The organism is Cellulomonas sp. GTC20042 (genome assembly GCF_055389595.1).
In genome coordinates, this window is the sequence record NZ_AP043678.1 from 168,688 (window position 1) to 1,076,411 (window position 907,724).

The 907,724-nt window shown below is 74.1% G+C and carries 840 protein-coding genes, 11 tRNA genes, 1 other RNA gene, 2 pseudogenes, 2 riboswitches and 1 other annotated feature (2 of these 857 only partly in view); of the genes and pseudogenes, 494 read left to right on the forward strand and 360 right to left on the reverse strand.

The genetic code is table 11. The features are described from left to right. A protein-coding gene (locus tag ACZ5HG_RS00785) for an ABC transporter permease (RefSeq protein WP_464179678.1) crosses the window boundary here: on the forward strand, positions 1-404 show its 3' portion. The gene continues 2,134 nt to the left of window position 1, outside the view; 404 of the gene's 2,538 nt are visible here — the last part of the coding sequence; its start codon lies off the left edge, out of view; it ends in the stop codon at positions 402-404. 84 nt (positions 405-488) lie between these two features. On the opposite strand, the gene ACZ5HG_RS00790 is transcribed toward ACZ5HG_RS00785, so the two are convergent. Both ACZ5HG_RS00790 and ACZ5HG_RS00795 read right to left on the reverse strand, forming a co-directional pair. Next, the gene (locus ACZ5HG_RS00790) at positions 489-680 is read right to left on the reverse strand and encodes an Rv0909 family putative TA system antitoxin (protein WP_464179681.1); all 192 of its coding nucleotides are present in this window, start codon (positions 678-680) and stop codon (positions 489-491) included. Between the two features lie 164 nt (positions 681-844). Next, positions 845-2,773, reverse strand: coding sequence for an oxidoreductase (locus tag ACZ5HG_RS00795; protein ID WP_464179683.1), 1,929 nt, complete (start codon positions 2,771-2,773; stop codon positions 845-847). Positions 2,774-3,023: 250 nt separating this feature from the next. On the opposite strand from ACZ5HG_RS00795, the gene ACZ5HG_RS00800 reads away from it, so the two are divergent. Both ACZ5HG_RS00800 and ACZ5HG_RS00805 read left to right on the forward strand, forming a co-directional pair. Continuing rightward, entirely contained in the window at positions 3,024-3,764 is a 741-nt protein-coding gene (locus ACZ5HG_RS00800; protein ID WP_464179685.1) for an LmeA family phospholipid-binding protein, read from the forward strand. Then, positions 3,761-4,480: a M50 family metallopeptidase gene (locus tag ACZ5HG_RS00805; protein WP_464179687.1), complete on the forward strand. Its 720-nt coding sequence runs from the start codon at positions 3,761-3,763 to the stop codon at positions 4,478-4,480. The genes ACZ5HG_RS00800 and ACZ5HG_RS00805 overlap by 4 nt, the downstream gene beginning before the upstream one ends. Positions 4,481-4,563: 83 nt before the next feature. Here the strand turns inward: ACZ5HG_RS00805 and ACZ5HG_RS00810 are convergent, their stop codons facing one another. Together ACZ5HG_RS00810 and ACZ5HG_RS00815 are read right to left on the reverse strand one after the other, a co-directional pair. Continuing rightward, positions 4,564-4,821 (reverse strand): CopG family transcriptional regulator, encoded by a 258-nt coding sequence (locus tag ACZ5HG_RS00810; protein ID WP_464179689.1) that lies wholly within the window; start codon positions 4,819-4,821, stop codon positions 4,564-4,566. Positions 4,822-5,060: 239 nt separating this feature from the next. Continuing rightward, on the reverse strand, positions 5,061-5,819 hold the full coding sequence (locus tag ACZ5HG_RS00815) for an HNH endonuclease family protein (RefSeq protein WP_464179691.1): 759 nt from the start codon (positions 5,817-5,819) through the stop codon (positions 5,061-5,063). Positions 5,820-6,046: 227 nt separating this feature from the next. On the opposite strand from ACZ5HG_RS00815, the gene ACZ5HG_RS00820 reads away from it, so the two are divergent. Further along, positions 6,047-6,466 carry a ribosomal maturation YjgA family protein gene (locus tag ACZ5HG_RS00820; protein ID WP_464179693.1) on the forward strand — a complete coding sequence of 140 codons (420 nt, stop codon included), beginning with the start codon at positions 6,047-6,049 and terminating at the stop codon, positions 6,464-6,466. 153 nt (positions 6,467-6,619) lie between these two features. Here ACZ5HG_RS00820 and ACZ5HG_RS00825 read toward each other — a convergent pair whose 3' ends face one another. Beyond that, positions 6,620-7,201, reverse strand: coding sequence for an excalibur calcium-binding domain-containing protein (locus ACZ5HG_RS00825; RefSeq protein ID WP_464179695.1), 582 nt, complete (start codon positions 7,199-7,201; stop codon positions 6,620-6,622). 495 nt (positions 7,202-7,696) lie between these two features. Between ACZ5HG_RS00825 and ACZ5HG_RS00830 the strand changes: the two genes are divergently transcribed. After that, the gene (locus ACZ5HG_RS00830) at positions 7,697-8,677 is read left to right on the forward strand and encodes a hypothetical protein (protein ID WP_464179697.1); all 981 of its coding nucleotides are present in this window, start codon (positions 7,697-7,699) and stop codon (positions 8,675-8,677) included. An 80-nt stretch (positions 8,678-8,757) separates the two neighbouring features. Then, positions 8,758-9,093 carry a hypothetical protein gene (locus tag ACZ5HG_RS00835; protein ID WP_464179699.1) on the forward strand — a complete coding sequence of 112 codons (336 nt, stop codon included), beginning with the start codon at positions 8,758-8,760 and terminating at the stop codon, positions 9,091-9,093. Positions 9,094-9,150: 57 nt separating this feature from the next. Here the strand turns inward: ACZ5HG_RS00835 and ACZ5HG_RS00840 are convergent, their stop codons facing one another. Both ACZ5HG_RS00840 and ACZ5HG_RS00845 read right to left on the reverse strand, forming a co-directional pair. Further along, on the reverse strand, positions 9,151-9,519 hold the full coding sequence (locus ACZ5HG_RS00840; protein ID WP_464179701.1) for a nucleotide pyrophosphohydrolase: 369 nt from the start codon (positions 9,517-9,519) through the stop codon (positions 9,151-9,153). A gap of 19 nt (positions 9,520-9,538) precedes the next feature. Beyond that, positions 9,539-10,609 (reverse strand): phosphotransferase enzyme family protein, encoded by a 1,071-nt coding sequence (locus ACZ5HG_RS00845; protein ID WP_464179704.1) that lies wholly within the window; start codon positions 10,607-10,609, stop codon positions 9,539-9,541. 400 nt (positions 10,610-11,009) lie between these two features. Between ACZ5HG_RS00845 and ACZ5HG_RS00850 the strand changes: the two genes are divergently transcribed. After that, complete coding sequence (locus ACZ5HG_RS00850) at positions 11,010-12,320, forward strand: alpha/beta fold hydrolase (protein ID WP_464179706.1); 1,311 nt, start codon at positions 11,010-11,012, stop codon at positions 12,318-12,320. On the opposite strand, the gene ACZ5HG_RS00855 is transcribed toward ACZ5HG_RS00850, so the two are convergent. The 3 genes from ACZ5HG_RS00855 to ACZ5HG_RS00865 all read right to left on the reverse strand — a co-directional run bounded on the left by ACZ5HG_RS00855 (position 12,307) and on the right by ACZ5HG_RS00865 (position 16,437). Further along, complete coding sequence (locus ACZ5HG_RS00855) at positions 12,307-12,762, reverse strand: hypothetical protein (RefSeq protein ID WP_464179708.1); 456 nt, start codon at positions 12,760-12,762, stop codon at positions 12,307-12,309. The two genes, ACZ5HG_RS00850 and ACZ5HG_RS00855, sit on opposite strands and share 14 nt — an antisense overlap. Positions 12,763-12,779: 17 nt before the next feature. Further along, positions 12,780-14,108 (reverse strand): glycosyltransferase, encoded by a 1,329-nt coding sequence (locus tag ACZ5HG_RS00860; protein ID WP_464179710.1) that lies wholly within the window; start codon positions 14,106-14,108, stop codon positions 12,780-12,782. Positions 14,109-14,211: 103 nt separating this feature from the next. Further along, complete coding sequence (locus ACZ5HG_RS00865; RefSeq protein ID WP_464179712.1) at positions 14,212-16,437, reverse strand: glycoside hydrolase domain-containing protein; 2,226 nt, start codon at positions 16,435-16,437, stop codon at positions 14,212-14,214. A 192-nt stretch (positions 16,438-16,629) separates the two neighbouring features. On the opposite strand from ACZ5HG_RS00865, the gene ACZ5HG_RS00870 reads away from it, so the two are divergent. Further along, complete coding sequence (locus ACZ5HG_RS00870) at positions 16,630-17,622, forward strand: DUF2510 domain-containing protein (RefSeq protein WP_464179714.1); 993 nt, start codon at positions 16,630-16,632, stop codon at positions 17,620-17,622. 169 nt (positions 17,623-17,791) lie between these two features. Beyond that, positions 17,792-20,398, forward strand: coding sequence for a helix-turn-helix transcriptional regulator (locus tag ACZ5HG_RS00875; protein ID WP_464179716.1), 2,607 nt, complete (start codon positions 17,792-17,794; stop codon positions 20,396-20,398). Positions 20,399-20,475: 77 nt separating this feature from the next. Here the strand turns inward: ACZ5HG_RS00875 and ACZ5HG_RS00880 are convergent, their stop codons facing one another. From ACZ5HG_RS00880 to ACZ5HG_RS00930, 11 genes are all read right to left on the reverse strand, one after another. Next, positions 20,476-20,763 (reverse strand): ferredoxin family protein, encoded by a 288-nt coding sequence (locus ACZ5HG_RS00880; RefSeq protein ID WP_464179718.1) that lies wholly within the window; start codon positions 20,761-20,763, stop codon positions 20,476-20,478. Then, complete coding sequence (locus tag ACZ5HG_RS00885; RefSeq protein ID WP_464179720.1) at positions 20,760-22,061, reverse strand: FAD-dependent oxidoreductase; 1,302 nt, start codon at positions 22,059-22,061, stop codon at positions 20,760-20,762. The genes ACZ5HG_RS00880 and ACZ5HG_RS00885 overlap by 4 nt, the downstream gene beginning before the upstream one ends. Next, on the reverse strand, positions 22,058-22,960 hold the full coding sequence (locus ACZ5HG_RS00890; RefSeq protein WP_464179723.1) for an electron transfer flavoprotein subunit alpha/FixB family protein: 903 nt from the start codon (positions 22,958-22,960) through the stop codon (positions 22,058-22,060). The genes ACZ5HG_RS00885 and ACZ5HG_RS00890 overlap by 4 nt, the downstream gene beginning before the upstream one ends. A 27-nt stretch (positions 22,961-22,987) precedes the next feature. Then, positions 22,988-23,764: an electron transfer flavoprotein subunit beta/FixA family protein gene (locus ACZ5HG_RS00895; protein WP_464179725.1), complete on the reverse strand. Its 777-nt coding sequence runs from the start codon at positions 23,762-23,764 to the stop codon at positions 22,988-22,990. A 75-nt stretch (positions 23,765-23,839) separates the two neighbouring features. Continuing rightward, entirely contained in the window at positions 23,840-25,210 is a 1,371-nt protein-coding gene (locus tag ACZ5HG_RS00900) for an MFS transporter (protein WP_464179727.1), read from the reverse strand. Then, positions 25,207-26,061, reverse strand: a complete 855-nt coding sequence (locus tag ACZ5HG_RS00905) for a MaoC/PaaZ C-terminal domain-containing protein (RefSeq protein WP_464179729.1) — start codon at positions 26,059-26,061, stop codon at positions 25,207-25,209. The genes ACZ5HG_RS00900 and ACZ5HG_RS00905 overlap by 4 nt, the downstream gene beginning before the upstream one ends. Beyond that, positions 25,994-27,616, reverse strand: a complete 1,623-nt coding sequence (locus tag ACZ5HG_RS00910) for an AMP-binding protein (protein WP_464179731.1) — start codon at positions 27,614-27,616, stop codon at positions 25,994-25,996. The genes ACZ5HG_RS00905 and ACZ5HG_RS00910 overlap by 68 nt, the downstream gene beginning before the upstream one ends. 68 nt (positions 27,617-27,684) lie before the next feature. After that, complete coding sequence (gene caiB, locus ACZ5HG_RS00915) at positions 27,685-28,899, reverse strand: L-carnitine CoA-transferase (RefSeq protein ID WP_464179733.1); 1,215 nt, start codon at positions 28,897-28,899, stop codon at positions 27,685-27,687. Further along, the gene (gene caiA, locus ACZ5HG_RS00920) at positions 28,896-30,029 is read right to left on the reverse strand and encodes a crotonobetainyl-CoA dehydrogenase (RefSeq protein WP_464179735.1); all 1,134 of its coding nucleotides are present in this window, start codon (positions 30,027-30,029) and stop codon (positions 28,896-28,898) included. Before caiA ends, caiB begins: the two co-directional genes overlap by 4 nt. Before the next feature lie 57 nt (positions 30,030-30,086). Next, the gene (locus ACZ5HG_RS00925) at positions 30,087-31,046 is read right to left on the reverse strand and encodes an alpha/beta hydrolase fold domain-containing protein (protein ID WP_464179737.1); all 960 of its coding nucleotides are present in this window, start codon (positions 31,044-31,046) and stop codon (positions 30,087-30,089) included. Then, positions 31,043-32,419, reverse strand: a complete 1,377-nt coding sequence (locus tag ACZ5HG_RS00930) for an MFS transporter (protein ID WP_464179739.1) — start codon at positions 32,417-32,419, stop codon at positions 31,043-31,045. The genes ACZ5HG_RS00925 and ACZ5HG_RS00930 overlap by 4 nt, the downstream gene beginning before the upstream one ends. A 298-nt stretch (positions 32,420-32,717) precedes the next feature. On the opposite strand from ACZ5HG_RS00930, the gene ACZ5HG_RS00935 reads away from it, so the two are divergent. Continuing rightward, positions 32,718-33,989, forward strand: a complete 1,272-nt coding sequence (locus ACZ5HG_RS00935) for an ATP-binding protein (RefSeq protein ID WP_464179741.1) — start codon at positions 32,718-32,720, stop codon at positions 33,987-33,989. 18 nt (positions 33,990-34,007) lie between these two features. Here ACZ5HG_RS00935 and ACZ5HG_RS00940 read toward each other — a convergent pair whose 3' ends face one another. Together ACZ5HG_RS00940 and ACZ5HG_RS00945 are read right to left on the reverse strand one after the other, a co-directional pair. Further along, entirely contained in the window at positions 34,008-35,015 is a 1,008-nt protein-coding gene (locus ACZ5HG_RS00940; protein WP_464179743.1) for an NERD domain-containing protein, read from the reverse strand. Between the two features lie 107 nt (positions 35,016-35,122). Next, positions 35,123-35,788 (reverse strand): DUF4352 domain-containing protein, encoded by a 666-nt coding sequence (locus ACZ5HG_RS00945; protein WP_464179746.1) that lies wholly within the window; start codon positions 35,786-35,788, stop codon positions 35,123-35,125. 198 nt (positions 35,789-35,986) lie between these two features. On the opposite strand from ACZ5HG_RS00945, the gene ACZ5HG_RS00950 reads away from it, so the two are divergent. The 3 genes from ACZ5HG_RS00950 to ACZ5HG_RS00960 all read left to right on the forward strand — a co-directional run bounded on the left by ACZ5HG_RS00950 (position 35,987) and on the right by ACZ5HG_RS00960 (position 39,262). Beyond that, the gene (locus tag ACZ5HG_RS00950; RefSeq protein WP_464179748.1) at positions 35,987-37,657 is read left to right on the forward strand and encodes a sensor histidine kinase; all 1,671 of its coding nucleotides are present in this window, start codon (positions 35,987-35,989) and stop codon (positions 37,655-37,657) included. Further along, positions 37,654-38,307 (forward strand): response regulator transcription factor, encoded by a 654-nt coding sequence (locus tag ACZ5HG_RS00955; RefSeq protein ID WP_464179750.1) that lies wholly within the window; start codon positions 37,654-37,656, stop codon positions 38,305-38,307. Before ACZ5HG_RS00950 ends, ACZ5HG_RS00955 begins: the two co-directional genes overlap by 4 nt. 304 nt (positions 38,308-38,611) lie before the next feature. Further along, positions 38,612-39,262, forward strand: coding sequence for a hypothetical protein (locus ACZ5HG_RS00960; RefSeq protein ID WP_464179753.1), 651 nt, complete (start codon positions 38,612-38,614; stop codon positions 39,260-39,262). A 39-nt stretch (positions 39,263-39,301) separates the two neighbouring features. Here the strand turns inward: ACZ5HG_RS00960 and ACZ5HG_RS00965 are convergent, their stop codons facing one another. The 13 genes from ACZ5HG_RS00965 to ACZ5HG_RS01025 form a co-directional block, all read right to left on the reverse strand. Then, entirely contained in the window at positions 39,302-39,823 is a 522-nt protein-coding gene (locus ACZ5HG_RS00965; RefSeq protein WP_464179755.1) for a hypothetical protein, read from the reverse strand. 128 nt (positions 39,824-39,951) lie between these two features. Continuing rightward, positions 39,952-40,416 carry a hypothetical protein gene (locus ACZ5HG_RS00970; protein ID WP_464179757.1) on the reverse strand — a complete coding sequence of 155 codons (465 nt, stop codon included), beginning with the start codon at positions 40,414-40,416 and terminating at the stop codon, positions 39,952-39,954. An 81-nt stretch (positions 40,417-40,497) separates the two neighbouring features. Next, the gene (gene fni, locus ACZ5HG_RS00975) at positions 40,498-41,610 is read right to left on the reverse strand and encodes a type 2 isopentenyl-diphosphate Delta-isomerase (protein ID WP_464179759.1); all 1,113 of its coding nucleotides are present in this window, start codon (positions 41,608-41,610) and stop codon (positions 40,498-40,500) included. Further along, positions 41,600-42,724: a phosphomevalonate kinase gene (locus tag ACZ5HG_RS00980; protein ID WP_464179762.1), complete on the reverse strand. Its 1,125-nt coding sequence runs from the start codon at positions 42,722-42,724 to the stop codon at positions 41,600-41,602. The genes fni and ACZ5HG_RS00980 overlap by 11 nt, the downstream gene beginning before the upstream one ends. After that, positions 42,721-43,728, reverse strand: a complete 1,008-nt coding sequence (gene mvaD / locus ACZ5HG_RS00985; protein WP_464179764.1) for a diphosphomevalonate decarboxylase — start codon at positions 43,726-43,728, stop codon at positions 42,721-42,723. The genes ACZ5HG_RS00980 and mvaD overlap by 4 nt, the downstream gene beginning before the upstream one ends. Further along, positions 43,725-44,705, reverse strand: coding sequence for a mevalonate kinase (mvk, locus tag ACZ5HG_RS00990; RefSeq protein WP_464179766.1), 981 nt, complete (start codon positions 44,703-44,705; stop codon positions 43,725-43,727). Before mvk ends, mvaD begins: the two co-directional genes overlap by 4 nt. An 8-nt stretch (positions 44,706-44,713) precedes the next feature. Beyond that, complete coding sequence (locus ACZ5HG_RS00995; protein ID WP_464179768.1) at positions 44,714-46,066, reverse strand: tripartite tricarboxylate transporter permease; 1,353 nt, start codon at positions 46,064-46,066, stop codon at positions 44,714-44,716. A 54-nt stretch (positions 46,067-46,120) separates the two neighbouring features. Beyond that, positions 46,121-46,468 (reverse strand): hypothetical protein, encoded by a 348-nt coding sequence (locus tag ACZ5HG_RS01000; RefSeq protein WP_464179770.1) that lies wholly within the window; start codon positions 46,466-46,468, stop codon positions 46,121-46,123. Positions 46,469-46,619: 151 nt separating this feature from the next. Continuing rightward, positions 46,620-47,363 carry a uracil-DNA glycosylase gene (locus ACZ5HG_RS01005; RefSeq protein ID WP_464179772.1) on the reverse strand — a complete coding sequence of 248 codons (744 nt, stop codon included), beginning with the start codon at positions 47,361-47,363 and terminating at the stop codon, positions 46,620-46,622. Between the two features lie 14 nt (positions 47,364-47,377). Next, positions 47,378-47,995 (reverse strand): L-threonylcarbamoyladenylate synthase, encoded by a 618-nt coding sequence (locus ACZ5HG_RS01010; RefSeq protein ID WP_464179775.1) that lies wholly within the window; start codon positions 47,993-47,995, stop codon positions 47,378-47,380. 37 nt (positions 47,996-48,032) lie between these two features. Beyond that, positions 48,033-48,653, reverse strand: coding sequence for a hypothetical protein (locus ACZ5HG_RS01015; protein WP_464179777.1), 621 nt, complete (start codon positions 48,651-48,653; stop codon positions 48,033-48,035). Next, on the reverse strand, positions 48,650-50,662 hold the full coding sequence (locus tag ACZ5HG_RS01020; protein WP_464179780.1) for an alpha/beta hydrolase: 2,013 nt from the start codon (positions 50,660-50,662) through the stop codon (positions 48,650-48,652). Before ACZ5HG_RS01020 ends, ACZ5HG_RS01015 begins: the two co-directional genes overlap by 4 nt. Next, positions 50,659-50,952 carry a hypothetical protein gene (locus ACZ5HG_RS01025; protein ID WP_464179782.1) on the reverse strand — a complete coding sequence of 98 codons (294 nt, stop codon included), beginning with the start codon at positions 50,950-50,952 and terminating at the stop codon, positions 50,659-50,661. The genes ACZ5HG_RS01020 and ACZ5HG_RS01025 overlap by 4 nt, the downstream gene beginning before the upstream one ends. A 167-nt stretch (positions 50,953-51,119) precedes the next feature. Here ACZ5HG_RS01025 and ACZ5HG_RS01030 point away from each other — a divergent pair, with 167 nt between their 5' ends. Next, positions 51,120-51,725, forward strand: a complete 606-nt coding sequence (locus tag ACZ5HG_RS01030; RefSeq protein WP_464179785.1) for a class I SAM-dependent methyltransferase — start codon at positions 51,120-51,122, stop codon at positions 51,723-51,725. Between the two features lie 19 nt (positions 51,726-51,744). Here the strand turns inward: ACZ5HG_RS01030 and ACZ5HG_RS01035 are convergent, their stop codons facing one another. Further along, positions 51,745-52,221, reverse strand: a complete 477-nt coding sequence (locus ACZ5HG_RS01035) for a hypothetical protein (RefSeq protein ID WP_464179787.1) — start codon at positions 52,219-52,221, stop codon at positions 51,745-51,747. A gap of 160 nt (positions 52,222-52,381) precedes the next feature. On the opposite strand from ACZ5HG_RS01035, the gene ACZ5HG_RS01040 reads away from it, so the two are divergent. Together ACZ5HG_RS01040 and ACZ5HG_RS01045 are read left to right on the forward strand one after the other, a co-directional pair. Beyond that, positions 52,382-53,404 carry an aldo/keto reductase gene (locus tag ACZ5HG_RS01040; protein ID WP_464179790.1) on the forward strand — a complete coding sequence of 341 codons (1,023 nt, stop codon included), beginning with the start codon at positions 52,382-52,384 and terminating at the stop codon, positions 53,402-53,404. A 38-nt stretch (positions 53,405-53,442) separates the two neighbouring features. After that, on the forward strand, positions 53,443-53,862 hold the full coding sequence (locus tag ACZ5HG_RS01045) for a MerR family transcriptional regulator (RefSeq protein WP_464179792.1): 420 nt from the start codon (positions 53,443-53,445) through the stop codon (positions 53,860-53,862). An 87-nt stretch (positions 53,863-53,949) separates the two neighbouring features. Here ACZ5HG_RS01045 and ACZ5HG_RS01050 read toward each other — a convergent pair whose 3' ends face one another. From ACZ5HG_RS01050 to ACZ5HG_RS01060, 3 genes are all read right to left on the reverse strand, one after another. After that, entirely contained in the window at positions 53,950-56,013 is a 2,064-nt protein-coding gene (locus ACZ5HG_RS01050; RefSeq protein WP_464179794.1) for an elongation factor G, read from the reverse strand. A 117-nt stretch (positions 56,014-56,130) separates the two neighbouring features. Beyond that, entirely contained in the window at positions 56,131-57,066 is a 936-nt protein-coding gene (locus tag ACZ5HG_RS01055) for an FKBP-type peptidyl-prolyl cis-trans isomerase (RefSeq protein WP_464179797.1), read from the reverse strand. A 154-nt stretch (positions 57,067-57,220) separates the two neighbouring features. After that, the gene (locus ACZ5HG_RS01060) at positions 57,221-57,583 is read right to left on the reverse strand and encodes a winged helix-turn-helix transcriptional regulator (RefSeq protein ID WP_464182067.1); all 363 of its coding nucleotides are present in this window, start codon (positions 57,581-57,583) and stop codon (positions 57,221-57,223) included. Positions 57,584-57,740: 157 nt separating this feature from the next. Here ACZ5HG_RS01060 and ACZ5HG_RS01065 point away from each other — a divergent pair, with 157 nt between their 5' ends. The 3 genes from ACZ5HG_RS01065 to ACZ5HG_RS01075 all read left to right on the forward strand — a co-directional run bounded on the left by ACZ5HG_RS01065 (position 57,741) and on the right by ACZ5HG_RS01075 (position 67,068). Beyond that, positions 57,741-58,604 (forward strand): SDR family oxidoreductase, encoded by an 864-nt coding sequence (locus tag ACZ5HG_RS01065; RefSeq protein ID WP_464179799.1) that lies wholly within the window; start codon positions 57,741-57,743, stop codon positions 58,602-58,604. Between the two features lie 425 nt (positions 58,605-59,029). Continuing rightward, positions 59,030-64,591: a DUF7507 domain-containing protein gene (locus ACZ5HG_RS01070; RefSeq protein WP_464179801.1), complete on the forward strand. Its 5,562-nt coding sequence runs from the start codon at positions 59,030-59,032 to the stop codon at positions 64,589-64,591. After that, positions 64,516-67,068 (forward strand): helix-turn-helix transcriptional regulator, encoded by a 2,553-nt coding sequence (locus tag ACZ5HG_RS01075; protein WP_464179803.1) that lies wholly within the window; start codon positions 64,516-64,518, stop codon positions 67,066-67,068. The genes ACZ5HG_RS01070 and ACZ5HG_RS01075 overlap by 76 nt, the downstream gene beginning before the upstream one ends. A gap of 66 nt (positions 67,069-67,134) precedes the next feature. Here the strand turns inward: ACZ5HG_RS01075 and ACZ5HG_RS01080 are convergent, their stop codons facing one another. From ACZ5HG_RS01080 to ACZ5HG_RS01105, 6 genes are all read right to left on the reverse strand, one after another. Then, positions 67,135-67,659 carry a hypothetical protein gene (locus tag ACZ5HG_RS01080; protein WP_464179805.1) on the reverse strand — a complete coding sequence of 175 codons (525 nt, stop codon included), beginning with the start codon at positions 67,657-67,659 and terminating at the stop codon, positions 67,135-67,137. Continuing rightward, the gene (locus ACZ5HG_RS01085) at positions 67,656-68,261 is read right to left on the reverse strand and encodes a signal peptidase I (protein WP_464179807.1); all 606 of its coding nucleotides are present in this window, start codon (positions 68,259-68,261) and stop codon (positions 67,656-67,658) included. The genes ACZ5HG_RS01080 and ACZ5HG_RS01085 overlap by 4 nt, the downstream gene beginning before the upstream one ends. Positions 68,262-68,286: 25 nt before the next feature. Further along, positions 68,287-68,898: a hypothetical protein gene (locus ACZ5HG_RS01090; RefSeq protein ID WP_464179809.1), complete on the reverse strand. Its 612-nt coding sequence runs from the start codon at positions 68,896-68,898 to the stop codon at positions 68,287-68,289. Positions 68,899-68,903: 5 nt separating this feature from the next. Continuing rightward, positions 68,904-69,503 (reverse strand): SipW-dependent-type signal peptide-containing protein, encoded by a 600-nt coding sequence (locus ACZ5HG_RS01095; RefSeq protein WP_464179811.1) that lies wholly within the window; start codon positions 69,501-69,503, stop codon positions 68,904-68,906. 130 nt (positions 69,504-69,633) lie between these two features. Continuing rightward, positions 69,634-70,776, reverse strand: a complete 1,143-nt coding sequence (locus tag ACZ5HG_RS01100) for a sensor histidine kinase (RefSeq protein WP_464179813.1) — start codon at positions 70,774-70,776, stop codon at positions 69,634-69,636. Continuing rightward, positions 70,752-71,441 (reverse strand): response regulator transcription factor, encoded by a 690-nt coding sequence (locus tag ACZ5HG_RS01105; RefSeq protein ID WP_464179815.1) that lies wholly within the window; start codon positions 71,439-71,441, stop codon positions 70,752-70,754. The genes ACZ5HG_RS01100 and ACZ5HG_RS01105 overlap by 25 nt, the downstream gene beginning before the upstream one ends. Positions 71,442-71,586: 145 nt before the next feature. On the opposite strand from ACZ5HG_RS01105, the gene ACZ5HG_RS01110 reads away from it, so the two are divergent. After that, positions 71,587-72,708, forward strand: a complete 1,122-nt coding sequence (locus ACZ5HG_RS01110; protein ID WP_464179817.1) for a VIT1/CCC1 transporter family protein — start codon at positions 71,587-71,589, stop codon at positions 72,706-72,708. Between the two features lie 74 nt (positions 72,709-72,782). Next, positions 72,783-73,724: a siderophore-interacting protein gene (locus ACZ5HG_RS01115; RefSeq protein WP_464179820.1), complete on the forward strand. Its 942-nt coding sequence runs from the start codon at positions 72,783-72,785 to the stop codon at positions 73,722-73,724. A gap of 29 nt (positions 73,725-73,753) precedes the next feature. Here the strand turns inward: ACZ5HG_RS01115 and ACZ5HG_RS01120 are convergent, their stop codons facing one another. From ACZ5HG_RS01120 to ACZ5HG_RS01135, 4 genes are all read right to left on the reverse strand, one after another. Beyond that, positions 73,754-75,190 (reverse strand): MATE family efflux transporter, encoded by a 1,437-nt coding sequence (locus tag ACZ5HG_RS01120; protein WP_464179822.1) that lies wholly within the window; start codon positions 75,188-75,190, stop codon positions 73,754-73,756. Positions 75,191-75,334: 144 nt separating this feature from the next. Further along, complete coding sequence (locus ACZ5HG_RS01125; protein ID WP_464179825.1) at positions 75,335-75,775, reverse strand: MarR family winged helix-turn-helix transcriptional regulator; 441 nt, start codon at positions 75,773-75,775, stop codon at positions 75,335-75,337. A 92-nt stretch (positions 75,776-75,867) separates the two neighbouring features. Continuing rightward, on the reverse strand, positions 75,868-76,575 hold the full coding sequence (locus ACZ5HG_RS01130) for an SDR family oxidoreductase (protein WP_464179827.1): 708 nt from the start codon (positions 76,573-76,575) through the stop codon (positions 75,868-75,870). Positions 76,576-76,600: 25 nt separating this feature from the next. Continuing rightward, entirely contained in the window at positions 76,601-77,680 is a 1,080-nt protein-coding gene (locus ACZ5HG_RS01135) for an alkene reductase (RefSeq protein WP_464179829.1), read from the reverse strand. A gap of 149 nt (positions 77,681-77,829) precedes the next feature. Here ACZ5HG_RS01135 and ACZ5HG_RS01140 point away from each other — a divergent pair, with 149 nt between their 5' ends. The 8 genes from ACZ5HG_RS01140 (at position 77,830) to ACZ5HG_RS01175 (ending at position 85,403) form a co-directional block, all read left to right on the forward strand. Further along, a complete protein-coding gene (locus ACZ5HG_RS01140; protein WP_464179832.1) occupies positions 77,830-78,432 on the forward strand; it encodes a TetR/AcrR family transcriptional regulator in 603 nt (200 codons plus the stop codon). 102 nt (positions 78,433-78,534) lie between these two features. Continuing rightward, positions 78,535-79,719, forward strand: coding sequence for a sensor histidine kinase (locus ACZ5HG_RS01145; RefSeq protein WP_464179834.1), 1,185 nt, complete (start codon positions 78,535-78,537; stop codon positions 79,717-79,719). Beyond that, positions 79,716-80,369, forward strand: coding sequence for a response regulator (locus ACZ5HG_RS01150; protein ID WP_464179836.1), 654 nt, complete (start codon positions 79,716-79,718; stop codon positions 80,367-80,369). The genes ACZ5HG_RS01145 and ACZ5HG_RS01150 overlap by 4 nt, the downstream gene beginning before the upstream one ends. A 168-nt stretch (positions 80,370-80,537) precedes the next feature. Continuing rightward, positions 80,538-81,272, forward strand: a complete 735-nt coding sequence (locus ACZ5HG_RS01155) for an electron transfer flavoprotein subunit beta/FixA family protein (protein ID WP_464179838.1) — start codon at positions 80,538-80,540, stop codon at positions 81,270-81,272. Beyond that, positions 81,272-82,186, forward strand: a complete 915-nt coding sequence (locus ACZ5HG_RS01160; protein WP_464179840.1) for an electron transfer flavoprotein subunit alpha/FixB family protein — start codon at positions 81,272-81,274, stop codon at positions 82,184-82,186. The genes ACZ5HG_RS01155 and ACZ5HG_RS01160 overlap by 1 nt, the downstream gene beginning before the upstream one ends. A gap of 23 nt (positions 82,187-82,209) precedes the next feature. After that, the gene (locus ACZ5HG_RS01165) at positions 82,210-83,670 is read left to right on the forward strand and encodes an FAD-dependent oxidoreductase (RefSeq protein WP_464179842.1); all 1,461 of its coding nucleotides are present in this window, start codon (positions 82,210-82,212) and stop codon (positions 83,668-83,670) included. Between the two features lie 147 nt (positions 83,671-83,817). After that, the gene (locus ACZ5HG_RS01170; RefSeq protein WP_464179844.1) at positions 83,818-85,113 is read left to right on the forward strand and encodes an FAD-dependent oxidoreductase; all 1,296 of its coding nucleotides are present in this window, start codon (positions 83,818-83,820) and stop codon (positions 85,111-85,113) included. Beyond that, positions 85,113-85,403 carry a ferredoxin family protein gene (locus tag ACZ5HG_RS01175; protein ID WP_464179846.1) on the forward strand — a complete coding sequence of 97 codons (291 nt, stop codon included), beginning with the start codon at positions 85,113-85,115 and terminating at the stop codon, positions 85,401-85,403. Before ACZ5HG_RS01170 ends, ACZ5HG_RS01175 begins: the two co-directional genes overlap by 1 nt. A 14-nt stretch (positions 85,404-85,417) precedes the next feature. Here ACZ5HG_RS01175 and ACZ5HG_RS01180 read toward each other — a convergent pair whose 3' ends face one another. The 3 genes from ACZ5HG_RS01180 to ACZ5HG_RS01190 all read right to left on the reverse strand — a co-directional run bounded on the left by ACZ5HG_RS01180 (position 85,418) and on the right by ACZ5HG_RS01190 (position 87,469). After that, positions 85,418-86,230: an SDR family oxidoreductase gene (locus tag ACZ5HG_RS01180; protein WP_464179848.1), complete on the reverse strand. Its 813-nt coding sequence runs from the start codon at positions 86,228-86,230 to the stop codon at positions 85,418-85,420. A gap of 110 nt (positions 86,231-86,340) precedes the next feature. Beyond that, positions 86,341-86,748, reverse strand: a complete 408-nt coding sequence (locus tag ACZ5HG_RS01185) for a DUF1428 domain-containing protein (RefSeq protein WP_464179850.1) — start codon at positions 86,746-86,748, stop codon at positions 86,341-86,343. Positions 86,749-86,809: 61 nt separating this feature from the next. After that, entirely contained in the window at positions 86,810-87,469 is a 660-nt protein-coding gene (locus ACZ5HG_RS01190) for a TetR/AcrR family transcriptional regulator (protein ID WP_464179852.1), read from the reverse strand. A gap of 151 nt (positions 87,470-87,620) precedes the next feature. Here ACZ5HG_RS01190 and ACZ5HG_RS01195 point away from each other — a divergent pair, with 151 nt between their 5' ends. The 4 genes from ACZ5HG_RS01195 (at position 87,621) to ACZ5HG_RS01210 (ending at position 90,948) form a co-directional block, all read left to right on the forward strand. Next, on the forward strand, positions 87,621-88,364 hold the full coding sequence (locus tag ACZ5HG_RS01195; protein WP_464179854.1) for a hypothetical protein: 744 nt from the start codon (positions 87,621-87,623) through the stop codon (positions 88,362-88,364). A gap of 102 nt (positions 88,365-88,466) precedes the next feature. After that, on the forward strand, positions 88,467-89,018 hold the full coding sequence (locus tag ACZ5HG_RS01200; RefSeq protein ID WP_464179857.1) for a TetR/AcrR family transcriptional regulator: 552 nt from the start codon (positions 88,467-88,469) through the stop codon (positions 89,016-89,018). Between the two features lie 122 nt (positions 89,019-89,140). Then, complete coding sequence (locus ACZ5HG_RS01205) at positions 89,141-90,136, forward strand: NAD-dependent epimerase/dehydratase family protein (RefSeq protein WP_464179859.1); 996 nt, start codon at positions 89,141-89,143, stop codon at positions 90,134-90,136. A 179-nt stretch (positions 90,137-90,315) separates the two neighbouring features. Then, a complete protein-coding gene (locus tag ACZ5HG_RS01210; RefSeq protein WP_464179862.1) occupies positions 90,316-90,948 on the forward strand; it encodes a M15 family metallopeptidase in 633 nt (210 codons plus the stop codon). Positions 90,949-90,971: 23 nt separating this feature from the next. Here the strand turns inward: ACZ5HG_RS01210 and ACZ5HG_RS01215 are convergent, their stop codons facing one another. The 11 genes from ACZ5HG_RS01215 to ACZ5HG_RS01265 all read right to left on the reverse strand — a co-directional run bounded on the left by ACZ5HG_RS01215 (position 90,972) and on the right by ACZ5HG_RS01265 (position 101,345). Next, positions 90,972-91,748, reverse strand: a complete 777-nt coding sequence (locus tag ACZ5HG_RS01215; RefSeq protein ID WP_464179864.1) for a YidC/Oxa1 family membrane protein insertase — start codon at positions 91,746-91,748, stop codon at positions 90,972-90,974. 111 nt (positions 91,749-91,859) lie between these two features. After that, positions 91,860-92,147: a DUF6412 domain-containing protein gene (locus tag ACZ5HG_RS01220; protein ID WP_464179866.1), complete on the reverse strand. Its 288-nt coding sequence runs from the start codon at positions 92,145-92,147 to the stop codon at positions 91,860-91,862. A 69-nt stretch (positions 92,148-92,216) separates the two neighbouring features. Continuing rightward, positions 92,217-92,915, reverse strand: a complete 699-nt coding sequence (locus ACZ5HG_RS01225; RefSeq protein WP_464179868.1) for a response regulator — start codon at positions 92,913-92,915, stop codon at positions 92,217-92,219. Next, positions 92,912-95,407 (reverse strand): sensor histidine kinase, encoded by a 2,496-nt coding sequence (locus ACZ5HG_RS01230; RefSeq protein ID WP_464179870.1) that lies wholly within the window; start codon positions 95,405-95,407, stop codon positions 92,912-92,914. The genes ACZ5HG_RS01225 and ACZ5HG_RS01230 overlap by 4 nt, the downstream gene beginning before the upstream one ends. Beyond that, a complete protein-coding gene (kdpC, locus tag ACZ5HG_RS01235) occupies positions 95,407-96,012 on the reverse strand; it encodes a potassium-transporting ATPase subunit KdpC (RefSeq protein ID WP_464179872.1) in 606 nt (201 codons plus the stop codon). Before kdpC ends, ACZ5HG_RS01230 begins: the two co-directional genes overlap by 1 nt. 24 nt (positions 96,013-96,036) lie before the next feature. After that, a complete protein-coding gene (gene kdpB, locus ACZ5HG_RS01240; RefSeq protein WP_464179874.1) occupies positions 96,037-98,190 on the reverse strand; it encodes a potassium-transporting ATPase subunit KdpB in 2,154 nt (717 codons plus the stop codon). Positions 98,191-98,195: 5 nt separating this feature from the next. Next, a complete protein-coding gene (kdpA, locus tag ACZ5HG_RS01245; protein WP_464179876.1) occupies positions 98,196-99,866 on the reverse strand; it encodes a potassium-transporting ATPase subunit KdpA in 1,671 nt (556 codons plus the stop codon). Beyond that, positions 99,866-99,955 carry a potassium-transporting ATPase subunit F gene (locus ACZ5HG_RS01250; protein ID WP_464179878.1) on the reverse strand — a complete coding sequence of 30 codons (90 nt, stop codon included), beginning with the start codon at positions 99,953-99,955 and terminating at the stop codon, positions 99,866-99,868. The genes kdpA and ACZ5HG_RS01250 overlap by 1 nt, the downstream gene beginning before the upstream one ends. Then, the gene (locus tag ACZ5HG_RS01255) at positions 99,952-100,110 is read right to left on the reverse strand and encodes a hypothetical protein (protein WP_464179880.1); all 159 of its coding nucleotides are present in this window, start codon (positions 100,108-100,110) and stop codon (positions 99,952-99,954) included. The genes ACZ5HG_RS01250 and ACZ5HG_RS01255 overlap by 4 nt, the downstream gene beginning before the upstream one ends. 204 nt (positions 100,111-100,314) lie before the next feature. After that, positions 100,315-100,722: a hypothetical protein gene (locus ACZ5HG_RS01260; RefSeq protein ID WP_464179882.1), complete on the reverse strand. Its 408-nt coding sequence runs from the start codon at positions 100,720-100,722 to the stop codon at positions 100,315-100,317. Then, complete coding sequence (locus tag ACZ5HG_RS01265) at positions 100,722-101,345, reverse strand: nucleotidyltransferase domain-containing protein (protein WP_464179884.1); 624 nt, start codon at positions 101,343-101,345, stop codon at positions 100,722-100,724. The genes ACZ5HG_RS01260 and ACZ5HG_RS01265 overlap by 1 nt, the downstream gene beginning before the upstream one ends. Before the next feature lie 89 nt (positions 101,346-101,434). On the opposite strand from ACZ5HG_RS01265, the gene ACZ5HG_RS01270 reads away from it, so the two are divergent. After that, entirely contained in the window at positions 101,435-102,358 is a 924-nt protein-coding gene (locus ACZ5HG_RS01270; RefSeq protein WP_464179886.1) for a pseudouridine synthase, read from the forward strand. 6 nt (positions 102,359-102,364) lie between these two features. Here ACZ5HG_RS01270 and ACZ5HG_RS01275 read toward each other — a convergent pair whose 3' ends face one another. Next, positions 102,365-103,006 carry a TetR/AcrR family transcriptional regulator gene (locus tag ACZ5HG_RS01275; protein ID WP_464179888.1) on the reverse strand — a complete coding sequence of 214 codons (642 nt, stop codon included), beginning with the start codon at positions 103,004-103,006 and terminating at the stop codon, positions 102,365-102,367. Positions 103,007-103,091: 85 nt separating this feature from the next. Between ACZ5HG_RS01275 and ACZ5HG_RS01280 the strand changes: the two genes are divergently transcribed. Beyond that, positions 103,092-104,606, forward strand: coding sequence for an alpha-N-arabinofuranosidase (locus ACZ5HG_RS01280; RefSeq protein WP_464179890.1), 1,515 nt, complete (start codon positions 103,092-103,094; stop codon positions 104,604-104,606). A 94-nt stretch (positions 104,607-104,700) separates the two neighbouring features. Here the strand turns inward: ACZ5HG_RS01280 and ACZ5HG_RS01285 are convergent, their stop codons facing one another. Together ACZ5HG_RS01285 and ACZ5HG_RS01290 are read right to left on the reverse strand one after the other, a co-directional pair. Then, positions 104,701-105,534 carry a glycerophosphodiester phosphodiesterase gene (locus tag ACZ5HG_RS01285; protein ID WP_464179892.1) on the reverse strand — a complete coding sequence of 278 codons (834 nt, stop codon included), beginning with the start codon at positions 105,532-105,534 and terminating at the stop codon, positions 104,701-104,703. Positions 105,535-105,593: 59 nt separating this feature from the next. Next, positions 105,594-106,145 (reverse strand): TetR/AcrR family transcriptional regulator, encoded by a 552-nt coding sequence (locus tag ACZ5HG_RS01290; RefSeq protein WP_464179894.1) that lies wholly within the window; start codon positions 106,143-106,145, stop codon positions 105,594-105,596. A 119-nt stretch (positions 106,146-106,264) separates the two neighbouring features. Between ACZ5HG_RS01290 and ACZ5HG_RS01295 the strand changes: the two genes are divergently transcribed. Continuing rightward, positions 106,265-107,029, forward strand: coding sequence for a hypothetical protein (locus ACZ5HG_RS01295; RefSeq protein WP_464179896.1), 765 nt, complete (start codon positions 106,265-106,267; stop codon positions 107,027-107,029). 49 nt (positions 107,030-107,078) lie between these two features. Here the strand turns inward: ACZ5HG_RS01295 and ACZ5HG_RS01300 are convergent, their stop codons facing one another. After that, positions 107,079-110,060 carry a glycoside hydrolase family 2 TIM barrel-domain containing protein gene (locus tag ACZ5HG_RS01300; protein WP_464179898.1) on the reverse strand — a complete coding sequence of 994 codons (2,982 nt, stop codon included), beginning with the start codon at positions 110,058-110,060 and terminating at the stop codon, positions 107,079-107,081. A gap of 480 nt (positions 110,061-110,540) precedes the next feature. Here ACZ5HG_RS01300 and ACZ5HG_RS01305 point away from each other — a divergent pair, with 480 nt between their 5' ends. Both ACZ5HG_RS01305 and ACZ5HG_RS01310 read left to right on the forward strand, forming a co-directional pair. Next, positions 110,541-111,470, forward strand: a complete 930-nt coding sequence (locus ACZ5HG_RS01305; protein WP_464179900.1) for an ABC transporter ATP-binding protein — start codon at positions 110,541-110,543, stop codon at positions 111,468-111,470. Beyond that, positions 111,467-112,288: an ABC-2 transporter permease gene (locus ACZ5HG_RS01310; protein ID WP_464179902.1), complete on the forward strand. Its 822-nt coding sequence runs from the start codon at positions 111,467-111,469 to the stop codon at positions 112,286-112,288. Before ACZ5HG_RS01305 ends, ACZ5HG_RS01310 begins: the two co-directional genes overlap by 4 nt. Positions 112,289-112,376: 88 nt before the next feature. Here the strand turns inward: ACZ5HG_RS01310 and ACZ5HG_RS01315 are convergent, their stop codons facing one another. From ACZ5HG_RS01315 to ACZ5HG_RS01325, 3 genes are all read right to left on the reverse strand, one after another. Continuing rightward, positions 112,377-113,021 (reverse strand): response regulator, encoded by a 645-nt coding sequence (locus tag ACZ5HG_RS01315; RefSeq protein WP_464179904.1) that lies wholly within the window; start codon positions 113,019-113,021, stop codon positions 112,377-112,379. Beyond that, positions 113,006-114,295, reverse strand: a complete 1,290-nt coding sequence (locus tag ACZ5HG_RS01320) for a sensor histidine kinase (RefSeq protein WP_464179906.1) — start codon at positions 114,293-114,295, stop codon at positions 113,006-113,008. Before ACZ5HG_RS01320 ends, ACZ5HG_RS01315 begins: the two co-directional genes overlap by 16 nt. Before the next feature lie 81 nt (positions 114,296-114,376). Beyond that, the gene (locus tag ACZ5HG_RS01325; protein ID WP_464179908.1) at positions 114,377-114,847 is read right to left on the reverse strand and encodes a GNAT family N-acetyltransferase; all 471 of its coding nucleotides are present in this window, start codon (positions 114,845-114,847) and stop codon (positions 114,377-114,379) included. 90 nt (positions 114,848-114,937) lie between these two features. Here ACZ5HG_RS01325 and ACZ5HG_RS01330 point away from each other — a divergent pair, with 90 nt between their 5' ends. Next, positions 114,938-115,732, forward strand: coding sequence for a hypothetical protein (locus tag ACZ5HG_RS01330; protein WP_464179910.1), 795 nt, complete (start codon positions 114,938-114,940; stop codon positions 115,730-115,732). 15 nt (positions 115,733-115,747) lie between these two features. Here ACZ5HG_RS01330 and ACZ5HG_RS01335 read toward each other — a convergent pair whose 3' ends face one another. Further along, positions 115,748-116,353, reverse strand: coding sequence for a flavodoxin family protein (locus tag ACZ5HG_RS01335; protein WP_464179912.1), 606 nt, complete (start codon positions 116,351-116,353; stop codon positions 115,748-115,750). On the opposite strand from ACZ5HG_RS01335, the gene ACZ5HG_RS01340 reads away from it, so the two are divergent. After that, positions 116,352-117,272 carry an AMP-binding protein gene (locus ACZ5HG_RS01340; protein ID WP_464179914.1) on the forward strand — a complete coding sequence of 307 codons (921 nt, stop codon included), beginning with the start codon at positions 116,352-116,354 and terminating at the stop codon, positions 117,270-117,272. The genes ACZ5HG_RS01335 and ACZ5HG_RS01340 overlap by 2 nt on opposite strands. Here the strand turns inward: ACZ5HG_RS01340 and ACZ5HG_RS01345 are convergent. The 5 genes from ACZ5HG_RS01345 to ACZ5HG_RS01365 form a co-directional block, all read right to left on the reverse strand. Then, on the reverse strand, positions 117,259-117,678 hold the full coding sequence (locus tag ACZ5HG_RS01345) for a hypothetical protein (RefSeq protein ID WP_464179916.1): 420 nt from the start codon (positions 117,676-117,678) through the stop codon (positions 117,259-117,261). The two genes, ACZ5HG_RS01340 and ACZ5HG_RS01345, sit on opposite strands and share 14 nt — an antisense overlap. A gap of 3 nt (positions 117,679-117,681) precedes the next feature. Beyond that, the gene (locus ACZ5HG_RS01350) at positions 117,682-118,170 is read right to left on the reverse strand and encodes a hypothetical protein (protein ID WP_464179918.1); all 489 of its coding nucleotides are present in this window, start codon (positions 118,168-118,170) and stop codon (positions 117,682-117,684) included. A 98-nt stretch (positions 118,171-118,268) separates the two neighbouring features. Next, entirely contained in the window at positions 118,269-118,991 is a 723-nt protein-coding gene (locus ACZ5HG_RS01355; protein ID WP_464179920.1) for an ASCH domain-containing protein, read from the reverse strand. Between the two features lie 47 nt (positions 118,992-119,038). Next, positions 119,039-119,890, reverse strand: coding sequence for a polyphosphate kinase 2 (ppk2, locus tag ACZ5HG_RS01360; RefSeq protein ID WP_464179922.1), 852 nt, complete (start codon positions 119,888-119,890; stop codon positions 119,039-119,041). A gap of 49 nt (positions 119,891-119,939) precedes the next feature. Next, positions 119,940-121,343, reverse strand: coding sequence for an APC family permease (locus ACZ5HG_RS01365; RefSeq protein WP_464179924.1), 1,404 nt, complete (start codon positions 121,341-121,343; stop codon positions 119,940-119,942). A gap of 143 nt (positions 121,344-121,486) precedes the next feature. Here ACZ5HG_RS01365 and ACZ5HG_RS01370 point away from each other — a divergent pair, with 143 nt between their 5' ends. From ACZ5HG_RS01370 to ACZ5HG_RS01385, 4 genes are all read left to right on the forward strand, one after another. Further along, on the forward strand, positions 121,487-121,786 hold the full coding sequence (locus ACZ5HG_RS01370) for a YtxH domain-containing protein (protein ID WP_464179926.1): 300 nt from the start codon (positions 121,487-121,489) through the stop codon (positions 121,784-121,786). Positions 121,787-121,883: 97 nt separating this feature from the next. Continuing rightward, positions 121,884-122,468, forward strand: a complete 585-nt coding sequence (locus ACZ5HG_RS01375) for a hypothetical protein (protein ID WP_464179928.1) — start codon at positions 121,884-121,886, stop codon at positions 122,466-122,468. A gap of 122 nt (positions 122,469-122,590) precedes the next feature. Further along, positions 122,591-123,613 (forward strand): nucleoside hydrolase, encoded by a 1,023-nt coding sequence (locus ACZ5HG_RS01380; protein WP_464179930.1) that lies wholly within the window; start codon positions 122,591-122,593, stop codon positions 123,611-123,613. 93 nt (positions 123,614-123,706) lie between these two features. Then, positions 123,707-124,690 carry a sugar-binding transcriptional regulator gene (locus ACZ5HG_RS01385; protein ID WP_464179932.1) on the forward strand — a complete coding sequence of 328 codons (984 nt, stop codon included), beginning with the start codon at positions 123,707-123,709 and terminating at the stop codon, positions 124,688-124,690. Positions 124,691-124,787: 97 nt separating this feature from the next. Here ACZ5HG_RS01385 and ACZ5HG_RS01390 read toward each other — a convergent pair whose 3' ends face one another. Both ACZ5HG_RS01390 and ACZ5HG_RS01395 read right to left on the reverse strand, forming a co-directional pair. Then, positions 124,788-126,200 (reverse strand): GntT/GntP/DsdX family permease, encoded by a 1,413-nt coding sequence (locus ACZ5HG_RS01390; protein ID WP_464179934.1) that lies wholly within the window; start codon positions 126,198-126,200, stop codon positions 124,788-124,790. Continuing rightward, complete coding sequence (locus tag ACZ5HG_RS01395) at positions 126,200-126,739, reverse strand: gluconokinase (protein ID WP_464179936.1); 540 nt, start codon at positions 126,737-126,739, stop codon at positions 126,200-126,202. The genes ACZ5HG_RS01390 and ACZ5HG_RS01395 overlap by 1 nt, the downstream gene beginning before the upstream one ends. Positions 126,740-127,008: 269 nt before the next feature. Between ACZ5HG_RS01395 and ACZ5HG_RS01400 the strand changes: the two genes are divergently transcribed. After that, positions 127,009-127,713, forward strand: a complete 705-nt coding sequence (locus tag ACZ5HG_RS01400; RefSeq protein WP_464179938.1) for a FadR/GntR family transcriptional regulator — start codon at positions 127,009-127,011, stop codon at positions 127,711-127,713. Positions 127,714-127,765: 52 nt separating this feature from the next. On the opposite strand, the gene ACZ5HG_RS01405 is transcribed toward ACZ5HG_RS01400, so the two are convergent. Next, the gene (locus ACZ5HG_RS01405) at positions 127,766-129,535 is read right to left on the reverse strand and encodes a pyruvate dehydrogenase (RefSeq protein WP_464179940.1); all 1,770 of its coding nucleotides are present in this window, start codon (positions 129,533-129,535) and stop codon (positions 127,766-127,768) included. Positions 129,536-129,788: 253 nt separating this feature from the next. Here ACZ5HG_RS01405 and ACZ5HG_RS01410 point away from each other — a divergent pair, with 253 nt between their 5' ends. Further along, entirely contained in the window at positions 129,789-134,057 is a 4,269-nt protein-coding gene (locus tag ACZ5HG_RS01410; protein WP_464179942.1) for an SCO7613 C-terminal domain-containing membrane protein, read from the forward strand. A gap of 58 nt (positions 134,058-134,115) precedes the next feature. Here the strand turns inward: ACZ5HG_RS01410 and ACZ5HG_RS01415 are convergent, their stop codons facing one another. Together ACZ5HG_RS01415 and ACZ5HG_RS01420 are read right to left on the reverse strand one after the other, a co-directional pair. Then, the gene (locus ACZ5HG_RS01415) at positions 134,116-135,102 is read right to left on the reverse strand and encodes a phosphotransferase family protein (RefSeq protein WP_464179944.1); all 987 of its coding nucleotides are present in this window, start codon (positions 135,100-135,102) and stop codon (positions 134,116-134,118) included. Between the two features lie 119 nt (positions 135,103-135,221). Then, positions 135,222-136,454: an MFS transporter gene (locus ACZ5HG_RS01420; protein WP_464179946.1), complete on the reverse strand. Its 1,233-nt coding sequence runs from the start codon at positions 136,452-136,454 to the stop codon at positions 135,222-135,224. A 67-nt stretch (positions 136,455-136,521) separates the two neighbouring features. Here ACZ5HG_RS01420 and ACZ5HG_RS01425 point away from each other — a divergent pair, with 67 nt between their 5' ends. Beyond that, positions 136,522-137,130 (forward strand): DUF998 domain-containing protein, encoded by a 609-nt coding sequence (locus ACZ5HG_RS01425; RefSeq protein ID WP_464179948.1) that lies wholly within the window; start codon positions 136,522-136,524, stop codon positions 137,128-137,130. Between the two features lie 10 nt (positions 137,131-137,140). Here the strand turns inward: ACZ5HG_RS01425 and pgm are convergent, their stop codons facing one another. Next, positions 137,141-138,811 (reverse strand): phosphoglucomutase (alpha-D-glucose-1,6-bisphosphate-dependent), encoded by a 1,671-nt coding sequence (pgm, locus tag ACZ5HG_RS01430; protein WP_464179950.1) that lies wholly within the window; start codon positions 138,809-138,811, stop codon positions 137,141-137,143. A gap of 86 nt (positions 138,812-138,897) precedes the next feature. On the opposite strand from pgm, the gene ACZ5HG_RS01435 reads away from it, so the two are divergent. Both ACZ5HG_RS01435 and ACZ5HG_RS01440 read left to right on the forward strand, forming a co-directional pair. Beyond that, on the forward strand, positions 138,898-139,725 hold the full coding sequence (locus tag ACZ5HG_RS01435) for a DUF5926 family protein (protein WP_464179952.1): 828 nt from the start codon (positions 138,898-138,900) through the stop codon (positions 139,723-139,725). Positions 139,726-140,094: 369 nt separating this feature from the next. Next, complete coding sequence (locus ACZ5HG_RS01440; protein WP_464182068.1) at positions 140,095-140,859, forward strand: glycosyltransferase family 2 protein; 765 nt, start codon at positions 140,095-140,097, stop codon at positions 140,857-140,859. A 28-nt stretch (positions 140,860-140,887) separates the two neighbouring features. Here the strand turns inward: ACZ5HG_RS01440 and ACZ5HG_RS01445 are convergent, their stop codons facing one another. Then, positions 140,888-143,338, reverse strand: coding sequence for a hypothetical protein (locus ACZ5HG_RS01445; RefSeq protein ID WP_464179954.1), 2,451 nt, complete (start codon positions 143,336-143,338; stop codon positions 140,888-140,890). Positions 143,339-143,501: 163 nt separating this feature from the next. Here ACZ5HG_RS01445 and pheA point away from each other — a divergent pair, with 163 nt between their 5' ends. After that, positions 143,502-144,455: a prephenate dehydratase gene (gene pheA / locus ACZ5HG_RS01450; protein WP_464179957.1), complete on the forward strand. Its 954-nt coding sequence runs from the start codon at positions 143,502-143,504 to the stop codon at positions 144,453-144,455. Then, positions 144,455-145,438, forward strand: coding sequence for a hypothetical protein (locus ACZ5HG_RS01455; RefSeq protein WP_464179959.1), 984 nt, complete (start codon positions 144,455-144,457; stop codon positions 145,436-145,438). Before pheA ends, ACZ5HG_RS01455 begins: the two co-directional genes overlap by 1 nt. Positions 145,439-145,538: 100 nt before the next feature. Here the strand turns inward: ACZ5HG_RS01455 and ACZ5HG_RS01460 are convergent, their stop codons facing one another. From ACZ5HG_RS01460 to ACZ5HG_RS01505, 10 genes are all read right to left on the reverse strand, one after another. Beyond that, a complete protein-coding gene (locus ACZ5HG_RS01460) occupies positions 145,539-146,420 on the reverse strand; it encodes a hypothetical protein (RefSeq protein ID WP_464179961.1) in 882 nt (293 codons plus the stop codon). Next, complete coding sequence (locus ACZ5HG_RS01465; RefSeq protein WP_464179963.1) at positions 146,417-147,457, reverse strand: VWA domain-containing protein; 1,041 nt, start codon at positions 147,455-147,457, stop codon at positions 146,417-146,419. Before ACZ5HG_RS01465 ends, ACZ5HG_RS01460 begins: the two co-directional genes overlap by 4 nt. Next, on the reverse strand, positions 147,454-148,485 hold the full coding sequence (locus ACZ5HG_RS01470) for a vWA domain-containing protein (RefSeq protein ID WP_464179965.1): 1,032 nt from the start codon (positions 148,483-148,485) through the stop codon (positions 147,454-147,456). The genes ACZ5HG_RS01465 and ACZ5HG_RS01470 overlap by 4 nt, the downstream gene beginning before the upstream one ends. Next, on the reverse strand, positions 148,479-148,967 hold the full coding sequence (locus ACZ5HG_RS01475; RefSeq protein WP_464179967.1) for a hypothetical protein: 489 nt from the start codon (positions 148,965-148,967) through the stop codon (positions 148,479-148,481). Before ACZ5HG_RS01475 ends, ACZ5HG_RS01470 begins: the two co-directional genes overlap by 7 nt. Beyond that, on the reverse strand, positions 148,954-149,859 hold the full coding sequence (locus tag ACZ5HG_RS01480) for a DUF58 domain-containing protein (RefSeq protein WP_464179969.1): 906 nt from the start codon (positions 149,857-149,859) through the stop codon (positions 148,954-148,956). Before ACZ5HG_RS01480 ends, ACZ5HG_RS01475 begins: the two co-directional genes overlap by 14 nt. A gap of 10 nt (positions 149,860-149,869) precedes the next feature. Then, the gene (locus ACZ5HG_RS01485) at positions 149,870-150,862 is read right to left on the reverse strand and encodes an AAA family ATPase (protein ID WP_464182069.1); all 993 of its coding nucleotides are present in this window, start codon (positions 150,860-150,862) and stop codon (positions 149,870-149,872) included. A gap of 128 nt (positions 150,863-150,990) precedes the next feature. Beyond that, positions 150,991-152,145, reverse strand: a complete 1,155-nt coding sequence (locus ACZ5HG_RS01490; protein WP_464179972.1) for a diacylglycerol/lipid kinase family protein — start codon at positions 152,143-152,145, stop codon at positions 150,991-150,993. A gap of 61 nt (positions 152,146-152,206) precedes the next feature. Further along, positions 152,207-152,794 carry a hypothetical protein gene (locus ACZ5HG_RS01495; protein WP_464179974.1) on the reverse strand — a complete coding sequence of 196 codons (588 nt, stop codon included), beginning with the start codon at positions 152,792-152,794 and terminating at the stop codon, positions 152,207-152,209. A 44-nt stretch (positions 152,795-152,838) separates the two neighbouring features. After that, positions 152,839-153,444, reverse strand: coding sequence for a hypothetical protein (locus tag ACZ5HG_RS01500; RefSeq protein WP_464179976.1), 606 nt, complete (start codon positions 153,442-153,444; stop codon positions 152,839-152,841). Beyond that, on the reverse strand, positions 153,441-155,432 hold the full coding sequence (locus tag ACZ5HG_RS01505) for an alpha/beta hydrolase (protein WP_464179978.1): 1,992 nt from the start codon (positions 155,430-155,432) through the stop codon (positions 153,441-153,443). Before ACZ5HG_RS01505 ends, ACZ5HG_RS01500 begins: the two co-directional genes overlap by 4 nt. Before the next feature lie 354 nt (positions 155,433-155,786). Between ACZ5HG_RS01505 and serS the strand changes: the two genes are divergently transcribed. The 7 genes from serS (at position 155,787) to ACZ5HG_RS01540 (ending at position 163,592) form a co-directional block, all read left to right on the forward strand. Then, complete coding sequence (serS, locus tag ACZ5HG_RS01510) at positions 155,787-157,082, forward strand: serine--tRNA ligase (protein WP_464179980.1); 1,296 nt, start codon at positions 155,787-155,789, stop codon at positions 157,080-157,082. Further along, positions 157,079-157,891 (forward strand): HAD family hydrolase, encoded by an 813-nt coding sequence (locus ACZ5HG_RS01515; protein ID WP_464179982.1) that lies wholly within the window; start codon positions 157,079-157,081, stop codon positions 157,889-157,891. The genes serS and ACZ5HG_RS01515 overlap by 4 nt, the downstream gene beginning before the upstream one ends. A 118-nt stretch (positions 157,892-158,009) precedes the next feature. After that, positions 158,010-159,032 carry a LacI family DNA-binding transcriptional regulator gene (locus ACZ5HG_RS01520; RefSeq protein WP_464179984.1) on the forward strand — a complete coding sequence of 341 codons (1,023 nt, stop codon included), beginning with the start codon at positions 158,010-158,012 and terminating at the stop codon, positions 159,030-159,032. Between the two features lie 120 nt (positions 159,033-159,152). Beyond that, on the forward strand, positions 159,153-160,538 hold the full coding sequence (locus tag ACZ5HG_RS01525) for an ABC transporter substrate-binding protein (RefSeq protein ID WP_464179986.1): 1,386 nt from the start codon (positions 159,153-159,155) through the stop codon (positions 160,536-160,538). A gap of 102 nt (positions 160,539-160,640) precedes the next feature. After that, a complete protein-coding gene (locus tag ACZ5HG_RS01530) occupies positions 160,641-161,630 on the forward strand; it encodes a carbohydrate ABC transporter permease (protein WP_464179988.1) in 990 nt (329 codons plus the stop codon). Beyond that, a complete protein-coding gene (locus ACZ5HG_RS01535; RefSeq protein ID WP_464179990.1) occupies positions 161,627-162,586 on the forward strand; it encodes a carbohydrate ABC transporter permease in 960 nt (319 codons plus the stop codon). The genes ACZ5HG_RS01530 and ACZ5HG_RS01535 overlap by 4 nt, the downstream gene beginning before the upstream one ends. A 124-nt stretch (positions 162,587-162,710) precedes the next feature. Further along, a complete protein-coding gene (locus tag ACZ5HG_RS01540) occupies positions 162,711-163,592 on the forward strand; it encodes an EamA family transporter (protein WP_464182071.1) in 882 nt (293 codons plus the stop codon). A gap of 19 nt (positions 163,593-163,611) precedes the next feature. Here the strand turns inward: ACZ5HG_RS01540 and ACZ5HG_RS01545 are convergent, their stop codons facing one another. Then, positions 163,612-164,136, reverse strand: coding sequence for a bacterial proteasome activator family protein (locus tag ACZ5HG_RS01545; protein WP_464179992.1), 525 nt, complete (start codon positions 164,134-164,136; stop codon positions 163,612-163,614). A gap of 17 nt (positions 164,137-164,153) precedes the next feature. Further along, positions 164,154-165,137 carry an NAD(P)H-quinone oxidoreductase gene (locus ACZ5HG_RS01550; protein WP_464179994.1) on the reverse strand — a complete coding sequence of 328 codons (984 nt, stop codon included), beginning with the start codon at positions 165,135-165,137 and terminating at the stop codon, positions 164,154-164,156. A gap of 258 nt (positions 165,138-165,395) precedes the next feature. Between ACZ5HG_RS01550 and ACZ5HG_RS01555 the strand changes: the two genes are divergently transcribed. The 5 genes from ACZ5HG_RS01555 (at position 165,396) to ACZ5HG_RS01575 (ending at position 171,662) form a co-directional block, all read left to right on the forward strand. Then, positions 165,396-169,703, forward strand: a complete 4,308-nt coding sequence (locus tag ACZ5HG_RS01555) for a sensor histidine kinase (protein ID WP_464179996.1) — start codon at positions 165,396-165,398, stop codon at positions 169,701-169,703. Next, the gene (locus ACZ5HG_RS01560) at positions 169,700-170,149 is read left to right on the forward strand and encodes a roadblock/LC7 domain-containing protein (protein WP_464179998.1); all 450 of its coding nucleotides are present in this window, start codon (positions 169,700-169,702) and stop codon (positions 170,147-170,149) included. Before ACZ5HG_RS01555 ends, ACZ5HG_RS01560 begins: the two co-directional genes overlap by 4 nt. Positions 170,150-170,156: 7 nt before the next feature. Next, on the forward strand, positions 170,157-170,531 hold the full coding sequence (locus ACZ5HG_RS01565; RefSeq protein WP_464182073.1) for a DUF742 domain-containing protein: 375 nt from the start codon (positions 170,157-170,159) through the stop codon (positions 170,529-170,531). Further along, positions 170,512-171,156, forward strand: coding sequence for a GTP-binding protein (locus tag ACZ5HG_RS01570; protein ID WP_464180001.1), 645 nt, complete (start codon positions 170,512-170,514; stop codon positions 171,154-171,156). The genes ACZ5HG_RS01565 and ACZ5HG_RS01570 overlap by 20 nt, the downstream gene beginning before the upstream one ends. Positions 171,157-171,248: 92 nt before the next feature. Beyond that, positions 171,249-171,662, forward strand: coding sequence for a PIN domain-containing protein (locus ACZ5HG_RS01575; RefSeq protein ID WP_464180003.1), 414 nt, complete (start codon positions 171,249-171,251; stop codon positions 171,660-171,662). Positions 171,663-171,840: 178 nt separating this feature from the next. Here ACZ5HG_RS01575 and ACZ5HG_RS01580 read toward each other — a convergent pair whose 3' ends face one another. The 3 genes from ACZ5HG_RS01580 to ACZ5HG_RS01590 form a co-directional block, all read right to left on the reverse strand. Next, positions 171,841-172,410 (reverse strand): NYN domain-containing protein, encoded by a 570-nt coding sequence (locus ACZ5HG_RS01580; RefSeq protein WP_464180005.1) that lies wholly within the window; start codon positions 172,408-172,410, stop codon positions 171,841-171,843. A gap of 365 nt (positions 172,411-172,775) precedes the next feature. Further along, entirely contained in the window at positions 172,776-173,375 is a 600-nt protein-coding gene (locus ACZ5HG_RS01585) for a class I SAM-dependent methyltransferase (protein WP_464180007.1), read from the reverse strand. After that, a complete protein-coding gene (locus ACZ5HG_RS01590) occupies positions 173,372-174,388 on the reverse strand; it encodes a LacI family DNA-binding transcriptional regulator (RefSeq protein WP_464180009.1) in 1,017 nt (338 codons plus the stop codon). Before ACZ5HG_RS01590 ends, ACZ5HG_RS01585 begins: the two co-directional genes overlap by 4 nt. 243 nt (positions 174,389-174,631) lie before the next feature. Here ACZ5HG_RS01590 and ACZ5HG_RS01595 point away from each other — a divergent pair, with 243 nt between their 5' ends. The 5 genes from ACZ5HG_RS01595 to ACZ5HG_RS01615 all read left to right on the forward strand — a co-directional run bounded on the left by ACZ5HG_RS01595 (position 174,632) and on the right by ACZ5HG_RS01615 (position 181,893). After that, positions 174,632-175,927 (forward strand): extracellular solute-binding protein, encoded by a 1,296-nt coding sequence (locus tag ACZ5HG_RS01595; protein WP_464180012.1) that lies wholly within the window; start codon positions 174,632-174,634, stop codon positions 175,925-175,927. A 7-nt stretch (positions 175,928-175,934) separates the two neighbouring features. Then, positions 175,935-176,954: a carbohydrate ABC transporter permease gene (locus ACZ5HG_RS01600; protein WP_464180014.1), complete on the forward strand. Its 1,020-nt coding sequence runs from the start codon at positions 175,935-175,937 to the stop codon at positions 176,952-176,954. Then, positions 176,954-177,841, forward strand: coding sequence for a carbohydrate ABC transporter permease (locus tag ACZ5HG_RS01605; protein ID WP_464180016.1), 888 nt, complete (start codon positions 176,954-176,956; stop codon positions 177,839-177,841). The genes ACZ5HG_RS01600 and ACZ5HG_RS01605 overlap by 1 nt, the downstream gene beginning before the upstream one ends. A 147-nt stretch (positions 177,842-177,988) precedes the next feature. Continuing rightward, positions 177,989-180,346: a beta-xylosidase/alpha-l-arabinosidase gene (locus ACZ5HG_RS01610; RefSeq protein WP_464182074.1), complete on the forward strand. Its 2,358-nt coding sequence runs from the start codon at positions 177,989-177,991 to the stop codon at positions 180,344-180,346. 5 nt (positions 180,347-180,351) lie between these two features. Next, positions 180,352-181,893 carry a glycoside hydrolase family 43 protein gene (locus ACZ5HG_RS01615; protein ID WP_464180018.1) on the forward strand — a complete coding sequence of 514 codons (1,542 nt, stop codon included), beginning with the start codon at positions 180,352-180,354 and terminating at the stop codon, positions 181,891-181,893. Positions 181,894-181,966: 73 nt separating this feature from the next. On the opposite strand, the gene ACZ5HG_RS01620 is transcribed toward ACZ5HG_RS01615, so the two are convergent. Continuing rightward, positions 181,967-182,926 (reverse strand): acetylxylan esterase, encoded by a 960-nt coding sequence (locus ACZ5HG_RS01620; protein WP_464180020.1) that lies wholly within the window; start codon positions 182,924-182,926, stop codon positions 181,967-181,969. Positions 182,927-183,047: 121 nt separating this feature from the next. Between ACZ5HG_RS01620 and ACZ5HG_RS01625 the strand changes: the two genes are divergently transcribed. Continuing rightward, positions 183,048-183,137, forward strand: a tRNA-Ser gene (locus ACZ5HG_RS01625). Positions 183,138-183,238: 101 nt separating this feature from the next. Next, positions 183,239-183,754 carry a hypothetical protein gene (locus ACZ5HG_RS01630; protein ID WP_464180022.1) on the forward strand — a complete coding sequence of 172 codons (516 nt, stop codon included), beginning with the start codon at positions 183,239-183,241 and terminating at the stop codon, positions 183,752-183,754. Between the two features lie 164 nt (positions 183,755-183,918). On the opposite strand, the gene ACZ5HG_RS01635 is transcribed toward ACZ5HG_RS01630, so the two are convergent. Continuing rightward, positions 183,919-184,419, reverse strand: a complete 501-nt coding sequence (locus tag ACZ5HG_RS01635) for a hypothetical protein (protein WP_464180024.1) — start codon at positions 184,417-184,419, stop codon at positions 183,919-183,921. Positions 184,420-184,494: 75 nt separating this feature from the next. On the opposite strand from ACZ5HG_RS01635, the gene ACZ5HG_RS01640 reads away from it, so the two are divergent. Then, on the forward strand, positions 184,495-185,064 hold the full coding sequence (locus tag ACZ5HG_RS01640; protein WP_464180026.1) for an exonuclease domain-containing protein: 570 nt from the start codon (positions 184,495-184,497) through the stop codon (positions 185,062-185,064). Between the two features lie 54 nt (positions 185,065-185,118). Here ACZ5HG_RS01640 and ACZ5HG_RS01645 read toward each other — a convergent pair whose 3' ends face one another. Continuing rightward, the gene (locus ACZ5HG_RS01645) at positions 185,119-186,264 is read right to left on the reverse strand and encodes a pyridoxal phosphate-dependent aminotransferase (protein WP_464180028.1); all 1,146 of its coding nucleotides are present in this window, start codon (positions 186,262-186,264) and stop codon (positions 185,119-185,121) included. A 259-nt stretch (positions 186,265-186,523) separates the two neighbouring features. On the opposite strand from ACZ5HG_RS01645, the gene ACZ5HG_RS01650 reads away from it, so the two are divergent. The 13 genes from ACZ5HG_RS01650 (at position 186,524) to ACZ5HG_RS01710 (ending at position 199,893) form a co-directional block, all read left to right on the forward strand. After that, positions 186,524-187,375, forward strand: a complete 852-nt coding sequence (locus ACZ5HG_RS01650; protein ID WP_464180030.1) for an ABC transporter substrate-binding protein — start codon at positions 186,524-186,526, stop codon at positions 187,373-187,375. After that, entirely contained in the window at positions 187,375-188,292 is a 918-nt protein-coding gene (locus ACZ5HG_RS01655; protein WP_464180032.1) for an amino acid ABC transporter permease, read from the forward strand. Before ACZ5HG_RS01650 ends, ACZ5HG_RS01655 begins: the two co-directional genes overlap by 1 nt. Then, positions 188,271-189,041 (forward strand): amino acid ABC transporter ATP-binding protein, encoded by a 771-nt coding sequence (locus tag ACZ5HG_RS01660; RefSeq protein ID WP_464180034.1) that lies wholly within the window; start codon positions 188,271-188,273, stop codon positions 189,039-189,041. Before ACZ5HG_RS01655 ends, ACZ5HG_RS01660 begins: the two co-directional genes overlap by 22 nt. 5 nt (positions 189,042-189,046) lie before the next feature. Continuing rightward, positions 189,047-190,396 carry a winged helix-turn-helix domain-containing protein gene (locus tag ACZ5HG_RS01665; RefSeq protein WP_464180036.1) on the forward strand — a complete coding sequence of 450 codons (1,350 nt, stop codon included), beginning with the start codon at positions 189,047-189,049 and terminating at the stop codon, positions 190,394-190,396. Next, positions 190,389-191,258, forward strand: a complete 870-nt coding sequence (locus ACZ5HG_RS01670; protein ID WP_464180038.1) for a hypothetical protein — start codon at positions 190,389-190,391, stop codon at positions 191,256-191,258. The genes ACZ5HG_RS01665 and ACZ5HG_RS01670 overlap by 8 nt, the downstream gene beginning before the upstream one ends. Continuing rightward, positions 191,255-192,328, forward strand: a complete 1,074-nt coding sequence (locus ACZ5HG_RS01675; protein ID WP_464180040.1) for a hypothetical protein — start codon at positions 191,255-191,257, stop codon at positions 192,326-192,328. The genes ACZ5HG_RS01670 and ACZ5HG_RS01675 overlap by 4 nt, the downstream gene beginning before the upstream one ends. Before the next feature lie 118 nt (positions 192,329-192,446). Next, complete coding sequence (locus ACZ5HG_RS01680; protein WP_464180042.1) at positions 192,447-194,531, forward strand: hydantoinase/oxoprolinase family protein; 2,085 nt, start codon at positions 192,447-192,449, stop codon at positions 194,529-194,531. Then, positions 194,528-195,430: a hypothetical protein gene (locus ACZ5HG_RS01685; protein ID WP_464180044.1), complete on the forward strand. Its 903-nt coding sequence runs from the start codon at positions 194,528-194,530 to the stop codon at positions 195,428-195,430. Before ACZ5HG_RS01680 ends, ACZ5HG_RS01685 begins: the two co-directional genes overlap by 4 nt. A 23-nt stretch (positions 195,431-195,453) precedes the next feature. Then, positions 195,454-196,995 carry a hydantoinase B/oxoprolinase family protein gene (locus ACZ5HG_RS01690; protein WP_464180046.1) on the forward strand — a complete coding sequence of 514 codons (1,542 nt, stop codon included), beginning with the start codon at positions 195,454-195,456 and terminating at the stop codon, positions 196,993-196,995. A gap of 45 nt (positions 196,996-197,040) precedes the next feature. Continuing rightward, on the forward strand, positions 197,041-197,661 hold the full coding sequence (locus ACZ5HG_RS01695; protein ID WP_464180048.1) for a DUF1989 domain-containing protein: 621 nt from the start codon (positions 197,041-197,043) through the stop codon (positions 197,659-197,661). Positions 197,662-197,763: 102 nt separating this feature from the next. Further along, positions 197,764-199,041 (forward strand): threonine/serine exporter family protein, encoded by a 1,278-nt coding sequence (locus tag ACZ5HG_RS01700; protein WP_464182075.1) that lies wholly within the window; start codon positions 197,764-197,766, stop codon positions 199,039-199,041. Positions 199,042-199,152: 111 nt separating this feature from the next. Further along, positions 199,153-199,241 (forward strand) — tRNA-Ser (locus ACZ5HG_RS01705). A gap of 238 nt (positions 199,242-199,479) precedes the next feature. After that, complete coding sequence (locus tag ACZ5HG_RS01710) at positions 199,480-199,893, forward strand: ArsR/SmtB family transcription factor (protein ID WP_464180050.1); 414 nt, start codon at positions 199,480-199,482, stop codon at positions 199,891-199,893. A gap of 18 nt (positions 199,894-199,911) precedes the next feature. Here the strand turns inward: ACZ5HG_RS01710 and ACZ5HG_RS01715 are convergent, their stop codons facing one another. After that, complete coding sequence (locus ACZ5HG_RS01715) at positions 199,912-201,180, reverse strand: methyl-accepting chemotaxis protein (RefSeq protein ID WP_464180052.1); 1,269 nt, start codon at positions 201,178-201,180, stop codon at positions 199,912-199,914. Between the two features lie 326 nt (positions 201,181-201,506). Here ACZ5HG_RS01715 and ACZ5HG_RS01720 point away from each other — a divergent pair, with 326 nt between their 5' ends. The 6 genes from ACZ5HG_RS01720 to ACZ5HG_RS01745 are packed head-to-tail and all read left to right on the forward strand — an operon-like array spanning position 201,507 to position 207,139. After that, positions 201,507-202,646, forward strand: coding sequence for an FAD-binding protein (locus ACZ5HG_RS01720; protein WP_464180054.1), 1,140 nt, complete (start codon positions 201,507-201,509; stop codon positions 202,644-202,646). Further along, positions 202,643-203,428, forward strand: a complete 786-nt coding sequence (locus ACZ5HG_RS01725) for an SRPBCC family protein (RefSeq protein ID WP_464180056.1) — start codon at positions 202,643-202,645, stop codon at positions 203,426-203,428. Before ACZ5HG_RS01720 ends, ACZ5HG_RS01725 begins: the two co-directional genes overlap by 4 nt. A gap of 36 nt (positions 203,429-203,464) precedes the next feature. Continuing rightward, the gene (locus ACZ5HG_RS01730) at positions 203,465-205,453 is read left to right on the forward strand and encodes a linalool dehydratase/isomerase domain-containing protein (protein WP_464180058.1); all 1,989 of its coding nucleotides are present in this window, start codon (positions 203,465-203,467) and stop codon (positions 205,451-205,453) included. Between the two features lies 1 nt (position 205,454). Next, complete coding sequence (locus tag ACZ5HG_RS01735; RefSeq protein ID WP_464180060.1) at positions 205,455-205,577, forward strand: hypothetical protein; 123 nt, start codon at positions 205,455-205,457, stop codon at positions 205,575-205,577. A gap of 57 nt (positions 205,578-205,634) precedes the next feature. After that, positions 205,635-205,907, forward strand: a complete 273-nt coding sequence (locus tag ACZ5HG_RS01740; protein WP_464180062.1) for a helix-turn-helix transcriptional regulator — start codon at positions 205,635-205,637, stop codon at positions 205,905-205,907. Beyond that, the gene (locus tag ACZ5HG_RS01745) at positions 205,904-207,139 is read left to right on the forward strand and encodes a type II toxin-antitoxin system HipA family toxin (RefSeq protein ID WP_464180064.1); all 1,236 of its coding nucleotides are present in this window, start codon (positions 205,904-205,906) and stop codon (positions 207,137-207,139) included. The genes ACZ5HG_RS01740 and ACZ5HG_RS01745 overlap by 4 nt, the downstream gene beginning before the upstream one ends. Here the strand turns inward: ACZ5HG_RS01745 and ACZ5HG_RS01750 are convergent. The 9 genes from ACZ5HG_RS01750 to ACZ5HG_RS01790 all read right to left on the reverse strand — a co-directional run bounded on the left by ACZ5HG_RS01750 (position 207,136) and on the right by ACZ5HG_RS01790 (position 217,763). Then, complete coding sequence (locus ACZ5HG_RS01750; protein ID WP_464180066.1) at positions 207,136-208,404, reverse strand: MFS transporter; 1,269 nt, start codon at positions 208,402-208,404, stop codon at positions 207,136-207,138. The two genes, ACZ5HG_RS01745 and ACZ5HG_RS01750, sit on opposite strands and share 4 nt — an antisense overlap. Beyond that, complete coding sequence (atzF, locus tag ACZ5HG_RS01755; RefSeq protein WP_464180068.1) at positions 208,401-210,179, reverse strand: allophanate hydrolase; 1,779 nt, start codon at positions 210,177-210,179, stop codon at positions 208,401-208,403. The genes ACZ5HG_RS01750 and atzF overlap by 4 nt, the downstream gene beginning before the upstream one ends. Further along, positions 210,176-210,853, reverse strand: a complete 678-nt coding sequence (locus tag ACZ5HG_RS01760; RefSeq protein WP_464180070.1) for an urea amidolyase associated protein UAAP2 — start codon at positions 210,851-210,853, stop codon at positions 210,176-210,178. The genes atzF and ACZ5HG_RS01760 overlap by 4 nt, the downstream gene beginning before the upstream one ends. 2 nt (positions 210,854-210,855) lie before the next feature. Beyond that, positions 210,856-211,692, reverse strand: coding sequence for an urea amidolyase associated protein UAAP1 (locus tag ACZ5HG_RS01765; RefSeq protein WP_464180072.1), 837 nt, complete (start codon positions 211,690-211,692; stop codon positions 210,856-210,858). Between the two features lie 9 nt (positions 211,693-211,701). After that, on the reverse strand, positions 211,702-212,343 hold the full coding sequence (locus ACZ5HG_RS01770) for a cysteine hydrolase family protein (RefSeq protein WP_464180074.1): 642 nt from the start codon (positions 212,341-212,343) through the stop codon (positions 211,702-211,704). 61 nt (positions 212,344-212,404) lie between these two features. After that, the gene (locus ACZ5HG_RS01775) at positions 212,405-213,403 is read right to left on the reverse strand and encodes an ABC transporter permease (protein WP_464180076.1); all 999 of its coding nucleotides are present in this window, start codon (positions 213,401-213,403) and stop codon (positions 212,405-212,407) included. Between the two features lie 46 nt (positions 213,404-213,449). Next, on the reverse strand, positions 213,450-214,334 hold the full coding sequence (locus tag ACZ5HG_RS01780; protein ID WP_464180077.1) for an ABC transporter permease: 885 nt from the start codon (positions 214,332-214,334) through the stop codon (positions 213,450-213,452). Continuing rightward, positions 214,334-216,067 (reverse strand): ATP-binding cassette domain-containing protein, encoded by a 1,734-nt coding sequence (locus tag ACZ5HG_RS01785; RefSeq protein WP_464180078.1) that lies wholly within the window; start codon positions 216,065-216,067, stop codon positions 214,334-214,336. The genes ACZ5HG_RS01780 and ACZ5HG_RS01785 overlap by 1 nt, the downstream gene beginning before the upstream one ends. A 94-nt stretch (positions 216,068-216,161) precedes the next feature. Next, positions 216,162-217,763, reverse strand: coding sequence for an ABC transporter substrate-binding protein (locus ACZ5HG_RS01790; RefSeq protein ID WP_464180079.1), 1,602 nt, complete (start codon positions 217,761-217,763; stop codon positions 216,162-216,164). A gap of 230 nt (positions 217,764-217,993) precedes the next feature. Here ACZ5HG_RS01790 and ACZ5HG_RS01795 point away from each other — a divergent pair, with 230 nt between their 5' ends. After that, on the forward strand, positions 217,994-219,250 hold the full coding sequence (locus ACZ5HG_RS01795) for a metal-dependent hydrolase family protein (protein ID WP_464180080.1): 1,257 nt from the start codon (positions 217,994-217,996) through the stop codon (positions 219,248-219,250). Then, a complete protein-coding gene (locus ACZ5HG_RS01800) occupies positions 219,243-219,977 on the forward strand; it encodes a TetR/AcrR family transcriptional regulator (protein WP_464180081.1) in 735 nt (244 codons plus the stop codon). Before ACZ5HG_RS01795 ends, ACZ5HG_RS01800 begins: the two co-directional genes overlap by 8 nt. A 4-nt stretch (positions 219,978-219,981) precedes the next feature. Here the strand turns inward: ACZ5HG_RS01800 and ACZ5HG_RS01805 are convergent, their stop codons facing one another. From ACZ5HG_RS01805 to ACZ5HG_RS01820, 4 genes are all read right to left on the reverse strand, one after another. Continuing rightward, positions 219,982-221,205, reverse strand: a complete 1,224-nt coding sequence (locus ACZ5HG_RS01805) for a Fic family protein (RefSeq protein WP_464180082.1) — start codon at positions 221,203-221,205, stop codon at positions 219,982-219,984. Between the two features lie 55 nt (positions 221,206-221,260). Further along, entirely contained in the window at positions 221,261-223,216 is a 1,956-nt protein-coding gene (locus ACZ5HG_RS01810; RefSeq protein ID WP_464180083.1) for a TPM domain-containing protein, read from the reverse strand. A gap of 1,196 nt (positions 223,217-224,412) precedes the next feature. Continuing rightward, complete coding sequence (locus ACZ5HG_RS01815; RefSeq protein WP_464180084.1) at positions 224,413-225,729, reverse strand: S8 family peptidase; 1,317 nt, start codon at positions 225,727-225,729, stop codon at positions 224,413-224,415. Further along, positions 225,726-226,151: a hypothetical protein gene (locus ACZ5HG_RS01820; protein WP_464180085.1), complete on the reverse strand. Its 426-nt coding sequence runs from the start codon at positions 226,149-226,151 to the stop codon at positions 225,726-225,728. Before ACZ5HG_RS01820 ends, ACZ5HG_RS01815 begins: the two co-directional genes overlap by 4 nt. 244 nt (positions 226,152-226,395) lie before the next feature. Here ACZ5HG_RS01820 and ACZ5HG_RS01825 point away from each other — a divergent pair, with 244 nt between their 5' ends. From ACZ5HG_RS01825 to ACZ5HG_RS01840, 4 genes are all read left to right on the forward strand, one after another. Then, entirely contained in the window at positions 226,396-226,701 is a 306-nt protein-coding gene (locus ACZ5HG_RS01825; RefSeq protein WP_464180086.1) for a hypothetical protein, read from the forward strand. Beyond that, positions 226,701-229,046 (forward strand): hypothetical protein, encoded by a 2,346-nt coding sequence (locus ACZ5HG_RS01830; protein ID WP_464180087.1) that lies wholly within the window; start codon positions 226,701-226,703, stop codon positions 229,044-229,046. Before ACZ5HG_RS01825 ends, ACZ5HG_RS01830 begins: the two co-directional genes overlap by 1 nt. Beyond that, positions 229,037-229,612, forward strand: a complete 576-nt coding sequence (locus tag ACZ5HG_RS01835) for a hypothetical protein (RefSeq protein WP_464180088.1) — start codon at positions 229,037-229,039, stop codon at positions 229,610-229,612. The genes ACZ5HG_RS01830 and ACZ5HG_RS01835 overlap by 10 nt, the downstream gene beginning before the upstream one ends. 209 nt (positions 229,613-229,821) lie before the next feature. Further along, a complete protein-coding gene (locus tag ACZ5HG_RS01840) occupies positions 229,822-230,331 on the forward strand; it encodes a MazG nucleotide pyrophosphohydrolase domain-containing protein (RefSeq protein ID WP_464180089.1) in 510 nt (169 codons plus the stop codon). A gap of 109 nt (positions 230,332-230,440) precedes the next feature. On the opposite strand, the gene ptsP (ACZ5HG_RS01845) is transcribed toward ACZ5HG_RS01840, so the two are convergent. Next, on the reverse strand, positions 230,441-232,156 hold the full coding sequence (gene ptsP, locus ACZ5HG_RS01845; protein ID WP_464180090.1) for a phosphoenolpyruvate--protein phosphotransferase: 1,716 nt from the start codon (positions 232,154-232,156) through the stop codon (positions 230,441-230,443). Continuing rightward, on the reverse strand, positions 232,153-232,431 hold the full coding sequence (locus ACZ5HG_RS01850; protein WP_464180091.1) for an HPr family phosphocarrier protein: 279 nt from the start codon (positions 232,429-232,431) through the stop codon (positions 232,153-232,155). The genes ptsP (ACZ5HG_RS01845) and ACZ5HG_RS01850 overlap by 4 nt, the downstream gene beginning before the upstream one ends. Before the next feature lie 649 nt (positions 232,432-233,080). Between ACZ5HG_RS01850 and ACZ5HG_RS01855 the strand changes: the two genes are divergently transcribed. From ACZ5HG_RS01855 to ACZ5HG_RS01880, 6 genes are all read left to right on the forward strand, one after another. Then, positions 233,081-234,505: a PTS transporter subunit EIIC gene (locus ACZ5HG_RS01855; protein WP_464180092.1), complete on the forward strand. Its 1,425-nt coding sequence runs from the start codon at positions 233,081-233,083 to the stop codon at positions 234,503-234,505. 91 nt (positions 234,506-234,596) lie between these two features. Continuing rightward, complete coding sequence (locus tag ACZ5HG_RS01860; protein WP_464180093.1) at positions 234,597-236,486, forward strand: oxidoreductase; 1,890 nt, start codon at positions 234,597-234,599, stop codon at positions 236,484-236,486. A gap of 46 nt (positions 236,487-236,532) precedes the next feature. Then, positions 236,533-237,060, forward strand: a complete 528-nt coding sequence (locus ACZ5HG_RS01865) for a PTS sugar transporter subunit IIA (protein ID WP_464180094.1) — start codon at positions 236,533-236,535, stop codon at positions 237,058-237,060. Positions 237,061-237,072: 12 nt separating this feature from the next. Continuing rightward, positions 237,073-238,482, forward strand: coding sequence for a glycoside hydrolase family 1 protein (locus tag ACZ5HG_RS01870; RefSeq protein WP_464180095.1), 1,410 nt, complete (start codon positions 237,073-237,075; stop codon positions 238,480-238,482). Positions 238,483-238,528: 46 nt separating this feature from the next. Then, complete coding sequence (locus tag ACZ5HG_RS01875; protein WP_464180096.1) at positions 238,529-239,419, forward strand: PRD domain-containing protein; 891 nt, start codon at positions 238,529-238,531, stop codon at positions 239,417-239,419. A gap of 157 nt (positions 239,420-239,576) precedes the next feature. After that, positions 239,577-240,650 (forward strand): methyl-accepting chemotaxis protein, encoded by a 1,074-nt coding sequence (locus ACZ5HG_RS01880; RefSeq protein WP_464180097.1) that lies wholly within the window; start codon positions 239,577-239,579, stop codon positions 240,648-240,650. 61 nt (positions 240,651-240,711) lie between these two features. On the opposite strand, the gene ACZ5HG_RS01885 is transcribed toward ACZ5HG_RS01880, so the two are convergent. Further along, positions 240,712-242,949 (reverse strand): putative bifunctional diguanylate cyclase/phosphodiesterase, encoded by a 2,238-nt coding sequence (locus tag ACZ5HG_RS01885; protein ID WP_464180099.1) that lies wholly within the window; start codon positions 242,947-242,949, stop codon positions 240,712-240,714. A gap of 79 nt (positions 242,950-243,028) precedes the next feature. Between ACZ5HG_RS01885 and ACZ5HG_RS01890 the strand changes: the two genes are divergently transcribed. The 5 genes from ACZ5HG_RS01890 (at position 243,029) to ACZ5HG_RS01910 (ending at position 249,710) form a co-directional block, all read left to right on the forward strand. Then, positions 243,029-244,105, forward strand: coding sequence for a LacI family DNA-binding transcriptional regulator (locus tag ACZ5HG_RS01890; RefSeq protein ID WP_464180100.1), 1,077 nt, complete (start codon positions 243,029-243,031; stop codon positions 244,103-244,105). A 114-nt stretch (positions 244,106-244,219) separates the two neighbouring features. Continuing rightward, positions 244,220-246,391, forward strand: a complete 2,172-nt coding sequence (locus ACZ5HG_RS01895; RefSeq protein WP_464180101.1) for a glycoside hydrolase family 36 protein — start codon at positions 244,220-244,222, stop codon at positions 246,389-246,391. Between the two features lie 63 nt (positions 246,392-246,454). Next, a complete protein-coding gene (locus tag ACZ5HG_RS01900; protein WP_464180102.1) occupies positions 246,455-247,786 on the forward strand; it encodes an ABC transporter substrate-binding protein in 1,332 nt (443 codons plus the stop codon). An 86-nt stretch (positions 247,787-247,872) separates the two neighbouring features. Continuing rightward, complete coding sequence (locus ACZ5HG_RS01905; RefSeq protein WP_464180103.1) at positions 247,873-248,820, forward strand: carbohydrate ABC transporter permease; 948 nt, start codon at positions 247,873-247,875, stop codon at positions 248,818-248,820. Next, the gene (locus ACZ5HG_RS01910; protein ID WP_464180104.1) at positions 248,817-249,710 is read left to right on the forward strand and encodes a carbohydrate ABC transporter permease; all 894 of its coding nucleotides are present in this window, start codon (positions 248,817-248,819) and stop codon (positions 249,708-249,710) included. Before ACZ5HG_RS01905 ends, ACZ5HG_RS01910 begins: the two co-directional genes overlap by 4 nt. Here the strand turns inward: ACZ5HG_RS01910 and ACZ5HG_RS01915 are convergent. Continuing rightward, the gene (locus tag ACZ5HG_RS01915) at positions 249,688-250,668 is read right to left on the reverse strand and encodes an FUSC family protein (protein WP_464180105.1); all 981 of its coding nucleotides are present in this window, start codon (positions 250,666-250,668) and stop codon (positions 249,688-249,690) included. The two genes, ACZ5HG_RS01910 and ACZ5HG_RS01915, sit on opposite strands and share 23 nt — an antisense overlap. 109 nt (positions 250,669-250,777) lie before the next feature. On the opposite strand from ACZ5HG_RS01915, the gene ACZ5HG_RS01920 reads away from it, so the two are divergent. Beyond that, positions 250,778-251,401 (forward strand): hypothetical protein, encoded by a 624-nt coding sequence (locus tag ACZ5HG_RS01920; RefSeq protein ID WP_464180106.1) that lies wholly within the window; start codon positions 250,778-250,780, stop codon positions 251,399-251,401. Positions 251,402-251,406: 5 nt separating this feature from the next. Here ACZ5HG_RS01920 and nrdG read toward each other — a convergent pair whose 3' ends face one another. Both nrdG and nrdD read right to left on the reverse strand, forming a co-directional pair. After that, positions 251,407-252,009, reverse strand: a complete 603-nt coding sequence (gene nrdG, locus ACZ5HG_RS01925; RefSeq protein WP_464180107.1) for an anaerobic ribonucleoside-triphosphate reductase activating protein — start codon at positions 252,007-252,009, stop codon at positions 251,407-251,409. 4 nt (positions 252,010-252,013) lie between these two features. Further along, positions 252,014-254,251 (reverse strand): anaerobic ribonucleoside-triphosphate reductase, encoded by a 2,238-nt coding sequence (gene nrdD, locus ACZ5HG_RS01930; RefSeq protein WP_464180108.1) that lies wholly within the window; start codon positions 254,249-254,251, stop codon positions 252,014-252,016. Between the two features lie 369 nt (positions 254,252-254,620). Here nrdD and ACZ5HG_RS01935 point away from each other — a divergent pair. After that, positions 254,621-254,693: transfer RNA gene (locus tag ACZ5HG_RS01935), tRNA-Arg, on the forward strand. Between the two features lie 46 nt (positions 254,694-254,739). Here the strand turns inward: ACZ5HG_RS01935 and ACZ5HG_RS01940 are convergent. From ACZ5HG_RS01940 to ACZ5HG_RS01975, 8 genes are all read right to left on the reverse strand, one after another. After that, on the reverse strand, positions 254,740-255,222 hold the full coding sequence (locus ACZ5HG_RS01940; protein WP_464180109.1) for a hypothetical protein: 483 nt from the start codon (positions 255,220-255,222) through the stop codon (positions 254,740-254,742). Between the two features lie 68 nt (positions 255,223-255,290). Further along, positions 255,291-255,932 carry a hypothetical protein gene (locus ACZ5HG_RS01945; protein ID WP_464180110.1) on the reverse strand — a complete coding sequence of 214 codons (642 nt, stop codon included), beginning with the start codon at positions 255,930-255,932 and terminating at the stop codon, positions 255,291-255,293. 68 nt (positions 255,933-256,000) lie between these two features. Further along, entirely contained in the window at positions 256,001-256,567 is a 567-nt protein-coding gene (locus ACZ5HG_RS01950; RefSeq protein ID WP_464180111.1) for a peptidoglycan-binding domain-containing protein, read from the reverse strand. Beyond that, positions 256,564-257,193 carry a hypothetical protein gene (locus tag ACZ5HG_RS01955; RefSeq protein WP_464180112.1) on the reverse strand — a complete coding sequence of 210 codons (630 nt, stop codon included), beginning with the start codon at positions 257,191-257,193 and terminating at the stop codon, positions 256,564-256,566. Before ACZ5HG_RS01955 ends, ACZ5HG_RS01950 begins: the two co-directional genes overlap by 4 nt. An 82-nt stretch (positions 257,194-257,275) precedes the next feature. Continuing rightward, positions 257,276-257,665: a hypothetical protein gene (locus ACZ5HG_RS01960; RefSeq protein WP_464180113.1), complete on the reverse strand. Its 390-nt coding sequence runs from the start codon at positions 257,663-257,665 to the stop codon at positions 257,276-257,278. Continuing rightward, on the reverse strand, positions 257,662-264,339 hold the full coding sequence (locus ACZ5HG_RS01965) for an RHS repeat-associated core domain-containing protein (protein WP_464180114.1): 6,678 nt from the start codon (positions 264,337-264,339) through the stop codon (positions 257,662-257,664). The genes ACZ5HG_RS01960 and ACZ5HG_RS01965 overlap by 4 nt, the downstream gene beginning before the upstream one ends. Before the next feature lie 273 nt (positions 264,340-264,612). Continuing rightward, positions 264,613-265,029, reverse strand: a complete 417-nt coding sequence (locus tag ACZ5HG_RS01970; protein ID WP_464180115.1) for a hypothetical protein — start codon at positions 265,027-265,029, stop codon at positions 264,613-264,615. A gap of 68 nt (positions 265,030-265,097) precedes the next feature. Beyond that, the gene (locus ACZ5HG_RS01975; protein WP_464180116.1) at positions 265,098-265,481 is read right to left on the reverse strand and encodes a hypothetical protein; all 384 of its coding nucleotides are present in this window, start codon (positions 265,479-265,481) and stop codon (positions 265,098-265,100) included. 209 nt (positions 265,482-265,690) lie between these two features. On the opposite strand from ACZ5HG_RS01975, the gene ACZ5HG_RS01980 reads away from it, so the two are divergent. From ACZ5HG_RS01980 to ACZ5HG_RS02015, 8 genes are all read left to right on the forward strand, one after another. Then, positions 265,691-265,894 (forward strand): hypothetical protein, encoded by a 204-nt coding sequence (locus tag ACZ5HG_RS01980; protein WP_464180117.1) that lies wholly within the window; start codon positions 265,691-265,693, stop codon positions 265,892-265,894. A gap of 4 nt (positions 265,895-265,898) precedes the next feature. After that, entirely contained in the window at positions 265,899-266,450 is a 552-nt protein-coding gene (locus ACZ5HG_RS01985; RefSeq protein ID WP_464180118.1) for a hypothetical protein, read from the forward strand. 40 nt (positions 266,451-266,490) lie between these two features. Continuing rightward, positions 266,491-267,045 carry a CG0192-related protein gene (locus ACZ5HG_RS01990; protein WP_464180119.1) on the forward strand — a complete coding sequence of 185 codons (555 nt, stop codon included), beginning with the start codon at positions 266,491-266,493 and terminating at the stop codon, positions 267,043-267,045. A gap of 134 nt (positions 267,046-267,179) precedes the next feature. Next, positions 267,180-268,655 (forward strand): AAA family ATPase, encoded by a 1,476-nt coding sequence (locus ACZ5HG_RS01995; protein WP_464180120.1) that lies wholly within the window; start codon positions 267,180-267,182, stop codon positions 268,653-268,655. A gap of 242 nt (positions 268,656-268,897) precedes the next feature. Next, positions 268,898-269,977 (forward strand): PP2C family protein-serine/threonine phosphatase, encoded by a 1,080-nt coding sequence (locus tag ACZ5HG_RS02000; protein WP_464180121.1) that lies wholly within the window; start codon positions 268,898-268,900, stop codon positions 269,975-269,977. 55 nt (positions 269,978-270,032) lie between these two features. After that, a complete protein-coding gene (locus ACZ5HG_RS02005) occupies positions 270,033-270,749 on the forward strand; it encodes a DinB family protein (RefSeq protein ID WP_464180122.1) in 717 nt (238 codons plus the stop codon). 113 nt (positions 270,750-270,862) lie between these two features. Beyond that, on the forward strand, positions 270,863-271,258 hold the full coding sequence (locus tag ACZ5HG_RS02010) for a (R)-mandelonitrile lyase (RefSeq protein ID WP_464180123.1): 396 nt from the start codon (positions 270,863-270,865) through the stop codon (positions 271,256-271,258). Next, positions 271,255-271,566 carry a carboxymuconolactone decarboxylase family protein gene (locus ACZ5HG_RS02015; RefSeq protein ID WP_464180124.1) on the forward strand — a complete coding sequence of 104 codons (312 nt, stop codon included), beginning with the start codon at positions 271,255-271,257 and terminating at the stop codon, positions 271,564-271,566. The genes ACZ5HG_RS02010 and ACZ5HG_RS02015 overlap by 4 nt, the downstream gene beginning before the upstream one ends. 7 nt (positions 271,567-271,573) lie before the next feature. Here ACZ5HG_RS02015 and ACZ5HG_RS02020 read toward each other — a convergent pair whose 3' ends face one another. The 6 genes from ACZ5HG_RS02020 to ACZ5HG_RS02045 all read right to left on the reverse strand — a co-directional run bounded on the left by ACZ5HG_RS02020 (position 271,574) and on the right by ACZ5HG_RS02045 (position 278,331). Then, positions 271,574-272,587, reverse strand: a complete 1,014-nt coding sequence (locus ACZ5HG_RS02020; RefSeq protein WP_464180125.1) for a Gfo/Idh/MocA family protein — start codon at positions 272,585-272,587, stop codon at positions 271,574-271,576. Positions 272,588-272,629: 42 nt separating this feature from the next. After that, the gene (locus ACZ5HG_RS02025; RefSeq protein WP_464180126.1) at positions 272,630-273,904 is read right to left on the reverse strand and encodes a HipA domain-containing protein; all 1,275 of its coding nucleotides are present in this window, start codon (positions 273,902-273,904) and stop codon (positions 272,630-272,632) included. Continuing rightward, positions 273,897-274,151: a helix-turn-helix domain-containing protein gene (locus tag ACZ5HG_RS02030; RefSeq protein ID WP_464180127.1), complete on the reverse strand. Its 255-nt coding sequence runs from the start codon at positions 274,149-274,151 to the stop codon at positions 273,897-273,899. Before ACZ5HG_RS02030 ends, ACZ5HG_RS02025 begins: the two co-directional genes overlap by 8 nt. A 112-nt stretch (positions 274,152-274,263) precedes the next feature. Further along, on the reverse strand, positions 274,264-276,396 hold the full coding sequence (locus ACZ5HG_RS02035) for an iron ABC transporter permease (RefSeq protein ID WP_464180128.1): 2,133 nt from the start codon (positions 276,394-276,396) through the stop codon (positions 274,264-274,266). A gap of 27 nt (positions 276,397-276,423) precedes the next feature. Then, positions 276,424-277,419 (reverse strand): ABC transporter substrate-binding protein, encoded by a 996-nt coding sequence (locus tag ACZ5HG_RS02040; protein WP_464180129.1) that lies wholly within the window; start codon positions 277,417-277,419, stop codon positions 276,424-276,426. A 90-nt stretch (positions 277,420-277,509) separates the two neighbouring features. After that, a complete protein-coding gene (locus tag ACZ5HG_RS02045) occupies positions 277,510-278,331 on the reverse strand; it encodes an ABC transporter ATP-binding protein (protein ID WP_464180130.1) in 822 nt (273 codons plus the stop codon). 249 nt (positions 278,332-278,580) lie between these two features. Between ACZ5HG_RS02045 and ACZ5HG_RS02050 the strand changes: the two genes are divergently transcribed. From ACZ5HG_RS02050 to ACZ5HG_RS02080, 7 genes are all read left to right on the forward strand, one after another. Then, a complete protein-coding gene (locus tag ACZ5HG_RS02050; RefSeq protein ID WP_464180131.1) occupies positions 278,581-279,624 on the forward strand; it encodes a zinc-binding dehydrogenase in 1,044 nt (347 codons plus the stop codon). Further along, positions 279,621-281,066: an MFS transporter gene (locus tag ACZ5HG_RS02055; protein ID WP_464180132.1), complete on the forward strand. Its 1,446-nt coding sequence runs from the start codon at positions 279,621-279,623 to the stop codon at positions 281,064-281,066. Before ACZ5HG_RS02050 ends, ACZ5HG_RS02055 begins: the two co-directional genes overlap by 4 nt. A 93-nt stretch (positions 281,067-281,159) precedes the next feature. Further along, a complete protein-coding gene (locus tag ACZ5HG_RS02060; protein WP_464180133.1) occupies positions 281,160-281,447 on the forward strand; it encodes a hypothetical protein in 288 nt (95 codons plus the stop codon). Further along, a complete protein-coding gene (locus ACZ5HG_RS02065) occupies positions 281,444-282,634 on the forward strand; it encodes a hypothetical protein (protein WP_464180134.1) in 1,191 nt (396 codons plus the stop codon). The genes ACZ5HG_RS02060 and ACZ5HG_RS02065 overlap by 4 nt, the downstream gene beginning before the upstream one ends. Further along, the gene (locus ACZ5HG_RS02070) at positions 282,562-283,260 is read left to right on the forward strand and encodes an alpha/beta hydrolase (RefSeq protein WP_464180136.1); all 699 of its coding nucleotides are present in this window, start codon (positions 282,562-282,564) and stop codon (positions 283,258-283,260) included. The genes ACZ5HG_RS02065 and ACZ5HG_RS02070 overlap by 73 nt, the downstream gene beginning before the upstream one ends. Continuing rightward, the gene (locus ACZ5HG_RS02075) at positions 283,257-283,826 is read left to right on the forward strand and encodes a hypothetical protein (RefSeq protein ID WP_464180137.1); all 570 of its coding nucleotides are present in this window, start codon (positions 283,257-283,259) and stop codon (positions 283,824-283,826) included. Before ACZ5HG_RS02070 ends, ACZ5HG_RS02075 begins: the two co-directional genes overlap by 4 nt. 107 nt (positions 283,827-283,933) lie before the next feature. Further along, entirely contained in the window at positions 283,934-284,638 is a 705-nt protein-coding gene (locus ACZ5HG_RS02080) for a hypothetical protein (protein WP_464180138.1), read from the forward strand. A 14-nt stretch (positions 284,639-284,652) separates the two neighbouring features. On the opposite strand, the gene ACZ5HG_RS02085 is transcribed toward ACZ5HG_RS02080, so the two are convergent. Then, a complete protein-coding gene (locus ACZ5HG_RS02085) occupies positions 284,653-285,087 on the reverse strand; it encodes a nuclear transport factor 2 family protein (RefSeq protein WP_464180139.1) in 435 nt (144 codons plus the stop codon). A 94-nt stretch (positions 285,088-285,181) separates the two neighbouring features. Here ACZ5HG_RS02085 and ACZ5HG_RS02090 point away from each other — a divergent pair, with 94 nt between their 5' ends. The 3 genes from ACZ5HG_RS02090 to ACZ5HG_RS02100 are packed head-to-tail and all read left to right on the forward strand — an operon-like array spanning position 285,182 to position 287,870. Beyond that, positions 285,182-285,469 (forward strand): hypothetical protein, encoded by a 288-nt coding sequence (locus ACZ5HG_RS02090; protein WP_464180140.1) that lies wholly within the window; start codon positions 285,182-285,184, stop codon positions 285,467-285,469. After that, positions 285,466-287,265 carry an alpha/beta hydrolase gene (locus ACZ5HG_RS02095; RefSeq protein WP_464180141.1) on the forward strand — a complete coding sequence of 600 codons (1,800 nt, stop codon included), beginning with the start codon at positions 285,466-285,468 and terminating at the stop codon, positions 287,263-287,265. Before ACZ5HG_RS02090 ends, ACZ5HG_RS02095 begins: the two co-directional genes overlap by 4 nt. Further along, positions 287,262-287,870 carry a hypothetical protein gene (locus ACZ5HG_RS02100; protein ID WP_464180142.1) on the forward strand — a complete coding sequence of 203 codons (609 nt, stop codon included), beginning with the start codon at positions 287,262-287,264 and terminating at the stop codon, positions 287,868-287,870. Before ACZ5HG_RS02095 ends, ACZ5HG_RS02100 begins: the two co-directional genes overlap by 4 nt. Positions 287,871-287,910: 40 nt before the next feature. Here the strand turns inward: ACZ5HG_RS02100 and ACZ5HG_RS02105 are convergent, their stop codons facing one another. The 10 genes from ACZ5HG_RS02105 to ACZ5HG_RS02150 form a co-directional block, all read right to left on the reverse strand. After that, positions 287,911-288,954: an NAD(P)-dependent alcohol dehydrogenase gene (locus tag ACZ5HG_RS02105; protein ID WP_464180143.1), complete on the reverse strand. Its 1,044-nt coding sequence runs from the start codon at positions 288,952-288,954 to the stop codon at positions 287,911-287,913. Positions 288,955-289,843: 889 nt separating this feature from the next. Next, complete coding sequence (locus tag ACZ5HG_RS02110; protein WP_464180144.1) at positions 289,844-290,173, reverse strand: TfoX/Sxy family protein; 330 nt, start codon at positions 290,171-290,173, stop codon at positions 289,844-289,846. A gap of 22 nt (positions 290,174-290,195) precedes the next feature. Continuing rightward, positions 290,196-290,699: a glutathione peroxidase gene (locus tag ACZ5HG_RS02115; RefSeq protein ID WP_464180145.1), complete on the reverse strand. Its 504-nt coding sequence runs from the start codon at positions 290,697-290,699 to the stop codon at positions 290,196-290,198. Between the two features lie 74 nt (positions 290,700-290,773). After that, positions 290,774-290,920, reverse strand: coding sequence for a hypothetical protein (locus ACZ5HG_RS02120; RefSeq protein WP_464180146.1), 147 nt, complete (start codon positions 290,918-290,920; stop codon positions 290,774-290,776). A gap of 464 nt (positions 290,921-291,384) precedes the next feature. Continuing rightward, positions 291,385-293,079, reverse strand: coding sequence for a GMC oxidoreductase (locus ACZ5HG_RS02125; RefSeq protein ID WP_464180147.1), 1,695 nt, complete (start codon positions 293,077-293,079; stop codon positions 291,385-291,387). A gap of 32 nt (positions 293,080-293,111) precedes the next feature. Beyond that, entirely contained in the window at positions 293,112-293,516 is a 405-nt protein-coding gene (locus ACZ5HG_RS02130; protein ID WP_464180149.1) for a C-glycoside deglycosidase beta subunit domain-containing protein, read from the reverse strand. Then, positions 293,513-294,526 (reverse strand): sugar phosphate isomerase/epimerase family protein, encoded by a 1,014-nt coding sequence (locus ACZ5HG_RS02135; protein WP_464180150.1) that lies wholly within the window; start codon positions 294,524-294,526, stop codon positions 293,513-293,515. Before ACZ5HG_RS02135 ends, ACZ5HG_RS02130 begins: the two co-directional genes overlap by 4 nt. Then, positions 294,523-295,494: an ROK family glucokinase gene (locus ACZ5HG_RS02140; RefSeq protein WP_464180151.1), complete on the reverse strand. Its 972-nt coding sequence runs from the start codon at positions 295,492-295,494 to the stop codon at positions 294,523-294,525. Before ACZ5HG_RS02140 ends, ACZ5HG_RS02135 begins: the two co-directional genes overlap by 4 nt. Before the next feature lie 5 nt (positions 295,495-295,499). After that, the gene (locus ACZ5HG_RS02145) at positions 295,500-296,501 is read right to left on the reverse strand and encodes a sugar phosphate isomerase/epimerase family protein (protein WP_464180152.1); all 1,002 of its coding nucleotides are present in this window, start codon (positions 296,499-296,501) and stop codon (positions 295,500-295,502) included. A gap of 136 nt (positions 296,502-296,637) precedes the next feature. Next, entirely contained in the window at positions 296,638-297,912 is a 1,275-nt protein-coding gene (locus tag ACZ5HG_RS02150; RefSeq protein WP_464180153.1) for an ROK family protein, read from the reverse strand. 128 nt (positions 297,913-298,040) lie between these two features. Here ACZ5HG_RS02150 and ACZ5HG_RS02155 point away from each other — a divergent pair, with 128 nt between their 5' ends. The 6 genes from ACZ5HG_RS02155 to ACZ5HG_RS02180 all read left to right on the forward strand — a co-directional run bounded on the left by ACZ5HG_RS02155 (position 298,041) and on the right by ACZ5HG_RS02180 (position 305,203). After that, positions 298,041-299,156, forward strand: a complete 1,116-nt coding sequence (locus tag ACZ5HG_RS02155) for a Gfo/Idh/MocA family protein (RefSeq protein ID WP_464180155.1) — start codon at positions 298,041-298,043, stop codon at positions 299,154-299,156. A gap of 179 nt (positions 299,157-299,335) precedes the next feature. Then, positions 299,336-300,757 (forward strand): MFS transporter, encoded by a 1,422-nt coding sequence (locus ACZ5HG_RS02160; protein ID WP_464180156.1) that lies wholly within the window; start codon positions 299,336-299,338, stop codon positions 300,755-300,757. Positions 300,758-300,824: 67 nt separating this feature from the next. Further along, on the forward strand, positions 300,825-302,012 hold the full coding sequence (locus ACZ5HG_RS02165; protein ID WP_464180157.1) for an ROK family transcriptional regulator: 1,188 nt from the start codon (positions 300,825-300,827) through the stop codon (positions 302,010-302,012). A gap of 72 nt (positions 302,013-302,084) precedes the next feature. Then, positions 302,085-302,528, forward strand: a complete 444-nt coding sequence (locus tag ACZ5HG_RS02170; RefSeq protein WP_464180158.1) for a C-glycoside deglycosidase beta subunit domain-containing protein — start codon at positions 302,085-302,087, stop codon at positions 302,526-302,528. Beyond that, on the forward strand, positions 302,525-303,514 hold the full coding sequence (locus tag ACZ5HG_RS02175) for a sugar phosphate isomerase/epimerase family protein (protein ID WP_464180159.1): 990 nt from the start codon (positions 302,525-302,527) through the stop codon (positions 303,512-303,514). Before ACZ5HG_RS02170 ends, ACZ5HG_RS02175 begins: the two co-directional genes overlap by 4 nt. A 204-nt stretch (positions 303,515-303,718) precedes the next feature. Continuing rightward, positions 303,719-305,203: an MFS transporter gene (locus ACZ5HG_RS02180; RefSeq protein WP_464180161.1), complete on the forward strand. Its 1,485-nt coding sequence runs from the start codon at positions 303,719-303,721 to the stop codon at positions 305,201-305,203. Between the two features lie 73 nt (positions 305,204-305,276). Here ACZ5HG_RS02180 and ACZ5HG_RS02185 read toward each other — a convergent pair whose 3' ends face one another. The 7 genes from ACZ5HG_RS02185 to ACZ5HG_RS02215 form a co-directional block, all read right to left on the reverse strand. Further along, entirely contained in the window at positions 305,277-305,411 is a 135-nt protein-coding gene (locus ACZ5HG_RS02185) for a hypothetical protein (protein WP_464180162.1), read from the reverse strand. Positions 305,412-305,669: 258 nt separating this feature from the next. Beyond that, positions 305,670-306,623 (reverse strand): carbamate kinase, encoded by a 954-nt coding sequence (gene arcC, locus ACZ5HG_RS02190; RefSeq protein ID WP_464180163.1) that lies wholly within the window; start codon positions 306,621-306,623, stop codon positions 305,670-305,672. A 10-nt stretch (positions 306,624-306,633) separates the two neighbouring features. Further along, the gene (gene ptcA, locus ACZ5HG_RS02195) at positions 306,634-307,641 is read right to left on the reverse strand and encodes a putrescine carbamoyltransferase (protein ID WP_464180165.1); all 1,008 of its coding nucleotides are present in this window, start codon (positions 307,639-307,641) and stop codon (positions 306,634-306,636) included. Between the two features lie 153 nt (positions 307,642-307,794). Next, entirely contained in the window at positions 307,795-308,889 is a 1,095-nt protein-coding gene (gene aguA / locus ACZ5HG_RS02200) for an agmatine deiminase (protein ID WP_464180166.1), read from the reverse strand. Between the two features lie 44 nt (positions 308,890-308,933). Then, entirely contained in the window at positions 308,934-310,445 is a 1,512-nt protein-coding gene (locus ACZ5HG_RS02205) for an APC family permease (RefSeq protein WP_464180167.1), read from the reverse strand. Between the two features lie 159 nt (positions 310,446-310,604). Continuing rightward, positions 310,605-311,210, reverse strand: coding sequence for a TetR/AcrR family transcriptional regulator (locus tag ACZ5HG_RS02210; RefSeq protein ID WP_464180168.1), 606 nt, complete (start codon positions 311,208-311,210; stop codon positions 310,605-310,607). An 86-nt stretch (positions 311,211-311,296) separates the two neighbouring features. Beyond that, a complete protein-coding gene (locus tag ACZ5HG_RS02215; protein ID WP_464180169.1) occupies positions 311,297-311,983 on the reverse strand; it encodes a TetR/AcrR family transcriptional regulator in 687 nt (228 codons plus the stop codon). 173 nt (positions 311,984-312,156) lie between these two features. On the opposite strand from ACZ5HG_RS02215, the gene ACZ5HG_RS02220 reads away from it, so the two are divergent. The 4 genes from ACZ5HG_RS02220 to ACZ5HG_RS02235 all read left to right on the forward strand — a co-directional run bounded on the left by ACZ5HG_RS02220 (position 312,157) and on the right by ACZ5HG_RS02235 (position 319,150). Further along, positions 312,157-312,870, forward strand: coding sequence for a LytR/AlgR family response regulator transcription factor (locus tag ACZ5HG_RS02220; RefSeq protein WP_464180170.1), 714 nt, complete (start codon positions 312,157-312,159; stop codon positions 312,868-312,870). A gap of 189 nt (positions 312,871-313,059) precedes the next feature. Then, the gene (locus ACZ5HG_RS02225) at positions 313,060-316,014 is read left to right on the forward strand and encodes a glycoside hydrolase family 3 protein (protein ID WP_464180171.1); all 2,955 of its coding nucleotides are present in this window, start codon (positions 313,060-313,062) and stop codon (positions 316,012-316,014) included. 91 nt (positions 316,015-316,105) lie between these two features. Then, entirely contained in the window at positions 316,106-318,517 is a 2,412-nt protein-coding gene (locus ACZ5HG_RS02230; protein WP_464180172.1) for a glycoside hydrolase family 3 C-terminal domain-containing protein, read from the forward strand. 12 nt (positions 318,518-318,529) lie between these two features. Continuing rightward, a complete protein-coding gene (locus tag ACZ5HG_RS02235; RefSeq protein WP_464180173.1) occupies positions 318,530-319,150 on the forward strand; it encodes a hypothetical protein in 621 nt (206 codons plus the stop codon). Between the two features lie 3 nt (positions 319,151-319,153). Here the strand turns inward: ACZ5HG_RS02235 and ACZ5HG_RS02240 are convergent, their stop codons facing one another. Then, positions 319,154-320,140 (reverse strand): aldo/keto reductase, encoded by a 987-nt coding sequence (locus ACZ5HG_RS02240; protein WP_464180174.1) that lies wholly within the window; start codon positions 320,138-320,140, stop codon positions 319,154-319,156. A 141-nt stretch (positions 320,141-320,281) separates the two neighbouring features. Here ACZ5HG_RS02240 and ACZ5HG_RS02245 point away from each other — a divergent pair, with 141 nt between their 5' ends. After that, positions 320,282-320,566, forward strand: coding sequence for a hypothetical protein (locus ACZ5HG_RS02245; RefSeq protein WP_464180176.1), 285 nt, complete (start codon positions 320,282-320,284; stop codon positions 320,564-320,566). Next, positions 320,563-320,742, forward strand: coding sequence for a hypothetical protein (locus tag ACZ5HG_RS02250; protein ID WP_464180177.1), 180 nt, complete (start codon positions 320,563-320,565; stop codon positions 320,740-320,742). The genes ACZ5HG_RS02245 and ACZ5HG_RS02250 overlap by 4 nt, the downstream gene beginning before the upstream one ends. Here the strand turns inward: ACZ5HG_RS02250 and ACZ5HG_RS02255 are convergent. The 7 genes from ACZ5HG_RS02255 to ACZ5HG_RS02285 form a co-directional block, all read right to left on the reverse strand. Next, complete coding sequence (locus ACZ5HG_RS02255) at positions 320,706-322,916, reverse strand: DEAD/DEAH box helicase (protein WP_464180178.1); 2,211 nt, start codon at positions 322,914-322,916, stop codon at positions 320,706-320,708. The two genes, ACZ5HG_RS02250 and ACZ5HG_RS02255, sit on opposite strands and share 37 nt — an antisense overlap. A 28-nt stretch (positions 322,917-322,944) precedes the next feature. Then, entirely contained in the window at positions 322,945-323,610 is a 666-nt protein-coding gene (locus ACZ5HG_RS02260; RefSeq protein WP_464180179.1) for a response regulator transcription factor, read from the reverse strand. Further along, a complete protein-coding gene (locus tag ACZ5HG_RS02265; protein ID WP_464180180.1) occupies positions 323,607-324,911 on the reverse strand; it encodes a sensor histidine kinase in 1,305 nt (434 codons plus the stop codon). Before ACZ5HG_RS02265 ends, ACZ5HG_RS02260 begins: the two co-directional genes overlap by 4 nt. 173 nt (positions 324,912-325,084) lie before the next feature. After that, positions 325,085-325,255 carry a hypothetical protein gene (locus tag ACZ5HG_RS02270; RefSeq protein WP_464180181.1) on the reverse strand — a complete coding sequence of 57 codons (171 nt, stop codon included), beginning with the start codon at positions 325,253-325,255 and terminating at the stop codon, positions 325,085-325,087. A gap of 48 nt (positions 325,256-325,303) precedes the next feature. Continuing rightward, the gene (locus tag ACZ5HG_RS02275) at positions 325,304-325,687 is read right to left on the reverse strand and encodes a hypothetical protein (RefSeq protein WP_464180182.1); all 384 of its coding nucleotides are present in this window, start codon (positions 325,685-325,687) and stop codon (positions 325,304-325,306) included. A gap of 329 nt (positions 325,688-326,016) precedes the next feature. Continuing rightward, positions 326,017-327,363, reverse strand: a complete 1,347-nt coding sequence (locus ACZ5HG_RS02280; protein ID WP_464180183.1) for a hypothetical protein — start codon at positions 327,361-327,363, stop codon at positions 326,017-326,019. A gap of 11 nt (positions 327,364-327,374) precedes the next feature. Next, entirely contained in the window at positions 327,375-328,745 is a 1,371-nt protein-coding gene (locus tag ACZ5HG_RS02285) for a DNA cytosine methyltransferase (protein WP_464180184.1), read from the reverse strand. Positions 328,746-328,847: 102 nt separating this feature from the next. Here ACZ5HG_RS02285 and ACZ5HG_RS02290 point away from each other — a divergent pair, with 102 nt between their 5' ends. Then, on the forward strand, positions 328,848-329,300 hold the full coding sequence (locus tag ACZ5HG_RS02290; protein ID WP_464180185.1) for a very short patch repair endonuclease: 453 nt from the start codon (positions 328,848-328,850) through the stop codon (positions 329,298-329,300). 136 nt (positions 329,301-329,436) lie between these two features. Beyond that, complete coding sequence (locus ACZ5HG_RS02295; RefSeq protein ID WP_464180186.1) at positions 329,437-330,741, forward strand: protein NO VEIN domain-containing protein; 1,305 nt, start codon at positions 329,437-329,439, stop codon at positions 330,739-330,741. Between the two features lie 90 nt (positions 330,742-330,831). On the opposite strand, the gene ACZ5HG_RS02300 is transcribed toward ACZ5HG_RS02295, so the two are convergent. After that, positions 330,832-330,916, reverse strand: a tRNA-Ser gene (locus ACZ5HG_RS02300). A 107-nt stretch (positions 330,917-331,023) separates the two neighbouring features. Next, positions 331,024-331,410 carry a YchJ family protein gene (locus tag ACZ5HG_RS02305; RefSeq protein WP_464182077.1) on the reverse strand — a complete coding sequence of 129 codons (387 nt, stop codon included), beginning with the start codon at positions 331,408-331,410 and terminating at the stop codon, positions 331,024-331,026. Between the two features lie 46 nt (positions 331,411-331,456). Between ACZ5HG_RS02305 and ACZ5HG_RS02310 the strand changes: the two genes are divergently transcribed. The 6 genes from ACZ5HG_RS02310 to ACZ5HG_RS02335 all read left to right on the forward strand — a co-directional run bounded on the left by ACZ5HG_RS02310 (position 331,457) and on the right by ACZ5HG_RS02335 (position 337,591). After that, positions 331,457-332,173, forward strand: a complete 717-nt coding sequence (locus tag ACZ5HG_RS02310; RefSeq protein ID WP_464180188.1) for an AAA family ATPase — start codon at positions 331,457-331,459, stop codon at positions 332,171-332,173. Between the two features lie 79 nt (positions 332,174-332,252). Further along, an RNA gene (gene ffs, locus ACZ5HG_RS02315) (signal recognition particle sRNA small type) lies at positions 332,253-332,349 on the forward strand. A 174-nt stretch (positions 332,350-332,523) separates the two neighbouring features. Continuing rightward, complete coding sequence (locus ACZ5HG_RS02320; RefSeq protein ID WP_464180189.1) at positions 332,524-333,417, forward strand: ABC transporter ATP-binding protein; 894 nt, start codon at positions 332,524-332,526, stop codon at positions 333,415-333,417. Beyond that, positions 333,414-334,790, forward strand: a complete 1,377-nt coding sequence (locus ACZ5HG_RS02325) for an FtsX-like permease family protein (protein ID WP_464180190.1) — start codon at positions 333,414-333,416, stop codon at positions 334,788-334,790. The genes ACZ5HG_RS02320 and ACZ5HG_RS02325 overlap by 4 nt, the downstream gene beginning before the upstream one ends. 153 nt (positions 334,791-334,943) lie before the next feature. Beyond that, positions 334,944-336,158: an alpha-hydroxy acid oxidase gene (locus ACZ5HG_RS02330; RefSeq protein ID WP_464180192.1), complete on the forward strand. Its 1,215-nt coding sequence runs from the start codon at positions 334,944-334,946 to the stop codon at positions 336,156-336,158. Beyond that, a complete protein-coding gene (locus ACZ5HG_RS02335) occupies positions 336,155-337,591 on the forward strand; it encodes an FAD-binding oxidoreductase (protein WP_464180193.1) in 1,437 nt (478 codons plus the stop codon). The genes ACZ5HG_RS02330 and ACZ5HG_RS02335 overlap by 4 nt, the downstream gene beginning before the upstream one ends. A 73-nt stretch (positions 337,592-337,664) precedes the next feature. On the opposite strand, the gene ACZ5HG_RS02340 is transcribed toward ACZ5HG_RS02335, so the two are convergent. The 4 genes from ACZ5HG_RS02340 to ACZ5HG_RS02355 all read right to left on the reverse strand — a co-directional run bounded on the left by ACZ5HG_RS02340 (position 337,665) and on the right by ACZ5HG_RS02355 (position 341,869). After that, complete coding sequence (locus ACZ5HG_RS02340; RefSeq protein WP_464180194.1) at positions 337,665-338,327, reverse strand: methionine ABC transporter permease; 663 nt, start codon at positions 338,325-338,327, stop codon at positions 337,665-337,667. Next, complete coding sequence (locus tag ACZ5HG_RS02345; RefSeq protein WP_464180195.1) at positions 338,324-339,388, reverse strand: methionine ABC transporter ATP-binding protein; 1,065 nt, start codon at positions 339,386-339,388, stop codon at positions 338,324-338,326. Before ACZ5HG_RS02345 ends, ACZ5HG_RS02340 begins: the two co-directional genes overlap by 4 nt. Positions 339,389-339,476: 88 nt before the next feature. Beyond that, entirely contained in the window at positions 339,477-340,376 is a 900-nt protein-coding gene (locus ACZ5HG_RS02350; protein WP_464180196.1) for a MetQ/NlpA family ABC transporter substrate-binding protein, read from the reverse strand. Between the two features lie 581 nt (positions 340,377-340,957). Beyond that, complete coding sequence (locus tag ACZ5HG_RS02355; RefSeq protein WP_464180197.1) at positions 340,958-341,869, reverse strand: MetQ/NlpA family ABC transporter substrate-binding protein; 912 nt, start codon at positions 341,867-341,869, stop codon at positions 340,958-340,960. A 506-nt stretch (positions 341,870-342,375) separates the two neighbouring features. Here ACZ5HG_RS02355 and ACZ5HG_RS02360 point away from each other — a divergent pair. The 3 genes from ACZ5HG_RS02360 (at position 342,376) to ACZ5HG_RS02370 (ending at position 347,110) form a co-directional block, all read left to right on the forward strand. Further along, positions 342,376-345,717, forward strand: coding sequence for a DNA polymerase III subunit gamma and tau (locus tag ACZ5HG_RS02360; protein ID WP_464180198.1), 3,342 nt, complete (start codon positions 342,376-342,378; stop codon positions 345,715-345,717). Positions 345,718-345,828: 111 nt separating this feature from the next. Next, positions 345,829-346,428: a recombination mediator RecR gene (gene recR / locus ACZ5HG_RS02365; protein WP_464180199.1), complete on the forward strand. Its 600-nt coding sequence runs from the start codon at positions 345,829-345,831 to the stop codon at positions 346,426-346,428. A gap of 70 nt (positions 346,429-346,498) precedes the next feature. Further along, positions 346,499-347,110 (forward strand): DUF5063 domain-containing protein, encoded by a 612-nt coding sequence (locus ACZ5HG_RS02370; RefSeq protein ID WP_464180200.1) that lies wholly within the window; start codon positions 346,499-346,501, stop codon positions 347,108-347,110. Positions 347,111-347,170: 60 nt separating this feature from the next. On the opposite strand, the gene ACZ5HG_RS02375 is transcribed toward ACZ5HG_RS02370, so the two are convergent. Next, on the reverse strand, positions 347,171-347,596 hold the full coding sequence (locus ACZ5HG_RS02375) for an organic hydroperoxide resistance protein (protein WP_464180201.1): 426 nt from the start codon (positions 347,594-347,596) through the stop codon (positions 347,171-347,173). A 110-nt stretch (positions 347,597-347,706) separates the two neighbouring features. On the opposite strand from ACZ5HG_RS02375, the gene ACZ5HG_RS02380 reads away from it, so the two are divergent. The 10 genes from ACZ5HG_RS02380 (at position 347,707) to ACZ5HG_RS02425 (ending at position 356,684) form a co-directional block, all read left to right on the forward strand. Continuing rightward, on the forward strand, positions 347,707-348,327 hold the full coding sequence (locus ACZ5HG_RS02380; RefSeq protein ID WP_464180202.1) for a TetR/AcrR family transcriptional regulator: 621 nt from the start codon (positions 347,707-347,709) through the stop codon (positions 348,325-348,327). Continuing rightward, the gene (locus ACZ5HG_RS02385; protein WP_464180203.1) at positions 348,324-349,103 is read left to right on the forward strand and encodes a sulfite exporter TauE/SafE family protein; all 780 of its coding nucleotides are present in this window, start codon (positions 348,324-348,326) and stop codon (positions 349,101-349,103) included. The genes ACZ5HG_RS02380 and ACZ5HG_RS02385 overlap by 4 nt, the downstream gene beginning before the upstream one ends. Positions 349,104-349,212: 109 nt before the next feature. Beyond that, positions 349,213-350,496: an aspartate kinase gene (locus ACZ5HG_RS02390; RefSeq protein WP_464180204.1), complete on the forward strand. Its 1,284-nt coding sequence runs from the start codon at positions 349,213-349,215 to the stop codon at positions 350,494-350,496. Then, positions 350,493-351,554 (forward strand): aspartate-semialdehyde dehydrogenase, encoded by a 1,062-nt coding sequence (locus tag ACZ5HG_RS02395; protein ID WP_464180205.1) that lies wholly within the window; start codon positions 350,493-350,495, stop codon positions 351,552-351,554. The genes ACZ5HG_RS02390 and ACZ5HG_RS02395 overlap by 4 nt, the downstream gene beginning before the upstream one ends. A 142-nt stretch (positions 351,555-351,696) precedes the next feature. Further along, on the forward strand, positions 351,697-352,074 hold the full coding sequence (locus ACZ5HG_RS02400; protein ID WP_464180206.1) for a GntR family transcriptional regulator: 378 nt from the start codon (positions 351,697-351,699) through the stop codon (positions 352,072-352,074). After that, complete coding sequence (locus ACZ5HG_RS02405) at positions 352,071-352,979, forward strand: ATP-binding cassette domain-containing protein (RefSeq protein WP_464180207.1); 909 nt, start codon at positions 352,071-352,073, stop codon at positions 352,977-352,979. Before ACZ5HG_RS02400 ends, ACZ5HG_RS02405 begins: the two co-directional genes overlap by 4 nt. Beyond that, positions 352,976-353,740 carry a hypothetical protein gene (locus tag ACZ5HG_RS02410; RefSeq protein ID WP_464180208.1) on the forward strand — a complete coding sequence of 255 codons (765 nt, stop codon included), beginning with the start codon at positions 352,976-352,978 and terminating at the stop codon, positions 353,738-353,740. Before ACZ5HG_RS02405 ends, ACZ5HG_RS02410 begins: the two co-directional genes overlap by 4 nt. 27 nt (positions 353,741-353,767) lie before the next feature. After that, entirely contained in the window at positions 353,768-354,697 is a 930-nt protein-coding gene (locus ACZ5HG_RS02415) for an ABC transporter ATP-binding protein (RefSeq protein ID WP_464180209.1), read from the forward strand. 1 nt (position 354,698) lies between these two features. Continuing rightward, positions 354,699-355,475, forward strand: a complete 777-nt coding sequence (locus ACZ5HG_RS02420) for an ABC transporter permease (protein WP_464180210.1) — start codon at positions 354,699-354,701, stop codon at positions 355,473-355,475. Positions 355,476-355,565: 90 nt separating this feature from the next. Next, the gene (locus ACZ5HG_RS02425; protein WP_464180211.1) at positions 355,566-356,684 is read left to right on the forward strand and encodes a GGDEF domain-containing protein; all 1,119 of its coding nucleotides are present in this window, start codon (positions 355,566-355,568) and stop codon (positions 356,682-356,684) included. 145 nt (positions 356,685-356,829) lie between these two features. On the opposite strand, the gene ACZ5HG_RS02430 is transcribed toward ACZ5HG_RS02425, so the two are convergent. The 3 genes from ACZ5HG_RS02430 to ACZ5HG_RS02440 all read right to left on the reverse strand — a co-directional run bounded on the left by ACZ5HG_RS02430 (position 356,830) and on the right by ACZ5HG_RS02440 (position 360,382). After that, positions 356,830-356,903, reverse strand: a tRNA-Pro gene (locus ACZ5HG_RS02430). Positions 356,904-357,008: 105 nt separating this feature from the next. After that, positions 357,009-357,980: a metallophosphoesterase gene (locus ACZ5HG_RS02435; protein ID WP_464180212.1), complete on the reverse strand. Its 972-nt coding sequence runs from the start codon at positions 357,978-357,980 to the stop codon at positions 357,009-357,011. Next, positions 357,977-360,382 carry a penicillin-binding protein gene (locus tag ACZ5HG_RS02440; RefSeq protein ID WP_464180213.1) on the reverse strand — a complete coding sequence of 802 codons (2,406 nt, stop codon included), beginning with the start codon at positions 360,380-360,382 and terminating at the stop codon, positions 357,977-357,979. Before ACZ5HG_RS02440 ends, ACZ5HG_RS02435 begins: the two co-directional genes overlap by 4 nt. Positions 360,383-360,665: 283 nt before the next feature. Here ACZ5HG_RS02440 and ACZ5HG_RS02445 point away from each other — a divergent pair, with 283 nt between their 5' ends. The 3 genes from ACZ5HG_RS02445 to ACZ5HG_RS02455 all read left to right on the forward strand — a co-directional run bounded on the left by ACZ5HG_RS02445 (position 360,666) and on the right by ACZ5HG_RS02455 (position 361,668). Next, entirely contained in the window at positions 360,666-360,959 is a 294-nt protein-coding gene (locus tag ACZ5HG_RS02445) for a WhiB family transcriptional regulator (protein WP_464180214.1), read from the forward strand. A 65-nt stretch (positions 360,960-361,024) separates the two neighbouring features. Beyond that, a complete protein-coding gene (locus ACZ5HG_RS02450; RefSeq protein ID WP_464180215.1) occupies positions 361,025-361,189 on the forward strand; it encodes a DUF4177 domain-containing protein in 165 nt (54 codons plus the stop codon). Continuing rightward, positions 361,186-361,668: a RidA family protein gene (locus tag ACZ5HG_RS02455; RefSeq protein WP_464180216.1), complete on the forward strand. Its 483-nt coding sequence runs from the start codon at positions 361,186-361,188 to the stop codon at positions 361,666-361,668. Before ACZ5HG_RS02450 ends, ACZ5HG_RS02455 begins: the two co-directional genes overlap by 4 nt. A gap of 68 nt (positions 361,669-361,736) precedes the next feature. Here ACZ5HG_RS02455 and ACZ5HG_RS02460 read toward each other — a convergent pair whose 3' ends face one another. Beyond that, entirely contained in the window at positions 361,737-362,414 is a 678-nt protein-coding gene (locus ACZ5HG_RS02460; RefSeq protein ID WP_464180217.1) for a Crp/Fnr family transcriptional regulator, read from the reverse strand. Between the two features lie 54 nt (positions 362,415-362,468). Beyond that, positions 362,469-362,891 (reverse strand): hypothetical protein, encoded by a 423-nt coding sequence (locus tag ACZ5HG_RS02465; RefSeq protein WP_464180218.1) that lies wholly within the window; start codon positions 362,889-362,891, stop codon positions 362,469-362,471. 154 nt (positions 362,892-363,045) lie between these two features. Between ACZ5HG_RS02465 and nth the strand changes: the two genes are divergently transcribed. After that, a complete protein-coding gene (gene nth, locus ACZ5HG_RS02470; protein WP_464180219.1) occupies positions 363,046-363,774 on the forward strand; it encodes an endonuclease III in 729 nt (242 codons plus the stop codon). On the opposite strand, the gene ACZ5HG_RS02475 is transcribed toward nth, so the two are convergent. From ACZ5HG_RS02475 to ACZ5HG_RS02485, 3 genes are all read right to left on the reverse strand, one after another. Beyond that, a complete protein-coding gene (locus ACZ5HG_RS02475) occupies positions 363,734-364,657 on the reverse strand; it encodes an alpha/beta fold hydrolase (protein WP_464180220.1) in 924 nt (307 codons plus the stop codon). The two genes, nth and ACZ5HG_RS02475, sit on opposite strands and share 41 nt — an antisense overlap. Positions 364,658-364,725: 68 nt before the next feature. Continuing rightward, positions 364,726-365,964 carry a Na+/H+ antiporter NhaA gene (gene nhaA / locus ACZ5HG_RS02480; RefSeq protein ID WP_464180221.1) on the reverse strand — a complete coding sequence of 413 codons (1,239 nt, stop codon included), beginning with the start codon at positions 365,962-365,964 and terminating at the stop codon, positions 364,726-364,728. 78 nt (positions 365,965-366,042) lie between these two features. After that, on the reverse strand, positions 366,043-366,774 hold the full coding sequence (locus ACZ5HG_RS02485) for a winged helix-turn-helix transcriptional regulator (RefSeq protein ID WP_464180222.1): 732 nt from the start codon (positions 366,772-366,774) through the stop codon (positions 366,043-366,045). Positions 366,775-366,905: 131 nt separating this feature from the next. Here ACZ5HG_RS02485 and ACZ5HG_RS02490 point away from each other — a divergent pair, with 131 nt between their 5' ends. The 9 genes from ACZ5HG_RS02490 to dtd all read left to right on the forward strand — a co-directional run bounded on the left by ACZ5HG_RS02490 (position 366,906) and on the right by dtd (position 373,554). Beyond that, positions 366,906-367,673 (forward strand): hypothetical protein, encoded by a 768-nt coding sequence (locus ACZ5HG_RS02490; protein WP_464180223.1) that lies wholly within the window; start codon positions 366,906-366,908, stop codon positions 367,671-367,673. 4 nt (positions 367,674-367,677) lie between these two features. Next, positions 367,678-368,139: a TlpA family protein disulfide reductase gene (locus tag ACZ5HG_RS02495; protein ID WP_464180224.1), complete on the forward strand. Its 462-nt coding sequence runs from the start codon at positions 367,678-367,680 to the stop codon at positions 368,137-368,139. Next, positions 368,136-368,591 carry a DUF4395 domain-containing protein gene (locus tag ACZ5HG_RS02500; protein WP_464180225.1) on the forward strand — a complete coding sequence of 152 codons (456 nt, stop codon included), beginning with the start codon at positions 368,136-368,138 and terminating at the stop codon, positions 368,589-368,591. The genes ACZ5HG_RS02495 and ACZ5HG_RS02500 overlap by 4 nt, the downstream gene beginning before the upstream one ends. 204 nt (positions 368,592-368,795) lie before the next feature. Further along, complete coding sequence (locus ACZ5HG_RS02505; protein WP_464180226.1) at positions 368,796-369,362, forward strand: heme-binding beta-barrel domain-containing protein; 567 nt, start codon at positions 368,796-368,798, stop codon at positions 369,360-369,362. Position 369,363: 1 nt separating this feature from the next. Next, on the forward strand, positions 369,364-370,551 hold the full coding sequence (gene ygfZ, locus ACZ5HG_RS02510) for a CAF17-like 4Fe-4S cluster assembly/insertion protein YgfZ (RefSeq protein ID WP_464180227.1): 1,188 nt from the start codon (positions 369,364-369,366) through the stop codon (positions 370,549-370,551). A 35-nt stretch (positions 370,552-370,586) separates the two neighbouring features. Further along, positions 370,587-371,669 carry an FUSC family protein gene (locus tag ACZ5HG_RS02515; RefSeq protein ID WP_464180228.1) on the forward strand — a complete coding sequence of 361 codons (1,083 nt, stop codon included), beginning with the start codon at positions 370,587-370,589 and terminating at the stop codon, positions 371,667-371,669. A 39-nt stretch (positions 371,670-371,708) separates the two neighbouring features. Next, positions 371,709-372,050, forward strand: coding sequence for a DUF2516 family protein (locus ACZ5HG_RS02520; RefSeq protein ID WP_464180229.1), 342 nt, complete (start codon positions 371,709-371,711; stop codon positions 372,048-372,050). A 59-nt stretch (positions 372,051-372,109) separates the two neighbouring features. Next, complete coding sequence (locus tag ACZ5HG_RS02525) at positions 372,110-373,117, forward strand: asparaginase (RefSeq protein WP_464182078.1); 1,008 nt, start codon at positions 372,110-372,112, stop codon at positions 373,115-373,117. Beyond that, positions 373,114-373,554 (forward strand): D-aminoacyl-tRNA deacylase, encoded by a 441-nt coding sequence (dtd, locus tag ACZ5HG_RS02530; protein WP_464180230.1) that lies wholly within the window; start codon positions 373,114-373,116, stop codon positions 373,552-373,554. The genes ACZ5HG_RS02525 and dtd overlap by 4 nt, the downstream gene beginning before the upstream one ends. 7 nt (positions 373,555-373,561) lie before the next feature. Here the strand turns inward: dtd and ACZ5HG_RS02535 are convergent, their stop codons facing one another. Further along, the gene (locus ACZ5HG_RS02535) at positions 373,562-374,047 is read right to left on the reverse strand and encodes a GNAT family N-acetyltransferase (protein WP_464180231.1); all 486 of its coding nucleotides are present in this window, start codon (positions 374,045-374,047) and stop codon (positions 373,562-373,564) included. Between the two features lie 86 nt (positions 374,048-374,133). Continuing rightward, positions 374,134-374,298, reverse strand: a complete 165-nt coding sequence (locus ACZ5HG_RS02540) for a hypothetical protein (RefSeq protein WP_464180232.1) — start codon at positions 374,296-374,298, stop codon at positions 374,134-374,136. Between the two features lie 126 nt (positions 374,299-374,424). Between ACZ5HG_RS02540 and ACZ5HG_RS02545 the strand changes: the two genes are divergently transcribed. Both ACZ5HG_RS02545 and ACZ5HG_RS02550 read left to right on the forward strand, forming a co-directional pair. Further along, positions 374,425-374,946, forward strand: a complete 522-nt coding sequence (locus ACZ5HG_RS02545; RefSeq protein ID WP_464180233.1) for an O-acetyl-ADP-ribose deacetylase — start codon at positions 374,425-374,427, stop codon at positions 374,944-374,946. Positions 374,947-374,994: 48 nt separating this feature from the next. Further along, positions 374,995-375,741 (forward strand): dienelactone hydrolase family protein, encoded by a 747-nt coding sequence (locus ACZ5HG_RS02550; RefSeq protein ID WP_464180234.1) that lies wholly within the window; start codon positions 374,995-374,997, stop codon positions 375,739-375,741. A 70-nt stretch (positions 375,742-375,811) separates the two neighbouring features. Here the strand turns inward: ACZ5HG_RS02550 and ACZ5HG_RS02555 are convergent, their stop codons facing one another. Continuing rightward, on the reverse strand, positions 375,812-376,951 hold the full coding sequence (locus tag ACZ5HG_RS02555) for a pyridoxal phosphate-dependent aminotransferase (protein ID WP_464180235.1): 1,140 nt from the start codon (positions 376,949-376,951) through the stop codon (positions 375,812-375,814). 76 nt (positions 376,952-377,027) lie between these two features. On the opposite strand from ACZ5HG_RS02555, the gene ACZ5HG_RS02560 reads away from it, so the two are divergent. From ACZ5HG_RS02560 to ACZ5HG_RS02585, 6 genes are all read left to right on the forward strand, one after another. Then, positions 377,028-377,933, forward strand: coding sequence for an SHOCT domain-containing protein (locus ACZ5HG_RS02560; RefSeq protein ID WP_464180236.1), 906 nt, complete (start codon positions 377,028-377,030; stop codon positions 377,931-377,933). A gap of 209 nt (positions 377,934-378,142) precedes the next feature. Further along, a complete protein-coding gene (locus tag ACZ5HG_RS02565; RefSeq protein ID WP_464180237.1) occupies positions 378,143-378,478 on the forward strand; it encodes a hypothetical protein in 336 nt (111 codons plus the stop codon). Between the two features lie 82 nt (positions 378,479-378,560). Then, on the forward strand, positions 378,561-379,895 hold the full coding sequence (locus tag ACZ5HG_RS02570) for a hypothetical protein (RefSeq protein WP_464180238.1): 1,335 nt from the start codon (positions 378,561-378,563) through the stop codon (positions 379,893-379,895). 26 nt (positions 379,896-379,921) lie between these two features. Then, the gene (locus tag ACZ5HG_RS02575) at positions 379,922-380,467 is read left to right on the forward strand and encodes an SMI1/KNR4 family protein (protein ID WP_464180239.1); all 546 of its coding nucleotides are present in this window, start codon (positions 379,922-379,924) and stop codon (positions 380,465-380,467) included. Between the two features lie 138 nt (positions 380,468-380,605). Then, positions 380,606-380,983, forward strand: coding sequence for a TraR/DksA family transcriptional regulator (locus ACZ5HG_RS02580; RefSeq protein ID WP_464180240.1), 378 nt, complete (start codon positions 380,606-380,608; stop codon positions 380,981-380,983). A 9-nt stretch (positions 380,984-380,992) separates the two neighbouring features. After that, positions 380,993-384,325: an ATP-binding protein gene (locus ACZ5HG_RS02585; protein ID WP_464180241.1), complete on the forward strand. Its 3,333-nt coding sequence runs from the start codon at positions 380,993-380,995 to the stop codon at positions 384,323-384,325. A gap of 38 nt (positions 384,326-384,363) precedes the next feature. Here the strand turns inward: ACZ5HG_RS02585 and ACZ5HG_RS02590 are convergent, their stop codons facing one another. Both ACZ5HG_RS02590 and ACZ5HG_RS02595 read right to left on the reverse strand, forming a co-directional pair. Further along, positions 384,364-385,197, reverse strand: a complete 834-nt coding sequence (locus ACZ5HG_RS02590; RefSeq protein ID WP_464180242.1) for an ABC transporter permease — start codon at positions 385,195-385,197, stop codon at positions 384,364-384,366. Next, positions 385,194-386,201 carry an ATP-binding cassette domain-containing protein gene (locus ACZ5HG_RS02595; protein ID WP_464180243.1) on the reverse strand — a complete coding sequence of 336 codons (1,008 nt, stop codon included), beginning with the start codon at positions 386,199-386,201 and terminating at the stop codon, positions 385,194-385,196. Before ACZ5HG_RS02595 ends, ACZ5HG_RS02590 begins: the two co-directional genes overlap by 4 nt. Before the next feature lie 150 nt (positions 386,202-386,351). Between ACZ5HG_RS02595 and ACZ5HG_RS02600 the strand changes: the two genes are divergently transcribed. The 7 genes from ACZ5HG_RS02600 (at position 386,352) to ACZ5HG_RS02630 (ending at position 392,312) form a co-directional block, all read left to right on the forward strand. Continuing rightward, on the forward strand, positions 386,352-387,209 hold the full coding sequence (locus ACZ5HG_RS02600) for an SDR family NAD(P)-dependent oxidoreductase (RefSeq protein ID WP_464180244.1): 858 nt from the start codon (positions 386,352-386,354) through the stop codon (positions 387,207-387,209). Further along, the gene (locus ACZ5HG_RS02605) at positions 387,206-387,871 is read left to right on the forward strand and encodes a TetR/AcrR family transcriptional regulator (protein WP_464180245.1); all 666 of its coding nucleotides are present in this window, start codon (positions 387,206-387,208) and stop codon (positions 387,869-387,871) included. The genes ACZ5HG_RS02600 and ACZ5HG_RS02605 overlap by 4 nt, the downstream gene beginning before the upstream one ends. Further along, positions 387,861-388,634, forward strand: coding sequence for a hypothetical protein (locus ACZ5HG_RS02610; RefSeq protein ID WP_464180246.1), 774 nt, complete (start codon positions 387,861-387,863; stop codon positions 388,632-388,634). The genes ACZ5HG_RS02605 and ACZ5HG_RS02610 overlap by 11 nt, the downstream gene beginning before the upstream one ends. A gap of 8 nt (positions 388,635-388,642) precedes the next feature. Continuing rightward, a complete protein-coding gene (locus ACZ5HG_RS02615) occupies positions 388,643-389,905 on the forward strand; it encodes an aminotransferase class III-fold pyridoxal phosphate-dependent enzyme (RefSeq protein WP_464180247.1) in 1,263 nt (420 codons plus the stop codon). Between the two features lie 69 nt (positions 389,906-389,974). Then, the gene (locus tag ACZ5HG_RS02620) at positions 389,975-391,234 is read left to right on the forward strand and encodes an MFS transporter (protein WP_464180248.1); all 1,260 of its coding nucleotides are present in this window, start codon (positions 389,975-389,977) and stop codon (positions 391,232-391,234) included. Between the two features lie 67 nt (positions 391,235-391,301). Then, positions 391,302-391,781, forward strand: coding sequence for a VOC family protein (locus ACZ5HG_RS02625; protein WP_464180250.1), 480 nt, complete (start codon positions 391,302-391,304; stop codon positions 391,779-391,781). A gap of 39 nt (positions 391,782-391,820) precedes the next feature. Then, positions 391,821-392,312 (forward strand): acyl-CoA thioesterase, encoded by a 492-nt coding sequence (locus ACZ5HG_RS02630; protein ID WP_464180251.1) that lies wholly within the window; start codon positions 391,821-391,823, stop codon positions 392,310-392,312. Here the strand turns inward: ACZ5HG_RS02630 and ACZ5HG_RS02635 are convergent, their stop codons facing one another. Continuing rightward, on the reverse strand, positions 392,313-393,167 hold the full coding sequence (locus ACZ5HG_RS02635) for a Cof-type HAD-IIB family hydrolase (protein ID WP_464180252.1): 855 nt from the start codon (positions 393,165-393,167) through the stop codon (positions 392,313-392,315). It lies immediately after the preceding gene. A gap of 220 nt (positions 393,168-393,387) precedes the next feature. On the opposite strand from ACZ5HG_RS02635, the gene ACZ5HG_RS02640 reads away from it, so the two are divergent. From ACZ5HG_RS02640 to ACZ5HG_RS02660, 5 genes and pseudogenes are all read left to right on the forward strand, one after another. Further along, the gene (locus ACZ5HG_RS02640; RefSeq protein WP_464180253.1) at positions 393,388-394,185 is read left to right on the forward strand and encodes an SCO4651 family lipoprotein; all 798 of its coding nucleotides are present in this window, start codon (positions 393,388-393,390) and stop codon (positions 394,183-394,185) included. A 173-nt stretch (positions 394,186-394,358) separates the two neighbouring features. Then, on the forward strand, positions 394,359-394,823 hold the full coding sequence (locus ACZ5HG_RS02645; RefSeq protein WP_464180254.1) for an MCP four helix bundle domain-containing protein: 465 nt from the start codon (positions 394,359-394,361) through the stop codon (positions 394,821-394,823). Between the two features lie 39 nt (positions 394,824-394,862). Further along, positions 394,863-395,999: pseudogene (locus ACZ5HG_RS02650) on the forward strand (methyl-accepting chemotaxis protein); the annotation flags it as partial. 50 nt (positions 396,000-396,049) lie between these two features. Then, a complete protein-coding gene (locus ACZ5HG_RS02655) occupies positions 396,050-396,844 on the forward strand; it encodes a hypothetical protein (protein WP_464180255.1) in 795 nt (264 codons plus the stop codon). A 157-nt stretch (positions 396,845-397,001) separates the two neighbouring features. Next, the gene (locus ACZ5HG_RS02660) at positions 397,002-397,766 is read left to right on the forward strand and encodes an ABC transporter ATP-binding protein (protein ID WP_464180256.1); all 765 of its coding nucleotides are present in this window, start codon (positions 397,002-397,004) and stop codon (positions 397,764-397,766) included. Positions 397,767-397,790: 24 nt separating this feature from the next. On the opposite strand, the gene ACZ5HG_RS02665 is transcribed toward ACZ5HG_RS02660, so the two are convergent. Then, positions 397,791-399,521: an ATP-binding cassette domain-containing protein gene (locus ACZ5HG_RS02665; RefSeq protein WP_464180257.1), complete on the reverse strand. Its 1,731-nt coding sequence runs from the start codon at positions 399,519-399,521 to the stop codon at positions 397,791-397,793. Further along, positions 399,518-400,582: an ABC transporter permease gene (locus ACZ5HG_RS02670; protein WP_464180258.1), complete on the reverse strand. Its 1,065-nt coding sequence runs from the start codon at positions 400,580-400,582 to the stop codon at positions 399,518-399,520. The genes ACZ5HG_RS02665 and ACZ5HG_RS02670 overlap by 4 nt, the downstream gene beginning before the upstream one ends. Positions 400,583-400,689: 107 nt before the next feature. On the opposite strand from ACZ5HG_RS02670, the gene ACZ5HG_RS02675 reads away from it, so the two are divergent. Continuing rightward, positions 400,690-401,322: a TetR/AcrR family transcriptional regulator gene (locus ACZ5HG_RS02675; RefSeq protein ID WP_464180259.1), complete on the forward strand. Its 633-nt coding sequence runs from the start codon at positions 400,690-400,692 to the stop codon at positions 401,320-401,322. A 6-nt stretch (positions 401,323-401,328) separates the two neighbouring features. Here the strand turns inward: ACZ5HG_RS02675 and ACZ5HG_RS02680 are convergent, their stop codons facing one another. Beyond that, entirely contained in the window at positions 401,329-402,072 is a 744-nt protein-coding gene (locus ACZ5HG_RS02680) for a LuxR C-terminal-related transcriptional regulator (RefSeq protein WP_464180260.1), read from the reverse strand. Positions 402,073-402,237: 165 nt separating this feature from the next. Here ACZ5HG_RS02680 and ACZ5HG_RS02685 point away from each other — a divergent pair, with 165 nt between their 5' ends. Further along, entirely contained in the window at positions 402,238-402,369 is a 132-nt protein-coding gene (locus tag ACZ5HG_RS02685; protein ID WP_464180261.1) for a hypothetical protein, read from the forward strand. 78 nt (positions 402,370-402,447) lie between these two features. Here ACZ5HG_RS02685 and ACZ5HG_RS02690 read toward each other — a convergent pair whose 3' ends face one another. Both ACZ5HG_RS02690 and ACZ5HG_RS02695 read right to left on the reverse strand, forming a co-directional pair. Then, a complete protein-coding gene (locus ACZ5HG_RS02690) occupies positions 402,448-403,671 on the reverse strand; it encodes a LacI family DNA-binding transcriptional regulator (protein WP_464180262.1) in 1,224 nt (407 codons plus the stop codon). 262 nt (positions 403,672-403,933) lie between these two features. Then, positions 403,934-406,519 carry an ATP-dependent Clp protease ATP-binding subunit gene (locus ACZ5HG_RS02695; protein ID WP_464180263.1) on the reverse strand — a complete coding sequence of 862 codons (2,586 nt, stop codon included), beginning with the start codon at positions 406,517-406,519 and terminating at the stop codon, positions 403,934-403,936. Positions 406,520-407,460: 941 nt separating this feature from the next. On the opposite strand from ACZ5HG_RS02695, the gene ACZ5HG_RS02700 reads away from it, so the two are divergent. Then, positions 407,461-408,698 (forward strand): IS3 family transposase gene (locus ACZ5HG_RS02700; RefSeq protein WP_464176884.1). Its coding sequence is split into 2 segments (ribosomal slippage): positions 407,461-407,740 and positions 407,740-408,698, totalling 1,239 coding nucleotides; the frame shifts between segments, so codons are not numbered across the junction. After that, positions 407,739-407,852: a sequence feature (AL1L pseudoknot), on the forward strand. (Overlaps the previous gene by 114 nt.) A 298-nt stretch (positions 408,699-408,996) precedes the next feature. Here ACZ5HG_RS02700 and ACZ5HG_RS02705 read toward each other — a convergent pair. After that, complete coding sequence (locus tag ACZ5HG_RS02705; RefSeq protein WP_464180264.1) at positions 408,997-410,460, reverse strand: sugar porter family MFS transporter; 1,464 nt, start codon at positions 410,458-410,460, stop codon at positions 408,997-408,999. A gap of 215 nt (positions 410,461-410,675) precedes the next feature. Here ACZ5HG_RS02705 and ACZ5HG_RS02710 point away from each other — a divergent pair, with 215 nt between their 5' ends. The 4 genes from ACZ5HG_RS02710 to ACZ5HG_RS02725 all read left to right on the forward strand — a co-directional run bounded on the left by ACZ5HG_RS02710 (position 410,676) and on the right by ACZ5HG_RS02725 (position 413,924). Beyond that, complete coding sequence (locus ACZ5HG_RS02710; RefSeq protein ID WP_464182079.1) at positions 410,676-411,284, forward strand: hypothetical protein; 609 nt, start codon at positions 410,676-410,678, stop codon at positions 411,282-411,284. A gap of 336 nt (positions 411,285-411,620) precedes the next feature. Next, the gene (locus tag ACZ5HG_RS02715; protein WP_464180265.1) at positions 411,621-412,241 is read left to right on the forward strand and encodes a DUF47 domain-containing protein; all 621 of its coding nucleotides are present in this window, start codon (positions 411,621-411,623) and stop codon (positions 412,239-412,241) included. A gap of 6 nt (positions 412,242-412,247) precedes the next feature. After that, complete coding sequence (locus ACZ5HG_RS02720) at positions 412,248-413,249, forward strand: anion permease (protein ID WP_464180267.1); 1,002 nt, start codon at positions 412,248-412,250, stop codon at positions 413,247-413,249. Positions 413,250-413,420: 171 nt separating this feature from the next. After that, a complete protein-coding gene (locus ACZ5HG_RS02725) occupies positions 413,421-413,924 on the forward strand; it encodes a septum formation family protein (RefSeq protein ID WP_464180268.1) in 504 nt (167 codons plus the stop codon). Positions 413,925-414,060: 136 nt separating this feature from the next. Here the strand turns inward: ACZ5HG_RS02725 and ACZ5HG_RS02730 are convergent, their stop codons facing one another. From ACZ5HG_RS02730 to mshD, 3 genes are all read right to left on the reverse strand, one after another. Beyond that, entirely contained in the window at positions 414,061-415,056 is a 996-nt protein-coding gene (locus tag ACZ5HG_RS02730; protein WP_464180269.1) for an NUDIX hydrolase, read from the reverse strand. Next, the gene (locus ACZ5HG_RS02735) at positions 415,053-417,602 is read right to left on the reverse strand and encodes an RNA degradosome polyphosphate kinase (RefSeq protein WP_464180270.1); all 2,550 of its coding nucleotides are present in this window, start codon (positions 417,600-417,602) and stop codon (positions 415,053-415,055) included. The genes ACZ5HG_RS02730 and ACZ5HG_RS02735 overlap by 4 nt, the downstream gene beginning before the upstream one ends. 117 nt (positions 417,603-417,719) lie before the next feature. Continuing rightward, the gene (gene mshD / locus ACZ5HG_RS02740; RefSeq protein ID WP_464180271.1) at positions 417,720-418,709 is read right to left on the reverse strand and encodes a mycothiol synthase; all 990 of its coding nucleotides are present in this window, start codon (positions 418,707-418,709) and stop codon (positions 417,720-417,722) included. A 76-nt stretch (positions 418,710-418,785) separates the two neighbouring features. On the opposite strand from mshD, the gene ACZ5HG_RS02745 reads away from it, so the two are divergent. Then, entirely contained in the window at positions 418,786-420,141 is a 1,356-nt protein-coding gene (locus ACZ5HG_RS02745) for a hypothetical protein (protein WP_464180272.1), read from the forward strand. Between the two features lie 4 nt (positions 420,142-420,145). Here the strand turns inward: ACZ5HG_RS02745 and ACZ5HG_RS02750 are convergent, their stop codons facing one another. Then, complete coding sequence (locus ACZ5HG_RS02750) at positions 420,146-421,045, reverse strand: LysR family transcriptional regulator (protein ID WP_464180273.1); 900 nt, start codon at positions 421,043-421,045, stop codon at positions 420,146-420,148. 81 nt (positions 421,046-421,126) lie between these two features. On the opposite strand from ACZ5HG_RS02750, the gene ACZ5HG_RS02755 reads away from it, so the two are divergent. After that, positions 421,127-422,338: an MFS transporter gene (locus tag ACZ5HG_RS02755; RefSeq protein WP_464180274.1), complete on the forward strand. Its 1,212-nt coding sequence runs from the start codon at positions 421,127-421,129 to the stop codon at positions 422,336-422,338. Between the two features lie 7 nt (positions 422,339-422,345). Here the strand turns inward: ACZ5HG_RS02755 and ACZ5HG_RS02760 are convergent, their stop codons facing one another. After that, on the reverse strand, positions 422,346-423,425 hold the full coding sequence (locus tag ACZ5HG_RS02760) for a LacI family DNA-binding transcriptional regulator (RefSeq protein ID WP_464180275.1): 1,080 nt from the start codon (positions 423,423-423,425) through the stop codon (positions 422,346-422,348). A 139-nt stretch (positions 423,426-423,564) separates the two neighbouring features. Here ACZ5HG_RS02760 and ACZ5HG_RS02765 point away from each other — a divergent pair, with 139 nt between their 5' ends. The 6 genes from ACZ5HG_RS02765 to ACZ5HG_RS02790 are packed head-to-tail and all read left to right on the forward strand — an operon-like array spanning position 423,565 to position 429,553. After that, complete coding sequence (locus tag ACZ5HG_RS02765; protein ID WP_464180276.1) at positions 423,565-424,842, forward strand: extracellular solute-binding protein; 1,278 nt, start codon at positions 423,565-423,567, stop codon at positions 424,840-424,842. Positions 424,843-424,844: 2 nt separating this feature from the next. Further along, entirely contained in the window at positions 424,845-425,813 is a 969-nt protein-coding gene (locus ACZ5HG_RS02770) for a carbohydrate ABC transporter permease (RefSeq protein ID WP_464180277.1), read from the forward strand. Positions 425,814-425,817: 4 nt separating this feature from the next. Further along, positions 425,818-426,693, forward strand: coding sequence for a carbohydrate ABC transporter permease (locus ACZ5HG_RS02775; RefSeq protein WP_464180278.1), 876 nt, complete (start codon positions 425,818-425,820; stop codon positions 426,691-426,693). A gap of 37 nt (positions 426,694-426,730) precedes the next feature. Further along, complete coding sequence (locus ACZ5HG_RS02780) at positions 426,731-427,915, forward strand: glycoside hydrolase family 1 protein (RefSeq protein WP_464180279.1); 1,185 nt, start codon at positions 426,731-426,733, stop codon at positions 427,913-427,915. Between the two features lie 4 nt (positions 427,916-427,919). Then, complete coding sequence (locus tag ACZ5HG_RS02785; RefSeq protein WP_464180280.1) at positions 427,920-428,282, forward strand: helix-turn-helix transcriptional regulator; 363 nt, start codon at positions 427,920-427,922, stop codon at positions 428,280-428,282. Further along, positions 428,279-429,553, forward strand: coding sequence for a type II toxin-antitoxin system HipA family toxin (locus ACZ5HG_RS02790; RefSeq protein WP_464180281.1), 1,275 nt, complete (start codon positions 428,279-428,281; stop codon positions 429,551-429,553). Before ACZ5HG_RS02785 ends, ACZ5HG_RS02790 begins: the two co-directional genes overlap by 4 nt. 2 nt (positions 429,554-429,555) lie before the next feature. Here the strand turns inward: ACZ5HG_RS02790 and acs are convergent, their stop codons facing one another. The 5 genes from acs to ACZ5HG_RS02815 all read right to left on the reverse strand — a co-directional run bounded on the left by acs (position 429,556) and on the right by ACZ5HG_RS02815 (position 436,629). Beyond that, entirely contained in the window at positions 429,556-431,547 is a 1,992-nt protein-coding gene (gene acs / locus ACZ5HG_RS02795; RefSeq protein ID WP_464182081.1) for an acetate--CoA ligase, read from the reverse strand. Positions 431,548-431,659: 112 nt separating this feature from the next. Next, positions 431,660-432,928: a hypothetical protein gene (locus tag ACZ5HG_RS02800; protein ID WP_464180282.1), complete on the reverse strand. Its 1,269-nt coding sequence runs from the start codon at positions 432,926-432,928 to the stop codon at positions 431,660-431,662. 202 nt (positions 432,929-433,130) lie between these two features. Then, complete coding sequence (locus ACZ5HG_RS02805) at positions 433,131-433,979, reverse strand: formate/nitrite transporter family protein (protein WP_464180283.1); 849 nt, start codon at positions 433,977-433,979, stop codon at positions 433,131-433,133. A 55-nt stretch (positions 433,980-434,034) separates the two neighbouring features. After that, on the reverse strand, positions 434,035-435,183 hold the full coding sequence (gene rlmC, locus ACZ5HG_RS02810) for a 23S rRNA (uracil(747)-C(5))-methyltransferase RlmC (protein ID WP_464180284.1): 1,149 nt from the start codon (positions 435,181-435,183) through the stop codon (positions 434,035-434,037). Between the two features lie 9 nt (positions 435,184-435,192). After that, positions 435,193-436,629: an NAD-dependent malic enzyme gene (locus ACZ5HG_RS02815; RefSeq protein WP_464180285.1), complete on the reverse strand. Its 1,437-nt coding sequence runs from the start codon at positions 436,627-436,629 to the stop codon at positions 435,193-435,195. 121 nt (positions 436,630-436,750) lie between these two features. Between ACZ5HG_RS02815 and ACZ5HG_RS02820 the strand changes: the two genes are divergently transcribed. Continuing rightward, complete coding sequence (locus ACZ5HG_RS02820; RefSeq protein ID WP_464180286.1) at positions 436,751-437,743, forward strand: Fic family protein; 993 nt, start codon at positions 436,751-436,753, stop codon at positions 437,741-437,743. Between the two features lie 333 nt (positions 437,744-438,076). Here ACZ5HG_RS02820 and ACZ5HG_RS02825 read toward each other — a convergent pair whose 3' ends face one another. Beyond that, positions 438,077-438,922: an HAD family hydrolase gene (locus tag ACZ5HG_RS02825; RefSeq protein WP_464180287.1), complete on the reverse strand. Its 846-nt coding sequence runs from the start codon at positions 438,920-438,922 to the stop codon at positions 438,077-438,079. Between the two features lie 265 nt (positions 438,923-439,187). Between ACZ5HG_RS02825 and ACZ5HG_RS02830 the strand changes: the two genes are divergently transcribed. The 8 genes from ACZ5HG_RS02830 (at position 439,188) to ACZ5HG_RS02865 (ending at position 445,434) form a co-directional block, all read left to right on the forward strand. Continuing rightward, a complete protein-coding gene (locus ACZ5HG_RS02830; protein WP_464180288.1) occupies positions 439,188-439,916 on the forward strand; it encodes a CpaE-like family protein in 729 nt (242 codons plus the stop codon). 203 nt (positions 439,917-440,119) lie between these two features. After that, entirely contained in the window at positions 440,120-441,253 is a 1,134-nt protein-coding gene (locus tag ACZ5HG_RS02835) for a TadA family conjugal transfer-associated ATPase (protein WP_464180289.1), read from the forward strand. A 359-nt stretch (positions 441,254-441,612) separates the two neighbouring features. Beyond that, positions 441,613-441,993 carry a type II secretion system F family protein gene (locus ACZ5HG_RS02840; RefSeq protein WP_464180291.1) on the forward strand — a complete coding sequence of 127 codons (381 nt, stop codon included), beginning with the start codon at positions 441,613-441,615 and terminating at the stop codon, positions 441,991-441,993. A gap of 323 nt (positions 441,994-442,316) precedes the next feature. Beyond that, a complete protein-coding gene (locus ACZ5HG_RS02845; protein WP_464180292.1) occupies positions 442,317-442,724 on the forward strand; it encodes a type II secretion system F family protein in 408 nt (135 codons plus the stop codon). Positions 442,725-443,418: 694 nt separating this feature from the next. Next, positions 443,419-443,727, forward strand: coding sequence for a DUF4244 domain-containing protein (locus ACZ5HG_RS02850; RefSeq protein WP_464180293.1), 309 nt, complete (start codon positions 443,419-443,421; stop codon positions 443,725-443,727). Beyond that, positions 443,724-444,059, forward strand: a complete 336-nt coding sequence (locus ACZ5HG_RS02855) for a TadE family type IV pilus minor pilin (RefSeq protein WP_464180294.1) — start codon at positions 443,724-443,726, stop codon at positions 444,057-444,059. Before ACZ5HG_RS02850 ends, ACZ5HG_RS02855 begins: the two co-directional genes overlap by 4 nt. Next, on the forward strand, positions 444,056-444,604 hold the full coding sequence (locus ACZ5HG_RS02860; RefSeq protein WP_464180295.1) for an Rv3654c family TadE-like protein: 549 nt from the start codon (positions 444,056-444,058) through the stop codon (positions 444,602-444,604). Before ACZ5HG_RS02855 ends, ACZ5HG_RS02860 begins: the two co-directional genes overlap by 4 nt. Next, positions 444,595-445,434, forward strand: a complete 840-nt coding sequence (locus ACZ5HG_RS02865; RefSeq protein WP_464180296.1) for a MerR family transcriptional regulator — start codon at positions 444,595-444,597, stop codon at positions 445,432-445,434. The genes ACZ5HG_RS02860 and ACZ5HG_RS02865 overlap by 10 nt, the downstream gene beginning before the upstream one ends. Positions 445,435-445,633: 199 nt before the next feature. On the opposite strand, the gene ACZ5HG_RS02870 is transcribed toward ACZ5HG_RS02865, so the two are convergent. Next, positions 445,634-448,204: a DEAD/DEAH box helicase gene (locus ACZ5HG_RS02870; protein WP_464182083.1), complete on the reverse strand. Its 2,571-nt coding sequence runs from the start codon at positions 448,202-448,204 to the stop codon at positions 445,634-445,636. Positions 448,205-448,326: 122 nt separating this feature from the next. Between ACZ5HG_RS02870 and ACZ5HG_RS02875 the strand changes: the two genes are divergently transcribed. The 4 genes from ACZ5HG_RS02875 (at position 448,327) to ACZ5HG_RS02890 (ending at position 451,062) form a co-directional block, all read left to right on the forward strand. Then, complete coding sequence (locus ACZ5HG_RS02875; RefSeq protein ID WP_464180297.1) at positions 448,327-449,100, forward strand: LamB/YcsF family protein; 774 nt, start codon at positions 448,327-448,329, stop codon at positions 449,098-449,100. Positions 449,101-449,110: 10 nt separating this feature from the next. Next, the gene (locus ACZ5HG_RS02880) at positions 449,111-449,746 is read left to right on the forward strand and encodes a 5-oxoprolinase subunit B family protein (RefSeq protein WP_464180298.1); all 636 of its coding nucleotides are present in this window, start codon (positions 449,111-449,113) and stop codon (positions 449,744-449,746) included. Continuing rightward, entirely contained in the window at positions 449,743-450,621 is an 879-nt protein-coding gene (locus tag ACZ5HG_RS02885) for a 5-oxoprolinase subunit C family protein (protein ID WP_464180299.1), read from the forward strand. The genes ACZ5HG_RS02880 and ACZ5HG_RS02885 overlap by 4 nt, the downstream gene beginning before the upstream one ends. A gap of 108 nt (positions 450,622-450,729) precedes the next feature. Further along, entirely contained in the window at positions 450,730-451,062 is a 333-nt protein-coding gene (locus ACZ5HG_RS02890; protein ID WP_464180300.1) for an STAS domain-containing protein, read from the forward strand. Between the two features lie 62 nt (positions 451,063-451,124). Here ACZ5HG_RS02890 and ACZ5HG_RS02895 read toward each other — a convergent pair whose 3' ends face one another. The 7 genes from ACZ5HG_RS02895 to ACZ5HG_RS02925 all read right to left on the reverse strand — a co-directional run bounded on the left by ACZ5HG_RS02895 (position 451,125) and on the right by ACZ5HG_RS02925 (position 457,630). Beyond that, on the reverse strand, positions 451,125-451,541 hold the full coding sequence (locus tag ACZ5HG_RS02895; protein ID WP_464180301.1) for a hypothetical protein: 417 nt from the start codon (positions 451,539-451,541) through the stop codon (positions 451,125-451,127). Positions 451,542-451,681: 140 nt separating this feature from the next. Continuing rightward, a complete protein-coding gene (locus ACZ5HG_RS02900; protein WP_464180302.1) occupies positions 451,682-453,061 on the reverse strand; it encodes a hypothetical protein in 1,380 nt (459 codons plus the stop codon). Then, positions 453,058-453,588 (reverse strand): SigE family RNA polymerase sigma factor, encoded by a 531-nt coding sequence (locus tag ACZ5HG_RS02905; RefSeq protein ID WP_464180304.1) that lies wholly within the window; start codon positions 453,586-453,588, stop codon positions 453,058-453,060. The genes ACZ5HG_RS02900 and ACZ5HG_RS02905 overlap by 4 nt, the downstream gene beginning before the upstream one ends. Before the next feature lie 100 nt (positions 453,589-453,688). Continuing rightward, positions 453,689-455,080: a hypothetical protein gene (locus ACZ5HG_RS02910; RefSeq protein ID WP_464180305.1), complete on the reverse strand. Its 1,392-nt coding sequence runs from the start codon at positions 455,078-455,080 to the stop codon at positions 453,689-453,691. Then, positions 455,077-455,607 carry a sigma-70 family RNA polymerase sigma factor gene (locus tag ACZ5HG_RS02915; protein WP_464180306.1) on the reverse strand — a complete coding sequence of 177 codons (531 nt, stop codon included), beginning with the start codon at positions 455,605-455,607 and terminating at the stop codon, positions 455,077-455,079. Before ACZ5HG_RS02915 ends, ACZ5HG_RS02910 begins: the two co-directional genes overlap by 4 nt. A gap of 68 nt (positions 455,608-455,675) precedes the next feature. After that, positions 455,676-457,088 carry a hypothetical protein gene (locus ACZ5HG_RS02920; RefSeq protein WP_464180308.1) on the reverse strand — a complete coding sequence of 471 codons (1,413 nt, stop codon included), beginning with the start codon at positions 457,086-457,088 and terminating at the stop codon, positions 455,676-455,678. Then, complete coding sequence (locus ACZ5HG_RS02925) at positions 457,085-457,630, reverse strand: sigma-70 family RNA polymerase sigma factor (protein WP_464180309.1); 546 nt, start codon at positions 457,628-457,630, stop codon at positions 457,085-457,087. Before ACZ5HG_RS02925 ends, ACZ5HG_RS02920 begins: the two co-directional genes overlap by 4 nt. 260 nt (positions 457,631-457,890) lie before the next feature. On the opposite strand from ACZ5HG_RS02925, the gene ACZ5HG_RS02930 reads away from it, so the two are divergent. The 17 genes from ACZ5HG_RS02930 (at position 457,891) to ACZ5HG_RS03010 (ending at position 477,412) form a co-directional block, all read left to right on the forward strand. After that, on the forward strand, positions 457,891-460,200 hold the full coding sequence (locus tag ACZ5HG_RS02930) for a sodium-translocating pyrophosphatase (RefSeq protein WP_464180310.1): 2,310 nt from the start codon (positions 457,891-457,893) through the stop codon (positions 460,198-460,200). A gap of 223 nt (positions 460,201-460,423) precedes the next feature. Next, entirely contained in the window at positions 460,424-463,063 is a 2,640-nt protein-coding gene (locus ACZ5HG_RS02935) for a sensor histidine kinase (RefSeq protein WP_464180311.1), read from the forward strand. Between the two features lie 35 nt (positions 463,064-463,098). Then, positions 463,099-463,599, forward strand: a complete 501-nt coding sequence (locus ACZ5HG_RS02940) for a roadblock/LC7 domain-containing protein (RefSeq protein WP_464180312.1) — start codon at positions 463,099-463,101, stop codon at positions 463,597-463,599. Beyond that, a complete protein-coding gene (locus ACZ5HG_RS02945) occupies positions 463,596-464,012 on the forward strand; it encodes a DUF742 domain-containing protein (RefSeq protein ID WP_464180313.1) in 417 nt (138 codons plus the stop codon). The genes ACZ5HG_RS02940 and ACZ5HG_RS02945 overlap by 4 nt, the downstream gene beginning before the upstream one ends. Further along, positions 463,993-464,607 carry a GTP-binding protein gene (locus ACZ5HG_RS02950; RefSeq protein WP_464180314.1) on the forward strand — a complete coding sequence of 205 codons (615 nt, stop codon included), beginning with the start codon at positions 463,993-463,995 and terminating at the stop codon, positions 464,605-464,607. The genes ACZ5HG_RS02945 and ACZ5HG_RS02950 overlap by 20 nt, the downstream gene beginning before the upstream one ends. A gap of 83 nt (positions 464,608-464,690) precedes the next feature. After that, positions 464,691-466,364, forward strand: coding sequence for a GspE/PulE family protein (locus tag ACZ5HG_RS02955; RefSeq protein ID WP_464180315.1), 1,674 nt, complete (start codon positions 464,691-464,693; stop codon positions 466,362-466,364). Continuing rightward, positions 466,361-467,755 (forward strand): type IV pilus twitching motility protein PilT, encoded by a 1,395-nt coding sequence (locus ACZ5HG_RS02960; protein ID WP_464180316.1) that lies wholly within the window; start codon positions 466,361-466,363, stop codon positions 467,753-467,755. The genes ACZ5HG_RS02955 and ACZ5HG_RS02960 overlap by 4 nt, the downstream gene beginning before the upstream one ends. Position 467,756: 1 nt before the next feature. Continuing rightward, positions 467,757-468,998: a type II secretion system F family protein gene (locus tag ACZ5HG_RS02965; RefSeq protein ID WP_464180317.1), complete on the forward strand. Its 1,242-nt coding sequence runs from the start codon at positions 467,757-467,759 to the stop codon at positions 468,996-468,998. A 219-nt stretch (positions 468,999-469,217) separates the two neighbouring features. Then, positions 469,218-469,733 carry a prepilin-type N-terminal cleavage/methylation domain-containing protein gene (locus tag ACZ5HG_RS02970; protein WP_464180318.1) on the forward strand — a complete coding sequence of 172 codons (516 nt, stop codon included), beginning with the start codon at positions 469,218-469,220 and terminating at the stop codon, positions 469,731-469,733. Between the two features lie 159 nt (positions 469,734-469,892). Continuing rightward, entirely contained in the window at positions 469,893-470,894 is a 1,002-nt protein-coding gene (gene pilM / locus ACZ5HG_RS02975; RefSeq protein WP_464180319.1) for a pilus assembly protein PilM, read from the forward strand. Then, a complete protein-coding gene (locus ACZ5HG_RS02980; protein ID WP_464180320.1) occupies positions 470,891-471,595 on the forward strand; it encodes a hypothetical protein in 705 nt (234 codons plus the stop codon). Before pilM ends, ACZ5HG_RS02980 begins: the two co-directional genes overlap by 4 nt. Then, positions 471,592-472,170 (forward strand): type IV pilus inner membrane component PilO, encoded by a 579-nt coding sequence (locus tag ACZ5HG_RS02985; protein WP_464180321.1) that lies wholly within the window; start codon positions 471,592-471,594, stop codon positions 472,168-472,170. The genes ACZ5HG_RS02980 and ACZ5HG_RS02985 overlap by 4 nt, the downstream gene beginning before the upstream one ends. Beyond that, on the forward strand, positions 472,167-473,273 hold the full coding sequence (locus tag ACZ5HG_RS02990) for a type IV pilus modification PilV family protein (protein WP_464180323.1): 1,107 nt from the start codon (positions 472,167-472,169) through the stop codon (positions 473,271-473,273). The genes ACZ5HG_RS02985 and ACZ5HG_RS02990 overlap by 4 nt, the downstream gene beginning before the upstream one ends. Beyond that, complete coding sequence (locus tag ACZ5HG_RS02995; protein ID WP_464180324.1) at positions 473,270-474,013, forward strand: PulJ/GspJ family protein; 744 nt, start codon at positions 473,270-473,272, stop codon at positions 474,011-474,013. Before ACZ5HG_RS02990 ends, ACZ5HG_RS02995 begins: the two co-directional genes overlap by 4 nt. Before the next feature lie 33 nt (positions 474,014-474,046). Beyond that, complete coding sequence (locus tag ACZ5HG_RS03000; protein WP_464180325.1) at positions 474,047-476,239, forward strand: hypothetical protein; 2,193 nt, start codon at positions 474,047-474,049, stop codon at positions 476,237-476,239. Between the two features lie 92 nt (positions 476,240-476,331). After that, positions 476,332-476,754, forward strand: a complete 423-nt coding sequence (locus ACZ5HG_RS03005) for a hypothetical protein (RefSeq protein ID WP_464180326.1) — start codon at positions 476,332-476,334, stop codon at positions 476,752-476,754. Positions 476,755-476,758: 4 nt separating this feature from the next. After that, positions 476,759-477,412 carry a histidine phosphatase family protein gene (locus tag ACZ5HG_RS03010; protein ID WP_464180327.1) on the forward strand — a complete coding sequence of 218 codons (654 nt, stop codon included), beginning with the start codon at positions 476,759-476,761 and terminating at the stop codon, positions 477,410-477,412. Between the two features lie 75 nt (positions 477,413-477,487). Here ACZ5HG_RS03010 and ACZ5HG_RS03015 read toward each other — a convergent pair whose 3' ends face one another. Beyond that, positions 477,488-478,867 (reverse strand): leucine-rich repeat domain-containing protein, encoded by a 1,380-nt coding sequence (locus tag ACZ5HG_RS03015; RefSeq protein WP_464180328.1) that lies wholly within the window; start codon positions 478,865-478,867, stop codon positions 477,488-477,490. Positions 478,868-479,058: 191 nt separating this feature from the next. Between ACZ5HG_RS03015 and ACZ5HG_RS03020 the strand changes: the two genes are divergently transcribed. The 15 genes from ACZ5HG_RS03020 to mmsB all read left to right on the forward strand — a co-directional run bounded on the left by ACZ5HG_RS03020 (position 479,059) and on the right by mmsB (position 498,402). Further along, positions 479,059-480,600: a DUF7059 domain-containing protein gene (locus ACZ5HG_RS03020; protein WP_464180329.1), complete on the forward strand. Its 1,542-nt coding sequence runs from the start codon at positions 479,059-479,061 to the stop codon at positions 480,598-480,600. A gap of 177 nt (positions 480,601-480,777) precedes the next feature. Next, a complete protein-coding gene (locus ACZ5HG_RS03025) occupies positions 480,778-482,064 on the forward strand; it encodes an efflux RND transporter periplasmic adaptor subunit (RefSeq protein ID WP_464180330.1) in 1,287 nt (428 codons plus the stop codon). Beyond that, the gene (locus ACZ5HG_RS03030) at positions 482,057-482,794 is read left to right on the forward strand and encodes an ABC transporter ATP-binding protein (RefSeq protein ID WP_464180331.1); all 738 of its coding nucleotides are present in this window, start codon (positions 482,057-482,059) and stop codon (positions 482,792-482,794) included. The genes ACZ5HG_RS03025 and ACZ5HG_RS03030 overlap by 8 nt, the downstream gene beginning before the upstream one ends. Continuing rightward, positions 482,791-484,023, forward strand: coding sequence for an ABC transporter permease (locus ACZ5HG_RS03035; RefSeq protein WP_464180333.1), 1,233 nt, complete (start codon positions 482,791-482,793; stop codon positions 484,021-484,023). Before ACZ5HG_RS03030 ends, ACZ5HG_RS03035 begins: the two co-directional genes overlap by 4 nt. A 53-nt stretch (positions 484,024-484,076) precedes the next feature. Beyond that, complete coding sequence (locus ACZ5HG_RS03040; protein WP_464180334.1) at positions 484,077-484,994, forward strand: hypothetical protein; 918 nt, start codon at positions 484,077-484,079, stop codon at positions 484,992-484,994. Next, positions 484,987-487,167, forward strand: coding sequence for a hypothetical protein (locus ACZ5HG_RS03045; protein ID WP_464180335.1), 2,181 nt, complete (start codon positions 484,987-484,989; stop codon positions 487,165-487,167). Before ACZ5HG_RS03040 ends, ACZ5HG_RS03045 begins: the two co-directional genes overlap by 8 nt. Before the next feature lie 225 nt (positions 487,168-487,392). After that, a complete protein-coding gene (locus tag ACZ5HG_RS03050) occupies positions 487,393-487,725 on the forward strand; it encodes a YnfA family protein (protein ID WP_464180337.1) in 333 nt (110 codons plus the stop codon). Positions 487,726-487,885: 160 nt separating this feature from the next. Then, a complete protein-coding gene (gene proC, locus ACZ5HG_RS03055) occupies positions 487,886-488,770 on the forward strand; it encodes a pyrroline-5-carboxylate reductase (protein WP_464180338.1) in 885 nt (294 codons plus the stop codon). A gap of 43 nt (positions 488,771-488,813) precedes the next feature. Next, positions 488,814-489,809: a LacI family DNA-binding transcriptional regulator gene (locus ACZ5HG_RS03060; protein WP_464180339.1), complete on the forward strand. Its 996-nt coding sequence runs from the start codon at positions 488,814-488,816 to the stop codon at positions 489,807-489,809. Between the two features lie 226 nt (positions 489,810-490,035). Further along, positions 490,036-491,628, forward strand: coding sequence for a xylulokinase (locus ACZ5HG_RS03065; RefSeq protein ID WP_464180340.1), 1,593 nt, complete (start codon positions 490,036-490,038; stop codon positions 491,626-491,628). A gap of 26 nt (positions 491,629-491,654) precedes the next feature. After that, complete coding sequence (locus ACZ5HG_RS03070) at positions 491,655-492,407, forward strand: L-ribulose-5-phosphate 4-epimerase (protein ID WP_464180341.1); 753 nt, start codon at positions 491,655-491,657, stop codon at positions 492,405-492,407. Then, positions 492,407-493,915, forward strand: coding sequence for an L-arabinose isomerase (gene araA, locus ACZ5HG_RS03075; protein ID WP_464180342.1), 1,509 nt, complete (start codon positions 492,407-492,409; stop codon positions 493,913-493,915). The genes ACZ5HG_RS03070 and araA overlap by 1 nt, the downstream gene beginning before the upstream one ends. A 519-nt stretch (positions 493,916-494,434) precedes the next feature. Next, positions 494,435-495,580, forward strand: coding sequence for a multiple monosaccharide ABC transporter substrate-binding protein (gene chvE, locus ACZ5HG_RS03080; protein WP_464180343.1), 1,146 nt, complete (start codon positions 494,435-494,437; stop codon positions 495,578-495,580). A gap of 105 nt (positions 495,581-495,685) precedes the next feature. After that, positions 495,686-497,224 carry a multiple monosaccharide ABC transporter ATP-binding protein gene (gene mmsA, locus ACZ5HG_RS03085; protein ID WP_464180344.1) on the forward strand — a complete coding sequence of 513 codons (1,539 nt, stop codon included), beginning with the start codon at positions 495,686-495,688 and terminating at the stop codon, positions 497,222-497,224. Then, entirely contained in the window at positions 497,221-498,402 is a 1,182-nt protein-coding gene (mmsB, locus tag ACZ5HG_RS03090) for a multiple monosaccharide ABC transporter permease (RefSeq protein WP_464180345.1), read from the forward strand. The genes mmsA and mmsB overlap by 4 nt, the downstream gene beginning before the upstream one ends. 73 nt (positions 498,403-498,475) lie before the next feature. Here mmsB and ACZ5HG_RS03095 read toward each other — a convergent pair whose 3' ends face one another. The 3 genes from ACZ5HG_RS03095 to ACZ5HG_RS03105 are packed head-to-tail and all read right to left on the reverse strand — an operon-like array spanning position 498,476 to position 501,817. Continuing rightward, positions 498,476-499,663: an ROK family transcriptional regulator gene (locus ACZ5HG_RS03095; protein WP_464180346.1), complete on the reverse strand. Its 1,188-nt coding sequence runs from the start codon at positions 499,661-499,663 to the stop codon at positions 498,476-498,478. A 35-nt stretch (positions 499,664-499,698) separates the two neighbouring features. Next, positions 499,699-500,403: a potassium channel family protein gene (locus ACZ5HG_RS03100; RefSeq protein WP_464182085.1), complete on the reverse strand. Its 705-nt coding sequence runs from the start codon at positions 500,401-500,403 to the stop codon at positions 499,699-499,701. Between the two features lie 34 nt (positions 500,404-500,437). Beyond that, positions 500,438-501,817: a TrkH family potassium uptake protein gene (locus ACZ5HG_RS03105; protein ID WP_464180347.1), complete on the reverse strand. Its 1,380-nt coding sequence runs from the start codon at positions 501,815-501,817 to the stop codon at positions 500,438-500,440. Between the two features lie 125 nt (positions 501,818-501,942). Here ACZ5HG_RS03105 and ACZ5HG_RS03110 point away from each other — a divergent pair, with 125 nt between their 5' ends. From ACZ5HG_RS03110 to arfA, 8 genes are all read left to right on the forward strand, one after another. Continuing rightward, positions 501,943-503,124, forward strand: coding sequence for an acetoin utilization protein AcuC (locus tag ACZ5HG_RS03110; protein WP_464180348.1), 1,182 nt, complete (start codon positions 501,943-501,945; stop codon positions 503,122-503,124). A 188-nt stretch (positions 503,125-503,312) separates the two neighbouring features. Beyond that, a complete protein-coding gene (locus tag ACZ5HG_RS03115) occupies positions 503,313-503,552 on the forward strand; it encodes a helix-turn-helix domain-containing protein (protein ID WP_464180349.1) in 240 nt (79 codons plus the stop codon). A 178-nt stretch (positions 503,553-503,730) separates the two neighbouring features. Continuing rightward, positions 503,731-503,829, forward strand: coding sequence for a 30S ribosomal protein bS22 (locus ACZ5HG_RS03120; protein ID WP_003792170.1), 99 nt, complete (start codon positions 503,731-503,733; stop codon positions 503,827-503,829). Between the two features lie 289 nt (positions 503,830-504,118). Beyond that, positions 504,119-505,141, forward strand: coding sequence for a LacI family DNA-binding transcriptional regulator (locus tag ACZ5HG_RS03125; RefSeq protein ID WP_464180350.1), 1,023 nt, complete (start codon positions 504,119-504,121; stop codon positions 505,139-505,141). 241 nt (positions 505,142-505,382) lie between these two features. Next, positions 505,383-506,729, forward strand: a complete 1,347-nt coding sequence (locus ACZ5HG_RS03130; RefSeq protein ID WP_464180351.1) for an ABC transporter substrate-binding protein — start codon at positions 505,383-505,385, stop codon at positions 506,727-506,729. Positions 506,730-506,787: 58 nt separating this feature from the next. Next, positions 506,788-507,753, forward strand: a complete 966-nt coding sequence (locus tag ACZ5HG_RS03135) for a carbohydrate ABC transporter permease (protein ID WP_464180352.1) — start codon at positions 506,788-506,790, stop codon at positions 507,751-507,753. Beyond that, positions 507,753-508,649 (forward strand): carbohydrate ABC transporter permease, encoded by an 897-nt coding sequence (locus ACZ5HG_RS03140; RefSeq protein WP_464180353.1) that lies wholly within the window; start codon positions 507,753-507,755, stop codon positions 508,647-508,649. Before ACZ5HG_RS03135 ends, ACZ5HG_RS03140 begins: the two co-directional genes overlap by 1 nt. 94 nt (positions 508,650-508,743) lie before the next feature. After that, positions 508,744-510,252: an arabinosylfuranosidase ArfA gene (arfA, locus tag ACZ5HG_RS03145; RefSeq protein WP_464180354.1), complete on the forward strand. Its 1,509-nt coding sequence runs from the start codon at positions 508,744-508,746 to the stop codon at positions 510,250-510,252. A gap of 69 nt (positions 510,253-510,321) precedes the next feature. Here the strand turns inward: arfA and ACZ5HG_RS03150 are convergent, their stop codons facing one another. The 6 genes from ACZ5HG_RS03150 to ACZ5HG_RS03175 all read right to left on the reverse strand — a co-directional run bounded on the left by ACZ5HG_RS03150 (position 510,322) and on the right by ACZ5HG_RS03175 (position 513,872). Then, positions 510,322-510,795, reverse strand: coding sequence for a HEPN domain-containing protein (locus ACZ5HG_RS03150; protein ID WP_464180355.1), 474 nt, complete (start codon positions 510,793-510,795; stop codon positions 510,322-510,324). After that, on the reverse strand, positions 510,792-511,370 hold the full coding sequence (locus ACZ5HG_RS03155) for a winged helix-turn-helix domain-containing protein (protein WP_464180356.1): 579 nt from the start codon (positions 511,368-511,370) through the stop codon (positions 510,792-510,794). Before ACZ5HG_RS03155 ends, ACZ5HG_RS03150 begins: the two co-directional genes overlap by 4 nt. Before the next feature lie 112 nt (positions 511,371-511,482). After that, positions 511,483-512,022 carry a hypothetical protein gene (locus ACZ5HG_RS03160; RefSeq protein ID WP_464180357.1) on the reverse strand — a complete coding sequence of 180 codons (540 nt, stop codon included), beginning with the start codon at positions 512,020-512,022 and terminating at the stop codon, positions 511,483-511,485. Beyond that, positions 512,019-512,399 carry a PLDc N-terminal domain-containing protein gene (locus tag ACZ5HG_RS03165; protein ID WP_464180358.1) on the reverse strand — a complete coding sequence of 127 codons (381 nt, stop codon included), beginning with the start codon at positions 512,397-512,399 and terminating at the stop codon, positions 512,019-512,021. The genes ACZ5HG_RS03160 and ACZ5HG_RS03165 overlap by 4 nt, the downstream gene beginning before the upstream one ends. 109 nt (positions 512,400-512,508) lie before the next feature. Then, complete coding sequence (locus ACZ5HG_RS03170) at positions 512,509-513,042, reverse strand: GNAT family N-acetyltransferase (protein ID WP_464180359.1); 534 nt, start codon at positions 513,040-513,042, stop codon at positions 512,509-512,511. Next, positions 513,039-513,872 (reverse strand): HAD family hydrolase, encoded by an 834-nt coding sequence (locus ACZ5HG_RS03175; RefSeq protein WP_464182086.1) that lies wholly within the window; start codon positions 513,870-513,872, stop codon positions 513,039-513,041. Before ACZ5HG_RS03175 ends, ACZ5HG_RS03170 begins: the two co-directional genes overlap by 4 nt. 48 nt (positions 513,873-513,920) lie before the next feature. Between ACZ5HG_RS03175 and ACZ5HG_RS03180 the strand changes: the two genes are divergently transcribed. Both ACZ5HG_RS03180 and ACZ5HG_RS03185 read left to right on the forward strand, forming a co-directional pair. Further along, entirely contained in the window at positions 513,921-514,202 is a 282-nt protein-coding gene (locus ACZ5HG_RS03180; RefSeq protein ID WP_464180360.1) for a glutaredoxin family protein, read from the forward strand. Between the two features lie 17 nt (positions 514,203-514,219). Then, positions 514,220-514,891, forward strand: a complete 672-nt coding sequence (locus ACZ5HG_RS03185) for a redox-sensing transcriptional repressor Rex (protein ID WP_464180361.1) — start codon at positions 514,220-514,222, stop codon at positions 514,889-514,891. 106 nt (positions 514,892-514,997) lie between these two features. Here ACZ5HG_RS03185 and ACZ5HG_RS03190 read toward each other — a convergent pair whose 3' ends face one another. Then, a complete protein-coding gene (locus ACZ5HG_RS03190; protein WP_464180362.1) occupies positions 514,998-515,552 on the reverse strand; it encodes a YceI family protein in 555 nt (184 codons plus the stop codon). 133 nt (positions 515,553-515,685) lie between these two features. Between ACZ5HG_RS03190 and ACZ5HG_RS03195 the strand changes: the two genes are divergently transcribed. The 6 genes from ACZ5HG_RS03195 (at position 515,686) to ccsB (ending at position 521,274) form a co-directional block, all read left to right on the forward strand. After that, positions 515,686-516,219, forward strand: coding sequence for a MarR family winged helix-turn-helix transcriptional regulator (locus tag ACZ5HG_RS03195; protein WP_464180363.1), 534 nt, complete (start codon positions 515,686-515,688; stop codon positions 516,217-516,219). A gap of 87 nt (positions 516,220-516,306) precedes the next feature. Then, positions 516,307-516,963, forward strand: coding sequence for a histidine phosphatase family protein (locus ACZ5HG_RS03200; RefSeq protein WP_464180364.1), 657 nt, complete (start codon positions 516,307-516,309; stop codon positions 516,961-516,963). Then, positions 516,960-517,598: a TlpA family protein disulfide reductase gene (locus ACZ5HG_RS03205; RefSeq protein WP_464180366.1), complete on the forward strand. Its 639-nt coding sequence runs from the start codon at positions 516,960-516,962 to the stop codon at positions 517,596-517,598. Before ACZ5HG_RS03200 ends, ACZ5HG_RS03205 begins: the two co-directional genes overlap by 4 nt. After that, positions 517,598-518,479, forward strand: coding sequence for a cytochrome c biogenesis CcdA family protein (locus ACZ5HG_RS03210; protein ID WP_464180367.1), 882 nt, complete (start codon positions 517,598-517,600; stop codon positions 518,477-518,479). The genes ACZ5HG_RS03205 and ACZ5HG_RS03210 overlap by 1 nt, the downstream gene beginning before the upstream one ends. 1 nt (position 518,480) lies before the next feature. Beyond that, positions 518,481-520,145 (forward strand): cytochrome c biogenesis protein ResB, encoded by a 1,665-nt coding sequence (gene resB, locus ACZ5HG_RS03215; protein ID WP_464180368.1) that lies wholly within the window; start codon positions 518,481-518,483, stop codon positions 520,143-520,145. A gap of 37 nt (positions 520,146-520,182) precedes the next feature. Continuing rightward, positions 520,183-521,274, forward strand: coding sequence for a c-type cytochrome biogenesis protein CcsB (gene ccsB, locus ACZ5HG_RS03220; protein WP_464180369.1), 1,092 nt, complete (start codon positions 520,183-520,185; stop codon positions 521,272-521,274). 63 nt (positions 521,275-521,337) lie between these two features. On the opposite strand, the gene ACZ5HG_RS03225 is transcribed toward ccsB, so the two are convergent. Beyond that, the gene (locus tag ACZ5HG_RS03225; RefSeq protein WP_464180371.1) at positions 521,338-521,769 is read right to left on the reverse strand and encodes a PLD nuclease N-terminal domain-containing protein; all 432 of its coding nucleotides are present in this window, start codon (positions 521,767-521,769) and stop codon (positions 521,338-521,340) included. 139 nt (positions 521,770-521,908) lie between these two features. On the opposite strand from ACZ5HG_RS03225, the gene ACZ5HG_RS03230 reads away from it, so the two are divergent. Further along, positions 521,909-522,193: a DUF4229 domain-containing protein gene (locus ACZ5HG_RS03230; RefSeq protein ID WP_464180372.1), complete on the forward strand. Its 285-nt coding sequence runs from the start codon at positions 521,909-521,911 to the stop codon at positions 522,191-522,193. A gap of 7 nt (positions 522,194-522,200) precedes the next feature. On the opposite strand, the gene ACZ5HG_RS03235 is transcribed toward ACZ5HG_RS03230, so the two are convergent. Next, positions 522,201-523,070, reverse strand: a complete 870-nt coding sequence (locus ACZ5HG_RS03235) for a 1,4-dihydroxy-2-naphthoate polyprenyltransferase (RefSeq protein ID WP_464180373.1) — start codon at positions 523,068-523,070, stop codon at positions 522,201-522,203. A gap of 37 nt (positions 523,071-523,107) precedes the next feature. Beyond that, a complete protein-coding gene (menE, locus tag ACZ5HG_RS03240; protein ID WP_464180374.1) occupies positions 523,108-524,280 on the reverse strand; it encodes an o-succinylbenzoate--CoA ligase in 1,173 nt (390 codons plus the stop codon). Between the two features lie 118 nt (positions 524,281-524,398). Here menE and ACZ5HG_RS03245 point away from each other — a divergent pair, with 118 nt between their 5' ends. Beyond that, positions 524,399-525,457: a DUF3048 domain-containing protein gene (locus ACZ5HG_RS03245; RefSeq protein ID WP_464180375.1), complete on the forward strand. Its 1,059-nt coding sequence runs from the start codon at positions 524,399-524,401 to the stop codon at positions 525,455-525,457. 64 nt (positions 525,458-525,521) lie between these two features. Here ACZ5HG_RS03245 and ACZ5HG_RS03250 read toward each other — a convergent pair whose 3' ends face one another. After that, on the reverse strand, positions 525,522-526,481 hold the full coding sequence (locus ACZ5HG_RS03250) for a 1,4-dihydroxy-2-naphthoyl-CoA synthase (RefSeq protein ID WP_464180376.1): 960 nt from the start codon (positions 526,479-526,481) through the stop codon (positions 525,522-525,524). A gap of 132 nt (positions 526,482-526,613) precedes the next feature. On the opposite strand from ACZ5HG_RS03250, the gene ACZ5HG_RS03255 reads away from it, so the two are divergent. From ACZ5HG_RS03255 to ACZ5HG_RS03280, 6 genes are all read left to right on the forward strand, one after another. Further along, positions 526,614-526,937: a DMT family transporter gene (locus tag ACZ5HG_RS03255; RefSeq protein WP_464180377.1), complete on the forward strand. Its 324-nt coding sequence runs from the start codon at positions 526,614-526,616 to the stop codon at positions 526,935-526,937. A 95-nt stretch (positions 526,938-527,032) separates the two neighbouring features. Then, on the forward strand, positions 527,033-527,596 hold the full coding sequence (locus ACZ5HG_RS03260; RefSeq protein WP_464180378.1) for a TetR/AcrR family transcriptional regulator: 564 nt from the start codon (positions 527,033-527,035) through the stop codon (positions 527,594-527,596). Positions 527,597-527,750: 154 nt separating this feature from the next. Beyond that, positions 527,751-528,701, forward strand: a complete 951-nt coding sequence (locus ACZ5HG_RS03265) for an o-succinylbenzoate synthase (RefSeq protein WP_464180379.1) — start codon at positions 527,751-527,753, stop codon at positions 528,699-528,701. Next, positions 528,698-530,470 carry a 2-succinyl-5-enolpyruvyl-6-hydroxy-3-cyclohexene-1-carboxylic-acid synthase gene (menD, locus tag ACZ5HG_RS03270; RefSeq protein ID WP_464180380.1) on the forward strand — a complete coding sequence of 591 codons (1,773 nt, stop codon included), beginning with the start codon at positions 528,698-528,700 and terminating at the stop codon, positions 530,468-530,470. The genes ACZ5HG_RS03265 and menD overlap by 4 nt, the downstream gene beginning before the upstream one ends. 133 nt (positions 530,471-530,603) lie before the next feature. Further along, positions 530,604-532,481 carry a S1C family serine protease gene (locus tag ACZ5HG_RS03275; protein WP_464180381.1) on the forward strand — a complete coding sequence of 626 codons (1,878 nt, stop codon included), beginning with the start codon at positions 530,604-530,606 and terminating at the stop codon, positions 532,479-532,481. A gap of 273 nt (positions 532,482-532,754) precedes the next feature. Next, on the forward strand, positions 532,755-534,950 hold the full coding sequence (locus ACZ5HG_RS03280; protein ID WP_464180382.1) for a hypothetical protein: 2,196 nt from the start codon (positions 532,755-532,757) through the stop codon (positions 534,948-534,950). A 37-nt stretch (positions 534,951-534,987) separates the two neighbouring features. Here the strand turns inward: ACZ5HG_RS03280 and ACZ5HG_RS03285 are convergent, their stop codons facing one another. Beyond that, on the reverse strand, positions 534,988-536,310 hold the full coding sequence (locus tag ACZ5HG_RS03285) for an isochorismate synthase (protein ID WP_464180383.1): 1,323 nt from the start codon (positions 536,308-536,310) through the stop codon (positions 534,988-534,990). Positions 536,311-536,381: 71 nt separating this feature from the next. Between ACZ5HG_RS03285 and ACZ5HG_RS03290 the strand changes: the two genes are divergently transcribed. The 18 genes from ACZ5HG_RS03290 to ACZ5HG_RS03375 all read left to right on the forward strand — a co-directional run bounded on the left by ACZ5HG_RS03290 (position 536,382) and on the right by ACZ5HG_RS03375 (position 558,159). After that, on the forward strand, positions 536,382-537,080 hold the full coding sequence (locus ACZ5HG_RS03290) for a demethylmenaquinone methyltransferase (RefSeq protein WP_464180384.1): 699 nt from the start codon (positions 536,382-536,384) through the stop codon (positions 537,078-537,080). Positions 537,081-537,244: 164 nt separating this feature from the next. Beyond that, entirely contained in the window at positions 537,245-538,540 is a 1,296-nt protein-coding gene (locus ACZ5HG_RS03295; protein WP_464180385.1) for a geranylgeranyl reductase family protein, read from the forward strand. Positions 538,541-538,735: 195 nt separating this feature from the next. Further along, on the forward strand, positions 538,736-539,104 hold the full coding sequence (locus tag ACZ5HG_RS03300; protein WP_464180387.1) for an NADH-quinone oxidoreductase subunit A: 369 nt from the start codon (positions 538,736-538,738) through the stop codon (positions 539,102-539,104). A 1-nt stretch (position 539,105) separates the two neighbouring features. Then, entirely contained in the window at positions 539,106-539,657 is a 552-nt protein-coding gene (locus ACZ5HG_RS03305) for an NADH-quinone oxidoreductase subunit B (RefSeq protein WP_464180389.1), read from the forward strand. Further along, the gene (locus ACZ5HG_RS03310; RefSeq protein WP_464180390.1) at positions 539,654-540,475 is read left to right on the forward strand and encodes an NADH-quinone oxidoreductase subunit C; all 822 of its coding nucleotides are present in this window, start codon (positions 539,654-539,656) and stop codon (positions 540,473-540,475) included. Before ACZ5HG_RS03305 ends, ACZ5HG_RS03310 begins: the two co-directional genes overlap by 4 nt. Beyond that, entirely contained in the window at positions 540,472-541,827 is a 1,356-nt protein-coding gene (locus ACZ5HG_RS03315) for an NADH-quinone oxidoreductase subunit D (protein WP_464180391.1), read from the forward strand. Before ACZ5HG_RS03310 ends, ACZ5HG_RS03315 begins: the two co-directional genes overlap by 4 nt. Beyond that, positions 541,827-542,699, forward strand: coding sequence for an NADH-quinone oxidoreductase subunit NuoE (gene nuoE, locus ACZ5HG_RS03320; protein ID WP_464180392.1), 873 nt, complete (start codon positions 541,827-541,829; stop codon positions 542,697-542,699). Before ACZ5HG_RS03315 ends, nuoE begins: the two co-directional genes overlap by 1 nt. Further along, positions 542,699-544,042, forward strand: coding sequence for an NADH-quinone oxidoreductase subunit NuoF (nuoF, locus tag ACZ5HG_RS03325; protein WP_464180393.1), 1,344 nt, complete (start codon positions 542,699-542,701; stop codon positions 544,040-544,042). Before nuoE ends, nuoF begins: the two co-directional genes overlap by 1 nt. After that, the gene (locus tag ACZ5HG_RS03330) at positions 544,039-546,609 is read left to right on the forward strand and encodes an NADH-quinone oxidoreductase subunit G (RefSeq protein WP_464180394.1); all 2,571 of its coding nucleotides are present in this window, start codon (positions 544,039-544,041) and stop codon (positions 546,607-546,609) included. Before nuoF ends, ACZ5HG_RS03330 begins: the two co-directional genes overlap by 4 nt. After that, the gene (gene nuoH / locus ACZ5HG_RS03335) at positions 546,606-547,982 is read left to right on the forward strand and encodes an NADH-quinone oxidoreductase subunit NuoH (RefSeq protein WP_464180395.1); all 1,377 of its coding nucleotides are present in this window, start codon (positions 546,606-546,608) and stop codon (positions 547,980-547,982) included. Before ACZ5HG_RS03330 ends, nuoH begins: the two co-directional genes overlap by 4 nt. Next, positions 547,975-548,703, forward strand: coding sequence for an NADH-quinone oxidoreductase subunit NuoI (nuoI, locus tag ACZ5HG_RS03340; protein ID WP_464180396.1), 729 nt, complete (start codon positions 547,975-547,977; stop codon positions 548,701-548,703). Before nuoH ends, nuoI begins: the two co-directional genes overlap by 8 nt. Then, positions 548,700-549,497: an NADH-quinone oxidoreductase subunit J gene (locus ACZ5HG_RS03345; protein ID WP_464180397.1), complete on the forward strand. Its 798-nt coding sequence runs from the start codon at positions 548,700-548,702 to the stop codon at positions 549,495-549,497. The genes nuoI and ACZ5HG_RS03345 overlap by 4 nt, the downstream gene beginning before the upstream one ends. Next, positions 549,494-549,793 carry an NADH-quinone oxidoreductase subunit NuoK gene (gene nuoK, locus ACZ5HG_RS03350; protein ID WP_464180398.1) on the forward strand — a complete coding sequence of 100 codons (300 nt, stop codon included), beginning with the start codon at positions 549,494-549,496 and terminating at the stop codon, positions 549,791-549,793. The genes ACZ5HG_RS03345 and nuoK overlap by 4 nt, the downstream gene beginning before the upstream one ends. A 17-nt stretch (positions 549,794-549,810) precedes the next feature. Beyond that, complete coding sequence (nuoL, locus tag ACZ5HG_RS03355) at positions 549,811-551,721, forward strand: NADH-quinone oxidoreductase subunit L (protein WP_464182088.1); 1,911 nt, start codon at positions 549,811-549,813, stop codon at positions 551,719-551,721. A 17-nt stretch (positions 551,722-551,738) separates the two neighbouring features. Beyond that, a complete protein-coding gene (locus tag ACZ5HG_RS03360; RefSeq protein WP_464180399.1) occupies positions 551,739-553,379 on the forward strand; it encodes an NADH-quinone oxidoreductase subunit M in 1,641 nt (546 codons plus the stop codon). Then, a complete protein-coding gene (gene nuoN, locus ACZ5HG_RS03365) occupies positions 553,376-555,175 on the forward strand; it encodes an NADH-quinone oxidoreductase subunit NuoN (protein WP_464180400.1) in 1,800 nt (599 codons plus the stop codon). Before ACZ5HG_RS03360 ends, nuoN begins: the two co-directional genes overlap by 4 nt. A gap of 160 nt (positions 555,176-555,335) precedes the next feature. After that, entirely contained in the window at positions 555,336-556,343 is a 1,008-nt protein-coding gene (locus ACZ5HG_RS03370) for a polyprenyl synthetase family protein (protein WP_464180401.1), read from the forward strand. 76 nt (positions 556,344-556,419) lie between these two features. After that, positions 556,420-558,159 carry an RDD family protein gene (locus ACZ5HG_RS03375; protein ID WP_464180402.1) on the forward strand — a complete coding sequence of 580 codons (1,740 nt, stop codon included), beginning with the start codon at positions 556,420-556,422 and terminating at the stop codon, positions 558,157-558,159. Here ACZ5HG_RS03375 and eccCa read toward each other — a convergent pair whose 3' ends face one another. Further along, complete coding sequence (gene eccCa / locus ACZ5HG_RS03380) at positions 558,160-562,128, reverse strand: type VII secretion protein EccCa (RefSeq protein WP_464180403.1); 3,969 nt, start codon at positions 562,126-562,128, stop codon at positions 558,160-558,162. Positions 562,129-562,409: 281 nt separating this feature from the next. On the opposite strand from eccCa, the gene ACZ5HG_RS03385 reads away from it, so the two are divergent. Further along, complete coding sequence (locus ACZ5HG_RS03385) at positions 562,410-563,768, forward strand: hypothetical protein (RefSeq protein ID WP_464180404.1); 1,359 nt, start codon at positions 562,410-562,412, stop codon at positions 563,766-563,768. A gap of 46 nt (positions 563,769-563,814) precedes the next feature. Continuing rightward, positions 563,815-565,095: an FHA domain-containing protein gene (locus ACZ5HG_RS03390; protein WP_464180405.1), complete on the forward strand. Its 1,281-nt coding sequence runs from the start codon at positions 563,815-563,817 to the stop codon at positions 565,093-565,095. Positions 565,096-565,384: 289 nt separating this feature from the next. Here ACZ5HG_RS03390 and ACZ5HG_RS03395 read toward each other — a convergent pair whose 3' ends face one another. The 13 genes from ACZ5HG_RS03395 to ACZ5HG_RS03455 form a co-directional block, all read right to left on the reverse strand. Beyond that, positions 565,385-565,525, reverse strand: a complete 141-nt coding sequence (locus tag ACZ5HG_RS03395) for a hypothetical protein (RefSeq protein WP_464180406.1) — start codon at positions 565,523-565,525, stop codon at positions 565,385-565,387. 31 nt (positions 565,526-565,556) lie between these two features. Then, positions 565,557-566,105, reverse strand: coding sequence for a hypothetical protein (locus tag ACZ5HG_RS03400; protein ID WP_464180407.1), 549 nt, complete (start codon positions 566,103-566,105; stop codon positions 565,557-565,559). Continuing rightward, positions 566,105-566,380, reverse strand: a complete 276-nt coding sequence (locus tag ACZ5HG_RS03405; RefSeq protein ID WP_464180408.1) for a WXG100 family type VII secretion target — start codon at positions 566,378-566,380, stop codon at positions 566,105-566,107. Before ACZ5HG_RS03405 ends, ACZ5HG_RS03400 begins: the two co-directional genes overlap by 1 nt. A gap of 489 nt (positions 566,381-566,869) precedes the next feature. Next, positions 566,870-567,052, reverse strand: coding sequence for a hypothetical protein (locus ACZ5HG_RS03410; protein WP_464180409.1), 183 nt, complete (start codon positions 567,050-567,052; stop codon positions 566,870-566,872). A 168-nt stretch (positions 567,053-567,220) separates the two neighbouring features. Beyond that, positions 567,221-567,958, reverse strand: coding sequence for a hypothetical protein (locus ACZ5HG_RS03415; protein WP_464180411.1), 738 nt, complete (start codon positions 567,956-567,958; stop codon positions 567,221-567,223). Further along, positions 567,955-568,281, reverse strand: a complete 327-nt coding sequence (locus tag ACZ5HG_RS03420; RefSeq protein ID WP_464180412.1) for a hypothetical protein — start codon at positions 568,279-568,281, stop codon at positions 567,955-567,957. The genes ACZ5HG_RS03415 and ACZ5HG_RS03420 overlap by 4 nt, the downstream gene beginning before the upstream one ends. Continuing rightward, a complete protein-coding gene (locus tag ACZ5HG_RS03425) occupies positions 568,278-568,847 on the reverse strand; it encodes a hypothetical protein (RefSeq protein WP_464180413.1) in 570 nt (189 codons plus the stop codon). Before ACZ5HG_RS03425 ends, ACZ5HG_RS03420 begins: the two co-directional genes overlap by 4 nt. Next, positions 568,844-569,179 carry a WXG100 family type VII secretion target gene (locus ACZ5HG_RS03430; protein WP_464180414.1) on the reverse strand — a complete coding sequence of 112 codons (336 nt, stop codon included), beginning with the start codon at positions 569,177-569,179 and terminating at the stop codon, positions 568,844-568,846. The genes ACZ5HG_RS03425 and ACZ5HG_RS03430 overlap by 4 nt, the downstream gene beginning before the upstream one ends. 109 nt (positions 569,180-569,288) lie before the next feature. Further along, positions 569,289-570,683 (reverse strand): hypothetical protein, encoded by a 1,395-nt coding sequence (locus ACZ5HG_RS03435; RefSeq protein ID WP_464180415.1) that lies wholly within the window; start codon positions 570,681-570,683, stop codon positions 569,289-569,291. Next, on the reverse strand, positions 570,667-571,992 hold the full coding sequence (locus ACZ5HG_RS03440) for a S8 family peptidase (protein WP_464180416.1): 1,326 nt from the start codon (positions 571,990-571,992) through the stop codon (positions 570,667-570,669). Before ACZ5HG_RS03440 ends, ACZ5HG_RS03435 begins: the two co-directional genes overlap by 17 nt. Beyond that, entirely contained in the window at positions 571,992-572,378 is a 387-nt protein-coding gene (locus ACZ5HG_RS03445) for a hypothetical protein (RefSeq protein WP_464180417.1), read from the reverse strand. Before ACZ5HG_RS03445 ends, ACZ5HG_RS03440 begins: the two co-directional genes overlap by 1 nt. Positions 572,379-572,521: 143 nt before the next feature. After that, complete coding sequence (locus tag ACZ5HG_RS03450) at positions 572,522-572,806, reverse strand: WXG100 family type VII secretion target (RefSeq protein WP_464180418.1); 285 nt, start codon at positions 572,804-572,806, stop codon at positions 572,522-572,524. A gap of 17 nt (positions 572,807-572,823) precedes the next feature. After that, positions 572,824-573,135, reverse strand: a complete 312-nt coding sequence (locus ACZ5HG_RS03455; RefSeq protein ID WP_464180419.1) for a WXG100 family type VII secretion target — start codon at positions 573,133-573,135, stop codon at positions 572,824-572,826. Between the two features lie 289 nt (positions 573,136-573,424). On the opposite strand from ACZ5HG_RS03455, the gene ACZ5HG_RS03460 reads away from it, so the two are divergent. Genes ACZ5HG_RS03460 through ACZ5HG_RS03470 form a run of 3 tightly spaced genes read left to right on the forward strand, consistent with a single transcriptional unit; the run spans position 573,425 to position 577,488 of the window. Continuing rightward, positions 573,425-574,774, forward strand: a complete 1,350-nt coding sequence (locus tag ACZ5HG_RS03460) for an EsaB/YukD family protein (RefSeq protein WP_464180420.1) — start codon at positions 573,425-573,427, stop codon at positions 574,772-574,774. After that, entirely contained in the window at positions 574,775-576,151 is a 1,377-nt protein-coding gene (eccB, locus tag ACZ5HG_RS03465; protein ID WP_464180421.1) for a type VII secretion protein EccB, read from the forward strand. Then, positions 576,148-577,488, forward strand: coding sequence for a S8 family serine peptidase (locus ACZ5HG_RS03470; protein WP_464180422.1), 1,341 nt, complete (start codon positions 576,148-576,150; stop codon positions 577,486-577,488). Before eccB ends, ACZ5HG_RS03470 begins: the two co-directional genes overlap by 4 nt. Here the strand turns inward: ACZ5HG_RS03470 and rarD are convergent. After that, positions 577,409-578,515, reverse strand: coding sequence for an EamA family transporter RarD (gene rarD / locus ACZ5HG_RS03475; protein WP_464180423.1), 1,107 nt, complete (start codon positions 578,513-578,515; stop codon positions 577,409-577,411). The genes ACZ5HG_RS03470 and rarD overlap by 80 nt on opposite strands. A 220-nt stretch (positions 578,516-578,735) precedes the next feature. On the opposite strand from rarD, the gene ACZ5HG_RS03480 reads away from it, so the two are divergent. Further along, positions 578,736-580,127, forward strand: coding sequence for an FAD-dependent oxidoreductase (locus tag ACZ5HG_RS03480; protein ID WP_464180424.1), 1,392 nt, complete (start codon positions 578,736-578,738; stop codon positions 580,125-580,127). A gap of 37 nt (positions 580,128-580,164) precedes the next feature. On the opposite strand, the gene ACZ5HG_RS03485 is transcribed toward ACZ5HG_RS03480, so the two are convergent. The 3 genes from ACZ5HG_RS03485 to ACZ5HG_RS03495 are packed head-to-tail and all read right to left on the reverse strand — an operon-like array spanning position 580,165 to position 582,661. Next, positions 580,165-580,899: an amino acid ABC transporter ATP-binding protein gene (locus ACZ5HG_RS03485; protein WP_464180425.1), complete on the reverse strand. Its 735-nt coding sequence runs from the start codon at positions 580,897-580,899 to the stop codon at positions 580,165-580,167. Beyond that, positions 580,896-581,807 carry an amino acid ABC transporter permease gene (locus ACZ5HG_RS03490; protein ID WP_464180426.1) on the reverse strand — a complete coding sequence of 304 codons (912 nt, stop codon included), beginning with the start codon at positions 581,805-581,807 and terminating at the stop codon, positions 580,896-580,898. Before ACZ5HG_RS03490 ends, ACZ5HG_RS03485 begins: the two co-directional genes overlap by 4 nt. After that, entirely contained in the window at positions 581,807-582,661 is an 855-nt protein-coding gene (locus tag ACZ5HG_RS03495) for an ABC transporter substrate-binding protein (RefSeq protein ID WP_464180427.1), read from the reverse strand. Before ACZ5HG_RS03495 ends, ACZ5HG_RS03490 begins: the two co-directional genes overlap by 1 nt. Before the next feature lie 126 nt (positions 582,662-582,787). Here ACZ5HG_RS03495 and htpX point away from each other — a divergent pair, with 126 nt between their 5' ends. Further along, complete coding sequence (gene htpX, locus ACZ5HG_RS03500; protein ID WP_464180428.1) at positions 582,788-583,663, forward strand: zinc metalloprotease HtpX; 876 nt, start codon at positions 582,788-582,790, stop codon at positions 583,661-583,663. A 68-nt stretch (positions 583,664-583,731) separates the two neighbouring features. On the opposite strand, the gene ACZ5HG_RS03505 is transcribed toward htpX, so the two are convergent. Then, positions 583,732-584,232 (reverse strand): YajQ family cyclic di-GMP-binding protein, encoded by a 501-nt coding sequence (locus tag ACZ5HG_RS03505; RefSeq protein ID WP_464180429.1) that lies wholly within the window; start codon positions 584,230-584,232, stop codon positions 583,732-583,734. Between the two features lie 147 nt (positions 584,233-584,379). Between ACZ5HG_RS03505 and ACZ5HG_RS03510 the strand changes: the two genes are divergently transcribed. From ACZ5HG_RS03510 to ACZ5HG_RS03535, 6 genes are all read left to right on the forward strand, one after another. Next, positions 584,380-584,461 (forward strand) — tRNA-Tyr (locus ACZ5HG_RS03510). 169 nt (positions 584,462-584,630) lie between these two features. After that, positions 584,631-584,702: transfer RNA gene (locus ACZ5HG_RS03515), tRNA-Thr, on the forward strand. 50 nt (positions 584,703-584,752) lie between these two features. After that, a tRNA-Met gene (locus tag ACZ5HG_RS03520) sits at positions 584,753-584,829 on the forward strand. Between the two features lie 77 nt (positions 584,830-584,906). Beyond that, positions 584,907-585,077 carry a 50S ribosomal protein L33 gene (rpmG, locus tag ACZ5HG_RS03525; protein WP_066582309.1) on the forward strand — a complete coding sequence of 57 codons (171 nt, stop codon included), beginning with the start codon at positions 584,907-584,909 and terminating at the stop codon, positions 585,075-585,077. Positions 585,078-585,095: 18 nt separating this feature from the next. Beyond that, the gene (locus ACZ5HG_RS03530; protein WP_464180430.1) at positions 585,096-585,545 is read left to right on the forward strand and encodes an FAS1-like dehydratase domain-containing protein; all 450 of its coding nucleotides are present in this window, start codon (positions 585,096-585,098) and stop codon (positions 585,543-585,545) included. Then, a complete protein-coding gene (locus tag ACZ5HG_RS03535; RefSeq protein ID WP_464180431.1) occupies positions 585,545-585,970 on the forward strand; it encodes a MaoC family dehydratase in 426 nt (141 codons plus the stop codon). Before ACZ5HG_RS03530 ends, ACZ5HG_RS03535 begins: the two co-directional genes overlap by 1 nt. Positions 585,971-586,060: 90 nt before the next feature. Here the strand turns inward: ACZ5HG_RS03535 and ACZ5HG_RS03540 are convergent, their stop codons facing one another. Continuing rightward, positions 586,061-587,122: a LacI family DNA-binding transcriptional regulator gene (locus ACZ5HG_RS03540; RefSeq protein ID WP_464180432.1), complete on the reverse strand. Its 1,062-nt coding sequence runs from the start codon at positions 587,120-587,122 to the stop codon at positions 586,061-586,063. Between the two features lie 208 nt (positions 587,123-587,330). Between ACZ5HG_RS03540 and ACZ5HG_RS03545 the strand changes: the two genes are divergently transcribed. From ACZ5HG_RS03545 to ACZ5HG_RS03555, 3 genes are read left to right on the forward strand one after another with little or no spacing between them, the layout of a single operon-like run. Further along, entirely contained in the window at positions 587,331-588,917 is a 1,587-nt protein-coding gene (locus ACZ5HG_RS03545; protein ID WP_464180433.1) for an MFS transporter, read from the forward strand. Positions 588,918-588,928: 11 nt separating this feature from the next. Beyond that, positions 588,929-590,176 (forward strand): MFS transporter, encoded by a 1,248-nt coding sequence (locus ACZ5HG_RS03550; protein WP_464180434.1) that lies wholly within the window; start codon positions 588,929-588,931, stop codon positions 590,174-590,176. Further along, on the forward strand, positions 590,173-591,270 hold the full coding sequence (locus ACZ5HG_RS03555) for a UDP-N-acetylmuramate dehydrogenase (protein ID WP_464180435.1): 1,098 nt from the start codon (positions 590,173-590,175) through the stop codon (positions 591,268-591,270). The genes ACZ5HG_RS03550 and ACZ5HG_RS03555 overlap by 4 nt, the downstream gene beginning before the upstream one ends. Before the next feature lie 104 nt (positions 591,271-591,374). Here ACZ5HG_RS03555 and ACZ5HG_RS03560 read toward each other — a convergent pair whose 3' ends face one another. The 6 genes from ACZ5HG_RS03560 to ACZ5HG_RS03585 all read right to left on the reverse strand — a co-directional run bounded on the left by ACZ5HG_RS03560 (position 591,375) and on the right by ACZ5HG_RS03585 (position 597,560). Further along, positions 591,375-592,406: an adenosine deaminase gene (locus ACZ5HG_RS03560; protein WP_464180436.1), complete on the reverse strand. Its 1,032-nt coding sequence runs from the start codon at positions 592,404-592,406 to the stop codon at positions 591,375-591,377. A 50-nt stretch (positions 592,407-592,456) separates the two neighbouring features. Beyond that, positions 592,457-593,125, reverse strand: coding sequence for a response regulator (locus tag ACZ5HG_RS03565; protein ID WP_464180437.1), 669 nt, complete (start codon positions 593,123-593,125; stop codon positions 592,457-592,459). Then, positions 593,122-594,432 carry a sensor histidine kinase gene (locus tag ACZ5HG_RS03570; RefSeq protein WP_464180438.1) on the reverse strand — a complete coding sequence of 437 codons (1,311 nt, stop codon included), beginning with the start codon at positions 594,430-594,432 and terminating at the stop codon, positions 593,122-593,124. The genes ACZ5HG_RS03565 and ACZ5HG_RS03570 overlap by 4 nt, the downstream gene beginning before the upstream one ends. Positions 594,433-594,457: 25 nt before the next feature. Next, positions 594,458-595,309, reverse strand: coding sequence for an ABC transporter permease (locus ACZ5HG_RS03575; protein WP_464180439.1), 852 nt, complete (start codon positions 595,307-595,309; stop codon positions 594,458-594,460). Next, positions 595,306-596,205 carry an ABC transporter ATP-binding protein gene (locus tag ACZ5HG_RS03580; protein ID WP_464180440.1) on the reverse strand — a complete coding sequence of 300 codons (900 nt, stop codon included), beginning with the start codon at positions 596,203-596,205 and terminating at the stop codon, positions 595,306-595,308. The genes ACZ5HG_RS03575 and ACZ5HG_RS03580 overlap by 4 nt, the downstream gene beginning before the upstream one ends. A gap of 107 nt (positions 596,206-596,312) precedes the next feature. Continuing rightward, the gene (locus ACZ5HG_RS03585) at positions 596,313-597,560 is read right to left on the reverse strand and encodes a pyridoxal phosphate-dependent aminotransferase (protein ID WP_464180441.1); all 1,248 of its coding nucleotides are present in this window, start codon (positions 597,558-597,560) and stop codon (positions 596,313-596,315) included. 208 nt (positions 597,561-597,768) lie between these two features. Between ACZ5HG_RS03585 and ACZ5HG_RS03590 the strand changes: the two genes are divergently transcribed. The 5 genes from ACZ5HG_RS03590 to rplA all read left to right on the forward strand — a co-directional run bounded on the left by ACZ5HG_RS03590 (position 597,769) and on the right by rplA (position 600,444). Further along, positions 597,769-597,841 (forward strand) — tRNA-Trp (locus ACZ5HG_RS03590). A gap of 99 nt (positions 597,842-597,940) precedes the next feature. Beyond that, entirely contained in the window at positions 597,941-598,225 is a 285-nt protein-coding gene (gene secE / locus ACZ5HG_RS03595; protein ID WP_464180442.1) for a preprotein translocase subunit SecE, read from the forward strand. Between the two features lie 77 nt (positions 598,226-598,302). Further along, positions 598,303-599,100 carry a transcription termination/antitermination protein NusG gene (gene nusG, locus ACZ5HG_RS03600; RefSeq protein WP_464180444.1) on the forward strand — a complete coding sequence of 266 codons (798 nt, stop codon included), beginning with the start codon at positions 598,303-598,305 and terminating at the stop codon, positions 599,098-599,100. 97 nt (positions 599,101-599,197) lie between these two features. Then, complete coding sequence (gene rplK, locus ACZ5HG_RS03605; protein ID WP_464180445.1) at positions 599,198-599,629, forward strand: 50S ribosomal protein L11; 432 nt, start codon at positions 599,198-599,200, stop codon at positions 599,627-599,629. Positions 599,630-599,724: 95 nt separating this feature from the next. Further along, entirely contained in the window at positions 599,725-600,444 is a 720-nt protein-coding gene (gene rplA, locus ACZ5HG_RS03610) for a 50S ribosomal protein L1 (RefSeq protein WP_464180446.1), read from the forward strand. Between the two features lie 82 nt (positions 600,445-600,526). Here the strand turns inward: rplA and ACZ5HG_RS03615 are convergent, their stop codons facing one another. Next, positions 600,527-601,186 carry a hypothetical protein gene (locus ACZ5HG_RS03615; RefSeq protein WP_464180447.1) on the reverse strand — a complete coding sequence of 220 codons (660 nt, stop codon included), beginning with the start codon at positions 601,184-601,186 and terminating at the stop codon, positions 600,527-600,529. Then, positions 601,183-601,590 carry a DUF4383 domain-containing protein gene (locus tag ACZ5HG_RS03620; protein WP_464180448.1) on the reverse strand — a complete coding sequence of 136 codons (408 nt, stop codon included), beginning with the start codon at positions 601,588-601,590 and terminating at the stop codon, positions 601,183-601,185. Before ACZ5HG_RS03620 ends, ACZ5HG_RS03615 begins: the two co-directional genes overlap by 4 nt. Before the next feature lie 160 nt (positions 601,591-601,750). Here ACZ5HG_RS03620 and ACZ5HG_RS03625 point away from each other — a divergent pair, with 160 nt between their 5' ends. Together ACZ5HG_RS03625 and ACZ5HG_RS03630 are read left to right on the forward strand one after the other, a co-directional pair. Next, positions 601,751-602,047, forward strand: coding sequence for a thiamine-binding protein (locus ACZ5HG_RS03625; RefSeq protein WP_464180449.1), 297 nt, complete (start codon positions 601,751-601,753; stop codon positions 602,045-602,047). A gap of 144 nt (positions 602,048-602,191) precedes the next feature. Beyond that, positions 602,192-603,337: a restriction system modified-DNA reader domain-containing protein gene (locus ACZ5HG_RS03630; protein ID WP_464180450.1), complete on the forward strand. Its 1,146-nt coding sequence runs from the start codon at positions 602,192-602,194 to the stop codon at positions 603,335-603,337. A gap of 82 nt (positions 603,338-603,419) precedes the next feature. On the opposite strand, the gene ACZ5HG_RS03635 is transcribed toward ACZ5HG_RS03630, so the two are convergent. The 4 genes from ACZ5HG_RS03635 to ACZ5HG_RS03650 all read right to left on the reverse strand — a co-directional run bounded on the left by ACZ5HG_RS03635 (position 603,420) and on the right by ACZ5HG_RS03650 (position 608,039). Then, on the reverse strand, positions 603,420-604,388 hold the full coding sequence (locus ACZ5HG_RS03635) for an alpha/beta hydrolase (RefSeq protein ID WP_464180451.1): 969 nt from the start codon (positions 604,386-604,388) through the stop codon (positions 603,420-603,422). A gap of 25 nt (positions 604,389-604,413) precedes the next feature. Then, complete coding sequence (locus tag ACZ5HG_RS03640; RefSeq protein WP_464180452.1) at positions 604,414-605,376, reverse strand: zinc-binding dehydrogenase; 963 nt, start codon at positions 605,374-605,376, stop codon at positions 604,414-604,416. Between the two features lie 71 nt (positions 605,377-605,447). Continuing rightward, the gene (locus ACZ5HG_RS03645) at positions 605,448-606,812 is read right to left on the reverse strand and encodes an alpha-amylase family protein (RefSeq protein ID WP_464180453.1); all 1,365 of its coding nucleotides are present in this window, start codon (positions 606,810-606,812) and stop codon (positions 605,448-605,450) included. Between the two features lie 108 nt (positions 606,813-606,920). Beyond that, a complete protein-coding gene (locus ACZ5HG_RS03650; protein ID WP_464182089.1) occupies positions 606,921-608,039 on the reverse strand; it encodes a glycerol dehydrogenase in 1,119 nt (372 codons plus the stop codon). A gap of 193 nt (positions 608,040-608,232) precedes the next feature. Here ACZ5HG_RS03650 and ACZ5HG_RS03655 point away from each other — a divergent pair, with 193 nt between their 5' ends. Continuing rightward, positions 608,233-609,237, forward strand: coding sequence for a Gfo/Idh/MocA family protein (locus ACZ5HG_RS03655; RefSeq protein WP_464180454.1), 1,005 nt, complete (start codon positions 608,233-608,235; stop codon positions 609,235-609,237). Between the two features lie 19 nt (positions 609,238-609,256). Here ACZ5HG_RS03655 and ACZ5HG_RS03660 read toward each other — a convergent pair whose 3' ends face one another. Continuing rightward, positions 609,257-611,062: a SpoIIE family protein phosphatase gene (locus ACZ5HG_RS03660; protein ID WP_464180455.1), complete on the reverse strand. Its 1,806-nt coding sequence runs from the start codon at positions 611,060-611,062 to the stop codon at positions 609,257-609,259. Positions 611,063-611,242: 180 nt separating this feature from the next. On the opposite strand from ACZ5HG_RS03660, the gene ACZ5HG_RS03665 reads away from it, so the two are divergent. The 7 genes from ACZ5HG_RS03665 (at position 611,243) to ACZ5HG_RS03695 (ending at position 617,261) form a co-directional block, all read left to right on the forward strand. Further along, positions 611,243-612,379, forward strand: a complete 1,137-nt coding sequence (locus ACZ5HG_RS03665) for a DNA polymerase III subunit delta' (RefSeq protein ID WP_464180456.1) — start codon at positions 611,243-611,245, stop codon at positions 612,377-612,379. A 57-nt stretch (positions 612,380-612,436) separates the two neighbouring features. Next, on the forward strand, positions 612,437-613,990 hold the full coding sequence (locus ACZ5HG_RS03670; RefSeq protein WP_464180457.1) for an alpha/beta hydrolase: 1,554 nt from the start codon (positions 612,437-612,439) through the stop codon (positions 613,988-613,990). 100 nt (positions 613,991-614,090) lie between these two features. Next, positions 614,091-614,163 (forward strand) — tRNA-Thr (locus ACZ5HG_RS03675). A gap of 108 nt (positions 614,164-614,271) precedes the next feature. Further along, complete coding sequence (locus ACZ5HG_RS03680) at positions 614,272-614,697, forward strand: GntR family transcriptional regulator (protein ID WP_464180459.1); 426 nt, start codon at positions 614,272-614,274, stop codon at positions 614,695-614,697. After that, positions 614,694-615,644, forward strand: coding sequence for an ABC transporter ATP-binding protein (locus tag ACZ5HG_RS03685; RefSeq protein WP_464180460.1), 951 nt, complete (start codon positions 614,694-614,696; stop codon positions 615,642-615,644). The genes ACZ5HG_RS03680 and ACZ5HG_RS03685 overlap by 4 nt, the downstream gene beginning before the upstream one ends. After that, positions 615,641-616,330 carry an ABC-2 transporter permease gene (locus tag ACZ5HG_RS03690; protein ID WP_464180461.1) on the forward strand — a complete coding sequence of 230 codons (690 nt, stop codon included), beginning with the start codon at positions 615,641-615,643 and terminating at the stop codon, positions 616,328-616,330. Before ACZ5HG_RS03685 ends, ACZ5HG_RS03690 begins: the two co-directional genes overlap by 4 nt. A 100-nt stretch (positions 616,331-616,430) precedes the next feature. After that, positions 616,431-617,261: a sulfurtransferase gene (locus ACZ5HG_RS03695; protein ID WP_464180462.1), complete on the forward strand. Its 831-nt coding sequence runs from the start codon at positions 616,431-616,433 to the stop codon at positions 617,259-617,261. A 26-nt stretch (positions 617,262-617,287) separates the two neighbouring features. Here the strand turns inward: ACZ5HG_RS03695 and ACZ5HG_RS03700 are convergent, their stop codons facing one another. The 4 genes from ACZ5HG_RS03700 to tkt form a co-directional block, all read right to left on the reverse strand. Then, the gene (locus tag ACZ5HG_RS03700; protein ID WP_464180463.1) at positions 617,288-618,010 is read right to left on the reverse strand and encodes a DUF5701 family protein; all 723 of its coding nucleotides are present in this window, start codon (positions 618,008-618,010) and stop codon (positions 617,288-617,290) included. Positions 618,011-618,076: 66 nt separating this feature from the next. Further along, the gene (gene ligD, locus ACZ5HG_RS03705; RefSeq protein WP_464180464.1) at positions 618,077-619,186 is read right to left on the reverse strand and encodes a non-homologous end-joining DNA ligase; all 1,110 of its coding nucleotides are present in this window, start codon (positions 619,184-619,186) and stop codon (positions 618,077-618,079) included. Further along, complete coding sequence (gene nrdI / locus ACZ5HG_RS03710) at positions 619,183-619,644, reverse strand: class Ib ribonucleoside-diphosphate reductase assembly flavoprotein NrdI (RefSeq protein ID WP_464180465.1); 462 nt, start codon at positions 619,642-619,644, stop codon at positions 619,183-619,185. Before nrdI ends, ligD begins: the two co-directional genes overlap by 4 nt. Before the next feature lie 140 nt (positions 619,645-619,784). Next, positions 619,785-621,947, reverse strand: a complete 2,163-nt coding sequence (tkt, locus tag ACZ5HG_RS03715; protein ID WP_464180466.1) for a transketolase — start codon at positions 621,945-621,947, stop codon at positions 619,785-619,787. Positions 621,948-622,117: 170 nt separating this feature from the next. Here tkt and ACZ5HG_RS03720 point away from each other — a divergent pair, with 170 nt between their 5' ends. Further along, positions 622,118-624,793, forward strand: coding sequence for a phosphoenolpyruvate carboxylase (locus ACZ5HG_RS03720; RefSeq protein ID WP_464180467.1), 2,676 nt, complete (start codon positions 622,118-622,120; stop codon positions 624,791-624,793). A gap of 103 nt (positions 624,794-624,896) precedes the next feature. Here the strand turns inward: ACZ5HG_RS03720 and ACZ5HG_RS03725 are convergent, their stop codons facing one another. From ACZ5HG_RS03725 to ACZ5HG_RS03740, 4 genes are all read right to left on the reverse strand, one after another. After that, positions 624,897-626,117, reverse strand: coding sequence for a cobalamin-independent methionine synthase II family protein (locus tag ACZ5HG_RS03725; protein ID WP_464180468.1), 1,221 nt, complete (start codon positions 626,115-626,117; stop codon positions 624,897-624,899). A 118-nt stretch (positions 626,118-626,235) separates the two neighbouring features. Continuing rightward, the gene (locus ACZ5HG_RS03730) at positions 626,236-626,943 is read right to left on the reverse strand and encodes an alpha/beta fold hydrolase (protein WP_464180469.1); all 708 of its coding nucleotides are present in this window, start codon (positions 626,941-626,943) and stop codon (positions 626,236-626,238) included. Between the two features lie 117 nt (positions 626,944-627,060). Next, positions 627,061-630,057, reverse strand: a complete 2,997-nt coding sequence (locus ACZ5HG_RS03735) for a helix-turn-helix transcriptional regulator (protein ID WP_464180470.1) — start codon at positions 630,055-630,057, stop codon at positions 627,061-627,063. Between the two features lie 62 nt (positions 630,058-630,119). Further along, positions 630,120-630,242 (reverse strand): hypothetical protein, encoded by a 123-nt coding sequence (locus ACZ5HG_RS03740; RefSeq protein WP_464180471.1) that lies wholly within the window; start codon positions 630,240-630,242, stop codon positions 630,120-630,122. A 292-nt stretch (positions 630,243-630,534) separates the two neighbouring features. Here ACZ5HG_RS03740 and ACZ5HG_RS03745 point away from each other — a divergent pair, with 292 nt between their 5' ends. After that, positions 630,535-631,116, forward strand: a complete 582-nt coding sequence (locus ACZ5HG_RS03745) for an HAD family hydrolase (protein ID WP_464180472.1) — start codon at positions 630,535-630,537, stop codon at positions 631,114-631,116. 153 nt (positions 631,117-631,269) lie between these two features. After that, entirely contained in the window at positions 631,270-631,647 is a 378-nt protein-coding gene (locus tag ACZ5HG_RS03750; protein ID WP_464180473.1) for a PspC domain-containing protein, read from the forward strand. On the opposite strand, the gene ACZ5HG_RS03755 is transcribed toward ACZ5HG_RS03750, so the two are convergent. Continuing rightward, positions 631,629-632,378: an amino acid deaminase gene (locus ACZ5HG_RS03755; RefSeq protein ID WP_464180474.1), complete on the reverse strand. Its 750-nt coding sequence runs from the start codon at positions 632,376-632,378 to the stop codon at positions 631,629-631,631. The two genes, ACZ5HG_RS03750 and ACZ5HG_RS03755, sit on opposite strands and share 19 nt — an antisense overlap. Positions 632,379-632,403: 25 nt before the next feature. Further along, complete coding sequence (locus ACZ5HG_RS03760) at positions 632,404-633,099, reverse strand: hypothetical protein (RefSeq protein WP_464180475.1); 696 nt, start codon at positions 633,097-633,099, stop codon at positions 632,404-632,406. Between the two features lie 201 nt (positions 633,100-633,300). On the opposite strand from ACZ5HG_RS03760, the gene ACZ5HG_RS03765 reads away from it, so the two are divergent. From ACZ5HG_RS03765 to ACZ5HG_RS03790, 6 genes are read left to right on the forward strand one after another with little or no spacing between them, the layout of a single operon-like run. Next, positions 633,301-634,044 carry an HAD family hydrolase gene (locus ACZ5HG_RS03765; protein WP_464180476.1) on the forward strand — a complete coding sequence of 248 codons (744 nt, stop codon included), beginning with the start codon at positions 633,301-633,303 and terminating at the stop codon, positions 634,042-634,044. A 2-nt stretch (positions 634,045-634,046) separates the two neighbouring features. Beyond that, positions 634,047-635,030 carry a phosphate/phosphite/phosphonate ABC transporter substrate-binding protein gene (locus tag ACZ5HG_RS03770; protein ID WP_464180477.1) on the forward strand — a complete coding sequence of 328 codons (984 nt, stop codon included), beginning with the start codon at positions 634,047-634,049 and terminating at the stop codon, positions 635,028-635,030. Then, entirely contained in the window at positions 635,027-635,863 is an 837-nt protein-coding gene (gene phnC / locus ACZ5HG_RS03775) for a phosphonate ABC transporter ATP-binding protein (RefSeq protein ID WP_464180478.1), read from the forward strand. Before ACZ5HG_RS03770 ends, phnC begins: the two co-directional genes overlap by 4 nt. Further along, positions 635,860-636,678: a phosphonate ABC transporter, permease protein PhnE gene (gene phnE / locus ACZ5HG_RS03780; protein ID WP_464180479.1), complete on the forward strand. Its 819-nt coding sequence runs from the start codon at positions 635,860-635,862 to the stop codon at positions 636,676-636,678. The genes phnC and phnE (ACZ5HG_RS03780) overlap by 4 nt, the downstream gene beginning before the upstream one ends. Positions 636,679-636,737: 59 nt before the next feature. Further along, entirely contained in the window at positions 636,738-637,550 is an 813-nt protein-coding gene (phnE, locus tag ACZ5HG_RS03785; protein WP_464182090.1) for a phosphonate ABC transporter, permease protein PhnE, read from the forward strand. Then, complete coding sequence (locus ACZ5HG_RS03790; RefSeq protein WP_464180480.1) at positions 637,519-638,391, forward strand: MurR/RpiR family transcriptional regulator; 873 nt, start codon at positions 637,519-637,521, stop codon at positions 638,389-638,391. The genes phnE (ACZ5HG_RS03785) and ACZ5HG_RS03790 overlap by 32 nt, the downstream gene beginning before the upstream one ends. 195 nt (positions 638,392-638,586) lie before the next feature. Here ACZ5HG_RS03790 and ACZ5HG_RS03795 read toward each other — a convergent pair whose 3' ends face one another. The 3 genes from ACZ5HG_RS03795 to ACZ5HG_RS03805 form a co-directional block, all read right to left on the reverse strand. Beyond that, positions 638,587-638,835, reverse strand: coding sequence for a hypothetical protein (locus tag ACZ5HG_RS03795; RefSeq protein ID WP_464180481.1), 249 nt, complete (start codon positions 638,833-638,835; stop codon positions 638,587-638,589). Between the two features lie 157 nt (positions 638,836-638,992). Continuing rightward, positions 638,993-640,861, reverse strand: a complete 1,869-nt coding sequence (locus tag ACZ5HG_RS03800; protein WP_464180482.1) for an HNH endonuclease signature motif containing protein — start codon at positions 640,859-640,861, stop codon at positions 638,993-638,995. A 250-nt stretch (positions 640,862-641,111) separates the two neighbouring features. Next, positions 641,112-642,542 carry a DHA2 family efflux MFS transporter permease subunit gene (locus tag ACZ5HG_RS03805; protein ID WP_464180484.1) on the reverse strand — a complete coding sequence of 477 codons (1,431 nt, stop codon included), beginning with the start codon at positions 642,540-642,542 and terminating at the stop codon, positions 641,112-641,114. A gap of 140 nt (positions 642,543-642,682) precedes the next feature. On the opposite strand from ACZ5HG_RS03805, the gene ACZ5HG_RS03810 reads away from it, so the two are divergent. Beyond that, positions 642,683-643,129: an ATP-binding protein gene (locus ACZ5HG_RS03810; protein WP_464180485.1), complete on the forward strand. Its 447-nt coding sequence runs from the start codon at positions 642,683-642,685 to the stop codon at positions 643,127-643,129. On the opposite strand, the gene ACZ5HG_RS03815 is transcribed toward ACZ5HG_RS03810, so the two are convergent. Next, positions 643,126-643,887 (reverse strand): endonuclease/exonuclease/phosphatase family protein, encoded by a 762-nt coding sequence (locus ACZ5HG_RS03815; RefSeq protein WP_464180486.1) that lies wholly within the window; start codon positions 643,885-643,887, stop codon positions 643,126-643,128. The genes ACZ5HG_RS03810 and ACZ5HG_RS03815 overlap by 4 nt on opposite strands. Before the next feature lie 56 nt (positions 643,888-643,943). Here ACZ5HG_RS03815 and ACZ5HG_RS03820 point away from each other — a divergent pair, with 56 nt between their 5' ends. From ACZ5HG_RS03820 to ACZ5HG_RS03870, 11 genes are all read left to right on the forward strand, one after another. Beyond that, complete coding sequence (locus ACZ5HG_RS03820; protein ID WP_464180487.1) at positions 643,944-644,555, forward strand: nucleotidyltransferase family protein; 612 nt, start codon at positions 643,944-643,946, stop codon at positions 644,553-644,555. A 117-nt stretch (positions 644,556-644,672) separates the two neighbouring features. Then, positions 644,673-645,260: an RNA polymerase sigma factor gene (locus ACZ5HG_RS03825; RefSeq protein ID WP_464180488.1), complete on the forward strand. Its 588-nt coding sequence runs from the start codon at positions 644,673-644,675 to the stop codon at positions 645,258-645,260. Between the two features lie 93 nt (positions 645,261-645,353). After that, complete coding sequence (locus ACZ5HG_RS03830) at positions 645,354-646,772, forward strand: hypothetical protein (protein ID WP_464180489.1); 1,419 nt, start codon at positions 645,354-645,356, stop codon at positions 646,770-646,772. 268 nt (positions 646,773-647,040) lie between these two features. Further along, complete coding sequence (locus ACZ5HG_RS03835) at positions 647,041-649,059, forward strand: beta-galactosidase (protein ID WP_464180490.1); 2,019 nt, start codon at positions 647,041-647,043, stop codon at positions 649,057-649,059. Between the two features lie 103 nt (positions 649,060-649,162). Then, entirely contained in the window at positions 649,163-650,407 is a 1,245-nt protein-coding gene (locus tag ACZ5HG_RS03840; RefSeq protein WP_464180491.1) for a sugar ABC transporter substrate-binding protein, read from the forward strand. A gap of 100 nt (positions 650,408-650,507) precedes the next feature. After that, entirely contained in the window at positions 650,508-652,151 is a 1,644-nt protein-coding gene (locus tag ACZ5HG_RS03845) for an ABC transporter permease subunit (protein ID WP_464180493.1), read from the forward strand. Next, positions 652,151-653,044, forward strand: a complete 894-nt coding sequence (locus tag ACZ5HG_RS03850) for a sugar ABC transporter permease (RefSeq protein WP_464180494.1) — start codon at positions 652,151-652,153, stop codon at positions 653,042-653,044. The genes ACZ5HG_RS03845 and ACZ5HG_RS03850 overlap by 1 nt, the downstream gene beginning before the upstream one ends. Before the next feature lie 14 nt (positions 653,045-653,058). After that, the gene (locus tag ACZ5HG_RS03855) at positions 653,059-655,680 is read left to right on the forward strand and encodes a glycosyl hydrolase 53 family protein (protein WP_464180495.1); all 2,622 of its coding nucleotides are present in this window, start codon (positions 653,059-653,061) and stop codon (positions 655,678-655,680) included. Between the two features lie 61 nt (positions 655,681-655,741). Next, positions 655,742-656,752 carry a LacI family DNA-binding transcriptional regulator gene (locus tag ACZ5HG_RS03860; RefSeq protein ID WP_464180496.1) on the forward strand — a complete coding sequence of 337 codons (1,011 nt, stop codon included), beginning with the start codon at positions 655,742-655,744 and terminating at the stop codon, positions 656,750-656,752. A gap of 92 nt (positions 656,753-656,844) precedes the next feature. Further along, positions 656,845-657,342 carry a hypothetical protein gene (locus ACZ5HG_RS03865; protein ID WP_464180497.1) on the forward strand — a complete coding sequence of 166 codons (498 nt, stop codon included), beginning with the start codon at positions 656,845-656,847 and terminating at the stop codon, positions 657,340-657,342. Between the two features lie 122 nt (positions 657,343-657,464). Next, complete coding sequence (locus ACZ5HG_RS03870) at positions 657,465-658,517, forward strand: 5'-3' exonuclease (RefSeq protein ID WP_464180498.1); 1,053 nt, start codon at positions 657,465-657,467, stop codon at positions 658,515-658,517. Between the two features lie 77 nt (positions 658,518-658,594). Here the strand turns inward: ACZ5HG_RS03870 and ACZ5HG_RS03875 are convergent, their stop codons facing one another. Continuing rightward, a complete protein-coding gene (locus ACZ5HG_RS03875) occupies positions 658,595-662,791 on the reverse strand; it encodes a S8 family serine peptidase (protein WP_464180499.1) in 4,197 nt (1,398 codons plus the stop codon). 480 nt (positions 662,792-663,271) lie between these two features. Here ACZ5HG_RS03875 and ACZ5HG_RS03880 point away from each other — a divergent pair, with 480 nt between their 5' ends. From ACZ5HG_RS03880 to ACZ5HG_RS04110, 47 genes are all read left to right on the forward strand, one after another. After that, a complete protein-coding gene (locus ACZ5HG_RS03880) occupies positions 663,272-664,450 on the forward strand; it encodes a M15 family metallopeptidase (RefSeq protein ID WP_464180500.1) in 1,179 nt (392 codons plus the stop codon). Positions 664,451-664,538: 88 nt separating this feature from the next. Then, positions 664,539-664,976 carry an OsmC family peroxiredoxin gene (locus tag ACZ5HG_RS03885; protein ID WP_464180501.1) on the forward strand — a complete coding sequence of 146 codons (438 nt, stop codon included), beginning with the start codon at positions 664,539-664,541 and terminating at the stop codon, positions 664,974-664,976. A 164-nt stretch (positions 664,977-665,140) separates the two neighbouring features. Further along, positions 665,141-665,386 carry a FeoA family protein gene (locus ACZ5HG_RS03890; RefSeq protein WP_464180503.1) on the forward strand — a complete coding sequence of 82 codons (246 nt, stop codon included), beginning with the start codon at positions 665,141-665,143 and terminating at the stop codon, positions 665,384-665,386. After that, on the forward strand, positions 665,383-667,356 hold the full coding sequence (feoB, locus tag ACZ5HG_RS03895) for a ferrous iron transport protein B (protein ID WP_464180504.1): 1,974 nt from the start codon (positions 665,383-665,385) through the stop codon (positions 667,354-667,356). Before ACZ5HG_RS03890 ends, feoB begins: the two co-directional genes overlap by 4 nt. Continuing rightward, a complete protein-coding gene (locus tag ACZ5HG_RS03900) occupies positions 667,353-667,616 on the forward strand; it encodes a hypothetical protein (protein WP_464180505.1) in 264 nt (87 codons plus the stop codon). The genes feoB and ACZ5HG_RS03900 overlap by 4 nt, the downstream gene beginning before the upstream one ends. 257 nt (positions 667,617-667,873) lie before the next feature. Next, the gene (locus ACZ5HG_RS03905) at positions 667,874-670,771 is read left to right on the forward strand and encodes an FAD-binding and (Fe-S)-binding domain-containing protein (RefSeq protein WP_464182092.1); all 2,898 of its coding nucleotides are present in this window, start codon (positions 667,874-667,876) and stop codon (positions 670,769-670,771) included. 307 nt (positions 670,772-671,078) lie between these two features. Further along, positions 671,079-671,609, forward strand: a complete 531-nt coding sequence (gene rplJ / locus ACZ5HG_RS03910; protein WP_464180506.1) for a 50S ribosomal protein L10 — start codon at positions 671,079-671,081, stop codon at positions 671,607-671,609. Positions 671,610-671,687: 78 nt separating this feature from the next. Then, positions 671,688-672,083, forward strand: coding sequence for a 50S ribosomal protein L7/L12 (gene rplL, locus ACZ5HG_RS03915; protein ID WP_464180507.1), 396 nt, complete (start codon positions 671,688-671,690; stop codon positions 672,081-672,083). A 300-nt stretch (positions 672,084-672,383) separates the two neighbouring features. After that, positions 672,384-675,887 (forward strand): DNA-directed RNA polymerase subunit beta, encoded by a 3,504-nt coding sequence (rpoB, locus tag ACZ5HG_RS03920; protein ID WP_464180508.1) that lies wholly within the window; start codon positions 672,384-672,386, stop codon positions 675,885-675,887. A 127-nt stretch (positions 675,888-676,014) separates the two neighbouring features. Further along, positions 676,015-679,881 (forward strand): DNA-directed RNA polymerase subunit beta', encoded by a 3,867-nt coding sequence (locus tag ACZ5HG_RS03925; RefSeq protein ID WP_464180510.1) that lies wholly within the window; start codon positions 676,015-676,017, stop codon positions 679,879-679,881. Between the two features lie 478 nt (positions 679,882-680,359). Next, positions 680,360-680,728: a 30S ribosomal protein S12 gene (gene rpsL, locus ACZ5HG_RS03930; protein WP_122147700.1), complete on the forward strand. Its 369-nt coding sequence runs from the start codon at positions 680,360-680,362 to the stop codon at positions 680,726-680,728. 4 nt (positions 680,729-680,732) lie between these two features. Beyond that, positions 680,733-681,203: a 30S ribosomal protein S7 gene (gene rpsG / locus ACZ5HG_RS03935; protein WP_464180512.1), complete on the forward strand. Its 471-nt coding sequence runs from the start codon at positions 680,733-680,735 to the stop codon at positions 681,201-681,203. A gap of 42 nt (positions 681,204-681,245) precedes the next feature. After that, positions 681,246-683,363: an elongation factor G gene (gene fusA, locus ACZ5HG_RS03940; protein ID WP_464180514.1), complete on the forward strand. Its 2,118-nt coding sequence runs from the start codon at positions 681,246-681,248 to the stop codon at positions 683,361-683,363. Positions 683,364-683,480: 117 nt separating this feature from the next. After that, positions 683,481-684,671 (forward strand): elongation factor Tu, encoded by a 1,191-nt coding sequence (gene tuf / locus ACZ5HG_RS03945; RefSeq protein WP_464180515.1) that lies wholly within the window; start codon positions 683,481-683,483, stop codon positions 684,669-684,671. Between the two features lie 156 nt (positions 684,672-684,827). Next, positions 684,828-685,508, forward strand: a complete 681-nt coding sequence (locus tag ACZ5HG_RS03950) for a hypothetical protein (RefSeq protein WP_464180516.1) — start codon at positions 684,828-684,830, stop codon at positions 685,506-685,508. Positions 685,509-685,819: 311 nt separating this feature from the next. After that, positions 685,820-686,128, forward strand: coding sequence for a 30S ribosomal protein S10 (gene rpsJ / locus ACZ5HG_RS03955; protein WP_012867945.1), 309 nt, complete (start codon positions 685,820-685,822; stop codon positions 686,126-686,128). Between the two features lie 22 nt (positions 686,129-686,150). After that, positions 686,151-686,810 carry a 50S ribosomal protein L3 gene (gene rplC, locus ACZ5HG_RS03960; protein ID WP_464180519.1) on the forward strand — a complete coding sequence of 220 codons (660 nt, stop codon included), beginning with the start codon at positions 686,151-686,153 and terminating at the stop codon, positions 686,808-686,810. Positions 686,811-686,815: 5 nt separating this feature from the next. Continuing rightward, positions 686,816-687,508: a 50S ribosomal protein L4 gene (gene rplD, locus ACZ5HG_RS03965; RefSeq protein WP_464182094.1), complete on the forward strand. Its 693-nt coding sequence runs from the start codon at positions 686,816-686,818 to the stop codon at positions 687,506-687,508. After that, a complete protein-coding gene (rplW, locus tag ACZ5HG_RS03970; protein ID WP_464180520.1) occupies positions 687,505-687,807 on the forward strand; it encodes a 50S ribosomal protein L23 in 303 nt (100 codons plus the stop codon). The genes rplD and rplW overlap by 4 nt, the downstream gene beginning before the upstream one ends. Positions 687,808-687,840: 33 nt before the next feature. Beyond that, positions 687,841-688,677, forward strand: coding sequence for a 50S ribosomal protein L2 (rplB, locus tag ACZ5HG_RS03975; protein ID WP_464180522.1), 837 nt, complete (start codon positions 687,841-687,843; stop codon positions 688,675-688,677). Positions 688,678-688,692: 15 nt separating this feature from the next. Beyond that, positions 688,693-688,974, forward strand: coding sequence for a 30S ribosomal protein S19 (gene rpsS, locus ACZ5HG_RS03980; RefSeq protein WP_464180524.1), 282 nt, complete (start codon positions 688,693-688,695; stop codon positions 688,972-688,974). Positions 688,975-689,030: 56 nt separating this feature from the next. Beyond that, a complete protein-coding gene (rplV, locus tag ACZ5HG_RS03985) occupies positions 689,031-689,396 on the forward strand; it encodes a 50S ribosomal protein L22 (protein WP_464180525.1) in 366 nt (121 codons plus the stop codon). 2 nt (positions 689,397-689,398) lie between these two features. Then, positions 689,399-690,232, forward strand: coding sequence for a 30S ribosomal protein S3 (rpsC, locus tag ACZ5HG_RS03990; protein ID WP_464180527.1), 834 nt, complete (start codon positions 689,399-689,401; stop codon positions 690,230-690,232). Positions 690,233-690,235: 3 nt separating this feature from the next. Further along, the gene (gene rplP, locus ACZ5HG_RS03995) at positions 690,236-690,652 is read left to right on the forward strand and encodes a 50S ribosomal protein L16 (protein ID WP_013882863.1); all 417 of its coding nucleotides are present in this window, start codon (positions 690,236-690,238) and stop codon (positions 690,650-690,652) included. Next, positions 690,652-690,891, forward strand: coding sequence for a 50S ribosomal protein L29 (gene rpmC, locus ACZ5HG_RS04000; protein WP_309032072.1), 240 nt, complete (start codon positions 690,652-690,654; stop codon positions 690,889-690,891). The genes rplP and rpmC overlap by 1 nt, the downstream gene beginning before the upstream one ends. A 7-nt stretch (positions 690,892-690,898) precedes the next feature. Then, a complete protein-coding gene (gene rpsQ / locus ACZ5HG_RS04005) occupies positions 690,899-691,192 on the forward strand; it encodes a 30S ribosomal protein S17 (RefSeq protein ID WP_464180530.1) in 294 nt (97 codons plus the stop codon). A gap of 76 nt (positions 691,193-691,268) precedes the next feature. Further along, positions 691,269-691,637, forward strand: a complete 369-nt coding sequence (gene rplN, locus ACZ5HG_RS04010; protein WP_146838605.1) for a 50S ribosomal protein L14 — start codon at positions 691,269-691,271, stop codon at positions 691,635-691,637. A gap of 2 nt (positions 691,638-691,639) precedes the next feature. Next, positions 691,640-691,987, forward strand: coding sequence for a 50S ribosomal protein L24 (gene rplX, locus ACZ5HG_RS04015; protein ID WP_464180531.1), 348 nt, complete (start codon positions 691,640-691,642; stop codon positions 691,985-691,987). Beyond that, positions 691,987-692,565 (forward strand): 50S ribosomal protein L5, encoded by a 579-nt coding sequence (gene rplE / locus ACZ5HG_RS04020; protein WP_464180532.1) that lies wholly within the window; start codon positions 691,987-691,989, stop codon positions 692,563-692,565. Before rplX ends, rplE begins: the two co-directional genes overlap by 1 nt. Positions 692,566-692,567: 2 nt before the next feature. Continuing rightward, a complete protein-coding gene (locus ACZ5HG_RS04025) occupies positions 692,568-692,753 on the forward strand; it encodes a type Z 30S ribosomal protein S14 (protein WP_122147680.1) in 186 nt (61 codons plus the stop codon). Positions 692,754-692,832: 79 nt separating this feature from the next. Beyond that, positions 692,833-693,231 (forward strand): 30S ribosomal protein S8, encoded by a 399-nt coding sequence (gene rpsH / locus ACZ5HG_RS04030; RefSeq protein ID WP_464180533.1) that lies wholly within the window; start codon positions 692,833-692,835, stop codon positions 693,229-693,231. A gap of 25 nt (positions 693,232-693,256) precedes the next feature. Then, positions 693,257-693,796 carry a 50S ribosomal protein L6 gene (gene rplF / locus ACZ5HG_RS04035; RefSeq protein ID WP_464180534.1) on the forward strand — a complete coding sequence of 180 codons (540 nt, stop codon included), beginning with the start codon at positions 693,257-693,259 and terminating at the stop codon, positions 693,794-693,796. Between the two features lie 2 nt (positions 693,797-693,798). Beyond that, on the forward strand, positions 693,799-694,170 hold the full coding sequence (rplR, locus tag ACZ5HG_RS04040) for a 50S ribosomal protein L18 (RefSeq protein WP_464180535.1): 372 nt from the start codon (positions 693,799-693,801) through the stop codon (positions 694,168-694,170). Between the two features lie 37 nt (positions 694,171-694,207). Further along, entirely contained in the window at positions 694,208-694,852 is a 645-nt protein-coding gene (gene rpsE / locus ACZ5HG_RS04045) for a 30S ribosomal protein S5 (RefSeq protein ID WP_464180536.1), read from the forward strand. After that, the gene (rpmD, locus tag ACZ5HG_RS04050; protein WP_146838591.1) at positions 694,852-695,034 is read left to right on the forward strand and encodes a 50S ribosomal protein L30; all 183 of its coding nucleotides are present in this window, start codon (positions 694,852-694,854) and stop codon (positions 695,032-695,034) included. The genes rpsE and rpmD overlap by 1 nt, the downstream gene beginning before the upstream one ends. A gap of 2 nt (positions 695,035-695,036) precedes the next feature. Further along, entirely contained in the window at positions 695,037-695,708 is a 672-nt protein-coding gene (rplO, locus tag ACZ5HG_RS04055) for a 50S ribosomal protein L15 (protein WP_464180537.1), read from the forward strand. Positions 695,709-695,991: 283 nt separating this feature from the next. After that, positions 695,992-697,293 carry a preprotein translocase subunit SecY gene (secY, locus tag ACZ5HG_RS04060; protein WP_464180538.1) on the forward strand — a complete coding sequence of 434 codons (1,302 nt, stop codon included), beginning with the start codon at positions 695,992-695,994 and terminating at the stop codon, positions 697,291-697,293. Further along, positions 697,290-697,889: an adenylate kinase gene (locus tag ACZ5HG_RS04065; RefSeq protein ID WP_464180539.1), complete on the forward strand. Its 600-nt coding sequence runs from the start codon at positions 697,290-697,292 to the stop codon at positions 697,887-697,889. Before secY ends, ACZ5HG_RS04065 begins: the two co-directional genes overlap by 4 nt. Before the next feature lies 1 nt (position 697,890). Beyond that, positions 697,891-698,733 (forward strand): type I methionyl aminopeptidase, encoded by an 843-nt coding sequence (gene map / locus ACZ5HG_RS04070; protein ID WP_464180540.1) that lies wholly within the window; start codon positions 697,891-697,893, stop codon positions 698,731-698,733. 318 nt (positions 698,734-699,051) lie between these two features. Further along, positions 699,052-699,471 (forward strand): hypothetical protein, encoded by a 420-nt coding sequence (locus ACZ5HG_RS04075; RefSeq protein ID WP_464180541.1) that lies wholly within the window; start codon positions 699,052-699,054, stop codon positions 699,469-699,471. 244 nt (positions 699,472-699,715) lie between these two features. After that, positions 699,716-699,937, forward strand: a complete 222-nt coding sequence (gene infA, locus ACZ5HG_RS04080; RefSeq protein WP_013770189.1) for a translation initiation factor IF-1 — start codon at positions 699,716-699,718, stop codon at positions 699,935-699,937. A gap of 80 nt (positions 699,938-700,017) precedes the next feature. After that, on the forward strand, positions 700,018-700,131 hold the full coding sequence (gene rpmJ, locus ACZ5HG_RS04085; RefSeq protein ID WP_013117849.1) for a 50S ribosomal protein L36: 114 nt from the start codon (positions 700,018-700,020) through the stop codon (positions 700,129-700,131). 205 nt (positions 700,132-700,336) lie between these two features. Beyond that, entirely contained in the window at positions 700,337-700,717 is a 381-nt protein-coding gene (rpsM, locus tag ACZ5HG_RS04090; RefSeq protein ID WP_464180543.1) for a 30S ribosomal protein S13, read from the forward strand. A gap of 96 nt (positions 700,718-700,813) precedes the next feature. Beyond that, positions 700,814-701,215: a 30S ribosomal protein S11 gene (rpsK, locus tag ACZ5HG_RS04095; protein ID WP_464180544.1), complete on the forward strand. Its 402-nt coding sequence runs from the start codon at positions 700,814-700,816 to the stop codon at positions 701,213-701,215. 144 nt (positions 701,216-701,359) lie between these two features. Next, positions 701,360-702,370: a DNA-directed RNA polymerase subunit alpha gene (locus ACZ5HG_RS04100; protein WP_464180546.1), complete on the forward strand. Its 1,011-nt coding sequence runs from the start codon at positions 701,360-701,362 to the stop codon at positions 702,368-702,370. Between the two features lie 67 nt (positions 702,371-702,437). Then, positions 702,438-702,965: a 50S ribosomal protein L17 gene (rplQ, locus tag ACZ5HG_RS04105; RefSeq protein WP_464180548.1), complete on the forward strand. Its 528-nt coding sequence runs from the start codon at positions 702,438-702,440 to the stop codon at positions 702,963-702,965. A 128-nt stretch (positions 702,966-703,093) separates the two neighbouring features. Beyond that, positions 703,094-703,819 (forward strand): alpha/beta fold hydrolase, encoded by a 726-nt coding sequence (locus ACZ5HG_RS04110; protein WP_464180550.1) that lies wholly within the window; start codon positions 703,094-703,096, stop codon positions 703,817-703,819. Positions 703,820-703,849: 30 nt separating this feature from the next. Here ACZ5HG_RS04110 and ACZ5HG_RS04115 read toward each other — a convergent pair whose 3' ends face one another. Then, entirely contained in the window at positions 703,850-704,617 is a 768-nt protein-coding gene (locus ACZ5HG_RS04115) for an ROK family protein (protein WP_464180552.1), read from the reverse strand. Positions 704,618-704,659: 42 nt separating this feature from the next. Here ACZ5HG_RS04115 and ACZ5HG_RS04120 point away from each other — a divergent pair, with 42 nt between their 5' ends. Both ACZ5HG_RS04120 and ACZ5HG_RS04125 read left to right on the forward strand, forming a co-directional pair. Next, complete coding sequence (locus ACZ5HG_RS04120; protein WP_464180553.1) at positions 704,660-706,054, forward strand: ADP-ribosylglycohydrolase family protein; 1,395 nt, start codon at positions 704,660-704,662, stop codon at positions 706,052-706,054. Next, positions 706,051-706,962 carry a tRNA pseudouridine synthase A gene (locus ACZ5HG_RS04125; RefSeq protein WP_464180554.1) on the forward strand — a complete coding sequence of 304 codons (912 nt, stop codon included), beginning with the start codon at positions 706,051-706,053 and terminating at the stop codon, positions 706,960-706,962. Before ACZ5HG_RS04120 ends, ACZ5HG_RS04125 begins: the two co-directional genes overlap by 4 nt. Here the strand turns inward: ACZ5HG_RS04125 and ACZ5HG_RS04130 are convergent. Further along, on the reverse strand, positions 706,959-707,372 hold the full coding sequence (locus ACZ5HG_RS04130) for a DUF5709 domain-containing protein (RefSeq protein ID WP_464180556.1): 414 nt from the start codon (positions 707,370-707,372) through the stop codon (positions 706,959-706,961). The two genes, ACZ5HG_RS04125 and ACZ5HG_RS04130, sit on opposite strands and share 4 nt — an antisense overlap. Before the next feature lie 98 nt (positions 707,373-707,470). Between ACZ5HG_RS04130 and ACZ5HG_RS04135 the strand changes: the two genes are divergently transcribed. From ACZ5HG_RS04135 to ACZ5HG_RS04165, 7 genes are all read left to right on the forward strand, one after another. Next, complete coding sequence (locus ACZ5HG_RS04135) at positions 707,471-709,165, forward strand: ABC-F family ATP-binding cassette domain-containing protein (protein WP_464180558.1); 1,695 nt, start codon at positions 707,471-707,473, stop codon at positions 709,163-709,165. A 183-nt stretch (positions 709,166-709,348) separates the two neighbouring features. Then, entirely contained in the window at positions 709,349-709,798 is a 450-nt protein-coding gene (gene rplM, locus ACZ5HG_RS04140; protein WP_464180560.1) for a 50S ribosomal protein L13, read from the forward strand. Positions 709,799-709,842: 44 nt separating this feature from the next. Continuing rightward, a complete protein-coding gene (rpsI, locus tag ACZ5HG_RS04145; RefSeq protein WP_464180563.1) occupies positions 709,843-710,331 on the forward strand; it encodes a 30S ribosomal protein S9 in 489 nt (162 codons plus the stop codon). Positions 710,332-710,488: 157 nt separating this feature from the next. Then, positions 710,489-711,838: a phosphoglucosamine mutase gene (glmM, locus tag ACZ5HG_RS04150; protein WP_464180565.1), complete on the forward strand. Its 1,350-nt coding sequence runs from the start codon at positions 710,489-710,491 to the stop codon at positions 711,836-711,838. A 2-nt stretch (positions 711,839-711,840) separates the two neighbouring features. Further along, positions 711,841-712,545 (forward strand): peptide deformylase, encoded by a 705-nt coding sequence (locus ACZ5HG_RS04155; RefSeq protein ID WP_464180566.1) that lies wholly within the window; start codon positions 711,841-711,843, stop codon positions 712,543-712,545. A gap of 218 nt (positions 712,546-712,763) precedes the next feature. After that, a complete protein-coding gene (locus ACZ5HG_RS04160; protein WP_464180567.1) occupies positions 712,764-713,498 on the forward strand; it encodes a DedA family protein in 735 nt (244 codons plus the stop codon). A 147-nt stretch (positions 713,499-713,645) separates the two neighbouring features. Then, positions 713,646-714,281 (forward strand): hypothetical protein, encoded by a 636-nt coding sequence (locus ACZ5HG_RS04165; RefSeq protein ID WP_464180568.1) that lies wholly within the window; start codon positions 713,646-713,648, stop codon positions 714,279-714,281. Positions 714,282-714,329: 48 nt separating this feature from the next. On the opposite strand, the gene coaA is transcribed toward ACZ5HG_RS04165, so the two are convergent. Continuing rightward, on the reverse strand, positions 714,330-715,286 hold the full coding sequence (gene coaA, locus ACZ5HG_RS04170; protein WP_464180569.1) for a type I pantothenate kinase: 957 nt from the start codon (positions 715,284-715,286) through the stop codon (positions 714,330-714,332). A 63-nt stretch (positions 715,287-715,349) separates the two neighbouring features. Here coaA and glmS point away from each other — a divergent pair, with 63 nt between their 5' ends. Further along, positions 715,350-717,206 carry a glutamine--fructose-6-phosphate transaminase (isomerizing) gene (gene glmS, locus ACZ5HG_RS04175; RefSeq protein ID WP_464180570.1) on the forward strand — a complete coding sequence of 619 codons (1,857 nt, stop codon included), beginning with the start codon at positions 715,350-715,352 and terminating at the stop codon, positions 717,204-717,206. Between the two features lie 163 nt (positions 717,207-717,369). Further along, complete coding sequence (locus ACZ5HG_RS04180; RefSeq protein WP_464180571.1) at positions 717,370-717,723, forward strand: holo-ACP synthase; 354 nt, start codon at positions 717,370-717,372, stop codon at positions 717,721-717,723. 52 nt (positions 717,724-717,775) lie between these two features. Here the strand turns inward: ACZ5HG_RS04180 and ACZ5HG_RS04185 are convergent, their stop codons facing one another. Continuing rightward, entirely contained in the window at positions 717,776-718,516 is a 741-nt protein-coding gene (locus tag ACZ5HG_RS04185; RefSeq protein WP_464180573.1) for a hypothetical protein, read from the reverse strand. 421 nt (positions 718,517-718,937) lie between these two features. Between ACZ5HG_RS04185 and ACZ5HG_RS04190 the strand changes: the two genes are divergently transcribed. The 6 genes from ACZ5HG_RS04190 (at position 718,938) to rimI (ending at position 724,644) form a co-directional block, all read left to right on the forward strand. Beyond that, the gene (locus ACZ5HG_RS04190; RefSeq protein ID WP_464180574.1) at positions 718,938-720,758 is read left to right on the forward strand and encodes a bifunctional ADP-dependent NAD(P)H-hydrate dehydratase/NAD(P)H-hydrate epimerase; all 1,821 of its coding nucleotides are present in this window, start codon (positions 718,938-718,940) and stop codon (positions 720,756-720,758) included. Continuing rightward, entirely contained in the window at positions 720,751-721,626 is an 876-nt protein-coding gene (locus tag ACZ5HG_RS04195; RefSeq protein WP_464180575.1) for a nucleoside/nucleotide kinase family protein, read from the forward strand. Before ACZ5HG_RS04190 ends, ACZ5HG_RS04195 begins: the two co-directional genes overlap by 8 nt. Then, entirely contained in the window at positions 721,623-722,816 is a 1,194-nt protein-coding gene (gene alr / locus ACZ5HG_RS04200; RefSeq protein ID WP_464180576.1) for an alanine racemase, read from the forward strand. The genes ACZ5HG_RS04195 and alr overlap by 4 nt, the downstream gene beginning before the upstream one ends. Positions 722,817-722,863: 47 nt before the next feature. Continuing rightward, the gene (tsaE, locus tag ACZ5HG_RS04205) at positions 722,864-723,436 is read left to right on the forward strand and encodes a tRNA (adenosine(37)-N6)-threonylcarbamoyltransferase complex ATPase subunit type 1 TsaE (protein WP_464182095.1); all 573 of its coding nucleotides are present in this window, start codon (positions 722,864-722,866) and stop codon (positions 723,434-723,436) included. A 69-nt stretch (positions 723,437-723,505) separates the two neighbouring features. After that, positions 723,506-724,189, forward strand: coding sequence for a tRNA (adenosine(37)-N6)-threonylcarbamoyltransferase complex dimerization subunit type 1 TsaB (gene tsaB / locus ACZ5HG_RS04210; RefSeq protein ID WP_464180577.1), 684 nt, complete (start codon positions 723,506-723,508; stop codon positions 724,187-724,189). Beyond that, a complete protein-coding gene (gene rimI, locus ACZ5HG_RS04215; RefSeq protein ID WP_464180578.1) occupies positions 724,186-724,644 on the forward strand; it encodes a ribosomal protein S18-alanine N-acetyltransferase in 459 nt (152 codons plus the stop codon). The genes tsaB and rimI overlap by 4 nt, the downstream gene beginning before the upstream one ends. A gap of 78 nt (positions 724,645-724,722) precedes the next feature. Here the strand turns inward: rimI and ACZ5HG_RS04220 are convergent, their stop codons facing one another. Then, complete coding sequence (locus ACZ5HG_RS04220) at positions 724,723-725,370, reverse strand: malonic semialdehyde reductase (RefSeq protein ID WP_464180579.1); 648 nt, start codon at positions 725,368-725,370, stop codon at positions 724,723-724,725. A 132-nt stretch (positions 725,371-725,502) separates the two neighbouring features. Here ACZ5HG_RS04220 and tsaD point away from each other — a divergent pair, with 132 nt between their 5' ends. Both tsaD and ACZ5HG_RS04230 read left to right on the forward strand, forming a co-directional pair. Next, positions 725,503-726,561: a tRNA (adenosine(37)-N6)-threonylcarbamoyltransferase complex transferase subunit TsaD gene (gene tsaD, locus ACZ5HG_RS04225; protein WP_464180581.1), complete on the forward strand. Its 1,059-nt coding sequence runs from the start codon at positions 725,503-725,505 to the stop codon at positions 726,559-726,561. Positions 726,562-726,598: 37 nt separating this feature from the next. Continuing rightward, the gene (locus tag ACZ5HG_RS04230; protein ID WP_464180582.1) at positions 726,599-727,255 is read left to right on the forward strand and encodes a hypothetical protein; all 657 of its coding nucleotides are present in this window, start codon (positions 726,599-726,601) and stop codon (positions 727,253-727,255) included. Positions 727,256-727,265: 10 nt separating this feature from the next. Here the strand turns inward: ACZ5HG_RS04230 and ACZ5HG_RS04235 are convergent, their stop codons facing one another. Beyond that, complete coding sequence (locus ACZ5HG_RS04235; protein ID WP_464180583.1) at positions 727,266-728,414, reverse strand: glutamate--cysteine ligase; 1,149 nt, start codon at positions 728,412-728,414, stop codon at positions 727,266-727,268. Beyond that, entirely contained in the window at positions 728,411-729,616 is a 1,206-nt protein-coding gene (locus tag ACZ5HG_RS04240; protein WP_464180584.1) for a THUMP-like domain-containing protein, read from the reverse strand. Before ACZ5HG_RS04240 ends, ACZ5HG_RS04235 begins: the two co-directional genes overlap by 4 nt. A 221-nt stretch (positions 729,617-729,837) precedes the next feature. Here ACZ5HG_RS04240 and groES point away from each other — a divergent pair, with 221 nt between their 5' ends. Then, positions 729,838-730,134 carry a co-chaperone GroES gene (groES, locus tag ACZ5HG_RS04245; protein ID WP_464180586.1) on the forward strand — a complete coding sequence of 99 codons (297 nt, stop codon included), beginning with the start codon at positions 729,838-729,840 and terminating at the stop codon, positions 730,132-730,134. Positions 730,135-730,311: 177 nt separating this feature from the next. On the opposite strand, the gene ACZ5HG_RS04250 is transcribed toward groES, so the two are convergent. Beyond that, positions 730,312-730,605, reverse strand: a complete 294-nt coding sequence (locus ACZ5HG_RS04250) for a WhiB family transcriptional regulator (protein WP_464180587.1) — start codon at positions 730,603-730,605, stop codon at positions 730,312-730,314. Between the two features lie 306 nt (positions 730,606-730,911). On the opposite strand from ACZ5HG_RS04250, the gene ACZ5HG_RS04255 reads away from it, so the two are divergent. The 3 genes from ACZ5HG_RS04255 to guaB all read left to right on the forward strand — a co-directional run bounded on the left by ACZ5HG_RS04255 (position 730,912) and on the right by guaB (position 734,431). Beyond that, positions 730,912-732,030, forward strand: a complete 1,119-nt coding sequence (locus ACZ5HG_RS04255; protein WP_464180589.1) for a MerR family transcriptional regulator — start codon at positions 730,912-730,914, stop codon at positions 732,028-732,030. A gap of 84 nt (positions 732,031-732,114) precedes the next feature. Continuing rightward, on the forward strand, positions 732,115-732,798 hold the full coding sequence (locus ACZ5HG_RS04260; protein WP_464180590.1) for a LuxR C-terminal-related transcriptional regulator: 684 nt from the start codon (positions 732,115-732,117) through the stop codon (positions 732,796-732,798). A gap of 103 nt (positions 732,799-732,901) precedes the next feature. Beyond that, on the forward strand, positions 732,902-734,431 hold the full coding sequence (gene guaB / locus ACZ5HG_RS04265; protein ID WP_464180591.1) for an IMP dehydrogenase: 1,530 nt from the start codon (positions 732,902-732,904) through the stop codon (positions 734,429-734,431). An 85-nt stretch (positions 734,432-734,516) separates the two neighbouring features. Here guaB and ACZ5HG_RS04270 read toward each other — a convergent pair whose 3' ends face one another. Further along, positions 734,517-736,112 (reverse strand): helix-turn-helix domain-containing protein, encoded by a 1,596-nt coding sequence (locus ACZ5HG_RS04270; protein WP_464180593.1) that lies wholly within the window; start codon positions 736,110-736,112, stop codon positions 734,517-734,519. Between the two features lie 95 nt (positions 736,113-736,207). Continuing rightward, complete coding sequence (locus ACZ5HG_RS04275) at positions 736,208-736,996, reverse strand: exonuclease domain-containing protein (protein ID WP_464180594.1); 789 nt, start codon at positions 736,994-736,996, stop codon at positions 736,208-736,210. Positions 736,997-737,189: 193 nt separating this feature from the next. Between ACZ5HG_RS04275 and ACZ5HG_RS04280 the strand changes: the two genes are divergently transcribed. The 11 genes from ACZ5HG_RS04280 (at position 737,190) to ACZ5HG_RS04330 (ending at position 748,202) form a co-directional block, all read left to right on the forward strand. Continuing rightward, a complete protein-coding gene (locus ACZ5HG_RS04280) occupies positions 737,190-737,744 on the forward strand; it encodes a type 1 glutamine amidotransferase domain-containing protein (RefSeq protein ID WP_464180595.1) in 555 nt (184 codons plus the stop codon). 77 nt (positions 737,745-737,821) lie between these two features. Further along, positions 737,822-738,946, forward strand: coding sequence for a GuaB3 family IMP dehydrogenase-related protein (locus ACZ5HG_RS04285; RefSeq protein WP_464180596.1), 1,125 nt, complete (start codon positions 737,822-737,824; stop codon positions 738,944-738,946). A gap of 344 nt (positions 738,947-739,290) precedes the next feature. Continuing rightward, positions 739,291-740,052, forward strand: a complete 762-nt coding sequence (locus tag ACZ5HG_RS04290; protein WP_464180598.1) for a DeoR/GlpR family DNA-binding transcription regulator — start codon at positions 739,291-739,293, stop codon at positions 740,050-740,052. Continuing rightward, positions 740,049-741,107 carry a 1-phosphofructokinase gene (pfkB, locus tag ACZ5HG_RS04295; protein ID WP_464180599.1) on the forward strand — a complete coding sequence of 353 codons (1,059 nt, stop codon included), beginning with the start codon at positions 740,049-740,051 and terminating at the stop codon, positions 741,105-741,107. The genes ACZ5HG_RS04290 and pfkB overlap by 4 nt, the downstream gene beginning before the upstream one ends. Positions 741,108-741,258: 151 nt before the next feature. After that, positions 741,259-742,494 (forward strand): mannitol-specific PTS transporter subunit IIC, encoded by a 1,236-nt coding sequence (gene mtlA, locus ACZ5HG_RS04300; protein WP_464180600.1) that lies wholly within the window; start codon positions 741,259-741,261, stop codon positions 742,492-742,494. Next, positions 742,491-742,802 (forward strand): PTS lactose transporter subunit IIB, encoded by a 312-nt coding sequence (locus tag ACZ5HG_RS04305; RefSeq protein ID WP_464180601.1) that lies wholly within the window; start codon positions 742,491-742,493, stop codon positions 742,800-742,802. Before mtlA ends, ACZ5HG_RS04305 begins: the two co-directional genes overlap by 4 nt. Further along, complete coding sequence (locus ACZ5HG_RS04310; RefSeq protein WP_464180603.1) at positions 742,792-743,298, forward strand: PTS sugar transporter subunit IIA; 507 nt, start codon at positions 742,792-742,794, stop codon at positions 743,296-743,298. Before ACZ5HG_RS04305 ends, ACZ5HG_RS04310 begins: the two co-directional genes overlap by 11 nt. Then, on the forward strand, positions 743,295-744,335 hold the full coding sequence (locus tag ACZ5HG_RS04315) for a zinc-dependent dehydrogenase (RefSeq protein WP_464180604.1): 1,041 nt from the start codon (positions 743,295-743,297) through the stop codon (positions 744,333-744,335). Before ACZ5HG_RS04310 ends, ACZ5HG_RS04315 begins: the two co-directional genes overlap by 4 nt. Before the next feature lie 120 nt (positions 744,336-744,455). Then, entirely contained in the window at positions 744,456-744,734 is a 279-nt protein-coding gene (locus ACZ5HG_RS04320; RefSeq protein WP_464180605.1) for an HPr family phosphocarrier protein, read from the forward strand. A gap of 5 nt (positions 744,735-744,739) precedes the next feature. Next, positions 744,740-746,425 (forward strand): phosphoenolpyruvate--protein phosphotransferase, encoded by a 1,686-nt coding sequence (ptsP, locus tag ACZ5HG_RS04325; protein ID WP_464182096.1) that lies wholly within the window; start codon positions 744,740-744,742, stop codon positions 746,423-746,425. Positions 746,426-746,564: 139 nt separating this feature from the next. Then, on the forward strand, positions 746,565-748,202 hold the full coding sequence (locus ACZ5HG_RS04330; protein ID WP_464180606.1) for a succinic semialdehyde dehydrogenase: 1,638 nt from the start codon (positions 746,565-746,567) through the stop codon (positions 748,200-748,202). A gap of 67 nt (positions 748,203-748,269) precedes the next feature. Here the strand turns inward: ACZ5HG_RS04330 and ACZ5HG_RS04335 are convergent, their stop codons facing one another. The 4 genes from ACZ5HG_RS04335 to ACZ5HG_RS04350 form a co-directional block, all read right to left on the reverse strand. Continuing rightward, on the reverse strand, positions 748,270-750,060 hold the full coding sequence (locus ACZ5HG_RS04335) for a tetratricopeptide repeat-containing diguanylate cyclase (RefSeq protein ID WP_464180608.1): 1,791 nt from the start codon (positions 750,058-750,060) through the stop codon (positions 748,270-748,272). Between the two features lie 189 nt (positions 750,061-750,249). After that, positions 750,250-751,440: an acetate/propionate family kinase gene (locus tag ACZ5HG_RS04340; protein WP_464180609.1), complete on the reverse strand. Its 1,191-nt coding sequence runs from the start codon at positions 751,438-751,440 to the stop codon at positions 750,250-750,252. Beyond that, positions 751,437-753,518 carry a phosphate acetyltransferase gene (pta, locus tag ACZ5HG_RS04345; RefSeq protein ID WP_464180611.1) on the reverse strand — a complete coding sequence of 694 codons (2,082 nt, stop codon included), beginning with the start codon at positions 753,516-753,518 and terminating at the stop codon, positions 751,437-751,439. The genes ACZ5HG_RS04340 and pta overlap by 4 nt, the downstream gene beginning before the upstream one ends. Before the next feature lie 217 nt (positions 753,519-753,735). Then, entirely contained in the window at positions 753,736-756,210 is a 2,475-nt protein-coding gene (locus ACZ5HG_RS04350) for a phosphoketolase family protein (protein WP_464180613.1), read from the reverse strand. A gap of 293 nt (positions 756,211-756,503) precedes the next feature. Here ACZ5HG_RS04350 and ACZ5HG_RS04355 point away from each other — a divergent pair, with 293 nt between their 5' ends. Next, positions 756,504-757,430, forward strand: coding sequence for an SURF1 family protein (locus ACZ5HG_RS04355; protein ID WP_464180614.1), 927 nt, complete (start codon positions 756,504-756,506; stop codon positions 757,428-757,430). A 16-nt stretch (positions 757,431-757,446) separates the two neighbouring features. Here the strand turns inward: ACZ5HG_RS04355 and ACZ5HG_RS04360 are convergent, their stop codons facing one another. Both ACZ5HG_RS04360 and ACZ5HG_RS04365 read right to left on the reverse strand, forming a co-directional pair. Beyond that, entirely contained in the window at positions 757,447-759,180 is a 1,734-nt protein-coding gene (locus tag ACZ5HG_RS04360; RefSeq protein WP_464180615.1) for an ABC transporter ATP-binding protein, read from the reverse strand. Then, positions 759,177-761,030 (reverse strand): ABC transporter transmembrane domain-containing protein, encoded by a 1,854-nt coding sequence (locus ACZ5HG_RS04365; RefSeq protein WP_464180618.1) that lies wholly within the window; start codon positions 761,028-761,030, stop codon positions 759,177-759,179. Before ACZ5HG_RS04365 ends, ACZ5HG_RS04360 begins: the two co-directional genes overlap by 4 nt. A gap of 115 nt (positions 761,031-761,145) precedes the next feature. Between ACZ5HG_RS04365 and ACZ5HG_RS04370 the strand changes: the two genes are divergently transcribed. Then, positions 761,146-761,523, forward strand: coding sequence for a DUF3817 domain-containing protein (locus ACZ5HG_RS04370; protein WP_464180619.1), 378 nt, complete (start codon positions 761,146-761,148; stop codon positions 761,521-761,523). Here ACZ5HG_RS04370 and ACZ5HG_RS04375 read toward each other — a convergent pair. Further along, positions 761,510-762,640, reverse strand: a complete 1,131-nt coding sequence (locus tag ACZ5HG_RS04375; protein WP_464180620.1) for an acyltransferase family protein — start codon at positions 762,638-762,640, stop codon at positions 761,510-761,512. The two genes, ACZ5HG_RS04370 and ACZ5HG_RS04375, sit on opposite strands and share 14 nt — an antisense overlap. 198 nt (positions 762,641-762,838) lie before the next feature. Between ACZ5HG_RS04375 and ACZ5HG_RS04380 the strand changes: the two genes are divergently transcribed. Then, on the forward strand, positions 762,839-763,258 hold the full coding sequence (locus ACZ5HG_RS04380) for a MerR family transcriptional regulator (RefSeq protein ID WP_464180621.1): 420 nt from the start codon (positions 762,839-762,841) through the stop codon (positions 763,256-763,258). A 54-nt stretch (positions 763,259-763,312) separates the two neighbouring features. Continuing rightward, positions 763,313-764,905 carry a glutamine-hydrolyzing GMP synthase gene (gene guaA / locus ACZ5HG_RS04385; RefSeq protein WP_464180623.1) on the forward strand — a complete coding sequence of 531 codons (1,593 nt, stop codon included), beginning with the start codon at positions 763,313-763,315 and terminating at the stop codon, positions 764,903-764,905. Between the two features lie 78 nt (positions 764,906-764,983). On the opposite strand, the gene ACZ5HG_RS04390 is transcribed toward guaA, so the two are convergent. Both ACZ5HG_RS04390 and aroD read right to left on the reverse strand, forming a co-directional pair. Further along, complete coding sequence (locus tag ACZ5HG_RS04390) at positions 764,984-765,499, reverse strand: hypothetical protein (RefSeq protein ID WP_464180626.1); 516 nt, start codon at positions 765,497-765,499, stop codon at positions 764,984-764,986. A gap of 87 nt (positions 765,500-765,586) precedes the next feature. Next, a complete protein-coding gene (aroD, locus tag ACZ5HG_RS04395; protein ID WP_464180628.1) occupies positions 765,587-766,345 on the reverse strand; it encodes a type I 3-dehydroquinate dehydratase in 759 nt (252 codons plus the stop codon). A gap of 241 nt (positions 766,346-766,586) precedes the next feature. Between aroD and ACZ5HG_RS04400 the strand changes: the two genes are divergently transcribed. Both ACZ5HG_RS04400 and ACZ5HG_RS04405 read left to right on the forward strand, forming a co-directional pair. Then, the gene (locus ACZ5HG_RS04400; RefSeq protein ID WP_464182097.1) at positions 766,587-767,123 is read left to right on the forward strand and encodes a shikimate kinase; all 537 of its coding nucleotides are present in this window, start codon (positions 766,587-766,589) and stop codon (positions 767,121-767,123) included. A gap of 380 nt (positions 767,124-767,503) precedes the next feature. Next, on the forward strand, positions 767,504-767,986 hold the full coding sequence (locus ACZ5HG_RS04405) for an aromatic ring-opening dioxygenase LigA (RefSeq protein WP_464180630.1): 483 nt from the start codon (positions 767,504-767,506) through the stop codon (positions 767,984-767,986). 131 nt (positions 767,987-768,117) lie between these two features. Here the strand turns inward: ACZ5HG_RS04405 and ACZ5HG_RS04410 are convergent, their stop codons facing one another. Continuing rightward, positions 768,118-768,825 carry a hypothetical protein gene (locus ACZ5HG_RS04410; protein ID WP_464180631.1) on the reverse strand — a complete coding sequence of 236 codons (708 nt, stop codon included), beginning with the start codon at positions 768,823-768,825 and terminating at the stop codon, positions 768,118-768,120. Next, positions 768,825-770,264 carry a PspC domain-containing protein gene (locus ACZ5HG_RS04415; RefSeq protein WP_464180632.1) on the reverse strand — a complete coding sequence of 480 codons (1,440 nt, stop codon included), beginning with the start codon at positions 770,262-770,264 and terminating at the stop codon, positions 768,825-768,827. The genes ACZ5HG_RS04410 and ACZ5HG_RS04415 overlap by 1 nt, the downstream gene beginning before the upstream one ends. Positions 770,265-770,400: 136 nt before the next feature. On the opposite strand from ACZ5HG_RS04415, the gene ACZ5HG_RS04420 reads away from it, so the two are divergent. Together ACZ5HG_RS04420 and ACZ5HG_RS04425 are read left to right on the forward strand one after the other, a co-directional pair. Then, the gene (locus ACZ5HG_RS04420) at positions 770,401-771,744 is read left to right on the forward strand and encodes an ATP-binding protein (RefSeq protein ID WP_464180633.1); all 1,344 of its coding nucleotides are present in this window, start codon (positions 770,401-770,403) and stop codon (positions 771,742-771,744) included. Then, positions 771,741-772,400 (forward strand): LuxR C-terminal-related transcriptional regulator, encoded by a 660-nt coding sequence (locus tag ACZ5HG_RS04425; protein WP_464180635.1) that lies wholly within the window; start codon positions 771,741-771,743, stop codon positions 772,398-772,400. Before ACZ5HG_RS04420 ends, ACZ5HG_RS04425 begins: the two co-directional genes overlap by 4 nt. A gap of 37 nt (positions 772,401-772,437) precedes the next feature. Here the strand turns inward: ACZ5HG_RS04425 and ACZ5HG_RS04430 are convergent, their stop codons facing one another. Then, positions 772,438-772,995, reverse strand: coding sequence for a DUF4190 domain-containing protein (locus ACZ5HG_RS04430; protein ID WP_464180637.1), 558 nt, complete (start codon positions 772,993-772,995; stop codon positions 772,438-772,440). Between the two features lie 196 nt (positions 772,996-773,191). Here ACZ5HG_RS04430 and ACZ5HG_RS04435 point away from each other — a divergent pair, with 196 nt between their 5' ends. The 3 genes from ACZ5HG_RS04435 (at position 773,192) to ACZ5HG_RS04445 (ending at position 776,840) form a co-directional block, all read left to right on the forward strand. Further along, positions 773,192-773,542, forward strand: a complete 351-nt coding sequence (locus tag ACZ5HG_RS04435) for a hypothetical protein (protein WP_464180639.1) — start codon at positions 773,192-773,194, stop codon at positions 773,540-773,542. A gap of 67 nt (positions 773,543-773,609) precedes the next feature. Further along, positions 773,610-776,129: a DNA helicase PcrA gene (gene pcrA, locus ACZ5HG_RS04440; protein WP_464180641.1), complete on the forward strand. Its 2,520-nt coding sequence runs from the start codon at positions 773,610-773,612 to the stop codon at positions 776,127-776,129. A gap of 45 nt (positions 776,130-776,174) precedes the next feature. Then, the gene (locus ACZ5HG_RS04445; RefSeq protein WP_464180642.1) at positions 776,175-776,840 is read left to right on the forward strand and encodes an AIM24 family protein; all 666 of its coding nucleotides are present in this window, start codon (positions 776,175-776,177) and stop codon (positions 776,838-776,840) included. A 24-nt stretch (positions 776,841-776,864) separates the two neighbouring features. Here ACZ5HG_RS04445 and ACZ5HG_RS04450 read toward each other — a convergent pair whose 3' ends face one another. Both ACZ5HG_RS04450 and ACZ5HG_RS04455 read right to left on the reverse strand, forming a co-directional pair. Further along, a complete protein-coding gene (locus ACZ5HG_RS04450) occupies positions 776,865-777,437 on the reverse strand; it encodes a Clp protease N-terminal domain-containing protein (RefSeq protein WP_464180644.1) in 573 nt (190 codons plus the stop codon). A gap of 11 nt (positions 777,438-777,448) precedes the next feature. Further along, positions 777,449-777,694 (reverse strand): RNA polymerase subunit sigma-70, encoded by a 246-nt coding sequence (locus ACZ5HG_RS04455; protein ID WP_464180646.1) that lies wholly within the window; start codon positions 777,692-777,694, stop codon positions 777,449-777,451. A 157-nt stretch (positions 777,695-777,851) separates the two neighbouring features. Between ACZ5HG_RS04455 and sucC the strand changes: the two genes are divergently transcribed. The 3 genes from sucC (at position 777,852) to ACZ5HG_RS04470 (ending at position 781,418) form a co-directional block, all read left to right on the forward strand. Further along, a complete protein-coding gene (gene sucC, locus ACZ5HG_RS04460; RefSeq protein WP_464180647.1) occupies positions 777,852-779,042 on the forward strand; it encodes an ADP-forming succinate--CoA ligase subunit beta in 1,191 nt (396 codons plus the stop codon). Positions 779,043-779,077: 35 nt separating this feature from the next. Further along, positions 779,078-779,974 (forward strand): succinate--CoA ligase subunit alpha, encoded by an 897-nt coding sequence (gene sucD, locus ACZ5HG_RS04465; RefSeq protein WP_464180649.1) that lies wholly within the window; start codon positions 779,078-779,080, stop codon positions 779,972-779,974. Between the two features lie 118 nt (positions 779,975-780,092). Next, positions 780,093-781,418, forward strand: a complete 1,326-nt coding sequence (locus ACZ5HG_RS04470) for a cell division protein PerM (protein WP_464180652.1) — start codon at positions 780,093-780,095, stop codon at positions 781,416-781,418. A gap of 57 nt (positions 781,419-781,475) precedes the next feature. On the opposite strand, the gene ACZ5HG_RS04475 is transcribed toward ACZ5HG_RS04470, so the two are convergent. Further along, a complete protein-coding gene (locus tag ACZ5HG_RS04475; protein ID WP_464180653.1) occupies positions 781,476-782,159 on the reverse strand; it encodes a hypothetical protein in 684 nt (227 codons plus the stop codon). A 72-nt stretch (positions 782,160-782,231) separates the two neighbouring features. Here ACZ5HG_RS04475 and purN point away from each other — a divergent pair, with 72 nt between their 5' ends. The 3 genes from purN (at position 782,232) to ACZ5HG_RS04490 (ending at position 786,032) form a co-directional block, all read left to right on the forward strand. Continuing rightward, positions 782,232-782,879, forward strand: a complete 648-nt coding sequence (gene purN, locus ACZ5HG_RS04480; RefSeq protein WP_464180654.1) for a phosphoribosylglycinamide formyltransferase — start codon at positions 782,232-782,234, stop codon at positions 782,877-782,879. 5 nt (positions 782,880-782,884) lie between these two features. Then, positions 782,885-782,976: riboswitch (ZMP/ZTP riboswitch) on the forward strand. 51 nt (positions 782,977-783,027) lie between these two features. Continuing rightward, positions 783,028-784,659, forward strand: a complete 1,632-nt coding sequence (gene purH, locus ACZ5HG_RS04485; RefSeq protein WP_464180656.1) for a bifunctional phosphoribosylaminoimidazolecarboxamide formyltransferase/IMP cyclohydrolase — start codon at positions 783,028-783,030, stop codon at positions 784,657-784,659. A 146-nt stretch (positions 784,660-784,805) separates the two neighbouring features. Then, the gene (locus ACZ5HG_RS04490) at positions 784,806-786,032 is read left to right on the forward strand and encodes an ROK family transcriptional regulator (protein WP_464180657.1); all 1,227 of its coding nucleotides are present in this window, start codon (positions 784,806-784,808) and stop codon (positions 786,030-786,032) included. Here ACZ5HG_RS04490 and ACZ5HG_RS04495 read toward each other — a convergent pair. From ACZ5HG_RS04495 to ACZ5HG_RS04510, 4 genes and pseudogenes are all read right to left on the reverse strand, one after another. Beyond that, positions 786,025-786,522 carry a zinc-binding dehydrogenase gene (locus ACZ5HG_RS04495; RefSeq protein ID WP_464180658.1) on the reverse strand — a complete coding sequence of 166 codons (498 nt, stop codon included), beginning with the start codon at positions 786,520-786,522 and terminating at the stop codon, positions 786,025-786,027. The genes ACZ5HG_RS04490 and ACZ5HG_RS04495 overlap by 8 nt on opposite strands. Before the next feature lie 202 nt (positions 786,523-786,724). Continuing rightward, a pseudogene (locus ACZ5HG_RS04500) lies at positions 786,725-786,985 on the reverse strand (alcohol dehydrogenase catalytic domain-containing protein); the annotation flags it as partial. After that, positions 786,985-787,206: a helix-turn-helix transcriptional regulator gene (locus ACZ5HG_RS04505; RefSeq protein WP_464180660.1), complete on the reverse strand. Its 222-nt coding sequence runs from the start codon at positions 787,204-787,206 to the stop codon at positions 786,985-786,987. The pseudogene ACZ5HG_RS04500 and the gene ACZ5HG_RS04505, both read right to left, overlap by 1 nt. Further along, complete coding sequence (locus ACZ5HG_RS04510) at positions 787,203-787,451, reverse strand: hypothetical protein (protein WP_464180662.1); 249 nt, start codon at positions 787,449-787,451, stop codon at positions 787,203-787,205. Before ACZ5HG_RS04510 ends, ACZ5HG_RS04505 begins: the two co-directional genes overlap by 4 nt. Before the next feature lie 209 nt (positions 787,452-787,660). Between ACZ5HG_RS04510 and ACZ5HG_RS04515 the strand changes: the two genes are divergently transcribed. The 5 genes from ACZ5HG_RS04515 (at position 787,661) to ACZ5HG_RS04535 (ending at position 795,204) form a co-directional block, all read left to right on the forward strand. After that, entirely contained in the window at positions 787,661-789,013 is a 1,353-nt protein-coding gene (locus ACZ5HG_RS04515) for an extracellular solute-binding protein (protein WP_464180663.1), read from the forward strand. Continuing rightward, positions 789,013-789,942 (forward strand): carbohydrate ABC transporter permease, encoded by a 930-nt coding sequence (locus ACZ5HG_RS04520; RefSeq protein ID WP_464180664.1) that lies wholly within the window; start codon positions 789,013-789,015, stop codon positions 789,940-789,942. The genes ACZ5HG_RS04515 and ACZ5HG_RS04520 overlap by 1 nt, the downstream gene beginning before the upstream one ends. Then, positions 789,942-790,844 carry a carbohydrate ABC transporter permease gene (locus ACZ5HG_RS04525; protein WP_464180665.1) on the forward strand — a complete coding sequence of 301 codons (903 nt, stop codon included), beginning with the start codon at positions 789,942-789,944 and terminating at the stop codon, positions 790,842-790,844. The genes ACZ5HG_RS04520 and ACZ5HG_RS04525 overlap by 1 nt, the downstream gene beginning before the upstream one ends. A gap of 62 nt (positions 790,845-790,906) precedes the next feature. Continuing rightward, positions 790,907-793,960, forward strand: coding sequence for an alpha-mannosidase (locus ACZ5HG_RS04530; RefSeq protein WP_464180666.1), 3,054 nt, complete (start codon positions 790,907-790,909; stop codon positions 793,958-793,960). A gap of 176 nt (positions 793,961-794,136) precedes the next feature. Continuing rightward, on the forward strand, positions 794,137-795,204 hold the full coding sequence (locus ACZ5HG_RS04535) for a DsbA family protein (protein ID WP_464180668.1): 1,068 nt from the start codon (positions 794,137-794,139) through the stop codon (positions 795,202-795,204). Positions 795,205-795,362: 158 nt separating this feature from the next. Here the strand turns inward: ACZ5HG_RS04535 and ACZ5HG_RS04540 are convergent, their stop codons facing one another. Beyond that, positions 795,363-796,934: an FAD-dependent oxidoreductase gene (locus tag ACZ5HG_RS04540; protein ID WP_464180669.1), complete on the reverse strand. Its 1,572-nt coding sequence runs from the start codon at positions 796,932-796,934 to the stop codon at positions 795,363-795,365. A gap of 141 nt (positions 796,935-797,075) precedes the next feature. Here ACZ5HG_RS04540 and ACZ5HG_RS04545 point away from each other — a divergent pair, with 141 nt between their 5' ends. Next, the gene (locus tag ACZ5HG_RS04545) at positions 797,076-797,447 is read left to right on the forward strand and encodes a DUF3017 domain-containing protein (RefSeq protein ID WP_464180670.1); all 372 of its coding nucleotides are present in this window, start codon (positions 797,076-797,078) and stop codon (positions 797,445-797,447) included. A gap of 31 nt (positions 797,448-797,478) precedes the next feature. Here ACZ5HG_RS04545 and ACZ5HG_RS04550 read toward each other — a convergent pair whose 3' ends face one another. Continuing rightward, the gene (locus ACZ5HG_RS04550) at positions 797,479-798,570 is read right to left on the reverse strand and encodes an MIP/aquaporin family protein (RefSeq protein ID WP_464180671.1); all 1,092 of its coding nucleotides are present in this window, start codon (positions 798,568-798,570) and stop codon (positions 797,479-797,481) included. A gap of 112 nt (positions 798,571-798,682) precedes the next feature. Here ACZ5HG_RS04550 and ACZ5HG_RS04555 point away from each other — a divergent pair, with 112 nt between their 5' ends. The 3 genes from ACZ5HG_RS04555 (at position 798,683) to ACZ5HG_RS04565 (ending at position 802,203) form a co-directional block, all read left to right on the forward strand. After that, on the forward strand, positions 798,683-799,900 hold the full coding sequence (locus ACZ5HG_RS04555; RefSeq protein WP_464180672.1) for an NADP-dependent isocitrate dehydrogenase: 1,218 nt from the start codon (positions 798,683-798,685) through the stop codon (positions 799,898-799,900). Positions 799,901-800,099: 199 nt separating this feature from the next. Continuing rightward, entirely contained in the window at positions 800,100-801,218 is a 1,119-nt protein-coding gene (locus ACZ5HG_RS04560; protein ID WP_464180674.1) for an ROK family transcriptional regulator, read from the forward strand. 184 nt (positions 801,219-801,402) lie between these two features. Next, positions 801,403-802,203 (forward strand): ATP-binding cassette domain-containing protein, encoded by an 801-nt coding sequence (locus ACZ5HG_RS04565; protein WP_464182098.1) that lies wholly within the window; start codon positions 801,403-801,405, stop codon positions 802,201-802,203. A 15-nt stretch (positions 802,204-802,218) separates the two neighbouring features. On the opposite strand, the gene ACZ5HG_RS04570 is transcribed toward ACZ5HG_RS04565, so the two are convergent. From ACZ5HG_RS04570 to purU, 4 genes are all read right to left on the reverse strand, one after another. Further along, positions 802,219-802,776, reverse strand: a complete 558-nt coding sequence (locus ACZ5HG_RS04570; protein WP_464180675.1) for a hypothetical protein — start codon at positions 802,774-802,776, stop codon at positions 802,219-802,221. Beyond that, entirely contained in the window at positions 802,773-803,321 is a 549-nt protein-coding gene (locus ACZ5HG_RS04575; protein WP_464180676.1) for a hypothetical protein, read from the reverse strand. Before ACZ5HG_RS04575 ends, ACZ5HG_RS04570 begins: the two co-directional genes overlap by 4 nt. Beyond that, positions 803,314-806,175 carry a GDSL-type esterase/lipase family protein gene (locus ACZ5HG_RS04580; protein ID WP_464180679.1) on the reverse strand — a complete coding sequence of 954 codons (2,862 nt, stop codon included), beginning with the start codon at positions 806,173-806,175 and terminating at the stop codon, positions 803,314-803,316. Before ACZ5HG_RS04580 ends, ACZ5HG_RS04575 begins: the two co-directional genes overlap by 8 nt. 197 nt (positions 806,176-806,372) lie before the next feature. After that, positions 806,373-807,236 (reverse strand): formyltetrahydrofolate deformylase, encoded by an 864-nt coding sequence (gene purU / locus ACZ5HG_RS04585; RefSeq protein WP_464180680.1) that lies wholly within the window; start codon positions 807,234-807,236, stop codon positions 806,373-806,375. 142 nt (positions 807,237-807,378) lie between these two features. Here purU and ACZ5HG_RS04590 point away from each other — a divergent pair, with 142 nt between their 5' ends. From ACZ5HG_RS04590 to ACZ5HG_RS04600, 3 genes are all read left to right on the forward strand, one after another. Beyond that, complete coding sequence (locus ACZ5HG_RS04590; RefSeq protein ID WP_464180681.1) at positions 807,379-807,870, forward strand: GNAT family N-acetyltransferase; 492 nt, start codon at positions 807,379-807,381, stop codon at positions 807,868-807,870. A gap of 46 nt (positions 807,871-807,916) precedes the next feature. Continuing rightward, positions 807,917-808,004: riboswitch (ZMP/ZTP riboswitch) on the forward strand. Between the two features lie 63 nt (positions 808,005-808,067). Next, a complete protein-coding gene (gene glyA / locus ACZ5HG_RS04595; RefSeq protein WP_464180683.1) occupies positions 808,068-809,357 on the forward strand; it encodes a serine hydroxymethyltransferase in 1,290 nt (429 codons plus the stop codon). A 14-nt stretch (positions 809,358-809,371) separates the two neighbouring features. Further along, positions 809,372-810,250, forward strand: a complete 879-nt coding sequence (locus ACZ5HG_RS04600; RefSeq protein ID WP_464180685.1) for a bifunctional methylenetetrahydrofolate dehydrogenase/methenyltetrahydrofolate cyclohydrolase — start codon at positions 809,372-809,374, stop codon at positions 810,248-810,250. Positions 810,251-810,347: 97 nt separating this feature from the next. Here ACZ5HG_RS04600 and ACZ5HG_RS04605 read toward each other — a convergent pair whose 3' ends face one another. Next, positions 810,348-811,535: a MalY/PatB family protein gene (locus ACZ5HG_RS04605; protein ID WP_464180686.1), complete on the reverse strand. Its 1,188-nt coding sequence runs from the start codon at positions 811,533-811,535 to the stop codon at positions 810,348-810,350. A 124-nt stretch (positions 811,536-811,659) separates the two neighbouring features. Between ACZ5HG_RS04605 and ACZ5HG_RS04610 the strand changes: the two genes are divergently transcribed. Beyond that, on the forward strand, positions 811,660-812,481 hold the full coding sequence (locus ACZ5HG_RS04610; RefSeq protein ID WP_464180687.1) for an exodeoxyribonuclease III: 822 nt from the start codon (positions 811,660-811,662) through the stop codon (positions 812,479-812,481). Positions 812,482-812,563: 82 nt separating this feature from the next. Here ACZ5HG_RS04610 and ACZ5HG_RS04615 read toward each other — a convergent pair whose 3' ends face one another. Both ACZ5HG_RS04615 and ACZ5HG_RS04620 read right to left on the reverse strand, forming a co-directional pair. Then, a complete protein-coding gene (locus ACZ5HG_RS04615) occupies positions 812,564-813,739 on the reverse strand; it encodes a hypothetical protein (RefSeq protein WP_464180688.1) in 1,176 nt (391 codons plus the stop codon). 108 nt (positions 813,740-813,847) lie between these two features. Then, complete coding sequence (locus ACZ5HG_RS04620; RefSeq protein ID WP_464180690.1) at positions 813,848-815,107, reverse strand: MFS transporter; 1,260 nt, start codon at positions 815,105-815,107, stop codon at positions 813,848-813,850. Between the two features lie 53 nt (positions 815,108-815,160). Here ACZ5HG_RS04620 and ACZ5HG_RS04625 point away from each other — a divergent pair, with 53 nt between their 5' ends. Further along, the gene (locus tag ACZ5HG_RS04625; RefSeq protein ID WP_464180692.1) at positions 815,161-815,745 is read left to right on the forward strand and encodes an ArsR/SmtB family transcription factor; all 585 of its coding nucleotides are present in this window, start codon (positions 815,161-815,163) and stop codon (positions 815,743-815,745) included. Positions 815,746-815,750: 5 nt separating this feature from the next. On the opposite strand, the gene ACZ5HG_RS04630 is transcribed toward ACZ5HG_RS04625, so the two are convergent. From ACZ5HG_RS04630 to ACZ5HG_RS04680, 11 genes are all read right to left on the reverse strand, one after another. Then, entirely contained in the window at positions 815,751-816,953 is a 1,203-nt protein-coding gene (locus ACZ5HG_RS04630; RefSeq protein ID WP_464180693.1) for an ABC transporter permease, read from the reverse strand. After that, complete coding sequence (locus ACZ5HG_RS04635; protein WP_464180694.1) at positions 816,950-817,756, reverse strand: ABC transporter ATP-binding protein; 807 nt, start codon at positions 817,754-817,756, stop codon at positions 816,950-816,952. The genes ACZ5HG_RS04630 and ACZ5HG_RS04635 overlap by 4 nt, the downstream gene beginning before the upstream one ends. Then, positions 817,753-818,784: an efflux RND transporter periplasmic adaptor subunit gene (locus ACZ5HG_RS04640; RefSeq protein ID WP_464180696.1), complete on the reverse strand. Its 1,032-nt coding sequence runs from the start codon at positions 818,782-818,784 to the stop codon at positions 817,753-817,755. The genes ACZ5HG_RS04635 and ACZ5HG_RS04640 overlap by 4 nt, the downstream gene beginning before the upstream one ends. A 234-nt stretch (positions 818,785-819,018) precedes the next feature. Then, entirely contained in the window at positions 819,019-820,269 is a 1,251-nt protein-coding gene (gene galK / locus ACZ5HG_RS04645) for a galactokinase (RefSeq protein WP_464180698.1), read from the reverse strand. After that, positions 820,266-821,417: a galactose-1-phosphate uridylyltransferase gene (gene galT, locus ACZ5HG_RS04650; RefSeq protein ID WP_464182101.1), complete on the reverse strand. Its 1,152-nt coding sequence runs from the start codon at positions 821,415-821,417 to the stop codon at positions 820,266-820,268. Before galT ends, galK begins: the two co-directional genes overlap by 4 nt. Before the next feature lie 50 nt (positions 821,418-821,467). Further along, complete coding sequence (locus ACZ5HG_RS04655; RefSeq protein ID WP_464180699.1) at positions 821,468-822,310, reverse strand: DeoR/GlpR family DNA-binding transcription regulator; 843 nt, start codon at positions 822,308-822,310, stop codon at positions 821,468-821,470. A 158-nt stretch (positions 822,311-822,468) separates the two neighbouring features. Beyond that, on the reverse strand, positions 822,469-823,083 hold the full coding sequence (locus tag ACZ5HG_RS04660) for a hypothetical protein (protein WP_464180701.1): 615 nt from the start codon (positions 823,081-823,083) through the stop codon (positions 822,469-822,471). Continuing rightward, positions 823,080-823,343 carry a hypothetical protein gene (locus ACZ5HG_RS04665; RefSeq protein ID WP_464180702.1) on the reverse strand — a complete coding sequence of 88 codons (264 nt, stop codon included), beginning with the start codon at positions 823,341-823,343 and terminating at the stop codon, positions 823,080-823,082. The genes ACZ5HG_RS04660 and ACZ5HG_RS04665 overlap by 4 nt, the downstream gene beginning before the upstream one ends. Before the next feature lie 136 nt (positions 823,344-823,479). Then, positions 823,480-824,646, reverse strand: a complete 1,167-nt coding sequence (locus tag ACZ5HG_RS04670) for an Mrp/NBP35 family ATP-binding protein (protein ID WP_464180704.1) — start codon at positions 824,644-824,646, stop codon at positions 823,480-823,482. Between the two features lie 47 nt (positions 824,647-824,693). Continuing rightward, the gene (locus ACZ5HG_RS04675; RefSeq protein WP_464180705.1) at positions 824,694-825,272 is read right to left on the reverse strand and encodes a DUF1003 domain-containing protein; all 579 of its coding nucleotides are present in this window, start codon (positions 825,270-825,272) and stop codon (positions 824,694-824,696) included. Next, positions 825,265-826,587 (reverse strand): magnesium transporter MgtE N-terminal domain-containing protein, encoded by a 1,323-nt coding sequence (locus tag ACZ5HG_RS04680; protein WP_464180706.1) that lies wholly within the window; start codon positions 826,585-826,587, stop codon positions 825,265-825,267. The genes ACZ5HG_RS04675 and ACZ5HG_RS04680 overlap by 8 nt, the downstream gene beginning before the upstream one ends. A 145-nt stretch (positions 826,588-826,732) precedes the next feature. On the opposite strand from ACZ5HG_RS04680, the gene ACZ5HG_RS04685 reads away from it, so the two are divergent. Further along, positions 826,733-827,557 (forward strand): YflT domain-containing protein, encoded by an 825-nt coding sequence (locus ACZ5HG_RS04685; protein ID WP_464180707.1) that lies wholly within the window; start codon positions 826,733-826,735, stop codon positions 827,555-827,557. A gap of 84 nt (positions 827,558-827,641) precedes the next feature. Here the strand turns inward: ACZ5HG_RS04685 and ACZ5HG_RS04690 are convergent, their stop codons facing one another. Next, the gene (locus tag ACZ5HG_RS04690; protein WP_464180708.1) at positions 827,642-829,204 is read right to left on the reverse strand and encodes an aminopeptidase P family protein; all 1,563 of its coding nucleotides are present in this window, start codon (positions 829,202-829,204) and stop codon (positions 827,642-827,644) included. A gap of 66 nt (positions 829,205-829,270) precedes the next feature. Between ACZ5HG_RS04690 and ACZ5HG_RS04695 the strand changes: the two genes are divergently transcribed. After that, positions 829,271-830,113, forward strand: coding sequence for a PHP domain-containing protein (locus ACZ5HG_RS04695; RefSeq protein WP_464180710.1), 843 nt, complete (start codon positions 829,271-829,273; stop codon positions 830,111-830,113). Beyond that, positions 830,110-830,733, forward strand: a complete 624-nt coding sequence (locus ACZ5HG_RS04700; RefSeq protein ID WP_464180712.1) for a MarC family protein — start codon at positions 830,110-830,112, stop codon at positions 830,731-830,733. The genes ACZ5HG_RS04695 and ACZ5HG_RS04700 overlap by 4 nt, the downstream gene beginning before the upstream one ends. A gap of 165 nt (positions 830,734-830,898) precedes the next feature. Here ACZ5HG_RS04700 and ACZ5HG_RS04705 read toward each other — a convergent pair whose 3' ends face one another. Next, on the reverse strand, positions 830,899-832,665 hold the full coding sequence (locus ACZ5HG_RS04705; RefSeq protein WP_464180713.1) for a DEAD/DEAH box helicase: 1,767 nt from the start codon (positions 832,663-832,665) through the stop codon (positions 830,899-830,901). 233 nt (positions 832,666-832,898) lie between these two features. Continuing rightward, positions 832,899-834,161, reverse strand: a complete 1,263-nt coding sequence (locus tag ACZ5HG_RS04710) for an MFS transporter (protein WP_464180714.1) — start codon at positions 834,159-834,161, stop codon at positions 832,899-832,901. A gap of 105 nt (positions 834,162-834,266) precedes the next feature. Here ACZ5HG_RS04710 and ACZ5HG_RS04715 point away from each other — a divergent pair, with 105 nt between their 5' ends. Next, complete coding sequence (locus tag ACZ5HG_RS04715; RefSeq protein WP_464180715.1) at positions 834,267-834,989, forward strand: ferritin-like fold-containing protein; 723 nt, start codon at positions 834,267-834,269, stop codon at positions 834,987-834,989. Positions 834,990-835,058: 69 nt separating this feature from the next. Here the strand turns inward: ACZ5HG_RS04715 and ACZ5HG_RS04720 are convergent, their stop codons facing one another. Both ACZ5HG_RS04720 and ACZ5HG_RS04725 read right to left on the reverse strand, forming a co-directional pair. Further along, entirely contained in the window at positions 835,059-835,283 is a 225-nt protein-coding gene (locus tag ACZ5HG_RS04720; protein WP_464180717.1) for a DUF3107 domain-containing protein, read from the reverse strand. Positions 835,284-835,353: 70 nt separating this feature from the next. Further along, positions 835,354-836,103, reverse strand: coding sequence for a TetR/AcrR family transcriptional regulator (locus ACZ5HG_RS04725; RefSeq protein WP_464180718.1), 750 nt, complete (start codon positions 836,101-836,103; stop codon positions 835,354-835,356). 64 nt (positions 836,104-836,167) lie between these two features. Between ACZ5HG_RS04725 and ACZ5HG_RS04730 the strand changes: the two genes are divergently transcribed. Both ACZ5HG_RS04730 and ACZ5HG_RS04735 read left to right on the forward strand, forming a co-directional pair. Beyond that, positions 836,168-839,788, forward strand: a complete 3,621-nt coding sequence (locus ACZ5HG_RS04730) for an ATP-dependent helicase (RefSeq protein ID WP_464180719.1) — start codon at positions 836,168-836,170, stop codon at positions 839,786-839,788. Positions 839,789-839,793: 5 nt separating this feature from the next. Next, positions 839,794-843,180 carry an ATP-dependent helicase gene (locus ACZ5HG_RS04735; RefSeq protein ID WP_464182102.1) on the forward strand — a complete coding sequence of 1,129 codons (3,387 nt, stop codon included), beginning with the start codon at positions 839,794-839,796 and terminating at the stop codon, positions 843,178-843,180. Between the two features lie 28 nt (positions 843,181-843,208). Here ACZ5HG_RS04735 and ACZ5HG_RS04740 read toward each other — a convergent pair whose 3' ends face one another. Continuing rightward, positions 843,209-844,144 carry a phosphotransferase gene (locus ACZ5HG_RS04740; protein WP_464180720.1) on the reverse strand — a complete coding sequence of 312 codons (936 nt, stop codon included), beginning with the start codon at positions 844,142-844,144 and terminating at the stop codon, positions 843,209-843,211. A 162-nt stretch (positions 844,145-844,306) separates the two neighbouring features. On the opposite strand from ACZ5HG_RS04740, the gene nudC reads away from it, so the two are divergent. Further along, positions 844,307-845,347, forward strand: a complete 1,041-nt coding sequence (nudC, locus tag ACZ5HG_RS04745; RefSeq protein ID WP_464180721.1) for an NAD(+) diphosphatase — start codon at positions 844,307-844,309, stop codon at positions 845,345-845,347. A gap of 165 nt (positions 845,348-845,512) precedes the next feature. Here nudC and ACZ5HG_RS04750 read toward each other — a convergent pair whose 3' ends face one another. After that, a complete protein-coding gene (locus ACZ5HG_RS04750; RefSeq protein WP_464180722.1) occupies positions 845,513-845,776 on the reverse strand; it encodes a mycoredoxin in 264 nt (87 codons plus the stop codon). Between the two features lie 183 nt (positions 845,777-845,959). Here ACZ5HG_RS04750 and ACZ5HG_RS04755 point away from each other — a divergent pair, with 183 nt between their 5' ends. The 3 genes from ACZ5HG_RS04755 to ACZ5HG_RS04765 all read left to right on the forward strand — a co-directional run bounded on the left by ACZ5HG_RS04755 (position 845,960) and on the right by ACZ5HG_RS04765 (position 848,852). Further along, positions 845,960-847,981, forward strand: a complete 2,022-nt coding sequence (locus ACZ5HG_RS04755) for an ATP-dependent helicase (RefSeq protein ID WP_464180723.1) — start codon at positions 845,960-845,962, stop codon at positions 847,979-847,981. A gap of 154 nt (positions 847,982-848,135) precedes the next feature. After that, positions 848,136-848,345 (forward strand): hypothetical protein, encoded by a 210-nt coding sequence (locus ACZ5HG_RS04760; RefSeq protein ID WP_464180724.1) that lies wholly within the window; start codon positions 848,136-848,138, stop codon positions 848,343-848,345. Between the two features lie 138 nt (positions 848,346-848,483). After that, on the forward strand, positions 848,484-848,852 hold the full coding sequence (locus tag ACZ5HG_RS04765; protein ID WP_464180725.1) for a WhiB family transcriptional regulator: 369 nt from the start codon (positions 848,484-848,486) through the stop codon (positions 848,850-848,852). A gap of 189 nt (positions 848,853-849,041) precedes the next feature. Here ACZ5HG_RS04765 and ACZ5HG_RS04770 read toward each other — a convergent pair whose 3' ends face one another. Further along, a complete protein-coding gene (locus ACZ5HG_RS04770; RefSeq protein WP_464180726.1) occupies positions 849,042-850,022 on the reverse strand; it encodes a thiamine biosynthesis protein ThiF in 981 nt (326 codons plus the stop codon). Between the two features lie 124 nt (positions 850,023-850,146). Then, positions 850,147-850,305: a DUF5679 domain-containing protein gene (locus tag ACZ5HG_RS04775; RefSeq protein WP_464180727.1), complete on the reverse strand. Its 159-nt coding sequence runs from the start codon at positions 850,303-850,305 to the stop codon at positions 850,147-850,149. Positions 850,306-850,565: 260 nt separating this feature from the next. Here ACZ5HG_RS04775 and ACZ5HG_RS04780 point away from each other — a divergent pair, with 260 nt between their 5' ends. Next, the gene (locus ACZ5HG_RS04780) at positions 850,566-851,108 is read left to right on the forward strand and encodes a SprT-like domain-containing protein (protein WP_464182103.1); all 543 of its coding nucleotides are present in this window, start codon (positions 850,566-850,568) and stop codon (positions 851,106-851,108) included. Position 851,109: 1 nt separating this feature from the next. Here the strand turns inward: ACZ5HG_RS04780 and ACZ5HG_RS04785 are convergent, their stop codons facing one another. Then, positions 851,110-852,549 (reverse strand): zinc-dependent metalloprotease, encoded by a 1,440-nt coding sequence (locus ACZ5HG_RS04785; RefSeq protein ID WP_464180728.1) that lies wholly within the window; start codon positions 852,547-852,549, stop codon positions 851,110-851,112. Positions 852,550-852,715: 166 nt separating this feature from the next. Between ACZ5HG_RS04785 and ACZ5HG_RS04790 the strand changes: the two genes are divergently transcribed. Then, a complete protein-coding gene (locus tag ACZ5HG_RS04790) occupies positions 852,716-853,846 on the forward strand; it encodes a YlbL family protein (protein ID WP_464180730.1) in 1,131 nt (376 codons plus the stop codon). 27 nt (positions 853,847-853,873) lie between these two features. Here the strand turns inward: ACZ5HG_RS04790 and ACZ5HG_RS04795 are convergent, their stop codons facing one another. Next, positions 853,874-854,446 (reverse strand): PPA1309 family protein, encoded by a 573-nt coding sequence (locus tag ACZ5HG_RS04795; protein WP_464180732.1) that lies wholly within the window; start codon positions 854,444-854,446, stop codon positions 853,874-853,876. A 109-nt stretch (positions 854,447-854,555) separates the two neighbouring features. Between ACZ5HG_RS04795 and ACZ5HG_RS04800 the strand changes: the two genes are divergently transcribed. Together ACZ5HG_RS04800 and ACZ5HG_RS04805 are read left to right on the forward strand one after the other, a co-directional pair. After that, positions 854,556-857,594 carry a UPF0182 family membrane protein gene (locus ACZ5HG_RS04800; RefSeq protein WP_464180735.1) on the forward strand — a complete coding sequence of 1,013 codons (3,039 nt, stop codon included), beginning with the start codon at positions 854,556-854,558 and terminating at the stop codon, positions 857,592-857,594. A gap of 212 nt (positions 857,595-857,806) precedes the next feature. Beyond that, positions 857,807-857,880 (forward strand) — tRNA-Met (locus tag ACZ5HG_RS04805). 189 nt (positions 857,881-858,069) lie between these two features. Here the strand turns inward: ACZ5HG_RS04805 and ACZ5HG_RS04810 are convergent. Beyond that, positions 858,070-858,627, reverse strand: coding sequence for a helix-turn-helix domain-containing protein (locus ACZ5HG_RS04810; RefSeq protein WP_464180737.1), 558 nt, complete (start codon positions 858,625-858,627; stop codon positions 858,070-858,072). Positions 858,628-858,703: 76 nt separating this feature from the next. Between ACZ5HG_RS04810 and ACZ5HG_RS04815 the strand changes: the two genes are divergently transcribed. Continuing rightward, complete coding sequence (locus tag ACZ5HG_RS04815; protein ID WP_464180738.1) at positions 858,704-860,329, forward strand: FAD-dependent oxidoreductase; 1,626 nt, start codon at positions 858,704-858,706, stop codon at positions 860,327-860,329. 28 nt (positions 860,330-860,357) lie between these two features. On the opposite strand, the gene ACZ5HG_RS04820 is transcribed toward ACZ5HG_RS04815, so the two are convergent. From ACZ5HG_RS04820 to ACZ5HG_RS04840, 5 genes are all read right to left on the reverse strand, one after another. After that, positions 860,358-861,599 carry a Dyp-type peroxidase gene (locus tag ACZ5HG_RS04820; protein WP_464180740.1) on the reverse strand — a complete coding sequence of 414 codons (1,242 nt, stop codon included), beginning with the start codon at positions 861,597-861,599 and terminating at the stop codon, positions 860,358-860,360. Further along, on the reverse strand, positions 861,599-862,147 hold the full coding sequence (locus tag ACZ5HG_RS04825; RefSeq protein ID WP_464180741.1) for a copper chaperone PCu(A)C: 549 nt from the start codon (positions 862,145-862,147) through the stop codon (positions 861,599-861,601). The genes ACZ5HG_RS04820 and ACZ5HG_RS04825 overlap by 1 nt, the downstream gene beginning before the upstream one ends. A 32-nt stretch (positions 862,148-862,179) precedes the next feature. Continuing rightward, the gene (locus ACZ5HG_RS04830; RefSeq protein ID WP_464182104.1) at positions 862,180-862,791 is read right to left on the reverse strand and encodes a copper resistance CopC family protein; all 612 of its coding nucleotides are present in this window, start codon (positions 862,789-862,791) and stop codon (positions 862,180-862,182) included. A gap of 129 nt (positions 862,792-862,920) precedes the next feature. Then, entirely contained in the window at positions 862,921-863,589 is a 669-nt protein-coding gene (locus ACZ5HG_RS04835) for a hypothetical protein (RefSeq protein WP_464180742.1), read from the reverse strand. A gap of 86 nt (positions 863,590-863,675) precedes the next feature. After that, complete coding sequence (locus ACZ5HG_RS04840; RefSeq protein WP_464180743.1) at positions 863,676-864,674, reverse strand: LacI family DNA-binding transcriptional regulator; 999 nt, start codon at positions 864,672-864,674, stop codon at positions 863,676-863,678. Positions 864,675-864,855: 181 nt separating this feature from the next. Between ACZ5HG_RS04840 and ACZ5HG_RS04845 the strand changes: the two genes are divergently transcribed. The 5 genes from ACZ5HG_RS04845 (at position 864,856) to ACZ5HG_RS04865 (ending at position 870,805) form a co-directional block, all read left to right on the forward strand. After that, entirely contained in the window at positions 864,856-866,733 is a 1,878-nt protein-coding gene (locus ACZ5HG_RS04845) for a glycoside hydrolase family 127 protein (RefSeq protein WP_464180744.1), read from the forward strand. 38 nt (positions 866,734-866,771) lie between these two features. Continuing rightward, positions 866,772-868,064 carry an ABC transporter substrate-binding protein gene (locus ACZ5HG_RS04850; RefSeq protein WP_464180746.1) on the forward strand — a complete coding sequence of 431 codons (1,293 nt, stop codon included), beginning with the start codon at positions 866,772-866,774 and terminating at the stop codon, positions 868,062-868,064. A 72-nt stretch (positions 868,065-868,136) separates the two neighbouring features. Beyond that, positions 868,137-869,060, forward strand: coding sequence for a carbohydrate ABC transporter permease (locus tag ACZ5HG_RS04855; RefSeq protein ID WP_464180747.1), 924 nt, complete (start codon positions 868,137-868,139; stop codon positions 869,058-869,060). Next, positions 869,057-869,905, forward strand: coding sequence for a carbohydrate ABC transporter permease (locus ACZ5HG_RS04860; protein ID WP_464180748.1), 849 nt, complete (start codon positions 869,057-869,059; stop codon positions 869,903-869,905). Before ACZ5HG_RS04855 ends, ACZ5HG_RS04860 begins: the two co-directional genes overlap by 4 nt. 69 nt (positions 869,906-869,974) lie before the next feature. Further along, positions 869,975-870,805, forward strand: a complete 831-nt coding sequence (locus ACZ5HG_RS04865) for a GOLPH3/VPS74 family protein (RefSeq protein ID WP_464180749.1) — start codon at positions 869,975-869,977, stop codon at positions 870,803-870,805. 38 nt (positions 870,806-870,843) lie between these two features. Here the strand turns inward: ACZ5HG_RS04865 and ACZ5HG_RS04870 are convergent, their stop codons facing one another. The 5 genes from ACZ5HG_RS04870 to ACZ5HG_RS04890 form a co-directional block, all read right to left on the reverse strand. Beyond that, on the reverse strand, positions 870,844-872,511 hold the full coding sequence (locus ACZ5HG_RS04870; RefSeq protein ID WP_464180750.1) for an ABC transporter permease: 1,668 nt from the start codon (positions 872,509-872,511) through the stop codon (positions 870,844-870,846). Then, positions 872,508-873,410 (reverse strand): ABC transporter ATP-binding protein, encoded by a 903-nt coding sequence (locus tag ACZ5HG_RS04875; RefSeq protein ID WP_464180751.1) that lies wholly within the window; start codon positions 873,408-873,410, stop codon positions 872,508-872,510. The genes ACZ5HG_RS04870 and ACZ5HG_RS04875 overlap by 4 nt, the downstream gene beginning before the upstream one ends. A 19-nt stretch (positions 873,411-873,429) precedes the next feature. Continuing rightward, positions 873,430-874,068 carry a TetR/AcrR family transcriptional regulator gene (locus ACZ5HG_RS04880; protein ID WP_464180752.1) on the reverse strand — a complete coding sequence of 213 codons (639 nt, stop codon included), beginning with the start codon at positions 874,066-874,068 and terminating at the stop codon, positions 873,430-873,432. Positions 874,069-874,189: 121 nt separating this feature from the next. Further along, positions 874,190-874,891: a CAP domain-containing protein gene (locus tag ACZ5HG_RS04885; RefSeq protein ID WP_464180753.1), complete on the reverse strand. Its 702-nt coding sequence runs from the start codon at positions 874,889-874,891 to the stop codon at positions 874,190-874,192. Positions 874,892-875,094: 203 nt separating this feature from the next. Then, entirely contained in the window at positions 875,095-876,675 is a 1,581-nt protein-coding gene (locus ACZ5HG_RS04890) for a methyl-accepting chemotaxis protein (RefSeq protein ID WP_464180754.1), read from the reverse strand. Between the two features lie 175 nt (positions 876,676-876,850). Here ACZ5HG_RS04890 and ACZ5HG_RS04895 point away from each other — a divergent pair, with 175 nt between their 5' ends. Continuing rightward, positions 876,851-878,254 carry a pyridoxal phosphate-dependent decarboxylase family protein gene (locus ACZ5HG_RS04895; protein WP_464180755.1) on the forward strand — a complete coding sequence of 468 codons (1,404 nt, stop codon included), beginning with the start codon at positions 876,851-876,853 and terminating at the stop codon, positions 878,252-878,254. 64 nt (positions 878,255-878,318) lie between these two features. On the opposite strand, the gene ACZ5HG_RS04900 is transcribed toward ACZ5HG_RS04895, so the two are convergent. Further along, the gene (locus ACZ5HG_RS04900; RefSeq protein WP_464180756.1) at positions 878,319-881,396 is read right to left on the reverse strand and encodes a DEAD/DEAH box helicase; all 3,078 of its coding nucleotides are present in this window, start codon (positions 881,394-881,396) and stop codon (positions 878,319-878,321) included. Positions 881,397-881,436: 40 nt separating this feature from the next. Next, entirely contained in the window at positions 881,437-882,348 is a 912-nt protein-coding gene (locus ACZ5HG_RS04905; RefSeq protein ID WP_464180757.1) for a TetR/AcrR family transcriptional regulator, read from the reverse strand. A gap of 106 nt (positions 882,349-882,454) precedes the next feature. Between ACZ5HG_RS04905 and ACZ5HG_RS04910 the strand changes: the two genes are divergently transcribed. Beyond that, a complete protein-coding gene (locus tag ACZ5HG_RS04910; protein WP_464180760.1) occupies positions 882,455-882,931 on the forward strand; it encodes a flavodoxin family protein in 477 nt (158 codons plus the stop codon). Positions 882,932-883,076: 145 nt separating this feature from the next. On the opposite strand, the gene ACZ5HG_RS04915 is transcribed toward ACZ5HG_RS04910, so the two are convergent. Continuing rightward, positions 883,077-883,877 carry a nucleotidyltransferase domain-containing protein gene (locus ACZ5HG_RS04915; RefSeq protein ID WP_464180761.1) on the reverse strand — a complete coding sequence of 267 codons (801 nt, stop codon included), beginning with the start codon at positions 883,875-883,877 and terminating at the stop codon, positions 883,077-883,079. A 41-nt stretch (positions 883,878-883,918) separates the two neighbouring features. After that, a complete protein-coding gene (locus ACZ5HG_RS04920; protein WP_464180762.1) occupies positions 883,919-884,503 on the reverse strand; it encodes a mycothiol transferase in 585 nt (194 codons plus the stop codon). 96 nt (positions 884,504-884,599) lie between these two features. Between ACZ5HG_RS04920 and ACZ5HG_RS04925 the strand changes: the two genes are divergently transcribed. After that, on the forward strand, positions 884,600-885,313 hold the full coding sequence (locus ACZ5HG_RS04925; protein ID WP_464180763.1) for an HAD family hydrolase: 714 nt from the start codon (positions 884,600-884,602) through the stop codon (positions 885,311-885,313). A 4-nt stretch (positions 885,314-885,317) separates the two neighbouring features. On the opposite strand, the gene ACZ5HG_RS04930 is transcribed toward ACZ5HG_RS04925, so the two are convergent. The 3 genes from ACZ5HG_RS04930 to ACZ5HG_RS04940 form a co-directional block, all read right to left on the reverse strand. After that, complete coding sequence (locus ACZ5HG_RS04930; RefSeq protein ID WP_464180764.1) at positions 885,318-886,304, reverse strand: hypothetical protein; 987 nt, start codon at positions 886,302-886,304, stop codon at positions 885,318-885,320. Then, positions 886,304-886,921 (reverse strand): SigE family RNA polymerase sigma factor, encoded by a 618-nt coding sequence (locus ACZ5HG_RS04935; RefSeq protein WP_464180765.1) that lies wholly within the window; start codon positions 886,919-886,921, stop codon positions 886,304-886,306. The genes ACZ5HG_RS04930 and ACZ5HG_RS04935 overlap by 1 nt, the downstream gene beginning before the upstream one ends. Positions 886,922-887,003: 82 nt before the next feature. Further along, on the reverse strand, positions 887,004-887,354 hold the full coding sequence (locus tag ACZ5HG_RS04940; protein ID WP_464180766.1) for a VOC family protein: 351 nt from the start codon (positions 887,352-887,354) through the stop codon (positions 887,004-887,006). 211 nt (positions 887,355-887,565) lie between these two features. Here ACZ5HG_RS04940 and ACZ5HG_RS04945 point away from each other — a divergent pair, with 211 nt between their 5' ends. Further along, positions 887,566-888,162 (forward strand): TetR/AcrR family transcriptional regulator, encoded by a 597-nt coding sequence (locus ACZ5HG_RS04945; protein ID WP_464180767.1) that lies wholly within the window; start codon positions 887,566-887,568, stop codon positions 888,160-888,162. A gap of 3 nt (positions 888,163-888,165) precedes the next feature. On the opposite strand, the gene ACZ5HG_RS04950 is transcribed toward ACZ5HG_RS04945, so the two are convergent. Next, positions 888,166-888,654, reverse strand: coding sequence for an SRPBCC family protein (locus ACZ5HG_RS04950; RefSeq protein ID WP_464180769.1), 489 nt, complete (start codon positions 888,652-888,654; stop codon positions 888,166-888,168). 78 nt (positions 888,655-888,732) lie between these two features. Further along, the gene (locus ACZ5HG_RS04955; protein ID WP_464180770.1) at positions 888,733-889,065 is read right to left on the reverse strand and encodes an ArsR/SmtB family transcription factor; all 333 of its coding nucleotides are present in this window, start codon (positions 889,063-889,065) and stop codon (positions 888,733-888,735) included. An 88-nt stretch (positions 889,066-889,153) separates the two neighbouring features. On the opposite strand from ACZ5HG_RS04955, the gene ACZ5HG_RS04960 reads away from it, so the two are divergent. Then, on the forward strand, positions 889,154-890,263 hold the full coding sequence (locus ACZ5HG_RS04960) for an RDD family protein (RefSeq protein ID WP_464180772.1): 1,110 nt from the start codon (positions 889,154-889,156) through the stop codon (positions 890,261-890,263). A 49-nt stretch (positions 890,264-890,312) separates the two neighbouring features. Here the strand turns inward: ACZ5HG_RS04960 and ACZ5HG_RS04965 are convergent, their stop codons facing one another. Then, a complete protein-coding gene (locus ACZ5HG_RS04965; RefSeq protein ID WP_464180773.1) occupies positions 890,313-890,906 on the reverse strand; it encodes a TetR/AcrR family transcriptional regulator in 594 nt (197 codons plus the stop codon). 75 nt (positions 890,907-890,981) lie between these two features. On the opposite strand from ACZ5HG_RS04965, the gene ACZ5HG_RS04970 reads away from it, so the two are divergent. Both ACZ5HG_RS04970 and ACZ5HG_RS04975 read left to right on the forward strand, forming a co-directional pair. Next, a complete protein-coding gene (locus tag ACZ5HG_RS04970) occupies positions 890,982-891,368 on the forward strand; it encodes a DUF1304 domain-containing protein (protein WP_464180774.1) in 387 nt (128 codons plus the stop codon). 68 nt (positions 891,369-891,436) lie between these two features. Continuing rightward, the gene (locus ACZ5HG_RS04975; RefSeq protein ID WP_464180775.1) at positions 891,437-892,447 is read left to right on the forward strand and encodes an NADP-dependent oxidoreductase; all 1,011 of its coding nucleotides are present in this window, start codon (positions 891,437-891,439) and stop codon (positions 892,445-892,447) included. A 123-nt stretch (positions 892,448-892,570) separates the two neighbouring features. Here the strand turns inward: ACZ5HG_RS04975 and ACZ5HG_RS04980 are convergent, their stop codons facing one another. From ACZ5HG_RS04980 to ACZ5HG_RS04990, 3 genes are read right to left on the reverse strand one after another with little or no spacing between them, the layout of a single operon-like run. Beyond that, on the reverse strand, positions 892,571-893,467 hold the full coding sequence (locus ACZ5HG_RS04980) for an ABC transporter permease (RefSeq protein WP_464180776.1): 897 nt from the start codon (positions 893,465-893,467) through the stop codon (positions 892,571-892,573). Then, the gene (locus tag ACZ5HG_RS04985; RefSeq protein WP_464180777.1) at positions 893,454-894,512 is read right to left on the reverse strand and encodes an ABC transporter ATP-binding protein; all 1,059 of its coding nucleotides are present in this window, start codon (positions 894,510-894,512) and stop codon (positions 893,454-893,456) included. Before ACZ5HG_RS04985 ends, ACZ5HG_RS04980 begins: the two co-directional genes overlap by 14 nt. After that, on the reverse strand, positions 894,509-895,771 hold the full coding sequence (locus ACZ5HG_RS04990; protein ID WP_464180779.1) for a LolA family protein: 1,263 nt from the start codon (positions 895,769-895,771) through the stop codon (positions 894,509-894,511). Before ACZ5HG_RS04990 ends, ACZ5HG_RS04985 begins: the two co-directional genes overlap by 4 nt. Before the next feature lie 80 nt (positions 895,772-895,851). Between ACZ5HG_RS04990 and ACZ5HG_RS04995 the strand changes: the two genes are divergently transcribed. Continuing rightward, complete coding sequence (locus tag ACZ5HG_RS04995) at positions 895,852-896,505, forward strand: response regulator transcription factor (protein WP_464180780.1); 654 nt, start codon at positions 895,852-895,854, stop codon at positions 896,503-896,505. A 4-nt stretch (positions 896,506-896,509) separates the two neighbouring features. Then, a complete protein-coding gene (locus ACZ5HG_RS05000) occupies positions 896,510-897,883 on the forward strand; it encodes an ATP-binding protein (protein WP_464180781.1) in 1,374 nt (457 codons plus the stop codon). 92 nt (positions 897,884-897,975) lie between these two features. Here the strand turns inward: ACZ5HG_RS05000 and ACZ5HG_RS05005 are convergent, their stop codons facing one another. Together ACZ5HG_RS05005 and ACZ5HG_RS05010 are read right to left on the reverse strand one after the other, a co-directional pair. After that, entirely contained in the window at positions 897,976-898,473 is a 498-nt protein-coding gene (locus ACZ5HG_RS05005; RefSeq protein ID WP_464180782.1) for an NUDIX domain-containing protein, read from the reverse strand. Beyond that, complete coding sequence (locus ACZ5HG_RS05010; protein WP_464180783.1) at positions 898,470-899,498, reverse strand: S66 family peptidase; 1,029 nt, start codon at positions 899,496-899,498, stop codon at positions 898,470-898,472. Before ACZ5HG_RS05010 ends, ACZ5HG_RS05005 begins: the two co-directional genes overlap by 4 nt. Positions 899,499-899,622: 124 nt before the next feature. On the opposite strand from ACZ5HG_RS05010, the gene ACZ5HG_RS05015 reads away from it, so the two are divergent. From ACZ5HG_RS05015 to ACZ5HG_RS05030, 4 genes are all read left to right on the forward strand, one after another. After that, a complete protein-coding gene (locus tag ACZ5HG_RS05015; RefSeq protein ID WP_464180784.1) occupies positions 899,623-900,060 on the forward strand; it encodes a peptidase inhibitor family I36 protein in 438 nt (145 codons plus the stop codon). Between the two features lie 67 nt (positions 900,061-900,127). Beyond that, positions 900,128-900,649, forward strand: coding sequence for an RNA polymerase sigma factor (locus ACZ5HG_RS05020; protein ID WP_464180785.1), 522 nt, complete (start codon positions 900,128-900,130; stop codon positions 900,647-900,649). Then, on the forward strand, positions 900,646-901,827 hold the full coding sequence (locus ACZ5HG_RS05025) for a CU044_5270 family protein (protein ID WP_464180787.1): 1,182 nt from the start codon (positions 900,646-900,648) through the stop codon (positions 901,825-901,827). Before ACZ5HG_RS05020 ends, ACZ5HG_RS05025 begins: the two co-directional genes overlap by 4 nt. A gap of 135 nt (positions 901,828-901,962) precedes the next feature. Next, complete coding sequence (locus tag ACZ5HG_RS05030) at positions 901,963-902,982, forward strand: zinc-dependent alcohol dehydrogenase (protein ID WP_464182105.1); 1,020 nt, start codon at positions 901,963-901,965, stop codon at positions 902,980-902,982. A gap of 487 nt (positions 902,983-903,469) precedes the next feature. Here the strand turns inward: ACZ5HG_RS05030 and mqo are convergent, their stop codons facing one another. Next, the gene (gene mqo, locus ACZ5HG_RS05035; RefSeq protein WP_464182106.1) at positions 903,470-904,969 is read right to left on the reverse strand and encodes a malate dehydrogenase (quinone); all 1,500 of its coding nucleotides are present in this window, start codon (positions 904,967-904,969) and stop codon (positions 903,470-903,472) included. 193 nt (positions 904,970-905,162) lie between these two features. Between mqo and ACZ5HG_RS05040 the strand changes: the two genes are divergently transcribed. Next, positions 905,163-906,203: an NAD-dependent epimerase/dehydratase family protein gene (locus ACZ5HG_RS05040; RefSeq protein ID WP_464180788.1), complete on the forward strand. Its 1,041-nt coding sequence runs from the start codon at positions 905,163-905,165 to the stop codon at positions 906,201-906,203. 24 nt (positions 906,204-906,227) lie between these two features. Further along, positions 906,228-906,734, forward strand: coding sequence for a DsbA family protein (locus ACZ5HG_RS05045; RefSeq protein ID WP_464180789.1), 507 nt, complete (start codon positions 906,228-906,230; stop codon positions 906,732-906,734). Positions 906,735-906,738: 4 nt separating this feature from the next. Here the strand turns inward: ACZ5HG_RS05045 and nhaA (ACZ5HG_RS05050) are convergent, their stop codons facing one another. Next, positions 906,739-907,724, reverse strand: partial view of a Na+/H+ antiporter NhaA gene (gene nhaA, locus ACZ5HG_RS05050; protein ID WP_464180790.1) — the 3' portion only. Its footprint extends 400 nt past the window's final position; 986 of the gene's 1,386 nt are visible here — the last part of the coding sequence; its start codon lies beyond the right edge, outside the window — the gene reads right to left on this strand; the stop codon is at positions 906,739-906,741.

The window sequence follows — 907,724 nt, forward strand, 5'->3', positions numbered from 1 at the left end:
TGAACCAGGTGCTGGTGATCCTGTACGCGCTGCTCGGGCTGTCCGTGGTGATCGCGGTGCTCGGCATCGTCAACACCCTGGCGCTGTCGGTGATCGAGCGGACCCGGGAGATCGGCCTGCTGCGTGCGGTCGGCCTGGGTCGGCTCCAGCTGTCCGGCACGGTGACGATCGAGTCGGTGCTCACGGCGGTGTTCGGCACGGTGGTCGGCCTGGTGGTCGGCGTCGCGCTGGCCTCCGCGCTGCCCCGGGTCTACGCGGACGACGGCCTGTCCTCGCTGGTGATCCCGTGGGGCAACCTGGTCGGGATGCTGGTGCTGGCGGTCGTGGTCGGCGTGCTCGCCGCGCTGTGGCCGGCGGGCCGGGCGGCCCGGATGAAGGTGCTGGACGCGGTCAGCTACGAGTAGCACCGCGGGCAGGCAGGACGACGCCCGGTCGGGAGGAGGGTCCCCGCCGGGCGTCGTCGTGCGTGCGCCGATCGTCTGCGCAGGTCAGGCGCGGTCCTGCTTGTCCTTCTCGAGGAACTCCTTCGCCTTGTCGACCACCTGGTCGACCTTCGCGTCGGTGGAGTCCGAGGTGCGGGACTTGATCGCGTCGGCGGCTCTGTCGAGCGCGTCGGCGGCCTTGTCCTCGTTGCCCTGCAGGGCCTGCTTCGCCTTGTCCACGTAGTCACCGATGCCCATGGCCGTGCTCCCTTCGTCCCCGGGTGGGATCCGAGTCAAGGCCGGTGCGCGCGGAGGTGCAACCGGTGGCGGCCTGACCTGCGGGCCGGGCTCGGGTACGGACGACGACGCCCCCGCCGGTGCCACCAGGGCGCCGACGGGGGCGTGCGTGCCGCGATCGGGGGTCAGAGCTCGAAGGCCGCCATGAACCCGGCGTTGATCGCCTCGCCGACCTTGGCCGGCTTCACGCAGTCGCCGAGCGCGATGACCTCGGGGCGGTCCGCCAGCGCGTCCGGCAGCTCGCGGTTCGGCCGCACGCCGAAGGCCGAGAGCACCGTGTCGGCGTCCACGCGGATCTCCGCGCCGTCGGGGTCGGTCGCGACCAGACCCTTCTCGTCGATCGCGGTGACGGTGTGGCCGGTGAGGATCCGCACGCCGGCCTCGGCCAGCTGCCGCAGCAGGGTGATCCGGTTGATGATGATCATGTCCTTGGCGATCTCGGACGCCATCTCCACGATCGTCACCTCGTGGCCGGCCTGCGCCAGCTCCAGCGCCGAGTCGGCACCGGACAGGCCGCCGCCGGCGACGACCACGCGGTTGCCCACCGGGGTGCCGAGGTGGAAGTCCAGCACCTCGACGACGTTCTCCCCGTCGATGCCCGGGATCGAGCGCGGGATGATCGGCAGCGAGCCGGTGGCCACGATCACCGCGTCCGCCCCGGCGATCTCCGGCGACTCGGCGGTGATCTCGGTGTTCAGGTGCACGGTGACCGGCAGCAGGCGGAACTGGCGCTCCCACCAGCCGACCATGCCGCGCAGCTCCTTCTTGAACTCCGGGGTCGCGGCGGGCCACAGCACGCCACCGAGGTTGGAGCCCTTCTCGTACAGGTCCACGGTGTGCCCGCGCTGGGCGGCGACGCGAGCCGCCTCCAGGCCGCCGGGGCCGCCACCGACCACGACGACGCGCTTCGGGCGGGCCGAGATCGAGATGACGCGCTCGCGCTCGAAGCCGACCTGCGGGTTGACCGCGCAGCCCAGGGCCTCGGCGAAGAACGCGTGGCCGACGCACATCGCGTTGCAGCGGATGCAGGGGCGCACGTCGCCGCGACGGCCGGCGCGCAGCTTGTTCGCCCACTCCGGGTCGGCGATCAGGCCACGGCCGATGCCCGCGAAGTCCGCCTCGCCGGCGGCGATCACGGCCTCGGCGTTCTCCGGCGTCAGGTTGCCCACCGCCATCACCGGGATGCTCAGGACCTCCTTGAGGGCCTTCGCGGCCGGCGCCATGCAGGCGTCGCCCAGGTAGTACGGCGGGAAGACGTAGTCCATCGCCTCGTAGGAGCCGTCGTCGGCGATCATCAGGTCCAGGCCGGCGGCCTCGAGGATCACCGCGATCTTGCGGGACTCCTCGACGGTGCGGCCACCCTCGAAGCGGTGGTCCACCGACAGGCGGAACGACACCGGCAGCCCGGGGGCCGCGGCCTTGACGGCCTGGATGATCTCGACCGCGAAGCGGCAGCGGTTCTCGGTGGAGCCGCCGTACTCGTCGGTGCGACGGTTCCACACCGGGCTCATGAACTGGTCCACCAGGTAGCCGGTGTGGCCGTGGATGTCGATCGCGTCGATCCCGGCGGCGGCGGCGCGGGCGGCGGCCTCGGCGTGCCGCTGCACGATCACCTTGATCTCGTCGGTCTCCAGCGGCCGGCACAGCACCTCGGGGTGCGAGTAGTGCGGGTTGTCCGAGGCCGAGATCGGCAGGCGCTCCGGGTCGACGTTGTTGATGTTGCGGCCGAGGCCCGCGGTGAGCTGGAGGCTGATCTTGCCGCCGACGGAGTGGATCGACTCGGCGAGAGCCGTCAGACCGGGCAGGCTGGCGTCGGTGTCGACCCGGCACAGGCCCGGGTTGATCTGCTCGTAGTCCTGGGAGACGGCGGAGATGCCGGTCATCACCAGGCCGGTGCCGCCCTTGGCGCGCTCCGTGTAGTACGCGATCTCGCGCTCGGTGATCAGGCCCTCGTGGGTGCCCATCTCGGTGCCCATGGGGGCCAGGGCGATGCGGTTCGGGAGATCGAGCGACCCGATGCGTCCGGGTTGCAGGACGTGCTCGAAAGTGGACATGGCGAGTTCCTCCTGGTTCGGCGCCGCTGGGGGGATGCGCCGGTACCTGTTGTGTCAGCCACTCGATCGTCTGATACCTACCGGACGGTCGGTCAGGCCGTTCGTCCCAAGATTCACAAAGTATCGCCGCAGGTCAGAGGGTTGGGACCGGTTCTGTCCGGCATCCAGCGCATCCCGAGCCGGACTTGAGGGGACCTTCGGCCCGATCGATCCTCAGCGGCGCGCCAGGTCCGCCTCGTACCCTCGGGGCGTGACGTCGACCTCCGCCACCCCCGCCGCCTCCGCCCCGCCCCGCCGCCGCCGTCGCGTGGGCTGCGTCGTCGGCCTCTCGATCGCCCTCGTCGTGCTGGTGGGCGGCGCCGTGCTCGCCGACGGGGTCACCCGGTCGATCGCCGAGGACGTCGCCGCCGACACGGTCCGCACCCAGATCGACACCACCGGCGACCTGACCGTCAGCGTCGAGGGCACCCCGTTCCTCACCCAGCTCGCCTCCGGCACCCTCGACCGCATCCGGCTGCACGCCGACGGCGCCACCGTCTCCGGCATCGCGATCACCGACCTCGACATCATCGCCACCGACGTCACCGTGCGCGGCGACCGCTCCGCCGCCGAGGTCGTCGCCACCGGCACCGTGCCGATCGCCCAGATCGAGCAGACGATGCGCGAGCGCACCGGCTGGGACCTCACCGCCGCCGTCGAGGGCGACACCCTGGTCGCCACCGGCGCCGTGCTGGGTGTGCCGGTGTCCGCGTCCTTCACCGTCGCGGTCGCCGAGGACGGCACCGTCGTCCCGACGCTCCAGCAGGTCACCCTCGCCGGGCTGGTCGTCGACGCCTCCGCGCTGCCCGACGGCCTCGGCGCCCGCCTCGGCGGGGTCGGCAGCCTCACCGACCAGCTGCCCGCCGGCGCCACCCTCACCGACGCCCAGGTCCAGACCGACGGCCTGCGGATCACCGCGCAGATGCACGACGTCACGGCCGACTCGCTGTGACCCTGCTCCGCGAGATCTGGGCGCGCGCCACCAGCGTCCAGCCCGTGCCCAGCCGGGAGGTCGTGCTCGGCACCCTCGCCGTCGTGCTGCTCTGCCTGGCCGTCCCGCGCCTGTGGCACCTCACCCGGCACGTCCTCACCCTCGTCCACGAGGCCGGGCACGCCCTGATCGCCGTGCTGTCCGGGCGGCGGCTGTCCGGCATCCGGCTGCACTCCGACACCTCCGGGCTCACGGTCTCCGTCGGCAAGCCGCGCGGTCCCGGCATGATCGCCACGGCGCTGGCCGGCTACACCGCACCGTCCGTGCTCGGCATCGCCGCCGCGTGGGTGCTCGGGCGCGGGTACGCCGTCGGGCTGCTCTGGGGGCTGCTCCTCGCGCTGCTGCTGGTGCTGGTGCAGGTGCGGAACTGGTATGGGCTGTGGGCGATCCTGGTCACCGGCGTGCTGCTGGTCGGCGTGACCTGGTGGGGGAGCGGCGCCGTGCAGGTCGCGGTCGCGTACGCCGTCACCTGGTACCTGCTGCTCGGCGCCCCGCGCGCGGTGCTCGAGATGGCCCGGGGCCGGCGGGGTGCGCGCGGTCGCGGGACGTCGGACGCGGACGTGCTCGGACGGCTGACGCCGCTACCCGGCGGGTTCTGGGTCGGGGTGTTCCTCGTGGTGTGCGTCGGCGCGCTGGTGCTCGGCGGGTCGTGGGTGCTCGGCCGGCCGCTGCTCTGAGCCGCTGACCCGACCCGTTGCGCTGAGCCGTGCGGCTGCGCGGCGCCTGCGACGGCGCCGGCACCGGCTCGGTGGGCGAGGCGCTACAGCGCGTCGATGAGGTCGCGCAGGACCTGCGAGACGTTGGTGTGCTGCTCCTCGGCGCGCGCGACGAGCTTGGCGCGCCGCCGCGCGTCGAGGCGGATGGTGAGGGGGCGCGCGTCGGCACCCACGCTGACCGGTCGCCCGGGGGTGGCGCGACCGAACCGGGCGCCGACGAACCCGCCCTCGGCGTCCTCCGCCCAGCGCTCGAGATCGGCCTCGGTGAACTCGGTGCCGTCGGCTGCGGTGTGCGTCGTCATGTCTCGCTACCCCGTGAGTCTGGTCTCGATGTCTGGTCGTTTCGTGGTGATCCGCGGATGAGACGTGCACTCACCGCTGCAATTATGTAAGACGAAACTGCAGTACGAAACTTGGATGCCGCCAAGGGTCTCGATCGCCGACCGTCTGAGACCGCGAGGAGGCTGAAGGCTGGCCGAATCACCGCAGGAGGGCATGCTCCGCCCGGCGCGGTCGCATCCGCCGCGACCTCGCCCGTGGATCAGTCCGTGACGACGCAGGTGTCGAGCTGTCGGTCCATCGCGTCGTGCTCGGCCTGCGTGACCCACAGCCCGTAGGCGGCCTTCACCCGGATCTGCTGGGCGACGTAGGCGCAGCGGTACCCGGTGCTCGGCGGCAGCCAGGTCGCGGCGTCGCCGGCACCCTTCGCCTGGTTGATCGGCCCGTCCACCGCGAGCAGGTTCGCCGGGTCGTTCGCGAACTCCTCGCGGGTCTCGGCTGACCACTGCTGGGCGCCCTTCTGCCAGGCGTCCGACAGAGCGACCACGTGGTCGATCTGCACGGCAGCGCTGTCCGGCCCGCGCACGAAGTCGATCGTGGCGCCGCCGTACGGGTCGGCCAGGGTGCCGGTCAGCACCACGCAGTCGTGCGTGCCGTCCTTGTAGGTGACGTCGGTGAGGTCGCGGGCGAGCACGTCGTTGCGGGTGTCGCAGCCGTTGCGGTCCACGTCCGCCCACGCAGAGCCGAACTCGTCCCGGTCGTAGCCGGTGCTCGGCGCGCGGCCCTTCACCTCCAGGGCGGCGAGCTCGGTGCGCGCGCGGTCCACGTCGGCGGCGGTCAGCGGGAAGCGTGCCGACTCCCGGGCCTGCGACCACACCGGGTAGCCCGCGCCGACACCCACGCACACCAGCAGCACCAGCCAGGCCCAGGCACGGGCGCCGGTCCGGCGACGGGCGCCGCCCGAGCCTCTCGCAGGCGTCCGGCGGGCAGAGGCAGGACGGGTGCGGGTGGAGCGGCTCACCGGGTCACCGTCGCACACGGGTCCGACACGACACCTCCTCCCGACCCGGCGCCCGCGTGGCGCTGATCTGCCCGAGCGCCCGTCGCGGGGCGCCGTACCGTGCGGATGTCCGGACGAGAGAGGAGCGTGCCGTGCCCGAGGGAGCGACGGACCCGGTCCTGCCCGGCAGCGGCGCGACGCCGACTCGCACGGTGCCGACCCGTGAGGCCTCGGCCGACAGGGCACCGATGCGTTCCGAGCCCGGCGCCGTGCCCTGTGCGCCTCGGCTCCCGACCGCGCTCGCCGCCGTCCTCGTCGTGCTCGCCGGCCTCGCCGTCGCCACCGCGGGCTCCGGGCCCTGGGCGGGCGCGCTCGGCGACGCGCTGTACGCCACCCTGGTCCTGCTGCTGCTCCGCCTGCTCCTGCCGCGCCGCCGCACGGTGCCGCTCGCGCTCGTGGCGCTGCTCGTCTGCACGGTCGTCGAGGTGGCGCAGGTGACGGGGGTCCCGTCCGCCGTGGTCCGGGCGTTCCCGCCCGCGCGGTACGTGCTCGGCACGACGTTCGTCGCGACGGACCTGCTGGCCTACGCGGTCGGGGTGCTGGTCACGGCGGTCGCGCTGCGGGGCGTGGACGGGTGGCGCGGGTCGAGGGCATCGCGGGTCTCCTGACGGCCGGTGAGGTCGCTGCTCGACCTCCTGCCGACGACGGTGCCCTCCCGTGCCGCCCGCCCGCACCCCGCCGGCGCCGCCCCTGGGGACGACGAACGCCTCGCGGGCCTGTGGACGGCTCGACGCCCGCTCGTGGAGCGGGACGGGGTCGTGCTACTCGCAGCCGATGCCGTCGTCGTCGCGGTCGAGCGCCGAGCGGTACCCGGGGTCGCCCCGGTAGACCGGCGCGGCACCGGCGGCCCGGGCGGCGTCGCAGTTCTGGTAGTAGACCGACCCGCCCGAGGACGCGGCGGCGCCCAATCCGGCCGAGGCGGAGGAGCCGGACGACGCGGCGGACGAGCCCGAGGGCTTCGCTGCTGCTGCGGCCTCGCGTGCGGCGACGTCGGTCTCGCGCACCGCGACAGCGGCGGCTGCGGCGTCCACGTCGGCCTGCTGCTGGGTGACCTGCGCCTGGAGCGCGGCGAGGCTGTCGGCCTGCGCGTCGGCAGCGGACTCCCGGGTCGTCAGGTCCGCCTCGCGGTCCTCGACCTCCTGCTCACGTGCTGCGAGGTCGTCCTCGCGCTCGTCCAGCGCGGCCTCCCGCGTGGCGGCGTTGTCCTGGGCGGCCTCGGCGGCAGCGCGGTCGTCGGCGGCACCGGCGGCTCCCATCGACGCACCGACCAGGATCCCGGCGATCAGCCCGACGGCCACCAGCAGCGACCGGCCCACCCAGGCCGGGCGACCAGCCGGGGGCACCGGAGCGGTCGGCGCCGACGACGCGTGACCGCGCCCCGGCAGTCGGTTCGTGAGGTTGCCGAGCGCCATCGCCTGCTCCAGGGACCGGGGGCGCCGGACGTGCCCGCTTCACCCGGTCATCGGCCGGGACGGACCCCTGGCTGAGCGCCCGCTGTGCGATCGCGCCGTCGCTTCACCCGCCCGGCGCAGCCTCGCCCGCCTCGCCTGTCGTCGCGTCCGCTCTCCACACGTCCCGCTGGCGACGGTCCCAGGTGTCGCCGGCCCGCGCCTAGGGACCGCCCATGGGAGCTGCGAGTCCGTCAGGGCGCGTGGACGGATCAACGCCCGTGAGTGGAGCGGGTCGGAGTGCCGTCGATCTCGTCCTCTGTGCCGCACCGATTCGTGTCTTGCACGGCTCGCCAGGGCTCTAGGTCCCACGTTGGGCCAATCGGGTGAGTCTACGGTCCGATTCAACGTTGAATCGCGACCGCGTTCGACGCGAGCAGGGGAGGCCTGGTGACGAACACAGTTGTTCGATCAGGGATGTCGTCGGTGATTGCCATGGCTATGTGCGCATCGGGTGCACACGCCATCGCTGACGACGGGACAGGTGCGATCGAGAACATCGCGGGCCTCATCGCCGAGGTGGCGCCTGATCAGGGCGACGTGCTGGTCGGTGAGGTCCTCGACGGTGTCGGTGTCGTCGCAGAGGCGGGTGCGACGACGGTGCTCGTGCCTGAAGACCCTGCAGCTCCGCTCGTCATCGACAGTGGGTCAGGGCAGATCGCTCCGCTCGCCATGTCCCTTCCAGCCGAGCTGAACGTGGCAGACGGGCGCCGCGCTGACGACGGGACGGTGGTGTACTCGGGCTCAGACGGCGCGGCCGCCGTGCAGGTCCTCGAGGATGGATCGGCGCGAGTCCAGACGATCATCAACACGCCCGAGGCCGCGACGGAGTTCACCTACACATTCGGTGACGGTGTGATGCCCATTCGGGGAGACGACGGGACGATCGACCTCACGGTCCTCGTCGACGACGTCGTCCTCGGTGTGGGGCAGCTCGCGCAGGCATGGGCGATCGATGCCACCGGCGCGCCCGTGGCGACCTGGTACGAGATCGACGGCGGTGCCGTCGTCCAGCACGTTGCCGTGGATGAGTCCACAGCATTCCCCGTGGTCGCCGATCCGCTGCTCACGTACGGTTTCGGTGTGTACATGAACCTGACGGGCGTGCAGTGGAAGGTGATCGCGAGCGCCGCCGTCGGCACCACGGTGGGCGTCACCACGGCGGCGTGCCTCGGCGCAAAGCTGCCGTCAAGTTGGGCGAAGGCGATCGGCGCTGCGTGCACCATCATCGGGGTCAACACGGGAATCACGGCATTCGTGGCTTCGGTGCGCGAGGTCGTGAACTGGAAGCTCTCCAACTCGGCCTGCTACCAGATGAAGCTCGGTTCCAGCAGTGGCCTGACCAAGGTCGACGCGAAGAACTGCAAATGAGCACTCCGTCGCGAGTCCCGTCAGCCAAGACCGTCCCCGCGGAGGCGGTGGTGGAACGTGCTGCCACATCGGGAGCCTGGGTGCGCGGCCTGCTCTGGATGCTCGGCGCGTGGGCGATCACCGCCGTGGTGCGGTGGGCGACCGGTGCCGAGATCATCTACGGAGCTGTCGTGGCGGTGACGGCGCTCGGTGCGCTGGGCGAGGGCGCCGTGACAGTGCGTCGAGCGCTGAAGTACCTCGGGTTCACGGCCGCGCTCGCCGTGACGGGGGCTCTGACGCTGGGTCGGTTCGGGTTCGGCGGCAGCGTCGAGCAGCGGCTGGTGCAGGGAGCGGTCGGGGTCGCCGTGGCCGCGCTCGTGCTTCTGGTCGCTGCCCGAATCCACAGGGCACGAGGCACGGTCGACTCTGGCTCCTGACCACTCCGGTCGGTCCGGCAACCGCCGGATCGACCGGAGCAGTGCAGCCCGCCGCCGTCACTCCTTGACCGGCGCCACCCCGTGCACGTCCGCCACCGGGAACCGCCGCCGCGCGTCCGCCTGCTTCGCGAGCGTCGCCGCGAGCACGTCCACCTCGAGCACGTCCGCCAGCCGCAGCAGGTAGGTGAGCACGTCGGCGATCTCCTCGCCGGCACGTCGCCGCCGGTCCGGGTCGGTGAAGTGCGCGGCCGCGCCGTCGGCGGGCACCCACTGGAACAGCTCCGCGAGCTCGCCCACCTCGCCGACCAGCGCGAGCACCAGCGACGTGGGGTCGTGGAACTGCACCCAGTCCCGCTCCTCGCTGAACTCACGGATCAGGGCGGTGAGCCGGGCCAGGTCACCGGCCGGCGGGGTGGGATCGGTCATGCGCCCCAGCGTGCCACGGTCAGCGCAGCAGCCAGGTCGGGTGCCGCAGGTACCGCTCGGCGACGAGCACGGTGCCGGCGGGCTGCTCGGCGCGGAGCCCGCCGGAGGGTCCGCCGAGCGGATCGGTGACGGTGCGCCCGAGCAGCTGGAGCCGGCGGAGCATGGACAGCGCGCAGGCTGTCTGCTCGTCGTGGCTGGTGAACGGCCGGACCTCCTGGTAGCCCGCCACCCAGGCCTGCGCGCGTTCCGGGGCGTCCGGCAGGTGCTCGACGTAGGACAGCGCGGCGGCGAGATCGAGGGTGAACCAGGAGAAGCCGCAGTCGTCGAAGTCGATCACCGTGAGGTCGTCCCCGTCGACCAGCAGGTTGCCGTCACGCAGGTCGGCGTGCACCAGGCCCCACGCGTCCGGGGCGCGCGATCCGTCGTGCAGGGCGTCGAGGGCCGCGGCCTGGGCGCGGGCCAGCAGCGTGCGCTCGGCGGCGGGCAGCCCGGCGTTCTCCCAGCGGCCCCACCGGCTGTCCGGGCCGACCATGTCGGCGGGCTCCCAGGTGGGTCGGACGAAGTCGCGCGGCCGGTGGAACGCGAGCGCGTGCTCGTGCAGGTGGGCGGCGGTGGTGCCCACCCGGCGGTGCAGGGCGGCGGCGTCGCTGCCGTCGGCGGCGAGCGCGTCGTCCAGCGGTGTGCCGGGGATCCATGCGGTGGTCAGGCAGGACCAGCGGCGCTCGCGGTCGTCGGCCACCATCGCCACGTCCCGGCCCTCGACGGAGCGCAGCACGGTCGGCACCCGCACCACGCCCGCGGCGGCGAGGGCGGTGATCCAGGCGACCTCGGAGTCGACCGCGGCGGTGTCCTCCATGTAGGCCGGCGGGGACACCCGCGTGACGGCGACCGGTCGCCCGCGCTCGGTGATCAGGACGGTGGCGTTGTGCGAGAGGCCGAGCAGGGTGACCGTCGTCGTGGCCGGGTCCCACCCCCATGCCTCGCACAGCCCGGCGGTCAGCCACCGCGGCGCGCGCGCACCGGGCGTCAGCTCGGTCAGGGGCGGGTGGTGCAGCGCCAGCCGGGTGCCCGGCGTCTCGTCTGTCGTCATCGGACCTGCCCCCGGGGCCGTGCGTGGCCGGCGGGACCGGATCGGCCCGTGGCGCTGTCCGGCGAGTGTCGGCAGGCGTGCACCCGGTCGACAAGAGGGTCTGCCGCGATTTCACGCAGGTGTTACCCAGGCGCGCGAGGGTGACGCGGCGGAAACACGGCCGACGCCGGATCGCCTCCGTGCGGCGGTCGGATGCCTGCGGCACCGGTGCGTGGGGACGACGGTCCCTGCGAGCAGCCCGGGTGTCCGGACGAGGGCTCAGGACGGCCGCAGGGGCCGGACACGGATGACTCGTAGGACGACGCTCGGGCTGGACATCGACCACGATCAAGCGTGTGCTGCTCGACGGGGACGCGGGTGCTGGTCTGACGGGGAGGGTGGGCGGTCCTAGGGTGCTGACGTGACCCCGCTCGCCTCGTCCTCCGCCGCGTCCGTCCCGCCGTACCTGGTCCGCGACCACCGCGTCGCCGTCCCGGTGGACCGCGCGCACCCCGACCGCTACCCGTCGATCGAGGTGTTCGCCCGCGAGATCGTGGACCCGTCCCGGGACGGCGAGGACCTGCCGCTGCTGCTGTTCCTCCAGGGCGGCCCCGGTGGCGCGGGCCCGCGTCCGCTCGGCGGCGGCTGGTGGTCGACCGCGCTGCGCACGCACCGGGTGGTGCTGCTCGACCAGCGCGGCACCGGACGGTCCTCCCGGATCGACGGGCGGATCGCGGGCCGGTTCGCCGACGGGGCGGCCCTGGCCGACTACCTGGCGTGCTTCCGCGCGGACGCGATCGTCGAGGACGCCGAGGCCGTCCGGCAGCAGGTCTACGGCGGCCGGCGCTGGTCCACCCTCGGGCAGTCCTACGGCGGGTTCCTCACGCTGACCTACCTGTCCCGGCACCCCGAGGCGCTGACCGCCTGCTACGTCACCGGCGGCCTGCCCGGCACCACCGCCACCGCCGAGGACGTCTACGCCCGCACCTTCCCCCGCCAGGTCGCCCGGAACGCCGCGCTGGCCCGGCTCCACCCCGAGGACCTGCCGCTGCTGGGCCGGATCGCCGATCGTGTCGCCGCGGGCGACGTGCTGCTGCCGGACGGCGACGTGCTGAACCCGCAGCGGGTGCAGGCGCTCGGCATGGGCCTGGGCATGAGCACCGGCGTCGACGCCCTGCACTGGGCGCTGGACACCGCCGACCTCGACGCGGACGGCGTGCCCTCCGAGGCGTTCCGCCAGTGGGTGCAGACCGAGACCGGCTTCACCGCGAACCCGCTGTACGCGGTGCTCCAGGAGGTCATCTACCACCAGGGTGCGCGCGCGGGTGGCTGGGCGGCGCAGGCCGAGCTCGACTGCCGACCCGACTTCGCCCCCGACGCCCGGCCGCTGGCGCTGACCGGCGAGGCGATCTTCCCGTGGATGTTCGCGCAGGTCCGCGCGCTGCGCCCGTTCCAGGCCGCCGCCGAGGCCCTGGCCGCCCGCACCGCATGGGCGCCGCTGTACGACCTGGACCGGCTGGCCGCCAACGAGGTGCCGCTCGCCGCGGTGCAGTACGTTGACGACCCCTACGTCGACCTGGACCTCGCGCTCGGCACCGCCGACGGGATCGGGAACGCCCAGGTGTGGGTGACCAACGAGTACCTGCACGACGGCCTGCGCGCGGCCGGCGACGTGATCCTGCCCCGGCTGGTCGACCTGGCCGCCGGGCGGTGGAGCGTCACGCGTCGCTGACCGGGCGCTCCCAGGCGGGGTCGGAGAACCAGGGCGTGACGGTGACGTCCGGGACCCCGCGGGTGACCAGGTCGGTGACGGCGCGGCCGAGCTGCGACGCGACCCGGCCGGCGGCGCCGAGCTGCTGGTAGCCGTCGCGGCATCGCAGGCGCACGCCGCCCCGCCCTGCCGCGTCGGGGTCAAGCCCGGTGACGTCGAGCACGGTGTACTGGAGAGGCCCGATCGAGGGGACCACCACCCCGGACTCCAGGTAGCCGTTCCAGCCGCGGCTCCCGCGCGTCGCGACGAACGTCGTCTCGTCCACCGGATCGATCCGGTAGCGCTGGGCGCGCAACGCCCCGACGAGATGTCCGAGGATCTCGGCGGAGGTCCGCCCCGCCCGCACCTCGCAGGCCGGGTGCGGCCGGGCGGCGCGCGTCCACGGTGCGAGGGCGGCGGTCACCCCGTCATCGTGCCGGATCAGACCTCTGCCAGGGCGTCCACCTGCGCGAGGATCGCGTCCAGCACCACCGCGCGGTCGAAGCGCAGCGCGAACTCCCGCGCCCGGTCGGCCCACACCGCCCGCTCCGCCTCGGGCAGGGTCAGCGCGCGGTCCAGGGCGGCGGCGATGGCGTCGGGGTCCTCGACCGGGACGATCAGGGCGGTGTCGCCGACGGCCTCCGGGATGCCGCCGGTGTCGGTGGTGATCACCGGGCCGCCGCCGGAGAGCATCTTCTCGACCAGGGCGATGCCGAAGGTCTCGACGAACTCGGGGCGCGGCTTGGACGGCAGCACGTAGGCGGCGGCGCCGGCCATCAGGTGCGGCTTCTCGTCGTCGGAGACGTCGTCCAGGAACAGGATGCGGTCCGCCACCGGAGAGGCGGCGGCGTGGGCGCGCAGCCGGGCGGCGTCCGGGCCGTTGCCGGCGATCACCAGCCGGTGCGTGCCCGGCGCCGAGGAGCGGGCGTAGCCGTCGATCAGGTCGTCCACGCCCTTGGCGGTGGCGAGCCGGGACAGGTAGAGCACGTAGCCGTCGCGGTCCAGCCCGCGCGCGGCGAGCAGGGCGTCGGTCTCGGCGTCGTCGCGGCCCAGGTACTGGCCGACGTCCACCGCGGGGTAGGAGATCCGCACCCGCTCACGGCACTGCGCGGCGAAGGTGGTGCCGTGCTTGGCGTCGACAGCCTCGGCCTCGGTGATGATCAGGTCGCGGGTGTACTCGGAGACCGCGATGCAGACGTCGTGCTCCAGGTAGGAGGCGAGCACGTGCGCCGCGGCGCCGAACCGGTCGGACTCGACGCAGGCGCGCACCACGTTGGTCACGTCGGAGCCGACCGCCTCGGCCACGGTGGTGACGTTCACCGGCAGGCCGGTGCGGCGGGCGACGTGCACGGCGTCGGCGACGGCGGTGGCGTGCGGGCTCAGGTACAGCGAGAGCGCCACGGTGGGCACGCCGTCGGTGAACAGCTCAACCAGGCGGCCGATCAGCCCGGCGACCCAGCGGCCGTCCGGCACCTTGTAGTCGCCGACCGGGTCCGGGCGCTCGACGACGATCCCCGGGCTGTACGGCAGCACGCGGTCCAGCGGCTTGAGCGGGAGCCCGGCGGCCTGCAGGCGGTCGATCGGCCAGGTGACGATCCGGACCTCGTCGAAGCCCCGGTCCAGAGCGGCCTCGGCGAGGTTGCGGGCCTCGCCGGAGTGGCCGCAGATCACCGGGTCGGCGCGGACCACGATGACGAGGCGGCGCTCGACACGGCGCGGGGCGGCCTGGTCGGCGGGTCGGGTGTCGGTGGTGCTGGGGGCGTGGGTCACGAGTGGGACCTCCGGGGACGGCGCGGGTGGCGCGTGCTGCGTGACGGGGTTCTGCTGCCGACGGGATCAGGGTGCCGCTCGGCGGGGTGCTGCGGGGCCGGTTTCAGGCCAGCAGGCCGGGATTCGGCGGACCGATCGTGCTGGTGCTGACCGAGGGCGGCCGCTGCGCCGTCCACCGGCCGGGTTCCGGGCCGAGGTCGATCTGCAACCGGCCGCCGGCGTGCAGCTCCGTGCCGGTGAGCCAGGTGCGGTCCAGGTCGACGCCGTCCAGGCGCACCGACCGGACGTGCTGGGCAGGACCGTCGGGCTCGGGTTCCACGAAGCCGGTGGTCTCGATGGTGAACGGGCGGCCGCCGACGTCGACCCTCGCCTCCCGCCACGACGGGGCGTTGATCAGGTACAGGCCCTGACCGGCGACCGGGAACAGGCCGAGCGACGCCCACACGTACCAGGAGGACAGGCCGCCGGAGTCGTCGTTGCCGGGCAGCCCGCCCCGGCCGGTGGCGAACTGGTTCTGCACGATCGCGTGCACCACGTCGGCGGTGCGGTCCGGCCGGCCGGCGTACTGGTAGGCCCAGGGCGCCTCCATGTCCGGCTCGTTGTTCAGGCCCTCGAACCGGTGCAGCGCGTAGCCCTCGCGCATCTCGTCCTCGGTGGGCGCGAGCCCCGGCTGCTTCACCGGGTCGGCGCCGACGCCGAAGAACCGGTCGAGCAGGCCGACGAACGCGGCGTCCCCGCCGGCCATCTCGATCCGGGCGGCCATGTCGTGCAGCAGCCGGAACGAGTAGTTCCACCGCCCGCCCTCGTAGAACGTCGAGTCGTGCAGCAGCCCGGTCTCCGGGTCGAAGGCGTTGCGCCAGCGCCCGGCCAGCGGGGCGAACTGGTCGAGCAGCGCGCGGTCCCCGACCTGCTGGGCCAGCACCGCGGTGCAGTGGTACCCGTAGGCGAGGTCGAGGGTGTGGCTGATCGGGTGCGCGACCCCGCGCAGCAGGAACTCCTCGCCGTAGGTGCGCCGCAGGTCGTTGTGCAGGTGCACCAGCGCCCAGTCCCAGTCCATCCCGGGCAGCCCCAGCCGGCACAGATCGGCCAGGAAGGTGTGCGCGAGCGCGCTGCCCTGGCGGGAGAACCGGTCGGCGCCCCGGGCCATCCGGTAGCCGATCGGCAGGTTCCCCTCCTCCTCGCCGATGTGCAGCAGCGCGGTCGCCAGCTCCACCGCGCGCTCCGGCAGCAGGGCGGTCAGCAGCGGCAGCTGCGTGCGGTAGATGTCCCACATGGTCGCGATGTCGAAGGCGAACGGGGTGTCCGTCGGCCAGAACGGGCTCTCGTCGGGGGCCAGGCACGGCTTGATCAGCGAGTGGTACAGCGCCGTCGACAGTACGGTCTGCCGGTCGGTCGACGGCGTGTCCACCTGCACCTTGCCGAGGGTCTGCCGCCAGGTGTGCGCGGTGCGTGCCCGCCGCTCGGCGAAGGAGGACGGTCCCGGACCGCACTCGGCGACCAGGTTGGCGCGTGCCTGCTCGACCCCGCGCAGCGAGAAGCCGAACCGCAGCTCCACCACCTGCCCGGGCTCCGTGGGTCCGGCCCACATCAGCCCGAACGGGCGCAGCGTGGTCGGACGGATCCGGTCGAAGTCCAGCCGCGTGCCGCCGGGCATCAGCCGCCGGTCGTACCAGAGCATCTGCCGCCAGTGCGGGTGGTCGCACTCGACGTGCACCGCCAGCGGGGCCCCCTCGACGGTGATCTCGCCCTGCGCCACCCCGGGCTCCAGCGCGTGCAGGTGCGCCCGCAGCGGCACCGTGCGCCCGTAGGGGATGTCCAGGCCGCCCATGCTCAGGTCGACCACCAGCCGCGCGTCGCGGTGCGCGGGGAAGGTGTACCGGTGCACGGCGGTCTTCGGGCCGACGGTGATCTCGCAGCGGATCCCGGAGTCCAGCGTCGCCGAGTACCAGCCCGGCTCGGCCTGCTCCTCGGTGATCTCCCACAGCCGACCCAGGTCGTCCAGCGGCTGCAGCATCGGGGTCACGCGCACGTAGTTGTAGTACTTGCGGATCGCGCCGGTGCCGGACTGCTGGAAGTGCGTGAACCCCGACGCGCGCTGCGTGGTGTGCAGCTCCGGCGGCAGGCCCTCGGTCGACAGGTCGTACCGCCCGTACCCCGTCGGGTACGCCCCGGAGTACGCGCAGGCGCTCACCATGCCGAGCGGGTAGGTGGCACCGGGGTGGGTGTTGCCGACCTGCGGCTTCGGCCACCACCAGGTCGCGGCCAGCCCCGAGGGCTCGGGCAGGGCGGTCGCCTCGGTCCCGATGAACGGGTCGACGTGCTCGAACACGTGGGCCCCCCTCGTGCGTCGTCCGCATCGTCGCGGTGCTGTCAGTGCCGGCCGGCGTGCGCGGGTGCACCCGGTCCACGGAGAGTAGGTGCCGGAGGTGTCCGGCGGGTTACGAAGTCACCGGTGCTCCGAAAGCGGGACAGATCACCCGAACCGGTCCCGTGCCGTCGGCCGAGGCAGCACCATGGACCCATGGACGACTCCCGCCCGATGCCCGCGGCCGGCTGGTACCCCGACGGGGTCACGCCGGGGGTCGCGCGCTGGTTCAACGGGTCGGAGTGGACCGAGCAGACCACGCCGCTGCCCGCCGCGACGCCTCCCGCTGCCGCGGGCCCCGCCGCCGCGCGCCCTGCCGCGGGCGGAGCCGCCGAGGGCGGTGCCGTCGCCGGGCCTGTCGTCGGTCCGGGGCCGTCGCCCGTGACCCCCGTCGCGCCGCGACGTACCGACCCCTGGGCCTCGCAGGACGACGGACGCGGCGGGTTCTCCCCGGCCCCGGTCGCCGGTGCGGGCGCGTGGGCGGCGGGATCGGGTGGAGCCGCGTGGGGTCGCGGCGGGGCCTCTGCGGACCCGTTCGCGCCTCCTGGCGACCCCTTCGCCCCGCCCGCCGACACCCTCGCGCCGGCCGGCGACCCGTTCGCGCCGCCCGCCGACAGTCTCGTGCCGGGGGCCGACCCCTTCGCGCCGCCCCGCAGCCCTGCTCCCCAGGCCGCGTACGGCGCGGGCTTCCCGTCGGCCGGCTTCCCCGGTGCGGGCTTCCCGGGCGCGGCGCCCGCGAGCGCGGGCTATGCGGGCGCCGGCTACGCGGGGCCGGCGCAGCCGGGCGCCGGGTACCCCGGGCAGGTCGCCCCCGGGTTCCCCGCCGCGGCCCACCCCGGTGCGAGCCCCGCCGGACCGGTCGGCACGCCGTGGGTGCCGCAGCCGGACCGCGTCGGCGCGCACCCGAGCAGCGTCGTGCACTGGCTCATCCCCACCGGACGTTCCTGGCAGTCGATCACCGCCGGGTATCTCGGGCTGTTCGGCCTGCTGCTCTGGCCGCTGGCACCCATCGCCGTCGCGCTCGGGATCTGGGCGATCCAACGGGGTCGGCACGGCGGGCACGGGCGCGGGCGTGCGGTGTTCGCGATCGTCACGGGCCTGATCGGCACCGTCGCCGGGCTCTGGGTGCTGCTGGTCCTCACCCGCTGACCGGCGGCCCGCGACGGTCCCGACCCGCGCAGGGCCCGTGCGGGAAACGCGCGATCGGCGCCTCGACGTCCCCGCAGCGGCGCACACTGGCCGCGGCACGGCGCGCACCTGCGCCCTGCCGGGCCCTGACGGGCCCGATGGTCCGACGACGGAAGCCGCCGTCGTCGTCGTGAGGGAGCAGCCCGTGGTCGACCTGACCGCCGAACCGCCCGTGGAGGCGCCGGAGACCCCGGCCGACCCCGACGGCGGTGTGCCGATGCACGAGGACGTGGTGGACACCGTCCTGGCGTACCTGCGCGACGGCGTGCACGTCGACCTGGTCGGCATGCCCGGATCGGGCAGGACCACGGTGCTGCGCCGGGTGGCGGAGCGGCTGGCGTCGACCGGCCACCGGGTGGTGCGGGTGGACGGTGTGCGCGCGCTGCGCGACCGGCCGCTGGCGGTGCTCGCGCTGGCCGGGGCCGCGTCCACGCACCAGGGCGGGCCGACGCTCGGGCTGGTGACCGCGGTGGCGTCGCTGGAGACGCTGCTGGACGGCCCCGCGGTGCTGGTGGTCGACGACGCGGACGACCTCGACCCCTCGACGGTCGGTGCGCTGGTCGCCGCCCAGGGGCGCACGGGCGTGCCGGTGCTGACGGTGGGACGGCCGACCGGGCGCCGCGACGCCGGCACGGGCAGCCCGGCGGGTGCGCTCGGGCCGGGCGCCCGGGTGCCGCTGCCGCCGCTGGGCTTCGAGGACGTGCACCGGCTGGCCCACCGGGTGCTCGGCGGTGCGGTCGAGCCCTCCGTGGTCGCCCGGCTGGCGACCGCCAGCGGAGGGCTGCCGGGCCTGCTCACGGCGATGATCGACGGCGCGCGCCGGGGCAACCTGCTGCTGCACCGCGACGGGCTATGGGTGGCCCGCGGCGACCTGTGGTGCCCCGCCGTCGCCTCGGCGCTCGACCCGCTGCTGGTCGACCTGGACGACGACGCCGCCGAGGCCGCGACGCTGCTCGCGCTGGCCGGGGGGCTGCCGCTGCCGGCGGCCCGTCGCCTGGCGGGCCCGGACGCGCTCGCGCTGCTCGACGACCACGGGCTGCTCGCCGTGCGGCCCGGCGACGACGGCCCGGTGCTCGAGCTGTTCCCGCCGCTGCTCGGGCAGCACCTGGTGCGGCAGGGGTCGGCGCTGCGCACGGCTCTCGCGGGCGAACGGCTGGCCGAGGTCGACCGTGACCTGGCCGGGGACCGGGCACCGTCGCCCGCCGGTCCCGAGCCGCCCTGGCGCCCGGACGACCTGCTGCGCCGGTGGACCCACCGGGTGCACGACCTGCGGGCCACCTGGTCGACCGACCCGACCCCCGGTGGCGCGCTGCTCCTGCTGGAAGCGCTGGCGGTGACCGCCGCCCCCACCTGGGAGATCGAGGAGGTCGCCCGTCGGGGTGCCGCGCTGCCCGGGCCGCCGGGAGACCGCGCGGCGCTCGCAGCATGGACGGCGCGCTACCGGGCGACCACCACGGGGTCGCTGGAACGGGCCCTGGCGGCGATCGATCCGGTGCGCGGGACGGTCCCGGGCCACGAGGCGGTGCTGCGCGCGGCGGAGCTGCATGCGCGCACCGCTGTCGGCCTGCTGCCGCCAGGGGCGCTGCTCGACCCCGCCGGGGTGGAGGACGGCGGGGACGCCCGCGACGTGCTGGCGGTGGCGCGGGCGGCGTGCGCGCTCGCGGCCGGTCGACCGGCGGACGCCCTCGCGCTGGTCGAGGGCGTGCCGGACTCCTGCGCCGAGGCCGCGGTGCTGCGCGGCATGGCGTTGCTGCTGGACGGCGAGATGGCGGCGGGGGTGCAGGTGGCGCGCGCGGGCATGGAGCGGGCCGGGACAGCCGCCGACCCTGTGGCGCTGCACGAGCACGCCTACGTGGCCTGCTACGGGCTGGCGCTCCAGGGGCGGGTGGTCGAGCTGCACGAGCTGACCTCGGCGGTGCTGGCGATCGGCCTCGTGCCGCAGCACCGGCCGCAGGTGGTCGGCAGCCTGCTCACGTTCGCGGCGGTGGCGGCGCACTGGCAGAGCCGGCACGACTTCGCGCGGTCGGTGGCGACCCAGGCAGGCGCCCGCCCGGTGCCGCGCGGGCCCTACCCGTTCATGGCCACCGACCAGGTGGCGGCCCTGCTGCTGGACGGTGCCGACGGCCTCGAGGGTGCCGAGGGTCTGTGGGCGGCGGCCCGCGAGCGGCTGGACGCGGGGTTCCTGCCGGCCGGGATCGCGCTGGGTGTGCGCGCCGTCGAGCGGGACCCCCGGCCGGAGCGCGCCGCGGTGCTGGTCGAGGCGGCGGCCGCCGGTCGATCAGCGCTGCTGCGGCACCTGGCCGGCTACGCGTGGGCGGTCGCGGCGGGGACCTCGGACGAGCTCGCGCAGCAGGAGCGGTCGCTGGGCGCCGCCGGGCTCGGCCAGTACGCGGTGCGTGCGGCGGTGGCGCGGGCCACCCGGCTCATGGCGGAGGGTCGCACCCGGGACGCCGTGCAGCACGCGGACGCGGCGTGGAGCCGTGCCGGGCTGCGCGGGCGCGACCTGTGCGGGCTGTTCCGTCCGCTCGACCGCGCGGTGCGGGTGACCCCGCGCGAGCGCGAGGTGGCGGTGCTGCTGGCACGCGGGTTCTCCACCGCGCAGATCGCGACCCGGATGGTGCTCAGCGTCCGGACGGTCGAGAGCCACATCCTCAGCGCCTGCCGCAAGGTCGGGGCGGACGGTCGCGACGGGCTGGCCCGCGTCGCGCAGACCTGGCTGACCTGCGCCCCGGGCTGACGCGCCGGCGGGGCCGCGGGCGAGGTCTCTCGACCCGCCGCGACCCCGCCGGGGCGCGCCATGCCCTCCGGTCTCGCTCAGCCCTCGCGGAGCTGGATGCCGAAGCCGCCGCGCGGGTAGTGCCAGGACAGCGCCCCGGGTGGCGCCACGGCGGCGCAGGCACCGCACTCGAAGCACGCCGCGTACTCGGCGGACAGCGTCCCGTCGGCCTCCTCGGAGTACACGCCCGCCGGGCAGATCGCGACCAGCCGGGCGGCGCAGCCGGTGCGTCGGACGGCGTCCTGGTCGATGCTGATGTGGCTCTCCTGCTCGTCGGTCTCGTACCGGTTGACGGCGAGCCTCTCGACGACGGTCCCGATCTTCACAGTGCCCGCACCCCCGCGATGCCGTCCGACAGAAGGTCCCGCACCCGCACCGGCGACGCCTTGAGCGCCGACCGGGCGACGTCGGTGAGATGACGCCGCGGGGTGAGGTCATGAGCGAACGCGCCGTGCAGCACGTCCGCGATCAGCTGGCCGTACCGGTCGTACATCCGGGGCCGCTCCAGGAAGGACGGGGCCTTCGCGTAGGTGGTGAGGTCCTGACCGGCGAAGGACGCCATCAGCGCCGTGCGGTACCCGGCCAGCCCGGCCTTCGTGGTGTCGCCCGCGGTGAGCGCCGCGTCGATCCCTGCGGCGGCCGCGATCCCGGAGGCCGCCGCCAGGTCCATGCCGCGCACGGTGAGCCCGGTGTTGAGGGTCAGCCCGGCGGCGTCGCCCACCACGACCATGCCGTCGGCCGCGATCTCGCCGAGCATCTCCAGCCCGCCCTCGGCGACCAGGTGGCTGGCGTACTCGGCGATCGTGCCGCCGGCCAGCAGCGGGGCCACCGCCGGGTGCGCCAGGAAGTGCTCCAGCACCGCGCTCGACGCCTCGCCGCGCTCCACCAGGTCGTCGAGCCGCAGCACGACGCCCACCGACACCGAGTCCCGGTTGGTGTAGAGGAAGCCACCACCACCGATGCCGCGCGTGCAGTCGCCGACCACGGCGTACGCGGCGCCCTCGTCGCCGGTCAGGTGGAACCGGTCGGCGATCGTCCGCTCGTCCAGGCTCACCACGGTCTTCACGCCGAGCGCCAGGTGGTGCAGCGGCGGCTTCGAGCGCAGGCCGACACCGCGGGCGAGGAACGAGTTGACCCCGTCCGCCGCCACCACCACGTGCGCGCGCAGCACGTCCTTGCCGGCGCGGACGCCGACCACCCGACCGCCCTCGACCACCGCCTCGTCCACCCGGACGCCGGGCATGAGGAACACCCCGGCCTCCTCGCACCGCTCGGACAGCCAGGCGTCGAGCCGGGCCCGCAGCACCGTGACGGCGTTGGTGGGCTCGGCCAGGCGCTGGTCCTGGTAGTCCACGGCGACCGAGGAGGTGCCGTTGAGGAACTGGATGACGTTGCGGGTGATCCGGCGCTCGATCGGCGCCTCGGCGAGGAAGTCCGGGAACACCGTCTCCATCACGCGGGAGTACAGGACGCCGCCGGACAGGTTCTTGGCGCCCGGCACCTCGCCGCGCTCGACCAGCACCACCGACCGGCCCGCCTGCGCGAGCCGGTAGGCGGTGACGCAGCCGGCGACCCCGCCGCCGACCACGACGACGTCGAAGTCCGGCTCCGGCGCCTCGGTCACGAGAGCGCCGCCGTCAGCGCCGGGACGACCGCGTACAGGTCGCCGACCACGCAGTAGTCGGCCTCGGCGAAGAACGGGCAGGCCGGGTCGCTGTTGATCGCGACGACGGTGCGCGAGGAACGCAGGCCCACGGTGTGCTGGAGCTGGCCGGAGATGCCCACGGCCAGGTAGAGCTCGGGCTGCACCTGCTGGCCGGTGACGCCGACGTAGCGGTCGTGCGGGAACCAGCCCAGGCCCTCCGCGAGCGGGCGGGAGCACGCCTGCTCGGCACCCAGGGCCGCGGCCAGGGCGTCGACCAGCGCCAGGTCCTCCTGCGCCTTGACGCCACGACCTGCGGCGATGATGCGGGTGGCCCGGGACAGGTCGGCGGCGGCACGGGTGGCGGTCTGCTGCTCCACCACCGTGACGGTCCCGGTGGGCGTCACGTCGACGACGGTGACCGGGGCGGCGGCCGCGCCGGGCTCGGCGACCGGGCCGCCGTCGGTCACGACGACGGCAGTGCCGGCGACGGACTCCTGCTGCACGGCGATCCCGCCGAAGACCGGTCGGGTCACGTCGACCCGGCCCTCGGTCACGGCGACGGTGGTCGCCGGGGCCAGCACGGGTGCGCCGGTCGCGGCAGCCACCGCGCCCGCGAGCGCGCGGTCGCCGGAACGAGTGGCGGTGAGGACCAGGTCGGGCCACTCGGCCCGCACCAGGGCGGTGACGGCCGGGGCGAAGGCCTCGACGGGGGCGTCGCCGGGCTCGCCCAGCCAGGTGACGGCGTCGACGCCGGAGGTGGCGACCTGGTCGGCTACGGCGCGCGGGCCGACGACGACCGCGGTGATCGTGGTCCCGGCGGCCAGCGCCACCAGTTCGGAGATCCGGGGGTCGGTGGTCAGGATGATCGTGGTGCTCATGCTCAGGGCTCCTCTCGGGGGCGGGGTCTACAGGACGGCGTCGGCGCGCAGCGCGGCGACCAGGGCGGCAGCGGCCGCGGCGGGGTCGGCGCCGTCGATCACCTGGCGCCTGCGCGCGGCGAGCACCGGGGCGGCGGTGCCGGTGACGGTCACCTCGACCGGCGGGGCGGTCGGCTCGACCTCGGCCAGGGCGACCGTCTCGGCGGGGCGCTTGCCCGCGGCCAGGATGTCCTTCATGCCCGGCACCCGCGGCACCGCGGCATCACCCGCGACGGCGAGCACCGCGGGGCCGGTGACGCGCAGCACCTGCGTGCCGCCGTCGACGGACCGGGTCACCGTGAGGTCGTCGGTGGTTCCGGTGATCGCGGTGACGTCCGACAGCACCGGGCGGCCGAGCGCGCCGGCGAGCACGGAGGGCACCATCCGGGCACCGACGTCCACCGAGGAGTCGCCGGTGACGACCAGCCGCACGTCTCCGACGTGCTCCACCAGCCGGGCCAGCACCGTGGCGGTCCGGACGGTGGCGGCCCGCTCCAGGGAGTCGTCCGCCACCTGCACCAGGCGGTCGAGCCCGCGGGACAGCGCGGCCTTGCGGGCCAGCGGACCGGCGGACTCGACGCCGCCGATGCACAGGCCGACCAGCTCCTCGCCGGTGGAGTCCGCGAGCTGCCGCGCGACCTCCACGGCGACCTGGTCGTACTCGGACAGCGCGGCCTTGGCGCGGGACCAGTCCACGGTCCCGTCCGCGCCGACCACGGCGTCCTGCGGGTTGGGCGCCCACTTGTAGGCGACTGCGATCGTCATCGTGCGTCTCTCTTCAGGGTGGGTGGCCGTGGGGGCACGGCCGGCGGGCGGGCGCGCGGGGGCGCGTCCGCAGGATCAGGGGGTGCGTCGTGACCGGCGGTGCAGCGGCAGGACGCTGGTCTGCGCGAGGGTGAGCCCTCGGGTCTCCGGGGCGAGCAGCACCGAGGTCGCCAGTCCGACGGCGGAGATCACCGCGCCGGCGAGCAGCACCGCGCGCGGCCCGTGGTCGTCGAGGAACGTCGGCAGCACGTAGGTGGACACCACTGTGCCGACCCGGCTGAGCGCCATCGCGGCACCGACGGCGGAGGCACGGATGTCGGTGGGGAACAGCTCGTTCGGGTAGAGCCACTGCAAGTTCCCGGGACCGCCGGAGAAGAACGCGTAGGCGCCCAGGCAGAGCACAGTCACCAGCGCCCCGGCGGCGGGCAGCGTGCCGAGCACCGCCAGCGCGAGGGTCATCACGCCGAAGCTCACCGCCAGCAGCCGGCGCCGACCCAGGCTGTCGGCCCAGAACATCGCCGGGATGCAGCCGACCAGGAAGAACGTGCCGATCACGATCTCGCCCAGCGTCGCGGTCTGGTGCGCGCCGAAGCCGAGATCGCGCATGATCTGGGGCCCGAACGTGTAGATCGCGAACATCGGCACCGCCTGGCACATCCAGATCACGCCGATGAACACCACCTTGGGCAGGTACCCGCGCCCGAACAGCGCCCGGTAGCCGGCCCGCTCCGAGGGCTCCGGCTCCAGCGCGACGTCCGTGCCGAACACCCGCGCGACGATCTCCCGCGCCTCGACCTCCCGCCCGCGGCGGGCCAGCCAGCGCGGGGACTCCGGCACGTCCCACCGGCCGACCAGGATCACCAGGCACGGCACCACCGCGGAGGCGAGCATCCAGCGCCAGCCGCCGGGCACGTCCATCAGCAGGTAGCCGATCAAGAACGCGGCGTTGGCGCCCAGGTACCAGGCGGCGGCCACCACGCCCATCGACACCGCGCGGTGCCGGCGCGGGGTCAGCTCGGCCACCAGCGAGGTCGCGATCGGGTAGTCGGCGCCGATGAACACGCCGATGGCGAACCGCAGCAGCACCAGCGACAGCGCGTTCGGCACGAAGGCGGTCGCCAGGGACAGCACGCCGATGCCGATGATGTCGATCACGAACATGCGCTTGCGGCCGATCCGGTCGGTCAGCCAGCCGCCGACCGAGGTGCCGAGGAACAGCCCGACCAGCGCCGCCACGCCGACCGCCCCGGTCCACGCGGCGTCGAGGTCGAGCGCCGGGCCGAGCTGGGTCAGCGCGACGCCGATCACCGACAGCACGTACCCGTCCAGGAACGGGCCGCCGCTGGAGAACGCCGTGACCCGCTTGAGGAACGGCGTCATCGTGACGTCGTCCAGCGGGACCGGCCCGGGGGCGACCGCCGCCCCCGGGCCCGTGGGTGCGGTCACGCCCACTCGATGATCCCGAAGTTGAGGAACGGCTTCGCGGTCGGGTCCTCGGCGTCGACCAGGCGGAAGTGCACCCGGTGGTCGTCCATCCGCCACATCTGGGTCGCGACGGTGGTACCCGGCAGCAGCGGCGCGCTGATCCGGGTGGCGAAGCGGGTGAGCCGCTCGGGCTCGCCCGGGACGAAGGAGCGGACGAAGTGCCGGCAGACGATGCCCGCGAAGGAGACCGCGTGCAGGATCGGCCGGGCCTGGCCGTTGGCGGCGGCGTAGTCCCAGTCGACGTGCTGCGGGTGGTAGTCGCCGGACAGCCGGTAGATCAGCGCCTGGTTCTCCGGCACCCGCTCGACGGTCTCGACGTCGGGCGCGCGGTCCGGCATCTCGACCAGGGTCTTCGGCGCCGCCGGGCCGCCCCAGCCGCCGTCGTAGATCAGGCAGTCCCAGGACTCGTTGGTGAACAGCAGCGTGCCGTCCTCGTCACGGGTCTCGCCGACGTGCTGCGCCAGCAGGCCCTTGCCCTCGCCCCGGTCGTACAGCCCCTTGAGCAGCACGCGCGTGCTGAGCCGGCCGGACAGCCGGGTGATCGGCTGGTGGAACCGGAGGTCGAAGCTCCAGTGCAGCGAGCCGGCGTAGTCGTAGCCGTAGTCGATGGTGCGGGTGACCTCGGAGTCGACGATCGGCATCGCGCCGAAGGTCGGCAGCACGTACATGTCCTTCTCGTACACGTACTCCAGGTCGGTCCGGCCGTCGATCGCGCAGCCGGACCCCAGCGCGAACAGGCTCAGGTCACGGGTGCTGTACTCCCGCTCGAACGGTCCGAACCACTGGCCGACCATCTCGGTCTTGATGGGCATGTGCTGACTCCTTCTCGGGGGCGGTCCGGCCGGTCGGCCGGGAGGTCAGGTCGGTGCGGGCGACCTTGTAGGTGGCGGTGCGGGGCAGCCGGTCGACCACGGCGACCGTGGCGGGCACCTTGTAGCCGGCCAGGTGCGCGGCGGCGTGCCCGCGCACGCCCTCGGCGGTCAGCGGCACGCCGGGCACCGGCACCACCCAGGCGGCCACGGCCTCGTCGTGCACCGGGTCGGGCACGCCGAGCACCACCACCTCGGCCACCCCGGGGTGCGCGGCGATCACGGCCTCGACCTCGGACGGGCTGACGTTCTCTCCGGAACGCTTGATGTAGGCGCTGCGTCGGTCGTGGAAGAAGAACCACCCGTCGGCGTCCACGTGGCCCACGTCGCCGGTGCGGAACCAGCCGTCGGTGTCGAGCACGGCAGCGGTGGCGTCCGGGTCGTGCAGGTAGCCGCGCATCAGCGACACCCCGGGCACGCCACGCACCTGGATCTCACCGGCCTCACCCGGGGCGGCGGTCCGGCCGTCGTCGGTGACCACCCGTGCCGCGTACCCCGGGCCGACCCGCCCGACGGAGGGCCAGCGCCGCTCGCCCACCGGGGGGTCGGTGAGCACGCCGACCAGCGTCTCGGAGGTGCCGTAGGAGTTGAGCAGGCGCACGCCGTAGCGGCGCTCGAACTCGGCCTTCTGCGCGTCGGTGACCGGCAGGTAGTAGAGCACCTCGCGCACCCGGTGCTCGCGCTCGTGCGGGTCGACCGGCTGCATGAGCAGGGTGCGCAGCATCATCGCGATGGCCTGCACCACCGTGGCGTCGTGCCGGCGGACCTGCGACCAGAACCGGCGCGCCGAGTAGTGCTCGATCGCGACCAGCGCCGCGCCGGCGTGCACCACCGGCATCAGCGCGTTGAGCAGGAAGTTCACGTGGCAGGCCGGCATCGTCGTCGCCAGCCGGTCCGCGGAGGTCAACGCCGCCTGCCAGGTGACGAACTCCCCGGAGAACAGCAGGTTGGCGTGCGTGAGCTCCACGCCCTTCGGCTCGGCGGTCGAGCCGGAGGTGAACACGATGCCGACGACGTCGAGCGGGTCCACCGCGACGTCGAGCGGGGTGGTGGGGCGGGCGTCGCGGGCGGCGTCCCAGTCGTCCGGCGCGTCGGCGCCCGCGCGCGCCAGCAGCACCCGCCGGTCGGCGCCGTAGCCCTCGGCGGGCCGGGTCCCCGGCTCGGCCACCACCAGCCGGGCGCCGGTGCGGTCCAGCAGCCGACGGCACTCGTCCCCGGTCAGCCGGGGGTGCAGCGGCACGAGCACGGCCCCGATCGCCGCGAGGCCGAACAGGCACTCCAGCAGCTCGACGCCGTTGCCCAGGTGCACGCCCACGGCGTCGCCCCGGCGGACGCCGAGGTCGTGGAACAGGTGCGCGGCCTGCCGGTGCCGGTGCAGCGCCTCGCGATAGGTGAGCGTGCGGACGTGCCCGTCCCGGTCCTCCTCGACCAGGTACGGCCGGTCGCCGTGCGTGCGCGCGCGCTCCTCCCAGAGGTCGCGCACGGTCCTGCTCTCCACTGATCCCTCGTCCATCTCTCGCGTCTGCGGGTGGCGCGCGCCGGGTCCGACGCGCGCCACCCGGCCGGTCAGCCCCGGCGGACCGTCCCGTTGCGCTCCAGGTCGGCGATCTGCTCCGGCGTCCAGCCGGCCTCGCCGAGCACCGCCTCGGTGTCCATGCCGAGCGACGGCATCGGCCGCCAGATCCGCCCGGGGTGGCGGACGAACTTCGGCACGATGCCGACGCCCTTGACCGGGGTGCCGTCGAGGGTCTCCCACTCGACGATCGCCTCCCGCTGCGCGACGTGCTCCTCCGCGAGCAGCTCGTCGAACTCGAGCACCGCGTTCGCGGCGATCCCGACGGCGGACAGCTCGTCCTCCAGCACGCGGGCCTGCTGCGTCAGGCAGAACTCCTCGAGCCGCTGCTCGATCAGCGCCGCCTGCGGACCGTCCAGCCACAGGGCGCTGGTGTCCTCCGGGTAGTCCTCGGTGCCCCAGAGGTCGCCCAGGCCGATCCGCTCGAGCAGGTACCTGTTCTGCTTCACGCCGTAGCAGCACAGACCGATGAACCCGTCGGCGGTGCGGTACTCGCCGATCGCGCACAGGTTCGGGTGCCGGGCGCCGGGCCGCGGGTAGGAGATCCCGGCGTTGAGGTGGTCGACCAGGTAGTACCCGCCGACCCGCATCAGCACCTCGTACATCGCGACGTCGACGCTCTCGCCCTGACCGCTGGCCCGGGCCTTGTGCAGCGCAGCGAGCGCCGAGGAGGTGACCATCAACGAGGTGAAGTAGTCGCCGACGTACGGCACGGCGGCCATCGGCTGCTCGGGGGTGCCGTTCTGCGCCAGGTAGCCGCTGTACGCCTGCACGGTGAGGTCGTAGGCGGCGCGGTTCACCCGGGCCTCCACGCCCCACTGGCCGAAGCCGGACACGTGCACGATCACCAGGCGCGGGTTGTGCTCCCACAGCACCTCGTCGGTGATCCCCCGCTTGGCCCAGGTGGGGCCCTTCGACGACTCGATGAAGATGTCCGCGTCCTTGACCAGCGAGAACAGCACCTCGCGGCCCTCGTCGGTGAACGGGTTCATCGCGATCGAGCGCTGGTTGCGGCGCTCCATCTCCTTGACGAAGGTGGTGTCGCGCATCGAGTCGCCGGTGCGGGTGTTCTCGATCCACACCACGTCGGCGCCCCACTCGGCCATCACGGCGGCGGCGGAGGGCGCGGCGATCTCGACGGCGGCGTAGACGACCTTCACACCGTCCAGCACCCCGAAACCGGGCACCGGCGACGTCGGCGCGGTCACCGGTACTCCTTGAGCGCCGCGCGGGCGGTGGTGAGCACCATCATCTCGTCGGTGCCGCCGGAGATCCGCTCCACGCGCAGGTCGCGCCAGAACCGGGCCACCCGGTGCGCACCGGTCACGCCGATCCCGCCGAGCACCTGGATCGCGTCGTCCACGACCTCGGCCGCGGCCCGCGTGCAGTACAGCTTCGCCATCGAGGCGTCGCCCTTGCCGAGCAGCCCGTTGTCGGCCTTCCACGCGGTCTCGAAGACCATGTTCCGCATGTTCGTGAGCGCGATCTTCATCGACGCGAACTTGTCCTGGATCAGCTGGTAGCGGGCGATGGCCTCACCGCCCTGCACGCGCTGGTTGGCGTAGCGGGCGGCGTCCTCGAACGCGCACAGCGCCCAGCCGTAGTCGCAGGCCGCCACCAGGAACCGCTCCAGGTCGAAGTCGGTCACGGTGCGCGCGAAGCCCTGGCCCTCGGGCCCGAACAGGTCCTCCTCGCGCAGCTCGACGTCGTCGAAGTAGATCTCGCAGCAGGAGTCCATCCGCAGGCCGAGCTTGTCCAGCGGCTCCTTGGAGATGCCCGGCAGCGTCATGTCGACGAACAGCTCGGAGTACCGGTCCATGTCCTCGGCGTCGCGGGCCATCACCACGAGGTACGGCACCTGCGCGCTGGAGGTGATGAACGTCTTGTGCCCGTTGAGGTAGATCTTCCCGTCGCGGCGCGTGTAGGTGGTCGACATCGCGGCGAAGGAGGAACCGGCGCCCGGCTCGGTCATCGCGAAGTTCCAGATCTGCTTGCCGGTGCCGACCAGGCCGAGGATCTTCTCCTGCTGCTCGGCGGTGCCGTGCTCGATCACCCCGCCCAGCGTCGGCAGCTGGTACAGCACGTAGGTCGGCCCGCCGAGCCGGCCCAGCTCCTCCCAGACGGCAGCGACCGTGGTCCAGCCGGCGTCCATGCCGCCGTGCGACTCGGGCAGCAGCAGCGTGTCGACGCCGATCTCGGCCAGGGCGGCCACCCAGCGCTCGGGGTACTCGTGCCTCTCGTCGCAGGCGGCGAAGTACGGCTCCCAGGGCTCGCGGGTCATCAGCTCGCGGACGGCCTGGACCATCAGCTGCTGGTCGTCGGTGAGGGAGAAGTCCATCTCGGGCCTTTCGGTTCTGCGCGGGCGGGCGGCGACGGTCGTCGTCGCCCCGGGGGATCAGGAGGCGGTCACGTCCCGGTGGAAGGCGGCACCGGCGCGCAGGGCGTCCATCGCCTCGGGCACCGACCGGGACAGGTGCAGGAAGCCGTGCAGCACGCTGTCCACCTCGTCGTGCCGGTGCGGGACCCTGGCCGCCGCCAGCAGCCCGGCCAGCGCGGTCGAGTCGTCGTGCAGCGGGTCGAGCAGGCAGCTCAGCAGGTAGGTCGGCGGCAGCCCGTGGGTCAGGTCGGCGGACAGGCAGTCGAGGTACGGGCTGGCCAGGTCCGCGGGGGAGGTGGTGTACGCCTCCAGGTAGCCGCGCAGGTCGGCGGCCGACAGGCCGTCCCACGGGCCGCCGAGCAGCCGGCGCGAGGCGGAGTCGGTCAGCCCGTACAGCCCGTACCAGAGCAGCAGCGAGGCGACGGCCGGACCGTCGTGGTCGCGCAGGCGGAGCGCGGTGGCCAGCGCCAGGTTCGCGCCCGCGGAGTCGCCGGCGAGGGCGACCGGTGCGCCGGTGACCCCGGCGGAGCACGCGTGCTCGGCAGCGACCCGGGCGACCGCCGTGCACTCCAGGACGGCGCGGGGGAACCGGGCCTCGGGCGACAGCGCGTAGTCGACCGCGACGACCACCGATCCGGTGAGGTCCGCCAGGGTGCGCACGATCCGGTCGTGCGTGCCCAGGCCTCCGAGCACGAAGCCGCCGCCGTGGGCGAAGACGATCACCGGCAGCGCCGCGTCGATCTCGGTCGGGTGGTACCAGCGCACCGGCACCGGGCCGTCCGGGCCTGCGACGGTCGTGTCCCGGGTGCGGTGGACCGCCGGGCCGCCCTCGTTCCAGTACGCCCGCTCGGCGGCGTACCGCCGACGGGTCTCGATCAGGTCGGTGGTCGGCGCCAGCCCGTGCCCGATCCGCTCGGAGACCGCCAGCGCCTCGCGCATCGGGCCGGTGAGGCGGGCCGCCACGTCCACCGGGCTCACGCGGGCACCGGCTCCTCGTCGGTGGTGCCCTGCGCCGCGGCGCGCTCGGCGGCGGCGTAGGCGGCGTCGATCCGGGTCCGGAAGGTGCGGACGTACCAGGCGAGCCCGAGCGCGCAGCCCGCGGCGACCACGGCGCTGGCGACCAGCACCCAGAAGATCGTCGGGTAGGCCGTGCCCTCGTCGCCGGCGTCGGTGGCCCGGTCGAGGATCGCGCCGAACCAGGTGCTCTGGAAGGTGTCCGGCAGGAACCCGACCAGGGACACCACGCCGGTGGCGGCGCCGAAGGCGGCCAGCGGGACCTTGCCCTCGGTCAGCTGCCCGGACACGATGCCGAACACGCCGTTGGAGATGAAGCCGAGGCCGACGCCGATCGCGGCGATGGCGACCAGCAGCCCCGTGCCGGCGGGCAGCGCGTCCGGCACCGGCACGAGCGCGAGGGCGGCGATGCCGACGGCGGCGACCACCGCGCCGATCCAGATCACCCGGGACGGCCGCCCGGCCTTGTGGGCGAGCATCCCGAACACCGGTCCGGCGAGCAGGGTGACGCCGTACTGGCGCAGCACGCTGGTGACGTTGTTGAACGTGCCGTCGGCGCCGAGGTATGTCAGGTACGTCGTCGCGTAGTTGACCCCGGTGTAGAAGAAGTAGACGAAGAACACCGTGACCGCGGTGATCAGCACCACCGGGTTGCCGATCGCCCGGCCGCTGTCCACCAGCACCTGCCGGACGCTGCGGACGCTGCCGACCTCGCCTTCGAAGCGCGGGATCATCACCAGCGACAGCACGCCGAGCACCAGGATCAGCGCCGCGTAGAACAGCAGGAACCCGCGGAACGCGTCCGGGGAGCCGTCGCCCATCCGCGCGATGATCGCCGTGCCGACCAGGCCGACCAGGAACCCGGCGGCGCCGTAGAACCCGTAGGAGATCCCGATGTTGCGGGAGTAGCCGTCCTCGGTGGAGATCAGCCGCACCAGCTTGTAGCGGCAGCCCCACCACAGCAGGATCGTCGTGACGCCCATGCCGATGAAGATCACCAGCAGGGTCCCGAAGGACGGCAGCATCGCGTACCAGAAGGTGAGCCCCGCGGTCAGCAGGAAGCCGGTCGCCGACAGGGTGCGCATCCGCATGCGGTCGGCGACCAGGCCGGACGGCAGGTAGCAGATCGTCGCCGTGATCGCGTAGGCGGACAGCAGCGCGCCGATCTGGCTGTTCGTCAGGCCCAGGGCGGTCTTCTGCGCGTCGTAGAACGCGTTCTTCAGGTAGGCGGGGCCGTAGATGGTCGAGCTGCCGACGCTCACCAGCACCAGCACGAACCAGCGTCGGAACGTGCTGAGGTCGGAGGCCTTCTTCTCACCGGTGGCGGTGATCGCCATCTGCTCTCCCGGGGGTACGTGGCGCACCGCCGTGGTGCACCCCCGTACCGTCGCCCCGAGGCTCAGGACGCGACCCGGGACCTCGTCCGGGACAGAGCAGAACTGCGTACCGGGCGGGCCGGATCTCCGTAGCCCGGTGCCACGCCTCCGTAGCGTCCGGCGGGCCCCTCAGGAGCGCCCCGCCGGATCCTGCGGGCTCGGCCCCCGGGCGCCACGGGCGTGCGTGGCATCGGCGATCTGTAGCGTAGAACATCGGCGATTTGTAGCGTAGAACACCGGCGATCTGTAGTCTAGGGCCGTGGACCAGTATCGACGTCGGGTGACCGACGACCTGCTCGACGAGCTCCAGCCCGAGCTGCCGGCGATGGTGCTCCAGGGCCCCAAGGGCGTGGGCAAGACCGCCACGGCGAAGCAGCGCGCCCGATCCGTGCTCGCGCTCGACGGTGCGCAGGACCGTGAGCTGCTCGCGGCCGACCCCGCGGTGGTGTCGCGGCTCGACGGCCCGGTCCTGATCGACGAGTGGCAGCGGTTGCCCGAGGTGTGGGACCTGGTGCGGCACGACGTCGACGACCGAGGCACGCCGGGCCGCTACCTGCTCACCGGGTCCGCCGCGCCGGTCGGGGCAGCGGTGCACTCCGGAGCGGGGCGGATCGTCGCGCTCCGGATGCGACCGCTGAGTCTCGCCGAGCGTGGGACCGGATCGCCGACGGTCTCGCTCGCCGACCTGCTCGCCGGACGGGCTCGACCCGAGGGCGCGACCGACGTCGACCTGCCGAGGTACGTCGAGGAGATCGTCGCATCCGGGTTCCCGGGGATCCGTGGCTCCTCGCCCCGCGTCCGAGGGCTGCGGCTCGACGCGTACCTGGAGGCCGTGGTCGAGCGCGAGTTCCCCGAGCAGGGCCTGCCGGTCCGCCGTCCGGAGACCCTCCGGGCGTGGCTGCGGGCGTTCGCCGCCGCGACCAGCACGACGGCGAGCTACAGCGCGATCCTCGACGCCGCGACACCCGGGGAGCCCGACAAGCCGGCCCGCACGACCACGACGGCGTACCGCGACGTGCTGTCGAGCCTGTGGCTGATCGACTCCCTCGATGCCTGGATGCCGGGGACGAATGACCTGAGCCGGCTGGGGCGCTCGCCCAAGCATCAGCTCGCCGACCCCGCGCTGGCAGCGCGGCTGCTCGGTGTCGACGCCGACGCGCTGCTCGTCGGGAGCGCCGGATCGGCGCGGACGCTGGGCCGCGGCACCCTGCTCGGCGCGCTCTTCGAGCACCTGGTGGCGCTGAGCGTGCAGGTGTACGCCCAGCTCTCCGACGCGAGCGTGCACCACCTGCGCACCCGGAACGGCGACCACGAGGTCGACCTGATCGTGCGGCGTCCGGACGGACGGGTGCTCGCGATCGAGGTGAAGCTCGCGCGCAGCGTCTCCGACGCCGACGTCCGGCACCTGACCTGGCTGCGCGACCGGATCGGCCCCGACCTGGTCGACGCGGTGGTCGTGACGACCGGGCGTGACGCCTACCGGCGCCCGGACGGCGTCGCGGTGGTCCCGGCGGCGCTGCTCGGACCCTGAGGTCGCGGCCCAGTCCCGTCAGTGCGCCGCAGACAGCCAGGCCAGCACGAGGTTCCCCGCCGTCAGCAGCCCGAGCACCACCATCGCCGAGCGCAGCAGCGCGTCGCCGGGGGCCTCGTCGGGCCGGCGCCGACGGGCCAGGCCGCGCCGACGGGCGGGGGGCACCGGGGCGTCCTCCGGGGTCGGCGCGTCCGCGGTGCTGCCGACGGCGCGCTCGTGCGCGGTCAGCCGGGCGATCGTGTCGTCGCCGGAGTCCGCGACCGGCCACTCGCCCAGCCGGTCCTCGGGCCAGGGCTCGCGGGTGGCCGGACGGGACGGGCGGGGGTGCGGGCGCGGCACGTCGGGGGCGTCCCAGACCACGCGCGGGCGGAAGACGTCGTCCACGGTGAGCTGCTCGGGGCTGGTGGTCCCGGCGAGCTCGGCGGTCAGGTAGTCGACCACCAGCGGCACGTCGGCCGGGGCGAGCACCGGCGGCAGCGTGAGCAGGTACGGGGGCAGCTGCGCCAGGCCGACGGCGACGGCACCGCCGCAGACGGCGACCGGCTCGAGGTCCTGCCGGGCCAGGCAGACCACGGCGTGCACGGCGCGGCGGTGGCTGGGGGCGAGCAGCGCGGTCACGGCGCCGGCGGTGTCGGCGACCGCGGCGACGTCGGGGGTGCGGCCGTAGCCGCGGTGGCGCAGGGTCGCGTCGACCACCTGCACCTCGCCGTCCCAGCGCAGGGTCTCGATCACGACCACGCCGCCCGCGCCGACCGCCACGTGCTCGATGGTGGCGCGGGTGCGTCCGGGGCGGTGCAGGTCGGGCAGCACGGTCCACCCGTGGGCCGCGACGGCGCGCAGGGTGTCGGCGGTGCCGAGCAGGACGATCTCCTCGTCCAGGGCGTCGAGGGGGTCGCCGGGGCGGCTCGTGGGTACGCCGAACCAGGCGTCCAGCCACGTGTCCGTGGCGGCGTCGCCGCGTCGGGCACGCTCCCGTCGGGGACGCCGTGCCGTGCGGTCCTCGGCACCCTGTCCTGCCTCGTTCATGTCCTCACCCCGATGCCTTCTATCGGCTGATACCGGCCGGGATCGAGACGTCCGGGACGCCGGGAGCGGGTGAGGTCCCGCGCCCGGCGTCCGACCTGCGGACACGCTCAGCCGAGCGTGACGGTGACCCCGTCGGAGAAGATCCCGCCGTGCAGGGTGATCGCCGTCAGGGCGGTGTCGGCGGGGATGTCGTACACCAGGGTCAGCGTGACCTGGTTGCCCGGGTTGACCTGGCTGGCGAACACCGTGGGGTCGGTCGCGACGTACGCGGACGCGACGATGTCCGCGGTGAACTCGCGGCCCTGGGCATCGGTGGCCTTCTGCGGGTCGGAGTAGACGTAGGCGCCTTCGGTGCCGACGTTGGTGGCGGTCAGGTGCACGAGCACGAACTGCCCCTGGGCGTCCTGGCCCAGCAGGTCGCTGCCCACCCGGGCCACCCCGGGCTCGACGCCGGTGACGACGAACTCGAAGCCGGCGTCGGTGACCGGGGTGCCGATGCCGGCGGGCGCGGGCTCCTCGGCGACCGGCTCCTCCGCGGCGGGCTCCTCCGCGGCGGGCTCGTCACCACCGGTGGTCTGCTCGACGACCGGGGCCTCGGCCGTGCTGTCGTCGTCGCCACCACCGCCGAGGGCGGCGGCACCGATGCCGAGGACGACGACCACGCCGAGCGCGGTCAGCACCTTGTGGCGGGCGAACCACGACCGCTGCGGACCGGCCTCCGGGGCCGCCGGCTGACCGAGGACGGGCTGCGGGGACGGGGGGATGCTGGACATCATGGGCCTCCTGCTCGGGCGCCGGTGGCGCCGGGGGTGCGCCGCTCGTCGGACGCTGTGACGAGCCTGCTGGTCGGGCCCCTGCCGTCGCGTCGGCGGTCCGGCTCGACCGTGCTGGCCGATCGGTTGACCTCATGGGCACGTGCACCGCCCGACCGGTGGACGTCCGCCGCCCCGCACCGCGCTACGTTCGGGGCCATGCCAGACGTACCGCCGCCCTGGAGGCCGCCGGACCCGCGGCAGCCGGACGACGGCAGCGCCGTGCCCGGCTCGCCGCCCGCACGCGACCCCTACCCCGCCCCGCCGACGCCCGCGCCGGCCCCGCAGGGGTACCCGCAGCCGGTCCCGCCCGGGTACATCGCGCAGCCCGGGTACCCGGCCCCCGGCCCGACCGCGCAGCCCGTGCCGGGCCCCGGCGCGTACCCGGTGCCGGGTCGCGCCGTGCACCCGATGCCGCCGACGGCGTACCCCACCTACCCCGCGCCCGCGCAGGCCCCGTCCGCGTCGCCGGTGCCGTACGGCGCGTACCCGCCGGCCGCCGCCCCCGCGCCGTACCCGACGTACCCCGCCTACCCCGTCCCGCCGGGCACCGCCGCGCCCGTGCCTGCCGGCCCGCCGCGCTGGTGGCAGCAGCCGGTCCGCCGCTGGCTGCTCGAGGCGTGGATCCAGGTGGTCTGCCTGTTCTCGATGACCGCCGCGCTGGCCGCCGCCTCGGACGCCTCCGGTGCGCCGGACGGCACGATCCCGCCCGGCTACATGCTGGCCTGGCTGGTCGCGGTGCCCGCCGGTGCCACGGTGTCGCTGCGCCGCAGCCGACCGGTGCTGAGCGTGCTGGTCACGGGCCTGGCGGCGGTGCTGCTGCCGATCGACGCCCTGGCGGTGCTGATCGCGCTGCCCTGGGTGATCGCCCGGCGCCCGCCCCGGGTCGCGTGGGCGTGCGGGGCGCTGGCAGCGCTCGCGGTCACCGCCTCGCAGTGGCGGGACGCGGCGCGCCGGCCGGACCACGCGCTGTTCTCCACGCTGGACAAGGCCACCGGGGAGACGCTGAACATGGGCGTGCAGGGTTTCGTGATCGTGGGTGCGGTGCTGCTGGCGGTGTCGGTCGCCTGGGGTCTGGTGCGACGCAGCCGTGAGGCCGCCGCCGCCGCCACCCGCTCCGAGCGGGAGCAGGCGCAGCAGGTGGCCGTCCTGCGCGCCGAGCTCACCACCGAGCTGACTCGGCAGGACGAGCGCGACCTGATCGCCCGCGAGCTGCACGACACCGTCGCGCACCACCTGTCGGTGGTCTCGCTGCGCGCCTCCGCGCTGGAGGTCAGCGCGGGTGACGACGGGGTGCAGGACGCCGCACGGTCCATGCGTGCCTCGGCCCACCAGGCGCTGGAGGAGATGCGCGACCTGATCGCCGTGCTGCGCGACGCGCAGGTGCCGCTGACCCCGGGGCCGATGCCGGGGCGCACGCTGGCCGACCTGCCCGAGCTGGTCGCCACCGCACGGGACGGCGGCGCGGACATCGCGGCGACGGTCTTCGTCACCGACGGCGCCGCCGCACCCGCCACGCTGACCCGGGCGGTCTACCGGATCGTGCAGGAGGCGCTGACCAACGCCCTCAAGCACGCCCCGTACGCCCGGGTGGACCTGGACGTGCGAGCGGCCCCCGGCGACGGCGTGCACCTGCGGGTCCGGAACGCCCTCGCCGCCGAGGCCGCGGACGCGGCGGGCGTGCCCGGGTCGGGCACCGGGATCGTCGGGATGCGGGAGCGCGCGGCCACCGTGGGCGGCACCGTCGAGGCGGGCCGGGACGGCGGCACCTGGCAGGTCGTCGCCCATCTCCCCTGGCCGGCGCAGGGTGGTCCTACGATCGAGGGGTGATCCGGGTCCTGGTCGTCGACGACGACGCGCTGGTGCGCACCCTGCTCACCACGATCCTGGAGCAGCAGGGGCTGGAGGTCGTCGGTCAGGTCTCGGACGGCGACGAGGTGGTCCCCGCGGTGCAGGCGCACCGCCCGGACGTCGTGCTGATGGACCTGCGGATGGCGCGGATGTCCGGCGTCGAGGCCACCGCCGCGCTCCAGCGCGAGCCCGAGCCGCCCGCTGTCGTGGTGCTGACCTCCTTCGACGCGCAGGACGTCGTGCTCGCCGCGCTGCACGCCGGCGCCCGCGGCTACCTGGCGAAGGACGCCGCCCCGGCCGAGATCGCCGACGCCGTCCGGGCCGTCGCCGACGGTGGCGCCCGCCTGTCCGACCGGGCCTCCCGCGCGGTGCTCGACCACGTCACCCGGGAAGGGGACGGTCAGCGCCGTGCCGACGCTCGACGCCGGCTGGAGGTGCTGACCGAGCGGGAGATCGAGGTCGCGACCGCTGCGGCGGCCGGGCTGTCGAACTCGGCCATCGCCGCGCGCTCCTTCGTCAGCGAGGCCACCGTCAAGACGCACCTCAACCGGGCGATGACCAAGCTCGGGCTGGAGAACCGCGTGCAGCTCGCGACCCTGGTGGACCGCGCGGCCCTCGGCGAGGGCTGAGCACGGTCGGCGTCCGGACGGGTGACTCCCCGCCGAACGGCCCCGTGCACCTCCTCACCTGTGCAAACATCCTGCGCGCCCGGTGTCGAGGCGCCCCGCGCGCGGGTGGGCGCGACCACGACGTCCGGGGGCACCTGTGCGCTTCAACCCACCGCCGACCTGGCCCGCCCCGCCCGCCGGCTGGACCCCGCCGCCGGGGTGGCAGCCGGGACCGGATCTGCCGCCGGTGCCCGCGGGGTGGCGGCTCTGGGTGGAGGACGTCCCGTCGGTCCTGGCACCGGAGGCGGGGCCGGGGACACCCGGCATGGTCGGAGGTCCGACCTGGACACCCTCGGGCACGTCCGCCCCGTCCGGCTTCCCGAAGGCGAACGTGGTGACCGGTCGGGAACCGCGCGAGCCGGTGCCGCCCCGGGCGAACGTGGTGCCCGCACGCCCCGAGGTGCCGGGGCCGGACGCCCTGAACGATCGGCGGGCCGCCGCCCGTCGGTTCTGGATCGGTGTGCTGCTCTTCGTGATCTGCGCCGCGACGTTCATCGCGTCGGCGGGTGACGAGGGCGGGGTCATCTGGACGGGCGGGCTGCTGGTCGGCCTCGGGTTCATGGTGCGGGCGTGGAACGGCTACCGCGCCGCGCGCGACGACGGCGCCCCCGCGTACTCGCCGCTCGGCTGGACGGGAGCCGTCGGTGCCCTCACGGGGTGCGTGGCGTTGGTGGTGGTCGGGATCGTCGCGCACGCGGTGCCGGGCAGCGTCATGCCGCACGCCTCGACCGGAGTCGGCTCCTGCTGGACCCGCGAGTCCCTCACGTCCGACATGCTGAAGCCGGTCGACTGCGGCACGACGCACGAGTACGCCGGGACGTCGGTCGTGGACGTGGTCGAGGACTGCGGGTGGGACTCGGTGATGTACGTGGAGGCCGACGAGGGCGGCTACCTCTGCCTGCGCGAGGACTCCTGACCCCCGCCCCGTGCAGCGGCGGACGACCCCCGTCCGGCGCTACCAGGCGTCCCGGGAGCGGGGGCGGCGCAGCCTGCGGTCCCGGAAGAGCATCACGGCGCTCATGATCGGTTGCGGCAGCAGGATCGCGCCGATCTTCAACCAGTCCGGGCCGACGGCGGTCAGGCCGGCCGGCACCAGCACGATCGTCGCGAGCAGGCCGGCCACCACCACGGCACCCAGCGTGTCGGCCCGCGTGCCGACGGGGAACAGCGCCCGGATCGCCAGCCAGGTCCCGATCGCCCACACCACGACACCGGCCACGGCCGAGACGCCGAGCACGCCCAGAGCAGCATCGATGTCCACGTCACCGCTGCTGGTGCGCGCGCCCGTGTCGGCGGTCAGACCGAGCAGGAAGCAGCCGGTCGCGCCCACCGACACGCCCGGCAGGGCGAGGACGAGGGCGAGGTCACGGCCGATGCTGCGCCGCGGGAGGCTGCCGGCGGCCCCTGCCCCGCCGGCATCGGAGGACCCCGCGGGGCGGCGTGGCAGCGGCGGGCTGCCGTGCTCGATCATCGACATCGGTGGGACCCCCTGCTGCGGCCGGACGTGCGGGCTGGCAGCGTAGCGACCCGCGACCCCTCGGACCGGACGGACCTGCGGTTTTCTCCCTCGACCCGACCCGCCTGACCTCGCCCGGTCCGCCCGGGTCAGCGGACGACCCCCGTGCGCCGCAGCCCGGCGTCGCGGGCGAGCATCACGCCGGCCATCAGCACCTGCGGCAGCACCAGCAGCACGACGACCACGGCGGACGGCAGCCCGGCACCCGGGGCGAACAGCGCGAGCATGGTGGCACCGGCCCCCACGGCGGCGACCATCAGGCCGGTGTCGGCACGGGCGCCGGCGGGGAACAGCCGGCGGACCAGCCACACGGCACCGACCGCCCACGCGGCGACGGCCAGCGCGATCGCGACGACCAGCCAGAGCGCGGCGGTCCCGGCGGTGGTGTCGGCGTCGAGGCCCTGCCCGGCGAGCAGCAGCACCAGCGCGGCGAGCGCCACGGCGATCACGGAGACCGCGGGCATGCCGAGCGCGAGCACGACGGTGCGCAGCGGGGTGCGCGGCGGCATCTCGACGGGTGCTGCGGGCGGCGTGGCAGGCGGCTTGGCGGGCATGCGGTGCTCCTGGCGGATCGGTGCCCGACGAGGTTCCGCCGGGGGATCGGAGCGTAACGCCGTCGTGTGTCGCGCGGGTGTCTACAGCCCGGAGCGGCGGGCGTACGCGGCGGCGTCGATCCCACGCAGGTCGCAGAACTCGCGGACCGGCCCGGTGATCAGCAGGTCGGTGCGGCGCAGGTCGGCGGGCGTGCGTGCGCCGAGCAGGGTCATCAGGTCGCCGATCTGCCCCAGCCAGGACTCGATCCGGGCGACCAGCGCGGACTCGCCCTCGTCCAGCAGCAGCCGCAGGAACCCGCCCGCGACGCCGACGGCGGTGGCGCCGAGCGCGAGCGCGCGGACCACGTCGAGCGGGTGCCGCACGCCGCCGGAGGCGAGCAGGTCGACGCCGTCCACGGTCGAGGCGTCCAGCAGGCCCTCGACGGCGGACTGCCCCCAGCCGGCCAGGTAGTCGAAGGCGCCGTCGTCGCGGCGGGCAGCCTCGATCGCGGCGAAGTCGGTGCCGCCGCGCCCGGAGACGTCCACGGCGGCCACCCCGAGGTCGCGCAGCATGGCGACGGTGCCGCGGCTCATGCCGGCGCCGACCTCCTTGACCACCACGGGCACCCCCGCACCGGCGACGATCGCGGCGACGCCGTCGGCCCAGCGCGTGAAGTCGCGGTCGCCCTCGGGCATCACGATCTCCTGCGCGGGGTTCACGTGGACCTGGAGGGCGTCGGCGCCGAGGATCTCCACCGAGCGGCGGGCCTGCGCGGGGCTGACGTTCGCGTTGACGTTGGCCAGCACGAAGCCGTCGGGGTTGAGGTCGCGCAGCACCCGGAAGGACGGGATGGCGGCGGGGTCGCGGTGGATGATCCCGGTGGAGCCCGACGCGATCGGCACGCCGGTCTCGCGGGCGGCGACGGCCAGCGCGCGGTTGATCGTGGCGGTGTGCTCGGAGCCGCCGGTCATGCCGTTGATGTAGAGCGGCACCGGCCAGTCGAGCACCCGGCCGTGCACGGCGAGGTCGACGGCGGCGCGGTCCCCGGCGGCCAGCGGGTGGTTCATCGGGCGCACGTGGTCGAAGTCGTGCGGGCGGGGCTCGCCGTGCTGGGCGGCGGCCAGCCGGACGTGGTCGTCCTTGCGCCGGGCGTCCTGCGCGGCGGCGGCGGGGTCGGGGGTCAGCCGGGGCCCGGGCGTGGTCTCAGCGGCCATCGCCGGTCCCGTCGTCCCGGGCATCGCCCTGCGGCGGCTGCACCCGCAGCGACAGGTGCCGCACGTCCGACAGCTCCCACTCGCGCAGCATCGGCTCCAGGTCGGTGCCGGTGTCCACGAGCACGATCCCGCAGTCCCCACCACCGGCCCCGGAGGACTTCGCGGCGGCGCCGACCAGCTCGGCCGACTCGACCAGGGTGCGCAGCGCGGGGGTCTCGACGTGCACGCCGGCGGCCTCGGCCAGGGCGGTGAGCAGCCGGCGCGCCCGGCGCAGGTGCTCCTTGGCGGCGGGGGCGTCGTCGCGCTCGATCGCGTCGGCGAAGGCGTCCACGCACTCCCGCGAGGCGGCGAGGAAGTCGGGGTAGTGGCTCTCGTCGGCGCCCTTGCGGGACTGCATGGCCTCCACGAGCCGCATGGTCGAGGCGGGCACGCCGGTCCAGCCGACCACCAGGTGCATGCTCGCCGGGGCGGGCAGCCGGCGCACCGCGAGGCCCGGCCAGTCGGCGGCGAGCAGCGCGGTCAGCGTCGAGGCGCCGCCCTCGCGGCAGTCGGACAGCGCGGCGCGCAGCCAGTCGCGGTCGAGCGCCGTGTACTTGATCCACCCGCCGTACAGCGAGGCCGCGACGTCGCCGCCCGAGCCCATCGGGTTCACCGAGACGGTGGCGATCAGGGCCAGCCGGAGCAGGCTCATGGTCGGCAGCCGCAGGTCGTAGAACGCGTCCAGCGCCCGCACGGTCGCGGCGGTGACCGCCGCGGAGGAGCCCAGCCCGAACTTGCGCCCGGAGTGGTCGTCCAATTCGCTGGTGATCGTCAGGTCGGAGAACGCCAGCGTGCGGCCCTGCTCGACGGCGTAGCGCTCCACCACGTCGATCGCGGCGAGCACGTAGTCGAAGGGGCGGCTGTCGTGGTCGATCACCACGCGGTCGCCGTCGCGGCGCCAGACCACCGGCAGCCGGCCGTACTGGTCGGAGGTGATCGATCCGGCCCCCTCGGCGGGGGACAGCCGGACGGTGACGTGCCGGTCCACGGCGACGAGCACGGCGGGGTAGCCGGCCTCGACCACGGCGTACTCGCCGGCGACGAACAGCTTGCCCGGGGCGGTGGCCTCGATCATGCCGCCACCTCCACCCGCAGGTCAGGCCCCGGTCGGGCGGTGACCACCCGGCGTCCGGCCAGCCCGTCGGGGCCACCGGCGAGCGCGGCGGCGACGGCGTCCAGGTCGCGCCCGGCGCACAGCACCTTGACGTTGGGCCCGGCGTCCATGGTCGCCCAGCACGGCAGCCCGTCGGCGCGCAGCGCCTGCACCTCGTCCAGCACGGTCATGGTGTGCCCGGTCCAGTACCGCACCGGCGGGCGGGCGCCGAGCATCGTGGCGTGCATCCGCAAGGCGTTGGACTCGGCGAGCGCGCCCACGGCGGGCAGGTCGCCGGCGGCGATCAGGTCGAGCATCGTGGCGACGTCCTGCTCGGTGGACTCCACCCAGCCGGCGAAGAACGGCGAGGTCTCCACCGTGCGCTTCATGGCGACCCGGCTGGACACCGACTTCACGCCGGAGTCGAGCACGACCACGGCCATCGCGGGGTCGAGCGGGCCGCCGACCTCGCCGCCGGGCACCGGCTCGGCGTAGGAGGTGAGGTCGTCGGTGCCGGCGTGCCACACGACGAGGCCGCCGAACACCGAGCGGGACGCCGACCCGGAGCCGCGCCGGGCCAGCCGCGACAGCGCGCGGGGGTCGAGGTCCAGGCCGTAGGCGGCGGTGGCGGCCCCGGCCAGCGCGGCGAAGCCGGAGGCGGAGGAGGCCAGGCCCGCGCCGGTGGGCACGGTCGCCGTGGAGACCACCGACGCCGGGAGGTCCGAGCCGGCGAGGCCGCGGACCAGGTCGAGGAACCGCTGCACCCGACCCAGCGCGTCGCCGGTCATCGGGGCGCCGTCCAGGCTGCCGGTGTCGGCGCTGCCCGGGGCGAGGTCGCCGACGGTGACCGTGGTGGTGGTGCGGAACGCGTCCAGCGTCAGCGAGAGGCTGGAGGTCGCGGGGAGCGCGAGCACCTCGTCACGCTTGCCCCAGTACTTGGCGAGCGCGATGTTGGCGTGCGCGACTGCGGTCGCGGAGCGGGTCATCCGAGAGGCACCTGGGAGGGGGTCGACAGTTGCCGCGCGTCGGTCCGGTGCAACCAGGTGCGTGGGGCCCCGGCGCGGCGCAGGGCAGCGGCGATCGTACCAGCGGAGGCGGCGTCAGCCGCGAGCGCCAGCAGGCAGCCGCCCTGCCCGCCGCCGGTCAGTTTCGCGCCGAGGGCCCCCGCGTCCAGCGCCGCGGCGACCAGGGTGTCGAGCTCCGGCGAGGAGACACCCAGCTCCGCCAGCGCGTGGTGCGCGCGGGTCATCCGCTCGCCGAGCGCCACCGGGCGGTCCAGCGCGAGGTCGTCGACGGTGTCCCGGGTGATCTGCCCCAGCTCCGTGATCAGCTGGGCACCGCGTGCAGGGTGGCGCTCGCGGAACGCCCGCACCTCGGCGACGGCCAGCCGGGTGCGCCCGTGCACGCCGGTGTCCGCGATCACCAGGTGCGCCTGGAGCCGCAGGTCGAGGGACCGGGTCTCGCCGCCCTGGAACCAGACCGGCTCGGTGGAGGCGGTGGTGCGCGCGTCCAGGCCGCTCGGGCTGCCGTGCGCGACGCGCTCGCCGACCTGCACCAGGTCGAAGTGCTCCTGCGCGGTCAGCGTCACCCCGGCCAGGTCGGCCAGCGCCAGGGCCAGCGCACCGGCGGTGGCGGCGCTCGACCCCAGGCCGCGGGCGGCGGGGATCGTGGACTCGGTGGACAGCACCAGGTCGCGGTGCGGCAGGCCGAGGTGGTCGAGGGTGGCCTCGATCGCGGCGCGCGGCGCCGACAGCTCCTCCGGGGCGTCGGCGAGGGTGCCGGAGTACAGCACCGACTCGACGCCGAGCGGACCGGTCTCGCGGCGCACGGTGGCGCGCATCGGCAGGCTGGCCAGTGGCAGCGCGATAGCAGGCTCGCCGTACACGACGGCGTGCTCGCCGACCAGGATCGCCTTGGCGCGGGTGGACCCGGTGCCGACGTCCTTCTGCGGGGTGCTGATCATGGCTCCTCTTACATCAGGTGGAGGACGAACCACGGGGCCGCGTACAGCGACATGAACTGCACCCCGTAGTTGACGCCCAACCGGTTCAGGGTGCCGCAGGTCAGCCCGACCAGCAGCACGGCGAAGACGTTGATCAGTCCGGCGTCCAGGTACGCGAGCAGCAGGACGAAGACCAGGAACAGTGCGAGGACCGCCTCGTGCGGCACGTGGCGGGTGACGATCGCGGTCAGCCGGAAGGAGTAGCGGACCGCCAGCACGTAGGAGAGCACCAGCGCGATCACGGTTCCGATCAGCACCGCGACCACGAACTGCCCCGTCGACAGCAGGTGGTGCAGGTTGTGGTCGAGGCTGAGCACCGGCGGCGCGTTGAACAGCGCGTTGGCCGGGCCGACGGCGACGGGGGACAGCGGCAGCCCGATCGCCAGCAGCGGGATGATCAGCCCGGCCAGGTAGGTGGAGTGCGCCAGGGCGGCCATCGAGGTGATCGCCCGCGACGACCTCTCGCCGGGATCCTTCGCCCGCGCACCCGACGCCTCGCCCATCAGCAGCGTGAGCGCCACCGGCGACAGGAAGAACAGCGGGGTCGACGCCACCGACACCGCCGCGCTGGCGCCCAGCTCGGCACGGGTGAGGATGCGACGCGGGTTGAGCGACTCGCCCTTCATCTCCGTGGTGGTGATCCGCACCGGCGTGCGCCCGAACCGCGGCATCGCCGCGCGCAGCGTCGGGTTGAGCAGCGAGAGCAGGCTCATCAGCAGCGGGCCCGCGGTGATCGACAGGAAGAACGACACCGTGATCGTGGCGTCCTCGGCGATCACCCCGGTCTGCCGGTACAGCGCCTGCACGCCCTGGAACAGCAGCCCCAGCGGCACGATCGCCAGCAGGGACAGCAGCCGGTTCTTGCCGAGCAGCGCCAGCACCACCGCCCCGCCGACGAACAGCAGCGACCCGTGCTCCCGCAATTGGGCGCCCCAGGGCGCGATGGCCCCGGCGATCAGCAGCGACAGCGGCACCGACACCAGCGTGCCGATCACCGACCCGGCGGCCATCTTGCGGATCGTCTGCGCCGCCAGGCCCTCGCGCTTGAGGGTCAGCGCATGATCGATCATCGGCGCCGACAGCACGCCGCCGGGCAGGCCGACCAGCGCCGTCGGGATCGAGTTGGTGAGGTTCAGCGTGACCACGGCGGCGATGAAGAACGTCAGCACCACCTGCGGGTCCACGCCGCCGAGCACCAGCGCGAGCGTCACCGGCAGCAGCACGGAGGTCTCGTCGGTGCCCGGGATGAACCCGATGAGCGTGTACAGCGCGACCGCCGCGAGGGCGGCGCCGATCATCGGGAGCAGGAGGGTGAGGTCCACGGAGGTCTTTCGGTGGGGGACGGCGGTGCGCGGCGGGGGCTCGCGCGGGCCGTCTCAGGCGGAGGTGCGGCCGGGGCGGGCCGGTGCCTCCGGGGGATCCGAGGTCAGCGCGGACCCCGGGTCGTCGGCGGGGGTCGCCACCGTCGCGGCCGCGGGCACCGCGGGGACGGTCGGCAGGTCGTCGGTGATCTGCACGTCCCGCTTGGGGCGGATCAGCACCACGGCGAGCAGGAAGCCGATCACCGCGCCGCCGAGGCCCCAGAAGAACTCCGAGCCGTCGACCGCGCGACCGAGCACCACCGCGGCCACCGTGGCGGCGCCGCAGACCGCCAGCGCGACCACCATGTCGCGCAGCGAGACCCGGTCGCCCCAGATCTCGACCAGCTCGTCGTCCGTGCTCACGATCCTCCCGATGTCCCCGTCGTCCGCACGACACCCTAGGTCCGCGGCTGCGGCGGCCCTGTGGCGTCGTTGTGCGCGCGCGGTGGACGCGTGTGCAGGTCGACGGCCAACTGTGCGGCGCGGGGCGGCCCCGGGGCAACTCGGGGGTGGCTCAGCCCGCGGCGAGCACCCGGGCGCGGGCCAGCACCGCGTCGATCATCGCCGGGGTGAGCCGCCCCGTGTAGGTGTTGTGCGGGCTGACGTGGAAGCACCCGAGCAGGGCCAGCGAGGCGCCGTCCGCCCGCTCGATCGTCACCTCGGCGCCGTGGCCGAACCGCGGTCGCGGCCGGGGGACGTCCCAGCCCTGCTCCTCGAGCGTGCGCAGCAGCGCGTCCCAGCCGAACCCCCCGAGCACCACGACCACCCGCGGGCCGACCAGCGCGATCTCCCGGGACAGCCACGGCCCGCAGCGTTGCCGCTCCTGCGGCGTCGGCTTGTTCGCCGGCGGCGCGCAGTGGACCGGGGCGGTCATCCGCAGACCGGTGAGGACCTGGCCGTCACCGACGTGCGTCGAGGTCGGCTGCGACGCCAGCCCCGCGCGGTGCAGGGCAGCGAACAGGAAGTCCCCCGAGGGATCACCGGTGAACATCCGCCCGGTGCGGTTGGCCCCGTGCGCCGCCGGGGCCAGCCCGACGAGCATGATCCGCGCGTGCGGATCACCGAAACCCGGCGCGGGCCGACCCCAGTACGTCTGGTCGCGGAACGCCGCCCGGCGCACCGTCGCGACCTCCTCCCGCCAGGCCACCAGGCGCGGGCACGCCCGGCACTCCACCAGCGCGCCGTCCATCGCCGCGAGGTCGGGCGCCTCGCGGGCGAGCAGCGGGTAGGCCGGGTCGTCCGGCGTCGGGGCTGTCACGGCGGGCCCGCCGGTCAGAAGCGGTCCGGGTCGCCGGCGCCCACCCGCACGACCTCCGGGAAGCCGTCCGTCCAGTCGACCACCGTCGTCGGCGCGTCCCCGCACTCCCCGGCGTCCACCACGGCGTCCAGGGCGTGACCGAGCTCCTCCTGCACGGTCCAGCCGTCGACCATCGGCGTCTCGCTCCCCGGCAGGATCAGCGTGCTCGACAGCAGCGGCTCGCCGAGCTCGCGCAGCAGCGCCTGCACCACCCGGCTGTCCGGGATCCGCACGCCGACGGTCTTCTTCTTCGGGTGCGCCAGGCGCCGGGGCACCTCCTTGGTGGCCGGCAGGATGAACGTGTACGGCCCCGGCGTCGCCGCCTTGATCGCCCGGAACGGCGCGTTGTCCAGGTGCACCAGCTGGCCGAGCTGTGCGAAGTCCGCGCACATCAGCGTGAAGTGGTGCCGCTCGTCCAGGTGCCGGATCTCGCGGATCCGCTGCGCGCCCGTCTGGCTGCCCACCAGGCAGCCCAGCGCGTAGCCGGAGTCCGTCGGGTAGGCGATCAGGGCGTCGTCCCGCAGCAGCTGCACCAGCTGCCCGATCGAGCGGGCCTGCGGGTCGTGGGGGTGCACGTCGAAGTACCGGGCCATGGGTCGAGAGTAGGCCGGTCGGGGCGGTTCGGTCGGGTCACCAGGTGGGCTGCGGGGTGTCCTGGGTGACGAAGGAGAAGTCGTGGGGGCGCTCGGGGTCCCACTCGGTCATGTGCCGGGGGGAGGGGGCGCAGGGGGACAGGACGCTGACGTCGAGGTAGGAGAGGTTGTGGTCCGGGACGGTGTCGACCCAGTGCTGCGACGCGGCCCTGACCAGGAGTGTCCAGTCGTCCTTGACCAGGTTCACGCCGGCAGCGGAGTCGTCGGCCCGGAAGTCGCGCGAGAGGGTCCAGCCGTCGGCGAGGTAGGACTGGAGCAGGGGTTCGATCAGGTCGATGGTGGCCTGGCGGGGTTCGATGTCGTAGCCGACGTTGTAGATCCAGTAGGACTCGTCGGGGCCGTCCCAGTGGTCGTCGTAGAGCTCGTCGTGGCAGGGGTCCCAGCCGCTGTGGCTGGGGACGAGCTCGCCGCCGGTGATCGTGAGGTCGGGGTGGGTGGCGATGACGGTGTCCTGGACCCGGGGCGGGATGTCGCCGGCGAGGGACGCGGTCACCGTCCAGGTCTGGCGGACGGCCGCGACGCGCGCGGGCTGGGTGGGGCCGCTCGCGCAGCCCGCGAGCAGCAGCACGGCCGCGACGGCAGCGGCGGGGCGTCTCATCGCACCTCCTCGGTCGGCGGGACGTAGTCGGGGTCGGCCATCGGGTAGTCGCGGCCGGTGCGGACCAGCCGACCTCCCGGCGTGACCTCCCAGGTGTCCACCGGTGGGGTCCACAGCGAGATCCGTTCGCCGGTCATGATGGCGCGGATGTTGCGGAACGCATCGGTGTCGGGGGCGAAGACACCGTCGTGCGCGCCGGCACCCTGCACGAGCCCGACGGGCGCACCAGACTCGTCGTAGACCCGGCCGGTCTCGACCCGGACGGTGCCGGTGACCTCGTCCGGGTCGCGCCCGTGCGCCCCCAGCGCCTGCACCCCCTCGATCGGGTCACCGGGCGCGGTCATCGAGTACCGCGGGGTCTCCGGTGCGGTGTACTCATGGCTGTCGCGGACCGCGGAGCCGGAGGCCTCGACGTACAGCACCCGGTCGACCACCATGCCGTTCGCCTCCGCCCAGCCCACCACGAGCCCGCCGTAGGAGTGCCCGACCACGGTGAGCGGCGTTCCGCCCGCGGCGCGGACGCCGTTCGCGAAGCCGGCCAGGTGGGGGGCGAGCCGGTCGGCGAAGGTCCGGAACGGTGCGTCGGCGGCCAGCGCCTGCGGCATGGGTCCGCCGAGGTAGGTGATCACCGCAAGGTCGCTCTTGTCACTGGTGACGAAGCTCCACGCGCGCTCGGCCTGCCCGTCCATGTTCGTGAGGTTGGTGCCGGTGCCGCCGACCAGAACCGCGAGGTTGGCGGCATCGAGGGAGCCGATCACCTCGCCGAACCGCCCGGCATCCGGGTCGAAGAGCACCACCTGGTGCCACGCCGGGGGATTCGGTTCCCTGGAGTCGATCGCCCCGACCGGCTCGGCGAGCAGCCCCTGGCACCACGGGATGCGGTCGGTCAGCACCTGCCGCTCGGCGCGGAGCCGGTCCAGGGTGTCCTGCACCAGGCTGCGCGCCCCGCCGTCCGTCTCGTCCCCGGGCGGTCCGCCGTCCATCCCGGCCAGCAGCGCCTCGTTCTCGGCGATCCGCAGGTCGATCTCCGCGATGCGTCGCTCGGCGTCGGGGATGGCGGCCCGGATCGCGATGCGGTTGGCGGCGGCGCGCGCGGCCAGGGGTGCACCGTCGATGTTGCCCACGGCCCACGGGTGGGTCCGGGCGATCCGGGCCTGCTCGGCGGCGGTCAGGGCGGCGAACGCGGCGGCGACGGCGTTCAGGCGGCGCGCTGGATCGGTGAAGGTCAGCGCGTCGGCGAGGTCGGGGCAGGCTCCCCGGAGCGCGTCGAGGTCGGGGCGCATCAGCCGGGTCGCGAGGTGGGGGTGGGCGGCGAGCAGGTCGTCGAGGGCGCTCGGGGACAGGTCGCCGAGGCGCCAGCGCAGGGCGGCGTCGCCCTCGGGGGTGTCGGGGAGGGAGGCCGCCCACACCGCGAGAGCCACCGGGTCGGTGCCCTGGGCCAGCCGGAGGGGGTCGAGGCCGGCGAGCCGGGCACCACCGTCGGTCCAGGCCTGCGGGGTGCGGTCGTGCAGCACGCCGATCAGGGCGGTGTCGGCCTCGCGTCGGCGGTCGCTCAGGTCGGTCAGGGCGTTCTCGGCGGCGACGACCTGAGCACCCGCGTCCCGGAGGTGGGCGAGCGCGGCCTGCGCGGCGGACGGGTCGCCGAAGGCCGCGGTGACGGCCTCGACCTGTGCGGCGGAGTACCGCGCCCGGGCGTCGTCGCGGGACCCGGCGGCGGTGCGCGCCTGCGTGCCGATCTCCGTGACCTCGCGCGTGTAGCTGGTCAGTGCGGCGGCCACCGGGGCGATCTCCGGCTCCAGCGCTCCCACCCGGTCCGCGACCACGCCGGTGCGGTCGGCCCACGCTGTCGCGGCCTCACCCGACCACGCCGCGGTCAGCTCGCTGGCCAGCGCCCGGACCTCGGCGGTGACCTCGGCCAGGGTGTCCGCGTGCGCGGTCAGGCCTGTGGCGAGGACGTCCAGGCCGGCGACGTCGCCGGCCCCGGGGTGCTCCCGGTCCCACCGGGTCATGATGCCCGCATGCCGTGCGCGGAGACGCCCAGGGCCAGCGCCCGGTCGGCCTCGACGAACGTGCCGGCCGCGCGCGCCGCGTCCTCACCGGCGTCCCGGACCGCGCCCGCGCCGGCTCCGCAGGAGGTGGCGAGCCAGTCCAACCACGGTTCCAGCGCGCTGGACACCGCCGTGCTCCCGGGCTCGACGGCACCCAGGCGCGCGCTCAGCACCACCCGGTCCGCCGCGCGGTCCAGCGCCCCGCGCACCCGCTCGGTGACCAGCGGATCGACCTCGACGCCGTCCGACATGCGACCTCCTCGTAGCATCTGAGATCGCGCACGTTACGGGAGTCCGCGCATCGCTCCGGACCGGATGTGAGGTTTTCGCACCCTGCCCGGCCGACGCCGACCGGGCACGACGTACGAGTACGCTCGCCGGGGCCCGATCGCACGGGCCGCTGCGAGGAGGAACCCCCATGCGCCAGCCGACCCGGTGGGAGCAGATCGGCCAGCAGAACCCCGACCGGTCGCACTGGTACGTCGAGAGGTTCCGCTCGATGGCCGCCGACGGGGCGGACCTCGCGGGCGAGGCGCGGATGATCGACGCGATGCTCGCGCGCGGGTCGCGGGTGCTCGACGGCGGCTGCGGCCCCGGCCGGGTGGGCAGCGAGCTCGCCGCGCGTGGGCACACCGTGGTCGGCGTGGACGTGGACCCGGTGCTGATCGACGCCGCGCGGGCCGATCACCCCGGCTCGGACTGGCGCGTCGGCGACCTCGCCGAGCTGGACCTGCCCGCCGAGGGCGTGACCGAACCCTTCGACGTCGCGGTGCTCGCCGGCAACGTGATCACCTTCGTGGCACCCGGCACCGAGCCGGAGGTGCTGCGCCGGATCGCGGCGCACCTGGTGCCCGAGGGGCGGATCGTGCTCGGCTTCGGCGCCGGGCGTGGCTACACCCCCGAGCAGCTCGCGCTGGACGCGACCGCCGCGGGCCTGCGGGTCGAGCACCGGTTCTCGACCTGGGACCTGCGCCCGTTCGCGGACGACTCGGACTTCCTGGTCGCGGTGCTCGCCCGCGGCTGACTGCCCGGGCCTGCCCCGCTCAGTGGTGCGTGAGTGCGGCGGCCTGCTTCTTCGCCTTCTTCGCGGCCTTCTTCGACACCTTCTTCGCCGAGGAACCGAGCGCGTCCAGCAGGTACGAGGCCGCGGCGCCGAGCATGATCACGTCCTTGGCGACGCCGATGCCCTGCGGGCTGGGGCGCGGGTCGTTCTCGCCGCGCTGGAGCGCGGGCGTGCGCAGGTACATGCCGACCAGGGCGGCGGAGAACGCGGTGAACCCGGTCGCCACGACGACGCGCGGCAGCACCGGCACCAGCAGCGCGGCGCCCAGGGCGATCTCGGTGCCGGCGAGCGCCTTCGTGAACGTCTTCGGGTCGACGTCGGCGAGGAACGGGTACGCGCCGGCGGCCATCGAGTGGTACCCGGTGGCGGCGTCGGGGTCGGCGCTGAGCTTGTCGACGCCGGAGCTCAGGATGTAGGCGCCGGCGCCCAGGCGCAGCGGCAGGTGGCGGAGCTTCACGCGGTCCTCCTCGGTGGTCTGCGTCCCTGGCCGGTCGGCCGGGGGCCCGACCTCGACGCTACGTCCGCCGGGGCGTCCGCGCAGGCCGATCGAGGATCCCGGTCGCACTGATCGTCGATCGCTTGACTTCGAGCGCGCTCGAAGGAGCAACCTCCTCGGCATGAGCACCGACCACGTCCCCACCCGCACCCTCGGCAGCGCCGCGCACGGCACCGCGCTGACCGTCTCCGCCCTCGGCCTCGGCTGCATGGGCATGTCGGACTTCTACGGCGCCGCGTCCGCACCCGGATCGGCGGAGGAGCAGGAGTCGATCGCCACCATCCACCGCGCGCTCGACCTCGGCGTCACGCTGCTGGACACCGCGGACATGTACGGCCCGCACACCAACGAGCGGCTGGTCGGCCGGGCGATCGCCGGACGGCGTGACGAGGTGGTGCTCGCGACCAAGTTCGGCATCGTCCGCAACGGCGACGGCAGCCGGGGGATCGACGGTCGCCCCGAGTACGTCCGCCGCTCGATCGACGGCAGCCTGGAGCGTCTCGGCGTCGACCACATCGACCTGTACTACATGCACCGGATGGACCCGCAGGTACCGGTCGAGGACACCATGGGCGCGCTGGCCGAGGCGGTGCAGGCCGGCAAGATCCGGCACGTCGGGCTCTCCGAGGCCGCCCCCGCCACCATCCGCCGCGCGCACGCCGTGCACCCGCTGACCGCCGTGCAGACCGAGTACTCGCTGTGGACCCGCGACGTCGAGGCGGAGGTGCTGCCGACGCTGCGCGAGCTCGGCATCGGCCTGGTGCCCTACTCGCCGCTCGGCCGCGGCATGCTCACCGGCGCGATCACGTCCCGCGCCGACCTGGCCGCCGACGACTTCCGGCTCGCCAACCCCCGCTTCGCCGACGGCGCCTTCGACGCCAACCGGGCGCTGGTCGCGCAGGTCCAGGCGCTCGCGGAGGCCAACGGCGTCACCGCCGCCCAGCTCGCGCTGGCCTGGGTGCTCGCGCAGGGCGAGGACGTGGTGCCGATCCCGGGCACCCGACGCGTGCGCTACCTGGAGCAGAACGTCGGCGCGACGGCGGTCACCCTGGACGCGGCGGACCTCGCGGCGCTCGCGGCAGCCGTCCCGACGGCCTCGGTGGTCGGCGACCGCTACCCGGACATGAGCACGGTCGACCGGTGAGCCTGGCCGTCGACCTCCCGCAGGCGCATCCTGGGAGCATGACCACCACCGAGGTCCGGCCGACCTGGAGCATCGCGGAGGCCGCCGAGGCGACCGGGCTCACCCCGCACACCCTGCGCTACTACGAGCGGGACGGCCTGCTGCTGGACGCGGTGGAGCGGGCGTCGTCCGGGCACCGTCGGTACACCGAGGCCGACCTCGGCTGGCTGATCCTGCTGGGCCGGCTCCGGGCGACCGGCATGCCGATCCGGGAGATCCGCGAGTACGCCGCCCTCGTGCGCCAGGGCGGCGGCACCGAGCGGGCGCGACTCACCATGCTCCAGGAGCACCGCGCCAAGGTGCTCGCCGAGCTCGCCGAGGTGCAGGAGCACCTGGCCGCGATCGAGGGCAAGATCGCGATCTACGCCGACCGCGTCGCCGCCGGCGACCCCGTCCCCGAGGACGCGCCCGTCCGCTGATCCCCCGTGCGCCGAGTTGTCATCAGTTGTCGCTTCCCGCGTCCGCGAAGCGACAGAAGCTGACAACTCGGCGCCAGCAGCCCGACCTCAGCCCGTGACGAGGTGCGCGGGGCGGGGCTCGTAGCGGCCGGGAGCCATCTCGAGCACACCGCGGCCGGCGGTGAGCGAGCGCAGGTCGAGGGCGTAGCGGGCGAGCTCGGACTCGGGCACCTCCGCATCGATCCGCACCCGTCCGTCGTCGGTGGTCCCGCTGGCGGTGATGTGACCGCGCCGGGCCGAGAGGTCGCCGAGAACGTCGCCCTGCGTGTCCGGCGGGACCAGCACCGTCACCTGCACCACCGGCTCCAGCAGCACGGTCCCCGCGCTGGTCAGCGCCTCGCGCAGCCCGAGCGCCGCCGCCGTGCGGAAGGCCATGTCCGAGGAGTCGACCGCGTGCGACCGGCCGTCCACCACCTCGACGCGCAGGTCGACCACGGGGTGCCCGAGCGGACCGCCGGCGGCCATCGCCTCCACGATCCCCCGCTCGACCGCGGGCAGGTACTGCCGGGGGACCGACCCGCCGACCACGGAGTCCACGAACGTGAACCCGGACCCGGGCGGCAGCGCGTCGACCCGCAGGCGGACCACCGCGAACTGCCCGTGCCCGCCGGACTGCTTCTTCAGCCGCCCCTCGGCCTCGGCGTGCCCGGCGATCGTCTCGCGGTAGGCGATCCGCACCGGCTCGGTGCGCACGTGCACGCCGAACACCCGGGCCAGCCGGTCGACCGCGACCGCGAGGTGCGCGTCGCCCAGCCCGCGCAGCACGGTCTGGTGCGCGCCGCGCTCGACGGTCAGCGTGGGGTCCTCGCCGGCCAGCCGGGTCAGCGCGGAGGACAGCTTGTCGTCGTCGGCCTGCGACACCGGCGTCAGCGCGAGCGCGTAGACACCGGGCCGCGCGGGCAGGGGCGCCGGGGCGGCGGGGCTGGTGGCGCGCGCGAGCAGGCTGCCCGTGGTCGCGCCCTGCATCTTGGCGACCGCGGCGATCCCCCCGGCGGGCACCGCATCCACCGGCAGGTGCTCGCGCCCGCGCAGCCGGAACAGCCCGTGCAGCCGCTCCTCGCCGCCGGTGGCGGTCAGCACCAGGCGGTCCCCGGAGCGCACGGTGCCGGACAGCACCTTGAACACCGACACCTGCCCGACGAACGGATCGGCGACGGTGCGGAAGACGTGCAGCACCGGCTCGCCGGCGGGGTCCGGGGGCAGATCGGTGCTCTCGGACGCGCCCGGCACCTGCAGCGACGCGGCCCGTGCCGGGGCGATCTCGCACAGCAGGTCGGCCAGCCGGTCGATCCCCACGCCGGTCGCCGCCGACACCACCAGCACCGGCACGGCCTCGCCGTCGCGGACCTCGCGGGCCAGCGTGCGCACCAGCTCGGCCGGTGCGGGCTCGTCGCCGGACAGGTACCGCTCCAGCTGGTCGTCGTCGTGGGCGACGATCTCCTCGGTGACCTCGTCGTGCAGCCGGTGCTCCTCGGCGGCGACCTCGGCGGGCACCGGGCAGGGGTGGCCGCGGCCGTCGCCGTCGTAGTCGAGGGCCTCGTCGGCCAGCACGTCGGCCACCCCGTGCAGCGCCTGCTCCTCGCCGAGCGGCAGCTCCAGCGGCACCACGGACTCCGGGGGCGTGCCGCAGCGCTCGGCCAGGTCCCGCACTTCGGCGAGCACCCGGTGGAAGTCGGCGCGGGCGCGGTCCTCCTGGGTGATCAGCACGACGCGGCCGATCCCCGCCTCGTCGCAGCGCCGCCACACAGCCTCGGTGCCGGACTGCACTCCGTCCACCGCGCTCACCACGACCACCGCGAGGTCCGCGACGCCGAGGGCCGCGTCCACCCCGCCGGCGAAGTCGGGCGCGCCCGGGGTGTCGAGCAGGGTGAGCCGGTGGGCCGTGCCGCCGCGACAGGTCCAGTCCAGGTCGGCGATCCCGAGCGCGACGGTGGTGCCGCGGGCGACCTCCTCCGGCTCGTGGTCGCAGACGGTCGAGCCGTCCTCGACCCTGCCGGCGCGGGGGATCGCCCCGGCGCGGAGCAGCAGGGCCTCTGCCAGTGTCGTCTTGCCGGAACCGCCGTGACCGACGAGGGCCACGCTGCGGATCGTCGGCGTCGTTGCCGCGTCCATCCGGGTCTCCTGGTGTTCGCCTGGGTCCCGTCAGGCTAGTCACGTGGGGGCCGGATGCGACAGGGACCTCGGTCGCTGGTGCGCGACCGAGGTCCCTGTCGAGGGTGCTGCCTGAGGTCAGGCCGCTGCGAGGATGTCCACGACGAAGATCAGCGTGGAGTTCGCCGGGATCGACCCGTTGTCGTTCGCGCCGTAGCCGAGGTCCGGCGGGACGATCAGCAGCACCTGGCTGCCGACGGTCTGGCCCGCGAGGCCCTGCTGCCAGCCGGTGATCAGGTTGGCGAGCGGGGTGGTCATCGGCGCACCGGACTCCCAGGAGGAGTCGAACTGGGTGCCGTCCCAGAGCCAGCCGGTGTAGTTGACCACGACGGTCTGGTCGGCGGAGACGGTGGCACCGGCGCCCTGGATCAGCGGCTGCACGACCAGCGTGGTCGGCGCGTCGGTGCTGAGCGGGGTGATCGACGGGGTGCCGTCGTCGGCCAGCGTGACGGTCGGCAGGCCCTCGGCCGGGGTGACCGCGGTGCCCTCGGCGCGCGCCGGGACGTCCTGCGCGGAGGTGACCTCGAGCGACCAGATCTGCGACGGGTCGTCGGTGGTGCTGCCGGGCGTCGCGTAGAGGATCCGGACCCCGACCTGCGCGCCGATCAGCGTGTCGAGCATGACCTGCGGCAGCGTGGAGTCGTCCACCACGTAGGCCTGCGGGGTCGAGCCGTAGGTGGTGCCGACGCTGGAGCCGTCCTCGCCGCTGACCGCGGCGACGTGCATCGTCACCAGCTGGTCGGCGGCGATCGTGTCACCGGTGCCGGGGTCGGCGACCCGCGCGACCGGGGCGGACACCGTGAAGGGCTGCTCGAAGTCGAAGGTCGGGACCGCGCCGAGGTCGCCGGTGATCGTCACGGCCTCCAGGGCGGCGACGTCCTCGGCCGACGGGGTGGTCTCGCCGGACGCGGTGCTCGCGGACGGGGAGGAGGTGGGGTCGTCGCTCGACCCGCCGGAGCAGCCGGCGAGCACGAGGAGCGAGACGGCGAGCAGGGTGGCGGCCGTACGGCGCACGAGCACGTCCTTCGGGTGGGGATCTGGCGGTCGGTGGGCCGGTCACGCGCGGCGCGGCGGCCCGACGGGCGCGGCCAGTGTAGGACCGCCACCTGAGCGCGGGGCCGCGGACCTGCGCCCGTCCTGCGCAGGTCGTGTGGAGGGGGGGACGGGCTCAGCGACCCTCGACGATCGCGTCGGCGTGGCCGACCACCCACTCCATCAGCGGCAGCAGGTGCGCGGACAGCTCGCGGCCGAGCGGGGTGAGCGAGTAGTCGACCCGGGGCGGGATCGACCCGGTGGCCTCGCGCAGCACCAGGCCGTCCTGCTCCAACGTGCGCAGCGTGGAGGCGAGCATCTTCTCGCTGATCCCCTCGACGACCCGGCGCAGCTCGCCCCAGCGCATCGTGCGGTCGGACAGCGCGACGAGCACCAGCACGCCCCACTTGCTGGTGACGTGGTCGAGCACCACGCGGCTGGGGCAGGAGGCGGACAGCACGCCGCCGGTGAACAGCCCGGCGAGCACCGGGTTGCCGATCTCGCGAGTCTTCAGGTCGTTGACCTCGATGCTTACCGTCACGTGGGTACCTTACGTGAAAGTGGGTACCCGACGGAAGGAACGTATCCACGATCACGCCGGTTGGCAGGGGAGGCGGGAGCGTCGGGCTCCCGGCTCGTCCTCAGGAGGATCACCCATGTCCGTCGTCGTCACCGGCGCCACCGGCCACCTCGGCCGCCTCGTCGTCCAGCACCTGCTCGCCCAGGGCGTGCCCGCCGACCAGATCACCGCGACCGGCCGCCGCACCGAGCGCCTGGCCGACCTGGCCGAGCAGGGCGTGCGCACCGCCGTCGCCGACTTCGCCCGCCCCGAGACGCTGACCGCCGCCTTCACCGGTGCCGACGCCGTGCTGCTGGTCTCCGGCAGCGAGGTCGGCCGGCGCGTCGACCAGCACCGCGCCGCGATCGAGGCCGCCGTGACCGCCGGCGTGGGCCGCCTGGTCTACACCTCCGCCCCGCACGCCGACACGACCGCGCTGGTGCTCGCCCCCGAGCACAAGGCCACCGAGGAGATCCTGCGCGCCTCCGGCCTCACCTTCACCATCCTGCGCAACGGCTGGTACACCGAGAACTACGTCGGCGACGTGCAGCAGGCCCGCGAGTCCGGGCAGATCGTCGCCGCCGTCGGCGAGGGCCGCGTCGCCAGCGCCTCGCGCACCGACTTCGCCGAGGCCGCCGCCGTGGTGCTGCGCACCGAGGGCCACGAGAACGCCACCTACGAGCTGACCGGCGACGTCGCCTGGGCCTTCACCGACCTCGCCGCCGCCGCCTCCGAGGTGCTCGGCCGCCCGGTCGAGTACGTGGCCGTCTCCTCCGCCGACCGCACCGCCGGCCTGCTCGCCGCCGGTCTGGACGAGGGCACCGCCGGCTTCGTGGTCGCCCTGGACGAGAACACCCGCGACGGGCTGCTCGGCGAGGTCAACGGCGTGCTGTCCGGCCTGATCGGCCACCCGACCACCCCGCTGGTCGACGGACTGCGCGCGGCGCTCGCCGAGGGCTGACCGCCCGGTTCCTCCCCGCTCTCCTCCCGCGGCCCGGGTCGGCACCTCGCCGGCCCGGGCCGCGGCATGCCCGGGGTCGGTCCGGCGGCCGGCCACCGGGATCTCGGCGCGACGACGCGCGCCAGCACGGTCATGCGTGCGTGGTTCCACGGGTGGTCGTCGGCGCGCCCCCCGACCAGATGGCGTAGTGGTCCGACTCGCACTACCTAGACCGTCCGACCCCTACGTCCTGAGTAGTCCTACTCAGATCCGAGCGCGCACCACTCACTCGGACCGTTCGAGGCGGGCCTGGAGCACCTGGGGTGTCCGGATCGTCGGGTCAAGGGCGAGTAGGTGGGCCGTCCACAGCCCACCCTCTTTCAGTTCGGCCCAGGGAGATCCCCGGGTCGCTCCCCGTGATCCCCGACACCGCCGGAGAGCCTCGCGTGACCCAGACGACCCCCCACCACGCGCGCCGGAGCCCCGGCTCCGTGCTGCGCCGATGGAGATCAGGCCCCGCGAGCCTGCTGGCCGCCGGCGCGCTCACCACGCTCACCCCGTCGAAGGCCTCCGCGGCCGCCGGCACCATCACCGACCTCGCCGTCACGGTGGACGACGACGGCTCCGTCGACGCCGCCCTCAGCATCGACGACTCGGCCACGAACGGCCTGGTCGCGACGAACAACCTCGTGTCGATGTCCTGGTCGCTGACCGGCGAGGGCCTGACGGACGCGGTGTTCACCCAGGTCCTGCCCGAGGGCTGGACCTGGGATCCGACCTCGCTGAACAAGCTGACCTCGGACTCCTCGGTCTACAAGTCCTCGTACACGCTCAGCGGCGACGGCCGGACCGTCACCGCGACCATCTCGCTCCCGTCGGACTCGCGCGTCGCGATCACCGGCCTCCGGGCGCAGGCGGGCTCCCAGAGCGAGGGCACCACGCTGGCGGCGGGCGCCACGTACACCCCGGAGCTCGTCGGCACCGACGCCGTCGGCAGCCAGAGCGCGACCGCGGGTGCGCTGACGATCGTCAGCACCCCGCAGATCAGCCTGTCCGCCGAGGGCTCCCTGCTCACGGCACCGACCACCCACGACTTCGGTGGCCGCTCCGAGAGCGCCAGCCTGGTCACGACCTCGCTGCGCTACACGCACCGCAGCAGCGTGCCCGGGCAGGACGTCGACGCGGCGCTCGATCTGCCGCACACCTTCACCATGACCTACGGCGGGCCGGTGGCGGGCGACGTCGCCCTGTGCGGAGCCGACGCGAGCAGCTGGCTGCGGATCTCCTCGGTGAGCGGGCAGACCGTCACGCTGACGATGTTCGCCCAGCCGCCGACGGGTATCAGCGCCGTCCCGGCCAGCCTGTGCCGCTGGTACCCGAAGGACGACGTCCCCCAGTCCCAGGGCACGGCGATCCGGACCACCGTCACCACCGACCAGCCCGCCCTGGCGACCTCCGACGGCACGGTGACGCAGCCGGCGGGCTCGTCCACGAGCAGCTCGCAGCTCTACTACCCGCCGGCGGTGACCACCCCGGACGAGGCCGCCGCGACCGTGACGTCGGCGCAGACCTACTACCGGTGGTCGTCCGGTGCCGCGCCGACCTTCCCGCTGACCAACACCGTCACCTCCGGGTGGACGAACCTGCCCTCGACGGGGGCGATCGGTACCGGTGCCTACCTGGCTGCGAAGACCGAGTTCGTCCCGCCCTACGACACGAACACCCAGGACGTCGTGCCCGCCACCGGGCTGGTCGGCTACCAGTTCTGGGACGCGAGCCTGGCGCAGGTCCTCGACGACCCCGGCTCGATCTGGGTGGGCGTCGGGAGCGGCAGCAACACCACGGCGCTGCCCGCGGACGCCTACACGGTGCAGTTCAGCCCGGGCACGACCACGATCGGGCCGTGGTACGACTCGATCGCCGAGGCCGGGGGCACGGCTGCCGTGCAGGGCGTGCGGATGGCGCTGACCGGCACCTGGGGTGAGGGCCGGCGGACCGACCTGGACAACACCCTGCGACTCGTCGTCCCCCGCGTGGTCGTCTGGGACCAGGTCAGCGCCACGACACTCACGGTCTCCCCGCAGTGGGTCTCCGATCGCGGCAACACCGGCGCCGCCGCTCTGCGCGCCTCCGTCCGCGCGGTCTCCGGCGACCTGACGATCAGCAGCACGCCGACGACCTCGCTGGTCAGCGGCAACCGGATCGAGTACCGGATCTTCCAGGACGTCGCCCTGGCCGTGGGCACCGCGCCCGATGCCGCGCCGCTCGTCGTGCAGCCCGGCCTGACGGTCGTCACGCTGCCGTCGAACATCATCGCGGTGGACTACCAGGCCGCCATCGACCTGGGCTGGTCGGTCGCCTCGTACACCCCCGCCGACTGGGGTGCCGACGGCCTGCCGGCCACCGCGGACGACGGCCACGGCCCGATCATCGCGTTCGCCCACCCGGGCGGGGACGCGGTGCTCGGCGCGAGGTGGAGACCGCAGGGCATCTTCCTCACCGCCGAGACGTCGCTCCAGGCGCCGAGCCCGAGCAAGGTCACCGCCACCGCCGAGAACACCTACGCCACCGGGTCCCGGGGCAGCTGGACGGACACGGCGAGCGTCAAGAACACCATCCTCCAGGTCGACACGCTCACCATGGACGGCACCGTCCTGCGGCCGGTGATCGAGACGAGCGACGACACGATCCAGTTCGACACCAACTGGTACAACTTCGGCAAGGACCCGCAGGCCGGGTCCGGCTACGTCATGGACGTGCTGCCCTATGACGGCGACAGCCGGGGCACCACCACCGACGGCATCCTCACCCTGCGGTCGGTGACCGCGCTGGGCGACGCCCAGGGCCGGACGCTGGAGTTCACCACCACCGCCCCCGGCTCGATCGGGACCCGCGGCGAGGGCGCGACCTGGACCCCGGTCACCGAAGACGCCGATCTGTCCGGTGCCACCGCGGTCCGGGTCGAGCTGGACGGTCTGCCGGCCGGTTCCACCGGCGCGCTGCGCATGGTGCTCGGCGTGTCCGGCCACAGCACCGGTGACGCGTTCGTCAACAGCGGCTCCGGCTGGGTCGGCAGCTCGGTGACCCTGAGCAGCGGCGAGTACACGGTGCGCGTCGCCGAGTCGATCATCACCGGCACCGTCTGGGACGACGCCGACGGTGACGGGGCGCAGTCCTCGGGCGAGGCCGGCATCGCCGGTGTCACGGTCACCGCGACCGACGCGGACGGCGCGGTCGTCACGGCCGTCACCGATGCGGACGGCGGCTACCGCCTCGCGGGGCTGACCGCCGGTGACCAGCGCGTGCAGGTCGACCGGTCCACCCTGCCCACCTCGATGATGCAGACCGGCGGACCCGCGAACAGCACCGCCGACCTCACCCTGCGCTCCGACGAGAACGTCGACGGGCTCGACTTCGGGTACGTCGCGGTGCAGGCCCGGCTCGACCTGAGCGGTGACGCCACCGCCCCGAGCCCGGTGGTCGCCGGCGACGACGTCACGCTGGTCTACACGGTCGCGAACGGGGGCAAAGTCCCGCTGTCCGACTTCGACGTGGCCCTCGACCTCGACCCGGCCCGGGTGACCGGCACCTGGTCCTGGCCCGGCACGCCGGGCGTGCTCGCCGTCGGCGAGAGCGCCACGTACACGGTGACCTACCCGATCGACCAGGCCGAGGTGGACGCCGGTGTGCTGTCGACCTCCGCGCGTGCCACCGGCGACCTGGGCGGCCTGCCGATCGTGTCCGACGCGGTCGACCAGGACGTCCCGCTGGTCGCCGTCGGCTCGCTGGACGTCGCGCTCACCGGCACCGCTGGGACCGTCGCCGTCGGCGAGACCGTGCAGTGGACCGCGGTGATCACCAACACCGGGTCGCTCACCCTCGACGGCGTCGGCATCGACGGCGCCGACGTGACCTGGCCCGTCGGCGTGAGCACGCTGGCCCCGGGCGCGTCGGTCACCGTGACCGGCACCTCCGTGCTGACCCAGGAACACCTGGACACCGGCGCGATCACGGTCACGGCGGACGCCGCCGACGGCAGCACGGTCACCGCCGCGGCCACGGCCGCCGTCGACCTGGGCATGACCGCCGGGACCACGGTCGACCTGACCGTGAACGGCAGCCACCTCGCGGCACCCGGTCTCGACGTGACGGAGGACGACCGGCTGGCCTGGTCCGCCGTCGTCACCAACACCGGCCTGACCACGCTGCACGACGTGACCTACACCGACGACGGGTCGGGGCTCGCCCTGCCCGCCGGCTTCGACGGGACGCTGGCCCCCGGCGCGAACGTGCGGCTCACCACCTCCGGTGCCGCCGTGATCGGTGGGCACCTGGTGACCGCCACGGTCGCCGGGACCGCCGGTCCGAGCGGGAAGCAGGTGACCGCGACGGACTCCGACGCGGTGGCCTACACCGCCGCAGCCGCCACCAATGCCGCGGTGATCGGTCAGGTCCGCCAGGACCGCGCCGGCGACGGCGTGCTGGACGCGGGCGACCTGGGCATCGCCGGGGTCACCGTGACCCTGCTCGACGGGACGGGCACCGCGCTCGGCAGCACCGTCACGGGCACGGACGGCGGCTACCGCTTCGACGGGCTGGTGACCGGTGACTGCACCGTGCGGGTGGACCGCGCCGGGCTCGCCGAGCCGACCGTGCCGACCACGGACGAGGTGTCCGTCACGCTGGCCAAGGGCGAGCGCCGCACCGGCGTGGACGTCGGCTACCGGTTCTTCGTGCCGGCCCGGACCCTCACCGGCCAGGTCACCGCGCTGAGCACCGAGCCGAAGGCCGACGACGAGCTCGACGTCCGGTTCACGCTCACCAACACCGGTGAGACCGACCTGACCGCGGTCGACCTGGACCACGACCTGCCCGGCGGGCTCGTGATCACCGGGTGGGACGGCACGAACGGTGCGCTGGCCGTCGGTCAGCAGATCACCCTCGACGTCCGCGGCGTGATCACGCAGGCGCAGATCGACGCCGTGACGCTGCTGATCACGGCGGGCGCCGTCGGCACCGACCCCACCGGGCCCGAGGCCGAGGCGTCCACCGAGGTCGCGGTCGACCTGCCGTCGGCGTCCGCGCTGACGGTCATCCAGAGCGGTGCCCTGGTGGGTGACGCCGTGGCCGGCGGGACCGTCCGCTGGACGGCGACGCTGACGAACGTCGGGGCGACCACCCTGACTGCGGCGGGCATCACCGAGCAGGGATGGACGCTGGGCACGGTCGGCACCCGGGCCGCGGGGGTCCAGCTCGCGCCGGGTCAGTCGGTCGTCGCCACGGCCGACACCGTCCTGACCCAGGACGAGGTCGACGCGGGCGAGACCCTCTCGCAGGTCACGGCGAACGCCAGCACCCCGTCCGGGACGGGCGTGACCGCGGCCGCGCAGGCCCGCGTCCCGCTGGCCGGCGTGGTCGGCCTCGGGCTGGACCTGCTGCTCGACGGCACGGCGCAGCCGGTGGCCCCGGGCGCGGAGGTCACGGTCGGGCAGCAGCTCGGCTGGACCGCGGTGCTCACCAACACCGGCGCGGTCACCCTGACCGGGCTGACCGTGACGGACGACCTCGTCGCCCGGGCGGGCCTGGTCCTGCCGGCCGGGTTCACCGGCACGCTGGCGCCGGGTGAGTCGGTGCGGGTCATCACGACCTCGGCCGCGCAGGTCGGGCAGACGCAGGCCACGGCCTCCGTCACCGGCAGCAGTGCCGGCGGCCAGCCGGTCAGTGCGGCGGCCAGCGCCTGGTACCACGCACCCGCCCTCGCGTCCGGCGCGGGCACCGCGGGTGGCGGCAACGGCTCGGGCGTCCTCGCGGTCACCGGTGCCGGGGTCGGCGGGGTGGCGCTGCTCGCCCTCGTGCTGATCGGCGTGGGCGCGGTCATCCGCCGCCGGCCTTCCTGCGGTCCTGGTGACCGCCCTGTCCGAAGGAGTCCCGCATGTCGTCCCGCACCGGTGACGCAGTGCTGTTCGAGAGCAACAGAGACGCTCTCGGCGCGGTGCGCCGCTGGCTGACGCTGAACCGTGACGTCATCGTCACCGGCGACGTCGGGTCCGGCCGCAGCCTCCTGCTCGCCGAGCTGCTCTACCGTTCCATCTCGCGCGCATCGGCGGTGCTGCTCCGCGCTGCAGGCGACAGCCCGCTCGCCGCCTTCCTCGCCCAGCCCTCCTTCGCCCAGTCCGGCGTCGCCCCCACCGTCACGGACGCGACCGCCTGGCTGATGGACGAGGTCGGCGGGCACAAGGGCACCCTGCTGGTGGACGACCTGGACCAGCTCGACCCGGCCTCCGCCGCGGTGGTGGCCCGGGTGCTCCGGGCGACCGGTGCCTCCCTGGTGGCGACCACCCGGTCGGCCCGGTTGCACGACGTGCCCGCCCCGCTCGCCCTGCTGGTCCCCGAGCGAGCGCCGGCCGTGGAGCGGCTGGTCAGCCTCGGGTTCGACGGGATCTACCACCTGGTCGCGGAGGAGCTGGGCGGCCCGGTCGACCTGCCGCTGGCCGCGGCGGTGCTGGCCCGCTCGGGTGGCAACCCACGGGTCGCGCTCGCGCTGACCACCGGCGCCCGGCACATCCGGGTGATCGATCGTGAGCGCGGGATCTGGCGCAAGATCGGGCAGTTCGACGACGTCCCCGGCGACGCGGTGATCAACGCGCTCCTCGGCGCGGCGACGGACGAGGAGGTGCGGGCGCTCGAGCTGCTGTCCTGGGTGGGCCCGGTGCGTGACCAGGTCGCCGCGGCGCTGGTCGAGCGGTCCCTCCTCACCCGGTTGCAGGACGTCGGCCGGGTGGTGGAGCACCCGTCGGGTTCGGGGACGGAGGCCACGGTCACGGTGAGCCCGCCGGCGCTCGGCGCCGCGCTGCGCGATCGGGTCGGCCCTGCCGACGCCCACGACATGGCCCGGTTCGTCACCGGCCGGGTCGGCTCCGCGATGCCGCTGCCCTACCTGGTGGAGCGGGACGTCGGCTCGCTGCTCCAGGCGGGCGACCGTCGCGCCGAGCAGGACTACCACCGGTGGTCCACGGAGGTCGCGGACCTGGCGCTCGCCGACGCCGCGGCCGCGGAGGCCGTGCTGCACCGGGAGTGGCAGCTGACCCCCACGGTCCGCGTCGCGAACGCGTACCTCGACCTGCTCATGCGTCGTCCGGCACGTCCCCTGCTGCACGCGGTGCTCACCGGTACCGAGATCACCGGTGACGAGCCGGAGAGCGACCTGCTCCGCTTCTGCCTGCAACGTGCGCGCTGGGCGGCCTGGGCGGGGGTACCGGCCGCCGAGATCGCCGTGCTGCCGTTCGCGGACGACCCTCGGGTGATCCGGGTGCTCGCGGAGCTCACCGAGCGGCGACGCGAGGTGCTGGACGGGGTGATGTCGAAGACCGGGTCCTGGCCTGCGCCGGAGTGCACCGGGATCGCCTGGGTGGACGCCTGGTCCGTCGTGGCGACGGCCGGTGCGCTGCTCGACGCGGGGCGTCCGGACCTGGCGCTCCCCCTGATCGACCTGGTGGGCGAGGGGGCGACCGCGGACGCGGAGCACGACGCCGAGGCGCTGCGCACGCTCTGCCTGCTGCTGCTCGACCGCATCGACGAGGCCGAGAGCTGGGCCCGGAACCTGCTGGAGCAGGCCTACCAGGCACGGGACCTCACCGGCGTCCGGGTGCACGCCGCGGCGCTGACCGAGGTGCTGGCCTTCGCCGGACGCGAGCGCGAGGCGTGGCGGGTGCTGAACACCTCGTTGAGCCTCGGCAGCCCCGGCCCTGCCGGCACGAGCTTCTACCGGCGCGGACTCAGCCTCGGGGCGGCGGTCCAGGCGACCGATCCCGAGGAGAACCTGGTCGAGCCGCTCGCCCGGGAGCTCGACGACGCCCCGAACGCCGGCGGCGTGCTGTGCGCGATGGAGCCCATCGCCCTCGCTGCGCGGGACCGGGAGGCGGGCCACGACCTCGCGGCGGCACGTCGGCTCGACCAGGCCGCCGCCCGGGCGACCGTGGAGAGCCGGGACACCTGCGCGGTGATGCTCTGGCTGGCCCGGGACATGCCGCCGAGCACGGAGATCGTCGAGGCGATCGGCGCGGCGCTGGAACGCGGGCGGATGCCGGTCTTCGAGCCCTACCTGCAGCTGGCCCGCGCGGTGCTCGCCCTGGACACGACCGCGGTCGCGGTCGCGCTGCCCCGGGTGAGCCGGGCGATCGCCCCCGGGCTGGTCGCCCGCGCCCGCGAGGTGCTCCGCCACGGCGCGGAACGACCCGTCGTGCCGGCGGCCCCCGTGGAGGTCGTGCCGGTCGTCGCCACGCATCACGACGATCAGGTGAAGCACCTCACCTCACGGGAGCGCGAGGTCGCGATGCTCGCCCGGCGCGGGCTGACGAACAAGGAGATCGCGGTGCGTCTGGTGATCTCGACCCGCACCGTCGAGAACCACATGGCCGCGGTGCTGAAGAAGCTCGGCGTCAGCAAGCGGTCGGCGCTGCGCAGCTGGACCTTCACCGACGGGTGAGCGGTGGGTGCGTGCCTGCGGCCTGGCCGACGCGCCGCAGCGGTCGACCGGGTGCTCAGCCCTCGATCAGGCGCGGTCGCAGGTCGTCGTGGGTATGCCCCAGTGGGCCGAGACCGTCCAGCGGTAGCTCACCGGTGCCGATTCCCAGCCACCCGGCCCGACCGCGTGCACGGTGGCGGTGCCGGAGACGGTGCCGCCCGCCAGCATCGGCAGGTCGACGCCGAACTTCAGCGTGGTCCGGGCGGCCGGCCAGGTCGAGTCGCCGAGCGGGACCAGCGGCACGCCCTCGTTCTCGCCGGTCTGCCAGGACCAGTCCGCGGGCATCTCGGTGGTCAGCGCCGTGGTCACCCGGTAGCCCGAGGTGGTGAGCCCGTTGACGCCGGGCGACAGGGAGATCACGTGCGGCGAGCGGCTGTGCGGTGTGCAGAGCACGGCGGGGTCCGGCACGATGCCGGCGCTCGCGGCGAGGGTGGCGGACTCGGCGGAGACGAAACCGGCGTCGGTCGAGGTGGAGGCCAGCACCGCCAGCGTGCTCCCGGCCGCGAGCAGCGTCAGCAGAGCAGCGGCGACCGGACGACGTCGGCGGGTCACCGGGGGCCCTCGTCGGCGACCGGCTGCTCGGCCGCCCTGTGCTCCGCGGACGTGGGCTGCGTCGGCGTGGGAGCGGGACCGGCGGGTGCGGGATCCCCGGGGCCGGGCTTCGGCGAGCGGCGCGGCCAGAAGGCGACGACCACCCCCGCGGCGAGGAGCACCGCCACCGGACCGAGCACCGCCGGCTGCTGCCAGCGCGCCAGCACGGGGGCGATCCCGGCGACCGAACCCAGGACGCGTCGCACCGAGCCCACCCGGTAGGGCAGCGGGTCGTCGGCGGAGTTGGCGTCGCCGCGCAGCACGAGGTCCCGGGCGTCCGCGTCGCCGGGGACCGAGCTCACCTGCACCACCCGGTGCGTGACGGGCAGGGTGCCGGGGCGGTCGACGGTGACCACGTCCCCGACCTGGACGTCGGCGGCCGGGATCTCGCGGACCAGCGCGGCCGATCCGGCGGGGATGGTCGGGGACATCGAGCCGGTGCGGAACAGGATCACCCCGAACCCGCACAGCCAGCCGGCCAGCGCGAGCGTCGCGCACAGCACGCCCAGCACCGCGGCGACGGTGAGCAGCAGGTCGGTCAGCGTGCGACGCACGGCGGCCATGGGGCGGGTCCTCTCGGATCGGGGGTCAGTCGGCCTGGACCATGGAGAAGGTCCAGGTGAGCTCGGCGGTCGCGCCCTGGAGGTCGGCGGGAGCACCGGCGGCCATCCGGACCTCGAAGCACAGCCCGACCGCCCCGGCCGCGTCGGCGGGCAGGGTCATGCCGAGGTCGCCCGACAGCGGGCTGTCGGCCGGCTGCCACCAGTCCATGGCACCCATCATGTCCGCGGCGGTGCAGTCGGCGGTCGAGGCGGTGCGAGGCATGACCCGGTACTCGAGCGCGGGCGCGAGAGCGCCGGCCGCGCTGGATCCGGACAGGTGCAGGTGCCCGGACCAGTGCGATCCCGGGGCGGTGCGCAGGTTGAGCCAGGTGTAGCGGGAGGTACCGGCTGTCGGGGCCGCGGCGGTCCCGCCGGGCGCCATCCCGGTCAGGCCCCCGGCCACCAGCACCGCGGAGGCGCCGGGGGGATGCGTGGCCCACTCGGGGGAGCCGGCCGTCTGCGACTGGCTCTGGAACGTGCCGGCGGCGAAGTCCGCGCCGGCGTGCTCCTCGTCCTGCCACGCGGCCGACGTCACGGCCGGAGCCGCCACCGCCGCTGCGAGGAGCAGGGCGGCGGCCGCCACGGAGAGCCGGCGCACGGAGATCAGGCCAGCGGATCGGTGGAGGTACCGGTCAGGGTCCACTCGATGCTGCCGGTCGAGCCCTGGGTGAGGGTGTCGTCGGCGGTCACCTGGAAGCACAGGAACGCGGGCTCCTCGGCGGCATCCAGGCTGAACAGCGACGTGCCGGGGGTGCCGGTGGCGGGCTGGTCGGTCACCAGCGCCGTGCCGGTGGTCCCGGCGTCGCAGCCGAAGGTGTCGGTCTGCACGATCGTGTAGGTCAGGCCGGCAGGGGCGGTGCCCGTGCCGGTGGAGCCGGTCAGCACCACGTCGGCGGCGTAGCCGGAACCGGCGCCGAGCTGCACCGCGTAGGGCGCGTAGGTGGTCGTGCCGGGGGACAGCAGACCGGACTCCGCGTCGAAGGAGATCTCCAGGCCCGGCGAGTCCGGGTTGCTGGTGAAGGTGGTGCCGTCGGCGGACCCGACGAGGTCGAAGCTCCCGGCGGCGAAGTCGCCGGTGCTGCGCTCGGTGTCGGTCCAGGCGGCCATCGTCACCGCCGCGCCGACACCGAGCACGAGGCCACCGGCACCGATCGCGAGCAGCTTCTTCCGGCGGCGGCGGGTGTCGTCGTCGTGGATGGTCATGGGGGAGGCTCCTGCCAGGGTCAGGCGCACCGGTCGGCGCGCAGGGGAGCCCCCAGTGCAGCGCCATCGCCGACCGCTCGACAGCGGCCCTACGTGCTAGCACGCACGCGCGTCGGCGCGGGTGCGCAGATCAGCTCGTCGGGATCCGCACGATCAGCCGGGTGCCGCCCTCCGGGCGCTGCTCCAGGCTCACCGACCCGCCGCGCGGCTCCAGCCGTCCCCGGTGGCGCAGCAGGCCGGACAGGGTCGGGCCCTGCTCGGGCAGGCCGGTGCCGTCGTCGTCGAGCACCGCCGTGAGCAGCGGCCGCCCCGGGTCGTCGGTGACCTCCAGCCGCAGGGCGACCGCGGTGGCGTGCCCGTGCAGCAGCGCGTTGGTCAGGCCCTCCTGCACCGTGGACGCCACCGCGAGCCGGTCGGCCAGGGACAGCCGCTGATCGGCCTCCCGCGCACCCTCGCCGAGGGCGAAGGAGGTCGCCACCGTGGTCGGCAGCCGATCCAGCAGCAGCGCGAGCGCCTGGGTCAGACCGATCGCCAGGCCCGCCGGGAACACCTCCTGGCTGATCGCGCGGACGTCCCGCTCACGCATCTGGTCGACCATCGACGCCCACGCCCGCAGCGAGTCCGCCTGCTCGGGGCGGCCCTCGGCGTCCGCGTCCTCGGCGAGCCGGTCCAGCCCGGCGCCCACGATCACCAGCCGGTTCTGCACCGTGCCGTGCAGGTGCTCGGCGACGTCGCGGCGCAGGGTGGCCTGCTCGGCCTCGGCCTCCGCGAGCGCGGCCCGACCGCGCTCCTCCTCCGCCCGGCGGGCCTGCTGCGCGGCGCGACGCCGGGCGATCAGGTGGCTGACCAGCACCGCGGGGCTTGCGACCACCAGATAGCCCAGCACCGAGATCAGCCGGATCGCCGTCTGCTCCGCCGGGTCGGCGGTGATCGGTGCCACCGCCTCGTCCACCAGGCTCCGCAGCATGCCGAGGGCGACCGAGAGCAGCACCGTGACCAGCAGCTGCACCGCCCGGAGCCGGCGCGCGAGCCCGACCAGCAGGCAGAGCGTGACCAGCAGCGCGCCCCCGGCGAACGTGACCAGGCCGATCACCACCTCGTCCCGCGCGCCGTGCGGGTCTGCGACGTCCAGGGAGTGCCACGACACCCGCACCGCCGCCACCAGCACGGCCCAGATCAGCGCATTGGTCCAGCCCACCACCGCCGCGCCGACGAAGGCGTCCCGTTCCGGCGTGGAGCCGGAGGGTGTCACTCCTCGGCGGCGGGCGCCCATGTCCGACCGGTCTCCCGCAGGAAGCGCAGCACCGCGGCCACGCGCCGGTTCGCCCCGCCGCCCTCGATGCCGAACCGGCGGTAGATCGCGAGCAGGTGGCTCTCCACCGAGCGCGGCGAGATCTTCAGCCGCTCGGCGACCGCCTGGTTCGACAGGCCGTCCGCCACCAGACGCAGCACCTGGAGCTGGGCCGGGGTGAGCTCGGCGACCTCGGTGCCCACCCGGGGCTGGGACTTCTCGACCAGCTCCGGGTCCAGCACCACCCGTCCCTGCGCGGTGGCGATCACCGCCTGCACCAGCACGTCCCGGGCGAAGGCGGACCGCTTGGACAGGTAGCTCCAGGGGTGGTCGACCTCCTCCTGCACCGTCGCGAACACGCCCATCATGTCCAGCGAGGACAGCAGGATGACCCGCAGGTCCCGGTCCTGCCGCTGCAGCTGGAGCCCGAGCGCGATGCCGTTGCCGTCCTGGAGGTTGATGTCGAGCAGCACCACGTCCGTGCTGCCCGGGGTGATCGCCAGCTGTGCCGCCTCGGCGCCCTCGACGGCGTGCACCACCCGGATGCCCGGGACGCGCTGGAGGGTCTGCTCCAGCATGGCGAGCATCAGCGTCTCGTCCTCGACGATGCTCACGCGCACCAGCGACCGCGCCGGCTCGGCCGTCATCGCACTGCACCCCCGACCTGCGCGCGCGCCTCCATGGGCCGACGGTACGGCGTCGGTGCGGCGGCGACCAGCGCTGCGCGTCGTCGAGTCGTCCGGGGTGTCGTGCGCGATGCTGGACGGCACGAGCACCTGGAGGAACGCCGCCATGACCGACACCGTCGCGCCCACGCCGCGACAGATCCGCCGCTGGCGTCGCTACCTCGCCGACGAGCGCGCCGAGGCCGCCGCCTACCGCGATCTCGCGTCCCGGCGCACCGGCGAGGAGCGCGCGATCCTGCTCGCGCTCGCGGAGGCCGAGGGGCGGCACGAGGCGCACTGGCTCGCGCTGCTCGGTGACCACGTCGGCCGCCCGCTGCGCGGTGACATCCGGTCGCGGATCCTCGGGCGGCTGGCCCGCCGGTTCGGCGGGGTGTTCGTGCTGGCGCTGGCCCAGCGCGCCGAGGCCCGGTCGGTCTACGAGGACGACGCCGACGCCACCCCCACCATGGCCGCCGACGAGCGGATCCACGAGGAGGTGGTGCGCAGCCTGGCGATCCGCGGGCGCAACCGGATCTCCGGCACCTTCCGCGCCGCGGTGTTCGGCGCCAACGACGGGCTGGTCAGCAACCTCGCGCTGGTGCTCGGCATCGGCGCCTCCGGGGTCGCCACCTCGACCGTGCTGCTCACCGGCCTGGCCGGGCTGCTCGCCGGTGCGCTGTCGATGGGGGCGGGGGAGTACGTGTCGGTGCGCTCGCAGCGTGAGCTGCTGGACGCCTCCCGGCCCAGCCGGCACGCCCGCCGCGCGCTGCCGCACCTCGACCTCGACGCCAACGAGCTCGCGCTGGTCTACCGGGCGCGCGGCATGACGCCGGAGGCCGCCGAGGGGCGCGCGTCGTCGGTGCTGGCGGCGCTGGTCGCGGCCGGCGGGGCGGAGGCGTCGGCGGGGGCGCTGGTCCCCGAGGGTGCCGAGGTGGCGGCCGACGAGGACGTCGCCGACGAGCACGAGACCGTGGGGTCGGCGGTCGGGGCCGCCGCCGCGTCGTTCTGCTTCTTCGCCTCCGGCGCCGCGATCCCGGTGCTGCCCTACCTGCTCGGTCTGGAGGGGTGGCAGGCGGTGGCGGTGGCCTCCACCCTGGTCGGGATCGCCCTGCTCGGCACCGGCGCCACCGTCGGCGTGCTGTCCGGCTCCTCGCCCGCGAAGCGCGCGCTGCGCCAGCTCGCGATCGGCCTCGGCGCCGCCGCCGCGACCTACCTGCTCGGTCTGCTGTTCGGAACCTCGGCGCTCTGATCTTCGGACGTCCCCGGGCTGTGGATCGAGTCACACGGGAGAGGTAAGGCTTGCCTGCGCTGTACCGTGGCCGCATGACGATCGCCGCCGAGGCCGTGAGCACGCCGTTCCGGCTCTTCGACGTCCGCGTCGCGCGGATCGAGGACCTGACCCCCAGCTTCCGCCGGTTCACCTTCACCGGCGACGACCTGCACGCCTTCGCCGACAACGGCTGGGACCAGCGGATCAAGTTCTTCCTGCCGCTCGACGGGATCGGCTTCGACCGCATCCCGCGCGGCTACGACTGGTACACCGCCTGGCGCGAGCTTCCCGACGACCAGCGGCACCCGATCCGCACCTACACCGTGCGCGCCGTCCGCCGGCACCTGTCCGAGGTGGATGTCGACGTCGTGCTGCACGGCGACGCCGGACCCGCCTCCCGCTGGGCCGGGCACGCCCAGGTCGGCGACCCGCTCGCCATCCTCGGCCCCAACGGCGAGCACGACGGCCCGGCCGGCGGCATCGACTTCATCCCGCCCGCGCACGCCGACCGCCTGCTGCTCGCCGGCGACGAGACCGCCGTCCCCGCCATCGCCGCGATCCTGGAGCGCCTGCCCCGCGACGCCCGCGGCGAGGTGCTGCTCGAGGTCCCCGCCACCGGCGACGAGGCCCTGCCGATCGACCCGCCCGCCGGGGTCGTCGTCCGCTGGCTGCCCCGCGACGGCGCCGCCCACGGCAGCCTGCTCGTGCCCGCCGTCGAGGCCGCCTGCGCCCGCCTCATGCCCGGCGAGGCGCCCGTGCCGGACGGCCTCGACCTGGACGACGTCGACATCGACACCGGCATCCTCTGGGAGGTCCCGGTCGACCACGCCACCGGCCAGCCGCTGCGGCAGTCGGCAGCGCTCTACGCGTGGCTCGCGGGGGAGGCCGGGGCGATCAAGACGCTGCGCCGGCACCTCGTGGGGGCGTGCGGGGTGGACCGCACGGCGGTGGCGTTCATGGGGTACTGGCGGCTGGGGCGGGCCGAGGGGAGCTGAGGGCTCCCGCCGACGCCTGAGCCGGCCGCTCAGCCGGCCGCCGCCGCCAGCGCCTCCTCGGCGCGCTCCGGGCTGCCCGCGGCCAGCCCCCGATCGATCGACCGCCGCGTGGTGACCAGCAGCACCGCCCCGGCGCCGAGCACGGCGACCTCGGTGACGGTGAGCGCCCAGATGATCCCGGGCAGGCCGAACCAGAGGTTGCCGAGCAGCACGACCGGCACGAAGAGCACGCCCTGGGTGACGGACATGATCGTCGCGGCGAGCGCCTGGCCGGTGGCCTGGAACAGGGAGGTGATCAGGCCGGTGAACCCGTTGGCGATCATGGCGGTGAGCTGCGCGGCGAGCACCGTGGCGCCCAGGGCGAGCACCGCGGGATCGGTGAGGAACGCGGCGAGCAGGGTGTCGCGGAACAGGTAGACCAGCGCCGAGAACAGCACGGCCACCCCGCCGACGGCCACCGCCGAGGTGCGCAGCGCGGCGGTGAGGCGTGCGCGGTCGCCCTTGCCGAAGGAGTACGCGAGCAGCGGCAGCACGCCGAGGGTGATCCCCATGACCAGGAACTCCGGCACCTGGGCGATCCGGACGGCGACGCCCATCGCGGCGAGCGGCCCGTCCCCGTACCCGGCGGCGAGGTTGTTCAGCACGAGCGCGGTGACGATGAGGAACGCGGACTGGAGCAGGGTCCCGACGCCGACGCCGAGCACCGGCCTGAGCACCGTGGGCGACAGGGTGAACCAGCGCGGGGCGAGGCTCATCTGCGCGCTGTTCCGGGCCAGCCAGGTCGCGAAGTAGCCGACGGTCACCAGGTTCGCGAGTCCGACCGCCAGCGCGGCACCGGCGACGCCCCAGCGCAGGCCGAGGATGAACACCGCGTCCAGCACGACGTTGGCGATCGTCGAGGCGATCAGGCCGGTCATCACCTGCCGGGCGGCACCCTCGGCCCGGACCAGCTGCTCCAGGCAGACGGCGGCGGCGAGCACCGGGACGAACGCGAGCAGCACGGCGACGAAGGTGGTGGTCGCGTGCTGCGCCGCGGCGTCGGCGCCGAGCAGGTGCACCACCGGGTCGATCAGCAGCAGACCGGCTCCGCCGAGCACCACCCCGACGATCACGGTGCCCCAGAGCGCGAAGGCGGCGACCCGGCGGATCTCGTCGGTGCGCGTGCCGTCGTGCTCGGACGCCCCGAGCAGCCGGGACACCAGGGCGCCGCCGCCGACGCCGAAGACGTTGCCGACCGCCATCACCAGCGCCAGCACCGGTGAGCCGAGGGTGACGGCGGCGAGCAGGGTGTCGTCGTGCAGCGAGCCGATGAAGCCCGCGTTGATCACGTTGTAGACCGCGCCGACGATCATCGCGGCGGCCATCGGCACGCACAGGTGCACCAGAGCGCTGACGACGGGAGCGGCGGACAGGTACCAGCGGTCGGTGCCGACGGCCTCGGCCGTCTCGGGGGTGGGGGTGGGCATGGCTGCTCCGTCTCAGGGCAGGGCGAGGCGCGCGGCGGGGTGCCGCGTGGTGGGGCTGCGCGGGCGGGGGCGCGTGGCGCCGGGTCCGGGCAGGGGGTGCCGCCGCGCGGACCGGCCGCGCGGTGGGATCAGGTCAGGGGTGGGTCAGTCCCGCGTGGGGCGGGGCAGCGCCGCGGTGACCTTGGTCAGCAGGGCGTGCAGGGTGTCGCGCTCGGCGGCGTCGAGGGGGGCGAGGATCGCGTCGTCCGCCGCCGCGATGGCGGCGCCGAACCCGGCGACGAGCTCGGATCCCTCGGGGGTGGCGTGGACGCGCTTGCTGCGCTCGTCGCCCGGCTCGGTGCGGCGCTCGACCAGGCCGCGGGCCTCGAGGCCCTTGAGCAGGCTGGAGACGCTGGCGGCGCTGGTGCGGGTGATCGCGGCGACGTCTCGCTGGATCGACCCGGGGTTCTGCGTCAGGTAGCCGAGGACGAAGGCCTGCTCGTGGCTGAGCCCGCGGCTGCGGACCCACTCCTCGCCGGCACGGCGCTGCTCCCAGGCGATCCAGCGGACCAGGTCGAGGGTCGTGGTGAGCTCGGGTGCGTCCATGGTGTGAAATCTAAGCGTTAGAAATCTAACTGTCAACCCTCGAATCGTCCCCGGGGTGCCGCCCCACCGACGGCACCACGGGGACGACGGGGTCAGGCGCGGCGCAGCTGCGGGTACAGCGCCTCGATCGGCGCGCTCAGTGCCGCCTTGAGGTTCACCGAGCTGTCGTCGGCCAGCACCTCGTACTCGCCGGCCTCGGTGGCGTCGAAGATCGTGCGCACCAGATCGGCGGGGTCGACCTTGGGCACGTCGACGGACGCGGCCATGGGGGTGTCGACGTAGCCGACGTGCACGCCGACCACGTGCACCCCGGCGGGGGCGAGCTCCAGGCGCAGCGAGTTGGTGACGGACCAGAACGCGGCCTTGGTGGCCGAGTAGATGCCGGCGACGGCCAGCCAGCTCAGCGCGGAGTGCAGGTCGATCACGGCGGCGCCGGGCTTGCCGGACAGCACGGGCGCGAACGCGCGGGTGAGGAACAGCGGGCCGAGGACGTTCGTCTCGACGTTCTGCCGGATCTCCTCGTCGGTGTGGGTGAGGATGCCGGAGGACGCCACGGAGGCGCCGGCGTTGTTGATCAGGACGGTGACGTCCGGGGCGGCGGCCACCGCGGCGCGGATGGATTCCGGGTCGGTGACGTCGAGAGCCAGCGGGACGATGCGCTCGTCGTCCCAGGTGCGCGGGGTGCGGGCGGTGGCGTAGACCGTGGCGGCGCCGCGGGCGAGGGCCTGGTGCACGAAGTGCGTGCCGATGCCCCCGTTCGCGCCGGTGACCAGGACGACTGCTCCGTCGAGAGACGGCATGGTGGTGCTCCTTCGGGGTGGGGGATCAGGCCTGCGCGAGCGCCGGGTAGTCGGTGTAGCCGGCCGCGCCGCCGCCGTAGACGGTGGCGGGGTCGACCTCGTTCAGCGGGGCGTCGGTGCGCAGTCGCGTCACGACGTCGGGATTGGCCAGCGCGAACCGGCCGAGCGGGGCGACGTCGGCCAGGCCGGCGTCGATGTCGTCGGCGATCTGCTCGCGGGTGCGGCCGTAGCGGACCACGAGCAGCGCGGTCGGCCAGATCTCCCGGAAGGAGCGCAGCAGGTCGTCGTCGCCGACATGGTGCACGTGCAGGTAGGCCAGGTTCAACGGCGCGAGCGCGCCGACCAGGTGCCGGTACTGGGCGTGGACCTCCTCGACGGAGCCCTCGCGGATCCCGCCCAGCGGCATCGCGGGCGAGATGCGGATGCCGGTGCGGTCGGCGCCGATCTCCTCGGCGACCGCCCGGGCGACCTCGACGACGAACCGGGAGCGGTTCTCCACGCTGCCGCCGTAGGTGTCGGTGCGGTGGTTCGCGTTGGGTGACAGGAACTGGTGCAGCAGGTACCCGTTGGCGGCGTGGATCTCCACCCCGTCGGCACCGGCCGCGATGGCGGAGGCCGCGGCGCGGCGGAAGTCCTCCACCGTCTCGCCGACCTCGGCGGTGGTCAGTGCGCGCGGCACCGGTGCGGGCTGCGGGCCGGTCGGGGTGACCATGTCCTCGCCGGTGGCGATGGCGGACGGCGCCACGGGCAGGCGGTGGTGCGGGGTGTTGTCCGGGTGGCCGACCCGGCCGACGTGCATGAGCTGGACGAACAGGTGGCCGCCGCCGGCGTGCACCGCGTCGGAGACCTGTCGCCAGCCGGCGATGTGCGCGGGGGTGTAGATCCCCGGGGTGCTGAGGTAGCCCTGGCCGTCGTCGGACGGCTGGGTGCCCTCGGTGATCACCAGCCCGAGCGAGGCGCGCTGGCCGTAGTACTCGGCGGCGAGCGGGCCGGGTGTGCCGTCGGGGAGCGCGCGGCTGCGCGTCATGGGTGCCAGTGCGAGGCGGTGCGGCAGGTGGATGCGGCCCAGGGCGAACGGCTCCCAGGTCGAGGCGGGCAGGGTCACGGGACAGGTCCTTCCGGCAGGTGATCAGGGCGGGTCGACGCGCCCCGGCCCGGCGGGAGGCTCGTGACACGATGGAATCCCGGCGTGCCGCGGTGCGTTGACCAAACTCGTAACTGAGTCCACTCAGAAAGTATTCCGGAGCCTCCCCCATGCCACTCACCCCCGCACCGGTCGGCCGGCGCGAACGCAACAAGCAGGCCAAGCTCGAGCGGATCGTGGCCGCCGCGAGCGACCTGTTCGCCGAGCGCGGGGTCGACGACGTGACCACCCAGGAGATCGCCGACCGCGCCGACATCGGCACCGGCACCCTGTTCCTCTACGCGAAGACCAAGGGCGAGCTGCTGCTGCTCGTCCAGAACGCCCACTACGAGCGGGCGCTGGAGCGGGGCCGTGCCGCCGCTGCCGGGGTCACGAACGAGGTGGACGCGGTGCTCGCGGTGCTGCGACCGGTGGTCGAGTGCAACCGGGTCCAGATCGACAACGGCCGCACCTACCTGCGCGAGATGGTCTTCGGCGACCCCGCCGAGCCCCGGCACCGGGAGGCGCTGGAGATCGTCGCGCGCACGGAGGCGGTGGTCGCCGACGTGCTCGCGCAGGACGGTGCCCGCGACCCGGCGCGCGCCGCGACGCTGGCCCGGGTGGTCTCCGCGGCGATGTTCCTCACCCTGGCGGCGACGGTGAACGCGGACCTGGACGTCGACGCGCTGGTGGCGGACCTGCGCGAGCAGGTCGCGGCGGTGCTCGGGCGCTGAGGCCGCGGCGACCACGCCGGCCGTGACCGGACGCGCCCGCCCGCCCCGCACTGGGCCACCGGTCCCACCCCGCCCCCGCGCTCCGGATCTACGCTCGCCGGCATGGGACGTGACCGGTCGTACCTCGCCGAGCTCGTCCGGATCAACGACACCCTGATCTGGTCGCACGACCGCACGGACTCGCTGGTCGCGGCCGTGGAGATCCTCCGCGAGGTCACCGGCGCGCGGATCGCGCCGACGTACCTGCTCAGCGCGGCGGGCGACCTGCTGGTGCTGGTGGCGGACGACGCGACGCGCGCGGCGGTGGGGGCGTCCTACGCGACGATGCCGGCGCACGAGCACGTGCGCGATCCCTGGGTGAACGTCGAGGAGTGGCCGGTGTCGGCGGCCGACCACCAGGACAGCGACGGGTGGCGCTCGCTGCCGGAGGACTTCCGCGCCTGGTTCGGGACCTCGGGGGTGGTGGTGTCGATCCACGCGGACGGCCGGCACCTGGGCGCCACGCTGCTCTGCTTCGACGGGCCGTGGCGGCTGACCCGGCGACGGCGGGAGTTCCTGGCGGCGGCCGGGCGGATCCTCGGCAACGCGGTGTACCGGTGGCAGGTGGGCGGCCGGGAGCGCGAGCTCGGGGCGCTGGAGGAGCGCCGGCGGCTGGGTGACGAGCTGCACGTGGACCTGTCGCAGCAGGTGGCGGCGCTCGGCCTGCACGTGGAGGTGCTGCGGCTGGACACGGACGCCGGTGACCTGGACCGGGTGCGCGGCGGCCTCGCGTCGTTGGACGCGCTGACGGTCGACCTGAACCGGAGCCTGCGCCACCAGATGCTCGGGCTGCGGTCGGACGCGGAGCTGGTGCAGGGGTCGCTGGTGGCCCAGGTGCGGCGGCACCTGCGGAACTTCGAGCGCCAGCTGGCGATCCCGGCGACGGTGGTGTGCCCGGACGAGGCCGCGGTGGACGCGGTGCCGCTGGCGGTGTCGGCTCAGCTGGTCCGGGTGCTCCAGGAGGCGCTGGCGAACGTGCACGTGCACGCGCACGCCGGGTCGGTCACCGTCCGGCTGGAGGCGACGAGCACCCGGGTCCGGCTGGAGGTCGCGGACGACGGCAACGGCTTCGACCCGACGAGCGTGCCGGACTCCCGCCTGGGGGTGCGGATCATGTCCGAGCGGATGCAGCAGGTGGACGGCGAGGTGCGGTTCCGGCACGAGGCGGGCACCGGCACCTGCGTGGTGGCCGAGGCGCCGCTGCACCCCAGCCGCTGCCCGCGCGCCCTGCCCGAGGAGGTGCGGTGACGACGCCGACGACGGTGCTGGTCGCGGACGACCACGCCCTGTTCCGGGACGGGTTGCAGGCGCTGATCGGGCGCTGGGACGACTTCGAGGTGGTGGGGGCCGCCGCCGACGGCACCGAGGCGGTCCGGCTGGCGGCGTCGCTGCGCCCGGCGCTGGTGCTGATGGACGTGCGGATGGAGCCGATGGGCGGGGTGGAGGCCACCCGGCAGATCACCGCCGCGGACCCGGACGTGCGGGTGGCGATGCTCACCGTGTCCAGCCTCGGTGAGGACGTCTACCAGGCGCTGCGCAGCGGCGCCCACGGCTACCTGAGCAAGAACGACCCGGCGGAGCGGCTGCACGAGTACCTGGTCGGCCTGATGCGCGGCGAGGCGGCGATGAGCGCGGGGATCGCGGCGCGGGTGCTGGCCGAGATGGCGACCCCGGGCCACGGCGTCGGCGCCCCGGCGGCGCGTGACCGGCTGACCGCCCGGGAGCGGGACGTGCTGCGGCTGCTGGTCGAGGGGCTGTCGAACGACGAGATCGCCCGTGACCTGCACGTCTCCGAGGCGACGGTGAAGAAGCACCTGGGCAGCATCATGACGAAGCTGCACATGCGGAACCGGGTGCAGGTCGCCGTGTTCGGGGTCCGGCAGGGCCTCGTCGGCTGACCCCCTCCCGGGCAGCCCCCGGGACGTCCTACGCCCTTCGGGGGTGGCCGATCGGCTACCCCAGGTGTAGCCGGAAGCGGCTGGGGCGCGCCCTGCCCCGCGCGGTTCGCTGGAGCCCGGGGCCCGGCGAGATCCGTCGGGCCAGGAGCGACGGAGCACGGGACACCGATGAGAGCAGTGGTGGTCTACAAGTGGGCGCGCGACCCGGGCGGCGCGACCGTCCGCGGCGACGGCGGCGTCCAGTGGCGCAGCACCAAGCGGGTCGCCGGCGAGGACGACCACGCGGCGCTCGCGGTGGCGCGGCAGGTGGCCGAGTCTGCCGGCGGCGACCTGGCCGGGCTGACCGTCGGTGACGGCGACGCGAGCTGGGCGCTGGCCCGGGGTGTGGCCTCGGCGGTGTCCGTGCCGGACGCGCCGGTGCTCGCGGACCAGAACGCCACCGCCGCCGTGCTGGCCGCCGCGGTGCGCGCCGCCGGCGGGGCGGACGTCGTGGTGATCGGCGATGCCGAGGAGCACGCCCAGGTGCCGGCCGCGCTGGCGGGCCACCTCGGGGTGCCGGCGCTGCTCGGTGTGACGGAGGCGACCGTGGTCGACGGCCGGGTGCAGGTGCGGCGCACGACCGGCGGCGAGGTGGAGACGCTGACCGTCGCCGGCCCGGTGGTGCTGGCGGTGTCCGCCGCCGGTCCGGAGGGCCGTGCCCCCGGCATGAAGGAGCTGCTGGCCGCGCGCAAGCGCCCGGTGACGACGCTGGCGCTCGCCGACCTGGACGTCCCGGCCGCCGCCGACCTGACCGAGGGCAGCACCCGCCTGCCGGAGCACGGCACCGCCCGGATCTTCCGCGGGGACCCCGCGGACACCGCACGCGAGCTGGTCGCGGCGCTGCGCAGCGAGGGAGTTCTGTGATGAGCACGCACGCCTGGGTCCTGACCACCGGCACCGCCCGGCTGGTCGGCGCGGTCGCCCTGGCCCGGACGGTGGCCGCCGAGGTCACCGTGGTCGCCGTCGGCCCGCGCACGCTCGCGGACGCCGCCGCCGTCGCCGGGGCCGACCGGGTGCTGCACGCCGCCACCGCGGACGACCTGCCCGCCGAGGCGCTGGCCGCCCGGGTGGCGGAGGCCGCCGCGTCGGCCGCCCCGCGCCTGCTGCTCGCCACCGACGAGCCCGCCGCCCGCGCCCTGCTCGGCGCCGCTGCGGTCCGCACCGGTGCCGCCACGGTCAGCGGCGTGCTGGCGCTGCGCACCGAGGGCGACCTGCTGGTGGCCGACCGGACCGCGCTGGACGGCGCCGTGGTGCAGACGGTGACCGCCGCCGGCCCGCTGGCCGTGCAGGTGTCGGTCGAGGACGTCCCCGCGACGGCGGGCGCCCCGGTGCCGATCACGGACCTGCCCGCGGGTGCCGCCGCCGACCTGCGGGTCACCGGCCGGGAGGCCGCCGCCACCGGGTCCGGGCTGCACGACGCCGCCCGGGTGGTCTCGGTCGGCCGCGGGCTGCGCGCCAAGGAGGACCTGGCGCTGGTCGAGGGCCTCGCCACGGCGCTCGGTGCCGAGATCGGCTGCTCGATGCCGGTCGCGGACGACCTGGGCTGGGTGCCCAAGGAGCGGTACGTCGGCCGGTCCGGGCAGCAGATCGCCCCCCGGCTCTACCTGGCGCTGGGCATCTCCGGGATGCCGCAGCACCTCGAGGGGGTGCGCGACGCCAAGGTCGTCGCCGCGGTCAACACCGACCCGGACGCCCCGATCTTCCACGCTGCCGGCTACGGGATCGTCGGCGACCTCTACGAGGTCGTCCCCGCCCTGGTCGCCGCGCTCTCCGAGTGAACGTCAGAACAGAGAGGTTCGTCATGTCCGAGCAGTACGACGTCGAGTACGACCTGGTGGTCGTCGGCGGTGGTGGGTCCGGGCTGTCCTGCGCGGTGCAGGCGGCGGAGAACGGCCTGACGGTCGCGGTGCTGGAGAAGATGCCCCAGCTCGGCGGGTCGTCGGCCTTCGCCGAGGGCCACGCGGCCTTCGAGTCCGACGAGCAGGTCAAGCGCGGGATCGACGTGTCCAAGGACCAGGGCTTCCAGGCCTACATGGACTACTCGCACTGGCACGCCGACGCCGCGATCGTGTCCCGGTTCGTGGAGAACGCCTCCACCACGATCGTGAAGATGCGCGAGCTCGGAGCGGTCTACAAGGAGGTGATCGTCACCGCCGAGGACCAGCCCGGCGAGCTGGTCACCTGGCACATCCCGGAGGGCGAGGTCGCCCGGGTGCTGGAGCTGCTGGAGGGCCGCGCGCGGGACCTCGGGGTGGAGATCTACCTGGAGACCCCGGCGAAGAAGATCCTGATGGACGGCGGCCGGGTGGCCGGCATCGTCGCGGGGGACGCCGACGGCGAGGAGGTGCGGATCGGCGCCAAGGCGGTGGTGGTCGGCACCGGCGGCTACGCCTGCAACCCGGAGATGCTCAACCGCTTCAGCGCCTACGACTGCGGCGACAAGATCATCAACATCGGCGGCGAGGGCAACTCCGGCGACGGCCTGACCATGATGTTCGAGGTCGGCGCGGTGCCGTGGTCCTCGATCGGCACGCTGCTGCTCATGCCGCTGATGCGTGGCAAGACCGTCACCTCGCACACCAACACCGCGGGCTTCCAGCCCTACCTCTGGGTGGACAAGGACGGCCGGCGCTGCACGAACGAGATCTGCGGCCTGAACTTCGGCAACGCCGGTGACATGGTGGCGGGCCTGCCCGAGGCGCACTACTGGGCGATCCTCGACCAGGCGCAGGTGGAGCACCTGGTGGCCGACGGCTGCGAGGTCGGCCTGGGCGTGTACGTGCGTACCGGCGAGAAGCTGATCAACCTGCCCGCCGAGCTGGCCGCGGACGTCGAGGCGGGCACGGTGCTGCGCGGGGACGACGTGGAGCAGCTGGCCGCGCAGATCGGCATGCAGCCGGGCGTGCTCGGCGGCGAGGTCGCGGAGTACAACGCCGCCTGCCACGCGGGGGTGGACACCAAGTTCCACAAGGAGGCGCGGTTCCTGCGCCCGGTGGAGTCCGGCCCGTTCTACGCGATCAAGATGGAGCCCGGGATCATGATCACGATGGGCGGGATCAAGATCAACGAGTTCATGCAGGTCGTGGACGAGGACAACGCCCCGATCGAGGGCCTGTACTCGGTGGGCTGCGACGCCGGCGGCCTGTTCGGCGACTCGTACATCCTCACCGTCCCGGGGTCTGCGAACGGCTTCGCGCTGACCTCCGGCTGGCTGGCCGCCGACCACGCCACCGCCGCGATCCGGGCCACCGCGGGCGTCTGAGCCGCGTCCGACCCCGGCTCGCGGCTCGGCCATGAGCCGCCCGGTCCGTGCCGACGGGGCGCGGGCCGGGCACCACCCTCGCGCGGGCGCGTCCGCCACCCCCGACGGACGCGCCCGCGCGCACCCCTGCGAGGAGAGACAGAACAGATGGATGACGAGGCCTTCGACGTCGTCGTGGTCGGCGCCGGGATCGCCGGCTGCGTCGCCGCGTACCGGCTGGCCGAGGCGGGCCACTCGGTGGTGCTGATCGAGCGCGGCGGCGTCGCCGGTGCCAAGAACCTGTCCGGCGGGGTCTTCTACTGCCGGGTGATGGAGCAGGTGTTCCCGGGGTTCGTGCAGCAGGCGCCGGTGGAGCGGGTGGTCACGCGCAACTGCATCAGCCTGACCAACGCGACCTCCGCCGTGACCGTCGACTACCGCGACCAGCGGCTCGCCGAGCCCGCCAACGCGGTGACCGTGCTCCGGGCGCGGCTGGACGCCTGGCTCGCGGAGCGGTGCGAGGAGGTCGGCGTCATGGTGATGCCCGGCGTCCGGGTGGACGCGCTGCTGCGCGAGGGCGAGCAGGTGGTGGGCGTGCGCGCCGGGGAGGACGAGCTGCGCGCCCGGGTGGTGATCGCGGCCGACGGGGTCAACTCGTTCCTGGCCCGGCAGGCCGGGATCCGTCCCACCGAGCCGCTGGAGCACCTGGCCGTCGGCGTGAAGTCGGTGATCGGTCTGCCGCGCGAGGTGCTGGAGGACCGGTTCGCGCTCACCGGTGACGAGGGCGTGGCCTATGCGATGGTCGGGGACTGCACCCAGGGCGTCGCCGGGGGCGGCTTCCTCTACACGAACACCGCGTCGGTCTCGCTCGGCGTCGTGCTGCGGCTGGACGACCTCGTGGCGTCGGGGCTGTCCTCCTCGCAGATCCACGACCACCTGCTCGCGCACCCGACGGTCGCCCCGCTGATCGCCGGCGGCGAGCTGCTGGAGTACGGCTGCCACCTGACGATCGAGGGCGGTCCGCAGATGTCCCGCCGCGACCTGACCCGTCCCGGCCTGATGGTGGTGGGCGACGCCGCCGGGCTGACCCTCAACACCGGGCTGACGATCCGCGGGATGGACCTGGCCGCCGGCTCCGCGCTGGCCGCCGCCACCGCCGCCGACCGTGCGCTGCGCGCCGGCGACCTGTCCCAGCGCGCGATGGACGTCTACCGGACCGAGCTCGACGCCTCGTTCGTGGGCGCCGACCTGGCCACCTACACCCGCGCCCCGCACTTCCTGGAGAACGCGCTGCTCTACCGGGATGCCCCGCCGCTCGCCGCCGACGTGCTGCACGGCGTCTTCGACCACGACCTGACCCCGCGCCGCCACCTGGTCGGCGCCACCCGCGCCGCGGTGAAGAGCGCACCGGTGTCCGCCGGCCAGCTCGCCCGGCTCGGCCTGTCCGCGCTGAGGAGCCTGTGATGACCCCGATCGGATCCGTCCCGGAGCGGCTCGCCGCCAACCACTACGACGTGGACGAGGAGGAGTCGCACATCGAGGTCGACCAGGACGCCGCCCGCCGCACGCAGGCCGGTCCGCTGCTGGAACGCATCTGCCCTGCTCACGTGTACGCGGCGCTGCCGGACGGCTCGGTGCAGGTGTCCGCCGCGGCCTGCCTGGAGTGCGGCACCTGCCTGGCCGTCGCGCCGGCGGGGGTGCTGCGCTGGCACTACCCGCGCGGCGGGTTCGGGGTGGCGTTCCGCGAGGGGTGAGGCGTCCTCCGCTGTCAGACGCTCCCGGCCGGCGCGTCCGCCCAGGACCACACGTCGTCCCCGCGGAGCACCGCGTCCGCGCCGCCGTCGCAGTAGATCGTCTGCCCGGCGCAGTGCGAGTTCTGCTCGGAGGCCAGCCAGATCAGCAGGTCGGCGATCACCTCCGGCCCCTGGTGGAAGTTCAGCGGCATCGGCACGGAGGAGTCGACCAGCGCGGCACCGTCCGGGGTGGACAGCAGCTCGGCGGTCATCGGGGTGATCACGGTGCCGGGGGCGACCGCGTTCAGCGCGATGCCGGCGCCGGCCCAGGCGGGGGTGATCGACTCGCGGCGCACCCAGCGCGAGACCGCGCGCTTGGAGGAGGAGTAGTTGAGGTAGCCGACCTGCGGGCCCTGGTCGGCCAGCGTCTGACCGACGGCCAGCGCGGCGGGCTCGTCGCCGGCCAGGCATGCCGCGACGAGCTCGGGCGAGACCGGGTGCAGCGAGGCCATCGAGGAGGTGACGACCGCCCGGGGTGCGCGGGAGCGGGCCAGCGCCGGGCGCAGCGCGGCGAGCAGGTCGACGACGCCGAAGTAGTTGATCGCGACGGTGGCCGGCTGCGGTGCGGAGATCCCGGCGCAGGCGATCACGGCGTCGACCGTCCCGTCGGCGGCGTCGATCGCGGCCTCGGCGGCGCGGGTGCGGCCCTCCGGCGTCGACAGGTCGGCGGTCACCTCGGCGTCCCGCAGGTCGATCCCGATCACGCGGGTGTCCTGGGCCTCCAGCGCGGCGCGGGTGGCGGCGCCGATCCCGGAGGCGCTGCCCGTCACGACGTACGTCCTGGTCATGGTGGTCTCCTCGTCGAGTCCTCGGCGCCGATCTAGCCGATCGGCTACGTCGAGTATCGACCGTGACGGCTCGCGCCGGTCAGGGTCGGAGGTCCCAGGTCAGGCGAGGGTCATTCGCCCGGGAGGCTCAGGGTGATCTCGAAGGTCTCGCCGACCACCCGGGCCCCGTCGAACACCGGGTCCTCCGTCAACGTCGCGAGGACGCGGGGATCCTGGGTGGCGGCGGCCGTCCCGCGGTCCCGGACCTCGCGCGACGGCCAGGTGGTCACGGTGACGACGACGGACTCCGCGCTGGTCGCGCCGATCAGGGCACCGATGCCCCGGAGCTCGTCCGGCGCGTAGGAGGTGCCGCTGGCGTGGAAGTCGGCCGGGTCGGCGGCTCCGCCCGCCTGCCAGAAGTCGACGACGCGGGTCGCCCCGTGGTCGCGGTACACCTGCGCCATCCGCCGCGAGAACGCCAGGTACGCGTCCTTGTGCGCCGAGGGGACCGGGACGATCGTGATGTCAGCCAGCACCATCGTGCGCTCCCGTCTCTGGGCACCAGTCCTGTCGCGACGATAGCCGTCGTGCCGTCGCGGCTCAGTCCGTGCCGGCGGTCAGCCCGTCGAGCATCCGGGCCGCGAGACGGTCGACGGTCGCCCCGGGCAGTGCGGCGGCGTGCAGGCGGGCGAACCTGTCCGGCGCGACGCCGATCGCGCGCAGGTAGCCGGCGAGCACGCGCTCGGTCAGGCGCGGCACGTCGATCACCCCGTCCGCGCGCAGGTGCCGGTAGAGCACCTCGTACGCGCCGCCGACCGCCATCGCGAAGTCGTCGGCGGTGTCCTCCTCGGTGCCGGGCTCGGGTCGCAGGTGCGCGAACGCCCACTCCTGGCTGAGGAACACGACGGCGGACGTGATCTCGCGGTGCGAGGCGATGTCGAGGGTGAGCGCCCGCATGCGCGCGTCGTGCAGCAGGAACGAGAAGTACAGCTGGCCGGTGCGGTAGAGGGTGACGAACTCGCCGTCGTCAGCGCCGGTCTCGTCCTGGACCAGCGTCTCGGCGAGCGTGAGCGCGCGGTCCATCAGCGAGGTGATCAGCGCCTGCTTCTTCGGCACGTAGTGCTGCACCAGGCTGCGCTCGATCCCGGCCTCGGCGGCGATGTCGGTGTACGAGGTCGCGGTGTAGCCGGAGCGCAGGAACGCCCGGTGCGCGGCGAGGACGACGAGGTTCCGCTGCTGCTCGTTGCGCGGTCGCGCCATGCCGTGCGCCTCCCGGGTCGGTGGTGTGCCGTCAGTCTCCCATCCGGCGGGCCCGACCCGATCGAGTTAACTGCACGCGTATAGGAAACCTGCTAGCGTCCAGGCGCGGCGGCCGACCGGCGGTCGCGGACGACGCACGGAAGGCCGAGGCATGTACACGATCGAGGAGGTGCTCGCGCGCATCAACGAGAACCCGACGGGGTTCTCGATCGCGGCGATCATGGTGTGGATCATCGGGTTCGCGCAGTACTTCTACTCCGTCGGCATCCAGATCCGGGAGCGGCGGTCGCCGTGGTTCTTCAGCCAGCACGCCTGGTACTTCGCGCACGACCTGACCTACGTGATCCTCTATCCCGTCTGGTTCCGTGACGTGGACTTCTGGGCGTTCAAGGTCATGTGGTTCGGCTGCATCGCCTTCGTGCTGATCGAGCTGTGGGTGCTCAGTCTGACCGTGCGGCACGAGCGCCAGGAGGTCTTCGGCGCCTACGCCGACGGCCCGGTGTCCGTCCGCAGCGCCTGGACCCGCGGGCTGATCGGCTACGCGCTCGCGTTCGCCCTGTTCCTGCTGACCCGCCAGGGCATCGGCGACCCGATGCTGCTCGCCCTGACGATGTCCACCAACGCGATGGTCGCGATCATGCCGCTGTACCTGCTGCACCAGCGCCGGGACCGCTGGGGGTCGTCGGTGGTGCTCGGCGTGCTCGTGGTGCTGGGCACCCTGTTCACCTTCGCCCCGCAGGGCATCGGCTACTGGACCACCGCTGCGGGCGTGTTCGACCAGCCCTGGTACTACCTGCTCGGCGCGATCTGCCTGGTCGCCGCGGTCTGGTACGTGGTGGCCCAGCTGCGGCTGCCGAAGAAGGCGCCGACCGACGGGCTCCGGCCGGTCTTCTGACCGGTCGGCGACCCGGGTCCGCCCCCGGGCTCGTGGGTGGGCTGGGCCTCGCGTGCCGTCTCGATACCCTGGGGCGCCCCGCCCGCCCACCAGGAGGTCAGCATGCCCCGCGGAGACGCGTCCGCACCGCAGGTCGTCACGGCGGCGCTGCGGCTGTTCTCCGCGCACGGGGTGGCCGGCACGTCGTTGCAGATGATCGCGGACGAGCTCGGGGTGGCGAAGGCGGCGGTCTACCACCGGTTCCGCACCAAGGAGCAGATCGTGCTGGCGGTGCTCGCGCCGGCCTTCGAGGAGTTCGCGACCCTGCTCGACGCCGCGTCGGCGCTGCCGCCGGCGGACCGCGCCCGGCACCTGGTCGACGGGCTGGCGCACCACTGCGTCGCGCACCGCAGCCTCTACGCGGTGATGCTCGGGGATGTCACGGTCGCCGCGATGCGCCGGGACACCCCTGACCAGGACGAGGTCTTCCGGCGGCTGCGCGACACCCTGGCCGGCCCGGAACCGACCCCGCGCAGCACCGTGCACGCGGCGATGTTCCTGTCCGGGCTGATGGCGCCGCCGGTCGACCACGACCTGCACGCGATCGAGGATGCCGAGGTCGAGGCCGCGGTCGCGCAGGCCGGGTACCTGCTGCTGGGGATCGCCCCGGCCTGAGCGGGGCCGGACGCTCGACCTAGCCGATCGGCTAGGACTTTGTGCCTGCGCGCACGAAGTGGCCGGAACCTAGCGTCGGGAGCGTCACCGACCCCCTCTCGCAGATGTGAGGAACTTCCCCCATGACCGACACCCTCGTCCTCGGCGGCACCGGCCTGCTCGGCTACCACACCTCGCTCGAGCTGCTGCGGCGCGGCTACGGCGTCTCGGCGGTCTCGCTGCCGATCTCCGGCGCGAGCTTCCTGCCGGAGCAGGTCGACGCGCACTGGGGCGACGTCATGCAGATGTCCGACGCCGAGGTGCTCGGGCTGCTCGCCGGCAAGCACGCGGTGTTCTACGCGATCGGCGCCGACGAGCGCACCACCCCGCCGGCCCCCGCCGCGGCGTTCTTCTACCGGGCCAACGCGCTGCCCACCCAGCGGCTCGCGCGCCTGGCGCGGCAGGCCGGCGTCCGCAAGTTCGTCGTCTACGGGTCGTACACCGCCGAGTTCGGTGAGCTGTGGCCCGACCTCGGCTACCGCACCCGCAACGGCTACCCCCGCGCCCGGCTCGCGCAGGAGGAGCTGGCCTGCCTGGAGGGGGAGGGGGCGATGGACGTGATGATCCTGCGCCTGCCGTACATCTTCGGCATCGTGCCCGGCCAGCGCCCGCTGTGGCAGATGTTCCTCGACATCGTGGCCGGCACCGAGGGTCCGGTGACGGCCCAGGCCGGCGCCACCTCGGCGGTCACCGTCGCGCAGGTCGCCCAGGCGGCGGCCGGCGCGATGGAGCACGGCGAGCACGGCGGCCGCTACCCGATCAACGCCTACGACCTGACCTACGCGGAGTTCTACCGGATGTGCTGCGAGGCCCTCGGGCGGGACCCGCAGGACGTCACGGTGGTGCCGCTGGAGGCGGTGCTGCCGGCGATGGAGGCCGCCCACGAGCAGATGCGCGGCTCCGGCGTCGAGCACGGCATCCACTTCCCGGACAGCGCCCGGTTCCAGGACCGGCACGCGTGCAGCGATCCCGCGGCGAGCACGGTGCTCGGCATCCAGCCGGACGACGTGCCGGCGGCGATCCGCGAGTCGCTGGAGTGGTGCGTCGCGCACCCGCGTGAGACGCCCGTCGGGGTCTGAGCGCCCGGCCGTGCGCCCGCCGTCGCGCGGGTGCACGGTGGCCGGACGGTCAGGGCCGCCCGCGGGATGATCCCCTCCCGCCGGACGACCCACCCCACCCCAGGGTGGTGCCGGAGCACCTGGCGGATCGCCCCACGGCCCGACGTCGGCGTGCACCCCCGGTTCCTAGCGTCGAGGACATGCCCGAGACGCTCCCGACCTGGGACTCCCTGACCCCCGCCCCGCCGCTGCCCGCGCGCAGCCGGCCCGACGCCCACCGTGCCCGCGTGCGCGTCCTGGTCGCCCTCGCCGCCGCGCTGACCGTCGCGACCGGAGCGTGGCTGGTGCTCGGCGCGAACGACCGGCCCGCCGCATCCGGCGACGGCGGCGAGACCAGCCAGAACGGTTGGCCGGCGATCACCGACGGCCACGACCCGCGGCTGACCACGTCGCCGTGGGTCACCGGGCGGGTGCTCGCCGGGGACGTCGCGACGGTGCTCGACTACGTGGCGGCGCGGTTCGACGCGGAGGTCGAGCCGGTGGACGTGGCGTCGTCCTGGGGGTGGGCGTACCGGCCGGTGCGCGGCGGCGAGGACCTGTCCAACCACGCCTCCGGCACGTCGATCGACCTCAACGCGACGGAGCACCCGCTGGGGGTGCGGGGCACGTTCACCGACGAGCAGGTGACTGCGCTGCGCGCGATCCTCGAGAAGGTGGCGCCGGCGGTGGCCTGGGGCGGCGACTTCGACCGGGCGGACGAGATGCACCTCGAGATCGTCGGCGGGCCGGAGGTGGTGGCCGAGGTGGCGGAGCGGCTGCGCGCCGCCGAGTAGGCCCGCCCGGTCAGCCCACCAGGTCAGCCCGCCGTGATCGGGTACCGGCGGCGCAGCAGCACGCGCTGGCCCAGGGTCCACCACACCGTCACCAGCAGGTAGAGCCCGGCGGCGAGCGGGACGACGCACGCGGCGGCGGCGGTCATGAACTGGAGCGCCCCGAGCATCCGCTGCGCGCCGGGCCCGGCCAGCGGGTTCGGCGCGGCCGTACCCGCAGCGGCACCCGCCCCCGCGACCGGCACGGCCAGCCGCCCACCGGGTCGCTGCGCCCGTCGCGTCAGCTCCCCGACGGCCGCGATCAGCGCGACCAGCACCCCGAAGACCAGCATCGCGCCCACCTCGCCGAGCGATCCGAGCAGGGTCGCGCCGAGCGGCACCCCGGCGAGCGTGTGGTCGAGCAGGGCGTTGCCGTGCCCGGCGATCTGCGCGTGCACGAACACCGTGTAGATGATCCCGACCACCGGTGCCTGCACCAGCATCGGCAGGCAGCCGGCGAAGGGCGTGGTGCCCTCGTCGGCGTACACCTGCATGGTCTCCCGCTGGAGCCGCTCGGGGTCGTTGCGGTGCCGGCGCTGGAGGTCGGCCAGGCGCGGGGCGAGGCGCGCGCGGGTGCGCTCGGCCTTGGCCTGCGAGACGCCGACCGGGACGAGCGCGGCGCGGACGAGCAGGGTCACGGCGACGACGGCCGCAGCCGCGGCGGCGGTCCCGGCGAGCGGTTCGAGCAGGGTGGTCAGGGCGATCAGCGCGCGGTAGGCGGTGTCGATCACGGCGGCGACGGGCGGCAGGGCGAACAGGTCCATGGAGTGTCCTCGGTCGTACGGGCGGGGTGTCACGTCCGCCGACCACCGCCCGGGCGCGCAGGCGCGGCACCACCGGCGCACGGATGCCGCGCGGCGGTGGGTGAGGGGTGGTCAGCCGAGGAGGCTGCCGGGTGCCCGAGGGCGGGCGTGACCCGGGGCGTCCGGGTCGCTCTGCGTCACCGCCGGACGGGCGGCGACGGTCTCGTGCGGGAACGCGGCATGGATCCGCACCGGCACCAGGCCGAGCGCGGTGGCTCCGCGGGCGACGAGCGCCACGGTCACCGCGGCGAGGGTGGTGGCGCCGAGGAGCACCAGGATCGTCGTCAGGGTGCTGGTGCCGAGCAGCAGCGCGAGCGAGGCGGAGGCGTCGCGCAGCAGCGCGAGCAGGACGTCACCCACGGTGCACCTCCTGGACGGGACGATCGACCCGTCCAGGATAGGCACGGGTGCCGACCGCCCGCGCCGGGATCACCCCGCCGGGTGCTCGTCCGGCACGAACCGGTACCCCATGCCCTGCTCGGTCACCAGGTACCGCGGCGCCGACGGCTCGGGCTCGAGCTTCTTGCGCAGCTGCGAGAGGTACAGCCGCAGGTAGCCGGAGGAGGTGACGTGCTGGGCGCCCCAGATCTCGGCGAGGATCGTCTGCCGGGTGACCAGGCGGCCGGGGTGGCGCACCAGGATCTCCAGCACCTGCCACTCGGTCGGCGTGAGGTGCACGGGGCCGTGCCCGGTGCGGGTGACGACCTTCGCGGCCAGGTCGACGGTGACGTCGCCGAACGTCACCGCGGGGCCGTCGTCGGCGGGGCCCGTGGCGGCCCGCCGTCCGAGCGCGCGCAGCCGGGCCAGCAATTCGTCGAGGTGGAACGGCTTGGTCACGTAGTCGTCGGCGCCGGCGTCCAGGGCGTCCACCTTGTCGTCGGAGCCGGTGCGCCCGGAGACGACCAGGATCGGTGCGGCGGTCCACCCGCGCAGGGAGTGGATCAGGCCGAGGCCGTCCAGGTGCGGCATGCCGAGGTCGACCAGGTACAGGTCGGGGCGGTGCCGGGCGGCCTGGTCGATCGCGTCGGCGCCGTCGGTGGCGGTGAGCACCTGGTAGCCGCGGGCGCGCAGGGTGATCCGCAGCGCGCGCAGGAACTGCGGGTCGTCGTCGGCGACCAGGATCTTCACGCCGTGACCTCCGCGCCGGTCGTGGTGCCCGGCAGCCCGATCACCATGGTCAGCCCGCCCCCAGGGGTGTCCTCGGGGTCGAGGGTGCCGCCCATGCCCTCGGCGAACCCGCGGGACAGCGCGAGCCCGAGGCCGAGGCCGGTGGTGTTGTCGGTGTCGCCGAGCCGGTGGAACGGCAGGAACAGGTCGTCGCGTCGCTCGGGCTCGACGCCGGGGCCGTGGTCGACCACCCGGATCTCGACGCGATCCCCGAAGGCGCTGGTGGCGAGCCGGGGGCGGGTGCCGGGCGGGCTGAAGTGCACGGCGTTGGCCAGTACGTTGACCACCACGCGCCGCAGCAGGGCGGGGTCGGCGGTCACCGGTGGCAGCGCGGGGTCGAGGTCGAGCTCGACGTCCTCCGGGCCGAGGTGCAGCTCGTCGAGCGCGGGCAGGATCACGTCCTCCACGTCGACCGGTCGGCAGGAGACGCCGAGCACCCCGGCCTGCACGCGGCTGACGTCCAGCAGGTCGGTGACCAGGGTGCCGAGCATGGTCAGCGACTCGTCGGCGGTGGCCAGCAGCTCTTCCCGGTCGGCGGGGGACCAGTCGATGTCGCGCTGGCGCAGGCTGCCGACGGCGGTGGTGGCGGCGGTGAGCGGGCGGCGCAGGTCGTGGCTGACGGCGGACAGCAGCGCGGAGCGCACCTGGTCGGTCTCGATCAGCGGGGCGATCTCCTGGGCGGCGGCGGTCAGGTCCTCGTGCTCGAGGGCGGCGGCAGCCTGGGTGACGACCACCGGCAGCAGGCGGGCGGCGGAGCGGTCCAGCGGCGGGCCCCAGAGGTCGAGGGTGGCCTCGGCGGTCACCGGCACGCCGACCGGCGCGACGTCGGACGGCACCTCGCCCTTGGCCACCCGCACCACCGAGCCGACCCGCAGCCGCACCGCGTCCAGCCCGAAGGCCTCGCGGGCCCGGGCGAGCAGTGCACCGAGGGCGTCCTGCCCGCGCAGCACCCCGCCGGCGATCGAGATCAGCAGCTCGGACTCGGCGGCGGCCCGCTGGGCGATCCGGCTGCGGCGGGCCGCCTGGTCGACCACCAGCGACACCAGCGCGCCGTTGGCGACGTAGAGGGCGAGCGCGAGGATGTGCACCGGCTCGGCGACGGTGATGGTGTGCACCGGCGCCACGAACACGTAGTTGAGCGTCAGCCCGGACATCAGTGCGGTGAACAGCGCGGGCCACAGGCCGCCGACCAGCGCGATCACCACCACGAGCAATTGGTACGCCAGCACGTCGCTGGCCAGGGAGTCCTCGGAGCGCGCCGCCACCAGCCCCCAGGTGAGCAGCGGCCCGCCGACCAGCGCGAGCAGGAAGGCCAGCACCCGCCGGCGCACGGTCAGCGCACCGGTCAGCCGGGGCAGCCGCAGCCGGGTGCCGGCGGCGGCGTGGGTGACGATGTGCACGTCGATCGCCCCGGCCGCGCGGATCACGCTGGTGCCGATCCCCGGGCCGGTCAGCGCGGCCTTGATCCAGGACCGACGGCTCAGGCCGATCACCAATTGGCTGGCGTTCTGCCCGCGCGCGAAGTTGACCAGGGTGTCGGTCACGTCGTCCCCGACGAGCTGGTGGAACGTGCCGCCGAGCTGCTCGGTGAGCGCGGACTGCGCCGCCAGCGAGCCGGGATCGGCGTCCCGCAGGCCGGTCTGCGCGGAGACGTGCACGGCGAGGAGTTCCCCACCGGCGGATCTCGCCGCGATCCGGGCGCCGCGGCGCAGCAGGGTCTCGCCCTCCGGGCCGCCGGTCAGCGCGACCACCACGCGCTCGCGGGCCTCCCAGGGCGCGTCGATCGCGTGCTCGCTGCGGTAGGTGCGCAGCGCGGAGTCCACCTCGTCCGCCAGCCAGAGCAGCGCCAGCTCACGCAGGGCGGTGAGGTTGCCGAGCCGGAAGTAGTGCGACAGCGCGGCGTCCACCCGCTCCGCCGGGTACACGTTCCCCTCGGCCAGCCGGTCACGCAGGGACTGCGGGGCCAGGTCGACCAGCTCGATGTCGTCGGCGGCGCGCAGCACGGCGTCCGGCACGGTCTCCCGCTGCGGGACACCGGTGATCGTGCGGACCACGTCGTTCAGCGACTCGATGTGCTGGATGTTCACGGTGGTGACCACGTGGATCCCGGCGTCCAGCAGCGCGGCGACGTCCTGCCAGCGCTTCTCGTGCCGGGAGCCCGGGGCGTTGGTGTGCGCGAACTCGTCCACCAGGGCGACCGCGGGTCGGCGGGCGATCACCGCGTCCAGGTCCATCTCGGACAGCCGGACCCCCCGATGGTCGACGAGCACCCGCGGGACCACCTCCAGCCCGTCCAGCAGGGCGGCCGTGGCGGCGCGGCCGTGGGTCTCCACCACCGCGACCGCCACGTCCTTGCCGTCGCGCGCCATGTCCCGGCCCGCCTCGAGCATCGCGAAGGTCTTGCCGACGCCCGGGGCGGCACCGAGCAGCACGCGCAGACGGCCCCTCTGCATCAGCCGAGCGCGTCCAGCGCGAGGTTCAGCGTGACCACGTCCACGGCCGCCTGGCCGAGGAACCCGAGGTCCGGGCCGGTGGTCGCGTCGGCCACCAGGGCGCGCACCGCGTCCTCGGTCAGCCCGCGCTCGCGGGCCACCCGCGGCACCTGGAGGTCGGCGTACTCCGGGCTGATCTGCGGGTCGAGACCGGAGCCGGAGGCGGTGAGCGCGTCCACCGGCACGTCGGCCGGGTCCACGCCCTCCAGGTCGGCGACCGCGGCGCGCCGCTCCTCGATCGCCGCGACCAGGTCGGGGTTCTCCGGGCCGAGGTTGGAGCCGGAGGACGCCGCCGCGTCGTAGCCGTCACCGGCGGCCGAGGGTCGGGACTGGAAGTACTGCGGCAGCGGCGTGCCGTCGGCGTCGGTGAACGACTGGCCGATCAGCGAGGAGCCGACCACGGTGCCGTCGGCGTCGGTCACCAGCGAGCCGTCGGCGCGGGCGGGCATCAGGCGGCCGAGGCCGGTGACCAGCAACGGGTAGCCGATGCCGAGGGCGACGGTCAGGACGAGCAGGGCACGCAGCGCGACGCGCAGGTGCGGCCAGGTGGTGCGAGGGGAGGACACAGCGATCTCCTGGGCGTGAGGGGGTCAGAAGCCGGGCAGCAGGCTGATCACGAGGTCGATCACCTTGATGCCGAGGAACGGGGCGATCACGCCGCCGAGCCCGTACACCAGCAGGTTGCGACCGAGGATCGAGGTGGCCGCCGCGGCGCGGTAGCGGACCCCGCGCAGGGACAGCGGGATCAGCGCCACGATGATCAGCGCGTTGAAGACGATCGCGGACAGGATCGCCGAGGCCGGCGAGGACAGGTGCATGACGTTGAGCACCGCCAGGCCCGGGAACACCCCGGCGAACAGGGCCGGGATGATCGCGAAGTACTTCGCCACGTCGTTCGCGATCGAGAACGTGGTCAGCGCCCCGCGGGTGATCAGCAGCTGCTTGCCGATCCGCACGATGTCGATCAGCTTGGTCGGGTCGGAGTCCAGGTCGACCATGTTCCCGGCCTCCTTGGCGGCCGAGGTGCCCGTGTTCATCGCGACGCCGACGTCCGCCTGCGCGAGCGCGGGGGCGTCGTTGGTGCCGTCCCCGGTCATCGCGACCAGGTTGCCGCCCTCCTGCTCCCGCTTGATCAGCGTGAGTTTGTCCTCCGGGGTGGCCTCCGCGAGGAAGTCGTCCACCCCGGCCTCGGCGGCGATGGCCCGGGCGGTCAGCGGGTTGTCGCCGGTGATCATCACCGTGCGGATGCCCATCGCGCGCAGCTCGGCGAACCGCTCGCGCAGGCCGTCCTTGACCACGTCCTTGAGGTGCACCACGCCCAGCACGCGGCCGGTGTCGCCGGTGTCCTTCACCGCGACCACCAGCGGCGTGCCGCCCTCGGAGGAGATCCGCCGGACGTGCTCGTCCAGGTCGCGGCGGGCGGCGGGTGCCAGCGGGGCGTCCTGCTCCAGCCAGGCGATCACGGCGCTGCCGGCACCCTTGCGGATGCGGGTCACGTCCGGCAGGTCGACACCGCTCATCCGGGTCTGCGCGGTGAAGGGCACGATCACGGTGCCGGTCGGCGCGGCGGGGACCTCGCCCTGCTCGGCGGCCAGGTCGACGATCGACCTGCCCTCGGGGGTGGGGTCGGCGGCGGAGGCCTGCGCGGCGGCCTCGACCAGGTCGCGCGCGTCCACGCCGGTCAGCGGCAGGAACGCCACCGCACGCCGGTTGCCGTAGGTGATCGTGCCGGTCTTGTCGAGCAGCAGCGTGGTCACGTCGCCGGCGGCCTCGACCGCGCGGCCGGACATCGCCAGCACGTTGCGCTGCACCAGACGGTCCATCCCGGCGATGCCGATCGCGGACAGCAGCGCGCCGATCGTGGTGGGGATCAGGCACACCAGCAGCGCCACCAGCACCGGCACGCTCACCGACGCCCCGGAGTACCCGGCGATCGGCCCCAGCGTCAGCGCGACCACCACGAAGACGATCGACAGCGACGCGAGCAGGATGTTCAGCGCGATCTCGTTCGGCGTCTTCTGCCGGGCGGCACCCTCGACCAGCGCGATCATCCGGTCGACGAAGGTCTCGCCGGGCTTCGAGGTGATCCGCACGACGATCCGGTCGGACAGCACCCGGGTGCCGCCGGTCACCGCGGACCGGTCGCCGCCGGACTCGCGCACCACCGGTGCGGACTCGCCGGTGATCGCCGACTCGTCCACCGAGGCGATGCCCCAGACGATGTCGCCGTCCCCGGGGATCAGCTCGCCGGCGGTCACCACCACCACGTCGCCGAGCGACAGCTCGGGCGAGGCGATCTGACGGGTCCGGGCGCGCTCGGCACCCGGGTCCTCGACCGCGTCGTAGCCCTCGACCACGGCGGCGGGGGTGGCCGAGCGGGTCTGGCGCAGGCTGTCGGCCTGGGCCTTGCCGCGGCCCTCGGCCACCGACTCCGCCAGGTTGGCGAAGACGACGGTCAGCCACAGCCAGACCGCGATGGCCGCCGTGAACGTCACCGGCGTGGCGGTGCCGCCCGAGGGCTCCGGGCCGCCGGTGAACGGCTCGACCACCGCGAGCACGGTGGTCAGCGCGGCGCCGACCTCCACGACGAACATGACCGGGTTGTGCCACATCACGCGCGGGTCGAGCTTGCGGAACGCACCGGGCAGGGCCGCGCGCAGGGTGGCGATCCCGAAGGCGGTCGGGGTCGGGGAGAGATCCGGGGCCGGCTCGGTGGTCGGCTGGTCGAGGGTGCTCAGGGACATGGTGCTCACAGACCTTCCGCCAGGGGACCCAGCGCGAGAACGGGGAAGTAGGTCAGGGCGGTCACGATCACCGTGACGCCCACGAGGAGGCCGACGAACTGCGGCCGGTGGGTCGGCAGCGTCCCTGCCGTGGCCGGGACCTTGTCCTGCGCGGCCAGCGATCCGGCGAGCGCCAGCACCAGGACGATCGGCACGAACCGGCCGAGCAGCATCGCCACGCCCAGCGCGACGTCGAACCACGGGGTGTTCGCGGTCAGCCCCGCGAAGGCGGAGCCGTTGTTGTTCGCCGCCGAGGTGAACGCGTACAGCACCTCGGAGAAGCCGTGCACGCCGGGGTTCCAGATCGACGTGCTCTCCACGTCGGCCCGCACCGCGGGGATCGCGAAGGACAGCGCCGTGCCGGCGAGCACCAGGGTCGGCGTGACCAGGATGTACAGGCTGGCGAGCTTGATCTCCCGCGGGCCGAGCTTCTTGCCCAGGTACTCCGGGGTGCGCCCGACCATCAGACCGCCGACGAACACCGCGATCAGCGCCAGCACGAGCATCCCGTACAGGCCGGAGCCGACGCCGCCCGGGGCGATCTCGCCCAGCATCATGTTGAGCATCGGGAAGAACCCGCCGAGCGCCGTGAACGAGTCGTGCATGCCGTTCACCGCGCCGGTCGAGGTCAGCGTGCTCACGCTGCCGAACAGCGTGGTCGCCGCGATCCCGAACCGCTGCTCCTTGCCCTCCATCGCCCCGCCGGCCAGCTCCGGCGCCGTGCCCATGCCGCGGGCCTCGACGATCGTGAGCAGCGTCAGGCTCACCAGGAAGATCGTCGCCATCGCCGCGAGCACCGCGTAGCCCTGCTTCGCGCTGCCGACCATCCGGCCGAAGGTGCGCGGCAGGCTGAACGGGATCGCCAGCATCAGCACCACCTGGAACGCCGAGGTCCACGCCGACGGGTTCTCGAACGGGTGCGCCGAGTTCGCGTTGAAGAAGCCGCCGCCGTTCGTGCCGAGCATCTTGATCGCCTCCTGCGAGGCCACCGGACCGCCCGGGATCGACTGCGTGCCGCCCGCGAGCGTCGTCACGTCGGTGAAGCCCGCCCAGTTCTGGATCACGCCTCCGGCGATCAGCACCACCGCCGCCAGAACCGAGACCGGCAGCAGGATCCGCAGCGTGCCGCGCGTCAGGTCCACCCAGAAGTTGCCGATCGTGCCGACCCGCCGCCGCACCAGCCCGCGCACCAGCGCCACCGCGACCGCCATGCCCACCGCGGCGGACAGGAAGTTCTGCACCGCCAGGCCGAGCACCTGCACCGAGTAGCCCAGGGTCACGTCCGGCGAGTACGACTGCCAGTTGGTGTTCGTCACGAACGAGATCGCCGTGTTGAAGGCCAGGTGCGCGCTGGGCGCCGGCAGCCCGAGGTCCCACGGCAGCCAGGTCTGCACCCGCTGGATCAGGTACACCGCCAGCACCCCCACCAGCGAGAACGCCAGCAGGCTGCGCACATACGCCCGCCAGGTCTGCTCCGACCGGGAGTCGACGCCGATCAGCCGGTACAGCCCCCGCTCGACCCGCAGGTCGCGCGCCGAGGTGTAGACGTGCGCCATGTGGTCGCCCAGCGGCCGGTACAGCGCGGCGACGATCCCGGCCACCAGCGCGATCTGGGCGACGGCCGCCCACCCGCCCATCAGAACTTCTCCGGCTTCACGAGCGCCAGCACCAGGTAGGCGACGGCGGCCACGCCCAGGGCGGCGGCCACCAGGTCCAGGACCGTCACAGTCGCTCGACCCCCGCCGCCACGGCGCCCACCAGCGCGAACAGGACGACCACGGCCGCCACGAGAACCAGGTCCAGCACGACGTGCTCCCGACGTTCGAACGTCGTCGTCAGCCCACCCCGGGGCGACGGCGGGACCGGCAGCAGCCGGGCCACGGACCATCAGAGACCCGTGGCGCGGGGGCGGCGGCGATCCTCACGACTTCCATACGGGTTCGCGGCGGATGCTGACGGATCACGTGCGGGCGGGGGTGTCCTCGCGGTCCTGATCCGGGCGCGGATGTGTCGGTACCGACACATCCGAGAATGTGTCGGTACCGACACATCGGCGCGGTCGTGAAGGCTGGGCGCCTCGCGGGCTCAGCGCAGGCGTCGGTCCATCGCGGCGACGAGGTCGCGGGCGTGGTGCAGCATCGCGTGCACGGTCTCCGGCGTGAGGTACGTGGTGCCGTAGTGCGCGTTGGGCTTGTGCTCCAGCACTCGTTGCAGGTGCCGCGCCAGGTCGGCGCCGTCAGGTCGGACGGTACGCACGAGGTCGGCCGACTGCCCGTGGTCCTGCCCGCGCGCGTGCTCGCCGAGCGCTGCACCGCAGATCGCGTCGCCCGCGGCGATGGCGGCGAGGACGGCCAACCCGGCGGCGACCTGGCGATCCGCGGGGTCCTCCCCGATCACGAGCTCGCCGACCTCGAGGTACCTGCGCGCGGAGGCGGCACGGACGGAGATCTCGGCGCGGCCGATCGGACGGGTGCGTGGGTCGCGCGGGTTCATCAGTCCTCCGAGAGGTACGTCCTGACGTCGGGGCCGACCAGGGTGACGGCGTCGCGGACGAAGGACTCGACGATGGGGTCGTCCGCGCGCCGGGCCTCGGCGAGCCGAGCGGGCGTCGTCAGGTACACGCCCACCTGCTGTCCGGTCCAGGCTCGCACGCGCTCGGCGAGGTGGATGCGCAGATCGGAGGTTTCGGCACCGTCGTCCAGGGTCACGAGCAGCAGGTCGAGGTCCGAGTCAGGCCCGGAGTCGCCGCGCGCGACGGATCCGAAGACGGCGACGCTCGCCCCCTCGGCCGCCGGCCGGAAGCCGGTGACCAGGGCGTCGAGGCGTTCGCGCAGCAGGTTCCACGGGTCGAGCGCGCGGAAGGCCGCGTCGATCGCCGGGTAGGCGAGGTGCTCGGTGCGCAGCTCGTAGATCGTCGCGGACCCGACCGTGCTGGTGTCGACCACGCCCTGCGCGACCATCCGGGCGAGCGCGTAGCGGACGCCGCGCGGGGAGCCTGCGCGGGCGACCCGGCTCACCTGCTCGCCGGTCAGCGGTCGTCCGGCGGACCACAGCGCGCGCAGCACGACGGGGTCGAGACCGCCGCCGAGGGCGTGCTCGGGCGTCTGCCAGTCCATCCGTCCTCCGCAAGATGTTGCCAGCATCGGCAAGATCGTGCCGACATCGGCAACATTTTGCCAGAGCCGTCCCGCCTACGCTCTCCCCCGTGCCCCCTCGCTCCCCGCTGCCCGCCCGTGACGGCCTCGCCGCCGCGTGGGTGCGCACGCCGGACGTCGACCGCTCCTGCCCGGTGGCGTGGACGACGCTCGGCGAGTGGCTGCGCGAGCGGCTGCCGGAGCACGTGGACGTGCCGGGGATGCTCGCGGCGGGGCGGTTCGTGACCGAGGACGGCCGGCCGGTGGCCGACGACGACCCGTACCGGCCGCACCTGTTCCTCTGGTTCCACCGCGACCTGCGCGAGGAGCCGGTGGTGCCGGGCGCGATCCACGTGGTGCACCGGGACGAGCGGCTGGTGGTGGTGGACAAGCCGCCGTTCCTGTCGTCGATCCCGCGCGGGCGGCACGTGGCGCAGAGCGTGGTGGTGCGGCTGCGTGCGGCACTGGACCTGCCGGAGCTCTCCCCGCTGCACCGGCTGGACCGGGTGACGTCGGGGCTGCTCATGCTGGCGACGGAGCAGCGGTGGCGGGGCGTCTACCAGTCGATGTTCGAGCGCCGGGAGGTGCGCAAGACGTACCGGGCGCTGGCGCCGCTGCGCGCGGACCTGGACCTGCCGGTGGTGGTGCGTGACCACATCCGCAAGGAGCGCGGGTCGTGGCAGGCCGAGGTGGTGCCGGGCGCCCCGGTGAACGCGGAGACGCTGGTCGAGCTCGAGCGAGAGGTGGACGGGTCCGGCGTGTACCGGCTGTCGCCGCGTACGGGGCGGACGCACCAGCTGCGGCTGCACCTGCACGGTCTGGGCATCCCGATCGTGGGCGATCCGCTGTACCCGGTGGTGCGGGACGTGCCGGTGGACGACTTCTCCGAGCCGTTGCAGCTGCTGGCGTCGGAGGTGGCGTTCACCGATCCGGTGGACGGCTCGGCGCGGGATTTCCGCAGCGCGCGCACGCTGCCGCTGCCGCCGGAGGAGTGATCCGGCTCAGCGGTGGCCGTCCCACTCGGGGGAGCCGAACAGGGTGCGCTCGACGCGGGCCCACAGGTCGGCCAGCGACTCGGTCGGGTCGGTGAGCGACTGCACCTCGCAGCCGTCCATCGCGGTGAGGGCGGTGCGCAGCAGGTCGGTGAACGTCTCCGGGTCGCGGAACCGCGCGGGCAGGTGCCAGGGCAGCGCGCCCATGGCGGTGAGCAGGTCGTGGTGCCGGCGCCGGTAGTACTCGTGCGCGGGGTGCTCGGGGTCGTGCGCCTCGACGGCCAGGCGCAGGAACAGCCCGACCAGGTCGGCGCGCTCGGTGTTGGCCTCGACCATCCGGCGCAGGGCGAGCGGCAGCCGCACCGTCCCGTCCGGCGCGGCGGCGATCGTGCGCAGCCGCTCGGTGAGCCCGTCGACGTCGGCGTAGTGGTCGTCGTAGGTCTCGATGATCAGCGTGAGCAGGTCGTCGCGGCTCTTCACGTGGTGGTGCAGGCCGGGCAGCGTGAGGCCGACGGCGTCCGCGACGGTCTGCATGGAGACGCCGTAGGAGCCGTACCGGGAGACGAGTCCGGCGGCCTCGGCGGCGATCTGCCGGCGACGGTCGGCCACCGGCATCCGCTGCCGGCTCCGGATCGGGGTGGGCTCGGGCACGGGTCCATCATGGCCTGCCGCACGCCGCCAGGACGCGCTACCTTATACTTATCAGGTAGTCGGTAAGATCGAAGGAGATCCGCTCGTGCCCCTGCACATCGACCCCGCGGCGACGATCGCCCGCATCGCGCCCGCCCTGCACGGGCAGTTCATCGAGTTCCTCGGCACCTGCATCGACCAGGGGATCTGGGTCGGCCCGGACTCCGCGATCCCGCACACCGACGGCATCCGGCAGGGGGTGCTCGACGCGCTCCGCGACCTGCGACCGCCGGTGCTGCGCTGGCCCGGCGGCTGCTACGCCGACACCTACCACTGGCGGGACGGGATCGGCGATCGTGCGCTGCGGCCCACCACGTTCAACGAGAACTTCGGCACCTTCGAGCCCGACGACCACGCCTTCGGCACCGACGAGTACCTGCGGCTGTGCGCGGCGATCGGTGCCGAGCCGTGGATCAACGTCAACATGATGAGCGGCACGGTCGCCGAGATGCGCGACTGGATGGAGTACTGCAACCGCGCCGGCGGCACCGACCTGGCCCGGCTGCGCGCGGCGAACGGGCACGAGGCGCCCTACGGGGTGCGGCTGTGGGGGATCGGCAACGAGCCCTGGGGCGGCGGCGGCACCATGACCCCGCAGACCTACCTCGCGCGGTACCGCGACTTCGCCACCGCCATGCCCCGGTTCACCGGCAGCGTGTTCGAGACCCCCGACGTCTACCCGATCGCCTCCGGCCCCGACGGCAACAAGCCGCGCGAGCGCGTGGCGTGGACCCGCGACCTGTTCCGCGCGCTCGCCGAGTACCGCCAGCCGCCGATCGCCGGCTACGACCTGCACTTCTACAACTGGAACATCGACCACGAGGACGACACCCCGACCTCCTTCGACCGGGCAGGGTGGGACCGGGTGATCGCCGGCGCCGCCGAGCTCGAGCAGGTGATCGAGGAGCAGAACGCGCTGATCGCCGAGGGGCTGGCCCTGATTCCCGAGCCCGAGTCGTCCTTCGACACCCGCCTGCAGCACGTGGACCTGATCGTCGGCGAGTGGGGCAACTGGCACCGCGACGCCTTCGTCGCCCGCCCGGCGCTGCGCCAGCAGGTCACCATGCGGGACGCGATCACCACCGCGCTCAGCCTCGACATCCTCCAGCGGCACGCGGACACGGTGTCGATGGCCTGCAACGCGCAGACTGTCGACGTGCTCAACGCGCTGATCCTCACCGAGGACGAGCACACCGTGCTCACGCCGAACTACGACGTGTTCGCGATGTACCGCCCGCACCGTGGCGCGACCGCGCTGCGGGTGGAGCCCGAGGTCGACGGGGTGCACGCCTTCGCCTCGGTGGACGGCGACCGGCTGCTGGTGAACCTCACCAACCCGGCGATGACCGACGAGGCCGAGATCGAGCTGACCTTCGCGGGCCCGGTGCGGCTGGAGCGGATCGATCGGCTGTCCGCCGAGGAGCCCACGCAGCACAACACGGTCGCCGAGCCGGACGCGGTGCGCCGGGTGAGCACCCGGATCGACGGCCCCGAGGGCACCGCGCACACGCTGCGCCTCGCGCCCGGCTCGGTCAACGTGCTGCACGCCCGGCTGGTCTGAGCGCGCGCCCCCAGCGCCGAGTTGTCATCTCTTGTCGCTTGCGGGCGCCGCGAAGCGACAACTTCTGACAACTCGGCGGGATCGGGGCCCGGGCTCAGCCCAGGAGCGACGCGCGGCGGGCGAGGACGCCGGCGGGGTCGTTGGTGCAGATCGCGTCCACGCCCATGTGCATGAGCTCCTCGGCGCGGTCGAGGTCGTCGATCGTCCACACCCAGACCGCCAGCCCGAGCGCGTGCACGCGCTCGACGTCCGCGGTGGTCAGCCCCTCCGCCCAGGTGGAGACGCCGGCGGCGCCGACGCGCAGCGCCCAGTCGACGGCCTCGTCCAGCGGGCGGCCGAGGTGGGAGAACCGCGCGGCCTCGGCCTCGATGGTCTCCTCGTCGTAGCCGGCGGCGACGGCCAGCGCGCGCAGGTGGTCGGGGGTGGCGACGCCGAGGGTCAGCGGGTAGACGCGGGCGTCCGGCACCAGGGTCAGCAGCTCGGCCAGGGCGTCCCACTGCCCGGAGGACGAGAACCAGGTGAGCGCGGGGTGCCGGGCGATGACGCGGGCCACCGCCGGGGCGGAATCGGCGGCCTTGAGCTCGATGTTGACCTCGAGGTGGCCGGCGGCCAGCGCGAGCACGTCGTCCAGGGTGGGGATCGGCTCGCCGCCGCCGGCGTCCAGGGCCTGCACCTCGGCCAGCGTCATCTCCACGACCGGGCCGGTGCCGTCGGTGGTGCGGTCGACGGTCTCGTCGTGCAGCACCACGGGCACGCCGTCGGCGGTCAGCGCGACGTCCAGCTCGATCCCCTCGGCGCCGTGCTCCAGCGCGCGGCGGAACGCGGCGAGGGTGTTCTCGGGCAGCTCGGCGGAGGCGCCGCGGTGCGCGGACACCCCCACCTCGGCGACGGTGCGGGCGGGGAGCGGGGTGCGGGTCACGACGGTCATGGTGCCAGCCAACGCCGTCGGGGTGGCCGGCGCATGAGGGCACGGCGAACGGGGGGTGGCTAGACCCCCAGCACCGCGCCGACCGCCGCGCGCAGGGCCGTGTCGTCCAGGTCCTGCCGCCGGGTGACCAGCGCGGCGACCCCGTAGACCAGCACGGTCCCGGCGTCCGGGTCGTCACCGGCGGTCAGGTGCGCGGCCACCGCGTCGACCAGCCGGTCCACGCTCGCGGGCAGGTCGGCCGGCAGGGCGGCGCGGTCGAAGAAGACCATCGCGATCACCTCGCGGTGGTGCACCACGAAGTCGGCGTAGAACGCGCGGGCGGCGGCGGGGCGATCGGCGGCGGGCAGGTCGTGCAGCCGGGCGGTGGCGGCCTCGGCATCGGCGAGCACCGGCTGCATCAGGGTCGCGACGATGTCGTCGCGGGATCGGAAGTGGTGGTAGATCGCGGGCTTCGACACCCCGAGCCGGTCGGCGATCATCTGCAACGACGTGCCGGCGAGCGTGCGGTCGCGGAACAGCTCGGCGGCGACGGTCAGCAGGCGCTCGCGGCCGCCGCGGGTGCGCTTGAGGTCCTTGGGGTCCGGGCCCGCGTCGGTCGTCACGTCGGTCATCATCCCTCGCCCTCCTCGTCCACCCGCTCCGGCGCGAACTTACCACTCGTTCAGTTCAGTGCTAACTTATCGATCGTTCAGTTCGGCCGCCGGCCGGGCACGATCGAGGAGAGGGCACGATGCCGGACTGGTACCAGCCGCTGATGGACGCGTTCACCCTGGACAACACCCCGCTGCTCGTCTCGGCGGCGGTGACGTTCCTGATCGGGTACCTGGAGTACATGTACTCCTTCGCCCTGATCCGGCGGGAGAAGATGGCGCCGTACCCGGTGTGGATGCACACCTTCTACCTGGCGCACGACTCCTCGTGGGCGGTGATCATGCTGCTCGCCGCGTCCCGCAACGACTGGCACTGGTTCCTCACCGCCTGCGGGCTCGCGCTGATGGTGTGGAACGTCTTCGAGATCTACAACATCGCCAAGGTGCTCACCGTCGAGCGTCAGGAGGTGTTCGGCGACTACGTGCGCGGCCCGGTCACGTTCAAGCACGCGGCGCTGCTCGTCGGCATCCAGATCCCGGCGATGTACGCGCTGGTCAACATCCTGATCGACTTCATGGGCCCGGGCAGCATCCTGCAGTGGTTCCTGTTCACCAACATGCTGATCGCCTCGGCGCCCGGCGTGCTCTGGCTCAAGCGCGGGGCGCGTGACGGCAACCGGCGCGGCGCGAGCATGGGGCTCGCGATCGTGATCCTGGTCGGCACGATCAACACGTTCCTGCCCGGCGCGAACATGTGGGTGCTGGCGATGCCCGAGGTGTTCAGCACGCCGATCTTCTACCTGACCGGCGTCGTGTTCGTCGCGATCTCGGCCTTCAACCTCTACCGGCTGTCCCGGCTGCCGGCGAAGGTGCCGACCGAGGAGGTGCCGCGACCGGTCTGGTGACGTGCCGCGGGGGTGCGGGCGGATCGATCCACCCGCACCCCCCGGGCGCTCAGGCCTCCGCGGTGGGGACGAACCGCAGCGTGAAGCCGAACGGGCGCGGCGTCAGCCGGTAGGGCTCGAAGGCGTCCGGCCCGCACGCCGCGCTGCCCAGCCCGTACTGCCCACGGTCCAGGTGCAGCCAGGTGCCGTCCTCGACGACCAGGTCGGTCGGGTGCGCGGCGGCGGTCAGCGCGTCGGCGGACCACGGGCGCACGGTGGCGCCGAACGGCTCGGCGCCCTCGACCCGCAGACCACGGTCGGCGTCGCCGACCTGCACCCAGGTCACGTCGGCGCGGCGGCCGTTCTCCTGCGGGTGCACGTACGGCGTCTGCATCGCCGGCACCGTGGACCGGTGCCGCCCGTGCACCACCCCCGCGTGGGAGTCGGCATAGGCCTCGCCCGGCCCGGCGCCGAGCCACTCGACGTCGGCGTCCGGGCGCAGGTCGGTGCGCAGCCGCAGGCCGAGCCGGGGGATCGTCACGCCGGACGGCTCACCGGGACCGCCGGCCGATCCGCCCGATCCGGCACCGGCACGGAACCGTCCGACGGGCTCGGCGGTGAAGCGCAGGTGCAGCGCCCCGTCGGCCCAGGACCACTCCGCCCGGGTGCGGAAGCCGGCGTCCACCGCGGCGGGCATCGACACCCCGGTCACCACCAGGGTGTCGCCGACGACCTCGACGGACCCCACCCGGTGCTGCACCCGGTCGAACCCCGCGGCACGCCAGGCCCCGGCCTGCCCGCGCTCCGGGTCGAGGTCGTTGTCGGTGGGGGCGCGCCACAGGTCGATCCCGAGATCCTCGATCGCGACGTCGCCGACCGCGCGCAGCGACCCGCGCCGGTCGAAGGACGCCTCGCCGACGTGCCAGCCGGTGCCGGGGCCGTCCGGGCGGACCGGGGTCGGCGTGCCCGCCACCCACAGGGCCGCAGCCGTCAGCCGACGCTGCGCGGTGTGGAGCACGTGCCCGGCGGGCACGGTCGCGCTCGCGGTGCGGGTGCGGGCGGTGACGGTCAGCCACGCGTCCGGGGCCGGGTCGTCGATGATCGGCAGCGGCACCCGGACGCTGCCGCGCGCCGGCACGGACGGCAGGTCGATCGTGCCGCCGTCGATCGCCTCGCCCGCGACCTCCACGCGCCACAGCACCTCGACGTCGGCCAGGTCCAGCACGTCGTGCCGGTTCTCCACCAGCAGCGCGTCCGCCTCGACGGTCAGCCGGACCGGGGTGATCACCGCGGCGTACTCCACCAGCCCCGGCGAGGGCGTGCGGTCCGGCAGCACCAGGCCGTCGGCGATGAACGTGCCGTCGTGCAGCACCTCCCCGAAGTCGCCGCCGTAGGCGTAGAGCTCCCGCCCGTCGGCGTCGAGCTGCCGGATGCCGTGGTCCAGCCACTCCCAGACGAAGCCGCCGGCCAGCCGCGGGTGCGCGTCGAACAGCGCCTCGTACTCGGCCAGCCCGCCCGGCCCGTTGCCCATCGCGTGCGCGTACTCGCACTGGATGAACGGCAGCGAGCGGCGGTGCGCGTCGTGCTCGGCGCGGCCGGTGACCGCCTCGGTGCCGGTGCCGATCCGCCGCACCTCGTCCGGGCCGGCGTACATGCGGCTGTAGAGGTCGACGTCCGGGCTGTCGAAGTCGCCCTCGTAGTGCACCAGGCGCTCCGGGTCCCGCCCGTGGGTCCATGCGGCCATCGCGCCGAGGTTCTGCCCGGTGCCGGACTCGTTGCCCAGCGACCAGATGATCACGCTGGGGTGGTTCTTGTCCCGCTCGACGGTGCGGGTCATCCGGTCCAGCATCGCGTCCCGCCAGCGCGGGTCGTCCGAGGGGTTGCGGTCCCAGCCGACCTCCCAGAACCCGTGCGTCTCCAGGTCGCACTCGTCGATCACCCACAGGCCGTGCTCGTCGCACAGGTCGAGGAACCGGGGGTCCGGCGGGTAGTGGCTGGTGCGCACCGCGTTCACGTGGTGCTGCTTCATCAGCTCGACGTCCCGCAGCATGGTCGCCTCGTCCAGCGTGCGACCGGTGTCCGGGTGCCACTCGTGCCGGTTGACGCCGCGCAGCCGGATCGGGGCGCCGTTCACCAGCAGCCGTCCGTCCGCCACGGCCACCGTGCGGAACCCGGCGCGGACGGTGACGGTCTCGGCGGGCGTCGCCACCTCGACCTCGTACAGCCGCGGGGTCTCGGCGGACCACGGCTCGACGCCGGGGATCGTGATCTCCTCGCCGACGCGGCCCTCGATCCCGAGCGCCGGCACGCGCACGGTCGCCGCGGCCGGGGCGTCCACCCGCAGCGTGCCCGCGCCGGTGCGGTGGTCGTAGCCGGCGTGCACGAACAGGTCGTCGATCCCGCCCGTCGGCCGGTGCACCAGCGACACCGAGCGGAAGATGCCGGACACCCACCACATGTCCTGGTCCTCCAGGTAGGAGGCCGCCGACCACTGGTGCACCCGCACCGCCAGCACGTTGCGCCCGGGCCGCAGGTGCGCGGTCACGTCGTGCTCTGTCGGCAGCCGGCTGCCGGTGCCCCAGCCGAGCTCCTGCCCGTTCAGCCACACCGTGAACAGCGAGTCCACGCCCTCGAACCGCACCAGCCAGCGGCCGGGCGCGTCGGCGTCCGGCGCGTCGAAGGTGGTCCGGTACTCGCCGGTGGGGTTCGCGTCCGGCACGAACGGCGGGTCCACCGGGAACGGGTAGCGCACGTTCGTGTACGCCGGCGTCCCGTACCGCGCCTGGCCGCGCGGCAGCAGCGCACCGCTGTCGTCGCGCAGCCCGGCGATCTGCCACGACGACGGCACCGCGATCCGGTCCCAGCCGCTGTCGTCCAGCCCGGGGTCCGCCAGGTCGGGTGTCACCGAGGCCACGTCCGGCACCAGCCGGAACCGCCACGCCCCGTCCAGCGGCACCCGCGCCGCCGTCGTGCGGTGGCCGGTCGCCCGGGCCGGTTCGCGCCCCTCACCGGGGGCGAAGGTGTGCAGGCGGTCGTGGAGCGGGACGTGCATCGGGGACCTCTCGTCGTCGGGAGCCGTGCGGTGCGGCAGCAGGTCGAGCATGCCTGCGGCCGGCGTCGCGGGTGCCGCTGCCACGCCGCCCGGGCCTCGTCGGGACGCAGCAGGAAGCCGCCGGCCGCCTCCAGGCACAGGCGGAGCTGGCTGGCCCGGCGTCCGTCCCGCGTGATGCCGATCGCCTGGCTCGCGACCGGCGTGAAGCGGGGGTCGGGGCCCGTGGGGCGTCGGCACGCGATCGAACCGCTCGACCAGCAGCACCTCGTGCCTCACAAGAACAGCGACCTAGAGCCCTCACTCGCTGTTCTTGGTGAGTGGAGTGCCGTGGCCTGGCGCTGGAAGGTCATCCTTCCGGGCGACCGCCCTCCGCCGCGCGACGGAGCAGACGCCCCCGCAGGTCACGACCCTGGACGGTTCCGGCGCCCCACCCGCCGTCCGTAGGTTCGTGGACGGTCGAAGACACACGGAGGGGACGTCATGATCGAGGCTCAGGGCCTGACGAAGAGGTATGGCAGCAAGACTGCTGTGCAGGGCATCAGCTTCACGGTGGCGCCGGGGAAGGTCACGGGGTTTCTGGGGCCGAACGGTGCGGGCAAGTCGACGACGATGCGGATGATCATGGGTCTGGACCGGCCCACCGCGGGTCGGGTGACGGTGAACGGGAAGCCGTATGCGGAGCACCGCTCGCCGTTGACGCAGGTCGGTGCCCTGTTGGACGCCAAGGCGGTGCACTCGGGTCGTTCGGCCGCGAACCACCTGCGGGCGGTGGCGGCCACGCATGGCATCGGGCCCAAGCGTGTCTCGGAGGTGATCGAGATGACGGGGTTGCAGCAGGTCGCCAAGAAGCGGGTGGGTGGCTTCTCGTTGGGGATGGGTCAGCGGTTGGGGATCGCGGCGGCTCTGTTGGGGGATCCGGCGACGTTGATCCTGGACGAGCCGGTCAACGGTCTGGACCCGGAGGGTGTGCTGTGGGTGCGCAACCTGGTCAAGCACCTGGCCGGTGAGGGCCGCACGGTGTTCCTCTCCTCGCACCTGATGAGTGAGATGGCGTTGACCGCGGATCACATCCTGGTGATCGGGCGGGGGCGGATCATCGCGGACGCCCCGGTGGCGGACATCGTGGCGCAGGCGTCGGGGTCGTCGGTGCGGGTGCGGTCCCCGCAGGTGTCCCGCCTGGTGGAGCTGCTGGCGGGCCCGGAGGTCACGGTGACGTCGTTGGAGGCGGGGCTGGTGCAGGTCGCCGGCGCGGACGCTGCGCGGATCGGTGAGCTCGCGGCGGCGAACGGTGTGGTGCTGCACGAGCTGAGCCCGGTGGCGGCCTCGTTGGAGGACGCGTACATGTCGTTGACCGCGGACGCGGTCGAGTACCACTCGAGCACCACCACGGGCACGGAGGCCACCCGATGAGCACCACCACCGCCACCCCCGCGACCACACGGCCCCGGGCCACGGCCGGCGACATCCGGGTCACCTTCCCCCGCCTGGTCCGCTCGGAGTGGATCAAGCTCTGGACCGTCCGCTCCACCTGGTGGGTCGTCCCGATCGCGATCCTCGCGCAGACCGGCTTCGCCTGGCTGATCGCCTACTTCGGCACCCAGAGCACCGGTCCCGACGGTCCGGGCGACTTCACCGCCGACTACCTGGTGATGGGCATCCAGTTCTCCCAGCTCGCGGTGTGCGTGCTGGCGGTGCTCACGCTGACCGGCGAGTACTCCACCGGCATGATCCGCAGCACGCTCACCTCGGCGCCCCGCCGGCTGCCCGCGCTGCACGCCAAGGGCCTCGTGATCCTGGCGGTCTCCTTCGCCATCGGCGTGATCGCCGCCGTGCTCAGCTGGCTGGTCACCTACCCGGTGCTCGGCGAGACCTACCGCCTGGACCTGGGTGACGCCACCAACCAGCGGATCCTGCTCGGCACCCCGCTCTACATGGTGGGGATCGCGCTGCTGGCCTATGCGATCGGTGCGCTGCTGCGGCACACCGCCGGTGGGATCGCGGCCGTGCTCGGCCTGCTGCTGGTGATCGAGCCGCTGCTGTCGTCCGTGCCGTGGAAGTTCTTCACCACGATCGCGCCGTACCTGCCGCAGTCGGCGGGGCAGCAGATCATCTCGGTCGGGTCGCCGGACGCGACGCTCACCGCGTGGGAGGGCTACGGCGTGCTGGTGCTGTGGGGCGTGGTGCTCTACGCGCTCGCCGCGCTGGCGATGAAGCGCCGGGACGCCTGAGAGTCCCGGTCGGCCACGACGGGCCCGCTGCGGTGCGACACCGCGGCGGGCCCGTCGTCGTGCGGGCGGCTGCGGTCCAGCGCACGCGCTACCCGCGCAGCCAGGCCAGCACGGCCAGCACCCGGCGGTGGTCCGCGTCCGAGGCGGCCAGCCCGAGCTTGGCGAAGATGCTCGACACGTGCTTCTCCACCGCGCCGAGCGTCACCACCATCCGGTCCGCGATGGCCGAGTTGGTGCGGCCCTCGGCGATCTGCCCCAGCACCTCCCGCTCGCGGGGCGTCAGCGCGTCCAGCGGCGAGGTCGCGGAGCGGCGCACCAGCAGCTGGGCCACCACCTGCGGGTCCAGGGCGGTCTCCCCGTCGCGCACCCGGTCCAGGGTCGCGGCCAGCGCGTCGAGATCCTGCACCCGGTCCTTGAGCAGGTAGCCGACACCGCCGCGCCCGTCGGCCAGCAGGTCGCGGGCGTAGGTCTCCTCGACATACTGCGAGAGCACCAGCACGCCCAGCCCCGGCTGCTCGCGGCGCAGCGCCACCGCGGCACGCAGGCCGTCGTCGGTGTGGTCGGGCGGCATCCGGACGTCCACCACCGCGACCTCCGGGGCGTGCTCGCGCACCGCGTCCACCAGGTCGGGCGCGGTGCCGACGGCGGCGACGACGGAGTGGCCCGCCTCCGTGAGGAGACGGACCAGACCTTCGCGGAGCAGCACCGAGTCCTCGGCTAGGACGACGCGCACGGGATCCTCACCCGGACCATGGTGCCGTGACCGGGCCCGCCGAGGACCTCGACCACGCCGCCGACCCCCGCCGCACGGTCCCGCAGGCCGGCCAGCCCGTGCCCCGGCACCACCTGGGCGCCGCCCCGGCCGTCGTCGGACACCATCAGGTCGAGCACCCCCTCGTCCAGCACCAGCACCAGGTCCACCTGGGAGGCGCCGGCGTGCTTGGCGGCGTTGGCGAGCGCCTCGCAGGCGACGAAGTACGCGGCGTTCTCCACCGCCGGCTCGAAGCGCACGCTCTCCGGCAGGTCGGTGCGCAGGGTCGCCGGGACGGGTGATCCCGCCGCCACGGACACCAGCGCGGCCACAAGTCCCCGATCGGCCAGCACCGGCGGGGCGATCCCGCGGCTCAGCGCGCGCAGCTCCGCGAGGGTGTCCTCGGTCTGGCGCCGGGCCTCCGCGATCACCGCGCGCGCCTGGTCGACGTCGGCCGCCGCCAGCCGCCGCTCGGCCGTCGACAGGTCCATGCCGAGCCGGATCAGCCGCTGCTGCGGGCCGTCGTGCAGGTCGCGCTCCAGCCGGCGCAGCGACTGCGCCTCCGCCCGGGCGGCCTGGCTGCGGCTGCGGGCGAGCTCGTCCACCTGCCGGCGCAGCAGCGCGGCGTCCGGGGACAGCAGCGCCTGGGCGAGCGCCGTGTGCAGGGCGGTGCAGGCACGCAGCACCGGCACCAGCGTCGCGGCGAACACGATCCCGACGATCAGGTTGAGCACCCCGCGCGGCAGGACGTTCTCCAGGCCGAAGAACCCGCCGTTCACCTCCACCGAGTCCGGCAGCAGGGGCAGCCACAGCCACGAGGTCAGGCCCACCGCCGTGCCGACCCACCAGGTCAGCGCCACCGACCAGGTCAGCACGGTCACGGGGAAGGTCAGCAGCCCGTGGGCGGCCTCGGCCCAGCGCACCGGGTCGCGCAGGTGGTCCAGGTAGCGCCGGAGCCCGTCGTGGTGGGACGGCCGGTACGCGACGGTGCCGACCGGCCGACCGGCGAGCGCCAGGCGCCGACGTTCCAGCGCGGCGAACCACCCGGCGGCCTCCAGCGTGATCACGGTCAGCGGCAGGCCGACCACCAGCAGCAGCAGGCTCGCGGACAGCGAGAGCCCGGACAGCAGCACCGTGAAGGAGGCCAGAGCCACCGGCATGCCGGTCAGCAGGTACGCGGAGTCGAGCGCCAGGGCGCGGAAGAACCCGGGGGATCCGGTGCTGGTGTCGTCCACCGGTGCGGTCGTCGAGGTCATGCGTCCAGTCTGGTCAGCGGGTGCGGGCGGGCGCAGTGGCGGCTCCCGGTCGATCGGGGGTGGTGCTGGCCCCACCATCGATCATCGCAGCGGCTTCACCATCAGCAGGCAGGCCGTGCCCGGCCACAGGTCGGTGGTCTCCTCCAGCGGCAGGAAGCCCGCGGAGCGGTAGAACCCGCGGGTCAGCCGGTAGCCCGCGTCGGGGTCGGAGGGCCCGAGGGTCTTCACCTGGAGCAGCGCCGTGCCCTCGGCCCGCAGGTCCTGCTCCGCGCGGTCCAGCAGCGCCCGCCCGACGCCCTGCCGGTGCCGGTCGGGCAGCACCGCCATCAGGTGCACCTCCGCCGACTCCGGGAAGTGGCGCGCGAGGACCAGCACGCCGATGGTCGTCCCGGCGGCGTCCATCGCCCGGTACGTCGGCAGCCGCTCGGCGGACTCCGCGTACTCGGCGGTCGCCTCGGGCCGGCCGAACCAGGCGGGCAGCGCGTCGAGGACGGTGCGGACGACAGCGCGGTCCACCCGCTCGGGACCGGTGACGACGACGGCTGCGGGCACGCCGGGAGCCTACGGACCGGTGCGGGTGCAGGTCAGGCGGTTTTCCCCGGATCCGCCCGATCGCCCCGCCGCGTGCGCCAGGATGGACCGATGCATGTCGACACAGCGGCCGTGGACCACCTGCTCGCGACGGGCGACCTGCCCGACCACTGGCTGCTGGGGGTGGCGGCGGGTGACGACGCCGAGCCGGTCGCTCCGCAGGTGCCGTCCCGCGCGGAGCACCTGACGATCGCCGCGCTGCGGGACGCCCTGGTCGGGCTGACCGCGCCCTTCGCCCCCGCGCACCCCGAGGCGTGGACCGCGCTGTTCGGCGACTGGACCGCAGAGGTGGCCGACGCCCGGGTGGCGCTGGTCGCCGGCTGGCCCGCGCCCTACGACGCCGGGGTGCGCACCGACCCGGACGGCAGACCGGTGATCGTGCTGGACCTGGCCCGGATCGGCACCTACGGCGACGCCACCGAGGCGCTGGACGCCGCCCGGCAGATGCTCGACCACGAGGTCGCGCACGTGGTGGTCGGTGCGCGCTGGCCGCTCAGCGCCGAGCCGTGCTTCGCCGACCGACTGGACCGGATCACCTTCGACGAGGGGATCGCGCACTACCTGGCGATGCGGGAGCACCCCGTGGTCGATCCCGCGTCCCCCGCGCGCGCCGAGCGGTGGGAGGCCGCCGTCGGTGAGCTGCGCACCGCCCGCGCGCTCACGGAGCGCCCCGCGCAGCGCGACGCCCTGCTGCGCGCCGACGCCGCCGACGCGTTCTGGGACAAGTACGCCTGCGTGGCCGGGCTGCTGGCGTTCGTGGACGCCGAGCACGAGGGCGGCTGGGAGGCGGCCGGCGCGCTGGCGGCGCAGGGCTGGCGCGGGTTCGCGGAGCGCGTCGCGGGCTGAGGGGCCGCCGGCGGGTCAGCCGGCCGGGTAGGGATGGTCGCGGAGCAGCGCGGCCAGGTGCGCGGCGTGCCGGGCGACGGTGGCGGTGGTGCCCGCAGTCGCCTCCGGCGTCGCGTCCAGGTCCTGGTAGTCGGTGGACCCCATCGCCTCGCCGACCCAGTAGGTCACCCCGGCGGCGGGGATGGTGAAGCCGACGTCGTCCAGCGCCTGGAACAGCTCGGCGCTGGTGTGGTGCGCGCCGTCCTCGTTGCCGACGACCGCGACCACCGCCACCTTGCCGGCGGTGAGCATCCGCCCCTGCTCGTCCGTCTCGGACAGCTCGGCGTCCAGCCGCTCCAGCGCGCGCTTGGTCACCGAGGACGGCTGGCCCATCCAGATCGGCGTCGCCAGCACCAGGATGTCCGCGGCCAGCATCTGGCGGCGGATCGCCGGCCAGGCGTCGCCCGCCCCCATGTCCACCGCCACGCCGGGGCGGATGTCGTGATCCACCAGGCGCACCACCTCGCCGGTGACGCCGTGCTCGCCCAGGGCGTCGAGCACCTGGCGGCCGAGCAGCTCGCTGCTCGACCGCGCGGGGGACGGGGTGAGGGTGCCGACCAGGACCAGTGCGGTGAGGCTCATGGCTCCACGGTCACCCCGTCCCCCGGATCGCGCGACCCGAAGACCGGGCCCGCCGACGCGGTGGCGCGGTCGCGCCCGGCCGCTCAGCGTCGAGCCGTGCTTCGCCGACCGGCTGGACCGGATCACCTTCGACGCGGGGCGCCTGCTGCGCGCCGACGCCGCCGACGCGTTCGGGGACAAGGACGCCTGCGTGGCCGGTCTGCTGGCGTTCGTGGACGCCGAACGTGAGGGCGGCTGGGAGGCGGCCGGCGCGCTGGCGGCGCAGGGCTGGCGCGGGTTCGCGAAGCGCGTCGCGGGTACCGCCGACGCGGTAGCGCGCCCGCGCCCGCAGGACGACGCGCCCGCCGCCCGCCCGCCGGGATGCTGGGAGCGCGCGTTCGGCGGGACGGCGTCGACGTGTCCCCTCGGGCCGTCCCGCCGGGCGCGACCAGCCTCGCCGCCGACCCCGGAGACAGCCGTGCCCACCACCGACCGCCGCCCGCGTCACGCCCCGGTCAGTGAGCGGCTGCTGGCGCGCCGGGTGCTCCAGATCGCCTCCGGCCTGCACGCCGCGGGGCTCCGTGCCGGCGACCGGGTGGTGCTCGCGCAGCCCGGCGGACCCGCGCGCACCGCGGTCGAGGCGGCGTGCCGGCGGATCGGCGCCGAGGTGCTGGTGGTCGATCCGCGCCGCGCGCGACGTCGCGTGCTGCGGGCTGCCCGGCCGGACGCGCTGGTGGGTCCGGCGCCGGTGCTGCTGCGCGCGTGCGGGCTGCGCGGGATCCGGGTGCGCCTGGCGACCAGCCGCCTGCCGCTGATCGACCGCGCCGCCGGCGTCCGGCTGCACCTGGCCGATGTGGTCACCCGGCACCTGCTGCTGTCCCTGCCGCCGGAGCCGGTGACGGAGCCGGCGGCAGGGATCCCGGTGCTCAGCGCGGGTTGAGCCCGGCGGCGCGCGCCCCGTCCCAGTCGATGGTGAACCGCTGCGGCATCGCACGCAGCGCCCACAGCGGGAGCACGCTGCCGACGGCGAGCCACGGCCGCAGATCGGCGGGCACCTGCTCGACGTGCGCCACCGTGGTGGGGCTCGTGCCGGGCACCTCGAGCCGCAGCCGCATCGACGTCCCGCCCGCGGGTCCCGGGCCGAGCGGTGCCGCGCCGACCTGCTCGACCACGGCGCGGCCGAGCACACCGGTGCCCGGACCGACCGTGCCGGTGCGCAGCGCGTCCTGCAGCGCGAGGGTGTCCTGCATCCCGGTCGCCGCGGTGCTCAGCCCCTCGGCCAGCGACGGCCGGGGCGCCGAGCGGGCGTGCCGGAGCAGGGCACCGAGGTCACGCAGGACGCCCACGACTCAGGCCCGGCCCTCGCGCACGATCCGGCCCATCTCGCGGCCCACGGCGGGGTTGGCCTGCGCGCGGGCGGCGAGCTCCTCGGCGGCGGCGGTCCAGTCGGCGGGGGAGACCCCGCGCTCGGCGGCGATCTGCGCGAGCCGGGCCTGGTCGTGGCCGACCGCGGCGGACTGCGCGATCACCTCGGCGTACACCTGCCAGGTGACGCCGTTCGCGGTCGGGGCGAAGGCAGTCGCGTCGGCGTCGCCCCCGTGGTTGCGGAAGTCCGCCTCGGCCTGGGTCGGCGTCGGCTGGGCCATCGCCTGGGCCATCAGCGCCTGCTGCTGCGCGGGGGTCATCTGCCCGACGCCGGGACCGGCGTAGCCGGCGGCGCCCGACTGCGCCTGCGCGGCAGCCACGGCGGCATCGGCCTGCGCCTGCGCCTGCTGCGCCCCGGTGGCGGCGGTGGTCGCGTCGGAGATGGCCTTCTTGGCGCGGTCGAACAGGCCCATGGTGGTGGCTCCGTCTCGGTCGTGCGACGGCGCGGCTGTCCGGCCGTCGGTGCGGGTGGGTCCGGTCACTGTAGGCAGACCCGCCGCGTTCGTGCAGGTCAACGATCCTGCACGGCACCGCTCACGTGGAACCGCACCAGCTGCACCGGCGCGTCGTCCGTGATCCCCGGGTAGTGCCCGCGCAGCCCCGCACGCAGCCCCGCGGCGCTGTTCGCCCCCTCGGCCCGCGCGTCGTCCTCGGTGAGGGTCGCGAGGGTGCGGTCCTCGATCGCGTCGACCACGCCGGGCAGCCGGCGGTAGCCGTCGTCGTCCTCGAAGACCAGCCAGGTCGGGCCGGGTCGCGCCGGGTCCTGGAACCGGGTGGTCGCCTGCTTGCGGCCCGCCACGATCGCGTCGTGGTAGGCCGGGGCGAACCGCAGGAAGCGCTCCGGGTCGGCGTCGGGCTGCGTGTACGCGTGCGGCAGCAGCGAGCGCAGCGGCACCTGGTCCGGGCCGTCGGGGGTCGGCACCACGACGAAGCAGTCCGGGTGCAGGTCGAGCAGCACCTGCCGGCACCGGCCGCACGGGGCCAGCGCGCCCCGGCCCCCGTCCCCGGTGGCGGCCACGGTGACCAGCGGCCCGGCCCCCGCGGCGGCGGCGACGCCCAGCACGACGATCTCCGCGCACGGCCCGCCGGTGAAGTGGTGCACGTTCACGCCCGTGTGGATCCGGCCGGTGGTGTCCATCGCGGCGGCGGCGACGGTGTGCGCGGGGTCGCCGGTCAGCGTGGCGGCGAGGGCGGTCGCGGCGTCGAGGACGGCCTGCTCGTTCGGGTACAGCATCCGTCGAGCATCCCGGAGGGGGTCCACCGCTGTCCCGGGAATTCGGCTCAGGCGTCGGCCTCCGGGTCGCCGACCAGGCTCGCCACGTGGTCCGGCACGTAGGTCGACAGCTCGCGCGGCGGCCGGGTGTAGCCGCTGGACGCCGCCGGACGGTCCGGCAGGTGGATCTCCTCCTGCGGCACGTGCGTGTAGGGGATCGTCGAGAGCAGGTGGCTCATCATGTTCAGCCGTGCGTGCTTCTTGCTGTCCGACTCCACGATGAACCACGGGCTCGCCGGGGTGTCGGTGTGCACGAGCATCTCGTCCTTGGCGCGCGAGTAGTCCTCCCAGCGGGTGATCGACTCCAGGTCCATCGGGCTGAGCTTCCACTGGCGGACCGGGTCGTGCAGGCGGGACCGGAACCGACGGAGCTGCTCGGCGTCGGACACCGAGAACCAGTACTTGCGCAGCAGGATCCCGTCGTCGATCAGCATCTGCTCGAAGATCGGCGTCTGCCGCATGAACCGCGCGTGCTCCTGCGGCGTGCAGAAGCCCATCACCTTCTCCACCCCGGCGCGGTTGTACCAGGAGCGGTCTAACAGCACGATCTCCCCGGCGGCCGGCAGGTGCGCGATGTAGCGCTGGTAGTACCACTGGCCGCGCTCGCGCTCGGTGGGTGCGGGCAGGGCGGCGATCCGGGCGACGCGGGGGCTCAGGTACTCGGTGATCCGCTTGATCGTGCCGCCCTTGCCGGCGGCGTCCCGGCCCTCGAAGATCACCACCACCCGCGCGCCGGTGGCGCGCACCCACTGCTGGAGCGTGACCAGCTCGGCCTGGAGCCGGAACAGCTCGGCCTCGTAGACGGCCTTGGGCAGCTTCGCGGGCTTCGGGGCGTCCCGGACCTCGTGCTTCTTCGCCATGACCGGACGCTACGCCGCCGCGCGCCCCCGTGCCCCGTGAACGCCCGGCTCAGTCGGTGGCGCCGCGGGAGACGATCACCCGGTTGACCGCGTACAGCAGCACGCCGATCGCGAGCAGGATGCCGGCGCGGGCGTACACGGCGGGATCGCGGCCGGTCAGCGGCGAGGCCAGCACCAACGACACCACCGCCCCGAGCACCGGCGCCCAGGTCGGCGCGCGGAACGATCGGGTGCTGTCACCGGGCGCCGGCTCCGGGGCGTCGTCCCCGCCCGCGTCGGCAGCGCTTCGGCACCGGAGCACCAGCACCGCGACGTTCACCACCGCGAACACCAGCAGCAGGAGCAGCACGGTCGTGTCCGCCAGCCCGGACAGGTCGCCGGTGGCGGTCAGGGTCAGCGCGAGCACGACGGTGAAGGCGATCGCCACGTACGGGGTGCGGCGGCGGGCGTGCACCCGGCCGAGCACCGGCGGCACGATCCCCTCGCGGGACATCCCGTACACCAGCCGCGAGGCCATCATCATGTTGATCAGCGCGGTGTTCGCGACCGCGAGCAGGGCGATCAGCGCGAACAGCCACGGCGGGAACACCAGCCCGGCCACCCGCACCACCTCGAGCAGCGGTCCGGTCGACCCCGCCAGCACGTCGGTCTCGACCAGCGTCGTCGCGGTGAACGCCACCGCCAGGTAGATCACCCCGGCCACCACCAGCCCGCCGAACAGCGCCCGCGGGTAGTCGCTCCGCGGGTGCCGCGCCTCCTCCGCCAGGTTGACCGAGTCCTCGAAGCCGAGCAGCGCGTAGAACGCCAGCGCCGTGCCGCCGAGCACGCCCATCCAGGCCGGACCGGCGGTCTCGAGCTCCAGCGCACGCCCGGGGTCGCCCTCGCCGCGGACGAGCGCGGAGATCCCGATCCCGATGATCACCAGCAGCCCGCCCGCCTCGATGATCGTGAGCAGCACGTTCACCCGGATCGACTCGGAGACGCCCAGCACGTTGACCAGCGTGATGATCCCGAGAAACACCCACGCGGCCACCAGCGTCGGCACCCCGAAGGGCAGCAGCTCGGCCAGGTAGTCGCCGCCGAACGCCCGCGCCGCCGCCGAGGCGCTGGTGATGCCGGACATCATCACCGCGAACGCCACCAGGAAGGTGAGGAACGGCCGGCGGAACGCGCGGTTGGCGTACAGGGCCGCGCCCGCCGCCTGCGGGTAGCGCGCCACCAGCTCGGCGTAGGCGGTGGCGGTGAGGGCGGCGAGCACGAACGCGGCGAGGAACGGCAGCCAGATCGCCCCGCCCACCTCACCCGCGACGGTGCCGGTCAGCGCGTAGATCCCGGCGCCGAGGATGTCCCCGACCACGAACAGCAGCAGCACCGTGCCTCCGATCGACCGGTGCAGCGTCGGCTGCCGCTCCCGGTCGGTGGTGGTCTGCTCGTCCCGCGCGGTCCCGGCCATGGCGCACCCCCTGGCTGCCCACTGTGCGCCCGGTGGGCACCCACCGCGCGTCGGCGGACCCGGGCGCGGGCGTCGGCCGGGCGACCCGCGCGGCGCCGACCTAGGCTCGGAGGTTCCACGCGCAGAGGCACCGGGAGGTCGGGATGAAGGCGAAGGCGGCGTTCGTGGTCGGCGTCGGGATCGGGTACGTGCTGGGCACCCGGGCCGGCCGGCCGCAGTTCGAGAGGATCAAGGGCTGGGCGTCGGAGGCCTGGCACGACCCGCGGGTGCAGTCCACCGTGGACGACCTGGAGGCCTCGGTGGCCCGGTTCGCCGCCGAGCAGGGCACCGCGCTGAAGGACAAGGCCGTCGACGCGGTCGTGAGCGCCGTGCGGCGCGACGACGGTCCCGCGTCCGCCGAGCGGCGCACCGCCCCGCCCGCCGGGCTGGGCGACCTGGACTGATCGGGGCGCGCGGACGGGGAACCCCGGCGCGGGGTGCCGCGTTCAGCGAGTGAGGTCCGGTGCGCGGCCGGGCCGTCCTCGATCGAAGGAGCCGCTCGTGCCGACCGCCTCGCTGCACCCGTCCCTCGACCCCTCCGCGGTGCCGGACCCCGAGGCCCTGCGCGCCGCGGACCGTCGGCGGACCACGCTCGTCACCGCCGCCGTGACCGGTGCCGCCACCGCCGCGTACTACGCCACCCCGGACGTGATCCAGTCCCGTGCCGGCCGCGGCTGGGCCAAGGCGGCGCTGGCGACCGTCGCCGCGGCGGCTGCCATGCCCGGGCTGCGTGCCGACCTGGCGGCGAGCCGGGCGCGCGGGCAGGACGACGCGCGCGAGCAGGCGATGCGCGCGATCCAGGACCTCCCCCCTCGGCAGCGCGTCGTCCTCGCGGCGGCCGGGACGGCGCTCGTCGGCGTGCAGGTGGCGCTGACGGTGGCGGCCGAGCGCTGGGTGTTCCGGCGCGGCGAGGCGCGCGTGGCGGCCGGTCGACGCTTCGCGCACACCGGACCGGCGCTGCTCTACGGTGCGGTCGCCGCGGGTCTGGTGCTCGCCGCCGACGCGATCCCGACGCCGGACGACGTCGAGACCCTGGACCTGTCGACGCTCGACCTCGACCTGACCAACCCGTCCCCCGCGAACTGATCAGGCATATCCATTCGTTCCCAGTTCGAGATGCGTTTCCTCTTGTGACCGCGGCCTCGGATCGCTAACTTCTCGGATCAGCGGGCCTCGTCGTGGAGGTCCACGAGCGATCGGATGGTCACGTGTCGACGACGAACCCGCAGCCGGCTCAGCGCACCTGGCGCCTGGGGGAGACCCCCTGGGCCGGCGCACCGCGCGGCGCCGGCCCGCACGCCCGCGTGGTGATCGACAACGACTTCTCCGGCGACCCGGACGACCTCTACCAGCTGGTGCACCACCTGCTGTCGCCCGCGGTGGACATCCGCGCGGTGATCGCCTCGCACCTGGCCGTCGGCGACCCCTTCGACCCGAGCACCACGCAGGCGGCCAACGCCGAGGCGATCGTGCACGACCTGTTCGACCTGATGGGGCTGCTGTCCCACGAGGTCGTGCACCGCGGCGCGGAGACCGCGCTGGTCGACGCCCGCACCCCGCACGACACCCCTGCCGCCCGCGCGATCATCGCCGAGGCCCGGCGCGCCGACGCACAGGGCCCGCTGTACGTGGTGGCCGGTGGCGGGCTGACCGATCTCGCGTCGGCCTACCTGCTCGACCCCGGGATCGCCGATCTGCTGACGGTGGTGTGGATCGGCGGGCGCGAGCACGAGGGGCTGGCGGTGCCGCCTCCGGGGGCCGACGCGATCGAGTACAACCTCAACATCGACCTGGTCGCCGGGCAGGTGGTCTTCGCCTCCGGGATGTCGATCTGGCAGGTGCCGCGCGACGTCTACCGGCGGTGCCTGGTGTCCGAGGCGGAGATCCGTGCGCGGGTCGCGCCGCGGGGCCCGGTCGGTGCCCGCCTCGCCGAGGCGCTGCGCACCGTCACCACGCTGGTCGGGCGCCACCAGGGCGGCGCCGCCGAGACCTACGCGCTGGGCGACTCCCCGCTGGTGCTGCTCACCGCGCTCCAGTCGCTGTTCCAGGCGGACCCCTCGTCCAGCGACCACGTCGAGATCCCCACCCCGCACCTGGACGACGACGGCGGCTATGTCGCCGCCCCCGGCGCGCGCCCGATGCGGGTGTACACCCGGGTCGACACCCGGCTCATGTTCGAGGACCTCTTCCTCAAGCTCGACGAGCTGGCGCGGTGGCAGGCGGGTGCCTGAGGTCGGTCGACCTCCGGACCTGCCCCTCTCGCTGCTCGGTCACCTCTAGACTCGGTCGGTGAATCCCCGGTCGTCGCTGAATGAGAGTGCACTGTGACCGAGCTGCCCCCGACGGTGCCGACCCGCGCCATGCTCCAGCGCGCCGACCAGATGCGCCTGATGGCCAAGGTCGCCCGGATGTACCACGAGCGCGGCCAGCGGCAGGCCGAGATCGCCCAGGAGCTGCACATCTCGCAGCCCCGGGTGTCCCGCCTGCTCAAGCGCGCAGGGGAGATCGGCATCGTCCGCACCACGGTCACCGTGCCGACGGACGTGCACACCGACCTGGAGGAGCGGCTCGAGCGCGAGTTCGGCCTGTCCGAGGCCGTGGTGGTCGACTCCGACTTCGCCGGTGACCTGCGCTCGCTGGGCACCGCCGCCGCCGAGTACCTGGAGGCGACGCTGATCGGCGCCGAGCGGCTCGGCATCTCCTCGTGGAGCGCCAGCCTGCTCGCGGCCGTCGACGCGCTGCGCCCGTCCACCAAGCCGGTCGTCACCGATGTCGTGCAGCTGGTCGGCGGGGTCGGCGACCCCCGGGTGCAGGTCGAGGCGACCCGTCTGCTGACCCGGCTCTCGGCAGCCACCGGCGGCGAGCCGATCTTCCTGCCCGCACCCGGCCTGCTGGCGACAGCCGCCGCCCGCGAGTCGCTGGCCGCCGACCCCTCGGTGTCCGGCGTGACCGGCCGCTGGCCGCACCTGACGACGGCGCTGGTCGGCATCGGCACCCTGGAGCCGTCCCCGCTGCTGGAGCAGAGCGGCAACGGCCTCACCCAGCACGACCAGGACGTGCTGCGCGACGCCGGGGCGGTCGGCGACGTCTGCCTGCGGTTCTTCGACGCCGAGGGGCGGCCGGTCGAGGGCGGGCTGGACGAGCGGATCATCGGCATCTCGCCGGAGACGTTCCGCAGCATCCCGCGCCGGATCGCGGTGGCCGGTGGCACCCGCAAGGTCCCGGCGATCCGGGGCGCCCTGCGGGGTGGCTGGATCACGATCCTGGTCACCGACGCCGCCACCGCCCGCGACCTGCTCGGGGGCTGATCCGCGCTCACGCGCCCCGCGCGTGCCCAGCGTGCACGAAAGCACCCTTCGCCCGTGCTGAAGGGTGCTTTCGTGCACGCTCGATGAACGCCCCGCGCTAGATGACCAGGCTGAGGAGCATGACCATCGCGAGAGCGGTCACGCTGAGCACGCACTCCATGAGCGACCAGGTCTTGAACGTCTGACCGACGGTCATCTTGAAGTACTCCTTGACCAGCCAGAACCCCGCATCGTTCACATGGCTGAGGAACACCGACCCGGCACCGATCGCGAGCACCATCAGCGCCACGTGCGTCGCGGGCAGGCCCTCGGCGAGCGGGGCGACGATGCCGGCGGCGGTCACGGTCGCCACCGTCGCGGACCCGGTCGCCACCCGGATCAGCACCGCGACCAGCCAGGCGGCGAGCAGCGGGGAGATCGGCGCGTCGGCCAGGCCCTTCGCGATCACGTCGCCGACGCCGGAGTCGACCAGCGTCTCCTTGAAGCCGCCGCCGGCGCCCACGATCAGCAGGATGCTGGCGATCGGCGCGAAGGACGAGTCGACCAGCTTCGAGATCGCACCGCGGTCGCGGCCCTGCGCGGAGCCGAGCAGCACCAGTGAGACCAGGGCGGTGATCAGCAGCGCGACCAGCGGGGTCCCGACGAAGTCGAGCACGCGCCCGGCGCCGATGTCCTGCACCTCGAAGGTCTCGGCGACCGTGCGGGCGAGCATGAGCACCACCGGCAGCAGCACGACGGTGAGCGCGGTGCCGAAGGACGGACGGGAGGCGTTCTCGTCGCGGTCGCCGGCGCCGAGCACCTCGGTCGGCGGGTCCAGCGGCACCCAGCGGGCCATCGGCTTGGCGAGCAGCGGTCCGGAGATCGCCACGGTGGGGATCGCGACCAGCAGGCCGAGCCCGAGCGTGAGACCGAGGTCGGCGCCGAGGGCGTCGATCGCGATCAGCGGTCCGGGGTGCGGCGGCACCAGCCCGTGCAGCGCGGACAGGCCGGCCAGCGCCGGGATCCCGACGACGACCATCGACACCTTGGAGCGGCGCGCCACCAGCATGACCACCGGGATCAGCAGCACGACGCCGACCTCGAAGAACAGCGGGATGCCGATGATGAACGCGGCGAAGGCCATCGCCCACGGCAGGCGGCGCGCGGAGGTCTTGGCGAGCACGGTGTCGACGATCTGGTCGGCCCCGCCGGAGTCGATCAGCATCTTGCCGATGATCGCGCCGAGGGCGATCAGGATGCCGACGCCGGCGACCGTGGAGCCGAGGCCCGCGGAGAACGACGTGAACGCGTCGGTGAACGGCAGCCCGGCCGCGACGGCGAGCACCGCGGCGCCCAGCATCAGCGAGAGGAACGGGTGCAGCTTGACCCACACGATCAGCACCACGATCGCGGCGATGCCGATCACGGCGGCCAGGATGAGCCGGGTGTCGGAGACGTCGGGTGCGGCGGTGTCCTCGGCGGCGGCCGCGAGCAGCCCGGTGGCCAGCGGCCCGGAGGCGAGCGCGCCCATCACGCCGCACCGCCGGTGCGCGCGGTGGCGGCGTCGATCCCGAGCGTGCGCAGCGCGGCGTCGGCGACGGACTGCGGGGACACCGCGACCGGCACGACCACGCCGTCCTCGTCCTCGGTGAGCCGCTCCAGCGTCTCGAACTGCGAGGGGAGCAGCGAGGTCGGCATGAAGTGCCCGCTGCGCCCGGCCATCCGCTCGCCGATCTGCTCGATCGTGCCGTCCAGGTGCACGAACCGCACCCGGCCCTCGGCCTCGCGCAGCACGTCGCGGTAGGCGACCTTGAGCGCGGAGCAGGTGACGATCGTGGAGCGTCCGGCGCGGGACTGCTCGGTCAGCCAGTCGCGCATCGCGCGCAGCCAGGGCCAGCGGTCGTCGTCGGTCAGCGGGGTGCCGGCCGACATCTTGTCGATGTTCGCCTGCGGGTGGAACTCGTCGGCCTCCGCGTACGGCCAGCCCAGCCGTTCCGCGAGGATCTGCGCGACGGTGGTCTTGCCGGATCCGGAGACCCCCATCACCACCAGGTGCTGCACGTCGGACATCAGTGCTCTCCTCGACGTCGTCGTCCGGGCGGAACCGTCCGGGGCGCTCCGGACCGCCCCGGTGCGCGCCTCCACTGTGGCACAAAGGTGCGACCTTTGAAAGCGAAAGGTCATACCTCTCGATCGAGGGTGCTGCGGGCTGCGGTGCCCACCCCCTGCTGTGCGACCCTGGCACGGCTGACCCCGCCGTGCGCGTCGGGTCGGTGGCGCGGGAAGTGCCGCGGCGGGGTGCTCGACGGCCCCCGTCCAGGTCAGGAGGGGTGGGAGCGGTGAGCGGGACCCAGGGCGGCGAGGTGCTGCACGCGGGCGTGCTCGACGTGCTCGGTGCCGAGATCACCAGCGGCGAGATCCCCGAGGGATCGGTGCTGACCCTCGACCGCATCCAGCAGCGCTTCGCGGTGTCCCGCACGGTCGCCCGCGAGACCATGCGCGTGCTGGAGCACCTGTGCCTGGTGACCTCGCGCCGCCGGGTCGGGATCGTGGTGCGTCCGGCGTCCGACTGGCTGGTGTTCGACGCCCGGGTGATCCGCTGGCGGCTGGCCGGGCCCGGGCGGATCGCCCAGCTGCGCTCGCTGACCGAGCTGCGCGCCGCCGTCGAGCCCGTCGCCGCTGCGGCCGCCGCCCGGCACGCCGACGGCGCCGAGGTGGACCGCCTGGTCGCACTGGGGGCGCGGATGCGGGAGCTCGGCGAGGCCGGCCGGCTGGACGAGTTCGGAGCCTGCGACATCGAGTTCCACGCGCTGCTGCTGCGGGCCGGGCGCAACGAGATGTTCGCCGCGCTCACCGACGTGGTGGCCGAGGTGCTGGCCGGGCGCACCCGGCACGGGCTGATGCCGCAACGCCCCCGACCCGAGGCGCTGGACGCGCACGACGCGGTGGTGGCCGCGGTGCGCGCCCGCGACCCCGAGGGCGCCGAGCGGGCGATGACCGTGATCACCGCCGAGATCCGCGCGGCGCTGGGCGAGCTCGGCTGACGTCCGGCTGCGCCCCGGCGCGAGGCAGGCGCGCCGGGGCCGGGCATGCACCTCAGGGACGCGGCACGTTGCGCAGGTTGGACCGCGCCATCGCCATGACCTCGCCCATGCCGCCGCCGAGGATCTCCTTGCTCATCGCCGCGGTGAAGCCGGTGACCTGCTTGCGGGTGATCTTCGGGGGCAGCGACAGCGCGCGCGGGTCGGTGACCAGGTCGACCAGCGCCGGCCCGTCGTGCGAGAACGCCTCGCGCAGGGCGGTGCGGATCTGCGTCGGGTCGGTCACCCGCACCGACGGGATGCCCATGGCCGAGGCCACCGCCGCGTAGTCGATCGCGGGGGAGTCGGTGCCGAAGGACGGCAGCCCGTCCACCAGCATCTCCGCGCGCACCATGCCGAGGGTGGCGTTGTCGAAGAGCACGATCTTCACCGGCAGCTGGTACTGCACCAGCGTGACCAGCTCGCCGAGCAGCATCGACAGCCCGCCGTCCCCGGCGATGGCCACCACGTGCCGCTGCGGGGCGCCGTCGTCGCGGGCCGCGAACGCCGCCCCGATCGCGTGCGGCAGCGCGTTCGCCATCGATCCGTGCAGGAACGAGCCGATCACCCGGCGCTTCCCGTTGGGCGTCAGGTAGCGCGCCGCCCACACGTTGCCCATGCCGGTGTCCACCGTGAACACGGCGTCCTCGGCGGCCTCCTCGTCCAGCACGACGGCCGCGTACTCCGGATGGATCGGGGTGTGGTGCTCGACGTCCTTGGTGTAGGCGCCGATCACGCCGGTCATCGCCTTGTGGTGCTTCTTGAGGGCAGACTCGAGGAACTTGCGGGACTTCTTGCGGCCGACCAGCGGCAGCAGCGCGCGCACCGTCTCGCCGACGTCGCCGACCACCGCCAGGTCCATCCGCGTGCGCCGGCCCAGCCGGGTCGGGTCGATCTCGACCTGCGCGGTGCGCACCCCGGCGGGCAGGAACTGGTCGTAGGGGAAGTCCGTGCCGAGCAGCAGGAGCAGGTCGGCGTCGTCCATCGCGGACTGGAACGCCCCGTAGCCGAGCAGGCCGGTCATGCCGACGTCGAAGGGGTTGTCGTACTGGATGTGCTCCTTGCCGCGCAGGGTGTGCCCGATCGGGGCGCCGATCTGCTCGGCCAGCGCGATCACGTCGTCGTGCGCGCCGCGCACACCCGCGCCCGCCAGGATCGTCACCGTGCCGGCCGCATCGATCGCCTCGGCCAGCGCCCGCACGTCGGCATCCGCCGGGACCACCCGCGGGGCGTTCGCCCGTGCCAGCGTGTCCGGCCCCGCCTCGACGGCCTCCAGGTCGGCGACGTCGCCCGGGATCGTCAGCACCGCGACGCCGGGGGCGCCGTAGGCGTGGTGGATCGCGCTGCGCACCACCCGGGCGGCCTGCGCGGGCGTCGAGATCATCTCCGAGTACACCGAGCACTCCACGAACAGCCGGTCCGGGTGCGTCTCCTGGAAGTACTGCGTGCCGATCTGCGCGCTCGGGATGTGCGAGGCGATGGCCAGCACCGGCACCCGGTTGCGGTTCGCGTCGTACAGCCCGTTGATCAGGTGCAGGTTGCCCGGCCCGCAGGAGCCTGCGCAGACCGCGAGCCGACCGGTCACCTCGGCCTCCGCCGCGGCCGCGAACGCCGCCGCCTCCTCGTGCCGGACGTGCACCCACTGGATGTCGACGCCGTCCTTCTGCGCCCGGCGGACCGCGTCCACCACCGGGTTCAGGCTGTCGCCGACGATGCCGAAGATGTGCCGGGCCCCCGCTGCCACCACCTGCGCGACGAGCTGGTCGGCCACCGTGCTGCGTGCCACGGGTCGCTCCTGTCGTAGTCGTTGTCGTTGCCCGCCATATTCATCCCATGACTGGCGATCCGCCAGCCCGGGACGGTGTCTCCTCGATCACGCCCACCGGGGATCGTGCGTCGGCGGGCGGGGTGTCCGACGGCCCGCGCGCCCCCGCGCACCGCGTCCGGCCAGGTGAGGACACCCGTCTCACCCTGTGAAAGTCTGGGCAGGAACTGTGGATGGCGCACCTCGGAGGGCTCCGGCCTGCCACGCTCTGCGCGTGGACGACATCTGGGTGGACGGGCTGCGCCGACGGCTCCTCGACTACACGCGCTGCCCCTCCTGCGGCACCGCGCTCACCGGCACCACCTGCACCACCTGCGGCGTCGTGCTGGACGGCGAGGCGGGACGTGCCGTCGCCGACGCGTCCCGCAGCGCCGCCGACATGCTCGCCGAGCGGCAGCGGCTGGTCGACGCGCTGCGCGCCACCGTCGCGCCGGGGTGGCGACCTGCCCCCGCCGCCGGGCCCGCCGGCGTGGTGCCGCCGCGCGCGTGGGTGCCGGAGGGCCCGGGGGAGCCTGCCGGCGGGCCGGTGAGTGGCCCGGCGGTGGGGATGCCCGCGGGTGCCGGGCAGCCGCCGGTGCGTCCCGGCATCCGCCCGCAGGGCCCTGGCATCCCGCCGATGCGCCCCGTGCTCGGACCGCCCACCAGCACCCCGCCGTGGGCCTCGCCCGCCCGTCCGGCCGCCGCCCCGCGCCGCGAGCTCGACGTGGCCGCCCTGCTCGCGCTGGCCGGCGCCGGCCTGGTCGCCGCCGCCGCGATGGTGTTCGCGTTCTTCGTCGTCGCTGACGCCCCCGTCGCCCGGGTCGCGGTGCTGCTGGTCGCCACCGGGGCGGGCGTGGTGGGGACCGTGGTGCTGCGCCGCCGGGGGATCGGCTCCTCCGCGGAGGCGGTCGCCGGGCTGTCCGCCGCCCTGGTGATGGTGGACGCCTGGGTGGTCGCGCTGCTCGCGCACGGACCTGTGCGGTGGTGGCTGGCCGCCGTCGCGCTGCTGGCCGCCGGGCTCGGCACCGCCGCCGCCGGACGCGCCACCGGTCTGCGCTCCTGGACCGCCGCCGTGCTGGTGCTGCCGCTGGTGCCGCTGTGCATCGCGGCGGCGGTCGGCACGCCCCTCGCGTGGATGTTCGGCCTGCTCGCGGGGTCGCTGGTCACGCTGGCCCGCGGCCCGCACCGGCGCGCCGTCAACGAGCGGCTCGGGGTCGACCCCACGGTCGAGCGCGGGCTGCTCGTGGTGGCCGGTGCCCTGCTGATCGCCGCTGCCCTGCCTGCCGGGGTCGCCAGCACCGTCGTGGACGGGGGAGTGGTCGGCTGGCCCGGCGGCCGGGTCGCGCTGACCCTGCTGCTGATGGCCGCCACCGCGCTCGCGCACGGCCGGCTGGACCGCGCGGTCGCCTGGTACGCGTGGACCGGTCTGCTCGCCGTCGGCGCCGCCGCCGCGACCATGCTGTTCCTCTCCACCTCGATCGCCCTCGGCCTGGTCGTGCTCGCGGCCGCGGTCGCCTGGGGCCTGCTGGTGCTGGCCGCCCGCGCCACGCTGCCGGACGTGCCCGCCAGGGGCGTGCGCCCGCCGACGACCGTCACCGACCCGCGCGCGCACGCCCTGCTCGCCGGCGGCTGGGCCGCGCTGCTGCTGGTGGCGGTGCCCGGGCTGCTCTGGGCGGCGAGCACGGTGCTCGGGCTGCTCGCCCCGATCGCCCCCGCACCCGGCCGGGGGCCGTGGGACACGCTGGTGCCCGGCGCCTTCGCGCAGAGCACCGGGGACCCGACCGGTCTCGCCGGTGCGGTGATCGCGGTCGCCGTGGTCGCCGCCGCCCTGCTGGCCGCCGCGCGGCTGCCGCTCACCGTGCGCCGCACCCTCACCGCCCTGCCCGGCCTGGCCGGTCCCGCCGCCGGCACCGTCGCCGTGCCCACGTGGGTGCAGCCCTCCGCGATCGTCCGCCTGGGCCGCGCCGTCGGGCCCGCCGCCGCCGTGCTGCTCGCCGCGACCGCCGTCGCCACCCTGCGCACCTGGGCGATCCCGCTGCTCGTCGCCGAGGCCCTGCTCGCCGCCGCCCTCGTCGAGACCGCCCGCCGCCTCCGCCCCCTGCTCGCCCCCAACCCGCTCCCCACCCCCGCCCCGCACCCCACCCCCTCCGCGAGTTCGGTGGTTCCGGCCGAGTTCGGTGGTTCCGCGGCTGCGTTTTCGCACGAACCACCGAACTCACCGCCCGCCGCCGCACCGGCGTGGAGCGCGCCGCCCGCCCTCACGCCCCGCCGGACGTGGGCCGCGACCACGCTGGTCGCCGCCGCCGTGCAGATCGCGCTGCTCGCCACGCTGACCTGGGTCGCCGCCCCGGTGCTGCCGTTCGGCACGGTCGTGGTGGTGGCGCTGCTGCTGCGCGCCCGGACGCTCGCCGTCCCGGACCTGCGACCCGCCGTCGTCGGCCTCGCCGCCGCGTACCCCGCGATCGTGCTGCTCACCCTGCTGCTCGACGGAGGCTGGTCGGGGATCGCTGCGCTCGGCCTGGTGTCCGTGCTGCTGACCCTGCTGGCGGCTGCGGTGACCGTGCTGCGGCGGGTCGACCAGGGCTCGTGGGTGGCGCTGCTCGGCGTCGCCGCGGTGCCCGCCGCGCTCGGGATCGGGGCGACCGCGCTGGACCGCACGCTCTGGTCGGCCGCCGTCGCCGTGGCCCTGCTGGTCCTCGAGGGTGTGGTGCTCGCGGTCCGGGCCCGGCCGGTGCCGGACGCCCTGCGGGTGTGGGCGGCCGCCCTGGTGGTACCCACGCTGTCGGTGGTGGTGATCGACGCCGGTGCGGTGTGGGTGCCCGGCTCCGCCGCCCCCGTGCTGCTGCCCGTGGTCGCCGTGCTGGTGGCCGCCGTCGCGGTCGCGGCCCCGACGGTCGCCGCCCGGCTGCGCGCGCGCACCGGCACCCTGCCCGCCGAGCCCTGCCGTCGGGCGCTGGAGTGGACCGCCGCCGCGACGGCGGGGATCGCGCTGGTGCTCGCCGTGGCCCGGCCCAGCACCGGCGCCGCCACCGTGCTCGTGCTGTGCGCGATCCTCGGGGCCGGTGCCACCGCCGTCGCCCAGCGGCCGGACCGCCGCCCGGTGTGGTGGGCCGCCGCGCTGCTCTGGCTCGGTGTGGTCTGGTCCGCGCTGGCGTGGTCCGGCGTGGGGCTGGTCGAGGCCTACACCGTGCCGCCCGCCCTGGTCGCCCTGGGCGTCGCCGCCGTCGCCACCTGGCGTGGCCGCCCGCGCACCGGCCTGGCCGTGGCCGGCACCGCCCTGCTGGTCGCACCGAGCCTGGTGCTCGCCGGGACCGGCCGGGCCACCGGCACCCGCGCGATCACGCTGCTCGCGGTCGGCGCGGTGCTGCTGGCGGTGGCGGTGCTCGCCGACCGTCCGCGCAGCCGCCACCGGCTCGGGGCGCTGGCCGACCCGCTGGCCCTCGGCGCGCTGGTCGCCGGCCTGGGCGGCACCGTCCGTGCCGTGCACCTCGCTGCGACCACCCCGATCGGGACCGAGCACGACAACGCGGCCCTGTTCCTCGCCGCTCTCGCCTGGTCCGCGCTCGGCGCCGCGCTGCTGGCGGGGGCGGGTCGGCTGCTCGCCGACCGCCGGGCCGCCACCGTCCGGCGCTGGGCGTTCGTGCCCGCGCTGGTGGCGGGGTCGATCGGCGGTCTGGTCGCCGTCCGGCAGACCTGGACCGTGGTGTGGGTGGCCTGGGCGGTCGAGATCGCGCTGCTGGCGCTCGCGGTGCTGTCGGTCCGCCTGGCCGCCGGCGCCCCCGTGCGGGCACCGCGCCCGTGGTCCCCCGCGTCCATGGGCGCGGCACCCGCGCCGGCACCCGCGCAGACCGGGGCGGCGCCCGCGTCGACCGGCCTCGCGCCCGCGCAGCCCGCGACCACCCCGGCGCCCACCGCCGCGGCCGGCATCGGCGCCACCTTCCCCGTCCTCCCCGACGGCTGGCTGCTCTGGCTCGCCGCGCTGGCGTGGGCGATCGGCGGGTGGAGCCTGCGCGAGCTGCGCGTCGAGGTGTTCGCCCTGCCGCTCGGCCTCGGGCTGTTCGCGCTCGGCCTGGTCGCGCTGCGATCCGTCGACCGGGACGCCCCGGCACCGTCGGGGCCGCGCGTCTGGCCGGTGGGCTGGCCGGGATCGGTGGTCACGCTGACCCCGGGCGTGCTGGCGACCCTCGGCCCCTCGATGCTGGCGATCTGGACCGACCCGCTCACCTGGCGCGCGATCGTCGTGGTGGCGCTCGCGCTCGGATTCATGCTGCTCGGTGCTCGGCAGATGCTCCGCGCCCCGCTGGTGGTGGGGGCCGGTGCGCTCCCGGTCGCGGTGATCAGCGTGTTCGCCGGGCAGCTCGGGCGGGCGGTGTCCGCCGGGCCGTGGCTGCTGACGCTGCTGGCCGCCGGTGGGCTGCTGCTGGTGCTCGGCATCTACTCCGAGCGACGCCGGACCGTGCTGGCCGAGGCGGGGGAGGCCGCACCCGAACGCGTGCTCCGCTGACCGGTCCCGTGCGCGCTCGCGCCGCCCCGCCCCGCGCCCAGACCGCACCGCGCCGCCCTCAGGCCAGGTCGGCCAGCGCCAGCGCGAGCAGCGCGTCGGCACGGGCCGCCGCCTGCCGATCACCCGGGGCGGCGCGCAGGGCCGACTCCACCCGGAGCATCAGCCGCAGCGCCATCCGGCACAGCGCCAGGCGCGCCACACCGGCGGGGCTCTCCGCGTCGAGGTGACCGCCAGCGACCGCGTACCCGGCCAGCAGCGCCACGGACGCCGGACCGGTGGCCGCGGGCTCGGCGGCGGCCACGTCCCACAGCGGGTCCGCGAAGAGCGCCCGCCCCGGGTCGGTGACCCCGGTCAGGTCACCGGTGCCCGGGTCGATCCGGAGCACGCCGGGCCGGAGGTCGCCGTGCACGAGCACCGGTCGGTCCACCGCGGCCAGCGCGTCCTGGTGCCGGTCCAGCGCTGCCCACACCTCGGCCTCGGGCAGCTCGACGCCCCACCGCCGGCCGTCGGCGAGGGTCGTGGCCACCGATCGCCCGAGCGCCTCCGCCCACGTGTCGCCGCGCACGACGGTGTCCTCGCCGGGCAGGCCGAACCGGTCACCGGTGATCGTGTGCAGGTCGGCCATCAGCACGCCGAGCCGGTGCTCGCGCTCGACGGTGGTCCGTCGGGCGAGCGCGCGGTGCTCCAGCACGGGCGAGCCGGGGACCACGGTGGTCACCAGCACGTCGAACGGCACGACGCTCCGGCTGAGGTCGGCGTGCCGGACCCGGGGCAGCAGCAGCCCGGGCCGTCGTTCCGCGGTCCGGCAGACCATCGCCTCGGTGCGCAGCAGCTCGTGCTCCTGGGTCACCAGCCGGTCCACCGCGTGCGGGCCGGTCTTGACGACCACGGCGGTGCCGTCCGGCAGGTCCGCGCGGTAGGCGGTGCACGGGGTGCCGGTGGTCACCGGGGTCAGCGCGAGCGGGCGGCCGAGGTCGCCGAGCGCGACGCCGACGGCCTCGGCGGTGTCGGGGTCGAGCAGATCGGCGCGCAGGTCGACGGGCATGTCGCGACCCTAGGAGCCCACGACGGTCTCCCCGTGCCGATCACGAGGTTTTCGCAGCGCCCCGGCTCGCAGCGCCCCGGCTCTCAGCCCCCAGCCCGCAGCGCCGCAGGCCGCCCCGGTCAGGCGGGCTCGGCGACCTGCTCGACCTCGGTCGCCGGTGCCGTCCCCCGCCGCAGCACTCGCAGCGACGCCAGCGTCGCGACCACGGCGAGCGCCGCCGACGCGACCACCACCAGGTACCCGCCGTGCGAGCCGTGCGTGTCGATCACCCGCCCTGCCAGCGAGGAGCCCGCGGACACGCCGACGCCGAGCGAGGTGCCCACCCAGGTCAGCCCCTCGGTGAGCCGGGAGGCCGGCACGAAGTGCTGCACCAGCGCGTTGCCGTTCACCAGCGTCGGCGCGATGGCGAAGCCGGCGACGAACATCACCACGGCCAGCGTGGGGATCGAGCGCACCAGCACGAAGAGCGAGGCCCCGATCGCCAGCGCGACCATGCCGATCGCGAACCGGCGCCACAGCGGCGTGACCCAGTGGCGCGCGCCGTACAGCAGCCCGGACACCAGCGACCCGGCGGCGAACACCGCGAGGATCACCCCGGCGAGGTCTTTGCGGCCGTGCTCGTCGGCGAAGGCCACGGTCGCCACGTCGGTCGCGCCGAAGATCGAGCCCATCGACACGAACACCACCGCGAGCACGATCATCCCGCCGGAGCGCATCACGGAGCGCCGGTGCTCGACCGAGGTCGCGGTGCGGGGCGTGGGCGGCGGCTCGGTGCCGCGCTGCGCCAGGAACCAGTACCCGCCGATCAGCATGCCGGCCACCGGCACCAGCAGCCCCGCCGCGGGGGCCACGCCGGTCGCCAGGGTGGTGGCGAGCACCGGGCCGATCACGAAGACGACCTCGTCCAGCGCCGACTCCAGCGAGTACGCGGTGTGCAGCTCGCGGGCGTCGCCGACCGTCCGCGACCAGCGCGCACGCACCAGCGCCCCGAAGGAGCCGACGCCCGCGCCGACCAGCACCGCGCACAGGTAGAGCGTCCACACCGGCGCGTCGAGCACCGCGCAGAGCACCAGCGCCACCAGCGCGGTCGCGGACACCCCGATCGCCGGGCGCATCACCCGGGCCTGCCCGTGCTGGTCGACCAGCCGTGCGAGCTGCGGCGAGCAGATCGCCTGGGCCAGCACGTAGACCGCCGACACCCCGCCGGCCAGTCCGTAGGAGCCGTGCAGGGCCTCGATCATCAGGACGATCCCGATGCCCACCATCGACATCGGCAGGCGCGCCACGACCCCCGCGGAGGAGAAGGCGAGAGCGCCCGGTCGGGACAGGACACGACGATAGGGACCGAACACGTCCTCAGTCTCGCAGAGCCCGCCGACACGGCCTGCCCGCGTCCGCGCGACGGGTTACGGTGCGCCGGTGCACCCCTCCCGCCCCGGCCCGGTCCCCGGGTGGACCCTGCTCACGGCGATCCTCGCCCCGATCGGGATGATCGGCGGGTGGACGCTCGCCGCCGCGGTCCAGCCCGAGGGCTTCGACGCGGTGCGCCGCACGATCAGCGACCTGGCGACCGGCGCCGTGGAGCACTCGTGGATCATGACCACCGGCCTGCTGCTCACCGGGGTCGCCCACGTCGGCACCGCGCTCGGGCTGCGGGCGGCCGCCCCCGCCGGCCGGTGGCTGCTCGCGCTCGGCGGGATCGGCGCGGCCGCGGTGGCCCTGCTGCCGGTCGACCTGCGGACCGTCCCGCACGCCCTCGCCGCCGGCACCGCGTTCGTCGCGCTGTCGATCTGGCCCGCGCTCGCGGCCCCGCGCACCGGGGACGCACCGCCGCCGGTGCTCCGCCGACGCGTCGGCGTGGTGGCGACCACGGTGCTGCTCGGCCTGGTCGCCTGGTTCGTCGCCGAGCTGGTCCTGCCGGGCGCCGGCGGGCTGACCGGTGTCGCGGAGCGCGCGGCCGCGGGCGCCCAGTGCCTCTGGCCGCTCGTGGTCGTGCTCGCGCTCGCGCTCCGTCGGGCCCGCGACTAGCCCCCGGGCCTCAGCCCAGGGCGTCCGAGACGACCTCCTTGGCGGCCTCCTGCACCAGCGTGAGGTGCTCGGGGGACACGAATGACTCGGCGTAGATCTTGTAGACGTTCTCGGTGCCGGACGGCCGCGCGGCGAACCACGCGTTCGGGGTGGTCACCTTGAGGCCACCGATCGACGCGCCGTTGCCGGGGGCCGCGGTGAGCTTCGCGGTGATCTCCTCGCCGGCCAGGGACGTCGCCGTGACCTGCTCCGGCGACAGCTTCGCGAGCGTGGCCTTCTGCTCCAGGGTGGCCGGCGCGTCCACGCGGGCGTACCAGGACTCGCCGTGCTCGGCGACCAGCTCGGCGTGGTGCTGCGAGGGGGTGCGGCCGGTGGTGGCGGTGATCTCGGAGGCCAGCAGCGCGAGCAGCAGACCGTCCTTGTCCGTGGTCCACACCGTGCCGTCGGTGCGCAGGAACGACGCCCCGGCGGACTCCTCGCCGCCGAAGCCGACCGATCCGTCCAGCAGCCCGGGCACGAACCACTTGAAGCCGACCGGCACCTCCAGCAGCGTGCGGCCGAGGCCCGCGGCCACCCGGTCGATCAGCGAGGACGACACCAGCGTCTTGCCGATCGCGGCACCGGCCGGCCAGCCCGGGCGCGCCCCGGAGTAGAGGTAGCGGATCGCCACCGCGAGGAAGTGGTTCGGGTTCATCAGCCCGGCGTCCGGGGTGACGATGCCGTGCCGGTCGGAGTCCGCGTCGTTGCCGGTGGCGATGTCGTACGGGGCGTCGCCCTGCATCGTGCGCACCAGCGAGGCCATCGCCGAGGGCGAGGAGCAGTCCATCCGGATCTTCGCGTCCCAGTCCAGCGTCATGAACGCCCACTGCGGGTCGACCGTCGGGTTCACCACCGTGAGGTCCAGGCCGTACCGCTCGCCGATCGCCCCCCAGTACTCGACGGAGGCGCCGCCCAGCGGGTCCGCACCGATCCGCACGCCCGCCGAGCGGATCGCGTCCAGGTCGAGCACGTTCGCCAGGTCGTCCACGTAGGCGCCGAGGTAGTCGTGCTTGCGGGTGGTGTCGGCCGCCAGCGCGGCGTCCAGCGAGACCCGGGCGACCCGGTCCACGCCGGAGGCCAGCAGCGCGTTGGCGCGGTCGGCGATCCACGACGTCGCCTCGGAGCCCGCGGGGCCGCCGTGCGGCGGGTTGTACTTGAAGCCGCCGTCGCGCGGCGGGTTGTGCGAGGGGGTGACCACGATGCCGTCGGCCAGGCCGGGGCCGCTGGCGCGCACGCCCTCGGCGGTGGCGGCGCCGTTGTGCAGCAGGATCGCGTGCGAGACGGCGGGGGTCGGCGTCCAGGAGTCGCGGGCGTCCACCCGCACCTCGACCCCGGCGGCGGCCAGCACCTCCAGCGCGGTCTGCCACGCCGGCAGGGACAGCCCGTGGGTGTCGCGCCCGATGAACAGCGGGCCGTCGGTGCCCTGGCTGCGGCGGTACTCGACGATCGCGGCGGTGATCGCCACGATGTGCGCCTCGTTGAACGCGCCGTCGAGGCTCGACCCGCGGTGACCGCTGGTGCCGAAGACCACCCGCTGCGCGGGGTCCTCCAGATCGGGGCGGCGGTCGACGTAGGCGGCGAGCATCGCGTCCACGTCCACGAGGTCGGACGGCTGGGCAGGGGTTCCGGCGCGCGGGTCCATGTGCCCGATCCTGCCACCCGACGGCGGATCACGGTGGGCGGCAGGTCCCGGGTCGTCGCCCGCGCCGCTCCCGGTAGCCTGGGCGCATGGCTTCCGCATCCTCCGTCGAGTTCGTGCTGCGCCCCTTCGAGGGCCTCCCCGGTGAGCCCGACTGGGTCGCCCTGCGCGAGCTGGTCCCCGCCGCGACCGCGACCGCGCGCACCACCGCCGAGCACGGCGCCCGCGACATCACCGTGACCACCGTCCTGCCCTCCGGCTGGGCCGCCCTGCACCGCGCCGACGGCACCGTGCTCCTGGCGCTCCAGACCGTCGGCGGCTCCGGCGACGCCAGCCGCGACCTCGCCGCCGCGCTGCTGGAGGCGCTGGACGTGGAGCCCGGCACCGCGATCGAGTCCTTCGGCCTGCCCGAGCCCGGCCCGCGCCTGCAGGACGTGCTCGACCTGACCGTGCCCTTCGAGGTGACGATCCAGGACTCCTTCGCGTACTGGATCGACCCGAGCACCGAGATGACCCCCGACCTGCAGGCCGCCGTCGAGGAGGCCGACGCCGGGGTGGTCGACACCCGCAAGATCGCCGGCGTCGAGGGCGCCTACTGGTGCCGCATGGGTGCCCGCGAGTACCTGCGCTGGGCGCAGCCGCACGACGAGCAGCAGGTGATCGACGGTCTGGCCCGCCTGCACGGCCGCCGCGAGTCCGGCTTCGACGGGTCCAAGTTCATCGGCTACTTCCGCTCCAACGGCCTGGTCGTGCCGGTGTGGGAGCTCGCCCGCGGGTCCGAGGCCGAGGACGTCGTCGCGCCGCTGGCCGCCTTCGTGCCCGGCTTCGAGGCCGCGCTGGCCGACACCGGGCCGCTGGACGCCGACGCCCGCCGCGCCCGCGCCGGCATCGTCGCCCGGCAGGTCACCCTGCGCTGAGCAGCCGCGTCGCCGAGCCGCCCGCGTCCCGCCCCCACCGGTGGGCCGCGGGCGGTCGTGCGTCCGGCTCCGGGTCACCCGTCCGTGTGCGGGAGCGGCGACGATCGCGCCGATCGCGTGACCGCCCGGTGGAGGGCCTGCGTGTCACCACGGGTGGAGGCGGCGGCGCCCCTGCGGGCTCGTTAGGCTCTCCCTGTGACCAGCGTGACGGGCGAGCAGACCGGGCCGGACGAGCAGGACGGACCCGGTCCCGACGGGGCCGAGGAGCCCACGCCCGTCGCCGACCCCGCCGTGACCGGCACGGACGCCGACGCCACCCCCGCGGGCGACCCGCGCGGCCACCGTCGCCGCCCGCAGCCCGCCGCGCCGATCGAGACCGCGACCACCACCACGCGCACCGGCCGGTCCCGCCAGCGGGTCGCCGTCGTGATCCCGGCGAAGGACGAGTCCCGCCGGATCGCCGCCACCGTGCGCTCCGCACGGGCCATCCCGAACGTCGACCTGGTGCTCGTCGTGGACGACGGCTCCGAGGACAACACCCAGCACGTCGCGCGGGAGGCGGGCGCCGTCGTCGTGCGGCACTCGCACAACCGGGGCAAGGCCGCCGCGATGGAGACCGGTGCCGCCGTCGTCGCCATGCGCGACGCCCCGGACCGCCCGCCGCGCCTGCTGCTCTTCATCGACGGCGACCTGGGCGACACCGCGGTCAACACCGCGCCGCTGGTGCCGCCGGTGCTCGAGGGCACCGCGGACGTGTCGATCGCGCTGCTGCCGCCGCAGCCCGGGGCCGGCGGTCGCGGGATCGTCGTGGGCGCCGCGCGCCGGGCGATCATGTCGATGACCGGCTGGACGCCCACGCAGCCGCTGTCCGGCATGCGCTGCCTGACCCGCGAGGCCTTCGAGGCGGCGACGCCGCTGGCCCGGGGCTGGGGCGTGGAGACCGGCATGACGATCGACCTGCTGCGCAAGGGCTTCGTCGCCGTCGAGGTGCCGTGCGACCTCAAGCACCGGCCGTCCGGCAGCGACCTGCGCGGGCAGATGCACCGCGCCGCGCAGTACCGCGACGTGCAGCTCGCCGTGGCGGCGCGCCGCCTGCGGACCTTCGCGGCCCCGCGCCGCACGTCCAAGGTCTGACCGCCCGCGCGAGCGCGCGGCCCGGGGGTCAGGACGGGTCGGGCGCGGGAGCCGGCTCGGGGACGGGCGGGCGTCGGCGCAGCGCGGCGGGCTGCAGCAGCAGCATCCACGTCGCGCAGGCGGCGATCAGCAGCGGCACCGCCAGACCCACCCCGGTCGCCGGGATCACGATGCCGGAGTCGTTCATCGCGAAGCCGACCGCGAGGGTGACGCCCAGGGCGATGAGCCCCGGCATGAGCATCGGCGCGTCGGTGCCGAGCCGGCGCAGCGGCGCACCGGCGGACAGCCAGGCGTAGGGGCCGCCGTCGGGGGCGCCGACCGCCGAGCGCGCCGGGCGGCCCAGCAGCACGACGACCAGCAGCAGACCGCCGATCGCCAGCAGGGTCTGCTCGCTGCCGATCAAGTTGTTGAGGTTGGCCTGCGCCTTGCGCAGCACCACGGTCACCAGCCCGCCGTCGAGCACGGTCTCGATGAACCGGCCCAGGTGCGAGCGCTCGTCGGCCGGCCGCAGCCAGTCGAGCACGGCGATCCCGATCACGGTGACGGCACCGGCCAGCAGCACGCCGACCACCCGCCGCCAGTTCAGCCGGATCCCGGCGGCGAGCAGCGCCATCACCGCGAACCCGGGCACCAGCGCCGGCGGCCCGCCGAAGTCGGCGCCGATCGAGGGCGCCCCGTCGATCACCGTCGCGAGCACGCCCATCACCGCGATCACGGTCACCGCGAGCCCGCGCCGGCCCCGCTCGAGCAGCGGGTTGGTGATCGCCACCGTCGCCAGGATCATCGCGGTCGCGAACATCGCGAAGCCGGGGTTGCCGAAGCCGTAGAACCGCCCCGCGACCAGCGCGCCGGGGCCCATCATCGAGTCCAGCGCCAGGCGCGCGCCGGTGGCGACGTCCACGGCCAGCACCACCGCGGTCACCGCGGCGACCACGCCGATCGGCCCGAGGAAGGACGAGCGCCAGCGGGGCAGCAGCACGAGGCCCGTGATCGCCGCGGCGATCAGCACCACCACGGTCGACAGCGCCCACCCGGTGTGCGAGTAGCGCCACCACGGCACCAGGTTGGCCAGGAACGTCGACACCGGCACGGCGGCGGCCATCACGGCCACCACCCGCAACGCGTGCAGCACCCGGCGCGGGTTGTGCCCGGTGCGGTGCCGGGTCGGCCAGAACCGGTCGAGCAGGGTCGTCCACCAGGCGTGCACCCGGTTGTTCAGCCCGATCGTGACGACGGCGTAGAGCACCAGGTTCAGCGCCACCCACACCACGTAGAACGGTCCGACCAGCGGCTTGGCGGCCTGCGCGTGCCGGTTGTCGTCGATCAGACCGCTGATCCGGGCGCCCGCGCCGGCGTCGCTCTCGCGCAGGGACAGCGCCGAGCCGACCAGCGCCCCCTTCGGCGCCTGGTCCCGGATGCCGAGGGCGCTGAGCACCGTCGGCGCGAGGTCGGTGGTCTGGAGGTAGCCGGGCTGCCGGGTGGACGGGCTGCCGATCAGGCCGTCGCCGTACCGGCCGGAGCCGTCCACGGTCGGGCCGGTCGCCGCGGCGAGCTGGAGCTGGGCGCGGCGGCTGGAGTCCGCCACCGACACCACCAGCACCGTGGCGTCCACGTCGGAGTCGTCCAGGCCGTCCAGCACCGCCGCCAGCCGGGCGTCGATCGCCTGCACCTGCTCGGCGCGGGTCGGCTCGGTGACGACGTCGGAGCCCGAGACGTCCGGCACCGGCTCCTCGATGCCCTCCTGCGCGGTCTCGTCGGCGTCGCTCTCCGCGCGGCCACGGGTCTGGTAGCCGGGGTCGCGCACGGTGCCCGCGTCGATCACCACCAGCGACGAGGTCTCCAGCGCGGTCTCCACCGCCCGTTCCAGCGCGCGCTCGTCGCCGGGCAGCCGCACGTGGGTGCCGACCGGCGTCCCCTCCGAGTCGGCGAGAGCGATGGCCGCGCCCGGGCCGATCGAGGTCGCGGTGACCCCGGCGGCGGCGACCGTCTCGCCCAGCAGCCCGATCCGCGAGTCGTAGCCCGAGGCCTCGGTGGCGCTCAGGTAGTCGTCCCAGCCGGGGACCGTGCCGTCCATCAGGGGGTCCCGCAGCGTGCGGCAGGTGCCGTCCGGCACGGCGGTGTCGGCGGAGCGTCCCCCGGAGGACACCGCCAGCCAGCCGGCGCTCGGGCAGGTGTACGAGATCGTGGACCGGACCACGTTCGACCCGACGGAGGCCTCGCGGGACAGCGCCCACAGCGCGGGGGTGGTCAGCGAGCCCAGGTCGTCCCACCGCAGGCCCGAGACGCCCACCAGCACCACCGGGGCGCCGGAGCCCTCCTCGGCCGACGTGGCCGCGGTGGCGGGCAGCGCGACGGCACCGAGCATCAGGGTCAGCAGGGCGACGGCGACGGCGCGCACGCCGACCCGGCCGGCTCGACGAGAGGGGCGGACCGGGCGGGCGGTCGGCCCGGGGACGGGCGCGGTCGTGGACGTCGGCACCGGTCCAGGGTACGGGCGCACTACTGTCGGGACGGTCGCGCAGGGTGTCCGTGCCGGACGTCCGTGCAGCGTCGCCACAACCCGCGCACGCGGTCGCCACGTCCGCCTCGTCCGCCCGGACGGGTGGGGCCGGTGCCGCGCGCCGACCCGCGCAGGAGGCCCGATGCCCACCCCCGACCGTCCCCGGTACGCCTACCTCGGTCCCGCGGGCACGTTCACGGAGGCCGCCCTGCGGCAGGTCGCCGACCCGGAGACCTCGCAGTTCCTGCCGCAGCCGGACGTCGTCTCCGCGATCGAGGCGGTGCGGTCGGGCGAGGCCGATCACGCGGTCGTGGCGATCGAGAGCACCGTCGAGGGCGGGGTGACCGCCACCCTGGACGCGCTGGCCGTCGGCAGCCCGCTCGTGCTCCAGCGCGAGGTGCTCGTGCCGGTCGGCTTCACGCTGGCCGCGGCGCCGGGCACCACCCTGGCCGACGTCCGGCGGATCTCCGCGCACCCGCACGCCTGGGTGCAGTGCCGCCGCTGGCTGGCCGAGCACCTGCCCGGCGTGGTGCACGTGCCGGCGACCTCGAACACCGCCCCCGCCGCGCTGCTGGCCGAGGGCGGCACCGCGCCGCTGCCCTTCGACGCCGCCCTGGTCCCGCCGCCCGCGGTCGAGCACTACGGCCTCGTCGCGCTCGCCGACGGCGTGGCGGACAACCCGCACGCGCTGACCCGGTTCGTCGTCGTCGGGCGCCCGGGGCCGATCCCCGAGCCCACCGGCGCCGACAAGACCACCCTCGTCGTCCACCTGCCCAGCAACGAGGCGGGTGCCCTGCTGACGATGCTGGAGCAGCTCGCCGCCCGCGGGGTCAACCTGTCCCGGATCGAATCCCGCCCGATCGGCGACTCCCTGGGTCGATACTCCTTCTCGATGGACGCCGAGGGGCACATCGCCGAGGAGCGGATGGGGGAGGCGCTGATGGGCCTGCACCGGGTGTGCCCGCACGTGCGGTTCCTCGGCTCCTACCCGCGGGCCGACGGACGGCCCGCCGAGGTGCACGTCGGCACCGCCGACCCCGACTTCCGCGCGGCCCGGGGCTGGCTGGGCGCGCTGCGGGACGGCTCGGCCACCTGATGGCCGTCCGCCGCGTGCTGGCCGTCGTGCTGCTCGCGGCGGCGGTGCTGCTCGCCCCGGTCGCGGCGGCGAGCGCCTGGCTGCGCGCCGAGGTGCTGGACACCGACGCCTACGTGGCGACCACCTCGGCCGTGCTCGCCGACCCCGAGGTGCGCGACGCCGTCGGGGACGCGGTGGGGGACCTCGCCGCGCAGCGCGTGCTCGACCGGCTCGACGGCTCCGGTCTGACCGGTCTGGCGCGCGGACCGGTGGAACGCCTGGTGCGCGGCTACGCCCGCGACGCCACCGCCACCGTGCTCGGCTCCGACGCCGTCGCGGCCGGCTGGGCCACCGCGCAGCGCACCGTGCACGCCGAGCTGATGGCGCTCGCGCACGAGGACGGCGACCGGCTGCGCCTCGACCGCGACTCCGCCGAGCTGCTGCTGCCCGTCGGACCCGTGCTGAGCGCGGTGCAGGCCCGGCTCGCCCTGGACGGCCTGCCCGACCTCGGCGCCGCCACCGACACCGAGGTGGTGCTGCTGCGCGGGGACGCCGTGGTGCAGGCGGTCGACGCCGTCCGGCTGCTCGACGCCCTCGGCCGGTGGCTCCCGGTCGGCACCGTGCTCGCCGGTCTGCTCGGGGTGCTGCTGGTGCCCGGCGGCGGGATCGGCGGCGCGGGGCGCCGCGGGGCGGCCGGTGCGCTGCTCGGCGGTCGGCTGCGGGCGCTCGGCTGGGCCGGTGCGGCGCTCGCGGCCTGGTCGGCGGTGGTGGGGATCGTCGCGCGCGCGCTCGCCGGGCGGGCACCGGACCTGGTCGCCGACGCCGGTGCGGCCGACGGGTGGGGCGACCTCGGGTCGGCGGTGGTCGGTGCGCTGCTGGACGCCTGGGGCGGCGGCCTGAGCGGGCTGCTGGTGGGCACGGCCCTCGGCGGGCTGGCGCTGGTCGGCCTCGCGTGGGCGGGGCGTGCCGTGGTCGGCCTCCCGCTCCGCCGCGCCCCGCGCTGACCCGCGCGCGCCGGCCCCGCGCCGAGACTGCACGGATGCAGCCTTCAGCGCGCGTGAAGCCTGCGTTCGTGCAACCTCGGCGCACGGACCGGGCCGCGGGTCACCAGGGCTGGGACGTGCCGCCCTCGCCGCCCTCGCCGGGGTCGGTGCCGCCGCCGGAGCCCTGGTCCTCCTCGCCGGCCCGCTGGTTGCGGTCCTGGAGCTCCTGCTGCCGCTGCTGCTCGGCCTGCTCCTCGGGGGTCTGCCCGCCGCCGCCGGAGCCGCCCTGGTCCTGCGGGTCGCCCGAGCCGTCGCCCTGCCCGCCGCCGTCCTGCGGCGACCCGTCCTGCTGCATCTGGTCGGACAGGTCCTCCGACTGCTGCTGCTGGTCGCGCAGCCCGTCGGCCTGGTCCTGGGCGTCCTGCTGCTCGTCCTGGTCGCGCTGGTCCTCGCAGGAGGGGTCCTCGACGGCGGCGGCGGCCTCGCCGTACCGGCTGGCGGCGCGCTCGGCGAGGTCGGTCCCGGCGTCGATCACCTCGGCGAGCGTGAGGTCGCCCCACGGCGCGGGGTCGGGCGGCACGATCGTGCCCGCGAGCACCTGCGGCAGCAGGATCGTCCACTCGGCGTGCTCCAGCGCCTGCGCGTGCAGGTCGTCGGCGATCAGGGTGAGCGCGGTCGCGCGGTTGGTCTGCACGTCGCAGCGGGCGTCGTCGGGGGCCGACCGCAGCGCGCGGTCGAGCTGGAACAGCGCCAGCGTGGCCGGTCCGCCGTCGCGCAGCATCGCGGTCCCCTGGCCGAACGGCGCCTTCCAGTCCTCGACCGGCACCCAGGACAGGCTCTCGAAGGTCGCGGCGGCGTCGGCGGCCCGGTCCTCGCGGTAGGCGCGGACGGCCCCGTCGGCGCGGACCCAGGTGCTGATCGCGATCGTGCCGAGCACCAGCAGCGGCACCCAGAGCAGCGCGGTCCAGCCCAGCAGCGCGGCGCGGCGCGGTCGGCGGCTCATCGGTCGGCTCCGGTGGTCTCGGCGGGGCGGGGGGACGGGGCGGGGCGGGTGGTGCGGGGCGTGCGGGGCCGGTGCACCGGGGCCCAGCCGCCGATCAGCAGCCAGACCTCGACGCCGAGCAGGGCGACCAGCACCGCGGCGGCCGGCCAGACGGCGGGGCTCCACACCTGCACCACCCGGCCCTCGGCGCGCACCTCGGTCTGCGCGTCCACGTCGCCGACCAGCGCGGCGAGCGCGGCGTCGTCCGGGCCGTCCCGGTGCAGGTACTCGACACCGAGCTGCTCGGCCATCGTGCGCAGCGCGTCCTCGTCGAGGTGCGAGACGCCGGGCTGCCCGTCGCTGCCGAGGATGTAGCCGCTGCCGTCGCTGGACTGCATCCGGCCGCCCTCGGCGGTCCCGTAGCCGAGCACGCCGCCGCCGTCGACCAGCGGGGCGAGGTCGGCGAAGGACGCCACCTCGCCGTCGGCGGTGGTGGTCTCGCCGTCGGACAGCACGAACACCAGCCGCACGTGGCCGGGCTGCTGCTCCTGGGCGGACACCAGCGCGTCCTGCAGGGCGTCGAGCGGGCGGTCGAGCCGTGATCCCTGGGACGAGGGGGTGGACTCCTGCTGGAGGGTCTGCGCCCAGGCGTCGACCGCCCGGCCGTCGGCGGACAGCGGCAGCTGGCGCAGCGTCTCGCTGTCCCAGGCCAGGATCGAGTAGCGCGCCCCGGGCACGGCGGCGACCAGCGCCGGCAGGTCCGCGCGCACCCCGTCGAGCCGCGGCAGGCCGTCGGCGTAGTCCTCCGCGGCCATCGACCCGGTGCGGTCGACCACCAGGAACACGTCCACGCCCACGCCGACCTGCTGCTCGGTGGGCCGGGCCACCGAGGGCCCGAGGCCGATCACGACCAGCGCGAGCACCCCTGCCGTGCGCAGCCCCCAGCGCAGCGCGCCGGACCGGCCGCGCACGGCGCGCACGAGCTGCCACCCGCAGAGCGCGAGCAGCGGCGCCAGCAGCAGCACCAGCACCCAGACGGGCAGCAGCGGGCGGATCATGCGCGCACCCGCCAGGCCAGCACCAGGAACGCCCCGGTGGCGAGCACCAGCAGCACGTACCAGCCGGTCGGCCGGTCGGTGACCCGGATCTCCGGGTCGGCCTCCAGCACGGCGGTCTGCTGGTCCATCACGTCTCCCAGGATGTCCTCGATCGCCGCGGCGTCGTCGGCGAACCAGGTACGACCGCCGGCACCCTGCACCGCCTGGTCGAACTCGAGGTTGAGCGCGGAGCCGCGCAGGTAGGACGGGCCGCCGAACAGCCCGAACAGGGTGATGTCCCGGTCGGCCACCAGGTCGGCTGCCTGGTCGAGGCTGTAGACCGGGTCGCCCAGCAGCTCGTTGTCGGTCACCAGCACGATCGACCGTGAGCGCTCGGTGCCGGACTCGTCGAACAGCAGCGCGCAGGACGCCAGCCCGTCGCCGATCAGGGAGGCCTGGTCCTCGCCCATGCCGGTGGTGCCGGCGGCGAAGTCGAGGTAGCGGTCGAGGGCCGCGTCGGAGAACCACGGGTCGCTGACGCCCTCCAGCGCGGTCGCGCCGGTCTCGATCTCGGTGCGCACCACGCCGTAGTCGTCGGTCAGCGGGATCACCGTGCGGGTGGTCGAGTTGAACACCGCCAGCGCCACCCGCTCGCCCTGGAACGAGTCGATCAGCCCCTGGAAGGAGCGCAGCACCGCCGCGTCGTACGGCACCATCGAGCCGGACACGTCCAGGCAGATCACGATGTCGCGGGTGCCCAGCCGCTCGGACAGCGTCTGCTCCTGCGCCGGGCGCGCGACCAGCACGCCGGCGGCGAGCAGCGCCACCGCCAGGCAGCCCACGGCCGCACCCCGCAGCACCGCGTACCGGCGCAGGGCCGTGCGCACCGCGGGCACCGCGTCCAGGTCGGCGGTCGCGGCCAGCCAGCGGGTGTCCTCCGGGACGGCGTGCGGACGTCGGCGCTGCCGCACGGCGAGCAGCACCACCACCGCGAGCGCGACGGCCACCACGGCCAGCGCCCACGGCCACACCAGCACCGCCCTCACCACCGGGTCACCACCTCCCGCGCGCCGCGCAGCGCGGAGCTCACCGACTCGGGGGCGGCACCGGGTGCGGAGAACGTCGGCGCGAGCAGGTCGAGCAGCAGCTCGGCGGTGCCCCCGGTCCACCCGGCGGCGTGCAGCTCGGCGGCGGTCAGCGACCGCGCGGGCAGGCCGGTGCGCGTCTGGGCGAACTCGCGCAGCACGGCGGCCACCGCGAGGTCGGCGTCCCGGTCGTCCAGGGCGCCGGCGGCGTGCTCGCGCTCGATCCGCTCCAGGTCGGCCAGCCGGTCCGCACGGGCGCCGGCGAACGGGTCGGCGGCGGTGGCACCACCGGTGACCCGACGCGGGCGCTCCGGATCACCGGGGCGTCGCCGGGTGAGCAGCCAGGCCACCACCACCCACGCCACCGCGAGCACCACGGCCAGGATGCCGAGCACCAGCCACACCGTGCCGTAGCGGGACGGCTCCACCAGGTCATCGAGCGGCACGGCGCCTCCGGTCCAGGGCCGGGGCGAGCGCGGTCAGCGCCTCCGCCGTGCTCGGGACGGTCGCGTGCGGGATGCCGAGCCGGCGCAGCATGGCCCCGCGCACCGCATCCTGCTGCGCCCGGTGCGCGGCCACCGCGGCGGCCAGGTCGCCTCGGCCGCGCAGCACCGGCGGCACCGCCCAGCCGTCCATCACGTCCCGGGCGCCGCCCCGCGCCCGTCCGTCGGCGGCCAGCGGGTCGGCGTCGGCCACCGACAGCACCAGCACGCTGTGCCGCGCCACCAGCCGGGCCAGCACGTCCACCCGCGCGGGCACCAGCGAGCCGGCGTCGGAGATCACCACCACCAGGCTCGGCGTCAGCGCGGTCACCTGCACCCGGGCCAGCACCCGCGCGAGGTCCGGCGCGGGGCCCTCGACCTCGAGGGTGCGCTCCAGCCGGCGCAGCAGCAGCTCCAGGTGCATCCGCCCCGAGCGTGCCGGCAGGCGGACCAGCCGCTCCGCGTCCCCGGCGACCAGGCCGACCCGGTCGCCGCGGTCCCCGGCGAGCACGCCGACCGCCTCGGCCACGTGCAGCGCCACGTCCCGCTTCGACTCGCCGCCGGCGGCCGACGCGGCCATCGTGCGGCCGGTGTCCACCGCGAGCACCAGCGTCGTCGCGCTGTCCCGCTGGTAGCGCTTGATCACCGGCACGCCGCCGGCCCGGGCGCTCGACTTCCAGTCGATGTCCCCGACGTCGTCCCCGGGCGTGTACAGCGCCAGGTCGTCGAAGTCCTGGCCGTGGCCCTGGAGCACCGAGCGGTGCCGGCCGTCGCGCAGGCCGACGGCGCGCCGCACCAGCGGCAGCTCCAGCCGTGCCCGCACCCGGTCGATCCGGGAGGCGCCCTCCTGCGTCATCGGCCCGCTGTCAGGGCGCCGGGACCGCGGCGAACACCGCGTCGACGATGCTCTCGGCGGTGATGCCGTCCACCAGCGCGTCCAGGGTGCGCACCAGGCGGTGCCGGAGCACCGGGTGCCGCAGCGCCTTGACGTCCTCCGGGATCACGTACGCCCGCCCGGCCAGCACCGCGAGCGCCTGCGCGACCTGCATCAGCGCGATCGATCCGCGCGGGCTCGCGCCGACCCGCACGTGCTGCCGGATGCCGGCGATCGGGTTCGGGCCGCCGCCGCGGGTGGTCGCGACGATCGCCACGATGTACCGGCGGATCGCGTCGTCCACGTACACCCGCCGGGTCAGGCCCTGGAGGAACCGCACGTCGTCCAGCGTCACCGGCTGCCCGGTGATCGGCGCCGTCTGCGCCCCGCTCGCCACCCGTGCCAGCACCTCGAGCTCCTCGTCCGGGGCCGGGTAGGTCACCACCTCCTTGAGCAGGAAGCGGTCCATCTGGGCCTCGGGCAGCACGTAGGTGCCCTCCTCCTCGATGGGGTTCTGCGTGGCGAGCACCATGAACGGGCTGGGCAGCGGGTGCACCTCGCCGCCGATCGACGTCTGCCGCTCCTGCATCGCCTCGAGCATCGCGGACTGCGTCTTGGCGCTGGACCGGTTGATCTCGTCCAGCAGCACCACGTTGGCGTGCACCGGCCCGAGCTGGGTGGTGAAGGTGCCGGTGGCGTAGTTGAGGATCTGCGTGCCGACGATGTCGTTCGGCATCAGGTCGGGGGTGCACTGGATCCGGTGGAACGAGCCGGAGACCGCGGAGGCCAACGTCTGCGCCGCCGTCGTCTTCGCCAGGCCCGGCACGCTCTCCAGCAGCACGTGGCCGCCGGCGAGCAGCGCGCTCAGCAGGGCGGTGCGCAGGTTGCGCTGCCCGACGACCCGCTGGTCGAAGACGGTCCCGATCTGCGCGACCAGCACCGCCGCGTGCCGGAGCTCGCGCTCGCTGATCTGGGTCGTGTCCACGGCCGTCACGCCGTCCCCCTTCGTCGGTGCCCGGCGGACGCGCCGTGCCGGGTCAGTATGGCAACGTCAGATCACCCGCAGGTGCACACCTTGCGTTCTGCGCACGGGCCGGCGACCGGTCGACGCGATCAGGTGCGGGCGACCCGCACCACGAGCGCGCCGGGGTCGACCCGCGCCGACAGCTCGCTCGCCTCGCCGAGCACGTCCCCGTCCACCTGCACGTGCTCGCCGCCGGCCACCGTCAGGTGCACCTCGCGGGCACGGGCGTGGTCGATCCGCCCGATCTTGGCCGGCAGCTGGTTGCGCAGGCCGACGCCCTGGAGCACCACCTCGCCGAACAGCTGCGCCCAGCCGGCGATCCCGCCGCGGGTGTCGATCGCGGCGACGTCGAGCCAGCCGTCGTCCAGCACCGCGTCCGGCAGCAGCGTGATCCCGCCCGGCAGCCGGCCGCAGTTGCCGATCAGGAAGGAGCGCACCCGCGCCGGCTCCTCGGGGGCGTCGTCCAGCCGCACCGTCGTGCGCAGCCGCTTGCCGTGCAGGTGCTTGATCCCGGCGACGAAGTACGCCACCCAGCCGACCTTCGCCTTGAGCTCGTCGTCGGCGTCCGCCACCATCGCCGCGTCGAAGCCCACCCCGGCGATCACCAGGAAGATGTGGTCGCGGGGCTCGTCCTCGGGCGCGTCGTCCGCGGCCTCGGCCACGGCGTCGTCCACGTCCTTCTCGAACTTGATCACCCGCAGCCAGCCGACGTCGATCGTCCGGTCCACGCCGTCCAGCGCGATCCGCACCGCCGCCAGCGGGTCGCCGACCGGGATGTCCAGGTTGCGCGCCAGCAGGTTGCCGGTGCCCACCGGCACCAGCCCCATCGGCACGCCGGTGCCCACCAGCCCCTCGGCCACCGCGCGCACCGTGCCGTCGCCGCCCAGGGCCACCACCACGTCCGCGCCGCGCTCGACCGCCTGACGCGCCTGACCGATCCCGGGGTCCTCCTCGGTCGTCTCCAGCCACATCGGCTCCGGCAGGTACTGCTCGGCGCACAGCCGCCGCACCTCGGGCCGCAGGTCGGGCACGCCCGGCTTGGACGGGTTCGCGACGAACGCCACCAGCGGGCGGTGCGGCTGCTCCTGCTCGTCCGGGACCGGGCGCGACAGGGCAGGGCCGGAGCCGCGGGAGGGTCGCCGACCCGGCGTGCGCTGCGTCGCGCGCCACGCCCCCACGGACACGCCGAGGGCGGTCACCGCCAGCACGAGGGCCACGACGGCCAGCCATCCCTCCCAGGTCATGCCATGAATCTACGACGGAGGCGGGATCCCGGCATCAGACGTGCGGCGGAGGTGGCGCACGTCACCCGGCAGACTCGGGGGGTGCCTGGGTGGCGAAGGAGAAGTCGTCGGGGTCGTTCGGGTCCCACTCGGTGAGGTGGTCGGGTGCCGGGGCGCAGGGGGACATCACTTCGACGCGCAGGTACGCGGGGTAGTGGCTCTTGACGGTGTCGAGGTGCTCCTGGGAGGTGGCCAGGATGTGCAGGGTGTAGCCGTCCTTGACCAGGGCGACCATCGACGGCTCGGTGTCGCGGCGGTCGCGCCACAGGCTCCAGCCCTCGGCGAGGTAGGACTGCATGAGCGGTTCGATCAGGTCGACGGTCGGCTCGCGGGGCGCGATCTCGTATCGGAGGTTGAACCGCCAGGAGACCTCGGAGGGGCCGTCCCAGTTGTTGTTGTAGGGCTCGGCGCCGCACGCGCCCCAGCCGCCGTGCTCGGGCTTCATCTCACCGTCGCTGAAGGTGAGTTCGGGGTGGGTCGCGATCAGCAGTTCCTGGATGCGCTGGTCGGCGTCGTGTGCGGAGGTGGTGACGACGCTCCAGGTCGCGCGGGCGTCGGCGATGCGCTCGGCCTGGGAGGGCCCGTGTGCGCAGCCGGTGAGCAGGAGCACCGCGGTGAGTACGGCGATGACCGCGCGCGGGGGTCGGCGCGGGTTCATCCGGCGGGCTGCGGGGGTTCCTGGGTGGCGAAGGAGAAGTCGTCGGGGTCGTCGTGGTCCCACTCGGTGAGGTTGTCGGGGGCGGGTGCGCAGGGGGACATGACCTTGATCTGGAGGTAAGCGTAGTGATCGACGGTGTCGAGGTACTCCTGCGAGACGCCCTGGATGCGCAGCATGTAGCCGTCCTTGGTCACGTCGACCATGGTCGGCCGGTGGTCGCGGTGGTCGCGCCAGATGCTCCAGCCCTCGGCGAGGTAGGACTGCACGAGAGGTTCGAGCAGGTCGACGGTGGGCTGGCGGGGCTCGACGTCAAAGCCGACGGTGTAGAGCCAGAAGGACTCGTCGGGGCCGTCCCAGTGGTCGTTGTAGGGACTGTCGTCGCACGGGCTCCAGTTGCCGTTGTGGGAGTTGATCTCACCGTTGATGAAGGTGAGGTCGGGGTAGGTCACGAGGAGGTCCTGGATGCGGGTCTCGGCGTCGCGGGCGTAGGCCCGGGTGGTGTCCCAGGTCTGACGGACCGCGGTGACGCGTTCGGCCTGGGACGGACCGGTGGCGCAGCCGGCCAGCAGCAACGCCAGTGCTGCGGCAACGGGTCGTCTCATGGCACGTCCTGGGTCGGGGGCTGGAAGTCGGGGTCGCTCATCGGGAACTCGCGTCCTGTGTAGGTCAGGTGGCCGCCGTCGTTGAGGTCCCAGGTGTCGGTCGGTGGGGTCCAGAGCTTCACGTCGCCGCCGGTCATCACGGCGTGGATGTTGACGAACGCGTCGGTGCGGGGGTCGAAGACCTCGCTGTGCGAGGACCAGCCGCTGACCAGGCGTTCGGGTCCGTCGGCGGGTGTCTCGGGATGGAATCGTCCGGTCTCGAGTCGGATGGTGCCGGTGATCTCGTCGGGGTCGGAGCCGTGGGCTCCGCTGGCCTGGACGGGTTCGATGAAGTCGCCGGGTGCGGTCATCGAGTAGCGGGGTGTGTCCGGGGCGGCGTACTCGTGGGCGTCGCGGACGCCGGACCCAGAGGCCTCGACGTAGATCACGCGGTCGACGATCATGCCGTTGGCTTCGGCCTGGCCGACGACGAGCCCGCCATAGGAGTGCCCGGCCACGGTCAGCGGCACGTCGATCGTGGCGCGGATCCCGTTGGCGAAGCCCGCCAGATGCGGGCCGATCGCGTCGGCGTAGGTGCGCAGCGGAGAGTTCACGATCGCGTTCTGCGGCATGGGCCCGCCGAGGTACGTGATCACCGCGAGCGCGTCGGGGTCGGTGGCGACGAACTTCCAGGCACGGTCCGCCTCCTTGTCCATGGTCGCCAGGCTGGTGCCGGTGCCGCCGACCTGGACTGCCAGGTTCTCCGCGTCGAGCGGCCCGATCACCTCGCCGAAGCGTCCGGCGTCGGGGTCGAAGAGCACCACCTGGTGCCACGCCGGCGGGTGGTCAGGTCGATAGCTGATCGCCCCGACCGGCACCGCGAGCAGCCCCTCGCACCACGGGATGCGGTCGACCAGCACCTGGCGTTCGAGCCGGCACTGGAGCAGCTCGTCGTCCCACCGGTGCGACCCGGTCGCGCGGATGGCCTCGAGCTCGGTGATCCGGGCGTCGATCGCGACGATCCGCGCCTGCGCGTCGGGGATGGCCGCGCGGATCACGATCCGGTTCGCGGCCGCGCGCACGCCCAGCGGTGCCCCGTCGAGGTTCCCGACCAGGGCGGGGAACGTCCGCGCGGTGCGGGCGGCCTGCGCGGGGGTCATGGTCGCGAACGCGGCGGCGACGGCCGCGATCCGGGCGTCGGGCTCACCCACGGCCAGTGCGGCGGCCAGGTCGGGGTGGGAGCGGGCCAGCGCGGCGCGGTCCACACGCATCAGCCGGGTGGCCAGGTCGGGGCAGCGGGCGAGCAGCGCGTCCAGGTCGGAGCCGGTGAGGTGGCCGGCGAGCCAGCGCAGCGCCGCGTCACCCTGGGCACCGGGCTCCAGGGCGAGGGCCCACAGGCCGATCGCGGACAGGTCGGTCACCTCGCCGCGGAACACCCCGGGGTCCAGGGTGCCGGCCAGCCCGCCGGTCTCGGCCCAGGTCGCGGGCACGGCGGCGCGCAGCCGCGCGGTGAGGACCTGGTCGGCGCTGCGGCGCTCCTCGGCCAGGCGGGCCAGCAGGAGCGTGGCGTGGTCCTGCTCGTCCTGGCGGACACTCACCAGGTAGTGGGCGTGCCGCAGATCACCCTCGTCAGGATCGAGCCCGGCACGCAGCCGGGCCAGGTCGGCGCGGGCGTGCGCGGCACCGGCCCGGGCGGCGTCCAGGTCGGCGCTGACGAGGTCCGCGCGGGCGGCGATCGAGGCGACCGCCATCTGGTAGTCGTCCAGGGCCTGCGCACCGGTGCGCAGGGCAGGGTCGAGGTCACGGATCCGGGTGGCCAGGTCGGTGGCGTTCTGCCGCCAGGTGTCGGCGGCCTGCCCGGTCCAGCCCTCGCCGGTGGTCGCGACCAACCGGTCGACCCGGGTGGCCTGCTCGGCAAGGACGGACAGGTGCTCCGCGCACCGATAGACCAGGGCCTGCACCCCGTCACGATCGATCCGCCCCGGACGCTGCTCGTCCCACTGACTCATACGAGCCGGGCCGATCCGCACCGCAGGTCCAGCCCGACCCGCTCGCCGACGTCCTCCAGGACGGCCATCGCCTCCGTGACCGTCTCCTCGGTCATGCTCACCGACACCAGGCACCTCCTCGCGATGAGCGGCCCCGGACGAGCCGCGTGTCTCGCGACGCTAGGCCGGTCCGGGACCCTGACCTGCACGGAAGTGTGGAAACCACACACCACTGAGCCGAATCCGTCCGAGATGTCCGCGCCGACAGCGCCGAAACCGGACAGATCGGGCGCGACGCACGGCGCGGGGATGAGAGTGGTCCCACGCGGCGACCCGGCGCGGGCCGCACCCCGACGGGGTCGGTAGGCTCGCGGTGTGATCGACCTCAAGCTGCTCCGCCAGGACCCCGACGTCGTGCGTGCCAGCCAGGTGGCGCGTGGGGACGACCCCGGCCTCGTCGACCAGGTGCTCGACGCGGACGCCCGCCGCCGTGCCGCGCTGACCGACTTCGAGACGCTGCGCGCCGAGCAGAAGTCCCTGGGCAAGCAGGTGGCCGCTGCGCAGGGCGAGGAGAAGCAGGCGCTGCTCGCGCAGGGCAAGGCGCTCGCGGAGCAGGTCAAGGCGCGGCAGGCCGACGCGGACGCCGCGGACGAGCTGTCGACCACGCTGGCGCGCTCGATCGGGAACGTGGTGGAGCCGGGTGTGCCCGCGGGCGGCGAGGACGACTACGTGGTGCTGCGGCACGAGGGCGAGCCCCGCGACTTCGCGGCCGAGTACGGCCCGGAGTTCGCGGTGCGCGACCACCTGGAGCTCGGCGAGGGCCTGGCCGCGATCGACACCGAGCGCGGCGCCAAGGTGTCGGGTGCGCGGTTCTACTACCTGACCGGCATCGGCGCCCGCCTGGAGCTGGCGCTGCTGAACGCAGCGGTCGACCTCGCCGTGCGCGAAGGCTTCACCCCGGTGATCACCCCGACGCTGGTCAAGCCGGAGATCATGGCGGGCACCGGGTTCCTCGGCGCGCACGCCGACGAGATCTACCGCCTGGAGGCGGACGACCTGTACCTGGTCGGCACCAGCGAGGTCGCCCTCGCCGGCTACCACTCGGGCGAGATCATCGACCTGTCGGCGGGGCCGAAGCGGTACGCGGGCTGGTCGGCCTGCTATCGGCGCGAGGCCGGCTCGTACGGCAAGGACACCCGCGGCATCATCCGCGTGCACCAGTTCCACAAGGTCGAGGCGTTCTCGTACACGACGGTGGAGGACGCCGCCGCCGAGCACCAGCGGATCCTGGGCTGGGAGGAGCAGATGCTCGCCCTGGTCGACCTGCCGTACCGGGTGATCGACACCGCCGCCGGCGACCTGGGCAGCAGCGCCGCCCGCAAGTTCGACTGCGAGGCGTGGCTGCCGAGCCAGCAGCGCTACCTGGAGCTCACCTCGACCTCCAACTGCACGACCTTCCAGGCCCGCCGCCTGGGCGTGCGGGAGCGCACCGCCGAGGGCGAGGTCCGGCCGGTGGCGACGCTGAACGGCACGCTGGCGACCACCCGGTGGATCGTGGCGATCCTGGAGAACCACCAGCAGGCTGACGGCTCGGTCCGGGTGCCGGAGGGGCTGCGCCCGTACCTGGGCGGCCTCGAGGTGCTGGAGCCGGTGGGGGGCGGATCGCGATGACGCACCCGCGCACCGCGGCCGGGACCCTGGTCGCCCTGGACGTCGACGGCACGCTGATGTCGTACGACGGGGTGATCTCCCCCGAGGTGCGCGCGTGCGTGGCCGACCTGCGGGGCGCGGGCGCGCACGTGGTGCTCGCGACCGGGCGCGCGGTGCTGGGCGTGATGCCGGTGGCGCGCGAGCTCGGCCTGACCGAGGGCTGGGCGGTGTGCTCGAACGGCGCGGTGACGGCCCGTCTGGACCCGTCGCTGCCGGAGGGCTACGAGGTCGCGGAGATGACGACCTTCGACCCGGAGCCGGTGCTGCGGGTGCTGGCGATGGAGCTGCCGGACGCGTACTTCGCGGTGGAGGACCTCGGGCGCGGGTTCCGGGTGTCGCGGGTGTTCCCGGACGGGGAGCTGACCGGTGAGCAGACGGTGTCGACCTTCGAGGAGCTGTGCGCCGGTCCGGCCACCCGCGTGGTGATCCGGGACCCGGGCAGCACGCCGGAGGAGTTCCACGCGCTGGTGGAGCGGGTCGGCCTGCACCAGGTGTCCTACGCGGTGGGCTGGTCGGCCTGGTTGGACCTGACCCCCGGCGGGGTGTCGAAGGCGAGCGCGCTGGAGGACCTGCGGCGGCGGCTGGGTGTCGAGCCCTTCGCGACGGTGGCGGTGGGCGACGGCGCGAACGACCTGGAGATGCTGGCGTGGGCCGCCCGCGGGGTGGCGATGGGCCACGCGTCGGAGCCGGTGCGCCAGGCGGCGGACGAGGTCACCGGGACGATCGAGGACGACGGGGCGGTCGACGTGCTGCGCTCGCTGCTGGTCTGAGGCCCACCTGGGCACGCGCTGACCTGCACCGATGCGGTAGCGCTCCCACGGACGGGCGCCGAGCGCGCTGACCTGCGAAAGTGGACCGGGCCGCCCCGGTGAGTGGACAATCCCCGCCATGGCCAACGGCATCGTCGACGTGGCCCGGGTCGCCGGGGTGTCCACCGCGACCGTCTCGCGGGCGCTCCGCGGGCTGCCCAACGTCACCGACGCCACGCGCGAGCGGGTCCGGCGTGCCGCGGAGGAACTCGGCTACGTCGCATCGCCCTCGGCGTCCTCGCTGGCCTCCGGCCGCACCCGGACGATCGGCCTGATCAGCCCGTGGGTGGCGCACTGGTTCTTCGCGCACGTGATCGAGGGTGCGGAGCGCACGCTGCGCGTGGAGGACTTCGACGCGCTGCTCTACACCTTCGACGTGCAGCGGGACACGCGCCGGCCGCTGGTGGACCCGGACGTGCTGCGGCGCCGGGTGGACGGGGTGCTGGTGGTCGGCCTGCCGATGGAGACCGCCGAGGTGGAGTCGCTGGAGGCGCTGGGCTACCCGGTGGTCTTCGTGGGTGCGGGGGCGCCGGGACGGGTGACCGTGGGCGTGGACGACGCGGGCACGGCGCGGCGGGCGGTGGCGCACCTGGCCGGGCTGGGGCACCGGGTGGTGGCCCACCTCAGCGGCGAGCCGGACGACACCCTGTCGTGGTCGCCGGCGGTGCGCCGTGCGGAAGGCTGGCGCGCGGAGGTGCTCGAGCGCGGGCTGGCCGGCCCGGAGGGGCTCGAGGTGCACGGGCACTTCGACGTGGCCGGCGGGCGGGCGTCGATGCACGCGCTGCTGGACCGCCGACCCGACGTGACCGCGGTGTTCGCGGCCTCGGACGAGATGGCGATGGGGGCGATCCTCGCGGTGCGTGACCGCGGGCTGCGGGTGCCGCAGGACGTGTCGGTGATCGGCGTGGACGGGCACGACATGGGCGAGCACCTGGGTCTGACCACGATGGCGCAGAACGCCCACGAGCAGGGGATGACGGCGGCGTCGATGCTGCTGGAGATGATCACCGGTGCCCCCGTGCCGCGCGAGGTGGTGTTCCCCACCCACCTGGTCGAGCGGGGCACCACCGCCCCGCCCCGGGTGGGAGCGTTCCCGCCGTGACCAAATCGTGACCGGTCCGTGAGCCGAAGCGCTTGTGCGTTTCCTATGTAAGCGCTTGCATGGGGGCACGCACCGGGGCGGACCGCCTCGGCTGGCACCACGACGAGGTGGAGGCAACGCATGACCAGGATTCGTCGCCACGGCGCAGGCGCCGTGGTCGCCGGGGGGCTCGGGCTGGCGCTCGCGCTCACCGCATGTTCGGGCAGCAGCGACGACGGCGAGAGCACCGGCGGCAGCGAGGGCGGCGGCTCGGCCAACGCGATCGACTGCGCCCCCTACGAGGAGTTCGGCGACCTGACCGGCACGACCGTGTCGATCTACACGTCGATCGTCGAGCCCGAGCAGCAGACGCAGGAGGACTCCTACGACCCGTTCGAGGAGTGCACCGGCGTCACCATCGAGTACGAGGGCTCCCGCGAGTTCGAGGCGCAGCTGCTCGTGCGCATCCAGGCGGGCAACGCCCCCGACATCGCCTACCTGCCGCAGCCCGGCCTGCTGAAGACGATCGTCCAGGACTTCCCGGACGCGATCGTGCCGGCACCGGACGCCACCGCGGCGAACGTGGACGAGTTCTTCAGCGCGTCGTGGAAGGACTACGGCAGCGTCGACGGCACGTTCTACGCCGCCCCGCTCGGCGCCAACGCCAAGTCCTTCGTCTGGTACTCGCCGTCGATGTTCGAGGACGCCGGCTACGAGGTCCCGGAGACCTGGGACGCCATGATGGACCTCTCGCAGCAGATCGTGGACGACGGCGCGATGCCGTGGTGCGCGGGCGTGGAGTCCGGTGACGCGACCGGCTGGCCGGGCACCGACTTCATCGAGGACGTCGTGCTCCGCACCGCCGGCCCGGACGTCTACGACCAGTGGTACACCCACGAGATCCCGTTCAACGACCCGCAGATCGTCGACGCCTTCGACACCGCGGGCGAGATCCTCAAGAACCCGGACTTCGTGAACGCGGGCCTCGGCGGCGTGGACTCCATCGCCACCACCCCGTGGACCGACGCGGGCTTCCCGATCCTCGACGGCACCTGCTGGATGCACCGCGCGGCGAACTTCTACGCCACGCAGTGGCCGGAGGGCACCGAGGTGGCCCCCGACGGCGACGTCTACGCCTTCTACCTGCCGACCAACCAGACCGACATCAAGCCGGTGCTCGGCGGCGGCGAGTTCGTGGCGGCCTTCAACGACCGTCCCGAGGTGCAGGCGTTCCAGACCTACCTCTCCTCGGCGGACTGGGCCAACACCAAGGCCAAGACCACCCCGATGGGCGGCTGGGTCAGCGCCAACAACGGGCTCGACCCGGAGAACCTCGCCACCGACTTCGACAAGCTGTCGGCCGAGATCCTCTCCGACCCCGACTCCGTGATCCGCTTCGACGCCTCCGACCTCATGCCGGGCGAGGTGGGTGCCGGGACGTTCTGGACCGGCATCGTCAACTGGCTCACCGGGTCCTCCAGCCAGGAGGTCGCGGACCAGATCGAGGCCTCCTGGCCGGCGTCCTGACGGGCGACAGCCACTGACGGCAACGGCCCGCCCGGCGGCACGGGGAGCAGATCCCCGGTCGTCGGGCGGGCCGACCCTGCTCATGAGGGCGTGGAGGGGCAGATGGACTGGTTGACGAATGCGAGCACGACGGGCGAGAAGTTCGTCCTGATGTTCGTGGCGATCGCGCTGTTCGTGGTCGTCATGGGGGCGATCCTCTTCCTGGTCGACCGACCGAAGAGGATCCCGCGGTGGGTGGTGGCGACCGCGTTCGCCGGGCCCGCCCTGCTGCTGGTGGCGTGGGGCCTGGTGCGCCCCGCGATCATCACGATCTGGAACTCGTTCTTCGACCGGCGCGGGAACGAGTTCGTGGGGCTGGACAACTACCAGCGCGCGGTCACCGAGGGCCAGTTCCAGAGCGTGCTGGTGACCACGGCGATCTGGGTGATCCTGGTGCCGATCGGCTCGACGCTGATCGGCCTGGTGTACGCGGTGCTGGTGGACCGCACGCGGTTCGAGAAGCTGGCCAAGGCGCTGGTGTTCATCCCGATGGCGATCTCCATGGTCGGCGCCTCGATCATCTGGAAGTTCGTCTACGAGTTCCGGCCGAACCAGCCGGGCGTCAAGCAGACCGGCCTGCTCAACCAGGTGCTGGTCTGGATCGGGCTGGAACCGCAGCAGTTCCTGATCAACGGACCGTGGAACACGCTGTTCCTCATCGTGGTCATGGTCTGGATCCAGACCGGTTTCGCGATGACGGTGCTGTCCGCCGCGATCAAGGCGATCCCGGACGACATCGTGGAGGCCGCGCGCCTCGACGGGCTGCACGGCATGAAGATGTTCCGCTTCATCACCGTGCCGTCGATCCGGCCGGCCCTCGTGGTCGTGCTCACCACGATCGCCATCGGCACGCTCAAGGTGTTCGACATCGTCCGCACCATGACCGGCGGCCAGTTCGGCACGCAGGTGATCGCGAACGAGTTCTACACGCAGGCGTTCCGGCAGAACAACCAGGGGCTGGCCTCCGCGCTCGCGGTGATCCTGTTCATCCTGGTGATCCCGATCGTGATCTACAACGTGCGCCAGCTGCGCCGGTCGGAGGAGATCCGATGACGACCACTCCCACACCCCCCACGGTCCCGATCGCGACGGAGGAGGACGGCACGCCGCAGGTGCAGGTGCGACGGCTGTCCCGCATGGAGAAGCGGGCCATCGCCACCAAGGGCAAGCTCTCGTCGCCGTGGGCCTCCGGGCTGGCGATCGTGATCGCGCTGCTGTGGACGATCCCGTCGGTCGGCCTGCTCGTCACGTCGTTCCGCCCCGAGCTCGACATCCGCCGCTCCGGCTGGTGGACCGTGTTCGGCGGTCTGTTCAACGGCGAGGCCGAGTTCACGCTCGACAACTACGACCAGGCGCTCTACGGCTCCGGCGCGAACCTGTCGACGTTCTTCGTCAACTCGTTCGTGATCACGATCCCGGCGGTGGTCATCCCGATCACCCTGGCGCTGCTCGCGGCGTACGCCTTCGCGTGGATCGACTTCAAGGGCCGCGAGTTCCTGTTCGTCGCGGTGTTCGCGCTCCAGGTGGTCCCGTTGCAGGTGGCGCTGGTGCCGCTGCTGACGGACTTCGTCAACCTGGGGATCAACGGCTCGTTCTGGACGGTGTGGATCGCGCACGCCACCTTCGGGCTCCCGCTGGCGATCTTCCTGCTGCACAACTTCATGAAGGACATCCCGGCGTCGCTCGTCGAGGCGGCCCGCGTGGACGGCGCGGGGCACGTGAAGATCTTCTTCCAGGTGCTGCTGCCGCTGCTGGTGCCGGCCATCGCGGCCTTCGGCATCTTCCAGTTCCTTTGGGTGTGGAACGACCTGCTGGTCGGCCTGACCTTCACCGACGTCGGGTCGCGGCCGTTGACCGTGGCCGTCGCGGAGATGGCCGGCTCGCGCGGCGGTGACTGGCACATCCTCACCGCGGGCGCGTTCATCTCGATGGTGGTGCCGCTGATCGTGTTCATCTCGCTCCAGCGGTACTTCGTCCGCGGTCTGCTGGCGGGCTCCGTCAAGGGCTGATCCCGCACTCCCGCACGCACCGAGCGGGCACGTCCTGACGACGGGACGTGCCCGCTCGGTGTGTCCGCGGGCCCGTACCCTGGGCCCCGTGAGCAGCGCCCAGGCACCCGGACGGCTCGACCGGGTGCCGGCCCCGCTGATGTTCCTGTTCTCCGGGCTCGCGCAGTACGGCGGGGCGGCGCTGGCGGTGGCGCTGTTCGCGGTGATCGCCTCGCCGACGGTGGCCTGGCTGCGGATCGCGGTCGCCGCCGTGGTGCTGCTCGCCTGGCGCCGGCCGTGGCGCGCCCGGTGGACCCGGCCCGACCTGCTCGCGGCGGTGGCGTTCGGGATCGTGCTCGCCGGGATGAACGTGGCCTTCTACGTGGCGATCGACGTGCTGCCGCTCGGCACCGCGGTCGCGATCGAGTTCCTCGGCCCCGTCGCGGTGGCGGCGATCACCGGCCGGTCCTGGCAGGAGCGCGGCGGCATCCTGGTCGCCGCGGCCGGGGTGGTGCTGCTGGCCGGGGTGCAGCTCGAGGGTGGGGGCGAGCCGGGCGCCGTGCGCGGGCTGGTGGCGATCGGTCTCGCGGCGGCGTGCTGGGCGGGATACATCCTGCTCGGGCGACGTGTCGCGCAGGGGCGCAGCGGGTCGGCCCTCCCGTCCGGCGACGACCGGCCCGCGCCGGACGGGATCGCCTCGCTGGCCGTCGGCATGACCGCCGGCGCGCTGGTCACGGCCCCGTTCCTCGCTGCCGACGCCGCACCGGTGCTGCACGACTGGCACCTCGCGCTGAGCGTGGTGGGGATCGCCGTGCTGTCCTCGGTGCTGCCCTACGCGATCGAGCAGGTGGTGCTCCGCCGGGTGACCGCCGCGACCTTCGCGGTGCTGCTGGCCATGCTCCCGGCGACCGCCGCCGTGGTCGGTGCGCTCGCGCTGCGCCAGTGGCCGCACGGGTGGGAGGTCGTCGGGCTGGCCTGCGTCACCGCCGCGATCGCCCTCACCGCCACCCGCCGCACGCCGGGCTGACCGCGCCCGACCGGCGCGGTCAGAGGTACTGGCCGGGGCCCTCGCCCGCGGAGGCTCCGGGGGCGTCCGGACCGTCCGGGGCGTGACCGCCGGGCAGGGCGCGGCGCATCTGGCTGAGCTGGGCCTGCGCGGCCATCTGCTGCGCGACCAGCGCGGTCTGCAACCCGTGGAACAGGCCCTCCAGCCAGCCGACCAGCTGCGCCTGCGCGATGCGCAGCTCGGCGTCGGAGGGGGCGGAGTCGTCGGAGAACGGCAGGGTGATCCGGTGCAGCTCGTCCACGAGCTCGGGGGACAGGCCGTCCTCCAGCTCGTGCAGCGAGCGCTCGTGCACCTCGGCCAGGCGGGCGCGGGCGGCCTCGTCCAGGGGCGCGCTGCGCACCTCCTCCAGCAGCTGCTTGATCATGGTGCCGATCCGCATGACCTTCGCCGGCTGGCCGACCAGCGCGCTCGGGTCCTCCGGCTGCTCGCCCGGCGCCGGGTCGGGAGTCTCGCCGCCGCCCAGCACCACGACCCGCGGGGCGCGTCCCTCGTCCGTCTCGCTCATCCGGCCATCCTGCCCCGTCATCCGGCGGCCAGCAGCAGGACCTTGCCGAACACCCGGCCGGAGTCGAGCAGCCGGTGCGCCTGCGGGGCCTCCGCCAGCGGGACCCGGCTGTCGACCACCGGGCGCAGCCGCCCGTCGGCGAGCATCGGCCACACGTGGGCGTGCACGTCCGCGACCAGGCGCTCCTTCTCGGGGAGCGGGCGGGGCCGCAGCGTGGTCGCGGCGACCGAGGCACGCCGGGCCATCAGCGCCCCGAGGTCGAGCTCGCCCCGGCTGCCGCGCTGGGTGCCGATCACCACCAGCCGACCGCCGACCGCCAGCGCGGCGACGTTCCCGGCGAGCCCGCCCGCGCCGAGCACGTCGAGCACCACGTCGGCGCCGTGGCCGTCGGTGGCGTCGAGCACGGCGGCGGTGACGTCCTGCGTGCGGTGGTCGATCACCACGTCCGCGCCGAGGGCACGGCAGCGGTCGGCGCGCTCGGCCCCGCCGGCGGTGGTGATCACCCGGGCGCCGAGGGCGGCCCCGATCTGCACGGCCACCGAGCCGACGCCGCCGGACCCGCCCTGCACCAGCAGCACGTCCCCGGCGCCGAGCCGACCGACGTCCACCAGGTTCGACCACGCGGTGCACACCGCCTCGGGCAGCCCGGCGGCGTCGACCAGGTCCAGGTCCTCCGGGACGGGCAGCAGCAGCCCGGCGGGCACGACGGCGAGGTCGGCGTAGCCGCCGCCGGCGAGCAGCGCGGCGACCCGGTCGCCCACCGTCCAGCCCTCGACGCCGGGGCCGAGGGCGTCGACCGTGCCGGACACCTCCAGCCCGGGCCACTCCGGCGCCCCGGGCGGCGGCGGGTAGCGGCCCTCGCGCTGCATCAGGTCGGCGCGGTTGACCCCGGCCGCCGCGACGCGCACCCGGACCTCGCCGGGGCCCGGCACCGGGTCCGGCCGCTCGCCCACGACCAACGCCTCCGGTCCGCCCGGCTCCCGCACCTCGATCACGCGCACCGGACGAGCGTACGACCGGCCCCCGCGGTCGTGCGTGCGGGTGAAAGGGCGGCGGCACCCGACGGCGTGAGTCCCGCGTGATGACGGCGTCCGAGCAGGTCGCGGAGAAGCGCTGCACGGATGAATCCGTTGTCGGGGCTCATGTCCTCGCCCGCGCGCGCCGATGAGACGAAGACGGGTGCTGTCCGTGGCGCCCGCGCTCGGTCGCGGCTGGCGGCGGCCGGGTGGCGACAACCAGGGATGGGAAGGCAGGTCGACATGCTGCGCAGGCTCGGCATCCGCACCAAGGTGCTGGCGGTGCTCGCGGTGCCGGTGCTCGTCCTGCTCGCCCTGTCCGCGTTCATCTCGCTGCAGTCCTTCGACCAGGCGCGCACCGCCGCGGCCGTCGAGGACGTGGTGCGCACGCTGCCGCAGTACGCCCGGCTGGCCGAGGCCTTGCAGCAGGAGCGCACGCTGTCCATGCAGAGCGTGTCGGGATCGCCGCTGTCCGGCAGCATCCAGGCCTCCCGCAAGGGCACCGACGACGCGATGGCCGCGCTGGAGCAGGCGGTCGCCGACCTCGACGTCAGCCCGCTGGACGCCCGCGTGGCCGAGGCCGTCGCGGCCTCGCGCAGCCAGCAGGACAAGATCGAGTCGATCCGTCAGCGCGTGGTCGACGGCACGGTCCCGTCGTCGCTGGTCGACAGCAACTACACCGACATCATCGCCGCGGCGAACGACGTGCCGGCCCTCGTCGCCGAGACGCTGTCCGACCGTTCGCTGGCGAGCCGGCTGTCCGCCTACGGCTACATCGCCGACACGATCGAGCAGGTGCTGCGCGCGCAGCCGACCGCCCTCGAGGTGTTCGCGGACGACGGCGCCGACACCAGCCGCGTGCGCGAGCTCGCCTCGCTGTTCGCCGTGCAGGACGCCGCCCGTGCCGACGCCCGCACCGCGACCAACAACCTGCACCTGGCCGGCATCCAGCTGCCGTCCCGCGATGCCGACCTCACCGCCCTGCAGCTGTCGCTGGTGTCCGGCAACGAGCTGACCGTGTCTGCGCTGGACACGAACCGGTGGAACACGCTGACCAACGCCGAGCTCGCCGGCCTGCGCCCGGTGGCCGACGACCTGCTGTCCTCCGCGTCGTCACAGGCGTCCTCGCTGGCGAGCAGCGCCCAGCGCGAGGCCGTGATCACGATCAGCGCGACCGTGCTGGCCACCGCGCTGTCGATCGTGATCGCCTTCCTGGTGTCCCGCGGGATCGTCGTGCCGCTGCGCCGCCTGACCTCCGCGGCCGGTGACGTGCGCGAGGAGCTGCCGCGCCTGGTCGAGCAGGTGGCGGTGCCGGGCGAGACCCCGGACCTCACGCTCGCCGAGATCCCGGTGGAGTCCTCCGACGAGGTCGGCAAGCTCGCCGCCGCGTTCAACTCGGTGAACGCCACCACCATCCAGGTCGCCCGTGAGCAGGCCGCGCTGCGTGGCTCGATCGCGGAGATGTTCGTCAACGTCGCCCGGCGCGACCAGGTGCTGCTCGGTCGCCAGCTGTCGTTCATCGACCAGCTGGAGCGCACCGAGGAGGACCCGGCGGCGCTGGCCAACCTGTTCCGCCTCGACCACCTCGCCACCCGTATGCGCCGCAACGCCGAGTCGCTGCTGGTGCTCGCCGGCATCGACTCCGGCCGCCGCCTGCGCGAGGCGATGCCGCTGTCCGACGTGATCCGCACCGCGTCCTCGGAGATCGAGCAGTACGACCGGGTGCAGCTCGAGCTGCGCGCGGACCCGCTGATGCACGGCTTCAACGCGCTGGCCGCCGCCCACCTGCTCGCCGAGCTGCTGGAGAACGCGACGCTGTTCTCCGAGCCGGGCACCCCCGTGATCGTCTCGACCGGCGTGAGCGGCGACCTGGTGACCGTCCAGGTGATCGACCAGGGTCTCGGCATGACCCCCGAGGAGCTGGCGGAGGCCAACGCGACGATCGGCGCGACCGCCGCCACCGACGCGATCGGCGCCCAGCGCCTCGGCCTCTTCGTGGTGGCGCGCCTGGCCCGCCGCCTCGGCGCGCACGTCCGCCTGGAGCGCGCCTCCGGGCACCACTCGACCTCGGGCACGGTGGCCGCGGTCTCCTTCCCGGCGGCCCTGTTCACCTCGCACGACCCGGCCCTCGGCGGTCAGTCCGCCCCAGCGCCGGCGCAGCGCCAGGTCAGCGGCCCGGCCACCGGGGCGATCCCCGAGGCGCCGGTGGCGGTGCCGGTCGACCTGGCCGCGCTCACCGACGGTGCGACCACCACCGGCCTGCCCAAGCGCCGCGTCAGCGGTGCCCAGGCGCCCAGCGAGCCGGAGGTCGTGCTGCCGGCCCCCGCCGAGGCGACCCTGTCGCCGGAGGTCGCGGCCGCCGCCGCCGAGGTGTGGACCCCGCAGGTGCCCGCCGCCGGCCCCGCCGCGCTCCCCTCGCGCGCCGCGCTGCCCAGCCGTGACGAGGCCGCGCCGCTGCCCACCCGCACCCCGGCGACGCCCGCTGCGCCCGAGCCGGAGCCGACGCCCGACGTCGACGCCGCCGGCCCGCGCAGCGGCCTGTTCGCCGGGTTCCGCGGTCGCGACGCGCTGCCCCGCCTGACCGAGCTGCCGATCACCGACGACGAGCCGGCCGCCGCGCCGGTGGACGCGGTCGAGGCCGCCCCGGTCGGCGAGACGGACGCCCCCGCCTGGGGTGCCGACGCCTGGTCGCCGGACGCCTGGCAGGCCGAGGAGCCGGTCACCGAGACCGCGCCCGCCGACGCCGCGCCAGCCGAGGCCGCGTTCGCGCCCGCCGAGGACCTGGCGAGCCCGCTGGACGCCACCCCGGCGCCCGAGCCCGTCGACCTGCTGCCGGAGATCCCCGCGCTCGCCCCTGACCCCGAGCCCGAGGTGCCGGCCGAGCCCGTCGCGCCGGCGGCGCTGGTCGTGCCCGGTCTGGTGCCGGACGAGCCCGCCGAGGACGCGTGGGCCTGGTCGAGCGCCGCGCAGGACGTCGCGGAGACCGTCGACCCCGCGTGGTCCGAGGCCGAGCCGTGGGCGCCGACCGAGCCGCAGGCCGCCCCGGCCGCCCCCGCGTGGGACGCCGCCGAGCAGTGGTCCGCGCCCGAGCCGCCGTCCGGTCTGCCGGACCTCGCCGACCTGCCCGCTCCCGTCGGTGAGCCGGTCGCCGGCCTGGCCGCGCCCGCGCCGTACGCCGCGCCCGAGCCGTACGTCGCGCCCGATCCCGTCGTCGAGCCGATCGCTCCCGAGCAGCCGGTGCTGTCCTCCTGGTCCGCCGACCAGCACTGGGCCGCGCCGACCGAGGCTCCGGCCGCCGCGCTGCCGACCCGCGCCTCCGCGCTCCCGCCGACGCCCGTCGCGCCGGAGCCGATCGCCCCCGAGCCGGCCCCGGTCCGCGCCTCGGCGTTCTCGCCCGCCGCCGAGCCCGTCGAGCCCGCCGCCCCGCTGCCCGACTTCGCCTCGCTGGTGCAGGGCGACGGCCGCGAGGAGCTGCACCGCGAGCGTCCCCGCAAGACGAAGCGCTCGTTCTTCGGCCGCCGCAAGCCCGTCGCCCAGCCGCCCGCCGCCCCGGCAGCGCCGGTGGCCGCAGCCCCGGCGGTCGACCGCCCGGCGTGGACCCCGAGCACCGCGTGGAGCGCCGGCGAGGAGCCCGCCGCCCCCGCCGCCTGGACCCAGCAGCCCGCGCCGGTCGTCGAGCCGGAGCCGGTGGCCGCGCCCGTCGCCGAGCCGCCCGCCGCCCCCTCGTGGGCCGCCGAGCCGGTGGTCGAGACCCCGGAGCCGGTCGCCGAGACCCCGGCCTGGTCGCCGCAGCCGGCCGCCTCCTGGGCGCCGGAGCCCGCCGGGCAGAACCCCGCCGTGCCGCTGTGGGCGATCGCCCCGGAGTCAGGGCCGACGCCGCCCGCCTGGGCCCCGCAGGAGCCCGCGCCCGCCGCCAGCACCCCGGGCTGGTCCGCCGCGCTGCCGACCCGCACCCCGGCCCCGGTGCCGCCGCCGGTGGAGGAGCCCTCGGCCTCGACCATCCCCGCCGTCTCCGCGCCGCGCGACGTCAGCGCCTGGGCCTCCGCCTGGTCGCCCGAGGGCGGTGCCGCCGGCACGACCCCGTCGTGGGCCACCGGGGCGACCGCGCGCCAGGGCGACGCCCCCGCCGCCGCGTCGCACTCGGGTGCGCTCGACGCGGAGGCCGCCGCGATGCTCGCCCAGCGAGCCGACATCCAGGAGCAGGCGTTGTCCGAGCTGAGCCAGCTCTCCGCGTACCGGCCGACCGTGGTCGACCGGCCCGCGAACGGGGCGCTCACCCGCCGTGTGCCCACCGCGATCCCGGCCGCGCCGGAGATCGAGGCGGACACCGAGGGCACCGCGGCCCGCGACGCCGACGGCCTGCGCAGCCGCCTGTCGTCCTTCCAGTCCGGGACCCGCCGGGGGCGTCGTGCCCTCGCCGAGACCGAGTCCGGTGACGTCCCCGCCCCGGGGGCCGAGCCCACGCCCGACCAGCAGCCCGCCGGAGTCGTCGCCGACATGGTGAACGCAGCCCACGCAGCCTCGGCTGCACCACGTCAGGAGGATGAGTGACCACCCTCAGCACCGAGGCAGCCAACTTCGGCTGGCTGCTGGACAACTTCGTCCGGACCGTGCCCGGCACCCGGCACACGCTGGTGGTGTCCGCGGACGGTCTGCTCATGGCGATGTCCGAGCAGCTCGACCGCACCAGCGGCGACCAGCTCGCGGCGATCGTCGCGGGCATGTCCAGCCTCACCCGGGGGGCTGCCCGTCAGCTCCGCGCGGGTGACGTCCGGCAGGCGATCGTGGAGATGGACAACCTGTTCCTCTTCCTGATGACCGTCTCCAACGGGTCGGTCCTCGCCGTGGTGGCAGACGCCACCTGCGACGTCGGCCTGATCGGCTACGAGATGGCCATGCTGGTCTCGCGGACCGAGTCCACCCTGACCCCGCAGCTCATCTCCGAGATGCGCGGTCAGCTCCCCGTCGACGGCGCCACGCGCGCGCCCACCATGTGAGGTGCCGATGAGCGAGAGCGAGTTCGAGACCCGGACCGTCCGGCCGTACGCGGTCACGGGCGGCCGCGTGCGCTCCGAGCGGTCCGACTACCCGATCGAGGCGCTGGTGGAGCTGCTGCCCGCCGGTGTCGGCGGTCAGGGCCTCCCCCCGGAGAAGCGCGCCATCCTGCAGCACGCGTCGCACGGCTACATCTCGATCGCCGAGCTGTCGGCCCTGCTCCACCTGCCGCTCGGCGTGGTGCGCGTCGTCGTGTCCGACCTCGTGGATGCTGGCTTCGTGCGCGTCCACGCCTCCGACCCGGTCGAGGTCCGCACCGGCCAGTCGCCCGCCCTGTCCCTCAGCGTCCTGGAGAGTGTTCTCAATGGCATTTCCGCCCTCTGACGCCGCGGCGGCCCCGGTGACCGCCTCTGTTCCCACCGCCCGTCCGGCCTCCGGCGCCGTGGACCCGTCCGCCGCGCCGACGGTCGTGAAGATCGTGGTGGCGGGTGGTTTTGCGGTGGGCAAGACGACGTTCATCGGGTCGATCAGTGATATCGAGCCGTTGAACACCGAGGCGGCGATGACCGAGCACTCGGTGGGTGTGGACGACGCCGGTGGTGTGTCGGACCGCAAGACGTCGACGACGGTGGCGATGGACTTCGGTCGGATCGCCCTGCCGGGGTCGTTGTGGTTGTACCTGTTCGGGACGCCGGGGCAGGACCGGTTCTTGTTCATGTGGGACGACCTGGTGCGTGGTGCGATCGGTGCGGTGGTGCTGGTGGACACCGATCGGTTGGACCAGTGCTTCCCGGCGGTGGACTACTTCGAGTCCCGGGGCATCCCGTTCGTGGTGGGGGTGAACTGCTTCGACGGTGTGGCCAAGCACCGGTTGGAGGACGTCCGCGAGGCGTTGGCGATCCCCGCGCACGTGCCGGTGCTGTACACCGACGCGCGTTCGCGCACCGCGACCAAGCAGACGCTGATCTCGCTGGTGCAGCTCGCCATGGAGCGCCTGCGCTCCGCCTGAGCATGCCCTCCCGCCCCGCCGAGGGCGGACCACGAGCGCCGATCCGCACGGTCGGCCCGTCGTCGCCGCAGAGCCCGCTAGGCTCTCGCGACGTGCGGGTCTATGCCGACGGGTCGGCGCTCGTGCGCTATCTCCCCGGCCCGCCCCACGCGGCGGCCTGGCAGGAGTGGGCGGCCGAGCACGAGCCCGAGCTGCTGGTCACGTCGCTGTCCCTGGGCGAGCTGCGCGCCGCTGCCGCCCAGCAGCCGACGGACGTGCGCCTGCGCGCCCTCGACGTGCTGGGCCGCTTGGAGGAGGTCCGGTACTTCGACCAGGCGCTGCGCGTCGCCTCGATGAGCACCGCGGTGCTGTCCCCGTTCGCCGCCCTGCACCTCGGCGTCGCGGTGGCCCACCCGGAGATCGGCGGCTACGCCTCCTACGACCAGCGCCTGGTGCAGGTGGCGGCGATGCACGGGCTGCGGATCGTCTCGCCCGGGCTGCCGGACCGGTGGTGGGACGCGGGCTGACCGGTCGACGTCACCGCGACACCGATGTCCCGGAGTCGGAGCACCAGTGTCGACCGCGGGTCGGGATGTCGGTCGGGCTGTTCAGCGCCGGCTGGGACCTCCGAGGCGACTGAGACGACTGTGCGAACGATCGCGGCCTCGTGACTGGCGCATTCTGCTGGCAACAGGCGTTCGCATGTCAGATTCGAGGTCGATACGGCCCAGGCTTCGGCACTCCGCTCTGTCCGCGATCGGCGGTTGGCATCGTGTAGTCGAGATCGTCGGTGACTCCCCAGTACGCCTGACGATCCAGCCAGATGCAGTAGAGGCTCTGTCCATCCAGCCGAATGCGAAGCGGCTTGCGGCCGGGGTCGCCTTTCCACGCTGCGACCTCCACTCGCGGTGAGCCACGGGAGACGGTGCGCCGAGCTACGAACGAGATCGCCGGCTTCAGGTCGTAGTCGGCAGACATCACGATGGCGACGTCGTACCGATCCTCCATGCACATGGTTGCGAGGTCGACGGCGAGGGAGACGTCGATGCCCTTCTCTCGGGGCTTGTCCTTGCAGCCGATCTCGCCCCAGTCGTCTGGATAGCGCAGATCGGTGAACGTGCATCGCACCTTGGCATTCGACCGCCACCGTGCCTCTTGCCGCCGGAAGGCGGCATAACCCTTGGTGTCGTTCTGCTGTGTCGGGCGACCTCTGTAGATGCGGATCTCGGTGAGTTCGTAGGACTCATCGGGGTGTCGGTTCGCGTGGTCGCGCATGAGGATGTGAGCCAGGTCGACAGGGTCTACTTGGCCGCGCGTGGCCGGGTCTTCACGCGAGTGGAAGCTCTCGCGCGCGCATGTAGACGTTCTGCCAGTCGAAGAAGACCACCACTCGCTTCGTCACGAGTTCCCCTGGAACGAAAAAGCCCCGTCGTGCGGCGATGCCGGACAACGGGGTGGATTGCCTGCAACGTTACTGTTGCGCACGCGCAAGAAGCAACCAGAAGTGACGGGCGTCACATCGATTCGGTCTGCCCCTGCCTAGCAGGCGCAACTGCGGCTCGACGGTGGCGGCGCCGAGGCGCGCGATCCCGTGCCGGACGATGATGAGCGACGCTTCGGAGGAGCGACCGTGTCGGCAATCACGGACGTGTGACCGGCGACCGCCACACCGCGAGGTACCGCCACATCGCCAGCCGCCGGTAGCGGACCCCGGGCAGCGCCCGCCGCAGCAGCCGGTGGTTCTCCGCCCAGGTGAGCGGCGGCTGCGCGCGGACCATCGCGGGCTCCCAGGTCGGGCGACCACGGGTGCGCAGCCGGTGAGCCAGCACGTCCCGCGCCTCGATCACGGCGTCGAGCGGCCCCGCCGAACCGCCGATGCCGAGCAGCACGACGGTGCCGCCCGGCCGGAGCACCCGGCGGACCTCGGCCAGCGCGGCCGCCGCGTCGACGTGGTGCAGCACCATCGCCAGGGTCACGGCGTCCAGCGAGGCGTCGGCGCACGGCAGCGCGAGCGCGTCGCCGACCGCGAACCGCACGCCCGGCCGCACCGTGTTCGACAGCACCATGGGGTCGGTGTCGATCCCGAGCACCTGCCGGCCCGGGGCGGCGAGCGCGCGGGCGAGCGTGCCCTCGCCGCAGCCGACGTCCAGCACCACGCGGGCGTCGGCGGGGACCGCGCGCAGCATCGCCGGGTGGCGGTGGGTGGTGTGGTTCCACCGTCGCGCGACGAGATCGGTCATCGCGGTGCGGGCGGGGCGGTGGTGCCGCGCTCGACCAGGGTGGTGGGCAGCCGCACGTGCTCCGGCGCGGCGGCATCGTCCGTCCCGTCCGTCCCGCCCAGCCGGTGCAGCAGCAGCTCGACCGCCGCGGCGCCGAGCCGTTGCAGCTCCTGCCGGACGGTGGTGAGCGGGGGCTCGGTGGCAGCGGACTCCGGGATGTCGTCGAAGCCGACCACGGACAGGTCGTCGGGCACCCGGACCCCCAGCCGGTGGGCCGTGTCGAGGATGCCCATGGCGGACAGGTCGTTGGCGGCGAAGATCGCGGTGGGCGGCTCGGGCAGCGCGAGCATGGCCGCGGTCGGCGCGTCGGCGCCGTCGCGCTGGTACTCGGCCACCCGCACCAGGTCCGGGTCCGGGGCCAGGCCCGCCTCCGCGAGGGCCTGCCGGAAGCCGGCCTCGCGCAGCCGCGAGGACTCCAGGTCGGGGCGTCCGCCGAGGAAGCCGATCCGGGTGTGGCCGAGCGCGAGCAGGTGCCGGGTGGCGAGCACCGCGCCGGCCAGGTTGTCCGAGTCCACGCTGGACAGGTCGCCGGGACCGGCGTGCGGGTCGACCGCGACCACCGGCACCTCGCCGTCGGGGTCGACCACCGTCGGGGTGACCAGCACGGCGCCGTCGATCAGCGTGCCGCTGAGCCGGGCCAGGTAGCGGCGCTCCCAGCCGGGTCGTCCGGATCCACCCCCGGTGTAGGCGAGCAGGGCGTAGTCGGTGCCGGCGAGCGCCGCGCCGGCACCCTTGAGGATCTCGGTGCTGAACGGCTCGAACTCGGCCACCAGCACCCCGATCACGTGCGTGCGGTGCGACCGCAAGGAGCGCGCGACGATGCTCTGCTCGTAGCCGAGCCGCTGCACCACCTCCTGCACGTGCGCGACCGTGCGGGCGGCGATGCCGTCGCGTCCGTTGATCACCTTCGACACGGTCGCGACCGAGACACCGGCCTCCTGCGCGACGTCCGTGATCGTCACCCGGCGAGCCATGACCGACATCCTAGGGTGACTAAAACGTTATCGACAACGGTTGACATGCACCTTCGTCCGCTGTCAGAGTCGGCCGTGCAGCACCGGTCAGCGATGACGAGGGGCCTGGCGGCGAGCACAGCAGCCCGCAGCCGGCGTCAGCGACGACGCGCACCGCGGGGGTCCACGCCCCCGGCACATCCGGTCGACCCCGTTCGGGGATTGACCGTCTCGTGAGGTCAGCTCAACGAAGAGGACAGATCGATGAAGGCGAAGAAGACACTGGCGGCGTGCGCCGTCGTGCTCATGGGGACGCTGGGCCTCGCGGCCTGCGGGAACGGGGACGACTCGGGCTCGAGCTCGAGCGACGGCAAGGTCGAGATGACCTTCTGGCACAACTCGACGACGGGTGACGGCAAGGCCTACTGGGAGAACACCGTCAAGGCGTTCGAGGACGCCAACCCGAACGTCACGATCAAGATCCAGGCCATCCAGAACGAGGACATGGACGGCAAGCTGCAGACCGCCCTGAACTCGGGCGACGCGCCGGACATCTTCATGGCCCGTGGCGGCGGCAAGCTCGCCGACGTGGTCGAGGCGGGTCAGGCCATGGACCTCACCGACACCCTCTCCGACAACGCGAAGTCCGCGGTCGGCGAGGCCTCGCTGAACGCGTTCAGCATCGACGGCAAGGTCTACGGCATGCCGACCTCGGTGCTGCCGGGTGGCATCTACTACAGCAAGGACCTGTTCGCCCAGGCCGGGATCACCGAGACCCCGACGACCATGGACGAGCTGAGCGCCGCGGTCGACAAGCTCAAGGCCGCCGGCATCCAGCCCATCGCGCTCGGCGCGAAGGACGCCTGGCCGGCCGCGCACTGGTACTACTTCTTCGCGCTGCGCGAGTGCTCGAAGGACACGATGGCCGAGGCCGCCAAGTCCAAGAACTTCGACGACCCGTGCTGGGCGAAGGCCGGTGAGGACCTGAACGACTTCGCCGGGACCGAGCCGTTCAACAACGGCTACCTCACCACCACCGCGCAGCAGGGCGCCGGTTCCTCGGCTGGCCTGCTCGCCAACCACCAGGCCGCCATGGAGCTGATGGGTGCGTGGGAGCCCGGCGTCGTGGCCTCGCTGACCCCGGACGAGAAGCCGCTGTCCGACCTCGGCTGGTTCTCCTTCCCCGCCGTCGACGGTGGCAAGGGTGACCCGTCGGCCATGATGGGCGGCGTCGACGGCTTCTCCTGCTCGGCCGAGGCCCCCAAGGAGTGCGCCGACTTCCTGAACTTCATGGTCGAGCAGAAGCAGCAGGAGGGCTACGCCGAGGCGTTCGTCACCCTGCCGGCGAGCAAGGACGCGCAGTCCGTCGTCACCGACCCGGCCCTGAAGGACGTGCTGGCCGCGTACAACGACGCCGCGTACGTGTCGGTCTGGCTGGACACCCTGTTCGGGCAGAACATCGGCAACGCCCTCAACACCAGCGTGGTCGACATGCTGGCCGGCAGCGGGAGCCCCGACGGCATCGTCGAGGCCGTGAACGCCGCAGCAGCCAAGGAGTAGCACCACCATGAGCGACTCGCAGGGCGCCGGCCCGCTGGTCACGCAGACGCCCGAGGGTCGCTCGGGCGCCGGGGAGGGCACCACCACGGTGCCGTCCCCGGCGCCCCGGCCGCGCCGACGTCACGCGGACTGGCGCAAGCGGCTGGAGATCGGGCTGCTGTCCGGTCCGGCCATCATCATCTTCGTCGCATTCGTGATCTTCCCGGTCGTCATGGCGGCGTACTACGGGTTCTTCAAGTGGAAGGGCTTCGGCCCGCCCACCGAGTTCGTGGGGCTGGAGAACTACCTCACGATCTTCAAGGACCCCGCGTTCCACGACGTGCTGCGGCACAACGGCTTCATCCTCGTGATGTCGCTGGTGATGCAGGGGCCGGTCGCGGTGATCATGGCACTGCTGCTCAACCGCAAGATCCGCGGACGTTCGCTGATCCGCGTGCTGATCTTCGTGCCGTACGTGATCTCGGAGGTCATCGTCGGTACCGGGTGGAGCCTCATGCTCCAGACCTCCGGTGCGGTCAACGACCTGCTGACCAAGATCGGGCTGTCGGGGTGGGCGGTCGACTGGCTGTCCGACCCGAAGATCGCCATCTGGTCGCTGATGATCATCATCACGTGGAAGTACGTCGGCTTCGCCGTGATCCTCTTCCTCGCCGGTCTGCAGTCGATCCCCGAGGAGCTGCACGAGGCCGCCGCGATCGACGGCGCCACCTACTGGCAGGCCCAGCGCAGCATCACGCTGCCGCTGCTCGGCCCGACGATCCGCATCTGGGCGTTCCTGTCGATCATCGGCTCGCTGCAGCTGTTCGACCTCGTCTACATCATCTGGGGCCAGTACGTGTCCTCCACGGCGGGCACCTCGACGATGGCGACCTACATGGTCTCCAACGGCCGGCTCGCCGGGAACTACGGCTACGGCAACGCCGTCGCTGTCGTGCTGTTCCTGATCTCGCTGATCATCGCGCTGGCCTACCAGCGCTTCGTGCTCCGTCGTGACACCGAGGGCGCACTGACGGGAGGGAAGAAGTGATGGCCGCTACCGCCGTCCAGGCCGCCCCCGCGCCCGCCCCGGCTCAGCCGAGGCGCAAGCGTGGCACGTCGCTGGAGCGCGTCAACCCGACGGTCTACGTGCTCGCCTGGCTGCTGGTGGGCGTGTGCATCGCCCCGGTCGCCTACATCATCCTGGGCGGTCTGCGCACCAACTCGCAGATCACGCAGAGCCCCGCCGGCCTGCCCACCACCTGGGAGTTCGGCAACTACCTCGACGTGCTGAACAGCTCGCTGTTCTGGCAGCAGGCCGCGAACTCCGCGATCACCGGCATCGCCACCACCATCGGCGTCGTGGTCCTGGGCGTGATGGCCAGCTTCGTGCTCGCCCGCTACGAGTTCTCCGGGCGCGGCGCCATGTACTCGCTGTTCGCGGCGGGCCTGATGTTCCCGATGACCGTGGCGATCACGCCGCTGTACATCCTGATCAAGAACCTCGGTCTGATGAACAGCCTCGCGGGGATCATCCTCCCGCAGATCGCGTTCGCGCTGCCGACCACGATCATCATCCTGGTGCCGTTCCTGCGGGCGATCCCCAAGGAGCTCGAGGAGGCCGCCGCGATCGACGGTGCCGGCCGGCTCGGGTTCTTCTTCCGGATGGTCGTGCCGCTGTCCGTCCCGGGCGTGGTGACGGTGGGCATCCTGGCGTTCGTCGCGAGCTGGAACAGCTACATGCTGCCGCTGTTCATCCTCAACGACGAGTCCCAGTACACGCTGCCGCTCGGCGTGCAGTCCTTCGCCTCGCAGTACTCCGTCGACACGGCCCGCGTGCTGGCGTTCACCTCGCTGTCGATGATCCCCGCCCTGGTGTTCTTCTCGCTCTTCGAGCGGCGCATCGTCGGCGGCCTCACCGGAGCCGTCAAGGGCTGAGGCCCGCGCCCGGCGGCGACCCGCTCGTCGTCGCCGGGCCGCCCGCCCGCCTGTCGTGCACCACCCCCGCTCTCGAAGGAGAAGGACCGCGTGTCCGAGATCCCCCTGCCCCACGTCTCCGACCGCGTGCGCGACCTGCACGCGTCGATGACCCTCGAGGAGAAGCTCGCGCAGCTCGTGGGCTACTGGCTCGACCAGAACGGCACCGTCGCGCCGATGCAGTCCGAGATGGCCGCCGGCCAGAAGGACTCCGGCCAGCTGCCCGAGATCACCCGGCACGGCCTGGGCCACTACACGCGGGTGTACGGCACCCGCCCGGTGGAGCCCGCCGAGCGTGCCGCCTGGCTGTGGGCGGAGCAGCGCCGGCTCAAGCGGGAGACCCGCCTGGGCATCCCCGCGCTGGTGCACGAGGAGAGCCTGACCGGCCTGGCCGCCTGGCGTGCCGCCACCTACCCGACGCCGCTGGCGTGGGGCGCATCCTTCGACCCCGACCTGGTCGAGGAGTCGGCACGGGCGATCGGCGACTCCATGCGCGAGCTCGGGATCCACCAGGGGCTCGCGCCGGTGCTCGACGTGATCGGCGACCCGCGCTGGGGCCGGGTGGACGAGTGCATCGGCGAGGACCCGTACCTGGTCGGCACCGTCGGCACCGCCTACGTGCGCGGCCTCCAGGACGCGGGCGTGCACGCCACCCTCAAGCACTTCGTCGGCTACTCCGCCTCCGGCGCCGGGCGCAACCACGCCCCGGTCAGCGCCGGCCCGCGCGAGCTCGCCGACGTGTACCTGCCGCCGTTCGAGATGGCCGTCCGCGACGGCGGCGCCCGCTCGGTGATGAACGCCTACGTCGCGATCGACGACCTGCCGATGGCCGCCGACCCCACCTACCTGACCGAGGTGCTGCGCGAGCGCTGGGGCTTCGACGGCGTCGTGGTCGCCGACTACTTCGCGGTCGCGTTCCTCGAGGTCATGCACGCCGTGGCCGCCGATCGCGGGGAGGCCGCCGCCTTGGCGCTGGCCGCCGGGATCGACATCGAGCTGCCCACCGGCGACGCGTACCTGGAGCCGCTGGCCGAGCGGGTGCGCGCGGGCGTGGTGGACGAGGCCCTGGTGGACCGGGCCGTGCTGCGCGCGCTGGCGCAGAAGGAGGACCTCGGGCTGCTCGACCCGGAGGCCTTCGAGGACGAGCCGCCGACCGACATCGACCTCGACTCCCCGCGGCACCGCGACCTCACCCGTCGGCTGGCCGCCGAGTCGATCGTGCTGCTGAGCAACGACGGCGTGCTGCCGCTGGGGCCCGGATCCACCGTGGGCGCCCCGCGCCGGGTCGCCGTGGTCGGCCCGAACGCCGCGCGCACCGAGGCGCTGATGGGCTGCTACTCCTTCGCCAACCACGTGCTCGCGCACCACCCGGGCGTGCCGATCGGCTTCGAGATCCGCAGCGTGCTCGACGCGGCCCGGGTCGCCGTCGGCGCGCTCGGCGCCGAGGTCGTGCACGCCCCCGGCTGCGAGGTCGAGGGCGACGACACCTCCGGCTTCGCCGCCGCGGTGGAGGCCGTCGAGGGCGCGGACGTCGCCGTGGTGGTCGTCGGCGACCAGGCCGGGCTGTTCGGGCGCGGCACCGTCGGCGAGGGCAACGACGTCGAGGACCTGGAGCTGCCCGGCGTGCAGCGCGCGCTGGTCGAGGCGCTGGTCGCCACCGGCACCCCCGTGGTCCTGGTGCTGCTCACCGGCCGCCCCTACGCGATCGGCTGGGCGCTGGACGGCACCGGCGCGAAGCCGGCGGCGGTGCTCCAGGCGTTCTTCCCCGGCGAGGGCGGCGGCGACGCGATCGCCGACGTGCTCACCGGCGCGGTCAACCCCTCCGGGCGTCTGCCGGTGTCGCTGCCGCGCTCCGCGGGCGCGCAGCCGTTCCGCTACCTGCACCCGATCCTCGGCGGTCCGTCCGACGTCACCTCCACCGACCCCACGCCGGTGCGGCCGTTCGGCTTCGGCCTGTCCTACGCCGCCTTCGGGTACACCGACCTGGTGGTCGACCCGACGGTCTGCTCGGAGGGGTCCTTCGAGGCCGCCGTCACGGTGACCAACACGGGTACGGTCGCCGGCACCGAGGTCGTGCAGCTCTACGGGCGTGACCTCGTCGGCTCGGTGGCCCGCCCGGTCGCCCAGCTGCTCGGCTACGCCCGGGTAGACCTGGCCGCCGGGGAGTCCCGGCGCGTGACGTTCCGGGTGCCGACGTCCCGGCTGGCGTTCTCCGACCGACGGATGGTGCGGGTGGTCGAGCCCGGCGAGGTGCAGGTGTGGGTGGCGTCCCACTCCTCGGCCTCCGCCGTGACCGCCGAGGTCACCGACTCCACGGGCGGCGCGATCAGCAGCGCGCGCGAGCGCACCGCGTGGTCGATCCCCGGCACCGCGACCGCCCGGCGCACGCTGACCGTCACCGGCGGCGTGCACGAGGTCACCGGCGCCGACCCGCGGCTGGTCGAGGTGAAGGTCACCGCACCGTGACGGTGGTGCCGAACCCGATCCTGCCCGGCTGCTACCCGGACCCCTCGATCTGCCGGGTGGGGGAGGACTACTACCTGGTCACCTCCACCTTCGAGCACCTGCCCGGCCTGCCCGTGCTGCACAGCAGGGACCTCGTGTCGTGGGAGCAGATCGGGCACGTCGTGGACCGCCCCGGGATGCTCGACTACTCCGGGATCGCCTCGTCCGGCGGACTGTACGCGCCGACGATCCGGCACCACGACGGGCTGTTCTGGGTCGTGTGCACCCTGGTCGACCAGCAGGACGCGAGCCGGGGCGGCAACTTCCTGGTCACCGCGCAGGACCCCGCCGGCCCGTGGTCCGACCCGGTCTGGCTGGACGCCGACGGCATCGACCCCTCGATCCTGTTCGCCTCCGACGGGCGGGTCTGGGTGCACGGCACCCGCCTGGCCGCCGAGCCGCTGTGGCACGACCAGACCGAGGTGTGGCTGCGCGAGCTCGACCCCGCCACCCGCACCCTGGTCGGCCCCGAGCACGTCATCTGGCACGGCGCCCAGGAAGGCGTGGTCTGGGCCGAGGGGCCGCACCTGTACGAGATCGACGGGCGGTTCCTGCTGGTCGCGGCCGAGGGCGGCACCGAGTTCCACCACGCCGTCGCCGTCGCCCGCGCCGATGCGGTGACCGGGCCGTACGTGGGCGCGCGCACGAACCCCGTGCTCACCCACCGGCACCTCGGCCAGGGCAGCGACGTCGTCGGCGTCGGGCACGCGGATCTGGTGCAGGGCCCGGACGGCGACTGGTGGGCGGTGCTGCTCGGCATGCGCCCCTACGGCGGCTACCACTACCCGCTCGGCCGGGAGACCTTCCTGGTGCCGGTGGTGTGGGAGGACGGCTGGCCGGTCTTCGCGCCGGGTGCGGGCCGGGTGCCGGCGTCGGTGCACGTGCCGGGTGCGTGGACGCCGGGGGTCGCGCAGGGGCGCGCCTCCGGGGTGGTGGGGCCGTCGGATCTGCGCTGGACCTCGATCCGGGCGCTGCCCGCCGAGATCGCCGCCCCGGCCGGCGACGGCTGGGACCTGCCGCTGCGGCCGTCGACCCTGGCCGACCTCGACCCCACCGCGTTCCTCGGCCTGCGCCAGCAGCACCAGGACCTCGACCTGCGCGTCGTGCTGCACGCCGACCTCGCCGAGGGCGAGGACGTCGGCATCGCCGCCCGCCAGTCCGAGCGGCACCACGTCCGCCTGTCCGTCGGCCCCGCCGACGCGCAGGGGTCGCGCACGGCGACGCTCGTGCGGTCCACCGGCGAGACCCTCGGCACCGTCGTGCTCGACGGCGAGCCCGGGGCCGCGATCACGCTGCTCCTGCGGGCCCGGGGCGCCGACTACGCGCTGCTCGCGGCGCTCGGGGACGCCGAGCCGGTGCTCGTCGGGCACGCCGACCCGCGCTGGCTGGACTCGGTCAGCACCGGCGGATTCCTCGGCGTGTGGCTCGGGGTGCACGCCAGCAGCCACGGGCAGGCGACGGGGACCGTGGTGCGGGTGGAGCGGGTGGAGTACCTGCCGGTGGCGTGAGCCGCCGGACGGCGATCGTGGCGCCGGGGCAGAGGCCGATCCCTCTGCCCCGGCGCGGCCGTGCGCCCGCCGCTCAGCCCAGCGTGCGCCGCACGTAGTCCACCGACTCCAGGTCCTCCACCGCGCCGCCACCCTCGTGGCCGTTGTACCGCCACACGCGCAGCTCCTTCGGTCCCTGCCAGGCGTGGTGCGCGGCCACCACCGTCGACGGCGGGACGATCTCGTCCATCATCCCCACCGTGATCCGTGCCGGCGCCGTGCCCCGGCGTGCGAACGCCACCCCGTCCACGTAGGACAGCGTGCGCAGCACCCGCTCCTCGCTGCCCCGGTGCATCCGCAGGTACTCGACCACCTCCGCGAACGGCTTGGTGTCCGTGATCCCGATGGCCCGCGCGATGTCGCAGAGGAACGGCACGTGCGCCACCACCGCGTCGACCTCCGCCAGCGACCCGGCGGCCAGCGCCATCGCCCCGCCCTGGCTGCCGCCGACCACCGCCACCCGCGAGGCGTCCACGCCCGGCAGGAGCCGCGCCGCGTCCACCGCCAGCGCCGCGTCGGTGAGCAGCCGCCGGTAGTAGTAGGTCGCCGGGTCCTCGATCCCGCGGGTCATCACGCCCGGCGCCTGCGGCCCGGTGCCGTGCGGGTCCGGCGTCGCGCCCCGGCTCCACCCCGAGCCCTGGCCGCGCGAGTCCACGTACAGGTGCGCGAAGCCCGCCGACGCCCACAGCAGGTTCTCGGTCACCTCACCCCGCCCGCCGCCGTAGCCGACGAACTGCACCACCACCGGCAGGTCAGCATCCACACCCGCCGGGCGGCGGTACCAGGCGCGCACCGGCTCGCCGCCGAAGCCGCTGAACGTCACGTCCCACACGTCCAGCGTGGTCAGCGGCCCGTCCACCCGCTCCAGCGTCGGCGGCGCCCCCGCCGCACGGCTCTCCGTCAGCGTGCTCGTCCAGAAGTCATCGAAGTCCTCCGGCTCCACGAGGCTGCTGGTGTGCTGCCACAGCAGCGGCTCGGGCAGGTCCTGGTACACGTGTCACTCCGTCGTCGTCCGTGCGGGTCAAGTCGTGGAAAACGGTATCGGCTCGTGGGTGCGGGCCGGGTCGGCGCGCCGGGCGTGGCAAGATCGCTCCGGTGCCGGGCGACCGGTGCCGGGAGGGCTGGCTGAGCGGCCGAAAGCGACGGTCTTGAAAACCGTTGGTGCGGTGACCCCGTACTCAAGGGTTCGAATCCCTTGCCCTCCGCCGTGGCGGTCCCGTCGCTGTCGCACCGGTCCCGGGGAGCCCCGTCTCACCGGCTAGGGTCGCGAGAGCACGCCCGCGACAGCGAGGGGTCACCGGTGCACGTGTTCGTCGACGAGTCCAAGGCAGGTCCGTACCTGCTCGTCGCGAGCGCGGTGCTGCCGGCCGACACGGGCGCAGCCCGCGGCGCCGTCCGGCGACTCCACCTGCCGAAGCAGGGCCGGATCCACATGACGGCCGAACGTGACTCCCGTCGGCGCACGATCCTCGACGCGTTCGGGCACGCCGGCCTGCGGGCGACGATCTACCAGGCGACGGGATACAAGCGGAACATCGACGCCCGCGCGGCCTGCGTCGATCGGCTGGTGCGGGCATCGGCTGCCGAGCCGTCGGCCCGACTGACCTTCGAGTGCGACCGGTCGCAGGACGAGCGTGATCGCCACCAGCTCTACCGGCTCGTCCGAGAGCTCGGGTGCGCCGAGCGGGTCCAGTACGAGCACCGCCTCGCGACGGCTGAACCGCTGCTGGCGGTCCCGGACGTGATCGGGTGGGCGTTCGCACGCGGCGGGGATTTCCGCAGGCGCGCGATGCCGCTGGTGCTCGAGGTCGTCGACGTCTGACCCCGGACATGCGTCAGGCCCGAGCGCCACGACCGTCCGGACGGGTCTCGAGCCTGCGTCTTCCCTCGGCTACTGCCTCGGGCCCTTGCCACGGTACGCGAGCACGCGGGCGCGGTCCAGTCTCCGGCCCCGCGCACCTCCGCGGCGTCCTGCCGTGCGTCTGCTCAGGCCGGCCCCACCCGGTCCACCGCGAGCCGCCGCAGCCGCTCCGCCGCCGCACCCTCGCGGGCGACGTGGTGCCCGGCGAGCACCCACCGGGCGCCGCTCTCGTCGCGCCGGATCCCGCCGGAGACGGTGAACGCCCCGCAGCCCTCGAACTCGAAGTCGGCGGTGACGACGTCGCCGTCCGCGAGGCTCGCGACCACCACGTGCAGGTCGACGTCGGACTGCGGCTCGTCGTGGTCGGGCACCGACGCCGGCGCCAGGCTCTGCAGGTCGGCGACGGGGTCGGTGCCGTTGCCGCCGGTCAGGTCGGACCAGCCGATCTTGTACCCGGTGTCGGTGAGGTCTCGGCGCACCCGGCCGGTGACGGCGTAGCGGCCGTGCTCGGGGGTGCGGAAGGTCGCGGTGACCGCTGCTCCCGGGTGGATGTCCGCGAGGGCGTCGCGCAGGGCGGCCAGGTCGCGGCGGGTCACGGGCACGGCGAAACCGAGGTCGTCAGGCACAGTCGGAGGCTACCGCGAGGTGACCTGCGCCGATGGTCCCGGGGTGGGTCGTCGCCCCGACCTACGATGCGGGTCATGCCGATCGCCGCGCTCTCCCGGTTGTCCTTCACCGCGATCGACTTCGAGACCGCCAACCCGCAGCGGGCCTCGGTGTGCGCGGTCGGGGTGGTGAAGGTCCGCGACGGCGTCGTCGTCGACTCGCTCAGCACGCTGGTGCAGCCGCCGCCCGGTCACGAGACCTTCGCGCCGATGAACGTGGCCGTGCACGGGATCCGGCCGCGCGACGTCCTCGGGGCGCCGACGTGGGACGAGGTCTACCCGGCCGTGGCCGCGCTCGCGGGCCCGGACGTGCTGGTGGCGCACAACGCGTCCTTCGACCGCTCGGTGCTGACGCGGGCGAACCAGGCGGTCGGGCTGCCCGTCCCGTCGTCGACCTGGCTGTGCACCCGCGACACCGCGAAGGACGTCCTCGATCTGCCGTCCTACCGGCTGCCCGACGTGTCGCGCGCGCTGGGTCTCGCGCCGCACGCCCACCACGACGCCGCCGCGGACGCCCGGCAGTGCGCGCTCGTGCTCGTGGCGCTGCACCGGCGTCGGGGTCCGGCCGGGCCGTCGCTGGTGACGCAGCGCGCACGCTCCTGGTGACGGACGGCCCCGCCGCGTGGCGCCCCGGTCACGGGCGAGAGGGCTGCGACCGGGTCAGCGCTCCGCGAGTGCGTCCAGCGTGCGGCGGGTGGTGCGCAGCGCCTCGTCCAGGGCCGCGTCGGGCGCGGTCAGCGCCAGCCGCACGAAGCCGTCCTGCTCGCTGTACACGGTCCCGGCGGAGGTCAGCACCCCGGCGGCGCGCAGGGCGGCGGTGATCTCCGTGCTGGAGCAGCCGGTCGCCCGGCCGTCGATCCACAGGTAGAAACCGCCGAGGGTGTCCACCGGCGCGGTGGGCGCCCAGGGTCCGAGGATCTGCACCGCGCGCTCGAAGCGTGCCCGATAGGCGTCGGCGAGCTCCGCACCGCGACCGCCGAGCGTGCGCAGGGCCTCGACGGCGACCAGCTGGGCGGTGATCGGCGCGCAGCCGGCGGTGGTGCCGTGCAGGGCGGCGACGGCGGCGCGGAACTCCGGTGGTGACACCAGGGCGCCGACGCGCAGCCCGGTCATCGAGTACGTCTTGGAGAACGTGCGGGCGCTGAACGTGCGGTCGTGGCCGCCGTCGGCCAGCGGGGAGGGCGCACGCCCGCCGGCGAGCACGATCGACTCGTAGGCCTCGTCGGACAGCAGGTACGCGTCGTGCTCCCGGGCGAGCGCGACCAGGTCGCGCAGCACGGATGCCGAGGCCACCGCGCCGGTGGGGTTGGACGGCGAGTTGACCACCACCAGCCGGGCACCGGAGCGCAACGCCGACTCGACCGCGGCGAGGTCGAGGAAGGCGTCGCCGGAGGGGCCCTGCGGGACCGGCACCACGCGCAGGCCGAGGCGCTCTGCGAGCACCCGGTAGTTCGGCCACGCCGGGTCCGGCACCACCAGTGCGCCGCCGGGGGCGCACACCGCGGCGAGCGCGACCGCGACCGCACCGGTGCCGCCCACCGTGATGACCACGTCCTCGGCCGCCGGGTGGTGGCCGGGCTGGTCGGCGACGTCCTGCGCGACGAGCGCGCGCAGCTCGGGCAGGCCGAGCTTGGGCGTGTACCCGGTGCGGCCGGCGCGCAGGCTGGCGACGGCGGCCTCCACCAGCACGGCGGGCAACGTCTGGTCGGGCTCGCCGATCGACAGGTCGATCTCGCCCGCGGCGGCGCCCGCGGACATCATGCGCGCGACGGCGTCGTCCGGGGCAGACCGGTTCTCAGAGGGCACGGCTGGCCACCTCTCGTGCGTCGGAAAGATGTCGGCCCGACGGTGCGGCGGGCCTCTGGAGCCATCGTAGGAGCCGGTTCATGTCGCGAACGTGTCGGTTCGGCAGGGCAGAAATGCTCCGGATCGCCCGGCGTGACACGGCCGAAACACGCGCCTCGTCTCATGGGCGCAGCAGCACGAAGAGCGTCGAACCCCGCGACGCGATCCCCTCCGCCTGCTCCCCGGCACGACCCCCTGCACCGCACCGAACGGAGCTCCCATGCGCACCTCCCGCACGCGACGCGTCGCCGCCGGCGCCGCCCTCCTCGTCCTCGGCCTGACGGCCTGCTCCTCCACCGGCACGTCCGACGACGACGCCTCGGCCTCCACGGCCGCCGACGGCGACCCGATCGTGGCGGCGGCCGACCCGTCGCTGCTCCCGTACAACTTCCTCGGCGAGGACGGCTCGACCTGGGAGGGCATCAACGTCGACCTGGCGGCCGCCCTGTCCGAGCAGCTCGGCCGGGAGATCGTCTTCGAGAGCGCCGGCTTCGACACGATCATCCCGGGCCTGGCCTCCGGTCGGTACGACATCGCCCTGACCGGCATGTTCGACACCAAGGAGCGGCAGCAGACGGTCGACTTCGTGGACTACCTGCTCGCCGCGAACAACTTCCTGACCCGGTCGGACTACCGCGACGTCGAGTCGATGGACGACCTGTGCGGCGAGGTCGTCGGCATCCCGGGCGGCGCGATCGAGGCCGACCTGCTCGCGGAGGCGTCCACGGCGTGCACCGACGCCGGTGAGGAGGCCATCACGATCAGCGAGTTCGCCGACCTGGACGCCACGGTGCTCGCGCTGAAGTCGGGCCGGATCGACGTGACGCCCAACGACTCGGCCGCGAACGCGTACATCCTGGACCAGAACGCCGACGAGCTGAAGACCTCCGGCGGCTACCTGAACGAGGGCTACTTCGCCGCCGCCTTCCCGAAGGACAGCGAGCTGACCGCTGAGCTGGAGCAGGCGTTCGCGGCGATCATGGCCGACGGCACCTACGCGGGGATCCTCGAGGACTGGGGCATCGCCGACCGCGGGCTGGAGGAGCCGATCATCAACGGGTCCCCGTTCTGATGTCCCGTCCTGACCTGACCCTGGCACCGCGGGGCGCCGACAACGTCGTCGTCCCGCGGCCCAGGCCGTGGCGCTGGGTCGGCATGGTGCTGGTCGCGATCGTCGCGGTCACCATCGGCTGGTCCTTCATCACGAACCCGAACTACCGGTGGGACGTCGTCGCGGGCTACCTGTTCGACCCGCGGATCCTCGCCGGGCTGCGCACCACGCTGCTGCTGACCCTGGTCGGCACGGTGATCGCGGCCCTGCTCGGCCTGGTGCTCGCGGTGATGCGGCTGTCCTCCAGCCCGCTGCTGCGCGGCACCGCCGGCGTCTACGTGTGGTTCTTCCGCGGCACGCCCGTGCTGGTCCAGCTGATCCTCTGGTACAACCTGGCGATCCTGGTGCCGGAGTTCAGCATCCGCATCCCCTTCGGCCCGACCCTGTGGTCCGCCAGCACGAACGACCTGATCACGCCGTGGACCGCGGCGATCCTGGGCCTGGCGCTGAACGAGGCCGCCTACCTGGGCGAGATCATCCGCTCCGGCATCATCTCGGTCGACCGCGGCCAGACCGAGGCGGCGCACGCGCTCGGGCTCGGCAAGGTCGACACCTTCCGCCGGATCGTGCTGCCCCAGGCGCTGCGCGTGATCGTGCCTCCGGCGGCGAACGAGGCGATCGGCCTGCTCAAGTACTCGTCCGTCGTCTCCGTGATCGCACTGCCCGAGCTGCTGTACGCCGGCCAGCTCATCTACGCGCGGACCTACGAGACCATCCCGGTCCTGATCGTGGTCTGCCTCTGGTACCTCGTCGTCGTCTCTCTGCTCACCGTGGTCGAGTCCCGGGTCGAGGCCCGGCTCGGCGCCGGGTTCCGGCAGCACGTCGAGGACTCGCCCCGCAACGGAAGGTGGACCCGGTGGCTGCTGCCCAGGCGCTAGTGCAGGTGCGCGAGCTGCGGAAGCGGTTCGGCTCCAACGAGGTGCTGCGAGGCGTCGACCTCGACGTGCACGCCGGTGAGGTGCTGTGCCTGATCGGCGCGTCCGGCTCCGGCAAGTCCACGCTGCTGCGCTGCCTCAACCACCTCGAGCGGCCGGACGCCGGTCGCGTGGTGGTCGACGGACAGCTGATCGGCATGACGGAGCGCGGCGGCCGGCTGCACGAGCTGCCGGAGAAGGCGGTGCACGCCCAACGCGCCGGGATCGGCATGGTGTTCCAGCACTTCAACCTGTTCCCGCACATGACGGTGCTGCAGAACGTGATCGAGGCGCCGATGCGGGTGCGCGGCTACACGCGGGACGCGGCCGTCGCCACCGCGATGGACCTGCTCACCCGGGTCGGCATGGAGCACAAGGCCGACGCCTATCCCCGCAGCCTGTCCGGCGGGCAGCAGCAGCGGGTGGCCATCGCGCGCGGCCTGGCCATGCGGCCGGGGCTGATGCTGTTCGACGAGCCGACGTCCGCGCTGGACCCGGAGCTGGTCGGCGAGGTGCTCGACGTGATGCGCGCGCTGGCCGCCGACGGCATGACGATGATCGTCGTCACGCACGAGATGGCCTTCGCCCGCGAGGTCGCCTCGCAGGTCGCCTTCATGTCCGAGGGGCAGATCGTCGAGCGCGGCACCCCGGCGCAGGTGCTCGGCGCGCCCGAGCACGAGCGCACCCGCGCGTTCCTGTCGAAGGTGCTCTGACGCCGGTGCCGGTCACGCAGCCCACCGCACCGACCGCCGCCGAGCCCGGGCTCGCCCGCGCGCTCACCGCGCAGGACGTCGCGCTGCTCAGCCCGGCGGTGCTGTGCGCGGAGCCGGGATCGCCGGCCTCCCGGATGCAGACCCGCGTCGGGCGCACCGCCTGGCCGACGTCGGTGCACGTGGACGTCACCCGCGCGGCGCACGACGCCTCGGTCCGCGAGCCGCGCCTGGTGCTGGTGGGCGGCAGCACCTTCGCGTGGGTGCACCAGGCGGTCCGGCTGCTGCGGCGCGGCTCCTCGTTCCCGATCGCGGTGGTCGCCACCGTGATGACCGACGACGAGATGCTCACGCTGCTCGGCGCGGGGGCGAACCTGGTGATCGAGGCGCACGCCGGTCCGCGTGAGCTGGTCGCCCGGCTCGGGGCGCTGTCCCGCAGCGCAGCGGGCGACCCGTCGTTGCAGGTGCGCTGGTTGCAGGCCGGTGCGATGCGGGTCGACCTCCAGTCCCGCCGCTGCCTGGTCGGCGAGGAGCAGGTGCCGCTGAGCCAGACCGAGTTCGACCTGCTCGCGTACCTGATGTCCCGCGCGCAGCAGGTGGCCCCGCACCACGAGATCGTGCAGCAGGTGTGGGGCTGGCGGCACGGGGACGTGCGCAACACCCTGCGGATCCACGTGGGCCGGCTGCGCCGCAAGCTCGGTGACTCCCCGCGCGCGCCGCGGTGGATCGGCTCCGCCCGGGGGATGGGCTACCAGTTCCTGCTGCCGGTGTCCGAGCTCGGCGAGGACCGCAGCGAGGAGCGGCTGCGTCAGGCCATCGCGGTGCTGAACGCCCAGGCGGACGCGCTGCGCGCGCTGGTCGAGACCCTGCCCGCCGCCGAGGACGTCGGCCTGCTGGCCGAGACGGTCGTGCAGTGGGCGGTCACCCGGGGGTTCGGCGACGCCGCGACGGTGTTCCGGATGGAGGCGGACGACGCCGGGCACCCGGTGTCGCGCCTGGTGGCGTCGGCGGGGATGTCCGCGCGGTGGCGGCAGTCGATCGCGACCGGGCACCCGATCAGCGAGGGGTTCATGGGCTCGCAGGTGTACGCCCGGGGCGAGGTCGTGCAGATGTCGGACATGTCGCGGCTGTCCAAGCGGTTCCCGGTGACCGCCCGGATGTCCACCGCCGAGGACCTGCACGCCTGCGTGATGTTCCCGCTGCGCGTCCGGGGCCGGGTGTGGGGCGACCTGGCGTTCGTCAGCCGCGCGCCGCGCGCGTTCCCGCCCGCCCGCACCGCGTACCTGCAGACCGTCGCCGCCGTGGTGGCGCTCGCGGTCGAGGCCCGCACGACGCCGGAGGTGGAGCCCGGTGCGTGAGCTGACCGACGCCGACGTCCTCGCCGTCCCGCTGCCCGCCGTGGTGGACGAGGTGGCGCGCTGCCTGGCCGACCTCGGCACCGGCGCGGCGACGCAGGCCCCGAAGGCCGTGCTGCCGGTCGGGCCGGGTGCGTTCTTCCTCTCGCTCGCCGCCGTGGTGCCCCGCCTCGGGCTCGGCGTCGCCAAGTGGGCGTCCTACGCGCCCGGTGGAGCCGGGCTGCCGGGGCGGTCGACCTCGACGGTGATCGTGTCCGACGCGCGGACCGGCGATCCGCTCGCGCTGGTGGACGGGATGGCGTTCACCCTGCGCCGGACGGCCGCCACCGCGGTGGCCGTGGCCCGGGCCGCCTCCCGGCGTGCCGACGGCGCGGCCGCCGGCCCGCGGACCGTGGCGCTCGCCGGCTGCGGGGCGACCAACCGGGCGGTGCTGGCGGCGGTGCTGGCCACCGCCCCGGAGGCCGACGTGCGGGTGCTGGTCCGGCACGAGTCCTCGGCGGCGGCCCTGCGCGAGACCCTCGCCCCGCTGGTGCGCGGGCGGCTGGACGTCGGCACCGGGCCCGACGTTCTGCGCGGCGCCGACTGGGCGTTCTCCGCGACCGGCGCCACCGAGCCCGTCGCCGACCTCGCGGTGCTCGCCCCCGACGCCGTGGTGGTCGCGCTGGACGGCGCCCGCACCTGGCACCGCCCGGCGGGCACACCCGCGCTGGACGACCACGTGCGACCGGACGGCCCTCCCCCTGCGGTGCCGCTGCTGCTCGCCGGGCGCGTGCCGCTGCCCGCCGGCCGGGTGCTGCTGGACGTCGCGGGCTCCGCGGTCTGCGACGTGGCGCTCGCGGCCTGCCTGCCGGGGGTGCGCCCGTGACGCCCGTGACCCGGCTGGTGCTCGCGCTCGGCGCGGCCAGCGCCTACTCGGCCTTCCCCGCGCCGTTCTACCACCACGTGCAGGCCGCCACCGGATCCCGGTGGACCACGCCGGTGCTGTTCGCCGCGCACGGCCTGGCGCAGGTCGCCGCGATGACCGTGGTCGGCCGGCTCCGGCTCCGCCCGGCCGCGACCGCGCGCGTCGTCTCGGCGCTGCTGCTGGTCGACGCGGCCGGGGCGGCGGTGCTCGTGCTGGCTCCCGCCCCGGGCGGCTTCGTGCTGCTGCTGGTGGGGCGGCTGATCACCGGCGCGGCCCTCGGCGCGCTCACCCCGGTGGCCAGCGCGCAGATCCTGCGCGGGCCGCGCGGCGCGACGCTGGTGACGGTCGCGGTGCTCGGCGCGGTCGGCGCGGGATCGCTCGTCGCGGCCGGGCTCGCCGCCGCCAGCTGGTCGCGGGGCGCCGTGCTCGCGGTCGGGCTGGTGCTGCTGCCGCTCGCGGCGTGGGTCGTTCGGGGCGCGGGCCACGGCGTGGTGGCGAGCGCCGCGCGGGCCGCGGGCGGGGTGCGCGGCACCGTCCCTGCGGGCGAGCCCACCGTGGCATCCGTCGTGCCGGTGCGGCCCGCCGTCCTGCTCGCCTGCGCCGCGCTGGCCTTCGCCGCGAACGGGGTGCTCGGGCTGTTCTGCTCGACGCTGCCCGGCGTGGTCGCCGGCCTGGCCGGGGGCGACTCCGCCGTCGCCGGTGCGACGACCGGGCTCGTGATGCTCAGCGCGGGCGGTGCGCGGCTGCTGCTCGGCGGCCTGCCGACCCGGCGGGTGCTGTTCGTGGTTGCGCTCGGGACCGTGCTCGGGCTGGCCGGTCTGGCAGGCGGGCTCGGCGTCGGCCGGCTGGACCTCACCCTCGCCGCTGCCGTGCTGCTCGGCGGGGCCGCGGGCACGGCCTTCGACGGGGCGGTCCGCGTCGCGGGCCCCGCCGGGGTGCCGGGGCTGGCCCGGGTCCAGCGCGGCGGCCAGCTCGGCCTGGTCCTGCCGGTGCTCGCCTACCCCCTCGTCGTCCCGGCGGTCGCGTCATGACCCGCACCGCCACCCACGTCCCCGACCTCCAGCCCGTGCTCCTGGTCCCGCCCCGGCCGCCGACGTGCCGCGCGCACGTCCCGACCCCCTGACCTGACCTGCGACGCGAGGAGCAGCAATGCGAGTGAGCTTCGACATCGGCGGCACCTTCACCGACCTGGTGCTGCTGGACGAGACGTCCGGCCGTGCCTGGCTGGGCAAGTGCCTGACCACCTACGACGACTTCAGCCGCGCCATCGAGCAGGGCATCCGCCAGGTGCTCGACGCCGCGGACGCCGGACCCGACGCGATCGACGACTCGGTCGTCGGCGCGACCACCCTGGTCACCAACGCGCTGATCGAGCGCCGCGGGGCCGACACCGCCCTGATCACCACCCGCGGCTTCGGGGACACCCTGGAGATCGGCCGCGAGTGGCGGTACGACCTGTACGACGCCCAGCTCCAGCTGCCCGAGCCGCTGGTGCCGGTGGCGCAGCGGTTCGAGGTCACCGAGCGGCTCTACGCCGACGGCACCACGGCGACCCCGCTGGACCTGGACGAGGTCGGCCGGATCGCCGACCGGCTGGCCGAGCTCGGCGTGGAGTCGGTGGCGGTCTGCCTGCTGCACTCCTACGCCAGCCCGGCGCACGAGGAGGCGGTGGGGAAGGTGCTCGCCGAGCGGCTGCCCGGCGTGCCGGTCACGCTGTCCGGGCACCTGGTCCCGGTGATCCGCGAGTACGAGCGCACGGTCACCGCGCTCGCCAACGCCTACGTGCGCCCGGTCGCCGGGGAGCACTTCGCCGACATCGAGCGGGCGGTCGGCAACCTCGGCATCGACCAGCCGCTGGTGCTGATGCAGTCCAACGGTGGGGTGATCTCCACCCCGACGGCGCGCGAGGCCCCGCTGCGGCTGCTCGAGTCGGGTCCGGCCGCGGGGGCGATCGGCGCGGCGTACGTCGGCCGCCGGCTCGGCCTGGACCGGCTGATCGCCTTCGACATGGGTGGGACCACCGCCAAGGTGTGCCTGATCGAGGACGGCCGACCCACCGTGCACAACGGCTTCGAGGTCGGACGCGTGCACCGGCTCAAGGCCGGGTCGGGGCTGCCGGTGAGCATGCCGGTGGTCGACATGATCGAGATCGGCGCGGGCGGCGGATCGATCGCCGCGCTGGACGACCTCGGTCTGCTCAAGGTCGGACCGCACTCTGCGGGCTCCCGGCCCGGACCGGCCGGCTACGGCCTCGGCGGCGACCGCCCGACGGTGACCGACGCGGACATCGTGCTCGGCTACCTCGACCCGGAGTACTTCCTCGGCGGCCGGATGTCCCTGGACGTCGAGGCCTCCCGGCGCGCGATGGTCGAGCACCTCGGCACCGCCTTCGGCGACGACCCGGTGGCGGCCGCCGCGGGCGTCGTGCGGGTGGTCGACGAGCACATGGCGCTCGCGATGCAGGTGCACGCCACCGAGCGCGGGCACGACCCGCGGACCTTCACCATGCTGGCCTTCGGCGGGGCGGCCCCGCTGCACGCCGCCCGGGTCGCCCGCACGCTCGGCCTGCGCGAGGTGGTGATCCCCTCGGCCGCCGGGGTGCTGTCCGCCACCGGCCTGCTGGTCGCGCCGCCGATGGTCGAGGTCTCCCGGACCCACCTCACCGAGCTCGCCGCGTGGCAGCCCGGTGCCGTCGCCGACCTGTTCTCCGGACTGGTCGCGCAGGCCGGCGAAGAGCTCGCCCAGACGATCGACCGGGTGGAGCGGTTCGTCGACATGCGCTTCGTCGGCCAGGGCTTCGAGATCGAGGTCGCGGTGGACGAGCACGACGGCCCCGCCGAGTACCTGGAGAAGTTCGGCACCGAGTACGCGCGCGTCTACGGGGTGCGCCCCGACTACGACCGGGCGGAGGTCGTCACCTGGCGGGTCCGCGTGTTCGGCCGGTTCGAGCAGCCCGAGCTCGTGCGGACCGTGCCGCCGGTCGCCGACGCGCCGGCCGGGGGACGGACCCGTACGGTCTGGTTCCCCGAGACCGGCCCGGTCGAGGCCCCGGTGCTGCGGATGCTCGAGCAGCAGCCCGGCTTCTCGGTGACCGGCCCGGCGATCATGCAGCTGCCGGAGTCCACCGCTGTGATCGGTCCGGACGACGTCGCCACCGTGGACGCGGACGGCAACCTGCACATCCGCATCGCCCTGCCCGAGGTGCAGACGCCGCTGACCGAGGTTGGCGCATGAGCCTGGACCGCGCCCGCGCCTGGCTGACCGGCCTCGGCCTGCCCGGCGGCGAACCCGCCGAGCCCGCCGACAGCCCCCTGCGGTTCGCCGACGGCGGCCACTACAAGTGGGAGGTCGCCGGGGCGTTCGACGCCGCGTCCACCGCCCGCCTGCACGCGCTGCTCGCCGCCGGCGGGGTGCGGCTGCACCAGGTCACCAACACCGTCGGCACCATGCGCTACCTGGACGCCGAGGTGGTCGACCTGGTCGCCACCGCCCGTGACCTCGGCGTGCAGCTGCGGATGGCGGTCGGGCCGCGCGGCACCTACGACCTCGGCGCGCAGAAGCTCGCCTCCGGGACCGTCGCCGCCGCCAGCGCCTACCGGCTGCGCGGCGCCGACCACCTGGCGCAGGGGCTGGACGACGTCGCGCACGCCGTCGACCTCGGCGTCCGCGGGTTCCTGGTGTTCGACGAGGGGCTGCTGCTGGTGCTGCACCGGCTCCGATCGGCGGGTGAGCTGCCGGCGGACCTGCGGCTCAAGGCGTCCTCGAACATGGGGGCCGCCAACCCGGCGCACACCCTGCTGCTCGCCGGGGCCGGCGCCGACTCGGTGAACCTGCAGCGCGACCTCGACGTGCGGATGGTCGCCGCCGCGCGCGCCGCCACCGACGTCGCGCTCGACCTGCACACCGACAACCCCCGGCAGACCGGCGGCTTCGTGCGCTCCTACGACGTGCCGGACCTGGTCCGGGTGGCCGCGCCGGTCTACCTGAAGTCCGGGAACGCCGCGCAGGACTTCAGCGACACCGCCCCCACCGAGCGCGAGCTCGCCGCCATCGCCCACCAGGTCCTCCTCGACGACCAGCTGCTCCGCCGGCTGCTCCCCGAGGCGGTCCCGTCCGACCAGCCCGAGTTCTGAGCCCCCTGAGGAGGGATACGACCATGACGACGACCTGGGACGCCGCATCGCTGCAGATCGTGTGGCAGCGACTCATCTCCGTGGCGGACGAGATGGCGGCCGTGCTGCTGCGCACCGCCTTCTCCTCCGTGGTCCGGGAGTCCAACGACCTCGCCTGCGCGGTGCTCACCGCCGACGGCACGCTGCTGGTCGAGTACGGCCGGTCCGTGCCCGTCTTCACCGGCACCGTCGCGGGCACCGCCACCGCGATGGTCGAGCAGTTCGGCAAGGAGAACCTCCGGCCGGGCGACGTGCTGGCCACCAACGACCCGTGGTTCGGGAACACCCACCTGCCGGACCTCACCGCCGTGACCCCGGTGTTCCGGGGCGGCGAGATCGTGGCCTACGTGGCGAGCATCTGCCACCTGTCCGACATCGGCGGCACCTCCGAGGGCGCCTTCGCGCAGGACGTGTACGAGGAGGGCTTCTGCCTGCCGCCGGTCAAGCTCGTCGATGCCGGTGAGCCCAACCACCTCGTCCGCACGATCCTGGCGCGCAACGTCCGGGTGCCCGGGCAGGTGCTCGGCGACGTCGACGCGCTGATCGCCGCGAACAACCTGGGGGAGCGCCGGCTGCAGGCCATGCTCGACGCCGACCCCGACCTGGACCTGCGGGAGGCCGCCGAGCACATCTGCGGCGCGACCGAGCGGGCGGTCCGGCGGTCGATCGCCGCGATCCCGGACGGCCGGTACACCGCCTCGATCGACCTGGACGGCTTCGAGGAGCCCAAGACCATCCACGTCACGGTGGACGTCCTGGGCGACGAGATGGCCGTCGACTACGCGGGCACCTCCGCGCAGTCCCGCTTCGGCATCAACTCGGCCTCCCCGACCTACGGGTACACCCGCTACGGCCTGGCGTGCCTGCTGGCGCCGGACGTGCCGAACAACGAGGGCGCGCTGCGGCCGATCACGATCAAGGTCCCCGAGGGCTCGCTGCTCAAGCCGACCAAGACCGCCGCGGTGTCGGCGAACTTCCCGGCGCACGCGATCCCCTCGGTGCTGTCCCGCGCCCTGCTCGGCCCGCTGCCCTCCCGGGTGCAGGCCGCCGCCGGCACCCCGTTCTGGGTGGTCGGCATCCGCGGCGAGGGCGACGAGGGAGCCTTCGCCTCCCTGCTGTGCTTCAACGGCGGGCAGGGCGCCTCGCAGGGGCAGGACGGCTACGCCACGTTGTCCACCCCGTCGAACGTCTCGAACACCCCGGTCGAGGTGGTCGAGTCGCAGGTCCCGGTGCTGGTCGAGGCCAAGCGCATCGTGCGCGGCTCCGGCGGCGCGGGCCGGTGGCGCGGCGGCGAGGGGCAGGAGGTCGTGCTCCGCTCGGTGCACGACGAGCCGCTGGACATCATCTTCCTCACCGAGCGGATCGAGCACGCCGCCCCCGGCCTGGCCGGCGGGCAGGACGGCGCCACCGGCCTGCTGCGGGTCGACGACGTCGACGTCCCCGAGCCGAAGGGCCGCACCGCGCTCGCCCCGGGCTCCCGGATCCTGCTGCGCACCCCGGGCGGCGGCGGCTACGGCGCGGCCTGAGCCGCGGGCCGATCGCGCACCCAGAACCCCACGAAAGGACTGCACATGAGCACCACCACCGTCGACTGGGCCGCCCCCGGGCGCACCGTCCTGCCACCGAAGGGCCGGCTGGCCCTCAAGCTCCGCGCCGGTCAGCGCGTGACGGTCACCGACCTCGAGGGCCAGCAGGTGATGGACTTCATCGCCTCGATGGTCGACGAGCCCGACGAGCGGCTGTCCGCGATGTTCACCCGGGTCTCCTCCGGCATGTGGGACCTCAAGGAGGGCTACGTCGTCTACTCCGACCGGTGCCGCCCGATGTTCCGCGTCGTCCACGACGACAACGGCACCCACAACATGACCGGCGGCTACTGCACCAAGTACTCGAACTCGATCCGGTACGGCGTCGAGGAGACCTGGGGCTGCCTGGACAACCTGATCGGCGACTGGCTGGAGCTCGGGCTCGACGTCACCGCGATCAACCCGGACCAGTGCATCTCGCTGTTCATGAACATCGTGCACCACCCGGACGGCCGGATGGAGATCGTCGAGCCGACCACCACGGCCGGCGACCAGATCGTGCTGGAGGTGCTGAACGACGTGTACGTGGGCTTCTCGAACTGCCCGGAGGAGCACAACCCGTGCAACGCCTTCCACGTCACGCCGATGGCGGTCACCGTGGAGTGACCCCGCCGGGGTCGTCGCCGCCTCGCTCCCGTGCGGGGGTGAGGCGGCGACGACGCGCTGACCAGGAAACGCTGCACAGCCGTGCCCCGCGCGCCCGGCATCATGGTCACCGTGCCCACGCAGCCCACCGACGACGAGCTCGAGCTCATCCGCCAGTCCGGCGTCGCCCTGCGCGTCGGCCGGCTCAGCCTGTCCGCCGGCACCGGCTCGTACCGGGTGAAGTCCTCGATGGCGCGGGTCGCCCGGGCGCTCGGCATCGACCGGCACACCGCGCACGTCACGCTGACCGAGATCACCACCACCTCGCACCGGGGCGCGTCCTTCCGCACCGAGGTCACCGAGGTCCGCACCGTCGGCATCAACGCCGACCGGCTCGCCGAGCTGGAACGCCTCGCCGGGTCGCTCGCCGCCACCGACCGCCGCGCCACCGTCGAGGAGGTCACCGCCGAGCTGGACCGGATCGAGCGCAAGCCCCTGCTGTGGTCCGACCCGGTGAACGCGCTGTGGGCGGCGATCGCCTGCGCCGCGTTCTCGTTCCTCAACAACGGCGGCATGGTCGAGATCGCCGCGGTGTTCGTCGGCGCGTGGCTCGGCCAGCTGGTCCGCCGCACGCTGGTGCACCGCGGCTTCAACCAGTTCGGCGTCACGATGATCGCCGCCGCGGTCGCCTGCCTGGCGTACCTCGGGCTGGTCTCCGTGCTGCACCAGATGGGCGCCACCGACGTCCGGCACGCCGCCGGCTACGTGTCGGCGGTGCTGTTCCTGGTGCCGGGGTTCCCGCTGGTCACCGGGGGGCTGGACCTCGCCAAGATGGACTTCTCCGCCGGGGTGGCCCGGCTGACCTACGCGATGGTGATCCTGACCTCCGCGGCGCTCGCGGTCTGGGGCGTGTCGATCGCGGTGGGCCTGTCGCCGGATCCCGCCGCCCCGCCGTACTTCGCCCCCGCCGTGCTGCTCGCACTGCGGATGCTGGCGTCGTTCCTCGGCGTGCTCGGCTTCGCGCTGATGTTCAACAGCCCGTGGCGGATGGCGCTGGCCGCCGCCGTCGTCGGCATGATCGCGAACTCCGCCCGCCTGGCGATGGTCGACACCGGGCTCGCCGCGCAGGCCGCCGCCGCGGGCGCCGCCGTGCTGGTCGGGGTGCTCGCCGCCGTGATCGCCCCGCGCCTGGACATCCCGCGGATCACCGTGTCGGTGCCGGCCGTCGTGATCATGGTCCCCGGCGTGGCCGCGTACCGGGCGGTCTTCCACCTCTCGAACGGCGACACCACGCAGGCGCTGGCCTACGGCGTGCAGGCGGCGCTGGTCGTGGTGGCGCTGTCGATCGGGCTGGCCGTCGCGCGGATGCTCACCGACCGGGAGTGGGCCTTCGAGCGCTGAGCCACACGGCGCGGCCTGCGGTGCGGTGTGCGGTGCTGCGGGCGGTGTGGTGGACACGACCCGCAGGCGCTTTGCCCGGTGCCGCCGACGCCCGGTACGCTGGCACGGCTTGGAGACGTCGCATAGCCAGGTCTAGTGCGCGACCCTGCTAAGGTCGTGAAGGGGCAACCCTTCCGTGGGTTCAAATCCCACCGTCTCCGCACGTGAATGAAGAAGGCCCTCCGTGAATGCTCCGGAGGGCCTTCTTCGTCATTCCTGCCCGGCGCTCGACGCGTTCTTCGCGCGGGGACCGATGCGGTTGCCGGGACGTCCCGCCGCGGTCGCCGGTGCGTGGCCGCCGCGCCGCGCAGCCCCGGTCCCGCCGGTGCGGACGTACCCTGTCCCCGCGCCGCCGCCCCGCGTCGCCCCTGCGCCCCGGGCCCCGGGCGGGAGGTCCGGATGTCGCAGCAGATCGCCGTGAGGCCGGGACTGGTCGCGGGCGGGCGTGCGCGCGGCGAGCGCCCGCGCGGGCTGGTGGAGCGGGCGTGCGAGCTCCAGGCGGCGCTGGGGCTGCCGGTGCGGATGAAGATGATCAAGGTGCTCGGCTCGCACCAGGAGGCGCCGCTGTCGGTGACCGAGGTGGCGCGGACCCTGCGGATCAGCCAGCCGACGGCGACCAAGCACCTGCGGATCCTGCACGAGGCGGGCTTCGTCGACCGGCAGCAGGTGGCACGGCGGGTGCACTACACGCTGAATCTGGCGACGGTGGCGGAGTACCGGCGGGTGATGGACCTGGCGTTCACACACGCCACCACCCCGTGCGTGAACGCCTTCGACTGCGACACCTGCGCCTTCGCCGCGACCTGCGTGTAGCGGCGCCGCGGGTCCGGCTCAGAGGGCGGCGGCCGCCGCGCGCTCGAGCTCGGCGAGGCCGTCGGCCATCTGCTCGGTCTCGGAGGCCTGGGACTGCACTGCCCGGGCGATCTCCTGCAGGGCGGCGGACTGCTGCTCGACGGCGGAGGTCAGTGCGGCGTTGTGGTCGGCCAGGTCGTCCATCCGGGAGGCGATGGCGGCCACCCGCTGCGAGGCGGAGCCGACCTGGTTGCGGACCTCGCCGAGGGTCTCGGTGATCGCGGCGGAGCGGGCACCGGACTGCTTGGCGAGCTCCTTGACCTCCCCGGCGACCACCGCGAACCCGCGACCGGCCTCCCCGGCGCGGGCGGACTCGATGGTGGCGTTGAGGGCGAGGAGGTTGGTCTGCTCGGCGATCTGCAGGATCACGTCGGCGGCGGCCATGATCTCGGTGCTGGACTCCTGGAGCGCGGACATCACGTCGCGGGCGGCCTGCGTCTGGTCGACGACGTCGCCGGTGATCGACCCGGTGGCCTGCGCGGTGCGGGTGAGCTCGCCCAGGGAGGCGGTGAGCTGGTCGGTCGCGGTGGCGACGGAGGCGGACTGCTCGCGGACCGCGGAGGCGGAGCGGGACAGGGTGGTGACCTCGGCGGCGAGCTTCTCCTGCACCTGCTGGCGGCGCTGCATCTCGGTCTGGGTCTGCGCGGCGCGCTCGGCGGCGACCCGCTCGTCCTCGTGCCGGCGGGCGGCCTCCTGCCGGGCGACCTCCTCCTGCGCGGCGAGCTGGCGCTGACCGGCCTGGTCCACCTGGGTCCGCAGCCAGGACGCGCCGAAGCCGATCGTGGCGACCTGCACCATGACGGCGAGGGTCTGCAGCGCGGCCTCGCCGAGCGGCATCTGGCCGGACCAGCCGATCAGCTGCGTGACGACGGCGCCGAGCACGGTGACCACCAGGTCGGAGCGGTCCAGGCTGAAGCCGACCCACATGATCAGCGCGCCGAGGCAGATCGCGAGCACCACGGAGGTGGTGGGCGACAGCCAGGCGATCGAGCCGACCACCAGCAGCGCCACCCAGGGCACCGAGCGCCAGAGGATCGCGGGGAGCGCGGCGTTCCGGATCGCCAGCAGCACGCAGCCGGCGACCACGGCGGCCCCGCCGAAGCAGAGCAGCGCGACCCGCTCGTCGGCCGGGGCGATCGGGGTCATGGCGACGATCGCCACCGCGGACACCAGCCACATGACGCCGAGCAGGGCTCCGGACACCGAGGTGTCGTCGGCACGTCGCCGCGTTCCGGTCGAGGTCGTCACGGTCACCGTTCCTCCCGTCGCCCGCAGGGGGCGGTCCGCGTCGGCCTGCTGCCGACGCCCTCCGATCGGTGCGTCGGTGCTGGTCCTGAGCGGGTGTCACCCGGGTGAGGGCGGCGCTCACCCGTGGGCACCTGCTCCGGTGGCCCCGGACGGCGGCACCCGGGCCCTTGGTCCCAGCCCCTTCGGGTGATCTGCGCCGCCGGTGCGCTGACCTGCGGGCTCATGGGGCCGTGGGTGCGCGGCGGAAGAGCCGTTGGTCCCGGGCACGGGTGAAGTCCGCGCGTAGCGTCCCTCCTGACATAGCACTTCGGCTATAGGAGGTGCCCGTGATCCACGACGTCGTGGTGGTCGGTGCCGGCGGGGCCGGTCTCAGCGCAGCGCGCACCCTGCAGGACGCCGGCGCGGACCTGGTGGTGGTCAGCGACACGATCGGCGGACGGACCGCCTACGACCCGGTCGCGGGGGTGAACTGGGGCACCTACTTCGTCATGGCGAACTACCGCAACGCGTCCCGGCTGGTCACGCGGCGCACCCGGATCGACCCGCTGTCCTGCCGGTTCCACGACGGCGAGGGCCGGTCCTTCGCGACGCTCAGCGGGCACACCCTGCGCCGGGCACCCGGCTTCGCGCGCTTCGCGCTGGTGATGGCCCGGTTCATCCGGCACTACGAGCGCTACAAGCGGCTGTGCGAGTACATGTCCCAGCGCGAGGCGATGGAGGTCGACCCGTACATCGGCCGGCTGTTCCGGCAGCCCGCGGCGGACTTCGTGGCCGCGCACGGCCTGGAGGCGGTGGCGCTCGACTACGTGTCGAAGTTCTCCTACGCGTGCACCGGCGTCGACCTGGAGCAGATCACCGCGCTCGACTTCCTCAACGTGGCGCAGGGCCTGGTGCTGCCGATCCACCGGTTCTCCTTCGACGAGGTCGCCGAGCGCGCCCGCCTGGGTCACCGGCTGGTGTCCGGCACGGTGGTGCGGATCGGCGAGGACGACGGCGTGCAGGTCGCCGTCACGGCGGGCGGCGAGGAGATCCGGGCGCGGAACCTGGTGCTCGCCACCCCCGCGGCCGTCACCGCCGAGCTGCTGGGGCTGGGCGAGATCCGGCAGCACTGCCGCCTGTACGTGGCGCACGTGCGCGGGCGGATCCGTCCCGGGCTCGACGGCGAGCAGATGAACCTGTTCCCGTTCTCCTCGCCGATCGTGTTCACCGCGGTGCAGGACGACGGCACGTACCTGGTCTACTCACGCGAGCCGGAGATCGACCTGGATGCCCTGTTCACCACGCACGAGCAGCTCGGCTACCGCGCCTGGGACAAGGCGATGTACGTCTCCGGCCGCGCCTACGTCGAGCAGCAGTACGGCGACGCCGTCTACGTCGCCGGCGACCACAACGGCCTCGGCCTGGAACCCGCCGCGATCTCCGGGATCTACGCCGCGCGCCAGGTGCTGAAGAAGATCCCCCGATGACCTCGACGAGGAGGTTCCCCGTGTCGATGCGCAAGGCCGTCACGGCCGCCCTGCTGATCGGACCAGCCGCCGTCTTCGGCGCGTTCTGGACCTACGGGCGCGGCGCGTTCAGCAGCCCGCAGGCCCGCACCGAGCCGCTGCCCGGCGACGACCTGCTCCGCCCCGACGACCCCTACCTGCGCCTGCAGGAGGAGATCGTCATCGACGCGCCGCCGGAGGTGGTGTGGCCGGTGATCGCGCAGCTCGGCCAGCGCAAGGGCGGCTTCTACGCGCTCGCCTGGCTGGAGCGGCTGTGCGGGTTCCACATCTTCAACACCACCGAGCACGTCGAGGCGTGGCAGCGGGTGGAGCCGGGGGACTTCCTCTTCTACCACCAGGCCGGGATCGGCTCGCAGATCGCCGAGGTCGAGGACGGTGCGTACTTCACCTCGATCAGCGACACCCGCACGCCGCCGACCGCCGAGGGCGGCATGGCCCTGCTGCCGCCGTTCGGCCTGCGCACCTTCGCCTGGACGTGGAACTTCGTGCTCCAGCCGCTGCCCGACGGGCGCACCCGCTTCGTCAACCGCTGCGACACCACCTTCGAGCCGTTCCACGCCCGCCTGCCGCGCGCGCTGGTGATCGTGCTGCTCGGCAGCCCCTCGGTGTTCATGGTCCGCACCATGCTCGAGAAGGTGAAGCGGGTCGCCGAGGGCCGGCAGCGCCCCTCGCCGATGGACCGCGCGATCCGCTCGATGGGCGTCGTCGCCGACCAGGCCCGCCCCCGACCGCTCGGCCGCTAGACCCCACCACCCCGTCGATCACCTGCGAGGTCCGCGATGTCCGCACCGACCGGCACCACCAGCACCTTCGGGTACGTCACCGAACCGCTCCCGCTCCCGCCGCTGCCCACCGACCGGGGATCCACCGGCCCGGTCACCCGTCGCTCCACCCGTCGGCTCGTCGCCTGGGTGCTGGTGTGGCTGGCCGCCACCACCGTGGCCGCGTGGCTGCTCGACGGGCGGGCGCAGACCTTCGTGCTCGGGCTGACGCTGCCCGGCGGCGGGTTCCTCGCGCACCTCGGCGGCGGGGCGGGGACCACGATCGTGCACCTGCTGCTGTTCTTGCTCTCGGTGCTGCTCACCGTGATCGCATACCTGTCCTGGGTCGGCACCGGGAACCTGGTCGGCGTGCCGGTGGTCGTCGTGCTGATGGCGGGCTTCGCCACCCTGATGGGCACCGGCGGGCACCACATGGTGATGTGGGACGGCGCACGGGTGCTGGTCCCGGCGCTCGCCGTGGTGACGCTGCTGGTGATCTGGCTGCTCGTCGCCCGGGACCACGCCGCCGCGGTCGCCCGACGCCCGCAGGTCAACGCCATGCTCGACCGGGTCCGTCCCACCACCGCCGTCACCGTGGTCGACGAGGGCGGGCTGCCGGTGGTCGAGGAGATGACGCCCGAGACGCTCGCGCTCCAGCGGTTCGTGCTCGACCGCGCGCTCCAGCCCGTCGAGACCTTCGACGGCTACGACAAGCTCGACCAGTTCCGCGAGGGCGCGCCCCGCTACCAGACCTGCCTGTCGTCCTACGCGCTGTCCGTGTCCGCCTACGCGCACACCCCGGCGTTCCGCGGCTACGTCGCCGAGGGCCAGCGCCGGTTCGGGCTCAAGATGCAGGACCACCACGTGTGGGGCTACTGGCGGGTGGAGAACCTCTGGGGCCGGCTGCACCAGGACCCGAACCCGGTCGCGGTCAACAACAACATCATGTGGACCGGCTGGTACGCCGGGATGCTCGGCATGCTCGAGTCGGCCAGCGGCGTCGGCACCTTCTCCGAGCCGGGCGGCGTCACCCTGCGTCACCCGCGCGGCAAGCAGTACGTCTACGACTACGCCGGCCTGTGCGACAACCTCTACGACAACTTCACCGCCTCCGCGTTCACCCTGTGGCCGTGCGAGCCGGGCTGGACGTACCCGATGTGCAACAACTTCGGCGCGATCGGGCTGATCGCCCACGACCGGATGCACGGCACCGACTACTGGTCCCGCGTGGTCGACGACTACCGGCGCCGGCTGGAGGACGAGTTCGTCACCGCCGACGGCAAGGTGGTCGCGCTGCGGCACACCTACCTCGGCCTCGGCGTGACCCCGATGAACTCCACGATGCCCGCCGCGATGGTCTCGCTGTACATGAGCGCGGTCTTCCCCGATCTCGCCGCCCGCACCTGGGCCATCGCCCGCGACCGCGCCGTCCGGTTCGGCGACGACGGCATCGAGGTCGACCTCGCGCTGTGGGACCTGATCGACTTCGGCAACTACAAGCCGTCCCGGTTCACCTCGTACGCGATGATCTCCGCCGCCGCCCGCGAGGTCGGTGACCACGAGGTCGCCGACGCGCTGCTCGCCAAGCTGCAGGACGTGCACCCCCTGGTGGTCGAGGACGGCGTCGGGCACTTCGACGGCCGGTCCGTCGGCGCGCACGCCACCGTGCTCATGGCCTCCGGCATCCGCCCCCACGGCCTGCACGACCTGGTGCAGGTCGGCATGCCCGAGCCCTGGCGGCACGGGCCGCTGCTGGACGACGTGGTGTACCCGGACGTGCTGGTCGCCCGCGCCGTCAGCGACGGCGCCGACCTGTCGCTCACTCTCGACCCGGGCCGGGCCGGCGGGCTGCGCAGCACCCTCGGCGTGACGCAGCTCCGGCCCGGGGTGTCCTACCGGGTGGACGGCGGCGTGGACGAGCGGGTGGTCGCGGACGCCGACGGGGCCGCGCGGGTCACGGTCGACCTGCCCGGGCGGACCCGCGTGCGGCTGGTGCCGGAGGTCTGACATGTGCTGCGTCGTCGGGTCGGCGCTGATCATCGGCGTCGCGTGGGTGGTGCGGCAGTTCCGGGTGCGGGTGCTGGGGCGGGAGCCGGAGCACCCGGAGCGGTGGCGGCTGCCGGTGGGGTGAGGATCAGATCTGATTCATTCGATGGCATGTGCGGGATGAATCATGCATGATTCATCCATGAGCGACGTGTCGAATGAATCACCTGTGATTCAGCGCTACTACCGCGCGCGCAGCCTGGACGGGCTGGCCAGCGCGATCGCCGGGGCGCGGGGCTCCCACCACCTCACCCAGGAGGAGCTCGGGCGCGCGATCGGCGCGTCCCGTCCGACGATCTCCCGGATGGAACGCGGGCTCTCGACGAGTGTCGACACCGTGCTCGACGCGCTGGCGGCCTGCGGCTACGAGCTCGTCGCGGTTCCGCGGGGTGCGAAGGTCTCGGTGTCGTCGTGACCTCCGTGCTGCATCTCTGGCTCCGCGGCGAGCACCTCGGCGAGGTCGAACGGCTCCGGAACGGACGGCTGCGCCTGCGCTACGACCCGGCAGCGCTGGACGCCTACGGCATCGGCGCGCGACCGCTGTCGCTCGCGCTCCCGTTGACGGAGCGCCGCGTGCAGGGCGACGTGCTGGAACGGTTCCTGGACAACCTGCTGCCCGAGGGGCCGGCGCGCGGCGCGCTCGAGCGGGAGCACCACATCCGGCCGGGCGACGCGTTCGCACTGCTGTCCCAGATCGGCCAGGAGTGCGCCGGGGCGGTCCAGCTCACCGCAGCGGAGACGCCACCGGGACCGGGCACGCTGGTGGGCCTCTCGGCGACCGAGGTCGACGAGATCGTCTCCGCCCTGCCGACGCTCGACCCGCCGCACGGGCAGGTGGTGAGCGCCTCGCTGGGAGGCGTGCAGTCGAAGGTGCTGCTGGCGCGCACCGCGAACGGGTGGGCGTGGCCGGCGGACGGGGCGATGTCCACGCACCTCGTCAAGCCGGAGCCGGTCACCGACGCGGGTCCGGCCGACCTGGTCCGGTGGGAGGAGTGGGCGCTGAGGCTGGCGCGCCAGGCCGGGCTCCCCTCGGCGCGAGCCGAGCTCGTCGACTTCGACGGCAGGCTCGCACTCGTCGTCGAGCGGTTCGACCGTCATGACGGCCGACGTGTCCACCAGGAGGACTTCGCGCAGGCGCTGGGGGTGGCCGCGCGAGACAAGTACGAGTCGAGCGCGTCCGACACGCGGCTGCGCCGGATCGCGCACGAAGCCGGTGCGGAGGCCCGCGATCCCGCGGGCCTGGTGGCCGACCTGCTCGCACAGGTCACGTTCAACCTGATCGTGGGGAACGGGGACGCGCATTCGAAGAACTACTCGCTCACGATCGACGAGCAGGCGACGTTCACGATGTCCCCGCTCTACGACGTCGCACCCGTCTACCTGCTGGACCCGAGGTTCCAGGCCTTCGGGCACACGCTCGACGGGCAGTCCCGGCTGCGGTACCTGTCCGGTCAGCACCTGCTGCGGGAGGCGTCCGGCTGGGGTCTGCCCGCCGACCGCGTCGCGCAGACCATCCGCGACGTCGCCGTGCGCGTGAAGGAGGCGCTGCCGACGGTGCAGTCCGAGGTGATCGACGTCGAGCCGGTCGCCCGCCTGGTGGCGCAGCGCGCGGACGCGGCGATCGGGTCGGTGGACGAGGCCGGCTAGATCTCCGCCACCTCGCGCCGCCGCCCGAGCAGCGCGACCAGCACCACCGCCACCAGCATCACGCCCGCGGCAGCGACGCCGAGCCACCCGTACCCCGGCCCGGCGAGCACCCATCCGCCGGCGAGCGCGCCGAGGCCGGTGCCGAGCGAGATCACCGAGGAGTTGAGGGCGACGACGAGCTGGCCGTGCCGGCCGGACAGGGTGAGCAGCAGGTTCTGCAGCGGCGAGTTCATGGCCCAGGCGGCGAAGCCCCAGAGCGCGAACACGGCGAGCGCCGTGCCGGGGGTGGCGGTGGCGGGGGTGAGCAGGAGCAGCGCCAGGGTGGAGGTGCCGAGCGCGAGGACGATGCTGCGGGCGGCGCCGAAGCGGTCGGCGACGCGGCCCCCGACGACGTTGCCGACCACTCCGGCGACGCCGTAGGCGAGCAGGACGGCGCTGAGCAGGGTGCCGGTGAGGCCGGCCAGCGAGGTCAGCATCGGTGAGGAGTAGGTCTGCACCATGAGCGCGGCGGTGGTCTCGAGCATGGAGACGACCAGGGTGATCACGACCAGGACGGGGACGGCGGCGCGTGCGGTGCGGGCGCCCGGGTCGCGGGCCGGTTCCGGGGCGGACGCGACCGGCCCGGGGGAGCGGACCAGCACGAGCACGCTGACCAGCGCGACGGCGGCCAGCACGGCCACCAGGGCGTAGACCCCGCGGTAGCCGAGCACGGGGCCGAGCAGGTTGCCCGCCGGGGCGCCGAGCACGGTGGCGGTGGTGAGCCCGCCGAACACGGTGGCGACGGCGCGACCGCGACCGCCGGGGGGTGCCAGCCTCGCGGCGAGGACGGTGGCGGTGGGGGTGAAGCCACCGGCGGCGACCGCGGACAGCCCGCGCAGCACGGCGACCGAGGTGTACGTGGTGGCGAGGGCGGTGGCGGCGGCGGTGAGCGCGAACAGGCCGAGCGCCAGGCACATGAGCACGCGGCGCGGGACCCGGCGCACGAGCAGGGTGAGCAGCGGGGTGCTGATCGCGTAGGTGAAGCCGTAGACGCTGACCAGGGTGCCGACCTGGGTGACCGGCACGTCGAGGTCGGCGGAGACGCTGGGCACCAGGCCGGCCATCACGTAGGAGCCGAAGCCGATCGCGAAGGTGCCGGTGGCGAGCGGCCACAGGCGGGGGCGGGCGACCGGAGCGCCGGGGGTCGGGGCGGTGGCCTCCGACGACCCGGCGACCGCGACCCCCGCCGCGCCGCTGGTCCTCGCGTCGCCGGGCGCCGCGCTCACGCGGTCACCGCGCGGCCGCGCCCCGAGCCCGCGCGGTCGCGCCACGAGCCCGAGACGATCGGCGCCAGGTCGCGCACGGCGGCGTCCTCGGCCAGGTAGCCGAGCACGGTGCGCCCGTCGGCGAGGTCGACCCAGCCCAGTCCCAGCGGGGGACGGCTCTCGGCGAGCAGGTCGGCCAGCGCGGGCCGGGGCAGCCGCCACAGCTCCCCGGTGACCTGCGTCGAGGCGCCGGCGGCGCGGACCATCCCGGGGCGGTCCAGCGGGTCGCCCAGCGCCGAGAGCGTGTAGCCGGGCGCGGTGCGGACCTCGCCGAGCGGCAGGGCGCCGTGCCGGCGGAGGCGGTCGTGCAGCGGCAGTCCGGACAGGTGCGCGCCGACCACGAGCAGGTCCACGGCGCGCTCGGCGTCCGCGGCCAGCGCGGTGGCGGCCTCGGCGCCCGCGCGGGCGGGGGTCGGCGCAGGCACGCCGTCCAGCGCCGACCACGCCCCCGGCCCCGCCACGGCGAGCACCCGCCCCGCGACGTCCAGCGCCGCCGCGTCGGCGAACCCGCGGGTCAGCACGGTCACGCCGACGCGCTCACCGGGCACCCCGGAGTCGACGGGCACCGCGACGGCGGCGTAGCCGAACAGGTTGCAGAAGTTGGTGAACGTCCCCAGCCGCGAGTTCACGGCCACCGGCGCGGCGGCGACCTCGGCGAGCGTGGGGTGGTGGGTGGTGGTCGGCAGCAGCAGCGCGTCGGCGTCGCCCAGGGCGGCCTCGGCGGCGGCGCGGTGCTCGGCCAGGGTGACCAGGTCGGCGGCGTAGCGGTGCGCGGGCAGGTCGCGGGCGGCGGTGATGATCCCGGCGACGACGGGGTCCAGGCCGGCGGGCGCGGACTCGACCAGGGCGCCGACGGCGGCGTAGCGCTCGGCCACGAAGGCGCCGTCGTAGAGCAGGCGCGCGGCGTCGAGGAACGGGGTCAGGTCGATCGTCCGGATCGTCCACCCGGCGGCGACCAGCCCGGCGACCTGCCGGTCGAAGGTCTCCCGCCACAGCGGGTCGAGCGCGGCGAGGTCCGCGGCGCGGGGCACGGCGAGCACGGGGTGCTCGACGGCGGCCAGCGGCGCGGTGGCGGGCACCGGGCGGGCCAGGGCGTCCACCCCGTCGGGGCCGGACATCAGCGCGACGGCGCGGGCGGCCAGCGGCAGGTCGCGGGCGAAGACGCTGACGCAGTCCAGCGAGCGGCAGGCGGGCAGCACGCCGGTGGTGGGGATCAGGCCGGGGGTGGGCTTCACGCCGACGATCCCGTTCAGCGCCGCCGGCACGCGGCCGGACCCGGCCGTGTCGGTGCCGAGGGCGAGGTCCACGATCCCGAGCGCCACGGCCACCGCGGAGCCGGAGGAGGAGCCGCCGGAGATCCGGTCGAGGTGGTCGGCGGAGCGCACCGGCCCGGAGGGGCTGCGGGTGCCGACCAGGCCGGTGGCGAACTGGTCGAGGTTGGTCTTGCCGAGCACGACGGCGCCGGCGGCGCGCAGCCGGGCGACCGCGGTGGCGTCGTCGGCCGGGGTCCACGCGGCGCCGGGGCAGCCCGCGGTGGTGGGCAGGCCGGCGACGTCGATGTTGTCCTTGACCGCGACCAGGCGGCCGAGCAGCGGCAGGTCCTCGCCCGCCGCCGCCCGGTCCGCCTGCACGCGCACGTCGGCCTCGACATCGGCCCGTGGCCGCAGGTGGATCCACACCTCCGGCCGGTCGACCTGCGCGATGCGGGCGTAGGCGCGCTCGACGGCAGTGCTCACGCCGGCTCCGTCACGATCATCCGCACCGGCGTCGGGTCGAAGCCGTTGCACGGGTTGTTGATCTGCGGGCAGTTCGACACCAGCACCAGCACGTCACGCTCGGCGCGCAGGGTCAGCGTCAGACCGGGGGAGGAGATGCCGTCCACGATCCCGAGCGCGCCGTCCGCCTCCACCGGCACGTTCATGTACCAGTTGATGTTGCTGACCAGGTCGCGCTTGCCCAGGCCCCAGCGGGCGCCCTCGGCGAGGAAGTTCTCCACGCAGGCGTGCTGGTGCACGGTGTGGTGGCCGTAGCGCAGCGAGTTGGACTCCTTGGAGCACGCCCCGCCGATGGTGTCGTGCCGGCCGACCTCGTCGTGCACCAGGGTCATCAGGGCGTCGCCGGTGCCGGCGCGCAGCACGGAGCCGGTCACCAGGTAGACGTTGCGCTGAGCCGCGATCGTGTCGGCGGCCGAGTAGCGGATCGCGGTGTCGTGGGCGTCGTAGACCAGGCAGTCGACGGCCTGGTTGCCCTCGAGGTCCACGATCGTCAGCTCCTGGCCGGCGCGGACCACCGCGGACCACGGCGAGCGGCGCGGCACCACCTGGTCCAGCACGACGGCGGCACCGGCGAGCCGGGCGGGCAGGGCGTCCGCCGAGGGGGCGGGGGAGGTCGGGGGCAGCGTCTCGGTCATGGTCACAGTCCCCTCGCGCGGGCGTAGTCGATGGTGTTGGCGAAGGCCCGGGCGGCCTCGGGGCCGACGGTCGCCTCCGGGGCGTCGAGGTCGGTGGGGGCGCCGCGCCAGGCGCGGACCTGCACCGGCGTGCTCACGTACTCGGCGCGGGGGTCCACGGGGTGCGGCACGTTGGCGAGCAGCACGACGCAGGGCAGCTCCAGCCGCAGCCGGACCCGCGCCCCCGCACCGGCGGACCCGGTGAACTCGGTCGTCCCGTCCTCGGCGATCCGCACGCCCTGGAAGAAGGACACGCTCGGCGGCACGTCACGCGGCTCCAGGCCGTTCTTCAGCGCCGCGAGCACCAGCAGCTCGCGCCCGGCGGGGGTGCCGCCCTGCGGGGAGCCGTCGCCGTAGCGGGCCTCGTTGGCGGCCTTGGAGGAGGTGCCGCAGAAGGTGTCGTGTCGGCCGGAGGTGTCCTCGACGATCGTGGCGAGCACCCGGCCCCGGTCGGACAGCAGCATGGCGCCCGCTCCGAGGTAGGCCTGCCACTGGATCTTCACGGTGTCGGCCACGTTCAGCCGCTCGTCCACCTGCGCGGCGTTGGTCAGCACCAGGTGCGCGCAGGCGTCGCCGGCGAGGTCGGTCAGCTCGATCACCGCGCCGCGCTCGAGCACGACGGTGGTGTAGTTGCCGCCCGCGACGGTCTCGGCGTGCAGCCGGTCGGCGGGGGCGACGTCGGCGGGCCAGCCCTCGGCCCCGGCGGCGGGCACCGTGGGCATGGTGTCGACCACGGTGCCGCCCTGAGCCCGTGCGTGGTCACGCGCCCCCAGCGGGGAGGCGGTGGAGATGCTGCTCATCGGTCCTCCTCAGATCGCCTGGGCGGCGGCCAGCTCGGCGCGCGCCACCTCGGGGTTGGCGGGGGCGTCGGCCAGCCAGGCCTGCACCTCGTCCGCGGTGACCAGCGCGTCGCGCTGGAGGTAGTCGATCGCCCGCAGCGCCGCGTCGTGCGCCTCCTGCGTGGAACCGCCGACCGCGTCGGTGACGACCCGCACCCGGTAGTCGTGCTGGTGCGCGTCCACGGCGGTGTAGTGGATGCAGACGTCGGTGAGGCCGCCGATCAGGATCACCGTCTCGGCCTTGTACGCCTTGAGCACGATCTCCAGCTCGGTGCCGAAGAACGCCGAGTAGCGGCGCTTGCGGATCAGGAACTCCTCGGGGCGCGGCTCCAGGCCCTGCGCGAGCTCGGTCTCCGGCCAGCCCTCCAGGCAGTGCGGCCCCTCGGCGCCGTCCAGCTCGCGGCCGATGTCGATCATCGAGGGCTTGTGCACCTCCTGGATCCACACCACCGGCACGCCCTGCTCCCGGAACTTGGCGATCAGCGCGCGCACCCGCGGGGCCCGCTCGGTGCGGCCGGGCATGTAGGGGATCTCGGTGCGGGACTCGGCGCGCTCGACGTCGCCGCCCTGGATGTCGACGACGATGAGCACGGCGTTGCCGGTGACGTTCATGGGGAGTTCCTTCCGGGTGGTGCACAGGTAGCGCACAGGTGGTGCTGGTGGAGCCGGGATCTCAGGACAGGGCGATCCGGCGGTCGGCGGCGGCCTGGAGGCAGTCGACGACGGTGTTGAGCAGGACGTAGACGACGCCGAGCAGCAGGGCGACGCCCGCGATGGCGGGGAAGTCGGAGGCGGCGACGGACTTGTCCAGGTAGGAGCCGACGCCAGGCCAGTCGAAGATCTTCTCGACCACCACCAGGCCGGCGAGCAGCATCCCGGCCTGGATGCCGACCATCGACAGCGTCGGGCCGAGGGAGTTGCGCACGGCGTGCCGCACGAGGATCTGCCGCTCGCTCATGCCGGCGGCGCGGGCGGTGCGGGCGTGGTCGGCGCTCATGTTGGCCTTGAGCCCGTCCACCAGCACCCGGCCGATCGCCACCGCGGGGGAGATCGCCGCGCAGATCGCCGGCAGCGCCAGGTGGGTGAGTGCGTCGCCCGCCACGTCGAACCGTCCGGCGAGCAGCCCGTCCAGCACCAGGAACCCGGTGGGCCCGGCGGGGGCGTCCCGCAGCCCGGTGCGTCCGCCGGAGGGCAGCCAGCCGAGGTTGCCGTAGAAGATCAGCAGCGTGACCATCCCGAGCAGGAAGGTCGGAGCGGCCGCGCCGCTGAGCAGCACCACGCGGACGACGCCCGCCCCGCGCCAGTGGATCGTGGTCAGGTAGGCGAAGGCGACGCCCAGCACCAGCGCGATGCCGAGCACCCAGGCGGCGAGCTCCAGGCTGGCCGGCAGCACCTGCGCGAGGTTGTCGGCCACGGGGGTCCGGCTGCGCAGCGAGTTCTGCAGGTCGCCGTGCAGCAGCCCGTTCAGGTAGGTGAGGTAGCGCTGCACCAGCGGCTCGTCCAGGCCGAGGCGCTCGCGGGCGGCGGCCACCGCGTCGGCGGAGGCGTTCGCGCCGACGTAGGCCTTGGCCGGGTCGACCCCGCTGACCTCTTGCAGGCCGAACAGCGCCATGGTGAGCGCGAGCAGCACGCCGAGGGTGGCGGCGATCCGCTTGACCAGGAACATCACCATGCGCGGGCCTCCGGTCGGACGAGGGTGGGGTCGGGGCGGCGGGTCATCAGCGGCCGCGCATCAGGTCGCGGACGCCGTCGCCGGCGAGGTTGGCGGCCAGGGCGATCACCAGCACCGCCAGGCCCGGGAAGATCGGCACCCACCACGCCTGGAGCAGGTAGGCCATGCCCTGCGCGGCCATCGCACCGAGCTCGGGGGCGGGCGCCGGCGAGGACAGGCCGATGAACGACAGGCCGGACAGCGCGACCACCAGGCCGCCGACGTCCAGGCTGGCCGCGACCACGATCGTGGAGCGCACCCCGGGCAGCAGGTGACGGGTGACCCGGCGTCCCCACGGGGTGCCCGCCAGGCGGGCGGCCTCCAGGTGCGGGCGGGCGGCCCACGCGCGGACCTCGCCGCGCACCAGCCGCGCGTACAGCGGCCACCAGACCACCGCGACGCCGATCAGCGCCGAGGTGAAGGACGCGCCGAGCGCCGCGGCGACCGCCATCGCGATCACCAGGCCGGGCAGGGCGAGGAACAGGTCGGTGGTGCGCATCAGCAGCGCGTCCACCCAGCCGGGCAGCGCACCGGCCAGCAGGCCGACCAGCCCGCCGATCAGCACCCCGGAGGCGATCACCACGGCGGCGGCGACCAGGCTGGACCGCATGCCGTAGAGCAGCCGGCTCAGGATGTCGTAGCCGAGGGCGTCCGTGCCGAGCAGGTGGTCCGGGCTCAGCGGCGGCAGGAACGCGTCGCCGCTGCGCAGGATCGGGGAGTGCGGCGCCAGCACCGGGGCGGCCAGCGCGGCCAGCACGATCAGCACCAGCACGCCGATCGCCACCAGGTCGACGCCGAGGGCGCGGTGCCGGACGGCGGTGACGCGCGCCCAGCGGCGGGCCGCGCGGCCGGTGCCGGTGTCGGCGGGGGCGGTGAGGGTCGCGGCGCTCATCACAGGGCTCCCGTCGTGGCGGTGCGGCGGTGCTGCGGCCCGGGGATCGCGCCGAGCAGGGTGCGGGTGTACTCGTGCTGCGGGCGCTCGCAGATCTGGTCGGTGGGCCCGACCTCGACGATCCGGCCCTCGCGCATCACCGCGATCCGGTCGGCGACGATCCGCGCGGCGGCCAGGTCGTGCGTGACGAACAGCACCGACATGCCGAGCTCGCGGCGGAGCCGACCGATCAGGTTGAGAACGGTGGCGGCCAGGGACACGTCCAGGGCGCTGGTCGGCTCGTCGCAGAGCAGCACCGTCGGCGGCACGATCACGGCGCGGGACAGCGCCACCCGCTGCCGCTGCCCGCCGGACAGCTGGTCGCCACGGGCCCGCGCGGTCTCCGGCGGCAGGCCCACGGTGCGCAGGGCGTCGAGCACGCGCTCGCGGCGCTCGGCGCGGGACATGCCGGTCACGTGGGCGCGCAGCCGCTCGTCCAGCATCGACCCGACCCGCAGCCACGGGGTGAGCGAGGCGCCGGCGTCCTGGAACACCATCTGCGGGCTCGCGCCCTCGGCGACGGACACCTCGCCGGAGGTGGTCGTCTCCAGCCCGGCCACCACGCGCAGCAGGGTCGACTTGCCGCAGCCGCTCTCGCCGACCAGGGCCACGGCCTCGCCGGCGCGCACCGCCAGGTCGACGCCGCGCAGCGCGGGCAGCTCGCGACGCTTCCACGGCGGACCGGAGCGGAACACCCGGTGCACGTCGCGCACGGTCACCGCGGCGCCGTCGCGCAGCACCACCGGCGGCCACACCTCGGGCAGGTCGGGGGTGGGGGCGCCGGGTGCGAGGTCGAGCACCCCGTCGGCACCGACGGCCACGTCGTCCGGCGCGGCGGTCGCGGGCGCGGTCGTGGGGGCCGCGGCCGGGGCGGCCGTCACCGGCATCGCCGCGAGCGGGCGGTCGCGCGGGGTGCTCAGGTCGATCCGCGAGCGCAGCAGGTTCTTCGTGTAGGGGTGGGTCGGGTTGCCGAACACCTCGTCCACGTCGGCGGACTCCACGATCTGCCCGTGCTGCATCACCGCGATCCGGTCGCAGACCTGCGCGGCCACGCCGAGGTCGTGGGTGACGAAGACGATCGAGCAGCCGATGTCCTCGCGCAGCGTGAGCAGCAGGTCGAGGATCTGCGCCTGCACGGTCACGTCGAGGGCGGTGGTGGGCTCGTCGGCCAGGATCAGCGAGGGGCGGCGGGCCACCGCGAGCGCGATCATCACGCGCTGGCGCAGGCCGCCGGACAGCTGGTGCGGGTAGGCCTTGAGCCGGTCGGCGGCGCGGGGGATGCCCACGTCCTCCAGCAGGGACAGCGCGTGGGCGCGGTCGCGGGTGACCTCGCCGAGCTGGTGGCCGATCGTCATGGTCGGGTCCAGCGAGGTCATCGGGTCCTGGAACACCGCGCCGACGTGCCGGCGGCGGGCGGCCCGGCGCTCGGCGTCCGGGGCGTGCACCATGTCCACCCCGGCCAGGTCGATCGCGCCGGAGACCTGCGGGCGGGCGGAGGCGGGCAGCAGGCCCATCACCGACAGGCCGAGCACGCTCTTGCCCGATCCCGAGCCGCCGACCAGGCCGAGCACCTCGCCCGGCGCGACCGTCAGGTCCACGCCGCGTACCGCGTGGACGGTCTCGCCGTCACGGGTGAGGCGGACGTCGAGGCCGTCGACGCGCAGCACCGGCTCGGTGCTGGGGGTTGCGGTCATGAGGGCTTCCCTCCGGGGTCTGGCTGGGGACGGATCGAGCGGGCCCGGGGCGGGCGGGCGAGGGGTCGACGACCTCCCACCCCGGGCGCCGCGATCAGGAGCGGCCGAGGGCCGCGAAGTGCAGCACGTCGTACTCGAGGACGTTCTGCGCCTCGACGGTGCCGGTGATGTCGGGCGTGGTCAGCAGCGTCGTGTTCAGCGAACCGATCGAGTACCAGTACCGCGTGGCGTTGATCGCGTCGGCGGCCGCCGCGTAGGCGGTGATGTCGGTGGTGGCGCGGGCCGCGTCGAGCAGGTCGGTCAGACCGGGCACCTCGGCGCCGAACAGGTCCAGGCCGCCGGCCGGGGTGTAGATGATGCTGGCCCAGGCGTCCGGGTGGCCGGCGTCGGGGAACACCGAGAACACGGCCAGGTCGGGGCCGTCGGCACCCTCGTCGGCGATGCCGTAGATCGTGCCGGCGGAGTACGCGACCGCCTCGGCGGGGATGCCCGCGGTGCTCAGCCGCGAGCCCAGCTCCTCGGCGACGGCCTTGCCGTCCGCGCTGCTGCCGGCGTAGGCGATCCGGACGGTGCCGGAGGCCGGGGTGCTCAGCGCCGACCAGGCGTCGGCGTCGTAGGTGATGCCCTGGTCGTCGATCCCGGCGTCCACCATGCCCTGCGGGAACAGCTGGTCGGTCGGCACCTCCAGCGAGCCCATCGCCTCGTCGATCACCGACTCCTTGTCGATCCCGGCGAACAGCGCCTCGCGGGCGTCGACGGTCGGCAGCCAGGTCGAGGCGGGGTTCACGTAGATCATCTGCGTGGTGAAGTTGGCGAAGGTGCTGGTGGTGACGTCCTCGCTGTCCGCGAAGGACTCGAAGGAGGTCTTGTTGAGGTTGCCGAGGATCGCGTCGATCTCCCCGCGCTCGAGCTGGAGCTGCGCCGAGGAGGCGTTCTCGGCGACCTGGAGCTCGACCGAGGTGATCTCCGGGGCGTCGCCCCAGTAGCCGTCGTAGGCCTCCAGCGTGTAGCGCTCGCCGGTCTCGACGGAGGTCAGCTCGTAGGGGCCGGTGCCCGCGTCGTGCGTGGTCAGGTAGGTCTGCGCGAAGTCGTCACCGGCCTCGTCGGTCAGCACGGTCGGGCTGATCATCTTCACGCCGAACGGCGAGGCCAGGTAGTCCAGGAAGGCCGAGTTCGGCGCGGCCAGGGTGACGACGGCCGTGAGGTCGTCCGGGGTCTCGACGTTGACGACGTCGCCGACCATGTACGCCGGGCCGGAGTCCACCTGGGTGCGCCGCTCGAAGGAGGCGGCCACCGCCTCGGAGGTGAAGGCCGTGCCGTCGTGGAAGGTCACGCCGTCGCGCAGGGTGAAGGTGTAGGTGAGGCCGTCGTCGGAGACGGTCCACTCCTCGGCGAGCTCCGGCACGATCGTCGGGGTCTCGACACCGTCCTGGTAGGCGACCAGGCCCTCGTAGGTGTTCTCGATGATGTTGAGGCCCGGGCCGTCGTAGTTCACGTCCGGGTCCGGCGGGGTGGTGTAGCCGGTGAGCATCACGGCGGTGAAGACGTCGTCCCCACCGGCGCCGGCGACGGTGCCGGACTGGCCGCACGCCGTGAGGGCGAGCAGACCGGCCACGGCGGCCGCGGCGGCCGCGGAGCGTCGTGCGGTGCGGCGGGTGACGCGGGTGGGGCGGAACCTGGCGGTGCTCGGGCTCATGCTCGGTGCCTCTCGGTCAGGGGTACGTCAGGACGGCGTCGCGGAGCAGGGGGCCGCGACGCCGAGGTGCTGGTGGGGGGAGTGCAGGGCGGTGCGTGCGGGGTGGATCGGCGCACCGTCATTACCTGTCGGTGACCGGAAAAGTAGCCGCAGGGCGTTGCGGATGGGTTGCCCCGTGTTGCCGCCACGTAAAATCTATCTGTGACAGGTAATGCGTTAGCCTGGCTCGCATGACCGACCTGCTGCTGCGCGACGTGCGCCTGATCGACGGCACCGGCGCCGCGCCCGTGCCCGGCACCGACGTGCTCGTGCGGGACGGGCTGATCGCCGATCTCGGCCCCACCGGCACCCTGGTCGACGCCGCCGACCCCGACCCCGCCCGGCTGACCGTGGTCGACGGATCCGGCCGCACGCTGCTGCCCGGGTTCCTCGACTGCCACGTGCACGTCAGCACCCAGCCCGGCGGCGACACCCTGGACACCGTGCTCGCGCCCGAGTCGCTGCTGACTCTGCGCTCCGTGCCGCACCTCGCCGCCACCCTGGACGCCGGGGTCACGACCGTCCGCGACCTCGCCGGGGCCGACTCCGGCTTCCGCGACGCCGTCGAGCAGGGCATGGTCCGCGGCCCCCGGCTCCAGATCGCGATCCGGATCCTGTCCATCACCGGCGGGCACGGCGACTGGCGCACCATCGAGGGCGTCGCGCTCGACACCGGCCCGGGCGCCGGCGCCGTCGCCGACTCGCCCGCCGAGTTCGTCCGGATCACCCGCGAGGTGCTGCGCCAGGGCGCGGACTGGGTCAAGGTCGCCGCCACCGGGGGGATGGGCAGCCCGCGCAGCCACCCCGAGTCCGGCGGCCTGTCCCAGCCCGAGCTGACCGCCGTCGTCGCCGAGGCGGACCGGCACGGTGGGGTCGGCGTCGCCGCGCACGCCCAGGGCGCCGCCGGGATCGCCGCCGCCGTCCGCGCCGGGGTCTGCAGCATCGAGCACGGCTACCTGGTGGACGACGCCACCATCGACCTGATGGGCGAGCGCGGCACCTGGCTCGTGCCGACGCTGTCCACCCTCACCCGCCCGGTCGCCGCGGGCACCGCCCCCTGGGTCGCCGCCAAGCGCCGCGCGCTCAAGGACACCGCCCGCGAGCGCCTGCACGCCGCGATCAGCGCCGGGGTGCCGGTCGCGCTCGGCACCGACGCCGGCATCGCCCCGCACGGCACCAACCTCACCGAGCTCGCCCTGCTGGTCGAGCACGGCCTGAGCCCCGCCGCCGCGATCATCGCCGGCACCTCCGCCGCCGCCACCATGCTCGGGATCGCCGACCAGGTCGGCACCGTCGCCCCAGGGCTGCGCGCCGACCTCGTGCTCACCGACGTCGACCCGCTCACCAGCATCGACGCGCTCGCCGACCCCCGCAGCGTGCGCCTGGTGGTGCAGGATGGGCGGATCGTCAAGGACACCCTCGCGGAGAGGACGCATGGCCGTGGCTGAGCAGGTCGACGTGGAGTCCGCCACCGCCCCGCGCGGACGGGGTCGCCCGCGCTCGGCCCCCCGCAAGAACAGCGCGCTGAGCACCCGCGAGGAGATCCTCGCCGCCGCCGCGCAGCTGTTCGGCTCCCAGGGCTACACCGAGACCACCACCCGCCAGATCGCCGACGCCGTCGGCATCAAGCAGGCCTCGCTGTACTACCACTTCCCCGACAAGAGCCAGATCCTGCGCTCCCTGCTCAAGGGCACCGTCGCCCCCTCCGTCCAGCTCGCGCTCTGGCTGCGCGGCGGCGACGCCGGTGACCTCGACCCCGCCGTCGCCCTCGCCGCGCTGGTCCGCTACGACCTCGACGGCCTGCTCCGCGACCGGTGGAACCTGCACGTCGTCTACCGGCTGCTCGACATCGCCGAGACCGAGTTCGTCGAGACCCGGGAGAGCCAGGTCGCCCTGCGCTCGCACTACCGCGAGCTGTCCGCCGCCGTCCTCGGTCGCCAGGGCGTCGACCCCGCCACCCTCGCCCCCGCCGACCTCGAGCTCGTGTTCGGGCTGGTCGAGGGGATCATCGGTCAGCGGCAGTGGGGCGACGACGGCACCCGCGCCGCCTACGCCGACGCCGTGGTCCGGGGCTGCCTGCGCCTGGTGCACGTGCCGGAGCCGGACATCGCCCCGGCCGTGGCGGCGGGGACGGCGCTCGCGGAGCGGTTCCGCGCGGAGGGCGGGGAGGGCTGAGGCCTCAGGCGCGTCGCAGCGCCTGCACGTACCCGTCGAGCACGTCGATGATCCCGGCGTGCTGCCAGACGCGGTTGCGCCGAGCACCGGTGCGTTCGGTCAGCACGCCGACCTCCGTGAGCTGCGCGAGCGCCCGCTGCGCGGTGTTGTCCGCGAGCCCGAGGTGGTCGGTGAGGAACGCCGCGTTGATCACCGGGTGCGCGACCAGGTGCGGGAGCACGGTGTAAGCGGTGGCGTGCGAGCGCACCCCGGCGTCCCGCAGCACCGTGCGGGCCTGGGTGATCTGCTCGTCCAGGTCGTCCACCAGACCGGCGCCCGAGGACGCGGCGAAACGGGAGGCCTCGGCGAAGCGCTCGATGATCGGCCGCGCGTCCCCCGCGCGGTAGTCGGTCAGCGCCTGGACGTACGCCTCGGTGTCCCGCAGCAGGCCCGCCGACACCGGTGCGGTGGTGCTGGTCAGCACACCCGTGGAGCGGAGCACCGCGTGCACCAGTGCGCGACCGGTACGGCCGTTGCCGTCGGCGAACGGGTGGATCGTCTCGAACTGCGCATGGGCCACGGCCGCCTGCACGAGCACGGGCAGGTCGTCCCGGCGCAGGAAAGCCACCAGATCGGCCATCGCGGCCGGGACGTGCTCGGCCTGCGGGGCCACGAAGGACGCCCCGCGCGGGCTGATCCCGCTGGTGCCCACCCAGACCAGCGAGGTGCGGAGCACACCGGCGTGCTCGTCCCGGCCTGGCTGGGTGGTGAGCAGCTCGCGCTGCATCGCGAGCACCGCGTCGACGTCCAGCCGGTCGGCGAGACGCAGCGCGGCCTCCATCGCTCGCACGTTGCCGACGACCGTGCGGGCGTTCTGCGAGGTCGTCTGGTCGATCTCCGCGAGCGCGAGCTGGCGTGCGCCGACCGTGAGGTTCTCGATCTGCGACGAGGAGGTCGACTCCGTCCGCAGCAGCACCGAGGCCATCGGGCCCAGGGCCGGCGAGTCGGCGCCGAGCGTCGCACGGGCGTAGAGGTCGAACCGGGCGAGCGCTGCGGTCGCCTCCTCGGCGTCGGCGGTGACGTCGGCGGGCAGGTCGAGCACGAGATCGGCGATCGGGGTGGTCAGCGCCGACGCGTACTCCCCGCTCGCTGCGCGGACCCTCGCGCGCGACGACATCCCGTCCGGCTCGGCCTGCCAGACGTGCTGCGCGTACCCGAGGGCGGGCACGGGGACCGGAAGTGACGCCATGGATCGACCTTACTTCCACTTTCGCCGAAAGTGGAAGCAAGGCGCGATCCTGTGCTCAGAACCGCCCGCCGCCCCCGCGCCGCTCGCCCGAGGACCGCGACGAGGACGACGACCGCGACGAGGACCGCGACGAGGACGACCGCGACGACGACCGCCCGGATCCCCCGGAGGACCACCGCAGCGACGACCCGCGACCCCGGTCGGAGTCGTCGGACCACGACGTCGAGCGCTCCTCGCCCCAGTCGGCCAGCGCGGCGGAGGCGCGGCGGCGCGCGGCGGACACGTCGGCGGCTGCCGAGCGGACGGCCTCCTCCGCGCGATCGGCGGCGGCGCGCAGGTCGCGGACGGCGGCCACCGGGTCGGTGCTCGCGGCGACCTCGCCCTGCACGCGCAGCCGGTGCGCCTCGGCCAGGCGGGTGCGGGTGGTCGCGCCGATGCTCAGCCGGTCGCGGTCGATCGCGCTGTCGGCCTGCGCGATCCACATCTGCACGGTGGCCAGCACCTGCGGGATGCGCTCGACGGCGTGCGCGCGGGCCGTCTCGTCCTCGCGCAGCGGGTCCAGCACCCGGTCCAGCCCCTGCTCGGCCGCGCGCAGCGCGGTCAGCACGGCGAGCGGGTCGCCGGTGGCCTCGTCGGTGCGGGCGCGCTCCTGCGCCCGGCGGGCGGTGGCGGCGGCGTCCTGCACCGGCACGAGGTCGGTGCCCAGACGGTCGGCGTCCACCAGGTCGGCGTCGATCTCCGCGACCAGCGCGACGATCGTCTCCGGCGCGGTGGTCAGCGCCTCGGCCCGCCGGTCCAGGTCGTCCAGCACCGCCGCCGCCCGGGCCAGAGCGGTGCGGGCCTCGCGGAGGTGGCGGGCGGCCGATGCCGGGTCGGTGCCGAGCAGCGCGGCCCCGGCGTCGGCCTCCTCCACCGCCCGGGCCGCCTCCGCGCTCGCGTCGGCCACCGCCTCGGGCACGTCCGCCATGGCCGTCGGGGCGTACCGCGTGCGGATCTGCGCCCAGGTCGTCCCGGTGGTCGCCGCCCGCTCGGTCGTGGTGATCGCCGTCGCCCGCACCGCAGCCAGGTCGGCGGGGACCTGCGCCTGCGCGTCCCGCAGCGCGCCCAGGGCCTCGCGCTGGGCGGCGAGCACCTGGTCCACCCGCGCGCAGCCGTCGAGCACCGCGTACGCGAGGCTGCTGCGCCGGGAGTCGGAGTCCGGCTCGTCGTCGTCCAGCAGCTGGCGCGACCGGAACGCCTCCGCCAGCGCGGTCCGCGCCTGCTCGATCGCCGCCGCGAAGGGCGCCACCGCCTCCGCCCCCAGCTGCGCCTCCGCGAAGCCGAGGTCCTGCGCGGCGGCGGCCACCGCCTCGTCCGCCGCGACCAGCGCCAGCGCCGAGCGGTCGTCCAGCGCATCCAGGTCGGCCGCCGCACCCGTGACCGCTCGCCGGCGTCGCACCAGCACCCAGATCGCCCAGCCCGCGCCGCCGAGCACCACCACGACCAGCAGCCCGATCCCGATCCGCGCGCCCACCCCGGCCGGCGGGTTCACCTCGCGGTCGTAGCCCTCGGCGGCGGCGACCGCAGCCCCCGCCCAGTCCCCGTCACGCAGCGCGGGCTCGATGTCCTGCTGCTCCACCCGGGACAGCTGCGCGTCGGTGAGCGCGATGTCGCCCTGCACCGACACCTGGTAGCGCCGGTCCTCGACCGCCACGGCGAGCAGGATGTCGTCGCGACCCAGACCGGACATCTCGGCGGTGCGGGCCGCCCACGCCTGGTTGCTCAGCCCGTCGAAGGTGTCCACGTAGACCACGAACAGCTGGTACGGCGTCGACTCCTCCAGCGCGTCCAGCGCCTCGACCACCCGGCGTTCGCCGGAGAGGGAGAGCACCCCGGCGCTGTCGGTGATCTGTGTGGGCAGGTTCTCCGGCGGCTCGGCGGCGGCGGGACCCACGGCGCCGCCGAGCAGGATCATTGCGGCGGCGGCAGCGCCGACGGCGCGGCGGACGGACGGTCGGACGAGCGTGGGCATGCAGGCTCCGGGATCGGGGCGGGTGGTCGGGGACCAGTGTGGCAAGCCACCCGACCGGGCGTCCCGCGATCGGAGCGTGCACCCTCCTCCTACCAGGCGTCGTCGTCGAACTCGTCGGTGTGCGAGGAAGACGCGGGCAGGCGGTCGCGCCCACCGTCAGGCTGCTCGCGATCCCGCCCGCACCGATCCCGCCCAGCGTGCTGCCGCCGGACGTGCTGCCGCCCCCGGTGGAACCGCCCCAGCCGCCGCTGCCGACCGATGCCCCGCCACCGGCCGGCGCCCCGTGACCGGGGAGAGTGCCGACCGTGGAGCCGTCGGAGGACGAGCCGTCGCCGTGACCGAGAGTGCCGACCGTCCCCGGGCTCGTGCCGGACCCGGAGCCCGATCCGCCGACGCCGCCGACGGGCGCGCCTCCACCGATCCCGCTGGTGGGCACACCGCTCCCGATCCCACCGGTGGGCGATCCGCCTCCGCCGATCCCGCCGGTGGGCGATCCCGTACCGATCCCACCGCCCTCGATCGCACCCGCGGAGAGGTCGCCGACGCCGATGACGGTCGCCGACGCGCCACCTCCGGCGTATGCGACGCCCGCTCCCGCAGACGCCGCACCACCCGGCAGACGGCTGATGCCGTCGGCGACCGCGGGAAGGCCGCGCTGCACGCCTCCGGTGGGGTGGTGCCGCCCGGTGCCGCTCGGCGCGTCGGGGTCGTAGGTGGCCGCCTCCGGCAGCACGACGTCGTCCAATCGTGCGCTGAGCTCGTGCAGCACCGTCGTCGCCTCGGCCTCCCGGGCTGCCTCCTTCTGCTGCACGAGCTGGAGCTCGACGGCGAGGGCCGGCAGCGTCCGACCGAACAGGTCAGGTGCGATGCGCTGCCGGATCGTCGCCCGGTCGCTCGGGGTCAGCGCGGTCTCCGGCAGGTCGGCGTACCGGTCGCGAGCGATCTGGACGGCCGTGAGCGCCGATGCGCCCGCGCCCCGGATCTGCGCGATGCGCTCGGCGACCACCGACACGCGCGACGTGAGCTCGGCGAACCGCTCATGGGCCGCATCGGCAGACGCGCCGTGGATGCCGAGGTCTCCGGCGAGCGTGACCAGGGACTGCCGGGTGGTGTCGCTCGTGCAGCGCACGCCGTCGAGCCTGCGCTGCGTGTCGTACTGCGTCGCGTCGTCCAGGTCCTCGACGCGGGCGAGCAGATCAGCCTGGGTGCCCATCGTGTCCCTCTCGTGGAGCGGTGGCGGTGGTGGCGCGGTGGCGGCGTCGGCCGAGCAGCACCACGGTGAGGACGAGCGCGAGCGCGACGCCCCCGGCGATGCCCGTGATCAGGCCGATCGGTGCGCTCGACTTCTCGTCGACCTGCTCGTCCTGCGCGTCTGCTCCGGTCGGCTGGTCCGCGGTCGCGGTCGGTGTGGGCGACGGTGTCGCCTCGGCCGTGAGCACCTCGGCGACCAGCGGGATGCGGTCCGTGCCGTCGAAGAGCATGGGGTTCTCGTCCGGGAAGGCCGCCGGGGACACGCGGACGAGCTGGCCGGCGTTCACGATGCCGTAGCCCCAGGAGTCGTCACGCTCGAGCCGGTGGGTCGTCCCGCCGGTCGTGCGGAACAGGGCCTGGATCATCTGGTCGGCGGTGGCGTCCGGATGCAGCGACCAGGCCAGCGCGAGGGAGCCCGCGGTGAACGGTGCGGCGAGCGAGGAGCCGCTCGCGGTCATGTAGCCGTCGAAGGCGAGGTTGGGCACGCGCATCGCGACACCGGGCGCGACGACACCGAGCTGCTCACCCGAGGGGGAGCTCTCCCCGAGGGTGACCTCCGGCGTCAGGGAACCGACGGCGACGACGCCGTTCATCGCGGCGGGGTCTCCGCTCACCGGGCCGGCCCGATTGCCGGCGGAGGCGACCAGGATGATGCCGGCACGTTGCGCGGCGGCGATGTGCCGGGCGAGGTAGTGGCCGCTGGTGGAAAAGCTGATGACATCGGCTCCGTCGGCGATGGCTTGGAGCAGGGCCCCGTTCTCGGGCCTCCCGACGGAGGCGTCTCGATCAGCGGGTGCGGGGCACTCGATCAGCCCGGATCCGTCGTCGCGGGGTCGGGCGACGGCGTAGTAGTTCACGGTGACGTCGGGTGCGACGCCGGGGATTCCGGTCTGCCCGTCGACGCCGACGCCGGTTCCGATGAGCAGGGCAGTGATCCCGGTGCCGTGGTTGGCCTCGGCGCCGGTGCTGGTGGCGGGGAGCGCCGGACCGCCCTCCTCCGCGGCGCAGAAGGAAGGTTCGTGCACGTGCAGGTCGGCGCCGACCAGGTCGGGGAACGCGGGATTGATCGGGGAGTCGAGGATGGCGATCGTGATCCCCGCGCCCCGCGAGGTCCGATGCACGGAGTCCAGCTCCGCCGCGCCGTAGTACCAGAGACCGTCCGGGTCGCTCGTGGCCGCAGCCGGCACCGCGCCCGTCGCCGCGAGCACCGCGCCCAGGGCGAGCGCAGCCACCGGCGCGACCAGCCCTCCGCGGCGGCTCACACGCGCCTCGGTGCCGAGACGGAGACGCGCCCCGAAGGCCGCTGCGCACCCAGACCGCCCGCGCCTGCGGCCGGGGCGGACGGCGCGGGCTCGGCGTCGGCGAGGCGGCTCGCGAGCCGCATGAGCCGGTCCTTGACGTCCTCGTCCAGGTCCCTCAGCGAGCGGGTGGTGTCCACGAGCGCCTGGTGGAGGTGACCGATGGTCGCTCGGATGGCGTCGAGGTCGTCGGCCGTGACGCGCAGAGACTCGCGGTACCTGCGCACGAACGCCTGCACCGAGTCGATCTCCGGCCATGCCCCGGTCTGCTGCTCCCGCGCGGTGCTGACCGTCGTCGTCATCTGCTCGACCTCGTCGAGCAGCCGGATGAGCCGATCGAGGCTCAACGCGACGGTGTCCTCGTCGATCCGTACGCCCGCTGCCATGCTCCGCCCCTCTGCTGCCTGTCGCGCTTGTTCCCGGCCGGTGCTGCCAGAGCCGTTCTCATGCCTAGCAGCGCGCGGCGATCCTGTGGTGCTGACCTGAGTGTTTTCCCCTACGCACGGGCTCAGGACGCGTGGCGGGGGCCGATGTCGAAAAGCGCAGGTCCGCGCCTGACGGGTCTGTTCGGTCCCCTACCCTCGGCGGCACGACAGCGGCACTGCCGCGTCACAGCAGAGGGAGAAGACCGTGGGAGACATCGATCCAGCAGCGGTGCGCAGCGCCGCCACCGCCGTCGAGCAGGTCGCGCGCACCGTGCGCGCCCAGATCCCGGACGAGGTCGGGCTGATCGCCGAGGCGCTCGCCGACAGCGCCAGCGCCAGCGCCGGCAGCAGCCTGGCGACCGCCTGGACCGACTCCTACACCGGGTGGTCCACCTCCGCGGACAGCCACGCCCAGAGCATGCGCGCCACCGCCGACGCGTGGTCCACCACGGACCAGGCGGTCGTGGACAGGTTCTCCCAGCGCCTCGGCGGCACGATGCGAGCGGTCTGATGGTCTCCCCGTCGCAGCTCCTGTCCTGGCAGCCCACCCGGCTCGCCGAGATCGCCGAGGACGTGCTCCGGCACCGCCGCGTGCTCACCGGCCTGCACGACGACCTCGACGGCGGCGCCCCGCCCCGGTCCTGGTCCTTCGCCGACGCAGAGCCGGCACGCCGGACGCACCGCTCCCTCGCCGAGCAGCTCGCCACCCAGGTGTCCGAGACCGTCGGCGTCGTCGAGGCGCTGGACGAGGCGGTCACCGCGATCACCTCGGCGCAGCGGCTGCTCGACGGCGCGGTGCGCTATGCGACCGCCAACGGCATCACCGTCGACCACGCCACCGGCCAGGTCACCGTCGTGCAGACGTACGACGACGATCCCGACTTCGCCTACGCCCACACGATCCGCAACGAGGTCTCCGAGCAGGTCGACACCGCCCTGCGTGACGCCGACGCTGCCGACCAGGCGCTCGCCGCGGTGCTCAACCGCGCTGCTACCACCGATGTCAACGATGTCGGCACGCTGGCCCAGCAGCAGGCCCTGCTCGACTTTCAGAAGAAGAGCCCCGCCGAGCAGGCTGCCCACCTGCTCGCGCACCCCGAGGAGTACGCGTTCCTCGGCGATCACGTGTCCGACGCGGTCAAGGCGAGCGTGGGGGAGTCGATCGGCGACGACCTCGACCGGATGGCGCGTCACCCCGAGGATCTCGACGATGCCGATGCCGTGGCCCGGTACAACCGGCTGCTCGACGCCTTCGGTGCTGATCCCGAGGTGATGGCTCCGATGTATGACCGGCTCGGTGCCGACGGGCTGCTCGGCACCTACAGCGCGCTGAGCGAGCGCCTGTACGACCCCGCTCAGCGCCCGGCGCTCACCGAGCTCGCGGACGCCCTGCGCGAGGGCCTCCAGGCCGCCACCCTCGACGATGACTTCGACGGTGAGGGGTTCGGCACCTCCCTCGTCCGGTACGCCACCGCCACCGCCGGCGGGGAGGCGATGGGCGCGTACCAGCGCGCGTACGGCGGTTCCGTGACCGGGAGCGAGTGCGCGGCGCTCGACTACCTGTTGCGCGACGGCGAGTACGGCGAGGGGTTCGTGCGGGGCGTGGTCTGGGAGCTCGACAGGTTCGAGACCGATGACCCGCAGCGTGCCGAGCTCTGGCGCAACACCTCGGAGCTGTGGTCTCCGCTGTCCGGCCTGGGCGTCGAGGACGCGCAGCCCGTGCGGCTGCCGGACCCGATGGCCGCCGCCATGGGTCAGCTCGGCGACCACCCCGCGTTGGGGCTGGAGTTCTTCACCGAGGACGAGGGCCGGTACGCGCAGTACTTCACTGAGCGGGACTGGAGCCGGGACGGGTTCGAGGGGATCTCGCGGGCGGCACTGGGCATCGGGACCGATCCAGGGAACCTCACGCAGTCGGGCCACGACACGGGGATGTTCGTGTCGGAGTTCTTCGACGGGATCAGCAAGAACCCGGAGTTCACCGCCGCTCACGCCGGGGCGGCGTCGGAGCCGATCGGTGACCTGCTCAAGCACTACATGCCGGCGGTCGAGTCGGCCATCAGTGGAGCAGGAACATACGACGGCGGCGCACGTCTTGACACGCTTGACGGGCCGTACCTGCCCCGTCTGGAGAACTACCCGGTCCTGGACTCGGTCGACCTCGACAGGCTGCTGGCCGTCGGCCTCAGTAGCGAAGAAGGCATGGCGCGGATCGCCGAAGGTGTCGCCGGGTACCGCCAGACCGCGCTCTCGGAATTCGCGCAGCAGCACCCGGGCACCGAGCGTACGACCGCCGAGCAGATCGCCCTCCAGAACCTTCTCGACACGAGCACCGTGATCGATGGCTACATGCAGCACGCAGTCAGCGAGATCTCGATCGCCGGCGCGGTCTCCCGTGACCAGCAGGTCGCGGTGTTCACCGGGCTGGTGTCAGAGGCGATCGGTCTCGTGCCGGTACCCGGTGCCGATGCGCTCGGGAACGTCGTCGGCGACCTCGGCGCGAAGGTGGTCGACCACGCGTGGGGCAAGGTCCAGGAGATCCCTGCCGACCGGATCGCAGAGTCGTTCGGCAACAATGCCGCAGCAGAACGCGTGGCGCAGACGGGCGAAGCGATGGACGGACGGCAGCGATCGGTGATCACGTCCTTCCTGGCGCTCGCTCAGTCCGGTCTCGTCGAGATCCCGCCAGGTGCCTCGGACATCTGGGCACCGGCTGGGTGCCTGATCTCGCTGGACGACATCTCGGCCGCTGACTTGCAGCGGTATTACGCGCGAGCGACGGACGCCATGATCGGTACGGCGACCGAGAGCGCTCTGCTGAGTGCGTACAGGGACCCGTTCACCGAATGGAACTGAAGCGACGGCGGGTAGTCCTGGGTGCCTCGATCCTGCTGGGTGTGCTGACCGCGTGCTCCGCATCACCGACCCTGCTGAACGAGGACGACTTCCAGGACGTCCACCCGGCTACCCAGAACACCGACCGTGCTGCGGCCCCCGGGTGGACGTGGTGCACGAGCCTCGGACCGGGCATGTATCTGCGTGGTGGAGTCGTCGGATCGTGGTTCGCCCTTCCCGATGGATCGGTCGGGGCCACGATCGTGGACCGGCGGGCCGAGTCCATCGATGCCGAGGATCTGGCGCGGCTCATCAGCAGCCGGGCGGACCTGTGCGCGCAGGATGCGGCCGCGCGGCCGGATGACGGGCAGACGATCGAGCCGTTGGAGGGTCTCGCTGACGGCGCGACCGGCTGGAGGACTCGCGACGGCGACGAGTGGGGCGAGTACGTGCTGATCCCGTTGGATGACGGACGGCTGCTGACGGTCGGGTTCACCTCGACCAGCGACGTCCCGCCGATCGCGCTGGACGACCTCCTCACCCTCGCCGAGCGGGGCGCGGAGCAGTTCCCGGCGGGAGACGAGTGAAGCGTCGGCGACCGGCGAGCTGGGTTCCCGACCGCGATGAGGTCGGCAGAGGACGATCACCATGCACTGGCCCCGGGCTGGACCTGGTGCACGAACCTCTCGTCGGGGGTGTACCCACGCGGGGCCGCCACCGGGTCGTGGTTCGACCTGCAGAGGCGACCGCCGGGGCGACGGTCGTGGACCGTCGGTCGGACGGGATGGTCGCAGACGTGCTGCTCGACCGCATGGAGCGGGACGCGGCACGGTGCGCGACGACCGCCGCGGAGCACCCGGAGTTCGACCAGTCGATCGAGCCGCTGATCGGCAGGACGCCGCGCAGCTCCCCGCCACCGACCGGCCCCGCCGCCCCGCACCCACCCGCCATCATGGGCGGCATGGACCTCGCCCAGATGCAGCACCGTGCCCGGGACGTCCGCGCCCGCTACGCCGCCGTGGAGACCGCGCGCTTCGGCCGCCCGTGGTCTCCGGAGGAGATCATGCTCGGCCTGGTCGGGGACGTGGGTGACCTGGCGAAGCTGGTGCAGGGCAAGGCGGGGGTGCGTCCGCGTGCGGACCTGGACGAGGCGCTGGCGCACGAGCTGGCGGACTGCCTGTGGGCGGTGCTGACCCTGGCGGACACCTACGGCGTGGACCTGGGCGGGGCGTTCGACCGGACGATGGACGACCTCACGGCGCACCTCGACGCGCACCTCGACGGGCAGGCGCCCACCGCCCCCTGACGCACGCCGGCCCCCGGCACACGCGAAGAGCGTGCCGGGGGCCGACGACCACCACGCGGGCTGCCGGCGGCGGACCCCAGGACCGGGGACCCGCCGCCGCCCGGGTGTCTCAGGCGCCGAGGGTGGCGGCGGTGGCCGGGTCGAGCAGGGCGCGCACGGCGGCGCGCGCGGAGTCCGCGTCGTCGGCGGCCAGGGCGGCCCGGGCCATCGCCTCGCAGGTGTCGAGGGTGGTGCCGTGCAGGCTGAACCGGACGGCGGGGACGCGACCGGCGGCCATGGACAGGCTGGTGATCCCGAGCCCCGCGAGGACCAGGGCCATCAGCGGGTCGCCGGCGGACTCGCCGCAGACGCCGACCGGCTTGCCGAGCTCCCGGCCCGCGGCGGCGGTGGCCGCGACGAGGTCGAGGGTGGCCGGCTGGAACGGGTCGAGCAGGTCGGCGAGCTCGCCGCGCAGGCGGTCGGAGGCCATCGTGTACTGGGCGAGGTCGTTGGTGCCCAGGGACACGAAGTCGACCTCGGCGAGGATCGCCCGGGCGCGCAGGGCGGCGGCGGGGACCTCGACCATGACGCCGACGGTGACGATGCCGGCGGCGCGGGCCGCGGTGGCGAAGGCGCGGGCCTCGGCCGGGGTGGCGATCATCGGGGCCATGACCCAGACGTTCTTCCGCTGCTCTTCGGGGAGGGCGGAGACGACGGCGCCGAGCGCCTCGATCTGCCGCTCGACGATGCCGGGCAGGTTGCGCACCAGGCGGTAGCCGCGCACGCCCAGGGCCGGGTTGTCCTCGACCTCCTGGTTGGCGAAGGCGAGCGGCTTGTCGGCGCCGGCGTCCAGGGTGCGGATGACGACCTTGCGGCCGCCGTAGGCCGCGACGACCTGCGCGTAGGCGGCGGTCTGCTCGGCGACGGTGGGCTCGGTGCGGGCGTCGAGGAACAGCACCTCGGTGCGGAACAGGCCGACGCCCTCGGTGGTGCCCTCGGCGGCGCGCGCGTCGGCGGGGGTGCCGACGTTGGCGAGCAGCGGCAGGGCGTGGCCGTCGGCGGTGGCGCCGGGGCCGGTGAGGGCGGCGATGGTGCGCTCGTTCTCGGCGCGGCGCTCGACCTCGGCGATCTCGGCCTCGGAGGGCGCGACCACGACGGTGCCGGCGGCGGCGTCCACCAGCACGGGGGTGCCGGGGGCGAGGTCGAGGACACCGGCGGTGCGCACCACGCAGGGCAGGCCGAGCTGGCCGGCGACGATCGCGGTGTGCGAGGTCGGGCCGCCCTTCTCGGTGACGATGGCGGCGACCAGGGTCAGGTCGAGGGAGGCGGTGTCCGCGGGGGACAGGTCCTCGGCGATCACCACGGCGGGCTCGGTCAGGCCGGACAGCCCGGGCTCGGGCACGCCGAGCAGGCGGGCGACGGCGCGGTGCCGGACGGAGCGCAGGTCGGTGGCGCGCTCGGCGAGGTCCCCGCCGGCGGCGGTGAAGACGGCGGCGAAGCCCTCGACGGCCTGGTCCACGGCGGTGGCCGGGCCGACGCCGGAGCGGACCAGGCGGCCGGCCTCGGCGGCGAGCGCGGGGTCGGCGGCCATGGTGGCGGCGGCCTCGAGCATGTGGGTGAGGTCGTCGTTGGTCGCGGCGGCGGAGCGCGCGAGCAGGTCGTCACGGACCTCGGCGAGCACGGCGGCGACGCGGGCGGCCTCGGCCTCCGGGTCGGCGGGCGCCGGCTCGTCGGCGGGGACGACCGGGGGTGCGGCGACGACGGCGACCGGGGCCACGGCGCAGCCGCGTCCGACGCCGATCCCGCGCAGCACGACGCCCTCGGCGGCGGCGGGGGTGGCGGTCATGCCTGGGCCACCGCGTCCATGTCGGAGGAGAGCAGGGTGGCGAGCTCCTCGAGCAGGGCCTCGGCGTCGGCGGACTCGGAGGACAGCTCGACCTCCTCGCCGTGCTCCAGGCGCAGGCCCATCACCATGAGGACGCTGGCGGCGTCCACGGCCGGCTGGTCCACGCGGCCGATCTGCACCGGGTGGCCGCCCTCGGCGACGCGACGGGTCAGCAGCGACGCCGGGCGGGCGTGCAGGCCGGTGGCGGTGGCGATCTGTGCTCGACGTCGAGGCATGGGGGTCTCCCTCATCTCAGCGCCTCCCGTCGTCGGGGGACGCCCAGGGCAACAAAAAAGACCTGAGGCTTCCGACGCTCGCCGGTGCCTCAGGTCTTGCCTGAACTGCTCAGTAACAACCCTGGTCCGCCCTTTGTACGACCGCACCGGGCGCCACGTCAAACGCCCCGGCGCGTCGCGGCTCCGGGGTGTCGCGGGACGCGGCGTACCGCGGGTGAAGCACCGTCCGATCTGACCTGCGCACTTGCGGCGCCGCCGTCCTCGGGGGCATGCTCTCGCCTCGAAGCGATGCTTCATCACGGCCACAGGGTTGTTACTCCTCGGAGGCAAGATCGGTGGCCCGGCGCACGGTCTTCCGCGCGTCCGGGTCCAGGGATCCCCCTCCTGGCAGACCTGGACGTTCGGTCCAGGTCCCCCAGGACGACGTGGCCGTCGGCCCTCCCCACGGTGGTGGCGGGTCGGCCCCTCTCCTCCTGAGCACCCGGACGGCACCCGTGCCGCGGGCTCCCCCTGCCCACGGCGCGCTCGCCGTCGTCCGTTCCGTGTGCCGGTGCTCGACTGCGACGGAGCAGTCACCCGTTCGTCGTCCGGCCGCCGGCCGGGCGGGTGTCCGGGTCGCGACGCAGCGGCCCGCAGGAGAGGAAGAGCCATGTACACCGAGTTCGCTCGCGTCACCGTCGACGCCGTGGGCGGGCCTGAGAACATCAGGCACGTCACGCACTGCGCGACCCGCCTGCGGTTCCAGCTCGTCGATCCCTCCCGGGCCGACAAGGAGCGCATCGAGCAGCTGCCCGAGGCCGTGGGCGTGCTGGAGTCGCAGGGTCAGTTCCAGGTGATCATCGGCCCCGGCGTGCCCGATGCGTACAAGGCCGTGGCGGCGATCCCGGGTGTGCCCAGCGACGACTCCGACGCGCGCCCCGCCTCGGACGTGACGCTGTCGAAGGCCGCCAGCGGCTCCTGGCTGGACCGGGTGCTCGCCGCGATCTCGGCGATCTTCACCCCGTACATCCCGGTGCTCGCCAGCGTCGGCATCATCAAGGGTCTGCTCGCGGTCGCGGTCCAGTTCAACTGGCTGGCGGACACCTCGAACACCTACGCGATCCTGTCGGCCGCAGGCAACGCGATGATCTACTTCTTCCCGGTGCTGCTGGCGTTCACCGCGGCCAAGCAGTTCGGCGCGAACCCCTACGTCGGCGCGACGATCGGTGCGGCGCTGATGGAGCCGAACCTCACCGCGATCAACATCACCGGCGAGCACCTGAACTTCCTCGGGATCCCGTTCGTCGGGCAGTCCTTCGCCAACACGGTGATCCCGATCATCATCGGCATGTGGGCGTTCGCCTACCTGGAGCGCGGGCTGAAGAAGGTGCTGCCGCAGCTGCTGCACCTGCTGCTGGTGCCGGTGGTCTCGCTGGTCGTGATGGTCCCGCTGATGCTGCTGGTGTTCGGCCCGATCGGCTTCGCCATCGCCAACGGTGTCGCCACCGGCTACGACTGGCTGGTGCAGTACCCGGTGATCCTGTCCGTGATCTTCGGCGGGTTCTTCGTCTTCGTGATCGCGATCGGCGCGCACTGGCTGGTCACCCCGCTGCTGCTGGCGATCCTCGCCGACCAGGGCAAGGAGTACGCGCTGGCCGCGGGCGGCATGGGCAACTACGCGATCCTCGGCGTGCTGCTCGCGGTGCTGCTGGTCAGCCAGGACAAGGCCACCCGGACGGTCGCGGGCTCCGCGGCGTTCGTCAACGGCATCGCCGGCATCACCGAGCCCGGCATCTACGGCGTGATCGTCAAGAGCAAGAAGTACTTCGTCGGTGTGATCGCCGGCGGCCTGGTCGGCGGTCTGATCTGCGGCCTGTTCGACGTCTACGTGACCGCCTTCGCGTTCTCCGGCGTGCTGGGCGCCCCGGCGTTCCTGGCCTCGCCGCGCGCCGTGCCGTACTTCGTCGCGGTGTTCGCCTCGATCGCGGTCGGCTTCCTGGTGACGCTGCTGCTCGAGCGGCGTCGTCCCGGCACCGCCGCGGACGTGACCGGCATCGAGCCGGCGACCGCCGCGGAGCCCGTCGCCGCGCGCTGACCCGGACGGTGGCGGGGCGTCCCACCCCCGAGGGGCCCCGCCACCGCCCGCACCCGAACCGCCCGCCCGCTGCACCACCGGAAGGCCCCTCATGGACTACCCCCACCTGTTCTCGCCCCTGCGCCTGGGTCGTGTGATGACCAAGAACCGCATCGTGGCGACACCGACGGGCGACTTCTTCGAGGACAAGGCCCTCGGCGGCGCGGGCATCGTGATCACCGGGCACGCGATCGTCGAGCCCGGCCGCTCCTCGTACTCCAGCGGCGACGAGCCGGACGCGTTCTTCAAGTACGAGGTCGAGTCCACCCGGCGCCGGGTGCTGATGGCGCACCAGGCCGGGGCCAAGGCGTCGCTGGAGATCTTCCACGGCGGCCTGCACGCCCGGGTCAAGGACTTCGCCCGCGGGCCGGTGTCCTTCGTCCGCGAGGACGGCGTCGAGGTGCGCGGCATGACCGAGCAGGACATGGCCGACGTCGCGGCGATGTGGGGCGCCACCGCGCGCAACGCCCGTGACCTGGGCTTCGACCTGGTGTTCCTGCACTTCGGCCACGGCTGGCTGCCCGCGCAGTTCCTCTCGCCGCGCACCAACTTCCGCACCGACGAGTACGGGGGCTCGCTGGAGAACCGCTCCAAGTTCCCGTTGCAGATCCTGCGTGCGGTGCGCGAGGCGGTCGGACCGGGCTTCCCGGTGGACATGCGGATCAGCGCCGTGGAGTGGATGGAGAACTCGATCTCCTTCGAGGACACCCTGGCGTTCATCCAGCAGGCGCAGCAGTACATCGACACCGTGCAGATCTCCGCGGGCGTGGACATCGGCATCCAGGGCAACGTGCACCTGGCGACGACCAACTTCGAGGAGCACATGCCGAACGTGGCGTGGGCGGCCGAGGTGAAGCGCAACGTCGACATCCCGGTCAGCGTGGTCGGCGCGATCATGACGCCGGACGAGGCCGAGGGGCTGATCGCCGGCGGGCTGGTCGACATGGTGGCGCTGGGTCGCCCGCTGATCGCCGACCCGGAGTGGCCGCGCAAGGCGCAGGAGGGGCGCGCGGACGAGATCGTGCCGTGCATCCGGTGCTTGCAGTGCTACCACATCTCCACCAACCGCCGGAATGTCGGCTGCTCGGTGAACCCGCGGTTCTGGAACGAGGAGTTCGTGCCGCGCACGCTGTCGATCACCCCGCGCCCGCGCCGGACCGTGGTGGTCGGCGGCGGCCCCGGCGGCATCACCGCGGCGCTCACCGCGGCCAAGCGGGGGCACGAGGTGGTGCTGCTGGAGAAGGAGGACGTGCTCGGCGGCCAGCTGCAGTACGTCGCCCGCGAGCACTACAAGCAGGACATCAAGGCGTACCTGGAGTACCTGCTGCGCCAGATCAAGAACTCGTCGGTGGACGTCCGCACCGGCGTCGAGGCCACCCCGGAGATGGTGCGTGACCTGCGCCCGGACGCGCTGGTGCTGGCGGTCGGCGCCACCGAGGTCCGCCCGCCGATCCCCGGGCTGGAGCTGCCGCACGTGATGACCGGCAACGAGGCGATCCTGCGCGAGGACGAGATCGGCGACCGCGTGGTGGTCGTCGGCGCGGGAGCGATCGGCACCGAGATCGGCCTGGAGCTCGCGCGGCTGCGCGGCAAGGACGTCACCATGGTCGACATCGGCCAGACCTACGCCCCGCAGGGCAACACCCTGTACCGCGAGGCGCTGCGGCAGAAGATCGAGGACACCCCCTCGCTGCGGTTCAGCCTGGGCAGCCGCTGCCTGCGGGTGGAGCCGGACGCCGTGGTGATCGCGGACGCCGACGACGTGGAGCACCGGCTGCCGGCCGACCACGTGGTGCTCTCGGTGGGCATGCGCCCGCAGTCCGACCTGGCGCAGGCGTTCTACGGGATCACGCCGGAGACGGTCTCGGTGGGCGACTGCGTGCGCCCGCGGATCATCATGGACGCCGTCTTCGAGGGCCACACCTACGCCATGAACCTCTGACGTGCGCCCCCGCGCCGTCACACCCCGCACCGCAGAAGGAGATCCGATGCCCACGAACGACGTGGAGGGCCGCCGCCCCCTGTTCGGCCGCCGCCGCCGGGAGGCCGCGCCGGAGCCGGTCGAGACCGTGACCGAGGTCGGCGCACCCGTCACCGGCACTGCGATCGCGCTGGCCGAGGTGGAGGACCCGGCGTTCTCCGCCGGCCTGATCGGCCCCGGCACCGCCGTCCGTCCCACCGACGGCACGGTCGTCGCGCCGGTCGCCGGCACGGTCGTCTCCGCGATGCCGCACGCCTACGGGATCCGCTCGGCCTCCGGGGTGGACCTGCTGGTGCACGTCGGCATCGACACGGTGTCCCTGGACGGCCGGCACTTCGAGCCGCTGGTGACCACGGGGCAGCAGGTCGCCGCCGGGGACGCGCTGGTGCGGGTGGACCTGGCCGGCGTCGCCGCGGAGGGGCTGCCGACCACCGTCGTGCTGGTGGTGACGAACGCCGCCGCGCTGACCGCCGTGCAGCCGCACGTGCCGGGACCGGTCACCGCCGGCGACCCCGTCGTCACGATCGAGATCTGAGGAAGGACCCCCGTGCAGCACCGCACCGTGCGACCGTTCCCGCCGGCGTTCCTCTGGGGCGCCTCCACCTCCGCCTACCAGGTGGAGGGGGCCAGCGACGTCGACGGCAAGGGCCCGTCCGTGATCGACGCCCGCACCGACCGCCCGTCCGGGATCGCCGACTACACCGTCGCCTCCGACCACTACCACCGCTTCGAGCAGGACGTCGCGCTGATGGCCGAGCTCGGCCTGCGGGCGTACCGGTTCTCGATCTCCTGGTCGCGGGTGATCCCGGACGGCGACGGCCCGGTCAACGCGGCGGGGCTGGCGTTCTACGACCGGCTGATCGACGCGCTGCTCGCCGCCGGGATCGAGCCGATCGTGACGATGTACCACTTCGACCTGCCGCAGGCGCTCGCCGAGCGGGGCGGTTGGTCGGACCGCGCCACCGTGGACGCCTTCGAGCGCTACGCGCGGGTGCTCACCGCCGCCTTCGGCGACAGGGTCCGCCGCTGGCTGACGATCAACGAGCAGAACGTGATGATCCTGTTCGGCACGGCGCTGGGCATCGAGCAGCCCACCGGCGACGACCCGTGGCGGGAGGTCTACCAGCAGAACCACCACATGCTCGTCGCGCAGGCGCGTGCCATGCAGGCCGTGCACGAGGTGCCCGGTGCGCTGGTCGGCCCCGCGCCGAACATCGCCTGCGTCTACCCGGCCTCGCCGGACCCGCTGGACGTGGTGGCCGCCGACGACTTCGCCGCCATCCGCAACTGGCTCTACCTGGACGCCGCCGTGCACGGCGTCTACAACCCGACCGTCTGGGCGTACCTCGGCGAGCGCGGCTGGCGCCCGGAGATCCTGCCCGGCGACCTGGCCGACCTCGCCGCCGGCCGACCCGATTTCATCGCCTTCAACTACTACACCTCGCACACCGTCGGCGCGCCGGACCCGGACGGCCCGGAGAAGGGCGGCTCGCACGACCAGCACCTGCTGATCGGCGAGGCCGGGGTGTACCGCGGCGTCACCAACGCGCACCTGACCGTGAGCGACTTCGGCTGGGAGATGGACCCGGTCGGCTTCCGCACCACCTTCCGGCAGATCTACGACCGCTACCGGCTGCCGCTGCTGGTCACCGAGAACGGCCTGGGCGCCCCGGACGTGCTGGAGGCGGACGGCTCCGTGCACGACCCGTACCGGATCGCCTACCTGCGGGACCACGTCGCGCAGATCCAGCAGGCGATCACCGACGGCGTCGACGTGATCGGCTACTGCCCGTGGTCCGCGCTGGACCTGGTGTCCACCCACCAGGGCATGCGCAAGCGCTACGGCTTCATCTACGTCGACCGCGACGAGGACGACCTGCGCACCCTCGGCCGGTACCGCAAGGACTCCTTCGCCTGGTACCAGCAGGTCATCGCGAGCAACGGCGGGCGGTTGTGACCATCATCGATCAACGGCGTCGAGGGCGATGCCGGTGGGAGGGCGCATGCGCGTCAAGCAGGTCCTGAACAACTCGGTCGTGCTCGGTGTCGACGACACCGGCACCGAGGTGATCCTGCTCGGGCCGGGTCTGGGGTTCCGCACCTCGCCCGGCGACGAGGTGGACCCCGCCGCGGTGCAGCGCACCTTCGTGCCCGACGGCATCGGGTCGCTGGAGCGGCTGGCCGCCATGGTCGAGGAGATCTCGATCGAGGCGGTGGCCGTCTCCGAGGAGGTCATGCGCGCCGGTCGCGACCGGCTCGGCCCGCACGTGTCCGCCCGGGTGCTGATCCCGCTGGCCGACCACCTCGGCTTCGCGCTGCGCCGGGCCGCCGAGGGCAAGGGGGTCGAGTACCCGCTGCGTTCCGAGCTGTCCTACCTGTACCCGGCCGAGCTCGAGTTCGGCCGCGAGGCGCTGGGCATCGTCGAGCGGCGCACCGGCGTGCGGCTGCCCGCGTCCGAGGCGGTGCCGATCGCCATGCACTTCGTCAACGCGCAGTTCGGCTCCGACGACATGCGCGAGTACGTCCGGATGACCGAGGCCTTGCAGGCGATCCTGCAGATCATCGACGAGGAGTACGGCATCCGGTTCGACGAGGGCTCGGTGGAGGTCGCGCGGTTCATCACGCACCTGCGCTTCCTGTTCGTCCGCGCCCGCTCCTCGGCGTCCGGGCCGGTGCCGGTGCCCGACGCCGTCGCCAGCCGGCTGGTCGAGGCCGGGGGAGACGCCGACGTGCTGCTCGACGCGGTGCGGACCTCCAAGCCCCGGCAGTACGCCTCGGCGGTGCGGATCGGCGCGCTGCTGGGCGATCTGTTCGACTGGACCGTGGACCAGGAGGAGCTGCTGTACCTGAGCCTGCACGTGGCGCGGCTGACGGCGGCGGCGCCCCGGGCGTGAGGGTGCCGTGGCACGCCCTCCGGGCTTCGACTCCGCCGCCCTGATCGGCCCGGCCGGCTGCGCACGGGGATCGGGAGCGTCGCGGGTGCATCCGAACTGGTCACACCGGCGCGGTCCTGCCCGATCCAGAGGGTGACACCCGGCCAAGGAGGCCCCTATGTTCGCGTCCCGTCGCCACGCCGCGCCCGCCGGCGTCGCCCCGCTCGTCGCCAGGATCGGCGCCCACGCCGTCCTCGACGCCCTGCCCGTGCCGCTGGTGGTGGTGGACTCCGGCGGCACGATCGTGCAGCGCAACCGTGCGGGTGACGCGCTGTCCGGGAGCATCGTGCGCCGGCACGGCGCGCACGTCATGAATGCCCTGCGGGACCGTCTGGCGGAGGTCGTGCGGTCTGAGCGGACCTTCCCCGCCGAGACGGTGCTCTCCGTGCCGGTCGAGAGCGGGTCGGTGGAGCTCAAGGTCGTCGTGGACCGGCTCCCGGAGGGCTTCGTGGGGGTCTGGGAGGACGTGACGGCCCAGCAGGCGCACGAGCAGGCGACCCACCAGGTGGCCGCCGAGCTCCTGGACTCCTCCGGCTCGTTGACCGCGGTCGGCGACCGGTTGGCCTCGGACGCCGAGGACGTGTCCGCCCGCGCGGCCTCGGTGGCGGCGGCCTCCGAGCAGATGTCCGCCAGCATCCACGAGATCGCCGCCGGCACCGATGCCGCTGCGGCGGGGACGGGACGGGCGGTGGAGTCCGCGACGACCGCGCGCGACCGGCTGGCCGAGCTGTCCGAGGTGGTCGTCCGGATCGGTGACGTCAGCCGCCTGATCACGAGCATCGCTGAGCAGACCCACCTGCTGGCGCTGAACGCCACGATCGAGGCCGCCCGTGCGGGGGAGGCGGGCCGCGGGTTCGCCGTCGTCGCCGGCGAGGTGAAGTCGCTGGCCGACCGCACGCACGAGGCCACCGACGAGATCACCGGGATGGTGGAGGCGATCACGGCGACCACGGACCGGGCGACCGAGGCGATCGGGGAGATCGTCGAGCGGATCGACGGGGTGCGCGCCCAGCAGGCGGGCATCGCCACGTCGGTGCAGGAGCAGGCGGCGGTGGCGGACGGGATGAGCCGGGACGTCGGGGCGGTGGCCACGGCGGCCGGCGCGACCGCTCATGCCGTGGTCGAGCTGCGGGGCTCCGCGGAGTTCCTGGCCGGGCAGGCGGCGCGTCTGCGGGAGGCGCTCGCGGGCTGACGCCCGACACCCGCCCGACACCCGACACCCGCCCGACACCCGACGCCTGCCCGACGCCCGCTCAGGGCGCCGGGACGCCGGGCTCCTGCGGGAACCACGCGCGCAGGTCCGCGGCAGCGGCGGGCCGCCCGTGCAGGTAGCCCTGCGTGCGGTCGCAGCCGAGCTCGGCGAGCGCCGCGCGCGTCTCGTCGTCCTCGACGCCCTCGGCCACGACCTCCAGGTCGAGCTGGTGGGCCAGGGCGATCGTGCCGGCGACGATCGCCCGCGTGCGGGGGTCGGTGGTGAGCTTGGCGATGAAGGAGCGGTCCAGCTTGAGCTCCTGGGCGGGCAGGCCGTCGAGGTAGGCCAGCGAGGAGTAACCGGTGCCGTAGTCGTCGATGCTGATCCCGATGCCGGCGGCGCGGATCTGCCGAGTGACCGCGATCGCGAGCTCCGGATGGTGCATCAGGCTCGTCTCGGTGATCTCGACCACCAGGCTGCTCGGCGGGAGCCCGGCCGTGTCCAGCGCCGCCCGCAGCACGTCCAGCAGCCCGGGGTGCTCCAGGCTCGAGGTGGACAGGTTCACCGCGAGCCGGAGGCCGGGGTCGACGGCCCGCCAGGCGGCGAGCTGCCGGGTCGCCTGTCCCAGGACCTCCCAGGTCAGCGGGATCATCAGCCCCTGCTCCTCGGCCAGGTCGAGGAACTCCGCCGGGGGGAGCAGGCCGCGATCGGGGTGCTCCCAGCGGACCAGCGCCTCCACCGCCCGCAGCCGACCGTCCGCGGCGTCGACCTGCGGCTGGTAGTGCAGCACCAGCCGTCCCGCGTGCTCGCTGCTGTGCGCGAGCAGCGCGCGCAGCTGGTCCGCGGTCTGCGCGCGGGCCCGGCCGCGTGCGTCGGCGGCCTGGTCGTAGAGCCGCACCCCGCCGCCGTCGCGCTTGGCCACGTACATCGCGGTGTCGGCGCACCGCAGCAGCTCGCCGTCGCGGTGCTCGCCCAGGGCGGTGCTGGCGACGCCGACGGACGCCGCGACCTGGACCACGCGTCCGTCCAGGTCCACGGGACGGGCCAGCACCTCGCACACCTGCTCGGCGATCGCCGAGGCGCGGTCCGGGTCGGGGTCCTCCAGGACGACCGCGAACTCGTCGCCGCCCAGCCGCGCCAGCAGCGCCCCGCCGGGCAGCTCGGCCTGCAGCCGGTCCGCCAGGAGGCGGATCACGCGGTCACCGACCTGGTGGCCGTAGCGGTCGTTGACCTCCTTGAACCGGTCGAGGTCGATCACCACGAGCGCCGCGCCCTGCGCCCGGGCGGAGAACGTGTCGACCGCCTCGACCAGCGCCCGCCGGTTCGCTACGCCGGTCAGCGCGTCGGTGCGCGCCTCGATCCGGGTCGAGGCCAGCGAGGCGAGGTCACGCACCAGGCGTAGCACGCGGGTGCCGGCGGCGAGCGCCCCGGCGGCGGCGAGCACCGTGACGAGGTCCGAGGGGTCGTCGGCCAGTGCGTGCACCAGCAGGACGACCACCCCGAGGCCGACCACCACCACGGAGCCGGCAGACGTCGCCTGGGAGGAGGCGTAGCCGGTGGAGGCGGGGCCCGGGCGCAGGGTGCTCGTCGCGGACACCACCAGGACCAGCACGGTCCAGACCGCGGCCGGCACCACGGGCAAGGGTGATCCGGGAGCCCCCGCGACGGCGCGCCCCAGCACGACGACCTCGGCCGCCGTCACGAGCCCGAGGGCGACCACGATCAGCAGGGCCCGGCGGTCGCGCCCCAGGCCGGCGATGGCCAGCACGGTCGCGGCGGCGCCGAGCACCACGAGCGTAATCGCGAGCCGGGCGACCGACGCCACGAGCGGCAGCCCGAGGGTGTCCGGCGCCCCGGGCAGGTGGGTGACCACCAGGAGCACGACCGCAGCGGCCACCGCCCACGCCCCGGCGCCGTTGAGCCAGTCGCCGGGATCGTGCAGGGCGGTCCGGTAGCGGTTCCAGCGCACGAGCCCCTGGTAGAGCATCGCCGCGAACCCCAGGCAGCCCGCGCTCGCACCCCAGCCGGCCCCCGGCAGCGACGCCCCGGACAGCAGCAGGTCCACCAGCGCACCGGCCCCGAGCCACCAGCAGCCCCGGCGGGTCCAGCGCCAGGCACCGTGGGCGTCGACGGTCGTCGCCGCTGCGGCGGGGCCGAGCACGACGACCCCGGCCAGGGCCGCGACCAGCAGCGCTGCGGATCCGGCGAGGGCCGCCCCGATGGCGCCGGACGTCGCCACCAGCCCCGCCGAGACGATCGCGGCGGCACCGAGAAGAGCGCGGGACCGGGCTGGGGACATCCCCTCACTATCGGCAGCAGGACGCCGGTCGCAACCGGCGACGGCCAAGTTCGCCCGCTGAGTCCCCTAGGTTGTGACGGTGGCCCGTCCAGTCCCCGGAAAGCAGCCCACGATCGCCGACGTCGCGCGTGAGGCGGGTGTCAGCGTGCCGACCGTCTCCCGCGTGCTCACCGGCTCGACGAAGGTCAGCCCGGAGCGCGAGGCGCGGGTGCACGCGGCGATCACCCGGCTCGGCTTCCGGCGCAACGGGGCCGCGCGGGCGCTCGCGGCCGGCGGTCAGCGGATGATCGCGATCGTCACCGGCGACACCACCCGCTACGGCTACGCGTCCACGATCCAGGGGATCGAGGAGGCCGCTCGCGCCGCGGGGTACATGGTGATCATCTGCGTGGTCGAGACCGACGAGCGTGAGGTGGTCGACGCGGCGGTGGACCTGGCGCTGAGCCAGCCGATCGCCGGGGCCGTGGTGCTGGAGTACGACCCGCCGGGCGCGGCGGCGCTGGCCGCGGTGCCGGACTGGGTGCCCCTGGTGGCGGTGGCCGCCGGCAGCCGCGCGGACGACGACGTGGTGCACGCCTACATGGACGACCGGGTCGGGGCGGCGGCGGCCACCCGCTACCTGCTCGACCTCGGGCACGAGACCGTGCACCACGTGGCGATCCCCTCGGTGGGGCGCGAGTCCTCCCGGCTGGTCGGCTGGCGCGAGGCGTTGCAGGAGGCCGGTGCGCCGGTGCCGCCGGTGGCCAAGGCCGACTGGTCGCCGATGTCCGGCTACGAGGCGGGGCTGCGGCTGGCCCGCGACCCGGCGGTGACCGCGGTGCTGTGCGGCAACGACGAGCTCGCGATGGGCCTGATGCGGGCGATGCAGGAGAGCGGGCGCGCGGTGCCGGGCGACGTCTCGGTGATCGGCTTCGACGACCACCCGCTCGGCGTGCTGTGGGCCCCGGCGCTGACCACCGTGCGGCAGGACTTCGTCCGGCTGGGGCGTGAGGCGTTCCGGCTGCTCGCGGAGCTGCGGGAGAGCGCGGGAGCGACGGGCGGGCAGGGTGCCGCCGACGCGGCCGATGCGTCGGACGGGCAGGTCGTCTCGGCGCGCCTGGTGCCGGACCTGGTGGTGCGCGCGTCCTCCGGGCCGCACCGTCACTCGCAGGTGTGAAAGCGCACATCACGTCTCGATAACGCTGACTCGGGGCACTTGCGTCCTCTGTTTGATATGCGCTTTCATGGACCTCGGTCGCCCCGTCGGGGGCACGGAGAACTGGGGTCGAGGATGACTCGCGAGAGCTCGGGGCTGCACGTGCAGCCTCTCGGGGACGGCGCCGCCGCCCTGCACCTGGTCTGGGCAGCGGACCGTCCGGCATCGCTGGTCGGCGGTGCCGCGGATGCCGCGCCGGAGGACCTGGCCGCCCGCGCGGTGCAGCCGCTGGTCGAGGTGCTGGCCGTCGGGCACGGCCGCGCCAGCGCCAACCTGCGCCATACCGCCACCGCGATCGGCACCCGGATGCGGGTGGACGCGGTGACCGTCGCGGACGAGGCGGACGACCTCCGGGTGGTGGTCGTCGAGCAGCGGGACCCGGTCACCGGTCTGGTCGCCCGCACGCGTCTGGAGGTCGCCCCGGCCGCCGCGGGCACCGCGGTCCGCGCCACCACCACGGTCCGCAACGACGGCGTCACGCCGCTGCACCTGCAGGCGGTCTCCTCGATCGCGCTCGCCGACCCGGTCGGCCCGGTGCCCGCCGAGCGGACCGTGTCGATCGAGGGCACCAGCGAGTGGGTGGGGGAGAACCGCTGGGAGCAGGTGCCGCTGGACGGCCCGGCCGGCGTGCTCGACCTCGACCTCGCGCGGCACCAGCACCAGGACGGCCGTGGGGCGCGGGTGATCGCCAGCGTCGGCACCTGGTCCAGCGGCACCCGCGTGCCCAGCGGCGTGCTGGCCGCCGCCGACGGCATCATCGCGCTCGGCTGGCAGGTCGAGCACAACGGCGCCTGGCGGGTCGAGATCGGCGAGCGGCTCGGTGCAGGCGACCGTCGGGTGCTCGCCCTGGTCGCGCTCGGCCCGACCGACACCGACCACCACTGGCTGCACACCCTGGCCCCGGGCGAGGAGTTCAGCACCGTCCCGGTCACCGTGACCCCGGTCGCCGGGCCGTGGCCCGCCGCCGTCGCCGCGCTCACGGCGGCCCGCCGTCGCCGGCACCGCGAGGTCGCGGTCTTGCGGCGCAGCGAGGCGGCGGCCGCCCGGGCGCCCTTCGTGGTCTTCAACGACTACATGAACACGCTGATGGGTGACCCCACCACCGACAAGCTGCTCCCGCTGGTGGACGCCGCCGCCGAGGTGGGTGCCGAGGTGTTCTGCATCGACGCCGGCTGGTACGACGACGGCGGCGACTGGTGGGACTCGGTCGGCCTGTGGGAGCCGTCCACCACGCGCTTCCCGGACGGCGGTCTGCGCCGGGTGACCGAGCGGATCCGCGAGCGCGGCATGGTCCCCGGCCTCTGGCTGGAGCCCGAGGTGGTGGGCGTGCGCAGCCCGCTGGCCGAGCGGCTGCCGGACGAGGCGTTCCTGCTGCGCAGGGGGCAGCGGGTCGTCGAGCACGACCGCTACCTGCTCGACCTGCGGCACGAGGACGTGATCAAGCAGCTCGACGCCGTGGTGGACCGGCTGGTCGACGAGTTCGGCGTCGGCTACTTCAAGCTGGACTACAACGTGACGCCCGGGCCGGGCACCGACCGGGACGCCGACAGCGTGGGGCACGGGCTGCTGGAGCAGAACCGCGCGCACGCCGCCTGGCTGGACGGGGTGCGCCGCCGGCACCCGGCGCTGCTGCTGGAGAACTGCGCCTCCGGGGCGATGCGCGCCGACGACGTGCTGCTCTCGCGCAGCACCCTCCAGTCCACCTCGGACCAGCAGAACCCGCTGCTCTACCCGCCGATCGCCGCCGGTGCGCTGGTGTCGATCCTTCCCGAGCAGGCCGCCAACTGGGCCTACCCGCAGCCGGGGATGACCGTCGAGCAGAGCGTCTTCACGCTGTGCACCGGCCTGGCCGGGCGGCTGTACCTGTCCGGGCACCTGGACCGGATGGACGCCGCGCAGCGCGCCCTGGTCGCCGAGGCGGTGCGGTTCGCCCGCACCCACGAGGGCTGGCTGCACCGCGCGGTGCCGTCCTGGCCGCTGGGCCTGCCGCGCTGGCAGGACCCGTGGGTGGCCTCCGCGCTGGGCGACGCCGAGCAGACCCTGGCTGTCGTCTGGCGGCGCGGGTCGCAGGGCACGGCGGAGATCGACCTGCCGGCCGGCGACCTGGACGTCGTCTTCCCCGCGCAGCAGGCCGGCGACCCCTGGCAGCTCGAGCGGCTGCCCGACGGCCGGGTGCGCGTGCACGTGCCCGGCGACGGCCCGCAGGCCCGCGTGATCCGCGTGAGCCACCCCCCGATCCACCCGTAGCACCCCCGCAGTAGATCCGTGATCCAGCCGGCGACGACGCCGGCTGTCCCCGAGGGAGAACCGATGAAGAAGATCCCCGCCCTGACCGCCACCTTCGTGGCCGCCGGGCTGCTCCTGGCCGGCTGCTCCGACCCCGGCGCCGGCGGCTCGTCCGGCTCCGGCAGCGGCGAGCCCGCCGCGTGGCCCGCGCAGGACGCCGACCTCTCCGGCGTCGAGCTGACCATCTGGGCCGCGCAGAACTCCAACACCGTGCCGGACTCCGTGGTCGAGGCCTTCGAGGAGTCCACCGGCGCCAGCGTCGACGTCGTGACGATCACCGACCCCTACGAGCAGAGCGTCCAGACCAAGATCGCCACCGGCGACAAGCCCGACATCGCGTTCTGGCAGCCGACGTCCTCGATGCTCGCGGCGATCAACGCGAAGCAGAACCTCCAGCCGCTGGACGACGCGCCCTGGCTGGACGACATGGAGCCCGCGCTGGTCGACCTCACCGGCTCCTACGACGGCACCCGCTACGCCGCGCTGATCAGCAGCCCGGCGGTGATCGGCGTCTACTACAACAAGGAGGTCTTCGCGGACGCGGGGATCACCGAGACGCCGACGTCGTGGGCCGAGATGGTCGAGGACGCCCGCACCCTCAAGGCCGCCGGCGTGGACCCGTTCTTCGAGATGGGCGGCAACGCCGGCTCGCCGTGGGCCACCCAGTGGTGGGTGCAGGCCCCGCTGGCCGAGGCCTCGCAGGACGGTCTGTGGCAGGACGTGAACAGCGCCGAGACCACCTTCGGCGACTCCCCGATCATCGACGCGATCACCGGCTACCAGGACCTGATCGCCGAGGACCTGTTCAACGACGACATCAAGACCGCCACCTTCGAGGACCAGGGCGCCGCGCTGCTCGCCGGCGAGACCGGCATGGTCATGCAGGTCAACTCGTTCTTCGGTCAGCTCCAGTCGCTCGCCGACACCGACGAGCTGAACCAGAAGATCGGCTTCTTCCCGATCTCCACGGACGGCAACGTCGGCACCTTCATCCCGGACCAGGCCAACGCCCTGGTCGCCTTCGCCACCGGTGACGCGGAGCGCGAGGCCGCCGCCCGCCAGCTGCTGTCCTTCTGGCTCGGCGACGGCTACGCCGACTTCGTCGCCGCGCAGGACACCGTCTCGCTCCAGCCCGGCGTCGACACCCCGGCCACCGTGCCGGACGCGCTGATCTCCGTCGCCGACGCGCTCAAGGGCGCCGCCGGCTCCATGCAGGTCGAGGCCGTCGCCAACCCCGACCTCTACCTGCGGCTCGGCGACATGATCCAGGGCTCGCTCACCCCCGCGCAGGTGGCCGAGCAGACCCAGGACCAGTTCGCCCAGCTCGCCGCCGCGCAGGGCGTGGCCGGCTTCTAGCGGCCTGCGCCGGGGGCCGTCCGTCCGGGCGGCCTCCGGCAGCGACCCCCGTCCACCGCTGGACCCCGAGGACACCCGAGGACCCCATGAGCACCAGCACCGCCACCCGTCCGTCGCGGCCGCCCGAGGCGTCGACCGCCGGCGCCGCCGCGCGGGCCAACCGCACCCGGCGCGCCCGCAACCACCCCTGGTCGTTCGCGGCCCCTGCGTTCGTGCTGCTCGGGGTGTTCTTCTTCCTGCCGACGCTGTTCAACTTCGTCTACTCCTTCACCGACTGGTCGTCCTTCAAGAGCGGTATCGGCTTCGTCGGCTGGGACAACTTCACGCGGCTGTTCAGCAACGGCGACATCGGCCGCGCGCTGCGCGTCACCCTCACCTACGCGGTGCTGGTGGCGATCCTGCAGAACCTGTTCGGCCTGCTGCTGGCGCTGCTGCTGGAGCGGGACACCCGGGTCAACCGGTTCGCCCGGGTCATGTTCTTCATCCCGGTGATCATGTCCGCGCTGGCCGTCGGCTACGTGTTCCAGGCGATCCTCAAGCCGGACGGCGCCCTCAACGCGATCCTCGGCTGGATCACCGGCGAGGAGGTGACGACCGCCTGGCTCGGCAGCACCACCTGGACGCTGGTCGTCGTCGCCACCATCCACGCCTGGAAGTGGATGGGCCTGCCGATGCTCATCTACATGGCCGGCCTCAAGACCATCAGCGAGGACGTGCTGGAGGCGGCCCGCCTCGACGGCGCCGGCGCGTGGACGACGTTCTGGAAGATCAAGTTCCCGCTGATCGCCCCCGCGGTGACCTTCAACGTCGCCACCGCCCTGCTCGGCTCGATGAACGGCTTCGACATCGTGCAGGCCACCACCTCCGGCGGCCCGGCACGCTCCACCGAGCTGCTGAACATCTTCATCTTCCGCACCTTCGGCCAGGGCCTGTTCGCCCAGGCCACCACCATGAGCCTCGTGCTGTTCCTGGTGGTCGTGGCCCTCGCCTTCCCGGTGATCGGGATGCTGCGTCGTCGAGAGGACGTCCTGTGAGCATCGTCGCGCCCCACTCCTCGCGTTCGCGCGCGTCGCGTGCCGCCCGTGCCGGGTCCTTCGGCGGACGCCGTGGTCCCTGGCGGATCGTGCAGCCGATCGTGGTGCTGCTCGCGGTCGTGCTGCTGGTCGGCATGCCGCTGTGGATCATCGTGGTCACCGCCGGCAAGACCCAGGCCGAGGCGCTGCGCCCCGACCTCTCGCTGCCGCAGCACTGGCAGCTGTTCGAGAACGTCGCCGAGGTGTGGCGGGACGGGAACGTGCCCGGCGCGTTCCTCGGGTCGCTGATCATCATGATCCCCTCGGTGTTCCTGGTGCTCGTGCTCGGCTCGCTGGCGTCCTGGGTGCTCGCCCGCCGCCGGTCCCGGTTGTCCGCGATGCTCTACGCGCTGGCGATCTCCGGGATCGTGCTGCCGCCCGCCGTCGTCACGATCGTGCTGCTGCTGCGCCAGCTCGGCCTCGCCGGGTCGATCGTCGGCATGGTCGGCGTCTACGTCGGCATGTACATGTCCACGGTGGTCTTCTTCGTCACCGGCTTCATCCGCACGATCCCGGTCGAGCTCGAGGAGGCCGCCCGCGTCGACGGCGCCGCGCCGCTGCGGGTGTTCCGCACGGTGATCCTGCCGCTGCTGGTGCCGGTGCTGAGCACCGCGACCATCCTGATCTGCCTGTACATCTGGAACGACGTGTTCTACGCGTTCTTCGTGGTCGGCGGCCGGGTCGAGACGCTGCCGCTCAACCTCTACGACGTGGCGTCCGCGGGGCTGTACCTGAACAACTGGCACCTGATCTTCGCGTACGTGATCCTCATGAGCCTGCCGCTGCTGATCACCTTCATCGTGGCGCAGCGCAAGATCATCTCGGGCATCACGTCGGGTGCGGTGAAGTAGCCGACCGCACCCGCGCCGCCAGCCACGCGGCCCCCAGGGCCAGGGCGACCCCGAGCACCGTCTCGCCGACACGTTCGACGAGCCAGTGCCGGGGCGCCCGGTCGTCCGAGGCCGCCAGCAGCGACAGCACCAGCAGCGTGCTGAAGAACGGCGTGACGTACCGGCGGCTGCCCGCCGTCGCCGCGGCCCCGCCGATCGCCGCCAGCAGCAGCACCGCCAGCACCCACGAAGGCGGGTCGGCCGCCGCGACCGCGCAGGCCAGCAGCGCCCCGGCCAGCACCGCCGCGGAGCGCTCCACCCCGCGCGCCCGCAGCTCCGCCCAGGCCGGACGGCTCACCAGCAGCGCCGAGGTGCCCGCCCAGCCCGGGTGGTCCAGCCCGAGCGCCAGCGTGATCGCCACCGCCGCACCGCCCGCCAGCGCGAGCTGCGCCCCGTAGCCGAGCGCCGCCGCCGTCGAGGGCGCCGTCCGGGCCGGGTGCGGGTCGACGGGTCGGTCGGGGAGCGCCAGCGACACCAGCCACGCCCAGCACGAGCCGAGCACGATCAGCACCGCCCCCTCGACCGCCGTGCGCGCGTCCGGCACGGACAGCCCGGCCGCCGTCAGCGGCGCACCGAGCCCCAGGACGAGCGCCGCGAGCATCCCTGGCGCCCGGGCGGTCGCCACCGCCGCGCCCAGGCAGACCGCCACCACCGCCAGCACCGCCACCGCGTCCGACACCTGCACCGCCCACGCGCCCAGCGCCAGCCCCGCCCCGGCGACCCCGCCGACCATCAGCACCCGGACCCGTGCCCGGCGCGGGCCGACCGACCCGGCAGCAGCCGCCGGCAGCACGCCGATCGCCAGGACGAGACCCCGCACCGGATCGGCGGTCGCCACCGCGAGGGCGGGCAGGGCGTAGGCCGCGCCGAGGGCGAGGCGCTCCCAGGACCACGCGACCGTGCGCGGTGCGTCCGGCATCGTCGCCTCCCCCGGTCGGCCACGCGGATCATCCTGCTCCGAAGCGTCCCACCCGCACCCCGGTACCGTCGTGCGTCGGGGGCGATCGTCGTCCCGGGGGAGGTGGCTCATGGACCAGGACGCGACGACCGGTCAGCACGGCGTGCCTGTCCCGGCGCTCACCAGCCGCTCCGGCACCGCCTGGCTGATCGGCACCGGCGTGCTCCTGCTGCTGACCCAGGGCTACCTGTTCTGGCGGTACCCGGAGTACCGGGTCGGCGTGGTCGTGCTGCTGGCGGTGATCGTGCTGGTCGTGCTCGGGCTGTCCCGGCGTGCCCTGTGGGTCGATCCCGCGGCCGGCACCCTCACCGTCACCCGCCACGGCCGGGCCACCCGCCGCGTCCGGATCGAGCCGTCGGCCAGCACGTCGCTGGCGCCGAACGGCGGTGGCGGTCTGCTGCTCGCCGTGCAGCCCGCCGGTGCGCGGCGCCGGTTCTTCGTCCCCGTGCTCGCGCTCACGCAGCACGTCGAGCGCTCGCAGTCGCCGGAGATGCTGCGCCTGCTCGCCGACACCCTGGAGCAGCACCGCGCCGGGGGATCGCGCGTCGTGGTGCTCGCGCTGCGCGCCCAGGCGGACCACGTCGCTGACGGCGGGACTGCGCGCACCTCGCCGCTGGCGGCGCAGGTGACCCACGGGGCGGCTGCGGCGGGCCAGGCCGGCGCGGCGGGGGCCGTGGGCGGGCACCTGGGCTGAGCGCCCTAGATCATCCGGCGCCGCTCGATCTGCTCGAAGGTCGCCTCGGCGTCCTGCCGCCGCTCCCACAGCACCGCCTCACCCGCGGCCAGCGAGGCGGGCACGTCGATCAGCCGCTGGTTGCTGCTGCCACGGAACTGGAGCCGGAGGTCCTTGAGGTCCTCGCGGAAGCGCCCGTCGACCAGCACGTCCACCTCGCGCAGCAGCGCCAGCTTGTCCTCCGAGTCGAGCAGCAGCTCCTCGAAGGTGTAGCCGGACCACGCCCACACGTCCTTGGTGCGCCCGAGCTCGCGGCGCATCCGGCCGACCACCTCCAGGCAGACCCCGGTGTTGAGGAACGGCTCCCCGCCGAGCAGCGTCAGCCCCTGCACGTAGGGCTGCGCCAGGTCGGCGAGGATCCGGTCCTCCAGGTCGGCGGTGTACGGCGTGCCGTAGCGGAACGACCACACCGCCTCGTTGAAGCAGCCCTCGCAGGCGAACAGGCAGCCGGAGACGTACAGGCTGCACCGCACGCCCTCCCCGTCCACCATGACGAACGGCTTGTAGTCGCCCACGTGGCGCTGGCTGACCTTCTGCGACAGCCACTCGCCGGGGCGGGGGTCGCGCACCGCCTCAGCCCCGGTCGGTGGTCCGTGCGGTCGGCACGGACCCGGTGGAGCCCTCCATGTGCTTGACCCGCGAGGAGATCTCCACGTGCCGGCCGTGCACCATCGGGCGCTGCTGCGGGTTGCCGAGGTAGCCGCAGGTCCGCTTCACCACGTCGCAGGTGGTCGGGTCGGCGTTGCCGCAGGACGGGCACTCGAAGCCGCGCTCGGTCGGCGTGAAGTCACCGGAGAAGTCGCACTTCAGGCAGTGGTCGATCGGGGTGTTGGTGCCGAGGTAGCCCACGCGGTCGTAGGCGTAGTCCCACACCGCCTCCAGCGCCTTCGGGTTCTGCTGGAGCACCGGGTACTCGCAGTAGTGGATGAACCCGCCGGAGGCGTACTGCGGGTAGTCCATCTCGAAGTCGAGCTTCTCGAACGGCGTCGGGTTCTTGCGGACGTCGTAGTGGAACGAGTTCGTGTAGTAGTCCTTGTCGGTGATGTCCGGCACCGAGCCGAACTTCGCCTTGTCCAGGCGGCAGAACCGGTCGGTCAGGCTCTCGCTCGGCGTGGAGTACACGCTGAAGTGGTAGCCCGACTCGGCCTTCCACGCCTTCGTGCTGTCGGCGAGGTGCCGGAGGATCGCCAGGGTGAACTCCTTGGCCTCGGGATCGCTCTCCCAGGCGCCGCCGTGGAACGCCGCCGCGACCTCGTACAGGCCGATGTAGCCCAGCGACACCGTGGCGCGCCCGTCCTTGAACAGCGCGTCCACCGAGTCGCCCGGGGCCAGCCGCTGCCCGAAGGCGCCGTAGATGTAGAGGATCGGCGCGTTGGCCGGGGTCGCCTGCTTGCAGCGCTCGATCCGGTAGGTCAGCGCGTCGTGCGCGGTGCTCAGACGCTCGGCGAGGATCGACCAGAACCGCTCCTTGGAGCCCTGGGCCTCCAGCGCGATCCGCGGCAGGTTCAGCGTGACCACGCCGAGGTTCATCCGGCCCTCGGACACGTCCTGACCGGACTCGTCCTCCCAGCCCTGCAGGAACGAGCGGCAACCCATCGGCACCTTGAACGAGCCGGTGATCTCGACGATCTTGTCGTAGCTGAGGATGTCCGGGTACATGCGCTTGGTGGCGCACTCCACGGCCAGCTGCTTGATGTCGTAGTTCGGGTCCTGCGGGTCGAGGTTCAGCCCGCGCTTCAGCGTGAAGATCAGCTTCGGGAAGATCGCGGTGCGCTTCTCGCTGCCGAGGCCGTCGATCCGGATCCGCAGGATCGCCTTCTGGATCTCCCGCTCGAACCAGCTCGACCCCAGGCCGAAGCCGAGCGACGTGAACGGCGTCTGCCCGTTCGAGGTGAACAGGGTGTTGATCTCGTACTCGAGCGACTGCATCGCGTCGTAGATGTCCTTGCGGGTGCGCTCCTCGGCGTACTGCCGGTGCTGCGCCTCGTCCGCGATCCACCGTGCCGCGTCGACCAGGTGCTTCTCGAAGTTCCGCTCCGCGTACGGGGCCAGCAGCTCGTCGATCCGGTTGGCCGAGCAGCCGCCGTACTGGCTGGAGGACACGTTCGCGATGATCTGCGAGATCTGCGCCGTCGCCGTCTGGATCGAGCGCGGCGGCTCCACCTCGGCGTTCCCGATCCGGAAACCGCGGCTCAGCATCGTCTGGAAGTCGATGAGGCAGCAGTTCGTCATCGGCGCGTAGGGGTGGTAGTCGAGGTCGTGGTAGTGCAGGTCGCCCTTCTGGTGGGCGTTCGCGACGTGCGGCGGCAGCATCTTCAGGCCGATCGCCTTGCCCACCGCGCCGGCGGTCAGGTCGCGCTGCGTGTTGAAGACGTCGCTGTCCTTGTTGGCGTTCTCGTTGACGACCGTCTCGTCCTTGCCGATCAGCCGGACGATCGAGTGGTTGATGTCGGTGGCCTTGCTGCGCGAGAAGTCGCGCTGCACCCGGTAGGAGATGTACGCCTCCGCCACCGCGTACTCGTGCGAGTCCAGCAGCACGTGCTCCACGACGTTCTGGATCTCGTAGATCTTCACGTCCGTCGGGAAGCGCTCCGCGAGCTCGCGGTCGATCCGCTGCACCAGCTCGGTGAGGCTGCGGTGCGTCACCGAGTTCGGCTCGCCGTGCACCTCGCGGAACGCCTTCGCCAGCGCCGCGTAGATCCGCGCGTCGTCGAAGGGCAGCCGGCGGCCGTCCCGCTTGGCGACCATCAGTCCGTTCCGAGCCGTCGCCGCCTCGGGGGCCGACACCTCGGGAGACCGGGTCTGCTGCATGGTGCGCCTTCCTTCGCCGGGTCCGGCCCCCGTGGGCGAGCGACGACGAGAGCACACCTCCGGCCGGAACTGGTCTGGCGGTGAGGTGTGCTGGTGCGCTGCGGGGAGCGGAACGACTAGATGTAGTAGTTCGAATGCAGTCCTGACGCTAGATCTAGGGCTGTCGGACGGGTTGGGCCGTAGGTCCCATGCGGGCGGCCGAGGGCTGGTGGGCGGGCGGTTCTGCGCACCGGGGTGATGTGCGGCACGGGCGTGTCGCGCTGCGCCGGACGGGTGGGTCGGATGCGCGTGGCGCACGTCTCGCGGATCGGGTTTGGGCGTGGGGCCTGCGACCCTGTACTGTCTTCCACGGCCCTTCCGAGGGCCGATGCGCCCGTAGCTCAATGGATAGAGCATCTGACTACGGATCAGAAGGTTGGGGGTTCGAGTCCCTCCGGGCGCACAGCAGAAGGCCCGGCACCGACGAGGTGCCGGGCCTTCGTCGTTCCTCACGACGCGGCGGCGAACTCGATCACCTCGCCGGTGTCGATGTCGACGACAGCGGTCCTGCCGCGGGGCCAGTCGGCGCCCGGGCTTGCGACGTAGTCGCGGTCTTCGCCGCAGGCGACGCGGTCGTAGGTGGTGATGACGGTGCCGGTGTCCGTGCTCACCAGCGCGACGCGGGGATGCGCGAGCATCCGGGGGTCGGTCCACAGGGCGGGGTCGGTGATGACGTCGCCGTTCTCGTCGGCGGGTGTGGCGTTGAAGAAGCCCTCGAGGTCGCCGGGGATCGGCGCGCGGGCGGGGAACTCGGCGCATAGCGACGGATGGGTGCTCGGGGTCGCCGGGCTCGTGGCCTGGGGTGCGGTCGACGAGCCCGCCGTGGGCGGCGCTGTGCCCAGTGGGGTCGATGCGCACGCGGCGAGGAGCGTCAAGAGCCCAGCGGTGAGGATCCCGGCGGTCGTGCGCGAGGGGGTGTGGTCAGGACGCATGGCGGTGGATCTCCTCTGCGGCAGCCTGGTCGGCCGCGCCGGGGCCGGCCGACCAGGCTGGGTTCGGGCTAGTACAGCTGGACCTTCTGCACGCTCAGGCACTGGTCATAGCTCATCGAGAACGCGTGCCAGCTGTGGTCGCCGGGGCCACGCGTCGTCGACCAGTAGAACGTCTTGCCGAAGTAGTAGTAGACGCGGCCCTGGTAGTCACCCGGCCACAGGCGCACCGAGCCGTCACCGCAGCCCTCGACGAACTTGATGATGCTGTAGGTACCGGTGCCGTAGAAGCAGTTGGTCGGCAGGATCCCGAAGTTGTCGACCTTGTACCAGTTGTCGCCGCTGCACACGTGCGGCCCCGCCGAGGCCGCGGCGACGAGCGAGGACGCGGCACCGGCGAAGGACGGCGCGGAGGGCTGGATGTTCGCGAAGGCGTCCTCGGCCAGCGCGTGCTCGGAGGCGTTCAGGGACGCCTGCGCGGCACGGGTGTCGGCCGGCAGCGACGCCCACGCCTCCTCCTGCTGCGCGACCTGGTCGGGGGTCCCTCCCATCTGGGCGACCTCGTCCGGGGTGGCGAGCACCGAGTCGGCGAGCAGCTCGGGCGCCCCGGGACGGGTCCCGGAGTCATCGGCGAGCGCGGGCGGTGCCACGAGCACGCAGGCGAGCAGGGTCACCGCGGCGACGGCGTGTCGGGCGAGGAGAGCACGAGCCATGACAGGGGTCCTTCTGGTGAGGCGGCAAGGGGTGGGTCGTCGTGGAGCGAGGTGCGCATGCCGTGGCATCAGCAGGTGTAGATCGTCAGGGCCGTCCACTGGATCAGGGAGTCGTTGCCGTTCGGGTTGGCGAGGTTGTTGAACGCCCACCTGCCCGCATAGGCGGTCTTCATCGAGCCGCTGGTGAAGCGTGCGAGGTCGAGGTAGTGCGAGCCGGATCCCAGTCGCCGCCCGAGGTAGGCCCAGTCGTAGGTGGCCCAGTTCGGCTCGTAGCCGAGCGACTGCGTCTTCGACCAGACCTTCGACCAGGTCTGCGCCCCGACGATCCCGTCTGCGCTCAGACCGTTGTCTGTCTGCCAGCTGATCGTGTCTGCCTTGGTCATCGCGCCGAAGTACCCGTCGATCGCGTTGGCGTTGGTGGTCAGGCACTCGTCGGCCTTGTAGTCGGTGTAGAGGATGTTCTGCCACAGCGCGACGATGTCGCCCTGGTGGATGTACGCGGTCCCGAGTGCGGGCAGACCGGTGATGGTCGTGTTCGTGCTGCTGTAGGTCGTCGCGGACGCCGGCGCCGCGCAGGTCAGGGCGAGGACGACCGCCGCGAGGAGGACCGCGAGCGAGCTGTGGAGCTTCGTCATCGGGTGATCGCCTCCACGAACGGAACGAGCAGGTCGACGGAGTCGGCATTCGCCGCGACGATGACGTCGTAGGAGTCACCCGCGGGCAGGGTGATCGACGAGTCGCCGGTGTCGGGGACCGTGTACTGCACGGCACCGGGAGCGAGGTCGTCGCGGCTGCGCGCCGTGACTCCGTCCGCCGGTGCGGGCGCGGCCGCACGGGCCTCCGGCGTGGTCGGGACGAGGCGCACGGTCACCACCTGACCCATGTCCAGCTTCGGGTCGGCCTGGGCCGCGGTGTACTGGCTGGTCCCGTACAGCTGGGCGGGCTGGGCGTCGCGCGGGGTGTCGAGCGTGCCGACCAAGGAGAACCCGGCGGGCAGCGAAGCGGGGTCGAGCCCGGCCTGCACTCGTGCGGCGAAGGCGGCGTCACCGCTGCTGGTCGTCGCGGCAGCGGCCGGAGCGCGGGGTTCCTCGGTCGGAGCCGGGGTGTCGGGCGTCGGGGCGGGTGCCGTCTCGGTCGCCTCGGCGGTCGGCGGCGCTTCGCCCGCGGTCGTGTCCCGCATCGAAGCGCAGCCGGCGAGCAGCGCGAGGGCGACGGGTGCCAGGGCGGCAGCCGTGCCTCGCCTCAGCGTGCGATGTCTCATCTGTGGTCCCATCTGTCCTGGGGTTCGGGTCGACCGGTCCTGCGGGTAGCAGCACGGTGGTGAGAGGGGTGTCCGGCGCTCTTCAACCGTGTGCGCGGGGGTTGGGCGGAGGACCGGCCTGCAGCGCGGCGATGCGCTGGTCGAAGCCGTCAAGGCCGCGGTAGGTGATCTTGCGGGCCAGCCGTGGGTCGATGCCGTAGCGGCGGGCGGTCTCGCGCTGGGCGCGGCGGGCGAGCGCGACGGCCCGCCAGGCGAAGCCGACCATGCCGGTGATCACCAGCGGGAACACCAGACCGCCGGCACCTCGCCTGGCCTCGTCCGCGATGATCGTGAGCACGGCGCCGACCATCGCGGTCACCCACATGAGCCACACGCACCGCTGGTAGCCAATCAGCGCGTCGATCGTGCTGTCGTCCAGCCGGCCGCGCCACCGAGCGTGCATCCCGTCCGGCCGGTCCCCGCGCGGGCTCACGGCTCGCACCCCTTCGGACGGACGGCACCGACGACGTCGATCCCGAGCCCCGTCCCGCCGAACGTCAGACCGCCGACGCCACCGGCAGTGACCCACGGCCCCCACACCTCTTCGCTGCCGCCCGAGAGGATCGCCGCGTCCGCGCCCAGGGCCAGTCCGCCGTACCCGGTGCCGATCGCGCCCAGCGCCAGGCCGCCGCACGCCACCTTCTCGTGCCCGTGCACGCAGGGGTCGTAGTCGAGTGCGGCTGCCGCAGCGCCGGTACCGAAGGCGACCGCGTCTACTGCCACGGCGCCCGCGAGACCGAGGTCCGCGAACAGGCCGACGCCCGTCGCCGCCAGCGCGACCGCCCCGAGCGTGATGCCGACGACCGTCCTGGTCTTCGCGCTCCAGCTCCACGGGTTCCACCAGCTCAGGCCCAGCGGGTCGATCCCGTCCAGCGGGTCGTCCCCGGCGTACAGGTAGGCGGCGAGGGTGGCCCCGACCAGCGGGTCGATGCTGAGGAACACTCCGGTGGCCGGGTCGTAGTACCGCGCGCGCAGGTAGAGGAATCCGGTCGACCCGTCGCACTGCTGACCGCCGTACTGCAGCGCGGTGCTCGTGCCGGTGTGCGCGGTCACCCGACCCCAGGGGTCGTAGGCGTACGTCCCGGACACCGTCCCGGTGGCATCGGTGAGGGCGACGGTGGAGCCCTGCGCGTCGGAGAAGAACCACTGCGTGCTGCCGCCGGTGACCTGCTCCAGCGGCGCGCCTTCGGGCCCGTACACGTACGCGGTGGTGCCGTCGTCCAGCAGCAGCGGGACGTCGGGCTGGGTGTCCCAGGTGGCCGATCGTGTGGTCCCGCCCGTCGTGACGGCGACACGCATGCCGTCGCCGTCGTACCGGTACCCGACCGTTCCTGCCGGCGTCGTCGCTCCGATCATCCGGCCTGCCTGGTCCCAGGTGTAGGTCGAGACGGTGGATCCCGTCGTGCTCGACGCCCGCTGCCCGTCGGCGGTCGAGGTCACGACCGTGGCACCCGCCGCCGGAGCGGCGCACGCCCCCGCCCCGAGCCCGGTCCAGCACAGCGTTCCCGCGGCGTCGAAGGCCTGAGCCGTCGGTCCGAACGTCGTCGGGTCGCCTGCCGCGTCGTAGGCGTAGCTGGCCGCGGGGCCGCTCGCGGAGACGAGCCGGCCCTGGGCGTCGTACCCGAAGGTCTGGGCGCCTTGCGTGAGCGCACCGGTCGAGGCGCGGCCGGTGACCGCGCCGTCGGCGTCGCGGTCGTAGGTGATCGCGGCGAGGGTGGTCGTTCCCCGCGTCAGCGTGCTCGACGCCATCGCCCCGAGGCCGTCGTGTCCGACCGAGATCGTCGTCCCGTTGCCGGCGGAGGTCGTGACGAGCGCGCCGTCGGCGTCGTAGGCGAATGTGCTGGCGCGTCCGTTCCAGTCGGTGACGCGCGTCAGCCGGCCGGCGTCGTCGTAGGCACGCGTCACCGTGCGGCCCGCGCCCGGGTAGGTCAGCGAGGTCACGTCGCCCACCTCGTCGTACCCGTAGGCGACCACGGCCCCGGAGCCGTCCACCCGGCGGGTGAGCTCGCCGAACGCGTCGTAGGTCGAGGTCGTGGTGCCGGTGCCGTCGGTCATCGTGACCCGTCGGCCCAGGGAGTCGTACGTGCTGGTGACGCCCGGAGTGACGTGGTCGGAGTACGCGACGGCGACCACGTGGCCCGCAGCGTCCGAGGTGTAGGTCGTGGTCCCGCCGTCCGGGGCGACGATCGTGGCGACGTCTCCCGCGGCGTCGTAGGAGGTCGTCGTGGTGCGGCCGTCGGGGTCGGTCGTGCTCGTGCGTCGTCCCTGGCCGTCGTAGCCGGTCGTGGTGACCGCTCCGAGGGCGTCGGTGGTCGTGGCGACCTGACCGTCGCCCGCGTAGGTGGTCGTCGTGACCGTCCCGTCCGGCGCGGTGGTGCTGAGCGCCTGGCCGGCCGGGTCGTAGGCGGTGCTCGTGGTGCGGCCGTCGGCGTCGGTGGTGGCGGTGACGTGGCCGTCGGCGTCGTAGGTGGTGGTCGTGGTGTGCCCGGTCGGGTCGTGCACGACGGTGGCGCGTCCGTGGGCGTCGTGCTCGACGGTGGTGCACCCGGTGGCCGGGGTGGTGCAGGTGGCGGTGGTGCCCGCCGCCGCGCCGAGCGGGGTGACCGTCGCGAGGAGGTCCCCGGTGCTCAGGTCGTAGCGTGCGAGCGTGACGTCGCCGAGCGGGTCGGTGGTCCGCACCAGGTCGCCGGCGGCGTCGTAGGCGTAGGTGGTGACCTTGCCGCGGGCGTCGGTGCTGCTGGTCAGGTCGCCCGGGTGGGCCGTGTCGGCGTAGGCGCGCGAGGTGGTGCGCACGGTCGGGTCGACCGGGTTGCCGTCGGACACCTCCGCGGTCTGGCCGGGGCGACCGGTGGAGGTCGCGGCGAGCATGCCCGCGGCGGTGTACGACGCGGCGGTCTGCGCCCCGGTCGGATCGGTGGTGAGGACCACGCGCCCGTGCTCGTCGTACTGGTAGCTGGTGGTGCTGCCGAGGGCGTCCGAGGTCGAGATGCGGTTGCCGTGGTCGTCGTAGGTGGCGGTGCTCACGTGCCCGAGGGGGTCGGAGACCGTGGTCACGCCGAGCGTCACCGGGTCGTAGGTGTACGACCACGTCCCGGCCTGCGCGGTGCCCTCGCCGCGGGTCTCGGCGACCAGCAGCCCGTTCTGGTAGGTGTCCACGGTCGCGTGCCCGGCGGGGTCGACCACGCGGGTCTGCCCGGCGGCCAGCCCACCGGCCGGCCCGTAGGTGAAGGTCGTGACGCGGCCCACCGGGTCGGTTTGGCTGGTGACGCGCTCGCTGGTGTCGTAGGCCGTCGTCGTGACCGGGGGCGGGGTGGCGGTCGACCCGGCGTTCGCGGGGGTACGGACGGTGGTGAGCAGGTGGTGGGAGTCGTAGGTGTAGGTGGCGTGGTCCTGCTCGCCGTGGGTCGAGCCGGAGCGCACGGTGCCGGTGCCCCACACGTCGGTCAGGTCGCCGGCGGCGCTGTACGCGTAGTCGACCCGTCGGCCGGCCGGGTCGGTGACGCCGGTGATGTGCATGCCGGTCCAGGCGACGGTGTCGACCCGTCCCTCGGGGTCGGTCACGGTGGCGAGGTGGCCGCCGGTGTCGTAGGCGAAGGTCGTCCAGTAGGGCGGGACGGCCTGGGCGCCGGCCAGGTCGGTCTCCTTCGTCAGGTGGCCGGTGGCGGCGTCGAGGACGAAGACGTCCTGACCGCGTCGGGTGTAGGTGTAGGCGCCGCCGCTCAGGGTGAGGGTGGCGTCGAACCGGGGCGAGGTGGGCGTGTAGACGCCGCCGTTGAGCGTGAAGGCGACCTGCGACCCGTCTTCCTGGTGCACGACGACGCCGCCGGTGCCCGGGTCGGTGGTCGTGGTGATCGCGACGGTGCTGGACCAGCCGTGCCCGAACGGTCCGTCGACCGAGTCCGCCGCGTTCGGTCCGGCCGGGTCGGCCAGCGCGGAGTCGTAGCTGCGGGTCCATTCCAGGGCGGCGCCGCGTCCGGGGGTCGACAGGTCGGTGTACGACTCGCCGAAGCTGCCGGTCAGCGTGCTGACCGGGTCGCCGGCGGTGCGCTGGGCGCAGCCGCAGCTCACCCACGCGGGGTTGGAGCCGCGCGGGGCGTCCTTCACTCCCGGGGGGCCGCCGATCGGCTGCCCGGGGGTGCCGCCCTGGGGCAGGAACGCGATGGCGTCGTAGGCGACGTCGTAGGTGCCCGCGGCCATCTGGCTGGTGTTGGACAGCTGGACGGTGGCGCCGTTCTGCATCGCGAACGTCCCGATGGTGACCCACTGCTCGGATCCCCAGGCCTGGTTGACCCGGATCCGCCAGGGGCTCGCGCCGCCGCCGGGGTTGATCGTGTAGACGACGTCGGTCGCCGCGGCACCGGTCGCCGGGATGTGGATCTTCACCGTGTAGTACTGCAGGCTCGGCAGGACCGGGGTCCAGGTACCGGTGTTGGTCACCGCGGTGTCACCGGCCGCCTCGGTGTGCGTGAAGTAGATGTGCCCGCCGAACCCGGCGCCGAGCTGATGGGTGTCGATCTGCCCGGTGGGCTGCCCGGACGCATCGGTGCCGTAGGTCAGGGCGAAGGTGCCGCCGTTCGACCAGGCCGTCCCGGTGCAGCCCTGGCGGTTCTGCGACGGCGTGGCCAGGTCGTCCACGATGATCGGCGCGCCGTGCGAGGTGGTCGGCAGCGTGCGTGCGTCGACCGTGCACGTGGGTGGGTGCGGCGAGGTGTACGTCGGCTCGGTCGATCCGGTGGTCACCGCGTAGGCGCTGGTCGCGCAGGTGGTCGAACAGCTCGTCACCCAGGTGACCGGCTGGTGCCACCAGCACTCGTAGTCGCTCAGGGTGCAGATGGTGTGCGCGGTGTTCGCCGGGTCCACGTAGGTCGGGTCGCACAGGTTCGCGGTGGTGCAGAACGTGGTGCGCGCGGGCAGCTGGAGCCAGCTCTGGCCGCCGTGGTAGTCCGGCTTGGCGTACGCCGGGTGCGACAGCCGGATGATCGGGCTGGCCATCCACCCCATCACCCGCTCCTGGTAGGGCCAGTCGGCGGGGTGCGCGGCGTCGGCGTAGGTGGTGCGCAGGTAGGCGGCGCGGCTGGGCGGGTAGGACGGGTTCACCGGGTTGTTGGACCAGCCCAGTCCCCAGGTGCCGTCCGGGCCGGTGCAGGTCGCCGACGGGGTGCAGCCGGTGGTGTTGCCGTAGGCCGCCGTCGGCTGGATGCCCGAGTTGTACGCCCAGATCGCCAGGTACCAGTTCTCCAGGTAGCGCGGGTCGCCGCCGTTGGCCGTGATCCCCGCGTCGTACAGCGTGTTCCAGGACTGCTGGAGGATCCGCAGGCCCGCCGCGATGTTCTCCTCGTAGTCCACCGCGACCTTGGCCTTGCCGTTCACGGTGATCGAGGTCTCGGAGGCGGCCATGCCGGTCGTCACCTGGGCGATGCCGTAGCCGCAGTCCGCCTTGGTGTAGTCGATCGTGCGGATCGACCCGGAGGCCCCGTAGTAGTTGCCGACCAGCGGACCGCCGGCGATGCCCGGCAGCGCGTGCCAGGACGCCTGGTCGAAGTTGCTCTCCTGGGCCATCACGGCCTCCATCACCGAGCGCGGGACGGTGTCCCACGTGGTTCCGGCGGGGTGGTGCAGGGAGATCCGCGCGAAGTCGCTGCTCGGTGCGTAGGCCGCCAGGCCCATGTTCGCGTAGCCCGCGGGACGGGTGTACGCCGTGCCGGTCAGCAGGCCCTGCTCGGCCATCTGGACGGCCCAGTCCACCTGTGCGGGGGACGGTTGCAGCGCCTGGCGGGCGGGGTCGAGGCGGGGGACGCCGCACTTGGGCGTCGTGGCGGCGGTCGCCGCTGCCGTCACCGCCGTGGCGGTGCGGGCGAGGATCCCGGTCCCGGTGGTCGCCGTGCCGCCGAACCGGAGGGTGCCGGCGGTGCTGCCGGCTGCGGCGTCGGCCGCGGTCTCGCTGGTGGGGAAGGCGTCGCCCTGGGTCACCGGCTCGCTGAGCTCGATCCCGGGCAGCGCCACGTCCGAGGTGGTGGTGGACGCCGCCACGGGTGGGGCGTTGGCCATTTGCCCGGCGCTGAGCACCTGCGACGTCGAGGTCGACATCACCTGCGACAGCTGCCCGGTGGACTCGTCGGCATCGAGGTCGGTCGCGAACACCGCGTCGCCGTCCAGCGAGACCGCCTGCGGCGCGGCGCTCAGCGGCGTGGCGTCGGTGGCCTGCACGTCGACCGTCGTCGGGTCGCCGTCGTCCAGGCCCACCACGACGTCGTGGCCGTCCCGTCCGCCGGCGAGCAGCACGTCCTCCAACGGTCCCGAGCCGAGCTCGGTGATCGTCTCGCCGTCCCAGCGCGCCAGCGTCGACGTGCTCGACCCCGGCACCCAGGTGAGCAGGTCCACGGTCCCGTCTCCGGTGGGACGCACGTCGTACCCCTGGGCGCCCAGGTCGGCGAGCACCCCCGGCGTCTGGGGCGCCGCGTCGGAGCCACCGGGCCCGAACGTCACCAGCGAGCCGCCGGAGGCACCGATCACCTGCGCGTCGTCGGAGGGCACCGCAGAGGTGACCTGACCTGCGACCACCGCCGACCACGACACGTCGGCCGTCGCCAGGTCCACCACCGCGATGCTCGTCACGCCCTGCGAGTCGTCCAGGCTCGCGGTGAACGTCGCTGCCGACCCGGTGCCGCAGCCCGGTGAGGAGTACTGGAACGACACCCCGGACAGCAGGGGCGTCACCGCGCCGGACTCCAGGTCCACGCCGTACGCGTACGCGCCGCGCATCAGCGCCTCGGGCAGGTTCACCAGCCCGTCGGGCAGCACGGTCACCGCGGCGTAGCGCCCGTCGCCGGACAGGCACTGGTAGCCGTACCAGGTGCTCTCGTCCAGGTCGGCCGGCCGCAGCACCGCCACGTCGCGCCAGACGAAGTCCTCGACCTCGGTCGCGAGCTGCAGGTGGTAGCCCTCGCCGTCTCCGTACCCGGACAGCGCCTCGTCGTCCTTCGACCCGCGGAACGTCCGGCCGGAGTGCCCACCGCCCGATCGTGCAGGCGCCACCGGGCGTGCGGCCACCGCGTGCGGCAGCCCACCCGTCAGGCTGATCGCCAGACCGAGCGCGAGCGACGTCACCCGTCGCAGAACGAGACCACCAGGCACGCCACGCACCGCCTCGCCGACGGTGCTGGCCTCGGCGAAGCCCCCTGCGCACCGTCTCTGGCGACGGACGCTAGACCTCGCACCGGTCGCCGCGACGGGCTTTCGTCGGTGATCCATCTCACCGTCCACGCGGGTGATCAGGGACCTCGGGCTATTGACCTCAGGTCGTCTGTGAATCCGCTGTGCGGGACGTGTGACGATCGGCGCACTGCCCGCGCCCGGCGGTCGGGCGCCGCGTCGGCGCCACTACTCGGGCCGGTCGTGCACCCGCCCGACGGCACGGTGCCGTGGCGCCCGCACGAACGGTGCACCCGGCTCCCGAAGGACCAGTCGGGTGGCGGGGTCGATCTGCGGCAGGTCGCGGTTGGTGCCGTACACGGTGGTGTACCCGCGCCGACCCTCGCGGACGTCCTGGGTCGCCTGCACGGCGATGCCGGCGACCGACAGCACGGCCGACGTCACCCACAGCCAGAACGGCAGCCAGAAGCCGAGGCCGTCCTGGGTGCCCCACCATCCGAGGGCGCTGCCGACCGCGAACGCGCCCAGGAGGATCATCCCGAGCAGCAGCGGCAGCACCCGTCTCGCCCAGGTCAGCGCCGACCCTCCCGGGGCGAGCGGTCCCGACCACGTGGGTCCGCCGACGGCGCCGTCATCCTCCGCCACCCGCTACCCCTCCTGCCGGACCCGCATCGCGCCGGAGCCCGACGTCGCGCGGATCATCTGACCACGGATCACGGGGGCGCAGGTCCGATCCGCCCTCGATCGTCACGACCACGGCGGCCACGCGCCCGATCGATGCCGACGAAGGCCCCGACGAGCAGCAGCGACACGGCCAGGACGCCCGCCATGGCCCGCAGCGCCGCCGGGTAGCCGAGCAGGTTGCTCTGGACGGTGAAGAAGCTGACCGTCTGGACCATCCGCGTGGCGACCCCGACCGACGCGACGGTCTCGCCGGTGTTGGGGTCCGGCCCGCCGGTCAGCACGAGCGCGATCTGGATGGTGAGCGCCGCGAGCCCGTTCAGCAGGAGCGCCAGGTTCCAGATGCGGGCGGTGCGAATCGTCCGGGGGCCGGGGACGCGATCGGCCCGCTCGGGTGCCGGTGCACGGGTGTGCATCGTCGCGAGACCTCCGGGGCGGAGCATCGCAGAGACAGCCGGATGCCTGTTCCTGCCGCCACGGGCACGGTGGCGTCCAGGGTGGGGGTCGCGTCGAACGGCCCCGGTGCCCCCGTCTGCGGGGCTAGCCTGGCCGCACGACGGCAGGCCGTGCGCGAGGACGTGTCGACCGCGACGCGAGGGGGTGGCTCGTGGAGAGTCGAGGGTGGTTGTCCCGGACCCGGCGCGCGCTCCGTCGCGACGCGCCGGAGCTGATCGCCCTGCAGGACGACCTGCTGGGCCGCCTGCCCCGCGACGGCTCCGCGCCGATGCCGTCCGGGCCGGTGGCGACGACGATCGAGGGGCACGGCGACCCGCAGGGCGACCTGACCCGGGTCGTGCCGCGCGCGCTCGACCCCGACGGGCGGGCGTGAGAGCGTGCGGCTGACGCGAGGGGCGGCGCGCCGGACGTGGGTGCTGCTGTGGACGGGGCTGGCCGTCGGGCTGGGCGCCGCGGTGCTGGACCGATCGTTGCTGACCTGGGGGTTCGGCGCGATGGACCCGGCACGGGCGATGGCGGTCTACACGGTGCTCGGACCGGTGCTGGTGTTCCTCGAGGTCGCCGGTGCGGTGGCGTGCGCGGTCGGCGTGGTCGTGCTCGTCGTGGTCCCGCGGGAGCGGCGGGCGCCGCGGGAGGAGTCCGCCGCGGCAGAGGAGCCCGCGGTCGATGTCGAGCCGCTGCCGTCGACCGAGGACGTCGATCTGGGGGCGGACGACTTCCGTGCGTCGTACCGGGTCGACTTCGCCGGTCGGTGGGGCGGGCGGGAGCGCTTCCGGGTGACCGGGACGCAGGACGTGCGCGCCGTGATCGCCTGGGCGCAGGGGCAGGCCGACGGGCGCGTGTTCGAGGTGTGGGTGGAGCACGCGACGGCCGAGGGCGTGACGCAGATCCGGCTGGCGCAGGTGCCCGCCGGCACGGTCGACGCCTGAGGTCCGGCGCCGCGGCGCGTCCGCCGCTAGCGTTCCCGGCATGGCGATCATCCACCGGGCCACGCTCACCCCGTCCAAGGCTGAGCTCGTCTCCGCCTGGCTCCCCACCCAGCCGTGGTTCGACGCCCCCGCCGCCGAGGCGCACCCGGTGGCGGCGTACCGCTTCGACGACCCGGACGGCGAGGTCGGCATCGAGTCGCACCTGCTGGAGGTCGCGGGCCGGATCGTGCACGTGCCGCTGACCTACCGGGGCGCGCCGCTCGCGGGGGCGGAGGAGTGGCTGGTCGGGACGATGGAGCACTCGGTGCTCGGCACCCGGCGGGTGTACGACGGCCTGGGCGACCCGGTGTACCGCGCGGAGGTGGCGCGGGTGGTGCGCGAGGGCGGCACGCAGGTGCGGATGTGGGTGGAGACGCCGGAGGGCCCGGTCGAGCGCGAGCCGAGCATGCAGGTGCGGGGCAGCGGGTCGGGCGGTGCGGATGCCGAGGTGGTCGTGGTGCGGTGGCCGGGGACGAACGAGCCCGCGGGTGGCGCGGTGCTGACCGGGACGTGGCCGGGGCAGGACGCGCCGGTGGTGCTGGTCCGCCTGGGCTGATCGGGTCGGCAGGTCGAGGCGCGCGAGAACCCTCCCCCTTCTAGCATGCGGGCGTGCTGGAACCCTCCCCCTTTTAGCACGCCAGCGTGCTAAAACCCTCCCCCCTTTGAGCACGCAGGCGGTAGCATCGGGCGATGCGCGACGACGAGATCAGGCGGCAGCTCACGGTCGCCAACCCGTGGTGGCGCTCCGTGGTGACGCAGGAGAGCCCGACGGACTGGGCCGCCGAGCACCGGGTGTTCCGCGACCTGGGCAAGCACGACATGGGGTACCGCCCGGACGTGCTCGACGACATCGCGCACGGTCCCCTGACCGATCAGCTCGTCGTGCTGTCGGGGCCCCGACGGATCGGGAAGTCTGTCGCGCTCCTCAGTGCGGCGCGGGACCTGTGCGCGCGTGACGACGTGGATCCCCGCCAGGTGATCCACGTGCCGTGCGACGGCATGACGCTGCAGGATCTTCGGCGGGTCCTTGTGCTGGGACGTGCTCTGACGCAGTCGGTCGACGGCGGAGGTTCCGATGCGGCGCAGGTGCGCGTGTGGCTCTTCGACGAGGTGGGTGCGGTCCCCGGCTGGTCGGCGGTCTTCAAGAACGCGCGCGACAACACCCGCTTCGGTGACGACACGGTCGTGGCCACCGGCAGTCAGTGGGCCGAGGACGAGGACATCGAGGGTCACCTGCTCGCCGGGCGTGCGGGGTCCGGGACGCGGCGGCGCCGCACCCTCCTGCCGATGAGCTTCCGGGAGTACGTCAGGGCGACCGACCCGACGATCGGGCTGCCCGGGGTGATCGATCCTGCCGGCCTCCAGGGCGACGGCGCACGGGCGGTGTTCCAGGGGTTCATGATGTTCGTGGACGCGCTCGACCTCGCGTGGCAGGCCTACCTGACGACGGGCGGATTCCCGCGGGCGGTGGCGGAGGCCGCGCGCCTGGGCGACGTGACCGACGGGTATCTGGCCGATCTCGAGGCGTGGCTGCATCGGGACGTCGACCCCGATGCCGGTCCCGAGTCGATCCCGCTCCTGCTGGACACCCTCCAGCACCGGGCGACCAGCCCGTTGAGCGTCGCGGCGGCGGGGCAGGACCTGCAGTACGGCCGGGGTGTTCTCGAACGACGGCTGGCCAGGATGATCCGGTCGCACGCGCTGCTGCGCTGCCCTCGGCGCGACGACGATGGCGCGCTGATCCCGAAGACCCAGGCGAAGTACTACCTGACCGATCCGCTGCTGGCGCGGCTGCCGTCGCGCCGTCGTGCCGGCCTGCCCGCGCCGGACATGACCCGGCTGACCGAGTCTGCGCTCGCGGTGGCCCTCGCTCGGGCGATCGACGTCCGTGACGAGGGGCGGTGGGCGCACGGCGACACGATCGGTTACGCACGGACGACGAACGACCGTGAGATCGATCTCGCGCCGGTCCGCGTCCCCGCTCCGACGGGGTCAGCGCTCACCACCCCCATGGAGAGCAAGTGGGTGGACGCCGGGTGGAAGAGCGAGGCGCGCACCATCACGGGCCGCTACGGGACCGGCATCATCACCACCAAGACCGTGCTCGACCTCGACGGACCGGTCTGGGCGGTGCCCGCGCCCCTGATCGCGCTCGCCCTGCTGTAGACGACCCTCTTGACCGCGCCCCGTCGTCCAGCACCCGGCGGCCGGTGAAGGTCCGGCTGATCCCGTCGAGCTCGAGCATGTCGATCTCCTGTCCTGATCCGTCTTGTGCGGACCAGGGGACTCCGTGCCCTCGGGGCAGGGTCAACGGGTGGCCGCCTTCACCCTCTGTTTCCCTCAGCGCGATCTGCGGTCAGTCGATCGGGTGACTCGTCGGGAACCGAGCGAGCGCGGGAGGGCACGGCATGGCCACGACCCACCGCGCACCCCCGGCCCCGGCCGCGCCCCCGGCCCCGGACCTCGGCAACCGTCTCGCCGCGCTGGAGCGCCACGGCGTCGTCGCCCCGGCCGCCGAGCCGCCGATCGACCGGGTCGCCCGGCTCGCCCGCAGCCTGTTCGACGTGCCGACCGCTCAGGTGTGGCTGAACCGTCCCGGCGATCCTGTCCTCCCGGAGCAGGCGGCCGATCGCTGGCCGTTCCGCGCCGAGCAGCCGCTGGTGGACCCGCAGGGAGCCACCCTCGGCACGCTGATGATCGCGGACGCCCGCCGCCGGCACCTCACCGCCGACCAGGACGCCCTGCTGCGCGATCTCGCCCGCTGGGTGGCCAAGGAGATCGCGGTGGACGCCGAGCTGCAGCACGCCCAGCGCGTGCAGCTCGGGCTGCTGCCGCGCAGCGCGCCGACGATCGACGGGTACCGGCTCGCCGGCACCTGCCTGCCCGGGGCGACGATCGGCGGCGACTTCTACGACTGGTACCCGGTGGACGGCGGGGTCGTGCTGACCCTGGCGGACGTCACCGGCAAGGGCCCGGCGGCCGCGATCCTGGCGGCGGCGGTGCGGATCGCGCTGCGCGCCTCCGCGGACGGCGAGCCGGTGGACCGCGCGGTCCGGCAGGCCGGGGCGACCCTGCACACCGACCTCGCGAACGCGGGCCTGCTCGCCACCACGTTCCACGCCCGGCTGGACGCCGCCACCGGCGACCTCGCCTACACCGACGCCGGCCACGGGCTGAGCCTGGTGGTGCGCGCCGGGGGCGGGTGGCGCCGGATCGACGCGTCCGGCGTGCCGCTCGGGGTGTCCGAGGACACGTACCGGCAGGCCGACCTGGTGCACCTGGAGCCCGGTGACCTGCTGGTGTCCTTCAGCGACGGCGTGCTCGACCTGGTGGACGGCACCCTCGGCGGTCTCGGCCTGCTCGCGGAGGAGCTGGTGGGCTGCACGGACGCGGAGGAGGCGGTGCAGCGGGTGCTGCGCCTGGCCGCGACCGCGACCGACCGGCAGGACGACCTGACCGTGGTCGCCCTGCTCCGCGACCCGCACTGACGCGCGCCCCCGGGCGCCCCGGTGTAGAACGGCCCTGACGACGGGGAGGTACGTCATGGCCGAGGCACGGGAGTTCGTCGACGAGGACCTGCGGGGTGCGCAGTTCCGGCGCTCGCTGCTCGGCGGTGCGGTGCTGCGCGGGGTGGACGTCGACGGCGCCGACCTCGACTCGCCGTGGCTGTCCGAGGGCACCTTCGTGGTCAACGGCGTGGACGTGGTGCCGCTGGTCGAGGCGGAGCTGGACCGCCGGTTCCCCGGCCGCGCGCTGCGGCACGCCACCGACCCCGCCGGGCTGCGCGAGGCGTGGGCGGCGCTGGAGGCCACCTGGGCCGCCACCCTGGAACGGGTCGCCGCGCTGCCGCCGGAGGTGGTGGACGTCTCGGTCGACGGCGAGTGGTCCCTGGCGCAGACGCTCCGGCACCTGGTCATGGCCACCGACACGTGGCTGCGCGGCGCCGTGCTGCGGATCGACCACCCGTACCACCCGATCGGCATGCCGAACGTCGAGTACTACTCCGACGGCCACGACCCTGCGGTGTTCACCACCCGCACCCCCACCTGGGCCGAGGTGCTGGACGTCCGCGCCGACCGGGTGGCGATGATGCGCGAGTACCTGGCCGACGTGACGCCGGAGCAGCTGACCGAGCAGCGCACGAACCCGTGGGCGCCGCAGTACCCGGAGACGGTGCTGTCCTGCCTGGCGACGATCCTCGGCGAGGAGTGGGAGCACCACCGGTACGCGGTGCGGGACCTGGCGGTGGCGGCCGGCTGAGCGCGCGGCGCCCTGCTGATCGGGGCACCGCCAGGGCCTCCCTCGCCGCCGCGCACCGGCCTAGCGTCGAGAGCAGGGCCCGCCGTCGGCGCGGGCCGCTCAGGAGGACAGCCGTGCAGATCGACCCCCGCCCCGCCACCACCAAGAACCCGCCGGAGCAGTTCACCGGTGACGTCTGGCTCGACCCGGTCGCCGGTCCGCGCGCGCCGGGTCAGCGGATGGTCGTGGCGAAGGTCCGGTTCGCGCCGGGCGCGCGCACCGCCTGGCACTCGCACGCGCTCGGGCAGACCCTGCACGTCACGCAGGGCGTCGCCTGGATCGGCACCCGGGACGACAGGGTCGAGGTGACCGCCGGCTCCACGGTGTACTGCGCGCCGGGGGAGGAGCACTGGCACGGGGCCGCGCCGGACTCGTTCATGGAGCACCTGGCGATGCTCGACACCGCCGACGACCCCAGCACCACGACGACCTGGCTGGCGCACGTGACCGACGAGGAGTACCGGCGATGACCGAGCAGACCCCCATCCGGCGGATGCTGGGCGACGTCGCCCCGACGTTCGCGCACCTGACGGACGACGTGCTGTTCGGCGAGGTGTGGGCGCGGCCCGACCTGTCGCCCCGCGACCGCTCGCTGGTGACGATCACCAGCCTGGTCACCGCCGGGAACGTCGAGCAGCTGCGCGCGCACGTGCCGATGGGCCTGGACAACGGGCTGACCCGCGAGGAGATCGTCGAGGCGATCACGCACGTGGCGTTCTACGCCGGCTGGCCGCGCGGGGTGTCCGCGCTGACGCTGGTCAAGGAGCTCTGGGGCTGAGGCCCCGTCAGGCGGTCGCGTCGGCGGGGAACACGATCCCGGCCGCCCGCCGCGCCGCCGTCTGCACCCGGCTGACCGCCACGCTCGCCGCCAGCCACGCGTCCGCCGTGGCGTGGTCGCCGGAGTCGACCACCCGCACGAAGGCCTCGATCTCGGTGGCCAGCCGACGCGCCGCACCGCCGTCGTCGAAGGTCTCCACCGTGCCGTCGGCGAGCTCGAGGGTCACCGCGCCGACCAGGTTCGGCGACAGGCTGGTGCGCAGCACGCCGTCGGTCCCCTGGATCACCCCGCCCTGCACCCCGGCAGAGTCCTTCGCGGCGATGCAGGTCGCGACGAAGGTCGGGTAGCGCAGCACCAGCACGCCGCTGGTGTCGATCCCGCGCTCGACGTTCGGGGTGTAGACGGCCGAGGTCGGCTCGCCGAACAGGCCGAGCACGTAGTGCAGGTTGTACAGGCCGAGGTCCATCAGGGCCCCGCCGGACTGCGCGGGGTCGAACGCCGGCAGCACCTCGCCGTCCCGGAACGCGGGGAACCGGCGGGAGCGCTGGCTGTACTGGCTCTGCACCAGCGTCACCTCGCCGATCCGCGGCAGCCACTCGCGCAGGCGGGCGTAGGTCGCGAGGTGCACGGTGGTGATCGCCTCGAACAGGAACAGCCCGCGCTCCGCCGCCAGCCGCGCCAGGTCCTCCGCCTCCTCGACGGTGCTGGTCATCGGCTTCTCCACGATCACGTGCAGCCCGCGCTCCAGCGCCTGCCGCGCGTAGGTCACGTGCGCGACGTTCGGCACCGCCACGTACACGGTGTCGATCCCGGCGGCGTAGAGCTCCTCGACGTCCGTGGTCACCAGCGGCACACCGGTGCGCTCCGCCAGCGCGCGGGCGCGGTCCAGCGACCGGGGCCGCGCGAGCATCGCGACGACCTCCAGACCCGCCACCTGCGGGCTCTGCTCCAGGAACTCCTCGACCATGGAGCCCGCACCGATGATCCCCAGCCGCATCGCCCGACGGCTCCTCTCGTCCACGCCCGGCGGGGTGCCGGGCAGGGTGAGGATACGTGGGGCGGGTCAGCGGGCGGCGTGGCGGTCGGCGAACGCGGTCGCGATCCGGTGCGCGAGGGTGGCGCCCGTGCCGTCGTCGTCGAGCTGGTCGAGCACCTCGGCCAGCACCGCAGCGAACGCGGGCGGCGCCAGGTCGGCGATCTCGTGCGCGCGCTCGACCACGCCGTCACCGTCGATCCGTGCGGCCTCGGCGAACCGGCGCCACGCGTCGTCGTCCACCGCGTCGAGCAGGAAGCTCCCGCCGATGCTCATCGAGAGCACGCGGCCGCCGGCAGGTGCCCCGTGGCCGAGCCCGGTGGCGACGTCGTACATCGGTGCCAGCGTGACCGCGTCGCCGTCCAGCAGCACCGCGGTGTTGCGCGCGTGCGCGTCCGGTGCGCCGATCACCGTGTTGTAGACGAGGCCGTCGACGAACCGGTCCACGTTGCGGCGGGCTGCCATCGGGGTCTCGGACGTGTCCCGCAGCAGCCGGATCACGTCGAGCGCGGACGGCCCGCCGTACTCCTCGTACTTCTCGGCGACACCGAGCGCCTGGCACAGGTCCTCCTGGTGCCGACGGGTGACCCGTGAACCGTCGCGCACGCGGTCGAACCGCTCGACCACGATCGCCTCCTGGCTCTTGAACGAGCGGAACTCGGTGGAGGCGACGTCCAGCCCGAGCAGCCGTCCGACGCGCATGCTCGCGTGCTCGGCGAGAGCCTGGGCCTTCATCTTCCGGACGCCCGGCTTCACGATGTGCGTGGTGGGCTGCGCGCCGTGCGCGAGGAACCACGCGTCGTCCTCCCGGCGCAGCGCGAACTTCTGCTGGGTCCCGCCGAGCGACCAGTGCTCGCCGGGCATGCTCCAGGAGGCGTCCTCGTCGGTGTCCATCTGGTCCAGGCGGGCCTCGATGTCGGCGTCGCCGAACGGCTCCAGGGCGCCGGCACGCTCGATCGCGAGGGCGAGATCGGCGGGTCGGCAGAACTGCACCGCTCCGGCGCAGTCCAGTCCGATCGCGGACAGCACGTCCATCGCGTCCGTGACGTCGACCCGGTACTCGCGGGCGATGGCGGCCAGCGCGCCCTCGTTCTCGGGCACCAGACCCCGCAGGTAGCGCTCGACAGAGACACCGGTGTGCTCGCTGTCCCACAGCGGCAGCGAGAGGGAGAGGGGGGTGGTTCCGTCGGCCAGAGCGTCGTCCCGGTACACCAGCCGGGGGTCTTTTCCGCGGGCGGTGCGGGTCAGATCGGCGACGTGCCGCCCGTCGAGCAGCACCGCGAGATGCGTGACCGGCCTACGCATGCGGATCGCCCGCCCGGTCGTCCCGGACCATCAGGCTCGCGTCCAGGGCGTCGAGCACCCGCATCAGCCGGCCGATCTCCATCCCGTCGGTGCGTCCCTGCTCCACGGTGACGATCCACTGCCGCGACACCCCGGCCTGCTCGGCGAGCTGCGCCTGGGTCAGCCCACGGTCGCGGCGCAGGCGGCGCACCGCTCCGCCGATCCGGGGGAGCGACCGGGCGTTCATCAGCACGGGGACGGCGGCCATGCATGTCAGGGTACGCCGACATGGGTCCAGTGTCACGATACCCTGACATCGGCGCAATGTCAGGGTATCCCGACATGCGACCGATGTCAGGATATCCCGACACGCCTCGCGCTCACCGCCCGCTGCGCGCCCGCATCCGCCACAGCAGCCAGAGGAAGTACGGCGTCCCCACCACCGCGGTCACCAGCCCCGCCGGCAGCTGCGCGGGGGCGATGGCGGTGCGCCCGACCATGTCCGACAGCGCGACCAGCGCGGCGCCGAGCGCGACGGTGGTGGGCAGCAGCCAGCGGTGCCGCTTGCCGATCAGCATGCGCGCGGCGTGCGGGGCGACCAGCCCGACGAAGGAGATCGGCCCGACGGCGGCGGTGGCGGCGGCGGTGAGCAGCACGGCCACGGCGACGTGCAGGGTGCGCGAGCGCGGCACGTCCACGCCGAGCACCCGCGGGGTCACCTCGTCCACCTGCACCAGGTCGAGGTCGCGGTGGGTGCGGGTGACGACCGCGGCGCCGACGGCCAGCACGAGCAGCATGGGCACGAGCTGCGGGGTGCCGGCGCCGAAGGTGGAGCCGCCGAGCCAGGTGATCGCGCGGTTCTGGTTCCACGGGTCGGTGCCGACCAGGATCAGGGTGGTCAGGGCGCTCGCGGCGGCGCCGGTGCCGAGACCGACCAGCACCATGCGCCCGGCGGACATGCCCGTGCCGGCGCTGACCCCGAACACCAGGATCCCGGCGACGACGGCCCCGGCGAGCGCACCGCCGAAGACCATCGCGAAGGACGGGCCGCTGACCATGACGATCACCAGCACCGCGCCGAGGCCGGACGCGTTGGCGACGCCGAGCACGCCCGGGTCGGCCAGCGGGTTGCGGGTGACGGCCTGCACCAGCGCGCCGGCCAGCGCCAGGCAGGCGCCGGCGAGCAGGGCGGCGAGCACCCGCGGCACCCGGGAGTCGAGGATGATGTCGAGGCGCACCGAGGCCCGTCCGGCGAGCCAGTTCTGCACGTCGCCGAGCAGCACCGTGGCGTCGCCGAGCATCACCCCGGCGATCAGCGCGACGATCATCACCAGCACCGCGACGCCGAGCAGCAGCGCGGGGGCGCGTCGGGCCAGGGCGCTGCCGGCGCGCAGGGTGACCAGGGTGTCCGGCTCCAGGGCGGCGCGGGCGCGGCGGGCCAGCACGATCAGGGCGACCGCACCGATCAGGCTGGTGACGACCCCGGTGGGGACGGTGACGCCGCTGATCGGCCCGGCGAGCGCGCGCAGCCCCACGTCGGCGGTGAGCACGAGGGCGGTGCCGGCGATGGCGGCGGCGGGGATCAGCACGACGTGGCGGGTCAGCGGGCGGACCCAGGTGGCGAGCAGCCGCACCAGCAGCGCCGCGCACAGACCGACGAAGCCGATCGGCCCGGTGACCGCCACCGCGCAGGAGGCCAGCAGCACGGCCAGCACCACGCCGACCAGCCGGGTGCGCGCCACGTCCACGCCGAGGGAGCGGGCCGCGTCGTCGCCGAGCTGGAGCAGGTCGAACCGGCGGGCGGCGAGCAGCAGGCCGACGAAGGCCAGGGCGGCGACCGGGGCGACCGCACGGATCGCGCCCATGCCGTTCTGGCCGAGCGAGCCGGCGCCCCAGGCGAACAGCCCCTGCGTCTCCCAGGGGAACAGCACCAGCATCGCCTGGGTGATCGAGGCGAGGCCCAGGGTGATCGCGGACCCGGCCAGCACCAGGCGCACCGGTGAGGCCGCGGCACCGCCGGACAGCCCGATCACCACGCCCGCCGCCGCCAGGCCGCCGACGAAGGCCACCGCGACGCCGGGCAGCGCGCCCAGCGAGAGACCGAGCACGGCGGCCACGGTCATCGTCAGGTGCGCGCCGGCGTTCACCGCAAGGGTGTCCGGCGCGGCCAGCGGGTTGCGCGACACGCCCTGGAGGGCGGCGCCGGACGCGCCGAGCGCGCAGCCGACCAGCACGGCGGCGGCCAGCCGGGGCAGCCGGGAGGCGGTCACCACGGCGGCGGCCTGGTCCAGGCCCTCCTGGCCGGTGAGCGCGCGGAGCAGGTCGCCGACGCCCACGTCGGCGGTGCCCTGCGTCAGGTGCCAGAACGCGGCGGCGACCAGCCACAGGCACAGCAGGGCGAGGACCACGGTGGTGCGCAGGGCCTGACGGCCGGGCGCACCCGGCGTCCGACCCCCGGGGGGAACCGCCGGCGCCGCGGGCTGCGGGCCGGTGGTGGTGGCGGTGGTGGTCACGTGATCCCCGAGGGTCGGACGGGTGGGTCAGTTCGCGGTCAGCAGGGCGACCAGGTCGTCCGACCAGCCGGCCAGCGACTCCGGGCCGCCGTAGGCCCAGATGCCGACGCCGGCGCGGTAGACGTGGCCCTGCTGCACGAACGGCAGCGACTGCCAGACGGCGTTCGAGGCGAGCGAGGTGGTGACCACGTCCTCCTCGTCGTCGTTGCCCCAGTTGAGGAACCGGGTGTCCGCGGGCAGGGCGGTCAGGCCCTCCACGTCCACGTAGGACAGGCCGTACGCGTCGTCGCCCGGGTCCTCCCAGGCGCTGCCGAGGCCCATCTCGATCGCGACGGCCTGGAACGCGGTGCGCGGGCCGTGCATGCGGACGGTGATGTTCGAGCCGTCGGCGTAGGGGGAGGCGAACACGACCGGCGTGCCCTCCAGCCCGGCCTCGGCGATCGTCGCCGCGTTGTCCTCGATGGTCTGCTGGGTGGTCGCGATGACCTCCTCGGCGGTGTCCTCGGCGCCGACCAGGGTGCCGATCGACCGCAGCTGGTCCTCGACGTAGCCGATCGGGTCGGAGGCGTCCGCGCCGTCGAACAGCGCCACGGGGGCGATCCGCTCGAACTGCTCCAGGGCGCCCTCCGGGATGGAGGAGGTGACGCCGATGATGAGGTCGGGCTCCAGGCCGGCGACGGCCTCGACCGAGGGCTCGCCGCGGGTGCCGACGTCCTCCGGCTCGCCGAGCAGCGGCACGGAGGTGCCGACCCAGGAGGTGTAGCCCGCGACGTCGGCGGCGCCGACCGGAGTGACGCCCAGCGAGGTGAGCATCTCGGTCTGCATCCACTCCAGCGACACGACCTTGGTGGCCGGGGCGTCGAGCTCGACGGTCTCGCCGCGGTCGTCGGTGATCGAGACGGCGCTCGCCGCATCGGTGGTGCCGGTGGACTCGCTGGTCGGCACGTCCGTGGTGCCGCAGGCGGCCAGCGCGGCCAGCGCACCGACGGTCAGCACCGCGGTGATCGTGCGTCGGGTCGTCATCGTTCCTCGTGTCTGCGCGGGAGAGGAGGGCGCCCGCGCGTCGCGCCCGGACCGCCGGCGGGCCGGCGGGGGTGATCGGTGGTCGTGCGGTCAGGCGCCGACGGGGGCGGGCGCCTGGGATGCCGGTGCGAGCCGGCGGAGCTGGAGGCGCGGGGTGCGCACGTCGAGGTGCCCGGTGCCGGGGTCGCGGCGCACGTCGATCGCGATCTCGTAGACCCTGCTGAGCAGGTCGGAGGTGAGGGCGTCCTCCGGCGGACCGTCGGCGGCGACCCGGCCGGTGTCGAGCACCAGCACCCGGTCGGCGACGGCGGCGGCCTGACCGAGGTCGTGCAGCACCACGCCGACGGCCACCCGGTGCTCGTCCGCCAGGGAGCGCATGAGCTCCAGCACCTCGACCTGGTAGCGCAGGTCCAGGTGGTTGGTCGGCTCGTCCAGCAGCAGCACGCCGGTGTCCTGCGCCAGCGCGGAGGCGAACCACACCCGCTGCACCTGCCCGCCGGACAGCGCGTCGACGTCGTGGTCGGCCAGGTCCGCGATCCCGGCCAGCGCCAGCGCGCGGTCGACCGCCTCGCGGCCATCGGGGTCGAGACCGCGCCAGCCCTGGCGGTGCGGGTGCCGGCCGAACTCGACGGCGTCGCGCACGGTGATCCCGGCGGGCGTCGGGCGGGACTGCGCGAGCAGCGTGACCCGGCGGGCGAACTCGCGGGCGGACAGCGTCGTGGCGTCGCCGTCGTCCAGGGTGACGCTGCCCGAGGACAGCCGCTGCAACCGGGCCATGCCACGCAGCAGCGTGGACTTGCCGGACCCGTTCGGGCCCACCAGCGCCGTGACCTGGCCGTGCACCAGCGCGATGCTGGCGTCGGTCACGACCGGGTCGCCGCCGTAGCCGATGCTCACGTCGACGGCAGCCATCGCGGACGGTGGGATCGTGGTCACGGGGGTCGAGATTAGCCAAGGCTTACCTCACGGGCCAGTCCGTGACCACGGGGTGAACGGATCCGTCCGTGACAGGCACTGCGAGTACCTGGATCACCAGAGACTCCCGCCCGCGCGCGGTCGGCGGTGAACTGGTCAGGACCCGACGGCGGGCGACCGCGTCCGGGCCGGGTGCCCGCGCCGTCGCCGCGCCGCGCACCCAGCGAAGAACGGAAGCACCGCCTCATGAAGGCCACGTTCCTGCACGGCATCGGCGACGTCCGCGTCGAGACCGCCGCCGACCCCGTGATCGTCGAGCCCACCGATGCCGTCGTGCGCACCGTGCGCGCCTGCATCTGCGGCTCCGACCTGCACCCCTACCGCGCGCACACCGGTGCCGCGCAGTCCATGGGCCACGAGCTCATCGCCGTCGTGGAGGAGGTCGGCTCCGCGGTCACCACGGTGAAGCCGGGCGACTTCGTGATCGCGCCCTTCGCGTTCCAGGACAACACCTGCGTGTTCTGCCGCGAGGGCGTGCAGACCGCCTGCGTGCACGGCGGCTGGTACGGCACCACCGAGGCGCCGGGTCTCCAGGCCGAGCGTGCCCGCATCCCGCAGGCCGACGGCAGCCTCGTGATCGTGCCGGACGTCGACCCGGCCACCGCGGACGAGTCTCTGCTCGCCTCGCTGCTCACCCTGTCCGACGTGTACCTGACCGGCTACCACGCCGCGTTCATGGGCCAGGTCGAGGCCGGGAAGACCGTCACCGTGATCGGCGACGGCGCGGTCGGCCTGTCCGCCGTGCTCGCCGCCCGCCAGATGGGCGCCGAGCGGATCATCCTGATGGGCCGCCACACCGTGCGCACCGACCTCGGCCGCGACCTCGGCGCCACCGACGTCGTCGCCGCCCGCGGTGCCGAGGGCGTCGCCGAGGTCATGGACCTCACGAACGGCGAGGGCAGCCACGTCGTGCTCGAGGCCGTCGGTCACCTGCCCGCCTACGAGCAGGCCTTCGGGATCGTGCGCCCCGGCGGCGTGATCTCCCGCGTCGGCGTCCCGCAGTACGAGGAGGCGCCGATCGGCTTCGGCTCGCTGTTCGGCAAGAACGCCCGTCTCGCCGGCGGCCCCGCCCCGGTGCGCGCGTACCTGGAGCCGGCGATCACGCAGGTGCTCTCCGGCGAGATCGACCCCGGTCGCGTGTTCGACCGCACCGTCGCGCTGGACGACGTGGCCGCCGGCTACGCCGCGATGGACGCCCGCGAGGCCCTCAAGGTGATGGTCCGCCCGTGACCCGGGTCGCCGAGCAGCGCAGCCCCGCCATGTCTCCGGTGGCGCACCGTGGGGCGATCCTCGCGATCGTTCTGGTCAGCTACCTGATGATCCTGCTGGACAACTCGGTGATCTTCACCGCGCTGCCCTCCTTGCAGGCGGACCTCGGGCTGTCCACGACCGCGCTCTCCTGGGTGCAGGACGCGTACACCCTGGTCTTCGGCGGTCTGCTGCTGCTCGGTGCCCGCGCCGGCGACCTGCTCGGCCGGCGCCGGGTCTTCGTGATCGGGCTGGTGGTCTTCACGGTGGCGTCGCTGCTGGTCGGCGCCGCCACCACCGGGTGGTGGATCATCGGCGCCCGCGCGCTCCAGGGCGTCGGCGCCGCGATCGTCGCCCCGACCTCGCTGTCCCTGCTCACCGCTTCCTTCCCGGAGGGCCCCGAGCGCACCCGCGCCGTCGCCTGGTACGCGGCCACCGCCGGCATCGGCTCCAGCCTCGGCCTGGTGCTCGGTGGGGCGCTGGCCCAGGGGATCTCCTGGCGGGCCGGCTTCTTCGTCAACCTGCCGGTGGGGATCGCGATGATCGTGCTCGCCCCGCGCTTCCTGGTGGAGAGCGGGCGCGCGCCGGGCCGGTTCGACCTGGTCGGCGCCCTCACCGCCACCCTCGGCGTCGGCGGTCTGGTGCTCGGCGTGATCCGCAGCGCCGAGGCCGGCTGGACCGACCCGCTGACGATCGCCGCCCTCGCCCTCGGCGCGCTGCTGCTCGTCCTGCTGGTCCGCAACGAGGCCCGCGTCGAGCAGCCGATCATGCCGCTGCGGCTGTTCGCCAGCCGGGAGCGCACCGGGGCCTACGTCAGCCGGTTGCTGTACCTCGGCGCGATGATCGGCTTCTTCTACTTCACCACGCAGTACCTCCAGGGCGTGCTCGGTCTCGGTCCGTTGCAGGCCGGCCTCGGGTTCCTGCCGATGACCGTGGTCAACTTCGCGGTGGCGCTCGCGGTGCCCCGCCTGACGGTGCGGCTGGGCCGTGCGGTGCCGCTGGTCGCGGGGGTGCTGCTCACCCTCGTCGGGATGCTGTGGCTCAGCCGCGTCGGCGCCGACTCGCGCTACCTGACCGACGTGGCGCTGCCGATGGTGCTGATCGGTGCCGGCCAGGGGCTCGCGTTCGCGCCGCTGACCTCCTCCGGCATCGCCGGCGCCACCGCGCAGGACGCGGGGGCGGCGTCGGGGCTGGTCAACACGTTCCACCAGCTCGGCATGTCGCTCGGGCTCGCGGTGCTGGTGGCGGCGGCCGGGCATGCGGTGGGCGGTGGGGCCGGGGGCGACGGCTCCGCGGCGGGTGCGCTGGCGGCCGAGGTGGGGGCGGCGTTCACCGCCGGGAGCGTGCTGCTGGCGCTCGCGCTGGTGGCGGTGGTGCTGCTGATCGTTCCGGCGGTGCAGGGCGGCGGGCGAGGGCGAGGCTGAGCGCCCCGCACCGGGAGCCTGGGCACCGGCGATGCCGGTACCGACCGCGCAGATCGCCTCGTCGCAGGCTCGGCAGCCGCTACGGTGGCCGCCATGCGGGTAGGGGCAGACCGGCTGGTGGCCGTCGCGGGCGCGCTCGACAGCGAGGTGCGCGAGGTCGTACCGACCACGCTCGACGACGCGCTCGCCGGTGTGCGCGGGGCGCTCGCGGGCTCGGACGCCGCAGCGGCGGCCGACGCGCTCGTGACCTCGTTGGGCGACCACCTGCGGCGGTGGTGCGACGACCTGACCGGCTGGGCGGACGGCGCCCGCGCCTCGGCCGCGGGCTATGACGCCGTCGACCAGCGCACCCGCACCCGGTTCGACCAGGTGGCGCTGTGAGCAGCCTGACCGTCGACACGCTGCTCGGCTGGCGGCCCGCTGCCCTCGAGGAGCACGCCGCCGTCGTCGTCCGGCTGCGCAGCCAGGTCGAGTCCGCCACCGTCCAGGCGCAGAGCACCCAGCGTGCGATCCCCGATCTCTGGACCGGCGCGGCAGCGGACGCCGCCACCACGCGCCTGCGCGGGCGCATCGCCACCGGCGAGCGGCTGACCGAGGCCCTCGACGGGGTCCGCCGGGTCCTGCTCGGGGCGTGCGACGCGCTCACCGCCGCGCAGGCGCTGCTCGTCCGTGCCCAGGAGGACGCCGCCGCGGCCCACCTCACGCTGACCCGCGACGGCAGCGTCCTGCCGCCCCCGCCCCGCCTGCTCCCCCAGAACGCCTCCGACGACCTCGTCGCCGAGACCCGACGCGCCCGGATCGCCCAGATCGAGACCGCCGAGTCCGTGGAGGCGTCCGTGCGCCAGGCGCTCCGTGCCGCCGAGGAGGCCGACGCCGACGCCGCCCACGCGCTGCGCTCGGTGTGGGCCGACGCAGCGGACGGGTCCGGCACCGCGGACCGCGCGGCCGAGGAGGCGATCCTGCTGCGCACCGTCCCCGGACCTGGAACCGACCCCGCCGAGGTCGCGGCCTGGTGGGCGTCGCTCTCGCCCGAAGCGCAGGACCTGCTGGTCGACCGTGCGTGGGCGCAGCTCGGGAACCTCGACGGCATCCCGTACCCGGTGCGGATCCGCGCCAACCGGCTGGCGATCAGCGCCGAGCTCGCAGCCGAGGTGCGGCGGCAGAGTGCCCTCGGGGTCGAGCAGGCGAGCCTGGAGGCGCAGCTGGCCGACCTGCTGGCCTCCGACACGCGGCTCCCGTCCACGCGCCGCCTGATCGACGACCTGCGGTCACGGATCGCGGCCCTCGAGACCGCCCGGGCGGCGTCGCGGACGACGTCCGACTGGTACCAGACCCTGCTCGGCACCGACGTGCACCCGGACGACGACGAGCCGGTCGGCCCTCGGCGTCAGGTGGTGCTGTTCGACCCTGCCGGCGGCCGGTTCGCGGAGGTGGTCGGGGTGATCTGTCCACCGCGACCAGCGTCGGCGTGCTCGTGCCGGGGACGGGCGCGCACGTGGGGCCGGAGGACGGGACGTACGAGCGTGCTGGCGCGTTCGTGGACGCCGCGGGTGGACAGCTCGCTGTGATCACCTTCATCGGCGGGCCGATGCCGGCGCACCTCGGCCAGGCGCCGCTGAACAGCTTCGCCGACGCCGCCGGCCCGAACCTGGCACGGTTCGTCACCGGTATCGACCACCTCCCCGGGGCGACCGTGACCGCCGTGGGCCACTCCTACGGCGGCTCCGTGGTCGGCGCGGCCGAGGCCGCCGGGATGCGGGTCGACCGGGTCCTGCACGTCGAGTCGGCAGGCATCGGCGCGAGCGTCTTCACCCCGGAGGACCTCGCCTACCCGGACACCCCGCGCTACTCCATGACCGCACCCGGCGACCTGATCGAGCTGACCCAGGGCATCCATGCGCAGGGTCTCGGCCACGGCGCGGACCCCGACACCTTCCCCGGGGTGACCCGCCTCGAGACGGGGGTCCGGATCAACAACGTCCCGACCTCAGGACTCCTGGAGGGGCCGCATTCTCACAGCGACGTGTTCACTCCACGATCGACCGCGTGGACGAACATGCTCGGCGTGCTGCTCGGCGGTGAGGTGACGCTCTACGCCGAGCCCGAGGTGATCGGTGCCACCCGGAGCGGTGTGATCCTGGACTACCCGATGGACAACCCGGGGTTCCAGCCTGAACGGCAGGATGTGCCGTGAGCGCGCGTGGGGCGGCGCTGGGCCTGGCCGGGCTCGTCGGGATCCTGCTGGTCGGCTGTGGGGGGCCGAGCGATGCCGAGAGACGCGCGTCGGTCGATCGGGGCTGGCGGACGACGGTGGAGGCCGCCGACGATGCTGCCGATCGCCTCCCTGGCCTGTTCCCGGATCTCAAGCTCGTCCGTGTCGCGCCGAGGTCTGCGGAGGACGAGTCGTCCGACTGCTCGGACTCGGTCGTGGGCGATGCCGTCGATCCGACAGACGTCCGGTGGACGTCGCTGCGCGACGTGCAGGTGGAGCCGCCGCAGGAGACCGCCTCATTGGCCGACGGGCTCGCCACGTCTCTGGTCGCGGACGGCTGGGAGGCCGCGGGCGGACCCGAGACGAGCGACGACGGCCGGTACACCGTGGTGCTGCACCGCGACGGCTTCGTCCTGTCGATCCTGGGCAGGACCGCTGCTGAGGTCGCCGGGTCGGCGACGGTGCGGGTGATCGTCTACTCCCCGTGCTTCGCCGCGCCGGAGGACATGGCCGGCTGGACCCCGCCCACCGACGCTCCGACAGGCTGACGCCGTGGACCGGATGCCTTTTCCTGGCGTGACGAGGCTCGAGCCCCGTCGGTGGCGACACCAGCCGGACGTCTGGTGCGCTCACCGGTTTCGCGCCGCAGGGAGGCGTGTTCACCGGAAGATCCACCGCCTGGAAGAGCACGCTCGCGGTCATGCTCGGCGGTGAGGCGAGCTCGGGTCGGGTGGTGCTGGCCGGGCTGGTCGCGCTCGTGCTGGCCGGCTGTGCCGGCGGACCGAGCGAGCAGGAGCGGCGTGCCGGGATGGACCTCGCGTGGCAGATCGGGGTCGATGCCGCCGATGATGCTGCCGGGCGGCTGCCCGGTCTCTTCCCGGCGCTCGCGGTCGAGCCGTTCTCTGGCGAGTACCCGGAGAATCGCTGGTCGTCCTGCTCGAGCTCGTCGACGACGGACAACTCCGCGGTCCAATTGACCACGCAGCGCGACGTCCGGGTCGAGCCGCCGCAGGAGACCGTGTCGCTGGTGGACGGGCTCCGCTTCCCTGGTCGAGGGCGGATGGGAGGAGATCAGCGCACCCGAGGCGAGCGACGACGGCCGATACACCGCGCGGCTGCGCAACGACGACGGGTTCCATATGTGGATCCTGGGCAGGAGTGCGATCCGGGAGGACGGGACGGCCTCGGTGCGGGTGCTCGTCTACTCCCCGTGCCTGCTCGCCCCGGAGGACGCGGACGCCTGGACCCCGCCCACCGACGCTTCTACCGCGCCGACCGCCAGCCCGACGGCCTGATCTCGCCTGCCCGAGTGGGCTTGACGCTCCTCGGCTCTACGTCGCGATGTCGATCACCGTGGTGATCTCGCGCCCATGCTCACGACGGCAGCGGGTGCGTGCCGTGCACCTCCGCCCGGCGCTCCGCGATCAGCCAGCGGTCGCCGTCCCGGCGGTACACGTCCCGGTACGACCCGGCCGTCGCGAGCTGCCGGCCGTCGGCGGTCACGGTCAGCACCGCCACGTCGCACAGCCCGCTCGCCGTGCCCGTGGCCAGGTCGACCGTGATCGCGTGGTTGGTCGTCCAGTGGTGCATCCGTGGCTGGTCGGCCCACTGCCGCTCGATCGCCGCGCCGATCTGCTCCCGGCCGACGAACCGTGCGGGGCCGACGTCCCACACCCCGTCCGGGTGCCACACCGCCAGGAACCGTGCGGGGTCCCGGCGGTCGGCGCCGTGCGCGTACTCGGCGGCGAGCTGCTGGATGGCCAGCACCGCCTCGACGTGGGCGATCCGGTCGGCGAGGTCGTCGGTCATGCCCCGATCGTGCCGGTGACCTCCGACAACGGGCCGATGTCGAAAACGCACAGGTCGCGCCGAGCGGTGTCTCGAAAATGCATAGCGTCCGCACATGGACGTACGTGCGGACCGGTTGGTCACCCTGGCAGACGACGTCGACTCCGTGGCGCGCGGGATCGAGCCGAGCAGGTTCGACGACGCGCTCACGACGGTGGCGGGGGCGCTCGACGGCGCGCGGACTGCGTCGGCCGCGCGCGATCTCGCCGCCTCGCTCGGCGACCGGGTGCGCCGGTGGCGTGACGGCCTCACCGGGTGGGCCGAGACCGCGCGGGCGTGCGCCGCCGGCTACGACGCGGTGGACCTGCGCACCCGGACCCGGTTCGAGCAGGTGGCCGTATGAGCGGGATGACGGTCTCGCGGCTGCGCGCGTGGCGGCCGGGCGTGCTGGAGGAGCAGACCGCGGAGGTGCTGCGGGTGCGCGCGCAGGTCGAGGAGGGGGTGGTCGAGGCGGGTGCGGTGCGTCGCGGTCTGTCGGAGGTGTGGACCGGTGCGGCCGCCGACGCCGCGACGTCACGGCTGCGCGGGCATGCCGCCTCCGGGGACCGGCTGCTGGAGGCGCTGGACGTGGTGCGGCGGACGCTGCTGGGCGCGTGCGACGCGATCACGGCGGCGCAGGTGCTGCTGGAGCGCGCTGCGGACGACGCGCTGCGGGCAGGCGTGGCGATCGCCGAGGATGGCACGGTGTCGACGCCCGCGCCCCGGCTGCTCCGGCCGGACGTGTCGGCGGAGGTGCAGGCCGAGGCGCACCGGGCGCGGATCGTGCAGCTCGAGACCGCCGACCTGATCCAGGCGTGCGTGCGCGAGGCGTTGCGGTCCGCCGAGGAGGCCGACGAGGAGGCGGCGCACGCGCTCAGCCGGTGCTGGGAGGTCACCGCGGACGGGTCGGGCACGGACCCGCAGGACCGGGCGATGACCGACGCGGTGGTGCTGCGCGACGTGCCGGGCATCGGCACCGCGACAACGGAGGTCGCGGCCTGGTGGGCGTCGCTGTCCCCGCAGGCGCGGGAGCTGCTGATCACGCGGGACTGGGCCCGGATCGCCGACCTCGACGGGGTGCCGCTTGCGGTGCGGGCGCGCGCGAACCGGCTGGCGATCAGCGCCGCCCTCCAGACGGAGATCCGTCGTCAGGGCCCGCTCGCGCTGCAGGAGCAGAGCCTGAGCGCGCAGATCGCCGACCTCGAGGCCTCCGGCCGGCGCGACGCGTCGACGCTGCGCGCGCTCGGCGACCTGTGGGAGCGGCTGATCGCCGTCCGGGCCGAGCACACGTGGTCGCGCGCCCAGGCCGACTGGTACCAGCGCCTTCTCGGCACCGATCCGCCCCGGCAGGTGGTGCTCTTCGACCCGGCCGGCGGCCGGTTCGCGGAGGTGGTGGGGGACCTGGCGACGGCGACCAGCGTGGGGGTGCTGGTGCCGGGGACCGGCGCGCACGTGGGGCCGAAGGACGGGTCCTTCGAACGGGCGTGGAGCCTCTGGGATAGTGGCAAGGGCGGCGTCGCCGTGGTCACGTTCCTCGGCGGGCCGATGCCGCAGCACCCGGTCTTCGAGTCGCCGTCGAACTCCTACGCCGGGGCGATCGGGCCCGGGCTGGCCCGGTTCGTCGCGGGCATCGACCATGCGCCCGGGGCCACCGTGACGGTGGTCGGCCACTCCTACGGCGGCTCCGTCGTCGGCGCGGCCGAGATGGCGGGGATGCGGCCGGACCGCGTCGTGCACGTCGCCTCGGCGGGGATCGGCCCCGGCGTCACCTCACCGGACCAGCTGCCGTACCCGGAGACGCCCCGGTACTCGATGACCGCGCCGCGCGACCTGATCACCATCTCGCAGGGCCAGCACGCCGGGGACGGGATCGGGCACGGCGCCGACCCGGACGAGTTCCCCGGGGTGACCCGGCTGGAGACCGGGCTGTGGGAAGCGGAGAATCCGAAGTCGGGAGCGATGACCGGGAAGGACGCGCACAGCGGGGTGTTCGACCGGAGAACGACGGCGTGGGCGAACATCCGTTCCGTGATCGCGGGGCAGGACGTGACGCTCTACACGCCGCCGTTCGAGGCCACCACGCCGCAGGGTCTCCCGCTCGCGGTGCGCTACCCGATGGAGGATCCCGACTTCGAGCCGCCCACCGCGAGCGTGCCGTGAACCGCCGTCTGACGCGAGGGATCGTCCTCGGCGCGATCGCGCTCGTGCTGCTGGCGGGCTGCGGTGGTGGGCCCAGCCAGGAGGAGCGGCGTGCGGGTGTCGACCAGGGCTGGCGGGTGACGGTCGGGGCGGCGGACGAGGCCGTCGCTCGGCTCACGGAGGTGTTCCCGGAGATCGCCTTCGAGCCGTTCATCCACCCCCTCGTCGGCGGGGGCGGGACCCGCTTCTCGGACTGCTCGGGCTCGATCAACGGGAACGCCGTCAGCCCGACGGCTATCCGATGGTCCACGTTGCGCCACGTGCGGGTGGAGCCGCCGCAGGAGACCGCGTCGCTGATCGACGGGCTCGCCGCGTCCCTGACCGCGGACGGTTGGGTGGGAGGCGATCCCGAGCCGAGCACGGCCGGCTGGTACTCGGTGCAGCTGCGCAGAGACGCATTCAGCCTGACGATCATGAGCGACACCGCGCTCGCCGCCGACGGCACCGCCACGATCGGGATCCTGGTGTACTCGCCCTGCCTGTACGCCCCGGAGCAGATGATCGACTGGACCCCGCCCACCGGCCCTGCGCCGACGCCGCCCCCGCTCCTCGGGAGGGTCCGATGACCCCGCCGGCCGAGCGCGACCCCGGCCGGCAGCCCTCGCCTCAGCCCAGCGTCGCCGTGTCGATCACGAACCGGTACCGCACGTCCGAGCGCAGCACCCGCTCGTAGGCGTCGTTGATCTGCTCGGCGCCGATCACCTCGACCTCGGGGGCGATGCCGTGCGCGGCGCAGAAGTCGAGCATCTCCTGGGTCTCGGCGATCGACCCGATGGTGGAGCCGGCGAAGGAGCGGCGGGTGGCGAACAGGGTGAACACCTGCACGGGCAGCGGCTCCGGCGGGGCGCCGACGGCGACGAGGGTGCCGTCGAGGCGCAGCAGCCGCAGGTAGGCGTTCAGGTCGACCGGGGCGCTGACGGTGTTGATGATCAGGTCGAAGTGGTTCGCCAGGGTGGTGAACGTGGTGGGGTCGCTGGTGGCGAAGTAGTGCGCGGCGCCGAACCGGCGGCCGTCCGCCTGCTTGGAGAGGGTCTGCGAGAGGACGGTGACCTCGGCGCCCATGGCGACGGCGAGCTTGACCGCCATGTGGCCGAGGCCGCCCATGCCGACGACCGCGACCTTCTTGCCGGGGCCGGCGCCCCAGTGGGCCAGCGGCGAGTAGGTGGTGATCCCGGCGCACAGCAGGGGAGCGGCGGCCTCGTAGGGGATCTGCTCGGGCACGCGGAGCACGAAGTCCTGGTCCACGACGACGTGGGTGGCGTAGCCGCCCTGGGTGATCGTGCCGTCGCGGTCGACCGAGGCGTAGGTGCCGGTGTTGCCGGCCAGGCAGTAGTTCTCCATGCCGGCCACGCAGTTCTCGCACTCGCGGCAGGAGTTCACCATGCAGCCGACGCCGACCCGGTCGCCCACGGCGTGCCGGGTGACCTCCGCCCCGACCTCGACGACCTCGCCGACGATCTCGTGCCCGACGACCTGCGGGTAGGTGATCGGCCCCCAGTCGCCGCGCACGGTGTGGATGTCGGAGTGGCAGATCCCGGCGTAGCGGATCGCGATCAGCACGTCCGTCGGGCCGACGTCGCGGCGCTCGATGGTGACGGGGACCAGCGGCTCGGTGGCGGAGGGGGCGGCGTAGGCGTTGACGGTCAGCACGGGACGATCCTGCCAGGCCGGAGCCGGCGCGTCCTGGCCGTCCGGGCGGTCGCCAGGAGCCGGGCAGCGCGTCGAGCACGAGGACGAAGACGAACGCGGCGACGGTGACCAGCACCATGAGCCACGCCGCGTGCCGGTCGGCCCAGGTCGTCGACCCGGGGTAGGCCCGCTCGGTGCGCCGTGCGCTCCGGCGCTGGGGGTCGGCGCGCAGGGCGATCCCGGCGGCGTGCAGCAGGTGCTGCGTGTCCGGGCGGTCCCAGAAGCCGATGATGCCGCCGACGGGGATGATGCTCCCGTCCGGGCGGAGGAGGACGAACCGGGGCACCGTGATCCCCAGCACGGTGATCTCGAGCCGCAGCAGCGCGCCCGGCGCGAGGTCGATCTCCCGTCGGCGGAACGCGTCCTGGTCCACGAGGCGCGGGGCCCGCCCGAGAGGGGTCATGAGCGAGGTCGACCGCCGCAGCGCGACCAGCAGCAGGAGCCCGCACAGCACCATCCCGACGACGTGCGTGAACCAGAGCCGGGCCGAGCCGGCGCCGGGGACCACGAGGACCACCAGCACCCGGAGCAGGAGGGTCGCCGCCATCACGACGGCCCCCACGAGGGCACGGGTGGGCAGGCGGGCCTCGACGAGGGTCGGTGGGCCCGCCCACGGTGCCGGCCCCCAAGGCGCCGGGCGCGGCGCGGCGGCACCGGGTGGCGGAGGGGCCGACGGCGGCGGGGCGGTGGGCAGCGCGCGCGAGCCGGAGGGTGACGTCCACGGGTCGACCGGCGGCGTCGGGTGCTCCACGGGGCCTCCCTCGATCGGTGCGCCGACCTGCGCCTGTGCACCGTAGGGCGTGCGCGCCGTCACGCGTGGCCGAACGGGTGCGGAGCCACCCGTCCGGCGCTACCGCTTCGGCGGGAGGGTCGCCACGAACGCCAGCCCACGATCGACCCAGCGGCGCAGCACCGCGTCGTCGTCCAGCGCCCCGGCGTCGACCAGCAGCCATCCGGCGACCGCGCGGCCGGACATGATCATCGGCCCGGCGCCCGGCTCCGCCAGCAGCGCGTCCTGCGCGGCGGGGTCGACCCGCACCATCAGCCCGCCGCTGCGCCCCGAGACCGCGACGGCCATGTGCCCGCGCACCAGGAACGCCAGGCCGCCGAACATCCGGCGCTCCTCCGGACCCGGTCCGAGCAGGAACCGGAGCCGCGTGGCGAGGTCGTCGGTGTCCACGGCCGAGAGCCCGGTCGGCGGGTCAGTCGGCGGCGGTGGTCGGCGCGGGCAGCAGCGACTCCAGCGCGGCGACGACCTCCGGCGCGTCGGGCTTCGTGCGCGGCCGGAACCGGCGCACCCGGCCGTCCGGCGCGACGAGGAACTTCTCGAAGTTCCAGGTGATGCGTCCGGCCTTGCCCTCGTCGTCCGGGAACTCGGTGAGCGCGCGGTACAGCGGGTGGGCGTGCCGGCCGTTGACCGGGGTCTTCTCCAGCATCGGGAACGTGGTGCCCCAGGTGGTCGAGCAGTACTCCTCGATCGCGCCGGAGGACCCGAGCTCCTGCAGGAACTGGTTGCTGGGCACGCCGACCACCGTGAAGCCGCGCGGGCCGTAGTCGCGGTGCAGGGCCTCGAGCTGCTCGTACTGCGGGGCCAGCCCGCACCGGGAGGCCACGTTGACGACCAGCGCGAGCCGCCCGTCCACGATCGCCCCGAACGTGGTGTCCTGCCCCCGGAGGGTCCGGACCGCGATGTCGTCGAGCTGCATGTCTGCCTCCGTACCGCGTGCGGGGCCTCGCCCGGACCCGCTCCCGGCGACGCTACACCGGGAGACGCCACGGGTCAGGAGAGCGAGTCCATCGTGATCCCGACGACGCAGAAGACCGCGGCCGCCCCGAGCAGGCCGAACCAGATCGGGTGCCGGTCGATCCACAGCGTCGCGCCGGGATAGGCCGCCTCGACGGCGCGGGGCGTCACCGGGGCGGGCACGCAGGTCGGTGCGCGAGCGGGCCAGCGAGAGCCCGACCCCGACCCACACCAGCGCGACGTACAGGGACAGCGCGCGTGCCTGGGGCGAGGAGGTCCCGTGCGCGAGCGCCATCGCGAGCAGCCCGCCGCGACGCCCGCTGATCGCGAGGGTGGCGACCGCCCCGACGACCACCTGGATCAGCGCGGAGGTGCGGTAGCGCACGTGCGTGACGACGGTGCCCTCGGGCACGTCGCCGGGACGCGGCCGAACCCGTCGGCGCTCGCGGCGCGGCCGTACCGCGCGCGGCCCTGCCTGCGTCACCCGTACCCCCGCTCGTCCCCCTGACCTGCGCCCACGCTAGCGGCCCCCAGGCCCGCCGAGTTGTCATCTCTTGTCGCTTGATCGGCCCCGGAAGCGACAAGAGATGACAACTCGGCGCACGATCCGCGTCCGCGCGGGCGCGGGCACGCGCACGCAGCGCGGGTCAGGCGGGCGCGGACGCGCGGTGCAGGCCGCCGTCGGCGTGCTGGTCGGCGACGAACGACCCTGCGCGGGCGGCCAGGGCCATGATCGTCAGCGCGGGGCCGACGGTGCTGCTGCTGACGAAGGACGAGGCGTCCGGCACGAGCACGTTGGGCGCGTCCCACAGCTGGTTGCGCCCGTTCATGACCGAGGTGCGCGGGTCGGTGCCCATGCGCGCGCCGCCGCACTCGTGGATGGCGGCGCCGAGCACGATCGACAGCTTGATCCCCTGCTTGAAGATCAGCCGTTGCAGCGGGTTGAAGTCCGGCCAGACCTTCGCGGACTCGAGCCCCGCGGCCGAGCCGATGAAGTTGACCCGGTAGCCGCACTCGTCGGCCATCTCCTTGAGCGCGGTCATGGAGCGCTTGAGCAGGATGCGGTCGTTCTCGCCCATGGTGACGTCGATCCGGGGGATCGGGACGCCCCACCGGTCGGTGCGGGAGCGGTGCAGGCCGACGGTGTTGTCGTAGCGGGCGAGCATCTCGCCGGAGCCGCCGAGCCCGAACGCCGCGGGGTGCCCGTCCGGCACAGGGAAGCGTCCGCCGAGGCCCTGGAACGAGATCCCGCGCAGGAAGCCGTCGTCGGTGCGGCCGTCGAGGTTCTCGTAGCGGGGGATGAGGATGCCGCCGGGGGTGCCGTAGAACGGGTCGGCGGGGACGTTGTCGGCGGGGTCCCACTGCCCGGCGTGCCGGGGGGAGTCGAAGAAGCCGACGCTGATCGTCTGGTCCATGAAGTAGTGGCCGAGCAGCCCCGAGGAGTTGCCGAGGCCGCCGGGGTGCCGGGTGGACCCGGAGGCGAGCAGCAGCCGGATCGACTCGATGGTGGACGCGCAGAGCAGCACGACGTCGGCGAACACCCGGTGCTCGCGCTTCGTCTGCCGGTCGACGTAGACGGCGCCGGTGGCCAGGCCGGTGCGGTCGTCGGTGGTGATCCGGCTGACCACGGCCTCGGTGCGGATGGTGAGCCGGCCGGTGGCCTGCGCGGCGGCGATGCCCGGCGGCACCCGGTCGAGGAAGGGCGCCTGCACCCGCCAGGAGATGACCTTGCGCTCGGGCCAGCGGGCCTCGACGGTGGAGCGGAAGTCCTGCTCGACGCGGGTGAGGAACCCGGGGCCGGCGTAGCGGCCGTCCGGCGGGTGGGTGAGGCCGTCGGTGTCGCCGTAGACGCCCAGCGCCTCCTCCACCCGGTCGTACCAGGGCTCGAGGTCGGCGTAGTCGATCGGCCAGTCGTCCCCGTAGCCGTCGCGGGAGGCGGCCCGGAAGTCGATGTCGGACATCCGCTGCAGGACCTTGCCGTAGGAGTTCATCCGGCCGCCGAGCAGCTTGGAGCGCACCCAGAGGTACGGGTGGGTGAGCGGCGTGGAGTACGGGTCCTCGAGGTCGTTGACCAGGAACCGGTTGGAGGACTCGCTGAAGTACGGCCGGCAGGCCTGGCGGAACTGCCCGGCGGCCATCGCCCTGGCGCGCGGCACCAGGTCCATGCCCATGGCGGCGGCCTTCTTGCGGGTGGGCGGGACGAAGTCCTCCTCGCGGAGCTCGCGTCCCGCCTCCAGCAGCAGGACGTCGAGCCCGCGCTCGGTCAGCTCCTGCACGGCGGTGCTGCCCGCGGGGCCGGAGCCGATGACGATGGCGTCGTAGGTGCGGTCGGTGCTGTCCATGGCGATCTCCGTCGATCGAGGGGTGCGAGGTGTCAGAGGGTGACGGTGCGGGTGCGCTCGCCGCCGAACGGGATCGGGATGTACGCCACCCGGATCTTCAGCCGCAGCGTGACGTCGTGCGTGCCGGTGGGGACCACGCCGTCCGCGGGCGTCCAGCGGACGTGCAGCGGCGTGCCGTACTCCCAGCGGTAGGTGGTGACGGTGGTGGCCTCGTCGAGGGTGAACCAGGTGGCCCGGGCGTCGGGGGAGATCGAGATCTCCGACCGCGGGACGTCCATCCCGTCCACGGCCACCTCGACGGCGTGCACCATCGACAGCGGGATCCCCCGGTAGTAGGTGATCAGCGTTCCGAGCTCGAGCGTGCGGCTGCCATCGGTCAGCTCGACCAGGTGCGCCGATCCCTCGGTGAAGACGTAGGAGTCGAACACGGCCGTCACTTCCCTTCGTCGCGGTGGGCGGCGAGCATCCGCTGGTGGGCTGCCACCTGTCCCTGGTCGTCCACCGGGGCGTCGATCGGCGCGAACCGGTTGCCCTCGTACTCGCTGGCGACGGCGCCGTCGTAGCCGATGCTGTTCAGCCGGGCGAGCACCGCCGGGTAGTCGATCGAGTGCTCGGTGCCGTCGGGCAGCATCTCGAAGAACTTGCCGTGCACGTGCCGCAGGTAGGGCGCGTGCGCATCCAGCACGTCGAGCGGGGTGTTCTCGTAGCCGGTGCTGAAGAACGCGTACTCGGCGTCCACCGGCCCACGGAACAGCGCGGTCAGGTCGTCCGGGAAGACCATGCCGCCGGCGCCGTCGCCGAACACGCGCAGGGTGTCGCCGTGCTCGGCGTAGATCGCGTCGATCGCGTCCGCCACCGCCGGGGTGAGCCCGAGACCGCGGAAGTACTCGGTGGACACCCGCGGGTGCCGGTGGCAGAAGATCCCGAGGTCGACCACGAGCCCGAGGTGCGCGGACTGCGCGGAGCGCATCATGTCGATCCACTGCCGGGTCTTCACGCCCTGGAAGGACATGCCGGCGTGGATCTCGAGGGCCATGCTCACGCCGATCCGCTCGGCGTGGGGCAGCGCGGCCAGGGTGACCTCGGCGGAGGTGTCGGACACCAGCCGCACCAGGTCGAAGCCGAGCCGCTTGCTGATGTCGAGCTCGTGCTCCAGCATCGCGACCTGCTCCGGCACCCGCAGCGTGCGGTTGGCGTAGAGGGTGGAGTTGAGGAAGACGTCGTTGCACACCGGTCGCAGCCCGGAGGCGTCCAGCGCCTGCCGCCAGGCGGTCACGGTGTCCTCGGAGGGGTGCGGGGTGCCGGGGATCATCTGGTCGCTGATCAGCTCGACGCCCTCGGCGCCTGTGCTCGCGACGAAGTCCAGCGCCCCGGCGAGGTCGAGCCGGCCCCGGGCGTAGGAGTCCTGCAGGCTGTACATGCTGACGGCGGTGCTGATGCGGCTCATGCGGGGCTCCCGGCGAGAGACGCGGCCGGGGTCCGCGCGGAGTCGGCGGCGCCGATGATCCCGGCGTCGTTGGCCAGTGCGGCGGTGACGATCCGGGCCTCGCCGCGGAACCCCCGGCCGGACAGCGTGCCGAGGAAGGTCTGCCGGGCGGAGGGCAGGATCAGGTCGCCGGCGGCGGCCGCGATCCCGCCGCCGACCACGACGACCTCCGGGTCCACCACGGCGGCGAGCGTCGCCAGCCCCAGGCCGAGGTAGTGGCCGAAGCGCGCGAGCAGGCGGGTGGCGAGCGGGTCGCCCTGGCGGGCGGCGGCGGTGACGTGCGCGCCGTGCAGCGGCTCGTCGCCGGCCACCGCGAGCATGGCGCGGGCTCCCTCGGGGTCGGTGGTGGCGACCGAGCGGGCGAGGCGGGCGAGCGCGGTGCCGGAGGCGTAGGCCTCCCAGCAGCCCTCCTGCCCGCAGCCGCAGAAGTGCCCGTCCGGCACCACCGTCATGTGGCCGAGCTCGGCGGCGGCGCCGAAGGACCCGCGGATCAGGTGCCCGTCGGCGATCACCGCCCCGCCCAGGCCGGTGCCGAGGGTGAGCATGACCATGTCCCGGGCGCCCCGGCCGTTGCCGAAGCGGTACTCGGCCCAGGCGGCGGCGTTGGCGTCGTTCTCGATCACCACCGGCAGGCCGGTGCGCTCGGCGAGGCGCGTGCCGAGCGGGTGGTTCCGCCACGCGATGTTGGGTGCGAACAGCATCGTGGTGCGGTCCGGCCCGACGAAGCCCGCAGCGGCGGCGCCGACCGCGCTCACCTGCGGGTACTGCGCGCGCAGCTCGGCGACGGCGTCGGCCACGGCGATCTCGATCTGCTCGGGGTCGTGCGGGTCGGTGCAGCGGTAGGCGTGCGCGAGGATCTGCCCGGCGTCGTCCACCACCCCGGCGGCGATCTTCGTCCCGCCGATGTCGACACCCACGGTGAGGTCCACGGCGCTCACCGGTTCGAGAACGCGGAGTCGAAGGCGGCGGCCGGGGGCTCGTACAGGTTGGCGCGCACGAAGCCGAGCGCCTGCGGGGCGCCGACCAGGCGGTCCATCCCGGCGTCCTCCCACTCCACCGAGATCGGGCCGTCGTAGCCGATCGTGCCGATCGTGCGGAAGATCGCCTCCCAGTCCACGTCGCCGCGCCCGGCGGACACGAAGTCCCAGCCCCGGCGCGGGTCGCCCCACGGCAGGTGCGAGCCCAGCGGGGCGTTGCGGCCGTTGAACCGGCGCTTGGAGTCCTTGCAGTGCACGTGCAGGATGTGCGGCGCGAAGTCGACCAGGAAGCCGGGGGCGTCGATCTGCTGCCAGTTCATGTGGCTGGGGTCGAAGTTGATCCCGAACACCTCGGGCCGCCCGATCGCGTCCAGGGTGAGCCGCGTCGTCCAGTAGTCGTAGGCGATCTCGGAGGGGTGCACCTCGAGGGCGAACTTCACGCCGTTCTCCTCGAAGGCGTCCAGGATCGGCGTGAAGCGCTGCACGAAGTCGGCGTAGCCGTCGGCGATCATCGCCTCGGTGGCCGGCGGGAACATGGCGACGTACTTCCAGATCTTCGATCCGGTGAACCCGGTGACGACCTTCGCGCCGATCCGGCGGGCGGCCTTCGCGGTGACGACCAGCTCCTCGGCGGCGCGGCGCCGGACGCCCTCGGGGTCGCCGTCGCCCCAGGTGCGCGCGGACAGGATGCCCTGGTGGCGCTCGTCGATCGGGTCGTCGCAGACGGCCTGGCCGGTCAGGTGGTTGCTGATCGCGTAGACGCTCAGCCCGTACGTCGCGAGCGTGGCCTGCTTCGCGGCGAGGTAGTCGTCGTCCTCGGCGGCGGCCCACACGTCGAGGTGGTCGCCGGAGCAGGCGATCTCGAGGCCGTCGAAGCCCCACGCGGAGGCGAGGCGGCAGACCTCCTCGAAGGGCAGGTCGGCCCACTGGCCGGTGAACAGGGTGATGGGGCGAGACATCGAGGCCTCCGGTACTCGTCGCTGAGCGGGCGCAGCCGGGAACGCACGGCGTTAACTGCGCTGCGAGCACAAGGAGGCAATCTCCCACGGCTCTTGTGCACACAGTATGCACAAGTCGGGGAGCGAGGCAAGAAAGTCAGCTCTGCAGGCCGTGATCCTTCGCCAGCAGGGCCTCGACGTCGATCGGGAAGCCGCCCGGCCCCCACTCCGCCCAGTACCAGGGCGCCATCAGCGCCTCCAGCACCAGCGCTGACGCCCCGGTGATCTCCTCCGCGAGGTCGGTCGATCCCGGCAGCACCTCCAGGTGCTGCACCGAGGCGGCCAGCGTCGTGGCGTGCAGCGTGCGGCCCACCGCGCCCTGGAACAGCGCGCTGTCGGCGAGGGCGTTGCCGCCGATCACCACCCGGCGCGGGTTGAACCAGGTGACCACGGCGGCCAGCGCGCGCCCGGTGGCCTCGGCGGCGCGCAGCACCAGCTCGGCGCAGGTCGGGTCGCCGCACTCGGCGCCGGCGACGACGTCCTCCAGCAGCACCGGGTGGTCCAGGCGGTTGAGGTGCGGGGAGCGGCCCTGGTCGACGGCCCGGTGCGCCTCGGCCTCGATCGCCCAGCGGGAGGCGAAGGCGTCGAGGCAGCCCACCCGCCCGCACAGGCAGATCCGGTCGGACTCCGGGTGCACGACCACATGGGTGATCTCGCCGGCGATCCAGTCCGCGCCGCGGTGCAGCCGGCCGTCGGAGACGATCCCGCTGCCGACGCCGCGGTCCATCCGGATGAAGATCAGGTCGTCCGGGGCGTCCGGCGCGGCGGCGGCGCCCACGGCGGTGAGGTTGGACAGCGAGTCCACCCACACCGGCGCCTGCATCCGGCGGGTCAGCCAGCGCCGCACGTCGATCCGCGAGGTCCAGTCGGTGCCGGGCGGGGCCGAGGTCACCGGGGTCACCGGCAGGCCGGTGGTGTAGTTCACCGGGGTCGGCAGGCCGATGCCGACGCCCCAGGCAGGGCCGTCGTGGTGCTGCGCGAGCAGCGTCTCCATCGCGGTCGCGATCCGCTCGCAGGTGGCCTCGGGCTCGCTGGACATGTCCCAGGCGACCCGGGTCTCGGCCAGCACCCGGTGGTCCAGGTCGGTCACCGCCACCCGGAAGCCGGTGGTGCCGACCATCGCCGAGACGATCCGCCCGCGCTCGCCCACGAACTCCCACACCTCGGCGGCGCGCCCGCCGCGCGAGCGGCTCTCCCCGGAGGGGCGCAGCAGGCCGAGCTCCTGGGCGTGCTGGATGCGCTGGGTGACGATGTTCCGCCCCAGGCGGGTGGCGTCGGCGAGCTCGGGCCGGGTCTGCGCCTCACCCGTCCTGACCAGCCGGAGGATCTCCGCGAGCTGGACCCACGGGTCCTGCGGCGAGACGGGGTACACAGGCGATCGGCCTCCCTCGAACGCGAACGACCTGCTCATCGTAGGGGTTTGACTTACGCACGCCGCGTGCTTATGGTTCCCTCGTTATGACCGTGAGGCTCATAACCCCAGGCTCTGAAGGGACTTCAATGACGAAACATCGGATCGGCATCGTCGGGTTGGGCTTCATCGGCACGCAGAAGCACCTCGTCGGCCTCTCCCAGCACCCGGACAAGGCCGAGGTCGTCGGCTTCTGCGACATCGACGCCGAGCGTGCGAAGTCCGCGCAGGCGCAGCACGGCTCCCCGGACTCCTACGTCACCACCGACTACCGCGACCTGCTGGCCGACGAGTCGATCGACGTGGTGCACGTCTGCACCTGGAACACCAGCCACTGCGAGATCACCGTCGCGGCGCTGGAGGCCGGCAAGCACGTGCTGGTCGAGAAGCCGATGGCGGTCACCGGCGAGGAGGCCCGCCGCATGGTGGAGGCCGCCAAGAAGTCCGGCACCAAGCTCTCGGTCGGCTACCAGTACCGCTTCCGCACCGAGTCGCAGTACATCCGCTCCCTCGTCGACGAGGGTCGGCTGGGCGAGGTCTACGCCGGCGCCGCCCACGCGGTCCGCCGTCGCGGCGTGCCGATCTGGGGCGTCTTCACCGACGTGGAGAAGCAGGGCGGCGGCCCGCTGATCGACCTCGGCGGCCACGCGATCGACCTGGCGCTCTGGTACATGGACAACTACGAGCTCGAGTCCGTGACCGGCGTCGTCAACTACAAGCTCGGCGACAAGCCCGAGGGCAACGCCGCCGGCCCGTGGGACCCGGAGACCTTCACCGTCGAGGACTCCGCCTTCGGCTTCGTGCGGTTCACCAACGGCGCCTCGCTGCAGGTCCGCGCGTCCTGGGCGCTCAACGTGCCCGAGTCCCGCGAGTCCTGCGTCGAGCTGTTCGGCACCGAGGGCGGCATCGACGTCGTCCAGCGCGGCTCCGACCAGCTCGTCACCCTGAACTCCGTGCAGGGCGGCATGCTCGTCAACACCCAGCCCGAGCAGGGGGCCGCGTACTTCGGCCTCGGCGGCGAGGCGCAGTCCGGCTTCTCGTACATGGGCGGCCTGGAGGCGGGCCAGTGGCTCGACGCGATCACGAACGACACCGAGCCGCTGGTCACCGCGGAGCAGGCGTGCGTGGTCTCGGAGATCCTCGACGCGATCTACACCTCCGCGAAGACCGGCGAGCCTGTGTACTTCCACCGCCGCGAGGCCTGACCTCCCGGCACATGCGCAGGCCCTGAACGGCGCGGCCCCTCCGACCGCCCGTGCAGTACCGTCCGCGCCCGGGCACCACCCGGGCGCGGACGGTGAACCCCGACGGATCCGCGCCGCGCGATCCGGCCGGCCCCGACCGGCAGCACAACGTCGTGTTCACAGATCAGGGATCACTCGACATGTCCAAGCAGCAGACCGCGCCGGCCCCCGTGCCCGCCCGCGCCGCGCGACCCGAGGGCAAGCTCTCCTTCGGCACCAAGATCTCCTACGGCCTCGGCGACTTCGCCAGCCAGCTCATGTGGAGCCTCGGCTCCTCCTACCTCGTGCTCTTCTACACCGACAACGTCGGCCTGGCCGCCGGCGCCGTCGGCGTGCTCATGCTGGTCGCCCGGGTCGCCGACGCGCTGTTCGACCCGATCCTCGGCGCCTGGACCGAGCGCCACCCCACCAAGCACGGCCGCTTCCGCCCGTGGCTGCTGTGGGCCTCCCCGATCCTCGCGGTCAGCGTGATCCTCACGTTCATGACCGTGCCCGGCGGCCACACCGTCAAGATGATCTGGGCCGGCGTCACCTACCTGCTCATGGGGTTCATGTACTCCGCGGTGAACCTGCCCTACGGCGCGCTGTCCGCGGTGATGACCCGCGACGGCGGCGAGCGCGTGGCGCTGACCTCGTTCCGGATGATCGGCACCAACCTCGGCTCCGTGGTGCTCAGCCTGGCGACCATGCCGCTGGTGCTGCACTTCAGCGGGATCGGCGACGGGTCGTCCACGAACGTGCGCGGCTACACGATCACCGCCGCGATCATGGCGGTCGTCGCGGTCCCGATGTTCTGGCTGGTGTTCCGCAACTGCAAGGAGGTCATCCAGCCGGAGATCTCCCAGACCCGGGTCCCGCTGAAGGACACCCTGCGGGTCGTGCTCGGCAACAAGCCGCTGATGCTGGTCACCGTCGCGCTGTTCCTCAGCCTGACCAACCTGTTCGGCCGGCTCGCGGTGGTCATGTACTACTACATCTACCTGATGCACCGGTACGACCTGATCGCGGTGCTGATGATGCTGCCGTCCCTGATGGGCGCGATCGGCATCGCCCTGTTCGCCCGGCTGGCCAAGCGGGTCGGCAAGAAGCGCCTGGTGATCATCTCCCTGGTGGTCACCGCGATCCCGACGATCGCGCTGTACTTCGCCGACCCGAGCAACGTCGGCCTGGTGATCACGCTGACCGCGCTGTACGGCCTGGGCAACTTCGCGGTCCCGGTGCTGATGTCGATGGTGCCGGACGCGATCGACTACGCCGAGGACAGGACCGGCATCCGCAGCGACGGCACCGCCTACGCGGCCACGTCGATGGGCACCAAGATCGCCTCCGCCGTCGGTGCCGCCCTCGGGGCCGGCCTGCTCGGGGTGTTCGGCTACGTCGCCAACGCCGACCAGACCGCCACCGCGTCGATGGGCATCAACCTCACCGCGAACATCGTGCCCGCCGTGGTCAGCCTGCTCGCGATCATCCCCGTCGCGCTCTACCCGATCACCGAGCAGAAGTACGAGGAGATCCGGGCGCGGCTGGACGCCAAGCAGGCCGCCCGCGAGGCCGCGGCCTGACTGCGCGTCGCCCCCGGGCCCCGGGGGCGACGTGGCGCACGGATCGATCGGAGAGGAGGGACGCAGGATGAGGCAGATGCACGCGCCCGGCAGCGCCGGCGAGGTGCTGGAGATCCTGCGCGACGGGCGCGCCCGCACCCGCAGCGAGCTCGCCGAGGCCACCGGTCAGGCGCGCTCGACGGTGACCCAGCGCCTGGCGGTGCTGGTCGGCGCCGGGCTGGTGCGCGAGACCACCGAGGCCGCCACCACCGGCGGCCGGCCCTCGGCGGCCTTCGAGTTCAACGGCCGGGACAACCTGGTGCTGGCCGTCGACCTCGGCGCCAACCACGCCACCTACGCGGTCACCGACCTGGACGGGCAGGTGCTCGCGCACGCCACCGACCCGGTGCGGATCGCCGACGGTCCGCAGGTCGTGATGGACCTGGTGCAGCGGCGGCTGGCGGACCTGCTGGCCGGCCTCGGCCTGGCGGACCGCCCGGTCACCGCCGTCGGCATCGGCCTGCCCGGGCCGGTGGACACCGGCAGCGGTCGGCCCACCAGCCCGCCGATCATGCCCGGCTGGGACGGCTACGACGTGCGCCGGGTGCTCGGCGAGCGGTTCGGCGCGCTGGTGTTCGTGGACAACGACGCCAACGTGCTGGCGCTCGGCGAGCGCGCGGTGGCCTACCCGGACGTGGACCACCTGATCTACGTCAAGGTCGCCACCGGCATCGGCTCCGGGATCATCAGCGGCGGTCGGCTGCTGCACGGGGCCGACGGCGCGGCCGGCGACCTCGGGCACGCCTACTCCACCGCCGCCGGGGACCGGATGTGCCGCTGCGGCAACCAGGGCTGCCTGGAGTCCGTCGCCGGCGGTCTGGCCATCGCCGCCACCCTGCGCGCGCAGGGCGTGCCCGCCGAGTCCCCGCAGGACATCGTCGACCTGGTCCGGCAGGGCAACCTGCCCACCGTGCAGGCGCTGCGTGCCGCCGGCCGGGCGCTCGGCACCGTGCTCGCCACCTGCACCGCCCTGCTCAACCCGCGGGTGCTGGTGCTCGGCGGGGAGATCGTCGACGTCGGCGAGCCCCTGCTGGCCGGGGTGCGCGAGTCCGTCTACTCTCGCGCGCTGCCGCTGGCCAGCCGCGACCTGCGCGTCACCGTGGCCCGCTCCGGCGCGCTCGGCGGCGTGATCGGCGCCTCCCGGCTCGCCATCGACGGCGTGCTCTCGCCCGCGTACCTCGACCCCGCCCTCGGCGGCGAGGCCGTCGCGAGCTGACAGCCCCTGCGGCCCAGCCGCTCACACACCGCGGACCGGCCGTCGCCGTTCGCCGAACGAAGGAGAGAGACAGTGCCGACGCTGTTCATGAAGCTCCCGCACGAGGACAAGGTGCTCCGCCCGGGCGCCCTGCGGGAGCTGACCCTGGGCGACGAGACCGTGGGGTACACCCTCGACATCGGGCTCAACTACTACCGCGGTCTGCCGCTCTCGGCGGTGGAGAAGCTCGAGATCACCGTGGACGGCGTCGTCGTCCCCGAGCACCTGATGCTGCTCGAGCTGCACGAGAAGCTGTTCCAGCCCGACCAGGTGCCGCTCGCCTGGACCGACTTCTGGAGCATCAAGCGCGACCTGCGGGTGCGCGTCTACGGCGGCCCGCTGGCGGCCGGCGAGCACGAGGTCGCCGTGACCCTGGAGCTGCGCAACGTGTCCATGCAGTTCGGCCCGGGCACCTACGGGATGATCGACGGCTCCGCCGCCCGGACGCTCGTGCTGCACACGGAGGAGGAGAAGTGAAGATCGGGACCATCGAGCAGGCCGTCTCGCTGTACGGCTTCGAGCAGCGGCTGGTCGACCTGCCGGAGTACGGGGTCGAGGACATGTTCGCCGAGCTCACCTCGCTCGGCGTGCAGAAGTTCGAGCTGATCGGGTCGATGGTCTTCGACCAGTACCCGCGCCCGAAGGCCGCCGAGATCGGCGCTGTCCTGCGCGCCGCCGAGAAGCACGGGGTCACCCCGTTCTCCTACGGCGGGTACATCGACCCGGGCAAGATCACCGGCCGCGACGCCTCCGACGCCGAGATGATGCTCGACGTCACCGCCGACCTGATGACCGCCCGCGACCTCGGCGTCACCTACCTGCGCGCCGGGGCGATCCCGACGCACCTGCTGGAGCAGTCGGCGGCCATGGCCGAGCGCTACGGGATCAAGATCGGCATCGAGGTGCACGCGCCGTCGAAGCCGAGCGACGAGAAGATCCAGAAGATGCTCGCCATGATGGACGAGCTCGACAGCCCCTACCTCGGTCTGGTGCCCGACTTCGGCTGCTTCATCGAGCGCCCCGCGCAGCCCGCGCTGGACCGGCACCTCGCCAACGGCGCCGAGCCGGAGCTGCTCGAGTACGTGATCGCGCACCGGCACGACGGGCTGGACGAGCCCGGGATGCAGGCGCAGGTCGCGTCGATGGGCGGCGGCCTGGCCGAGAAGATGGCCGTCAGCGAGTTCTACGGGTTCCTGTCCTTCGGGCCCGCGGACGTCGAGGGCTTCCGGACGCTGCTGCACCGCACGCAGTACTTCCACTCGAAGTTCTACCACGTGACCGAGGACCTGACCGACCCGCAGATCCCGGTCGACCGGCTGCTCGTCGCCATCGTCGAGTCGGGCTTCGAGGGGATCCTGCTGTCCGAGTACGAGGGCCACGCCTTCCACCTGGACGACGCCCACGAGCAGCTCGAGCGGCACCTGCGCCTCGAGCAGAAGATCCTCGGCGGGCTGGTCCGCTGAACGCGGTCCGCTGAGCCGTCACGACGGGCCGTCCCCGTCGTGACCCCGGCGGGTCCGGGCCTCCCACGGACCGGGGAGGACCGGGCCCGCCGTCATCCATACCTGTCGTGGCCGGGCGATCCCGGCGTTGGTCGTGCCGCCGTGCGGTCGGTCGAGGGCTGAAAACCCCCGTGACACCCGCACCAGATCGGAGGCGTCACCGCGATGCCCGCACTGCCCACCGTCACCCCGACCCGCACGAGCCACCGCTGGTGGACCCTCGCCGCGGTCTCCCTCACCCAGCTGTTGATCATCCTCGACGGCACCATCGTCAACGTCGCCCTGCCCAGCGCCCAGGCCGAGCTCGGGCTGTCCGACGCCTCCCGGCAGTGGGTGGTCACCGCCTACGCGCTCACCTTCGGGGCGTTCCTGCTGCTCGGCGGGCGGATCGCCGACTTCTGGGGCCGCAAGCGCACCTATCTGCTCGGGCTCGTGCTGTTCGGCGCCGCGTCGCTGTGGGGCGGCCTCACGCACTCCGGCGGCGAGCTGCTGGCGGCCCGTGGCGTCCAGGGCCTCGCCGCCGCGCTGATGGCCCCCGCCGCGCTCGCCTTCGTCACGCTGTCGTTCCCAGACGGCGCCGAGCGCAACAAGGCCTTCGCGATCTTCGGCTCCCTCGGCGGTGCCGGCTCCGCGATCGGCATGCTGCTCGGCGGGGTGCTCACCGAGTTCCTCTCCTGGCGGTGGTGCCTGCTGATCAACGTGCCGCTGGTGATCGGCGGGGTCGTCGCCGGCGGGGTCCTGCTGTACGAGAGCCGCGCCGAGGGCGACCGGCGCTACGACGTGCTGGGCGCCGTCACCGCCACCCTCGGCTTCGCCGCCCTGGTCTACGGCCTCACGCTGGCCGAGCACTCCTGGACCTCCCCGACCACGGTCGGCTGCGTCGTCGCCGGGCTCGTGCTGATCGCCACCTTCGTGCTGGTCGAGCGGCGGGCCTCGCACCCCCTGCTGCCGCTGCGCGTGCTCGCCGACCGCACCCGCGCCACCGCGTTCCTCGTGCAGACCCTGCTCGGCGCGGTCGGTGTCGGCGCCATGGTCTACCTGACCTTCCACCTCCAGCTGGTGCTCGGCCTCGCGCCGCTGCCCGCCGGGCTCGGCACCCTGCCGTTCACCGTCGCGCTGATGAGCACCGTGCCGCTCGCCGTGCGGATGATCGACCGCATCGGGCCGCGTCGGCAGATGATCGTCGGACCCCTGATCAGCGCGGCCGGTCTGCTGCTGCTGACGCGGGTGAGCGTGGGCGGGTCGTACTGGGCGGAGATCCTGCCGGGGGTCGTGCTGATGGGCGTCGGCATGGGGCTGACCGTCGTGCCGCTGAACAACCTCGCGCTGTACCGGGTGGCCCCGCACGACGCCGGGGTCGCGTCCGCGACGGTGACCGCCACCAACCAGCTCGGCGGGTCGATCGGGCTGGCGGCGCTGACCGCGCTCTACGCCGCCGCCGCCGCGCGTGCCGGCGCGGGCGACGGCGCGGGTGCGGCTGCGGCTGCGGGGTCGGGCACGGGGTCGGGCGTCGGCGGGGCGACGGCCGTGCTCGACGGCATGGTCGCCGGGCACGCGCTGGTGTTCGCCGTCGGCGCCGGGATCTACCTCGCCGCCGCCCTCGTCGCCTGGCGCCTCCTGCGCCCCGGCGTCCTCACCCCCGCGCACTGACCCCTGCCCGAGGGGGACGCGCAGAGGCCGCCCTCCCCGGGATGGGAGGGCGGCCTCGGGGCGTGCGAACCGCTCAGGCGGCGGTGTCGGCCTGGGGGAGCGTGGCGTCACCGCGCTGGAGGGCGCCACGGACGCGGGCGAACAGCCGCGAGACCTCGTGCGCGATCTCCTTGACGGCGGGGTCGAAGGTGATGGGCTCGTTCTGCATGATGAACCTTCCGTGCCTGCGCGCGTGCGCTGACCGAACCGCACCGGCGGGTTGCCGGCACGACAAAGGCGCCCTCTCCCCGAGGTTCCGGGGTGGGCGCCTCTCCGCGCTGCTGACTTGAGCATTCTAACAACCTAAGTCCCGCTGCTGCCGCCCGAACGACCGGGTGATCTCGGCCACGATCGCGGCCGGCAGGACCACGAGGCCGCCCGGCACCCTGCGGTCCACGGACCTGGGCGTGCCGGGCGGCTCCGGCGGTCAGACCAGCGCGGACGCCGTGCGCACCACCGTCCCGCTGCGCCCCTGCATCGCCTCCGGCGCGCGCTCCAGCGAGCAGATCACCGCGCGGCGTCCGGGCGCGCTGGACGCGAACTGCGCGGCGGCCTGCACCTTCGGCAGCATCGAGCCGACGCCGAACTGCCCGTCGGCCGCGAGTGCGAGTGCGGTGGCGGGGTCGAGCTCGTCCAGGTCCCGCTGCGCGGGGGTGCCGAAGTCGACCGCGACCCGGTCCACGGCGGTGAGGATGAACAGCACGTCCGCACCGACCGCCTCGGCGAGCGCCGCCGCCGCGAAGTCCTTGTCGATCACCGCCGGCACCCCGTGCAGGTCGCCCCGCGCGTCCCGGACCACCGGCACCCCGCCGCCGCCGCAGGCGATCACGACGAACTCGTGGTCGAGCAGGTTGAGGATCGAGTCCCGCTCCACGATGCCGGCGGGTCGGGGCGAGGCCACCACGGTCCGCCATCCCCGCCCGGAGTCCTCGACCATGGTGAGCCCCGGCGTCGCGGCCATCCGCGCGCGGGCGGTCCGCTCGTCGAGGAACGCGCCGATCGGCTTGGTGGGCCGGTCGAACGCAGGGTCCGCCGGGTCCACCTCGACCTGCGTGACGACGGTCGCGACGTGCCAGGGCATGCCGACCCGGCGCAGCTCGGCGAGCAGCCCCTGCTGGAGGTGGTAGCCGATGTACCCCTGGCTCATGGCGGTGCACTCGGTGAGCGGCATCCGGGGCACGGCGGGGTCCTGGGCGGCGGCCAGGTCGAACGCCTGGTGGATGGCGCCGACCTGCGGGCCGTTGCCGTGGGTCACGATGATCTCGTGGCCCTGGGCGATCAGCCCGACCAGGGACGGTGCCGCCGCGGCGATCCGCTGCTGCTGCTCGGCGGGGGTGTCGCCGAGCGCGTTGCCGCCCAGCGCGATGACGATCCGGGACACGTGCCGGCCCTCAGAGGATCTCGCCGAGCACGGCGTCCAGGCCGGCGCGGGCGGCGGCCACCTTGTGCGGGTTCGCCAGCTCCGGGCGCAGGAAGTAGACCAGCAGGGCGCGCTGCGCGGTGAGCCGGTTGCCGGCCTCCTCGAAGGCGAGGGAGGCCGCGGAGTCGAGCACCTCGTCGGTGACCTCCTCGCCCCGGGTGGCGGGCAGGCAGTGCAGGAACCGCGCCTGCGGGCCGGCCAGCGCCATCAGCGCGGGGTTCACCTGGTAGTCCGGCATGAACACCGCGAGCCGCTCCGCCTCGCCGAGCTCGGCCTCGTAGTCGCCGTACCAGACGTCGGTGTAGACGAAGTCGGCGCCCTGGACCACCGCGCGGTCGTCGCTCACCGTGACGCTGCCGCCGGACTCCTTGGCGTTGGCGCGGCCGATCTCCTGCATCTCGTCCTTGAGCTGGAAGCCGCGCGGGCCGTACTGGGCGAACTGCATGCCGACCTTGGTGGTGATCATCATCAGCGAGGCGCACACCTGGGTGGCGTCGCCGACGAAGACGACCTTGCAGTCCTCCAGGCGCTTGCCCGCCGGCAGGTGCTCGACCATCGTGATCAGGTCGCCGATCTCCTGCGTGGGGTGGTTGTAGTCCGACATGCCGTTGATCACCGGGATCGTGGCGTGCGCGGCGAGGTCGACGACGGTCTGGTGCCGGGCGACGCGGGCCATCACGACGTCCACCAGGCGGGAGAGCACCCGGGCGGTGTCCTGCATCGACTCGTGGCCGCCGAGCTGGATCTGCCCCGGGGCGAGGTACTGGGCGTGACCGCCGAGCTGGGTCATCGCGGTCTCGAAGGAGACGCGGGTGCGGGTGGAGGACTGCTCGAAGATCATCCCGAGCGTGCGGTTCGCCAGCAGCGGCGGGAAGTAGCCGACCCGGACGCACTCCTTGAGGCTCAGGCCCAGGCGGACGATGTCGAGGACCTCGTCCTTGCTCAGGTCGGTGGTGTCGAGGAAGTCGCGGACGGTCATGGGTCTCTCCTTGCGGGGTGGGTGGGCCGGTGCCCGACGGGCAGGGCGGAGCACGGCGCGGGCAGGGCGCCCGTCCGTTCGTGGGTGGGGTGAGGTGGTCCGCGCGCGGGACCGGGGTCGGCACCGGCCCCGCGCGGGGTCGAGGGGTCGCCGTCAGCGGCCGGAGGGCACCTGCTGGGTGATGCAGTGCACGTTGCCGCCGCCGAGCAGGATCTCCCGGCCGGGCACGGTGACCACCCGGCGCGGGGCGAAGATCTCGGTGTAGGTGGCGACCGCCGCGGCGTCGTGCGGGTCGTCGAACAGCGGCAGCACCACGACGTCGTTGCCGATGTAGGAGTTGACGTAGGAGCCGGCCAGCCGGTCCCCGGCCTCGCGGGGCAGGGTGCCCTCCACCGAGTCGACGCCGGCGGACTCCTCGGCGGTGATCAGGATCGGTCCCGGCTGGTGGATCTTCACCACCTCGATCGTCCGGCCCCGGGCGTCGCGCGCGGCCTCGAGCACCCGCAGCGCGGCCAGCGAGCGCTCGTGCTGCGGGTCGGTCTCGTCGTCGGTCCAGGTGAGCATCGCGACGCCCGGCCGGACGAACCGGCAGAAGTTGTCGACGTGCCCGTTGGTCTCGTCCAGGTAGACGCCGTACGGCAGCCAGACCACCACCTCGACGCCCAGGTGGTCGCGCAGGTGCTGCTCGATCTCCTCGCGCGACATCGCGGGGTTGCGGCCGGCCGACAGCAGGCACTCCTCGGTCACCAGCACGGTGCCCTCGCCGTCGACGTCGATCGAGCCGCCCTCCAGCACCAGCGGGGCCTTGTACCGGTCGCGGCCCTCGACCTCCAGCACCTTGCGGGCGACCGCGTCGTCCTGCGCCCAGGGGAAGTACAGCCCGTCGACCAGGCCGCCCCACGCGTTGAAGTCCCAGTCGACGCCGCGCACGTCACCGGCGTCGTCCACGACGAAGGTCGGCCCGGTGTCGCGCATCCAGGAGTCGTCGTTGGACATCTCCACCACGCGGACCTGCGCGGGGAGCATGCTGCGGGCGTTGTCGTACTGCCGGGCGGAGACCGCCACGGTCACCTGCTCGGTCCCGGAGATCGCGGTGGCGACCTCGGTGAAGACGGCCTGCGCGGGGCGTCCGCCGAGCCGCCAGTTGTCCGGGCGCTCGGGCCAGACCAGCCAGCAGCCGTCGTGGTGCTCCCACTCGGCGGGCATCCGGTAGCCGTCGGCGGCGGGGGTGGAGTCGAGGGTGCTCATGGTGCACGACCTTCCGGGTCGGAGGGGTTCGGGGGTGTGCCGGCTCAGCCGGCGAGGTCGGCGGGCTCGGCGGGCGCGGCGACGACGGCGGCGGGCTCGTGCGCGGCGTCGGGGTCCTCCCCGCGCTCGCGGGCCCGGTCGCGGGTCCACTGCGGGGACTTGTGGCAGAACCACTCCTGGAACGCCACGGTGACCACCAGCCCGGCCACGATCGAGCCGGTGACCGACCACGAGTAGTCGAAGGGGTTCCACACGAAGAACAGCGCGGCCAGGGCGAGCAGCACGGTCGGCACCCAGGTGACCAGCCGGGTCAGGACGACGCCGCCGGGCACCCGGTAGGGGCGCTCGGTGCCGGGATCGATCCGGCGCAGCTTGCCGAACGCCAGCATCATCACGACGTAGGGCAGCAGGAAGATCACCGAGGAGAACGCGAACAGGTTCCAGAAGACGTCGTCCACGGCCCCGTCGGTCAGCGAGAACAGCCCGGCGTAGCCGACGGTGAACACGGTGCCGACCACCGAGCACAGCATCGCCGCGCCGGTGGGGGTCTTGCGGGTGGGGTGGGTGCGGGCGAAGACCTTCGGCAGGTCGCCCTGCTGGGCGGACTCGGCGGCGGCGAGGTTGGCGCCGATGGTCCACGGCACCAGGCAGGCGAAGAAGCAGAACAGGGCGCCGATCCCGAGCCCGGTGACCAGGATGTCCGCCAGCAGCGAGTCGCCGAAGCCGAGCCGCAGGGCGTCCAGCAGGCCGGTGGTCTCGGAGACCTCGTCGGCGGGGAAGATCAGCTGCATGCCGACGGTGGCGATCAGGTAGAAGCCGCCGATCAGCACGCCGGCGACCAGGATGGTGCGTGGGACGTCCCGCTTCGGGTTCTCCATCTGCGAGGACGCAGAGGACATCAGCTCGAAGCCGAGGAAGTTGTAGATCAGGATCGGCAGCGCCGCCGCGAACGCGGGCAGGGTGTCGGTCGGCAGCACCTGCGACCAGGTCCACTCGGTCGCCGATCCGTGGGCGTGCGCGTACAGGCCGCCCGCGACGGCCAGCCCGAGGATCACGGCGATGGTGATGCCGGCGCCGACGTTCGACACCCAGGTGCCGGTCTCCAGGCTGCGGGCGTTGACCCAGTAGTTCAGCCAGATCAGCACCAGGGTGATCGCGATCTGCACCCAGAAGCTCAGGTGCCCGTCGAAGAACATCGCCGAGATCGCGCCGGAGAACATCAGGTACACGCTCGGCACCCAGAGGCCGACGTTCAGCCAGTACCACCAGGAGACGCGGCTGCCCCACCGGTTGCCGAACGCGCGGACCACCCAGGAGTAGATGCCACCGGCGTCCGGGTAGGCGGAGCCGAGCTCGGCGGTGGCGAGCCCGTAGGGCACGAAGAACGCCGCGATGATCACGAGCGTCCAGAAGATCGCGGTGGGTCCGACGGCGGCGGTGACCGTGAGCTGGGACAGCAGCAGCATCGCGGCGACCGAGAACAGCACCATGTCGAACATGCGGAAGGCAGGGCGCCCCGGTGCGTCGGGCTCCGCCTGCGGAGTGGTCGTGCTCATCGTCACTTCCTCGCGCTCGTCGTCGAGCGGACCTGCGGCGGACCGCCGCGGCTCCGAACATGTACTGATGTACAAGTACAGATGTACAGGTTCGGGGTGCGGGCGTGCGAGGACGTTCGTCCCTGGCCGAGGCGTGAGGTCCTGGCGTGGAGCGGGGTCTCAGGCGGCGAAACGCTCGATGACCGTGCGCAGGTGGGCCGCCAGGTCGGGCACGGACAGCTCACGGTTGGAGGCGGCCTCGAGCATCAGGCCGTCGATCAGCGCCGCGACCACCTGCACCACGACGCCGCGGGGCACGTCCGGCACGGTCGGGGGCAGCAGCCGGTCCACGATCTGCGCGATCAGCGCCGACCACGCGCGGGTCTGCGCCCGCACCGAGGGGTTCCGGGTCGCCTCCAGGAACATCTCGAACAGGGCCAGGTCGTACAGCGGGTCCGCCACCGACTTGTCCAGGAAGATCGCGGTCAGCAGGGTCACCGAGCGCTCGACGGCGGGCTCGGCGTCCACCGCGTCGATCGCCTCCGCCATGCGCTGCGCCTCGACCTCCACCGCGTGCTGCATCGTCTGGTGCAGCAGGTCCTCGCGGTCGCGGAAGTAGTACGTGGTGGAGCCGAGCGGCACGCCGGCCTCCTCGGCGACCGCGCGGTGCGTGACCGCCGCCAGCCCGCCGGTGCCGATCACCCGGACCGCCGCCTCCAGGATCTGCCGCCGGCGCACCTCTCCGCGCCCGCCCCGTGCGGCAGGGCGGCTGGCGGGTGCGGTCACGGGGTGGCTCCGGGGTGCAGGGTGGGGTGGGGGATCGCTGGTGACCCTATCGCCGCGCGCTGCGTCGCGTCGGTGATCCGCCCGGGTCACAGCCGCTCCGCCAGCGCCTCCACCGCCTCACGCGCGAGCATCGCGTCCCGCCGGGCGAGTGTGCGCAGGGCGGCACCGACCTCGGTGCCGAGGTCGAAGGACGGGTCGACGAGCCACTGCGTCTGGAGCCCCTCCCACAGCGCGACCAGCTGCCGGCCGAAGCGCTCGGGCTCGACGTCGGGGTGCGCCCAGCCGCGCTCCTGGAGGCGGACCAGCATCTCGGCATAGCCGCGGGCGGCGCCCTGCTGGTGCTGCCGGACCCAGGCGTGCGCCGGGTGCGCGGGGTCGGCGGCCTCGGCGCCCATGCTCGCGAACAGCCGGAGCACGTTCGGGTCGGACAGGCCGTCGCGCACGGCGGCGGCCAGCGAGTCGGCGGGGTCGGGGTGCACGGTCCCGGCGGGGGCCGGGCGCGGCCCGTACTCCTGGCGGGAGCGCTCGTCGGCGGCCTCCAGCGCGGCGACGAGCAGGTGGTCGCGGGAGGGCACGTGGTAGAGCACCTGCGCCTCGGTCAGGCCGCTGCGGCGGGCGACCTCGGCGACGGTGACGTTGCGGTGCCCGATCTCGACGACGAGGTCGTAGGCGGCGCGGCCGATCGCCTCGACGCGGCCACGGGTCTTGCCGTAGGGGCCGCGGCGCGGTCGCGCGGTCGCCGCGGGGGCGGCGGTCGAGGGCTCCGGGGGCACGGATCCAGGGTAGGGCGTGGTGCCGGGTCCAATGTCGAGCATGTCGGATGTTCGCGGTCCTCCGGTACGCGCCGGGAGCCATGCAACCCCGGGCACGCACCGGCCGACCTGCTCGGATGACATCGAAAACACAGCCGACTAGATTTTGGCCTCCCCGCACCGGAGGTCCCGCTGTGCTCCGCATCTCCGTCGTCGACGACGACCCCGCGAGCGCCACCGCGCTCGTCGCCCTGCTGCGCCGCTACGAGGCCGACCGCGGCTCACCGCTCGCCATCACCCAGCACGCCGACGGCGCCGACGTCGTGCACGGCTACGACTCGCGCGCCGACCTGCTGCTGATGGACGTGCAGATGCCCGGGCTCGACGGGCTGTCCGCCGCCCGGCGGATCCGCGAGCGGGACCACGACGTCGCGATCGTGCTGGTCTCCGCCAACCCCCGGCACGCGATCCGGGGCTACGACGTCGGCGCGCTCGGCTACCTGGTCAAACCGGTGGCCTACGAGGCGCTGGCCCGCGAGGTCGACCGGGCGCGCGAGCGGGGCGCCCGGCGCGCCGACGCCAGCGTGCGGCTGGCCGCCGACGGCGGGGCGCTGCGGATCGACACCGCCGAGATCGTCTACCTGGAGGCCGCACGCCGGCAGGTGAAGGTGCACACGCTGGACGGGCGGCACGTGGTCGCCGGGCCGCTCAAGGCGCTGGAGGACGCGCTGCACGGCCGGGGCTTCTTCCGCTGCCACCACGGGTACCTGGTGAACCTGCGGCACGTGGTCGGCGTGCAGCGCAGCACCTGCCAGATGCTCACCCGGGGCGAGGTGCCGATCAGCCGCCCTCGCCGCTCGGCCTTCCTCGCCGAGCTCACCGACTACGTCGCCGCCGCCCGGACCTGAGCGCGCCATGACGACAGGTTGTGCCGCTGCCGGTGCGAGTTGTTCCCCCGGCGTCGGCCGGCGCGAGGCCCCGTGCTTCGATCGCCGCGCACCACCCGCCGGGCAGGACCGGGCAGCAGATCCGCGCGCAGGAGCGCCGACCGCCGCCCCGGACCGCCGGGCCGACACCCCCACGAGAAGAGGCCATCGATGTCCACGAAGAAGTCCAGGAGGCTGTCGACACCCGTCGCGGTCGGCGCCTACGTGCTGTGCGCGGCGCTCGCCGGCGGCCTGGTCGTCGGCAACGCCTACGCCACCAAGTACTCCGACCTGGTCTCGGTGTACCTGGACCAGCCGACCCAGAAGGTCGTCACCGCCGACGGCTCCGAGGAGTCCGCGGAGTACTTCACCAGCGACTTCACCTCCGACGAGGAGCGCCAGGCGTACCTGGCCGACGTCGGCACCCGGATCTCCGCCGAGGGCATCACCCTGCTCGACAACGACGGCGCCCTGCCGCTGGCCTCCGGCGCGCGGATCAGCGTGTTCGGCCAGGACGCGGTGGACCCGGTCTACGGCGGCGGCGGTGCCGGCTCGGTGGACGCGAGCAGCGCGATCACCCTGGAGGCCTCGCTCGCCGACGCGGGCTTCGAGGTCAACCCGACCCTGTGGGACTTCTACACCGACGGCGCCGGCAAGGACTACCGCAAGACCACGCCGGACGTGTACGGCGAGGGCGAGTTCGCGGTGAACGAGGTGCCGCAGAGCGCCTACACCGCCGAGGTCACCGCGTCCTACGCGGACTACGCCGACGCCGCGGTGGTCGTGCTCGGCCGCTCCGGCGGCGAGAGCGGCGACCTGGCGACCACGCCGGACGCCGACGGCCACACCTACCTCCAGCTCACCGACGAGGAGCGCGACCTGCTCACCGCGGTCACCGGTGAGTTCGACACCGTCGTGCTGGTGCTCAACACCCAGAACCCGGTGGAGCTCGGCTTCCTCGACGAGTACCCGATCAACGCCACGCTGTGGGTCGGCGCCCTGGGCGAGACCGGCGCGGCCGCCGTGGGCCAGGTGCTCGACGGCGAGGTGAACCCCTCCGGTGCGCTGGTCGACACCTACGCCTACGACTCGCTGAGCGCCCCGAGCATCGAGAACCTGGGCTCGTACTCGATCACGAACTCCGAGGTCGACCGCGGTGACCAGTACATGGTCTACGCCGAGGGCATCTACGTCGGGTACCGCTACTACGAGACCCGCTACGAGGACGCCGTGCTCGGCGCCGGCGACGCGGGCGACTTCGACTACGCCACCGCCGTGCAGTTCCCGTTCGGCTTCGGCGAGTCGTACACGACCTTCGACTGGACCGACTACACGGTCACCGAGGGGGACGACGCCTTCGAGGTCGCCGTCACCGTGACCAACTCCGGCGACGTCGCGGGCAAGGACGTCGTGCAGGTCTACCTCCAGCAGCCGTACACCGAGTACGACCAGCAGAACGGCATCGAGAAGCCGTCGGTCGAGCTGGCCGGCTACGCCAAGACCGGGTCGCTGGAGCCGGGCGCCTCCGAGACGGTCACCGTCGAGGTCCCGCGCGAGCTGATGAAGGCCTACGACGCCGACGGCGCCGGCACCTACGTGCTGGACGCGGGTGACTACTACCTGGCCGCCGGCACCGACGCGCACGTCGCGCTGAACAACATCCTGGCCGCCAAGGGATCCACCGCCGCCGAGGGCATGACCGCCGACGGCGACGCCTCCTTCGCCTGGAGCACCACGGTCGACGCGCTGGACGCCACCACCTACGCGGTGTCCCAGGCGACCGACGAGCCGATCGGCAACCAGTTCACCGACGTCGACCTGCGCACCTACGACGAGGGCTTCACCTACCTGAGCCGCGCCGACTGGACCGGGACCTGGCCGACCACCTACGCCGACGGCGAGTGGACCGCGCCGGACGCCCTGGTCGCCGCGCTGGAGATCCCGGACGTCGAGGACCCGGACGCCGAGCTGCCGACCACCGGCACCGTGGACGACGCCTACGGCGAGCTGTCCGCCGCCATGCTGATCGGCGAGGACTACGACTCCGCGTCCTGGGACGCCCTGCTCGACCAGATGAGCGTCACCGAGCTGGACGAGCTGGTGCGGATCGGCGGCTACGCCACCAAGCGGGTCGACTCGATCCAGCTGCCCGGCACCGTCGACAAGGACGGCCCCGCCGGCATCTCCGACACCCTGGTCGGCGGTCAGAGCGGCATGGGCTACCCGCCGGCGATCGTGCTGGCCTCCACCTGGAACGACGACCTGGCCGAGGAGTTCGGCGCGGCGATCGGCGAGGACTCCCTCGACCTCGGCGTGACCGGCTGGTACGGCCCGGCCGCGAACATCCACCGCTCCCCGTACTCGGGCCGCAACTTCGAGTACTACTCCGAGGACGGGCTGCTGTCCGGCGCGATGGGTGCCGCCGTGGTGGACGGTGCGCAGTCGAAGGGCGTGCTGGTGTTCGCCAAGCACTTCGCGCTGAACGACCAGGAGACCAACCGGATCGGCCTGGCGACCTTCGCGGACGAGCAGGCGATCCGCCAGCTCTACCTGACCCCGTTCGAGATGATGGTCCGGGACGCCGACGCCCGCGGCATGATGGCGTCGATGAACCGCCTCGGGGCGACCTGGAGCGGCGCGCACGCCGGTCTGATGACCGCCACCCTGCGTGACGAGTGGGGCTTCCACGGCGTCGTCGTGACCGACCAGGCGTCCTTCTCGGTGTTCGCCTACGAGGACATGCGTGCGGGCCTGGCCGCCGGCACCGACCTGTGGCTGAACACCGACGCGGACCTGTGGAAGCTGTCCGACGACCAGATGACCGCGAGCGTCGTGGCCGACATGCGGACCGCCGCGCACCACATCGCCTACGCGGTGACGGCCTCCAACGCGATGAACGGCCTGGCGTCCGACAGCCAGATCGTCGCGGTGACCCCGCTGTGGAAGTGGGCGCTGTACGTCGCCGACGTGGTGATCGGCCTGCTGCTGGTCGCCGGGGTCGTGCTGGTCACGCGGAAGCTGGTCCGCCAGCGCCGGGCCGGTGCCGTGCCCGCCGTGGCCGGTGGCCCGGGCGAGCCGGACGCCGACGCGGGCGCGGGCGACGACGCGGGGCCGAGCACCCGCTGACCGGTCGTGGCGCCGGCCGGCCGTGCCCTCCGTGGGGCCGGCCGGCGTCACCCCGCCCGATCGACCGTCCGCACCACCTGCGAGGACCCCGATGACGACGCACCCCCTGATCGCGCGCCTGACCCTGCTGGAGAAGGCCGCCCTGCTGACCGGGATGACCACCTGGCAGACCCGGGACGTGCCGCGGCTCGGCGTCCGTGCGCTGTGGCTGGCCGACGGGCCGCACGGCGTGCGCAAGCAGGTCGGGTCCGCCGACCATCTCGGGCTCAACGCGTCGGAGCCGGCGACCTGCTTCCCGACCGCGGCCGCTGTCGCGTCCTCCTGGGACCCGGCGCTCGCGGAGGAGATCGGCCGGGCGCTGGGTGCCGAGGCGGCCGCGCAGGACGTGGACGTGCTGCTCGGCCCGGGCCTCAACATCAAGCGCTCCCCGCTGGGCGGGCGCTCCTTCGAGTACTACGCCGAGGACCCGCTGCTCGCGGGGCGGATGGCGGCGGCGTCGGTGCGCGGCATCCAGTCCGCCGGGGTGGCCGCCTGCCCCAAGCACTTCGCGGTGAACAGCCAGGAGCTGCGCCGCATGGTCTCCGACTCCGTGGTCGACGAGCGCACCCTGCGCGAGATCTACCTGACGGCGTTCGAGATCGTGGTGCGCGAGGCGCACCCCCGCACGATCATGTCCGCCTACAACAAGGTGAACGGCGTCTACGCCCACCAGGACCCGTTCCTGCTCACGCAGGTGCTGCGGGACGAGTGGGGCTTCGACGGCGCGGTGGTCTCCGACTGGGGCGGCTCGGACGACGTGGTCGCCGCGGTGCGCGTCGGCGGCACCCTCGAGATGCCCGCCGCCGGGCTCGCCTCCGCGCGGCAGATCGTCGAGGCCGTCCGCACCGGCGCGCTGGACGAGGCGGACGTCGACGCCCGGGCGTCCGAGGTGCTGCGGCTGGTCGACCAGGCCCGCGAGCCCGGCACCGCCCCCGCCGTGGACGCCGACGCGCACCACGCGCTCGCCCGGCGGGCCGCCGCCCGCTCCGCCGTGCTGCTGAAGAACGAGGACGCGATCCTCCCGCTCGCCGCCGGGACCCGGGTGGCGCTGGTCGGCGACTTCGTGCGGACCCCGCGCTACCAGGGCTCCGGCTCCTCGGTGGTGAACCCCACCCGCCTGGACTCCGTGCTCGACGTGATCGGCTCCTCCGGGCTGGACGTCACCGCCGTGGCCCGTGGCTTCCACCGCGACGGCGCGCCGGACCCGGCCCTGCGGGACGAGGCGGTCGCCGCCGCCCGCACCGCGGACGTGGTGCTGCTCTTCCTCGGGCTGGGGGAGGTCGCCGAGTCCGAGGGGATGGACCGCGGCCACCTGCGGCTGGACGCCGCGCAGGTCGAGGTGCTGACCGCGGTGGCCGCCGCGAACCCCCGCACCGTGGTCGTGCTCAGCGCCGGCGGCGTGGTCGAGATGCCGTGGATCGGCTCCGCGCAGGCCCTGGTGCACGGCTACCTCGCCGGGCAGGCCGGTGCGGGCGGGCTGCTCGACGTGCTCACCGGTGCCGTGGACGCCGCCGGTCGGCTGGCCGAGACGATCCCGCTGCGGCTGTCCGACACCCCGACCGCCGAGCGCTTCCCCGCGCACGGACCCGCCGCCGAGTACCGCGAGGGCTCCTTCGTCGGCTACCGCTACTTCACCACCGCCGACGTGCCGGTGGCCTTCCCCTTCGGCTTCGGCCTGTCGTACACGACCTTCGCGTTGTCCGGCCTGCGGGCCACCGCCGAGCAGGCCACCGTCGCCGTGACCAACACCGGGGAGCGCCCCGGCACCGAGGTCGTGCAGGTCTACCTGCGGCGGCACGGCGGCGTGCACCGCCCCGACCGCGTGCTCGCCGGCTTCGCCCGCGTCGACCTCGCCCCCGGCGAGAGCCGCAGCGTCACCGTCCCGATCGACCCGGTCGCCCTGCGGCACTGGGACGCCGGCACCGGCACCTGGCAGGTGGAGCGCGGCACCGCCGAGGTGCTGGTCGGCCGGCACGTGGACGACCTGCCGCTGTCCGCCTCCGTCGAGGTCGAGGGCACGATCGACTCGATCCCCGACACCGTCCCCGACCGCTACCGGCGCGCCGACGTGCAGCGCGTCCCGGACGAGGACTTCGCCGCCCTGCTCGGTCGCGCGGTGCCGGACGCCACCTGGTCCGGACCGCTCGGCCCGAACGACGCCCTGGACCGGCTGACCACCGCCCGCAGCCCCCTGGCCCGCCTGGCCGGCCGGGTGCTGGTGCATCGCCGCGACCGCGCGGAGCACCGGGGCGCGCCGGATCTCAACACCCTGTTCCTGCTCAACATGCCGTTCCGCGCGATCGGCAAGATGACCGGCGGCCTGGTGGACGCCGCGACCGTCGACGGCCTGCTCCGGATCGTGAACGGCCACCTGCTCACCGGCCTCGGCGCCACCCTGCGCGCGTTCGTGCGCAACCGCCGTGCCGACCGTGCCACCGCCCGCGCCCTGCGCGACGCCCGCTGAGGAGATCCCGCCATGCCGACCCGCCTGCGCGCCTGGTGGCGCTCGTTCGCCGAGAAGCGTCCGGGTGTCGCTCAGTTCCTGGTGTTCTTCGTGCTGTCGAACGGGATCACGGTGCTCCAGCTCGCGCTGATGCCGGCGATCAAGTGGCTGTTCGGGATGACCTCGCTGGTGGACACGGCGTTCCAGGTGTGGCCGATCGGGTCGAACCCGGACGGGTCGCAGTATTTCGTGTTCGACTACGCCGCCGGTGCGCTGCCCGGGGGCGGTGGCGGTCTGGCGTACTTCCTCGCGGTGCAGATCACGTTGCTGATCGCCCAGGTGATCAACTTCTTCGCCCAGCGCAGCATCACGTTCCGGTCGAACTCGTCCGTGGGGCGCGCGGCGGCCTGGTACGCCCTCGCCTACGTGGTGATCACCGTGATCGCGGCGGCGTTGCAGGGGCTGTACAAGGCGCCGGTCTACGACCTGTTCATCGACACCTGGGGGCTCGGCGGGACCGGGGAGACGCTGGCCGACGTCGTGACGATGATCATCAACTCGGCGATCTCGTTCTGGGTGTTCTTCCCGATCTTCAAGGTCATCTTCCGCTCCGCGCCGGAGCCGGAACCCGCCGAGGCGGCGCGGCAGGCGTAGCGCCTAGCGGCCGACCATGGCCATGCCCGCCGCGTTGTACCGGTCGCCCTGCACCCCGACCGTGCGGGCCAGGGCGTCCAGCGCGGCGACCTCGTCGGCGGACAGCGCGAGCGCCGCCGCCCCCGCGTTCTCCTCGACCCGGCTCAGCCGGCGGGTTCCCGGGATCGGCACGATCCACGGCTGCTGCGCGAGCAGCCAGGCCAGCGCCACCTGACCCGGGGTGGCGCCCTTCGCCTCGGCCAGCGTGCGCACGTGGGCGACCAGCGCCTCGTTCGCGGCCCGGTTCTCGGCGGTGAACCGGGGGATCGTCGCGCGGATGTCCCCGGCGGAGAACTGCGTGCCGGCATCCACCGTGCCGGTGAGGAACCCCTTGCCGAGCGGGCTGAACGGCACGAACCCGATGCCGAGCGCGCCGAGCGTCGGCAGCACCTCCGCCTCCGGGTCTCGCGTCCACAACGAGTACTCCGACTGCACCGCGGTCACCGGGTGCACGGCGTGGGCCCGGCGGATCGTCTCCGCGCCCGCCTCGGACAGCCCGAGATGACGCACCTTGCCCTCGCGCACCAGGTCGCCCACCGTGCCCGCGACGTCCTCGATCGGCACGTCCGGGTCCACCCGGTGCTGGTAGAACAGGTCGATCACGTCCGTGCGCAGCCGGCGCAGCGACGCCTCCGCGACCCGGCGGATCTGCTCTGGGCGGCTGTCCAGGCCGACGCTGCGACCGTCCTGGATGTCCCAGCCGAACTTGGTCGCGATCACCACGCGCTCGCGGACCGGCGCCAGCGCCTCGCCGACCAGCTCCTCGTTCACGTAGGGGCCGTAGACCTCCGCGGTGTCGACGAACGTGACCCCGCGGTCCACCGCGCCGCGCAGCACCGCGATCATGTCGTCGCGGTCGCCGGGGTTGGGGCCGTAGCTCTGGGACATGCCCATGGCGCCGAGGCCGATCGCCGAGACCTCGAGCCCCTGGCCGAGCGTGCGGATGTGCATGGTGACCTCCGATGGGGTGTGGTTGCTGCCTCCGACGCTAGGCGGGGTCGGCGCCGCGAGGGAGGTCCTGTCGGTGCCCGTCTCCGCGGCCGGATGTGCTATGCATGAGTGGCATCGATCGGGGTCGGTGCGGAGGAGGTCGTGACCAGGATGGATGTCCGCTCCCGCGCCTTCGGCGTGCTGGCCTGGATCGTGGTGACGCTCTGGGCCTGCTCGGTGGCGGCGCTGCCGGTGATCGCCGGGGTCGCCGTGACCGCGTTCATCCCGGTGGTCGGGGACCTGCGTGAGGGCGTCGGCTGGCTCTCCGCACTGCACACCCTCTGGATCGCCCCGCTGTTCTACGCCGCGATCACCGTCCTCGAGACCTTCTTCGCTCCGCGCCGTGGAGCCCGCGGCTGCGTGAGCTCGCGACCGACCTGGCGATGATGCTCGTGCTGGCGGGGCTGCTGGGCGTGTTCTTCGCCCACCCGCTCGGCCAGGTGCTCGCCGCGCTGGCGTACGGGGGCGCGTCCTGGTGCCTGAAGCGCCTGCTGGATCGCGCGGGCGACCCGGACGACGACCCCGATCAGCCCTCGGCGAGCTCGTCCCAGACCGGGCCGTAGCCGAGCCGCGCCTGCTCCATCGCGACGACCTCGCGGGCCAGCGACGCCTCGGTGACGTCCACCGCCGCCACCGAGGCCGCCGCCACGGAGGACTCCCGCACGTAGGCGTCGAACACGCGCCGCTTCCCGGCGAGCAGGTCGACGATCCGCTCGTCCACGCTGTCCTCCGCGAGCAGGCGGTGCGCGACGACGGTGCGGACCTGGCCCATCCGGTGCAGACGCGCGACGGCCTGCGCCTCCGCCGACGGGGTGAGCTGCGGCTCGCACAGCACGACGACCGACGCGGCCTGCAGGTTGAGGCCGACGCCGCCGACGCCGATCTGGGCGACGAGCACGCCGTCCTCCGGCCCGGCGGAGAAGGCGTCGATGATCGCCTGCCGCTGGTCGGCGGGCACGTCGCCGGTCAGCGGGCCGTGCACCCGCCCGACCCGCACCGGGTCGGCGAGCGCCGTCACGACGCGGTCGAGCACGGGCCGGAAGAACGAGAACACGACCGTGCGGTGCCCGGTCGCGCCGGCCTCGGTGACGATCTCGACCAGGCGTGACAGCTTGGTGGAGTCGGCGGGGTCGGCCGTCAGGTAGGCGGCCCGGCGCATCGCCATCAGGTTGCCGCCCGCGACGGCCTGCCGGTAGACGACCTCGCCGGCGGGGGACAGGTCCTCCCAGTCGTCAACCACCACCAGGTCGGGCAGCTCGACGAGCACGTCGACCTGGTTGCGGCGCAGGTACACCGGGGCGATCTCGCGGCGGAACGTGTCGGCGCCGACCAGCCCGAGGTGCCGGGGCAGCGCGTCCGCGAGGCCGGCGTCGAGCATCCGCACGAGCGCGACGACGTCCGCCACCCGGTTGTCCATCGGCGTGCCGGTCATCAGCAGCACCCGCCACACCCGCGCCGCCCACGCCGCGACCACCATCGACCGTTCGGCCCGCGGGTTCTTGACGTAGTGGGCCTCGTCCACCACCAGCATCGCGACCGGCGGGCCGTCGACCGGCAGGTGCGGCAGCGCCTCGAAGGTCGTCACCCCGATCCCGCCCTGGGACAGCCAGCGCGCCACCGCCTGCTCCCGTCCCGGTCCGTGCAGCCGGTGCCCGGTGATCGTCGTCCGCGCGTCGATCTCGCGCAGCCAGCCGACCAGCACGCTCGCCGGGCAGACCACCAGCGCGTGCGTGCCGCCGGTGGCGAGCAGGTGCCCGATGGCGGCGAGCGCCTGCAACGTCTTGCCCAGGCCCATCTCGTCGCCGAGCAGCGCGCGCCCCTGGTTGAGCGCGAAGCGTGCGCCGAACTCCTGGTACCCGCGCAGCGGCACCCGCAGCAGCGACTGGTCCAGCGGGTGCGCCGCGATCCGCTCGGCGAGCTCGGTGGTGAGCATCCCCCGCGCGGCGAGCACCTCCTGCGCCAGCGGCACGATCGTGCCGAGCACCGTGTAGAGCTCGACGGACCGCCGCTCGAAGATCTCCCACACCGCGTCGGCCGGGGCGTCCGGCTCGGCGCAGGCCACCGCGAGCCGGTCGATCGTGCCCTCGAGGCCGTCGTGCAGCACCGCCTCCCAGGTCTCGAGCGCCGCCAGCGCCCGCAGCGCCCGGTCCTTCGTCGCGCGCCGGGCGAGCGCGAACCGGAGCCGGTGCGTGGCCGGGGCGGCGACGGCGGCGTGCGCGGCCACCGCGGAGACGTAGTCCGTCAGCGCCTCGCGGTGCGGCTCCACCACGGGGCGCAGCCGCAGCAGCCGGTCGAGCAGACGCAGCACCTCGACGGTCGTCGAGGTGTCCGGCCGGCCGGAGCGGTCGATCTCGAGGCGTACCGGGACCCCGGCGCGCACCGCCTCGGCCAGCTGCTCCACCGCCGCCGCCACGCCGCGCGCGGTGTGCGCGCCGACCCCCGGCACGGCGTCCAGCACCTCCGCCGGCACGCCGCGCAGGTCCGCGGCGGTGGCGTAGCCCGCGTCGAGCAGGGCCTGCCAGCGCAGGTTCCGGTCGGTCATCGCGCCGAGCTGCTCGACGCCGACCACCGCGAGCTCGGCCGCCACCCGCGCCTCACGGTCGTGCTCGACGACCTCGGCCACGCGGACCGTGGCGGCGTCCAGGTGGTCCAGCACCCGGCGCGCGGTCCCGGCGAGGGCACGGTGCCGCTCGAGCAGCGCCCGCGCGGGCGCGCCGGGCGGGATCGGGGCGGTCATCGCTGCCGAGCGTAGTGCGGGCCCTGGATCAGGACCCGCCGGCGAGCCCCGCCTCGTACGCCAGGTACACCAGCTGCGCGCGGTCGCGGGCGCCGGTCTTCATCATCGCCCGGTTGACGTGGGTCTTCGCGGTGGCCGGGCTGATGAACAGCCGCTCGCCGATCTCGGTGTTCGACAGCCCGGCGGCGACCAGCACCATGATCTCCCGCTCGCGATCGGTGAGGTCGGCGATCCCGGGCACCACCGGCCGGGGCTCCGGCTCGGGCACGTCGAGCAGGCGCTCCACCACCGCGCGGGTGGCGGAGGGCGACAGCAGCCGGTCACCGGCGGCCACGGTGCGGATCGCGTCGATCAGCGCCTCCGGCTCGACGCCCTTGCCGAGGAACCCGCTCGCGCCCGCGCGCAGGGCGCCGAGCACCAGGTCGTCGGTCTCGAAGGTGGTGAGCACCAGCACGCGGACGCCGGCCAGGTCGTCGTCGGCGGTGATCCGGCGGGTGGCCTCGATGCCGTCCATGTCGGGCATCCGGATGTCCATCAGCACCAGGTCCGCGCGGGTGCTCCGGGCCAGCGACACCGCCTCGGCGCCGGTCGCCGCCTCGCCGACCACCTCGATGTCGGCGGTGGCGTCGAGCAGCAGGCGGAAGGTGGCGCGGAGCAGGGCCTGGTCGTCGGCCAGCAGCACACGGACGGTCATCGGGGGCCTCCGGTGGGGGTGGGGTCGGGGGTCGGGTCGGGGGCCGAGGGATCGGCGGGCAGGGTGGCGACGACCTCGAAGCCGCCGTCCGGCAGCGGCCCGGCACGCATCGACCCGCCGGCGGCGGCGGCGCGCTCGCGCATGCCGATCAGGCCGTTGCCGGTGCCGGGCATCCGGGGGACCGCGAGCGGGTCGGCGGTGGCCGGCGCCGGGTTGGCGATCCGCAGCCGTACGCCCTCGGCGGACCAGGCGAGCGCGAGCGCGACCACGGTGCCGGGTGCGTGCTTCGCGGCGTTGGTGACCGACTCCTGCACGATCCGGTACGCCGCCAGGTCCACCTGCTGCGCCAGCGGGCGGGGGATGCCGGCGGTGGTCACCTCGACCGTCGTACCCGCGGCGGCGAACCCGTCCAGCAGCGTGTCCAGCGCGTCGAGCCCGGGCACCGGGCGCAGGCCCGCGTCGTCCACGGCGTCCTCGGTGTCGTCGGCCGGTCCCGTGCTGCGCAGCAGGCCGATCGTGGACCGCAGCTCGTCGATCGCCCGCGCGGTGTGCCCGGTGATGCCGCGCAGGGCGGTCTCGGCGGCGTCGGCGTCGGTGCGCAGCAGGAACCGGGCGACACCGGCCTGCGCGTTGACCAGCGTGAGGTTGTGCGCGAGCACGTCGTGCAGCTCCCGGGCGATCCGCAGCCGTTCGTCCAGCACCGCACGGCGGGCGTGCTCCTCGATCTCGCGAGCGGCGCGGCTCGCGCGTTCGCGGCGTGCGGACCACCAGACGCCCACCGCCGCCGCGGTCATCACCAGGTAGAACAGCACGAGATCGGTCAGGTACGTGTCGCTGGACCGGATCGTCATGCCGATCGTGAACAGCGCGGCACCCGCGGAGCCGCCCGCGACCCAGCCGACCCGCGGCGGCACCCGTGCGGCCACCGTCGCGACCGCGAGCATCGTGGCCAGCGGGGCAGGCTGGTAGGCGCCCATGCCGCCGGTGGCGTCGGACAGGTGGTCGGGCACCGCCAGGAAGATCAGGATCATCGCCTCGGTGACCACGGTGCCGACCAGCGCGAGCAGCGGCCGGTAGGTGCGCGCCAGCAGCGGCGCCCAGGTGCCCAGCACGGCGATGCTCAGCGAGAGGTCCGGCACCACGAAGGACCCGGTGCGCACGCAGGTCGTGGTGACCATCGCGGCCAGCCAGAACAGGGTGACCAGCGCCTGCCGCACGGTGGGCCGGCCGGTGCCCGCGGCGGCGTCCAACGCACCCAGGGCACGCAGCCCACGGCGCACGGCGGAGGTGACGGCGGGCACGGGGTCCTCTCGGCGGGATCGGTCGGACGCCCAGCGTGGCACGCCGGGGCGCCCGGGGTCGTCCACCGCGCGCGGTCCGTCGACTACCGCCGCTGCGGTACTCCCCGCAGCACGACGGAGCGCCGTGGTCCCCCTCCAAGGACCACGGCGCTCCGAGCGTGTGCAGGTGCCGGTCAGACCGACGAGCGGGTGCGGTGCGATCGCACCGGCACCGTCCGCGCGATCCCCTGCCTGCGACGTCGGCCCTCCACCAGACGTCGCACCCCCTGCACGGTCATCATCACCAAGACGAGGATCGACAGCGCCGCGGCGACGAGCCACTCCGGGGCGGTGGTGCCGGACATGTCGGTCCTTCTCTCTCGGTGACGTGGGTAGGTGGGTGGCTGGTCGGTTCAGGCGAGCTCGAGATGGCACCACACGAGGCGGCTGCTGCCCTGCACCCGCTCGACGCCCCACTCGTAGGCGGTCTGCAACGCGTCCACCGCGCGGGCGCCGAGGCGCTGGGTGGCGGACGGGCCCCGCGCGGACATCCGGGCGATCGGCCCGACCAGGTCGATCTCCACCCGCACCGGCTCGCCGTCGGCGCGCATCACGGCCTCCCGGGCGAGCTCGGTGCCCACCCGCCGGATCGCGGGACGGTACGCGGGGGCGACCCCCGCGACGGCCAGGCAGTCGTCCACCCAGCGGCGGGCGCGCGCCGGGGCGTCCTCGCCCGCGTCCAGGTCCAGCGCGGCGAACCACGGCTCGGCAGGTGCGGCGACGGTGCTGGTGCTCACGGTCGGCTCGATCTCTCGGTGCGGTCGGCGGTCAGGCCGTCGCGCGGTGCCGGCGGACGCCGCGGACGCCGGCGACGACCGCGCCGACCAGGGCCAGCGCGGACACGATCTTCAGGGGAGCGGACATGTCGGACTCCTTCGCCTCGCGTCGCCCCTCCGGCGACGACACGACCAGCCTGCCCGGTCGACCCCCGGCGGCGGATCGCCCTGCGGGATCATCCTGCGTCCACCTCTCGGAGTACCCCGGGTGGTCCCCGGGGCGGAGGAGTACGCCGTGCGTCGTAGGGGGAGGGGTGCCGGCGGTCAGGGATGCCCCCGATGGTCGGCAGTCACGCGTCTCGGTCGTGGAGCGGCACGGAAGCGATGTGGATCCCGTCAAGACGGCGCGCTCGGGCGAAGTGCAGCTTGAGCTTGGGCTTGCGCATGGCACCGTTCTGCTGCCGTCCTTGGGCCATGACCGTGATCGCGCCCCGAGCGCGGGCCTCCAGGAGCGCGTCCTGGTCGGGCAGGTGGTAGGCGTCGAGACGCGTCGGGGTGAACCCGGACTTCAGCAGGCGTGAGCCCTCGTGCGCGGGCGGCGCTCCGCGCATCTCCCGGTGCCACGCGTCGAAGGACGGGTCAGAGAAGTCGGGGGTGCCGGAGAGGACGATGAACCCGAGACCGTCGCCTGCCGTCAGCAACGCCTCGACCGCCTTGATGTCGTTGAGGATGGCCTCGTCCGCCGCGTGCTCGCTGTGCGCCTTCAGGTCCCACGTCGAGCGGAAGGAGTAGTCGAACCTCGTGTGGAGCACGTCCCTCGGACCGCCTCCGAAGGCGTTGACCAGCGCAGGGATGCCGAGATACTCGAAGTACCAGCCGAACCACTCTGTCTGCCGCCAGTTGGCGAACTCGGCTGCGCGCATCTCCTCGATGCAGGTGCGGCCGTCCCACACCAGGACGAGTGCGTCCGCGAGGACGGCGAGCAGGGCCTCAGCCTCCGCGCGCGGGCCCCTGAACGTCTCGGCGACGCCGAGCCCCAGCGTCCCCAGCCGACGCTCGGCACCGAGCAGCAGCAGGTTGAGTCCGTCGAGCGTGATCGTCTGCCCGCCCGACCAGTGCTGCGGCCGCCACACCTCTCCGAGCCGGCCTGCGATCGCGGCGCCGAGCTCCGGCTTCGGCAGGCGGAGGTCGACGTCGAAGCCGAGCCCGACCGCGAGGTCCGAGAGCACGGACTTCCGCTCCTTGCTCCCCGGCCCGAGGGCCTGCGGCCCAGACGTCGTGAGCGCCGAGAGCCGGTTCACGGCCTCGAGCTTGGTGCGCGCGGGATGGAAGCCAGCGATACCTATCCGTTGCGCGAGCTGCGCCTCGAACTCGGTCTGCGCGTGTCGCCGCTGGAGTGCCTCGGTGGCCGCGCCGAGCAGCACGTTGAGCCCCCGCAGCGTGATGGTCGACCCCGTGGACCAGGAGCCATCGGTCCACTCGGCCCCGAGCGCGGCGGCGATCTGCCCTGCCAGCTCCGGCTTCTTCGCGTCCAGCCGGACGTCGAGGTCGAGGCTCTTCGCCAGAGCGACGAGCACCGACTTCCGCTCGGTGCTCCCGGGCCCGAGCGGCTCGGGATGGGCGCCGGCCAGCGCGTAGAGGCGCGCGACGGCCTCGGCCTTGGAAGCAGCGGGCAGGAACGGTGTGTCGCGGGTCACGTCCTGTGACGTTACCGGTCTCCGAGCATCGTCTTGAGCCGACCGTCGGGCGAGAGCGGCGCATCGAGAACCGCAGCGATGATCCGACGCCCCTCGGGCGTCGACTTGAGGATCTCCTCGTCCCGCGCGACGTGCAGCTTCAGGACGTTCCACACCGCCCCGACGTTCACGCCGTTGCCGAGCTGCCGGTAGGTGGCGCTGCTCGGCTGGGTGCCGAAGGTGAACCCGTCCGGCAGGCCCTGCAGGCGCGCCGCCTCACGTGGGCTCAGGCGGCGGCCTCGGGGCCCGATGATCGAGGTCTGGGTGATCGCCACCAGCGCCGGGAGGTACGTGGGCCGCTTGGCGCGGATCCCCGACGGGCGGAAGTGCATGACCGTGTCCCAGAGCCGCGGGGTGTCCTGAGCCTGCCACTCGAGCTTGCGCCGCGACGGGGGGAACGCCTCGGTGAAGACGTCCCATCGATCGGCCCACGCGTCGATCACCTTGCGGTGCGCGTCGTAGAAGGCCGCGTTCTTGACCAGGAAGTCACGCTTCCACGCCGCGGTCTCGTCCGACTCGATCTGCTCTGCCAGCGCGACTGCCTTGGCCGCGGTCGTCGGCCACGCGTCGGCCCACAGCGGGAACCCCGGGAGCCGTCGGCCCTCGCGCTCCTCCCACATGAGCTGGACGAAGTCGTCCCAGGCGTCGATCCAGAGCTTCTCCGACGGCGAGAGGTCGCAGCCGGAGACGTGGTGGTCCGGGTCGAGGTAGTCGTCGAGCGACCACTCGACCGACGGGTCGAATCCGTCGACGCGGGTCCTCGGCGTCACGACGGGCTCGGCCGGGACGTCGCCGCCGATCCCGGTCGGGTCGTACGTGGCGGTGATGAACACCCGCTCGCGCACCTGCGGACGTCCGCCGTGCGACGGCGGCAGCTGGTGAGGCGAGAAGACAGCCGGGGTCTCGCTCACCCGGTAGCCCTCGTCACGGAGCGTCTCGATGATCACCTGCCACTCGTGGAGGTGACGCGGGCCGGCGAGGTTCCGCACGTTCTCGAGCAGCAGCACCGTGGGGTGGTGGGCCTCGACGATGTTGAGGATGTGCCAGTACAGGGTGCCGCGGGTCTCGTCCATGCCCCGCTGGGCGCCCGACTTCGAGAACGGCTGGCACGGGAAGCCGGCGGCCAGGATGTCGTGCCCGGGGACGTTCATCACCGTCTCGGTGGCGTCCTCGGTGATGTCGCCCAGCGGGCTGTGGCCCCAGTTGAGCGAGTAGACCTTCGCCGCCTTGGGATCGATCTCGACCGAGTAGACGCCCTCCCCGCCGAAGGCCTTCAGCGCGGCCGCGAACCCGCCGATGCCGGCGAACAGGTCCACGTAGCGGAAGGCAGGAGTCGCAGGCATGAGGAGAGCTTAGAACGACTGTTCGAGCTTGACAAGCTTGTCGGCGTGGCGGGTCGGCGTGTCGGCAGACGTGCGCTCGGGGCCACGCCGAGGACCGACGCGATGGAGGATGGCGACGTGGTTCCGACCTCCCACGTGCCCCCGCACCCTGGCTCGTCCAGCGAGGCGGTGTCGCGCCGCATGTCGACCCTCAAGCGTCGGGACAACGACGCGGAGATGGCTCTCCGACGCGCGCTGCACGCCGCGGGCTACCGCTACCGGGTGACGTACCCTGTGCCCGGGCTGGCCCGGCGGACGATCGACATCGCCTTCACCCGGGCCAAGGTCGCCGTGTTCGTCGACGGGTGCTTCTGGCACGGCTGTCCGGAGCACGGAACCAGTCCGCGGGCGAACTCGGCGTGGTGGCGAGCGAAGATCGAGGCGAACCGGGCGCGGGACGCGGACACAGTTGAGCACCTCGGGTGTCTAGGGTGGCGAGTGCTCCGACTCTGGGAGCATCTGGCGCCGGATGAGGCGTTTGCCTTGATCGAACGCGCGATCGCACTTCGAGAGTGAATGGCCTCTTGCGGTTGAGAGTGGCGCGCAGTTAGGTCCGGGACGATCGTCCCATCGAGACTGTGGTCAGTCTGTCGATCGATCACCGAACAGACCTCCGTCGTTCCGGGGGCTGGTCGGGTCCGAGGAGAGATCGATGGCGGCAGATGGCTCGGTGATACACGCCGATGCGATAACTTTCAAGAAGATTCGGTTGGCAAACGATGTGGCCGCTTCGCTCGGGCTCTCGCCGGGAGTTGAGTCCAATGGTGCGACCGTCCTCAGCGAATTGCTAGGCCGGATTTACGAGAAATTGCTCGGGCGGGCTCCGACGCATCTCGGCGCTTACGCAAAGACGGCCGCGATCATGGAAAGTCTTGGATTGACCTACGACCCAATCTGGGACACGAGCGAGCACTCGAGCACGGGCGGTTCGACGGTGACCGCGCGCGCGTACTCGAAGATGAGGGCGGCGGTAACAGGTCAACCGCGCTGCTTCATCGTTAACACGACCGACGCCGAGGTCGGTGCCGCGTGGGAGAGCGGGCTGGGGTGCGAGTACGCATACGGCAGGAACGTCTCTGGGCGCGTGCCGTTCAACGAAGCGGGTCCGGGGTCCCTGATCATCTACTACAGCACCAGCAGCAACAGCACGAACAAGATGTCATACGTCGCGAGCGCTCGAGTGGACTACGTGCGAGGGGGGAGATCTGGTCCGTGGGTCGCCGAACTCTCGGGATTCGAAGAGTTCCCGTCGCCAGTTCCCGCTGCACGCGTCGAGGTTCGAGGGCGTAATGTTCAGAATGCGATAACTGAGATCGGCTGGGACGCATTCAGGTCGATATCCGTGGCGGGTGGTGCCCGATCTGCAGAGGGTAGCGGGGTTGCTGGTCGCTCTGCAGACCAGGACCCTGGCGGTGCGCGCGGGTTGCGTGATTTTGAGCTCGAGTTCCCCGTCGAAGCCGCGGAGTTTTCTGGCGACCTCGACATTCCGTTGGAGGATGGACCCCTCCCTGATCCCTCAGCCGAGTTGACCCCCCAGTTCACCGAGGCAAATGGCAGATTGGTGGGGAGTCTTCCGCGGGGATCGCGCAGTCGTGCGCAGCGAGATCGCGACAAGCTGGTCGAGGAGCGGGCTGTCGGTGTCGCCCTGCGACATTTTGCGAATCTAGGATGGTTGCTCGAGAGCGATCGGCAGAAAGATGGCGTGGGATATGACTTGGACCTTTCGAGGGGTGTCGACCGCATTCACCTCGAGGTAAAGGGGATCCAAAGTCATCGATTGCAGTTCAATGTGACCGCCAAGGAGTGGTGGCGCATCAGGTCGGACCGACTGTTCGTTCTTGCGGCGGTGACAGAGGTGCTCAGTCCGACCCGAGCGCACGTTAACATTCTCGGTCGACGGGAACTATTCGCTGCGCAACGTTCTGCGGTCCAGTTTCGCCTCTCTGTGGAGCGGTGACTCAAGGGTTGTGTGTGGGCGGGGGCCATGCTCTCGATCCCGCATGACGAAGCCCCTCGCCCGGTTGTCCGGGGAGGGGCTTCGTCACTGCGGAGGATGGGGGATTCGAACCCCCGAGGGCTTTCACCCAACACGCTTTCCAAGCGTGCGCCATAGGCCACTAGGCGAATCCTCCTGGCCGCGCTCGACCCGGCACGCACCCGCGAGGGAGCGTCCACGTCGTCCACGGACGAGAACCAAGCGTACCCGACGAACGGACCCCTCCGCGCCGCCTGCCAGGCCTCACCCCAGCAGGTCCCCGTCCACGTACTGCCACCCCGCGTCCTCGCGGACGAACCGTGACACCTCGTGCAGCGTGCCGATCCCCTCGGCGTCGCGGTAGGTGGCGCGGAACTCCACGATCCCGTCGCGGTCGAAGGGCCCGCCGCCGCGCACGGCGAGGACGTCCAGCCGCCGCCAGGTGGTCTCGGCGTCGAGATCGACGGACGCCGGTCGCGTCGACGCGTGCCACGAGCGCAGCAGGTAACTCTCGTCGCCGACGGCGAAGGCGCTGTAGCGCGAGCGCATGAGCTGCTCGGCGGTGGCGGCGGTGCGGGTGCCGTCGTGCAGGGGGCCGCAGCACTCGGCGTAGGGCAGGCCGCTCAGGCAGGGGCATCGGGTGGGCACGATCCCAGTATCGGTGTCGGTGGATCGTGGTGAGGTGGGGGTCGTGACGATGTCGAGGCTGCCGGTGCGGCGGGTGCGGGAGCACGATCGCGACCCCGCGCCCCGGGACGCGTGGTTCGCGCAGGTGCCGGCGGTGGCGCAGGTGCTGCGCGAGGGATGGGACCTGGCGCCGGCGACGGTGCTGGTGGGGGAGAACGGCGCGGGCAAGTCGACGCTGGTCGAGGGGCTGGCGATGGCCTTCGGGATGGGCGCGGAGGGCGGGACGACCGGGGCGCGGGCGCAGACGCGGGAGTCGGAGTCGGGGCTGTGGCGGCACCTGCTGCTGGAGCGTGGTGCGGGGGCGCCCCGGCAGGGGTTCTTCCTGCGTGCGGAGACGATGCACGGCTTCTACACGTACCTGGAGCAGATCGGCCCGAGCCCGCGCGACCCGGTGTTTCACGAGATGTCGCACGGGGAGTCGTTCCTGGCGCTGCTGGGCGCCCGTACGAGCCGGCGCGGGCTGTACCTGCTGGACGAGCCGGAGTCGGCGCTGTCGTTCACCGGCTGCCTGGCGCTGCTCGGGCACCTCAAGGCGCTGGTGGCGGACGGCTCGCAGGTGGTGCTGTCGACGCACTCACCGCTGCTGGCGGCCCTGCCGGGCGCGCGGGTGTGGGAGGTCGGCGCCTGGGGGATGCGGGAGCGGCCGTGGGACGCGCTGGACCTGGTGCTGTCCTGGCAGGGGTTCCTGGCGGCGCCGGAGCGCTACCTGCGGCACCTCGACGACTGAGCCGGCGCCCGGCCCTGGCGATCGGGGGTCCCACCCCGGTCGGGTGGGTGGGTGGCCCCCGCGCTGCGATAGGCTGGGGTCAGACCCCTCGTGCGGCGTCATCTCGCTGAACTCCCCCAGGGCCGGAAGGCAGCAAGGGCAGGTGAGCTCTGACGGGTGTGCGGGGGGTCCTTGCATGCCCGGATGCGGGTCGTCCCCGGGCTGCCGGACGTCCTCCGCGCTGACGACCGCCAGGTCCGCCTGCGGGTGGAGACGGCGACGAGGGTCCCTCCGCGGTCGCACGGCCCGCGCCGCCGGATCCCGACCGCGGGCCGACGCGGCATCGCCGGCCCGGGTCGGAGGCTGGACGCATGAGCCAGCCGACCCCGTTCGCCGCGCCGTACGGCGCACCCGTCCCGCCGCCGCCCGCCGCGCCGGAGCCGCCGGCAGCGGCCGTGCCGCCCGCCCCGGGCATCGCCCCGGCGCTCGCCGGACCCTCGCCCGTCGGTCCCGCCGCGTCCACGGTGCCCGCCGCGTCCCCCGCGTCCCCCGCCCTGCCCCGCCCCGCCGACCCGCACGCCCGCCTCTCGGCCCGCGCGCTGGTCAAGCGGTTCGGCCCCACGGTGGCGCTCGCGGGCGTCGACCTGGACGTCGCCCCCGGGGAGTCGGTGGCGGTGATGGGCCCCTCGGGCTCGGGCAAGTCGACGCTGCTGCACTGCCTGGCCGGGATCCTGGTGCCGGACTCGGGCGCGGTGACGCTGTCCGGCCGGCCGCTGCACACGCTGGACGAGCGGGAGCGCTCGCTGGTGCGGCGTCGGCAGTACGGGTTCGTGTTCCAGTTCGGGCAGCTGCTGGCCGAGCTGCCGGCGGTCGAGAACGTGGCACTGGCGCCGATGCTGCTGGGCACCCCGCGCCGGGAGGCGGCCGAGCTGGCCGGGCGCTGGCTGGCGTCGTTGGGGCTGGCGGGGATGGAGCAGCGGCGGCCGGGCGAGCTGTCCGGCGGCCAGGCGCAGCGGGTGGCGGTGGCGCGCGCCCTGATCACCGGGCCGGAGGTGGTGTTCGCCGACGAGCCGACCGGTGCGCTGGACCAGGCGACCGGGTGGGAGGTGATGCGGATCCTCACCGAGACGACCCGGCTGGCCGGTGCCTCGCTGGTGGTGGTGACGCACGACCCGCAGGTGGCGGCGTGGTGCGACCGCCGGGTGGAGGTGCGCGACGGCCGGGTGGTGGCCGACGAGCGTCGGGCCGCGGAGGCCGCACGATGAGGGCCGTGCTGGCGATCGGGTTCCGCCTGCGCCGGGCCGGTGGCCGGGACGACCGGCTGACCACGGCGCTCGCGGTGGCGTCCTTCGCGGTGACCACGGCGCTGACCCTGTCGGTGATCGGCGGGCTGACCGGCTTCGTCGACCGCGCGGCGCACCCGGCGGACGCGTACCAGCGCGAGCTCGGCGACACCTACGTGCTGTTCGCGTGGACGGCGGTGGTGCTGCTGGTGGTGCCGCTGCTCACGCTCGGTGGTTCGGCGGCGCGGCTGGGGGTGTCGCGCCGGGACGCGCGGCTGTCGACGCTGCGGCTGATCGGCGTGACCCCGCGCGAGGTCGTCGGGCTGACGGTGGTGCAGACGGCGGGGCAGGGGCTGGTCGGTGCGCTGCTGGGCGTGCTCGGCTACGGGGCGCTGCTGCCGGTGTGGACCCGCATCCCGTTCCAGGGGTCGACGTTCACGGCCGGCGCGATGTGGGTGGGCTGGCCGGCGCTGCTGGCGACGGTGGCGGTGGTGCCGGTGATCGCGGTGGTGAGCGGGATGGTGTCGCTGCGCCGGGTGGTGGTCTCCCCGCTGGGGGTGGCGCGCCGGCAGACCCCGCCCGGCATGCGGTGGATCCGCGCGCTGGTGGCGGTGCTCGCGATGGGGACGTTCATGGTGGTCTCCTCGGTGATGGGGGCGTTCGGCGCGGCGGCGGTGGCGATGCTGCTCGGCACGCTGGCGCTCGGGTTCGCGGCGCTCAACCTGATCGGGCCGTGGACGCTGGGGCTGGTCGGACGGCTGCGCGCCCGCCGGGCCCGGACGCCGGAGCAGCTGCTGGCGGCGCGACGCCTGGCGGACGACCCGAAGGCGGTGTGGCGGGTGGTCGGCGGGCTGGGGCTGGCGGGCTTCGTGGCGGGTGTCCTCGCGATCGCCCCGGTGTTCGCCGGGCAGACCACGGGGAACGACGTGGTGACCGGAGACCCGCTGTCCGGGGAGACGTTCGCGGGCGACCTGATGCGCGGCGCGCTGCTCACGCTGGTGATCACCTTCCTGGTGGCGGCGGCCGCGGCGGGGATCACCCAGGCGTCGACGGTGCTGGAGCGGCGCCGCGAGTACGCGTTGCAGGTGCTGGCGGGCACGCCGGTGGACCTGCTGGACCGGGTGCGCCGGCGCGAGGTGCTGGTGCCGCTGCTGCTGGTGGCGGTGGGATCGGCCGTGGTGGCGCTGGTGATGGTGTCGCCGCTGCTCGGGGTGGCGGGGATCAGCGATCCGCGTGGTCTGCTGCTGCTGGTCGGCTGCCTGGTGGGCGGCTGCGCGCTGGTGCTGGCGGCCACGGAGACGTCCCGTCCGCTGCTGCGCTCGGTGCTGGCCGAGACGCAGGTGCGGCCGGACTGAGGTCGCACGGCCCGGTCACCGCGAACCGCCTGCTGAGACGTCCCGCCCAGCACCTGAGACGCGGGTCTACGGTGACCGGGAGCCGGTCAGGTGACCGGGAACCCGGCTACCTGCCTCGTCACGGGCGGTGGCCCGTGACGAAGGAGGCGCCCGGTGACGGCGCGACGACGGATGCAGAGCTGGTCCGACCTGAGGCCGCTGCTCCGGCTCCGACCCCTCGAGCTCGACCCGGTGGCCCGCCGCCTGTCCCGCGCGTACACGGTCCGCGACCTGCGCACGATCGCCCGGGGCCGCACACCGCGCTCGATCTTCGACTACGTGGACGGTGCCGCCGAGGCCGAGGTGTCGATCCGCCGGGCCCGCCGGGTGCTGCGCGACGTCGAGTTCCAGCCCTCGGTGCTGCGCGACGTCGGCGGGGTGGACCAGAGCGTCAGGCTGCTCGGCCGCCGCGCGGACGCCCCGTTCGTCTACGCGCCCACCGGCTTCACGCGGATGATGCAGCACGAGGGCGAGGTGGCCGTCGCCCGCTCCGCGGCCCGCACCGGCATCCCGTACACGCTGTCCACCATGGGCACGACGTCGATCGAGGGCGTGGCCGAGGCCGCACCCGAGGGTCGCAACTGGTTCGGCCTCTACGTGTGGAAGGACCGCGGCGCCGCCGAGGAGCTGATGGAGCGCGCCCGCGCGGCCCGGTACGAGGCGCTGGTGCTCACCGTGGACGTGCCGGTCGGCGGGGCGCGGCTGCGCGACAACCGCAACGGCTTCAGCATCCCGCCGGCGCTGAGCCCGAAGGTGATCCTGGACGGCGCCCTGCATCCGTCCTGGTGGGTCAACTTCCTCACCACCGAGCCGCTGCGCTTCGCCACCCTCGACTCCTGGCAGGGCACGATCGAGGAGCTCGCCGCCCACATGTTCGACCCCACGGTCGAGATCGACGACCTGGCCTGGGTGCGCGAGCACTGGGACGGTCCGCTCGTGGTCAAGGGCGTGCAGACCGTCGCCGACGCGCGCCGGGTGGTGGACGCCGGGGCCGACGCGGTCGTCCTCTCCAACCACGGCGGACGCCAGCTCGACCGGGCGCCGGTGCCGATCACGCTGGTGCCGGACACCGTGCAGGCCGTCGGCGACCGGGCCGAGGTCTACGTCGACACCGGCTTCAGCAACGGCGGCGACATCGTCGCGGCGCTGGCCCTGGGCGCGAAGGCCGTCATGCTCGGCCGCGCCTACCTCTACGGCCTGATGGCCGGGGGCGAGCGCGGGGTCGACCGTGCCGCCCAGATCCTGACCGCCGAGATCGCCCGGACCCTGCGCCTGCTCGGCGTACGGTCGGTGGCGGATCTCACCCCCGAGCACGTGAGGCTGCCGTGAGCACCGACGCCCCGACGACCACCACCGCACCGACGCACGCCGCGCCGACGCCCGCAGCGCTGGCCGCCGCGCTGGCCGAGATCCGGGCCGCGCTGCCCGCCGACGCCGTGGTCACCGACCCGACGACGCTGGCCGAGCGTGCCCAGGACGGCTCCGCGACCCCGCCCACCGGCGATCCGCTGGTGCTGGTGCTGCCGAGCTCCACCGCCGAGGTGTCCGCCGTGCTGCGCGCCGCGCACTCCCACGGGGTGCCCGTCGTCCCGCAGGGCACGCTGTCCGGCCTGGCCGGGGGCGCCAACGCGGTGCCCGGCGCGATCCTGCTCGCCACCACGCGCATGACCGCGATCCGCCGGATCGACCCGGTGGACCAGGTGGTCGTCGCGCAGCCCGGCGTGATCACCAAGGACCTGGTCGACGCGGTGGCCGCCCGCGGCCTGTTCTACCCGCCGGACCCGGCCTCCTACGCGCTGAGCACGATCGGCGGGAACATCGCCACCAACGCCGGCGGCATGCGCTGCGTGAAGTACGGCGTGACGCGGGACTTCGTGCGCTCGCTGGAGGTCGTGCTGGCCGACGGGACCGTGGTCCGCACCTCGCCGCCCACGGTCAAGGCGGTCGCCGGGCTGGACCTCACCGGTCTGGTCGTCGGCTCCGAGGGCACGCTCGCGGTGGTCACCGAGGCGACGCTCGGCCTGCTGCCCGCCCCGGGCCCGGACCGCGGGGTCGCCGCGACCTTCGGCTCGGTGGCCGACGCCCTGGAGGCCGCGAACGCGATCATCGCGAGTCCGCACCGGCCCTCCACGCTCGAGCTGGTGGACGGCGTGGTGCTCGCCGGGCTGGCCGCGCACGACCCGGAGGCGGGCCTGCCGGTGGGTGCCGAGGCGTGGCTGATCGCGATCACCGACGAGGCCGTCGGCGGCGAGGGCGACGTCGCCGCCTACGAGCGGATCATGCGGGAGCACCGGGCGATCGGGGTGGAGGTCGCGCACGACGCCGACCGCCTGCACGCCCTCATGCGCGCCCGCCGCGCCCTCAACCCCGCCATGCGCGCGGTCCGTGGCGCCAGCATCAACGAGGACGTCGCGGTGCCGCGGACCACCCTCGGCACGCTGCTGGAGCGGATCGCGGTGATCTCCTCTGAGGTCGGCCTGCCGATCGGCACCGGCGGGCACGTCGGCGACGGCAACCTGCACCCGGTGATCGCCTTCGACCCCGCCGACCCGGCGCAGGTGGCCGCCGCGGGGGTCGCGCACCAGCGCATCCTCGACCTCGCGGTCGAGCTCGGCGGCACCGTCACCGGCGAGCACGGCATCGGCACCGAGAAGCGCGCCGCCCTCGGCGGGGAGCTCGGGCCGCGGATCCTGGCGATCCAGCGCGGGATCAAGGACGTGCTCGACCCGACCGGGATCCTCAACCCGGGCAAGAAGCTGTAGGCAGCACGACGACGGGCCCGGTCCTCCACCTCGGGAGGGCCGGGCCCGTGCGCGTGCCGGGATCAGCGTCGGGTCACCGGCGCAGGATCCGCCGCGCCAGCCCGTTGCCGAGCAGCTGCGCGAGCTGCACGATCACCACGATCACCGCCACCGCGGTCCACGTCGCGACGTCGTTGAACCGTTGGTACCCGTAGACCAGCGCGAAGTCGCCGAGACCGCCGGCACCGATCGCCCCCGCGATGGCGGTCATGTCCACGATCCCGACGAACAGGAACGTGAAGCCGAGGATCAGCGGGCCGAGGGTCTCCGGCACGATCACGGTCGCGATGATCCGCAGCGGTCCCGCGCCCATCGCCCGCGCGGCCTCCACCACGCCGGGGTCGAGCGCGACCAGGTTCTGCTCCACGATCCGGGAGGTGGCGACGGTCGCCATGATCGCCAGCGCCGGGATCGCCGCCCACACGCCGTAGGACGTGCCGGTGAGCGCCTGGGTGAGCGGGCGGACCGCGGTGATGAAGATGACGAACGGGATCGGCCGGACGATGTTCACGATCAGGTTGAGCACCCAGAACACCGGGCGGTTGGCCAGGATGTTGCCCTTGCGGGTGACGTAGAGGGCGATGCCGAGCAGCAGGCCGCACACGCCGCCGATGCCGAGGGCCGCGATGGCCATCTGCAGGGTCTCGCCGAGGCCCTGCCACAGCATCGGCCACAGGCTCACGCCGTTGGAGTTCATGCGCCCACCTCCTCGGTGGTCGGACCGGCATGGTCGGGGCCGTGCTCGATCACCTCGGTGCGGGTGCGCAGGTCGGCGATCAGCGCGTCGATCGCGGCGTCGGGGCCGGTGAGCGCGAAGGTCAGCGAGCCGAGCGGCTTGGAGTGCACCTCGGTGATCCCGCCGAAGACGACCGAGCCGTCCACGCCGTGCGCGCGCAGCCGCTCGGTGATCGAGATCCCGGGGTCGTCGGCGGTCTCCCGGACGGCGACGGTGACGATCCGGCCGGGGTGGCGGTCGCGCAGCCGGGCGACGACGTCGGGGCGCGGCCGGTCGTGCAGGGCGGCGCCGATGAACCGGCGGGTGATCTCGGCGCGCGGGGCGGCGAAGACGTCGTACACGTCGCCGGTCTCGACCACCTTGCCGTGCTCCATCACCGCGACCCGGTCGCACAGGTAGGAGACGACCGACATCTCGTGGGTGATCACCACGATCGTGACGCCGAGCTCCTCGTTGATCTTCTTGAGCAGGTCGAGGACGTCCTTGGTGGTCTCCGGGTCCAGCGCGCTGGTGGCCTCGTCGGCGAGCAGCAGCGCGGGGGAGGTGGCCAGCGCCCGGGCGATGCCGACGCGCTGCTTCTGCCCGCCGGAGAGCTGGTCGGGGTACTGCCGGGCCTTGTCGGTCAGCCCGACGAAGTCGAGCAGCTCGCGCACCCGCTCCTGCCGCTTGGCGCGCGGCCAGCCGGCGACCCGCAGCGGGTACGCGATGTTCCCGGCCACGGTGCGGGACCGCAGCAGGTTGAACTGCTGGAAGATGAACCCGATCCCGGCGCGCGCCGGCCGCAGCCCGCGCTCCTTGAGGCCGGTGAGCGCGGTGCCGTCCACCAGCACCTCGCCGGAGGTCGGGGTCTCGAGGGCGTTGATCAGGCGGACGAGCGTGCTCTTGCCGGCGCCGGAGTAGCCGATCACGCCGAAGACGGAGCCGCGCTCGATGTCGAGCGAGACGCCGTCCACGGCGCGCACCGGCCCCGACGAGCCGTCGAACACCTTCGTCACGTCGCGCAGGGAGACCATGGCGGTCATCGGGTCACCGTCCTGGGTGGGGGCTGGGCGGGCTGGTGCGGTGCGGACGGCGTGACCCTGCGGTCGCGCCGTCCGCACCCGGGGTCGATCAGGACGCGTCGCGGACCAGCGTCTCGAGCTCGGACAGGCTGGTCTGCAGCTCGTCCGGGGTGAGGTTCTGCTCCACGGCGGTGCCCTGGTTCTCGTCCAGCAGCTGACCGATCACCTCGTCGCGGTGGTAGATCTCGATCAGCTTCGCGTAGACCGGGTTGTCGGCGTCCTCGGCGCGGGCCACCCAGATGTTCACGTACGGGCGGGCCGTGGCGGTGTCCTCCAGGTCGGAGTAGATCGCGGTGGTCGGGTCGATCCCGGCGTCGGCGGCGAAGTTGTTGTTGACGATCGCGCCGTCGAGGTCCTGGAGCTGGATCGCGGTCTGGTTGGCGTCCACCGGGACCACGGTCACCCGGGAGGCGGCGGCGTCGATCTCGGCCGGCGAGGACAGGGCGTTGCCGCCGTCCTTGAGGCTGATCAGGCCGGCGGACTGGAGCACCAGCAGGGCGCGCGCCTGGTTGGTCGGGTCGTTCGGGATGGCGATCTCGCCGCCGTCCGGGATCTCGTCCGGCGAGGTGTAGCCCTTGGTGGTGTAGAGGCCGAGCTGGTAGATCACCGTGCTGCCGATCGGGGTGAGGTCGTCGTCGGCGTTCACGTTGTAGTTCGCCAGGAACAGCAGGTGCTGGAACTGGTTGAGCTCGAGCTGGCCCTCGCTGAGCACCGGGTTCGGCTGCTGGTAGTCGGTGAAGTTCACCAGCTCGACGTCGATGCCCTCCTCCGCGGCCAGGTCGGTGAAGGTGGTCCAGTAGTCCTTGGCGATGTCGGTGACGCCGACGCGCACGGTGACGCGGTTGTCCGGGTCGGCCGAGGTCGGGGCGGCGGCGGGCTCGCCGGAGGAGCAGGCGGCCAGCAGCCCCAGCGTCAGGGCGGCGAGGGCGGCGGTCAGACGGCGCTTCATGGTGGTGCCTTTCGGGTGCTGCCGGAGCGAGCCGGCGGGCCGGAGGTGGCCGGGGTGACGCGGACGGTGCGACCCGGGCGCTCGCGGTGCGTCATGCGTGCGGTGCGAGGCGTCGGTCGGGACCTGCTGCGGGGAGCCCCTGCGATCAGGGGCGTGGCCGTCCGGCGGGGTGGTGCGAAGACCTGGGCCTGGGACCGCGCGCCGGGGCGTCGGGGTTCAGGCGGTGGGTCCGCCGGGGGAGGCCGTGCTGCTGCGCGAGGGCAGCGTCAGCACATTCGCTGACAGCGACACATGGCGCCCGACATCGCCCCGGCCTCGGCGCACAGCGGCGCGCGGCTCTCGGCAGCGGTGAGGGTGCTCACGGTCGAACTCCTGTCCCGGGTCTGTGGGGCGGACGCGGGGACCATAGCACCGTCCGTGCGGGCCCCGTCCACCTGTCTCACGTCTGTCCACCATGCGGGACGTCCCGAGGTGTGGTCGTTCGTCGTCCGCCTGACGGGACGACGACGGCGCCGGACCCGGTGGGGTCCGACGCCGTCGGTCGATCGATCCGCAGGTCAGCGGCCGTGCTCAGCCCTGGCTCAGCCCTGCGAGGTACGGACCAGCTCCTCCAGGTCCGCCAGGTCGGACTGGAGCTCGTCGGCCGGCACGTCCTCGACCACGGCGGTGCCGCCGTTCTCCTCCAGCAGCTGGTCGGTGACCTCCTTGGAGTGGTAGATCTCGATCAGCTGCGCGTAGACCGGGTTGTCCGCGTCGTCCGCCCGGGCGACCCAGATGTTCAGGTACGGCCGCGCGGTCTTCGTGTCCTGGAGGTCGGAGTAGATCGCGGTGGTCGGGTCGATCCCGGCGTCACCGGCGAAGTTGTTGTTGATGATCGCCGCGTCCAGGCTCTGCAGCTGGACCGCCGTCTGGTTGGCGTCCACCGGCACCACGGTCACCCGCGAGGCCGCCGCGTCGATCTCCGCCGGGGTGGAGAACGCGTTGCCGCCGTCCTTGAGCGACACCAGGCCAGCCGACTGGAGGACCAGCAGCGCGCGCGCCTGGTTCACCACGTCGTTCGGGATCGCGATCTCGGCGCCGTCCGGGATGTCCTCCGGCGCGGCGTAGCCCTTGGTCGTGTAGAGGCCGAGCTGGTAGATCGCGGTGGAGCCGATCGGCGTGAGGTCGTCGTCCGAGGCGACGTTGTAGTTGGCCAGGTAGAGCAGGTGCTGGAACTGGTTGAGCTCCAGGTCGCCCGAGCTGAGGATCGGGTTCGGCTGCGCGTAGTCGGTGAAGTTCACCAGCTCCACGTCGATCCCGGCGTCGGCGGCCAGGTCCTCGAACGTGCGCCAGTAGTCCTTCGCCTTGTCGGTCACGCCGACGCGCACGGTCACCCGGTCGTCCGGGGCGGCGGTGGTGGTCGAGCCCGAGGCGGCCTCGCTCGTGCCGGACGCGCAGGCGGCGAGGGACGCGACGACGGCGGCGGCGAGCAGGGCGGACAGTCTGCGCTTCATGGGGACCTCTCGGTGGGGGTGGTGATGCGGGACGCGGGGTGCGCGGCATCGGGTGGTGCGGGCTGGGGTGCGCCGGTCGGCGGGGCCGCGGCAGTCGTGGCCGTGCGGGGCGGGGTCGGCCGACGGCGGGTCGGTCGGGGCGCGTCGCACGGTCGGGGCGCGTCGTCGGTCAGGAGCGACGGGCGGGCGCACGAGGTCGTGCGCGGACGCGGTCACCGAGGGCGGACGCCGCCCGGGGTGCGCGTCAGCGCGGACAGCGGCAGAGAACGCTGAGCGCACGGCCGGCGGCACGCGGTGCGTGCATGCGGCGGTCGCGGCTCATGGCGGACTCCTCGGTGCGGGCTGCTGCGCGGCGGGGTGCCGGGCGTGGTGGCGGGACGCTATCGCGGGCGTCCCACGGGTCGGAACGGCGTGCTCGCGATGTGGGACGAGGTGTCGATCACGGGTCGTGCGCGGGCTGCGCGACGGGCTTCGGGGTGTGGGCGATCCCCTCTAGAGTTCACGGGGTGACGACAGCCCTGTACCGCCGCTACCGGCCCGAGACCTTCGCCGAGGTCGTCGGCCAGGACCACGTCACCGCGCCGCTGCGCCAGGCGCTGCGCAGCGGGCAGACCAACCACGCGTACCTGTTCTCCGGCCCGCGCGGCTGCGGCAAGACGACCTCCGCGCGGATCCTCGCGCGCTGCCTCAACTGCGCGCAGGGGCCGACCGACACCCCCTGCGGCGAGTGCCCGTCCTGCGTCGAGCTCGCCCGCGGCGGCCCCGGCAGCCTGGACGTGGTGGAGATCGACGCCGCCAGCCACGGTGGTGTCGACGACGCCCGTGACCTGCGGGAGCGCGCGACCTTCGCCCCCGCCCGCGACCGGTACAAGATCTTCATCCTCGACGAGGCGCACATGGTCTCCCCGCAGGGCTTCAACGCCCTGCTGAAGATCGTCGAGGAGCCGCCGGAGCACGTGAAGTTCATCTTCGCGACCACCGAGCCGGACAAGGTGATCGGCACCATCCGGTCCCGCACCCACCACTACCCGTTCCGCCTGGTCCCGCCGGACGTCATGACCGGCTACCTCGACCAGCTCTGCCGCACCGAGGGCGTGCAGGCCGGCTCCGGCGTGCTGCCGCTCGTCGTGCGCGCCGGCGGCGGCTCCGTGCGCGACTCGCTGTCCGTGCTCGACCAGCTGATCGCCGGCTCCGGCCCCGACGGCCTGGTCTACGAGGACGCCGTCGCCCTGCTCGGCTACACCCACGCCTCGCTGCTGGACGACCTGGTCGAGGCGATCTCCGCCCGTGACGGCGCCAGCGCGTTCCGCGTCGTGGAGCGGGTGATCTCCACCGGTCACGAGCCCCGCCGGTTCGTGGAGGACCTGCTGGAGCGGCTGCGCGACCTCATCGTGCTCGCCGCCTCCGGCGACGCGGCTGCCGCGGTGCTGCGCGACGTGCCGGGCGACCAGATGGCCCGCATGCAGCAGCAGGCCGCGCACCTCGGTGCCGCCGAGCTGTCCCGCTCCGCCGACCTGGTCAACGCCGCGCTGTCCGAGATGACCGGCGCGACCTCGCCCCGGCTGCACCTCGAGCTGCTGATGGCCCGCCTGCTGCTGCCCGCGCTGGACGACTCCTCCGCGGGGCTCGGTGCGCGGATGGACCGCCTGGAGCGCGAGGGCGTGCGGGTGGCGCCGGGCTCGGGTGGCGGGGCGTCGGCGTCGGCTCCTGCGCCGGCGATGCCGGTGGAGCGGGTGGCCGTGGTGGTGCCCGCCGAGCCCGTGGCCGCGGTCGCGGCGCCGGTGGCCCCGGCCGCGGCTGCTGCACCCGTCGCGGCGGAGCCGGTGGGACGGCCGGCCGCACCCCCGCCGTGGGACGTGGACGAGCCCTCGTCGTCGACGGGCCCGGCCTCGCGCCAGGCCGGTGCGGCCCCGGCGGGGTCGATCGCGGCGCGCGACGGTGCGCGGGGTCCGTTCGTCGCCGAGCCGGGTGCCGACGTCCCCACCTCCATCGCGCCCGCCGCCGGGGCGCCTGCTCCCGGCGCGCCCGCCGCTGCCGAGCCGGTCCCCGCCGTGCCGGTCCCCGCCGCGCCGTCGGCCGCCCCGGTGGCGCACGACGTGCCGACCGCCGAGCCGGTGGCCCCGCCGCAGCGCCCCGCCGGTGCGAGCGGTGGCGGCGACACGGAGATGCTGCGCCGCCGGTGGCCCGAGGTGCTCGACACCCTGAACCGGATGAAGAAGGCCACCTGGGTCCTGATCAGCCAGAACGCCCAGGTGATGGACCTCGACGCCACCACCTTGCGCCTCGGCTTCGCCGCCCCCGGCCTCGCGACCGCCTTCCGTGGCGGCCCGCACGCCGCGCTGGTGCAGCAGGCCGTGCGCGAGACCCTCGGCTTCGACGTCAAGGTCGAGGGCGTGCTGACCGGTGGCGACGCCCCCGCCCCGTCGCGTCCGTCCCCCACCCGCCCTGCCGATGCCGGGGGTGCTGCTGCCGGTGCGCCCAGCACGGCGCAGGCGGCGGCGTCCTGGGGCGAGCCCGGTGGCGCCCCGGACGCACCCCCGCGTGACGGCCACGACGCGGCCCGGGCCGGCGCTTCCGGGCGCGAGCCCGAGACGGAGCCCGACCCCGTCGATCCGTGGGCCGACGCCCCCGCTGCCGGCGGTGACCCCTGGGTGCCGGCCGGGGCGAGCGGCGAGCACGCCGACGGCGCTCCCGGCGCTGGTGCGGCGGATGGCACCGCCGCCGGTGCGCCCGACGCCGGCGCCGCGGGTGGCGGGGCGGGCGCGCAGGACGTCGCGATCGCAGGAGAGGACGTCCCGGGACCCGCGGCCACGGTGGACGGGGACGCGGCGGACATCGATCCGGCGATCGACGGCGCCGTGCTCGACGGTGCCGTGCTGGACGACGACGAGATCGACGCGCCCGAGGACGACGAGGCCGCCGACCTCGCCTCCGTCGGGGCCGTGGACGACGCCGCGAGCACCGTGCCCGACCCGAGCACGGAGTGGCCGGAGGTCCGGCTCCCGCCGGTCGCCGCGCCGACCCCCGACGCCGCGCCCGCGCCCGCGCCGACCGGCGCCGACCGGGGGACGCGTGCCGCGACGACCGACGACGGCTGGCCCGAGGTGGCCGTGCCGGGTGGCGGACGTGCCGGCGGCGAGACCTCCGGTGCGGCCGCCGACCGGGGTGCCGCGTCCGACAGCGCTGCGTCGGGGACCGTGTCGGGTGCACCCGCGACGGGTGCTGCCGCCGGTGGAGACCACCCGGCCGCGTCCGCCCTGCACCACGGCGCGCCCGTGGCCACGGCGACCGGCGGCCCCGCGCTCGCCGATCCCGAGGCCTCCGCCGCGCGTGACGGGTCGGTGATGGCGACGACCGCACCCGCCCCCACGAACGGCTCCGGCCCCCGCGCCACGCACCCGCGTGCCACCGCGGCGCAGGACGCGTCCCCGGCGCCCGCCTGGGACGGCCACGGCTACGACCCCGACGACCCCGGCCCCGCCGAGCCGCCGGAGGACGAGGACGGCGCCCCGCCGGAGCGCTCCTGGGGCTCCCGGCCGTCCGGCGGCCCGTCGGCGCCCGCCCGCCCGACCACGACGCCCCCGGCCACGGCACCCGCCCCCGTTCCCGCCCCGACGCAGCCGATGAGCGGCGCCGACCGGGTGCGGGCCGCCGCGCGCGGCGCTGCCGCCGGTCTCGCCGCGGGTGGCGCCGGCGCCTCCGCGCGTCCCGCCGCGAACCGGTGGGCGGACGACGAGCCGTCGATGGACGACCCGGACATCGGCTCGAACAGCCTGTCCGGCGTGCCGCTCATCGTGCAGATGCTCGGGGCGACCGTGATCGAGGAGCAGGTGGACGAGGGCTTCTGATCCGTCGGCGGTGCGATCGACCTGACGGCCCCGCTCGTCGGCGGTCGTCGGCCGGTCGGCCCGGCCCGGCGTGCACGGCCGGTGTCGCACCGAGCCCGTACTCTGTCCCCTGTGTACGAGGGCGCGGTCCAGGACCTGATCGACGAGCTGGGGCGGCTGCCCGGCGTCGGTCCCAAGAGCGCGCAGCGCATCGCGTTCCACATCCTCGCGGCGGACCCGCAGGACGTGCGACGGCTGGTGGACGCCCTGACCGAGGTCAAGGCGCGCGTCCGGTTCTGCACGCTGTGCGGCAACGTCGCGGAGGAGGACCTCTGCCGGATCTGCCGTGACCCGCGGCGCTCGGTCGCGGTGATCTGCGTGGTCGAGGAGCCGAAGGACGTCGTCGCGATCGAGCGCACCCGGGAGTTCCGCGGCCGGTACCACGTGCTCGGCGGGGCCATCAACCCGATCGCGGGCGTCGGTCCGGACGACCTGCGGATCAAGGACCTGCTGTCCCGGCTCGCCGACGGCACGGTGACCGAGGTGATCCTCGCGACCGACCCGAACGTCGAGGGCGAGGCCACGGCGACCTACCTGTCCCGCCTGCTGGTGCCGATGGGGCTCACGGTGAGCCGGCTCGCGTCGGGCCTGCCGGTCGGCGGCGACCTCGAGTACGCCGACGAGGTGACCCTGGGCCGGGCCTTCGAGGGCCGTCGCCGCATCAGCGCCTGAGCCGATCCCGCGCGACGCCGCCCGACACCCCGGGCGCGCCGGTGGGCACGTGCCCCCACCGAGGGGCAGCATGGAGCCCGTGAGCACGCCGACCGATCCCGCCCTGGACCTGAACGCGCCCGACGCGGACGCCGCCGACCTGCACGCCGTCGCGGCGTCGGTCGCGCGGGAGAGCCGGTCCTTCCTCAGCACGGTGACGGAGGTCGGCGCGGGGGCGAACCCGGAGGCGGCGATCCCGCTGCTGCTGCTCGCGGTGTCCGACGTGCTGGCGGTGGGTGCGCGGCTGGGCGCGATCGTGGACGTGGTGCCGAGCGAGCGCTACGAGCCGGACGTCGGCCCGGACCCGGACGTGGAGGCGCTGCGTGCGGCGCTGTCCAACGTGCTCGAGGGCATCGACGAGTACGCCGAGGTGGTCGACCCGGTGCTCGGCAGCGAGCTGACCACGTCGACGCTGTCCGGCGACCTGGTGGCGATCTCCGGGGCGCTGGCGCAGGGGCTGCGGCACCACGAGAGCGGCCACGTGATCGAGGCGCTGTGGTGGTGGCAGTTCTCCTACCTGTCCACCTGGGGCGAGCGCGCGGCGAGCGTGCTGCGCACCCTCCAGTGGCTGCTGGCGCACCTGCGGCTGGACGTCGAGGACGACGTCGCCGCCGAGGCGGAGTACGACGCCCTGCAGCCCTGATCGGAGCACGACGAGGCCCCGCGCACACCCGGTGCGCGGGGCCTCGTGCGTTCGCGGGGGTCAGCCGACGGTGGTGTCCAGGGTGACCGCGATGTTGCCGCGGGTGGCGTTGGAGTACGGGCACACCTGGTGCGCCTGCTCGACGAGCTTCTCCGCGGTGGCCTGGTCGACGCCGCCGAGCTCGACGTGCAGCGCGGCCGACAGCTGGTACCCGCCGACGCCGTTGGGGGCGATGCCGATGTCCGCGGTGACGGCGGAGTCGGTGATCGCGATCTTGCCGGCGGCCGCGACGCTCTTCAGCGCGGAGTGGAAGCAGGAGGCGTAGCCGGCGGCGAACAGCTGCTCGGGGTTGGTGCCGCCACCGGGGCCGCCCATCTCGGCCGGGATGGCGAGCGTGACGTCGAGGATGCCGTCGCTGCTCACGGTGCGGCCCCCGGCGCGCGCGTTGCCGGTGGACATGGCGGTGGCGGTGTAGAGAGCGCTCATGATGGGACCTCCGAGGTAGACTAACTAGTACGTCTACTCAAGCACATCCGGACGCGACATGCCAGACTGCGACGGTCGTCGGCCGCGCAGCAGACCAGGAGGGGAGCACCGTGACCGCACCGTCCATCGGCCGTGTCGCCGTGCTGGCCGACTCCGCGCTGCCCGAGTCCCCGGTCGCCGCGCGGATCCTGACCGCCGCCGCGGCGCTGTTCTACGCCGAGGGCATCCGCGCCGTGAGCGCCGACCGCGTGATCGCGGAGGCCGGCGTGAGCAAGGTGACCTTCTACCGGCACTTCCCGACCAAGGACCTGCTGGTCGCCGCGTACCTGACCGCGATCTCCCAGGGCGAGCGCGAGTCCGTCGAGGCCGCCGTCGCGGCGCACCCCGGCGACCCGGCGGCCGTGCTGCGCGGCTACGCGGGGGCGCTCGGCGTGCAGTCCTGCGCGCCGGGGTTCCGGGGCTGCCCGTTCATCAACGCCGCCGCCGAGTACGCCGACCCGGAGCACCCGGTGCGCGCCGTGGTCGCCGCGCACCGCGCCTGGATGACCGAGACCGCCGCCCGGCTGCTCGCCGATCTCGGCGTGGACGACCCGCAGGCCACCGCCGCCGCCCTCGTGATGCTGCGCGACGGGGCGATGGTCGCCGGCTACGTGGGTGACCCGGAGGCGGTCTCCGCCGCGCTGGTCGGCGCCGGCACCGCGATCGTCGCCGCGCACCGCACCGCCGCGTGACGATCTCCGGCCTGGACCTGTCGGTCACCACCGTCGTCCTGCTCGTGCTGGCCGGCTTCGCGGCGGGCTGGGTGGACGCGGTGGTCGGTGGCGGCGGGCTGGTGCAGCTGCCCGCGCTCCTGCTGATCCCCGGGATCAGCCCGGTGCAGGCGCTCGCCACGAACAAGCTCGCCGGGATCCTCGGCACCTCGGTCAGCGCGGTGACGTACTACCGGCGCGTGCAGCCCGACCTGCGCACGGCCGGGCCGATGGCGGCATCCGCGCTGGTCGGCGCGGGTGGGGGAGCGGCGCTGGCGTCCCTGCTGCCCGAAGGCGTGTTCGTGCCGGTGATCCTGGTGGCGCTGGTCGCGGTGGCCGGCTACACGGTGGCGCGCCCGCAGGTGGGTCGGGCGACCGCGCTGCGCTGGCAGGGGCGCACGCACCTGCTGGTGGCGCTCGGGCTCGGCGCGCTGATCGGCTGCTACGACGGCCTGCTCGGCCCCGGCACGGGATCGTTCCTGGTGATCGCGCTGGTCGGTGTGCTGGGCTACGCGTTCCTCGAGGCGTCCGCGCAGGCCAAGATCGTCAACGCCGCCACCAACCTCGGCGCGCTGATCGTGTTCACCGTGCAGGGCGCCCCGCTGTGGCGGCTCGGCCTGCTGGTGGGCGTCGCGAACATCGCCGGGGCGTACCTCGGCGCCCGCACCGCGGTGGCCCGCGGCAGCGGCTTCGTCCGCGCGGTCTTCCTGCTCGTGGTCGCCGTGCTCGTGGTCCGCCTGGGCAGCCAGCTGCTCTGACGCACGCGATCCCGCGATGCGGGCGGGCGGCGGTCGGTGCGCGAGGGGCGTCCTAGACTTCCGGCGACGCACTGTCCCGCGTCCTCGTCGCACACGGAAAGACCCTCCAGTGGCCCTCATCGTGCAGAAGTACGGCGGATCGTCGGTCGCCGACGCCGACAGCATCAAGCGTGTCGCGAAGCGGATCACCGAGTCCAAGCGCGCGGGCGACGACGTGGTGGTCGTGGTCTCGGCGATGGGTGACACCACCGACGAGCTGATCGACCTGGCGCAGCAGATCACCCCGTTGCCGCCCTCGCGTGAGATGGACATCCTGCTCACCGCCGGCGAGCGCATCTCCATGTCGCTGCTGGCGATGGCGATCTCCAACCTCGGCGTCGAGGCGCAGTCCTTCACCGGGCAGCAGGCCGGCGTGATCACCGACGAGGTGCACGGCAAGGCGCGGATCATCGACGTGTCGCCCAGCCGGATCCGTGCGGCGCTGGACGAGGGCGCGGTGGCGATCGTCGCCGGGTTCCAGGGCGTCACCCAGCACACCAACGACGTCACCACCCTCGGGCGCGGCGGGTCGGACACCACCGCGGTCGCCCTGGCGGCGGCGCTGCACGCGGACGTCTGCGAGATCTACACCGACGTGGACGGGGTGTTCACCGCCGACCCGCGGATCGTGCCGAGCGCGCGCAAGATCGACCGGATCACCTACGACGAGATGCTCGAGATGGCCGCCAGCGGCGCCAAGGTGCTGGTGCTGCGCTGCGTCGAGTACGCCCGCCGGTTCGGGGTGCCGGTGCACGTCCGCTCGTCGTTCTCCACCCGGACCGGCACCCTGGTCACCGACGTCCCGGCCGAGCCCGAAGAAGGAGCAGCAATGATGGAGCAGCCGATCATCTCCGGCGTCGCGCACGACCGCAGCGAGGCCAAGATCACCGTGGTCGACGTGCCGGACGTGCCCGGCAAGGCGGCGCGGATCTTCGAGGTGGTCGCCGGATCCGGCGTGAACCTCGACATGATCGTGCAGAACGTCTCGGCGGCGGCCACCGGTCGCACCGACATCTCGTTCACGCTGCCCGCCTCCGACGGCGCGGCGGCCACCGCGGCGCTGACCGCGCACCAGCCGGACATCGGCTACACCTCGCTCCAGTACGACGACACGATCGGCAAGCTGTCGCTGATCGGCGCGGGCATGAAGTCGCACCCGGGCGTCTCGGCGAAGCTGTTCGCGGCGCTGTCCGAGGCGGGGATCAACATCGAGATGATCTCGACCTCCGAGATCCGGATCTCGGTGGTGACGCGGGCCGACCAGCTGGACGACGCGGTGCGCGCGGTGCACAGCGCGTTCGAGCTGGACAGCGACGACGAGCAGGCCGTGGTGTACGGAGGGACGGGGCGATGAGCGCGCAGGGACTGAAGGTCGGGGTCGTCGGGGCCACCGGCCAGGTGGGCGCCGTGATGCGCCGGCTGCTGGACGAGCGCGACTTCCCGGTCGCCGAGATCCGGTTCTTCGCCTCGGCGCGCTCGGCGGGGACCACCCTGCCCTGGCGCGGGCAGCAGATCGTGGTGGAGGACGCCGAGACCGCCGACCCGACCGGGCTGGACGTCGCGCTGTTCTCCGCCGGCGGTGCCACCTCGAAGGCGCAGGCGCCGCGGTTCGCCGCCGCCGGGGTGACCGTGGTCGACAACTCCTCCGCCTGGCGGATGGACCCGGACGTGCCGCTGGTGGTCTCCGAGGTCAACCCGCACGCCCTGGACGAGATCGCGAAGGGCATCGTCGCCAACCCGAACTGCACCACCATGGCCGCCATGCCGGTGCTGCGGGTGCTGCACGAGGAGGCCGGGCTGCGCCGGCTGATCGTGTCGACCTACCAGGCGGTGTCCGGCAGCGGGCTCGCCGGTGCGCGGGAGCTCGACGGCCAGGTGCGGGCGGCTGTCGAGCAGGACACGCTCGCGCTGGTGCACGACGGGTCCGCGGTGACCTTCCCGGAGCCGGAGAAGTACGTCGCGCCGATCGCCTTCAACGTGATCCCGCTGGCCGGCAACCTGGTGGACGACGGCACGCTGGAGACCGACGAGGAGCAGAAGCTGCGCAACGAGTCGCGCAAGATCCTCGGCATCCCGGACCTGCTGGTCTCCGGCACCTGCGTGCGCGTGCCGGTGTACACGGGCCACTCGCTGTCGATCAACGCCGAGTTCGACCGGCCGATCACTCCGCAGCGCGCCTACGAGCTGCTGACCGGCGCCCCCGGCGTGCAGGTCGCCGACGTGCCGACCCCGCAGCAGGCCGCCGGCGCGGACCCCTCGCTGGTCGGGCGGATCCGGCAGGACCCGGGTGCGCCGGAGGGTCGCGGGCTGGCGCTGTTCATCTCGAACGACAACCTGCGCAAGGGAGCGGCGCTGAACGCCGTGCAGATCGCCGAGCTGCTCGCCGCGCGCCTGGGCGCCGCCACCGCCTGACGAGTCGTCCGCACTCCGTGAGCCCGGGACCCCCACGGTCCCGGGCTCGCGTGCGTCCAGGGGTTGTGCCTCCGTGGGGTTCTGTGGTTCATTGGTCATGTAATGAACCACAGAAGCCCGCCTGCGCGAGAGGAGTCCGCCGGTGTTCGACGGCCGTGACCCGATCTACGTGCAGATCGCCGACCAGATCCGTGCGGACGTCCTGCGGGGCGACCTGCGGCCCGAGGAGCAGGTGATGAGCACGACGCAGTACGCCACGACGTTCCGCATCAACCCGGCGACCGCGGCCAAGGCCTTCGCGCAGCTCGTGGACGACGGGATCCTCTACAAGCGCCGGGGGGTGGGCATGTTCGTCGCCGCCGACGCCCGCGCCCGCCTGCAGGCCGAGGGTCGCGAGTCGTTCTTCGCCGAGGTCGTCGACCCGGTGGCCGAGCGCGCGCTCGCCCTGGGCGTCCCGCTGGAGGACGTGATCGCCCGGCTGCGCACGCTCGCGGCCGAGCGGGACGGGGGTGCGGCATGACCGCCCTCGGCCTGGAGGCCCGCGGCCTCACCGTGCGCTACGGCCGCACCACCGCCCTGGACGGCGTGGACCTGACGATCCCCGCCGGGTCGATCACCGGACTGCTGGGCCGCAACGGCTCCGGCAAGACCACGCTGGCCTCGGTGGCCGCCGCCTTCCGCCGTCCGACCTCCGGCACGCTGCTGCTCGACGGCGCGGAGCCGTGGGAGGACGAGGCGCTGGTCCCGCGGGTGCTGCTGGTCCGTGAGTCCGGCGACGTGATGGACACCGAGCCGCTGCGGGCGCACCTGCGGTTCGTCGAGGCCGCCCGCCCGCACTTCTCCCGCGAGGTCGCCGAGCGGCTGATGGACCGCTTCGAGCTCGACCCGGACGCCCGCCCCGCCAAGCTGTCCCGCGGCCAGCGGTCGGCCTTCGGGATCGTGCTGGGCATCTCCGCCCGTGCCGACCTGACGATCCTGGACGAGGTGCACCTGGGCCTCGACGCCCCCTCGCGCTACGCGTTCTACGAGGAGCTGCTGGCGGACTACATCGCGCACCCGCGCACGATCGTGCTGTCCAGCCATCTGATCGGGGAGATCGAGCGGCTGCTGGAGCACGTGGTGGTGCTCGAGCGCGGTCGGGTGCTGCTCGCGGAGCCCGCCGAGGCGCTGACCGAGCGCGGGATCACGGTCACCGGCCCCGCACGGGAGGTCGAGCGGTTCGTCGTCGGACTCACCGTGCTCGGGCGGCAGCGCCTCGGCGGGACCGAGCAGGCCACCGTGCTCGCCACGCTGGACGCGGGGGAGGCCGACCGGGCGCGCGCCGCCGGTCTCGACCTCGGCCCGGTGCCCCTGCAGGACCTGTTCGTCCACCTGACCGCCGATGGCCACGCCACCGGCACCCGCACCGCCGAGGAGGCGTCATGACCGCCGCAGCCCTCCCCGCCGTGCCGCGCCGGGCCCGCGCGCACGGACCGTCGACCCGCACCGCGCTCACCCTGCTCGGCCACCTCGGCCGGATCGCCCTCTGGTACGGCGCGATCATGCTGGCGATCACGATCGCCGTGCCGTTCGTGATCGCCCGGTTCACCGAGGTCGAGGCGTCGACCCTCTGGTACGCCCGGCAGAGCGCCATCTGGTTCCCGTTCTCGATCATGATCGGCGTGGCGGCGGCCTACCTGCCGGTGCACGTGGCGGGCGGGATGACCCGGCGCACCTACGTGCGCGGCAGCGTGCTCGCGGCGGTCGGGCTGGCCGGGATCTTCGCCGTGGCGGGCGCGCTGCTGCTGCTCGCCGAGCGCACCTGGTACCAGGCCGTCGGCTGGGGGTGGCGGCTGGAGGACGGCTGGTCGGACGCCGGCGGCGGGCTGTGGCCGGTCGCCCTGGCGATGTTCCTGACCTTCCTGGTGGCCGACCTGAGCGGTCTGCTGGTCGGCTCGGTGTACGCCGCGGGCGGCGGCTGGTGGGGCACGCTCACCCTGCCGCTGACCGTCGGCCCGACCGTCGTGATGATGACGCTGATGTCCGGCTCGACAGCCCTGGTGCCGATCGCGGACTGGTTCGGCGACCACGCCGCCGAGGTGTCGACACCCACGCTCCTGCTGATCGGCCTCGTCCTGGCCGCCGCGCTCGCGGTCGCCTTCCAGATGCTGTCCGTCCGGCGCTCGATCGCCCCGCGCCGCGGCTGACCCCCACCGAGCCCCAGGAGGACCGCGATGACCACCGTGATCCGCGCGGAGCACCTGCACAAGCGGTACGGCAGCGCCACCGCCGTCGCCGACGTCAGCCTGACCGTCGACCGGGGCGAGATCCTCGGCGTGCTCGGCCGCAACGGCGCCGGCAAGACCACCACCGTCGAGATGATCGGCGGGCTGCGCGCCCGGGACGGCGGCACGGTCGACGTGCTCGGCCACGACCCCGACCACGACGGCGCCGCCCTGCGCGAGGTGGTGGGCTTCCAGCTCCAGGAGAGCGCGCTGCCCGCGCGGATCACCGTGCGCGAGGCGGTGGGGCTGTACGCGTCGTTCTACCGCGACGGCGCCGGGCCGGCGGAGCAGGCGGAGCTGCTGGACGAGCTCGGCCTGGCCTCGAAGGCCGGTGCGCGCTTCCAGGCCCTGTCCGGCGGGCAGAAGCAGCGGCTGTCGCTGGCGCTCGCGCTGGTCGGCCACCCGCAGATCGCGATCCTGGACGAGCTGTCCACCGGCCTGGACCCGCAGGCCCGCCGGGACACCTGGGACGTCGTGCGACGGGTGCGCGAGCGGGGCGTGACGATCCTGCTGGTCACGCACCTCATGGAGGAGGCCGAGCGGCTGTGCGACCGGGTGGTGCTGGTCGACGGCGGCCAGGTCGTCGCCCAGGGATCGCCGGTGGAGGTCGCCGCCCGGGTCGGCGCCGGTGACCGGCTCACGTTCCGCCCCTCGGCCCCGGTCGACCTGGCGGTGCTCACGGCGCTGCCGACCGTCGCGGAGGCCGTGCACGACGGCGGGACGGTGCACCTGCGCGGCGGCGGCAACGTCGTGCAGGACGTGATGGTGGCCCTCGCGCGGGCCGGGGTGCGCCCCGACGACCTGCGCGTGGACCGCACCAGCCTGGAGGACGCCTTCGTCAGCCTGACCGGCACCGGTCCGCACCCCGTGGAGGCCTGAGATGTCCGCGACCAGCCCCAGCCCCGCCGCCGCGCTCGCCCGGGTCACCACCGTCGAGGCCCGCCTCGCGCTGCGCGACCCCGCCACCGTGTTCTTCGCCCTCCTGTTCCCGGCGGTGCTGCTCACCGTGCTCGGGCTCGTGATGCCGTGGTCCGACCAGCCGTACTCCGACGACCCCGCCCTGGCGGGCATCACCGGGATCACCGGCTACACCCCGATCGTGCTGGCGCTGGCCGTCGGCACCGTGGCGCTGTCGGTCTACCCCGCGCTCATCGCCACCTACCGGGGCACCGGCGTGCTGCGTCGGCTGTCCACCACCCCGCTGCCGCCGTCACGGCTGCTGCTCGCGCAGGTGCTGGTGCAGGTCGGCACGCTGCTGGTCGCGGCCCTGCTCGCGCTGCTCTGCGGGTTCCTGATGGTCGGGGTCAGCCTGCCGGAGGCTCCGCTGGTGGTGCTGCTCGCGTTCCTGCTCACCGCCGCGGCGACCTTCGGGATCGGCTCGCTGATCGCCGCCCGCGCGCCCAGCGCCGGCTCCGCGAACGCCTACGGCCAGACCCTGTACTTCGTCTCGCTGTTCTTCGCGGGCGTGTGGCTGCCGCTGCCGATCATGCCGGAGGCGGTGCGGGCCATCGCCGAGTGGACGCCGCTGGGTGCCGGAGCGCAGGCGATGCTCGCCGGCTGGGTCGGTGCCGGGATGCCCTGGCAGGAGCTGGCGGCGCTCGCGGGCTGGTCGGTGATCGGCATCCCGCTCGCCGCGAAGCTGTTCCGCTGGCGCTGAGCCTGTGCGAACCGCAAGGAATCGGACGGGTTTGGTGGAAGTGTCAATGACTTCCTTGAGACGACAGGGGTGCCCGCCGATCGACAGGGTGTGACCCCCGCACGCCCTCAGCCGGACCGCGCGCGCGACGTCGCGCGCGAGGCGCCGACTGTCGTGCGTCTGCTCGCGCGTACCCCGGCCTGGTTGCGGATCGGCGGGTACGCCGCCGCCGGCGGCCGGTTGCTGCTGCTCTTCACCGGCGTCGTCGTGGTGCTGGGCTCGCTGTTCCTCGACCTGGACGCCGGTCAGTGGCGGACGATCGCCTCCACCTCGGCCGCGATGCTGGTGCTGGTCGTGCTGAGCTTCCTGGTGCGCTGGCGACTCCGGTCGCTGGTGACGCTGGTGTTCCCGGCGGCCGTGCTCGCGGGCCTGGGCGTGATCGGGCTGTCCACGCAGGGCGTCGCCGGTGCCTTCGTCGGCCTGGTGCCGCTGTCGTTCGTCTACACCGGCCTGTTCCACCGCGGGCGGGACGTCCTGCTCCTGCTGCCGCTGGCGTGGGCGTCCTACGTGGCGATGGTGCCGGTGTTCGACAGCCGGACCTGGGTGCGGCTGGTCACCTACGGGCTCACCTGGTGGGCGATCTCCGAGATCCTCGCGCTGACCACCGCCTACCAGCAGGACGTGCGCCGTCGGCTCCGGTTCGACGCGCGCACCGACGTGCTGACCTCGCTGGCCAACCGGCGCGACCTGGAGGACCGGCTGGCGAGCGCCGTGCCCGGCGACTGCGTGGTGCTCTGCGACCTCGACCACTTCAAGCAGGTCAACGACACGCGCGGCCACGCCGCCGGCGACGAGGTGCTCGAGCGCTTCGGCCACGCCGTCGACCAGCACCTGCGCCGCCGCGACTACGCCGCCCGCTACGGCGGCGAGGAGTTCGTGCTGATCCTGCCGCGTACCGAGCCCGTGCAGGCGATGAACATGCTGCGCGCCCTGCGCACCGAGTGGGCCGAGGAGGGCACCGGCGTGACCTTCTCCGCCGGGATCGCCCTGATCACCCCCGTGCTGGCCCCGGGCAGCGCGCTCGCGGCGGCGGACGTCGCGCTGTACCGCGCCAAGGCGGCGGGTCGCGACAGGTTCCGGATCGCCACCGAGCAGATCGGCGCGCGCCGGGTGGTCCCGCAACAGGCCGGCGGCGAGGGGCAGCGGCGCGAGACGCCCTCGCGGCACTGAGCGGGGCGGCCACGACCCCGACGAGGCGCGTGCCGGCCGTCGACCTGTGCTGCTCGCCGACCTGCGCTGGGCACCGGTCCCGGCGTCAGCCCCGTGGAACGCCGAGAGGCCGGACCCGAAGGTCCGGCCTCTCGTCTCTCACCGGTCGGGGTGGCGGGATTCGAACCCACGACCTCCTCGTCCCGAACGAGGCGCGCTACCAAGCTGCGCCACACCCCGGTGAAGCCTGCCCAGCATAGCCGAGTCCGAGGGGTGCTCGGTAACCGGCACCCGCCCGTGGCCCTGAGACCCGCGCCACGTCGGCGCAGGCGGCGGGTCGCGGGCTCAGACCAGCGTGAGCAGCGTCGCCTCGGGCCGGCACGCGAACCGCACCGGCGCGTAGGGCGAGGTGCCCAGCCCACCGGAGACGTGCAACCAGGTGGAGTCCGCGCCCCCGGGGGCGTCCGGGCGGGCGCCGGGCCAGCCGTGCAGCCCCTTGGCCCGGACACGGTCCAGGTCGCAGTTGGTCACCAGGGCGCCATACAGCGGCACCGCGAGCTGCCCGCCGTGGGTGTGCCCGGCCAGGATCAGGTCGGCGGCGTCCGCCTGCATGGCGTCGAGCACGCGGCGGTAGGGCGCGTGCGTCACCCCGAGGTGCAGGTCGACGTCGCCTCCCTCGGCGCGCAGCAGGCCGGAGCCCGCGTCCGGCACGGGATGCGGACGCACGTCGTCCGGGCCGCCGGCGGCGGGGAACCGGTCGCGGTCCAGGTGGGCGTCGTCGGTGCCGACCAGCGAGATCCGCCGACCGGCGGTCTCGACAACCCCGCGCGCGTTGGTGAGGTCCACCCAGCCCGCGGAGGAGAACCGGCGGCCGAGCTCGCGCCAGGGCAGCTCCACCGGCGGTGCGCTCGGCTTCGTCCGGGCGTCCGGCAGCAGGTAGCGCGCGGGGTTCTTCGGCCGGGCGGCGACGAAGTCGTTCGAGCCCCAGACGAATGCGCCCGGTCGCGCGAGGTGCGGCTCCAGCGCGTGCAGCAGCGCCGGCATGGCGTCGAGGACGGCCCAGTTGTCACCGGTGTCGACCACCAGGTCCGGCTCCAGCGACGCGAGGTCGCGCACCCAGTCGACCTTGCGGTGCTGGCCGGGGGTCAGGTGCAGGTCGGACAGGTGCAGGATCCGCAGCGGGTCCTGGCCTGGCGGCAGCACCGGGACGGTGACCTCGCGCAGCGTGTACCAGCGGGCCTCGACGGTGGCCCAGGCGAGGGCCCCGGCCGCCGCGAGGGCGGTCGCGCCGAGGGCGCGGGTGATGCGTGCGGTCACCCGTTGCCGCCGTTCCCGTTCCCGTTGCCCGGGTTCCCGCCGGAGCCGCCGCCCCCGCCGCCGGCCTGCTGCCCGCCCTGCGTGGCGTTCGGGTCGGTGGTGACGGCCGGCGCGACGCCGGTGGACAGCGCGAGGGTGATCGTCGAGCCGGCGACGGCGGTGCCCGAGGGGTCCTGGCTGACGACCAGGCCCGCCGCGGTGGTCGAGTCGACCGGCGTGCCGATCGTCACCGTGAAGCCGGCGGCCTCCAGCTTCGTGCGCGCCGTGGCCTCGTCCTGGCCGACCACCGAGGGTACCGGGATCGGCTTGCCGAAGACGTCCTCGCTGCTCGGCTCGGCGAAGCCGGGGTTCGGCTGCCCGTCGAGCAGCGCCTCGTCCATGAACTTCTTCCAGGACTTCCCGGCGATGTCGGCGCCGAACACCCGGGGGTAGTACGTGCCGTTGATGGTGATCTTCTGCAGCGGGGTCAGCTTCTCCGGGATGCCGACCCAGACCACCGTGGCGAGGCGCGGGGTGTACCCGGCGAACCAGGTGTTCTCGTTCTCGGTGGTGGTACCCGTCTTGCCGGAGGCGGTGTACGACGGGGTGCCGATCTTCTTGCCGGTGCCGTTGAAGACGTTGCTCAGCGCGTAGTTGACGGCGTTGGCGGTCTCGGGGTCGATCTTCTGCTCGCAGCCGGCCGAGGGGATCGGCAGCTCCTCGCCGTCCGCGTTGCGCACCGAGGTGATCGCGATCGGCGTGCAGTAGATGCCACCGGAGGCGAAGGCGGCGTAGGCGCCCGCCAGGGCGAGCGGCGAGGTCGAGTCGGAGCCGAGCACGTTCGCCGGCTTGGGGTCGAAGGCGGTGGCACCGGACTTGCCGGCCTTGACCACGCCGAGGTCGGCGGCGCCCTGGGTGATGTTGCACAGGTCGAGCTGCTGCGCCATCGACAGGTACGCCAGGTTCACCGAGTTCCGCGTCGCATCCATGATCGTCATCGACGAGGAGGCGCCGCCCTCGGAGTTCCCGGGGCTCCAGGTGCTGCCCTGGTAGGGCGCGCCGCAGGCGGTGAAGTCACGCAGGTTCAGCGTGCGCACCGAGCCGTTGACCCGCTCGTTCAGGCTGTGCCCCTGCCGCAGCCACTCGAGCAGCGTGAACGGCTTGTAGGTCGATCCGGGCGCGAAGCCGGTCGAGCCGCCGTAGTCGAAGGAGGCGTTGTAGTTGACCGACGTCTGGCGGTCGGCGGCCTCGGAGGTGTTGTTGTAGATGCGGTTCTGCGCCATCGCCACGATGTAGCCGGTGCCGGGCTGCACCACCGACATCGCCTCGGCGACGCCCTGCGGATCGTCCACCGGGATGCTGGCCTTCACCTGGGTGTCCGCGGCGGTCTGGAGCCGGGTGTCCAGGGTGGTGGTGATGGTCAGGCCGCCGCGGTACAGCAGCTCCTCGCGCTCGTCGGCGGTCTCGCCGAAGGCGGGGTCGTTGCGGATCACGCGGGTGACGTAGTCGCAGAAGAACCCGGAGCCCGCCACGACCGTGTCGGCGGCCATGCAGCCGCTGCGGGACTCGGAGACCGCGAGGGTGCTCGCGATCGGGGTGGCGACGCCGGCGTCGTACTCCTCCTGCGTGATGTAGCCCTGCTCCTTCATCAGGCGCAGCACGATGTTGCGCCGGCCCTCGGCGTTGGCCGGGTTCTTCACCGGGTCGTAGTACGTCGGGCTCTGGGTGATGCCGGCGATCGTCGCCGCCTGGAGGTAGTTGAGGTTCGCCGCGGAGGTGGAGAAGTACCGCTGCGCCGCGGACTCCACGCCGTAGGTCGCCACGCCGAACTGCGCGATGTTGAGGTAGGCCTCGAGGATCTGGTCCTTGGTCCAGGTCTTCTCCAGCGAGATCGCCAGCTTGGCCTCGCGCAGCTTGCGGGCGTAGCCCTCGACGCCGTCCGCCTCGCGGGCCGCCTCGACCCCGGCCAGGTCGTTGTTGCGGGCCGCGGTCTCGATCAGCACGTTCTTCACGTACTGCTGGGTCAGCGTGGAGGCGCCCTGGGTGTTGCCGGAGGCGGTCTGGATCGCCGCGCGGGCCATGCCGGCCGGGTCGATGCCGCCGTGCTGGTAGAACCGCTTGTCCTCGGTGGCGATCACGGCGCTCTGCATGATCGGCGCCACCGCGTCGATCGAGACGACCTCGCGGTTCTCGCTGTAGAAGGTCGCGAGCACGGTGCCGTCGGCGGCGAGCATCGTGGACTTCTCCGAGAGGTCCGTGGGCTCCAGCTCGTCCGGCAGCCCCTCGAAGGCGTCGACGGTGAGATCGGTCGCGGTGCTCGCTGCGGCGACCGCGGGCATGATCATGCCCGCGGTGAGCAGGCCGCCGACACCGGCGACCAGCACGAAGGCCAGCAGCAGGGCGAGGACCTGGACGACCGTCATCTGACGACCGCGGGGCGACGAAGGGCTGGGCATGGCCGCCAGAGTACGGGAGCCACCTGACGACGGCCGGGATCGTGCACCCGACCGGACGGACCTGCACCGTACCTGCACACGGTGTCCCGCGTGGGGGATCTGTCCGGTTCTACCCGAACGGAGGATGACGTGCGTGCGTACCGACCGGTACGGTCGCCGGGCAGGGGGAAGCTGCGAGGGGTGTGCCGCACGGATGCGGCGAGTCCTCGCGACCTGTCCCCAGGTTCCGGGACGAGGGAGACGCAGCTACATGACTGCGGTGGACGGGCACTGGACCGCGCGTGCGGCGTGCGGGGTCGGCAAGGTGGCGCCTGACGCCCTCTTCGTGGAGGGAGCGGCGCAACGGGACGCACGGTCGGTCTGCCAGGCCTGCGACGTCCGGATCGAGTGTCTCGCCGATGCGCTCGACTCGCGCGCCGACTTCGGGGTGTGGGGCGGGATGACCGAGCGGGAGCGGCGTGCGCTGCTCCGGCGGCGCCCGGAGGTCGAGGACTGGCACGCGGAGCTCGCGGCGGTGGAGCAGGGGCAGAGCGCGCTGGGCTGAGGGCGGTCGCGCCGGCCCGGGGCTGAGAGCGCTCCCGGCCTTGCCTGCCCGGCTAGGGTGGCGCCATGGCCACCATCACGTGGGAGTACGCGACCGTGCCCCTCATCGTCCACGCGACCAAGGCGATCCTCGACCAGTGGGGAGCGGACGGCTGGGAGCTCGTCCAGGTGCTCCAGTCGGAGACCGGCCTGGTCGCCTACCTCAAGCGTCCGACCGGCGGCGCCGCGTGAGCGGCCGGGTCCTCGCACGCCTGGCCGAGATCGGCGTCGAGCTGCCCGAGGTCGCCGCGCCCGTCGCCGCCTACGTGCCGGCGGTGCGCACCGGCGACCACGTCTACACCTCCGGCCAGCTGCCGTTCGTCGGCGGCGCGCTGCCGCTGTCCGGCAAGGTCGGCACCGGCCCCGGGCAGGTCTCCCCGGAGACCGCCGCGGACCTGGCCCGCACCGCCGCGCTGAACGCGGTGGCCGCGGTCGCCTCGCTCGTCGGGGACCTGGACCGGGTGGCCCGGGTGGTCAAGGTCGTCGGCTTCGTCGCCAGCGACCCCTCGTTCACCGGTCAGCCCGGCGTGATCAACGGCGCGAGCACCCTGCTTCAGGAGGTCTTCGGCGACGCGGGGGTGCACGCGCGCTCGGCGGTCGGCGTGGCCGTGCTGCCGCTCGACTCGCCGGTCGAGGTCGAGATCGTCGTGGAGCTGCACCCCGAGGACTGACTCCCGGACGCACCGACGGCCCGCCACCCCCGCAGGGTGACGGGCCGTCGTCGTCGTCTGGCGGCGGCTCAGCGGGCGCGGCGCTCCAGCCGGTCCAGGTCGAGCAGCACGATCGCGCGGCCCTCGCGGCGCACCCAGCCGCGGGCGGCGAAGTCGGCCAGGGCCTTGTTCACGGTCTCCCGGCTGGCGCCGACGAGCTGCGCGAGCTCCTCCTGCGTCAGGTCGTGGGCCACGCGCACGCCCTCGTCGGTCTGCTGGCCGAACCGGGTGGACAGGTCGAGCAGCGCCTTGGCGACGCGTCCGGGCACGTCGGAGAACACCAGGTCCGCCAGCGCCTCGTTGGTGCGGCGCAGCCGGCGGCCGAGCGCGCCGAGCAGGTGCTTGGCGACCGTCGGGTTCTGCTCCAGCCACGGGATGAGGTCGTGGTGACCGAGCTCCATCACCACGGCGTCCGAGACGCCGGTGGCGGTGGCGGTGCGGGGCCCCGGGTCGAACAGCGACAGCTCGCCGAACATCTCGCCCGGGCCGAGCACGGCCAGCAGGTTCTCCCGGCCGTCGCTGGACCGGCGGCCGAGCTTGATCTTCCCGGACCGGATCACGTAGAGGCGGTCACCGGGCTCGCCCTCGTGGAACAGCACCTCGCCGCGCGCGACCTGGACCGGCTCCATGGAGGCCAGCAGGGTGCGCGAGGCCTCGGGGTCCATGTTCACGAACAGGGGCGCCGTGAGCACGACGTCGTCCTCCACGAGGGGACCTCACCTTCACTCGGACGGGGATGTGACGTCAGACAGTGTGCCTCATCACGCGCGCGCCGGGTCGCGCAGCGCCGCAGGGCGTCCCTCGGTCACGTCGCGGGAGAGCTGCTCGATGTACCGGTCGGTGACGGTGCGCAGGGTATCCTCCAGGCGCATCTCGTACCGGGCCAGGCGGATGTCCAGATCGCGCAGGTGCGGCAGCTCGTGCATCTCGGCGATCGGCAGCGCACCCCGCACGGCGGCGGCCAGCTCGGCGGCCGGCGGGACGTCCTCGGCCGCGTGCGCGAGCAGGGCCCGCACGTCCAGGCACTCGCCCGGGACCTGCGGCGGCGCGGCGGCGGCCACCGCGAGCTCCAGGCGGTCGCGGACCAGCCGGCGCCAGCGCGCGACGTGCTGGTGCTCGAGGCGGAGGGCTCGGCGCTGGCGGCGGAGCTCGACGAGCTCCGCGCCCGGTCCGGCCTCGGTCATGCGTGCTCCACCTCGTGCGACGGCCCGCCCGGTGCGTGGCCTGGGTGATCGTTCGACGTGCACGGCCTCGGACTTGAGCGTTCGGGCGGTCGAAGTGAGGCGGGTCACCCGCCGGAAGGAGCGGCGTTCCCCCGTCAGGACCTACGCTGCCGCGATGGGGACCCGGGACGACGTCGCGCGACCGCCCGCCGCGGCGCCCGCGACGGCGCTGGTCAGGAGGGCGCGCCGGGTGGAGCGCGCGCTGGGGGAGCGCTACCCGGACGCGCGCTGCGAGCTCGACTTCCGCTCGCCGCTGGAGCTGCTGGTCGCCACGGTGCTCTCGGCGCAGACCACGGACGTGCGGGTGAACTCCGTGACGCCGGCGCTGTTCGCCCGGTACCCGGACGCCGCCGCCTACGCCGGGGCCGACCTGGAGGAGGTCGAGGCGATCATCCGGCCGACCGGGTTCTTCCGGGCCAAGGCGCGCTCGGTGGTCGGGATCGGCACGGCGCTGGTCGAGCGGTTCGACGGCGAGGTGCCGGCGCGGCTGGACGACCTGGTGACCCTGCCCGGCGTCGGGCGCAAGACCGCGAACGTGGTGCTGGGCGACGCCTTCGGCATCCCGGGGATCACGGTGGACACGCACGTCGGGCGGCTGGTCCGCCGGCTGGGCTGGACCGCGCAGGAGGACCCGGTGCGCGTCGAGCAGGACCTGGCGGCGCTGTTCCCGCGCGCGGGATGGACCCTGCTCAGCCACCGGCTGATCTTCCACGGGCGGCGCACCTGCCACGCGCGTCGGCCGGACTGCGCGAGCTGCCCGGTCACCCGCGACTGCCCGTCCGCCCTGGTGGTGCGTGGCCCGGTCAGCGCTGCTCGCGCAGCCAGTCCAGCAGCAGGGCGCTGACCCGCGCCGGGTCCTCCTCGGGCAGGTAGTGCCCCGCACCGGCGAGCATCTCGAACCGGTACTGCGGCCCGAGCCGGCGCGCCACCGGCCCGGTGGCCATCGCGCGGGCGACCGGGTAGCAGCCGTCGGAGCCGCCGTGCACCTGGAGCACCGGCACGGACGGGGCGTCGCGCAGCGCGAGCGCGTACCGGCGACCGTCCGGGCGCACCCGGGACCGGTACAGCCAGCGGACCTGCTCCAGCGCGGAGTGCGCGGCGAACGGCACCTGGGCGGCCCGGCGGTGCACGGCGAGCGCGGCGGGGTCCGGCCAGCGCGGGCCGCCCCACTCGCGCAGCAGCCGGGCGACCAGGTCGCCGCGGGTCATCGCGCGCTCGGGCAGCGAGGGGATCTGCATGGCGGCCATCCGCTGCCCGGCGCGCGCCCGCAGCCCGCCGCGCGGGTCGGCCCGGCGGACCAGCGGGTGGGGCGCGGACAGCACGCCGACGGCGCGGGTCAGCGCGGGCTGGTACGCGGGCATCGCCCAGGCGACGTCACCGCCGCCGACGCCGTGGCCGACGATGACGGCCTGCTCGCAGCCGAGCGAGCGCACCACGCCGGCGACGTCCCGGGTCAGCCCGGGCACGTCGTAGCCGATCGGCGGCTTGTCGGAGGCTCCGGTGCCGCGCAGGTCCATCGCGACCACGCGGTAGCCCTCGGCGGCGATCGTCGGCAGCTGGTGCCGCCAGGACCACCACAGGCCGGGCAGCCCGTGCAGCAGCACCACGAGCGGGGCGTCCCGGTCGTCCGGCCCGGCGACGGCGACGTGGAACCGCGCGCCGTTCGCGGGGACGAAGTGGTGCCGCCACGGGCCGTCCAGCAGCAGGGTGGAGGAGTCGACGGTCATCGAGGCGAACCTACCTCCTCCGTCGCGGGACCGGGGCGGGTCCTGCGGCCCGGTGCCGCGGCATGGCCTCAGGCCGCGGTCTCCCGGCCGTCCGTCGCCGCCCGGTGCGCGCGGTCGCGCAGCGCCAGCGCGATGCCCCCGACCACCGCCGCGGTGGTGGAGGCGAGCAGGATCGCGACCGTGAGGTGCTCGTCGTGCGGGCTGCCCGCGCCGAAGGCGAGCTCGCCGATCAGCAGCGACACGGTGAAGCCGATGCCGGCCAGCGCGCCGACCGCCGCGACGTCCCGCCAGTGCAGGCCCGGGGCGAGCGAGGCGCGGGTGAAGGTGGCGACCGCCCAGGTGGCGGCGAGGATGCCCAGCGGCTTGCCGAGCACCAGCCCGAGCGCCACGCCCTGCGCCACCGGGTCGCGGACCGCGTCGGCCAGCACCCCGCCGTCCAGGGTGACCCCGGCGGCGAACAGCGCGAACACCGGCACCGCGAACCCGGCGGACAGCGGACGCCACCGGTGCTCCAGCCGCTCGGCGACCGCGACCTCCTCGCCGGCGCGGGCGATCCCCGGCGCGGTCAGCCCGAGCAGCACCCCGGCGATCGTCGCGTGCACGCCGGAGGCGTGCATCAGCGCCCATGCCGCCACGCCGAGCACCAGCAGCACCACCGAGGGCGCGCGCCGCCGCACGAGCACGCCGAACACCGCCACCACCGCCAGCGAGGCCGCCAGCCAGACCAGGTGCAGGCCGTCGGTGTAGACCACCGCGATCACCACGATCCCCAGCAGGTCGTCCACCACCGCGAGCGTGAGCAGGAACGCGCGCAGCGCCGCCGGCAGGCTGCGCCCGACCACGGAGAGGACGGCGACCGCGAAGGCGATGTCGGTGGCGGTCGGCACCGCCCAGCCGTGCGGCGCGCCGCCGTCGCCCAGGTTCACCAGCAGGTAGAGCAGCGCGGGCACCGCCATGCCGCCGAGCGCGGCGACCACCGGCACGATCGCGGTGGCCGGGCGGCGCAGCTCGCCGTCGACGATCTCCCGCTTGAGCTCCAGGCCGACCACGAAGAAGAAGATCGCGAGCAGCCCGTCGGTGGCCCAGCCGGCGACGGAGAGGTCGAGGTGCAGGGCGGACGGGCCGATCACGGTGTCCGACAGGGTGCGGTAGGCGGCCGACCAGGGCGAGTTGGCCCAGACGATCGCGGCCAGCGCGCCGATCAGCAGCAGCACGCCGCCGGTGCGCTCGGCGCGCAGGGTGTCGAGCAGGTTGCGCTCGCCGCCGGCGGTCAGCCGGGCGAACAGGGCAGGACGGGGTGCGGGCACGTGGGCCTCCGAGGGGTCGACGACATCACGCCGACCAGACTTCCCGGCACACCTGACGTCCAGGATACCGGGGGATGGTCACGCGTCGGCGGGCACCTCGGCCGGGGAGGCGGCGGCGGGGCCCTCGCCGCGCCGGTCCTTCGGCGGGTCGAAGCGGTAGCCGACGTTGCGCACGGTGCCGATCAGCTGCTCGTGCTCGGGGCCGAGCTTGGCGCGCAGGCGTCGCACGTGGACGTCCACGGTGCGGGTGCCCCCGTAGTAGTCGTAGCCCCACACCTCCTGCAGCAGCTGCGCGCGGGTGAAGACCCGGCCCGGGTGCTGCACCAGGTACTTCAGCAGCTCGAACTCCTTGTACGTGAGGTCGAGCGGCCGGCCGCGCAGCCGGGCGGTGTACCCGCCGGCGTCGATCATCAGCTCGCCGGAGGAGATCTCCTGCGGCGCGTCGTCGAAGGAGGAGGACGCCGCACGCTCCATGACGAGACGGAACCGCGTCTCGACCTCGGCGGGGGTGGCGTTCTCGAGCACGATGTCGTCGGCGCCCCACTCCGCGGTGACGACCGTCAGGCCGCCCTCGGTGAGCACCAGCACCAGCGGCACGGTGAGCCCGGTGGCGCGCAGCAGCCGGCAGGTGGTGCGCGCGGTCACCAGGTCGCGGCGCGCGTCGAGCACGACGATGTCGGCGTCCGGCGCGTCCACCAGGGCCGACGGCTCCACCGGAAGCACGCGGACGCGGTGGGACAGCAGCCCGAGCGCCGGCAGCACCTGGGAGGACCCGCCGGACGCGGGTGTGAGCAGCAGCAGGTCGGCCACCAGGTACCCCTCTTCCCGTCCGAGTGGGGGACACGGTACCGCGCCCGTGGTCCCCCCTCTGTTACACGGATGTCACACGATGATGGCGCGGATCGTCGGGCTGGACACCCGCGACGCGCGCGTCTGGGAGGATGGGGCCCGTGCAGGCGTCGACTCGTGCCGTGACGACGGCGGTGCTGGCGACCCTGGTCGCGGTCGCCGGCGTGCTCGGCGACATCTCCCTCGCGGGCCACGACGGCGTCGTGCTCGCCACGCTCCTGGCTGCGCTCGCGGTGGTCTTCGCGCTCGGCTGGCCCCAGGTGGCCGGTCTGCCCGCGCCGGTGCACAGCACCGTGGTGGTGGCCCTCGGCGGCCTCGCCGCGACCGCCGTCGTGCTGATCACCTCCGCCGAGCCGCTGCTCGGCGACCTGCCGGTCGTCTTCGCCTGCGCGGTGCTGCTGTCGTTCGTGGCGGAGCTGGCACGCCGGGACGGGCGTGAGCGGCTGGTCGAGTCGGTGACCGGCACGGTGGCCGGGACCCTGGTGCCGGTGTGCGCGGCCGGCTGGCTGGCGGCGCAGCGCACCCCGGCGGGCGACCAGGTCGTCGTCGTCGGTGCGGTGGCGCTCGCGGTGGCCTCCGCCGTGACGGCGCTCCAGCTGCGCGGCTGGGCCGGTGCCGGCGTGACCGTCGGCGCCGCCACGGTGACCGGCCTGGCGGTCGGCGCGGTGCTGGGCGAGATCGGCCCGGTGTCGGGTCTGCTGCTGGGCGTCGCCGTGGGCGTGCTGGTGGCGGCGGGGGACGTGCTCTTCGACCGTCTCAGGGCCCTGGAACATCGTCTCGCCGGCTGGTCGGTGGCTGTGCTGCCGGTCGCCGTCACGGGCATCCTCGTCTACGTCGTCGGACGCGTCCTCGTGGGGTGAAGCCGTGGAGCTGCGGGTGCTGCTGGTGGTCGGCGCGCTCGCTGCCGCGGTCGCGCTCGGCCTGCTCTGGCGTGCGCGCCAGGGCCGGTTCGTCGCGGTCCCCGTGCCGCCCGCCACCGGCGCTGACGGGTCCGGCCGGCTGACCCCGGAGGACCTGGGCGCCGCGCTCGGGCGCACCGCCACCTTCGTGCAGCTCTCCGCCGAGGTGTGCACCCCCTGCCGCCGCACCGCTGCCGTGCTGGGCGACCTGGTGCGGGAGCGCCCCGACGTCGTGCACGTCGAGCTGCCCGCCGAGGAGCGGCTGGACCTGGTCCGCCGCTTCGACGTGCTGCGCACCCCCACCGTGCTCGTGCTGGACGCCGCCGGTGCCGTGCGCGGGCGGTTCTCCGGCGCCGCCGACCCCGCCCAGGTGCGCGCCGCGCTCGCGACCGTCCCCGTCCTGCCCGCCCCGAGGAGCCCGCGATGACCGCTGCCACCACCCCCTCGTCCCCGCCGGTCGCCGGCATCGACCCGCGCGGTCCCCGGGTCGGTGCCGCGATCACGGCCGTGCTGCTGGTGGTCGTGCTGCTGCTGCCCTCCGGCGCGGCGACCGTGGGGCTGCTGCTGGTGGCGGCGCTGTTCGCCGTCGGCGCGGTGCGCGGGGCGCAGGGCAGCGTGCCCGGGCTGGCCTACCGCGCGCTGGTCCGCCCGCGCCTGGCGCCGCCGACCGAGCTGGAGGACCCGCGCCCGCCCCGGTTCGCGCAGGGCGTCGGCCTGGTGATCACCGGGGTCGGGGCCGTGCTCGGGCTGCTCGGCGTGGCGGCGGCGGTGCCGGTGGCCGCGGCGCTGGCGCTGGTCGCCGCGGTGCTCAACGCGGTGTTCGGGCTCTGCCTCGGCTGCGAGCTGTACCTGCTGGGCGTGCGGCTGCGCACGCGCTGATCCCCTGCGCGGGACCCGCGCGCGAGCCGGGAGCGGCCAGCGCGGGCGGATCGTCGGACCCTGTCGTTAGGATCGGTGCATGCAGGCACTCGAGGTGGTCTTCATCGGTCTGCTCGTCGCTGCGTCGATCGCGATCGGTTGGTTCGCGTTCTTCGTGGTCTACCGGCTGTTCAAGGGACAGCGCTGACAACTGCAAGGACGGACATGGCGTTCACGCTGCCCGAGGGCCTCGCGCCCGAGATGTACCCGCTGGCCTGGTTGGTCGGCCGATGGCACGGCGAGGGGGTCGTGGGGTACCCGGGGGTCGAGGAGGCTCCGTTCACCCAGGACGTCGTGATCGACCACGACGGCGGCGTCTACCTGTCCTACACCTCCACGATCCGCCTGGTCGCGGTGCCCGACGACGCCTCCGCGCTCGACGGCTCGGATGCGACGCCCGACGCGCCGGGCGAGGTGTGGTCCACCGAGCAGGGCTACTGGCGCATCCCGCCGGAGCGCCCCGAGGGCCTCGGCTCCGACCTGTCGCCGGTGGAGCTGCTGCTCGCCGACCCGTCCGGCCACGTCGCCGTGTACGTCGGCGCCACCGGCAACGGCCGGATCGACCTGGTCAGCGACCTGATCGCCCGCACCGCCACCGGCGCCGAGGTGACCGCAGGCAAGCGGCTCTACGGCCTCGTGCAGGGCGACCTGATGTGGGCGCACGACCTGGCCGCCTTCGGCCAGCCCATGCAGTCCTACGCCTCGGCGCGCCTGGCCCGGGTCGAGGGCTGAGATGAGCGAAGCCCCGACCGCCGACGTGCCCGCCGACGTGCCCGTCGAAGCACGGCACCGCAGCCCGCTGCTGGACGCCCACGGCGCGGTCGGCGGCGCGGGCCCGGACGCCGGGGTGGCCTGGCACTACGGCGACCCGACCGCCGAGCAGCGCGCGCTGGCCCGCGGCGGGGCCGTGGTCGACCAGTCGCACCTCGGCGTGGTCACCGTGACCGGCCCGGACCGGCTGTCCTGGCTGCACTCGATCACCTCGCAGCAGCTCGAGGACCTGGCGCCCCGCACCTCCACCGAGACGCTGGTGCTCAGCCCGCAGGGGCACGTCGAGCACGCGGCGGGCGTGGTGGACGACGGCACGACGACCTGGCTGCTCACCGAGTCCGCCCCCGCGCTGGCGGCGTGGCTGGACCGGATGCGCTTCATGCTGCGGGTCGAGGTCGCCGACGTGACCGACGCCTGGGCCGCGATCGGCGAGCCGGTGGACGCCGAGGGCGCCGAGGGCGAGCCGGTCACGTGGCGCGACCCGTGGCCGCGCACTCTGCCCGGCGGCACCCGCTACGGCCTGCCTGACGAGCAGCACCCGGGCGCGGACCGGCCGTGGCGGCTGGTGCTGGTGCCGCGCGAGCGGCTGGCGGACGAGGTGCAGGCGCGCGTCGCCGCGGGCTGGCCGCTGGTCGGCACCTGGGCGAGCGAGGCGCTGCGCGTCGAGGCCTGGCGCCCGCGCTGGAGCCACGAGGTCGACCACCGCACGATCCCGCACGAGCTGGACTGGCTGCGCACCGCCGTGCACCTGCACAAGGGCTGCTACCGCGGGCAGGAGACGATCGCGCGGGTGCACAACCTGGGCCGTCCGCCGCGCCGCCTGGTGCTGCTGCACCTGGACGGCTCCGGGCACCTGCTGCCCGAGGTCGGCGCGGTGGTGCGCGACCTCGGTGACCTGCACGCCGGCGGTGAGCCCGGCCGGGAGATCGGTCGCGTCACCAGCCTGGTGCGGCACCACGAGCTCGGCCCGGTCGCGCTGGCCGTGGTGAAGCGCTCCGCCCCGGTGGACGTCGAGGTGGTCGTGGACTGCGAGGGAGCCCCGGTGACCGCCGGGCAGGAGGTCGTGGTGCCCGGGGACGGCGTGTCCGTCGACCGGCCGGCCGAGCACGGGCCGCTGACGCGCGGCCTGGGCGGCCACCCGATGCTGTGAACCGCCCCGAACGACCGGAACGCGGCCCGTCGTCGGTGCGGGTCCAGGCCGAGGCGCGGGTCCGGCAGGGCTGGTCACGGGTGCGCTCGTCGCTGCTGCCGATCGCGCAGGCGGTGCTGGCCGCCGGGGTCTCCTACTGGATCGCGTTCCACCTGCTCGGGCACAGCGCGCCGTTCTTCGCCCCGGTGAGCGCGTGGATCGCCCTGGGCTTCACCGCCGACCGCGAGCTGCGACGCGTCGCCGAGCTGGCCGTGGGCGTGGCGCTCGGTGTCGGCCTGGGCGACCTGGTGGTGCACGGGATCGGCACCGGCCCCTGGCAGGTGGCGGTGGTGCTGGCGGTCGCGGCGCTGGTCGGACGGTTCCTGGACCGCGGGCCGATGCTCACCACCCAGGCCGGGGTGCAGGCGATCGTGATCGTCGGGCTGCCCGCCGTCGGCGCCGCGGGCGGTCCGCTCGGCCGCTGGACGGACGCGCTGGTCGGCGGTGCGGTGGCCCTCGCGGTCGCCGCGCTGACCCCCAACGACCCGCGCCGCCGTCCCCGGGCCACCGGGCGCGCGGCGGTGGAGGAGCTGGCCGGGATGCTCCGGATGCTGGCCCGCGGCATGCGGGACCGCTCGGTGACCGACGTCGAGGACGCGCTGGTCCGCGGCCGGTCCTCGCAGCCCGCGCTGGACGAGTGGCACGACGCCGCCACCGCCGCGCGGGACCTGGCGCGCGTCTCGCCGGCCGCCCGCCGGCACCGGACCGAGCTCGCGTGGATCGGGCAGTCCGCGGTCCGCGTGGACCGGGCCGTGCGCAACGCCCGGGTGCTGGCCCGGCGCTCCACCACGGTCGTCGAGGACGACCACGCCGCCGCGCTGCCCCCGCTGGCCGACGCGGTGGACCGGGTGGCGCTGGCCGCCGACGCCCTGGCCGCCGCGCTGGGGTCGGGCACCGAGCCGCTGCGGGCGCGCGGCGAGCTGCTGGTGCTCGCGGGCGAGCTCGACCCGTTCCGGCTGGCGCCGGACGACTGGCAGGTGCAGAGCCTGGTCCTGCTGCTGCGCTCGCTGGTGGTCGACCTGCTGGAGGCTGCCGGGGTGGATCCGCGCGAGGCCCGCGAGGCGCTGCCGGAGATCTGATCCGCCGTCCGGCGGGGGTGGGACCGTAGGCTGTGCCGCGTGATCGCAGCCGCGCAGTCCCTCATCTATCTGGCGTTCTACGTCGCGATCTTCGCGCTGTCCGTGTGGGCGCTGGTCGACATGCTCCGGCGCCCCGCGCAGGCGTTCCTGTCCGCGGGCAAGCAGACCAAGCAGCGCTGGACCATCATCCTGGTGGTCGCGACGCTGGTCTCCTTCGTGGCGATCCCGTACCCGATCGGCATCGGGCGGCTCGGCTTCCTCGCGCTGCTGGCGGCGGTCGCCGCGGTGGTCTACCTGGTGGACGTGCGCCCGGCGGTCGGCCCGTACTCCGGCCGACGCGGCGGCGGCTCCGGCTCCGGCCCGTCGCGGGGCGGCTGGTGACGCCCGTCCAGGACGGTCCCGGGCTCGCCGCGCGGCTGCACGCCGCCGCGCCCGCGCTGGTGGCGGGAGCCGCGGAGACCGCCGGGGACGTCGCGAGCGCCGCCGCCCCGCTGGCCCGGGTGGTGCGCGGCGACCTGGTCGAGTCCGTGCACGCCGGGCACCTGGTGGTGCTGGCGCCGGACGGGTCGGTGCGGCTCGCGCTGGGCGATCCCGAGGTGACCGTGCTGGCGCGCTCCTCGCTCAAGCCGGTGCAGGCGGTGGCGCTGCTGCGCTCCGGGCTGGACCTGCCGCCGGAGCACCTGGCGCTGGCCTGCGCCAGCCACAGCGGCGAGCCGGTGCACCTGGCCGGGGTCCGTGCGGTGCTGGCCGGTGCCGGGCTGGACGAGAGCGCCTTGGACAACACCCCCGACCTGCCGCTGGACGCCGAGGCGGCGGTCGCGTGGCGTTCCGCCGGTCACGGCCCCGAGCCGGTCGCGCAGAACTGCTCGGGCAAGCACGCCGCGATGCTGGCGACCTGCGTGGCCGCGGGCTGGCCGACCGCCGGCTACCGCGACGCCGCACACCCGGTGCAGGTGGCGGTGCGCGCGACGCTCGAGGACCTCACCGGTGCGCCGGTGCGGCACAGCACGGTCGACGGCTGCGGGGCCGCGCTGTTCTCCACCACGCTGATCGGCCTGGCACGTGCCTTCGCCCGGATCGCCTCCGCCGACGCGGGGACGCCGGAGGGCCGGGTGGCCGCCGCGATGTCCGCGCACCCCGACCTGGTCGGCGGCACCGGGCGCGACGTGACCCGGGTGATGCGAGCGGTGCCGGGGCTGGTCGCGAAGGACGGGGCCGACGGCGTGTACGCCGCCGCGCTGCCGGACGGCTCGGCGGTGGCGTTCAAGATCGCCGACGGCGGACCGCGCCCGCGCCCGGCGGTGCTGGTCGCGGCGCTGCGCCTCGCCGGGGCCGCCGACGTGCCCGGTGCGGACCTGGCGGCGCTGGACGACCTGGGTCGCACGCCGGTGCTCGGTCACGGCGAGCCGGTCGGCGCGGTGGTCCCGGCCTTCGGGGGTGCCGCGTGAGGGCGGTCGTGCAGCGGGCCACCCGCGCGTCGGTCACCGTGGACGGGCAGGTGGTCGGCGGCTTCGACGGGCAGGGCCTCGTGGTGCTGGTCGGGGTCACCCCCGGTGACGGTGCCCCGCAGGTCGAGCTGATCGCCCGCAAGATCGCCGAGCTGCGCATCCTGCGCGACGAGCGCTCCGCCGCCGAGGTGGACGCCCCGGTTCTGGTGGTCAGCCAGTTCACCCTCTACGGCGACACCCGCAAGGGCCGCCGGCCCACCTGGAACGCCGCCGCCCCCGGACCGGTCGCCGAGCCGCTGGTCGCCGCGGTCGTGGAGGCGCTGCGCACCCGGGGCCTGACCGTGAGCACGGGGGTGTTCGGTGCGGACATGGCCGTCGAGCTGGTGAACGACGGACCGGTGACGCTGCTGCTGGAGTCGGTGCCCGACCCCGCCTGACGCCGGGTCAGGCCAGGCGCAGGACCAGCCGCTCCTCGGTCCGCGAGGGGTCGCGCGGCAGCGCCTGCCGCTCCTTGGTGCGCACGTAGCCGGCACGGACGAACAGGTCGCCGGCGGGGTGGTTGTCGTCCACCACCCACAGCGAGACCGTGGTCGCGCCCTCGGCCGCCGCCGCGGTGCGCACCGTGTCCAGCAGGGCCCACCCGCAGCCGTGCCGCCGCACCTCCGGCGCCACCCAGAGCTGCACCACGTGCCGGTCGTGCGTCGCCGACCCGGGCTCCTGGATCATCCCGACCAGCCCGCGCGGGGTGCCGTCGTCCTCGTGCAGCACCCAGGTCGCCGCGCTGCGCACCCGCATCCGCCAGTGCGACTCGACGAACATCTCCTCGCGCGCCAGCGAGGAGCCGAACACCGAGGGGTCCTCGCGCAGCGCACGGAGCCGGACGTCCCGGACGGTCTCCCAGTCGTCCTCGGTCACGCGTGAGATCTGCACGCCGACAGCATGCCGCACCGGGCGGCGCGCGGCGCCCGCGGGGTCGGGCGTGTCCGGGGCGGTTCACCCCGATCGGGGGCGTGGTGTCAGGCCACGGACCCGTGCCCCTGCGGGTCGGGCGTCGCGCGGGCGACGTCGGCGATCTCCTCCTCGGGGCGCGGGGCGATCGTCTCGTCGGGCTCGAGCACCGGCACGTCGTCGTGGGGATCGTGGGCGACCTGCGGGTCGCGGGGGACAGCGGGCTCGGACATGCCGACCTCCTCGGTCGCGGGGGATCCCCACGCTACGACCCATCGCGGCGCGGCGCCCGTGCTCCGTCCGAGTGGTCGTGCGACGCCGGGCGGCGGCGCGGCGGGGTGCGCGGCAGGATGCCGCTCATGCGGATCACGGCGGTGCTGGGCGACATCACCACCATGCGCACGGACGCGATCGTCAACGCGGCGAACTCCTCGCTGCTCGGCGGCGGCGGGGTGGACGGGGCGATCCACCGCGCGGCCGGGCCTGCGCTGCTCGCGGAGTGCCGGGCGCTGCGGGAGGGACCGCTGGTCGGTGGCCTGCCCACCGGCGACGCGGTGGCGACCGGCGCCGGACTGCTCCCGGCGCACTGGGTGGTGCACACCGTGGGTCCGAACGCGCACGCCGGGCAGCGCGACCCGGCGCTGCTGCGCTCCTGCTTCACGCGGTCGCTGGACGTTGCCGCCGAGGTCGGCGCCCGCACGGTGGCCGTGCCCGCGGTGAGCGCCGGGGTCTACGGCTGGGCGCCGGAGCAGGTCGCCCGGATCGCGGTGGACGCCGTGCGCGCCTGGGACCGGGCCCGCCCCGGGGTGGTGGACGAGGTGACCTTCGTGCTGTTCACCCCCGAGGTGCGGGACGTGTTCACCGCCGCGCTCGACGGGTAGCGCGCAAACCCCTTCGCCGGGACGGTGGTCGCGTGCTACTCCGGGACCATGGATCTCACCGCACCCCGCACCGACGGCGGCCTCGTCGAGCGCTCCTTCACCCTCGACGGCGTCCCGGGCGTCCTGTGGACCCCGGCCGACGCGACCGCACCGATCCCGCTGGTCCTGCTCGGCCACCCCGGCGGGCTCGGCCCGATGCGCCCCCGGCTGCTGTCCCGTGCGCGCAGCGCCGCCGCCCAGGGCTTCGCCTCGGCCACGCTCGAGCTGCCCGGCAGCGGCGACCGGGCCTCGCTGCCCGCGGTGGACGAGGCCCGTGTCGAGCTGCGCCGCGCGGTCACGGCGGGCGAGGCGCCGGGTGCGGACGTGGTCGACCGGCTGGTGCTGCCGCTGGTGGAGGCGGCGGTGCCCGAGTGGCAGGCGCTGATCGACGCGCTGCTCGCCCTGCCCGAGATCGACGGCCCCGTCGCGTGGTCCGGCGGGGTGACCGCGATCGGGGTGCGCCTGGCGCTGGTGGAGCCGCGGATCGTGGCCGCCGGGCTGTTCGCCGGGTCCTTCGTGCCGCAGTCGATCGTGGACGAGGCACGGCGGGTGACCGTCCCGGTGCACGTGCTGCTCCAGTGGGACGACGCCGGCAACGACCGGCAGGCCGCGCTCGACCTGTTCGACGCGTTCGGCTCGGCGGAGAAGACCCTGCAGGCCAACCTGGGCGGGCACACCGGTGTCCCCGCGCACGCCGCCGAGGACGCGGCGCGGTTCTTCGAGCGCCACCTGCGGCCCGGCGCCGTGCGCGGCTGACGGCCCGGCGGCGGATCGGCCCGGCGGCGGATCGGCGCGGCGGCGGGCCGGCGCGGGGCACCCCGACCGATCAGCGGGCGGGGAGCCGGCCCAGGCCGGTGCGCAGGTCGTCGGCGGTGGCGGTCAGCGAGATCCGGACCCACCCCTCGCCCGCCGGGCCGAAGGCCGAGCCCGGTGCGACCGCGACGCCCTGCGTGCGCGCCAGGTCCTCCGCCCACGCCGCGACGTCGCCGCCGGTCAGGTGCGCCACGTCGGCCCACAGGTAGATCCCGCCGGCGGCCGGCAGCCAGCCGATCCCCTTGGCGTCCAGCACCTCCTGGGCCACCGCGCGGTGCTCGCGGTAGGTGCGGCGGGCGTCGTCCACCACGTCCTGCGGCCCGGTGATCGCCGCCAGCGCCGCGTGCTGGGCGGGGGTGTTCACGCAGGACACGATCGACTCCTGCACGCGGGGGATCAGCGGCGCCAGCACGTCCGGCACCACCAGCGCGCCCACCCGCATACCGGTCATCGCATACGTCTTGGAGAACGTGTGCAGCGTCATCACCCGGCCGTCGGTGTCCAGCGCGGCGGCCGGGACGTGCGGGGCGTCGTCGGTGAACGCGGCGTAGCACTCGTCGGACAGCACCCACAGGTCGTGCCGGCGGGCGATGTCGAGCAGGTCGGCCAGCAGCGCCTCGGGCAGGCAGGTGCCCAGAGGGTTCGACGGGCTGTTGAGCAGCAGCACCCGCGTGCGGTCGGTGATCGCCGCCTCGACCGTCGCCGGGTCGGGCAGGAACCCGTCCTCCGCGCGCAGCACGTACGGCTGGGCCTGCGCCTGGAGCAGGTGCGCCGCCATCGTGAACGGCGGGTACCCGGGGTCGGGCACCAGCACCCCGTCGTCGGCACCCACGGTCAGGCTCAGCGCGAGGTGCAGCGCCTGCGCCCCGCCGGCGGTCACCCAGACGTTGTCGCGGCGGACCGCCGGGGCGTGCAGCGGGTCGAGCCAGGCGGCCAGGGCGTCGCGCAGCTCCGGGATGCCGCCGTTCGGCGTGTAGCGGGTGTCGTCGCGGGCCAGCGCCTCGCGGGCGGCCTCCAGCACGTGCGGGGCGGTCGCCAGGTCCGGCTCGCCGACGCTCAGCACCACCGCCCCCGGCAGCGACCACGCGAGCTCGGTGATCCGCCGGATGCCGGAGGCCGGGACGGTGCGGGCGTGGGCGGCGATCTGGGGCACGCGGGCAGGCTAACTGCGACGTGTGACGACGGTGTGACGGCCGGCCACGGGCCGATGACCCGGCAGGATGGGGGCCATGAGCACCACCGACGCTCCGCTCGACCCCCGGCCCGGCCCGCGCCTGCTCCGCGCGGCGCTGCTGCTCGGGCTGCTGGCCCTCGGCGGCTGGCTGCTGCACCTCGGCACCCACGAGTCCTCGCTCGTGCAGTGGGAGTGCGCCGCGGGCACCTGCGCCTCCGACCAGCTCGCCTCCGCCGCGCCGATCCTCGGCGTCCTCGTGCTCGCCGGTGCGGCGACGCTCGCGCTCGGCTTCTTCGGCCGGGCGACCGTCGGCCTGCTGCTCGCCTACGGCTCCGGTGCCGCCCTGCTCGGCTGGCGCGACGCGGTGGCCGACGGCCTCAACACCGAGGTCGCCGTGCGCCGCCCGGTGCTGGTGGTGACGGTCCTGCTGGTGATCGGCCTGGTCGCCGGGGTGGTCGGCGGGGTGCAGAGCCTGCGCCGCACCGGTCTGCTCGCGCGGCTCGCCGGACGCCGTGCCGCCTGGGCGCGGGTCACCGACTACGACACCGACGCGCAGGGCCGGGTGCTCGCCACCGTGCACTTCGACGACGAGTGCGGCGTGCGGCACGCGGTGCGCACCGTCGTCCCGCGGGACGCCTTCAAGCGCCCGGCGCAGGCGCTGTACGACCCGGAGCGTCCCGACGACCCCGCACGGCTGCGCGTCGCGCTGGCGCCGCAGCCTGCGACGGCCGCCGCCCGCGTCGCGCGCGAGCAGGCCGTGCGGGTGCGGGTGCCGCTGCCCGGGGACGACCTGCCGTCGGGGCGCGCGGCGGGGTCGGGCGGATCGGGCGGATCGGACGCGACGGGGACGGCCCCGGTCGACCTGGTCACCGCGCTCGACCGCCTGCGGGTGCTGCACGAGCAGGGTGCGTTGACCGACGAGGAGTTCGCGGCGGCGAAGGCGTCGGTGCTGCGGGGATAACACTCACGTGGCGAGTGATATCCCTCGCCACACGAGTGTGACGGCGCCGCCGGTGCCGGCCCCGTGCGCCACTAGCGCGGTGGTGCGGGTCGCACGAGGCCCCACGCAGGCGAGGGTGCGTGCGAAAACCTCCGAACCGGAGAATCCCCAGCGCTACTCAACGGTAGCGTCGCCTGCGTCGAGCAACCCGTGCTCGCGAGGAGGCGAGCATGACCGACGACGGCCCGACCCCGGTGTTCCTCACCACGGACACCGAGGAGCTGCGCACTGCCGGCAACGACTGGCTGCGCGACGCCGACCTGGTGACGACCGCGCAGCGTCACGTCCTGATGGCCTCGGCGTCCCAGTACGGCGGGACGGGTGTGCTCGCCGCCGCCGCTCGCCGGTTCGAGAACCGCATGTCCTACGCCCTGGAGGCCCTGGCGGAGGAGGTGGAGGAGGTCGGCCATCACCTGCGTGGCACCGCCGAGGCGTACGACTTCATGGACACCAGTGCGAGCGACGACCTCACCGCGCTCGGCACACGCCTGGACGGTGCGCCATGAGCGTGGCCCTGTCCGGCACCGCCGATCCGGTCGACCTGATCCCTGGCGACCCGACACGATCCGCCGGGACGCCGACGACCTCGTGTCCGAGGCCGGGCACCTGGAGGACCTCGGGGCGCGCGCGGCGCGCCGGACGATCCCCTCGTGGCAGGGCACCGCCGCCGACGGGTACGCGGGCCGCCGGGACACCGAGGCCGAACGGCTGGGCGCGGTCGGGCAGGTCTACCGGTGGGTCGCCGAGACCCTGTACTGCTACGCCGACGTGCTCGCCTGGGCGCAGCGTCAGGCCGCCGCCGCGGTCACCCTGTACGCCACCGCCGCCCCGGTCGGGCTCACCAGCGGGGGCATCACCGACGTGTTCGGGCGGCCCGTCCCGAAGACGCTCGACCCGTTCGGGCGGCCGATCCGCGGACCGAACCGCCCTGGCGCGCTCGACCCTGCGAAGGCCACGGCGCAGGCGTCCGCGAACCTGGAAGCCGCCCGGGCCGTCGTGCAGCGCGCCGAGCAGGCCGCCGCCGAAGCCCTCGACGCCCTGGTCGAGGGGATGCCCGACGGCACGTGGTCCTGGGGTCAGTTCGCCACCGGGGCGTGGGGCTGGCTGACCGACACGGTGAAGTTCGTCGCCTGGGACACCAATCTCATCCGGGGCGTCATCGACCCGGACGGGTTCGCGCGCGACGCCGTGGCGATGTGGGACGGAGCGACCGGTACCTACCACCTGCTGACCACCGATCCGCTCGGTGCGCCCGACGTCCTGCTGAACGGGCAGCAGCGCCGCGACGATCCCGGGCTGTGGTGGGGTGGGCTCGCGCCCGACATCGCTCTGTCGCTGGCCGGCGGGGCGGGCACGGTGTCCCGAGGCGTCAGCGCGGCGCGCGCCGGATCGCGGGTCGCTGACGCCGCGGCTGTCGGAGCGCGCACCGCGACCGCAGCGGAGCGCGTGACCGTCGGTCGCTTCCCGTGGACCGCTGACGAGCTGGCGACGGCCACGGCGGGGGACGGTCCGGTGACGTTCCAGATCCGGGGTCACTGGGACACCGGCCAGATCGGTGATGCTCTGGAGTACGTGGACTCGGGGAACGCGACCCGCCGGGACGGCGGCCTCTCATCGACCGGGCGTGTCTCCACGCAGGGTGAGTTGCGCGCGGCTGCGAGCCGTGCGGCGGCTGGCGAGCGGTCCGCCGCAGAGGCGGTCGGAGACACTCGATACGACGGCAAGCACGTGGGACACGGCCCGGATGCCACCTGGACGGGCAGAGCGGATTCATCGTACTGGCTCGCTCAGGATGGCCCCGTGAACCTTTCGCTGGGGCCGCAATCCAATGTGTCTCCGCTCGGATTTAAGCCAACCATTTTCCAGGCCCAGATGCCGGATGGTACGATCCTTCGTGGCAGTTTCGATTGGAGCCCAGAATGAGAAATGAAGACGTTCCCTGGGAAGCCATGGCCGGCGAGATGCTCCAGCGTCGCGCCCGTCTCGCGGCGGTCGACCCGATCGTGAGTCCGCTCCTGCCGTTCGGGCACCGGCCAACTGATGCCGACCTCATGGCTGCTGAGGCGCGTCTGGGGCACTCGCTCGATGCGCAGCACGCGGAACTGCTGCGCCGCGTCAATGGATGGCCGAACATCTTCGCCAGCGGTGACCTCCTGGGCGCGAGCGACCTCGGAGCGGGTGGGCGCTGGTCGTACGCGCAGCAGATGATCGCGGCCTTCTACGAGGAGGGCCCCGCGATCGGATTTCCTCCCCGCGAATCGGTCTACCCCATTCACCTGGGCGAGTCCGACCTGTTCATTATCGACATGGCGGGGCCCTTGACGGACGGCGGACACCCGGTGTACTGGCTCGACGGCGGCGTCGTGGACCAGTGGCCGAACGTCCGCGAATACTGGATGGCCGGATTCAGGCTCCTTGAAGTAGTTCAGGAGTATTGCGAAAGTCGCAATAGTCCTGGCGCATCTCCGGCGGATCCGGGGTCTTCGTCACACTAATTCCGATGGGACGCAGGCCGTGTCGAATGACGAAACTGTCGTACCGACGACTCGTTGCTGATCGTCCGACCCCGGAGCCACGGGGTGCTCGCTCGACGGGCAGGTGCCGCACCACGCCCGCCGGCGCACACTGGCCCCGTGCCCGACGACCGCATCACCCCCGCCGAGATGCGCGCCCTGCTGCACGAGCGGCGCACCGAGGCCCTCGCGCGGCTGGCCGGCACCGGGGCGGAGCGCGCGGCGGTGGTCGAGGCCGCCCGTGAGTCCGTGACCGACGACGAGCACGACCCGGAGGGCGCCACGATCGCCTACGAGCGGCGGCTGCTGGAGGTGCTGGGCGCGGAGGCGGCGGAGCGGCTGGTGGCGGTGGACCGGGCGCTGGCCCGGGTGGAGCGCGGGGAGCACCAGGTGTGCGCGGTGTGCGGCGGGTGGATCCCGGCGGACCGGCTGCGGGCGCTGCCGACGGCGACGACCTGCGTGCGCTGCCTCGACCGATCCGCGCGCCGGCCGTCCTAGACTGCCGCGGTGTCTGCTCCCGCGACCGGGCCGCTGCGGCTGACCGTCCTCGGGCAGGTGAGCGCCCCCGACGCGGACGGTCACGGTCTCGTCCCCGTCGCCGGTCTCGGCGCCAACCTGCTGCTCGCGCTGGCGCTGGAGCACGGTCGGGGGATCGGTGCGGCGCGCGCGGTCGACGAGGTGTGGCCGGATGTCCCGCCCGCCTCGGGCCGTGCGGCGTTGCAGACGCTGGTGTCGCGGCTGCGATCCGCGCACGGCGCCGGGCTGCTGGTGTCGACCGCGACCGGGTACGCGCTCGGGATCGACCCGGCGGACGTGGATCTGCACCGGGCGACGACGGCGGCGGAGGCAGCACGGGAGGCGCTCGCGGGTGGGGACCCCGGCACCGCCGACCGGACCACCGGCGCGGCGCTGGCGCTGTGGACCGGCGACCCGGGCACCGGCGCGACCGCGGAGCCGCTGCTGGCTGCGCTGGCGGTCCGGGCGGAGGGGGTGCGGCGCGACCTCCTGCGGCTGCGCACCCGCGCGTTGCTCGACCTGGGCGACCCTGGCGCCGTGGTCTGCGCCGACGAGCTGGCCGAGGTGGCACCGCTGGACGACGGGGCGCACCTGCTGAGGATGCGGGCGCTGCACGCCGCCGGGCGCACCTCGGAGGCGGTGGCCGCCTTCGCCGAGTACCGCGAGCGGCTGCGGGACACCCTGGGCACCGACCCCGCGCCGGAGGTCGCGACGTTCCACGTGGAACTGCTGTCCGAGCCGCCGGCCGCGCCCGTGCCGGCGTCCTCCTCGCGGGTGCTCGGGCTGCGGATGGCGCCGAACGCGCTGATCGGACGGGACGCGGACGTCGCCGCGGTGGTGGGGCTGCTCGGTGCCGCGCCGGTGGTGACGGTGCTCGGCACCGGGGGTCTGGGCAAGACGCGGCTGGTGCAGGAGGTCGCCCGTCGGTCCGTCGGCCGGTTCGGGGCGGTCTACGTGACCGAGCTGTCCGCGGTGCGGGAGCAGGCCGACGTCGGGACTGTGCTGGCCGAGGCGCTGCGCGCGGGGGAGTCGGCGGTGCGGCTGGGCATGGCGGAGGCGCGCGGCCGGCTGCTGCGCGACCGGGTGATCGACCGGCTGTCCGAGCAGCCGACCCTGCTGGTGCTGGACAACTGCGAGCACGTGCTGGACGAGGTGGCCGGCTGGGTCGCGGACCTGATCGGCACGGTGCCGGAGCTGCAGGTGCTCGCCACCAGCCGGGCGCCGCTCGGCGTCGCGGGGGAGCGGGTGCACCCGCTGGACCCGCTGCCGGCGCTGGAGCAGGACGGCGCACCCGGGCCGGCGGTGCGGCTGTTCACCGAGCGGGCGTCGGCGGTGCGCCCCGGCCTGACGCTGCCCGCCGACGTGGTCGCGCGGCTGTGCGACCGGCTGGACGGGCTGCCGCTCGCGATCGAGCTCGCCGCCGCCCGCACCCGCTCGCTCACGGTCGAGGAGGTCGAGCGACGGCTGACCGACCGGTTCGCGCTGCTGGTCGGCGGCGGGGCCGGGACGCCGGAGCGCCACCGGACGCTGCGCGCGGTGATCGAGTGGAGCTGGGACCTGCTCACCGAGCGGCAGCGGGTGCTCGCGCGCCGGGTGTCGCAGCTGTCCGACGGCTTCGGTGCGGACGTGGCTGCCGTGCTGGTGGCGGACGACGGGGTGACCGAGCAGCAGGTGCTGGACGACCTGGACGCGCTGGTGGCGCAGTCGCTGCTCCGCGCCCAGGAGCACCGGCCGACCGGCACGATGCGCTACCGGATGCTGGAGACCGTGCGCGAGTTCGGCGACCGCGAGGTCGACCGGGTCGGCGAGCGGGACCGGGTGCTGGACCTGCTGCTCGACTGGGGGCGCGACGTCGCGCTGGCGATGGTCGGCGACATGCAGCGGCCGGAACAGGTCATGCTGGACCCGGTCGGCGAGCGGGAGAAGGACAACCTGGTGACGCTGCTGCGCCGGGCGCTGGACCGCGAGCACGCCACCGCGGGGCCGACCCGTCGGACCGATGCGATCACCGCCCTGTTCGCGGTCACCGGTGTGCGCTGGGTGGTGCAGGGCGCGCAGGACGAGCTGGCGGACGTGCAGCGCGAGGTGCTGCCGCTGTGCCTCGGGTATCGCCCGCCGGCCGGCCGTGGCGCCGCCTGGACGATGGGGCTGTGCCTGGTCGCCGGCACCGAGCTGCTGTACGGGGACCTGCGGTCCGGGACGCGCGCGCGGGTCGAGCTGCGCCGGGTGGTCGCGGGACGGTCCGACCTCGGCTCGGTGCTGCGGCTGCTCGCCGAGCTGGTCGCGCACGTGCTGGACGTCGAGGGGTCCGAGGTGCTGCTCGCGGAGGCGCGCACGTCGCCGGACTGGTCGTTGCGCCGGCTCGCGCTGATGATGAGCTCCACCTACGCGGAGAACGGCGGCGACGTCGAGTCCGCGCTGCGGTACCAGGAGGAGGGCTACGCGCTCGCGGGCGACGCGGACGACACCTGGGGACAGGCGATGTCGGCGGTCGGGCTCGCCGGGCTCTACGGGCAGACGCTGCGTGCGGAGCGCGCGATGGACTGGACGCGCATCGCCGAGATCCACGTCGCGCGGCTCCAGGCCGGCTCGGCGTCACCGCTGATCGACATCCTCGCCGAGGGGCTGCGGCAGACCACCGGCTTCACGCTGCTGGCGATGGACGAGTTCGACGAGGCCGATGCGGTGTTCACGGCGATGGTGCAGGCCTCGCCGGACGTGCGGGACTCCGCGCTGCTCGGCGGTCTGGGGTCGGCGGAGGCCGCGCGTGGGCGGGGCGAGACCGAACGCGGGCTGGCGATGCTGCGGGCGCTCGCGTCGCGGGCCGGCGACGGTGCCCGGGGGATGGATCCCTGGCTGCTGCTGGTGCTGGCGTCCTGCCTGGCCGCGCACGCGATCGAGGGGCGCACCGATGCCCCCGGGCTGGCGGCGATGGCCGGCCGGCTGCGCGGGCACGCGGCGGACGTGCAGCCACCCGGGCACCCGGTGCGGGACACCGCGGTGCTCGGCACGTCGGGCGACGGGCAGCCCGCCGGGCCGATGCACACCGACCGCCCGGTGCTCGGCACCGCGCTGGTCGGCGTCGCCGCCTGGCTGCTGACGGTCGAGCCGCAGGACGCCTCGGCCCTGCGGATGCTGGCGCTCGGCGAGGTCTTCCAGTCCCGGCAGGACGTGCCGGCCACGGCGCGGGCGCAGCACTGGGCGCGGGCCGAGACCGTGCACGGCGCGGCGGCGGTGGCAGCGGCGCGGGCCGAGGTCGCGGCCTGGCCGCCGGAGGACCTGGTCCGCCGGGCGATCGCGTTGCTGCGCGGCGAGCCGGCCTGAGACCGACCCGCCGCGCGACCTCTCGCCGACCCGGTGGGTCACGCCTTGCGCATGTACGCCCGCACGGTGAGCGGCGCGAAGATCGCCACGATCACGGCGGCCCCGAGCAGCGCCCAGGCGGCGTCGGCGGTCCAGGCCCCGTTCATGGTCAGCTCGCGCGCGGCGGTGACCAGGTGCGACACCGGGTTGACGTCCACGAACGAGCGCAGCCAGCCCGGCATCGTGTCGGCGGGCACGAAGGCGTTCGACGCGAACGTCAGCGGGAACAGGATGATCATCGAGATCCCCTGCACCGAGGACGCCGAGCGGGCGATCACGCCGAAGAACGCGAACACCCAGGAGATCGCCCACGAGCTGACGATCACCAGCAGACCCGCCGACACGACGCCGACGAACCCGCCGTCCGGCCGCCAGCCGATGATCATGCCCATGGTCATGGTGAGCACCGTGGCGATGGCGTAGCGGACGGTGTCGGCCAGCAGCGCGCCGGCCAGCGGGGCGATCCGGGCGATCGGCAGGGAGCGGAACCGGTCGAACACGCCCTTGTCCATGTCCTCGCGCAGCTGCACACCGGTGACCACGGAGGTGGTGATCACGGTCTGCACCAGGATGCCGGGGATGAAGAACGGCAGGTAGGACGTGACGTCCCCGGCGATGGCCCCGCCGAAGATGTACGTGAACATCAGCGTGAAGATGATCGGCTGGAACGTCACGTCGAACAGCTGCTCGGGCGTGCGGCGGATCTTGAGCAGGCCGCGCCAGGCCATGCTGAACGACTGGCGGACGGTGTCGAGGACCGGCACGCGGTTCGCGGCGGCCCGGGCGATCTCGAAGGGGTCGGCGGCGGGACGGGTGGGGGCGAGAGTGCTCATGCGTGGACCTTCTCGGGGGCGGTGATCTCGGCCTCGGCGGTCTCCTCGCCGGCCGGCGCGTGGCCGGTGAGCGTGAGGAAGACCTCGTCGAGGGTGGGCTGCTGCACGGTGACGCCGCGCAGACCGATGCCGGCGGACCGCAGGGCGACGAGCACGTCGCCGGCGGAGTCCGCGGCGGGGACGGGGGCGGTCAGGTGGCCGTCCGGGGTGCGGACCGCCTCGACGCCGAGCACCGAGCGGGTGATCCGCAGCGCCTCGGGCTCGTCGGCGTCGTCGGTGAGGTCGAGCTGGAGGCGGGCGGTGCCGACCGAGGCCTTGAGCTCCGCGCCGGTGCCCTCGGCGACGAGCGTGCCGCGGTCGATCACGGCGATCCGCTCGGCGAGCTGGTCGGCCTCGTCCAGGTACTGCGTGGTGAGCAGCACCGTGGAGCCCTGCGCGACCAGCCGGCGGATCGTCTCCCACATCTGGAGCCGGGTGCGCGGGTCGAGGCCGGTGGTGGGCTCGTCCAGGAAGATCAGCGGCGGGTGCGAGATCAGCGAGGCGGCCAGGTCGAGGCGTCGGCGCATGCCGCCGGAGAAGTTCTTCAGCGGGCGGGCCGCGGCCTCGCTCAGCCCGAACTCCTCGAGCAGGGCGGCGGAGGTGCGGCGGGCGTCGCGGCGGGACAGCCCGTGCAGGCGGGAGAACAGCACGAGGTTCTCGGTGGCGGACAGGCTCTCGTCCACCGAGGCGTACTGGCCGGTCACGCCGATCAGCCGGCGGACGGCCTCCGGCTCGCGGACGACGTCGCGGCCGAAGATGGTCGCGGTGCCGGCGTCGGGACGCAGCAGCGTGGCGAGCATGCGGATGGTGGTGGTCTTGCCGGCCCCGTTCGGACCGAGGAAGCCGTAGACGGCCCCGGTGCGGATGCTCAGGTCGATGCCGTCGACGGCGCGGTGGTCGCCGAAGGTCTTGACCAGGCCGTGAGCCTCGACGGCCCAGCGCTGGTCGCCGGTGGTGGTGTGCATGGATGGACCTCCTGTGGTGTCGGCTCCGATGCTCCGCGCCCTCGCTTGCACGGCGCTGACGCGGCGCTGACACGTGCCGTCGCCGGGACCTCCGCCGGCGTTTCGGGCGGGTAAAACCTGCGCCGTCCCTCTGGCGCGCACCCCGCGCCGGTGCCACGCTGCTCCGACTGGGTCGGTCGACCCACTTCCGATCGAGCACCGGAGCCCGTCATCGCCACCGAGACGCCCCGCCGCCGTCCCGTCGCCCTGGTCACCGGGGCGTCCTCCGGCTTCGGCACCGAGTTCGCCCACCGGTTCGCCGGCCGGGGGTACGACCTGGTGCTGGTCGCCCGCCGTCGTGACCGGCTGGAGGCGCTGGCCGCCGACCTGTCCGCACGGCACGGCGTGGCTGCCACCGTCCTCACCGCCGACCTGGCCGACCCGGCCGCGCCGGCCGCGCTGGTGGCCGCGCTCGCCGAGCAGCAGCTCCGGGTCGACGCGCTGGTCAACAACGCCGGCTTCGGCACCTACGGCCCGTTCCTCGGCGAGGACCCCGCGCGGATCGCCGACGAGGTGCAGGTCAACGTCGGGGCGGTCACCGTGCTCTCCCGGCTGCTGCTGCCCGACCTGGTCGCCGCGCCCCGCGGCATCCTGCTCAACGTCGCCAGCACCGCCGCGTACCAGCCGGCCCCGTCGATCGCCGTGTACTCCGCCACCAAGGCCTACGTGCGGGCGCTGACCGAGGGCATCTGGCAGGAGCACCGCGGCACGTCGCTGCGGGTGCTGACCCTGTGCCCGGGGCCGACCGAGACCGAGTTCTTCCAGGCCGCCGGCTCCGAGGGGTTCAAGGTCGGCCAGATGCTCACCGTGCCGCAGGTGGTGGACGTCGCCTTCCGCGCGCTCGATCGTCGCAACGCCCCGCCGTCGGTGGTCGCCGGCTGGCGGAACAAGGCCACCGCCGTCGCCGTCGGGCTGCTGCCGCGCCGCCTGGTGCTCGGCGTCGCCGCCCGGCTGATGGGTGACGGGTGAGCCCCCGGATCGCGGTCGAGGACCGCCGACGGGCGCTGGTGGACGCCGCCGTGCGGGTGATCGCGCGGGACGGGGTGGCCGCCACCACCACCCGTGCCGTGGTCGCCGAGGCCGGGATGTCGCTGGCGAGCCTGCACTACGCGTTCCCCTCCCGCGAGCACCTGCTGGAGGCCGTGATCGCGCAGGTCACCGCCGAGGAGCACCGTGCGGCCGAGGCGGGCCTGCTGCCGCTGGACGGCGCCGACGCGCCCGACCTCGTCACCGTGATCACAGCGGGGCTGGACCGGTACATCGACCTGCTGGAGGCCGATCCCGCCCGGGAGCAGGCGCTGCTCGACCTGGCGCTCTACGCGCTGCGCACCCCTGGCCAGCGGGCCGCCCGCGTCGCGCAGTACGACGTCTACCGGGAGGCCGCCGTCGCCTCGCTGGTCACCGCCGCGCGCGCCACCGGCACCCGGTGGACCGTCCCGCTCGACGTCGCCGGCCGCGCGCTCGTGATGGTCACCGACGGCCTGACGACCGCCTGGCTGGCCGATCGGGACACCGACGCCGCCCGCACCACCGCCCGGTTCGCCGCCCGCGCGCTCGCCGCGCTCGCCGAACCGGTCTCCCTGACCGCCGATCCCGCCCCCACCGTCGAGGAGCCGCAGCATGCTCACTGAGACAGATCCCCGCACCACCGCGTTCGTGAACCTGCACGCGGTGCTCGGCACCCTGCCCGAGCTGGTCCGCCGGGTGCCCGAGGCGCGCGCGCTGCTCGCCGCCGAACCGCGGCCGACCACCCTCGGCTTCGCGGTGCGCGGCGGACCGCGCGGCGTGCTCGCCTTCCGCGACGGCGAGGTCCGCCTGGTGCCCGACCGTGCCGCCGCCACGATCGTGCTGCCGTTCACCGGGCCGGAGGCCTTCAACAGGGTGATCGACGGGGCCGCGCAGCCGGTGCCGGTCTCCGGCTTCCACCGGATCGCGTTCCTGCTCAAGGTGTTCGCCCCGCTGACCGAGATCCTCACCCGCTACCTGCGCCCCAGCGCCGAGGACCTCGCCGACCCGGAGTTCCGCGCCACCAGCACCGTGCTCACCCTGCACGTGGCCGCCGCCGCCGTCGCGCAGGTCGGCAACGAGGACCGCTCCGGCCGGTTCTCCGCCCACCTGATCCCGGACGGCGACGTGGTGCTCGAGGTGCGCGACACCCTCACCTACACGCTGCGCGTGCGCGACCACCGGATCACCTTCCTGCCGGAGCCGTCCCCGCACCCCCGCGCGGCCATGACCTTCGCCGATCTCGACACCGCGGGCGCCCTGCTCGCCGGGCAGGTCAGCGCCATCGCCTGCATCGGCGACGGCACCATCGCCATGCGCGGGCAGATCGCCATGGTCGACAACGTGAACCGCATCCTCGACCGCGTCGGCCAGTACCTCGGAGAGTGAGCACCGCCATGACCACCACCACGCCCACGCAGCCGTACACGTACACCAAGAGCCGCGAGGCCTTCGACCGCGCGTTCAAGGTCATCCCCTCCGGCATCTACGGCCACCAGGGCCCCACCGAGGGCTGCTACGTGCCGACCACGGCGTTCCCGCTGTTCTCGCAGCGCGCCGAGGGCACCCGGTTCTGGGACGTCGACGGCAACGAGTACATCGACTACATGTGCGGCTACGGCCCCAACGTGCTCGGCTACAACGACCCCGATGTGCACGCCGCCGCCGCCGCGCAGGCCAAGCTCGAGGACGTCGTGACGATCCCGTCCACGGTGATGATCGACTTCGCCGAGCTGCTGGTGGACACCGTCGCCAGCGCCGACTGGGCGTTCTTCGCCAAGAACGGCGGCGACACCACCACCCTCGCCGTCCTCACCGCCCGCGCGGCCACCCGGCGCAAGAAGATCGTCTTCTTCGACGGCTTCTACCACGGGGTCGCGCCGTGGACGCAGAAGCTCGACTACCCCGGCATCCTCGAGGAGGACGTCGCGAACAACCTCTACGCGCCGTGGAACGACCTGGCCGCGCTGGAGAAGATCTTCTCCGAGCACCGCGGTGAGATCGCCGGCCTGATCGCCCAGCCGTACATGCACGGCAACTTCGTCGACAACGTGCTGCCCGGTGAGGGCTACTGGCAGGGCGTCCGGCGGCTGTGCGACGAGCACGGCGTGGTGCTGATCGTCGACGACGTGCGCGCCGGCTTCCGCCTCGACCTCGCCGGCTCCGACCACCACTTCGGCTTCCAGGCCGACCTGATCTGCTTCTGCAAGGCACTGGCCAACGGGTACAACGTCTCCGCGCTCTGCGGGCGGGAGTCGCTCAAGGACGTGGTCAGCAGCCTGTCCTACACCGGCTCGTACTGGATGAGCGCCGTGCCCTTCGCCGCCGGGATCGCCACGATCGAGAAGCTCAAGAAGATCGACGGCCCCGCGCTGTTCGACCGCCTCGGCACCGAGCTCACCACCGGTCTGGTCTCCGCCGCCGCCGACCACGGGCTGCACCTGGTGGCCTCCGGCGCGCCCGCGCTGTTCTACCTGCGGCTCGCCGACGATGACTCGCTGATGCTGCACCAGCAGTGGGTCGCCGAGGTCGTGCAGCGCGGGGCGTTCCTCACCTCGCACCACAACCACTTCATCAACGCCGCGCTCACCAGCGCCGACGTCGCCCGCACGGTCGAGATCGCCCACGAGGCCTTCGGGATCGTCGCCGCTCGCCGCTGACCGCTCCACCACCCACGGCCCGACGGCGCGCCGATCCCCCTGTCGCACCCGATCGAGAGAGGCGGCGTCATGACGACGACCACCACCACGGTCGACCGTCGGGCCGTGCTGGCCCGGGTCGCCGTCAGCGGCGCGTACGCCGCGCAGGGCCTCGGCTACGCCACCGTCGTCACCGCCCTCCCCGCGTTCAAGGAGCGCCAGGGCATCGACGACACGGCCGTGTCGATGATCGTGCTGCTGGTCTGCGTCGCCGCCGCCGGCGGGTCGGTGCTCGCCGAACGGCTGTCCACCCGGCGCGGCTCGCGCACCGCCGTGCTGCTCGGGCTCGCCCTCCAGGCGGTCGCGCTGCCGCTGGTCGCGCTGGCCACCCCGATGGTGCCCTTCGTCGCCGGCTTCGCGATCTACGGGCTCGGTCTCGGCATGGTCGACGCCTCCGCCGGCATCCAGGGCGTCCTCGTGCAGCACCGGTACGGGCGGGCCGTGATGTCCGGCTTCTTCGCCTGCTACACCGCCGCCGCCATCGTCGGGGCGCTGGTGATGTCCGCGCTGGTCGGTGCCGGCTCCGGTCCGGGGGCCGGCGGGGCGCTGGTTGTCGCGGCCGTCGTGCTGGTCGGTGCGCTGCTGCTCGGACGACCCCGGCTGGTCGGCAGCGACCTGCCGCTGGCGGCCGGGGGTGGTGCAGCGGGGGCTGGTGCCGTCGTCGAGGGGGTGCCGGGGATCGGCGTCGAGGCCGTGGTGGCGGCGCCGGTGCCCTCGTCGTCGTCGGACGAGCGGCGGCCGCTGCCCACCCGGGGCATCCTGCTGTTCGGCTGCGTCGTGCTCGCCGCCTTCGTCGCCGACTCCGCCGTCAGCACCTGGAGCACCGTCTACCTGCACGACACCCTCGCCGCCTCCGCCGGCGTCGCCCCCCTCGGCTACGCCGCCTACCAGGCCGCCATCCTGCTCACCCGCCTCGCCGGTGACCGCGTCGTCGCCCGCGTCGGCCGCCCACCCGTCGTCGCCGTCACCGGCAGCGCCGCCGTGCTCGGCCTGCTGCTCGTCGCCCTCGTGCCGCAGCCCGTCGCCGCCGTCATCGGCTTCGCCGTGGTCGGCATCGGCGTCGGCGCCCTCGTCCCGCTCGCGTTCTCCGCCGCCGGCGAGCTCGACCCCTCCCGCGTCGACGAGATCATCGCCCGGATCAACCTGTTCAACTACGTCGGTGCGGTGCTCGGCGCCGTCCTCGTCGGCCTGCTCGCCGACGGCCCCGGCCTCGGCCCGGCGTTCCTGCTGCCCGCCCTGCTCGTCGCGCCGACGGTGGTCTCGGCCCGGCGGTTCGCCGTGCGGGGGTGACGCTTCCGCCGCGCTGCGCGCCCACCCGCGCCGTACCCTGGCCGCACCCGCGACGAGGAGGTCCGCCATGTCCCGCGTCAGCCCGTTCCTGTGGTTCGACGACCAGGCCGAGCAGGCCGCCGAGCTGTACACCTCGCTCATCCCGGGCTCGCGGATCCTCGACGTGCAGCGCTACCCGCAGGGCAGCCCGCCCCCGGCCACCGCGGGCAGCGTGATGTCGGTGACCTTCGAGCTCGACGGGATGCGGGTGCAGGCGCTCAACGGCGGGCCGCACTTCCGGTTCACCGAGGCGATCTCGCTGTACGTGGACGTCGACACCCAGGAGGACGTGGACCGGCTGTGGGACGGCCTGATCGCCGGTGGTGGCGAGCCCTCGAAGTGCGGCTGGCTGAAGGACCGGTTCGGGCTGTCCTGGCAGATCGTGCCGACGGTGCTGGGCACGCTGCTCCAGGACCCGGACCCCGCGCGGGCCGGGCGGGCGATGCAGGCGATGCTCGGGATGCAGAAGCTCGACGTGGCCGCGCTGGTCGCCGCCGCCGACGGATGAGCGGGATCCGCCGGTGCGCGCCGCGCCTACCCTGAGGGCATGACCGCCCCCGAGCCTGCCCCCGCCGTGCCGACCACCGAGGGGGCGCCCCGCGGGCGGGTGACGATGCAGGTCAGGTGGTCGGACGTCGACCTGTTCGCGCACGTGAACAACGCGGCGTACCTGCGCTACCTGGACGACGCGCGGTTCGCGCTGTTCCCGTCGATGGGCGTGGACGCGCAGGGCCGGGCCACCGACTCGATGCTCGTGGTGGTCAAGCACGACATCGACTACCTGGCGCCGCTGTCGTTCCGTCCGGCGCCGGTCGCGGTGGACGTGTGGGTGCCGCGGATCGGCCGGTCCTCGGTGGACTTCGCCTACGAGATCGTGGACGCGGAGCCGGGTGACGGCGAGCCGGTGGTCTACCTGCGGGCGCGCTCGCGGATGGTGCAGCTCGACCGGGACACGCTGCGCAGCCGTGCGTTCACCGACGCCGAGCGGGCCGCGTTCGAGGCGCACCCGGGCGAGGCGCCCGAGCTGCACCCCTGGTGATCAGACCGGCAGGGTGACGCCGAGCGCCGCCGCGATCGTCCGCACCACGCCGTCGCGGCTGTTCGCCGGGGCGACGTACCGGGCGGCCGCCCGCAGGTCGGGGTGCGCGTTGTCCATCGCCACCGACCAGCGCGCCTCGCGCAGCATCCCGGCGTCGTTGAGGTAGTCGCCGAACGCCATGGTCTGCCCGGCGGTGACCCCGAGCGCGGCCTGCACCCGGCGCAGGCCGTGGCCCTTGTCGGCGTCGGCGCTCATCACGTCCAGCCAGTGCTGCCCGGACACCAGCACCCGCAGGTGCTCCGGCAGGTCGGCGAACGCGGGCGCGGTGCGCTCCTCGACCGAGCCGAAGTCGAAGACCGCGATCTTGAGCACGGTGTCGTCCAGGGCGAGCACGTCGTCCACCTCGGCCAGCGCCGAGTAGTGCCGGGTCGCGTGCGCGAGGAACGCCTCGTCCCGCCGCTCGACGTAGGCGGACCGCTGCCCGCACAGCACCATGCCGACGTCCCGGCCGTCCGCCACCAGCGCGCGCACCCGTCCCACCACGGAGGGGACGTCGGCGGCGGGCAGCGGATCGGTGGACACCTCTCGGCCCTGGTGCACCACGTGGGCGCCGTTCTCCGCGATGTAGAACAGGTCGGCCCCGCGGTCGCCGAGCACCGAGCGCAGGTTGGCGTACTGCCGCCCGCTCGCCGGGCAGAACGCGATCCCGCGCCGGTCCAGCTCGTCCAGCAGCGGCCACAGCCCGGCGGGCACCCGCCCCCGCTCGTCCAGCAGCGACCCGTCCATGTCCGTGGCGATCAGTCGGAGATCGGCCAGGTCGGGCAGGGACGGGACGTCGAGCACGGGGGCGGTCACCGGGCCATCCTCCCAGAGCCGCCCGTGACCGCCGTCGCCGGGCGGGTGCGGGAACCACTCAGCCGGCGCCTGGCCCGCTCACCGGCGCGATACAGTCGCAGACGACCGAGCCCGCGCCGTGCGCGCGCCACCGGTGCAGGCAGGGGGCCGCCTGGATCCTCCCCGCCGTACCCGTGGACGCCGACGCCGGGCGCACCGAACGCGAGAGGGACTCCTCCAGATGCGCATCACGCGCGGCCTTGCCGCCCTGTCCGTGGCGACCGTGGCCGTCCTCGGCCTGTCCGCCTGCTCCTCCGACTCCTCCGGCTCCGGCTCGGACCGCACCGCCTCCGCCGGTCAGTCGACCGAGCAGACCGAGGAGGTCGTCGAGGACGCCGGCTACACCGTCGACGACTTCGTCAGCCGGATCACCCGCGCCGCCGTCGAGGCCGGCTCGGTGACCACGACGATGTCCACCACGACCTCCGGCATCACGATGAACATGACCTCGGACGTCGTGTTCACCGGCGCCTCGCAGAACATGCGCGCCACCGTCGACATGCAGGGCACCGCCCTCGACATGGTCGTCGTGGACGGCATCGTCTACATGTCGATGGGCGAGCTCACCGGCGGCAAGTTCATCAAGGTCGACCCCTCCGACCCGAACGACCCGATGGCGAGCAGCTTCGCCGGCCTGGACTCGCAGCTCGACCCGACCGCCTCGATCAAGACGCTGGACGGGGCGATCGTCTCGGTCGACAAGTCCGGTGACCCGGTCGAGCTCGACGGGGTGCAGGCGCAGCCGTACACGGTCGTCGTGGACACCGCCAAGATGAACAACCCCGCGATGAGCGAGGTCCCCGAGGGCACGCTGCCCGCGCAGATCTCCTACACGTACTGGGTCGGCGAGGACGACCTGATGCGCAAGGTCGCCATGGAGATGGACGGCACCACCCTCGAGATGCTGATGACCGGCTGGGGCGCCCCGCTGGAGATCGTCGCCCCGAGCGCCGACCAGATCACCGACATGACGTTCTGACGCACCCCGCTCGACCGACGCCGCGTCACCCCTCGGGTTGCGCGGCGTCGTCGTCCCCGGGGTCGGCCCGGTTTCCGGCGGGTGAACTCCTGGTTCCACCTCGCCGGGTTCCCTCACGCGTGACTCGGCGCGGCCGATCCGGTCGTCGCAGGGAGTCGTAGGAGGAATTGCCGATGAGCGCCGAGACCGTTGCCGCACCGTCCGGGACGTCCGCGCGGGGACGTCGCGTCACCGTGCGCGGCAAGGTGCTGACCGTCGCCGCGATCGGCGCCGTGACCGCCGTCGTCGCGGGCATCGTGTCGCAGGTCGCGCTGGGCCAGGTGGCCGCCGCCAACGACCGTCTCGCCGAGCTGCAGGACGTCTCGACCGACCTCGGCGAGATCCGCATGTTCAACAGCGACGTCTCCGGCTGGCAGGTCGCCTACGCCTGGGACACCCGGCGGATCGGCGGCCCGGAGGCCGTCTCCCTCGACAACCCCAACCGGGCGGGCTACGTCGACTCGGTCGCCTCCCTGCAGGATGCCCTCGACGCCGTGGACACCGCCGCGCTCACCGCCGACGAGCAGGCGACCTTCGAGCAGATCGGCACCCTCTGGCAGGACTTCTTCGCCGCCGACGACCGCGTGGTCGCCGCCTAACAGGTCGGGTCCCTCGACGAGGGCGACGCGCTGATCACCGGGGACGCCTACGACGTCTACTACGCGATCGGCGACGCCACGCTCGCGCTCCAGGACTCCCTGCGCCAGCGCACCGTCGACGCCACCGAGGACGCCGGGTCGGCCGCCGCGACGGCGCGCCTGGTCACCGCCGCGGTGATCCTGGTCAGCGCGATCGCCGCGATCCTCGCCGGCCTGCGCACCGCCGGCGCGATCTCCCGCTCGGTGCGTGCCGTCCGCCGCTCCGTGGACGCCATGGCCGCCGGCGACCTCACCGTGCCCGCGCAGGTCACCTCGCGTGACGAGATCGGCGAGATGGCCGGTGCGCTCGGCACCGCGCAGGACTCGCTGCGCTCCCTGATGTCCGGCGTCGTCGGCACCGCCCAGACCGTCGCGGCCGCCGCCGAGGAGCTGTCCGTCGCCTCCGCGCAGGTCGTCTCCGGCTCGGACGAGACGTCGGCGCAGGCGGGGGTGGTGGCGGCTGCGGCGGAGCAGGTGTCGCGGAACGTGCAGACGGTGGCGGCGGGTGCGGAGCAGATGGGGGCGAGCATCCGGGAGATCGCGCAGAACGCGTCCTCGGCGGCGAAGGTCGCGGGTCAGGCCACCGAGGCTGCGGCGGTGACGAACGACCAGGTGGCGCGGTTGGGGGCGTCGAGCCTGGAGATCGGGAACGTGGTGAAGGTGATCACCTCGATCGCGGAGCAGACGAACCTGCTGGCGCTCAACGCGACGATCGAGGCTGCTCGTGCCGGTGAGGCGGGCAAGGGGTTCGCGGTGGTGGCCGGTGAGGTCAAGGAGCTGGCGTCGGAGACGGCCAAGGCGACGGAGGACATCGCGCGTCGGGTGGAGGCGATCCAGGCGGACACCACCGGTGCGGTCGGGGCGATCGGGGAGATCTCGCACATCATCGCGTCGATCAACGACTACCAGCTCACGATCGCGTCGGCGGTGGAGGAGCAGACGGCGACCACGACGGAGATGTCGCGCTCGGTGGCCGAGGCGGCGACCGGGTCGGGGGAGATCGCCGTGAACATCACCGGCGTGGCCGCCGCGACCTCGACCTCCTCGCAGACCCTCGGGCAGATGGGCGACTCGATCGGTGAGCTCGCGCGGCTCTCGGAGGACCTGCGCCGGCGGGTGGAGCAGTTCCGGTACTGATCGGCTGACGAGCCACGCCGCCGCGGGGCGTTCTGGCAGGCTGAGTGCCCGTGACCTCGCGATCGCCCCGCCGGCAGGAGCGGCAGCGCCGCGCGCGCGACGAACGGCGACGTCGCGACCCCCGCACCACGTCGCGACCCCACGACCGGCGGTCGGCCTGGCTCGGCGTGCTGGCGCAGCCGGCCGGGGTGCTCGTGGTCCTGATCGCGAACGGCATGCTCGCCGACCCGGAGCCGCCGCGCACGGAGTGGCCGATGCTGCTGCCGATCGGGGTGCTCGCGGTGCTCGGGCTGCTGCCGGTGCTGGTGCAGCGGGCGCGGTCCGGGATCGGGGAGATCGCCCTCGGCCTGTTCACCTGGGGCTTCGCGCAGGCGGGGACCGGCCTGGTCACCGCGCTGCTGGTCCGGGTGGTCGCCGGGCAGGAGTGGATGCTGGTGGCGATGTTCGGCGTGCTGGCCGGGATCCTGGCCGCCGCCGCGCTGCTGGTCCTCACCCTGCTCTGGGCCGCCGGGGTGATGCTGACCCTCCCGGTGCGTGAGTGGCGGGTAACGCGCGGACTCGACCGCTGGGTCCTCGTGCTGATCTCGACGGGCCTGGGTGCTGCGCTGATCGGGTCGCTGCCGCTGGGGCTGGGGGTGGCAGCGGTCGACGGGGCTCCGGAGCCGCGTCGTGGGCTCGTGTCGCTGACGCGCATGATCACCTGGTCGTTCACCACCGAGGAGACCGGCGCGGGGGTCTGGGCGGCCCGGGCCGGCGCGGTCCTGGTCGTGGGCGGGCTGCTCGCGGTGGTCGGCGGGGCCGTGATGATGCTGCGCGGCCTCCGGACGCAGCGCGCCGCGCGGTGATCGCACCCCACCCGCCGGCACGGAGGAAACTGTCTGTGCCCCCCGTACGTTGGACCCCGCGGGGGCGCACGCAGCAGACACATCGGATGGAGCACGCAGCAGTGGGACCGTCGCAGCAGCACATGCCCGAGACCAGCATCCCGACCGGGGGCACCCGATGAGCGGCGCGGCACTGGCGGTGCAGGACGTCTGGGCGGGCTACGGCGGCGCGCCGGTGCTCTCCGGGGTCAGCATGTCGGTCGCACCGGGGGAGACGGTCGGGCTGATCGGCCGGTCCGGCGCGGGCAAGTCGACGCTGGTGCAGGTGCTGCTCGGTCGGCACAAGGTGACCCAGGGGCGGGCGACCTACGGCGAGCGGACCGTGACGCGGATGTCCCGCAAGGAGTCCAAGGCGTTCAAGTCGGTCGTGCGGGCGGTGAACCAGGAGGGGCTGTCCGGCGCGGACCCGCGCAGCACCGTGGACCGGCTGCTGTCGTCCACGCTGAACGACGCGCGCAAGGCGGGCCGGGCGACCGGCATGGAGCCGGCGGACGTGCTGGCGCAGGTCGGGATGGAGCCACGCTACCTGACCCGCACGCTGCACTCGCTGTCCGGCGGGGAGAAGCAGCGGGTGGTGCTGGCCGACGCCCTGGCGACCCGGCCGGAGATCCTGGTGCTGGACGAGCCGGCGACGGCGCTGGACCCGGCCCTGCGTGACGCGGTGGCCGAGCGGGTCGCGGCGCTGACCGCGACCGGTGTCGGGCTGCTGGTGGTCTCGCACGACCTGCGGATGGTCGACCGGCTGGCGGCCACGGTGCACGTGGTGTCGGACGGGGAGATCGTCGAGACCGGGTCGATGCGCACGTTGCTGACCGACCCGCAGCACGAGGACACCCGCGCGCTGGCCGAGGCGCTGCCGGAGGCGGTCGGCTCCTTCCGCTGACACGCCCCGCCGTGCCCGGCGCGGTCACGCCTCGGTGAGGACCATGACCTCCTCCAGCCGCGCCGCCACCTCGGCGACCTGACCGGCGACCCCGGCGGCGTCGAGGGCGGCGCGTACCGCGTCCGGCGCCACCCCGGCGACCCGCACCGCCCGGCCCTCGACGGTGACCGGCAGGCCGGCGTCGGTGAGCGCGGCGAACACCGCGCGCGGGTCGGGCCCGTCCACCCGGACAGCGCTCGCGCCGGCCAGCACCTCGGCGAGCCCGCCGCCGGTGACGCGCCGGCCGTGGGACATCAGCACGAGCTCGTCGCACTGCTCGGCCTCCTGCATGTAGTGCGTGGTGACCAGCACGGCGACGCCGGCCTCGGCCTGCTCGTGCACGGTGTCCCACAGCGCGGCGCGGGCGAGCGGGTCGACCCCGGAGGTGGGCTCGTCGAGCACCAGCAGGTCGGGCCGGTGGGCGAGCGCGACGGCGAAGGCGAGCCGTCGTTGCAGGCCGAGGCCGAGCGATCCCACCAGCCGGTCGCGGTGCGGCTCCAGGTCCGCCGGCAGCGGCGGCACCTCGGTCAGCCCGTAGGCGGCGGCGACGAACGCGAGGTTCTCCGCGACGCTGAGGTCGGCGGCGAGGCCCAGACCCTGCGGGACGTAGCCGAGGCGGCGCCGGGTCTGCCGCGACGGCGCCCCGCCGAGCACCCGGATCTCGCCGACGGTCGGGGCGACCAGGCCGAGCACGGTGCGGATCAGCGTGGTCTTGCCGGCGCCGTTGGCCCCGAGCAGCCCGAGCACCTGCCCGGGACGGACGGTGAGCGAGACGCCGTCCACCGCGCGGAACGGGCCGAAGGCGGTGACGACGTCGCGCGCCTCCACGGCGGGGGCATCGGCGGTGCGCGCCGCCGCCGGGGTCGCTGCCGGCTCCGGAACGCCCGCCAGCGCCGCCCCGTCCTCACCGCGCCGCTCCAGGGTCAGCGCGATCACGGTGTCCTCCAGGTCGGGCTCCACGCCCGCCCCGGCGTCGGCGGCACCCGCCGGCAGCAGCGCGTGCCGCTCCGGGCCGCGCCGCCACACCGGCACACCCGCACCGACGGCGGCGTCCACCACGACGGTGCCGCGCACCCGCTGCGCCGCGGTGGCGGGGTCGCCGGAGTAGACCGCGAAGCCCTGGTCGAGCACGAGCACCGAGGACGCGCGCTCTGCCTCGTCCAGGTAGGTGGTGGCGACCAGCACCGCCGCCCCCTCGGACGCCGCGCGGGACAGCATCCGCCACAGCTCCACCCGGCTCACCGGGTCGACGCCCGTGGAGGGCTCGTCCAGCACGAGCAGCCCGGGGCCGTGCAGCATCGCCAGGCAGAACCCGAGCTTCTGCCGCATCCCGCCGGACAGCTGCTTGCCCAGCCGGTCCTGCGCGCTCGTGAGCCCGGCGGCCTCCAGCAGCCCGGCGGCGCGCGCCCGTCCCTCGGCGAGCCCCAGCCCGTAGGCGCCGGCGACCAGGTCGACGTTCTCCGCGACGGACAGGTCGCCCCACACCCCGGAGGTGGCGGGCATCGAGCCGGTCGCGGTCCGCGCGGGCCGGCGGACGGTCCCCGCGTCGGGCAGCACCGAGCCGAGCAGCACCCGCAGCAGGGTGGTCTTGCCCGCGCCGTCGCCGCCGACCACCGTGGTCACCTGGCCCGCGGGCACGGCGAGCGACACGTCGTCCAGCACCACCTGCCCGCCGCGCCGCACGGTCACGCCGTCGACGCCCCAGCCGGCGGTCACCGGGCCACCGCCGCGGTGGTCCGCGACCCGCGCGGCCGACGCGGGGTGATCGACGCCCGGAACCGCCACACCGCCGAGCCGAAGACCACCACGGCCATGCCGACCAGCACCAGCAGCGCGGGCCACAGCGAGTCGATCCCGGCGCCGCGCAGCATCACGCCCTGCGACACCTGCACGAAGTAGGTCAGCGGCAGGCAGTAGCCGATCCACCGCACCCCGGGGGCCATCGCGTCCAGCGGGAAGATGAACCCGGACAGCAGGATCTGCGGCAGCAGCACGAGGATCGCGGTCTGGATCGCCTGCCCGGCGTTCTGCGAGACGGTGGAGATCAGCACCCCGATCCCGAGCACCACGAACAGGAACACCGCCGCCGCCAGCGCGAACACCCACACCGACCCGCTGAACGGCACGTCGAAGATCCACATCCCGAGCAGCGTGACGATCAGCATGTCGATCGAGGCGAGCAGGAAGTACGGGGCGATCTTCCCGACGATCACGTCCACCGGGCGCAGCGGCATCACGGCGAGCTGCTCCAGCGTGCCAGCGGCGCGCTCCTTGACCAGGCCGATGCTGGTGATGATCGTGCCGATGAACGTGAGGATCAGGCCGATCAGCGCGGGCACCATCACCCAGGACGTCGTCAGGTCCGGGTTGAACAGGATCGTCGTGGTCACCGCGTCGCCCATCCGGGCGAGCACCACCTGGGCGGCCTGGGCGGCGAACAGGTTGCTGCCGTCCACCAGCACCTCGGGGGTGCCGGCGTCGGTGGTGACGATCGCGACGTCGTAGCGGTTGGCGGCCAGGTCGGCGTGGGCGTCGGCGCGGTCGTCCTCGGGGTGCACGGCCCGCACGTCGATCACCTCGTCGGCGGGGGTCGCGGCGATCTGGTCCACCACCTGCTGCGCGTGCGGCCCGACGGCGACGGCGCTCAAGGTGTCGATCGTGAAGTTGGCGGCGAAGCCGAAGATGGTGAGCAGCAGCAGCGGCAGCACCACCAGCATCGCGACGGTGCGGCGGTCGCGTCGCAGCTCCCGGAACTCCTTGAGGATCATCGCGCGCATCGCGGGTCGTTCCCTTCGCAGCGGGGCGCCGTCGGTGGCGCCGTGATCCGACGCTACCACGGAAGCGGAGGTTCCGATTCCGGTTATCTCGACCTATCCTGAGGGGCATGAGGGCGGACGCGGCACGCAACAGGCAGACGATCCTGGCCGCCGCCCGCCGGATCTACGCGCAGCAGGGGCTCGACGCCCCGATGGACGCGGTGGCCAAGGCCGCGGGGGTCGGCATCGGCACGGTGTACCGGCACTTCCCGGACCGGTCGACGCTGGTGTGCGCGGTGGTCTCCGACCGGATCGAGCACGTGCTGGGCCTGGTGGCCGTCACCGCGACCGAGATCGAAGGGCCGGAGCCGGAGGCGGCGTGGGCGCGGTTCTTCACGGGCCTGCTCGACTCGGGGATGCCGCTGCTGATGCCGGTGCTGGTCCCGCACGCCCGGGACGCCGAGATCTTCACCCCGGAGCTCGCCGCGCTCCGGCTGCGCGCCATGACCGCCGCCGTCGCCCTGGTCGGCCGGGCGCAGGCGCTCGAGCTGGTGCGCGAGGACGTCGGCGCGCCGGAGATCATGCTGACCTTCGCCGCCGCCATGCGGCCGATCCCCGGGCTGCCCAGCACGCTGAACGAGGCCCTGCTGGAGCGGCGCGGACCGCTGCTGCTCGCCGCGCTGCGTCCCGGCGGCGAGCCGCTGCCGGGCACCCGGATCGACGCGGACGACCTGCTGCCGGTGATCACGCCGCCCGCGTGACGGACCTCAGGACTCGACCAGCCCCGACTCGTAGGCCACGATCACCAGCTGCACCCGGTCGCGGCAGGACAGCTTGCGCAGCGGCTCGGACACGTGCGACTTCACGGTCTGCTCCGAGATGAACAGCGCCGCGGCGACCTCGGCGTTCGACAGCCCGCGGGCCACCGTGAGCAGCACCTCGCGCTCGCGCGGCGTCACGAGGTCGAGGCCCGGTGCCGGCTCGATCTCGGGACGCCGTGCCGTCACGTCGGCGACCAGCCGCCGGGCGACGCCCGGCCCGAGCAGCATCGACCCGCCCGCGACCAGGCGCACCGCCTCGACCAGGTCGCCGGCCGGCACGTCCTTGAGCAGGAACCCGCTGGCCCCGGCCCGCAGGGCGTCGTCGACGTACTCGTCCAGGTCGAAGGTGGTGAGCACCAGCACGCGGGTGCCCGGGTGCTCGGCGGCGATCCGGGCGGTGGCGGCGATCCCGTCCAACCGGGGCATCCGCACGTCCACCACCGCGACGTCCGGGCGGTGCTCGGCAGCGCCTCGTCCGGGGAGGCCGCGCCCGCGTCCACCAGGCCGACCGGGAGCATCGCCGGGATCCCGGAGACGCAGTACGCCACCACCAGCATCATCAGCAGCGCGTACGGCAGCGCCGCGCGTCGCCAGCCCTCCTGGGCGCCCTGGGCCGCCAGTGCCAGCAGGCCGAGCCCCCAGCCCCACACGAAGGTGCCGGTCAGCAGCACCGTCGCGAACGGCCAGCACACCAGCGCCAGCGCGAGCCGCCGATCCCGCCGGCCGAGCAGCACGCCGACGACCACGCTCAGCCCGGCGACCGCGACCAGCGCGGAGACCGCCGTCGACGGGGCCCCGTACCCATAGCCGAACCCGTCGGCCCCGCCCCAGCCCTCACCGGGCACGTTCACCGGCGTGATCAGCAGGAACGCCCCGACGAGCACCGCCTGCGCCACCAGCGGCATCGCCCGGCGCACCCGGGACCGGGCGTCGACGGCCGGGGTCGGCGGGGCGGGCACGGCGTCGGCGGTCTCGATCACCCGATGATCGTCCGGCAGCACCGCGCCCGCGGACCACCCTCTCAGGAGGGGGACGGGTCCCGCCGGCGGGGGAGCGCGGCGGTGGTCAGCGGCCGGGCGTGGACGCGCCCAGCTCCACCGCGGCGGCGACCTGCACCCGGCGCGGGCCCCGAGGACGGGCCGACGCGGGGTGCGCCTCGCCGGTGGCCGTGCCGGAGGCGGCGCCCTGATCGACGACGCGTGCGGTCAGCGCCTGCGAGCCGGGCCGCCGGGCGGCGTCGGGGCGGCGAGCGGCGTCAGGGCGCGGACGGGGCGATCCGGGGGCCAGCACCAGCGCGACCGCCTCGGCGCCGGCGCGGGCATAGGGCAGCCGCACGGTGGTCAGCGTCGGGACCACCGCCGCCGAGCGCTCGGTCCCGTCGAGCCCGGCCACCGCCACCGGCTCCAGGCCCGCCTCGGTCATGGCGCGCGCGGCGTCGAGCACGCCGAGCGCGCGGTCCTCGTCCACCGCGACGACCAGGCCGATCTCGGGGTCGGCGGCGAGCAGCGTGTGCACCCGCGCGGCGACGGCGGAACGGGCCGGCGACGCGGCGACCTGCCGCTCCAGCGGCACCGGGTGGCCCTCGGCCGCGAACGCCCGCAGCAGCGCCTCGCCACGGGTCCGTGCTGTCGGCTCCTCGCCGGTCAGCAGCGCGATCCCGGTGTACCCACGGGCGAGCAGCGCGCGCACCAGCTCGATCGCCGCGTCCTGCTCGCCGAGGTCCACCGTGTCCACGCCCAGGCCGTCCCCGCCGATCACGGCGACGCCGCCGCCGGTGGAGCGGAACGCTTCCAGGGCGCTGCGCAGGGTGGTGACCGCGTCCGCGTGCCGGGCGTCGGCGTCCTCGGGGGCCACGGGCGCCGCGGCGGCGGTCGACGCGGCGCCGGAGCCCGCGCGCCGGTCGCCGCGCACCAGCACGACGCCCCGGGCCCGCTGCCGCTGGAGCTGCTCCACCAGCGCGGCGTCCTGCGTGGGGTCGCCGTCGGAGACGGTCAGCGCCACGGTCAGCCCGGCGGTCGTGGCGGCCTGCACCACCCCGGCGGCGACGGCCGCGTACCGCGGGTCGGCGATGTCCGGGACGACCAGCCCGAGGGAGGTCGTGCGCCCGCGGGCCATCGCCTGCGCGATCCCGTCGGGCGTGTAGCGCAGGCGCTGGGCGGTGGCCTGCACGCGCAGGCGGAGGTCCTCGCCGACGGTGCGCGTGGCGCTGCCGTTGAGGGCGCGGGAGGCCGTCGCGAGCGAGACACCGGCCTCGCGCGCGACGTCGCTGAGGGTCACCGATCCGGACATGGCGCCACGGTAGGCGGTTTCCCGGGGCGGTCCGGGGTGGTTCCTGGGTGGCAGCACCCGTCGGGTCCGTCCGGTCCGTCGGCTTCCTCCCGGTCTGCGAGATCCGCGTGATCACGCCGATCTGCGCAGGAGCGCTCCCACGCGGTGCAGCGGGTGCGCCGGTGCGCCGACCGCGCGTCACCGCCGACGGCAGACGCCACGAGGGCCGGGCCGCTGCGTGCGACCCGGCCCCCGTGCGCCGTGCTGTGGTGCTGCGCCTGCGTCAGGCGGGCATCAGGCCCGACCCGCCGTCACCGGTCGCCGAGATCGGCGGGGCCGGCGGCACGTCGGTGCCGGAGCCTGGCGTGCCGACCGAGGCGTGCGCCCCCACCGACACCGGCTCCTTGGCGCCGCGCGGGCGCTCCTCGCCGCGGAAGACGAACTCGCCGAGGATGCCCTCGCCCTGCGCGTCCACCACGATCTGCTGACCGGCCTTGAGCTCCCCGAACAGGATCTTCTCGGACAGCGCGTCCTCGATCTCCCGCTGGATCGCACGGCGCAGCGGCCGGGCGCCCAGGACCGGGTCGTAGCCCTTCTCCGAGAGCAGCTTCTTGGCCGCCTCGGTGAGCTCGATGCCCATGTCCTTGTCGCGCAGACGGGCGTCGAGCTTGGCGATCATCAGGTCGACGATCGCGAAGATCTCCGGCTGCGACAGCTGCGGGAACACCACCACGTCGTCGACGCGGTTGAGGAACTCGGGACGGAAGTGCGTCTTGAGCTCGTCGTTGACCTTGGACTTCATGCGCTCGTACGACGTCGACAGGTCGCCGCCGGCCTGGAAGCCGGTCTGGACGCCCTTGGCGATGTCCCGGGTGCCGAGGTTCGTGGTCATGATGATCACGGTGTTCTTGAAGTCGACCACCCGACCCTGCGAGTCGGTCAGACGACCGTCCTCGAGGATCTGCAGCAGCGAGTTGAAGATGTCCGCGTGCGCCTTCTCGACCTCGTCGAACAGCACGACCGAGAACGGACGACGGCGCACCTTCTCGGTGAACTGACCGCCCTCGTCGTAGCCGACGTAGCCGGGGGGCGAGCCGAACAGCCGCGACACGGTGTGCTTCTCCGAGAACTCGGACATGTCGAGCTGGATCAGCGCGTCCTCGTCACCGAACAGGAACTCGGCGAGCGCCTTGGCCAGCTCGGTCTTCCCGACGCCGGTGGGGCCGGCGAAGATGAACGACCCACCGGGGCGCTTCGGGTCCTTGAGCCCGGCACGCGTGCGGCGGATGGCCTGGGACAGCGCCTTGATCGCCGCCTCCTGGCCGACGACCCGCTTGTGCAGCTCGTCCTCCATCTTGAGCAGCCGGCTCGACTCCTCCTCGGTCAGCTTGAACACCGGGATGCCGGTGGCCAGCGCCAGCACCTCCGCGATCAGCTCCTCGTCGACCTCCGCGACCGCGTCCAGGTCGCCCGACTTCCAGGCCTTCTCCTTCTCCTGGCGCTTGAGGCCGAGCTGCTTCTCCTGGTCGCGCAGCCGCGCGGCCTTCTCGAAGTCCTGCTCGTCGATCGCCGACTCCTTGTCGCGACGCGTCTCGGCGATCTGCTCGTCGAGCTCGCGCAGCTCCGGCGGGGCCGTCATGCGACGGATCCGCAGGCGGGCACCGGCCTCGTCGACCAGGTCGATCGCCTTGTCCGGCAGGAAGCGGTCGTTGACGTAGCGGTCGGCCAGCGTCGCGGCGGCGACCAGCGCACCGTCCGTGATCGACACGCGGTGGTGCGCCTCGTAGCGGTCGCGCAGACCCTTGAGGATCTCGATCGCGTGCTGGAGGTTCGGCTCCGACACCTGGATCGGCTGGAAGCGACGCTCCAGCGCCGGGTCCTTCTCCACGTACTTGCGGTACTCGTCCAGCGTGGTCGCGCCGACCGTCTGGAGCTCGCCGCGGGCCAGCATCGGCTTGAGGATGCTGGCGGCGTCGATCGCGCCCTCGGCGGCACCCGCACCCACCAGGGTGTGGATCTCGTCGATGAACAGGATGATGTCGCCGCGGGTGCGGATCTCCTTGAGCACCTTCTTCAGGCGCTCCTCGAAGTCACCGCGGTAGCGGGAGCCCGCGACCAGCGCGCCGAGGTCCAGCGTGTAGAGCTGCTTGTCCTTCAGCGTCTCCGGCACGTCGCCCCGGACGATGTCCTGGGCCAGGCCCTCGACGACCGCCGTCTTGCCGACGCCGGGCTCGCCGATCAGCACCGGGTTGTTCTTGGTGCGGCGGGACAGCACCTGCATGACCCGCTCGATCTCCTTCTCGCGCCCGATCACCGGGTCCAGCTTGCCGTCGCGCGCGGCCTGCGTCAGGTTGCGGCCGAACTGGTCCAGCACCGCCGAGCCCGAGGGCTGACCCTCCGCCGGACCGCCCGCGGCGACCGGCTCCTTGCCCTGGTAGCCGGACAGCAGCTGGATGACCTGCTGGCGCACCCGGTTCAGGTCGGCGCCGAGCTTGCCCAGCACCTGCGCGGCGACACCCTCGCCCTCGCGGATCAGGCCGAGCAGGATGTGCTCGGTGCCGATGTAGTTGTGGCCGAGCTGCAGCGCCTCGCGCAGCGAGAGCTCCAGCACCTTCTTGGCGCGCGGCGTGAACGGGATGTGCCCGCTCGGGGCCTGCTGGCCCTCGCCGATGATCTCCTGGACCTGGGCGCGCACCGCGTCGAGCGAGATGTTGAGCGACTCGAGGGCCTTGGCCGCGACGCCCTCCCCCTCGTGGATCAGGCCCAGGAGGATGTGCTCGGTGCCGATGTAGTTGTGGTTGAGCATCCGCGCCTCTTCCTGGGCGAGGACGACCACGCGACGGGCTCGGTCCGTGAATCTCTCGAACATGTGCACTCCTCACGAGCGGCGTCTCCGCCGGTGCTGGGCTGTGGTGCCCGCACACGGCGAGGGCTGGCGTTGTTCGATGCTAACGGCGAGGGTGGGGCTGGGCGTCCCGTGTTCGCCGCTGGCGTGACGACGTGCGGCACCGAGACGGCGGTTGACGGTCCGGAGGGTTCGGTGGGTACGCCTGCACGGCGTCTGGGCGTCCCCTGCCCACCGCCGAGTCGGCGTTTCGCGGGCCGATGCGAGACGAGCGTGACCGGGATCCCCACACGCGGGGAGGACGACACACGTCGCGAGCGGGGCGAGGTGGCGTTGGGCTCATCCCCGCACGCGGGGAAGCGACGACGACCCGGAGGAGGCCGACGGAGCGCCCGAGGGCTCATCCCCGCACGCGGGGAGACGACGAGGCGGTAGCCGTCGGCGCGGGCCTTCTCGGGGGCTCATCCCCGCTCGCGGGGAACGACCCGGCGTGCACGACTCCGTCGTGCGGGATCACGGGCGCATCCCCGCACGCGGGGAAACGACTGCTGCCCGTCACGGTCGGCGAGATCGTACGGCGGCTCATGCCCGCACGCGGGGAAACGACTCCACCCAGTACCCGCTGGACGAGCGTGACCTGGGCTCATCCCCGCACGCGGGGAACGGACCTGACGAGCGCGGCGAACGGGGCGGGGTCGAGGGGCTCATCCCCGCACGCGGGGAACGGACGCCCGGCCCCTGACCGGCATGAAGGTGCAGGGCGGCTCATCCCCGCACGCGGGGAACGGACTCCCACGACGCGTCGGAACGGCACTCGCGCACCGGCTCATCCCCGCACGCGGGGAACGGACGATGGCGTGCGCGCCGGCGGCACCGTCTCGCGCGGTGAACCGCCCCGGGTTCAGTGGAGGCTCTGAACCGCCCCGGCTTCCATGGAGGCTCTCAATCCACGGAGGATGAGGGTCATGGCTGCACCGAGGAAGTACCCGGACGAGCTGCGTGAGCGCGCGGTCCGGCTCGTGCTGGACGCGCGGAAGGACCCGGTGACGCGCCCTGGGGCGTGCCGGCGGATCGGTGAGCAGCTCGGGATCAACCCCGAGACGCTGCGCGGATGGGTCAACCAGACCGAAGTCGACGCCGGCGACCGGCCCGGGACCACGACGAGCGACGCCCAGCGACTGGCCGAGCTGGAACGAGAGAACCGGGAGCTGCGGCGGGCGAACGCGATCCTGCGCAGTGCGTCGGCTTTCTTCGCGGCGGAGCTCGACCGCCCGTCCACCAGGTAGTCGAGTTCATCGACGCCCACCGCACCGAGTTCGGGGTCGAGCCGATCTGCGCGCAACTGCAGGTCGCCCCGAGCACGTACTACGCGGCCAGGTCCCGCCCACCCTCGCCGCGGTCGGTGGCCGACGCGGAGCTGACCGAGGTGATCGGCGTCGAGCACGCCGCGAACTACGGGGTCTATGGGGCGCGGAAGATGTGGCGGCACCTGCACCGCCTCGGGCATCCGGTCGGGCGCTGCCGGGTCGAGCGGCTCATGCGGGCCGCTGACCTGCGCGGAGCGGTTCGCGGCCGAGCCAAGCGCACCACGATCCCGGGCAAGGACGGCTGCCGAGCCGGTGATCTGGTCAACCGTGCCTTCGACGCCACCGCACCGAACCAGTTGTGGGTAGCGGACTTCACCTACGTCCGGACGTGGTCGGGGTTCTGCTACGTCGCGTTCGTCATCGACGTGTTCTCCCGGATGATCGTGGGCTGGAAGGCCGACACGAACATGCGCGCGGCCCTGGTCACAGACACCCTCGAGATGGCGGTCTGGTCCCGGGGCCGAGCCGGCGTCGCGGACCTGTCCGGGCTGATCCACCACAGCGACGCCGGGTCTCAATACGTCTCGCTGGCGCTGACCGAGCGCCTCGCAGCGCTCGGGATCCGGGCCTCCATCGGAACGGTCGCGGACGCCTACGACAACGCCATGGCCGAGTCGACGATCGGGCTGTTCAAGACCGAACTCATCCGCCGCCGCGGGCCCTGGCGGACCCTGGACGACGTCGAGATCGCGACCCTGGAGTGGGTCGACTGGTTCAACAACCGCCGCCTGCACACCGAGCTCGGCGACATCCCGCCCACCGAGCACGAGACCAACCACTACCGTCAGAACCCCGCGTCGACGACGCTGGAAACCAGAGAACCGAGCCTCCACTGAACCCGGGGCGGTTCAGTGCAGCCATGACCCTCATCCTCCGTGGATTGAGAGCCTCCATGGAAGCCGGGGCGGTTCATAGTCGCCGGGCTCATCCCCGCACGCGGGGAACGGACCATGAGATCGACTCCTTGATCGTGTTCCGTGCCGGCTCATCCCCGCACGCGGGGAACGGACTCCGCGGTGACGTTCGCCGCACCACCAGTCGACGGCTCATCCCCGCACGCGGGGAACGGACACTACGTGACCAGCGACGTTACCCGCCGTCCGCGCAGCCCTGCATCACTCTGCGCAGTCGCGATCACCCCCGCGCCGCGCGCGGCCCGCGGGCCGGCGGCAGGTCCTCCATGTCCTCCAGCTCGACGCCCTTGGTCTCCGGCACCTTGCCGAGCACGAACACGAACGACAGCGCGGCGAAGATCGCGTACATCAGGTACGGCCCGGTGGCGCCGAACTGGTCGAGCATCGGCGGGAACGTCACGGTGATGACGAAGTTCGCGATCCACTGCGCCGCGGCGGCCACGCCGAGGGCGGCGGCGCGGATGCGGTTGGGGAACATCTCGCCGAGCAGCACCCACACCAGCGGGCCCCAGGAGGCGCCGAAGAACACGACGAAGGCGTTGGCGGCGACCAGGGCGACCGGGCCCCACGGGGACGGCAGGCTGACGTCCTCGCCGCTGCCGGAGGCCTGGGTGAACGCGAGGGCCATCACGGCGAGCGCGATCGTCATGCCGGCGGAGCCGGTGAGCAGGATGGGCCGGCGGCCGACCTTGTCGATCAGGGCGATGGCGATGAACGTGACGGCGACGTTGGTGACGGAGGTGATCGTGGAGACCAGGAAGGACTGGCTCTCGTCGAAGCCGACCGCCTGCCAGAGCGTCGTGGAGTAGTAGAAGATCACGTTGATCCCGACGAACTGCTGGAACACCGACAGCAGGATGCCGACCCACACCACGGGCAGCAGGCCGAAGCGGGGCCCGCGCAGGCTGGCCTTCTCCGCGACGGCCCTGTCCTTCTCGATGGTCTGCTCGATCTGCGTGACGCGCTGCTCGGGGTCCTCGTCGGGACCGAGCACGGAGCGCAGCACCTCGACGGCCTCGTCCCGGCGGCCCTGGGCGACCAGGTAGCGCGGGGACTCCGGGATGCGCAGGGCGAGGATGCCGTACACAGCGGCCGGGATCACCGCGACGAGGAACATCCACCGCCACGCCTCCCAGCCGAGCCAGAGGGTCTCGGACGCGCCGCCGGCGGCCTCCTGCAGGAGCTGGTCGGACAGCAGGGCGCTGAAGATGCCGAGGGTGATCGCGAGCTGCTGGAGCGACCCGAGACGGCCACGGAGCGCGGCGGGGGCGATCTCGGCGATGTAGGCGGGGGCGATCACCGAGGCGATGCCGATGCCGACACCGGCGAGCACCCGCCACAGGATCAGGTCCCACACGGCGAAGGCGGCGGCGGACAGGATCGAGGAGACGAAGAACAGCACGGCGCCGAGCACCATGACCTTGGTGCGGCCGAGCCGGTCGGCCAGCCTGCCGCCGGCCCACGCGCCGAGGGCGCAGCCGAGCAGGGCGACGGCGACGGCGAAGCCGGTGAGGGTGGACCCGAGGTCGAACTGCCCCTGGATCGCGTCGACGGCCCCGTTGATCACGGAGGAGTCGAAGCCGAACAGGAAGCCTCCGACGGCGGCGGCGACGGCCAGGCCGATCGCCTTGTTGTGGGACGGGTGACGGGGCGCGGCCCCGGTCGATCCGCTGCTCTCGGCCATGGCGTGCGCCCTTCTGTGCTCCGACGTGCGACGACCGCCGACCGGGCACTGCGCTGGGCACCGGTTCGACGGCCAGGTTCACCCTTCACCCGATCGACACATCCCGCATCCGCAACGCGGCTCGCTGCCGGTGCGCGACCGTGCGGAGGAGCGCGGACAATCGAGGGGTGACGTCTGATCCCGGATCCTCCCGCCCGCGCTTCCGCCGCCCGGCCATGCTCGACGCCCGGGTGGCCGAGGAGCTGCCCGGCGGCCTCGACCCCGCCCTGCGCTCGCAGGTCGCGCACACGACGGCGGCGGCGATCGTGCACGGCGGCCGTGCCGGTGCGGACGAGGACCCGGCCCTGCTGGAGCGGCTGGTGCGGCTGGTGGAGACCGAGGGGCTGGACGTGGTGGCCGCGCTGTGGGCGGACTCCCCGGCGACCACGCTGCCCGGCGCGCTGTGGCGGCTGTACGTGCTGCGCGAGTGGGTGCGCCGCGATCCCCGCACGCTCGCCGACCGCTACCGGCTGGGCCTGGACGCGGCGCCGGTGCACCACGTCGTCGCCGGGGTGGTGACGCCGCCCGGGCCGGAGGAGGTGCGCGAGGTGGTCGACGCGGTGCTGTCCGGGGTGTACGCGGGGGACTTCGCGGTGGCGCTGGAGCGCGGCGCCGCGTTCTGCCGGGTGCTGGCGACCGGTGCGGCCTTCGATGCCGACCACCTGGACCACGCGGTCGACACCGACGCCGCCGGCCGGCTGACCCGCAGCGCGGGATCGCTGGTCCGCACCGCCGAGGAGCTGGAGCACGCCGCCGCGCTGTGGCGGTCCGACCAGCTGGAGTGATCGCGCAGCCCGGGAGGGTTGGACGGCCCCGACTACAATGGAGAGCGACGTCGGGCCGCGGTAAGCCCCGGGCTCCATCTCAAGCCGCTTCGAGCGGCCTCGCGCCGAGAGGCGCTTCTGCGGTCCGGCGTCGTCCTCTTCCCCCGCGCGAGGGCCCTCTGCCTGTCGATCGACCGGTCACGATGCTGTGACGGGCGCACGGAACGGGCTGTGAATACGGCGTGGCGTGGCGCGACACGCTGTGCGTTCACCCTGCGTTCACCTTCGGGGTTGTGAGTTCACCGTACGGCTGCCCTAGCCTGTGCCTGACAAGAGCCCTCTTCTCCGGAGCCTCCCGTGCGCCTGCGCCTCACCCCGCGCGATACCTCGTTCTTCGATCTCTTCGCCGCCTCCGCGGCGCACCTCGTCACAGGAGCGAACCTCCTGGCCGAGCTGCTGGGAGCCGACCGTCCGGCCCGCAAGGCCCTGGCGAAGCAGATCAGCGAGGTCGAGCACCTCGCCGACGAGGCGACCCACTCGATCATGCGTCGTCTGAACCAGACCTTCGTGACGCCGTTCGACCGGGACGACATCTACGACCTCGCGTCCACCCTGGACGACTGCATGGACTTCATGGAGGAGGCGGCGGACCTCATCGTGCTCTACAAGCTCGACGAGCTGCCCGCCCGGGTCTCCGACCAGGTCCAGGTGCTCCAGCGCGCTGCCGAGCTGACCGCCGAGGCCATGCCCCGCCTGCGCTCGATGGACTCGCTGTCCGAGTACTGGGTCGAGGTCAACCGCCTCGAGAACCAGGCGGACAAGGCCCACCGCAAGCTGCTCGCGCAGCTGTTCGACGAGATCACCGACCCGATCCAGCTGATGAAGCTGAAGGAGGTCATCGAGAAGCTCGAGGACGCGGCCGACGCCTTCGAGAAGGTGGCCAACACCGTCGAGACCATCGCTCTCAAGGAGTCCTGAGCACCGGTGGAGGTCTTTCTCGTCGTCGTGGTCGTGGCGTTCGCCCTCGGCTTCGACTACACCAACGGGTTCCACGACGCCGCGAACGCCATCGCCACCTCGGTGTCGACGCGGGCGCTGACGCCGCGGGCCGCACTGATCATGGCGGCGGTCTTCAACCTGCTGGGCGCGCTGCTCGGCACGCACGTCGCCACGACGATCGCGCACGACATCGTCAGCATCGGCGACGTCGCGGCGCACGAGGGCCTGGTGATCGTGCTGTCCGCGCTGGTCGGCGCGATCACCTGGAACCTCATCACCTGGTGGCTCGGCCTGCCGTCGTCCTCGACGCACGCGCTGATCGGCGGCCTGGCCGGTGTCGGCGTCGCCTCGGGCATCACGGTGCACTGGCAGGCGATCCTCGACAAGGTCGTGCTGCCGATGGTCATCTCCCCGCTGCTCGGCTTCGCGCTGGCGTTCCTGGTGATGGTCGGCGTGCTGTGGCTGGTCCGCCGGGCGTCGCCCGCGCCGGCGCAGCGCCGGTTCAGGATCGCGCAGACCGCCTCGGCGGCGGCGATGGCGCTGGGCCACGGCCTGCAGGACGCGCAGAAGACCATGGGTGTGATCGTGCTGGCGCTGGTCGCCGGCGGGTTCCACGACGGCGACTCGATCCCGCTGTGGGTCAAGCTCGCCGCCGCGACCGCGATCTCGCTGGGCACGTACTCCGGCGGCTGGCGGATCATGCGCACGCTCGGCCGCAAGATCATCGAGCTCGACCCGGCGCGCGGCTTCGTCGCCGAGTCCGTGTCGGCGGTCGTGCTGTACGTCAACGCGTACTGGCTGCACGCCCCGGTGTCGACCACGCACACGATCACCTCGGCGATCATGGGCGTCGGCGCCACCAAGCGGCTGTCCGCAGTGCGCTGGGGCGTCGCCAAGAGCATCGGTGCGGCGTGGATCCTCACCATCCCGGCCGCCGCCGCGGTGGCTGCGGTGGTGTACGTGGCGCTGCACGCGCTGCTGGGCTGACGCGGGCGGGGCGTCCGGGTCTGCGCAGACTTGGGACCTTGGTCCCTCGTCATCCGGTTCACCCGGTTGGACGTGATCGCCGTCACACCCGGCACGTGATCACGCGGGATTCACCCCTGGGGCACGCATGACTGCTGGACAGCGGTCCGCTATGTCCGATTCGCTGCTGCCATGACTGTGCGAACCCTGACCTCCCGCTGTGCCCTCGCTGTGCTCGCCGTCGCCTCCGTGGTGGCGGTGTCCGGGTGCAGCATGCTGTCCTCCGGCTCGGACGACGCCAAGCGCGACGAGGCCTCCGGCGAGGTGACCGAGTCGGCGGACGCGAACGTGTTCTCGATCAAGGTCGGCGACTGCCTGAACCTCGCCGAGATGAGCCAGACCGAGGTCGAGTCGCTGCCGGTGGTGCCCTGCGCCGAGCCGCACGACTCCGAGGTCTACGCCGAGCAGACCCTCACCGGCGACGAGCTGCCGGCCGACCTCGACACCACCACGGACGAGTTCTGCTACACCGAGTTCTCCACCTTCCTCGGGATCTCCTACGAGGAGTCGACTCTCGACTTCCAGGTGCTGACCCCGTCCTCGGCGTCCTGGGACGCGGGCGACCGCGCGGTGCAGTGCATCGTCGTGCACCCGACCGAGCAGGTCACCGGCACCCTGCAGGGCGCCGGCATCTGATCGCACCGCCCGCGCGCGCGGGTGAGGTCACCGAGCGGCACGTCCCCTGCCTGGGGACGTGCCGCTCGTGCGTGCGGGGGGGGGTCGGCGGCGCGTACGGCCGGGTCGGCGTGGGCGCGCCCGTCGGTGCGTGCGCTCAGCGCGGCGCCGGGGCCGGCACCAGCGGCGCGTGCCGCTCCACCGCCTCGACCCGGGTGACGTCGCCGTCGGTGACGACGTGCGTGACCAGCACCTCGCCGGGCCGCAGGTACGGGTCCTCGGCGGGCAGGTCGGCGCGGACCGCCTTGCGGGCGTGCTCGGCGACGACGCCCAGCACCGTGGGCAGTACCGGCCGGTGGGTGCACACCGCGAGGTCGGCGTCGGTGCGCAGCAGCCGGGCGACCACGTCGGCGGCCTTCTCCGGGGAGTCGGCGTGCTGGCGCTCGGTCAGCGGCTCGGCCTCCTCGGCGACCAGCCCGGCGGCGTCCAGGTAGGGGGTGACGGTGGCGCGGCAGCGTCGCCACGGGCTGCTGACGACCGCGGCGACGCCGTAGCCGGACAGCACCGGGACCAGCGCGTCGGCCTGACGGACGCCGACCGGGGTCAGCGGACGGGTCGCCTCCTCGCCGCCCCAGGACGCCCGGCTGCGTGCGCGGCCGTGCCGGACGACCACGACGGCGCGGGTGTCGAGCCGGCCCTCCCCGTGCGCGGCGACCAGCGCGTCCAGCGGCAGCCGGTCGTCGTGGCGGGTCAGCCGGCGGTGCGCCTCCGCCACGTCGAACCAGCGGGTGCGGTCGATCTCGTCCCGCGAGGCGTGCTCGACCGGCGGTCGGGCGTGCAGCGCGGGCCGGTCCGGGCGTCCTGCCACCTGCGCCGCCCAGTAGCGGACGCGCTTGGGCCGGCCGTCGGACAGGGCGTAGTGCAGGGTCGGCAGCGGTCGGCCGAGCACGACGGCCAGGCCGGTCTCCTCCTCGACCTCGCGGACGGCGGCGGTGACCACGTGCTCGCCCGGCTCGAGCTTGCCCTTGGGCCACGACCAGTCGCGGTACCGCGGGCGGTGCACGAGCACGACCTGGAGGCGCCCCTGGCGCACGCGCCAGACCAGGGCGCCCGCGGCCTCGACGACGGGCAGCGCGGAGGCGGGACGGCTCACCGCGAGGCGCCCAGGCGCCGACGCTGCCGGTAGATCAGCGCGGACTGGAGGTCGCGCAGCGGCTCCCCGTCGGCGCCGATCGCATGCCGGGTCCACTGGCCGTTCGGCCCGAGGTGCCAGGACGAGGTGCCGTCGGAGGTGGACTCGTCCAGCAGGTCCACCAGCTCGGCGATCTGGTCGGGGTCGGCCAGCCGCACCAGCGCCTCGACGCGACGGTCCAGGTTGCGGTGCATGAGGTCGGCGGAGCCGATGTAGACCTCCGGGCCGGGGGTGCGGGTCTCCGGGGTGTCGCGGCTGGGGTCGTTCACGTCGCGCGGCACCCCCGCGTCGGCGGCGAAGGCGTAGATCCGCGAGTGCTCCAGGAACCGGCCGAGGATCGAGCGCACGCGCACGGTCTCGGACAGCCCGGGCACGCCGGGGCGCAGCGCGCAGATGCCGCGCACGACCAGGTCGACGGGCACGCCGGCCTGCGAGGCGCGGTACAGCGCGTCGATCGTCTCCTCGTCGACCATCGAGTTGACCTTGAGCTTGATCCACGACGGACGACCCTCGCGCGCGGCGGCGGCCTCGCGGTCGATCCGCTCGACCAGACCGGAGCGCACCGAGCGCGGGGCGACCAGCAGCCGGTGGAACCGGGACTTCGGCGCGTAGCCGGACAGCTGGTTGAACAGGCGGGTGAGGTCCTGGCCGACGTCGGGGTCGCAGGTGAGCAGCCCGTGGTCGGTGTAGATCCGCGCGGTCTTCGGGTTGTAGTTGCCGGTGCCGACGTGGCAGTACCGGCGCAGGCCGTCCTGCTCCTGGCGGACCACCAGCGACAGCTTGGCGTGGGTCTTCAGCCCGACGATGCCGTAGACCACGTGCACGCCGGCCTGCTCGAGCTTGCGGGCCCACTCGATGTTGGCCTGCTCGTCGAACCGCGCCTTGATCTCGACCAGGGCCAGCACCTGCTTGCCGGCCTCGGCGGCGTCGATCAGGGCGTCGACGATCGGGGAGTCGCCGGAGGTCCGGTACAGGGTCTGCTTGATCGCGAGCACCCGGGGGTCGGCGGCGGCCTGCTCGAGGAAGGTCTGCACCGAGGTCGAGAACGAGTCGTAGGGGTGGTGCAGCAGGATGTCGCGGGTGCGGATCGCCGCGAAGACGTCGGTCGGGTTCGCGCTCTCCACCTCGGCGAGGAAGCGGTGGGTGGTCGGCACGAAGCGCGGGTACGCCAGGTCGGCACGGTCCAGGTCGGCGATCAGGTTGAGGCCGGTGTGGTCCAGCGGCGCGGGCAGCTCGTAGACCTCCTCCTCGGCGACGCCGAGCTCGCGCACCAGCAGCTGCCGGATGCGCGGGCTGATCCCGTCGGCGATCTCCAGGCGGACCGGCGGGCCGAACTTGCGGCGCAGCAGCTCCTTCTCCATCGCCTGCAGCAGGTTCTCGGCGTCGTCCTCCTCGACCTCCACGTCCTCGTTGCGGGTGACGCGGAAGGTGTGGTGCTCGCGCACCTCCATGCCGGGGAACAGCTGGTCGAGGTGCTCCGAGATGACGTCCTCCACCGGGACGAACGACATCGGGCCCTTGTCCATGGTGTTCTGCGAGGCGGTGGCGCTGGGCCGGCCCTTCGCGTCCACGGCGATGTACCGGGGGAGCAGCGGCGGCACCTTGACCCGGGCGAAGTGCTCCTTGCCGGTGCTCGGGTTGGCGACGACCACCGCGAGGTTGAGCGACAGCCCGGAGATGTACGGGAAGGGGTGCGCCGGGTCCACCGCGAGCGGGGTGAGCACCGGGAAGATCTGCTTGCGGAAGAACTTGCGCAGCCGGTCCTGCTCCGCCTCGCCCAGCTCGTCCCAGCGGACCAGGGTGATGCCCTGGGCGGCGAGCTCGGGCTGCACCTGCTCGGCGAAAACCCGGGCGTGCCGGTCCGACAGGTCGTGCGCGCGCACGCTGATGGCCTCGAGCACCTGGCGCGGGCTCAGGCCGGAGGCGGCGGTGACGGCGAGGCCGGTGGCGATGCGGCGCTTGAGACCGGCCACCCGGACCATGAAGAACTCGTCCAGGTTGGAGGCGAAGATCGCCAGGTAGCGGACCCGCTCCAGCAGCGGCTGCGTGGGGTCCTCGGCGAGCTGGAGCACGCGCTCGTTGAAGGCCAGCCAGGAGATCTCACGGTCGAGGAACCGGTCGGCGGGCAGCGGCTCGGCCTCGACACGGCCGTCCAGGTCGGTCTCCGTGGCCGGCGCGATGTGCTCGGCGATGTGCGCGGCGAGCTCCGGGGCGAGCGGGCGCTGCCGGACGACGGGGATGCTGTCGGTGACCGGCGCGCCGGACGTGCTCGGCACGGTGGCGGAGGCGTCGGCACCCCCGGCCCGGCGGGCGCTCGCCCGGCCGTCGGAGGTGCGCGTGGTGCGCGTGCCGGTGCCCGCAGCAGCGCCGGCGCCGCGCCGGGTGCGGGTGGCCGGCTGCGTGCTCGACGCCGCGCGGGTGCTCGACGTGCTCGACGCGGCAGCCGGTGCGGCGGTGCGGCGGGTCCGTCCGCGGGCGGGCTCGTCGGGGGTGGTGGCGTCGCTCATCGGCCCATGGTGTCACTGGAAGGTGACCAGTGGGTGTCCGAATCTCGACCCTGGGGACGACGGAGCACGGGAACCCCCTGTGGACGGCTCGGCGCCGCGTGATCACGCGGCCCGCGGTCAGACCGCGTAGACCACGTCCACCGCCGATCGCTTGAAGCCGGCCCCCTGGTACACCCGGATCGCCGGGTGGTTGTCGCCCTCGGTGTACAGCAGCACCTCGTGCAGGCCGCGCGCGGCCAGGTGGTCGAGCATCAGCGCGGTCAGCAGCCGACCGAGCCCGCGGCCCTGGGCATCCGGGTCCACGCCGAGCGCGTAGATCTCGCCCGCGTCCTCGCCGGGCACGACCTTGGTCCAGCCGGAGGCGAGCAGCCGCCCGTCGTGCTCGGCGAGCAGCAGACCGGCGGGGTCGAACCAGGCCTCCGACATCCGGTCGTCGAGATCGGCGCGGGTGAGCCGGCCCTGCTCGGGGTGGTGCGCGAACGCGCGGGCGTTCACCCGCAGCCAGGCGTCCTCGTCCCGGCCGGGCTCGAAGGTGCGCACGGTCACCCCCGGCGGGGGCACGGCGCCGGACGGCGGGGCGGCGGGGTCCAGCGCGCGGCGCATCTGCCACAGCTCGCGGGTGACCGGCAGGTGCCGGCGGGCGGCGAGGGCGCGGGCGGGAGGCAGGTCGCCGTGCGCCCACACGGACAGCACGGGCTCGGAGGGGTCGTCCGCGCGATGGCCGTCCGCGCTCGCGGGAGCGTCGGCCGCACCGGCCGCACCGGCCGTGCCCGCCCCTGCGCCGCTCGCCCGCGCGGCCAGCACGGCGTCCCGGGCAGCGGCGAGCAGCGCGCTCCCCAGCCCACGCCGCCGGTGCCCCGGGTGCACCATGACCTCCGCGGTCGCCTGCGCCGGGTCGCGCAGATCCACCTGCCCGTACCCGAGCAGCGCGTCGCCGTCGACCACCAGCAGGTGCGTCGCCTCCCCGCCGGTCAGCCAGAGCAGCGGCTGCTCGGACAGCGGCGGGACGCCGTCCTGCGCGGCGGCCTCGGCGGCGAGCCGGCGGACGTCCTCCACGAGCGGTGCGGGCAGCGCCCCCGTGCGGGCGACGATCGGGTGCGTGGTCACCGGCCCATCCCACCACCTCCGCCGGGAGGGCGGCGCACGCGGGAACGACCGGCGGTCGCGTCGCGTTGTGCGGGGTATGACCGCCGCGCCGACCACTGCCGTGGACGTGCTCGTGGTGGGTGCGGGGCAGGCGGGGCTCGCGGTCGCCGCGCACCTGGTGCGCTCGGGCTTCGTCCCGGTGACCGACCCGGACCGTCCGCCGACCGGCGCCCCCACCTTCGTCGTGCTGGACGCGGCCACCGGACCGGGCGGTGCGTGGCGCGAACGCTGGCCGGGGCTGACGATGCGCACGGTCAACGGGGTGTACGAGCTGCCGGGGGCGCCGCTTCCGGCGTTCGGGGCGGAGGAGCCGGCGGCCGACGCGCTGCCCCGGTACTTCGGCGCCTACGAGCGGGACCTCGGTCTGGCGGTGCGTCGGCCGGTGCAGGTGCGCCGGGTGCACGACCTGGGCGGCCCGGAGCGGCTGCTGGCGGTGGAGACGGTCGAGCGGGTGGCCCCGGCGACGGACCCGGTCACCGGCCAGGTCCTCCCGGTCGCCCCACCGATCCCGACCCCGGCACGGACCACGCCCGACGGCCACGACCTCGGCGACGGCGCGGGGGCGTGCCGCGCGGTCCCCGCCCCGGTGCCCGGCCCCGACCTGACCCCGCAGCACGTCGAGCCGATCCCGCCGTCCGCGTCGCGGCGCCGCCGGGAGCGCACCTGGGTCACCCGCGCGCTGGTCAACGCCTCGGGCACCTGGACCCGCCCGTTCTGGCCGGTGTACCCCGGCACGGACCTGTTCGCGGGGGAGCAGGTGCACACGCACGACTTCCGGCTGCCGGAGGACTTCGCCGGACGCCGGGTGATCGTGGTGGGCGGTGGCATCTCCGCGGTGCAGCACCTGCTGGCGATCCACCCGCACGCCGCCGCGACCACCTGGGTCACCCGGCGACCGCCGGACTGGCGGGACGAGGAGTTCAGCCCCGACCTGGGCCGCGAGGCGGTGGCGCGCGTCGAGGAGCGCACCCGGGCGGGTCTGCCGCCGCAGAGCATCGTGGCCGCGACCGGCCTGCCGCTGACCGACGCCTATCGGCGGGGGATCGCCGAGGGTGTGCTGCGGGCCCGGCCGATGTTCGCGGCGCTGGTGCCGGACGGGGCGATCTGGACCCCGGAGGCTGCTGCCGGACCGCTGGCGGACGGCTGGGAGACCGGCCCGGAGCACGTGCCTGCCGACGTGGTGCTGTGGGCCACCGGCTTCCGGGCGGCGCTGGACCACCTGCGTCCGCTCGGCCTGCGTGACCGGGGCGGCGGCATCCGGGTCGACGGCACGCAGGCGGTGGCCGATCCCCGGGTGCAGCTGGTCGGCTACGGGCCGAGCGCGAGCACGGTGGGGGCGAACCGTGCCGGGCGCGCGGCGGTGCGGCAGGTGCGGCGGCTGCTCGGGGTGTGAGGGATCAGCCCGCGCGTCCCGGGCCGGCGACCGAGTCGCGCACCAGCCGGGCGAGCGCGGCGGCGGCGGCGCTGAGCCGGCGGTCGCGAGGCGTGGCCAGGGACAGCGGCCACCGCAGGTCGCCGGCCACCGGGCGCAGCACCAGGTCGGGTGCGGGCTCCACCTCCGCGCGGGGCAGCAGCGCGACACCGAGCCCGTGCCGGACGTACGCGGCGGCGGTGCCGATGTCGGCCACCTCGACGGTGACCCGGCGGTCCACCCCGGCGGCGGCGAAGGCCCGGTCGACGATCGTGCGGTTGCCGTAGCCGGTCGGGGAGTCGATGAAGTCGAGGCCGTCCAGCGCGGCCAGGTCGACCGGTCCGCCGGCGGCGAGCGGGTGGTCGGCGCGGACGACGAGGTCCATCGGCGCGGTGGCGAGCGGGGTGATCTGCACCGGGGCGACTGCGGTGCCGGCCACGGCGACGAAGGCGAGGTCGAGGTGCCGCTCGGCGACCGCGGCGACCAGCCCCTCCGAGCCGGTGGGTGCCGCGGTGAGCCGCAGCGCGACGTCGGGGTGGCGGCGGTGGAACTCGCCGAGCAGCGCGGGCACGTCGACCAGGCCGACCGAGGTGAGCGTGCCGACCCGCACGGTGCCGCGCAGGCCGCCCCGCACCTGGTCCACGGCGTCGCGGGCGTCCCGGGCGGCGTCGATCGCGGCACGGGCGTGCGGGAGCAGCGCGGCCCCGGCGTCGGTGAGGTCGACCCGGCGGGAGGTGCGATCGAGCAGCCGGGCGCCGACCTCGCGCTCCAGCGCCTGCACGGAGGCGGAGACCGCGGACTGCACGATCAGCAGCCGCGCGGCGGCGGCGGTGAAGGACCGCTCCTCCGCGACCGCGACGAAGGCGGACAGGTGACGCAGCTCCATGGGATCAATCTACCGAGGCGATTGATCCCAGTGCAGATCAGTGTTGGACACGATCGATCGACCGGGCGCACCGTGGACGGCATGACCACCACGACGTTCGCCGGGACCGCCTCGCCCCGGGTCTCGCACCGCTCAGGGTTCTGGCTGGTCGCCGGTGCCTTCCTCACGGCGATGGCGTTCTCGACCGTGCCCGCCCCGCTGTACCCGATCTACCAGGCCGCCGACGGCTTCTCGACCTTCGCGGTGAGCCTGGTGTTCGCCGCCTACGCGGTGGGTGTGGTGATCAGCCTGCTGCTCGCCGGGCACGTCTCGGACCGGGTGGGCCGCCGGGCGGTGCTGCTGCCGGCGCTCGGGCTCGAGCTGGTCGCCGCGACCATGTTCCTGTCCGGCACCGCCCTGCCGCTGCTGCTGGTGGCGCGGTTCGTCAGCGGTCTGGGGATCGGCATGCTGACCGCGACCGCCACGGCGCACCTGCTCGACCTGCACCACCGTGACGGGCGGCCGCGCCCGGCTCACCGGCCGCACACCGTCGCGACGCTCGCGAACATCGGCGGGCTCGGCGCGGGCGCGCTGGTCGCGGGGCTGCTCGCGCAGACGGGCGTCGCGCCGCTGCGGCTGTCCTACGCGGCGTTCGTCGTGCTGCTGCTGGCCGCGGTGGTGGGGGTGCTGGTGACGCCCGAGACCGTGCAGCCGCGTGCCGACCGCCCGCCCTACCGGCCGCAACGGCCGCGGGTGACGGGTGCCGGGCGATCGACCCTGCTGGCCTTCGCGGCGGCCGTCGCGTCCTTCGCGGTCTTCGGGGTGTTCACCTCCGTCGCGCCGGGCTTCGTGGCCGGCACGCTGCACCACCCGGCGCGGGCGCTGGCGGGGCTCGTGGTGTTCGCGGTCTTCGGCTCGGCAGCCCTCGCGCAGGTGCTGGCCCGGGACCTCCCCCCGCGTACCCGCCTGCTGGTCGGGGCTGCGGCCGAGGCGCTGGGTCTGGTGCTGCTGGTGACCGGGATGCTCACGGCGACGCTGCCGACCTTCCTGGCCGGCGGGGTGGTGGCGGGGGTCGGTGCCGGACTGCTCTTCGCGGCCGCGGTGGCGACGGTCGCGGCGCAGGCCGAGCCGGAGGGGCGAGGGGAGGCGCTGGCCGGGCTGTTCCTGGTGGCCTACCTGGCGCTGAGCGTCCCGGCGATCGGGATCGGGCTCGCCACGCTGGCGGTGCCGGCGACGACGGCCATGGCGGCGCTCGCGGCGGTGCTGCTGGTGGTGCTCGGCGCCGTGGCGGCGGGCGCGCGCCGTCGGGTCTGAGCCGGGGTCAGGCGCCACCGTCGGCGCACCCGCAGCTCGCCCGGGTGACGAGCTGCACCAGCAGCCGGTGCGACTCCGGCTCCTCGGCGGGCGCCCCGGCGTGCCGGACCAGCACCTGCACGGCCAGCCGGCCCATGGCGGTCATCGGCTGCCGGACGGTGGTGAGCGCGGGCCGGGCGAGGCGTCCGGCCAGGATGCCGTCGAAGCCGGTCACGGCGACGCGATCCGGCACCGGCACGCCGCGCGCGGCGAGCAGGTCGAGGACGGCGAGGGCGATCTGGTCGCTGGCGCAGACCAGCGCGCGGGGCAGCCGGTCGGTGTCGGCCAGCGCCGCGACCACCTCCAGCCGGTGCGGCTCGGCGAGGTCGGTGGCGTCCAGCGGTTCGGCGGGCACCGGCAGCCCGGCGGCGGCCAGCCCGTCGGTGAAGCCGGCGAAGCGCTCGGCGTAGTCGGGGGTGGTGAGCCGGCCGACGAAGGCGAGGTCGCGCAGGCCGTGCCCGCCGACCAGGTGGTCGACCAGCGCGCGGGTGCCGCCGCGGTTGTCCACGGTGACGTGGTGCAGGCCGTCGGCCACCGGCGGGGTGGAGAACGCGACGACGGGGATCCGCCGGGCCACGTGCGTGAGCATGTCCAGCGAGGTCGGTCCGGGGAACACCGCGAGCCCGTCCACCCGTCCGGCGACGTCGGTGACCGAGGCGGTCGACCCGGTGCCGGCGCTGAGCAGCAGGGCCTGCCCGCGCTGCCAGCACTCGAGCTCGAAGCCGCGCTGCACCTCGTCCACGTACAGCGGGAAGGCGCGGGGGTCCACATCGTCCTCGTCCGGCGCCGGCTCCGGCACCGCCGAGGCGCCCTGCTGGGGCGCGGCGAGCAGCAGGTCGAAGGAGTAGAGGCCGAGCGCGCCGGTGCGGCCGTGCACCAGGCCGCGCGCGCTGGCGCTGGGGACGTAGCCGAGGTCGCGGGCGGCGGCGAGCACGCTGGCGCGGGTGGACTCGCGGACCCGCTCCGGCTGGCGGAAGGTGAACGACACCGTGGCGATCGACACCCCGGCACGCTCCGCGACGTCGTAGACGGTGGGTCGACGCGGCACTGCTCACCTCCTGGCGTCCGATCGTAGGGGGCTCGCGCCCTTGCGGAGACCATTCTATGCGCTTAACATCACTCTCGATCAAAGCGCTTAACCGACGCAGCCGTCGGCCACCCGCAGTCCGTTCGAGGAGGAACGCACCATGATCCGACCCGTCGCACGCGTCGCCGTCGCTGCCGCGACCGTGCTCGCCGTGACCGCGCTGAGCGCCTGCGGGCGCTCCGACGACGCAGGGACCACCAGCACCGACGCCGCCACGCTCAGCAGCGGGGCCGCCTCGGGCGAGCTCACCGTCTGGGCGATGGGCGCCGAGGGGGAGGCCCTGCCCGACTTCGTGCAGGACTTCGTCGACGCCAACCCGGACGTCGACATCGAGGTCGTGCCGATCCCCTGGGACGCCGCCCGCGACAAGTTCCAGACCGCGATCGCCGCCGGCACCACCCCGGACCTCGCGATGATGGGCACCACCTGGATGGCCGAGTTCGGCGACGCCTTCGCGCCGGTGCCGGACGCCATCGACACCAGCGGGTTCTTCGAGGGATCCGTCGGCACCACCGAGCGCGACGGCCAGGCGATCGGCGTGCCGTGGTACGTCGACACCCGGGTGCTCTACTACCGGACCGACCTGGCCGCCGACGCGGGCTGGACCGAGGCGCCCGCCACCTGGGACGACCTCAAGCAGATGGCGTCCGACATGCAGTCCAAGGCCGGCGCCGACTACGGCATCCGCCTGACCTCCGCCGGCAACGACTCCTTCCAGGGATCGCTGTGGGCCCCCTGGTCGCACGGCGCGAGCCTGACGAACGACGACGGCACCGAGTGGACGCTGGACACCCCGCAGATGGTCAAGGCCTACGAGTACTACGCCTCGTTCTTCACCGACGGCGTGGCTGACCCGCAGGCCGACCGCACCACCGGTGCGCAGGAGGCCGAGTTCGTCGCCGGCACCACACCGATGCTGATCGACGGCCCGTTCATGATGGGCCAGCTGGAGACCCTGGGCGGTGCCGAGTTCGCCGACCAGTACGCCACCGCACGCATCCCGGCGGACGAGTCCTCGACGTCCTTCGTCGGTGGATCCAACTTGGTGGTCTTCCGGGACTCCGACAACGCCGACGCGGCGTGGAAGCTGGTCGACTGGCTGACCCAGCCGGAGACCCAGGTCGCCTGGTACGACGTCACCGGTGACCTGCCGTCCGCGCAGGCCGCCTGGGACGACCAGACCCTCGCCGGTGACGAGAAGCTGGCCGTGTTCGGCGAGCAGCTCGAGGACACCCAGGCCCCGCCGGTCAGCACCACGTGGGTGCAGGTCGCCGCGGCCGCCGACTCGGTGCTGGAGCGGATGACCGTCAGCGGCGAGGCGCCCGCCGACGCCCTCGCCGAGCTCCAGCAGCAGGCCTCGTCGATCGGCATGGGCTGACCATGTCCGCCACCGCCACCACCCGTCCGGCCGGGGGCCCGACCGCTCCCGGCCGGGCGGGGACCCAGCGACCGGCCACCCGCGGCCCGTCGGCGGCACGACGCCGTCGCCAGGGCTACGTCGCCTGGCTGTTCGCGCTGCCGTTCGTGCTGGTCTTCGGCTTCTTCATGCTGGTGCCGCTGGTCTCGTCCTTCGCGATGTCCTTCACGGACTTCACCTCGCGGGACGTGCGCACACCCTTCGCGGTGAACTTCGTCGGCCTCCAGCAGTACGTGGACCTGTTCGGCGACGCGCGCTTCCTCAAGTCGCTCACCGTGACCGGCACCTTCGTGATCATCGGCATCCCGATCACCATGGCGGTCGCCCTGGCGCTGGCCGTCGCGCTGAACTCCGGGATCGGCCGGTTCCGCGCGGTGTTCCGGGTCGGCTTCTACGCCCCCGTAGTGACCAGCATCGTGGCCGTGTCGGTGGTCTGGCGGTACATCCTCCAGCCGGACGGCCTGCTCAACACGGCGCTCGGCTGGATCGGGATCGACGGGCCGAACTGGCTGAACTCGACCACCTGGGCGCTGCCCTCGCTGATCCTCATGGCCGTCTGGCGCAACGTCGGCACGCTCATGGTGATCTTCCTGGCCGGGCTCCAGGCGGTGCCGACCGAGGTGCAGGAGGCCGCCGTGATGGACGGCGCGAGCCCGTGGCGCCGGTTCATCAGCGTCACCCTGCCGCTGCTGCGCCCCACGCTGCTGCTCGGCGCCGTGCTGATCTCCGTCGGCTACCTGCAGTTCTTCGAGGAGGCCTTCGTGATGACCCAGGGCGGCCCGCTCGACTCCACGCTGTCCGCGGCGTTCTACACCTTCGAGCAGTTCGGCTTCGGGAAGTACGGCTACGCCTCCGCGGCGTCCTACGTGCTGTTCCTGGCGATCGCGCTGCTCAGCCTGGTGCAGTTCCGGCTGCTGCGATCGAAGGACTGATCCCATGGCCCTCACCGACACGCCCGTCGACCGCCTGGCCGCCCCGGTCAGGCACCGCCGCCGGTTCCGCAGCGGCCGCGCCCTCACCTACACCGTGCTCACCGTGGGCGTGGCGCTCTGGCTGCTGCCCTTCGTCTGGATGGTCCTCGGCTCGGTCAAGACGCAGCGGGAGATCCTCACCCGCCCGCCGACGATCTGGCCGCAGGAGCCCACCGGCGACAACTTCGCCCGGTGGTTCACCGAGCTCGACTTCCCGCAGTTCTTCACCAACTCGGTGGTCGTCGCGGTGGTGACCGTGCTCGGCAACCTGCTGTTCTGCTCGATGGTCGGCTACGCGCTCGCCAAGATGGAGTTTGCCGGCAAGCGCGTGCTGTTCACGCTGGTCATGGTGATGCTCATGGTGCCCGGCGTGGTCACCTTCGTGCCGCTGTTCGTGCAGGTCACCTCGCTCGGGCTGCTGAACACCTACCCGGCGCTGATCCTGCCGTTCCTCACCCAGCCGCTCGGGGTGTTCCTGATGCGGCAGTTCATGCTCGGCATCCCCGAGCCGCTGATGGAGGCCGCGCGGATCGACGGCGCCGGCGAGCTGCGGATCTTCGCCCGGGTGGTCATGCCGCTGTGCGGACCACCGCTCGCGACGCTCGGCATCCTCACGTTCCTCGGCTCGTGGAACAACTTCCTCTGGCCGCTGGTGGCCGCGCAGAGCCAGGACATGTACACGCTGCCGGTCGCGCTGTCCCTGTACTCCACCGGGCAGAAGGCCACCGACTACGGGCTGCTGCTGGCGGGGGCGGTGCTGATCATCACGCCGATCCTGCTGCTGTTCGTGGCCCTGCAGCGCTACTTCATCCAGGGGGTGGCGACGGCCGGCCTCAAGTGACCCGCCCGCCCCGCACGTGCACGACGGAAGGACCCGCATGACCTCGTACCAGTTCCCCGACGGCTTCCTCTGGGGCGCCTCCACCGCCGCCCACCAGGTCGAGGGCAACAACGTGAACTCCGACTGGTGGGTGCGCGAGCACGCCGCCGGCACCGACCTGCCCGAGCCCTCCGGCGACGCCGCCGACTCCTACCACCGCTACCCCGAAGACATCGCCCTGCTGGCCGGCCTCGGCCTGAACTCCTACCGGTTCAGCATCGAGTGGGCCCGGATCGAGCCGGAGCAGGGGTTCGTGTCGAAGGCGCAGCTCGCGCACTACCGACGGATGGTCGACACCTGCCTGGAGCACGGGCTGACCCCCTCGGTGACCCTGCACCACTTCACGCACCCGCGCTGGTTCGCCCGCCTCGGCGGGTGGCGCAACCCGGACGCCGCCGAGCTGTTCGCGCGGTTCACCGAGATCGCCCTGCCGGTGCTCGGCGACGACGTGGAGTGGGTGTGCACGATCAACGAGCCCAACATGGTCGCGATGACCCGCGGCGAGGAGGGCACCGAGATGACCGCCTCCCGCCTGCCCGCCCCGGACCCGCAGATCACCGACGCGCTGATCGACGCGCACCGCCGCTCCCGCGAGGTGCTGTCCGCGCTGCCGCAGGTGCGCTCCGGCTGGTCGGTCGCCACCCAGGCGTACCACGCGGCCCCCGGCGCCGAGGAGGCCACCCGCGCCTACGGCTACCCGCGCGAGGACGTGTTCCTGGACGCCGCGAAGGGCGACGACTGGATCGGCGTGCAGGCCTACCTGCGCACCTTCATCGACGTCGACGGGCACCCGCTGCCCGTGCCCGAGGGCGCCGAGACCACGCTCACCGGCTGGGAGTACTTCCCGCCCGCGCTCGGCATCGGCGTCCGCAACGCCTGGGAGCGCACCGGCGGCGTGCCGGTCGTCGTCACCGAGAACGGGCTCGCCACGCAGCACGACCCCCGGCGGATCGACTACACGCACGATGCGCTGGTCGGCCTGCACGAGGCGATGGCCGACGGGATCGACGTGCGCGGCTACCTGCACTGGTCCGCGCTGGACAACTACGAGTGGGGCTCCTACGCGCCGACCTTCGGGCTGATCTCCTGGGACCGGGAGACGTTCGCGCGCACGGTGAAGCCCTCGGCGCGCTGGCTGGGGGAGGTCGCGCGCACGGGGGTGCTGACGCACCCGACGCGCTGAGATTATGCACACCATATCGTGCACTAAGTCTCTTAGTGCACGATATGGTGTGCATCAGGAGGTGAGGCACGTGCCAGTGGAGTCCCCGCGGACACGCCGCGATCTGCGCACCCTCGGCGGCCACGTGGCCGCAGGACGCAAGATCCACGGCCTGACCCAGCAAGACTTGGCCGAACGCGCAGGCATCACCCGCGCGACCCTCGCCGCGCTCGAGCACGGCGAGGGCACGCCCCGGATCGCCACCCTGCTCGCGGTCGCACGGGTGCTGGGGTTCAACGAGACGATGGTGGCCGCCGCGGACCCGTTGGCGACGGAGTTCGGTCGGGTGAACGCCGGTCGGGCGGACCGGCAGCGGGTGCGTTCGTGAGCCGCGACGTCCGGGTGCAGATCGATCTCGACGGCGCGGCGGTGCACGTCGCTGATCTCACCTTCGAGACGAACCCCGGTGGGGCGCTGCTCGGCACCACCGTGCGCTACACCAGCACCTGGATCGAACACCCGGAGGCCTACGCCCTCTGCCCGGAACTTCCGCTCGGCACCGGCCCGCAGCGGTTCGCCGGTGCCCGGCCGGTTCCCGGTGCGGTCGCGGACACCGGCCCGGACAGGTGGGGGCGCACCCTGCTCTTCGATGCGGCGCGACGCGAGGCACGATCGACCGGAGGTCCGCTCCCGACCTTCACCGAGGCTGACTTCGTGCTGCTCGCCGACGACCGCACCCGGATCGGAGCGCTGCGCTACCTCGACGAGTCGGGCGTTCCGCTCGCTCCGCCGCGTGATCATCTGCCGACGCTGGTCGACCTGGACCGGCTGGTGCATGCCGCGCGTCGTGCAACCGCGCACGAGGAGCAGGACGACGCGGACCTGCGACTGCTGGTCGCCGGAGGGACGACGATCGGCGGGGCCCGCCCGAAGGTCAGCGTCACGTTGCCGTCCGGTCGGCTGGGGCTGGCCAAGCTGCCCGCCGCCGATGACCGGTGGGACGTCCAGGCGTGGGAGGCGACGACCTTCGACCTGGCCCGAGCTGCTGGGATCCGCGTGCCCGCGACGACGCTGCACCGGACCGGGACGGACACCTCGGTCCTGGTGCTCGAGAGGTTCGACCGCACACCGACGGGGGACCGGGTCGGCTTCATGTCCGCCGACTCGCTGCTGGAGAAGCGAGTGGACGAGGTCGTCTCGTACGTGGACCTGGTGGACGCCCTCGGCGACGTCGCGCGGGAAGCGAGGGGCGAGCGCGCCGAGCTGTTCCGACGGGTGGCGTTCGTACTCCTGATGAACGACGTGGACGACCACATGAAGAACCATGCGCTGCTGCGAGGGCGGCGCGGTTGGATGCTGTCACCCGCTTTCGACATGAACCCGTGGCCCCGATCCTGGCCCGTCCCCTCCACGCCGATCGGCCCGGACAGCTCCACGTCCGCGCGCTCGGTCGAGGAGCTGGTGGAGAATGCCGCAGCGTTCGGGCTCACGCCGGACGAGGCCGTAGGTGTCGTGATCGAGGTCGAGCGCGCGACCCGTCCTTGGGCCGAGGTCGCGGAGCGGCACGGTGTCGAGGACCCCGCCGACTCGGTGCTCGCGTCTGCCTTCGAGGGACCGGAGCGCGCGCAGGTTCGTCGGTGGCGGACCGCGCGGGCCTGACCTCAGTCCTTCGGCGCGGCCAGCCCCTGCGCGATCAGGTCCATCACCGACGAGTCCGCCAGCGTCGTCGCGTCGCCCACCTGGCGGTGCTCGGCCACGTCGCGCAGCAGCCGGCGCATGATCTTGCCGGAGCGGGTCTTCGGCAGCTCGGGCACCACCAGGATCGTGCGCGGCTTGGCGATCGGGCCGATCTGCTTGGCCACGTGCGCGCGCAGCTCGGCGGCGACCTCCTCCGGCGACCCGGCGTCGACCCCGCCGCGCAGGATCACGAAGGCGACGACCGCCTGGCCGGTGGTGTCGTCGGCGGCACCGACGACGGCCGCCTCGGCCACCGAGGGGTGCGAGACCAGCGCCGACTCGATCTCGGTGGTGGAAAGCCGGTGGCCGGACACGTTCATCACGTCGTCCACCCGGCCGAGCAGCCAGATGTCGCCGTCCTCGTCCTTCTTCGCGCCGTCTCCGGCGAAGTAGATCCCGGGGAAGCGGGACCAGTACGTGTCACGGAACCGCTGCTCGTCGCCCCACACCCCGCGCAGCATCGACGGCCACGGCTCGGTGAGCACCAGGTAGCCGCCCCCGCCGCGCGGCACGGGGTGCGCGTCGTCGTCGATCACGTCGGCGGCGATCCCCGGCAGCGGCACCTGCGCGGAGCCGGGCTTGGCGGTGGTGACGCCGGGCAGCGGGCTGATCATGATCGCGCCGGTCTCGGTCTGCCACCAGGTGTCGACCACGGGGGTGCGGTCGCCGCCGATCACCCGGCGGTACCAGGTCCACGCCTCCGGGTTGATCGGCTCGCCCACCGATCCGAGCAGCCGCAGGCTGGACAGGTCGCGGGCCGCCGGGATCTCCTCGCCCCACTTCATGCAGGTACGGATCGCGGTGGGGGCGGTGTAGAGGATCGAGACGCCGTACTTCTGCACGATGTCCCACCAGCGCCCGCGATCGGGGGTGTCCGGGGTGCCCTCGTAGATCACCTGCGTGGCGCCGTTCACCAGCGGCCCGTAGACCACGTAGGTGTGCCCGGTGATCCAGCCGACGTCGGCGGTGCACCAGTAGACGTCGGTCTCCGGCTTGAGGTCGAAGACGTTGAGGTGGGTCCACGCCGCCTGGGTCAGGTAGCCGCCGGTGGTGTGGAAGATGCCCTTCGGCTTCCCGGTGGTGCCGGAGGTGTAGAGGATGAACAGCGGGTGCTCGGCCTCGACCGCCACCGCGACGTGCTGGTCGCTCGCGGCGCCGATCACGTCGTGCCACCAGTGGTCGCGGCCCTCGGTCCAGCCGACGTCCTGCCCGGTCCGCCGCACCACCAGCACGTGCTGCACCGCCTGGTCGCTGCCCTTGGCCAGGGCCTCGTCGACGGTGGGCTTGAGGGCGCTCGGGGCGCCGCGCCGGAACCCGCCGTCCGCGGTGATCACCACGGAGGCCTCGGCGTCCAGGATCCGCGAGTGCAGCGCTTCGGCCGAGAACCCGCCGAACACCACCGAGTGCGGGGCGCCGATCCGCGCGCAGGCCAGCATGGCGATCACGGTCTCCGGGATCAGCGGCATGTAGATGGCCACCCGGTCGCCCGGGCCCACGCCGAGAGACTCCAGGGCGTTGGCGGCGCGGGACACCTCGGCCAGCAGCTCGGCGTAGGTGATCGTGCGGGTGTCGCCCGGCTCGCCCTCGAAGTGCAGCGCCACCCGGTCGCCGTTCCCGGCCTCGACGTGCCGGTCCACCGCGTTGTACGCGGCGTTCAGCCGGCCGTCGGCGAACCAGCGCGCCACCGGGGCGCCGGACCAGTCGAGCACCTCCTGGAAGGGGGTCGACCAGGTGAGCAGCGAGCGCGCCTGGTCCGCCCAGAAGCCGAGCCGGTCGGCGTTGGCCCAGGCGTACACCTCGGGGTGCGCGTTGGCCTGGTCCGCGAACGCCGGGTCCGGCGGGAACCGGCGGTCCTCGGTGAGCAGGTTCTCCAGCCCCGGAGAGGGCTCGGCGGGCGTCGGGGTGGTGCTGTCCAGGACCACGGGCTCCTCCAGCGCAGCGACATCGGTGCGGTCGGCGCCGGCTCGGCGTCTCTCGGCACTCTAGGTAGGACGAACGTCCTACGCCAGGGGAGGGGCCACGCCGGTCTCAGGAGCGGCGCGGGCGCCGGCCGCGGGCGAACGCCAGCCCGGCCACCAGCAGCAGCACACCGATCACGAGCACCGTGCCGGAGGTCGCCGCCACCACCGTCTGCTCCACCGAGGCCTGCGTCGACTCCGTGGCCACCCAGCGCACCACGTCCGAGTGCATCGAGGCCGGCGAGTAGAGGAACGCGAGCCCCACCAGCGTCGCGCCGGCCCCGGCGGTCAGCGGGACCGCCGACGTCCACCGGCCCAGCCACAGCACCACCGCGAGCAGCGCGGCACCGGCGGTCACCAGCACGACGCCCAGCGGGTCGAAGCTGCCGCCCCAGGTCGGCGCCTGCACGCCCAGCACCCGGGCCTGCCCGAACAGCGTCACCCAGACGCCCACCGCGCCGACCAGCAGACCCACGACGACGCCGGCCACGTGCTGCCAGGCGCCGACCCGGCGCTCGACCACCACCGGCGGCGCCACCGGCAGCGGGGCCGCCGCGGTCGCGTCGGGGTGGATCGGGCTGGTCACCGGCTCCGGACCGGTCGCGGTGGCCGAGCCCGGGGGGATCGTGGCGTCCGAGGGGCCGGTGCTCGTCCCGTCGCGCGGGGTGCCGAACGCCGGGGTGCCCGGTGCCGGCGCGGGCGTGGTCGCCCCCGGCAGCGCGGCGGTGGTGATCGCGGCGGCACGGGCCTCGGGACCGGTGAGCACACTGGTCCGGCGGACCGGGTCCGGGTGCTCGACGGTCTCGGGCAGGCCGCGCGCGGGGCTGTCCGACGCCGGACCCGGGGCGGTCAGCGGGGCGTCGAGGGGTGTGCCGGTGGTGCTGGTCGGACGGCCGATCCCCTCCGGCAGCGGGACGGTCGGGGTGCCGCCGGTGGAGCCGCCGGTCGCGCTGAACGCGGGCGACGGGGGCAGCGGGGGCAGCGGGTCCTCCGGCGCGGGCGGCGTCGGGGCCGGGCGCGAGGCGCGGTGGGCGCTCGCGGCGCGGGTGCCGGTGGGGGTGGTCGGGGCGGCGGGGTCGGCGGGGGTCGGATCGGTCTCCGGTGCCGGCTCCGGGGCGGCGGCCGGTTCCGCGGAAGTGGCGCTCGTGGCGCGTCCGGGCACAGGGGCGGCCGGGGGCGCGGCGGTCGTGCTGCCCGGGGTGGTGCCCGCGTCGGTCGCGTCGGACGGCTCCGGCGCTGCCGCCACGGGAGTCGCCTCCGTCGGCGTGCCCTCGTCGGTGCCGGTCGCGGCAGGGGTCGTCGGCTCCTGCCCGCTGTCGCGGTCCGAGGTGCTGGTCATCTCTGCTCCCTTGTCGCGCTCGCCCGCACGGGGGTGCGCCGTGCCAGGGGATCGCGCCGACGGCGTGCGACGCCCCCACCTCGGTCACGTCCGTGCTCGGTACGACCGTAGAGGGCTGCGCAGGCCGTCGCCCGTCGGCGCGCCCGAGATGTCCGGATTCGGGCGATCGGTGCGGGGCGGGCGCGGTCGCCGCCCGCAGGGATCAGTGCGTGCCGACGCCGGCGGTCGCCTGCTCCGGGATCGTCGCGTCGGCGGGCTCCGCCGTCGGGGCGGGAGCCTTCGGCGCGCTCACGGCCGCCACGTTCGCGGCACCGACCAGCAGCCCGCCGCCGACCAGGTTGCCCAGGCCGACGAACAGCACGTTGCGCGCGAACTCGCCGATCGTGGCGTGCGGCACCCCGTCCATCAGGCCGAAGGACAGCGTGGTCATGTTGGCGACCACGTGCTCGAAGCCGGAGGTGATGAACACCATGACGCAGGCGAAGATCACGATGATCTTGGCGACCTCGTTCTGCAGCCGGCCCGCGCACCAGATCGCCAGGCAGACCATGAGGTTGCACAGCACGCCGCGGAAGAACAGCTCGCCGGACGTCGCCTCGGCCTTGTGCTCGATCATCGACGCGAGCATCCGCCCGGACGAGGTGTCCGCGGCGAACACCCCGGACCAGTGCATGATCGCGGCCAGCACGATCGCTCCCAGCAGGTTGCCCGCCAGGCAGGCCAGCAGGGTCCCGCCGGCCCGCGCCCAGGAGATCGACCCGCGCAGGGCGCCCTGGGTGAAGACCATCATCCCGGAGGTCGCCAGCTCGCCGCCGGCCACCACCACGATCGTCAGCGCCACGCCGAACACCAGGCCCTGCACCAGCTTCGTGAACCCCGAGCCCGCGTCCGCCAGCGGGCCGCCGGCGGTGGCCATGATGATCACGCCGATGCCGATGTACGCGCCGGCGAGCATGGTGTTGACCAGGTAGACGCCGGGCCGCTTCGCCAGGTCGGTCTTGGTCCGGGCGGCACCCGTCTGGTAGTCGAGCGCCTCGGTCACGGTGAGCATGGGTCCCAGGGTGCCGGACGTCGGGACCCGACTCATGGGACGAAAGTGCCGCTGCTCAGTCGCGCGCGAGCAGCACCAGCACCTCGTAGTGACCGGTCTGCGGGAACATGTCCAGCACCTGCGCCCGGCGGGGCCGCAGCGAGGGCATCGCCGCCAGGTCCCGGGCCAGCGACACCGCGTTGCACGAGGAGTACAGCACCGTCCGCACGCCCGACCCCTCCAGCCAGCGGGCCAGCGGCTCGCCGATCCCCCGTCGCGGCGGGTTCACCACCACGGCCTCCGGCGGCTCGGCGGCGGCCTGCGCGAAGGCGGTGGCGTCCCCGGCGGCGAACCGCAGACCGGTCAGCCCGGCCTCGCGCGCGCTCTGCTCCGCGCTGGCGACCGCCTCCGCCGAGGTCTCGATCCCGACGATCTCGTGCGCGCCGCCGGCGCCCCGGTCCGCCAGGTGCAGCGCGAACCCGCCGACCCCGCAGTACAGGTCCCAGGCGGTGCGCGGCCCGGCGTCAGCCAGCCAGTCCCGCCCCTGCCGGTACAGCGCGGCGGCGACCTCGGTGTTGGTCTGGAAGAAGGACTGCGGACGCAGGTGCAGGTCGACGTCGTTCACCCGCATCCGCAGCGTCGCCCGCTCGGTGAGGACGATCTCCTCCGGGCCCTCGGTCACCGCCTTGTGCTCCGGCAGCAGGTTCACCGACACCACCACCGCCTGCGGCAGCACGGCCAGCAGCGTGGGCAGGTGCTTGCCGATCCGGGACAGCGCCTCCGTCGAGCGCAGCACGAACCGCACCATCAGCTCGCCGTCCGGCGACTGGGTGACCAGCAGGTACTTCAGCTCACCGCGCCGGGTGGCCAGGTCGTAGGGCACCAGCCGCGCCGTCGTCACGAACGCCGCCAGCGGGGCGAACGCCGCCTGCATCGACGCCGGGTACAGCCCGCAGTCCTGGAGGTCCACGCCGACACCGCCGGGATCGAGGATCCCCAGCGTCGGGGCGTCCACCGTGCCGCCGACCGCCATCTTCGCCTTGTTCCGGAAGTGGCTCGAGGCGCTCGCCACCGGCGGCTCCCACACGATCGCGTCCCCGCCGACCGGCGTCAGCAGGTCACGGCACAGCCGCTCCTTGCCGACCAGCTGCTCCGCATACGGCTGCGCGATCAGGGTGCACGAGAGGCACCGACCGGCGTCGTGGTGGGGGCAGAGGAGCAGCACCGGGCCATGCTACGGGCGGGGCAGGATCGCCACGGCGCCGGTGTCCGCACGCGGCTCGGTGCCCGCCGTCGCCACCTCCACCACCGCGGCAGCCACCGTCGCCGCCACGTCCGGGTGGAACACGCTCGGGATGATGTACGCCGGGTTCAGCTCCTCGTCGGTCACCACCGAGGCCAGCGCCCGCGCCGCCGCCAGCAGCATCGCGTCCGTGATCACGTGCGAGCGCGCGTCCAGCAGCCCGCGGAACACCCCCGGGAACGCCAGCACGTTGTTGATCTGGTTCGCCACGTCGCTGCGCCCGGTGCCCACCACGGCGGCGTGCTGCGCCGCGATCACCGGGTCCACCTCCGGCCGCGGGTTCGCCAGCGCGAACACCACCGATCCGGGGGCCATCGTCGCCAGGTCCTCCCCGGTGAGGATGTTCGGCGCGCTGACCCCGATGAACACGTCCGCCCCGGCCAGCGCCCCCGCCAGCGGTCCGGTGATCCCACGCGGGTTGGTGGTGCGCGCGATCCACTCCAGCTCCGGCGAGGCGAGCGGGCGCCCGGTGTGCACGATCCCGTCCACGTCCGCCACCACCACGTCCTGCACCCCCGCCGCCAGCAGCAGCCGGAGCACCGCCGTGCCCGCGGCACCCGCGCCGGACAGCACCACCCGCACGTCCGCGAACCGCTTGCCGACCACCTTGAGCGCGTTCGTCAGCGCCGCCGTCACCACGATCGCCGTGCCGTGCTGGTCGTCGTGGAACACCGGGATGTCCAGCCGCTCGCGCAGCCGCCGCTCCACCTCGAAGCACCGCGGCGCCGAGATGTCCTCCAGGTTGATCCCCGCGAACACCGGCGCCACCCGCACCACGGTCTCCACGATCTCGTCGACGTCCTGGGTGTCCAGCGCCAGCGGGAACGCGTCGATCCCGGCGAACCGCTTGAACAGCGCCGCCTTGCCCTCCATCACCGGCAGCGACGCCAGCGGGCCGATGTCGCCCAGCCCCAGCACCGCGCTCCCGTCGGTGACCACCGCGATCGTGTTCCGCTTGATCGTCAGCCGACGCGCGTCGTCCGGACGCGCCGCGATCGCCTCGCACACCCGCGCCACCCCCGGTGTGTACGCCATCGACAGGTCGTCGCGGTTGCGCAGCGGCACCTTCGGCTCGATCGACAGCTTGCCGCCCAGGTGCATGAGGAAGGTGCGGTCGCTGACCCGCTCTACGTCCACGCCCGGCAGGTCGCGCAGCGCCGCCACGATCTGCGCCGCGTGCTCCTCGCCGCTGGTCGCGCAGGTCACGTCCACCGTCAGCCGCTCGTGGCCGGACGCCGTGACGTCCAGGGCGGTGACGATCCCGCCGGTGTGCTCGATCGCCGACGTCAGCTCGGAGACCGCTGTCGGGCGGGCCTCCACGTGCAGGCGGGCGGTGATGGACGAGGACACGCTCGGCGTCGAGACCATGGGGACAGTCTGGCCCGGGGTGGCGCGCGGCGCCCGGGACCAGCGACCCGGGGCGGGTGACCTGCGGGGATGCGCGTGCGGAGGTGGGCGGCGGTGGTGGTGCTCGTAGGGTGGCGGCGTGATGCCCGCCATGCCCCGCCGTGGGCCCGACCTGTCCCGGGACCCGCTCGGCCCGCTGCTCGACCTGCCGGGGGTGTCCTCGGCGGTGGACGCGGCGCGCACCGCCTGCGAGGAGCTGCGCTGGCACGAGGCGTTCCGGCGGCGGTGGCGCGAGGTGCGGGCGGAGGCCGACGTGCGGGCCGCGCGGGCCTCGGCGGCGGTGGACGGCGCGCGGGTGCCGGTGGACCTGCTGCGCGGGATCGCGACGGGGACGGTCGACCTGCCCGCGCGGGGATCGACACCTGCGCCGGGCTCGACGATCGCGCCCGGATCGACCCGTGCTCCGAGGCCGGCCGGCACGCCCCGATCGACCGACGGATCGGGATCGCCCGACGGGACCGGGCTCACGGCGGCCGACCTGCACCTGGCCGCCGGCGCGCTGCGCGCCACCACGCTCGCCGCGGGGTGGCGCCCCGACCTCGGCGGGCGCACCGAACCCGTGCTGCCCCCGTTCGCGCAGGTCGTCGCGCGGCTGCACACCGCCGTCGGTGCGGGATGGCTGGCGGACGACGACCTGGGCCGGCTGCGCGGCGACCGGCCCCCGCAGGACCTGCGCGGGCTCGGCCCGGCACCGGTCGGCGACGAGCTCGCCGCGCGCCTGCTGCTGCTCGGCCGCACGGTCGAGACCTCCGCGGCGCCCGCGCTGGTGGTCGCCGCGGTGGCCCACGCCGAGCTGCTGACCCTGCGCCCGTTCGTCGCCGGGAACGGCGTGGTGGCGCGTGCGGTCTTCCGGCTGCTGCTGGTCGGGCGCGGCCTCGACCCCACCGGAGCCGTGCTGCCGGAGGTGGGCTGGGCGGCGTCCCCGAACCCCTACCTGTCGGCGGCGGCGGGCTTCGCCACCGGCACCCCGGACGGCGTCGGCGGCTGGTTGCGCACCTGCGCGCAGGGCGTGCGGGACGGCGCTGCGGTCGGACGCGAGGTCGCGGACGCGGTGCTGGCGGGCCGGCTGGGCTGACGCGGCGCCGTCGCGGCGCCGACGGATCCGACCGGTCCCCGCACCGAACGACGGCGCCCCTGGGGGACGCCGTCGCCGAACGGACGACCACGAGAGTTATCAGGCGTGCACGGTGTCGGCGTCGCCGCGGGTCGAGCCCGGGTCGACTCGTCCTATGCGTGGACGGATCGCGCGTGGGTTCTCTCGGGGTCGTTCTGTTGTGCTGCCCATCACACACCCGTGGCGCGACCTCGGACACCCCTGCGGACGAACTCGCAGGTCGCGTGCTGAGGTCGTCCCAGCCGGCGGACACGGTGTCCACCTGACGACCCGCACGGGGTCATCAGGTGGTCGTCAGCGGTCGCTCGTCACGAGCTGCCGACGGGTGGCACGGATCGCCACCGCGACACCGACGGCGAGCAGCACGACGCCCGCACCGACCACGGTCCACCGCCCCCGTGCCCGCGCCGCAGCACCGGCCGACCGCTGCCGGAACACCACCGTGCCCCAGCCGTGCTCCGCGGCCAGCGCCCGCAGCGCCCGGTCCGGGTTCACCACCGACGCGTGACCCACCGCCGCGAGCATCGGGGCGTCCGTCGCCGAGTCGCTGTAGGCCGCGCTGGCCGCCAGGTCGTAGCCGGCCCGCGCCGCGAGGTCCCGCATCGCCGTCGCCTTCGCCGCTCCGTAGGCGTAGAAGTCCAGCCGACCGGTGTACCGCCCGTCGCGCACCTCCATCCGGGTCGCGATCACGTGGTCCGCCCCGATCAGCGCCGCGATCGGTCGCACCAGCTCCTCGCTCGACGCCGACACGACCACCACGTCCTCGCCGCGCGCGTGGTGCTGCGCGACCAGGTCCAGCGCCTCGCGGAACAGCACGCGGTCCACCGCCCCCGGCAGGCTCGCCGCGACGATCTGCTGCACCCGCCCGACGTCCCAGCCCGCCGCCATCCGGGAGAGCTGCTCGCGCACGCGCTCGGTGCGGTCCTCGGTCGCGCTGCCGAGCAGGAACGCGAGCTGTGCGCCCGTCGACCGCAGCGCCGCCCGGCGGCTGAGCACCCCGCCGGCGACCAGCGGGCGGGCGAACACGGTCGCCGCGGAGGTCGCGATGAGCGTCTTGTCCAGGTCGAAGAAGGCGGCGGGCCGACCGCCGGACGGGCGGTCGGCGGGCCGGATCGGGTCGTCGGTGCGCGGATCGGTCATCGGGTGGCTCCTCCTCGATCGAGGGTATCGAGCCTCGTCGAGCCGTCCACAGGCCGCGCCGCCGTTCGTCGTCCCCAGGCCGGGTCGTCGCGGGGTGCGGACGGTGCGCGCGGGCGGAGAGCCTGCGGGGTGCCGGCGGCGGGAGGCCGTGGTGGCGCGGGGAAGGCCGCGTGCGCGCGGGACGAGGCAGGACGCGGGGGTCGGATGCGGCGCCTACGCGGGACGCGGCACGGCGCGGGTCGAGACGTGACGAGATGGGAGAGCGATGAACGACGACGGGACCGGCCGGGTGGTGGGGGTGCTCGGCGCGCGGGGTGGTGTCGGGGCGACGCTGGTCGCCGCTCTGCTCGCGGCCGCGCTCGCCCGACGTCGGTCGGCCGCTCTGGTCGACCTCGGACCCGGACCGGGGATCGACCTCGTGCTCGGCACCGAGCAGCAGCCGGGGACCCGGTGGTCCGACCTCGCCGGGGCGCGCGGCACCGTCGACCCCGACGACCTCACCGCCTCGCTGCCGCGCTGGTCCGGCTGCGCGGTGCTCGGCCCCGACCCGTCGCGTGCGGGACCTGTGCCCGATGTCGTCGCGCCGGTGCTGCACGCCCTGCGCGCAGCGCACCCGTGGACCCTCCTCGACCTCGGTCGGCTCGCCCCGGCGCGTGACCCGGTGATCGACGTCCCGGCCGAGGTGGTCCTCTCCTGCGACCTGCTCGTGCTCGTCGTGCCGCGTGACGTGCCCGCGGTCCTCGCCGCACGATCGTCCCGTGCGGCCCTGCTCGCGCTCGGCCCTCCCGCCGCCCTGCTGCTCCGCGGCCCCGCACCCGGTGGGCTCGGGACCGCGCAGGCGGCAGCCACCGTCGACCTGCCCCTGCTCGGCACCCTGCCCGCGTCCCGGACCGTGGCCGCCCGGATCGACCGGGGGTACGGCCCCGGCGGTGACCGTCGGTTGCGTGCTGCGGCCGAGCGCGTCGCAGCCCGCCTGCCCCGGTGGCCGGCGTGAGCGGCCCGCGTCCGGGTCGCACCCGTGATCTCGGCGGGGGTGCGGTCGGCGAGCGCGCTGGAACGACCGGCAGTCGGGCCCGCGAGCGAGAACCCCGGTACGGCGACAGCCCACAGGTCGACATCGACCGCCACCCGGCCGGCGGTCCCGGGCTCGCGCCGGGAGCCGCGCACCGACTCGTGCCCGGCCCTGCGCCCGGCCTGATGCCGGATCTGGTTGCGGCGGTGCGCGGACGCCTGGTCGGCGAGGGCGGCGGGATGACCCCGGACCGGGTCGGCGCCGCGCTGCGTGACCTGGGCGTCGTGCTCGGCAGCACCGCCCGCGCGGAGCTCGACGGTGCGCTGCGCGCCGAGCTGCTGGGCGCAGGCCCGCTGCAACCGCTGCTCGACGACCCGGACGTGACCGACGTGCTGGTCAACGGACCGCAGGACGTCTGGGTCGAGCGCGCCGGACACCTCGACCGCACTGATGTCGATCTCGGCGACCCCGGACGCGTGCGCGCGCTCGCCGTCCGACTTGCCGCTCTCGGTGGTCAGCGCCTCGACGACGCCCGCCCGACCGTGGACGCACGGCTGCCCGACGGCACGCGACTGCACGCCGTCCTGCCACCAGTCGCGGACCGATGCACGCTGCTCTCCCTGCGCGTCGTCCGCCATCGGGCCTTCGACCTCGCCGCGCTGGTCCGCAGCGGCACCGTGGCGCCGGACGTCGCGCCCGTGCTGCACGCGCTCGTCCGTCGTCGCGCCTCCCTCGTGCTGTCCGGGGCGACCGGGACGGGCAAGACCACCCTGCTCTCGACCCTGCTGTCCCTCGCCGACCCTGGTGAGCGGATCGTGCTGGTCGAGGAGTCCGGCGAGCTCGTCCCCACGCACCCGCACGTCGTCCGGCTGCTGGTCCGTCGCCCCAACGTCGAGGGCGTCGGCGCGATCGACCTGGTCGACCTGGTCCGCGAGGCGCTGCGGATGCGCCCCGACCGCATCGTGCTCGGCGAGTGCCGAGGGCCTGAGGTGCGCGAGGTGCTCGGAGCGCTCAACACCGGGCACCGCGGCGGCTGCACGACTCTGCACGCCAACACCGCCGCCGACGTGCCCGCGCGGCTCGAGGCGCTCGGTGCGCTCGCCGGCATGAGCGTCGCCGCGCTGACCACGCAGGCCGCCGGTGCGATCGACGCCGTCGTGCACCTGCGCCGGGACGACGGCCGCCGGCGGATCGCCGAGATCGGGGTGGTCGACCTCGACGAACGTCGGTTGACGGTGCTGCCGGCCCTGGTCGTCGCCCGGGACGGCGCCGTCTCCGTGGGCGACGGGTGGCCCGCGCTGGCCCGGTGGCTCGGGTGAGCGGGCGCCGGGGGACACCCACCGGTGGCGACCTCGCTGCCGTCGTGGTCGAGGTCGCCGCCGCGCTGCGCGCCGGGGCCGGTCCCGCCGAGGCGTGGGCCCGGGTGCTCGGCGATCCACCGGCACCCGACGGGTCGTTCTCGCCGGGCGCGCGACCCTGGCCCGGTGCGTCGCCCGCGCCCGGCGGGTCACCGAGCGATGCCGAGATCCTCGCGGCGCTGCGGCGCCGGTGCGCACCTCCTCGGCGGAGCCGAGGACTCGCCGGTGTGCTGCGGCCTCGTCTCGTCGTCTCGTGGTCCGCGCACCCGGGGCAGCCACACCGTGCACCTCGTCCCTGGGGCGCACGGTTCGCCGCCGTCGTGCACCGGGAGCGGGCGGTCGACCCGGGGCTGCTGCGCTCGATCGCCCTGGTCGTCGCCGCGACCCGGCTCGCCCACGTGCTCGGCGCGCCGCTGGCCGTCGTGCTCGACCGCTGCGCCACCTCGCTGGAGGCGGAGCACGAGACCGCCTCCGACATCGAGGCCGCGCTCGCCGGCCCGCAGCAGACCGCCGGGCTGCTCGGCTGGTTGCCGGCGGTCGGCCTGCTGCTCGGGGCCGTGCTCGGAGCCGACCCGGTCGCGGTGCTGCTCGACGGCGGATGGGGCACCGCGGCCGCGGTCGGTGGCGGCCTGCTCACGCTCGTCGGTCGCCGGTGGGTCCGGCGCCTCGTGCGGACCGCACGCTCGGCGGGAGGGCTGTGACCGCGACGACGCTGGGACTGCTCCTGCTCGCGCTGCTCGCGGCGGTGCCCTGGTCCGACGGAGCGGGAGCACGGCTGCGCCGGATCGACGCGTCCCGGGCTTCCGGCCTGCGCCCGCCGATACCGCCCGGACCCGGACCCGAGGATCCCGTGGTGCGAGGACCAGGGGCGGACCGGCGGCGGTCGAGGCCTCCTGACGTCGAGGTGAGAGCCGTGCGGACTGCGTCGAACCGACGCGGGCGCGGACGGCCCGAGTCCTCCGAGCGCGCCCTCCCCGGATCGCGCGCATCCAGGGCCGGCGTCGCCGTACCCAGGACCGTCGACGTGCTCGATCTGCTCGCCACCGCGGTCGAGGCAGGCGTCGACCTTCCGCGTGCCCTGCGCGCCGTCGGTGCGGTGCTCGACGGTGCCGACAGTGCCGCGCTCGACCGGGCCGCGACGGCCCTGCTCTGGGGTGCCACCTGGGACTCGGCGTGGGAAGGGGCTCCCGACGCGCTCTGCCGGGCACTGGCTCCCGTGGAACGGTCGTGGACGACCGGCAGTGCCGGTGCGCCGGTGATCCGGGAGTCCGCTGCGGTCGAGCGCCGACGGTGGCGGCGGGCCGGGCGTGCGGCCGCTGCTCGGCTGGGCGTCACGGTTGTGCTGCCGCTGGTGCTCTGCTTCCTGCCCGCATTCGTGCTGGTCGGGCTGGTCCCGGTCGTCGTGTCGCTCGCGGGGCGGGCTGTCGGCTGAGCGTGCGGCGGGGCAGCGGCGCGCGGCGGGACCGGTGAGCGATGCCGCGACGAGTGACGCGGTGCAGACTCTCGTGCCGAGCGGCACGAGAGCGGTCGCGACGTCAGGCGCCGGTCCGCGACCGGCCCGCCGTCGACCGGCTCGTCGACAACCGACGGGTTGTGCAACCCCCGAGTCGCCTTCGCGATCGTCGTCGTCGGAGACCCCGCGCCTCCGGCGTCGCGGCCGCACATCGCTCGACGCCCCTGCGAGGCCCCCGCCGCTCGGTGAGCGGGCGTCGACCCGTCCACAGGCGGATCACCGCTCCGTCGTCCCCAGATCCACCCGCCGGGGGCTGCGCCGGGCACGACCTCCTCGGCAGGGTCGTGCTCAGCCGCCCGTCACCAGGTCGGGCACCCACCGACAGGAGAGATCGATGCCTGCGACCACCACCCCTCGACGCACCACCGCTGCCCAGGAGCGCGCCGTCCCGCCCTCGGGCGCCCCTGCTCCCACGGTCGCCGCGGGCGCCGCGCCCGTCGCGAGGGCCCGCGCCGCGACGACCACGCCGGGTGTGCGCTCCCCGTGGCAGGCCCCGCCCGACCCCGAGCTCGATCTGCCTGACGGGAGTCGTCCCGCCCCCCGGGGCTCCAGGTCGCGCGGGCCCGCCGGGAGCGACCTCCGCGACCGCGCCGGCACGCGCATCCACGTCCGCGTGGAGAACGCGATCGAGGACGCCGACGACGACTCCTGGGACGTGGACGACTCCTGGGAGGACGAGGACGACCGCGATGGCGCCGCCGGTCGTGCGTGCCCGGACTGCGGCGGGTCGATGGCCGAGCGGATCGACTGCCTGCGGGGTCGCACGGCGGGCCGTGCGCGCGATCTTGGCGCGGTCACGGCGGAGTACGCGGTGCTGATCGTCGCGGTGGTCGGCTTCGCCGGGCTCCTGACGGCGATCCTCGCGGGCGACGAGGTCCGGCAGATGCTCACCGGGCTCGTCCAACGGGCGCTGTCGGTGTGAGCGAGGACCGCGGGGCGGTGACGGCGGAGGTCGCGGTGCTCCTGCCGGTCGTCGTGCTCCTGCTCGCCGCGGTGCTGGGTCTCGCCTCGACCTCGGTCGCGCAGATGCGGTGCGCGGACGCGGCGCGCGCCGGCGCTCGGGCTGCTGCGCTCGGCGACGCTGACGCCGAGGTCGTGTCGGTCGCGTCCCGGGTGGCCGGGCCGGACGTCCGGGTCGCGGTGCGCCGGTCGGGGGAGTGGGTGGTGGTGCGGGTCGAGCGCTCCTCGGCGGTGCTCGGCGTGCAGGTGGGTGTCACCGTCCACGGCGAGGCGACCGCGCGGGTGGAGCCGTGACCACCGCGCGGCCGCCGGGTCCCGGCAGCCGCGGTGAGCGCGACCGGGGTGCCGGGGCCGTGCTCGTCCTCGCGGTCGTGGCGGTGGTCGTCGCGGCGCTCGGGTGGATCGGCCTGCTGGCTGCCGCTCACGGTGCCCGTGGGCGTGCGCAGACCGCCGCTGACCTCGGGGCCCTCGCTGGTGCGCAGCACCGGTCGCTCGGCGGGACCGACGCCTGCGAGGTCGCGGCACGGACGGTCCAGCGCAACGGGGCCGAGATGACGGCGTGCGTCGCAGGCGCGTCGCTCGAGGTAACGGTCGAGGTCGCGGTGCGCACGGTCGTAGGCTCCGCGACCGCCGGGGCCCGGGCCGGCCCGCGCGCTCCACCGGGACGGGCGTTCGTCCGCCGTGCGCGCACGCCACCACCCCGCGCGCCCGACCAGAGCCCGCTCGCCTCCGGGACACGCCCAGCACGGCGCGCTCAGCCCGGCACGCCGCTCTCAGCACGACGTGAGCGGCACCGCTTGAGCCTGCCACGGTGTCAGGGTGTGTGGTCATGGACATGACCCGCTCAGGTGCACGTCTGCTCAGCATCGGGGAGTTCTCCCGACTGGCCCGGATCAGCGTGCGCATGCTCCGGCACTACGACGACCGGGGGCTGCTGCTCCCGGCCGACGTCGACCCGGCGAACGGGTACCGCTGCTACTCCCCGCACCAGCTCCGCACCGTGGACCGCATCCGCGCGCTGCGGGACGCCGGCTTCTCGGTCGCCGAGATGGTCGATCTGCTGCCCCGGTTCTCCGAGGCCGCGCAGATGCGCACGGTGCTGGAGCAGCAGCGGGACCGTCTCGCCGCCGACGCCGATGTCGTGCGACGGCGCATCGAGCAGGTCGATCACCTGATCACCGCACTCAAGGAGCCGATCATGTCCGTCCAGGTCACCCGTTCGACCATGCCCGCCCGCACCGTCGCCGCCCTGCGGGGCGTCGTCCCGGGGTACGCCGACGAGGGGCTGCTGTGGCAGCGCCTCATGCCGGGGCTGTTCGCCGCCGGCGCCAGCATGGCCGAGACCCCGCAGGTGGGGGCGACCTTCCACGACGAGGAGTACGTCGACCACGACCCCGAGATCGAGGTGTGGGCGACGGTCGCGTCGCCGTTCGTCGCGCAGGGCGACGTCCGGTGCGTCGAGCTGCCCGAGCAGGACGTCGTCAGCGCGACGATCACCGGCCCGTACGAGCAGGTCTCGGGCGCGATGGCGGCGCTCGGCGACTGGGTCTCGGCGCACGACGTCGCGCTCGACGGCCCGATGTTCAACGTCTACCTGGTCGGGCCCGAGCAGGAGAAGGACCCGCAGCGTTGGGTGACCCGGGTCTGCCTCCCGGTCCGCGACCTCTGACCTGCGCTCGGGCGCTGCCCGGCCGACCGTCCGGACGCCGTCGTGGTGACCGACGAGCGTCGGGGGCGGTCGGCCGGCGGGCCGACGGTCCGGACGTCGTCGTGACGTCCCAGCGCTCGGGCGGTCGCCGGCAGGCCGTGCGTCGAGCGCACCGCGGCGTGGCACCGGCCGTCGTGCGGGCGGGTGCCACGGTGAGCGGTCAGCCGTCGGCGTGGCTCAGCACGGCGTCGAGCAGGCGGACCGCTGCGGCCTTCTCCAGCGGGTTGTTCGCGTTGCCGCACTTCGGCGACTGCACGCAGGCCGGGCAGCCCGTCCGGCACGGGCAGGTCGCGACGGCATGCCGGGTGGCGCGCAGCCAGGTCGCACCGAGGGCGTACCCGCGCTCGGCGAACCCGGCGCCGCCGGGGTAGGCGTCGTGCACGAAGACGGTGGCCTGCTCGGTGTCGGCGTGCAGCGCGGTCGAGACGCCGCCGAGGTCCCACCGGTCGCAGGTGGCGAGCAGCGGCAGCAGCCCGATCGACGCGTGCTCGGCGGCGTGCAGCGCACCCGGCGCGGTCTCCAGCGTGACACCGGCCTGCTCCAGCACCTCGGGCGGTGCGGTCCACCACACCGCGGTCGTCGGCAGGGTGCGCGCGGGCAGGTCCAGACCCTCCGAGCCGAGCACCTGGAGGTCCGGGATGCGCTTGCGCTGGTAGCTCATCACCTGGGTCGTGACGTCCACGGTCCCGAAGCCCCAGGTGATCGGACCCCAGCGCCGCTCGTGCGTGACCGAGCGGATCTCGGTGGTGGTGACCCAGCGCGCCCAGGTGCCGTAGTCCACGTCGCGTCGCTCGACCAGGGCGATCCCGTCGGCCAGGTGCAGGGCGCCGACCACGTAGGTCGATCCCTGGTGCACGTAGACCGCGCCCTCGTGCACGGTGGAGTCCGCGGCGGCGGCGTCGACGGTGCCGAGCATCCGTCCGGTGCCGGCCTCGACCACCCGCACCGGGTCGCCGCCGGTCCCGCGCAGGTCGGTCAGCCGCGAGGCCTGCTCGGGATGCGTCCAGTACCAGCCTGACGGACGCCGGCGCAGCGCCCCGCGCTGCACCAGCACGTCCAGCAGCTCGCGGGTGCCCGGTCCGAACAGCCCGAGCTCCTCGGTGCGGATCGGCGTCTCGGCGGCGGCGGCGCACAGGTGCGGGGCGAGCACGTACGGGTTGCCGGGGTCGAAGACGGTCGCCTCCACCGGGGCGTCGAGCGCGGCCTCGGGGTGGTGCACCAGGAAGGTGTCCAGCGGGTCCTCGCGCGCGACCAGCACCACCAGCCCGTCGGCACCGGCGCGCCCGGCCCGTCCCGCCTGCTGCCAGAGCGACACGCGCGTGCCCGGCCACCCGGCGATCACCACCGCGTCCAGCCCGGAGATGTCCACGCCGAGCTCCAGCGCGTTCGTCGTCGCCAGCGCGCGCAGCCGGCCGGTGCGGATCGCCTGCTCCAGCGCCCGGCGCTCCTCCGGCAGGTAGCCGCCCCGGTAGGCGGCCACGGCGGCGGCCAACGCCGGGTCCGCCGCGCGCAGGTGCTCCTGGGTGACGGTGGCGACGGACTCCGCGGACCGGCGGGACCGGGTGAACGCGAGGGTGCGCGCACCGGCGGCGGTGAGGTCGGCGAGCAGGTCGGCGACCTCGGCGGTCGCCGAGCGGCGGGGCCGGTCGGGGTCGTCGGCGACCAGGTCCTCGCCGGTGCCGAGCGGGCCGGAGCCCTCGGGGCGGCGGCGGTCGGCGCCGCGCGATCCGATCGCACCGGCCCCGTTCGCCTCGTCCCCGGTCGCGCCCCCCGATCCCGGGCCACCGACGTCGCCCGGCGCGTCACCGTCAGGTCCTGCCTGCCGGCCGTCCCCGTCCGCCACGGCCTCCCGGTCCACGTCCACCGGCGGCGCGTCCAGCGGCAGCGCCCACGGGTCGTCCTCCGGCAGCAGGTCGCTCCACGGCCCCTCGGCGGGCGGCACCTCCGGCGGCTGCCACAGCACGACGGTCTTGCGGCCCGCGGGCGAGGCGTCCTCGTGCACCGAGACGACGTCCTCCGGCGCCACCCCGATCAGCCGCGCGGCGCTCACCGCGGGCTCGGCGGTGGTGGCCGACGCCAGCAGGAACACCGGGTCGGCGCCGTAGGTGGCGGCGACCCTCCGCAGCCGGCGGAGCACCGCGGAGACGTGCGCGCCGAACACCCCGCGGAACGCGTGGCACTCGTCCAGCACCACGTACCGCAGCGAGCCGAGCAGCCGGGCCCACCGCCGGTGCTGGGGGAGCAGGGCCGCGTGCAGGAAGTCGGGGTTGGTCAGCACCACGTCGGCGTGCTCCTGCACCCAGCGCCGCTCCTCGAAGGCGGTGTCACCGTCGCAGGTGGACACCCGCAGGTCACGGGTGCGGGCGGCGACGAGCAGCCGGTCCAGCGCGGTGACCTGGTCGGCGGCGAGCGCCTTGGTGGGGCAGAGGTACAGCACGGACCCGCGCCGGGTGACCGACTCGATCCGCCCGGGGTCGAGCGCACGGACGGCGGCATCGGCCCGCACCGCGGACAGCGCGGGCAGCCAGAACGCCAGCGACTTGCCGGATCCGGTCGAGGTCGAGAGGACGGTGTGCCGGCCGGACCAGGCGGCGTCGGCGGCCTGCGCCTGGTGCCGCCACGGCCGGTCCACGCCGAGCGCGCGGTAGCCGGCCACCAGGTCCGGGTCCGCCCAGGTCGGCCAGTCGACGGGGACGCCCTCGCGGGCGGGCAGCTCGCGGACGTGGGTCATCCGCTCGGCGCGGCGACCGCCGGCGAGCAGCACGTCGAGCAGCTCTCCGGTTCGCACCACGGCACCATCCTCGCCCCTGGACGCCCGTGGCCCGCACACCCCGCGGCGGGCAGGATGGCTCCGTGGCCACGCACATCGACCTGAACTGCGACCTCGGCGAGGGCCTCGGCCCGTGGACCCTGGGCGAGCCCGGCACCGACGACGCGCTGCTGCACCTGGTGACCAGCGCGAACGTGGCGTGCGGCTTCCACGCGGGCGACCCGGTGATCATGGCGGCGACCTGCGCCACGGCGGCGGCGCGCGGTGTCGCGATCGGGGCGCACGTCGGCTACCGCGACCTGGTGGGCTTCGGCCGTCGCCCGCTGGACGTGCCGGTCGACGTGCTGCGCGCCGAGGTCGCCTACCAGATCGGTGCGCTGGTGGCCGTGGCCCGCACCGCGGGTGCCCGGGTCGGCTACGTGAAGCCGCACGGCGCGCTCTACAACCGGATCGTCCGGGACGAGGCGCAGGCGACCGCGGTGGTCGAGGCGGTGGCGGCGGTCGACCCGTCGCTGGCCGTCGTCGGGCTGCCCGGATCGGCGGTGCTGCACCTGGCGGCGGCCGCGGGGCTGCGCACGATCACCGAGGCGTTCGTCGACCGCGGCTACCGTGCCGACGGCACCCTCGTCCCCCGGGGCACCCCGGGGGCGCTGGTCACCGATCCCGCCGAGGCCGGTCGGCGTGCGGTGGAGATCGCCCGGGACGGCCGGGTCGAGGCGGCCGACGGCGGCACCGTCGAGGTGATCGCCGACTCGCTGTGCGTGCACTCGGACACCCCGGGTGCCGTCGCGGTGGCAGGAGCGGTCCGGGACGCGCTCACCGGCGCGGGCGTGACCCTGCGCGCGGTGGCCCCGTGACGGTCGCGCCGTGACCGTCCGCCGGTACGGGACGACCGCGCTGCTGGTCGACCTGCCCGACCTCGACGCCGTGCGCGCCGTGGACGCCGCCCTGCGCGCCGACCCGCCCGCGGGCACGGTGGACGTGGTCCCCGCCGCGCGCACCGTGCTGGTGACCTTCCGCTCGCCCGCCGCCCGCGCGGCAGCCGGCCCTGCGATCACCGCCGCCGTCACCGACTCAGCCACCGCACCGGGTCCCGCCACGGACAGAGACCCCGCCCCCGTGGTCCTCCCCGTCCGCTACGACGGCCCCGACCTGGACGAGGTCGCCGCCCTCACCGGCCTGAGCCCGCAGGAGGTCGTCGCCCGCCACCTCGCCGGCCGGTACACCGTCGCCTTCGGCGGCTTCATGCCCGGCTTCGCCTACCTCACCGGCCTCGACCCCGCCCTGCACGTCCCGCGCCGGGACAGCCCGCGCCCCCGGGTGCCCGCCGGGGCGGTGGCCGTCGCCGGTGACCTCGCCGCGGTCTACCCGGCGGCGACCCCGGGCGGCTGGCGGCTGCTGGGCACGTGCGCGACCCCGCTGTTCGACGTCGACCGCACCCCGCCCGCCCTGCTGACCCCGGGCACGCCGGTCCGCTTCGTGCTCGAGGGCGGTGCCCCGTGATCGAGGTGCTGCACCCCGGCCTGCTCACGCTCGTCCAGGACGCGGGCCGGCCCGGGCTCGCGTCGATCGGGGTCGGCCGCTCCGGTGCCGCCGACGCGGGGGCGCTGCGGCTCGCGAACCGCCTGGTGGGCAACGACGCCGCGGCCGCAGGGCTGGAGGTGCTGCTCGGCGGGATCGAGCTGCGGTTCACCGCGACCGCCGTGGTGGCGCTCGCGGGGGCCGAGGTCCCCGCCCGGATCGAGCACGACGGCGGCACACGCACCCTCGGCCCGCACCAGGCCGTGCGCGTCCCGGCCGGCGCGGTGCTGCGCTGCGGGTCCGCCGACCACGGCCTGCGGCTCTACCTCGCGGTACGCGGAGGTATCGACGTGCCGCCGGTGCTCGGGTCCCGATCGGCCGACCAGCTGTCCGGGATCGGCCCCGCCCCGGTGCGAGCCGGTGATCTGCTGCCCGTGGGTGGCCTCGTCCGTGATGCCGCGCAGCCCTGGCCCGAGCCCGCCCGCACCTGGCCCCGCCCCGGGGAGCCAGTGGTGCTCCGGGTGCTGCCCGGGCCCCGTCCGGACTGGTTCGCACCCGACGCGCTCGACCTGCTCGCCCGCGCCGTCTACGCCGTGACCCCGGCGAGCAACCGGGTCGCGCTGCGGCTCGACGGCCCGCCGGTCCCGCGGGTGGACCGCGGCGAGCTGCCCTCCGAGGGGCTCGTCCGCGGCGCCGTCCAGGTCCCGCCGGACGGGCGCCCGGTGGTGTTCGGCGCTGACCACCCGGTCACCGGCGGGTACCCGGTGGTCGCCGTCGTGCTGCCGCGCGACCTCGACCTGGCCGCGCAGCTCGCCCCGGGCGCGCAGGTCCGGCTGCTGCCGGTCGAGCACGGCTGACCGGGTGACTCCGAGCGCCTGCGCACGCTCACCCGCTCCGGGACTGCGGTCCGCGCGGTCCGGTCTGTTTGAATGCTCCCAGCGGGAGGGGAGCCCATGGACGTGAGCGTGGCCAGCAGGACGGTGGACGAGCGGACGATCGTCGAGGTCGCCGGCGAGATCGACGTGTACACCGCACCGACCCTGCGCGAGCGGCTCACCACCCTGGTGGACGAGGGCCGGACCGACCTGGTGGTCGACCTGACCCAGGTCCGCTTCATGGACTCCACCGGTCTCGGCCTGCTGGTCGGCGTGCTCAAGCGGGTGCGCGGCCTCGACGGCCGGCTCCAGCTCGTGATCGACTCCGAGCGGCTGATGAAGGTGTTCCGGATCACCGCGCTGACCCAGGTGTTCACCATCCGCGAGACCCTGGACGAGGCGCTCGCGGACACCCCGGCCTGACGCGGAGGCGTCGGCCCGGAGGTGCGGGCGGACCCGGCGAACCGATGCCGCCCGCGCCCCGCTCAGGGCACCACGAGGGTGAACGGGTCCGCGAACACGAAGGCGTTGATGTCGGCGCGCGTGGTGGTCCCACCCGAGAGCACCGCATCGACGCCGATCCACTGCGACACGTAGGCCTGGTACTCACCCGGGGGCAGCGGCTCGCCGAACTGCGTGAAGGTCCCCCCGGCTTCTGTGGCGCAGGGTGCGATCAGCCCCGTCCCGGCGGAGCGCTGCACGGCGAGACCGCTGGCGAGCGTCCAGCCCATCTGTCCGTCGGGGGAGACGAGGTCCGACGCGACCACGCGTCCGTCCTGCACGAGCCACATCCCGGCGCCGCGGTCCTGCAACGAGGCGGTCCCGGGGCCGGTGTACTCGAACGTCGCCGGGACGGTCAGCCCGTCCGTGAGGGTCGTCCGTGTCCCGCACCACCGCGTCACCCCGCTCCCGCACGAATGCCTCGAGCTCGTCCTCCCAGGCCACCGGGTCCCCTGCCTCTCCTCGTTCGTCGTCCTGCACCCGCTCAGACGCTCCCGGGGCCGAGAACGTTGGGGTCGGTCCCCGGGAACGTCTGTCGAGGTCAGGGGATGGTGACCGTCCACGGCTCGCTGACCACGTAGGTGACGCCCTCTCCGGGCACGATCGTGCCGTCCGGGAGCACCCTGTCGTACATCACGACCCGAGCTGCGGCGTACACCTGGTACTCGCCGGTCGGCAGCGGTGTGCGCCCGTACTGGTCAGGGCACGCCGTCATGTCCCCGACGAGCGTGTTTCGGATCCCCGGTCCGTCCGCGACGTCGAAGTCTCTGCCGCCCTCGGTCTCGTACCAGGTCCCGCCGACCACGACGCCGTCCTGCACCGCCCAGAACGACAGGTAGTCGAACACGGAGCCCCGCGCACGCCCCGGCCCCGAGTACCGCAGGTCGAACCGCGGCGCGTCCGGGTCGATCACCTCGAGGGTGAGGTCGCCGTCGGCGGCGGGCACCGGGGCCGGATCGCCGCAGACCAGCTCATCGACGACAGCGGGGACGGCCAGCGGGCGGTCGTCGCCGGGACGGGGTACGACGCGGTCCGCGGTCCCGGTGATCGTGATGCTGATCGGGTCGCCGCGAACGACCTCGGAGTCCGTCACCCGATCAGCGAGCGCAGCCAGCGCCGCGCGGGCGGCGTCGTCGTCCGTGGTGTTGGCGGCGTCGAGCGCCTCCTCCCATGGCAGCGGTCTGATCTCGGTCCAGGGCACCAGGTCGTAGGTCGCGGCGGGCAGCGGCACGCCCGAGGTGACCGCAGGCTGCCCGTCAGGTGCGCAGACGGTGAGGTCGATCCGGTCGCTGTGCATCTCGGGGAAGCCGACCTCGCCGATGGCGTCCCAGGTCCCGGCGCTCGTGCCGTGGGAGGTCGCCGTCCCGACGACGACCCCGTCCGCGAGCACGGCGTACTGCGGGCCGTCGGTGGGTGTCGCGAGCACGATCCAGGTGGCCCACTGCACCGGCCGCACGATCGCCGAGACACCGAACCGATCGCCCGCGGCGAGGGCGGTGCGCTCGACCTCCCACTCGAGCTCCGCGGTGTCCGTCGTCGGTTGCGGCCCGGAGGTGGCCAGCGACCCGCACTCCCCGAACGGCAGGCTCGGGTCCCCGGTGGGCATCACCACGACCGGCGTGGTCTCGGTCGGCGTCGGTGTGGGTGCCGGTGTCGTCACGCTCGGCGAGGGCGACACCGTGGGGGAGTCCGCGGGCAATGGCTCGCGGTGGTCGGCGAGCGCGGCCCCGGCGAGCACCACCCCCGCGACGGCGACCAGCGCGGTCGTCGCGGTGACGGCGGCTCGGCGGGTGCGGGCCCGTCCGGCGCGGTGCACGATCGTGCCGGCGTCGAGCCCGGTGTCGTGGCGCAGGCGGGTGGTCTGCTCGTCGGCGGTCTGCTCGACGATGCGGGTGAGCGCGGAGCGCAGGTCGTCGGTCATCGCCGGTCCTCCTGGACGTGCACGTCGACGGTCTCGTGGGTGGGCGACGGGGCGAGGAGCGGTCCGAGCCGGCGGGTGCCGTCGGACAGGTAGCGCTTCACCGCCCCCTCGGAGAGCCCGAGCCGGGTGGCGATCTCGGCGACGGTCAGGTCGTCGTAGAAGCGCAGCACCACGCAGGCCCGCTCGCGGGGCGGGAGGGTGGTGAGCGCGGCGGCCACGTCGACCGCGCGCACGCTGCCCGAGTCGGCCGCGCGCACCTCCTCCGGCGTCGCGAGCAGGTGCGCGCTGCGGTCCCAGAGCCGGCGTCGGCGGTACTGGTCCAGGTAGGTGGTCAGCACCGCCCGGCGCACGTACCCCTCGATCGAGGTGATGTCCGTGCCCGTGCGGCGCCGTGACCAGACCTTGACCAGCGCCTCCTGCACCAGGTCCTGCGCCTGGTCGTGGTCGCCGGCGAGCAGCCGCGCGTACCCGACCAGCGCGGGCCCCCTGTCGCTGACGAACTCCGTCAGCCGTTCCTGCCAGGTCACGTACCCCTCCGTCCGTGGTGGACGAGCGAGGTCCGTCCTCGCCCGATCATCCCGTCATCAGGTGCGACGCAGAGGTCCGGCAGAACGTTGGGGCGTGCGGTCATCCCACCCGGAGCGTGAACGGCTCGCTGTAGACGAAGGACCAGCCCTCGACCGTGGCGGTGCCGCGCGGGGACGCGTCGACCCGGGGATCGAGCAGCCCCACCGAGACGTACGCCTGGTAGTCGCCGGGGGCGAGCGTGCCCCCGCCGCAGACGGTCCGCAGCTCGAGGGTGCCGGTGCTGTCGATCCCGATCCCGCTGCCGAGCGTCACGGTGGCGTAGGGCTCCCACCAGAAGTCGGTGGTCGCCACCACCTCCCCGTGCTGCACGACCGTCAGCCACGGCCCGGCGTGCCCGTGCTCGACGCGGCCGGGCCCGTCGTAGGTGAGCGTGCTCGTGATCGGTTCGTCGAGGTCGGCGAGGGTGAGCGTGCCGGTCGGCGCCGTCAGGGTGAACGGCGACCCGGGTGCCTGGTCGGGCGGTGCGGCGTCGCAGACCGCCGGGTCGGAGACCGAGACGGACTGCATCTCCCCGTCGCTGCCCGGCAGCGGTGCGGTGGACCCGGCCGCACCGGTGATCGTCACGGTCACCGGCTCGCCCACGGCGGTCCCGAGCACCCCCTGCGCCACCAGCGCGTCCGGGGCGGGCCACTCGGCCGAGGCCCCGCCGCGCAGCGCGACGTCGTCGTCACCCAGGGCGACCACCTCGGCCCAGGGCTGGAGCGTGTAGGTGCCGGCGGGCAGCGGGTGCCCGACCAGCACGTCGGCGCTGCCGTCGGCAGGTGCGCAGGCCACCAGCGGCAACCAGTCGGACGTCACCCGGGCACCGCCCTGGAACCCGCCCGCGATCTCCCACCAGGGATCGCCGCCGACGGTGCTGGGCGTGCCGGTGCTGCTGCCGGTGCCGGGCAGCGCCGTCCCGACCACCACGCCGTCGCGCAGCACCGCCACCCGCGGACCGGGTGCCGGGAGCAACGAGTACGAGGGACCGTCGGCGTCGTCCAGCGTCGTGGTGACGGCGATCGGCTGCCCGGCCGCGACGGTGGTCGCGTCCACGGTCAGCGCGGCGGTGTAGCGCCCGTCGAACGGTGCCGCCGGGGTCGCGGTCGCGAGCGCACCGCACGCGCCGTAGGGCTGGGTCGGGTCGCCCTGCGCGTAGGGCAGCGCGGTCGGGGTCGAGGTCGCCTCGGACGTCGGCGAGGGCATCGCGGGCGCGGGGGTCGGCGTGCCGGTCCCGGCCGGCTGCGGGGTGTCGTGCCGCCAGCCCGCCACGCTCGTCCCGGCCAGCGCCACCAGCCCCGCGAGCGTCACGGCGGCGATCCCCGCGGTCGTCCGGCGCACCGTCCGGCGCCGGCGCCGCCGATCGAGGATCTCCGCCACCGGCAGCGGGTCCGCGCTGCGCTCGACGTCCCGGGCCAGCCCGGCGATCAGGTCGTGCAGGTCGCGGCTCACAGGTGGCTCCCCTCGTGCTCGGTCGTCGTGTCGACGTCGACGTCCAGCAGCTCGGCGAGCCGTCGGGTCCCGTCGGACAGGTAGCGCTTCACCGCACCGGTGCTCACGTCGAGCACCGCGGCGATCTCCGCCAGCGGCAGGTCGTCGTAGTAGCGCAGCACCACGCAGGCACGCTCGCGTCGGGGCAGCCCGTCGAGGGCGGCTCGGACGTCCGCCCGCGCCACCGCCCGGTCCTGCGGGTCGGCCGTCGGCAGCGTCGACTCGTGCCCGAGCCGGGGCAGCGCCGCCAGCCAGCGCGACCGACGACGTCCCTGATCGACGAAGGTGGTGAGGATGGTGCGCCGCACGTAGGCCTCGGCGCGCTCCAGGTCGGCCCCGTCCCGCGTGCGCACCACGGTCTTGACCAGGGCCTCCTGGGCCAGGTCCTCCGCCTCGCGCAGATCGCCCGTCAGCAGGTACGCGTACGCCACCAGCGCGCGCCCCCGGTCGCGGGCCAGCGCCGCGACCACCTCGTCCCCCGAACCCACCGGCCGTCCCTCCTGCCCCTGCGAAGCCTGTCAGAAGCCTGGACGACCGGTGGGTGCGAAAGGTTGGGTCACTCCACGACGAGGGTGAACGGCACGGTCGTGAAGGTCGTCGCGTCGCTGTCGTCGGGTGCGCTGTCGAGAACCTGCACCCCGTCCGAGTCCCACGCCGCGTTCGCGAAGAAGTACGCGGCGATCATCACCTGGTAGGTGCCGGGCGCCAGGACCTCCGACTCGTTGGCCGGCCACCCGTCGGCACCGCACCTGCGCACCGTCGGCGCGAGGCCCCCCACGGCGAGCTCGATCGCGGACCCCCCGTCGACGTCGAAGCGCACGACCGTCAGTCCTTGCTGGATCTCGCCGACGGCCTTCCCGTCCTCGAGCAGCAGGAGGTCGGGGATCGAGACCTGCCCGGCGACCCGGCCCGGGCCCCCGTAGGTCACCGTCACCCCGACGTCGTACTCCTCGTACGTGTCGCCGGCGTGGACACGCAGCGTCTCCGGCGTCGCGATCGTGAAGTCGTCCCCGAGGTCCGCGCCGGGAACGATGCTGCACGCGGACCCGTAGTCCGTCGGCGCAGGCAGCGACGGCGCCCCGACCAGCGGCACCTGCCGGTCGCCCTGCTGCTCCTCGATCTGCAGCGCGACCGGGCCGCCGAGAGCCGTCGACTGCCGCCGTCCGTCGAAGTCCCCGAGCGCGCTGAAGGTGCGCGCGAGCGGCAGCCCGGGTCCCTCCGGGTCGATGCCCTGCGCCCACCAGGTCTCCCCGAGCGCGTAGACCTCGTAGTCCCCGGCGGGCAGGTCGGTGCCCACCGATGTGCTGGCAGCGCCGTCGTCGCAGACGACGGGCGTCGCGTGGGTGACGAACCACTGCTGCGCCTCCCAGTTGTCGACGTCGCCCGAGAAGGCCGCGTACAGGTCGGCCCCGTCGGAGACCTCGGCGTGGGCGTCGATCGTCGCCACGACCACGCCGTCCTTCGCCACGACGGCTCGCGGGCCGGAGTCGTGGGTGAATGCGAACGACGCCTCGGCCGGTGCCATGGAGCGTGCGCGGATCTCGATGGCTGCACCGCGCGCCGCCGACGACGGTGCGACCAGCTCGACGTAGGCACTGGAGTCCGCCGCCGGCACGGTGGGGGAGCCGACCAGCGACCCGCACTCGCCGAACGGCAGGCTCGCGTCGCCCACGGGCAGGGTCTGCTCAGGTGCCGTAGGGGCCGGCGTGGGCGACGGCGCCGTCGTGACGGTCGGGGTGTCCGCCGGCAGCGGCTCCGCCCCGCGGTCCCACCGCGTCACGGCGTAGCCCGTCCCCGCCACCACGACGAGCGCGGCGGCCACCGCTCCGGAGAGCAGCGCGGTGCGACGGTGCCGCGCCCGGCCGGCGCGGGCGGTCATCTCGGTCACGGGGAGTCCTCCGCGGTCCTGGTGCTCGGTGGTGGTGCGGGCGGCGAGGTCGTCGAGCGCGCGACGCAGGTCCTCGGTCATCGACGTGCTCCCTTCGCGGTGGTGGGGCTCGACACCGGGACGTCGTCCAGGTCGCCGAGGGTGGTGCCGAGCATCGGACCGAGCCGGCGCAGCGCGTCCGAGAGGTAGCGCTTCACGGCGCCCTCGGAGAGGTCGAGCCGCCGAGCGATCTCCGGCACGGTCAGGTCCTCGTAGAAGCGCAGCACCACGCAGGTGCGCTCGCGGGGAGAGATCTGCCCGAGGGCGTGCTCGACGTCGGTGCGGGCGACGGCGGCGTGCTCCGGTGAGGGCACGTCGGGGGCCGGCCCGATCAGCCGTGCCCGTTCGCGCCAGCCGATCTCGCGCCGGGTGCGGTCCAGGTAGGCGTTCACCACGGTCCTGCGCACGTAGGCGTCGAGCTGCTCGATGTCCGCGCCGCGACGCCGTCGCGCCCAGGCCCGGACGATCGCCTCCTGCACCAGGTCCTCGGCCTCGCCGACGTCGCCGGTGAGCAGGCGGGCGTAGCCGACGAGCGCAGACCCGCGCTCGTGGGCGAACGCCGCCAGGTCGTCCTGCCAGGTCACGGGGTCCTCCGCCGGTCGGTCGGGCGGTGCACCGGATGGACCCGTCCCGGGATGAGTGTCATGCAGGGGGGACGTGCGGCGGCCCCGGATCGTTGGGGGTCGACCGAAGATCAGCCGATCGGCTGCTCGCGGCTCGACCGCCGTACCCAGCGCCGTCGCCGCCGCGTCTGGCTAGAGTGGCGTCTCCGCACGGCAACGGGGCCGGGTGGGTGGGTCGGGGGCGGCCGAGCGTGGGCCGCGCCCGTGTCCGAGGAGGATGCATGGTCACACTCGGTCCGACGAGCGTCGTCATCGTCGCCGTCATCGCCGCTGTCGGGATCGCCGCCCTGGTCGTGGCCGTGGTGCTGCGGCGCCAGGTGCTCGCGGCCGACGAGGGGCCGGAGTCGATGCGCCGGATCGCCGCCGCCGTCCAGGAGGGCGCGGCCGCGTACCTGTCGCGGCAGTTCCGCACGCTGGCGCTGTTCGCCGTCGTCGTGCTGGCGCTGCTGCTCCTGCTGCCCGGCGACGCCGGGGTCAAGGTCGGTCGGTCGTTGTTCTTCCTGGTCGGGGCGGGTTTCTCCGCGTCGATCGGCTACCTCGGCATGTGGCTGGCGACCCGGGCGAACGTGCGCGTCGCCGCTGCGGCGTCCCTGCCGGGCGGTCGAGCAGAGGGCGCGCGGATCGCGCTGCGCACCGGCGGGGTGGTCGGCATGTCGGTGGTGGGTCTCGGCCTGGTCGGCGCCGCCGTCGTGGTGCTGCTCTACCGGGGTGACGCCCCGGCGGTGCTGGAGGGCTTCGGCTTCGGCGCGGCCCTGCTCGCCATGTTCATGCGGGTCGGCGGCGGCATCTTCACCAAGGCGGCGGACGTCGGCGCGGACCTGGTCGGCAAGGTCGAGCAGGGGATCCCCGAGGACGACCCGCGCAACGCGGCGACGATCGCGGACAACGTGGGCGACAACGTCGGTGACTGCGCGGGCATGGCCGCGGACCTGTTCGAGTCCTACGCGGTGACCCTGGTGGCCGCGCTGATCCTCGGCAAGGCGGCGTTCGGCGAGCAGGGGCTGGTGTTCCCGCTGATCGTGACCGCGATCGGGGCGCTGGTCGCCGCGCTCGGCGTGCTGGTGACCCGGGTGCGCGGGTCGGAGAGCGGGCTGACCGCGATCAACCGGGGATTCGGCATCGCGGCGGTGGCCGGGGCGCTCGCGGCGGGGGTGGCGGCGTTCGTGTACCTGCCGTCCACTTTCGCCGGACTGACCGGCCTCGACCCGTCCGCGGCGCTGGCCGACCACGGTGGCGACCCTCGGGTGGTCGCGGCGGGCGCGGTGGCGATCGGCGTGGTGCTCGCCGGGCTGATCCTGTGGATCACCGGCTACTTCACCGGCACCACCTCCAAGCCGACGATCCACGTGGCCCGCACCTCGCAGACCGGCGCCGCCACCGTGGTGCTGTCCGGCATCGGCGTGGGCTTCGAGTCGGCGGTCTACACCGCGGGCACGATCGCCGCGGCGATCTGCGGGGTGTTCCTGCTGGCCGGCGGATCGCTGGAGCTCGCCCTGTTCCTGGTGGCCCTCGCCGGCTGCGGCCTGCTGACCACCGTCGGCGTGATCGTCGCCATGGACACCTTCGGCCCGGTGAGCGACAACGCCCAGGGCATCGCGGAGATGTCCGGCGAGGTCAGCGAGGAGGGCGCGCAGATCCTCACCGACCTGGACGCCGTCGGCAACACCACCAAGGCCGTGACCAAGGGGATCGCCATCGCCACCGCGGTCCTCGCCGCCACCGCCCTGTTCGGCTCCTACGCCGACGCCGTGCGCACCGCCCTGGCCGACCTGCGGCTGACCGAGCTGCCGGGCGACATCGTGCTCGCGATGACCGACTACCAGGTGATCAGCCCGGTCACCCTGGTGGGGATCATCCTCGGCGGCGCCACGGTGTTCCTGTTCTCCGGCCTCGCGATCGACGCGGTGACCCGTGCCGCCGGGGCGATCGTGTTCGAGGTGCGGCGCCAGTTCCGCGAGCACCCGGGGATCATGACCGGCGCCGAGCGACCCGAGTACGGCCGGGTGGTCGACATCTGCACCCGCGACTCCCTGCGCGAGCTCGCCACCCCCGGCCTGCTCGCGGCGTCCGCGCCGGTGGCCGTCGGGTTCGGTCTCGGCGTCGGCCCGCTCGCCGGGTTCCTCGCCGGGGCGATCGGCGCCGGCGTGCTGATGGCGGTGTTCCTGGCCAACTCCGGCGGCACCTGGGACAACGCCAAGAAGCTGGTGGAGGACGGGCAGTACGGCGGCAAGGGATCCGAGGCGCACGCCGCGGTGGTGATCGGCGACACCGTCGGCGATCCGTTCAAGGACACCGCCGGGCCCGCCATCAACCCGCTGATCAAGGTGATGAACCTGGTCGCGCTGCTGGTGGCGCCCGCGGTCGTGAGCCTGTCGATGGGCGAGGACGCCAACCACGCGCTGCGGCTGACGATCGCCCTGCTCGCGACCGTCGTCGCCTTCGGCGCGGTGATCGCCTCGCGACTGCGTGCCGCGCGGGTGGACGCCGAGGCGAGGCTCGAGCGCGAGGTGGGCATGGCCGTGCCGCGCTGAGCCGGTGCCACGTCTCCGTCTCGGTCGGGAAATCGGGACGATCCGGACGTCTTTCGGTCCCACGTAGGGGAAAACACACACGCGGGCACCCACGCATTTCTCTGCGTGCCTAACGTCGCTCCGTCCAGCCCTCGGCGGCCACCGCCGCACCATCGAGGGATCGTGGCCGTCGGCGACCCCACCCCTTTCACGCCGGCCCGGCCGATACGTGAGAGGTCTCCCGATGTCCCGAGGATCAGCCGTCGTCGGCCGCGTCGTCGCACGTGCCCTCGCCGTCGTGATGATCGTCGTCGCGGTCGGCATGTCCACCCAGGTCGGCAGCTGGGCGCGGTTCCAGGCGAGCGGGCTCGTGCAGGACGTCGCCCAGGACGCCCTCGCGCGGTCGGCCGTCGTCGCGACGGCGCTCGGGACCGAGCTCGCCGCGTCCGCCTCCGGCGGGGACCTGGCCGCGGCCCGCACCGCCACCGACGAGGCCGTGGTCGCGTTCGGCGCCGCTGCTTCCACGATCGAGACCGCTCACCCGTCCGACGCGGCCGAGGACCTCGCGCAGAGCAGCCGCTCGGTCGTCACCGCCATCAGCACCGCTCGCACCGAGTTCGACACCGGTGCCGACCAGCTCACCGTCTCGCGCCTGTACCTCGCCGTCGCGGGGGACGTCGCCGACTGGCCGCTCCTGCTGCTGCGCTCCGCGGACGTCGGTCCGGCGGCCTCGGCCGAGCTGCGGTCCCTCACGGACATGACGCACAGCCGGGTCGCCGCCGCGGTGACCGGGACCGGCGCCGTGCCCGCCGGTGTCCTCGACTCCGAGGCCCAGACCGTCGCCGACGCCGCGTCCGCGGACCGCTCGGCGCAGATGACGAACGCCGGCATCGTGCTCGGTGCGCTCCTCCTCGCCGGTGCGGCCGGGTGGGCGCGTCGTGCCCGGCGCGCTCGCGGCGAGGCTGTCACCGAGGAGCGCACGCCGACGGCGACGGTGCACGGCGACGTGGCGTCGGAGAACGCCCCCGTGCTCGCACCGGTCGGCCCGAAGCCCCCGGTCGCCGCCGCCGCCGGACCGGAACGCGGCACGGACGCCGCGACCGCGCGCGCCGCGGCCCGGCGCGACCTGACCCTGCTCAACCGTCAGCTGGTCACCCTCGACCGGCTCGAGCAGTCCGAGCAGGACCCCGCCGTCCTCGGCGAGCTGTTCGAGCTCGACAACCTCACCGTGCGGCTGCGCCGTGGTGCCGAGTCCCTGCTGGTGCTCGCCGGCGGGGAGCACGGACGTCGATCGCGTGAGGCCGCCGCCATGACGGACGTCCTGCGCGCCGCCGCCTCGCAGATCGAGCAGTACGACCGCGTGCAGATCGACCTCGAGCACGACCCCGCTCTGCACGGCGGCCACGTCGTCGCGGTGGCCCACCTGCTCGCCGAGCTGCTGGAGAACGCCACCGCCTTCTCGGAGCCGGGCACCGGCGTCGAGGTCTCCGGCGCGTGCGACGCCGAGGCGATGACCGTCCGGGTCGTGGACCGGGGGATCGGGCTGTCCGACGAGGACCTGGTGGCCGTCCGCACCCGCCTCGGCGCCGCGCACGAGGTCACCGACGGGCGCATCGGGCTGCACGTGGTCGCACGGCTGGCCGAGCGGCTGGGCGTGCAGGTCCGGATCGACCGCGGCGTCGGCGGCGTCGGCACGGTCGCGGAGGTCCGGCTCCCGCGCCAGCTCTTCGCCGAGCAGCAGACCGACGTGCCGGTGCTGCGCACCTCGCGTGACGAGCGGGATGAGTCCGAGTCCGTCCTGATCGCGGTGCCGACCGCCGCGCAGCTCGCCGCGGCCGCCCCCACGGGCCCCGGGTTCGAGCCGACGTTCGCCGCCGCCGCGTCCGGCGCCACCGCCACAGAGCCCGCGACCGAGCTGCCGCGCCGGCGGTCCGAGCTTCCCCCGATCGCGGCGGAGCAGCCCTCGTTCGAGGCGCTGGTCAACGGGACCGCCGAGGTGGACCTCGCGCCGGCCGGACGACGGGCGATGCGCGTCACCGGCTCCGTGGTGGTCCCCGACGACGAGCCGATGGCTCCGACCTGGACACCCGTCACCACGCAGCCCGCGACGGGCGCCAAGGCCCAGAGCGCGTACCCCGGTGCCGGCGTCGGTGCGACCTTCGTGCCGCAGGTCGCGTCCGGTGCCGCGGCGGCGAGCACACCGGTGAGCGCGGGGACGTTCGTGCCCGCTGCCGCTCCGGTCGGCGCGGGGACGTTCGCGCCTGCCGCCGCACCCGCGGCCGCGGGGACGTTCGCGTCGACGGCTGCTTCGGGGACGGAGGCCGCGTTCCTGCCCGCTGCCGCGCCGACGAGGGAGGCGTCGTCCACCCCCGCGGCGGTCCCCGTCGCTGCGGGCACCTTCGTGCCGGCCACCGCACCGGCGGCGGGTGAGGTGACCTTCCTGCCGGCCGGCGCTCCTGCGGGCGGGCCGACCGGTCACTCCGCCCCGCTGCCGAGCCGCGCGCCGGCGGCGTTCGCGCCGACCCCCGCTGCCCATGAGGCAGCGGCCAGCGGGACCGGAGCTGCGCCCGTCGGCCTCGACACCGTCTTCACCCCGGCGAGCCCGTTCGCCGACGGGGGGAGCGCGAGCGGAGACGCCGAGGCCGGCCGCCGTGCCGCCGCCCAGAAGGTCGCGATGGCGGAGCTCAGCGGGCTGACCGCCTACCGGCCCGCCCGGGCGGGTTCCGGCGCCGCGCTGCCCGCCCGCACCCCGGGCGAGGTCGAGCCCTCGACCGATCCCTCGGCCGCCCCGATCGACCGCGACGCCGAGGGCCTGCGCCGCCGGCTCGCCTCGTTCCGCTCCGGCACCGACCAGGGCCGCGCCGAGACGACGTCCGCCCGATGACCGCTGATCCGAGAACCGACCTCCCCGGAGCCCCCGTGACCACCTCTGCCGAGCCGGACTTCGGCTGGCTGCTCGACAACTTCGTCCGTGCCACGCCCGGCACGATGCTCGCCCTGGTCGTCTCGGCCGACGGGCTCCTGATGGCCGCCTCGACCGGCGTCGCGCGCACCACCGGGGACCAGCTCGCCGCCGTGGTCTCCGGCATCGCCAGCCTCGCCCGTGGGGCCGGCCGTGAGCTCGGTGCGCAGAACGTGCTCCAGTCGGTCATCGAGATGGACGACCGCGTGCTGCTGCTGATGGCGATCTCCAACGGGTCGCTGCTCGCGGTGGCGACGGACGGTTCCGCAGAGATCGGCCTGGTCGGGTACGAGATGGCGTTGCTGGCCCGTCGGGCCGAGGTCGCCCTCACCCCACAGCTCGTCGCCGCCCTCCGGGGCGCCCTGCCGACCTCGGACGCCCCGGGAGCTCCGGGCGTCGACGACGACCGTCCGCACTGGCACGCGACCGCTGCGCTCGCCGAGGAGGGAGCGGCATGATCGCGCGCAGCAGACGATCCGGCGCGGCCACCGAGCTGCTGGCCGTCCGTCCGTACATGGTCACCGAGGGGCGGGTGCGCGGTCCGCTCGACGTCCGGCTGGACACCCTCGTGCACCAGCGCGTCCCGGCCCCGGCCGCGATGCGGGCGATGAGCACCGAGGAGCGCGCCATCCTGCACCGCGTCGGCGGTGAGCACCTCACCGTGGCCGAGGTCTCCGCGCACGTGCACCTGCCGCTGGGCGTCACCCGGGTGCTCGTCGGCGACCTGGCGACCGCCGGGGCGCTCGACCTCGTCGACACCACCGCGGCGCACGCCGACGCGCTCGGCCACGCCGGCACCGCCGACGCGATCGGCCGGCACGCCGCGCTGGACCTGCTCGAGGAGGTGTCCCATGGTCTGTCCGCCCTCTGACGCCGCGGCACCCGGTGCCGTCTCCACCGTGGACCCGTCCGCTGCGCCCACGGTCGTGAAGATCGTGGTGGCGGGTGGTTTTGCGGTGGGCAAGACGACGTTCATCGGGTCGATCAGTGATATCGAGCCGTTGAACACCGAGGCGGCGATGACCGAGCACTCGGTGGGTGTGGACGACGCCGGTGGTGTGTCGGACCGCAAGACGTCCACGACGGTGGCGATGGACTTCGGTCGGATCGCCCTGCCGGGGTCGTTGTGGTTGTACCTGTTCGGCACTCCGGGGCAGGACCGGTTCTTGTTCATGTGGGACGACCTGGTGCGCGGTGCGATCGGTGCGGTGGTGCTGGTCGACACCGACCGGTTGGACCAGTGCTTCCCGGCGGTGGACTACTTCGAGTCCCGGGGCATCCCGTTCGTGGTGGGGGTGAACTGCTTCGACGGTGTGGCCAAGCACCGGTTGGAGGACGTCCGCGAGGCGTTGGCGATCCCCGCGCACGTGCCGGTGCTGTACACCGACGCGCGTTCGCGCACCGCGACCAAGCAGGCATTGCTCTCGCTGGTGCAGCTCGCCATGGAGCGACTCCGCACGGCGTGACCGGCTCCGGCCGATCCGGCGCGCCCGCGCCACTCCCTCGTCGTACCCCGAACCCCCCGTGACCCCCCAGGAAAGGCATGACCATGACGCAGCTCGGAGAGGTCCTCCTCGACCGAGGTCTGGTGGACGAGCCGACCCTGCTCGCCGCCCTGGACGAGCAGGCCGCCACCGGTGCGACGCTCGGCCGGGTGCTCGTGCAGCGTGGTGCGCTCGCCGAGTCGCAGCTGGTCGCGCTGCTGGCCGAGCAGGCCGGGATTCCGTTCGTCGACCTCGACGACGTCGCGGTGGACCGGACGGCGGTCGCCCTGCTGCCGGGCAGCGTCTGCCGGCAGCACCGCATCCTGCCGATCGGCTTCCAGGACGGTGCGCTGCTGCTCGCCATGGTCGACCCCGGCGACGTGCTCGCGCTGGACGACGCCCACACGCTGACCGGCCGCACCGTGCTCCCGGTGGTCGCCGCGGCGGCCTCGATGGACTCCGCGCTCAACCGCTGGGTCCGTGCGGACTCCGAGATCGCCGACCTCGGTCAGTCGCTGGTCGACTCCGTGGCCCCGGGCCAGGGCGGGATCGACCTCACGCAGGTCGGCGAGTCCATCTCCGGCGACACGCCCGTCGTCAAGTACGTCAACCTGCTCGTCACCCAGGCCATCGCGGACCACGCCTCCGACATCCACGTCGAGCCCACCGAGCACGACCTGCGCGTCCGCTACCGGATCGACGGAGTGCTCCAGGAGAAGCAGAGCGCGCCCAAGGGCATCCAGTCGTCGGTGGTCTCGCGGATCAAGGTGATGGCCGACATCGACATCGCGGAGAAGCGCAAGCCGCAGGACGGCCGCATGTCCGTCACCCACGAGGGCCAGAAGATCGACCTCCGCGTGGCGACGCTGCCGACGGTGTGGGGCGAGAAGATCGTCATGCGGATCCTGGACAACTCGAACGCCCAGCTCGACCTGCGTGACCTCTCGTTCTCCGAGCGCAGCCTGGACACCTACCGCGCGTCCTACACCAAGCCCTACGGGATGATCCTGGTCACCGGCCCGACCGGTTCGGGCAAGTCGACCACGCTCTACGCGACGGTCAACGCGGTCTCCCGTCCCGACATCAACGTGATCACCGTCGAGGACCCGGTCGAGTACCGGCTGCCCGGCATCAACCAGGTGCAGGTCAACCCCAAGGCCGGCCTGACGTTCGCCGCCGCGCTGCGCTCGATCCTGCGTTCCGACCCCGACGTGGTGCTGATCGGTGAGATCCGTGACCACGAGACCGCGCAGATCGCGGTCGAGGCCTCGCTGACCGGCCACCTCGTGCTGTCGACCCTGCACACCAACGACGCGCCGTCCTCCGTGACGCGCCTGATCGAGATGGGCATCGAGCCCTTCCTCGTCGGGTCCGCGCTCGACAGCGTGGTCGCGCAGCGACTGGCCCGCAAGCTCTGCGACCGGTGCAAGCAGCCCTACGAGGCGGGGGAGCGCGAGCTGTTCCTCGCCGGGATCGAGCACAGCGGCCCGCGGCCGGTGCTGCACCGACCGGTCGGCTGCTCCGCCTGCTCGCACACCGGGTACCGCGGGCGGATCGCCCTGCACGAGGTCATGTCGGTGACCGAGGAGATCGAGCGCCTGGCCGTGGCCGGTGCCTCCAGCCTGGAGATCCGGTCGACGGCGGTGCAGCAGGGCATGGTGACGCTGCGCGACGACGGCTGGCAGAAGATCTGCGAGGGACGCACCTCGCTCGAGGAGCTGCTGCGGGTGGTCGCATGACCACGTACCAGCCGGGCGCGTCGCCCTGGCCGAGCACGACACCGGACGCCGCACCGGTGGCCCCGCTCCCCGTGGAGCCGGTGCTCCCGGATGGCGCCACGACCGCGTACGTCCCGGGCGCCTACGGCTCCGTGCCGGCCTCCGAGGTCCTCGCCGCGACCCCGGCGCCTGTCGCCACGCCGCCGGTCGTGGCCGCACCGCCCGTCGGTCCGCCCGCCGTGCTGCCTGCCACGCCCACGCCGGCCGTCGTCGCGCCCCCTACGCGCACGGAGGTGCTGCCCCCGGCGGCGCCGCGGCTGGACGCCGTGCTGCACGCGGCGGTCGCCGCCGATGCCTCCGACATCCACCTGGTCGCCGGCATGGCCCCGCTCGCCCGGATCGACGGCAGCCTGCGCGTCTTCGAGGGCCATGGGCCGATCAGCGACGCCGAGCTGCGCGCCATGCTGCTGCCGGTCGTCTCCGACGTGCAGCGTGAGCGCTTCCTCGAGGAGCACGAGCTCGACTTCGCGTACCAGCTCGACAGCGGCGATGCGTTCCGCACCAACTTCTACCTCCAGACCGGCGCGATGGCCGCCGCGTTCCGGCTCATCCCCGAGCGCATCCGCCCGCTGTCCGAGCTCGGCGTCCCCGAGATCGTCGGCACCTTCGCCTCGCTGCCGCGCGGCCTGGTGCTGGTCACCGGCCCGACCGGCTCCGGCAAGTCGACCACCCTGGCCGCGGTGATCGACCAGGCCAACGCGACGCGCGACGACCACATCCTGACCGTCGAGGACCCGATCGAGTTCCGCCACCGCTCCCGGCGCTGCCTGGTCACCCAGCGCGAGGTCGGTTCCGACACCGAGTCCTTCGGCGTCGCGCTGCGCCAGGCGCTGCGTCAGGACCCCGACATCATCCTGGTCGGCGAGCTGCGTGACCTGGAGACCATCCAGGTCGCCCTCACCGCGGCGGAGACCGGGCACCTCGTGCTCGGCACGCTGCACACCCAGGACTCCGGGCAGACCGTGGACCGCATCATCGACGCGTTCCCCACCGGCGCGCAGTCGCAGGTGCGCACCCAGCTCGCCGCCACCCTGCAGGGCATCGTCAGCCAGACGCTCTGCCCCCGTGCGGACGGCGTCGGCCGTGCGGTCGCGACCGAGGTGCTGGTCACGACCCCGGCCGTGCGCTCGCTCATCCGCGACAACCGCACCCACCAGCTGTACTCGACGCTGCACGGCGGCCGGGAGCACGGCATGCGCACCCTCGACCAGAGCCTGGCCGAGCTGGTGCAGCGTGGCGAGATCACCTTCGAGACCGGTCTCGGCAAGTGCACCAGCCCCGAGGAGTTCAGTCGCATGTGCGGCCGGACCGCACACCAGCGGGGCGCCGTCGTCCCCAGTCAGGAGTGGTGACATGGCGACGACGACCTCTGCGCCCCGCACCTTCGAGTACCGCGTCATCAACCCCAACGGCGAGCAGATCGTGGGTCGGGTCGAGGCTCCGAACCGTGACGCCGTCGCCGAGCGGCTGCGCGACACCGGCCTGCTCGCCACCTCGATCGAAGAGGTCGCCTCCGCCGGCATGCGCCGGGAGATCTCTTTCGGGGCTCCCCGGATCAAGCAGCGTGACGTGCTGATCATGGTCCGCCAGCTCGCGACCATGGTGGGTGCCGGGCTGTCGATCCTGCGGGCGCTCACCGTCCTGGCGGACCAGACGGAGAACGACGCGCTCGCGAAGGTGGTCCGGGAGCTCGCGGTCGAGGTGGAGGGCGGCAGCTCGCTGTCTGCCGCGCTCGGCCAGCACGGCACGATCTTCCCGCCGCTGCTGCGCGCCCTGGTGAACGCCGGCGAGACCAGCGGGTTCCTGGACCAGGCGCTGGTCGCCGCCGCCGACGGCATGGAGTCCGACGAGAAGCTGCGGCGCACGATCAAGAGCGCGCTCACCTATCCGGTGATGGTGCTGGTGATCGCACTGGTGGCCGTCGTCGCGATGCTGCTGTTCATCGTGCCGGTGTTCCAGGGGATCTTCGAGAGCATGGGCGCCGAATTGCCCGCCGCTACGCAGATGCTGGTCGGCGCCTCGCAGGTGCTCAAGGTCGTCGGGCCGGTGATCGCGCTCGCCGGGGGATTTATCGCCTGGTGGTGGCAGCGCCACAAGAACGACGATTCGGTGCGTGCCGTCGTCGACCCGATCAGGCTGAAGATGCCGCTGTTCGGCGCCTTGATGACAAAAGCAGCGGTGGCGCGTTTCACTCGCAACTTCTCCACGATGGTGCGCGCCGGTGTGCCGATCGTCGCCGCGCTGGACGTGGTCGGCGCCACCAGCGGCAACCTGGTCGTCGAGGACGCAGCCGGCCGGCTCCGTGACCGGGTCTCCCAGGGCGTGACGCTGACCGACGCCATCGGCGAGGAGGAGATCTTCCCGACGATGGTGCAGCAGATGATCGCGGTCGGCGAGGACTCCGGCGGCCTGGACGCGATGCTCGAGAAGGTCGCGACCTTCTACGACGAGGAGGTCACCACGGCCACCGAGCAGCTCACGGCCGTCATGGAGCCGCTGCTGATCGTCGTGGTCGGGTCGATCGTGGGCTCGATGCTCATGGCGCTGTACATGCCGATCTTCAGCATCAGCGACGCGGTCGACGGTGCCGCCTGACATTTCGGGCAATCGCCGGCGGGCGTAGGTAGAAACACTGGTGCGGGCGCCGGTGGGTCGGCGCATGTGTCTACTGTGGAGGACGGCAGCACGCGGGTGACGAAACCCGCCGGTCGCACTGCTCGCAGGGTTCTCGACGCGTTTCGAGAATCATCGCGACCATACCCGCGGAAGCGGATCGCACCACCCCCTGTGAATCACCAGAGAATGGACCTTGACATGATCGCGCGTCTGCGCCGTTACCAGGAGGAGAACGACAAGGGCTTCACCCTCGTCGAGCTGCTCGTCGTCATCATCATCATCGGCATCCTGTCCGCCGTCGCGGTGCCGGTCTTCCTGAACCAGCAGAAGAAGGCCAAGGACACCGCTGCCGAGGCCGACGTCTCGACCATCGGCAAGGAGATCTCCGCGGCGCTCGTCGACGCGACTGCCGGCGACATCACGATCGCGCAGTCCGGTGGTCGCTACACCCTGACGATCGGCTCCGGTACCGCTCAGGACCTTGGCCGCTCCTCCAAGGACGTCGTGCTGGTCGACAAGGCCGGCAAGAAGACGGCGTCGACGAAGCTCGAGGTCGTGGCGGGCTCGCCGAGCGGTGTTGCCACGGTCACCTCGACGAACTGGTGCATCGCGGTGGCCCACCCGGAGGGTGCCAAGAAGGTGTACAGCTACAGCGCCGAGAACGGCATCACCCCGGGCGCGAACTGCTCCGGCACGGACACCTTCACCCCCTGATCGGGGAGGGCGCGCACCTCTGACGCGCCACGGATCCGGCATGGCTGCCGCCGCCCCTGCAGGGGTGGCGGCAGCGGTGCAGCCGCGCTCCCGGAGCAGCGCACGCCCCGCACCACCCCGACACCACACGCACCGCGCCCCCGCGCGAAGGAAGTAGTCATGGCACGCACACAGATCGGCATCGATCTCGGCAGCACCGAGATCCGCGCCGTCGAGGTCGAGAACGGGCGCAACGGTGCCCGGGTCCTCCGGGTCGGCACCGCGCCGATCGAGCCCGGGGTCGTCGAGGACGGCTTCGTGGTGCAGGCGGAGCCGGTCGTGCGTGCCCTGCGCGGGATGTGGCGCAGCCAGAAGTTCGCGAGCAAGGACGTCGTGCTGGGCGTCGGCAGCGAGCGCGTCTACGTGCGCGACCTGGTGCTGCCGTCGGCCCCGCTCGCCCAGCTGCGCGAGGCGCTGCCGTTCCGGGTGCAGGACATGCTGCCGGTGCCGGTGAGCGACTGCCTGCTCGACTTCCGCCCGCTGCGGGAGCACGGCGGCGAGGTGCACGGCCTGCTGGTCGCCGCGCCGCACGCTGCCGTGCAGACGACCGTGGACACGGTCGAGCGGGCGGGGCTGCGGGTGCAGAACGTCGACCTCGCCGCCTTCGGCCTGCTGCGTGGCCTCGCCCGCGGCGACCTGGCCGCGCGGGCGGTCGCGCTGGTCGACGTGGGTGCCTGCATCACACGGATCGTCGTCTCCGACGGCGCGGTCCCGCGCTCGGTCCGCCACCTGGGCCGCGGCGGCCGGGACCTCACGCAGGAGATCGCCCGCACGGTCGGGGTGACCCCGCGCGAGGCCGAGGGCCTGGTGCTCGCCGGCGGCGGTGGCAACCCCGTCGCGACGGCGGCGCAGGAGCGGCACCGCGACGCGCTGGTCGCGGCGATCGGCCAGACGCTGACCTTCCACACCCAGCAGGGCGGCCGCCCGGTCGAGGGCATCGTGCTCAGCGGCCGGGGCTCTCGGCTCGCCGGTCTCGGCCAGCACCTCGCGACGGTGTCGCGCCTCCCCGTCTCGTACGGCACGGTCAACGCCGGGTTCGACGTCAGCAGGCTCGAGGGCGGCGTCGCGCCCGAGACGCTGGTCCAGCTCCCGCTGGCCGCCGGTCTGGCGAGCGCGGCATGAGCGGCCTGACGCTGCGGCGGTCCGCCCCCGCCGCCACCGACGCCGGTGCGATGGCCGGCCTGTCCCGCTACGCCACCGTCGACCTGCTCCCGCCGTCCGTCCGTGAGCGCCGCGCGCTCCAGGCGCTCCGCGGGAAGCTCGGGGTCGGTGTCGTGCTGGTGGTCCTCGTGATCGCCCTCGGCTACGTCGCCTCGATCGTGAACGCGGCCCACGCCTCCTCGCTGGCCGACAGCGCCGAGGACGAGCGTGTCGAGCTGCAGGCCACCGTCGCGCGGTACTCCGAGGCGGCGCAGATCCGCTCGGCGATCGAGAGCGTGACGTCCGCCGTCGGGACGGTGATGTCGCCGGAGGTGCTGTGGGCGGACCAGGTGCGCGCGGTCGAGGCCGCGCTGCCGGCCGACACGCAGCTCACCGTGTTCTCCGTCTTGAGCGTGGACCCGACGGCGGAGGAGAGCACGCCCTTCGTCCAGGCCGGGATGGTCGGGGGTGCGACCTTCACGGTGAGCACGCCGACGCTCCCGGACATGGCCGCGATGCTCGACCAGCTCGCGATGGTGCCCGGCATCGAGCACGTCGGTTTCGACGCCTCCCAGCAGATCGGTGATGGCGGCGGCTACAGCACCTCGGGGCAGATCTACTTCGGTCCGGACGCCCTGTCCGGCCGCTACGGCAGCACGACCACGACGGAGGAGGCACCGTGACGATCGCGCCCAGCAGGCTGTGGACCATCGGGGCGGGCCTCGTCGCCGCCGTGCTCGTGCTGCTCGGGTGGATGCTGCTGATCTCCCCGCAGCTGGACGCCGCGACGTCCAGCAAGCAGGAGGCGCAGGAGACCACCGACTCCAACGACGTGCTCCGTGCCCGGCTCGCCTCGCTGGAGGCCGACTACGCCAACATGACGGGGTTGCAGGCCGAGCTCGACACGCTGCACCGGCAGTTCCCGGCCGGCCTCGAGCTGTCGGACTTCGTGCGTCGGCTGGCCGGGCTCGCGGGGGAGAGCGGCGCCGGCGTGCAGAGCGTCTCGCGCAGCGAGCCCGTCGCCCGGGAGGACGTCACCGCGGTCTGGGAGGTGCCGATCTCGCTGACCGTCACCGGGACGCACGACCAGATCCTCGCCTACGTCGACCGGCTCCAGGGCGTCGACGACCGGCTGTTCCTGGTCACCCAGCTCACGATGTCACCCGGCGACGACGAGATCATGACCGGTTCCGTCAGCGGGTCCACCTTCGTGCTGCCGGACACGACAACCGCGAGCACGACGGACGAGGGCGCGTGATCACCCGGGTGCGTGCGCGGCTGCGCACGTCGTCCGGGGACGACCGGGGCTTCACCATCGTCGAGGCCACGATCTCGATGGTGCTGCTGATGGTCCTGTCGACCACCGTGCTCGGCGCGGTGCTCGCGACCCTGCGGCTCGCCGACCAGGTGCGCTCGCGCACGGTCGCCACCGAGATCGCGACGGGGCAGATCGCCGACGCCCGCCGGATCCTCGACGGCGACACCGCCGCCGCCGCGGCGATGCTCGCGCGGGGCGAGCAGGCCGCCCCGACCTCCGTGGAGCAGAACGGCCGCACCTTCGAGGTGACCCGCACCGTCGTGCTCGACACGGACCTGGGCGGGGGGTCGGCGTGCGCGCAGGCGACCGCCAGCGCGGTCCCGCAGCTCTCCGCGCGGATCCGCGTCACGGTGAGCTGGGGCGATCAGGGCGTGTTCGCGCCGGTGCACATCATCGAGCGGGCGATGCTCCCGCAGAGCCTGACCGCCGAGTCCTCCGGGCGTGCCCTGGTGGCGGTCCTGGTGCAGGACCCGACGGTCGCGAGCGGTGCCGCCCCCGTGTCCGGCGTGGACGTCGCGCTCACCTCGTCGGCGTCGGCGACGTCGCTCACCGGGCGGACCAACGCCGAGGGCTGCGTGCTGATCCTCGTGACGGGTGCGCACGCGGGTGAGGCGTACACGGCGACCGGGACGAAGGCCGGCTACCTGAACGAGGCCTGGAACGGCACCGCGAAGACCTCGGTCGGCGGGCTCGTCTACGGCGGGACGATCAACCAGGTCGTGCTGCGCTACGCCCGGGCCGCCACGCTCCGGGTGCACATCACCGACGTGGACGGCACGCGTGCCGCCACCGACGCCGAGGCAGCGGGCGAGTACCTCACGCTCCTCGCGTCTGCCAGCGGGACGGCTGCCTCCGCCGGGTGGATCGACACGCTCACCGGCGCCGCGTACACGGTCCAGGTGTGGCCGAGCCGGTACAGCGCCTACCTGGGCACCGAGCTGCCGCCGAGCCTGGACCAGGTCACCGTGGACGGCGGCGCCGAGGTGGACATGTGGGTGCGTCCGGGCGTGGGCGTCGTGCCTGCGCCGGTGGCGACCCCGTGAGCGCCCCGCGGATGCCCGCGCTGCGTGCCCGGCGGGCGGACCTGCGCCGTGACGACGGCATGACGCTCACCGAGCTGGTGGTCGCGATGGCGATCGCGAGCCTGGTGATGATCGCGACGGCGGCCCTGTTCGGCGGGATCCTGCGAACCGACCTCGCGACCCGCGCCCGGGTGGACGACACCGCCGATGCCCGGTACGCCATGCGCGTGATCGAGCGGTCCGTGCCGTACGCGCAGGTGCCCGCGGTGTTCGCGGACACGGTGCCCGAGCCGGTGTTCACGAAGTACATGGGCCCCCCGACCTCCGCGTATCTCGGTCGCAGCGCTACCTCGCTGACCGTGGTCGTCGGTGACCACCTCGCGGAGGACACCGACGGGTCGGCCGGATCCGCCGGCCTGGTCGCGGTCGAGCTGACGATCGCCGACGGCGTGCTCACCGAGACACGCGCGGACGTGACCGACCTGGCGAACGGCGCCGCGCTGTTCGCGCAGCTGCCGCTCGCCGAGCACTGCGCTGCCGGCGATCTCGACTGCACCGCACGCGTGCTGGTGAGAGGGCTGCAGGACGGATCCGGCTTCGCGTACGTCGATGCCGACGGCGGGGATGCCGACGCCCGGACCACGTCGATCTCCGGCACCGTCGTCCGTGCTGTCGAGGTGACGCTCGTCGTCCGGACCGACCCGGAGCGCCAGGGCACCGCCAGCACCCACCGCCAGACCTTCTACCTGAAGAACGCCTGATCGGACAGTCGGCCGACAAGAGGAGAGACACCGATGACCTGGTTCCGACGGCGCGTCGCCCAGTCCCCGCACGGCCCCGACGGTGGCATCACCCTCGTCATGGTGGTCACCTCCTTCGCGCTGCTGTTCGCCCTCGTGCTGGTCACCTCGCTCTACGTGGTGAACCAGGTCGCCCCGACCGCGCGGTACGAGCGCGAGGAGCAGGCGCTCTCGGCGGCGGAGTCCGGGATCACCGACTACCTCACCCGGGTCAACGGCACCGAGCTCTACTGGCAGTCGGTCGACTGCACGAACGTCGCCATGCGGCGGTCGTTCGGTGACGTCGCCCCCGCGTGCGGGTGGGACGACAGCGTCGAACCGGGATGGGTCTCGGTGGAGACCGGTGCCGAGGTGGCGGCGGACGGCGAGGAGCCCGCGTTCCACTACGAGGTGATGGACGACGAGGTCCTGGACGACGCCGTGCGTGACGGGTCGCAGGCACGGGCGCTGACGCTCCAGGTGACCGGGCGCGCCCACGGCGAGACCCGCACGCTCGACGTGCAGGTGCGGCGGGACTCGACCGAGGAGTTCGCCGGCTACCAGGACTACTGGTACTCCGACCCGTTGCAGGCGCTCAACTCCCTGCGTGACTTCGGGGTGACCACCGCTGCGGGCTCGGGACGCCATTACTGCCCGCTCAACCAGACCGACGGCTTCGACTACTACTGGTCCGACGACCCGGACCTCGGTGCGTGCTCGAACGAGGGGTACAGCCCAGGCACCCTGGGCGAGAACTCGACGGGGACACGGAGCCTCTGGGGATCGGCCCCGATCCAGGGTGACTTCTTCATGAACGACCTGGGTTTCCGGTACCAGCGGTCCCTCGCGACGGGTCAGCGACCCCCGGCGACGCCGGAGAGCGCCTACGAGATCGACGGGACCTTCACCACGGCGAATCCCGACTGCACGCCGTCCACCCTGACGGAGCGCTGGTCGTCGAGCCGACGCTACCCGGTCACCGTGATGTGCGGGCGGGCGGAGTCCATCGTGAACCCGTGGTCCACCAGGACCACCGAGGCGTGGGCCACGTTCGGGAAGCGGCCCGAGGCCTCCAGCGTCCGCAGCCTGCCGACCGACACCAGCGCGCTGGAGGAGGCTCCCGGGTGCCGGTACTACGGCCCCACCCGGATCGTGCTGAACGAGGACGGCACCATGCGGGTGTGGTCCCGGCACTCCGCCTACCCGGAGCTCACCCTCGCGATCGAGCCCAGCTGGACGACCAGCACGTCGCTGGACTGCGGCTCTCGCGAGGATCTGAAGTCGGACGCAGGTGCCCAGGTCCAGGTGCCCGAGTACATGGTGGTGCAGGTGCTGGACATCCCGGACACGGTGGTCGCCGACCACATGATCACGAACGGCCCGTTGGACACCGGCGAGGTCGGCGGCGACGCGACGCGCGGCTGGGTGCCCAGCGGCTTCCTGCACATCGCCTCGACGACCGACAACGACCTGAACTCGTTCTGGGTCGACACCGAGACCTCGATCAACCCGCACCTGTTCCGCACCGAGGGCAATCTCTGGGTCGAAGGCGTCCTGAAGGGCACGGTGACGTTGTCCACCCCGGGCTCGGTGATCGTCACGGGTGACCTGGTCAGCGACGAGAAGGACGAGGAGTCCATGCTCGGGATCGTGGCCGGCGGGGTCGAGGTCGTGCAGAACGGGATCTATCGCGACACGAGGACCCTGTGGCAGACCTGGGCCGATCCGAGCAAGGAGCCGACGCCCGTCCTGGCGCACACCCTGATCAGCCACGCGCACCTCCGGTACGCGCCGACCTCCCCCAGCCAAGGTGCCCAGGGTGCCTGGCCGCACGACTACGACGGGAAGAACGACCAGGTGACGATCGAGGCGGCGATCCAGGCCGTGACGTACTCGTTCAGCGTCCAGCAGGCCGACACCTGCCTCGCGGAGGACTGGTTCAGTGGCTACTCGGCGCACACCTCCTTCCGCGCGCAGCCGACCACGGCGAAGTCGCTGGTCATCCGCGGCTCGGTGGCGCAGCGCTTCGTCGGCGACGTCGGCTACAAGAACCTCGCGAGAGGCATGACGTGCGGGCTGCTGGCTTCCGTGCAGTACGACGACCGACTGACCGAGAAGACTCCCCCGTACCTGCTGCGCTTCACCAACGTGCCGTGGAGCGCCGGTGGCACCAGCGAGTCGCCGACCCCGGATCGGCTGCGCGGATGAGCAGCCGGGCGGACGCGCGTTCGACCTCCCGTCGCACAACCGACGCACAGACTTCCCGGCACGGGGGCGCCCGGCATGGCAGGCTGACGGGTATGAGCCGACCTGTCCTCCGCCGTGCCGTCCTCCCGTTCGCCGTCGCCGCGCTGGTGGTGCCGCTCGCCGCGTGCAGCGGGGGTGACGACGTGCAGGCCTTCTGCGACCAGGGCGAGGAGACCTTCGCCGAGGTCGACGCCACCGGTGCGCTCGGTGACGACCCGGAGGCGTTCGCGCAGGCGGTCACCGACCTGCACGACGGTTTCGCCTCGATGGACCCGCCGGAGGAGATCTCCGCCGAGTGGGGTCAGTTCACCGACCTGTTCGGCGGGCTCGACGAGTCGCTGCAGGGCATCGACGTGACCGACCAGGAGGCGTTCCTCGGGGCGCTGACCGACTTCTCCGAGACCGCGGGCTCCGACGACCTGACCGAGGCCTCGGACACGATCAGCACCTTCATCACGGAGAACTGCGAGTCCTGATCCCGTGAGGCTGCACCTGATCCGCCACGGGCAGACGTTCTCGAACCTGTCCTCCGCGCTCGACACCGGCGCGCCCGGCGCCGCCCTGACCCCGGAGGGGGAGCGTCAGGCCCGGGCGGTCGGTGCGGTGTTCGCGGAGCGCCCGATCACCCGGGTCTACGCCTCCGCGCTGGACCGGGCACGGGCCACCGCGGCCGAGGTCGCCCGCCCGCACGGGCTGGACGTGCTGGTCCGTGAGGGGCTGCGCGAGGTGCGCGCGGGCGATCTGGAGATGCGCACGGACCCGGAGTCGGTCCAGCAGTACCTCGCGACGATGATCGCCTGGGCCGGGGGTGACCTCGGCGCGGTGATGCCGGGCGGCGAGACGGGGACGTCGACGCTGGACCGCTTCGACGCGGTGGTCGCGGAGATCCTGGCGCTCGGTACCCCCGAGGTCGCCGTGGTCAGCCACGGAGCGATGATCCGGCTCTGGGCCGTCGCCCGGGCCGAGAACCTGCACGGTGCGCACGCCCGGGACCGGTGGCTGGACAACACGGGGGTCGTCACCCTGGAGCACGACGGCTCGGCGTGGTTCGCGACGCACTGGCAGGACGAGGTCGTGCCGCACCCGTCGGCGGTGCCCGGCGACGGCCCGGGCGGCGCACCGCTGCCGGCCTGAGCCGAGCGGCGCGGGCTGCCGCGTCGCAGCCGCCGGGCGCGGTCGGATGTGCCGACAGGCGCCCCTCGGGACACGTCAGCGGCGTCGGGACGACACCTGCAGCCCCATCCCGGCGAGGACGAGCGCGACGGCTGCGGCGAGCACGGGAGCCGGCTCGACACCTGTGCGCGCGAGCACGCCGGACCGGCCCTTCATGGGGGCTGAGCGATCGGTCGCGGCCGAGGTGTCGGTCGTGCCGGGGATCTCGGCGCGGGGTGTCTCGGTGCCGGTTGCCTGGTCGGCGTCGGGTGCAGGCCCGGGGTCGGGGACCGGCTCCTGCTCTGCCACGGCCACCTGGGTGAACGCCCCGCTGAACCTGTAGCTGCTCTGTGGCCACGAGGCGTCTGCCGCCTGGGTCGCCGAGTCCTGGAACCAGCGGACCTCAGCCATCCCGACGTCGGTGAAGACCCACCCTGAGGGGGTGGGTTCGACAGGACCGGAGTACGTCCACTGGGGGATAGAGCTGCCCAAGGGGGCCAGAGACGCGGTGACCTCGGTCCCCAGGTCGACAGAGGGCAGCGTCACGGTCTGGAGCTCCGCAGACAGCCACCGGAGGCCCGGCAGCGCCATGACAGGCGAGAGATCGGTGAGGTGGTTCCCGTCGACGGTGAGTGCGGACAGGCTCGGTGGGACGGCGGCGACGACTGACTGCAGGTCGGTCAGCCCCAGCCCAGAGACGTCCAGGCCCTGGAGCGCCGGCAGCGCTGACAGCGATGACAGGTCCATCGGATGGTTCCTGGCAGGCCACTTGAGCTCATCGAAGTGGAAGACCTCGGTGTGATCGGTCACCACACCCTGGTCGTAGGACCAGAATCCCGTGTTGCCGAGGCCGAGCATGACGAGGTTGGGCAAGGGCCCGAGCGGCCCGAGGTCCGAGATGTTGTTGGCGTTGAGGCGGAGCAGGCAGAGCTGGGAGAGGCCCGCGAGCGGGGAGAGGTCCGTGATGCTGTTCGCGCTGAGATCGAGGTGGGTGAGGGTGGCGGCGTGGGAGGCCAGTGGTCGGAGGTCGGACAGCCCGTTCCCCCGCGCATCCAAGGTCTGGAGCGGCAGGCCCGCCACCGGAGACAGGTCGGTCACATCGTTCCAGCCGATGTCGAGCTGTGTCAGCGAGGTCGACGCCAGCGGCCCGAGGTCGGTGACCGCGTTCCACTGGATTTCCAGGCTGGTCAGCGACGTGGCGGCCTCAAGCCCGGACAGGTCGGCGATGTCCATGTTGAGGCAGTAGAGGTGACGGACCAGCTGCATGTCCTGCGCGGTGAGGTCGCGCCCGGAGGTGTCGATCCCGTGGCCGTACTTCAGCTCCTCCGTGACGCACTGGCGCAGGCCGGCGTCTGGCATGTGGACGACCGTCGGGTCGTCGGCCGCGGCGGGGAACGCGGCTGCTGCCACACCGATCGCCACGACTGCGGCGATCATCGCAGCAGGGGCGACCGTCAAGGGTCTGACCATGGAGAGCTCCGGGTTCGGATGGAGGAAGAGACGGCCGCTGAATCTAGCGTTCGGTACCCGTCTCCAGACCGCCGTCTACGTGGAACTACGCAGCCGGTCGGTCCCGCTCCCGTATCGGGGAGAATGGCTGGGTGGAAAGCACCCGTGATGCTCCCGCCGTGGACCCCGCCGCTATCGCCGCCCTGCGTTCCGACCTGGGCGCCGCCGGGTTCACCGTCGCCGGTGTCGAGGAGCTGCTCGGCCCGGTGGCCTCGGCCGCGCTGCACCGGGAGCAGCCGGTGCCCGCGCTGCTGGCGACGGCCGCCCCCCGGGGGACGGCACACCCCCGCGCGACGCTGGTCCGGGCGTTCGTGCTCGGCACCGCCGTGGACCGGGGCGCGCTCGCGGCGGCGCTGCCGACGCTGGGGGTGGACGGCGCGGAGCGGCTCGGCCTGCTGACCGCGGCCGGCCAGGACGCCGGGGACCCGGTGCGCGCGCGGGTGGACCTGCGCCCCTACGCCACCGCCGACGCGGACGGCCCGGTGGACTGGTGGATCGCCTCCGACCTGGGCGAGCTCGCGACGCAGGGCGCCCTGCGGCCGGATCACGTGCTGGGCGTCGGCGGGGCCTCGACGACGCTGGCGCAGGTCACCGTGCGCGACCCGCGCGGCCGGACGCTGGACCTCGGCACCGGGTGCGGGATCCAGGCGCTGCACGCGGCCGGGCACAGCGGCCACGTCACGGCGACCGACATCTCCGCGCGGGCGCTGGCCTTCACCCGGTTCAACACCGCCCTGGCCGGGGTGGCCGACCGGGTGGACCTGCGCGCCGGGTCGATGCTGGACCCGGTGGCGGGGGAGCGCTTCGACCTGGTGGTGAGCAACCCGCCGTTCGTGATCACCCCGCGGGCCAGCGCCGAGGACGTGCCGCTGTACGAGTACCGCGACGCGGGCCGGACCGGCGACGCGGTGGTCTCCGAGCTGATCACCTCGGTCGGCGGGGTGCTCGCGCCGGGTGGCGTGGCGCAGATGCTCGGCAACTGGGAGGTGCGGCGCGGCGAGCGCTGGGACGAGCGGGTCGGCGCCTGGCTGGACGCCTCCGGGCTGGACAGCTGGGTGGTGCAGCGCGAGCTCCAGGACCCCGCCGAGTACGCCGAGACGTGGATCCGCGACGGCGGGACGACCCCGGACCGTGACCCGGCGGCGTGGGCGGCGCGGTACCGGGCGTGGCTGGACGACTTCGCGTCGCGGGACGTCGAGGCGATCGGCTTCGGGATCGTGGTGCTGCGCCGACCCGCGGTCGACGGGGCGGCCCCGCGGCTGCGGCGGCTGGAGGAGGTCACCGGCACGGTGCAGCAGCCGCTCGGCCCGACGATCTCGGCCAGCCTGGCCGCCGACGCGTGGCTCGGCGCCCGGGACGACGCGGCGCTCGCGACGGAGCGGCTGGTGGTCGCGGGCGACGTGACCGAGGAGCGCTACCTGCGCCCCGGTGACGTGGACCCGCAGGTGCTGCTGCTCCGCCAGGGCGGCGGCCTCGGTCGCACCGTGCAGGCGGGCACCGCGCTGGCCGGGCTGGTCGGTGCCTGCGACGGGGAGCTGACCGTGGGCCAGATCGCCGGGGCGCTCGCCGCGCTGCTCGGCGTCGGCGCGGACGACCTCGCCGCCGAGGTGCTGCCCGAGGTCCGCGGCCTGGTCCGCGACGGCCTGCTGCTGCCGGCCTGACGCCGCGCGCTCTGCCCGCCGCCTCGCCCGCGCGACCCGACCCGTACCCCGCCTGCCCGCGCCCGAGCGCGGGTGCACAGGTCGGGCACAGGGTCGTGCTACGACCGCCCCAGCCTGTCTTCCTACGGTCTGACCAGCCACGTCGCGGCCGGTCCGCGCCCGACGCGGGTCTGAGCCGTGAGGGAGAACATGGTGTCGTTGTGGAGACGGAGCCGCCTGTGGGTACGGGCGGTGGCCGGGCTGGTGCTGGTCGGTGTCGTCGGGGCGGGGGTGTACTGGTTCGGCTTCCGTGACGAGGAGGCGTCGGCCGCCACCACGGAGCCGACGACCTCGGCGGTGGCGGCGAGCCTGACCACGATCGAGCAGTCGGTCACCGGCACGGGCACGCTGACGCCGACCGTCCAGGAGGACGTGTCCTTCGCGGTCAGCGGGACGGTGACCTCGGTGGACGTGACGGCCGGGCAGACCGTGACCGCGGGTCAGCAGCTCGCGACGGTGGACACGCTGACCCTGAACGCGGACCTGCTCGCGGCGCAGGCCGACCTGGTCTCCGCGCAGGCGGACCTGTCGGACGCCGAGGACGAGGCGGACGGCTCGGACTCCTCCGACGCGCAGATCGCCGCGCTGGAGGCGAAGGTCGCGGTCGCGCAGGCGTCGGCGGACTCGGCGGCCGAGGACATGGCCGGCGCCACCCTGACCGCTCCGGTGTCGGGCCTGCTCACCACGGTCGGCATCGAGGTCGGCGACGCGGTCACCGGCAGCGGCTCCTCCGGCGGGTCGTCGTCCGGCGGGTCGACGGGGTCGACCGGCGCGATGGGCGGGTCGACCAGCACCTCCACCACCAGCAGCACCGCGCAGTTCACGATCATCGGCACCGACTCGTGGGAGGTCAGCGTCTCCCTGGACGAGACCGACGTCGCGCTGATCGAGGTCGGCGACCAGGCCGAGCTGACGGTGGACGACGTGGCCGACACGATCTACGGCACGGTCTCCGAGATCGGGCTGCTCTCGTCGAGCAGCGGCGGCGTGGCCGCCTACCCGGTCGTGATCCAGGTGACCGGCAGCCCCGAGGACCTGCACGACGGCGTGTCCGCGGACGTCTCGATCATCTACGAGCGCCGCACCGACGTGCTGACCGTGCCGGCGGCCGCGGTGACCACCGACTCGGACGGCCAGTCCGTCGTCACGCAGGAGGGTGCGGACGGCGAGCAGGTCACGACGGTGGTCACCGTGGGCGAGACCTCGGGGACCCTGGTGGAGATCACCAGCGGGCTGGCCGAGGGCGACGAGGTGCTGGTCACCGTGTTCACCCCGGGCACCGGGCGCTCCGACTCCGAGGACTCCGGTGACAGCACGCAGCAGCAGGGCGGCTTCCCCGGCGGCGGCGACTTCTCGGGCGAGATGCCGGACTTCTCGGGCGGGATGCCCGGCGGCGGCCAGGCACCGGGCGGCTCCGATGGCTGAGGCGCTGCTCGACGTGGCTCTCGGCGCGGACGCGGCCCCCGGCACCCCGGTGATCGAGCTGGCCGGTGCGCGCAAGACGTACCGCACCGGCAGCATCGAGTTCGAGGCGCTGCGCGGGATCGACCTGCGGATCGGTGTCGGTGAGTACGTAGCGATCATGGGGCCCTCCGGCTCCGGCAAGTCCACGCTGATGAACATCATCGGCTGCCTGGACGTGCTCACGCAGGGCACGTACCACCTGGCGGGCGAGGACGTCGGCGAGCTGGACGAGGTCGAGCTGGCCGACGTGCGCAACCGCCGCCTCGGCTTCGTGTTCCAGCAGTTCCACCTGCTGCCCTCGCTGGCGTCGTGGCGGAACGTCGAGCTGCCGCTGGTCTACGGGCGCGTCCCGGCGACCCAGCGACGGGCCCGGGCGCAGGCGGCGCTGGAGCGGGTCGGTCTCGGCGATCGGCTGGACAACAAGCCGGGCGAGCTGTCCGGCGGCCAGCAGCAGCGCGTCGCGGTGGCCCGGGCCCTGGTCGGCGAGCCCTCGCTGATCCTGGCGGACGAGCCCACCGGCAACCTCGACTCGGCCTCCACGGACGACGTGCTGGCGCTCTTCGACGAGCTGCACGCGCAGGGGCGCACGATCGTGCTGATCACGCACGAGCTCGAGGTGGCGCAGCGTGCTCGCCGGATCGTGTTCGTGCGGGACGGCCTCATCCAGTCCGACGAGGTGAACCCGCGATGACCTGGTCCCAGACCCTGCGCACCGGCTGGGCCGCGGTGCGCGGGCACAAGCTGCGCTCGATGCTCACCGTGCTCGGCATCCTGATCGGCATCTCCGCGGTGATCCTCACGGTCGGCCTCGGCCTCGGCACGCAGAAGGACGTCAGCGAGCAGATCTCCTCGCTGGGATCGAACCTGCTGATCGTCACGCCCGGGTCCAGCACGGACTCCGACGGCGTGCGCGGCGGCTTCGGCTCGGCGGCCACCCTGACCCGCTCGGACGCCGAGGCGCTGGCGTCCTCGGTGAACGCGCCGGACGTCGGCGGCGTCGCGCCGGAGAAGGAGTCCTCGCTGTCGGTCGAGGCGAACGACACCAACTGGACCACCACCGTGATCGGCACGACGGTCGACTGGCTGGACGTCCGGTCCCGCGAGGTCACCTCCGGCGAGTTCTTCACCGCGGACGACGACACCTCGGGCGCGACCGTCGCCGTGATCGGCGCGACCACCGCCACAGAGCTGTTCGGCACCACGAACGTGGTCGGCCAGCAGGTGACGATCGCCGACACCACGTTCACGATCGCCGGCGTGCTGTCCGAGGCGGGGTCCAGCACCGACAGCGACCTGGACGACATGATCGTGATCCCGCTGACCACCGCGGCCAACACCGTGACCGGCGGCATGGACCGCACCTCGGTGTCCACGATCTACGTGCAGGCCGCCTCCGCGGACCAGCTCTCCGCCGCCTACCAGGAGGCCGAGACCCTGCTGCTCAACCTGCACGGGATCACCGACGCGGACTCGGCGGACTTCAGCATCGACAGCCAGGACTCGCTGGTCAGCACGGCGACCTCCGTCTACCGGACGCTGACCGTGCTGCTCACCGGGATCGCGGCGCTCTCCCTGCTGGTCGGCGGGATCGGCGTCATGAACATCATGCTCGTCTCGGTCACCGAGCGGACCCGCGAGATCGGCCTGCGCAAGGCGCTCGGCGCCCCGCCGTGGGCGATCCGTCGGCAGTTCCTGGTGGAGGCCGCCATCCTCGGCCTCGCCGGCGGGGTGCTCGGCGCGGTGCTCGGCATCCTCGCCGCGACCCTGCTGCCCTCCGCGCTCGGCACGTCGATCGTCGTCTCCGGGGCCGCGGTCGCCGGGTCGGTGGGCGTCGCCATCGCGATCGGCATCGTCTTCGGCGTCTACCCCGCCACCCGCGCCGCCCGCCTGGCCCCGATCGACGCGCTGCGGTCGGAGTGACCGCCGTGACCGGCACCCGCGCACCCCAGACCAGCACCACCCCGAGGAGAACCATGTCCCGCACCCGATCCCGCGCGCTGCTCGCGCTGCCGGCCTCCGCCACCCTGCTCGCGCTGCTGGTGGCCTGCTCCAGCGAGGTCGAGACCGCCGCCCCGGAGGCCAGCAGCACGCAGGCGCCGTCCGGCGACCAGCAGTCCGGCGAGATGCCCGGCGGTGGCGGCACCACCGGCGAGATCGCCGCCGTGTCCGACCTGCTCATGCAGGTGCAGGGCGACGACGGCCAGACCGCGGTCAGCTGGGACGACAGCACCACGATCACCCAGAGCGTCGCCGGCACGCTGGCCGACGTCACCGTGGGGTCGTGCGTGGTCGCCATGGGCGCCTCCGAGGACGGCACCGCGGCCACCAGCGTCACCGTGACGGCCGCGACCGACGGCGAGTGCACCAGCGGCTTCGGCGGCGGTGGCTTCGGCGGCGGGATGCCGAGCGGGTCGGGCGACGACTCCGGCGAGCGCCCCTCCGGGATGCCGAGCGGCGCCCCCGACGGCGAGATGCCCGAGGGCGGCGAGATGCCCGACGGCGCCCCGACCGATCTGCCCGACGGCGCGTCCGGCGGCGGCTTCGGCTCGATCTCCGCCGGCCTGGTGACCGCCGTGGACGGCAGCACGATCACCGTGCAGCAGATCGGCGAGGACTCCTCCACCACCGCGACGATCACGGTGGACGACGCGACGACGTACACGACCACGGTCACCGCGGACTCCTCCGCGGTCGTCGTCGGGCTGTGCGTCACCGCGATCGGCGAGGCGGACTCCTCGGGGCAGGTCGCGGCGACCTCGCTGGCGCTGTCCGACGCGGGTGACTCCGGCTGCTCGACCGGCTTCGGCGGCGGCATGCCGGGCGGCGGTCGCGGCGGGTCCGGGCAGGGCGGCGACGGGTCCGGCCAGGGTGAGGACGGCTCCGATGCGTGACCGGCTGCGACGACCGCTCCGGCGGGGCGAGGGTGTGCCGCGTGACCGCGCCGGGAGCGCGGGTGGTGCGGGGGGATCGGGGCGTGCCGAGAAGGCCCCGGCGACGCCGAAGGCCCCGCTGAGCCCCAAGGCGCAGGCGCGCCGGCGGGCCCGGCGCAAGCGGCTGCTGGTCGGTGGTGCTGCCGGTGCGCTGGCGCTCTGCCTGGCCGGCGGCGGCGTCGCCCTCGCGATGAGCGGCTCCGCCGGCAGCGGCTACCGCACGGCGACCGCCGAGTCCGGCACCGTCGCGCAGACGATCGACGCCACGGGCACCGTGTCCTCCGCGAGCCGGTCCGACCGGGCGTTCTCGGTGGCCGGCACGGTCGGCGCGGTGGACGTGGCGGTCGGCGACACCGTGACCGCGGGCCAGGTGCTCGCCTCCCTCGACCCCACCTCCCTGGACGACGCCGTGGACGAGGCGGAGCAGGCGGTGGCCGACGCCGAGCAGAAGCTCGAGGACGACATCGACTCGCAGACCTCGACGACGTCCACCTCGACCTCGACGTCCTCGTCGAGCAGCGCGTCGACGAGCGCGGGCACCACGACGGACGCCGGGCCGACGGACACCTCCGGCGGCGCGGGCACGACCGACGGGTCGACGGGGGCAGGCGCGGGTGCCGGGGGATCGACGGGTGTGGACCCCGCCGTGACGGCGGCCGTGCAGGCGGTGACCACCGCGCAGCGGGCCCTGCTCGCGCAGTACGAGGTCGCGCAGACGGCGCTCGATACCTCGGCGACGGCGGTGGAGACCTCGCAGGCGACCTGCGCGGCGTTCCTCGGCACCGACGACGGGTCGGACGACGGTTCGGGTGACGGGTCGGACGGGTCCGACGGGGACGGGTCGGATGCGACGACCGGGGCCGACGCGACCACCGACGGCACCGACGGGTCGACCGACGCCGTGGTCACCGGCACCAGCGCCAGCACCGCGCGGTTCTCCGTCTCGCTGCTCGCCGCCGTGACCGAGGACGGCACCAGCACCGCCGACGACCTGGCCGCCTGCCAGGACGCGCTCACCACCGTGCTCACCGCGCAGCAGGCCGTGCAGGACGCGCAGACCTCGCTGCTCACGCTCTCCGGCGACCTCGACACCGCGGTCTCGGCCGCGCAGCAGGCCCTCGCGAGCGCGGCGGCGACCAGCGGCTCGGGCTCGACCGGGTCCGGATCGACCGGGTCCGGATCGACCGGCTCGGGATCGACGGGATCGGGATCGACCGGGTCCGGCGTAACCGGGTCGACGGGGTCCGGGTCCCCCGGCACGACCTCCGGCACCGGCAGCAGCGGCACCGCGAGCACCGGCACGACGTCCGGAGCGATGGGCGGCACGGGCTCCGGCTCCGGCAGCACCGTCGCCACCGCGGCCGACCTGCTCGCCGACCAGGCCGCGATCGATCAGGCGGAGGCCGACCTCGCGCTCGCGCAGAGCCGGCTCGACCTGGTGGACCTCACCACGCCGATCGCCGGCACGGTCGCAGCGGTGTCGATCGCGGCCGGTGACGCGGTCAGCGCCTCGTCGACCTCCGCGGTGATCACCGTGATCGGCGACGACGGCTACCTGGTCTCGACGTCGGTCTCGCTGTCGCAGGTGGACCTGGTCGAGGTCGGGCAGGAGGCCACGGTCGACCTGACCAGCGTGGACCAGCAGGTCACCGGCACGGTCACCTCGATCGGCATCCTCAGCACGTCCAGCACCTCCGACCCGGCGTACACCGTCGAGCTCGCGCTGGACGCCGGCGACCTCACCCTGTTCAACGGCTCCTCCGCGCAGGTGTCGATCGCGGTCGCGTCCTCGGGCGAGACCCTGACCGTGCCGACCTCCGCGGTGCACGTCGACGGGACGACCGCCACCGTGCAGGTGCTGCGGGACGGGAGCCCGGTGGACGTCGAGGTCGAGCGCGGCGCCGTCGGCACCGAGCTCACCGAGATCACCTCGGGGCTGTCCGAGGGCGATGTCGTGGTGCTGGCCGACCTGAGCCAGCAGCTGTCCTCCGGCGACGAGGAGACCAGCAGCGGCCTGACCGGCCTCGGCGGCAGCAGCGACAGCGAGGACCAGCAGCAGTCGTTCCCGCAGGGCGGCATGCCCGGCGGCGGATCGTTCAGCGGTGGCAGCTTCCCCGGCGCCCCCGGCAGCTGACCCCGCGCGTTCCCCGGCCCGGGTCGTCCCCTGCGACGCCCCGGGCCGGTCCCGTCCCGCGCCGAGTTGTCATCTCTTGTCGCTTCGGGGCGTCCGGAAGCGGCAAGAGATGACAACTCGGCACGCAGGAGTGCACGCAGGAGTGCGCGCAGGAGTGCGCGCACGAGCGCGCACGGGAGCGCGCGCGTGCGCGGGTGCGATGCTGTGCGGCGGGGAGGTGGGGCGATGACGGGACGATCGATCCTGCTGTTCGCGCTCGCGGCGCTGCTGGAGATCGGCGGTGCGTGGCTGGTGTGGCAGGGCGTGCGCGAGCACAAGGGCTGGGTGTGGATCGGCCTCGGCGTGGTCGCCCTCGGCCTGTACGGGTTCGTGGCCACCTTGCAGCCCGATGCGCACTTCGGGCGGATCCTCGCGGCCTACGGCGGGGTGTTCGTCGCGGGGTCGCTGGCGTGGGGGATGGTGGTGGACGGCTTCCGCCCGGATCGCTGGGACGTCGCCGGTGCGCTGCTCTGCCTCGCCGGCGTCGCGCTGATCATGTACGCCCCCCGCCCCGCCTGACCCCCGCGCCCGGGCCCGCCCGCGCGCGCCGAGAGGACAGCAGATGTCCCTTCGCGGGCCCGGGAAGCGACAACTGGCGTCCTCTCGGCGCGGACACCGCCGCGGGCGCACGGGCGGGCTAGGCTCGCGGACCGACGGACCGCGGCGTACGGAGGAACTCATGGCGGCAGACCCCACCCAGCGACCCCGGGCCGCGGTGCTCGGCGGCGGCGTGATGGGCGAGGCGATCGTGACCGCCCTGCTCGCCGCGGGCTGGACCGCGGACGACGTGGACGTCACCGAGCGCAGCGCGATCCGTGCCACCGAGCTGTCCGAGCGCTACGGCGTGCGCGCCGCGGACCCGAACCGCAAGGCCGCCTCCCGTGCGGGTCTGGTGGTGATCGCGGTCAAGCCGCAGGTCGTGGACTCGGTGCTCGCGGAGATCGCCCCGGCCCTGCGCCCCGGCACCGTCGTCGTCTCGGTCGCCGCCGGGGTGCCGATCGCGGTGTACGAGGCCGCGCTGCCGGCGGGCACCCCCGTGGTGCGGGTCATGCCGAACACGCCGGTGCTGGTCGGCAAGGGCGCCAGCGCCATCGCCCCGGGCACGCACGCCACCGAGGAGCACCTGGCCCTCACCGAGCAGGTGCTCGGCGCGACCGGGCTCGTCGTGCGGGTGGCGGAGAAGGACCTGGACGCGGTGACCGCGATCTCCGGGTCGGGCCCGGCGTACGCGTTCTACCTGATCGACGCGATGGCGGAGGCCGGGGTGCTGCTCGGGCTGACCCGTGACCTGGCGACCCGGCTCGCGGTGGCGACGGTCGAGGGGTCGGCGGCGCTCGCGGCGGGCAGCGGCGACCACCCGGTCGTGCTGCGCGAGCGGGTGTCCTCCCCGGGCGGCACGACGGTGGCGGCGGTGGCGGAGCTGGACGCGCACGGGGTGCGTGCCGGGGTCGTGGCGGCCGCCCGGGCCGCCCGCGACCGGTCCCGCGAGCTCGGCGCCGCGGCACTGCCCGCGCCCTCGCCGACCCCGCAAGCCGCTCCCGCACCGGACGCCGGGGAACGGTAGGCCGACGGTGGGCACCTCGCGGGCCGGCGGACGACCTCCGGCGATGAGCGACGTGGCGGCGCGCGCCGGGGTGTCGCACCAGACGGTGTCGCGCGTGCTCAACGACCACCCGAGCGTCCGCCCGGAGACCCGCGAGCGCGTGCAGCAGGCCATCGTGGACCTCGGCTACCGCCGCAACAGCGCCGCGCGTGCGCTGGTCACCCGGCGGTCGGGGGCGCTGGGCGTGGTCACCACCGCGTCCGTGCACCACGGCCCGACGAGCACGCTGCTCGGTCTGGAGAGCGCGGCGCGTGCGGTCGGCTACTACGTGAGCGTGGCGGCGATGGACCGGATGGATGCCGGCACGCTGCGCGGGGTGCTGGACCACTTCCTCGACCAGGCCGTCGAGGGGATCGTGATCATCGCCCCGCAGGTGGACGTGGCAGAGGCGGTGCTGGAGTTCGCCGCCCCGGTGCCGGTGGTGACGGTGACCTCGGGGGAGCCGGCGGTCGGCGGCACGGGCCGGGTGGTGACGGTCGGCGTGGACCAGCGGGCGGGGGCCCGGGCGGCGACGCAGCACCTGGCTCACCTCGGGCACCGTGAGGTGGTGCACCTGGCGGGGCCGCAGGACTGGTTCGACGCGCGCGAGCGGCTGGCCGGCTGGCACGAGGCGGGCGCCGCCGCCGGGATCCGCACCCCCGAGCCGGTGCAGGTCGACTGGTCGGCGGAGTCCGGCTACCGCGAGGGCCTGCGCCTGGTGGACGAGGGGCTGCCGACCGCGGTGCTCGCGGCGAACGACCAGCTGGCGCTCGGCCTGCTGCGGGCGTTCTGGGAGCGCGGCGTGCGGGTGCCGCAGGACGTGTCCGTGGTGGGCTTCGACGACGAGGTCGGCGCCGCGTACTTCGTGCCGCCGCTGACCACGGTCCGGCAGGACTTCCCGGCGCTGGGCCGTTCGGCGATCGACGCGCTGGTGCGGGCGCTCGCGGGCGAGGAGGTCCCGCGCACCCTGCTGCCGGCGACCCTGGTCGAGCGCGCCAGCACCGCCGCCCCGCGCACCTGAGCCGAGCACGCTCACCCGCCGAGACTGCACGGCACGCCGTCTCGCGCGCGGGTCGCAGGGCATGTCGCGCAGTCTCGGCGCAGATCCTCGCGCAGGTGCTCGCGCAGGTCAGGGCCGGGCTTCCGCGCAGACCCATGTGAGCGCTAACATGACTTCGGAGCGGCCGCAGCGAGCCGCTGGCAGGATCGCCGGGGCAGCGCAGCCCCCAGGACGGAGAACGGACGCGATGACGCATCAGCCGCACACCGCAGCGGAGGCCCTCCGCGAGGGACGCACCTCGCTCGGCATCGAGCTCGGCTCCACCCGGATCAAGGCCTGCCTGATCGGCCCGGACCACCAGGTGATCGCCACCGGCAGCCACGCCTGGGAGAACCAGCTGGTCGACCGGGTATGGACGTACTCCCTCGACGCGGTGTGGGAGGGCCTGCGCGCCAGCGTCGCGGACCTGCTGGACGATGCGGAGCGCCGGCACGGCGTGCGCCCGACGACGGTGGGCGCGATCGGCGTCTCGGCGATGATGCACGGCTACCTGGCCTTCGACGCCGCCGACGAGCTGCTGGTGCCGTTCCGCACCTGGCGCAACACCAGCACCGAGGTCGCCGCCACCGAGCTCAGCGCGCTCTTCGGCTACAACATCCCGCTGCGCTGGTCCGTCGCGCACCTGTACCAGGCGGTCGTGGACGCTGAGCCGCACGTGCCGGACGTCGCCTTCTTCACCACCCTCGCCGGGTACGTGCACTGGCGGCTGACCGGGCGCAAGGTGCTCGGCGTGGGCGACGCCTCCGGCATGTTCCCGGTCGACCCGGCCACCCGCGACTACGACGCCACGATGATCGGTCAGTTCGACACCCTGCTCGACGGCCGGCTCCCCGCGATCACCGACCTGCTGCCCGAGGTGCTGGTCGCCGGGCAGGACGCGGGCCACCTGACCGCCGAGGGCGCGGCACTGCTCGACCCGACCGGCACGCTGACCGCCGGCGTCCCGCTCTGCCCGCCGGAGGGCGACGCGGGGACCGGCATGGTCGCCACCGGGTCGGTGGCCCCGCGCACCGGCAACGTCAGCGCGGGCACGTCGATCTTCGCGATGGTCGTGCTGGAGCAGCCGCTGACCGAGGTGCACCACGAGCTCGACCTGGTCACGACGCCGCTCGGCGACCTGGTCGCGATGGTGCACTGCAACAACGGAGCCAGCGAGCTCGACGCCTGGGCCGGCCTGTTCCGCGAGTTCGCGGGCGCCGTCGGGTCCACCGCGGGCAGCGACGAGGTGTTCGGTGCGCTGTTCCGCGCGGCGCTGGACGGCGAGGCGGACGGCGGCGGGCTGCTGGCCTACAACTATCTGTCCGGCGAGCCGATCACCGGCCTGGAGGAGGGGCGGCCGCTGGTCGTCCGCACCCCGGACAGCCGGCTGACGCTGGCGAACTTCATGCGCACGCAGATCTACTCCGCCTTCGGCACGCTCAGCCTGGGCATGCGGGTGCTCGCCGGCGAGGGCGTCGCGATCGACTCGATGTTCGCGCACGGTGGCATGTTCCGGACCGCCGGGGTGGCCCAGCGGCTGCTGGCCGCCGCGATCGACGCGCCGGTCGCCGTCGGCGAGACCGCCGGTGAGGGCGGTGCCTGGGGCATCGCCGTGCTCGCCGCCTACCTGCGCGAGGCGGAGACGGTGGGCCTGGCCGACTACCTGGCGACCCGGGTGTTCGGCGACGCCGTGCAGGACGTCGTGCAGCCCGACCCGCAGGACGTCGCCGGCTACGCCGCGTTCCTGGACCGCTACCACGCCGGGCTCGCCGTCGAGCGCGCCGCCACGGCGACCCTCTGATCACCCGCCCCCGAGGAGGCACTCCGATGAGCCCGACCCTGGCCGACTTCCCGCAGCACGTGCAGGAGGAGGTCGCGCGCACCCGCGCGGTCGTCTCCGCCCTGCACGCCGAGCTGCCCCGGTGGGGGCTGATCGTCTGGACGGCCGGCAACGTCTCGCAGCGCGTGGTCGTGGGGGAGGCGCCCTCGGACGTCGACCTGTTCGTGATCAAGCCCTCCGGCGTCACCTACGACGAGCTGACCCCCGAGTCCATGGTGGTCTGCGACCTGGACGGCACCCTGGTCGACGGCACGCGCTCGCCGTCCAGCGACACCGCCGCGCACGCCTATGTGTACCGGCACATGCCCGAGGTCGGCGGCGTGGTGCACACCCACTCCACCTACGCGACCGCGTGGGCCGCCCGCGCCGAGCCGGTGCCCTGCGTGCTGACGATGATGGCCGACGAGTTCGGCGGCGACATCCCGATCGGCCCGTTCGCGCTGATCGGCGACGACTCGATCGGCCGCGGGATCGTCGAGACGCTGCAGGGCTCGCGCAGCCCCGCCGTCCTCATGCAGAACCACGGCCCGTTCACGATCGGGAAGGACGGCAAGGCCGCCGTCAAGGCCGCCGCGATGGTCGAGGAGGTCGCCCGCACGGTGCACATCTCCCGCCAGCTCGGGGAGCCGCTGCCGATCCCGCAGCCGCAGATCGACTCGCTCTACCACCGCTACCAGCACGTCTACGGCCAGGGCACAGCCGCTCCGACCACGGACGACACCCCGAAGGAGCAGCACTGATGTCCAAGCCGTACGCAGACCGCGAGGTCTGGTTCCTCACCGGCAGCCAGGACCTGTACGGCGAGGAGACCCTGCGCCAGGTCGCCGAGCAGTCGCAGGAGGTCGCCCGGATCGTCGACGCCTCCTCCGACGTGCCGGTGCGCATCGTCTGGAAGCCGGTGCTCAAGGACTCCGCGTCGATCCGTCGCGCCGCCCTCGAGGCGAACTCCGACGACCGGGTGCTCGGCGTCATCACCTGGATGCACACCTTCAGCCCGGCCAAGATGTGGATCGCCGGCCTGGACGCGCTGCGCAAGCCCCTGCTGCACCTGCACACGCAGGCCAACGTCGAGCTGCCCTGGGACAGCATCGACATGGACTTCATGAACCTCAACCAGGCCGCGCACGGCGACCGCGAGTGGGCGTACATCGCCGCGCGTCTCGGCGTCGCCCGCACCACCGTCGTCGGCCACGCCACCAACCCGGCCGTCACGAAGCGGATCGGCACCTGGGTGCGCGCCGCCGCCGGCTGGGCCGCCACCCACGAGCTGACCCTGGCGCGCTTCGGCGACAACATGCGCAACGTCGCCGTCACCGAGGGCGACAAGACCGAGGCCGAGCTGCGGTTCGGCGTCTCGGTGAACACCTGGGGCGTCAACGACCTGGTCGCCGCCGTGGACGCGGTCGCGGACTCCGACGTCGACCGCGTCGTCGCCGAGTACGAGGACCTCTACGACGTCGTGGCCGAGCTGCGCCGGGGCGGGGACCGTCACGAGTCGCTGCGCTACGCCGCCCGCCAGGAGGTCGCGCTGGAGACCCTGCTGACCTCGCTCGGCGCCAAGGCGTTCACCACCAACTTCGAGGACCTGGGCGCGCTGCGCCAGCTGCCCGGCATCGCCGTGCAGCGCATGATGTCGAAGGGCTACGGCTTCGGCGCCGAGGGCGACTGGAAGACCGCCGTGCTGGTGCGCGCGGCCAAGGTGATGGGTGAGGGGCTGCCCGGCGGCGCCTCGCTGATGGAGGACTACACCTACGACCTGACCCCGGGCGCGGAGAAGATCCTCGGCGCGCACATGCTGGAGGTCTGCCCCTCGCTGACCACCTCCACCCCGAAGGTCGAGATCCACCCGCTCGGCATCGGCGGCAAGGAGGACCCGGTCCGCATGGTCTTCGACGCCGACCCCGGTGTGGGCGTCGTCGTCTCGCTGGCCGACATGCGCGACCGCTTCCGGCTGACCGCCAACGTGGTCGACGTCGTCGCCCCGACGCACGAGCTGCCGAAGCTGCCGGTGGCCCGTGCCGTCTGGGAGCCCCGCCCCGACTTCGCCACCTCCGCCGAGTCCTGGCTGACCGCCGGCGGCGCGCACCACACCGTCATGTCCACCGCCGCGGGCATCGAGGCCTTCGAGATGTTCGCGGAGATCGCCGGCACCGAGCTGCTGGTGATCGACGAGCACACCACCCGGCGCGCGTTCCGCGACCAGGTGCGGTGGAACCAGGTGTACTACCGGATCGCCCAGGGGTTCTGAGCCCCGGCGCGCCCGGGAGGTCCAGCGGCCCGTCGTCCCCTCGTGGGGGCGGCGGGCCGCTGTCGTGCGCCCGGGACCGTCCTGAACTCAGCATCCTGTGTTCAGGTGAACCCGTTCACAAGCGCCCCATCCGGTCATGTGAAGGCGCACATCGCTCGCATGAGTTCGCGCGGCGAACTCAAGAACTGGGCCGATCGGGGGGGCGAGCACGCCGGGACGGCGCGAGAAGTGATCGCTCACAATCGCTCTGACCTGCACAAACGGCCCCCGAGACCGACCGTGTCCCGACCGTGACCATTCTGCAACCTGGCCTGTTCGAACTTGGCTTGACTTCTTGAAGTCAACACCGCGAGAGTATCCGCGTGCTCAGCGTCGAGGCGGGCACAGGACAGCGAGGTCGGTGACGACCACGTCCTGATCGGCTCGACGACGAGCGAGAAAGACGACGCAGTGCAGGTGCCGGTCCGTGGCCGCACCATGACGATGAGGTCAGCAACCCCTCTCGAGGAGGAGAAGGACATGAAGAGCATCAGGTTCGTCGCTCTGGCCGGGGCGCTCGCGCTCGGTCTCGCGGCGTGCTCGGGCGGCGGTGCGGGTTCCAGCACCGACGACGGCACCTCCGGAGGCGGCGACGCCGGCGGCCAGACCATCGGCGTCGCGATGCCGACCGAGACCTCCGAGCGCTGGATCGCCGACGGCAACGCGGTGAAGAGCCAGCTCGAGGAGGCCGGGTACACGGTCGACCTGCAGTACGCGGCCGACGACATCCCGACCCAGTCGCAGCAGATCGACCAGATGATCACCAAGGGTGTCGACCTGCTGATCGTCGCCTCGATCGACGGCACGGCGCTGGCCAACCAGCTCCAGGCCGCCGCGGACGCCGGCATCCCGGTCATCGCCTACGACCGCCTGATCAACGGCACCGAGAACGTCGACTTCTACGTCACGTTCGACAACTACAACGTCGGCGTGCAGCAGGCGACCTCGCTGCTGGTCGGCCTGGGTCTGCTCAACGCGGACGGCTCCGAGGGCACCGCCACCGGTCCGTTCAACATCGAGCTGTTCGCCGGCTCGCTGGACGACAACAACGCGCACTTCTTCTTCAACGGCGCGATGGACACCCTGAAGCCGTTCATCGACGACGGCACCCTGGTCGTCAAGTCCAACCAGACGGACATCGAGCAGGTCGCCACGCTCCGCTGGCTCCAGGAGACCGCCCAGAAGCGCATGGAGGACCTGCTGACCTCCACGTACTCCGACGGCTCCAAGGTCGACGGCGTGCTCTCGCCCTACGACGGCATCTCCCGCGGCATCATCACCGCGCTGCAGAACGCCGGCTACGGCCCGGGCATCGACGCCGGTCTGCCGATCGTCACCGGTCAGGACGCCGAGATCGCCTCCGTCAAGCTCATCAAGGACGGCGTGCAGTTCTCGACGATCTTCAAGGACACCCGCAAGCTCGCCGAGCAGGCGGTCGTCTCCGCGGAGGCGTTCCTCGAGGGCAGCACGCCCGAGGCGAACGACACCGAGACCTACGACAACGGCGTGAAGGTCGTCCCGTCGTACCTGCTGGAGTCGGACATCGTCTACGCCGACAACATCCAGTCCCTGCTCATCGACTCGGGCTACTGGACCGAGGAGCAGGTCGCCAGCGGCCAGGCCTGAGCCTTCCCGCCAGCACCCCCGCGTGACGCCCTGGGGCCGGACGGATCAGCCGTCCGGCCCCGGTGGCGGGACGCCTCCCCCACGAACGAGGACGGTCGAGGCCGCATGAGCGACCACATCCTGGAAATGCACTCCATCACCAAGACCTTTCCCGGGGTCAAGGCTCTGCAGGACGTCACCCTGAACGTCAAGCGGGGGGAGATCCACGCGATCTGCGGGGAGAACGGGGCCGGAAAGTCCACCCTGATGAAGGTGCTGTCGGGCGTCTACCCGCACGGCACGTACGACGGCGAGATCCGCTTCGACGGCGAGACCGTCGAGTTCGGCTCGATCAACGACTCCGAGGACAAGGGGATCGTGATCATCCACCAGGAGCTCGCCCTGGTGCCCTACCTCTCCGTCGCGGAGAACATCTTCCTCGGCAACGAGCGGCAGTCCCGCGGCGTCATCGACTGGAACCGGGCGAACTCCGAGGCCGCAGCACTGCTGGCGCGGGTCGGCCTGGACGAGAACCCGACCACCCCGATCGGTCAGCTCGGCGTCGGCAAGCAGCAGCTGGTCGAGATCGCCAAGGCGCTGTCCAAGCGTGTGAAGCTGCTGATCCTGGACGAGCCCACCGCCGCGCTCAACGACTCCGACTCGGCGCACCTGCTCGACCTGCTCCGGCACCTCCAGGGCCAGGGCATCACGTCGATCATGATCTCCCACAAGCTCAACGAGATCGCCGACATCGCCGACTCCACCACGATCATCCGCGACGGCAAGACCATCGAGACCCTCGACATGGTCACCGACGCCGTGACGCAGGAGCGGATCATCAAGGGCATGGTCGGCCGCGACCTCGAGCACCGGTACCCGGAGCACGAGCCGCACATCGGCGAGGAGGTCTTCCGGGTCGAGGACTGGTCCGTCGACCACCCGACGCAGGCCGGCCGCGTGGTGGTCGAGAAGGCCAACCTCGCGGTCCGCGCCGGCGAGATCGTCGGCATCGCCGGCCTGATGGGGGCAGGGCGCACCGAGCTCGCGATGAGCATCTTCGGGCGCTCCTACGGCCGCAACATCACCGGCAAGGTGTACCTGCACGGCAAGGAGATCCGCACCCGGTCCGTCCGCGAGGCGATCGACCACGGGCTCGCGTACGCCACCGAGGACCGCAAGACCTACGGCCTCAACCTGATCGAGGACATCCGCCGGAACATCTCCGCCGCGGCCCTCGGCAAGCTCTCCAGCGGCGGGTTCGTCAACGGCAACGAGGAGATCAAGGTCGCCGAGGAGTACCGGCGGTCGATGAACATCAAGTCGCCCACGGTGATGGCCCTGGCGGGCAAGCTGTCCGGCGGCAACCAGCAGAAGGTCGTGCTGTCCAAGTGGATCTACACCGATCCCGAGGTGCTGATCCTGGACGAGCCGACCCGTGGCATCGACGTCGGTGCCAAGTACGAGATCTACACGATCATCAACAAGCTCGCGGACGCGGGGAAGGCCGTCGTGGTCATCTCCTCCGAGCTGCCCGAGCTGCTCGGCATCTGCGACCGGATCTACACCCTCGCCTTCGGGCGGATCACGGGCGTGCAGACCCGCGCCGAGGCGACCCCGGAGAGCCTGATGGAGCTCATGACCAAGGAAAAGGAAACGGTTCGATGACGGCGGTACAGAGCCTGCGGGACATCTTCACCAAGAACCTGCGGCAGAGCGGCATCTACATCGCGTTCGTCGTGATCATCGGCCTGTTCGCGATCTCCACCGGCGGGACCCTCCTCCAGCCGAACAACATCACCAACATCGTCCTGCAGTACTCCTACATCCTGATCCTCGCGATCGGCATGGTCATCGTGATCATCGGCGGGCACATCGACCTGTCGGTCGGATCGGTGGTGGCGCTGACCGGCGCGGTCTCGGCGGTGCTGGTGATCAAGAACGGGCAGCCGTGGTGGGTCGGCGTGCTGGCCGCCCTCGTGGTCGGCCTGCTGGTCGGCGCCTGGCAGGGCTTCTGGGTGGCCTACGTCGGGATCCCGGCGTTCATCGTGACCCTGGCCGGCATGCTGCTGTTCCGCGGCCTCACCTACGAGGTGCTGGACAACATCTCGCTGTCGCCGTTCCCGGACTCGTACAAGCAGATCGCCGGCGGCTTCCTCAACGGGTGGCTCGGCGGCAACGGGTACGACGTGTTCACCCTGGTCATCGCGGCGATCGGTGTCGCCGGCTACGCGTTCTCCGCCTACCGCTCCCGCATGGGCCGGATCCGCTACCAGCAGGCCGTCGAGGCCATGCCGCTGTTCATCGTGAAGATCGTCGCCATCGCCGTGGTCGTCATGGCCTTCGCCTGGCAGCTGGCGCACTCCCGCGGCCTGCCGGTGGTGCTGATCATCCTCGCGGTGCTGATCCTGGCCTACAACGTCGTCACCAACCGCACGGTGTTCGGCCGGCACGTCTACGCGATCGGTGGCAACCTCTCCGCCGCGCAGCTGTCCGGTGTGAAGGTCAAGCAGGTCAACTTCTGGATCTTCGTGAACATGGGCGTGCTGGCCTCCGTCGCCGGCATCGTCTACTCCTCGCGGTCGAACGGCGCCCAGCCGGGTGCGGGCAACATGTTCGAGCTCGACGCCATCGCCGCCTGCTTCATCGGCGGCGCGTCCACCACCGGTGGTGTCGGCCGGGTCACCGGCGCGATGGTCGGTGGTCTGATCATGGCCGTCATGTCGAACGGCATGCAGCTGATGGGTGTGCCGCAGTCCACGCAGCAGATCGTCAAGGGCCTGGTGCTGCTGCTGGCCGTCGCCTTCGACATCTTCAACAAGCGTCGCGCCTCCGCCGCGCGCTGATCGGCACGACCCGCACGACCCGCACAGGGCCGGCCTCCCCCGCTCGGGAGGCCGGCCCTGCGCGCGTGCGGGCTCATGCGAGCAGGCGCAGCACCGCGGTGTCGCGGGCGAGCAAGAGCGCGCCGTGGGCGGGGGCGGCGGGGCCGAGCGCACCGGGCACGACCTCGACGGCGGCGCCGGAGGTCACCGCGGTCCGCTCCACCAGCACCTCGCGCAGCGGGTCGAGCAGCAGCGCACCGGCCCCGGCGAGCACACCGCCGACCACCACCACGTCCGGGTCGAGCACGGTGCACACCGAGGCCATGGCCGTGCCGACCGACCGCCCGACGTCGGACAGCACCCGCCGGCACCCCGGGTCGCCGGCCGCGGCACGCTCCAGCAGGTCGGCCACCGTGAGCGGCCCGTGGCTGGCCGACAGCAGCTCCAGCACCGCGGAGGTCCCCGCGTAGACCTGGAGGCAGCCACGGTTGCCGCAGGAGCACACCGGGCCCTCGGGGTCGATCGTCAGGTGGCCGAGCTCCCCGGCGGTGCCGGTCCGGCCGTGCACCACGTCGCCCTGCACGACGATCCCGCCGGACACGCCCTCGGCCAGCGCGACGTGCACCACCGTCATCCGGCCGCGCCCGGCGCCGACGCGCGCCTCGGCGAGCGCCCCCAGGTTGCCGTCGTTGTCGAAGACCACCGGCACGCCGGGCGCGGGCGCGAGCAGCGCGGGGTCCGCGACCACCGGCCCCCAGCCGTCCCGCACCCCGGACCCGGCGACCCGTCCGGTGGTCACCTCGACCGGGGACGGCACGCCGACGCCCACCACCACCACGTCCTGCGGGCGCACCCCGGCGCGGGCGAGCGTCGCGTCCAGCAGCAGCCGGGCCTCCCGGACGGCGTGCTCGGCGCGGTGGCCGCCGGGCAGCGGGACGGCGGCCTCGACGGTGCTGCCGTCGCCGGGGTCGACCACGACGCGGGCCTCGTCCAGGTAGCAGTGCAGGCCGACCAGCGCCCCGCCGGGCGACGCCAGGCTGATCGAGCGCGCGCGGCGCCCGGAGCGGACCGTCTCGGCGACGCGCACCAGGCCCTCGGCGTCCAGGGTCTGCACCGTGGTCGACACGGTGCCGGCGGACAGGCCGGTCAGCCGCGCGATCTCGACCTGGGTGAGCGACCCGGCGCGGCGCAGCACGTCGAGCAGCAGCGCGCGGGCCGAGCGGTCCGGCGTCCGCGTCCCGTCAGCGCCCGCGACCCGGACCGGGGGCATCCTCTCCTGCACGGGCCGAGGGTAGCGGGCCCGCGGGGGCGGAGCGCTCAGGGGCGGGCGGCGAAGCGCTCCAGGAGGTCGGCGTGGCCGCTGACGATCAGGAGGTCGTTCTGGGCGATCCGGGTCTCCGGGGTGGCGTAGACGAAGTCGACGCCGGGGCTCTTCACGCCGATCACGGTGACGCCGTACTTCTCCCGGATCTTCGACTGCCCGATCGTGAAGCCCTGGGTCTCGCGCGGCGGGCGCATCTTGACGATCGTGAAGCCGTCCTCGACCTCGATGTAGTCGAGCATCGCGCCGGACACCAGGTGCGCCACGCGGGAGCCCGCGTCGGCCTCCGGCAGCACGACGTGGTGCGCGCCGATGCGCTGGAGGATGCGCGCGTGCTCGGCGCTGACCGCCTTGGCCCAGATCTGCGGGGTGCCCAGGTCCACCAGGTTGCCGGTGATCAGCACCGACGCCTCCAGGTAGGAGCCGACGCCGACCACCGCCACCGAGAAGTCCCGGGCGCCGAGCTGCTCCAGCGCCTCCGGGTTGACCGCGTCGGCCTCGACCAGCGGGATCCGCCCGGTCCACTGCGCGACGAGCTCGGGGTCGCGCTCGACGGCCAGCACGTCCTGGCCGAGCCGGTCCAGCGTCGTGGCGATGGCGGAGCCGAACCGGCCGAGGCCGATCACCAGGATGCCGGCGTCGCGCTTCGGCGTCTTGCCGGGGCGTCCGGAGTGCGGGTCGAGCGCGCCGTGGCCCCCGATCGGGTGCAGGCCGGTCGCGCCGGTCTTCGTCAGGTCATCCAATGATCGGCCTCTCCTCGGGCAGCCGGATGACCCGACGACGGCTGCGCAGCGCGAGGGCTGCCGCCAGCGTCATCGTGCCGGTCCGGCCGATGAACATCAGGACTGTCAGCACGTACTGCCCGGCGTCGGGCAGCGTGGCGGTCAGGCCGGTGGACAGCCCGCAGGTGGCGAACGCCGAGATCACCTCGAACAGCACCACGTCCAGGGTGGCCTGCGGCTCGATCGCCATGATCAGCATGCTCGCCGCGAGCACGATCGTCGCGCTCACCAGCGAGACGGCGATGGCCACCTGCAAGGCCTCGCGCGGGATGCGCCGGCCGAAGGCCTCGACGTCCCGGTCGCCGCGCGCCTCCGCGATGATCGCCAGCAGCATCACCGCCAGCGTGGTCACCTTGATCCCGCCTGCGGTGGACGCCGAGCCGCCGCCGACGAACATCAGCGCGTCCTGGAGCAGCCAGGTGCCCTCGTGCATGTCGGCGATGTTCACGGTGGAGAACCCGCCCGACCGGGGCATCACGCCGGCGAACAGCGACGCGAGCAGGGTCGCGTTCCAGTCCAGGCCCTTGAGCGTCGCCGGGTTGGTCCACTCGAAGGCGGCCACCACGATCGCGCCGAACGCGACCAGCGCCGCGCTGGTGGTGATCGTCAGCTTGGCGTGCAGGCTCCACCGGCGCGGGCGACGCCAGGTGCGGGCGACGTTGAGGATCACCGGGAAGCCCAGCGAGCCGATGAACACGCCCACGATGATCGGCAGCAGCACCCACCAGTCGCCCGCGTAGGGCAGCAGGCCCTCGGCGGTCGGCACGAAGCCCGCGTTGTTGAAGGACGAGATCGCGTAGAACAGCGCGTGCCAGGCGGCCTCGCCCCAGCCGTCGCCGAGCATCCGCAGCCGGGGCAGCAGGATCAGCGCGATCACCACCTCCAGCGCCGTGGAGGTCACGATGACCGTGCGCAGGAGGGAGCCGACCTCGCCGAGCCGGGTGGTCTTGGTCTCCGAGGTGACGAGCAGCCGCTGGGTCAGGCCGATCCGCCGGGACACCGCCAGGCCGAGGATCGATGCGAGCGTCATCACGCCCAGGCCGCCGATCTTGATCGCGACCAGGATCACCACGTGCCCGGCGGTGGACCAGTAGGTGCCGGTGTCCTGGGTGACCAGCCCGGTCACGCACACCGCGGAGGTCGCGGTGAACAGCGCGTCCACGAACGGCGCCCGCTCGCCGGAGGCGGTGGCCCACGGCGTCGACAGGAGCGCGGTGAACACCGCGATCACCCCGGCGAACACGCCGAGCGCCAGCCGGGCGGGCGACTGCCGGGCGAGCCGGTCGACGAGCTCGCGCCCCGACCACAGCGCCCCGGGGACCCCCCGTGCCATGCACCCTCCGCGTCGTTCCGGCGCCGTCAGGGCGCACCGGGGACCCGCACGGCGCGGGTCGTCCAGGCACCCACTGTGGCACGGACGCGCTCGGACGCCGAGCCGGCAGCCGCTACGGTGTGGGCATGTCGGACCGGGTGCGGGTCGTCTGGACCCCGGAGCTGCTGGGCTACGACTTCGGCCCCGGGCACCCGATGGCGCCCCTGCGGCTCGATCTCACCGTGCGGCTGGCCCGCGCGCTCGGCCTGCTGGACCTGCCCGGCGTGCACGTGGTCGGCGCCGAGCCCGCCACCGACGCGGTGCTGGAGACCGTGCACGAGCCCGGCTACGTCGCCGCCGTGCGTCGCGCCTCCGACGGGGGCGCCGGCGACCCGTCCCGGGGGATCGGCACCGAGGACGACCCGGTGTTCCCCGGCATGCACGAGGCCGCCGCACGGATCGTCGCCGGCAGCCGGGAGGCGGCGCTCGCGGTCTGGCACGGCGAGACCGAGCACGCGGTGAACCTCACCGGCGGCATGCACCACGCCATGCCGGGGGCCGCGTCGGGGTTCTGCGTGTACAACGACGCCGCGGTCGCGATCCGGGCGCTGCTGGCCGAGGGCGTCGAGCGGGTGGCCTACGTGGACGTGGACGCCCACCACGGCGACGGCGTGCAGCGCGCGTTCTGGGACGACCCCCGGGTGCTGACCGTCTCCGTGCACGAGAGCGGCCGCACGCTGTTCCCCGGCACCGGCGACCCCGACGAGACCGGCGGGCCCTCTGCGCCGGGATCCGCTGTGAACCTCGCCCTGCCCGCGCACACCCGGGACGCCGCCTGGCTGCGGGCGATCGACGCGGTGGTGCCGCCGGTGCTGCGCGCCTTCGCCCCGCAGGTGCTGGTGACCCAGCACGGCTGCGACGCGCACGTCGAGGACCCCATCGCCAACCTCGACATGAGCGTCGACGCCGAGCGGCTGGTCGCGGCCTGGCTGCACGACCTCGCGCACGAGGTGTCCGACGGCCGCTGGCTCGCCCTGGGCGGTGGTGGCTACGCGGTGGTCGACGTGGTCCCGCGGGCATGGACGCACCTGCTCGCGGTCGCCGCGCACCACCCGCTCGACCCGGCGACCCGGATGCCCGAGGTGTGGCGCGAGCAGGTCGTCGAGCTGTACGGCCGCCCCGGCCCCGCCACGATGACCGACGGTGCCGACCTCGTGTGGACGCCGTGGTCCGCCGGCTTCGACCCCGCCGACGACGTGGACCGCGCCGTGCGTGCCACCCGCGGGACCGCGTTCCCCCTGCTCGGCCTCGACCCCCTGCACGACTGACCTTCCGACGACGCCGGCCCGGCTCCCGCGCTGGTCCACCCGGGCGAACCGCCGGCCGGGCACACCTCGTCCCACGCGTCTCCCCTTTCACTCCTGCCTCAGCAGGCTCTAAGGTGTCGTCGCGGCACCTGTGCCTGCAGATCCGACCCACGACGCGCCGGTGTGCGCACGACCCGAGAAGAGCGGCCATGACGAGCGAGCAGCCCGGGCGCGTGCGGTTCCTGACGGTCGCGGAGGTCGCCGAGGTCATGCGGGTCTCCAAGATGACCGTGTACCGGTTGCTGCACTCCGGCGAGATGCCCGCCGTGCGGGTCGGCCGCTCGTTCCGTGTCCCGCAGGACGCGCTCGACCACTACCTCGCCACGGCGCGCTACGACCTCGGCGCCGAGGACGAGCAGGGGCCCTCGGCGGGGCGCCTCTCCTCCTGAGGAGGACCGGCGCGTCGCCAGGCACCGCCGTGATCGCGTAAGGTAGGGGGCGGACTTTCCCGTGCGTGGGCGTCTCGCGGAGGCTGAACCGGCCGACCGTGGTCGATCGTGCCGCGCGTCGATCGACCAGAACTGGCGGACGCTCGCTGCGCTCGCCACCGGAAGCGAGTGAGGACCCATGGGCTCCGTCATCAAGAAGCGCCGCAAGCGCATGGCGAAGAAGAAGCACCGCAAGCTGCTGCGGAAGACGCGCCACCAGCGTCGCAACAAGAAGTGACGGCGCGCGCCCGAGCGGCGCGCACCGGGACCGACGGGTCCGGCCCATAGGGTCGGGCCCGTTCGTCGTCCCCGGGGTGATCGGGCGCGGGTGATCGGGCTCGGCTGATCGCACGCGGGCGAGCGTGGCCGGGTGCCGCGAGCCGGGCGTCCGTCCCGGGGTAGATCGACAGCGAGCCCCGGCGCGCAGGGACCTGCGGGCCACCTCCGCGTCCGTACAACGATGTAGCGTGAGCGCGACCCGGAGAGGAGCACGCGTGGGCGGCCGACGACGATCGAGCGGTGCGACGATGCACGACGTCGCGGCGCGGGCCGGCGTGTCGATCAAGACCGTCTCGAACGTGATCAACGGGTACCCGTACATCCGCCCCGAGACGCGCACCCGGGTCGAGCAGGCGATCGACGACCTCGGCTACCAGCTCAACCTGACCGCGCGGAACCTGCGGCAGGGGCGCACCGGGATGATCGGGCTGGCGGTGCCGGAGCTGAGCCTGCCGTACTTCGCCGAGCTGGCGGACTCGGTGATCCAGGCCGCCGACGCCGTGGGGCTGACGGTGCTGATCGAGCAGACCAACGCGGACCGGGACCGGGAGATCGAGGTGCTGCGCGGGCAGCGCCGGCACCTGACCGACGGGCTGATCTTCTCGCCGCTGGCCCTGGGGCAGCAGGACCTCGACCTGCTCCAGGTCGGGTACCCGATGGTGCTGCTGGGCGAGCGGATCTTCGGCGGGCCGGCGGACCACGTGACGATGGCGAACGTGGAGGCGGCGCGCACGGCGACCGAGCACCTGATCGGGATGGGCCGGCGGCGGATCGCGCTGGTGGGGGCGCACGCGGGGGAGACCGTGGGCTCGGCGGCGCTGCGTGAGCGGGGGTACCGCGAGGCGCTGGACGCGGCGGGCATCCCCTTCGACCCCGCACTGGTCGGCGAGGCGGGATTCTGGCACCGGTCGACCGGTGCGGACGCGATGCGGGCGCTGCTGGACAGCGGGGTCGAGGTGGACGCGGTGTTCGCGATGAACGACGCGATGGCCCTCGGCGTGCTGCACGTGCTGCACGACCGGCGGGTGCGGGTGCCGGGCGAGGTGGCGGTGATCGGCTTCGACGACATCGACGACGGCGCGTACTCGGCGCCGACCCTGTCCACGATCTCGCCGGGGCGGGAGCAGATCGCCCGCACGGCGGTCGACCTGCTGCGGCGGCGGATCGCGGACTCCTCGGCCCGGCCGTACGAGCAGGTGGTGGCCGACTACGCCGTGGTGGTGCGCGAGTCCACCGCGGACGTCGCCGTCGAGGTCGGCGCGACCCGCTAGACCCCCGTGATCAAGTTGTGACCCCGCTCACGCTCGACAGGTTCTCTATCGTTGTAGTACAACGATAGAGAACACATTCCGGACATCGCGCAGGAGTCCTCCTGACGGCGGCCGGGACCAGCGGCGCCCCCGACCTGCGGGGGCGACCGGAGCGTCACGCGGGTCGGCGGAGCAGCCGCCCCGGGTAGTCGGATCGAGGAGGATTCGGATGCGGAAGACGACGACGCGGCGGAGCGCGTGGGTGGCAGCGGGAGCAGCCGTCGCCATCGCCTCGCTCGCGGCATGCAGCGGCGGCAGCGGGGGCGGCGACAGCACCAGCAGCAGCGGTGACGGCGGTGGCAGCACCTCCTGCACCAACACGATCAAGAACGCCGACGCCACCCAGGTGACCGTCTGGGCCTGGTACCCGGCGTTCGAGGAGGTCGTGGACCTGTTCAACGACACCCACGACGACGTGCAGATCTGCTGGACCAACGCCGGCCAGGGCGCCGACGAGTACACCAAGTTCTCCACCGCCATCGAGGCGAACTCGGGTGCCCCGGACGTGATCATGCTCGAGTCGGAGGTGCTGTCGACCTTCACCATCCGCGACGCCCTCGTCGACCTGGCGCCCTACGGCGCGGCCGACCTCGAGGCCGACTACACCGCCGGTGCCTGGAGCGACGTCAGCAACGGCGACGCGGTCTACGCGATCCCGGTGGACGGCGGCCCGATGGGCATGCTGTTCCGCAAGGACATCTTCGACCAGTACGGCGTCGCGGTCCCGACCACCTGGGACGAGTTCGCCACCGCCGCGCAGCAGCTCAAGGACGCCGGCTACGAGGGGTACATCACCAACTACCCGACCAACGGCAACGCGCTGAACTACGCGCTGTTCGCCCAGGCCGGCTGGACGCCCTTCGACTACGACGCCGCCAGCCCGACCGACATCGGCATCGACGTGAACAGCGACGACGCCAAGGACGTGCTGTCCTACTGGGACGACCTGATCACGAAGGGCCTGGTCGCCACCGACGACGCCTTCACCGCCGACTACAACACCAGCCTGGTCGACGGCACCTACGCCGTGTACCTGGCCGCCGCGTGGGGCCCCGGCTACCTGCAGGGCCTGTCCGACGCGGACAGCGACGCCGTCTGGCAGGCTGCGCCGCTGCCGCAGTGGGACGCCGCCGACCCGGTCCAGGTGAACTGGGGCGGATCGACCTTCGCCGTCACCTCGCAGGCGAAGGACCCCGAGGCCGCCGCGACGGTCGCCAAGGAGATCTTCGGCACCGAGGACGCGTGGAAGATCGGCATCGAGCAGGGCGCCCTGTTCCCGCTGTGGAAGCCGATCCTCGAGTCGGACTACTTCGTGAACCTGGAGTACCCGTTCTTCGGCGGCCAGCAGATCAACAAGGACGTCTTCCTCGACGCCGCCGCCGGCTACTCCGGCTTCGCGTTCAGCCCGTTCCAGACCTACGCCTACGACCAGCAGACGCAGGCGCTGTACGCGATGGTCCAGGGTGAGAAGGACTCCGACCAGGCGCTCGACGACCTGCAGGACGCCCTGACCACCTACGCCACCGGGCAGGGATTCACCGTCAAGTGACCGCGCAGGCCCGCCGGTCGTCCGCGGCCGGCGGGCCTGCCCGCCCGGGAGGCACCCCATGACCACCAGCACCACCACGTCGACGCCGGCCGTGCCCGCGCGCCCGGCCCGGCCCGCGCGCCGGTCGCGCCGCAGCGACGCCAGCCGGATCGACAGCAACCGCCAGCGCTGGGGCTACCTGTTCGTCACCCCGTTCGCGCTGATCTTCCTGACCTTCCTGGTCGCCCCGCTCGCCTACGCGTTCTGGATGAGCCTGCACAACAAGACGCTCGCCGCCGGCGAGTCCTTCGTCGGGCTGGACAACTACGTCAAGGCGTTCACCGACCAGATCTTCCTCGGCGGCCTCCAGCGCGTCGCGCTGTACGCGCTGGTCATGGTGCCGGTGCAGATCGCGGTGGCCCTGGTCGCCGCGCTCGTGCTCGACACCCTCGCCACGCGGCTGTCGAAGTTCTCCCGGCTGATGATCTTCGTGCCGTACGCCATCCCCGGCGTGATCGGTGCGCTGATGTGGGGCTTCCTCTACAGCCCGCGCTTCGGCCCCGCGAACGACCTGTTCGGTCTGTTCGGCCTGGACGCGCCGGAGTTCCTGGCGAAGAACATGATCTTCGCCTCGCTGATCAACATCGTGACCTGGCAGTGGGCCGGCTACTACATGATCATCATCTACGCGGCGCTGCGCGGCGTGGACCCGGCGATCTACGAGGCCGCCCGCCTCGACGGCGCCTCCGGCCGGCAGATCGCCACCCGGATCAAGATCCCGATGATCTCGTCCTCGATGGTCATGGTCGTGATCTTCTCCCTGATCGGCACCCTGCAGTTCTTCACCGAGCCGCAGGTGCTGCGCTCGGTCGCGCAGGGCGCGATCCCGACGGACTACACGCCGAACATGTACGCGTACTCGCTGGCGTTCTCCTACAGCCAGTTCAACTACGCCTCCACGATCGCCTTCGCGCTCGGGGCCGTCGTGTTCGTGTTCTCGTTCGTCTTCCTCTTCTTCACGCGCAAGCAGAGCGGACTCAAGTGATGGCACGCAGAATCGAGCGCCGGAGCTCGCACGAGACCGGGGCCGCCCACGGTGGCCGTCGCATCGGGTCGCACGTCTTCCTGCTGGCCCTGGTCGTCTACTTCATCCTGCCGCTGTGGTGGCTGATCGTCGCCGCCACCAAGAGCAACTCCGGGCTGTTCACCGGCTCCGGCGGCCCGCTGTGGTTCGACTCGGACTTCAACCTGATCGAGAACCTCAAGGGCCTGACCACCCACCAGGGCGGCATCTACTGGCGCTGGTTCGGCAACTCGTTCCTCTACGCCTTCTCCGGCGGGATCGGTGCGACCGTGCTGGCGGTGCTCGCCGGCTACGGCTTCGCCAAGTACCGGTTCCGCGGCCGCGGGTTCTTCTTCTCCACGCTGCTCGGCGCCGTGATGGTGCCGTTGACCGCGCTGGTGATCCCGACGTTCGTGCTGCTGAGCAAGGTCGGTCTGGTCAACACGGTGTGGGCGGTGATCCTGCCCTCGCTGCTGAGCCCGCTCGGCGTCTACCTGATGCGCGTCTACACCCAGGACGCCGTGCCGGACGAGATGCTCGACGCCGGCCGGGTGGACGGTGCCGGCGAGCTGCGGCTGTTCGCGCAGGTGTCCCTGCCGCTGCTGCGCCCCGCGATCGTCACCGTGCTGCTGCTGACCGTCGTCGCCACCTGGAACAACTTCTTCCTGCCGCTGGCGATGATCCAGAACCCCGACCTGCTGCCGGTCACCGTCGGCCTGAACAACTGGCAGGCGCTGTCGAACGCCGGCTCCGGCGGCGAGCAGGTGTGGAACCTCATCGCGACCGGCGCGTTCGTCTCGATCATCCCGCTGATCATCGCGTTCCTCAGCCTGCAGAAGTACTGGCAGGGAGGTCTGTCGCTCGGCAGCCTCAAGTAGGACCTCCCGCCACCCCCGCACCACCCGGAGCACCCGTCCCACCGCGCGCCACCCGCGTGCGGCGGGCCGGTGCGCCCTGCACCCAGGAGCACCCATGCAGCACGTCACCCTGACCATCGACCCGGCGTTCACCGTCGGCCCGGTGCGCCGCCGGACCTTCGGGTCCTTCGTCGAGCACCTCGGCCGGTGCGTGTACACCGGCATCCACGACCCGGCGCACCCCACCGCCGACGCGGACGGCTTCCGCGGCGACGTGGTCGAGCTGACCCGCGAGCTCGGCATCTCGACCATCCGCTACCCCGGCGGCAACTTCGTCTCCGGCTACCGCTGGGAGGACGGCATCGGCCCGCGCGAGCAGCGCCCCTCCCGCCTCGACCTGGCCTGGCACTCCACCGAGCCGAACCTGGTCGGCGTCGACGAGTTCATGCGCTGGTCGGCCAAGGCCGGCACCGAGGCCATGATGGCGGTGAACCTCGGCACCCGCGGCGTGCAGGAGGCGCTGGACCTGCTGGAGTACTGCAACGTCCGCTCCGGCACGAAGCTCTCCGACCTGCGCCGGGCCAACGGCGCCACCGACCCCTACGGCATCCGCATGTGGTGCCTGGGCAACGAGATGGACGGACCGTGGCAGATCGGCCACAAGACCGCCCACGAGTACGGCCGGCTGGCCGCCGAGACCGCCCGCGCCATGCGGATGGTCGACCCCGACCTGGAGCTCGTCGCCTGCGGCTCGTCCTCCTCGTCCATGCCGACCTTCGGCGACTGGGAGCGGGTGGTGCTCAGCGAGACCTACGAGCACGTCGACCTGATCTCCGCCCACGCCTACTACGCCGAGCACGACGGTGACCTCGGGTCCTTCCTGGCGTCCGCCGTCGACATGGACCACTTCATCGAGTCCGTGGCCGCCACCGCCGACTCCGTGCGCGCGCACAAGCAGGTGGCCAAGCGGATCCACATCTCCTTCGACGAGTGGAACGTCTGGTACCAGGACCGCGCCGAGTCCGTGCCGCCGCAGGGCGACGACTGGCCGGTGGCGCCGGTGCTGCTGGAGGACCGGTACAACGTGGCCGACGCGGTGGTGGTCGGCAACCTGCTGATCAGCCTGCTGCGGCACACCGACCGGGTGCACTCCGCCTCGCTGGCCCAGCTGGTCAACGTGATCGCGCCGATCATGACCGAGCCCGGCGGCCGCATCTGGCGGCAGACCACCTTCCACCCCTTCGCGCAGGCGTCCCGCTGGGCCGTCGGCGACGTGCTGCGGGTCGCCGTGGACGCCCCCACCTACGAGACCGCGAAGTTCGGCGACGCCCCGCTGGTGGACTCCGTCGCCACCCGCGATCCGGAGACCGGCGCCGTCGCGGTGTTCGTCGTCAACCGCTCCACCACCGCGCCGGTGCGGATCGGCGTCGACACCCGCTCGATCCCCGGCCTGCGCCTGGTCGAGGCGACGACTCTGTCCAACCCGGACCACACCTGGGTCGCCACCGCCGACGACGACGCGACCGTCCGCCCGCGCCCCAACACCACCGCCGCGCTGGCCGACGGCCGGCTGGACGTGGAGCTGCCGCCGGTGTCGTGGAGCATGGTCCGCCTGGAGGCGTGAGCCGATCGCGCGCGAGGGCGGTGCGGGGGTGCAGGGACTCCCGCACCGCCTTCGTCGTGCGTGCGCGGGTCAGAACGGCGGCAGTGTCGGCACCACCCGGGCGGCCACGTCCACCACCGCGGCCGCGAGGTCGATCCCGTCGGTCACGTCGTCCGCCGAGACCCCCGGTGCCTCCAGCGAGGGGTACTCCACCGCGTTCCGCGTGCGCCGCAGCCAGTCGAAGTGCCGCAGCGTGGCGCCGAGCGGCGGGTGCAGCTGGGCCAGCACGGCCTCCAGCAGGACGGCGTGGGCACCGGGCACCGCGCGGGCCCGGATCCCCTGGACGGCCAGCACAGCGGCCAGCGACTTCCGCGCGGCGTCGTAGGCGGTCTGGAACGCCGCCGTCGGGTCGGTGGCGGCCGTGGCCCTGGCAGTCTCGAGATGCCGTGCGGCCTGCGCGAGCAGCAGGTCGGCGAGGTCACGGCTCGGTACGACCCGGTCCAGGCGGCCGGCCACGACCAGGGCCTCGATCTCGGCGCGGCCCTGCTCCCACCGGACGATCACGAGAGGTCCAGGGGGAGCGTGGGCCGGGAGCGCACGGTCTGCACGAACGGCTCCGTGCCCGCGTCCCAGGCGGCGCGGCTCACCCGGCTGATGCCGACCGGCACGCCCAGCGCGCGCTCCGCCTCGGCGGCGATCTCGTTCAGGGTGGTGCGGGAGGCGTCCCCGACGACCACGACGTCGACATCACCGGGTTCGGCCCCGGGCTCGCCGGCGTGGCGTGCCGCCCAGGAGCCGACCAGGTAGCCCTCCTCGACCCCCGGAGCGCCGTGCAGCAGCGAGGCGAGCACGGCGGGCGGGCCGTAGGTGGCGGTGAGGATCTCGGTGAGCGGGGCGATCAGACGGTACGAGGTGTCGGCGCGCACCAGGCGGGTGCGTCCGACACGCTGGTCGAGCAGCACGCCGGCCTCGACGAGCCGGGAGACCTCGCGGTGCACGACGGCCGGCAGCACCCCGGTCAGCCGACCGATGTCGGTCAGGCTGCGACTCTGCGCCGGGTGCAGGAGCAGGAGCGTGAGGATGCGGGCCTGGGCGTCCGACCGCAGATAGGGCGCGAGCGGCGGCGTCTCATTTCGCATAGTGTGAAGATATCATCGCGTTATCGGAAGAGTCAGGGGTCATGACCCGATCCTGCCCCGACGAGCGCGGCCTGCCGGACCGATCGCGTGCTGCCTGCAGCCCGCCGGGCGCTCAGCCCGCCGTGACCGGCACCAGCACCGGCGCCCCCGCCGCCGCCTCGAACGCGGGCAGCGTGGCGGAGCCGATCTCGTCCAGGTCGACCGTGAGGTCCACGTCCTCGCCGATGCCCTCCGGCAGCGCCACGACCGTGGTGGTCGGCACCAGGTCGGCGGTGCAGGCGGTGTCCTCGGGGATCGGCACGAACGTCACGAGCACGCCGGACGCGTCGCCGGAGGCCTCCGGCTCGGCGATCACGGGGCAGGTGCTCGACCCCAGGGTGATCACGTAGATCAGCGAGGCGTCGGCGGTCCAGGCGATCCCGCCGGCGGCCTCCGGGTCGAGCTCGGCGTCACCGAGCGCGGCAGGGAGGCCGAGGGTGCTGCTGCCCGGCACCAGGTCGTCCAGGGCGTCGGTCGTGCCGTCGCTGTCGGCGGTGAGGCCCGGCGTGCTGCCGTCGTCGCCCTCGTCGTCGGAGGACGACGAGCAGGCTGCGAGCGACGTGGCGGCGAGCAGGGCGACGGTGGCAGCGGCGGCCCGGTGCGTGCGCCTCATGCCGTGGCCAGCGCCTTCTGCTTGATCCGCTCGAACTCCGGGGCGTCGATCGCGCCGGCGGTGAGCAGCTGGTGCGCGGTGGCGATCTCCTGCGCGGGGGAGTGCCCGGCGACGGTGCGGATGTAGTCCTCGGTGTCGTGCTGCGCGCGGGCGACCGCGGCGTGCTGCCGCTCTGCCATCCCGGTGCCCCGGGCGATCAGGTAGACGATCGCGGTGAGCATCGGCAGCACGACCAGGAAGAACACCCAGACGGCCTTGGCCCAGCCGGACAGCTTCCGGTCACGGAACAGGTCCGTGACGATGTGGAACAGGATCACGAGATACGCGAAGAACAGGAAGATCTCGATGACGAGCCAGAACGATTCCCAGAAGCTCATGATGTCCCCCATGAGTCCGCCCGGCGGCCGTCGGCTGAGCGCCGGATACCGGCGAACGTAGCACCAGGTCGCGCCCGCGGGAACGGGTGCGAGCACCCAGGCGCCGGGCTCAGAGCGGGCGGTGCAGCACCAGGTCGTGCTCGGTGCGGCCGCCCACCTGGAAGGTGCGCTCGCCGACGACGTCGAAGCCGGAGCGCCGGTAGAACGCCTGCGCGCGCAGGTTCTCGCCGTTGACGCCGAGCCAGGTGCCGGTCGCCCCGGCGGCCCGGGCGGCGTCCAGCGTGGCGGTCATCAGCGTGCCGGCGACGCCCCGGCCCTGCGCGTCGGGGTGCACGTAGCACTTGGACAGGTAGGCGGCGGGGGCCGAGGGGACGACGGCCGCGATCTCCGGCTCGGCCGGGCCCTCGGCCTGGTGCACGACCAGCGTGTAGCCGAGCAGCGCGCCGTCGCCGTCCTGCGCGACCAGCACCGTGTGGTCCTCGGCGGCGAGCCAGCCCGCGACGTGCTCCGGAGTCAGGTGCGTGGCGATGAACGCGGCCTGGTCGGCGGCGGTGGACGAGGGCGGGCAGGCCAGCGGGAACGTCAGCGCGGCCAGCGCGGCGACCGCCGGGACGTCGGCCTCGGCGGCCGGGCGGACGGTCATCGGCCCTGCACCCGCGCGCGCAGCCAGCGGCGCAGCGTGCGCACCACGAGCGCCAGCACCCAGGCGGAGCCGGCGACGGTGGCGGCGTCCACCCCGCGGCGGGCGGCGCGGCGGCGGCCGCGGAACTCGCGCACCGGCCATCCCACCTCGGCGGCGTGCTTGCGCAGCCGGCCGTCCGGGTTGATCGCGCAGGGGAAGCCGACCTCGGAGAGGATCGCGACGTCGTTCGTGCTGTCCCCGTAGGCGAAGGACCGGTCGAGGTCCAGACCCTCCCGCTCGGCGAGCGCGCGGACCGCGTCGGCCTTGGCCTTGCCGTGCAGCATGTCGCCGACCAGGCGGCCGGTGTAGAAGCCGTCCTTGTGCTCGGCCACGGTGCCCAGCGCGCCGGTGGCGCCGAGCCGCCGGGCGATCAGGTCGCCGATCTCGACCGGGGTGGCCGTGACCAGCCACACCTGGTGACCGGTGCGCAGGTGCTGGTCGAGCAGCTTCTGGGTGCCGGGGAAGATCCGCAGCGACAGCACCTCGTCGTAGACGTCCTCGGCGATGGCGACGACCTCGGCCACCGAGCGCCCGTGCATGATCTCCAGCGCGCGGTTGCGCACGTCGTCGATCTGCCGGCGGTCCTCGCCGAAGGTCAGGTAGCGCGCCTGGTGCACCGCGAACCGCACGATGTCGCGGGTGCGGAAGAACCCGCGCCGGTACAGGCCCACCGCGAGGTGGAAGGAGGAGGCGCCGCGGATGATCGTGTTGTCCACGTCGAAGAAGGCCGCGATCCGCGCGGGGCCCTCCGGGGCGGGGGTGCCGTCACCTGCGGGCGCGTGGGGCGGGATCGGGTCGGGCACCCGGCCACTGTAACCATCGGCGCCTACGCTCGTCCTGTGCCCCTGAACCCCGCGTCCTCGCCCCGCGCCGTCCTCTACGTGCGCGCCGGGTGCCATCTGTGCGACGACGCGCGCACCGTCGTCGCCGCCGAGTGCGCCGCCGTGGGCGCCGCGTGGGACGAGGTGGACATCGACGCGGGCACCGGTCCGGACGGCCGCCCGCTCGCCGAGCGGTACGGCGAGCTGGTCCCGGTGGTCGAGGTGGACGGCCGGCGGGTGGCGTACTGGCAGGTGGATGCGACCCGTCTCCGCGAGGCGCTGCACCGGACCTGGGACTGACGGCCTAGTCTGTGCAGGTGCGAGCCCTGCCGCCGACCACTGTCGCCCGTCTCCCGGGGTACCTGCGCTCGCTCGGCGGTCTGGCCTCCGAGGGCGTGATCACGATCTCGTCGGACCAGCTGGCCGATCTGGTGGGTGCCTCCTCCGCGCAGCTGCGCAAGGACCTGTCCTACCTGGGGGCCGGCGGCCGCCGCGGTGTCGGCTACGAGGTGGAGCACCTGCGCCGCCGGATCGCGCAGGCCCTCGGCATGGCCGAGGAGCGGCAGATCGTCATCGTCGGCATCGGCAACCTCGGTCACGCGCTCGCCGCGTACTCCGGCTTCACCGACCGCGGGTTCGTGCTCGTGGGTCTGCTGGACGCCGACCCGCGCCTGGTGGGCACCCGCGTCGGCGGGCACGAGGTGCAGCACGTCGACCGGCTGGAGCAGGTGGTGGCCGAGGGCGGCGCTACGATCGCGCTGGTCGCCACGCCCGCGTCGGCGGCGCAGGCCACCACCGACCGGCTGGTCGCGGCCGGGGTCACCGGCATCCTCAACTTCGCGCCGCGCACCGTCCGGGTGCCCGAGGGCGTGGACGTGCGCGAGGTCGACCTCGGCTCCGAGCTGCAGATCCTCGGCTTCCACACCCGGCAGCGCACCGTCCAGCCCGGCACGTCCGGCTGGGACGAGGACCCCGCCGTCGAGATCTGACGGCTGCGTCGGACTCCACGCACGCCACGAGGGCCCGATCGCGGCAGGGGGTGCGCGATCGGGCCCTCGTGAGGAGCTCCTGCGGCCGGAGCGGCCGCGGCGGGGGTCAGGCCTGCTTGATGGCCGAGACCTCGAGCGTGATGACGACCTTGTCGGACACCAGGACGCCGCCGGCCTCGAGGGCCGCGTTCCAGGTGATGCCGAAGTCCTTGCGGGAGATCGTGGTGCTGGCGGAGAAGCCGGCGCGCACGTTGCCGAAGGGGTCGGTGGCCGAGCCGCCGAACTCGGTGGCCAGCTCGACGGACTTGGTCACGCCGTGGATGGTGAGGTCACCGGTCACGACGTAGTCCTCGCCGTCCGCGACCACGGAGGTCGAGGCGAAGGTCCACTCGCCGAAGGTCTCGACGTCGAAGAAGTCGGCCGACTTGATGTGGCCGTCGCGGCCCGCGTCGCCGGTGGAGATGGTGGACGGGTCCAGGGTCGCGGTGACCGAGGAGACGGTCAGGTCGTCGCCGACGGTGACGGTGCCACCGGTGACGGCCACGGTGCCGCGCACCTTGGAGATGCCGGCGTGGCGCACGGTGAAGGCGGCCTCGGTGTGCGAGGCGTCGATCGCCCAGGTGCCCGCGGTCAGACCGGTCGGCAGCGTGGTGGTGGTCATGGTGCACTCCTCAGTGATGGTTGAAGCGTCAATCTGTCGTTAGTTGAGATTTCTACTACACTGGGGCGAGTCGCGCAACACCTGTGGGACGATCGGCCACCGCCGTGACGCGGGGCACAGCAGGGAGGCAGACATGACGACAGCAGCAGGGCCGGTCCGGGAACCCCGGGCGCACGCGGACGTGCGCTGGCTCTCCACCGAGGAGCAGCGCTGGTGGCGCGCCTGGCGCGACGGCACCGCGCGGCTGCTCGACGTGCTCGGGCACGAGCTGGAGGAGGACTCCGGGCTGTCCCTCGGCGAGTACGAGGTGCTGGTGCGGCTGTCCGAGGCCCCCGCGCGCACGCTGCGGATGTCCGAGCTCGCCGGTGAGCTGGCGCACTCGCGCAGCCGGCTGACCCACACGATCCGCCGGATGGAGAACGCCGGGCTGGTCGAGCGGACCCCCTGCCTGGAGGACGCACGCGGCGTGAACTGCACCATGACCGAGATCGGCTGGTCCCGGCTCGTCGACGCCGCGCCCGCGCACGTCGAGTCGGTGCGGGCCCACCTGGTCGACGTGCTGACCCCGGCGCAGCTCCGCGCGCTCGGCGAGGCGATGGAGGCGGTGGGCCTCGCGCTCCAGCAGGGCTGCACCGCCGCGGCCGACGCCGAGGGCGCCCGCGCCTGACCCGTCGGGCGTCGGGCGGGAGTGCGATCGCCCACACCGGGCCCCGTCCGGGCGCGACCACCCAGTCCTGTTTGCGAGACTGACCCCATGGTCACGACCACGGTCCACCTGATGCGGCACGGCGAGGTGCACAACCCCTCGGGCGTGCTGTACGGACGCCTCCCCGGCTACCACCTGTCCGAGCGCGGGCACGCCATGGCGGAGCGCGTCGCCGCGCACCTGTCCGGCGGCCTCGACGCACCCCGGCGCGACATTACCGTCGTGATCGCCTCGCCGCTCCAGCGCGCGCAGGAGACCGCCGCCCCGATCGGCGCGGCCCTCGGCCTGGAGGTCGGCGCCGACGAGGGGCTGCTGGAGGCCGAGAACTCCTTCCAGGGCCTGACCTTCGGCGTCGGCGACGGCTCGCTGCGGCACCCCCGGCACTGGCCGCTGCTGCGCAACCCGTTCCGCCCGTCGTGGGGCGAGCCGTACCGGCAGCAGGTCGCCCGCGTGCTCGGCGTGGTGGACTCCGCGCGCGAGGCCGCCCGGGGCCACGAGGCCGTGCTGGTCAGCCACCAGCTGCCGATCTGGGTCACCCGGCTCGCGCTGGAGGACCGCCGGCTCTGGCACGACCCGCGCCGCCGGCAGTGCTCCCTCGCCTCCCTCACCAGCCTGACCTACGAGGACGACCGCCTGGTGCGCGTCGGCTACACCGAGCCGGCCGCGGACCTGCTGCCCGGCGCCTCGGCCGTGGCGGGCGCGTGACCCCGACCCGCGGCGCCGTCCGCGGCCGCATCGTCCGGGCGCTCGCCGTCGGGGCGGTCGCCGTGCTGGCGCTCGCGGCCTGCGCGGACGACCCCACCGGCCAGGACACCGACGTGGTCGACCAGGGCTACCAGTCCGGGGATGGCTCTTTCACCTCCTGGGCGCCGGACGACCGGCAGGGCCCGGTGGACCTGTCCGGCACCGACTACGCCGGTGACGTGCAGGACGTCGCGGCCTGGCGGGGCGACGTCGTCGTGCTGAACACCTGGTACGCGGCCTGCCCGCCGTGCCGGGAGGAGGCGCCCGACCTGGTCGAGATCGCGAACGACTACGCCGACCAGGGCCTGCACGTGCTCGGGATCAACGGCGTGGACGACGCGGGGGCCGCCGAGCCCTTCCAGCGCACCTTCGACGTGCCGTACCCGAGCATCGACGACCGGGACAAGAACGCGGTCGCCGCGCTCCAGGGGATCGTGCCGGTGCAGGCCACCCCGACCACCGTCGTGCTGGACCGGGACGGCAAGGTGTTCGCGCGGATCATCGGCGCCGCCGAGGGGTCCACCCTGCGCGCCCTGGTCGAGGAGGCTCTCGCCGAGGGCACGCCGACCGCCACGACCACCCCGTCGGGGTCCTGATGCTCGCCGACGTGGGGGACGCCTTCGCCCGGGCCGCGACCTCCGGCTCGCTGCTCGCCGCCGTGCCGGTGGCGGTGCTCGCCGGGCTGGTGTCCTTCGCGTCGCCCTGCGTGCTGCCGCTGGTCCCGGGGTACCTCGGGTACCTGGGCGGGATGTCGGCGGCCACCGCGCCGCCGGCGTCCCGGCAGCGCGCCGAGGCACGGGCCGCGTCGACCGGCGGGCTCGACCTCGCCGGCTCGCTGCCCGCGCAGCCCCGGCTCGGCGGCGGGACCGCGGCAGCCGACGCCCCGGCCCCGCGGGGTCGGCTGGTGGCCGGGGTGCTGCTGTTCGTCGCCGGCTTCACCGCGGTCTTCCTCGCCTACGGCTCGCTGGCCGGGTCGCTCGGGTCCTTCCTGCTGCGCTGGCAGGACCCGGTCTCGCGGGTGCTCGGCGTGCTGGTGGTCGTGATGGGGCTGGCGTTCCTCGGGCTGGTGCCGTTCCTCCAGCAGGACCGCCGCACGCTGGTCGCCCCGCGCGCCGGGCTGTGGGGGGCGCCGGTGCTCGGCGTGACCTTCGGCATCGGCTGGACCCCGTGCATCGGCCCCACCCTCGCCGCGATCCTGCTGCTCTCGCTGGACGGCGGCTCGGCCGGCCGGGGCGCGCTGCTCGCGCTGGCGTTCTGCGCCGGGCTCGGCCTGCCGTTCGTCGCGGTGGCGTTCGGGCTCCAGCGCAGCCGCCGGGCGCTCGACTGGCTGGCCCGCCGACGCCTCGCGATCATGCGGGTCGGCGGCGGGATGCTCGTGCTGCTCGGGATCGCCCTGGTCACCGGCCTGTGGTCCCGGTGGGCCGCGTGGTTGCAGGGGCTGCTCACCGGCACCGACCCGTTCATCCCGGCGGTGTGAGATGACCCAGGACACGACCGGACGTCCCGCGGGCTACGTGCCCGAGGGGATCGACGACGCGCTCGTCGGCGACGGCGCGCCGCCGCAGCTGCCCGCGCTGGGCGTGGTCGGCTGGCTGCGCTGGACCTGGCGCCAGCTCACCAGCATGCGGGTGGCGCTGCTGCTGCTCATGCTGCTGGCCGTGGCCGCCGTGCCCGGCACGGTCTTCCCGCAGCGCCCGCAGGACCCCGCCCGCGTCGCCACCTACCTGACCGACCACCCCGAGCTCGGACCGCTGCTCGACCGGCTCGGCATGTTCGACGTGTACGCGAGCGTGTGGTTCTCCGCGATCTACCTGCTGCTGTTCGTCTCGCTGGTCGGCTGCATCCTGCCGCGCAGCCGCACCCACCTGCGCGCGCTGCGCAACCGCCCGCCGCGCACCCCGCGCCGCTTCGACCGGTTCCCGGCCCGTGCCGACGCCGTCCTGGACGGCAGCCCCGCCGAGGTCGCCCGGCAGGCCCGCGCCGCGCTGCGCCCGCGGTTCCGGGTCGACGTGCAGGAGGAGAAGGCCGGCACCTGGACCGTCGCCGCCGAGCGCGGCTACCTGCGCGAGACCGGCAACCTGGTGTTCCACCTCGCGCTGGTCGGCCTGCTGGTGTCGATCGCCACCGGCCAGCTGCTGCACTACCGCGGGCAGGCGATCGTGGTGGAGGGGCGCGCCTTCGCCAACACGCAGAGCGACTACGACTCCTTCGAGAGCGGCTCCGGCTTCCGCGCCGCCGACCTCGACCCGTTCTCGCTGCGGCTGGACCGCTTCACCTCGCGCTTCGACCCGGCGACGTTGCAGTCCCGCGACTTCCTGGCCGAGGTCACCGTCACCGAGCCCGGTGAGGAGCCCTACGCCGACACGATCAAGGTGAACCACCCGCTCGAGGCGGGCGGCGCCAAGGTGTACCTGCAGGGCAACGGCTACGCGCCGCAGGTCACCGTGCGGGATGCCGACGGGGAGATCACGTTCTCCGGCGCGGTCCCGTTCCTCCCGCAGGACACCGTCTACACCTCGCAGGGCGTCATCAAGGTCCCGGACGTGACCAGCGGCCCGCAGATCGGCCTGCAGGGCGTGCTGCTGCCCACCGCCGAGCAGATCGGCGACGACATCTGGCGGTCCGTGCACCCGCAGCCCACCGACCCGCTGCTCGCGCTCGCGGTGTGGACCGGCGACCTCGGGCTGGACGACGGGGTGCCGCAGAACGTCTACCAGCTGGACGAGACGAACCTCACGCAGGTCACCGAGGCGGACGGCACGCCGCTCACGCTGTACGTGCGGCCGGGGGAGACGGTCGACCTGCCGGACGGCCTCGGCACGCTCACCTTCGACTCGCTGCCCCGGTTCGTCGCGCTGGACCTGCGGCACGACCCCTCGCTCGGCTGGGTGCTGACCTTCGCCCTGCTGGCCTTCGCCGGCCTCGCGCTGTCGCTCTTCGTGCCGCGCCGTCGGGTGTGGCTGCGGCTGACCCCTGACACCGCTGGTCGCACCGGGGACCAAGGTCCCGGGTCAGGTCGTACAGTGGTCACCGCCGCGGCGCTGGCGCGCGGTGACGACGTCGGGCTCCAGGCGGAGCTCGACCGGGTGATGGACCGGCTCCGGCCGGACGACGACGAGGCACCGGGCTCCGCCGAGGACTGATCGGGCAGGGCCGGGACCGAGCACGAGAGGCGAGCGCATGGCACTGGGCGACATCAGCACCCTGCTGGTCTGGGGGGCCGCGACGGCCTTCACGATCGCGCTCGTCGCGTACTCGGTGGCGCTGGCCCGCGTGGCCGACGCCGCCTCGCGTGCCACCCGGGAGGCCCGCACCGCGCGGGTCGCCGCCGCCAAGGCCGAGCGCGCCGCCCGCGCCGAGGCGCTGGTCGCCGGGCAGGGCGGGACGAGCACGCTGGTCGCGCCGGCGCCCGAGCCGGTCACGGTGCCCGAGGTGCCCGCCGCGTCGGACGAGGTCGACGACCGCGCGGTGGCCCCGCCCTCGGCCACCACCGGCATCGCGCGCTCCACCACCTACCTCGGCATCCTCATGCTGCTGGTCGGCATCGTCACGCGTGGTCTGGCCGCCGGCCGCTGGCCCACCGCCAACATGTACGAGTTCACGCTGGTCGGCACGTTCGTCGCCGCGACGGTGCTGGGCGTCGTGCAGCGTCGCCGGGTGATCCCGTTCCTCGGCGTCGTCGTGATGGGCATCGCCGTGCTCGCGCTGGTGCTCGGCCTCAACGCCTTCTACGTCCAGGCCGACGAGGTGCAGCCCGCGCTCCAGAACTACTGGCTGGTGATCCACGTCGGCGTCGCCATCGCCGCCACCGGCGTCTTCACCGTCGCCTTCGCCACCGCCGTGCTCCAGGTGCTCAAGGACGGGCGGGAGAGCGGGCGCTCGCACCTCGCCCAGCGCGGCGGGCCGCTCGCGCGCTGGGCCGTCACCGGACCGGCCTGGAGCTGGCTGCGCACCGTCCCCTCCGCACGGCGGCTCGAGGCGCTGTCCTTCCGGCTGAACGCGATCGGCTTCGTGCTCTGGACGCTCACGCTGATCGGCGGCGCGATCTGGGCCGAGCAGGCCTGGGGCCGGTACTGGGGCTGGGACCCCAAGGAGGTCGGCACCTTCGTCGCCTGGGTGGTCTACGCCGCCTACCTGCACGCCCGCACCACGCGCGGCTGGGCCGGGCGCAAGGCGGCGTTCTTCGTCTTCGTCGGCTACGCGGCGGTGCTCGCGAACTTCACCGTGGTCAACCTGTTCGTCGACGGGAAGCACTCGTACTCGGGGCTGTGACCCGGCAGGTGCGGTGATCCACCGCCGGGTGCCGGGCTCGATCCGCCGAGTCTGCCCGAGCGCTCAGGCGCGCGGCTGACCGTCCTGGTCGCCCGCACGATGCCCGTCGTCCTCGCCGCGGGAGTCCCCGCCCGTCGCGGGCGGCTCCTCGCCGGACGCCTGCGCCTGCTCCTCGCGCTGCCGCTTGATCCGCGCCTGCTCCAGCAGCCAGAGGAACTCCGGGTCGTCGTCCGGCGCCAGCGGCTGCTGCGGCTGCGTCGGGTGCCCCGCCGTGCGGTACGACGTCGCCGTCCCGGGTCGGGTGCCCCGGCGGGCGCGCTGCGTGCGGCTCACCGCCAGCCACACGATCGTGCCGAGCACCGGCACCAGGATCACCAGCACGATCCACAGGAACGGCGGCATGCCGAGGCGCTCGTCGTCCTCGCTGTTGGAGATGTCCACGACGGCGTAGACGACCGCGCCGACGATCAGCAGGAAGAGCAGCACCCGAGCCATGCCGTCCAGCCTACGTGCCGGGCTCGCCGGGCGGGCGGCGGCAGCGGGTGAGCAGGGGTCGGGCCGGGGACCGGGTGGGCGGATCGGCGTCGGCGAGACGCGCGCAGCGGACCGACGTGCCCCGGCCTACCCTGGGCGGGTGCCGTTCTTCGTCTACTCCCTGCTGCGCCTCGCCCTGCTGGTCGTCTGCGTCGTCGGGCTGTGGTTCGCCGGCATGGGCCTGGTGTACGCCCTGCTGCTCGGCGCGGTGCTGGCGTTCATGCTGTCGTACCTGCTGCTCGCCGGCCCGCGGGACCGCGCCGCGCTCTGGCTCAAGGCCCGCGCCGACGCGCGCGGCGACCGGCCCCGGCTGTCCCGGTCGGCGACGGAGGACGCCGCGGTCGAGGACGCCGCGGTGGACGGGGCCGAGGGCACGGCCCGCTGAGCGGGCGCTACAGCGCCAGGCCGATCCCCAGCAGCACCCCGAACGCCAGCTCCAGCATCCCGGTCCCGGCGAGCACCGGGATCAGCGCCCGGCCGCGCGCGCCCACCAGCACCGTGAACGCGAGCATCCCGGCGGGCAGCGCGAGCAGCATGACGACCAGCGTCCACGGGGCGGCGAGCGCGCACACCAGGCCGAGCAGCACGGGCACCAGCACCAGCAGCGCGTAGGCGATGCGGGCCCGGCGCTCGCCGAGGCGGACGGCGAGGGTGCGCTTGCCCACCAGGGCGTCGGTGGGGACGTCGCGCAGGTTGTTCACCATGAGCAGCGCGCAGGCGAGCAGCCCGACGGCCACGGCGCCGACGACGGACGGCCAGGTGATCCGGCCGGCCTGCGTGTAGGTGGTGCCGAGCACGGCCACCAGCCCGAAGAACACGAAGACGCCGACCTCGCCGAGGCCGCGGTAGCCGTAGGGCCGCTTGCCGCCGGTGTAGTACCAGGCGGCGGCGACGCTGACCGCACCGACCGCGAGCAGCCACCACTGGCCGGACAGCGCGACCAGCCACAGACCGAGCAGGGCGGCGACGCCGAACGCGCCGAAGGCGGCGGCCTTGACCGCGCCGGGGCGGGCCAGGCCGGCGGCGGTGAGCCGGAGCGGGCCGACCCGCTCGGTGTCGGTGCCGCGCACGCCGTCGGAGTAGTCGTTGGCGAAGTTCACCCCGATCTGGAGCGCCAGCGCGACGCCGAGCGCGAGCAGGCCGCGACCGAGGTGCGCCTGGTCGATCTGCGCGGCGGCGCCGGTGCCGACCAGCACGGGGGCGGCGGCGGCGGGCAGCGTGCGGGGCCGCGAACCGGCGATCCACTCCTGCGGGGTGGCCATGGTGCTCCTGTCGAGAAGGGGGAGTGCGGGGACGACGCTACCCGGCCGTCGCGGTGCGACCGAGCGCCCGGGCTGCGAGGTCGGTCACCGCGCGGCGGTCGGTCTTGCCGGGACCGCGCAGCGGCAGGGCGTCGACGGTGAGCACGTGCCGGGGCGCGGCGGCGCGGCCGAGGGCGTCGGCGACCGACCGGCGCAGCGCCTCGACGTCGGGGGTGGTGCCGGACCGGGGCACGACCACCGCCACCAGCGCCTGACCCCACTCCGGGTCGGGCACGCCGACCACGCACACCTCGACGACGTCGGGCAGCCCGGCGAGCACGGACTCGACGGCGGCGGGCGCGATCTTCTCCCCGCCGGTGACCAGCACGTCGTCCGCACGGCCGAGCACCTGCAACCGCCGCACGCCGTCGGCGCCGGTCGACCAGCGCCCGAGATCGCTGGTGCGCACCGATCGTCGTCCGTCGTGCTCCTCGAAGGCGGAGGTGCCGCCGGCCCCGCGGTACCCGGCGGCGAGCACCGGCCCGGCGATCGAGATCCGGTCGTCGGCGTCGATCGTGACCTGCACGCCGTCCAGCGGCACGCCGTCGTAGACGCAGCCCCCGCAGGTCTCGGACATGCCGTAGGTGGTGACCACCGGTACCCCGGCGGCCCTCGCCTCGGCGACCAGGGTGGGAGCGGCGGCCGCCCCGCCGAGCAGCACGGCGTCGAAGGTGGTCAGCGCGTCGGCGGCGGCGGGGTCGGCGAGCAGCCGGTGCAGCTGGGTCGGCACCAGCGAGGTGTACCGCGGGCCGTCGGTGGGCAACTGCGCGGTGGCGGCGGCGAAGGGGTCGGGACGGGTCGGGCCGTCCAGCACCACGGGCTCGGTGCCGGCGAGCACCGACCGGGCGATCACCTGCAGCCCGGCGACGTGCCAGGACGGCAGGGCGAGCAGCCAGGTGCCGTGCCCGTGCAGCCGGTCGGCGGTGGCGCGCCCGGAGGCGGCGAGCGCGTCCGCGGTCAGCAGCACCTCCCGGGGCTCGCCGGTCGACCCGGACGTGCGGACCAGCAGGGCGACGTCGTCCGCCACCGGCGGGCCGGGATCGAGGGGGACGGTGCCGTCCTCGAACGGCAGCACCGCGGGCCCGGAGCCGTCCAGCGCCGCGCGCAGGGCGGACAGCAGCCCGGGCAGCCGGGCGGGTGACGCGGGGACGACGCGGACGGGACGGCTCACCGGCCCAGGGTAGGTCCGCCCGTAGAGTGTCAGGACGCCCGGGACCGCGCGCGACGCGATCGGCCGGGCCGGCCGTGGCGCACCGCGACGGCAGACGGACGGCAGAGAAGGGTTGGACATGGCGCTCGCACTCAGGGGGCGGTGGCGTGCCGCAGGGCTCGGCCTCGTCCTGGCGCTCGCGATGGCAGGGTGCGCGACCGGTGAGGAGCCCGCCCCCGACGCCACCACGCTCGGGCCGAGCATCGACGCCGACAAGGGTGCCGCCCCGGAGCCGGTCGTGCCGGTGACCTGGCCGCTGACCGGTGTCGCCGGCGAGGTCGTGACCCGTCCGGCGCTCGCGGTCAAGGTCGAGAACACCAACGCGGCCCGCCCGCAGTCCGGTCTGGAGCAGGCCGACGTGGTGTGGGAGACGATCGTCGAGTTCGAGGTCTCCCGCTTCGTCGCGGTGTTCCAGTCGCAGGTGCCGGCGGAGATCGGCCCGATCCGTTCGGTGCGTCCGATGGACCCGTTGATCGTCTCGCCGCTCAAGGGCCTGTTCACCTTCTCCGGCGGCCAGACCGGCATCCTCGAGCTGGTGGACCAGGCGCCGGTGCAGGTGCTCAGCCACGACCGGGGCGTCGACGGCATGTACCGCAGCAGCGCGCGCTCCGCCCCGCACAACGTCTACGCGGACCCGACGAAGCTCTGGGCGCAGGCGGACGCGGAGCACCAGGCCAGCCCGGAGCGGCAGTTCGGCTTCGCGCGCTCCTTCGAGCAGGCCAGCGCCGTCGTGCAGGGCACCCCGGCGACCACGCTGACCTTCGCGCTGTCCTCGCAGTCCAAGCCGTCCTGGACCTGGGACGGCACGCAGTGGCTGCGGTCGGAGGGCAGCAGCCCGGCGATGGCGGCGAGCGGCGTGCAGCTGTCGGCCACCAACGTGGTGTCGATCGTCGCGGAGCACCCCGGCACGGAGTTCGGCGCGCAGAACGGGGCGATCGTCCCGACGTACACGCTGGTCGGCTCCGGCGAGGGCACGCTGGCCACCGGGGGCAAGACCGTCCCGGTGACCTGGCAGAAGGACTCCCAGGAGGCGCCGATGCGGTTGTTCCTGGCCGACGGCACGGAGGCGCTGCTGGCGCCGGGCAACACCTGGGTCGAGCTCGTGCCCGCCGCCGGCGGGACGCTGACGATCTCCTGATCACGCAGGACGGCCGACGGCCCCGGACCCCGCCGAGGGGACCGGGGCCGTCGTGCGTCCGCGATCAGTACGCGTAAGGGAAGCGGCTCCAGTCCGGGTCTCGACGCTCGAGGAAGGCGTCGCGTCCCTCGACCGCCTCGTCGGTCATGTAGGCCAGGCGGGTCGCCTCGCCGGCGAACACCTGCTGGCCCGCGAGTCCGTCGTCGGCCAGGTTGAAGGCGAACTTCAGCATCCGGATCGCCTGCGGGGACTTGGTGGCGATGATCCGGGCGTACTCCAGCGCGGCGTCCTCGATCTCGGCGTGGTCCACCACGTCGTTGATCGCGCCCCAGGCCATCGCCTGCTCCGCGGAGTACTCGCGGGCCAGGAAGAAGATCTCCCGCGCGCGCTTCTGCCCGACCTGCCGGGCGAGCAGCGCCGAGCCGTAGCCGCCGTCGAAGGACCCCACGTTGGCGTCGGTCTGCATGAAGCGCGCGTGCTGGCGCGACGCGATCGTCAGGTCCGCCACCACGTGCAGCGAGTGCCCGCCGCCGGCCGCCCAGCCGTTGACCACGGCGATCACGACCTTCGGCATGGTGCGGATCAGCCGCTGCACCTCGAGGATGTGCAGCCGTCCGGCGCGCGCCGGGTCGATGTGGTCGGCGGTCTCGGCGTCGGTGGCATCCGTGTAGCGGTAGCCGTCGCGCCCCCGGATCCGCTGGTCGCCGCCGGAGCAGAACGCGTAGCCGCCGTCCTTGGGGCTCGGGCCGTTGCCGGTGAGGAGCACGGTGCCGACGTCCGAGGTCATCCGCGCGTGGTCCAGCACCCGGTACAGCTCGTCCACCGTGTGCGGGCGGAAGGCGTTGCGCACCTCGGGGCGGTCGAAGGCGACGCGCACCACGGGCAGGTCGCGGACGGTGCCGTCCTCCGCGCGGTGCACGCCGCGGTGGTAGGTGAGGTCGGTGAGGTCGTCGAAGCCGGTCACCGTGCGCCAGCGGCGGGGGTCGAAGGTGTCGGAGACGCGCGGCGGGGTGTTCTCGGTCACCGGGTCAGCCTAGGGCGTCCCCAGTCTGGTACGGTCGTACCAGAAACGACGGACGTGCGACGGCGGAGAGCCCACCCGGCGCGTCCACGCGGGGCAGCCCGCGGGCGGGGCGTCCCGTCGGAGGAGAAGGCCGTGGCCTGGATCGTGCTCATCGCGTCCGGACTGCTCGAGGCGGGCTGGGCGCTCAGCCTCAAGGCGTCCGAGGGGTTCAGCAAGCTCTGGCCCAGCGTCGGGTTCGTGGTGCTCCTCGCCGCGTCGATGCTCGGCCTGGCGTGGGCGCTGCGCACGTTGCCGGTCGGCGTGGCCTACGGCGTGTGGGTCGGGATCGGTGCCGCCACCACCGCGCTCCTGGCGATCGTGGTCTTCGGCGAGTCGGTGTCCGTGCTGACGATCGTCTCGCTCGTGCTGATCGTCGCCGGCGTGGTCGGGCTCAACCTGTCCGGCGGCGGGCACTGAACGGCGGGCTGCCGACGGCCGGCCCCGGCGCGGTCGGACGCACCGCCAAGGGCGAGCAGCGTCGGGCCCAGATCGCCCGGGCCGCCTCCGACCTGGTGCGCGAGCAGGGACCGGCGGCCCTCAGCCACCGCGCCGTCGCGCAGCGCGCCGGGGTGTCGCTCTCGGCCACCACCTACTACTACGGCGGGCTCGACGACCTCGCCGGCGCAGCGGGCAGCGGGCTGGTGGACGCCTGGGTGGCCCACGCCGAGCAGGTGCGCGCGGGCCTCGGCAGCGCTGCGCCCGCGCCGGGCACCGACGGCCCCAGCGCGGGTGCCCCGGGCGCGGACCCCGGCGAAGGCGCCCCGGGCGCACGCGGCGTCGACCCCGCCGCGGTGCTGGTCGAGGCGCTGCTCCCGCCCGGTGACGACGCGGCGGTGCTCGCGCACTACCAGCTGCTGCTCGACGCCGGCCGGGCCCCCGCGCTCGCCGCGGCCCTGGGTGAGGGCCGCCAGCGCCTGGACACCGTGCTCGCCGATCTCCTCGCCGCCCTGCCCGGCCCCGCTCTCGACCCTGCCCTGGTGCTCGCCGTCCTCGACGGCGCCGTGGTCACCGCCGTCAGCGAGGCCCGCCCCCTCCGCCCCACGGCCCGCACCCTCCTCGCCACCCTCCTCCGCTAGCCCCCCGCACCCCCACCCCCGCGCGCACCCACCACCCCCGCACCCCCGCCGCCGAGTTCGGTGGTTCGGGCCGAGTTCGGTGGTTGCGGGGGTGATCTCTCGCACGAACCACCGAACTCGCGGGTGGCAGGGGGTGCGGGCCTACCCTGGGCGGGTGCACGTCTACGCGATCGATCTGACGACGCGCTTCCGCCGGATCACCGTGCGCGAGGGCGTGCTGGTGCAGGGGGACGCCGGCTGGGGCGAGTTCAGCCCGTTCTGGGACTACGACCCCGCCGAGTCCTCCGCCTGGTGGCGCGCCACCCGCGAGGCCGCCGACGTCGGCCTGCCCGCGCCGGTCCGCGACCGCGTCCCGGTCAACGTCACCGTCCCCGCCGTGGACGCCGAGACCGCCGGGCGGATCGTGCGCGCCTCCGGGGGCTGCCGGACCGCCAAGGTCAAGGTCGCCGAGCCCGGTCAGACGGCGGCGCAGGAGGCCGACCGGCTGGCCGCCGTGCGCGAGGCGCTGGGCCCGGACGGGGCGATCCGGGTGGACGCCAACGGCGGCTGGGACGTCGACACCGCGATCGACCGCCTGCGCCTGCTGGACCGGGCCGCCGGCGGGCTGGAGTACGCCGAGCAGCCGGTGGCCACGGTGCCCGACCTGGCGCGGGTGCGCCGTGCCACCCACGTGCCGGTGGCCGCCGACGAGTCGATCCGCCGCGCCGAGGACCCGTTCGCCGTGGTGCGCGCCGAGGCCGCCGACATCGTCGTGCTCAAGGTGCAGCCGCTCGGCGGCGTGCGCGCCTGCCTGGACCTCGCCGAGCAGATCGGCCTGCCGGTGGTGGTGTCCTCGGCGCTGGAGTCCTCGATCGGGCTGGCGGCCGGGGTGGCGCTCGCGGCCGCCCTGCCGGACCTGCCCTACGCCTGCGGCCTCGCCACCGCGCAACTGCTCACCGCCGACGTGGTGGACCACCCGCTGCTGCCGCGGGACGGCGCGCTGGACATCGCGCAGGCGCTCGCTCTGCGGCCCGACCCCGCGCGACTGGCCGCGACGGCGGCGGACGCCGAGACCGTCGCGCGCTGGTCCGCCCGGCTCGACGCGGTGCGGGCGGTGGCCGCATGACCGGCACCCCGTCCACCGCCCCGGTCCCCTCCCCCGCGGCGCAGGCCGCCCGGGTGCTGGTGCAGGAGCTCGCCGCCCACGGCGTGCGGGACGTCGTGCTGGCCCCGGGATCGCGCAGCGCCCCGCTGGCCTACGCGCTCGGCGAGGCCGCGCTGCCCGCCGGCGAGCGCCCGGAGCACGCCCCCGACCTGCGCCTGCACGTGCGGGTGGACGAGCGCGACGCCGGCTTCCTCGCCCTCGGCCTCGCCCGGGCCGCCTCCGTCACGGGCACCCCGCGCGCGGTGGCCGTGGTGACCACCTCGGGCACCGCGGTGGCGAACCTGCACCCCGCCGTGCTGGAGGCGCACCACGCCGGGGTCCCGCTGCTGCTGCTCACCGCCGATCGTCCGCACGAGCTGCGCGGCACCGGCGCCAACCAGACCACCGCGCAGGTCGGGATCTTCGGGCCCGCGGTGCGCCTGGACGTGGACGTGCCGGCGCCGACCGGGCGGGCGGGGGAGGACCGCGACCTGCGGCACGCCGTGTCCCGCGCGGTGGCCGCCGCCCTCGGCAGCCGGACCGGCGACCCGGGGCCGGTGCACCTCGACCTCGCCTTCCGCGACCCGCTGGTGCCCGGCGACGAGCCCTGGCCCGCCCCCTCGACCGCCGGCCGGGTCGACGTGGTCGCCCGCCCCGTCGGCTCCGGGCCCGCCCCCGCCCGCGCGGACCTGCCCGGGCCGGTGGTGGTCGTGGCCGCCGACGGAGCCGGACCGGACGCCCGGCGCCTGGCCGAGGCGGCAGGCTGGCCGCTGCTCGCCGAGCCCTCCTCCGGTGCTCGCGGCGGCCCGGCGTCGATCGCCGCCTACCGGCTGCTGCTCGGCCACCCGTCGCTCGGCGGGCGGGTGCGCTCGGTGGTGCTCCTCGGCCGTCCGACGCTGACCCGTCCGGTGACGATGCTGCTCGCCCGGGACGACGTGGATCTCACCGTGATCGCGCCCGAGGGGTCCGGCTGGCCCGATGCCGGCCGTGCCGCCGACCGGGTGCTCACCGCCGTGCCGCCGGAGTGGTTCGACGGACCGGTGGCCGATCCGGGCTGGCTGGACGCCTGGCGCACCGCCGACGCCGCCGCGCGCACGGCGGTCGACGCCCTGCTCGACGTCGACCCCGCCGGTCCGCGCACCCGCAGCACCCCGCCGCTGTCCGGCCCGCAGGCGGTGCGTGCCGTGGCCGAGGCGTGCGCGCCCGAGGACGTGCTGGTGATCGGCTCCTCCAACCCGGTGCGCGACCTCGACCTGGTCGCTCGCTGGGACGAGCAGCCCACCGTGCTCGCCAACCGCGGGCTGGCCGGGATCGACGGCATGCTCGCCACCGCCGCGGGGGTCGCCCTCGGGCTGCCGGACCGCCGGGTGCGCGCGCTGGTCGGTGACCTGACCTTCCTGCACGACGTCGGCGGGCTGCTGCGCCCGTCCACCGAGTCCGAGCCGGACGTGCAGATCGTGGTGATGAACGACGCCGGGGGATCGATCTTCGCCACCCTCGAGCACGGCGCGCCGGAGCGTGCGCGCACCTTCGAGCGGGTGTTCGCCACCCCGCACACCGCCGACCTCGCCGCGCTGTGCGCCGGGTACGGGGTGCGGCACGTGCGGGTGAGCGACCTCGCCGCGCTGTCCGCCGCGCTGGCCGCACCGGGCCCGGGCACCTCGGTGGTCGAGGTGCGGGTCGATCGCACGGACCGGCGGGCGCTCGGGTCCCGGGTGGCGGCCGCCGTCGCGGAGGCGCTGGAGCGGTGACCGCGCGAGCGCAGGTCGGTCCGCAGCACGCCGCCCGGTACGGCATCGTGGATTCGCAGCGGGTTCCCAGGTTCCGCCGAGCATCGATCCAGGACGCCGGGGTCTGATTGTCCGCGAGGAGGAGGTACACCCCATGAGCACCACACCCGAGGACGACCGGCCGCAGGCGGGCACCCCCGAGCAGCCGCAGGCCGCCGCGAGCACCCCTGCCGAGGCCACGACGCCCGTGCCGCAGACCCCCGTGGCCGACGCGAGCGCGCACCCGCAGGAGGCGCCGACCCAGCGCATCGACCCGGCCGTGACGCAGCGGCTGGAGACGACCCCGACCGCTCCGGTCCCGGACGTCGCACCGACCGCACCCGCCCCGGCCGCCGCCGCGCCGACCCCCGCGCAGCCGGTCGCGCCGCAGCCCGCCGCACCGGTCTACCCCGCCCCCGCCGGCTACCCGGCTGCCGGGTACGGCACCCCGCAGGCCGCCCCCCAGCAGCCGCAGCCGCGCTACGGCCAGTACGCCCCGCAGCAGCCGGCCGCGCCGCAGACACCCGCCCCGGCGCCGGTGCAGCAGCCCGTCGCTGGCACCACCCCGCAGGGCCACGACCCGCTCACCGCCTTCCGTCGCCCGGACGCCGCGGGGCCGGGCGTGCCCGGCGGCACCCTCCCGCCGCAGGACGCGCAGCCCGGCCCGGAGGGCCAGCAGCCGCTCGCCGCCGCCGGCACCACCGTCCGCTCCGAGCGGACCCGGTTCTGGCTGCCCGTCGTCGGCGTCGGCGTCACCGCAGCGCTGGTCGCGAGCCTGGCCACCGCCGGGATCTTCGTGGCGCTCGACGGCAACGGCTCGTCCAGCACCCGCGCCGCGGACATCAGCTCGATCGGCCAGACCAGCACCGACTCCGTGCCGGTCTCCGGCTCGACCTCGGACAACCCCGACTGGCAGGCCGTGTCCGCCGCGGTCTCCGCGTCCGTCGTCGCGATCCAGGTCACCACCAGCAGCGGCGAGGCCGAGGGCTCCGGCGTGATCATCGACGACGCCGGCCACATCGTCACCAACAACCACGTGGTCAGCGGCGCGCAGGACGACAAGGTCCAGGTCACCCTCACCGACGGGCGGATCTTCACCGCCGACGTCGTGGGCACCGACGCCACCACCGACCTCGCGGTCGTCAAGATCGAGGACGCCCCGGACGACCTGTCGCCCGCCGCCCTCGGCGACTCCTCGGACGTCGCCGTCGGTGACCCGGTGATGGCCGTCGGCAACCCGCTCGGCCTGGCGAACACGGTCACCACCGGCATCGTCTCCGCGCTCGACCGCCCGGTCAGCACCTCGGAGTCCGGATCGGAGACCGTCGTCACCAACGCCATCCAGATCGACGCGGCGGTCAACCCCGGCAACTCCGGCGGCCCGCTGTTCGACGCCCAGGGGCGCGTGGTCGGCATCACCTCGTCGATCGCCACCACGTCCAGCCAGTCCGGCTCGATCGGCCTCGGCTTCGCGATCCCGGTCAACCTCGCCACGATGATCTCCAGCCAGCTCATCGCCGACGGCACCGCCGAGCACGCGTTCCTCGGCCTCGGCCTGGCCGACGGCACCGCCACCGCCGACGGCGTCACCCGCGCCGGCGCGCTGGTCAAGACCGTCAGCACCGGGTCCCCGGCCGCCGACGCCGGCATCCAGACGAACGACACCATCGTCGCCATCGACGGCAAGGCCGTCGCCGGTGCCGAGTCGCTCACCGGCTACGTCCGGGCGCACGCCTCCGGCGACCAGGTCACGCTGACCCTGGTCCGGGACGGCAAGTCCCTCGACGTGGACGTCACCCTGGCCACCCGCGAGGAGACCAGCACGTCCTCCGGCTCCGGCTCGGGCTCCGACGACCAGGGGTCCGGCGACTCCGGCTCCGGCCAGGGCGACTCGGGCCAGAGCGGCCAGGGCGGGCTGGAGAACATGACCCCCGAGCAGCTGTGGGAGTGGTTCCAGCAGCAACAGCAGCAGCAGGGCGGCGGCAACGGCTGACCCTGCCCCGACCGTCCGGGCGGACACCCCCTGCTCCGCCCGGGCCCCGAGATGACGCGGCCCGCACCGCGTCACCCACCGACGGCCCGACGTCCGCGCATCCCCCTGCGCCCGGACGCCGGGCCGTCGCTCGTTCCCCGGCCGATCCGCCGCGGGTCGCGAGGGCGCGGCGTCCCGCCCGTAGACTCGCCCGCGTCGTCCGGCGTGCAGATGCGCAGGTGGGGGCGATGACCCGGCGGGCATGCCGGGTCTCGGTCGAGGGGGCAGGGGCACGTGACGAGCACACCGACGACGGACGACGCAGCGGCTGACGCGGCGACGGAGCGTGAGTACACCTGGCGGGACCGCCGGCCGCTGCCGGCCCGGCTCGCGTCGGGCCGGGCGGTGCTGGCGCTGCTGCTCCCGGTGGCCGCCGGGATGCTGGCGGCGACGGTGCTGCAGACCGTGGGTCTGCTCGTCGGCCCTCCGGCGATCGTGCGCGACGGGGTGCTGGAGCCGGTGCTGGCGGGGACCGGTCCGGGGATCGCCTGGTCTCTGGCGGCGGTGCTCGTGCTCGAGGTCGCGGCGCTGTGGGGGAGCGGCGCGGCGCTGGCCGTGCTCGCCCAGGAGTCGGACGGCGTCCCGGTCCGGTGGCGCGACGTGTGGCTGTGGCCGGTGCAGCGTCCGCGTGCGGCGCTGGTGCTCGCGGGTGCTGGGGCGCTGGTGCAGGTGGCCGTCGTCGCGACGGTCCTGGTGCTGGCGCTCCTGCTGGCGTGGATCGGCGTGGACACGAGCGTGGGCTGGTCGCCGGTGATGCTGGCCGCGGCCGGACTCGCGGTGCTCACGGCGCTCGGCCCGGTGATCCGCGGCGCGGCGCGGCGGCTCCTGGTCGGTGACGAGCGGCACCCGGGGATCCTCCGGAGCACGCCGGCGTGGGGGCAGGACCGCTCGCTCCGGGGGTACCTCGCCATCGGCGGGCTGCTCGCGGTCGGCGTGACGGTCGGGTGGCAGCGGCTGACCGAGGCGCGCGGCTGGCCGGAGTGGCTCGACGACCCGGTCCGCGCGCTCCTCGGCGCGGCGTTCGCGCTCCTGGTCGCGGTGGTCCTGGTGGACGACTGCTCGCACGGCCTGCCGGTCCCGGGGGCGTCCCGCACGCCCGGGCGCGGGCTGCTGCGCTGGGTCGGTGGTGTGGTGGTGCCGGTCGTCCCCGCGCTGCTGCTGATCGCGGTCACCCTGGTGAACCCGTGGGGTGCCGTGCGCGTCGAGCAGTCCCGGGTGCCGTGGTCGCCGGGACCGCTGGTCACCGGCGTCGCGGGTGGGGATCTGCTGCTCGACGGCCAGGCCACCCGCCCGGACTACGTCGGGCTGTGCCGCGGGCTGGACTGCGTGCAGGCGCTGGGGTCGACGAAGAACGCGGGGCTCGCCCTCGGGACCGACGACGGCCTGCTGTGGGAGGCGCGCTGGACGGTGGACGGCCGCGCGATCGACGAGTCGGGCGAGCTGCTCGGCGAGGGCTGGCAGGACCTGCCCGCCGTGCTGACGCTGCGATCGATCGACGTGGACGCGTTCTGGTCCGACGCCTGGGCGGCGGGTGCCGACCAGCAGCAGATCGCGCTGGACGAGCGACCGGCGCTGGCGGAGGTCGAGCTGGCGCGCAGCACCTGGGGGGCCATGAGCCCGAACGGCGACCCCGCCGGCTCGATCGTCGACCTGCCGGTCGCCCTGGACGCCCGTGACGGCACGCTCGCCCTCGCGACCTCCTTCGGCCCGGCGTGGGCGGACCACGGCACCGGCCCGGTCTACCTGGCCCGCTGCACCGGCACCGACTGCGAGGTGGTGCAGACCGAGGTGAGCCGCAGCGTCGTGCCCTCGGCGCTGCCGCTGGACGTCGCGCTCGGCCCGGACGGCACGCTCTACGCGACGGTCTACGGCGTGGGATCGACCGACCAGCGCGACATCGGCGCGCTCTGGCTGCTGGTGCTGCCGCCGGACGGCGAGGTGGTGGCGCACGAGCTGGTGCCCTCCGACGGCCGGGAGGTGGACCTGGAGGCGCTCCCCGGGGCGGACGTCGAGGTCGCGGAGGACGGCACGGTGTGGGTGCTGGACCGCCGCAGCACCCTGCAGGGCGCGACCCTGCTGCGCTGCGACGACGCGACCTGCGCCTCCTGGGAGCGGGCGGCCACGTTCGACCGGATGCAGCAGTCCTCCGGCGTGCTCGCCATCGACGGCTCCGACCGCCCGATGATCGTCTGGGCAGACCCGGATCGCCTGGTGGTCGACCTGCTGTCCTGCACGGACACCGCCTGCTCGGCCACCGAGTCCCGGCTGCTGGCCGCGGACGTCGGCGACAGCATCCTCGGGATCCAGATGATGCTCGGGCTCTCCCTGGACGACGGGCTGCCGGTGGTCACGGTCTACGACGAGTCGCGTCTCGACCCGACCTACCTGCGGCAGATCCGCTGCCTCGACGCCCGCTGCGGCGCGGACTGAGGCCGCTCGCCACGGTCGCGCCGGGCCGTGCGCGGCCTCAGTCCGTGCTGAGGGCGTCGTGCATCGGCACGAGCTTCGCGTGGGACTCGGCGAGCTCGGCCGCCGGGTCCGAGGCGGCCACGATGCCGCAGCCGGCGAACAGCCGGACGGTGCGCGGGTCGGCCGGGTCGACCTGCCCGGAGCGCAGGCCGATGCCCCACTCGCCGTCGCCGTCGGCGCCGAGCCAGCCGACCGGTCCGGCGTAGCGGGCGCGATCCATGCCCTCGACCCGGCGGATCAGCTCGCGCGCGGCGTCGGTGGGGGTGCCGCACACCGCGGCGGTGGGGTGCAGCGCGGCGGCGAGGGTGAGCGAGGTCGGGGCGTCGGGGCCGTGCTCGGCGGCGCCGACCAGCACACCGGTGACGTCCGAGGCCAGGTGCAGCACGTTCGGCAGGTGCAGCACGAACGGCACGTCGGGCACGTTGGTGGAGGAGCAGTAGGGCGCGAGCGCGTGCGCGACGGAGGACACCGCGTACTCGTGCTCCTCGAGGTCCTTGGAGGAGTGCGCGAGGATCGCGGCGCGCGCGACGTCGGCCTCGTCGTCGCCGGTGCGGCGGATCGTGCCGGCGAGCACCCGCGAGGTGACCAGGCCCTTCTCCGAGCGGACCAGCAGCTCCGGGGTGGCCCCGATCAGCCCGTCCACGGAGAACGTCCAGCAGGTCGGGTAGTGCGCGGCGAGCCGGTTCAGCGCGTGCCGGACGTCCAGCGGTTCGGCGGTGCGGGCGATCTCGTCGCGGGCCAGCACCACCTTGTCGACCTCGCCGGCGCGGATCGCGGCGACCCCGGCGGCGACCACGGCGGTCCACTCCTGCTCGGGCACCGATCCGGAGGTGTAGGTGACGGCGCCGGGGGAGCGCACGGGGGTGAGGCCGGCGACGTGACGGGCCACCAGCGACCAGTCCGGGGCCGGGCCGAGCGAGCCGCCGGTCGCGGCGACGGTGAGCCAGGCGGTGTCGCCGCGTCGTCCGACGACCACCTCGGGCACCACCAGCACGCCCCCGGCGTCCGAGGCGTCGTCGAAGGCGAAGGAGCCGAAGGCCACCGGGCCGGTGCCGGGCACGCCGACCTCGTCGCGGACCACGGCGTGCGCGACCAGCGCGTGCCAGGCGCGCTCGGCCTCGGCGAACCGCTCGGGGCCGTCCACCTCGATCCGGGCGGCCTCGCCCCAGCCGATCAGCCCCTCGCCGCGGCGCACCCAGGTGAGCGGGGCGTCCTCCGGGAGCAGGGCGAGCAGGTCGTCGGGGGCGTCGAGGGCGACGGTGCGCACCACGAGCGGCTGGGTGGCGGCGCTGGCGTGCGTCTCGCCGGGCAGGCTGGTCATCGCGGACCAGGGTACGACTCCCTGCGGGGGGCAGGGCGCGCGCACCCCCGCCGACCTGAGAGCATGGCCCCATGCCTCGTGCCTCCCTCGACAAGGACCCCCACGACGTCGCCGCGATGTTCGACGGCGTGGCGCGCCGCTACGACCTGACGAACGACGTGCTGTCGCTCGGCCAGGACCGGTCCTGGCGCCGGGCCACGCTGGCCGCGCTGGGCGCGCAGCCGGGGGAGAAGGTGCTGGATCTCGCGGCCGGCACGGGCACCTCGAGCGAGCCGCTGGCCGACGCCGGCGTGCGGGTGGTGCCCTGCGACCTGTCGACCGGGATGCTCACGGTGGGCAAGCGCCGGCGCCCCGACCTGCCGTTCACGGCGGGGGACGCGACCGCGCTGCCGTTCGCGGACGGCTCCTTCGACGCGGTGACGATCTCCTTCGGCCTGCGCAACGTGGTGGACACCGTGGGCGCGCTCGCGGAGATGCGCCGGGTGACGCGTCCGGGCGGGCGCCTGGTGGTGTGCGAGTTCTCCACGCCGTCCTGGAAGCCGTTCCGCACGGTGTACTCGGGCTACCTCATGCAGGCGCTGCCGAAGGTGGCCGGGGTGGTGGCGCGGCAGTCCGACGCCTACGTGTACCTGGCGGAGTCGATCCGGGACTGGCCGGACCAGCTCGGGCTGGCGGCGCTGCTCAAGGAGGCCGGCTGGGGCTCGGTGGCGTACCGGAACCTCACCGGCGGGATCGTGGCGCTGCACCGGGCGATCAACCCCGCGGAGTGACCCATGAGGGCTGAACCGGTTAAGCGCGGGACGAACGTCCTACAGGGGTGGGTTCGGACAGCCGCGACCCTGGTGAGGCAAGCCTTCGCAGACAGGACCAAGGTCCGACACTAGACTTTGGTCGACAACGTGTGAAGGCATTCACAAGAGCGTGGGGCGGAACTGTGCAGACTGGACGGAGCGATGACGCCGACGTCATCGTCGTCGGTGCCGGTCCCGGTGGCTCCGCAGCCGCCTACCACTGCGCCGCGGCCGGTCTCTCGGTCCTCCTGCTCGACAAGGCCTCGTTCCCGCGCGACAAGATCTGCGGCGACGGCCTGACCCCGCGTGCGGTCGCCGAGCTCGTGCGGATGGGCGTGCCGATCCGCGAGGAGGACGGCTGGATCCGCAACACCGGCCTGCGGGTCGTCGGCGGCGGCCACGTGATCGAGCTGCCCTGGCCCGAGCTGTCGTCCTACCCCTCCTTCGGCCTGGCCCGCGCGCGGATGTCCTTCGACCACCTGCTGGTCGAGCACGCCCGCGCCGCCGGCGCCAAGGTGCAGGAGCGCACCAACGTCACCGGCCCGCTGCTCGACGAGCGCACCGGCCGGGTGATCGGTGTCGAGGCGAACCTGCTCGACCTCGACGGCCGCCGCACCGGGGAGCAGGTCACCTACCGCGCCCCGGTCGTGATCGCGGCCGACGGCGTCTCCGCCCGCCTGGCCACCGGCATGGGCCTGGAGAAGCGCATGGACCGGCCGATGGGCGTGGCCGTGCGCACCTACTTCCGCACCCCGCGGCACGCCGACCCGATGATGGAGAGCCAGCTCGAGCTCTGGGACGGCAAGCCGGGCGAGTCGAACCTCATGCCGGGCTACGGCTGGATCTTCTCCCTCGGCGACGGCACCGCGAACGTCGGTCTGGGCTCGGTGTCCTCGACCGCCGCCGCGACCAAGGTCGACTACAAGGACCTGTTCGCGAAGTGGATGGTGAACGCCCCCGAGGAGTGGGAGTTCACCCCCGAGAACCAGCTCGGCCCCGTGCGCGGGGCCGCGCTGCCGATGGGGTTCAACCGTGGTCCGCTCTACGGGCGGGGCCTGATGCTGGTGGGGGACGCCGCCGGCATGATCAGCCCGTTCAACGGCGAGGGCATCGCGTACGCGCTCCAGGCCGGCCGGGTGGCCGCCGACGCGATCGTGCAGTCCACCGCCCGCGGCACCGCGGCAGGCCGGGAGCGTGCGCTCGCCACGTACGGCACCCGGATGAAGGACGACCTGGGCGGGTACTACACGCTCGGCCGGATCTTCGTGAAGCTCATCGAGCACCCGCAGGTCATGCGTGCCTGCACGAAGTACGGCCTGCCTCGCCCGCTGGTCATGAAGTTCACGCACAAGCTGCTCGCGGACTGCTACGAGACCCGCGGCGGCGACATGGTCGACAAGGTCATCGCCGGCCTCGCCCGTCTGGCGCCCGCCTCGTGACCGCCCCGCAGACACCCCGTCCGCCGACGCCCCGACGTCGTCCGGCCTGGCAGGCAGCCGCCGACAGGCCGAGACTTGGGCCGGAGGCCCACCCGCGCAGCTCGCCCCTGAGGCGGGACCGGGCCCCCGCCACCTGAGCACCGACGCCCCGCAGTCCGGACGGAAGCACTCCACCCCCCCAACGGGAGAGCACCGATGAACAACCCGTACGTCCCCCTTCTCGTCATGATGGGGATCGCCGCAGTCCTCGCCGTCGGCGGGCTCGGCGCCAGCGCCGTCCTCGGGCCCAAGCGCTACAACCGCGCGAAGCTCGAGGCCTACGAGTGCGGCATCCAGCCGACGCCGCACGCCGTCGGCGGCGGCCGGTTCCCGGTCAAGTACTACCTGGTGGCGATGACCTTCATCGTCTTCGACATCGAGGTCGTCTTCCTCTACCCGTGGGCGGTGGACTTCACCGAGCTCGCGGCCTTCGGGCTGATCGCCATGCTCGGCTTCCTGGCGCTGATCACGGTGCCCTTCCTGTACGAGTGGCGCCGCGGCGGCCTGGAGTGGGACGAGGACTGACATGGGTATCGAAGAGGCCCCCTCGGGGTTCCTGCTGACCTCGGTCGAGAAGATCGCCGGTCTGGCCCGCAAGGGCTCGGTCTGGCCGGTCACCTTCGGCCTGGCCTGCTGCGCGATCGAGATGATGGCGACCGGCACCAGCCGGTTCGACATCTCCCGGTTCGGCATGGAGGTGTTCCGCGCCTCGCCGCGCCAGTCCGACCTGATGATCGTGGCCGGCCGCGTGAGCCAGAAGATGGCGCCGATTGTCCGTCAGGTCTACGACCAGATGGCCGAGCCCAAGTGGGTGCTGTCGATGGGCGTGTGCGCCTCCTCCGGCGGCATGTTCAACAACTACGCGATCGTGCAGGGCGTCGACCACGTCGTCCCGGTCGACATCTACCTGCCCGGCTGCCCGCCGCGCCCCGAGATGCTGATCAACGCGATCCTCGAGCTGCACGAGCAGATCAAGACCGAGCCCCTGGGCAAGAACCGCGCCGAGATCGTCCGCAAGGTCGAAGAGGCCGCGCTGCGGGCCACCCCCACCTCGCACATGACGGGACTGCTGCGATGACCGCGCCTGCCGACAAGCCGGCCGACAAGGACCTGGCCGCCGACGCCAAGCAGGCGGTCACCCCCGGTGACGCCGCCACGGCCGACGCGGACGCCCAGCCGACCGCCGAGGCCGCGCTCTCCGCCGGGGGGAACACCGCCCCCGACCGCGTGCTGCCGCTGGAGGTCGTGGACGTCCGCCAGGGCATGTTCGGCGTCCGCGGCTCCGGCGACACCTCCGGCTTCGGCGGCCTGGTCACCACGGTGACCCTGCCCGGCCCGAGCGAGCGCCCCTACGGCTCGTACTTCGACGAGGTGGTGGACGTGCTCGCCGAGATCCTCGACGAGTCCGGCACCGGCTTCGCCAACGCGATCGAGTCCGTGGTCGTGGACCGCGGCGAGCTGACGCTCAACGTCGCGCGGGAGCACCTGGTCGAGGTGGCGCGTGCGCTGCGCGACGACCAGGACCTGCGCTTCGAGCTGTCGCTCGGCGTGAACGGCGTGCACTACCCGCACGACACCGGGCGCGAGCTGCACGCGGTGTACCACCTGCGGTCGGTCACCCACACGCGCAAGATCCGGCTCGAGGTCGCCGCCCCCGAGGGCGACGCGACCATCCCCAGCACCGTCGAGGTCTACCCGGCGAACGACTGGCACGAGCGCGAGACCTGGGACTTCTTCGGGATCGTGTTCACCGGGCGCAGCGACCTGTCACGGATCGAGATGCCGGACGACTGGCCCGGCCACCCGCAGCGCAAGGACTACCCGCTCGGCGGCATCCCGGTGGAGTACAAGGGCGCCACCGTGCCCCCGGCGGACCAGCGGAGGCAGTACCGATGAGCTCTCAGACCCACACCCCCCGCGCCACCGGCCACGTGGTCGACTCGGAGACCGAGGGCGTCCGTTCCTTCGAGGCCACCGGCGGCGACTGGTCGGAGATCGCCGAGGAGGCGGCCCGGCTCGGCGAGCAGCGCATCGTCGTCAACATGGGCCCGCAGCACCCCTCGACCCACGGCGTGCTCCGCCTCATGCTCGAGATCGACGGCGAGACGGTGACCGAGGCCCGCGCGGGCATCGGCTACCTGCACACCGGCATCGAGAAGAACATGGAGTTTCGCACCTGGACCCAGGGCGTGACGTTCTGCACCCGCATGGACTACGTCGCCCCGCTGTTCCAGGAGGCGGCCTACTGCCTCGCGGTCGAGAAGCTGCTCGGCATCACGGACGACGTGCCCGAGCGCGCCTCGCAGATCCGCGTGCTGATGATGGAGCTCAACCGGATCGCCTCGCACCTGGTGTGCCTGGCCACCGGCGGCAACGAGCTCGGCGCCACCACGATCATGATCATGGGCTTCACCGCCCGCGAGGAGATCCTGCGGATCTTCGAGATGGTCACCGGCCTGCGGATGAACCACGCGTACATCCGCCCCGGCGGCGTCGCGCAGGACCTGCCCCCGGGCTCGCTCGACTCGATCACCGAGGCGATGGTCGGCGTCCGGAAGTACATGAAGCAGCTCGAGGACCTCATGCTCGGGCAGCCGATCCTCAAGGGCCGCCTGCAGGACGTCGGCGTGCTCAACCTCGCCGGCTGCATGGCGCTGGGGATCACCGGCCCGATGCTCCGGTCGGCCGGCCTGCCGTACGACGTGCGCAAGTCCGACCCGTACTGCGGGTACGAGACCTACGACTTCGACGTGCCGGTGTCGCAGAACGCAGACTGCTGGGACCGGATGGTCCTGCGGTTCGAGGAGTGCTACCAGTCGATGCGGATCATCGACCAGGTGCTCGAGCGCCTCAAGGCCTCCACCGGCCAGCCGGTGATGGTCGAGGACAAGAAGATCGCCTGGCCGGCGCAGCTCGCGATCGGCTCGGACGGCCAGGGCAACTCGCTCGACCACATCCGCGAGATCATGGGCACCTCGATGGAGTCCCTGATCCACCACTTCAAGCTCGTGACCGAGGGTTTCCGGGTGCCGGCCGGCCAGGCCTGGCAGACCGTCGAGCACCCGCGCGGCGAGCTCGGGGTGCACCTGGTGTCCGACGGTGGCACCAAGCCGTACCGGGCGCACTTCCGCGACCCGTCGTTCAACAACCTGCAGGCCGTGTCGGTGCTGTGCGAGGGCGGTCAGGTGGCGGACGTCGTCTGCGCCGTCGCCTCGATCGACCCGGTGCTCGGAGGGGTGGACCGCTGATGACCGTGCACCACACCGCCCCGGCCCGCCGGGTGCTCGCGTACGACGCGGGAACCCGGGCCCGCCTGGACGCCGACGCCGCGCAGGTCGTCGCGCGCTACCCGGACTCGCGCTCCGCGCTGCTGCCGCTGCTGCACCTGGTGCAGAGCGAGGACGCCTACGTCAGCCCGGCCGGCATCGCGTTCTGCGCCGAGACCCTCGGCCTGAGCACGGCGCAGGTCTCCGCGGTCGCGACGTTCTACACCCAGTACAAGCGCCGCCCGAACGGCGAGTACACGGTGGGCGTCTGCACCAACACGCTCTGCGCGATCATGGGCGGCGACGCGATCTGGGAGGACCTCACCGACCGGCTCGGCATCGGCCACGACGAGACCACCGCCGACGGCAAGATCACGCTCGAGCGCATCGAGTGCAACGCCGCCTGCGACTTCGCGCCGGTGATGATGATCAACTGGGAGTTCTTCGACAACCAGACGCCGGAGACGGCCGCCGAGGTGGTCGGGAAGCTCATCGACGGCAAGGCCGTCGCGCCGACCCGCGGCCCGGACCAGGTGCCGACGTTCCGCGAGGTCTCGCGGGTGCTCGCCGGCTTCCCGGACGGGCGAGCCGACCAGGGCGTCGCCGCCGGCCCCGCCACGCTGGTCGGCCTGGACCTGGCCCGCGAGAAGGGCTGGAAGGCCCCCGCGCAGTCCGCCCCCGCCGGCACCGCGCCGGTCGAGGAGCCCACCGCGGCGTCGGCCCCGGCCGTCGGCGGCGAGCAGTCCTCCGCCGAGCGGCCCGCCGCCGGTGCCGCCGACCGTTCCGCCTCGCAGGAGAAGGCCGAGCACCGCGCCGAGGACACCTCGGCGCCGGTCGAGAAGGAGAAGCCCTGATGGCCGACGCGCTGACCCCGGTCCTGTCCGCCCGCTGGGGCGAGGCACGGTCCTGGACGCTGGACACCTACGAGAAGAACGGCGGCTACGCCGGTCTGCGCAAGGCCCTGACGATGGACGCCGCCGACGTGGTGACCACCGTCAAGGACTCCGGCCTGCGCGGCCGTGGCGGCGCCGGCTTCCCCACCGGCATGAAGTGGGGCTTCCTGCCCGCGCCGGACGGCGGCCCGCGCTACCTCGTGGTGAACGCCGACGAGTCCGAGCCGGGCACCTGCAAGGACATCCCGCTGATGATGGCCGACCCGCAGGTGCTGGTGGAGGGCGTGGCGATCACGTCCTACGCCATCGGCTGCCACCACGCCTTCATCTACCTGCGCGGCGAGGTCGTGCACGTGTACCGCCGGCTGCTGCGGGCGGTCGAGGAGGCCTACGCCAAGGGCTACCTGGGCAAGAACATCCTCGGCTCTGGGTACGACCTGGACGTCACGGTGCACGCCGGCGCCGGCGCGTACATCTGCGGCGAGGAGACCGCGCTGCTCGACTCCCTGGAGGGGCGTCGCGGCCAGCCGCGCCTCAAGCCGCCGTTCCCGGCGGTCGCGGGCCTGTACGCCCGGCCGACCGTGGTGAACAACGTCGAGTCGATCGCCTCCGTGCCCGCCATCGTCACCGGCGGCTCGGACTGGTTCCGCACGATGGGCACCGACCGCTCGCCGGGCCACGGCCTGTTCTCGCTGTCCGGCCACGTCGCGCGGCCCGGCCAGTACGAGGCGCCGCTCGGCATCACCATGCGCGAGCTGCTCGAGATGGCGGGCGGCGTCCGCGAGGGCCACGAGCTGAAGTTCTGGACCCCCGGCGGCTCCTCCACGCCGATCTTCACGGCGGAGCACCTCGACGTGCCGCTCACCTACGAGGAGGTGGGTGCCGCCGGCTCGATGCTCGGCACCCGCGCGCTCCAGGTGTTCGACGACACCGTCTCGGTGGTCAAGGCCGTGTCCCGGTGGACGCAGTTCTACAAGCACGAGTCCTGCGGCAAGTGCACGCCCTGCCGCGAGGGCACGTTCTGGCTGACCCAGGTGCTCGGTCGCCTGGAGGCCGGTCAGGGCACGTCGGGCGACATCGACCTGCTGCTCGACCTGTGCGACAACATCCTCGGCAAGGCGTTCTGCGCCCTCGGCGACGGTGCCACGTCGCCCATCACCTCGGCGATCAAGTACTTCCGGGACGAGTTCGAGGCCGGGACGCACACCCCGGCCGACGTGCTGTTCCCGCCGGAGCGCTCCTCGCTCTTCCCCTACACCCCGCGCCGTTCCGGTGCGGGTCAGCTCGCGGGAGCCCACGCATGACGGTCACCACCCCCAAGCCCGCTGCCGGGGCCTCGCCGGCGCCGGTCGACGGCATCACGTTCACCATCGACGGCATCGAGACCACCGTGCCCCAGGGCACCCTGGTCATCCGCGCCGCCGAGCAGCTCGGCATCCAGATCCCGCGGTTCTGCGACCACCCGCTCCTCGCCCCGGCCGGCGCCTGCCGCCAGTGCCTGGTCGAGGTCTGGGCCCCGGGCCGCGACGGCAACCTCGCCAAGATGCCCAAGCCCCAGGCCTCGTGCACGCTCACCGCGATGCCGGGCATGGAGGTCCGCACCCAGCTCACCTCCGGCGAGGCCGAGAAGGCCCAGCACGGCGTGATGGAGCTGCTGCTGATCAACCACCCGCTGGACTGCCCGGTCTGCGACAAGGGCGGCGAGTGCCCCCTGCAGAACCAGGCGATGAGCAACGGCCGCTCCCAGACGCGGTTCGTCGACATCAAGCGGACCTTCCCCAAGCCGATCTCGGTGTCCACGGAGATCCTGCTCGACCGGGAGCGCTGCATCCTCTGCCAGCGCTGCACCCGGTTCTCCCGCGAGATCGCCGGCGACCCGTTCATCGACCTGCAGAAGCGCGGCGCGCAGCAGCAGATCGGTCGCTTCGACACCGACGTGCTCGGCTTCGCGGACCAGCCGTCCTCCGAGGTCTTCCTCGGTGCGGACATCCCGGTCGGCTGCGCCACCACGGACCTGGACGACGAGTCGGGCCAGCCCTTCGCCTCGTACTTCTCCGGCAACACGGTGCAGATCTGCCCGGTCGGCGCGCTGACCGGCGCGGCCTACCGGTTCCGGGCCCGCCCGTTCGACCTGGTCTCCACCCCGGGCGTCAGCGAGAACGACGCCTCCGGTGCCGCGCTCCGCATCGACCACCGCCGCGGCGTGGTGCTGCGTCGTCTGGCCGGTGAGGACGCCGCGGTGAACGAGGAGTGGATCACCGACAAGGACCGCTTCGCCTTCGCCTGGTCCTCGCAGCCCGACCGCCTCAGCACCCCGCTGGTCCGCGACGCGGACGGCGAGCTGCGGCCCGCCTCCTGGGGCGAGGCCCTGGAGGCCGCCGCGCACGGTCTGGAGCAGGCCCGTGCCGCCGGCGGCGTGGGCGTGCTGCCGGGTGGCCGCGTGACCCTCGAGGACGCCTACGCCTACGGCAAGTTCGCCCGCGTGGCGCTCGGCACCAACGACGTGGACCTGCGTGCCCGTCCGCACTCCGACGAGGAGGAGGCCTTCCTCGGCCACGCCGTCGCCGGTCGCGGGATGGGCGTCACCTTCGCCGACCTGGAGAAGGCCCCCGCCGCCCTGCTGGTCGGCCTGGAGGCCGAGGAGGAGGCGGGCATCGTCTTCCTCCGGCTGCGCAAGGGTGTCGTCGCCGGTCGCACGAAGGTGCTCTCGGTCGCCCCGCTGGCCAGCCGCGGGCTGGAGCGCCTGGACGGCGAGCTGATCACGGCCGCCCCGGGCACCGAGCCCGAGGTGCTGGACGCGATCGGCACCGGCCCGCTGAAGGACGCCGGCACCGCGCTCGGCGCCGAGGGTGCGGTGATCCTGGTCGGCGAGCGGCTCGGCGCCGTGCCCGGCGGCCTGTCCGCCGCGCTGCGTCTCGCCGCCCGCACCGGGGCCCGTCTCGCGTGGATCCCGCGTCGCGCCGGGGAGCGCGGCGGCATCGAGGTCGGCGCCCTGCCGAGCCTGCTGCCCGGTGGCCGTCCGGTCGCCGACGCCGCGGCTCGGGTGGACGTCGCCGCCGCCTGGGACGTCGAGCACCTGCCCGCCGAGCCCGGCCGGTCCACCTCCGCGATGCTCGCGGCGGCCACCGACGGCTCCCTGGGCGGTCTGGTGATCGGTGGCCTCGAGCTGCGCGACCTGCCGGACCCGGCCGCGGCCCGTGCCGCGATCGAGGCCGCCGGCTTCGTGGTCAGCCTGGAGGTCCGCTCCTCCGACGTCACGGCGCTGGCCGACGTGGTGCTGCCCGTCGCCCCGCCGGTCGAGAAGCCCGGCACCTTCGTCAACTGGGAGGGTCGTCCCCGACCGTTCCCGCAGGCGCTGACCACCACGGCGATGTCCGACCACCGGGTGCTCGACCTGCTGGCCGACGAGCTCGGCACCACGCTCGGCCTGCGCACCCTCAAGGACGTGCACGCCGACATCGACGGCATCGAGCAGTCCGGCGCCTGGGACGGCGCCCGCGTCGAGGCCCCGACGGCCACCGCCGCCGAGCCGCCGGCCGTCGCGCCGGGGCACGCGGTGCTGGCCACCTGGCACCTGCTGCTCGACTCCGGTCGGCTCCAGGACGGCGAGCCGTTCCTCGCCGGCACCGCCAAGCGCGCGGTCGCGCGGCTGTCCGCAGCCACCGCCGCCGCCGCGGGCCTGACCGACGGCGGGAAGGTCGCGGTGTCCACGGACGCCGGCACGATCACCCTGCCGGCCGTCGTCACCGCCATGCCGGACCACGTGGTCTGGCTGCCCACCGCCTCGACCGGCAGCGAGGTCCGCGGGACCCTGCACGCCGTCGCCGGTGACGTGGTGCGCATCGCCGCCGCCGAGGAGGAGTCCGCATGACCGCGCTGACCGCGCTGACGGCCGCCGTCGACACCACGACGTCGCCGGGCGCCGACTTCAGCAACGACGTGTTCTGGGTGTACCTGCTCAAGGCCGTCGGGATCATCGTGTTCCTGCTGCTGAGCGTGCTGATCGCGATCTGGTTCGAGCGCCGCGTGGTCGGCCGGATGCAGCTGCGTCCCGGCCCGAACGTGCACGGCCCCTTCGGCCTGTTCCAGTCGCTCGCCGACGCCCTCAAGCTCCTCCTCAAGGAGGACATGACGGTCAAGGCCGCCGACAAGGTCATCTACATCGTGGCGCCGTTCATCGCGGTGTTCTGCTCGCTGCTGACCTACGCGGTGATCCCCTTCGGGCCCGAGGTCTCGATCTTCGGCACCAGGACGCCGCTCCAGCTCACCGACTTCCCGGTGGCGGTGCTCTACATCCTGGCGTGCGCCTCGGTCGGCGTGTACGGCATCGTCCTCGGCGGCTGGTCGTCCAACTCGACCTACCCGCTGCTCGGCGCCGTGCGCTCCACCGCGCAGGTGATCTCCTACGAGCTGTCGATGGGCCTGTCCCTGGTCAGCGTGTTCATCCTCGCCGGGTCCATGTCGACCTCGCAGATCGTGGACTCGCAGACGACCGTGTGGTGGCTGATCCCGCTGGCACCGGCGTTCATCATCTACGTGATCTCGATGGTCGGTGAGACCAACCGCCTGCCCTTCGACCTCCCCGAGGCCGAGGGCGAGCTGGTCGGCGGCTACACCACCGAGTACTCCTCGATGAAGTTCGCCTGGTTCTTCCTCGCCGAGTACATCAACATGCTCAACGTCTCCGCGGTCGCCACCACGCTGTTCTTCGGCGGCTGGCGCGCCCCATGGCCGATCTCCATGATCAACGACGGCATGTTCAACACCGGCTGGTGGCCGCTGCTGTGGTTCGTGGTCAAGGTCTGGATGTTCATGTTCCTGTTCGTGTGGATCCGCGGCACGCTGCTGCGCTTCCGCTACGACCAGTTCATGAAGTTCGGCTGGAAGGTGCTGATCCCCTCGGCGCTGGTCTGGCTGGTGTGCGTCGCCGTGGTGCAGGGCGTCCGGCAGTTCTCGGACCTCGACCTGCGCGCGGTGATGTTCGGCCTGGCCGGTCTGATCGTCGTGGCGATCCTGGTGTCGTTCTTCATCCCGGAGAAGAAGGCCGCCGCCGAGCCGGAGGCCGCCGACGGGCCGTTCGACGCCTTCGCCGGCGGCTACCCGGTGCCGCCGATGCCCGGCCAGACGCTCCCGCCGTCGCCCCGCGCCCAGCGCCGCGCCGCGCAGTCCTCCACCCCCGCTCTCGTCGGCGGAGGCACCGAGGACGCACCCGAGTCCCCCACCGAGGAGGTGCCCCGTGGCTGACCCCCAGCAGCCCGGACAGTCCGTGGAGCCCACGCAGGGCGGCGGAGAGGTCGCTGCCCCTGGCGACGTCCGCCCCTACGAGTCGGTGATCCCGAAGCGCGGCCCGGTGGCCGACGCCCTCGGCCCGGTCATCGGCTTCGGCGTCACGCTGAAGAACTTCTTCAGCCCGACGGTCACCGAGCAGTACCCGTTCGAGACCGCCCCCGTGAAGCCGCGGTTCCACGGCCGGCACCAGCTCAACCGGTACCCGGACGGCCTGGAGAAGTGCATCGGCTGCGAGCTGTGCGCCTGGGCGTGCCCCGCGGACGCGATCTACGTCGAGGCCGGCGACAACACCCCGGACGCGCAGTTCTCGCCCGGTGAGCGCTACGGCCGCGTCTACCAGATCAACTACCTGCGCTGCATCTTCTGCGCGCTGTGCATCGAGGCGTGCCCCACCCGGGCGCTCACGATGACCAACGAGTTCGAGCTCGCCGGCCAGACCCGCGAGGGCCTGATCTTCGAGAAGCAGGACCTGCTCGCGCCCCTGGCCGAGGGCATGCTCGCCGCCCCGCACCCGATGGCCGAGGGCACGACCGACACCGAGTACTACCGCAACGAGGTCACCGCGCCGACGACCGCCCAGGTGGACTGGGTCGCCGAGCACCGGCCGGAGGACCCCACGCTCGCCGCCGCGCGCACCCGCGCCGAGGCGGGCACCGGAGAGAAGGCGGTCCGATGACCCCGTCCACCGCCGAGGCCGTGCTGTTCTGGGTCCTCGCGCCGATCATGGTGCTGGCCGCGCTCGGGCTGCTGTTCGCCCGCAAGGCCGTGCACGCCGCGATGTGCGTGATCCTGGTGATGATCTGCCTCGCGTTCCTCTACATCGCGCAGGAGGCGCCGTTCCTCGGCGTCGTCCAGGTGGTCGTCTACACCGGCGCCGTGATGATGCTGTTCCTGTTCGTGCTGATGCTGGTCGGCGTGGACGCCTCCGACTCCCTGGTGGAGACGGTGCGCGGTCAGCGCTGGATCGGCTGGCTGGCCGGGATCGGCCTCGGCGTGGTGCTGGTCGGCGTCGTCGCCCGTGCCACCTACCCGGAGGCCGTCGGCCTGGGCACCGCGAACGACGCGACCAACCCGGTCGGCGTCGCCCGGATCATCTTCGGCCAGCACGTCTTCGGCCTGGAGGTCGTCGGCACGCTGCTGGTGGTCGCCGCCCTGGGCGCGCTGGTGCTGACCCACCGCACCCGGCTCAAGCCGCTGGTCAAGCAGGGCGACCGGGCCGCCGCGCGCGTGCGTGCCGGCGCCCGCCTGACCCCGCTGCCCGCCCCCGGCGTCTACGCCCGGCACAACGCGATGGACGTGCCGGCGCTCGACCCCGACGGCAACCCCATCGACGAGTCGGTGCCGCGCGTGCTGCGGATCCGCGGCCAGGAGGCCGGGACCGCCACGTACCACGCGGGCACCTACCTCGAGGCGGTCGGCGCCGACGCCGAGCTGACGCAGGGTGCGACCCGGACGGAGAGCGAGCAGTGAGCCTGACCAACTACCTGGTGCTGTCGGGGATCCTGTTCTCGATCGGTGCCGCGACGGTGCTGCTGCGCCGCAACGCGATCATCGTGTTCATGGGCGTCGAGCTCATGCTCAACGCGACCAACCTCGCGCTCGTCACGTTCTCCCGGCTGCACGGGGACCTCACCGGTCAGGTCATGGCGTTCTTCGTCATGGTCGTGGCCGCCGCCGAGGTCGTCGTCGGGCTGGCGATCATCGTGTCGATCTTCCGCACCCGCAAGTCGGCCTCGGTCGACGACATCAACCTGCTGAAGAGCTGAGGGGCGTTGTGAACGACTTGTCCTCCCTCGCGCCGCTGCTGGTCGCGATCCCGCTGGCGAGCGCCGCGATCCTGCTGCTGCTCGGGCGCGTGTCCGACCGCTGGGGCCACTGGCTCGGCGTGCTCGCCTCCACCGCCGCCTTCGTGGTCGGCGCGATCCTGCTGGTCGAGCTGCTCGGCCGCCCCGCGGACGACCGTGTGATCGGTGTGCACCTGTTCGACTGGATCCAGGTCGGCCGGTTCGACCTGTCCGCCGGGCTGCGCGTCGACCCGCTGTCGCTGACCTTCGTGCTGCTGGTGACCTTCGTCGGCACGCTGATCCACCTGTACTCGGTGGCGTACATGGAGCACGACGCCGCCCGGCGCCGGTTCTTCGCCTACCTCAACCTGTTCATCGCGGCGATGCTGGTGCTGGTCCTCGCGGACTCCTACCTGCTGCTGTTCGTCGGCTGGGAGGGCGTCGGCCTGGCGTCCTACCTGCTGATCGGGTTCTGGAACCACCACACGCCCTACGCGGTCGCCGCGAAGAAGGCCTTCGTCGCCAACCGCGTCGGTGACATCGGCCTGCTGGTCGCGATGATGCTGATGTTCGCGACCTTCGGCGCGGTCGACTTCGACACCGTCGCCACCGGCGCCGAGCACGCCTCCACCGGCACGCTCACCGCGATGGGCCTGATGCTGCTGCTCGCCGCCTGCGGCAAGTCGGCGCAGTTCCCCCTGCAGTCCTGGCTGGGCGACGCGATGGCCGGCCCGACGCCGGTGTCCGCGCTGATCCACGCCGCGACCATGGTCACCGCCGGCGTCTACCTGATCGTGCGCTCCGCGCCGGTCTTCGAGGGCGCGCCGGACGCGCAGCTCGTCGTGACGATCGTCGGGGCGATCACCCTGGTGCTCGGCGCGATCATCGGCTGCGCCAAGGACGACATCAAGAAGGCGCTGGCCGCCTCCACGATGTCGCAGATCGGCTACATGATCCTCGCGGCGGGCCTCGGCCCGATCGGCTACGCCTTCGCGATCTTCCACCTGGTGACGCACGGCTTCTTCAAGGCCGGCATGTTCCTCGGCGCCGGGTCGGTCATGCACGGCATGGACGACACCACCGACATGCGCGCCTTCGGCAACCTGCGCAGGTACATGGTGATCACCTGGGCGACCTTCGGGCTCGGCTGGCTGGCCATCCTGGGCGTGCCGCCGTTCTCCGGCTTCTGGTCGAAGGACAAGATCATCGAGTCCGCGTTCGTCGTGCCCGAGGGCGCGGGGGAGTGGCGGGCCTGGGTGTTCGGCCTGGTCGCGCTGATCGGCGCCGGGATCACCGCCTTCTACATGTCGCGGCTGTTCTTCATGACCTTCCACGGCAAGGCCCGCTGGTCGGAGGACGGCGAGAACGGCCCGAAGCGGCACCCGCACGAGTCGCCGGCGCTGATGACCATCCCGATGATCGTGCTCGCGATCGGCTCGGTGGCCCTCGGCTTCGTGCTCCAGCTCGGCGGCGGGTTCACCACCTGGCTCGAGCCGGTGACCGGGCACGTGGCGCACCACGAGCCGGTGCTGCCGGTGCTGGTCATCCAGGTCGCCACCCTGGTCGCCGTCGCGGTCGGCCTCGCGCTGGCCTGGCGCCAGTACGGGTCGCTGCCGGTCCCCGCCACCGCCCCGACCGGATCGGTGCTCACCCGCGCCGCCCGTGTCGACATGTACCAGGACGCCGTCAACGACGCCGTGCTGGTCGAGCCCGGTCGCCACCTCACCCGCGCGCTGGTCTACAGCGACCGCGTCGGCGTGGACGGCTCCTTCACCGGCCTCGGCCGGCTGACCGTCGGGATCGGCGAGCTGGTGCGCAAGCTGCAGACCGGGTACGCCCGGCAGTACGCCGCCACGATGCTCCTCGGCCTGATCGTCCTCGCCGTCGTCGTCCTGGCACCTCGGATCTGAGGAGAGAGCACCTACCGATGTCATCCTCCGCACTCGCCACGGCGCTGGGCTCCACGACGCTCAGCCCCGACGTGCCCTGGCTCACCCTCCTCCTGGTCTGGCCGCTGGTCGGCGCGCTGGTGCTCTGGGCGCTGCCCGGCACCGGGGCCTCGCCCGACGGCAGCACCCCCGCCACCGGCCTGCGCCGCTGGACCCGCGAGATCGCCCTCGGCGTCGCGCTGGTCGAGGTCGCGCTCGGGGTCTGCGCGTTCCTCGCGTTCGACACCGGCGCGGCCGGCACGCACCAGCTGGTCGAGCAGCACCAGTGGATCCCGCAGCTCGGCGCCTCCTACGCCCTCGGCGTGGACGGCGTGGGCCTCGCCCTCGTCGGCCTGTCGATCGTGCTCGTCCCCGTGGTGATCCTCGCCGCGTGGCGCGAGCAGGGCAGCGGCTCCACGCCGACCGACCGCCTGCGTCACTACCTGGCGCTGGTGCTCGTGCTCACCACGTTCATGGTCGCGGTGTTCGCCGCGCGCGACGTCTTCCTGTTCTACGTCGTCTTCGAGGCGATGCTGATCCCGGTCTACTTCATGATCGGTGCCTTCGGCGGGGCGCAGCGGCGCTACGCGGCGACCAAGTTCCTGCTGTTCTCGCTCGCGGGCGGCCTGATCATGCTGGCCGGCGTCATCGCGCTGTACCTGCAGGGCCCCGGCGGCCCCGAGGGCTTCCTCACCGAGAACCTCACCGGCCTGCCGCTGGCGGAGGGCACCGGGCGCTGGCTGTTCCTCGCGTTCTTCGTCGCCTTCGCGATCAAGGCGCCGATGTTCCCGGTGCACACCTGGCTGCCCGACGCCGCCGAGCAGGCGCCCGCCGGCACCTCGACCCTGCTGGTCGGCGTGCTCGACAAGGTCGGCACCTTCGGGATGCTCACCCTCTGCCTGCCGCTGTTCCCCGAGGCCTCCCGCTGGGCGGCGCCGGTGATCATCGTGCTCGCGCTGATCTCGATCTTCTACGGCGCGCTGCTCGCGATCGGCCAGCAGGACATGTTCCGCCTGGTCGCCTACACGTCGGTCTCGCACTTCGGGTTCATCGTGCTGGGCATCTTCGCCTTCACGTCCACCTCGATCGCCGGCTCGTCGTTCTACATGGTCAACCACGGCCTCTCCACCGGCGGGCTGTTCCTGCTGGTCGGGTTCCTGGTCGCCCGGCGCGGCTCCGCCCGCATCGAGGACTTCGGCGGCCTGCAGAAGGTCACGCCGGTGCTCGCCGGCGTGTTCCTCGTGACCGGTCTGTCCGCGCTCTCCCTGCCGGGTCTGTCGACCTTCGTCAGCGAGTTCCTGGTGGTCGTCGGCACGTTCGCGGCGCACCGTCCGGCGGCGATCATCGCCGTCGTGGCCGTGGTGCTCGCCGCGATCTACGTGCTGTGGACCTACCAGCGGGTGTTCACCGGCCCGGTCCGCGAGGACCTCGCCGAGGTGAAGGACATCGGCGCCCGCGAGCGGTGGGTCGTCGGCCCGCTGATCGCGATCATGCTGGTGCTCGGCTTCTACCCGGCCCCCGCCCTGCGGCTGGTCGACGAGCCGGCGAGCACCACCGTCACGCAGGTGGGCGTCGAGGACGCCCCCGCGATCGTCCCGGTCGCCGGTGATGCCGGTACCGACGAGGGGAGCGACAAGTGAGCGCGTTCACTGCGCCCGACATCGCGTGGGCCCAGCTCACGCCGATCCTGCTGGTGCTCGGCGCCGCCGTCGTCGGCGTGATCGCCGAGGCCGTCGTGCCGCGCCCCGCCCGCCGGGCCGTCCAGCTCGTGCTCAGCCTCGGCTCCCTCGCGGGTGCCGTGATCGCGGTCGCCGCCCTGTGGGACGGCGTCAAGGACACCGGTGGCACCGACGTGGTGCACGGCTCGATGCTGGTCGACGGCCCCTCGCTGGTGCTCCAGGCCACCATCGCCGTGCTCGCCCTGCTGGCCGTGCTCGTGATGGCCGACCGCACCTCGACCGGTGAGGACGCCTTCACCCCGCAGGGCGCCTCCGTGCCGGGCTCCGGCTACGAGGAGCAGGCGCGGCGCGCCGGGCTCCAGCAGACCGAGGTCTTCCCGCTGGTGCTCTTCGCCACCGGCGGCATGATGATCTTCCCGTCGACCGGCGACCTGCTCACGCTGTTCGTCGCGCTCGAGGTGCTCTCGCTGCCGCTGTACCTGCTGACCGGGCTGGCGCGCCGTCGCCGCCTGCTCAGCCAGGAGGCGTCGATGAAGTACTTCCTGCTCGGGGCGTTCGCCTCCGCGCTGCTGCTGTTCGGCATCGCGCTGCTCTACGGGTTCTCCGGCTCGCTGCGGTACTCCGAGATCGCCGAGGCCGTGCGCACCCAGACCGGCATGGACGGGCTGCTGATCGTCGGCGGGCTGCTGGTGCTGGTCGGCCTGCTGTTCAAGGTCGGCGCCGTGCCGTTCCACTCCTGGACGCCGGACGTCTACCAGGGCGCACCGACCCCGATCACCGGCTTCATGGCCGCGTGCACCAAGGTCGCCGCCTTCGGCGCCCTGCTCCGGTTCTTCTACACGGTGCTGCCCGACCTGAAGTGGGACCTGGAGCCGGTCATGTGGACCGTCGCCATCGCCACCATGGTCGTCGGCACCGTCGTCGCCCTGGTGCAGACCGACGTCAAGCGCGTCCTCGCGTACTCCTCGATCGCGCACGCGGGCTTCGTGCTCACCGGCGTGATCGCCCTGGAGCAGGTCGGCATCACCGCCGTGCTGTTCTACCTGCTGGCCTACGGCGCGGCCACCGTCGGTGCCTTCGGCATCGTGTCGCTGGTGCGCGAGCGCGGCGTCGCCGGCGCGGTGGAGCAGCGGGTGCCGCTGCTGGTCGCCGCCGGGTCGCCCTCGCTCACCGAGGCCGCCGCCGCGCTGGCGATCACCGGCTCCGGCGCGACCGACGCCACCGGCGACGCGGACGTGGACGGCGCCGACGAGCCCGGCCCGGACGACGTGGACGAGGACGAGGACCTGCTGGACGAGGACGAGGGTCCGATCCTCGGCGAGGCCACCCGGATCTCTCAGTGGGCCGGCCTCGGCCGCACCAACCCGTGGCTCGCCGGCACGTTCACGCTGTTCCTGCTGTCCTTCGCGGGCATCCCGCTCACCGCGGGCTTCACCGGCAAGTTCGCGGTGTTCTCCGCGGCGGTCGAGGGCGGCGCCTGGCCGCTGGCCCTGGTCGGCGTGCTCGCCTCGGCGGCGGCGGCGTTCTTCTACGTGCGCCTGATCGTGCTGATGTTCTTCACCGCGCCGCAGGGCGGGCCGGCGGAGACCCCGGCCGATGCGTCGGAGGAGGGCGGCCCCGCGCGGGTCACCGTCGTCGGCACGGAGGGCTTCGCCGTGGTGGCGATCGGGCTGTGCGCGATCATCACGGTCGCGCTCGGCGTGTTCCCCGGTCCGGTGCTCGACCTGATCGCGGACGTCGCGCGCTTCCTGCCGTGAGCCGCTGACCACTGCACCAGGGGGCCGGCCCCGGACGTCGAGGCGTCCGGGGCCGGCCTCTGCCGTGACGGGGTTCCGAGACCTCTGCCCGCCCGCTCCGATCCGCGGATCCCGCCGCGTCGGTTCTGCCCTTCGCCCCCTCGCCAGATAGGTTCGTCCCGTGACCTCCTCGCCGGCCCTGCCGCTCGCCGACCCCGTGCTCGCTGAGCGCATCGCCGCGCGCCTCGACGACGTCGAGCACCGCCTGCACGACGCCGTGACCTACGCCGACACGCTCGTGGACGACGCGGCCCACCACCTGTCCGACGCCGGCGGCAAGCGGCTGCGTCCCATGCTGACCCTGCTGGCCGCCGAGCTCGGCGACGGCGCCACCGACGAGGTGCTGGATGCGGCCGTCGTGGTCGAGCTGACCCACCTGGCGTCGCTGTACCACGACGACGTGATGGACTCCGCCCCGCTGCGCCGGGGTGCGCCCGCCGCGCACGAGGTGTGGGGCAACTCGGTGGCGATCCTGGTCGGCGACCTGCTGTTCGCCCGCGCCTCCACCACCGTCGCCGGGCTCGGCCCGGAGGCCGTGCGCATCCAGGCGACCACCTTCGAGCGGCTCTGCCTCGGCCAGCTGCACGAGTCGATGGGCCCCGGCCCGGACGGCGACCCCGTGGCGCACTACCTCCAGGTGCTGTCGGACAAGACCGCCTCGCTGATCGCCACCTCCGCCCGCCTCGGCGCGATGTACGGCGGCTGCGCATCGGCGCTGGTCGAGACCGTCGCGGCCTTCGGCGAGCGGATCGGCGTCGCCTTCCAGCTGGCCGACGACGTGATCGACCTGACCTCGGACGGCACGCTCACCGGCAAGACCCCCGGCACGGACCTGCGCGAGAAGGTGCCGACCATGCCGGTGCTGCTGCTGCGCGACCGCGCCGCCGCGCCGGACGCCGACCCCGCCGACCTGGCCCTGGTGGCGCTGCTCGACTCCGACCTGACCGAGGACGCCGCGCTGGCCCACGCCGTCGAGGGGCTGCGCGCCCATGACGTCGTGCGCGAGACCCGCGAGCGGGCGCTGGCGCTGGTGCAGGAGGCGGTGGACCTGCTGGCCCCGCTGCCCGAGGGCCCGGTCAAGGCGTCGTTCGTCTCGTTCGCCGAGGCGCTGGTGGACCGCGCGTCCTGAACGCGCACGGGTGACCGCACGGCGTTCGCCGGGCGGACGGGGGACGGCCCTGCGGGGCCGGTGGTCGAGGGGGAGCATGAGCGCGGAGACGGGGCGACCCGGTCGGTGCACGGCGTGCGGATCCGTGCTGGAGCCGGGGGCGCTGTTCTGCGGCACCTGCGGTGCGCGGACGGCGGCCGACGGCCCGGTGGCCGGGGTGGCCGACGGGGTGCCTGCGTCCGGGGCGGCGGCGCTGCCCGCGGCGACCGCGACGGCGCTGCCCACGGTGCCCGGCGCGGGGCTCGACCCGGAGCGCGACCACCCGGTCGCCGCCCCCGTGGCGCTGCCCTGGTCGACCACGCTCGGCCCGAGCGGGGCCCGCGCGCCGGAACCCGTCGCCGCGCCGCCCCTCGTCGCTGCGCCCGCACCGCAGGCCGCGCCCGCGCGGGACACCTGGACGCTCGGTGCCGACGTGGACGACGCGGTCGCACCCGTCGGACGCCGCCTGCTCGCCCTGCTGATCGACCAGGTCGTCGCCGGGATCGTCGTCGGCGCCGGGGTGCTGGTCGCGCTGCCCGCCCTGCGCGACGCCGAGCCCACGCCCGCCGCGCTGGTCGTCCCCGGGGTGCTCGCCCTGGTGCTCGGCGCCGGGCAGTGGATCGCCGAGGCCTTCACCGGGACGACCCTCGGCGGTGCCGCCCTCGGCATCCGCACGGTCTCGGTGCGCACCGGCCGGCCCGCCGGGCTGTGGGCCGTGCTGGTCCGCGCGGTGGTGCAGCAGCTCGGCGGTCTGCTCGCCGGGATCGGCGTCTACCTGGTCGCCGGCTCCGGCGCGTGGGACGAGGGACCGATGCAGCGCGGCTGGCACGACAAGGCCGCCCGCACGGCGGTGCTGCGCGCGTCGTACCTGAGCGGCCGACGACGCCCGGTGGCGGACGAGGGCGCGGAGCCGGTCGGGCTGGGGCTCGGTCGGCCGACGGTGGCCGCCGACCCGGTGGTCGGTGCGGCGACGGTGCCGGGGGATGCTCGGCGGCCGGGTGGCGTGATCACGTCGGTGCCGGGGATGCCGGCCCCGGGCGTGGCGGTGCCCGGCGCGGGTGCTGGCGTGGGGCCGGTTGCGCCGGTTGCGCCGGTCGCGGTGGAGGGGATCGCTGCGTCGCCGATGGCTGCCCGCGCGCCCGAGCCGGTCGCCGCGCCTGCCGTGCGCGAGCCGGTCATCGCACCCGAGCCGATCGCAGGGCCGGTGCCGGTCGTCGCACCCGAGCCGGTCGCCGTGCCCGCCACGCCGGAGCCGGTCGCGACGCGCGAGCCGGTCGCGGTCCCGCCCGAGCCCGCCGCCGTCGTCGACCCGATCGCGCCCGTCATCCCGGGGCCGATCGCGCCCGCCATCGCCGAGCCGGCCGCCCCCGCGAGCATCCCCGACTCCACGATCCCCACGCTGTCCCTGCCTGGCGAGCTCGAGCACACCCGGGTCAGCGGCTGGGCCCGCCCCGAGGCGACCGGCACCGGCGCCGCGCTGCGCCTGTCCTTCGACACCGGCGAGCGCGTGGACGTCACCGGTCCGGGCCTGGTCGGTCGCCACCCGGCGGCGGACGACGAGGAGTGGGTGCACCTGGTCGCGATCGACGACCCGGCGCAGTCGGTGTCCAAGACCCACCTGGCGTTCTGGCCCGAGGCCGACCGCCTGGTCGTGACCGATCGCGGGTCGACCAACGGCACGGTGATGCTCGACCCGTCGGGCGTGCGCTGGGCGCTGCTGCCCGGCGAGCGGGTCGTGGTCGCCGCGGGCTGGTCGCTGGTCCTCGGGCAGCGCACCGTGCGCGTCGAGGCCCGCTGATCAGACCGTCGGCGGGCTCCAGGCGAGCTGCACGACCTGCCGTCCGGCGTCCCGGGTGACGAGCTGCGCACGACCGGGCACCGCCGGGATCGGCTTCGCGGAGCCGACCAGGGCGCCCTCGTCCGGGCTGCCGGACAGCACGATCCCGGGCACCGCGAGGTCGCGGAGCGACTGGAGCACGGGCTCGTACATCGCACGCCCGGCACCGCCGGAACGACGGGCGAGCACCAGGTGCAGGCCGACGTCGCCGGCCTGCGCCAGCAGCGGCTGCAGCGCGGCGACCGGGTTGCCGGTCGAGGTCGCCACCAGGTCGTAGTCGTCCACCAGCACGAACACCTCGGCACCGGTCCACCAGGACCGCGTGCGCAGCTGCTCGGGGGTGACGTCCGGCCCGGGCATGCGGGTGCGCAGGTAGCCGACCAGCTCGGCCAGCTCGGCGGCGGCCTGCTCCTGCGTGGTGAAGTAGCCGGCCAGGTACTCCTCCGGGATCTCGCCGAGCAGCGAGCGCCGGAAGTCCACCGCGAAGATCTGCGCCTGGTCGGGCCGGTACAGCCGGCGGATCTCGGCGGCGACCCCGCGCAGCAGCGCGGACTTGCCGGAGCCGCCGTCGCCGAAGGCGTAGAGGTGGTTCTGCTCCGCGAGGTCCAGGCCCACCGGGGCGAGCGCGGCCTCGTCGATGCCGAGCAGCACCTGCCCGGCGGCCGCGGCGGCGCGCGGGTCGGCGCGCACCTGGTCGAGGGTGACCTGGTCCGGCAGCAGCCGCAGCTTCGGCGCGGCGGGTCCGTGCCAGGCTCCGTTGATCGTCTGCACCAGGTGCGTCACTCCCGCGCCCAGGGTGTCGGCGTCCGGGTCGGCGTCGATCCGGGGGAGCGCGGTGAGCACGTGGTGCCGGGACAGGGCCAGACCGCGGCCGGGGCGCTCCTGCGGGACGTTCTGCGCCGCCTTGCGGTCGATCTCGGAATCCATCGGGTCGCCGAGCCGCAGCTCGATCCGGGTGCCGAACACGTCCTTGATCTGGGTGCGGAAGTCCATCCAGCGCGCGGCCGTGGCCAGCAGGTGCACGCCGAACGTGAGGCCGCGCCCGGCGATGGCCTGGATCCGGGCCTCCAGCTCGTCCATCTCGGTGCGGACCGTGGACCAGCCGTCCACCACCAGGAACACGTCGCCGTAGCCGTCGTCGGCGGTGCCCTGCGCGCGGCGGGTGCGGTACGTCTCCACCGAGTCGATCGCGTTCTCGCGGAAGTACCGCTCGCGGGCGTCGATGATCGACTCGACCTCGGCGACCACCCGGCGCACCACGTCGGGCTCGGCGCGGGTGGCGACCCCGGCGACGTGCGCGAGCGCCGCCAGCGGCGAGAACGTGCCGCCGCCGAAGTCCAGCACGTAGAACTGCACCTCGAGCGGCGTGCGGGTCAGCGCGAGGCCGGTCACCACGGAGCGCAGCGTCGTGCTCTTGCCGGTGCGCGGGCCGCCGACCACGGCCATGTGACCCGCCGCCCCGCCGAGCGAGACCGTGAGGTTCTCCCGGCGCTGCTCCAGCGGGCGGTCCACGATCCCGAGAGGCACGGTGAGCATGCCGGCGTCCCGCCAGCCGGGGGAGACCAGCCCGAGGCGCGGGTCGACCACCAGGTCGGGCATGAGCTCGTCGAAGGTCTTCGGGGTGTCCAGCGGCGGCAGCCACACCTGGTGCGCCGCCGGGCCCTGCCCGCGCATCCGCTGCACGGCGATGTCGAAGGTCGCACGGGTCTCGTCGGGGTCGACCGGCTGGACCTCGGTGACCGCCGGCCCCTGCGCGATCCCGCCGAGCACCGGCGCCGCGGTGAACGACTCCAGGCGGGCCAGCGCGCGGCCGGAGTCGGTGGACTCGTCGATGCCGCGGCGCCGGGCGCGCGGCGGCCCGGACACGTAGGCGGCGCGGAACTGGATCATCGTCGTGGTGTCCGGCTTGAGGTAGCCGATGCCGGGCACCGGCGGCAGCGTGTACGCGTCCGGCACGCCCAGCACGGTCCGCGACTCGGCGGCCGAGAACGTCCGCAGGCCGATCCGGTACGACAGGTGGGACTCCAGCCCGCGCAGCCGGCCCTCCTCCAGGCGCTGCGAGGAGAGCAGCAGGTGCATCTGGAGCGAACGCCCCAGGCGGCCGATCGTGACGAAGAGGTCGACGAACTCGGGCTTCGCGGTCAGCAGCTCGGAGAACTCGTCGCAGACGATCAGCAGCGCCGGCAGCGGCGCCAGGTCGGTCCGGCCGCCGCGCCGGGCCTTCTCGTAGTCGGTGACGTTCGCGAAGTTGCCCGCGGCGCGCAGCAGCTCCTGGCGGCGGACCATCTCGCCCTGGAGGGCGTCCTGCATGCGATCGACGAGCGTCAGCTCCTCGCCGAGGTTGGTGATGATCGCCGAGACGTGCGGCAGGTCGGCCATGCCGGCGAAGGTCGCACCACCCTTGAAGTCGACCAGGACGAAGTTCAGGTCCTCGGAGGAGTGGGTCAGCGCGAGCGCCAGCACCAGCGTGCGCAGCACCTCGGACTTGCCGGAGCCGGTGGCGCCGATGATCAGGCCGTGCGGGCCCATGCCCTGCTGCGCGGACTCCTTGATGTCCAGGGCGACGGGCTGACCCTGCGGGGTGACGCCGATCGGCACCCGCAGCCGGTCGCGGGCGAGCCGGGGGCGCCAGGCCACCGACAGGTCGAGGTCGCGCACGTCGCCCATGCCGAGCAGGTCGACCAGCTCGGAGGAGACCTCGCCGTCGGAGCGCTCCGGGCCGGACTCGACGTGCAGCGGCAGCAGCCGGCGCGCGGTGGCCTCCGCCTCCGCCACCGAGAGCTGGTCGCCGTCCACCCGGGTCGGCGCGTTGCCCAGGCGCAGCACGTCCACCGAGGCGCGCACGGTGCCGTCCACCACCGACGAGCCCTGCACGCCCAGGCGCAGGGTGCCGGGCTCGTCCAGCTCGCCCCAGCGCTCCGGCAGCTCCAGCACCGTCACGCCGAGCACGCCGTCCTGGGTGAGGATCGCGTTGCCCACCGGCACCTGACCGCCGTCGACCACGACCACCACGTGCGGCAGCTGCGCCTCCGCGGAGAAGCCGAAGCGCGGGCGCTCCTCCAGCCCCTCCGGCAGCAGGGTCTCGACGTCGGCGAGCGTGCTGCCGATCATCCGGGCCGGTCCGACCGCGTCCCGCGAGCGCGTGGAGTGCGCGTGCGGCAGCCACTTGACCCAGTCCCACTCGGGCAGGGCTGCGTCACCGGCGACCACCGCGATCTGGAGGTCCTCCGGGGCGTGGAAGGTCGCGAGCTGCGTCAGCATCGCGCGGGCCAGCGCCCGCGACTCGGTGGCGGGCCCGGTGATCTGCACCCGCGCCGCCGTGCGCAGGTCGAAGGCCATCGGCACGCCGTGCTGCACCCGGTGCGTCACCAGGAACCGGTGCGCGGCCGAGGCGGCCACCGGGTCGAGCTGGGCCAGCGGCGGGGTGTCCGGCGCCTCCAGCTCCACGCACAGCGGCTGCGAGCCGACGCCGACCCGCACCGCCAGGAAGTCCTCGTGCTGCGGGCGCCGCTCCCACACCCGGGTGCGCTCCTCGGCGACCGCCGCCAGCGCGCGCGGGTCCGGGGCGGACCACTCCGCCGCCCGGCGCTGCGCGGAGGCCGCCTGCCGCACCGACGTGCGCAGGTCCGCCAGGTAGGCGAGGTACTCGCGGCGGGCACCGACCACCGTGGCCTGGTGCTGCGCGCGCTGCCGCCAGCCGTTGACGCCGACGAAGCCGAGCGAGGCCAGCAGGAACATGCCGGCGGCGATCATGCCGCGCGGTCCCGGCTGGTTCAGCGCGACGAAGACGATCGAGCCGACCGACCCGAGCATCGGGATCAGGCTGGCGAGCAGACCGCTCACGCCATCGGAGGGCTGCACCTCGGGCGGCGGCTGGAGGACCACCTGCCCGCCGGGCACCGGCGGTGCCTCGAGTCGTGCTCCCTGCATCGGCGCGACAGACATCGTGCGGCGCGGTCCCTCCTGCTCGGCGCAGGGGCTGCCCGCCCCCGCGTACGTCCCGCGCCAACCTACCGGGCGCGGGGCACCCGCGTGCGCGCCGCCCGCGCGTCGTCGTCCGGACGGGGGACGTCCGACGGCGCACGGGTCTGACCAGCACGCCGAACCGGGTTCCGGCGGCGCCGGACCGCCTACGATGGCCAGGACCGCGCCCGGGGCAGGTGGGTCCTCCGCCGCCCCGCAGCGCCGGTCCCGAGCCGCAGGAGGTGCACGTGACGGTCACGCCGGTCGCCACGTCCCTCACCCGCGTCGCCCTGCAGATCGGCCCGCAGCGCTACGACATCGCGCTCGACCCCGAGCGGACCCTCGCCGCGGTCGTGCGCGCCGCCGGGATCGCCGAGGTGCCCGGCCTGCTCGTGCTCGACTCCGCCGGACGCTCGCTCGAGCTGCGCCGACCGGTGGCGGACCAGGTCGCCGACGGCGCCGTGCTGCACGTCGTCGCCCCCGCGCCCCGGCCCCGCGGCAGGGCCGCCCGCGCCGCCCAGCGCGCGCAGGTGGCCGCCCGCCGTCCCGACCCGCAGGCCGGGCTGCTCACGCTGGCGGCGCTCGGCGCGGCGGTGGCGGCGGCCGTCGAGCTGCTCGACCCCGCGCACGGCGGCGCCCGTGCCCTCGCGCTCGCCCTGGGCGCCGGGGCGCTGGCCGTGCTGCTCGCCCTGGCCCGTCCGGCGTCCCGCACCGCCGCGACCCTCGTCGCACCGGTGCTCGGCCTCACCGCCGGGATCGCCGCGATCGACCCCGCCGACGGCGTCGACGTCCGGCTCGCCCTGGTCGTCGGCCTGGTCGCCGCCGCCGCCGTCTCCGCCATGCGGTACCTCAGCACCCGGGCCGCCCGGGCCGGTGACGACCTCGCCGCCGTGCTCGCCGTCGCCCTGTCCGTCGTCGCCGTCACCGCGCTCGGCGTGCTGCTCGCCGGGCTGCCCGGCGTGGTGGCCGCCGCGGTGCTGCTCGGCCTCGTCCCGGTGGCCCTGCGGGCGCTGCCCGTGCTGACCCTCTCCGTCCCCGACGAGCAGCTGGTCGACCTGGCCCACGTCTCGCGCACCGCCCCCAGCGTGCGGGGCACCCGCCCGCGCGGGCTCGGCCGCGTCAACGAGCGGCAGGTCACCCGGACCGTCGGCCGGGCCGAGGCCCGCAACGACGCCGGCGTGCTGCTGGTCTGCCTGATCCCGCCGCTGCTCGTCCCGCCGGTGCTCCTCGCCGCGCAGCCCCGCACCGTGCCCGGCTGGGGCGCGCTCGTGCTCGTCACCGCCCTCGTCGCGGCGCTCTCCCTGCAACCGCGCGGTGCCCGCGGCGCCGTCGCCCGCTGGGCTCCCCGGGTGGCCGCCTCGATCGTCCTGGTCGAGGTCGCCCTGCTGGCGGGGGACCGGCTCGGCCCGCTGCCGGTGGTCGCCGGCGCAGGCCTGCTGCTCGGCCTGCTGTGCGCGCTCGTCGCGCTGCCGATCGCCCGCGGGTGGCGCTCCGTCGGCTTCTCCCGGCTCGCCGATCTGATCGAGAACCTCGGCGTCGTGCTCGCGCTGCCCGCCGCCCTCGTCGCCGTCGACATGATCGAGACCCTGCGGCGGATGACGTCATGACCGCACGACCCGCGCCGATCGCCCCGCCCGTCCCGGAGGCCCGCCGATGAGCCAGACCGCACCGACCGCCCTCGCCGGCCCCGGCACCCTCTGCGCGCACTGCCACCGCCCGCTGCGCCCCGAGGCGCGGTTCTGCACCGCCTGCGGCCAGCCCGTCGCCCCCGACGCCGCCGTCACCGTCGTCGAGGGCGCCCAGCCGCGGTCCCGCGAGGCCCGCCCCGCGCGCCGGGAGTCCCGGCCCGGCGTGCTGCCCCCGTCCTTCGGCGCCGCCACCCCCGCCACCCCGGGGCGCCGCGTGCTCGCCTACCTGCTCGACGCGCTCGCCGTCGGACTCGTCGCCGGGGTCGTGGCCGTCGCCTCCGGCAGCGTCCTGTACACCGCGCTCACCGTCGTCGAGCTCGGCCTCGGGCTCCTCGTCTGGGAGCTGCGCACCGGCCGCACCCTCGGCAACACCCTGCTCGGCCTGCGCACCGCCCGCGAGGAGACCCCCTACGCCGTCGGCGCCGCCCGCGGGCTGCTGCGCGGGCTCGTCCTCGCCGCCGGGCACGCCGTCGCCGGCCTCGGGCAGTGGGCCGTCGTCGGCTCCACCGCCCTCGACCGCTCCGGACGCGCGCAGGGCTGGCACGACCGCGTCGGACGGGCCGTCGTCGTCGACGTGCGCGCGCACGAGCGGGCGATCGACGAGGCCGAGGAGGCCGCTGCCGCCGGTGCCGGCCTGGCTGCTGCCTCGGCCGCCGTCGCGCCGACCGCGCGCCCCGCGGCCCCGAGCGGGCTCGGCGCGGGGCAGCCGGTGGCCGGCGTCGCCGGTGCCGTCGCGCCGCTCGCCGGGACGTCCGCCGTCGCCGGTGCCGGTCCTGTCGTCCCCACGCAGCACCCCGCCGCCGTCGCGCCGATCACCCCCGTCGCCGTCACCCCCGTCGTCCCCGCCCGCGCCCCCGTCGAGCTCGAGCCGCCGGTCGTCGTCCGCCAGCAGACCGTCGCGCCCTACCTCGTCACCCTCGACACCGGCCAGTCCATGACCGTCACCGGTCCCGGCCTCATCGGCCGCGCCCCCCGCCCGGTCCCCGGAGAGCGCTGCGACCACGTCATCCTGATCGAGGACCCGGAGCGCTCCGTCTCCCGCACCCACGCGCGCTTCGGCATCGACGACGGCGCCTTCTGGGTGTCCGACGCCGGCTCCGGCAACGGCACCCAGCTCGCCCTGCCCGGTGGGCGCGTCGTCGCCGTCCCCGCCGACCAGCGCGTGCCCGTGCCCTCCGGCGGCGTCATCCGCGTGGGGGACCGGACCGTGACCATCCACGCCCCGGGGGCGTACCCGCGGGGGTGAGGCGCGGGGCGGTGCGCGTCAGCGGGGGTCACCGGCCGATCAGCATCACGACGAGGAAGACAGCAGGGCCGAGCAGGATCCCGGCCGCCGCGCACAGGATCGTGAGCACGGGGTGCGGTCGAGCGCCGTCCACGTCAGGACCCTCCCGGCGAGACGAGTCGGACCAGCGGCCAGACGACGCACCACCCGAGCACGAAGCCGATCACCGCTGCCGGCACCAGGAACTGCGCCATGAGGGCCGGTCCGGACCACGGGAACGCATCCGGACGGTCTGCACGTGCCGGGGTCGTCATGACGCGACCGACCTGATCAGCACGGCGAGCGCCGAGGCGAGGCCCGAGGTGATGAAGCAGTGTGCGAACAGCCGGAGCAGGTGCGGCGTCCTGCGCAGGAGCAGCGGCGGGCGGTCCGGGTTCGGGCTCGAGGTCACGGCTGCGCTCCTCGACCCGCAGTGCGGCCGCTCATGCGCGGCCCTGTCCGAGATCCACGTCCGAGGCGAGCGCGGCGCGACGGCAGACCGCGACGACCCGATCAGCGATCGTCTCGTCGGTGCTGCGGGCCAGCCACGCCGGATCGCAGGTCACCGAGCGGACCACGCCGTACGCGGCGGTCACCCGCACACCCGTGTCCGTGGCGACGTGTGGGTCGGGGCGGGGCGCCTCGTCCGAGAGCGACACCAGTGCAGTGCTGAGCAAGGCAGCCGCGCGCTCGATCGACGTGGCGTCCGCCGCTGAGGCATCGAGCCCGATCGCGCGCAGCACCGCCACCGCCGGCTTCTGCACGGATCGGATCGCGCGGTCGACGGCTTGGGCGAGCGCCTCGGCACTGATCCGGCACCGGATCGCCGGGTCGATGGTGAGTCCGCTCAGCAGACCCCGATCGTCCACCGCCGCGACGACCGGCGCCGAGCCCGCGTCGCCGAACACCTCGACCTGCTCCCGCAAGACGGCGCGCAGCCGTTCCTGCCGCGCGCGGAGCGCCTCGAGCCGGGCGGCGACGTCGGCGTCCATCAGGCGCCCCAGATCCGGTGCACGGCGTCGGAGGAGTCGCGGTGACCGTCCACGATCCCGGTCCCGGCACGGTGGATCCGCTCGAGCATCTGCCGGCGGCGCCGCATCGAGCGGTCCCACTGGCGCCCCGCGTCCTCGTAGGTGTCGGAGGCCGCACCGGTCCACCCGTCGCGCGTCGTCGCGAGCCGTCGGTCGAGCTGCGTGAGCGTGCTGTCGAGCGCGGCGTTCGTGCGGGACCGATCAGCCAGCACCGAGTCGACCTCGGCGAAGTCCATGCCGAGGCGAGCGCCGCTGCGTGGCGGACCAACGGGTGCATCGACGTGGTCACCCATGACCGACCCCCTGCATCGAACATCTGGGCTCTGACCAGACTCTTCGTAGCAGGCCCAGGCGATCGCCAGGGGTCGGCGTAGGGGTTTCTACTCAGGCGCGCGGCGATCCGTCGTCCATGTCTCCTCGTCGATCTCCTTGATGCGAGCAGTGGTCTCCCGCACCCACGCGGGCTTCGGTATCGGCGCTTGCGCGTTCTGGGTCTCCGGCCACGGCACCCGCTCGCCCTGCCCGGCGGACGGGTCTGCCTCAGAGGACCTCGACCATGAACGCCGTCGCGCAGAACCACACCGCCACGGCCGTCACCACGCCTCCGACGGCCCACAGCAGGCTCCGGGCGGGGCGAGGTTTCGCATGCTCGGGGGTCACGGCCGACGGTGCCGGCGCGAACGGCACGCCTGCGGGTCCCGACGGCTCGGTCGGGTCGTGCGTCATCAGGAGAGCCCCGAGGCGAAGTACGGCCAGACGAGGAACCAGCCGATCACCATCCCGATCCCGAGCGACGGCAGCACGAATCTTCCGATGAGCTCTCGCCACGTCCACGGCGACCAGGGCCGGGGTCGCTGCGAGCGGGCGCGCGCTCGCGGTCCGGGGTACTGCGGCAGCGGCGCGGTCACAGGTGCTGCCACTCCAGGACGCAGCGCACGAGGACGCTGAGGAGGATGCCGACCACGGTCGGGTAGAAGCACGCCGCTGCGACGATGAGCATGTCGCGGCGATCGGCGGGGGGACGGTCGGGCGCTGGGTCGGACATGCGGTCGCTCCGGTGATCGAGAGGGGTCGGGTCAGGTGCCGGCGAACCGCGCGGTCGGCCAGCTCAGGACGCGGACCTTGTCGCCGACCGGTTCGCCTCGATGCTCGGTCGCGGCGTCGTGCAGGGCGTCGATCGCGTGGACGAGAGTGCCGAGCGCCGCGATGGCGACCAGGATGCCGATCACGGAGACAGCGGCGACGATCCCGGCGATCAGGCCGATGACGGCACCGGCCAGCTCGAAGCAGGCCCAGGCCACGTCCTGATAGAAATCCTCGACCCCGTCGGCCAGCGACTCGAGCGAGCCAGCGAGCGCGACTGCTGCGGTCGATGCGTCCTGCACGGCGTCGCGCTGCCCGTCGAAGCCCATCGAGTACATGGCGCTCGCGTCGCCGTCGTCCCAGGCCGAGGGCACCATCGCATGCAGGTTGTCGTGCCGCAGTTGGGGTGCCAGGTCGTCGCACGGATCGACGACTCGCTGTCGGAGACCGGACGCGATCGCCCGCAGCCGGTCCGGGCTGCCGAGGTAGTCGTTCAGGGTCGACGCGAGCTCGACCGCGTCACGCAGGTTCGCGATCGTCCGCTCGAGCTGGACGATCGCGACATCGGCCGCCTTGTCCTCCAGGTAGTCCTGGATCGGACGACCGGGCGGACCGGCCTTCGCCAGCGCCCGGATGAGACGTGGACCCCGCTTCTGGAGGTCGTCGAGGCCCGTGCCTGCCTCATGGAGAAGCGCGGAGTTGATCTGCCTGATCGTGTCGACATAGCTCACAGGTCGTCGATCTCCCCCTGGAGCCGCGCCAACGTCTCGACGGCGGCACCGTCTGCGCGGGCGTACACCTGAGCGGTCAGGAGCAGTCGAGTCGCGAACCCGTCGAAGGTCTCGCTCCCGTCGACGAGATAGCTGTCGAGCAGGCTCGTCACCCGTTGATAGTCCGTCCAGACCTCCTGCGCACCGGGGACGATCGAGAAGTCGGCGCGCGAGATCTTCCCGTGCACCGAGCTGCGCACCGTGTCGAGCGTGTCGCTCCAGACGGCGAAGCGCTCGGTGGCGTCGTGCTCGAGGGCAGCGATGTCCGCGGTGTAGCCGCTCATGCGTGCTCCGGCCGAAGGTCGACGTCGGAGGCGAGGGCGGTGCGGCGGCAGACCTCGACCACCTGCTCCGTGATCGCCTGATCCGTGCTGCGCGCCAGCCAGAGGGGGTCGCAGGTCACGGACCGGACGACGCCGAAGGAGGCGATCACCCGCACTCCACGCGCGGCGACGACATGGGGGTCGCGGTGGTGCGCGTCGTCGGCGAACGACGACATCGCGGCAACGATCCTGTCGGTCGTGCGCTGGAGCGCTGCGATGTCGATGCCTGTGGGCCCGCTTGTCGCGTCGAACCCGACAGCGCGCAGCGCTGCCGAGGCCGGCTGCTGAACCGAGCGGATCGCGTGGTCGATCGCCCGGGCCAGGTCTTCGGGACTGATACGGCGCCGGACGGTCAGATCGATGGTCAGGCCGTCGAGCAGACCCTGGGAATCGACCACCGCGGTCACCGCGGACACGGATGCAGATGCCGCGTCACCGAGCGCCGCGATCTGTCGCCGCACGTCCGAGTCCAGCTGCTCCTGCCTGGTCCGGAGCTCGCTGAGCAGCGCGGTGACGTCGTCGGTCATCGGGCGCCCCAGATGCGGTGCACGGAGTCCGAGGCGTCGCGGTGGAAGTCCACGACTCCCGTGCCCGCACGGCGGATCCGTTCGAGCATCTGCCGGCGGCGTTGCATGGAGCGTGCCCACTGGCGCCGGGCATCGTCATAGGCATCGGACGCGGCACCGGTCCAGCTGGAACGCAGCTGCGCGAGCCGCTGGTCGAGCTGCGTCAACGTGCTGTCCAGCGCGGCATTCGTCCGGCTGAGCTCGGCCATCAACCCGTCGACCTCCGAGAAGTGCATGCCGAGACGAGCGCTGCCGTGCTGCGGACTCGTGGGCACCCCGACGCGATCGACCATCACCGTCCCCCTGTCCGAATGCATGAGCCTGACCTGCACATTGATAGCAGTCGCGTGAGTTCAGCGAGGGCGTTCGTGTGGGTTTTCACCTAGGTGCAGCCGGGTCGGTCTACCAGGTGTCCTCGTCGATCTCCTCGACCGGGGTGCTCGTCGTGGGGAGCGCGTCGCGTCCGCCGGCTCGTGCTCCGGCTCCGAGGTCGGGTCGCGGGGCGTCGTCGTCCACGCCGAGGTCGGGGGCGAGCAGCCCCATCGACCCGCGTCGCTTCTCCTTGGACGCCCCGCCGGCGCCGCCGGACCCGCCGCCCATCGGCATGCCGCCGGACGTGCCGGCGCGCGCCCCGGAGGCGCCTGCACCGGACGCGCTGGTCTGGGAGCCCTGGGCGAGGGAGGACGTGGTCCCGCCGATCATCGAGGTCGTTCCCGCCGCGCCGCCGGCAGATCCGCCGGCGCCACCACCGATGCCGCCGAGCGTGCCCAGCCCACCGGCCGAGCCGCCCAGGCCGCCGGCGCCGCCACGTGCCCCGCCGAGCTTGCCGGCACCGAGCGCCGCGCCGCCGACCATCAGGCCGGAGGCGATCCCGCCCGCGCCGACGCCGCCGAGCGCGCCACCGGCGCCAGAGCCGGAGCCCCAGGAGCCGCCACCGGCCGAGCCGCCCGTGCCGGGCAGCGTGCCGACCGTCGAGCCGTCGGAGGACGAGCCGTCGCCGTGACCGGGGGTGTAGACGGTGCCGCCGTTGGCGCCGGAACCCTTGCCGCCGGTACCGCCGGACGAACCCGAGCCGCCCTTGCCCGAGCCGCCGCCGATGACGCTGCCCGCCGAGCCGACGCCGGACCCGCCGATGAGCGAGGGGGCGACCGCCGCCGCACCCAGGCCGAGGCCTGCGCCGGTGGCGACGGAGGAGGCGGGCAGCGCGTAGTCGATGCCGCCGCCGGATCGCGTGGAGGTGCGGGAGGTGGGGACGGTCGAGCCGCCGGTGCCGTCGGTGCCGTGCCAGTCGTCGATCCAGAAGCTACCGGGGTCCAGCGAGTTCATGCTCGCTCCGAGTGCGGACAGCGCAGCCGATGCCTCGGCCTCGCGCCGGGCCTCCCGCTGCGCGGAGAGCATGGAGGCACCGAGGTCGCCGGGCACCGTGCCCCGTCCGGGGACGTAGACCGAGGGCTGCTGGGCGATCCGTCGCTGCTCCGTGCTGCTCATCTCGCCCGGGGGCAGCTGGACGTACTCGCTGAATGCGTGGCTGATTGCGGCGCGCGCGGACTCCGCCGTGCGCATCACGCCCGTGATGCTCTCGGCCAGGGTGGCGAGGGACGAGCGCAGCGCGACCATCGGCTCGCGCGCCGCATCCGCCGAGGCGCCGCTCAGCCCGGTGTTGTCGATCAGGTGGGTGAGCGAGGTCAGCGTGGCCTCGGTCTCGTGCACCGCGCCGCGCAGCACTGATTCCGCCTCGATGGCGGCGCCGTAGTCGAGGTCCTCGACGCGGGACAGCTCGTCAGCCTTGATACCCATGGTGATCCCCCGTGACGTCGTTCTGGTCGGACTCGGACGGCCGGCGTCGCAGCAGGACGACGGTGAGGACGAGCAGCACCGCGACCAGCGCGATGCCGCCGCCGATCAACCCGATCGGCAGGCCGCCGGCCGCGGTCTCCTCGTCCGAGGGCGAGGCGCTCGGCGACGGTGTGCTGGTCGGTGCGGCAGAGGGCGTCGCGGAGGCCTCCTCCGTCGCGGTGCCGAGCACCTCGGCGCGCGTCGGTTCCCGGTCCGGGCCCTCGGTGAGCAGCGGGTTCTCGTCGGGCAGCGTGGTCGGGTCGATCGCGACGAGCGCGCGGGCGTGGACGATCCCGTACCCCCAGAGGTCGTCGCGATCGAGGTCGTGCACCTGCCCGCCGGTGGTGCGCAGGAGCGCCTGGATCATCTGGTTCGGCGTGGCGTTCGGGTGCACGGACCAGCTGAGTGCGAGCGCCCCGGCCGTGTAGGGCGCGGCGAGGGAGGAGCCGCTCGCGGTGCCGTAACCCGTGAAGTCGGGGGATATCGCGCGGATGTCGACGCCCGGTGCGTTGACGGACAGCTCCGGCCCGTACGGGTTGTTCTCCCACAGCTGCAGGGCCGAGGTGATCGATCCCACGGCGACGACGCCGTTTTTCTGCGCGAGAGGGATGAGGATCTCGGCGCGGGTGTTACCAGCGCCCGACACGAGGATGACACCGGCGCGCTGCGCCTCGGCGATGGCTGCTGTGCTGAAGAACGTGCTGCTCGAGACAGAGATGATGTCCGCGCCGTCCGCGACGGCCTGCCGCATCGCCTGGGTCGACGTGGTCGACTCCGACACGTCGAATCCCGCAGGCACCGGGCACTTCAGTGAAGTGGTGTTGAAGGCGGTCTGATCGAGGCTGATGCCGATCGCGTAGTACCGGATCGTGACGTCCGGCGCGACACCGAGGACGCCGGGCTGCCCGGCGATCCCGGCTCCCGTTCCGACGAGCAGGGAAGCGACACCGGTGCCGTGATTGGCCCTGGACTCCGTGGTCGTCGCGGGCAGCGCCGGTCCTCCTTCGGTCTCCGCGCAGTACGACGGCTCGTGGATCTGCAGGTCGGCGCCCGCGAGGTCGGGGATCGAGGCGTTGATCTGCGAGTCGAGGATCGCGATGGTCACGCCCTCGCCCCGCGTCTGCTGGTGCAGCTCGGCCATGCCGGATCCGGTGTAGTACCAGAGCCCGTCGTCGTCGGCGGCCGAGGCTGCCGGGGCCGCTGCGGCCAGCACGGTCAGGCCGAGCGCCGCGGCCAGGACCCGGCGGTAGGCGGTCATGCGTCCGCGCATCAGAAGCCGAGGTTCTTGGCCGCCGGCGTGGCTGCCTGCGGGGTCGGGACGGTCGGGGTCGTGTCGAGGCGCTCGGCGAGCTGCTGGAGCTGGAACGCGATCTCGGCGTCCTGCTGCTGCAACGCGGTGATGCTGCCGCGCAGGGCCTCGTGGAAGCGGTTGAGCTCTTCCTGCGCGCGGAGGAACCGTGCTCCGACCTGGTCGAGGGCGCCCTGGTACCGAGCCCGGAAGTCCTGCACCGAGTCGATCTGCGGCCAGGTGCCGTTCTGCAGCTCGCTGGCGCGCTGGAAGTCCTGCCGGAGCTTGCTCGTCTGGTCGGCCAGCTCGAGGAGCCGTCGCAGGCTCGCCTTGACGACCTCGTCGTCGATCTGCACGCCCGCTGCCATGCTGCTGCCCCTCTGCTGTCTGTCTGTGTCGTGCAATGGCCACCTCCCCGCGAGGGAGCGGCCACGCGGCCGCGCCGCCCCCGCGCAGGGAGCGGCCACGGCCGCGTGTCGTGCAGGTCCCGGCCCGGGGGCCGGGGTTCACCTCACCAGCGGGAGGTGTTGCCGCGCTCGGTCGACTGGTACTCGTCGCCGGAGGTCGACACCGACCGGCCGATGTCGGCCAGCAGGGCCTTCATGTCGGTCAGGGCGGCGGACCACTTGGTGCGGGCGGCCTCGTAGGCGTTGGACGCCTCGCCGGACCAGTTGGCACGCAGCGGCTGGAGCGCCCGCTCGAGGTCGGCGAGCCGGGACTCGACGTTGGTGGCGCCGGCCTGGATGTCGGCGGCGGCGGTGGACAGCCCGCCGAAGTTGACCTTCAGATCGCTCATCGTCAGCTCCTTCGTTCTCAGCCGAGCCGGCCCTGCAGGCGGCTGAAGGTGGACTGCTGGGCGTCGTCGGCGGCGGTGTAGGACGCCTGGGACGCGGTCAGGTTCGCCTCGAACTCGTTGAGCGCGTTGACGATCTTGGTGGCGTCCTCGCGCCAACGAGCCATCAGGCTGTTGAACGCGACGGCGCCCTGGCCCTGCCAGTGCGATCCGATCCCGGCGAGCTTGCCCTCGAGCGAGCTGAGCTCACGCTGAAGCTCGGCACGGCTGTTCGCGACCGCGTCGGCGCCCTGCTTGAGCGCGCCGTCTGCTGCGGAGACCTCTGCTGCCATGTCACCTCCCCTGCACGGACCCCGTCGTGGGGTCGATCCGGACGTGCGCCCCTGCGGCCACGCCGGCCCCGGCGAGTGACACCGCAGGACCGTTCGGCACGCTATCGCACGATTTCGCGCCGTCGCGAGCGCCCGTAGGGGAAAACACATGACCAGAGGTCACAAACCACACATTCAGGGCACACCCAGACGGGGGACAGGGTGTCCGTGACGCGCAGGGCGGCCGTGGTCCGGCGTTCGTGCTGGCTATGCTGACCGCCGACCGGCACGAGGTGACACAGGGGACCCGATGAACGACGCAGCCACGTCCGCGACTCCCGTCGGGACGCTCGTCCGGGTGACCGTGACCGCCGGGGGACGCCGGCTCGACCTCGGCATCCCGGGCAACGTCCCGATGGCGGAGGTCGTGCCCGGGCTCGCCCGCGCGATGAACCTCCTCGACGCGACGACCGCCCACGGCGGATACCGCCTGGTGCGCGCGGACGGCACGGCCGTGGACTCGGCGCGCAGCCTGCTGGCCGAGGGCGTGGAGGACGGTGCGGTGCTCGCGCTGGAGTCCGGCGCCCGCCGCGCCGAGGAGCGCGTGTACGACGACGTGGTCGAGGCGGTGGCCGACGCGGTCGAGGGGCAGTACGCGCCGTGGACGCCGAGCGACTCGGCGATGAGCGCGGTGTGGGCGGCCGTGGCGCTGCTGGTCGCGGGCGCGGTGCTGCTGCTCGGCGCGGACCGGACGTCGATGGTGCCCCCGGTGGTGGCGGGCGCGGCGGCGCTGCTGACGCTGGCGAGCGGTGCGGTGGTCGGCAGGGTCGGCGCGGAGCCGGCGGCGGGGCGGGTGCTGGTGCTGCTGGCTCCGGTGCTCGGCGGGGTCGCGGGCCTCACGGCGCTGAGCACCCCGCCGTCGTGGGGCTGGCCGGTGGCGCTGGCCGGCGCGGGTGCGCTGGTGGTCGGCCTGCTGGGCATGCCGGCACTGGTGGACCGGCGCGAGCTGAGCGCGGCCCCGCTGTTCACGGGTCTGGCGCTGGCGGTGACCGGCACGACGATCGAGCTGACCGGCGCGGCGCCGGGGGCGGTGCTGTCGGTGGTGGTGGCGGTGGTCGCGACCGCGAGCATCGGCGTGCCCTGGCTGGCGCTGTCCAGCACGCCGCTGCGGGTGGTGACCGCCCGCTCGGACGCGGAGATCCTCGCGGACCCGGCGCCGGTGCAGCCGGAACGGGTGCGGGCGCAGCTCGCTGCGGGGCACCGGGTGCAGGTGTCGCTGCGGGTGGCGATCGGGGTGCTGGCGCTGGCCGCGACCCCGACGATCGTCTCGACCGGGGTGGCCGGCACGGTGCTGCTGGTGCTCGGGTTCGGCGGGATGCTGCTGAGCACCCGTCAGACGTACTCCCGCCTGGACGTGCTGCTGGTGGTGTCGGTCTCGGTGGTGGGGCTGGCGGCGGTGGCCGTGGTGGCCGCGGCGGCGCACCCGCAGTGGCGCGGGCTGATGGTGGCGCTGGCCGGTGGGGCGGCGACGCTGGTCGTCGCGCTCGGGCTGGTGGCGCCGCGACGCCGGGTGGGCCTGGCCCGGGTCGGCGACTTCCTGGAGATCGCCTGCCTGGCGCTGCTGCTGCCGCTCGGTGTGACCGCGGCCGGGATGGTCTGAGTGGCTTCCAAGCGGGATCTCGTCGAGGCGCAGGGGTTCAGCCGTCGCCGCCTGCTGACCGCCTTCACCAGCGGCGCCCCGGGCGGACGCGAGCTGGAGCCGACCAAGCCGCTGCGCGGGGTGGTGGCGGGCGTGTCGCTGACCGTGCTGCTGGTGCTGGGCAGCCTCGGCTTCGGGCTGCTGAGCCCCTCGCTGCCGGACGGCTGGGACGACCAGTCGCTGGTGATCGTGGACGGCGACGGCAGCCGGTACGTGGGGATCCAGGGGACGCTGTACCCGGTGCTGAACGTGACCAGCGCGCGCCTGGTGCTGGACTCGGGATCGTTCCACGTGGTGACGGTGGACGAGGACGACATCACCGACACCCCGCGCGGCCCGACGATCGGCATCGCCGGTGCGCCGGACGAGCTGCCGTCGGCCGGACGCCTGGCGTCGAGCGGATGGCTGGCCTGCGTGGCGGAGGACGGCGGGACCTCCCTCGGCATCGGCACGCCGGAGGGCGCCGACGCCACGGTGACGCCGGTGCCGGTGGCCGCGCTGGTGCGGGTGGCGGGCACGACGTACCTGGTGGTGGACGGTGCCCGGCACCGGATCCCCGAGGGCGACGAGGCGGCGGTGCTGCGCGCGATCGGGCTGGACACGGTGCAGCCGATGACCGCGGGTGCGGACTGGCTGACGCTGGTGCCGGCGGGCACGGATCTCGCGCCGCTGACGATCGGCTCGACCGGGGCGTCCGCGCTGCCGTCGGGCTCGCTGCCGGTGGACACGCAGGTCGGCACGGTGGTCGAGGTGACCGGCACCGGCGACGAGGTGCGGCGCTACGTGGTGGACGAGCGGGGCGAGCTCGCGCCGCTGAGCGCGCTGGCGTTCCCGCTCTACCAGCTCGGTGCGGGCGAGGTCGCGGCGACCCCGCTGCGGATGACGGCGGCGGAGATCGGCGACGTGCGCACCTCGACGATCCCGGTGGCGCCGGCGGACTGGCCGCTGACGGTGCCCGCGGTGCAGACCGCGCAGGTGTGCGCGCGGCTCGTGACCGAGGACGGCAGCGCACGGATCGAGGTGGTGGCGGGGGAGCCCGGGACGACCGGCGTGCACGTGGCGCCGGGTGCCGGTGCGCTGGTCCGCGCGCAGAGCGCTGAGGGGGCGACGGCGACGGTCTCGCTGGTGGACGGGTCGGGGCGGGCCTACCCGCTGCCGGACGCGAGCGACGAGGTGCTGGCGCGGCTCGGCTACGACGCCGACGACGTGACGCGGGTGCCGCCGGCGTGGGCGTCGCTGCTGCCGACCGGGCCGACGCTGACGGTGGAGGCCGCGGCGACCGAGGTGTCCGGGTCGATCTCCGTGCCGACCGGCGGGGCGACCGCGGGGTCCTCGTGACCCGCAGCCCCGCCCGCCCGCGCCCCCGCACGCACGCCGGCACGCGCACCCGCGTCGGCGCCGTCGTGCTCGCCCTCGGCGCCCTGACGATCGCCGGCGCCCCCGTCGCGCAGGCCGCCCCGACGGCGCACGCCGCCCCCGCGCCGACCGCGCTGCCCGCCGCGACCTCCGGCGGCCAGTGCGACCAGGACGTGCCCGCCCTGGTGACCGACACCCCGCCCGCGCTGCCCCGGCTCGCTGCCGAGCAGGCCTGGCAGCAGGCCACCGGTGCCGGCGTGCTGGTCGCGGTGGTGGACTCCGGGGTCGACGCCGGCAACGCGCACCTGACCGAGGCCGTGGTGCCGGGCGTGGACCTGGTCGGCCAGGCCGGTGACGCCACCGGTCGCACCGACACCGCCGGTCACGGCACGGCGGTCGCCGGGCAGATCGCGGCGCGCCCGGTGCCGGACTCGGGCGTGGTCGGTCTCGCGCCGGACGCCACGGTGCTGCCGGTGCGGGTGTACTACGGCGACGACGACCAGGCACGCACGGCGGGCACCGCACCGGACGCCACCCGGATCGCGGCGGGCATCGACGCCGCGGTCGGTGCCGGCGCCCGGATCGTGAACGTCTCGATGAGCACCCCGGTCGACACCCCCGAGCTGCGGGACGCGGTGCGCCGGGCGGTGGAGGCCGGGTCGCTGGTGGTGGCGAGCGCGGGCAACCGCAACACCAGCAGCGACGAGACCGACGGCCCGCGCTACCCGGCGGCCTACGACGGCGTGCTCGGCGTGGCGGCGGTGGACGTGGACGACCAGCCGACGCAGGACTCGATCCACGGGGCGCACGTGGACGTGGTGGCCCCGGGCACGAACATCCTCACGGCCTTCCACGCGGCGGGGGACTGCATGCTCTCCGGCGAGGAGGCGTCCACCAGCTTCGCCACCGCGTACGTGAGCGCGGCGGCGGCGCTGCTGGCCGAGCGGTACCCGCAGGAGTCGCCCGCGCAGTGGGCCTACCGGCTGGAGGTCACCGCGGCGCGCGCGCAGCCCGCCGAGCGGGACGACCTGGTCGGCTGGGGGATCGTGCGGCCGGACCAGGCGCTGGCCTTCGTGGACGACGGCACGGCCGCCGGGCCTCAGAGCCCGGTGCGCGGGCGCGCGGCGGCGGTGGTCGCCGAGCCGCGGGTGGTGGACCTGACCACCGGCGAGGACCCGCTGGCCGAGGCGCGTGCGCGGGTGGTGTGGCCGGCGATCGGCGCGACGACCGTGGTGCTGCTCAGCGTGCTGGCGTCGCGGGCGGTGCCCCGGCGTCGTCGTGCCCGGGCCGCGCGGGCCGCGCGATCGGCTCAGCGCTGACCTCGACCCCCGCGACCTCGACCCCCGTGACCTCGACCTGCTCCACCGCGACCTCGGCGGGATCGGCCACCGGGGCGGGATCGGCCACCGGCGTCGACCCCGCCCCGCCGGACCGTGCAGCCCGCGAGGTGCGCACCCCGTCGACCGTGAGCAGGGTCAGCGCCACCCACACCAGCGCGAAGCCCCACCAGCGTGCCGGCGGCATGGTCTCGCGCAGCACGAGCACCCCGATCGCGAACTGGAGCACCGGCGCGAGGTACTGGAGCATCCCCACGGTGGCCAGCGGCAGCCGGCGGGCGGACTCCCCGAACAGCAGCAGCGGGAGCGCGGTGGCGACGCCGGTGCCGATCAGGGCGAGCGCGTGCCAGCCTCCCTCGCCGCCGAAGGTGCCGTCACCGGCGGCGTGCAGCCAGAGCAGGTAGCCGGCGGCCAGCGGCGTGAGCACCAGGGTCTCCGCGGCGAGCGCGGGCGCGGCGGCCACCGAGCGGCCGACCCGGTTCTTGATCAGCCCGTAGAAGCCGAAGGAGAAGGCGACGGTCAGAGCGATCCACGGGACCTTGCCGTAGCCGACCGTGATCACCAGCACCGCCGCGGCGCCGAAGCCGAGGGCCACCCACTGCATCCGGCGCAGCCGCTCGCGCAGCACGACCACGGCGAGCGTCACGGTGATCAGCGGGTTGATGAAGTAGCCGAGCGCGGCGTCGACCACGTGCCCGGACAGCGTCCCGTAGACGAAGGTCAGCCAGTTCACCGCGAGCAGCACCGAGGCGGCCGCGATCAGCGCCAGCGTGCGGGGCGAGCGCAGCACCGCGCCGAGGTCCCGCCAGGTGCGGGTGACCGCGAGCACCAGCGCGCAGAACACCAGCGACCAGATCACCCGGTGCGCGATGATCTCGACCGGGCCGGACGGGCGCAGCAGCGCGATGTACAGCGGCAGGAACCCCCACATCACGTAGGCGGTGACGCCGGTGCTCAGCCCGCGCGGGTCGAGGGCGGAGGGCGCGGCGGGGGAGGGTGTCGTGCTCACAGGACGGGACGGTAACCCCGCGGTGTGTCCGGACCGTGTCGTGGATCGGCCATCGGGACGGATCGGCGGCATCTCGACGCAGGTTGGCGCGGATCGCCCGGCCTAGACTGACCGCACCACCCGCGTCGGACGCCCGGTGGCCCCTGCCCGGCACGACTCGTCGGCCGCAGCCGCGGGGGCCTGCCGCACCGCGCGGGCCCTCGACACGGAAGGTACCTGCGTGAGCTCGAACCGCCCTGTCCGCGTGGCCGTCGTCGGCGCCGGACCCGCCGGGATCTACGCCTCGGACATCCTGTCCCGCTCGGGCCTGGACGTCTCGATCGACCTGATCGAACGGCTGCCGGCGCCCTTCGGGCTGGTGCGCTACGGCGTCGCCCCCGACCACCCGCGGATCAAGCAGATCATCGTGGCGCTGCACAAGGTGCTGGAGCGCGGCGACATCCGGCTGCTGTGCAACGTGGACTACGGCACCGATCTGACCCTGGACGACCTGCGCCGGCACTACGACGCGGTGATCTTCGCGACCGGCGCGATCCGGGACGCCGACCTGCCGATCCCGGGCATCGACCTGGACGGCTCCTACGGGGCCGCCGACTTCGTGTCCTGGTACGACGGCCACCCGGACGTGCCGCGCACCTGGCCGCTCACCGCGCAGCACGTCGCGGTGCTCGGTGCCGGCAACGTGGCGCTGGACGTGGCGCGGGTGCTGGCGAAGCACGCCCCCGACCTGCTGCCGACCGAGGTGCCGGCGAACGTGTACGAGATCCTGGCGAGCTCGCCGGTCACGGACGTGCACGTGTTCGCGCGGCGCGGGCCGGCGCAGGCCAAGTTCTCCCCGCTGGAGCTGCGCGAGCTCGGCCACGTGCCGGACGTCGACGTGATCGTCTACCCGGAGGACTTCGAGTTCGACGAGGGCTCGATGGCCGCGATCCACTCCTCCAACCAGACCAAGCAGGTCGTCAAGACGCTCACCGACTGGACGCTCAAGGAGCCGGAGGACCTGACCGCGAGCCGGCGGATCCACCTGCACTTCCTGCACCAGCCGGTCGAGGTGCTCGGCGAGGACGGGAAGGTCGTCGGCCTGCGCACCGAGCGCACCGTGCTCACCGGCGACGGGACCGTCGCGGGCAGCGGGCAGACCCAGGACTGGCCGGTGGAGGCGGTGTACCGCGCGGTCGGCTACTTCGGCTCCGAGCTGCCGGGGGTGCCCTTCGACGCGGCCGGCGGCGTGATCGCGAACCGCGAGGGCCGGGTGGTGGACGCCGCGGGCGAGCCGGTGCCGGGCGTCTACACGACGGGCTGGATCAAGCGCGGGCCGGTCGGCCTGATCGGGCACACCAAGTCCGACGCCAGCGAGACGATCCGCCACCTGGTCGCCGACGCCGGCGACGTGACGGAGGCGGGCAACCCGTTCCTGTCCGCCACGGAGCCCGACCCGCAGGCCGTGCTGGACACCCTGCACGCGGGCGGCGCGCGGCCGATCCAGTGGGCGGGCTGGGAGCTGCTGGACGCCTACGAGCGCGCGCTCGGCGAGCCGCACGGCCGTGAGCGGGTCAAGGTCGTCCCCCGCGAGGACATGGTCCGGGTGGCCCTGGGCCTCACCGAGGACTGAGCGGGACCGTCGGGCGCTCCGCGGGCGTCCGACGGGCTCAGCCGGCGAAACGGCGCAGGAACTCCTGCGTGCGGGGCTCGCGCGGGGCGCCGAGCACCTGCTCCGCGGGGCCCTGCTCGAGGATCCGTCCCTGGTGCAGGAAGCACACCCGGTCCGCGACGTGCCGGGCGAAGGCCATCTCGTGCGTGGCCAGCACCATCGTCGTGCCCTCGTCCTTGAGCTCGCCGAGCAGGTCCAGCACCTCGCCGACCAGCTCCGGGTCCAGCGCGCTGGTCACCTCGTCCAGCAGCATCAGCGCGGGCTGGTTCACCAGCGCCCGGGCGATGGCCACCCGCTGCTGCTGGCCGCCGGACAGCTCGTCCGGGAACGCGCCGGCCTTGGCGGCGAGGCCGACCCGCTCCAGCATGGCGGCGGCGCGCTCGCGGGCCTCGGCCTTCGGCACCCCGTGCACCAGGCGGGGCGCGAGGGCGACGTTCTCCAGCACGCGCAGGTGCGGGAACAGGTTGTAGGCCTGGAAGACCATCCCGATCCGGGCGCGGACCGCGTCGGCGTCGACGCGCGGGTCGGTGACCTCCTGGCCGGCGACCTCGATCACCCCGTCGTCCACGTCCTCCAGCAGGTTGATGCACCGCAGCAGGGTCGACTTGCCCGAGCCGGAGGCGCCGATCAGCACCACCACCTCGTGCTCGGCGACGTCGAGGGACAGGTCGTCCAGCACCACGTGGTCGCCGAAGGTCTTGCGGACCCGGTCGACGCGCAGCAGCGGGCTCATCGCATCGCCCCGGCGCCGGCGAGACCGGCCTGCGAGCCGAGCCAGCCGCCCCGGCGGGCCAGCGCGTCGGTGAACCGGGTGAGCGGGATGGTCAGCAGCACGAACAGGACTCCGGCGACGACGTAGGGCGTGAAGTTCGCGTGCGCGGCCGTCTGCATCTGCGCGGCGCGCACCGCGTCGATCGCCCCGAGGATCGAGATCAGCCCGGAGTCCTTGGACAGCGACACGAGGTCGTTCAGCAGCGGCGGCACCACCCGGCGGACCGCCTGCGGCAGCACCACGTGGCGCAGGGTCTGCCCGCGGGTCAGGCCGAGCGAGCGGGCCGAGGCGATCTGCGAGGGGTGCACCGACTCGATCCCGGCGCGGAACACCTCGGCCACGTAGGCCGAGTACGTGAGCACCAGCGCGAGCGCGCCGAGCGTGACCGCCGAGGTGGGGATGCCCTGGAGCCGCAGCCCCGGCAGGCCGAAGCCGACCAGGAACAGCACCAGGATCAGCGGCAGCCCGCGGAACACGTCCACGTAGCCGGTGGCGAGCAGCCGCAGCGGCAGGAACGCCGGCCCCTTGAGGGTGCGGGCCAGCGCGAGCAGCAGCGCCAGCGCCACGATCAGCACCGCGCAGACCACCATCACCCGGACGTTCAGCCACAGGCCCTCGAGCACCTTCGGCAGCGACTCCCAGGCGACCGCGGGGTCGAGGAAGGACTTGCGCACCCGGGGCCAGCCGGGGGAGGACGTCACGCCGAGCACGACCGCCGCGGCGACCACGAGGGTGCTGACCAGCGCCACGGTGGTGGACCGGCGGGCCCGGCCGCGACGGTAGGCGTCGCGCTCCTGCTGACGCGCCGACGGCACCCAGGCGGGCGTGGAGCCCACGGGGGTGCCGTCGGAGGGGGGTGCTGCGGGCACTACTTCAGGACCGGGGCGCCGGCGGCGTCGGTCAGCCACACCGTCTCGAGGTCGGCGAGCGTGCCGTCCTCGCGCAGCGCGTCCACCGCGTCGGTGACCGCACCGGTCAGCGCGGAGCCCTTGTCGAGCACCAGGCCGAACTGGTCCGGGTTGTCGCCGGAGGGCAGCTGGCCGACCAGCACGCCGCCGTCGAGCTCCGCGGCGGTGATGTAGAGCGCGGTGGGCAGGTCCACCACGATCGCGTCCACCAGGCCGGCGGTCAGCGCCTGCTTGACCTGGTCGTTGTCGTTGAAGACCTGGATGTCGGTGGACGGGTCGATCGCGGTCTGCGCGACCTCGATGCTCGTGGTGCCGACCATCGCGCCGAGCTTGAGGTCCTTGAGGTCCGCCAGGCTGGTCGCGGTCGCCGCCGGGGAGCCCTCCAGGGTCACCACGGCCTGCGCGGTGTCGTAGTACGAGGAGGAGAAGTCGAGGTTCTCCGCGCGCTCCGGGCTGATCGACACCTGGTTGATCGCGAAGTCGAAGGACTTGGCGCCGGGGGCGATGATCTGGTCGAAGGTCACCGGGACCCACTCGACGTGGTCGGCGTCGTAGCCGAGCTCGGCGGCCACCGCGTAGGCGACGGCGGACTCGAAGCCCTCGCCGTTGCTCGGGTCGTTGTCGACGATCCACGGCTCGTAGCCGGGGTCCGAGGTGCCGATGGTCAGCACGCCCTCGGTCAGCGTGTCCAGGGCGCCGTCGGCGGCGGCCGAGGAGTCCGCGGTGCTGCTGGGCGAGTCGTCGTCGACCGGGGCACAGGCCGCGAGCGCCAGGGCGCTCAGAGCGGCCAGGGCGATGAAGCGGGACGTGCGCACGGTGTCTCCTCGGGTTCGCGGCTGCGGTGGGGGTTGCGGGAGGTCAGCGTAGGGGAACCGTCCGGGCGGGCGCTGCGTTGTCCTGGGAGCGAGACATCTCGCGCATCACGAGGAGGAGGTCGGTCGATGGGTCACCGGCACTACAACGGGCTCAAGACGGCGCTGCTGTTCGGCGTGCTCTGGGCCGTGCTGCTGGGCATCGGCTCGTTCGTCGGCAACGGGCGGTACATCTTCCTGTTCGCCGGCTTCGGGCTGCTGGCCACCGCGTTCTCGTACTGGAACTCGGACAAGATCGCGATCCGCGCCATGCACGCCCGCCCGGTCTCCGAGATCGAGCAGCCGGCGATGTACCGGATCGTCCGCGAGCTGTCGACGTCCGCGCGCCAGCCCATGCCGCGCCTGTACGTCTCGCCGACCGCGGCGCCCAACGCCTTCGCCACCGGCCGCAACCCGCGCAACGCCGCGGTGTGCTGCACCGAGGGCATCCTGCAGATCCTCGACGAGCGGGAGCTGCGCGGGGTGCTCGGCCACGAGCTGATGCACGTCTACAACCGCGACATCCTCACCTCGTCGATCGCGGCGGCCGTCGCCGGGGTGATCACCTCCGTGGCCCAGTTCGCGCTGTTCTTCGGCGGCGGCAACGACCGTGACCGCGGCGGCAACCCGATCGCGGCCCTGCTCATGGTCTTCCTGGCCCCGCTGGCGGCCACGATGATCCAGCTCGCGATCTCGCGCACCCGCGAGTACGACGCCGACGAGGACGGCGCCGCGCTCACCGGCGACCCGCTGGCCCTCGCCTCCGCGCTGCGCAAGCTCGAGCGCGGCACGCAGGCCGCCCCGCTGCCCCAGGACCAGCGCCTGGTGGACGTCTCGCACCTGATGATCGCCAACCCGTTCAAGGGCGGCGGCGTGGGCCGGCTGTTCGCCACCCACCCGCCGATGGACGACCGGATCGCCCGTCTGGAGCGGATGGCGGGGACCGGCGGGATCGAGCGGTACTGACCGCACCTCGCCCAGGACGTCACGAGGCCCCGACCGGCAGCCGGTCGGGGCCTCGTGCGCGTGCGGGCTCAGCGGTAGTTGATGAACTGCAGCGCCGCGTCGATGTCGTCGGCGCCCTTGAGCAGCGCGATGACCTCCTGGAGGTCGTCACGGCTCTTGGCGGAGACCCGGACCTCGTCGCCCTGGATCTGCGTCTTGACGCCCTTGGGGCCCTCCTCGCGGATGATCTTGGTGACCTTCTTGGCGTTCTCCGAGGACAGGCCCTCCTTGAGGACGCCCTCCAGGCGGTACTCCTTGCCGGAGGCCTTGGGGTCGCCCTCGCCGGTGTCGAACGCCTTGAGGGAGATCCCGCGCTTGATGAGCTTGGTCTGGAAGACGTCCAGCACCGCGCGCACCCGCTCCTCGGAGTTCGCGATCATCACGATCTTCTCGCCGCTCCAGGCGATCGACGCGCCGACGCCCTTGAAGTCGTAGCGCTGCGCGATCTCCTTGACGGCCTGGTTCAGCGCGTTGTCGACCTCCTGCCGGTCGACCTTGCTGACGACGTCGAACGAGGACTCGCTCGCCATGGTGCTCTCCTCCTGCTGCTGCGGTGCGGTCCGGCGGGTGCGTGCCCGCCGGGCGGGGCCGACGTGGACGTGTGTCACGAGCGGCCCCGAACACTTGCTATCCTTCCATCCGCACCCGATGCGTGTTCACGCAGCGGACTGCACCCCGGCGGGTTACCCGAGTGGCCAAAGGGGGCTGACTGTAAATCAGCTGGCAACGCCTACGGGGGTTCGAATCCCTCACCCGCCACCCCTGACAGGGCGTCCTCCTCATGGAGGGCGCCCTGTCGCCGTCTCTGGCGCCGGTGCGGTCGGGTCGGTGAGGGGGGGGTGCGGATCCGCGTGATCATGCGGCGGGGCGGGGTGTGACGGACTCGATTTCACGACCACCCCTCGCAGCGTGTAGCCTAATCCGCGCTGCCCCGATAGCTCAGTGGTAGAGCACTTCCTTGGTAAGGAAGAGGTCACGGGTTCGAATCCCGTTCGGGGCTCTGTGGTGTGTCGCAGGCCGGGACTGATGTCCTGGCCTGCGCTCACCCGAGGCGGGGTAGCTCAGTTGGTGAGAGCGCACGACTCATAATCGTGAGGTCGCGGGTTCGAACCCCGCCCCCGCTACCAGCACTGAATCCAGTGGAGCGTCCGACGGGCGCTCGACGACGAAGATCCAAGCGCTTCGCGCGAGAGGTGGCAAGACCATGGCCAGCAAGAGCTCGGACGTCCGTCCGAAGATCACGCTCGCGTGCACGGAGTGCAAGGAGCGGAACTACATCACCAAGAAGAACCGTCGGAACGACCCCGACCGGCTCGAGATGAAGAAGTTCTGCCCGCGCGACGGCCGTCACACGGTCCACCGCGAGACCCGCTGACCTCGTCAGCTCACCGTCGTGGCCGTCAACCCTGAGTACGCGGGACGCGAGTACCCGCCGAACGAGGTGTACGTCGTCGGCCACGAGAAGCTCCGCGAGTTCGCGGAGGCGGTGGGGGCCACGCACGCGGCCCACACCGACCGGGAGGCGGCGCTGGCGCTCGGGTACCCCGACGTCATCGCACCGCCGACCTTCGCCGTCGTCGTCGCGCAGCGCGCCGAGGCGCAGCTGATCCAGGACCCTGAGGCCCGGATCGACTTCAGCCGCGTCGTCCACGCCGACGAGCGGTTCGTGCACCACCGTCCGATCCACGCGGGTGACCGCCTGGTGACGGTGCTGCACGTGGACGCGATCACCGAGCGCGCCGGTCTGTCGATGGTGACGACCCGCGCCGTGATCTCCGCCGAGGACGGCGAGCCCGTCGCCTCGGTCACCTCGACCCTCGCCGTGCGGGGGGAGGACGGCTGATGGCCCTGCCCCTGATCGCGGACCTGGCCGTCGGCCAGGAGGTCGCCCGTCGGGAGATCGCCGTGGACCGGTCCCGCCTGGTGCGGTACGCCGGCGCCAGCGGCGACTTCAACCCGATCCACTGGAACGACCGCTTCGCCACCGAGGTCGGCCTGCCCGGCGTGATCGCCCACGGCATGTGGACCATGGGTGCCGCCGTCGGCGTCGTCGCGGACTGGCTGGGCGATCCCGGCGCGGTCGTGGACTACCAGACGCGGTTCAGCCGCCCGGTCGCCGTGCCGGACCCGGGCGAGGCCGTGGTCGAGGTCGTCGCCACCGTGGGTGCGCTGGACGTCGAGTCCGGCACCGCGCGGATCGACCTCGCGGTGACCTTCGGCGGGCAGCGCGTGCTCGCCAAGTCGCAGGCGCTCGTCCGCCTGGGCTGACCGCTCCGCGCTCACCCGGACCGCGCGTCCACCCGGACCGCGCGTCCACCCGGGCCGCGCGTCCACCCGGACCGCGCCCGCCCGCACGCCTCAGGCCGGTGCCGGCCCCGTCGTCGTCCCCACCCGCAGGTGCACCGGCAGCACGGCGTCCTCCGGGGTCTCGCCGGCGAGCAGCTGCTGCACGGCCCGTCCGACCACCGCACCCTTCTCCGCGATCGGCTGCACCACCGTCGTCAGCACGTCGGGCGCGAGCCAGGGCAGGTCCAGGCCGTCGAAGCCGGCGATCGAGACGTCCTCCGGCACGCGCAGGCCGAGCTCTCGTGCGCCGAGCACCACGCCGGACGCCAGCAGGTCGGACTGCGCGACGATCGCGGTGGGCCGCCGGTCGGCGGGCACGTCGAGCAGCACGTGGGCGGCGGCGGTGCCGTGCTCGACCAGGGACGCGGGGGTCTCGTAGACGGCGGTGGGGGTGACGCCGACGTCGGTCATGCCGTCCAGGCGGCGGCGGGCGATCTGCCACCGGATCGACGCCAGGCGCTCCGGGCTCGCGATCTCGTCGTGCCGGTCGGGGCCGAACGGCAGGGTGACCGTGGCGATCCGGGTGTGCCCGAGGTCGAGCAGGTGCCGGGTGGCCTCGGCGACGCCGGCGCGGTCCGCGATGCCGACGGTGGTGACGTCGAGCTCGTGCCCCTCGACGACGACGGCGGGGATCCCGCGCCGGGCGAGCGCCTGGAGCGTGGGGTCCTCGGTGGTGCCGCCCCAGATCATCACGGCGACGTCCATCGCGGCGGACTCGACCAGCGGGTCGACGGGGGCCTCGTCGGGGCCGGTGGGCCCGGGGATCAGCAGCACGCCGAGCCCGAGCGGGCCGATCGTGTCGACCAGGCCGTCGAGCACCTGCACGGACACGGGGTCGCGGAACGAGCGCTTGAGCGCGTCGCCGACCACCACGCCGACGATCCCGGACCGGCCGCTGCGCAGCTGGCGCCCGAGCGGGTTCGGGCCGGAGTAGCCGAGCGCCGCGGCCGCGTCGAGCACGCGGCGGCGGGTGGCCTCGGCGATCGGCCCGGCGCCGGAGAAGGCGAGGGAGGCGGTGGAGACCGAGACGCCCGCGGAGGAGGCGACGTCGGCGAGGGTCGGCCGCTGCGACACCGGGCCTCCTGCGCGTCGGGACTCCGAGGAGTCGGGGGCGGGGACGACGCACGCCCCCGGGTGAGAACGGCGCCAACCCGGTTGACGCCGCCGTCAGCGTACCCGCAGACTTGACGCCGTCCCCGAATCGTTTCGAAGTCCGCCTGCGAGCGTGATCGAATCGATTCGAGAAACCCTCCGACCACCACAGCAGCACCCTGGAGATGCCGTGAGCAAGCCGCGGGCCCGCACCGGCCGCGCCTCCCTCCGTCCGGCAGGACGTCGCCCCCGAGCCACCGCCCCGATGGGGACGCCCGCCCGCGGGGGACGTCCGCACGCGCCGGCGGACCCGTCCGTGGTCCGCGCGCGCTGGCTGCTGATGGGCCTGTTCGCGCTGAACGGCCTGATGTTCTCGGGCTGGCTCGCGCGGATCCCCGCGGTGCGCGACGCCCTCGGCATGAGTGCGGCGGAGCTCGGCGGCATCCTGATCGCCGGGTCGATCGGCTCGCTGGCCACCGTGTCCGTCGCCGGGATGCTGGTCAACCGGTACGGCGGGCGCTTCGTGCTGTACCTGTCGACGGCCGCGTTCGCGGCGGCCTACGTGCTGATCGGCCTCGGCCCCACCTGGGGGTCGGTGCCGATCACGGCGGTCGGCATCTTCCTGTCCGGGGCGGGCTTCGCGCTGGGCAACGTGCCGCTGAACGTCGAGACCGCCGCCGTCGAGCGTCGGCTCGGCCGCACGGTGCTGCCGCAGTTCCACGCGGCCTTCTCGATCGGCTCGGTGCTGGGCTCCGGCGTCGGTGCGCTCGCCGCCTTCGGCCAGGTGCCGCTGCTCGCGCAGTTCGCCGCCACCGCGGTCGTCGGCACGGTGTGGCGGATGGCGTCCGTGCCGGGTGCGGTGATCGAGTCGGTGCCGACGCCCCGGACTCCCCGCGACGGGGCGCGGTCCGTCCGACCGCGGGTCGAGGGCGGCGCGCTCGCCCGGCTGCGCGCCCGCCGCACCCGCCCCGGCGCCGCGCTGGGTGCCTGGCGCGAGCCGCGCACGCTGCTGATCGGTGTGGTGATCATGTCCGCCGCGCTGTCCGAGGGCTCGGCCAACGACTGGCTGGCGCTCGCGGTGGTGGACGGCTTCGACCAGGCCGAGGCGGTCGGCGCCGCGATGTTCGGCGTGTTCGTCGGCGCGATGACCGCGGTGCGGCTGCTCGGCACCCGGCTGATCGACCGGTACGGCCGGGTCGCGGTGCTGCGCGGGTCGGGGGCCGTCTCCTTCGGCGGTCTGGTGCTGTTCGGCTTCGCGCCCACGCTGCCGCTGGCGGCGGTCGGGATCGTCGCGTGGGGCTTCGGTGCCGCGCTGACCGTGCCGATCGGCATCGCTGCCGCCTCCGACGACCCGCTGCGCGCCGCGAGCCGGGTGGCCGTGGTGTCCGCGTTCTCCTCGACGGCGTCCCTGGCGGCGCCCCCGCTGCTCGGTCTGGCCGCCGAGGTGATGGGCCCGCGGCACGCGCTGGTGCTGATCACCGTGGCGATGGTGACCTCGGTGCTCCTGGCGAGCACCGTGCGCCGGCCGGACGCCGCCGACCAGGACCCCACTGCGCCCGTGGACGACCCGGCGCTCCCCGTGGTGGCGACCGCCGACGGCGTGACCGTCGCGCTGCCCGACGCCGGGTCGGCCGCCGGCCTCGCCGTGCCCGCACCGCGCGCCGACGGCGCCGACCGCACCTGCCTGGCCTCCTCGGGTACCGTGCGGGACGACGCCCCGCGTGAGCACCCTGCCCCTGCCGCACGCCCTGCCCCTGCCGCACGCACCGAGCGCTGAGAGCGACGACGATGACCTCGACCATGGATCCGCGCGCGGTCCGGAACGCCTCCTTCGCGGTGTTCGCGGTGTTCGTGCTCAACGGCTTCAACTTCTCCTCCTGGGCGGCGCGGCTGCCCGCCGTGCGCGACGCGCTCGACCTGCCGGCGACCCGGATGGGCCTGCTGCTGCTGGTCGGCTCGGTGGGCTCGCTGATCGCCCTGCCGCTGTCCGGCCTGGTGGTCACCCGGATCGGTGCCCCGCGCGCCGTGATGGTCTTCGCGACGCTCAACGCGACGGGTCTGGCGGTCGCTGCGAGCGGGGTGGCCGCCGGGCAGGTGGTGATCACCGCCGCCGGTCTGGTCGTCTTCGGCGTCGGCACGGGCGTGTGGGACGCCGCGATGAACCTGGAGGGCGCGCTGGTCGAGCAGCGGCTCGGTCGCACGGTGATGCCCCGGTACCACGCGGGCTTCTCGGTCGGCACGGTGATCGCGGCCGGCGTCGCGGCGGTGGCGGCCGGCGCGCACGTGCCCGTGATCGTGCACGTGCCGGTCGCCGTGGCGCTGTCCACCGTCGGCGTGCTGGTGGCGGTGCGGTACTTCCTGCCCGCCGGGCACGGCGCCGAGCTCGCCGGGGCGACCGCCGAGGGGGCGACCGTCGGCGCCGAGGTGCGGGGCACGTCGGTCTTCGGGGCGTGGCTGGAGCCGCGCACGCTGCTGATCGGCCTGGTCGTGCTGGCCGCCGCGCTCACCGAGGGCGCGGGCAACGACTGGATGAGCCTGGCGGTGGTGGACGGCTTCGACCAGAGCGACGCCGTGGGTGCGCTGTCCTTCGGCATCTTCGTCTCCGCGATGACCCTGATGCGCTTCCTCGGCACGGCGCTGCTCGACCGGTTCGGACGGGTGGCGGTGCTCCGGCTGTGCGCCGGGCTCGCGCTGGTCGGCCTGCTGATCTTCGGCCTGGTGCCGGACGACATGCTGTGGCTCGCCGTCGCCGGTGCAGTGCTCTGGGGCATGGGTGCGGCCCTCGGGTTCCCGGTGGGCATGAGCGCCGCCAGCGACGACCCGCTGCGCGCCGCCGCCCGGGTGAGCGTGGTCTCCACGATCGGCTACACGGCGTTCCTCGCCGGACCGCCGCTGCTCGGCCTGCTCGCCGGCCATCTCGGCTACCGGCACGCGCTGCTGGTGATCGTGGTGCCGATCGTGATCGGTCTGCTGGTCGTGAACGCGGCAGCACCGCCGCGCCAGCAGGTGCCGGAGCGGCCTACCCTCGTGCCGTGAGCATCGAGGTGCAGAGCACGACCTTCGCGGACCTGACCACCCTCGGCGTCGGCGGCCCCGCGTCCCGGTTCGTCGAGACGAGCACCGAGGCCGAGCTGATCGACACCGTGCGTGCCGCGGACGCCGACGGCATCCCGCTGCTGGTGATCGGCGGCGGGTCCAACCTGCTGGTCGGCGACGCCGGCTTCGACGGGCTGGTGGTGCGGGACGGCCGCAGCGACCTGACCACGCCGGACCACTCCGCCTGCGCGGGCGTGACCGTGACCGTGGCGGCGGGCACCCCGTGGGACGAGGTCGTCGCGTACGCCACCGGCCACCGGCTGATGGGCGTCGAGGCGCTGTCCGGCATCCCGGGGTCCACCGGCGCGACCCCGGTGCAGAACGTCGGCGCCTACGGCCAGGAGGTCGCGCAGACCATCGCCACCGTGCGGGTGTGGGACCGCGGGCGCGGGCGCGTGCGGACGCTGCCGCTGGTGGACCTGGCGTTCGGCTACCGCACCTCGCTGCTCAAGCGCTCGATGCGCGCGCTGCCGGACGACGGCGCCGACGCCGGGGCCCCGTGGTTCCCGACCCCGCGCTACGTGGTGCTCGACGTGACCTTCCAGCTCCGCGTCGCCCCGCTGTCCGAGAAGATCCGCTACGCCGAGCTGGCCTCGACGCTGGACATCGCGGTGGGGGAGCGTGCGCCGCTGGCCGAGGTGCGCGAGGCGGTGCTCACGCTGCGCCGCCGCAAGGGCATGGTGCTCGACCCGACCGATGCCGACACGCGGTCCGCGGGCTCGTTCTTCACCAACCCCGTGCTCACCGAGGCCGACGCCGCCGTGCTGCCGGACGACGCCCCGCGCTACCCGGCCGGCGAGGGCCTGGTGAAGTCCAGCGCGGCCTGGCTGATCGAGCACGCGGGCTTCGCCAAGGGCTTCGGCCTGCCCGGGCCGGCGGCGCTGTCGACCAAGCACACCCTCGCGCTGACCAACCGCGGCGGCGCGAACGCCGGGGACGTGCTGGCGCTGGCCCGCACGGTCCGCGACGGCGTGCAGCAGCGGTTCGGCGTGGTGCTCGAGCCCGAGCCCGTGCTGGTCGGCACCGCGCTCTGACGCCGCGCGCCTCGCGGGCCTCCGGCCACCGAGGTCGCACGAACGCCTGCTTCACGGCAGGCGAAGGGCGCTTTCGTGCACTCTCGACGCGGCCGCGCGGCGCGTCAGGCCGCGGGGTCGGGGGTCGCGAGCCAGGCGTCGACGCCGGCGAGCAGCCGGGCCTGCGTCGCCTCGCCGGCGCGGCTGGCCCGGATCGACGAGCGTGCGAGGTCGGCCAGCTCGGCGTCGGTGAACCCGTGCACCTCGCGAGCGGTCTGGTACTGCGCGACCAGCCGGGAGCCGAACAGCAGCGGGTCGTCGGCGCCGAGCGCCACGGTCGCGCCGGCGTCCACCAGCCGGCGCAGCGGCACGTCGGCCGCCTCCCGGTAGACGCCCAGCGACACGTTGGACGCCGGGCAGACCTCCAGCGCGATCCCCCGATCGACGATCCGGCGCAGCAGCGCGCCGTCCTCGCCCGCGCGCACGCCGTGGCCGAGCCGGTCCGGCGCCAGGTGCTCCATGACCTCGTCCACGTGCGCGGCGCCCAGCAGCTCACCGCCGTGCGGCACCGACGCGAGGCCGGCCCGGCGCGCGATCGAGAACGCGGGGGCGAACTCCGGGGTCTCGCCGCGGCGCTCGTCGTTGGACAGGCCGAAGCCGATCACCTCGCCGGGGCCGTCGCCGGCGTGCCGGGCGGCCAGCCGCGCCAGGATCCGGGCGTCCAGCGGATGCCGCATCCGGGAGGCCGCGACGATCACGCCGACCTCGATCCCGTGGGCCGCCCCGGCCGCGCGCGCCTCGTCCAGCACGATCTCCAGCGCCGGGGTGATGCCGCCGACACCGGGGGCGTAGGAGGTCGGGTCCACCTGGATCTCGAGGCGGCCCGATCCCTCCGCGGCGTCGTCGGCGGCCGCCTCGCGCACGATCCGGCGCAGGTCGTCCTCGCCGCGCACGCACGCCCGCGCCGCGTCGTAGAGCCGCTGGAACCGGAACCAGCCCCGCTCGTCCGCCGGCACGCGCAGCGCCTCGCCGTCGAGCAGGGTGGCGGGCAGCCGGACCCCGCGGTCGGCGGCCATCTCGGCGAGCGTCTGCACGCGCATCGACCCGGTGAAGTGCAGGTGCAGGTGGGCCTTGGGCAGCAGGGACAGGTCGCGCACGTGCGTGAGTCTGCCCGATCCCGCGCGCGCCGACGAACGCGGCGCGCGCCTCACGGGTGCGGCAGGACGCCCCGCTCCATCGCGACCGTGACCGCGCGGGTGCGGTCGTCGACGCCGAGCTTGGCGAAGGCCCGCAGCAGGTGCGTCTTGACGGTGGCCTCGGTGATGAACAGGTCACGCCCGATCGCGCCGTTGGACAGCCCGCGGGCCACACCGGCCAGCACCTCGACCTCGCGCGGGGTCAGTCGCTCGCTCTCCCCGCGCATCTGCTGCACCAGCCGGGACGCGACCGAGGGCGACAGCGCCGACTCCCCGCGTGCGGCCCCGCGCACCCCGGCGACGAGCTGGTCGCGCGGGGTGTCCTTGAGCAGGTAGCCGGTGGCACCGGCCTCGACGGCGCGCAGGATGTCGGCGTCGGTCTCGTAGGTGGTCAGCACGAGCACCCGCACGCCGGGCACCTCGGCGATGATCCGTGCGGTGGCGGCGGCGCCGTCCAGCACCGGCATCCGCAGGTCCATCAGCACCAGGTCCGGGCACAGCTCGGCGGCGGCGGTCACGGCCGCGGCCCCGTCGGCGACCTCGCCGACCACGTCGATGTCCGGCTCGACCGCGAGCAGCCCGGCGAGGCCGGAGCGCACGACGGGGTGGTCGTCGGCGACCAGCACCCGGATCGACCCGCCCACCTGCGCGGACGCGAGTGCGCTGTGCTGCGCGGTCATGCCGTCACCGTCCTGTGCTCGATCGTCGCGTCGCCGCCGGCTCCGGCACCCGTCCCGCCGCCCGGGCCACCCGGCAGCGGCAGCACCAGGCGGACCGTCGTCCCGCGACCGGGCCCGCCGGTCACGTCGAGCGTGCCACCTCCGGCGACCGCCCGGTCCCGCATCCCGCGCAGCCCGACTCCGTCCACGGCGTCGGCGGCCAGCCCGTCGCCGTCGTCCGTCACCTCCAGGGTGGCCCGCGCGCCGTCCTCGGTCAGCCGGAGCAGCACCCGGTCGGCGCGGGCGTGCTTGCGCACGTTCGCCAGCGCCTCCTGCGCTGCGCGCAGCAGCACGACCTCGGTGTCCCGCCCCGCGCTGCCGGTGGTGTCCAGCCGCACGTCCACCCGCACGCCGGTCTCGGCGCCGAAGCGCTCGCCGAGCCGGTCCAGCGCCTCGGCCAGGGTGCTGTCCGCCAGGGCCGCCGGCCCGAACGCCGCCACCAGGGCGCGCGCCTCGGCGAGGTTGTCCCGGGCCACCTGCTCCACCTGCACCACCCGCTCGCGCGCCGCGTCGACCTGCCCGACCTCGAGCTGCGCCTGCACGGTCTGCGCGAGCATCACGACGCTGGTGAACCCCTGGGCGAGCGTGTCGTGGATCTCCTGCGCCATCCGCTCCCGCTCGGCGAGCACCCCGGCCGCGTGGTTGCTGGCGGCGAGCTGTGCCTGCGCGACCTCCAGCTGCTCGATCAGCACCGCGCGCTGCTCGCTCTGCTCGGCGACCCGGGTGATCCACAGCCCCAGCGCCAGGCTGAACGTCAGGCCGACGCCCATCTGCCCGATCAGCGACAGCAGCTCCGGGCCCCGTGCGGACATCTGGAGCGCGATCGTCGTGCAGACCGTGACCGCCATCGCGGCCGAGGTGAGGATGCCGGCCCGCAGCGTGTCGGAGAAGAACCACACCTGCGAGAAGCCGACGAACAGCAGGATCGAGCCGACGGTGCTCACGCCGCTGGCCACCGCCACCACGACGATCAGGATCACCACGTACGCGCGGGTCATCCGGACGTCCCCGCGGATCGCACCGCGCCGGCCCAGCAGCAGGTACGCCACCAGCAGCACGACGATCCCGGCGACCGCCGCAACGATCTGCGGCGAGGGCGGCCAGGCGTGGTCCACCGCGATCATCGACACCGCCGAGATCCCCAGCAGGACGTAGAACGCGAGGTCCCAGCCGGCCAGCGCGCGCCGCCAGAACTCACGACGCTCGCTGGGCGGGGCCAGCCGGGTCACGAAGGCCCGCTCCGGCACGGGGTCGAGCAGCTGCGACATGCGGACAGTGTGGCGCGCCGGGCGCTCAGCCGTCGTCACGGCGACGCCACCGGAAGGTCCGCACGCCGATCACCAGCCCCACCACCAGCCACGCGACCAGCACCGCGGCGGTGGTGCCGTGCGCCCAGGTGCCACCGATCTCCAGCGTGACCATGTCGTCCGGCAGGAACACCGAGCGCATGCCCTGCGCCATCCAGCGCAGCGGGAACACCGAGGCCACGTTCTGCATCCACGACGGCAGGTCGTAGAACGCGAAGAACACGCCGGAGATGAACTGGAGCACCAGCACCACCGGGGTCACGACGGCGCTCGCGGAGCGCGCCGACCGGGGCAGCGACGAGAACCCGACCCCGCACACCGCCCCCGCGGCCGTGCCGAGCACGAGCACCCACGCGAAGGTGAGCCAGCGGTCCGCGGTCGTCGGCAGGTCCACGTCGTAGACCAGCGCGGCGACGGCGAGCAGCAGCGCCACCTGCACCAGCGTGGTCAGGAGCACCTGGCCGACCTTGCCCAGGAAGTACGCGGCGGGCGGCAGGGGCGTGCCGCCGAGCCGCTTGAGCCCGCCGGTGTCGCGCTCCACCGGGATCTGCACGGCCAGGCTCTGGAAGGACGAGAGCAGCACGCCGGTCGCGATCATCCCGGGCAGGAAGTACTGCGAGAACGACACCCCGTCGCCCGTTCCGACGGTGGCGCCGTCCTGGCCGAACACCGTGGAGAAGATCATCAGCATGATCACCGGGTACGCGAAGATGAAGATCACCGCGTCGCGCTCGCGGAAGAACCCGCGCACCTCGTAGCGGGTGCGCTCCAGCCCGAGGCGCAGGGTGCCCGGCAGGGCCGGCGCGGCGGCCGGTCGGCGCGCGGTGGTGGTGCTCATCGGAGGGCCTCCGGGGCGGTGAGGACCGGCGTGCCGGTCGTGGGGTGGGTGGCGTCCTCGGCGATCAGGGAGAGGTAGACGTCCTCGAGCGTCGGCCGGACCACCTGGAGCCCGGGCACCTCGCCGAGCCGGTCGGCCAGCGCGGACACCACCGCGGTCGGCGTCGGCGTGGTGGTCTCGCGCGGCACGCCGTCCTCGGTCCAGCGGACCACGGCCTCGCGCACCGCCCGTCCGCCGAGCTGGGACGGGGTGTCGACCGCGACGACGCGGCCGGAGCGGACCACCGCCACCCGGTCGGCCAGGTGCTCGGCCTCCTCCAGGTAGTGCGTGGTCAGCAGGATCGTGGTGCCCTCGTCGCGCAGCCCGGCGATCAGGTCCCAGAACGCGTGCCGCGCCTCGGGGTCGAAGCCGGTGGTCGGCTCGTCCAGGAACAGCAGCTCGGGCCGGCCGACGATGCCGAGCGCGACGTCGAGCCGGCGCCGCTGACCGCCGGAGAGCGCGCGGGTGCGGGTGCGGGCCTTCTCGCGCAGCCCGACCGCGTCGATGACCTCTTCGGGATCGCGCGGGTCGGGGTAGTACCGGGCGAAGTGGTGCACCAGCTCGCTCACGCTGGCCTCGTCCAGGTCGCTGCTGCTCTGGAGCACGATCCCGATCCGTGCGCGCCAGTCGCGCCCCGCCGTCTGCGGGTCCACGCCGAGCACGCGCACCTCGCCGGCGTCGCGACGGCGGTAGCCCTCGAGGATCTCGACGGTGGTGGTCTTGCCGGCGCCGTTCGGGCCGAGCACCGCCACGATCTCGCCGCGGGCCACCGACAGGTCCAGCCCGTCGACGGCCTGCTTCTCGCCGTACCGCTTGTGCAGCCCGGTCACCCGGACCGCGAGGTCGTTGTCGTCCATGACGTCCACGATCCCGGTGCGCCGGGGGTCGACGGGACGACCGGCCGGTCTGCACCGGGGTCCACCGATCGGTGGACGCCGACGTCAGCCGGAGGCGTCCTGCGAGGTCAGCGGGCCTCGGCGAGCAGCGCCTGGATCCGTCCGACGCCCTCGACCAGGTCCTCGTCGCCCAGCGCGTAGGACAGCCGCAGGTAGCCGCTGGGACCGAAGGCCTCGCCGGGCACCACGGCGACCTCGACCTGGTCGAGGATCAGCGCGGCCAGCTCGGCGGAGGTGGTGGGGGTGACGCCGCGGATCGTGCGGCCGAGCACCCCGGCGACGCTCGGGTAGGCGTAGAACGCGCCCTGCGGGTCCGGGATCACCACGCCGTCGATCTCGCGCAGCATCGAGACCATCGTGCGGCGACGCCGGTCGAAGGCGGTGCGCATCTCGGCCACCGCCGACAGGTCGCCGGTGAGGGCGGCCACCGCGGCGCGCTGCGAGACGTTCGCGACGTTCGAGGTCAGGTGGGACTGGAGGTTCGTGGCGGCCTTGACCACGTCGGTCGGACCGGTGAGCCAGCCCACCCGCCAGCCGGTCATCGCGTAGGTCTTGGCGACGCCGTTGAGCACGACGGTCGTGTCCGCGAGCTCCGGGACCGCGCGCAGCAGCGGCGTGGCGACGGCGCCGTCGTAGGTGAGGTGCTCGTAGATCTCGTCGGTGACCACCCAGATGCCGTGCTCCAGCGCCCAGCGGCCGATCGCGGCGGTCTCGTCCGGCGTGTACACCGCGCCGGTCGGGTTGGAGGGGGAGCAGAGCAGCAGGACCTTGGTGCGCGGGGTGCGGGCGCCCTCGAGCTGGTCGACCGTGACCTTGTAGCCCTGCTCGACGCCGGCCACCACCTCGACCGGCACGCCGCCGGCCAGCCGGACCGCCTCGGGGTAGGTGGTCCAGTACGGCGCCGGCAGCAGCACCTCGTCGCCCGGGTCGAGCAGCGTCGCGAACGCCTGGTAGACCGCCTGCTTGCCGCCGTTGGTCACCAGCACGTCGCGCGGGTCGATCGCGTAGCCGGAGTCGCGCAGCGTCTTGGCGGCGATGGCCTCGCGCAGCACCGGCAGCCCGCCGGCGGGGGAGTAGCGGTGGTTCACCGTGTCGCGGGCGGCGGCGACGGCGGCCTCGACGATGTAGTCCGGCGTGGGGAAGTCGGGCTCGCCGGCGCCGAAGCCGATCACCGGGCGGCCCGCGGCCTTGAGCGCCTTGGCCTTCGCGTCCACCGCCAGGGTGGCCGACTCGGCGATGCTGCCGACGCGTGCGGACACGCGACGGGGGGCGGGTGCGGGGGCGGGGCTGGCGGCGCTCGGGCTCACGGCGACCATCCTCGCAGAACACGGCCGGAGGGCGGCAGGTGGGGATCGAGTGACGGACGCCACGCGGGCGGTGCGGGGCTCCGCGGGCGCCCGACCCCGGAGTGGTTCGACCCGGGCCCTCGCGTCGCGTACAGTGGTCCCCCGGTGGTTGACGTCCACCATGATGAGCCGTGCCCTCCGGGTCGCGGTCACCGTCGTGGGAGACCGACGCCGCCGTAGGGTAGTGGCGCAATTGGTAGCGCACCGGTCTCCAAAACCGGCGGTTGCGAGTTCGAGTCTCGCCTGCCCTGCGCGTGTGGTCACGGACCGCCGACCGTCATCGGGCGGACCGGCGGACGACGGGTGGCACCCGGCGACGGTCGGTGCCCAGAGACGTAGGGGAACGACTGGTGAGCGATTCGGCACCCGCGGCGGCGTCCGACGCGAACGACCGCCCGGAGCGGGCCTCCGGCGGCAGGCCGGGCAGCACCGAGAAGCGTCGGGGCCTGTTCGCCCGCATCGCCCTCTTCGTGCGCCAGGTCGTCGCCGAGCTCAAGAAGGTCGTCCGCCCGACGCGTTCGGAGCTGGTCACCTACACCGCCGTCGTCCTGGTCTTCGTGGCCGTCGTCATGGCCTTCGTGACCGTGGTCGACCTCGGGATCGGCAAGCTCACCTTCTGGATCTTCGGGGGCTGACCCCGGGCCCGTCCGCCGTGGCGGTCGGCCGCAGCAGGACCCCTCAGCCCCATCCGCAGCAGAAAGCAGGTTCGCCCGTGTCGCAGGAATCGCAGGAGCCCACCCTGGGTGCCGCCGAGTCCGAGCTCGACGACGCCCTCGCGTCGGTCGAGGCGGTCGAGGCGCCCGCCGCGGGCTCCGACGAGACGGGCACCGCGGACGTCGAGGTCGAGGAGACCGCCGAGGTCGAGGCCGAGCAGGTCGAGGCCGACGAGGAGCCCGACGTCGAGGAGGACCCGGTCGCCGCGTTCAAGGCGCAGCTGCGGACCCAGCCGGGCGACTGGTACGTCATCCACTCGTACGCGGGCTACGAGAACCGGGTCAAGACGAACCTGGAGAACCGCACGCAGAGCCTCAACATGGAGGACTTCATCTACCAGGTGGAGGTCCCCATGGAGGAGGTCGTGGAGATCAAGAACGCGCAGCGCAAGGTCGTGCGCCGCGTCCGGATCCCCGGCTACGTCCTCGTCCGCATGGACCTCACCGACGAGTCGTGGGGCGCCGTCCGGCACACCCCGGGCGTCACCGGCTTCGTGGGCCACACCCACCAGCCCGTGCCGCTGACCCTCGACGAGGTGTTCTCCATGCTGGCCCCGGCGATCGAGCCGAAGGCGCAGGCCCCCGCGGCCGGCGGTGCCACGGCGAAGGCCGCCCCCACGATCGAGGTCGACTTCACCGTCGGCGAGTCCGTGACCGTCACCGACGGCCCGTTCGACACGCTGCCGGCGACGATCTCCGAGATCAGCCCCGAGAACCAGAAGCTCAAGGTCCTCGTGTCCATCTTCGGCCGGGAGACCCCGGTCGAGCTGTCGTTCAGCCAGGTCGCCAAGATCTGACACCCGTCGCCCGCACCTGCGGGCGCAGGAGAACCGGCAGCACTGCAACCGGGTCATCGCCCACGGCGTCGGCCCACGAGAGAAGAAAGGGTGGCTCATGCCCCCGAAGAAGAAGGTCACCGGCCTCATCAAGCTCCAGATCAACGCCGGTGCGGCGACCCCCGCCCCGCCGATCGGCCCCGCGCTCGGTCAGCACGGCGTGAACATCATGGAGTTCTGCAAGGCCTACAACGCGGCCACCGAGTCGCAGCGCGGCAACGTGATCCCGGTGGAGATCACGGTCTACGAGGACCGTTCCTTCACCTTCATCACCAAGACCCCGCCGGCCGCCGAGCTGATCAAGAAGGCCGCCGGCGTGGCCAAGGGCTCGCCGACCCCGCACACCGTGAAGGTCGCCACGCTGTCCGCCGAGCAGGTCCGCGAGATCGCGACCACCAAGCTCGAGGACCTCAACGCGAACGACCTCGCCGCCGCCGAGAAGATCATCGCCGGCACCGCGCGTTCCATGGGCATCACCGTCCAGGGCTGACGCACCCCGTCCCGCCCCGGAACCCCGGGGCGGGATATCCAGTGGCAGGGCCCTGTGCGGCCCGAGGACCACGACTGCAGAGAAGAGAGAAGCAGATGGCGAAGCACAGCAAGGCCTACCGGGCCGCCGAGGAGAAGATCGAGGCCGGTCGCGTCTACGCGCCGCTCGAGGCGATCCGCCTGGCCCAGGCCACCTCCACCACGAAGTACGACGCGACCGTCGAGATCGCGTTCCGCCTCGGCGTGGACCCCCGCAAGGCCGACCAGATGGTGCGCGGCACCGTCAACCTGCCGCACGGCACCGGCAAGACCGCCCGCGTGATCGTGTTCGCGACCGGTGAGCGTGCCGAGCAGGCCCGCGCCGCCGGTGCGGACGAGGTCGGCGGCGACGAGCTGATCGAGAAGGTCGCGGCCGGGTACACCGACTTCGACTCCGCCGTGGCGACCCCGGACCTCATGGGCAAGGTCGGTCGACTGGGCAAGGTACTCGGCCCCCGTGGCCTGATGCCGAACCCGAAGACCGGCACCGTGACGATGGACGTGGCCAAGGCCGTCACCGACATCAAGGGCGGCAAGATCGAGTTCCGCGTCGACAAGCACGCGAACCTGCACTTCATCATCGGCAAGACGTCGTTCTCCGACATCTCGCTGGTGGAGAACTACGCTGCGGCGCTGGAGGAGATCCTGCGTCTCAAGCCGTCCGCGTCGAAGGGCCGCTACATCTCCAAGGCGACCGTGTCGACCACGAACGGCCCCGGCATCCTGCTGGACCAGAACAAGACCCGTGCCCTCACCGAGGAGTCCGAGGTCGCCTGATCCTCAGCGACTGACGCACCGCAGGCCCGGTCCCCTCGTGGGGGCCGGGCCTGCGGCGTTCCTGCGCACGGACGGGCGGCGGTCAGCCGCCGTGGTGCGCGTGCTCGGCGGGCAGGCCGGGCAGCCCGTGCGAGCCGTGCGGGACCGCGTGCGCCCCCGCGTCGGTGGCGGCCAGACCGGGCACGGTGACCGTGGCGACCAGCAGGGCCGCCAGCGCGAGCGCACCGAGCTGCCCCCACGGTCGCGGGGCGTGCTGAGCAGGGCCGAGCCGGACGCCCAGGGCCAGCGTGATCGCGGCGGCCAGCGCGAGCGTCGCACCGGCGGCCTCGGCGAGCCCGGGGACGCTCCCGGCGGGCAGCGGGCTGAGCAGCACCGCCGGTCCGGTGACCAGCAGCGCGGCGACGGTGCCCGCGACGCCCGGCACCGGCCCTCGGAGCGCCAGCACGGCCCAGGTGAGCGCGGCGGCGGCCAGGGCGACCAGCGGGACGCCGACCAGCGGGTGCGCGGCGACGTGCTCGGCACCGAGGGCCGCGGCGAGCAGGCCGAGCCCGAGGGCGGCGGTGGCGGCGCCGGTCCGCGCGCCGGCCCGGACGGGGAGGGGACGCGCGCGGGCGGCCGACTCGCGGGTGGCCGACGCAGCACCGGCCGACGCGGCCACGGCCGGGGCACCGGCGGCGCGGGGACGCACCGCCGGTGCCGGTCGGGGTGCGACGCCCGGGGACGTCGCGAGGTGGGCGGTCATGCCGTCGCCGGGGAGCCCTCGGTGCGGTCCGCGGCGAGGCCGGCGCCCAGCAGCACCACGGCGCTGGCGAAGTGCAGCACGTTGTCGGCGCCGTTGAGGGCCAGGATGTTCGCACCGGTCCCGATCAGGAACAGGCCGAGCAGGCCGACCAGCAGGTAGACCGCGCCGACCGTGGTGTTGGCGGTGCGCGCGGCCCGGACCGACGAGGTGCCGGCGACCGTGAGCAGGCCGCCGATCGCCAGGTGGATGATGTTGTGCAGCGGGTTGACCTCGAAGATCAGCAGGGTGCCGCCCTCGGTCCCGGCGAAGCCGCTGCCGGACGTGACGACGAACCCGGCGATCCCGACGAGCAGGTAGACGACCCCGAAGACGGTCCCGACGAGGCGGTTGGCTGACTGGCGCATGAGTGCTGTCCTTCCACACCGGGAGCGTCCGGCGTCGACGTGCGCCCCGGTCAGGGACGCACCAGGGGTTCGGAGCCGTCGGCCCGGTGGACGGGTGGAAGGTGCGACACCGGCGGTGCGGGGGTGGACTCGGCCGCACGCCTGGGCCAGGGTGGGGGTCATGCTGGTCGCCTTCTCCGTGTCCCCGCTCGGCGCGGGTGAGTCCGTGACGGATGCCGTGGCCGACGCCGTGCGCGTCGTCCGCGAGTCCGGGCTCCCGCACCGGACCGATGCCATGTTCACCACCGTCGAGGGTGAGTGGGACGAGTGCATGGACGTCGTGCGGCGGGCGGCGGAGGCCGTCGGGCGGCACGCCGGACGGGTCAGCCTGGTGCTCAAGGCCGACATCCGGCCCGGGCACACCGGCGAGCTGACCGGCAAGGTCGACCGGCTGGAGGCCCGGCTGGCCGAGGAGTGACGCCGCGGCCACGGCCGAGGCGTGGACATGTCGTGCAGAACGCACAGGACCGGGCGTGAGTATCCGTCCGGGATGGAAGACTCGGGTGCGGACGTGCGCGGCCGCGAGCGGGTGCGGTGACGCGGGAGAGGGAGCAGCGGACTGATGGCGATCTTCGAGCTCGACGACGGCCGAGGCACCCTCGTCCAGCCGATGCGGCCCAGTGCCGACTCCTTCGAGATCGACTCCACGACGCTGGTCGACGACCACGTCGGGGCGCTGCTGGGCGAGCAGGTGCTCCCCGTGCGGCGCGGCGGCGACGGCACCGGACCGCACCTGCTGGCGCTGGACGCCGCGGCCCGCCCGGTGGTGGTCGAGGTGGTGCAGCTGCTGGACGCCGACGGCCTGGTCCGTGCGCTGCGGCACGCCGGCGGCGCCGCCCGGCTGACCCGCTCCGACCTGGCCCGGATGTACCACGGCGGGCAGGACACCTTCGAGGCGGACCTCGCGGTGTTCCGCGACCGCTCGCCGTTCCTGCGCGCCGAGCAGACCCAGCGCGGGGTGCGGCTGGTGCTGGTGTGCGCCGACGTCGCCGACGGGCTGGCCGACGTGCTCGACTTCGTCTCCACCGGCGCGCAGGTCGAGGTGCTGCGTCTCGGCGTCACCGAGGGGCCCGGCGGACGCCGGTACGTGGACGTCTCGCCGCTGCGCCGCGCGCAGGGCCGGGAGCGCCGGCCGGTGGAGCCGGGCCCGCGCACCGGGTCGATCGCGGTGCAGCCGGCCGTGCCGACGCCTGCGAACCCCACAGCCGCGCCGGAGCAGCCCGCCGCGACCTCGCCCGCCGCGACCCAGCCTGCGGCGGAGCCCGCCGCCGCACCGGCGCAGCCCGCCCGCGCGGACCAGTCGCCCGCGCACGGCCACCTGCACGCCGCCGACGAGACCACCCTGCTCCCCGCGCTGGACGCCGACGGCCTGCCCGTCACCGACCTGCCGGACCCCGCCGACGCCGGGCAGTCCCGTCACGTGGCACCGACCCAGGACGACACCCCGCTGCCCGAGCTCGCGGCGCTGGCCGCCGCCGGCCCGGGTGCCGCCGAGCTGGTCTGGCTGCGGGTGCGCCGGGGTCAGCGCCTGGTCGCGACGCTGCGCGCGGACGGGCTGATCGAGCTGCCCGACGGCTCCGTGCACGCGTCCCCGGACACCGCCGCTGCCGCGGCCGCCGACCTGGAGTCCTCCACGGACGGCTGGCGGGTGTGGCGGTTCGGCGACCACGGGCCCTCGCTGCGCGAGTCGGTCGGCGGGTGGGTCTGAGCCGACCCGATCCCTGTCGACCCGGTCCCCACCGGCCTGGTCCCTGCCGGTCTGGTCCCCGCCCGCTGAGGGCGGCTGCGGCTCAGGACCAGCCGTAGGCCGTCGACCAGCGACCGATCTCGGCGTAGAACCGCTGACGCGCCGGCGCCGGTGACAGCGTGAGGTCGTGCACGCCCCCGGCGATCCGCACCACCGAGACCACGGGCCCGAGCTGGATCGCCCGCCGGGCCAGCAGCTCGACGTCCAGCACCACGTCCACGCCGCGCATCTCCTCGGTCCACCGCGGGCTGATGATCGTGCGCGCCGAGGCGAGCATGAGCACCGGGACCTCGATGTGCAGGCCACGCGCCACCTCGGCGTGCCCCGCGAGGATCGCCGCCAGCCACCCGGCGCGGGCGGGGAACGAGGGCGTCGGACGCCACGTCTCGTCGTAGGTCCACTCGCCGCCGTCCGCCACGCGCAGGGTGCGCGCGTAGAAGCCGGGGTCGATGTTCGGCAGCGCCACCTTGGGCTGGATCATCGCGAGCCGGGCCACCGCGGGGGCGCTGATGTGCCGCACCACGGACGACCCCTGCGTCTCCAGCCACGGGCTGTTGAGGACGAGGCCGTGCACCCGGCCGGGATGCCGGTTGACCCACAGCGAGGCGGTCAGCCCGCCGGTGGAGTGACCCATCAGCATCACGCGGGCGCGGATGCCGAGGTCGCGGTGGATCTGCTCCAGCGCCGCCTCGATCTCCTCGTCGTAGGTGCGCAGGTCGTCGATGTAGCCGGGGGTCTGGTGCGGACGCAGGCTGCGACCGTACTTGCGCAGGTCCAGGGCGTAGAACGCGGCGCCCTGCGCGTGCCAGAACTCGGCGAGACCGGTCTGGAAGAAGTAGTCGGACCAGCCGTGCAGGTACAGCACCGCGCGGGACGGGCGCACCGGCTCCGGGGTGGGCGGGGCGTAGCGCACCAGGCTCGCCACCACCTCGCCCTCGTCGTCGGGGGCGAGCTCGAGGGTGCGGACGCGGTAGTCGTCCCCGAGCACGTCGGGCTGCCAGCGTCCGGCCATCGGGCCTCCTCCTCGGGCGTGCGGGTCAGACCTCGACGACGATCTTGCCGGTCTGCTCGCCGCGCGCCAGCCGGGCGAGCCCGTCGCCGGTCCGGGCCAGCGGCACCGTCGAGTCCACCAGGGGGCGGACGCCGGTCCGGGCCAGGAAGGCGAGCAGCTGCTCGAGGTCCTGCTTGGAGCCCATGGTCGCACCCCGCACCGCGATCTCCAGGAAGAAGATCCGCTGCAGGTCCACCCGCTCCGGGTCGCCGGTGGTGGCACCCGCGACGACGATCGTGCCGCCGGGTCGGACCGAGCGCACCGAGTGGGTCCAGGTGGCCGCGCCGACGGTCTCGATCACCAGGTCCACCCGCACCGGCAGCCGCTCGCCCGGGGCGACGGCCCCGACGGCGCCGAGCTCCAGGGCGCGGGCACGCTTGGCCTCGTCGCGGCTGGTCGCCCACACCTCCAGGCCGGCGGCGGCACCGAGCAGGATCGCGGCGCTGGCCACCCCGCCGCCGGCGCCCTGCACCAGCACGCGCTGGCCCGGGGCGGCCTGACCGGTGGTGAAGAGCATGCGGTATGCGGTCAGCCAGGCCGTCGGCACGCAGGCGGCCTCGACGAAGGACAGCCCGGCGGGCTTGTCGACCAGGTTCCAGGTCGGCACGGCCACCTGCTCGGCGAGGGTGCCGGGGTAGCGCTCGGAGAGCAGCGAGCGGGGCTCGGCCGGTCCGACGCCGTGGCCGCTGGCACCGCCGATCACCGCGTGCAGCACCACCTCGCGGCCGTCGGCGGTCACCCCGGCGGCGTCGGTGCCGAGCACCATCGGCAGCTGCTCGGCGCGCAGGCCCACCCCGCGCAGCGACCACAGGTCGTGCTGGTTGAGGGCGGCGGCGCGCACGTCCACCGTGGTCCAGTGCTCGCGGGCCTCCGGTGCGGGGTGGTCCCCGACGGTCAGCCCGGCCAGCGGGTCGTCACGGTCGAACTGGGTCACCTGGGCTGCGAGCACGATCCGACCCTAGCCCCGCGCGGGCCGCGCCCGGGTGGGACCCCCGGCTCGTGCCCGTGCGGGCGGTCGGCTCAGGGGACGAGCACCGCCCAGCCGCGCGCCGGGATCTCGACCAGCGACCCGCCCGGGGAGGTGGGGTCGGGGCGGCGGGGGAGGTCGTCGGTGCTCGCGTCCTGTCCCGGGCGTCCGGCGAGCAGCACCCGGGCGCCCGCCGGCACCGGCGCCCACCACGGCGCGTCGCCCAGGTCCAGCGCCACCAGCAGAGCCTCGCCCGGGTCGCCGGAGGTCTCGTACAGCAGGTGCTCGCCGGCGACCTCGACCACCCGGGTCCGCGCCCGGTGCAGCCACGGGTGCCGACGGCGCAGCCCGATCAGGGCCTGGTGCCGCCGGTAGGTCAGCCAGGCATCGGGCTCCGGCACGAGGTCGCCGGGTGTCGGCGGGAACGCGGGGCGGACGGCGTCGTCGCCGCCGGCGCGGTCCTCCTTGACGCCGCGGAACGCGAGCTCGTCACCGGCGTAGACCGCCGGGGTGCCCGCGACGGTCATCAGCACCAGCAGCGCGTGCACGGCCAGGTCCGCGTCGCCGACCCGGCTGGTGATCCGGGTGACGTCGTGGTTGCCGACGAAGGTGTACGGCACGAAGGTGTCGAGCAGGGCGTCGTGCCGGCCCAGCGTCCACACCAGCTCGTGCAGGTTGCGGTCGAGGATCGCGCTCCAGATCGCCTTCCACAGCTCGTACTGGGTGACCGCGTCCAGCCCGGACCCGGTGACGAAGGCGGGGTAGTCGCCGTGGATCACCTCGCCCATCAGGTACGCGTCCGGGTGGGCGGCGCGGACCCGGGGGACCACCTGCGCCCAGAACTCCGCGGGCACCGCGTAGGCGGCGTCCAGGCGCCAGCCGTCCACGCCCGCGTCCAGCCAGCGGATCATCACGTCGGCCACCAGGTCCACCACCTGCGGCGACCCGTGGTCGAGCGTCACCAGCGCGCGGTGGCCCTCGAAGCAGTCCCAGGTCGGCGCGGGGCCGGAGCGGTCGATCCGGAACAACGCGTCCTGCGGGGAGCCGGGGCCGTCGGCCAGCGCGGCGCGGAAGGCGGGGTGCTGCTCGCCGACGTGGTTGAACACCCCGTCCAGCAGCACCCGCAGGCCGCGCACGTGCGCCGCGTCGAGCAGGTGGTCCAGGTCCGCGCGGTCACCGAGCCGGGGGTCGATCCGGGTGTGGTCCACGGTGTCGTAGCCGTGGGTGGTGGAGGCGAACACCGGCCCGAGCGCCAGCCCGTTCAGCCCGAGGTCGACCACGTGGTCCAGCCAGCCCTCCAGGTGCCGCAGCCGGTGCACCGGCCCGCCCGGATCGCCGGACCCGTCCAGCGGCGCCCCCGTGAACCCCAACGGGTACACGTGCCACCACATCGCATGGTCCACCCAGCCCGCGCTCATCCGTCCCCGCTCTCTCTCTGCGCGCCGAGTTCGGTGGTTCGGTGCGAGTTCGGTGGTTCCGTGCTCAGTTTCTCGCAGGAACCACCGAACTCGGCGGAGATCCGCGACTCAGTGCCCCCGGTGCAGCACGGGCTCGGGCAGCCCGGCGTCCGTGCGGATCCGGCGGGACAGCCCCTCGATCGAGCGCAGCGCGTCCACCAGGTCCGCCGGGCGGACCGTGAACGGCATGGCGTGGATCGTCTCGCCCTCGGCGGTCGCCGCCTGCGCCACCCGGGTCAGGTCCTCGACGTCGTCGGTGCGCAGGCCGACCTCGGTCAGCGTGGTCGGCAGGCCGACCCGGGTGGTGAACTCCACGAAGTCCCGGATCTCCGCGCTGGGCGCCCCCTCCAGCACCAGCTGGGTCAGCGAGCCGATGTTGACCTTCTGGCCGTGGGTCAGGCCGTGGGTCTGCGGGGCGGCGGTCAGCCCGTTGTGGATCGCGTGCGCCGCCGCCAGGCCGCCGGACTCGAAGCCCAGGCCGGACAGCAGCGTGTTGGCCTCCACGACCTTCTCCACCGCGGGGGTCACCAGGTGCTCGCGCACGGCGTCGACCGCCGGCAGCGCGTTCTCCCACAGCACGTCCCACGACAGCCGGGCCAGCGCCGTGCCGGTGACCGTCGGCAGCCCGCCGGCCATGGTGGTCGCGTCGGTCTTCGCCACCGCGCGTGCCTCGATCCAGGTGGCCAGCGCGTCGCCGACCCCGGCGATGAGGAACTTCACCGGCGCGTTCGCGACGAGCTGGGTGTCGACGAGCACCAGGTCGGGGTTGCGCGGGAAGAACCGGTACTCCTCGAAGCCGCCGTGCTCGTCGTAGATCACCGACAGCGCCGAGCACGGGGCGTCCGTGGAGGCCACCGTCGGCACCGACACCCAGCGCACCCCGGCGAGGTGGCCGGCGGCCTTCGCCGCGTCGATCGTGGAGCCGCCGCCCAGGCCGACCACCACGTCGGCACCGGTCTCCCGGATGCGGGCGGCGATGCCGTCCACCGCCGCCGCGGTGGCGTAGGTGCCGAAGCCGTCCCGGACCAGTGGCAGGTCGGCCGCCGCGAAGGACGCGGTCACGGCGTCCCCGACGAAGCCCCAGACGACGTCGTCCGCGACCACCAGCGGGGTGCGGCCGATCGGCGCCAGCAGCTCGCCGAGACGGTCGATCGCGCCCCGGCCCTGGGCGTAGCGGCCCGGGCTCATCACGGTGCGGATCGGGGTGCGGGCGGATGTGGTGCTCACGGTTCCTCCTCGGATCGGCGCCGGCGCTCGGAGGCCACCGGCGGTCCCCTCCACCGTAGGCACCCGCGAGGGCGACGCGGACCGATCCTGCGGTGCGGTGCGCGCGGCCCGCCGCCCCCTGCCGCGCGTCGGACCCGGCCACTAGGGTCGGTGCATGGCACTCACCGAAGACCCGCGCACCGCGCCGCCGATCCGATGGGGGATCCTCGGCGCCGGCAACATCGCCGGCTCGTTCGCCGACGCCGTCCGCGCCCACACCCGCGCCCAGCTGGTCGCCGTGGGATCGCGCGACCGTGACCGCTCCGAGCGCTTCGCCACCGCCCACGGCATCCCCACCACCCACATCGGCTACCGCGACCTGGTCGAGGACCCGCAGGTCGACGCCGTCTACGTCGCCACCCCGCACTCCCAGCACCGGGAGCACGCGCTGCTCGCCATCGCGGCGGGCAAGCACGTGCTGGTCGAGAAGGCGTTCACCCGCAACGCCGGCGAGGCCGAGGAGGTGTTCGCCGCCGCCCGCGCCGCCGGGGTGTTCGTGATGGAGGCGATGTGGACGCGGTTCCTGCCGCACGTCGCCGCCCTGCACCAGGTGCTCGAGGCCGGTGAGGTGGGCGAGATCATCACGCTGGCCGCCGACCACGGGCAGCACTTCGGCTTCGACCCGGCCAGCCGCCTGTTCGCCCCGGAGCTCGCGGGCGGGGCGCTGCTCGACCTGGGCGTGTACCCGGTGTCCTTCGCGCACGACCTGCTCGGCGTGCCGGACGCGGTGCGGGCGGTCGGCACGCTGACCGAGACCGGCGTGGACGGGCAGATCTCGATGATCCTGTCCTACGGCGAGCGCACCCAGGCCGTGCTCAGCACGACCCTGTGGTCCAAGACGCCGACCACCGCCACGATCTCCGGCACCGAGGGCGTGATCACCGTCGAGGGCTCGTTCTACGCGCCGACGTCCTTCCAGGTGCGGCGGCGGGACGGGCGCTCGTGGTCGTTCCAGCAGCCCGGCACGATGGGCCTGCAGTACGAGGCCGCCGAGGTCGCCCGCCGGGTGGCCGCGGGGGACACCGAGAGCCCGCGGATGACCTGGGCCGACACCCTGGCCGTGCTGCGCACGATGGACGAGGTGCGCGCGCAGGTGGGCGTGGTCTACCCGGGCGAGTGAGCCGGGCGCGGGCGGGAGGTCAGATGCCCGCGCCCGGATCCGCGCGCTCGAGCACCCGCACCGCCAGCAGCGCCACGTCGTCGGCCGGCCGGCCGTCCACCAGCTCGGCGGTGAGCTCCTGCACCAGGCGCTGCGGGTCGCGGTAGGCCAGCCGACCCGCCGCGTGCACCAGGCGGTCCAGCGAGAGGTCCATCGCGACGTCGCGCCGCTCCACCAGGCCGTCGGTGTAGAGCAGCAGCGTGTCGCCGGGCAGCAGGTCCGCGGAGCGGTCGTGCCGCTCGACGGTGGGGTCCACCCCGATCAGCAGGTCGGTCGCCGGGTCGAGGCAGCGGGCGCCCTCGCCGGGGCGGACCAGCACCGGCGGCGGGTGCCCGGCGTTCGACCAGCAGACCCGCGTCCCGCCCTCGGCGGGCACCGAGATCCGGGCGGCCAGCGCCGTCGCGATCGTGGACAGCCGCAGGCCGGCGTCGGCGCGGTCCAGCCGGGCCAGCCAGGACGAGGGCGCGTCCGGGCGGTCCCACGCGAAGGCGCGCAGGGTGGAGCGCAGCTGCCCCATCCGCGCCGCCGCGTCCATGTCGTGCCCGGTCACGTCGCCGACCATCACCGCCAGGTCGCCGCCGGGCAGCGCCAGGGCGTCGTACCAGTCGCCGCCGACCTTGTCCGCCCGGGCGGCCGGCAGGTAGTGCGCGGCCAGGCGCAGGTGGTCCGGCTGGGGCAGCGCGGTCAGCATCGCGTCCTGGAGGGTGCGCGCCACGTCGCGGCGCTGGTCGAGCAGCAGCGCGCGCTCCAGCGCCTGCGCGGTGTAGCCGGCCAGCGCGCTCTTCACCTCACGGTTGTCCTGCCGGAAGTCGCGTGGTTCCAGCCAGCCGAGGGTCAGCACGCCGAGCAGCCGCCCGCGTGACACCAGCGGGAGGATCGCCCGGCCGCCGTTGCCCCGCGGCTCCGCCCCGCCGGCCTCCTGCGCCTCGCCGACCGTGGGGAACCGCGCCACCAGGGAGGCGTGGTCCGGGAAGTACAGCGGTGCTCGCGTGCGGGCGGCCAGCGCGATCGGCCGGTCGTCGGTGAGCCGCGCGTGCCGCAGCGCCTCCACGCCCTGCCCGTCGAAGGCGTCCATCGAGGTGTACGTCAGCCCGCGCCCGTCCCGGTCCATCAGCGCGACGCCGGTCATCGGCGCGCCGAGCCCGAGCGCCGCCACCCGGGAGACCGCGCGGGTGATCTCGTCCACCGTGGTCGCCGCGGTGAACGCCTCGGCCATCATCAGCAGCAGCCGGCTGTGCCGGTGCGCGTCCGTCGCGAGCCGCTGCGACCGCCGGGCACGCTCCCGCTCGCCGCGCAGCCGCAGCTCGGAGGAGCAGGCCGCCGCCAGGTCGGCGAGGAACGCCAGCTGCTCGGGGTCCCAGGACCGGGGCTCGCGGTCGATCGCGCACAGCGCACCGATCACGTCCTCGGTGTCGTCGCGCAGCGGGTACCCGGCGTAGGCCACCACGTCCAGCTCGGTCACGGCGGCGTGGCCGGTCAGCTCGGGGTGCACCCGGGCGTCGTCCACCACCACCGGCGCCTCGCCGGTCACCACCCGCAGGCACAGCGCGTGCGAGAGCGGCAGCCGGCGGGCCGAGTCGATCTCCGGCGGCAGGCCGTAGGCGCCGAGGATCAGCTGCTCGGCGTCGGTCATCACCGAGACCAGCGCCACCGGCACGCCGAGGTGCCGGGCAGCCAGCCGGGAGAACCGCTCGAGCTCCGGGTCCCCGCCCGGGCGCGGGCTCGCCGCGACGGTGCGGCGGGTCGAGGGTCGCGGAGCCGGCGACCCGCTGGGGGCAGTGGGCACGGCTCAGTGTGGCAGCACCGGCGGCGTGCGTGGGGCGGGTCGGGCGTGGTCGGTGCGCGCGTGTCGGGGCGTGTCGGGGCGGCTGGGTACCCTGGCGCCCGTGAGCCTGCCCGTGCCGACGCCCCTGACCACCGGTCCCGCCGGCCCGCGTGCGTGCGCGAGCGCGGGGCGGACCCGCTGATGGCGACCGTCTGGGACGACGTCATCGGCCAGGAGCCGGCGGTCGAGGTGCTGCGCGCCGCCGCCACCGACCCGTCGAAGATGACGCACGCCTGGCTGCTCACCGGGCCACCCGGCTCCGGCCGCTCCACCGCCGCCCGCGCGTTCGCCGCCGCCCTCCAGGACCCGTCCGGCGACGTGCGCAGCCCCGGCTGCGCCACCGTGCTCGCCGGCAGCCACCCCGACGTCACCACCGTGGCCACCGAGGGCGTGGTGATCCGCGCCGACACCGTGCGCCCGCTGGTCGAGCTGGCGCAGCGCGCGCCCTCGCAGGGGCGGTGGCGGGTGATCCTGATCGAGGACGCCGACCGGCTGAACGAGACCTCCGGCAACGTGCTGCTCAAGGCGATCGAGGAGCCGCCCCCGCGCACCGTGTGGCTGCTCTGCGCGCCGAGCCCGCAGGACGTGCTGGTCACCATCCGCTCGCGCAGCCGCTCGGTGGCGCTGCGGGTGCCGCCGGTCGAGGCGGTGGCCGATCTGCTGGTGCGCCGGGACGGCGTCGACCCCGAGGTCGCCCTGGTGGCCGCCCGTGCCGCGCAGAGCCACGTCGGCGTCGCCCGTCGGCTCGCCCGCGACCCGGAGGCCCGGGCCCGGCGCGCGGCCGTGCTGCGGATCGCCCCGCGGGTGCGTGGCGTCGGTGACGCGGTGATCGCCGCCGGCGAGCTGGTCGAGACCGCCCAGGCCGACGCCAAGGCCGCCACCGAGGAGCGCGACGCCGCCGAGCGCACCGCCCTGCTGCGGTCCCTCGGCGCCGAGGGGGGCACCGCCGTGCCGCCCGCGCTGCGCGGTCAGGTCAAGCAGCTCGAGGAGGAGCAGAAGCGCCGCGCCACCCGGGCGCAGCGCGACGTGCTCGACCGCGCCATGGTGGACCTCATGTCGTTCTACCGCGACGTGCTGGTCCGGCAGATCGGGGCCGACGTCCCCGCCGTGAACGCCGAGCACGAGCAGGCCGCCGCCGACCTGGCGCGGGGCAGCACCCCCGAGCAGACCGTGCGCCGGCTGGACGCGATCAGCGAGGCCCGCGAGCGGCTGGCCGGGAACGTCGCCCCGCTGCTCGCCGTCGAGGCCATGATGATCGCGCTGCGGCCCCAGGGCTGAGCGCGGGGACCACGCGACCGGCGTCCGACGTGCGGGGCGGCCGGTTACGGTGGTCCGGTGATCCTCGCCCCGCGTGACCACCGTCCCTCCGTCCGACGCCGCCCACCGGTGCGCGCCGTCGCGCTCGGCGCCGTCGCCGCCCTGCTGCTCGCCGGGTGCGTCGGCAGCCGCCAGCAGGCCGACGTCACCGAGTCGCCCAGCCCCACCACCCCGGACGTGCAGGGCGTCGACGCGATCTACGCCCAGCAGCTCGACTGGCAGGCCTGCGGCGACCTCGAGTGCGCCACCGCCGTCGTGCCGCTCGACTGGGACGACCCCGACGGCGACACGATCACCCTCGCGGTGAACCGCCACCAGGCCACCGGCGACAAGATCGGCTCGCTGCTGATCAACCCCGGCGGCCCCGGCGGCTCCGGCATCGACGCGCTGTCCAGCATCGCGCTCGGCCGGTTCGGGGACGAGGTCGTCGACCGCTACGACCTGATCGGCTTCGACCCGCGCGGCGTGGGGCAGTCCACCCCGGTCACCTGCCTCGACGGCCCCGCGATGGACGTGCTCACCGCCACCGACTTCGACTACTCCACCGACGAGGGGATCGCCGCCGCCGAGGACGCGTACGGCGCGCTCGGCGCCGCCTGCCTGGCGGGCACCGGGCCGGTGCTGGAGCACGTGGACACCGTGAGCGCCGCGAAGGACATGGACGTGCTGCGCGCCGTGCTCGGCGACGACACGCTCACCTACGTCGGCTACTCCTACGGCACCCAGCTCGGCGCCACCTACGCCGCCCTGTTCCCGGACAAGGTCGGCCGCCTCGTGCTCGACGGCGCCCTGGACCCGACGCTGTCCAGCCAGGAGCTGTCCGCCGGCCAGGCCGGAGGCTTCGAGAACGCGCTGCGCGCCTACGTGGCCGACTGCCAGGCCGGCGCCGACTGCCCGCTCGGCGGCGACGTCGACACCGGCATGGCGCAGATCAAGGCCCTGCTCGACCGGGCCCGGCAGAACCCGCTCGACACCGGCACCTCGCGCCCGCTGACCGGCGCGCTGGCGTTCACCGGCATCGCGCTGCCGCTGTACGACGAGATGTCCTGGCCCTACCTGACCATGGCCCTCACCGCGGCTCTCACCTCGGACGACGGCTCGATCCTGCTCCAGCTGTCCGACCTGTACTACGACCGCTCCGCCGACGGCACCTACCAGTCGAACTCCACCTCGGCCTTCTGGTCGATCGGCTGCGCGGACGACCGCGGCACCACCGACATCGCCCAGATGCGCGCGGACGCCGCCGCCATCGAGCAGGTGGCCCCGACCGTCGGTGCCTGGTTCGGCTACGGCGGCACGCTCTGCGCGCAGTGGCCGGTGCCCGAGGCCGGCGGCCTGGACGACTACTCCGCCGAGGGCGCCGCGCCGATCGTCGTGATCGGCACCACCAACGACCCCGCCACCCCCTACGCCTGGGCGGAGAGCCTGGCGAGCACCCTGTCGTCCGGCACCCTGCTCACCTACGAGGGCGAGGGCCACACCGCCTACGGCCGGTCGAACTCCTGCATCCTCGACGCCGTGGACGCCTACCTGGTGGACGGCACCGTCCCTGCCGACGGCACCCGCTGCTGACCCGCGTCCCGCCCGGCACCACGGTCCGCTTTGGAGGACGCGGTGTCGGGCGGGTACGATGTCGGTGCTCGATCGGCGCCTGTGCGCTGGTCGGGAAGTCGCCGCCTTAGCTCAGTCGGCAGAGCGTCTCACTCGTAATGAGAAGGTCAAGGGTTCGATTCCCTTAGGCGGCTCGGTGACAGGCCCAGGATCCTCGTGATCCTGGGCCTTCGTCGTCCCCGGACCTTGACCTCGCCCGCTCCTACTGTGCATAGTGCATATGAACAGTAGGAGGTGACGGCGTGCGGATCGTCGTGCAGAACAGTGCGGACGTGCCCCTGTACGAGCAGGTGGCGCAGCAGGTGAAGGCTGCGATCCTCGGCGGCGAGCTGGCGGACGGGGCGGCGCTGCCCTCGGTGCGGGCGCTCGCGCGGGACCTGCGGATCTCGGTGATCACCACCACCCGCGCCTACGCCGAGCTGGCGGCCGAGGGCTTCATCACCACGGTCCCCGGCAAGGGCGCCTACGTGCTGCCGGTGGACTCGGCCCTGGTGCGCGAGCAGCTGCTGCGCCGGGTGGAGGCCGGGCTGGGCGAGGCGATCGACGCCGCCCGGCTGGCGCGGCTGGGGAGGGACGACCTGGTGGCGATGCTGGACGCGCTGCTGGTGGACGGGCCTGCCGGGACCGGGCCGGCGGCCGGCCCCGCGACCGCGGGAGGTGCCGCGTGACCGGGCAGGCGCCGGGGCAGGCGCAGCCGGAGGAGTGCGCGATCGTCATGGACCGCGTCACGGTGGACCTCGGCGGATTCGCGCTGCGGGACGTCGACCTGATGCTGCCCACCGGCTACGTGATGGGGCTGGTCGGGCCGAACGGCGCCGGCAAGACGACGCTGATCCGCACCCTGCTCGGCATGTACCGGACGACGGCCGGGTCGGTGTCGGTGCTCGGGCACCCGCTGCCGGCGCCGGAGGCCCTGCGGCAGGACGTCGGGATCGTGCTGGACCGACCCACGCTGGTGGAGGACTGGCGGCTGTCCGACGTGGAGCGCGCGCTGCGCCCGTTCTACCCGCGCTGGGACCCGGACCGCTACGCCGAGCTGCTGACCCGGTTCCGGCTGGACCGACGGGCGAAGGTCAAGGCGCTGTCCCGCGGGATGACGATGAAGCTCCAGATCGCCGTGGCCCTGTCGCACGACGCGCGGCTGCTGCTGCTCGACGAGCCGACCAGCGGCCTGGACCCGGTGGCCCGCGACGAGCTGGTCGGGATCCTCGGGGAGTACCTGGTGGACGAGGGGCGCAGCGTGCTCTTCTCCACGCACATCACCGCGGACCTGGAGCGGATCGCCGACCACCTGACGGTGCTGCTGGACGGGCGGGTGGTGCGCTCGGGCACCCGGGACGACGTGCTCGACGCGTACTGCCTGGTGCGGGGGAGCGACCGCGAGCTGCCCGCCGACGGGATCGTGCCGCTGCTCGGTGCTCGACGGACCGACGTGGGGGTGGAGGCGCTGGTCGCCTCGGACGACGTGCCGCTGCTGGGGACCGCAGTGGTGGTGGAGCGGCCGACGCTCGACCAGGTGGTGGTGCACCTCGGCGGGCGTCCGCCCGCGCCGCTCGACCCGGTCGCCACGCCGCGCCCGGCACGCCGGCTGGCGGGGCTGCGGGGGCGGGCATGAGCGCGCTGACCGCCGCCGTGCGGCTCGACGGGATGGTGATGCGGCCCTACGCCCGCCAGCTCTGCTTCGTCATCGCCGCGATGGGGATCCTGGTCGTGGTGGGCGGGACGCCGCCGGTGGTGCTGGTGACCGCCGGACTGTTCGCGGCGCTGATCGTGGCCTACCCGTTCGCGGTCGAGGACAAGAACGACCTCGGCACGCTGCACGCGGTGCTGCCGGTGCGCCGGGGGACACTGGTGCTGGCCCGCTACGCGACCGCGGTGCTCGGCTACCTCGGGGCGACCGCGGCGGCGACGGTGCTCGCGCTGGTGTGGGCCTCGCAGTCCGACGAGCCGGTGGTCGCCGCGGAGCTGTGGCTGGTGGCGGGTGCCTCCTTCGCGATGTTCGCGCTGCTGGTCGCATTGCAGCTGCCGGTGTACTACGCGCTGGGCTACACCCGCGGACGGATCGTCGGCTACGTGCCGATCATGCTGGTCTCGGCGGGGATCGGGGCCGGCGGCGTGATCGGCTCGGAGACGATGGACGCGGTCGACCGCTGGCTCACCGGTGCCGGCGGGACGGCGGCCGGGCTGGCGTTCGCGCTCGGGGTGCTGCTGCTCGCGGCCTCCGTGGTGGTGTCCTGGCGGCTGGACCGGCGGCGCGCGCTGCGCACGGCCGCCCGTCCGGCGCGCGACCCGCGGGACTGATCGCGCTGATCGCACCGACCGCGCTGATCGCACCACCAGCGCTGTCCGCCCTCGGCGGAGCACCGTCGCCACGCCCGCCCGGGCGTCGTACGGTGACGGCATGCCCGACGTGATCGTCTCCGCCCCCGACCTGGCCCGCGAGCTCGACGGCCCCCGCCCGCCCCGCCTGCTGGACGTGCGCTGGCAGCTCGGCGGCCCTCCCGGGATCGGCCAGTTCCGCACCGGGCACCTGCCCGGCGCCGTGTACGTGGACCTGGACACCGAGCTCGCCGCCCCGCCGTCCACCGCCGCCGGCCGGCACCCGCTGCCCGCCGTCGCCGACCTGCAGGCGGCCGCCCGGGGCTGGGGGCTGCGGCAGGGCGACTCCGTGGTGGTCTACGACGAGGCCGGTGGCGTCTCGGCGTCCCGCGCCTGGTGGCTGCTGCGCTGGGCCGGGATCGCCGACGTGCGGCTGCTCGACGGCGGGCTCGCCGCGTGGACCGCCGCCGGGCTGCCGGTCGAGACGGGCGACAGCGCGGCGGACCCGGGTGACGTGGTGCTGACCGGCGGCGGCATGCCGACGATCGACGCCGACGACGCCGCCGCCTGGTCGCAGGACGGGGTGCTGCTGGACGCCCGTGCCGGCGAGCGGTACCGCGGCGAGGTCGAGCCGATCGACTCCCGGGCCGGGCACATCCCCGGTGCCGTCAGCGCGCCGACCACCGACAACCTGACCGCCGACGGCACCTTCCTGCCCGCCGACGACCTCACCCGCCGGTTCGCCGCCCTGGGCGCCGCCGCCGGTGCGGACGTCGCGGTGTACTGCGGCTCCGGCGTGACCGCCGCGCACGAGGCCGTCGCGCTGACGATCGCGGGGCACACGCCGGTGCTGTACCCGGGCTCGTGGTCGCAGTGGTCCGGCGACCCGGAGCGGCCGGTCGCGACGGCCTGACCGGCGCGCGACGCGACGGGTGCGCGTCAGCCCGCGACGCGGCTTGCCGCCGACGCCGCGCCGAGCCAGGTGTGCGGGTTGCGGTCCCAGCACCAGCCGAGCTTGGCCCGGCGCTCGCTGATCCACACCGCCGGCACCCGCTGGTTCCCGGCGCGCGAGGCCATCAGCGAGAAGCACCGGTTGGGCCGCAGCATGTCCGGCCGCACCGTCACCAGCGCCAACCCCTCGGCGATGGTCAACGGGGTGCGCCCGCGCTCGCGGACGGTGAGCAGCGCCTGCTCCGGGGTGGTCCCGCAGAACTCGGAGCCGGTGTCGACGCCGTGCAGCAGGTACGGGCCGGGGCCGGTGGGCAGGTCGAGGTCGGGCAGCGGCAGGTAGCCGGCCATCTCGGCGTCGTCGATCACGCTGACGCCGAGCTTCGACCCACGGCGCATCGCGGGGGCGAGCGCGTTGGCGTGGGCCGTGCCGGGGTCGAGCACCAGCACGAACGGCACCTGGTCGTCCGCGACCTCGCCGGCGGGCGCGCGCCCCGGCGCGGGCAGCGCGTCGACCAACGGGGCCACGGCCGCCCGCAGCGCGTCCTCCTCCCAGCCGAGCGCGGCGGCGACGCCCAGGGCGAGGTACGCCGCCACCTGGCGCTCCACCTCGTCGTGAACGGAGGCGGTGGGGTCGAAGGGTGCGACCGGCGAGCGGTCGAGCGGGCGGGCGGTGGGCCAGGCGGGATCGGCGGGGACGACGGCGACGGGCACGGTGCTCCTCGGGTCGGGGAGGTGGTGGACGCCGGGCCCGGCCGGAGAGTTCCCGGCGCCGGTGGCTCAGCCCTCCGCGTCGGCCTTCCGGTCGCGGTCCTTGCTCGGCTGCACCCGCTTCGGCTCGCCGGGCATCTTCGGGTACTCCGGCGGGTAGGGCAGGTCGCCGAGGTCGTGGTCGCGCTCGTCCTTGGCGGCGAGGTCGAGCAGGCCCTCCAGCGAGCCGGGCGGCTCCGCGCCGGGATCGACGGCGGCAGGGTCGTCCCGGGCCACCAGCGGCGCGAACAGGTCGCCGACGCCTGCGAAGCGCTCCGGCATGGTCAGCACGTCGAAGTCGTCCGGGTGCACCTCGGGCACCTCCTCCCAGCGCAGCGGGGCGGAGACGGTGGCCCGCGGGTTGGCGCGCACCGAGTAGGCGGAGGCGATCGTGCGGTCCCGGGCCATCTGGTTGTAGTCGACGAAGATCGTCTGCCCGCGCTCCTCCTTCCACCACTTCGTCGTGACCTGGCCGGGCAGCCGGCGCTCCAGCTCGCGGCCGAGGGCGATGGTGGCGCGGCGGGCCTGGGTGAACGTCCAGCGCGGCTCGATCGGCACGAAGACGTGCAGCCCGCGACCGCCGGAGGTCTTGGGGTAGCCGGTCAGGCCGTGCTCGGCGAGGATCTCCCGCACGTGCGGGGCGACGCGGGCGGCGTCGGAGAAGTCGGTGCCGGGCTGCGGGTCCAGGTCGATCCGCAGCTGGTCGGGGGCCTCGACGTCGGCCCGGGTGACCGGCCAGGGGTGGAACGTCAGCGTGCCGAGGTTCGCCGCCCAGGCGACGACCGCCAGCTCGGTGGGGCAGACCTCGTCGGCGGTGCGCCCGGAGGGGAAGGTGATCGTCGTGGTCTCGACGTAGTCCGGCGCGCCCTGCGGCACCCGCTTCTGGAAGAACGCGTCCCCGCGGTTGTCGGCGCGGGTGGACAGCCGGGCCCCCTCGAACACCCCGCCCGGCCAGCGCTCCAGGGTGGTGGGCCGGTGCAGCAGCGCCCCGAGGATCCCGTCGCCGACGCTGAGGAAGTAGCGGACCACGTCGAGCTTGGTGATCCCGCGCTCGGCGAAGTAGGGCTTGTCCGGGCTGCTCACCCGCACGGTGCGTCCGTGCACCTGCAGCTCTTCGGCCGGAGCCTTGCTGGGCGTCATCGCCCCACGGTAGAGCCCGCCTGCTCGTCGTGCCCGGCGGCCAGTGCGGCGTCCAGGTCCGCCAGGATCCGCCGGCACTCCTCGACGTCCCACGGCGTGCCGGCGATCTCGAACTCGAACAGCACCGGCCGGTGCGACTGCGCGGCGATCTGCCGGGCGGCCATCTGGTAGTGCCGGCCGAAGTTCCGGTTGCCGCTGCCCATCACGCCGACCATCCGGCGGCGGTTCACCGGCGAGCGCAGGAACCGGCGCACGGCCTCCGGGATCGTGTCGTTGTTCTCGTTGCCGGTCTTGTACGACGGCGTGAGCAGCACCCACGGGCCATCGGCCTCGCTGAGCCGGTGCTCGCGCTCGGCGAGGTTGTACGCCGGACGCCCCAGGCGCTCCGCGAAGGACCGGACCAGACCGCTGGCGCTCGAGTAGTAGTACACGGGCGTCTGCCGGACCGGGGTGCTCATCCCGTCGATGCAACCCGTCCGGGCGCACGGCGCGCCGGGACGTTGGTCCCGGGCTCGGGTCGCGCCGGGGCCGGGACGCACGACGGCCGGGCGACCCCCTCGCAGGGGTGCCCGGCCGTCGTGGTGGTGCGGTCAGCGGGTCAGAGCTGGTCGCCCGTGCCGCTCTGGGTCGGCGTGCCGGCCGCGTTCGCCGGGGTGGCGCCACCGGCGGCGGCGATCGTCTCGTGCGCGGCGGCGACCACGGCCTCCGCGGTGATGCCGAACTCCTCGAACAGCACCTCGGCCGCCGCGGAGGCGCCGTAGTGCTCGAGGGACACGGACCGGCCGGCGTCGCCGACGATCTTGTGCCACGACATCGCGATGCCGGCCTCGACGGACACCCGGGCCTTGACGGCGGACGGGAGCACGGACTCGCGGTAGGCCTCGTCCTGCTCGGCGAACCACTCCAGGCTCGGCGCGGACACCACGCGGGTGGCGACGCCGGCGGCCTCCAGGGTCTCGCGCGCCTCGACGGCGAGCTGCACCTCGGAGCCGGTGCCGATCAGGATGACGTCCGGCGTGCCGGTCGACGCCTCGAGCAGCACGTAGGCGCCCTTGGCGACGCCCTCGGCGGAGGCGAAGCCCCCCTCGCCGCGGGGGAACGTCGGCACGTTCTGGCGGGTCAGGACGAGGCCGACCGGGCCGTCCTGGCGTTCCAGGGTGGCCTTCCACGCCTGCGCGGTCTCGTTGGCGTCCGCCGGGCGCACGATCGCCAGGCCCGGGATGGCGCGCATGGCGGTGAGGTGCTCGATCGGCTGGTGCGTCGGGCCGTCCTCGCCGAGGCCGATGGAGTCGTGCGTCCACACGTAGACCGCCGGCACGCCCATCAGCGAGGCCAGGCGGACCGATCCGCGCATGTAGTCGGAGAACGTGAAGAACGTGCCGCCGTAGGGGCGGGTCAGGCCGTGCAGGGCGATGCCGGACAGGATCGCGCCCATGCCGTGCTCGCGGATGCCGAAGTGCAGCGTGCGGCCGTACTGGTCACCGGCGAACTCGTGGGTGGAGCGCTCGGCGGGGATGAAGGACGGCTCGCCCTTCATGGTGGTGTTGTTCGAGCCGGCGAGGTCGGCGGAGCCGCCCCACAGCTCGGGCAGCACCGGGGCCAGCGCGGACAGGATCTCGCCGGAGGCGGCACGGGTCGCGACGGACTTGCCGGCCGGGAACACCGGCAGCGCCTCGGCCCAGCCCGCGGGCAGGTCCTTGGCGACCAGCCGGTCCAGCAGGGCGGCACGGTCGGGGTTGGCGGCGCGCCAGGCGTCGTAGCCGACCTTCCACTCGGCCTGGGCGGCGGCGCCGCGCTCCAGGGCCTTGCGGGTGTGCGCGATCACCTCGGGGGCGACGTCGAAGGACTTCTCGGGGTCGAAGCCGACGGCCTCCTTGAGGCCACGGACCTCGTCGGTGCCGAGCTTGGAGCCGTGCGAGCCGTGGGTGTTCTGCTTGGTCGGCGAGGGCCAGGCGATGATCGTGCGCAGGCCGATGAACGACGGCTTGTCGGTGACGGCCTTGGCGGCCTCGATCGCGGCGTGCAGCGCGTCCACGTTCTCCGTGTAGTCGCCACCCTCGGTCCAGTCCACGAACTGCACGTGCCAGCCGTAGGCCTCGTAGCGCTGGAGCACGTCCTCGGTGAAGGCGATCTCGGTGTCGCCCTCGATCGAGATGTGGTTGTCGTCCCAGATCGCGATCAGGTTGCCGAGCTTCTGCGTGCCCGCCACGGAGGACGCCTCGGAGGTGACGCCCTCCTGGAGGTCGCCGTCGGAGGCGATCACGTAGACGAAGTGGTCGAACGGGCTGGTGCCCGGCGCCGCCTCGGGGTCGAGCAGGCCGCGCTCGCGGCGGGACGCCATGGCGAAGCCCACCGCGGAGGACAGGCCCTGGCCCAGCGGTCCGGTGGTGATCTCCACGCCCGCGGTGTGCTTGTACTCGGGGTGGCCCGGGGTCTTGGAGCCCCAGGTGCGCAGCGCCTCGATGTCCTCGAGCTCCAGGCCGAAGCCGGCCAGGTAGAGCTGGATGTACTGGGTCAGCGAGGAGTGCCCCGCCGCCAGGATGAACCGGTCGCGGCCCAGCCAGTGCGGGTCCGCCGGGTCGTGCCGCATGACGTTCTGGTACAGCAGGTACGCCGCCGGGGCCAGGCTGATCGCCGTGCCGGGGTGGCCGTTGCCCACCTTCTCGACCGCGTCGGCGGCGAGGACGCGGACCGTGTCCACCGCCTTGTGGTCGAGCTCGGTCCATCCGACCGTGGTGGCCAGGGGAGCCTTCGCGTTCACCGCACCTCTTCTCTGCCCGGGCGGGTCGGCCCGGATCCTTCGGGGACGAATGCCCGGCACGTCCCGGCCAGGGCACTGGTCCTGAGCCTAGACTCCCGCGCCCACGGTGCAGGACGGCCATCCACCGGACACGACGATCGAACTTCGGAACGTTGACCTACTCTTGACCGGTGACCGACCCCCAGCCATCTCGCGACGCCCGCAAGGGCCTCGCGCGCCACGAGGTCCCCGACCCGTTGCGCAACGACGTCCGGATGCTCGGTGAGTTCCTCGGCCGGGTCATCCGCGAGTCCGGCGGTGACGACCTGTTCGACGACGTCGAGCGGGTGCGTGCGCTGACCATCCGGGCGCACGACGACCAGGACCTCACCGCCCTGTCCGAGGCCGAGGAGCTCGTCGCCTCGTTCTCCATCGAACGTGCGCAGCAGGTCGCGCGCGCGTTCACCTGCTACTTCCACCTCGCCAACCTGGCCGAGGAGTACCACCGCGTCCGGATCCTGCGCGAGCGCGAGTCCGAGCTGCCCTCGCTGCACCTGATGCCGGACGACTCGCTGCCGGCGGCCGTCGAGGCGCTGGCCGCCGAGGTCGGCAAGGAGGAGGCCCTGCGCCGCCTCCAGGACCTCGAGTTCCGCCCGGTCGTGACCGCGCACCCGACGGAGGCCCGTCGCCGCGCGGTGGCCTCGGCGATCCGGCGGATCTCCGACCTGGTGGCCGAGCGTGACTCGCTCAAGGTCGGCGGCACCTCGCTGGCGGAGAACGACCGCCGCCTGCTGGAGGAGATCGACTCGCTGTGGCGGACGTCACCGCTGCGCGCCGAGAAGCCGACGGTGCTCGACGAGGTCCGCACGGTGATGACCGTGTTCGACTCGACCTTCTTCGAGACCTTCCCGCTGGTGTACCGCCGGCTGGACGACTGGCTGCGCGAGGACGGTGCCGGCACCGACGAGCCGCTGGTGCGCCCGTTCGTGCGCCTCGGCTCGTGGATCGGCGGCGACCGCGACGGCAACCCGAACGTGACGCCGGACGTCACCCGGGCCGCCGCCGTGCTGGCCTCCGAGCACGTGCTCACCGCGCTGGAGGCCTCCGCCCGCCGGACCGCCGCCGGGCTCACGCTGGACAACCTCGGCACCCCGCCCTCGGCGGAGCTGACCGCGCTCTGGCAGCGGCAGCGCGACCTCGACGAGCCGCTGGCCACGCAGGTGGCCGCCGACGCGCCGAACGAGCCGCACCGCCGGGCGATGCTGGTCGTCGTCGCGCGGATCGCCGCCACCCGGCGCCGGGACGCCGACCTGGCCTACGCCGAGGCCGCTGACCTCGAGGCCGATCTGCGGGTCGTGCAGCGCTCGCTGCTGGACGCCGGTGCCCGCCGCGCGGCCTACGGCGACGTGCAGCGGCTGATCTGGCAGGTGCAGACCTTCGGGTTCCACCTGGCCGAGCTCGAGGTGCGCCAGCACTCGCAGGTGCACGAGTCGGCGCTCGCGGACATCGCCGAGCACGGGATCGACGGCGAGCTCGCCCCGCGCACGGTGGAGGTGCTGGACACCTTCCGCGCGCTGGGATCGGTGCAGCGCCGGTTCGGCGAGACCGCGGCCCGCCGGTACATCGTGTCCTTCACGCAGAGCGCCGAGCACCTGGCGGCGGTCTACCGGCTGGCCGAGCTGGCGTTCCCGGACCCGGGCACCGCCCCGGTGATCGACGCGATCCCGCTGTTCGAGACCTTCGCCGACCTGGAGGCCAGCGTCGACATCCTCGAGGGGATGCTCGAGCTGCCGCAGGTGCAGGCCCGCCTGGCGGCGAACGGCCGGCACGTCGAGATCATGCTCGGCTACTCGGACTCCTCCAAGGACGTCGGCCCGGTGGCCGCGACCCTGGCGCTGGACGTGGCGCAGAGCCGGATCACCGCCTGGGGCCAGAAGCACGACCTGCGGGTCACGCTGTTCCACGGCCGTGGCGGCGCCCTCGGGCGTGGTGGCGGCCCGGCGAACCGCGCGGTGCTCGCCCAGCCCCCGGGCTCTGTGGACGGCCGGTTCAAGCTGACCGAGCAGGGCGAGGTGATCTTCGCGCGCTACGGCAACCCGGTGATCGCGGCCCGGCACATCGAGCAGGTCGCCGCCGCTACGCTGCTGGCCGGCGCCCCGTCGATCGAGAAGCGCAACGCCGCCGCCACCGAGCGGTTCACCCGGCTCGCCTCCGCGCTGGACGAGTCCTCCCGCACCCGGTTCTACGAGCTGGTGCGCGCCGAGGGCTTCCCGCAGTGGTTCGCGCAGGTGACCCCGCTGGAGGAGATCGGCCTGCTGTCGCTCGGCTCCCGCCCGGCCCGCCGCGGCCTGTCCGTGGAGTCGCTGGACGACCTGCGGGCGATCCCGTGGGTGTTCTCCTGGTCGCAGGCGCGCACCAACCTCGCCGGCTGGTTCGGCCTCGGCACGGCGCTGAACACCGTGGGCGACCCGGACGAGCTGCGTCAGGCCTACGCCGAGTGGCCGCTGCTCGCGACCATGATCGACAACGTCGAGATGGCGCTGGCGAAGACGGACGAGCGGCTGGTGGAGCGCTACCTCGCGCTGGGCGACCGCCCCGACCTGGCCAAGCTGGTGCTGGCGGAGATGGCGCTGACCAAGCGCTGGGTGCTGCTGATCACCGGCAGCGACGGCGTGCTGGCCCGGCGCCGCGTGCTCGGCCGCGCGATCCAGCTGCGCAGCCCCTACGTGGACGCGCTGTCGCTGATCCAGCTGCGCGCGCTGCGCAGCCTGCGTACCGGCGCCCCCGAGGCCGAGGTCGAGGGTCTGCGACGGCTGCTGCTGCTCACCGTGCAGGGCGTGGCCGCGGGGTTGCAGAACACGGGGTGATCCGCGCTGCGGGGCGATCCACCCCGGACGTGACGACGGGCCCGGTCCCTCCCTGCGGGGAGGTGCCGGGCCCGTCGGCGTGTGCCGTGGGCTCAGCCGCGGGTCACGCCCACAGCCGCCGGGTGGCGACCTCGGCGCCGGCGACCAGCGCGTCCAGCTTGGCCCAGGCGATCTGCGGGTGGATCCGCCCGCCGAGGCCGCAGTCGGTCGCCGCGATGACGTTCTCGCGGCCCACCGCGCGGGCGAAGCGCTCGATCCGGTCCGCGACCAGGTCCGGGTGCTCGACCACGTTGGTGGCGTGGCTGACGACGCCCGGCAGCAGGATCTTGCCCTCGGGCAGCGCGACGTCCTCCCACACCCGCCACTCGTGCTCGTGCCGCACGTTGCCGGCCTCGAAGGAGTACGCCCCGGCGTTCACCTTCAGCATCGACTCCACGATCGCGGCCATCGGCAGGTCGGTGGTGTGCGGGCCGTGCCAGGAGCCCCAGCACAGGTGGTAGCGGATCCGGTCCTCCGGCAGACCGCGCAGCGCGTGGTTCAGCGCCTCGATGTTCCGCTCGCTGAACCTCACGTAGTCCTCGACGGAGGGCTCCGGGGTGATCTGGTCCCAGTTCTCCGCGAGCGACGGGTCGTCGATCTGCAGGATCAGCCCGGCGTCGATCACCGCCCGGTACTCCTCGCGCAGCGCGTCGGCCAGCGCCCAGACGTACTCCTCGTGGCTGCCGTAGAACTCGTTCTCCACGCGGGCGGCGCTGCCGGGGGCGATCGAGGTGACGAAGCCCTCGGCGGCACCGGTGGTCTCGATCGCGGCGCGCAGGTTGGCGACGTCCTGGGCGATGGCGTCCTGACCGGTGTAGGTCAGCGGGCCGGTGCAGGTCGGGAACGGCTTCGGCTTCGAGCCGCCCGCACCGCCGGTGAAGATGCCGCTGGTCGGGTCGTTGTACGCCTCGGCGAACACCTGGCGGTCGCGGCGCTGGCCGAAGCCGGTCACCACGACGTTGCCGGGGGAGGACTGCCGGTCCGCGGTGATCCAGTCGGCGCCGTCGCGCAGCTCCAGGCCGCCGAGCCGCTGGAACGAGTACGACCACCAGGCGCCGTAGTCCACCGCGGAGCTCATCGACTTGCCGAACTCGCCGTCGCCCGGCACCGAGATCCCGGCCTCGACCTGCCGGCGCACCAGGCCGGTGACCGCGTCGGAGAGCAGGTCGTGGAAGCCCTCGACGTCGTCCCCCGCCTCGCGCGCCGCATTGGCGGCCAGCAGCTCCGGCGTGCGCGGGAGGCTGCCCGCGTGGCTGGTGAGGATGCGGTCGGTGCTGCGGATCATCTGCTCTCCCGGTGCTGGTGACGCTCGTGGTCGTCGTCATCGTGGCACAGCGATCGGGGCCGATCCCGGGACGGTCCAGCCCGCGGGCGTGGCGCCGCCGCTGCTCAGCGCGGCGGGCTCAGCGGTGCGGCGTCAGGCCGGCGAGCACCTGGAGCAGGATCCGGTTGAACGCCACCGGCGCGTGGGAGTTCACGTCGTGGCCGGCGCGCGGCACCACCCACTGCCGGGTGCCCGGGCGGGCGCCGAGCAGCCGGCGGGCCTCCAGCCGCAACGGGTCGCGCGAGCCGTTCACCAGCCATACCGGCAGCACCAGCCCGCGCAGGTCGCGCAGCGGCGAGTAGCCCTGCAGCGCGGCGAGCATGTCGGTCACCACGTGCCACGTGCCGCCGCCGAGGCCCAGCGTGCGCACCACGCGGTGCGAGACGTGCCGGTACGCGCCCAGCGGCTTGCCGCGCAGCTCGGTCGAGCAGCCCGCCAGCACCACACCGGTCAGGCGCTCCTCGTTCCGGGCGGCGTAGGCCAGCGAGACGTAGCCGCCGAGCGACAGCCCCACCAGCAGCGGCGGGCGGTCGAAGGTCGCCACCGCGGCGTCGATCGCGGCCAGCGCCCCGTCGAAGGTGAACCGCTCGTGCGCGCGGGAGCCGTGACCGGGCAGGTCGATCGCCAGCGTCGGGTGCCCCTGCTCGTGCAGCGCGCGCACCTGGTCGTCCCAGATCGCCGCGGACGTGCGGGTGCCGTGCACCAGGACGATCGGCAGACCGGGGTCCGCGACGAGCGCCGGGTCGAGGCGGTCGGTGCCGACGTGCAGGGGGCCTTCGACGTGCATGGGACCTTCCGGTGCTGGGGCGGGCGTGCGGACCGGATCGCACAGTACGGCCCGCTGCTGGACGTCGCCTGCGCGCGGTGTGCAGGTGCTGTGCAGGCGATGTCGCGGGTGCTGCGCTCAGCCGCCCAGCAGCCCGCGCCGGTGCGCGATCGTCACGGCCTCTGCGCGCCCGCCGGCCCCCAGCTTGGCCAGCAGGTTCGACACGTGCACGCTCACCGTCTTGCCGCTGATGTACAGCTGCTCGCCGATCTGCCGGTTGCTCAGCCCCTCGGCCACCAGGGTCAGCACCTCGGCCTCGCGGGTGGTCAGCACGTCGCCGCCGCCGGTCGGCACGCCGGGCAGGTCGAGGCGTGCCCGGCGGGCCAGGTCGCCGAGCGCGGTGACCAGGGGAGCGGCACCGATCCGGCGGGCGGTGTCCAGCGCGGCGGCGGCCTGCGTGCGCGCCCCGTCCCGGTCGTCGGCGTCCAGCAGCGCCTCCGCCCACCGCCGGCGGGAACGGGCCACCTCGTAGTCGTAGCCGTAGTCGAGCTCGGTGGCGGCACGCCGCCACGCCTCCGGGTCGGACCGTCCGTGCAGGCGTCCGTGCTCCGCCCGTGCCCGCGCCAGCCAGCCGCGCCCCTCCGGCCCGAGCCGGCCACCCCGGGGACGCCCGCGCTCGGCGGTGGTCTCCGCGCGGTCGAGCAGCGCGTCGCCGACGCTCAGCCGGGCTGCGGGGTCGCGTCCGGCCCGCGTGTCGTCCGCCGCGAGGTCCGCCAGCGCCGCGAGCCCGAGCGCCGACAGCCAGATCCCGCCGAGGAAGTGGTCCGACCAGGACCGGCTGATGTCCTCGATCACCTCGTGCGCCAGCGCGACGGCCTCCTCGCCCCGGCCGGCCCAGGTCAGCGCGTCCACGGTGCAGCCGCCGGAGATCAGCACGATCATCGGGTCCGGGTGCCGGGGCGTCAGCAGGGCGAGCCCGCGGTCCACCACGTCGGCATCCCCCCGCGCGACCGCCGCGTACAGCCGCACCCCGGCCAGCGTGGCCTCCGCGTGCGGCGGGGCGGCCACCGGCTGCGGCAGGGTCAGGTCGCCCCGGGCGTAGGCGACGATCTCCGCGAACAGCCGCAGCTCGATGCCGTACGCGCTCCAGGTCAGTCCCTCGCGGGTGGCCCGGTCGACCCCCTCGGCGGTGATGTCCGCCGCGGCGGCCAGGTCGCCCGCGTAGTAGCGGTTCGTCGCCAGGTTGTAGGTGCACCGCAGCTCGGTGTCCGTGTCGCCCGCGGTGCGTGCCCGGTCCAGCGCGGTCGCCAGCAGGTGCGCGGCCCGGTCCTCGTCCTCGACCACCAGCACCGCCAGCGAGATCAGCGCGTCCGCCTCGGCGTCGGCGGCGCCGGCCGCACGCGCCTCCGCGACCGCCGCGTCACCGGCCTGCTCGGCGCGGTCGTCCAGGTCGCTGTTGAGGGCCGAGCGCGCGTAGGTCGCCAGCGCCCAGGCCCGGGCGGAGGTCGGGCCGACGGCGAAGGGCTCGCCCAGGCCGGTGGTGGTCGCGTCGTCCGGCAGGCCGAGCGCCAGCCGGGTCTGCTCCAGCGCCTCGGCCACCCGGTCCACGCCGAGCAGGTGCCGCGCCAGGGCGGTGCGCGCGACCATGCCCAGCTCGGCCAGGTCCTGCGGGTCCAGTCCCTGGCCGGGGTCGTCCACCGGCGTCGCGGCAGCGGTCCGGACCGCCTCGCGGGCCAGCGCCACCGCGCGGTCGCCGAAGCCGGAGCGGTGCGCCGTCGCCGCGGCCGCGAGCAGGATGTGCACCGGGTGCGCGCCGACGTCCTGCGCCGCCGACGGCACCGCGGGCCACAGCCGCAGCACCGTCTCCAGGTGCCGCAGCTCCTCGGCGGGGGCGAGCAGCCGACCGGCCTCCTGCGCGGCCTGCCACGAGGCGGTCAGCGCCGTGCGGGTGTCGTGGGCGCGCAGCGCGTGGTGCACCCGCTCCGCCGGGGAGGCCAGCGCGGGGTCCGCGGTGAGCGCGGTCAGGTAGGCGCGGTGCAGTGCCACCTGCTCGCCCGGCAGCAGGTCGGTGTAGACCGCCTCGGCGAGCAGCGCGTGCCGGAACGCGATCCTCCCGTCCTCGCCGACGAGCACGTGGTGCGCCACCGCCTCGCGCAGCGCGTCGTCGAACGCCCCCGGCGCGTCCTCGGACCCGGTGGCCACCGCGCGCAGCAGCGGCTCGTCCACCCGGCGGCCCGCCGCCGACGCCACCCTGGTCAGCTGCTGCGCCGCAGGGTCCAGCTGCTCCAGGCGGGCGCGCAGCACGTCCGCCAGCGTGCCCGGCAGGTCGGTGCCCTCGGTCCCGGCCTCGGTCAGCTCCTCCGCGTAGTACGCGTTGCCCTCCGACCGCCGCACGATCCGGCACAGCGCGTCCTCCGGCAGCGGGGCGCCGGTCAGCGCCGTGGTGAACTCCCGCAGCTCCGCGTCCGTGAACGGCGGCAGGTCCACCCGCTCCACCCGTGGGTGCCGCCCGAGCTCGGCCAGCACCGGGCGCAGCGGGTGCCGGCGGTGCAGGTCGTCCGCGCGGTACGAGCCGATCAGCAGCACCTGCTCCGTGCGCAGCCGCGCCACCAGGAACCGCAGCAGGTCCCGGCTGGAGTCGTCCGCCCAGTGCAGGTCCTCCAGCACCAGCACCAGCGGAGCACCGGGCCGGCCCACCGCCGCCAGCGCCGCCGCGACACCCTCGAACAGCTGGAGGCGCACCCCCGGCTCGTCGCCGCCGCCCGCCTCCGCCGATCCCGCCGCGCCCGCGGGCAGCAGCCGGTGCAGCGCCGGCCGGGTCGCGGCGACCTCGGTCACCGTCGCGGCCGTCGGGCTGCCGTCCGCGACCAGCTGGTGCAGCGCGTCCGCGAACGGCAGGTAGGGCAGGCCGATCCCGCCCAGGTCGAGGCAGTGGCTCGTGACCACCACCGCCCCGCGCTCGCGGGCCAGCCGGCCGGTGTGCGTGAGCAGTCGGGTCTTGCCGACCCCCGCGTCCGCCCCCAGCAGCACCAGCCCCGGCTCGCCCGCCGCCGCACGGTCCACCGCCGCGAGCAGCACCGACACCTGCTCCTCGCGCGCGACGAACGGGGTGCGCGCCGCCACCGACCGGCTCATGCCCACGATCGTCCCAGCAGGTGCCGACACGCGTCGCCCCGCCCCGCCGTCCCGCCGCCCGCTCAGCGCCGACGTCCGCGACGCCGCCACCGCCAGCCCAGGTCCGCGCCGCGCACGGCCTGACGGACCACCTCCTGCCGGTACTGCACCTCGGCGTCCAGCGCCGGCCCCCAGATCGTGTCCATCACCGCACCTCCGACTCGTCCCGCCGGCGCTCTGCCGGCACCCTCGACACTGCTCCTGAGGGGGTGGGGCGCGGATCGGTCGACCGCCCGAACCTGCGCGGGAGCCTCGGGGAGGTCGGGGTCTGAGGTGGCCTGAGGTGGGCCTGAGGTGGGTCTGAGGTGCCGTCGGGGTGGGGGAGCATGGCACCCTCGTGCCCGTGAGCACCGACGACCTCGCCGCCCCGCTGCCCGTCGAGGGCGTGCTGTTCGACATGGACGGCACGCTGATCTCCTCCGCCGCGGCCGTCGAGCGGTGCTGGCGGACGCTCGCGCGCGAGCACGGGTGCCGGAGTCGCTGGTCAGCCCGTTCCCGTTCCACGGGGTGCCGGCGCGGGACATCGTGGACACGCTGCTGGCCGACCGCTCGGCGGACGAGCGCGCGGCGGCGCTGGACCGGGTGGTCGAGCTGGAGATCGCCGACACCGAGGGGATCGCCGTGCTGCCCGGTGCCGCCGAGGCGCTCGCGGTGCTGGTGCCGCAGGGGCGGTGCGCGATCGTCACCTCGTGCGGGCGGCGGCTGATGGAGGCGCGGTACGGCGCGACCGGGCTGCCCTGGCCGGAGGTGGTGGTCACCGCGGACGACGTCGAGCGCGGCAAGCCGGACCCGGAGCCCTACCTGCTCGGCGCCCGGCTGCTGGGCCGACCGGTGGACCGCTGCGTGGTGGTGGAGGACGCTGCCTCGGGCGTGCGGTCCGGGCGGGCGGCCGGGGCGATCACCCTGGGCCTGCGGACCACCGGCCCCGGCCCGGGTGCCCACGTGGAGATCGACGACCTGTCCGAGGTGACCTTCCGGGTGCACGACGACGGCGTGCGGGTGGAGCGCGCGCGGCGATGACCCCCGCACCCCGGCTCGGCTCCGGGGTGGTTCAGGGTGGGATCCGGGGCGTCCCCGATGTGCGCGAGCCCGTGTGGGCGGCAGGCTGAGGGTGTTCGCACGACCCCCGTGGACCACGGTGGCGTGGCAGCAGGACCGACAGGAGCGATGGACATGACCGGCATCTACGAGTCGATGTGGCGCAACGGGCTCGTCCGCCCGACGCAGGGCCGCACCATCGCCGGTGTGTGCGCCGGCCTGGCACGGCGGGTCGGCATCGGCGAGTGGCCGATGCGCTGGCTGTTCATCCTGGCCGTGATCGTGCTGCCGGGCAGCCCGCTGCTGTTCTACCCGATCCTGTGGATCCTCATGCCGGACGAGGAGTGGGTGGCGCGCACGCACGGCTCCGGCCCCGCGCAGCAGCAGCCCTACGGCACCGCGCCTGGGTACGGCACCGCGCAGCAGCAGCCCTACACGCCGCCGCAGCCGTACTCCTCGCCGTACACCCCCGAGGCCCCGCAGCCGCCGGCCGGTCAGCCCCCGACGGCCTGAGGGGCGTCGAGCAGCACGTTGTACCGCGGGACCGGGGCCAGTGCCTCGATCTCGCGCAGCCGGGGCGGTGCCGCGTCGACCGGGAAGAGCGTGACCAGGCGGGTGCCCGTCGGTCCGACCAGCCCGTAGACCAGCGCCGCCCCCGTCCCCGGGACGCCCTGCGCGCGGTGCACCACCGTGCGCAGGGCGTTCGTCGTCCCCGGCACCGGGTCGTCGCGGAGCAGCAGCGTGCCGGGATCGTCGGCGGCACCCGTGAGCAGCGGCAGCGCCGCGTCGGTGACGCGTTCCAGCAGCGTGCGCCCGTCCGGGCGGTGCCAGGGCAGCAGGTGCCGGGGGTCGAGCCCGAGGGCGGTGGCGAGCGCCCCGCCGGTCCACCGGTCGCGCTTGAGCCCGAACGGCGTCTCCTCCACGGAGAGCAGGTAGCCGTACACGTGGGCCAGCCCCGCGTTCGTGCCGGGGAACTCCTCGGGCAGGCCCGCCCGGCGTTGCAGCGCGGCGAGCACGGTGCGGGGGACCACCGGGGTGCCGGTGTGCTCGTCGACCACGGTGGAGCGGGCCCAGGCGGCGAGGGTGCCGCGCTCGCGGTCCCGCACGATCTGCTCGCCGAGCCAGGTCAGCGCGTCGATCGCGGCCTCGGCGGCCTCGGGCGTGGGGTCGGCGGCGAGCCGGCGGGCGACCGCATCCAGCGTGGTCAGGTGGTCGGGGTCGGGCAGGGCACGGGGATCAGGCACGTCCGGCAGCGTAGGCGGCGACGCGTCAGTGGCGACCGGTCGGCGCCACCAGCACCAGCGGCCCGTGCTCGCCCGGGGGCTCGGTGAACCCCAGCGCCATCAGCTCGGTCTGCTCCCGGTCCGTCCGGGCGAACGCCACGACCTGGTCGCCCGCCGGGACGACGGCGTCGAGGAGCTCGCCCACCGCGCGCACGGCTGCCGCGCGGCCGTCCGGCCCCGTGCTGCTCGTGCGGACCCGGCCCAGCGACCAGCCGCTCTGCGTCAGGAGCGCACCGCGGATCCGTCCGCGACGTTCGGCCGGGGTCCGTTCCGCCCGGTCGCGGGCCGACTGGCAGGCCGAGACGGTCACGGTGTAGAGCAGGATCGCGGCGACGACGACCAGGGGCGGCCAGGAGGCGACCTCCTGGAGCAGCCCGATCCCCACCGCCACCAGCGGGAACGTGACGATCCAGACGGCGAACATCTGGCGGGGCGACGTCGGCCGCCCGAGCACGGTGCAGACCGTCCCGTGCGGGTCGTTGCGGTGGTACGCCGGCGCGAGCAGCGCCCAGGCGACCGCTGCGGGTCGGCACCAGGCGGCGAGGAGGCGATGGCGGGTGCCGTCGCCCGGAGCCGTCGTCGCGGCGACCGTGCGGGACACCGCCCAGGCGTCGGCGCGGCCGGTGCGCACCCAGCCGGCACGGCTCCATGGCTGGTGACGCTCGGCGTCCTGGGTGCGCACGGGTCGAGGCTGCCAGCGTGCGGGTCGGTCCGCACCCGGGCGAGCGCGCGGATCGGGGATCGGTCGCCGCGAGAGTTTTCCAGGAGTTCACACGGGCGAGGTCATTTCGTCCATGAAGCACCTCTAGCGTGGACGGTGCGTCCATGAGGGCGCCGACCGTCGAGGTCCCGCACCGGGATCCTCCCGCACGCAAGGTGATCCGTGACCCGTCCCACCACCGTCCTCCTCCTCGACTTCGACGGCACCGTCGCGGTCGGGCACGGCCCCGTGCACGCCTACGCCCGGGCCGCCGCCGCGAGCCTCGCGCCCACGGCCGCCGCCCGGTTCCGGGACGAGGCCGAGGCCGCGATCGAGGCGTGGGGCACCGGCGCCGACGGGACGACCACCGACGAGCTGCTCCCGCTGGACGGCTACGACCTGGTCCGGGTGCTCGCCGAGCGCCACGGCGTCGGGCCGCACGCGCTCTCCGCCGCCTACCTCGCCAGCCGGCACGCCCTCGGCACCGCCGACGCCCCGGTCGCCGCCCCCGACGGCCTGGCCGACCTGCTCGCCGAGATCCGCCCGCTGGCCACGATCGTGCTCGCCACCAACGCCCCGCGGATCCGCCTGGTCGAGACCCTGACCGACCTCGGCGTCGCCCCGCTGCTCGACCGCATCCTCACCGAGGTCGGCAAGCCCGCCGGCATGCCCCGGCTGCTCGACGCCGTCGGCGCCACCCCGCAGGGCCCCGCCCGGGTGCTCAGCGTCGGCGACGTCTGGGTCAACGACCTGGCACCCGTCGCCGCCCGCGGGCACGCCACCGCGCTCGTCGCGCGCACACCCCCGCCGCAGGCACGCCCCACGTACCTCGGCCCCGATCTGCCGTCGCTCTACCCCGACCTGCACCAGTGGGTCGCCGACGGCGCCGCACGTCCCCTCGCAGTCCCCACCACCACCGAAGGATGACCATGAAGACGCACGTCCTGCCCGGCGCCGCCCTGCTCGTCGGCGCGGCGCTCGCCCTGTCCGCGTGCTCCGGCGACGCGGACGCCTCGTCCACCTCCGGCTCCACCCCCGAGGCCCCGGCCGACCCCACCTCGCTCACCCTCGCGCTCGTCCCCTCGCAGGACCAGAGCGGGCTGGTCGACACCGCGGCCCCGCTGACCGACTTCCTCACCGAGGAGCTCGGCATCGAGGTCACCGGGGTCGTCTCCAAGGACTACCAGGCCGCCGTCGAGGCCATGGGCGCCGGTCAGGCGCAGATCGGATTCCTGCCCTCGCTCCAGCTGTGGCAGGCCGCCGACATGTACGACGCCAGCGTCGTGCTCCAGACCGAGCGCAACGGCAACATCTCCTACCCGGCGCAGTTCATGACGAACAACCCGGACAAGTACTGCGAGGACACCCCCGTCGAGCGCGACGGCATGCTGTTCTGCAACGGCGCCGACGCGATGAAGGGCCCCGCCGGCCTCGACTCGATCACGAAGGTGAAGGGCGCCAAGGTCGCGGTGCTCGGCCCCGCCTCGCCGGCCGGGTACATCTACCCGATCCTCGCGCTCCAGGAGGCCGGTCTGGACACCGACTCCGACATCGAGCAGATCCCGGTGACCGCCAACGACGCCTCCGTGCTCGCCGTCTACAACGGTGACGCCGAGGTCGGCTTCTCCTTCTGGGACGCCCGCACCATCGTCGCCAAGGACACCCCCGACGTCGGCCAGAAGGTCGTCGTCTTCGCGATGACCGAGGAGATCCCCAACGACGGCGTCGCGCTGTCCGCGGACCTCTCGCAGGACCTGCAGGACCGGATCACCACCGCGCTCGAGGACTACTCGAACACCCCCGAGGGCTCCCAGGTGCTGACCGACATCTACTCGATCTCCAAGCTGGCCCCGGCGAACCCCGCCGGCCTGGACGTCGTCGCCCGCGCGGCCGAGAAGCTCGGCCTGCAGTGAGCGCAGCGGCCACGCCGGCCGCCGTCGGCGCGGGTGCGGAGGGTGCCACCTCCGTGCCCGCGCCGTGGGCCGTCCGGCTCCAGGACGTCGTCGTGCGCTACCCCAACGGGGTCGTCGCGCTCGACGGGGTCTCCCTCGACATCGAGGCCGGCGAGATGGTCGCCGTCGTCGGCCTGTCCGGCTCCGGCAAGAGCACCCTGATCCGCACCCTCAACGGCCTGGTCCCGGTCACCTCCGGCACCGTCGAGGTCGGCGGGCGCGACGTCACCGCCGCGCGCGGCCGGGCGCTGCGATCGCTCCGCGGCAACGTCGGCATGATCTTCCAGAGCTTCAACCTCGCCGGGCGCGCGAGCGTGCTGTCCAACGTGCTCGTCGGGCGGATGACCCACGCGCCCACTTGGCGCACCCTGCTCGGCCTGCACACCGCCGAGGACAAGCAGATCGCCGCCGAGGCCCTCGACCGCGTCGGCATGCTCGACCGCGCGTGGAACCGTGCCGCGCACCTGTCCGGCGGGCAGCAGCAGCGCGTGGCCATCGCCCGCGCCCTCGCCCAGCAGCCGCGCGCCGTCCTCGCCGACGAGCCCGTCGCCAGCCTCGACCCGCCCACCGCCCACGGCGTGATGTCCGACCTGCGCCGGATCAACCGCGACCTCGGGATCACCGTGATCGTCAACCTGCACCTGCTCGACCTCGCCCGCGAGTACGGCACCCGTCTGATCGGCCTGCGCGCCGGATCCGTCGTCTACGACGGCCCCGCCGCCGACGCCAGCGACGCGGTGTTCGAGAGCATCTACGGCCGGTCGATCCGCCCCGACGACGTGCTCGGCGCATGACCGCCGCGCCTTCGCCCGCCGATCCGGCCGTCGCGCTCCCGCCGCGACCCCGTGGTCGGTGGAAGATCGCCGCCGGATGGGCCGCCGTGCTCGCCGTCACCGCGCTCACCGTCCTGCCCGGGATCGGCGTGGACGTCGACCTCGGCGCGATCGTCCGCAACTGGCGCAACGGCGCCGACAAGGTGCTCGCCCTGCTCAGCCCCGACTGGGCGTTCTTCCCGCGCACCGTCGAGCCGCTGGTCGAGACCCTCCAGATGGCCGTGATCGCCACCGCCGTCGCCGGGATCGTCTCGCTGCCGCTCAGCCTGTGGGCCGCCCGCACCACCAACCCCGGACGGGTCTCCCGGGGGATCGTGCGCGCCGTGCTCAACGTCGTGCGGGCCGTGCCCGACCTGCTCTACGCCTCCGTGCTGGTCGCGATGGTCGGCGTCGGCGCGCTGCCCGGCATCATCGCGCTCGTCCTGTTCGACATCGGCATCGTGGTCAAGCTCGTCTCCGAGCAGCTCGAGGCCATGCCCACCGGCGCCCTGGAGGCCGGACGCGCCGCCGGCGGCACCCGGCTCCAGGTCAACCGCTCCGTCGCCGTGCCCGACATGATGCCCGGCTTCGTCAACCAGCTGCTCTACGTCCTCGAGCTCAACGTGCGCGCCTCGTCCGTGCTCGGCCTCGTCGGGGCCGGCGGCATGGGCCTGCTCATCGATGCCGTGCGGTCGTTCTACCGGTACGACCAGCTCTCGCTCATCATCCTGGAGATCCTCGTCGTGGTCCTCGTCATCGACGCCGTCAGCGGCGCGATCCGCCGGAGGCTCGTGTGAGCGCCGCGTCGCCGGTCGCCGTGCGCCGCCCCGGATCGTCCGCCGCCTCGCCCGTCCCGCTGCCCGCCCGGCCGTCCCGCGTGCTGCGCCGCCTGCTGCACGGCGCCGTCGTCGCCGTGGTCGTGCTCGCGTTCTGGTCCGTGCAGATCCAGTGGGGCCGGCTCGCCGACCTGCCGTCCGAGATCGTCCGCTACCTCTGGCTGATGTTCTCCGACCCCGACTGGTCCGCGCTGCCCGAAGCCCTCTGGCAGACCTGGCGCTCCGTGGCGATGGCCTGGCTCGGCACCGTCCTCGGCGTGCTGATCGCCACCCCGCTCAGCCTGCTCTCCGCCCGTGGGCACGCCCCGGCGCCCGTGCGGGGTGTGCTGCGGCTGCTGTTCAGCGTGATCCGTGCCGTGCCGGAGATCATCATCGCCATCGTGATCCTCTCCGTCACCGGCCTGACCCCGCTCACCGGTGCCCTGGCGCTCGCCGTCAACGGCGTCGGCACCCTCGGCAAGTGGGGCTACGAGTCCATCGAGGGCATCGCCCCCGGGCCCGTCGAGGCCGTCCGTGCCGCCGGTGGGTCCGGCGCGCAGGTGCTCCGCTGGGGCGTCTGGCCGCAGGTGCTGCCCGAGTTCGGGTCCTTCTGGCTCTACCGCTTCGAGATCAACGTGCGGTCCTCAGCCGTGCTCGGCCTGATCGGCGTGGGTGGGATCGGTGACATGCTCACCTCCTACACGCAGTACCGCGAGTGGTCCACCGTCGGGGTGCTGCTGATCGTCGTGGTCGTCGTCACCGTCGCCATCGACGCCGCCTCCGGGGCGCTGCGCCGCCGGATCATGGAAGGGGGTCGGGCCCGTGCCCGCGTCACCGAGCCCGCAGAGCGCTGACGTCGTCGCGCACCCCACCGTCCGGATCGCCACCGCCCTGCCCACGCTGCACCCCGGCGAGCGGCGGGTGCTCGAGGTGTTCGCCGCCGAGCCCGAGGTCGTCGTCGAGAGCACCGCGCAGGAGATGGCCGACCGGATCGGCGTCGGACGGTCCACCGTCGTCCGGGCCTGCCAGAGCATCGGCTACCGCGGCTACCCGCAGCTCCGGGTCGCGCTGGCCGCCGAGCTCGCCCACCGCGACGACCCGCTCGACTTCGGGTCCAGCGCCCTCGGTCGGGTGCGCGCCGACATCGCCGCCCTCGCCGCCGCGCTCCCGCAGATCACCGCCGTGCTGGACGAGGACACCGTCGAGCGTGCCGTCGAGGTGCTCGTCGACGCCCGTCGCCTGCTCGTGCTCGCCAACGGCCTGTCCGCGCCCCTCGCCACCGACATGGCCATGCGCCTGACCGCCGTCGGCCGCACCGCCGACTTCGTCGCCGACTCCATCGGGCAGCAGATCGCCGCCCGCGGGCTCGGCGCACCCGACGCCTGCGTCGTGCTCAGCGGCTCGGGCGCGAACGAGGCCAGCCTCAAGGTCGCCCGCGCCGCCCGCGCCGGCGGGGCCACCGTCGTGGCGGTGACGTCATTCCGGGGGTCGCCGCTCGCCGACCTCGCCGACGTCGAGCTCGTCGTCGCCCCCGCCGCCACGACCTTCCGGCACGAGCTCGAGCGCACGTCGCGCATCGCGCTCGCGGTGCTGGTGGAGTCGCTGGTCGGGATCGTGGCGGCGCGCACGGGGGCGGCCGCGGCCGAGGCGCACGACCACGTGCTCGACATCCTCAGCGAGAACCTCGCGGACTGAGCGGGCGACGCTGGGCCGGTGCCCCGCTGGTCGGGCACGCGTTTCTCTCGCGGCGCGGCGCTGGGCTTGGCCTGGCGCGCTGCTTGCCTGGTCGGCGCTTGCCCCGTCCGGTGCAGGCCTGGCGTGGTCGGCGCGTGCCTGGTGCGGCGTTGCCTGGTGCGTACCGATCGCCGCTGCGGTGCCCCGCCGAGCCCGTCAGCCCAGGACCTCGACCGTGATCTCCCAGGCCCAGTCGTCCAGGATCTCCGCCGCGTGGGAGTGCGCCGCCCGCACCGCGGTCTCCAGATCCGGTGCCTCGCCGCGGAGCGTGAACGTCACCGGCGCCGGTCCGACGAACCCGGGAGGCGCGTCGTCCCGCAGCGCCCCGAGCGCGTCGGCCATGCCCGCGCGGGTCTCGTCGTCGAGGACGTCCGGGACGGTCAGGTGGGCGACGTAGTCGGGCATCCCCGCATCGTGCCGCACGCCACCGACACGGCGCGATCGAGAACGCGACGGTCGAGTGCGGGGCGATCGGGAACGCGGTGGTCGAGAGCGCGGTGGTCGAGAGCAGGGCGATCGAGAGCGCGGTGGTCGAGAGCGGAGCGGTCGAGAGCAGGGCGATCTAGAACGGGGCGGTTGGGAGCGGCGCCGGCGGACCTGCTGCGTCGACGCTCGGGGAACCTGGCGGCGGGGTCGTCCCGAGGTGCTGGTGGCGGCCGTGGTCGCCGGGGATGACGAGGTGGTGGTGTCCGGTGGGTGTGGTCCACAGGTAGGTGCCGGGGGTGGTGTGGCGCAGGGTGAAGCCTCCGTCGGTCTTGAGGCGGTGGTCGCGTCGGCACAGGGGGCCGAGGTTGTGGTGGGCGGTGGTGCCGGGTGGTTGTCCGTCGGGTGGGTGGTGGTACTCGATGGTGTGGTCGAGGTCGCAGGTCTCGGCGGGGGTGGTGCAGCCGGGGCGGGCGCAGATCTGGTCGCGGGTGCGGACGTGTCGGGCCAGGGCGCGCGGTGGGCGGTAGGTGGTGCGGCCGACGTCCAGGACGGTGTCGGACAGCGGGTCGGTGACGATCCGCCGCCAGACGCCGCCCTCGGCCAGGGCGAGGTCTCGGGCGGTGGTGGCGTCGACGGGTCCGATGCCGGCGAGGTCGCCGGGGTGCTCGTCGAGGCCGAGCAGGGTGGTCAGGGCCACGGTGACGCGGATCTCGGTGCGGTGGTGCGGGGCGTTCCCGCAGACGGTGCGGGCCGCGGAGGCGTGGACGTCGTCGTCAGGGCTGGTGGCGTCGATGTGGACGTCGTCGTCGGGGCTGGTGGCGTCGGTGTGGTCGGTGCGGACGATACGGCCTGGTTCGTCGAGGGCGTCCGTGTCGTGGGCAGCGCAGGTTCCGCGGGCGTCGCTGCCGGGCCTGGTCGATGCTGTGGCGCCGGTGCCCCTCAGACCGTGAGTGCGTATCCCGAGGCCGGACGTCGAAAGCGGTCCGGCGTCCGGCACCTGGACGTCGCTGTCGGGCGTGCTGCTGGTGCAGGTGGTGTGCAGGACGAGGTCGGTGAGTCCGTCGGCGCGTAGCTGGTCCAGGGTTCGGGGATCCCCGGCGGTGCGTGCGGTGCGGGCGGCGGATTCCAGGGTGGTGTCGATGCGTGCGGCGGTGGCGGCGGGCAGGATCGCGGTCACCGAGGCCATCCCGTCGGGCAGCACCCGCGGCCGATACACGCACCGCTTGCTCCGTGCCTTCTCGACGCGGTGGGCGGCTTCGTGCGGGTCGACGACCAGCAGGGCCTTTTCCAGGTCGCGGTCGATCTGGGTGGGGGTGCGCTCACCGGCCTGCGTCAGGACCCGGTGCTCGGCGGCCAGGGCGACGTCGATCGGCTGATCACCCAACCGGTCGGCGATCTTGTCCGCGACCACCGCCGTGATCCGCCCGGCCGCCAACGCGTCCCCTGTCGCGGACAGCACACCGGTGTAGGCCTGTCCGTGCTCGACCAGGCGGGTGGCGGTGCGCCGGGAGCAGGCCAGGCGCATCGCGAGCTCATCCCCGGCCACGCACGCTCGCGCGGGTGGGCCACCGGCGGCGGGGCTCCAGGCCGGGTTCATCGACGCCCGCCCCGCCAGGGTGGCCGCTGCACGGGTGGTGTGGGCGTGCACCCACGAACCGATCCGCTGCCAGGCCGCGACGACCTCCACCAGACCCGCGTCGGAGACCCCGTCCAGGTCCGCGGCGTCCAGCACGGCCGCCAACGCCACACCCGGGGCCACCCCAGCCAGGCCGTCCACGTCCACCACGCCGCCCTCGACGCCCACGCCCACTCCCTCGCCGCCCACACCCACGCCCTCGATGCCCGGGATCGTGGAGGCCAGCAACGCCACCGCCGTGGCGTGGTCCTGCTCGGCGTGGATCACCCGCACCCACTCCGGGACGAGCACGTCACCGCCCCTGCGCGCACCACCGCCACCGGCGGACTCGCCGCCGGCGTCAGGGTGTTCGTGCAGGTCAGATGCCATGAACCCACCCTAGGCACCACCACCCACACGCGCCCCGCCCCACACACCCCACCTGGGGACGACGAACACACATCACGCCTGTGGACGGCTCGACACCCGCTCCTGGAGCGGAAGTCCGGCGCAGGGTGTCTCGCACCGGTCTCGGCGGGGTCCGTCCGACGAGGTGGTGATCGGCGCTCCGTCGTGCTCGGCCTGTCGGCGAGCGGCCACGCACGACGCGCGGGTGATCGTGATGGACGAGCCAGGACGGCTAGGGCTGCCCCTCCGGGGACACCGCCCGCATCGACCCCGGCACCCCCAGCGCCGACACCACGGCCCCGGCGGCGAGCAGCCCCGCGCAGGTGAGCATCGCGACGGGGTGCGCGTCGGCGAGCACGTCGGGGTCGGACAGCCCGGCCCCCACCCCGGCGACCAGCGGCAGCGTGGCGACGGCGAGCAGCCCGGCCACCCGGGACACCGCGTTGTTGGTGGCGGAGGCGACGCCGGCGAGGTGGTCCGGGGCGGCGGCGAGAGCGGTGGCGGTCAGCGGTGCGACGGTGAGGGTGAGCCCGAGCCCGAAGACGAGGATGCCGGGCAGCACGCCGGTCAGGTAGGTGGTCCCGACCCCGACGCCGGAGAGCAGGGCGATGCCGACGGCGGCGACCAGCGGGCCGACGGTCATGGGGATCCGGGGGCCGATCCGGGTGCCGAGCGCCCCCGCCCGCGAGGACAGCAGCAGCATGAGGATCGTGACGGGCAGCGAGGCGATCCCGGCGGCGAGCGGCGACCACCCGGTGACGACCTGGAGCGTGATCGGCAGGAAGAAGAACGCGCCGGACAGGGCGGCGTAGATCAGCAGGGTGGCGAGGTTGGTGGCGGCGAAGGGGCGCCAGCGCAGCAGCCCGAGCGGCAGGGCGGGGTGTGCGGACCGCTGCTCGGCCAGGACGAACCCGGCGAGGGCGAGCAGGCCGCCGATCCCGACGCCGGCGACGGTGGCGGACAACCGCCCCTGCTCGGACCAGGCGGTGAGCGACCAGGTGAGCGCGCCGAGGCCGAGGGCGGCGAGCACGGTGCCGCGCACGTCGAGGTGGGGCGAGGCGTCGGGGTCGGCGGACTCCGGCACCCAGCGCATCGCGACCACGACGACGAGGGCGGCGAGCGGCAGGTTGATCCCGAACACCCAGCGCCAGCCGAAGGCCTCGACCAGCCAGCCGCCGAGGAAGGGGGCGACGGCCCCGGCGGCGCCGGACAGCCCGGACCAGGCGCCGATCGCCCGGGCGCGGTCATCGTGGGTGAAGGACGCCTGGAGGATCGCGAGCGACCCGGGGGTGAGCAGCGCGCCGCCGACGCCCTGGAGCGCCCGGGCGGCGATCAGCGCACCGGCGCCGGGTGCGAGCGCGCAGAGCAGCGAGGCGGCGGCGAAGGCGACGGTGCCGACGAGGAACAGCCGACGCCGCCCGAACCGGTCGCCGAGCGAGCCGCCGAGCAGCAGCAGGGCGGCCAGGGTGAGGGCGTAGCCGTTGACGGTCCACTGCAGCCCGGCGGTGGTGGCGCCGAGGTCCTCGGAGATCGCGGGCAGGGCGATGCCGACGACGGTCCCGTCGATGAACACGAGCCCGGAGCCGAGCACGGCGGCGAGCAGGGTGCCGCGTCCGGCGGCGCTCGACAGGGTCAGCCCGGGGGCGGGCGGGCTGCTGCTCATCGGGCCTCCGGACGGGTCGCGTGGTGGTCGTGACGGTACGCCGCACCACCGACGTCGACCCGGCGACGCACAGCATCGGCACAGGCGCCCGGCGCGTCGTTCGGTCGGCGAGGTCGGCGACGGTCGGGCACAGTATTCGGGTGGGTGATGTCAGGGACCTCAGGTCTGCGCCGGCGGCGAGGCGTGCCGACGCCCGGGCCGAGCGGGACGAGCTGGTCCTGGACGCCCGGCGATCGGCCCCCCGCGCGGCGCGGCACTGGATCATGCACCGGGTGGCGCAGGCCGGCGTGCAGGGGTCGGCGAACCAGGTGATCGAGCTGCTGACCGGTGAGGTCGTGGCGAACGCCGTGGTGCACGGGCCGGAGCACGGTCAGGTGCGGGTGTCGGTGCAGATCGATCATCGCGGGGTGAAGGTGTCGGTCACCGACGAGAGCCCGGCGAGCCCGCAGGTGCAGCACCCGGCGCCGACGGCGGTGAGCGGTCGCGGCATGGCGCTGGTCGAGGCGCTGTCGCGCACCTGGGGCACCGACCTGCACGACGGGGTCGGCAAGACGGTGTGGTTCGTGGTCGACCCGGAGACGGACTAGAGCCGCAGGTCCACCACGAGCGCCCGGTGGTCGGACATGCCGGTGTCGATCGCGACGGGCTCGGTCCGCACCTGCACGGCGCCGTCGAGCAGCACGTGGTCGATCTGGCGGTCGGGCACCTCGACCGGGAAGGTCAGCACGTCGCCGACCGGACGCCAGCCGGTGACCCGTGCGGGGGTGCGGGCGCGCAGGTTGAGGTCGCCGGTGACGGCGAGCGGCCGCGGCAGGTCGGCGCAGGCACGGCGGAGGTACCGGAGCTGGCGGACGTTCCACCCGGGGATGAAGGTGAGGTGGGTGGAGACGACGGTCAGCGGTCCCTCGGGGGTCTCGACCACGGCGGCGATCGCTGCGCGGCGTTCGTCGCGCACCCAGGACACGCGCCGGGTGCCGCGGTGGACCATCGGCGCGCGGCCGGGGAACGTCGGCAGGGCGAGCACCCGCCAGGACGAGACCGGGTGCCTGCTGAGCAGGGCGATGCCGTAGGCCGCGATCGTGGGCTGGTCCTCGCCGGTGGCGGCGGTCCAGGTGCCGGGGTGCCCGTGCAGGGTGGCGGCGAACCGGTGGTGCTCGGCGCCCATGGCCTGCGCGGCGACGGCGGTGAGGTCGGCCTGGTGCGACCGGGGCTGGTCGCGGTCGACCTCCTGGAGGGCGACGACGTCGGCGTCGAGCCCGCGCACGGCGGCGGCGAACCTGTCGAGGTCCACCTTCCCGTCGGCGAGGCCACGCCCGTGCAGGATGTTGAAGGTCGCGAGTCGCACCCCGTGATCATGTCCGCCGGAGTGCGGGGGCGCGCGTCGTCGTCTACACACGGGGGATGGGAGCAGAGGAGACGGGGGTGCAGGCCGGGGCGGTCGCGGAGCCGCCGGACGCCCGCACCGCCCTGCAGGACGCCCTGCGGCTGACGGCGGTGGCGCTGACCGAGGCGGAGATCCCGTTCGCGTTGGTCGGCGGGTATGCGGCGTGGGCGCGCGGGGCCCCGGAGCCGAGCCACGACGCGGACTTCGCGGTGGCGGAGGCGGACGTGCCCCGGGCGCAGGAGGCGATCGCGGCGGCCGGCCTGGAGGTGCGGGAGCCCGCGGAGAACTGGCTGTTCAAGGCGTTCCACCACGACGCGCTGGTGGACGTGCTGTTCCGGATGGTCGGGGAGCCGATCACCCCGGAGCTGCTCGGGCGCAGCGAGGTGATGGAGGTGCTGGCGGTCCGGATGCCCGTGCTGGACCCGACGGACATCCTCTCGGCGAAGATGCGGGTGCTGGGCGAGCACTTCTGCGACTTCACCCGGATGATCGCGATCGCGCGGGCGCTGCGGGAGCAGATCGACTGGCACCGGGTGCGCCGGGAGACCGCGGAGACGCCGTACGGCCGGGCGTTCCTGCTGCTGGTGCACGATCTGGGGATCTCGCCGGTCGGTCCTGAGGCGCGCTGAGACGATGTGGGAGGGCGGTGCAAGGACTGTGCCGCCCGCGACACAGGACGGTCAGAGGCGGGATCGTGCGCACGTGCCGGTCCGCCCGTCCAGCGTCGACCGACCGAGGGGGACCGCGTGCAGAGCCGACCGGAGCCGGGGACCGTGCCCGACGTGCCCGAGAGCGTGGACGAGCCCCGCGCCGACGAGCCGGGCAGCGTCGACGGGCCGCGCGCCGAGGTGCCCGGGCGCGATGCCGCGTGGTTCGACGCGCTGTTCCGCGACCACGCCCGCGCGGTGCACCGCTACCTGGTCCGGCGCGGTGCGGCGGGTGACGCCGAGGACCTGGCCGCCGACGTGCTGGTGGTCGCCTGGCGCCGCCGTGCGGAGGTGCCCGCGGGCATGGAGCTCGCCTGGCTGTACCGCACGGCGGGCTTCGTGCTGGCGAACCATCGGCGCAAGGGCCGCCCGGTGCCGGTGGCCGAGCTGCCCGACGAGCCCGATCCCTCGGACCCCGCGGTGCTGGCGGTGCGGGACGAGCGGGTGCGCGAGGTGCTGGGCCGGCTGAGCGCCCGCGACCGGCAGGTGCTGCTGCTCACCGCGTGGGAGGGGCTGTCCGGCGACGACCTCGCGACGGTGCTCGGCGTCTCGCGCGGGGGAGCGGACGCCGCGCTGTCCCGCGCGCGCTCGCGGCTGCGCGAGGCGTGGGACGCCGCCCCGGTCTGAGCCGGTGCCGGGCGGTGCAAGACCGACGACCCCCGGCACACAGAGGGGGTGGAGCGCGTCCGCACCCGGACGCCACGACGAAGGAGGGGCATCGTGACTCAGCGCCCTGAGGACCAGCCCGGTGACCGCACCCCCGAGGACGCCGCGCCCGAGGACGCCGCGCCCGAGCAGGCCGCGCCGGAGCAGGCACTGCGCGCCGCCGACCCGGCCGCCGCTGCCGATCTCGACCTGACCGCCCTGCGTGCCGAGGTGGACCGCAGGATCGCGGCGGAGACCGCCCCGGGGGTCGAGGACGAGCACGCGGTCGTCACCCCGATCCGCACCCGTCGTCCGGCGCGCTGGCTCCAGGTCGCGGCTGCGGTGGCGGCGCTGGCGGTGGTCGGCGGCGGTTCGTACGCGATCGGCGCCTCGGGCGACGGCAGCACCGCGACCCCGGCCGCCGCGCCGGCGATCTCGCTCCAGGGCTCCGCTGCCGGCGCTCAGGAGGCGGCCGGCGCGGCGGACTCGCTCGCGGCGACGACGGACATGCGGATCGCCCCGTACTACGGCGGTCGCACGGTGTTCACGGCCTCCGGCCTGTCCGACGAGGCGGGCACCGGTCACGGCTGGGCGCTGGACGCCGCGGCGACGTTCTCCGCCGAGACCGCCTCCCGCGTGGCCGGCGCGCTGGGCGTCACCGGCGAGCCGCGCCTGGAGTGGGGCGCGTGGACGGTGGGGCCGAACGACGGCTCCGGCCCGACGGTGTCGGTGCAGTCCGACGGCACCACCGGTGTCAGCTACTACGACCCGACGCGCGACCCGTGGTCCTGCACGGTCTCGGGCACGGACACGCCGGACGCCGCGACGTCGAGCGGGAGCGCCGACGGCGCGGTCGCGATCGACCCGGTCGTCCCCACCTGCGACCCCGCCGCCGCTCCCGCGCCGACCGGCGACGCCGCGCTCGGCATGGCCCGGGACGCGATGAGCAGCCTCGGCGTGGACCCGGCGTCCTTCGCGCTGACCGTCGAGGACTCCGGTGACCAGACGCAGGCCACGACCGTCACCGCGGCGCACGTCGTGGACGGGCAGCAGACCGGCTTGACCTGGTCGTTCACACTCGTGGCCGACGGTGTGCAGTCGCTGTACGGGTTCCTGGCCCCGCTGGTCGACCTGGGCGGGTACCCGGTGATCGGTGCGGCGAGCGCGGTGGAGCGGCTCGGTGACCCGCGGTTCGGTCCGACCTCCGGCGGTGTGATGCCGCTGGCCCGTGCCGAGGCGGCCGACGCCGCCGCGAGCACGATGATCGCGCCGGAACCGTCCGACGAGCCGACGGTGCCGGGGACGGTGCAGCCCGGTGCGGCGATCGACTGGCCGGTGCAGCAGGTGACGATCACCTCCGCGCGGCTGGGCGTCAGCCTGATCACCCAGGCGGACGGCGCGGCGCTGCTGGTGCCGGCCTACGAGCTGACCGGCTCGGACGGCTCGGTGTGGAGCGTCATCGCGGTGGCCGAGGACTCGCTCGACCTCGGCTGACGGACGAGCGTCGACCATCGTCGGTCGGCGCGGCGGCACCACGGTGCCGGACCGACGGGTGGCGGGTGCGCTGGAGGGGCGCACCCGCCACCCGTTCGTCGTGCCCGGAGCACCTCGGGCCGGGCCGCACCCGGGCCGCACCCGGGCCGCGTCCCGTGCCAGCCCGTGCACGGTCACAGTTGTGTCACGAAGCAGCCGCCGCACTTCCCGCATTCCACACGTGCTGCCTACTGTGACCGTGCACAGCGACGTGAGGGAGCGGGAACGGATGACGGAGTTCGGCTGGCCGACGGAGGGCATCTCCTACGGCGGTGACTACAACCCCGAGCAGTGGCCCCGCCACGTCTGGGACGAGGACGTCGCGCTGATGCGCGAGGCCGGCGTCACCCTGGTCAGCCTCGGGATCTTCTCCTGGGCCCTGCTGGAGCCGCGCGAGGGCGAGTACGACTTCGGCTGGCTGGACGACGCGATCGACCTGCTGCACGCGCACGGCATCGCCGTCGACCTCGGCACCCCCACGGCCGCGCCCCCGGCGTGGTTCTACGCCACCTACCCGCAGGCGCGCGTGGTCACCCGCGAGGGCGTGGCGCTCGGCCCGGGCTCGCGCGGCATGGTCTCGCCCAGCGCGCCGGAGTACCGCGCGGCCGCCGCCCGGATCGCGGGGCAGCTCGCCCGGCGGTACGCCGACCACCCGGCGGTGGTGATGTGGCACATCCACAACGAGTACGGCGCCCCGGTCGGCGAGGACTTCTCGCCCGCGTCGGTGGCGGCGTTCCGGGACTGGCTGCGCGAGCGCTACGGCAGCCTGGACGCGCTGAACGCCGCCTGGGGCACCGCGTTCTGGGGCCAGGTGTACGGCGCGTGGGAGCACGTGGGCGCCCCGGCGGCCACCGCCTCGACCCCGAACCCGGCGCAGCGCCTGGACTTCGCCCGGTTCACCGACGACCAGCTGCGCGCCTGCTTCGTCATCGAGCGCGACGCGATCCGGCAGCACGCGAGCCAGCCGGTGACCACGAACTTCATGGCCCACCAGTCGTACAACACCGATCTGTGGCGCTGGGCCCGCGAGGTCGACGTCGTCTCGGACGACCACTACCTGTGGTCCCCGGACGAGGACGCGCACATCGGGCTGGCGCTGTCCGCCGACCTCACGCGGTCGGTGGCGCGCGGCAAGCCGTGGATCCTGATGGAGCACTCGACGTCGGCGGTGAACTGGCAGGGCCACAACATCGCCAAGCGTCCGGGGGAGATGCACCGCAACGCCTTCACCCACCTGGGCCGGGGCGCCGACGGCATCCTGTTCTTCCAGTGGCGGGCCTCGCGCTCCGGCGCGGAGAAGTTCCACTCGGCGATGCTGCCGCACGCCGGCACGGACTCCCGGGTGTTCCGCGAGGTCGTCGACCTGGGTGCGCGGCTGGGCCGGCTGGCCGAGGTCCGGGGATCGCGGGTGCGCGCGGACGTCGCGGTGCTCTACGACTGGGAGTCGCTCTGGGCGCAGGACCTGGAGTGGCGGCCCTCGGACGAGCTCGGCTTCCGCGAGCGGGTGCGCGCGTACTACGAGCGGCTGTGGCGCGACGGGGTGACGATCGACTTCGCGCACCCCGAGGACGATCTGTCCGGCTACCGCCTGGTAGTCGCGCCCGCGTCGTACCTGCTGACCCAGGCGGCGGGGAAGAACCTCGACGGCTACGTCGCGCAGGGCGGCACGCTGCTGGTGTCCTGCTTCGCGGGCGTGGTGGACGAGCACGACGCGGTGCACGAGGGCGGTTTCGGTGCCCCGCTGCGGCCCGCCCTCGGGCTGACGGTCGAGGAGTTCCTGCCGATCCGCCCGCAGCACCCGGTCGCCGTCGACCTGGACGGCACGTCCGTGCCGACCGCGGCGTGGAGCGAGCACCTGGTGCTGGACGGGGCCGAGGTCCGCGGCACCTACCGGGGCGGCCCCGCCGACGGGCTGCCCGCGATCACCCGGCACGTGCACGGCGAGGGCACGGGCTGGTACGTCAGCACCCGGCTCGGCGTCGAGGCGCTCGCCCCGGTGCTGGCGGCGGTCTACGCGGACGCCGGCATCGAGCCGTCCGGGCTGCCGGAGGGCGTCGAGGTCGTGCTCCGGCACGGCGACGCCCACGACTACCTGGTCGCGGTGAACCACCGCGACGAGCCGGTCACCCTCGCGGTGCCGGGCACGGAGCTGCTGCACGGCACCGAGGCCGCCGAGCAGCACGAGATCGGTGCGGGTGCGGTGGCGGTGCTGCGCACCTCCGCCCGTTCGCAGGGAGGTGGTCGCTGAGGCGCACCACCGCACCACCGCGGGGACGCACCGTGCGCCCCCGCGCCCTGGGTCGCAACGACGCGACGACGCGTCGCGGCGACCCCTCACGAGAGGACGACACATGCGCAGGCACTTCGCAGCCGGCGTCGCCGCACTGGCGACGGTGGCCCTCCTGGCCGCGTGCAGCGGCGACCCCGCCCCGGCGACGACGGCGGACAGCGACACCCCGGCGGCCGGCTCGGCCGGCGAGCTGGTCATCTGGTCGGACGCCGAGCGCGCCGAGGCGATCAAGAACGCCGCGGCGGACTTCGAGGCCGACACCGGCGCGACCGTCACCGTCGTGCAGAAGAACTTCGAGGACCTGCGCGCCGACTTCCTGGCCCAGGTGCCCACCGGCGAGGGCCCGGACATCACGGTCGGCGCGCACGACTGGCTGGGCGAGTTCGTCGAGTCCGGCGTGGTCGACACGATCAGCCTCGGCGCGCGGGCGGACGACTTCGAGCAGGTCACCCTGGACGCGTTCACCTACGACGGCCAGCTGTACGCCCTGCCGTACGCGCAGGAGGCCGTCGCGCTGATCCAGAACACCGCCCTGGTCGGCGACACCGCGCCGCAGACCTTCGACGAGATGATCCAGATGGCCACGGACGCCGGCTTCGGCGACCGGCCGTTCATCCTCTACACCAACGGTGCCGAGGGCGACATGTACACCTCGTACGCCTTCCAGACCTCGTTCGGCGCCCCGGTGTTCGTCCAGGACGCCGACGGGTCGTACAGCACCGAGGTCGGCATGAGCGGCGACGCCGGCCTGGCCTACGCCCGGTGGATCGCGGCGAACGGTTCCGCCGGCACCGGCTACTTCACCGACACCGTGGACTACGACATCGGCAACGAGCTGTTCTCGACCGGCCAGTCGCCGTTCATCGTGCAGGGTCCGTGGACGATCCCGACCTACCAGGACGCCGGCATCGACGTGCTGGTGAGCCCGATCCCGTCGGCCGGCGGCCAGACCGCCTCGCCGTTCGTGGGCGTGCAGGGCTTCTACCTGTCGGCGCAGTCGGAGAACGCGCTGCTGGCCAACGAGTTCCTGGCCAACTACGTCGCCACCGACGAGGCGCAGCAGGCGCTGTACGAGGCCGACCCGCGCATCCCGGCGCTCACCGCGGTCGCCGAGCAGGTGGCCGACGACCCGGTCATCGCGGGCTTCCTCGCCTCGGCGCAGAACGGCGTGCCGATGCCGAACATCCCGGAGATGGGCTCGGTCTGGGAGTTCTGGAACGCCGCGCAGATCGCGCTGATCACCGGCCAGGACCCCGACTCCACCTGGACCTCCATGGTCACCAGCGTGCAGCAGGCCATCGGCTGACCCTCCCGGCGCGGGCGGGGTCCGATCACCTCGCCCGCACCGGCCGTCAGCGCCGCACCCCGGCCACGCCCGCACCGCCACCACCGCACGAGGAGCAACGATGTCCGTCGGCACTCCCGCCGCCACCCGTCCGCCCGGCACCCCGCCCGACGAGCCCGCCGAGCCCGCCGGGCCGGCGCCCCGCGAGTCGCACGCGCGCGGCTGGCACGGCCTCGGCTGGGGCTTCGTGCTCAAGCTGGCGCTGATGATGGTGGTGAACGCCGGTGGCGTGCTCGCGATCCTCTCGGCGTACCAGGCGGGTGCCTGGGTGGTGCTCGGCGCGCTGGTCGCGCTGCTCGCGGCGGCCGACTGGATCTACTTCTCCCGCCGGACGCTGCCGCTGAAGTACCTGTTCCCCGGCCTGGTCTTCCTGCTGGTGTTCCAGATGTTCACGCTGGCCTACACCGGCTACGTCGCGTTCACGAACTACGGCACCGGCCACCTCGGCAGCATGCAGCAGGCCGTGGACGCCGCGCTGATCCAGGACGAGCGGCAGGTCGAGGACTCCCCGGAGTACCCGCTCGCGGTGGTCCGGGACGGCGACGTGCTCGGGTTCGCGGTGAACGACGACGGCACGGTCCGGGTCGGCACCGCCGAGGAGCCGCTGGCCGAGGTCGGCGGCGCGACGGTCGACGACCGGGGCACCCCGGTGGCGGTGCCCGGCTGGGAGGTCGTGCCGCGCGCCACGCTGTTCTCCGACTCCGACCTGCAGGCCGCGGTGGTGGCGCTGCGCGTGCCGGTGTCCGACGACGCCGAGGACGGCTCGCTGCGCACCCGTGAGGGTTCCACCGCGTCCGTGTACACCTCCCGCCTGGTGTGGGACCCGGACGCCGAGACGATCACCAACACGGAGACCGGCGCGGTCTACGCGCCCAGCGACCGGGGCCAGTTCGTCACCGAGGACGGCGAGCGGCTGGCGGCGGGCTGGTACGTCAACGTGGGCTTCGACAACTTCGTCCGGGCGTTCACCGACGCCACCTACGCCGGACCGCTGCTCAAGGTGGCGGCGTGGACCTTCGCCTTCGCGATCCTCACCGTGCTCACCAGCTTCGGCCTCGGCCTGCTGTTCGCGCTGATCTACAACGACCCGCGCATCCGGGGCCGGAAGTTCCTGCGCACGCTGTTCATCCTCCCGTACGCCTTCCCCGCGTTCATGTCGGCGCTGCTGTGGCGCGGCATGCTCAACGCCGAGTTCGGCGTGATCAACGACTGGTTCTTCTTCGGCGCGAACATCGGCTGGCTCAGCGACCCGTGGCTGGCGAAGGCCGCGATCCTCTGGGTGAACCTCTGGCTCAGCTACCCGTACTGGTTCCTGGTCACGACCGGCGCGCTCCAGGCGTTGCCGGGCGACGTGATGGAGGCCGCGCGGGTCGACGGCGCCGGGCGCTGGCGGCAGTTCCGGGCGATCACCCTGCCGATGCTGCTGGTGTCGACCGCGCCGCTGGCCATCGCGTCCTTCGCCTTCAACTTCAACAACTTCACGATCATCTACATGCTCACCGACGGCGGGCCGGCGTTCTCCGGCGGCAGCACCCCGATGGGCTCCACCGACATCCTGATCTCGGCGATCTACCAGATCTCGGGCGTCTCCGGCGGTCGCGCCGACTACGGCCTGGCCAGCGCCCTGTCCATCGTGGTGTTCGTCGTGATCGGCGTCATCTCCGCCCTGGCGTTCCGCCAGACCCGCAAGCTCGAGGAGATCTGATGGCTGCCGTCGAGAGCCCGGTCCGTCCCGCACGTCCCACCCGTGCCCGGCGCGCGCGCTGGTGGAAGGACGTCGGCTGGAAGTACCCGGTCGCGCTGGTGATCGCGTTCTACGCGATCTTCCCGCTGGTCTACGCGCTGTCCGCGGCGCTGACCCCCGGTGGCTCGCTCGCCGGGTCGAGCACGCTGTTCCGCTCGGTCGGCCTGGACAACTTCCAGGCGCTCGGCGACACGATGTACTGGACCTGGGTGGTCAACACGCTGCTCATCGGGGGCGTGGCCGCCTTCGGTGCGGTGCTGATGGGTGCCGCGGCCGCCTACGCGTTCTCCCGGTTCCGGTTCCAGGGCCGGCGCGCCTCGCTGACCACGCTGCTGATCATCCAGATGTTCCCGCAGACCGTGGCGTTCGTGGCGGTGTTCCTGCTCCTGATCTCGCTGGGCAACGTGATCCCCGCGCTGGGCGTGAACTCGCGGATCGCGCTGATCTGCGTCTACCTGGGCGGGGCGCTCGGGGCCAACACCTTCCTGATGTACGGCTTCTTCAACTCGGTCCCGCGGGAGATCGACGAGGCCGCACGGATCGACGGGGCGACGCACTCCCAGATCTACTGGCGGCTGATCATGCCGCTGGTCACGCCGATCCTCGCGGTGGTGGCGCTGCTGGCGTTCATCTCGGCGTTCGGCGACTTCATCCTTGCCCGCATCGTGCTCACCAGCGAGGAGAACTGGACGCTCGCGGTCGGCATGTACCAGTGGGTGTCCAACCAGCTGACCTCGCGCTGGGGGCTGTTCGCCGCGGGTGCGGTGATCGGCTCGATCCCGGTGCTGGCGCTGTTCCTGTCGTTGCAGCGGTACATCGTCGGCGGTCTGTCGGCGGGGTCGGTCAAGGGCTGAGAGGGTCGCAGGCGATGACGGGACCACGACGGCGTGGGACGGGTGCGGTCGCGCTGGCAGCGGCGCTGACGATGGCGGGGATCGGCATGGCGGGGACGACCGGTGCGGTGGCGGCGGACGAACCGGTGCCGGTCCCGGCGGGCATCACCGTGCCGCGGGTCGACGGCATGGGCGAGGACTGGATCAACGGCGCGGACCTCTCGTCCGTGCTGTCGCTGGAGGAGTCCGGCGTCGTGTTCCGCGACGAGTCCGGTCAGCCCGCCGACGTCTTCGAGGTGCTGGCGGACGCGGGCGTGAACTACGCGCGGATCCGGGTGTGGAACGAGCCGTACAGCAGCACCGACCCCTCGCTGGGCTACGGCGCGGGGAACGTGGACGCCGAGCGCGCCGTCCAGATCGGTCTGCGGGCGACCGCCGTCGGGATGCGTGTCCTGGTGGACTTCCACTACTCCGACTTCTGGGCGCATCCGGGTCAGCAGAAGTCGCCGCGCGCCTGGGCGGGCCTCGACCTCGACCAGCGCGTCGTCGCCCTGCACGACTACACCGCCGACACCCTGCAGGCGATGGCCGACGCGGGCGTGGACGTCGGCATGGTGCAGATCGGCAACGAGACCACCGGTGGCGAGATCGCCGGGGTCAGCGGCTGGAGCAGCACGGTCCGGCTGTTCCGGGCCGGCTCGCAGGCGGTGCGCGAGACGCTGGGGCCGGACGTCAAGGTCGCCGTGCACTTCACCAACCCCGAGCGGGCCGGGCAGTACGCCGCCGCCGCGCAGGCGCTGGAGGACGGCGGGGTGGACTACGACGTCTTCCTGTCCTCGTACTACGCGTTCTGGCACGGCAGCCTCGCCAACCTCACCGCGGTGCTGGACCAGGTCGCCACCACCTACGACAAGGAGGTCGCGGTCGCCGAGACGTCCTGGGTGTCCACCCTGGAGGACGGCGACGGCTACCCCAACGTCATCCGCACCGCGCCCACCGGCTACTCCGCCAGCGTGCAGGGCCAGGCGCTCGCGATCCGCGACGTCATGCAGGCCGTGGCCGACGTGTCCGACGGGCGCGGCATCGGCACCTTCTACTGGGAGCCCGCCTGGCTGCCGGTCGGCACCCCCGACCAGGTCGTCACGAACCGGGACCTCTGGGAGCAGTTCGGCTCCGGCTGGGCGTCCTCGCACTCCGCGGAGTTCTACGCCCCGGTCACCGAGGACTACGGCGGCTCGTCCTGGGACAACCAGGCGCTGTTCGCCTTCGACGGCACCCCGCTCGAGTCGCTGCGCGTCTACGAGTACGCCCGCACCGGCTCGATCGGCCCGCGCGAGCTCGACGCCGTCGAGCAGCCCCGGCTGACCGTGGTCGCGGGCGACCCGGTGACGCTGCCCGCCACCGTGCGGGTGTCGTACACCGACGGGACCAGCGAGGACGAGGCCGTCACCTGGCGGGACGACCCCGCCTGGCTGCTCGGCCCCGGCAGCTACGCCTTCGCCGGCACCACGGCGGGCGGGCACGCCGTCACCGCGACCGTCACCGTCCTCGCCGACGCGGGGGTGGGGGAGAACCTGGTCGTCAACGGCGGGTTCGAGGCCGGCGACGCGTCCTGGACCGGCACCGGCACCGGCTACACGATCGGCTCCTGGGAGAACCCGTACGCCGGTGAGCGGTCGCTGCACTTCTGGAGCGCGACCCCGTACACCTTCACCGTCGAGCAGACCGTCACGGGCGTGCCCGCCGGGCAGTACCGGCTGTCGGCCCGCACGCAGGGCGACGGCGCGGGCGCCGGGGACACGTTGCAGATCTCGGCGAGCTCCGGCATCTCCTCGGTGACCGCCGGGTTCGCGCTGACCGGCTGGCTGGACTGGCAGCACCCGCAGACCGACGTGCTGGACGTCGGCTCCGACGGGGTTGTCGTGGTCTCCACCTCGCTCGCCCTGTCCGCCGGGGCGTGGGGGACAGTGGATGACGTGGCGCTGGTCGCGGTGGACCCGCAGGTCGTGGCGGAGATGACGGCGCTGCGCGACCTGGTGGACCGGGCGGACGCCGTGGACCGTGCCGGGTACACCGCGGGATCGGTGGCGGTGCTGGACGCCGCCGTGGCGCGGGCGGGCTTCGTGCTGCGCGCCGCAGCCCCGGACCAGAGCACGGTGGACGGCGCCGCCGGGGTGCTGTCGGACGCGCTGGCCGGGCTGGTCGCTGTGGTCACACCCCCGGAGCCCACGCCCACGCCCACGCCGGAGCAGCCGGACGAGCCCGCGCTCACCGCCTCTGCCGGCACCGTCCGGGCGGGCGGCGCCGTCACGCTCACGCTCACCGGCCTGCCCGGCGAGCAGGTCGAGGTCGGCGTGGCCTCGGTGTACCAGCGGCTCGCGTCGGTCCGCCTGGTCGAGGGCGCCGCCACCGTCACCGTGACCATCCCCGCCGACCTCGCGCCCGGGCTGCACCACCTCCAGGTGCGGGACGCGAACGGCACCGTGGTGCTCGCGCTGCCGATCACCGTGCTCGCCGCCGCACCGGGCGGGGGCGTGCTCGCCGCGACGGGCGTCACCGTCGCGGGGCTGGTGGTCGCCGCGGCGCTGGCCCTGGCCGCCGGGGGCGGGCTGCTGCTGCTCCGTCGCCGCGCTGTCGTGACGCGTCGGGGAGCCTGAGCGCCGTGGGTGCGCCGTTTCGGTCCCGGCAGGGGGCCTCGTGGTCGTAAGGTCAGGGCCCGTGGAGTCCTCCGCGCGCCGGCGCCCGACGATCCGCGACGTCGCCGCCACCGCGGGGGTGTCGCGCGGCACGGTGTCCCGGGTGCTCAACGGCGGGCACTGGGTGTCGCCGGAGGCGCTCGCGGCGGTGCAGGAGGCGATCCGCACCACCGGCTACTCCGCCAACCAGCACGCGCGCAGCCTGGTCACCGGCCGGTCGAACTCGGTGGCGTTCCTGCTGACCGAGCCGCAGCACCTGCTGTTCGAGGACCCGACGTTCTCGATCCTGCTGCGTGCCGCCGCCGAGGCGCTGGCCGCCCGGGAGATGCCGCTGCTGCTCATGGTCGCGGGCAGCCAGCAGGAGCGGCGCCGGATCACCGACTACGTGGCCGCCGGGCACGTGGACGGGGTGCTGCTGATCTCCTCGCACCGGGGCAACCCGGTGCTGGGCGAGCTGCTGCGCCAGGGCGTCCCGACGATCGCCTGCGGCGAGCCGCTGGGCTACGAGGACAGCATCGGCTGGGTCTCCGCCGACGACCGGGGCGGCGCCCGCCGGATGACCGAGCACCTGCTGTCCCGGGGCCGCACCCGGGTCGCGACGATCACCGGCCCGCAGGACACCCCCGGCGGCGTGCAGCGGCTGCGCGGGTTCCGCGAGGCGCTCGGCGACGCCTACGACCCCACGCTGGTGGCGCACGGCGACTACACCCGCGCCGGCGGCCAGGCTGCGATGCGTGAGCTGCTGGACCGCCGGCCGGACCTGGACGCGGTGTTCGTCGCCTCCGACCTGATGGCGGCGGGCGCGCTGGTCGCCCTGCGCGAGGCCGGGCGTTCGGTGCCGGGCGACGTCGCCGTCGGCGGCTTCGACGACTCGGGCCTCGCCGCCACCCTGGAGCCGGCGCTGACCACGATGCGCCAGCCCTTCGAGCGGATCGCCGCCGAGATGGTCCGGCTGCTGCTCGAGGTGGTCGAGGGCGCCGAGCCGGCGCGGATCACGCTGCCCACCACGTTGGTCGAGCGCGCGTCGGCCTGAGGCGGCACTGCCGGGCCGAGGCGGCCGAGCCTGGTTGCGGCGGCCCCGCCGCTGGAGTTGCCAGCAGCCCCGCGACGGGCCACGGTCGAGGGATGACCCGCCACGACGACCACACGCCCGAGCACGACGACCGGCCCCGGGGACGGCGGAGCGCGCTGCTGCTGCGCGCGGCGCTGCTCGGGATCGCCGCCGGCAGCCGGGCGTCCCTCGGCGTCGCGGGCCCGGCGCTCACCGACGGCGCGTCCGGGAAGGTCGCCGGGGTGCGTCACGCGCTCGCGGTCACCGGCGTGCTCGGCGAGATGACCGGCGACAAGCTGCCCTCCACCGGCAGCCGCCTGGTGCCGCCCAGCCCGCAGGGTCGCGCGGTCTCGGCCGCCCTCGGCGGTGCGGCGCTGGGCCGTCGGGCCGGTCGGCACGTCTGGCTGCCCGCCGTCACCGCCGCGGCGTTCTCCACGGTCGGCACCTGGGGCGGTGCGGCCTGGCGCGCGTGGGCCGGGCAGCGCGGGCCGGACTGGCGCGGGGCGATCGTGGAGGACCTGGTGGCGATCGGCTGCGCCACGGCCGCGTGCGCGGGAACCGCCCGACGCTGACCACGCCGCGCTGACCACGCCGCGCTGACCACGCCGCGCTGACCACGCCGCGCTGACCACCTCACGGAGCGCGCCGACGCACCGCCCTCGCCGCGCATCCCCCGGTCGCCTAGCGTGCAGCCATGACCGCCGACCGCCCGCTGATGCTCCTCGACACCGCCTCGCTGTACTTCCGTGCCTACTACGGCCTGCCGGAGTCGGTGACGGCCCCCGACGGCACACCGGTGAACGCGGTGCGCGGGCTGCTGGACATGATCGCCCGGCTGATCACCGACCACCGGCCCGGTCGGCTGGTGGACTGCTGGGACGAGGACTGGCGGCCGGCGTTCCGGGTCGCGGCGATCCCGTCGTACAAGGCGCACCGGGTGGCCGGGGGAGCGGAGGTCGCGGCGGCCGCGCTGGACGGCAGCGGCCCGCCCGCCGAGGAGGAGGTGCCGGACACCCTCGCCCCGCAGGTCGACGTCATCGTGGAGGTGCTGGCGGCGCTCGGGATCGCCCGGGCCGGGGCGGCGGGCTTCGAGGCGGACGACGTGATCGGCACGCTCACCGCGCGGGAGGTCGCACGCGGGGCCGGCGAGCGGGGCCCGGTGCTCGTGGTGACCGGCGACCGCGACCTGTTCCAGCTGGTCGACGACGAGGCCGGCGTGCGGGTGCTGTACACGGTGCGCGGGATCAAGGACATCGAGCAGGTGGACCAGGCGCGCCTGGCCGAGCGCTACGGCACCCCGACCGGTGACGCCTACGCGGACATGGCGGTGCTGCGCGGCGACCCGAGCGACGGCCTGCCCGGGGTGGCCGGGATCGGCGAGAAGACCGCGGTGGCCCTGCTCGGCCGGTACGGCGACCTGACCGGGGTGCTGGCCGCGCGGGACGCGGGCGACCCGGGGCTCACCGCGACCCAGCGCCGGCGGCTGACCGAGGCCGCCGACTACCTGGCGGTGGCGCCGGGCGTGGTGCGGGTGGCGTCGGACGCGCCGGTGCTGGTGGCGGGGCTGCACGGCGCCTACGCGCTGCACGAGGTGGAGTGGCAGCTCGCGCACCCGGAGCAGGTGGCCGCCGAGCGGTTCGCGCTGCCCCGCGAGCCCGCGGACCCGGAGGCGCTGGTGGACCTCACCGCCCGGTGGGGCCTGGAGTCCAGCGTCCGCCGGGTGCTGGCCGCGCTCGCGGCCCGCTGAGGCCGCACACCCGAGAACGCGCGAGGGCCGCCCCGGGGAAGCCCCCGGAACGGCCCTCGTCGTGACGCGGCGCGCGGTCAGCGCACCCGCAGCACCCCGATCGTCAGCGTCGGCGTGTACCCGCGGTCGCCGGTGTAGAGCGCGGTGAGCGTGGTGGTCCACCGCTGGGCGGGCAGGGTGAACGTCGCCACCCCGTCCACCACCTCGGCGGAGCGCACCGTGCTCAGCCCGACCAGCAGGGTCACCTTCCCGGTGGCCGCCGGGGCGCCCTCCGGCCCGGCCACGGTGACCGTCACCGTCGGGGCGGTGCCCGTCGGCACGGTCCACGCCGGGGTGTCGATCGCGATGCTCGGCACCACGGCGATCACCCGGTAGGCGCGCTGGCTCTTGGAGGTCTGCACGTCGGCCGAGCCGGTGTAGACCGCGGTGAGCGTGTGCGAGCCGGACGGCAGGTCGCGCGGCAGCGGGATCGTGACGGTGGCGGTGGTGCCCTCCCCGGCGACCAGGTCACCGGTGGCCAGCACGGTCTCGCCCTCGCGGATCTCCACCGTGCCGGTCGGCAGGGCGGTCTGCCCGGTGACCGTGACGGTGGCGCTGACCTCGCTGCCGTAGCGACCCGAGTTCGACGACAGCGTGATCTTCGTCGTCGACCCGGACGCCGTGACCTCGACGGAGACCGGCGCCGAGGACGAGCCCGCGTACGTCGGGTCGTCCGGCGTGAACACCGCCACCAGGCTGTGCGTCCCCGCGCCGAGCCGGGCGGTGGCGGCGGACTTGCCGGCCGTCACCGGTGCCGAGGCGACCTCGGTCCCGCCGTCGGTGAAGGACACCGTGCCGGTGGCCTCCTTCGGGGCGACGGTCGCGGTGAGGGTCAGCGCGGAGCCGGCCTTCTTCGTCCCGCTGACCTTGAGCGTGGTGGTGGTGGCGGTCGCCTCGGGCACCGTCACGTCGAGCACCTGGGCCCGGCTGGTCGGCGCGGCGTTGTGGCTGTGCAGCACCAGCAGCCGGTCGGCCGGGGCCGCCGTCGTGGTGGAGCGGTGCACGGTCAGCGCGGTCGCGTCGGAGGCCTGGTACCAGATCCCGTCGACCACGCCGCCGTCGAACCAGAACGCCGGGTCGTAGGGGTCGATCGTGAACGGGTCGGCCACGTCGACCGTGCCGCTCGGGTCGGCCGCGTACTCGGAGTAGGTCCACACGGTCGCCGACGGGGTGTCGCCGGGCTCGAGGCCGAGGGCGGCGATGCCGACCGGGACCACCAGCACCGAGTTGTCGAAGACCGTGGTGTCGACGTCCCCGAACGCCCCGTTGACCGCCTGGATGTCCAGGGTCTCCCCGGTGGTCAGGTCCGAGGTCGCCGCGACCGTCACGTCGGTGGCCGCGCTGAGCTTCTGCACGACCGTCTGCGCGTCGGCGGTGCCGTCGCCGTCGGTGTCCCAGTCGATCACCGGCTTCACGACCCGGCCGAGGCTGGCCCAGTCGCCGTCCACCGCGATGCCGACCCCGAGGTACCCGTCGGCCGGGTCCCCGCCGGCGGCGGCGTGCTGCGGCGCGGTGGAGGTCCACCCCGCCCAGCGGATGTCGCCCGACGCGATGGCGGAGTCCGAGGTGATGAACCCGGGCACCTCCTCGAGCTTCGGGCTCGTCGCGCCGAGCACCAGCGGGGAGACCAGCGAGGTCCACCCGCCGGCGTCCACGCCCCGGCCGGACAGGGTCAGCGCCGCCTCGGTGGCGCCGGCGTCGGAGAAGGACACCGGGTCGGCGGACAGCTCGCTGACCAGGCGCGGTGCGGCCTGCACCGGCACCCGCAGCTCGCCGTCGTCCGAGGTGAGCACCAGGCGGCCGGACAGGCTGGCCACGTACTCGCGGGGCAGCCCGCCCTGGGTGGTCGCCGAGGTCGGGTCGATCTCGCGCTCCAGCGACGCCGGGTCGGCGGTCAGGGTGAGCGTGACCAGGCGCTGCTGCCCGGCCGGCACCGTGACGGTGGCCGGCGAGGTGGTGATCGTGGCGCCGCCCGCGGTGGTCGCCGCGACGAAGGAGGTGCCGTAGGTGACCGCGGAGGTGCCCGTGTTCTGCACGGTGACCGTCTTGCGGGCGGTGACCGTCTCGGCGCCGACGTCCACGATCCCGAAGGTCACCGACACCAGGTCGGGGTTCGCCGAGCCGTAGGCGAGCACGGTGTCGGCCACGGCGTCCGCGGCGTCCACGCGGCCGGAGCCGACGCGCTGCGGGCCGTAGGCGGTGCCGGTCTGCTGCGGGCCGGTCCACACGTCGTGGGTCGCGGTGTTCATGATCGCGGCCTTGACCTGCGCGGGGGTCCAGCCGGGCTGGGTGGCCCGGACCAGCGCCGCGATGCCCGCGACGTGCGGGGCGGACATCGACGTGCCGGACAGCGAGTGCGCCTGAGCGCCGGTGCCGGAGGCCGCCGAGAAGATCAGCGTGCCGGGGGCCGCGACGTCGGGCTTGATGATGCCGAGCGCACCGTGCGCGCCGCGGGACGAGCCCGGGTTGAGCGCGTCGCCGACCTCGTCGGCCTGCACGGCGGCGGCGAGCGACGGGCCGAGGTGCGCGACCACGCCGCCGGCCTGGATCTGCGGCAGCAGCGCGTCGGTGGAGGACGCGGTGAGCTGGGCGCCGGGGATCGTGGCGTTGCCGGCGATGCCGGCGCTGAACACGGTGTTCTCGGTGCCGATCAGGACGCCGGCCGCACCGGCCGCCTCGGCGGCGTTCCACCGGGCGCCGGAGCCGCAGGCGCGGGTGGCGTCGTCGTCGTCCCACCACAGGTAGACGATGTTCCCGGCGATCTGGTCCGCGTACTCGGTCAGCGGCGTGCAGCCGTCCACGGTGTCGCCGAGGTAGACGACGGGTGCGGTGACGTCCGTGCCGCCGGTGTAGTTGATCGAGTTCTGCGCGGAGTAGGTGCGCACGGCGGCCGGGTCGGACGCCGCGGTGACCTCGACGCCGTCGTAGGTCTGCGGGCTGCCGACCGAGTTCGCCACCGTGAGGCCGGAGGCCGAGGAGCCCGGGGAGCCGCCGATGTCGGTGATGTCACCGGAGTTGCCGGCGGACAGCACCGCGAGGGTGCCGAGGTCGGACAGCCGGTCGATCAGCAGGTTGTCCGGGTCGTCGGACGGCATGCCGGAGGCGCCGAGCGACAGGTTCACCACGTCGAGGTGGTCGGAGTAGTCGCCGTCGCCGTCGGGGTCCGCCGCCCAGTCCAGCGCGAGGGCGGTGAGGTCGGTGGACCCGCCGATGTCGCCGAACACCTTGAGCGCGTACAGACCCGCCTCGGGCGCCGAGCCCGGGCCGACCTGCCAGTCGGACAGGTCGGTCAGCGTGCTGTAGTCGCCGGTGAAGGTGGTGCCGTCGGCCTGCACGCCGTAGCCCGCGGCCGTGCCGGCGACGTGCGTGCCGTGGCCGGAGTTGTCCGAGGTGTAGAGGCTGTCGATCGGGTTGTCGTCCGGCGTCGGCACGGTGGTCGCGCCGGGCAGCTCGGAGGCCGGGTCGGCGTCGTAGAGCGGGCCGGCGAAGTCGTGGCCGCCCAGGTACTTGGCCGGGTCGAACAGCCCGTCGGGCACCGGCTGGGTGCCGTCCTCGCCGTAGGCGGCGGCGTAGGCGTCCAGGGTGCCGGGGCCGCCGAAGTCGGCGTGCGTGTAGTCCAGGCCGGTGTCGATCACGCCGATCCGGACGCCCTCGCCGGTCTGGCCGGTGTCCTGCCACACCTGCAGCGCGCGGGTGAAGGCGTCGCTGCTGGAGTTGTCCGCGGTCTTCGTGGTGACCCGATAGACCGCGACCACGTCGTCGGAGGCGGCGAGGTCGCGCACCTGGGCGGCGTCGCCGCGCACCAGGGTGCCGGAGACCAGGTTGGACACGGTGGCGATCCGCTGCGGGGCGGTGGCCGCAGCGCGTGCGGTCGGCGAGGAGCCGGGCACCACCTCCGCGGCGACCTGCTCGACCTCGGCGGTGGCCTCCTGCACGGCGGCGGCGTCGCCCCCGCTCTCCGCGACGTCCAGGCCGGACGGCGCCGCGAGCTGCACGAACGCGGTGACCGCGCCCTCGGCGTCCGCGAGCGAGGGCGAGACCTTGTCCGCCAGCAGGGCCAGCGAGTCGTCGCTCACCACGGGGTCGCCGGCCTCGCCCGCCACGGGGGCGGATGGCAGCAGACCGGGGGATCCGGGCGAACCCGGTACGGCACCGACGGCGCCCCCCGCGCCGAGGGTGGTGCTGGCGGCGAGCGCCAGGACGGTGAGGGCGGCACGCAGCGGCTGACGCGTCATCGGTTTCCGTTCTCGCAGTGGACCTTGGCGTGCACCGATCCATGACTCGGGGTCATGATCGATGCTGACTGCGGGCTCACCGTACCGAGGACCTGGGCGATTCGTCACCGTTTCCGCACATATTGCTCGCTCAGCGCCCGCACAGCGACCGGTACGATCGTGAGCCGGGCCACACCGCTGTGCGGTGGATCGAGTCAGAACCGGCGCTACCGAGCGATCTCGAGGTAGTGATGCGGTGAAGATCCTCCGCGCCCATCGTCACGGCATCTTCGCGAGCCGTCCCCGTCGCTCCCCAGACCCCCAGAGGTCCGCTCCCTAACCTCGTCGGCCGTGAGTGACTCCATGCCCGCACCGCGGGGCACGTCCCGCGGCCGGCATGAGGCCCCGCGGCCTGCCGCCGACCCCCAGCACCCCGACCGCACGCACGGCCGCCGCCGGGCGACCGGCCCGACCCCCACGCAGCGCCCCGCCCGTCCTGGCGTGCGGCTCGCCCGCGGGGTCGTCGCCGTCGCCCTGGTGCTCGGCGTCGGTGGCTTCGCCATCGCGCCCGACCTGGTCCAGGTCGTCGAGGAGCAGGTCGGCACGCAGACCGCCGAGCAGCCGACCGCCGAGCCGACCCCCACCGGGCCGACGACCGCCGTCATCGCCCAGCGCGAGGCCGCCGTCACCCTGGCCGCCTCCGCCACCGCGCAGGCCGACGCCGCCCGCGCCACCGCGCTCGCCTCTGCGGTGTCCGGCGAGGCGCTCACCCCGCTCGACACCGCCGTGCAGGAGCTCGCGCTGCTCACCGCGACCGTGCAGGCGAACCAGCCGGCGATCAGCGACCTGTTCCCCCGTGCCGCCGAGGGCCCGGTGCTCACCGAGCAGATGGCCAGCGACGCCGCGGAGGCTGCCGGTGAGGCCGCCGAGGCCGCCGCCGCCGGCGCCGACCTCACCACCGACCCGCTCGCCGCCGCCGCGCCGGAGGCGACCGACACCGCGTCCCCCACGGCGGACCCGTCGGCCTCGTCCGCAGCCGCCCCGTCGGCCGCCGCCTCCGCGACCCCCTCGGCGACCCCGTCGGCCGGCGCGACCGCTGCTGCCGACGAGGCCCAGGCCGAGGACGTCGACCCGCTGGCCGCCCGCCTCGAGGCCGCCGCCGAGCGCGTCTCCGCGCTCACCGCCGAGGTGCAGGCCACCACGCAGCAGACCGTCGAGGCCGCCGCCGTGGCCGCTGCCGCCGCCGAGGCCGCCCGCAAGGAGGAGCAGCGCACCTCGCTCGAGGGGTACGCCAACGGCAAGATCCCCGCCTCCGCGCTGTGCGACCTCGGCTTCGCCGCCGGGCAGCAGCTGCGCTGCGACGCCGCCGAGGCGCTCCAGGCGCTGAACACCGCCTTCGTGGCGACCTTCGGATACGACCTCGCGATCACCGACTCCTACCGGTCCTACGCGGCCCAGGTCGCCTGCCGTCGGCAGAAGGGCAGCCTGTGCGCGACGCCGGGCACCTCGAACCACGGCAACGGCACCGCGGTGGACCTCGGCGGCGACGCCTACTCCTTCGGCACCGACGAGCACGACTGGATGCTCGCCCACGCCGAGGAGTACGGCTGGACGCTGCCGGACTGGGCCCGCAAGACCGGCTCCAAGCCGGAGCCGTGGCACTGGGAGTACGTCGGCTGACCTGCGGGTGCGGCCCCGCGCGGCGCGACCTACCGTGGGCGAGGGCGGCCGGCCGGTCGCCCTCCCGTGCACCGTGAGGAGCCCCGTCATGCCCACACGTACCGCTCGCACCGCCTGGAACGGCAGCCTGAACGAGGGCGGCGGTCAGGTGGAGCTCACCAGCTCGAAGGTCGGCACCTACGACGTGTCCTTCCCGAAGCGCGCCGCCGAGGAGGCGGGCGGCACCACCAGCCCCGAGGAGCTGATCGCCGCCGCGCACTCGTCCTGCTACGCCATGCAGCTGTCCGCGCTGATCGGCGAGGCCGGCGGCACGCCGGTGGCCCTGGAGGTCACCGCGGACGTGTCCCTCGGCCCGGACCCCGCCGGCGGCTTCCGCCTCACCGGCATCGCCCTCACCGTGCGCGGCGAGGTCGAGGGTCTGGACGAGGCCGGGTTCCAGGAGGCCGCCGCCGCGGCGAAGGCCACCTGCCCGGTGAGCAAGGCGCTGACCGGCGTCGAGATCACCCTGGACGCCGCGCTCGACTGAGCGTGTCCCGGCGGCGCCGATCACCGAGGACCCAGGTCCCGGAGGTCGGCGCCGTCGTCGCGTCCGGGCCGTTCGGCCCAGGCGCACCCCGATCGACCCGGGACCTAGGTCGGGGGACCTGCGTCCCATGAGGACAGCCTTGCCTGACCCCTAGCGTCAGCCCCATGAACCTCGGCGAGTGGCCGCCCCAGACCGACGGCACGGTGGTGCGGGTCGACGTGGACCCGACAGCGGTGCTCCGCCTGCGCGAGCTCGGGCTGCGGCCCGGCGCCACCGTGCGGGTGACCCACCGCGCGGCCTTCGGTGGACGGGTGGTCGGGATCGGCGCGGACCGCTTCGCCGTGGACGCCGCCACCTGCGCCCGGATCGAGGTCGCCGCGGTCGGCGCCGTCGCGGAGGCCGCCCGATGAGCTGCCACGACACGCCCGCGACGCCGGTCGCCACCCTGGAGCGCACCGCGACGGTCGCGCTGGTCGGCAACCCGAACGTCGGCAAGTCCACCCTGTTCAACGCCCTGACCGGCGCCCGGCAGAAGGTCACCAACGCCCCCGGCACCACCGTCGAGCTCCAGGTCGGCACCTGGCGCGGGCTGCGCACGCGGGCCCGGGCGGAGCAGTCCCGCCAGCGGGTCCGGCTGCTTGACCTGCCCGGCACCTACAGCCTGCTCGCCCGCTCGCCCGACGAGCGGGTCACCGCCGACGCCGTCGCCGGGCGCGGCAGCCTGGACGCCCCGGACCTCGCCGTGGTGCTGGTCGAGGCCGCCGCCCTCAGCCGCTCGCTCTACCTGCTCGCGCAGGTGGCGCAGTCCGGGCAACGGGTGGTCGTCGCGCTCACCATGACCGATGTCGCCGCCGCCCGGGGGATCGAGGTCGACGCTGCGCTGCTCGCCGACGTGCTCGGCGTGCCGGTGGTCGCGATCGACCCGCGCGCCGGACGCGGCCTGGACCGGCTCGGCGCCGCCGTGGTCGACGCCCTGGCCGAGGGCACCGGCACGGTCCGGGGGATCGACCCGCTGCCCGCCGCCGCGCTGCTGGCCGAGGACGCCGAGGCCGACGTCACCCGCGCCGCCGCGCTCTTCGACTGGGTCGAGGCCACGCTCGCCGCCATCACCCCCGACGCCGCACCCGCCGCGGCACCGGTGCGCACGCTGTCCGACCGGGTGGACCGGGTGCTGCTGGACCCGTGGTTCGGCATCCCGGTGTTCCTCGCGGTGATGTGGGCGATGTTCCAGCTCGCCACCACCGTCGCCGGCCCGCTGATCGACGGGGTGGACGGCCTGGTCAACGGCACCCTGGCCGACTGGGTGCGCGGCTGGCTGCCCGGCCCGTCCTGGCTGGAGGGGCTGCTGGTCGACGGGGTGCTCGCCGGCGTCGGCACGGTGCTCTCCTTCGCCCCGCTGATGGCGCTGGTGTTCCTCGCCATCGCGATCCTGGAGGACTCCGGCTACCTGGCGCGCGCCGCCTTCGTCGCCGACCGGGCCATGCGCGCCATCGGCCTGGACGGACGCGCGATGCTGCCGCTGGTGATCGGCTTCGGCTGCAACCTGCCCGCGCTGTCCGCCACCCGCACCCTGCCGAACGCCCGCTCCCGCCTGCTCACCGGCCTGCTCGTGCCGTACACCTCGTGCCCGGCACGGCTGACCGTGTACATCCTGCTCGCCGGGATCTTCTTCCCCGACCAGGCCGGCACCGCGATCTTCGCCATGTACGTCGCCAGCATCGCGCTGGTGGTGCTCGGCGGGCTGGGCCTGCGCCGCACGCTGTTCCGCGATCTGCACCGCGAGCCGCTGGTGCTCGCGCTGCCCGCCTACCAGCGGCCCCGGGTGCGCGCGCTGCTGCTGTCGGCGTGGTCCCGGGTGGCCTCCTTCGTCACCAAGGCCGGGACGATCATCGTCGCCACGCTCACGGTGGTGTGGGTGCTGATGGCGGTGCCGGTCACCGGCCAGCACACGATCGGCGACGTGCCCGTGCAGGACAGCGCCTACGGCCGCGCCGCCGAGGCCATCGCCCCGGTGTTCGCCCCCGCCGGCTTCGACGACTGGCACATGTCCGCGGCGCTGGCCACCGGCTTCGTCGCCAAGGAGGTCGTGGTCGGCTCCTTCGCCCAGTCCTACGCGGTCGACGAGCCCGAGGACCCGTCGCAGGCCGGCGACCTCGGCTCCCGGATCCGTGCCACCTTCGAGGAGTCCTCCGGCGGGCACGCCGCGGCGGCAGCCCTCGCGTTCATGGTCTTCGTGCTCGCGTACACGCCGTGCCTGGCGACGGTGGGGGAGCAGCGCCGGCTCTACGGCATGCGCTGGACCGCCGGCGCCGTCGGCGTGCAGCTCGCGGTGGCCTGGGTGCTGTCGGTCGTGGTGTTCCAGATCGGGCGGCTGCTGTGAGCGTGCTGGAGGACGTGCTGCGCGAGGTGCGCACCGGTGCCCGCCCCGCCCTCGCGGCGGCCCGCCTCGGCATCGACCCCGGCCTGGCGGAGGCGGCGCTCGACCACTGGGTGCGCCTCGGCGTCGTCACCCCCGCCGACGCCCTCGCCCTCGGCTGCTCCGGCTGCGGCACCGGCGAGCAGCCCCCCTCCTGCCCCGGCTGCCCCGCCACAGGCCCCACCCCCGGCGCCCCCATCCGCCTCACCCTCCGCCCCCGCTGATCGCCCACCCCCCGCTCCCTCCCCACCCCCCGCTCCCTCCCCACCCCCCGCTCCCTCCCCACCCCCCGCTCCCTCCCCACCCCCGCTCCCTCCCCACCCCCGCTCCCTCCGCGCACGAGTTCGGTGGTTCGGGTCGAGTTCGGTGGTTCGGAGGGCGTTTTCTCGCACGAACCACCGAACTCGGCCCCCGCTCGGCTCGCAGGGTGGATGGTCCCGTGGCGCGCGCGGGCACGGATGGAACACTGGCCGACGTGTCGATCGCGACCCCCGTCCCGCAGGCGCAGGGCAGCGCCGAGAACGCCCGTGCGCTGACCGAGGCGCTGCGTCGCGCCGTCCGGGGCGAGGTGGACGACTCCACCCGCCGCCGCGCGGAGTACAGCACCGACGCCTCCAACTACCGGGTGGTCCCCACCGTCGTGGCGTTCCCGCGCGACGTGGACGACGCCCTGGCCGCGATCGAGACCGCCCGGGGCCTCGGCGTCCCGGTGACCTCGCGGGGCGGCGGCACGTCGGTCGCCGGCAACGCGGTCGGCACCGGCCTGGTGCTCGACTGGTCGCGCCACGTGAACCGCGTGCTGGAGATCGACCCCGGCAGCGCCACCGCCCGCGTCGAGCCCGGCGTCGTGATGGCGATGCTGCAGAAGGCCGCCGCCCCGCACGGCCTGCGCTTCGGCCCCGACCCGTCCACCCAGGCGCGGGCGACCCTCGGCGGGATGATCGGCAACAACGCCTGCGGCCCGCGCGCCGTGGCCTACGGCCGCACCGCCGACAACGTGCTCGAGCTCGACGTGCTGGACGGCCGTGGCCGCCGGTTCACCGCCGGCCAGGGGCTCGACCCGGTGCCCGGGCTGGACGCGCTGGTCCGGCAGGAGATGGAGCTGCTGCGCACCGAGCTCGGCCGGTTCGGACGTCAGGTGTCCGGCTACTCCCTGGAGCACCTGCTGCCCGAGCGCGGGGCGGACCTCGCCAAGGCGCTGGTCGGCACCGAGGGCACCGTCGTCACCCTGCTCGGCGCCACCGTGCGGCTGGTGCCGGTCTCCGCCGCCCCGGTGCTGGTGGTGCTCGGCTACCCCGACATGGCGACCGCCGCCGACGCGGTGCCCGCGCTGCTGGCGCACCGGCCGCTGGCGATCGAGGGCATGGACGCCCGGCTGGTCGACGTGGTGCGCCGGGTCAAGGGCGCCGCCGCGGTGCCGCCGCTGCCCGAGGGCGGGGGCTGGATGATGGTCGAGGTCGGCGGCGACACCCTGGACGAGGCGATGGAGCGAGCGCGGGCGCTCGCGGCCGACGCCGGCACCTCCGCGGTGGGCGTCTTCCCGCCCGGCCCCGAGGCGGCGGCGATGTGGCGGATCCGCGAGGACGGTGCCGGTCTCGGCGGGCGCACGCCGTCGGGGGAGCAGGCCTGGCCCGGGTTCGAGGACTCGGCGGTGCCGCCGGAGCGCCTGGGTGCCTACCTGCGCGAGCTCGAGGCGCTGATGGCGAGCCACGGCGTCGACGGTCTGGCCTACGGGCACTTCGGCGACGGCTGCGTGCACCTGCGCCTGGACGTGCCGATGGAACGCTCCGGCGACCCGATGCGCGCCTTCATGACCGACGCCGCGCACCTGGTGGCCGCGCACGGCGGCTCGCTGTCCGGCGAGCACGGCGACGGCCGCGCCCGCTCCGAGCTGCTGCCGGTGATGTACTCCGAGCGCGCCATCGCGACCTTCGGGGCGTTCAAGGACCTGCTCGACCCGGACGACCTGCTCAACCCCGGCGTGCTGGTCCGGCCGCGCCCGCTGGACGCCGACCTGCGCCGGCCGGCCGCCCACGCGATCCCGGCGGCGCGCGGCGGCTTCGCCTTCGAGCACGACCACGGCGACTTCACCACCGCCGTGCACCGCTGCGTCGGCGTCGGCAAGTGCCGGGCGGACAACGGCGCGGCGGGCGGCTTCATGTGCCCCTCGTACCAGGCGACGAAGGACGAGAAGGACTCCACCCGGGGCCGTGCCCGCGTGCTGCAGGAGATGGCCAACGGCTCGCTCGTCTCGCGCGGCTGGTCCTCCCGCGAGGTGCACGAGGCGCTCGACCTCTGCCTGTCCTGCAAGGCGTGCTCCTCGGACTGCCCGGCGGGCGTGGACATGGCGCAGTACAAGTCCGAGGTGCTGCATCGCACCTACCGCGGGCGCCTGCGGCCGATGAACCACTACGCGCTGGGCTGGCTGCCGCGCTGGACCCGGATCGTCACCGGTGTGCCCTGCCTGGCCCGGATCGCCAACGCCGCGCTCGGCGTCCGCCCGCTGGCGAAGACCGTGCTGGCGCTCGGCGGCATGGACACCCGGCGCCGGATGGTGGAGTTCGCCCCGCGCCCGTTCCGCACCCGCGTGCGGCGCGGCGAGGTCGCGGCGACGCGCGCGCCCGCCCCGACCGCCGGCGCGCTCACCCCGACCCGGCAGCCGGTGCTGCTGTGGACCGACTCGTTCAGCGACGCGCTGGCCCCCGAGGTGCCGGAGGCCGCCGTGAAGGTGCTGCGCGCCGCCGGCTACGAGGTGCTGGTGCCGGACCACGAGGCGTGCTGCGGCCTGACCTGGATCTCCACCGGCCAGCTCGACGGCGCCCGCAAGCGCCTGACCCACCTGCTCGAGGTGCTGGGCCCCTATGCGGTGAACGGCATCCCGATCGTCGGCCTGGAGCCGTCCTGCACGGCGGTGCTGCGCTCGGACCTGCTCGACCTGCTGCCCGACGACCCCCGCGCGGTGGCCGTCTCCCGTGCCACCCGCACGCTGGCCGAGCTGCTGATGGCACCGGCCCCGATCGGCCCGGGGGAGCGGTGGACGCTGCCGGACCTGTCGGAGGTGACCGCCGTGGTGCAGCCGCACTGCCACCACCACTCGGTGATGACCTACACCGCCGACCGCACCCTGCTCACGCAGGCCGGGGCGTCCTTCTCGACGCTCGCGGGCTGCTGCGGGCTCGCCGGGAACTTCGGCATGGAGAAGGGTCACTACGACGTGTCCGTGCAGGTGGCCGAGCGCGCCCTGCTGCCCGCCCTGCGGGACGCCGCCCCCGGCGACGTGTACCTGGCCGACGGCTACTCCTGCCGGACGCAGGCGGAGCAGCTCGGCGGGGTGGAGGGTGTGCACCTGGCGCAGCTGCTCGCCGCGCACCTGCCGTGACCTGGTGGTGCGCCCCCGCACGGTGAGCGTGCTGGGGGCGATTAGGTCCCGCGTCCGTGATCGCGTACTCTGGTCGCGCCCAAGACCGCAGGTCGTCGGCTCCCCGTGATCGTCGCACCCCGTGTGGCGTGAGCGAGAGCCGCCCGAAGTCCCGCATGCACGATGTGCACGGCGGAGGCCCGCGCAGGTGAGAGTTCGATGGTCGTGCGCGAGAGCGGACGAGTGCGAGCCCCGACCTGCGTCGGGGCTCTTCTCATGTGCGGGGTCGAGGACGACGCCCGGCGGCACCACCATCGGAAGGATTGCCATGGCGAGGCCGGACAAGGCAGCCGCAGTCGCTGAGCTCACGGACCAGTTCCGTGAGTCGAACGCGGCCGTGCTGACCGAGTACCGCGGGCTCACCGTCGCGCAGCTCAAGCAGCTGCGTCGGTCGCTCAGCGGCAACGCAAGCTACGCCGTGGTGAAGAACACGCTGACCGCGATCGCGGCCAAGGAAGCCGGCATCGAGGGGATCGCCGACGAGCTCAAGGGCCCGTCCGCCATCGCCTTCGTCACCGGTGACCCGGTCGAGGCCGCCAAGGGTCTGCGTGACTTCGCCAAGGCGAACCCCGCGCTGGTCATCAAGGGTGGTGTCCTCGACGGACGCGCCCTGACCGCCGCGGAGGTCACGAAGCTCGCGGACCTCGAGTCCCGCGAGGTCCTGCTGGCCAAGGCCGCCGGTGCGATGAAGGCCAAGCTGTTCCAGGCGGCTTACCTCTTCACCGCGCCCGCGTCCCAGGCCGTGCGCACCGTCGAGGCGCTCCGCGTCAAGCAGGAGTCCGTCGACACCGCTGCCTGAGCCACCAGGGCTTCGGCGCACACACCCTTCCTGCCGGTCGACGTGACCGGCAGGGACCGAACGGAAGGAACCGCCATCATGGCGAAGCTCACCACCGACGAGCTCATCGAGCAGTTCAAGGGCCTCACCCTCATCGAGCTCTCCGAGTTCGTGAAGGCGTTCGAGGACGTCTTCGAGGTCACCGCCGCCGCCCCGGCCGCTGTCGCCGTGGCCGCCCCGGCCGCCGCTGGCGCCGGTGCCGACGCCGCCGCCGAGGAGGAGAAGGACGAGTTCGACGTCATCCTCGAGTCGGCCGGCGACAAGAAGATCCAGGTCATCAAGGAGGTGCGCGCCCTGACCTCCCTCGGCCTGAAGGAGGCCAAGGACCTCGTCGACGGTGCCCCGAAGCCGGTCCTCGAGGCCGTCAACAAGGAGACCGCGGACAAGGCCAAGGCTGCCCTCGAGGGCGCCGGCGCCACGATCACCCTCAAGTGATCTCGTCCGGCGGTCGGGTGCGCGAGCCCTGACCGCCGGAGCGCTCCGCAGCGAGGCCCGCATCCCGTCAGGGGTGCGGGCCTCGCTCGTGTGACAGGTGTGGGGGCGTCCCATAGCACGTGACTGGACATGACGCCAGCACGCCAGTATGCTAGCGCTTTGCGCTGGCCTGTGCCCGCGACTCCGTATAACCCGCGCTCCCCGGCATCGTAGTACGCGATGTCCGAGAGGCACGAGGCCGGGGGGTCGCGAACCGCCGGGTCGGTCGCAGGGAACTCGATCTGCTGGGAAGGACCCCTCTTGGCTGCCTCGCGCACCCCCACCGCCACGTCCGAAGCCATCGCGAACCGTACGATCTCCCGCCGCGTCTCGTTCGCCCGCATCGACGAGGTCCTCGAGGTCCCCGACCTCCTCGGCCTCCAGACGGAGAGCTTCGACTGGCTGCTCGGCAACGAGAAGTGGCAGGCGCGCGTCGCCGCCGCTCTCGAGAACGGTCGGCAGGACGTCCCGGAGACCGCCGGTCTGGAGGAGATCTTCGAGGAGATCTCCCCGATCGAGGACTTCGGCGGCACCATGTCCCTGTCGTTCCGCGAGCACCGCTTCGAGCCGCCGAAGTACACGGCCGACGAGTGCAAGGAGAAGGACTTCACCTTCGCCGCCCCGCTGTTCGTCACGGCGGAGTTCGTCAACTACACCACCGGCGAGATCAAGAGCCAGACGGTGTTCATGGGTGACTTCCCGCTCATGAGCGAGCGCGGCACCTTCATCATCAACGGCACCGAGCGCGTGGTCGTCTCCCAGCTCGTCCGCTCCCCGGGCGTGTACTTCGAGCGCACCCCGGACAAGACCTCGGACAAGGACATCTTCTCCGTGAAGATGATCCCGAGCCGTGGCGCCTGGCTCGAGTTCGAGATCGACAAGCGCGACAACGTGGGCGTGCGCGTCGACCGCAAGCGCAAGCAGAACGCCACCGTGCTGCTCAAGGCCCTCGGCATGACCGAGTCGGAGATCCGCGAGGAGTTCGCCGCGTTCCCGGCCGTCATCGACACCCTGGAGAAGGACCACGTCCAGACCCAGGACGAGGCCCTGCTCGACCTCTACCGCAAGATCCGTCCGGGCGAGCCGCCGACCGTCGAGGCCGGGCGCGCGCTGATCGAGAACTTCTACTTCAACCCCAAGCGCTACGACCTGGCGAAGGTCGGCCGCTACAAGCTGAACAAGAAGCTCGGCATCGACGTGCCGCTGGCCGACTCGGTGCTGTCCAAGGACGACATCGTCGCCGCGATCAAGTACATGGCTGCGCTGCACGCCGAGGTGACGACCCTGCCGGGCCGCCGCAACGGCGAGGCCGTCGAGGTCCGCGTCGAGACCGACGACATCGACCACTTCGGCAACCGTCGCATCCGCGCGGTGGGCGAGCTCATCCAGAACCAGGTCCGTACCGGCCTGTCCCGGATGGAGCGCGTCGTGCGCGAGCGCATGACCACCCAGGACGTCGAGGCGATCACGCCGCAGACCCTGATCAACATCCGCCCCGTCGTGGCCTCCATCAAGGAGTTCTTCGGGACGAGCCAGCTGTCGCAGTTCATGGACCAGAACAACCCGCTCGCCGGCCTGACGCACAAGCGTCGTCTGTCCGCGCTGGGCCCGGGTGGTCTGTCCCGCGACCGCGCCGGCATGGAGGTCCGTGACGTCCACCCGTCGCACTACGGCCGCATGTGCCCGATCGAGACCCCTGAGGGCCCGAACATCGGTCTGATCGGCTCGCTGGCGTCCTTCGGCCGGATCAACCCGTTCGGCTTCGTCGAGACCCCGTACCGCAAGGTCGTCAACGGTGTCGTCACGGACGAGGTGCACTACCTCACCGCCGACGACGAGGACCGCTACGTGATCGCCCAGGCGAACGCGGTGCTGCGCGAGGACGGCCACTTCGGCGAGGACCGCGTCCTGGTCCGCGTCAAGGGTGGCGACACCGAGGACGTCCCGGCCGAGAACGTGGACTACATGGACGTCTCGCCGCGCCAGATGGTGTCGGTGGCGACCGCGCTGATCCCGTTCCTCGAGCACGACGACGCGAACCGCGCGCTCATGGGCGCCAACATGCAGCGTCAGGCCGTGCCGCTGGTCCGCTCCGAGGCGCCGCTGGTCGGCACCGGCATGGAGTGGCGTGCGGCGGTCGACGGCGGTGACCTGATCGTCGCCCAGAAGGCCGGCGTGGTCACCGAGGTCTCCGCGGACCTGATCACCGTCGCCAACGACGACGGCACCACCACCACGCACCGCGTGGCCAAGTTCCGTCGCGCGAACCAGGGCACGAGCTACAACCAGCGCGTGCTGGTCGACCAGGGCCAGCGGGTCGAGGTCGGCTCCGTGCTGGCCGACGGCCCGGCCTCGGACGAGGGCGAGCTGTCCCTCGGCCGCAACCTCATGGTCGCGTTCATGTCGTGGGAGGGCCACAACTACGAGGACGCGATCATCCTGTCGCAGCGCCTCGTGCAGGACGACGTGCTGTCCTCGATCCACATCGAGGAGCACGAGGTCGACGCCCGCGACACCAAGCTCGGCCCCGAGGAGATCACCCGGGACATCCCGAACGTCTCCGAGGAGGTCCTGGCGGACCTGGACGAGCGCGGCATCATCCGCATCGGTGCCGAGGTCGCGGCCGGCGACGTGCTGGTCGGCAAGGTCACGCCCAAGGGTGAGACCGAGCTGACCCCGGAGGAGCGCCTGCTGCGCGCGATCTTCGGCGAGAAGGCCCGCGAGGTCCGCGACACGTCGCTCAAGGTCCCGCACGGCGAGTCCGGCACGGTCATCGAGGTCCGCACCTTCAACCGTGAGGACGGCGACGAGCTGCCCGCCGGCGTGAACGAGCTGGTCCGGGTGTACATCGCCCAGCGCCGCAAGATCACCGACGGCGACAAGCTGGCCGGCCGTCACGGCAACAAGGGCGTCATCTCCAAGATCCTGCCCGTCGAGGACATGCCGTTCCTCGCGGACGGCACCGCGGTGGACATCATCCTCAACCCGATGGGTGTCCCCGGTCGCATGAACGTCGGCCAGGTGCTGGAGGTCCACCTCGGGTGGATCGCCAAGCAGGGCTGGGACGTGAAGCTGGCCGAGGGCGACCTGTCCTGGGTGGACCAGGTGCCGGACGTCGCGAAGTCGTCGACCCCGGGCAACCCGGTCGCGACGCCGGTGTTCGACGGCGTGCCGGAGGAGACCCTCACCGGTCTGCTCGGCGCGACGCTGCCGAACCGCGACGGCGAGCGCATGGTCGGCCCCGACGGCAAGGCCCGGCTGTTCGACGGCCGCTCCGGCGAGCCGTTCCCGGAGCCGGTGTCGGTCGGCTACATGTACATCCTCAAGCTGCACCACCTCGTGGACGACAAGATCCACGCCCGGTCCACCGGCCCGTACTCGATGATCACGCAGCAGCCGCTGGGTGGTAAGGCGCAGTTCGGTGGCCAGCGGTTCGGCGAGATGGAGGTGTGGGCCCTGGAGGCGTACGGCGCCGCCTACACGCTCCAGGAGCTGCTGACCATCAAGTCGGACGACATCCCCGGCCGCGTCAAGGTGTACGAGGCGATCGTCAAGGGCGAGAACATCCCCGACTCGGGCATCCCGGAGTCCTTCAAGGTGCTCCTCAAGGAGATGCAGTCCCTCTGCCTGAACGTCGAGGTGCTGTCCAGCGACGGCGTCTCGATCGACATGCGGGAGAACGACGACGAGGTGTACCGCGCTGCGGAGGAGCTGGGCATCGACCTGTCCCGGCGCCCGAACGCCAGCAACGTCGAAGAGATCTGACGCCGAGCCCCGGACCGGCGCGCCGACCCTGATCCCAGGAGCGCGCCGGCCCGGGTGCCGACACCACGAGAACTCCATCCCGCCGGGCGGCCCGAGAGCCGCCGGCAAGCGAAGGAAGTAGGACCCCTTGCTCGACGTCAACGTCTTCGACGAGCTGCGTATCGGCCTGGCCACGGCCGACGACATCCGTACCTGGTCCCACGGCGAGGTCAAGAAGCCCGAGACCATCAACTACCGGACCCTCAAGCCGGAGAAGGACGGGCTCTTCTGCGAGAAGATCTTCGGCCCCACCCGGGACTGGGAGTGCTACTGCGGCAAGTACAAGCGCGTGCGCTTCAAGGGCATCATCTGCGAGCGCTGCGGCGTCGAGGTGACGCGCTCGAAGGTGCGTCGTGAGCGCATGGGCCACATCGAGCTCGCCGCGCCCGTCACCCACATCTGGTTCTTCAAGGGTGTGCCCTCGCGTCTGGGCTACCTGCTGGACCTCGCCCCGAAGGACCTGGAGAAGGTCATCTACTTCGCGGCGTACATGATCACCTGGGTCGACGTCGAGGGTCGTCAGGAGGACCTCCCGAACCTCCAGAACGAGATCGACCTGGAGCGCAAGGAGATCGCCGACCGGCGCGACAACGACATCAACGCCCGCGCCCAGAAGCTCGAGGCCGACCTGGCCGAGCTCGAGGCCGAGGGTGCGAAGGCCGACGCCCGCCGCAAGGTGCGGGACTCCGCCGACCGCGAGATGGCGCAGATCCGCAAGCGTGCCGACGCGGAGATCGACCGCCTCGACACCATCTGGGACCGCTTCAAGAACCTGAAGGTCGCGGACCTCGAGGGTGACGAGCTGCTGTACCGCCAGCTCCAGGACCGCTACGGCAACTACTTCGAGGGCTCGATGGGCGCCTCGGCGATCCAGAAGCGTCTCGAGGCCTTCGACCTGGCCGCCGAGGCCGAGTCGCTGCGCGAGATCATCCGGACCGGCAAGGGCCAGCGCAAGACCCGTGCGCTCAAGCGCCTCAAGGTCGTCAACGCGTTCCTCACCACGACCAACTCGCCCACGGGCATGGTCCTGGACGCCGTCCCGGTCATCCCGCCGGACCTGCGCCCGATGGTGCAGCTGGACGGTGGCCGCTTCGCGACCTCCGACCTGAACGACCTGTACCGCCGCGTGATCAACCGGAACAACCGCCTCAAGCGGCTGCTCGACCTGGGCGCGCCGGAGATCATCGTCAACAACGAGAAGCGGATGCTCCAGGAGGCCGTGGACTCGCTGTTCGACAACGGCCGTCGTGGTCGCCCGGTGACGGGCCCCGGCAACCGTCCGCTGAAGTCGATCTCCGACATGCTCAAGGGCAAGCAGGGTCGTTTCCGCCAGAACCTGCTCGGCAAGCGCGTCGACTACTCGGGCCGTTCGGTCATCGTGGTCGGCCCGCAGCTCAAGCTGCACCAGTGCGGTCTGCCCAAGCAGATGGCGCTCGAGCTGTTCAAGCCGTTCGTGATGAAGCGCCTGGTCGACCTGAACCACGCGCAGAACATCAAGTCGGCCAAGCGCATGGTCGAGCGTGCCCGCCCGGTCGTGTGGGACGTGCTCGAGGAGGTCATCACCGAGCACCCGGTGCTGCTGAACCGTGCGCCCACGCTGCACCGTCTCGGCATCCAGGCGTTCGAGCCCCAGCTGGTCGAGGGCAAGGCGATCCACCTGCACCCGCTGGTCTGCGGCGCGTTCAACGCGGACTTCGACGGTGACCAGATGGCCGTCCACCTGCCGCTGAGCGCGGAGGCGCAGGCCGAGGCCCGCATCCTCATGCTCTCGAGCAACAACATCCTCAAGCCGTCCGACGGCCGCCCGGTGACCATGCCCTCGCAGGACATGATCATCGGTCTGTTCCACCTGACCTCCGACAAGGTCGACCCGGTGGGCCAGGGCCGTGCGTTCGGCTCGGTGTCCGAGGCGATCATGGCGTTCGACCAGGGCTCCCTGGACCTCAACGCGGTCGTCAAGATCCGGATGGACGGCGTCGTGCTGCCCGAGGGCGAGGGCCCGGAGGGCTGGGACGGCGGCACGCTGCTGTTCGAGACCACCCTCGGTCGCGCGCTGTTCAACGAGCTGCTGCCGGTGGACTACCCGTACGAGAACGGCGTGGTCGACAAGAAGCGGCTGTCCGTGATCGTCAACGACCTGGCCGAGCGGTACCCGAAGGTCGAGGTGGCCGCGTCGCTGGACGCCCTGAAGGAGGCCGGCTTCCGCTGGGCCACCCGCTCGGGCGTCACGATCGCCATCTCGGACGTCGCGGCCCCGTCGGCCAAGGCCGAGATCCTCGAGGAGCACGAGGCCCGCGCGGCGAAGGTGCAGTCCCAGTACGACAAGGGTCTGATCACCGACGACGAGCGTCGCCAGGAGCTCATCGAGATCTGGACGCAGGCCACCGACAAGGTCGCCAAGGCGATGCAGGAGAACTTCAACGCCCGCAACACCGTGTTCCGCATGGTCGGCTCCGGTGCGCGAGGCAACTGGATGCAGGTCCGGCAGATCGCCGGCATGCGCGGTCTGGTGGCGAACCCGAAGGGTGAGATCATCCCTCGCCCGATCAAGGCGAACTACCGCGAGGGCCTGTCCGTCCTGGAGTACTTCATCGCGACCCACGGTGCCCGCAAGGGTCTGGCGGACACCGCGCTGCGGACCGCCGACTCGGGCTACCTGACCCGTCGTCTGGTGGACGTGTCGCAGGACGTCATCGTCCGCGAGGAGGACTGCGGCACCGAGCGCGGCCTGACCATGCCGATCGGCGTGGCCGGGGCGAACGGCGTGCTGCGTCGTCACGACAAGGTCGAGACCTCGGTCTACTCGCGCACGCTGGCCACGGACGCCGTCATCGACGGCGAGGTGATCGGCCACGCGGGCGACGACGTGGGCGACGTGCTGCTGGACCGCCTGCTGGCGGCCGGCGTCACCGAGCTCAAGGTCCGCTCCGTGCTGACCTGCGAGTCCCTGGTGGGCACCTGCGCCAAGTGCTACGGCCGTTCGCTCGCGACCGGCAAGCTCGTGGACATCGGCGAGGCCGTCGGCATCATCGCGGCCCAGTCGATCGGTGAGCCCGGCACCCAGCTGACGATGCGTACCTTCCACACCGGTGGTGTCGCGTCGGCGGAGGACATCACGCAGGGTCTGCCGCGTGTCCAGGAGCTCTTCGAGGCCCGCACCCCCAAGGGTGAGAGCCCCATCGCGGAGTTCTCCGGCCGGATCACGATCGACGAGGCCGACCGCACGCGTCGCATCGTGCTGACCCCGGACGACGGCTCGGAGGAGATCGCCTACCCGATCACCAAGCGTTCGCGCCTGCTGGTCAACGACGGCGACCACGTCGACGTCGGCACCCAGCTGGTCCAGGGCGCCGTCGACCCGAAGAAGGTGCTGCGCATCCTCGGCCCCCGTGCCACGCAGAAGCACCTGGTGGACGAGGTCCAGGAGGTCTACAACTCCCAGGGCGTGGACATCCACGACAAGCACATCGAGGTCATCGTGCGGCAGATGCTGCGTCGCGTGACCGTGCTCGACTCGGGTGAGACCGACCTGCTGCCCGGCGAGCTCGCCGAGCGTGGGCGTTTCGAGACCGCGAACCGCAAGGCCGTCGCGGAGGGCCGTCAGCCCGCCTCGGGCCGTCCGGAGCTCATGGGCATCACGAAGGCGTCGCTCGCGACCGACTCGTGGCTGTCCGCGGCCTCCTTCCAGGAGACGACGCGCGTCCTCACCGAGGCCGCGATGTCGGGCCGTTCCGACCCGCTGCTGGGCCTCAAGGAGAACGTCATCCTCGGCAAGCTCATCCCCGCCGGTACGGGCCTGCCCCGCTACCACGAGGTGACGGTCGAGCCCACCGAGGAGGCGAAGGCCGAGCTGTACCCGTCCTTCGGCTACGACGAGATCGACTTCCCCGCCCTGGGCCTCGGCTCCGGCGAGGCGATCCCGCTCGAGGACATCGACTTCGGCGACTTCCGCTGATCGTCGGCTCCTCGCCAGCACCGACAGGCCCCCGCGCTGCTCCGGCAGCCGGGGGCCTGCCGGCGTCCACGGAACACCCCGGGGTCACGCGACGTTCACCTCCTGTCCGTCCGTGGACCGGCGCCCGCGCATCTGCTTTGACTGGTGTATGGGGGCCGGGTAACGTAGGACACCGTGCCCGCGCCGTCGGGCCCTCGCGCGCGCACGCAGCGGACGCCGCCCGATCCTCACGCAGGATCGACGCGGTCGGACGCCAGGCGGCGCCGGGTGGAGAACCCCACCGACACGCATCCCGCACCGGGTCACCGGGACGGGCGGCGGGCCGGATCACCGGGGCGACACGCCCGGACGCGGGGGTCGGTTCGGGACGCAAGACCTCCGGGGTAGTCGCGCGACGGGCGACGATCCGGGCAGCACGCCGGCCGTCCAGGGTGACGGCACCGGTCAGACCAGAGCTCATCAACCAGACGGAGACGTAGTGCCTACGATCCAGCAGCTGGTCCGCAAGGGCCGGACGCCGAAGACCAACAAGTCGAAGACGCCCGCACTGCAGGGCAGCCCGCAGCGCCGCGGCGTCTGCACCCGCGTGTACACGACCACCCCGAAGAAGCCGAACTCGGCTCTCCGCAAGGTCGCGCGCGTCAAGCTCTCCTCGGGCATCGAGGTGACGGCCTACATCCCCGGTGAGGGCCACAACCTGCAGGAGCACTCGATCGTGCTCGTGCGCGGCGGGCGTGTGAAGGACCTGCCCGGTGTCCGTTACAAGATCATCCGTGGCGCGCTGGACACCCAGGGCGTGAAGAACCGTAAGCAGGCTCGCAGCCGCTACGGCGCGAAGAAGGGCTGAACCGATGCCTCGCAAGGGTCCGGCCCCGAAGCGGCCGCTCATCGTCGACCCGGTCTACGGATCGCCCGTCGTCACCCAGCTGATCAACAAGATCCTCCTGGACGGCAAGAAGTCCGTCGCCGAGGCGATCGTGTACAGCGCCCTCGAGGGCGTGCGCGAGAAGACGCAGTCCGACCCGGTGGTCGTGCTCAAGCGCGCGCTGGACAACGTCCGCCCGTCGCTCGAGGTGCGTTCGCGCCGCGTCGGTGGTGCCACCTACCAGGTCCCGGTCGAGGTCCGCCCCGTCCGCCAGACCACCCTCGCGCTGCGCTGGCTCACGGACTACTCCCGCGCCCGTCGCGAGAAGACCATGACCGAGCGTCTGATGAACGAGATCCTCGACGCCAGCAACGGCCTGGGTGCCGCGGTGAAGCGTCGCGAGGACATGCACAAGATGGCCGAGTCCAACAAGGCGTTCGCCCACTACCGCTGGTAATCCCAGAGGCAGAGCGAGCTCGACAACCGAGGGGCTGAACCTGTGGCACTGGACGTGCTCACGGACCTGAACAAGGTCCGGAACATCGGCATCATGGCGCACATCGATGCCGGCAAGACGACGACGACCGAGCGGATCCTGTACTACACGGGCGTCAACTACAAGATCGGCGAGACCCACGACGGCGCCTCGACGACGGACTGGATGGAGCAGGAGCAGGAGCGTGGCATCACGATCACCTCTGCTGCTGTGACGGCCTTCTGGAACAAGGGCAAGTCGAACGAGACGCAGATCAACGTCATCGACACGCCCGGCCACGTCGACTTCACCGTCGAGGTGGAGCGTTCGCTCCGCGTGCTCGACGGCGCGGTCGCGGTGTTCGACGGCAAGGAGGGCGTGGAGCCCCAGTCGGAGACCGTGTGGCGCCAGGCCGACAAGTACGAGGTCCCCCGCATCTGCTTCGTCAACAAGATGGACAAGCTGGGCGCGGACTTCTACTTCACGGTCGACACCATCGTGAACCGCCTCAAGGCCAAGCCGCTGGTCATCCAGCTGCCGATCGGCGCCGAGAACGACTTCATCGGCGTCGTGGACCTGGTCGAGATGCGCGCGCTCGTGTGGCGCGGCGAGACCGAGATGGGCGCGAAGTACGACGTCGAGGAGATCCCCGCGGACCTCCAGGACCGCGTCGAGCAGTTCCGCAGCGAGCTGCTCGAGGCCGTCGCCGAGACCGACGACGCGCTGCTCGAGAAGTTCCTGGGCGGTGAGGAGCTCACGGTCGCCGAGATCAAGGCCGGCATCCGCAAGCTCACCATCGCGGGCGAGGCGTTCCCGGTCCTGTGCGGCTCGGCGTTCAAGAACAAGGGCGTCCAGCCCATGCTCGACGCCGTCGTCGACTACCTCCCGTCGCCCCTCGACGTCCCGGCCATCCAGGGCCACGACGTCAAGGACGAGGAGAAGGTCATCGAGCGTCACCCGGACGCCGACGAGCCGTTCTCGGCCCTGGCGTTCAAGATCGCGGCGCACCCGTTCTTCGGCAAGCTCACCTTCATCCGGGTGTACTCGGGCAAGGTGGTGCAGGGCGCCCAGGTCCTGAACTCGACCAAGGGCAAGAAGGAGCGCATCGGGAAGATCTTCCAGATGCACGCCAACAAGGAGAACCCGGTCGACGAGGCCACGGCTGGCCACATCTACGCGTTCATCGGCCTGAAGGACGTCACCACCGGTGACACCCTCTGCGCCCTCGACGCGCCGGTGGTCCTGGAGTCCATGACCTTCCCGGAGCCCGTCATCGACGTGGCGATCGAGCCGAAGACCAAGGGCGACCAGGAGAAGCTCTCCACGGCGATCCAGAAGCTCGCCGAGGAGGACCCGACCTTCCGCGTCAAGCTGGACGAGGAGACCGGCCAGACCGTCATCGGCGGCATGGGCGAGCTCCACCTCGACATCCTCGTCGACCGCATGCGTCGCGAGTTCAAGGTCGAGGCCAACGTCGGCAAGCCGCAGGTCGCGTACCGCGAGACGATCCGCCGCACGGTGGAGAAGATCGACTACACGCACAAGAAGCAGACCGGTGGGTCCGGGCAGTTCGCGAAGGTGCAGATGACCTTCGAGCCGCTCGAGTCCGAGGACGGCGCCATGTACGAGTTCGTGAACGCCGTCACCGGTGGTCGCGTGCCTCGCGAGTACATCCCGTCGGTGGACCAGGGCATCCAGTCCGCGATGCAGCTCGGCGTGCTGGCCGGCTTCCCGCTCGTCGGGATCAAGGCCACGCTGCTCGACGGTGCGGCGCACGACGTCGACTCGTCCGAGATGGCGTTTAAGATCGCGGGTTCAATGGTCCTCAAGGAGGCCGTCCGCAAGGCGGACCCGGTTCTCCTCGAGCCGATCATGGCCGTCGAGGTGCGCACGCCCGAGGAGTACATGGGCGACGTGATCGGCGACGTGAACTCGCGGCGCGGCATGATCCAGTCCATGGAGGACGCGACGGGCGTGAAGGTGATCCGCGCCCAGGTTCCTCTCTCCGAGATGTTCGGGTACGTCGGTGACCTGCGGTCGAAGACCCAGGGTCGTGCGGTGTACTCGATGCAGTTCGACAGCTACGCCGAGGTTCCTCGGAATGTTGCCGACGAGATCATCAAGAAGACCCGGGGCGAGTAGTCCCACAGGTCGAACCGAGCAAGACCAACAACCCGACCCGTAGGACCGCACGTCCGCGGGGGCACCAGCCCCCGCATCGTTCGGCAATCTCTACACCAGAGTCCTGAGGAGGACCCAGTGGGCAAGGCGAAGTTCGAGCGGACCAAGCCGCACGTCAACATCGGGACCATCGGTCACGTCGACCACGGCAAGACGACGCTGACCGCTGCCATCTCGAAGGTGCTGCACGACAAGTACCCCGACCTGAACCCCTTCACGCCTTTCGACGAGATCGACAAGGCGCCTGAGGAGAAGCAGCGCGGCATCACGATCAACATCGCGCACGTCGAGTACCAGACGGAGAAGCGTCACTACGCTCACGTCGACGCGCCGGGTCACGCCGACTACATCAAGAACATGATCACCGGTGCCGCGCAGATGGACGGCGCGATCCTCGTGGTCGCGGCGACCGACGGCCCGATGGCCCAGACGCGTGAGCACGTCCTGCTCGCCCGTCAGGTCGGCGTGCCCTACCTGCTCGTCGCGCTCAACAAGTCCGACATGGTCGACGACGAGGAGATCCTCGAGCTCGTCGAGATGGAGGTCCGTGAGCTGCTGTCCTCGCAGGGCTTCGACGGCGACAACGCCCCCGTGGTGCGCGTCTCCGGCCTGAAGGCGCTCGAGGGCGACCCGGAGTGGGTCAAGTCCGTCGAGGACCTGCTGGACGCCGTGGACGAGTCCGTCCCGGAGCCGGTCCGTGACATGGACAAGCCGTTCCTCATGCCGATCGAGGACGTCTTCACCATCACCGGTCGTGGCACCGTCGTCACCGGCAAGGTCGACCGCGGCAAGCTCGCGATCAACTCCGAGGTCGAGATCGTCGGCATCCGCCCGGCGCAGAAGACCACGGTCACCGGCATCGAGATGTTCCACAAGCAGATGGACGAGGCGTGGGCCGGCGAGAACTGTGGCCTCCTGCTCCGCGGCACCAAGCGTGAGGACGTCGAGCGCGGCCAGGTCGTCGTGAAGCCGGGTTCGATCACCCCGCACACCGAGTTCGAGGGCCAGGTCTACATCCTGGCCAAGGACGAGGGCGGGCGTCACAACCCGTTCTACTCGAACTACCGTCCGCAGTTCTACTTCCGCACCACCGACGTCACCGGCGTCATCACGCTGCCCGAGGGCACCGAGATGGTCATGCCCGGCGACAACACGGAGATCTCCGTCACGCTGATCCAGCCCATCGCGATGGAGGAGGGCCTCGGCTTCGCCATCCGCGAGGGTGGCCGCACCGTCGGCTCGGGCCGCGTCACCAAGATCAACAAGTGATCAGTGCCGGTTAGGCCCCACGGGGCCAGCTGATCGACCGGGAGGGCCCGGGCACCGTCGAGGTGTCCGGGCCCTTCTGCGTGCCGGGCGCAGGTTCACCGATCCGACCTGCGGAAACGCCCGCGCGGGGCACCCCGGCTGTGCCACAGTTCCGCCATGAAGATGACGCTCGAGGAGTTCCGCGCCCGGGTCAAGGTGCCGCACGGTGTCGGCGCCGCCGCAGGAGTGGTCGCCGGCATCCTCGCCCTGCTGCTGATCTACAACGTCCGCTCCGCGGCGGACTCGATGGACGCGAATCCGTGGGCGTCGTTCTGGGACCTGTTCTGGACGACCACGGGGGAGAGCGGTGGCACCGACCCGGTGCTGGTCGCGCTGGTCTGGGGGCCGGTGGTGCTGCTGCCCGTCGTCCTGATCCTCTGGGTCGCCGACCTGGTGACCCACCCGGCGCGGGTGGCCCGCGTGCACCAGGAGTACCTGACCTCGGGCTGGGTGGGCGAGCAGGTGCCGACCGGGCTGCGGGTCAAGATCGGCCGGGCCGCCCACGACCTCGTGGTGCTCGCCGGTCCGGGCCTCGCGTCGGTGCAGCTGTCCGAGCCGGTGCGGCAGATGGCGACGCGGGTCGAGGGGTTGGACCGCAAGACGCGTCGCGCCTGGGACGCGGCCGCGGCCGCCGGCGCGCAGGCCGGCTTCGCGGTCGGCGACCTGATGCCGGAGCTGCCGGCCGGGGCGATCGCCTGCACGCGGCGCGGCAAGGGTGATCACGTCGTCGTGGTCGAGGGCGCGAAGGGGATGCAGATCCTCGTGCTGAAGGACGCGGCGATGCCGGCGCGGGTCTGAGGGGTGTGACGCAGACCCGGATTGGCGTAATCACGCGCCGTACGGCACACTAGACAAGTTGCCCGAGGACGGGACCTCCTGCGCGCATGCGCCCAGGGCGGTCAACCGCGGCGGGCAGGGACGCGTGGCGAGCTCACCGACGGCCCGGGGTCACCCGGAGCAGGGCTCTCCCACCACCATCGACCCCGTCCCGGTCGAGCACAGCCCGTGCACGGCCCAGGGTTCACGTGCAGGTGCGTCGTACATCGCGACACGCCCGAGCGCGGGGGTCGGACTCCAAGCAGTTCGAAGAGAGAGAAGTAGACGACGCCATGGCGGGACAGAAGATCCGCATCCGGCTCAAGTCCTACGACCACGAGGTCATCGACAGCTCGGCGCGCAAGATCGTCGACACGGTGACCCGCGCTGGTGCGACGGTCGTGGGTCCGGTGCCGCTGCCGACGGAGAAGAACGTCTTCTGCGTCATCCGGTCGCCTCACAAGTACAAGGACAGCCGCGAGCACTTCGAGATGCGCACGCACAAGCGGCTCATCGACATCATCGATCCCACGCCGAAGGCCGTCGACTCGCTCATGCGTCTCGACCTGCCCGCGGACGTGAACATCGAGATCAAGCTCTGACGCTGGGAAGGAACTGATCTTCATGGTTACCCAGCAGAACGCGCGCCCCGTCACGGCGGTGCTCGGCACGAAGCTCGGCATGACGCAGGTGTGGGACGCCAACGGGCGTCTCGTCCCCGTCACCGTCGTGCAGGTCGAGACCAACGTCGTCACGCAGGTCCGCTCCGCTGACACGGACGGCTACGCGGCCGTCCAGCTCGCCGCCGGCCAGGTCGACCCCCGCAAGGTCACCAAGCCGCTGAAGGGCCACTTCGAGAAGGCCGGGGTCACCCCCCGCCGGCACGTGGCCGAGATCCGCACGTCCGACGCCGCTGAGTTCACCCTCGGCCAGGAGATCACCGCGGGGGCCTTCGAGGCCGGCGCGCTGGTCGACGTGATCGGCACCACCAAGGGCAAGGGCACCGCCGGTGTCATGAAGCGCCACGGCTTCGCGGGTGTGAGCGCCTCCCACGGTTCGCACCGCAACCACCGCAAGCCGGGCTCCATCGGTGGCGCGTCGACCCCGTCGCGTGTCTTCAAGGGTCTGCGCATGGCCGGTCGCATGGGCCACGTCCAGCAGACCACCCAGAACCTGACCGTGCACGCGGTCGACGCCGAGAAGGGTCTGCTGCTGCTCAAGGGCGCGGTTCCGGGCCCGAAGCGCGGCGTCGTCGTCGTGCGTACCGCCGTGAAGGGGGCATGAACCCCATGTCCGAGACGCTGACCGTCGAGGTGCTCGACGCGGCCGGCAAGAAGGCCGGCACCGCCGACCTGCCGGGCGACGTGTTCGACGCCCAGACCAACATCCCGCTGATCCACCAGGTCGTCGTCGCGCAGCTCGCTGCGGCGCGCCAGGGCACCCACGACACGAAGAACCGTGGCGAGGTCCGTGGTGGCGGCAAGAAGCCGTACAAGCAGAAGGGCACCGGCCGCGCCCGTCAGGGCTCGACCCGTGCGCCGCAGTTCGCCGGTGGTGGCGTCGTCCACGGCCCGACCCCGCGCGACTACACCCAGCGGACCCCGAAGAAGATGAAGGCCGCGGCGCTCCGCGGTGCTCTCTCGGACCGCGCTCGTGCCGGCCGCGTCCACGTCGTCACCGGCTTCGGTGTCAACGAGGCCCCGTCGACCAAGGCCGCCGTCGCCGTGCTGAAGCAGCTCTCGGGCCGCAAGCACGTCCTGGTGGTCGTCGAGCGTCAGGACGAGCTGACCTGGAAGTCGCTGCGCAACGTCGAGCAGGTCCACCTGCTCGTCGCCGACCAGCTCAACACCTACGACGTGCTCGTCTCCGACGACGTCGTGTTCACCCAGGGCGCGCTCGACACGTTCCTCGCCGGCCCCGCCAAGGGCCGCGGCGCGACCGCTGTCGCCACGTCGTCCGAGGTCGAGGAGGACACCAAGTGACCGCCGTCGGCAAGGACCCCCGCGACATCCTGATCGCGCCGGTCGTCTCCGAGAAGAGCTACGGGCTGCTGGACGAGGGCAAGTACACCTTCGTCGTGGACCCCCGCGCGAACAAGACCGAGATCAAGATCGCCGTCGAGCAGGTCTTCTCGGTCAAGGTCGACTCCGTCAACACGATCAACCGCAAGGGGAAGTCGCGTCGCACGAAGTTCGGCATCGGGAAGCGCAAGGACACGAAGCGCGCGATCGTCACCCTCCGCGAGGGCACGATCGACATCTTCGGCGGACCGGTCGGCTGACCGGGCCTGAGAGCAGATTGAGGACAGATCCCCATGGGAATCCGTAAGTACAAGCCGACGACGCCGGGCCGCCGCGGTTCGTCCGTCGCCGACTTCGTCGAGATCACGCGCTCGGAGCCGGAGAAGTCGCTGGTCCGCCCGCTGCACAAGACCGGTGGTCGCAACTCCACCGGTCGTGTGACGGTGCGTCACCAGGGCGGCGGCCACAAGCGTGCCTACCGCGTGATCGACTTCCGTCGTCACGACAAGGACGGCGTCCCGGCGAAGGTCGCTCACATCGAGTACGACCCGAACCGCACCGCGCGCATCGCGCTCCTGCACTACGCGGACGGCGAGAAGCGCTACATCATCGCGCCGAACAAGCTGAAGCAGGGCGACGTCGTCGAGAACGGTGCCGGCGCCGACATCAAGCCCGGCAACAACCTGCCGCTGCGCAACATCCCGACCGGTACGACCATCCACGCCATCGAGCTCAAGCCCGGTGGCGGCGCGAAGATCGCCCGCTCGGCCGGTGTGTCCGTGCAGCTCGTCGCGAAGGACGGCCCGTACGCGCAGCTGCGCATGCCGTCCGGCGAGATCCGCAACGTCGACCTGCGCTGCCGCGCCACGGTCGGCGAGGTGGGCAACGCCGAGCAGTCGAACATCAACTGGGGCAAGGCCGGCCGCATGCGCTGGAAGGGCAAGCGCCCCACGGTCCGCGGTGTCGCGATGAACCCGATCGACCACCCGCACGGTGGTGGTGAGGGCAAGACGTCCGGTGGTCGTCACCCGGTCAGCCCCTGGGGCCAGCCGGAGGGCCGCACGCGCCGTCCGAACAAGCCGAGCGACAAGCTCATCGTCCGTCGCCGCCGCACCGGCAAGAAGCGCTGATAGGAGCCGGGAGACATGCCTCGCAGCCTCAAGAAGGGGCCCTTCGTCGACGGGCACCTGCAGAAGAAGGTCGACACGCAGAACGCGGCCGGCACCAAGAACGTCATCAAGACCTGGTCCCGTCGTTCGGTCATCACGCCGGACTTCCTGGGCCACACGTTCGCGGTGCACGACGGTCGCAAGCACACGCCGGTGTTCGTGACGGAGTCGATGGTCGGGCACAAGCTCGGCGAGTTCGCTCCGACGCGGACGTTCCGCGGCCACGAGAAGGACGACCGGAAGGGCCGTCGCCGCTGACCCCCGGGTCAGCCAGGCGACTGCCCTGACGGCAGAGACAAGAAGGCAGGACAGCAATGGAAGCCAAGGCGAAGGCGCGGTTCGTCCGTGTCACGCCCCAGAAGGCCCGGCGCGTCGTGGACCTCATCCGTGGCAAGCAGGCCGGCGAGGCCGTGTCGGTGCTGAAGTTCGCGCCGCAGGCCGCTGGTGAGACGGTCCTCAAGGTCGTCGAGTCCGCGATCGCCAACGCCCGCGAGGGCGCCAAGCGTGCGGGTGAGCGATTCGACGAGGGCAACCTCTACGTCGCGGAGGCGTTCGTCGACGAGGGTCCGACCCTCAAGCGGTTCCGCCCGCGGGCGCAGGGCCGCGCGAGCCAGATCCTCAAGCGCACGAGCCACATCACCGTGGTCGTCGCCGAGCGTGAGACGAAGGGAAGGGCCTGACAGTGGGACAGAAGGTCAACCCGCTCGGGTACCGCCTGGGCATCACGACCGACCACCGTTCGCGGTGGTTCGCCGACTCGACCAAGCCGGGTCAGCGTTACCGGGACTACGTCCGCGAGGACGTGCAGATCCGCAAGCTCATGGCCACCGGCCTGGAGCGCGCGGGCATCGCGAAGGTGGAGATCGAGCGGACGCGTGACCGCGTGCGCGTCGACATCCACACCGCGCGCCCGGGCATCGTCATCGGTCGCCGTGGCGCCGAGGCGGACCGCATCCGTGGCGAGCTCGAGAAGCTCACGGGCAAGCAGGTCCAGCTGAACATCCTCGAGGTCAAGAACGCCGAGATCGAGGCCCAGCTGGTCGCCCAGGGCATCGCCGAGCAGCTGGCGAGCCGCGTGTCCTTCCGTCGTGCGATGCGCAAGGGCATGCAGTCCGCGCAGCGCGCCGGCGCCAAGGGCATCCGCGTGCAGGTCTCCGGCCGCCTCGGCGGCGCGGAGATGAGCCGTACCGAGTTCTACCGCGAGGGTCGTGTGCCGCTGCACACGCTGCGCGCGAACATCGACTACGGCTTCTTCGAGGCCCGTACCACCTTCGGTCGCATCGGCGTCAAGGTGTGGGTCTACAAGGGCGACATGACTGAGAAGGAGTTCGCTCGCGAGCAGGCCACTCAGGCGCCCCGTCAGAACCGTGGACCGCGCAGCGACCGTGGGGACCGCGGTGACCGCGGCCCCCGTGGTGGCGGCCGTCGTCCCGAGCGCACCGAGGCCCCCGTGGCCGAGGCCGCTGCCGCCGCTCCGGCGGAGGCGAGCGCTCCTGAGACCGGAACGGAGGCCTGAGCCGTGCTGATCCCGCGCAGGCTGAAGCACCGCAAGCAGCACCACCCGGGGCGCTCCGGCGCCGCGACCGGTGGTACCGCGATCTCCTTCGGTGAGTACGGCATCCAGGCTCTCGAGCCCGCCTACGTCACCAACCGGCAGATCGAGGCTGCTCGTATCGCCATGACCCGCCACATCAAGCGTGGCGGAAAGGTCTGGATCAACATCTACCCGGACCGTCCGCTCACCAAGAAGCCCGCCGAGACCCGCATGGGTTCCGGCAAGGGCTCTCCGGAGTGGTGGATCGCCAACGTCAAGCCCGGTCGAGTGATGTTCGAGCTCGCCGGCGTCCCGGAGCCGCTGGCTCGCGAGGCCATGCGCCGCGCGCAGCACAAGCTCCCGATGAAGACCCGTTTCGTGGTTCGCGAGGGTGGTAACTGATGGCTATCGGCACCAAGGACCTGGCTCCCAGCGAGCTGGACGCCTTCGACGACGAGCGCCTCGTGGCCGAGCTGAAGAAGGCCAAGGAGGAGCTGTTCAACCTCCGCTTCCAGTCGGCCACCGGCCAGCTCGAGAGCCACGGGCGTCTCAAGGCCGTGCGTCGTGACATCGCGCGGATCTACACGATCCTGCGCGAGCGCGAGCTCGGCATCCGTACCGCCCCGACGGCGAGCGAGTGAGGACTCGATGACTGAGAACACCAACGAGGCCACCACCGCCCTGACGGAGGCCCGCCCGTACCGCAAGACGCGGCGTGGCTACGTGGTCAGCGACAAGATGCAGAAGACCGTCGTGGTCGAGGTCGAGGACCGGGTCAAGCACCCGCTCTACGGCAAGGTCATCCGGCGGACGAGCAAGGTCAAGGTCCACGACGAGGCCGGCGCCGCCGGCATCGGCGACCTGGTCCTCATCATGGAGACCCGCCCGCTCTCGGCGACCAAGCGGTGGCGCCTGGTGGAGATCCTCGAGAAGGCCAAGTAAGGCCTCCTCCCTCCCACATATCCGTTCGGCCAGGCTCGTCGGAAGACGAGAACCGGCAGACGACAGGAGTTTGTAGATGATTCAGCAGGAGTCGCGACTTCGGGTCGCCGACAACACGGGTGCGAAGGAAATCCTCTGCATCCGCGTTCTCGGTGGTTCCGGACGTCGCTACGCCGGTATCGGTGACGTCATCGTCGCCACCGTCAAGGACGCGATCCCTGGCGGCAACGTCAAGAAGGGCGACGTCGTCAAGGCGGTCGTCGTGCGCACCCGCAAGGAGCGCCGGCGCGTGGACGGCTCGTACATCAAGTTCGACGAGAACGCCGCGGTGATCCTCAAGAACGACGGTGAGCCCCGTGGTACGCGCATCTTCGGCCCCGTGGGCCGCGAGCTGCGCGACAAGAAGTTCATGAAGATCATCTCGCTGGCTCCGGAGGTGCTCTGACCATGGCGAAGATCAAGAAGGGCGACCTGGTGGTCGTCATCTCCGGCTCCCGCAAGGACCGGGGCAAGCAGGGTCGCGTCCTCGAGGTGCTGACCGACCGCGACCGCGTCGTGGTCGAGGGCATCCACCGCGTGACCAAGCACGTCAAGGTCGGCCAGAGCCAGCGTGGCTCCCGCACCGGCGGCATCGAGACCGTCGAGGCCCCGATCCACATCAGCAACGTCATGCTGGTGGACCCGGAGACCAAGCGCGGCACCCGGGTCGGCTACCGCACCGAGCAGGTCGAGCGCGACGGCCGGACCCGCACCGTGCGGGTGCGCGTCGCCAAGCGCTCCGGTAAGGACATCTGATGACCGCCATCGACGAGACCACCACCTCGTACCCGAAGCCGCGGCTGAAGGTGCGCTACGCGGAGGAGATCCGCGGCGCGCTGAACGAGGAGTTCCAGCACGAGAACATCAACCAGGTCGCGCGCCTGGTGAAGGTCGTCGTGAACATGGGTGTCGGCGACGCCGCCAAGGACTCCAAGCTGATCGAGGGCGCCATCCGCGACCTCGAGAAGATCACCGGGCAGAAGCCGCAGGTGACCAAGGCCCGCAAGTCCATCGCGCAGTTCAAGCTGCGCGAGGGCATGCCGATCGGCGCCCACGTGACGCTGCGCGGCGACCGGGCCTGGGAGTTCCTGGACCGTCTGCTGTCCACCGCGCTGCCGCGCATCCGCGACTTCCGCGGGCTGTCCGCCAAGCAGTTCGACGGGCACGGCAACTACACCTTCGGTCTGACCGAGCAGTCGATGTTCCACGAGATCGACCAGGACAAGATCGACCGCGTGCGCGGCATGGACATCACGGTGGTCACCACCGCCACGACGGACGCGGAGGGCCGGGCGCTGCTGAAGCACCTGGGCTTCCCCTTCAAGGAGGACTGACCATGGCGAAGACCGCCCTGATCAACAAGGCCGCGGGCAAGCAGAAGTTCGCCGTGCGCGCCTACACCCGGTGCCAGCGGTGCGGCCGCCCGCACTCGGTGTACCGCAAGTTCGGCCTGTGCCGGATCTGCGTGCGCGAGATGGCCCACGCCGGTCAGCTCCCCGGCGTGACCAAGAGCAGCTGGTAAACAACGACGTCGAAGGTCCGTGCCCGCTGGTGACATCCAGCGGGCACGGAAACCGCGGCGAGGAAGGGCGATAGCCCCCATGACGATGACCGACCCGATCGCAGACTTCCTGACGCGTCTGCGCAACGCGAACTCGGCGCACCACGACACGGTGACCATCCCGTACTCGAAGCTGAAGTCGCACATCGCGGAGATCCTGCAGGCCGAGGGTTACATCTCCGGCTGGACCGTCGAGGACGCCCGCGTGGGCAAGAACCTCGTGGTCGAGCTGAAGTACGGCCCGAGCCGCGAGCGTGCGCTCGCCGGCATCAAGCGCGTGTCGAAGCCCGGTCTCCGGGTGTACGCGAAGTCCACCAACCTGCCCAAGGTCCTCGGCGGCCTGGGCGTGGCGATCCTGTCCACGTCCTCCGGCCTCCTGACCGACAAGCAGGCCTCCAAGAAGGGCGTGGGTGGGGAAGTCCTCGCCTACGTCTGGTAAGTCCGAGACGGAAAGGAGCCAGCCAATGTCTCGTATCGGCAGAATCCCCGTCCCGGTCCCCGCCGGGGTGGACGTGTCCATCGACGGCGCCGTGGTGACGGTCAAGGGCCCCAAGGGCACCCTGACGCACACGGTCGCCTCTCCCATCGAGGTCGCGCGCGACGAGGAGGGTGCCCTCGTGGTCACCCGCCCGAACGACGAGCGCCTCTCGCGGTCGCTGCACGGCCTCACGCGCACGCTGCTCGCCAACCTCGTCACCGGCGTCACCGCCGGCTACGAGAAGAAGCTCGAGATCGTCGGCACCGGTTACCGCGTGACGGCCAAGGGTGACGCGCTCGAGTTCGCGCTCGGCTTCAGCCACCCGGTGTCCGTGACGCCGCCCGCCGGCATCACCTTCGCGGTCGAGAGCCCCACCAAGTTCTCGGTGAACGGCATCGACAAGCAGCAGGTGGGCGAGGTCGCCGCGAACATCCGCAAGATCCGCAAGCCCGAGCCGTACAAGGGCAAGGGTGTGCGCTACGCGGGCGAGAACGTCCGCCGCAAGGTCGGAAAGGCTGGTAAGTAGCCATGGCGATCACGGTTATGGGCAAGGGCAAGTTCAAGGCCCGCAAGCGTCGCCACCTCCGGCTGCGCAAGAAGGTCGTCGGCACCGCCGCGCGTCCGCGTCTGGTCGTCACCCGGTCGAACCGCAACATGGTCGCCCAGGTCGTCGACGACGCCGTGGGTCGCACCCTGGTGTCCGCCTCGACGCTCGAGGTCGACGTGCGTGGCATCGAGGGCGACAAGTCCGCGAAGGCCCGCAAGGTCGGCGAGCTGATCGCCGAGCGCGCCAAGGCCGCCGGCATCGACGCGGTGGTCTTCGACCGCGGCGGAAACAAGTACCACGGCCGGGTGGCCGCGGTCGCTGACGCCGCCCGCGAAGGCGGCCTGGCGCTGTGACGACGACCATTCCCGCATCGAAGAAGAGGATCCACTGATGGCTGCTCCTCAGCGCAGCAACACGGGCGCTCCCCAGGGCCAGGGTGGCGGTGACCGTCGCGACGGCGGTCGTCGCGACGGCCGTCGGGGCGACGCCGCCGAGAAGAGCGCGTTCCTCGAGCGCGTCGTCTCCATCAACCGCGTCGCCAAGGTCGTGAAGGGTGGTCGTCGCTTCAGCTTCACCGCCCTCGTGGTCGTCGGCGACGGCGACGGCACGGTCGGTGTCGGCTACGGCAAGGCCAAGGAGGTGCCCGCGGCGATCGCCAAGGGTGTCGAGGAGGCGAAGAAGAACTTCTTCCGCGTCCCCCGCATCCAGGGCACCATCCCGCACCCCATCCAGGGTGAGGCCGCTGCCGGTGTCGTCTTCCTGCGTCCGGCGTCGCCGGGTACCGGTGTGATCGCCGGTGGTCCGGTGCGTGCGGTGCTGGAGTGCGCCGGCGTCCACGACATCCTGTCGAAGTCCCTCGGGTCCTCGAACGCGATCAACATCGTCCACGCGACGGTGGCGGCGCTGCAGGGTCTCGAGGAGCCGGCCGCCGTGGCCGCTCGCCGTGGCCTGCCGCTCGAGCACGTCGCCCCGGCGTCGCTGCTCCGCGCCCAGGCTGCCGGCATCGCCGCGAAGACCGAGAAGGTGGGTGCCTGATGGCTCGCCTGAAGGTCACGCAGACCAAGTCCGCCATCGGCGGCAAGCAGAACCAGCGCGACACGCTGCGCACCCTGGGCCTCAAGCGGATCGGCGACGTCGTCGTCAAGGAGGACCGTCCTGAGATCCGCGGCATGGTCAAGACGGTGACGCACCTGGTCGCGGTCGAGGAGGTGGAGTGACGATGGCTGAGAAGGACGAGACCACCGTCGAGGCCGCCGAGGCCGCCCCCAAGGCGACCAAGGCCAAGGCTGCCAAGGCTGCGGCGACCACCGAGTCGTCCGCCGCGGAGAAGCCCGCTGCCAAGAAGCCGGCTGCGAAGAAGCCGGCCGCCAAGAAGGCCGACGCCGAGGCTGCTGCCCCGGCCAAGGCCGCCACGGCGAAGAAGGCCGCGGAGCCGACCGAGGGCGCCGGTGGCACCCTCAAGGTGCACCACCTGCGTCCGGCCCCCGGCGCCAAGACCGCCAAGACCCGCGTGGGTCGTGGTGAGGCGTCGAAGGGCAAGACGGCCGGTCGTGGTACCAAGGGCACCAAGGCCCGGTACCAGGTGCCGGAGCGCTTCGAGGGTGGGCAGATGCCGCTGCACATGCGGCTGCCCAAGCTCCGCGGCTTCAAGAACCCGTTCCGGGTCGAGTTCCAGGTCGTGAACCTGGACAAGCTGTCGGCGCTGTACCCGCAGGGCGGCGACGTCACGGTCGAGGACCTGGTGGCCAAGGGGGCCGTCCGCAAGGGCGCCCCGGTCAAGGTGCTCGGCACGGGCGAGCTGACGGTCAAGCTGTCGGTGGCCGTCGACGCCTACTCCGGTTCCGCCAAGGAGAAGATCCTGGCGGCCGGCGGAAGCGTCGCGCAGGACTGATCTCGACGGACGGGGTCGGCTGGAGCACTCGCTCAGCCGGCCCCGTCTGCCGTTCCAGGGGCGGCCGGTCCGCCCCGACCGGCCCGGCCCGTGGTCGCGCTCCAGGGTGCAGCCATGCAGGTCCGTGCCGGGGGATGCCGACCTGAGGACAGAAGTCCGTTAGGGTTCGGCAGGGTGCCCGAGCCGTCACGCGACGGTGGGGCGGCACCGAACCCGGCAGGCGGACCATCGCCCCGTCGGTGCGAGCCAGACGACATCCCGCCTCGGCGGAGCAGGAGGACAGGTGCTCAGCGCATTCGTGCGGGCGTTCAGGACCCCCGATCTGCGGCGCAAGCTGCTGTTCACCATCGGGATCATGGTGGTGTTCCGGATCGGCTCGTTCCTGCCGACCCCGGGTGTCTCCTACCCGAACGTCCAGGTCTGCATCGACCAGTCGGCGGACTCGAGCTCGCTGCTCGGGCTCGTGAACCTGTTCAGCGGTGGAGCGCTGCTCCAGCTGTCGGTGTTCTCGCTCGGGATCATGCCGTACATCACGGCGAGCATCATCATCCAGCTGCTGCGCGTGGTGATCCCCCACTTCGAGGCCCTGTACAAGGAGGGCCAGTCGGGCACCGCGAAGCTCACGCAGTACACGCGCTACCTGACCATCGGTCTCGCGGTCCTCCAGTCGACCACGGTGATCATCACCGCGCGCAACGGTCAGCTGTTCCAGGGCTGCTCGGTGGACGTGATCCCCGACGGCGGCATCGTCACGACGCTGATCATGATCGTCACGATGACCGCGGGCACCGGCCTGATCATGTGGCTCGGCGAGCTCATCACCGAGCGCGGCGTCGGCAACGGCATGTCGCTGCTCATCTTCACCTCGATCGCCGCGTCCTTCCCGGGCGCCATGTGGTCGATCGCGGGCGGCTCCGGCGGCATCGGTGCGTTCATCATCGTGATGGCGGTCATCGTCATCGTGATCGCGCTGGTCGTCTTCGTCGAGCAGTCCCAGCGCCGGGTCCCGGTGCAGTACGCCAAGCGCATGGTCGGCCGGCGCACCTACGGCGGGTCCAGCACCTACATCCCGATCAAGATCAACATGGCCGGTGTCATCCCGGTGATCTTCGCGTCCTCGCTGCTCCAGGTCCCCGCGCTGATCGCGGGCTTCGGCGGCGACCAGACGACGGGATGGCGGCTGTGGGTCGCGCAGCACCTGGCGCCCACGAGCGCGCCGCTGCACGTGGCGATCTACGTCGTGCTGATCATCTTCTTCTGCTACTTCTACACCGCGATCACGTTCAACCCGGACGAGGTCGCCGACAACATGAAGAAGTACGGCGGCTTCATCCCCGGCATCCGCGCCGGGCGTCCGACGGCCGAGTACCTCGACTACGTCATCACCCGCATCACCGCTCCGGGCTCGATCTACCTGGCCCTGGTCGCGCTCATCCCCACGATCACGTTCATCGTGCTCGGCGTCGGCACCAACGTGCCGTTCGGCGGCTCGTCGATCCTGATCGTGGTGGGTGTCGGCCTGGAGACCGTGAAGCAGATCGAGTCGCAGCTCCAGCAGCGGCACTACGAAGGGTTCCTCCGTTGAGCTCCACCTCCGCATCCGGCACCGCCCGTCTCGTCCTGCTCGGCCCTCCCGGGGCCGGCAAGGGCACGCAGGCGGTCCGGCTGGCCGAGCGGCTGGGCGTCCCGGCGATCTCGACCGGCGACATCTTCCGCGCGAACATCAGCGGCGGCACCGATCTGGGCAAGACCGCGCAGGAGTACACCTCCCGTGGCGAGCTGGTCCCGGACGAGGTCACCAACGCGATGGTCCGCGACCGGCTGGCCCAGGACGACGCGAAGCAGGGCTTCCTGCTGGACGGCTACCCGCGCAACGTGGCCCAGGTGGGCGAGCTCGAGGCGATCCTGTCCGACCTCGGCCTCACCCTGGACGCCGCCGTGGAGATCACCGCGGACGCGGACGTCGTCGTGGAGCGCCTGCTCAAGCGTGCCGAGATCGAGGGCCGTGCGGACGACACCGAGCCGGTGATCCGTCGCCGCCTCGACGTGTACGCCGAGCAGACCGCCCCGATCTCCGGCGTGTACGCCGGGCGCGACCTGCTGGTGAAGGTCGACGGCATCGGCGAGGTCGACGAGGTGACGGACCGCCTGCTGTCCGCCCTCGCCGCGCACGTCGGCTGACGTGGGCGTTTTCGGCCGGGAGCGCGTCGAGCTCAAGTCCCCGGACCAGGTGCTGCTCATGCGGCAGGCCGGTCTGGTGGTGGCGCGGGCGTTGGCGGCGACCCGGGACGCGGCGCGTCCGGGGATGACCACGGCGGACCTGGACGCGGTGGCGGCGGCGGTGATCGCCGACGCGGGCGCGGAGCCGTCCTTCCTCGGCTACGAGGGCTACCCGGCGACCATCTGCGTCTCCGTCAACGACGAGGTCGTGCACGGCATCCCCTCGGGCCGCGTGCTGGAGCCGGGCGACGTCGTCTCGATCGACTGCGGCGCGATCGTCCAGGGCTGGCACGGCGACTCCGCGCTGACCCTGGTGCTGCCGGAGGCGGACCCCGCAGACCTCGCGCTGCGGGACCTCACCGAGCGGGCCATGTGGGACGGCATCGCTGCCCTCGTCGGCCCGGGCGGCACCGGCCTGGCCGACCGCCTGAACGTGGTGGGGGAGGCCGTGGAGGACGCGGTCGAGGCCGCCGGCGCCTTCGGCATCGTCGAGGACTACGTGGGCCACGGCATCGGCTCGGCCATGCACCAGCCGCCGGACGTCCTGAACTACCGGGTGCGGGACCGTGGGCTGAAGCTGCGTCCGGGCATGTGCCTGGCGATCGAGCCGATGATCACCCGCGGCTCCGCGGCGACCGAGGTGCTGGAGGACGACTGGACGGTCGTCACGGCCGACGGGTCGCGGGCCGCGCACTGGGAGCACACCGTCGCGCTGCACGAGGGCGGCATCTGGGTGCTGACCGCGCAGGACGGCGGCCAGGCCGAGCTGGCGGCCCGCGGCGTGCAGGTGCAGCCGCTGGCGTGACCTGCGTCTCATCTGGTCGGAGCAAGGATCCGGCTCGGGGAGCGGGTGAAATGAGGTCCGTTCCTGGGTGGCAGCACCCAGGATCAAGCGGGCAAATCGGACCAAGGGGCCCTTTCGCCCCAAAGCGGCCTCGGGGGCCCCTCTGATCCTGCCGAAGATGCGTCGTTCCCCTGCGTGGACGACACCCTCCGTCGGCCGCGCGCCCGCGCGACCTACGGACCCACGTTGACGCACTCGTCTCACCGACGCCCCCTCGCCGGTCTCCTGCCCCTGCGCCCCGCCCACCGCCGACCTCGCCAGCACCGCCCGCGCGGCCTCGTGCTGGCCGTCGTCGCGGCCCTGCTCGCACCCCTCGCGCTCGTGTCGGGCGCCGGGGCGGCGACGGCGGCCGGGGTCTCGGCGAACCTCGCGATCACCGGCTTCACCGCCGCGAGCGGGGCCACCCTGGCCGCGCCGCAGCTCGCGGTGGACGGCTCCTACGCGAGCGACACCTCGTACACGGTGTCCCCGCCGACGAGCACGGTGTCGATGGCGCTGTCCTACCGCTGCGCCAGCGACACCCAGGTCCGACCCGGGCTCGCGCCTGGCGGCCACCGGTGCCTCGGCGGCGCTGCCGCTCGGCGTCGCGGTGCTGCTGCTGGTGCTCGGCGGCACCCTGGTGGCGATCCGACGCCGCAGGGTCTGATCCATCGGACCGTCCGGTCCGGCGCCCTCGTCCCGGGGGTGCCGGACCGGTGACGGACGCGCTGCGTGATCCACCTCCCGTTTCGTCGCTGAGGTGCGATGGCGTATGATCGTCCGTTGGGTGTGCGCCCGCGCGTCGTTGCACGTCCTCACGGGGTCCCGCCGTCACGGCAGGTCCCGCCGAGGAGGTCGGTGCCGCACGGGGTGACGCACGTCAACCCCACGTCCCTCCACGACGACCTCCCTGGTCGCCGCGCGGGCGTGGGCCGGCAGTTCAGGACAAGAGTTAGCGGAGGACATGGCGAAGAAGGACGGTGTCATCGAGATCGAGGGCAGCGTGGTCGAGGCTCTGCCGAACGCGATGTTCCGCGTCGAGCTGACCAACGGCCACAAGGTTCTCGCGCACATCTCGGGCAAGATGCGGCAGCACTACATCCGGATCCTTCCCGAGGACCGCGTGGTGGTGGAGCTGAGCCCGTACGACCTGTCCCGCGGGCGCATCGTCTACCGCTACAAGTAACCGACCGAACGAGCATCGCCGTCGGCCAGCACCTCCCGTCCGCGGGAGGGAACGGCGCATCGGCGGACGAGGAACAGGCCATGAAGGTCAAGCCCAGCGTCAAGAAGATCTGCGACAAGTGCAAGGTGATCCGCCGGCACGGTCGCGTCCAGGTGATCTGCGAGAACCTGCGCCACAAGCAGCGCCAGGGCTGAGCATCCAGCAGCCCTGCCGCGCGGCGTAGAGCCGAGCAGCACCCCGGTCGGACCCCTCGGGGCGAGACCACCAGCGCACCGCCGAACCGGCGCCGCCCGTCAGGGCAGCGGACCGGTGAACCCCTGGCTCGGAGGCCAGGGCCCGCAGCCAGGCGGGAGGACGGTGCGGCAGACCTCCGAACGAAGTACAGGAGCCGGAAGGCACATGGCACGTCTCATCGGCGTCGACCTCCCCCGCGAGAAGCGGCTCGAGATCGCGCTCACCTACATCTACGGGGTCGGCCGTACCCGCGCGCAGCAGACGCTCGCGGCGACCGGCATCAGCCCCGACGTCCGGGTCAAGGACCTGGACGACGCCCAGCTCGTCGAGCTGCGTGACTACCTCGAGGGCAACTTCAAGCTCGAGGGTGACCTGCGACGCGAGGTCGCCGCGGACATCCGCCGCAAGGTCGAGATCGGTTGCTACGAGGGCCTGCGGCACCGCCGCGGCCTCCCGGTGCGTGGTCAGCGCACCAAGACCAACGCGCGTACCCGCAAGGGCCCGAAGCGCACCGTCGCCGGCAAGAAGAAGGCCGGCCGGAAGTAGCCCGACCGCGGCCCACCAGCCCCGCCTCACGGCGAGAGCCCAGCCGGCCGCGTCGGACCACCGACCTCCCAGACCAGCAGCAGAGAGAACGAGCAGATGCCTCCGAAGACCCGCAGTTCCGTGCGCAAGCCGCGCCGCAAGGAGAAGAAGAACGTCTCCTTCGGCCAGGCGCACATCAAGAGCACCTTCAACAACACGATCATCTCGATCACCGACCCCAGCGGCGCCGTGATCTCCTGGGCGTCGGGCGGCGACGTGGGCTTCAAGGGCTCGCGCAAGTCGACCCCCTACGCCGCCGGCATGGCCGCCGAGGCCGCTGCGCGCAAGGCCGCCGAGCACGGCATGAAGAAGGTCGACGTCTTCGTCAAGGGTCCGGGCTCGGGCCGCGAGACCGCGATCCGCTCCCTCCAGGCCGCCGGCCTCGAGGTCGGCTCGATCCAGGACGTGACGCCGCAGGCGCACAACGGCTGCCGTCCGCCGAAGCGCCGTCGCGTCTGATCCGTCACCGGGGCCGCCGTACCCGCAGGTCATGCCTGCGGGTGCGGCGGCGCCGGTCGGTCGTCCGGGTGGACCGAGACCCGTGCGGCCATCGAGTACCTGCGCTGCGTCATATGGCGGACGCACGCTGAGAGGAACCCCGAAGTGCTCATCGCACAGCGCCCCACCCTGACCGAAGAGGTCATCTCGGAGTACCGCTCGCGGTTCTCCATCGAGCCGCTCGAGCCCGGCTTCGGCTACACGCTCGGCAACTCCCTGCGCCGGACCCTGCTGTCGTCCATCCCGGGCGCGGCGGTGACGAGCATCCGGATCGACGGCGTGCTGCACGAGTTCAGCACCGTCCCCGGCGTCAAGGAGGACGTCACCGAGATCATCCTCAACATCAAGAACCTCGTCGTCTCCTCGGAGAACGACGAGCCGGTCGTGATGTACCTGCGCAAGCAGGGTGCGGGTGAGGTCACCGCGGCGGACATCGTCCCGCCGGCCGGTGTCGAGGTGCACAACACCGAGCTGCACCTGGCCACGCTGAACGAGAAGGGCAAGCTCGAGATCGAGCTGACCGTCGAGCGCGGCCGTGGCTACGTGTCGGCCAACCAGAACAAGGCCTACGAGGCCGAGATCGGCCGGATCCCGGTCGACTCGATCTACTCGCCGGTGCTCAAGGTCACGTACAAGGTCGAGGCCACCCGCGTCGAGCAGCGCACCGACTTCGACAAGCTCATCGTCGACGTCGAGACCAAGCCGGCGATCAGCCCGCGGGACGCGCTGGCCTCGGCCGGCAAGACCCTGGTCGAGCTGTTCGGTCTCGCCCGCGAGCTGAACGTCGAGGCCGAGGGCATCGAGATCGGCCCGTCGCCGACCGACGCGGCCCTGGCCGCCGACCTGGCGCTGCCGATCGAGGACCTGCAGCTGACCATCCGGTCGTACAACTGCCTCAAGCGCGAGGGCATCCACACCGTGGGCGAGCTCGTGGCGCGTTCGGAGGCCGACCTGCTCGACATCCGCAACTTCGGTGCGAAGTCGATCACCGAGGTCAAGGAGAAGCTGGCCGAGCTGAACCTGTCCCTCAAGGACAGCCCGCTCGACTTCGACCCGAGCGCCGCCGCGTACTACGACGGCGACGAGGGCGACTTCACCGAGGACGAGCAGTACTGACGCCGGGGAGGCGGCGCGCCGATGACGTGCGCCGCCGGCCCATCACTGGAACCAAGGAGTAAAGACCATGCCTACGCCCACCAAGGGTGCCCGGCTCGGTGGCGGCCCGGCTCACGAGCGGCTCATCCTGGCCAACCTGGCCACGGCGCTCTTCGAGCACAAGCGCATCACGACCACCGAGACCAAGGCCAAGCGCCTGCGTCCGCTGGCCGAGCGCCTGATCACCTTCGCCAAGCGCGGTGACCTGCACGCCCGTCGCCGTGTCCTGACCGTCGTCCGCGACAAGTCCGTCGTGCACGAGCTCTTCACCGAGATCGCGCCGCAGATGGCCGAGCGTCAGGGTGGCTACACCCGCATCACGAAGATCGGCCCCCGCAAGGGCGACAACGCCCCCATGGCCGTGATCGAGCTCGTCCTCGAGCCCGTCTCGCCGAAGCAGGCCGTCGTGCGCGAGGCGACCAAGGCCGCCGCCAAGGCTGCGCCGAAGGCCGAGAAGGTCGAGGAGACCGTCGAGGTCGAGGAGACCACCGAGGCGACCGAGGCTCCGGCCGAGGAGACCGTCGAGGAGACGAAGGACGAGGCCGACAAGGCCTGACGTCCCGGTTCACCGGACTCCGGGAGGGCCCGGACCGCGAGCAGCACGCTCGTGGTCCGGGCCCTTCTGCGTGCCCGGGCTTCTCGCGTGCGTGGGGCGTCCCGCGGCGGTGCCGGTAGCGTGCGGGCATGAGCGTCCCGGTGGTCCTGGTGCACGGCCTGCGCACGTCCCGGACCATGTGGCGCGCGCAGGTCGAGGCGCTGCGCGGGTTCGGTGCCGAGGTCGTGGCGGTGGACCTGCCGGGGCACGGAGAGCGGCGCGGGGAGACGTTCACCCGGGACGGCGCGGTGGCGACGGTGCGGGACGCGGTGGACGGCGTCGGCGGGCGGGCGCTGGTGGCGGGGCTGTCGCTGGGCGGGTACACCGCGATCACGCACGCGGCGCGGCACCCGGAGCAGGTGGCCGGGCTGGTCGCCGCCGGCTGCTCCACCCGGCCGCTGGCGGCGCTGGTCGGCGGGTGGGCGCTGCTGGCCCGGGGGATCGCGCGGCTGCCCGACTCCGGCGCGGGCCTGAACGAGGCGCTGGTCGGCCGGGTGCTGTCGCCGGACGCGGCACGGGACGTGGCCGAGGGCGGATTCGCGCTGGACGTGATGGACGACGTGCTGCGCGAGATGCGGCAGGCCGAGCCGGTGCGCGACCTCGGCGAGGTGACCGCGCCGGTGTGGATCGTGAACGGGCGCTACGACCACTTCCGCGGCGAGGAGCGCCGGTTCGTCCGGGCCTGCGCCGACGGGCGGCTGGTGGTGGTGCCGGGGGCGACGCACCTGGTGTCGCTCACCGCGCCGGTGGCGTTCACCCGCGTGCTGCTGGAGGCGCTGGCGGCCGTGGAGCGACGCGAGGCCGCACCGGCCTGATCGCGGGCCGGGGCGGGTCGGTCGGGGAGCTCAGACCCCGAGCTGCCAGGCGCGCACGCCGCCGACGATCCCCGCCTGGTTCGGCACCACCACGACGTCGTCGCCGAGCCGGGCCAGCACCTGCGGGGTGATCTGCCGGGAGTTGCCCCCGCCGAGGTAGAGCCGGTCCCACAGCACCACCGGGCGCAGCCCCTCGACCACCTGCCGCACGCGGCGGGACCACAGGGCGTCGCCGAGCCGGGCGCGCTGGATCTGCCCGATGTACTCGTCGTAGGTGGTCATCCGGCGCACCGGGGCGTGCGACCACTCCAGGTGCGGTGCCAGGCGGCCGCCGTCGAAGAGCGCGGAGCCCAGGCCGGTGCCCAGCGTGAGCACCAGCTCGACCCCGGTGCCGGAGACCACGCCCGCGCCGTGCACCTCGGCGTCGTTGAGCACCAGCGTCGGCACGGTGAGGCGGTGCTCCACGGCGGCGCGGATGTCGCAGCCGGACCACTCCTCGACCAGCTCGGGGTCGACGCGGGTGTGCGGGCCGGAGCGGTTCACGTAGTGCGGGGTGGCGACCACGACGCCGTGCCGGATCATCCCGGGCATGCCCACGGTGGCACGGTCGGCGGGCGGCAGCCGCTCGGCGATCTCCGCGATCGTGTCGACCAGGCGCTGCGGCGGCAGCGGGTACGGCGTGGGCACCCGGATCGCCGGGGCGTGCAGCGTGCCGGAGGCGTCGAGGACGGAGGCCTTGATCCCTCCGCCGCCGCAGTCCACGGCCAGGGTGTACGGGGACGGCGAGGGCGTAGGCACCGGACCACGGTAGAGCAGCCGCGGGGCACGTACGCTCGACGGGTGCGTGACCAGCCTCTCGACCCCGTCCCTGCCGACCTCGTGCCCGACACCGGGCGGGCGCTGCTGGACCACCACGTGCTCGGCCGCGCCTCGGGTGTCCTCGTGGCGCAGGCGTGCGGTGACGCGCTGGGGGTGCCCTACGAGTTCGCCCGGCCGCCCGGTGACGACGAGCAGCCGGAGATGCGCGGCGGCGGTCTGGGCCCGTACGCGCCGGGGGAGTGGAGCGACGACACCCAGATGTCGGTGTGCGTCGCCCGGGTCGCGGCCCGTGGTGGCGGTCTGACCTCCGAGGAGGAGCTGGACGAGATCGCGGCGGCCTTCGAGGCGTGGCGCAGCGGTGGGGCCAGCGACGTCGGCACCCAGACCGCCACGGTGCTGCGCGACGCCGCGGGGCTGCCCGGCGGGCCGGCGCAGCGGCTGCGCACCGCCGCCGCGCTGCTGCACGCCACCACCGGACGGACCGCCGGCAACGGCGCGCTGATGCGGACCGGGATCGTCGGCCTGGTCGCCCTGGACGACCGGGAGGCCACCGCCCGCGCCGCCCGGGCCGTCGCCGTGCTCACCCACCCCGACCCGCTCGCCGGCGAGTCCTGCGTGCTGTGGTCCGAGGCGGTGCGGCTGGCCGTCACCGAGCAGCGGCTGGACGTGCGCGCCGGGCTCGACCTGCTGCCCGCCGACCGGCGCGAGGCCTGGGCGGGGTGGATCGCGGACGCCGAGCAGCGGCACCCCGTGGCCGACCTGCGCGAGGGCAACGGCTTCACGGTCACCGCGCTCCAGGCCGCCTGGCACGCGATCGTGTCCACCGAGCCGATCGGCGGGGACCCGGACGGGCGGCTGCACCTGCCTGCGGCGCTGGCGGCAGCGGTGCGGATCGGCGGGGACACCGACACGGTGGCGGCCGTCGCCGGGGCGCTGCTCGGCGCGCGCTACGGCGTGTGGGCGGTGCCGGAGGTCTGGGAACGGGCCGTGCACGGGTGGCCGGGGACGGCCGAGCACCCGTTCGGGGCCCGTCGGCTCGGGGCGCTGGGCCGGGCTGCCGCGCAGGGCGGACCGGGACGGATCGGCACCCCGGGGACGCAGACCTGCCCGCTGTGCGGGACGTGCTGGGTGCGCGGGCCCTTCGAGGAGCGCTACCCGGACTGCGTGTGCTCCTGGTGCGCCGGCTGGGTCACGGACCGCGCGGGCGTCCCCGTCACCCTCTACAACACCTCGTTCTCCGGCGGGTTCACCGCCCAGCACGCCGACGGGTCGACCGCCGCGGAGGAGGTGGTCGCCGGCCACGTGTGGATCGACGGGCGGCTGCTGCGCGGCGCCGAGCGACGGTTCGGCGGCACCGTGGTGCAGGTCGGCCCGGAGGAACGGGCCGCGCTGGACGGGACGGTGGTCGAGCCGTGACCGGCGAGCCGACCGTGCGGGTGCGGGTCGACCTGTCCTACGACGGCACCGACTTCGCCGGCTGGGCGCGCCAGCCCGCGCTGCGCACCGTGCAGGGGGTGGTGGAGGACGGCCTGGCGCTGGTGCTGCGCTCGGCGCACCGCGGCGACCCGCCGCCCCGGGTGACCGTGGCCGGGCGCACCGATGCCGGGGTGCACGCGCGTGGCCAGGTGCTGCACGTGGACGTGCCGCTCGGGGCCTGGCAGGCGGTGCCCGGGCGCTCGGACCGCACCCCGGAGGAGTCGCTGCTCACCCGGCTCGGCGGGGTGCTGCCCGCCGACGTGGTGGCCCGGGCGGTGCGGGTGGCGCCCGAGGGCTTCGACGCACGGTTCTCCGCGGTGGCCCGGCGCTACGTGTACCGGGTGTGCGACGAGGAGGCGCGGCGCGACCCGCTGCGCCGCAGCCACGTGCTGTGGACCCGGCGGCCGCTGGACGTCGCCGCGATGGACGAGGCGGCGGCGCGGGTGCTCGGCCGGCACGACTTCGCCGCGTACTGCAAGCCCCGCCCGGGAGCCACCACGATCCGCACCCTGGACGAGCTGTCCTGGACACGACCGGTCGACGGGCCGGACGCCGGCCTGGTGGTCGCCACCGTGCGCGCCGACGCGTTCTGCCACTCGATGGTGCGGGCGCTGGTCGGCGCGAGCCTGGCGGTCGGGGAGGGGCGCCGCGGCGTCGACTGGCCCGCCGAGCTGCTGGTGGGCGGGCGTCGCGACCCGGGCAGCGCCGTGGTGGCCGCCCACGGGCTCACCCTGGAGGAGGTGCTGTACCCGCCGGACGACGAGCTCGCCGGGCGGGCGGTGCAGACCCGGGCCACCCGCTCCGCGGACGACGTGGACGCGCACCCGCTGCGGACGGCGGGCGACTAGACCTCGTCGTCCTCGACCAGGTGCACCGCGGCCTCCTCGGCGCTGGCGGCACCACCGGCGACCCCGGAGTCCAGCGCGAACTCGTCGTTGCCGCCGGCGCGCACCGCGTCGTCGTCCTCGACCAGTCGGCCGGCACGGCCCGGCTCGCGCGACGGGTCCACCCGGGGGTCCTGCTCCCACACCTCGGGCTCCTCCTCGGCGAGGCGCTGGTCCAGGCTCTCGCCGGCGGACTCCTCCCAGGCGGTCTCGCCCCAGTGGTTGCTGCGCGGGCGGTCCGGCGGCGAGTAGCCCTCGTCCAGCAGGTCGTCCACACCCCGGTCGGTGAGCGTGTCCTCGGCGGGCAGCTGGTCGGTGTCGCCCTCGGTGCCGGTGGCGGCGTCGGTGCTCGTGGCGGGGGTCTCCTCGGTCATGACCCCACCGTTCCACCGGCGCGCTGCGGCTGCCACCGCTGGCCCGCGCGGCGATATCGGTTTGGGGCCCGCCCGGCCGGGCTGCGACCATCGGCGGCATGGGTCATCTCGAGGTGCACTCCGTCGGCTACGTGCTCCCCGACGGCCGGCCGCTGCTGCACGAGGTCGACCTGCGCGTCGGCGAGGGGTCGCGCGTGGCGCTGGTCGGCCCGAACGGCGCCGGCAAGTCGACCCTGCTGCGGATCGTCACCGGTGACGAGCAGCCGCACGAGGGCACCGTGGTCCGATCCGGCGGGCTGGGCGTCATGCGGCAGGACGTCGGGCGGCTGGACGACGACCGCTCGGTGCGCGACCTGCTCGCCTCGCTGACCCCGGGCGCCGTCGGCGCGGCCGCCGCGGAGCTGACCGCCGCCGAGCTGCACATGATGGAGGTCGACGACGAGCCCTCCCAGATGCGCTACGCCCAGGCGCTCGCGGACTGGGCGGACGTCGGCGGCTACGAGGTCGAGGCCGACTGGGACCGGGTGACCGATGCGGTGCTCTCGGTGCCCTTCGACCGCGCGCAGCACCGCTCCGTGCGCACCCTGTCCGGCGGCGAGCAGAAGCGGCTGGTGCTGGAGGCGCTGCTGCGCGGCCCGCAGGAGGTGCTGCTGCTGGACGAGCCGGACAACGCCCTCGACGTGCCCACCAAGCGCTGGCTGGAGGACCGCCTGGTCGAGAGCCCCAAGACGGTGCTGCTGGTCAGTCACGACCGCGAGCTGCTGTCCCGGGTGCCGACCCACGTGGCCACCCTGGAGCCGACGCCGGCCGGTGCCGGCCTCTGGGTGCACGGCGGGGACTTCCGGACCTACGAGCAGGCGCGGGCGGACCGGCGCGAGCGGCTGGCCGAGCTGGCCCGACGCTGGGACGAGGAGCACGCCAAGCTGATCCAGCTGGTGCAGACCCTCAAGACCAAGTCGGCGTTCAACGACGGCATCGCCTCGCGCTACCACGCGGCCCAGACCCGGCTGCGCAAGTTCGAGGAGGCCGGGCCGCCGGAGGTGCTGTCCCGCGACCAGGACGTCAAGGTCCGGCTGCGCGGCGGGCGCACCGCCAAGCGCGCGGTGGTGGCCGAGGGGCTGGAGCTGACCGGGCTGATGAAGCCCTTCGACCTCGAGGTGTGGTTCGGCGAGCGGGTGGCCGTGCTCGGCTCCAACGGCTCGGGCAAGTCGCACCTGCTGCGGCTGCTCGCGGCCGGCGGCACCGACCCGGCGCCGGAGCAGCGCCCGCACGACGACGGGCCGCCGGTCCCGGCGGTGCCGCACACCGGTCGGGTGGTGCTCGGCTCGCGGGTGGTCCCCGGCTGGTTCGCGCAGAACCGGCAGCACGCCCGGGACGCCGCCTTCGCCGACCGCACGCTGCTGGAGATCCTGCACCGCGGCGAGGGCAGCCGGCCCGGCATGGGGCGGGAGCCGGCGAGCAAGGCGCTGGACCGCTACGAGCTGGTCTCCTCGGCGGAGCAGCGCTACGGCACGCTGTCCGGCGGGCAGCAGGCCCGGTTCCACATCCTGCTGCTCGAGCTCGGCGGCGCGACCCTGCTGCTGCTCGACGAGCCGACCGACAACCTCGACCTGCACTCCGCGGAGGCGCTGGAGGCCGGGCTCGCCGGCTTCGAGGGGACCGTGCTCGCCGTCACGCACGACCGCTGGTTCGCGCGCGGCTTCGACCGCTACCTGGTGCTCGGCGAGGACGGCAGCGTGGTCGAGACGCCGGAACCGGTGTGGGACGCGGGTCGGGTCGCTCGTTCGCGCTGACCCGCTTTGACCGCTCGCGGGGGCGGCGGCTAGGCTGTCGAGTCGTTGTGCGTCCCGTCGTGTCGATCTGGTGTGTTCCCGCTCACCGGTCCACGGACGACGCACGGACGGTACTCATCGGCTGACCCGGCTTCTACGGGATTGCCGTGAACACAGTCATCAGACATAGAGAAGGCAACGACCGTGCGCACGTACACCCCGAAGCCCGGCGACGTCCAGCGTGACTGGTACGTCATCGACGCGACCGACGTCGTCCTGGGCCGTCTGGCCACTCACGTGGCGACGCTCCTGCGCGGCAAGCACAAGGCCACCTTCGCTCCGCACGTCGACGGCGGTGACTTCGTCATCGTCATCAACGCGGACAAGGTCGCGCTGACCGGCAACAAGCGCGAGACGAAGCTCGCCTACCGCCACTCCGGCTACCCGGGTGGTCTGCGGGCCGTCGCGTACTCCGACCTGCTCGAGAAGCACCCTGAGCGTGCGATCGAGAAGGCCGTGCGCGGCATGCTCCCGAAGAGCTCGCTGGCCCGCCAGCAGCTCTCCAAGCTGAAGGTCTACGCCGGCGCCGAGCACCCGCACGCCGCTCAGCAGCCGAAGCCCTTCGAGATCACCCAGGTCGCGCAGCAGGCCTGAGGCCGGCAGCGCTCACCACCAGACAGGACGCGAGGACACCACCAGTGGCCGAGACCACGGTCGACATCGACCTTGAGGGCGGCGAGACGCCCACCAGCTACACCTCCGAGACCGCTGCGCCCACCGGGCGTGGCCAGAGCCTGACCGCTCCCGGCCAGGCCCTCGGCCGCCGCAAGGAGGCCATCGCGCGCGTGCGCCTGGTCCCCGGCACCGGCCAGTGGAAGATCAACGGCCGCACCCTCGAGGACTACTTCCCGAACAAGGTGCACCAGCAGCTCGTGAACTCCCCGCTGAAGCTCGTGGACGTCGAGGGTCGCTTCGACGTCATCGCGCGCATCACCGGCGGCGGCGTCTCCGGCCAGGCCGGCGCCCTGCGCCTCGGCATCGCCCGTGCGCTGAACGCGATCGACGCCGAGCACAACCGCCCGGCGCTGAAGAAGGCCGGCTTCCTGACCCGCGACGCCCGCGTCGTCGAGCGCAAGAAGGCCGGTCTCAAGAAGGCCCGCAAGGCCCCGCAGTACTCCAAGCGCTGATCTCCGGATCAGCACGCGCGGCCGATGGCCCCGAGGGTCCGACCCTCGGGGCCATCGGCCGTTCCGGTGCCCGGAGCCGTGCCGACCACGCGGTCGGCGCAGATCGGGCAGGATGCAGGACGGCCGCAGGGGCGGCCGACGACGAAGGGGTCCGTTGATGGGACGACTGTTCGGCACCGACGGTGTGCGAGGCCTGGCCAACCGGGACGTCACGGCGGAGGTCGCGCTCGACCTGTCCGTCGCGGCGGCCCACGTGCTCGGCCAGCGCGGTGCGTTCGAGGGCCACCGGCCCCGTGCCGTGATCGGTCGCGACCCGCGCGCCTCGGGCGAGTTCCTGTCGGCGGCCGTCGCCGCCGGCCTGGCCAGCGCCGGCGTGGACGTGCTGAACGTCGGCGTGCTGCCGACCCCGGCGATCGCCCACCTGACCGGGGCGCTCGGCGTCGACCTCGGCGTGGTGCTGTCGGCCTCGCACAACCCCATGCCGGACAACGGCATCAAGTTCCTCGCCCGCGGCGGGCACAAGCTCGACGACGAGCTCGAGGACGCGATCGAGCAGCGGCTGCGCGAGGACTGGGAGCGCCCCGTCGGCGCCGACGTCGGCCGGATCCGCACCGACGCGGGCCGGGCCGGCGAGCAGTACGTCGAGCACCTGGTGTCCACGATCGGCACCGGCCTGCACGGGCTGCGGATCGCGGTGGACTGCGCGAACGGTGCCGCCAGCGAGGTCGGCCCGGCCGCCCTGCGCGAGGCCGGCGCGGACGTCGTGGTGATCAACGCCTCCCCGGACGGCCGCAACATCAACGAGGCCTGCGGGTCGACCCACCCCGAGCAGCTCCAGGCCGCCGTGGTGGCCTCCGGCGCCGACCTGGGCGTGGCCTTCGACGGGGACGCCGACCGCTGCCTCGCGGTGGACCACACCGGTGCGCTGGTCGACGGCGACCAGATCATGGGCGTGCTCGCCCTGGCCCTGCGCGACGCGGGCCGGCTGGCGCACGACACCCTGGTCGTCACGGTGATGAGCAACCTGGGCCTGCGCCTCGCGATGCAGGCGGCCGGGGTGCGCACCGTCGAGACCGGTGTCGGCGACCGCTACGTGCTGGAGGAGATGCGCGCGCACGCGTACAACCTGGGCGGCGAGCAGTCCGGCCACGTGATCCTGGCCGACCACGCCACCACCGGCGACGGGACGCTGACCGCCCTCCAGCTGGCCGCGCGGGTCGCCGCCACCGGGCAGAAGCTCAGCGAGCTCGCCGCGGTCGTGCGCCGCCTGCCGCAGACCCTGATCAACGTGCCCGGCGTGGACAAGGACCGCGCGGGCACCGACGAGCACGTCGCCGCGGCCGTCGAGGTCGCCCAGCGTCGGCTCGGCCAGACCGGGCGGGTGCTGCTGCGGCCCTCGGGCACCGAGCCGCTGGTCCGGGTGATGGTCGAGGCCGCCACCCAGGACGACGCCGACGGGGTCGCCACCGAGCTGGCCGACGTCGTGCGCGCGCACCTGGCGCTCTGAGGATGACCGACCCGGGCCTGGGCGTCGCGCCCGAGGCGCGCTGGCCGGCGGCGGTGGTGCGCGAGCACGTGCTGCGGCTGATCGACGCGGCGGCGGCCGACCCGTCCGGCACCGTGCCGATCGTGCAGGCCGGTCACCCGGCGCTGCGGATGCGGGCGGTGCCGGTGGACGGCCAGGTCGAGGCGGACGAGCTGGCGGCGCTGGTCGCGCTGATGCGCGCCACGATGCACGCCGCACCCGGCGTCGGCCTCGCCGCCCCGCAGATCGGGCTGCCGCTCGCGCTGGCCGTGCTCGCCGACCCGGGCGCCGAGGGCACCGAGGCCGGCGAGGTGCGCGAGCGCCCCGTCATGCCGTTCCGGGTGCTCGCCAACCCGCGGTACGCACCGGTGCCGGGGGAGGAGCCCGAGCTGGTCGGCTTCTACGAGGGCTGCCTCAGCGTGGTCGGCTACCAGGCGGTCGTCCCGCGCCTGCGCCGGCTGCACCTCACCGGCTCCGACGCCTCCGGCGCCCCGGTGGACGAGATCGTCCAGGGCTGGCCCGCGCGGATCGTCCAGCACGAGACCGACCACCTCGGCGGCACGCTCTACCTGGACCGGGCGCTCACCCGCTCGCTGGCGGCCACCGACGACATCGGCGCGCACTGGGCCACCGAGCCACGGCCCGTCGAGGCCGCGCGGATGCTCGGCTTCCCGCTGCACCGGCACTGAGCGGTCCCTCCCCCGCAGGGAGGAGTCGGATCCTGTGGAGATCGCTCTCGGGGTCGATGCGCATGTCGGTGCCCGGGCGCAGGATTGTGGGTGACATCAGGGGGAGACCAGGGGCACTCTCGGGGGGATCCCCCATGCCGCCGGGACACCCCGCCCACCTACGGTGGAGCCGCCGGCGCTCGCCGGACGCCCCCACCCACCCCAGGAGCTGATCACCGGTGCTTCAGGACTGGATCCAGGCGATCAACGACTGGGTCCCGATGCTCGCGGGATCCCCGTGGGTCTACCTCGCGCTGTTCGCCTTCGCCGCGATCGACGGGTTCTTCCCGCCGATCCCCAGCGAGTCCGTCGTGATCGCGCTCGCCTCGCTGTCGATCGCGCACGGCGAGCCGAACATCCTCCTGGTCGCGCTGGCGGGTGCCGCCGGCGCGTTCACCGGTGACCAGGTCGCCTACCTGATCGGCTCCAAGGTCGACGTCCGACGGCTCCGGATCTTCCGGACCGGGCGCGGCAGCAAGGCGCTGGACTGGGCGGAGCACGCGCTGGTGCACCGCGGGTCGTCCTTCATCCTGGCCGCCCGCTACATCCCGATCGGACGGGTCGCGGTCAACATGACCGCCGGTGCGCTGGGCTACCCGCGGCGCCGGTTCATGGGGCTGACCGCGCTGGCCGCCGTGACCTGGGCCGCCTACGGCACGCTGATCGGCGCGGGCGCCGGGGTCTGGCTGGCCGACCACTCGCTGCTCGCGGTGGTGGCCGGCGTGGTCGTCGGCACCGTGGTCGGGCTCGCGATCGACTGGGCGCTGCGCCGCTGGACGCGGGTCGGGGAGACCCCCACCCGGCTCGGCGGCGCGCGGGGTGCCGTCGCGGAGCCCACGGTGGCCGTGGAGGCGCCCGAGGCCGCTCCCGCCGCTCCGGTCACGTCCCGGCAACGATCCGGCCCCGGACGCTAACGATCCGGTCTCACCGGCCGTCCCGCGCCGGACGCCCACCTACGCTCGATCCCGGGCCACGACGGAGTCGCCCCCACACCGGTGGCGCGGACCTGGTCCGCGCCGCCGCGACGGGGACAGGGAGGCGACGAAGGGCGGGCGATCGGCATGGCGGCAGGACGCGCTGCCCGCACGCCCCGACGCCGGGTCGCGCTCGCCGCGCCGACCGTGATCACCGCCCTCGTGCTGGCCGCCTGCGGCGATGCCGGCTCGGACGGGTCCGCCGGCAGCAGCGCGCTCGCCGACCGGCCGGTCACCACCTCGCTGCCCACCGGCCCGGACTGCCTCGCCCCGCAGGTGCTGTCCGCCCTGGGCTTCGCCGGCATCACCCCGCCCGGCGCGACCAGCCACCCCGACGCCCCCGAGGCCGGGCCGCTGCCCTCCGGCTTCACGCCGGTCACCGCGGTGCTGTGCAGCACCGGCGAGACCCTCACCGACAGCGCCGGCCGGTGGGCCGCCGTCACCGCCTCCCGGCTGGAGGGCGACGTCGACGCCCTGGTCGAGGCGCTGTCCGCGACCTCCGCGCGGGTCGGGGCCACCACCGGCCCGTGCGCGACCGGCCAGCGGCGCAGCGACCTGTGGCTGGTGGACGCCCTGGGCGGCGCCGTGCGCGTGCTGCTGCCCGGTGGCGGCTGCGGCGACCTCGACCCGGCGGTGCGCGCCGGGCTGGACGACCTCGACGCGGTGGACGTCGAGCGCTACCCGGTGGCGCTGGTCGCACCGGGCGCCGCGCCGACGTCCTGACGCGGGCGCGCAGGCCGGGGCGCTCGGCGGACGGGCCCGGCCCGGCGCTCAGAGCTTGCGCAGCCGGACCCGCGCGACCGAGTGGTCGGCGTCCTTGGTCAGCACCAGCGTCGCGCGGCTGCGGGTCGGCAGGATGTTCTGCACCAGGTTCGGGGCGTTGATCGTGTCCCAGAGGTGCTCGGCCCGCGCCACCGCCTGCTCGTCGGTCAGGCTCGCGTACCGGTGGAAGTACGACTCCGGGCGGGCGAACGCCGTCGTGCGCAGCGACAGGAACCGGTCCACGTACCACTGCCGGGCGTCCTGGGTGCGGGCGTCCACGTAGATCGAGAAGTCGAAGAAGTCGCTGACCGCGAGGTTCGAGGTGCCCGCCGTCGTCGGCCGTGCCGGCTGCAGCACGTTCAGCCCCTCGACGATCAGCACGTCCGGCCGGCGCACCACGACCTCCGCGCCGGGCACGATGTCGTAGGTGATGTGGTCGTACACCGGCGCGCGCACCTCGGCGTGCCCGGCCTTCACCCGCGAGACGAACTGGAGCAGGGCGCGCCGGTCGTAGGACTCCGGGAACCCCTTGCGCTCCATCAGCCCGCGCCGCTCCAGCTCCGCGTTCGGGTACAGGAACCCGTCCGTGGTCATCAGCGCGACGTTCGGGGTCGCGGGCCAGCGGGCCATCAGCTCGCGCAGCAGCCGCGCCGTGGTCGACTTGCCGACCGCCACCGATCCGGCCACCCCGATCACGAACGGGGTGCGCGGGGTGTCCTCGCGCAGGAACGTCGACGCGGCCGCGTGCAGCCGGCGGCTGCCGGTGACGTACAGGTCGAGCAGGCGGGACAGCGGACGGTAGATCGCGTCGACCTCCGCCAGGTCGATCGGGTCGCCCAGGCCGCGCAGCCGCGTGACGTCCTCGTCGGTCAGGGGGAGCGGCGTCGACTCCGACAGCCGCACCCAGGTGTCCCGGTCCATCTCCACGTACGGCGAGGAGGTGACGGTGACGTCGGAGGCTCGCACCCGACGATTCTGCCCGATCCCGCGCGGACCGCTCGCCGCGAGGGCCCGGCTAGACTCCCGCCCATGTGTGGAATCGTCGGGTATGTCGGAGAGCACCGTCCGGACGGGCAGCCGCTCGAGGTCGTCCTGGAGGGGCTGCGGCGGCTGGAGTACCGCGGCTACGACTCCGCGGGCGTCGCCCTCGTCACCGGGACCGGTGACCTCGCCAGCGCCAAGAAGGCCGGCAAGCTGGCCAACCTGCTCGCCGAGCTCGACGCGAGCCCGCTGCCGGACGCCACCGCCGCGATCGGCCACACCCGCTGGGCCACCCACGGCGGGCCGACCGACGTCAACGCGCACCCGCACCTCGCGGGCAAGGTCGCGCTGATCCACAACGGCATCATCGAGAACTTCGCCCAGCTCAAGGCCGAGCTGGTGGCCGACGGCGCCGAGCTGCTCTCCGAGACCGACACCGAGGTCGTCGCGCACCTCGTCTCGCGCGCCTACGACGACGTCAAGGACCTCGGCGAGGCCATGCGCCAGGTCGTCCGCCGGCTGCACGGCACCTTCACCCTGCTCGCCGTGCACGCCGACCACCCGGACACCGTCGTCGGCGCCCGGCACGACTCGCCGCTCGTCGTCGGCCTCGGCGAGGGCGCGAACTACCTCGGGTCCGACGTCGCCGCCTTCGTCGCGTACTCCACCGAGGCGATGGAGCTCGGCCAGGACCAGGTCGTCGTGATCACCCCGCGCTCCGTGGAGATCACCGACTTCGACGGCAACCCCGCCGAGGGCCGCCGCTACACCGTCGACTGGGACGCCGCCGCCGTCGAGAAGGGCGGCTACCGCTCCTTCATGGAGAAGGAGATCGCCGACCAGCCGCAGGCCGTCGCCGACACCCTGCTCGGGCGCACGGACACCTCCGGCCGACTGATCCTCGACGACCTGCGGATCGACGAGTCCGTGCTGCGCGCCGTCGACAAGATCATCGTGATCGCCTGCGGCACCGCCGCCTACTCCGGCCACGTCGCCAAGTACGCGATCGAGCACTGGTGCCGCATCCCGGTCGAGGTCGAGCTCGCCCACGAGTTCCGCTACCGCGACCCGATCCTCAACTCCCGCACGCTGGTCGTCGCGATCTCGCAGTCCGGCGAGACCATGGACACCCTGATGGCCGTGCGGCACGCCCGCGAGCAGGGCGCCACCGTGCTGGCGATCTGCAACACCCACGGCTCGACGATCCCGCGCGAGTCCGACGCCGTGCTCTACACGCACGCCGGCCCCGAGGTCGCCGTCGCGTCCACCAAGGCGTTCCTCGCGCAGATCACCGCCGCCTACCTGCTCGGCCTGTACCTGGCCCAGCTGCGCGGCAACAAGTTCGCCGACGAGATCCGCGAGATCCTCGACGACCTGCGCGCCATGCCCGCCAAGATCCAGGACGTGCTGGACCGCGCCGGCCGCGTGCGCGAGATCGCCCGCTGGATGGCCGACACCTCCTCGGTGCTGTTCCTCGGGCGGCACGTCGGCTACCCGGTGGCCCTGGAGGGCGCGCTCAAGCTCAAGGAGATCGCGTACATCCACGCCGAGGGCTTCGCCGCCGGCGAGCTCAAGCACGGCCCGATCGCGCTGATCGAGCCCGGCCAGCCCGTGTTCGTCATCGTGCCCTCGCCGCGCGGCCGCGACTCTCTGCACTCGAAGGTCGTCTCCAACATCCAGGAGATCCGCGCCCGTGGCGCCCGCACCCTGGTGATCGCGGAGGACGGCGACGAGGCGGTGCGCGCCTACGCCGACGAGGTGTTCTACGTCCCGCAGTCGCCGACGCTGCTCGCGCCGCTGCTCGACGTGGTGCCGCTGCAGATCTTCGCCTGCGAGCTCGCCACCGCGCGCGGCCTCGACGTGGACCAGCCGCGCAACCTCGCCAAGTCCGTCACCGTCGAGTGACGCGCGGCGGGTCGGCGGCGGGCGCGGCCAGGGCGCTGGCCGTGGTCGGCGGGGTGGCGGTCGGCGATCGGTCGCGCGCCGGCGGGGCGCGGCTCGGTCAGGCGTGCTCGGCCGGCGCGCCCGTGGCCGATCGGTCGGTCGGTCCTCTGGTCGGGGGTCTCGCGTGATCGTCGGGGTCGGGATCGACGTCGTGGACGTGGCCCGGTTCATCGCCACCGTCGAGCGGGTGCCCGCGCTGCGCGAGCGCCTGTTCACCCCCGAGGAGCGCGACCTGCCCGACGCGTCCCTGGCCGCACGGTTCGCCGCCAAGGAGGCCATCGCGAAGGCGATCGGGGCGCCCGGTGGCATGTCCTGGCAGGACGCGACCGTGCGCCGCGTGCTCGGCCAGCAGCCCGTGGTCGAGGTCCGCGGCACCGTCGCCGCCGCGGCAGCCGCCGCCGGTGTCGCCCGCTTCCACCTCTCGATCTCCCACGACGCCGGCATCGCCAGCGCGATGGTCGTCGCCGAACGCCCCTGACCCGCACGCGCGTGCGCTCTCGCCGAGGTTGCACGAAAGCAGGCTTCAGCGCTCACGAAGCGTGCATTCGTGCACGCTCGGCGCGTGCTCCCCGGATCGCGGTCAGGGCGAGCGTCGGCTCGCGGACGTCGTGCGCGGTGCACGTGATCACGCGCCATCCCAGCGCCTCGAGCGATCTGCGGCGACGGATGTCGCGCTGCCAGGTGGCGCGATCGACACGGTGGACGTCACCGTCGTACTCGATCGCGATTCGCAGCCCAGGGTAGGACAGATCGGGGACGGCGACGAGACCCCCGTCGGCGCTGAGAACCGGGACGTTCACCGCCGGACAGGGCAGCCCCGCCGCCACGAGGATCAGCCGCAGGCGAGTCTCCATGCACGAGTCGGTGCCGGCGCGCAGCAGGTCGAGCGCACGGCGGAGCGGGCGGATACCGCGGGTGCCGGCCGGGAGGTGCTCGACCACGGACCGCAACGCGTCGACTGAGGTCCGTGCGGCAGCGCGACGGAGCAGGGCGTCGCCCGCGACCACGAGTTCATCGAGGGTCAGGTCGTGCGCGAGCTGCGCCCAGACCGCATCGACCGGGACCACCGGGAGCCCGTACAGATTGACCGGCGCGAGCGGGACGGACGTCTGATGACCGACCAGGCCGGGTCGCCGCGGTGGGGCGGTCGGCGTCGTGACCTGGACGTGCAGCGCATCAGGGCGGTCCAGCCCGCGCGGAGGGTCCACACCCCAGAGGAGCCAGGCGGTCGCATGGCTGAAGGACGCGTTCTTCGGCTGCAGCAACGCCACCTCACGGCAACGTCCGACGAGGTCCTGCGCCGGTCGTGGGGCACGCATGCCGTGCCAGGGCGAGGGCACTCGGGTGAGCCGGGAGCGAGAGACCCCACGCTCTCGGGCATCGGGCACGGTGAAGGGACGTCCGGCGATCAGGGCTGGTAGCGGTCGGGTGGGCCACGGCATGTCCAGCAGGGTGCGCCCGGCGGACGTCGATGCGCACCCTTGCTTGATCGTCCCTGTGGACGATGACCCGCACCGCGACCCTGTGGACAACTCACACCCGGCCCGGTTGGGGGCGCCGACAATGCACGAAAGCAGGCTTCAGCACCCGCGAAGGGTGCATTCGTGCACTCTCGACGAGGGTGAGAGCGCGCACGCGCGCGCGGGTGGGCGAGGGGGCGCGGGTGGGGCGGGGGTCGGGGAGGATGGGGGGATGATCTCGGGCTACACGGCTGACGACGTCCGGGCGGCGGAGGCGCCGCTGCTCGCACGCGGGGTGCCGCTGATGCAGCACGCGGCGTTCGCGCTGGCGACACGGGTGGCGGCGGAGCTCGGCGCACGGCGGGCGGGGACGCCCGGGGGAGCGGTGCGCGGGGCGTCGGTGGTGCTGCTGGTGGGATCGGGGAGCAACGGCGGCGACGCGCTGCACGCGGGGGCGCTGCTGGCCCGACGCGGTGCGCGGGTGCTGGCGGTGTGCACGACGGGATCCCCGCACGCCGAGGGTCTGGCGGCGCTGCGGCGGGCGGGCGGGCGCGCGGTGCGGGTGACGGACACGCTGGTGGACGCGGCCGCGGCGGGGCGGCACCGGCAGGGCCCTGACCCGGTGGACGAGGCGGGTTCGGCGACCGACGGCGGCCCCGCGCCGGTGTGGGTCGGGGACGCCGTGGCGGAGGCGTACGCGGCGGACGTCGTGCTGGACGGGCTGCTCGGGATCGGCGGCCGGGGCGCGCCGCGCGGGGTGGCGGAGCTGCTGGTCGGGCTGCTGCGTGACCTGCTCGCGGAGGAGGGGACGGTCGACGGAGGGGCGTCGGACGGTGCTGCGGGCGGGCGGAGCACGGCGGGACCCGCGGCCGGGTCGGCGCCGGCAGAGGCGGGTTCCGTACGGGCGTACCGCGCGGCGAGCGGGTCGGCGGGATCGGCGTCCACGGGAGACGGTCGAGCACGGGCGTTCGGCGCGGCGGGTGGCGCTGCCGGAGGGCGGGGGCCGACGCCGGGGCCGCTGGTGGTGGCGGTCGACCTGCCGAGCGGGATCGGGGTGGACGACGGCACGCTGCCGGACGGCCCGGTGCTGCCGGCGGACGTGACGGTGACCTTCGGCGGGTCGAAGGCGGGTCTGCTGCTGCCCCCGGCGGCGCGGACCGCCGGGTCGGTGCAGGTGGTGGACCTCGGGCTGCCGCTCGACGGGGTGCGTCCGGCGGTGGCCCGGCTGGGGACCTCGGACGTGGCGGGGCTCTGGCCGGTGCCGGGGGCCGACGCGCACAAGTACCGCCGGGGCGTGCTCGGTGTGGTCGCCGGCACCGCCGCCTACCCGGGGGCCGCGGTGCTGGCGGCGTCCGCGGCCGCGCTCAGCGGGGTCGGGATGGTGCGGTACGTCGGACCCCGGGCGGTCGGCGACGCGGTGCTGGCGGTACGGCCGGAGGTGGTGGTCGGCACGGGACGCGTGCAGGCGTGGCTGCTGGGGTCCGGGGTGGACCCGCAGGACGCGGAGCAGGTGGAACGGGTGACCGACGCGATCGACGCCGCGCTGCACGACGGGCTGCCCGCGGTGGTGGACGCCGGCGCGCTGACGATCGCGCCGCGGACCCTCGCGCCGTGGCTGGTGCTGACCCCGCACGCCGGGGAGCTCGCCGCGCTGCTGAGCCGCTGGGGCGAGCAGGTGGACCGCTCGGCGGTGGAGGCGGAGCCGCTGCGCTGGGCGCGACGCGCGCACGAGATCAGCGGGGCGACGGTGCTGGTCAAGGGCGCGGTGACGGTGGTGGTCGGCGCCCAGGGGGCTGTGTACGCGCAGGCCGAGGCGCCGGCCTGGCTCGCGACGGCGGGATCCGGTGACGTGCTGGCGGGGGTGCTGGGGGCGCTGCTCGCCGGGAGGTCCGAGGACGTGCTGGCGGACCCCTCGCTGGCGGCGGCGCTCGCGGCGGCGGCGGCCTCGGTGCACGGGAGGGCCGCGACCACGGCGGTGCCCGGCGGGCCGGTGACGGCGCTCGCGGTGGCGCAGGCCCTCCCTGCGACCGTGGCGGCGGTGCTGCGTGGCTGAGCCGGATCCCACGGCGCCCGATCCCGCGGAGCCGGACCGCGCCGAGCCGGACCGCGCCGAGCCGGACCGCGCCGAGCCGGACCGCGCCGAGCCGGACCGCGCCGAGCGTGAGCCCGCGCCGCCCGACCCCGCGCCCCTCGACCCCGCGCTGCACGCCGCGGTGACCGTGCTGCTGGACGCGCCGCACGCGCCCGGCACGCCCGCGCGGCGGCTGCTCGGGATCGCCGGACCGCCGGGCGCCGGCAAGTCGACGCTGTCCGCGCAGGTGCTCGCGGCGTTCCCCGGTCGGTGCGTGGTGGTGCCGATGGACGGGTTCCACCTCGCGCAGGCGGAGCTGGAACGTCTGGGGCGTGCGGACCGCAAGGGTGCGCCGGACACCTTCGACGCCGCGGGCTACGTGGCGCTGCTGCGTCGGCTGCGCGCCGCCGTGCCCGGCGAGACGGTCTACGCCCCGGAGTACCGCCGCGACCTGCGGCACGGGGTGACCGGCGCGGTGCCGGTGCCGGCGGAGGTGCCGCTGGTGATCACCGAGGGGAACTACCTGCTGCTGACCCAGCACGGCTTCGGGCCGGTGCGCGACCTGCTGGACGCCTGCTGGTACGTCGACCTGCCGGAGGACGTGCGGATCGACCGGCTGGTGCGGCGGCACGTGCGGTTCGGCAAGGCACCGGCGGCGGCGCGGGCGTGGGTGGCCGGCCCGGACCAGCGCAACGCCGACCTCGTCGCGCGCACCCGGGATCGCGCGGACCGGGTGGTGCGGGAGCCCGCCGTGCCCGACGACCGCGGGGGCGCCGTGCCCGACGTCACCGTCCAGCACCCGGCCCCGACCGGCGGTCCGGACGACGACGGTGGGAGACTGGCCCGGTGAGCCGCTTCCCCGCCCGCGCGATCGTGGACCTCGGTGCCATCCGCTCGAACGCGCGGACCCTGGTCGACCTCGCGCCGACCGCGCAGGTGATGGCCGTGGTGAAGGCGGACGCCTATGGGCACGGGCTGCTGCCGGTGGCCCGTGCGGCCGTCGAGGGTGGGGCGACCTGGCTCGGCACGGCGCAGATGACCGAGGCGCTGGCGCTGCGCGCCGGGGGGATCACGGCCCGCGTGCTGACCTGGCTGTACGCGCCGGGCGCGCCGCTCGCGGAGGCCGTGGCGGCGGACATCGACCTGTCGGTGGCGGCGCCCTGGGCGCTGGACGAGGTGGCCGCCGCCGCGCGCGCCACCGGGCGGACCGCGCGGGTGCACCTCAAGGTGGACACCGGCCTGGGCCGCAACGGGCTGACCCCGGACGTGCTGCCCGCGGTGGTCGACGCCGCGCTGCGCCTGGAGGCCGAGGGCGCGATCCGGCTGGTGGGGATCTGGTCGCACCTGGCCTTCGCCGACGAGCCCGGTCACCCGACGCTGCATGCGCAGGGCGACGTGCTGCGGGCGGCGGCCGCCGACGCCGAGGCGCGCGGGGCGCGGTTCGAGGTGCGGCACATCGCGGCCTCGGCCTCGACGCTGACCGACCCGGCGCTGCACCTCGACCTGGTGCGCCCGGGGCTGGCGCTGTACGGGCTGAACCCGGTGCCGCAGCTCGGCGCCCCGGAGCGGTTCGGCCTGCGTCCGGCGATGACCGTCGAGGCGGAGCTCGCCACCGTGAAGCGGCTGCCCGCCGGGCACGGCGTCTCCTACGCGCACCACTACGTGACACCGGGGCCGACCACGGTCGGTGTGGTGCCGCTGGGCTACGCCGACGGGGTGCCGCGGCACGCCTCCGGGGTGGACGGCGCTCCCGGTGCGCCGCTCGCGGTGGGCGGGCGACGGCTCGCGATCGCCGGACGGGTGTGCATGGACCAGATCATGGTGGACCTCGGGCCCGAGGCGACCGAGCAGGCCGGTGACCGCGTGGTGCTGTTCGGCGACGGTGCCGACGGCGGGCCCACGGCGCAGGACTGGGCGGACGTGGCGGGGACGATCAGCTACGAGATCGTGACCCGGCTGGGTGCGCGCGTGCCGCGGGTGCACGTGAACGACGTGGTCCCGGCGGCGGCGACGAGCATGACGGACGGGCAGGCCCGGTGACCGGGCGGACGGAGGAGCAGGTGGACGAGCGGACCACGGACGGCGCGGTGACCGAGGTGACGGTCGAGCTGGCCGACGCCGAGGCGACGCGCGGGTACGGGGCGGCGCTCGCGGCGCTGCTGCGGGCCGGCGACCTGGTGGTGCTGACCGGCGATCTCGGGGCGGGCAAGACCACCCTGACGCAGGGGATCGGCACCGGGCTCGGCGTGCGCGGGGCGGTGGCGTCGCCGACGTTCACGATCGCCCGCGTGCACCCGCCGCTGCCGGAGACCCGCACCGCCGACGGGTCGCCCGCGCCGTGGCTGGTGCACGTGGACGCGTACCGGCTCGGCTCGCTGGACGAGGTGGACGCGCTCGACCTGGACACGTCCCTCGACGAGTCGGTGACCGTGGTCGAGTGGGGCGAGGGCCTGGTCGAGGCGCTGGCCGAGGACCGGCTGGAGATCGCCCTGCACCGCCCCCGCGGCTCCGCCGCCGACCTGCCCGGCGACCCCGGCCCCGGCGACCCCGACCCCGACGGTCCCGACCCCGACGCCGAGGACGCCTCGGCCGGCGTGCGCCGCCTCACCGTGCGCGCCCGGGGCGACCGCTGGCGCGGCATCCCGCTGCCCACGGCCTGACCTGCCCCACCCCGGCCGCACGGCCCGCCCGCGCACGACCCCAGAACCCCCCCCGAGAGGAACCCACCGGTGCCCGTCCTCGCGCTCGACACCTCGTCCGCCGCCTCCGCCGCCGTGGTGGCGGACGACGGCCGCACCCTCACCACCCGGTCGACCGGGGAGCAGCGCCGGCACGCCGAGCTGCTGACCCCGCTGGTCGACCAGGTGCTCACCGAGGCGGGCGTCGCGCGCGGCGAGCTGACGGCGGTGGTCGTGGGCACGGGGCCGGCGCCGTTCACCGGCCTGCGGGTGGGGCTGGTGACCGCCCGCACGCTGGCGCTCGCGCTGGGGGTGCCGGTGCACGGGGTCTCCTCGCTGGACGCGCTGGCGCTGGCCACGGTGACCGCCGGGGACGTCGCCGCCGGTCAGGAGGTGCTGGTGGCCACGGACGCCCGGCGCAAGGAGGTCTACTGGGCCCGCTACCGCGCGGTGGACGGCGGGATCGAGACCGTGGCCGGCCCGGGCGTCGACACCCCGGCGGTGGTCGCGGAGCGCGGGCTGGACGGTCTGGTCGTGGTCGGTGCGGGCACGGCGCTCTACCCGGACCTGCTGCCGGCGACCCACGACGTCGCGACCCTGGACCCCGCCGACCTGGCCCGGGTGGCGCTGGCGCGCCTGGCCTCCGGGGCGTCGGCCGACGACCTGGGCACCGAGCCGCTGTACCTGCGCCGGCCGGACGCGGTGCCGCCGACCCCGCGCCCGCTGGTCGGATGACGGACCACACGCTGCGTCCGCTGGTGCCCGGCGACCTGGACGACCTGGTCGCGATGGAGCACGAGCTGTTCGGCGCGGGGGCGTGGTCGCGGGCGTCGCTGGCGGAGGAGATCGCCGGGCCGGGGCGCTGGTACGTCGGCGCGGTGGACGCCGCCGGTGAGCTGGTCGGCTACGCGGGGCTGTGGTTCGACGGCTACGACGGCCAGGTGATGACGATCGGCACGCGCACCTCCGCGCAGGGCCGGGGCGTCGGCCGGCTGCTGCTGGACGCGTTGCTGGAGCACGCGCGCGGTCTGCGGGCGGAGTCGGTGCTGCTGGAGGTGCGGGTGGACAACGAGCCGGCGCTGCGGCTGTACGAGCGCGCGGGCTTCGAGCGGTTCGGCCGGCGCAAGGGCTACTACCAGCCGGAGAACGTGGACGCCTGGACGATGCGCCTGTCCCTGCTCCCCGGCTGAACACGAACTCCGCACGCACGACCGCCCGCCACCCGCGGGCTGCGCGGGGGACGGGCGGTCGAGGAGGGCCGCAGGGGCTCACACCGTGCGGGCGACGTCCTCGAAGTCGAGGCGGCCCTGGCGCGGGTGCGAGGCCGGCATCGGGAAGCCGTCGATGTCCGCGGGGGCGGTGCCGACGTTCGCGACGATGATCGAGCGCCACGGGGAGCCGGCGAACAGCTCGGCGTCCAGGCCCGCGTTGTCGAAGCCGGTCATCGGTCCGACGTGCAGCCCGGCGGCGCGCAGGCCGACGATCAGGTAGCCGGCCTGGAGGAAGGCGTTGTCGCGGGACATCCGCGCGCGGGTGTCGACGTTCTGCGCGAAGTTCTCGCGGGCACCGGTCATGTGCGGGGCCAGACGCGGCAGGTTCTCGTGGAAGTCGAGGTCGGCCGCGAGCACGAGGGTCAGCGGGGCGCGCTCGGTCTTGGCCTTGTTGCCCTCGCCGAGGTGGGCGACGACGCGCGCACGGGCCTCGGGGGAGCGGACGAGCAGCAGCCGGAGCGGCAGCGAGTTGAGGGCGGTCGGCCCCCAGCGCACCACGTCCCACACGGCGCGGATCTGCTCGTCGGTGACCTCGCCGTCGGCGAAGGTGTTGACCGTGCGGGCCTGGCGGAACACGAGGTCCGTGATCTCGTCCGGGACGCGGGTCGCGACCGGGGCGGTGGACGGTGCGGTGTCGATGCTCATAACTCGTTGAATCCGCAACGACTCCCGGCGATTCCCGTTGCCTCAGTGAACCATGTCACACCGGGCCCGCCGGGCTGCTCACGGGCCGGTCCCGAGGCGGCCGACCGGGCACCGACGACCTATCCTGGCCCCATGCCCGACGCACCGCTGGTCCTGGGGATCGAGACGTCCTGCGACGAGACCGGCGTCGCGCTGGTCCGTGCCCACGCCGACCGCAGCGAGCTGCTGGTCGACACCGTGGCCTCCTCGATGGAGGAGCACGCGCGCTTCGGCGGGATCATCCCCGAGATCGCGTCGCGCGCTCACCTCGAGGCGATGATCCCCACGCTCGACCGCGCGCTGGAGACCGCGGGGGTGACCCTGCGGGACATCGACGCGGTGGCCGTCACCGCGGGGCCCGGCCTGGTCGGCTCGCTGACCGTCGGCACCGCCGCCGCGAAGGCGCTGGCCTACGGCCTGGACGTGCCGCTGTACGGGGTCAACCACGTGATCGGGCACGCGGCGGTGGACGAGCTGGTCGACGGGCTGTTCCCGGACCGGGTGATGGCGCTGGTCGTGTCCGGCGGGCACTCCAGCCTGCTGCTGGTGGACGACATCGTCACCGGTGTGCACGAGCTCGGCTCCACGCTGGACGACGCCGCCGGCGAGGCCTTCGACAAGGTCGGCCGCCTGCTCGGCCTGCCCTACCCCGGCGGCCCGCACATCGACCGGCTGGCGCGCGAGGGCGACCCCACCGCGATCCGGTTCCCGCGCGGGCTCACGGCCGCCAAGGACCAGGAGAAGCACGCCGACGACTTCTCCTTCTCCGGGCTCAAGACCGCGGTGGCCCGCTGGGTGGAGGCCCGGCAGGACGCCGGGCAGCCGATCCCGCTGGAGGACGTGTCCGCCTCCTTCGCCACCGCCGTCGCCGACGTGCTCACCGCCAAGACGATCGCGGCCTGCCGGCGGCACGACGTGTCCACGCTGGTGGTCGGCGGCGGGTTCTCCGCGAACTCGCAGCTGCGCGAGATGGCGGCGCAGCGGTGCGCGGAGGCCGGGATCGATCTGCGCATCCCGCCGATCCGCTACTGCACCGACAACGGCGCGATGATCGCCGCCCTGGGCGCCGCGGTGGTCCGGCGCGGCCTGCCGGCCTCGGACTTCACGATCCCGGTGGACTCCACCATGCCGATGGACGTCGTCACGGTCTGAGGTCCTCGGGCGGTCCGGGACCGCTACGGTGACCGGCGTGGAGTGGCTGCTGGTGCTGGCGATCCCGCTCGGCGTGCTGCTCGCGCCGACGGTGCTCGGAGGGCTGCGCCGCGCCGTCGGTCGGCCGGCGCCGGTCGACCGGGCCGTCCCGGTCGCCGGGTGGCAGCGCACCCCGGTCACCGTGAGCGTCCCGGTGCCGCCGGCCACCGGTGCAGCCGCCACCCGTGTCTCCGTGCCCGCCGCGCCGACCGGGCGACCGGGGTTCACGGCCTGGCTGCCCGGCACCCCGCACGGTGCGCGCCCGCCCCACGAGGAGGCGACCGCCCTGGTCCGGGAGGTCGCGCTGGGGGAGCACGGCGTGCTCCAGCTCCGGGTGCTCGGGCCGGTCGCGGCCACCGGTGCCGCTGCCGAGCGCCCCGGGCGGGAGCCCGCAGGCCGGGGCCGGTGGCGGGGCTGGGCGCCGGTCGGCCCGCCGCAGGAGCACCTGCTCGCCCCCGGCCCGGTGGTGGTGAACGGCCTGGGCCACCAGAACGGCTGGATGATCACCGAGTGGCACCTGGACCGCCTGGGCTGGGCGTTCCTGGTCACTGTGATGACGCGGCGCGACCACGCCGAGCGCGAGCGGCTCGGCGCAGCCGTCGTGGCGAGCCTGTCCTGGGAGGTCGAGCCCGACTGGCCCGCCGACTGGCGCTGACCGCGAGGGCCTAGAGGGGTCGGCCGGCGCGCATCTCGGCGACGAGGGACGCCACCACGGCGTCCAGCTCGCCGGCGTGACGGCGGGCGACGGCGCGCTGACGCTGGTACGAGGCGCCCTTGCGCAGGATCACCCGCACGGAGTCCAGCTCCGCCGTGCAGCCGAGCCGCTCGGCCACCGGCTCCAGGTCGACCAGCAGCCGGCTGACGGCATCGGTGACCAGCTCCTCGTCCCCGGCGGCGTTGGTGATGATGATCGCGTCCATGCCGTAGCGCGCCGAGCGCCACTTGTTCTCCTGCGCGAACCACGGCGGCACCGTCGGCAGGGTCTCGCCCCGGTCGAGCAGGGTGGAGAAGTGCTCGACCAGGCAGTGCGTCAGCGCGGCGAGGGCGGTCACCTCGAGCAGGGTGGGGGAGCCGTCGCAGATCCGGGTCTCGATCGTGCCGAAGCGCGGGGAGGGGCGCACGTCCCAGCGCACCTCGTCGAAGGCGTCGATCACGCCGGTGTGCAGCATGTCGCCGACGTAGGCCTCGAGCTGCTCCCAGCGGTCGAAGGCGAACGGCAGCCCGGCGGTCGGCAGCTGCTGGAACATCAGCGCGCGGTTGGAGGCGTAGCCGGTGTCCTTGCCGCCCCAGAACGGGCTGGACGCCGACAGGGACTGCAGGTGCGCGAAGGTGGTGATCAGCGCGCGGGAGATCGGCAGCACCTTGTCGCGGTCCTCGATCCCGACGTGCACGTGCACCCCGTAGATCAGCATCTGCCGGCCCCACCACTGCGTGCGGTCGATCAGCGTGGCGTAGCGCTGCTTGTCGGTGACCTTCTGCTGCGCCCAGCGGGCGAACGGGTGGGTGCCGGCGCACATGAGCTCGACGCGCAGCGGGTCGGTGACGGTGCGCACCTCGTCCACGGCGCGCTGGAGGTCGGCACCGGCCTCCCCGACCGTGCGGCACACACCGGAGACCACCTCGACCGTGTTGAGCAGCAGCTCCTGCCGGATCGCCGGGTGCTCGCCGCCGTCGGCGGGCCGGACCGCGTCCAGCACGGTCTGCGCGACCTGCCGCAGGTCGCCGGAGTCGGCGTCGACCAGGGCGAGCTCCCACTCGATCCCGACGGACGATCGCGCGGACGGCGCGAAGTCGAGTCGTGCCGGGGTGGTCATCCGAGCTGCCCCACGTGCTCGACCAGCAGCACCTGCTGCTGGCCGGCCACCCGGGTGAGCACGATCGTCGCCGGCTGCGAGCCGCGCAGGTCGAGCTGGCGGCGCAGCTGCTCCGGGACGACGGCGGTGCCGCGCTTCTTGATGGTGATCGAACCGACATCCCGCTCGCGCAGGTAGGCGCGCAGCCGCTTGAGGCCGAAGGGCAGCGTGTCGAGCACCCGGTACACCGTGGCGTGCGGGGTGGGTTGCAGCGCGTCGGAGGTCACGTAGGCGATCGTGCGGTCCAGCAGCCGACCGCGCACCTCGGCGGCGACCTCGGCGACCAGCCCGGCACGGATCACAGCACCGTCCGGCTCGTACAGGTAGGCGCCGACCGGGCCGACCTGCGGCGGCTCGGGGTCCTCGCCGGCGTGGCGCCGCACGACGCTGCTGCCGCCGAGGGAGGTGAGCAGCAGCGCGCTGCGGCCGGGGCCGTCGGGGGCCAGCGGGCCGAACCAGAGGCCGAGCTCGACGACGTCGCCGTCGACGGAGACCCACTGCGCCTCGGCGTCCTCGGGCAGGGCGGAGTGCGGGACGCCGGGGCCGAGCTTGAGGCCGAGGGCCGGGACGCGCTCGCGGACGGCGAGCACGGAGTCCAGCGGCGGGGCGTAGGCGGCGGGGTCGAAGACGCGGCTGCCGCCGGAGGTGCGTCGGGCCGGGTCGGCGTAGACGCCGTCGACGCCCTCGGCCACGAGGTCGACCGCCAGGCCGTCGCCGTGCCGCACGACGGCCTCGGGGAAGTGCCGCAGGTTGACCGTGGCCAGCGCGGCGGTGGTCTCGTCGGCGTCGACCGCGAGCACCCGCAGCCCCATGCCGGCCATCGCCATCGCGTCGGCGCCCAGGCCGCTGGTGAGGTCGGCCACGTGGGTGACGCCGGCGGCGACGTAGCGGCGGGCGTGGTGCGCGGCGACCACCAGGCGGGTGGCCTGCTCCAGGCCCGCGGGGGTGAAGAGCATGCCGTCGGCGAACTCGCCGAGCTTGTCGTGCGCCTTGGCGCGCAGCCGCGACTGGGTGAGCGCGGCGGCCACCAGGTCGGCGTCGAAGCCGTCCCGGCGCAGCCGCTCGGACAGGGCCATGGCCTGCTGCTCGTCGTAGGGCGGCAGGGCTGACAGCAGCGCCCAGCCGTCGGGGCTGAGCAGCTTCGCGAGGCCGGCGGAGTCCATGCGGCGATCCTCGCACGCCGGGGTGGGCCGACGGGTACCCGTCGTGAGCGTCGTTGGCACTCGCCTTGACCGAGTGCTAACGGGTTCCTAGAGTTGATGTCGGCACTCTCCCCGCGAGAGTGCCAACGCCCCGCACGACCGCCGGCACCCGCGACGACGGTGGTCACCGCGGAGCGACCGCAGACATCTGGCAGCACTCACACGCGAAGGGGAGGTCCGCTGTGTCGGTCTCCATCAAGCCGCTCGAGGACCGCATCGTCGTCAAGACGCTCGAGGCGGAGCAGACGACCGCGTCCGGTCTGGTTCTCCCGGACAGCGCCAAGGAGAAGCCCCAGGAGGGCGAGGTCCTGGCCGTGGGCCCGGGTCGCATCGACGACAACGGCAACCGCGTCCCGCTCGACGTGGTCGTCGGTGACAAGGTCATCTACAGCAAGTACGGCGGCACCGAGGTCAAGTACGACGGCGAGGAGTACCTGATCCTCTCCGCCCGCGACATCCTGGCGGTCGTCACCAAGTGACACCCGGCGGCTCCTGCCGCTGACGACGAAGGCCCCCACCGGCGAACGGTGGGGGCCTTCGTCGTGCGTGCATCCCTCGGCGCGGGGCAGGCAGCACGAAGGCGGCGGCCCTGCGGTATCGCACCGCGGGGCCGCCGCCTGGTCGTGCGGGCCGGCGCTCCTGCGCGGCCGGGTGGGTCAGACCGCGCTGGCGGCGGCGCGCTCGGCCAGCACGGCGGCGCGCTCGTCCTCCGACAGGCCGCCCCAGACCCCGTAGGGCTCGCGGACCGCCAGCGACTGCTCGCGGCAGGCGTCGATCACCGGGCAGGTCGCGCAGATCGCCTTAGCCGCCTCGGCGCGGCGCCGGCGGGCGGCTCCGCGCTCGCCCTCCGGGTGGAAGAACAGGGTGTCGTCGGCGTCACGGCACGCGCCCTGGTACTGCCACTCCCACAGCTCCATCACGGGGCCGGGGAGACGCGAGATCTCAGCCATGTCGTTCCTCCTGCTGGGGTTGTGCAGTCGTCGATCGCCCGCCCGCAGCGCCTGTCCCGCAGGGGCGAGCCCACGGGCCGGTGCGACCGGCGATGTCCGAGACAGTACAACCGCGCCAGAAGTTGTTCAAGACCGTGTCGTCGCAGGATGTGGCGTGGTCGGGTGGATCGATCGTTGTGGGGGGCTGGCGCGGTTCTCCCGGATCTGCTCGGCACGACCCCCGTGCGCCCGCTGGAAACCGCGCCAGATCCTTGGCACGATCTGCCCAGGGCCGGGGGGACACGGCACGAGGACGAGACGAGCACGATGCAGGAGAGCGACGGCAGGAGCGTGCGGGGCGGACGGGGTGCGGACGGCGACGGCCGGGCCGCGATGCCGGCCGACCCCGCTGTCGACCCGGTGCGCCCCGATGAGTCGGTGGCCGACACCGCCGACGGACCCGACGGCCCCACCCTCACGGTGGCGGCGGTCGCCGGCCGGCTCGGCGTGGCACCCGCGACCCTGCGCACCTGGGACCGCCGCTACGGTCTGGGCCCCTCCGAGCACGCCGCCGGTGCGCACCGCCGGTACTCCGGCGCCGACCTCGCCCGGCTGATGGCCATGCGCGCGCTCACCCTGGACGGGGTCGCACCCGCCGAGGCCGCCCGGGTCGCTCGCACCACCGCGCTCTCCGCGCTGCCCGAGGTGGTCCGCCCGGTGCGGCACCTCACCGCCGTGCCCGACCCGCAGCCCGCGCAGGACCCGCGCGCGGACGACGACGGCACCGTCCCGTTCCCCGCGGCGGCCCCCGCCGTCCCCGCCACCCCGACCGCCGTGATCGACGCGGCCCTGCGCGGCGACGCCGCCGAGGTGCGCCGGCTGCTCGCCCTGCCCGCCGACAGCGACCTGTCGGCCTGGTGGTCCGCCCTGGTGGTCCCGGCCCGCGCCGGCATCGCGGCCCGCACCGTGCTCGCCCGCCCCGGCGACGAGCCGGACGCGCTGGTGGTCGCCACGGCGCTCGCGGTGCTCCGCGACCGGGCCGACCACGTGCCGCGTCACCCGTCCCGCCGCCGGATCGTGCTGATGCTGGCCGCGCCGGGGGAGCCGCGCCCGCTGGCGCTGCACGTGCTGGCCGGTGCGCTGGCCGACGCCGGGGTCGACGCGCGGGTGGTGGCCGGCCCCACCGGGAGGCACCGGCTGCTGGAGATCGCGACCATGACCAGCCCCTCGGCGGTGGTCCTCACCAGCGAGGTGCCCGCGCCCGATCTGGACATGGTGGCCGCGCTGGCCGAGGGCCGTCCCGACCTGCCGGTGTACGTGATGGTGCCGGACGCCGCCGCCTCCGCGGTGCCGCTCGGCCACCAGGTGCACCGGGTGCGCACCTTCGCGGGGCTGCTGCACGAGGTGCTGGCGGTCGTCGCCGATCTGCCGGGTGTGCGCGGCTAACGTCAGGCGCTTTCCGGCCGATAGTAAAGAGTGCCGGTTCCGCTGGAAGGATCCGGTATCGAAGCAGGCGAGAGGCGGAGGTCGATGGCGGGCGTCGTGGTGTGCCACGGATCGACGGCGGTGCGTGAGCGCATCGTCCTGACGGCGCTCGGCGTGCCCTCACTGGCGCCGGTGCGTGCGGCGGGGTCGGTCGACGAGCTCATCACCCTCGCCCGGCGGGTGCCGCCGACGATCGTGCTGCTGGACGCGCACCTGCCGTCGCCAGGCCCGGTCGAGGCGATCCGTCGGCTGCGTGCCGTGCCCTCGCAGTCCACGATCGTGATGCTCGCGGTGCCGGGGGACGAGATCGCCCTGGACCGTGCCATCGCGCTCGGCGCCCGCGGCTACCTGGCCCCCGACGTCGGCCGGGCCGAGCTCGCCGCCGTCGCCGCGCACATCCTGGCCAGCCCGGCCCTGCCGTCCGGCGCCCCGGCTCCGGCCGAGGTCGTCGCGCTGAACGGCCAGGCGCACACCGGCCCGGTGCCGGTCGCCACCCGCGCCGAGCTGCCCGTGCAGAGCACCGGCCGCGACGAGGTCTCGCTGACCAAGCGCGAGGTCGAGGTGCTGGTGGGCATGAGCAACGGCCGGTCCAACGCGCAGATCGGCCAGGAGCTGTTCCTGTCCGAGGACACGATCAAGACGCACGCCCGCCGGCTGTTCCGCAAGCTCGGCGCCGCCGACCGTGCGCAGGCCGTGGCGATCGGTCTGCGGCGCGGCCTGATCCGCTGACGCGCTGACCGCGGGGCCGACCCGCGAGACCTGCGTCACGGAGGTCCCCCGTCCGGGGGGGACCGGGTTCGGGCCCCTCCTGCGCGCGCCGTATCATCGGGAGATGACCGACCTGGGCACCCCTGGCTCCTCCGCACCCGCCGACCCGTTCGGCTTCATCGGTCTCACCTACGACGACGTCCTGCTCCTCCCCGGAGAGACCGACGTCATCCCGAGCGAGGTCGACACCACGACCCGGCTCACGCGTGAGATCTCCCTGTCGATCCCGCTGGTCTCGGCCGCGATGGACACCGTCACCGAGTCCCGGATGGCCATCGCGCTGGCCCGGCAGGGCGGCATCGGCATCCTGCACCGCAACCTGTCGATCGAGGCGCAGGCCCACCAGGTCGACCTGGTGAAGCGCTCCGAGTCCGGCATGGTCACCGACCCGGTCACCGTCGGCCCGGACGCGACGCTCGCCGAGCTCGACGCGCTGTGCGCCAAGTACCGCGTCTCCGGCCTGCCGGTGGTGGACGACGACCGCCGCCTGCTCGGCATCATCACCAACCGCGACCTGCGGTTCGTGCCCGGCGAGCAGTTCGCCACCCGCAAGGTGCGCGACACCATGACGTCGATGCCGCTGATCACCGGTCCGGTCGGCATCTCCAACGACGACGCCGCCGCGCTGCTCGGCAAGCACAAGGTCGAGAAGCTGCCGCTGGTCGACGCCGACGGCCGTCTCCAGGGCCTGATCACCGTCAAGGACTTCGTGAAGTCCGAGCAGTACCCGCTGGCCACCAAGGACGCGAGCGGGCGCCTGGTCGTCGGTGCCGCGGTCGGCTTCTTCGGGGACGCCTGGGACCGGGTGACCGCGCTGGTCGAGGCCGGCGTCGACGCGCTGGTCGTGGACACCGCCAACGGGCACGCCCGCCTGATGCTCGACATGGTCCGCCGGATCAAGTCCGACCCCGCCACCCGCCACGTGCAGGTGATCGGCGGCAACATCGCCACCCGCGAGGGCTCGCAGGCGCTGGTCGAGGCCGGCGTGGACGCGGTCAAGGTCGGTGTCGGCCCGGGCTCGATCTGCACCACCCGTGTGGTGGCCGGTGTCGGCGTCCCGCAGGTCACCGCCGTGTACGAGGCCTCGCTCGCCGCGAAGCCCGCGGGGGTGCCGGTGATCGCGGACGGCGGCCTGCAGTACTCCGGCGACATCGCCAAGGCGCTGGTCGCGGGTGCGGACTCGGTGATGATCGGCGGCCTGATCGCCGGCTGCGACGAGTCCCCGGGCGACCTGGTGTTCGTCAACGGCAAGCAGTTCAAGCGCTACCGGGGCATGGCCTCGCTCGGCGCCATGCAGTCCCGCGGCGACCGCCGGTCGTACTCCAAGGACCGCTACTTCCAGGGCGACCTGTCCGACGACGAGATCATCACCGAGGGCATCGAGGGCCAGGTGCCCTACCGCGGCCCGCTCGCGGCCGTCGCGCACCAGCTGGTCGGTGGCCTGCACCAGTCGATGTTCTACGTCGGTGCGCGCACCGTCCCGGAGCTCCAGGCCCGCGGCCGCTTCGTGCGGATCACCCCGGCGGGGCTCAAGGAGTCGCACCCGCACGACGTGCAGATGATCTCCGAGTCGCCGAACTACACGGTCCGTTGATCAGGCGGACCGTCTGATCGTCCGCACGGACGACGACGGGGCCGGGTGCGTGATGCACCCGGCCCCGTCGTCGTCCTGCGCGACCTCAGTCGCGGAAGGTCTCGATCTGCGCGCCGAGCTGCACCAGACGCTCCTGGAGCTGCTCGTAGCCGCGGGCGATGATGTCCACGTCGCGCAGCACGCTGGTGCCCTTGGCGGCCAGCATCGCCAGCAGGATCACGACGGCGGGCCGCAGCGCCGGCGGGCAGGACACCTCGGCGCCGGACCAGCGGGTCGGGCCGGTCACCTGGAGCCGGTGCGCGTCCAGCAGCCGCACGTCGCCGCCGAGGCGGGTCAGGTCGGTCAGGTGGATCGCCCGGCCCTCGTACACCCAGTCGTGCACGAGGGTGGTGCCCTCGGCGCCGGCCGCGATCACCGCGAAGAACGGCAGGTTGTCGATGTTCAGGCCGGGGAACGGCATCGGGTGGATCTTGTCCAGCGGGGCGTGCAGGTCGCTGGGGTGCACGGTGATGTCGACCAGGCGGGTGCGGCCGTTGCGGGCGGTGTACTCGCCGGACAGCGTGTAGCGCAGGCCCATCTCGGACAGCGTGGCGAGCTCGATCTCCATGAACTCGATCGGCACCCGCCCCACGGTGATCTCCGAGCCGGTGACGATGCCCGCGGTCAGCAGGCTCATCGCCTCGACCGGGTCCTCCGAGACGGCGTACTCCACGTCGGCGTCGATCTCGGCCTTGCCGTGCACCCGCAGGGTGGTGGTGCCGATGCCCTCGATCCGCACGCCCAGCAGCTCCAGGTAGAAGCACAGGTCCTGGACCATGTAGTTCGGGCTGGCGTTGCGGATCGTGGTGACGCCCTCGCGGCGGGCGGCGGCCATCAGCGCGTTCTCGGTGACGGTGTCGCCGCGCTCGGTGAGCACGATCGACAGGTCGGTGGCGCCCGGGTCGGTCACGACGGCGTGGTAGCGGCTCTGCGTCGCGGTGACGTTCAGGCCGAAGGGCCGCAGCGCGATCATGTGCGGCTCGACGGTGCGCGAGCCCAGGTCGCAGCCGCCGGCGTAGGGCAGCTCGAAGGTCGGGTACTGCGAGAGCAGCGGGCCGAAGAACATGATGATCGAGCGGGTGCGCACGGCGGCGTCCACGTCGATCGCGTCCAGGTCGAGGTCGCGCGGGACGACGATCTCCAGGTCGCGGCCGTCGGTCGACCAGGTGGCGCGCACGCCCACGGAGCGCAGCACGTCGACGATCCGGTCCACCTCGACGATCCGGGCGACGTTGCGCAGCCGGGTGGTGCCGCGGTTGAGCAGGCTCGCGCACAGCAGCGCGACGGCGCCGTTCTTGGAGGTGTTGACGTCGATCCGGCCGGAGAGCTTCTGGCCGCCGTGCACGCGCAGGTGGGTGCGCTGCGGGCCGCCGATGGTGACGATGGGGGAGTCGAGGGCGGCGCCGATCCGGGTCAGCATGTCGATGCTGACGTTCTGCGCGCCCTGCTCGATCCGGTGCACCGCCGACTGGCTGGTGCCGAGCAGCTCGGCGAGCTGCATCTGGGTCAGCCCGCGGTGCTGGCGGGCCGAGCGGACGAGCGAGCCCACGTGCGCGAGCTGCTCGGGGAGCGTGCGGACGATCGGGATCGAACCCGTCGAGGTGCTGTCAGTGGTCACGGTCACGCCGTCACCGTAACTCATGGATGAGATACGCGCTCGGGGAGAGATGGGGAGATTCCGTGCACGCGGGCCACATCGAATCTCAGATCTGAGTTCGACGGCCCTGTCAGGGCTGGTCAGGCGATGAGGCTGTCCTGGACCGGGCGGCCCGCCGGCATCGGCCCGGGGTCGACCCTGCGGCGTGTCGTCGGGATGCGGGCCGGCGTGCCCCGGCTGGGCCAGACGGTCTCCGCGCCGGGGCCGTCGTACCCGCGCTCGGCCCGCCAGGCGTTGAACGCCTCCGCCCACGCGCGGTGCGCGGTCACCTGGTAGTCGTGCAGGTCGACCAGGTCGAGGTCGCCCAGGTGCGGGAAGCGCCCGACGATCCGCTCCAGCACGTCCAGCGTCGCCACCACGTCCACGTCCGCGGTGTGCAGCGAGCCGGTGTCGACCACCTGGTACACCCCGCACAGGTCGACCAGCTTGCGCTTGCCCGAGCGGTAGCGGTCCTCCGCGCGGTCCAGCACCAGCGGGTCGATCACCGGGCGCGCCGCGCCGCCGAGCCGGTCCTCCACCGTCGGCAGGCCGTGCCGGTGCAGCTCGGCCTCCAGCAGGCACAGGTCGTAGGAGGCGTTGTACGCGACCACCGGGGTGCCGGTCGCCAGCGCGTCCGCGATCTGCGCGGCGATCTCCTCCAGCGCCTCGGCGGGGCTCACGCCGTGCTCCCGGGCGTGCTCGGTGGTGATGCCGTGGATCGCCGAGGCGGCCTCCGGGATCGGCACGCCCGGGTCGACCAGCCAGGTCCGCACGTGGGTGCCCGTGGCGTCCCGGAGCACCAGCGCCGCCGTGACGATCCGGTCGTGGTCGACGTCGACGCCGGTGGTCTCGGTGTCGAAGCCGAGCAGCGGTCCGTCGGTCCAGGTCATGTGCGTCCCCTCCTCGCGGCCAGCATCGCACCGGCCGCCCACACGCCACGGGACCTCGGCCCGGCCTGTCGCGGTGCGTGCCGGGATGCGGTGCGCGGCCCCGCGGGTGAGGGTGGGGGCAGAGCCCGCGGCGACCGCATCGACCCGGAGGATCCCGGTTCGTGCGCCGGGGGCACCGACGAGAGGAGACGTCATGGGCCGCCTGACCGGTCGTACCGTCGCGTTCCTGACCAGCGACCGCGGCATCGAGGAGCCGGAGCTCACCGAGCCCTGGCAGGCCGTGGTCACCGAGGGCGGCACCGCGCTGCTGGTGTCCGCGGAGCCGGGCACCGTGCGTGCTGTGCGAGGAGACCTCGACCCTGCCGGCGAGTACCCGGTGGACCGCACGTTCGAGGAGGTCTCCGTCGACGACCTGGACGGGGTGGTGATCCCCGGCGGCACGGTGAACGCGGACACGCTGCGCACCCTGGACGGCGCGCGCACCCTGGTCGCCGCGGTGCTGGCCGCCGGCAAGCCGGTCGCCGCGATCTGCCACGGCCCCTGGATCCTCACCGAGCTCGACGCGGTCGACGGCGTGACGCTGACCTCCTACCCGAGCCTGGCGACCGATCTGCGCAACGCCGGCGCCACCTGGGTGGACCGGGAGGTCGTCGTCTCCGCGATCGACGGCGCCACGCTCATCACCTCGCGGAACCCCGACGACCTGCCGGCGTTCGGTGCGGCCGTGGTGGAGGCGGTGGCGGGCTGACGCCTCGGTGGTCGTTCGCCGGCCCGCTGGGCGGGACGCGCCCCGCCCTCGGGCGTCCGCGCCGGTAGCCTGGGCCGGTGAGCAACGAGATCGAGATCGGCCGCGGCAAGCGGGGACGGCGCGCGTACTCCTTCGACGACATCGCGGTGGTGCCCTCCCGGCGCACCCGCGACCCCGAGGAGGTCTCCGTCGGCTGGCAGATCGACGCCTACCACTTCGACCTGCCGGTGCTCGCCGCGCCGATGGACTCCGTGATGAGCCCCGCCACCGCCGTCGCCCTCGGGCGCGCGGGCGGCCTCGGCGTGCTGGACCTCGAGGGCCTGTGGACCCGCTACGAGGACCCGGAGCCGCTGCTCGAGCAGATCGCCGCGCTGGACCCCGCCGAGGCCACCGCGAAGATGCAGGAGATCTACTCCCGGCCGATCGACCCCGAGCTGATCCGGCTGCGCGTCGGCGAGGTGCGCGACGCGGGCGTGACCGTGGCCGGCGCGCTGTCCCCGCAGCGCACGCAGGAGCTGTGGAAGGCCGTGGTGGACGCGGGCGTCGACCTGTTCGTCATCCGCGGCACCACCGTCTCCGCCGAGCACGTCTCCGGCCACGCGGAGCCGCTCAACCTCAAGCGGTTCATCTACGAGCTCGACGTGCCGGTGATCGTCGGCGGCGCGTCCACCTACACGGCGGCGCTGCACCTCATGCGCACCGGCGCCGCGGGCGTGCTGGTCGGCTTCGGCGGCGGCGCCGCGCACACCACCCGGGTCTCGCTCGGCATCCACGCCCCGATGGCGACCGCCGTGGCGGACGTCGCGGCGGCCCGGCGCGACTACCTGGACGAGTCCGGCGGCCGCTACGTGCACGTGATCGCCGACGGCGGCGTCGGGCGCTCCGGCGACCTGGTCAAGGCCGTCGCCTGCGGTGCCGACGCGGTGATGCTCGGCGCCGCCCTCGCGCGCGCCGAGGAGGCGCCCGGTCGCGGGTTCCACTGGGGCTCCGAGGCGCACCACCCGCACCTGCCGCGTGGCGAGCGGGTGCACGTCGGGCAGGCCGGCACGCTCCAGCAGGTGCTGTTCGGTCCCGGCTCCACCGCCGACGGCACGGTCAACCTGGTCGGCGCGCTGCGCCGGGCCATGGCGACGACCGGCTACTCGGACCTCAAGGAGTTCCAGCGCGTCGAGGTCGTCGTCTCGCCGTACCAGCCCCGCTGACCCTCTTTCTCGCACGACCGCGCGCGCGGACCCTGCCCGGGCCCGCGCGCGCGGTCGTTCCTGCCTGCGTGCGTGCGATCTGCGTGCGTGATCTGCGCCGCGCGATCTGCGTCGAGAGTGCACGAAAGCACGCTTCGCGCGGCGTGAAGCCTGCATTCGTGCACTCTCGGCGGAGGGGTTGCCGGGCGCGGGCGAGGGGTCGCGGACGCGCGCGTGTCCGGAACGGATGTCCGGATGGGCCCGAATTGGCCCGGGTTGGTTGACATCGTGTCCGGTTGTGACCAAGATGTCCGCCGTGGGGCACGCATGGTGGCGTGACCCGGACCGAACCGGACGGAGATCACGTGTACGCGACGGAGCGACACCAGCAGATCCTCGCCGTCGCGCGGCGCGAGGGCCGTGTCGACGTGGCCGGTCTGGCGCGCGACCTCGACGTCACGCCCGAGACGGTGCGCCGCGACCTCACCGCCCTGGAGCGGCACGGGCTGCTGCGCCGGGTGCACGGCGGGGCGATCCCGGTGGAGCGCCTCGGCATCGAGCCCGGTCTGGCGGATCGCGAGGGCGTGCTCGCCGGCGAGAAGGAGCGGATCGCCAAGGCGGCGCTGGACGAGCTGCCCGACGGCGGGTCGGTGATCCTGGACGCCGGCACCACCACCGTCCGGCTGGCCGAGCTGCTGCCGACCGACCGCGAGCTGACCGTCGTCACGCACGCGCTGCCGGTGGCCACGGTCGTCGCCACCCGCACGAACCTCACGCTGCACCTGGTCGGTGGCACGGTCCGCGGCCGGACGCTCGCGGCGGTGGGGGACTGGGCGCTGCGCTCGCTGGCGGACATCCACGCGGACGTCGCCTTCGTCGGCACCAACGGCCTGACCGTCGAGCACGGGCTGACCACGCCGGACCTCGCGGAGGCGGCGGTGAAGCGGGCGCTGGTCGCCTCGGCCCGCCGCACCGTCGTGCTGGCCGACCACTCGAAGTTCGGGCGCGCCGACCTGGCGCGCGTCGCCCCGCTGCAGGCGGTGGACGCGGTGGTCACCGACTCCGGCGTCGAGCCCGAGCTCGCGGACGAGATCGAGGCCGCCGGACCGCGGGTGGTGCGCGCATGATCGTCACCGTCACCCTCAACCCGAGCCTGGACCGCACGGTCGAGCTCGACCACCTGGTGCGCGGGCAGGTGCTCCGCGCCGGCGGCACGCACCTGGACCCGGGCGGCAAGGGCGTCAACGTCACGCGGGCGCTGCTCGCCAACGGCGTCCCGTCCCGGGCGGTGCTGCCGGTGGCCGGCGGGGACGGGCAGCAGCTCGTCGACCTGCTGGAGGCCGAGGGCGTCGCCACGGAGCTGGTGCACGTGTCCGGGCGCACCCGGTCGAACATCACGATCGCCGAGGCCGACGGCACGGTGACAAAGGTCAACGAGCCCGGCACGGCGCTGACCGCCGACGAGCTGGGGCAGGTGCTCGGGCACGCGCTCGACCTGGCCGCCCCCGGCGACTGGGTGGTGCTGTGCGGCAGCCTGCCGCCGGGCGCCCCCGCCGACACCTACGCGCGGATGGTGCAGCGGCTGCGCGCCGCCGGCCTGCGGGTCGCGGTGGACACCAGCGGTGAGCCGCTGGCGCAGGCGGTGCACGCCGGTCCCGACCTGATCAAGCCGAACGCCTCCGAGCTGGCCGAGGTCACCGGGCGGGCGCTGGTCTGCCGGCAGGACGTGGTGGACGCCGCGCGCGACCTGCACGCCCGCGGCGTCGGCCGGGTGCTGGTCAGCCTGGGCGCGGACGGCGCGCTGCTGGTCGACGGGCCGCACCTGGTCAGCGGGCGCTCGCCGGTGCACGACCCGCGCAGCACCGTCGGCGCCGGGGACGCCCTGCTCGCGGGGTTCCTCTCGGCCACGCTGGCCGCCGCCCCGGTGGAGCACGCGCTGGCCGCGGGGCTCGCCTGGGGCTCCGCGGCGGTCCGGCTGCCGGGGTCCCGGATGCCCCGCCCGGAGGACGTCGCCGCCGCCACGGTCACGATCGACGCCCACCCGCAGGACCCGACCCGGCTGACCGCGCCGTTGCACGAGCCCGTGCCGGACGCCCCGGCGACCGCCGCTGCGCCCGCTCCCGTCGAGGTGCCGGCCGACGCCACCGCCACCGCTGCGACGCAGCCCGCCGCAGCCCCCTGATCCCACGCGGGCCCGCCGCGCACCCGCGCACGGCCCGCACGACGCACCGCAACGCACGGAGATCCACCCGCAGCACCTGCTCCACCCGCACCACCGCAGCATCTCGGCGACGACGCCGACCACGACGAGCTGGCACGAGGGAGTACCAGACATGAGCGACTACACACCCCGGGTGACGGGGACGGGGGTCAAGGCCTCCGTCCAGAGGTTCGGCGGCTACCTCGCCGGCATGGTCATGCCGAACATCGGCGCGTTCATCGCATGGGGCCTGATCACGGCCCTGTTCATCGAGACCGGCTGGCTGCCGGTCGGCGCGCTCGGCGGATTCGGCACCGATGCGGACGGCGTGGCCTACACCGGACTGGTCGGCCCGATGATCACCTACCTGCTGCCGCTGCTGATCGCGTTCACCGGCGGCAAGATGGTGCACGGCCACCGCGGCGGCGTCGTCGGCGCCATCGCCACCATCGGCGTGATCGTGGGCGCCGGCACGCCGATGTTCCTCGGCGCGATGATCATGGGCCCGCTCGCCGCCTGGGTGCAGAAGAAGATCGACGGCGTCCTCCAGCCGAAGACCCCGGCCGGCTTCGAGATGCTGGTGGACAACTTCTCCGCGGGCATCGCGGGCGCGGCGCTGGCCGTCGGCGGGTTCTTCGGGATCGGCCCGGTGGTCAGCGGCCTGATGGGCTGGGCGGAGAGCGGCGTCGGCTGGCTGGTCGACCACAGCCTGCTGCCGCTGGCCTCGCTGATCATCGAGCCGGGCAAGGTGCTGTTCCTCAACAACGCGATCAACCACGGCGTGCTGACGCCGCTGGGCACCGCGCAGTCCGAGGAGACCGGTCGCTCGATCCTGTTCATGCTCGAGTCGAACCCCGGCCCCGGCCTCGGCCTGCTGCTGGCGTTCATGTTCTTCGGCCCCCGCGCGCTGCGGGCGTCGACGCCGGGCGCGATCGTCATCCACTTCTTCGGCGGCATCCACGAGATCTACTTCCCGTACGTGCTGATGAAGCCGAAGATGATCGCCGCGACGATCCTCGGTGCCGCCTCCGGCATCCTCACGTTCATCGTGACCGGCGCCGGCCTGGTGGCCTCACCCTCGCCGGGCAGCATCTTCGCCTACTTCGCGATGACGCCCCGCGGCGGGATCCTGCCGATGCTGGCCGGCGTCACGGTGGCCACCGCCGTGACCTTCGCGGTCGCCGCCGTGCTGCTCGGCTTCGGGCGCGGAGAGAAGGCCGAGGCGGAGCCCGCCGAGCCCGGCACCCCGGCGCGCGCCGACGCCGACGCGACCGTCGTCGCGAGCACGGCCGCCGAGACCCCTGCGCGGGTGTCTGCCCAGGCCGCCCGTCCGACCGCCCGTCCCGACACCGCTGGAGGACTCGCATGACCACCATCGACGGTTCCGCCGTCCGCAAGCTCGTCGTCGCCTGCGACGCCGGGATGGGCAGCAGCGTGATGCTGGCCTCCACGGTGCGCAAGCAGCTGGCCACGACCCAGGTCGAGGTGCAGCACACCCCGGTGGCGGAGATCCCCGCCGACGCCGACGTCGTCCTCACCCACCAGGGTCTCGCCGACCGGGCCCGCGCGCAGGCGCCGGGCGTGCCGGTGGTGCCGTTCGCGCTGTTCCTCGGCGACCCCGCGGTGACCAGGGTCGTCACCGCGATCAAGGACGGGACGACGATCGATGTCGGCTGAGCCCGCCTCGGACGCCGCCACCCCGGACGTCGCCGCGCTCCTCTCCCGCGAGGCGATCCGCCTCGACGGGCACGCCGCCGACAAGTGGGCCGCGGTCCGCCTGGCCGGCGAGGTGCTCGTCGAGGTCGGGGCGGTGGCTCCGGACTACGTGCCCGCGATGGTCGAGCGCGAGGAGTCGATCTCGACCTACGTGGGCGAGGGCGTCGCGATCCCGCACGCCACCCTCGGCGGCAAGGCGCACGTGCTCCGCGACGCGCTCGCGGTGGTCCGGTTCGCCGAGCCGGTGGACTGGGACGGCGCGCCGGTCACCCTCGCGATCGGCATCGCCGCCACCGGCGACGGGCACATCGCGATCCTCGCCGAGCTGGCTCAGATCCTGCTCGAGCCGGAGCGGGCGGCGGGCCTGCGCGCGGCCACCACGGCCGACGAGGTCCTCGCCCTGCTCACGCCCGCCGACCCGGCGGACGACGTCACCACGCACGAAGGAGTGTCATGAGAGTCGCACGGTTCCACGCCCCCGGGGACATCCGCCTGGAGGACGCCCCCGAGCCCACGCCCGGGCCCCGGGAGGTGAAGATCCGGGTGCGCGCCTGCTCCACCTGCGGCACCGACGTGAAGATCTCCAAGTTCGGCCACCACCACATCGACCCGCCGCGGGTGATGGGCCACGAGATCGCCGGCGAGGTGGTCGAGGTCGGCGCGGACGTGCCGGGCTGGGTGCAGGGCGACCGGGTGCAGGTGATCGCCGCGATCCCGTGCGGCGAGTGCGACGAGTGCCGCGCCGGGCGCATGACGATCTGCCCGAACCAGGTGTCGATGGGCTACCACTTCGACGGCGGCTTCGCCGAGTACATGGTGGTGCCGGAGAACGTGCTCAAGGTCGACGGGCTCAACCGGATCCCGGACGGTGTCTCCTACGCGGAGGCCTCGGTGGCCGAGCCGCTGGCCTGCGCCCTCAACGCCCAGGAGCTGGTGCGGGTCGAGAAGGGCGACGACGTCGTGGTGATCGGCTCCGGCCCGATCGGCTGCCTGCACGTGCGGCTGGCGCGGTCGCGGGGCGCGCGCCGGGTGTTCCTGGTCGAGCTGTCGCGCGAGCGGCTGGAGCTGGCGGCGCAGCGCGTGCAGCCGGACGAGGCGGTCGTCGGCAGCGAGGTCGACCCGGTGGCCCGCGTGCTGGAGCTCACCGGCGGGCGCGGCGCTGACGTGGTGATCACGGCGGCGGCCTCCGGGCGCGCGCAGGAGCAGGCGGTGCAGATGGTGGCCCGCGGCGGACGGATCAGCTTCTTCGGCGGCCTGCCGAAGGACGACCCGATCATCGCGCTGGACTCCAACCTGGTGCACTACCGCGAGCTGATGATCATCGGCGCGAACGGCTCCAGCCCCGACCACAACAAGCGGGCGCTCGACCTGATCGCCACCGGCGCCGTGCCGGTGGACGACCTGATCACCCACCGGCTACCGCTGGAGCAGGTGCTCGACGGGATCGGGATCGTGTCCCGCGGCGAGGCGATCAAGGTCACCATCGAGCCGTGAGGACCCGGGGCCCGGGTGCGCGGGCGGTGCCCGAGACACCGCCGGCGTGCCCGGGCCCTTGGCAGCAGGACGTCCACGGGGGACGATCACCCCGACACGTGTCTCAGCAAAGGAGCGGACATGGTGCAGCGCACCGCGACGGTGGCCTCGGGCGTGGGGCTCCACGCACGACCGGCCAAGATCCTCACGCAGACGGCGGCGGGTGCCGGCGCCCGGGTGACCATCGGCCGGCCGGACGGCCCGGCGGTGGACGCCGCGAGCATCCTGATGGTGATGTCGCTGGGTGTGAAGCACGGCGAGCAGGTGGTCGTCTCCGCCGAGGGTGACGGGGCGCAGGCCGCGGTGGACGCGGTGGTGGCCGTGGTCGAGACCGATCACGACGCGGAGGCGACGGCGTGAGCGCTGTGCTGCACGGGGTGGGCGTCGGACGCGGCGCGGCCGTCGGGCCGGTGGCCCTGGTGCGCCCCGCCCCCGCGCCGACCGCCGACTCCCCGGTGCTGCGGAACGGCGAGCCCGTGCCCGCCGACGGCTGGGCCGACGCGACGCAGGCCGCGTTCGAGGCCGTCGCCGACGGGTTGATGGAGCAGGCCGGGCGCGCGACCGGCACCGTGCGCGAGGTGCTGGAGGCCACCGCCGCGATGGCGGCCGACCCGGCGCTGGCCGCCCAGGTGGCCGAGCGGGTGCGCGGTGGCGAGCACCCCGTGGTCGCGGTGGACGCGGCGGTCGCGGTGTACGCCGCGATGTTCGAGCAGGCCGGCGGGTACCTGGCCGAGCGGGTCACCGACCTGCGCAGCGTGCGCGACCGGGTGGTCGCCCGCGTGGTCGGCCTGCCCGCGCCCGGCGTCCCCGAGCTGCACGAGCCCTCCGTGGTCGTCGCCCGGGACCTCGCACCCGCCGACACCGCCGCGCTGGACCTGGACAACGTGCTGGCGATCGTCACCGAGCAGGGCGGCCCCACCGGGCACACCGCGATCATCGCCGGGCAGCTCGGGCTGCCGTGCGTGGTGCGCGTCGCGGGCGTCACCGAGGTCGTCGAGGGCACGGTCGTCGCGGTGGACGCCGCCGCCGGCACGATCACCGTCGACCCGGACGAGGCCCTGCGCGGCGCGCTGGACCGGCGCGCGGAGGTGGAGCGTCGGCTGGCCGAGGACACCGCCCCCGGCGCCACCGCCGACGGGCACCCGGTCGCGCTGCTCGCCAACATCGGCACCGCGGAGGACGCCGAGCGCGTCGCCGGTCAGCCGGTGGAGGGCGTCGGGCTGTTCCGCACCGAGGTGCTGTTCCTCGGCCGCCAGCAGGCGCCGACCGTGGACGAGCAGACGGCGGTGTACACGCGGGTCTTCCGGGCGCTCGGGGAGCGCAAGGTGGTGGTGCGCACGCTGGACGCGGGCGCCGACAAGCCGCTGGCCTTCGCCAACCTCGCCGCCGAGGAGAACCCCGCGCTGGGCGTGCGCGGCTACCGCCTGGTGCGCTCCAAGCCCGAGCTGCTGACCGACCAGCTCACCGCGCTCGCCCGCGCCGGCGAGGCCACCGGGACGTCCCCGTGGGTGATGGCGCCGATGATCGCCACCACCGCCGAGGCCCACGACTTCGCCGCCGCCGTGCACGCCGCCGGGCTGCGCACCGCCGGGGTGATGGTCGAGGTGCCCGCCGCAGCCCTGCGCGCCCGCGAGGTGCTGGCCGAGGTGGACTTCGTCTCGCTCGGCACCAACGACCTGGCGCAGTACACGATGGCTGCCGACAGGCTGCGCGGCGAGATCGTCGACCTGCTGGACGCCTGGCAGCCCGCGGTGCTCGACCTGGTCGCCGCCACCGCGCGGGCCGGCGCCGCGGCGGAGCGGCCGGTCGGGGTGTGCGGGGAGTCGGCGTCCGACCCGCTGATGGCGCTGGTGCTCACGGGCCTCGGGGTGACCAGCCTGTCCATGTCGCCCGCCGCCCTGCCCGCCGTCCGCCACGCCCTGCGCCGGCACACCCGGGAGCGGTGCGTGGCGATGGCCGACGCGGCGCTCGCGGCCGGGTCGCCGGGCGACGCCCGCGCCGCCGTGGTCGCCCTGCTCGACCCGGACACGCGGGAGACCCTGGGGGTCTGAGGAGGCCGGTCGTCGCTGAGAGTGCACGAAAGCACCCTTCCCGGGCCGGGAAGCCTGCATTCGTGCACTCTCGGCGGGGTGTGGGCGCGCGCGGGTGCGGGGCGTAGGCGCGCGGCGCCCGCGTGCGTACGATCACGGGATGGTGCAGGACCACGGGCTGATGGACCCGGAGACCGACCCGCTCGCCACCTACGTGCTGGAGCCGGACGACCTGCGGTCGCTGCTCGCCCGCGTGGTCACCTCGCCCGGCGCGGGGACGCACACGCACCACGCCCCGTGGACCGGCGCCCCGCTCGCCTCGGCGCCGCTGTCCACCCCGGAGGACGTCGAGCGCGCCGCCCGGGCCGCCCGCGCGGCGCAGCGCCGGTGGGCCGCGGTGCCGGTGCGGGAGCGTGCCCGCCTGGCGCTGCGGGTGCACGACCTGCTGCTCGCCCGGCAGTCCGACGTGCTCGACCTGGTGCAGCTGGAGAACGGCAAGGCGCGGGTGCACGCCTACGAGGAGGTCGCCGACGTCGCCCTGGTCGCCCGGTTCCTCTGGCGGCACGCGCCCGGGCTGCTGGCCGACGAGCGGCGTCCGGGGCTGATCCCGGGGCTGACCGGCGTGCACGTGGCGCACCGGCCGCGCGGCGTGGTGGGGATCGTGTCGCCGTGGAACTACCCGCTGAGCCTGACCCTGGGCGACGCGCTGCCCGCCCTCGTCGCCGGGGACGCGGTGCTGCTGCGCCCGGACCCGCAGACCCCGCTGACCGCGCTGTGGGCGGTGGAGCTGCTGGAGGACGCGGGCATGCCGCCCGGTCTGGTGCAGGTGGTGCTCGGCGACGGCCCGGCGATCGGCGGCGCGGTGAGCGATCACGTGGACCACCTGGTGTTCACCGGGTCGACCGGCACCGGGCGCGCGGTGGCCGCCCGGGCGGGGGAGCACCTGGTGCCGACCACCCTGGAGCTGGGCGGCAAGAACGGGCTGTACGTCGCGGACGACGTGGACGTCGAGGTCGCCGCCGCCGGGGCGGTGCGCGCCTGCTTCGGCGGCACCGGGCAGCTCTGCGTCTCGGCGGAGCGGGTGTACGTGCACGAGGCGGTGGCCGACGCCTTCCTCGCCGCCTTCGCCCGCCGGACGTCGGCGCTGCGGGTCGGCACCGGCCTGGACTACCGCTCCGACATCGGCTCGCTCACCTCCGCGGAACAGCTGGCCCGGGTGGTGGAGCACGTGGAGGACGCGCAGTCCGGCGGCGCCCGGGTGCTCGCCGGTGGCGTGCACCGCACCGACCTGGGCCCGTACGTGTACGAGCCGACGATCCTGGACGGCGTCGGCGAGCAGGCCCGCGCGTTCCGCGAGGAGACCTTCGGGCCCGTCGTCGCCGTGCACCGGGTGGCCTCGGACGACGAGGCGGTGGCCGCGATCAACGACAGCGCCTACGGGCTGAACGCGAGCATCTGGACGGCGTCGACCCGGCGGGGGCGGGCGCTCGCGGCCCGGGTGCGCACCGGCGCGGTGAACGTCAACGAGGGCTACGTCGCGGCGTGGGGGTCCTCCGCGGCCCCGCAGGGCGGGCGCGGGGCCTCCGGCTGGGGCAACCGGCACGGCGCCGAGGGGCTGCTGGCGATGACCGCCACCCAGACCGTCGCCGTGCAGCGCGCCGCCCACGGGGTGCGGGTGGCCGGCGTCCGGGTGCTGCCGCCGGTCGGGCTGGGCCGCCTGCTGGACCTGCCGCCGGAGACGTGGACCGCGACCATGACGGCGGCGCTGCGCGCGGCGCGGCGGTTGCGGCTGCGCTGACGGGGGTGCGGCGCGCCGGGGCCGCGGCGCGCCCGAGCCGCCGTCGCACCGCCGAGTGCCGTCCGCCTCAGAGCGGCGGCGGCACCACCCGCGGCACGGCGCCGGTGCTGCCGGTCGCCATCGACGCCACCGACCCCATCGGGGGCAGCCCCGCCCCCGGGCGGACCGTCGGCACCGCGCCGGTGGACGTGCCCACGGTCGCCGGGGCGAAGGACACCCGGTTCCGCCCGTGCCGCTTCGCCCGGTAGAGCGCCGCGTCCGCGCGGGTGGCCAGCGAGCGGGCGCCCTCGCCGGGGGTCGCCATGGCGCCGCCGAGGCTCACGGTGACGTGCAGGGCGGGGGACAGCTCGTGCCAGGGGTACGCGGCGACGGTCATCCGGATCCGCTCGCAGACCGCCTCGGCGCGCTCCTGCGGGGCGTCCACCAGCACCAGGGTGAACTCCTCGCCGCCGACCCGGGCGACCACGTCGCCGACCCGCACCGCGGCGGTCATCAGCTGGGCCACCCGGCGCAGCACCTCGTCGCCGATCGGGTGCGAGTGGTCGTCGTTCACCGACTTGAACAGGTCGAGGTCGGCCACCACGTAGGCGAGCTCGGTCTGCCCGGCGAGCTGCGCGGCGAGGATCGCGTCCAGGCCGCGCCGGTTGAGCAGCCCGGTCAGCGCGTCGTGCGCGGCGTCGTGCTGCAGGGTCTCGTTCAGCGCGGTCAGCTCGGCGGCCCGCTTGCGGGCGAGGTCACGGGCCTGTCGCACCCGCTCCACGTCGAGCTGGGCGTTCACCACGATCCCGCGCCGCTCGGCCACCTGGTCGCGCTGCGCCATCACGGCCTCGTGGAACTGCCGGTGCGCGCCGAGGGCCGCCCGCAGGTCGCCCGCGTCCTCGTAGACCAGCACCAGCTCGTTGAGCAGGTCGGCCCGCTCCATCGGCCGCAGCGACTCGCTGGTCAGCCGCAGGCCGGCGGTGAGGGTGGCGTGCGCGGCCTCGTGGTCGCCGCGCAGCCGGTGCAGCCGTCCCAGCGCCGCGTGGTAGCGGATCGTCAGGTAGCGGGCAGCGACCTGCGGCAGCACCGCGGCGCAGGCGTCCAGGGCCTCCTGCGCGGCGTCGAGGTCGCCGCGGGCCATGTACGCGCGGGCCAGCCGGATCTGCGCCTCGGTGGCCATCCGCGGGTTGCCGGAGATCGTGCCGACCGGGCCGGGCACACCGAGCGCCGCCTCCAGCCCGCGCCGGGCCAGGTCCACCGCGCGGTCGGCCAGCGCACGGGCGCGCCCGGGGTCGGTGGCCGCCACGGCGAGCGACTCGTCGGTGTCCAGCTTGGCCAGGCTGGACAGCGTCGCGCAGGTGCCGTCGGGACGGTTCAGCGTGGGCCACAGCTCGGAGGCCTCCGCCAGCAGCTCGCGGGCCTTGCCCGGGAACCGGCCCATCGAGATGTACGTGTCGGCCAGGTTGTTCAGCGCCGCGGCCAGGCCCTCGGTGTCGCCGAGCTCGCGCCGGATCGCCAGCGACCGCTCCAGGAACTCCAGCGCCGCCACGTTGTCGCCGAAGCCGTTGTAGACCGACGCGAGCCCCTGCAGGACGCGCCCCTCCCAGCCCCGGTAGCCGTGCACGACGGCCAGCTCCAGGCCGTGCTCCATCGAGGCGAGCGCCGCGGCGTCCTCGGACAGCAGGTGCTGCGCCCAGCCGTTGAGGTACTCGAGCTCGATCTCGATCTCCGTCGCGCGCTCCGCGCGAGCCCGGTCGAGCAGGTCGGCGACGAGGGCGACGCAGCGCGCGGGGTCGGCGTCGCAGAGCTGGTCCGCCTCCGCCAGGTCCCGGCGCCAGCGGGGATCGGTGTCCCCCTGAGCCGCCCGGGCAGTCGTCATGCGGGTCCTATCGGTGCCGGTGCCGGGGTGCTGAAGGTATCGATCGGGTGAAGTCCGTACGTCGGGCGGGAGGATACCGCCCCTCCGGGCGGTGTCGTGCCGGGTGGCCGGCTGCCGGGCGCCGCGGACGCCGCAGGGCCCGCGCCGACGTGCGGCACGGGCCCTGCGGGACGAGCGGAGGAGGCGGGCTCAGGCGAGCTGCGCCACCGCCTGCCGGGCGATCTCGAGCTCCTCGTTGGTGGGGATCACGAGCACGGTGACCGGCGAGCCGTCGCGGGAGATGACGGTCGGGGCCTTCTTGCGGCCCTCGTTGCGCTCCGGGTCGATCTGGATGCCCAGGGCCTCCAGGCCGGACAGGGCGTTGAGGCGGACGATGTCGTCGTTCTCGCCGATGCCGGCGGTGAAGGTGATGACGTCGACCGTGCCGAGCTGGGCGTAGTACGAGCCCACGTAGCTCTTGATCCGGTGGTAGTACACGTCGAGCGCGGTGCGGACGTTCTCGTCGCCCGCCGCCGCGGCGTCGTGCACGTCGCGCATGTCGGTGTAGCCGGACAGGCCGAGCATGCCGGACCTGCGGTTGAGCAGCTCGTCCAGCTGGTCGATCGTGTAGCCGCCCTGGCGCGCCAGGTGGAACAGCACGGCCGGGTCGATGTCGCCGGAGCGGGTGCCCATCATCAGGCCGGCCAGCGGGGTCAGGCCCATGGAGGTGTCGATGCAGACCCCGCCGCGGACCGCGGACGCCGAGGCGCCGTTGCCGAGGTGCAGCACGATCGTGTTGAGCTCGGCCAGCGGGCGGTCCAGGTACTCGGCCGTCGCGCGGGACACGAACAGGTGCGAGGTGCCGTGGGCGCCGTACTTGCGGATCGAGTACTCGGCGGCCACCGCGCGGTCGATCGGGTACGTGTACGCGGCCGGCGGCATGGTGCGGTGGAACGCGGTGTCGAAGACGGCCACGTGCGCGACGCCGGGGAAGGCGCTGCGGGCGGCCTTGATGCCCGCGACGTTCGCCGGGTTGTGCAGCGGAGCGAGCGGGGACAGCGCGTCGATCTTGGCGATGACCTCGTCGTCGATCACGGCCGGGCCGTCGAAGACGTCGCCGCCCTGGACGATGCGGTGGCCGACGGCCGCCAGGCGCGACTCGTCGATCTGCGGGCCCTGCTCGGCGAACAGGCCGAGGACGAGGCGCATGCCGGTCTCGTGGTCCGGCACGGCCTGCTCGAGCACGGTGGCGCCGTTCGGGCCCTCGTGCTTGACGCGGCCGACCTCGAGGCCGATGCGCTCCACGATGCCGCTGGCGAGCGCCTCGGAGGTCGCCAGGTCGACCAGCTGGTACTTGATCGACGAGGAGCCGGAGTTGATGACGAGGACTTCAGTGTTCACTTCGAGCCTTCCGAGGTCGCGCCCATGCCCTGGGCCTGGATCGCCGTGATGGCGACGGTGTTGACGATGTCCTGCACCAGGGCGCCCCGGGACAGGTCGTTGACCGGCTTGCGCAGGCCCTGGAGGACGGGGCCGACGGCGACCGCACCCGCGGACCGCTGCACCGCCTTGTACGTGTTGTTGCCGGTGTTCAGGTCGGGGAAGACGAACACGGTGGCCCGGCCCGCCACGGAGGAGTCCGGCATCTTCGTCTGCGCGACCGAGGCGTCCACGGCGGCGTCGTACTGGATCGGGCCCTCGACGTTCAGGTCGGGACGGCGCTCGCGGACCAGCTCGGTGGCCTGGCGGACCTTGTCCACGTCCGCGCCGGAGCCGGAGGCGCCGGTGGAGTAGGACAGCATGGCGATCCGCGGCTCGATGCCGAACTGCGCGGCGGTGGCGGCCGAGGAGATCGCGATGTCGGCGAGCTGCTCGGCGGTCGGGTCCGGGTTCACGGCGCAGTCGCCGTAGACCAGCACGCGGTCCTCGAGGCACATCAGGAAGACGCTGGACACGACCGACATGCCCGGGACGACCTTGATGATCTCGAAGGACGGCTTGATGGTGTGGGCGGTGGTGTGCACCGCGCCGGAGACCATGCCGTCGGCGAGGCCGAGCTGGACCATCATCGTGCCGAAGTAGGACACCGAGGAGACGATCTCGCGGGCGCGCTCGACGGTCATGCCCTTGTGCTTGCGCAGCTCGGTGTACTCGGCGGCGAAGCGCTCCAGCAGCTCGCCGGACTTCGGGTCGACGATCGTGGCGGAGGACAGGTCCAGGCCGAGCTCGGTGCCGCGGGCGCGGATCGCGGTCTCGTCGCCGAGGATCGTCAGGTCGGCGACGTCGCGGCGCAGCAGCGTGGAGGCGGCGCGCAGGATCCGGTCGTCGTTGCCCTCGGGGAGCACGATGTGCTTGCGGTCGGCGCGGGCCCGGTCGAGCAGCTCGTACTCGAACATCAGCGGGGTGACGACCTCGGGGGCCGGCACCTCGAGGGCGGCCAGCGCCTCCTCGGCGTCGGTGTGCTTCTCGAACAGGGCGAGGGCGGTGTCGACCTTGCGCTGGGAGTCGGCGGTCAGGCGGCCGCGGGTGCCGGCGGCGGCGGAGGCCGACTTGAAGGTGCCGAGGTCGGTGCGGATCAGCGGCAGGCGGCTGCCGAGGCCGTCGACCAGACGCTCGACGATCGCCGGCGGGGTGAAGCCGCCGTTGAGGATGATGCCGGCCAGGGACGGGAAGCCCTCGGCGGTGTGCGCCATGAGCAGGCCGAGCAGGATGTCCGAGCGGTCGCCGGGCACGATCACCACGACGCCGTCGTGCAGGCGCTCCAGCAGGTGCTCGATCGACATCGCGCCGACCAGCACGTCCTCGACCTCGCGGGACAGCAGCTCGCCGTCGCCGGCGACCAGGGTGCCCTCGACGGAGTCCATCAGCTGACGCACGGTGGGGGCGACCAGGAACGGGTCCTCCGGCAGGGCCCACGCGGTGGCACGGGTGGCCAGCTCGGCGCGGATCGCGTCGACGTCGTCCGGGGCGCAGCGGTTCGCGACGATCGCGACGACCTGGGCGTGCCCGGCCTCGAGCTCCGCGGCGGCGACCTCGGCGACCTGGCGGACCTCCTCGGGGCTGCGGCCCTGGCCCTTGACGCAGAGCAGCACCGGGGCGCCGAGGTTCGCGGCGATCCGGGCGTTGAAGGCGAGCTCGGCGGGGCCGGCCACGTCGGTGTAGTCGGTGCCGACGATCACGACGACATCGCACTCGCGGGCGACGGCGTGGTAGCGCTGGACGATCGTGGACAGGGCGGCCTCGGGGTCGGCGTGCACCTGCTCGTAGGTGGTGCCGATGCAGTCCTCGTAGCCGAGGTCGACGCCGTCGTGGGAGAGCAGCAGCTCCAGCACGTAGTCAGGGGCCTCGGTGGACCGCGCGATGGGCCGGAAGACGCCGACCTTCTGGACGGTGCGGGTCAGCAGGTCGACCAGGCCGAGTGCGACCGTCGACTTGCCGGTGTCCCCCTCGGGGGACGTGACGTAGATGCTGCGGGCCACGGGTGGGGCTTCTTCCTTGTCGGGAACCGGGGGTTCGCCCCGGGATCAGGTGGTGGGATGAATTCTGCCGGAACCCCGTCGCGCTGAGCGACCAGGCTGCCGTGACGGTGACCACCCGCACCGTCCGGTTGGTCACGCCGCCCCCGAACATGTGACCTAGGTCCTAGCGGCCGATGGCCCGCACCGGGTGCGGTGCGGGCCATCGGGTCGTGCGGTGCTACTCGTTGTCACCACCGGTCTGCAGGGTGGCGTCCTGACGGGCGGAGAGGCCGTCGCCGGCGTCCGGCCACACCCAGTCGCGCACCTCGGGCAGGTCCTCGCCGTGCTCGCGGGTGTACTCGCGGGCCTGGTGGCGGGCGTCGACCATGCGCTGACGCAGGGCCGCGTACTTCGAGCCCAGCGACGGCACCTGGTCGATGACGTCGATCACCAGGTGGAACCGGTCGAGGTCGTTGAGCATGACCATGTCGAACGGCGTGGTGGTCGTGCCCTCCTCCTTGTACCCCCGCACGTGGATGTTCTTGTGACCCTTGCGGCGGTAGGTCAGGCGGTGGATCAGCCACGGGTAGCCGTGGTAGGCGAAGACCACCGGCTTGTCCGTGGTGAACAGCGTGTTGAACTCGCGGTCCGACAGGCCGTGCGGGTGCTCCCGCTCGTCCTGCAGACGCATGAGGTCGACCACGTTGACCACGCGGACCTTGAGGCCCGGCAGCTCCCGGCGCAGGATGTCGGCCGCGGCCAGCACCTCCAGCGTCGGGACGTCGCCGGCGCAGCCGAGCACCACGTCCGGGTCCTCGCCCTCGACCTCGGTGCCGGCCCACTCCCAGATGCCCAGGCCGCGCGAGCAGTGCTCCACGGCCTCCTCCATCGTGAGGAAGTTCGGCGCGGGCTGCTTGCCGGCCACCACCACGTTCACGTACTGCCGGCTGCGCAGGCAGTGGTCGTACGTGGACAGCAGGGTGTTGGCGTCCGGCGGCAGGTACACCCGGACGATCTCGGCCTTCTTGTTGACCACGTGGTCGATGAAGCCCGGGTCCTGGTGGCTGAAGCCGTTGTGGTCCTGGCGCCACACGTGGCTGGACAGCAGGTAGTTCAGGCTCGCGACCGGCCGGCGCCACGGGATGTGGTTGGTGACCTTGAGCCACTTGGCGTGCTGGTTGAACATCGAGTCGACGATGTGGATGAACGCCTCGTACGAGGTGATCAGGCCATGGCGGCCGGTGAGCAGGTAGCCCTCCAGCCAGCCCTGGCACTGGTGCTCGGACAGCATCTCCACCACGCGGCCCGCGCGGGCCAGGTGGTCGTCGACGTCGGGGGAGAGGTACTCCGCGTTCCACTGCTTGTCGGTCACGTCGAAGACGGCCTGGAGGCGGTTGGACGCGGTCTCGTCCGGGCCGAAGATCCGGAAGTTGTCCGGGTTCCGGCGGATGACCTCGGTGAGGTACTGGCCCAGCACGCGGGTGGCCTCGGAGATCGAGCCGCCCGGCACCGGCACCTCGACGGCGAAGTCGCGGAAGTCCGGCAGGCGCAGGTCCTTGAGCAGCAGACCGCCGTTGGCGTGCGGGTTGTCGCTCATCCGCAGGGTGCCGCTCGGGGTCAGCGAGGTGATCTCGGACCGGACGGTGCCGTTCTCGTCGAACAGCTCCTCCGGGCGGTACGACTGCAGCCAGCCCTCGAGCACCTGCAGGTGCTCGTCGGTGTCGCGGGCCGAGGCCAGCGGCACCTGGTGCGAGCGCCAGGAGGCCTCGACCTGCTTGCCGTCGATCACCGGCGGGCAGGTCCAGCCCTTCGGCGTCTTGAAGATGATCATCGGCCACGCCGGGCGGGAGTCGTCGCCCGCGGCGGCGCGCGCCTTGATCTCGGAGATCTCGTCCATCACGACGTCGAGCAGCTCGGCGAACCGGGCGTGCACGGCGGCGTGGTCCTCGCCGTCGAACCCGCCGACGAACAGGTGCGGCTTGTGGCCGTACCCGCGCATCAGGTCCATCAGCTCGGACTCGGGGATGCGCGCCAGCACCGTCGGGTTGGCGATCTTGTACCCGTTGAGGTGCAGGATCGGCAGCACGACGCCGTCCTTGGCCGGGTCGATGAACTTGTTCGAGTGCCAGGAGGTCGCCAGCGGGCCGGTCTCGGCCTCGCCGTCGCCGACCACCGCCGCGACCAGCAGGTCCGGGTTGTCGAAGGCGGCGCCGTAGGCGTGCGACAGCGCGTAGCCGAGCTCGCCGCCCTCGTGGATCGAGCCCGGGGTCTCCGGGGCCACGTGGCTGGGGATGCCGCCCGGGAACGAGAACTGCCGGAACAGACGGCGCACGCCCTCGGCGTCCGGGGTGATGTCCGAGTAGACCTCGGAGTAGGTGCCGTCCAGGTAGGCGGAGGCCACCAGGCCCGGGCCGCCGTGACCGGGGCCGGTCAGGTAGATGGTGGACTGCTCGCGCTCCTGGATCACCCGGTTGAGGTGGGCGTACAGGAAGTTGAGGCCCGGCGTGGTCCCCCAGTGCCCGAGCAGGCGCGGCTTCACGTGGTCACGTGTCAGCGGCTCCCGGAGCAGCGGGTTGTCCAGCAGGTAGATCTGTCCCACCGACAGGTAGTTGGCGGTGCGCCACCACGCGTCGATGCGTCGGAGCGTCTCGTCCGAGACGGGCTGGCCGGAGCCGGTCCGCCACGTGGCGAGCTGCGACGTCGTCACACTCATGCTCTCTCCCGTTGTCGCGTTCCACGGACTTCCGTGGTCCCGGCAGGGCCGGGCGTCACCAGCCTGGTACCGCGCCCGACCCGGTGGCGGGGACGTCCGACCCAGACCGGCCCACTACGGCACCTCGTGCGGAGGGCCGCCGCGTTCCATCCAACCCCATCGCGCCGACGGGTGCACCTGCCGTCCCGCAGGCCGGTGGTGTGGGCCTTCTCACCGGCCGAACCGCTCAGATCCGTGCTGGTGAGGGCGGTCCGGCCGCGCCGGGACGACCTGCGGGCAGGTACCGTGCTGAGGTGCCCGCGAGCCCGCCCGCCGACGCCGGACCCCCGGCCGGTCCCGACGCGCCCCTCACCCTCTGGCAGGCCGCCCGCACCCCGCGGATGATCGGCCTGCTGGTGCTGTTCCTCGCCATCGCGGCGGTGTGCGCCCGGCTCGGCGCCTGGCAGCTGGAGCGCGCCGAGGTGCGCGGCGCCGCCGCCCAGGCCGCGAAGCTCGCGGAGGTCGAGGCCGCCGCGCCGGTGCCGGTGGCCGACGTGCTGCTGCCGCAGGAGACCTTCGACGGCGCCCTGGTGGGCCGTCGGGTCGAGGCCACCGGCAGCTACGACGCCGCCGGTCAGCTGCTGGTCGTCGACCGGGCGCTGGACGGCCGCACCGGCTGGCTGGTGCTCACTCCGCTGCGGGTCGAGGCCTCCGACGGCGAGGCCGGGTCGGTGCCGGCGGGTGCCGTGCTGCCGGTGGTCCGCGGCTGGGTCCCCACGCCGGACGACGCCGACGCCCTCGCCGTGCCCACGGGGACCGTCACCGTCACCGGCTACCTGCAGGCCTCCGAGGACTCCGGCGCCCCGCCGACCGGCGACGGCACCGCCGACTCGATCTCCTCCGCCGAGCTGCTGGGGGAGTGGGGCGGGCCGATCTGGACCGGCTACGTGGTGCTCACCGGCTCCGACCCCACGCAGGCGGCGGCCGTCGAGCTGCTGCCGCCACCGACCCGCGCGGGCACCGGCCTGAACATCCAGAACCTCGGCTATGCCGCGCAGTGGTTCGTGTTCGGCGGGTTCGCGGTGTTCCTCTGGGTGCGGCTGCTCAAGGACGAGGTGCTGCACGCCTCGGCGGTGCCCGCGGAGGCGGGGGCGGCGCCGGACGGGCCGGGAGCGCCCGGGACACCGGGGCAGGGGGGCCCGGAGCCGGCGCCCGCCGGACCCCCACCGACCGGCGCCTGACGCCGCACCGACCGCGTCACTCCTGCTGCCAGGACCGCCACAGCGCCGCGTAGTCCCCGCCGGCCGCCACCAGGTCCGCGTGCGGGCCGATCTCGGTGATCCGCCCGGCGTCCACCACCGCCACCCGGTCCGCGTCGTGCGCGGTGTGCAGCCGGTGCGCGATGGCCACGACCGTCCGCCCCTCCAGCACCGCCGAGAGCGAGCGCTCCAGGTGCCGTGCCGCGCGCGGGTCGAGCAGCGAGGTCGCCTCGTCCAGCACCAGCGTGTGCGGGTCGAGCAGCACCAGCCGGGCCAGCGCGACCTGCTGCGCCTGCGCCGGGGTCAGCGCCACGCCGCCCGAGCCGACGGCGGTCGCCAGCCCGTCCGGCAGCGCCTGCACCCACTCCCAGGCGTCCACCGCGCGCAGCGCCCGCTCCAGGGCGTCGTCGTCGGCGGCGGTGTCGGCCAGCCGCAGGTTGTCGGCCAGCGGCCCGACGAACACGTGGTGCTCCTGGGTGACCAGCGCCACGTGCCCGCGCAGCTCGTCCAGCGGCAGGTCCACCAGCGGCACCCCGCCGACCTCGACCGAGCCGCCGGTGGGCGGGTGGATGCCCGCGAGCATCCGGCCGAGCGTCGACTTGCCGGCGCCGGAGGGGCCGACCACCGCGAGGCGCTCGCCGTCGGACAGCTCCAGGTCGATCCCGTGCAGCACGTCGTGGCCCGCACGGTAGGCGTAGCGCACGTCCTCGGCGACCACGTGGTCGTCCGTCGGGCGCTCCGCCCGCGCGGTGCGGTCCGGGGCGACGTCGGCGACGCCGATGATCCGGGCCAGCGAGGTCGCGCCGACCTGGATCTCGTCCAGCCAGGCGATCAGCTCGCCCACCGGCTGCATGAGCTGCGTGGCGTACAGCGCGAGCGTGGTGACCGCGCCGATCGTGGTGTGGCCGGTGGACACCAGGTACGCGCCCCAGGCCAGCACCGCGACCACCGGCAGCACGAAGGCGGTGTCGACCGCGGGCCACAGCACGCAGCGCAGGTTCAGCGTGCCGGTCTCCGCGGCGAAGGCCTCGCGCAGGTCGGCGTCGGTGCGGGCCCGCCGCCGGGCGCCGAGCCCGAGGGCGTCGACGGTGCGCGACCCCTCCACCGACTCGGTGATGGTGCCGTTGATCGTGGCGTAGGCGGCGGACTCGCGCAGGTAGGCCGGTGTCGCGCGCCGCAGGTACCACCGGGTCGCGACCAGCAGCAGCGGCACGCCGGTGAGCAGCGCGAGCGCGACCAGCGCGTCGGTGGCGAGCGCGGCGACCAGGGTGAGCGCGATCGTCGCGGTGGTGACCAGGATCCGCGGCACCCCGAAGCGCACCGTGTACTGCACCCGGTCGATGTCCGTGGTGGTGCGGGCCACCAGGTCGCCGGTGCCGGCGCGCTCCACGGTGGACAGCGGCAGGCGGGTGACCCGGGTGACGAACTCCTCGCGCAGGTCGGCGAAGACCGTCTCGCCCAGCACCATCGCGGCGCGCTGGGCGTAGCGGACCAGCACGGTCTGGGCGAGCACGGCGACCACCAGCACCAGCACCGTGCGGTCCACCGCCGAGGTGGTGGTGCCGGAGATGACACCGTCCACCAGCCGGCCGAGCAGCCACGGCCCGGCGAGGCCCGCGGTGGCGGCGAGCACCTGGAGGACGACCACCCAGGAGAGTCCGCGGCGGTGCCGACGCAGCAGCCCGGCGGTGTGCCGGCGCAGCGTCGCGGCGTCGGCGACGGGCAGCTTCATGCGTGCACCTCCTCGGTGGACCCGCCGGGGGCGGGGTGCGGGACGCCGGCGGCGGCCTCGGCGCGGGACACCACGGCGCGGTAGGCGGCACCGGTGGCGTCGCGCGCGGTGATCAGGTCGTGGTGCCGCCCGGTGGCGAGCACGCGGCCGTCGACCACCAGCGCGACCTCGTCCACCGCGTCCAGCACCAGCGGGCTCGCGGTGACCACCACGGTCGTGGCGCCGCGCCGGTGCTCGGCCAGCCGGCGCGCGATCCGGGCCTCGGTGTGCGCGTCGACCGCGCTGGTCGGCTCGACCAGCACCAGCACCTCCGCGCCGGTGAGCAGCGCGCGGGCCAGCGCGACCCGCTGGCGCTGGCCGCCGGACAGCGACCGGCCCTTCTCCTCGACCTCGCCGTCCAGCCCGCCCGGGACGGAGTCGAGCACGTCGGCGGCATCGGCGGTCGCCATCGCGGCGAGCAGGGCGTCGTCGTCCGCCCCGCCGCGCACGTCGAGCTCGTCGCGCAGCAGACCGGTGAACAGGTGCGGGGTGGACTCGGCGACCACGACCCGCCCGCGCACCTCGGCCAGGCCGAGCTCGTGCAGCATCGCGGCGCCCCAGCGCACGCCGGACAACGGCCGGTCGGTGCCGTCCGGCTCCGGGGCGTCCGCGCCGTCGGCGGCCGCGTCGTCGTCGGCCCCGGTCTCGCGCGGCGGGCCCATCCGGCCGAGCCGCAGCGCGATCCGCGCCGACTCGTCCGGGTCGGCGCCGACCAGCGCGGTCAGTCGTCCCGGACGCACCACCAGGCCGCTGGCCTCGTCCACCAGGTCGGCGGGCTGCTGCGGGCCGGCGGCGGGGGAGGGCTGGTCGTCGGCGCCGGCCACCGGCACCGCGAGCACCCGGATGATCTTGCGCGCGCCGACGACGGCCCGGGTGATCACCCGGATCGCCTCGCTGGCGGTCCACAGCGGCTGGGTGAGGAACGCCGCGAAGCCGTAGAACGACACGAGCTGACCGGGGGTGATCGACCCGTCCAGCGCCAGACGCGCGCCCGCCCACACCACCACGGCGAGGAACAGCCCAGGCAGCAGCGTCTGGAGCGCGTCCAGCAGCGACTGGGTCTGCGAGACCCGTACGCCGGCCGCGCGCACCCGCTGCGACTGCGCGCGGTACCGCGCGGCGAACACGTCCTCGCCGCCGATCCCGCGCAGGATGCGCAGCCCGGACACGGTGTCCGCGCCCAGGGTGGTCAGCCGGCCGGTGGCCTCGCGCTGCTCCGACTGGCGGCGCTGCAACGGGCGGATCAGCAGCGAGAGCACGCCGACCACCACGGGCAGGCCGAGCAGCACCAGCAGGCCCAGCGGCACGGAGGTGCGCAGCAGCAGCACGCCGAGGGTCAGGTACGCCGCGATGCCGCCGATCAGCCGGGGCAGGATCGCGAACACCTCGCCCATCCGCAGCGCGTCGGAGGCGACCGTCGCCACCACCTCGCCGGTGGGCAGCGTCTCGGTGACCGCGTCGCCGGTGCGCGTGACGTGGTGGCCGATCTGCTGGGAGGACGCGAAGGCCGCGCGCAGCCAGTTCTCGACCTCCAGCCGGTGACCGACCAGGTTCATCACGACCTGCACCATGCCGATGCCGAAGAACGTCAGGCAGCCGAGCCACAGCGTGCGGTCCAGGCCGCTGTCCAGGCCGTCGTCCACCACGCGACCGAGCGCCCAGGGCAGCAGCGCCGCCGCGACGTTCCCCACCACGTTGACCACGGTGGCGCCGAGCAGCACGCCGGCCTGACGGCGGCCCTGCCACCGGATCAGGGCGGCGGGACCGGTCAGCGGCGGGGTGCCGGGGTCGGGGAGCGGGAGCGGACGCACGATCGACCACGCTACGGGTGAGCCCCGACACACTCGACGCTTTTTGCCGCGCCCGACCGCCCGCTGCCGCCGGTGGTGGGGCAGGATCGAGGTCGACGACCCGAGAGGACCTCCGATGACGCAGCCCGCCCCGACCCCCGCCGGTGTGACCGCGGACGCCGGTGCCCGCCTCACCCGCTACCGCGTGATGGCGTGGATCACCGGCACGATGCTGCTGGTGCTGTGCCTGGAGATGGTGCTCAAGTACGTGTTCCACGCCGGCGGGTACGACGCCGAGGGGCACGCCGCACCGGTGATCGGCACCTGGGTGGCCATCGCGCACGGCTGGGTCTACGTGGTCTACCTGGCGACCGTGGTGCAGCTCTGGTCCGCGATGCGCTGGTCGCTGGGCCGGCTGGCGACGATGGCGCTCGCGGGCGTCGTCCCGGTGATGTCCTTCGTGCTGGAGCGCCGGGTGCACGCGCAGGCGGTCGCCCGGATCACCGCCGGCTGAGCGCGGGCGTCCGTTCCCGCGCGCGCCGCGCCGACCGCTGGTCCAGCCGTCGGCGCAGCGTCCGCACCGGTCGCTCCACCAGCCACCAGCTCGCGGTGGCCGCCGTCAGCGTCAGCGCGACCCCGAGCACGGCACCGCCGACGTCCTCCGGGTGGCCGAGCCACCGCACGATCGCCGCGTTCCACAGGTAGGCCGCGTAGGAGATCGTGCCCAGCGCCACCGCGGGCCGCAGCAGCCGGCTCGGCAGCGCCTGCCAGCGTGCGGCGTAGGAGACCAGCACCACGGCCACCCCGGCCACCGTCGGCGCGGCGACCAGGTAGGTCCACGGGTGCTGCGCGACGCCGCCGGCGAACGACGCCGCGAGCAGGGCCGCCACCAGCACCGCCTGCGCGGTCCGCCGCGCGCGCCGGGTCGCCGGCAGCACCCGCACCAGGGCGTCGCGGCCGAGGTAGCCCGCCGCACCGACCAGCAGGGTCGTCGCCCACGAGGTCGGCAACGCGTAGACGCGGGCCACGTCCGGCGCGACCAGCAGCATCGAGACCGTGCAGGCCGCCAGGGTGACCACCGCGCTCGCGGACACGGCCAGCCGCAGCACGCCGCGTCGCCAGGCGAGCGTGAGCAGCAGCGGCCAGACCAGGTAGAACTGCTCCTCGGTCGCGAGCGTCCAGAAGTGGTAGAGCGACTCGCTGCCGTGCGGGATGCCGGGGATGTTCGTCGTGTACGTGAGCGCCACCAGGATCGACCGGGGCACCAGGTCCCGCTGGCCGACCAGGTCGAACGCGCCCTCGACCACCGCGTAGCCGGTGAGCATCAGCAGCAGCGGGGGCAGCAGCCGCAGCGCGCGGTGGCCGAAGAACCGGCGCAGGCGGACGCGTCCGTGCCGCTCCAGATCGCGCACCAGCACGCCGGTGATCAGCCAGCCGGACAGCGCGAAGAAGATCGTCACGCCGACCATCCCCGCGGTGGTGGCGACGTCCGGGACCGCGTGGTTCAGCAGCACCAGGGCGACGGCGAGCCCGCGCAGCGCGTCCAGGCCGGGCAGCCGGGCGGGGGCGGACCGGTCGCCGTGCGCCGGTGGTCCGCCCGTCTCGCCGGGTGCTGCGACCGCATCCCTCACGTAACGGAAGATATGCCCGTTTTGTCCGTTATGGATCTACCCGGCCAGGACGCCACCCGAACGGGCGCAGAACCTTCACAGGTCCGACCGACGCTCACGTGACAGGAGAGATGCGCCGACGGTGGCCCGTGATCACCGGGTGGCGCGCTGACCTGCCTGGCTATGCTGTGCCGCCTGAGCGAAGGGAGGTGCCGCCCCGTGTCGTTGCGCCACATGCAGATCGGCGAGGTCGCGGAGCGCACCGGCCTGTCCCTGCGGACCATCCGGTACTACGGCGAGGTCGGCCTCGTCGTCCCCTCGGCCCGCACGCACGGCGGCTTCCGCCTCTACACCGAGCCCGACATCGCACGGCTGGAGCTGATCAAGCGCATGAAGCCGCTCGACTTCTCCCTCGACGAGATGGGTGACCTGCTGGGGGTGCTGGACCGGCTGAACGAGCCCGGCATCAGCCAGGAGGACCACGACGCGCTGATCGAGCGCCTGGTCATGTACCGGCTCGCGGCCGAGGAACGCTCCCGCGCGCTGCGCGAGCAGCTGGCCGTCGCCGAGGACTTCCACGAGAGCCTGCGCACCGAGATCAACCGCCAGCGTCGGATCGGCGAGCGCTCCGGGTCCTGAGGGAGCGCTGAGGGGCGGGCCGGGGGTGCGTGCCCGGCCGACTAGGCTGACCCCGTGACCGACGCCTCGTCCCAGCCCCGTCCGGACCAGCCCCGTCCCGTCCTGGTCGTCGACTTCGGCGCCCAGTACGCCCAGCTCATCGCGCGCCGCGTGCGCGAGGCCGCCGTGTACTCGGAGATCGTGCCGCACACCGCCTCCGTCGAGCAGATGCTCGCCAAGGACCCGGCCGCGATCATCCTGTCCGGCGGACCGTCCTCGGTGTACGCCGACGGCGCCCCGTTCGTCGACCCGGCCCTGTTCGACGCCGGCGTGCCGGTGCTCGGCATCTGCTACGGCTTCCAGGCGATGGCCCAGGCCCTCGGTGGCACCGTCGCGCAGACCGGCGCCCGCGAGTACGGCGGCACGGCGGTCGAGGTCGTGCAGGAGGGCACCGTGCTCGCCGGCAGCCCCGACCAGCAGACCGTCTGGATGAGCCACGGCGACGCCGTGCACGCCGCCCCCGAGGGCTTCGAGGTGCTCGCGACCTCCAGCGGCTCCCCGGTCGCCGCCTTCGAGAACCGCGCGCGCCGCCTCTACGGCGTGCAGTGGCACCCCGAGGTCAAGCACTCCCCGCTCGGGCAGCGCACCCTCGAGCACTTCCTCTACGAGGGCGCCGGGCTCGCCCCGGACTGGAACCCCGGCAACGTGATCGCCGACCAGGTCGAGCGGATCCGCGCGCAGGTCGGCTCCGCCCGGGTGATCTGCGGCCTGTCCGGCGGCGTGGACTCCTCCGTCGCCGCCGCCCTGGTGCAGAAGGCCGTCGGCGACCAGCTCACCTGCGTCTTCGTCGACCACGGACTGCTGCGCTCCGGCGAGGTCGAGCAGGTTGAGCAGGACTTCGTCGCCTCCACCGGCGTCAACCTGATCACCGTCGACGCCCGCGAGCGGTTCCTGACCGCGCTGGCCGGCCACACCGACCCGGAGACCAAGCGCAAGATCATCGGCCGCGAGTTCATCCGCGTGTTCGAGGACGCCGCCCGCCAGGTCGTCGAGGACGCCGGTGCCAGCGGCGAGGAGGTGCGCTTCCTCGTGCAGGGCACCCTCTACCCGGACGTCGTGGAGTCCGGCGGCGGCGAGGGCGCGGCCAACATCAAGAGCCACCACAACGTCGGCGGCCTGCCGGACGACCTCCAGTTCGAGCTGGTCGAGCCGCTGCGCACCCTGTTCAAGGACGAGGTCCGCGCCGTCGGCCTCGAGCTCGGCGTGCCCGAGGCGATCGTCTGGCGCCAGCCGTTCCCGGGCCCGGGCCTCGGCATCCGGATCATCGGCGAGGTCACCGCTGAGCGCCTCGACGTGCTGCGCGCCGCCGACCTGATCGCCCGCGAGGAGCTCACCCGCGCCGGCCTGGACCGCGACATCTGGCAGTGCCCCGTCGTGCTGCTCGCCGACGTGCGCTCGGTCGGCGTCCAGGGCGACGGCCGCACCTACGGCCACCCCGTCGTGCTGCGCCCGGTGTCCTCCGAGGACGCGATGACCGCCGACTGGACCCGCCTGCCCTACGACGTGCTCGCCACGATCTCGACCCGCATCACCAACGAGGTGCCCGAGGTCAACCGCGTGGTGCTCGACGTCACGAGCAAGCCGCCGGCCACCATCGAGTGGGAGTGACCGCGCCGGTCACCGCCTGACGTGCCACGGCCCGGTCCCCTGCGTGGGGGCCGGGCCGTGGTGTGTCCGGGCGTCGTCTCAGGGAGCGCTCGCGAGCGCGGCGTCGCACGCGTCCGAGGGCTCGATCTGCACCCTGTCCGTGCCGTCGAACGACATGATCCCGCGGCCGACCTGGTCGCCGTCCGGCAGGCCGATCAGGGCGAGCGTGATGGAGTGGGGGACGACCTCGTCGCTGCCCTCGGCCACGTCGTCGCTACCGCCCACCCAGGACAGCTCGACCGACGAGTCCGCGGTGACGCCCGCGGCGGTGAGGGTGTCGATCTCGGCGTCGACGCAGGCGGCGGGCAGATCTCGGGCGTCGACCAGGTCCAGGTCCGGCGGCGCGGGGTAGACCGCCAGCGCGGCCACCCGCTCGGCGTCGCCGCCGCCGACCGCCTGCACGTACTCGCGCACCAGGGCGACGTTCGCGGAGTCGTCCGCGGTCGGTTCGGGGTCTCCGTCGGAGGCGGTGCACCCGAGGAGCAGCATCAGCGGCAGCGCGGTCGCCGCGAACCCGAGGGTCGTCCTTGCCTCGGGCGTCGTCTCGGGTCGCATGGGGGTCCTCTCCTCGGGGCCGGGTCGTGCCTGCCCTGTAGGGGTAGCACGTGCGGCAGGGCTCCGAACGCCCGAGAGGAGGTTTGCTCAGGGGTGCAGCAGGGCCAGCGCGGCGCGCAGGGGCTCGATCGCCACCTGTCCCGGGGCCGACGCCCGGCCCACCGTGCCGAAGGTGGCCGCGGAGCCGAACACCCCGCCCGCGACCCGCGACGCGACGCCGATCGGGCCCATCGCCATGGTGATCAGCGGGCGGTCGGTGCGCAGCGAGGCAGCCCGGGTGGCGCCGAGCAGGGCGAGCACGTCCCCGGCGTCGTGCGGCATGACGGCGATCTTCAGCACGTCGGCGTCGGCCTCGGCCATGCGGAGCAGCCGGTCCACCAGCTCGTCCTGCGCGGGGGTGCCGTCGAAGTCGTGCTGGGAGGCCACCACGGGGACGCCGGCCTCGTGCGCGAGGTCGACCAGGGTGCGCACGGTGACGGGCTCCCGGGTGATCTCCACGTCGAGCAGGTCGACCGCGCCGGTGCCGAGCAGGGTGCGCAGCAGGTCCAGGTACTGCGCGTCGGTGACGTCGGCCCTCCCGCCCTCGGGGAGCGTGCGGACGGTGGCCAGCAGCGGCAGGTCGTCCAGGGCGTCCCGCAGGTCGTGCGCGACCTCCGCGACGAGGGCCGGGTCCGAGCGCCCGTCGAGGTGGTCGACCCGCCACTCCACGACGTCCGGACGCGCGGCGGCGACGGCGGCGGCCTCGGCGAGCAGCGCCGCGCGGTCGGTGCCGGTGAGCGGCACGATCACGGCGGGCCGGCCGGTGCCGAGCGTCGTGCCGCGCACGGTCACGGGCGTGACGGTCATCGAGGACCCTCCATGGGCTGCGGGGGAGTGCGGGGCCGCCGGTGGGGCCCGGTCCACGGGCCGAGGGCGACGGCCGTCAGTATGGCCCAGTTGGTACGCTCCGGGCCGGGTCCGAGCACCACGTGGTCGCATCCCGCCCCTGATCCTGACGCCCGGAGGTCGCGCGGTGCCGTCCACCCCCACGCCGCCCGGCCGGCGCGCGCCCCGTCCTCCGCGGGTGCCCGGGCACGGTCCACTGGTGGTGCTGTGCGGTCCGATGGGATCGGGGAAGACGACGGTGGGGCGTGCGCTCGGTCGCCGCTGGGCTGTCGGCCTGCGGGACACCGACCAGGACGTCGAGCGCGTGGCGGGGGCGACCGTGGCGGAGATCTTCCGCGACCACGGCGAGGACGAGTTCCGTCGGCTGGAGCACGAGGCGGTGGTGACGGCGCTGGCCGAGCACCACGGGGTGCTGGCGCTCGGTGGCGGGGCGGTGCTGCACGCCGGGACGCAGGCGGCGCTCGCGGCGTACGCGGCGGACGGCGGCGTGGTGGTCTTCCTCGACGTCAGCGTGGAGCAGGTCGCGTCGCGGATCGGCCTGGACGGCTCGCGCCCCCTGCTGGCCGGGGACGCGCGCGGGCGCTGGCTGGAGATCATGCACGCCCGGCGCGCGGTGTACGAGCGGGTGGCGACGCTGCGCACCCCGACGGACGGGCGGTCGGCGCGCGAGGTCGCCCGGGAGATCGAGCGGCGGCTGCACGCGGCCCCGGCGCGACCGGCGGACGCGTCCGAGGTCTGATCCCGGAGCTGCTGCGCGCGGGCGGGCCCTCGGTCCCGGGTGCGTGCGGTGCCTTCTCGGGCCTTCCGGGCGGCCGGGCCCTCGGTCCCACGTCGAACCCGCAGAGGCCGGTGTCGGTCCCGCGATCCGCGCCGAGACCTGGCCGAGTTTGGGACCAAAGTCCTAAGGTTGTCCGGACAGCCGTCTGGGACCAACGACCTGTTTTCGAGAATCTCGGGGTTTGTGCGCCGCTTCACGAGCGGCATCCGGGGCGCGCGCATGACCAACGTCCCACGCCAGGCGCGCCGGATGGCCCAGGCTCTTACCCGTGGGGCTCACAGGTCCCGCCGGGCCGGCTGACAGGCGGTCCGTATCGGGGGTATCGGGAAGGGAACCACCACATGTCTACCGTGGCAGCGACGGGCGGCTCGAAGGCTGCTCGCGTCATCGGCATCATCTCCGCCATCGCCGGCGTCATCCTCATCATCGCGGGTGGCGTGACCTACGGCATGGTCGGCAGCAAGCTGGACGAGCAGAAGATCACCGTCTCCGAGGACGCGGCGAACTTCGGCGGCTCCAAGGTCAACTCTCCGTGGACCGCGTTCGCGCAGGCCGACATCATCGAGCACCACGCCCTCGAGGCGACCGGCGGCAAGACCTACGCCGAGCTCGAGAAGGACGACCCGCTGCGCGAGACCGCGATGAACGCCTCGTTCCTGCGTGGCTCGCTGTTCACCTCGGTCGTGGCCTTCGGCGTCGCCGCCCTGGTGATCGGCCTGGGCGTCATGTTCATCCTCGTCGGCTACGCGCTGTTCGCGCTGGCCGGCCGCAAGACCACCGTCGAGCCGGTCGCCCCGGTGACGGAGCCGGGCCTCAAGGCCTGACATCGCACGCCCGACGGGCCGGGACCGCACAGGTCCCGGCCCGTCGTCGCGTCCGGCCCGCGTCGTCCCTCCACGACGCCGGGCCGCCGTGACGCCGCCGATCCCTCCGGTCGGCGGCGTCCGTGCGTCTCTCAGCGCCCCTGACGACCCGCGGGGCCGTGGCCCCGGCGGCGTGCCGCGCTGATCACGGAGCCGAGCAGCAGCGCCGCGCCGGCCCCGGCGAGCAGGATGATGAACGCGAGCTGCACGTCGATCCGGGCGCCGGCGGCCATGGCGAGGATGCCGACGCCGCACACCGCGACCACCAGGCCCCACACCACCGTGCCCGTGCGCGGCTCGCGGGACACCGGCGCCTCGGGGGCGGGCTGGACGGGCTGCGGTGCCGTCCACGTGGACGCTGCGGGGCCGGTCGGACCGGCGCTCCACGACGCGGCCGCCGGCTGCGGCGCGACCGGCTGCGGGCTGACCGGCTGCTGCGCGGTCGGCGGCGTGGCCGGGGCGGGGTACGGGTCGACCGGGACCTCGGCACCGGACGAGCGTGGCGCGTCGTCGGCCGGGGCAACGGCAGGCTCGTCCTCGGTGCGGGGGAGCACCGCGGTCGCCGGCTCCTGCGGGATCACGGCCGTCTCGGGGTCCTGCGCGGTGGCGATCCGCTCGGTCGGCGCGTCCGGCACGGTCGCGATCCGCTCGGTGCGGTCGGGCTCGGGCTCGGTGTCGGGCTCGGCGAGCTCGTGCTCGATCTCCGCCGCGATGTCCTGCTCGGCCGCGGCCTCGACCTCCTGCTCGGTGGGCGTCGCGTCGTCGGGCTGCTGCGGGGTGCTGGGGCCGGTGGTGGTCATCAGTCCTCCTCGATGGTGATGGAGCCGAGGCCGAGGTCGACGTTCAGCGCGATCTGCGCGTCCCGCCCGTCCCGCATCTCGTCGCTGGTGAAGGTGCGCTCGTGGCCGAAGCCGCCGACCGAGCGGTGACGGTCGTCGACCTCCCACTTCACGTCGCCGCCGCCCATGGACACGTCCGCGCTCACGGCGATGTCGTCCGGCACGATCACGGTGATGTCGCCCAGGCCGCCGCTGATCGGCACGACCAGGGTGTCGCCGGTGAGCGGGACCTGCGTCAGGTCGATCGTGGCGTCGCCGATGCCGAAGGAGTAACCGGCCTCGGCGGCCGCACGGCTGTCGACCACGAGCTCCTCGTCCGAGAACGCGCGCCGGTCGGCGTTGTCCCACCAGTCGCCGCCGGCGGTGGCCGCGGCGGGCAGGGCGGCGATCGTGCCGATGATCGCGAGGGCGGTCAGACCGCCGGCGGAGCGGCCACGCAGGCCGGAGACGATGATCGCCAGGCCGACCAGCACCACGCCGCCACCGAGCACCACCGCGGCGATCGGGCCGTCGTAGTGACCGGTGCGCTCCGCGATCATCAGCCCGGCCAGGCCGAGCAGGACCAGCGCGACGACCACGCCGGTGACGGCCGCGCCGGGGCCGCGCACGATCGGCTTCGGGGGCTTGGGCGGCTTCGGGGGGACCGGCGGCTGCGGGGTCCAGCCGCGACCGGGCGGCGGGGGCGTCGGGGCGCCGTACCCGGCGCCGGGCGCGCTGCCGTAGGGGGCGGCCGGTGCGCCGCCGAAGACGGGGGCGGGCGCCGGGGCGGGCTGCGGCGGCACGGCGGCGTGCACCGGGGGCACGGGTGCGCCGGCGGCGGGCTGCGTCGACTGTCCGGTGGCGGGCATGGTGGACCGTCCTTCCGACGGGGGTGTCCAGGGCTGCTGCGGGGGGCGCGGCGCACCGTCCCCACGACGGTTGCTGGCGATGATCGCGACCACGGCCACCACGGCGGCGGTCCACGCGACGGCCGGGAACCAGCCGGAGTCGAACGGACCCCAGCCGAACCACCAGTCGCCGGCGCCGGCGCCGAGCACGACCATGCCGATCGCGCCGAGCAGCGCGATGTCGAACCGGCCGCGGATGGTCTCCTCCAGGTGGATGCGCCCGTCGGACTCCTCGGGCAGCAGCGCCCAGGCGACGCCGTAGAGCACGAAGCCGAAGCCCATCAGCATGGTCACGCCGACCACGCCGCGGACCAGCAGCGGGTCCACGCCGAACCGGCGCGCCAGGCCGCCGGCCACGCCGCCGAGCCAGCGGTCGGAGGTGCGCACGACGCCGATGCGGCGGACGGCGGCGAAGAAGCCGTCGATGCCCTGCTGCCCGGGCTGGGGCGGCGGGGTCGGCTGGCCCTGCGGGCCCGGGGGGACCGGCCCGTAGCCGGTGCGGTCGTCGCTCATAGGTCGATCCTGGCGGCCCGCACCACCCTGACGACATCCGGCACCCCCCTGAGACACCCCTGAAAGGTCCGGGCGCGACCCTGATCCTGGCCCCGGGTGGCTGCCCGGGGGTGGGTGGACGTGTGACGATCAGGGCATGGACTCCCCGACGCGCCTGCCGCTGCGCCGCCCGGAGAGTGGTCGCCGCGTCGGCGGCGTCGCTGCCGGTGTCGCGCTGCACCTCGGGCTGTCGGTGCGTCTGGTCCGGCTCCTGTTCGTGCTGCTCACGCCGCTGGGCGGCGCCGGGGTGCTGCTCTACGTGTTCCTGTGGGTGACGGTGCCGGAGGGGGACGCCCGCGCGGTCGCCGAGGCCGCCCGCCCCGCCGCGCTGTCCCGGATCGCCCGCCCGCAGCAGTCCGAGGTGGTCGACCGGCTGCGCCGCATGCCGTGGACCGAGATCGCGATCGGTCTGGCGCTGGTCGCCGGGGCCGTGGCGCTCGCGCTGACCCGGTCCGGCACCCGGATCGGCGGGTCCTGGATGGTCCCGGTGCTGCTGCTGGTGGCCGGCACGGCGCTGGCATGGAGCCAGCTCGACGCGATGCAGCGCGAGCGCAAGGCGGGTGCCACCCGGCGCCCGGTGAGCCTGCTCCGGCTGCTCGGGGGCCTGGTGATCGCGGGGGTCGGCGTGCTGCTGCTGGTCGGTCAGGAGGCCGATCCCGCCACCCTGATCCGCTCGACCGTCGCCGCCGTGGCGGTGCTGGCCGGTGTCGCCCTGGTGCTCGCGCCGTGGTGGCTGCGGCTGATCCGCGAGCTCGGCGACGAGCGGACGGCGCGTGCCCGCGAGTCCGAGCGGGCCGACATCGCCGCGCACCTGCACGACTCGGTGCTCCAGACCCTCGCGCTGATCCGCTCGCGCGCCGACGACCCCACCGAGGTCGCCCGGATGGCCCGTGCGCAGGAGCGCGAGCTGCGCGCCTGGCTCTACGACGACCGCCCCGCCCCCGGCACCTCGGTCGCCGCGGCGCTGGCGGCGATCGTCGCCGAGATCGAGGACACCCGCACCGGGCCGGACGGCGAGGCGGTGACGATCGAGACGGTCGTCGTCGGCGACTGCGAGCCGGACTCCGCCACCGACGCGCTGCTCCAGGCCACCCGCGAGGCGCTGCTGAACGCGGTCCGGCACGGACGGCCCCCGGTGTCGCTCTACCTGGAGGTCGGGCCGACGGAGATCGAGGTGTTCGTGCGCGACCGCGGCGACGGCTTCGACCCCGACGCGGTGCCCTCCGACCGGTTCGGCGTGCGGGAGTCCATCCTGGGACGGGTGCGCCGCCGCGGCGGTCGCGCGCAGGTGGTGTGCAAGGACGGCGGCGGCACCGAGGTGCGGCTGCAGCTGCCGCTGGCCCCCGACGTCGGGCAGACGGCCGGCGGCGAGGCGTGGACGGTGCCGGGGCCGCAGGCGACGGGCGCGGGCACGGACGACGAGAGGACGAGGCAGGCATGAGCGAGCAGGCGGTCGACGTGGTGCTGGTCGACGACCACCTGATGTTCCGGGCGGGCGTGCGCGCCTCCCTGGACGGCCGGGTGCACGTGGTCGGCGAGGCGTCGACGGTGGACGAGGCGGTGCAGGTGGTGCGGGCGACGCGGCCCCCGGTGGTGCTGCTCGACGTGCACCTGCCCGGCGGCGACGGCGGTGGCGGCGCGGAGGTGATCCGCTCCTGCACCGATCTGCTGGGCGAGACCCGGTTCCTCGCGCTGTCGGTGTCCGACGCCGCGGAGGACGTGGTCGCGGTGATCCGTGCCGGTGCGCGCGGCTACGTGACCAAGGCGATCTCCGGGCCGGACCTGTGCGACGCGGTGCTGCGGGTCGCCGGCGGGGACGCGGTGTTCTCGCCCCGGCTGGCCGGGTTCGTGCTGGACGCCTTCGGCGCGGCGGCCGGTGACGTCGCCACCGGTGACGACGAGCTGGACCGGCTGTCGGCGCGCGAGCGCGAGGTGATGCGGCTGATCGCGCGCGGGTACTCCTACCGCGAGGTCGCCTCGGAGCTGTTCATCTCGATCAAGACCGTCGAGACCCACGTGTCCGCGGTGCTGCGCAAGCTCCAGCTGTCCTCGCGGCACGAGCTGACCCGCTGGGCGGCGGCGCGCCGGCTGCTCTGAGCCGGGGCGCCGCCACCGCGGGCGTGGTGCGTGCGGCTCAGAAGTTGTCGCCGCAGGTGTAGGTGACGCCGTCGACGTAGTGCTCGCCGGGGCCGAGGTCCGAGCAGGTCTGCCAGATGTTCCCGAACAGGGCGACGATCCCGATCGAGATGACCAGCCACAGCGCCCCGACGATCACCGCGGCGATCGACAGGCCCTTGCCCGCACGGGCCAGGCCGCGCCCGCGCACCAGCCCGACGATGCCGAGCACCAGGCCGATCAGCGAGGTGCACGGGATGATCGCGGTCACCAGCGCGACGATCGACAGCGTGCGGGTGGAGGCCGCCTTCTTCTCGCCGGCGTCGGGCACGCCGTAGGCCGGGTCGCCGCCGGGGTACGCGGGTGCGGCGCCCGGGTAGGCCGGGCCGACGCCGGGGTACGCGGTGCCGGGGTAGGCCGTGGGCTCGCCGGCGGCCGGCTGCTGCGGGGCGCCGCCGTAGACGGGCGGGGCCGGGGGCGTCGGCGGGGCCGGGTACGGGTCCGCTCCGGGAGCCGGCGCCTGGCCGCCCGTCGGGTCAGGGTTCTCCGGGCCGGTCGGGGGGTAGGGCGTGGACATGGGCTCCTCGTCTCGGTCGCTGCGGGTGTGACCGGCGGTCACCTGCGGCATCGTGCCACGGACCGGGGACGCGTCGCCCTCGATCTCGTGGTGTGCTGGGCACCTCGTGCCCGTGCGGGCGCACGCCGGCTCGCCCCGGCGTGCGGTTCCCGCCGTGCGGTCGCGTGCCCGTCCGAGCCCCCTGGAGGTCCCCGTCATGAGCACCGTGTACGGCCTGCTGGTCGTCCTGCACCTGGTCGGCTGGGCGATCGTGCTGGGCGGCTGCCTGGTCACCCTGCGCCAGCCCGCGATGCCGAAGGGTGCGCTGCACGGTGCGCTGACGGCGCTGGTCACCGGGGTGGTGATGGTCGGCCTGCGGTCCGCCGAGGTCGGTGACCTGCACCCGCCGGACAACGCGAAGATGGCGGTGAAGCTGCTGGTGGCGCTCGCGGTCACCGTGCTGGTGTGGATCGGCACCCGTCGCCCGGAGCGTGCGACCCGGGGCCTGGTCGGCGCGACGGTCGGCCTGGTGCTGGTCAACGTCGTCGTCGCCGTGCTCTGGCGCTGAGCCGGCCGGACGGCACCACCGGTCGCCGACGAGGATGTCGGTGCGGGCGCCTAGGCTGTTCCCCGCCATGACGTCGCTCTTCGAGAACCTCCCGCTGCCCGGACTCGACCTCGCCCGCCTGCCGGCGGCCGTCCCGCCCCGGGGCGACGCCGCGCCGCGCCGCGGGGTCGCGCGTGACGACGTGCCCGAGGCGGCGCCCGAGATCTCCTCGGCCGCCGCGGACGCGCTGCTCGACGGGCTCAACCCGCAGCAGCGGGAGGCCGTCCTGCACCACGGCGGCCCGCTGCTCATCGTCGCGGGCGCCGGCTCGGGCAAGACCCGCGTGCTCACCCACCGCATCGCGCACCTGCTGGCGACCCGGCGCGCGCGGGCGGGGGAGATCCTCGCGATCACCTTCACCAACAAGGCCGCCGCCGAGATGCGCGAGCGCGTCGCCGACCTGGTCGGGCCGTCCGCCCGGGCGATGTGGGTGTCGACCTTCCACTCCGCCTGCGTGCGGATCCTGCGGCGCGAGGCCGCGACCCTCGGCATGCGGCAGTCGTTCTCGATCTACGACGCCGCCGACTCCCAGCGGCTGCTCACCCTGGTCGCCCGCGAGCTCGACCTCGACCCGAAGAAGTACCCGGCGAAGGCGCTGGCCTCCAAGATCTCGAACCTCAAGGACGAGCTGGTCGACCCGGACGCCTTCGCGGCGACCGACGGCGGCTCCGCCGGCAACGACTTCGACCAGGCGCTCGCGCAGGTCTACACCCGCTACCAGCAGCGGCTGCGGCAGGCGAACGCCCTCGACTTCGACGACCTGATCATGACCACGGTGCACCTGCTCCAGGCGTTCCCGGCCGTCGCCGAGCACTACCGGCGCCGGTTCCGGCACGTGCTGGTCGACGAGTACCAGGACACCAACCACGCGCAGTACGTGCTGGTGCGTGAGCTGGCGGGCGTGGGCGGACCGGCGCAGGACGCGGACGGCGCGGTGCCGCGTGGCGAGCTGACCGTCGTCGGTGACGCGGACCAGTCGATCTACGCGTTCCGCGGCGCCAGCATCCGCAACATCATGGAGTTCGAGGCCGACTACCCGGACGCCACGACGATCCTGCTCGAGCAGAACTACCGCTCGACCCAGACGATCCTGTCGGCCGCCAACGCCGTGATCAGCCGGAACCCCGGGCGTCAGGCCAAGCGGCTGTGGACCGACTCCGGCGCGGGTGCGCAGATCGTCGCCTACGTGGCGGACGACGAGCACGAGGAGGCCCGGTTCGTCGCCGAGGAGATCGACCGGCTCGGCGACTCCGACGGCGTGCGCCCCGGCGACGTCGCGATCTTCTACCGCGCCAACGCCCAGTCCCGGGCGCTGGAGGAGGTGCTGATCCGCGTCGGCCTGCCCTACAAGGTGGTCGGCGGCACCCGGTTCTACGAGCGGCGCGAGATCAAGGACGCCGTCGCCTACCTGCGCGCGGTCGCGAACCCGGACGACGACGTGAACCTGCGCCGGATCCTCAACGTGCCCAAGCGCGGGCTCGGCGACCGGTCGGAGGCGATGGTCGCGGGCTTCGCCGAGCGCGAGCGGATCTCCTTCGGCGCGGCCCTGGACCGGCTGGACGAGGTGCCCGGGCTCGGCACCCGCGCGATCACCGGGCTGCGCTCCTTCGCCCTGATGATGTCCGACCTGCGCGACCTGGTGGACCGCGGCGCCGGCCCCGCCGAGCTGCTCGGTGCGGTGCTCGACCGCAGCGGCTACCTGGCCGAGCTGCGCGCCTCGGAGGACCCGCAGGACCAGACCCGCGTGGAGAACCTCGCCGAGCTGCACGCCGTCGCCAGCGAGTTCGAGCAGTCCGAGCCCGAGGGCGACCTGGCCGACTTCCTGGAGCGGGTGTCGCTGGTGGCGGACTCCGACCAGATCCCCAGCGACGACGGCGGCGACGGCGACGGACCCGCGGTGGACCAGGGCGTCATCACCCTGATGACCCTGCACACCGCCAAGGGCCTGGAGTTCCCGGTGGTGTTCCTCACCGGCATGGAGGACGGCACCTTCCCGCACATGCGCTCGCTGGCCGACACCGACCAGCTCGCCGAGGAGCGGCGGCTCGCCTACGTCGGCCTGACCCGTGCGCGCGAGCGGCTGTACATCTCGCGCGCCGCCGTCCGCACCGCGTGGGGCGTGCCGAACGAGTTCCCGCCCAGCCGGTTCCTCGACGACCTGCCGGAGGACCTGCTCGACTGGCGGCGCCGCGAGTCCAGCACCGACCGCCTGCGCGGCCCGGGCGGGTTCCTCGGCGGACGGTCCGGCGGCTACGGCTCGGGCTCGGGGGGTGGTGGCTGGCGTTCCGGCGGCGGCTCCCGCACCGAGCGGCCGGCGCGCACGTCCTCGCCCTCGACCAGCACGGCGTCCTTCGGCTCGGCCACCCCGCGTCCGGACGCGGCGATCCCGACGCTCGCCGTCGGCGACCGGGTCACCCACGACGCCTACGGGCTGGGCACCGTGGTCGCCGTCGAGGGCGGCGGCCACAACGCGGTCGCCAAGGTCGACTTCGGCACCGAGGGCACCAAGCGGCTGCTGCTGCGGTTCTCGCCGGTCACCAAGCTGTAGCCGGTCGACGGGTCCCCTGGTCGCTGACCTGGCACGATGGCAGGCATGCGCAGCCCTCTCTTCGACCAGGCCCACGCCGAGATCCAGACCGGCGAGCGGTTCGCCCTGCAGAGCAGCAAGATGCTCAAGGTCACCCTCGGCCCCGACGTGCTCTGCGCGAAGGGAGCGATGGTCGCCTACCAGGGCGCCGTCACGTTCACCCACGAGTCCGCCGGCTCGCTGGCCCGGCTCGCCAAGCGGATGGTCAGCGCCGACGACCAGCCGCTGATGCGGGTGGCCGGTCAGGGCGAGGTGTTCTTCGCCCGCAGCGCCGAGAACGTCTTCCTGCTCCAGCTCGAGGGCGACGGGATCAGCGTCGGCGGCGCCTCGCTGCTGGCCTTCGACTCCACGCTGCACTGGGACGTGCACCGCACCAAGGGTGCCGGGATCATGACCGGCGGCCTGTTCAACACCCTGATCCAGGGGCAGGGCGTGGTCGCGCTGACCTCGCACGGCGCCCCGATGATCCTGGACTGCTCGCAGCAGCCCACCTACGTCGACCCCAACGCCGCGGTGTGCTGGTCGGCGAACCTCACGCCGGGCGTCGTGTCGAGCATGAACATGAAGTCGATGCTGCGCGGCGGCTCGGGCGAGGCGTTCCAGTACGCGTTCCACGGGCCGGGCTTCGTCGTCGTGCAGCCCTCCGAGGGGTACCCGATCGCCTCGGCCTGACGGGCGGCGCGGTCGGGAGCGCGGTCAGGCGGCGGCGCGCTCCGCGAGGTCCCGCTCGACCTCGGCGGTGAGTGCCGCCGGGTCGACCCCGCAGCGCAGCAGCAGCGCGTGCCCGGCGCTGTCGCGCAGCCGGAGCACCGCGAGCAGCACGTGGCCGGCCTCGATCCGCTGGTGGCCGAGCCGAACGGCCTCGCGCAGCGCGACCTCCAGGGTCTTCTTGGCCTCGGCGGTGAAGGGCACGTGCCGGGGCGGACGTCCGGCAGGGCCGCGCCGCCCCGCGCCGGCCGCGCCGGTGGCATCCAGCGCGCCCGCGCCGAAGGTCGCGTCGGCGCTGCGCCGGACGGCGTCCAGGTCGATGCCGAGGGAGGCGAGCGCCGCCGCGTCCAGGTCGTCGGCGGCGTCGGGAGCGTCGAACCGGTCGAGCAAGGTGCGGCGGTCGGCGCCGTGGGCGGCGAGGACGCGGGCGGCCGGGTCGTCGGCGGAGGCCAGCGCGACGACCAGGTGCGCGGCGCCGATCTGCCGGTCGCCGAGGTCGCGGACGACCTGCTGCGCCTCGACGACGGTCTGCCGGGCGCCGGTGGTGAACCTCTCGAACATGGCGGTCTCCTTCAGGGGGTGCGGCGGCGGTGCTTCTGGTGGACGGCCTGGCGGCTGACGCCGAGGGCGTCGGCGATGTCCTGCCACGACCAGCCGAGGGTGCGGGCGCGGTCGACCTGGAGCGTCTCCAGCCGGTCGGCGAGCACGCGCAGGGCGCGGACGGCGCGCAGGCCGAGCGCGGGGTCTTGCCCGGCGGCGGCGGCGAGCGTGCTGCCGGCGTCGGGCGCGGCGGGCGCGGTGGCGGGGGAGTCGTCCATGTCGTCAACGTAGATTGACGCGGCTGCGATTGTCAACGGGTCTTGACGCCGAGAGCCCGGGTTGCCTTGACGTCGAGAGAAATCCTCGGTGCCGGGGCTACCATCGAGCCGGCAGAGCAGCCATCCCTGGCGCAGGGCGACGGAAGGACCGCAGCAGGTGGACCTGTTCGAGTACCAGGCACGAGACATGTTCGAGCGGCACGGCGTCCCCGTGCTGGGCGGGATCGTCGCCACCACCCCCGAGGAGGCGCGCACCGCGGCAGCCACGCTGCTCGGTGCCGACGGCGCCCCAGGCGTCGTGGTGGTGAAGGCGCAGGTCAAGACCGGCGGTCGCGGCAAGGCGGGCGGCGTGAAGCTCGCCCGGTCCGCCGACGAGGCCGCCGAGAAGGCCGGCGAGATCCTCGGCATGGACATCAAGGGGCACACCGTGCACCGGGTGATGGTCGCCGCCGGCGCCCGGATCGCCCGCGAGTTCTACTTCTCGCTGCTGCTCGACCGCGCCGAGCGGCGCTACCTCGCCATGGCGAGCGTCGAGGGCGGCATGGAGATCGAGCAGCTCGCGGTCGAGCGTCCCGAGGCGCTGGCCCGGGTGCCCGTGGACCCGCGCACCGGGATCGACGCCGCGAAGGCCGCCGAGATCGTCGCCACCGCCGGCTTCGACGCCGAGATCGCGCCGAAGGTCGCCGCCGTGCTGGAGCGCCTGTGGGAGGTCTACCGCGACGAGGACGCCACCCTGGTCGAGGTCAACCCGCTGGTGCTCACCGAGGACGGCGAGGTCGTCGCCCTCGACGGCAAGGTCACGCTGGACGGCAACGCCGACTTCCGGCACCCGGACCACGCCGCCCTGGAGGACGCCGCCGCCGCGGACCCGCTCGAGGCACGCGCCAAGGCCAAGGACCTCAACTACGTCAAGCTCGACGGCGAGGTCGGGGTGATCGGCAACGGCGCCGGCCTGGTCATGAGCACCCTGGACGTGGTCGCCTACGCCGGTCAGGAGCACGGCGGCGCGAAGCCGGCCAACTTCCTCGACATCGGTGGCGGCGCCTCCGCCGAGGTGATGGCGGCCGGCCTCGACATCATCCTGTCCGACCCGCAGGTCAAGGCGGTGTTCGTCAACGTCTTCGGCGGGATCACGGCCTGCGACGCGGTCGCCAACGGCATCGTGCACGCGCTGGAGATCCTCGGCGACCACGCCACCAAGCCGCTGGTCGTGCGGCTGGACGGCAACAACGTGCTGGAGGGCCGGCGGATCCTGCGCGACGCCGCGCACCCGCTGGTCACCCTGGCCGACACCATGGACGGCGGAGCGGCCGAGGCCGCCCGGCTGTCCGCGCTCGCCACGGCCTGACCGCCCCGAGACCCCAGAGACGAGAGACAGCTCCCATGGCGATCTTCCTGACCGCGGACTCGCGCGTCATCGTGCAGGGCATGACCGGCTCCGAAGGCAGCAAGCACACCACCCGCATGCTGGCGTCCGGCACCACCGTCGTCGGCGGCGTGAACCCGCGCAAGGCCGGCACCAGCGTCGAGTTCCCGCGCGGCGACGGCTCCGGGCTGACCGTGGCGATCCCGGTGTTCGGCAGCGTGGCGGACGCCGTCGCGGCCACCCGCGCGGACGTCTCGGTGATCTTCGTGCCGCCGGCCTTCACCAAGGCGGCGGTGATCGAGGCTGTCGACGCCGGCGTGCCGCTGGTGGTGATCATCACCGAGGGCGTGCCGGTCGCCGACACCGCCGAGTTCTTCGCCTACGCGCAGGACAAGGGCGTGCGGCTGGTCGGCCCGAACTGCCCCGGCCTGATCAGCCCCGGGAAGTCCAACGTCGGCATCATCCCCGCGGACATCACCGGCCCCGGGCGGATCGGCCTGGTGTCGAAGTCCGGCACGCTGACCTACCAGATGATGTACGAGCTGCGGGACCTCGGGTTCTCCACCGCCGTCGGCATCGGCGGTGACCCGGTGATCGGCACCACGCACATCGACGCGCTGGCCGCGTTCGAGGCCGACCCGGACACCGACCTGGTCGTGCTGATCGGCGAGATCGGCGGCGACGCGGAGGAGCGGGCGGCGGCGTACATCACCGCGCACGTCACCAAGCCGGTGGTCGCCTACGTCGCGGGGTTCACCGCCCCCGAGGGCAAGACCATGGGCCACGCCGGGGCGATCGTCTCCGGCTCCGCCGGCACCGCGCAGGCCAAGAAGGAGGCCCTGGAGGCGGCGGGGGTCAAGGTCGGCACCACGCCCACCGAGACCGCCGAGCTCGCCCGCGCGCTGCTCGCCTGAGCGGTCTTCTCTCGTCGAGAGGGCAGCAGTTGTCGCTTCCGCGGGCCGGGAAGCGACAACTGCTGCCCTCTCGGTGCGCCTGGCGCGCGCGGCGGCGCGCAGCGGCGACCATGGAGGGGTGAGCAGCGCACCCGGCACCCGTCCCGACCGCCGGGCACCCCGGACCGGGCGGACGCGACGCGTGGTGGACGACCGGGCCGCCTCGTCGTTCTTCGTCAGCGACCTCGACGGTGCCCCGCGCTGGGTCGGCGGCATGCTCGCCGGGCTGCAGGGCGCCCTGCTGTCGCTGCTGGTCGTGGTGCTGCCGGCGGTCGCCGTGTTCGTCGCGACCTCGGCCACGCCGACCGCGCAGGGCGTCGCCTGGACGCACGCGGTGCGGGTCGCCGCCGGGCTGTGGCTGCTGGCGCACGGGGCGCCGTTCGCGATCGAGCCCTCGGTGACCCTGCTGCCGCTCGGGCTGACGGCGCTCGCGCTGTTCTCCTGCTACGCCTCCGCGCGACGTTCCGGCTACGCGACGAGGTCCGCGCTGGGCGCCGGGGTCGCGGCCTACCTCGGCGTGGTGCTGGTGGTGGGGCTGTTCGCCGGTGCGCCGCTGCTGCACCTGGTGCTCGCGCTGATGGGGGCGACGCTGCTGGCGGTGCTCGGCATCGGCGGCGGGCTGCTGCGCCGTCCGGAGGCGCCACGGCTGCGGGACGTGCTCGCCCCGGTGCGCGACCGCCTGCCCGAGGCCGTGCACCGCGGGGTCCTCGCCGGGACCGCCGCGCTGGCCTCGCTGGTGGTGCTCGCGTCGGCGCTGGTCACGCTGTGGGTCGTCACCGGCCGGACCACGATCTCCGAGGTGGTGAGCGGCCTCGGCCTGGACGCGGTCGGCGGGGTGGTGCTGGCGATCGGCGAGCTCGCCTACCTGCCGACGCTGGTGGTCTGGGCGCTGGCGTGGATCGCCGGCCCGGGGTTCCAGGTCGGTGCGGGCACGTCCTTCGCGGTCGGCGGGACGTCCGCCGGTGCGCTGCCCGCGGTGCCGCTGCTCGGCGCGCTGCCGGCGCCCGACGTCTCCGGCGGGGTGCTGCGGATCGTCCCGGTGGTGCTGGTCGCGATCGGTGCGGCCGTCGCGCTGGTGCTGCGCCGTCGGCTCGTGACCACCCGTGCGCTGGACCCGCTGGTCGCCACCGTGGTCATGGCCGGCACATCGGGGATCGGCGCCGTGCTGCTCGGCGCGCTGGCCGGCGGAGGGATCGGCCCCGGGCGGATGGCCGAGCTCGGGCCCGACGCGCTGCCGGTCGGGCTCGCCGTGGCGGCGGGAGTCGGCCTCGGCGCCCTGCTGGTGCTGCTGCCGGGAGACCGGCACGTGCGGGCGCTGGTGGCGCGCGGGGCGCGACGGACGTGGTCGGCGGTCACCGGTGGGCGCGGCGCCGCGGCGCAGGCCCCGACCGGCTCCGACGACTGACGGGGCCACCCGGCTCGATCGATCCGCCGGGCCGCTCGATCGGCCCGGGCCGCCGGATCAGCCCTGCTCGCCGGTCTGCGGCAGCCGCGCGTCCTCGTACTGCTGCTCGCAGGCCGCCTGCGCGGACTCGGTGAGGGCGGTGCGCAGGCAGTCCTGCCGCTCGGTCGCGGCGGTCCACCCGCTGAGCGAGACCAGCGTCGCCATCAGCAGCAGCCCGGTCATCACCAGCCCGGCGACCAGCATCGGCATCACCCCGCCCAGCCGCGCCAGCCGGACCGCCCCCAGCGCGCGCAGGCCGGAGAGCAGCGCGCCGACCACGAACACCAGCGAGGCGGCCTGCCAGGGCAGCGGGAGCATGCTCACGGCGATGGCGGCCAGCAGGTAGACGCCGAAGTGCCGGATCAGCCGCCCGGCCCGCGCGACGTCGGCGGGGTCGGCCGGGGGCAGCGGGGGCCGGACGCCGGGAGGCGGGACGGCGCCGCCCGGAGGGAGCGGGCCCTGCGGGAGCGGGCGCTGCTGGTGCGGGCCGTGCGGGTGCGGGCCCTGCGGTGCCGGACCGGACGAGCCCGGGCCGAACGGGCGCGGCGGGACCGGGCCGGGGTACGGGCCGCGCGGCGACCCCGCAGGACCGCCCGTCGAGCCGTCCGCGCCGTCCGGCCCCGGTGCGCCGGGCGCCGTCGGGGTCGACGCGCCGTCGGCCGGTGGCTGACCGGGCTGCGGGGGCGCGTACGGGTTGCTCACCCCTGCATCCTCTCGCATCCGCGCCGTGGGCCCGGTGCGGCGTCCGGCGGCGGCGCGGTTAGGGTTCCGCCCATGACCGCGACCCCGCCCCGTCCCGCCACCCGTCGCACGGGTCGTGTCGTCGTGCTGGTCTCCGGCGCCGGATCGAACCTGGCGGCGCTGCTCACCGCGCACGCGCAGCCGGACTACCCCGCGCGGGTGGTCGGCGTGGTGGCGGACCGGGCGGCGGCGGGCGGGCTGGACCTGGCGCGGGCCGCCGGGGTGCCGACCGCGGTGGTGGCGCCCGGGGACTTCGCGGACCGGGCGGCCTGGGACGCGGGGCTGGCCGAGACGATCGCGGTGTTCGCCCCGGACCTGGTGGTGTCGGCCGGGTTCATGCGGATCCTCGGGGCGCCGGTGCTCGACCGCTGGCGCGACCGGGTGCTCAACACCCACCCGGCGCTGCTGCCGGCGTTCCCCGGCGCGCACGCGGTGCGCGACGCGCTGGCGTTCGGGGCGAAGGTCACCGGCTGCACGCTGCACGTGGTCGACGCCGGGGTGGACACCGGCCCGGTGGTGGCGCAGGTGGCCGTGCCCGTGCTGGACGGCGACGACGAGCACACGCTGCACGAGCGGATCAAGGTGGCCGAGCGCGCGCTGCTGGTGGACCAGGTGGCGCGGGTGGTCGCCGGCGGTCTGACCGTCGACGGGCGCCGCGTCACGGTCGGCGCGCTCGGGTAGGCTCGTCCGCGGGCCGTGACTGGCGAGAGGTGGAACTGACCACCGGGGAGCGACCCGATCGAACCGTTCCGTCGCACCGATCGCCTGGGTGCCCGGGTCCTGATCCGCGCACCGTCGACCGGTGCACGCCGCCGACCCGGAGGTCCTCGTGACTGCCCACCTCGCCCCGCTCCCCACCGTCGCCGACCCGACGGCCGACACCACCCGCCGCCCGGTGCGCCGCGCGCTGCTGTCGGTCTACGACAAGACCGGCCTGGTCGACCTCGCCACCGCCCTGCACGCCGCGGGCGTCGAGCTGGTGTCCACCGGCTCCACCGCGGGCACGATCGCCGCCGCCGGCGTGCCGGTGACCCGCGTCGAGGACCTGACCGGCTTCCCCGAGTGCCTGGACGGGCGGGTCAAGACCCTGCACCCGCGGGTGCACGCCGGGATCCTCGCCGACACCCGCCGCCCGGAGCACCTGGCGCAGCTGGACGAGCTGGGCGTCGCGCCCTTCGAGCTGGTGGTGGTGAACCTGTACCCGTTCACCGCGACGGTCGCCTCGGGCGCCACCCCGGACGAGTGCGTGGAGCAGATCGACATCGGCGGGCCGTCGATGGTGCGCGCCGCCGCCAAGAACCACCCGAGCGTCGCGGTGGTCGTGGACCCGGCCGCCTACGCCGAGGTCGTCGCGGCGGTCACCGCCGGCGGCTTCACCCTGGCCGAGCGCACCCGGCTCGCCGCGCAGGCCTTCGTGCACACCGCCTCCTACGACGTCGCGGTCGCGTCCTGGATGGGCAGCGTCGCCACCAGCACCGACGAGGTCGACGGGGTCAGCACCGGGTTCCCGGCCTGGATCGGCGGCACCTGGGAGCGCGCCGACGTGCTGCGCTACGGCGAGAACCCGCACCAGCGCGCCGCGCTCTACACCGCCGGCGACGGCGCCCCCGGCCTGGCCCGCGCGACGCAGCTGCACGGCAAGGCGATGAGCTACAACAACTACGTGGACGCCGACGCCGCCTGGCGCGCCGCGCACGACCACGAGGGTCCGGCGGTGGCGATCATCAAGCACGCCAACCCGTGCGGGATCGCGGTCGGCGCCGACATCGCCGACGCGCACGCCAAGGCGCACGCCTGCGACCCGGTGTCGGCCTTCGGCGGGGTGATCGCCGCGAACGGCACCGTCACCCGCGCCGCAGCCGAGCAGATCGCCGAGGTGTTCACCGAGGTCGTCGTGGCCCCCGGCTACGAGCCCGAGGCGCTGGAGATCCTGTCCCGCAAGAAGAACATCCGCCTGCTGACCGTGGACGGCGCGCCCTCCGCCCCGGTGGAGACCCGACCGATCAGCGGCGGGCTGCTGGTGCAGGCGGTGGACCGGATCGACGCCGCGGGCGACGACCCGAGCACGTGGACCCTGGCCGCCGGTGCGGCCGCCGACGCCGCCACGCTGGCCGACCTGGCGTTCGCCTGGCGCGCGGTGCGCGCGGTGAAGTCCAACGCGATCCTGCTGGCCGCCGACGGCGCCTCGGTGGGCGTGGGCATGGGCCAGGTCAACCGGGTGGACTCCTGCCGCCTCGCGGTGGAGCGGGCCAACACCGGCGACGTCGAGCGGGCGCGCGGCGCGGTCGCCGCCTCGGACGCGTTCTTCCCCTTCGCCGACGGCCTGCAGGTGCTGCTCGATGCCGGTGTGCGCGCGGTCGTCCAGCCCGGCGGCTCCGTCCGCGACGAGGAGGTCGTCGCGGCCGCTGCGGCCGCCGGCGTCACCCTCTACCTCACGGGCACCCGCCACTTCGCCCACTGAGCGCGCCCCGCGCGTCGGGATCGCGTCGAGAGTGCACGAATGCAGGCTTCCGTTCCCGTGAAGCCTGCGTTCGTGCAACCTCGGTGGCGGGATGGTCTGCCATGATGCGAGCGGACGAGCGAGGGAGCCGGGCGGAAGGGGTGCGCATGCGTCGCGGGACGAACCTGCCGCGGATGGGCGACTTCAACCAGACCGTCGTGCTGGACGCGATCCGGCGGGCCGGTGACGGCCTGGCCCGCGCCGAGGTGGCCCGCCGCACCGGGCTGTCCCCGCAGACCGTGACCAACGTGGCGCGCCGGCTGCTCGACCTGGGCCTGGTGGTCGAGGAGGGCGAGGCCGCGCGCGTCGGCCCCGGACGCCCGGGCACCCTGCTCCGCCTGAGCCCGCCGAGCCGGTACGCGGTGGGCGTGCACCTGGACCCGGCGACGATGACCTTCGTGCTGCTGGACCTGTCCGGTGCGGTGGTGGCGCGGGCGCAGGTGCCGACGCCGGTGCCGGAGGACCCGGGTGCCGTGGTGGACGGGCTGGTGGCCGAGATCGAGGGGCTGATCGACGGCGCCGGGGTGGACCGCGAGCGGGTGCTGGGCGTCGGGATCGCGGTGCCGGGGCCGATCGACGTCGAGGCCGGGGTGGTGCTGGACCCGCCGCACCTGCCGGGCTGGCACGACGTGCCCCTGCGCGACGCGGTCGCCGAGCGGACCGGGCTGCGGGTGGTGCTGGACAAGGACGTGATCGCGGCGGCGAGCGCGCACCTGTGGGCGCCGGTGCAGCACGCGTCGGACTTCGTGTTCTTCTACCTGGGCACCGGTGTGGCGGTGTCGACGGTGCTGCACGACGAGGTGGTGCGGGGGGTCTCCGGGAACGCGGGGGAGTCCGGCCACCTGATCGCCGACCCGGACGGTGCCGCCTGCTGGTGCGGGCGGCGCGGCTGCCTGGGCGCGGTGCTGCGTGCGGAGGCGCTGGCCGAGCAGGGCCGGGCGGCGGGGGTCGCGCTGCCGGACTGGGGGGACGGCGACCCGCGCTCAGTGGACCGGGCGGTGACCGTGCTGTGCGCGGCCGCGGACGCGGGGCACGCGGGTGCCCGGGAGGTGCTGGTGCGCGCGGGGCGCAGCGTCGGCCGGGCGGCGGGGGTGCTGACCGATCTGCTGGACGTGCCGGCGGTGCTGGTCGGCGGGCCGCTGTGGGACCGGATCGCCCCCGCGGCGACGCCCGCGCTGGAGGCCGAGGTCGCCGCGCACCCGGTGCCCGGCGGCTACCCGGTGACCGTGACGTCCTCCGGCTTCGGCCCGCAGGTCGGCGCGGTGGGGGCGGGCTGCCTGCTGCTCGGCCAGGCGTTCACGCCCCGCCCGACCGACCTGCTGCTGGTCAGCTGACGTCCAGCAGGATCTTGCCGCGCGCCCGCCCGGACGCCAGGTGCGCGATGGCGGCGGCGACCTCCTCCAGCGGGTAGCGCCGGTCGATCGCCGGCGTCAGCGACCCGTCGGCGAGCGCGTCGCGCAGCGTGGCGAGGTCGCGCGGGTTCTCCGTCGCCAGCACCGTGCGCAGCCGCTGACGGACGAACGGGTCGAGCAGGGCGGCGCGTGCCTGGAGCCGCAGCCCGCCGCCGACGATCCTGCCGCCGCCCTCGCCGCCGACCAGCACCAGCGTGCCCCGGGGCGCGAGCAGCGCGCGCAGCCGGCGCAGGGGCGTCAGGCCGCCGGTCACCACGACGGCGTCGTAGCCGGTGCCGAGCGCCTCGGGGCGGGTGCGGTCCACCACGGCGTGCGCGCCGAGCGCGTGCAGCAGGTCGTGCTTCTCCGGGGTGGTGGCGGCGGTGACCTCGGCCCCGGCGCGCAGCGCGAGCTGCACGGTCAGCGACCCCACCCCCGCCGCCCGCGCCGAGCACCAGCAGGCGGGACCCGGCGGCGACGCGACCGGTGCGCAGGGCGTGGAGGGCGGTGGTCCCGGCCATCGGCACCGCGGCGGCGAGGTCGGCGGGCACGTGGTCGGGCAGGGTGGCCAGCCGGCGTTCGCGGCTGAGCGCCCGGTCGGCGAACGCCACCTCCGCCGCGCCGAGCACCCGGCCGCCGACCCGCAGCGCGCTCACCTCGGGGCCGACCGCGACCACGGTGCCGGCCAGGTCGGTGCCGAGGCCGGTCTCGTGCGGGGCGCGCAGCCCGAACGCGACCCGGGCCACCCGCGGCAGCCCGGTCATGATGTGCCAGTCCGCCATGGTGAGGCCGGCCACCTCGACCGCGACCACCACCTGGTCGCCGGTCGGCTCCGGCTCCGGGCGACGCCCCATCCGGAGGACGTCGCCGTACCGCTCCCGCTCCACCGCTCGCATCACGCGCCCCCGTCGGGCTCGTAGGAGAACACCTGGTCGATCGGCCGCTCCAGGGCGCGGGCGATCTGGAAGGCCAGCTCGAGCGAGGGCGAGTACCGGCCCTGCTCGACGGCGATCACGGTCTGCCGGGTCACGCCCAGCACCGCGGCGAGCTGCGCCTGGGTCAGCCCGGCGTCGGTGCGCAGCGCCCGCACCCGGTTGGTGACGGCGGTCGGTCTCACGTCCGGGAGATCTCCCGCTCACGCTCGTCGGTGACCGCGCGGTCGGGGGAGGCGGCGCCGAGCACGATCCCGGCGAGGATCCCCGCCACGATCGCGGCGCCGATGGTGGTGAGCAGCGGGCCGGCGTAGGCGACCTCGGTCAGCGGGCCGCCGTCGGCGCGGGACAGCACCACGGCGACGTAGCTGCCGTAGCCGATCAGGGCGATCAGCCCGAAGGCCCAGGTGCTCTTCTCCAGGTACGACATGGTGCCCTCCGCTGGATGTCAAAGATGTTTGACATCGGAACGGTAGGTCTCGTCGCGAGGGTGTGTCAAACATCTTTGACATGGGGCCGGATCGTCACGGTCCGGTATCGACCGGTTCGTTCCACTTGACAGCAATTCATCCAGACGTTGTAGTTATCGGGTCCCGGGCAGCGCCGCCCGGACCGTGCACGTGGAGCAAAGGAGCATCCATGCGTCTGCAAGCCGCTGTCGCCACGACCGGAGTCCTCGTCCTCGCGCTCGCCGCCTGCTCCTCCGGGGGCGGGGGAGGCAGCGACGACGACACCACGATCACCGTGGCCTACCAGAAGACCGCGCAGTTCGTGCAGCTCGACGACCTGCTGCAGAAGGCCAAGACCGAGTACGAGGCCGCGCACGAGGGCATGACCGTCGACCTGGTCGCGATCGAGGCCGAGCAGGACCAGTACTTCACCAAGCTCGCGCTGATGAACGGGTCGCCGGACACCGCGCCGGACGTCATCTACGAGGACACCTTCCAGATCCGCTCCGACGCCGCCGCCGGCTATCTGCTGCCGATCGACGAGTACGTGGACGCCTGGGAGGACTGGGACCAGTTCCCGGACAACGCCCGGCAGGCCGGCCTCGGCGACGACGGCAAGGTCTACGGCGTCTCGATGGGCACCGACACCCGCGGGATCTACTACAACAAGGACCTGTTCGCGCAGGCGGGCCTGCCGACCGACTGGCAGCCGGAGACCTGGGACGACATCCTCGACGCCGCGCGCACCATCAAGGCGGAGCTGCCGGACGTCACCCCGCTGAACGTCTACGCGGGCAAGGCCGCCGGCGAGGCCACCACCATGCAGGGCTTCGAGATGCTGCTCTACGGCACGCAGGACCAGCTCTACGACGCCGACAGCCAGAAGTGGATCACCGGCTCGCAGGGCTTCGTCGACTCGCTGGCCTTCCTCGACACGATCTACTCCGAGGGCCTGGCACCCTCGCTGGACATCGCGCTGGACGCCTCGGTCGGCGCCCGCGTCGCCACCGAGCTGCTGCCCGAGGGCAAGCTCGCGATGGCCGTGGACGGCTCCTGGCTGCCCGGCGGGTGGATCAGCGGCGACAACGCGTGGCCGGAGTGGGAGCAGACCCTGGGCATGGCGGCGATGCCGACCCAGGACGGCCAGGAGCCCGGCACCACGTCGATGTCCGGCGGCTGGACCCTCGCCGTCGGCGCGCACGCGGGCGACCCGCAGGCGGCCTTCGACTTCATCGCCACCGCGCTCAACCGCGAGAACTCCCTGAAGTACGACACCGAGAACAGCCAGATCGCGGTGCGCACCGACGTCGCCGAGGACCCGGAGTACCTGGGCTACAACCCGTCCTTCGAGTTCTTCTCCTCGCTGGTGGCCAACACGCACTTCCGCCCGGCCACCCCGGACTACTCGCAGATCTCCTCGAACATCCAGGTCGCCGCCGAGGCGATGGCCACCGGGCAGTCCACCCCGGAGGAGGCCGCCGCCGCGTACGACGACGGGCTGATCTCGATCGTCGGCGAGGACGCCACGCAGGCCGCGGGCTGATGACCTCGGTCACCCTCGACCGGACGGCGACGGGGTCGGGCGCTCCCCGGCCCCGCCGCCGCCCGGGGCGGACCGCGCTGCGGCTGGTGCCGCTGCTGCCGGCCGTCGTGCTGATGGCGGTGTTCCTCGCCGGACCGGTGCTGTGGTCGTTCTACGGCTCGCTCACCAACCAGGCGCTCACCGGCTACCGCGCCGCCCAGCCGGAGTTCGTCGGCCTGGACAACTACGCGGCGCTGCTGTCCGACGACGGCTTCTGGAAGGCCGTCGTGCTGACCGTCGTCTTCGTCGGGGCGTCGGCGGTGATCGGGCAGAACGTGCTCGGCATGGCGCTCGCGCTGCTGCTGCGGGCGACCAGCAAGGCCCTGCGGGCGACGGTCAGCGCGATCGTCGTGGTCGCCTGGGTGCTGCCGGAGATCGTCGCGGCGTTCGCGCTGTACGCGTTCTTCTCCACCGACGGCACGCTGAACAACGTGCTCGGCTGGTTCGGGCTGGACGGTCCGACCTGGCTGATCTCGGTGCCGATGCTGGCGGTGATCCTGGCGAACATCTGGCGGGGCACCGCGTTCTCGATGATGGTCTACGCCGCCGCGCTGTCCGAGGTGCCGCCGGACGTCACCGAGGCCGCCGCGATCGACGGGGCCACCGGCCCGCAGCGGTTCTTCCGGATCACGATCCCGATGATCCGCCGGTCGATCTCGACCAACCTCATGCTCACCACCCTGCAGACCCTCGGCGTGTTCACCCTGATCTGGGTGATGACCGGCGGCGGGCCCGGCACCGACTCCTCGACGCTGCCGGTGCTGGCCTACCAGGAGGCGTTCAAGTTCGCGCAGGTCGGCTACGGCACGGCCATCGCGACGGTGACCCTGCTGGTCGGGGCGGTGTTCTCGCTCGTGTACATCCGCGTGCTCAAGCCGGAGGTGGACTGATGGCCGCCCTGACCGCTCCTACCGTCGCCGGAGCCGGTGCCGCCCGTCGCGCCCGACGCCCCGCCCCGTCGGTCGCCTCGCCCCGTCGTCGCAGCGGTCGCGTGCTGGTGGCGATCGCCCTGGTCGCCGTCGGGATCGCGTTCCTGGTGCCGCTGGCGTGGATCGTGCTGGCGTCCCTCGACCCGGCCGCGACCGTGTCCGTCGGCCTGCCGGAGCGGTGGACGCTGGACAACTTCAGCCAGATCCTCACCTGGGAGCAGACCTTCCGGCCGCTGTGGAACTCGGCGCTGATCAGCGGTGGGACCGCGATCCTCACCGTGCTCGCGGCGCTGCTCGCCGCCTACCCGCTGTCACGGTTCCAGATGCGGTTCCGCAAGCCGTTCCTCTACACGATCCTGTTCGGCACCTGCCTGCCGATCACCGCGATGATGGTCCCGGTCTACGCACTGTTCGTGAACCTCGGGATGCTCGACTCGGTGCCCGGCACGATCTTCTTCCTCGCCGCGACCTCGCTGCCGATGGCGATCTGGATGACCAAGAACTTCATGGACTCCGTCCCGGTGTCCCTGGAGGAGGCCGCCTGGGTGGACGGCGCGGGGTCGATGACCGCCCTGGCCCGCGTGGTCGTCCCGCTGATGCGCCCGGGGATCGCCGTGGTGTTCATCTTCGTGTTCACGCAGGCGTGGGGGAACTTCTTCGTCCCGTTCGTGCTGCTGTTCTCGCCCGACAACCAGCCGGCCGCCGTCGCGATCTACAGCTTCTTCGGCACCTACGGCACCGTCGCCTACGGGCGGCTCGCGGCGTTCTCGATCCTCTACTCCGTCCCCGTGCTGGTGCTGTACCTGCTGGTGCAGCGGTTCTCCGGCGGCTCGTTCGCGATGTCAGGTGCCGTCAAGGGCTGACGCCCGCCCCCCGATCCTCCTGCGCGCCCCGGCGCGCCCGTCGACCCCGGAAAGGTCGTGCGATGCAGACCGAAGCAGCCCGTGTCCTCCAGCGTCTCGAGCGGTTCACCCACGAGCGGGTGCTGCCCGCCGTGCACGCCGCGCGCGCCCCGCTGACGGTGACCGCCTGGCACGTCCCGGGCGAGCCGGTGCCGTTCGCCGAGGCGGCGGGGCAGAGCTACGCCGACGCGCCGCTGGGCACGCCGTGGGGCGCCCCGTGGAGCACCACCTGGTTCCGGATGACCGGGGCGGTGCCGGCGGACTGGGCGGGCCGGGGGGACCGGTACGCGGTGGAGCTGGTGGTCGATCTCGGCTTCACGCTGTCGCAGACCGGGTTCCAGGCGGAGGGGCTGGTGTACCGGCCGGACGGCAGCACGATCAAGGGGCTGTCCCCGTTCAACCAGGCGGTGCCGTGGACCGGGACCGAGGTGGACGTGCTGGTCGAGGCCGCCGGCAACCCGGACATCGGCAGCGGCTCCTGGTACGCGCCCACCCCGCTCGGCGACCCGCTCACCGCCGGCACCGAGCCGCTGTACGCCCTGCGCTCGGCCGACGTCGCGCTGCGGGACGTCGAGGTGTGGGACCTCTGGCAGGACATCGTGGCGGTGCAGGGGCTGCTCGGGGTGATCGACCCGCTCTCGACCCGGTACGCGCGGGTGCTCCGCGCGCTGGACCTGGTGGTCGACGCCGTCGATCCCCGGGACGTCGCCGGCACCGCCACCGCCGGGCGTGCCGTGCTGGCGCCCGTCCTCGCGGTGCCCGCGGGCGGCGCGGGCCACCGCGTGCTCGCCACCGGGCACGCGCACATCGACTCCGCCTGGCTCTGGCCGGTGCGGGAGACCCGCCGCAAGTGCGCCCGCACGTTCTCCTCCGTGGTCGCGCTGATGGACCAGCGGGAGGACTTCGTCTTCGCCTGCTCCTCCGCGCAGCAGTACGCCTGGGTGCAGGAGAGCCACCCCGAGCTGTTCGCGCGCATCAAGAAGAAGGTCGACGCCGGGCAGTTCGTGCCGGTCGGCGGCATGTGGGTCGAGTCCGACACCAACCTGCCCGGCGGCGAGGCGCTGGCCCGGCAGATGGTCGAGGGCAAGCGGTACTTCCTCGACGAGCTCGGCGTCGAGACCCAGGACGTCTGGCTGCCGGACTCCTTCGGCTACACCGGCGCCCTGCCGCAGATCGTCCGTGCCGCCGGGTCGCAGTGGTTCCTGTCGCAGAAGCTGTCCTGGAACGACACCAACCGGATGCCGCACCACACCTTCCGCTGGGAGGGGATCGACGGCTCCCGGGTGCTCGCGCACTTCCCGCCGGTGGACACCTACAACTCCGACCTGTCGGCCCGCGAGCTCGCGCACGCCGAGCGGAACTTCGCCGACAAGGCCGTGGCCGACACCTCCCTGGTGCCCTTCGGCTGGGGCGACGGCGGCGGCGGCCCCACGCGGGAGATGCTCGCCTCCGCCGACCGGTTCCGCTCGCTGGACGGGGTGCCGCAGGTCGAGCTCGGCTCGCCGAACACGTTCTTCGAGCGGGCCTCCGCCGAGCTGGAGGAGTCGGGCGGCGGGGCGGTGTGGTCCGGGGAGATGTACCTGGAGTACCACCGCGGCACGTACACCTCGCAGGCGCGCACCAAGCGCGGCAACCGGCGCAGCGAGCACCTGCTGCGCGAGGCCGAGCTGTGGGCCGCCACCGCCACCGTGCGCACCGGTGCCGCCTACCCGGCAGCGGACCTGCGGGAGATCTGGCGCGAGGTGCTGCTGCACCAGTTCCACGACATCCTGCCCGGATCGTCGATCGGCTGGGTGTACCGGCAGGCGGAGGAGGCCTACGCCCGGATCGAGCAGCGGCTGGAGGCGATCATCGCGACGGCGCTCGCGGCGCTGGCCGGGCCGGGCGAGGGGACGGTGCGGGTCAACGCGGCGCCGCACGCGCGGGACGGGGTGCCGGCGCTGGGCGGGGCGGTCGGCGGCGCGGCGGGTGGATCGACCGGATCGATCGCGGTGCGGCGGGAGGCGGACGGGACCCTGCGGGTGACCAGCGACCGGCTCGACGTGCACCTGACTGCCGGCGGGCAGATCGACTCGCTGCGCGACCTCGCCGCCGACCGCGAGGTGATCCCGGCGGGCGCTCTGGCCAACCTGCTCCAGCTGCACCGCGACGTGCCGCGCCAGTGGGACGCCTGGGACATCGACGCCGAGTACCGGCGCACCGTCGAGGACCTGCTGGACGCGTCGGTGATCGAGGTCGCCACCGAGGGCCCGGACGCCGTCGTCGTGCGCGTGGTGCGGGTGGCGGGGGAGTCCACGATCACCCAGGAGCTGACCTTCCGGCCCGGCACCGCCGCGATCGAGATCGTCACCGAGGTCGACTGGCACGAGCGGCAGCGGCTGCTCAAGCTCGCCTTCCCGCTGGACGTGCACGCCGACCGCTCCGCCGCCGAGACCCAGTTCGGGCACGTCATGCGCCCCACCCACACCAACACCTCCTGGGACGAGGCCCGGTACGAGATCTGCGCGCACCGCTGGCTGCACGTCGGCGAGCCCGGCTACGGCGTCGCGCTCGCCAACGACGCCACCTACGGGCACGACGTCACGCGGGTCGAGAGCGCGGACGGCCGCACCGCCACCGTCGTCCGGCAGTCGCTGCTGCGGGCGCCGCTCTTCCCCGATCCCGAGGCCGACCAGGGCGAGCACACCTTCCGCACCGTCCTGCACGTGGGCGCCGAGATCGCCGACGCGGTGGTGGACGGCTACCGCGCCAACCTGCCGCTGCGCACGATCACCGGCGGCTCGGCGGTGACCCCGCTGGTCACGGTGTCGGCGCCGGGGGTGGTGGTCGAGGCGGTCAAGCTCGCCGACGACGGCTCCGGCGACGTCGTGGTGCGGCTGTACGAGGCGCTGGGACGCCGCGCGCGGGCAGCCGTCACGGCAGGGTTCGCGGCCGCCGGGGTGGTCGAGGTGGACCTGCTCGAGCGGCCTGTGCCGGCGTGCGCGGTCGTCGGCGCCGGGACGGCTGCGGATGCCTCCGGGGCCGATCTGGACCTGCGGCCGTTCCAGCTCGTCACCCTGCGGTTCGCCCGGGGCTGACGCCGCAGCGGCGCGGCACCTCGGCGGGCGGTCCGCCGGGGTGCCGTGGCCTGCGTCGGCGCACAGCCGGTGACCAGGTTCGTCCCAGGTCGCGGTGAGGTGGACGTGGCACCATCGGCCCTGGTGACGGCGGCGTACCGGTGTCACCCGTCCGCGCCCCGTCCCAGGAGACCCGTGTGAGCACCCGTCCGACCTCCGGCCAGCAGAAGCTCCCCAAGAAGGACCGCAAGGCCCTCGCTCGGGAGCTCGCCCGCATCGAGCGCGAGCGGGAGGTCGCCCGGCGACGACGCAACCGGCGCCTCGGCTGGGCCGGCGCCGGCACCACCGTCGTCGCGGCGGCCGTGATCGCGGTGCTCGTCGTGCAGGCGCAGGCCCGCGCCGGGCAGATCGGCCCGCACAACATGCTCAGCGACGGGCTGGTCCTCGGCGGCGACGGCAGCACCACCACCGCCGCACGCACCAGCGCCCTCGACCCGGGCGAGGACCCCACGCCCACCGTCGTCGACCGCAGCAGCGGCAGCGTCGACATCGTGGTCTACCAGGACTACCGCTCCGCCGACGCCGCCGCGTTCTGGTCCGCCTCCTCCTCCGCGATCGAGCAGTGGGTCACCGCCGGCTACGCCACGCTCGAGCTGCACCCGCTCGCGCTGCTCGACGGCACCACGATCTCCACCACCCCCACCCCGGCAGCGTCGGCCTCGGCCACCGCCGACCCCGACAACCAGCTCGGCACCATGGCGACCACCGGCGACTACTCCGCCCGGGCCGCCGGTGCGTTCGCCTGCGTCGCCGACACCCTGCCGGACAGCGCCCTCGCCGTGAACGACGCCCTGCTCGCCGCGCAGCCCGACCTCACCGAGGCCGGCCTGGACGACGACGACCTGCTCGCCCTGGTGCAGAACGCGGGCGTCACCGACGAGACCGTCGGCGACTGCGTGACCAGCGGCTCCTTCACCGACTGGGCGCAGGAGGCCACCGCGCGCGCCGCCGCGAGCGTGCCCTACGACGTCGGCACCGTCACCACCAGCCCCGTCGTGCTGGTCGGCGGGCAGCAGTACACCGGGGACCTCACCGACGCCGACGCGTTCACCGCGTTCATCAGCGAGGTCGCGCAGCAGCTCGCCGAGGAGGCCGCTGCCGCCGAGGCCGCCGCGACGCCCGCCCCGACCGACACGTCGAGCCCGACCGACACGTCCGCCCCGGTCGAGACCGCCGAGCCCGAGGACACCCCCACCGCCGGCTGACCCCCGCTGCGCGTGCCGCACGCGGACCCGCGCTCGCCGAGTTGTCATCTCTTGTCGCTTCCGGTCGTGCTGAAGCGACGATTCCTGACAACTCGGCGATGGGGACGGGCGCGTGCGAGCGGCTGCGGGTGCGCGCGAGCGGGCGCGGCGCGCGCGGCTCAGGCGCGGGTGGTGCGGGGGAGGGGGATCGCGGGATCGGTGGCGCGCTCGCGGTCGAGGTCTGGGAGCGTCGGCAGCGCGAACAGGCGCCGGGCGCCCGCGACGTCCTTCGGGCGGTCCACCGCGAGCACGGCGGTCAGCCGGTCCGTGCCCGGCGCGAACCACAGCACCGTCCAGCCCTCGGCGCCGGCCGGGTCGCCGCGCAGCAGCACCTCGTCCTGCGCGCCGGGCAGCCCGTAGAGCGCGAGCTCGTGCCCGAGCTGGGTGGAGAACACGTAGGGCGCGAGGTCGGTGCGCTCGGCGGTGGCGGTCGGGCTGCCGGACACGCTCGTCTCGCCGGGTGCGTGGGACGCCTCGGACCCGCCCGCGTCGTCGGACCTGCCGGTGCCGCCGCGCAGGCCGGGCAGGTCGGCGAGCAGGGCCTCGACCAGCACCGCCGGCCCGCGCAGCGCCGCGTCCCAGTGACCGCCGGGCACCCAGCCGTGCCGGGCCGACCGCCGACGCGCGACATCGCCCACCGCGCGCACCCGCGGGCTGCCGTCGATCGGTGCGTAGCCCTCGTCCACCAGCACCGATCCGTCGGCCTCGCGGGGCAGCGCGTCACCGATCCACCCGGTCGCCGGTCGCGCCCCCACCGCCACCAGCACCACGTCCGCCGGCAGGACGGTCGTGCCGGGCGCGTCGGCGTCCGGGAACGGCGCGCCAGGCCCGGGCTCGTCCGCCGACCCGCTCATCCCGGATGCAGAACCGTCGGCGACCCTGGCCAGCCGCACGCCCTCCGGGCCGACATCGGTCACCCGCACCCCGGTGAGCAGCCGGATCCCGGCCGCCGCGTACCAGGGCGCCGTCAGCCCGCCGACCCGCCCGCCGAGCGCCCCGGACAGCGGCGCCGACGTCGCCTCGACCACGGTGACCTCCACGCCGGCCGCCGCCGCGACCGTCGCCACCTCCGCGCCGATCCAGCCCGCGCCGACCACGACCAGCCGCCGGGGGCCGGTGCCGTCCGGCCCCGTGCCGCCCTCCGTCGCGTCGCTCGCCCCGGCCTCAGGACGGACCAGCGCACCGCCGCCAGCGCCGACCTCGCCGCCGCCGGCACCCACCCCCGCGCCGAGCGCCTCGCGCAGCGCCTGCGCGTCGGCGGCCGTGTGCAGCGTGCGCGCGCCGGACCACCCCGCGGGCCGCACCGCCTGCGCCCCGGTGGCGAGCACCACCGCGTCCGCGGCCACCTCACCGCGCGCCGTGCGCACCACGACCCCGTCGGCGCCGACGTCCAGCCCGGTCGCGGGCTGGTCGAGCCGCACGTCGTCGGCCAGCGCGAGGGCGTCGGCACCGAGCTCGTCGGCGAGCCACGCCGGGGACGGTCGGTCGATCAGATGCTTGGACAGCGGGGGCCGGTCGTAGGGCGGCACGCCCTCGGCGCCGAGCAGGGTGATCCGCCCGGTGAACCCCTGGGCGCGCAGCTCGACCACCGTGCGGGAACCGGCGAGCCCGGCGCCGACGACGACCACGTGCCCGGGTGCGGGCGAGGCGTCGGCAGGGCGGGGACGTGCGGGGTTCGCGAGGTCGGGCACCTGGCCACGGTAGTCTCGACCCGGCGGCCGGGTCGGCCGACCGGACATCACGAGCCGCGTGAGCGGCCCCTCTTGTGCACGCGGCACGGTGAGGATGCAGGCCCCCCGGGTGGGGTCGTCGTGGGAAGGAAGCGCACGCACGTGAGCCAGGCCACCCCGACGCCACCGGACCCGTTGGACGACCCGGACGCCCGCTACGACCCCGACGGGCAGCCGCTCGACCCCCGGGCCATCGCGCGCGCCTCGCTCGACGCCGGGCGCAACGCCTCGCTGTGGCTGGTGGCGCTGGGCGTGCTCGCGAGCACCCTGGTCGCGGTGATCGCGGGGACCCCCGCCGGTGTGCTGACGCTCGCCGGGGTGCTGGCGGTGTGCGCGGTGGTGCGCGGGGTGGTCCGCGGCAAGGGGCCCTCGGCGCTGGTGGTCCGGCGGCGGTCGGTGGACGTCACCGTGCTCGCCGGGCTGGCGCTCGCGCTGGCCGTGCTCTCGCAGGTCCTGCCGCCCTCCGCGCTCTGAGAGCGGGAGGACGGCAGGTCGGTCCGTCCGGTCAGTCCTGCGGGTCCGCCGGCTTCTGCTCGGTCGGCTCCGCGTCCGCGTCGTCCTCCGGGGACCCGGCGGTCGTCGCGGGTGCAGCCGGCTTCGCGCTCCCCGCAGCCTTCGGGGTCGCCGTGGACTTCGGGGCCGCAGCGGTCGTCGCCGGCTCCGTGACCGTCGTGGGCTCGGCAGCCGCGGCAGGCGTCCCGACCTCGACCGTCACGACCTCCTCGACCAGCACCTCCATCCCGTCCAGGTCCTCGTCCTCGTCCGCGACGACCCGCCCCGCGACCGGCGCCGCGAACGCGCGCACCAGCAGCCCGGCGAGCAGCGCACCGGCGAGCGGCGCGACCACGAACACCCACAGCTGCCCCCACACCCACGAGTCGGAGTACAGCGCGGCGGCGAGCGAGCGCGCCGGGTTCAGGCCGCCGTTGGTCAGCGGGACCGCCACCAGCATCGCGGCGGTGAGGGTCAGACCGCCGACCACGGGCACCAGCGCGGCGTGCGCGCGGTCGGTCGCGGCGCGGGCGGCCACGGCGAGCACCGCGCCGACCAGCACGGCGGTCAGCACGCCCTCGAGCACCAGCGTTCCGGTCAGGCCGAGGCCGGACATCGCCGAGGCCGCGTCGGTGGTGCGCACCAGCGGCGTGTAGAGGTCGAAGCCGTTGGCGAGCGCGGTGAACTGGGTGCGCTCGGTGCCCTCGAAGGGCGCGAAGGACGACAGCACCACGAACACCACCGACGAGGCCGCAGCGGCGCCGAGCACCTGGGCCAGCCAGTAGGGGAGCACGTGCGACCAGCGGGTGCGGCCGGCGACGGCGCTGCCCAGGGTGATCGCGGGGTTGAGGTGCCCGCCGGACACCGGTGCGGCGACGGCCGTGGCGGCGATCGTGCCCAGGCCGAAGGCCAGCGCCACGCCGAGGGTCCCGGCACCGCTGTACGAGGACAGCAGGAAGGTGCCGAGGCCGACCAGCAGCACGACGAAGGTGCCGAGCGCCTCCGCGGCGGTCCGTGCGAGCAGCCCGGCGGGCCGAGGGACGTCGCGCGGGTCGTCGCTCAGCAGGATGGTGCTCGGGACGGACTCGGGCGTGGCCGTGGACATGGTGCTCCGTTCGTCGGGCGGATGAGGGTCGTCACGCTGGCAGCGGGACCTGTGCGAGACCTGGACGCCGGCCGACCGCCGAAGTCTCTCGACGTCAAGTAACCTGGGGCGCATGGCGAAGATCAGGGTTGTGGGTCCGGTCGTCGAGCTCGACGGCGACGAGATGACGCGGATCATCTGGCAGTTCATCAAGGAGCGCCTGATCCACCCGTACCTCGACGTCGACCTGCGGTACTACGACCTGTCGATCGAGAACCGGGACGCGACCGACGACCAGGTCACGGTGGACGCGGCGCACGCGATCAAGGAGCACGGCGTCGGCGTCAAGTGCGCGACGATCACCCCGGACGAGGCGCGGGTCGAGGAGTTCGGCCTGAAGAAGATGTGGCGGTCTCCGAACGGGACGATCCGCAACATCCTCGGCGGCGTGGTGTTCCGCGAGCCGATCATCATCAGCAACATCCCCCGCCTGGTGCCGGGCTGGAACAAGCCGATCATCATCGGCCGCCACGCCCACGGCGACCAGTACAAGGCGACGGACTTCCGGGTCCAGGGCGCCGGCACGCTGACCCTGACGTTCACCCCGGCGGACGGCTCCGAGCCGATCCAGCAGGAGGTCGTGACGTACCCCGAGGGCGGCGGCGTCGCGATGGCGATGTACAACTTCGACGAGTCGATCCGCGACTTCGCCCGGGCGTCCTTCGCCTACGGCCTCCAGCGCGGCTACCCGGTGTACCTGTCCACCAAGAACACGATCCTCAAGGCCTACGACGGCCGGTTCAAGGACCTGTTCGCCGAGGTGTTCGAGGCGGAGTTCGCCGCCGAGTTCGCCACCGCGGGCCTGACCTACGAGCACCGCCTGATCGACGACATGGTCGCCTCCGCGATGAAGTGGGAGGGCGGCTACGTCTGGGCGTGCAAGAACTACGACGGCGACGTGCAGTCCGACACCGTCGCGCAGGGCTTCGGCTCGCTCGGCCTGATGACCTCGGTCCTGATGACCCCGGACGGTCAGACGGTCGAGGCGGAGGCCGCGCACGGCACCGTGACCCGGCACTACCGCCAGCACCAGGCGGGCAAGCCGACGTCGACCAACCCGATCGCCTCGATCTTCGCGTGGACCGGCGGCCTCAAGCACCGCGGCAAGCTGGACGGCACGCCGGAGGTCACGCAGTTCGCCGAGACGCTCGAGGACGTCGTCATCAAGACCGTCGAGAGCGGCAAGATGACCAAGGACCTCGCGCTGCTGGTCGGCCCGGACCAGGCGTGGCTCACCACCGAGGACTTCCTGGCCGCGCTGGACGAGAACCTGGCCGCGCGTCTGGCCTGAGCGCTCGCGCACGACCCGCGCCCCGTCCGTCCTGCCCCGTCCGCGGGCAGGCAGGGCGGGGCGCTGTCGTCATCTCGTGAAGCCACCCGGGCACCGGTCCGGCACGGCGTCACGTCGCTGTATCCTCGGAGACGTGGGCACTGATCGGGTGACCCCGGGATCGCAGTCTTCACTCCGTGAAGCCAACCGCGCCCGGATCGTGAGTGCCGTCCAGCAGCGTGGCTCCCTCACGCAGGTCGAGCTGGCCGGTGTGACGGGGCTGTCACCGGCGACCGTGTCGAACATCGTCAAGGAGCTCACCGGCGCGGGCGTGCTGCACACCGCACCCACCTCCCGCTCGGGCCGTCGCGCCCAGCAGGTCACCCTCGCCCGCAACCTCGGCCTGGTCGGCGGGATCCACTTCGGCTCGCGCTCGCTGCGCGTCGCCGTGGCGGACGTCGCGCACCGTGTCGTCGCCGACCAGCGGATGCCGCTGCCGCCGGACCACCGCGCCGACGCCGGCCTGGAGCGTGCCGCCCTGCTGCTCACCGAGCTGGTCGAGTCGGTCGACGCCACCATGCCCGAGGTGCTGACGGTCGGCGTCGGCGTGCCCGCACCGGTCGACCCGGCCACCGGGCGGATCGTCTCGGTCGGCATCCTGCGCGGCTGGGACGGCGTCTCGGTGACCGAGGTGCTGGAGCGCCGGCTCGGCGTGCCCGTGCGGGTGGACAACGACTCCAACCTCGGCGCGCTGGCCGAGCTGCGGATCGGCGCCGCCCGCGGCTACCGCGACGTCGTCTACCTCAAGGTCTCGCACGGCGTGGGCAGCGGGCTGATCGTGGACGGGCGCGTGCTGCACGGGCGGTCCGGCGCGGCGGGGGAGTTCGGCCACATCACGATCGACGACAACGGGCCGATCTGCCGGTGCGGCAACCGCGGCTGCCTGGACGCCCTGATCGGCGCCCCCGCGCTGCTGCGGATGCTGGAGGCCAGCCACGGCCACCTCACGCTCCCCGACGTGATCGCCCGAGCCCAGGACGGCGATCCCGGGTGCCGGCGGGTGATCTCCGACGCGGGCCGGCTGCTCGCCGTCGGTGCCGCGAACACCTGCAACCTGTTCGACCCCGAGCTGGTCGTGGTCGGCGGCCGGCTGGCCGAGGCCGGGCCGATCCTGCTGGACACGTTCCGCAGCGTGCTCGCCCAGCGCACCCTGCCAAGCACCGCCGGGCCGGTCGAGGTGGTCGCCTCCGAGCTCGGCACCGCCGCCGAGGTGCGCGGCGCCCTGGCGCTCGCCCTGGACCACGCGGGTATTGCCGGGACGGTGGCGATGGCAGGATGAGCCCCAGCGCGCACCGCCGGCGCGGCAGCCCGGCGCAGCAGCACGACGAGCACCACGAGCCCGCGGGCGGGACCACCGCAGCGGGTCGCAGCGACGACGCAGCGGAGGAGACCAGGTGACCTCGCCCCACGACACCGTCCGCTCGACGGCCGCCACGCCCGCGGCGAGCGCGGCACCGGCGCGCGTGCCGCCCGCCGCCCCGGTGCTCTCCGTGCGCGGCGTCTCCTTCAACTACGGTGCCGTGCGCGCCCTGGTCGACGTCGACCTCGACATCCACCCGCACGAGGTCGTCGCCATCGTCGGCGACATCGGCGCCGGCAAGTCCACCCTCGCGCGGGTCATGTCCGGCGCGCTGGTCCCGGACAGCGGGCAGATCGCCATCGACGGCCGCCCGGTCACCCTCGGCTCCACCCGCGACGCCCGCGCCCACGGCGTCGCCGCGGTGTTCCAGGACCTCGCGCTCTGCGAGAACCTCGACGTGGTGCAGAACCTCTACCTCGGGCAGGAGCTGCGCCGCGGCGGGTTCCTCGACGAGTCGCTGATGGAGAAGCGCGCCTGGGAGGTGCTCAACCAGCTCGCCGCCCGGATCGGCTCGGTGCACGCCCCCGTGCGCTCGCTGTCCGGCGGGCAGCGCCAGGCCGTCGCCGTCGCCCGCACCCTGGTCGGCAACCCGCGCGTGGTCGTGCTGGACGAGCCGCTGGCGTCCCTTGGCATCTCGCAGACCGCCGAGGTGCTCACCATGGTCGAGCGGCTGCGCGAGAGCGGGCTCGGCGTGGTGATGATCAGCCACTCCATGGTCGACGTGCAGGCCGTCGCCGACCGGATCGTCGTGCTGCGCCTCGGGCGGATCAACGGCGACTTCGACGCCGAGCACGCCTCCTACGAGGACCTGATCGCCGCGATCACCGGCATCACGCCGACCGGTCCGCTGCCGGGCGGGGGCGCCGGCGGGCGCGGTGGGGCGGGGCGCGGCGGGGCGCTGTAGCAGCGCGCTGCGGGGTCAGGGCAGGTCGTCGGGGTCGAGGTGCATCCAGGCGAGCGGGCCGCGTCCTTCGCCGAAGCTGATCCAGACCGTGGTCTGCGCACCGTTCTGAGTGGCCTCCAGCACGCCGACCGGGTGCTTGTCCGCGTCGAAGATGCTGCACCCGAGCATGCCGTCCCGGGTGCGTTGGCCGGTGAGCTCATAGCCTTGCTCGGCGTCGACCTGGACGCACACGGCGGGATGGAGCCCGAGCAGTCGGGTGGCACTCTCCACCTGCTGCTGGACCGAGTCGAGGGTCTGCCCGTCGTCGTAGGTCGCCTCGGCTGAGATCCCCTGGAGGGCGGGGTGCCACTTGTCCGTCTGCGGGTCGGGGTAGCGGCGGCCCGAGTCAGGATCGGCGGGCAGTGCGAGACGGCGGAACTCGGGGGCCAGGTCGATCGCGGCCTGCTCCCAGGGGTCCGGTCCGATCGACCGCACGACGGCGATTGCGACTCCCGCCACCGCCACGAGGGCGCTCAGGACGATCAGCCGGCGGCGTCGTCGTCGCGGGTGGCGCGCGGCGTCGCGCAGGGTCACGGGAGGTCCTCGGGCTGGACGCCCACCCACCTCAGCGGTCGACGTCCCTCGCCGAACGTGAGCCACACCGTGGTCTGCTCGCCGTCCTGCGTGGCTTCGAGCCATCCGACAGGGTGCTTGTCCGCGTCGAAGATGCTGCATCCGAGCATGCCGTCCCGGGACCGGGAACCGGAGCGCTCGTAGCCCTCTTCGGCGCCGACCTGGATGCAGACGGCGGGGTAGAGCCCGAGCCGGTCGGTAGCCGTCTCTGCGCTCTGCTGGATCGAGTCGAGCGTCTGGCCCTCGCGATAGGTCACACGGGTGGAGATGCCCTCGAGGGGTCGACTCCACTTCCCATTATCGGGTGGGCCGAACGGATCCACGTAGGACGGATCGGGTGGCAGCGCGAGGATGCGGAACTCGCGGGCCATGTCGATGGCGGCCTGCTCCCACGGCTCCGGCCCGATCGACCGCACGATCGCCACCACCACGGTCGTGAGCACGACGACGGCGCCCGCGGTGACCAGCAGCCACCGGGGCGGTCGACGGCGCTCCCGCTCAGGCACGACGGCCCTCGATGCCTCGCGCGTGCAGCGGTCGCGCGACCAGTGCGGCCGCCACGAGCAGCAGCGCGAGCACCGTGAGCGGGAGCACGACCCCTGCCGGCCGGGGCGTGGGTTCGGCGGTGGTGACCGCGGTGTCCTCCTCCGGCGCTGCCGGGATCGGTGACAGCGTGGGGGCTTCCGGGGCGGCGAGCACTGCGGACGTGCCGGGCCCGGGATCACCGGGAGTCTCCTGCGCCCCGGTCGTGGCGCTCGGGACGGTGGTGTCGACGGCGTCGGGGACCGTGCTCGGCGCGGGGTCGGTCGCGGTGGTCGCCCCCGCATCACCCACGGTGCCGGTGGTATCGGTGCCGGGCGCGTCCGGCGTGTCGCTGTCCACGACGTGCTCGACGGCGGTGAGGCCGAGCATCGTGCCACCCGCCTCGTCCGTGCCGACCACCTCGACCGCGAGCAGCCCGGCCGTCGCGGGCGCGGGGACCTGCGTGCAGAGGGTGCCGGCGGCGTCGGCGGTCGCCGTGGTGACGGTCGGCTCCTGCTGGTCGAGCGTCACCGAGACGGTCACCTCGGTGCTGGGGGCGAAGCCGTGCGCGGACACCGGCAGGTGCTCGCCGGTCACGAGATCGGTGCAGGTCGGCACGGTGCTGTGCGGAGCGGCGATCAGGACCTCGGTGAAGACGGTGGCCGCGACGGCCGCCACGGTCTCCGCGGCGTAGCGGGCGAGCACCGCTTCCGGGTCGGTGACGACGAGCGGGTCGATGTCGGGTGCCTGCGTGCTGTCCTCGGTCGGCGGGTCGGCGGCGGTGAACGGCTGAGCGTGCGGGCGGGTCGGGACACCGTCCAGCGCGTCCTGCACGACGGCGGCGTAGTCCGCGACGCCCTTCTCGTTCGGGTGGAACGACGCGGCGCTCACCCACCCGCCCAGGTCGTCGGGGCGGGAGGGCACCTGGACCGGGAACAGGTGCTCGTCGCGGTCGCAGACCAGGTGGCTCTCGAAGGCGTCTCGGACGTCGGCCACCGCGATCCCGTGCGCAGCGGCGCGGCGGTGCACGATCTCGGCGAAGACGTCGGCCTGCCCGCGGATCCAGCGACGCTCATCGTTCTCCAGCACGAGGCAGGTCTTCCCGAACAGCCCGGCGACCCAGCTGCTGCTCACCAGCCGGGGGTAGGTCAGCGCGACGATCTCGGTGTCGGGGCGGGTGCGCTCCCGGATCTGGGTGTAGATGCTGTCGAGCTCGCTGCCCATCAGCGCCAGTCGGATGGTGGCCCAGTCCTGCAGCGAGACGCTCCGCCCGGCCGCGTCGTCCACGAACCCGTCCCGGTAGCAGCGCAGCTGCGTCATGCAGTGCGTGACGATCGGTGCGAAGCCCATGTCGTTGCCGCCGATCGACACCGTGACCAGGTCGGTCTCGGTCGTCAGCGACCGGAACTGCAGTGGGATCTTCTCGCCGTTCTTCTCCTGCTCGGTCGTGTCGAGGTTGACCATCCGCGCCCCGGAGCACGCGGCGAAGTCCATCAGCGTCCCCGGGTCGTCCTGCGCCTCGCGCGCGATCGGCTGGGCGTGGCCGGTGCGGGTGAGCCGCATCGGCCAGCCCGTCCAGGACCGGTGGCAGAGGAAGAGGAAGTCCTCGCTCTCCCGGTCGAAGGCGTCACCGATGTACGGGGACACGCCCTCCCCGGAGGCGTAGGAGTCGCCCAGTGCGACGTACTGGAAGGTCCTCCCGACGGTCACCTCCACGCGGTCCGTCGAGGACGAGCCGTCGAGGTACCGCGCGGTCGCCACCACGGTCCGCCGGCCGTCCCGTACCCCGGGGACGGTCGCCGCCCACCGGCCCAGCGAGTCCACGCTCGCCGCCGCGTGGATGCCGTCGATCTCGACGTCGATCCCGGCCAGACCGGCGGGCAGGCTGCTCGACAGCGCGTGGGTGAGCGTCGCCGGGTCGGTGACCGGCACGCAGGCCTCCTGTCCCGCCTCGGCCAGCCGAGCGAGCGCCGATCCGGTGGTGCATGCGCCCGCACCTGCGCCGATCGCGAAGGTCCGCAGCCGCACCCGCTGCTCGCGCACCAGGGCGAGCGTGCTGTCCGACAGTGTGCCCTCGCCGTCCGAGAGCAGGAACACCACCCTCCGTCGGCCCGCGACCGCGGGCTCCTCGAACGCCTCGACGGCGGCGCGGACCGCGTGGTCGAAGTCCGTCCCGTCGGCCAGCCGCCACGCCACGTACTGCCCGATCCGGGTCGCGGTCAGCGAGGCGGCCACCGTCGTCAGTCGGGGGATGACGTCTCGGCCACCCTCGGTGTCACCGGGCTTCACCCAGGAGGGGCTCTCACCCGGGTCGGGGTCGGGGTCGACGGTGGCCACCTGGGCGGTCCGGGCGAAGCCTGTCAGCCCGACGCTGACCAACCCGGCCGAGGCCGGCCGGGCACGCAGCGACCCGTTGAGCGCCGCCACCGCAGCGATCTCGCAGTCGAGCACGTCGCCACGGCGCCCGTCGGCGTTGAGGTCGTCACCCGCCGCGGTGCCGTCGCCGTCGCAGTCCATCCCGCGCACCCCGCCGGGCCGCGACGTCGAGCCGGACACGTCCACCACGAACTGCACGGCCACGTCGGCCGACGCGTCGACCCCCACCGCGCCGGTGACGGTGACGTCCGGGCCGTCGACCCGCGCGTCGGGGGCCGGGGAGGTGATGCTCACCGGGTGGCCGTCCGCCTGCGCGGCCGCGGCGACGGGTGCGGTGAGCGGGAGCAGCGTCGCCGCGAGACCGACCGCCAGCGCGGCGGCGACCGCGCGCGTGGGGGTGCGGTCGGTACTGGGTGCGTCGGGACGTGGGACGGGACGACGTGGTCGGTGCGGGGCGATCATCCGGCGAAGGTAGGGGCCTCAGGACACGGTCCAGCGCCAGACCTGCGGTTTTCTCCGCGGGTGCCTCACGCCCCAAGAGGCCCACATCGTGACGATCACGCGGATCTGCGCGGGTCCAGGCCCATTCGGGTGCCTTGCGGAAAAACGAAGGTCTGCCCGCAGATCAGCCCCGACCTCCCCGATCGAGCCCGTTCGCGTCAGCGGAAGACGATCGTCCGGTGCCCGTCCAGCAGCACCCGGTGCTCGGCGTGCCAGCGCACCGCGCGTGCCAGCGCCCGGCGCTCGACGTCCTGACCCAGCGCGACCAGGTCGGGCACGGAGCGGGTGTGGTCGACGCGCTCGACGTCCTGCTCGATGATCGGGCCCTCGTCCAGGTCGCCGGTGACGTAGTGCGCGGTGGCGCCGATCAGCTTGACCCCGCGCTCGTGCGCCTGCGCGTAGGGGCGGGCGCCCTTGAAGGACGGCAGGAACGAGTGGTGGATGTTGATGATCCGCCCGCTCAGCGCCCGGCAGAGGTCGTCGGACAGGATCTGCATGTAGCGGGCCAGCACGACCAGCTCGACGTCCAGCTCCTCGACGAGGGCGAGCAGTCGCGCCTCGGCCTCGGCCTTGGTGGCGGCGGTGACCGGCACGTGGTGGAAGTCGATGTCGTAGAACGCCGCCAGGTCGGCCAGGGCGGTGTGGTTGGACACCAGGCCGACGATGTCGATCGGCAGGCCCTCGGAGCGCTGCCGGAACGCGAGGTCGTTCACGCAGTGCGCGGCGGTGGACCCGAGCAGCAGGGTGCGCATCGGTCGGCCGGCGACGTCGAGCGACCAGGTCATGCCGAACCGCTCGGCGAGCGTGCGCAGCGCGCCCTCCAGGCCGTCGCGCGGGCCCTCCGCGGTCACGGCGACCCGCATGAAGAACAGCCCGGACAGCGGGTCGCCGAACTGCTGCGACTCGGTGATGTTCCCGCCGTGCTCGGCCAGCAGACCGGCGACCGCGGCGACGATGCCGGGGCGGTCGGGGCAGGACAGGGAGAGCACCCAGGAGGTCGGGGCGGGGGTCGTCTCAGGCACGAGGGGAGGGTACCGGCGTGCGGTGCCGGCCCGCCCGCGCGACCGGTGGGTGGGCGTCCGCGACCGGTGGACCGCACGGTGCATCCGGCGCTCATGACGCGGGCGGTGGTCGGTCCCATGCCGAGGCTGCGACGATGGGGGCATGAGCGAGACCGAGGTGACCATCCGGCCCGTCGAGGACGCCGACGCCGGCGAGCTGCTCACGCTGCGGCGTGCGGGGTTCGTCACCGAGGCGCAGCAGTACGACGACCCGCACATCCCGCCGCTGACGCAGACGCTGGACGAGCTGCGCGCCGACATCGCCACCGAGGGCGTGGTCACGCTCGGCGCGTGGGCCGGGCACCGGCTGGTCGGCTCGATCCGCGTCGTGCTGGAGGGGCGCAAGGCCACCCTGGGCCGGTTCGTGGTCGCCCCGGACCAGCAGGGCCACGGCATCGGCACCCAGCTGCTGCTGGCGATCCTGCCGCACCTGCCCGAGGCCGTGGACGAGATCTGGGTGTTCACCGGGCGGGACACCGTGCAGAACCTCGCGCTGTACGAGGAGCACGGCTACACGCACGAGCACGACCGGACGGTGGGGGACCTGACGTTCGCCTACCTGCGCCGGATCCTCGGCGACGCGCAGCCCGCGTAGTCCGCACCGCGGACCCTGCTGGACGCGGCCGGGCGCCTTGCTACGCTGGCCCGGTCGTGACTGGCGCAACGGGTGGGCTACCACCGGGGAGCGACGCAGCAGCAGACTTCGGGTCGGACGCCTGGGCCCAGCGGTCATCCCACACCCACCGGTGTGCGGCCGACGCCGACCCGCACCGCTGACTGCCGAGGAGACGCATGAGCGCCGAGAGCACGCCCCTGCTGGACCAGAACCTGTCCGAGGTCGACCCGGAGATCGCCGCCGTGCTGGACGGTGAGCTCGCCCGGCAGCAGGACACGCTGGAGATGATCGCCAGCGAGAACTTCGTCCCCCGCGCGGTGCTCCAGGCGCAGGGCTCCGTCCTGACCAACAAGTACGCCGAGGGCTACCCGGGCCGGCGCTACTACGGCGGCTGCGAGCAGGTCGACATCGCCGAGAACCTGGCGATCACCCGCGCGAAGGCGCTGTTCGGCGCGGAGCACGCCAACGTGCAGCCGCACTCGGGCGCGACCGCCAACGCCGCGGTGCTGCACGCGCTGGCGAACGCGGGCGACCGGATCCTCGGCCTGGAGCTGGCGCACGGCGGCCACCTCACGCACGGCATGAAGATCAACTTCTCCGGCAAGCTCTACGACGTCGCCGCGTACGGCGTGAACCCGGACACCTTCCTCATCGAGCCGGAGGCGATCCGCGAGGCGGCGCTCACGCACCGTCCGACCGTGATCATCGGCGGCTGGTCGGCGTACCCGCGCCAGCTCGACTTCGCGGCGATGCGCGAGATCGCGGACGAGGTCGGCGCGAAGCTGTGGGTCGACATGGCGCACTTCGCCGGCCTGGTGGCCGCGGGCCTGCACCCGTCCCCGGTGCCCTACGCCGACGTGGTCTCCTCGACGGTGCACAAGACGATCGGCGGCCCCCGCTCGGGCTTCATCCTGAGCAAGGAGGAGTACGCCAAGAAGATCGACTCCGCGGTGTTCCCGGGCCAGCAGGGCGGCCCGCTGATGCACGTGATCGCGGCGAAGGCGGTGTCCTTCAAGATCGCGGGCTCGGACGACTTCAAGGACCGTCAGCAGCGCACGATCGACGGCGCCCGGATCATCGCGGAGCGGCTGACCGCCCCGGCGGTGCGCGGCGCGGGCGTCTCCGTGCTGACCGGCGGCACCGACGTGCACCTGGTGCTGGTGGACCTGCGCGAGTCGGCGCTGGACGGCCAGCAGGCCGAGGACCTGCTGCACGCCGTGGGCATCACGGTGAACCGCAACGCGGTGCCGTTCGACCCGCGCCCGCCGCGCGTCACCTCCGGCCTGCGGATCGGCACCCCGGCGCTCGCGACCCGCGGCTTCGGCGACGCCGAGTTCACCGAGGTGGCGGACGTGATCGCGACGGCGCTCACCGACGGCGCGGCGGCGGACGTGACCGCCCTGCGCGCGCGGGTGACCAAGCTCGCCGAGGCGTTCCCGCTGTACCCCGGCCTCCAGCAGTACTGAGCGGGGGCGGCGACATGACGGCGCGCACGCTCGACGGCAAGGCCACGGCCGCCGCGATCAAGTCCGAGCTGGCGGCCCGCGTCACGGCGCTGGCCGCGCGCGGGGTCACCCCCGGGCTCGGCACCCTGCTGGTGGGGGAGGACCCCGGCTCGATGTCGTACGTCGCGGGCAAGCACCGCGACTGCGCCGAGGTCGGGATCGCCTCGATCCGCGAGGACCTGCCGGCCGACGCCACGCAGGAGCAGATCGAGGCCGCCGTGCAGCGGCTGAACGCGGACCCGGCGTGCACCGGGTTCATCGTGCAGCTGCCGCTGCCGCGCGGGATCGACACCAACCGGGTGCTGGAGCTCATCGACCCGGAGAAGGACGCCGACGGCCTGCACCCGACCAACCTCGGTCGGCTGGTGCTGCGGGTCAACGACGACATCGAGTCGCCGCTGCCGTGCACCCCGCGCGGGATCATCGAGCTGCTCACCCGGCACGGCCTCGGCCTGGCGGGTGCGGACGTGGTGGTCGTGGGCCGGGGGACGACGGTGGGCCGCTCGATCGGCCTGCTGCTGACCCGGCGCGAGATCAACGCGACGGTGACGCTGACCCACACCGGCACGGAGGACCTGGCCGAGCACACCCGCAACGCCGACGTGATCGTGGCGGCGGCCGGGGTGCCCGGGATCATCACGCCGGAGCTGGTGAAGCCGGGCGCCGTCGTGGTCGACGTGGGCGTGTCGCGGGTGGTCGACCCGGAGACCGGCAAGGCCCGGATCGCCGGCGACGTGCACCCCGGGGTCGCGGAGATCGCCGCGTGGCTGTCCCCGAACCCCGGCGGCGTGGGCCCGATGACCCGGGCGATGCTGCTGGCGAACGTGGTGGAGACCGCGGAGCGGCAGGCTTGAGACCGACCGACGCCCGGTGCCCCTGCGCTGATCGCGGGGGTGCCGGGCGTCGTCGTTCCCACCTGCCCGTCTGCGCCCCGGGCCGCTCCCGCGCGCCTCAGGCCGCGCGCACCGCCTCCGCCAGCAGCGCCACCGTCTCGCGCAGCACCGGCCGCGGCGTGGCGAGCGTGTAGCGGACGAACCCGCGCCCGGCCTCCCCGCAGGCGGGCCCGTCGGTGAGCGCCACCCCGTGCGCACCGAAGTGCCGGCCGGGGTGGTCGCCGAGACCGAGGTCGCGGCAGTCCAGCCACGCCAGGTAGGTGCCCTCGGGGGAGCGGTGCCGCACGCCCGGCAGGTCGGCGGCGACCAGCTCGGCGAGCAGCCGGCGGTTGCCGTCCAGGTAGTCGATCGCGGCGTCCAGCCACGGCCCGCCGGCCTCGTAGGCGACGGCGTTGGCCAGCACGCCGGGGGTGGAGGCGCCGTGCTCGTACTCCTCGCCGACCGCGTGCCAGCGCTCCGCGTCGGCGGCGGAGCCGAGCACCACCTGCGCGCACTTCAGCCCGGGCAGGTTCCACGCCTTCGACGCGGAGGTCGCGGTGACGGCGTGCGCGGCGGCCACCGGGTCGACCGAGGCGTAGGGCACGTGCCGGCGGCCGGCGTAGACCAGCGGCGCGTGGATCTCGTCGGCGAACACCCGGGCCCCGCGGGCGTCGACCACGCGGGCGATCCCGAGCAGCTCGTCGCGGTCGAGCACCCGGCCGGTGGGGTTGTGCGGGTTGCACAGCACGAGCAGCCCGCCGCCGCGCGGGTCGGAGCGCAGGGCGTGGTCGATCGCGTCCAGGTCGTGCACCAGGCGGTCGCCGTCCGGCACCAGCGGCACCTGCACCAGTCGGCTGCCCAGCGTGCCCGGCACGGTGAGGAACGGCATGTACGCGGGGGTGGGCAGCACGATCGTCGATCCCGGCGCGCTGAAGTGCAGCACCGTGGCGCGGAACGCCGCCATCACGTCGGCCACCGGCCGCACCCGTGCGGGGTCGACCGCCCAGCCGTAGCGGTCCGCCGCCCAGCCGGCGTACGCGGCGGACATCCGGTCGGCGAGCGCGGGCGGCAGGTAGCCGAACCGCTGGGCGTCCACGGCCTCGTGCAGGGCGTCCAGCACCACGGGCGCGGTGCCGAGGTCGGACTCGGCGACGAACGCGCCGATCCGGTCCTCGAACAGCGTCCACTTGAGCCCGCCGGCGGCCCGCAGGTCGGCGACGGTGCGGCGGTCGGTGCTGGCGGCGAGCGCGGCGTACGGGTCGGTCATCGGTCCTCCGGTGGGCGTCGTGCCCATCCCACCACGCGACGGCGACGCGGGTGTGTCCGGCGGCACGCCGCCCGATCCGCGCGCGGGGTCGGGGCGTGTCGGTGGCATGGGGTTGGATGGCCGGGTGCTGAACGTTGCGACTGCGAATGTCAACGGGATCCGGGCCGCCTTCAAGCGCGGCATGGGCTCCTGGATCGAGACCCGACGGCCGGACGTGCTCCTGCTGCAAGAGGTGCGCGCCCCCGACGAGATCCTGAGCGACCACCTGCCCACCGCCGACTGGCACCTCGCGCACGAGGCCAGCGAGCTCAAGGGCCGGGCGGGGGTCGCCATCGCGTCGCGCCTGCCGATGAGCGCGGTGCGGATCGGGCTCGGCACGGGCGTCCCGGTCGACACCGGGCGCTGGGTGGAGGCCGACCTGGAGCTGCCCGCCGACCCCGCCGCCGGTCGTCCGGAGCCGGGCACGGTGACCGTGGTCTCCGCGTACATCCACTCCGGCCAGGCCGGCACGCCCAAGATGGACGAGAAGTTCGCGTTCCTCGACGTCGTGACCAAGCGGCTGGCCGAGCTGGCCGCCGCCGGGGCGATGGTCGTGGTCGCCGGTGACCTCAACATCGCGCACCGCGAGGTCGACCTGAAGAACTGGCGGACCAACCGCAAGAACGCCGGCTTCCTGCCCGAGGAGCGCGCGTACCTGGACCGCTGGTTCGACGAGCTGGGCTGGCGCGACCTCGGGCGCGAGCACGGTGGCGAGGGCCCCGGCCCGTACACCTGGTGGACCTGGCGCGGGCAGGCCTTCGACAACGACGCCGGCTGGCGGATCGACTACCAGCTGGCCACCCCGGCGCTGGCCGACCGGGCGCGCAGCGTGGAGATCGACCGCGCGGCCACCTACGACGAGCGGTGGAGCGACCACGCGCCGGTGATCGTCGGCTACGACGTCTGACGCAGGCCCCGCGCGGTCGACCCGACGCTCACGGGTCGACCGCCGTGGGACGACCGGCGCGAGCCGACCGGCGACGACCGGGTCAGCCCTGCGGCTGCCCGTCGACGTCCAGCACCTGCCCGGCGGTGTCGAAGGTGACGTACCCGTTGGTGTAGTCGTCCGACAGGTACACCCGGACCTGCACGTCGCCGTAGACCCACTCGCCGTCGGCCAGCGACTCCGTGCGCTCGACGGACACGTACGGGCCGGAGTCGGTGGTGATCCCGAGCATCTGCGAGGACTGCTCGACCAGGCCCTCGATCAGCGTCCAGTCGATGCTGGTGGCGTCGAAGAGCATGGCCGCTGCGTCGTCCGGCTGGATGGACGACGCGCCCCGGTGCTCCACGGAGCCGTCCCGCCACCAGTACTCGTCGGTGGTGGTGGCGCCGGGGGTGGTGGGCGCGGTGACGTAGGCGTAGGTCTTGTAGATCGCCAGCTCGACGACCTGGTCGCCCCCGGCGGCGTCGGTCAGGTCGGCGACCACGCCGGGCGTGCGATCGGCGGGGAAGATGCTGGCGGCGTTGTCGCGGTCGAGGGCCTGCTGGGCGCGGGCGTCCTCCAGCGAGGTGCCCCGGGCGACGGCGAGCAGCGGGTCACGGGCCGGCCACAGCGTCGCGACGAAGGCGGCGAGCAGCACCACCAGCAGCACGAACGCCGGGATCTTGAGCAGACCCCGCTTGTCGCGCCCGGGCATCGGCGCGGCCTCCCACACGGGGGCCTGCTCGATCGCGCGTACCTGCGTGTCCTGGTCGGCGAGCCGCTGCCAGGTGTCCGGCGGGGTGTCGAGCAGTGCGACCTCGGGCCGGTCGGCCTTCGGCTGCGCGACGACCACCACGGCGCCGCGCTGCAGGGAGGGGAGCCGCCCGAGGTTGACCAGCGTGCGGATCGTGGTCTCGTAGGGCTGGCGGGTGCGCGGCGCGACGATCAGCCGGATCTCGCAGATCGGCTGGTCGTTCACCGAGGAGCCGGTGGCGCGGGTGTCGAGGATCTTGGCGAGCGCGATGCGGCCCTCGCGCTCCGCGGCCTCCAGGTCGCCGGCGGCCACGTGCGCGGTCCCGCCGAAGCCCTTGACCAGGCTCACCAGCACGCTGAGCAGGATCGCCACCGGCAGGGCGACGGGCAGCAGCCACACCGGCAGCGCGTCGTCGAGGTCGAGGATCTGGAGCAGCAGGGCGGCGGCGGCCACCCCGACCGCGACGGAGCGGAGCACACGGATCATGCCTCCATCCTGCACATCCGGGCAGATGCCCTCAAACCGGACGGGCCGGTTGACGTGCGCGGATGCCCCGGATCGGCGGGTCGGCCACCCGATCGGGTGGGATGGGCCTCACGGCGCGGTCGGCAGCTCGCGCATCCGCAGCAGCGGCGAGATCAGCACCGGCAGCGCGGCGAGGAAGGTGAGCATGACGGACACCCACAGCGTCGGCACGATGCCGAAGGTGTGCCCGAGCCAGCCGCCGAGCAGCCCGCCGATCGGCATGGAGCCCCAGACGATGAACCGCACGGAGGCGTTCATCCGGCCGAGCAGCGCCGGCGGGCACACCCGCTGGCGGAACGTCACCTGCGCCACGTTGTAGACGACCACGGCGAAGTAGAAGGTCAGGCCGCCGGTGATCAGCACCGCCTGCGGCGGCAGCGGCAGGATCGCGGCGAGCGGGGTGAGCGCGGCGGCGGGGGTCCACACGATCGCGGACAGCGGGATCAGCCGGGCCTCGCCGACCCAGCGCTGGATCTTCTCCGCGGACAGCGCACCGAGCAGGCCGCCGATCGCGCTCGCCGAGAGCACCGTGCCCAGCGCCGCCTCGTCCAGGCCGAGCTCGCGCACGATGTACAGCACGGACAGCGCGCCGGTGATCGATCCGGCCAGGTTGCCGATCGAGGTGCACGCGACGATCCGGCGCAGCAGCCGGTGCCGCAGCACGAAGCCCAGGCCCTCGGCGATCTCGGTGCGCAGCGAGCGACGGTGCTCGACGGGCGGCAGCGTCTCGACCTGCCGGATCCGCCCGACCGCCAGCGCCGACACGAGGTAGGTCACGGCGTTCACGCCGATCAGCACCGGCGCCGACACCACCCGCAGCAGCACGCCGCCGAGCGCGGGGCCGACCACCTGCGCGACCGACTGGGTGGACTGGAGCTTCGCGTTGCCCTCGCCGATGTGCTCCAGACCGACCAGGCCGGGCACGTAGGACTGGTGCGCGACGTCGAAGAACACCGAGGCGGCGCTGATCACCAGCGCGCCCGCGTACAGCAGCGGCATGGAGCCGTGGCCGAGCAGCGTCGCGACCACCACGACGCCGAGCGCGAGCGCGCGCACCAGGTCGGCGACGATCAGCACGCGGCGCTTGCGCATCCGGTCGACCCAGGCGCCGGTCGGCAGGCCGATCACCAGGAACGCGGCGGTCTCGGCGGCGGTGAGGGCGCCCATCTGCCACTCGGTCGCCTCGAGGGTCTGCACCGCGAGGATCGGCAGCGCCAGGCCGGTGAGCTGGGCGCCGAGCTGGCCGAAGGCGTCGCCGACCCAGAGCCGGCGGAAATCCGCGTGGTGCACCAGCGACCGGCGGGGCGGGGCCTGCGTCTGCGAGGTCATGCGGCGAGTCTGGCGGGACTGATTGGGAAAAGTCAATCAGTTAGGCTCGGGGCATGACCTCCGACCCCGCGGATCGCGCCGACGACGCCGACGCCCGCGCGCTGGCCTCGACGCTGCGGCTGCGGATCCTGCGCATGTGCCTGGACGAGCCGATGACCAACCGGGAGATCGCCGAGCGTCTGGGCAAGAACCCGGCGACCGTGCTGCACCACGTGCGGACCCTGGCGGACCGCGGCTTCCTGCGCGCCGAGCCGGTGCGACGCGGTGCCCGCGGCTCCCGCGAGGTGCCGTACCTCGCGACCAAGAAGTCCTGGCGGAGCCCCGACTTCGAGGGGGTCTCGCGACTGCTGGTCGACACGTTCCTGGAAGAGCTCGCGGACGCCGACCCCGCCACCGTGCGGATGTCCCGGCTCGGCGTGCGGCTGTCCGAGCAGGAGCACGCCGAGCTGCTGGAGCGGGTGTACGGCTACCTCGAGGAGCTGGCGGCGCGACCGCCGACCCCCGGCGGGCGGCCGTACTCGCTGTTCCTGGCGCTGCACGAGGACGCAGGACGCCTGCCGCGCTCGGCCGGCGGCCCGGACGACGACGGCCGCGCGACCGCTCCCGAGCAGGAGGGTCACGCGGCCGCCGAGGCCTGAACGGGTCAGTAGCGGATCGCGTCGATCACCTTGACCCGCACCGCGAACACCGCGGGCAGCAGGCCGGCCAGCGCGCCGATCCCGGCCGAGCACACCAGGCCGATCACCGCCGCCGACACCGGGAACCCCGGCATGTCCTGGATCGTCATGCCCATCAGCCGCTCGATCGGCAGGTTGCTGATCCCGACCACGGCGAGCGCCACGCCGATCACGCCCGCGACCACCGTGGCGACCACCGACTCCATCAGCACCCCGAAGAACACCCGGGTCGACGTCGCGCCGAACGATCGCCGGATGCCGATCTCGCGGATGCGGTGCCGCACCGTCACCAGGGCGATGTTCACCAGGCCGAGCCCGCCGAGCAGCAGCGCGAAGCCGCCGACCGCCAGGATCACCCACTTCGCCGCCCGGTCGATCACGAACGGGTTGGACGACGGCTTCGAGACCGAGACCTCCATGCCGGGCAGCGCGGCGCCGAGGTCGGCGTCCAGCCGGTCGACCAGGGTGTCCGCGTCGCCCGGCGGCACCCAGACCTCCATGCTCGGCGTCTGCACGCCCCACGGGTCGGTGCGCAGCCCCCACCGGTCCACGTCGTCCTGGAGCAGGTAGACCTGCGGGTCCTGACCGGTCCACTGGTCCGGGAACACCCCGACGATCGCGGCGGTCACCGGCAGGTCACCGCGCAGCACCACGGTCGGGTGCGTGCTCACGGCACCGGCGCCGATCCGGTCCATGAACGCCTCGTTGACCACCAGCGACGGCGCGTACCGCTCGGTGTCGGCGTCGGTGAACCAGCGTCCGTCGACGATCGCGGTGCGGTGGATGATCCCGTAGTCCGGGTCGACGCTCTGGCCCTGGACCAGCTGGGTGCCGCCCGGCAGCTCGACGTTCACCTGCGTCCAGGTCAGGCGGGTGGCGTAGTCGATCTGGTAGCGCGCGGTGACGTCGGTCAGCGCCGCGTCGATCGCCTCCGCGTCGCCGCTGGTCGCCGCGGTGCGGGGGTATGCCGACACGTAGAGCGTGGTGGCGCGGCCGTTGCCCTGCTCGGCCTGCTCGCGCATGCCCTGCGTGAGCATCTGCACCGCGGCGGTGACCCCGGTGATCGCCATGACCGCGGCGGCCACGCCGATCAGCGACAGCAGCACCCGCAGCTTGTGGATCCGCAGCTCGTCCCAGGCCTCGACGATCGCGCCGACGACGCCGGTCATGCGGCACCTCCGGGGCGCTCGACGAGCGCGCGGTCGGTGCCGGCGCGGTCGGTGCTCGCGCCGAGCGTCGGCACGTCGCCCACCCACTCGGCCAGCGATCCCGGCCGGTCCGGCGCCACCAGGTCCACGCCCACCAGCCGGCCCTCGGCCAGCCGGTAGTGCCGCTGGGCGCGCGCCGCGACCGCGAGGTCGTGCGTGATCGTCACCAGCGCGGAGCCGGACTCCTGGGCGATGTCGTCCAGCAGCTGCATGATCTCGGTGCCGGTGTCGACGTCCAGCGCGCCGGTCGGCTCGTCGGCCAGGATCACCCGGGGCTTGCGGACCAGCGCCCGGGCGATGGCCACCCGCTGCTGCTCGCCGCCGGACAGCTTCTCCGGGCGGTCCTCCAGCCGGTCGCCGAGCCCGACCCGCTCCAGCATCTCGGCGGCCAGCCGGCGCCGGGACCAGAACTGCCGGCCCGAGGCGTAGAGCAGGGGAGCGGCGACGTTCTCCAGCACCGTGCGGCCGGTGAGCAGGTTGAACTGCTGGAACACGAAGCCGAACGACTCCCCGCGCAGCCGCGAGCGACGCCGTCCGGACAGCTTCGCCGTGGGCGCGCCGTCCAGCAGGTACTCCCCGGACGTGGGGGAGTCGAGCAGGCCGAGGATGTTGAGCAGGGTGGACTTGCCGGTGCCGGAGCGGCCGACGACGGCCACGTGCTCGCCGGCGTCCACCCGCAGCGACACCCCGCGCAGGATGTGCAGCACGCGGTCGTCCGGCAGGCGCACCGACCGGGTCACCTCGTGCAGGTCGAGGAGGTTCACGAGCCGCACACCGCCGGGTCGGACGTGGCCGGGTCGGTGCAGTCGACCTTCGCGTCGCTGACCACCGGGATGTACTCGAGCACGGTGTCGCCCTCGGCGGCCCCCTCGAGGATCTGCACGTTCTTGCCGTCGGTCAGGCCGAGCGTCACGGCGCGCTCCTCGGTGGTGCCGTCCGCGCCGACCAGCCAGACCTTGCCGTTCTGCACGGAGCCCTGCACGGCGGTGACCGGCAGCAGCAGCGCGCCCTCGGCGTTGCCGTTGACGATCGCGATCTCCGCGCCGAGCCCCGCGAACGCGGTGACCCCGGCCGGGATCGCGCAGGTGATCGTGCCCGACGTCGTGCTGCCGGTGTCCGTGGAGCCCTCGGTGCCGGTGGTGCCGGTGTCCTCGACCGCGCCGATCCGCAGGCCGGTGCAGGTGAACGGCGCCGGGCCGCCCTTGAGCGTCACCTGGCCCTCCGTCGGTGCGTTGATCAGCCGGTACTGCTGGTCCGGCGTGAGCGTGCCCTGCACGGACAGCGTGCCCGGCGTGACCTTCCCGATCGTGTCGCCCACCGCGACCACCTGGTCCTTGAGGGTGGTCAGGCTGAGCACCCCGGCGGAGCCCGCGACCACGGTGGTCCGGGTGACCTTCGGCTTGTTCTCGGTGATCGTCTGCATGCCGGTCTCCGGGTCGGTGGTGACCGTCGGGTCGACCGGGGTCTCGGAGCGGATCTCCAGCACCGGGGTGTCGGCGGCGACCACCTGGCCGTCCGCGGCGAGCAGCTTCGACACCTCGCCGGCCGCCGTCGACCGCACCGCACGGGCCGGGTCGGCGATCACGGCGGCGGACACGGTGACGGTGTTGGTGACCGTCCCGGTGCTGACCTGGACCTCCGGCTCGGTGATCTGCGCGCTCGGCTGCAACGGATCGGTGGCCGTCGCGGCCTCGTCGGCGCTGCCGAACGCGAGCACGGCCAGGGCGGCGGCGATGACCGCCCACAGGATGATGCGGATCGTCGGGAAGATGATCCGGCGTGTGACCCCCACGGGCCCTCCTCGGGGAGTGTGCGCACGCGGTCCGGTGCTCCGCGCGCTACGTCGCGGCTGACACTACTACGCGCCGCGCACTACCGGGCACGATCAAGTACCTGCGCGCCGCCCGCTCACCCGCTTGCCTCACCCTGCGCCCGGACGCCAGAACGCCGAGTTGTCATCCGTTGTCGCTTCCCGGGTCCGGGAAGCGACAACTCGTGACAACTCGGCGTCGGCGAGGCGCGCGGGTCAGGCGGCGGGGCCCTCGGGGGTGGCGACGAGGAACGCGGGGGCGTGCACGCCCTGCGCGGCGAACGCGTCCGCGACCGCCCGGGCGACCGGCTCGACGTCCTCGGCGCGCACCAGCGCGATGGCGGATCCGCCGAACCCGCCGCCGGTCATCCGCGCGCCCAGCGCCCCGGCGTCGCGCGCGGCCTCGACGGCGAGGTCGAGCTCGCGGCACGACACCTCGTAGTCGTCGCGCAGCGAGGCGTGCGAGGCGTCCATCGCGTCGCCGACCTCGTCCAGCCGGCCCTCGTCGAGCAGGCTGACGAACTCCTCGACCCGGGCGATCTCGGTGACGACGTGCCGCACCCGGCGGACCAGCACCTCGGCGTCCGCCGACCCGTCGCCGACCGGCCCGGTGCGGTGCGCCAGCGTCGCCAGCGCGTCGCCCAGCCCGTCCTCGCCGATCTCCCGCAGGGTGGTGACCCCGAGGATCTGCGCGGCCTGCTCGCAGGTGGCCCGGCGGGCGGCGTACTGCCCGTCGACCAGCGCGTGCTCGGCCTTGGTGTCGATCACCAGCAGCGCCAGCCCGTGCGCGGCGAGGTCGAAGGGCACGTGCCGCACCGACCCGTCCAGGCAGTCGAGCAGCAGGGCGTGCCCGGCGCGGCCGCGCAGCGACACGGACTGGTCCATGCCGCCGGTGCTCGCCCCGGCGATCTCGTTCTCCGCCCGGATGCACGCCGCCGCGAGCGTCGCCCGCCCGGCGTCGTCCGGCGCGTCCTCGGTGCCCGCGAGCCCGAGCCCGAACAGGGCGTCCAGCGCGACCGCGACGGCGCACTCCAGCGCCGCCGAGGAGGACAGCCCGGCGCCGTAGGGCACGCAGGAGTCCACCGCGATGTCGAAGCCGCCGATCGTGTGCCCGGCCTCGCGCAGCGCCCACGCCACGCCGACCACGTACGCCGGCCAACCGCTCACCGTGCCCGGGGCGACGTCGGCCAGCGCGATCTCGCGCACGCCCGCGCCCTCCTGCGCGGACACCAGGCGCACCAGGTCGCCCTCGGTGCGACGCACGGCGGCGTAGGTACGGTGCGGCAGGTCGAAGGGCAGGCAGAGCCCGCCGTTGTAGTCGGTGTGCTCGCCGATCAGGTTGACCCGGCCGGGGGCCGACCAGGTGCCGTCGGGGTCGCCGCCGAGCCGCTCGCCGAACAGCGCCCGCACCCGGGCCTCGCCCTCCGCACGGTCCCAGGCGGTGACGTGCACCGGCGCGGCGCTCATCGGGCCACCTGCTGCAGGCGCGTCGCGATCCGCTCGGGGGTGGTGTCGCTGATCCAGGCGGCCATGCCCGACTCCACGCCGGCCAGGTACTTCAGCTTGCCCGGGGCGCGCAGCACGGAGAACAGCTGGAGGTGCAGGCGGGAAAGGTCACGGCCCTCGCGCACCGGCGCCTGGTGCCAGCCGGAGATGTACGGCAGCGGGATCGGGGTGCCGTCCGGCTCCTCGAAGAACAGGTCGAGGCGGCGCAGCAGCTCCAGGTAGGTCACCGACAGGTCGGCGCGCTCGGCGTCGGTCAGCGCCGGCAGGTCCGGCACGTCGCGGCGCGGGGCCAGGTGCACCTCGACGGGCCAGCGGGCCGCGAACGGCACGTAGGCCACCCAGTGCTCCGACTCCAGCACGATCCGCTCGCCGTGCGCGAGCTCGGCGTCCAGCACGTCCCGCCCGAGCAGGCGCCCGGTGCTCTCCGCGTGCGCGCGGGCCTGGGTCAGCATGGCCTGCGTGCGCGGGGTCAGGTACGGGAAGGCGTAGATCTGGCCGTGCGGGTGGTGCAGGGTGACGCCGATCTCCTTGCCGCGGTTCTCGAAGGCGAACACCTGCTCGATGCCGGGCAGGTCGCCCAGCGCGCGGGTGCGGTCGGCCCACGCCTCGACGATCGTGCGCATGCGCTGCGGGGACACCGTGCGCAGGGACGCCGTCGGGTCGCTGCTGAAGCAGATCACCTCGCAGCGGCCCGCCGCCGGACGGGTCGGCCACAGCTCCTCGCCGTCGCGCAGGGTGACGACGTCCTCGACGCCCGGCACCGCCATCAGCGAGGGGAAGCGGTTCTCGAACACCACGACGTCGTAGTCGGTGTCCGGGATCTCGCCGTCGGAGTACGCCGCGCCCGGGCGGGCCGGGGCCAGCGGGTTCGCGTCGGCCGGCGGCAGGAAGGTGCGGTTCATCCGGTGCGCCGCCATCGGGATCCAGTCCCCGGTCAGCGGGTCGCGCCGCAGCTCCGGGCCGGTGACCGGGCGGGCCACGCCGTCCTCGCCGACCACGGGGGCGAACCGCGGGGGCAGCGGGCGCGGGTCGTCCAGCCGACGCACCTGCTCGCCCGCGACGTAGGGGGCGGAGTCGTCGAAGTAGAACAGGTCGCGGCCGTCGGCCATCGACGTGCGGGTGCGGCGCACGCCCGGGGTCAGCAGGACGCTGTCGGGTGTCACGGTGTCTCCTCGGTGAGCGGGTGGTGCGGGGTGCCGGCGCCGTCGACGTCGGTGGTGGGCGTGGCCACGGCGCAGCCTGCCTCGGTGAGCGCGGTGCGGGCGGCCGGCGGCAGGGCGTCGTCGGTGACCAGCAGGTCGACCTCGTCCAGCGGGGCGATGTGCGCCAGCCCGACCACCCCCCACTTGGAGTGGTCGGCGAGCACGGTCACCGCCGCGGCGGCGCGCAGCAGGGCCCGGTCGGTGGCGGCCTCGGCGAGGTTCGGCGTCATCAGGCCGCTGGCGTCCAGCCCGTGCACGCCGAGGAACAGCCGGTCCACCCGCAGCGTCGCCAGTGCGGCGTCCGCCACCGGTCCGACCAGCGCGTCCGAGGGGGTGCGCGTGCCGCCGGTGAGGATCACGTCCAGCGGGCCCGCACCGGGGGCGGCGTGGTGCAGCGTCTCGGCCACCGGCAGCGAGTTGGTGACCACGGTGAGCGGGCGCAGCGCGGGGTCGGCGGCGATCCGCTGCGCCAGCAGGTGCGTCGTGGTGCCGGCGGACAGGGCCACGGCCTGACCGGGCTCGATCGTGGCGGCGGCGACCGCGGCGATGGCGTCCTTCTCGGCGGTGGCCCAGGTGCTCTTGGCCTCGAACCCCGGCTCGTCGGCGGGGCGTCCTGCCGTGTCGGGGGAGACCGCGCCGCCGTGCACCCGGCGGACCAGGCCCGCGCGGTCGAGCTCGGTGATGTCGCGCCGGATCGTCATCTCGGAGACGTCGAGCTGCTCCACCAGGTCGGCCACCCGGACGGCGCCGTGGGCGCGCACCTCGGCGACGATGCGGTCCTGCCGTTGACTCGCGAGCACGGATGACAGTATCCACCAGATCCGAACAAGAACCAACATCCACGGGTGCGGCTCACCCGTCCGCGCGGGCGCCCGGGTCCGCCGAGGTTGCACGAACGCAGGCTTTCCGGCGCGGGAAGGCTGCACCCGTGCAACCTCGGCGTGGTGCAGGCGGACGCTCAGTCCGAGAGGCCGATCAGGCCGAGCGGGTCGGCGTTGCACAGCGAGAAGTCCTCGTTGAACTCCTGCGCGAAGATCCCGGTGCGCTCGTCGCCGTCCCGGTCGAGGTCGGCGGCGGTGTAACCCGGTTCGACCGCACCCCGCCGGACCAGGCACGCCGCCAGGATCGTGCTCTCGTCCAGGTGCTGCGGGTTGCGCCGCATCGCCACGCGCAGCCAGCCGACCGTGCGCTCGCCGGACGAGGTCTCGCAGGCGAGGTTCTGCTCGTCCACCAGGGCGATCGCCGCGTCCTGGCTGCTGTCGACACCGGGCGGGAAGGACGCGGAGATCCTCCCCTCGTCGGAGTACACCACGTCGCTGTAGCCGAGGTCGGTGAGGCAGGTGACCAGGCGGCTCCGGACCTCCTGGAACTCCTGATCGCTGATCACCCCGTCAGCCAGTGCGTCTCGCTCGAAGTCGGTGGTTGCCTCGGCCCGCGCCTGGGCGATCTCGGCCTCCCATCCGGACCCCGTCGTGGCGCCGACGGTCGTGCCGCCGCTCGCCGGACTCCCGGCGCAGGCGGAGAGCAGCAGCACGGCCGCGATCCCGGCGGCGCTGCCGAACTGGGTCGTCATGCACGCACCCATCCACGCGCCACGACGTCCGGGTAGCGCGCCCGTTGATCGGACCAGTCGCCCTTCGCTGCGGCATTGGCCCGAATGTAGCCGTCACTGAAGATCAGGGTGTGCTTGATCTTGTAGGAGCAGGAGTTGTTCTTGGCCTTCCAGTCGTAGACCGAGGCGCAGGATGCCGCCTGTGCGGGAGCTGCCGAAATCACGGCCGCCCCGGTGCTCATCGTGAATGCCAACACTGCGGCCGCGATCAACTTCTTCATCGTCGTTCTCCCGGATCTTGGTGGTCGTCGTGGACGATTCCCACCGTAGGGATCCGAGCGGCGTCGCGTTGCGTCGCGTGTGTATTTTCCGTGGTCCCCAGGGATATCCCTCGGCTGCCGCGTGTCCCGTGGGACGTCAGCGCGCGACCGGCGTGAGGCCGAGGCTCTTGCCCGCCAACCCGCGCGAGCGCGCGCCCAGGGCCCGCGCCACGCCGACCAGCGCCTGCGCGGCGGGGGAGTCGGGGTCGGTCAGCACCACGGGGGTGCCGCCGTCGCCGGCCTCGCGCAGGCTGATGTCCAGCGGCACCTGCCCGAGCACCGGCACCGTGGTCCCGGTGGTCTTCGTGAGGTTCTGCGCGACGCGCTCGCCGCCGCCGGAGCCGAACAGCTCGAGGCGTGAGCCGTCAGGCTGCTCCAGCCAGGCCATGTTCTCCACGACGCCGACGACGCCCTGGCGGGTCTGCGTGGCGATCGACCCGGCGCGCTCGGCCACCTCGGCGGCGGCGAGCTGCGGGGTGGTGACGATCAGCAGCTCGCTGGTCGGCAGCAGCTGGGCGATCGAGATCGCGATGTCGCCGGTCCCGGGCGGCAGGTCGAGCAGCAGCACGTCGAGGTCGCCCCAGAACACGTCGGCGAGGAACTGCTGGAGCGCTCGGTGCAGCATCGGTCCGCGCCAGACGACCGCCTGCCCCGGCGGCACGAACATGCCGATCGAGATGACCTTGACCTCGTGCGCGATCGGGGGGAGCAGCATCTCGTCCACGCGGGTGGGCGGCTGGCTGACGCCGAGCATCCGGGGGATCGAGAAGCCGTAGATGTCCGCGTCCACCACGCCGACCCGCAGGCCGTCCCGGGCCATCGCGACGGCGAGGTTCGCGGTGACGGAGGACTTGCCGACGCCGCCCTTGCCGGAGGCCACCGCGAACACCTTGGTCAGGGAGGTGGGCTGCGAGAACGGGATCACCGGCGCGGCGCCGCCGCGCAGCCGCTCGGTGAGCTGGGCGCGCTGCTCCGGGCTCATCACGCCCATCGCCATCCGCACCTCGGCGACGCCCTCGACCGCCTGCACGGCCGCGGTCACGTCCTTCGTGATCGTGTCGCGCAGCGGGCAGCCGGCGGTGGTGAGGTCGATGCCGACGGTCACGCGCGCACCGGCGGCGCCGGTGGTGTCGACGTCCACCGAGCGGACCATGCCGAGCTCGGTGATCGGCCGCCGGATCTCGGGGTCCTGCACGGCGGCGAGCGCGGTGCGGACGGCGGCGGCGACCGCCTCGGGGTCACGGGTGTCGAGCGCGGCGGGCATGGGGTCCATCGTAGGTCGCCCGTCGAGGGCGTCTCGCGCGGGGCCCCTCAGCGGGCGGGCGGGACCGGCTGGTCGGCGTGCCGGGGCAGGTGCGGCGGCCGCTCGGGATCCTCCGGGTCGTCGGCCCCGTCGTGCGTCGACCGGGCCGCGGCGGCCTCCCGCTCCTCGGCCAGGTCCTCCAGCAGGCTGCGCAGCTCGGAGCGCACGAAGTCACGGGTGGCGACCTCGGACAGCGCGATGCGCAGCGCGGCCATCTCGCGGGCGAGGAACTCGGTGTCGGCGAGGTTCCGCTCGGCGCGCTGACGGTCCTGCTCGGCCTGCACGCGGTCCCGGTCGGTCTGCCGGTTCTGCGCGAGCAGGATCAGCGGCGCGGAGTACGACGCCTGGAGCGAGAGCATCAGGGTCAGCGCGGTGAAGCCGTTCGCCGCCTTGTCGAACCGCAGCCCCTCGGGGCCCCAGGAGTTCCACACCAGCCACGCGACGCAGAACAGGCTCAGCCACAGCAGGAACGTCGGGGTGCCCATGAACCGGGCGATGCCCTCGGAGACCTTGCCGAACGCGTCGGGCTGGGCCTTGGGGATCCACGATCGACGCGCGGCCTTCGGGGTGTCGAGCCGCTCAGGCACGATGGCCTCCCCTCGGGGTCGTGGTGGTCGTGGGTGCGGGCGCCCCCGTGGGTGCCGCCGCCGGCTGCACCTCCTCGTCGGTCTCGCGCCAGTCCTCCGGGAGCAGGTGGTCCAGCACGTCGTCGACGCTGACGGCACCGAGCAGGCGGCGCTCGTCGTCCACGACGGGGATCGCGAGCAGGTCGTAGGTCGCCAGGCGGCGGGTGACGGCCATCAACGGGGCGTCGGCGGGCACCGGGTCGATGTCGGTGTCCACCAGCGAGCCGATCGCGTCGTGCGGGGGCTCGCGCAGCAGGCGTTGCAGGTGCACGACGCCGATGAACCGCCCGGTCGGCGTCTCCAGCGGCGGGCGCACCACGAACACCATCGACGCGAGCGCGGGGGTCAGGTCGCGTCGGCGCACGTGCGCCAGGGCGGCGGCGATCGGGGTCTCCGGCCCGAGGATCACCGGCTCGGTCGTCATCAGACCACCGGCGGTGTTCTCCTCGTACGCCAGCAGGCGGCGCACGTCCTTGGCCTCGTCCGGCTCCATCAGCTCGAGCAGCTCGGCGGCCTGGTCGTCCGGCAGCTCGCCGAGCAGGTCGGCGGCGTCGTCCGGCTGCATGGCCTCCAGCACGTCGGCGGCACGGGTGCGCTCCAGGCCGGAGAGGATCGCGACCTGGTCGTCCTCGGGCAGCTCCTCCAGCACGTCGGCCAGCCGCTCGTTGTCCAGGGCGGTGGCGACCTCCAGCCGGCGGGTGGTGCCCATGTCGTGCAGCACGTCGGCGAGGTCGGCCGGCTTGAGCTCGTCGTACTGCGCGAGCAGCAGGGCGGCGCCCTGCGCGGCGTCGGTGCGGGCCAGCCCGACGATCTTGTCGATGTCCAGCAGCTCGGGCTCGCCCCGTCGGCGCAGCAGACCGCCCCGGCCTGCCTGCCGGCGCACGAACACCTTGGAGACCAGCCAGTCGCCGTTGCGCTGCCGCTCGATCGCGACGTCCTCGACGGTCGCCGAGCCGGAGCCGTCCACCAGCTCGACGGTGCGGTCGAACAGCTCGCCGACCACCAGGGTCTCGAAGGGGCGCTGCTCGAACCGGCGCATGTTGACCAGCCCGGTCGAGATCACCTGCCCGGAGTCGATCGCGGTCACCCGCGTCAGCGGGACGAACACCCGCCGCCTGCCCGGCACCTCGACGACCAGGCCGACCGCGCGCGGCGCACCCTTGGGGCGCAGCAGCACGACGACGTCGCGCACCCTGCCCACCTGGTCACCGATCGGGTCGAAGACAGAGGTCCCGGCGAGGCGCGCCACGAAGACCCTCGTCCCGGTGCCGCTCACGCGGTCAGCCTAGACGCGCGGCGGGCGTGGTCGCGCGGGCGCGCCGCAGGCGGCGGCTGGGAGCGCCCTGGGCGTCGGCGCAGAGTTCGCCGTGGGCGTGGTGGCAGGTCTGGCGCCCCGTCCGGGGCCGGTGGAGGATGGACGCATGTCCTTCACCGGTCGACCCCGCGTCCCCTCGACCCCCACGCTGCCGCAGGGCGAGACCGTCGCGTCCTACGGCACCTACCTCGAGGCGCAGCGCGCGGTGGACCACCTGTCCGACAAGCAGTTCCCGGTGCAGCTGGTGACGATCGTCGGCACCGACCTGCGGATGGTCGAGCGGGTCACCGGGCGGCTGTCCTACGGGCGGGTGGCGGTCACCGGCTTCGGCTCCGGGGCGTGGTTCGGCGTCTTCGTGGGCCTGCTGTTCATGCTGACCTCGTCGAACACCGGGATCCTGTTCACCGCCGTGCTGATCGGTGGGGCCTTCGGCCTGCTGCTCTCGGTGATCCTCTACTCGCTGACCGGCGGCAAGCGGGACTTCACCTCGCAGAGCCAGATCGTGGCCTCGCAGTACGCGGTGCTGTGCCAGCGGGAGAAGGCGAACGAGGCGCGCGGCCTGCTCGCGGAGGTCGGCGGGGTGCGCGACGGCCTCGGCGGTCCGGCGCGCCCGGTGCCGCCGGTGGTGGTGGGGCGGCCCTCGGACCCGTCGGCGACCTACCCGCAGCCGACGCCCGGCACGGGTGCGGTGCCGCCGGCGCCCGGGCAGCCCGGCCAGCCCGCGCAGCCGCCCGCCCAGCCGCGCTACGGCCAGCTCGCTCCGCAGCCCGGGGTCGCGCAGCCGGGCGTCGGGCAGCCGGGGGTCGCGCAGCCCGGGGTCGCGCAGCCGGACGTCGCGCAGCCGCCCGCCGCCCCCGCGCAGGACGCCCCGCCGGCCCCGCCGGCCGAGCCGCGCTACGGCCAGCTCCGTCCGCCGACCGACCCCTCCTGACCGCGCCCGCGCCGGTCGGACCCCACGCAGCACGACGGCCCGCCACCCCACGATCCGGGGCGGCGGGCGGTCGTCGTCAGCGGGTCAGCCGCGCAGGCCGGCCATCCACGCCTCGATCTCCTCGGGACGCCGGGGGAGCGCCGCCGACAGGTTCTCGTTGCCGTCGGCGGTGACCAGCACGTCGTCCTCGATCCGCACGCCGATCCCGCGCAGCTCGGCGGGCACCCGCAGGTCGTCCACCTGGAAGTACAGGCCGGGCTCGATGGTGAACACCATGCCGGGCTCGATCACCGCGTCCAGGTACATCTCGCGCCGCGCCTGCGCGCAGTCGTGCACGTCCAGGCCGAGGTGGTGGCTGGTGCCGTGCACCATCCAGCGGCGGTGCTGCTGACCCTCCGGGTCGAGGGAGTCGGCGGCGCTGACCGGGAGCATGCCCCAGTCCTCCAGACGCTCGGCGATCACCACCATCGCGGCGGCGTGCACGTCCCGGAACCGGTTGCCCGGCACGGCGACCGCGAAGGCGGCGTCGGCGGCGTCCAGCACCGCCTGGTACACCCGGCGCTGCGCCTCGGTGAAGACGCCGTCGACCGGCAGGGTGCGGGTGACGTCCGCGGTGTAGAGCGAGTCGACCTCGACGCCCGCGTCGATCAGCACCAGCTCGCCGGGACGGACCTGGCCGTCGTTGTCGGTCCAGTGCAGGGTGGTCGCGTGCGGGCCGGCGGCGGCGATCGTCTCGTAACCGACGTCGTTCCCCTCGCGCCGCGCGACGTCGAGGAAGGTCCCCTCGATCACGCGCTCGCCGCGCCGGTGCGCCACGGCCTCCGGCAGGCGGCGGACCGTCTGCTCGAAGCCCTGCACGGTGGCGGCGACCGCCGCGCGCAGCTCGCCGACCTCGTGCGCGTCCTTGATCAGCCGCAGCTCGGACAGCGCCTCGGCCAGGGTCGCGTCGCGCTCGCCCGTGTCCTCGGTGGCACGGATCTCCTCGACGACGGCCTCGACCGCCGGGTCGGCGTCCGGCAGCACCAGCAGGCGGATGCCGTCGTAGCCGACGTCCTTGGCCAGCGCGTCGCGCAGGTCGTCGCTGTGCGCGGTGCGGATGCCGGTGGTGGTGGCCATGTCGTCCAGCGTCGGGCGGGCGCCGACCCAGAACTCGCCGTAGCGGGCGTCCGCGAAGAACTCCTCGGTGTCCCGCCCGGCCAGCGGCCGCATGTACAGCACCGCGCGGTGCGTGGAGCGGGTGCCGTCCGGCAGCTCGTCGCCCTCGCCCTCGGCGGCCGGGTGCAGCACCAGCACGGCGTCCGGCATCTGCTCGCCGCCCAGGCCGGTCAGGTGCGCGAAGGCGGAGTGCGGGCGGAACCGGTAGTCGGTGTCGTTCGAGCGCACCTTGTACCCACCGGCCGGGACCACCAGGCGCTCGCCGGGGAACTGCGCGGCCAGGCGCGCGCGCCGCACGGCGGTGAACGGCGCGGCCTCGCCGGCGACGGCGGTGCTCGCCGGACGCTCGGCCCAGCCGGAGGTCACCCAGTCCAGGAACGCGCTGGAGGAGGGCCGCTGGCTGCGGTTCTGGCCCCGGGCCGCCAGGGACTGCTCGGCGGCGGGGGAGGACTCGGGTGCCGGGGTCGAGCCGGCGGTGGTGTCGGTGGCCATGCCCGCCAGTCTCCCACCGCGGCCCGGCCTGTGGGACGCCCGCGGCCCGCTGACTAGGCTGCGCGGGTGCGCATCGACCTCCACACCCACTCCACGGCCTCCGACGGCACGCAGGCGCCCGGCGTGCTGGTCGCCGCCGCGGCCGCCGCGGGCCTCGACGTCGTCGCGCTGACCGACCACGACACCACCGACGGCTGGGCGGAGGCCGGTGCGGCCGCGCGTGACGCCGGGATCGTGCTGGTGCCGGGCACCGAGGTCTCGGCGCGCTCGCGGGGCGTCAGCGTGCACCTGCTGTCCTACCTCCAGGACCCGGCGCACCCCGCGCTGGCCGACCTGATCGGGCGGACCCGCGAGGCGCGGCTGCACCGGGGCCGGGCGATCGTGGAGAAGCTCGCCGCCGACTACCCGATCACCTGGGACGACGTGCTCGCGCAGCAGGCGCCCGGCACCGTCGTCGGCCGCCCGCACGTCGCCGACGCCCTGGTCGCGCTCGGCGTGGTCCCCGACCGCACCGCCGCCTTCGCCGGTCTGCTGTCCGCGCACGGCCGCTACTACGTGCCGTACTACGCCCCGGAGGCCGTCGAGGCCGTGCAGGCGATCCGCGCGTCCGGCGGGGTGCCGGTGTTCGCGCACCCCGGAGCCGACGGGCGCGGCCGGATCGTGCCCGACGAGGTGATCGCCGAGCTGGCGGAGGCCGGGCTGGCCGGGCTGGAGGTGCGGCACCGCGACCACGACGCGCACCAGCGGGAACGTCTGGCGGCGCTGGCCGAGCGGCTGGGGCTGCTGGTCACCGGGTCGAGCGACTACCACGGCGCCGGCAAGCCGAACCTGCTGGGCGAGAACACCACGGAGCCCGAGGTGCTCGCGGAGATCGTGGCGCAGGGGTGGGGTCAGGTGATGGCACGATGAGCGCCGTGCTCGACGCCCGTCTCCTCTCCGAGGTCTTCATCACCCTGTTCGTCATCATGGACCCGCCCGGGACGGTGCCGATCTTCCTCGGCCTCACCGGCGCGATGACCCGTCAGCAGCGCAACCGCGCCGCCCGGCAGGCCATCGCCGTCGCGTTCGGCGTGATCGTCGTGTTCGCGGTCTTCGGCCAGAGCCTGCTCTCCTACATGCACATCTCGCTGCCCGCGTTGCAGGCGTCCGGCGGTCTGCTGCTGCTCCTGGTGGCGATGGAGCTGCTGACCGGCAAGGCCGAGGAGCCGCAGCCCTCCGGGAACGCGAAGGTCAACGTCGCGCTGGTCCCGCTCGGCACCCCGCTGCTCGCCGGCCCCGGCGCGATCGTCGCGACCATGGTGTTCGTGCAGCAGAGCGACGGCTCCGCCGCCGACTGGATCGCGATCGCGCTGGGCGTGCTGCTCGTGCACCTCTGCCTCTGGCTGGCGATGCGCTTCGCCGGGGTGATCCACCGGCTGCTCGGCGACTCCGGCACGACGCTGGTCACCCGGATCGCGGGTCTGCTGCTGGCCGCCATCGCCGTGCAGCTCGTCGCGGACGCGGTGCGCGCGTTCATCGAGATGGGCTGACGCGCCCGCCTGCCTGATCGATCCCTTCACCGAGAGGGCAGTAGTTGTCGCTTCCGGGCCTCGGATAGCGACAGCTCCTGCCCTCTCGGCGTACGTCCGGGAACGCGAGAGGCGCGCAGCCCCGGGCGGGGTGCGCGCCTCTCGTGCGTGCGGGGTGCGGGGCGGTCAGCCCTCGGCGGGGGCCTCCGCGGCGCCGCCCTCGGCGGGGCGACCGCCACGGGTGCGCCGGCGGTTGCGCCGACGACGCTGGGCGGCCTCGGTGCTGGTCTCGCCGGCGGGAGCGCCGCCCTCGGCCGGGCCGGAGGTGGCAGCGGCCGGCGCGGTCGACTCGGTGGAGGTGATGCCGGTGCCCTCGGCCGCGCCGGAGCCCGACCCGCCGCGCCGGCGGTTGCGGGAGCGCGCCGGGCGGTCGCCCTGCTCGCCGCCGGTCCGCTCGCCGCGGCCCTCGCCGCCGTCACGTCCACCGCGCCCACGACCGCCGTCGCGCGAGCCGCCGTCCCGACCGCCACGGCCGCCGTCGCGCGAGCCGCTGTCGCGACCGGAGGTGTGCCGCTTGCCGGTCTCGCCCAGGTCCTCGAGCACCTCGGCGCCCAGGCCCTCGCGGGTGCGCTGCGAGCGCGGCAGACGGCCGGTGGTGCCCTCGGGGATGTCGAGGTCGGTGAACAGGTGCGGGGAGGTCGAGTAGGTCTCCGCCGGCTCCGGGATGCCCAGGCCGAGCGCCTTGTCGATCAGGCCCCAGCGCGGCACGTCGTCCCAGTCGACGAAGGTGACGGCGGTGCCCTTGTGCCCGGCGCGGCCGGTGCGGCCGGTGCGGTGCAGGTAGGTCTTCTCGTCCTCGGGGCACTGGTAGTTGACCACGTGCGTGACGTCGTCCACGTCGATGCCGCGGGCGGCGACGTCGGTGGCGACCAGCACGTCGACCTTGCCGTTGCGGAACGCGCGCAGCGCCTGCTCGCGGGCGCCCTGGCCGAGGTCGCCGTGGATGGCGCCGGCGGCGAAGCCGCGCTCGACCAGCTCGTCGGAGACCTTGGCGGCGGTGCGCTTGGTGCGGGCGAACACGATGGTCAGACCGCGGCCCTTCGCCTGGAGGATGCGGGCGAGCACCTCGATCTTGTCCAGGGCGTGCGCGCGGTAGACGACCTGCTTGATGTTCTTGACCGTGGCGCCCGCGTCGTCCGGCTCGGAGGCGCGGATGTGGGTCGGCTGGGTCATGTAGCGGCGGGCCATCGCGACCACGGCGCCCGGCATGGTGGCCGAGAACAGCATGGTGTGGCGCGAGGCGGGCGTGCGGGCGAGCAGCTTCTCCACGTCGGGCAGGAAGCCGAGGTCGAGCATCTCGTCGGCCTCGTCCAGCACGACGCAGCGCACGCGGGACAGGTCCAGGTGGCCCTGGTTCATCAGGTCGATCATGCGGCCCGGGGTGCCGACGACGACCTCGACGCCACGGTTCAGCGTCTCGATCTGCGGCTCGTAGGCGCGGCCGCCGTACAGCAGGGCGACGCGCACCGAGCGGCGCTTGGACGCGGTCTCCAGGTCGCCGGCCACCTGCACCGCGAGCTCGCGGGTCGGGACGACGACGAGCGCCTGCGGCTTGCCGGGCGCGGGCAGGGTGTCGAAGCCCTCCTCGCCGGGGGCGACCACGCGGTGCAGCAGCGGGACGCCGAAGCCGAGGGTCTTGCCGGTGCCGGTCTTGGCCTGGCCGATGATGTCGTGGCCGGACAGCGCGACCGGCAGGGTCATCGCCTGGATCGGGAACGGGGTGGTGATGCCGGCGTCGGCGAGGGCCTGGACGATCTCCGGGCGGACGTCGAAGTCGGCGAACGTCACGTTCGCAGCCTGCACGGAGGCGGCGGTGGTGGTGGCGTCGATGATCTCGACGGCGACGTCCTCGGGGGACGTCGGCTCGTCGGTCAGGGGTTCGGTCGAGGTCACGGACTGCTCTTCACTCGTGCGGGTGGCGAGCCTCGCGTCGCGAGCACGCGCGACGGGCGTCGCCACAGGTGGTCCGGCAGCCGATCGTGCAGGTCAGTCGAGGGCGGTCCGGACGCCAGGGGCGTCACGACGCGCTCGGAGCACCGAGGTCGAGACGACCGGGCAACCGATGTACACGCGCGATCCTACCCGGGAGGCGCCGCTCCGGGGCGGTGACGGATCGGGCCCCCGCGTCAGGCGGCGGCCGGCACCGGCTCGGACGCGGCCGCCACGGCGGCGGCGAGGCGTCGCTGCTGGGTGGCGGCGAGCAGCAGCGCGACGACGGTGGCGGTGCAGGTGACCGCGAACGCGGCGGTGTGCCCGGAGGAGTCCGCGAGCCGCCCGGCGATGCTCGAGCCGAGCGCGTAGCCGACGCCGGTGGCGCTGGCCAGCGCGGTCATCGCGGCGCCGGAGCGGGCCGGCGGCACGATCCGCTCGGCCAGCGAGAACACGCCGATCATGTAGGGCGCCACCGCGAAGCCGAGCACTGCCACCGCGGCGATCAGCGTGCCGATCGAGTCGACCAGCAGCAGCGGCCAGGACAGCGCGACCAGCGCGGTCGCGGCGACCAGCACCCGGCGCTCCTGACCGATCCGGGCCGGCAGGAAGGCGGTACCGATGCCGGCCACCGCGCTGCCGACGCCGAGCACCGCGTGGATCAGGCCCGCGAGCCCGGGCTGCCCGGCCTGGGTGGCGAGCACGGTGGTGCCGGTCTGGGTGGCGCCGAACAGCACGCCGACCGCAGCCTGCGCGACGATCAGCACCGCGAACACCGGGGTCAGCAGCGGGCCGGAGGCGGCGGGCGCGACGGCGGGGTCCTTCTGCTCGACCAGGCGCGCGGCGCCGCCGGTGAGCCGGGCGGTGGGGTGCAGGGCGAAGGCGGTGCCGAAGATCGCGAGCAGCACTGCCGCCGAGGCGAGCGCGCCGACGGGGGAGAGCGCCACCGCCACGACGCCCACCAGCGCCGGGCCGAGCGCGAAGGACGCCTCGTCGACGGCGCCCTCGTAGGAGAAGGCCGCGTCGACCAGCCGGCGCTGCTCGGTGCCGGTGCCCGCGGTGATCGGCCGCCAGCGCACCCGGGCCAGCGGGCCGACCTGCGGCAGCGCCAGACCGGTGAGGGCGGCGACCGCCACCAGGGCCGCGCCGGGTGCGCCGAGGTGCGCGAGCGTGGTGAGCACGCCCAGCGCGACGGCCCCGGTGAGCGACTGCACCAGCACCACCGGGCGCTGGCCGTGCTTGTCGGCGAGACCGCCGGCGACCGGGGCGCCGATCGCGTTGGCGACGGCCAGGCAGCCCGCGGCGAGACCGCCGGTGCCGTAGGCGCCCGTCGCGGTGGAGACGAGCAGCAGCGTGCCGAGCTGGGCCATCGCCATCGGCAGGCGGCCGAGGAAGGCGATGACGACGTAGGCGGGTCCGGCCAGCCGGAACAGGCGGCCGTAGACGGCGAGGGGTGACACGCGGGCCTCTCAGGGTGCGACGACGGTGCGACGCGCCTCCCCGCCTCCAGGTCGCGTCCGGGCCCTGAGCTCATGCCAGCATACCGGCGGGGCTACGATCGCCGGATGACCGAGACGACCCAGCACGCCCCCGAGGCGGCGGACACCGTCGAGCTGCTCGGGCTCGTCGCGCACCTCCAGCACGTCGCGTTCAACCGGCTCGCCGAGGACGCCGGGGTCGCGCCGACCACCGCGCAGCAGCTCGCGCTGAGCCGGCTGGCCGCCGCCGCCGTGCAGCGCCGTGACCGCGTGCTGACCCGCGTGGTCGAGCTCGGCGGGGACCCGGAGCAGTGCCTCGGCGCGTACGCGCGGCTGATGGAGGACTTCGACAGCCGCACCCAGCCGAGCACCTGGTGGGAGCGCCTGCTGCGCACCTACGTGACCGAGGGCGTCTCCGACGACTTCTGCCGGATCGCCGCCGCCACCGTGGACGAGCGCTCCCGCGCGCTGCTGCTCGAGGTGCTGGACGACGCCGCCCACGCGGACCTCGCCGTCGCCGAGCTGGAGACCGCCGGTGCGCAGGACGAGGTGCTGGTGTCCCGGCTCGCGCTGTGGGGCCGCCGCCTGGTCGGCGAGTCGCTCGGCGTGGTGCAGCAGGTGATGACCGCGCACCCCGCGCTGGGCCGCCTGGTCAGCCGTCGCGCGGTGGAGGCCGCCGAGACCGCCGAGGCCGAGACGCCCGCCCCGGACGCAGCCGTCGCCGCCGCGGAGGCCGCCCCCGGCAAGCTGTTCGGCGAGCTGACCGCCGAGCACACCCGCCGCATGTCGCGCCTCGGGCTCACCGCCTGACGCGTCGCCCGTCCTGGACGACGAAGGGCCCCGCACCGGTCGACCGGTACGGGGCCCTTCGTGGTCGTCTCAGATCGCGCCGAAGCCGACACGGCCCTTCGACTCGGTGCCGATCTCGACGTAGCCGATCGAGGCCGACGGCACCAGCACGCGGCGCCCGCGGGTGTCGACCAGCTCGAGCACGGCCTCGCCGCCCAGCGCCTTCGTGACGGCGGCGGTCACCTCGTCCGCGCTCTGGTCGGACTCGATCACCAGCTCGCGCGGCAGGTTCTGCACACCGATCGTGATGTCCACGCTTCGTCGTCTCCTCGGTCGTCCGATGCTGTGGCGACGTCCGGCCGGAGCACGGGGTCGCCCGGTCATCCTAGGCCGGGACCTCGCCCGCGGACGGCTCCGCGGACCCGCGTTCGCCCTCGGCCGACAGCGGCACGAAGTCGGCGATCCCGCCCCAGGCCAGCCGCGCGACCAGCTCGGCGGTGTCCCGGGCGGAGATCGCGCGCGGGTCGTCGTCGCCGACGCCCGTCCCGGCGGTGCCGTCGGCGGTGCTCTCGGCGCCGCGCAGGCGGCGGGTGGCCGCGGCCTGCGCCATCGCCGCGATCGTCGGGGCCAGCAGCGCGGCGCTGGCGGACGGCACCCCGGCCACGTCGGTCAGCACGGTCCGCAGCCGGCGGGTGGCGGCGGCGGTGGCCCGCTCCACCCGGGCGCGCACGTCGGCGTCGTGCCGGACGTCCGACTCGAACAGCAGCGAGGAGGCCTCGCCGGCGGTGTCGACGAAGTCGAGGTAGGCACGCACCACGCCGGTGAGGATCGCGCGGGCGTCGTGCGGCCGGACCTCGCCCGCCGGGTGCGTGGCGACCGCGGCGTCCACCGCCGACAGCAGCTCGGCCCCGCGCGCATCGACCACCGTGAGGTAGAGGTCGAGCTTGGACGGGAAGTGCCGGTACAGCACCGGCTTGGTCACCTCGGCGCGATCCGCGATGTCGTCCATGGACACGTGGTGGAAGCCCTCGGAGGTGAACAGCTCCTGGGCGATCCGCAGCACCTGCGCGCGGCGCAGGTCACGCGGCATCCGCACCGTGCGCGGTCGATCGGCCGAGCCGTTCCCGGTCTCCATCGGCCGATGATGCCACGGCCCGGCGTGGCCCCGGCTGTCGGTCCCGTGTGATGGGATCGGGGCCGTGCACCCCACGGCCACCGGCTCCGCGCGGGCGGCGGCGGGCGCCGGCGCCCCGGATCCGCGCACCCCGGGCGCGGGGGCCGCCCGGGCGGGCACGTCGGATGCGCTGGGCGCGTCGGGGGCCGAGGAGCCGCTGCGGCTGGTGCGACCGGCGCTCGCGGACGTGCCGGAGCGGGTGCGGCTCGGCGCGGACCAGCGCGCGGTGCTCGACCGGCTGCTCGGGCTGGACGGCGCGGGGCTGCCCGACCGGGCGCTGCTCGTGGTCGGCGCGGCCGGCTCGGGCAAGACCACGCTGGCGCTGGAGGCGGTGGCCGCGGCGCTGGACGCGGCGGAGCCGGAGATCGACGCGGCCCCGGCCGACGGACCCGCCGCGGGCGAGGTGCAGGACCTGTTCGCCGCCACCGCCGCCATGCCCACGCTGCGGCCGGACGACGTGCTGGTGCTGTCGGCCAGCCGGCGCGGGGCCGCCGACCTGCGGGACCGGCTGGGCTCCCGGCTGCGTCGCACCACCGGGCAGACCCCGGTGCGCACCCCGGCCTCGCTGGCGTTCGCGGTGCTGCGCGCGCGGGCCGTGCTGCTCGGCGAGCCCGGACCGACCCTGATCTCCGGGCCCGAGCAGGACCTCGCCCTCGGCGAGCTGATCGCCGGGCACGTCGCGGGCGAGGGCGTGCCGATCCCGTGGCCGCCGGCCGTGCCGCCGGAGGCGCTGACCCTGCGCTCGTTCCGCGGCGAGCTGCGCGACCTGCTGATGCGCGCCGCCGAGCGCGGGCTGAGCCCGGACGACCTGGCCGACCTCGGCCGGCGGTACGACCGCCCGGAGTGGGTGGCCGCCGCCGCGCTGTACGAGGAGTACCTGGACGTGACCACCCTGCGTTCCGGCACCCCGGACGCCGGCGCGCGCTTCGACCCCGCGGTGGTGGTCGAGGAGGCCGCCGAGGCGCTGCGAGCCTGGGACGACGAGCTGCCGGGACGCCCGCGTCCGCGCTGGCGACTCGTGGTGGTGGACGACTACCAGGAGGCCACCGAGGCGACCGCCCGCCTGCTGCGGGTGCTGGCCGCCGACGGGGCGCGCCTGCTGCTGCTCGCCGATCCGGACACCGCCGTGCAGACCTTCCGCGGAGCCACCCCGGCGCTGGTCGGACGGGCCGACGTGGACGGTGAGGGACCGGGGGAGCTCGGGGCACGGCGGATGGTGCTGGGCAGCGTCCGGCGGCACGGGCCGGCGGTGCGCACGGTCGCGGCGCGGGTGGCCGAGCGGGTGGCGGTGGTCGGCGGTGCGGCGCACCGGCGCGCGACATCGGCGGGGGTGCCGGGCGCGGGTGCGGGTGCGCCCGCCGACGGGACCGCGCCCACCGGTACGGCCGCGCCGCGCCGTCCGCTCGACGTGGTGCGCACCGCCGTGCTGCCGAGCGCCGCGCAGGAGGCCGCCTACGTCGCGCACGCGCTGCGCACCGCCCGCCTGGAGCACCAGGTGGCGTGGTCGCAGATGGCGGTGATCGCCCGTGCGGGCAGCCAGGTGACCGCGCTGCGCCGCGCGCTGGGATCCGCGCAGGTGCCGGTGGTGGTCGTCGGCAGCGACGTGCCGCTGCGGGACGAGCCGGCGGTCCGCCCGCTGCTCGACGCGCTGCGCTGCGTGCTGGTCGGGGTGGACCGGGCGGGCGCGGGGGCGACGGGCGCAGCGGATCCGGAGGGCATCGACGGCGCGGCGACGTCCGCCGAACGGAGGGCCGGGACCCGACCGCACCTGCCCGACGGCGGCTGGCTCGACGCCGAGACCGCCGCCCGGCTGTTCTGCTCGCCGCTGGGCGGGATCGACGCGGTGGGCCTGCGACGGGTGCGCCGCACCCTGCGCGCCGAGGAGCTGTCCGGCGGCGGCATGCGGAGCAGCGACGACCTGCTGGTCGAGGTGCTGTCCGACCCCGCACGGTCCGCCTCGCTGCCGGCGCCGGTGCGCCGTCCGGTGGAGCGGCTGGCGACGGTGCTCGCCGCCGGGCGGGACGCCGCGCGGGTCGCCGGGGCCGACGCGCAGACCGTGCTGTGGGCGCTGTGGGACGCCGCCGGGCTGTCCGAGCCGTGGCGGCGGGCGGCGCTCGCGGGCGGGCCGGGCGGTGCGCGTGCCGATCGTGACCTGGACGCGGTGCTCGCGCTGTTCCGCGCGGCGGAGACCTTCGTCGACCGCACGCCGCAGGCCGGCCCGGGGGCGTTCCTGGAGTGGGTCGAGGCGCAGGAGCTGCCCTCGGACACGATCGCCGCGCGCGCCAGCCGGGACGCGGTCAGCGTGCTCACCCCGGCCGGTGCCGCCGGGCGGGAGTGGGAGGTCGTCGTGGTGGCCGGTGTGCAGGAGGGCGTCTGGCCGGACCTGCGGCTGCGTGACTCGCTGCTCGGTTCCCAGGCGCTGGTGGACCTGCTCGCCGGACGGGAGCCGGACGCCGACCGCTCGGGGGCCGCCGCGCGCGCCGCGGTGCTCGCCGACGAGCTGCGCTCCTTCCACGTGGCCGTCTCGCGCGCCCGGCACCTGCTGCTGGTCACGGCGGTGGCCGACGCCGACCAGCAGCCCTCGCCGTTCCTCGACCTGGTGGAGCCCTGCGACGAGGACGAGGACCCGCGCCGGGTCTCCGCGCCGGTGCCGCTGGACCTGCGCGGGCTGGTCGCGGAGCTGCGCGGCCGGCTGGAGGGCACCGCGCGTCGGGGCCGCCCGGACCCGCAGGCCGCCGCGGTGCTGGCCCGGCTGGCCGACGCGGGGGTGGACGGTGCCGACCCGGCGTCCTGGCACGGGCTCGGTGAGCGCTCGTCGGACGCCCCGCTGTGGGGACCGGGGGAGCGCGTGCCGGTGTCGCCGTCCCGGATCGAGACCGCGGGCACCTGCACGCTGCGCTGGGCGCTGGAGGCCGCGGGCGGCACCGCGCCGAGCAGCGACCGGCAGGCGCTCGGCACGCTGGTGCACGCCCTCGCGCAGGACCACCCGACCGGGGGCCGCGAGGCGCTGGCCGCCGACCTGGACCGGCGCTGGCCCGAGCTCGGCCTCGGCACCGGCTGGCCCGCGACGCTGGAGCGCCGCAAGGCCGACGCGATGGTCGCGCGCCTGGCCGACTACCTCGCGCACGCCGGGGAGCCGCTCGCGGTCGAGGCGCGGTTCGAGCTCGCGCTGGACCGGGCGCTGGTGCGCGGCACGATCGACCGGGTGGAGCGGGCTCCCGACGCCCCGCCGGTACCGGACGGTGAGCCCGGCGATCCCGCCGCCGTGCCGGTGCGCGTGGTCGACCTCAAGACCGGTCGCACCGCGTTCTCCGCGGAGGAGACGACCACCAACCCGCAGCTCGGCGCCTACCAGCTGGCCGTGGACGCGGGCGCCGTCGAGGGGCTGCCCCCGGACGCCACCAGCGCGGGCGCGCAGCTCGTCTACGTGTCCGACGTGAACAAGCACAAGGCGGCGGTGCGCGAGCAGGCCGGCCTCGGCCCGGACTCCCGCGAGGAGCCGTCGTGGGCGCGCGAGCACATCGAGGAGGTCGCGGAGCGGATGGCGTCCTCGTCCTTCGCGGCCACCGCGAACAGCCTGTGCGACCGGTGCCCGGTGCGCCGGTCCTGCCCGCTGCGCGACGAGGGCGGGCAGGTGGTGCAGTGACCGAGATGAGGCTGTCCGCCCGCGAGATCGCGGACCTGCTGCACCGCGACCCGCCGACCGACGAGCAGATCGCGGTGATCGAGTCGCCGCTGCGCCCTGCCCTGGTGGTCGCCGGTGCCGGCTCCGGCAAGACCGAGACCATGGCCGCGCGGGTGGTCTGGCTGCTCGCCAACGGCCTGGTCGCGCCGGAGGAGGTGCTGGGCCTGACCTTCACGCGCAAGGCCGCCGGCGAGCTCGCCGAGCGGGTGCGTCGCCGGCTGCGCCACCTGGCCCGCGCCGCCGCCGCCGAGGGCGTGCACCTGCCCGGCCTGAGCGTCGCGGAGGACGGTGCCGCCCTGCTCACCGCGGCGCGCCCGACGATCTCCACGTACAACGCCTACGCCGCCGCGCTGGTCGCCGACCACGGGCTGCGGCTCGGCGTGGAGCCCGCGGCCCGGCTGCTCGGCGAGGCCGCGCAGTGGCAGCTGGCCAGCCAGGTGGTCGAGCACTGGGACGCCGACCTGGAGTCCTCCGCGGCGGTGTCCACCGTGGTCGAGGCGGTGCTCACCCTGTCCGGCGCCCTGGACGAGCACCTGCTCACGCCGGAGCAGGCCCGCGCCGGGATCGAGGACGTCGTCGCCGCGATCGAGGCGACCCCCGCCGGCCACCCGCCGCGCAAGCCCTTCGCCAAGGTGCGCGACCTGACGATCGCGCTGGGCCACCGGGTGCGGCTGCTCGACGTCGTCGCCGCCTACCGCCGGGCCAAGCGCACCGCCGACGCGCTGGACTTCGGCGACCAGGTGGCCATCGCCGCGCGGCTGGCCCGGGACGTGCCGGAGGTCGGCGCGGGGGAGCGGGCCCGCTTCCGGGTGGTGCTGCTGGACGAGTACCAGGACACCTCCTACGCGCAGCTCGTGCTGCTGTCGTCCCTGTTCGGCGGCGGGCACCCGGTCACCGCGGTCGGCGACCCGCACCAGTCGATCTACGGCTGGCGCGGGGCGAGCGCCGGCGGGCTGGAGCGCTTCCCGGAGACGTTCTGGATCCCGGAGGGCGAGGGCCGCCGGCGGGCGGACGTGTTCCGGCTGTCGACGTCGTGGCGCAACGACCGTGCGGTGCTGGACGCGGCCAACCTGGTGGCGGCACCGCTGCGCGCCGGCACCACCCGCGTCGACCTGCCCGAGCTCGGGGCACGTCCCGGCGCCGGTCCGGGGGACGTCGCCGCGCACCTCGCCGCGACGCTGGAGGAGGAGGCGCAGGCGGTCGCCGAGTTCGTCGCCGCGCGCTGGCGTGCCGAGGGCGGGACCACCGCGCCGGGCTGGACGCGACCCCGGGCCGGCGGACCGGACGGCGTCGCCCGCGTGCTCGTCGGCGCCGCCGCGGCCCCCGGCACGTCCCGCGTCACCGCCGCCGTGCTCTGCCGCAAGCGCGCGCAGTTCCCCGCGCTGCACCGTGCCCTGCGCGCCGCCGGGCTGCCGGTCGAGGTGGTCGGGCTCGGCGGGCTGCTGGACACCCCCGAGGTCGTGGACCTGGTCGCGCTGCTCCAGTCCGCCCACGACCCCTCCCGCGGCGACGCGCTGATGCGCCTGCTCACCGGGGCGCGCACCCTGCTCGGTGCCGCGGACCTGCACGTGCTCGCCGCCTGGTCCGGGGTGCTCGCCGAGGGGCTCGACCGGCGGTCCGGCAGCCGCCCCGCCGTGGCCGACGCGGTGGACGAGCGCAGCATCGTGGACGCGGTGGACTCCCCACCGCCGCCGGGCTGGACCGATCCGCGCGGGCGGTCGCTCACCGAGGCGGGGCGGGCGCGCCTGGTCGACGTCGGCCGGGTGCTGCGCGCGCTGCGGTCGCACACCTACCTGTCGCTGCCCGAGCTCGTGGTGCACGCCGAGCGGCTGTGGGGTCTCGACATCGAGGTCACCGCCCGGCCGGGGCTCGGCCCGGGACGCGCCCGCGCGCACCTGGACGCGTTCCGTGAGGTCGCGGTCCGGTACTCCGACGCCACCGACACCCCGACCCTCGGCGGGTTCCTCACGTGGCTGGAGTCCGCCGACGCCCACGAGCACGGCCTGGACATGCCGGTGGCGGAGCCCGACCCCGACGCCGTGCAGCTGATCACGGTGCACGCCGCCAAGGGCCTGGAGTGGGACGTCGTCGCGGTGGCCGGGATGGTGGACGGCGGGCTGCCCGCCACCCGCACCCAGGGCAAGGACGGTCCCACCGACTCCGCCTGGCTGACCGGTCTGGGCGAGCTGCCCTACCCGCTGCGCGGCGACCGCGCCGACCTGCCGGCGTTCGCGTACGCCGGTGCCGCCGACCCCAAGGACCTCGACGAGCGCCGGCAGCAGTTCCTGCGCGACGCCGGGGACCACCAGGTCGCCGAGGAGCGCCGGCTGGCCTACGTCGCGCTGACCCGTGCCCGGTCCTCGCTGCTGCTCACCGGCGCGTGGTGGGGCGAGGGGAGCCGGCTGCGCCCGCCCTCGCTGTTCCTCACCGAGGTGGTCGAGGCCGGGCTCGCCCGGGTCGCCGGCTGGTCCGACGAGCCCGACGCCGGCGCCGAGAACCCGCGCGCCCAGGAGGTCGCCTCGGCGGTCTGGCCCGCCGACCCGTTCGCGCAGCCCGGCGCCGACCCCGCCACCTCGCGGCGCCCCGCGGTCGAGGCCGCCGCCGAGGCGGTGCGCGCCGCCCGTGCCGACGCCGACGAGGCGCCCGCGGGCGCGACCCCGTGGGACCGCACCGCCGCGCTGCTGCTCGCCGAGCGGGACGCCGAGGCCGGGCCCGCACCCGAGGTCGAGCTGCCCGCCCACCTGTCCGCCTCCGCCGTGGTCCGGCTGGCCGCCGACCGTGCCGAGTTCGCCCGCGCGCTGCGCCGGCCCGTGCCGCAGCGACCCTCCCCGCAGGCCCGGCGCGGCACCCAGTTCCACGCCTGGGTCGAGGGCTTCTACGGGCGCGCCGCCCTGGTGGACCTGGACGACCTGCCCGGCGCCGACGACGACTCGACCGCCGTGCACGCCGACGAGGCCGCGCTGCGTGCCGCGTTCCTGGCGACGCCCTGGGCCCGCGCCGAGCCGGTGGCGGTCGAGGTGGACGTCGAGACGGTGGTCGGTGGGTACGTGCTGCGCTCGCGGATCGACGCGGTGTTCCCCGATCCGGACCGCCCGGAGCCGGACGCCGTCGTGGTCGTCGACTGGAAGACCGGTGCGCCGCCGAGCGACCCGGCCGCGATCGCGGTGCGCGAGCTCCAGCTCGCCGTGTACCGGCTGGCGTGGTCGCGGTGGACCGGCACGCCGCTGGACCGGGTCGGCGCGGCGTTCTGCTACGTCGGCGCCGGGCGGACCGTGCGCCCGGCGGAGCCGCTCGGCGCGGCGGAGATCGAACGGCTGCTGCTGGCGGCGACGTCGGAGGTCGGGCAGGGCTGATCGACGGGGCCGGGCGGGCCCCGGGGGGTCAGGCGGGGCTGGGCCCGGGGTCCGGCACCTCGCGGGTGGCCTCGTCCAGCTCGTCCAGCATCTGCACGGCGTCGGCGATCACCTCGTCGTCACCGGCACGGACCCCGTAGAGCAGCCAGCGGGCCAGCGCCAGCTCCCCGGCGAGCAGCGCGCGCTCGGCCAGGTGCGGGTCGGTGAGCTCGGTGCGGCGCAGCTGGTACGCCTCCATGATCGAGTCGACCGCGTCCTGCGGGGCCGCGACCAGCAGCCAGGACAGGTCGTCGGCGGGATCGGCCACCTTCGCCTCGCCCCAGGCCAGCACACCGGTGACCTCGCCGTCGGCGACCAGCACGTGCTCCGCGGACAGGTCGCCGTGCACGACCACCGGCGAGAACCGCCAGATCGAGACGTCCTCCAGGCGCTCCTCCCAGCGGCGCAGCAGCGAGGCGGGCACCCGGCCGGTGCGCGCGGCCTCGTCCACCTCGGCGAGCCGGCGCTGCCGGTAGGACGCGGCGTCGTACACCGGCAGCCCGGCGTCCTCGACCACCGCCGGCGCGAGCTCGTGCAGCGCGCCGATCGCCCGGCCGAGCGAGGCGGCGGCACCGGGTCCGGGGCGCAGGTGTTCCAGCGCGACCGGGTGCCCGGGCAGCTCGCGGTGCACCACCACGCGCCCGCCCTCCTCGAGCGGCGCGGTGCCGACCACCCGGGGCACGTCGAAGGGCAGCCGCTCGGCGTCGACCTGCTCGCCCAGGGCGTGCAGCAGCACCAGCTCGGCCTCCAGCGCGGCACCGGCGGCGGCGTGCCGCGGCGCGCGGACCACCCAGCGGCGGCGCTGCCCGTCGGTCACCACGGCGACGTCGTCGTCCCCCGCGGACGATCCCGCGCGCACGTCCCGGGCGTCGAAACCGGGCACGGCGACGGTCGCGAGGGCAGCCAGGGCGAGGGGAGAACGCACCCGCCCAGGGTAGAGCCCCGGTCGGCCGAGGTCCGGCGGCGGGCCCCCGGGCGTGTCCGGCGCTGCGCAGCACGGCGAGACCAGGTGCTCGGCCGGCCCCGGCGTGGTCCGTGCGCACGGACGCCGACTGCACCTCCCCGGCCCGGCGCGTACGGTGGCGACGTGTTCGACTCCGACCTGCCCCTGTCGCGCACGGTGACCGACCGCGCGGCCGAGCGGCGCGACGAGCCCGGACTGCTCGCCGCCCTGCTGGACGACCCGTCGACCCTGGTGCTGCTGGTCAGCGGCGGACGGGTCGCCACCCGGTCCCGTGGCCGCCGCACCGCTCTCGCGCTGCTCTCCCCGCAGGAGGCGGCCCTGCGCGCACCCACCGGCTCGCTGGAGGAGCGCTGGGCGTTCCTCGGCCACGACGACGCCGACGGCGCCCCCGGTGCCGCCCCGGGCGAGGCCCCGCCGAGCGGCCCGGCCTACGTCGCGCACCACGTGCCGGACCCCGACCGTGCCGCCCTGCCGCCGGGCACCACCTGGTCCGCCCTGCGCGAGGTCGGCGCCGACCTGTCCGCGCGGGACGCCGGGCTGGCCACCGCCGCGGTGGCGCTGTACGAGTGGCACGGCCGCAACCCGCGCTGCCCCCGCTGCGGCGCGGTGACCTTCACCGTGCAGGCCGGCTGGGTCCGTCGCTGCGTCGCCGACGGCACCGAGCACTACCCGCGCACCGACCCCGCCGTGATCATGGCGGTGGTGGACGAGCGCGACCGGCTGCTCCTGGCGAACTCCGCCGCCTGGCCCGGCGCGCGGTTCTCCACCCTCGCCGGCTTCGTGGAGGCGGGGGAGTCGGTGGAGCACGCGGTGCGGCGCGAGGTGCGCGAGGAGACGTCGGTGCTGGTCGGCGAGGTGTCCTACCGGGGCAGCCAGCCGTGGCCGTTCCCGGGATCGCTCATGCTCGGCTTCCGGGCGGCGGCGCTCAGCACCGAGATCACCGTGGACGGCACCGAGATCGCCGCTGCGCGCTGGTTCGACCGCGACACCCTGCGCACGGAGGTCGCCGAGGGGACCGTGGTGCTGCCGCCGCGCACGTCGATCGCGCGGGCGCTGATCGAGGACTGGTTCGGCGGGGCGCTGCCCGAGGGCCCGGACCCCCGCGCCTGGTCCGCCACCCCCGCGCCCGATGCCACCGTGCCCAGCACCCCCGCGCCCGCCTGATCGCGCCGCACCGCTCGCGCTCCACGTCCCGGCCGAGTTCGGTGGTTCGTGCGAGAAATCGCCCTCCGAACCACCGAACTCGGCCGGAACCACCGAACTCGCCGCCGGGGGAGCGCAGCGGGCGGGGTGGGATGCGCTGGGGGTGCGCTGCGCGCGCGGGCGCGCTCAGGCGCTGAGGCGGGTGCGGACCTCGACGAGGCTGGGGTTGGTGGCGGCGGTGCCGTCGGGGAACAGCACGGTGGGGACGGTCTGGTTGCCGCCGTTGACCTGCTCCACGTAGGCGGCGGCGTCCGGGGTCTGCTCGATGTCGACCTCGGTGTAGGCGATGCCGGCCGAGTCGAGCTGGGTCTTCAGGCGTCGGCAGTACCCGCACCAGGTGGTCGAGAACATGGTCACGGTGCCCTCGGCGGGCAGCTGCTGCGTGGTCATCGTCGCCTTCGTCTGTGGTCGGATCGGCTGTGCCTCGGGTGGAACGCCCGCGGTGCCGCAGATCATCCCTCCGCACGACGAGCGGGCGTCGAGCCGTCCACAGGCAGGTCCGCGGTCCGGCCCCTGGGGACGACGGGCCCGGGCGCACGGAGGTGTCGGCGCGGGGTGCGAGGATCGGGGGCGATGTCTCCCGACGACCTGCTCGACGCCCTCGACCCCGACCAGCGGGAGGTCGCCCGCGCGCTCACCGGACCGGTGTGCGTGCTGGCGGGTGCCGGCACCGGCAAGACCCGCGCGATCACCCACCGGATCGCCTACGGCGTGCGGTCCGGGGTGTACGCGCCCACCAGCGTGCTCGCCGTGACGTTCACCGCGCGGGCCGCGGGGGAGATGCGCACCCGGCTGCGCGACCTCGGCGTCGGCGGCGTGCAGGCCCGCACCTTCCACGCCGCCGCGCTGCGCCAGCTCCGCTACTTCTGGCCGCGCGTGGTCGGCGGGCCGCTGCCCGAGCTGCTCGCGCAGAAGGCCCCCGTGGTCGCGGACGCCTGCCACCGGCTCGGCCTGTCCGTCGACCGGGTGTCCGTGCGCGACCTCGCGTCCGAGATCGAGTGGGCCAAGGTCTCGCGGATCACCGCCGAGGACTACGTGCGTGCCGCCGCCGACGCCGGCCGCCCGGCCCCGGCCGGTCACGACCACCAGGCGGTCGCTCGGCTGATCACGGCCTACGAGGACGCCAAGGACGCCCGGCACGTGATGGACATGGAGGACATCCTCTGGCTGCTCGCCGGGATGCTGGTCGAGAACGGCGCCGTCGCCGACGAGGTGCGCGGCCAGTACCGCCGGTTCGTCGTCGACGAGTACCAGGACATCTCGCCGTTGCAGAAGTTCCTGCTCGACCAGTGGCTCGGCGGCCGGGACGAGCTGTGCGTCGTCGGCGACCCGAGCCAGACCATCTACTCCTTCGCCGGGGCGACGCCGCACTACCTGACCGCCTTCACCGCCGAGCACCCGAAGGCCTCCGTGGTCCGCCTCGTGCGCGACTACCGCTCCACCCCGCAGGTGGTCGGCCTCGCCAACGAGGTGCTGCGCCGGGCGCCCCGCGGGGCCGTGCGGTGGGAGCCGCTGGAGCTCGTGGCGCAGCGGCCCTCCGGCGGGCCGGTGCGGTTCGCGGTCTACGACGACGACGAGGCCGAGGCCGCCGGTGTCGCCACCCGCGCGTCCCGGCTGATCGCCGCCGGCACCCGCCCCAGCGAGATCGCCGTGCTGTACCGCACCAACGCGCAGTCCGAGGCCTTCGAGCAGGCGCTCGCGAACGTCGGCATCGGCTACGTGCTGCGCGGCGGGGAGCGGTTCTTCGCCCGGCGCGAGGTGCGGGACGCCGTGGTGCGCCTGCGCGGGGCCGCCGTCGCCGCCGAGCCGGACACCGCCATGCCGGAGATCGCCCGGGACGCGCTGCGCTCCGCCGGCTGGTCCGAGGAGCCGCCCGCCGCGCGCGGGGCCGCCCGGGAGCGCTGGGACGCGATGCAGGCGCTGGTGGCGCTCGCCGACGACCTGACCGCCTCGGCCGCCCGTGACGGCCGCACCGCCACCATGGCCGACCTGATCGCCGACCTGGACGAGCGCGCCGCCGCCCAGCACGCCCCCACCGTCGAGGGCGTCACCCTCGCCTCCCTGCACGCCGCCAAGGGCCTGGAGTGGGACGCCGTCTTCCTCACCGGCCTGAGCGACGGGCAGGTCCCGTGGATGGCCGCCGAGACCGCCGCCGACCTCGCCGAGGAGCGCCGGCTGCTCTACGTGGGGATCACCCGCGCCCGGCAGCACCTCGAGCTGTCCTACGGCCGCGCGCGCACGCCGGGCGGACGCGCGTCCCGCCGCCGGTCCCGGTTCCTCGACGGGCTGTGGCCGCAGGAGGGCCGCGCCCGGTTCGGCGACGGACGGGCGCGCGCGGTGCCGCGGTTGACCGGCGAGGCCGACCCGGTGCTGCTGGAGGCGCTGCACACCTGGCGCACCGATCTGGCCCGCGCGACGTCGAAGCCCGCGTACACCGTGCTCGGCGACGCCACGCTCGCCGCCATCGCCGAGCTCAAGCCCGCGTCGGTGCCGGAGCTCGCCCGGGTGCAGGGCATCGGCCCGGCGAAGATCGACAAGTACGGCCCGGACCTGCTCGCGCTGGTCGCCGGGAAGCCGCGCGCGACCGACGGCTGACAGCCCGACGGGTGCCTGCGGGAAACTCGTCGAGAAACTTTCGAATAATCGGTTGTGCGTCCCGTGGAGCGCCCTCTACGGTGACAGAGTCCTGATGGAGGGCCGCGCTGTGCCGAGAGGCCGCGGGCCACGATGCGTGAGGAGGTGGAGCGCTGTGAAGAACCTGACATACGAGCTGGGCGTGATCGCCCTGCCGTCCCACGCGTCCACCTTCGGCACGATCCAGGGGATCGCTCTGCCCGGCGGCAAGCGCCGCTCGCAGGGCCTGTCTCGTCCCGTCGGCGGCGGAGCCATGCTCCGTCTGCGTGGCACCGGCAGCCCGAAGCACGCTCCCGACTCCGCTGTGAGGGGATCGGTCATCTGAGTCGATGACCTGAACCACCTGGCCGCGGAGTCCACCGGATCCCGCGGCCTTCGTCTTTCCTCCAGCAGCTGTCTGGGGAGGAGCGAGTGGCGCGGATCCACGCCACTCGCTCAACCCGCAAGACATCAGGAGGACACCGTGCGGCTCACCACGCTGCTCGACACGGTCGACCAGGCCGGATCCGGACCCTGGCCCCCCATCGCCCCCGCCGACCAGGCGACGTCCGCCGTGCCGTCGCTGCCCACGAAGGACCAGTTCGACGCGCTCGTCGCCGGTCTGATCCCCTGCCGGTCCAACGACCCGGAGCTCTGGTTCGCCGAGCGCACCGCCGAGGTCGAGGCCGCCAAGGCGCTCTGCCGGCAGTGCCCGCTGCTCGAGGGCTGCCTCGCCGGTGCCCTCGACCGCCACGAGCCCTGGGGCGTCTGGGGCGGCGAGGTGTTCGTCGGCGGCGAGGTCGTGGCGGTCAAGCGCGGCCGGGGGCGGCCGCGGAAGAACCCTGCGGCCTGACCGCCGGGGCGGCGGCACGTCCGTCGTCCCGGCGGTCGGCGTCCGGCGTGCCCGGTCCACGGCCGGCTCGTCCCGGCCTCCGGGCACGGCGGTCCCGCTGCCCGGCCGGCGACCTCGCGGCGCGCACCCGCGCCCCGACCGACCCGTCCACCGGCGCCGGCATCCCTGCCCAGGGGTGCCGGCGCCGACTCATGCCGGCAGGTCGGCGCAGCCGCACGCCGGGTGCGCCGGCCACGACTCGCGCACCGGCACGGCGCGGGGCAGCGCGATCGTGTACTGCGCCCCGCGGGTCGCCGGGGGCTCGCCGTCCAGGTGCGCGAGCACCTCGGCCACCACGATCCCGCCGGTCACGGCGGCCAGCGCCGCGGTCGCCGCGCAGGACGTCCGACCGGCGCGCGAGGCGGCGGTGAGCTGGGCGAGCACCACGGGCCACGCCGGGTCCGCGTCGGCGCGGTGCAGGTCGAGGCAGCGCAGGCAGGGGGAGCGTCCGGGCTCCACGAACGGCCCGACGAGGGCGTCGGCGGCGCGCAGCACCACGGGCAGGTGCGGCACGTCGGCCGCGAGCAGGGCCAGTCCGCGCCCGGTGTCGACGGCCTCCTCCGCGACGGTCACCACCACGTCGGGCGGCATGCCGCCGGGCCGGCCGATCCGGGTGCGCGGGGCGGCCTCCCGCACGACGCGCGCGACCACGTCGGCGCGGGGCGATCCGCGGTCCGCGGGGGTGACGCCCGCGCCGGGGTCCTCGCCGGTCACCGGACGGTCGTCGTCCAGCAGCAGGGTGCCGACACCGGCCAGCGCCAGGCCGGTGGCGACCTGCGCGCCGACCCGGTCCAGGCCGACGACGCCGACGGCCGCGACCGCGCGACGGCGCAGGACGCCGCCGGCGTCCCCGTCGGGGCGCAGCAGGCCGGCGACGCGGACCTCCGCGCCGCTGCCGGGTGCGGGCCACCGGCCCCGCGCGCCGCCGGGGTGCAGCAGCCCGCCGGTGCCGAGCAGGTCGATCACCCCGGGTGGCAGCCAGCCGTCGAGCACCTGGTCGGACTGCCGGAGCAGATGCTCGACCGCCCGGCGGGGCAGCCCGTCGACGCGCACCGACCAGCGGGGGTCGGTGCCGATCTGCACCTCGTCGGTGCTGCGGCGCAGCACGCGCAGCCCGCCTCGCAGCCGCATGTGGTCCCCCTCGCGCTCGGTCCGTGGACTCGACCACGGTGGCACGCGGAGGGACGCCGGCGACCGTCGTCCACAGGCCGGATCGGCCGACCGGGCCTGTGGACGGCTCGACGCCGCGGAAAGATCAGGCCTTGCCGAGGATCCGGTTCAGCCGGGTGCCGCACTCGGGGCAGGTGGCCTTGGCCATCCGGCGTCCCGACTCGGAGACGACGACCTCACCCTCGGCCTGGCGCTTGTCCTTGCACTTCACGCAGTAGAACTCGCCGGCGTAGGTCTCGGCCATGGTGTCTCCTCGCGGTTCGTGGCGGCGTCCGCAGGCCGGGGCGGCACGCGGGCGAAGGCCCCAGTATCACCGTCAGGGCCGCGCCGTGCGGGTGGTTCGGCGCCCGATCCTCGGCCACGTCCGCCGGAAACCGCCGCGGACCCGCTACCGTGCTGCGCGTGCAGCCCTCGAGCGAGCACCACCCGAGCACGGACGGACCGGCGGGGACCGGTCGGTCCGGGGCGCGCGGTGCCCGCACCGAGGCGGACGGCCCGGTCGAGGTGCGCCGCTCCCGCCGTCGCTCGCGCACCGTCACCGCGTACCGCGAGGCCGACCGCACCGTGGTCGCCATCCCGGCGGGTTTCACCCGGGCGCAGGAGCGCGAGTGGGTGCGCCGGATGCTGGACCGCCTCGCCACGCAGGAGCAGCGGCGGCGCCCGTCCGACGAGCAGCTGGCCCGGCGCGCCCGGGAGCTGTCCGACCGCTACCTCGGTGGGCGCGCGGTGCCGACCAGCGTGCGCTGGTCCAGCAACCAGGGCCGGCGCTGGGGGTCGTGCACCGTCGGCGAGGGCAGCATCCGGCTGTCCGACCGGCTGCGCGGCATGCCGTCCTGGGTGACCGACTACGTGCTGCTGCACGAGCTGACCCACCTGCTGCACGCCGGGCACGGCCCGGAGTTCTGGGCCGAGCTGGAGGCGTACCCGCGCACCGAGCGGGCGCGCGGCTTCCTCGAGGGCTACGCCTTCGCCGAGCGCGCGGCCGGCGAGGAGGAGGTCGGCGACGGCGAGCCGCCGGCCGACTCCCCGGAGGGCACCGCGGGCTGACTCAGCCCTGGTCCGGCCGCTGCTCCCCGGAGCCGTCGGCGCTGTCGTCCGGCCTGTCCGACCCCAGGATCTCCGCCAGCGCGCGGTCCAGGTCGGCGTGCTCGTCCGCAGCGGCGGTGCGCCGGGCGGCGTAGCCCTGCGGGTCGTCCAGGTCCTCGGCGGTGGGCAGCAGGTCGGGGTGGTCCCACACGGCGTCGCGCGCCTCGGCGCCCTGCTCGCGGGCGATCCGCGACCACAGCGCGGCGGCGTCCCGGGATCGACGCGGGCGCAGCTCCAGGCCGACCAGCGTGGCGAAGGTCTGCTCGGCGGGCCCGCCGGCGGCACGACGACGCCGGATCATCTCGCGCAGCGCCACCGTGTGCGGCAGGTGCGGCATCGCGGCGGCGGCGGTCACCTCGTCCACCCAGCCCTCGACCAGCGCCAGCGCGGTCTCCAGCCGGGCGAGCACGGCCTTCTGCTCGTCGGTGGTGTGCGGGGCGAACACGCCGGAGGACAGCGCGCCCTGCAACGCACGGGCGTCGGTGGGGTCGATCGCGCGGACCGACTCCTCCAGGCTCTCGATGTCGATGGTGATGCCGCGGGCGTAGGCGTCGACGGCGCCGAGCAGGTGGCCGCGCAGCCAGGCGACGTGCGTGAACAGGCGGGCGTGCGCGGCCTCGCGCAGGGCGAGGAACAGCCGGACCTCGTCGATCGGCACGTCCAGGCCCTCGGCGAAGTCGGCGACGTTCCAGGGCACCAGCGCGGTGGCGGGCTCGGCGACCAGCGGCAGCCCGGCGTCGGTCAGCCCGAAGGTCTCGCGGGACAGCGACCCGGCCGCCTGGCCGACCTGCATGCCGAACACCAGCGCGCCGAGCTGGCGGACCATCTGCTGCGGGTCGACCGTGCCGCCGCCGAGGATCGGGGGCAGGCCCTCGCCGCCCTCGGGCAGCTGGCCCGCCAGCGTGCTCGCCAGGGCGGTGGACATCGAGGTCGCCACCGGCTCGGTGAGGGTGCGCCAGGTCGGCAGGGTCTGCTCCACCCACTCCGAGCGGGACAGCGCGCGCACCGGCCCGCCGGCGGGCGGCAGCTCGGTGGCGGCGTCCAGCCACAGCTCCGCGACGCCGAGCGCCTCGGTCACCTGGCGGGACTCCTGCGGGGTGAGCGAGGGGTCGCCGCCGGTCACCGCGACCTGACGGGCCACGTCGTGCGCGACGTCCCAGTTCACCGGCCCGCTGCCGCTGGAGGACAGCATCCGCTGCACCTGCGCCATCACCTGGCCGAGGGCGGCCGGGTCGGCGGGCAGCCCGGACGCGGCGGCCATGGCGGCGGGGTCGAGACCCTGCTCGCGCATCTGGCGCAGCGCGTCGTCGGCGTCCGCGCCGAACATCTGGCGCAGCATCTGCTCCCAGGCAGCGCCGTCAGCGGGGGTCGGCTCCTGGCCGGTGGGGTCGTCGGTGCTCATCGGTGCTCCCGGGGCTCGTCCGTCGTGCGCCCACGGTAACCACAGCGGACGGTGCACCCACCCGGTGAGGGCTGCGGGTTCGCTGAGGGCGCAGGTGTGTGAGGAAAGGGTGCGCCGATGACCGTGCGTCCAGGTGCGTGCCAGGTGCGTGCGGCATGATCGTCCGGTGCACGAGCAGCCCGATCCCGTCGCCCCCGCCGCCGACCCCTTCCTCGTCGAGCCCGAGCCGCCGCGACCGGTGACCCGGCGCGCGGTGGTGCTGTCCGGCGCGATGCTGGCGACCGCGGTGCTCCTGGTGGGGGCGCTGCTGCTGCCGGTACCCTACGCGGTGAACTCGCCCGGCCCGACCCTGGACACCCTCGGCGAGCACGACGGCGAGCCCCTGATCACGATCAGCGGCGCCGAGACCTACGACTCCACCGGCGAGCTGCGGCTCACCACCGTGTCCAGCACCGGCGGCCCGGGCTACCCGTCCAGCGCGCTCGGCGTGCTCGCGGGATGGATCAACCCGTCCAGCCGGGTGCTGCCGGTCGAGGCGGTGTACCCGCAGGACGCCACGCAGGAGCAGCTCGACCAGCAGACCCAGGCGCAGATGGTCTCCTCGCAGGAGAACGCCACCGTCGCCGCGCTGGAGGAGCTCGGCTACACCGTGCCGGTCACGCTCACCGTGCACGACACCGTCGAGGGCTCCGGCGCCGCGGGGATCGTGCACGCCGACGACGTGCTGACCTCCTTCGACGGCACGGCGCTCACCTCCTACGGCCAGCTGATCGACCTGCTCGACAGCACGGACCCGGGGAGCACGGTGGCCCTGGGCGTGACGCGGGACGGCCAGGAGGTCGACCTGCACGTCGTCACCGGCGAGCGCGAGGACGGCGGCAGCCAGCTCGGCGTCTACATCGACCCGACCTTCGACCTGCCGGTGGACGTCACGATCAAGATCGACCAGATCGGCGGATCGAGCGCGGGCACCATGTTCGCGCTCGGGATCATCGACAAGATGACCCCGGAGGACGAGGCGGACGGCCAGGTGATCGCGGGCACCGGCACCATGGACCTCAACGGCGCGGTCGGCCCGATCGGCGGGATCCGCCAGAAGATGGCCGGTGCGCTGCGTGACGGCGCGTCCTGGTTCCTCGCGCCCGCCGACAACTGCGACGAGGTGGTCGGTCACGTGCCCGACGGGCTCACCGTCGTCAAGATCGCCACCCTGCACGAGGCGCGCGAGGCCGTGGTCGCGATCGGTGCCGGCGAGGCCGCCGACCTGCCGACCTGCACCGCCTCCGACGCGGGCTGATCGCCCCGCGTCACCGGCCGTCGGCGGTCAGGCGAAGGTCGCGCGCAGGGCGTCGACCAGGCCGGGCACCACGTCCGGGCCCTGGCCCACGGCGATGTCCGCGTCCTCGGCGCGGGTGCGGACCGCGCACCAGCCCTCGCCGGAGCGCAGCACCCCGGCGGCGATCCGCACGTCCTGGCGCTGCGGGTGCGCGAGCAGCGCGGCCAGCGCGGCATCGGGATCCGTGGGCAGGTCGGCCTCGGCCTCCGGCGGGAGGATGATCCGCTCGACCGTGATCGCGGCGCCGTGCACCCCGTCCGGCCAGGCGATCGACGCCAGCAGCCCCTCCAGGTCGTCGCTCGCCGGCAGCCCCTCCTGCTCGACCGAGGTCAGGTGCTCCGGGTCCGCGGCCGCGGCCGCCAGCACCTCCGGGGGCAGCTGACGGGCCAGCGAGGGCTCGGCGTCCAGCGCGGCGGCGGTGCGCACCAGCGCGAACACGCGCACCGGGCCGTCCCAGCCGCCGGTGGCGACGTGCCGCTCGATCTCGACGACCGCCTCGGCGAGGGCGGCGGTGGCGGGGGAGAGGTCGGGCACGGCGGGGCCGTCAGCAGGCGAGGTCACGGGTCCCATGATCCCACCTGCTGGAGGTGGCCTGTGGGAACCTGTGGGGAGCCTGGCACGTTGTGACCTGCATGCGTGACCCGTACCCGACGACGAGGACCCAGACGCCGTGACCTTCGCCAACCCGTCTGCCCGACAGCCGCGAGGGCCCAGGCCGCCGCGGAACACCCGCCCGGCCGGTGCGCGCCGGCGCCGCAACCCGCTGGTCGTGACCGTCGTCGTCCTGGCGCTGATCGTGCTCGCGGTCCTGCTGCTCGCGCAGCTGTGGACCGAGGTGCTCTGGTTCGACCAGCTCGGCTTCCGCAACGTGCTGCTCACCGAGTGGGGGACCCGCGCGGCGCTGTTCGTCGCGGCCTTCCTGATCATGGGCGGCGCGGTCTTCGCGAGCCTGGCCGTCGGCTACCGCACCCGCCCGGTGTACGCGCCCTCGGACAAGGAGCAGATCAGCCTCGACCAGTACCGCGAGGCGATCGAGCCGCTGCGCAGGGTCGTGATGATCGCCGGGCCCGCGGTCCTCGGCATCTTCGCCGGCATCGCCGCCCAGCAGCGGTGGAGCACCGTCCAGCTCTGGATGAACAGCACCGAGGTCGGCACCACCGACCCGCAGTTCGGCATGGACCTGTCGTTCTACCTGTTCCAGCTGCCCGGTCTGAAGTTCGTCGTCGCCTTCCTGCTGACGATCACCGTGCTCGCCGGGATCGCCGGCATCGCCACCCAGTACCTGTACGGCGGCTTCCGGATCGGCGGGCCCTCGGGCAGCCAGCGGATGACCCGCGCGGCGCGGGTGCACCTCTCCTCGATCGCCGCCGTGCTCATGGTGCTGATCGCGGCGAACTACTTCCTCGACCGGTTCTCGATCCTCAACCGTGAGGGCGACCGGTTCGCGGGTGCCTCGTACACCGACGTCAACGCGGTGATCCCGGCCAAGAACATCCTGGCGATCATCGCTCTGCTGGTCGCCGCGATGTTCGTCTTCACGGCGATCCGCGGCACCTGGCGCGTCCCGGCGATCGGCGTCGGCCTGATGGTGGTCGGCGCGATCGTGATCGGCGGCGTGTACCCGGCCGTGATCCAGCGGTTCCAGGTGAACCCGAACCAGCAGGACGCCGAGGCGCCGTTCATCGAGCGCAACATCGACGCCACCCTCGACGCCTACGACCTGCGCGACGTGCAGATCTCGTCCTACGACGCCGAGACGACCGCCGAGCCCGGCGCGCTGCGCGAGGACGCCGAGACCACCGCGTCGATCCGCCTGCTCGACCCGCAGGAGGTCTCGCCCTCCTTCAAGCAGCTCGAGCAGATCCGCTCGTTCTACTCCTTCCCGGACACCCTGTCCGTCGACCGCTACGAGATCGAGGGCGAGAGCCGGGACACCGTGATCGCGGTCCGCGAGCTCGACCTCGAGGGCCTGGACGCCACCCGTCGCAACTGGACCAACGACACCACCGTGTACACCCACGGCTACGGCGTCGTCGCGGCCTACGGCAACACCACCTCCTCTACCGGGGCGCCGAGCTTCTGGGAGGGCGGCATCCCGTCCTCCGGCGAGATGGAGGACTACGAGCCGCGGATCTACTTCGGCCAGACCTCGCCCACCTACTCGATCGTCGGCTCGCCCGACGACCAGGAGTGGGAGCTCGACTACCCGGACGACGAGTCCGGCGGTGCGGTGAACACCTCGTTCCCGACCGACGAGGTCTCCGCCGGCCCGGAGATCGGCTCGCTGTGGAACAAGCTGCTCTACTCGATCAAGTTCGGCTCCGAGCAGATCCTGTTCTCCGAGCGCGTCACCGATGAGTCGCAGATCCTCTACGACCGTGACCCGGCCGAGCGCGTGCAGAAGGTCGCCCCGTACCTGACCCTCGACGGCCGTGTGTACCCCGCGGTGGTCGACGGCCGGGTCAAGTGGATCGTGGACGGGTACACCACCTCGGACCAGTACCCCTACGCCGCCTCCCGCTCGCTGGAGGACGCCACGCAGGACTCGCTGACCCAGACCTCCACCAGCATCGAGGCCTTGCAGCCGGCGACGGTCAACTACATCCGCAACTCGGTGAAGGCCACCGTCGACGCCTACGACGGCTCGGTCACCCTGTACGCGTGGGACGCCGAGGACCCGGTGCTCCAGACCTGGAGCAAGGTCTTCGACAACACACTGCGGCCGGTGTCCGAGATCTCCTCGGACCTGATGAGCCACATCCGCTACCCCGAGGACCTGTTCAAGGTGCAGCGGACCCTGCTCGGCCAGTACCACGTGACCGACGCGGGCCAGTTCTTCTCCGGCAACGACTTCTGGCGGACCCCGGACGACCCGACCTCGTCGATCGACGGCGTCGCCCAGCCGCCGTACTACCTGACCCTGGAGATGCCCGACCAGGACGCCGCCAGCTTCTCGCTGATGTCGACCTACATCCCGTCCGGTGCCAACGCCCGTGACGTGCTCACCGGGTACCTCGCGGTGGACGCCGAGGCCGGCAGCACGGCAGGGGAGCCGGCGGAGGGCTACGGCCAGCTCAGGCTGCTGGAGCTGCCACGCGACTCCACGGTGCCCGGGCCCAACCAGATGAACAACAACTTCAGCTCGAACCCGGACGTCTCCAACGAGCTGAACATCCTGGCCCGCGGCGACTCGCAGGTCATCCGCGGCAACCTGCTCACCCTGCCCGTCGGCGGCGGTCTGCTCTACGTGCAGCCCGTCTACGTGCAGGCCGCCACCGGCACCCAGTTCCCGCTGCTCCAGCGCGTCCTGGTGGCCTTCGGCGACCAGATCGGGTTCGCCAGCACCCTCGACGAGGCGCTGGACCAGGTGTTCGGCGGGGACGACGGCACGGCTGCCGGTGACGCCGGCAACGAACCCGCACCGGTCGACCCGGGCACCGACGAGGGCACCGACGACGGGACCACCGCCCCGGACGACGGCGCGACCGCCGCGCCGACCACGCCCGACGACGGTGCCACCGCCGACGCCCGCACCCGCCTGACCGAGGCGCTCGACGCCGCCAACCAGGCGTGGCAGGACGGCCAGGCGGCGCTCCAGAACGGTGACTTCGCCGCCTACGGCGAGGCGCAGGACCGTCTGGAGGCGGCGCTGGCCGACGCGGCGGCGGCCGACCAGGAGATCAACGGGTCGGGCTCCTCCGGGGGCTGATCCGCGGGTCCGCGCACGCGCACGCGACCGGGGCCCGGTCTCTCCTGCGGGGGAGGCCGGGCCCTCGTGCGTGCGGGGGCGGTGCCCGGGCGTGCGCGGCTCGGGGCGGTGTTCGCGCAGGTGGGAGAGGTGCCGAGGAGGTGGTGTGACCGGCGGCACGTCGGGCGGATTTGGTCGTCCGGGGTGGCGTGGCGTAACGTGGTGTTCACCGACGCGGGGTGGAGCAGCTCGGTAGCTCGCTGGGCTCATAACCCAGAGGTCGCAGGTTCAAATCCTGCCCCCGCTACACAGTCCGACGAAAGTCGGAGACGAAGGCCCGGACCAGACGGTCCGGGCCTTCGTCGTTCCGTGATCCTGCCAGCCCGCGCTGCCAGGGCTGTCGTGCGTGCTTCCGGGGGTGTCGGTGAGCGCCGCGAGCAGCCCGCGCTGCTGGCTCGTGCGCATCGTGCGTCGCTGCCTCGGCGTGACGCGTGGCTCACGTCCGCAGGTGCGCGCGCTGCCCCTCGCGGTCGACGATCTGGATCAGCTCCGCCGGCCCGTCGATCGCGGTCATCGCGTGCGGCGTCATGGTGGAGAACTCGGCGGCCTCGCCCGCGTGCACGTCGATCTGCCGGTCGCCGAGCCACAGGCGGACCGATCCCTCGAGGACGACGAACCAGTCGTAGCCGGGGTGCACGCGCTGCTCGGGGCGGTCGTGGCCGGCCTCGATGCGGGTCTTGACGGCGAGGGTGCGGCCGTCGGCGCGGCTGAGCGGCCAGGTGGTGCGGCCGTGCTCCTCGTGCCGGACCGGGCGGATCACCACGTCCTCGTCGCCGGGGACCTCGAACAGGGAGTCCAGGCTGATCTGGAGCGCGGACGCGAGCGGCACGAGCACGTCGAGGCTGAGGGTGCGCTTGCCGGTCTCGACGCGGCTGATGGTGGACGGGCTGAGGTGGGTGCGTGCCGCCAGATCGTCCAGCGAGTAGCCCAGGGTGGTGCGGATGCTGCGCAGGCGGGTGCGTGCCAGGCGCTCGATCTCGGTTCCGTCGCTCACGGTCCTACGGTCGCGCGATCTTGCGAATAGTGCAAGAGGACATCCGGAATGCGCCAGATCGGCCTACGGTGGTCGCATGACGCACACCTCGCAGGGCCACGCCGAGCACGACCACCACAGCCAGCCGACCGTCGTCCGCCGCTGCGACGTGGCGATCATCGGTGGGTCTGCCGCCGGGCTCGCCGCCGCGCTCCAGCTCGTCCGGCAGCGCCGGTCCGTGGTCGTGGTGGACGACGGCACCCCGCGCAACGCCCCGGCGGCGCACATGCACGGGTACCTCGGGCGCGAGGGCAGCCCGCCGGCGGAGATGCGGGCGATCGGCCGGGCGGAGGTCCGCTCCTACGGCGGCGACGTGCTGGCCGGGCAGGTGCGGGCGGTGCGCCGGGAGGACGACGGGTTCCACCTGGACCTGTCCGGCGGGCACGGCCTGGTGGCGCGCCGGGTGCTGGTCGCGACCGGGATCGTGGACGAGCTGCCCGACGTCGAGGGGCTGGTCGAGCGGTGGGGGCGCGAGGTGTTCGGCTGCCCGTTCTGCGAGGGGTGGGAGGTTCGGGACCGGCGGGTGGTGCAGATCGTCGCGACGCCGATGGGCCTGCACCCGACCCCGCTGGTGCGGCACCTGACCGACCGGCTGACCGTGGTGCTGCACGACGCGACCGGGATCGACGCCGACGCGGTCGACGGGCTGGTCGCCGCGGGGGTCCCGGTGGTTCGGTCGATGGTGCGGCGGATCGTCGACGACGGGGACGAGGGCGTGCTGGTCGAGCTGGCGGACGGGAGCGTGCTGCCCGCCGACGCGATCCTCACCGGGGGCCGGTTCCGGCCGCGCGTCGAGATGCTGGCCGGGCTCGGCGTGACGACGATGCCGCACGCCAGCGGGCTCGGCGACGTGATCCGGGTCGACGCCACCGGGCGGACCAGCGTCGAGGGCGTGTTCGCCGCCGGGAACGTGGTGGACGCGTTCACGCAGGTGCTGCCCTCGGCGGCGGCCGGCAGCGGGGTCGGCGCGCAGATCGCGTTCAGCCTCGCCCACGAGGACCTGGCCGTCGGCGGGCGGATCTCCGGCGCGGAGCGGGAGTGGGACGGGCGCTACGACGGCGACGACCACGTATGGAGCGGCAACCCCAACGGGACCCTGGTGGCCGAGGTGCAGGGCCGCACGCCCGGCCGCGCGCTCGACGTGGGCGCGGGCGAGGGCGGGGACGCGATCTGGCTGGCCGAGCAGGGGTGGCAGGTGACCGCCTCGGATGTCTCCGGCAACGCGCTCGCGCGGATCCGCGCCGCGGCTGCCCAGCGCGGGGTCGAGGTGCGCACGCTGCACCGGGACGCCAACACGCCCGCGGCCTACGGCGACGACGTCTACGACCTGGTGTCGTTGCAGTACGGGTCGTTCCAGCGCACCCCCGAGCAGCGCGGGCTGCGCAACCTGCTCGGCGCGGTCGCCGTCGGCGGCACGCTGCTCGTCGTCAGCCACGACCTGTCCTGGCTCGACACCCCGCTCGACCCCGCCGAGCAGACCCGGATGTACGACCCGGAGGCCTACGTCGGGATCGACGACATCGCCGCGGCGCTGTTCGCCTCGGAGGAGTGGCGGGTCGAGGTGCACGAGACCCGGCCGCGACCCGTCGGGGCGGCCAGCACGCACCACGTGCACGACGTGGTGCTGCGCGCAGTGCGGCTGGCGGACGGCGAGCAGGGCTGAGCCGCGGCGCCCCGGCTCGACGCCCCGATCAGGTCAGCAGCGTCTCCCCGACGAACCCGCCTTCGGCGCACCCGGGCGGGATGACGAAGACGGCGGAGCCGATCGGCGTCGTCCACTGGTTCAGCAGGTCGAGCTCGTCCAGCCGGCGTTGCAGCGGCACGAACTGCGCGTCGACGTCGGCCTGGAAGGACACGAACAGCAGCCCCGAGTCCGAGATCGCGCCGTCGGAGGGTGCGGCGTCGTAGTTGTAGCCGCGCCGGACGATCCGCTGGCGGGTGTCCTCGGAGCGGGCGCGCCGGATGTGCGAGAACTCCGGGATCACCGGGAAGCCGAGGGCGGTGGTGGCGTCGAAGTCGGGCTCGTCGTGCTCGGCGGTGCCGGTGAGCGGCGCCCCGTTCGCCAGGAACCGGCCGGTGGACTGCTCGCGCCCGGGGCGGTCGAGCTCGTCCCAGGTGTCGAGGTTCATCGCGATCCGGCGCAGCACCAGTCCGGTGCCCCCGGCCAGCGGGCCGTCGGCGATCCACACCAGGTCGTCGAAGTCGGCGGTGCCCGGCTGCGGGTTGACGGTGCCGTCGACCTGCCCGAACAGGTTGCGCATCGTGGTGCCGGAGGCCTCGGAGCCGCGCGAGCGCCGGAACCCGGGCTGGGTCCACCGCACGTCGGCGAAGGAGCGGGTGTCCTTGAGCAGCATCCGCAGGGCGTGCGCGACGGTCATCGGGTCGTCGGCGGCGACCTGGATCAGCAGGTCGCCGTGGCTCCAGGCGTCCTGCAGCCGGTCGATCGTGAACGCCGGCAGCGGGCGCAACCAGGTGGGTGCGGCCTCGGGGGAGGCACGACGCACCAGCTCGGGGCCGAAGCCGAAGGTCACCGTGAGCCGTGCGGGCACCACGGCGAGCTCGGGCTCGGAGTCGGCGAGCGCGGCCCGTCCCTGGCTGAGCCGGGCGGCGTCGTCGGTGAGCAGCTGCATCATCCGGCGCAGCGCGTCCCGGTCGGTCGTCGGGTGCAGGTCGAGGGCGACCAGGGTGGCGTGGGCCTGCGGGGGCGCGGTGGCGATGCCGGCCTGGTGGGCGCCGTGGAAGGGCACGGTCGCGGTGCCGTGCAGCGCCTCGGGGGCCTCGGGGGCCGGGTCGGCGGGGGTGTCCGCGCGGCGGCCGAGGGCGTCGGCACCGACCGCTGCGGCGGCGCCGACACCGGCGACGGCCCCACCGAGGAGGAGCTGCCGCCGGGTCGGTTCGCCGCGACCGGCCTGCGGGGTCCGGTCGCGGGGCATCAGTGGTCCATGTCCATGTCGCCCATGTCGTCGCCCTGGTAGCTCTCGTTGGCGCCGGAGTAGTCCTTGGCCGGGGCGGTGAACTCGAACGTCGAGTCGTCGGAGAAGGTCAGGGTGAAGGTGACCTCGTCGCCGGCGCGGATCGGGTCGACCAGGTCCATCAGCATGACGTGGTTGCCGCCCGGTTCCAGGGTCAGCGCGCCGCCGGCCGGGATGGTGAAGCCGCCCTCCTTCTGCTGCATGACCATCGCGCCGCTCGCGTCGGCGACGGTCTCGTGCAGCTCGAGGGCGGTGGAGGCCGGGCTGGTCACCGCGACGACGGTGACGTCGGCGTCGCCGGTGTTCTCGAGCTCGCCGAAGGCCGCGGACATGCCGGAGTCGGCCGCCTTGACCCAGGCGTCGTCGATGGTGACGGACTCGCCGGCGGTGGCGGCGGGTGCGGTGGTGCTCGTCGCGTCGTCGGACGCCGCGGCGTCGGAGGAGCCGCAGGCGGACAGCGCCAGGACGGCGACCAGGGCCAGGCCGGGCAGGGTGTGACGTGCGTGCATGGGGTTCTCGATCCGTGGGAGTCAGGGAGACGTCAGGCGACGTCGTCGGAGGAGGGGGTGCGCCGGTCGCGGCGGCGGACCGCCAGCACCAGCGCGTAGAGGGCGACCGCCCCGGCGGCACCGCCCGCACCGATCAGCACCGTCCTCCACGGTCCGACGCCGGACCTGGGGGTGCCGGGCGCGGCGTCGGCGGCGTCGGTGGCCGCGCCGGAGGGCGTGGTCGTGGCCGGGGCGCCCGAGGCGCTCGCGGTCGGCGCGGTGACGTCGCCGACGGTGAACGGCACCGCCCCGGAGATCGCGTGCCCGTCGGAGGACACCACCCGCCACCGCACCTCGTACGCGCCGTCGCCCAGGCCGTCCGGGACCGGGGTGGTGACCACCGGTCCGTCGAGCGTCGGGTCGTCGGTTCGCCAGGTCTGGCCGGTGCCGGTGTCGGCCAGCACGACGACCGCGCCGACCTGGAGCAGGTCGCCGCTGAACTCCAGCCGGATCGTCTCCGGCAGGGCGTCCAGGTGCTCGCCGTCGCCCGGGGTGCTGCTGAGCAGCTGGTCGTGGGCGGAGGCGGAGGTGGTGCCGGTCAGGACCAGCGCGGTCAGCAGGGCTGCCGCCCCGGTGGTGCGGGCGAGGGCGCGCCCGATACGCATGATGAGCACGGGTGGCTCCGGTCGGTCGGGTCCGCCCGCGCACGGCACCGGGCCGGCGCGCACGGGCACGCCGACGGCACCTGCGCGGGCGCGAGCGGTCGGGCGAGCGCCGACCGCGGTCGACCGGCGCTACGGGGCGAGCGGTGCCGGGGCGCGCGGCGGCCCGCGACGGACGACCTGGGCCGCGGTCAGCAGGACGCCGGTCGTCGGCACGTCGCCGCCGGCCAGGAGGGTGCGGGCGCGTCGCGGGGTGCCCGTCGGGGCGGACGCGGGGAGGGCGGGCAGCAGACGCAGCGCGACCCGGCGCAGCGCGGACGCGGCACGGTGCAGCGCGACCTCGCCGGAGCGCAGCAGCACGATCGTGACCAGCCCGGCCAGCAGGTGCGCGACGGTCATCGGGCCGTCGGCGTGCAGCGCGTGACCCGAGCCGGTCAGGGTGTCGAGGGCGGCGGCGTGCCCGGCGTGCGGGTGGCCCGCCGACCCTGTCGTGCCGTCCAGGGTGCTCGCCGCGCTCGGCCCGCCCGCCGCGCCCAGCGTGAAGAGCAGATGGAACAGCGCCTGGCTCAGCGCGACCGACAGCACCAGGCGCAGCCGCGGCAGGCGGAGGCCGGACACCACGGCGCACACCGGGATCGCCAGCAGCAGCGGGACCAGCACCCCGGCGGGGCCGGGGACGGCGCCACCGGCGGCCACGTGGCCGGCGAGCGCGACCGCGACCGCGGCGCTCGCCACGGCGGCTCCCCGACCGAGACGCGTGGCGCCGTCGGGCGCTAGCACGTCGTCGTCGCGGTGACCCATGACCTTGATCCTAGGTGGCGCGGCAGGGGTGGCGATGCGGTTCGTCGCCGTGGCGCTGCCCGAGGGCGACGGCCCGCGACCGCGCGCTACACCGACCCGCGCTCCACCACCCGCCGCGCGGCCACCAGCACCTGCGCCTCGCCGGTGCCCTCGCCGAGCCGCCCGACCAGGCGCTCCACGGCTGTGGTGGCGATCCATCCGCGTCCGGAGTCCAGCGTGGTCAGCGGCGGGAAGGTCAGGGCGGCCTCCTCGACGTCGTCGAAGCCGACCACCGAGGCGTCCTGCGGGACGTGCAGCCCGCGGCGCTGCATCTCGTTCAGCGCGCCGATCGCGAGCGCGTCGTTGAAGCCGAACACGGCGTCGAACGGGGTGCCGGCGTCGAGGAGCGCGCCGATCTCGGCGGCGCCGGAGGTGCGGCTCCACGGGACCGGGCCGATCAGCAGCCGCTCGTCGACCGGCACGCCGGCCTCCTCGTGGGCGCGGCGGTAGCCGGCGAAGCGCAGGGCGGCGGCGGTGGGGGTCGCGGAGCGTTCCATGCCGAGGGCGACGACGCGCCGACGCCCGCGGTCCAGCAGCAGGCGGGTCATCTCGTAGGCGCCGTCCTCGTTGGCGACGGTGAGCACGTCGAACCGGCCGCCGTAGGCGCAGTCGCCGATCAGCACCACCGGCACGTCGAGGGTGGCCGCCTCGATCTCCTCGGCGTCGAGCGCGAGGGGGTGGAACAGCAGGCCGTCGACGTAGCGTCCGCGCTCGCCCCGGAGCAGCGCGAGCTCGCGGTCGTGGTCGCCGTCGGTGACCTCGACGACGAGGTTGAGGCCGCGCTGCTGGGCGGCGGCGACGACGGCCTGGGCGAGCTCGGCGAAGTAGGGGTGCGCGATCTCCGGGACGGCGAGGCCGATGGTGCCGGTGCGGCCGGAGGACAGGTTCCGGGCCGAGATGTTCATCCGGTAGTTCAGCGCGGCGACGGCGGACTCGATGCGGCCGCGCGTGTCGGCGGTCATGTACGGGTAGCCGTTGAAGAAGTTGGAGACGGTCTTCTTGGACACGCCGGCCAGGCGCGCGACATCGGCCATCGTCGCAGCCATGTCTCCCCTTCGGCGTGTGTGCGGGACGGCGGTCGCCCGGCGGTCGGTGTGGACCCGCCCGACGATAGCGAACCGCCCGGCCCGGTCGTCGGTGAACCCTTGACACCGTAGTGCACCGGTGTACTGTTCTCGCTTAGTGCACCGGTGTACTACGCCACATGCTTGCTCGACGAGGAGAACCATGGCCCGCACCCAGAGCCGTCTCGCCGCACCCGCGGTGCCCGACGCGCCGTCCGCCCGCCGCCCGACCGACCTGCGCCGCGTGCGCCTGGACGGCGGGTTCCTCGGGGACTGGCAGCGCGTCAACCGCGAGCGCACGCTGCCGCACTGCCTGGCCCGGCTGGAGCAGACCGGCGTGCTGGACAACCTGCGCCGGCTGGTCGGCGAGAGCGCCGCGGCGTTCCGTGGCCCGCTGTTCGCCGACTCGGACCTGTACAAGACGGTGGAGGCGATCGGCTGGGAGGCCGCCCGGGGCGAGGACGTCACGGACCTGCTGCCGTTCGTCGACGAGGCGGTCCGGCTGCTCGCCGCGGTCCAGCAGGAGGACGGGTACCTCGACTCCTACTACCAGGGTCCGCACGCGGGGGAGCGGTTCACCGACCTGATCGAGAGCCACGAGATGTACAAGCTCGGGCACCTGGTGCAGGCGGCGGTCGCCTGGGCGCACGCCGGGCGCACCGACCTGCTGGACGTCGCGCTGCGCTACGTCGAGCTGGTGCACGCCACCTTCGGCGAGGGCGGGCGCGAGGACCTCGACGGGCACCCCGAGATCGAGACCGCGCTGGTCGAGCTGTCCCGGATCACCGGCGATCCCCGGCACCGTGCGCTCGCCCGGCGGATGCTCGACCTGCGCGGCCGCCGCACCATCGGCCGGGGCCAGTTCGGCAGCCACGCCTACTACGTGGACCACGTGCCGGTGCGCGAGGCGCGCGAGGCCGCCGGGCACGCGGTGCGCCAGCTCTACCTGCTGGCCGGGGTGGCGGACGTCGAGCTGGACGAGCCCGGCGCCGGCTACCGCGAGGCGCTGGACGCCGTGTGGGCGAGCGTGCACGAGCAGAAGATGTACGTCACCGGCGGGCTCGGCTCACGGCACCGCGGCGAGTCCTTCGGCGACCCCTACGAGCTGCCCGCCGACCGCGCGTACTCCGAGACCTGCGCCGCCATCGCCAACCTGCACTGGAACTGGCGGATGCTGCTGCTGGACGGCGACCCGCGCCACGCGGACGAGATCGAGCGCGGCCTGTACAACGCCATCGCGGTGTCCACCTCGGTGGACGGCACGGCGTTCTTCTACTCCAACCCGTTGCAGCTGCGTCGCGGTCACACGCACGAGGAGGACGCCCCGTCCACCCGCCTCGACTGGTACGACTGCGCCTGCTGCCCGCCGAACCTCGCGCGCCTGCTCGCCTCGATCAACGCCTACGTGCTGACCGAGTCCGCCGACGCGGTGCAGATCCTGCTCTACGCACCGGGCACCCTCGACCTCGGCGACGGCGTCACCGCGACGGTCCGGACGCAGTACCCGTGGGCCTCGCGGATCCGGGTGGACCTCGACGCGCCGATGGTGCGCACCCTCCAGCTGCGCGTCCCCGGGTGGGCGTCCGGCGCCACGATCGCGGTCGACGGAGGTGCCCCGGTCGCCGTCGCGCCGGGCTTCGTGGACGTCCCCGCCGGTGCGCGGTCGATCGACCTGGACCTGCCGATCGAGCCGGTCGTCGAGCGGGCCCACCCGTGGGTCGACGCGGTGCGCGGCACCGTCGCGCTGCGCCGCGGGCCGGTCTACTACTGCCTCGAGGAGGCGGACCTGCCCGCGGGCGTCCACCTGGAGGACGTGCTGGTCCCCGCCGCGCCGACCGCGACCCCGGGACCGGTCGACCCGGTGCTCGGCGTCCCCACCCTCGACGTCCAGGACGCGCGGGTCCGGCGGCCCGACCCGGCGCTGTACCGGGCCGGTGCCGACGCCCCGACCGACGCGCTCGGGACCGTCCGGGCCATCCCCTACTTCCGGTGGGCGAACCGCGCCCCCGGGGCCATGCGCGTCTGGCTGCCCACCACCTGAGCAGCCGGCGAGCCCCGCACCCTACGAGAGGACACGCAATGAGGCGTCACACCACCTCGCTCGTCGCGGTCACGGCTGTCACCGCCGTGATCGCCCTGGCCGGCTGCTCCGGATCGGGACCGGGATCGGACGGATCGTCGTCCGGCACCGTCAGCGTCTGGACCCGCGACTCCCAGGCCACCTTCATGACCGCGCTCGCCGAGGAGTTCAACAGCACCCACGACGACGTCCAGGTCGAGGTCACCGTCGTCCCGTCGGCCGAGTTCGTGCAGAAGTTCGGCACCGCCGCCGCCGGTGGCAACGCCCCGGACGTCGCCTCGATGGACCTGGTCTACACGCCGTACTTCGCCTCCGTCGGCGCGCTGGCCGACATCAGCGACCAGGCCGCCGGGCTGCCCTACCTGGACGACATGAGCCCCGGGCACCTGGCCCAGGGGCGGTACGAGGGGAAGACCTACGCGCTGCCGTTCTCCGGCGACGTGTCCGTGATGTTCTACAACAAGGACCTGTTCCGGGCCGCCGGTCTGGACCCCGAGACCCCGCCGGCCACCCTGGCGGAGGTGCAGGCCGACGCCGAGGCGGTCGCCGCGCTGGGTGACGGGACCTACGGCTTCGCGTTCTCCGGGGCGTGCGGCGGCTGCAACATCTTCTCGATGACCCCGTACGTCTGGGCGAGCGGCGGCGACGTGCTCGCCGACGACGGCACGCAGGCACTGCTGGACAGCCCCGAGGTCGCCGAGACGCTCACGATGTACCGCGAGCTGTGGCAGGGCGGCGCGATGCCGCAGCTGGTGCAGTCCGACAGCGGGTCGAACGCCGGTGACGCCTTCACGCAGGGCAAGGTCGGCATCTTCAACTGGGGCGACTTCTTCATCGGGTCGCTGACCGACCCCACCGAGGGGGCCGACTTCGACTGGGGGATGGCGCTGATCCCGGGGACCGAGCCCGGGCAGAGCGCGTCCTTCGCCGGCGGCGACACGATCGCGATCACCACCGGCGCGAAGAACCCCGAGGGCGCCTGGACCTTCCTGGAGTGGGTCACCGGCGACGACGGGCAGGCGGTGATCGCGGAGAACGGCGTCATGCCGACCCGCCTCGACCTGCTGGACAGCCTGTACGTGCCGCAGGACGAGCGCTACCAGGTGTTCGCCGACGCGCTCGCCGTCGGCCGGGTGCCGTTCAGCACGATCGAGAACGAGCTGTTCAACGACTCCAACGGCGTCTGGTCGACCCTGATCCAGGAGGCCGTGTTCGGCTCCGGCACGGTCGCGGACGCGCAGGCCAAGGCCCAGGCGACGGCGCAGGGCCTGCTCGACGAGGCCAACGGCTGATCCACGACACGCGGGTGGGCGGCCCCGGCGCCGTCGTCGGCGGCCGCCCACCCGACCGGAGGACTTCCTGACATGACCGCACTCACGCACCAGGCCGTCCCCGCGCGCAGGCGCGGACGCGGTCTGCGGGGCCGCCGCAGCCTGCTCGGCGTCCTCATGGCCCTGCCCGCCTTCGTCCTGCTCGGCCTGTTCTTCGTCTGGCCGCTGGTCCGGACGGTCGTCATGTCGCTGCACGACTGGCCGCTGCTCGGCACCCCCGAGTTCATCGGCCTCGGCAACTACACGAAGGCGTTCGGCGACAGCCAGTTCCTGCACGCGGTGGGCTTCACGTTCTTCTACACCGTCGTGATCACGCCGATCCTGATCGGCCTGGCGTTCGGGCTCGCCTTCCTGGTGCGTCGCGGCCGGCGGGCGCACCGGGTGTTCCAGACGATCTACTTCCTGCCGGTGGTGATCGGGCTCGCCTCGGGCAGCTACATCTGGATGTTCATGTGGCAGTCCGACATCGGCCCGACCACGCAGCTGCTCGGCTCCGTCGGGCTGCTCGACCCCACCACCAACTACTTCGCGGGCTTCTGGTCGGCCTTCGCCATCGTCGTCGGCATGGTGACGTGGAAGGTCGTCGGGCTCCAGATGCTGCTGGTGCTGGCCGGCCTCCAGGCGATCCCGCTGGAGGTGAACGAGGCGGCCCGGATCGACGGGGCCGGTGCCTGGCAGACCTTCTGGCGGATCACCGTGCCGCTGCTGCGCCCGACGCTCGCGCTGGTGCTGGTGTTCTCCGTCGCCGGCTCGCTGCTCGCCTTCGACCAGTTCTACATCATGACCACCGGCGGCCCTGCCGGCTCCACGCTGACCGCGGTGTACGAGATCTACCGCAACGGCTTCGTCAAGTTCGACGTCGGCTACGCCTCGGCGCTGTCCATCCTGCTGATGATCGTGCTGGGGATGGTGTCCGCCGGGCAGATGCTGCTCCTGAGGAACTCGGATCACTCATGACGCTCACCACCGACCTGCCCGCACCCGCCACCCGTGCCGTCCCCGTCGGGACCCGGCACCGGCGCGACCCGATCCTGCCGCGCGCCGCCTGGTGGGTGGTGTCGATCTGCCTGGCCGTGCTGTTCCTGTACCCGATCGGGGTGATGCTCTCCGAGGTCAGCCTGGACGACGTGCTGCGGCTCGCCGACGCCAGCCGGGGCCTGAGCATCGTGCAGAGCCTGGGCAACTCCGTGTTCGTCTCGGTCACCGCGACCACGATCGGCCTGGTGGCCAGCACCCTGGCCGGCTACGCCTTCGCCAAGCTGCCGTTCCCGGGCAGCACCGCGGCGTTCTTCGTGATCCTGGTGACGTTCATGGTGCCGTTCCAGGCGGTGATCACCCCGCTGTACATCGTGCTGCGCGACATCGGCCTGCAGAACAGCCTGCTCGGCGTCGCGCTGGTGCTGGCGACGTTCAGCCTGCCGCTGGGCACGTTCCTCATGCGGAACTCCTTCGCCGCGATCCCGACCTCGCTGGAGGAGGCCGCGCAGCTCGACGGTGCCGGGCCGTTCACCGCCATGTGGCGCGTGATGGTCCCGGTCGCCGTGCCCGGGATCGTCTCGACCACGCTGCTGACCTTCTTCGCCGCGTGGAACGACTTCTTCGCCGCGCTGATCCTGATCACCGACCAGAGCCGCTACACGCTGCCGGTCAGCATCGGCATCCTGTCGACGGACACCCAGTTCGGCGTGAACTTCGGCCTGATGCAGACCGGGGTCACGATCACCGTGGTCCCGTGCGTGATCATCTACCTGGTGCTCCAGAAGTACTACGTCGCCGGGCTGCTCGGGGGCGCGCTGAAGTGAGCGACGGCCCGGCACGCGGGCGGCCACGGGGGATCGAGCGGACGCCCGCTCGCCCGGTACCGTCCTGCCATGGCCATCCTGCTCGCCGAGGACCTGCTCCTGCTGCTGCTCGACGACGAGCGCGGCGACCTGCCGGTGCGCGGCACCGCGAGCACGGCCGGCGCCCCGGACGCGGCGACGCAGGCGGTGGAGATCGTGCTGGGCGGTGCGGTGCTCACCGAGCTCGACCTCGCCGGCGCGGTGACCCTGCGCGGCGGGACGCCGGGGCTGGGGTGGGAGGTCGCGCTGACGCCGACCGCGTGGGCGCCGGGCGGTCCGGCGGACGAGCCGGTGCTGCGGGCGGCCCTGCACCGGGTGGAGCAGCAGGCCGACGAGCCGGACGAGCTGGTGGTGCGGATCGGCGAGGGGCTGCCGGCGGCGCTGGCCGGGCGGCTGGGGGAGCGCGGGCAGGTGCAGCCGGTGGTGGACGGCGGCCCGGGGATCTTCGGGCAGCTGCGCTGGCCGGCGGCGGACCTGGCGCGGGAGCACGACGTGCGGCGCCGGCTGCTGGACGTGCTGGTGGCGGGGGTGGCGCCGGACCCGTGGTCGCGGTCGCTGATCGCGCTGCTGACCGCGGCGCACCTGCTGGAGCTGGTGGTGCCGACGTCGCTGCTGCCGATGCCGGAGGCGTACCGCCGGGGCGCGTTCGTCACGGGGGAGTCGTGGCCGGCGACCGCGATGCAGCGGGCGGCGGCGCGGCTGTCCTCGGGCGAGGCGGCGCCGGTGGCGCAGCCGGCGGCCGCGAAGCCGCAGGGGCTCGTGACGGGCGTGGCGGCGGGGTTCACCGCGGGCTTCGTGGAGGGCTTCGTCGAGGAGATCAGCAAGGCGTTCGCGCAGCAGCCGCAGCCGCGCCAGGGCTGACCGCCCCGGACTCGCCCAGACCCGCCCGTCCGGCGCGCTCAGCCCGGCTGCACGTCCCGCCGGGCGAACCGCACCAGTCCGGCCCCGACCAGCCCGGCCCCGACGACGGCCAGCGCCGTCAGCGCCGTCCAGGACACCGGCTCGGCCGGCAGGTACGGCGTCGCGGAGAACGGCAGCACGTCGAGCAGCCACCCGGGCAGGTGCAGCGCCTCGCCGACCAGCACGATCACGTAGGTGGCACCGAGCACGCCCCAGGAGAGCGCGACGGCGAGCCGGGGCAGCCAGCCGAACAGCGCGACGGCGATGCCGGTGTAGACGAGCACGGCGGGCCAGGACGCCAGGGCGGCGAGCGCGAGGCGGGTGGTCTGCGTGGGATCGTCGATCAGCGAGCCGTAGCCGGCGCCCATCAGCGCACCGCCGAGCAGCAGCAGCACCGCGGAGCCGAGCACGGGGATCGCCAGGCGCTGCACCGCCCACCGGGTGCGGGACAGCGCCCCGGCGAGCTGGGGCTCGAGGATGCCGGTGGCCTCGTCGGTGCGCAGGGTCAGCGCGGACTGCACGGCGAACACCGTCGTGATCAGGGCGATCATCGTGACGAGCAGCGCGAGCAGGGCGTCGACGCCCGTGCCGCGGACCAGGTCGGCGGCGGCACCGCCGGCATCGGCGATCAGGTCGGTCATCGACTCCACGACGGAGCCGAACAGCAGGGCAGCCAGCGCGACCGTGAGGGCCCAGCCGAGGATCGGCCCGCGCTGGAGCCGCAGCGCGAGACCGAGCGGGGTGGCCCAGCGGGCGGGTGCGTCGGCCGCGCCGCGCCGGGGTGCCAGCAGCCCGGCGCCGTGGTCGCGCACCGCCTCGATCCGCAGGGCGGCGACCAGCAGCACCGCGGTCAGCGCGAGCAGCAGCAGGAGCGGCCACCACCGGTCGGCGCCCCAGGGCTGCATCTGCTGCGCCCAGCCGATCGGGGAGACCCAGGTGAGCCGGCCGTCGCCGAGGTCGCCGACCATCCGCAGCACGTAGGCGGCGCCGATCAGCACGGAGGCCAGCGCGTTGGCGCCGCGCGAGGTGCCGGTGACCTGCCCGGCCAGCGCCCCGACGCCGACGCCCGCCAGCCCGACGCCGGCCACGGAGGCGCCGAGCACCAGCGATCCGGTGACGCCCGCGCCCGCGGGGTCGAGGCCGAGCGCGATCGACACCACCGCGACGCCGAGGCCGACGGCGACCGACAGCGCCCCGGTGACGAGCCAGGCGGCGACCGACCCGGCGTGCTGGCCGAGCATGCGCGAGCGCAGCAGCTCGGTGCGGCCGGCCTCCTCGTCGGCGCGACCGTTCCGGGTGACCAGGAAGACCACCCCGAACGCGAGGGACACCGCCAGGGTCATCCAGATCTTCGTCCACACGGCCCCGCCGAGGGTGTCGGGGGCGGCGGCCAGGCCGGTCAGCGCCCGGATCCCCGGGGTGTCGGAGACGGCGGCGAACTCGTCCAGCGCCTGCTGGGTGTCGAAGAGGTCGCGGTAGTAGACGCCGACGTAGCCGAGCAGCCCGACCAGGGCGATCCACCAGACCGCCAGGCGCACCCGGTTGCGGCGCAGCACCAGCCGGATCATCGGGCCGAGGCCGGCCAGCGTGCGGGTGGCGGGCAGCGCACCCGGGCGGACCGCGCGGTCGGCCGGGCCGGCGGTAGTGGGCGCGGCGACGGTGGTCATCGCGACGCCTCCTGCCCGTAGTGGGAGAGGAACAGCTCCTCCAGCGAGGGCGGGTTCACGGTGATCGACCGCGGGGTCAGGCGGGCGACGGCGGCGAGCACCGCGGGCAGCGCGGCGTCGTCCACCGCGAAGGACAGGTGGTCGTCGGCCGCGCGCAGGTCGTGCACGCCGTCCAGGGCGCCGAGCGCGGCGGCCGCCCCGGGGGCCCCGGCGAGGGTGACCTGCGAGCGGGTGAGGTGCCGCAGCTCGGCCAGGGTGCCCTGCTCGACGGTGCGGCCGTCCCGGATGATCGTGACCCGGTCGGCCAGCCGCTCGACCTCGGCGAAGATGTGGCTGGACAGCAGCACCGAGCGCCCCTCGGTCTTGACCTCCTGGATCGACGCGGTGAACGCCGCCTCCATCAGCGGGTCCAGGCCGCTGGTCGGCTCGTCGAGCAGCAGCAGATCGGCCCGTGAGGCGAGCGCCGCGACCAGCGCCACCTTCTGCCGGTTGCCCTTGGAGTAGGTGCGGGCGCGCTTGGTGGGGTCGAGGTCGAAGCGGTCCAGCATCGTCGCCTTGCGCCGCGGGTCGAGCGGACCGGACAGCCGGGCGAGGATGTCGATCGCCTCGCCGCCGGTCAGGTTCGGCCACAGGGTGACGTCGCCCGGCACGTAGGCGATCCGCCGGTGCAGGTCGACCGCCTGCGACCACGGGTCGCCGCCGAGCACGGTGGCGGTGCCGGCGTCGGCGCGCAGCAGGCCGAGCAGCACCCGGATCGTGGTCGACTTGCCGGCGCCGTTCGGGCCGAGGAACCCGGTCACCTGACCGGTGGGGACGGTGAGGTCGAGGCCGTCGAGCGCCGTGACCGTGCCGAACCGCTTGGTGAGGCCGATGACCTCGATCGCTGCCGTGCTGGACATGTCGCGGGCCTCTCGGGTGTCAGGCGCGAAGGTGCCGGACGTAGTCGTCCAGCAGCGTGGGGGTGGCCAGCAGACCCTCGGTGTACAGCTCGAGGGTGGGCAGGATCGTGTCGCGCTGCTGCGTGTGCAGGGAGGCGACGAAGGCGTCCGGCGACTGGTCGGGCGCGAGCAGGAACTGCACGAGCATGCCGCCCATGGTCTGCGCGGTGAGGTAGCGGTTGCGGCTCTCCTCGTCGCGGGACGGCTTGATCAGGCCGGCGGCCACGCTCTGCGCCATCACCGCGCGCACGTGGTCGGTCAGGCTGTCCATGAACGTGCGGGCGGGGTCCCCGCCGGCGTGCAGCGCGCGCAGCATGTACACCAGCAGCACCGCGGCCTCGCCGGGCGTCGCCAGGTGCGCGAGCAGATAGCCGCTCGGGTCGCCCACCACCTCGGACTTGAGCCGGTGGTAGCGCGCCAGCACCTGCGCGTCGCACTCGGCGCGCAGCGCGACCTTGGAGCCGAAGTGGTGCGTGATCAGGCCGGGGGAGACGCCGGCGCGCTCGGCGATCGTGCGGAAGGACGCGCCGAAGCCCTCGGTCGCGAAGCACTCGATCGCGACCTCCCGGATCCGGGCGCGGGCGGTGAGATCCGCCTCCCGCACCGGTGCTGTACGCATGGCCAGGATCCTATACACGTGACCAGTCGCGGGGGAAGTGCCCACGCCGGACGCACGACGCGGCCCCCGGACCGGGAGGGTCCGGGGGCCGCGCGGCACGAGCGAGGAGGCGGGGCGTCGATCAGTACCCCGCGAACACCTGCACGCCGTAGAACACGCCGTCCTTCTCGACCACGCCGACACCGATGGTGGTGAAGGCGCCGTTGACCAGGTTCGCGTAGTGCGGCGGCGAGTTCTCCCACTGCGTCGAGAACGCCACCGGGTCGGTGGTGTTCAGCGCGATGTTCTCGCCCGCGGTGGTCCAGCCGGCCGGGATCTGCGCGGCGAAGTCCGGGTTGTGGCGGAACTCGCCGGTGTCGGCCAGGTGCTGCGCCCAGGCCTGCGCCACCGCGTCGATCTCGGCGCTGCGGGTCAGCGCACCGACCCCGACCGAGGCGCGCAGCTCGTTGGTGCGGGCCACGATCGACGCCCCGGCGGCATCGACCTGCGAGACCGGCTCGGTGACCACGGGCTCCTCGACCACCGGCTCCTCGACGACCGGCTGCTCGGGCACCGTCGTCGGGTCCGTGCCGTCCTTCCCGCCGCCGTCCTTCCAGCCGCCGTCCTTCCAGCCGTCGCGGCCCTCGCCACGGCCGTCCCAGCGGCCGTGCCGGTCGCCGCGCTCGCCCCGGTCCTGCTGGACGACGGCGCCGCCCTGCCGGCCGTCACCACGGCCGTCGTGGCCGTGGCCGTCACCGGCGTAGGCCGCGGGCGACGCGAAGATCGCCGCACCGGCGAGGCAGGTGGTGGCGGTGGTGGTCGTGATCCACAGACGCTTCTTCATGGGAAATCTCCCCCCTGGATCGGGCGTCGTTCGGACGTCTCGACCGTAGGCAGAGCTGCGTGCGGTCGGCACCCCCGGGGGCGCCTGGGCGTGGGTGGGCGGTCCGGCGACGGCCGACGTCAGCCCGGCGTGGCGCGAGACCCGGCACGTTCGTGCACAGCGGGCGCACAGGGTTGCGCTCGCCGGTCCCGCGTCGCGGCGCGTCAGACGCTGAACACCGCGGTCTGCTGCGCCATCTCCCGCGAGCCCTCCGCCACCCCGTCCATGTCGGCGTCCACCCGGGCGAGCACGTCCGCGCTGGTGGTGGCCGACGTGGCGACCGCGGTGATGGAGGTGGCGATCTCCCCGGCGCTGGTGGCGGCCTCGGCCACCCCGCGGGACATCTCCGTGGTGGTGGCGGTCTGCTCCTCCACCGCGGACGCGATCGTCAGCTGGTAGTCGTTGATCTGGGTGATGATCCGGGCGATCTGGTCGATCGCGGCGACCGCGCCGCCGGTGTCCGCCTGGATCGCCTCGACGCGCCGGGCGATGTCCTCGGTGGCACGCGCCGTCTCGGTGGCCAGCTCCTTGACCTCGCCGGCGACGACCGCGAAGCCCTTGCCCGCCTCCCCGGCGCGCGCCGCCTCGATGGTGGCGTTGAGCGCCAGCAGGTTGGTCTGCTCGGCGATGCTCGTGATCACCTTGACCACGTCGCCGATCTCCTGGCTGGACCGGCCGAGCCGGCTGACCTGCTCGGTGGTGGCCTGGACCTCGGTGGTGGCCTGCGCGGCGACCTTGGCGGCCTGCGCGGCGTTCTGCGCGATTTCCCGGATGCTGGCCCCCATCTGCTCGGCGCCGGCCGCCACGGTCTGCACCGTGCGCGACACCTGCTCCGCCGCGGCCGCGACCACCCCCACCTGGGCGCTGGTGTCCTGCGCGGCGCGGGCGCCCTCGGCGGTGGCCGTCCGCAGCGAGCCGACGGTGCCGTCCGTCCGCTCCGCGGTGCGCGACACGCTGCCGACCAGCGCCGCCACCGCGTCGATCGCCCCGTCCAGCGCCTGGCCGGCCCGCGAGATCTCCCCGCCGCCGGACAGGCCGGTGCGCCGCGTCAGGTCGCCGTGGGCCATCGCGTCCGCGACCGTGGAGATCTTGCCGGCCGGCACCGCCACGTCGCGGGTGACCTTGCGCGCGGCGAACGCGGCGAAGGCCGCCGCCAGCACGCCGATCACGATCAGGGCCAGCCGGCCCCGCTCCTCGGCGGTGCGCTGCTCGGCCTGGAGGTCCGACACACGGGCCTGCGCGGACTGCTCGATCTGGTCGGCGAGCGTCAGCACCTGGTCGTAGGAGTCACCCGCGGCCCCGTTGTTGATCGAGTCCATCGCCGCGCGGTAGTCCTCGATCGCGCCGGTGCGCAGCAGCGCCGCCACCTCGTCGTCCCCGGCGAAGAAGGAGTCCCACGCCGGGCCGAGGGCGTCGAACGCCTCCTGCTCCTCGGGCGTCGCGCCGGTGGTGTCCAGATCGACCAGCCACGACCGCACGTCCGCCTCGGTGGCCAGCAGCCCGGCGCGGTTGTACGCGTCGTCGGCCAGCGCGGCCTCGGGCCCGAGGGCGGCGGTGTCCGCCGCCACCAGGCCCTGCCAGCCGGTGGCGTCCGCGATCTGAAAACGTGCCTGCTCCGCCAGCCGGCGAACCCGGTCGGCCTGGCCGACCTGCTCGGTGAAGGAGCGCTGGGTCTGCGCGGTGACGATGCCGATCCCGATCGCCGCCACGAGGACGAGGATCAGCAGGCTGAAGACGGCGGACATGCGGGCACCGATGGACTGGCTGTTCCAGACGCGCACGAGGGAGGACCTGTTTCCGGCCGGGTGAGGTGGACGTCCTGCCCATCGGCGCGTTTCACCCGCGGGTGAGCGGTCCTGGCGCGCCGGGACCGGGAAAGGGCCTTCCGTGCACCGGGCGAGGCGGAGCACACTGCTGGCCATGCCTGCGGACGAGGACGTCTACGGTGCCGCGCTGGACCGCGCGGCCGAGCACGCTCGGGACTGGCTCGCCTCCGTCGGCGAGAGGCCGGTCCCGCCCCGGCTCTCCCCGCAGGAGGCGTCGCGCGCCGTCGACCTGCCGCTCCAGGACGGCCCGATCGCCCCCGACGCCGTGGTGGACGAGCTCGCCGCGCTCGCCGAGCCCGGGCTGATGGCCTTCGGCTCCGGCCGGTTCTTCGGCTGGGTGGTCGGCGGCACCGACCCCGCGCCGCTCGCCGCGGACTGGCTGCTCGCCGCGTGGGACCAGAACGTCGGCATGCGCGCGATGTCGCCCGGTCTGGCCGCGCTGGAGCAGGTCGCCGGGCGCTGGCTGCTCGACGTGCTCGGCCTGCCGGCCGGGGCCGACGTCGGCTTCGTCACCGGGGCGACCAGCGCCAACCTGGTCGGGCTGGCCGCCGGGCGCGACAAGCTGCTGCACGACGCCGGTTGGGACGTCGCCGCGCACGGGCTCGCCGGCGGGCCCCGGGTGAGGGTGCTCGCCGGGGAGGAGCGGCACGTCAGCCTCGACCTCGCGCTGCGGTACCTCGGGCTGGGCGCGGCGCAGACCGTCGGTGTGGACGACCAGGGCCGGATCGACCCCGCCGCGCTGGCCACGGCGCTCGCCGCCTCCGACGAGCCCACGCTGGTCTGCCTGCAGGCCGGCAACATCCACTCCGGCGCCTGCGACCCGATGGCGGCCTGCGTCGCCGCCGCGCACGCCCGCGGCGCCTGGGTGCACGTGGACGGCGCGTTCGGGCTGTGGGCGGCGGCGTCCCCGACGGTCCGGTCGATCACCGAGGGGCTGCCCGGTGCCGACTCCTGGGCCACCGACGCGCACAAGACGCTCAACGTGCCCTACGACTGCGGGATCGTCGCGGTCGCCGACCCGGCTGCGCTGCACTCCGCGATGGGCGTGCACGGCGGGGCCGCCTACCTCGCGGACTTCCTCGCCGACGCCGACCCGGTGGACAAGACCCCGGAGATGTCGCGCCGGGCACGCGGGGTGCCGGTGTGGGCCGCCCTGCGCGCACGCGGCCGCTCCGGGGTCGCCGCGCTGGTGGACGGGCTGGTGTCCAGCGCCCGGGCGCTCGCCGACGGGCTGGCGACGATCCCGGGCGTGACGGTGCTCAACGACGTGGTGTTCACACAGGTGTCGGTGGCCTTCGAGGACGACGCCCGCACCCGGGCCGTGGTGGCACGGGTGCTCGCCGAGGGGGAGACCTGGATGTCGGGCTCCCGCTGGCGCGGGCGGGACGTGCTGCGGGTGTCGGTGAGCAACGCGGCGACCGGGCCGGAGGACGTGGCGCGTGCGGTGGCGGCAGTGCGGCGGGCCGCGGAGGGCGCGACGGCGGTCGCGGCGGGGTGAGGCGGCGGGCCGAACCCGCGGGACGGTGCGGCGGGTGCTGGTCGCCCTGCGTCTGGGCCCGCGCTCACGCCAGCAGCTCGCGCACCTCGTCGGCGGTCAGCGTGCTCCCGAACAGGTCGCCGTCGTCGATCACCGCGTCCACCAGCGCGGCCTTGCGTGCCTGGAGCGCCTGCACCTTCTGCTCGATCGTGCCCTCGGCGATCAGCCGGTAGACCATCACCGGGCGGTGCTGGCCGATCCGGTGCGTGCGGTCGATCGCCTGCTGCTCGGCGGCAGGGTTCCACCACGGGTCCAGCAGGAACACGTAGTCGGCCTCGGTCAGCGTGAGCCCGGTGCCACCCGCCTTGAGGCTCATCAGGAACACCGGGGCGGTGCCGGTGCGGAACTCCTCGATGACGGCGGCGCGGCCGGTGGTGGAGCCGTCCAGGTAGACGTAGGGGATCCCGGCGGCGTCCAGCCGGGCGGCGACGATCTTCAGGTACGACGTGAACTGGCTGAACACCAGCGAGCGGCGCCCCTCGGCGATCACGTCGTCCAGCTGGTCGAGCAGGGCGTCCGCCTTCGCGGAGCCGAGCCCGGTCTGCGCCGGGTCGACGAGGCCGGCGTCCAGCGCGAGCATCCGCAGCAGGGTCAGCGAGCGGTAGACGATGAAGCGCTGCCGGTCCAGGTCGTCGATCAGCCCGAACAGCTTCTGCCGCTCGCGCTGCAGGTAGAGGTCGTACAGGTCGCGGTGCGCCGGGCTCAGGTCGACCAGCAGGGTCTGCTCCTGGCGCTCGGGCAGGTCGGGGGCGACGTGCTCCTTGGTGCGGCGCAGCAGGAACGGGCGGATCCGTCGGCGCAGCCGGGCCAGCCGCAGGGTGCGGAAGCGCTCGGCGTCGTCGTCCACCTCACCCGCACCGGCCTCGCCGGAGATGCCGGTGCGGCGGGCCTCGATCGGCTGCACGTACTGCTCGCCGAAGGCGCGCGCGGAGGGGAACAGCCCGGGGGCGGTCAGCGCGAGCAGGGCGTGCAGCTCGGTGAGCGAGTTCTCCACCGGCGTGCCGGTGACGGCGAGGGTGAAGGGCACGCCGAGATCGCGGGCGCGCTCGTGCACCTGCGACCCGGCGTTCTTCACCTGCTGCGCCTCGTCCAGCACCAGCCCGGCCCACCCGGTCCCGTCGGCGACCGCCTGGTAGGCGGGGGCGTCCAGCCGCAGCAGCGCGTAGGAGGTGACGACCACCTGCGCCCCCGCGGCGAGGTCGGCCACCGGCACCCCGGAGGCGGCCTCGGTGGCGGTGACCCGGCGCACGGTCAGCCCCGGGGTGAACCGCGCGGCCTCGGCGACCCAGGTCGGGGTGACCGAGGTCGGCGCCACCACCAGGAACGGGCGGGTCTCGCCCTGCTCGACGGCGTGCTGCACCAGCGCCAGGCACTGCACCGTCTTGCCGAGCCCCATGTCGTCGGCCAGGATCCCGCCCAGCCGGTGCCGCCACAGGAACGCCAGCCAGTCGAAGCCCTCCCGCTGGTACGGGCGCAGGTCGGCGTGCAGCCCGCGGGGGAGCGGCACCGGGCGCGGGGCGTCGTCCACCTCGGCCAGCAGCGCCCGCCACTCCTGCGCCGGCACCGCCTCGTCGGCGAGGTCCACGAAGTCCGCCCACAGGCTGGTCTGGTGCCGGCTGATCCGCGGGCCGGTCTCCCACTCGACCAGGTCGCGGGACTCGGAGATCAGCGCGGCCAGCGGTGCCAGCGCCGGGTGGTCCAGCGACAGGTAGGACGAGTCGACCAGCAGCAGCTTCTTGCGGCCCTTCGCGAGCGCGCGGAACAGCGGTACGAACGGGACCTGCTTGCCGTCGACGGTCACGGTGACGCCGAGGTCGAACCAGTCGTGCTTCTCGGTCGGCACCGCGGACACGGTGAGCACCGGGGTGCCGGTGAGCTCGCGGTAGTCCGGCGGGGTGCCGGTGGTCTCGACGCGCACCCCCGGCAGGTCGGCGATCCGGGGCAGCAGCGTCGCGGCGACCTCGGCGGCGTCGACGTCCCGCAGCACCTGCGGCAGCGGCAGCGCGCCGCCGTCGGTCTCGTCGTCCCACCAGGTCGGCGGGATCCCGGCGTCGGCCAGCAGCTCGCGCGGGTCGGGCGTCGGCCCGGGACGGCCCCGGGTGTCCCAGCGCCAGGAGGTCTCCACGGTGTGCCGCGGGGCGAACCGCACGTGCAGCACCAGCAGCGGCGGCGCGGGCGGCGGCAGGGTGACGCTGCCGTCGGCGGAGCCCACCGCGATCTCCGCGCGCAGATCGGCGAGGGGTCCGTGCAGCAGGTCGTCCACCTCGTCCTGCGGCACCACGACCCCCGCGCCCAGCGCCTCGGCCACGCTCCGCCCCGACCCCGCGCCGCCCAGCAGCGCCAGGTGCTGCGGGCCGAGCCGCCCGGTCGTCGGCGCCAGCACCACCTGCCGGGGCGCCGCCAGGTCGACCACGTAGACGCCGTGGTCGCCGATCGCGTGCCCGTGCCCCACCGGCATGGGTTCGCCGTCGACCAGCAGCCGCGCGGCCACCCGCACCCCGCCGTCCACCCGCGACGCGTCCAGAGTCAGCGACGCGGTCGAGCCGAGGCGCACCGTGGCGCCCGAGCCCGAGCCGACCAGCACGATCCCCAGGTCACGCGCCTGCGCGAGCAGCTCCCACAGCACCGGATTCACGAACTCGTCCAGCAGCACCCAGTCCGCGTCGGTGCCCGGATCGGCCGGCGTGCCCGCGCGGTGCAGCGCCCCCACCTGGCAGAACCAGCGGTGCTGCGCCTCGTCCAGACCCAGCCGGGTCCGCATGTGCGGGATGTTCGACCAGGTCACGTTGCCGCGCGCCCAGCCCCGTGCCGTGCGGACCACCGGGCGTGCGCCGAGGCGGTACTGCCCGTTCCCGGGCGGGCCCTGCCGGCTTCCCGCGGTGCGCGAGGTCGGGCCGTTCCACCGGTCGCGGGTGCGCGGGGTCAGCTCGCGCAGCTCGAGCTGGAGGGCGGTGGCGACCGCGGCGGGGCGCTCGTCCGGCGAGCGGTCGGCGGCGGAGTGCGCGGCCAGGCTGGTGAGCACGGCGCGCCAGTCCGTCCGGGCAGGCGGGGTGCGATCGGGATCCGGCGGATCGATCGGCACCTCGGGGACTGCGGACGGCATGCGGCGATCCTTCCACGCGCCGCCGACAGGGCCGCGCGGCTCAGCCGTCGGCCGCCGCCAGCAGCACCCGCACCGCCGTCGCGGGGTCCGCCAGGGCGCCCCGCAGCACGGCGGTGCCCGCCTCGTCCCAGGCGGCCTCCGGATCGGGCTCGATCGCGCCGAGCACCACGCCGACCGAGGCCAGCGTCGCCTCCGACCAGTCGGCGGGCGTGGTGCTGCCGAAAGGTGCGATGCGGGTGCTGGCGGTGACGGCGTCCGGGTCGGCGTAGCCGCGCACCAGCAGTCCGGTGGCGACCGCGCCGAGGGTGAGCGACAGCCGGTGCCAGCCCCGCTCGTCCGGCACGGTGAGCCGGTAGCCGAGCATCTCGGCGAGGGCGGCGAACACGGCGGCGCGGCGATCGGTGAACCGCTGCTCGGTCTCGCGCAGCGCGCGGCTGACCTGCTCGCGCAGGGCCCCGCCGGGCAGGCCGAGGTGGGCGGCGCGCAGCGCGACGTGGCTGCGCCAGGCGGGGGAGCGGAGCATCGCGTCGAAGTCGGAGCCGACCACGATCCGCAGCACCCCGACCACCAGGTCGCGCCGGGCGGCGGGGTCGCTCAGGTCGCCGGTGCGGGCGGCGAGGTCGGCGAGGTCGCGGGTCAGCCCGGGCAGGTCCTCGGAGAGGTCGGTCGGCAGGTCGGTGGCGCGGGCGAGCCGGAGCAGCAGGTCGGCGGCGAACAGGTCCTTGGTGGGCCAGCGGCGGTAGGACGACGTGCGGGACACACCGGCGTCCTGGATCAGGTCCTCGATGCTCAGGTGCTCCAGGCTGAGCGACAGCCCGCGCTCCGCGACCAGCCGCACGCCCGCGTCGAGCATCCGCTGCTCGGTCTCGGCGTCGGACAGCCGGGGGCGGCGCGCGGTCCGGCGCAGGGCGGGGCGGTCCGACGGTGCGGTCGATCCGTGCTGCTCGGGCATGTCATCTCCGGTGGCTCGATGGCCCTCATCCTGCCATCCGGTACATGGTACTTTGAGTACCAAACGAGCGTCGGGCCGCCGGCGCCGCCGGTCGTGAGGAACCGCGATGGACGTCCTGATCGTCACCGAGTCCTGCTTCGGCAACACCCGTCGCGTCGCCGAGCACGTCGCCGAGGGCCTGCGCTCGCGCGGTGCCGCGGTCAGCGTGGTCGACGCCGCCGACGCACCCCGGCCCGATCACGTGGACCTGCTGCTGGTCGGCGCCCCCACGCACAACATGGGCATGCCGCGTCCCGGCTCGCGGCAGCAGGCGACCGCCTCGGGCGGACGGGAGGCGGTGGCCGGCGTCGCCGAGTGGCTGTCCGCGCTCCCGCGCGGCCTCGGCGGGCGGGCCGCCGCGTTCACCACCGTGAACAGCACGGGGTTCTTCGCCGGGTCGGCCGCCAAGGGGATCGAGAAGGAGCTGCGTCGGCGCGGCGTCGAGGTGGTCGGGCGGGAGGCGTTCCTGGTCACCGGGCGGTCGGGGCCGGCGGCCGAGGGCGAGCTGGACCGCGCGCAGCGCTGGGGCGCGGGGCTGGTCTGACGCGTCGGGGCGGGCGGGCCGTGCGGTCGCTCGGCGCGCCCGACCCGCCCGAACCTGTCACTCGGCGCTCGGCCCGTCCCCAGGCCGCTGCTCGGCGCCCGACCCGCCCGACGCCGTCACCTGGCGCTCGGCCCGCCCGACGCCGTCACTCGGCGCCCGCCCCGCCCCACGCCCAGTGCCGCCGCTGCGCGCTGACGGCCCACGCGGTCACCGCGTCCAGGTCCACGGCCTCCGGCAGCGGGGTGCGGCCCTCGTCGAGCAGGGTGCGCACCTCCGCCTCCAGGGCGGTGATCGACGCGGACACCTCGTCGCGGGGCACCTCGCCGCGCTTCACCGCCAGCGTGTGCTCCCGCTCCTCGGTCGGCATCGGCAGGGTCAGCGCGCCGGTCCGGGCGATCTCCCGCCCCTGGTACGCGAGCCGCAGCGCGTGGCTGCCGTACTTCACGTCCCAGCCGAAGCGCTCGATCAGCTCCGGCCGGTTCGGGACGTCGCGGCGGGACTGCCCGAGCATCCGCGCGTGCTGCGCGCCCATGTACCCGAGGAAGCGCTCGACGGTCCCCCGGGACAGGAACGCCGACCGCATCGCGCGCAGCTCCTCGCCCAGGGGCGTCAGCACCACCAGGTCGGCCTCCGGCGCGAACAGCGGCAGCAGCACGGTCGGGTTGCCCTGCACGGCCAGGCGCAGGTACTTGCGCAGCGAGTAGAGGATCAGGTCGGTGTCGCCGTGCCCGCTGCGCACGCCCTCGGGCTGGGTGCGCCACACGTAGTCCTCGCGGACCCGGACGAAGCCCAGCACGTGCTCCGGCGGCTCGACGTACACGCCCATCTCGTCGTGGTCGTCCGTGCCCGGGACCGCGATGCCGTGCACGCCGCTGCCCACCACGGAGCGCAGGATCTCGTTCGGCAGCGCGACGGCGGGGTCGCCGTACTCCAGGTTCGCGGACATGCGCAGGACGGTAGCGGTGCCGACGCGCAGGTCCGAGCGCTTTACGTCCCGCGGATCCAGTCGAGCGGCGCCCCGTGCTCCGGACGCCAGCCGCTCGGCGGGTCCTCGCCGACGCGGCCGTCCACGGCCTCGCGCAGCAGGTCGGCGTGCCCGGTGTGCCGCCCGTACTCCTCGGTGAGGTCGAACAGCAGCCGGCGCAGGGTCAGGTGCCCGCGCTCGTCCCCGAGGTGCACCTGCTGGTCCAGCCCGCCGTCGGCCAGCGCCGCCGCGAGCCGCTCCTTCGACCGCGCGACCGCGTCGTCCCAGGTGGCGTAGAGCTGCTCGGGGGTGTCGTCGACGGCGGACAGGATCTCGGTGTCGTTCTCGCCCCAGGTCTCCGGGTGCCACATCGGTCCCGGGTGCTGGCCGGCGAGCTTCCACCGGAACGTGACGTCCTCCACCGCGGCGAGGTGCTTGAGCAGGCCGCCCAGCGTCAGCGCCGACGGCCCGAGGTGCTGGGACAGGCCCGCGGCGTCCAGGCCGTCGGCCTTCCAGCGGAACGTGGTGCGCAACCGGTCGAGCGCCCCGACGAGGTGCTCGACCTCCGAGCCCGCGTACGGGGGCTCCCAGGGATCGATGTCCGTCATGGCACGACGGTAGGGGCGCCGGGGTCGGTGTGCGAGGGGTCCCGGTGGTCGATCCGCCTCGGCGGGTGACCGGGGCGATCCGCCCCTCTGCCTACGATGGCGACCGTGACCGACTCCGCACCCGCCCTGCCGTTCGACGCCGTGCTCTTCGACTGCGACGGGGTGCTGGTGGACTCCGAGCCGATCACCAACGAGGTGCTGCGCGCCATGCTCGCCGAGCTCGGCTGGGACCTCACCCCGCAGGAGTGCTGGGCGCGGTTCGTCGGCCGCTCGCTCGCCGACGAGCTCGGGGTGATCGCCGCGCATACCGGCGTCACCGTCGGGCAGCGGTGGATCGAGGAGTTCCGCGAGCGCCGCAACGTCGCCCTCGAGCGCGACCTGGTGGCGGTGCCCGGTGCCGACGTCGCGGTGCGGACGCTGGCGACGGCCTACGCCGGGCGGGTGGCGGTGGCCTCGGGCGCCGACCGGCGCAAGATCGAGCTCCAGCTCACGAAGACCGGGCTGCGCGAGGCGTTCGGCGGGCACCTGTACAGCGGCATGGAGGTCGAGCGCTCCAAGCCGGCGCCGGACGTGTACCTGGCGGCGGCCGCCGGCCTCGGCGTGGACCCGGCGCGCTGCGCGGTGGTGGAGGACACGGTGGCCGGGGTGACCGCGGGTGTCGCCGCCGGGGCGACCGTGATCGGTTACGTGCCGCTCGGCACGCAGGACGCGAACGCCGCCGCCCTGCGCGCGGCCGGGGCCCGGCACCTGGTCACGTCCATGACCGAGGTGCCGGGCCTGCTCACCGGCGCGGTGCCGGTCGCGGGCTGAGGGATCAGCAGGTCTCCCAGCTGCCGCAGCCCGACATCTCGAGGGTCGGCTCGATCGGGGTCCGGTCCGCGGGGCCCTGCGTGACGAAGGTCGCGGAGTACCCCGGGGAGCGCGTCTCCAGCAGCAGGTGCGTGGCCTCGTCGAGCACCAGCGTCGTCGCGTCCTGCCCGGTGTACTGGATCAGCAGGCCGGTGCGGCCGAGCCGGTCGGTCCCGATGCCGGTGGTGACGTCGGGCAGTCCGCTCGCGACCTCCCAGGCGGCTGCGCGCAGGTCCTCGGGCAGCAGCCCCGGGTTGTTGGTGAGCAGGTCGTAGATCATCCCGAAGACCTTGTTGTCGTCGGAGCCGCTGCGCCGGTCGGGCTCCACGCTGGCGTACATCAGGTCGCGCAGCGCGTCCGGGTCGGTGGGCAGCAGCGACGCGTCGGTGACGTTCTCGTTCCCGGTGCCGGCCAGGTTGAAGTACCCCGCGATGCTGTTCGGGCCGATCGCCGTCGGGCCTTCGGGGTCGTCCTGCGTCCACGGGGTCAGGTCGCCGTCCCAGACGATCAGCCCCGGCAGCGTCAGGCTCTGCCACTCCTCGCGGGACTCGGTGCTGGAGGCGTCCCAGCTCTCGGTCTGGCTGTACCAGTACACGTGCCCCTGCGCGTCGGCGATCGTGCCCGGCGTCGGCGAGATGCCGCCCGTCGCGGTGGGATCGGCACCCGGCTCGGTGGCCTGCGGCGTCGGCAGCGCGATCGGGCCGAGCGTCGGCGTCCCCCCGCCGGCGATCGGCGCCCCGGTGCTCGGCCACGGGACCGCCGACCATCCGCTCAGGGCGGACACCCCGAGCACGGCCAGCGCACCCACCGCGCCGGTCACCCCGGCGGTGCGCTGCGCGAACCGGCGGCGGCGGGCGCGGGGGAGCACCCGGTGGGTGCTGACGGTCAGGACGGGGACCGTGTCGTCGGCCATCGCGCGCAGGTCGCGGGCGAGCTCGTCGTCGGTGCTCATCACCGGCTCCTCGGGGTGGTGGGTGCGGGGGAGGTGGTCAGCGCGGCGCGCAGCCGGTCCATGCCGCGCGAGGCGGTGGACTTCACGGTGCCGACGGAGATGCCGAGGTCGGCGGCGACCTCGCGCTCGGACAGCCCCTCGAAGTGCCGCAGCACGATCACCCGGCGCTGGCGTGGGCTGAGCAGCGCCAGGGCGCGCACGAGCTGGTCGCGGTCGGCGTGCCGCTCGGCGGCGTCGGCGGGATCGGCGTGCTCGGGCACGTCGGCCGGATCGGTCAGCACCTCGCGGCGGCGCCGGCGCCAGGTGTCGATCCGCAGGTTGGCCAGGGTGCGGCGGGCGTAGGCCAGCGGGTCGCGCTCGCGGGCGCTGCCCCAGTGCAGGTAGGTGCGGACCAGCGCCTGCTGCACCAGCTCGTCGGCCTGGTGCGCGTCGCCGCAGAGCAGCCAGGCCGTCCGCGCCAGCGCCGGTGCGGCGTCGGACATGAACGCGGTGAACTCGGCGTCCCGGCCGACCCCTTCGACCAGCACCAGCGCCTCGACGTCGGGGGTGTCGCGGGGGATCGGCGGGTCCGGTGGTGCTCCCGCCACGACCAGGCCCCCGTCCGCGATGCTCGTCATCCTCATGACGGGTATACGCGACCGGGGGCCGGAAGGTTGCGTGCTTCGCGCGGATCAGGTGCGATCCGCATCCGATCGGGGGTCAGGCGGCGGCGACCAGGTCGAACAGGTTGCCGGCGGGGTCGGTCAGCGTGACGCGGTGCTCGCGGCCGCGCACGGTGCCCAGTCGGCGGGCGCCGAGCCGGGACAGCCGCTCGGACTCGGCATCCAGGTCGGCCGTGACCAGGTCCAGGTGCAGGGCGCCGGGGGTGAAGCCGGCGGTGACCGACCGCTCGACGACGACGTGCGGGCCGCCGGCCGGATCGGCCGTCAGCTCGGCGCGCTCGGTGCTGGCGCCGGGGACGAGGTCGCGGCCGAGGGCGGCGGCCCAGAACAGGCCGATCGCGTGGGCGTCGGGGGCGTCGATCGTGACGCCGCGGAAGATGCTCGCCATGGGGTGCTCCTCGGGGTCGTGCGGGTGCTGCGGGGGGTGCTGCGCGTGCTGCGGCCGGCGTGTCGCCCGGCGGGTGGCGCAGGGCTGATTCGGGGCTGGTGCCGGGCTGCGGGAGGTCGTACCCTGGAACGGAGGCGCCTCCGGTTATGTTCATGACTGTAAGCGGAGGATCCTCCGGAACGCAAGAGGTCACACCGAGGAGATGTTGGCAGTGCCGTCCGTCACCACCGATCGACCGCTGCGCGCTGACGCGCAGCGCAACCGCGCACGCCTGCTGGAGGTGACCGCCGCCGCGCTGGCCGAGGACGGCGAGACGCCGCTGGAGCAGATCGCGCAGCGCGCGGGCGTGGGGATCGGCACGCTCTACCGGAACTTCCCGACCCGTGGCGCGCTGGTCGAGGCCGCCTACCGGCAGGAGGTGCAGGCACTCTGCGACGCGGCCCCGGCCCTGCTGGCGGATCACCCGGTGGGGATCGACGCGCTGCGGGACTGGTTCGGCCGCTTCGTGCGGTACGCGACGACGAAGCGCGGCATGGGCGCGGCGCTGCGCTCGGCGGTGGGCTCGGACTCGCCGCTGTTCGGCGAGACGCGCGAGCGGATCATCGGCGCGATCGGCGTGCTGCTCGCGGCTGGTCGTGAGGACGGCTCGGTGCGCCCGGACGTGGACGCCGAGCAGGTGATGCTGGCGACCGGTGCGGTCTGGATGGTCCCGGACGGCGACGGCTGGGACGCCAAGGTGCGCGGGGTGCTCGACCTGGTCGTCGACGGCCTGCGGCACGGGGCCCCGGGCGTCGACGACCAGGCCTGAGCCTCAGCCCTCGGCCAGGATCGCGTCGATCTGGCCCATGGCCTCGGTCATGCCCTCGACCATGCCCATCGCGACCAGCTGCTCCATCTGCTCGACGGTGCTGAAGGACGAGCGGATCGTCATCCGGGTGCCGGTCGGGATCTCCTCCAGCGCCACGTGCGCGACCGTGGTCGGCATCGACGGGTCCGGCGCCCCCGAGTCGTCCGCGAAGCCGTCCTCGAACTCCAGCGAGCGCGGCTCGTCCACGGCGCGGAACTGCCACCAGCCGCCGGCCTTCTCGCCCTCGGGGCCGGTCATGTAGTAGCGCGAGCGGCCGCCGACCTGCACCTGGTGCTCGACGAAGGTGGCCGGCCAGGTGGGCGGGCCCCACCAGCGCTCGAGCTGGCGCGGGTCGGCCCAGATCTGCCACACCCGGGCGGGCGGCGCGGCCAGCTCGGCCACGATGGTCAGGGTGCGGGCCTGCGGGTCGGGGGTGGTGCTGACGACGGTCATCGCGGGTTCCCTCCGGTCGGGTTCACGTCCTGCGGGTGCGGTCCCCGTCGCGGCGCGGTCGCGGTTCGGCGCGGCCGGTCACGGCTCGGTGAGGATCGCGTCGATCCGGTCGAGGCGTCCTCGCCAGATCTCCTCGTACTGCTCGAGCAGCCGCGCGGCCGCCCGGATCGTGCCGACGTCGGGGTGGACCACCTGCTCGCGGCCGTGACGCACCTTGACCACGAGCCCGGCCCGCTCCAGCACCGCCACGTGCTTCTGCACCGCGGCGAAGCTCATCTCGTACCCCTGCGCGAGGTGCGAGACCGACGCCTCCCGACGGAGCACCCGCTGCACGATGTCGCGGCGGGTGGCGTCGGCCAGGGCGGCGAACACACGGTCCACCTCGCCTTGGGTCTGCTCACGTACAACCATGTGGTTGTACGTTACGCGGGGGCTGTCGAGGTCGCAAGGGCTGGGAAAAACTCGCACAGGATCGGTCGCGATGAGCCAGGATGGAGCGATGAGCACCACGGCTGCCCCGGCTCTGCCGCTCGCGCCGCCGTCGCTCGGTGTCCCGCGGGACCTCACGGCCTCCTGGATCCGTCGCGTGATCGCGCTGCTGCTGGACCAGGCGCTGATCGGTGCGGCCGCGTTCCTCACCGCCGCCGTGGTGCCGGTGTCCGTGCCGTCGATCCTCCCGGTGTTCGGGGCGCCCGAGCCGACGGCTGCCCTGTGGACCGACAGCCGGCCGATGATCGTGCTGGTCGTGGTGCTGCTCGCCATGCAGGCCTATCTCGGGTCCACGCCGGGCAAGCTCGTCATGGGGATCGCGGTGGTGCGCGCGGTCGACGGCCGGCCGGTGGGGATGATCCGCACGCTGCTGCGCCTGGTCGCGCACGTGCTGGACGGGATCCTGATGATCGGCTACCTGCGCCCGCTGTGGAACCTGGAGCGCAAGACCTTCGCCGACTCCCTCGCCGGCACCGTCGTGCTGCGCACCGACCGGCCGCTGCCGTTCGCCGCCCGTCGCGAGACCGCGTTCCCGCTGGACTGGGAGCGCCCGGAGCCGCCTGGGTGGCGGCAGCCCGTCGCCGTCGTGTCCGTGCTCGCCTGCGCGGCCGGGGTCGCGATGAACCTCGGCAGCAGCGGCACCGCCGTCGCCGGCTCCACCTCGTGCTCGGCGATGGTGCTGCCCGCCGCCGGCGTCCCGAACGGGACGAGCCCCGTCTTCGCGTCCGGCGTGGTCGACGTCACGGGCGGTGGCGGCACCGAGACCCGGCTCGGTGTCGAGCGTCCCCGGCGCGACGGCGACCCCGCCGTCACCGTGCGGTGGGACACCATCGGCCTGCCTGCGGGGTCTGTCGCGCGGTTCGCGGTGCTCGACGCCGGCGGTGACCCGGTGTGGTCCGTCGAGCGGCGCGCGCTGGACGCCGGGCTGTCCGAGGTCGGCTCCGGTGACGCGACCCTGCTCCAGGACGGCACCGTGGGGCTGAGCCTGCCGCCGGACGTCGCGGCGCGCTACGCCGAGGCGGTCATGGACGGGCGGTGGGAGATGTCCGTGCGCTCGCCCGTCGGTGGCGAGGGGGCGGACGGGTCCGGCGTGGAGGCGACGACGCTCTGCACGGGCTGAGCGTGCGCCGTCTGGTCGGCCGACGTCCGGAGCGGGGCCGTGCGACCGGTCAGCCGAGGTCGTCCCAGGACCGGACCAGCGCCGTCGCCGTCCCGAGCGTCGCCACGGAGGCCTCGGCGTCCACCCGGGCGAGCACCAGCGCCGTGACGACGTGCGCCACCACCTGCCGCGCGCGGTCGTCCAGCACCGCCGCGTCGGTCCCGGGGCAACGGGCGGCGATGCCGCGTCGCATCGCGTCGGTCAGCTCGCGCCGGTAGGCGTCCACCACCTCGCGCAGGGCGGGGTCGTGCCCGGCCGGGCCGGTCGCGCAGGCGAGCAGCAGGCAGCCGCGCCGCGGCGAGTCGGCGGGCAGGGCCGCGATCGCACCGGAGAGCCCGGTCAGGTAGGTGAGGATCGCGTCCGGCGCGGTCGGCTCCGTGGTGAGCACGCGCAGCCGGGGGCGGACGACCGTGTCGAGGTAGTCCTGCACGGCGGCGTCGAACACGCCACGCTTGCTGCTGAACGCGTGGTACAGGCTGGACCGGCCGAGGCCGGTGGCGTGCTCCAGGTCGGGCAGCGAGGTGGCGTCCAGGCCCTTGTCCCAGAACACGTCCCGGGCGGCCTGGACGACGGTCGCGGTGTTGAAGGACTGCGGTCGGCCCATGGTGGCAGTCTATAGTGGAACGATCAGTACACAACCATGGTCGTCGAGCAGCGGCGGCCCGACCGAGGAGACGCGATGATCGCGACCGGGCTCGTGCTCGCCGCCGTGGCGGCGCTGGTGCACGTCTACATCTTCTGGCTGGAGTCCCTCACCTGGACCTCCGCCCGCACCCGCGCCACCTTCGGCACCACGCCGGAGCAGGCCGAGGCCACCCGCGAGATGGCGTACAACCAGGGCTTCTACAACCTGTTCCTCGCCGTCGTCACCGTCGTGGGCATCGTGCTCACGGCCGCCGGGCAGACCGGTGCCGGGGCCGCGCTCGTGCTGGCGGGCACCGGGTCGATGGTGCTCGCCGGGGCGGTGCTGCTGCTGTCGTCCCGCGACAAGGCCCGCGCCGCGCTGGTGCAGGCCACCCCGCCGCTGCTGGCCGTCGTCGCCCTGGTCGTCGGCCTGCTCGCCTGAGCGCCGCACCGCGCCCCCGACCGCATCACGCAGCGCCCGACTGCACCGAGAACCACCGGAGATCCCGCATGAGCACCGCCCGCAGCACCCAGGTCCAGCTCGTCGCCCGTCCGCACGGCTGGCCGACGCACGACGACTTCCGCACCGTCCAGGTCGACCTGCCCCCGCTCGCCGAGGGCGAGGTCCGCGTCGAGAACGCCTTCGTCTCGGTGGACCCGTACATGCGCGGGCGGATGAACGACGCGGACAGCTACGTCGCCCCGTACGCGCTGGGCGAGACGATGACCGGCGGGGCCGTCGGGCGCGTGGTCGAGTCCCGCGCCGAGGGTCTGGCGGTGGGTGACGTCGTGCTGCACCAGCAGGGCTGGCGGGACGTCGCGCAGGGGCCGGCCGCCGGCTTCCGCGTCGTGCCCGAGGTGCCCGGTGCACCGCTGTCCGCGCACCTCGGCATCCTCGGCATGACCGGGTACACCGCCTACGTCGGCCTGCGGAAGATCGCGGCGATGCAGCCCGGTGACGCGGTCTTCGTGTCCGGTGCCGCCGGGGCGGTCGGCTCCGCCGCCGGGCAGATCGCCCGCCTGCTCGGTGCCTCCCGGGTGGTCGGCTCGGCCGGCTCCGCGCAGAAGGTCGCCACCGCCACCGAGCGTTACGGCTACGACGTGGCCTTCGACTACCACGCGGGTCCGGTCCGCACGCTGCTGCGCGAGGCCGCGCCGGACGGGGTGGACGTGTACTTCGACAACGTCGGCGGGGACCACCTGGAGGCCGCGCTCGACGTGCTGCGCCGGGGCGGACGGGTCGCGCTGTGCGGGGCCATCGCCGGCTACAACGCCACCGAGCGCACCCCGGGGCCGGACAACATGAGCCGGATCATCACCCAGGGCCTCACCCTGCGCGGCTTCACGCTCGCCGAGCACGTCGAGCTGTACGGCGAGTTCACCCGGGACATGGGCGCGTGGTTCACCGAGGGCCGGATCACCCACGACGAGACCGTGGTGGACGGGATCGAGCACGCCGTGGACGCGTTCCTCGACCTGCTGCGCGGCGGCAACGTCGGCAAGATGGTCGTCCGCGTCTGACCGGTGCCGCCTGGCCGGCCAGCGACGTCCGTCGCCCCGGCCGCCGGTCACGTCGCGTCGGGGGCGCCGGTCGTGTGGAGCGCCGGTCCGGCCCGCCGAGCAGCGGGCGCGCCCCCGCCGGCGTCAGGAGGTGACGTCGGCGGTGGTGAACCGGCTCCAGGCGAGCGACCCGAAGATCGCCACCCACACGGCCTGCACGACCATGCCCTGCGCCAGCACCCCCGGGTCGACCTGGAGCCGCAGCAGCTCGGCGAAGTCGAACCAGTGGTGCGTGAGCAGCCCCGGGTGGATCGCGGAGACCTGCGGCAACGAGTCGAGCACCGTGGACACGATCGCCACGACCACGGTGGCGGCCATCGCGCCGACCGGCACCTCGGTGAGCGTGGAGAAGAACAGCCCGACGGCGACCAGCCCGGTCAGGGACAGCCCGACGTAGAGGACGATCCCCGCGACGCGCAGCACCCCCTCGCCCAGCGGCACGCTGCTGCCGGACAGCAGGGTCACGTCGTGCAGCCCGAAGTAGGCCGCCCCGACCACCAGCCCCACCACGGCCACGGCCAGCACCGCCGCCGCGGCGAACACCAGCGAGGCGACGGCCTTGACCAGCAGCAGCCGCGCCCGGGGCACCGGCACCACCAGCAGGTAGCGCAGCGTCCCGGTCGAGGCCTCGCCCGCGATGGCGTCGCCGGAGGTGATCCCGATGGTCAGCGGCAGCAGGAACGGCAGGCAGAGGAAGAGCGAGGCGACGACGAGGAACAGCCCGTTCTGCGTCACCTGCCCGACGAAGGACGGACCCTGCCCGGCGATGGCCGAGTCGCGGGTCAGCCACAGCACCGTGCCCAGCAGCAGCGGCACCGCGCCGAGGCCGGCGAGCAGCACCTGGTTGCGACGGCGACCGAGCACCAGGCGCAGCTCGGAGGCGAGCAGCCGTCCGGTGGCGGCGGCACGCGAGCGTTCGACCGTCCCCTCGGGGGCGTCCGGTGCCGGGGCGTCGGCGGTGGTGAGGTCAGCGAGCGACATCGAAACCCTCCCCGGTGAGCTCCACGAACACCTGCTCGAGGCTGGGGCGTCGTACCGCGAGGCCCAGCAGGTCCACCCCGGCGTGCACCAGGGCGGCGGCGACCTTCTCCGGCGGCACCGTGCCCGCCGGTGCGTCGAGGGTGGTGGTCCCGGACGGCACGTCGAGCGGCACCGTGCGGTCGGTCCCGCCGGGCGCGCCCGGGGTGTGGGGCGCCAGTCCGCCGAGGTCGGCGTCCGGTCCGGTCACGAGCCCGTGCGCGCGCAGCACCTCCGCGGCCTGCGCCGCCTGCGAGGCCCGGACGGTCACCCTGAGATGCGCCTCGCCGCGTGCGGTGAGCGCGTCGCGGTCGCCCTGGAGCAGCAGGCGCCCGCGGCTCATGATCCCGACGTGGGTGCACACCTGCTCGATCTCGGCGAGCAGGTGCGAGGAGACCAGCACGGTCGTCCCGGCCTGCGCGAGGTCGCGCACCAGGTGCCGGACCTCGCGGGTGCCCTGTGGGTCGAGCCCGTTGGTGGGCTCGTCCAGCACGAGCAGGTCCCGGGGCCGGAGCAGCGCGGCGGCGAGGCCGAGCCGCTGCTTCATGCCGAGGGAGTACTGCCGGTAGCGCTTGTCCGCCGCGGCACCCAGTCCGACGCGTTCGAGGGCGGCGTCGCTGCGCCGGCGGGTGGTGCGCGGGTCGGCGGTCGCGTCGGCGGCGTCCAGCCGGGCGAGGTTGGCCCGTCCGGACAGGTACGGCTGGAAGGCCGGTCCCTCGACCAGCGCGCCCACCCGGGGCAGCACGCGCCCACCGTCCTCCGGCATCGGCGAGCCGAGCAGCCAGGCACGGCCTGCCGTCGGTCGCGTCAGCCCGAGCAGCATCCTGATCGTCGTCGTCTTGCCCGAGCCGTTCGGGCCCAGGAACCCGTACACCGCACCGCGTGGCACCTCCAGGTCGATCCCGTCCACGGCCACCTGCCCGGAGCGGAACCGCTTGGTGAGCCCCGTCGTGCGGACCGCGAGGTCGACGGCCGTGCCCGGTGCGCCGGGGGCGTCCGCAGCCGTCATGCCGCGGCGCGCAGGGTGTCGCCGGGCACCGCCCCGACGAGCACCCGGCCGTCGTCGGTGATCAGCACGCTCAGCAGCGCCGAGCTGAGCAGGCGTCCCTCGGGCACGGCGGTCGTGAGCTGCTCGTAGAGCGCGGATGTGTCGAGCTCGGGGCGTCCGGGGTTGCCGGACTCGTCGCTCGGCACGAACTCCTGCACCAGGTCCTGCGCGGCGTCCGAGCCGATCACGCGGTCCGCGCCGGGCACGCTCGCCAGGGCCGCGGCGTCCCCGCCGACCAGCCCGGCCACGTCCAGGCCGCTCAGCGTGACGATGCGGGACCAGCCCTCGCCGGTCACGGTGACGCCCTCCGGCGGCTCGACCTCGGACGGGTCGGAGGGCAGCGTGCCGTGGTCTGCGGGGACCTGCGGCAGCGGCACGACCTGCTCGGTGGTCTCAGCGCCCGCCGGGGCGGAGAACGTCAGCACCGACTCGTCCGGCGCGGTGAACGCCACGTCGGTGAAGCCGACCTCGAGCGCCGGGGTCTCGACGTCCTGCACCGACCACACCTGCACCCGCAGGGGCGCGGAGGTCTCGGCGTCGACGGCCACCACCACGCGGTCCACCAGGGTCCCGTCGTCGGTGGGGGAGACGACGAGCTGGTACGCGTCGCGACCGGCGATGGTCACCGGGCTGTCGGTGGTCACGTCGGCGTGCTCCTCGACCTGCGCGAGCGCCTGCTGGGCGGCCTCCTGCGGGGTGGGCAGGTCCGCGCCCGCGGTGGGGGCCACGCCGGCGCGGGCGTCCTCGGCCAGCGCGTCGTAGCGCGCCCGGTCCGCGGCGTCGAGCGTGTAGTGGGTGACCGCGTCGTCGGTGGAGGAGTAGGTCCACGCCTCGGGACCGTCCGAGACCACCGAGTACTCCGAGGTGGTGCCGAGGAGCGCCACCCGCGAGCGCTCGCCGCCGTCGGACCACACCCGCAGCGTCGAGGAGCCGCTGAGCAGGTTGAGCGGGTCGGCGCCGGTCATCTCCGAGACCGGCAGCTCCGGCAGGCCCAGGCGCGCCGTGTAGACGACGGTACCCTGCACCGGCACCGCGTCCGCCTGCGCCACCCGCTCGGCCAGCTCGGCCGCGGTGACGTCCGGCAGCGTGGAGCCGTCGGCGGAGGCCAGCGCCGGCACGCCCACGGCGGCGGCGACCACCACGGCCACCACCCCCGGCACGGCCCAGCGGGCCCGGGGGGACAGGGTGCGACGCGGCACGGGCGCAAGATCGGTGCTCATGCCCCCACCCTGCCCGGTGCTGCCTGAGGGGACGCTGAGAGACCTGCGGCGACCGGGCCGACGGGTGGCATGCTGCCGGGATGCGGGTGCTGGTGGTGGACGACGAACGCGGCCTGGTCGCGGCGCTCCGTCGTGGGCTGACCGCCGAGGGCTTCGCGGTCGACGCCGCGCACGACGGCGAGACCGGCCTCGTGATGGCCGCCGATCGCGACTACGACGCGATCGTGCTGGACGTGATGCTGCCGCGCCGCAGCGGCTACGAGGTCGTCGCCGCGCTCCGTGCCGACGGGATCAGCACGCCGGTGCTGCTGCTCAGCGCGAAGGACGGCGAGCACGACGTCGCCGACGGCCTCGACGTGGGCGCCGACGACTACCTGACCAAGCCGTTCTCCTTCGTCGTCCTGGTCGCCCGGCTCCGTGCGCTGCTGCGCCGCCCCGCCGACCTGCGCCCCGCCGTGCTGACCAGCGGCGACCTGGTGCTCGACCCCGCGACCCGCACGGTCACCCGCGCGGGTGCACCGGTGGACCTCACCGCGCGCGAGACGGCGCTGCTGGAGTACCTGATGCGGCAGCAGGGCCGGGTGGTCGGGAAGGTCGAGCTGCGCGACCACGTGTGGGACGGGCCGGGCGAGGACGGCAACGTGGTCGAGGTGTACGTCGGCTACCTGCGGCGCAAGCTCGGCCGGGACGCGGTGCTCACGGTGCGAGGCGCCGGCTACCGCGTGGCGGGGTGACGGCGTGGTCCGGCGCGCGCTGACCGACCTGGTCCGGCAGGGCTGGACGCTGCGGGTGCGGCTGACCCTGCTCACCGCGGGCATGCTCGCGGTCGCGCTGACCGTCGGCGCCCTGGCGCTCACCGGGCTGTTCTCCCACGGCCGGACCGGCTCGCTGGACGAGATGGTGCGGCTGCGCGCCGTCACGGTCGCGGACCTGGCCACGTCGGGACGGCTGCCGGAGCCGCTGCCGGTGGTGCAGCCCGGGGAGATCGTGCAGGTGCTCGACGCCGACGGCCGGGTCGTCGCCTCCTCCACCACCGCGAGCCGGACCCTGCCGGTGCTGCCGGCCGACCAGGTCGCGGTGCTCGCGGAGCGGGCGCGCGGGTCCGAGGACGGTCTCGCGCTCGCGAGCACCGACCGCTCCGCCTACGACCACGACGCCCGGGTCGCCGTCGTCCCGCTGGACGACGGTCGCGCGGTGGTCGCCACCGTCCCGCTCGGCGAGGTGCAGGGCGTGGTGCGTGCGCTGCGGCTCGCCCTGCTCGGCCTGGTCCCGGTGCTGACCGTGCTCCTCGGGCTGGTGACCTGGCTGACGATCGGCCGGGCGCTGCGACCGGTGGAGGCGCTGCGGGTCGCCGCCGCCCAGGTGGCGCGGACCGGTGGCCCGGGATCGCTGCCGGTGCCCTGGGCGGACGACGAGATCGGCGCGCTGGCGCGGACCCTGAACGAGATGCTGGACCGGCTGGAACGGGCCGCCGCCCGGCAGCGCGGGTTCGTCGCCGACGCCGCGCACGAGCTGCGCTCACCGATCGCCGCGCTCACCGCCGCCCTCGACGTCGCACGCGCCCACCCGGACGCGTACCCCACCGAGGAGCTGGTGACGGACCTCGCGGTCGAGGTGCGGCGCACCGCCGTGCTGGTGGACGACCTGCTGCTGCTGGCACGTGTCGGGTCGCGACCGCTCGACTCCGGCACCGTGGACCTCGCCGCCGTCGCGCAGGAGGCGGTGGACCTGGCGCTCGCGGCCGCCGAGCGCACGGACGTGCAGGTCCGGGTGACCGGCGAGGGCGGCGGCCGGGGTGACGCGGGAGCGCTCGTCCGGGTGGTCCGGAACCTGGTGGACAACGGCGTGCGGCACGCCTCCGGATCGGTCGGCGTGCTGGTCGCGCCGGGGGAGGTCGTGGTGGTGGACGACGGGCCGGGCGTCCCCGAGGCGGACCGGGAGCGGGTGTTCGAGCGGTTCGTGCGGCTGGACGACGCGCGGGCGCGCGGGGACGGCGGGAGCGGGCTGGGTCTCGCCATCGCACGGGAGATCGCCCGTGAGCACGGCGGCGAGGTGCTGCTCGGCGCCGCCCCGGGCGGGGGTGCGCGGGCGGTGCTCCGGCTGCCGCGCTGACCGACGGCGGCGGGCTCCGGTCGGGTCGGACGCGTCGGGTGGGGCGCAGACGTGCCGAGAGCCGGGCGGGGCGGACGCCGCCCGCCGCGGCCTCAGGACGGCAGCGACACCACCGCGGGCACCGGCGTCCCGTCGCGCAGCGACGCCAGCACCATCCCCAGCACCAGCCGCTCGTGCGGCACCACCGGCTCGGGCAGCGCGCCGAGCGGGTACCAGGCCATCGCGGCGGCCTTGTCCGGCTCCTGCACCCGCGGCTCGCCGGACCAGCGCCGGACGGCGAAGAACACGTCGCACCGCTGCTCGCGCTGCGGCCCGGTGCGTTCGAACCGGTGCAGGACGGTCAGCGGCTCCAGGTCGGCGGGGTCGATGGTGATGCCCGCCTCCTCGGCGGCCTCGCGCACGGCGGCCTCGTGCACGGACTCGCCGGGGTCGACGTGACCGGCGACGGTGGCCCAGTGGCCGTCCATGTAGCCGGTCCCCGCGCGCCGCTCGAGCAGCACCTGGTCGTCGCGCAGCAGCAGCACGTAGGACGCGGCGACCAGCAGCGAGCGGGCCTCCGCGTGGTCGCCGGGGGCGTATCGCTCGGTCATGCCAGCTCCTGTCGCAGGGTCCACGCACCGTCGGTGCGGTCGAGGGTGGCGAGGGCGCCGTTGACCAGGGCCAGACCGGGCGGCACGTGCCCGCAGTCCACGTCGAGCACGACGGGGACGTCCAGGTCCAGGGCGTCGCGCACGGCGTCGTCGTGGGTCCATGCCCCGGAGTCCGGGGAGGCGGTGCGGCCGATGAGCACGGCGGTGGCATGGTCGAACCAGCCGGCCATGCGCAGGGCGCGCAGCCGTCGGGTGGCGTCGGCGGCGGGCACCTCGGCGGTCTCCAGGTACACGACCAGGCCGTCGCCCTCCGCCACCAGGGGCCCGAGATCGCCGAAGGGGGTGCCCGGCAGGTGGGAGATCACCTCCAGGCAGCCGCCGATCAGCCGGCCCCGCGCGCGCACGTCGGGCACCGGACCGTCGGCGTGCTCGCCGATCAGCCGCCAGGTGCCGGGCGTGTCCAGGCCGAGGTCGGTCGTCCCCGGGTCGCCGACGAGGTCGGGCAGCCCGCCGCCGCGGTGCCGGGCGGAGGGCCGCTGCACCAGGGCGTCACCGGGGGAGGTGCGCACGACGTCCAGCCACGGCAGCACCGTGCCGGGCAGCGCGAAGGGCGTCTCCATCAGGTTCTGCCCGTGCAGCGTCGCGAGCCCGGTCGCGAGGGTCAGTGGCGTGAGCAGCACCGAGATGTCCGAGTAGCCGACGAACCAGGTCGGCTCGGCCCGGCGCAGCGCGTCGAGGTCCAGCAGGGGCAGCAGGTCGATCGCGAGCTCGCCGCCCCAGGGCGGGACCACGGCGGCGATCGTGGGGTCGCACAGCAGGGCGGTCAGCTCGGCGGCGCGCTCGCGGGCCGAGGCCGACACGATCCCGGACCCGTCCAGGCACTCGCCCAGCACCACGTCGTAGCCGGCCTCGCGCAGCAGGTGCACGGCGTGGTCGAGCCGGGGCCGGAAGGCGGCCGGGACGCCCGCGGAGGGTGCGGTGACGGCGATCCGGTCGCCGGGGCGCAGCGGTCGGGGGTAGCGCACGCGGCCAGTCTGCCAGCGCCTTCGTGCGACGAGACCGGTGTCCGCGGATCGATACCGCCAAGAATGTGAGGTACGTCACACCGGTGATCCGTGACGTGCGGCCGTCCCCGACGGATGACCCGGTGTGACCAACCACCCCGACACCCCGAGCCGACGCGTCCGTGCGGGCCGAGAGGCGCGCGCCGGTGCGCCGCTGCGCGGCCGGATCGCCGCGGCCAGCGCCCTCGTGCTCGCCCTGACCGGACTGGCCCCTGCGGCCGCCCACGCCGACGACGACGCGCCGATCACGCCGTTCAGCGCCTCGCAGTGCGCCTCGGGCCGGTTCTGCATCTGGTCCGGCACCTCGTACAGCGGCGTGTTCTGGAGCACCGGTTCGGCCGGCGACCAGAACACCACCGTCTCCACCGCGCGCTCGGTGTGGAACCGCACGGGGGTCGCCGTCCGGGTGTACTCCGGCGCGGGGATCACCGGGGCCTGGGTCTGCTACGACTCCGGTGACATCACGTCCTCGACCAGCGTCGGCAGCGCGTCAGTCCGTACCATGACGACCTCCAGCTGTTAGCGAGTGACCTGAAGGTGGCGTGGGCGCAGGGGGCGACCAGGACGACGTTCCGTCGGCCGTTGCGGACGTGGCCGCAGCGGAGTTCGCCGATGCCTACCGGCTGCTCGCCCCGCAGGTCCGCGGCTACGTCCGGCGCCAGGTCCCGGCCGACCAGGTGGACGACGTCGTCGCCGAGACCTTCGTGGTCGTCTGGCGGCGCTGGGCCGACGTGCCGACGGCTCCCGAGGAGCTCCGTCCCTGGGTGTTCGGCGTCGCCCGCAACAAGATCCTGCACGCCCACGAGCAGCGCGGACGCGCGGTCGCCTCGCTGGTCAAGGTCGCCGGGCACGAGCAGACCCGTGCCGGCCACGGCGACCCGGCCGAGCGGCTCGCGTCCGACGACCGGACGCGACGGCTGCTGGCGCTCCTGCCACCGGCGGAGGCCGAGGCCATGGCGCTGACCGTGTGGGCCGCGCTGACGCCGACCGAGGCGGCCCACGTGCTGGGCTGCTCGGTCACCGCACTGACCAGCAGGCTGTCCCGGGCGCGTGCCCGGCTGGCCGAGGCCCTCGCCACCGGCGAGGCGAGGATCGAGAGGGGGGACCGATGACCGACGACGACGCGCTGCGCGACGCGCAGGACGAGATCGCGCGGCTGCGCGAGACGATGAGCGCGCTCGGCATGACCGCCCCCCTGCCGGAGGACGGTCCGGGTGCCGAGCCTGACGCCGAGGCCACCGCACGAGAGATCGCCCGGATCGTCGCCCTGCCCCGCCTCTCCGAGGCGCCCCTCGCCCCGGCCGAGCCCGGCGCCGCCACGCCTGCGCCCGACGCCCCGCTCGACCTGGCCGCCGCCCGCGCGCGCCGCCGTCGCCGGTGGGCCGTCGCGACCTCCGCCGCGGCCGCGGTGGTGCTCGTCGCGGCGGGCCTGACCGTGCTGCCGCACCGGGACGAGGTCGCCGTCGCCACGGCCGCGCCGCCGATGCTGGCCCTGCCGATCGATCCGGTGGAGCTCGCGCACGGCGGGGGGGAGCCCGCACGTGACGCCCTGCTCGCGCTGGCCGAGGCCGCCCGCGACCGACCCGACCCGACGCCGGTCGGCGGGGTGCAGCACGCCCTGTCGCAGAGCTGGCTGCTGTCCGTCCAGGCCGACGACGACGGGGTCACCGCCACGATCGACCCCACGATCGTCGAGAGCTGGCTCGCGCCGGACGGCTCCTCGGTGCAGGCCGAGTGGCGCGGTGACCCGCTCGACGCCGACGGCAGCCTGGAGAAGGTCGACACCTCGCCGTCCGCCGCCGCGGTGGACCGTCTGCCCGCCGGCACCCTGGACGCCGGTGCCGTCGCGGCGCTGTCGACCGAGCCGGAGACCCTGCGGCGCGAGCTGATCGCGTCGATGCCGGGCATGTCCTGCACCGGTGATGCCGAGCCGTACTGCCTGTACTCGGCGCTGACCGACCTGTCCGACCGCTACGTGGTGCCCTCGGGCACCGAGGCGGCGCTGTGGACGATGCTGGCCGACACCCCGGGGGTCACGATCGCCGGGGAGGTCACCGACCGGATCGGCCGGCGCTCGCTCGCCGTCGCGGTGCCGGGCAACCCCGTCGAGGCCGACGAGACGCTGCGGGTGCTGCTGATCGACGTGACCACCGGCCGGCTGTCCGGGCGGGAGGAGGTCACGCTGGACTCCGACGTGCTCGGCATCACCGAGCCGACCGTGACGCACTTCCGCTACCAGGTGGCGACCGACTGGGTGGCCCGCACCGGCGGGCCGGCGACCGGCGACTGACCGGCCTGCTGCGCACGACATCTCTCAGGTTGGGTTGAAGGTCCCGAGACCTGCGGTGACGTGATCGATACCTTCCTTGTGAAGCCGGTCACAAACTATCCGCTGGTCGTTCGAAGGAGATCACCCGTGCCCGAGATGATGAAGGCCGCGGTCGTCCGCGAGCTCGGTGCCCCGCTCGTCGTCGAGGAGGTGCCGATCCCGGTGCCCGGTCCGCACCAGGCGCTCGTCAAGGTCGACTACTCCGGTGTCTGCCACACCGACCTGCACGCCGCGCGCGGCGACTGGCCGGTCAAGCCGACGCCGCCGTTCGTGCCCGGTCACGAGGGCTCCGGCCGCGTCGTGGCGCTGGGCGCCGAGGTCACCGGTGTCCGCGAGGGCGACCGGCTGGGCAACGCCTGGCTGGCGTCCGCCTGCGGCACCTGCCTGGACTGCCTGCGCGGCTGGGAGACGCTGTGCACCGGCCAGCAGAACTCCGGCTACTCCGTGAACGGCTCGTTCGCCGAGTACATGCTGGTGGACGCCCGCTACGCCCCGCGGATCCCGGAGGAGGTCGACGCCGCCGCGGTGACCGCGGTGCTGTGCGCCGGCGTCACGGTCTACAAGGGCCTCAAGGTCACCGACGCCAAGCCGGGCGACTGGGTGGTCGTCTCCGGCATCGGCGGGCTCGGACACATGGCGATCCAGTACGCGAAGGCCATGGGCTACCGCGTCATCGCCGTCACCGGCTCGGAGTCCAAGCGTGCCTCGGCGATCGAGTACGGCGCCGAGCTCGTCGTGAACTACCGCGACGGCGACCCGGGCGAGGCTGTGCACGACCTTGTCGGCGGCGCGCACGCGGCGCTGGTGACCGCGGTCAGCGAGTCCACCTTCCCGCAGGCGCTGTCCATGCTGCGTCGCGGCGGCACCGTCTCGCTGGTGGGCCTGCCCCCGGGCGACTTCCCGCTGTCGATCTTCGACACGGTGCTGCGCGGGCTGACCGTGCGCGGGTCGATCGTCGGCACCCGGCTCGACATGATCGAGGCGGTCGACTTCTTCCGTCGCGGCGTGGTGCACACCAAGTACGAGCTGCGCCCGCTGGACGCGGTCAACGACGTGTTCACGAAGATGGAGACCGGCTCGATCGACGGCCGCGTCGTCCTCGACATGGGGCTCTGACCCGCCGCACGCCCGCCTGACGACGGCCGGTCCTCCTGCGCGGAGGGCCGGCCGTCGTCCGTTCTGCCGCTCTCGTGGTGGTCTGCGGGCTCCGTTCGGCTGAACTGCCCGGAAACCGCCCCCGACCGCCGGTGCCGGTCACTATGCTCGCGGTCGCGGAGGTCCCGGGCTGCCCCCCTGCCCCGGGACCTCCGCCTCGTCCGGCTCCTGCCCGGACCGCTCCGTCACAGCCCGTGCTGACTCCGGTGACTCAGTGTGACGTAGATCACATTCGATCGATGTGACATCCACGCACCCCCGGCGGACTACCTCCATGACACGGCCGCGGTGCGGAGGGCACCCAGCGGCTGTGCGCGGCCCGTCCGAGCCCGCAGGGGGCGGCTCGGGCGGGCCGCCCTCATCTCCCCGCCCGGCAGCCGGGCACGTTTCGGTCCGCGCACGCGTCGAGCCATGGCTCCGCCCAGATCGTCGGACCTCCGGACCGGCCTCAGCCGACGCGCGAGTCGCGCTCCGTCGGGTCGACCGTCTCCAGGTCCGGGTCCTCGCCCGGCGCATCCGCTGCCCCCGCCGTGGTCGCCACGACGGGCTCCGCCTCGACCGGCGGCTCCGCGTCGCCCGCTGCCGCTCCGTCGGCCAGGCTCGGCATCAGCGCGGTCAGCCGCGGCCGCCAGGCCTCGGCCCGCTCCGGGAAGCACCGACCCAGCAGGTCGAGCATCGCGGAGGCGGCGGTGGAGGCCCCCGGCGAGGCGCCGAGCAGACCGGCGATGCTGCCGTCCGCCGCGGTCACCAGCTCGGTGCCGAACTCCAGCACGCCGCCGCCGGGCCCGCGCTTGATCACCTGCACGCGCTGGCCGGCGCTGATCAGCTCCCAGTCGCGGCCGCGCGCCGTCGGCATGAATGCGCGCAGCGTGCGCAGCCGGGCCTCGCGGGAGGCGGCGACCTCGGTGACCAGGTACTTCACCAGATCGATGTTGTGCACGGCGACGGCGAGCAGCGGCACGAGGTTGCCGGGGCGCACGGTGCGCAGCAGGTCGAGCCAGGAGCCCTGCTTGAGGAACTTCATGCTCCACCCCGCGTAGGGGCCGAACATCAGCGCGGGGGAGCCCTCGACCACGCGGGTGTCGAGGTGCGGGACGGACATCGGCGGGGAACCGACGGCGGCCTTGCCGTAGACCTTCGCGCGGTGCGCGTCGACCAGGGCGGGGTTCGTGGTGCGCAGGAACTGCCCGCTGATCGGGAAGCCGCCGTAGCCGTTGATCTCCGGGATGCCGGCCCGTTGCAGCAGGCGCAGCGCCCCGCCGCCCGCGCCGATGAACACGAAGCGCGCGTCGAGGGTGCGGGTGCGCGGGCTGGCGTTCCACCCGCGGTCACGCAGCCGCAGCCGCCAGGTGCCGTCGGGGCGGCGGCGCAGGCCGCGCACCTCGTGCTGGAGGTGCAGCCGGGCGCCGCGCGCGACCAGGTCGTCGACCAGCAGGCGGGTCAGCGTGCCGTAGTCGACGTCGAGGCCGTCGGTGGCGCGGGTGGCGGCGACCGGCTCGTCGGGGTCGCGGTCGGCCATGACCAGCGGCACCCAGCCGGCGATCGTCGCCGGGTCGTCGGTGAACTCCAGGCCGGCGAACCGCGGGTGCGCGCGCAGGGCCTCCCAGCGCCGGCGCAGGTAGTCGACGTCCTTCTCGCCGCGCACGAAGGTCAGGTGCGGCACGGGGGAGCGGAAGCCCTCGGCGGGCAGCCGGCCCTCGGCGTGCAGGCGGTCCCACAGCTCGCAGGACAGCGCGAACTGCTCGTTGATCGTCACGGCCTTGGCGATGTCGATCGTGCCGTCGGTGCGCTCGGGCGTGTAGTTGAGCTCGCAGAGCGCGGCGTGCCCGGTGCCGGCGTTGTTCCACGCGTCCGAGGACTCCAGCGCCACGCCGTCCAGGCGCTCGACGATCTCGATCCGCCACGAGGGCTCGAGCTCCGAGAGCAGGGTCGCGAGCGTGGCGCTCATGATCCCGGCTCCGACCAGGACGACGTCGACCGGTTCCGCGCGTGAAGACACCGTTCGATCGTAACGAGCACCGGACCGCCCCCGCGCGACGGACCGCGATCTGGTCGTCACCACCGACGCGGCACAGGTGCCGACGTGCGCGCGGCCGGCGGCGGTGCGAGCGTGGAGCACCGGCGACCGTGAGGAGGCGGCCATGCGGGTCGTGGTGATCGGTGCGAGCGGCAACCTCGGCACGGCCCTGCTGCGGCTGCTGCGGGACGACCCGGTGGTGACCTCGGTGGTGGCGGTGGCGCGCCGGGTGCCGCCGGCGTCGGTCGGCTGGGCGCCCCCGCCCTACGACCGGGCGGAGTGGCGCGCGGCCGACCTCGGCACGATCGGCCCGGACGCGCCGGTGGTGGCCCGGCTGCGCGAGATCGTCGGCGGCGCGGACGCGGTGGTGCACCTGGCGTGGCAGGTGCAGCCGAGCCACGACCGCGAGCGGCTGCGGCGGGTGCACGTGGACGGCACCCGGCGGCTGCTGCGCGCGGTGGCGGAGGCCCGGGTGCCGCACCTGGTGGTGGCGTCGTCGGTCGGGGCGTACTCGCCCTCGCCGGTGGACCGTCCCCGGGACGAGTCGTGGGAGACCGACGGCATCCGCACCTCGGACTACAGCCAGGACAAGGTGGCCGTGGAGCGGCTGCTGGACGAGGCGGCGCTGCTGCACCCCGGGCTGGTGATCGCCCGGCTGCGTCCGGCGCTGGTGCTCCAGCAGGCCGCCGGGCAGGAGGTGGTGCGGCTCTTCCTCGGGCCGCTGGTGCCGACCGGGCTGCTCGCCGGACGGCTGCCGGTGCTGCCCTGGCCGCGGCACCTGCGGTTGCAGGTGGTGCACGCGGACGACGTGGCGGCGGCCTGCCGCGAGGTGGTGGTGCGCCAGGCGGCCGGGCCGTTCAACGTGGCGGCGCCGGACCTGCTGCGGGCGCCGGAGGTCGCCGCGCTGGTGTCGGAGGGGCGCTGGCGCGAGGTGGACCCGGCCGCCGTCCGCACCGCCCTGGCGGTCGCCTGGCACGCCCGGCTGGCGCGGGTCGGCCCCGGCTGGCTGGACATGGCCCGGTGCGCGCCGGTGCTGGACACCGGGCGTGCCGAGCGCGAGCTCGGGTTCCGGCCGGCCCGCTCGGGCGCCGAGGCGCTGGCCGACCTGCTGCGGGGCGTGGTCCGGGGGTCGGGCACCGCCAGCCCGCCGTTGCGCGCCCGCTGACCGGCCCGTGTGACGATGGGCGGCATGGCAGCCCCCAGCGCCCCGCGCCTCGTCCTCGGCGACCCCGCCGCGCCGATCACCGTCACCGAGTTCGGCGACCTGGAGTGCCCGTACTGCCGCGCCGCCGAACCGGTGCTGCGCGAGCTGGTGGAGACCTCCGCGGGACGGGTGCGGCTGGAGTGGCGGCACTTCCCGCTGTTCCAGGTGCACCCGCACGCGCTGATCGCCGCGCTGGCCGCCGAGGCCGCCGCCGAGCAGGGCCTGTTCTGGCAGATGCAGCGCGCGCTGTTCGCGCAGCAGGACCGGCTGGCCGAGCCCGACCTGCGCGCGGCAGGCGCCCGGCTCGGCCTGGACCCCGCGCGGGTGGCCGGCGAGCAGGCGCAGGGCTTCGCGGAGCTGGTCGAGGCGGACTACCTGGCCGGGCTGGAGCTCGGGATCCGCGGCACGCCGACCCTGCTGATCCAGGGCGAGCGGTACCACGGGCCGATCGAGCTGGCCGCCCTGCGCGCCGCGATCGACGAGCTGGGCTGAGCGCTCAGACCCCGGCCACCCACGGGCGCGGGGGCAAGGACGGCGGCGGGTCGTCGTCGGGGGAGCACAGCGGCAGCCGGTCGCCGAGCACCCGCAGCAGGATCGTGCCGAGCACCGCCGCGACCAGCGACCCGGCGAGGATGCCGATCTTGGCCTGCTCGCGCATCGCGCCCTCGAAGGCGAGCTCGGCGATGAACAGCGAGATCGTGAACCCGATGCCCGCCAGCACCGCACCACCGACCAGGTGCCCCCAGCGCACGCGACCGGGCAGCCGGCCCAGGCCGGTGCGGATCGCCAGCGTCGCCGCCCCGGTGATGCCGAGCGTGTTGCCGACCACCAGACCGACCGCCACACCGATCGTCACCGTGGAGGTCGCCGCCGCACGCAGCGCCTCGGCGTCCAGGCGGACCCCCGCGTTGGCCAGGCCGAACACCGGCACGACCAGGTAGGCGCTCCACGGGTGCAGCACCCGCTGCAACCGCTCGCTGGCCGGCACCGCGGCCCGGGCGGCGAGCTCGGTCAGGTGCTCGCGGTCGGCGGTCGGCTCGTGCACCAGGCCGTCGGCGTACTGCGGCACCTGCTCGACGTGCTCGCGCTCCATCGGGCGGGACGGCAGCAGCAGGCCGACCAGCACCCCGGCCAGCGTGGCGTGCACCCCGGAGGCGTGCACCGCGACCCACAGCGCCACGCCGACCACCACGTAGGGCGTCAGCCGCCACACCCGCAGCCAGCGCAGCGCCAGCAGCACCACCACCAGCGCGGCGGAGATCCCGAGCGCCAGCGCGTCCACGCCGTCGTTGTAGAACACCGCCATCACCGTGATCGCCCCGATGTCGTCCACGATCGCCAGCGTGAGCAGGAACAGCCGCAGCCGGTCCGGGCACGCCGGCCCGAACAGCGCGAGGATCCCGACCAGGAACGCCGTGTCGGTGGACATCACCACGCCCCAGCCGTGGGCGGCGTCGGTGCCGGCGTTGAACGCCAGGTAGA

Bases quoted from the DNA above. Each gene is read 5' to 3' on its own strand.
- ACZ5HG_RS00790 (WP_464179681.1), bottom strand. From the start codon at position 680: ATGGGCATCGGTGACTACGTGGACAAGGCGAAGCAGGCCCTGCAGGGC.
- ACZ5HG_RS00795 (WP_464179683.1), bottom strand. From the start codon at position 2,773: ATGTCCACTTTCGAGCACGTCCTGCAACCCGGACGCATCGGGTCGCTC.
- ACZ5HG_RS00810 (WP_464179689.1), bottom strand. From the start codon at position 4,821: ATGACGACGCACACCGCAGCCGACGGCACCGAGTTCACCGAGGCCGAT.
- ACZ5HG_RS00820 (WP_464179693.1), top strand. From the start codon at position 6,047: ATGCGTTCCGAGCCCGGCGCCGTGCCCTGTGCGCCTCGGCTCCCGACC.
- ACZ5HG_RS00840 (WP_464179701.1), bottom strand. From the start codon at position 9,519: ATGACCGATCCCACCCCGCCGGCCGGTGACCTGGCCCGGCTCACCGCC.
- ACZ5HG_RS00845 (WP_464179704.1), bottom strand. From the start codon at position 10,609: ATGACGACAGACGAGACGCCGGGCACCCGGCTGGCGCTGCACCACCCG.
- ACZ5HG_RS00870 (WP_464179714.1), top strand. From the start codon at position 16,630: ATGGACGACTCCCGCCCGATGCCCGCGGCCGGCTGGTACCCCGACGGG.
- ACZ5HG_RS00890 (WP_464179723.1), bottom strand. From the start codon at position 22,960: ATGAGCACCACGATCATCCTGACCACCGACCCCCGGATCTCCGAACTG.
- ACZ5HG_RS00895 (WP_464179725.1), bottom strand. From the start codon at position 23,764: ATGACGATCGCAGTCGCCTACAAGTGGGCGCCCAACCCGCAGGACGCC.
- ACZ5HG_RS00905 (WP_464179729.1), bottom strand. From the start codon at position 26,061: ATGCCCATCAAGACCGAGATGGTCGGCCAGTGGTTCGGACCGTTCGAG.
- caiA (WP_464179735.1), bottom strand. From the start codon at position 30,029: ATGGACTTCTCCCTCACCGACGACCAGCAGCTGATGGTCCAGGCCGTC.
- ACZ5HG_RS00930 (WP_464179739.1), bottom strand. From the start codon at position 32,419: ATGGCGATCACCGCCACCGGTGAGAAGAAGGCCTCCGACCTCAGCACG.
- ACZ5HG_RS00940 (WP_464179743.1), bottom strand. From the start codon at position 35,015: ATGAACGAGGCAGGACAGGGTGCCGAGGACCGCACGGCACGGCGTCCC.
- ACZ5HG_RS00945 (WP_464179746.1), bottom strand. From the start codon at position 35,788: ATGTCCAGCATCCCCCCGTCCCCGCAGCCCGTCCTCGGTCAGCCGGCG.
- ACZ5HG_RS00950 (WP_464179748.1), top strand. From the start codon at position 35,987: ATGCCAGACGTACCGCCGCCCTGGAGGCCGCCGGACCCGCGGCAGCCG.
- ACZ5HG_RS00960 (WP_464179753.1), top strand. From the start codon at position 38,612: ATGGTCGGAGGTCCGACCTGGACACCCTCGGGCACGTCCGCCCCGTCC.
- ACZ5HG_RS00965 (WP_464179755.1), bottom strand. From the start codon at position 39,823: ATGTCGATGATCGAGCACGGCAGCCCGCCGCTGCCACGCCGCCCCGCG.
- ACZ5HG_RS00970 (WP_464179757.1), bottom strand. From the start codon at position 40,416: ATGCCCGCCAAGCCGCCTGCCACGCCGCCCGCAGCACCCGTCGAGATG.
- fni (WP_464179759.1), bottom strand. From the start codon at position 41,610: ATGGCCGCTGAGACCACGCCCGGGCCCCGGCTGACCCCCGACCCCGCC.
- ACZ5HG_RS00980 (WP_464179762.1), bottom strand. From the start codon at position 42,724: ATGATCGAGGCCACCGCCCCGGGCAAGCTGTTCGTCGCCGGCGAGTAC.
- mvaD (WP_464179764.1), bottom strand. From the start codon at position 43,728: ATGACCCGCTCCGCGACCGCAGTCGCGCACGCCAACATCGCGCTCGCC.
- mvk (WP_464179766.1), bottom strand. From the start codon at position 44,705: ATGATCAGCACCCCGCAGAAGGACGTCGGCACCGGGTCCACCCGCGCC.
- ACZ5HG_RS01010 (WP_464179775.1), bottom strand. From the start codon at position 47,995: ATGGCCCGGTACTTCGACGTGCACCCCCACGACCCGCAGGCCCGCTCG.
- ACZ5HG_RS01015 (WP_464179777.1), bottom strand. From the start codon at position 48,653: ATGAGACGCCCCGCCGCTGCCGTCGCGGCCGTGCTGCTGCTCGCGGGC.
- ACZ5HG_RS01020 (WP_464179780.1), bottom strand. From the start codon at position 50,662: ATGACCCGGTGGGACCGGGAGCACCCCGGGGCCGGCGACGTCGCCGGC.
- ACZ5HG_RS01025 (WP_464179782.1), bottom strand. From the start codon at position 50,952: ATGTCGGACGGCGTCGAGGTCGATCCGCTGGTCACCGAGCGGGTGCGC.
- ACZ5HG_RS01030 (WP_464179785.1), top strand. From the start codon at position 51,120: ATGCGCCAGCCGACCCGGTGGGAGCAGATCGGCCAGCAGAACCCCGAC.
- ACZ5HG_RS01040 (WP_464179790.1), top strand. From the start codon at position 52,382: ATGAGCACCGACCACGTCCCCACCCGCACCCTCGGCAGCGCCGCGCAC.
- ACZ5HG_RS01045 (WP_464179792.1), top strand. From the start codon at position 53,443: ATGACCACCACCGAGGTCCGGCCGACCTGGAGCATCGCGGAGGCCGCC.
- ACZ5HG_RS01050 (WP_464179794.1), bottom strand. From the start codon at position 56,013: ATGGACGCGGCAACGACGCCGACGATCCGCAGCGTGGCCCTCGTCGGT.
- ACZ5HG_RS01065 (WP_464179799.1), top strand. From the start codon at position 57,741: ATGTCCGTCGTCGTCACCGGCGCCACCGGCCACCTCGGCCGCCTCGTC.
- ACZ5HG_RS01075 (WP_464179803.1), top strand. From the start codon at position 64,516: ATGTCGTCCCGCACCGGTGACGCAGTGCTGTTCGAGAGCAACAGAGAC.
- ACZ5HG_RS01085 (WP_464179807.1), bottom strand. From the start codon at position 68,261: ATGGCCGCCGTGCGTCGCACGCTGACCGACCTGCTGCTCACCGTCGCC.
- ACZ5HG_RS01095 (WP_464179811.1), bottom strand. From the start codon at position 69,503: ATGACCATCCACGACGACGACACCCGCCGCCGCCGGAAGAAGCTGCTC.
- ACZ5HG_RS01100 (WP_464179813.1), bottom strand. From the start codon at position 70,776: ATGGGCGCCCGCCGCCGAGGAGTGACACCCTCCGGCTCCACGCCGGAA.
- ACZ5HG_RS01105 (WP_464179815.1), bottom strand. From the start codon at position 71,441: ATGACGGCCGAGCCGGCGCGGTCGCTGGTGCGCGTGAGCATCGTCGAG.
- ACZ5HG_RS01110 (WP_464179817.1), top strand. From the start codon at position 71,587: ATGACCGACACCGTCGCGCCCACGCCGCGACAGATCCGCCGCTGGCGT.
- ACZ5HG_RS01115 (WP_464179820.1), top strand. From the start codon at position 72,783: ATGACGATCGCCGCCGAGGCCGTGAGCACGCCGTTCCGGCTCTTCGAC.
- ACZ5HG_RS01120 (WP_464179822.1), bottom strand. From the start codon at position 75,190: ATGCCCACCCCCACCCCCGAGACGGCCGAGGCCGTCGGCACCGACCGC.
- ACZ5HG_RS01125 (WP_464179825.1), bottom strand. From the start codon at position 75,775: ATGGACGCACCCGAGCTCACCACGACCCTCGACCTGGTCCGCTGGATC.
- ACZ5HG_RS01130 (WP_464179827.1), bottom strand. From the start codon at position 76,575: ATGCCGTCTCTCGACGGAGCAGTCGTCCTGGTCACCGGCGCGAACGGG.
- ACZ5HG_RS01140 (WP_464179832.1), top strand. From the start codon at position 77,830: ATGCCACTCACCCCCGCACCGGTCGGCCGGCGCGAACGCAACAAGCAG.
- ACZ5HG_RS01145 (WP_464179834.1), top strand. From the start codon at position 78,535: ATGGGACGTGACCGGTCGTACCTCGCCGAGCTCGTCCGGATCAACGAC.
- ACZ5HG_RS01155 (WP_464179838.1), top strand. From the start codon at position 80,538: ATGAGAGCAGTGGTGGTCTACAAGTGGGCGCGCGACCCGGGCGGCGCG.
- ACZ5HG_RS01160 (WP_464179840.1), top strand. From the start codon at position 81,272: ATGAGCACGCACGCCTGGGTCCTGACCACCGGCACCGCCCGGCTGGTC.
- ACZ5HG_RS01165 (WP_464179842.1), top strand. From the start codon at position 82,210: ATGTCCGAGCAGTACGACGTCGAGTACGACCTGGTGGTCGTCGGCGGT.
- ACZ5HG_RS01170 (WP_464179844.1), top strand. From the start codon at position 83,818: ATGGATGACGAGGCCTTCGACGTCGTCGTGGTCGGCGCCGGGATCGCC.
- ACZ5HG_RS01175 (WP_464179846.1), top strand. From the start codon at position 85,113: ATGACCCCGATCGGATCCGTCCCGGAGCGGCTCGCCGCCAACCACTAC.
- ACZ5HG_RS01180 (WP_464179848.1), bottom strand. From the start codon at position 86,230: ATGACCAGGACGTACGTCGTGACGGGCAGCGCCTCCGGGATCGGCGCC.
- ACZ5HG_RS01185 (WP_464179850.1), bottom strand. From the start codon at position 86,748: ATGGTGCTGGCTGACATCACGATCGTCCCGGTCCCCTCGGCGCACAAG.
- ACZ5HG_RS01190 (WP_464179852.1), bottom strand. From the start codon at position 87,469: ATGGCGCGACCGCGCAACGAGCAGCAGCGGAACCTCGTCGTCCTCGCC.
- ACZ5HG_RS01195 (WP_464179854.1), top strand. From the start codon at position 87,621: ATGTACACGATCGAGGAGGTGCTCGCGCGCATCAACGAGAACCCGACG.
- ACZ5HG_RS01200 (WP_464179857.1), top strand. From the start codon at position 88,467: ATGCCCCGCGGAGACGCGTCCGCACCGCAGGTCGTCACGGCGGCGCTG.
- ACZ5HG_RS01205 (WP_464179859.1), top strand. From the start codon at position 89,141: ATGACCGACACCCTCGTCCTCGGCGGCACCGGCCTGCTCGGCTACCAC.
- ACZ5HG_RS01210 (WP_464179862.1), top strand. From the start codon at position 90,316: ATGCCCGAGACGCTCCCGACCTGGGACTCCCTGACCCCCGCCCCGCCG.
- ACZ5HG_RS01215 (WP_464179864.1), bottom strand. From the start codon at position 91,748: ATGGACCTGTTCGCCCTGCCGCCCGTCGCCGCCGTGATCGACACCGCC.
- ACZ5HG_RS01230 (WP_464179870.1), bottom strand. From the start codon at position 95,407: ATGCAGAGGGGCCGTCTGCGCGTGCTGCTCGGTGCCGCCCCGGGCGTC.
- kdpB (WP_464179874.1), bottom strand. From the start codon at position 98,190: ATGTCCCTGAGCACCCTCGACCAGCCGACCACCGAGCCGGCCCCGGAT.
- kdpA (WP_464179876.1), bottom strand. From the start codon at position 99,866: ATGGGCGGGTGGGCGGCCGTCGCCCAGATCGCGCTGGTGGCCGGGATC.
- ACZ5HG_RS01260 (WP_464179882.1), bottom strand. From the start codon at position 100,722: ATGAACCCGCGCGACCCACGCACCCGTCCGATCGGCCGCGCCGAGATC.
- ACZ5HG_RS01265 (WP_464179884.1), bottom strand. From the start codon at position 101,345: ATGGACTGGCAGACGCCCGAGCACGCCCTCGGCGGCGGTCTCGACCCC.
- ACZ5HG_RS01285 (WP_464179892.1), bottom strand. From the start codon at position 105,534: ATGACCGTCGTGACCCGCACCCCGCTCCCCGCCCGCACCGTCGCCGAG.
- ACZ5HG_RS01290 (WP_464179894.1), bottom strand. From the start codon at position 106,145: ATGACCGACGTGACGACCGACGCGGGCCCGGACCCCAAGGACCTCAAG.
- ACZ5HG_RS01295 (WP_464179896.1), top strand. From the start codon at position 106,265: ATGCCGGACTGGTACCAGCCGCTGATGGACGCGTTCACCCTGGACAAC.
- ACZ5HG_RS01300 (WP_464179898.1), bottom strand. From the start codon at position 110,060: ATGCACGTCCCGCTCCACGACCGCCTGCACACCTTCGCCCCCGGTGAG.
- ACZ5HG_RS01305 (WP_464179900.1), top strand. From the start codon at position 110,541: ATGATCGAGGCTCAGGGCCTGACGAAGAGGTATGGCAGCAAGACTGCT.
- ACZ5HG_RS01310 (WP_464179902.1), top strand. From the start codon at position 111,467: ATGAGCACCACCACCGCCACCCCCGCGACCACACGGCCCCGGGCCACG.
- ACZ5HG_RS01320 (WP_464179906.1), bottom strand. From the start codon at position 114,295: ATGACCTCGACGACCGCACCGGTGGACGACACCAGCACCGGATCCCCC.
- ACZ5HG_RS01330 (WP_464179910.1), top strand. From the start codon at position 114,938: ATGCATGTCGACACAGCGGCCGTGGACCACCTGCTCGCGACGGGCGAC.
- ACZ5HG_RS01340 (WP_464179914.1), top strand. From the start codon at position 116,352: ATGGCTCCACGGTCACCCCGTCCCCCGGATCGCGCGACCCGAAGACCG.
- ACZ5HG_RS01335 (WP_464179912.1), bottom strand. From the start codon at position 116,353: ATGAGCCTCACCGCACTGGTCCTGGTCGGCACCCTCACCCCGTCCCCC.
- ACZ5HG_RS01350 (WP_464179918.1), bottom strand. From the start codon at position 118,170: ATGGGCCTGTTCGACCGCGCCAAGAAGGCCATCTCCGACGCGACCACC.
- ACZ5HG_RS01355 (WP_464179920.1), bottom strand. From the start codon at position 118,991: ATGCTGTACCCGAACGAGCAGGCCGTCCTCGACGCCGCGACCGCCCTC.
- ppk2 (WP_464179922.1), bottom strand. From the start codon at position 119,890: ATGGCGAAGAAGCACGAGGTCCGGGACGCCCCGAAGCCCGCGAAGCTG.
- ACZ5HG_RS01365 (WP_464179924.1), bottom strand. From the start codon at position 121,343: ATGGCCGGGACCGCGCGGGACGAGCAGACCACCACCGACCGGGAGCGG.
- ACZ5HG_RS01370 (WP_464179926.1), top strand. From the start codon at position 121,487: ATGAAGGCGAAGGCGGCGTTCGTGGTCGGCGTCGGGATCGGGTACGTG.
- ACZ5HG_RS01390 (WP_464179934.1), bottom strand. From the start codon at position 126,200: ATGGGCGCGCTCGCCTCCGGGCCGCTGGCCACCGGGCTGCTCGCGGCC.
- ACZ5HG_RS01395 (WP_464179936.1), bottom strand. From the start codon at position 126,739: ATGTCCGACGTGCAGCACCTGGTGGTGATGGGGGTCTCCGGATCCGGC.
- ACZ5HG_RS01415 (WP_464179944.1), bottom strand. From the start codon at position 135,102: ATGCCCGTCGACCTGCGCGCCGATCTGCTCGACCCCGACACCGCCGAG.
- pgm (WP_464179950.1), bottom strand. From the start codon at position 138,811: ATGGACCCGCGCGCCGGAACCCCTGCCCAGCCGTCCGACCTCGTGGAC.
- ACZ5HG_RS01435 (WP_464179952.1), top strand. From the start codon at position 138,898: ATGGCTTCCGCATCCTCCGTCGAGTTCGTGCTGCGCCCCTTCGAGGGC.
- pheA (WP_464179957.1), top strand. From the start codon at position 143,502: ATGCCCACCCCCGACCGTCCCCGGTACGCCTACCTCGGTCCCGCGGGC.
- ACZ5HG_RS01455 (WP_464179959.1), top strand. From the start codon at position 144,455: ATGGCCGTCCGCCGCGTGCTGGCCGTCGTGCTGCTCGCGGCGGCGGTG.
- ACZ5HG_RS01460 (WP_464179961.1), bottom strand. From the start codon at position 146,420: ATGAGCCGCCGACCGCGCCGCGCCGCGCTGCTGGGCTGGACCGCGCTG.
- ACZ5HG_RS01465 (WP_464179963.1), bottom strand. From the start codon at position 147,457: ATGATCCGCCCGCTGCTGCCCGTCTGGGTGCTGGTGCTGCTGCTGGCG.
- ACZ5HG_RS01480 (WP_464179969.1), bottom strand. From the start codon at position 149,859: ATGACGCAGGAGGGCGCCTCCCGGATCGACCGGGTGCGGGCACGGCTG.
- ACZ5HG_RS01490 (WP_464179972.1), bottom strand. From the start codon at position 152,145: ATGACCTGGGAGGGATGGCTGGCCGTCGTGGCCCTCGTGCTGGCGGTG.
- ACZ5HG_RS01500 (WP_464179976.1), bottom strand. From the start codon at position 153,444: ATGAGACGACCCGTTGCCGCAGCACTGGCGTTGCTGCTGGCCGGCTGC.
- ACZ5HG_RS01505 (WP_464179978.1), bottom strand. From the start codon at position 155,432: ATGAGTCAGTGGGACGAGCAGCGTCCGGGGCGGATCGATCGTGACGGG.
- ACZ5HG_RS01515 (WP_464179982.1), top strand. From the start codon at position 157,079: ATGACGCACCCGCGCACCGCGGCCGGGACCCTGGTCGCCCTGGACGTC.
- ACZ5HG_RS01520 (WP_464179984.1), top strand. From the start codon at position 158,010: ATGGCCAACGGCATCGTCGACGTGGCCCGGGTCGCCGGGGTGTCCACC.
- ACZ5HG_RS01525 (WP_464179986.1), top strand. From the start codon at position 159,153: ATGACCAGGATTCGTCGCCACGGCGCAGGCGCCGTGGTCGCCGGGGGG.
- ACZ5HG_RS01530 (WP_464179988.1), top strand. From the start codon at position 160,641: ATGGACTGGTTGACGAATGCGAGCACGACGGGCGAGAAGTTCGTCCTG.
- ACZ5HG_RS01535 (WP_464179990.1), top strand. From the start codon at position 161,627: ATGACGACCACTCCCACACCCCCCACGGTCCCGATCGCGACGGAGGAG.
- ACZ5HG_RS01545 (WP_464179992.1), bottom strand. From the start codon at position 164,136: ATGAGCGAGACGGACGAGGGACGCGCCCCGCGGGTCGTGGTGCTGGGC.
- ACZ5HG_RS01555 (WP_464179996.1), top strand. From the start codon at position 165,396: ATGCTGCGCAGGCTCGGCATCCGCACCAAGGTGCTGGCGGTGCTCGCG.
- ACZ5HG_RS01565 (WP_464182073.1), top strand. From the start codon at position 170,157: ATGAGCGAGAGCGAGTTCGAGACCCGGACCGTCCGGCCGTACGCGGTC.
- ACZ5HG_RS01570 (WP_464180001.1), top strand. From the start codon at position 170,512: ATGGCATTTCCGCCCTCTGACGCCGCGGCGGCCCCGGTGACCGCCTCT.
- ACZ5HG_RS01580 (WP_464180005.1), bottom strand. From the start codon at position 172,410: ATGCGCGACCACGCGAACCGACACCCCGATGAGTCCTACGAACTCACC.
- ACZ5HG_RS01585 (WP_464180007.1), bottom strand. From the start codon at position 173,375: ATGACCGATCTCGTCGCGCGACGGTGGAACCACACCACCCACCGCCAC.
- ACZ5HG_RS01590 (WP_464180009.1), bottom strand. From the start codon at position 174,388: ATGGCTCGCCGGGTGACGATCACGGACGTCGCGCAGGAGGCCGGTGTC.
- ACZ5HG_RS01595 (WP_464180012.1), top strand. From the start codon at position 174,632: ATGAAGGCGAAGAAGACACTGGCGGCGTGCGCCGTCGTGCTCATGGGG.
- ACZ5HG_RS01600 (WP_464180014.1), top strand. From the start codon at position 175,935: ATGAGCGACTCGCAGGGCGCCGGCCCGCTGGTCACGCAGACGCCCGAG.
- ACZ5HG_RS01605 (WP_464180016.1), top strand. From the start codon at position 176,954: ATGGCCGCTACCGCCGTCCAGGCCGCCCCCGCGCCCGCCCCGGCTCAG.
- ACZ5HG_RS01610 (WP_464182074.1), top strand. From the start codon at position 177,989: ATGACCCTCGAGGAGAAGCTCGCGCAGCTCGTGGGCTACTGGCTCGAC.
- ACZ5HG_RS01640 (WP_464180026.1), top strand. From the start codon at position 184,495: ATGCCGATCGCCGCGCTCTCCCGGTTGTCCTTCACCGCGATCGACTTC.
- ACZ5HG_RS01650 (WP_464180030.1), top strand. From the start codon at position 186,524: ATGCGCACCTCCCGCACGCGACGCGTCGCCGCCGGCGCCGCCCTCCTC.
- ACZ5HG_RS01655 (WP_464180032.1), top strand. From the start codon at position 187,375: ATGTCCCGTCCTGACCTGACCCTGGCACCGCGGGGCGCCGACAACGTC.
- ACZ5HG_RS01680 (WP_464180042.1), top strand. From the start codon at position 192,447: ATGCGAGTGAGCTTCGACATCGGCGGCACCTTCACCGACCTGGTGCTG.
- ACZ5HG_RS01685 (WP_464180044.1), top strand. From the start codon at position 194,528: ATGAGCCTGGACCGCGCCCGCGCCTGGCTGACCGGCCTCGGCCTGCCC.
- ACZ5HG_RS01690 (WP_464180046.1), top strand. From the start codon at position 195,454: ATGACGACGACCTGGGACGCCGCATCGCTGCAGATCGTGTGGCAGCGA.
- ACZ5HG_RS01695 (WP_464180048.1), top strand. From the start codon at position 197,041: ATGAGCACCACCACCGTCGACTGGGCCGCCCCCGGGCGCACCGTCCTG.
- ACZ5HG_RS01700 (WP_464182075.1), top strand. From the start codon at position 197,764: ATGGTCACCGTGCCCACGCAGCCCACCGACGACGAGCTCGAGCTCATC.
- ACZ5HG_RS01710 (WP_464180050.1), top strand. From the start codon at position 199,480: ATGTCGCAGCAGATCGCCGTGAGGCCGGGACTGGTCGCGGGCGGGCGT.
- ACZ5HG_RS01725 (WP_464180056.1), top strand. From the start codon at position 202,643: ATGACCTCGACGAGGAGGTTCCCCGTGTCGATGCGCAAGGCCGTCACG.
- ACZ5HG_RS01730 (WP_464180058.1), top strand. From the start codon at position 203,465: ATGTCCGCACCGACCGGCACCACCAGCACCTTCGGGTACGTCACCGAA.
- ACZ5HG_RS01735 (WP_464180060.1), top strand. From the start codon at position 205,455: ATGTGCTGCGTCGTCGGGTCGGCGCTGATCATCGGCGTCGCGTGGGTG.
- ACZ5HG_RS01740 (WP_464180062.1), top strand. From the start codon at position 205,635: ATGAGCGACGTGTCGAATGAATCACCTGTGATTCAGCGCTACTACCGC.
- ACZ5HG_RS01760 (WP_464180070.1), bottom strand. From the start codon at position 210,853: ATGACCGAGACGCTGCCCCCGACCTCCCCCGCCCCCTCGGCGGACGCC.
- ACZ5HG_RS01765 (WP_464180072.1), bottom strand. From the start codon at position 211,692: ATGAGCAGCATCTCCACCGCCTCCCCGCTGGGGGCGCGTGACCACGCA.
- ACZ5HG_RS01770 (WP_464180074.1), bottom strand. From the start codon at position 212,343: ATGAACGTCACCGGCAACGCCGTGCTCATCGTCGTCGACATCCAGGGC.
- ACZ5HG_RS01775 (WP_464180076.1), bottom strand. From the start codon at position 213,403: ATGGTGATGTTCCTGGTCAAGCGGATCGCCGCCACCCTCGGCGTGCTG.
- ACZ5HG_RS01780 (WP_464180077.1), bottom strand. From the start codon at position 214,334: ATGAGCGCCGCGACCCTCACCGCCCCCGCCGACACCGGCACCGGCCGC.
- ACZ5HG_RS01785 (WP_464180078.1), bottom strand. From the start codon at position 216,067: ATGACCGCAACCCCCAGCACCGAGCCGGTGCTGCGCGTCGACGGCCTC.
- ACZ5HG_RS01790 (WP_464180079.1), bottom strand. From the start codon at position 217,763: ATGAGCCCGAGCACCGCCAGGTTCCGCCCCACCCGCGTCACCCGCCGC.
- ACZ5HG_RS01795 (WP_464180080.1), top strand. From the start codon at position 217,994: ATGACCGACCTGCTGCTGCGCGACGTGCGCCTGATCGACGGCACCGGC.
- ACZ5HG_RS01805 (WP_464180082.1), bottom strand. From the start codon at position 221,205: ATGGCGTCACTTCCGGTCCCCGTGCCCGCCCTCGGGTACGCGCAGCAC.
- ACZ5HG_RS01810 (WP_464180083.1), bottom strand. From the start codon at position 223,216: ATGCCCACGCTCGTCCGACCGTCCGTCCGCCGCGCCGTCGGCGCTGCC.
- ACZ5HG_RS01820 (WP_464180085.1), bottom strand. From the start codon at position 226,151: ATGGCAGCGGGCGTACGGATCGACGAGGACACCGTCGCGTTGAGCCTC.
- ACZ5HG_RS01830 (WP_464180087.1), top strand. From the start codon at position 226,701: ATGGTCTCCCCGTCGCAGCTCCTGTCCTGGCAGCCCACCCGGCTCGCC.
- ACZ5HG_RS01835 (WP_464180088.1), top strand. From the start codon at position 229,037: ATGGAACTGAAGCGACGGCGGGTAGTCCTGGGTGCCTCGATCCTGCTG.
- ptsP (WP_464180090.1), bottom strand. From the start codon at position 232,156: ATGACCGCCACCCCCGCCGCCGCCGAGGGCGTCGTGCTGCGCGGGATC.
- ACZ5HG_RS01850 (WP_464180091.1), bottom strand. From the start codon at position 232,431: ATGCCTCGACGTCGAGCACAGATCGCCACCGCCACCGGCCTGCACGCC.
- ACZ5HG_RS01855 (WP_464180092.1), top strand. From the start codon at position 233,081: ATGTACACCGAGTTCGCTCGCGTCACCGTCGACGCCGTGGGCGGGCCT.
- ACZ5HG_RS01860 (WP_464180093.1), top strand. From the start codon at position 234,597: ATGGACTACCCCCACCTGTTCTCGCCCCTGCGCCTGGGTCGTGTGATG.
- ACZ5HG_RS01865 (WP_464180094.1), top strand. From the start codon at position 236,533: ATGCCCACGAACGACGTGGAGGGCCGCCGCCCCCTGTTCGGCCGCCGC.
- ACZ5HG_RS01875 (WP_464180096.1), top strand. From the start codon at position 238,529: ATGCGCGTCAAGCAGGTCCTGAACAACTCGGTCGTGCTCGGTGTCGAC.
- ACZ5HG_RS01880 (WP_464180097.1), top strand. From the start codon at position 239,577: ATGTTCGCGTCCCGTCGCCACGCCGCGCCCGCCGGCGTCGCCCCGCTC.
- ACZ5HG_RS01885 (WP_464180099.1), bottom strand. From the start codon at position 242,949: ATGTCCCCAGCCCGGTCCCGCGCTCTTCTCGGTGCCGCCGCGATCGTC.
- ACZ5HG_RS01895 (WP_464180101.1), top strand. From the start codon at position 244,220: ATGACTCGCGAGAGCTCGGGGCTGCACGTGCAGCCTCTCGGGGACGGC.
- ACZ5HG_RS01900 (WP_464180102.1), top strand. From the start codon at position 246,455: ATGAAGAAGATCCCCGCCCTGACCGCCACCTTCGTGGCCGCCGGGCTG.
- ACZ5HG_RS01905 (WP_464180103.1), top strand. From the start codon at position 247,873: ATGAGCACCAGCACCGCCACCCGTCCGTCGCGGCCGCCCGAGGCGTCG.
- ACZ5HG_RS01915 (WP_464180105.1), bottom strand. From the start codon at position 250,668: ATGCCGGACGCACCGCGCACGGTCGCGTGGTCCTGGGAGCGCCTCGCC.
- ACZ5HG_RS01920 (WP_464180106.1), top strand. From the start codon at position 250,778: ATGGACCAGGACGCGACGACCGGTCAGCACGGCGTGCCTGTCCCGGCG.
- nrdD (WP_464180108.1), bottom strand. From the start codon at position 254,251: ATGCAGCAGACCCGGTCTCCCGAGGTGTCGGCCCCCGAGGCGGCGACG.
- ACZ5HG_RS01940 (WP_464180109.1), bottom strand. From the start codon at position 255,222: ATGCGTCCTGACCACACCCCCTCGCGCACGACCGCCGGGATCCTCACC.
- ACZ5HG_RS01945 (WP_464180110.1), bottom strand. From the start codon at position 255,932: ATGGCTCGTGCTCTCCTCGCCCGACACGCCGTCGCCGCGGTGACCCTG.
- ACZ5HG_RS01950 (WP_464180111.1), bottom strand. From the start codon at position 256,567: ATGACGAAGCTCCACAGCTCGCTCGCGGTCCTCCTCGCGGCGGTCGTC.
- ACZ5HG_RS01955 (WP_464180112.1), bottom strand. From the start codon at position 257,193: ATGAGACATCGCACGCTGAGGCGAGGCACGGCTGCCGCCCTGGCACCC.
- ACZ5HG_RS01975 (WP_464180116.1), bottom strand. From the start codon at position 265,481: ATGCACACCCGTGCACCGGCACCCGAGCGGGCCGATCGCGTCCCCGGC.
- ACZ5HG_RS01990 (WP_464180119.1), top strand. From the start codon at position 266,491: ATGGCGATCATCCACCGGGCCACGCTCACCCCGTCCAAGGCTGAGCTC.
- ACZ5HG_RS01995 (WP_464180120.1), top strand. From the start codon at position 267,180: ATGCGCGACGACGAGATCAGGCGGCAGCTCACGGTCGCCAACCCGTGG.
- ACZ5HG_RS02000 (WP_464180121.1), top strand. From the start codon at position 268,898: ATGGCCACGACCCACCGCGCACCCCCGGCCCCGGCCGCGCCCCCGGCC.
- ACZ5HG_RS02005 (WP_464180122.1), top strand. From the start codon at position 270,033: ATGGCCGAGGCACGGGAGTTCGTCGACGAGGACCTGCGGGGTGCGCAG.
- ACZ5HG_RS02015 (WP_464180124.1), top strand. From the start codon at position 271,255: ATGACCGAGCAGACCCCCATCCGGCGGATGCTGGGCGACGTCGCCCCG.
- ACZ5HG_RS02025 (WP_464180126.1), bottom strand. From the start codon at position 273,904: ATGCGTAGGCCGGTCACGCATCTCGCGGTGCTGCTCGACGGGCGGCAC.
- ACZ5HG_RS02030 (WP_464180127.1), bottom strand. From the start codon at position 274,151: ATGGCCGCCGTCCCCGTGCTGATGAACGCCCGGTCGCTCCCCCGGATC.
- ACZ5HG_RS02040 (WP_464180129.1), bottom strand. From the start codon at position 277,419: ATGACGACCCGACGCACGATCACCGCGGTGCTGACCGTCGGTGCGCTG.
- ACZ5HG_RS02045 (WP_464180130.1), bottom strand. From the start codon at position 278,331: ATGGCTGCCGTCGACGTGAGCATCGGCTACGGCGGCGACCCGGTCGTG.
- ACZ5HG_RS02050 (WP_464180131.1), top strand. From the start codon at position 278,581: ATGAAGGCCACGTTCCTGCACGGCATCGGCGACGTCCGCGTCGAGACC.
- ACZ5HG_RS02060 (WP_464180133.1), top strand. From the start codon at position 281,160: ATGCGGGTAGGGGCAGACCGGCTGGTGGCCGTCGCGGGCGCGCTCGAC.
- ACZ5HG_RS02085 (WP_464180139.1), bottom strand. From the start codon at position 285,087: ATGACCGACGACCTCGCCGACCGGATCGCCCACGTCGAGGCGGTGCTG.
- ACZ5HG_RS02090 (WP_464180140.1), top strand. From the start codon at position 285,182: ATGGACGTACGTGCGGACCGGTTGGTCACCCTGGCAGACGACGTCGAC.
- ACZ5HG_RS02095 (WP_464180141.1), top strand. From the start codon at position 285,466: ATGAGCGGGATGACGGTCTCGCGGCTGCGCGCGTGGCGGCCGGGCGTG.
- ACZ5HG_RS02115 (WP_464180145.1), bottom strand. From the start codon at position 290,699: ATGCAGCTCGACGACATCGCGGTCCGGACCCTCCGGGGGCAGGACACC.
- ACZ5HG_RS02125 (WP_464180147.1), bottom strand. From the start codon at position 293,079: ATGGACAGCACCGACCGCACCTACGACGCCATCGTCATCGGCTCCGGC.
- ACZ5HG_RS02135 (WP_464180150.1), bottom strand. From the start codon at position 294,526: ATGAGCCGCATCAGCACCGCCGTCAGCATGTACAGCCTGCAGGACTCC.
- ACZ5HG_RS02145 (WP_464180152.1), bottom strand. From the start codon at position 296,501: ATGTCTCGCCCCATCACCCTGTTCACCGGCCAGTGGGCCGACCTGCCC.
- ACZ5HG_RS02155 (WP_464180155.1), top strand. From the start codon at position 298,041: ATGACGAAACATCGGATCGGCATCGTCGGGTTGGGCTTCATCGGCACG.
- ACZ5HG_RS02160 (WP_464180156.1), top strand. From the start codon at position 299,336: ATGTCCAAGCAGCAGACCGCGCCGGCCCCCGTGCCCGCCCGCGCCGCG.
- ACZ5HG_RS02165 (WP_464180157.1), top strand. From the start codon at position 300,825: ATGAGGCAGATGCACGCGCCCGGCAGCGCCGGCGAGGTGCTGGAGATC.
- ACZ5HG_RS02180 (WP_464180161.1), top strand. From the start codon at position 303,719: ATGCCCGCACTGCCCACCGTCACCCCGACCCGCACGAGCCACCGCTGG.
- ACZ5HG_RS02185 (WP_464180162.1), bottom strand. From the start codon at position 305,411: ATGCAGAACGAGCCCATCACCTTCGACCCCGCCGTCAAGGAGATCGCG.
- ptcA (WP_464180165.1), bottom strand. From the start codon at position 307,641: ATGACCGTCCGCGACTTCCTCGACACCACCGACCTGAGCAAGGACGAG.
- aguA (WP_464180166.1), bottom strand. From the start codon at position 308,889: ATGAGCACCCTCGACTCCACCCCCGCCGCCGACGGCTACCGGATGCCC.
- ACZ5HG_RS02205 (WP_464180167.1), bottom strand. From the start codon at position 310,445: ATGAGCACGACCACTCCGCAGGCGGAGCCCGACGCACCGGGGCGCCCT.
- ACZ5HG_RS02225 (WP_464180171.1), top strand. From the start codon at position 313,060: ATGTCCACGAAGAAGTCCAGGAGGCTGTCGACACCCGTCGCGGTCGGC.
- ACZ5HG_RS02230 (WP_464180172.1), top strand. From the start codon at position 316,106: ATGACGACGCACCCCCTGATCGCGCGCCTGACCCTGCTGGAGAAGGCC.
- ACZ5HG_RS02235 (WP_464180173.1), top strand. From the start codon at position 318,530: ATGCCGACCCGCCTGCGCGCCTGGTGGCGCTCGTTCGCCGAGAAGCGT.
- ACZ5HG_RS02240 (WP_464180174.1), bottom strand. From the start codon at position 320,140: ATGCACATCCGCACGCTCGGCCAGGGGCTCGAGGTCTCGGCGATCGGC.
- ACZ5HG_RS02250 (WP_464180177.1), top strand. From the start codon at position 320,563: ATGATGCTCGTGCTGGCGGGGCTGCTGGGCGTGTTCTTCGCCCACCCG.
- ACZ5HG_RS02255 (WP_464180178.1), bottom strand. From the start codon at position 322,916: ATGACCGCCCCGATCCCGCCCGGCGCGCCCGCGCGGGCGCTGCTCGAG.
- ACZ5HG_RS02260 (WP_464180179.1), bottom strand. From the start codon at position 323,610: ATGACCGTCCGTGTGCTGCTGGCCGACGACCAGGCCCTGCTCCGCGCC.
- ACZ5HG_RS02270 (WP_464180181.1), bottom strand. From the start codon at position 325,255: ATGTCCGGCACCACCGCCCCGGAGTGGCTCGTCGCCGCGGCGCTGTCG.
- ACZ5HG_RS02285 (WP_464180184.1), bottom strand. From the start codon at position 328,745: ATGCCTGCGACTCCTGCCTTCCGCTACGTGGACCTGTTCGCCGGCATC.
- ACZ5HG_RS02290 (WP_464180185.1), top strand. From the start codon at position 328,848: ATGGAGGATGGCGACGTGGTTCCGACCTCCCACGTGCCCCCGCACCCT.
- ACZ5HG_RS02295 (WP_464180186.1), top strand. From the start codon at position 329,437: ATGGCGGCAGATGGCTCGGTGATACACGCCGATGCGATAACTTTCAAG.
- ACZ5HG_RS02310 (WP_464180188.1), top strand. From the start codon at position 331,457: ATGTCGAGGCTGCCGGTGCGGCGGGTGCGGGAGCACGATCGCGACCCC.
- ACZ5HG_RS02320 (WP_464180189.1), top strand. From the start codon at position 332,524: ATGAGCCAGCCGACCCCGTTCGCCGCGCCGTACGGCGCACCCGTCCCG.
- ACZ5HG_RS02325 (WP_464180190.1), top strand. From the start codon at position 333,414: ATGAGGGCCGTGCTGGCGATCGGGTTCCGCCTGCGCCGGGCCGGTGGC.
- ACZ5HG_RS02340 (WP_464180194.1), bottom strand. From the start codon at position 338,327: ATGAACTCCAACGGCGTGAGCCTGTGGCCGATGCTGTGGCAGGGCCTC.
- ACZ5HG_RS02345 (WP_464180195.1), bottom strand. From the start codon at position 339,388: ATGACCGCCATGGTCTCCCTGCGCGACGTGACGAAGGTGTTCGACGGC.
- ACZ5HG_RS02350 (WP_464180196.1), bottom strand. From the start codon at position 340,376: ATGAAGCGCCGTCTGACCGCCGCCCTCGCCGCCCTGACGCTGGGGCTG.
- ACZ5HG_RS02355 (WP_464180197.1), bottom strand. From the start codon at position 341,869: ATGAAGCGCAGACTGTCCGCCCTGCTCGCCGCCGCCGTCGTCGCGTCC.
- ACZ5HG_RS02370 (WP_464180200.1), top strand. From the start codon at position 346,499: ATGGAGCCCGTGAGCACGCCGACCGATCCCGCCCTGGACCTGAACGCG.
- ACZ5HG_RS02375 (WP_464180201.1), bottom strand. From the start codon at position 347,596: ATGAGCGCTCTCTACACCGCCACCGCCATGTCCACCGGCAACGCGCGC.
- ACZ5HG_RS02395 (WP_464180205.1), top strand. From the start codon at position 350,493: ATGAGCGCGCAGGGACTGAAGGTCGGGGTCGTCGGGGCCACCGGCCAG.
- ACZ5HG_RS02405 (WP_464180207.1), top strand. From the start codon at position 352,071: ATGACCGCCCTCGGCCTGGAGGCCCGCGGCCTCACCGTGCGCTACGGC.
- ACZ5HG_RS02410 (WP_464180208.1), top strand. From the start codon at position 352,976: ATGACCGCCGCAGCCCTCCCCGCCGTGCCGCGCCGGGCCCGCGCGCAC.
- ACZ5HG_RS02415 (WP_464180209.1), top strand. From the start codon at position 353,768: ATGACCACCGTGATCCGCGCGGAGCACCTGCACAAGCGGTACGGCAGC.
- ACZ5HG_RS02420 (WP_464180210.1), top strand. From the start codon at position 354,699: ATGTCCGCGACCAGCCCCAGCCCCGCCGCCGCGCTCGCCCGGGTCACC.
- ACZ5HG_RS02440 (WP_464180213.1), bottom strand. From the start codon at position 360,382: ATGACGGTCGTCCAGGTCCTCGCCCTGCTGCTGGCCTTCGTGCTGGTC.
- ACZ5HG_RS02445 (WP_464180214.1), top strand. From the start codon at position 360,666: ATGACTGCGGTGGACGGGCACTGGACCGCGCGTGCGGCGTGCGGGGTC.
- ACZ5HG_RS02450 (WP_464180215.1), top strand. From the start codon at position 361,025: ATGGCCACCATCACGTGGGAGTACGCGACCGTGCCCCTCATCGTCCAC.
- ACZ5HG_RS02465 (WP_464180218.1), bottom strand. From the start codon at position 362,891: ATGACCGAGGCCGGACCGGGCGCGGAGCTCGTCGAGCTCCGCCGCCAG.
- nth (WP_464180219.1), top strand. From the start codon at position 363,046: ATGGGGACCCGGGACGACGTCGCGCGACCGCCCGCCGCGGCGCCCGCG.
- ACZ5HG_RS02475 (WP_464180220.1), bottom strand. From the start codon at position 364,657: ATGACCGTCGACTCCTCCACCCTGCTGCTGGACGGCCCGTGGCGGCAC.
- ACZ5HG_RS02490 (WP_464180223.1), top strand. From the start codon at position 366,906: ATGGGGCCCGTGCAGGCGTCGACTCGTGCCGTGACGACGGCGGTGCTG.
- ACZ5HG_RS02500 (WP_464180225.1), top strand. From the start codon at position 368,136: ATGACCGCTGCCACCACCCCCTCGTCCCCGCCGGTCGCCGGCATCGAC.
- ACZ5HG_RS02505 (WP_464180226.1), top strand. From the start codon at position 368,796: ATGGCGTTCACGCTGCCCGAGGGCCTCGCGCCCGAGATGTACCCGCTG.
- ygfZ (WP_464180227.1), top strand. From the start codon at position 369,364: ATGAGCGAAGCCCCGACCGCCGACGTGCCCGCCGACGTGCCCGTCGAA.
- ACZ5HG_RS02540 (WP_464180232.1), bottom strand. From the start codon at position 374,298: ATGTCCGAGCCCGCTGTCCCCCGCGACCCGCAGGTCGCCCACGATCCC.
- ACZ5HG_RS02545 (WP_464180233.1), top strand. From the start codon at position 374,425: ATGCGGATCACGGCGGTGCTGGGCGACATCACCACCATGCGCACGGAC.
- ACZ5HG_RS02550 (WP_464180234.1), top strand. From the start codon at position 374,995: ATGGATCTCACCGCACCCCGCACCGACGGCGGCCTCGTCGAGCGCTCC.
- ACZ5HG_RS02560 (WP_464180236.1), top strand. From the start codon at position 377,028: ATGAGCACCACCGACGCTCCGCTCGACCCCCGGCCCGGCCCGCGCCTG.
- ACZ5HG_RS02565 (WP_464180237.1), top strand. From the start codon at position 378,143: ATGACCGACGACGGCCCGACCCCGGTGTTCCTCACCACGGACACCGAG.
- ACZ5HG_RS02575 (WP_464180239.1), top strand. From the start codon at position 379,922: ATGGCCGGCGAGATGCTCCAGCGTCGCGCCCGTCTCGCGGCGGTCGAC.
- ACZ5HG_RS02590 (WP_464180242.1), bottom strand. From the start codon at position 385,197: ATGAGCACTCTCGCCCCCACCCGTCCCGCCGCCGACCCCTTCGAGATC.
- ACZ5HG_RS02595 (WP_464180243.1), bottom strand. From the start codon at position 386,201: ATGCACACCACCACCGGCGACCAGCGCTGGGCCGTCGAGGCTCACGGC.
- ACZ5HG_RS02610 (WP_464180246.1), top strand. From the start codon at position 387,861: ATGCTCACTGAGACAGATCCCCGCACCACCGCGTTCGTGAACCTGCAC.
- ACZ5HG_RS02615 (WP_464180247.1), top strand. From the start codon at position 388,643: ATGACCACCACCACGCCCACGCAGCCGTACACGTACACCAAGAGCCGC.
- ACZ5HG_RS02620 (WP_464180248.1), top strand. From the start codon at position 389,975: ATGACGACGACCACCACCACGGTCGACCGTCGGGCCGTGCTGGCCCGG.
- ACZ5HG_RS02625 (WP_464180250.1), top strand. From the start codon at position 391,302: ATGTCCCGCGTCAGCCCGTTCCTGTGGTTCGACGACCAGGCCGAGCAG.
- ACZ5HG_RS02630 (WP_464180251.1), top strand. From the start codon at position 391,821: ATGACCGCCCCCGAGCCTGCCCCCGCCGTGCCGACCACCGAGGGGGCG.
- ACZ5HG_RS02640 (WP_464180253.1), top strand. From the start codon at position 393,388: ATGCGCATCACGCGCGGCCTTGCCGCCCTGTCCGTGGCGACCGTGGCC.
- ACZ5HG_RS02645 (WP_464180254.1), top strand. From the start codon at position 394,359: ATGAGCGCCGAGACCGTTGCCGCACCGTCCGGGACGTCCGCGCGGGGA.
- ACZ5HG_RS02660 (WP_464180256.1), top strand. From the start codon at position 397,002: ATGAGCGGCGCGGCACTGGCGGTGCAGGACGTCTGGGCGGGCTACGGC.
- ACZ5HG_RS02670 (WP_464180258.1), bottom strand. From the start codon at position 400,582: ATGCGCGCGATGATCCTCAAGGAGTTCCGGGAGCTGCGACGCGACCGC.
- ACZ5HG_RS02675 (WP_464180259.1), top strand. From the start codon at position 400,690: ATGAGGGCGGACGCGGCACGCAACAGGCAGACGATCCTGGCCGCCGCC.
- ACZ5HG_RS02690 (WP_464180262.1), bottom strand. From the start codon at position 403,671: ATGTCCGGATCGGTGACCCTCAGCGACGTCGCGCGCGAGGCCGGTGTC.
- ACZ5HG_RS02695 (WP_464180263.1), bottom strand. From the start codon at position 406,519: ATGTTCGAGAGATTCACGGACCGAGCCCGTCGCGTGGTCGTCCTCGCC.
- ACZ5HG_RS02705 (WP_464180264.1), bottom strand. From the start codon at position 410,460: ATGGCCGAGAGCAGCGGATCGACCGGGGCCGCGCCCCGTCACCCGTCC.
- ACZ5HG_RS02710 (WP_464182079.1), top strand. From the start codon at position 410,676: ATGCTCGACGCCCGGGTGGCCGAGGAGCTGCCCGGCGGCCTCGACCCC.
- ACZ5HG_RS02725 (WP_464180268.1), top strand. From the start codon at position 413,421: ATGACTGTGCGAACCCTGACCTCCCGCTGTGCCCTCGCTGTGCTCGCC.
- ACZ5HG_RS02735 (WP_464180270.1), bottom strand. From the start codon at position 417,602: ATGAGCGACGCCACCACCCCCGACGAGCCCGCCCGCGGACGGACCCGC.
- ACZ5HG_RS02745 (WP_464180272.1), top strand. From the start codon at position 418,786: ATGACCGCCGCGCCGACCACTGCCGTGGACGTGCTCGTGGTGGGTGCG.
- ACZ5HG_RS02750 (WP_464180273.1), bottom strand. From the start codon at position 421,045: ATGGAGCTGCGTCACCTGTCCGCCTTCGTCGCGGTCGCGGAGGAGCGG.
- ACZ5HG_RS02755 (WP_464180274.1), top strand. From the start codon at position 421,127: ATGACCACCACGACGTTCGCCGGGACCGCCTCGCCCCGGGTCTCGCAC.
- ACZ5HG_RS02765 (WP_464180276.1), top strand. From the start codon at position 423,565: ATGATCCGACCCGTCGCACGCGTCGCCGTCGCTGCCGCGACCGTGCTC.
- ACZ5HG_RS02770 (WP_464180277.1), top strand. From the start codon at position 424,845: ATGTCCGCCACCGCCACCACCCGTCCGGCCGGGGGCCCGACCGCTCCC.
- ACZ5HG_RS02775 (WP_464180278.1), top strand. From the start codon at position 425,818: ATGGCCCTCACCGACACGCCCGTCGACCGCCTGGCCGCCCCGGTCAGG.
- ACZ5HG_RS02780 (WP_464180279.1), top strand. From the start codon at position 426,731: ATGACCTCGTACCAGTTCCCCGACGGCTTCCTCTGGGGCGCCTCCACC.
- ACZ5HG_RS02785 (WP_464180280.1), top strand. From the start codon at position 427,920: ATGCACACCATATCGTGCACTAAGTCTCTTAGTGCACGATATGGTGTG.
- ACZ5HG_RS02800 (WP_464180282.1), bottom strand. From the start codon at position 432,928: ATGACCAGCACCTCGGACCGCGACAGCGGGCAGGAGCCGACGACCCCT.
- ACZ5HG_RS02805 (WP_464180283.1), bottom strand. From the start codon at position 433,979: ATGCTCACCGTGACCGAGGCGCTCGACTACCAGACGGGTGCCGCCCGG.
- ACZ5HG_RS02815 (WP_464180285.1), bottom strand. From the start codon at position 436,629: ATGGTCTCGACGCCGAGCGTGTCCTCGTCCATCACCGCCCGCCTGCAC.
- ACZ5HG_RS02820 (WP_464180286.1), top strand. From the start codon at position 436,751: ATGCCCGCCATGCCCCGCCGTGGGCCCGACCTGTCCCGGGACCCGCTC.
- ACZ5HG_RS02825 (WP_464180287.1), bottom strand. From the start codon at position 438,922: ATGACCGATCCGCGCACCGACGACCCGATCCGGCCCGCCGACCGCCCG.
- ACZ5HG_RS02830 (WP_464180288.1), top strand. From the start codon at position 439,188: ATGAACGACGACGGGACCGGCCGGGTGGTGGGGGTGCTCGGCGCGCGG.
- ACZ5HG_RS02835 (WP_464180289.1), top strand. From the start codon at position 440,120: ATGCCGGATCTGGTTGCGGCGGTGCGCGGACGCCTGGTCGGCGAGGGC.
- ACZ5HG_RS02865 (WP_464180296.1), top strand. From the start codon at position 444,595: ATGGACATGACCCGCTCAGGTGCACGTCTGCTCAGCATCGGGGAGTTC.
- ACZ5HG_RS02870 (WP_464182083.1), bottom strand. From the start codon at position 448,204: ATGACCCACGTCCGCGAGCTGCCCGCCCGCGAGGGCGTCCCCGTCGAC.
- ACZ5HG_RS02900 (WP_464180302.1), bottom strand. From the start codon at position 453,061: ATGACCGACGACCTGCGCTCCGCGCTCACCCGCATCGTCGAGCAGACC.
- ACZ5HG_RS02920 (WP_464180308.1), bottom strand. From the start codon at position 457,088: ATGACCGAGGACCTGCGTCGCGCGCTCGACGACCTCGCCGCCCGCACC.
- ACZ5HG_RS02930 (WP_464180310.1), top strand. From the start codon at position 457,891: ATGGTCACACTCGGTCCGACGAGCGTCGTCATCGTCGCCGTCATCGCC.
- ACZ5HG_RS02935 (WP_464180311.1), top strand. From the start codon at position 460,424: ATGTCCCGAGGATCAGCCGTCGTCGGCCGCGTCGTCGCACGTGCCCTC.
- ACZ5HG_RS02945 (WP_464180313.1), top strand. From the start codon at position 463,596: ATGATCGCGCGCAGCAGACGATCCGGCGCGGCCACCGAGCTGCTGGCC.
- ACZ5HG_RS02950 (WP_464180314.1), top strand. From the start codon at position 463,993: ATGGTCTGTCCGCCCTCTGACGCCGCGGCACCCGGTGCCGTCTCCACC.
- ACZ5HG_RS02955 (WP_464180315.1), top strand. From the start codon at position 464,691: ATGACGCAGCTCGGAGAGGTCCTCCTCGACCGAGGTCTGGTGGACGAG.
- ACZ5HG_RS02960 (WP_464180316.1), top strand. From the start codon at position 466,361: ATGACCACGTACCAGCCGGGCGCGTCGCCCTGGCCGAGCACGACACCG.
- ACZ5HG_RS02965 (WP_464180317.1), top strand. From the start codon at position 467,757: ATGGCGACGACGACCTCTGCGCCCCGCACCTTCGAGTACCGCGTCATC.
- ACZ5HG_RS02970 (WP_464180318.1), top strand. From the start codon at position 469,218: ATGATCGCGCGTCTGCGCCGTTACCAGGAGGAGAACGACAAGGGCTTC.
- pilM (WP_464180319.1), top strand. From the start codon at position 469,893: ATGGCACGCACACAGATCGGCATCGATCTCGGCAGCACCGAGATCCGC.
- ACZ5HG_RS02980 (WP_464180320.1), top strand. From the start codon at position 470,891: ATGAGCGGCCTGACGCTGCGGCGGTCCGCCCCCGCCGCCACCGACGCC.
- ACZ5HG_RS03000 (WP_464180325.1), top strand. From the start codon at position 474,047: ATGACCTGGTTCCGACGGCGCGTCGCCCAGTCCCCGCACGGCCCCGAC.
- ACZ5HG_RS03005 (WP_464180326.1), top strand. From the start codon at position 476,332: ATGAGCCGACCTGTCCTCCGCCGTGCCGTCCTCCCGTTCGCCGTCGCC.
- ACZ5HG_RS03015 (WP_464180328.1), bottom strand. From the start codon at position 478,867: ATGATCGCCGCAGTCGTGGCGATCGGTGTGGCAGCAGCCGCGTTCCCC.
- ACZ5HG_RS03030 (WP_464180331.1), top strand. From the start codon at position 482,057: ATGGCTGAGGCGCTGCTCGACGTGGCTCTCGGCGCGGACGCGGCCCCC.
- ACZ5HG_RS03035 (WP_464180333.1), top strand. From the start codon at position 482,791: ATGACCTGGTCCCAGACCCTGCGCACCGGCTGGGCCGCGGTGCGCGGG.
- ACZ5HG_RS03040 (WP_464180334.1), top strand. From the start codon at position 484,077: ATGTCCCGCACCCGATCCCGCGCGCTGCTCGCGCTGCCGGCCTCCGCC.
- ACZ5HG_RS03045 (WP_464180335.1), top strand. From the start codon at position 484,987: ATGCGTGACCGGCTGCGACGACCGCTCCGGCGGGGCGAGGGTGTGCCG.
- ACZ5HG_RS03050 (WP_464180337.1), top strand. From the start codon at position 487,393: ATGACGGGACGATCGATCCTGCTGTTCGCGCTCGCGGCGCTGCTGGAG.
- proC (WP_464180338.1), top strand. From the start codon at position 487,886: ATGGCGGCAGACCCCACCCAGCGACCCCGGGCCGCGGTGCTCGGCGGC.
- ACZ5HG_RS03060 (WP_464180339.1), top strand. From the start codon at position 488,814: ATGAGCGACGTGGCGGCGCGCGCCGGGGTGTCGCACCAGACGGTGTCG.
- ACZ5HG_RS03065 (WP_464180340.1), top strand. From the start codon at position 490,036: ATGACGCATCAGCCGCACACCGCAGCGGAGGCCCTCCGCGAGGGACGC.
- ACZ5HG_RS03070 (WP_464180341.1), top strand. From the start codon at position 491,655: ATGAGCCCGACCCTGGCCGACTTCCCGCAGCACGTGCAGGAGGAGGTC.
- araA (WP_464180342.1), top strand. From the start codon at position 492,407: ATGTCCAAGCCGTACGCAGACCGCGAGGTCTGGTTCCTCACCGGCAGC.
- chvE (WP_464180343.1), top strand. From the start codon at position 494,435: ATGAAGAGCATCAGGTTCGTCGCTCTGGCCGGGGCGCTCGCGCTCGGT.
- mmsA (WP_464180344.1), top strand. From the start codon at position 495,686: ATGAGCGACCACATCCTGGAAATGCACTCCATCACCAAGACCTTTCCC.
- mmsB (WP_464180345.1), top strand. From the start codon at position 497,221: ATGACGGCGGTACAGAGCCTGCGGGACATCTTCACCAAGAACCTGCGG.
- ACZ5HG_RS03105 (WP_464180347.1), bottom strand. From the start codon at position 501,817: ATGGCACGGGGGGTCCCCGGGGCGCTGTGGTCGGGGCGCGAGCTCGTC.
- ACZ5HG_RS03110 (WP_464180348.1), top strand. From the start codon at position 501,943: ATGTCGGACCGGGTGCGGGTCGTCTGGACCCCGGAGCTGCTGGGCTAC.
- ACZ5HG_RS03115 (WP_464180349.1), top strand. From the start codon at position 503,313: ATGACGAGCGAGCAGCCCGGGCGCGTGCGGTTCCTGACGGTCGCGGAG.
- ACZ5HG_RS03120 (WP_003792170.1), top strand. From the start codon at position 503,731: ATGGGCTCCGTCATCAAGAAGCGCCGCAAGCGCATGGCGAAGAAGAAG.
- ACZ5HG_RS03125 (WP_464180350.1), top strand. From the start codon at position 504,119: ATGCACGACGTCGCGGCGCGGGCCGGCGTGTCGATCAAGACCGTCTCG.
- ACZ5HG_RS03135 (WP_464180352.1), top strand. From the start codon at position 506,788: ATGACCACCAGCACCACCACGTCGACGCCGGCCGTGCCCGCGCGCCCG.
- ACZ5HG_RS03140 (WP_464180353.1), top strand. From the start codon at position 507,753: ATGGCACGCAGAATCGAGCGCCGGAGCTCGCACGAGACCGGGGCCGCC.
- arfA (WP_464180354.1), top strand. From the start codon at position 508,744: ATGCAGCACGTCACCCTGACCATCGACCCGGCGTTCACCGTCGGCCCG.
- ACZ5HG_RS03155 (WP_464180356.1), bottom strand. From the start codon at position 511,370: ATGCGAAATGAGACGCCGCCGCTCGCGCCCTATCTGCGGTCGGACGCC.
- ACZ5HG_RS03160 (WP_464180357.1), bottom strand. From the start codon at position 512,022: ATGAGGCGCACGCACCGGGCCGCCGCTGCCACCGTCGCCCTGCTCGCC.
- ACZ5HG_RS03165 (WP_464180358.1), bottom strand. From the start codon at position 512,399: ATGAGCTTCTGGGAATCGTTCTGGCTCGTCATCGAGATCTTCCTGTTC.
- ACZ5HG_RS03170 (WP_464180359.1), bottom strand. From the start codon at position 513,042: ATGACCGTCCGCCCGGCCGCCGAGGCCGACGTCCCGGCGGTCGCCGCG.
- ACZ5HG_RS03190 (WP_464180362.1), bottom strand. From the start codon at position 515,552: ATGACCACCACCACGCTGCCGACCGGTCTGACCGCGGGCACCTGGGCG.
- ACZ5HG_RS03195 (WP_464180363.1), top strand. From the start codon at position 515,686: ATGACGACAGCAGCAGGGCCGGTCCGGGAACCCCGGGCGCACGCGGAC.
- ACZ5HG_RS03200 (WP_464180364.1), top strand. From the start codon at position 516,307: ATGGTCACGACCACGGTCCACCTGATGCGGCACGGCGAGGTGCACAAC.
- ACZ5HG_RS03210 (WP_464180367.1), top strand. From the start codon at position 517,598: ATGCTCGCCGACGTGGGGGACGCCTTCGCCCGGGCCGCGACCTCCGGC.
- resB (WP_464180368.1), top strand. From the start codon at position 518,481: ATGACCCAGGACACGACCGGACGTCCCGCGGGCTACGTGCCCGAGGGG.
- ccsB (WP_464180369.1), top strand. From the start codon at position 520,183: ATGGCACTGGGCGACATCAGCACCCTGCTGGTCTGGGGGGCCGCGACG.
- ACZ5HG_RS03225 (WP_464180371.1), bottom strand. From the start codon at position 521,769: ATGGCTCGGGTGCTGCTCTTCCTGCTGATCGTCGGCGCGGTCGTCTAC.
- ACZ5HG_RS03235 (WP_464180373.1), bottom strand. From the start codon at position 523,070: ATGGCCACCCCGCAGGAGTGGATCGCCGGTTCGCGGCCCCGCACGCTG.
- ACZ5HG_RS03245 (WP_464180375.1), top strand. From the start codon at position 524,399: ATGGCGCTCGCACTCAGGGGGCGGTGGCGTGCCGCAGGGCTCGGCCTC.
- menD (WP_464180380.1), top strand. From the start codon at position 528,698: ATGACCGGCACCCCGTCCACCGCCCCGGTCCCCTCCCCCGCGGCGCAG.
- ACZ5HG_RS03275 (WP_464180381.1), top strand. From the start codon at position 530,604: ATGAGCACCACACCCGAGGACGACCGGCCGCAGGCGGGCACCCCCGAG.
- ACZ5HG_RS03285 (WP_464180383.1), bottom strand. From the start codon at position 536,310: ATGACCAGCCTGCCCGGCGAGACGCACGCCAGCGCCGCCACCCAGCCG.
- ACZ5HG_RS03290 (WP_464180384.1), top strand. From the start codon at position 536,382: ATGCCTCGTGCCTCCCTCGACAAGGACCCCCACGACGTCGCCGCGATG.
- ACZ5HG_RS03300 (WP_464180387.1), top strand. From the start codon at position 538,736: ATGAACAACCCGTACGTCCCCCTTCTCGTCATGATGGGGATCGCCGCA.
- ACZ5HG_RS03305 (WP_464180389.1), top strand. From the start codon at position 539,106: ATGGGTATCGAAGAGGCCCCCTCGGGGTTCCTGCTGACCTCGGTCGAG.
- ACZ5HG_RS03310 (WP_464180390.1), top strand. From the start codon at position 539,654: ATGACCGCGCCTGCCGACAAGCCGGCCGACAAGGACCTGGCCGCCGAC.
- ACZ5HG_RS03315 (WP_464180391.1), top strand. From the start codon at position 540,472: ATGAGCTCTCAGACCCACACCCCCCGCGCCACCGGCCACGTGGTCGAC.
- nuoE (WP_464180392.1), top strand. From the start codon at position 541,827: ATGACCGTGCACCACACCGCCCCGGCCCGCCGGGTGCTCGCGTACGAC.
- nuoF (WP_464180393.1), top strand. From the start codon at position 542,699: ATGGCCGACGCGCTGACCCCGGTCCTGTCCGCCCGCTGGGGCGAGGCA.
- ACZ5HG_RS03330 (WP_464180394.1), top strand. From the start codon at position 544,039: ATGACGGTCACCACCCCCAAGCCCGCTGCCGGGGCCTCGCCGGCGCCG.
- nuoH (WP_464180395.1), top strand. From the start codon at position 546,606: ATGACCGCGCTGACCGCGCTGACGGCCGCCGTCGACACCACGACGTCG.
- ACZ5HG_RS03345 (WP_464180397.1), top strand. From the start codon at position 548,700: ATGACCCCGTCCACCGCCGAGGCCGTGCTGTTCTGGGTCCTCGCGCCG.
- ACZ5HG_RS03360 (WP_464180399.1), top strand. From the start codon at position 551,739: ATGTCATCCTCCGCACTCGCCACGGCGCTGGGCTCCACGACGCTCAGC.
- ACZ5HG_RS03375 (WP_464180402.1), top strand. From the start codon at position 556,420: ATGAGCGCGGAGACGGGGCGACCCGGTCGGTGCACGGCGTGCGGATCC.
- eccCa (WP_464180403.1), bottom strand. From the start codon at position 562,128: ATGCAGGGAGCACGACTCGAGGCACCGCCGGTGCCCGGCGGGCAGGTG.
- ACZ5HG_RS03390 (WP_464180405.1), top strand. From the start codon at position 563,815: ATGAGCCAGACCGCACCGACCGCCCTCGCCGGCCCCGGCACCCTCTGC.
- ACZ5HG_RS03400 (WP_464180407.1), bottom strand. From the start codon at position 566,105: ATGGACGCCGACGTCGCCGCCCGGCTCGAGGCGCTCCGCGCGCGGCAG.
- ACZ5HG_RS03405 (WP_464180408.1), bottom strand. From the start codon at position 566,380: ATGGACTTCGCCGAGGTCGACTCGGTGCTGGCTGATCGGTCCCGCACG.
- ACZ5HG_RS03420 (WP_464180412.1), bottom strand. From the start codon at position 568,281: ATGAGCGGCTACACCGCGGACATCGCTGCCCTCGAGCACGACGCCACC.
- ACZ5HG_RS03425 (WP_464180413.1), bottom strand. From the start codon at position 568,847: ATGACCGACGACGTCACCGCGCTGCTCAGCGAGCTCCGGACCAGGCAG.
- ACZ5HG_RS03430 (WP_464180414.1), bottom strand. From the start codon at position 569,179: ATGGTCGATCGCGTCGGGGTGCCCACGAGTCCGCAGCACGGCAGCGCT.
- ACZ5HG_RS03435 (WP_464180415.1), bottom strand. From the start codon at position 570,683: ATGGGTATCAAGGCTGACGAGCTGTCCCGCGTCGAGGACCTCGACTAC.
- ACZ5HG_RS03440 (WP_464180416.1), bottom strand. From the start codon at position 571,992: ATGCGCGGACGCATGACCGCCTACCGCCGGGTCCTGGCCGCGGCGCTC.
- ACZ5HG_RS03445 (WP_464180417.1), bottom strand. From the start codon at position 572,378: ATGGCAGCGGGCGTGCAGATCGACGACGAGGTCGTCAAGGCGAGCCTG.
- ACZ5HG_RS03450 (WP_464180418.1), bottom strand. From the start codon at position 572,806: ATGAGCGATCTGAAGGTCAACTTCGGCGGGCTGTCCACCGCCGCCGCC.
- ACZ5HG_RS03455 (WP_464180419.1), bottom strand. From the start codon at position 573,135: ATGGCAGCAGAGGTCTCCGCAGCAGACGGCGCGCTCAAGCAGGGCGCC.
- ACZ5HG_RS03460 (WP_464180420.1), top strand. From the start codon at position 573,425: ATGAACGACGCAGCCACGTCCGCGACTCCCGTCGGGACGCTCGTCCGG.
- ACZ5HG_RS03485 (WP_464180425.1), bottom strand. From the start codon at position 580,899: ATGAGCCCGCTGCTGCGCGTCGACCGGGTCCGCAAGACCTTCGGCGAC.
- htpX (WP_464180428.1), top strand. From the start codon at position 582,788: ATGGGTCACCGGCACTACAACGGGCTCAAGACGGCGCTGCTGTTCGGC.
- ACZ5HG_RS03505 (WP_464180429.1), bottom strand. From the start codon at position 584,232: ATGGCGAGCGAGTCCTCGTTCGACGTCGTCAGCAAGGTCGACCGGCAG.
- rpmG (WP_066582309.1), top strand. From the start codon at position 584,907: ATGGCCAGCAAGAGCTCGGACGTCCGTCCGAAGATCACGCTCGCGTGC.
- ACZ5HG_RS03535 (WP_464180431.1), top strand. From the start codon at position 585,545: ATGGCCCTGCCCCTGATCGCGGACCTGGCCGTCGGCCAGGAGGTCGCC.
- ACZ5HG_RS03550 (WP_464180434.1), top strand. From the start codon at position 588,929: ATGACCTCGACCATGGATCCGCGCGCGGTCCGGAACGCCTCCTTCGCG.
- ACZ5HG_RS03565 (WP_464180437.1), bottom strand. From the start codon at position 593,125: ATGACCGCGCAGCACAGCGCACTCGCGTCCGCGCAGGTGGGCGGGTCG.
- ACZ5HG_RS03570 (WP_464180438.1), bottom strand. From the start codon at position 594,432: ATGTCGCAGCTGCTCGACCCCGTGCCGGAGCGGGCCTTCGTGACCCGG.
- ACZ5HG_RS03575 (WP_464180439.1), bottom strand. From the start codon at position 595,309: ATGAGCACCACCACCGCGCGCCGACCGGCCGCCGCGCCGGCCCTGCCG.
- ACZ5HG_RS03580 (WP_464180440.1), bottom strand. From the start codon at position 596,205: ATGGACGACAACGACCTCGCGGTCCGGGTGACCGGGCTGCACAAGCGG.
- ACZ5HG_RS03585 (WP_464180441.1), bottom strand. From the start codon at position 597,560: ATGGTCGCCGTGAGCCCGAGCGCCGCCAGCCCCGCCCCCGCACCCGCC.
- rplK (WP_464180445.1), top strand. From the start codon at position 599,198: ATGCCCCCGAAGAAGAAGGTCACCGGCCTCATCAAGCTCCAGATCAAC.
- rplA (WP_464180446.1), top strand. From the start codon at position 599,725: ATGGCGAAGCACAGCAAGGCCTACCGGGCCGCCGAGGAGAAGATCGAG.
- ACZ5HG_RS03615 (WP_464180447.1), bottom strand. From the start codon at position 601,186: ATGACCGCCCACCTCGCGACGTCCCCGGGCGTCGCACCCCGACCGGCA.
- ACZ5HG_RS03620 (WP_464180448.1), bottom strand. From the start codon at position 601,590: ATGCGCCAGTCAGCCAACCGCCTCGTCGGGACCGTCTTCGGGGTCGTC.
- ACZ5HG_RS03625 (WP_464180449.1), top strand. From the start codon at position 601,751: ATGCTGGTCGCCTTCTCCGTGTCCCCGCTCGGCGCGGGTGAGTCCGTG.
- ACZ5HG_RS03630 (WP_464180450.1), top strand. From the start codon at position 602,192: ATGGCGATCTTCGAGCTCGACGACGGCCGAGGCACCCTCGTCCAGCCG.
- ACZ5HG_RS03635 (WP_464180451.1), bottom strand. From the start codon at position 604,388: ATGGCCGGACGCTGGCAGCCCGACGTGCTCGGGGACGACTACCGCGTC.
- ACZ5HG_RS03645 (WP_464180453.1), bottom strand. From the start codon at position 606,812: ATGAGCGCGGGCTGGGTGGACCATGCGATGTGGTGGCACGTGTACCCG.
- ACZ5HG_RS03650 (WP_464182089.1), bottom strand. From the start codon at position 608,039: ATGAGCCCGGGCCGCTACGCCCAGGGCCGGGGCGCGATCGACCGTCTC.
- ACZ5HG_RS03655 (WP_464180454.1), top strand. From the start codon at position 608,233: ATGGCACTCACCGAAGACCCGCGCACCGCGCCGCCGATCCGATGGGGG.
- ACZ5HG_RS03665 (WP_464180456.1), top strand. From the start codon at position 611,243: ATGGCGACCGTCTGGGACGACGTCATCGGCCAGGAGCCGGCGGTCGAG.
- ACZ5HG_RS03690 (WP_464180461.1), top strand. From the start codon at position 615,641: ATGAGCGCGCTGACCGCCGCCGTGCGGCTCGACGGGATGGTGATGCGG.
- ACZ5HG_RS03695 (WP_464180462.1), top strand. From the start codon at position 616,431: ATGCCCGACGTGATCGTCTCCGCCCCCGACCTGGCCCGCGAGCTCGAC.
- ligD (WP_464180464.1), bottom strand. From the start codon at position 619,186: ATGACGCCCAGCAAGGCTCCGGCCGAAGAGCTGCAGGTGCACGGACGC.
- nrdI (WP_464180465.1), bottom strand. From the start codon at position 619,644: ATGAGCACCCCGGTCCGGCAGACGCCCGTGTACTACTACTCGAGCGCC.
- ACZ5HG_RS03725 (WP_464180468.1), bottom strand. From the start codon at position 626,117: ATGATCCGCAGCACCGACCGCATCCTCACCAGCCACGCGGGCAGCCTC.
- ACZ5HG_RS03730 (WP_464180469.1), bottom strand. From the start codon at position 626,943: ATGCACGTCGAAGGCCCCCTGCACGTCGGCACCGACCGCCTCGACCCG.
- ACZ5HG_RS03735 (WP_464180470.1), bottom strand. From the start codon at position 630,057: ATGAGCCGGTCGGTGGCGGCGCGCACCCCGTTCGTCGCGCGCGAGGAG.
- ACZ5HG_RS03740 (WP_464180471.1), bottom strand. From the start codon at position 630,242: ATGGACACGATCTGGGGGCCGGCGCTGGACGCCGAGGTGCAGTACCGG.
- ACZ5HG_RS03750 (WP_464180473.1), top strand. From the start codon at position 631,270: ATGACCGGCATCTACGAGTCGATGTGGCGCAACGGGCTCGTCCGCCCG.
- ACZ5HG_RS03770 (WP_464180477.1), top strand. From the start codon at position 634,047: ATGAAGACGCACGTCCTGCCCGGCGCCGCCCTGCTCGTCGGCGCGGCG.
- phnE (WP_464180479.1), top strand. From the start codon at position 635,860: ATGACCGCCGCGCCTTCGCCCGCCGATCCGGCCGTCGCGCTCCCGCCG.
- ACZ5HG_RS03795 (WP_464180481.1), bottom strand. From the start codon at position 638,835: ATGCCCGACTACGTCGCCCACCTGACCGTCCCGGACGTCCTCGACGAC.
- ACZ5HG_RS03800 (WP_464180482.1), bottom strand. From the start codon at position 640,861: ATGGCATCTGACCTGCACGAACACCCTGACGCCGGCGGCGAGTCCGCC.
- ACZ5HG_RS03805 (WP_464180484.1), bottom strand. From the start codon at position 642,542: ATGAGCAGCAGCCCGCCCGCCCCCGGGCTGACCCTGTCGAGCGCCGCC.
- ACZ5HG_RS03820 (WP_464180487.1), top strand. From the start codon at position 643,944: ATGGGAGCAGAGGAGACGGGGGTGCAGGCCGGGGCGGTCGCGGAGCCG.
- ACZ5HG_RS03835 (WP_464180490.1), top strand. From the start codon at position 647,041: ATGACGGAGTTCGGCTGGCCGACGGAGGGCATCTCCTACGGCGGTGAC.
- ACZ5HG_RS03840 (WP_464180491.1), top strand. From the start codon at position 649,163: ATGCGCAGGCACTTCGCAGCCGGCGTCGCCGCACTGGCGACGGTGGCC.
- ACZ5HG_RS03845 (WP_464180493.1), top strand. From the start codon at position 650,508: ATGTCCGTCGGCACTCCCGCCGCCACCCGTCCGCCCGGCACCCCGCCC.
- ACZ5HG_RS03850 (WP_464180494.1), top strand. From the start codon at position 652,151: ATGGCTGCCGTCGAGAGCCCGGTCCGTCCCGCACGTCCCACCCGTGCC.
- ACZ5HG_RS03855 (WP_464180495.1), top strand. From the start codon at position 653,059: ATGACGGGACCACGACGGCGTGGGACGGGTGCGGTCGCGCTGGCAGCG.
- ACZ5HG_RS03865 (WP_464180497.1), top strand. From the start codon at position 656,845: ATGACCCGCCACGACGACCACACGCCCGAGCACGACGACCGGCCCCGG.
- ACZ5HG_RS03870 (WP_464180498.1), top strand. From the start codon at position 657,465: ATGACCGCCGACCGCCCGCTGATGCTCCTCGACACCGCCTCGCTGTAC.
- ACZ5HG_RS03875 (WP_464180499.1), bottom strand. From the start codon at position 662,791: ATGACGCGTCAGCCGCTGCGTGCCGCCCTCACCGTCCTGGCGCTCGCC.
- ACZ5HG_RS03885 (WP_464180501.1), top strand. From the start codon at position 664,539: ATGCCCACACGTACCGCTCGCACCGCCTGGAACGGCAGCCTGAACGAG.
- ACZ5HG_RS03890 (WP_464180503.1), top strand. From the start codon at position 665,141: ATGAACCTCGGCGAGTGGCCGCCCCAGACCGACGGCACGGTGGTGCGG.
- feoB (WP_464180504.1), top strand. From the start codon at position 665,383: ATGAGCTGCCACGACACGCCCGCGACGCCGGTCGCCACCCTGGAGCGC.
- rplJ (WP_464180506.1), top strand. From the start codon at position 671,079: ATGGCGAGGCCGGACAAGGCAGCCGCAGTCGCTGAGCTCACGGACCAG.
- rplL (WP_464180507.1), top strand. From the start codon at position 671,688: ATGGCGAAGCTCACCACCGACGAGCTCATCGAGCAGTTCAAGGGCCTC.
- rpsG (WP_464180512.1), top strand. From the start codon at position 680,733: ATGCCTCGCAAGGGTCCGGCCCCGAAGCGGCCGCTCATCGTCGACCCG.
- ACZ5HG_RS03950 (WP_464180516.1), top strand. From the start codon at position 684,828: ATGAAGATGACGCTCGAGGAGTTCCGCGCCCGGGTCAAGGTGCCGCAC.
- rpsJ (WP_012867945.1), top strand. From the start codon at position 685,820: ATGGCGGGACAGAAGATCCGCATCCGGCTCAAGTCCTACGACCACGAG.
- rplC (WP_464180519.1), top strand. From the start codon at position 686,151: ATGGTTACCCAGCAGAACGCGCGCCCCGTCACGGCGGTGCTCGGCACG.
- rplD (WP_464182094.1), top strand. From the start codon at position 686,816: ATGTCCGAGACGCTGACCGTCGAGGTGCTCGACGCGGCCGGCAAGAAG.
- rplB (WP_464180522.1), top strand. From the start codon at position 687,841: ATGGGAATCCGTAAGTACAAGCCGACGACGCCGGGCCGCCGCGGTTCG.
- rpsS (WP_464180524.1), top strand. From the start codon at position 688,693: ATGCCTCGCAGCCTCAAGAAGGGGCCCTTCGTCGACGGGCACCTGCAG.
- rplV (WP_464180525.1), top strand. From the start codon at position 689,031: ATGGAAGCCAAGGCGAAGGCGCGGTTCGTCCGTGTCACGCCCCAGAAG.
- rpmC (WP_309032072.1), top strand. From the start codon at position 690,652: ATGGCTATCGGCACCAAGGACCTGGCTCCCAGCGAGCTGGACGCCTTC.
- rpsQ (WP_464180530.1), top strand. From the start codon at position 690,899: ATGACTGAGAACACCAACGAGGCCACCACCGCCCTGACGGAGGCCCGC.
- rplN (WP_146838605.1), top strand. From the start codon at position 691,269: ATGATTCAGCAGGAGTCGCGACTTCGGGTCGCCGACAACACGGGTGCG.
- rplX (WP_464180531.1), top strand. From the start codon at position 691,640: ATGGCGAAGATCAAGAAGGGCGACCTGGTGGTCGTCATCTCCGGCTCC.
- rplE (WP_464180532.1), top strand. From the start codon at position 691,987: ATGACCGCCATCGACGAGACCACCACCTCGTACCCGAAGCCGCGGCTG.
- ACZ5HG_RS04025 (WP_122147680.1), top strand. From the start codon at position 692,568: ATGGCGAAGACCGCCCTGATCAACAAGGCCGCGGGCAAGCAGAAGTTC.
- rpsH (WP_464180533.1), top strand. From the start codon at position 692,833: ATGACGATGACCGACCCGATCGCAGACTTCCTGACGCGTCTGCGCAAC.
- rplF (WP_464180534.1), top strand. From the start codon at position 693,257: ATGTCTCGTATCGGCAGAATCCCCGTCCCGGTCCCCGCCGGGGTGGAC.
- rplR (WP_464180535.1), top strand. From the start codon at position 693,799: ATGGCGATCACGGTTATGGGCAAGGGCAAGTTCAAGGCCCGCAAGCGT.
- rpsE (WP_464180536.1), top strand. From the start codon at position 694,208: ATGGCTGCTCCTCAGCGCAGCAACACGGGCGCTCCCCAGGGCCAGGGT.
- rpmD (WP_146838591.1), top strand. From the start codon at position 694,852: ATGGCTCGCCTGAAGGTCACGCAGACCAAGTCCGCCATCGGCGGCAAG.
- rplO (WP_464180537.1), top strand. From the start codon at position 695,037: ATGGCTGAGAAGGACGAGACCACCGTCGAGGCCGCCGAGGCCGCCCCC.
- infA (WP_013770189.1), top strand. From the start codon at position 699,716: ATGGCGAAGAAGGACGGTGTCATCGAGATCGAGGGCAGCGTGGTCGAG.
- rpmJ (WP_013117849.1), top strand. From the start codon at position 700,018: ATGAAGGTCAAGCCCAGCGTCAAGAAGATCTGCGACAAGTGCAAGGTG.
- rpsM (WP_464180543.1), top strand. From the start codon at position 700,337: ATGGCACGTCTCATCGGCGTCGACCTCCCCCGCGAGAAGCGGCTCGAG.
- rpsK (WP_464180544.1), top strand. From the start codon at position 700,814: ATGCCTCCGAAGACCCGCAGTTCCGTGCGCAAGCCGCGCCGCAAGGAG.
- rplQ (WP_464180548.1), top strand. From the start codon at position 702,438: ATGCCTACGCCCACCAAGGGTGCCCGGCTCGGTGGCGGCCCGGCTCAC.
- ACZ5HG_RS04110 (WP_464180550.1), top strand. From the start codon at position 703,094: ATGAGCGTCCCGGTGGTCCTGGTGCACGGCCTGCGCACGTCCCGGACC.
- ACZ5HG_RS04130 (WP_464180556.1), bottom strand. From the start codon at position 707,372: ATGACCGAGGAGACCCCCGCCACGAGCACCGACGCCGCCACCGGCACC.
- ACZ5HG_RS04135 (WP_464180558.1), top strand. From the start codon at position 707,471: ATGGGTCATCTCGAGGTGCACTCCGTCGGCTACGTGCTCCCCGACGGC.
- glmM (WP_464180565.1), top strand. From the start codon at position 710,489: ATGGGACGACTGTTCGGCACCGACGGTGTGCGAGGCCTGGCCAACCGG.
- ACZ5HG_RS04155 (WP_464180566.1), top strand. From the start codon at position 711,841: ATGACCGACCCGGGCCTGGGCGTCGCGCCCGAGGCGCGCTGGCCGGCG.
- ACZ5HG_RS04165 (WP_464180568.1), top strand. From the start codon at position 713,646: ATGGCGGCAGGACGCGCTGCCCGCACGCCCCGACGCCGGGTCGCGCTC.
- glmS (WP_464180570.1), top strand. From the start codon at position 715,350: ATGTGTGGAATCGTCGGGTATGTCGGAGAGCACCGTCCGGACGGGCAG.
- ACZ5HG_RS04190 (WP_464180574.1), top strand. From the start codon at position 718,938: ATGATCTCGGGCTACACGGCTGACGACGTCCGGGCGGCGGAGGCGCCG.
- rimI (WP_464180578.1), top strand. From the start codon at position 724,186: ATGACGGACCACACGCTGCGTCCGCTGGTGCCCGGCGACCTGGACGAC.
- ACZ5HG_RS04220 (WP_464180579.1), bottom strand. From the start codon at position 725,370: ATGAGCATCGACACCGCACCGTCCACCGCCCCGGTCGCGACCCGCGTC.
- tsaD (WP_464180581.1), top strand. From the start codon at position 725,503: ATGCCCGACGCACCGCTGGTCCTGGGGATCGAGACGTCCTGCGACGAG.
- ACZ5HG_RS04235 (WP_464180583.1), bottom strand. From the start codon at position 728,414: ATGACCACCCCGGCACGACTCGACTTCGCGCCGTCCGCGCGATCGTCC.
- ACZ5HG_RS04240 (WP_464180584.1), bottom strand. From the start codon at position 729,616: ATGGACTCCGCCGGCCTCGCGAAGCTGCTCAGCCCCGACGGCTGGGCG.
- ACZ5HG_RS04250 (WP_464180587.1), bottom strand. From the start codon at position 730,605: ATGGCTGAGATCTCGCGTCTCCCCGGCCCCGTGATGGAGCTGTGGGAG.
- ACZ5HG_RS04255 (WP_464180589.1), top strand. From the start codon at position 730,912: ATGCAGGAGAGCGACGGCAGGAGCGTGCGGGGCGGACGGGGTGCGGAC.
- ACZ5HG_RS04260 (WP_464180590.1), top strand. From the start codon at position 732,115: ATGGCGGGCGTCGTGGTGTGCCACGGATCGACGGCGGTGCGTGAGCGC.
- guaB (WP_464180591.1), top strand. From the start codon at position 732,902: ATGACCGACCTGGGCACCCCTGGCTCCTCCGCACCCGCCGACCCGTTC.
- ACZ5HG_RS04270 (WP_464180593.1), bottom strand. From the start codon at position 736,112: ATGAGTTACGGTGACGGCGTGACCGTGACCACTGACAGCACCTCGACG.
- ACZ5HG_RS04275 (WP_464180594.1), bottom strand. From the start codon at position 736,996: ATGACCTGGACCGACGGACCGCTGCTCGGCTTCGACACCGAGACCACC.
- ACZ5HG_RS04280 (WP_464180595.1), top strand. From the start codon at position 737,190: ATGGGCCGCCTGACCGGTCGTACCGTCGCGTTCCTGACCAGCGACCGC.
- pfkB (WP_464180599.1), top strand. From the start codon at position 740,049: ATGATCGTCACCGTCACCCTCAACCCGAGCCTGGACCGCACGGTCGAG.
- mtlA (WP_464180600.1), top strand. From the start codon at position 741,259: ATGAGCGACTACACACCCCGGGTGACGGGGACGGGGGTCAAGGCCTCC.
- ACZ5HG_RS04305 (WP_464180601.1), top strand. From the start codon at position 742,491: ATGACCACCATCGACGGTTCCGCCGTCCGCAAGCTCGTCGTCGCCTGC.
- ACZ5HG_RS04310 (WP_464180603.1), top strand. From the start codon at position 742,792: ATGTCGGCTGAGCCCGCCTCGGACGCCGCCACCCCGGACGTCGCCGCG.
- ACZ5HG_RS04315 (WP_464180604.1), top strand. From the start codon at position 743,295: ATGAGAGTCGCACGGTTCCACGCCCCCGGGGACATCCGCCTGGAGGAC.
- ACZ5HG_RS04320 (WP_464180605.1), top strand. From the start codon at position 744,456: ATGGTGCAGCGCACCGCGACGGTGGCCTCGGGCGTGGGGCTCCACGCA.
- ACZ5HG_RS04330 (WP_464180606.1), top strand. From the start codon at position 746,565: ATGGTGCAGGACCACGGGCTGATGGACCCGGAGACCGACCCGCTCGCC.
- ACZ5HG_RS04335 (WP_464180608.1), bottom strand. From the start codon at position 750,060: ATGACGACTGCCCGGGCGGCTCAGGGGGACACCGATCCCCGCTGGCGC.
- ACZ5HG_RS04350 (WP_464180613.1), bottom strand. From the start codon at position 756,210: ATGAGTGTGACGACGTCGCAGCTCGCCACGTGGCGGACCGGCTCCGGC.
- ACZ5HG_RS04360 (WP_464180615.1), bottom strand. From the start codon at position 759,180: ATGAAGCTGCCCGTCGCCGACGCCGCGACGCTGCGCCGGCACACCGCC.
- ACZ5HG_RS04370 (WP_464180619.1), top strand. From the start codon at position 761,146: ATGACGCAGCCCGCCCCGACCCCCGCCGGTGTGACCGCGGACGCCGGT.
- ACZ5HG_RS04390 (WP_464180626.1), bottom strand. From the start codon at position 765,499: ATGCGACCCGAGACGACGCCCGAGGCAAGGACGACCCTCGGGTTCGCG.
- aroD (WP_464180628.1), bottom strand. From the start codon at position 766,345: ATGACCGTCACGCCCGTGACCGTGCGCGGCACGACGCTCGGCACCGGC.
- ACZ5HG_RS04405 (WP_464180630.1), top strand. From the start codon at position 767,504: ATGTCTACCGTGGCAGCGACGGGCGGCTCGAAGGCTGCTCGCGTCATC.
- ACZ5HG_RS04410 (WP_464180631.1), bottom strand. From the start codon at position 768,825: ATGACCACCACCGGCCCCAGCACCCCGCAGCAGCCCGACGACGCGACG.
- ACZ5HG_RS04415 (WP_464180632.1), bottom strand. From the start codon at position 770,264: ATGAGCGACGACCGCACCGGCTACGGGCCGGTCCCCCCGGGCCCGCAG.
- ACZ5HG_RS04420 (WP_464180633.1), top strand. From the start codon at position 770,401: ATGGACTCCCCGACGCGCCTGCCGCTGCGCCGCCCGGAGAGTGGTCGC.
- ACZ5HG_RS04425 (WP_464180635.1), top strand. From the start codon at position 771,741: ATGAGCGAGCAGGCGGTCGACGTGGTGCTGGTCGACGACCACCTGATG.
- ACZ5HG_RS04430 (WP_464180637.1), bottom strand. From the start codon at position 772,995: ATGTCCACGCCCTACCCCCCGACCGGCCCGGAGAACCCTGACCCGACG.
- ACZ5HG_RS04435 (WP_464180639.1), top strand. From the start codon at position 773,192: ATGAGCACCGTGTACGGCCTGCTGGTCGTCCTGCACCTGGTCGGCTGG.
- pcrA (WP_464180641.1), top strand. From the start codon at position 773,610: ATGACGTCGCTCTTCGAGAACCTCCCGCTGCCCGGACTCGACCTCGCC.
- ACZ5HG_RS04445 (WP_464180642.1), top strand. From the start codon at position 776,175: ATGCGCAGCCCTCTCTTCGACCAGGCCCACGCCGAGATCCAGACCGGC.
- ACZ5HG_RS04450 (WP_464180644.1), bottom strand. From the start codon at position 777,437: ATGTTCGAGAGGTTCACCACCGGCGCCCGGCAGACCGTCGTCGAGGCG.
- ACZ5HG_RS04455 (WP_464180646.1), bottom strand. From the start codon at position 777,694: ATGGACGACTCCCCCGCCACCGCGCCCGCCGCGCCCGACGCCGGCAGC.
- sucD (WP_464180649.1), top strand. From the start codon at position 779,078: ATGGCGATCTTCCTGACCGCGGACTCGCGCGTCATCGTGCAGGGCATG.
- purN (WP_464180654.1), top strand. From the start codon at position 782,232: ATGACCGCGACCCCGCCCCGTCCCGCCACCCGTCGCACGGGTCGTGTC.
- ACZ5HG_RS04490 (WP_464180657.1), top strand. From the start codon at position 784,806: ATGCGTCGCGGGACGAACCTGCCGCGGATGGGCGACTTCAACCAGACC.
- ACZ5HG_RS04510 (WP_464180662.1), bottom strand. From the start codon at position 787,451: ATGTCGTACCTGGAGAAGAGCACCTGGGCCTTCGGGCTGATCGCCCTG.
- ACZ5HG_RS04515 (WP_464180663.1), top strand. From the start codon at position 787,661: ATGCGTCTGCAAGCCGCTGTCGCCACGACCGGAGTCCTCGTCCTCGCG.
- ACZ5HG_RS04520 (WP_464180664.1), top strand. From the start codon at position 789,013: ATGACCTCGGTCACCCTCGACCGGACGGCGACGGGGTCGGGCGCTCCC.
- ACZ5HG_RS04525 (WP_464180665.1), top strand. From the start codon at position 789,942: ATGGCCGCCCTGACCGCTCCTACCGTCGCCGGAGCCGGTGCCGCCCGT.
- ACZ5HG_RS04530 (WP_464180666.1), top strand. From the start codon at position 790,907: ATGCAGACCGAAGCAGCCCGTGTCCTCCAGCGTCTCGAGCGGTTCACC.
- ACZ5HG_RS04550 (WP_464180671.1), bottom strand. From the start codon at position 798,570: ATGTCCACGGCCACGCCCGAGTCCGTCCCGAGCACCATCCTGCTGAGC.
- ACZ5HG_RS04555 (WP_464180672.1), top strand. From the start codon at position 798,683: ATGGCGAAGATCAGGGTTGTGGGTCCGGTCGTCGAGCTCGACGGCGAC.
- ACZ5HG_RS04580 (WP_464180679.1), bottom strand. From the start codon at position 806,175: ATGATCGCCCCGCACCGACCACGTCGTCCCGTCCCACGTCCCGACGCA.
- ACZ5HG_RS04590 (WP_464180681.1), top strand. From the start codon at position 807,379: ATGAGCGAGACCGAGGTGACCATCCGGCCCGTCGAGGACGCCGACGCC.
- glyA (WP_464180683.1), top strand. From the start codon at position 808,068: ATGAGCGCCGAGAGCACGCCCCTGCTGGACCAGAACCTGTCCGAGGTC.
- ACZ5HG_RS04600 (WP_464180685.1), top strand. From the start codon at position 809,372: ATGACGGCGCGCACGCTCGACGGCAAGGCCACGGCCGCCGCGATCAAG.
- ACZ5HG_RS04605 (WP_464180686.1), bottom strand. From the start codon at position 811,535: ATGACCGACCCGTACGCCGCGCTCGCCGCCAGCACCGACCGCCGCACC.
- ACZ5HG_RS04615 (WP_464180688.1), bottom strand. From the start codon at position 813,739: ATGATCCGTGTGCTCCGCTCCGTCGCGGTCGGGGTGGCCGCCGCCGCC.
- ACZ5HG_RS04620 (WP_464180690.1), bottom strand. From the start codon at position 815,107: ATGACCTCGCAGACGCAGGCCCCGCCCCGCCGGTCGCTGGTGCACCAC.
- ACZ5HG_RS04625 (WP_464180692.1), top strand. From the start codon at position 815,161: ATGACCTCCGACCCCGCGGATCGCGCCGACGACGCCGACGCCCGCGCG.
- ACZ5HG_RS04630 (WP_464180693.1), bottom strand. From the start codon at position 816,953: ATGACCGGCGTCGTCGGCGCGATCGTCGAGGCCTGGGACGAGCTGCGG.
- galK (WP_464180698.1), bottom strand. From the start codon at position 820,269: ATGAGCGCCGCGCCGGTGCACGTCACCGCCTGGGACCGTGCGGAGGGC.
- galT (WP_464182101.1), bottom strand. From the start codon at position 821,417: ATGGCCGACGGCCGCGACCTGTTCTACTTCGACGACTCCGCCCCCTAC.
- ACZ5HG_RS04660 (WP_464180701.1), bottom strand. From the start codon at position 823,083: ATGACGACCCAGTTCGGCAGCGCCGCCGGGATCGCGGCCGTGCTGCTG.
- ACZ5HG_RS04665 (WP_464180702.1), bottom strand. From the start codon at position 823,343: ATGAAGAAGTTGATCGCGGCCGCAGTGTTGGCATTCACGATGAGCACC.
- ACZ5HG_RS04670 (WP_464180704.1), bottom strand. From the start codon at position 824,646: ATGCCCGCCGCGCTCGACACCCGTGACCCCGAGGCGGTCGCCGCCGCC.
- ACZ5HG_RS04685 (WP_464180707.1), top strand. From the start codon at position 826,733: ATGTCCTTCACCGGTCGACCCCGCGTCCCCTCGACCCCCACGCTGCCG.
- ACZ5HG_RS04690 (WP_464180708.1), bottom strand. From the start codon at position 829,204: ATGGCCACCGACACCACCGCCGGCTCGACCCCGGCACCCGAGTCCTCC.
- ACZ5HG_RS04700 (WP_464180712.1), top strand. From the start codon at position 830,110: ATGAGCGCCGTGCTCGACGCCCGTCTCCTCTCCGAGGTCTTCATCACC.
- ACZ5HG_RS04715 (WP_464180715.1), top strand. From the start codon at position 834,267: ATGACCGAGACGACCCAGCACGCCCCCGAGGCGGCGGACACCGTCGAG.
- ACZ5HG_RS04725 (WP_464180718.1), bottom strand. From the start codon at position 836,103: ATGGAGACCGGGAACGGCTCGGCCGATCGACCGCGCACGGTGCGGATG.
- ACZ5HG_RS04735 (WP_464182102.1), top strand. From the start codon at position 839,794: ATGAGGCTGTCCGCCCGCGAGATCGCGGACCTGCTGCACCGCGACCCG.
- ACZ5HG_RS04750 (WP_464180722.1), bottom strand. From the start codon at position 845,776: ATGACCACGCAGCAGCTGCCCGCCGAGGGCACCGTGACCATGTTCTCG.
- ACZ5HG_RS04755 (WP_464180723.1), top strand. From the start codon at position 845,960: ATGTCTCCCGACGACCTGCTCGACGCCCTCGACCCCGACCAGCGGGAG.
- ACZ5HG_RS04770 (WP_464180726.1), bottom strand. From the start codon at position 850,022: ATGCGGCTGCGAGGCGGGCTGCGCGTGCTGCGCCGCAGCACCGACGAG.
- ACZ5HG_RS04775 (WP_464180727.1), bottom strand. From the start codon at position 850,305: ATGGCCGAGACCTACGCCGGCGAGTTCTACTGCGTGAAGTGCAAGGAC.
- ACZ5HG_RS04785 (WP_464180728.1), bottom strand. From the start codon at position 852,549: ATGAGCACCGACGACCCCACCGGCCAGGAGCCGACCCCCGCTGACGGC.
- ACZ5HG_RS04815 (WP_464180738.1), top strand. From the start codon at position 858,704: ATGACGCACACCTCGCAGGGCCACGCCGAGCACGACCACCACAGCCAG.
- ACZ5HG_RS04820 (WP_464180740.1), bottom strand. From the start codon at position 861,599: ATGCCCCGCGACCGGACCCCGCAGGCCGGTCGCGGCGAACCGACCCGG.
- ACZ5HG_RS04825 (WP_464180741.1), bottom strand. From the start codon at position 862,147: ATGCACGCACGTCACACCCTGCCCGGCCTGGCCCTGGTCGCCGTCCTG.
- ACZ5HG_RS04830 (WP_464182104.1), bottom strand. From the start codon at position 862,791: ATGCGTATCGGGCGCGCCCTCGCCCGCACCACCGGGGCGGCAGCCCTG.
- ACZ5HG_RS04835 (WP_464180742.1), bottom strand. From the start codon at position 863,589: ATGGGTCACCGCGACGACGACGTGCTAGCGCCCGACGGCGCCACGCGT.
- ACZ5HG_RS04840 (WP_464180743.1), bottom strand. From the start codon at position 864,674: ATGGCTGCGACGATGGCCGATGTCGCGCGCCTGGCCGGCGTGTCCAAG.
- ACZ5HG_RS04845 (WP_464180744.1), top strand. From the start codon at position 864,856: ATGGCCCGCACCCAGAGCCGTCTCGCCGCACCCGCGGTGCCCGACGCG.
- ACZ5HG_RS04850 (WP_464180746.1), top strand. From the start codon at position 866,772: ATGAGGCGTCACACCACCTCGCTCGTCGCGGTCACGGCTGTCACCGCC.
- ACZ5HG_RS04855 (WP_464180747.1), top strand. From the start codon at position 868,137: ATGACCGCACTCACGCACCAGGCCGTCCCCGCGCGCAGGCGCGGACGC.
- ACZ5HG_RS04860 (WP_464180748.1), top strand. From the start codon at position 869,057: ATGACGCTCACCACCGACCTGCCCGCACCCGCCACCCGTGCCGTCCCC.
- ACZ5HG_RS04865 (WP_464180749.1), top strand. From the start codon at position 869,975: ATGGCCATCCTGCTCGCCGAGGACCTGCTCCTGCTGCTGCTCGACGAC.
- ACZ5HG_RS04870 (WP_464180750.1), bottom strand. From the start codon at position 872,511: ATGACCACCGTCGCCGCGCCCACTACCGCCGGCCCGGCCGACCGCGCG.
- ACZ5HG_RS04875 (WP_464180751.1), bottom strand. From the start codon at position 873,410: ATGTCCAGCACGGCAGCGATCGAGGTCATCGGCCTCACCAAGCGGTTC.
- ACZ5HG_RS04880 (WP_464180752.1), bottom strand. From the start codon at position 874,068: ATGCGTACAGCACCGGTGCGGGAGGCGGATCTCACCGCCCGCGCCCGG.
- ACZ5HG_RS04885 (WP_464180753.1), bottom strand. From the start codon at position 874,891: ATGAAGAAGCGTCTGTGGATCACGACCACCACCGCCACCACCTGCCTC.
- ACZ5HG_RS04890 (WP_464180754.1), bottom strand. From the start codon at position 876,675: ATGTCCGCCGTCTTCAGCCTGCTGATCCTCGTCCTCGTGGCGGCGATC.
- ACZ5HG_RS04895 (WP_464180755.1), top strand. From the start codon at position 876,851: ATGCCTGCGGACGAGGACGTCTACGGTGCCGCGCTGGACCGCGCGGCC.
- ACZ5HG_RS04900 (WP_464180756.1), bottom strand. From the start codon at position 881,396: ATGCCGTCCGCAGTCCCCGAGGTGCCGATCGATCCGCCGGATCCCGAT.
- ACZ5HG_RS04905 (WP_464180757.1), bottom strand. From the start codon at position 882,348: ATGCCCGAGCAGCACGGATCGACCGCACCGTCGGACCGCCCCGCCCTG.
- ACZ5HG_RS04910 (WP_464180760.1), top strand. From the start codon at position 882,455: ATGGACGTCCTGATCGTCACCGAGTCCTGCTTCGGCAACACCCGTCGC.
- ACZ5HG_RS04915 (WP_464180761.1), bottom strand. From the start codon at position 883,877: ATGTCCGCGAACCTGGAGTACGGCGACCCCGCCGTCGCGCTGCCGAAC.
- ACZ5HG_RS04920 (WP_464180762.1), bottom strand. From the start codon at position 884,503: ATGACGGACATCGATCCCTGGGAGCCCCCGTACGCGGGCTCGGAGGTC.
- ACZ5HG_RS04925 (WP_464180763.1), top strand. From the start codon at position 884,600: ATGGCGACCGTGACCGACTCCGCACCCGCCCTGCCGTTCGACGCCGTG.
- ACZ5HG_RS04930 (WP_464180764.1), bottom strand. From the start codon at position 886,304: ATGAGCACCGACGACGAGCTCGCCCGCGACCTGCGCGCGATGGCCGAC.
- ACZ5HG_RS04935 (WP_464180765.1), bottom strand. From the start codon at position 886,921: ATGACGAGCATCGCGGACGGGGGCCTGGTCGTGGCGGGAGCACCACCG.
- ACZ5HG_RS04940 (WP_464180766.1), bottom strand. From the start codon at position 887,354: ATGGCGAGCATCTTCCGCGGCGTCACGATCGACGCCCCCGACGCCCAC.
- ACZ5HG_RS04950 (WP_464180769.1), bottom strand. From the start codon at position 888,654: ATGACCGTCGTCAGCACCACCCCCGACCCGCAGGCCCGCACCCTGACC.
- ACZ5HG_RS04955 (WP_464180770.1), bottom strand. From the start codon at position 889,065: ATGGTTGTACGTGAGCAGACCCAAGGCGAGGTGGACCGTGTGTTCGCC.
- ACZ5HG_RS04960 (WP_464180772.1), top strand. From the start codon at position 889,154: ATGAGCACCACGGCTGCCCCGGCTCTGCCGCTCGCGCCGCCGTCGCTC.
- ACZ5HG_RS04965 (WP_464180773.1), bottom strand. From the start codon at position 890,906: ATGGGCCGACCGCAGTCCTTCAACACCGCGACCGTCGTCCAGGCCGCC.
- ACZ5HG_RS04970 (WP_464180774.1), top strand. From the start codon at position 890,982: ATGATCGCGACCGGGCTCGTGCTCGCCGCCGTGGCGGCGCTGGTGCAC.
- ACZ5HG_RS04975 (WP_464180775.1), top strand. From the start codon at position 891,437: ATGAGCACCGCCCGCAGCACCCAGGTCCAGCTCGTCGCCCGTCCGCAC.
- ACZ5HG_RS04980 (WP_464180776.1), bottom strand. From the start codon at position 893,467: ATGTCGCTCGCTGACCTCACCACCGCCGACGCCCCGGCACCGGACGCC.
- ACZ5HG_RS04985 (WP_464180777.1), bottom strand. From the start codon at position 894,512: ATGACGGCTGCGGACGCCCCCGGCGCACCGGGCACGGCCGTCGACCTC.
- ACZ5HG_RS04990 (WP_464180779.1), bottom strand. From the start codon at position 895,771: ATGAGCACCGATCTTGCGCCCGTGCCGCGTCGCACCCTGTCCCCCCGG.
- ACZ5HG_RS04995 (WP_464180780.1), top strand. From the start codon at position 895,852: ATGCGGGTGCTGGTGGTGGACGACGAACGCGGCCTGGTCGCGGCGCTC.
- ACZ5HG_RS05005 (WP_464180782.1), bottom strand. From the start codon at position 898,473: ATGACCGAGCGATACGCCCCCGGCGACCACGCGGAGGCCCGCTCGCTG.
- ACZ5HG_RS05025 (WP_464180787.1), top strand. From the start codon at position 900,646: ATGACCGACGACGACGCGCTGCGCGACGCGCAGGACGAGATCGCGCGG.
- ACZ5HG_RS05030 (WP_464182105.1), top strand. From the start codon at position 901,963: ATGATGAAGGCCGCGGTCGTCCGCGAGCTCGGTGCCCCGCTCGTCGTC.
- mqo (WP_464182106.1), bottom strand. From the start codon at position 904,969: ATGAGCGCCACGCTCGCGACCCTGCTCTCGGAGCTCGAGCCCTCGTGG.
- ACZ5HG_RS05040 (WP_464180788.1), top strand. From the start codon at position 905,163: ATGCGGGTCGTGGTGATCGGTGCGAGCGGCAACCTCGGCACGGCCCTG.
- ACZ5HG_RS05045 (WP_464180789.1), top strand. From the start codon at position 906,228: ATGGCAGCCCCCAGCGCCCCGCGCCTCGTCCTCGGCGACCCCGCCGCG.